Origin of the sequence: Luteibacter sp. 9133 (assembly GCF_000800155.1) — a bacterium.
Classification (GTDB): Bacteria; Pseudomonadota; Gammaproteobacteria; order Xanthomonadales; family Rhodanobacteraceae; genus Luteibacter; species Luteibacter mycovicinus.
Map to the genome: position 1 here is coordinate 3,511,353 of NZ_JUHO01000001.1, position 922,746 is coordinate 4,434,098.

General features: G+C 64.9%; 792 protein-coding genes, 4 tRNA genes, 1 other RNA gene, 7 pseudogenes and 3 riboswitches (2 of these 807 running past the window's edge). Of the genes and pseudogenes, 323 read left to right on the forward strand and 481 right to left on the reverse strand.

The genetic code is table 11. The features are described 5' to 3' along the window. The 3 genes from FA87_RS15365 to FA87_RS15375 form a co-directional block, all read right to left on the reverse strand. Positions 1-354, reverse strand: partial view of a Ku protein gene (locus FA87_RS15365; RefSeq protein ID WP_043695725.1) — the start only. It extends 600 nt beyond the left edge of the window; only the first 354 of its 954 coding nucleotides appear in the window; its start codon is at positions 352-354; the stop codon falls past the left edge of the window. A gap of 84 nt (positions 355-438) precedes the next feature. Next, complete coding sequence (locus FA87_RS15370) at positions 439-2,349, reverse strand: CocE/NonD family hydrolase (RefSeq protein ID WP_043695727.1); 1,911 nt, start codon at positions 2,347-2,349, stop codon at positions 439-441. Between the two features lie 177 nt (positions 2,350-2,526). After that, a complete protein-coding gene (locus FA87_RS15375; RefSeq protein ID WP_043695729.1) occupies positions 2,527-2,760 on the reverse strand; it encodes a hypothetical protein in 234 nt (77 codons plus the stop codon). A 314-nt stretch (positions 2,761-3,074) separates the two neighbouring features. On the opposite strand from FA87_RS15375, the gene FA87_RS15380 reads away from it, so the two are divergent. After that, positions 3,075-6,062, forward strand: a complete 2,988-nt coding sequence (locus FA87_RS15380; protein WP_043695731.1) for an autotransporter outer membrane beta-barrel domain-containing protein — start codon at positions 3,075-3,077, stop codon at positions 6,060-6,062. A gap of 55 nt (positions 6,063-6,117) precedes the next feature. Here FA87_RS15380 and FA87_RS15385 read toward each other — a convergent pair whose 3' ends face one another. Then, positions 6,118-6,996: an EamA family transporter gene (locus FA87_RS15385; protein ID WP_081996698.1), complete on the reverse strand. Its 879-nt coding sequence runs from the start codon at positions 6,994-6,996 to the stop codon at positions 6,118-6,120. A gap of 145 nt (positions 6,997-7,141) precedes the next feature. On the opposite strand from FA87_RS15385, the gene FA87_RS15390 reads away from it, so the two are divergent. Next, positions 7,142-8,275, forward strand: coding sequence for an aminotransferase class I/II-fold pyridoxal phosphate-dependent enzyme (locus FA87_RS15390; protein WP_036110518.1), 1,134 nt, complete (start codon positions 7,142-7,144; stop codon positions 8,273-8,275). A gap of 5 nt (positions 8,276-8,280) precedes the next feature. Here FA87_RS15390 and FA87_RS15395 read toward each other — a convergent pair whose 3' ends face one another. The 7 genes from FA87_RS15395 to FA87_RS15425 all read right to left on the reverse strand — a co-directional run bounded on the left by FA87_RS15395 (position 8,281) and on the right by FA87_RS15425 (position 15,313). Beyond that, positions 8,281-8,697: an Sbal_3080 family lipoprotein gene (locus FA87_RS15395; protein ID WP_036110516.1), complete on the reverse strand. Its 417-nt coding sequence runs from the start codon at positions 8,695-8,697 to the stop codon at positions 8,281-8,283. 72 nt (positions 8,698-8,769) lie between these two features. Continuing rightward, a complete protein-coding gene (ssb, locus tag FA87_RS15400) occupies positions 8,770-9,384 on the reverse strand; it encodes a single-stranded DNA-binding protein (protein ID WP_036110513.1) in 615 nt (204 codons plus the stop codon). A gap of 184 nt (positions 9,385-9,568) precedes the next feature. Beyond that, entirely contained in the window at positions 9,569-10,084 is a 516-nt protein-coding gene (locus FA87_RS15405; RefSeq protein ID WP_043695735.1) for a fimbrial protein, read from the reverse strand. Then, positions 10,081-12,438 carry a fimbria/pilus outer membrane usher protein gene (locus FA87_RS15410; protein ID WP_197062426.1) on the reverse strand — a complete coding sequence of 786 codons (2,358 nt, stop codon included), beginning with the start codon at positions 12,436-12,438 and terminating at the stop codon, positions 10,081-10,083. Before FA87_RS15410 ends, FA87_RS15405 begins: the two co-directional genes overlap by 4 nt. Before the next feature lie 105 nt (positions 12,439-12,543). Further along, positions 12,544-13,383, reverse strand: a complete 840-nt coding sequence (locus FA87_RS15415; RefSeq protein ID WP_156128564.1) for a fimbria/pilus periplasmic chaperone — start codon at positions 13,381-13,383, stop codon at positions 12,544-12,546. Further along, a complete protein-coding gene (locus FA87_RS15420; RefSeq protein WP_043695740.1) occupies positions 13,355-13,909 on the reverse strand; it encodes a fimbrial protein in 555 nt (184 codons plus the stop codon). The genes FA87_RS15415 and FA87_RS15420 overlap by 29 nt, the downstream gene beginning before the upstream one ends. 207 nt (positions 13,910-14,116) lie before the next feature. Then, positions 14,117-15,313, reverse strand: a complete 1,197-nt coding sequence (locus FA87_RS15425) for an MFS transporter (protein WP_043695743.1) — start codon at positions 15,311-15,313, stop codon at positions 14,117-14,119. 130 nt (positions 15,314-15,443) lie between these two features. Between FA87_RS15425 and FA87_RS15430 the strand changes: the two genes are divergently transcribed. Further along, positions 15,444-16,442 carry a polyprenyl synthetase family protein gene (locus FA87_RS15430; protein WP_036110505.1) on the forward strand — a complete coding sequence of 333 codons (999 nt, stop codon included), beginning with the start codon at positions 15,444-15,446 and terminating at the stop codon, positions 16,440-16,442. 4 nt (positions 16,443-16,446) lie between these two features. Here the strand turns inward: FA87_RS15430 and FA87_RS15435 are convergent, their stop codons facing one another. The 3 genes from FA87_RS15435 to ubiH form a co-directional block, all read right to left on the reverse strand. Then, positions 16,447-17,244 (reverse strand): dienelactone hydrolase family protein, encoded by a 798-nt coding sequence (locus FA87_RS15435; RefSeq protein ID WP_043695746.1) that lies wholly within the window; start codon positions 17,242-17,244, stop codon positions 16,447-16,449. Between the two features lie 62 nt (positions 17,245-17,306). Continuing rightward, on the reverse strand, positions 17,307-18,518 hold the full coding sequence (locus FA87_RS15440; RefSeq protein WP_043695748.1) for a UbiH/UbiF/VisC/COQ6 family ubiquinone biosynthesis hydroxylase: 1,212 nt from the start codon (positions 18,516-18,518) through the stop codon (positions 17,307-17,309). Next, positions 18,515-19,702 (reverse strand): 2-octaprenyl-6-methoxyphenyl hydroxylase, encoded by a 1,188-nt coding sequence (gene ubiH / locus FA87_RS15445; RefSeq protein WP_342633159.1) that lies wholly within the window; start codon positions 19,700-19,702, stop codon positions 18,515-18,517. Before ubiH ends, FA87_RS15440 begins: the two co-directional genes overlap by 4 nt. 109 nt (positions 19,703-19,811) lie before the next feature. Here ubiH and FA87_RS15450 point away from each other — a divergent pair, with 109 nt between their 5' ends. From FA87_RS15450 to FA87_RS15480, 7 genes are all read left to right on the forward strand, one after another. Then, positions 19,812-20,372, forward strand: a complete 561-nt coding sequence (locus FA87_RS15450) for a cob(I)yrinic acid a,c-diamide adenosyltransferase (RefSeq protein WP_043695756.1) — start codon at positions 19,812-19,814, stop codon at positions 20,370-20,372. Between the two features lie 160 nt (positions 20,373-20,532). Further along, on the forward strand, positions 20,533-23,076 hold the full coding sequence (lptD, locus tag FA87_RS15455; RefSeq protein WP_081996609.1) for an LPS assembly protein LptD: 2,544 nt from the start codon (positions 20,533-20,535) through the stop codon (positions 23,074-23,076). A gap of 30 nt (positions 23,077-23,106) precedes the next feature. Next, a complete protein-coding gene (locus FA87_RS15460; protein ID WP_036110498.1) occupies positions 23,107-24,480 on the forward strand; it encodes a peptidylprolyl isomerase in 1,374 nt (457 codons plus the stop codon). Positions 24,481-24,487: 7 nt separating this feature from the next. Then, the gene (pdxA, locus tag FA87_RS15465) at positions 24,488-25,483 is read left to right on the forward strand and encodes a 4-hydroxythreonine-4-phosphate dehydrogenase PdxA (RefSeq protein ID WP_043695759.1); all 996 of its coding nucleotides are present in this window, start codon (positions 24,488-24,490) and stop codon (positions 25,481-25,483) included. Next, a complete protein-coding gene (rsmA, locus tag FA87_RS15470; RefSeq protein WP_036110494.1) occupies positions 25,480-26,259 on the forward strand; it encodes a 16S rRNA (adenine(1518)-N(6)/adenine(1519)-N(6))-dimethyltransferase RsmA in 780 nt (259 codons plus the stop codon). The genes pdxA and rsmA overlap by 4 nt, the downstream gene beginning before the upstream one ends. A 52-nt stretch (positions 26,260-26,311) precedes the next feature. Continuing rightward, a complete protein-coding gene (gene apaG, locus FA87_RS15475; RefSeq protein ID WP_043698274.1) occupies positions 26,312-26,695 on the forward strand; it encodes a Co2+/Mg2+ efflux protein ApaG in 384 nt (127 codons plus the stop codon). A 56-nt stretch (positions 26,696-26,751) separates the two neighbouring features. Next, complete coding sequence (locus FA87_RS15480) at positions 26,752-27,603, forward strand: symmetrical bis(5'-nucleosyl)-tetraphosphatase (protein WP_043695762.1); 852 nt, start codon at positions 26,752-26,754, stop codon at positions 27,601-27,603. Between the two features lie 101 nt (positions 27,604-27,704). On the opposite strand, the gene secA is transcribed toward FA87_RS15480, so the two are convergent. Together secA and FA87_RS15490 are read right to left on the reverse strand one after the other, a co-directional pair. Then, complete coding sequence (gene secA, locus FA87_RS15485) at positions 27,705-30,422, reverse strand: preprotein translocase subunit SecA (RefSeq protein ID WP_043695763.1); 2,718 nt, start codon at positions 30,420-30,422, stop codon at positions 27,705-27,707. Between the two features lie 131 nt (positions 30,423-30,553). Further along, positions 30,554-31,492: a M23 family metallopeptidase gene (locus FA87_RS15490; protein WP_043695765.1), complete on the reverse strand. Its 939-nt coding sequence runs from the start codon at positions 31,490-31,492 to the stop codon at positions 30,554-30,556. A 30-nt stretch (positions 31,493-31,522) separates the two neighbouring features. On the opposite strand from FA87_RS15490, the gene FA87_RS15495 reads away from it, so the two are divergent. After that, entirely contained in the window at positions 31,523-31,981 is a 459-nt protein-coding gene (locus tag FA87_RS15495) for a DciA family protein (protein WP_052191381.1), read from the forward strand. Positions 31,982-33,132: 1,151 nt separating this feature from the next. Here the strand turns inward: FA87_RS15495 and lpxC are convergent. The 16 genes from lpxC to rnpB all read right to left on the reverse strand — a co-directional run bounded on the left by lpxC (position 33,133) and on the right by rnpB (position 50,515). Next, positions 33,133-34,044 carry a UDP-3-O-acyl-N-acetylglucosamine deacetylase gene (lpxC, locus tag FA87_RS15500; protein ID WP_036110475.1) on the reverse strand — a complete coding sequence of 304 codons (912 nt, stop codon included), beginning with the start codon at positions 34,042-34,044 and terminating at the stop codon, positions 33,133-33,135. Positions 34,045-34,371: 327 nt separating this feature from the next. Then, positions 34,372-35,562 (reverse strand): cell division protein FtsZ, encoded by a 1,191-nt coding sequence (ftsZ, locus tag FA87_RS15505; protein ID WP_036110474.1) that lies wholly within the window; start codon positions 35,560-35,562, stop codon positions 34,372-34,374. 136 nt (positions 35,563-35,698) lie between these two features. Continuing rightward, complete coding sequence (ftsA, locus tag FA87_RS15510) at positions 35,699-36,934, reverse strand: cell division protein FtsA (protein ID WP_036110472.1); 1,236 nt, start codon at positions 36,932-36,934, stop codon at positions 35,699-35,701. Between the two features lie 8 nt (positions 36,935-36,942). Continuing rightward, positions 36,943-37,683 carry a cell division protein FtsQ/DivIB gene (locus tag FA87_RS15515; protein ID WP_036110469.1) on the reverse strand — a complete coding sequence of 247 codons (741 nt, stop codon included), beginning with the start codon at positions 37,681-37,683 and terminating at the stop codon, positions 36,943-36,945. After that, positions 37,680-38,654: a D-alanine--D-alanine ligase gene (locus tag FA87_RS15520; RefSeq protein WP_036110468.1), complete on the reverse strand. Its 975-nt coding sequence runs from the start codon at positions 38,652-38,654 to the stop codon at positions 37,680-37,682. The genes FA87_RS15515 and FA87_RS15520 overlap by 4 nt, the downstream gene beginning before the upstream one ends. After that, positions 38,654-40,093 (reverse strand): UDP-N-acetylmuramate--L-alanine ligase, encoded by a 1,440-nt coding sequence (gene murC, locus FA87_RS15525; protein WP_043695767.1) that lies wholly within the window; start codon positions 40,091-40,093, stop codon positions 38,654-38,656. Before murC ends, FA87_RS15520 begins: the two co-directional genes overlap by 1 nt. Next, entirely contained in the window at positions 40,090-41,184 is a 1,095-nt protein-coding gene (murG, locus tag FA87_RS15530) for an undecaprenyldiphospho-muramoylpentapeptide beta-N-acetylglucosaminyltransferase (RefSeq protein WP_036110464.1), read from the reverse strand. The genes murC and murG overlap by 4 nt, the downstream gene beginning before the upstream one ends. Next, positions 41,181-42,401, reverse strand: coding sequence for a putative lipid II flippase FtsW (ftsW, locus tag FA87_RS15535; RefSeq protein WP_036110462.1), 1,221 nt, complete (start codon positions 42,399-42,401; stop codon positions 41,181-41,183). Before ftsW ends, murG begins: the two co-directional genes overlap by 4 nt. Before the next feature lie 6 nt (positions 42,402-42,407). Continuing rightward, positions 42,408-43,490 carry a phospho-N-acetylmuramoyl-pentapeptide-transferase gene (mraY, locus tag FA87_RS15540; protein ID WP_036110460.1) on the reverse strand — a complete coding sequence of 361 codons (1,083 nt, stop codon included), beginning with the start codon at positions 43,488-43,490 and terminating at the stop codon, positions 42,408-42,410. Then, positions 43,480-44,844, reverse strand: coding sequence for a UDP-N-acetylmuramoyl-tripeptide--D-alanyl-D-alanine ligase (murF, locus tag FA87_RS15545; RefSeq protein ID WP_043695770.1), 1,365 nt, complete (start codon positions 44,842-44,844; stop codon positions 43,480-43,482). The genes mraY and murF overlap by 11 nt, the downstream gene beginning before the upstream one ends. After that, positions 44,841-46,334, reverse strand: coding sequence for a UDP-N-acetylmuramoyl-L-alanyl-D-glutamate--2,6-diaminopimelate ligase (locus FA87_RS15550; RefSeq protein ID WP_043695772.1), 1,494 nt, complete (start codon positions 46,332-46,334; stop codon positions 44,841-44,843). Before FA87_RS15550 ends, murF begins: the two co-directional genes overlap by 4 nt. Next, complete coding sequence (locus tag FA87_RS15555) at positions 46,331-48,139, reverse strand: penicillin-binding protein 2 (RefSeq protein ID WP_036110451.1); 1,809 nt, start codon at positions 48,137-48,139, stop codon at positions 46,331-46,333. Before FA87_RS15555 ends, FA87_RS15550 begins: the two co-directional genes overlap by 4 nt. Next, positions 48,136-48,408 carry a cell division protein FtsL gene (ftsL, locus tag FA87_RS15560; RefSeq protein ID WP_043695774.1) on the reverse strand — a complete coding sequence of 91 codons (273 nt, stop codon included), beginning with the start codon at positions 48,406-48,408 and terminating at the stop codon, positions 48,136-48,138. The genes FA87_RS15555 and ftsL overlap by 4 nt, the downstream gene beginning before the upstream one ends. Beyond that, positions 48,405-49,328 carry a 16S rRNA (cytosine(1402)-N(4))-methyltransferase RsmH gene (gene rsmH, locus FA87_RS15565; protein WP_043695785.1) on the reverse strand — a complete coding sequence of 308 codons (924 nt, stop codon included), beginning with the start codon at positions 49,326-49,328 and terminating at the stop codon, positions 48,405-48,407. Before rsmH ends, ftsL begins: the two co-directional genes overlap by 4 nt. Before the next feature lie 47 nt (positions 49,329-49,375). Next, a complete protein-coding gene (mraZ, locus tag FA87_RS15570) occupies positions 49,376-49,822 on the reverse strand; it encodes a division/cell wall cluster transcriptional repressor MraZ (RefSeq protein ID WP_036110446.1) in 447 nt (148 codons plus the stop codon). Positions 49,823-50,148: 326 nt separating this feature from the next. Further along, positions 50,149-50,515, reverse strand: an RNA gene (gene rnpB, locus FA87_RS20110) — RNase P RNA component class A. A 62-nt stretch (positions 50,516-50,577) separates the two neighbouring features. On the opposite strand from rnpB, the gene rsmI reads away from it, so the two are divergent. From rsmI to FA87_RS15585, 3 genes are all read left to right on the forward strand, one after another. Next, positions 50,578-51,405 (forward strand): 16S rRNA (cytidine(1402)-2'-O)-methyltransferase, encoded by an 828-nt coding sequence (gene rsmI / locus FA87_RS15575; RefSeq protein WP_043695787.1) that lies wholly within the window; start codon positions 50,578-50,580, stop codon positions 51,403-51,405. Positions 51,406-51,503: 98 nt separating this feature from the next. After that, positions 51,504-53,306, forward strand: a complete 1,803-nt coding sequence (locus tag FA87_RS15580) for a penicillin-binding protein activator (protein ID WP_043695790.1) — start codon at positions 51,504-51,506, stop codon at positions 53,304-53,306. Positions 53,307-53,335: 29 nt separating this feature from the next. Then, a complete protein-coding gene (locus tag FA87_RS15585) occupies positions 53,336-53,704 on the forward strand; it encodes a YraN family protein (protein ID WP_043695792.1) in 369 nt (122 codons plus the stop codon). A 22-nt stretch (positions 53,705-53,726) separates the two neighbouring features. Here the strand turns inward: FA87_RS15585 and FA87_RS15590 are convergent, their stop codons facing one another. The 3 genes from FA87_RS15590 to FA87_RS15600 form a co-directional block, all read right to left on the reverse strand. Then, on the reverse strand, positions 53,727-54,401 hold the full coding sequence (locus tag FA87_RS15590) for an HAD family hydrolase (protein ID WP_036110435.1): 675 nt from the start codon (positions 54,399-54,401) through the stop codon (positions 53,727-53,729). Between the two features lie 118 nt (positions 54,402-54,519). Further along, positions 54,520-57,261: an EAL domain-containing protein gene (locus FA87_RS15595; RefSeq protein WP_043695795.1), complete on the reverse strand. Its 2,742-nt coding sequence runs from the start codon at positions 57,259-57,261 to the stop codon at positions 54,520-54,522. A gap of 58 nt (positions 57,262-57,319) precedes the next feature. Further along, complete coding sequence (locus FA87_RS15600; protein WP_043695798.1) at positions 57,320-58,096, reverse strand: iron-containing redox enzyme family protein; 777 nt, start codon at positions 58,094-58,096, stop codon at positions 57,320-57,322. A gap of 224 nt (positions 58,097-58,320) precedes the next feature. Between FA87_RS15600 and FA87_RS15605 the strand changes: the two genes are divergently transcribed. Continuing rightward, positions 58,321-60,372 (forward strand): M13 family metallopeptidase, encoded by a 2,052-nt coding sequence (locus FA87_RS15605; RefSeq protein ID WP_036110423.1) that lies wholly within the window; start codon positions 58,321-58,323, stop codon positions 60,370-60,372. 23 nt (positions 60,373-60,395) lie between these two features. Here the strand turns inward: FA87_RS15605 and FA87_RS15610 are convergent, their stop codons facing one another. From FA87_RS15610 to FA87_RS15630, 5 genes are read right to left on the reverse strand one after another with little or no spacing between them, the layout of a single operon-like run. Then, on the reverse strand, positions 60,396-61,109 hold the full coding sequence (locus tag FA87_RS15610; RefSeq protein ID WP_043695801.1) for an ABC transporter permease subunit: 714 nt from the start codon (positions 61,107-61,109) through the stop codon (positions 60,396-60,398). Continuing rightward, positions 61,106-62,035, reverse strand: coding sequence for an ABC transporter ATP-binding protein (locus FA87_RS15615; RefSeq protein WP_043695804.1), 930 nt, complete (start codon positions 62,033-62,035; stop codon positions 61,106-61,108). Before FA87_RS15615 ends, FA87_RS15610 begins: the two co-directional genes overlap by 4 nt. After that, positions 62,032-63,195 carry an ABC transporter permease gene (locus tag FA87_RS15620; RefSeq protein ID WP_043695807.1) on the reverse strand — a complete coding sequence of 388 codons (1,164 nt, stop codon included), beginning with the start codon at positions 63,193-63,195 and terminating at the stop codon, positions 62,032-62,034. Before FA87_RS15620 ends, FA87_RS15615 begins: the two co-directional genes overlap by 4 nt. Beyond that, positions 63,192-64,103: a glycine betaine ABC transporter substrate-binding protein gene (locus tag FA87_RS15625; protein ID WP_043695810.1), complete on the reverse strand. Its 912-nt coding sequence runs from the start codon at positions 64,101-64,103 to the stop codon at positions 63,192-63,194. The genes FA87_RS15620 and FA87_RS15625 overlap by 4 nt, the downstream gene beginning before the upstream one ends. Before the next feature lie 3 nt (positions 64,104-64,106). Then, positions 64,107-66,710, reverse strand: a complete 2,604-nt coding sequence (locus FA87_RS15630) for a glycoside hydrolase family 31 protein (protein ID WP_052191382.1) — start codon at positions 66,708-66,710, stop codon at positions 64,107-64,109. 155 nt (positions 66,711-66,865) lie between these two features. Between FA87_RS15630 and FA87_RS15635 the strand changes: the two genes are divergently transcribed. Next, on the forward strand, positions 66,866-67,120 hold the full coding sequence (locus FA87_RS15635) for a CsbD family protein (protein WP_036110404.1): 255 nt from the start codon (positions 66,866-66,868) through the stop codon (positions 67,118-67,120). Positions 67,121-67,127: 7 nt separating this feature from the next. Here FA87_RS15635 and FA87_RS20015 read toward each other — a convergent pair whose 3' ends face one another. Together FA87_RS20015 and FA87_RS15645 are read right to left on the reverse strand one after the other, a co-directional pair. Beyond that, positions 67,128-68,354 carry a GGDEF domain-containing protein gene (locus FA87_RS20015; protein WP_052191383.1) on the reverse strand — a complete coding sequence of 409 codons (1,227 nt, stop codon included), beginning with the start codon at positions 68,352-68,354 and terminating at the stop codon, positions 67,128-67,130. Positions 68,355-68,472: 118 nt separating this feature from the next. Next, the gene (locus FA87_RS15645) at positions 68,473-68,673 is read right to left on the reverse strand and encodes a hypothetical protein (RefSeq protein WP_036110401.1); all 201 of its coding nucleotides are present in this window, start codon (positions 68,671-68,673) and stop codon (positions 68,473-68,475) included. 151 nt (positions 68,674-68,824) lie between these two features. Between FA87_RS15645 and dusB the strand changes: the two genes are divergently transcribed. Beyond that, the gene (gene dusB, locus FA87_RS15650) at positions 68,825-69,811 is read left to right on the forward strand and encodes a tRNA dihydrouridine synthase DusB (protein WP_043695813.1); all 987 of its coding nucleotides are present in this window, start codon (positions 68,825-68,827) and stop codon (positions 69,809-69,811) included. Positions 69,812-69,905: 94 nt separating this feature from the next. Here the strand turns inward: dusB and FA87_RS15655 are convergent, their stop codons facing one another. The 8 genes from FA87_RS15655 to FA87_RS15690 all read right to left on the reverse strand — a co-directional run bounded on the left by FA87_RS15655 (position 69,906) and on the right by FA87_RS15690 (position 78,239). After that, positions 69,906-71,198 carry a dicarboxylate/amino acid:cation symporter gene (locus FA87_RS15655; RefSeq protein WP_052191384.1) on the reverse strand — a complete coding sequence of 431 codons (1,293 nt, stop codon included), beginning with the start codon at positions 71,196-71,198 and terminating at the stop codon, positions 69,906-69,908. A gap of 18 nt (positions 71,199-71,216) precedes the next feature. Further along, the gene (locus FA87_RS15660) at positions 71,217-72,098 is read right to left on the reverse strand and encodes an amidohydrolase family protein (protein WP_043695816.1); all 882 of its coding nucleotides are present in this window, start codon (positions 72,096-72,098) and stop codon (positions 71,217-71,219) included. Further along, positions 72,091-72,783 carry a 4-carboxy-4-hydroxy-2-oxoadipate aldolase/oxaloacetate decarboxylase gene (locus FA87_RS15665; RefSeq protein WP_043695819.1) on the reverse strand — a complete coding sequence of 231 codons (693 nt, stop codon included), beginning with the start codon at positions 72,781-72,783 and terminating at the stop codon, positions 72,091-72,093. Before FA87_RS15665 ends, FA87_RS15660 begins: the two co-directional genes overlap by 8 nt. Next, positions 72,780-73,502: a PIG-L deacetylase family protein gene (locus tag FA87_RS15670; RefSeq protein ID WP_275041278.1), complete on the reverse strand. Its 723-nt coding sequence runs from the start codon at positions 73,500-73,502 to the stop codon at positions 72,780-72,782. Before FA87_RS15670 ends, FA87_RS15665 begins: the two co-directional genes overlap by 4 nt. Positions 73,503-73,523: 21 nt before the next feature. Further along, on the reverse strand, positions 73,524-74,606 hold the full coding sequence (locus FA87_RS15675) for a 4-oxalomesaconate tautomerase (protein ID WP_043695824.1): 1,083 nt from the start codon (positions 74,604-74,606) through the stop codon (positions 73,524-73,526). 137 nt (positions 74,607-74,743) lie between these two features. Beyond that, positions 74,744-75,670, reverse strand: a complete 927-nt coding sequence (locus tag FA87_RS15680) for a LysR substrate-binding domain-containing protein (protein WP_197056496.1) — start codon at positions 75,668-75,670, stop codon at positions 74,744-74,746. 46 nt (positions 75,671-75,716) lie between these two features. Next, complete coding sequence (locus tag FA87_RS15685; RefSeq protein ID WP_043695827.1) at positions 75,717-77,069, reverse strand: carbohydrate porin; 1,353 nt, start codon at positions 77,067-77,069, stop codon at positions 75,717-75,719. A 165-nt stretch (positions 77,070-77,234) separates the two neighbouring features. Further along, the gene (locus tag FA87_RS15690; protein WP_156128565.1) at positions 77,235-78,239 is read right to left on the reverse strand and encodes a hypothetical protein; all 1,005 of its coding nucleotides are present in this window, start codon (positions 78,237-78,239) and stop codon (positions 77,235-77,237) included. Positions 78,240-78,398: 159 nt separating this feature from the next. Between FA87_RS15690 and FA87_RS15695 the strand changes: the two genes are divergently transcribed. Beyond that, on the forward strand, positions 78,399-80,738 hold the full coding sequence (locus tag FA87_RS15695; protein ID WP_052191385.1) for an FdhF/YdeP family oxidoreductase: 2,340 nt from the start codon (positions 78,399-78,401) through the stop codon (positions 80,736-80,738). A 34-nt stretch (positions 80,739-80,772) separates the two neighbouring features. Then, positions 80,773-81,537 (forward strand): formate dehydrogenase accessory sulfurtransferase FdhD, encoded by a 765-nt coding sequence (gene fdhD, locus FA87_RS15700; RefSeq protein ID WP_239709107.1) that lies wholly within the window; start codon positions 80,773-80,775, stop codon positions 81,535-81,537. Positions 81,538-81,565: 28 nt separating this feature from the next. On the opposite strand, the gene FA87_RS15705 is transcribed toward fdhD, so the two are convergent. The 5 genes from FA87_RS15705 to FA87_RS15725 form a co-directional block, all read right to left on the reverse strand. Then, positions 81,566-81,904, reverse strand: a complete 339-nt coding sequence (locus tag FA87_RS15705) for a hypothetical protein (protein WP_043695836.1) — start codon at positions 81,902-81,904, stop codon at positions 81,566-81,568. Continuing rightward, on the reverse strand, positions 81,901-82,434 hold the full coding sequence (locus FA87_RS15710; protein WP_043695839.1) for a molybdenum cofactor guanylyltransferase: 534 nt from the start codon (positions 82,432-82,434) through the stop codon (positions 81,901-81,903). The genes FA87_RS15705 and FA87_RS15710 overlap by 4 nt, the downstream gene beginning before the upstream one ends. Further along, positions 82,431-83,627, reverse strand: a complete 1,197-nt coding sequence (locus FA87_RS15715) for a molybdopterin molybdotransferase MoeA (RefSeq protein ID WP_052191387.1) — start codon at positions 83,625-83,627, stop codon at positions 82,431-82,433. The genes FA87_RS15710 and FA87_RS15715 overlap by 4 nt, the downstream gene beginning before the upstream one ends. 154 nt (positions 83,628-83,781) lie before the next feature. Continuing rightward, entirely contained in the window at positions 83,782-85,857 is a 2,076-nt protein-coding gene (gene fusA, locus FA87_RS15720) for an elongation factor G (protein WP_043695842.1), read from the reverse strand. 526 nt (positions 85,858-86,383) lie between these two features. After that, entirely contained in the window at positions 86,384-88,771 is a 2,388-nt protein-coding gene (locus FA87_RS15725) for a membrane-bound PQQ-dependent dehydrogenase, glucose/quinate/shikimate family (protein WP_043695845.1), read from the reverse strand. Between the two features lie 136 nt (positions 88,772-88,907). Between FA87_RS15725 and FA87_RS15730 the strand changes: the two genes are divergently transcribed. Next, positions 88,908-89,888, forward strand: coding sequence for an aldo/keto reductase (locus FA87_RS15730; protein ID WP_043695848.1), 981 nt, complete (start codon positions 88,908-88,910; stop codon positions 89,886-89,888). 21 nt (positions 89,889-89,909) lie between these two features. Here FA87_RS15730 and FA87_RS15735 read toward each other — a convergent pair whose 3' ends face one another. After that, the gene (locus tag FA87_RS15735) at positions 89,910-91,211 is read right to left on the reverse strand and encodes a glycosyltransferase (RefSeq protein ID WP_081996611.1); all 1,302 of its coding nucleotides are present in this window, start codon (positions 91,209-91,211) and stop codon (positions 89,910-89,912) included. A gap of 90 nt (positions 91,212-91,301) precedes the next feature. Beyond that, positions 91,302-91,519, forward strand: a riboswitch (cobalamin riboswitch). Between the two features lie 194 nt (positions 91,520-91,713). Between FA87_RS15735 and metE the strand changes: the two genes are divergently transcribed. From metE to FA87_RS15750, 3 genes are all read left to right on the forward strand, one after another. Then, the gene (gene metE, locus FA87_RS15740) at positions 91,714-94,005 is read left to right on the forward strand and encodes a 5-methyltetrahydropteroyltriglutamate--homocysteine S-methyltransferase (protein WP_043695851.1); all 2,292 of its coding nucleotides are present in this window, start codon (positions 91,714-91,716) and stop codon (positions 94,003-94,005) included. Positions 94,006-94,279: 274 nt separating this feature from the next. After that, positions 94,280-95,500 carry a methionine adenosyltransferase gene (gene metK / locus FA87_RS15745; protein WP_036110358.1) on the forward strand — a complete coding sequence of 407 codons (1,221 nt, stop codon included), beginning with the start codon at positions 94,280-94,282 and terminating at the stop codon, positions 95,498-95,500. Positions 95,501-95,644: 144 nt separating this feature from the next. Then, positions 95,645-96,187 (forward strand): DUF4142 domain-containing protein, encoded by a 543-nt coding sequence (locus tag FA87_RS15750; protein ID WP_052191389.1) that lies wholly within the window; start codon positions 95,645-95,647, stop codon positions 96,185-96,187. Positions 96,188-96,281: 94 nt separating this feature from the next. Here FA87_RS15750 and FA87_RS15755 read toward each other — a convergent pair whose 3' ends face one another. The 6 genes from FA87_RS15755 to xylA are packed head-to-tail and all read right to left on the reverse strand — an operon-like array spanning position 96,282 to position 103,333. Continuing rightward, positions 96,282-96,665: a TIGR03067 domain-containing protein gene (locus FA87_RS15755; RefSeq protein WP_043695854.1), complete on the reverse strand. Its 384-nt coding sequence runs from the start codon at positions 96,663-96,665 to the stop codon at positions 96,282-96,284. A gap of 2 nt (positions 96,666-96,667) precedes the next feature. Next, positions 96,668-97,813, reverse strand: a complete 1,146-nt coding sequence (locus FA87_RS15760) for a sugar ABC transporter permease (RefSeq protein ID WP_051943303.1) — start codon at positions 97,811-97,813, stop codon at positions 96,668-96,670. Between the two features lie 40 nt (positions 97,814-97,853). Then, on the reverse strand, positions 97,854-99,401 hold the full coding sequence (locus FA87_RS15765) for a xylose ABC transporter ATP-binding protein (protein ID WP_036110353.1): 1,548 nt from the start codon (positions 99,399-99,401) through the stop codon (positions 97,854-97,856). Positions 99,402-99,452: 51 nt separating this feature from the next. Continuing rightward, entirely contained in the window at positions 99,453-100,466 is a 1,014-nt protein-coding gene (xylF, locus tag FA87_RS15770; protein WP_239709108.1) for a D-xylose ABC transporter substrate-binding protein, read from the reverse strand. Positions 100,467-100,518: 52 nt separating this feature from the next. Next, on the reverse strand, positions 100,519-102,000 hold the full coding sequence (gene xylB / locus FA87_RS15775) for a xylulokinase (protein WP_345775630.1): 1,482 nt from the start codon (positions 101,998-102,000) through the stop codon (positions 100,519-100,521). Positions 102,001-102,016: 16 nt separating this feature from the next. Beyond that, positions 102,017-103,333: a xylose isomerase gene (xylA, locus tag FA87_RS15780; protein ID WP_036110348.1), complete on the reverse strand. Its 1,317-nt coding sequence runs from the start codon at positions 103,331-103,333 to the stop codon at positions 102,017-102,019. Positions 103,334-103,486: 153 nt separating this feature from the next. On the opposite strand from xylA, the gene FA87_RS15785 reads away from it, so the two are divergent. From FA87_RS15785 to FA87_RS15795, 3 genes are read left to right on the forward strand one after another with little or no spacing between them, the layout of a single operon-like run. Next, positions 103,487-104,662, forward strand: coding sequence for a XylR family transcriptional regulator (locus FA87_RS15785; protein WP_043695860.1), 1,176 nt, complete (start codon positions 103,487-103,489; stop codon positions 104,660-104,662). A gap of 27 nt (positions 104,663-104,689) precedes the next feature. Continuing rightward, on the forward strand, positions 104,690-105,733 hold the full coding sequence (locus tag FA87_RS15790; RefSeq protein ID WP_043695863.1) for an aldose epimerase family protein: 1,044 nt from the start codon (positions 104,690-104,692) through the stop codon (positions 105,731-105,733). A 35-nt stretch (positions 105,734-105,768) separates the two neighbouring features. After that, positions 105,769-107,649, forward strand: a complete 1,881-nt coding sequence (locus tag FA87_RS15795) for an ATP-binding cassette domain-containing protein (RefSeq protein ID WP_043695865.1) — start codon at positions 105,769-105,771, stop codon at positions 107,647-107,649. A 63-nt stretch (positions 107,650-107,712) separates the two neighbouring features. Here FA87_RS15795 and ppc read toward each other — a convergent pair whose 3' ends face one another. Then, positions 107,713-110,418, reverse strand: coding sequence for a phosphoenolpyruvate carboxylase (ppc, locus tag FA87_RS15800; RefSeq protein ID WP_043695869.1), 2,706 nt, complete (start codon positions 110,416-110,418; stop codon positions 107,713-107,715). Between the two features lie 95 nt (positions 110,419-110,513). Beyond that, a riboswitch (S-adenosyl-L-homocysteine riboswitch) is annotated at positions 110,514-110,595 on the forward strand. A gap of 19 nt (positions 110,596-110,614) precedes the next feature. Here ppc and ahcY point away from each other — a divergent pair. After that, complete coding sequence (ahcY, locus tag FA87_RS15805; RefSeq protein ID WP_036110338.1) at positions 110,615-112,045, forward strand: adenosylhomocysteinase; 1,431 nt, start codon at positions 110,615-110,617, stop codon at positions 112,043-112,045. A 50-nt stretch (positions 112,046-112,095) separates the two neighbouring features. Here the strand turns inward: ahcY and FA87_RS15810 are convergent, their stop codons facing one another. Continuing rightward, positions 112,096-112,587, reverse strand: coding sequence for a DUF4232 domain-containing protein (locus FA87_RS15810; RefSeq protein ID WP_052191390.1), 492 nt, complete (start codon positions 112,585-112,587; stop codon positions 112,096-112,098). 129 nt (positions 112,588-112,716) lie between these two features. Here FA87_RS15810 and metF point away from each other — a divergent pair, with 129 nt between their 5' ends. After that, entirely contained in the window at positions 112,717-113,538 is an 822-nt protein-coding gene (gene metF / locus FA87_RS15815; protein WP_036110335.1) for a methylenetetrahydrofolate reductase [NAD(P)H], read from the forward strand. Here the strand turns inward: metF and FA87_RS15820 are convergent. Beyond that, positions 113,535-114,197 carry an NYN domain-containing protein gene (locus FA87_RS15820; protein WP_043695872.1) on the reverse strand — a complete coding sequence of 221 codons (663 nt, stop codon included), beginning with the start codon at positions 114,195-114,197 and terminating at the stop codon, positions 113,535-113,537. The two genes, metF and FA87_RS15820, sit on opposite strands and share 4 nt — an antisense overlap. A gap of 218 nt (positions 114,198-114,415) precedes the next feature. On the opposite strand from FA87_RS15820, the gene FA87_RS15825 reads away from it, so the two are divergent. Next, entirely contained in the window at positions 114,416-115,453 is a 1,038-nt protein-coding gene (locus FA87_RS15825) for a CDP-glycerol glycerophosphotransferase family protein (protein WP_043695875.1), read from the forward strand. A 3-nt stretch (positions 115,454-115,456) separates the two neighbouring features. Here the strand turns inward: FA87_RS15825 and FA87_RS15830 are convergent, their stop codons facing one another. Beyond that, the gene (locus FA87_RS15830) at positions 115,457-116,245 is read right to left on the reverse strand and encodes a glycosyltransferase family 2 protein (protein WP_156128568.1); all 789 of its coding nucleotides are present in this window, start codon (positions 116,243-116,245) and stop codon (positions 115,457-115,459) included. Between the two features lie 132 nt (positions 116,246-116,377). Between FA87_RS15830 and FA87_RS21025 the strand changes: the two genes are divergently transcribed. Both FA87_RS21025 and FA87_RS15840 read left to right on the forward strand, forming a co-directional pair. Further along, complete coding sequence (locus FA87_RS21025; protein ID WP_052191391.1) at positions 116,378-116,896, forward strand: DUF4124 domain-containing protein; 519 nt, start codon at positions 116,378-116,380, stop codon at positions 116,894-116,896. An 85-nt stretch (positions 116,897-116,981) separates the two neighbouring features. Further along, the gene (locus FA87_RS15840; protein WP_036110328.1) at positions 116,982-117,899 is read left to right on the forward strand and encodes a branched-chain amino acid transaminase; all 918 of its coding nucleotides are present in this window, start codon (positions 116,982-116,984) and stop codon (positions 117,897-117,899) included. A 60-nt stretch (positions 117,900-117,959) separates the two neighbouring features. Here FA87_RS15840 and FA87_RS15845 read toward each other — a convergent pair whose 3' ends face one another. The 8 genes from FA87_RS15845 to FA87_RS15880 form a co-directional block, all read right to left on the reverse strand. Further along, the gene (locus FA87_RS15845) at positions 117,960-118,835 is read right to left on the reverse strand and encodes a hypothetical protein (protein ID WP_036110324.1); all 876 of its coding nucleotides are present in this window, start codon (positions 118,833-118,835) and stop codon (positions 117,960-117,962) included. An 11-nt stretch (positions 118,836-118,846) separates the two neighbouring features. Continuing rightward, positions 118,847-120,367 carry an esterase-like activity of phytase family protein gene (locus tag FA87_RS15850; protein WP_156108682.1) on the reverse strand — a complete coding sequence of 507 codons (1,521 nt, stop codon included), beginning with the start codon at positions 120,365-120,367 and terminating at the stop codon, positions 118,847-118,849. Further along, positions 120,367-122,679, reverse strand: a complete 2,313-nt coding sequence (locus FA87_RS15855; RefSeq protein ID WP_052191520.1) for a TonB-dependent receptor — start codon at positions 122,677-122,679, stop codon at positions 120,367-120,369. Before FA87_RS15855 ends, FA87_RS15850 begins: the two co-directional genes overlap by 1 nt. Positions 122,680-122,912: 233 nt before the next feature. Continuing rightward, positions 122,913-124,196: a HAMP domain-containing sensor histidine kinase gene (locus FA87_RS15860; RefSeq protein WP_036110319.1), complete on the reverse strand. Its 1,284-nt coding sequence runs from the start codon at positions 124,194-124,196 to the stop codon at positions 122,913-122,915. After that, on the reverse strand, positions 124,180-124,866 hold the full coding sequence (locus tag FA87_RS15865) for a response regulator transcription factor (protein ID WP_036110317.1): 687 nt from the start codon (positions 124,864-124,866) through the stop codon (positions 124,180-124,182). Before FA87_RS15865 ends, FA87_RS15860 begins: the two co-directional genes overlap by 17 nt. Positions 124,867-125,061: 195 nt before the next feature. Further along, on the reverse strand, positions 125,062-125,997 hold the full coding sequence (rimK, locus tag FA87_RS15870; protein ID WP_051943297.1) for a 30S ribosomal protein S6--L-glutamate ligase: 936 nt from the start codon (positions 125,995-125,997) through the stop codon (positions 125,062-125,064). Further along, entirely contained in the window at positions 125,994-126,443 is a 450-nt protein-coding gene (locus FA87_RS15875) for a RimK/LysX family protein (RefSeq protein ID WP_036110314.1), read from the reverse strand. Before FA87_RS15875 ends, rimK begins: the two co-directional genes overlap by 4 nt. Before the next feature lie 186 nt (positions 126,444-126,629). Then, entirely contained in the window at positions 126,630-127,937 is a 1,308-nt protein-coding gene (locus FA87_RS15880; RefSeq protein WP_043695878.1) for an MFS transporter, read from the reverse strand. Between the two features lie 134 nt (positions 127,938-128,071). Between FA87_RS15880 and FA87_RS15885 the strand changes: the two genes are divergently transcribed. Next, positions 128,072-129,940: a DUF1302 domain-containing protein gene (locus FA87_RS15885; protein ID WP_043695880.1), complete on the forward strand. Its 1,869-nt coding sequence runs from the start codon at positions 128,072-128,074 to the stop codon at positions 129,938-129,940. Between the two features lie 21 nt (positions 129,941-129,961). Here the strand turns inward: FA87_RS15885 and FA87_RS15890 are convergent, their stop codons facing one another. From FA87_RS15890 to FA87_RS15910, 5 genes and pseudogenes are all read right to left on the reverse strand, one after another. Next, positions 129,962-130,564 (reverse strand): hypothetical protein, encoded by a 603-nt coding sequence (locus tag FA87_RS15890; protein ID WP_043695882.1) that lies wholly within the window; start codon positions 130,562-130,564, stop codon positions 129,962-129,964. Further along, a complete protein-coding gene (locus tag FA87_RS15895; RefSeq protein ID WP_139382627.1) occupies positions 130,561-130,842 on the reverse strand; it encodes a hypothetical protein in 282 nt (93 codons plus the stop codon). Before FA87_RS15895 ends, FA87_RS15890 begins: the two co-directional genes overlap by 4 nt. A gap of 176 nt (positions 130,843-131,018) precedes the next feature. Further along, complete coding sequence (locus FA87_RS20020; RefSeq protein WP_052191392.1) at positions 131,019-131,801, reverse strand: CPBP family intramembrane glutamic endopeptidase; 783 nt, start codon at positions 131,799-131,801, stop codon at positions 131,019-131,021. A 96-nt stretch (positions 131,802-131,897) separates the two neighbouring features. After that, positions 131,898-132,101, reverse strand: a pseudogene (locus FA87_RS15905) (alkylphosphonate utilization protein); the annotation flags it as partial. A gap of 114 nt (positions 132,102-132,215) precedes the next feature. Then, on the reverse strand, positions 132,216-133,394 hold the full coding sequence (locus tag FA87_RS15910; protein ID WP_051943293.1) for a GAF domain-containing sensor histidine kinase: 1,179 nt from the start codon (positions 133,392-133,394) through the stop codon (positions 132,216-132,218). Between the two features lie 162 nt (positions 133,395-133,556). Here FA87_RS15910 and FA87_RS15915 point away from each other — a divergent pair, with 162 nt between their 5' ends. After that, positions 133,557-134,681: a Gfo/Idh/MocA family oxidoreductase gene (locus FA87_RS15915; RefSeq protein ID WP_036110297.1), complete on the forward strand. Its 1,125-nt coding sequence runs from the start codon at positions 133,557-133,559 to the stop codon at positions 134,679-134,681. Positions 134,682-134,686: 5 nt separating this feature from the next. On the opposite strand, the gene FA87_RS15920 is transcribed toward FA87_RS15915, so the two are convergent. From FA87_RS15920 to fabR, 5 genes are all read right to left on the reverse strand, one after another. Next, positions 134,687-135,463 (reverse strand): HAD-IIA family hydrolase, encoded by a 777-nt coding sequence (locus FA87_RS15920; protein ID WP_036110295.1) that lies wholly within the window; start codon positions 135,461-135,463, stop codon positions 134,687-134,689. Between the two features lie 67 nt (positions 135,464-135,530). Beyond that, positions 135,531-136,727, reverse strand: a complete 1,197-nt coding sequence (nhaA, locus tag FA87_RS15925) for a Na+/H+ antiporter NhaA (RefSeq protein ID WP_239709110.1) — start codon at positions 136,725-136,727, stop codon at positions 135,531-135,533. Positions 136,728-136,838: 111 nt separating this feature from the next. After that, the gene (locus FA87_RS15930; protein WP_036110294.1) at positions 136,839-137,294 is read right to left on the reverse strand and encodes a hemerythrin domain-containing protein; all 456 of its coding nucleotides are present in this window, start codon (positions 137,292-137,294) and stop codon (positions 136,839-136,841) included. 46 nt (positions 137,295-137,340) lie between these two features. Then, positions 137,341-138,147, reverse strand: a complete 807-nt coding sequence (locus tag FA87_RS20815) for a hypothetical protein (protein ID WP_156128569.1) — start codon at positions 138,145-138,147, stop codon at positions 137,341-137,343. A gap of 39 nt (positions 138,148-138,186) precedes the next feature. Next, the gene (fabR, locus tag FA87_RS15940) at positions 138,187-138,840 is read right to left on the reverse strand and encodes an HTH-type transcriptional repressor FabR (RefSeq protein ID WP_036110292.1); all 654 of its coding nucleotides are present in this window, start codon (positions 138,838-138,840) and stop codon (positions 138,187-138,189) included. A gap of 93 nt (positions 138,841-138,933) precedes the next feature. Here fabR and FA87_RS15945 point away from each other — a divergent pair, with 93 nt between their 5' ends. The 9 genes from FA87_RS15945 to FA87_RS15980 all read left to right on the forward strand — a co-directional run bounded on the left by FA87_RS15945 (position 138,934) and on the right by FA87_RS15980 (position 148,933). Continuing rightward, complete coding sequence (locus FA87_RS15945) at positions 138,934-140,004, forward strand: ferredoxin reductase (RefSeq protein WP_043695886.1); 1,071 nt, start codon at positions 138,934-138,936, stop codon at positions 140,002-140,004. A gap of 9 nt (positions 140,005-140,013) precedes the next feature. Further along, a complete protein-coding gene (locus FA87_RS15950; RefSeq protein WP_043695888.1) occupies positions 140,014-141,135 on the forward strand; it encodes an acyl-CoA desaturase in 1,122 nt (373 codons plus the stop codon). 497 nt (positions 141,136-141,632) lie between these two features. Next, positions 141,633-142,694 carry a radical SAM protein gene (locus tag FA87_RS15955; RefSeq protein WP_051943291.1) on the forward strand — a complete coding sequence of 354 codons (1,062 nt, stop codon included), beginning with the start codon at positions 141,633-141,635 and terminating at the stop codon, positions 142,692-142,694. Between the two features lie 78 nt (positions 142,695-142,772). Continuing rightward, the gene (locus tag FA87_RS15960; RefSeq protein ID WP_036110281.1) at positions 142,773-142,955 is read left to right on the forward strand and encodes a hypothetical protein; all 183 of its coding nucleotides are present in this window, start codon (positions 142,773-142,775) and stop codon (positions 142,953-142,955) included. Between the two features lie 9 nt (positions 142,956-142,964). Then, positions 142,965-143,129: a hypothetical protein gene (locus FA87_RS20820; protein WP_156108680.1), complete on the forward strand. Its 165-nt coding sequence runs from the start codon at positions 142,965-142,967 to the stop codon at positions 143,127-143,129. A 134-nt stretch (positions 143,130-143,263) separates the two neighbouring features. Next, complete coding sequence (locus FA87_RS15965; RefSeq protein ID WP_051943290.1) at positions 143,264-144,517, forward strand: ABC transporter permease; 1,254 nt, start codon at positions 143,264-143,266, stop codon at positions 144,515-144,517. Then, entirely contained in the window at positions 144,514-145,722 is a 1,209-nt protein-coding gene (locus FA87_RS15970) for an FtsX-like permease family protein (protein WP_052191393.1), read from the forward strand. The genes FA87_RS15965 and FA87_RS15970 overlap by 4 nt, the downstream gene beginning before the upstream one ends. Positions 145,723-145,727: 5 nt before the next feature. After that, positions 145,728-146,843, forward strand: coding sequence for a hypothetical protein (locus FA87_RS15975; RefSeq protein ID WP_043695891.1), 1,116 nt, complete (start codon positions 145,728-145,730; stop codon positions 146,841-146,843). Continuing rightward, complete coding sequence (locus FA87_RS15980) at positions 146,840-148,933, forward strand: peptidase domain-containing ABC transporter (RefSeq protein WP_051943286.1); 2,094 nt, start codon at positions 146,840-146,842, stop codon at positions 148,931-148,933. Before FA87_RS15975 ends, FA87_RS15980 begins: the two co-directional genes overlap by 4 nt. A gap of 80 nt (positions 148,934-149,013) precedes the next feature. Here the strand turns inward: FA87_RS15980 and FA87_RS15985 are convergent, their stop codons facing one another. From FA87_RS15985 to FA87_RS16030, 10 genes are all read right to left on the reverse strand, one after another. Then, a complete protein-coding gene (locus tag FA87_RS15985) occupies positions 149,014-149,433 on the reverse strand; it encodes a hypothetical protein (protein ID WP_043695894.1) in 420 nt (139 codons plus the stop codon). Beyond that, the gene (locus tag FA87_RS15990) at positions 149,430-150,632 is read right to left on the reverse strand and encodes a zinc-dependent alcohol dehydrogenase (protein ID WP_052191394.1); all 1,203 of its coding nucleotides are present in this window, start codon (positions 150,630-150,632) and stop codon (positions 149,430-149,432) included. Before FA87_RS15990 ends, FA87_RS15985 begins: the two co-directional genes overlap by 4 nt. A 312-nt stretch (positions 150,633-150,944) precedes the next feature. Next, positions 150,945-152,390 carry a beta/gamma crystallin-related protein gene (locus FA87_RS20025; protein WP_052191395.1) on the reverse strand — a complete coding sequence of 482 codons (1,446 nt, stop codon included), beginning with the start codon at positions 152,388-152,390 and terminating at the stop codon, positions 150,945-150,947. Between the two features lie 227 nt (positions 152,391-152,617). After that, the gene (locus tag FA87_RS16000; protein WP_156128570.1) at positions 152,618-153,127 is read right to left on the reverse strand and encodes a hypothetical protein; all 510 of its coding nucleotides are present in this window, start codon (positions 153,125-153,127) and stop codon (positions 152,618-152,620) included. A gap of 77 nt (positions 153,128-153,204) precedes the next feature. Continuing rightward, on the reverse strand, positions 153,205-154,617 hold the full coding sequence (locus FA87_RS16005; RefSeq protein ID WP_239709180.1) for an efflux transporter outer membrane subunit: 1,413 nt from the start codon (positions 154,615-154,617) through the stop codon (positions 153,205-153,207). 34 nt (positions 154,618-154,651) lie between these two features. Further along, positions 154,652-155,839 carry an efflux RND transporter periplasmic adaptor subunit gene (locus FA87_RS16010; RefSeq protein ID WP_036110262.1) on the reverse strand — a complete coding sequence of 396 codons (1,188 nt, stop codon included), beginning with the start codon at positions 155,837-155,839 and terminating at the stop codon, positions 154,652-154,654. Beyond that, complete coding sequence (locus FA87_RS16015) at positions 155,829-159,068, reverse strand: efflux RND transporter permease subunit (RefSeq protein ID WP_043695897.1); 3,240 nt, start codon at positions 159,066-159,068, stop codon at positions 155,829-155,831. The genes FA87_RS16010 and FA87_RS16015 overlap by 11 nt, the downstream gene beginning before the upstream one ends. Positions 159,069-159,256: 188 nt before the next feature. Continuing rightward, positions 159,257-160,669 carry an ATP-binding protein gene (locus tag FA87_RS16020; RefSeq protein ID WP_043695900.1) on the reverse strand — a complete coding sequence of 471 codons (1,413 nt, stop codon included), beginning with the start codon at positions 160,667-160,669 and terminating at the stop codon, positions 159,257-159,259. Further along, on the reverse strand, positions 160,666-161,331 hold the full coding sequence (locus FA87_RS16025; RefSeq protein WP_043695902.1) for a response regulator: 666 nt from the start codon (positions 161,329-161,331) through the stop codon (positions 160,666-160,668). The genes FA87_RS16020 and FA87_RS16025 overlap by 4 nt, the downstream gene beginning before the upstream one ends. Before the next feature lie 221 nt (positions 161,332-161,552). Beyond that, positions 161,553-161,756 carry a hypothetical protein gene (locus tag FA87_RS16030; RefSeq protein ID WP_156108678.1) on the reverse strand — a complete coding sequence of 68 codons (204 nt, stop codon included), beginning with the start codon at positions 161,754-161,756 and terminating at the stop codon, positions 161,553-161,555. Positions 161,757-161,854: 98 nt separating this feature from the next. On the opposite strand from FA87_RS16030, the gene FA87_RS20440 reads away from it, so the two are divergent. Continuing rightward, positions 161,855-162,085, forward strand: coding sequence for a hypothetical protein (locus FA87_RS20440; protein WP_036110247.1), 231 nt, complete (start codon positions 161,855-161,857; stop codon positions 162,083-162,085). Positions 162,086-162,155: 70 nt separating this feature from the next. Here the strand turns inward: FA87_RS20440 and FA87_RS16035 are convergent, their stop codons facing one another. From FA87_RS16035 to FA87_RS16055, 4 genes are all read right to left on the reverse strand, one after another. Continuing rightward, complete coding sequence (locus FA87_RS16035; protein ID WP_051943279.1) at positions 162,156-162,647, reverse strand: DUF4265 domain-containing protein; 492 nt, start codon at positions 162,645-162,647, stop codon at positions 162,156-162,158. A gap of 1,349 nt (positions 162,648-163,996) precedes the next feature. Beyond that, a complete protein-coding gene (locus FA87_RS16045; RefSeq protein WP_043695906.1) occupies positions 163,997-164,908 on the reverse strand; it encodes a hypothetical protein in 912 nt (303 codons plus the stop codon). A 204-nt stretch (positions 164,909-165,112) separates the two neighbouring features. Next, positions 165,113-165,322, reverse strand: coding sequence for a hypothetical protein (locus tag FA87_RS16050; RefSeq protein ID WP_043695910.1), 210 nt, complete (start codon positions 165,320-165,322; stop codon positions 165,113-165,115). Between the two features lie 195 nt (positions 165,323-165,517). Continuing rightward, positions 165,518-165,799 (reverse strand): helix-turn-helix transcriptional regulator, encoded by a 282-nt coding sequence (locus tag FA87_RS16055; protein WP_081996615.1) that lies wholly within the window; start codon positions 165,797-165,799, stop codon positions 165,518-165,520. A gap of 170 nt (positions 165,800-165,969) precedes the next feature. Between FA87_RS16055 and FA87_RS16060 the strand changes: the two genes are divergently transcribed. The 5 genes from FA87_RS16060 (at position 165,970) to FA87_RS16080 (ending at position 168,348) form a co-directional block, all read left to right on the forward strand. Then, positions 165,970-166,275, forward strand: a complete 306-nt coding sequence (locus FA87_RS16060; protein WP_043695913.1) for a hypothetical protein — start codon at positions 165,970-165,972, stop codon at positions 166,273-166,275. After that, a complete protein-coding gene (locus tag FA87_RS16065) occupies positions 166,275-167,048 on the forward strand; it encodes a hypothetical protein (protein ID WP_043695915.1) in 774 nt (257 codons plus the stop codon). Before FA87_RS16060 ends, FA87_RS16065 begins: the two co-directional genes overlap by 1 nt. 45 nt (positions 167,049-167,093) lie before the next feature. After that, positions 167,094-167,714, forward strand: a complete 621-nt coding sequence (locus tag FA87_RS16070) for a hypothetical protein (protein WP_043695918.1) — start codon at positions 167,094-167,096, stop codon at positions 167,712-167,714. Positions 167,715-167,776: 62 nt separating this feature from the next. Next, the gene (locus FA87_RS16075) at positions 167,777-168,085 is read left to right on the forward strand and encodes a hypothetical protein (RefSeq protein ID WP_197062427.1); all 309 of its coding nucleotides are present in this window, start codon (positions 167,777-167,779) and stop codon (positions 168,083-168,085) included. Positions 168,086-168,156: 71 nt separating this feature from the next. Continuing rightward, entirely contained in the window at positions 168,157-168,348 is a 192-nt protein-coding gene (locus FA87_RS16080) for a hypothetical protein (RefSeq protein WP_043695922.1), read from the forward strand. A 305-nt stretch (positions 168,349-168,653) separates the two neighbouring features. Here the strand turns inward: FA87_RS16080 and FA87_RS16085 are convergent, their stop codons facing one another. The 3 genes from FA87_RS16085 to FA87_RS16095 all read right to left on the reverse strand — a co-directional run bounded on the left by FA87_RS16085 (position 168,654) and on the right by FA87_RS16095 (position 172,066). Continuing rightward, positions 168,654-168,878 carry an SIR2 family protein gene (locus tag FA87_RS16085; RefSeq protein WP_043695925.1) on the reverse strand — a complete coding sequence of 75 codons (225 nt, stop codon included), beginning with the start codon at positions 168,876-168,878 and terminating at the stop codon, positions 168,654-168,656. A gap of 677 nt (positions 168,879-169,555) precedes the next feature. Continuing rightward, complete coding sequence (locus FA87_RS16090) at positions 169,556-171,664, reverse strand: hybrid sensor histidine kinase/response regulator (protein ID WP_081996700.1); 2,109 nt, start codon at positions 171,662-171,664, stop codon at positions 169,556-169,558. A 120-nt stretch (positions 171,665-171,784) separates the two neighbouring features. After that, entirely contained in the window at positions 171,785-172,066 is a 282-nt protein-coding gene (locus FA87_RS16095) for a hypothetical protein (protein ID WP_043695928.1), read from the reverse strand. Positions 172,067-172,262: 196 nt separating this feature from the next. On the opposite strand from FA87_RS16095, the gene FA87_RS16100 reads away from it, so the two are divergent. Continuing rightward, a complete protein-coding gene (locus FA87_RS16100) occupies positions 172,263-172,637 on the forward strand; it encodes a hypothetical protein (RefSeq protein WP_043695931.1) in 375 nt (124 codons plus the stop codon). 60 nt (positions 172,638-172,697) lie between these two features. On the opposite strand, the gene FA87_RS21030 is transcribed toward FA87_RS16100, so the two are convergent. The 3 genes from FA87_RS21030 to FA87_RS16115 all read right to left on the reverse strand — a co-directional run bounded on the left by FA87_RS21030 (position 172,698) and on the right by FA87_RS16115 (position 174,328). Continuing rightward, on the reverse strand, positions 172,698-173,114 hold the full coding sequence (locus FA87_RS21030; protein ID WP_197062429.1) for a hypothetical protein: 417 nt from the start codon (positions 173,112-173,114) through the stop codon (positions 172,698-172,700). A gap of 337 nt (positions 173,115-173,451) precedes the next feature. Then, a complete protein-coding gene (locus FA87_RS16110; RefSeq protein ID WP_156128571.1) occupies positions 173,452-174,063 on the reverse strand; it encodes a hypothetical protein in 612 nt (203 codons plus the stop codon). 46 nt (positions 174,064-174,109) lie between these two features. Further along, on the reverse strand, positions 174,110-174,328 hold the full coding sequence (locus tag FA87_RS16115; protein ID WP_043695939.1) for a hypothetical protein: 219 nt from the start codon (positions 174,326-174,328) through the stop codon (positions 174,110-174,112). Between the two features lie 1,509 nt (positions 174,329-175,837). Between FA87_RS16115 and FA87_RS20825 the strand changes: the two genes are divergently transcribed. Beyond that, entirely contained in the window at positions 175,838-176,077 is a 240-nt protein-coding gene (locus tag FA87_RS20825; protein WP_156128572.1) for a hypothetical protein, read from the forward strand. A gap of 155 nt (positions 176,078-176,232) precedes the next feature. On the opposite strand, the gene FA87_RS16125 is transcribed toward FA87_RS20825, so the two are convergent. Both FA87_RS16125 and FA87_RS16130 read right to left on the reverse strand, forming a co-directional pair. Continuing rightward, positions 176,233-177,999 (reverse strand): EAL domain-containing protein, encoded by a 1,767-nt coding sequence (locus tag FA87_RS16125; protein WP_043695944.1) that lies wholly within the window; start codon positions 177,997-177,999, stop codon positions 176,233-176,235. 284 nt (positions 178,000-178,283) lie between these two features. Next, positions 178,284-180,065, reverse strand: a complete 1,782-nt coding sequence (locus FA87_RS16130; protein WP_043695946.1) for a diguanylate cyclase — start codon at positions 180,063-180,065, stop codon at positions 178,284-178,286. A gap of 309 nt (positions 180,066-180,374) precedes the next feature. Between FA87_RS16130 and FA87_RS16135 the strand changes: the two genes are divergently transcribed. The 3 genes from FA87_RS16135 (at position 180,375) to FA87_RS16145 (ending at position 183,466) form a co-directional block, all read left to right on the forward strand. Then, a complete protein-coding gene (locus tag FA87_RS16135) occupies positions 180,375-182,558 on the forward strand; it encodes an EAL domain-containing protein (RefSeq protein ID WP_052191397.1) in 2,184 nt (727 codons plus the stop codon). Positions 182,559-182,839: 281 nt separating this feature from the next. Then, the gene (locus FA87_RS16140) at positions 182,840-183,049 is read left to right on the forward strand and encodes a hypothetical protein (protein WP_043695948.1); all 210 of its coding nucleotides are present in this window, start codon (positions 182,840-182,842) and stop codon (positions 183,047-183,049) included. A gap of 60 nt (positions 183,050-183,109) precedes the next feature. After that, positions 183,110-183,466 (forward strand): response regulator transcription factor, encoded by a 357-nt coding sequence (locus FA87_RS16145; protein WP_043695951.1) that lies wholly within the window; start codon positions 183,110-183,112, stop codon positions 183,464-183,466. A gap of 98 nt (positions 183,467-183,564) precedes the next feature. On the opposite strand, the gene FA87_RS16150 is transcribed toward FA87_RS16145, so the two are convergent. The 3 genes from FA87_RS16150 to FA87_RS16160 all read right to left on the reverse strand — a co-directional run bounded on the left by FA87_RS16150 (position 183,565) and on the right by FA87_RS16160 (position 186,970). Continuing rightward, positions 183,565-184,569: an ATP-binding protein gene (locus FA87_RS16150; RefSeq protein ID WP_197062430.1), complete on the reverse strand. Its 1,005-nt coding sequence runs from the start codon at positions 184,567-184,569 to the stop codon at positions 183,565-183,567. 411 nt (positions 184,570-184,980) lie between these two features. After that, on the reverse strand, positions 184,981-185,319 hold the full coding sequence (locus FA87_RS16155; protein WP_156128573.1) for a hypothetical protein: 339 nt from the start codon (positions 185,317-185,319) through the stop codon (positions 184,981-184,983). Next, complete coding sequence (locus FA87_RS16160) at positions 185,294-186,970, reverse strand: methyl-accepting chemotaxis protein (RefSeq protein WP_043695957.1); 1,677 nt, start codon at positions 186,968-186,970, stop codon at positions 185,294-185,296. The genes FA87_RS16155 and FA87_RS16160 overlap by 26 nt, the downstream gene beginning before the upstream one ends. A 1,209-nt stretch (positions 186,971-188,179) precedes the next feature. Between FA87_RS16160 and FA87_RS16165 the strand changes: the two genes are divergently transcribed. Further along, positions 188,180-189,160 carry a toll/interleukin-1 receptor domain-containing protein gene (locus FA87_RS16165; protein ID WP_043698338.1) on the forward strand — a complete coding sequence of 327 codons (981 nt, stop codon included), beginning with the start codon at positions 188,180-188,182 and terminating at the stop codon, positions 189,158-189,160. Beyond that, positions 189,157-189,636, forward strand: coding sequence for a hypothetical protein (locus FA87_RS16170; RefSeq protein WP_156128574.1), 480 nt, complete (start codon positions 189,157-189,159; stop codon positions 189,634-189,636). The genes FA87_RS16165 and FA87_RS16170 overlap by 4 nt, the downstream gene beginning before the upstream one ends. A 50-nt stretch (positions 189,637-189,686) precedes the next feature. On the opposite strand, the gene FA87_RS16175 is transcribed toward FA87_RS16170, so the two are convergent. From FA87_RS16175 to FA87_RS16190, 4 genes are all read right to left on the reverse strand, one after another. Beyond that, a complete protein-coding gene (locus FA87_RS16175) occupies positions 189,687-190,418 on the reverse strand; it encodes a hypothetical protein (RefSeq protein WP_156128575.1) in 732 nt (243 codons plus the stop codon). Beyond that, entirely contained in the window at positions 190,415-191,248 is an 834-nt protein-coding gene (locus tag FA87_RS16180) for a tyrosine-type recombinase/integrase (protein ID WP_043695966.1), read from the reverse strand. The genes FA87_RS16175 and FA87_RS16180 overlap by 4 nt, the downstream gene beginning before the upstream one ends. Positions 191,249-191,387: 139 nt before the next feature. Next, positions 191,388-192,992 (reverse strand): site-specific integrase, encoded by a 1,605-nt coding sequence (locus FA87_RS16185; protein ID WP_043695969.1) that lies wholly within the window; start codon positions 192,990-192,992, stop codon positions 191,388-191,390. A 1,100-nt stretch (positions 192,993-194,092) separates the two neighbouring features. Continuing rightward, positions 194,093-197,827, reverse strand: coding sequence for an SIR2 family protein (locus tag FA87_RS16190; RefSeq protein WP_197062431.1), 3,735 nt, complete (start codon positions 197,825-197,827; stop codon positions 194,093-194,095). Positions 197,828-198,259: 432 nt separating this feature from the next. Between FA87_RS16190 and FA87_RS16195 the strand changes: the two genes are divergently transcribed. Together FA87_RS16195 and FA87_RS16200 are read left to right on the forward strand one after the other, a co-directional pair. Further along, positions 198,260-198,796: a hypothetical protein gene (locus FA87_RS16195; protein ID WP_043695975.1), complete on the forward strand. Its 537-nt coding sequence runs from the start codon at positions 198,260-198,262 to the stop codon at positions 198,794-198,796. After that, positions 198,793-199,383, forward strand: a complete 591-nt coding sequence (locus tag FA87_RS16200) for a hypothetical protein (protein ID WP_043695978.1) — start codon at positions 198,793-198,795, stop codon at positions 199,381-199,383. Before FA87_RS16195 ends, FA87_RS16200 begins: the two co-directional genes overlap by 4 nt. Positions 199,384-199,613: 230 nt before the next feature. Here the strand turns inward: FA87_RS16200 and FA87_RS16205 are convergent, their stop codons facing one another. Beyond that, positions 199,614-200,078 (reverse strand): hypothetical protein, encoded by a 465-nt coding sequence (locus FA87_RS16205; RefSeq protein WP_043695980.1) that lies wholly within the window; start codon positions 200,076-200,078, stop codon positions 199,614-199,616. 59 nt (positions 200,079-200,137) lie between these two features. Between FA87_RS16205 and FA87_RS16210 the strand changes: the two genes are divergently transcribed. Next, a complete protein-coding gene (locus tag FA87_RS16210) occupies positions 200,138-200,413 on the forward strand; it encodes a hypothetical protein (RefSeq protein WP_043695983.1) in 276 nt (91 codons plus the stop codon). A gap of 53 nt (positions 200,414-200,466) precedes the next feature. On the opposite strand, the gene FA87_RS16215 is transcribed toward FA87_RS16210, so the two are convergent. Continuing rightward, positions 200,467-202,128: a MobA/MobL family protein gene (locus FA87_RS16215; protein ID WP_043695985.1), complete on the reverse strand. Its 1,662-nt coding sequence runs from the start codon at positions 202,126-202,128 to the stop codon at positions 200,467-200,469. A gap of 297 nt (positions 202,129-202,425) precedes the next feature. On the opposite strand from FA87_RS16215, the gene FA87_RS16220 reads away from it, so the two are divergent. Both FA87_RS16220 and FA87_RS16225 read left to right on the forward strand, forming a co-directional pair. After that, positions 202,426-202,662 carry a hypothetical protein gene (locus tag FA87_RS16220; RefSeq protein WP_156128576.1) on the forward strand — a complete coding sequence of 79 codons (237 nt, stop codon included), beginning with the start codon at positions 202,426-202,428 and terminating at the stop codon, positions 202,660-202,662. 15 nt (positions 202,663-202,677) lie between these two features. Further along, complete coding sequence (locus FA87_RS16225) at positions 202,678-203,082, forward strand: hypothetical protein (RefSeq protein WP_043695990.1); 405 nt, start codon at positions 202,678-202,680, stop codon at positions 203,080-203,082. Here the strand turns inward: FA87_RS16225 and xopAX are convergent. Further along, entirely contained in the window at positions 203,079-204,122 is a 1,044-nt protein-coding gene (xopAX, locus tag FA87_RS16230) for a XopAX family type III secretion system effector (protein ID WP_043695993.1), read from the reverse strand. The two genes, FA87_RS16225 and xopAX, sit on opposite strands and share 4 nt — an antisense overlap. A 960-nt stretch (positions 204,123-205,082) precedes the next feature. Between xopAX and FA87_RS21380 the strand changes: the two genes are divergently transcribed. The 3 genes from FA87_RS21380 (at position 205,083) to FA87_RS16240 (ending at position 207,962) form a co-directional block, all read left to right on the forward strand. Next, entirely contained in the window at positions 205,083-205,397 is a 315-nt protein-coding gene (locus FA87_RS21380; protein WP_081996620.1) for a DUF3761 domain-containing protein, read from the forward strand. Positions 205,398-205,761: 364 nt separating this feature from the next. Further along, positions 205,762-207,009: an HAD hydrolase-like protein gene (locus FA87_RS20030; protein ID WP_052191400.1), complete on the forward strand. Its 1,248-nt coding sequence runs from the start codon at positions 205,762-205,764 to the stop codon at positions 207,007-207,009. A gap of 41 nt (positions 207,010-207,050) precedes the next feature. Next, on the forward strand, positions 207,051-207,962 hold the full coding sequence (locus FA87_RS16240; RefSeq protein WP_239709113.1) for a DNA-processing protein DprA: 912 nt from the start codon (positions 207,051-207,053) through the stop codon (positions 207,960-207,962). 1,081 nt (positions 207,963-209,043) lie between these two features. On the opposite strand, the gene FA87_RS20830 is transcribed toward FA87_RS16240, so the two are convergent. The 4 genes from FA87_RS20830 to FA87_RS20455 all read right to left on the reverse strand — a co-directional run bounded on the left by FA87_RS20830 (position 209,044) and on the right by FA87_RS20455 (position 211,546). Further along, complete coding sequence (locus tag FA87_RS20830; RefSeq protein ID WP_156128577.1) at positions 209,044-209,271, reverse strand: hypothetical protein; 228 nt, start codon at positions 209,269-209,271, stop codon at positions 209,044-209,046. After that, on the reverse strand, positions 209,271-209,948 hold the full coding sequence (locus tag FA87_RS16250) for a hypothetical protein (RefSeq protein ID WP_052191401.1): 678 nt from the start codon (positions 209,946-209,948) through the stop codon (positions 209,271-209,273). The genes FA87_RS20830 and FA87_RS16250 overlap by 1 nt, the downstream gene beginning before the upstream one ends. Before the next feature lie 97 nt (positions 209,949-210,045). Next, a complete protein-coding gene (locus FA87_RS16255) occupies positions 210,046-210,822 on the reverse strand; it encodes a hypothetical protein (protein ID WP_043696002.1) in 777 nt (258 codons plus the stop codon). A gap of 433 nt (positions 210,823-211,255) precedes the next feature. Beyond that, entirely contained in the window at positions 211,256-211,546 is a 291-nt protein-coding gene (locus FA87_RS20455; RefSeq protein ID WP_197062432.1) for a hypothetical protein, read from the reverse strand. Between the two features lie 53 nt (positions 211,547-211,599). Between FA87_RS20455 and FA87_RS16260 the strand changes: the two genes are divergently transcribed. Beyond that, entirely contained in the window at positions 211,600-212,328 is a 729-nt protein-coding gene (locus FA87_RS16260) for an SDR family oxidoreductase (protein WP_043696005.1), read from the forward strand. 39 nt (positions 212,329-212,367) lie between these two features. Continuing rightward, positions 212,368-213,282: a LysR family transcriptional regulator gene (locus tag FA87_RS16265; protein ID WP_043696008.1), complete on the forward strand. Its 915-nt coding sequence runs from the start codon at positions 212,368-212,370 to the stop codon at positions 213,280-213,282. A 298-nt stretch (positions 213,283-213,580) separates the two neighbouring features. Here FA87_RS16265 and FA87_RS16270 read toward each other — a convergent pair whose 3' ends face one another. The 9 genes from FA87_RS16270 to FA87_RS16310 form a co-directional block, all read right to left on the reverse strand. After that, the gene (locus tag FA87_RS16270; protein ID WP_043696011.1) at positions 213,581-214,822 is read right to left on the reverse strand and encodes a sodium:proton antiporter; all 1,242 of its coding nucleotides are present in this window, start codon (positions 214,820-214,822) and stop codon (positions 213,581-213,583) included. Further along, on the reverse strand, positions 214,815-216,155 hold the full coding sequence (locus FA87_RS16275; RefSeq protein WP_052191402.1) for a DUF2254 domain-containing protein: 1,341 nt from the start codon (positions 216,153-216,155) through the stop codon (positions 214,815-214,817). Before FA87_RS16275 ends, FA87_RS16270 begins: the two co-directional genes overlap by 8 nt. Positions 216,156-216,649: 494 nt before the next feature. Beyond that, complete coding sequence (locus FA87_RS16280; protein ID WP_052191403.1) at positions 216,650-217,795, reverse strand: hybrid sensor histidine kinase/response regulator; 1,146 nt, start codon at positions 217,793-217,795, stop codon at positions 216,650-216,652. Next, the gene (locus tag FA87_RS16285; protein ID WP_043696014.1) at positions 217,792-218,376 is read right to left on the reverse strand and encodes a chemotaxis protein CheB; all 585 of its coding nucleotides are present in this window, start codon (positions 218,374-218,376) and stop codon (positions 217,792-217,794) included. Before FA87_RS16285 ends, FA87_RS16280 begins: the two co-directional genes overlap by 4 nt. Continuing rightward, positions 218,376-219,233 (reverse strand): CheR family methyltransferase, encoded by an 858-nt coding sequence (locus FA87_RS16290; RefSeq protein WP_197062434.1) that lies wholly within the window; start codon positions 219,231-219,233, stop codon positions 218,376-218,378. The genes FA87_RS16285 and FA87_RS16290 overlap by 1 nt, the downstream gene beginning before the upstream one ends. Then, the gene (locus tag FA87_RS16295) at positions 219,206-222,292 is read right to left on the reverse strand and encodes a response regulator (RefSeq protein WP_052191404.1); all 3,087 of its coding nucleotides are present in this window, start codon (positions 222,290-222,292) and stop codon (positions 219,206-219,208) included. The genes FA87_RS16290 and FA87_RS16295 overlap by 28 nt, the downstream gene beginning before the upstream one ends. A 417-nt stretch (positions 222,293-222,709) precedes the next feature. After that, entirely contained in the window at positions 222,710-223,450 is a 741-nt protein-coding gene (locus FA87_RS16300; RefSeq protein WP_043696017.1) for a hypothetical protein, read from the reverse strand. 456 nt (positions 223,451-223,906) lie between these two features. Further along, positions 223,907-225,178: a site-specific integrase gene (locus FA87_RS16305; protein WP_052191405.1), complete on the reverse strand. Its 1,272-nt coding sequence runs from the start codon at positions 225,176-225,178 to the stop codon at positions 223,907-223,909. A gap of 306 nt (positions 225,179-225,484) precedes the next feature. Beyond that, positions 225,485-225,558: transfer RNA gene (locus tag FA87_RS16310), tRNA-Gly, on the reverse strand. Positions 225,559-225,693: 135 nt separating this feature from the next. Between FA87_RS16310 and FA87_RS16315 the strand changes: the two genes are divergently transcribed. The 6 genes from FA87_RS16315 to FA87_RS16340 all read left to right on the forward strand — a co-directional run bounded on the left by FA87_RS16315 (position 225,694) and on the right by FA87_RS16340 (position 231,982). Then, a complete protein-coding gene (locus FA87_RS16315; protein ID WP_043696023.1) occupies positions 225,694-226,407 on the forward strand; it encodes a hypothetical protein in 714 nt (237 codons plus the stop codon). A 19-nt stretch (positions 226,408-226,426) separates the two neighbouring features. Continuing rightward, positions 226,427-226,627, forward strand: a complete 201-nt coding sequence (thiS, locus tag FA87_RS16320) for a sulfur carrier protein ThiS (RefSeq protein WP_043696026.1) — start codon at positions 226,427-226,429, stop codon at positions 226,625-226,627. Between the two features lie 27 nt (positions 226,628-226,654). Beyond that, positions 226,655-227,455 carry a thiazole synthase gene (locus tag FA87_RS16325; protein ID WP_036110236.1) on the forward strand — a complete coding sequence of 267 codons (801 nt, stop codon included), beginning with the start codon at positions 226,655-226,657 and terminating at the stop codon, positions 227,453-227,455. Between the two features lie 2 nt (positions 227,456-227,457). After that, positions 227,458-228,174: a tRNA (guanosine(46)-N7)-methyltransferase TrmB gene (gene trmB, locus FA87_RS16330; RefSeq protein WP_043696030.1), complete on the forward strand. Its 717-nt coding sequence runs from the start codon at positions 227,458-227,460 to the stop codon at positions 228,172-228,174. A gap of 60 nt (positions 228,175-228,234) precedes the next feature. Then, the gene (gene poxB, locus FA87_RS16335) at positions 228,235-229,968 is read left to right on the forward strand and encodes a ubiquinone-dependent pyruvate dehydrogenase (RefSeq protein ID WP_081907356.1); all 1,734 of its coding nucleotides are present in this window, start codon (positions 228,235-228,237) and stop codon (positions 229,966-229,968) included. 196 nt (positions 229,969-230,164) lie between these two features. After that, positions 230,165-231,982, forward strand: coding sequence for an SLC13 family permease (locus FA87_RS16340; RefSeq protein ID WP_036110230.1), 1,818 nt, complete (start codon positions 230,165-230,167; stop codon positions 231,980-231,982). Positions 231,983-232,008: 26 nt separating this feature from the next. Here FA87_RS16340 and FA87_RS16345 read toward each other — a convergent pair whose 3' ends face one another. Next, the gene (locus FA87_RS16345) at positions 232,009-232,350 is read right to left on the reverse strand and encodes a Rieske 2Fe-2S domain-containing protein (RefSeq protein ID WP_036110227.1); all 342 of its coding nucleotides are present in this window, start codon (positions 232,348-232,350) and stop codon (positions 232,009-232,011) included. 79 nt (positions 232,351-232,429) lie between these two features. Between FA87_RS16345 and FA87_RS16350 the strand changes: the two genes are divergently transcribed. The 4 genes from FA87_RS16350 to FA87_RS16365 all read left to right on the forward strand — a co-directional run bounded on the left by FA87_RS16350 (position 232,430) and on the right by FA87_RS16365 (position 235,070). After that, a complete protein-coding gene (locus FA87_RS16350; RefSeq protein WP_036110224.1) occupies positions 232,430-232,717 on the forward strand; it encodes a hypothetical protein in 288 nt (95 codons plus the stop codon). A 73-nt stretch (positions 232,718-232,790) separates the two neighbouring features. Then, positions 232,791-233,669, forward strand: a complete 879-nt coding sequence (locus FA87_RS16355) for a methylated-DNA--[protein]-cysteine S-methyltransferase (RefSeq protein WP_043696033.1) — start codon at positions 232,791-232,793, stop codon at positions 233,667-233,669. Between the two features lie 94 nt (positions 233,670-233,763). Beyond that, positions 233,764-234,678: a drug/metabolite exporter YedA gene (gene yedA / locus FA87_RS16360; RefSeq protein WP_043696036.1), complete on the forward strand. Its 915-nt coding sequence runs from the start codon at positions 233,764-233,766 to the stop codon at positions 234,676-234,678. Between the two features lie 122 nt (positions 234,679-234,800). Beyond that, positions 234,801-235,070, forward strand: coding sequence for a hypothetical protein (locus FA87_RS16365; protein WP_156128580.1), 270 nt, complete (start codon positions 234,801-234,803; stop codon positions 235,068-235,070). 4 nt (positions 235,071-235,074) lie between these two features. On the opposite strand, the gene FA87_RS16370 is transcribed toward FA87_RS16365, so the two are convergent. From FA87_RS16370 to FA87_RS16385, 4 genes are read right to left on the reverse strand one after another with little or no spacing between them, the layout of a single operon-like run. Then, on the reverse strand, positions 235,075-236,397 hold the full coding sequence (locus FA87_RS16370) for an ABC transporter permease (RefSeq protein WP_197062435.1): 1,323 nt from the start codon (positions 236,395-236,397) through the stop codon (positions 235,075-235,077). A gap of 11 nt (positions 236,398-236,408) precedes the next feature. Next, positions 236,409-237,575 carry an FtsX-like permease family protein gene (locus FA87_RS16375; RefSeq protein WP_043696042.1) on the reverse strand — a complete coding sequence of 389 codons (1,167 nt, stop codon included), beginning with the start codon at positions 237,573-237,575 and terminating at the stop codon, positions 236,409-236,411. A 14-nt stretch (positions 237,576-237,589) separates the two neighbouring features. Further along, on the reverse strand, positions 237,590-238,276 hold the full coding sequence (locus FA87_RS16380; RefSeq protein ID WP_036110207.1) for an ABC transporter ATP-binding protein: 687 nt from the start codon (positions 238,274-238,276) through the stop codon (positions 237,590-237,592). Between the two features lie 20 nt (positions 238,277-238,296). Continuing rightward, positions 238,297-239,553, reverse strand: a complete 1,257-nt coding sequence (locus FA87_RS16385) for an efflux RND transporter periplasmic adaptor subunit (protein ID WP_043696045.1) — start codon at positions 239,551-239,553, stop codon at positions 238,297-238,299. A gap of 122 nt (positions 239,554-239,675) precedes the next feature. On the opposite strand from FA87_RS16385, the gene FA87_RS16390 reads away from it, so the two are divergent. Together FA87_RS16390 and mscL are read left to right on the forward strand one after the other, a co-directional pair. Further along, a complete protein-coding gene (locus FA87_RS16390; protein ID WP_043696048.1) occupies positions 239,676-240,362 on the forward strand; it encodes a fumarylacetoacetate hydrolase family protein in 687 nt (228 codons plus the stop codon). 73 nt (positions 240,363-240,435) lie between these two features. After that, positions 240,436-240,846: a large-conductance mechanosensitive channel protein MscL gene (gene mscL / locus FA87_RS16395; protein ID WP_036110199.1), complete on the forward strand. Its 411-nt coding sequence runs from the start codon at positions 240,436-240,438 to the stop codon at positions 240,844-240,846. Between the two features lie 185 nt (positions 240,847-241,031). On the opposite strand, the gene FA87_RS16400 is transcribed toward mscL, so the two are convergent. The 3 genes from FA87_RS16400 to FA87_RS16410 form a co-directional block, all read right to left on the reverse strand. Further along, positions 241,032-244,028: a TonB-dependent receptor plug domain-containing protein gene (locus tag FA87_RS16400; protein ID WP_043696051.1), complete on the reverse strand. Its 2,997-nt coding sequence runs from the start codon at positions 244,026-244,028 to the stop codon at positions 241,032-241,034. Between the two features lie 187 nt (positions 244,029-244,215). Beyond that, positions 244,216-245,202: a helix-turn-helix domain-containing protein gene (locus tag FA87_RS16405; protein WP_043696054.1), complete on the reverse strand. Its 987-nt coding sequence runs from the start codon at positions 245,200-245,202 to the stop codon at positions 244,216-244,218. 23 nt (positions 245,203-245,225) lie between these two features. Beyond that, positions 245,226-245,525 (reverse strand): hypothetical protein, encoded by a 300-nt coding sequence (locus FA87_RS16410; RefSeq protein WP_051943277.1) that lies wholly within the window; start codon positions 245,523-245,525, stop codon positions 245,226-245,228. 146 nt (positions 245,526-245,671) lie between these two features. Here FA87_RS16410 and FA87_RS16415 point away from each other — a divergent pair, with 146 nt between their 5' ends. The 3 genes from FA87_RS16415 (at position 245,672) to FA87_RS16425 (ending at position 249,350) form a co-directional block, all read left to right on the forward strand. Then, a complete protein-coding gene (locus tag FA87_RS16415; protein WP_036117065.1) occupies positions 245,672-246,385 on the forward strand; it encodes a response regulator in 714 nt (237 codons plus the stop codon). Between the two features lie 44 nt (positions 246,386-246,429). Further along, the gene (locus tag FA87_RS16420; RefSeq protein WP_052191523.1) at positions 246,430-247,800 is read left to right on the forward strand and encodes an ATP-binding protein; all 1,371 of its coding nucleotides are present in this window, start codon (positions 246,430-246,432) and stop codon (positions 247,798-247,800) included. A 107-nt stretch (positions 247,801-247,907) separates the two neighbouring features. Then, on the forward strand, positions 247,908-249,350 hold the full coding sequence (locus FA87_RS16425; RefSeq protein ID WP_043696059.1) for a M20/M25/M40 family metallo-hydrolase: 1,443 nt from the start codon (positions 247,908-247,910) through the stop codon (positions 249,348-249,350). Positions 249,351-249,383: 33 nt separating this feature from the next. On the opposite strand, the gene FA87_RS16430 is transcribed toward FA87_RS16425, so the two are convergent. The 3 genes from FA87_RS16430 to FA87_RS16440 all read right to left on the reverse strand — a co-directional run bounded on the left by FA87_RS16430 (position 249,384) and on the right by FA87_RS16440 (position 254,193). Continuing rightward, on the reverse strand, positions 249,384-252,485 hold the full coding sequence (locus FA87_RS16430) for an efflux RND transporter permease subunit (RefSeq protein WP_043696062.1): 3,102 nt from the start codon (positions 252,483-252,485) through the stop codon (positions 249,384-249,386). Then, positions 252,482-253,609, reverse strand: coding sequence for an efflux RND transporter periplasmic adaptor subunit (locus FA87_RS16435; protein WP_043696065.1), 1,128 nt, complete (start codon positions 253,607-253,609; stop codon positions 252,482-252,484). The genes FA87_RS16430 and FA87_RS16435 overlap by 4 nt, the downstream gene beginning before the upstream one ends. Before the next feature lie 122 nt (positions 253,610-253,731). Further along, the gene (locus tag FA87_RS16440; RefSeq protein WP_036110181.1) at positions 253,732-254,193 is read right to left on the reverse strand and encodes a MarR family transcriptional regulator; all 462 of its coding nucleotides are present in this window, start codon (positions 254,191-254,193) and stop codon (positions 253,732-253,734) included. A gap of 77 nt (positions 254,194-254,270) precedes the next feature. Between FA87_RS16440 and FA87_RS16445 the strand changes: the two genes are divergently transcribed. Continuing rightward, positions 254,271-254,783, forward strand: coding sequence for an O-acetyl-ADP-ribose deacetylase (locus tag FA87_RS16445; protein WP_043696067.1), 513 nt, complete (start codon positions 254,271-254,273; stop codon positions 254,781-254,783). Here FA87_RS16445 and FA87_RS16450 read toward each other — a convergent pair. The 12 genes from FA87_RS16450 to FA87_RS16500 all read right to left on the reverse strand — a co-directional run bounded on the left by FA87_RS16450 (position 254,780) and on the right by FA87_RS16500 (position 267,990). Then, a complete protein-coding gene (locus FA87_RS16450; protein ID WP_043698354.1) occupies positions 254,780-256,459 on the reverse strand; it encodes a BatD family protein in 1,680 nt (559 codons plus the stop codon). The genes FA87_RS16445 and FA87_RS16450 overlap by 4 nt on opposite strands. Positions 256,460-256,461: 2 nt before the next feature. After that, positions 256,462-258,384 carry a tetratricopeptide repeat protein gene (locus FA87_RS16455; protein WP_043696070.1) on the reverse strand — a complete coding sequence of 641 codons (1,923 nt, stop codon included), beginning with the start codon at positions 258,382-258,384 and terminating at the stop codon, positions 256,462-256,464. Further along, the gene (locus FA87_RS16460; protein WP_043698355.1) at positions 258,381-259,361 is read right to left on the reverse strand and encodes a VWA domain-containing protein; all 981 of its coding nucleotides are present in this window, start codon (positions 259,359-259,361) and stop codon (positions 258,381-258,383) included. The genes FA87_RS16455 and FA87_RS16460 overlap by 4 nt, the downstream gene beginning before the upstream one ends. After that, positions 259,354-259,842: a DUF4381 domain-containing protein gene (locus FA87_RS20035; protein WP_197062436.1), complete on the reverse strand. Its 489-nt coding sequence runs from the start codon at positions 259,840-259,842 to the stop codon at positions 259,354-259,356. Before FA87_RS20035 ends, FA87_RS16460 begins: the two co-directional genes overlap by 8 nt. 20 nt (positions 259,843-259,862) lie before the next feature. Continuing rightward, complete coding sequence (locus FA87_RS16470; protein WP_043696073.1) at positions 259,863-260,783, reverse strand: DUF58 domain-containing protein; 921 nt, start codon at positions 260,781-260,783, stop codon at positions 259,863-259,865. Then, positions 260,780-261,772, reverse strand: coding sequence for a MoxR family ATPase (locus tag FA87_RS16475; protein WP_043696076.1), 993 nt, complete (start codon positions 261,770-261,772; stop codon positions 260,780-260,782). The genes FA87_RS16470 and FA87_RS16475 overlap by 4 nt, the downstream gene beginning before the upstream one ends. A 102-nt stretch (positions 261,773-261,874) precedes the next feature. Further along, entirely contained in the window at positions 261,875-262,558 is a 684-nt protein-coding gene (locus FA87_RS20840; protein WP_156128581.1) for a hypothetical protein, read from the reverse strand. Positions 262,559-262,712: 154 nt separating this feature from the next. After that, the gene (locus FA87_RS16480) at positions 262,713-264,992 is read right to left on the reverse strand and encodes a type IV pilus secretin PilQ (protein ID WP_052191524.1); all 2,280 of its coding nucleotides are present in this window, start codon (positions 264,990-264,992) and stop codon (positions 262,713-262,715) included. Between the two features lie 19 nt (positions 264,993-265,011). Then, complete coding sequence (locus FA87_RS16485) at positions 265,012-265,539, reverse strand: pilus assembly protein PilP (RefSeq protein WP_036110163.1); 528 nt, start codon at positions 265,537-265,539, stop codon at positions 265,012-265,014. Beyond that, positions 265,539-266,189: a type 4a pilus biogenesis protein PilO gene (gene pilO / locus FA87_RS16490; protein WP_036110159.1), complete on the reverse strand. Its 651-nt coding sequence runs from the start codon at positions 266,187-266,189 to the stop codon at positions 265,539-265,541. Before pilO ends, FA87_RS16485 begins: the two co-directional genes overlap by 1 nt. Then, positions 266,186-266,932 (reverse strand): PilN domain-containing protein, encoded by a 747-nt coding sequence (locus FA87_RS16495; RefSeq protein ID WP_036110156.1) that lies wholly within the window; start codon positions 266,930-266,932, stop codon positions 266,186-266,188. Before FA87_RS16495 ends, pilO begins: the two co-directional genes overlap by 4 nt. Then, positions 266,932-267,990: a pilus assembly protein PilM gene (locus FA87_RS16500; protein WP_036110152.1), complete on the reverse strand. Its 1,059-nt coding sequence runs from the start codon at positions 267,988-267,990 to the stop codon at positions 266,932-266,934. The genes FA87_RS16495 and FA87_RS16500 overlap by 1 nt, the downstream gene beginning before the upstream one ends. Positions 267,991-268,225: 235 nt before the next feature. Here FA87_RS16500 and FA87_RS16505 point away from each other — a divergent pair, with 235 nt between their 5' ends. After that, positions 268,226-270,802, forward strand: a complete 2,577-nt coding sequence (locus tag FA87_RS16505) for a penicillin-binding protein 1A (protein ID WP_043696079.1) — start codon at positions 268,226-268,228, stop codon at positions 270,800-270,802. 34 nt (positions 270,803-270,836) lie between these two features. Further along, entirely contained in the window at positions 270,837-271,493 is a 657-nt protein-coding gene (locus tag FA87_RS16510; RefSeq protein WP_043696081.1) for a hypothetical protein, read from the forward strand. A gap of 129 nt (positions 271,494-271,622) precedes the next feature. Here the strand turns inward: FA87_RS16510 and FA87_RS16515 are convergent, their stop codons facing one another. From FA87_RS16515 to glnE, 4 genes are all read right to left on the reverse strand, one after another. Continuing rightward, positions 271,623-272,918: a citrate synthase gene (locus FA87_RS16515; RefSeq protein WP_043696084.1), complete on the reverse strand. Its 1,296-nt coding sequence runs from the start codon at positions 272,916-272,918 to the stop codon at positions 271,623-271,625. A gap of 266 nt (positions 272,919-273,184) precedes the next feature. Beyond that, positions 273,185-273,430: a type B 50S ribosomal protein L31 gene (locus tag FA87_RS16520; protein ID WP_036110142.1), complete on the reverse strand. Its 246-nt coding sequence runs from the start codon at positions 273,428-273,430 to the stop codon at positions 273,185-273,187. Positions 273,431-273,518: 88 nt separating this feature from the next. Next, on the reverse strand, positions 273,519-274,451 hold the full coding sequence (locus FA87_RS16525; protein ID WP_043696087.1) for a nucleoside hydrolase: 933 nt from the start codon (positions 274,449-274,451) through the stop codon (positions 273,519-273,521). 49 nt (positions 274,452-274,500) lie between these two features. Beyond that, positions 274,501-277,386, reverse strand: coding sequence for a bifunctional [glutamate--ammonia ligase]-adenylyl-L-tyrosine phosphorylase/[glutamate--ammonia-ligase] adenylyltransferase (glnE, locus tag FA87_RS16530; protein WP_043696090.1), 2,886 nt, complete (start codon positions 277,384-277,386; stop codon positions 274,501-274,503). Positions 277,387-277,564: 178 nt separating this feature from the next. Between glnE and FA87_RS16535 the strand changes: the two genes are divergently transcribed. Next, positions 277,565-279,457 carry an LTA synthase family protein gene (locus FA87_RS16535; protein ID WP_052191408.1) on the forward strand — a complete coding sequence of 631 codons (1,893 nt, stop codon included), beginning with the start codon at positions 277,565-277,567 and terminating at the stop codon, positions 279,455-279,457. 201 nt (positions 279,458-279,658) lie between these two features. Beyond that, positions 279,659-280,666: a hypothetical protein gene (locus FA87_RS21220; protein WP_043696092.1), complete on the forward strand. Its 1,008-nt coding sequence runs from the start codon at positions 279,659-279,661 to the stop codon at positions 280,664-280,666. 88 nt (positions 280,667-280,754) lie between these two features. On the opposite strand, the gene groL is transcribed toward FA87_RS21220, so the two are convergent. Continuing rightward, complete coding sequence (gene groL / locus FA87_RS16545; RefSeq protein WP_036110129.1) at positions 280,755-282,398, reverse strand: chaperonin GroEL; 1,644 nt, start codon at positions 282,396-282,398, stop codon at positions 280,755-280,757. 60 nt (positions 282,399-282,458) lie between these two features. Continuing rightward, positions 282,459-282,752 carry a co-chaperone GroES gene (locus tag FA87_RS16550; protein ID WP_036110126.1) on the reverse strand — a complete coding sequence of 98 codons (294 nt, stop codon included), beginning with the start codon at positions 282,750-282,752 and terminating at the stop codon, positions 282,459-282,461. A 242-nt stretch (positions 282,753-282,994) separates the two neighbouring features. On the opposite strand from FA87_RS16550, the gene FA87_RS16555 reads away from it, so the two are divergent. The 6 genes from FA87_RS16555 to accC all read left to right on the forward strand — a co-directional run bounded on the left by FA87_RS16555 (position 282,995) and on the right by accC (position 288,831). Beyond that, positions 282,995-285,232 (forward strand): protein-disulfide reductase DsbD, encoded by a 2,238-nt coding sequence (locus tag FA87_RS16555; protein WP_043696095.1) that lies wholly within the window; start codon positions 282,995-282,997, stop codon positions 285,230-285,232. Beyond that, positions 285,229-285,762 (forward strand): TlpA disulfide reductase family protein, encoded by a 534-nt coding sequence (locus tag FA87_RS16560; protein WP_043696098.1) that lies wholly within the window; start codon positions 285,229-285,231, stop codon positions 285,760-285,762. Before FA87_RS16555 ends, FA87_RS16560 begins: the two co-directional genes overlap by 4 nt. Positions 285,763-285,782: 20 nt before the next feature. Next, a complete protein-coding gene (locus tag FA87_RS16565; protein WP_043696101.1) occupies positions 285,783-286,337 on the forward strand; it encodes a DUF1415 domain-containing protein in 555 nt (184 codons plus the stop codon). A gap of 137 nt (positions 286,338-286,474) precedes the next feature. Next, entirely contained in the window at positions 286,475-286,924 is a 450-nt protein-coding gene (gene aroQ / locus FA87_RS16570; protein WP_036110114.1) for a type II 3-dehydroquinate dehydratase, read from the forward strand. Positions 286,925-286,985: 61 nt separating this feature from the next. Then, on the forward strand, positions 286,986-287,456 hold the full coding sequence (accB, locus tag FA87_RS16575) for an acetyl-CoA carboxylase biotin carboxyl carrier protein (RefSeq protein WP_036110111.1): 471 nt from the start codon (positions 286,986-286,988) through the stop codon (positions 287,454-287,456). 10 nt (positions 287,457-287,466) lie between these two features. Then, positions 287,467-288,831, forward strand: a complete 1,365-nt coding sequence (gene accC / locus FA87_RS16580; protein ID WP_036110106.1) for an acetyl-CoA carboxylase biotin carboxylase subunit — start codon at positions 287,467-287,469, stop codon at positions 288,829-288,831. A 95-nt stretch (positions 288,832-288,926) separates the two neighbouring features. On the opposite strand, the gene prmA is transcribed toward accC, so the two are convergent. Beyond that, entirely contained in the window at positions 288,927-289,826 is a 900-nt protein-coding gene (prmA, locus tag FA87_RS16585; RefSeq protein WP_036110103.1) for a 50S ribosomal protein L11 methyltransferase, read from the reverse strand. Positions 289,827-289,888: 62 nt separating this feature from the next. Between prmA and FA87_RS16590 the strand changes: the two genes are divergently transcribed. The 3 genes from FA87_RS16590 to purH all read left to right on the forward strand — a co-directional run bounded on the left by FA87_RS16590 (position 289,889) and on the right by purH (position 292,813). Further along, positions 289,889-290,695, forward strand: coding sequence for a zinc-ribbon and DUF3426 domain-containing protein (locus FA87_RS16590; protein WP_036110101.1), 807 nt, complete (start codon positions 289,889-289,891; stop codon positions 290,693-290,695). A 223-nt stretch (positions 290,696-290,918) separates the two neighbouring features. Then, a complete protein-coding gene (locus FA87_RS16595) occupies positions 290,919-291,152 on the forward strand; it encodes a helix-turn-helix domain-containing protein (RefSeq protein ID WP_051943271.1) in 234 nt (77 codons plus the stop codon). 71 nt (positions 291,153-291,223) lie between these two features. After that, entirely contained in the window at positions 291,224-292,813 is a 1,590-nt protein-coding gene (purH, locus tag FA87_RS16600; RefSeq protein WP_036110097.1) for a bifunctional phosphoribosylaminoimidazolecarboxamide formyltransferase/IMP cyclohydrolase, read from the forward strand. A gap of 45 nt (positions 292,814-292,858) precedes the next feature. Here the strand turns inward: purH and FA87_RS16605 are convergent, their stop codons facing one another. Then, positions 292,859-293,848, reverse strand: a complete 990-nt coding sequence (locus FA87_RS16605) for a bile acid:sodium symporter family protein (protein WP_043696105.1) — start codon at positions 293,846-293,848, stop codon at positions 292,859-292,861. A gap of 96 nt (positions 293,849-293,944) precedes the next feature. On the opposite strand from FA87_RS16605, the gene FA87_RS16610 reads away from it, so the two are divergent. Continuing rightward, the gene (locus tag FA87_RS16610; protein WP_043696107.1) at positions 293,945-294,835 is read left to right on the forward strand and encodes a LysR family transcriptional regulator; all 891 of its coding nucleotides are present in this window, start codon (positions 293,945-293,947) and stop codon (positions 294,833-294,835) included. A gap of 45 nt (positions 294,836-294,880) precedes the next feature. After that, complete coding sequence (locus tag FA87_RS16615) at positions 294,881-295,579, forward strand: glutathione S-transferase (protein ID WP_043696110.1); 699 nt, start codon at positions 294,881-294,883, stop codon at positions 295,577-295,579. 47 nt (positions 295,580-295,626) lie between these two features. Here FA87_RS16615 and FA87_RS16620 read toward each other — a convergent pair whose 3' ends face one another. Continuing rightward, the gene (locus FA87_RS16620) at positions 295,627-296,160 is read right to left on the reverse strand and encodes a DUF2782 domain-containing protein (protein WP_036110089.1); all 534 of its coding nucleotides are present in this window, start codon (positions 296,158-296,160) and stop codon (positions 295,627-295,629) included. A 109-nt stretch (positions 296,161-296,269) separates the two neighbouring features. On the opposite strand from FA87_RS16620, the gene polA reads away from it, so the two are divergent. The 6 genes from polA (at position 296,270) to FA87_RS16650 (ending at position 305,741) form a co-directional block, all read left to right on the forward strand. Continuing rightward, on the forward strand, positions 296,270-299,020 hold the full coding sequence (polA, locus tag FA87_RS16625) for a DNA polymerase I (RefSeq protein ID WP_043696113.1): 2,751 nt from the start codon (positions 296,270-296,272) through the stop codon (positions 299,018-299,020). 400 nt (positions 299,021-299,420) lie between these two features. After that, the gene (locus FA87_RS16630; RefSeq protein ID WP_036110084.1) at positions 299,421-299,639 is read left to right on the forward strand and encodes a hypothetical protein; all 219 of its coding nucleotides are present in this window, start codon (positions 299,421-299,423) and stop codon (positions 299,637-299,639) included. A 46-nt stretch (positions 299,640-299,685) separates the two neighbouring features. Then, positions 299,686-301,893 carry a DNA helicase II gene (gene uvrD, locus FA87_RS16635; RefSeq protein ID WP_043696116.1) on the forward strand — a complete coding sequence of 736 codons (2,208 nt, stop codon included), beginning with the start codon at positions 299,686-299,688 and terminating at the stop codon, positions 301,891-301,893. A 67-nt stretch (positions 301,894-301,960) separates the two neighbouring features. Beyond that, positions 301,961-303,676, forward strand: a complete 1,716-nt coding sequence (locus tag FA87_RS16640; protein ID WP_043696119.1) for a molecular chaperone HscC — start codon at positions 301,961-301,963, stop codon at positions 303,674-303,676. A 5-nt stretch (positions 303,677-303,681) separates the two neighbouring features. After that, entirely contained in the window at positions 303,682-304,599 is a 918-nt protein-coding gene (locus tag FA87_RS16645; RefSeq protein WP_043696122.1) for a J domain-containing protein, read from the forward strand. Next, positions 304,596-305,741, forward strand: coding sequence for a hypothetical protein (locus FA87_RS16650; protein WP_043696125.1), 1,146 nt, complete (start codon positions 304,596-304,598; stop codon positions 305,739-305,741). Before FA87_RS16645 ends, FA87_RS16650 begins: the two co-directional genes overlap by 4 nt. Here the strand turns inward: FA87_RS16650 and FA87_RS16655 are convergent, their stop codons facing one another. The 3 genes from FA87_RS16655 to FA87_RS16665 are packed head-to-tail and all read right to left on the reverse strand — an operon-like array spanning position 305,742 to position 308,981. After that, positions 305,742-306,995: a heme biosynthesis HemY N-terminal domain-containing protein gene (locus FA87_RS16655; RefSeq protein WP_043696128.1), complete on the reverse strand. Its 1,254-nt coding sequence runs from the start codon at positions 306,993-306,995 to the stop codon at positions 305,742-305,744. It lies immediately after the preceding gene. Then, positions 306,992-308,164 carry a uroporphyrinogen-III C-methyltransferase gene (locus FA87_RS16660; RefSeq protein WP_081996622.1) on the reverse strand — a complete coding sequence of 391 codons (1,173 nt, stop codon included), beginning with the start codon at positions 308,162-308,164 and terminating at the stop codon, positions 306,992-306,994. Before FA87_RS16660 ends, FA87_RS16655 begins: the two co-directional genes overlap by 4 nt. 46 nt (positions 308,165-308,210) lie before the next feature. Then, positions 308,211-308,981 (reverse strand): uroporphyrinogen-III synthase, encoded by a 771-nt coding sequence (locus tag FA87_RS16665; protein WP_036110068.1) that lies wholly within the window; start codon positions 308,979-308,981, stop codon positions 308,211-308,213. Between the two features lie 121 nt (positions 308,982-309,102). Between FA87_RS16665 and FA87_RS16670 the strand changes: the two genes are divergently transcribed. The 3 genes from FA87_RS16670 to FA87_RS16680 are packed head-to-tail and all read left to right on the forward strand — an operon-like array spanning position 309,103 to position 310,504. Continuing rightward, the gene (locus tag FA87_RS16670; RefSeq protein ID WP_036110065.1) at positions 309,103-309,567 is read left to right on the forward strand and encodes a YiiD C-terminal domain-containing protein; all 465 of its coding nucleotides are present in this window, start codon (positions 309,103-309,105) and stop codon (positions 309,565-309,567) included. 29 nt (positions 309,568-309,596) lie between these two features. Next, the gene (locus FA87_RS16675; protein ID WP_043696131.1) at positions 309,597-310,010 is read left to right on the forward strand and encodes a hypothetical protein; all 414 of its coding nucleotides are present in this window, start codon (positions 309,597-309,599) and stop codon (positions 310,008-310,010) included. Between the two features lie 47 nt (positions 310,011-310,057). Beyond that, positions 310,058-310,504 (forward strand): rhodanese-like domain-containing protein, encoded by a 447-nt coding sequence (locus FA87_RS16680; RefSeq protein ID WP_036110059.1) that lies wholly within the window; start codon positions 310,058-310,060, stop codon positions 310,502-310,504. Positions 310,505-310,594: 90 nt separating this feature from the next. Here the strand turns inward: FA87_RS16680 and FA87_RS16685 are convergent, their stop codons facing one another. After that, positions 310,595-311,683, reverse strand: coding sequence for a 2Fe-2S iron-sulfur cluster-binding protein (locus FA87_RS16685; protein WP_043696135.1), 1,089 nt, complete (start codon positions 311,681-311,683; stop codon positions 310,595-310,597). Positions 311,684-311,698: 15 nt separating this feature from the next. Here FA87_RS16685 and FA87_RS16690 point away from each other — a divergent pair, with 15 nt between their 5' ends. The 7 genes from FA87_RS16690 (at position 311,699) to pssA (ending at position 317,734) form a co-directional block, all read left to right on the forward strand. Beyond that, entirely contained in the window at positions 311,699-312,151 is a 453-nt protein-coding gene (locus tag FA87_RS16690; RefSeq protein ID WP_043696138.1) for a hotdog fold thioesterase, read from the forward strand. Then, positions 312,148-313,092, forward strand: a complete 945-nt coding sequence (locus FA87_RS16695; RefSeq protein WP_043696141.1) for a serine/threonine protein kinase — start codon at positions 312,148-312,150, stop codon at positions 313,090-313,092. The genes FA87_RS16690 and FA87_RS16695 overlap by 4 nt, the downstream gene beginning before the upstream one ends. A 32-nt stretch (positions 313,093-313,124) precedes the next feature. Then, positions 313,125-313,568, forward strand: a complete 444-nt coding sequence (locus FA87_RS16700; RefSeq protein ID WP_036110047.1) for a hypothetical protein — start codon at positions 313,125-313,127, stop codon at positions 313,566-313,568. 19 nt (positions 313,569-313,587) lie between these two features. Continuing rightward, on the forward strand, positions 313,588-314,757 hold the full coding sequence (locus FA87_RS16705) for a class I SAM-dependent rRNA methyltransferase (RefSeq protein ID WP_043696144.1): 1,170 nt from the start codon (positions 313,588-313,590) through the stop codon (positions 314,755-314,757). A gap of 48 nt (positions 314,758-314,805) precedes the next feature. Continuing rightward, positions 314,806-315,888 carry a DNA topoisomerase IB gene (locus tag FA87_RS16710; protein ID WP_052191409.1) on the forward strand — a complete coding sequence of 361 codons (1,083 nt, stop codon included), beginning with the start codon at positions 314,806-314,808 and terminating at the stop codon, positions 315,886-315,888. 65 nt (positions 315,889-315,953) lie between these two features. Continuing rightward, positions 315,954-316,874, forward strand: a complete 921-nt coding sequence (locus FA87_RS16715) for a hypothetical protein (protein WP_156128583.1) — start codon at positions 315,954-315,956, stop codon at positions 316,872-316,874. Positions 316,875-317,113: 239 nt separating this feature from the next. Beyond that, a complete protein-coding gene (pssA, locus tag FA87_RS16720) occupies positions 317,114-317,734 on the forward strand; it encodes a CDP-diacylglycerol--serine O-phosphatidyltransferase (protein WP_036110038.1) in 621 nt (206 codons plus the stop codon). 21 nt (positions 317,735-317,755) lie between these two features. Here the strand turns inward: pssA and pnuC are convergent, their stop codons facing one another. From pnuC to FA87_RS16735, 3 genes are all read right to left on the reverse strand, one after another. Next, positions 317,756-318,325 carry a nicotinamide riboside transporter PnuC gene (gene pnuC / locus FA87_RS16725; protein WP_043698370.1) on the reverse strand — a complete coding sequence of 190 codons (570 nt, stop codon included), beginning with the start codon at positions 318,323-318,325 and terminating at the stop codon, positions 317,756-317,758. A gap of 1 nt (position 318,326) precedes the next feature. Further along, positions 318,327-320,510, reverse strand: coding sequence for a TonB-dependent siderophore receptor (locus FA87_RS16730; protein ID WP_043696148.1), 2,184 nt, complete (start codon positions 320,508-320,510; stop codon positions 318,327-318,329). Positions 320,511-320,566: 56 nt separating this feature from the next. Next, positions 320,567-320,663: riboswitch (TPP riboswitch) on the reverse strand. A gap of 21 nt (positions 320,664-320,684) precedes the next feature. After that, positions 320,685-321,818, reverse strand: a complete 1,134-nt coding sequence (locus tag FA87_RS16735; protein WP_043696151.1) for a phosphotransferase — start codon at positions 321,816-321,818, stop codon at positions 320,685-320,687. 182 nt (positions 321,819-322,000) lie between these two features. Here FA87_RS16735 and FA87_RS16740 point away from each other — a divergent pair, with 182 nt between their 5' ends. Then, complete coding sequence (locus tag FA87_RS16740) at positions 322,001-322,954, forward strand: MASE1 domain-containing protein (RefSeq protein ID WP_043696154.1); 954 nt, start codon at positions 322,001-322,003, stop codon at positions 322,952-322,954. A gap of 49 nt (positions 322,955-323,003) precedes the next feature. Here FA87_RS16740 and FA87_RS16745 read toward each other — a convergent pair whose 3' ends face one another. The 4 genes from FA87_RS16745 to rplM form a co-directional block, all read right to left on the reverse strand. Continuing rightward, positions 323,004-323,453, reverse strand: a complete 450-nt coding sequence (locus FA87_RS16745; RefSeq protein ID WP_036110029.1) for a hypothetical protein — start codon at positions 323,451-323,453, stop codon at positions 323,004-323,006. A gap of 250 nt (positions 323,454-323,703) precedes the next feature. Continuing rightward, a tRNA-Gln gene (locus tag FA87_RS16750) sits at positions 323,704-323,777 on the reverse strand. Between the two features lie 60 nt (positions 323,778-323,837). Beyond that, positions 323,838-324,230, reverse strand: coding sequence for a 30S ribosomal protein S9 (rpsI, locus tag FA87_RS16755; protein WP_036109997.1), 393 nt, complete (start codon positions 324,228-324,230; stop codon positions 323,838-323,840). Positions 324,231-324,239: 9 nt separating this feature from the next. Further along, on the reverse strand, positions 324,240-324,668 hold the full coding sequence (rplM, locus tag FA87_RS16760; protein WP_036109995.1) for a 50S ribosomal protein L13: 429 nt from the start codon (positions 324,666-324,668) through the stop codon (positions 324,240-324,242). Between the two features lie 269 nt (positions 324,669-324,937). Between rplM and coq7 the strand changes: the two genes are divergently transcribed. Then, on the forward strand, positions 324,938-325,579 hold the full coding sequence (coq7, locus tag FA87_RS16765) for a 2-polyprenyl-3-methyl-6-methoxy-1,4-benzoquinone monooxygenase (protein ID WP_036109993.1): 642 nt from the start codon (positions 324,938-324,940) through the stop codon (positions 325,577-325,579). Between the two features lie 79 nt (positions 325,580-325,658). Here the strand turns inward: coq7 and FA87_RS16770 are convergent, their stop codons facing one another. After that, positions 325,659-326,531 carry an aldo/keto reductase family oxidoreductase gene (locus tag FA87_RS16770; protein WP_043696157.1) on the reverse strand — a complete coding sequence of 291 codons (873 nt, stop codon included), beginning with the start codon at positions 326,529-326,531 and terminating at the stop codon, positions 325,659-325,661. 141 nt (positions 326,532-326,672) lie between these two features. Here FA87_RS16770 and FA87_RS16775 point away from each other — a divergent pair, with 141 nt between their 5' ends. Beyond that, positions 326,673-327,557: a LysR family transcriptional regulator gene (locus FA87_RS16775; protein WP_197062480.1), complete on the forward strand. Its 885-nt coding sequence runs from the start codon at positions 326,673-326,675 to the stop codon at positions 327,555-327,557. 40 nt (positions 327,558-327,597) lie between these two features. Here FA87_RS16775 and speD read toward each other — a convergent pair whose 3' ends face one another. Further along, positions 327,598-328,383: an adenosylmethionine decarboxylase gene (speD, locus tag FA87_RS16780; protein WP_036109987.1), complete on the reverse strand. Its 786-nt coding sequence runs from the start codon at positions 328,381-328,383 to the stop codon at positions 327,598-327,600. Positions 328,384-328,718: 335 nt separating this feature from the next. On the opposite strand from speD, the gene crp reads away from it, so the two are divergent. Continuing rightward, the gene (crp, locus tag FA87_RS16785; protein ID WP_036109985.1) at positions 328,719-329,414 is read left to right on the forward strand and encodes a cAMP-activated global transcriptional regulator CRP; all 696 of its coding nucleotides are present in this window, start codon (positions 328,719-328,721) and stop codon (positions 329,412-329,414) included. A 53-nt stretch (positions 329,415-329,467) separates the two neighbouring features. Here crp and FA87_RS16790 read toward each other — a convergent pair whose 3' ends face one another. Continuing rightward, positions 329,468-330,415, reverse strand: coding sequence for a helix-turn-helix domain-containing GNAT family N-acetyltransferase (locus FA87_RS16790; RefSeq protein ID WP_043696160.1), 948 nt, complete (start codon positions 330,413-330,415; stop codon positions 329,468-329,470). 135 nt (positions 330,416-330,550) lie between these two features. Between FA87_RS16790 and FA87_RS16795 the strand changes: the two genes are divergently transcribed. Continuing rightward, the gene (locus tag FA87_RS16795) at positions 330,551-331,297 is read left to right on the forward strand and encodes a sulfite exporter TauE/SafE family protein (protein WP_036109979.1); all 747 of its coding nucleotides are present in this window, start codon (positions 330,551-330,553) and stop codon (positions 331,295-331,297) included. 9 nt (positions 331,298-331,306) lie between these two features. Here FA87_RS16795 and FA87_RS16800 read toward each other — a convergent pair whose 3' ends face one another. From FA87_RS16800 to FA87_RS16815, 4 genes are read right to left on the reverse strand one after another with little or no spacing between them, the layout of a single operon-like run. Then, positions 331,307-332,017 carry a haloacid dehalogenase-like hydrolase gene (locus FA87_RS16800; protein ID WP_081996625.1) on the reverse strand — a complete coding sequence of 237 codons (711 nt, stop codon included), beginning with the start codon at positions 332,015-332,017 and terminating at the stop codon, positions 331,307-331,309. 7 nt (positions 332,018-332,024) lie between these two features. Continuing rightward, positions 332,025-332,864 carry an indole-3-glycerol phosphate synthase TrpC gene (trpC, locus tag FA87_RS16805; protein ID WP_036109972.1) on the reverse strand — a complete coding sequence of 280 codons (840 nt, stop codon included), beginning with the start codon at positions 332,862-332,864 and terminating at the stop codon, positions 332,025-332,027. 48 nt (positions 332,865-332,912) lie between these two features. Further along, positions 332,913-333,944, reverse strand: a complete 1,032-nt coding sequence (gene trpD, locus FA87_RS16810; RefSeq protein WP_036109968.1) for an anthranilate phosphoribosyltransferase — start codon at positions 333,942-333,944, stop codon at positions 332,913-332,915. Between the two features lie 23 nt (positions 333,945-333,967). Further along, positions 333,968-334,564, reverse strand: coding sequence for an aminodeoxychorismate/anthranilate synthase component II (locus FA87_RS16815; protein ID WP_043696166.1), 597 nt, complete (start codon positions 334,562-334,564; stop codon positions 333,968-333,970). Between the two features lie 191 nt (positions 334,565-334,755). On the opposite strand from FA87_RS16815, the gene FA87_RS16820 reads away from it, so the two are divergent. The 4 genes from FA87_RS16820 to FA87_RS16835 all read left to right on the forward strand — a co-directional run bounded on the left by FA87_RS16820 (position 334,756) and on the right by FA87_RS16835 (position 337,092). After that, positions 334,756-335,415, forward strand: coding sequence for a transcriptional regulator (locus FA87_RS16820; protein ID WP_197062437.1), 660 nt, complete (start codon positions 334,756-334,758; stop codon positions 335,413-335,415). 58 nt (positions 335,416-335,473) lie between these two features. Beyond that, positions 335,474-335,764 (forward strand): hypothetical protein, encoded by a 291-nt coding sequence (locus FA87_RS16825; RefSeq protein ID WP_239709115.1) that lies wholly within the window; start codon positions 335,474-335,476, stop codon positions 335,762-335,764. A 78-nt stretch (positions 335,765-335,842) separates the two neighbouring features. Beyond that, positions 335,843-336,544: a hypothetical protein gene (locus tag FA87_RS16830; RefSeq protein WP_043696172.1), complete on the forward strand. Its 702-nt coding sequence runs from the start codon at positions 335,843-335,845 to the stop codon at positions 336,542-336,544. Positions 336,545-336,561: 17 nt separating this feature from the next. Beyond that, positions 336,562-337,092 (forward strand): cupin, encoded by a 531-nt coding sequence (locus tag FA87_RS16835; RefSeq protein WP_052191410.1) that lies wholly within the window; start codon positions 336,562-336,564, stop codon positions 337,090-337,092. A 3-nt stretch (positions 337,093-337,095) separates the two neighbouring features. Here the strand turns inward: FA87_RS16835 and FA87_RS16840 are convergent, their stop codons facing one another. From FA87_RS16840 to FA87_RS16850, 3 genes are read right to left on the reverse strand one after another with little or no spacing between them, the layout of a single operon-like run. Continuing rightward, positions 337,096-337,647: an isochorismatase family protein gene (locus FA87_RS16840; protein ID WP_036109958.1), complete on the reverse strand. Its 552-nt coding sequence runs from the start codon at positions 337,645-337,647 to the stop codon at positions 337,096-337,098. Positions 337,648-337,656: 9 nt separating this feature from the next. Beyond that, positions 337,657-339,066 (reverse strand): MFS transporter, encoded by a 1,410-nt coding sequence (locus FA87_RS16845; protein WP_052191411.1) that lies wholly within the window; start codon positions 339,064-339,066, stop codon positions 337,657-337,659. Then, a complete protein-coding gene (locus FA87_RS16850) occupies positions 339,063-339,524 on the reverse strand; it encodes a MarR family transcriptional regulator (protein WP_043696175.1) in 462 nt (153 codons plus the stop codon). Before FA87_RS16850 ends, FA87_RS16845 begins: the two co-directional genes overlap by 4 nt. Before the next feature lie 147 nt (positions 339,525-339,671). Here FA87_RS16850 and FA87_RS16855 point away from each other — a divergent pair, with 147 nt between their 5' ends. Together FA87_RS16855 and FA87_RS16860 are read left to right on the forward strand one after the other, a co-directional pair. After that, positions 339,672-340,061: a VOC family protein gene (locus FA87_RS16855; RefSeq protein WP_043696178.1), complete on the forward strand. Its 390-nt coding sequence runs from the start codon at positions 339,672-339,674 to the stop codon at positions 340,059-340,061. 12 nt (positions 340,062-340,073) lie between these two features. Continuing rightward, on the forward strand, positions 340,074-341,018 hold the full coding sequence (locus tag FA87_RS16860; protein ID WP_197062438.1) for a D-2-hydroxyacid dehydrogenase family protein: 945 nt from the start codon (positions 340,074-340,076) through the stop codon (positions 341,016-341,018). Between the two features lie 7 nt (positions 341,019-341,025). Here FA87_RS16860 and FA87_RS16865 read toward each other — a convergent pair whose 3' ends face one another. Together FA87_RS16865 and FA87_RS16870 are read right to left on the reverse strand one after the other, a co-directional pair. After that, entirely contained in the window at positions 341,026-341,862 is an 837-nt protein-coding gene (locus FA87_RS16865) for a DUF2884 family protein (RefSeq protein ID WP_043696184.1), read from the reverse strand. 116 nt (positions 341,863-341,978) lie between these two features. After that, positions 341,979-342,617, reverse strand: coding sequence for a response regulator transcription factor (locus tag FA87_RS16870; protein WP_036109944.1), 639 nt, complete (start codon positions 342,615-342,617; stop codon positions 341,979-341,981). 107 nt (positions 342,618-342,724) lie between these two features. Here FA87_RS16870 and FA87_RS16875 point away from each other — a divergent pair, with 107 nt between their 5' ends. Further along, a complete protein-coding gene (locus tag FA87_RS16875) occupies positions 342,725-345,616 on the forward strand; it encodes a transporter substrate-binding domain-containing protein (protein WP_081996627.1) in 2,892 nt (963 codons plus the stop codon). Positions 345,617-345,724: 108 nt separating this feature from the next. Then, entirely contained in the window at positions 345,725-345,946 is a 222-nt protein-coding gene (locus FA87_RS16880) for a hypothetical protein (protein ID WP_043696192.1), read from the forward strand. Between the two features lie 3 nt (positions 345,947-345,949). Here the strand turns inward: FA87_RS16880 and FA87_RS16885 are convergent, their stop codons facing one another. From FA87_RS16885 to FA87_RS16905, 5 genes are all read right to left on the reverse strand, one after another. Next, positions 345,950-346,384, reverse strand: coding sequence for a PA2169 family four-helix-bundle protein (locus FA87_RS16885; RefSeq protein WP_043696195.1), 435 nt, complete (start codon positions 346,382-346,384; stop codon positions 345,950-345,952). 66 nt (positions 346,385-346,450) lie between these two features. Then, a complete protein-coding gene (locus FA87_RS16890; RefSeq protein WP_043696197.1) occupies positions 346,451-347,203 on the reverse strand; it encodes a DUF2884 family protein in 753 nt (250 codons plus the stop codon). Between the two features lie 61 nt (positions 347,204-347,264). Continuing rightward, on the reverse strand, positions 347,265-347,795 hold the full coding sequence (locus FA87_RS16895) for a hypothetical protein (protein ID WP_043696200.1): 531 nt from the start codon (positions 347,793-347,795) through the stop codon (positions 347,265-347,267). 2 nt (positions 347,796-347,797) lie between these two features. Beyond that, positions 347,798-348,322 carry a peroxiredoxin gene (locus tag FA87_RS16900; protein WP_043696203.1) on the reverse strand — a complete coding sequence of 175 codons (525 nt, stop codon included), beginning with the start codon at positions 348,320-348,322 and terminating at the stop codon, positions 347,798-347,800. 131 nt (positions 348,323-348,453) lie between these two features. Beyond that, positions 348,454-348,915, reverse strand: coding sequence for a hypothetical protein (locus tag FA87_RS16905; RefSeq protein ID WP_036109922.1), 462 nt, complete (start codon positions 348,913-348,915; stop codon positions 348,454-348,456). Between the two features lie 199 nt (positions 348,916-349,114). On the opposite strand from FA87_RS16905, the gene FA87_RS16910 reads away from it, so the two are divergent. After that, entirely contained in the window at positions 349,115-349,528 is a 414-nt protein-coding gene (locus tag FA87_RS16910; RefSeq protein WP_036109918.1) for a universal stress protein, read from the forward strand. Positions 349,529-349,598: 70 nt separating this feature from the next. Beyond that, on the forward strand, positions 349,599-350,420 hold the full coding sequence (locus FA87_RS16915; RefSeq protein WP_036109915.1) for a ferritin-like domain-containing protein: 822 nt from the start codon (positions 349,599-349,601) through the stop codon (positions 350,418-350,420). On the opposite strand, the gene FA87_RS16920 is transcribed toward FA87_RS16915, so the two are convergent. Then, positions 350,421-351,128, reverse strand: coding sequence for a hypothetical protein (locus FA87_RS16920; RefSeq protein ID WP_036109912.1), 708 nt, complete (start codon positions 351,126-351,128; stop codon positions 350,421-350,423). 100 nt (positions 351,129-351,228) lie between these two features. Here FA87_RS16920 and FA87_RS16925 point away from each other — a divergent pair, with 100 nt between their 5' ends. Together FA87_RS16925 and FA87_RS16930 are read left to right on the forward strand one after the other, a co-directional pair. Further along, a complete protein-coding gene (locus FA87_RS16925; protein ID WP_043696205.1) occupies positions 351,229-352,488 on the forward strand; it encodes an MFS transporter in 1,260 nt (419 codons plus the stop codon). 62 nt (positions 352,489-352,550) lie between these two features. Beyond that, a complete protein-coding gene (locus FA87_RS16930; protein WP_043696208.1) occupies positions 352,551-353,855 on the forward strand; it encodes a thioredoxin family protein in 1,305 nt (434 codons plus the stop codon). Positions 353,856-353,913: 58 nt separating this feature from the next. Here the strand turns inward: FA87_RS16930 and FA87_RS16935 are convergent, their stop codons facing one another. Then, positions 353,914-354,222: a DUF3247 family protein gene (locus FA87_RS16935; protein ID WP_036109904.1), complete on the reverse strand. Its 309-nt coding sequence runs from the start codon at positions 354,220-354,222 to the stop codon at positions 353,914-353,916. A 107-nt stretch (positions 354,223-354,329) separates the two neighbouring features. On the opposite strand from FA87_RS16935, the gene FA87_RS16940 reads away from it, so the two are divergent. Both FA87_RS16940 and FA87_RS16945 read left to right on the forward strand, forming a co-directional pair. After that, positions 354,330-355,013 (forward strand): glutathione S-transferase, encoded by a 684-nt coding sequence (locus FA87_RS16940; RefSeq protein WP_036109899.1) that lies wholly within the window; start codon positions 354,330-354,332, stop codon positions 355,011-355,013. Positions 355,014-355,108: 95 nt separating this feature from the next. Continuing rightward, complete coding sequence (locus FA87_RS16945; RefSeq protein ID WP_036109896.1) at positions 355,109-355,432, forward strand: hypothetical protein; 324 nt, start codon at positions 355,109-355,111, stop codon at positions 355,430-355,432. Between the two features lie 96 nt (positions 355,433-355,528). Here FA87_RS16945 and FA87_RS16950 read toward each other — a convergent pair whose 3' ends face one another. From FA87_RS16950 to FA87_RS16960, 3 genes are all read right to left on the reverse strand, one after another. Beyond that, positions 355,529-355,873 carry a DUF4377 domain-containing protein gene (locus FA87_RS16950; protein ID WP_052191412.1) on the reverse strand — a complete coding sequence of 115 codons (345 nt, stop codon included), beginning with the start codon at positions 355,871-355,873 and terminating at the stop codon, positions 355,529-355,531. 122 nt (positions 355,874-355,995) lie between these two features. Next, positions 355,996-358,689: a pyruvate dehydrogenase (acetyl-transferring), homodimeric type gene (aceE, locus tag FA87_RS16955; protein ID WP_043696211.1), complete on the reverse strand. Its 2,694-nt coding sequence runs from the start codon at positions 358,687-358,689 to the stop codon at positions 355,996-355,998. Between the two features lie 136 nt (positions 358,690-358,825). Continuing rightward, on the reverse strand, positions 358,826-361,126 hold the full coding sequence (locus tag FA87_RS16960; RefSeq protein ID WP_036109889.1) for an NADP-dependent malic enzyme: 2,301 nt from the start codon (positions 361,124-361,126) through the stop codon (positions 358,826-358,828). A gap of 196 nt (positions 361,127-361,322) precedes the next feature. On the opposite strand from FA87_RS16960, the gene FA87_RS16965 reads away from it, so the two are divergent. The 3 genes from FA87_RS16965 to FA87_RS16975 all read left to right on the forward strand — a co-directional run bounded on the left by FA87_RS16965 (position 361,323) and on the right by FA87_RS16975 (position 365,430). Continuing rightward, positions 361,323-362,822, forward strand: coding sequence for a reprolysin-like metallopeptidase (locus FA87_RS16965; protein WP_043696213.1), 1,500 nt, complete (start codon positions 361,323-361,325; stop codon positions 362,820-362,822). Then, on the forward strand, positions 362,786-363,208 hold the full coding sequence (locus FA87_RS16970) for a hypothetical protein (protein ID WP_043696216.1): 423 nt from the start codon (positions 362,786-362,788) through the stop codon (positions 363,206-363,208). Before FA87_RS16965 ends, FA87_RS16970 begins: the two co-directional genes overlap by 37 nt. A gap of 125 nt (positions 363,209-363,333) precedes the next feature. Then, positions 363,334-365,430: a reprolysin-like metallopeptidase gene (locus FA87_RS16975; protein WP_043696219.1), complete on the forward strand. Its 2,097-nt coding sequence runs from the start codon at positions 363,334-363,336 to the stop codon at positions 365,428-365,430. A gap of 10 nt (positions 365,431-365,440) precedes the next feature. Here FA87_RS16975 and FA87_RS16980 read toward each other — a convergent pair whose 3' ends face one another. After that, positions 365,441-366,667: a flavohemoglobin expression-modulating QEGLA motif protein gene (locus FA87_RS16980; RefSeq protein ID WP_239709117.1), complete on the reverse strand. Its 1,227-nt coding sequence runs from the start codon at positions 366,665-366,667 to the stop codon at positions 365,441-365,443. A gap of 65 nt (positions 366,668-366,732) precedes the next feature. Next, complete coding sequence (locus tag FA87_RS16985; protein ID WP_043696221.1) at positions 366,733-367,479, reverse strand: FAD-binding oxidoreductase; 747 nt, start codon at positions 367,477-367,479, stop codon at positions 366,733-366,735. Positions 367,480-367,561: 82 nt separating this feature from the next. On the opposite strand from FA87_RS16985, the gene FA87_RS16990 reads away from it, so the two are divergent. The 4 genes from FA87_RS16990 to dbpA all read left to right on the forward strand — a co-directional run bounded on the left by FA87_RS16990 (position 367,562) and on the right by dbpA (position 371,797). After that, positions 367,562-368,494 (forward strand): ABC transporter ATP-binding protein, encoded by a 933-nt coding sequence (locus FA87_RS16990; protein WP_043696224.1) that lies wholly within the window; start codon positions 367,562-367,564, stop codon positions 368,492-368,494. Continuing rightward, a complete protein-coding gene (locus tag FA87_RS16995; RefSeq protein ID WP_036109874.1) occupies positions 368,491-369,264 on the forward strand; it encodes an ABC transporter permease in 774 nt (257 codons plus the stop codon). The genes FA87_RS16990 and FA87_RS16995 overlap by 4 nt, the downstream gene beginning before the upstream one ends. Positions 369,265-369,268: 4 nt before the next feature. Next, positions 369,269-369,988 (forward strand): pseudouridine synthase, encoded by a 720-nt coding sequence (locus FA87_RS17000; protein WP_036109873.1) that lies wholly within the window; start codon positions 369,269-369,271, stop codon positions 369,986-369,988. Between the two features lie 432 nt (positions 369,989-370,420). After that, positions 370,421-371,797 (forward strand): ATP-dependent RNA helicase DbpA, encoded by a 1,377-nt coding sequence (dbpA, locus tag FA87_RS17005; protein ID WP_036117031.1) that lies wholly within the window; start codon positions 370,421-370,423, stop codon positions 371,795-371,797. 8 nt (positions 371,798-371,805) lie between these two features. Here the strand turns inward: dbpA and FA87_RS17010 are convergent, their stop codons facing one another. From FA87_RS17010 to FA87_RS17105, 20 genes are all read right to left on the reverse strand, one after another. Beyond that, positions 371,806-372,657, reverse strand: a complete 852-nt coding sequence (locus FA87_RS17010) for a hypothetical protein (protein ID WP_043696225.1) — start codon at positions 372,655-372,657, stop codon at positions 371,806-371,808. After that, positions 372,654-373,883 (reverse strand): hypothetical protein, encoded by a 1,230-nt coding sequence (locus FA87_RS17015; RefSeq protein ID WP_156128584.1) that lies wholly within the window; start codon positions 373,881-373,883, stop codon positions 372,654-372,656. Before FA87_RS17015 ends, FA87_RS17010 begins: the two co-directional genes overlap by 4 nt. Continuing rightward, positions 373,880-374,674 (reverse strand): hypothetical protein, encoded by a 795-nt coding sequence (locus tag FA87_RS17020; RefSeq protein WP_043696229.1) that lies wholly within the window; start codon positions 374,672-374,674, stop codon positions 373,880-373,882. Before FA87_RS17020 ends, FA87_RS17015 begins: the two co-directional genes overlap by 4 nt. Continuing rightward, positions 374,671-375,978 carry a hypothetical protein gene (locus tag FA87_RS17025; RefSeq protein WP_156128585.1) on the reverse strand — a complete coding sequence of 436 codons (1,308 nt, stop codon included), beginning with the start codon at positions 375,976-375,978 and terminating at the stop codon, positions 374,671-374,673. The genes FA87_RS17020 and FA87_RS17025 overlap by 4 nt, the downstream gene beginning before the upstream one ends. Before the next feature lie 111 nt (positions 375,979-376,089). Further along, complete coding sequence (gene hrpB / locus FA87_RS17030; protein WP_043696233.1) at positions 376,090-378,600, reverse strand: ATP-dependent helicase HrpB; 2,511 nt, start codon at positions 378,598-378,600, stop codon at positions 376,090-376,092. 44 nt (positions 378,601-378,644) lie between these two features. Continuing rightward, positions 378,645-380,816 (reverse strand): type II secretion system secretin GspD, encoded by a 2,172-nt coding sequence (gene gspD / locus FA87_RS17035; RefSeq protein ID WP_052191413.1) that lies wholly within the window; start codon positions 380,814-380,816, stop codon positions 378,645-378,647. Between the two features lie 39 nt (positions 380,817-380,855). Next, entirely contained in the window at positions 380,856-381,626 is a 771-nt protein-coding gene (locus FA87_RS20045) for a hypothetical protein (protein ID WP_052191414.1), read from the reverse strand. Beyond that, the gene (gene gspM / locus FA87_RS17045) at positions 381,623-382,219 is read right to left on the reverse strand and encodes a type II secretion system protein GspM (RefSeq protein WP_036117026.1); all 597 of its coding nucleotides are present in this window, start codon (positions 382,217-382,219) and stop codon (positions 381,623-381,625) included. The genes FA87_RS20045 and gspM overlap by 4 nt, the downstream gene beginning before the upstream one ends. Next, the gene (locus FA87_RS17050) at positions 382,206-383,450 is read right to left on the reverse strand and encodes a PilN domain-containing protein (protein ID WP_052191415.1); all 1,245 of its coding nucleotides are present in this window, start codon (positions 383,448-383,450) and stop codon (positions 382,206-382,208) included. Before FA87_RS17050 ends, gspM begins: the two co-directional genes overlap by 14 nt. After that, positions 383,447-384,301, reverse strand: a complete 855-nt coding sequence (locus tag FA87_RS17055; RefSeq protein WP_156128586.1) for a type II secretion system protein GspK — start codon at positions 384,299-384,301, stop codon at positions 383,447-383,449. Before FA87_RS17055 ends, FA87_RS17050 begins: the two co-directional genes overlap by 4 nt. After that, entirely contained in the window at positions 384,298-384,963 is a 666-nt protein-coding gene (locus FA87_RS17060; RefSeq protein WP_036109853.1) for a prepilin-type N-terminal cleavage/methylation domain-containing protein, read from the reverse strand. Before FA87_RS17060 ends, FA87_RS17055 begins: the two co-directional genes overlap by 4 nt. Beyond that, positions 384,960-385,382, reverse strand: a complete 423-nt coding sequence (locus FA87_RS17065) for a prepilin-type N-terminal cleavage/methylation domain-containing protein (RefSeq protein WP_043696237.1) — start codon at positions 385,380-385,382, stop codon at positions 384,960-384,962. Before FA87_RS17065 ends, FA87_RS17060 begins: the two co-directional genes overlap by 4 nt. Beyond that, a complete protein-coding gene (locus FA87_RS17070; protein ID WP_043696239.1) occupies positions 385,379-385,819 on the reverse strand; it encodes a GspH/FimT family pseudopilin in 441 nt (146 codons plus the stop codon). Before FA87_RS17070 ends, FA87_RS17065 begins: the two co-directional genes overlap by 4 nt. Positions 385,820-385,845: 26 nt before the next feature. Next, complete coding sequence (gene gspG, locus FA87_RS17075; protein ID WP_081907331.1) at positions 385,846-386,271, reverse strand: type II secretion system major pseudopilin GspG; 426 nt, start codon at positions 386,269-386,271, stop codon at positions 385,846-385,848. 27 nt (positions 386,272-386,298) lie between these two features. Continuing rightward, on the reverse strand, positions 386,299-387,516 hold the full coding sequence (gspF, locus tag FA87_RS17080; RefSeq protein WP_036109846.1) for a type II secretion system inner membrane protein GspF: 1,218 nt from the start codon (positions 387,514-387,516) through the stop codon (positions 386,299-386,301). A 10-nt stretch (positions 387,517-387,526) separates the two neighbouring features. Further along, positions 387,527-389,242, reverse strand: coding sequence for a type II secretion system ATPase GspE (gspE, locus tag FA87_RS17085; protein ID WP_239709181.1), 1,716 nt, complete (start codon positions 389,240-389,242; stop codon positions 387,527-387,529). Between the two features lie 207 nt (positions 389,243-389,449). Next, positions 389,450-396,388 (reverse strand): ESPR-type extended signal peptide-containing protein, encoded by a 6,939-nt coding sequence (locus tag FA87_RS17090; protein ID WP_043698395.1) that lies wholly within the window; start codon positions 396,386-396,388, stop codon positions 389,450-389,452. Positions 396,389-396,585: 197 nt separating this feature from the next. Continuing rightward, on the reverse strand, positions 396,586-398,565 hold the full coding sequence (locus FA87_RS17095; RefSeq protein ID WP_052191417.1) for a PA domain-containing protein: 1,980 nt from the start codon (positions 398,563-398,565) through the stop codon (positions 396,586-396,588). Then, the gene (locus FA87_RS20050) at positions 398,562-399,005 is read right to left on the reverse strand and encodes a hypothetical protein (RefSeq protein ID WP_051943233.1); all 444 of its coding nucleotides are present in this window, start codon (positions 399,003-399,005) and stop codon (positions 398,562-398,564) included. Before FA87_RS20050 ends, FA87_RS17095 begins: the two co-directional genes overlap by 4 nt. 149 nt (positions 399,006-399,154) lie before the next feature. Beyond that, positions 399,155-401,119 carry a S8 family serine peptidase gene (locus tag FA87_RS17105; protein ID WP_043696242.1) on the reverse strand — a complete coding sequence of 655 codons (1,965 nt, stop codon included), beginning with the start codon at positions 401,117-401,119 and terminating at the stop codon, positions 399,155-399,157. A 335-nt stretch (positions 401,120-401,454) separates the two neighbouring features. Between FA87_RS17105 and FA87_RS17110 the strand changes: the two genes are divergently transcribed. Beyond that, the gene (locus tag FA87_RS17110; RefSeq protein WP_036109840.1) at positions 401,455-402,240 is read left to right on the forward strand and encodes a TatD family hydrolase; all 786 of its coding nucleotides are present in this window, start codon (positions 401,455-401,457) and stop codon (positions 402,238-402,240) included. Between the two features lie 19 nt (positions 402,241-402,259). On the opposite strand, the gene FA87_RS17115 is transcribed toward FA87_RS17110, so the two are convergent. Beyond that, positions 402,260-403,918 carry a Na+/H+ antiporter gene (locus FA87_RS17115; RefSeq protein WP_043696245.1) on the reverse strand — a complete coding sequence of 553 codons (1,659 nt, stop codon included), beginning with the start codon at positions 403,916-403,918 and terminating at the stop codon, positions 402,260-402,262. Positions 403,919-404,446: 528 nt separating this feature from the next. On the opposite strand from FA87_RS17115, the gene FA87_RS17120 reads away from it, so the two are divergent. Together FA87_RS17120 and FA87_RS17125 are read left to right on the forward strand one after the other, a co-directional pair. Further along, positions 404,447-407,503, forward strand: coding sequence for a TonB-dependent receptor (locus tag FA87_RS17120; protein WP_043696247.1), 3,057 nt, complete (start codon positions 404,447-404,449; stop codon positions 407,501-407,503). Positions 407,504-408,013: 510 nt separating this feature from the next. Continuing rightward, a complete protein-coding gene (locus FA87_RS17125) occupies positions 408,014-411,127 on the forward strand; it encodes a TonB-dependent receptor (RefSeq protein ID WP_156128588.1) in 3,114 nt (1,037 codons plus the stop codon). Positions 411,128-411,574: 447 nt separating this feature from the next. Here FA87_RS17125 and FA87_RS17130 read toward each other — a convergent pair whose 3' ends face one another. The 3 genes from FA87_RS17130 to FA87_RS17140 form a co-directional block, all read right to left on the reverse strand. Then, the gene (locus FA87_RS17130) at positions 411,575-411,835 is read right to left on the reverse strand and encodes a hypothetical protein (RefSeq protein WP_043696253.1); all 261 of its coding nucleotides are present in this window, start codon (positions 411,833-411,835) and stop codon (positions 411,575-411,577) included. A gap of 561 nt (positions 411,836-412,396) precedes the next feature. After that, positions 412,397-413,296: an EamA family transporter gene (locus FA87_RS17135; protein WP_043696256.1), complete on the reverse strand. Its 900-nt coding sequence runs from the start codon at positions 413,294-413,296 to the stop codon at positions 412,397-412,399. 129 nt (positions 413,297-413,425) lie between these two features. Continuing rightward, positions 413,426-414,211 (reverse strand): AMP nucleosidase, encoded by a 786-nt coding sequence (locus tag FA87_RS17140; RefSeq protein ID WP_043696259.1) that lies wholly within the window; start codon positions 414,209-414,211, stop codon positions 413,426-413,428. 164 nt (positions 414,212-414,375) lie between these two features. Here FA87_RS17140 and FA87_RS17145 point away from each other — a divergent pair, with 164 nt between their 5' ends. After that, positions 414,376-415,320, forward strand: coding sequence for a DegV family protein (locus FA87_RS17145; protein WP_036117014.1), 945 nt, complete (start codon positions 414,376-414,378; stop codon positions 415,318-415,320). 2 nt (positions 415,321-415,322) lie between these two features. After that, entirely contained in the window at positions 415,323-415,967 is a 645-nt protein-coding gene (locus FA87_RS17150) for a DUF4124 domain-containing protein (protein WP_043696261.1), read from the forward strand. 12 nt (positions 415,968-415,979) lie between these two features. Here FA87_RS17150 and FA87_RS17155 read toward each other — a convergent pair whose 3' ends face one another. Further along, positions 415,980-416,762 carry an SDR family oxidoreductase gene (locus FA87_RS17155; RefSeq protein WP_043696263.1) on the reverse strand — a complete coding sequence of 261 codons (783 nt, stop codon included), beginning with the start codon at positions 416,760-416,762 and terminating at the stop codon, positions 415,980-415,982. Between the two features lie 46 nt (positions 416,763-416,808). Here FA87_RS17155 and FA87_RS17160 point away from each other — a divergent pair, with 46 nt between their 5' ends. Both FA87_RS17160 and FA87_RS17165 read left to right on the forward strand, forming a co-directional pair. Continuing rightward, the gene (locus tag FA87_RS17160; protein ID WP_197062439.1) at positions 416,809-417,609 is read left to right on the forward strand and encodes an ATP-binding cassette domain-containing protein; all 801 of its coding nucleotides are present in this window, start codon (positions 416,809-416,811) and stop codon (positions 417,607-417,609) included. A 47-nt stretch (positions 417,610-417,656) separates the two neighbouring features. Beyond that, positions 417,657-417,872, forward strand: a complete 216-nt coding sequence (locus tag FA87_RS17165) for a hypothetical protein (RefSeq protein ID WP_036117012.1) — start codon at positions 417,657-417,659, stop codon at positions 417,870-417,872. Positions 417,873-417,943: 71 nt separating this feature from the next. Here the strand turns inward: FA87_RS17165 and sppA are convergent, their stop codons facing one another. Together sppA and FA87_RS17175 are read right to left on the reverse strand one after the other, a co-directional pair. After that, positions 417,944-419,770, reverse strand: a complete 1,827-nt coding sequence (sppA, locus tag FA87_RS17170; RefSeq protein ID WP_239709182.1) for a signal peptide peptidase SppA — start codon at positions 419,768-419,770, stop codon at positions 417,944-417,946. A 146-nt stretch (positions 419,771-419,916) separates the two neighbouring features. Continuing rightward, positions 419,917-421,305 carry an MATE family efflux transporter gene (locus FA87_RS17175; RefSeq protein WP_043696264.1) on the reverse strand — a complete coding sequence of 463 codons (1,389 nt, stop codon included), beginning with the start codon at positions 421,303-421,305 and terminating at the stop codon, positions 419,917-419,919. An 87-nt stretch (positions 421,306-421,392) separates the two neighbouring features. Between FA87_RS17175 and FA87_RS17180 the strand changes: the two genes are divergently transcribed. The 3 genes from FA87_RS17180 to tal all read left to right on the forward strand — a co-directional run bounded on the left by FA87_RS17180 (position 421,393) and on the right by tal (position 426,153). Beyond that, positions 421,393-422,565, forward strand: a complete 1,173-nt coding sequence (locus FA87_RS17180) for a DUF3667 domain-containing protein (protein WP_043696265.1) — start codon at positions 421,393-421,395, stop codon at positions 422,563-422,565. 371 nt (positions 422,566-422,936) lie between these two features. After that, positions 422,937-425,111 (forward strand): primosomal protein N', encoded by a 2,175-nt coding sequence (locus tag FA87_RS17185; RefSeq protein WP_043696267.1) that lies wholly within the window; start codon positions 422,937-422,939, stop codon positions 425,109-425,111. A gap of 88 nt (positions 425,112-425,199) precedes the next feature. Next, positions 425,200-426,153: a transaldolase gene (gene tal / locus FA87_RS17190; RefSeq protein WP_036109799.1), complete on the forward strand. Its 954-nt coding sequence runs from the start codon at positions 425,200-425,202 to the stop codon at positions 426,151-426,153. A 68-nt stretch (positions 426,154-426,221) separates the two neighbouring features. Here tal and FA87_RS17195 read toward each other — a convergent pair whose 3' ends face one another. The 12 genes from FA87_RS17195 to FA87_RS17250 all read right to left on the reverse strand — a co-directional run bounded on the left by FA87_RS17195 (position 426,222) and on the right by FA87_RS17250 (position 441,998). Then, entirely contained in the window at positions 426,222-427,643 is a 1,422-nt protein-coding gene (locus FA87_RS17195; RefSeq protein WP_043696268.1) for a coniferyl aldehyde dehydrogenase, read from the reverse strand. Positions 427,644-427,740: 97 nt separating this feature from the next. After that, entirely contained in the window at positions 427,741-429,234 is a 1,494-nt protein-coding gene (locus FA87_RS17200; protein WP_239709119.1) for an efflux transporter outer membrane subunit, read from the reverse strand. After that, positions 429,221-430,396, reverse strand: coding sequence for an efflux RND transporter periplasmic adaptor subunit (locus FA87_RS17205; protein ID WP_043696269.1), 1,176 nt, complete (start codon positions 430,394-430,396; stop codon positions 429,221-429,223). Before FA87_RS17205 ends, FA87_RS17200 begins: the two co-directional genes overlap by 14 nt. Further along, positions 430,386-433,586, reverse strand: coding sequence for an efflux RND transporter permease subunit (locus FA87_RS17210; protein WP_036109790.1), 3,201 nt, complete (start codon positions 433,584-433,586; stop codon positions 430,386-430,388). The genes FA87_RS17205 and FA87_RS17210 overlap by 11 nt, the downstream gene beginning before the upstream one ends. A gap of 80 nt (positions 433,587-433,666) precedes the next feature. Then, positions 433,667-435,040 carry a HAMP domain-containing sensor histidine kinase gene (locus FA87_RS17215; RefSeq protein ID WP_239709121.1) on the reverse strand — a complete coding sequence of 458 codons (1,374 nt, stop codon included), beginning with the start codon at positions 435,038-435,040 and terminating at the stop codon, positions 433,667-433,669. After that, on the reverse strand, positions 435,024-435,704 hold the full coding sequence (locus FA87_RS17220; RefSeq protein WP_043696272.1) for a response regulator transcription factor: 681 nt from the start codon (positions 435,702-435,704) through the stop codon (positions 435,024-435,026). Before FA87_RS17220 ends, FA87_RS17215 begins: the two co-directional genes overlap by 17 nt. Positions 435,705-435,786: 82 nt before the next feature. Beyond that, positions 435,787-436,647 carry an RNA polymerase sigma factor RpoH gene (rpoH, locus tag FA87_RS17225; protein WP_036109786.1) on the reverse strand — a complete coding sequence of 287 codons (861 nt, stop codon included), beginning with the start codon at positions 436,645-436,647 and terminating at the stop codon, positions 435,787-435,789. A gap of 241 nt (positions 436,648-436,888) precedes the next feature. Next, positions 436,889-437,596 (reverse strand): uracil-DNA glycosylase, encoded by a 708-nt coding sequence (ung, locus tag FA87_RS17230; protein ID WP_043696274.1) that lies wholly within the window; start codon positions 437,594-437,596, stop codon positions 436,889-436,891. Further along, positions 437,593-438,432: a response regulator gene (locus FA87_RS17235; protein WP_051943227.1), complete on the reverse strand. Its 840-nt coding sequence runs from the start codon at positions 438,430-438,432 to the stop codon at positions 437,593-437,595. Before FA87_RS17235 ends, ung begins: the two co-directional genes overlap by 4 nt. Positions 438,433-438,447: 15 nt before the next feature. Beyond that, positions 438,448-439,428: a permease-like cell division protein FtsX gene (gene ftsX / locus FA87_RS17240; protein ID WP_043696277.1), complete on the reverse strand. Its 981-nt coding sequence runs from the start codon at positions 439,426-439,428 to the stop codon at positions 438,448-438,450. Next, on the reverse strand, positions 439,425-440,102 hold the full coding sequence (gene ftsE / locus FA87_RS17245) for a cell division ATP-binding protein FtsE (protein ID WP_036109778.1): 678 nt from the start codon (positions 440,100-440,102) through the stop codon (positions 439,425-439,427). Before ftsE ends, ftsX begins: the two co-directional genes overlap by 4 nt. A gap of 132 nt (positions 440,103-440,234) precedes the next feature. Beyond that, positions 440,235-441,998 carry a DEAD/DEAH box helicase gene (locus tag FA87_RS17250; protein ID WP_043696282.1) on the reverse strand — a complete coding sequence of 588 codons (1,764 nt, stop codon included), beginning with the start codon at positions 441,996-441,998 and terminating at the stop codon, positions 440,235-440,237. 432 nt (positions 441,999-442,430) lie between these two features. On the opposite strand from FA87_RS17250, the gene trxA reads away from it, so the two are divergent. Next, a complete protein-coding gene (trxA, locus tag FA87_RS17255; RefSeq protein WP_043696284.1) occupies positions 442,431-442,757 on the forward strand; it encodes a thioredoxin TrxA in 327 nt (108 codons plus the stop codon). A gap of 151 nt (positions 442,758-442,908) precedes the next feature. Continuing rightward, the gene (gene rho, locus FA87_RS17260) at positions 442,909-444,774 is read left to right on the forward strand and encodes a transcription termination factor Rho (RefSeq protein ID WP_081996633.1); all 1,866 of its coding nucleotides are present in this window, start codon (positions 442,909-442,911) and stop codon (positions 444,772-444,774) included. 220 nt (positions 444,775-444,994) lie between these two features. On the opposite strand, the gene FA87_RS17265 is transcribed toward rho, so the two are convergent. Next, a complete protein-coding gene (locus FA87_RS17265; RefSeq protein ID WP_081996634.1) occupies positions 444,995-445,894 on the reverse strand; it encodes a DUF3800 domain-containing protein in 900 nt (299 codons plus the stop codon). Positions 445,895-446,142: 248 nt separating this feature from the next. Between FA87_RS17265 and FA87_RS17270 the strand changes: the two genes are divergently transcribed. Then, positions 446,143-447,513, forward strand: a complete 1,371-nt coding sequence (locus tag FA87_RS17270; protein WP_043696285.1) for a glutamate--cysteine ligase — start codon at positions 446,143-446,145, stop codon at positions 447,511-447,513. A gap of 9 nt (positions 447,514-447,522) precedes the next feature. Next, positions 447,523-448,221 (forward strand): UPF0149 family protein, encoded by a 699-nt coding sequence (locus FA87_RS17275; protein ID WP_036109764.1) that lies wholly within the window; start codon positions 447,523-447,525, stop codon positions 448,219-448,221. Positions 448,222-448,335: 114 nt separating this feature from the next. On the opposite strand, the gene FA87_RS17280 is transcribed toward FA87_RS17275, so the two are convergent. Further along, positions 448,336-449,760: an outer membrane protein transport protein gene (locus FA87_RS17280; protein ID WP_036109759.1), complete on the reverse strand. Its 1,425-nt coding sequence runs from the start codon at positions 449,758-449,760 to the stop codon at positions 448,336-448,338. 231 nt (positions 449,761-449,991) lie between these two features. On the opposite strand from FA87_RS17280, the gene FA87_RS17285 reads away from it, so the two are divergent. Next, positions 449,992-450,294, forward strand: a complete 303-nt coding sequence (locus tag FA87_RS17285; protein ID WP_036109757.1) for a YcgL domain-containing protein — start codon at positions 449,992-449,994, stop codon at positions 450,292-450,294. Between the two features lie 65 nt (positions 450,295-450,359). Next, positions 450,360-453,815: an ankyrin repeat domain-containing protein gene (locus FA87_RS17290; protein WP_342633160.1), complete on the forward strand. Its 3,456-nt coding sequence runs from the start codon at positions 450,360-450,362 to the stop codon at positions 453,813-453,815. An 83-nt stretch (positions 453,816-453,898) separates the two neighbouring features. Here the strand turns inward: FA87_RS17290 and FA87_RS17295 are convergent, their stop codons facing one another. From FA87_RS17295 to ugpC, 3 genes are all read right to left on the reverse strand, one after another. Beyond that, positions 453,899-455,701, reverse strand: a complete 1,803-nt coding sequence (locus tag FA87_RS17295) for a monovalent cation:proton antiporter-2 (CPA2) family protein (protein WP_043696286.1) — start codon at positions 455,699-455,701, stop codon at positions 453,899-453,901. A gap of 71 nt (positions 455,702-455,772) precedes the next feature. After that, positions 455,773-456,762: a porphobilinogen synthase gene (gene hemB / locus FA87_RS17300; RefSeq protein WP_036109750.1), complete on the reverse strand. Its 990-nt coding sequence runs from the start codon at positions 456,760-456,762 to the stop codon at positions 455,773-455,775. 156 nt (positions 456,763-456,918) lie between these two features. Beyond that, complete coding sequence (ugpC, locus tag FA87_RS17305) at positions 456,919-458,013, reverse strand: sn-glycerol-3-phosphate ABC transporter ATP-binding protein UgpC (protein ID WP_043696290.1); 1,095 nt, start codon at positions 458,011-458,013, stop codon at positions 456,919-456,921. A gap of 225 nt (positions 458,014-458,238) precedes the next feature. On the opposite strand from ugpC, the gene glk reads away from it, so the two are divergent. Further along, the gene (gene glk, locus FA87_RS17310; RefSeq protein WP_036109744.1) at positions 458,239-459,279 is read left to right on the forward strand and encodes a glucokinase; all 1,041 of its coding nucleotides are present in this window, start codon (positions 458,239-458,241) and stop codon (positions 459,277-459,279) included. Between the two features lie 151 nt (positions 459,280-459,430). Here the strand turns inward: glk and FA87_RS17315 are convergent, their stop codons facing one another. The 3 genes from FA87_RS17315 to secB all read right to left on the reverse strand — a co-directional run bounded on the left by FA87_RS17315 (position 459,431) and on the right by secB (position 464,098). Next, a complete protein-coding gene (locus tag FA87_RS17315; protein ID WP_239709123.1) occupies positions 459,431-462,403 on the reverse strand; it encodes a DEAD/DEAH box helicase in 2,973 nt (990 codons plus the stop codon). Positions 462,404-462,562: 159 nt separating this feature from the next. Further along, positions 462,563-463,600, reverse strand: coding sequence for an NAD(P)H-dependent glycerol-3-phosphate dehydrogenase (locus FA87_RS17320; RefSeq protein ID WP_036109739.1), 1,038 nt, complete (start codon positions 463,598-463,600; stop codon positions 462,563-462,565). A gap of 3 nt (positions 463,601-463,603) precedes the next feature. Then, complete coding sequence (secB, locus tag FA87_RS17325) at positions 463,604-464,098, reverse strand: protein-export chaperone SecB (RefSeq protein ID WP_036109736.1); 495 nt, start codon at positions 464,096-464,098, stop codon at positions 463,604-463,606. A 305-nt stretch (positions 464,099-464,403) separates the two neighbouring features. On the opposite strand from secB, the gene rpmB reads away from it, so the two are divergent. Together rpmB and rpmG are read left to right on the forward strand one after the other, a co-directional pair. After that, positions 464,404-464,640: a 50S ribosomal protein L28 gene (gene rpmB, locus FA87_RS17330; protein ID WP_036109731.1), complete on the forward strand. Its 237-nt coding sequence runs from the start codon at positions 464,404-464,406 to the stop codon at positions 464,638-464,640. 11 nt (positions 464,641-464,651) lie between these two features. Then, positions 464,652-464,816, forward strand: coding sequence for a 50S ribosomal protein L33 (gene rpmG / locus FA87_RS17335; protein ID WP_036109728.1), 165 nt, complete (start codon positions 464,652-464,654; stop codon positions 464,814-464,816). Between the two features lie 227 nt (positions 464,817-465,043). On the opposite strand, the gene FA87_RS17340 is transcribed toward rpmG, so the two are convergent. Continuing rightward, positions 465,044-466,237, reverse strand: a complete 1,194-nt coding sequence (locus tag FA87_RS17340) for a fatty acid desaturase (protein ID WP_036109723.1) — start codon at positions 466,235-466,237, stop codon at positions 465,044-465,046. Positions 466,238-466,472: 235 nt separating this feature from the next. On the opposite strand from FA87_RS17340, the gene FA87_RS17345 reads away from it, so the two are divergent. From FA87_RS17345 to FA87_RS17370, 6 genes are all read left to right on the forward strand, one after another. Further along, positions 466,473-467,201, forward strand: coding sequence for an ABC transporter ATP-binding protein (locus FA87_RS17345; protein WP_043696292.1), 729 nt, complete (start codon positions 466,473-466,475; stop codon positions 467,199-467,201). Next, positions 467,198-467,953 carry an ABC transporter permease subunit gene (locus FA87_RS17350; protein WP_036109718.1) on the forward strand — a complete coding sequence of 252 codons (756 nt, stop codon included), beginning with the start codon at positions 467,198-467,200 and terminating at the stop codon, positions 467,951-467,953. Before FA87_RS17345 ends, FA87_RS17350 begins: the two co-directional genes overlap by 4 nt. Continuing rightward, entirely contained in the window at positions 467,953-469,299 is a 1,347-nt protein-coding gene (locus FA87_RS17355) for a DUF4350 domain-containing protein (protein WP_043696295.1), read from the forward strand. Before FA87_RS17350 ends, FA87_RS17355 begins: the two co-directional genes overlap by 1 nt. Before the next feature lies 1 nt (position 469,300). Further along, complete coding sequence (locus FA87_RS17360) at positions 469,301-469,792, forward strand: hypothetical protein (protein WP_043696300.1); 492 nt, start codon at positions 469,301-469,303, stop codon at positions 469,790-469,792. 45 nt (positions 469,793-469,837) lie between these two features. Then, positions 469,838-470,650 (forward strand): bifunctional DNA-formamidopyrimidine glycosylase/DNA-(apurinic or apyrimidinic site) lyase, encoded by an 813-nt coding sequence (gene mutM / locus FA87_RS17365; RefSeq protein WP_043696307.1) that lies wholly within the window; start codon positions 469,838-469,840, stop codon positions 470,648-470,650. A 95-nt stretch (positions 470,651-470,745) separates the two neighbouring features. Next, positions 470,746-471,660 (forward strand): hypothetical protein, encoded by a 915-nt coding sequence (locus FA87_RS17370; protein WP_052191420.1) that lies wholly within the window; start codon positions 470,746-470,748, stop codon positions 471,658-471,660. Between the two features lie 11 nt (positions 471,661-471,671). On the opposite strand, the gene FA87_RS17375 is transcribed toward FA87_RS17370, so the two are convergent. Together FA87_RS17375 and FA87_RS17380 are read right to left on the reverse strand one after the other, a co-directional pair. Then, positions 471,672-472,445 (reverse strand): hypothetical protein, encoded by a 774-nt coding sequence (locus FA87_RS17375; RefSeq protein WP_043696310.1) that lies wholly within the window; start codon positions 472,443-472,445, stop codon positions 471,672-471,674. Next, positions 472,442-473,095, reverse strand: a complete 654-nt coding sequence (locus FA87_RS17380; RefSeq protein WP_036109702.1) for a thymidine kinase — start codon at positions 473,093-473,095, stop codon at positions 472,442-472,444. The genes FA87_RS17375 and FA87_RS17380 overlap by 4 nt, the downstream gene beginning before the upstream one ends. 156 nt (positions 473,096-473,251) lie before the next feature. On the opposite strand from FA87_RS17380, the gene FA87_RS17385 reads away from it, so the two are divergent. Then, the gene (locus FA87_RS17385) at positions 473,252-475,246 is read left to right on the forward strand and encodes a UvrD-helicase domain-containing protein (protein ID WP_036109700.1); all 1,995 of its coding nucleotides are present in this window, start codon (positions 473,252-473,254) and stop codon (positions 475,244-475,246) included. Here the strand turns inward: FA87_RS17385 and FA87_RS17390 are convergent. Then, positions 475,243-476,262, reverse strand: a complete 1,020-nt coding sequence (locus FA87_RS17390; RefSeq protein ID WP_043696313.1) for an AI-2E family transporter — start codon at positions 476,260-476,262, stop codon at positions 475,243-475,245. The genes FA87_RS17385 and FA87_RS17390 overlap by 4 nt on opposite strands. Before the next feature lie 48 nt (positions 476,263-476,310). Further along, positions 476,311-477,330 carry a membrane protein gene (locus FA87_RS17395; RefSeq protein WP_036109691.1) on the reverse strand — a complete coding sequence of 340 codons (1,020 nt, stop codon included), beginning with the start codon at positions 477,328-477,330 and terminating at the stop codon, positions 476,311-476,313. 146 nt (positions 477,331-477,476) lie between these two features. On the opposite strand from FA87_RS17395, the gene FA87_RS17400 reads away from it, so the two are divergent. The 8 genes from FA87_RS17400 (at position 477,477) to FA87_RS17435 (ending at position 492,783) form a co-directional block, all read left to right on the forward strand. After that, positions 477,477-478,394, forward strand: coding sequence for an HAD family acid phosphatase (locus tag FA87_RS17400; RefSeq protein WP_043696316.1), 918 nt, complete (start codon positions 477,477-477,479; stop codon positions 478,392-478,394). Positions 478,395-478,612: 218 nt separating this feature from the next. Next, positions 478,613-479,584 carry a hypothetical protein gene (locus FA87_RS17405; RefSeq protein ID WP_052191421.1) on the forward strand — a complete coding sequence of 324 codons (972 nt, stop codon included), beginning with the start codon at positions 478,613-478,615 and terminating at the stop codon, positions 479,582-479,584. Between the two features lie 32 nt (positions 479,585-479,616). After that, entirely contained in the window at positions 479,617-482,217 is a 2,601-nt protein-coding gene (gene plsB, locus FA87_RS17410) for a glycerol-3-phosphate 1-O-acyltransferase PlsB (protein WP_051943221.1), read from the forward strand. Positions 482,218-482,308: 91 nt separating this feature from the next. Continuing rightward, on the forward strand, positions 482,309-485,518 hold the full coding sequence (locus FA87_RS17415) for a DUF6543 domain-containing protein (protein ID WP_043696319.1): 3,210 nt from the start codon (positions 482,309-482,311) through the stop codon (positions 485,516-485,518). Between the two features lie 67 nt (positions 485,519-485,585). Next, complete coding sequence (gene ubiE / locus FA87_RS17420) at positions 485,586-486,335, forward strand: bifunctional demethylmenaquinone methyltransferase/2-methoxy-6-polyprenyl-1,4-benzoquinol methylase UbiE (protein ID WP_036109683.1); 750 nt, start codon at positions 485,586-485,588, stop codon at positions 486,333-486,335. A gap of 139 nt (positions 486,336-486,474) precedes the next feature. Beyond that, a complete protein-coding gene (locus FA87_RS17425) occupies positions 486,475-489,744 on the forward strand; it encodes a DUF6543 domain-containing protein (protein ID WP_043696322.1) in 3,270 nt (1,089 codons plus the stop codon). An 89-nt stretch (positions 489,745-489,833) separates the two neighbouring features. Beyond that, a complete protein-coding gene (locus FA87_RS17430) occupies positions 489,834-491,684 on the forward strand; it encodes a M1 family metallopeptidase (RefSeq protein ID WP_043696324.1) in 1,851 nt (616 codons plus the stop codon). Between the two features lie 100 nt (positions 491,685-491,784). After that, the gene (locus tag FA87_RS17435) at positions 491,785-492,783 is read left to right on the forward strand and encodes an alpha/beta fold hydrolase (RefSeq protein ID WP_239709125.1); all 999 of its coding nucleotides are present in this window, start codon (positions 491,785-491,787) and stop codon (positions 492,781-492,783) included. A 32-nt stretch (positions 492,784-492,815) separates the two neighbouring features. Here FA87_RS17435 and FA87_RS17440 read toward each other — a convergent pair whose 3' ends face one another. From FA87_RS17440 to ttcA, 4 genes are all read right to left on the reverse strand, one after another. Then, positions 492,816-493,583: a YgjP-like metallopeptidase domain-containing protein gene (locus tag FA87_RS17440; protein ID WP_043696327.1), complete on the reverse strand. Its 768-nt coding sequence runs from the start codon at positions 493,581-493,583 to the stop codon at positions 492,816-492,818. A gap of 72 nt (positions 493,584-493,655) precedes the next feature. After that, on the reverse strand, positions 493,656-494,564 hold the full coding sequence (locus FA87_RS17445; protein WP_043696330.1) for a recombination-associated protein RdgC: 909 nt from the start codon (positions 494,562-494,564) through the stop codon (positions 493,656-493,658). 76 nt (positions 494,565-494,640) lie between these two features. Further along, a complete protein-coding gene (locus tag FA87_RS17450) occupies positions 494,641-495,828 on the reverse strand; it encodes an amino acid aminotransferase (protein ID WP_036109668.1) in 1,188 nt (395 codons plus the stop codon). Positions 495,829-495,862: 34 nt separating this feature from the next. Beyond that, entirely contained in the window at positions 495,863-496,735 is an 873-nt protein-coding gene (gene ttcA / locus FA87_RS17455; protein WP_036109665.1) for a tRNA 2-thiocytidine(32) synthetase TtcA, read from the reverse strand. A 102-nt stretch (positions 496,736-496,837) separates the two neighbouring features. On the opposite strand from ttcA, the gene FA87_RS17460 reads away from it, so the two are divergent. After that, the gene (locus tag FA87_RS17460; RefSeq protein WP_036109662.1) at positions 496,838-497,044 is read left to right on the forward strand and encodes a DUF465 domain-containing protein; all 207 of its coding nucleotides are present in this window, start codon (positions 496,838-496,840) and stop codon (positions 497,042-497,044) included. Positions 497,045-497,053: 9 nt separating this feature from the next. Further along, complete coding sequence (locus tag FA87_RS17465) at positions 497,054-497,650, forward strand: GNAT family protein (RefSeq protein WP_036109659.1); 597 nt, start codon at positions 497,054-497,056, stop codon at positions 497,648-497,650. 13 nt (positions 497,651-497,663) lie between these two features. Here the strand turns inward: FA87_RS17465 and FA87_RS17470 are convergent, their stop codons facing one another. From FA87_RS17470 to FA87_RS17490, 5 genes are all read right to left on the reverse strand, one after another. Beyond that, entirely contained in the window at positions 497,664-498,683 is a 1,020-nt protein-coding gene (locus FA87_RS17470; RefSeq protein ID WP_036109656.1) for an HlyD family secretion protein, read from the reverse strand. A gap of 11 nt (positions 498,684-498,694) precedes the next feature. Then, complete coding sequence (locus FA87_RS17475; RefSeq protein WP_036109654.1) at positions 498,695-498,892, reverse strand: DUF1656 domain-containing protein; 198 nt, start codon at positions 498,890-498,892, stop codon at positions 498,695-498,697. Then, positions 498,882-501,008 (reverse strand): FUSC family protein, encoded by a 2,127-nt coding sequence (locus tag FA87_RS17480; protein ID WP_043696333.1) that lies wholly within the window; start codon positions 501,006-501,008, stop codon positions 498,882-498,884. The genes FA87_RS17475 and FA87_RS17480 overlap by 11 nt, the downstream gene beginning before the upstream one ends. Before the next feature lie 12 nt (positions 501,009-501,020). Continuing rightward, positions 501,021-501,512 carry a MarR family transcriptional regulator gene (locus FA87_RS17485; protein ID WP_036109649.1) on the reverse strand — a complete coding sequence of 164 codons (492 nt, stop codon included), beginning with the start codon at positions 501,510-501,512 and terminating at the stop codon, positions 501,021-501,023. A 219-nt stretch (positions 501,513-501,731) separates the two neighbouring features. Beyond that, positions 501,732-502,181: a MarR family transcriptional regulator gene (locus tag FA87_RS17490; RefSeq protein ID WP_239709126.1), complete on the reverse strand. Its 450-nt coding sequence runs from the start codon at positions 502,179-502,181 to the stop codon at positions 501,732-501,734. A gap of 68 nt (positions 502,182-502,249) precedes the next feature. Here FA87_RS17490 and FA87_RS17495 point away from each other — a divergent pair, with 68 nt between their 5' ends. Then, entirely contained in the window at positions 502,250-502,627 is a 378-nt protein-coding gene (locus FA87_RS17495; RefSeq protein WP_036109611.1) for a VOC family protein, read from the forward strand. A 15-nt stretch (positions 502,628-502,642) separates the two neighbouring features. On the opposite strand, the gene FA87_RS17500 is transcribed toward FA87_RS17495, so the two are convergent. From FA87_RS17500 to FA87_RS17515, 4 genes are all read right to left on the reverse strand, one after another. Next, on the reverse strand, positions 502,643-503,857 hold the full coding sequence (locus FA87_RS17500) for an FtsX-like permease family protein (protein ID WP_043696337.1): 1,215 nt from the start codon (positions 503,855-503,857) through the stop codon (positions 502,643-502,645). An 11-nt stretch (positions 503,858-503,868) separates the two neighbouring features. Further along, positions 503,869-505,188, reverse strand: coding sequence for an ABC transporter permease (locus FA87_RS17505; protein ID WP_043696340.1), 1,320 nt, complete (start codon positions 505,186-505,188; stop codon positions 503,869-503,871). A 265-nt stretch (positions 505,189-505,453) separates the two neighbouring features. Further along, a complete protein-coding gene (locus FA87_RS17510) occupies positions 505,454-506,350 on the reverse strand; it encodes an SDR family oxidoreductase (protein WP_043696343.1) in 897 nt (298 codons plus the stop codon). A 1-nt stretch (position 506,351) separates the two neighbouring features. Then, positions 506,352-507,092 (reverse strand): SDR family oxidoreductase, encoded by a 741-nt coding sequence (locus FA87_RS17515; RefSeq protein WP_043696345.1) that lies wholly within the window; start codon positions 507,090-507,092, stop codon positions 506,352-506,354. Positions 507,093-507,209: 117 nt separating this feature from the next. On the opposite strand from FA87_RS17515, the gene FA87_RS17520 reads away from it, so the two are divergent. Continuing rightward, positions 507,210-508,124 carry a LysR family transcriptional regulator gene (locus FA87_RS17520; protein ID WP_043698425.1) on the forward strand — a complete coding sequence of 305 codons (915 nt, stop codon included), beginning with the start codon at positions 507,210-507,212 and terminating at the stop codon, positions 508,122-508,124. Between the two features lie 7 nt (positions 508,125-508,131). Here the strand turns inward: FA87_RS17520 and FA87_RS17525 are convergent, their stop codons facing one another. After that, positions 508,132-508,548, reverse strand: coding sequence for a DUF4156 domain-containing protein (locus tag FA87_RS17525; protein ID WP_036109595.1), 417 nt, complete (start codon positions 508,546-508,548; stop codon positions 508,132-508,134). A gap of 87 nt (positions 508,549-508,635) precedes the next feature. Then, positions 508,636-511,530, reverse strand: a complete 2,895-nt coding sequence (locus FA87_RS17530; protein WP_043696348.1) for a pitrilysin family protein — start codon at positions 511,528-511,530, stop codon at positions 508,636-508,638. Between the two features lie 218 nt (positions 511,531-511,748). Here FA87_RS17530 and FA87_RS21330 point away from each other — a divergent pair, with 218 nt between their 5' ends. The 8 genes from FA87_RS21330 to FA87_RS17565 are packed head-to-tail and all read left to right on the forward strand — an operon-like array spanning position 511,749 to position 516,698. After that, entirely contained in the window at positions 511,749-511,880 is a 132-nt protein-coding gene (locus FA87_RS21330) for a hypothetical protein (protein WP_255349725.1), read from the forward strand. Positions 511,881-511,911: 31 nt separating this feature from the next. Continuing rightward, on the forward strand, positions 511,912-512,106 hold the full coding sequence (locus tag FA87_RS17535) for a hypothetical protein (protein WP_043696351.1): 195 nt from the start codon (positions 511,912-511,914) through the stop codon (positions 512,104-512,106). A 7-nt stretch (positions 512,107-512,113) separates the two neighbouring features. Continuing rightward, the gene (locus tag FA87_RS17540) at positions 512,114-512,578 is read left to right on the forward strand and encodes a tRNA (cytidine(34)-2'-O)-methyltransferase (RefSeq protein WP_043696354.1); all 465 of its coding nucleotides are present in this window, start codon (positions 512,114-512,116) and stop codon (positions 512,576-512,578) included. Between the two features lie 23 nt (positions 512,579-512,601). Then, positions 512,602-513,270, forward strand: a complete 669-nt coding sequence (locus FA87_RS17545; protein ID WP_043696357.1) for an SCP2 sterol-binding domain-containing protein — start codon at positions 512,602-512,604, stop codon at positions 513,268-513,270. Next, positions 513,267-514,916: a ubiquinone biosynthesis regulatory protein kinase UbiB gene (gene ubiB, locus FA87_RS17550; protein WP_036109579.1), complete on the forward strand. Its 1,650-nt coding sequence runs from the start codon at positions 513,267-513,269 to the stop codon at positions 514,914-514,916. The genes FA87_RS17545 and ubiB overlap by 4 nt, the downstream gene beginning before the upstream one ends. A gap of 5 nt (positions 514,917-514,921) precedes the next feature. After that, positions 514,922-515,650 carry a pseudouridine synthase gene (locus FA87_RS17555; RefSeq protein WP_043698428.1) on the forward strand — a complete coding sequence of 243 codons (729 nt, stop codon included), beginning with the start codon at positions 514,922-514,924 and terminating at the stop codon, positions 515,648-515,650. 29 nt (positions 515,651-515,679) lie between these two features. After that, on the forward strand, positions 515,680-516,102 hold the full coding sequence (gene arfB / locus FA87_RS17560; RefSeq protein WP_036109575.1) for an alternative ribosome rescue aminoacyl-tRNA hydrolase ArfB: 423 nt from the start codon (positions 515,680-515,682) through the stop codon (positions 516,100-516,102). Further along, positions 516,099-516,698, forward strand: coding sequence for a 1-acyl-sn-glycerol-3-phosphate acyltransferase (locus FA87_RS17565; RefSeq protein WP_239709127.1), 600 nt, complete (start codon positions 516,099-516,101; stop codon positions 516,696-516,698). The genes arfB and FA87_RS17565 overlap by 4 nt, the downstream gene beginning before the upstream one ends. Positions 516,699-516,708: 10 nt before the next feature. Here FA87_RS17565 and FA87_RS17570 read toward each other — a convergent pair whose 3' ends face one another. Beyond that, a complete protein-coding gene (locus FA87_RS17570; protein ID WP_043696360.1) occupies positions 516,709-516,894 on the reverse strand; it encodes a hypothetical protein in 186 nt (61 codons plus the stop codon). A gap of 434 nt (positions 516,895-517,328) precedes the next feature. Here FA87_RS17570 and FA87_RS17575 point away from each other — a divergent pair, with 434 nt between their 5' ends. Next, a complete protein-coding gene (locus FA87_RS17575; protein WP_036109571.1) occupies positions 517,329-517,796 on the forward strand; it encodes a hypothetical protein in 468 nt (155 codons plus the stop codon). A 3-nt stretch (positions 517,797-517,799) separates the two neighbouring features. Here FA87_RS17575 and FA87_RS17580 read toward each other — a convergent pair whose 3' ends face one another. Beyond that, entirely contained in the window at positions 517,800-518,834 is a 1,035-nt protein-coding gene (locus FA87_RS17580; protein ID WP_036109570.1) for a LysR family transcriptional regulator, read from the reverse strand. A gap of 133 nt (positions 518,835-518,967) precedes the next feature. Between FA87_RS17580 and aceB the strand changes: the two genes are divergently transcribed. Both aceB and aceA read left to right on the forward strand, forming a co-directional pair. After that, positions 518,968-520,566 (forward strand): malate synthase A, encoded by a 1,599-nt coding sequence (aceB, locus tag FA87_RS17585; protein WP_043696362.1) that lies wholly within the window; start codon positions 518,968-518,970, stop codon positions 520,564-520,566. Between the two features lie 24 nt (positions 520,567-520,590). Then, positions 520,591-521,880, forward strand: a complete 1,290-nt coding sequence (aceA, locus tag FA87_RS17590) for an isocitrate lyase (RefSeq protein WP_043696365.1) — start codon at positions 520,591-520,593, stop codon at positions 521,878-521,880. Positions 521,881-521,991: 111 nt separating this feature from the next. Here the strand turns inward: aceA and FA87_RS17595 are convergent, their stop codons facing one another. From FA87_RS17595 to FA87_RS20470, 5 genes are all read right to left on the reverse strand, one after another. Next, positions 521,992-523,779, reverse strand: a complete 1,788-nt coding sequence (locus tag FA87_RS17595; protein WP_043696368.1) for a sodium:proton antiporter — start codon at positions 523,777-523,779, stop codon at positions 521,992-521,994. 260 nt (positions 523,780-524,039) lie between these two features. Continuing rightward, the gene (locus FA87_RS20465) at positions 524,040-525,512 is read right to left on the reverse strand and encodes a S8 family peptidase (protein WP_197062441.1); all 1,473 of its coding nucleotides are present in this window, start codon (positions 525,510-525,512) and stop codon (positions 524,040-524,042) included. A gap of 721 nt (positions 525,513-526,233) precedes the next feature. Further along, entirely contained in the window at positions 526,234-527,376 is a 1,143-nt protein-coding gene (locus FA87_RS17605) for an ATP-binding protein (protein ID WP_052191424.1), read from the reverse strand. A 225-nt stretch (positions 527,377-527,601) separates the two neighbouring features. Further along, the gene (locus FA87_RS17610) at positions 527,602-529,101 is read right to left on the reverse strand and encodes a YifB family Mg chelatase-like AAA ATPase (protein WP_051943218.1); all 1,500 of its coding nucleotides are present in this window, start codon (positions 529,099-529,101) and stop codon (positions 527,602-527,604) included. Positions 529,102-529,277: 176 nt separating this feature from the next. Beyond that, a complete protein-coding gene (locus FA87_RS20470) occupies positions 529,278-529,532 on the reverse strand; it encodes an accessory factor UbiK family protein (protein ID WP_079522345.1) in 255 nt (84 codons plus the stop codon). A 181-nt stretch (positions 529,533-529,713) separates the two neighbouring features. On the opposite strand from FA87_RS20470, the gene glnK reads away from it, so the two are divergent. Then, complete coding sequence (gene glnK / locus FA87_RS17615) at positions 529,714-530,052, forward strand: P-II family nitrogen regulator (RefSeq protein ID WP_036109554.1); 339 nt, start codon at positions 529,714-529,716, stop codon at positions 530,050-530,052. Positions 530,053-530,067: 15 nt separating this feature from the next. Here the strand turns inward: glnK and FA87_RS17620 are convergent, their stop codons facing one another. After that, on the reverse strand, positions 530,068-530,595 hold the full coding sequence (locus FA87_RS17620) for a hypothetical protein (protein ID WP_043696372.1): 528 nt from the start codon (positions 530,593-530,595) through the stop codon (positions 530,068-530,070). Positions 530,596-530,780: 185 nt separating this feature from the next. Then, the gene (gpmA, locus tag FA87_RS17625; protein WP_043696375.1) at positions 530,781-531,518 is read right to left on the reverse strand and encodes a 2,3-diphosphoglycerate-dependent phosphoglycerate mutase; all 738 of its coding nucleotides are present in this window, start codon (positions 531,516-531,518) and stop codon (positions 530,781-530,783) included. A 158-nt stretch (positions 531,519-531,676) separates the two neighbouring features. Here gpmA and FA87_RS17630 point away from each other — a divergent pair, with 158 nt between their 5' ends. Beyond that, a complete protein-coding gene (locus FA87_RS17630) occupies positions 531,677-532,327 on the forward strand; it encodes a hypothetical protein (protein WP_043696378.1) in 651 nt (216 codons plus the stop codon). 1 nt (position 532,328) lies between these two features. Here the strand turns inward: FA87_RS17630 and hemF are convergent, their stop codons facing one another. Together hemF and FA87_RS17640 are read right to left on the reverse strand one after the other, a co-directional pair. Next, entirely contained in the window at positions 532,329-533,231 is a 903-nt protein-coding gene (gene hemF / locus FA87_RS17635) for an oxygen-dependent coproporphyrinogen oxidase (RefSeq protein WP_043696382.1), read from the reverse strand. A 109-nt stretch (positions 533,232-533,340) separates the two neighbouring features. Beyond that, positions 533,341-534,132: a YdcF family protein gene (locus FA87_RS17640; RefSeq protein WP_239709128.1), complete on the reverse strand. Its 792-nt coding sequence runs from the start codon at positions 534,130-534,132 to the stop codon at positions 533,341-533,343. 35 nt (positions 534,133-534,167) lie between these two features. On the opposite strand from FA87_RS17640, the gene FA87_RS17645 reads away from it, so the two are divergent. Genes FA87_RS17645 through FA87_RS17660 form a run of 4 tightly spaced genes read left to right on the forward strand, consistent with a single transcriptional unit; the run spans position 534,168 to position 538,568 of the window. Further along, positions 534,168-535,370 carry a beta-ketoacyl-[acyl-carrier-protein] synthase family protein gene (locus tag FA87_RS17645; RefSeq protein WP_239709129.1) on the forward strand — a complete coding sequence of 401 codons (1,203 nt, stop codon included), beginning with the start codon at positions 534,168-534,170 and terminating at the stop codon, positions 535,368-535,370. Further along, a complete protein-coding gene (locus FA87_RS17650) occupies positions 535,367-536,167 on the forward strand; it encodes a beta-ketoacyl synthase chain length factor (protein WP_043696389.1) in 801 nt (266 codons plus the stop codon). The genes FA87_RS17645 and FA87_RS17650 overlap by 4 nt, the downstream gene beginning before the upstream one ends. Then, a complete protein-coding gene (locus FA87_RS17655; protein ID WP_043696393.1) occupies positions 536,164-536,934 on the forward strand; it encodes a glycosyltransferase family 2 protein in 771 nt (256 codons plus the stop codon). Before FA87_RS17650 ends, FA87_RS17655 begins: the two co-directional genes overlap by 4 nt. Positions 536,935-536,972: 38 nt before the next feature. After that, complete coding sequence (locus FA87_RS17660; protein WP_043696396.1) at positions 536,973-538,568, forward strand: tryptophan 7-halogenase; 1,596 nt, start codon at positions 536,973-536,975, stop codon at positions 538,566-538,568. A gap of 108 nt (positions 538,569-538,676) precedes the next feature. On the opposite strand, the gene FA87_RS17665 is transcribed toward FA87_RS17660, so the two are convergent. The 4 genes from FA87_RS17665 to FA87_RS17680 all read right to left on the reverse strand — a co-directional run bounded on the left by FA87_RS17665 (position 538,677) and on the right by FA87_RS17680 (position 540,727). Then, entirely contained in the window at positions 538,677-539,111 is a 435-nt protein-coding gene (locus tag FA87_RS17665; protein ID WP_036116984.1) for a phosphotransferase, read from the reverse strand. 8 nt (positions 539,112-539,119) lie between these two features. After that, on the reverse strand, positions 539,120-540,076 hold the full coding sequence (locus FA87_RS17670) for an acyltransferase (RefSeq protein ID WP_036109532.1): 957 nt from the start codon (positions 540,074-540,076) through the stop codon (positions 539,120-539,122). Continuing rightward, positions 540,073-540,387 (reverse strand): hydroxymyristoyl-ACP dehydratase, encoded by a 315-nt coding sequence (locus FA87_RS17675; protein ID WP_052191425.1) that lies wholly within the window; start codon positions 540,385-540,387, stop codon positions 540,073-540,075. Before FA87_RS17675 ends, FA87_RS17670 begins: the two co-directional genes overlap by 4 nt. A 67-nt stretch (positions 540,388-540,454) precedes the next feature. Beyond that, on the reverse strand, positions 540,455-540,727 hold the full coding sequence (locus FA87_RS17680) for a phosphopantetheine-binding protein (RefSeq protein ID WP_036109531.1): 273 nt from the start codon (positions 540,725-540,727) through the stop codon (positions 540,455-540,457). Between the two features lie 177 nt (positions 540,728-540,904). On the opposite strand from FA87_RS17680, the gene FA87_RS17685 reads away from it, so the two are divergent. Beyond that, positions 540,905-541,891, forward strand: a complete 987-nt coding sequence (locus FA87_RS17685; RefSeq protein WP_239709130.1) for a pteridine-dependent deoxygenase — start codon at positions 540,905-540,907, stop codon at positions 541,889-541,891. A gap of 5 nt (positions 541,892-541,896) precedes the next feature. Here the strand turns inward: FA87_RS17685 and glmU are convergent, their stop codons facing one another. From glmU to queD, 13 genes are all read right to left on the reverse strand, one after another. Continuing rightward, complete coding sequence (gene glmU, locus FA87_RS17690) at positions 541,897-543,276, reverse strand: bifunctional UDP-N-acetylglucosamine diphosphorylase/glucosamine-1-phosphate N-acetyltransferase GlmU (RefSeq protein WP_043696398.1); 1,380 nt, start codon at positions 543,274-543,276, stop codon at positions 541,897-541,899. Positions 543,277-543,343: 67 nt separating this feature from the next. Next, positions 543,344-544,420, reverse strand: coding sequence for a DUF748 domain-containing protein (locus FA87_RS17695; protein ID WP_036109529.1), 1,077 nt, complete (start codon positions 544,418-544,420; stop codon positions 543,344-543,346). Between the two features lie 112 nt (positions 544,421-544,532). Next, on the reverse strand, positions 544,533-544,958 hold the full coding sequence (locus FA87_RS17700; RefSeq protein WP_043696401.1) for a F0F1 ATP synthase subunit epsilon: 426 nt from the start codon (positions 544,956-544,958) through the stop codon (positions 544,533-544,535). Between the two features lie 42 nt (positions 544,959-545,000). After that, positions 545,001-546,413: a F0F1 ATP synthase subunit beta gene (atpD, locus tag FA87_RS17705; RefSeq protein WP_036109527.1), complete on the reverse strand. Its 1,413-nt coding sequence runs from the start codon at positions 546,411-546,413 to the stop codon at positions 545,001-545,003. 76 nt (positions 546,414-546,489) lie between these two features. After that, positions 546,490-547,398: a F0F1 ATP synthase subunit gamma gene (gene atpG / locus FA87_RS17710; protein ID WP_043696403.1), complete on the reverse strand. Its 909-nt coding sequence runs from the start codon at positions 547,396-547,398 to the stop codon at positions 546,490-546,492. Positions 547,399-547,469: 71 nt separating this feature from the next. Beyond that, entirely contained in the window at positions 547,470-549,020 is a 1,551-nt protein-coding gene (gene atpA / locus FA87_RS17715; protein ID WP_036109525.1) for a F0F1 ATP synthase subunit alpha, read from the reverse strand. A gap of 50 nt (positions 549,021-549,070) precedes the next feature. Further along, positions 549,071-549,604 carry a F0F1 ATP synthase subunit delta gene (locus tag FA87_RS17720; protein WP_036109524.1) on the reverse strand — a complete coding sequence of 178 codons (534 nt, stop codon included), beginning with the start codon at positions 549,602-549,604 and terminating at the stop codon, positions 549,071-549,073. Between the two features lie 2 nt (positions 549,605-549,606). Further along, positions 549,607-550,077: a F0F1 ATP synthase subunit B gene (locus FA87_RS17725; protein ID WP_036109523.1), complete on the reverse strand. Its 471-nt coding sequence runs from the start codon at positions 550,075-550,077 to the stop codon at positions 549,607-549,609. Between the two features lie 82 nt (positions 550,078-550,159). Beyond that, complete coding sequence (gene atpE / locus FA87_RS17730; RefSeq protein WP_036109522.1) at positions 550,160-550,447, reverse strand: F0F1 ATP synthase subunit C; 288 nt, start codon at positions 550,445-550,447, stop codon at positions 550,160-550,162. 85 nt (positions 550,448-550,532) lie between these two features. Then, positions 550,533-551,372 (reverse strand): F0F1 ATP synthase subunit A, encoded by an 840-nt coding sequence (atpB, locus tag FA87_RS17735; RefSeq protein ID WP_036109521.1) that lies wholly within the window; start codon positions 551,370-551,372, stop codon positions 550,533-550,535. 3 nt (positions 551,373-551,375) lie between these two features. Beyond that, the gene (locus FA87_RS17740; RefSeq protein WP_036109520.1) at positions 551,376-551,741 is read right to left on the reverse strand and encodes an ATP synthase subunit I; all 366 of its coding nucleotides are present in this window, start codon (positions 551,739-551,741) and stop codon (positions 551,376-551,378) included. Positions 551,742-551,910: 169 nt separating this feature from the next. Continuing rightward, positions 551,911-552,237, reverse strand: a complete 327-nt coding sequence (locus tag FA87_RS17745; protein ID WP_036109519.1) for a phasin family protein — start codon at positions 552,235-552,237, stop codon at positions 551,911-551,913. Between the two features lie 93 nt (positions 552,238-552,330). After that, a complete protein-coding gene (gene queD, locus FA87_RS17750; RefSeq protein ID WP_036109518.1) occupies positions 552,331-552,687 on the reverse strand; it encodes a 6-carboxytetrahydropterin synthase QueD in 357 nt (118 codons plus the stop codon). Between the two features lie 209 nt (positions 552,688-552,896). Between queD and FA87_RS21335 the strand changes: the two genes are divergently transcribed. Further along, positions 552,897-553,529: a LuxR family transcriptional regulator gene (locus FA87_RS21335; protein WP_052191426.1), complete on the forward strand. Its 633-nt coding sequence runs from the start codon at positions 552,897-552,899 to the stop codon at positions 553,527-553,529. A 44-nt stretch (positions 553,530-553,573) separates the two neighbouring features. Here FA87_RS21335 and FA87_RS17760 read toward each other — a convergent pair. After that, positions 553,574-553,650: transfer RNA gene (locus tag FA87_RS17760), tRNA-Met, on the reverse strand. A 174-nt stretch (positions 553,651-553,824) separates the two neighbouring features. Here FA87_RS17760 and FA87_RS17765 point away from each other — a divergent pair. From FA87_RS17765 to FA87_RS17805, 9 genes are all read left to right on the forward strand, one after another. Continuing rightward, the gene (locus FA87_RS17765; protein ID WP_036109517.1) at positions 553,825-554,367 is read left to right on the forward strand and encodes an RNA pyrophosphohydrolase; all 543 of its coding nucleotides are present in this window, start codon (positions 553,825-553,827) and stop codon (positions 554,365-554,367) included. Between the two features lie 77 nt (positions 554,368-554,444). Next, entirely contained in the window at positions 554,445-554,648 is a 204-nt protein-coding gene (locus FA87_RS17770) for a (2Fe-2S)-binding protein (protein ID WP_043696409.1), read from the forward strand. A 103-nt stretch (positions 554,649-554,751) separates the two neighbouring features. Further along, entirely contained in the window at positions 554,752-555,234 is a 483-nt protein-coding gene (gene bfr / locus FA87_RS17775; protein WP_036109515.1) for a bacterioferritin, read from the forward strand. Between the two features lie 132 nt (positions 555,235-555,366). Next, entirely contained in the window at positions 555,367-556,113 is a 747-nt protein-coding gene (locus tag FA87_RS17780) for a DUF6776 family protein (protein ID WP_052191427.1), read from the forward strand. Continuing rightward, entirely contained in the window at positions 556,100-556,534 is a 435-nt protein-coding gene (locus FA87_RS17785; RefSeq protein ID WP_036109514.1) for a polymer-forming cytoskeletal protein, read from the forward strand. The genes FA87_RS17780 and FA87_RS17785 overlap by 14 nt, the downstream gene beginning before the upstream one ends. Before the next feature lie 31 nt (positions 556,535-556,565). Then, positions 556,566-556,952, forward strand: coding sequence for an iron-sulfur cluster insertion protein ErpA (gene erpA, locus FA87_RS17790; protein ID WP_036109513.1), 387 nt, complete (start codon positions 556,566-556,568; stop codon positions 556,950-556,952). A 13-nt stretch (positions 556,953-556,965) separates the two neighbouring features. Beyond that, on the forward strand, positions 556,966-557,952 hold the full coding sequence (gene nudC, locus FA87_RS17795; protein WP_239709131.1) for an NAD(+) diphosphatase: 987 nt from the start codon (positions 556,966-556,968) through the stop codon (positions 557,950-557,952). Positions 557,953-557,997: 45 nt separating this feature from the next. Beyond that, a complete protein-coding gene (locus FA87_RS17800) occupies positions 557,998-558,864 on the forward strand; it encodes a cobalamin biosynthesis protein (RefSeq protein ID WP_036109511.1) in 867 nt (288 codons plus the stop codon). Between the two features lie 143 nt (positions 558,865-559,007). After that, entirely contained in the window at positions 559,008-561,041 is a 2,034-nt protein-coding gene (locus FA87_RS17805) for an RICIN domain-containing protein (RefSeq protein ID WP_043696416.1), read from the forward strand. 45 nt (positions 561,042-561,086) lie between these two features. Here FA87_RS17805 and FA87_RS17810 read toward each other — a convergent pair whose 3' ends face one another. After that, positions 561,087-562,961, reverse strand: a complete 1,875-nt coding sequence (locus FA87_RS17810; RefSeq protein ID WP_043696419.1) for an MFS transporter — start codon at positions 562,959-562,961, stop codon at positions 561,087-561,089. A 196-nt stretch (positions 562,962-563,157) separates the two neighbouring features. On the opposite strand from FA87_RS17810, the gene FA87_RS17815 reads away from it, so the two are divergent. Then, positions 563,158-564,675, forward strand: a complete 1,518-nt coding sequence (locus FA87_RS17815) for an RICIN domain-containing protein (RefSeq protein WP_043696422.1) — start codon at positions 563,158-563,160, stop codon at positions 564,673-564,675. A gap of 19 nt (positions 564,676-564,694) precedes the next feature. Here the strand turns inward: FA87_RS17815 and purD are convergent, their stop codons facing one another. The 6 genes from purD to FA87_RS17845 form a co-directional block, all read right to left on the reverse strand. Continuing rightward, positions 564,695-565,978, reverse strand: a complete 1,284-nt coding sequence (gene purD, locus FA87_RS17820) for a phosphoribosylamine--glycine ligase (protein WP_043696424.1) — start codon at positions 565,976-565,978, stop codon at positions 564,695-564,697. A 33-nt stretch (positions 565,979-566,011) separates the two neighbouring features. Next, a complete protein-coding gene (locus FA87_RS17825) occupies positions 566,012-567,376 on the reverse strand; it encodes an AMP-binding protein (protein ID WP_043696427.1) in 1,365 nt (454 codons plus the stop codon). A 14-nt stretch (positions 567,377-567,390) separates the two neighbouring features. After that, entirely contained in the window at positions 567,391-567,960 is a 570-nt protein-coding gene (locus FA87_RS17830; protein WP_043696430.1) for a Sua5/YciO/YrdC/YwlC family protein, read from the reverse strand. 1 nt (position 567,961) lies between these two features. Further along, the gene (locus FA87_RS17835; protein ID WP_043696433.1) at positions 567,962-570,499 is read right to left on the reverse strand and encodes a DNA topoisomerase I; all 2,538 of its coding nucleotides are present in this window, start codon (positions 570,497-570,499) and stop codon (positions 567,962-567,964) included. Positions 570,500-570,599: 100 nt separating this feature from the next. Then, the gene (dprA, locus tag FA87_RS17840; protein WP_043696436.1) at positions 570,600-571,742 is read right to left on the reverse strand and encodes a DNA-processing protein DprA; all 1,143 of its coding nucleotides are present in this window, start codon (positions 571,740-571,742) and stop codon (positions 570,600-570,602) included. Positions 571,743-571,804: 62 nt separating this feature from the next. After that, entirely contained in the window at positions 571,805-572,956 is a 1,152-nt protein-coding gene (locus FA87_RS17845; RefSeq protein ID WP_043696439.1) for a LysM domain-containing protein, read from the reverse strand. Between the two features lie 209 nt (positions 572,957-573,165). On the opposite strand from FA87_RS17845, the gene def reads away from it, so the two are divergent. From def to rsmB, 3 genes are read left to right on the forward strand one after another with little or no spacing between them, the layout of a single operon-like run. Next, positions 573,166-573,669, forward strand: coding sequence for a peptide deformylase (gene def, locus FA87_RS17850; protein ID WP_036109486.1), 504 nt, complete (start codon positions 573,166-573,168; stop codon positions 573,667-573,669). A 2-nt stretch (positions 573,670-573,671) separates the two neighbouring features. Beyond that, positions 573,672-574,619 carry a methionyl-tRNA formyltransferase gene (fmt, locus tag FA87_RS17855; protein ID WP_197062442.1) on the forward strand — a complete coding sequence of 316 codons (948 nt, stop codon included), beginning with the start codon at positions 573,672-573,674 and terminating at the stop codon, positions 574,617-574,619. Further along, a complete protein-coding gene (gene rsmB / locus FA87_RS17860; RefSeq protein WP_239709132.1) occupies positions 574,616-575,923 on the forward strand; it encodes a 16S rRNA (cytosine(967)-C(5))-methyltransferase RsmB in 1,308 nt (435 codons plus the stop codon). Before fmt ends, rsmB begins: the two co-directional genes overlap by 4 nt. Here rsmB and FA87_RS20860 read toward each other — a convergent pair. Further along, positions 575,920-577,053, reverse strand: coding sequence for a glycosyltransferase family 4 protein (locus tag FA87_RS20860; protein WP_036109483.1), 1,134 nt, complete (start codon positions 577,051-577,053; stop codon positions 575,920-575,922). The genes rsmB and FA87_RS20860 overlap by 4 nt on opposite strands. Positions 577,054-577,215: 162 nt before the next feature. Here FA87_RS20860 and FA87_RS20865 point away from each other — a divergent pair, with 162 nt between their 5' ends. The 4 genes from FA87_RS20865 to FA87_RS17885 are packed head-to-tail and all read left to right on the forward strand — an operon-like array spanning position 577,216 to position 581,776. Further along, positions 577,216-578,472, forward strand: coding sequence for an O-antigen ligase family protein (locus FA87_RS20865; protein WP_052191428.1), 1,257 nt, complete (start codon positions 577,216-577,218; stop codon positions 578,470-578,472). Between the two features lies 1 nt (position 578,473). Next, positions 578,474-579,472 carry a glycosyltransferase gene (locus FA87_RS17875; RefSeq protein WP_036109480.1) on the forward strand — a complete coding sequence of 333 codons (999 nt, stop codon included), beginning with the start codon at positions 578,474-578,476 and terminating at the stop codon, positions 579,470-579,472. Positions 579,473-579,512: 40 nt separating this feature from the next. Further along, the gene (locus tag FA87_RS17880) at positions 579,513-581,456 is read left to right on the forward strand and encodes a glycosyltransferase family 39 protein (protein ID WP_036109477.1); all 1,944 of its coding nucleotides are present in this window, start codon (positions 579,513-579,515) and stop codon (positions 581,454-581,456) included. Next, entirely contained in the window at positions 581,453-581,776 is a 324-nt protein-coding gene (locus FA87_RS17885; protein WP_036116966.1) for a tetratricopeptide repeat protein, read from the forward strand. The genes FA87_RS17880 and FA87_RS17885 overlap by 4 nt, the downstream gene beginning before the upstream one ends. Here the strand turns inward: FA87_RS17885 and FA87_RS17890 are convergent. After that, the gene (locus FA87_RS17890; RefSeq protein ID WP_043696443.1) at positions 581,751-582,656 is read right to left on the reverse strand and encodes a lipid A biosynthesis acyltransferase; all 906 of its coding nucleotides are present in this window, start codon (positions 582,654-582,656) and stop codon (positions 581,751-581,753) included. The genes FA87_RS17885 and FA87_RS17890 overlap by 26 nt on opposite strands. A 100-nt stretch (positions 582,657-582,756) precedes the next feature. On the opposite strand from FA87_RS17890, the gene dtd reads away from it, so the two are divergent. The 4 genes from dtd (at position 582,757) to FA87_RS17910 (ending at position 586,185) form a co-directional block, all read left to right on the forward strand. Continuing rightward, positions 582,757-583,197: a D-aminoacyl-tRNA deacylase gene (gene dtd, locus FA87_RS17895; protein WP_036109472.1), complete on the forward strand. Its 441-nt coding sequence runs from the start codon at positions 582,757-582,759 to the stop codon at positions 583,195-583,197. A 180-nt stretch (positions 583,198-583,377) separates the two neighbouring features. Next, a complete protein-coding gene (rpoD, locus tag FA87_RS17900) occupies positions 583,378-585,243 on the forward strand; it encodes an RNA polymerase sigma factor RpoD (protein WP_043696446.1) in 1,866 nt (621 codons plus the stop codon). A gap of 256 nt (positions 585,244-585,499) precedes the next feature. After that, entirely contained in the window at positions 585,500-586,045 is a 546-nt protein-coding gene (locus FA87_RS17905) for a hypothetical protein (protein WP_043696449.1), read from the forward strand. A gap of 64 nt (positions 586,046-586,109) precedes the next feature. Continuing rightward, positions 586,110-586,185 (forward strand) — tRNA-Ile (locus FA87_RS17910). 264 nt (positions 586,186-586,449) lie between these two features. On the opposite strand, the gene FA87_RS17915 is transcribed toward FA87_RS17910, so the two are convergent. Both FA87_RS17915 and FA87_RS17920 read right to left on the reverse strand, forming a co-directional pair. Further along, positions 586,450-586,695 (reverse strand): tautomerase family protein, encoded by a 246-nt coding sequence (locus tag FA87_RS17915; protein ID WP_043696452.1) that lies wholly within the window; start codon positions 586,693-586,695, stop codon positions 586,450-586,452. A 47-nt stretch (positions 586,696-586,742) separates the two neighbouring features. Next, positions 586,743-587,453 carry an SDR family oxidoreductase gene (locus FA87_RS17920; RefSeq protein ID WP_036109460.1) on the reverse strand — a complete coding sequence of 237 codons (711 nt, stop codon included), beginning with the start codon at positions 587,451-587,453 and terminating at the stop codon, positions 586,743-586,745. Between the two features lie 79 nt (positions 587,454-587,532). Between FA87_RS17920 and FA87_RS17925 the strand changes: the two genes are divergently transcribed. Further along, positions 587,533-588,417, forward strand: coding sequence for a LysR family transcriptional regulator (locus FA87_RS17925; RefSeq protein WP_043696456.1), 885 nt, complete (start codon positions 587,533-587,535; stop codon positions 588,415-588,417). A gap of 42 nt (positions 588,418-588,459) precedes the next feature. Here FA87_RS17925 and FA87_RS20480 read toward each other — a convergent pair. Beyond that, positions 588,460-588,768: pseudogene (locus FA87_RS20480) on the reverse strand (transposase); the annotation flags it as partial. 141 nt (positions 588,769-588,909) lie between these two features. Continuing rightward, positions 588,910-589,518, reverse strand: coding sequence for a DUF416 family protein (locus FA87_RS17930; protein ID WP_036109455.1), 609 nt, complete (start codon positions 589,516-589,518; stop codon positions 588,910-588,912). Positions 589,519-589,767: 249 nt separating this feature from the next. Here FA87_RS17930 and FA87_RS20485 point away from each other — a divergent pair. Beyond that, positions 589,768-590,543: pseudogene (locus FA87_RS20485) on the forward strand (transposase); the annotation flags it as partial. A gap of 124 nt (positions 590,544-590,667) precedes the next feature. On the opposite strand, the gene FA87_RS20870 reads toward FA87_RS20485, so the two are convergent. From FA87_RS20870 to FA87_RS17980, 8 genes are all read right to left on the reverse strand, one after another. Then, on the reverse strand, positions 590,668-591,063 hold the full coding sequence (locus FA87_RS20870; protein WP_156108669.1) for a hypothetical protein: 396 nt from the start codon (positions 591,061-591,063) through the stop codon (positions 590,668-590,670). A 111-nt stretch (positions 591,064-591,174) separates the two neighbouring features. Then, positions 591,175-591,477, reverse strand: a complete 303-nt coding sequence (locus tag FA87_RS21340) for an RHS repeat-associated core domain-containing protein (RefSeq protein ID WP_036109452.1) — start codon at positions 591,475-591,477, stop codon at positions 591,175-591,177. A gap of 931 nt (positions 591,478-592,408) precedes the next feature. Further along, complete coding sequence (locus FA87_RS17950; protein ID WP_043696459.1) at positions 592,409-592,993, reverse strand: hypothetical protein; 585 nt, start codon at positions 592,991-592,993, stop codon at positions 592,409-592,411. 65 nt (positions 592,994-593,058) lie between these two features. After that, positions 593,059-593,325, reverse strand: coding sequence for a putative toxin (locus FA87_RS17955; RefSeq protein ID WP_043696462.1), 267 nt, complete (start codon positions 593,323-593,325; stop codon positions 593,059-593,061). Between the two features lie 1,534 nt (positions 593,326-594,859). After that, positions 594,860-595,198: a ribonuclease E inhibitor RraB gene (locus FA87_RS17960; RefSeq protein ID WP_036109448.1), complete on the reverse strand. Its 339-nt coding sequence runs from the start codon at positions 595,196-595,198 to the stop codon at positions 594,860-594,862. Between the two features lie 29 nt (positions 595,199-595,227). Next, positions 595,228-595,698, reverse strand: a complete 471-nt coding sequence (locus FA87_RS17965; RefSeq protein WP_051943204.1) for an Imm26 family immunity protein — start codon at positions 595,696-595,698, stop codon at positions 595,228-595,230. Next, the gene (locus FA87_RS20070) at positions 595,695-596,693 is read right to left on the reverse strand and encodes an RHS repeat-associated core domain-containing protein (RefSeq protein ID WP_052191430.1); all 999 of its coding nucleotides are present in this window, start codon (positions 596,691-596,693) and stop codon (positions 595,695-595,697) included. Before FA87_RS20070 ends, FA87_RS17965 begins: the two co-directional genes overlap by 4 nt. A gap of 17 nt (positions 596,694-596,710) precedes the next feature. Next, positions 596,711-602,113, reverse strand: a complete 5,403-nt coding sequence (locus tag FA87_RS17980; RefSeq protein ID WP_197062444.1) for a hypothetical protein — start codon at positions 602,111-602,113, stop codon at positions 596,711-596,713. Positions 602,114-602,938: 825 nt separating this feature from the next. Here FA87_RS17980 and FA87_RS17985 point away from each other — a divergent pair. Continuing rightward, entirely contained in the window at positions 602,939-603,805 is an 867-nt protein-coding gene (locus FA87_RS17985) for a LysR family transcriptional regulator (protein ID WP_043696468.1), read from the forward strand. A 33-nt stretch (positions 603,806-603,838) separates the two neighbouring features. Here the strand turns inward: FA87_RS17985 and FA87_RS17990 are convergent, their stop codons facing one another. The 9 genes from FA87_RS17990 to FA87_RS18030 form a co-directional block, all read right to left on the reverse strand. Then, positions 603,839-604,141: an EthD family reductase gene (locus tag FA87_RS17990; RefSeq protein ID WP_043696471.1), complete on the reverse strand. Its 303-nt coding sequence runs from the start codon at positions 604,139-604,141 to the stop codon at positions 603,839-603,841. Positions 604,142-604,186: 45 nt separating this feature from the next. After that, positions 604,187-604,939, reverse strand: a complete 753-nt coding sequence (locus FA87_RS17995) for an SDR family oxidoreductase (protein ID WP_043696474.1) — start codon at positions 604,937-604,939, stop codon at positions 604,187-604,189. 68 nt (positions 604,940-605,007) lie between these two features. Next, positions 605,008-605,538 carry a VOC family protein gene (locus FA87_RS18000; RefSeq protein ID WP_043696477.1) on the reverse strand — a complete coding sequence of 177 codons (531 nt, stop codon included), beginning with the start codon at positions 605,536-605,538 and terminating at the stop codon, positions 605,008-605,010. 67 nt (positions 605,539-605,605) lie between these two features. Next, positions 605,606-606,454, reverse strand: coding sequence for an alpha/beta hydrolase (locus FA87_RS18005; protein WP_043698461.1), 849 nt, complete (start codon positions 606,452-606,454; stop codon positions 605,606-605,608). 216 nt (positions 606,455-606,670) lie between these two features. Beyond that, on the reverse strand, positions 606,671-607,774 hold the full coding sequence (locus tag FA87_RS18010) for a J domain-containing protein (RefSeq protein WP_043696479.1): 1,104 nt from the start codon (positions 607,772-607,774) through the stop codon (positions 606,671-606,673). Further along, on the reverse strand, positions 607,755-608,462 hold the full coding sequence (locus tag FA87_RS20495; RefSeq protein WP_081907312.1) for a nucleotidyl transferase AbiEii/AbiGii toxin family protein: 708 nt from the start codon (positions 608,460-608,462) through the stop codon (positions 607,755-607,757). The genes FA87_RS18010 and FA87_RS20495 overlap by 20 nt, the downstream gene beginning before the upstream one ends. Continuing rightward, positions 608,449-608,982: a hypothetical protein gene (locus FA87_RS18020; RefSeq protein WP_036109418.1), complete on the reverse strand. Its 534-nt coding sequence runs from the start codon at positions 608,980-608,982 to the stop codon at positions 608,449-608,451. The genes FA87_RS20495 and FA87_RS18020 overlap by 14 nt, the downstream gene beginning before the upstream one ends. Positions 608,983-609,159: 177 nt before the next feature. Beyond that, positions 609,160-610,731 (reverse strand): glycoside hydrolase family 30 beta sandwich domain-containing protein, encoded by a 1,572-nt coding sequence (locus FA87_RS18025; protein ID WP_052191431.1) that lies wholly within the window; start codon positions 610,729-610,731, stop codon positions 609,160-609,162. A 33-nt stretch (positions 610,732-610,764) separates the two neighbouring features. After that, entirely contained in the window at positions 610,765-611,604 is an 840-nt protein-coding gene (locus FA87_RS18030) for a helix-turn-helix transcriptional regulator (RefSeq protein WP_043696486.1), read from the reverse strand. Positions 611,605-611,702: 98 nt separating this feature from the next. Between FA87_RS18030 and FA87_RS18035 the strand changes: the two genes are divergently transcribed. After that, positions 611,703-612,599, forward strand: coding sequence for an SDR family oxidoreductase (locus tag FA87_RS18035; RefSeq protein ID WP_036109414.1), 897 nt, complete (start codon positions 611,703-611,705; stop codon positions 612,597-612,599). A 194-nt stretch (positions 612,600-612,793) separates the two neighbouring features. Here the strand turns inward: FA87_RS18035 and FA87_RS18040 are convergent, their stop codons facing one another. The 7 genes from FA87_RS18040 to FA87_RS18070 all read right to left on the reverse strand — a co-directional run bounded on the left by FA87_RS18040 (position 612,794) and on the right by FA87_RS18070 (position 621,160). Continuing rightward, positions 612,794-615,106: a hypothetical protein gene (locus tag FA87_RS18040; protein WP_043696489.1), complete on the reverse strand. Its 2,313-nt coding sequence runs from the start codon at positions 615,104-615,106 to the stop codon at positions 612,794-612,796. Between the two features lie 569 nt (positions 615,107-615,675). Continuing rightward, the gene (locus FA87_RS18045; protein WP_036109407.1) at positions 615,676-616,620 is read right to left on the reverse strand and encodes an AraC family transcriptional regulator; all 945 of its coding nucleotides are present in this window, start codon (positions 616,618-616,620) and stop codon (positions 615,676-615,678) included. 5 nt (positions 616,621-616,625) lie between these two features. Continuing rightward, entirely contained in the window at positions 616,626-617,120 is a 495-nt protein-coding gene (locus tag FA87_RS18050) for a DUF2127 domain-containing protein (RefSeq protein WP_052191529.1), read from the reverse strand. 48 nt (positions 617,121-617,168) lie between these two features. Beyond that, on the reverse strand, positions 617,169-617,720 hold the full coding sequence (locus tag FA87_RS18055) for a DUF2894 domain-containing protein (protein WP_043696491.1): 552 nt from the start codon (positions 617,718-617,720) through the stop codon (positions 617,169-617,171). Continuing rightward, positions 617,717-618,361: an OmpA family protein gene (locus FA87_RS18060; RefSeq protein WP_043696493.1), complete on the reverse strand. Its 645-nt coding sequence runs from the start codon at positions 618,359-618,361 to the stop codon at positions 617,717-617,719. Before FA87_RS18060 ends, FA87_RS18055 begins: the two co-directional genes overlap by 4 nt. Then, positions 618,358-620,454, reverse strand: coding sequence for a DUF802 domain-containing protein (locus FA87_RS18065; RefSeq protein WP_043696495.1), 2,097 nt, complete (start codon positions 620,452-620,454; stop codon positions 618,358-618,360). Before FA87_RS18065 ends, FA87_RS18060 begins: the two co-directional genes overlap by 4 nt. A 10-nt stretch (positions 620,455-620,464) precedes the next feature. After that, on the reverse strand, positions 620,465-621,160 hold the full coding sequence (locus FA87_RS18070; RefSeq protein WP_052191432.1) for a DUF3348 domain-containing protein: 696 nt from the start codon (positions 621,158-621,160) through the stop codon (positions 620,465-620,467). A 146-nt stretch (positions 621,161-621,306) separates the two neighbouring features. Here FA87_RS18070 and FA87_RS18075 point away from each other — a divergent pair, with 146 nt between their 5' ends. The 3 genes from FA87_RS18075 to trxC all read left to right on the forward strand — a co-directional run bounded on the left by FA87_RS18075 (position 621,307) and on the right by trxC (position 624,117). Next, positions 621,307-623,049, forward strand: a complete 1,743-nt coding sequence (locus tag FA87_RS18075; protein ID WP_043696497.1) for an alpha-glucosidase — start codon at positions 621,307-621,309, stop codon at positions 623,047-623,049. 205 nt (positions 623,050-623,254) lie between these two features. Then, complete coding sequence (locus tag FA87_RS20880) at positions 623,255-623,602, forward strand: hypothetical protein (RefSeq protein ID WP_156128590.1); 348 nt, start codon at positions 623,255-623,257, stop codon at positions 623,600-623,602. Positions 623,603-623,670: 68 nt separating this feature from the next. Then, a complete protein-coding gene (gene trxC / locus FA87_RS18080) occupies positions 623,671-624,117 on the forward strand; it encodes a thioredoxin TrxC (protein ID WP_036109388.1) in 447 nt (148 codons plus the stop codon). Positions 624,118-624,291: 174 nt separating this feature from the next. Here the strand turns inward: trxC and mgrA are convergent, their stop codons facing one another. Further along, complete coding sequence (gene mgrA, locus FA87_RS18085; RefSeq protein ID WP_043696499.1) at positions 624,292-625,323, reverse strand: L-glyceraldehyde 3-phosphate reductase; 1,032 nt, start codon at positions 625,321-625,323, stop codon at positions 624,292-624,294. A gap of 147 nt (positions 625,324-625,470) precedes the next feature. On the opposite strand from mgrA, the gene FA87_RS18090 reads away from it, so the two are divergent. From FA87_RS18090 to FA87_RS18110, 5 genes are all read left to right on the forward strand, one after another. After that, positions 625,471-625,941: a hypothetical protein gene (locus tag FA87_RS18090; RefSeq protein ID WP_156128591.1), complete on the forward strand. Its 471-nt coding sequence runs from the start codon at positions 625,471-625,473 to the stop codon at positions 625,939-625,941. A gap of 131 nt (positions 625,942-626,072) precedes the next feature. Next, positions 626,073-627,083 (forward strand): iron ABC transporter permease, encoded by a 1,011-nt coding sequence (locus FA87_RS18095; RefSeq protein ID WP_036109382.1) that lies wholly within the window; start codon positions 626,073-626,075, stop codon positions 627,081-627,083. Continuing rightward, positions 627,080-627,868 carry an ABC transporter ATP-binding protein gene (locus tag FA87_RS18100; RefSeq protein ID WP_052191433.1) on the forward strand — a complete coding sequence of 263 codons (789 nt, stop codon included), beginning with the start codon at positions 627,080-627,082 and terminating at the stop codon, positions 627,866-627,868. The genes FA87_RS18095 and FA87_RS18100 overlap by 4 nt, the downstream gene beginning before the upstream one ends. After that, complete coding sequence (locus FA87_RS18105; RefSeq protein ID WP_043696503.1) at positions 627,865-628,734, forward strand: cobalamin-binding protein; 870 nt, start codon at positions 627,865-627,867, stop codon at positions 628,732-628,734. The genes FA87_RS18100 and FA87_RS18105 overlap by 4 nt, the downstream gene beginning before the upstream one ends. Before the next feature lie 79 nt (positions 628,735-628,813). Beyond that, on the forward strand, positions 628,814-631,051 hold the full coding sequence (locus FA87_RS18110) for a response regulator (protein WP_043696507.1): 2,238 nt from the start codon (positions 628,814-628,816) through the stop codon (positions 631,049-631,051). Positions 631,052-631,089: 38 nt separating this feature from the next. On the opposite strand, the gene FA87_RS18115 is transcribed toward FA87_RS18110, so the two are convergent. From FA87_RS18115 to FA87_RS18135, 5 genes are all read right to left on the reverse strand, one after another. Further along, positions 631,090-633,189, reverse strand: coding sequence for an LpqB family beta-propeller domain-containing protein (locus tag FA87_RS18115; RefSeq protein ID WP_081996645.1), 2,100 nt, complete (start codon positions 633,187-633,189; stop codon positions 631,090-631,092). Positions 633,190-633,209: 20 nt separating this feature from the next. Then, a complete protein-coding gene (locus FA87_RS18120) occupies positions 633,210-635,051 on the reverse strand; it encodes a hypothetical protein (RefSeq protein ID WP_043696513.1) in 1,842 nt (613 codons plus the stop codon). 29 nt (positions 635,052-635,080) lie between these two features. Next, entirely contained in the window at positions 635,081-636,016 is a 936-nt protein-coding gene (locus FA87_RS18125; RefSeq protein ID WP_239709133.1) for an ABC transporter ATP-binding protein, read from the reverse strand. Next, positions 636,016-636,423 carry a GntR family transcriptional regulator gene (locus FA87_RS18130; protein WP_036109366.1) on the reverse strand — a complete coding sequence of 136 codons (408 nt, stop codon included), beginning with the start codon at positions 636,421-636,423 and terminating at the stop codon, positions 636,016-636,018. Before FA87_RS18130 ends, FA87_RS18125 begins: the two co-directional genes overlap by 1 nt. A 178-nt stretch (positions 636,424-636,601) precedes the next feature. Next, a complete protein-coding gene (locus FA87_RS18135; protein ID WP_043696516.1) occupies positions 636,602-638,527 on the reverse strand; it encodes an LTA synthase family protein in 1,926 nt (641 codons plus the stop codon). 132 nt (positions 638,528-638,659) lie between these two features. Here FA87_RS18135 and FA87_RS18140 point away from each other — a divergent pair, with 132 nt between their 5' ends. Next, positions 638,660-639,280, forward strand: coding sequence for a YrbL family protein (locus tag FA87_RS18140; protein ID WP_036109361.1), 621 nt, complete (start codon positions 638,660-638,662; stop codon positions 639,278-639,280). 102 nt (positions 639,281-639,382) lie between these two features. On the opposite strand, the gene FA87_RS18145 is transcribed toward FA87_RS18140, so the two are convergent. Both FA87_RS18145 and FA87_RS18150 read right to left on the reverse strand, forming a co-directional pair. After that, positions 639,383-641,032, reverse strand: a complete 1,650-nt coding sequence (locus tag FA87_RS18145; RefSeq protein ID WP_052191434.1) for a glycosyltransferase family 39 protein — start codon at positions 641,030-641,032, stop codon at positions 639,383-639,385. A gap of 117 nt (positions 641,033-641,149) precedes the next feature. Next, the gene (locus FA87_RS18150; protein WP_043696522.1) at positions 641,150-642,727 is read right to left on the reverse strand and encodes a methyl-accepting chemotaxis protein; all 1,578 of its coding nucleotides are present in this window, start codon (positions 642,725-642,727) and stop codon (positions 641,150-641,152) included. Positions 642,728-642,976: 249 nt separating this feature from the next. Here FA87_RS18150 and FA87_RS18155 point away from each other — a divergent pair, with 249 nt between their 5' ends. Genes FA87_RS18155 through FA87_RS18165 form a run of 3 tightly spaced genes read left to right on the forward strand, consistent with a single transcriptional unit; the run spans position 642,977 to position 647,043 of the window. Beyond that, positions 642,977-643,519 (forward strand): sigma-70 family RNA polymerase sigma factor, encoded by a 543-nt coding sequence (locus FA87_RS18155; RefSeq protein WP_090353903.1) that lies wholly within the window; start codon positions 642,977-642,979, stop codon positions 643,517-643,519. After that, positions 643,516-644,538 (forward strand): FecR domain-containing protein, encoded by a 1,023-nt coding sequence (locus tag FA87_RS18160; protein ID WP_043696526.1) that lies wholly within the window; start codon positions 643,516-643,518, stop codon positions 644,536-644,538. Before FA87_RS18155 ends, FA87_RS18160 begins: the two co-directional genes overlap by 4 nt. Positions 644,539-644,562: 24 nt before the next feature. Beyond that, on the forward strand, positions 644,563-647,043 hold the full coding sequence (locus tag FA87_RS18165) for a TonB-dependent receptor (RefSeq protein ID WP_043698476.1): 2,481 nt from the start codon (positions 644,563-644,565) through the stop codon (positions 647,041-647,043). Here FA87_RS18165 and FA87_RS18170 read toward each other — a convergent pair. From FA87_RS18170 to cyoA, 6 genes are all read right to left on the reverse strand, one after another. Then, a complete protein-coding gene (locus FA87_RS18170; protein ID WP_051943190.1) occupies positions 647,040-647,963 on the reverse strand; it encodes a DUF535 family protein in 924 nt (307 codons plus the stop codon). The two genes, FA87_RS18165 and FA87_RS18170, sit on opposite strands and share 4 nt — an antisense overlap. 39 nt (positions 647,964-648,002) lie before the next feature. Continuing rightward, on the reverse strand, positions 648,003-648,785 hold the full coding sequence (locus FA87_RS18175; RefSeq protein ID WP_043696528.1) for an SURF1 family protein: 783 nt from the start codon (positions 648,783-648,785) through the stop codon (positions 648,003-648,005). Continuing rightward, on the reverse strand, positions 648,782-649,192 hold the full coding sequence (gene cyoD, locus FA87_RS18180) for a cytochrome o ubiquinol oxidase subunit IV (protein WP_036109351.1): 411 nt from the start codon (positions 649,190-649,192) through the stop codon (positions 648,782-648,784). The genes FA87_RS18175 and cyoD overlap by 4 nt, the downstream gene beginning before the upstream one ends. Then, entirely contained in the window at positions 649,189-649,764 is a 576-nt protein-coding gene (cyoC, locus tag FA87_RS18185) for a cytochrome o ubiquinol oxidase subunit III (RefSeq protein ID WP_214442890.1), read from the reverse strand. The genes cyoD and cyoC overlap by 4 nt, the downstream gene beginning before the upstream one ends. Positions 649,765-649,816: 52 nt before the next feature. After that, positions 649,817-651,790: a cytochrome o ubiquinol oxidase subunit I gene (gene cyoB, locus FA87_RS18190; RefSeq protein WP_197056653.1), complete on the reverse strand. Its 1,974-nt coding sequence runs from the start codon at positions 651,788-651,790 to the stop codon at positions 649,817-649,819. A gap of 70 nt (positions 651,791-651,860) precedes the next feature. Continuing rightward, a complete protein-coding gene (gene cyoA, locus FA87_RS18195) occupies positions 651,861-652,934 on the reverse strand; it encodes a ubiquinol oxidase subunit II (protein WP_197056510.1) in 1,074 nt (357 codons plus the stop codon). Positions 652,935-653,073: 139 nt separating this feature from the next. Here cyoA and FA87_RS18200 point away from each other — a divergent pair, with 139 nt between their 5' ends. Both FA87_RS18200 and FA87_RS18205 read left to right on the forward strand, forming a co-directional pair. Next, positions 653,074-654,417 (forward strand): MFS transporter, encoded by a 1,344-nt coding sequence (locus FA87_RS18200; RefSeq protein WP_036109345.1) that lies wholly within the window; start codon positions 653,074-653,076, stop codon positions 654,415-654,417. 121 nt (positions 654,418-654,538) lie between these two features. Continuing rightward, entirely contained in the window at positions 654,539-655,597 is a 1,059-nt protein-coding gene (locus FA87_RS18205; RefSeq protein WP_043696531.1) for a trifunctional transcriptional activator/DNA repair protein Ada/methylated-DNA--[protein]-cysteine S-methyltransferase, read from the forward strand. 72 nt (positions 655,598-655,669) lie between these two features. Here the strand turns inward: FA87_RS18205 and FA87_RS18210 are convergent, their stop codons facing one another. The 18 genes and pseudogenes from FA87_RS18210 to FA87_RS18295 form a co-directional block, all read right to left on the reverse strand. Continuing rightward, positions 655,670-656,656: an NAD(P)-dependent oxidoreductase gene (locus FA87_RS18210; RefSeq protein ID WP_043696534.1), complete on the reverse strand. Its 987-nt coding sequence runs from the start codon at positions 656,654-656,656 to the stop codon at positions 655,670-655,672. A gap of 12 nt (positions 656,657-656,668) precedes the next feature. Beyond that, the gene (locus tag FA87_RS18215; RefSeq protein ID WP_043696536.1) at positions 656,669-657,214 is read right to left on the reverse strand and encodes a DUF2058 domain-containing protein; all 546 of its coding nucleotides are present in this window, start codon (positions 657,212-657,214) and stop codon (positions 656,669-656,671) included. Positions 657,215-657,291: 77 nt separating this feature from the next. Next, entirely contained in the window at positions 657,292-658,272 is a 981-nt protein-coding gene (locus FA87_RS18220; RefSeq protein WP_043696539.1) for a fimbrial protein, read from the reverse strand. 34 nt (positions 658,273-658,306) lie between these two features. After that, a pseudogene (locus FA87_RS18225) lies at positions 658,307-658,738 on the reverse strand (hypothetical protein); the annotation flags it as partial. Between the two features lie 8 nt (positions 658,739-658,746). After that, positions 658,747-659,952, reverse strand: coding sequence for a P-type conjugative transfer protein TrbL (gene trbL / locus FA87_RS18230; protein ID WP_043696542.1), 1,206 nt, complete (start codon positions 659,950-659,952; stop codon positions 658,747-658,749). A gap of 51 nt (positions 659,953-660,003) precedes the next feature. Beyond that, positions 660,004-660,762 carry a hypothetical protein gene (locus FA87_RS18235; RefSeq protein ID WP_156128592.1) on the reverse strand — a complete coding sequence of 253 codons (759 nt, stop codon included), beginning with the start codon at positions 660,760-660,762 and terminating at the stop codon, positions 660,004-660,006. A gap of 110 nt (positions 660,763-660,872) precedes the next feature. Further along, positions 660,873-662,096: a TrbI/VirB10 family protein gene (locus tag FA87_RS18240; protein ID WP_043696548.1), complete on the reverse strand. Its 1,224-nt coding sequence runs from the start codon at positions 662,094-662,096 to the stop codon at positions 660,873-660,875. A gap of 20 nt (positions 662,097-662,116) precedes the next feature. After that, entirely contained in the window at positions 662,117-663,013 is an 897-nt protein-coding gene (gene trbG / locus FA87_RS18245; protein WP_052191437.1) for a P-type conjugative transfer protein TrbG, read from the reverse strand. A 10-nt stretch (positions 663,014-663,023) separates the two neighbouring features. Continuing rightward, complete coding sequence (locus FA87_RS18250) at positions 663,024-663,740, reverse strand: VirB8/TrbF family protein (protein WP_052191438.1); 717 nt, start codon at positions 663,738-663,740, stop codon at positions 663,024-663,026. Continuing rightward, entirely contained in the window at positions 663,737-666,274 is a 2,538-nt protein-coding gene (locus FA87_RS18255) for a VirB4 family type IV secretion/conjugal transfer ATPase (protein WP_043696553.1), read from the reverse strand. Before FA87_RS18255 ends, FA87_RS18250 begins: the two co-directional genes overlap by 4 nt. Next, a complete protein-coding gene (locus FA87_RS18260) occupies positions 666,271-666,582 on the reverse strand; it encodes a conjugal transfer protein TrbD (protein ID WP_043696555.1) in 312 nt (103 codons plus the stop codon). Before FA87_RS18260 ends, FA87_RS18255 begins: the two co-directional genes overlap by 4 nt. Continuing rightward, the gene (locus tag FA87_RS18265) at positions 666,582-667,001 is read right to left on the reverse strand and encodes a TrbC/VirB2 family protein (RefSeq protein ID WP_197062445.1); all 420 of its coding nucleotides are present in this window, start codon (positions 666,999-667,001) and stop codon (positions 666,582-666,584) included. The genes FA87_RS18260 and FA87_RS18265 overlap by 1 nt, the downstream gene beginning before the upstream one ends. A gap of 19 nt (positions 667,002-667,020) precedes the next feature. Continuing rightward, entirely contained in the window at positions 667,021-667,989 is a 969-nt protein-coding gene (gene trbB / locus FA87_RS18270) for a P-type conjugative transfer ATPase TrbB (protein ID WP_043696558.1), read from the reverse strand. Between the two features lie 100 nt (positions 667,990-668,089). Then, positions 668,090-670,687: a fimbria/pilus outer membrane usher protein gene (locus FA87_RS18275; RefSeq protein ID WP_043696559.1), complete on the reverse strand. Its 2,598-nt coding sequence runs from the start codon at positions 670,685-670,687 to the stop codon at positions 668,090-668,092. Further along, positions 670,684-671,412 (reverse strand): fimbria/pilus periplasmic chaperone, encoded by a 729-nt coding sequence (locus FA87_RS18280; protein ID WP_043696562.1) that lies wholly within the window; start codon positions 671,410-671,412, stop codon positions 670,684-670,686. Before FA87_RS18280 ends, FA87_RS18275 begins: the two co-directional genes overlap by 4 nt. Before the next feature lie 72 nt (positions 671,413-671,484). Further along, positions 671,485-672,030 (reverse strand): fimbrial protein, encoded by a 546-nt coding sequence (locus FA87_RS18285; RefSeq protein WP_036109336.1) that lies wholly within the window; start codon positions 672,028-672,030, stop codon positions 671,485-671,487. Between the two features lie 368 nt (positions 672,031-672,398). Beyond that, the gene (locus FA87_RS18290; RefSeq protein WP_043696565.1) at positions 672,399-673,793 is read right to left on the reverse strand and encodes a sugar porter family MFS transporter; all 1,395 of its coding nucleotides are present in this window, start codon (positions 673,791-673,793) and stop codon (positions 672,399-672,401) included. A 101-nt stretch (positions 673,794-673,894) separates the two neighbouring features. After that, entirely contained in the window at positions 673,895-674,659 is a 765-nt protein-coding gene (locus FA87_RS18295) for an SDR family oxidoreductase (protein WP_036109326.1), read from the reverse strand. 167 nt (positions 674,660-674,826) lie between these two features. On the opposite strand from FA87_RS18295, the gene FA87_RS18300 reads away from it, so the two are divergent. Then, positions 674,827-675,624 carry a GAF domain-containing protein gene (locus tag FA87_RS18300; RefSeq protein WP_197062446.1) on the forward strand — a complete coding sequence of 266 codons (798 nt, stop codon included), beginning with the start codon at positions 674,827-674,829 and terminating at the stop codon, positions 675,622-675,624. Here the strand turns inward: FA87_RS18300 and FA87_RS18305 are convergent. The 4 genes from FA87_RS18305 to FA87_RS18320 form a co-directional block, all read right to left on the reverse strand. Next, a complete protein-coding gene (locus FA87_RS18305; RefSeq protein WP_036109324.1) occupies positions 675,594-676,019 on the reverse strand; it encodes a VOC family protein in 426 nt (141 codons plus the stop codon). The genes FA87_RS18300 and FA87_RS18305 overlap by 31 nt on opposite strands. Positions 676,020-676,066: 47 nt before the next feature. Further along, on the reverse strand, positions 676,067-677,392 hold the full coding sequence (locus tag FA87_RS18310) for a PAS domain-containing methyl-accepting chemotaxis protein (RefSeq protein ID WP_197062447.1): 1,326 nt from the start codon (positions 677,390-677,392) through the stop codon (positions 676,067-676,069). 104 nt (positions 677,393-677,496) lie between these two features. Continuing rightward, positions 677,497-679,863 carry a penicillin-binding protein 1C gene (gene pbpC / locus FA87_RS18315; RefSeq protein WP_043696568.1) on the reverse strand — a complete coding sequence of 789 codons (2,367 nt, stop codon included), beginning with the start codon at positions 679,861-679,863 and terminating at the stop codon, positions 677,497-677,499. An 85-nt stretch (positions 679,864-679,948) separates the two neighbouring features. Beyond that, entirely contained in the window at positions 679,949-685,960 is a 6,012-nt protein-coding gene (locus FA87_RS18320; protein WP_043696571.1) for an alpha-2-macroglobulin, read from the reverse strand. Between the two features lie 391 nt (positions 685,961-686,351). Here FA87_RS18320 and FA87_RS18325 point away from each other — a divergent pair, with 391 nt between their 5' ends. Continuing rightward, positions 686,352-687,371, forward strand: coding sequence for an HWE histidine kinase domain-containing protein (locus FA87_RS18325; protein ID WP_197062448.1), 1,020 nt, complete (start codon positions 686,352-686,354; stop codon positions 687,369-687,371). Between the two features lie 154 nt (positions 687,372-687,525). Further along, positions 687,526-687,906: a VOC family protein gene (locus tag FA87_RS18330; RefSeq protein WP_043698498.1), complete on the forward strand. Its 381-nt coding sequence runs from the start codon at positions 687,526-687,528 to the stop codon at positions 687,904-687,906. Positions 687,907-687,949: 43 nt separating this feature from the next. Here the strand turns inward: FA87_RS18330 and FA87_RS18335 are convergent, their stop codons facing one another. The 3 genes from FA87_RS18335 to FA87_RS18345 are packed head-to-tail and all read right to left on the reverse strand — an operon-like array spanning position 687,950 to position 690,613. Next, the gene (locus FA87_RS18335) at positions 687,950-688,426 is read right to left on the reverse strand and encodes a T6SS immunity protein Tdi1 domain-containing protein (protein WP_043696574.1); all 477 of its coding nucleotides are present in this window, start codon (positions 688,424-688,426) and stop codon (positions 687,950-687,952) included. A gap of 55 nt (positions 688,427-688,481) precedes the next feature. Then, the gene (locus tag FA87_RS18340) at positions 688,482-689,672 is read right to left on the reverse strand and encodes a serine hydrolase (protein ID WP_081996651.1); all 1,191 of its coding nucleotides are present in this window, start codon (positions 689,670-689,672) and stop codon (positions 688,482-688,484) included. Continuing rightward, positions 689,669-690,613 carry a YbhN family protein gene (locus FA87_RS18345; protein ID WP_051943183.1) on the reverse strand — a complete coding sequence of 315 codons (945 nt, stop codon included), beginning with the start codon at positions 690,611-690,613 and terminating at the stop codon, positions 689,669-689,671. The genes FA87_RS18340 and FA87_RS18345 overlap by 4 nt, the downstream gene beginning before the upstream one ends. A gap of 107 nt (positions 690,614-690,720) precedes the next feature. Between FA87_RS18345 and FA87_RS18350 the strand changes: the two genes are divergently transcribed. Next, the gene (locus tag FA87_RS18350) at positions 690,721-691,512 is read left to right on the forward strand and encodes a TOBE domain-containing protein (protein WP_043696577.1); all 792 of its coding nucleotides are present in this window, start codon (positions 690,721-690,723) and stop codon (positions 691,510-691,512) included. Here the strand turns inward: FA87_RS18350 and FA87_RS18355 are convergent. The 4 genes from FA87_RS18355 to glgX all read right to left on the reverse strand — a co-directional run bounded on the left by FA87_RS18355 (position 691,502) and on the right by glgX (position 695,835). Next, positions 691,502-692,167, reverse strand: coding sequence for an ATP-binding cassette domain-containing protein (locus tag FA87_RS18355; protein WP_043696580.1), 666 nt, complete (start codon positions 692,165-692,167; stop codon positions 691,502-691,504). The two genes, FA87_RS18350 and FA87_RS18355, sit on opposite strands and share 11 nt — an antisense overlap. After that, on the reverse strand, positions 692,164-692,838 hold the full coding sequence (modB, locus tag FA87_RS18360) for a molybdate ABC transporter permease subunit (RefSeq protein ID WP_043696584.1): 675 nt from the start codon (positions 692,836-692,838) through the stop codon (positions 692,164-692,166). Before modB ends, FA87_RS18355 begins: the two co-directional genes overlap by 4 nt. Positions 692,839-692,844: 6 nt before the next feature. Then, positions 692,845-693,591 (reverse strand): molybdate ABC transporter substrate-binding protein, encoded by a 747-nt coding sequence (gene modA, locus FA87_RS18365; RefSeq protein ID WP_043696586.1) that lies wholly within the window; start codon positions 693,589-693,591, stop codon positions 692,845-692,847. Between the two features lie 141 nt (positions 693,592-693,732). Then, positions 693,733-695,835: a glycogen debranching protein GlgX gene (glgX, locus tag FA87_RS18370; protein ID WP_043698504.1), complete on the reverse strand. Its 2,103-nt coding sequence runs from the start codon at positions 695,833-695,835 to the stop codon at positions 693,733-693,735. 188 nt (positions 695,836-696,023) lie between these two features. Between glgX and FA87_RS20075 the strand changes: the two genes are divergently transcribed. Both FA87_RS20075 and FA87_RS18380 read left to right on the forward strand, forming a co-directional pair. Continuing rightward, complete coding sequence (locus FA87_RS20075; protein ID WP_051974347.1) at positions 696,024-696,392, forward strand: DUF2946 domain-containing protein; 369 nt, start codon at positions 696,024-696,026, stop codon at positions 696,390-696,392. Between the two features lie 45 nt (positions 696,393-696,437). After that, on the forward strand, positions 696,438-698,732 hold the full coding sequence (locus FA87_RS18380) for a TonB-dependent receptor (protein WP_052191441.1): 2,295 nt from the start codon (positions 696,438-696,440) through the stop codon (positions 698,730-698,732). On the opposite strand, the gene FA87_RS18385 is transcribed toward FA87_RS18380, so the two are convergent. The 7 genes from FA87_RS18385 to FA87_RS18410 form a co-directional block, all read right to left on the reverse strand. Further along, on the reverse strand, positions 698,729-700,672 hold the full coding sequence (locus FA87_RS18385) for a lanthionine synthetase LanC family protein (protein WP_043696589.1): 1,944 nt from the start codon (positions 700,670-700,672) through the stop codon (positions 698,729-698,731). The genes FA87_RS18380 and FA87_RS18385 overlap by 4 nt on opposite strands. After that, positions 700,669-701,418: a hypothetical protein gene (locus FA87_RS18390; protein WP_043696592.1), complete on the reverse strand. Its 750-nt coding sequence runs from the start codon at positions 701,416-701,418 to the stop codon at positions 700,669-700,671. The genes FA87_RS18385 and FA87_RS18390 overlap by 4 nt, the downstream gene beginning before the upstream one ends. Before the next feature lie 94 nt (positions 701,419-701,512). Continuing rightward, positions 701,513-701,644, reverse strand: coding sequence for a hypothetical protein (locus FA87_RS21345; RefSeq protein WP_255349726.1), 132 nt, complete (start codon positions 701,642-701,644; stop codon positions 701,513-701,515). A 219-nt stretch (positions 701,645-701,863) separates the two neighbouring features. Next, positions 701,864-703,066, reverse strand: coding sequence for an ATP-binding protein (locus FA87_RS18395; protein WP_052191442.1), 1,203 nt, complete (start codon positions 703,064-703,066; stop codon positions 701,864-701,866). 11 nt (positions 703,067-703,077) lie between these two features. Beyond that, entirely contained in the window at positions 703,078-704,451 is a 1,374-nt protein-coding gene (locus FA87_RS18400; RefSeq protein WP_043696595.1) for a sigma-54 dependent transcriptional regulator, read from the reverse strand. A gap of 42 nt (positions 704,452-704,493) precedes the next feature. Next, positions 704,494-706,839 carry an ABC transporter permease gene (locus tag FA87_RS18405; RefSeq protein WP_043696598.1) on the reverse strand — a complete coding sequence of 782 codons (2,346 nt, stop codon included), beginning with the start codon at positions 706,837-706,839 and terminating at the stop codon, positions 704,494-704,496. Next, positions 706,836-707,600, reverse strand: a complete 765-nt coding sequence (locus FA87_RS18410) for an ABC transporter ATP-binding protein (RefSeq protein ID WP_043696601.1) — start codon at positions 707,598-707,600, stop codon at positions 706,836-706,838. The genes FA87_RS18405 and FA87_RS18410 overlap by 4 nt, the downstream gene beginning before the upstream one ends. 309 nt (positions 707,601-707,909) lie before the next feature. Here FA87_RS18410 and FA87_RS18415 point away from each other — a divergent pair, with 309 nt between their 5' ends. The 7 genes from FA87_RS18415 to FA87_RS18445 all read left to right on the forward strand — a co-directional run bounded on the left by FA87_RS18415 (position 707,910) and on the right by FA87_RS18445 (position 719,627). After that, positions 707,910-708,719 (forward strand): hypothetical protein, encoded by an 810-nt coding sequence (locus tag FA87_RS18415; RefSeq protein WP_043696604.1) that lies wholly within the window; start codon positions 707,910-707,912, stop codon positions 708,717-708,719. Positions 708,720-708,775: 56 nt separating this feature from the next. Continuing rightward, positions 708,776-711,262, forward strand: a complete 2,487-nt coding sequence (locus tag FA87_RS18420) for a response regulator (RefSeq protein ID WP_052191443.1) — start codon at positions 708,776-708,778, stop codon at positions 711,260-711,262. A gap of 153 nt (positions 711,263-711,415) precedes the next feature. Next, the gene (locus tag FA87_RS18425) at positions 711,416-713,593 is read left to right on the forward strand and encodes a glycoside hydrolase family 3 N-terminal domain-containing protein (protein ID WP_043696606.1); all 2,178 of its coding nucleotides are present in this window, start codon (positions 711,416-711,418) and stop codon (positions 713,591-713,593) included. A gap of 40 nt (positions 713,594-713,633) precedes the next feature. After that, positions 713,634-714,410 carry a 3-hydroxybutyrate dehydrogenase gene (locus FA87_RS18430; RefSeq protein WP_043696609.1) on the forward strand — a complete coding sequence of 259 codons (777 nt, stop codon included), beginning with the start codon at positions 713,634-713,636 and terminating at the stop codon, positions 714,408-714,410. A gap of 134 nt (positions 714,411-714,544) precedes the next feature. After that, complete coding sequence (locus FA87_RS18435; RefSeq protein ID WP_043696612.1) at positions 714,545-716,284, forward strand: alpha/beta fold hydrolase; 1,740 nt, start codon at positions 714,545-714,547, stop codon at positions 716,282-716,284. 42 nt (positions 716,285-716,326) lie between these two features. Then, positions 716,327-717,961: an alpha/beta hydrolase gene (locus FA87_RS18440; protein WP_043696615.1), complete on the forward strand. Its 1,635-nt coding sequence runs from the start codon at positions 716,327-716,329 to the stop codon at positions 717,959-717,961. A 16-nt stretch (positions 717,962-717,977) separates the two neighbouring features. Further along, positions 717,978-719,627, forward strand: a complete 1,650-nt coding sequence (locus tag FA87_RS18445) for an alpha/beta hydrolase (RefSeq protein ID WP_043696618.1) — start codon at positions 717,978-717,980, stop codon at positions 719,625-719,627. 14 nt (positions 719,628-719,641) lie between these two features. Here FA87_RS18445 and FA87_RS18450 read toward each other — a convergent pair whose 3' ends face one another. From FA87_RS18450 to glnA, 3 genes are all read right to left on the reverse strand, one after another. Then, positions 719,642-720,829: a porin gene (locus FA87_RS18450; protein ID WP_043696621.1), complete on the reverse strand. Its 1,188-nt coding sequence runs from the start codon at positions 720,827-720,829 to the stop codon at positions 719,642-719,644. 147 nt (positions 720,830-720,976) lie between these two features. After that, positions 720,977-721,768 carry a glutaminyl-peptide cyclotransferase gene (locus FA87_RS18455; protein ID WP_043696624.1) on the reverse strand — a complete coding sequence of 264 codons (792 nt, stop codon included), beginning with the start codon at positions 721,766-721,768 and terminating at the stop codon, positions 720,977-720,979. A gap of 156 nt (positions 721,769-721,924) precedes the next feature. Then, positions 721,925-723,337 (reverse strand): type I glutamate--ammonia ligase, encoded by a 1,413-nt coding sequence (gene glnA, locus FA87_RS18460; protein WP_036109277.1) that lies wholly within the window; start codon positions 723,335-723,337, stop codon positions 721,925-721,927. A gap of 333 nt (positions 723,338-723,670) precedes the next feature. Here glnA and acpA point away from each other — a divergent pair, with 333 nt between their 5' ends. Then, entirely contained in the window at positions 723,671-725,350 is a 1,680-nt protein-coding gene (acpA, locus tag FA87_RS18465) for an acid phosphatase (RefSeq protein ID WP_043696627.1), read from the forward strand. A gap of 120 nt (positions 725,351-725,470) precedes the next feature. Here acpA and FA87_RS18470 read toward each other — a convergent pair whose 3' ends face one another. The 3 genes from FA87_RS18470 to FA87_RS18480 are packed head-to-tail and all read right to left on the reverse strand — an operon-like array spanning position 725,471 to position 730,005. Beyond that, a complete protein-coding gene (locus FA87_RS18470; protein ID WP_036109272.1) occupies positions 725,471-727,021 on the reverse strand; it encodes a DHA2 family efflux MFS transporter permease subunit in 1,551 nt (516 codons plus the stop codon). A 3-nt stretch (positions 727,022-727,024) separates the two neighbouring features. Then, on the reverse strand, positions 727,025-728,494 hold the full coding sequence (locus FA87_RS18475; RefSeq protein ID WP_081996655.1) for an HlyD family efflux transporter periplasmic adaptor subunit: 1,470 nt from the start codon (positions 728,492-728,494) through the stop codon (positions 727,025-727,027). Further along, complete coding sequence (locus FA87_RS18480; RefSeq protein WP_052191444.1) at positions 728,491-730,005, reverse strand: efflux transporter outer membrane subunit; 1,515 nt, start codon at positions 730,003-730,005, stop codon at positions 728,491-728,493. Before FA87_RS18480 ends, FA87_RS18475 begins: the two co-directional genes overlap by 4 nt. 180 nt (positions 730,006-730,185) lie before the next feature. On the opposite strand from FA87_RS18480, the gene FA87_RS18485 reads away from it, so the two are divergent. Beyond that, positions 730,186-730,980: an undecaprenyl-diphosphate phosphatase gene (locus FA87_RS18485; protein WP_036109270.1), complete on the forward strand. Its 795-nt coding sequence runs from the start codon at positions 730,186-730,188 to the stop codon at positions 730,978-730,980. Between the two features lie 140 nt (positions 730,981-731,120). Here the strand turns inward: FA87_RS18485 and FA87_RS18490 are convergent, their stop codons facing one another. Next, the gene (locus tag FA87_RS18490; protein ID WP_043696631.1) at positions 731,121-732,107 is read right to left on the reverse strand and encodes a LysR family transcriptional regulator; all 987 of its coding nucleotides are present in this window, start codon (positions 732,105-732,107) and stop codon (positions 731,121-731,123) included. A 196-nt stretch (positions 732,108-732,303) separates the two neighbouring features. On the opposite strand from FA87_RS18490, the gene FA87_RS18495 reads away from it, so the two are divergent. From FA87_RS18495 to FA87_RS18510, 4 genes are read left to right on the forward strand one after another with little or no spacing between them, the layout of a single operon-like run. Then, positions 732,304-733,512, forward strand: a complete 1,209-nt coding sequence (locus FA87_RS18495) for an efflux RND transporter periplasmic adaptor subunit (protein WP_043696634.1) — start codon at positions 732,304-732,306, stop codon at positions 733,510-733,512. Between the two features lie 6 nt (positions 733,513-733,518). After that, positions 733,519-736,710, forward strand: coding sequence for an efflux RND transporter permease subunit (locus FA87_RS18500; RefSeq protein ID WP_043696638.1), 3,192 nt, complete (start codon positions 733,519-733,521; stop codon positions 736,708-736,710). Between the two features lie 3 nt (positions 736,711-736,713). Further along, positions 736,714-738,147, forward strand: a complete 1,434-nt coding sequence (locus FA87_RS18505; RefSeq protein WP_043696641.1) for a TolC family protein — start codon at positions 736,714-736,716, stop codon at positions 738,145-738,147. After that, positions 738,144-738,917, forward strand: a complete 774-nt coding sequence (locus FA87_RS18510) for an SDR family NAD(P)-dependent oxidoreductase (protein ID WP_239709134.1) — start codon at positions 738,144-738,146, stop codon at positions 738,915-738,917. The genes FA87_RS18505 and FA87_RS18510 overlap by 4 nt, the downstream gene beginning before the upstream one ends. Before the next feature lie 89 nt (positions 738,918-739,006). Here the strand turns inward: FA87_RS18510 and FA87_RS18515 are convergent, their stop codons facing one another. From FA87_RS18515 to FA87_RS18560, 10 genes are all read right to left on the reverse strand, one after another. Further along, positions 739,007-740,170, reverse strand: coding sequence for an AI-2E family transporter (locus FA87_RS18515; RefSeq protein ID WP_036109255.1), 1,164 nt, complete (start codon positions 740,168-740,170; stop codon positions 739,007-739,009). Next, positions 740,167-740,484 carry a hypothetical protein gene (locus FA87_RS18520; RefSeq protein WP_036109251.1) on the reverse strand — a complete coding sequence of 106 codons (318 nt, stop codon included), beginning with the start codon at positions 740,482-740,484 and terminating at the stop codon, positions 740,167-740,169. Before FA87_RS18520 ends, FA87_RS18515 begins: the two co-directional genes overlap by 4 nt. 2 nt (positions 740,485-740,486) lie before the next feature. After that, positions 740,487-740,885: a hypothetical protein gene (locus tag FA87_RS18525; protein WP_052191445.1), complete on the reverse strand. Its 399-nt coding sequence runs from the start codon at positions 740,883-740,885 to the stop codon at positions 740,487-740,489. Between the two features lie 110 nt (positions 740,886-740,995). Next, on the reverse strand, positions 740,996-741,385 hold the full coding sequence (locus FA87_RS18530; RefSeq protein ID WP_036109244.1) for a DUF883 family protein: 390 nt from the start codon (positions 741,383-741,385) through the stop codon (positions 740,996-740,998). Positions 741,386-741,555: 170 nt separating this feature from the next. Continuing rightward, positions 741,556-741,720 carry a DUF1328 domain-containing protein gene (locus FA87_RS20500; protein ID WP_036109241.1) on the reverse strand — a complete coding sequence of 55 codons (165 nt, stop codon included), beginning with the start codon at positions 741,718-741,720 and terminating at the stop codon, positions 741,556-741,558. A gap of 157 nt (positions 741,721-741,877) precedes the next feature. After that, on the reverse strand, positions 741,878-742,501 hold the full coding sequence (locus tag FA87_RS18540; protein ID WP_043696648.1) for a YbhB/YbcL family Raf kinase inhibitor-like protein: 624 nt from the start codon (positions 742,499-742,501) through the stop codon (positions 741,878-741,880). 22 nt (positions 742,502-742,523) lie between these two features. After that, positions 742,524-743,615, reverse strand: a complete 1,092-nt coding sequence (locus tag FA87_RS18545) for a PQQ-dependent sugar dehydrogenase (RefSeq protein ID WP_043696651.1) — start codon at positions 743,613-743,615, stop codon at positions 742,524-742,526. A gap of 23 nt (positions 743,616-743,638) precedes the next feature. Next, positions 743,639-744,640, reverse strand: a complete 1,002-nt coding sequence (locus FA87_RS18550) for an alpha/beta fold hydrolase (RefSeq protein ID WP_043696654.1) — start codon at positions 744,638-744,640, stop codon at positions 743,639-743,641. Further along, positions 744,637-745,437: a lysophospholipid acyltransferase family protein gene (locus tag FA87_RS18555; protein ID WP_036109236.1), complete on the reverse strand. Its 801-nt coding sequence runs from the start codon at positions 745,435-745,437 to the stop codon at positions 744,637-744,639. Before FA87_RS18555 ends, FA87_RS18550 begins: the two co-directional genes overlap by 4 nt. Positions 745,438-745,520: 83 nt before the next feature. Continuing rightward, complete coding sequence (locus FA87_RS18560; RefSeq protein WP_043696657.1) at positions 745,521-746,000, reverse strand: Lrp/AsnC family transcriptional regulator; 480 nt, start codon at positions 745,998-746,000, stop codon at positions 745,521-745,523. 135 nt (positions 746,001-746,135) lie between these two features. Between FA87_RS18560 and phhA the strand changes: the two genes are divergently transcribed. Beyond that, the gene (phhA, locus tag FA87_RS18565) at positions 746,136-747,023 is read left to right on the forward strand and encodes a phenylalanine 4-monooxygenase (RefSeq protein ID WP_036109233.1); all 888 of its coding nucleotides are present in this window, start codon (positions 746,136-746,138) and stop codon (positions 747,021-747,023) included. Positions 747,024-747,092: 69 nt separating this feature from the next. Further along, positions 747,093-747,341 carry a hypothetical protein gene (locus tag FA87_RS18570; RefSeq protein WP_036109231.1) on the forward strand — a complete coding sequence of 83 codons (249 nt, stop codon included), beginning with the start codon at positions 747,093-747,095 and terminating at the stop codon, positions 747,339-747,341. Positions 747,342-747,591: 250 nt separating this feature from the next. Here the strand turns inward: FA87_RS18570 and FA87_RS18575 are convergent, their stop codons facing one another. The 7 genes from FA87_RS18575 to FA87_RS20885 all read right to left on the reverse strand — a co-directional run bounded on the left by FA87_RS18575 (position 747,592) and on the right by FA87_RS20885 (position 752,984). Further along, positions 747,592-748,299, reverse strand: coding sequence for an SGNH/GDSL hydrolase family protein (locus tag FA87_RS18575; protein WP_051943170.1), 708 nt, complete (start codon positions 748,297-748,299; stop codon positions 747,592-747,594). An 18-nt stretch (positions 748,300-748,317) separates the two neighbouring features. After that, complete coding sequence (locus FA87_RS18580) at positions 748,318-749,019, reverse strand: RES family NAD+ phosphorylase (protein ID WP_043696660.1); 702 nt, start codon at positions 749,017-749,019, stop codon at positions 748,318-748,320. After that, on the reverse strand, positions 749,016-749,417 hold the full coding sequence (locus FA87_RS18585; protein ID WP_043696663.1) for an MbcA/ParS/Xre antitoxin family protein: 402 nt from the start codon (positions 749,415-749,417) through the stop codon (positions 749,016-749,018). Before FA87_RS18585 ends, FA87_RS18580 begins: the two co-directional genes overlap by 4 nt. Before the next feature lie 110 nt (positions 749,418-749,527). Continuing rightward, complete coding sequence (locus FA87_RS18590; RefSeq protein ID WP_052191446.1) at positions 749,528-751,255, reverse strand: DUF885 family protein; 1,728 nt, start codon at positions 751,253-751,255, stop codon at positions 749,528-749,530. A 62-nt stretch (positions 751,256-751,317) separates the two neighbouring features. Beyond that, positions 751,318-752,022: a YafY family protein gene (locus FA87_RS18595; protein WP_036109223.1), complete on the reverse strand. Its 705-nt coding sequence runs from the start codon at positions 752,020-752,022 to the stop codon at positions 751,318-751,320. A 69-nt stretch (positions 752,023-752,091) separates the two neighbouring features. Beyond that, positions 752,092-752,730, reverse strand: coding sequence for a glutathione S-transferase family protein (locus tag FA87_RS18600; protein ID WP_043696666.1), 639 nt, complete (start codon positions 752,728-752,730; stop codon positions 752,092-752,094). Continuing rightward, positions 752,727-752,984 carry a hypothetical protein gene (locus tag FA87_RS20885; RefSeq protein ID WP_036109218.1) on the reverse strand — a complete coding sequence of 86 codons (258 nt, stop codon included), beginning with the start codon at positions 752,982-752,984 and terminating at the stop codon, positions 752,727-752,729. The genes FA87_RS18600 and FA87_RS20885 overlap by 4 nt, the downstream gene beginning before the upstream one ends. Before the next feature lie 135 nt (positions 752,985-753,119). Between FA87_RS20885 and FA87_RS18605 the strand changes: the two genes are divergently transcribed. Both FA87_RS18605 and FA87_RS18610 read left to right on the forward strand, forming a co-directional pair. Then, a complete protein-coding gene (locus tag FA87_RS18605; RefSeq protein WP_043696669.1) occupies positions 753,120-754,145 on the forward strand; it encodes a class 1 fructose-bisphosphatase in 1,026 nt (341 codons plus the stop codon). A gap of 109 nt (positions 754,146-754,254) precedes the next feature. Continuing rightward, positions 754,255-755,178, forward strand: coding sequence for a patatin-like phospholipase family protein (locus FA87_RS18610; RefSeq protein WP_051943164.1), 924 nt, complete (start codon positions 754,255-754,257; stop codon positions 755,176-755,178). Here FA87_RS18610 and FA87_RS18615 read toward each other — a convergent pair whose 3' ends face one another. Beyond that, entirely contained in the window at positions 755,179-755,763 is a 585-nt protein-coding gene (locus tag FA87_RS18615) for a TetR/AcrR family transcriptional regulator (protein WP_036109212.1), read from the reverse strand. A gap of 164 nt (positions 755,764-755,927) precedes the next feature. On the opposite strand from FA87_RS18615, the gene FA87_RS18620 reads away from it, so the two are divergent. Continuing rightward, positions 755,928-756,482 carry a glutathione peroxidase gene (locus FA87_RS18620; protein ID WP_043696672.1) on the forward strand — a complete coding sequence of 185 codons (555 nt, stop codon included), beginning with the start codon at positions 755,928-755,930 and terminating at the stop codon, positions 756,480-756,482. 20 nt (positions 756,483-756,502) lie between these two features. On the opposite strand, the gene FA87_RS18625 is transcribed toward FA87_RS18620, so the two are convergent. The 4 genes from FA87_RS18625 to FA87_RS18640 form a co-directional block, all read right to left on the reverse strand. Then, positions 756,503-757,807, reverse strand: coding sequence for a c-type cytochrome (locus FA87_RS18625; RefSeq protein ID WP_043696675.1), 1,305 nt, complete (start codon positions 757,805-757,807; stop codon positions 756,503-756,505). Further along, positions 757,804-760,077 (reverse strand): molybdopterin cofactor-binding domain-containing protein, encoded by a 2,274-nt coding sequence (locus FA87_RS18630; RefSeq protein ID WP_036109202.1) that lies wholly within the window; start codon positions 760,075-760,077, stop codon positions 757,804-757,806. The genes FA87_RS18625 and FA87_RS18630 overlap by 4 nt, the downstream gene beginning before the upstream one ends. After that, a complete protein-coding gene (locus FA87_RS18635) occupies positions 760,074-760,568 on the reverse strand; it encodes a (2Fe-2S)-binding protein (protein ID WP_036109200.1) in 495 nt (164 codons plus the stop codon). Before FA87_RS18635 ends, FA87_RS18630 begins: the two co-directional genes overlap by 4 nt. Positions 760,569-760,780: 212 nt before the next feature. Further along, positions 760,781-761,770 carry a glycoside hydrolase family 43 protein gene (locus FA87_RS18640; protein ID WP_043698526.1) on the reverse strand — a complete coding sequence of 330 codons (990 nt, stop codon included), beginning with the start codon at positions 761,768-761,770 and terminating at the stop codon, positions 760,781-760,783. Between the two features lie 111 nt (positions 761,771-761,881). Here FA87_RS18640 and FA87_RS18645 point away from each other — a divergent pair, with 111 nt between their 5' ends. Continuing rightward, positions 761,882-762,871 carry a helix-turn-helix domain-containing protein gene (locus FA87_RS18645; RefSeq protein ID WP_043696679.1) on the forward strand — a complete coding sequence of 330 codons (990 nt, stop codon included), beginning with the start codon at positions 761,882-761,884 and terminating at the stop codon, positions 762,869-762,871. A 78-nt stretch (positions 762,872-762,949) separates the two neighbouring features. Continuing rightward, positions 762,950-763,939: a DJ-1/PfpI family protein gene (locus FA87_RS20080; protein WP_052191447.1), complete on the forward strand. Its 990-nt coding sequence runs from the start codon at positions 762,950-762,952 to the stop codon at positions 763,937-763,939. Positions 763,940-764,159: 220 nt separating this feature from the next. On the opposite strand, the gene FA87_RS18655 is transcribed toward FA87_RS20080, so the two are convergent. Then, a complete protein-coding gene (locus FA87_RS18655) occupies positions 764,160-766,253 on the reverse strand; it encodes a TonB-dependent siderophore receptor (RefSeq protein ID WP_043696681.1) in 2,094 nt (697 codons plus the stop codon). A gap of 384 nt (positions 766,254-766,637) precedes the next feature. Here FA87_RS18655 and FA87_RS18660 point away from each other — a divergent pair, with 384 nt between their 5' ends. From FA87_RS18660 to FA87_RS18670, 3 genes are read left to right on the forward strand one after another with little or no spacing between them, the layout of a single operon-like run. Continuing rightward, positions 766,638-766,946 (forward strand): hypothetical protein, encoded by a 309-nt coding sequence (locus FA87_RS18660; protein ID WP_052191448.1) that lies wholly within the window; start codon positions 766,638-766,640, stop codon positions 766,944-766,946. Continuing rightward, on the forward strand, positions 766,943-768,508 hold the full coding sequence (locus FA87_RS18665; protein WP_043696685.1) for a PepSY-associated TM helix domain-containing protein: 1,566 nt from the start codon (positions 766,943-766,945) through the stop codon (positions 768,506-768,508). Before FA87_RS18660 ends, FA87_RS18665 begins: the two co-directional genes overlap by 4 nt. Further along, positions 768,505-768,771: a DUF3325 domain-containing protein gene (locus FA87_RS18670; RefSeq protein ID WP_036109186.1), complete on the forward strand. Its 267-nt coding sequence runs from the start codon at positions 768,505-768,507 to the stop codon at positions 768,769-768,771. The genes FA87_RS18665 and FA87_RS18670 overlap by 4 nt, the downstream gene beginning before the upstream one ends. Before the next feature lie 121 nt (positions 768,772-768,892). Here the strand turns inward: FA87_RS18670 and FA87_RS18675 are convergent, their stop codons facing one another. The 3 genes from FA87_RS18675 to FA87_RS21040 form a co-directional block, all read right to left on the reverse strand. Then, on the reverse strand, positions 768,893-769,552 hold the full coding sequence (locus FA87_RS18675) for a M24 family metallopeptidase (protein WP_043696690.1): 660 nt from the start codon (positions 769,550-769,552) through the stop codon (positions 768,893-768,895). Positions 769,553-769,630: 78 nt separating this feature from the next. Next, positions 769,631-770,443 (reverse strand): alpha/beta hydrolase, encoded by an 813-nt coding sequence (locus FA87_RS18680; RefSeq protein ID WP_043696693.1) that lies wholly within the window; start codon positions 770,441-770,443, stop codon positions 769,631-769,633. Positions 770,444-770,453: 10 nt separating this feature from the next. Then, complete coding sequence (locus tag FA87_RS21040; RefSeq protein ID WP_052191449.1) at positions 770,454-770,957, reverse strand: hypothetical protein; 504 nt, start codon at positions 770,955-770,957, stop codon at positions 770,454-770,456. 176 nt (positions 770,958-771,133) lie between these two features. Between FA87_RS21040 and ompR the strand changes: the two genes are divergently transcribed. Together ompR and FA87_RS18695 are read left to right on the forward strand one after the other, a co-directional pair. Next, on the forward strand, positions 771,134-771,850 hold the full coding sequence (ompR, locus tag FA87_RS18690; protein ID WP_043696696.1) for a two-component system response regulator OmpR: 717 nt from the start codon (positions 771,134-771,136) through the stop codon (positions 771,848-771,850). Beyond that, positions 771,847-773,175 (forward strand): ATP-binding protein, encoded by a 1,329-nt coding sequence (locus FA87_RS18695; protein ID WP_043696699.1) that lies wholly within the window; start codon positions 771,847-771,849, stop codon positions 773,173-773,175. The genes ompR and FA87_RS18695 overlap by 4 nt, the downstream gene beginning before the upstream one ends. A gap of 24 nt (positions 773,176-773,199) precedes the next feature. On the opposite strand, the gene FA87_RS18700 is transcribed toward FA87_RS18695, so the two are convergent. Next, a complete protein-coding gene (locus tag FA87_RS18700; protein WP_043696702.1) occupies positions 773,200-774,318 on the reverse strand; it encodes an NADH:flavin oxidoreductase in 1,119 nt (372 codons plus the stop codon). Positions 774,319-774,410: 92 nt separating this feature from the next. Here FA87_RS18700 and FA87_RS18705 point away from each other — a divergent pair, with 92 nt between their 5' ends. Continuing rightward, complete coding sequence (locus FA87_RS18705; RefSeq protein ID WP_043696704.1) at positions 774,411-774,815, forward strand: helix-turn-helix domain-containing protein; 405 nt, start codon at positions 774,411-774,413, stop codon at positions 774,813-774,815. On the opposite strand, the gene FA87_RS18710 is transcribed toward FA87_RS18705, so the two are convergent. From FA87_RS18710 to FA87_RS18735, 6 genes are all read right to left on the reverse strand, one after another. Next, entirely contained in the window at positions 774,812-775,234 is a 423-nt protein-coding gene (locus FA87_RS18710) for a hypothetical protein (protein ID WP_052191450.1), read from the reverse strand. The genes FA87_RS18705 and FA87_RS18710 overlap by 4 nt on opposite strands. A gap of 33 nt (positions 775,235-775,267) precedes the next feature. Next, on the reverse strand, positions 775,268-776,344 hold the full coding sequence (locus FA87_RS18715) for a nitronate monooxygenase family protein (protein WP_043696708.1): 1,077 nt from the start codon (positions 776,342-776,344) through the stop codon (positions 775,268-775,270). Positions 776,345-776,422: 78 nt separating this feature from the next. Beyond that, the gene (locus FA87_RS18720; protein ID WP_043696710.1) at positions 776,423-777,760 is read right to left on the reverse strand and encodes a cytochrome c; all 1,338 of its coding nucleotides are present in this window, start codon (positions 777,758-777,760) and stop codon (positions 776,423-776,425) included. 10 nt (positions 777,761-777,770) lie between these two features. Then, positions 777,771-779,546, reverse strand: a complete 1,776-nt coding sequence (locus FA87_RS18725; protein WP_043696713.1) for a GMC family oxidoreductase — start codon at positions 779,544-779,546, stop codon at positions 777,771-777,773. A 4-nt stretch (positions 779,547-779,550) separates the two neighbouring features. Next, on the reverse strand, positions 779,551-780,279 hold the full coding sequence (locus tag FA87_RS18730; protein ID WP_036109155.1) for a gluconate 2-dehydrogenase subunit 3 family protein: 729 nt from the start codon (positions 780,277-780,279) through the stop codon (positions 779,551-779,553). 152 nt (positions 780,280-780,431) lie between these two features. Continuing rightward, the gene (locus FA87_RS18735) at positions 780,432-781,313 is read right to left on the reverse strand and encodes an AraC family transcriptional regulator (protein WP_043696714.1); all 882 of its coding nucleotides are present in this window, start codon (positions 781,311-781,313) and stop codon (positions 780,432-780,434) included. A 133-nt stretch (positions 781,314-781,446) separates the two neighbouring features. Here FA87_RS18735 and FA87_RS18740 point away from each other — a divergent pair, with 133 nt between their 5' ends. Further along, entirely contained in the window at positions 781,447-782,202 is a 756-nt protein-coding gene (locus FA87_RS18740) for an SDR family oxidoreductase (protein WP_036109151.1), read from the forward strand. A 10-nt stretch (positions 782,203-782,212) separates the two neighbouring features. Here the strand turns inward: FA87_RS18740 and FA87_RS18745 are convergent, their stop codons facing one another. Then, a complete protein-coding gene (locus FA87_RS18745; protein ID WP_043696717.1) occupies positions 782,213-783,127 on the reverse strand; it encodes a LysR family transcriptional regulator in 915 nt (304 codons plus the stop codon). An 86-nt stretch (positions 783,128-783,213) separates the two neighbouring features. Here FA87_RS18745 and FA87_RS18750 point away from each other — a divergent pair, with 86 nt between their 5' ends. Continuing rightward, positions 783,214-784,008 carry an NAD(P)H-dependent oxidoreductase gene (locus FA87_RS18750; protein WP_043696720.1) on the forward strand — a complete coding sequence of 265 codons (795 nt, stop codon included), beginning with the start codon at positions 783,214-783,216 and terminating at the stop codon, positions 784,006-784,008. 69 nt (positions 784,009-784,077) lie between these two features. Here FA87_RS18750 and FA87_RS18755 read toward each other — a convergent pair whose 3' ends face one another. Together FA87_RS18755 and FA87_RS18760 are read right to left on the reverse strand one after the other, a co-directional pair. Then, entirely contained in the window at positions 784,078-784,365 is a 288-nt protein-coding gene (locus FA87_RS18755) for a DUF1330 domain-containing protein (protein WP_036109145.1), read from the reverse strand. Between the two features lie 27 nt (positions 784,366-784,392). Beyond that, a complete protein-coding gene (locus FA87_RS18760) occupies positions 784,393-785,127 on the reverse strand; it encodes an SDR family oxidoreductase (RefSeq protein ID WP_043696722.1) in 735 nt (244 codons plus the stop codon). Positions 785,128-785,266: 139 nt separating this feature from the next. Between FA87_RS18760 and FA87_RS18765 the strand changes: the two genes are divergently transcribed. The 6 genes from FA87_RS18765 (at position 785,267) to FA87_RS18790 (ending at position 790,382) form a co-directional block, all read left to right on the forward strand. Further along, complete coding sequence (locus FA87_RS18765; RefSeq protein ID WP_043696724.1) at positions 785,267-785,875, forward strand: TetR/AcrR family transcriptional regulator; 609 nt, start codon at positions 785,267-785,269, stop codon at positions 785,873-785,875. A gap of 97 nt (positions 785,876-785,972) precedes the next feature. Next, complete coding sequence (locus FA87_RS18770; RefSeq protein WP_043696727.1) at positions 785,973-786,653, forward strand: type 1 glutamine amidotransferase domain-containing protein; 681 nt, start codon at positions 785,973-785,975, stop codon at positions 786,651-786,653. Continuing rightward, on the forward strand, positions 786,650-788,074 hold the full coding sequence (locus tag FA87_RS18775; RefSeq protein WP_043696731.1) for an aldehyde dehydrogenase family protein: 1,425 nt from the start codon (positions 786,650-786,652) through the stop codon (positions 788,072-788,074). Before FA87_RS18770 ends, FA87_RS18775 begins: the two co-directional genes overlap by 4 nt. 18 nt (positions 788,075-788,092) lie before the next feature. Further along, positions 788,093-788,860, forward strand: a complete 768-nt coding sequence (locus FA87_RS18780; protein ID WP_043696734.1) for an alpha/beta hydrolase — start codon at positions 788,093-788,095, stop codon at positions 788,858-788,860. Positions 788,861-788,886: 26 nt separating this feature from the next. Continuing rightward, on the forward strand, positions 788,887-789,627 hold the full coding sequence (locus tag FA87_RS18785; RefSeq protein ID WP_043696737.1) for an SDR family oxidoreductase: 741 nt from the start codon (positions 788,887-788,889) through the stop codon (positions 789,625-789,627). A 116-nt stretch (positions 789,628-789,743) separates the two neighbouring features. Continuing rightward, on the forward strand, positions 789,744-790,382 hold the full coding sequence (locus FA87_RS18790; protein WP_156128594.1) for a hypothetical protein: 639 nt from the start codon (positions 789,744-789,746) through the stop codon (positions 790,380-790,382). A gap of 73 nt (positions 790,383-790,455) precedes the next feature. Here FA87_RS18790 and FA87_RS18795 read toward each other — a convergent pair whose 3' ends face one another. Continuing rightward, entirely contained in the window at positions 790,456-791,814 is a 1,359-nt protein-coding gene (locus FA87_RS18795) for a TolC family outer membrane protein (protein ID WP_081996657.1), read from the reverse strand. A 257-nt stretch (positions 791,815-792,071) separates the two neighbouring features. Then, positions 792,072-801,317: an autotransporter-associated beta strand repeat-containing protein gene (locus tag FA87_RS20890; protein ID WP_052191451.1), complete on the reverse strand. Its 9,246-nt coding sequence runs from the start codon at positions 801,315-801,317 to the stop codon at positions 792,072-792,074. Positions 801,318-801,925: 608 nt separating this feature from the next. Here FA87_RS20890 and FA87_RS18805 point away from each other — a divergent pair. Together FA87_RS18805 and FA87_RS18810 are read left to right on the forward strand one after the other, a co-directional pair. Continuing rightward, positions 801,926-802,639 carry a pirin family protein gene (locus FA87_RS18805; protein ID WP_043696749.1) on the forward strand — a complete coding sequence of 238 codons (714 nt, stop codon included), beginning with the start codon at positions 801,926-801,928 and terminating at the stop codon, positions 802,637-802,639. Positions 802,640-802,771: 132 nt separating this feature from the next. Continuing rightward, positions 802,772-804,019: an NAD(P)/FAD-dependent oxidoreductase gene (locus FA87_RS18810; RefSeq protein ID WP_043696752.1), complete on the forward strand. Its 1,248-nt coding sequence runs from the start codon at positions 802,772-802,774 to the stop codon at positions 804,017-804,019. Here FA87_RS18810 and arsC read toward each other — a convergent pair. The 3 genes from arsC to FA87_RS18825 all read right to left on the reverse strand — a co-directional run bounded on the left by arsC (position 804,009) and on the right by FA87_RS18825 (position 805,826). Further along, positions 804,009-804,404 (reverse strand): arsenate reductase (glutaredoxin), encoded by a 396-nt coding sequence (gene arsC, locus FA87_RS18815; protein WP_043696755.1) that lies wholly within the window; start codon positions 804,402-804,404, stop codon positions 804,009-804,011. The two genes, FA87_RS18810 and arsC, sit on opposite strands and share 11 nt — an antisense overlap. Positions 804,405-804,455: 51 nt before the next feature. Next, positions 804,456-805,100, reverse strand: a complete 645-nt coding sequence (locus FA87_RS18820) for an SDR family oxidoreductase (protein WP_052191452.1) — start codon at positions 805,098-805,100, stop codon at positions 804,456-804,458. A 93-nt stretch (positions 805,101-805,193) separates the two neighbouring features. Beyond that, on the reverse strand, positions 805,194-805,826 hold the full coding sequence (locus FA87_RS18825; RefSeq protein ID WP_197062450.1) for a TetR/AcrR family transcriptional regulator: 633 nt from the start codon (positions 805,824-805,826) through the stop codon (positions 805,194-805,196). A gap of 240 nt (positions 805,827-806,066) precedes the next feature. Between FA87_RS18825 and FA87_RS18830 the strand changes: the two genes are divergently transcribed. After that, positions 806,067-808,526: a membrane-bound PQQ-dependent dehydrogenase, glucose/quinate/shikimate family gene (locus FA87_RS18830; protein ID WP_052191453.1), complete on the forward strand. Its 2,460-nt coding sequence runs from the start codon at positions 806,067-806,069 to the stop codon at positions 808,524-808,526. A 108-nt stretch (positions 808,527-808,634) separates the two neighbouring features. Here the strand turns inward: FA87_RS18830 and FA87_RS18835 are convergent, their stop codons facing one another. The 4 genes from FA87_RS18835 to FA87_RS18850 all read right to left on the reverse strand — a co-directional run bounded on the left by FA87_RS18835 (position 808,635) and on the right by FA87_RS18850 (position 811,811). Beyond that, a complete protein-coding gene (locus FA87_RS18835; RefSeq protein ID WP_043696766.1) occupies positions 808,635-809,033 on the reverse strand; it encodes a hypothetical protein in 399 nt (132 codons plus the stop codon). Positions 809,034-809,254: 221 nt separating this feature from the next. After that, entirely contained in the window at positions 809,255-810,295 is a 1,041-nt protein-coding gene (locus FA87_RS18840; RefSeq protein WP_043696769.1) for an alpha/beta hydrolase, read from the reverse strand. 95 nt (positions 810,296-810,390) lie between these two features. Further along, positions 810,391-811,041 carry an NAD(P)H-binding protein gene (locus FA87_RS20090; protein ID WP_052191454.1) on the reverse strand — a complete coding sequence of 217 codons (651 nt, stop codon included), beginning with the start codon at positions 811,039-811,041 and terminating at the stop codon, positions 810,391-810,393. Further along, the gene (locus FA87_RS18850; RefSeq protein ID WP_079521158.1) at positions 811,038-811,811 is read right to left on the reverse strand and encodes an inositol monophosphatase family protein; all 774 of its coding nucleotides are present in this window, start codon (positions 811,809-811,811) and stop codon (positions 811,038-811,040) included. The genes FA87_RS20090 and FA87_RS18850 overlap by 4 nt, the downstream gene beginning before the upstream one ends. Positions 811,812-811,869: 58 nt before the next feature. Here FA87_RS18850 and FA87_RS18855 point away from each other — a divergent pair, with 58 nt between their 5' ends. The 5 genes from FA87_RS18855 (at position 811,870) to FA87_RS18875 (ending at position 815,675) form a co-directional block, all read left to right on the forward strand. Next, positions 811,870-812,547 (forward strand): TetR/AcrR family transcriptional regulator, encoded by a 678-nt coding sequence (locus FA87_RS18855; protein ID WP_197062451.1) that lies wholly within the window; start codon positions 811,870-811,872, stop codon positions 812,545-812,547. 88 nt (positions 812,548-812,635) lie between these two features. Beyond that, a complete protein-coding gene (locus FA87_RS18860; RefSeq protein ID WP_043696779.1) occupies positions 812,636-813,118 on the forward strand; it encodes a MarR family winged helix-turn-helix transcriptional regulator in 483 nt (160 codons plus the stop codon). 126 nt (positions 813,119-813,244) lie between these two features. Continuing rightward, positions 813,245-813,616: a DUF1330 domain-containing protein gene (locus FA87_RS18865; protein WP_036109069.1), complete on the forward strand. Its 372-nt coding sequence runs from the start codon at positions 813,245-813,247 to the stop codon at positions 813,614-813,616. Positions 813,617-814,003: 387 nt separating this feature from the next. Beyond that, positions 814,004-814,564, forward strand: coding sequence for a hypothetical protein (locus FA87_RS18870; protein WP_043696784.1), 561 nt, complete (start codon positions 814,004-814,006; stop codon positions 814,562-814,564). A 193-nt stretch (positions 814,565-814,757) separates the two neighbouring features. Then, the gene (locus tag FA87_RS18875; protein ID WP_052191456.1) at positions 814,758-815,675 is read left to right on the forward strand and encodes an AraC family transcriptional regulator; all 918 of its coding nucleotides are present in this window, start codon (positions 814,758-814,760) and stop codon (positions 815,673-815,675) included. A 186-nt stretch (positions 815,676-815,861) separates the two neighbouring features. Here the strand turns inward: FA87_RS18875 and FA87_RS18880 are convergent, their stop codons facing one another. Together FA87_RS18880 and FA87_RS18885 are read right to left on the reverse strand one after the other, a co-directional pair. Continuing rightward, the gene (locus FA87_RS18880; protein ID WP_156128595.1) at positions 815,862-816,416 is read right to left on the reverse strand and encodes a hypothetical protein; all 555 of its coding nucleotides are present in this window, start codon (positions 816,414-816,416) and stop codon (positions 815,862-815,864) included. A 300-nt stretch (positions 816,417-816,716) separates the two neighbouring features. Further along, positions 816,717-817,799: a PA0069 family radical SAM protein gene (locus tag FA87_RS18885; RefSeq protein ID WP_197062452.1), complete on the reverse strand. Its 1,083-nt coding sequence runs from the start codon at positions 817,797-817,799 to the stop codon at positions 816,717-816,719. 189 nt (positions 817,800-817,988) lie between these two features. On the opposite strand from FA87_RS18885, the gene FA87_RS18890 reads away from it, so the two are divergent. From FA87_RS18890 to FA87_RS18900, 3 genes are all read left to right on the forward strand, one after another. Continuing rightward, entirely contained in the window at positions 817,989-818,453 is a 465-nt protein-coding gene (locus FA87_RS18890) for a hypothetical protein (RefSeq protein WP_043696796.1), read from the forward strand. An 87-nt stretch (positions 818,454-818,540) separates the two neighbouring features. Continuing rightward, positions 818,541-819,050: a hypothetical protein gene (locus tag FA87_RS18895; RefSeq protein WP_052191457.1), complete on the forward strand. Its 510-nt coding sequence runs from the start codon at positions 818,541-818,543 to the stop codon at positions 819,048-819,050. Positions 819,051-819,052: 2 nt separating this feature from the next. After that, the gene (locus FA87_RS18900; RefSeq protein ID WP_036109063.1) at positions 819,053-819,400 is read left to right on the forward strand and encodes a hypothetical protein; all 348 of its coding nucleotides are present in this window, start codon (positions 819,053-819,055) and stop codon (positions 819,398-819,400) included. Here FA87_RS18900 and FA87_RS20095 read toward each other — a convergent pair. The 3 genes from FA87_RS20095 to FA87_RS18915 form a co-directional block, all read right to left on the reverse strand. Further along, positions 819,367-820,065 carry an MgtC/SapB family protein gene (locus FA87_RS20095; protein ID WP_051943134.1) on the reverse strand — a complete coding sequence of 233 codons (699 nt, stop codon included), beginning with the start codon at positions 820,063-820,065 and terminating at the stop codon, positions 819,367-819,369. The genes FA87_RS18900 and FA87_RS20095 overlap by 34 nt on opposite strands. Before the next feature lie 141 nt (positions 820,066-820,206). Next, the gene (locus FA87_RS18910) at positions 820,207-821,871 is read right to left on the reverse strand and encodes an MFS transporter (protein WP_043696799.1); all 1,665 of its coding nucleotides are present in this window, start codon (positions 821,869-821,871) and stop codon (positions 820,207-820,209) included. A gap of 12 nt (positions 821,872-821,883) precedes the next feature. Next, a complete protein-coding gene (locus FA87_RS18915) occupies positions 821,884-823,371 on the reverse strand; it encodes a carbohydrate porin (RefSeq protein WP_043698548.1) in 1,488 nt (495 codons plus the stop codon). Positions 823,372-823,539: 168 nt separating this feature from the next. On the opposite strand from FA87_RS18915, the gene acs reads away from it, so the two are divergent. Then, on the forward strand, positions 823,540-825,480 hold the full coding sequence (gene acs / locus FA87_RS18920; RefSeq protein ID WP_043696802.1) for an acetate--CoA ligase: 1,941 nt from the start codon (positions 823,540-823,542) through the stop codon (positions 825,478-825,480). A gap of 5 nt (positions 825,481-825,485) precedes the next feature. After that, entirely contained in the window at positions 825,486-826,145 is a 660-nt protein-coding gene (locus FA87_RS18925; protein WP_043696805.1) for a response regulator transcription factor, read from the forward strand. A 97-nt stretch (positions 826,146-826,242) separates the two neighbouring features. Here FA87_RS18925 and FA87_RS18930 read toward each other — a convergent pair whose 3' ends face one another. Then, positions 826,243-829,728 carry a PAS domain-containing hybrid sensor histidine kinase/response regulator gene (locus FA87_RS18930; protein WP_043696809.1) on the reverse strand — a complete coding sequence of 1,162 codons (3,486 nt, stop codon included), beginning with the start codon at positions 829,726-829,728 and terminating at the stop codon, positions 826,243-826,245. A 97-nt stretch (positions 829,729-829,825) separates the two neighbouring features. Between FA87_RS18930 and FA87_RS18935 the strand changes: the two genes are divergently transcribed. Further along, a complete protein-coding gene (locus FA87_RS18935; protein ID WP_043696813.1) occupies positions 829,826-830,452 on the forward strand; it encodes a 4'-phosphopantetheinyl transferase superfamily protein in 627 nt (208 codons plus the stop codon). A gap of 139 nt (positions 830,453-830,591) precedes the next feature. Continuing rightward, positions 830,592-831,335, forward strand: coding sequence for a pyridoxine 5'-phosphate synthase (locus FA87_RS18940; RefSeq protein WP_043696817.1), 744 nt, complete (start codon positions 830,592-830,594; stop codon positions 831,333-831,335). Positions 831,336-831,431: 96 nt separating this feature from the next. Here FA87_RS18940 and FA87_RS18945 read toward each other — a convergent pair whose 3' ends face one another. The 9 genes from FA87_RS18945 to dnaA form a co-directional block, all read right to left on the reverse strand. Then, on the reverse strand, positions 831,432-831,839 hold the full coding sequence (locus FA87_RS18945; RefSeq protein ID WP_036109046.1) for a biopolymer transporter ExbD: 408 nt from the start codon (positions 831,837-831,839) through the stop codon (positions 831,432-831,434). Between the two features lie 5 nt (positions 831,840-831,844). Further along, a complete protein-coding gene (locus tag FA87_RS18950) occupies positions 831,845-832,258 on the reverse strand; it encodes a biopolymer transporter ExbD (RefSeq protein WP_036109042.1) in 414 nt (137 codons plus the stop codon). Positions 832,259-832,269: 11 nt separating this feature from the next. Beyond that, complete coding sequence (locus FA87_RS18955) at positions 832,270-833,037, reverse strand: MotA/TolQ/ExbB proton channel family protein (RefSeq protein WP_036109039.1); 768 nt, start codon at positions 833,035-833,037, stop codon at positions 832,270-832,272. 53 nt (positions 833,038-833,090) lie between these two features. After that, positions 833,091-833,753, reverse strand: a complete 663-nt coding sequence (locus FA87_RS18960) for an energy transducer TonB (protein ID WP_036109037.1) — start codon at positions 833,751-833,753, stop codon at positions 833,091-833,093. Positions 833,754-833,951: 198 nt separating this feature from the next. Continuing rightward, positions 833,952-835,253: a tetratricopeptide repeat protein gene (locus FA87_RS18965; RefSeq protein ID WP_036109035.1), complete on the reverse strand. Its 1,302-nt coding sequence runs from the start codon at positions 835,251-835,253 to the stop codon at positions 833,952-833,954. Positions 835,254-835,536: 283 nt separating this feature from the next. Further along, positions 835,537-837,981, reverse strand: coding sequence for a DNA topoisomerase (ATP-hydrolyzing) subunit B (gene gyrB, locus FA87_RS18970; protein WP_036109033.1), 2,445 nt, complete (start codon positions 837,979-837,981; stop codon positions 835,537-835,539). Positions 837,982-838,049: 68 nt separating this feature from the next. Next, positions 838,050-839,132 (reverse strand): DNA replication/repair protein RecF, encoded by a 1,083-nt coding sequence (recF, locus tag FA87_RS18975; protein WP_043696819.1) that lies wholly within the window; start codon positions 839,130-839,132, stop codon positions 838,050-838,052. Positions 839,133-839,229: 97 nt separating this feature from the next. Further along, entirely contained in the window at positions 839,230-840,330 is a 1,101-nt protein-coding gene (gene dnaN, locus FA87_RS18980) for a DNA polymerase III subunit beta (RefSeq protein WP_036109027.1), read from the reverse strand. 213 nt (positions 840,331-840,543) lie between these two features. After that, positions 840,544-841,905, reverse strand: coding sequence for a chromosomal replication initiator protein DnaA (gene dnaA, locus FA87_RS18985; protein ID WP_036109024.1), 1,362 nt, complete (start codon positions 841,903-841,905; stop codon positions 840,544-840,546). A 190-nt stretch (positions 841,906-842,095) separates the two neighbouring features. Here dnaA and rpmH point away from each other — a divergent pair, with 190 nt between their 5' ends. From rpmH to FA87_RS19045, 12 genes are all read left to right on the forward strand, one after another. Beyond that, positions 842,096-842,230 (forward strand): 50S ribosomal protein L34, encoded by a 135-nt coding sequence (gene rpmH / locus FA87_RS18990; RefSeq protein WP_036109021.1) that lies wholly within the window; start codon positions 842,096-842,098, stop codon positions 842,228-842,230. A 13-nt stretch (positions 842,231-842,243) separates the two neighbouring features. Further along, the gene (rnpA, locus tag FA87_RS20100) at positions 842,244-842,624 is read left to right on the forward strand and encodes a ribonuclease P protein component (RefSeq protein WP_051943132.1); all 381 of its coding nucleotides are present in this window, start codon (positions 842,244-842,246) and stop codon (positions 842,622-842,624) included. A gap of 31 nt (positions 842,625-842,655) precedes the next feature. Beyond that, a complete protein-coding gene (yidC, locus tag FA87_RS19000; RefSeq protein ID WP_043696823.1) occupies positions 842,656-844,359 on the forward strand; it encodes a membrane protein insertase YidC in 1,704 nt (567 codons plus the stop codon). 53 nt (positions 844,360-844,412) lie between these two features. Beyond that, positions 844,413-845,744 (forward strand): tRNA uridine-5-carboxymethylaminomethyl(34) synthesis GTPase MnmE, encoded by a 1,332-nt coding sequence (gene mnmE / locus FA87_RS19005; protein WP_043696826.1) that lies wholly within the window; start codon positions 844,413-844,415, stop codon positions 845,742-845,744. 183 nt (positions 845,745-845,927) lie between these two features. Further along, on the forward strand, positions 845,928-847,118 hold the full coding sequence (locus tag FA87_RS19010; RefSeq protein ID WP_043696829.1) for a tyrosine-type recombinase/integrase: 1,191 nt from the start codon (positions 845,928-845,930) through the stop codon (positions 847,116-847,118). 207 nt (positions 847,119-847,325) lie between these two features. Continuing rightward, the gene (locus FA87_RS19015) at positions 847,326-848,219 is read left to right on the forward strand and encodes a WYL domain-containing protein (protein ID WP_043696831.1); all 894 of its coding nucleotides are present in this window, start codon (positions 847,326-847,328) and stop codon (positions 848,217-848,219) included. A gap of 7 nt (positions 848,220-848,226) precedes the next feature. Continuing rightward, positions 848,227-851,793 (forward strand): helicase-related protein, encoded by a 3,567-nt coding sequence (locus tag FA87_RS19020; protein ID WP_043696834.1) that lies wholly within the window; start codon positions 848,227-848,229, stop codon positions 851,791-851,793. After that, positions 851,718-853,460, forward strand: coding sequence for an AAA family ATPase (locus FA87_RS19025; RefSeq protein ID WP_081996660.1), 1,743 nt, complete (start codon positions 851,718-851,720; stop codon positions 853,458-853,460). Before FA87_RS19020 ends, FA87_RS19025 begins: the two co-directional genes overlap by 76 nt. A gap of 8 nt (positions 853,461-853,468) precedes the next feature. After that, complete coding sequence (locus FA87_RS19030) at positions 853,469-856,363, forward strand: DUF1156 domain-containing protein (protein ID WP_043696838.1); 2,895 nt, start codon at positions 853,469-853,471, stop codon at positions 856,361-856,363. A 15-nt stretch (positions 856,364-856,378) separates the two neighbouring features. After that, the gene (locus FA87_RS19035) at positions 856,379-859,174 is read left to right on the forward strand and encodes a TrlF family AAA-like ATPase (RefSeq protein ID WP_043696842.1); all 2,796 of its coding nucleotides are present in this window, start codon (positions 856,379-856,381) and stop codon (positions 859,172-859,174) included. Position 859,175: 1 nt separating this feature from the next. Next, positions 859,176-860,450 carry an ATP-binding protein gene (locus tag FA87_RS19040; RefSeq protein WP_043696848.1) on the forward strand — a complete coding sequence of 425 codons (1,275 nt, stop codon included), beginning with the start codon at positions 859,176-859,178 and terminating at the stop codon, positions 860,448-860,450. Further along, positions 860,447-863,290 carry a DUF499 domain-containing protein gene (locus tag FA87_RS19045; RefSeq protein WP_043696850.1) on the forward strand — a complete coding sequence of 948 codons (2,844 nt, stop codon included), beginning with the start codon at positions 860,447-860,449 and terminating at the stop codon, positions 863,288-863,290. The genes FA87_RS19040 and FA87_RS19045 overlap by 4 nt, the downstream gene beginning before the upstream one ends. 142 nt (positions 863,291-863,432) lie before the next feature. Here FA87_RS19045 and FA87_RS19050 read toward each other — a convergent pair whose 3' ends face one another. Together FA87_RS19050 and FA87_RS19055 are read right to left on the reverse strand one after the other, a co-directional pair. Next, the gene (locus FA87_RS19050; protein ID WP_043696853.1) at positions 863,433-864,296 is read right to left on the reverse strand and encodes a phage integrase N-terminal domain-containing protein; all 864 of its coding nucleotides are present in this window, start codon (positions 864,294-864,296) and stop codon (positions 863,433-863,435) included. A gap of 670 nt (positions 864,297-864,966) precedes the next feature. Next, positions 864,967-866,121: an STY4528 family pathogenicity island replication protein gene (locus FA87_RS19055; protein WP_043696856.1), complete on the reverse strand. Its 1,155-nt coding sequence runs from the start codon at positions 866,119-866,121 to the stop codon at positions 864,967-864,969. Between the two features lie 668 nt (positions 866,122-866,789). Here FA87_RS19055 and FA87_RS21350 point away from each other — a divergent pair. Then, positions 866,790-866,918 (forward strand): hypothetical protein, encoded by a 129-nt coding sequence (locus tag FA87_RS21350; protein ID WP_255349727.1) that lies wholly within the window; start codon positions 866,790-866,792, stop codon positions 866,916-866,918. Between the two features lie 405 nt (positions 866,919-867,323). Further along, positions 867,324-869,675 (forward strand): annotated as a pseudogene (locus tag FA87_RS20545) (lanthionine synthetase LanC family protein); the annotation flags it as partial. A 107-nt stretch (positions 869,676-869,782) separates the two neighbouring features. Here the strand turns inward: FA87_RS20545 and FA87_RS21235 are convergent. Then, positions 869,783-871,009 carry an MFS transporter gene (locus tag FA87_RS21235; RefSeq protein ID WP_043696859.1) on the reverse strand — a complete coding sequence of 409 codons (1,227 nt, stop codon included), beginning with the start codon at positions 871,007-871,009 and terminating at the stop codon, positions 869,783-869,785. A 107-nt stretch (positions 871,010-871,116) separates the two neighbouring features. Further along, positions 871,117-872,013 carry a LysR family transcriptional regulator gene (locus tag FA87_RS19065; RefSeq protein ID WP_043696861.1) on the reverse strand — a complete coding sequence of 299 codons (897 nt, stop codon included), beginning with the start codon at positions 872,011-872,013 and terminating at the stop codon, positions 871,117-871,119. Between the two features lie 110 nt (positions 872,014-872,123). On the opposite strand from FA87_RS19065, the gene FA87_RS19070 reads away from it, so the two are divergent. Both FA87_RS19070 and FA87_RS19075 read left to right on the forward strand, forming a co-directional pair. Beyond that, complete coding sequence (locus FA87_RS19070) at positions 872,124-873,173, forward strand: NAD(P)-dependent alcohol dehydrogenase (RefSeq protein ID WP_043696863.1); 1,050 nt, start codon at positions 872,124-872,126, stop codon at positions 873,171-873,173. Between the two features lie 157 nt (positions 873,174-873,330). Then, positions 873,331-874,521, forward strand: a complete 1,191-nt coding sequence (locus FA87_RS19075) for an MBL fold metallo-hydrolase (RefSeq protein WP_043696866.1) — start codon at positions 873,331-873,333, stop codon at positions 874,519-874,521. A gap of 192 nt (positions 874,522-874,713) precedes the next feature. Here the strand turns inward: FA87_RS19075 and FA87_RS19080 are convergent, their stop codons facing one another. The 3 genes from FA87_RS19080 to FA87_RS19090 all read right to left on the reverse strand — a co-directional run bounded on the left by FA87_RS19080 (position 874,714) and on the right by FA87_RS19090 (position 876,869). Beyond that, positions 874,714-875,664 carry a HipA domain-containing protein gene (locus FA87_RS19080; RefSeq protein ID WP_239709135.1) on the reverse strand — a complete coding sequence of 317 codons (951 nt, stop codon included), beginning with the start codon at positions 875,662-875,664 and terminating at the stop codon, positions 874,714-874,716. Positions 875,665-875,986: 322 nt separating this feature from the next. Then, a complete protein-coding gene (locus FA87_RS19085; RefSeq protein ID WP_051943130.1) occupies positions 875,987-876,313 on the reverse strand; it encodes a helix-turn-helix domain-containing protein in 327 nt (108 codons plus the stop codon). Between the two features lie 115 nt (positions 876,314-876,428). Next, complete coding sequence (locus FA87_RS19090; protein WP_043696869.1) at positions 876,429-876,869, reverse strand: helix-turn-helix domain-containing protein; 441 nt, start codon at positions 876,867-876,869, stop codon at positions 876,429-876,431. Positions 876,870-876,949: 80 nt separating this feature from the next. On the opposite strand from FA87_RS19090, the gene FA87_RS19095 reads away from it, so the two are divergent. Continuing rightward, positions 876,950-877,744: an SDR family NAD(P)-dependent oxidoreductase gene (locus FA87_RS19095; RefSeq protein WP_043696872.1), complete on the forward strand. Its 795-nt coding sequence runs from the start codon at positions 876,950-876,952 to the stop codon at positions 877,742-877,744. 50 nt (positions 877,745-877,794) lie between these two features. Here the strand turns inward: FA87_RS19095 and FA87_RS19100 are convergent, their stop codons facing one another. Then, positions 877,795-879,036 (reverse strand): PQQ-dependent sugar dehydrogenase, encoded by a 1,242-nt coding sequence (locus FA87_RS19100; RefSeq protein WP_043696875.1) that lies wholly within the window; start codon positions 879,034-879,036, stop codon positions 877,795-877,797. A gap of 248 nt (positions 879,037-879,284) precedes the next feature. On the opposite strand from FA87_RS19100, the pseudogene FA87_RS21240 reads away from it, so the two are divergent. Further along, positions 879,285-879,671: pseudogene (locus FA87_RS21240) on the forward strand (DNA translocase FtsK 4TM domain-containing protein); the annotation flags it as partial. Between the two features lie 852 nt (positions 879,672-880,523). Then, positions 880,524-882,014: pseudogene (locus FA87_RS21245) on the forward strand (DNA translocase FtsK); the annotation flags it as partial. Positions 882,015-882,251: 237 nt separating this feature from the next. On the opposite strand, the gene rbsB reads toward FA87_RS21245, so the two are convergent. From rbsB to FA87_RS19175, 14 genes are all read right to left on the reverse strand, one after another. Continuing rightward, the gene (gene rbsB / locus FA87_RS19110; protein ID WP_036108991.1) at positions 882,252-883,187 is read right to left on the reverse strand and encodes a ribose ABC transporter substrate-binding protein RbsB; all 936 of its coding nucleotides are present in this window, start codon (positions 883,185-883,187) and stop codon (positions 882,252-882,254) included. A 20-nt stretch (positions 883,188-883,207) separates the two neighbouring features. Beyond that, positions 883,208-884,152, reverse strand: coding sequence for a ribose ABC transporter permease (locus FA87_RS19115; RefSeq protein WP_052191458.1), 945 nt, complete (start codon positions 884,150-884,152; stop codon positions 883,208-883,210). A 1-nt stretch (position 884,153) separates the two neighbouring features. Next, complete coding sequence (locus FA87_RS19120; protein WP_043696881.1) at positions 884,154-885,641, reverse strand: sugar ABC transporter ATP-binding protein; 1,488 nt, start codon at positions 885,639-885,641, stop codon at positions 884,154-884,156. Next, positions 885,641-886,039, reverse strand: a complete 399-nt coding sequence (rbsD, locus tag FA87_RS19125; protein WP_043696883.1) for a D-ribose pyranase — start codon at positions 886,037-886,039, stop codon at positions 885,641-885,643. The genes FA87_RS19120 and rbsD overlap by 1 nt, the downstream gene beginning before the upstream one ends. After that, entirely contained in the window at positions 886,039-886,932 is an 894-nt protein-coding gene (gene rbsK, locus FA87_RS19130; protein ID WP_043696885.1) for a ribokinase, read from the reverse strand. Before rbsK ends, rbsD begins: the two co-directional genes overlap by 1 nt. A 122-nt stretch (positions 886,933-887,054) precedes the next feature. Beyond that, positions 887,055-887,408, reverse strand: coding sequence for a DUF971 domain-containing protein (locus tag FA87_RS19135; protein WP_043698554.1), 354 nt, complete (start codon positions 887,406-887,408; stop codon positions 887,055-887,057). Positions 887,409-887,418: 10 nt separating this feature from the next. Further along, positions 887,419-888,036: a hypothetical protein gene (locus FA87_RS19140; protein ID WP_036108984.1), complete on the reverse strand. Its 618-nt coding sequence runs from the start codon at positions 888,034-888,036 to the stop codon at positions 887,419-887,421. Positions 888,037-888,075: 39 nt separating this feature from the next. Beyond that, complete coding sequence (gene hslU, locus FA87_RS19145; RefSeq protein WP_036108981.1) at positions 888,076-889,416, reverse strand: ATP-dependent protease ATPase subunit HslU; 1,341 nt, start codon at positions 889,414-889,416, stop codon at positions 888,076-888,078. A 5-nt stretch (positions 889,417-889,421) separates the two neighbouring features. Continuing rightward, positions 889,422-889,955: an ATP-dependent protease subunit HslV gene (hslV, locus tag FA87_RS19150; RefSeq protein WP_036108979.1), complete on the reverse strand. Its 534-nt coding sequence runs from the start codon at positions 889,953-889,955 to the stop codon at positions 889,422-889,424. A gap of 86 nt (positions 889,956-890,041) precedes the next feature. Beyond that, the gene (locus FA87_RS19155) at positions 890,042-890,953 is read right to left on the reverse strand and encodes a tyrosine recombinase XerC (protein ID WP_043696888.1); all 912 of its coding nucleotides are present in this window, start codon (positions 890,951-890,953) and stop codon (positions 890,042-890,044) included. Beyond that, positions 890,950-891,636 (reverse strand): DUF484 family protein, encoded by a 687-nt coding sequence (locus FA87_RS19160; protein WP_036108969.1) that lies wholly within the window; start codon positions 891,634-891,636, stop codon positions 890,950-890,952. Before FA87_RS19160 ends, FA87_RS19155 begins: the two co-directional genes overlap by 4 nt. Before the next feature lie 93 nt (positions 891,637-891,729). Continuing rightward, positions 891,730-892,557 carry a diaminopimelate epimerase gene (gene dapF / locus FA87_RS19165; RefSeq protein WP_043696890.1) on the reverse strand — a complete coding sequence of 276 codons (828 nt, stop codon included), beginning with the start codon at positions 892,555-892,557 and terminating at the stop codon, positions 891,730-891,732. Positions 892,558-892,563: 6 nt separating this feature from the next. After that, positions 892,564-892,785 (reverse strand): lipoprotein, encoded by a 222-nt coding sequence (locus FA87_RS19170; RefSeq protein WP_043696893.1) that lies wholly within the window; start codon positions 892,783-892,785, stop codon positions 892,564-892,566. Positions 892,786-892,829: 44 nt separating this feature from the next. Further along, positions 892,830-893,300 carry a GNAT family N-acetyltransferase gene (locus FA87_RS19175; RefSeq protein WP_090353456.1) on the reverse strand — a complete coding sequence of 157 codons (471 nt, stop codon included), beginning with the start codon at positions 893,298-893,300 and terminating at the stop codon, positions 892,830-892,832. A 218-nt stretch (positions 893,301-893,518) separates the two neighbouring features. On the opposite strand from FA87_RS19175, the gene FA87_RS19180 reads away from it, so the two are divergent. After that, complete coding sequence (locus FA87_RS19180; protein ID WP_043696896.1) at positions 893,519-895,003, forward strand: RimK family protein; 1,485 nt, start codon at positions 893,519-893,521, stop codon at positions 895,001-895,003. Positions 895,004-895,009: 6 nt separating this feature from the next. Here the strand turns inward: FA87_RS19180 and FA87_RS19185 are convergent, their stop codons facing one another. Then, entirely contained in the window at positions 895,010-895,228 is a 219-nt protein-coding gene (locus FA87_RS19185) for a hypothetical protein (RefSeq protein ID WP_036108958.1), read from the reverse strand. 108 nt (positions 895,229-895,336) lie between these two features. On the opposite strand from FA87_RS19185, the gene FA87_RS19190 reads away from it, so the two are divergent. Genes FA87_RS19190 through FA87_RS20550 form a run of 3 tightly spaced genes read left to right on the forward strand, consistent with a single transcriptional unit; the run spans position 895,337 to position 897,035 of the window. After that, on the forward strand, positions 895,337-895,885 hold the full coding sequence (locus tag FA87_RS19190; RefSeq protein WP_081996663.1) for a lipocalin family protein: 549 nt from the start codon (positions 895,337-895,339) through the stop codon (positions 895,883-895,885). A 56-nt stretch (positions 895,886-895,941) separates the two neighbouring features. After that, entirely contained in the window at positions 895,942-896,772 is an 831-nt protein-coding gene (gene aroE, locus FA87_RS19195) for a shikimate dehydrogenase (RefSeq protein WP_043696899.1), read from the forward strand. Between the two features lie 8 nt (positions 896,773-896,780). Continuing rightward, positions 896,781-897,035, forward strand: a complete 255-nt coding sequence (locus FA87_RS20550) for a YkgJ family cysteine cluster protein (protein ID WP_081907629.1) — start codon at positions 896,781-896,783, stop codon at positions 897,033-897,035. 108 nt (positions 897,036-897,143) lie between these two features. On the opposite strand, the gene FA87_RS19200 is transcribed toward FA87_RS20550, so the two are convergent. Then, positions 897,144-897,758: a LysE family transporter gene (locus FA87_RS19200; RefSeq protein WP_043696900.1), complete on the reverse strand. Its 615-nt coding sequence runs from the start codon at positions 897,756-897,758 to the stop codon at positions 897,144-897,146. Between the two features lie 251 nt (positions 897,759-898,009). Here FA87_RS19200 and FA87_RS19205 point away from each other — a divergent pair, with 251 nt between their 5' ends. Further along, entirely contained in the window at positions 898,010-900,316 is a 2,307-nt protein-coding gene (locus tag FA87_RS19205) for a TonB-dependent receptor (RefSeq protein WP_043696903.1), read from the forward strand. Between the two features lie 11 nt (positions 900,317-900,327). Here FA87_RS19205 and FA87_RS19210 read toward each other — a convergent pair whose 3' ends face one another. Next, positions 900,328-900,786: a membrane protein gene (locus tag FA87_RS19210; protein ID WP_036108949.1), complete on the reverse strand. Its 459-nt coding sequence runs from the start codon at positions 900,784-900,786 to the stop codon at positions 900,328-900,330. Between the two features lie 197 nt (positions 900,787-900,983). On the opposite strand from FA87_RS19210, the gene FA87_RS19215 reads away from it, so the two are divergent. The 8 genes from FA87_RS19215 to FA87_RS19250 all read left to right on the forward strand — a co-directional run bounded on the left by FA87_RS19215 (position 900,984) and on the right by FA87_RS19250 (position 907,572). Next, positions 900,984-901,517, forward strand: coding sequence for a hypothetical protein (locus FA87_RS19215; RefSeq protein WP_036108945.1), 534 nt, complete (start codon positions 900,984-900,986; stop codon positions 901,515-901,517). A gap of 88 nt (positions 901,518-901,605) precedes the next feature. Next, the gene (locus FA87_RS19220) at positions 901,606-901,902 is read left to right on the forward strand and encodes a hypothetical protein (protein ID WP_036108943.1); all 297 of its coding nucleotides are present in this window, start codon (positions 901,606-901,608) and stop codon (positions 901,900-901,902) included. A gap of 42 nt (positions 901,903-901,944) precedes the next feature. Then, positions 901,945-902,478, forward strand: coding sequence for a gamma carbonic anhydrase family protein (locus FA87_RS19225; RefSeq protein WP_043696906.1), 534 nt, complete (start codon positions 901,945-901,947; stop codon positions 902,476-902,478). 91 nt (positions 902,479-902,569) lie between these two features. After that, complete coding sequence (locus FA87_RS19230) at positions 902,570-904,615, forward strand: M3 family metallopeptidase (protein WP_043696908.1); 2,046 nt, start codon at positions 902,570-902,572, stop codon at positions 904,613-904,615. 63 nt (positions 904,616-904,678) lie between these two features. Then, entirely contained in the window at positions 904,679-905,446 is a 768-nt protein-coding gene (xth, locus tag FA87_RS19235) for an exodeoxyribonuclease III (RefSeq protein ID WP_043696909.1), read from the forward strand. Further along, positions 905,443-906,114, forward strand: coding sequence for a YecA family protein (locus FA87_RS19240; RefSeq protein WP_036108931.1), 672 nt, complete (start codon positions 905,443-905,445; stop codon positions 906,112-906,114). Before xth ends, FA87_RS19240 begins: the two co-directional genes overlap by 4 nt. Before the next feature lie 130 nt (positions 906,115-906,244). Continuing rightward, the gene (locus FA87_RS19245; protein ID WP_043696914.1) at positions 906,245-907,075 is read left to right on the forward strand and encodes a pirin family protein; all 831 of its coding nucleotides are present in this window, start codon (positions 906,245-906,247) and stop codon (positions 907,073-907,075) included. A 116-nt stretch (positions 907,076-907,191) separates the two neighbouring features. Beyond that, positions 907,192-907,572 carry a hypothetical protein gene (locus FA87_RS19250; RefSeq protein ID WP_036108925.1) on the forward strand — a complete coding sequence of 127 codons (381 nt, stop codon included), beginning with the start codon at positions 907,192-907,194 and terminating at the stop codon, positions 907,570-907,572. Here FA87_RS19250 and FA87_RS19255 read toward each other — a convergent pair. The 10 genes from FA87_RS19255 to FA87_RS19300 all read right to left on the reverse strand — a co-directional run bounded on the left by FA87_RS19255 (position 907,566) and on the right by FA87_RS19300 (position 921,687). Then, positions 907,566-910,310: a hypothetical protein gene (locus FA87_RS19255; protein ID WP_052191459.1), complete on the reverse strand. Its 2,745-nt coding sequence runs from the start codon at positions 910,308-910,310 to the stop codon at positions 907,566-907,568. The genes FA87_RS19250 and FA87_RS19255 overlap by 7 nt on opposite strands. 4 nt (positions 910,311-910,314) lie before the next feature. After that, entirely contained in the window at positions 910,315-911,136 is an 822-nt protein-coding gene (locus tag FA87_RS19260) for a carbohydrate ABC transporter permease (protein ID WP_043696916.1), read from the reverse strand. Then, a complete protein-coding gene (locus tag FA87_RS19265; protein ID WP_036108921.1) occupies positions 911,133-912,011 on the reverse strand; it encodes a sugar ABC transporter permease in 879 nt (292 codons plus the stop codon). Before FA87_RS19265 ends, FA87_RS19260 begins: the two co-directional genes overlap by 4 nt. Then, positions 912,008-913,300 (reverse strand): sugar ABC transporter substrate-binding protein, encoded by a 1,293-nt coding sequence (locus FA87_RS19270; protein ID WP_052191460.1) that lies wholly within the window; start codon positions 913,298-913,300, stop codon positions 912,008-912,010. The genes FA87_RS19265 and FA87_RS19270 overlap by 4 nt, the downstream gene beginning before the upstream one ends. Beyond that, positions 913,294-914,778, reverse strand: a complete 1,485-nt coding sequence (locus FA87_RS19275) for a glucoamylase family protein (protein ID WP_043696917.1) — start codon at positions 914,776-914,778, stop codon at positions 913,294-913,296. The genes FA87_RS19270 and FA87_RS19275 overlap by 7 nt, the downstream gene beginning before the upstream one ends. A gap of 151 nt (positions 914,779-914,929) precedes the next feature. Next, entirely contained in the window at positions 914,930-917,965 is a 3,036-nt protein-coding gene (locus tag FA87_RS19280; protein WP_052191461.1) for a TonB-dependent receptor, read from the reverse strand. 235 nt (positions 917,966-918,200) lie between these two features. Then, a complete protein-coding gene (locus tag FA87_RS19285) occupies positions 918,201-919,220 on the reverse strand; it encodes a LacI family DNA-binding transcriptional regulator (protein ID WP_036108917.1) in 1,020 nt (339 codons plus the stop codon). Positions 919,221-919,548: 328 nt separating this feature from the next. Then, a complete protein-coding gene (locus tag FA87_RS19290) occupies positions 919,549-921,150 on the reverse strand; it encodes a PepSY-associated TM helix domain-containing protein (protein WP_052191462.1) in 1,602 nt (533 codons plus the stop codon). A 4-nt stretch (positions 921,151-921,154) separates the two neighbouring features. Then, positions 921,155-921,418, reverse strand: a complete 264-nt coding sequence (locus tag FA87_RS19295; protein ID WP_036108913.1) for a hypothetical protein — start codon at positions 921,416-921,418, stop codon at positions 921,155-921,157. After that, on the reverse strand, positions 921,418-921,687 hold the full coding sequence (locus tag FA87_RS19300; protein WP_043696919.1) for a hypothetical protein: 270 nt from the start codon (positions 921,685-921,687) through the stop codon (positions 921,418-921,420). The genes FA87_RS19295 and FA87_RS19300 overlap by 1 nt, the downstream gene beginning before the upstream one ends. 344 nt (positions 921,688-922,031) lie before the next feature. Between FA87_RS19300 and FA87_RS19305 the strand changes: the two genes are divergently transcribed. Next, positions 922,032-922,466, forward strand: a complete 435-nt coding sequence (locus tag FA87_RS19305; protein ID WP_051943115.1) for a hypothetical protein — start codon at positions 922,032-922,034, stop codon at positions 922,464-922,466. A 70-nt stretch (positions 922,467-922,536) separates the two neighbouring features. After that, a protein-coding gene (gene rsmG / locus FA87_RS19310) for a 16S rRNA (guanine(527)-N(7))-methyltransferase RsmG (RefSeq protein WP_043696922.1) crosses the window boundary here: on the forward strand, positions 922,537-922,746 show its 5' end (the start). It continues 420 nt past the right edge of the window; 210 of the gene's 630 nt are visible here — the first part of the coding sequence; the start codon lies at positions 922,537-922,539; its stop codon lies beyond the right edge, outside the window.

Consider the following 922,746-nt stretch of genomic DNA (forward strand, 5'->3'; position numbering starts at 1 on the left):
CTTCTTGGCCGGAAGCAGGATGTACGGCTTTTCGAAGTACGAAGGCGCGATGGAGGCGGCGTCGACAAACGCGTCGATTTCCACCGTCTCATGCGCGTCGCTGGCCGCATTCTTGATGTCGTCCTCTTCCAGGACGACATAACTGCCCTTCTGATATTCGAACGCCTTGACGATGTCCTTCCAGGGCACCTCTTCGCCGGTATCGGCGTTGACGCGCTCGTAGCGAACCGGTGTGTTGCTCCGCTGGTCGAGCATACGGAAGTGGATGTCGTTGCGGCGCTCGCCCGACATCAGGCGGATCGGCACGTTGAGCAGACCGAACGACAATGTACCGGTCCAGATGGGGCGGGCCATATGGGCGATCCTCGGGCAGCGGGAGGCCCGAGCATCGCGCCGACGACGTGCAGGGAACGCCAAAGGCGTCCCTGCACCCTGCTTTTACTTGCCAGCGTCGATCACCGGCAGCTCGATCGCACTGGCCGTACCCGGCGCGTGCCAGATCTGCTGCGTGGCCTTCCGGTAGTCGGACGGCCTGGCAAAGAAGATGTTCGGCACGAAGGTCTGCGGGTTGCGGTCGTACAGCGGGAACCAGGAGGACTGCACCTGAACCATGACGCGGTGCCCCGGCAGGAATGTGTGGTTCACCGTCGGCAGTCCGAAGCGGTATTCGAGCGGTGTGTCAGGCGTCAGCGGCTTCGCCTCGCTGAACCCCTCGCGATACCGCCCGCGCAGGATGTCCATCGACACCGAGAGCTCGTAGCCCCCCATGGCGGGCGTCGACGCGTTCGTTTCGGGATAGACGTCGATCAGCTTGACCACCCAGTCGCTGTCCGTGCCGCTCGTCGAGGCGTAGAGATTCACCTGCGGAGCGCCGGCAACGCGCAGGGGAGCCGTCAGCGGCTCGGTCATGTAGGTCACGACATCCGGGCGTCCATCGGCAAACCGCTGATCCTGGACCAGCCAGGTCGTCCATGACTGGCGATCGGCAAAATGCACCGGGCGCGGTACGTAGGGCACCGGCTTGGCAGGATCGGAAACGTACTCGTCATACTTCGGCGCGCCGTCCACGGGGCCCGTAAACGACAACTTTCCATTGGCGCTGAGATACAGGGGACGGGTCGTTTTACCCTGCGGCCACGACGGGAAGCGGTCCCAGTGGTTTTCGCCGGTGTTGTAGATCAGCACCGGAGGCGTCTTCGCCCTGGGCGCGCCGTCGACCAGGTACTGGTTGAAGAACGGCAGGAGCACGTCGCGGCGGAACTGCAGCGCGGTGTCGCCGTCCCAGTTGAGCGCACCCAGCGACGAGGCGTTGTAGTTCACCTGACTGTGCCGCCACGGACCCATGACCAGGAAGTTCTTGTCGTTGCCCTTGTCCTTCGGCTCAACGGCTTCGTAACTATGGATGGCGCCCCACATGTCTTCCTGGTCCCACAGGCCCTGCAGCCACATGACGGGTACCTTGAGCGGCTGACGGGCCATTTCCTTATCCAGCGCCTGGTCCTGCCAATAGGCGTCGTAGGCGGGGTGCTCGCTCAGCTTGCGCCAATAGGGCAGCTGATCGAGGCCGGCGGCCCGGGCGTAATCACCTGCCGAGCCCGCCGTGAGGAAATTCGTGTAGTCGTCGTAGCCCGCGTGCGTCACGGCGTCGCCCTTGCCGCGTTTCGAATTCTGGCCGGCGATGTAGTCGAAATTGGTCTGGCGGAAGGCACCGTAGTGGAACCAGTCGTCGCCCATCCAACCATCCACCATGGGGCTTTCAGGCGCGGCCACCTTGAGTGCCGGATGCGGATTGACCAGCGCCATGACCACCGTAAAGCCCTCGTACGACGAACCGATCATGCCGACCTTGCCGTTGGACTCGGGCAAATTTTTCGTCAGCCAGTCGATCGTGTCGTAGGCGTCGGTCGAGTGATCGACCTCGGACGAATTGAGCGGCCCACGAAGGGGACGCGTCATGACGTAGTCGCCCTCGGAGCCATACTTGCCACGGATGTCCTGGAAAACACGGATATAGCCGGCGTCGACGAAGACCTCGTCGCCCTCGGGCAGCAGGTCGCGCATCGTATGGGCGTCCGTGCGCTGGGCGCGCCCGTCGGCGTTGTAGGGGGTACGGGTCAGCAGGATCGGCGCGTGCTTCGCGTTCCTGGGAATCACGATGACGGTGTGAAGCTTCACGCCGTCGCGCATCGGGATCTCGACGACACGCTTGATGTAGTCGTTGGCCGCCAGGGGGCTCTCGAACTTCGCCGGGATATCCGGCGTCATGGGCGCGGTCTGCGCCGCGGCGAGGGACGAGGCGACGGCGAAGGAAAGCGCCAGCATGGGAAGCAGAACGGAACGGGACGTCATCGGGATTCCTGTGGCTGTGGGACGGAGGAGCCGCCCTAGCGTGCCGCATCCTGAATGGAAGGGCTACGACCTTTCTCAAGTCCAGCCTGCGTGGCACGGCCTTTGCGCAAAAAAAACGCCGCTCCTGAGAGCGGCGTTCTTCCCGCCCGCCCGTCAGGGCAGGAGCGGCGTAGCGACTTACTGAGCCGGAGCGGTCGAAGCCGGAGCCGGAGCAGCAGTGCCGGCGGCAGCCGGAGCAGCCGTGGTGGCAGCGGCCGGAGCCTCAGCCGGGGTAGCAGCCGGAGCGGCAGCCGGGGCGGTAGCGGCAGCAGCCGGGGCGTCAGCCGGGGCGGCCGCGTCTTCGGACTTGTTGCAGCCCGACAGGGCGGCGACGGCGACAAACGCCAGGGCGGTAAGGGAAATGACCTTCATGATTCTTTGCTCCTCGTTTTGTAATACATAGGCAGATACGACGATGGAATTCCGCCCTGAATAGGCAGTACCCCACGGATTTTGCCGCACCAGCAGGCGGATAACACTCGCGTCCTCGACGAACCGGTCCGAAGATAGGCTCGCCTAGGATGCAACGACCATAGTGAAGCGTGGATGTCCGGCGGCGCAGCGCTAGACGTGCTCGCAGACATTTTCAGAATAATCGCGTTCCCCCCTCGGAAGCCAGTCCCTACTCTGTCATTCGGAAGTTGCCGTCGGCGCCCTGCCGACGGCCAGACAAGGAGAGACGCTTCATGAGTACCCCCCACATCCCCCACCCGCGCCGTCGCTCCCTCATGCGACGCCGCTACCTCACCGCCCTCGTAGCCGCCTTCCTGCCTCCCGTGGCGGGCGCCGAAACGCCGCTGTTTCTTGCCGGGGCCGACAAGAACCTGGACGTCCCCGACGGCACGTATGAAACGCGCGCCGCCTCTTCCTACGTCCTTCAGGTGGAAAAAAAGGGCGCCGCCCATGTCGGCCATGCCACGTTCGACACGTTTGGCTTTCAGTCGCACGCCGTCTTCATCACCGATAACCGGAGCGAGGTGACGATCGAAGGCGGCACCCTGCATACGCGGGGAAACCTGGCATACGGCATCCGTGCCAGGGATACCGGCATAGCCGCGAACGTCACGCTCACGGGCACGACGATCGTCACCGAGGGAGCCGGCGCCCTGGGCGCGGCCTTCGAGGGAAACGCCGGCGGCGTCCTGACCGGAGGCAGCATCACGACCGGCGGTGACACGGCGATCGGCATCCGCGGCATCGAAGGAGGCAACGTGTCGGTCAAAGGGACGACCATCACGACCCGGGGCAAGACCGCTCATGCCCTGTATGTAGACGGCTCCACGCCCGACAGAGCGACGGCATCCGCGCTCCAGGCGACTGAAACGACGGTACGCACCGACGGAGACGACAGCACGGGCGTGCACGTGATGCTGGGCGCGACGGCCTCGTTGACCGACGTAAACATCAGCACGGGCGGCGAGTCGGCGCATGCGCTCGATGCAAACACACTGCATGGCCAGATTACGATCCAGGGCGGCGAGTGGCATACCCGGGGTGACGAGGCGGATGGCCTCTACGTTCTCGACGGCCAGCGTATCGTAGCGGCGCGGACGAACGTGACGACCACCGGGAAAAACGCGATCGGCATCGATAACCGCGCATCGTCCGTGGGCCTCGACAGCGTTTCCATCACGACGGCAGGCGAGTCCGCATTCGGCCTCAACGTCCAGGGTGGTGACTTCAACGCTTCGCCAGGCCTCGATGCCGCAGATACGAAGATCCTTACGACGGGAACGAAGGCGCATGGTGCGGTCGCCCGAGGGGATGGCCGTATCGACTTCACCGGCTCATCCATCGAAACGGAAGGAGACGACGCCCACGGCCTCGTCGTTAACGATGCGGACGTACGGGCCCGCAATACGAACATCGTCACTCACGGCGCGGGTGCCTTCGGTGCCCGGGTCGTGCGTGGGGGCGCGCTCGACATGAAGGGAGGCTCGCTCATCAGTGACAAGGCCTCGGCGCTCAGCCTGAGCGACTCCGGGCGTCTTCGTTTCGACGGCACGGTCATCAGGGGTGGCAATGGCGTGTTCGTCGACCTGACTCCCGAATCGGAGCAGCCCATCACCGTCACGCTTCAGAACGCGGCAACCGCGGACGGCATTATCCGCCGCATCCCTGCGGACGGTGACGCCGTTCCCGACAATACGAAGCTGTCGCTGGACGTCACCTCCGGCGCTCGCTGGACGGGTGCGACCTCCATCGTTCGCGATCTCTCCCTCCAATCCGGGGGCACCTGGAACGTGACCGCCAACAGCCGGGTCGACCACCTGAGCAACCATGCGGGCGTCGTGACCTTCGCGCCTGAGCGTCCCGATGCATTCGCCACACTGACCATTTCGGGAGACTATGACGGAAAGGACGGCGTCTTTCGTATGCGCGCGCGCCTCGGCGATGATTCGTCGCCCGCCGATCGCATCCATGTGCTGGGCAACACATCCGGCACCAGCGGCATTGCCGTCGACACCCTGGGCAGCCAGGGCGATGTGACGCAAGAAGGTATCCAGCTCGTCCGCGTCGACGGTCGCTCGGACGGCGTCTTCGCGTTACTTGGCCGTGCGGTGGCCGGTCCTTACGAATATTTTCTCCACAAGGGCTCGTTGAAGAATCCATCCGACGGCGGTTGGTATCTGCGATCGTCGATCACCGACCCCGTCGTCGACCCGGTTGTCGTGCCGGGCGACCCGGACACCGATCCCGTGACCGAGAATCCGGACGTCCCGGCCGTTGTCGATCCGCCGCTCCCGCCACCCCCGGTGTTGCGCCCCGAGGTCGGCGCCTACCGCGCCAACCAGACGGCGGCGCTGGAAATGTTCCAGGGCGGACCCGGCGGCGGCGAGGACGACGAGCGCGAAGGCGTGAGGCAAAGCGTGTGGGCACGATTCGACCGGCGCCATACCGCTTTCAACATCGGCGACGAACTCACGACGACCGCGTCGACCAGCGAGCTGACCCTCGGTGCCGATCTGCTTCGCAGCGATTCCTCGTCCGAAGGCTATCTGGGCGTCATGGCCGCGGCCGGGAGCGCGGACACGCGTGCCACGTCGGCGCTGACACACTACTCGGCGAAGGGGCGCGTACGCGGGACGGCCGCCGGTGTTTACGGCGGCGTGCGTCTGGACGATGGCTCGTACGTCCGCGGGTGGGCCCAGTACGCTCATTTCAACCAGCGCCTGGAAGGCGATGCCCTGGCGGATGAGCGCTACGGGAGCGGGGCCCTGAGCGCCAGCCTCGAGGCCGGCCGTCGCTGGCGCCTGGCGCTCAATCGCGACACGGACGTCTATCTCGAACCGCAGGCGCAGGTCCTCGCGACAAGGCTTCGTGGCGGCTCGCTCACCGAAGCCAATGGGACACGCGTCACGCCGCTGCACGCGAGTGGTGCCACGGGGCGCCTCGGCCTGCGCGGCGCGGCACGCTGGCATACGCCCAGCGGCCATACGGCATCGCCCTACTTCTCGGCCAGCTGGCTGCGTCGCCTCGGCCGCCTGGATGCGACGCAAATCGGGATGGATACCTTCAACGCAGGCGTGCCGCGCAATGCCTACGCGCTGAAGCTGGGTCTGACCTTGCTGCGCGCCAACGGGTGGCGCGCGTGGTCCGACGTCGAAACGCGCTTCGGCACGCATGGGTATCGCCGTGTCACCGGCAGCCTGGGCATTCGTCGCGCCTGGTAAACGCGGGTCCCGGGTCGCCGTCGGCGACCCGGGATGACCGATGCGGCGTCCGCTGTCAGCCGACTACCTCAGGCGATGAAACAACGCCGCGCTTTGCCGTTACCGTGCTTCCTATGGAGGCCACGACGATAAAGCCGATCGCGCTCCACTGCGAAACGGTAAGCAGTTCGCCGAGCAGCAACATGGCCCATAGCGAAGCTACCGCTGGCTCAAGGCTGACCATGATGCCGAACGTTTCACTCGGCAGGCGCTTCAGAGCCATCATCTCCAGCGACATCGGGATCGCGCTCGATACGATGGCCACACCCAGTCCCGCCAGCAGAATCGCGGGGTGCAGCAGGGAAGATCCCGCGTGAGCGATACCGTAAGGGACCACGACCAGACTGGCCGCCACCAGACCCAGCGAGACCGAATGACCTGCATGCAAATGGCCGGCCTGCTTACCGAAAACGATATAGAGCGCCCAGCAAACGGCCGCGCCGAGCGCGAGCGCTACGCCCGTGGGATCGACCGTATGCTGGCCGGCCAGCGGCAACAGCATGCCCAGCCCAATGACGGCGAAGGCAAGCCAGACGAAGTCGATCGCCCTTCGCGAGGCGAGCATCGCCACGGCCAGGGGCCCGCTGAACTCGATGGCAACGGCGATACCGAACGGAATGGTTCGTAGCGCCAGATAGAAAAGCAGATTCATGACGCCCAGCGTCAACCCGTAGCGGATCACGAAGCCGGCGTCACGCCGACTGAGCGGCCAGCGCCAGGGCCGCCAGAACAGCACGAGAACGATCGCGGAAAAACCCACGCGGAGCGCCGACGTGCCCTCCGCGCCGATGAGAGGGAACAATCGTTTCGCGAACGACGTGCCGATGCACAACGAGGTCACCGAGCCGAGCACGGCCAGGGCCGGCAGCCAGAGAGAGGTTTGGCGGGGAGTCATGGCGCCACTGTAGCGAGGCATTGGCGAGCATTCCATGGGCGCCGTCCGGACGGCGATGAACAGGCGGACACTAGACTGATAATCTCGTATGGACATATAGTCCACTCAGACCCGCTCGTATCCGCCACGCTTCCAGGACCGACTGATGACCACCCTTCCCGATTTCCAGCTGGAGACCTACTTTTCCCGCTGGGAGTTCTCGGTGCGCTACAACCTCGCGGCTTCCGATGCGCAAAGCCTCACCGTATCGGCACTGCTCGACCTGGCGGACGACCGTGATCGTGCCGCGTTCGGGTCTCTGCCGCTGAGCTACACGCAGACTTACGGCGCCCCTGAACTTCGTGAAGCGATCGCGTCGACCTACGAGGGCAGGCAGGCAGCCGACATTCTCTGCTTCGCCGGAGGTGAGGAAGCGCTCTACATCGCCATGCGCGTACTGCTCGAGCCCACCGATCACGCCATCGTGGTCACGCCCAATTACCAGTCGGCGGAAACCATCCCTGCGGCGATCTGCGACGTCACCGGCGTCGCGCTCCGTCCCGGCGATCACTGGTCGCTCGACATCGACGAGATAAGAGCGGCCGTACGACCGAACACCCGGCTGATCGCCATCAATTTCCCGCACAACCCCACCGGAAAAATTCTCGAGCAGGATCGTTTTGACGCACTGATCGCGCTCTGCCGCAAGCACGGCATCTGGCTGCTCAGCGACGAAGTCAACCGGCCTCTCGGAGCGACAGGCACCGTGCACTTGCCGCAGGCCACCGATGTCTACGAGCGCGGGATATCGATCGGCGTCATGTCCAAGGCATACGGACTGCCAGGGCTGCGCATTGGCTGGATCGCCTGTGCCGACCACGAACTCCTGCAACGCATGGAGCGATACAAACACTACACATCGATCTGCAACTCGGGGCCTTCGGAACAGCTTGCGCTGATCGCCCTGAAAGCCCGCGACGCCATCCTCGATCGGCAGCGACTGCTTCTCGACCGTAATCTCGAACGCGTCGACGCCTTCTTCCGCGAGTGGAGCGAGCGATTCGAATGGCGCCGCCCGGACGGAGGTTGCATCGCCTTTCCGCGCTACCTCGGTCCGGAAGGCGTCGAAGTCTTCGCGAAGCGCCTGGTCGAAGAAGCGGGAATCCTGTTGCTTCCCGCCTCCAACTACCAGTCCACGCTGACCGCGACGCCTGACGACCGTTTCCGCATCGGATTTGGTCGCAACGAAACAGGTGATGCCCTGACCGAGCTATCCGAATACCTCCGGCGCACGAGCTGACAGGTCTATTTCAGGAGCTGGTCGATGACCGGATCCATCTTGGACTTGACGCTCTGCCACTTGGCGACGGAAAGCCCGCCCTTACCCTTGAGATGATATTCCGCAAAAGCCACCTGGCGGCCGTCGCGTTCCAGGCGCAACTCGGCGTGAGACAAGTAAAGAGCAAAGTCCCAGGACTGAAGCGCCGTGTATGTGAGCACGTACGGGCAGTTGTCTGCCCCGATCGTCGAGTAGACGTCCGTGGCGATCCCGTGACGTTTGAAGCCTTCGCGTAAAACTGGCAGGAAGTCCTTGACGATGACGTCCGGATTCTCACGAATGCACACGTGATCGACGTGCAATGCCGGATCGAGCGGCCTCACCTGAACGGATGTGCAGCCAGCCGCAAGGAGCGGCACTAAAGTCAGTGGCAGATAACGCATGAATGGTCCCCGGTTAATTGAGAACGGGCGCCCAAGGGCGCCCGTTTATCGATCATTCCCTGCCGATCAGGATCAGAACGGGATGTCGTCGTCGTCGAAGCCTTCGTTGACCGGCGGTGCGGAACGCTGCGGAGGCGCGTTGCCACCACGGGGCTGGCCGTAGTCGTCGCCGCCACCACGCTGCGATTGACCGCCACCGTAGTTGCCGCCGCCACGCTGCTGACCGCCACCACCGCTACCGCCACCCCAGTTGCCACCGCCGCTCTGGCCGGCACCGCCGCTGCGAGGCGCCTGCTGACGTGCGCCACCGCCCTGGCCGCCGCCGAAACCGCCACCGCCTTCACCGCCACCCTGGCCGCCGAGCATCTGCATCTCGTTGGCAATGATGTCCGTGGAGTAGCGCTCGATGCCGTCCTTATCGGTGTACTTGTCGGTGCGAAGAGAACCCTCGATATATACCTGACGCCCCTTCTTCAGATACTCACCGGCGATTTCGGCCAGCTTGCCGAACAACTTCACACGGTGCCATTCGGTGCGCTCCTGCTTTTCGCCCGACTGCTTGTCGGTCCAGGCTTCCGACGTGGCTAGACGCAGACTGGTGATGGCCGTACCGCTACCGGTGTAACGGGTCTCGGGATCCGCGCCGAGGTTGCCGACAATGATGACCTTGTTTATACCGCGTGCCATGGATTTCCCTCGTATTCGTGTCGTTGGACGCCCGATCCGGCGGATCGTCGTCGCTCCCGCCCATCATAGCGAGCCTGCGACAAGCACGGGCTGGCGGGGTCGGACCGTGTAGTTTGGGCGATGGCCGCCATCACCGCAAACCCCGATGCGCCGGCCGCCGCCGGAGCGCGCTGTCGTCCCAGTCTCATTCCCAGGTGATCTCGACCACCGCGGTGGCCGTCGCATCCCCGGCGCCAAGATTGCCTGTCCTCACGTACCTTGCCTCGAAAGCGAGCTGCGGGGCGCCACCCGGCCAGGAGAAGCCGACAGGCGTCTTTCCATCGGGAACGATCGACTCCCCCGCTCCGGTCCGCATCTCGATCGCGACACCACGCGCCGTACCCTCAGGCTGGAGCAGCCGGGGATCGGGCGGATACGGACGAGCGCGCAGTGTCACGGCAGCGCGCGTCGCACCGACGCAGTCGACGCCGGAAAATGCTGCGCGACGCCATGGGCTAGCCGCACCAACCCGTCCCAGGTCGCCGTAGGCGACGCTTCCGAGGTCGATCCGGATCCGTTGATCCGCGAGCCCGCAAGAAGCGACCACGGCTCCAGTGACCTCGAAATCGAGACGGTCGTCCGCCCGCGTCCCTTCCGGGGTCACGGCCATGAGTAACGCGGCCATACCGCCCTTTGTGAGGGAGGCGATCCTGATCGTCATCTGCATACTCCTTCGTAATGTTTCAGTCCGGCCCGTTCGCCTGCCAGCGTCGGCCGCAGATCGCAGCCGCCTCCCGCCTGATCCGACCAGCGCACCCTCAGGGCGGGCGTGCCGCCGTCCGAGCGAAGGAACGACCGACCGCCCTGCCCGATCACCCCGATCGAGCGGCCCTGGTCGTCGACCACCTCCGCACCGAACGGCAACGGTGCCCCATCGCTGCGACGCCCGGTGAGGAGAATCGTCGCATGTTCGTCCGTCTCGAATGGGATAAGGACCACCGCGCCTGCCGTGGGGACCACACGCGCATGAGTCGACGCCAGTGAGACCCCGAGCGGCAGACCCGTGGGATCGATGTCCACACTGTTCCAACGGTAAGGGGCGAGGCTCGGCACGATGGCGTATCCGCGCCTGTCGACGTGAACGGATGAGGCCGACGCCAGGCGCGCGCCCCGCGCATGACGCGCCTGCACCAGTCCGGAGGCGTTACCCAGGAAGGGTGCGAGGGTGATCCCACCCGCATGAGCCACGATACCGCCCGAAGCGGACAGCGAAGCCGCTCTGCTCACACGGGACCGCTCGACGGCGACGCTGAGATCGCCGCCACCGGACGCACGGGAAACCGATGCGTCCAGCCGTGGACCACCGGCATGTGTCGCAGCCGATGCGGCATACCCCCACGCACCCTCGCTACCAGCGCTCCCGAGCAGACCGGCCCGCAGTTGCTTGCCGTCCGGCCCCATGCGCAACGCGGCCTGCGACGCCACGCGCGAACGCTCACCGTCCAGGGGAAGGGAGACCGATACCTGTGCGGTGTTTTCCGAGGCGCGGCCAGACGAACGCGACGCCGTTCTTAACGAACGACGTAAAGAAACGTCCACAACGGCCGCGCCCTTGACGTGGCTCCATGACAAGGCCTGATCCCACTCCCCGCCTCCGCTGTCCGGCAGGTGCGTGTAGCCGAACGCGAGGCCGAATGAGCCGCCGGCTTCGTCGAACATGTGTTGATATGAGATATCCGCTCTTCGCTGTCGCGCGGGTGAGCGATCGGCGTTCATCGCTCCCGCTGCCATTCGCTGCGCCCCGCCTGACACGGTGGCTGAGATCACGCCCCCACGATCCGACCGATGTCCGTAACGCAGCCGCCAGAGCGTTCCGACCGGTCCCGCACGCCGGGCCAGCGCGTGAGTCACATCGGCCGAGAACGCGCCGACCAGCGTGTCGACCGCCGCGCCACCCACCAGCCACGTGCCGCTTCCGATCACACGCTGTGCTGCCTGTACGGTCCAGCCGTGGCGCACACCGCGACGCCAGGCGGCTTCGAGCAGCCACGGCTGGCGAGACGAACCTCCACGCCATCGGCCCATGCCCATCGAGTAGCGGGTAGCGCCTTCACGCATCAAAAGCGGCAACGAAAAGTAAGGCACCCTGTAACGAATACGGCGACCGTCGGCTTCGACGATCTCAACGGAGAGATCCCCTCCCCGTCCCGCCACGCCCAGATCGTCGATGACGAAGGCACCCGGTGGAACGGACAGCTCCCTGAGCAAGCGACCGCCCTGACTGACCGTCACCCTCGCATGGGTCGCCGCGACGCCGCGTACCTGAGGCGCATAGCCATCACCCGCGTCGGGACGCATACGCACGTCACTGGCAAGCCTCACGCCGCAAACGAGGACCGGCTCCAGCAGATCGTCCCCCATGATGACGTCTCCCGCTCTCCAGCGTGCCTGGAGCCGGTCGACAGCTCGTTCGACGAACGTGTGTCCCTGCCGGTATTGGCCCTGCGACCATGATCCGGCGTGACGAAACCGGTAGCGGCCCAGATTCAACCCCGCATCGCCGGTGAGGAACAGGGAGCGCGAGGACCGATGCCGTAACGCGCTTTGGTGAAAATTGGCGCGCCACGCCAGCAGCGCGGCTGTCACGCCGTCCTTCCATTGCTCGCGAGGCGCGACGCCGCGGGGACGACGTACCAGCCACGCTTGCGGAACTTCAATGTCGAGGCGCTGCTCGGCGACGTCGAGCCGCGCCGTGCTTTGCGGGATGCGCTCGCTGATAGGCGCGCAATCGTCCTCTGCGGACGACGACTCTTTCCTGACGAGGCCAAAACTTTCGAGCTCTGCCCGACTCAGGCATGGCGAAGCATCGTTGTCCGTGTAACGCTCGACAAAGCGTACGGTGCGGCGTACCTGCCACTCGTCGTTCATCCAGATGTCGACGTCGTAGACGCCGGGCAGGACGGGATTTCCATGGGCATAACGGGAGAGGTCAAGTCCCATGGCGAGACCATCCGGAAGAAAGCCCGCGTCGAACTGAACGGATCGTGCGTCCTGCGCACAGACCACGCAACTCATGAATATCCCGGCCACGCCCACCATGCACGCGCTCACCCACCGAGCGGGGAGAGCGCCATACCGGAGCCTTATCGCGCTGGATCCGTCCATGAATCCTCCCCCGGATCATGGGGCCAGCTTCGCCGTCCCGGGGACGACGGCGCCATAGTCGTTGATGACGGCGTAGGAGACGTGCGTGAGTTCAGAACCCGTGGGCGATGGAACAGGGATGATCAACGATCCACCCGGCATGACCATGCCACCCCCGAGAGGCACGGTCGGCGCGGTCGGTGCATCCGACGGACTCAGTCCGATAGCGTTGAACGACACGACATAAGGCGAAGGATTGGCAACGCGCAGCGACGCGGCGCCGTCGCTACGAACCAGCGACCAGACGAGCTTCGCGGGCGCCTGATCTACCGTCGACGACAGCCGTTCCGGTCGATGGAACAGCTTGAGTCGATGTCGAAAAGCGAATTGGAGAACGTTGGAACCCTCGGCCTTGTCCGCTTTCGGAGGAATCTCGAGGACGTTCAACCAATACAGTTTTTCTTTGTCGACAGGCTTCACATCGCCCACATGAACGATACGCACGGCATGCCCGTGACCCGGGTCGATCCGAAAGACCGGCGGCGTGATGACAAAGGGGCCGCGCGCGGCCTGCGGCGACGAAGCTTCATCGCCGTCGTCGATCCACACCTGCACCAGCGCTGGCTCGTCCCCTTTATTCTGCAGGCGGACAGCGACGTCCCGGTGCGCGGCGGGAAAGACGACACGCGTAGCGCCGATGACGATTGCCGGTTTGGCCGGGCTCGTCATCAAAGCCATGACGACGCCCGCGGTCCATGCCATTTTCTTCAGCATGCTCGTTCCTTTTGCATGAGAGATACGACCGGACAAAGGGACCGGTCGTCGTGATCGCCACACGAGGTTTGGGTCAGTCGTAGACGACCTGAAATCCGACACGAGAATTCGCCGTGCCCTGTGTCGCACCGCCAAGGCTGTAGTAGCGCGCAAGCAATTCGATCGTTGCGCGGTGCCCCTCGATCACCACCGGCCTGGACTCGCCCGTAAACAAGTGAATCGGCGTTCCGTCACCGTTGGCGATTTCGATCTGAACGTTCTTCGCGGCATCGGCGGCGGCATCGATGTTCAATCGACCCGCCGTGCGATCCATCGCGGGGCTCGATGGATCGAAACGGATCTTCGCTTTCAGTCCGTCGGCGCAATCGTCGTTGCCGCCCACGACGATCAGGAAGCCCTTGTCGCCCGCCACGTCACCCGGTGCCGCCAGCTTTGCCACGGAGATGCCGTCGAGCCCAACGGATTTCTTGACGGCCCCGCCACCCGGCGCCTGCCCTTCGACATTGCATGTGGTGGCGACGATACGACCGGTGATCTCGATGGAACCGTCGTTTGCCGCAAGTGCGGCGGACGACGACACGGCGAAAGCCGACGCGAGGAATACCGGAGGGAGAACTTTCATATACATGGCGACGGCCTCTTCAGTGGGAAAGACGCGCACCGGAAAACGTGCAGGACGGCGCGCACACGAAGTCTGGTCGACGACCCCTGAGGCGATCGATACGCAAATTCTGAAATGACGACTACAGACGCCGCGATACATGCAGGCACCCATGACGCGAGCGACGCGCTACGCCGACATCCGTGTCGGCGAGTCCTTCAACCCCCGCCGCATTCAAGCCGCCGAGGCGACGCCGCCGGCAGCCATACGCCGCGTCCCGCGAACGACCAGCGGCAGCCACAGCAGGGTCATGGCGGCCGCGCAGCCAAATACACCGCGAAGGCCAAGGTGACCCAGCGCGAGCCCGCCCACGGCACCGCCGATAAAGGCGCCGAAGAACTGCGAGCTGGAATAGGCCCCCATCGCCGCGCCGCGGAGGGTGGCTGGCGCCAGACGGGAGACGAGACTCGGTAAGGCGGCCTCAAGCAGGTTGAAGGCGCCAAAAAAGAGGGCGGCGGCCGCACCGAGGACGATGACGTGCGTTTCGGCGAGCGCCATGCCCGCCAGCGCCAGCCCGAGCACGCAGACACATCCGACCACGACGTGCGACGCGCGCCGCATATCCTTCATCCGGGGTAGCATCGCGCCCATGCCGAGCGCGGCGATCGTCATCACCGGCAGATACAGCATCCAGTGGTGCGCCACCGGAATACGCATGACGTCGGTAAGAAGAATGGGCAGGCCGACGAATGAGGCGGTCAGCAACGCGTGCAGAAAAAACACCGACCCGTTCAGCACGAGCATGCGACGGTCGAGAAACATCGAGGCCAGCTCGCGCCACGACGCGGCGGCCGGGGCGCCATGATGGGTCGGCGTGGGCACGCGCCACCAGAGCATGGCGATAGCCGCGACCGCAAGCAGGGAGGTGAAACCGAACAGGCCGGGAAGACCCGCCACGGCTTCGAGCGGCGGCCCCAGAATGAGCGCCAGAAGAAACGAAACCCCGATCGATACGCCGATGATGCCCATGACCTTGCTTCGATGGGCCTCGCTCGTCAGATCCGCGGCCAGCGCGGTGCCAGCGCCAGCAACGGCACCCATACCCTGCAACGCACGTCCGGCGACGATGCCGGTCAGAGTGTGGGAAAACGCGGCGACCACTCCGCCCAGGGCGAAGACGAGCAACCCCAGCGTGATGACCGGCTTGCGGCCGATCCGGTCGGACAGCAGTCCCAGGGGAATCTGCAGGCACATCTGGCCGATCCCGTAGACACCCAGGGCCAGGCCGATCAGCCAGGGCGTGGCACCCGGCATCGCTCGCGCGTAGACGGAAAACACGGGAAGGATGAGGAACAGCCCGAACAGACGCAGGCTGATCACCGCTGCCAGGGTCAGCGCGGTGCGCCGTTCCAGGGAACTGAGTTTGCTCACCAAGGGTTTCCGGGCGCGAGGCCGATCGATGTCATCGGAAGCGGATTATACGGACACCGGCCAAATCCACGGCGTAACCACGGGTGAGCCCCTATACTGTGGGCTGTTTTGCCGCACACGACCTGTAGAGATGGACTCCATAGCCGCCCGCCCGACCTCCCTCGACTTCGCTGGCGTCCGTACGCTCGCCGCCGCCGACATGAAAGAAGTCGATTCGCTGATCCGGCACCGGCTCTCGTCGGATGTCGTGCTGATCAATGCGATCGCCGATCACATCATCGCGGGTGGCGGCAAGCGACTTCGTCCGATGCTGCACGTGCTCGCGGCTCGCGCGGCCGGTTATGACGGACAGGATCACGCCAAGCTGGCGGCCATCGTGGAGTTCATCCATACGTCGACACTGCTGCACGACGATGTGGTGGACGAGTCCGACATGCGTCGCGGCCGCAAGACGGCCAACGCACTGTGGGGCAACGCGGCCAGCGTACTGGTGGGCGATTTTCTCTACTCCCGCTCTTTTCAGCTGATGGTCGAGCTCGACGATATGCGGATCATGCGCATCCTCGCCGACACGACCAACACGATTGCCGAAGGCGAAGTGCTGCAACTGCTCAACATCGGCAATGCGGACGTGGATGAAGCCGCCTATCTCGCCGTGATCGAGCGCAAGACGGCCGTTCTTTTCGCCGCGGCGACCGAACTGGGTGGCGTGCTGGGCGGGTTGCCAGATACGCAAGTCGCGGCGCTCCGTCGCTACGGTATGGAGCTGGGTTATGCCTTCCAGATCGCCGATGACCTGCTCGACTACGTGTCCGATGCGGAGACGCTGGGTAAAAACATCGGCGACGATCTTGCCGAAGGCAAGCCCACCCTCCCGCTGATCTACGCGATGCAGGTGGCCGACGAAGACCAGCTGAAATCCCTGCGGCATGTCATCGAGCATGGCGGCCTGGATTCGCTCGACCTGATCATCGCGGCGATTCGCGACTCCGGAGCGATCGAGCGCACGCATGAGAAAGCCGTGGGGCACGCGACGGCAGCACGCGACGCGCTGTCGGCACTTCCCGCTTCGCCGTACCGTGACGCCCTCGCGGCGCTCGCCGATTACTCGGTCGAACGCCGCTTCTGAGGCGTTACTTCTTCGCCGCGAACGACTCGCTGAGCCACGCCCGCATGGCGGCGTAGGCGCGCTTGGCCACCTTGTCGTCATACCGGCAATTGCCGGTCGGCGTGGTGGCTTCCTTCTCGGTGAAGCAGTGCACGGCGCCACCGAAATCCGTGGAGGCCCAGTCGACCTTGCCATCGCGCATTTCGGCCTCGAACGCCGCGCGCTGCTCCGGAGGCACGTTGGCGTCATCCGCGCCATTGAGAGCCAGCACGTGAGCATGGATCTGCGCGCCGAGCTTCGGATCGTCCGTGGACAGCAGGCCGTGGAAGCTCACGACAGCGGCGACATCGGCGCCCGTGCGAGCCAGGTCGAGCACGGCCGATCCACCGAAACAGAAGCCGATGGCGGCCAGCCGTGACGGATCGATGGGCGCGTTCTTCTCCTGCGCCTTCAGTTCGTCCAGTGCGCGCACCACGCGCTGCCGCATGATCTTGCGATCGGCGTAAAGCGGCTTCACCGCCGCGCCGGCTTCCGCTTCGGACCTTGGACGCGTGTCGCCACCGTACATGTCGGTGAGCAGGATGACGTAGTCCTTACCGGCGATGTCCTTGGCCTTGGCCACCGCCATATCGTTGACGCCATACCAGTTCGGCACCATGACCAGGCCCGGCCGTCTGGCGGTCACCGCATCGTCGTAGACCAGAAAGCTTTTATAGGTCACACCCTGGTCGGTCCACTGGACCGGTTTTGCCACCATCGCCGCGGAGGCGGCTCCCACGTGACCAAGGATCAGCAAGGACAAGGCAAGCAGTGAACGGCGCATCGGCGTGACTCCCTGGAAAGTGCCCAAGGATAGGCCTCGCGACGGGCGCGCCGCCAGACCGGTCAAAGTCCCGCGGCGTGCCTGGCGAGTTTACGTTTGAGCGGCACCAGTCCGTTCACGAGCCGGACGCCCAGGCCGCGCGCCGCGACCAGCGGCCCCGCCTGCCACGCATAGATACGCCCGAGCGCGTCGAACGACCACGCGTCCAGCCCGTCGGCGCTGTTGCGTCGTCTTGCGTAGCGGCGAAGCACATGCGGAGCCGCGATATCGCGGCCCGCGTCCCGTGCGGCGACCAGCGTGTCGCGCAACTCGGCCACATCGCGCAAGCCCAGGTTCACGCCCTGCCCGGCCAGGGGATGAACCGCATGGGCCGCATCGCCCAGCAACACCAGCCGCCCGGACGCGTAACGATCGGCCAGCTTCAGCCGCAAGGGAAATGCGGCGCGACGGCTGACGGAAAGCACGGGTCCGAGACGGAAGTCGCTGGCCACGCCGAGCGCATCCCGGAAAGCGTCGTCGTCCAGCGCCATGATGCGCGCGGCTTCCGGTTCGGGCAGGGTCCATACGATCGAACAGCGGCCATCGGCCAGCGGCAGGAACGCCAACGGCCCGGACGGGAGGAAACGCTGCCAGGCCGTACTTTCGTGCGGGCGCGCGGTCTGGGCATGCGCCACGACGCCGCGCTGCGCGTAGTCGCGACCATGCGTACCGATGCCAACCATGGCACGCAACGGGGAATCCGCACCGTCGGCGGCCACGACGATGCGCGCCGAGATGAACTGACCGTCGGCGAGTTCCAGCTGGGCGCGATCGTCGCGTTCGCCATAACCCACGACCTGCGCGGGAACGATGCGACGAACACCCGCGTCGTCCAGCGCATCCCAGAGCATGGCTTGCACGAGATTGTTTTCGACGATGTAACCGAGTACATCGCGACCTTCGTCGGCGGCGTCGAAATCCACCGTGGCACCGTTCTCTGCGTCCCAGACCAGCATGCGCTCGTAGCCGCAGGCGCGTGCGTCGCGGATGGCGCCCCACACCCCGAGGCGGTCCAGCAGGACGACCGAAGACGGCGCAAGACCGACAACGCGCAGGTCGACTTCGTCCGATGCGTCCCAGGCGGCGGGCTCCCGTGCGTCGACGAGGGCCACCGAGAAGCCCGCCTTCGCCAGACTCAATGCGGCGGCGGCACCCACCATGCCGCCACCGACCACGGCGACGTCCAGCGGACCGCCGCGACGACGGGAGGAGGTTGCGCTCCAGTTATCGCTCACGGCGTTTTCTCCCGGACCGCGAACGGCGCGTTGGCGCGAAAACCCATGCCTCGGCGGCTGAGGGCGTGGCGGAGGGGCGGCACGCGGTCGAGCGCCAGCATCGCCAGTGAGCGCAACGGGCCGAGAAACGGCTGGTCGAGGCACGCGAGGCGGACGAGGCCGTGGCTCATCGCCATCGTTCCCTCACGGTCGGTGGCGCGCCGCGCGGCGTATTCGGCGAGCAGCGACGGAGCGCCAGGATCGGTAGCGCCCATTGCGAGCTCGGCAAGCGTCAGCGCATCGCGTAAACCAAGGTTGAAGCCCTGCGCGCCGATCGGATGCACCGTCTGGGCCGCATTGCCCACCAGCACGGCGCGGTTCGAGGTGAGCGCTTCGGCCGCGACGCGGCGAATCGGATACGGCGAACGTTTACCCGGTCGGGTCAACCGGCCAAGCCGCCAGCCGAAGCGCTCCTGCGCCAGGGCTGCAAACGCCTGATCGTCCATGGCGGCCACTTCGTCGACCCGGTCCGCGGCAACGGTCAGCACGACGCCGACCCGGCGGTCCGTCAGCGGCAGCACCGCGACGGGACCATCGTTGGTAAAGCGCTCGAAGGCGCGGCCACGCGGATCGCGCTCCGGCGTCATGGTGGTCACGAAGAGCGCCTGCGCGTAATCGTGCTCGCGGGTTCCGATGCCGAGCTGGCGCCGGACTCCCGAGTGCGTGCCGTCGGCGCCGACCAGCAGCGACGTGTGCAGCGATCGCATGCCAGCGTCAGTGACCACGTCGACCGTCCAGCCCCGGTCATCCGCGTGGATGCCCTCGACCCGCGCGGGCGCCAGGCGGGTAAGGTGCTGGCATCGATCGAGGCGACGCAGGAGCGCCGCGCCCAGTTCACGGGCCGGAAGCGTCCAGCCCAGCACGTCCACGCCTTCCTCGGACGCGTTCATGCGGACACTGCCGAAGTCGCCGGCGCGGCTCGTATGAATATGCGTGATGGGGGTGGCCCGGTCCTCGGCAAAATCCCACACGCCGATCGCCCGGAGCCCGTTGACGGTGGCTCTGGCCAGGGCAAGATTGCGCTCGTCGTAACTCGGCTGCTGCCCGACCGTCGGTGCGGCCGCCTCGATGAGGACGGCGGGCAGCCCGGCGGCATCAAGGGCAATGGCAAGACTGGCGCCGACCAGGCCGCCGCCGACGATCACGATAGGTTCGGGAGAGGGACTCATGGGCGGAATCATAACGCCGCCACGTGAATGCGCCGCCGTTGCGGCCGCCTGCCACAGTGACGACGGCCCTCGCTAGAATGCCCGGATGGGCAATCGACTTTCCAAGATCTACACCCGCACCGGCGACGACGGCAGCACCGGCCTCGGCGATGGCAGCCGTACCGGCAAGGACTCACTGCGGGTAGCCGCCTACGGCACCGTGGACGAACTCAACAGCGCACTGGGCGTCACGCTGGCATCCGAGGGCGTCGATGATGACGTTCGCGAGGCGCTGATCCAGATCCAGCACGAGCTCTTCGATCTGGGCGGTGAGCTGTGCATTCCCGGTATGGCCATGATCCAGGCCACGGACATCGACCGGCTCGAGGCCGTGCTGGACGGCTTCAACGCCGACCTACCGGCGCTGAAGGACTTCATCCTGCCCGGCGGAGGGATGGCGGCGGCGACCTGCCACGTGGCCCGGACCGTCTGCCGGCGTGCCGAGCGCGAGGTGGTCGCCCTCGCCCGCGAAGAAGCCATCCGCCCCGAGGCACAGCGCTACCTGAACCGCCTGTCCGACCTGCTCTTCGTGCTGGCACGTGTCCTGGCGAGGCGCAGCGGGCACGGCGAGGTACTCTGGCAGCACGAACGCCGCCCGCGCGGCTGAGTCCGCGGTGTAAGCTCGCGGTGCCGGTGCGGCGATTCACGTCGCGCCTCCCGAGGGGTTCATGCTCATGGGTGACGTGCCATCGTGCCGCGGGGTTGGGGATTCTGCTAAGTTGGCGGCCTTTCGCAAACCGGATAAGACCGAGCCCGTGACGTCACGCATGAGCATCCTGCCTAAACGCCGCCTGCTGGCGACCGCTGTCGCCCTGATCGTCTCGGCCCCCGCCTGGCAAGCGCAGGCGCAGAGTGCGCCGGTCCAGGGTGAAACCCGGGCCGTCGTCGCGCCGGTCACCACGGCCGCTACCGCCGCGCCCGTCCCGGCGGAAACCTGTCCCCTCGGCTCCTTCATCTGCCCGCCGCGCCCCATCAGCTACGCGCTGTGTCGGCCGAACGCGATGCTCGATTTCTACGAGCCCGGCATAACGAAGGACAGCTCGCTGCGCGACACCGCCGTGACCGACGTCCACTCGGGCATCGACGACGGCAACACCAGCGGCGTCAAGGTCGAGAGCCCGGAACCGGACCAGTACCACATGACCGGCGGCGTGCGCCTCGAGCGCGCCGATCAGGTGCTGCGCGCCAACGACGTCACGTACAACGCCGACTCGACGGCCTACGATGCCAAGGGCAACGTGAAGTACCAGGAGGCTGGCATGCTGGTCTCCGCCGACCGCATGACGGGCACCACCACGCCGAACGACGGCGACGCGTACAACGTCCGTTACCAGCTGCTGCAGTCGCGCGGCAACGGCGTGGCCGATCACGCAAAGATTCTCGACCCGCAGCACGGCCGCTTCCACATGGCGTCCTATTCCACCTGCGACGTGGGCGCCCGCATGTGGGAGTTCCGCGCCAAGACGATCAATCTCAACAAGGAAACCGGCGTCGGCGAGGCACGCAGCGCGACCATGCGCTTCAAGAACGTGCCGTTCATGTACCTGCCGTACTTCACCTTCCCGCTGGACGACCGCCGCAAGAGCGGCTTCCTTTACCCGACGTTCGGTTCGTCGAGCCGCTCGGGCCTGTTCCTGAACACGCCCTACTACTGGAACATCGCACCGAACTACGATGCGACGATCACGCCGGGCTACTACAGCGACCGCGGCTTCATGCTGGGCACCGAGTTCCGCTATCTGCTCCCGCGCTCGAACGGCACGTTCGACATCCAGTACATGGCCCACGACAAGGGTCCGGATCAGGACGAGAGCGGCACCAGCGACCGCGACGGTTCGAAGCAGCGCTACCTCGTCAAGATCGTGAACTCGACCAATCTGGGCGACGGGTTCAATCTCGGCGTCAACATCAACCGTGCGTCGGACAACCAGTATTTCCGCGATTTCAGCAATGACCTGTACCAGTCCGCGGTCGGCATCCTGAGTTCGAGCGCCTATGTATCCAAGGGCGGCAAATACTGGAGCGCGTCCATCGGCGCGGACGACTACCAGAACGTGGACGCCGGGCTGCCCAACTACGTGGTGCCCTATCGCCGCTGGCCGCGCGCGACGTTCAATATGCAGGCGCCGATCAACAACTGGCTCGACGCGGGCGTCGACACGGAAGCGGTGGCGTTCCGGAAGCCCGACCGCTCGCCCTTCGACCCGAACAATGCCGCTCAGCTCGGTCAGGTCGACGGCAATCGCCTGGATCTCGCACCTTACCTGGCGGCCGATTTCTCGGGCGCATCCTGGTTCGTCCGCCCCCGCGTGGAATATCGCTATACCGACTACCGCCTGGATTCCGACTACTCGTACTACCACTACGCGAAGCAGGACCCGTCGCGTTCGGTGCCGATTTCCAGCGTCGACGCCGGCCTGATCTTCGACCGCCAGACGAATCTGTTCGGCAGCAGCTACACCCAGACGCTCGAGCCGCGCCTTTACTATCTGTACGTGCCGTACCGGAACCAGAACAACCTGCCGACCTTCGACACGAACGCCATGTCGTTCGACTTCTGGCAGCTCTTCAGCACAAACCGGTTCTCGGGCGCCGACCGCCAGATGGATGCGAACAACCTGACCGCGGCGCTCACGACGCGCCTGCTGGACGACACAGGCGTCGAGCGCCTGTCGGCCAGCATCGGCCAGATCAAGTACTTCAATGGTCAGAAAGTGCAGATGCCGAACGTCGCTCCGACCGACTTCAGTCGTTCGGATTACGTCGCCCAGCTCGCCATCCAGTTCAATGACAAGTGGCGTCTGAACAGCTCGTACCAGTGGAACCCGAACAAGCAGCAGAGCACATACGTCAACGACCAGAACGCCTTCTACGCCTCGGGCCGGAACACCGATCTGGCGACCGTAGGAATCCAGCGCCGCATCGGCGGCGACGGTATCGTCAACTTCTCGTACCGCTACCGCCGTGGCGTGATGGAACAATTCGACACATCCGCGGTCTTTCCTGTGTCCGAACGTTGGCGGGCCCTGGCCCGCTGGGTCTTCGCCCGCCGCGACGTCCTGCCGGTCACGCTGGATAACGGTGCAAGCTTCACCACGTTCACGTATTCCCACCGCACCCTCGAAGCCGCGGTGGGCGTCGAGTACGACAGCTGCTGTGTCGCCTTCCGCGTGCTCGGCCGCCACTACGTACACGACTACCTCCGTGAGACGGACAACGCGGTCATGTTTGAGGTGGAATTCAAGGGCTTGGGCTCGCTCAACCCGCAATCGGGCGCCTACCTGCGCCGTGCTATCCTTGGCTATCAATAAGTGGGGCAAGCGCCCCGGGCTCCCTATTCGATGAAGCAGATCCTTTCGTACTCCCTGCTCGCTGCCTCCCTTCTGGCGGCGATGCCCTCGGCCCATGCCCAGTTGATGCCGTCGGCCCAGCCGACCGTCGCGGGCGCGACCGCCGGCAACGGTTCCCTCGACCGCATCGTCGCGGTTGTGGAGGAAGACGTCATCCTGCAGAGCGAGCTGGACGAGGCGATCAACGCCATCGTCCGCCAGTACGCCTCGAATCCGGGCCAGTTGCCGCCGAAGGACGTCCTCGCCCGCCAGGTGCTCGACCGCCTCGTGCTGATGAAGCTCCAGGTCCAGCGCGCCAACGACCAGAACATCCATGTGTCCGACCAGGACATCGATCAGGCCGCCGGCAACGTCGCCCAGCAGAACAAGATGAGCCTCGACCAGCTGCGTGGCGCGGTGGAGCAGGACGGCTACAGCTATGCGGCGTTCCGCCAGCAGTTGTCCGACCAGATCATCGCCCAGAAGCTCCACGAAAGCGTCGTTCGCGACCAGGTCACGGTGACCGACGCCGAGGTCAACAACCTCCTGGCGAGCCCGAGCTACAAGGCGGGTGAAGTCCACCTCGCCCACATCGCGATCAGCACGCCGGCCAACGGCGGCGCCAGCGATATCGCCGCGGCGCAGGCGAAGGCCGACGAGGCCATGAAGGCGATCAAGGGCGGCATGGACTTCAACGCCGCCGCCATCCGCTTCTCCGACGCCCCCGATGCACTCGACGGCGGCGACCTCGGCTGGCGCCGGCTCGACGAAGTGCCGCCGGCTTTCGCCGATGCGGTCGGCGGCCTCAAGCCGGGTGAGACCACCGGCGCACTTCGCGGCCCCACCGGCTTCCACATCCTGAAGCTGGTCGACACGCGCGCCCCGGGCCGACAGATCGTCACCGAGTACCACGCCCGCCAGATCCTCATCAAGCCCTCCGAAATCGTGACCCCGGAGCAGGCGGAGAAAAAGGCGCAGGACCTCTACACCCGCATCGTCGACAAGAAAGAAGACTTCTCCAAGCTCGCCAAGGATGAGTCCAAGGACAACACCACGGCGAACAACGGCGGCGACATGGGCTGGTTCGCCAAGGACGCCTGGGGCCAGGCCATCGCCACCCAGATCGAACAGCTGAAGGACAACGAGGTCTCGCACCCCATCCAGACCGATGCAGGCTGGATCGTCCTGCAGCGCCTGGGCACCCGCCAGAGCGATCTCACCGATCAGCTGCAGCGTGATCAGGCCCGCCAGGCCATCGGCAACCGCAAGGCCGACGAGGCCTACGAGAACTACCTGCGCGAGCTGCGCTCCACGTCGTTCGTCGACATCCGCGTCCCCGAACTGAAGGACCCGGACGACAAGCAGGCGTCGGCCTCCACGCCGTAAGCCCGTCATGACCGCGACCACCCTGCCAAGGCTCGCCGTGACCGCCGGTGAGCCTGCCGGGGTGGGACCGGAACTGGTCGCCCGCCTGGCGGCCAGCGACTTTCCGGCGGACCTGGTCGCGATCACCGATCGCGCCCTCCTCGCTCGCTCCGCCGCGGTGACGGGTGTCGCCCTCCAGATCATCGACGATGATGGCCACCGCATCGCCACCCGGACACCGGGCAGCATCCGGGTGCGTCACGTCCCGCTGGGCGCGCCGGAAGCCTGGGGCCACCCCGATCCACGCAACGCGCGGCATGTTCTCGACATGCTCGCCCTCGCGGCCGATGGCTGCGTCAGCGGCGAATTCGACGCCGTGGTGACCGGCCCGGTGCAGAAATCCAGCATCAACGAGGGCGGCGTGCCTTTCAGCGGCCACACCGAGTTCTTCGCCGAGCGTGCGGCTGCCGATGTGGTCATGATGCTCGCAAGCCCCGAGCTTCGCGTCACTCTGGCCACGACCCATCTCCCCCTCTCCGCCGTGCCTTCCGCTGTCACACCCGAGCTCCTGGAGCGCACGCTGCGCATCGTCGCACGTTCGCTGCTCCGGGATTTCGGGATCGCCCGACCCCGCATCGCCGTGCTGGGCCTCAATCCGCACGCGGGCGAAGGCGGTCATATGGGGCGCGAAGAGCTGGACACGATCATTCCCCTGCTCGATCGCCTGCGCGACGAAGGCATGGAGCTCCTGGGCCCCCTGCCGGCCGATACCGCCTTCGTCCCAGCCATGCGTCACCGCTACGATGCCGTACTGGCGATGTATCACGATCAGGCATTGCCGGTACTCAAGAGCGAGGCGTTCGATCGCACGGTGAACGTCACGCTCGGCCTGCCCTACATCCGCACATCGGTCGACCACGGCACCGCGCTGGATCTCGCCGGCACCGGCCGCGCGGATCCCGCAAGCCTGTTCGCCGCGGCCCGTCTCGCCATCGATCTCGCCCGCCACCGGGTCACACCATGAACGCACGCCCCAAAAAGAGCTTCGGACAGCACTTCCTGCACGACAAGCGCTACATCGACCGGATCGTCTCTTCCATCGCGCCGAAGGACGGCGACACGGTCGTCGAGATCGGCCCTGGCGAAGGTGCGATGACCCTGCCGCTGCTCGCCGTGGCCAGGCGAATGACGGCCATCGAGCTCGACACCGATCTCATTCCCGGCTTGCAGGCGCGGGCCGACGCCATCGGCGAGCTGCGCATCGTGCACTCCGACGTGCTGAAGGTGGATTTCACCACGCTTGCCGCCGAACTGGGCGCCGAGCGGCTGCGCATCGCCGGTAATCTGCCTTACTACATTTCCAGCCCGATCCTCTTTCACTGCGTCGAGCATGCGTCCGCGATCCAGGACATGCACTTCATGCTGCAGAAGGAAGTTGTCGACCGCATGGCCGCCGAGCCCGGCAGCAAGGTGTACGGGCGGCTCAGCGTCATGCTGCAGCTGGCTTGCAAGGTGACGCCGCTGTTCACCGTTCCACCGGGCGCGTTCCGCCCGCCACCGAAGGTCGATTCGGCTGTTGTTCGCCTCGTGCCGCTACCTCCCGAGCAGTTGCCCAAGGGCGATCCGGCCAGAATTCACGCCGTGGTGAAGGCGGCCTTCGCCATGCGCCGCAAGACGTTGTCGAACACGCTCAAGGGGCTGGTGGATGCGTCAACGATGCGTGAACTCGGGATCGACCCGCAGGCGCGCGCCGAGACGCTGGCGCCCGGAGACTTCGTGAAGCTCGCAAACGCGGACTAACCGCGTTCAGGGCATACTTGCCCACCCCCTCCGCGTGCTCGACAATCCCTCCATGAACTCTAAACACCCCTACACGATCGACGTGGAGGTCGAAACCCGCTTCGTTCCCGACCAGTCGCAGCCGAAGGACAATCGCTACGTCTTCGCGTACACGATCACGCTCCGCAATGCGGGCGATTCCGGTGCGCAGTTGCTCACTCGTCACTGGGTGATCACCGATGCGAATGGCAAGGTCGAGGAGGTGCGCGGCGACGGCGTCGTCGGTGAGCAACCGTGGATGCGTCCTGGCGAGTCGTTCGAGTACACCTCGGGCGCCGTACTGGAGACATCGGTCGGCACGATGGAAGGCAGCTATCGCATGGTCGCGGATGACGGCACGCACTTCGATGCGCCTATCGCACCCTTCGTGCTTTCGATCCCGCGCACGCTCCACTAGGATCGAACCATGGAAAGCGTGCATGCCGGCAACGGCGCGATGGAGCGACTGGACTGATGGCCATCTACGCGATCGGCGACGTCCAGGGTTGCTACCCCGAACTTCAGCGAATGCTGGAGAAGATCCGTTTCGACCCGTCGAACGACAAACTGTGGTTCTGTGGCGACCTCGTCAATCGCGGCGGTGAGTCGCTGGCCACGCTGCGACTGATTCACTCGCTGCGCGACAGCACCATCATCACGCTGGGCAACCACGACCTCTCGCTGCTGGCCATCGGCCAGCGACGCGAGGACGCGCAGCAACGGGTCAATCCCGAGTTGCGCGAGGTGCTCTTCGCCGAGGATGCGCCAGTGCTGCTCGAGTGGCTGCGCATGCAGAAGCTGCTGCACCACGACGAAACACTAGGCTGGACGATGATCCACGCCGGCATGGCGCCGATGTGGACGCTGCGACAGGCACAGCGCGCCGCGCTCGACGTCGAGCGCGAACTGGGTGGCCCACGCCACCAGCGCCTGCTGAAAAACCTGTTCGGCAACCGCCCTCCGGGCTGGAACAACCGCCTGCAAGGTGTGGAGCGCCACCGCGCCACGATCAATACGCTGACCCGCATGCGCTATTGCGATGTCAACGGACGCATCGACTTCGAGGGCAAGGGCACGCCGGGCACGCAGAAGCCCGGCATGTATCCGTGGTTCGAAGTACCGGGCATGCGTCGCCGCGAGACGAAAATCGTCTGCGGTCACTGGTCGGCTCTGGGTCGCTTCGCCGGTCTGGGCGTTTACGCCATCGATACCGGATGCGTCTGGGGCGGCCAGCTGACCGCGCTGCGGCTGGACACGGAAGAGCCGGAATACATCACGGTGAATGCCGAGCCGCACCGGCATAAGCCTAAGGGTGGCGGAGATTGAGCGGGTGCGGATTTAGTGCTTCGTAGGCTTTTCGCGCGCAGGGCGCGCTCCTACATTCTGGCCGACAAAAAACCCCGCCGATTGGCGGGGTTTTTCATGGGTCAGGTCAGCTGGCCGTGACAGTGCTTGTACTTCTTGCCCGAACCACAGGGGCAAGGATCGTTACGACCGACCTTCGGACCATCGTTGACGACGGACTGAACGACCGGCTCGGCGCCGACGTCGCTGCTGGCGGGAAGGCCCGCCGCCTGTGCATCGGCGTGCTGGTACTGCAGACGCTGGGCTTCAGCGGCACGCTGCTGCTCGGCTTCCATCGCCAGGACTTCGTCCTCGCTGCGGATGCGGATACGCGCAAGCATCTGCACCACTTCGCCCTTGATCCGGTCGAGCATCTCGGAGAACAGCTCGAACGACTCGCGCTTGAATTCCTGCTTCGGCTGCTTCTGCGCGTAACCACGCAGATAGATGCCCTGACGCAGGTAATCCATGCTGGCGAGATGTTCCTTCCAGGCGTTGTCCACGACCGAGAGCATCACGTGCTTCTCGAGCGAGCGCATGGTTTCGGCACCGATCTGCGCTTCCTTCTCGACGAACAGCGCATCGACCGCTTCGCGCACATGGTCGAGGATGCCTTCAGCGTCGACTTCCTTCTGAGCTTCGACCCACTGTGGGAGGTCGAGCCGGAGGTTGAGTTCACTGGCGAGCTCGCGATCCAGGCCGGCGAGGTCCCACTGGTCGTCGATGCTGTCGGCAGGCACGAACCGACGCACAAGCGCGACGACGACGTCCTGGCGGATGTCACCGATCATGTCGGAAATGTCGTCGATCTCGAGGAGCTCGTCACGCTGCGCGTAGATCACCTTGCGCTGGTCGTTGGCGACATCGTCGAAATCGAGGAGGTTCTTGCGGATATCGAAGTTGTGCTGCTCGACCTTGCGCTGGACCTTTTCGATCTGCCGCGTGATCAGACGGTCCTCGAGGGCCTCGTCTTCCTTCATGCCGAACATCTGCATCCAGCGACCGATACGCTCGCCGCCGAAGATGCGCATCAGGTTGTCCTGAAGCGACAGGTAGAAGCGCGAGGAACCGGGATCGCCCTGACGGCCCGAACGGCCGCGCAACTGGTTGTCGATACGACGCGACTCGTGACGCTCGGTGCCGATGATGTGCAGACCGCCCGAGGCGAGCACCTGCTCGTGGCGCTTCTTCCAGTCCGCCCGGACCTTCTGCTTCTCGACGTCGGACGCATCCTCCGGCAACGTGGCCAGCGCGGCCTCGAGGCTGCCACCGAGCACGATATCGGTACCGCGACCCGCCATGTTGGTGGCGATGGTGACCGAACCCGGCGCGCCGGCCTGCGCGACGATGTGCGCTTCGCGCTCATGCTGCTTGGCGTTGAGAACCTCGTGCGGAATGCGCTCCTGCTTGAGCAGGCCCGAGACCAGCTCGGACACGTCGATGGACGCCGTGCCGACGAGGACGGGCTGACCGCGCTCGTGGCAGGCCTTGATGTCCGCGATGACCGCTTTGTACTTCGCATCCGGACCGAGGAACACGGAATCCGGATTGTCCACACGGACCATCGGCTTGTGCGTCGGAATCACGACGACTTCCAGGCCGTAGACGGTCTGGAATTCATAGGCTTCCGTGTCCGCCGTACCGGTCATGCCGGCCAGCTTCTTGTACATGCGGAACAGGTTCTGGAACGTCACCGTCGCCAGCGTCTGGTTCTCGCGCTGAATGGGCACGCCTTCCTTCGCTTCGACCGCCTGGTGCAGGCCGTCGGACCAGCGACGACCCGCCAGCGTACGGCCGGTGAATTCGTCGACGATGATGACTTCGCCGTCGCGCACGATGTAATCGACGTCACGCTGATAGATGCCGTTGGCACGCAGCGCGGCATTGAGGTGATGCACCACCGCCAGGTTCTTGGAGTCGTAGAGGCCACTGTCGGCCTCGATGACACCCGCCTCGCGCAACAGCTGCTCCGCGTGCTCCATGCCCTCTTCGGACATGTGCACCTGCTTCTGTTTTTCGTCGACCATGTAGTCGCCGGCACCGTCTTCTTTTTCCTGACGGTTGAGGCGCGGCACGATCTTGTTCACCGCGATGTAGAGCTGCGGGGAGTCTTCGGCCGGGCCGGAGATGATCAGCGGGGTACGGGCTTCGTCGATCAGGATCGAGTCGACTTCGTCGACGATGGCGTAGTGCAGGCCGCGCTGGTTGCGCTGTTCCTTGCTGAGCGCCATGTTGTCGCGCAGGTAGTCGAAGCCGAATTCGTTGTTGGTGCCGTAGGTGATATCGGACTGATAGGCCGCACGCTTGTCCGCGTGGTCCATACCCGGATACACCACGCCGACCGAGAGGCCGAGGAAGTTGTAAAGCTTGCCCATCTGCGCCGAGTCACGACGCGCCAGGTAGTCGTTGACCGTGACGACATGGACGCCCTTACCCTCCAGGGCGTTCAGGTATACCGGCAGCGTACCGACGAGGGTCTTGCCCTCACCCGTGCGCATCTCGGCGATCCGGCCGGAATGCAGCACCATGCCGCCGATCATCTGGACGTCGTAGTGGCGCATGCCGAGCACACGCCTGGCCGCCTCACGGGTGACCGCGAACGCCTCTGGCAACAGCTTGTCGAGGGTCTCGCCGGCAGTGATCCTGCCGCGGAACTCCTCGGTCTTCCCGCGCAGCTCATCGTCGGAAAGTTTTTCGAATTCGGGCTCCAGGGCGTTGATGCGCTTGACCGTCTTGGACAGGTCGCGCAGCACACGCTCGTTACGGCTGCCGAAAATACTCGTCAGGGCACGATTGAACATCGATCATCCGGATCTGAAACGAAAAAAGGCTGCCGGACGGCGCAAAGCCGACCGGCACGAAGGGACGATCATACTACGCCCGCCCCCGGCTTTCCTCGGGGTGGCGGCGAGCCGTGCCGGATTCAAGGCTGTCAGCGGTGGCTGCGGACGAAAGCCAGCGGATTCACGACCTTATCGTGGTACCAGACCTCGAAATGGACGTGGGATCCCGTCGAACGGCCCGTGGAGCCGGCCTTCGCGATCACATCGCCGACGCGGACCCGCTGTCCCGGCCTGGCGACCAGGGCGCTGTTATGCGCATAACGGGTCATGTACCCATTGCCATGGTCGATTTCGATGACGTCGCCATAGCCGCTCCGCTGACCCGCGAAGGTGACCATCCCCTCCGCGACCGCCGTCACGGGCGTACCCGTAGGCGTGGCGATATCGATCCCGGTATGCCGGGCGCTGTGACCACTGAACGGGTCCGGGCGGCCGCCAAAATACGACGAGATGTACCCGTTCACCGGCATACCCGTGGGCCGCAGGCTGGACTCGATACTGCGATCCATCAGCATGTCGCGCAGGGCTTCGAGCTGCGCCTGCTGGGTGTCGAACTGCCCGGAGAGCTGGTCGATGCTCTTGTTCAGGGACTCCGGCAAGGTGTAGGCATCCGGCTCAGCGCCGGTGGTTACTTCAGGACCGCCCTGGCCGGGCTCCTCCTCGAAATTGAACTCGCCGTCGTCCAGTTTGCCGACCTGGGTCAGCCGCTCGCCCAAGGCGTTCAACCGGACCGATTGTGCCTGGAGCTGCCCAAGCTTGACGGCGAGTGCGTCGAGGTCCCGCTGGGCGTCACGCTTGATCTGAGCGACCTGTGCGTTCTGGTCGCCCACCTCGCGCTGCAACCCATGGATGTCGCCCATGGCGCGATCGCGAGGGCTGGCGACGGTAAGCGCGATGCCGGCGCCGACACCGGCGATGCCGACGATGCCAGCGAGCACCATCGCGGCCATTTTGCAGCGCAGGCGCCTGCAGGAGAGGTCGAGCGTTTTCGGCCCTTTCTGGCCACGTGACACGAGTATGATCTGCATACGTTCCACATCGAATAGTTAAGCCGGTCCATGCCACCGCCGCCCAAACCGTCCCGTCATGCCACGCGTGGACTCAAGTCCATCGTGGAAGTGGGACCTGTCGTCTCGCTCGCCTCCCGGGCGCGCGAACTCGACCAGCTGGACCGTCAGTTGCGCGCGACACTGCCTGCACCGATGCGCGACCAGATCCGTTTTGCGGACCTGCGCGATGGCCGGCTCGTCTTCCTTGCGCCCTCGTCGGCCTGGGCTTCGCGAGTGCGCCTGTACCAGACGCAGATCCTCGAAGCCGCCCGCGCCATCGGCGCGAAGGCCCACTCGGTTGCCGTGAAAGTGGCCCCGCTGCCGCCCGTGGAAGTCATCCCCGACCGGCATAAACCGCTTTCCACCGAAGCAGCCCGCCATCTGCGGTCCGCCGCGGCATCACTCTCCGATCCCACGCTGCGGGATCTTTTTCTGTATCTGGCACTCCAGGCCGAAAACGAAGATTAATCCGTCACTTACGACCCGGGATGCGGGTCCGTAAGCACCACCGCATCCAGCGAGGTGGCGAACTTTATAGCACGCCTCTACCGGGCGAACACCTAAATTGCACATAAAGTTCACGGGTGAGGGGGCGGTCACGCGGGGGTTTTTCGTGGTTTCGCCGCCTTGGGGCTTGGCTTTGAAGGGCTCGGCTTCGCCGTCGCGTTGGCTTTGTCGCGGCGTGCGGTGTGGTCGGGAAGAGCCGGCGGGTGCCACCCTCGCGTCCACGCCTGCGGCGACCCCTCAGGGAAAGGCCGCTCCGCGGCCGTGTATCAATGGCCTTCGGCCGGGTCGGGCTCCGACTGGGGGTTTTCGAGTCGGCTGTCCCTGCCTCCCCGAAAACGGCCGGTCATCCCTGACCGGCCCCCTTGCGGGCCTCTTCCAGTCGGAGCCCTCGCCTGCGGCTACCGGACGCGAGGGTGGCACCCGCCGGCTCTTTGGGGGGACTGAGGCAACGTGGGGTCGAGCGGCGGTGCGCTTCGTTGGTTGGGAACGCTCGCTTGCCTGAGGTGTATGGCCTCGTTCGCCTTAGCAAGGCTGAGGGTTCGCGAACAGGGTTCGCTCCTACCCGGAGCGGCGAGTGCGTGCGTGCGGGCGTGTGCGGCGTGCGGCGTGCAACGTGCGGCGGCCATCCAGGCGGCGGTGGCTTTGGTGGGAGCCAGCGTGCTGGCGATAGCCGACAAAGCGGTGAAGCCAAAGCCCGCTCGACCACCACCCCACCTCAGTGCGCGAAAGAGACGGCGGGGGTGACCCTCGGGGCCGGTAGCCGCAGGCGAGGGCTTCGACTGGACAAGGCCGCGCAGGCGGGGCCGGTCAGGGATGACCGGCCGTTTTCGGGGAGGCAGGGACAGCCGACTCGAAAACCCCCAGGCGAAGCCCGACCCGGCCGTAGGCCATTGATATACGGCGGCGGTAGCCGCCTTTCCTTGAGGGGTCGCCGCAGGCGTGGCCGCGAGGGTCATCCCCGCCGGCTCTCCAACGCGACACAACACGCCGCGACAAAGCCAAACGCGACGGCGCAAAGCCGAGCCGTAAAACGTCAATCTCAAGCGCCCATAAAAAAAGCCGCGATCGCTCGCGGCTTCTCTCATTTCGCTACGCCCCGGTGAGGCGTCGCCTTACACCGCCTGGGCGGGATGGGCGTAGGAGATCGGCGCCTTGGCCGGATCCTTGAAGCTGACTTCTTCCCACGCCGCGGCGTCGGCCATCAGGCTACGGAGAAGCTTGTTGTTGAGCTCGTGACCCGACTTGTGCGCGGAGTAAGCGCCGATCAGGCTGTGGCCCAGCATGTAGATGTCGCCGATGGCGTCGAGGATCTTGTGCTTGACGAACTCGTTATCGTAACGGAGGCCGTCTTCGTTCAGCACGCGGTAGTCGTCGAGCACGACGGCGTTGTCCATCGAGCCGCCGAGCGTGAGGTTACGCTCGCGAAGCATTTCGATGTCACGCATGAAGCCGAAGGTGCGGGCGCGGCTGACTTCCTTGACGAACGACGTCGTCGAAAAATCCATCTCGGCCTGCGAATTGCGCTTGTTGAACAGCGGGTGATCGAACTCGACGGAGAAGCCGACCTTGAAGCCGTCGAACGGCTCCAGCCTGGCCCACTTGTCGCCGTCTTTCACGATCACCGGCTTCTTGATGCGGATGAAACGCTTGGCCGCGTCCTGCTCCTCGATGCCAGCGGACTGGATGAGGAAGACGAACGGACCCGCGCTGCCGTCCATGATCGGCACTTCCGGCGCCGAAAGATCGACATATGCGTTGTCGATGCCGAGGCCGGCCATGGCCGAGAGCAGATGCTCCACCGTGGACACGCGGACGTCGCCCTGGATCAGGGTCGTCGAAAGACGCGTATCACCGACATTCTCCGGGCGGGACTTGAGCTCGACCGGGGGATTGAGGTCGGTGCGGCGGAACACGATACCCGTGTTCGGCGCGGCCGGACGAAGCGTCATGTACACCTTGTCGCCGGTATGGAGGCCGACGCCGGTGGCGCGAATGATGTTCTTGAGCGTGCGCTGCTTGATCATGTTGGGTCGAACCTTGTTGGCAGCAGCCTAAAGTAGCGATCATGCTAACACAGTCTTAACCTCGGGATAAACAAACCGGACGGTACAGTCCAGTGTTGCTTCACCGTTCCTTCAGCATCAGCTGCGATCCATTCTCATCTGGCCTGCGACTGAAACGTTCGTCCGTTCAATCACTTGCAAGTAACTGATATCACTTGCAGGTTTTCCTGAGGCGAAGCGGCGACGCTCCGCCACCCGGACGGGATGGCGGCGGAGCGTCGGGCGGTCCGACGTCGTGTCGGGCCGTCCTCACGTTTTCCTTAACGTGCCTGGATCTGCAAGTACCGCTCAGTCAGCCTGACGACGCAGGAACGCCGGGATATCGAGGTAATCGATCGCCGGCTCGGCGTTCTTCGACGGTGCCGGTTCCGACCGGACCGACGGAACGGAGTCGGCCTGCGCGTAATCGACCACTTCGTTGCCGGTGCCCGTGCGCAGGACGACCGGGCGGGGACGCTGACGCATCTCGACCTGCTGCTGCACCGGCTGGCGAGCCGGCTGCTTGGACGAGGCCGCGGCACCGCCACGGTTGAGGCCGGTGGCAACGACCGTCACGCGGACGTCGTCCTGCATTTCCGGGTCCAGCGAGGTGCCGATCACGACGGTCGCATCTTCCGAGGCGAAGTCGTGGATGACGCGGCCGATCTCGTCGAACTCGCGCATGGTCAGGTTGGGACCCGCCGTGACGTTGACCAGGATGCCGCAGGCGCCGGCCAGATTCACATCTTCCAGCAGCGGATTGTTGATCGCGGCTTCCGCGGCGGCCTGTGCGCGATCGTCGCCGCGGGCGGTGCCCGAGCCCATCATCGCCATACCCATTTCGCTCATGACGGTGCGGACGTCGGCAAAGTCGACGTTGATCAGGCCGGGGGCCGTGATCAGGTCGGCGATGCCCTGGACCGCGCCCTGCAGCACGTCGTTGGCCGCCTTGAACGCGTTGAGGAGCGTGACCTCACGACCGAGCACCGAGAGAAGCTTCTCGTTGGGAACGGTGATCAGCGAGTCGACATGCTGCGACAGGTCTTCAATACCCTTCAGGGCGACCTGCATGCGGCGACGGCCCTCGAACGGGAACGGCTTGGTCACGACCGCGACGGTCAGGATGCCCTTCTCTTTCGCCAGCTGCGCCACGACCGGAGCCGCACCCGTACCGGTACCACCGCCCATGCCGGCGGTGATGAAGACCATGTCCGCGCCTTCGAGCATTTCCTCGATGCGCTCGCGGTCTTCCAGCGCGGCCTGGCGGCCGACTTCCGGGTTGGCGCCGGCGCCGAGACCCTTGGTGACATTGCCGCCCAGCTGAAGATGCGTGCGCGAGGCGCAGCTCTTCATCGCCTGGGCGTCGGTATTGGCGACGACGAACTCGACGCCTTCGATATTGGAATTGACCATGTGCGCCACGGCGTTGCCGCCGCCGCCACCCACGCCAATGACCTTGATGACCGCATTCGGTGCCAGCTTTTCGATGAGTTCAAACATTTCCCGTCCTCCGCAGAACTTTTAGTTTTTTTGGTTTATGTCCCTTGTCCGACTCCTGTCGGCCATGGGTTGCGGGCCATCCCTTGTGCCCCGGCGCCCCCCTTCCATCGGGCACCGACAATCCGGTGACTACTGCTTAGAAATTCTTGGTGAACCAGCTACGGAACTTCTCGACCATGCTGCCGACATTGCCGGCGGCGGAACTCGTGTGGCGCGCGCCGCCGGTCGACCGCGAGCCGTGCAGAAGCAGGCCCACGCCGGTCGAATGCAACTCGCTGGAAACGACATCGCCCAGGCCCGACACGTGCTGGGGCACGCCGATGCGAACCATCTTGTGGAAGATTTCCTCCGCCAGTTCGAGCGCGCCTTCCATACGCGAGGCGCCTCCGGTCAGTACGATGCCGGCGGCGACGAGGCTCTCGTAACCCGAGCGACGCAGTTCGTCCTGCACCATCTCGAAGATTTCCTCGTAGCGGGCCTGCACCGACTGCGCGAGCGCCTGACGCGCGAGACGACGCGGCGGCCGATCGCCCACGCTCGGCACCTGGATCGTTTCTTCCGCATGGGCAAGCTGGGCGAGCGCACACGCGTATTTGATTTTGATCTCTTCCGCGTGAGCGGTTGGTGTGTGCACGCCATACGCGATGTCGTTCGTCACCTGATCGCCACCGACGGGCAGCGACTTGGTGTAGCGGATCGCGCCCTGCGTATAGATGGCGATATCCGTCGTACCGGCACCGATATCGACGAGGCACACGCCGAGCTCGAGCTCGTCCTCGGTCAACACGGCCTTAGCGCTGGCGACAGCGGCGGGCACGAGTTCATCGACCGACAGACCGCAGCGCTGAATGCACTTGGAGATGTTCTGCACCGCGCTCGCCGCGCCCGTGACCAGATGCACGCTGGCCTCCAGACGCACGCCGCTCATGCCGACCGGATGACGGATACCGTCCTGACCGTCGATACGGTATTCCTGCGACTCCTTATAAAGCACCTTGCGATCGGCCGGGATCGCCACGGCGCTGGCCGCTTCGAGTACCTGCTCCAGATCGGCCGACATCACCTCGCGGTCGCGGATGGCCGCGGTGCCGTGCGAGTTACGCGTTTCCAGATGGCTGCCGGAGATCGAGGCGTACACCGAGCGGATATCGCAGCCGGCCATCAGCTCGGCCTCTTCGACCGCGCGCTGGATCGAGTGGACCGTCGATTCGATGTCGACCACCGAGCCACGCTTCATGCCGCGCGAGACGTGCGTGCCGATACCGATGATTTCGATGGCTTCACCCGGCTCGTATTCGCCGACGATGGCGACGACCTTCGACGTTCCGATGTCGAGGCCGACGACGAGCTGTTTGTCGTTCTTGTTTCTCATGATCCTGCTCAGCTTCCGACCTTGGGTGTGGCCGTGGTTTCCGGTTGCGGCCACCGGATGGCGAATCCGTTGGTGTAACGAAGGTCGGCGTAGGCGAAACCGCTGTGCCGACCGGCGACGAGTTGTGGGTAGACATCGAGGAAGCGGGCCAGACGGCGATCGGCCTGCTCGCGGTCGCCGATAACGATTTCGGCGCCGCTCTCGGTCGTAACGCTCCAGCTGCCGCGCTCGCTGAGGCTGACGCCGACGATCGACAGGCCTGTCCTGCCTTCGAACGATTTCTGTGCCTGTGCGTAGAAGCTCACCACCTCGGCCAGACGCGAGTCCGGTCCACGCAGCCGCGGCAGGTCGCCCATCTGATCGGCGCCCGGCGCGTCGAAGACGAGCCCCTGGCGGCTGATCAGACGGTCCTCGTTCCAGCGCGCGAACGGCTGGCGCTCGTAGATGCGTACCAAAAGCGTGTCGGGCCAGCGCTTGCGCACTTCCACCGACTCGACCCACGGCAGCGCACCGATCGAATGACGCACGGTTTCCAGATCCGTCGCGAAGAAGCCCTTGCCGAGGCTCGGCAGCACGGCGCTGCGGATCTGTTCGGCGCTGACGTGCGCGAACTCCGCTTCGACCTTGAGCTGCGTCACCGGCCAGCGGCCGACGGCAAACCAGCCCTGCATCACGCCGACCACGGGCAACACCACCAGTGTGATGGCGATTCCCCAGGCGACCAGACGCGTGGCAGCGGAACCCTTCATGCGCGGGCGGCCTCCCGTTCCATCGAGGTTTCCAGCACGCGCCAGCACAGGCCCGCATAGTCGAGGCCCGCGACGGCGGCAGCCTTGGGGACCAGCGAATGCGAGGTCATGCCGGGCGCCGTATTCACTTCGAGCAGCCAGTTCTTGCCATGGCGATCGCGCATGACGTCGACGCGGCCCCAGCCGAAGCAGTCGAGCGCGTCGAAGGCCTGCAGCGCGAGCGCGCGCATGGTGTCCTCCGCTTCGCCCGACAGGCCAGGCACGATGTACTGGGTGTCTTCCGCCACGTACTTGGCGTTGTAATCGTAGTACTCGCCCTTGGGCACGATCTTGATGGTGGGCAGCACTTCGCGACCCAGGATGCCGACGGTGTATTCGCCGCCCTCGCTCGCATCGCCCTCGATCAGGGTTTCCATCAGCATGTCGCCGGGATAGCGGCGCGCCAGTTCGACGGCGGCATCGAGACCGGCTTCATCGAACACACGCGTCACGCCGACGCTGGACCCTTCCCATGCCGGCTTCACGATCAGCGGAAAGCCGACGTCACGAGCGGCGGCGTGCACGTCCGCACCGCGCGGCAGCGCCTTGAACTTCGGGGTCGGCAGGCCGAGTGCGATCCACACCTGCTTGGCGCGGACCTTGTCCAGCGACAGCGCCGAACCGAGCACGCCGGAGCCGGTATACGGCACGCCGAGCGACTGCAACGCGCCCTGCAACTCGCCGTTCTCACCACCCGCGCCGTGCAGGATGTTGAACACGCGTGCGAAGTGACCCGCGCGCACCGCGTCGAGCAAGGCCGGGATACCGTCGATCGGATGCGCGTCGACGCCCAGCGAACGCAGCGCTTCGAGCACGCCGCGACCGGAGTCGAGCGACACCTCGCGCTCGGCGGAGTTACCACCCAGCACGACGGCCACGCGGCCGAAATCGGCGGCGTCGGTGACGATGCGGGGGAAACGGGTCGTGCTCATCACTTGCTTGTCCTCAGGTTGCCGGCGCTGGCCAGCTCGATGGCCGCCGCGCCGATATCGCCGGCGCCCAGCAGCATGATCAGGTCGCCGTCGCGCGCCAGCGCGGACAGCGTGGCGCGAAGGTCGCGCGGATGGTCGACGAGCACCGGGTCGGTCTTGCCACGGGCACGGATAGCGCGCGCGAGGGCCTTGCCATCGGCGCCCGCGATCGGCGATTCGCCTGCGGGATAGACCTCGGTCAGCACCAGCACATCGACCTCGGCCAGAACCTTGGCGAAGTCGTCGAGCAGGTCGCGCGTACGGCTGTAGCGGTGCGGCTGGAAGGCCACGACCAGACGGCGGTCCGACCAGCCGCCGCGCGCGGCGGCGAAGACGGCGGCCAGTTCGCGCGGGTGATGACCGTAGTCGTCGACGAGCAGCGCGCTGCCGCTGTCGAGCGCGATCTCACCGCGACGATGAAAACGACGACCCACGCCTTCGAAACGTGCCAGCGCACGCGCGATGGCCTCCGCTTCGACGCCCAGCTGCCAGCCCACGGCCGCCGCGGCGAGCGCGTTCTGCACGTTGTGTCGGCCTGGCAGATTCAGCGTCACCGGCAGCGCGTCGACCCTGCCCGGCAGATGCAGGTCGAAATGCATTTCGAAGCCGAGCTGGCGAACGTTGGTGGCCGTCACGTCCGCGGCGGCGTTGTCGATGCCGTAAGTGAGCAGGCGGCGCGAGGTGTCTTCCGCGAGCTTCGCCGTCTCTTCGTCGTCGATGCAGAGCACCGCCATGCCGTAGAACGGCAGCCTATGCAGGAAGTCGCTGAAAGCCTTCTTCACCAGCGCGAAGTCGCCCTGGTAGTTCTCGAGGTGATCGGCGTCGATATTGGTGACGACGGCGATGACCGGCGACAGCATCAGGAAGGAACCGTCCGACTCGTCGGCCTCGGCAACCAGGTACTGGCCCGTGCCCAGACGGGCATTCGCACCGGCGGCGTTGAGCTGGCCGCCGATCACGAAGGTCGGGTCGTAGTCGGCTTCCGCCAGCACGCTCGCGACGAGGCTGGTGGTGGTCGTCTTACCGTGCGTTCCCGCGATCGCGATGCCACGACGGAAACGCATCAGCTCGCCGAGCATCTCGGCACGCGGCACCACGGGAATGCGTGCGGCCCGTGCGGCGACCAGCTCGGGATTGTCCTGACGGATCGCGCTGGACGTGACGATCACGTCCGCGCCGTCGATGTTCGACGCCTCGTGACCGACGTGCACTTCGACGCCGAGCTTGGCCAGACGCTCCGTGGTCGTCGAGTGCGCGCGGTCGGAGCCGGACACGCTGTAGCCGAGGTTGGCCAGTACTTCGGCGATACCGCTCATGCCGACGCCGCCCACGCCGATGAAGTGGACACGGCGGAACGAGGTCATGAAATCGTCGTGGGCGCGCAAACGACCGGGCGTCATGCGGAAACCTCCATGCAATGACGGGCAATCGTGGATGCGGCGTCGGGCTTGGCCAGCGTACGGGACGCATTGGCCGCGGAAAGGATCTGCTGGCGGTCCAGCAGCATGTCGTAGAGCAGACGGGCCAGCGCTTCGGGAGAGCCGGCCTGGTTCAGCGCCTTGTCGGCGATGAGGTGAGCGCCACCGGCGTCGACCATCGCGCGCGCGTTCACCGTCTGATGGTCGTCCACCGCATGCGGGAACGGCACGAGCAGCGCTTCGAGGCCCGCGGCGCAGAGTTCGGCCACGGTCAGCGCGCCGGCGCGGCACACCACCACGTCCGCCCACTCGTACGCACCGGCCATGTCTTCGATAAAGGGGACGACGTTGGCCGCGACGCCGGCGTCGACATAGGCCGTGCGCGCTTCGTCGAGGCCGCGCTCGCCGGTCTGATGGACGACTTCAGGCTCGCAGGCCGAGAGATGCGCGTCAGCACGCATGAACGCCAGCGCCTTCGGCACGGCCAGATTCAGGGTGCGTGCCCCGAGGCTGCCGCCGAGAACGAGCAGGCGGGGGCGACCGGCACGACCGTCCATGCGCTGCGCCGGCAGCGGCAGCGCGGCGATGCGTGCACGTACCGGATTGCCGACCCACTCGCCGTTCGGCAGCACGTTCGGAAAGCCGGTGAGCACCTTTTTCGCGAAGCCTGCGAGCTTGCGGTTGGTGAAGCCGGCAACCGCGTTCTGTTCGTGCACGACCAGCGGAATGCCCGCGATACGCGCCGCCACGCCGGCGGGGCCCGCCACGTAGCCACCCATCGAAAGCACACAGGCCGGACGCAGGCGGCGCAGCAGTCTGAGCGAGGCAAGCAGCGCACGCGCCAGCATCACCGGCGCCATCACGCGCGTCTTCATGCCTTTGCCGCGCAGACCACCGACGGCCACCGTGTGCAGGTCGAGGCCATGCGCGGGAACCACGCGGGTCTCCATGCCGCCTTCGGCACCGAGCCACGCGACGGGGACGCCGCGCGAGCGCAGTTCGTCGGCCACGGCAAGGCCGGGGAAGATGTGGCCACCGGTACCGCCGGCCATGATCAGCACGGGGCGGCTCATGCGGCACCGCCATAGGCCGCCGAATCCGGCACGGCATTGGCCGGCAGGCGCACGGCGGTCTGTCGCGCGTCTTCGGCGCGGTTGATTTCGAACGTGGCGCGCAGCAGCACACCGACCATCGCGCAGGTCATCAGCACGGACGAACCGCCCGAGCTGATCAGCGGCAGGGTCAGGCCCTTGGTCGGCAGCACGCCGAGATTCACGCCGATGGAGACCATCGCCTGGAAGCCGAGCATCAGCGAGATGCCGTAGGCGACGTAACCGGAGAAGCGCTGACCGAGCTCGACGCCCTTCAGTCCCATGTAGAGACCCCGGCCGACAAGCACGATGTAGAGGAAGATGACCGTGACGATGCCCGCCAAGCCGAGCTCCTCGGCGAGCACCGCAAGGATGAAGTCCGTATGCGCTTCGGGCAGGTAGAACAGTTTCTGCACGCTGGAACCCAGACCCACGCCCGTCCACTCACCGCGACCCACGGCGATCAGCGCCTGGGTCAGCTGGAAGCCGTCGTTGAACGGATCTTTCCACGGATCGAGGAACGAGGTGAGACGCTTGATGCGGTAATCCTCGGCGGTCGCCGCATAAATCAGGGCGGGAACCAGGGGCGTCGCCAGCACGAGAAGGTTGCGCATGCGCGCACCCGCCAGCCAGACCATACCGACCGTGGTCGCGACCACCAGAGCCGCCGAACCGAAGTCGGGCTGTGCCAGCAGCAACAGCACGATGAGACCGGCCACGGCGACCGGCTTGACCACGCCGAACAGGTCGTACTCGACGCCTTCGCGGTGACGGACCAGGTAGCTCGACAGGTAGCCGACGAGGATCAGCTTCACCGCCTCGACCGGCTGGAAGCTGGTGACCAGCAGGTTGACCCAGCGACGTGCGCCGTTGATGCGCATGCCGAAGACCGGCAGGAACACCATCAACAGCATGATGATGCCGACCAGCAGCAGCAGGAAGCTGTGCTTCTCGAGCGTCTTCAGTTCCGTGCGCATCGCGGCGGCGGCCAGGCAGCCACCGAGCACGAGAAACACGAGATGGCGCTTGAGATAGTAGAAGGCGCCCTGATGCGAGCCGTCGGCCACGGCGATCGAACTGGACGTGACCATGATCACGCCCAGCGTCGCGAGCGCGAGCGCAGCCAGGAGCAACGGGAGATCGAAGCTCCCGCGGGGACCCTGGCGGCGTTTGGCCTGCTTGTTTCCGAAGCCGAACATGATGGCTTAGCGCACCTTCAACGTAGCGAGACCGATGAGCACCAGCACGACGCTGATGATCCAGAAACGGACGATGACCCGCGGCTCGGGCCAGCCCTTCAGTTCAAAATGGTGATGGATGGGCGCCATACGGAAGATGCGCTTGCCGCGCAGCTTGAAGCTGCCCACCTGCAACATCACCGAGGCGGTCTCCATCACGAAGACGCCGCCCATCACCAGCAACACGATTTCCTGACGGACGATCAGCGCGACGCAACCGAGGGCGGCACCGATGGCCAGCGCGCCCACGTCACCCATGAAGACCTGGGCCGGGTAGGTGTTGAACCAGAGGAAGCCGAGCCCCGCGCCCGCCAGCGCGCTGCAGAAGACCGCAAGCTCACCGGCGCCCGGAATCGCCGGGATTCCGAGGTATTCGGAAAACAGCTTGTTACCGGCGAGGTAGGCAAAAATGCCCAGCGCGCCGGAGACCAGGACGCTCGGCATGATCGCCAGGCCGTCCAGACCGTCGGTGAGGTTCACCGCGTTGGAGAAGCCGACGATGATGAAGTAGCCGACCACCACGAAGAAAATGCCGAGCGGGATCGCCACCTGTTTGAACAGCGGCACGTAGAGTGCGATCTCCGCTGGCAACTGGTGCGTCCGGTAGAGGAACACGGCGGCGCCGAGACCGAACACCGACTGCCAGAAATACTTCCAGCGGCTGGCGAGGCCACGGCTGTCCTTCAGGACCAGCTTGCGGTAGTCGTCGTAGAACCCGATGACGCCGAACAGGACCATCACCGCCAGCACGACCCATACGTAGCGGTTGGACAGATCCGCCCAGAGCACCGTGGCGATCCCCACGGCGAACAGGATCAGCAGACCGCCCATCGTCGGCGTACCGGCCTTCGCAAGGTGCGTCTGCGGGCCGTCGCTGCGCACCACCTGCCCCGCCTTCAGCGCGGCAAGCTTGCGGATCAGCAACGGGCCGAGCAGCAGCGACACGGCCAGCGCGGTGAGCGCCGCCATGATCGCGCGGAACGTGATGTACTGGAAAAGATGCACGGAAGCGAAGTGCCGAGCCATCCATTCCGCCAGTTCAAGCAGCATCGGAGGCTCCTTCAGCGTATTTCTTCAAAGCCGCCACGACCCGGTCCATGCCGGAGGAACGTGACCCCTTCACGAGGCACGTGACGCCCTCATGGATTTGCGTGCAGGCTGCCTCGATAAGCGCTTCCTGCGTGGCGAAATGTTGTGCACCCGGACCGAACGCCTCGACCGCGGCGGCACTTTTCGGCCCCGTGGCCAGCAGCCGCTCGATACCGCGGCGGTGGGCGAGCTCGCCGATACCGGCATGCAGCTTCACGGCCTCGGGCCCGAGTTCGGCCATATCGCCCAGCACCAGCCAGCGCTCGCCCAGGGCGAGTGCCAGCGTGTCGATCGCCGCGGCGGCCGAGCCCGGATTCGCGTTGTAGCTGTCGTCGATCAGTGTCCAGCCACCCGGCATCGGTTCCAGGTTCAGACGGCCGGCGACAGGCGGCACCTGCTCCAGACCTTCGACGATCTTTTCGACGGGAACGTTGAGCGCCGTCGCGATCGCGGCGGCGGCCAGCGCGTTGGCCACGTTGTGACGGCCCGGCAACGGCAGGTGCACGTCGCCGTCGCCATGCGGCGTGGACAGGACGAAATGAGTGCCGTCAATGCGCTCTTCGACGATGTCGGCACCGATGTCCGCACGATGGTCGAGCGCGTAGCGCAGCACGCTGCGGCTGCCGGCCAGGTTCGTGAAGAAGCCGGCGAAGCGCTCGTCATCCGCGTTGATGATGGCGACGCCATCGGCCGGAAGCGACCGGTACAGCGCGCCCTTGGTTTCGGCGACGCCTTCGATCGTGCCCATGCGCTCAAGATGCGCGGGCGCGATGGAATTCACGAGACCGATATCGGGCCGTGCGATGGCAGCGAGGTAATCGATGTCGCCCGGCTTGCCCGCACCCATCTCGAGCACGGCGTACTCAGTGTCTTCCGGCATCGCCAGCAGCGTGAGCGGCATGCCGATCTCGTTATTGAAGTTACCGGCATTGACGTGGGTACGACCGTGACGCGACAGGATGGACGCGGTCAGCGTCTTCACCGTCGTCTTGCCATTGGACCCGGTGATACCGACGACACGCACATTGCCGCGTGCGCGAGCGGCGCTGGCGAGGTCGCCGAGGGCGGCCTGCGTATCGTCGACGATGACCTGCGGAATCGGCGCGTCGACCGGACGCGTCACCAGCGCGGCGACCGCACCTTTCGCCGCGGCCGCAGCGACGAAATCATGCGCATCGACGCGCTCGCCCGGCAGCGCCACGAACAGGTCGCCGGCCTTGAGGGTGCGCGTATCGATGGAAAAACCCGTCACCTCGACATCGGCGCCATGCAGGCGGCCGCGGGTCCAGAGGGCGACGGCGGACAGGCGCATCATGCGCGGGCTCCTTTCTTGCCGGAATCCATCGCCTCGCGGGCGACGGCGAGATCGTCGAACGGGCGTTTGCCGTCCGGACCTTCCTGATAGGTTTCGTGACCCTTGCCGGCGATCAGCACGACGTCGTCGGCCTTCGCGTCGGCGAGCGCCAGCGCGATAGCCTGCGCGCGGTCGCGCTCGACCATCACGGTCTCGGGGTGAATGAGGCCGGCGACGATCTGCGCGACGATGACGTCGCCGTCCTCGCTGCGGGGATTGTCGTCGGTCACGATGACCACGTCGGCCAGACGCTCGGCGATACCGGCCATGATCGGGCGCTTGCCCTGATCGCGGTCGCCACCGGCGCCGAAGACGCAGATCAGCTTGCCCTTGGTATGCGAGCGCAGCGCCAGCAACGCCTGCTTCAGCGCATCCGGCGTGTGCGAGTAGTCGACCACCACCAGCGGCTTGCGGCCGTCGCCACCGAGGCGGCTCATGCGGCCGTTGACCGGTTGCAGGGATTCCAGTGCGGCGTGGATGCGCTCGAAAGGTTCGCCCAGCGCGCCCAGCACCGCCGCGACGGCGAGCAGGTTGGCCACATTGAAGCGACCCAGCAGCGCGCTGCGCACGGTACGCATGCCCCACGGCGTATTGAGGTTGAACGACAGTCCCCGGGCCGAGGTCACCACGATATCCGCGCGGACTTCGGCGTCTTTCGCGGTGCTGTCGGTCGCCATCGAGGTGCGCAGCTTCGCCACGGATTCGGGCAGGCCCTTCGCCAGCTTCGCGCCGAACGGGTCGTCCACGTTGATCACCGCGGCGCCGAGACCGTCGAAGGCGAACAGACGGGCTTTCGCCGCGCCGTACGCTTCCATCGTGCCGTGGTAATCGAGGTGATCGCGGGTGAGATTGGTGAACACGGCGATGTCGAACGCGATGGCGTTGACCCGGCCCTGCTCCAGGGCGTGCGAGGAGACTTCCATCGCCACGTGCGTCGCGCCGGCGTCACGGAATTCGCCGAGCAGCGCCTGCATGCTGATGGCATCGGGCGTGGTGCGTTCGCCTTCCGCGATCGCACCGTGCAAGCCCGCGCCGAGGGTGCCGACGGTCGCGGCCTTACGGCCAAGGAACGTCAGCGCCTGTGCGATCAGCTGTACGGTCGAGGTCTTGCCGTTGGTGCCGGTCACACCGATGACCTCGAGCGCGGCGGATGCATTGCCGTGAAAACGCGCGGCGATCGGGCCGGCCTTGTCGCGCAGCTTGTCGACCGCGACCACCGGTATGCCTGCGTCGACCGCGTCGAACGGCGTCTCGGCCAGAATGACGGCGGCGCCCTGCTCGACGGCCTTTGCCGCGAAGTCGATGCCGTGACCCTTCGTGCCACGCAGGGCGACGAAGGCCTGGCCTTCGACGATCTCGCGCGAGTCGAGTGAAAGGCCGGAGACGACGATTTCGCCGGCACCGGAGGCGTCGGCGAAACCGTCGAGCAGTTCGGCGAGGGTCAGGGTCACGGGACCACCTCTTCCGCCGCGCTGTCGTCCGCTTGCGGCGGTGGCGCGTTGGCCGTGCCGATCAGGCCACCCTGGCTCGGGCCGCCGACATACCAGCGACCGACGTTGTCGGGCGGAATGTCGAGCAGGCGCACCGCGCCTTCCATCACCTGAGCGAAGGCGGGGCCGGCGACGGAGCCACCGTAGTAATGACCACCCTGCGGATCGTTGATGACCACCACGGTGACCAGGCGCGGGTTGCTCGCCGGAATCATGCCGACGAAGAGCGAGATGTAGTTCTTCGCGAAGTAGCCCCCGACGGAGAACTTGTGCGAGGTACCGGTCTTGCCGGCCACGCTGTAATTGGCGACCGAGGCGAACCCGTAGCCCGTACCGCCCGGCTGCAACACCGTCTCGAGCATGCGCACGAGCTCGTGGGCGATCTCCGGCGTGATCACCTGGGTCGGGGGATTGTCCGCACCCTTGATGAAGCTCGGCGCGCGCAGCGCACCGCCGTTGGCGATACCGGCGTAACCCGTGGCCAGCTGCAGCGGGGTCACGCTGAGGTTGTAACCATAGGCCATGCGCGATTTTTCGATCGGCTTCCAGGTGCGGCTCACCGGCAGATAGCCCGCGGCTTCGCCCGGGAACCCGCTACCGGTGCTGTTGCCGATACCGAACGACTTCCACATCGAATAGAGGAAGTCGGTATCGAGCGTCATCGCGATCTTCGCGGCACCGACGTTCGACGACTTGGTGATCACACCGGTCGGGGTCAGCGTGCCCCAGTTATGGGTATCGCGTACCGGGTGGCCGCCCATCATCCAGGTGCCCGGCGAGGTCTCGATCAGCGGCGAGGTCGGCGTGTACTTGCCACTGGTCAGCGCCGCGGCCATGGTGAACGCCTTCATGGTCGAGCCCGGCTCGACCACGTCGGTGACGGCGCGGTTGCGGCGATCGTTGGGCGTGCTGCCGCGCACGGCGTTCGGATTGAACGACGGCAGGTTGGCCATGCCGAGCACTTCGCCGGTGTGGACATCCATCACCACGATCGAGCCCGAGTCGGCCTTGTTCTTTTCCAGAGCGTCTTTCAGCGCGCTATAGGCGAGGTACTGGATGCGGCGGTCGATCGACAGCGTGATGTCGCGACCCGGTTGCGGCTCGCGCACCAGCTCGACGTCTTCCACCACATGGCCCATGCGGTCGCGGATCACGCGCTTGGCGCCCGGTTTGCCGGACAGCCATTCATCGAACGCCAGCTCCAGACCTTCCTGGCCGTGGTCATCGATGTTGGTGAAGCCGAGGATGTGGCTGTTGACCGCACCCGACGGGTAATAGCGTCGGTATTCGCGCTGCGACGAGATACCCGGGATCTTCAGATCGACGATCGCCTGCGCGTCTTCCGGACGCAGCTGACGAGCGATGTACATGAATTCCTTGTCCGCGCGCTGCTCGATCTTCTGCTTCAGATCGTCGGCGTCGACGTGCAGGGCCTTGGCCAGCTCAGGGATGCGGTCGGCGTTCTCGAGTACTTCGGGCGGGTTGGCCCAGATCGAGGCGACCGGGGTCGACACGGCCAGCGGCTCGCCGTTGCGATCGAAAATCGTGCCGCGGGACACGGCGATGGGCATTTCGCGCAGGAAGCGCGCGTCACCCTGGTCCTGATAGAACTGCTTACGCACGACCTGCAGGTCGAACGCGCGCACGACCAGACCCGACGCGGCGACACAGAGCAGCGCCACGACGACGGTCATGCGCTTGCGCGGGCTCGGGCCCTGACCGCGACGGCGGCTGGGCACGACGGGCTTGCCGTAGCGCGCCTTCATCGGCGCACCAGCTGGATGTCCTGCGGCTTCGGCGTGAACATGCCGAGCTTGCCGCGGGCGTCCGCATCGATGCGGCTGGGTTCGGCGTAGGTGGCCTGCTCGAGTTCGAGGCGACCGTATTCCACGCCAAGGTCGTCCTTCTGGCTCTGCAGACGGGACAGTTCGACAAAGAGCACGCGGCTCTCGTGGCGCGTCCACACCACCCCGATCGCGCTGGCGATGACCGCCAGCAGCAGGATCGAGAGGCAGATCGCGCCGAAGACCTTCATGCGAGCTTCTCCGCGACGCGCAGCACGGCGGAGCGCGACCGCGGGTTCGCGGCGACCTCGGCGTCGGACGGAAAAATCGCCTTGCCCACCGGCTTGAGGCGGGCCAGCTTCGCCGCCGCGGGCGGTCCGCGACGACTGCCCTGCACGCGACCTTCGTGGGCACGAATGAACTGCTTCACCGTGCGATCTTCCAGCGAATGGAAGCTGATCACGGCGAGGCGGCCGCCCACGTTGAGCAGGTCGAGCGCGGCGTCCAGGCCACGCTCGACGGATTCGAGTTCCGCGTTCACGCGGATGCGCAGCGCCTGAAACGTGCGCGTGGCGGGGTTCTTGCCTGGCTCGCGGCGACCGACGCAACCGGCGACGAGGTCGGCCAGCTCCGCGGTGCGGGTGATCGGCGCGGTCACGCGGCGCTCGACGATGGTCCTGGCGATGCGGCGGCTGAAGCGCTCTTCGCCGAAGCGCCAGAGCACGTCGGCGATCTCGGCTTCGTCGGCGTCGGCCAGGAACTCGGCGGCACTGATACCGCGCGTGGTGTCCATGCGCATGTCGAGCGGCGCGTCGGCCATGAAACTGAAGCCGCGGCTGCGATCGTCCAGCTGCGGCGAGGACACGCCGAGATCGAGCAGGATACCGTCGAGACCGCCTTCGAGCGCGGGCCACTCACCCATCGTGGCGAAGTTGTCGTGGCGCAGGGTGACACGCGGGTCGGTGGCGAGACCGGCTTCGGCGACGGCGATGGCCGAGGGATCGCGATCCATGAGGAACAGGCGGCCTTCATCCGAGAGACGGGCAAGGATCGCCGAGGCATGACCCCCACGACCGAACGTCCCATCCAGATAGCGCCCGTTCTCGCGCAAGGCGAGGCCCTCCACCGCTTCGTCGAGCATCACCGGGATGTGTACATCGACCCCCGCCATCGCCACATCCCGCTCCCGTTTCACCAGCACCTCGAATTAGTTCGTCGTCACAACTGCAGTTCCGCCATGTCGTCGCTGATGTCGTCCTCGCCGATGGTCTGGCGGATCTTCGCGAGGTGGGCCTGTTCGCTCCAAAGCTCGAACTTGTTGCCCATCCCCAGCAGGATGGCTTTTTTCTCCAGTCCGGCCGCCGCGCGTTGGCTCGATGGAAGGAGGATGCGGGCCGCTCCGTCGGGTTCGACGATGGCCGCGGCACCCACCAGTTTCATCTGCAATGCCCGATGGACGGCCTTGACGCTGGGGAGCGCATTGACCTGGTCGCGCACCTTCTCCCATTCCGCGTACGGAAAGATCCAGAGGCAACCGGTATCGAAAGGGTTGTAAGCGATCACCAGACGGTTCGCGCAGGCGTCGGCCACCAGATCCCGATACGAGGTCGGGATCGTCAGACGACCCTTGTCGTCGATCGTGATGGCTGTCTCACCTTGGAACATTGTCTGCAGTCCGCCCCACTGAATCCCACGATTTCACACTGGGGCCCACGATAGTCTCGGGTCCTGAGACTGTCAAGGAAATTTTTCTTGTGAATCAAGGAGAAAGCTCACGTTCATCACCAATTCCAGCCGTTTCTGAGGAAGGGGCGGGAGGTGGTTGAATCGTTGAGGTTTTTTGCGAATGAGTCCGGGATTTCAGACGTCTGCGAAATGTGAAATCAGGGGTGGGGCTGAACTCACGTTCACCGAACTCGCCGTCGACGTCCGTGACGAGGCCGCAAAGACAGGTGGGAGCGACATTCGTCGCTCCCACACCGCTCAAGAAGAGAAGGAGTCGGCCTGTAAGCCGGGTTCTGTGCGTCTTGCGACGTGACAGTCATTCTTCTCGGCCTGGCGTCACCGCCAAGCTCCAGCAACCTACCCGGGGACGACGCGGGCAACGTCATAGTCCCCTTATTTGGTCTTGCTCCGGGTGGGGTTTACCGTGCCATGCGACGTTGTCCCCGCACGCGGTGCGCTCTTACCGCACCCTTTCACCCTTACCTGATCCCCTTGCGGGGCCATCGGCGGTCTGCTCTCTGTTGCACTGGCCGTCAGCTCACGCTGCCCAGGGGTTACCTGGCACCCTGCCCTATGGAGCCCGGACTTTCCTCGATACGCCCGAAGGCGCGACGCGACTGTCCGGCCGACTCCACTTCCGATTATAGCCGGAACGGGACGGTTACAATGTCCGGCCCTGCTCACCGGATGCACCGATGTCCCAGCCCCGTCCCGGTACGCTTCATGTCGTCGCCACCCCGATCGGTCATCGCGACGACATCAGCGCGCGCGCCATCGAAACGCTGCGCCGGGCCAGGGTCATCGCCGCCGAGGACACCCGCCACACCCGGCCGCTGCTGCAGCACCTCAACATCGATACGCCACTGGTCGCACTGCACGACCACAATGAGCGCACGGCAGTGGATGGCCTGGTGGAGCGCATGCGCGGCGGCGACGATGTCGCCCTGGTCTCGGATGCCGGGACGCCGCTGATCAGCGATCCGGGGTTCCGTCTTGTGCGTGCCGCCCGCATCGCCGGCCTCCGGGTCAGTCCGGTCCCGGGCCCCAGCGCGGTCATCGCCGCCTTGTCGGTCGCCGGCCTGCCCAGCGACCGCTTCGTCTTCGAGGGATTTCTCTCCGCGAAAGCGGGCGCCCGCCGCTCGCGCCTGGCGGAACTGGCCGGCGAATCGCGCACGCTGATCTTCTATGAGTCGTCGCACCGCATCGTCGAGTCGCTCGAAGACATGCGCGACGCGTTCGGCGCGGATCGCGAGGCCGTGGTGGCCCGGGAGCTGACAAAGATGTTCGAGACCGTGCTGGGTGACCCGCTCTCGGCGCTGGTGGAGCGCGTGTCAGCCGATCCCAACCAGCAGAAGGGCGAGTTCGTGGTGATGGTCGCCGGTCGGGAAGCCGGCGAGGACGAACGCCTCAGCGAGGGACTTCGCGTGTTTGCGATCCTCAAGGACGAATTGCCTCCGGCCAGGGCGGCGAAGCTGGCGGCCGCGATCACCGGCGCCCCGCGCAAGGCCCTCTACGGCGCCTGACCGGACGCGCCTCACGCCGGCCTCGCGAAACGATGGGCTATGATCCGAGCGTTTCAGCGCCGGAGGGCGCCGACGTGCCTATCAAGGAATTATTTGCGATGCGACCGATCCGTGCCTCGACCCTTGGCCTCCTGCTCTGCGCCGGCCTCGCCGGCTGCGTGACCCAGGGCGGCGTCCAGCAACACACGACCGCGCCCACCGGCGAGGCGACGCAGGCGGCGCAGGCCCTGTACATCAAGGGACAGTTCGATCAGGCGGCTCAGGCTTACCTGGCGCTGGCTGCGCAGGACAGCGATCACCGCGACTATTACAAGCTGCTGGCCGCCGAGTCGTACCGCCAGGAAGGCGCCCTCGATCGCGCCGCACCGGTCGTCACGGACATCCGCCGCTCGCGCCTCGAGGGCGAAGACTCCCTGCGCTTCGATGCGTTACGCGCGGAGATCGCACTGAAGAACAACGACCCGACGACCGCCCTGTCGCTGACCGGCAAGCCGTCGTCGCACGTCTCGCCCCAAGTCTCGCAACGCCTGGCCGAATTGCGCGCACGGGCTCAGGCCGCGTCGAACGATCCGTGGAGCGCCGCGCAGACCCGTGTCGAGCTCGACGGCCAGCTGCACGGCATCGACCGGGAACAGAACCGCCAGCAGATCCTCACCCTGCTCACCGGCCTCGGTACCCAGCCCCTCGCCGAGCGTGCCGCGGCATTGCCGGCGAACGATCCGATGAAACCCTGGGTGTCGGAAGCGCAGTCCCAGCTCGGCAGCGTTGACCGCTCACCGGCGGTGCTCGATCAGGCCGTCGGTACGGTCAGTGGCGAGAAGGGCGTACGCGAAGGCTATAAGGTGCCGACCAAGGTCGCGCTGCTGCTGCCCCTCAGTGGCCCGCTCGCCGGTGCGGGCGCCGCCATCCGCGACGGCTTCTTTACCAATTACGTCGATGCGAGCCGCACGGGTGCGACGCGTCCGGACGTCGCGGTCTACGATTCGGGCAACGATGCGGCGCATGCCGTCGCCGCCTACGACAAGGCGGTCGCCGAGGGCGCTCGCTTCGTCGTCGGCCCGCTCAATCGCGAAGGCGTGTCGGCCATCTTCGCCAAGGGCGCCCTGCCCGCACCGATGCTCACGCTGAACTACCCGAGCGACAACAAGAACCTGCCGCCGTCGGGTGCCAACGAGTTCGGCCTGCTGCCTGAAACCGAGGGCGCGCAGGTAGCCGACCACATGGCCGACCGCGGCATGAAGACCGCTACGTCGATCGTCTCCACCGACGATTTCGCACGCCGCGCCGGCAACGCCTTCCGCGCCGAGTGGCAGGCGCGTGGCGGCACCCTGGCCGGCCAGATCACGCTGGACTCCGGCAGCATCGATTTCGCGTCGCAGTTGTCCGAACCGGTTGGCCAGGATCCGGCCACCAGCGGCGTCTTCATCAGCATGAAACCGCAGCAGGCGCGTCTGCTGATCCCGCAGCTGCGTCTGGCGAAGAACAACCTGCCCGTCTTCGCGACCTCGCACGTGTACGGCGGCAGCGACGACCCAGCGGCCGATCGTGACCTGGAAGGCGTGGAGTTCTGCGACGCGCCGTGGCTGTTCGACGCCCAGCCGGGCCTCGCCCGTCGCAGCGAGCTGAATGCGGCCGTGCCCGCGACGCGCGGCGTCACCGCCCGCCTGTTCGCCTTCGGCATGGATGCCTGGGGACTGGTGCCCTATATCGACTGGATGCGTGGTCATCCGGGCAGCTACCTGCCCGGCGCGACCGGCCAGCTGGTCGCGGATGAGTTCGGTCGCGTCCGTCGCGTACTCATCTGGGCGCGCTTCGCCGACGGCGTCGCCCGCCCGGTCGCGGGTAGCCTCGAACTCGAAGCGCCGGCCACGGCCCCGAACGTCGAAAGCGGCGGGGGCTGATTCCCACCGGCGCGAACAGGGAGGTTCGCGTGACCACGACGAAGAAGACCACCGAGCGCCGCGCCACCGGAGACCGTTTCGAAGGCGCGGCGTTGTCGTTTCTGCGGGAGCGCGGACTACGGCTGGTCCGCTTCAACTTTCTCTGCCGTCACGGCGAGATCGACCTCGTCATGCGCGACGGCGAGACCCTCGTTTTCGTCGAGGTACGCTATCGGCGCAGCGCCGCGTTCGGCGGCGCCGTCGGCTCGGTCACGGCCGCCAAGCGACGCAAGCTGATCAGCGCCGCGCATCTCTGGCTGGCCTGGCATCCGCACGATGCGCGCAGGCCATGCCGGTTCGACGTGCTGGCGTTCGAGGGCGACGGGATCGAGTGGATTCCGAACGCCTTCGAGCTCTGACGCATCGTGGACCGGACCGGCCTCAGGCCGTCGCGAGAAACGCCTCACGCCCCATCGTCGCCAGCTCCGCCACCGAGTCGATCGTCATATCCGGCGGCGTCTCCTCGAGATCCGCGCCGGCCGCGGCCGCGTAATGCCCCTGCCTGACGAATACCGTGGTGACCTTGTCGCCCAGCAGCTTCTTGAGCGCTACAAGGATGCGCGGCTTGTCGTCCACCATCACGTAGTGATCGGCCGGATAGCGCCGCTGCATGTCGTCGAGCATCTCTTCTTTATGGATGTAGATCAGCACGTCCTCGCGGAACGCCTCCCACAATCCCGCGCGGCGGATCTTGCGCGGCTGAAACACGGTGTCGCCGTCGGACATGATCACCGGGCGACCGATCGTGCGCAGGTGATCGATCGCTTCGAGCACGCCGGGAAAACGACGTGCCTCGAAGGGGTAGTCGAGCAGGAAGAACGACAGATCCATATAGGCCATGTCGCTGTCCTGTCCGCGCAGGCGCTGCAGCGCACCGAGGTAGTCCGCATAACCGACCTGCTTGCGGATCTCCTTGTCGATCGCGTTGTACCGATCGCGGCCTTCGGCCCCGAGACGTTCTTCGAGGCGCGCGGCGAGATCCGCGCCGAAACGGTCGTTGTCGATCAGGGTGTTGTCGACGTCGAAGAGAAATACGAGGGAATCGTGGGTGGACACGGTGGATCCTTGCACGGGTACGTTGTCCGCTATATGGGGACGGTCATTGTGATTCGAAGGCCGGCTGGTGCGATTGGCCTGGTGTGCTTTTGTGAGCGCGATGGCGCAAGCCGCGCCCTCAGGCCCGACGCGGCGGCACCAGCGAAAGTCTCTTCGCTCCCGAGGCTTTGTGCGGTGCCAGCAAACGCTCGATCTCGTCAGGCGGCAGCGGGCGTGAGTAGAGGAAGCCCTGCCCTTCCTGGCAACCCGCTCGCAACAGGAACTCGTGCTGGGCTTCGGTCTCGATGCCCTCGGCGATCGTGTGCAGGTCGAGGCTGCGCGCGATCGCCACCATGGCTTCCGTAATCGCCACATCGTTGCCGTTGGCCGGCAGGCCGGTCACGAAGGAGCGGTCGATCTTCAGATAGGCGACCGCCGGCAGCTTGAGGTAGGCCAGCGACGAATACCCCGTGCCGAAATCGTCGATCGCCACGCCGACGCCAAGGCTGTGCAACGACTGCATGGAGCGCTCGGTGTCTTCGCCCAGCCGCAGAATCGCGCTCTCGGTCAGTTCGATGAGCAGGCGCTGGGGCGCGATTCCCGTATCGAGGAGCGCCTGGCTCACACCGGGCAGGAAGTCCGGATGGCCGAAGGAACTTGCCGACACATTCACCGCCATGCGCAGCGGCGGCAGTTTCGCGTCATCCCAGTGTTTCAGCTGCGCGCACGCGGTTTCCAGCACCCATTGATCGATCTGACGGATCAGGCCGAGGTTCTCGGCGATCGGGATGAACTCATCCGGCGGCACGTTGCCGCGTTCCGGATGGCGCCAGCGGATCAGCGCTTCGACGGCCACGATGCGGCCGGTCTTCATCTCGACACTGGGCTGGTAGGCCAGCGTAAACTCCTTGCGGACCAATGCCTGGCGCAGCTCGGAAGCCAGTTTGAGCCGGCGCCGCGCGTCCGCGTGCATCTTGGGCGTGTAGAGCCGCAAGGCATTGCGCTCTTCGGTCTTGGCCACGTACATCGCGGCGTCAGCGTTGGCGATCAGGGTGACCGCGTCGTTGCCGTCCAGCGGGTAACCGGCGATGCCGATACTCGCGCTGACGAACAGCTCGTAATCGCCCAGGTCGAAGGGCTTGGCCAACGCCGCCAGGACGGCCTCGGCGACGGCGAGCGCCTCCTCGCGCGAACGCAGGTCGGCGATCAGCACCGTGAATTCGTCGCCGCCGATGCGGCCTGCCACGTCGTGCGGCGCCAGCTGGGCGCGAATGCGCTCGGCCACGCGCATCAGCAGCGCGTCGCCGGTCGCATGGCTGTAGCTGTCGTTGATGACCTTGAAGGCATCGAGGTCGACGAACAGTACCGCGACCGCACCGCGTTCGTGGGCCGCGCGGGTGATGGCCTCCGCGCAGCGGCGCTCGAACTCGGAGCGGGTGACCAGGCCGGTCAGCGGATCGTGGGTCGCCATGTGCTGCAGACGTTGCCGGTCGGCTTTGCGTGCCGTGATGTCGGAGACCACGGCCACGTAGTGCTGCGGCCGGCCTTCGCTGTCGCGGATGGTGCTGATGCTCATCAGCTCGGGATACGTCGTGCCATCCGCACGGCGGCTCTCCACCTCGCCCAGCCAGTTGTCGCCGGCGGCGATATCGTCCCACAGGGTCTGCGGCAACGGACGGCCGTCGGGCAACGTGCGGGTGGCGTCGAAGCGCGTGCGTCGCAGCGTCTGCACGGGCATGCCGGTGAGCTTGGTGTGCGCGGCGTTCGCCGAGGTCACGCGGCGGTCCGCGTCGGCGATGATGACGCCCTCGGCGATGCTGGCCAGCGCTTCGGAAGCGATTCTGCGCTCCTGCTCCATCGCTACGCGATCGGAGATATCACGCACGATGGCCTGAGAAACCTGGCGTGAGCCCCAGACCACGAGGCTGCTCTGGGTCTCCACGGGACGCACGCTGCCGTCGCCGTTGCGCAGCATACCGGCGCCGGCATGGGGTGAGCCATCGACGAACAGGCTGGCCAGCTGGATGCCGATCAGTTCGCCCGACGGACATCCCACCCACGCGGCGGCGCGGTGGTTGGCGTCGAGGATCCTGCCGGTTTCCTCGTCCACCATGAAAATGGCGTCGGCGGCGCTGTCGAACAGGAGGCTGTAACGTTCCTCGGTGCCGCGGATGCCGACGAGGATGCGCTGAGCCATGCGCAACCAGAGAAGCGAAGCCAGCGCGGCCACGCCCAGCACGGTGAAGAACAACACCTTGCCAAGCCAGGAGGCGCCGTTGGCGATATAGAGGGAGAACGCCTTGGTGCGCGGCTCGACGTAAGTGTTGAGCGCAGCGATACGGCCGCGCTCCTCGTCGAGCAGGGACGGGGACGGTGTGCCCGACGCGTAGGCATGCTCGAGGCGACCGGCGATCTCGTCGATTTCGGCAAGACTGGCGTCCACCGAACGCCACTCGGCGATCGCTTCGCGGACGTAGGGCATGCCGTCGAAGTAACGAAAGATGAAGACCATGCCGGAAATGGCCTCGGGGATGACCCCGCCGCGGGCAAATCCGTCTTCGACGGCCGCCTGTTCGTAGCGACCGCTGGCGATGGCGTCGCGGGAACTGCGGTCGGCCATCAGGACGGCGAAATTGCGCCGGTAAGCGGCAAGATCGCCGGGGCGGCCGTGCGCCGCGTACTCGTCGAGGTCGATCACGGCCTGTTTCTGAGCCTTTGCCCAAAGACTCTCGCCGTTGAGAAAACCGGCGAGAGTCACCTGGGTCTGCAGGGCAACCCACGTCAATGCGAGAACGAGGCCCACGACAGCGACGAGCGCATAGGCCAGCGGCCTGAGGCGTCTCGACAACGGTTGTGGGTGAATGGTCTCAACGCGACGCATCGCTTCCTCGGATCTCGTACTTACGTGATATTGCGCCAGAAGATGCCCAACATGCGAGTTACGCGGCAACCTCGTTCAACGTGCGGACGAGAGCCGGGGCATCCATGCACCGGTCGAGCGTGATGCTCATGCCGATATAGCTGCGACGGACACATTCCTTGATGTGCTCGATCTGATCCACCGGTGGATTGGTGCCCAGGATGGTGCAGACGATTTCGAGCGCCTCCCACGGATGGGTATCGTCATACGCGGCGTGAAGCTGAAGCCAACGCAGGCCGGCTTTGCGGCCCGAAATCGGCAGGCTTTCCGCATAGGCCTGGCTGTCATAGATAATCTGCGACCAATCGCCGGTCGCCCCCTCCACCGCATAGTTGGTCGCGGCGATGCTGGCGGCCAGCGAGTCGTCGCGGCTGACCTCTTCGCACCAGTTGGCCAGCGCCTGACTGCCCTTGGGGGGTTCCGCCGTCAGGACGTCCTCGCGGGACACGCCCGCCGACTCCGCCCAGTTCAGCCAGTACTCGGCGTGGTTCTGTTCCACGCGGATATTCCGCACCAGCCAGCGACGGGCGAGGTCGTCGCCCGGGCTGCGGCCGTAGCGGGTCTTCAGCAGGCTGTGCGACATGTACCCCGGGAACCGCTCGATGACCGGCCAGACACCGATCATGAAGTTGCGCGTGGTCACCGGGTCGAGTGTGGCCGTCTTCATCGCATCCCACATGGGATGGCTGACGATCTGCCGCCGCGCATCCTCACAGGACGACACCATGTCCTGTGCCCAGAGCGGATAGCTGGCGATGTCGGTCTGCGAGCCGGTGAGTTCGAAACGTGCGTTCATATAGATCTCCCTAAAGATCTGCTGCCAATTGAAGGTCCGGGCGAGCCCGGGCGACCCGCGGCCCACCCATGCCGACCCCGTTGCGGGGCCGGACAGTCATTAGGGCATATCCCCCGGCAGCCTTCGTGGGGCGTGACGCCACGGCCACGCCTAGTCCATCGGTCATGGACACAAGTGATGGCGCGGGGGCTATCGTGGCCTCCCCTCTTCAATGGACGCGCCCCATGGCTACGATTCACCGGATTCTCGCGACCGCGATTTCTTGCGGACTCGCTTCCTCGGCGGCCCTGGCGGCCGATCCCTCGGGCATCGACCTGAAGGGCATCGACCACGCGGTACAGCCCGGTGACGACTTCGACGGATATGCCAGCGGCGCATGGAAGAAAACCGCGGTCATTCCCGCCGACCGCGCCAGCACGGGTGTGTTCCTCGAAGTCTTCCAGAAGGCCGAGAAGCGCAACGCGGAACTGATCAAGGCCGCGGGCGAAGGCAGCCCTGCCGCCGGCAGCAACCAGCGGCTGATCGCCGACTACTACAAGGCCTACATGGACGAGGCGGCGATCGAGAAAGCCGGCCTGGCGCCGTTGCAGCCCGCGCTCGGTGCGATCGACGCCATCGGGGATAAAGCCGCCCTGTCGACGGCGCTGGGAGCACAGTTGCGCGCGGACGTCGACCCGATCAACGCGACAAACCTCGACACCGGCCACCTGCTCGGCCTGTTCGTCGCGCAGGGCCTCGAGGATCCTTCGAAGAACATGCCGTACCTGCTGCAGGGCGGACTGGGCATGCCCAACCGCGATTACTACCTGAAGAATGACAAGGACATGGTGGACGCCCGCGCGAAGTACGCCGCGTACGTCGAAGCGCTGCTGCGGCAGGCCGGCACGCCCGATGCCGCCGGCAAGGCGAAAGCCATCGTCGCACTGGAAACGAAGATCGCACAGGCCCAGGAATCCATCGTCGACAGCGAGGACATCCACAAGGCGAACAATCCCTGGCCGCGCAGCGCGTTCGCGTCCCGGGCGCCAGGTATCGACTGGGACGCCTATTTCAAGGCGGCAGGCCTCGACGACCAGCCGACCTTCATCGTCTGGCAGCCGGCCACCGTGACGAAGTTCGCGGCGTTGGTCGCCAGTGAACCGCTGGATACGTGGAAGGCGTGGCTGCGCTTTCACACCATCAACGAAAATGCCTCCGGCCTGTTGCCGAAAGCCTATGACGACCTCGCCTTCGGCTTCTACGGCAAGGTGCTGACCGGCACACCGAAACAGCGGGACCGCTGGAAGCGGGGCGTGGGCCGGGTCAATGTCGATCTCGGCGATGCCGTGGGTCAGATCTACGTCAAACGCTATTTCCCCGCTTCCTCGCGTGCCGAGGTCGAGGACATGGTGAAGAACATCCTGAAGGCGTTCGATGCCCGCGTGGATACGCTGGAATGGATGTCGCCGGCCACACGACAGAAGGCCAAGGCCAAGATCGCGACGATCAAGGTCGGCGTCGGCTACCCCGATACCTGGCGCGATTATTCGAAGCTGGAGATTCGTCCCGACGACGCGCTGGGCAACCATCAGCGCGCCACGCTGGCTGAGTACCGCCATCAGGTCGCCAAGCTGCACCAGCCGGTGGATCGTGCCGAGTGGTGGATGACCCCGCAGACGGTAAACGCGGTCAACCTGCCGTTGCAGAACTCGCTGAACTTCCCCGCCGCCATTCTCGAAGCCCCGTTCTTCGATCCGAAGGCCGACCCCGCGTCCAATTACGGTTCGATCGGCGCCGTGATCGGTCACGAGATCAGCCACAGTTTCGACAACACCGGCGCCGAGTTCGACGCACAGGGGCGCCTGGCCAACTGGTGGACCGATGCCGACCAGAAGCATTTCAAGGATGCCGGTCAGCGCCTCGTCGAGCAGTTCAACCAGTACGAACCGCTGCCGGGCCTGCATATCAACGGCCAGCAGACGCTGGGTGAGAACATCGCCGACCTTTCAGGCCTGACCATTGCCTATGCGGCATACAAGGAAAGCCTGGGTGGTAAACCCGCACCGGTCATCGACGGCCTCAGCGGCGATCAGCGATTCTTCCTGGCCTTCGCGCAGTCGTGGCGGACCAAGACCCGTGACGCGGCGCTTCGTGCCCAGGTGATCGGTGACGGTCATGCGCCGGGTGAGTTCCGTGCGCAGACGGTGCGTAACCTCGACCCCTGGTACGACGCGTTCCAGCCGAAACCGGGGCAGAAGCTGTATCTGGACCCGAAGCAGCGGGTGAAGATCTGGTAAGGCGATAAGGCTCGCCGGATCCGTCAATGCAACCGACGGATCCGGCGCTCCAGTGCACCCAGCGCCCCATCGATCGTCAACGCCAACGCGCCCACCAGCAACGCGCCCTGGATCACATATGCGGTGTTGTTGCCCACCAGCCCCTCCACCACCGGCGAACCCAGCGTCGTCGCACCGACCGCCGACCCGATCGTCGCCGTGCCCACACCGACAATGGCCGAAAGCCGCACGCCACCCATGATCGGGCCCGCGGCGAGCGGCAACTCCACCTCCCACAAGCGACGCCAGCGCCCGTAGCCCATCCCGTCCGCCGCATGCAGCGCCGCGGCCGGCACGTTGTCGAGCCCCGCGATCGTCTGGCCCAGCACCGGAAGGACCCCGTACAGCGCCAGCGCAAGCAGGGTCGGCGCGGCGCCGAAGCCGAGCAAGGGGACGGCGATGGCCAGCACGGCCACGGGTGGAAACGTCTGCCCGATCACGGCTACCGCGCGCACCGTCGGCAACAGTGAGCGCCCGCCGGGACGTGTCGCCAGCACTCCGAGTGACAGGCCCACGGCGACCGCCACCAGGGTAGCGACGAACACCAGCGAAAGATGTGCGGCCGTCAACGTGAGGAACGAGGTGCGCGTGTACAGGGGGTGGCTCAGCGCCGGCCACCCGGCATGGAAAACGGGCGCGGAAAACGGCAGCACCAGCAGTAAGGCCAGCAGCGCCACGGCGGGAAGGATCGCTCTCACGGCCGCGGCGCCACCAGATCGACGAGGCGAATGACGCCGAAGGGCCGCCCATGCTCTTCCACCGGTAAGCGGTCGCGCCCCTGCGCGAGCATCGACGCCAGTGCGTCCTGCAACGAGGCGGCGATATCGAGTGCATCACCGTCGGCCTGCTCGCCGGGACGCGCGCTTTCGCGTACCGAACGCACGGCCAGTTCGCGCAGGCGGGTGCGCGTACCGCCCACGAATTCGTGCACGCGTTGGTCGGCGGGCTCGCGGATGAGCTGGAGCGGTGTGCCGACCTGCGCGATCTTGCCGTCGAGCATCAGCGCCACGCGATCGCCAAGGCTGAAGGCCTCGTCCATATCGTGGGTGACGAACAGGATCGTCGTACCGCTGTCGCGCTGAATGGTCTTGAGACTTTGCTGCAGCGACTCGCGCGTCAGCGGATCGAGTGCGCCGAACGGTTCGTCCATCAGCACGATGCGCGGCCGCGCGGCCAACGCGCGCGCCACACCGACACGCTGCTGCTGTCCGCCGGATAACGTGGCCGGATAGCGATCCGCGATTCCGGGCTCGTCGAGTCGCAAGAGGTCGATCAGCTCGGCCACGCGCGCACGGATCGCCGCGTCGGCCCATCCGAGGAGACGCGGCACCGTGGCGATATTCTCGGCCACCGTACGATGTGGAAACAGACCGACCGACTGAATCGCGTAGCCGATCCCCCGACGCAGGGCCTCGACGTCGCGCGTCGCCACGTCTTCACCGTCGACGCGCACGGTGCCGCGATCGACCGGTTCGAGCCGGTTGACCGTGCGCAGCAGCGTGGATTTGCCCGATCCCGACGGGCCGACCAGGACGAAGAATTCGCCATCCTCGATGCGCAGGGAGAGGTCATCGATGACGACGTGCTCGCCGTAACGTTTGTGGACGCGATCGAACTCGATCATGCGGGAGTCTCCGTCAACGCGAGCAGACCCTGAAAAAGAACATCGGCCGCCAGTGCAAGACCGATGATCGCGAGCGTACCGAGCAACACCATGTCCGTGGCACCCTGGCCGATGCCGAGGAAGACGAAACGGCCCAGGCCGCCTGCGCCGATGAGCGCGGCGACGGCCGCCAGCCCGATCGTCTGCACCGCGACGATGCGCAGGCCGGCGAGCAGTACGGGCCAGCCCAGCGGCAACTGCACGCGCGCCAGCACCTGCCAGCGGCTCATGCCAAGGCCATGCGCGGCCTCCAGCGCCTCTGGTGCCACCGCGTCGAGTCCGGCGACCGTGTAGCGGACCACGGGAAGCAGCGCATACAGAACGAGAGCGAAGACGGCGGGCGCCGCGCCCGTACCGCCGAAGCCGATCGCACCCATCGCCGGCCATGCGTTCGCCAGCCACGCGAAGGGACCGATCAACAACGCGAACAGCGCCAGCGAAGGCACGGTCTGCAGGAAGGTCAGCAGCCCGACCAGTGCGCCGCCTCCGCGCTTCGCGCGCCAGGCCCATCCTCCGAGCGGCGCACCGATCAGCAAGGCGACGGCCAGCGTGACGACGGCGATCGCGACATGGGTAAGCAAGGCATCGGCGAACGGGGCGCGTTGCGCAGCGTACTCACGGACAAGCGCGAGACCGTCGAGTGCGCCGGCGGCCGCCATGATCGCGATGGCGACCAGCGCAGCGAACCACGCGACGACCTGTACCACGCGACGCGCAGGCCGCAACCGATCCAGCAGTAGCAGCGCGGCCGCCAGCCACGCCAACCAGAAGCCGGCACCGAGCTGGACGCGTGTGCTCGCCGCGGCGCGCATCAGCCACGCGTGGGCATCGATGCCCGCTAACAGCGGAAGCCCCGTCATCGCCAGCCAGGCGAGTAGGCCGACTACGATCCGCCGGCCCGGCCACCGTACGATCGCGCCGACCAGCGCGATGTCCCAGATCGCCGCCAGCACCCATGCATGCGGACTGTACGCGTGGCCGCTGAGAAGCCGATTCGGCGCGATGCGCAGGAAAGCGCCGAAGAGCGTCGCGAGAAGACCGAAAGCGGTCAGGACGATCACCGGAAGCGGGGAGTCGTCGGCGACACGCCGTGCGTCCTTCGGAAGTCCACCTTGGCTCAAGGCAGCATCCCCTGCTTGCGAAGGTAATCCGCGGCGACGACGGAAGCGTCCTCCCCATCGATCTGCGTGCGTGCGTTGAGCTGGCGAAGTACGTCCACGGTGAGCGGCCTGAACGCCGCTTCGAGCGACCCGCGCATGCCCGGATAACGACGCAGCACGGCGTCGCGCACCACGGCGGCCGGCTGGTAAACCATCTCGACGTGCTTCGGGTCGTCGAGCACCACCAGGCCGGTCACGGCCAGCGCGCCGTCGGTGGAATACACCATGCTGGCGTTGACGCCGGATGTGCCCTCCGCTGCAGCCTTGATCGTGGCCGACGTATCGCCACCGGCAAGGACCAGCAGCTGATCGCCACGCAAGGCGAAACCGTAAGCGGACTGGAAAGCGGGCAATGCCGCGTCGCTCTCCACGAACTCGGCGGAACCGGCAAGGTAGACGTCACCGCCCGCACGCGCCCAGCGCGAAAAATCGTCCAGCGTGCGCAAGCGCTGTTGCCGGGCGACGTCGGGGCGCACGCCGATAGCCCAGTGGTTGTCCGCCGGTGCGGGACGTAACCAGACCAGCTGATTGGCCGACGCATCGAGCGAGGCCGCCAGCGCCCAAGCCTTGCCCGCATCGCGAAACGCCGGGTCGCTCTCCCGATGGAAGAAGAACGCCGCGTTACCCGTGTATTCCGGATAGACGTCCAAATCGCCGTTGATGAGCGCCCTGCGCACGATGGACGTCGGACCCAGCTGCGTGCGATCGACGACGGGGATGCCCGCGTGCTTCAGCACCTGCAGCACGATCTGGCCCAGCAGGGCGCCCTCATTGTCCGCCTTGGAGCCCACCCGCACCGCGTCCTGCGCCTGCACCGCAAAGGCAAAAGCGGCGAGGACGACGAGCAGGAGGCCGAGACGGCGACGCAAGCGTCAGCGCCCGAGCACGTCGACGAAGCCGCGCTTCAGCGCTTCGTCGATGGGCGTGGCGTTGACGCTTTCAGGGAGCGCGATGAATCGTGCCTCGAAGGCGCGCACGCCATCCATGAAGCGGTCGCCCCGGCCTGCGTCATCACCCTGGTCGACGGCGTAGGCGAGTACGCGCGCCGCCTGCCCCGCGAGGTCGACCTCGTCGGGAAGCGCGGAGATATCGCCCCAGACCTGCTTGAGATAAAGCACGGCCTCTTCCGCGCGCCGCATGCGATGCAGCAGTCCTGGTCGCGGCGTGTGCTCGGGCAGGAAACGCGCGACGACATCGTGAGCCTCGTCCATGCTCACCGGGCCGAGATCGACGCGGATGCACAGCCATGCGGTATCGAACAACCATGTACCGGGCTTCGGCTCCGCGCTGTAAGGCAGTGCCTCGCCGTTGACCTCGACGCTCTCAGGAATCCCGGCATCGAGGAACTGGACGATGTAGGAGCGCATCGCGTGCTTGCCATCGAAGGTTCCCTCACTGCGATCGATGTGCACGCGATGGGCACGGTCGCCCCGTCGGCTGCGCACGCGGATGCGGGAGCATTCACCTCGCTGATAGCCCTGGCTCTCGCCGTCGTCGTCGTAGAGTTCCGTCGTGCCTTCGTCGCCCGGAAAGACCTGAAGAATGAGTTCGTCGGGTACGTTGGCCAGATCCCGCATGCCTTCCGGATAAAGCGGTACCACGCTGCCCGGGCGCACGAAGATGGGTATTTCCTCCAGCGTGTAAGAGCGTTCCAGCACCCGTCCTCCTTCGAACGACTCCGCGCCATCGCGGCTGTACCACACACCGGGCGGCAGCCAGACCGGGAACGACGCCGTGCCGTCCTCACCGACCGGCACGGTCACCGGGGCGACCAAAAGGTCGTTACCGAACATGTACTGCGACGGATACGCGTAGGCTTCGTCGCATTCGGGCCAGTGGTAGTACATCGGCCGCACGATGGACAGGCCCGTATCGTAAGCGTGTCGCGCGGCAGCGTAGATATATGGCGCGAGCTGATAACGCAGGCGGATCGCCGCGAAGATCGCGTCGCCGTAAGGGGGCCCGAAATGCCAGGGCTCCTTGTGCAGACTCGCTTCCTTCGCGGAGTGCGTCCGCAACACGGGGCTGAAGACGCCCAGCTGCATCCAGCGCGCGTACAACTCCGGCTCCAGATGCCGCTCCGGACGCGGGATGTGCTTGTGGAAGGTATGCCCACCGATGTCGTGGCTCCAGTAGCCATACAACACGTTGGACGCCATCGCCGTGAAGTGCGGCTGGTACGCCAGCGACGTCCATGAGATCACGCTGTCGCCGGAAAAACCGATCGGATAGCGATGGTTACCGAGCCCGCCCCAGCGGTGATAGATCAGGCCGCGACGATCGCCCTGACGCTGCATCTCGGTGAAGAACGCATGGTTGAGCCACCACGTGTTCGACAGCCCCGGATGCGCCTTCGACTCCGGCCACTGCTGCCAGTCGAGCCACCAGAAGTCGACGCCCTCGCGCTCCAGCGGGCCCAGCACGGTATCGAACAAGGCGCGCATGTAGGTGCGGGAGGTGCCCTCGAACGGGATGGGCGCCCGGGTCGAGGTATCCCAGGACAGAGCCTTGGCCATCGCCTCGTATTTTTCTTCGTGCGGCAGCACGCCCGAAGCCGGATGCAGGTTGAGCGTTATGCGGAGCTTCTGTCCACGCGCCCAGCGCATGAAGGCCGCCGGATCGGGAAACAGACTGCGATTGAAGGTATAGCCGGTCCAGCCCGACGGCTCACCGAAAACGTCCTTGTGCTCGTGACCGGGACGCAGTGACAGCCCCGGGGTCGTATGCCAGTCCATGTCCAGCACGAGCACGTCGAGCGGGATGCGCTCCTTCACGAAGCGGGCGCCGAGAATGCGCAGTTCCTGATCGGAATAATTCCAGTAGCGCGACCACCAGTAGCCGAAGACGAACCGCGGTGGAATCGGTTGCGGACCGGCGATGGCCGCGAAATCGGCCAGGGCCGCCGGGTAGTCGTGCCCGTAGCCGAAGAAGTAGAGGTCCTGGCGGTCGCCGGACGGACGCCCGGTCACCCAGCCCTCGTCATCGATGCCGAAACCGTCGGTATCGTCGACCACATGCCAGCCGTCGCGCGCGATCAGCCCTTCTTCCAGCGGCAGCTTGCTGCCGTCCTGCCAGGTGTCGCCGTCGTAGCGGTCGAGTGTGCGGAAGGTTCCGCCGAGGTTGGCCTGCTGGACATCGCCGGGACGCCATTCGACCTCGTCGCCCGGTTTACGCCGGACGCGGATCCGGAGGTTGCCGGGGACGAAGCGGCCGCTGTCTTTCTCGTAATGCAGCTGCAGCCGGTCCGTTTCGATCTGGATGGCCACGTCGTCTTCGACGATCTGGAACGGCGGCGCGTCGAGCGCGCGGTGGACGACCACCTGGGTCCGTCCATCGCGAAACCGGCGGTCGGCACTCCATTCCATACGGATCAGGCGCGGCGTGAGGACCGTAAAGCGGACCTCGCCACGCTCGATGATGGCCTCGGGACGCGCCGCGGCGCCGCCCTCGGGTCGGCTGTCTGACTTCGCTTCCATGGGTGGGTGCACCCCTTGTCGAACCGGAGGTGGACCATTATGACGCGTCGCGGCATGGAACCGGTGAAAGCATGCGATTGACGGCGCCTTGCCGCTTCGTGCACTTACGCCAAGGCACCTTCTGGTCTCATCGAACTCAACGGGAGGAAACAACCATGAATGAAGACCAGATCCGCGGCGCCGCCAATACCGTCGGTGGACGCGTGCAGCGCGCCGCCGGTGCCCTCGTCGGCGATCACTCGCTCGAAGGCGAAGGCGCGATCCGCGAGACCGCCGGACGCGTGCAGGCAGCCGCCGGCGATGCCGTCGACAGCGTCCGCGACGTGGTCGCCCATCGTCCGCTCGGTGCGATCCTGAGTGGCTTCGGCGTCGGTATCCTCGTCGGCATGCTGCTGGCTCGTCGCGACTGAGTCGGCTTCACGCCACTTCGCAGCGATTGCGTCCCAGACGTTTCGCTGCATAAAGCGCGCGATCGGCCCGGTCGAATGCCCTTGCAGGGGTATCTTCCGGGCCGAATTGCGTGATGCCGCCCGACATGGTGACCGTCACGGGCTTGCCGCTCGCATGGAAGGCCAGCCGCGCCACCATGGCGCACAGGCCCTCGGCTTTCAGTCTCGCCTGCTCCGGCGACGCGCCGCCGAACACGACGACGAACTCTTCCCCGCCGTAGCGCGCGACGAAAGCGTCTTCCGGTAACTCACGCGTAAATGTCTGACCGACGATACGCAGGACGGCATCGCCTGCCGCGTGGCCGAAGCTGTCGTTGATCGTCTTGAAGTGGTCGATGTCGAAGGCGGCCACGCATACGGCGCGAGCCGTGTTCCGCACATCCTGCTCGATGCCTTCCATGTGCCGCTCGTAAGCCAGCCGGTTGGGCAGGCCCGTGAGTGGGTCGGTGACGGCCAGCACGTGCTCGCGTCGGAGAGAATCCTGCAGCGAGGTGGTCTGTGTCTCCAGTTCGGCCACGCGGTCGCGCATACGCTCGGCACGGTCACGATAGGCGGCCATGCGGGCGTCCTCCCGCTCCCGGTATTCCCTGAAGTGGCTGTCGATCAGGGACAGGCGGGAGTTGACCTCCGCCTGCAAGGTGCCCAGATCGGTGGCGGCGAGCGTGCTTTCGCCGAGCGCCTTCATCTCCTCGCGCACGGTGGCATCCAGCTGCCGGCTGCCGTCGGTGGCGTCGCCGTGGTCCAGCTCCGCCGCAAGATATCGCGTCATGTCACCCAGGCGCGCGCTCACCGCGGCAAGCAGGTCCTGCAGGCGGGCGATGTCCGCGCGCAGCGACCCGACCATGTCGTCGGCAACGGGCGCATCCGCCAATGCTTCCGTAGCGACGAGCGTCGCCACCGGGGCGTCATCGTTGACGGCGGGCGGCAGGCGATCCAAGCCGGCCACCGCTTCGGTCAGCGAGTCCAGCAAGGCGTCCAGCACGGCCGGATTCGGTGAGTCGCGCAGAGCCTCGTTGAGCCGGTCGAGCAGACGGTCGACATCCGTGCCCTGCCCCCGCGCCAGCGCGGTCAGACGGACGGCGAGCCGGCGCAGGCCTTCTTCGAGATCGCGGAAATCGCGCTCGTCGCGCTCCATCCGCTCCAGCGCGAGATGGTATTTGCGCTCCCAGATGTCCTGCTCCACCCCGGTCCCCATGGTCTGGCTTACGCCCCTGTTGGCATCGTACCGGCGAAACGGCGCCGGTCATGGGAAGCATAACGGCCGGTGACCGCCTTTCTTGACGGTCCGGCTCCGACGGCCCTGCTCCGACCGCTCAGCCCCGGACGGGGCGCAGCATCCGGCAGATACCCACGATCGGCCGGCGTGGACCGCAGGGGTCGGTGCTGGCGGGGTCGCCGGCACGATGCGCCGCGAGGCTGTCGAACGAGGGGCGTCCCGCACCGCCGGCGCAGCCACAGGCCACGGCGAGCAGAAACCCCGCGCCGATGGCGATCGCACTCGTCTTGATTCGCATGACTTCCCCCCCGTCGTCACCTCCGACGTTAGGCCGTCTGGCGCGACGGAACAATAGTCCGAACGGTCGCCGGGCGATCCTTGCCGAAGATGCCCAGATGGCCCGCGGGCGTGAAAACCGCAGGACGCGACGGTTTGCTAAAATCGCCGGCATGCGCATCGGCCCCTACTCCATCGCGCCCGGCGTGGTGCTCGCGCCCATGGCCGGCGTGACCGACAAACCGTTCCGTCTCCTGTGCAAGCGCATGGGGGCCGGCCTCGCCGTGTCCGAAATGACCGCCTCCGACCCGCGTCTCTGGAACACCACCAAGTCGCTCCGCCGCATGGACCACGACGGCGAACCCGAGCCGGTCAGTGTTCAGATCGCGGGCTACGACCCGGGCATGCTCGCCGAGGCCGCGAAGTACAACGCCGACAACGGCGCCCAGATCGTCGATATCAATATGGGCTGTCCGGCGAAGAAGGTCTGCAACGTCTGGTCCGGCTCCGCCCTGCTCCAGGACGAACCGCTCGTCGCGCGGATTCTCCAGGCCGTCGTGAAGGCCGTGGACGTCCCGGTCACGCTGAAGATCCGCACCGGCTGGGACCGTGAGCACCGCAACGCGCTGACCATCGCGAAGATCGCCGAAGACGCGGGCATCGCGGCGCTGGCGGTGCACGGGCGCACCCGCGCGGACAAGTACGAAGGCGACGCCGAATACGCCACTATCGCCGCCGTGAAGGCGAGCGTGCGCATTCCGGTGATGGCCAACGGCGATGTGGTGACGCCGGAAAAGGCACGCGACGTACTCGCGGCCACGGGCGCCGACGCGATCATGGTGGGACGCGGCGCGCAGGGCCGCCCGTGGATCTTCCGCGAGATCGCTCACCACCTCGAAACCGGCGGCTTCCTCGCGGAGCCGACGCCCACCGAGGTGCGCGACATCCTCTCCGGGCATCTCGAACAGCTGTACGCCTTCTACGGCGAGAAGATGGGCGTGCGTATCGCGCGCAAGCACCTGGGCTGGTATGCGAAGGACCGGCCGGAGAATGCTGCGTTTCGACATGTGGTCAATCAAGCCGAGGATGCTGCTACGCAGCTTCGCCTTACGCGCGAGTATTTCGATGCGCTGGCGGCTGGGGTTTCGCTCGCCGCCTGAGGTCCAAGGTTCCAACCTGCCCACGGCCTCAGCCGAGCAACACGACGGAGGCGGCGGATGCCGCCAGACCACGTGTCGCGAAGCGGCTACCCGATTACGCCGCCTTCAGCACCGCCTGCAGCTTCGACCGGTCGAGCTCCTTCTCCCACGCACACACGACAATCGCAGCCACCCCATTGCCGACGAGGTTCGTCATCGCCAGCCCCGTGCCGAGGAACCGGTGAATGCCAAGGATCAACACCATGCCAGCAACCGGGACGACCGGCACGACGCTCAGCGTGGATGCCAGCATCACCAGCGCGGCTCCTGCGACGCCGCTCGCGCCCTTCGACGTCAGCATGCCCACGATCGCCACCGTGATCTGCTGCTGGATGGTGAGCTCGATGTTCAGTGCCTGCGCGATGAACAGGATCGCCATCGTCAGGTAGATATTGGTGCCGTCGAGGTTGAACGAATAGCCCGTCGGCACGACCAGACCCACGGTTTCCTTCGGGCAGCCGAGGTCTTCCATCTTGCGCATCAGCGGCGCCAGCACCACTTCCGACGAGCTCGTGCCCAGAACGATGAGCAGCTCGTCGCGGATGTACGCGCAGAAACGAATGATGCTGAAGCCCGCGATCCGCGCGACGAGCCCCAGCACCAGCACGACGAAGATCACGCAGACCAGATAGAAGCTGCCGATCAGCTCCATCAGCGGGACCAGTGAAACGACGCCGTACTTGCCGATGGCGAAAGCCATCGCGCCGAACGCACCGATCGACGACACCGCGGTGATGTAGTGCACGATCTTGAAGAATACCTGCGCACCCGCCTCGATCACGTCGTACACCGGCTTGCCGCGCTCACCGATCGCCGCCAGCGCGCAGCCGAACAGCACCGAGATCAACAGGATCGAGAGCACATCGCCCTTGGCGAACGCGTTGACGAAGGTGGTCGGAATGATCGACAGCAGAAAGTCGACCGACTCGATGTTGTGGCCCTGCGCGACGTAGTTGCCGACCTCTGAAGCTTTCAGCGTTGCCGGATCGACGTTGAAGCTGCTGCCGGGATGGAACACGTGGCCCGCGACGAGTCCGAAAAACAGGGCGACCGTCGAGATCATCTCGAAATAGAGCAACGCCTTGCCGCCGACACGACCCACCTTGCGCATGTCGCGCATACCGGCAATGCCCGTGACCACCGTGCAGAAGATGATCGGACCGATCACCATCTTGATCAGGGCGATGAAGCCGTCACCCAGCGGCTTCATCTTCTGCGCGTACTCCGGGGAAAGGTAACCGAGCGCCACGCCGATCACGACCGCGATGAGGACCTGTATGTACAGCTGCCGGTAGAAAGGCTTGCGCGGCTTCGGTGACGGGAGGGTCGTTGCGGTGCTCTCGGACATGGAATTCTCGGTGTTCGATCAGGCGAAGTCGTACAGGCGCGCAGGATTGTCGATGAGCAACCGCTTGCGCAGGTCTTCATCCGGGCAGAAACGGAACATCAGGTCGACCAGACCGCCATCATTGGGCATGTCTTTGGAGATGTTCGGATGCGGGAAGTCCGTACCCCACAGCACACGGTCCGGTGCCGTTTCGATCAGCGTGCTGGCGAACGGGATGGCGTCGTCGAACGGCTTTTTGCCGACGGAGACGCGCTCGGCACCGCAGACCTTCACCCACGCCAGCGGATTGTCGCGCATCAGCTCGACCAGCAGGCGGAACGGTTCCTGCTCAACGCCTCTGGCGGCCTGCACGCGGCCCATGTGGTCGATAACGAACGGAATACGGATCTTCGACAGGGTGTCCTGAAGTTCGACGATGTCGTTCGCGTCCAGGTGCAGCACCACGTGCCAGCCCATCTCCGCGACGCGGTCGAGGACCCGCCAGAACACCTTCATGTCCGGGCGGCCGCCGAGATGCTGGACGAAGTTGAAGCGCACGCCACGCACGCCGCCGTCGTTAAGCGCCGCCAGACCCTTCTCGTCGATGCCGTCATCGACGATGGCGACGCCACGATAACGCCCCTCGCCGCGCGCGATGGCGTCGAGCATCGCGGTGTTGTCGGTGCCGTGGCAGCTGGCCTGGACGATGACGCCACGGTCGAAACCGAGAAAGTCATGCAGTGCGACCAGGTGTTCGTACGGTGCGTCGGGAGGGGTGTAGCTGCGGTCCGCAGCGTACGGAAAACGATTCGCCGGACCGAAGACGTGGCAGTGCGCGTCGCAGGACCCCGCGGGGAGCGCCTGCGCAGGTCGGGTCGGGTTTGGATCGGGGGGAAGGCAGGATTTCGAGGGATCATTCATTCGGGAGATCGTCCACATAGCGCAGACCGGCTTCGGCCAGTTTCGGTCGCATGTCATAGAGGTCCAGCCCGAGTTCGCCGGCGGCGAGACGCTCGCGCTTCGATGCTTCGTTCATCACGCGCTTGCGCGAGGCCGCGATGGCTTTCTCGACCGTCGCATGGGTGACGACGACGACACCATCGTCGTCGGCCACGATCGCGTCACCGGGCCTGACCAGCTGGCCGCCGATGACCACCGGCACGTTGACCGAGCCGAGCGTGGCCTTGACCGTGCCGCGCGCATGCACGGCGCGCGCCCAGACCGGGAAACCCATGCGACGCAGCTCGGCACTGTCGCGCACACCGGCGTCGATGACCAGGCCGACGACCCCGCGCGCCTGCAACGACGTGGCGAGCAGGTCGCCGAACATGCCATCGGTGTTCTCGGTCGTGCAGGCGACGACGAGGATGTCGCCAGGGCGACACTGCTCCACCGCCACGTGCAGCATCCAGTTGTCGCCAGGCTGTGCGAGCACGGTGACCGCCGAGCCGGCGATGGACGCGTCGTGCTGGATCGGCGCGATGGGTGGCTGAAACAGACCGGTACGACCCTGCGCTTCGTGCACGGTGGCCACGCCCATCGAAGCGAGCGATTCGGCCTGCTCCTTCGTGATCGACGGGCGATTGCGGACGACGATACCGATCATGCCAGGGTCCCTTGCGTAACGTGCGAGAATACGCGCTGGAACGCTTCGGCGTAGGTGATCTTGAACTCCGAGTTACGCGACGCCTGGGCACCGCGCTGCAGACCGACGCGGGTGTAGTACTCCCACAGATGCTCCTGCGCGCGCATCGTTTCGAACGCGGCCTTTTTCTTCTCCCACACCGGAGTGATGTCCAGGAACAGTTCGGGCTTCCACTCGCACTGTTCCGGCTGGTGCGGCTCGAACAAAAACACGGGCGGCGCGCCGATCACCGGCACCTGCGGCTCATGGCCGTGGGCCTGCGCGACGACGCGCGCCTCCTGCGCCACGTGGGTCGCCAGCGGGTGGTCGAAGTTATACGGATCTTTCAGCGAGTGGCTGAGCACGAAGGACGGACGCAGTTCGCGGTAGACCTTGGCCAGATGGAACACGACGTCGAGATCGGCGCGCATCGGGTAGTCGCCGATGTCCATGAACTCGACGCTGGCACCGAGTATATCGGCCGCTTCCTGTGCTTCCGCGCGACGATCGGTCTTTACCTTCTCCATCGTCATACCGGCCTGCCGCCACAGCTTGGCGGACTCGCCGCGCTCGCCGAAGGACAGGCAGACGATATGCACTTTCCACCCCTGTGCGGCGTGCAGCGCGATGGCGCCGCCGGCGCGCCAGACGAAGTCGGCGGAGTGGGCACTGACGATGAGAGCGGTCTTCTGGTCGGACATCATGGACTCCAGGGGGAAGGATCAGGCGGCAGGTCCGCGCCAGATCGAAGGCGAGACGGGAACGGTGCCGCGCATCAGCAGGCGGGCCGTACGAAGTAGCGCGGCGCGTACGACGCGGTGACCTTCGAGGCCGACCTCGACGCTGAATTCGCCGGTGGGGTGTTCGATGGAGAGCGTGCGTGTGTCGCCTTCGCTCTGCGTCGCCAGGTCGAAGGCGACCGAGCCCGGCAGCACCGCGGCCGTGGCGACGGTGACCGCGCCCAGCACGCCGATCGACGTGTGACAGTCGTGCGGGATGAAGGTGCGCGTGCCGAGCGTTCCACCGGCGCGGGGCGCCGAAACGAGGGTGATCTTGGGCACCGGCTTCGTGCTGACGTCACCGAGGTTCATCAGCGGCGCGGCCTTCAGGCGCAGCGCCTCGATGCGAGCCTTCAGCGTGTCGTTCGCATCGAGCTCGGCGGGAGTCTCGTCACCGCGCACGCCCAGATCAGCCGCCGCGATGATCATGACGGGCATGCCGTTGTCGATCAGGGTCATCTCGATGCCGTCCACCGTGTCGCGTACGTTGCCGGTGGGCAGCAGGCTGCCGGTGAGCGAGCCTTCCGTATCGAGGAAGCGACAGGTCACCGGCGCGGCCGGGCGCGGCACGCCATCGATACGGGCGTCACCGTCGTACATCGGAACGCCGTCGGGCGTGACGATGGTGATTTCGGCGATGACGCCGGTGTTCACCGTGCGCACGCGGCGCGTCGTCGTCCCCCCGTCGGCGGCGATCAGCCCGGCTTCGATAGCGGCCGGCAACGCGGCTGCCAGCATGTTGCCGCAGTTGGGCGTGGTGTCGACGCGCGCGTCGGCGATGCCGATCTGGCCGAACAGGAAGTCGAGGTCGGCGGCGCCGTCGGCAGGAATCGAAAGAATGCCGGCTTTGCTGGTCAGCGTCCTGGCGCCGCCCAGACCGTCGATCTGGCGCTCATCGGGCGAGCCCATGACCGCAAGAATGACCGTATCGCGTGTGGCCTTATTGTCGGGGAGGTCGCGGGCCAGGAAGAACGGACCCTTGGACGTGCCGCCGCGCAGGTACCAGCAGGGAATCTCGTGAGCCATCGATGCAGGACGCCGTTCGGGAATAACAGCGACGATGGTCGTCCCGCGAGACCCCGTGAACAACGCGATGCCCTGCCTATCTGATATGCGTTATTCGCATATCACCGCTCAAGTCTTGCGTATTGTGCATTGCAGCATCAGGTCGGAGGATCGAGCTTGCCTTCGGCTATCAGCTCGTCGACCAGCAGCAGCGCGCGTTCCGTGATCGGACTCATCGGTCGCTGCGTGGGTGTCGCGACCACCAGCCGGGTCACGATATTGGGCATCACGATCGGCACGGCATGCAGGTCATGCGGCCCACGCCGCGAAAGCACCGCATTACGCGAAAGCACACCGTAGCCCACCCCGCGTTCGACCAGATCGAGCAGCGAGCGCACCGAGTCGATTTCCAGCCTTACGTCCAGCGATACGCCGTAACGCGCCGCGTCCGCCTCGATCAGCTGACGGACGGAATGCAGCGGCGAAGGGATGATCAGCGGGTACTGACCCAGCGTGGCAAGGGGGACATTCTCGGGCATCGAATGCCCGTCTTTCCGGCTGCCGATCAGGTAGAGCTCTTCGGAATGCACATGTCGGAAACGCATGTTCGCATTGACCGACGGGTTGTACAGCAAGGCGCAATCGAGGCGGCCGAGCTGCAGCCATTCCAGCAGGCTGGCGCTCAGTGCCTCCACCACGCTGATCTGCGCGGCGGGATAGCGTTCACGAAAACGCATCACCAGATCCACGGTGAGCAGGCTGCCCACACTGGGCGGCAGACCGATGGCGATCTTGCCGCCGAACACGCCGCGAGCCTGTCCGAGCTGCATGCGCGCGACCTCCACCTGACGGAGGATGCCGCGACCGTGTTCTACCAGTTCGCGCCCCGCATCGGTGGCCACGACGCCGCGTCCGTTGCGCTCGAGCAGGTGCGTGCCCAGCTCGATCTCGAGCTGACGGACCTGTCGACTGAGCAGGGACTGTGAAACGTCGAGCGTGGCGGCCGCACGCGTGAGGCTGCCGAATTCGACGATGCGGATGAAGCTCTGCAGGTGTTTCAGGTCCACGGTCGGTTCGCGCGCCATGTCGTGATCAGGACCCGATTATGTGCGCAGATGCGTGCAGGCTGCCTCACGGGCTGCCGATGCCGCCCAGGTTGACCATCACGCGAAGTCCGACAACGATGGCATTCGCCGGAACGCGCCTGACGCCTACGGTGTTGCCGAGAATGTCCGGATGCACGATGTACTGCAGATTGGGAACCAGACTCACCACCGGGAGGAGCTTGTAGCTGTAGTTGAGTTCGGTCATCCATTCGTTACGATCGAACCGCGCGTCGGTACCGCTGTTTCTGTGGATGAGGTCGTCTTCGTAGGCCACCGCTTTGCGACTGAACCGGAAGAGCGTCGCCTGGAATCCCAGCGAGTCGTTGGGACGGCCGGCCGCAAGGCCAGTCCACAGCGCGCCGAATGTCGACTGTAGCGTGTAGTTTTCCGCATTGTCCAGCGGACCGGTCAGTGAGCCGAAGATCGCGAGATGGCGAGTATCGGTCGTCGGGTCGGGCTTCCAGATCACTTTGTCCGCGAGCACGTAAAGTCCGTAGCGGCCACCGTCGTAGGTTCGCGCCGTGCCACCCGACAGTGCGCGATGCTGCCCCCGGGTATTCAGCTCCGGATCGGTGAAGTCCGCCGAGTTGTACCAGCCGCCGATTTTCAGATGCCTCGGGTAGGGATCGTTGGCGAAGCTGGTCTCGTAGCCTGTTTCGACCGGGATCATCACACCGGTGGAGTCATTCAGGCCGAGGTTGAGGCCGTTGTTGTTCCTGCGCTCCGGGTTGATCTCGAACGCGCCGATCGACACATATCGCGCATCCGGCTGGTACTTAACGCGGGCGCCCCAGTTCACGTACGGGAAACCGCTGAAACCACCCGACGTATTGGTCAGCTGGAACGGGCAGTCCGGTGCCGAGACGAAGCGACAGCCATACGTCGACCGCGCGAACTGCCAGGTCGCGTTCATCCGTCCGGCGAGCACGTTGAGGTGGCTGCCTGCGAACTGTTGCTCCCATGTCAGGGTTGCCAGCTGCCATTGGCGCTTCGGATACCAATAGCCCTGAACCTTCTGAATCACGCCGATATCCTCGGCGGCAAGGCTGTGCCCGTAGTAACGGGTGAAGGTGACATGCACTTTGGCGCCTGCGATCCCCGCCAGCCTGGCCATGTCGAGATCGGCACCGCCCACCACGCCGCCGCCGTTGGTTGCGCCGAGCCGCTCGCCACCGCGCACGCTGGCCAACCAGTCGTTGTCCCAGACAAAACGCAGCGAGACACCCTGGTCGCGAAGTTTGTCGACGGGACCTCGGGTGTCCTTCGCCGTTGCCGGCGCCGTCTGCCCCGGCTCCGGTCTACCGGTTGTCGCCTGCGCGTCCACGACGCCCGTGGCAACGATAGCGAGCAGGACGGTGGCGATGCGGTGGAACGTCATGAGCGCAGACCCCCTTCAGACAGCCGGGACACCGGCTGGGCGGGAGCGATGCTGGCGGTGCGGCGGCAGGCGAACAACGCCCGGGCGCGCCTATCAGCTATGAGTAAAACTCATGCCTTGCGTGACGCCATGACTTTGATGCAACGCATCAACCCAATTCTGCGGTCACACCGCGCGCAAAGGGTCGGTCTGCGGCAGTGCCGCATGACGAAGCGCCGGCGGCAATCCGGCATCACCGTATCGCTCGGTGTAGCGCGCGAGCGTCGAAACGAAGGCCTCGTCGGCTCCCCATGAAGCGGCATCCACCTCCACCGACTGCACGTGGACGTGGCTCAGGAGGTCGACACATTCCTGCCGGTAGCCCAGCGCGAGGAAACGCGCGGCGGCGCGGGAGCACTCGCCCAGCGGGGCCGGCGCGTAGCCGTGCGTACCGGGCCGCTCGCAGATCATTCCGGCGCCCGTCGCGCACGCGAGCTTCAGCTCGAGGACGTCCCGGAGACGTTCGTCGAAATCCTCACCCTTGTAGCGGCAACGGTCGCTCCACCAGGTCCAGTAATGAATGGTGTCACCGAGACCGTGCAGCGTGTCCGCGATCAGCGCCGGACCGCCGTCCAGCGGCGCGGCGGCGATGACCAGCGCCGCACTCTGCCCCGCGCGGAGGTGCACGGACGCCGAAGCGCACTCGTCGCTGAAATCCAGCAGGTGCGAGCACGCCACGTAGGCGCCGTCGACGGTGCGTCCTTCGAGACCCGGAGCGGCATCCACGGCGAGCCCACACGTGAGGCGGAACGTGACCTCGCCCTCGGTGCAGGTCACGATACGGACGAAACGGCCCGCGGCGACGGCGTCTCCCTGCCCCGGCCGCCCTTCGGCCAGCGCCATGAAGTCGACGACGCGAAGCTCGGCGGCGCCAATGCGCCCCGTGGACTCGATGACGTTGGTACCCGGCACGTACGCCTGATCCCAGACGACGTCGCCGTCCACGTCGAGCAGCAGCAGGGACCGATCGACCCGTGACGACGCCAGCGCGGGCTTCGAGCGATCGAGCGACAGGCACGCCAGGGCGGCGTCGGCGCGCACCAGCCCGAACCCACGCAAGTCGCCGATGGGGAGGCCGCCCGAAGGTGTCAGGCCCTCATGCAGCATGGTGGCCGGCTGTTGTGCTTGCACGTCGGTTCTTCCTGGCGCCTGGGGAGGGACGCCGAGCGGCGCGGAGGTTGGGCCAGCGACCGGCAAGGCGACGTGAACACGCCGTACCTTCGTTCAATTTCGCCGGACGCAGCGGGGCGTAGAATGAGAAAAGGCGTGGGTACCCAACAGGTGACAGGCATGAGTGACAAAGACGTTCCGGGTTTCGAGCCCTACGACGGCCCGGCAGGCGGATGGGGCGCCCTGGGTGCCGTAGCCCGCGCCCTCAGCGGCCAGATGGCGATCGCGCGCGAATCCATCGCCCTGCACAAGGTCAACCAGCCCCAGGGTTTCGATTGTCCGGGCTGCGCATGGCCCGATCCGAAGGAAACCTCGTCGTTCGAGTTCTGCGAGAACGGCGCCAAGGCCGTGTCGTGGGAAGCGACGGCCAAGCGCGTGAAGCCGGAATTCTTTGCGACGAACAAGGTCGCCGATCTGTGGAATCTCACCGACTACACCCTCGAGGGGCTGGGTCGGCTGACCCATCCCCTCGTTTACGACCACGCCAGCGATACCTACCAGCCGATCGGGTGGGACGCCGCGTTCGAGCGCATCGGCGCGGCGCTGCGTGCGCTGCCCGACCCGGACATGGCCGAGTTCTATACCTCCGGGCGCGCGTCCAACGAAGCGGCATTTCTGTACCAGCTGTTCGTCCGTGAGTTCGGCACCAACAATTTCCCCGACTGCTCGAACATGTGCCACGAAGCCACCAGCGTGGGCCTGCCGCAGTCGCTGGGGTCGGGCAAGGGCACGGTGACGCTCGACGACTTCGAACACTGTGACGCCATCTTCTGCATCGGCCACAACCCGGGCACCAACCATCCGCGCATGCTGTCCACACTGCGCGAGGCGTCGCTACGCGGTGTGCCCATCGTCGTGCTCAATCCCCTACCCGAGCGCGGCCTGGAGCGGTTCACCTCACCGCAGCATCCGGTCGAGATGATCACCAACCGTTCGGTGCGCATCGCCTCGACCTATTACAAGCTGAAGATCGGCGGCGATGTGGCCGTGCTCAAGGGCATGATGAAGTACCTCCTGGTCGAGGACGCGAAGGCGCTGGCGGAAGGCATGCCTGGCGTCATCGATCGCGACTTTATCGAGGCGAACACCAGCGGTTTCGACGCGCTGGTCGCCGATGTGGAAGCCACCGAATGGCATGCGATCGAACGCAAGTCGGGCCTGACCCGCGCGGAGATCGAATACGCCGCCGGGATCTACGCCAGGGCCAGCAAGGTCATCGTCTGCTACGGCATGGGCATCACGCAGCATGCCCACGGCACCGAGAATGTCCAGCAGATCGCCAACCTGCTGCTCATGCGCGGCAACATCGGCCGGGAAGGCGCGGGCATCTGCCCGCTGCGTGGGCATAGCAACGTGCAGGGCGATCGCACGGTGGGCATCACCGAGAAGCCTAACGCGGCCCTCAACGAGGGCATCCGTAAGACCTACGGTTTCGAACCGCCGGTCGAACACGGCCATGATGCGGTCGCGGCCGTCATCGCTATCCGCGAAGGGCGTTCGAAGGCGCTGGTCGCACTCGGCGGCAACCTGGCCGTCGCCATGCCTGACACGGAAGAAACCTTCGCCGCGATGCGCAGCCTCGACCTCGCCGTGCATATCGCGACCAAGCTCAATCGATCGCACCTGATCATTGCGAAGGAGTCGCTGATCCTGCCCTGCCTCGGCCGTACGGAACTCGACGAGCAGGCCACGGGGCCGCAGGCGGTCACCGTGGAAGATTCGATGTCCATGGTGCATGCGTCGGCGGGAACGCTCACGCCCGCCTCGGAGCATCTGCGCTCCGAGCCCTGGATCGTGCGTGGTATCGCCAAAGCGACCCTGCCCGATACGAAGGTCGACTGGGACCGCCTCGTCGGCGATTACAACCTCATCCGCGACGACATCGAGAAGGTCTTTCCGATCTTCTACGACTTCAACAAGCGCGTGAACGTGCCGGGCGGCTTTCGTCTTCGCGTCGCCGCCAGCGAGCGTGCCTGGGATACACCGGACAAGCGTGCGCAGTTCCTGATCGCGCGCGGTCTGGACGAAGACGAGCCGCTGGGCGACGACGACCTGATGCTCACGACGATCCGCTCGCACGACCAGTACAACACGACGATCTACGGCCTCAACGACCGCTACCGCGGCGTGACCGGCCGACGCGACGTCATCTTCATGCACGAGAAAGATCTCGCCGCGCGCGGGCTCAGGCCGGGCGATCGCATCGATGTCTTCGCCACAGGGGTCAACGTGGCCGATGGTAAGGAGCGCGCCGTACGCGGCTTCACGGCCGTGGCCTTCGACATCGCCGAGGGTTCGGTGGCGATGTATTACCCCGAAGGAAATGCACTGATCGCGCTCGAGAGTCACGATCGCCGCTCGGGCACACCGGCGTACAAGTCGGTACCGGTGCGTATCGTGGCTTCCACCCTGCCGGCGGATCCGCGCGACAAACGCAAGGCATCGCATGCGGTCGCCTGATCGCCCGCCGCCTGCGGGATGCGCGACGCGGCCCGTGCTCCGTTACGAGCGCGGCCAGGCGACGGAAGATGACGACCGGCTTGCCGAAGAGGTGCCTGTCGCGATGCATTTCGACGGGCGGCCGTTCGCGGTGATGATGGCGACGCCGTGCGATCTGGAGGATTTCGCGCGCGGGTTCGCGTTGACGGAAGGCCGGGTCGCTTCGATCGACGACATCGTCTCCGTCGAGGTGAGTGAGGTGCTCGAGGGCATCACGGTGGATGTGCGGACGGCGGGAAACACCCCTTCCGGCGAAACGCGCCGCGGCGAACTCCCCGGCCGTAGCGGCTGCGGCATCTGCGGCAGTCGCGAGCTCGAGGACGTGGTCCGCCACCCGGGCCCCGTCGGTTCAGGCCCCACGGTCACCCCCGCCGCCATCGAACACGCTCTCCAACTACTCCGCGCCTCGCAACCCATCAACGCCTTCACCGGCTCCGTTCACGCCGCTGCCTGGGCCCTCCCCGACGGCACGCTGATCCACGTTCGCGAGGACGTCGGCCGGCACAATGCGCTCGACAAACTCATCGGCGTCCTGCTGACGTCCCGCGTGGATACAAACGAGGGTTTCGTCGCGATCACCAGCCGGGCCAGTTACGAAATGGTGACCAAGGCGGCGGTCGCGGGCATCACCGTGGTGGTCGCCATCTCCGCGCCCACGGCGCTGGCGGTCCACCTCGCCGCGGATTGCGGCGTCACCCTGGTGGGCTTCGCACGACCGGGACGTTTCAATGTTTACACACGCCCCCAGCGCATCGTGTAATGCGCACCGACGCGTGACGCGCGATGGATCAGCCCCGGCGTCGACGCAGGCTGTCTTTCACGTCCACATCGAAACGCACCGTCGTCGCGACGGTGTCGTATCCAGGAATATCGAAGACCAGACCGTCCTTGCTGGGCAGGCGCGACTGCAAGTCTTCAAGCGCCAGCCGCGGTACTTCCATCCGCCACTCGTGTGCATTGCCCGACAGCCCACACACCACGGCGTCGGTCGCATCGACGGCGTAGCGCATGGTGAATACCCTGCCGAAAGCCGTCGAACCGAGCAACGCGACGTCCTGCAACAGTTCGCTCAGTTCGTCCTCATCGATGCGCACGCGGATCGTGTCGTTCTCCAGTTGCACTCTCATGCGTTCGCCTCACGCCATTCGTCGGGGGTGTTGCAGTTGACCAGCAGGCGCGTGTCCAGTGCGTCGATCGCGAGTCGCGCCGCACCCAGACGGGATTGCAGGGCCGATACGGAGCAGGTCCTTCCGGGCTGCGTCATGAGTTCGGCCAGCGCCGTGCGAGAGGCGCCGTCGAGCGTCATGCGCATGGGCAACGGGTAGCCGTGCCACAGCGTCGTGCGCTCTGAGCGGGCGGCAATCAGCGGCTCCAGCACGGATTGATTCAGCCGGGGCATATCCACGGGAACGACCAGCAGCTCGCCATCCGGCAGATATTCCACCGCGCTGGCGATGCCGCCGACGGGCCCGCTGCGCGGCCACCGGTCAGGTATCCCGCCGGGCCGGTCGCCGCTCACCGCCACGATCGTCGCACCGACGGCGCGTAACGCCGTGGCAGTCCGTTGCAATAACGTGCGCCCTTCGATGATCAGCGACGCCTTGTCGGCCCCCATGCGCGAGGACAAGCCACCCGCCAGGATGAGGCCGACGATCACGGCGCATCCGCCGGATCGAGCGGCCAGGCGTCAGCCGTATCGCCGAATGCGTCGGCGGCGCTCAACCACACATCCGCCTGTGTAAATGGCACGATGCGATAGGCCGCTTGTGCCCGCATCAGGCGAATCGCTTCGAGGCCATCGACATCGCTGACGCGTTGGCCAAGGGCAAAATGATGCATGCCCTCGCGCATACCGACGCTCTCGCTCACGCGAACCCGCTGCGACCGCTCGGCGCCGAGACCCGCCATGGCACGAAGTACCGGAGCGACGAAGAAACGATAGCCGACGGCCACCGCGATCGGATTGCCGGGCAAGCTGACCACCATCGGCCCGTGATCGAAGCGCGCGGCAAGCAACGGCTTACCTGGGCGCATGGCCACCTTGTGAAAAAGCGTCGTTGCGCCCAGCGAAGCCAGCGCCGAGGGAACGAAATCGAAGCGTCCCGCGGACACGGCTCCCGTCGTGACGATGAGATCCGCCCCGGCCTGGAGAGCGTTGCGCACCGCCTCGTGGAATGCGTCGCCGATATCCGGGACGCGACGACGGAACAGGAGCTCGGCGCCCCAGCGAACGAGGCTTGCCGCGAGAAACGGACCGTTGGAATCGTGGATGCCACCGGGCGGCAACGGACCGACGGGATGCAGTTCGCTGCCGGTGGTGATGATCGCCACACGTGGCCGACGGGCGACGTCGATCGTTTCGACACCCAGTGCCGCCAGCAACATGATGGCCGCCGCATCGATGCGCCGCCCGATACCCAACGCGAGGCTACCTGCCTCGATGTCGCTACCGGCCGCACGCACGTTCTGCCCGCGGCGTTCGTCGATGGTGAAGCGAACGATACCTCCGCTGCGCTCACACCGCTCGACAGGGACGACGGTGTCGAACCCGGCGGGCATCCGTGCGCCGGTGGCGATTTCGCAGCACTGGGCATCCGGATAGCCTTCGGCGCCGTCGCCTGCCGCGTGCATCGCCGCGATCGTATAAGTCGCACCCGCGGCGATCGTCTCACCCGGTGCGCGTAGTGCGTATCCGTCCATGGCGGCGTTATCGAAGCCTGGGAGGGACATCGGGCTGACGATGTCGGCGGCGAGAATGCGTCCTGCCGCCGTGTCGACCGTGACGCGCTCGCTCTCCAGCTGGCGGGATTCGGCAAGAAGGAGGGCGAGTGCGTCGGGGTAGGAAATCATGGGAGAAGGGTAACCCTTCGTGGGACGGAGAGCATCGGTGACAGGGTTGGCTCCCACCAGAAGGCGGGCGATCTGGGGGAGCGTGCCTCGGTCGATCCAAATCCGTTGGGAGCCAGCCTGCTGGCGATGCTCCGCCAGCAGGCCCGCCCGCCATTTACGCCGAACGGCGCGACGCCTCCTGCACCGTCGCCGGGCGATACGCCTCGAAAGCCACCGTTGCCGACGCACGCCCCTGGCTCAGCGAACGCAACGCGGTGCTGTAGCCAGCGAGCTGCGCCAGCGGCACGTCGGCTTCGATCTCGGTTCGCTCCTGCGTATCGGCGAGGTGGACGATCTGCCCACCGCGACGCTGCAGGTCGCCCAGTACGTCACCGACCGCCGCGCCCGGCGTCGACACCGACACGCGCATCACCGGCTCCAGCAGCACCGTACCGGTCGCTTCCAGCGCCGACTTCACCGCGATCTGGGCCGCTCGATGGAACGCGGCCTCGTTCGAGTCCACCGCATGGGCCTGACCGTCGAGCACGATCACTTCCGCACCGACCACCGGGTAACCACGCGGACCTTCGAGCAGTGCCGAATGCGCACCCTTCTCCACCGCCGACTGGAACTGCTTCGGAATGACGCCGCCGGTCGTCTTGTCGACAAACCGGTTGACATCCTCGCCGGTCGGCGCCAGAGACAGCACCACGCGTGCGTACTGACCGCTGCCGCCCGTCTGCTTGGCCAGTTTGCCCTCGACCGGGCCCGAGGCCTTCGCGGGGGTTTCCTGGTACGCCACGCGTGGAGAACCGGTGCGCACCTGCACACCCCACTCGCGACGCAGCCGCTCGACCATCACTTCGAGGTGCAGCTCGCCCATACCCCAGACCAGCGTCTCGCCGGTTTCAGGATCGGTGCTCACGCGGAAGGAAGGATCCTCCTGCGCGAGGCGCGCCAGGCCATTCCCGAGCTTGAGCAGATCGGCCGAGCGTTCGGGCGACAGTCGCCAGGACAGTACCGCCGGCTGCGCCTGGATCGTTTCCAGCCGCACGTGGCGATGCAAGTCCGACAAGGTTTCGCCTGTCGCGACGTCTTTCCAGCCGGCAATCGCGACGATGTCGCCCGCCTCGGCGGCGTCCACCGCTTCGGTATCTTCCGCACGCACGACCGCCAGGCGGCCGACCCGCTGCACGCGATCGGTGCCGCTGCGCCACACGGCATCGCCGACGTGCAGGCGACCCGAATACACGCGCACGAAGGCCAGCGGACCATGCGCCTGGTTGACCACCTTGAAGACGAGCGCAGCCAGCGGTGCGTTCGCGTCGGGGGCCAGCGAGACGTCGCCGTTATCGGTGTGCGCGACGACGGACGGTCGATCCAGGGGCGACGGCAGATACGCGACGAAGGCATCGAGCAACGGCTCGATACCGACATTGCGGAACGCCGACCCCGGCAATACCGGGGAGCCGAGGCCCGCCAGCGTGCCACGACGCAGCGCCGCCGTGAGGACGTCGGCATCGATCGGCTGTTCCGCCAGCCAGAGTTCGGCAAGCGTTTCGTCACGGTCCGCCACGGCGGCCACGAGTTCGGCGCGTGCGTCGGCATGGGCGGCACGTTCCGTCCCGTCCCAGCCGTGCACGCTCGGCGTGCCGTCGTCATCGAAACGCCATGTGCGTTCGCCGACGAGATCGACGAGACCGGTCATGTGCTCGCCCTCGATCACCGGACGCGCGACGACCCACGGATTGGCACCGAGTTTGTCGCGCATCTGTGCGACCACCGCATCGAAATCCGCGCCCGGGCGGTCCATCTTGTTGACGAAGGCCATCAACGGTACGCCATGCCGGCGCGCCTGGCGCCATACGGTTTCCGATTGCGGCTGCACGCCGGCGACGCCCGAGAACACGGTCACCGCACCGTCGAGCACGCGCAGCGAACGTTCGACCTCGATCGCGAAGTCGATGTGCCCGGGCGTATCGATGAGGGTCAGCCGATGCGGCAGGTCACCTTGCGGGGTCCAGTTCGCGCGCACGGCCGCGGCGCCGATCGTGATGCCACGCTCGCGCTCGAGCTCCATATGGTCGGTGGTGGTCGCGCCGTCGTGCACCTCACCGGTGCGATGGATCGTGCCGGTCTTGTAGAGAAGCCGCTCGGTGAGCGTGGTCTTGCCCGCGTCGACGTGCGCGATGATGCCGAGGTTGCGCCAGCGGCCGACGGGAATGGTGGTTTCGCGAGTGGTGGTACTCATGGCTAACGATGTCCTGATGGGATCGCCAGGGGCTCGAAGAAGAGGTTCCGAGCGAGGCACTCCCCGATCCGACGACCGCCGCCCCTGGCAGAGCAGGACGGGTCAGGATCGGGGGTCGCGGCTGTTCTTCATGACACGGAGACTCCGGTAAAGGCCTGGAAACGGCGGATTTGGTCGAATGCGAAACAAAAAAAAGCACCCTTGCGGGTGCTTTCGAATCTTCGAGGCCGGGCGCCGTCTTACGACAGCGTTCCACCTTGCACGGAGCGCGCGCACCCGCGACGCGCCCCAGGGGCGATCGGTAGGTCGAGCATCAAATCGTGCTTGCAGCGGAACATGGCGTGGCTCTCGTGGTGAGGTGCGGATCTTACGCCTCGTCGGCGTTCTGCGCACTAGGTAGGGATGGTTGGTGAGGTTTCAAGGCCTTGCTGCGCGGGAATCGCCGGCAGGGCCGGCTCCTACCTGTCTGCGGTGACCCGGGCGGGTTCCGCGGAGAGGTAGGAGCCGGCCCTGCCGGCGACGCTCTTCAAGGCAACGCGTAAGCCACCACGTAATCACCCGACTTGGTTCCCAGCCCGCTGTGCCCGCCCGCGGCGATCACCACGTACTGCTTTCCGCCGACCGAGTACGACATCGGATTCGCCTGCCCACCCGCCGGCAGGCGTGCCTGCCAGAGGACCTTGCCCGTCCGCTCGTCCATCGCACGAATGTAGTTATCCGCCGTGGCGCCGATGAACACCAGGCCGCCCTTCGTGGTCATGTTGCCACCGATGTTGAAGATGCCGGTGGGCAGCGGCGCGTTCGTATGCGTGCCGAACGGACCGGTGTCGCGCGTCGTGCCGAGCGGGTGCTCCCAGACCAGCTTGTGCGTGACCAGATCGATCGCCGCCAGTGTGCCCCACGGCGGCGGATTGCACGGCACGCCCAGCGGGTTCAGCCACGGATGTACCTTGCCGACATAAGGCGTGCCGTACTGCGGTGCCAGACCGCCGCCGACCTTCGGCTCGTCACCGGTGCCGTCCCACGGCTTCACGTAGCCCTTCTGTTCCGCCGGCTGGCGCGGCGCGAGGCTGATGATGAAGGGGATGTAGTTCGCGTTGGCGATGATCAGCTTGTTATACGGATCGATCGAGGCGCCGTGCCAGTCGATCACGCCGTCGAAGGCCGGATAGACGATCGTGTCCTTCAGATGCGGCGGCGTGAACTGACCTTCGTACGCCGCCTTGCGGAACTCGATGCGGCACATCAGCTGATCGAACGGCGTCGCGCCCCAGAGCGATTGCTCCGTGAGATCCTTCGGTGTCAGCGACGGCATGCCCACCGAGTACGGCTGAGTGGGCGACGCGAAGTCACCCGGCACCGTGTCGGTCGGCACCTTCTTCTCGGCGACTTCGGTCACCGGCTTGCCGGTGCGGCGATCGAGTACGAAGAACTCGCCGCGCTTGGTCGTCTGTACCAGGGCGGGAATCGTGCCGCCATCGGGACCGGGCAAGTCGACCAGCGACGGACCCGTCGGTACGTCCATGTCCCACAGGTCGTGATGCGTGTTCTGGTAGGTCCACTTCGGCTCGCCGGTTTCGATATCCAGCGCGACCGTCGAACTCGACACCTTCTCGTCGAACGGACGACGATGGCCACCGAAGTAATCCGGCGTGGCGTTACCCATGGGCAGATAGACCATGCCCAGATCCGGATCGGCGGTGTACACACCCCACGCGTTAGGCGTGCCGCGGGTCAGCTGATCGTTCGGACCCGGCGTCCAGTTCTGCGGATCGTGCCCGACGTCCCACGCCCAGACCAGCTTGCCGGAGAGCGGATCGAAAGCGCGCACCGCACCCGACGGCTCGCCTTCCGCCTGATTGTCGTAGACCCAGCCACCGAGGATCACGCGATCCTTCAGCACCATCGGCGGCGACGTCACGAAGTGGAAGCCGGCCGGCACATGGCCGAGATACTGCGTCAGCGAGACGAAGCCGTGCTCGCCGAAATCCTCGCAGGGCTTGCCGGTATCGGCGTTGAGCGCGAGCACGCGGGCATCGAGTACCGGCGCGATGATGCGACGCGGGCAATCGGTCTGCGTGCCCCGCGGCGCTTCGTAATAGGCTACGCCGCGGCAGGCCAGATAGACATCCGCATCGGTATTGGCTTTGGGATCGAAACTCCACTTCTTCGCACCCGTGGCCGCGTCAAAGGCGACCACCCAGCTATGGCCGGTACAAACATAGAGCGTGTCGCCGATCTTGATCGGGGTGTTTTCGAAGTTGAACTCGTGACCCGCGTCGGTACCGCCCTGATCCTCACCCGGACGCATGGTGTCGCCCGTCCGCGCCGTCCAGGCGACCTTGAGGTCCCTGACGTTGGTCGCGTTGATCTGGTCAAGCGGCGAGAAGCGATCGCCCCTGGGTGTGCGGCCGTAGAACTGCCAGTCGCTGTCCGGCACCGAGGCGTCGTGGCCATCCGCCATGTTTCGGATGACCGCTTCGCCCTGCGTGCCGACGGGCTGCATGAAACCCGCCACGCCGAGACCGACGCTGACGATAACGGCCACGATCACCGCGAAGGCGCCACTGCCCGAGGGAGTGAGCTTGCGACGTACCCAGGGCATGAGGAGGTAGATACCGAGCAGCACCGGAACCAGCAGTCGCGGTTCCAGCTGCCAGCCCACGAGCCCGACCTCGGTGAACGCCCAGATGGCCGTCCCGAGCAGGATCACGGCATAGAGCCAGAGGGCGCTGGCCGAACCGCGCACGAGCAGGATGCCGGTCGCTACGACCGCGGCACCAGCGATGAGGTAATAGAACGAGCCTCCGAGAGCCGCGAGCCACGCTCCGCCTCCCACGAGAAACAGACCGAGAAGCGCTATGACCACGCCCGTGATACGGGGCGGCCTGCGTGAATAGAGAGTGGACGGCATTTCATGACTCCGGTGGGGGACGCGGCAGGGCGCATCGCGTCGGAGCCGCGGTTCACGGTGATCATAGCCATGGCAGGTATATGCAACGTCTACGTCCGATCGGCCACAATGGCGTATTCCCCGATGGAGTCTTCGCATGCGCTACATCAAGCTCGGCCGTACCGGCCTGGATATCTCGCCGCTGGTGCTCGGTTGCATGACTTATGGCGTTCCCGACCGCGGAAACCACGCCTGGACGCTCGATGAAGAACAGAGCCGGCCCTTCATTCGCAAGGCGCTGGACCTTGGCATCAACTTCTTCGACACGGCCAACGCCTACTCCGATGGCACATCCGAGGAGATCGTCGGACGCGCCCTGAAAGATTTTGCGAAACGCGACGAGGTGGTGATCGCCACCAAGACCTTCTTCCACTGGCGCAAGGGACCGAACGGCGGCGGCCTGTCGCGCAAGGCGATCTTCCATTCGGTGGACGATTCGCTGGCCCGCCTCGGTACCGACTACATCGACCTGCTGCAGATCCATCGCTACGACCAGACCACGCCCATCGAGGAAACGCTCGAGGCACTGCATGACGTGGTGAAGGCCGGCAAGGTCCGCTACCTCGGCGCCTCGTCGATGTATGCGTGGCAGTTCGCGCAGATGGTTTACACCTCGCGGATGCACGGCTGGACCGAGTTCGTCAGCATGCAGGATCACTACAACCTGCTGCAGCGCGAGGAAGAGCGCGAGATGATTCCGTTCTGCATCGACGAGCACATCGCGGTGTTGCCATGGAGCCCGCTGGCACGCGGACGGCTGACGCGCGACTGGGACGAGGGCAGCGACCGGCAGAAGAGCGATGTCTTCGGCGGCACGCTTTACAACGCCACGGAAGACTCGGATCGCGCCATCGTCGCGGCGGTGAAGAAGGTGGCCGATGCGCGTGGCGTGCCTCGTGCGCAGGTGGCATTGTCGTGGGTGGCGCATCGTGACGGCGTGACTGCGCCGATCGTCGGGGCGTCGAAGCCGCAGCATCTCGATGATGCGGTGGCGGCGATCGATCTGGAGCTGACCGAGGAAGAGACGGCAGCTTTGGAGGAGGCTTATACGCCGCGGGCGATCGCAGGGTTCGAGTAAGCGTTGCTTGCGGCAGTTCGGCTATGTTGTTGCCATAGGGCGGTCTCGCCGCGCCATCGCCTGTTCGATCACATCCGCGGCCAGCGACGCGCCTCGCTCGGCCCGGATGACTTCAGCCGCGCGCTGGGCGCGCGAGGCCACGCCTTCGTCAGTCAGGAGGACGCGCAGCTTCGCCGCCGCACGGTCAGCGCGGTAACGCGAAGCGGGCAATACACCGCCCACACCCAGCCGAAGCACACGCGCCGCATTGTCAGGCTGATCGAAGCCATGCGGCACCACGAGCGCCGGACACCCCGCGCGCAAACTCTCCTGCGTCGTGCCGACACCCCCGTGGTGTACCACCGCGGAAGCGCGCGGGAACAGTGCACCGTGTGACGCGTATTCCACAGCCATCACCCCGGCTGGCAACGTGTCGGGCAACCGCGCGCGCATCTCGGGCGAGCCGGTGAGCAAGACGGCACGACGTCCGAGCGCGCCTGCCGCCGCCATGCTCTCGCGAAGGAAGGCCTCGCCCGCGTGCACCGCCGCCGATCCCAGCGTAAACACGATCGGCGCGTCACCCGCGTCGAGAAACGCCGACAGCTCCGGGGGAAGGGTTTCGTTGAAGGGCGAGTAACGGCAATAGCCAGTGACCACGCTGTGCGCCGGGGCATCCTGCGGCGCGTGACCCAGCAACGGCGAATACATCGCCAGCACACCATCGCGCGCGTGCTGTCCGCGATGAAACGGATCGCCCCACACCGACACCGGCGCCAGACCCAGCGACTGCCGGAAGCTGCGCACGGCACGTGTCCACGGTGCGGTCACCCGCTCGCCGATCCGGCGCACCCATGCGCCACGACGCGGCGACGCACGTAAGAAACGGTCGAGTCGCGCCATGCCCGTCGCCGGCGGATCGAAAGCGGAAAGGAACACCGCGGGCGACAGGACGGCGGACAACCACGCCACGCGTGTCGTCTCGCCCAGAATCTGGCCGGCGAAGGCGAGCGTCGAGGTGACGATCGCATCGGCCTCCAGACATACTGGCGCCAGCGCGCGGTAGCTCGCCGCGACATCCTCCGCAGCCAGGTCACGTACGACGAAGCGCGGACCGCGCAGCGGATGGAACGCCCGGGCAGCGAAGGCGGCCTTGTCCTCGGGCTCCGCGATCCCGCTGGCAAGGACGAACCTCAGCCCGGCCTCCGCCACCGCCTCGCGATGAATCGCATGGGCACCGATGGTGACCCGATGGCCCCGCGCCACCAGCTCCCGCCCCACGGACAGGAACGGAAACAGGTCACCCTGCGATCCCACCGTCGCCATCACGATGTGCCTTGCCGCCATGCCTTACTCCCGATGCCCTGGCGCATCGTCGCGGGCGACATGTCGACGCGATGCATGCCTGGCTCGTTGACCTGCCCCGTCCGTAGGGCTAACCTCTGGGCCGCCAGCGGTCTTTATCTCTCTATTCGAATAGAAGGATAAAAGCTAAGAGGGAAGCCGGTGAGAATCCGGCGCTGCCCCGCAGCGGTATGTGGAGACGAGCGCGTCATCAGCACTGGATCGATGGCGATCCGGGAAGCGACACGCAAGGCGGCACCCAGGTGCCACATCCACGAGCCCGAAGACCTGCCGCCGGCCTGGGCGCGCGTGCCGTCATGGGTGCGTGTGCCCTGCCCGACCTGGGCCGTCGCGTTCGCGCGAGGGTCCGGTTCGCCCGCGGGGGCGAAGGTCGACGGTAAGCCGCATGACGCCTTCACGCTGCCGCACCTTCCGTGTGGCAGTGCACGTGCGTCCGCGACGAACCGCCCTTCCCTCCTCTTTGCCACGAAGAGGAATCATCCACATGCCACACGTTACCTACCCCGGTTTTCCCCGCATCGGCCGACGCCGCGAACTGAAGCGAGCGCTCGAAAGTCACTGGAGGGGTGAAACCAGCGCCGACGACCTGCTCACCGTCGCCCGTCAGCTCCGCGAACGCCACTGGCGCCTCGCGCGCGACGCGGGAGCCGACAGCGTTCCCGTCAACGACTTCTCGCTTTACGACCATGTGCTCGATGCCGCCGTCGCGGTCGACGCCATTCCCCCGCGCTACCGTGCACTCCATCAGCGCGATCCGCTGGCCGGCTATTTCGCCATGGCACGCGGCCGTCAGGACGGCGAAGTCGACCTGCACGCGCTGGAGATGACCAAGTGGTTCGACACCAACTACCACTACATCGTCCCCGAGCTGCAGGCGGGCCAGTCGTTTGCCACGCGTGCCGACAAGGTCGTCGCGGAATATCGTGAAGCCGTCGCCCTCGGCCATGCGGCGCGCCCCGTACTCCTCGGTCCGCTGACCTTCCTCCGTTTGGCCAAGACCGTCGACGGCAGCGATCCCCTCGCGCTGCTCGACGCGTTGCTGCCGGCGTGGAGCGGTTTGCTCGATGCGCTCGCGGACGCGGGTGCCGACTGGATCCAGGTCGACGAACCGGCCCTCGTGCTCGATCTCGAGCCGGACTGGCAGGCGGCCTATCGCGGCGCTTATGCCGCCATCGGTGAACGGCCGCGCGGCCGCATCCTGCTCGCGACCTATTTCGGCGAGCTCGGCGGCAACCTCGAACTGGCGGCGTCGTTGCCCGTCGCCGGCCTGCATGTCGATCTAGCGCGCGCGCCTGGGCAACTGGATGCCGTGCTTGACGCGCTTCCCGCCGGTCGTGTGCTGTCCGCCGGCGTGCTCGACGGCCGCAACATCTGGCTGAGCGACCCGTCCGCCATCGCGCCGCGCATCGCCCGCGCACGCGAGCGCCTCGGCGACGAGCGTCTGTGGCTGTCGACGTCGTGCTCGCTGCTGCACGTGCCGATCGATGCGTCGGAAGAAAGGCACCTGCCGGGTTCGATCGGCGACTGGCTGTCGTTCGCGCGGCAGAAGATCGCCGAACTGCGACGCTACGCCGATGCCGCCGTCGGCGACGAGACGGCGCAGCTCGCGCTCGCGCGTCAGCAAGCGACGGTGGCGGCGCGTCTGCTTTCTCCCGACGTGCTGCGCGCCGACGTGCGGGCGCGCGTACGTGGACTGACGCCCCAGTTCGGACAGCGCCGCTCGGCCTACGCGTTTCGCGCGAATGTGCAGAAGCAGCGCTTCGGCCTGCCCGACCTGCCGACCACCACCATCGGCTCGTTTCCGCAGACCACGGAACTACGCCTTGCACGTGCCGCGCATCGCTCGGGCAAGCTCGACGACGGGGCCTATACGGCCGTGCTTCGCGAGGAGGTGCGGCGCGCCGTGACGTTTCAGGAAGAAGCGGGCCTCGATGTCCTCGTGCACGGCGAGCCCGAGCGCAACGACATGGTCGAGTACTTCGGCGAACAGCTGCAAGGCTACGCGTTCACGTCTCTGGGCTGGGTGCAGAGTTACGGCTCGCGCTGCGTCAAGCCGCCGATCGTCTTCGGTGACGTGGCGCGTCCCGCCGCGATGACCGTCGCCTGGTCCGCATACGCCCAGTCCCTGACCGCCAGGCCGATGAAGGGCATGCTCACCGGTCCGGTGACGATGCTGCAGTGGTCGTTCGTACGTGACGATCTCCCGCGTGCAGAGGTGTGCCGACAGATCGCCCTGGCTTTGCGTGACGAGGTCCACGATCTCGAGAAAGCCGGCATCGGCATCGTGCAGATCGACGAGCCGGCGCTGCGCGAAGGCCTGCCGCTGCGCCGGGGTGACTGGGCCGCCTATCTGGACTGGGCGGTCGACGCGTTCCGGATCACCGCGGGTGGCGTCAGCGACTCGACCCAGATCCATACCCACATGTGCTACTCGGAGTTCAACGACATCATCGAGGCGGTCGCCGCGATGGACGCGGACGTGATCTCGATCGAGACCAGCCGCTCGCGGATGGAGCTGCTGGACGCCTTCACACGGTTCCGCTACCCGAACGGGATCGGACCCGGCGTCTACGACATTCACTCCCCGCGGGTGCCCGGCAAGGAGGAAATGGCCGATCTGCTGTCCCGGGCGCTCGAGGTGCTTCGTCCGGACCAGCTCTGGGTCAATCCCGATTGCGGCCTGAAGACCCGCGGCTGGCCCGAGGTAGCTGAGGCGCTGACCGGGATGGTGGCCGTGGCCCGGGCGGCCCGCGAACGACTGGCGGAGGTGGCCTGACGGAAAAAGGGGCACCGTGTCCCCGCGCTGTTGGCCTTTCGCGCGCGGGGCGCGCTCCTACACGGCGGCTGTCGTAGGAGCGCGCCTCGCGCGCGAAAAGCCAACAGAGCGGGCGGCAACCCCCTCCCAACCCCCTCCTACCCCTTCCCGCGCTGAACATCCATGCAATCGTCACCCGCCGGGGGTACCCTTGCCGCTGCAAACCGGCGACGGGGCGTGTATCATGGCGCGCCCCATTTATCTCTTTATCCGTAAAGAAGGATATATACCCTCGATGAGCAATTTCCTCTTCACCTCCGAGTCGGTCTCCGAAGGCCATCCGGACAAAATCGCCGACCAGATCTCCGACGCCGTTCTGGACGCCATCCTGGCCCAGGACCCGCGTGCGCGCGTGGCCTGCGAGACGCTGGTGAAGACCGGTGTCGCCATCGTCGCGGGTGAGATCACCACCAGCGCCTGGATCGATCTGGAAGCGCTGACCCGTAAGGTCATCCTCGACATCGGCTACGACTCCTCGGAAGTCGGGTTCGACGGCGAGACCTGCGGCGTTCTCAACCTGATCGGCAAGCAGTCGCCTGACATCAACCAGGGCGTGGACCGCAAGAAGCCGGAAGAACAGGGCGCTGGCGACCAGGGCCTGATGTTCGGCTATGCGACCAACGAAACCACCGAGTACATGCCGGCGGCGATCCACTACGCGCATCGTCTCGTCGAGCAGCAGACCAAGGTCCGCAAGAAGAAGAACTCGCCGCTGCCGTGGCTTCGCCCGGACGCCAAGAGCCAGGTCACCCTGCGCTACGAGAACGGCGAAGCCGTCGCCATCGACGCCGTCGTGCTCTCGACCCAGCACGATCCGGACGTCAAGCAAAAGGACCTGATCGAAGGCGTACGCGAGCTGATCCTCAAGCCCGTGCTGCCGGCGAAGCTCCTGCACAAGGGCACCAAGTTCCACATCAACCCGACCGGCAAGTTCGTCATCGGCGGACCGGTGGGCGACTGCGGCCTGACCGGCCGTAAGATCATCGTCGACACCTACGGCGGCTGGGCCCGTCACGGTGGTGGCGCGTTCTCGGGCAAGGATCCGTCCAAGGTCGACCGTTCGGCTGCCTATGCCGCGCGCTACGTCGCCAAGAACATCGTCGCGGCCGGCCTCGCCGACCGTTGCGAAATCCAGGTCAGCTACGCCATCGGCGTCGCCGAGCCGACCTCGATCTCGGTGACGACCTTCGGCACCGGCAAGATTCCCGACGAGAAGATCGAGAAGCTGATCCGCAAGCATTTCGACCTTCGCCCGTACGGCATCATCCAGATGCTCGATCTGGTCCACCCGATGTACCAGCCGACCGCCTCCAACGGTCACTTCGGCCGCAAGCCGTACGACGTCACCGACAAGAACGGCAACACGTTCACGGCGTTCTCCTGGGAGAAGACCGACAAGGCTGACGTCCTGCGCGACGCCGCCGGCCTCGGCGCGACGGTTGCTCGCCGCAAGTAAGTTTTGTGCGACATGCGATAGGAAACGGGCGCCTTCGGGCGCCCGTTTTCGTTCAGGAACTTCAGAAAGTTGCCGCCGGGGTCACAATGCTTTCATGGCTGGAATGAGACATCTGACAGCCGTTACCGTGCTACCGGAGAATCCATGATGTCACGCACCCTGCCCCGCCTCATCGCGACCGCGCTACTCGTGGCCGCCGTTCCTTTCACCGCCCATGCGCAGGACGACACCAAGCAGACCGATTCCAAGGGCGGTACCCCGACCGATGCCGGCTTCGTCACCAATGCCAGCGGCGCAGGCCTGGCCGAAGTGGAGCTGGGCAAGATCGCCGTGACCAACGGCGGATCGGCCAAGGTGAAGTCGTTCGGCCAGCACATGGTCGACGACCACACCAAGTCGGGCGAGGAGCTGAAGAATCTTGCGAGCGGAGACCGCGGCTATGCCACCGCCGAGAGCCCGCCGCCCGCGAACCAGAAAGACATCGACGCGCTGAAGCGCCTCAATGGCGCGGCGTTCGACAAGGAATACGCGAAGGTCGCCGTCGCCGATCACGAGAAGGCCATCGCCATCTTCGAGGTCGAGGCCGAAAAGGGCTCGAACAAGGAACTGCAGGCCTTCGCGAAGAAGACCCTGCCGACGCTGAAGCAACATCTGAAGATGGCTCGGGCTCTGAACAGCGGGAAATAAGACCTGTAGGAGCGCGCCTCGCGCGCGATGCCCTTAACGCCTGACGCACGACGGTCAGCGCAAGAGCTTCGCGCGCAGGCGCGCTCCTACATTTTTAGGGGCGATGCCGGACGAAGCCGCGCAACGTCAGCCCCGGGGACGTGACGAACGCCGTCGGCTGGGCCATACCTTCATCGGCCGCGATGAAGAGGAACTGGTCGTCGTCCAATACGTAGCTGGCGGGCAGGCGCTTACCCGCGTCGTCGCCCATGCTGTCGATCCAGGTGATCGACTTCGGCTGCCCGGTCGTATCGAGCACGAAGTGTCCGGCGAGCAGCACCTCGCCGCCTCCCCGACGTACCGAGAAGGTATCGCCCTCGATGATGGTGATCGCGCCATGCCCGCCGTGGTCATCCGGAGGGTCGATGATGCCGTTCGCTTCGAACCGAACCTGGCGCCACTGACCCTGGAGGGTGTCGAAATCGTCCATGATTTTCATGCTCAGCCGTTACGGTTCGAACCCGACAGCACGTCCACCCACACGGCGAGCACAAGGATCGCGCCCTTGATGATCATCTGCCAGGAGTTGTCGACGTCCATCAGCTGCATGCCGCTGTCGAGGCTGGCCATGACGAGGGCGCCGATCAGCGCGCCGTAGACCGTGCCGGAACCGCCGCGCATCGACGTGCCGCCGATGAAACAGGCGGAAATGGCGTCCAGCTCGCCGCCGGTACCGGCGGAGGGCGAACCCGAACCGGTGCGGGCCACGGTGATGATGCCGGCGAAGGCGCACATCAGTCCCATCAGCGCGAACACGACCAGCTTGACCCGGGCGACGTTGACGCCCGAGAGGCGCGTCGCTTCCATGTTGCCGCCGACCGCGTAGATATGGCGACCGAACACGGTCTGGGTCGAAACGTAGGTGAACACGGCCAGCAGGCCGAGCAGGATCATCACCGGAATGGGAATGCCGTTGGCGTCGTTGAGCGTGCGCACGAAGCCGAAGATGACCGCGCCGATGGCGACCAGCTTGACCGCATCGACCCAGACCGCGCCCTGCTGCAGACCGAGCTTGCCCCGACGCATGCGCCGGCGGACGGTCAGCGCGACCATGGCAAGGAAGATGATGCCGCCGATCCAGCGCGACATCGCCACCGGGACGAAGCCCTGGCCGAGCTGGATGAGGTCATCCGGCGCCGGCGCGATGGTGGAGCTGCCGGTGATGTAAAGCACGATGCCGCGGAAAGCCAGCATGCCGCCGAGACCGACGATGAACGACGGTACGCGCATCTTGGTGACCACGAAGCCGTTGAACGCACCGATAAGCAGGCCGAGCACCAGCACGGCGCCGATGGACGTCCACGTGCCCCAGCCCTGGTTGACCGTAAGGATGGCGACCACACCACCCAGCAGGCCGAGCTGCGAGCCGATCGACAGATCGATCTCGCCCGCGATGATGACGAACACCATGCCGCAGGCAAGCATGCCGGTGATAGCCATCTGCCGGAACAGGTTGGACAGGTTGCCGGGCGTGATGAAGGCCTGGTCGGTCTTTACGTGAAAAAACACCCAGATGAGCGCGACGGCGATGAGCAGCGCGAGGATCTTGTAGCGGACGAACAGTTGCTGGATTTGCTGGGCCTGCATGGAGGAGCTTCCGTGGTGGCGCGTGGATGGGTTCGAAGGATCAGGCCGCGTGTGCGGGCCCCTCGGCGGCGTGTGAAATCGCGGCGGCGAGCACCTGCTCCTGCGTCAGACCGACGTTCTTGAAGTCGCCGCGAAGCTTGCCCTCGCCGACGACGAGAACGCGATCGCTCACGCCGAGCACCTCGGGCATCTCCGAGGAGACCATGATGATGGCGACGCCCTTGGCGGCCAGTTCGAACATCAGCTTGTAGATGTCGTACTTGGAGCCGACGTCGACGCCGCGGGTCGGCTCGTCGAGGATAAGGACCTTGGGGCCGGGCAACAGCATCTTGGTCAGGACCGCCTTCTGCTGGTTGCCGCCGGACAGCCCGACGATCGCCAGTTCGGGACTGGCCGTCTTGACGCGCAGCCGCTTGATCTCGGTGTCGACCACCTGCAGCTCGGCCTGACGGTCGATCTGCCCGGCGTGCGCATAATGCGCCAGCGTGGCGAGCGTGATGTTGTCACCCACACCCAGCAGCGGCACGATACCCTGGCGTTTACGGTCTTCCGGCACCAGCGACAGACCGGCCTTGATCGCCTGCTCGGGCGAACGGATCTTGATCGACTTGCCCTCGAGCACCAGCTCGGCCTCGTAGCGGCCGGGGTAGGCGCCGAAGATCGCCGAGACCAGTTCGGTACGACCCGCGCCCACGAGCCCGGCGATACCGACGATCTCGCCGCGACGCACTTCGAACGAGATGTCGTCGACGCGCTTGCGGTTCGGGTTGGCCACGTCCCAGCAGGTGACGTGCTTCGCCTCGAAGATCACCTCGCCGATGTCGTGGTCCATCTTCGGGAACAGGTTTTCGATCTCGCGCCCGACCATCGCGGTGATGATCGTGTGCGTGGTCATCTCGCTCATCGGCTTCGTGACGATGTGCTTGCCGTCGCGGATGACCGTGACCGTGTCGCACACGCGTGCCACTTCGTCGAGCTTGTGCGAGATGTAAACGCAGGCCACACCGTCGCGCTTGAGGTCCTCGATGATCGACAACAGCGTATCGGTCTCGGAGGAGGTCAGCGACGACGAGGGCTCGTCGAGGATCAGCAGGCGCGCGTTTTTCGCCAGCGCCTTGGCGATCTCGAACAACTGCTGGTAGCCGCCGCCGTAGTTCATTACAGGGGCCGCTACGTTGACGTCCTTGAGCTTGAGCCGGGCGAGCAGCGCCTCGGCCTTCGCATACATGGCGTCGTAATCCATCACACCGCCGAACTTGCGGATCTCGTTGCCGAGGAAGATGTTCTCGGCGACGGAGAGCTGCGGTACCAGCATCAGCTCCTGGTGAATGATGACGATGCCGGCCGCTTCGCTGTCACGCACCGAGTGCGCCCGCAGCGGCTTGCCGTCGAACAGGATCTCGCCTTCCCACGTGCCATAGGGGTACACGCCGGAGAGGACTTTCATCAGGGTGGACTTGCCTGCGCCGTTTTCTCCGCACAGGCCCACGCATTCACCGGGCCGCACGGCCAGGTCGATGCCATTGAGCGCACGCACGCCGGAGAATTCCTTGACGATCTGGCGCATCTCGAACAGGTATTCGCTCACGGTCTTCCTCACTCAAGGTGGCGCCCCGCACGAAGCGGGGCGCCCCCGATCTTACTGACCCACCTGGGCCTGGGTATAGAAGCCGTCCTTGACCACGAGATCGACGTTCTGCTTGGTCAGCAGGGTCGGGGTCAGCAGGATGGTGTTGATGTCGCCCTTGCCGTTGTTCATCTTGGAGGTGAAGTTCGGCGCCTTGCCCTGGGCGAGGTCGACCGCCAGGTTGGCGGCATCCGTGGCGATGGTCTTGATCGGCTTGTAGACCGTCATGGTCTGCGTACCGGCCTTGATCCGCTTGATCGCGGCGAGATCGGCATCCTGACCCGACACGGCGACCTTGCCGGCGAGCTTCTGGCCGTTCAGCGCGGCGATGGCGCCACCCGCGGTGCCGTCGTTGGAAGCGACGATGCCCTGGATGTTGTTCTTGTTGGCGGTCAGCGCGTTTTCGATGATCGACTGCGCGTTGGAGGCCAGCCACTCGTTGGTCCACTGCTGACCGACGATCTTGATGTCGCCCTTGTCGACCAGCGGCTTGAGCACCTTCATCTGGCCTTCGCGGAGGATCTTGGCGTTGTTGTCGGTGGGCGCGCCGCCGAGCAGGAAGTAGTTGCCCTTGGGTGCGGCATTGACCACGCCCTGGGCCTGCATCTGACCGACCTTGTCGTTGTCGAACGAGATGTAGGCGTCGACGTCGGCGTTGAGGATCAGGCGGTCGTAGGAGATGACCTTGATGCCGGCCTTCTTCGCTTCGGCCACGACGGTCGTCAGAGTCTTGGCGTTGAAGGGCACGATGACGATGACGTCGACCTTGCGCGAGATCAGGTTCTCGATCTGCTGGATCTGCTTCTGCTCGTTGGCATCGGCGGACTGCACCGAGACCGTGGCGCCCTTGGCTTCAGCGGCAGCCTTGAAATAATCGCGGTCCTTGGTCCAGCGCTCGACGCGCAGGTCGTCGATGGAGAAGCCGATGACCGGCTTTTCCTTGCTGGCGTGCGCCTGCGGCGCCGCGAAAATACTGGCGCCGACCATCGATACGGCGAGCAACGTGTATAGGGCCTTGTGCTTCATGCTCATCTCCATGCTTCTGGGTTCACCCTCTTCAGGGCGGAAATTCGTCGCCTCAGGCGGCGTCGGAATACAGCGGCTTCAAACGCTCGTACGAGCGGCGGAACAGAGGGTGACGTGTTTGAAGAAAATATGCATGACGCGCTGCATCGGGCTCGCGGACGGCGGTAACCTCCGGCATCGGACAGACCTCATCCAGCGTGGCTTGCGGGTCCACCGCCAGGCGTGCGAGACGCGCCGCGCCGAGCGCCGGGCCGACTTCGCCACCGGCGCGCAACACCAGCTTCTTGCCCAGAATGTCGGCCAGCATCTGTGTCCAGTAGGCACTGCGCGAGCCGCCGCCGATGACCGTGATCTCGTCGGCCACCACGCCGGTCGACTCGACCGCCAGCAAGCCGTCGAGCAGACCCAGGCCGACGCCCTCGAGCGTGGCGTTGGCGAGATCCGCGCGCAGCGTGCCCGGACCCAGGTTGGTGAATGAGCCGCGTGCATGGGCATCGTTGTGCGGCGTGCGCTCACCCGTGAGGTAAGGCAGGAACACCGGGCCGTCGGGTTTCAGGCCGGCGGCTTCAGCTTCCGCCAGCAGTGCCGGGACATCCTTGAAGCCCGTGAGGCGGGCGGTGAAGTCCAGGCAGCTGGCCGCGTTGAGCATCACCGACATCAGGTGCCAGGTGTCCGGCAAGGCATGGCAGAAGCTGTGCACGGCCTGCTCGGGGCTGGCACGGAAACCATCGGACACCGCGAAGTACACGCCCGAGGTGCCCAGCGAGAGCATCGCCTGACCGCTGCGGACGATACCCACGCCGACGGCACCCGCCGCGTTGTCGCCACCACCGGCGGCGACGGGCACGGTATCCATGCCCCAGCGATCCGCCAGCTCCCGGCTCAGCCGACCCGCCGGCTGGCTGCCTTCGAAGACCTCGGGCATGTGCGAGCGATCCAGCCCGGTCGCGGCGAGCATCGCATCGCTCCACTGACGCTTCTCGACATCGAGCCAGAGCGTGCCGGCCGCGTCGGAGGCATCGGTCATGTACTCACCGGTGAGCTTCAGCCGCAGGTAGTCCTTGGGCAGCAGCACCCTGGCGACCTGCGCGAAGATCTCGGGCTCGTGCTTGCGGACCCAGGCGAGCTTGGGTGCCGTGAAGCCCGGAAACGCCACGTTGCCGGTGATCGAGCGGAAGCCCGGCACCTTTTCCAGTTCGGCACCCTCGATGTCGGACCGGGTGTCGTTCCAGAGAATCGCGGGGCGCAGGATATTGTCTGACTTATCGAGAAGGGTCGCGCCGTGCATCTGGCCCGAGAGACCGATGGCCGCCACGCGGCGGGCATCGGCACCCTTGAGGACATCCGTGACCGCCGCCTCGGTGGCCGCCCACCAGGCCGCGGGATCCTGCTCGGACCAGCGCGGCCTGGGATGGGACACCTCGAGCGGGCTGGACGCACTGGCCCGCACCGCCCCCGTGTCGTCGATCAGCACCGCCTTCACCGACGAGGTGCCGAGGTCGATACCGAGGTACATGCGTGCCTGTGCTTCCATCAAAACGAACTCCCTATCAGCCGTAGATATAACGGTTGACGATATTTTCGAGCAATTCCTGACCGCCGGAGACGTGCTTCGGGTGGATGTCGCGTGCGATCGCCTCGTCCGACAGGGAAGCGAGCGTGAAACCACCGTTGAGGATCTTCGCACCCAGCTCGGCATCCCATCCAGCGTAGCGCTTCGCCTTGAAGTCGGCGAGGGCGTCGCGCTCGATCAGTTTCGCCGCACGCTCGAGGCTCAGCGCCAGCGCGTCGATACCACCGATGTGACCGTGGAAGAGATCCTCCGCCGCGCTGCTCTGGCGACGCACCTTCGTGTCGAAGTTGTAACCGCCCGTGGTGAAGCCGCCGGCCTTGAGGATCTCATAGGTCACCAGGGTGAGCTCTTCGACACTGTTGGGGAACTGGTCGGTGTCCCAGCCGTTCTGCGGATCGCCGCGGTTGGCGTCGATCGAGCCGAACAGACCCAGCGCGATGGACGTGGCGACCTCGTGCTGGAACGAATGGCCGGCCAGCGTGGCGTGGTTCGCTTCGAGGTTGGTCTTGACCTCGTTCTCCAGACCGAAGTCCTTGAGGAAGCCGTACACCGTGGCGCTGTCGTAGTCGTACTGGTGCTTGGTGGGCTCCTGCGGCTTCGGCTCGATCAGGATCGTGCCCTTGAAGCCGAGCTTGTGCTTGTGTTCGACGACCATCTGGAAGAACCGGCCCAGCTGCGCGCGCTCGCGCTTGAGGTCGGTGTTGAGCAGGGTCTCGTAGCCTTCGCGGCCGCCCCACAGCACGTAGTTCTCACCGCCGAGGCGATGCGTGGCTTCCATGGCGTGACGGACCTGCGTCGCGGCGTAGGCGAACACTTCCGGCTGCGGATTGGTCGCGGCGCCGGCGGCGTAGCGCGGGTTGCTGAACACGTTGGCCGTGCCCCAGAGCAGCTTCACGCCGGTTTCGGCCTGCTTCTTCTCGAGCACGTCGACCATCGCGGCGAAGTTGTTCCTGTATTCGGCGAGGTTCGCGCCTTCCGGTGCCACGTCGGTGTCGTGGAACGTGTAGAACGGCGTGCCGAGGCGGGAGAAGAAGTCGAAGGCGGCGTCGGCTTTCTCACGCGCCTTCTCCAGCGGGTCGCCCGCGGTCTGCCAGGGACGCTCGAACGTGCCGGCACCGAAGACGTCCGAGCCCGGCCACACGAAGGTGTGCCAGTAGCAGACGGCGAGACGCAGGTGCTCGGCCATGCTCTTGCCAAGGATCTGCTTCTTCGCATCGTAGTGATGGAAGGCGAGCGGATTGTCCGACTGCGGACCTTCGTAGGCGATCTTCGGAATGTGCGAAAAGTACGACATAACAAATCCTTGACAAACAGGGGGGCGAATTCCGTCGATGCTGACGATCCGGGGGCATACCGCGCAATTGCGATTTCAGTCGCCACCCCGGTACTTTTCTTTGCCGCGGTGCGTCATGGCCGCGAGCGCCGATTCCTGCTAGTTTTCGCCGCCATGGCACCGCACCGCATCGCCCTGCTTTTCAATGCCAACAAGGTGTATGACCGTCAGGTCATCGCCGGGATTGGGCATTACCTCAACAGCACGCGGGTAGAGTGGGACCTCTTCATGGAAGAGGACTTCCGCAGCCGGATGCGCGACATCCACGATTTCCAGGGCGACGGCGTCATCGCCGACTTCGACGACCCCGACGCCCCGGATGCGTTGCGCGACCTGCACATCCCCGTGGTGGCCGTCGGCGGCTCCTACCACGACGCTTCCGCCTATCCGGCGGGCGTTCCCTATATCGCCACCGACAATGCGCGCCTCGTGCGGCTGGCCTATGACCACCTGATCGAACAGGGCCTCACGCGCTTCGCCTTCTATGGCATCCCCCCGAGCCCGGGCAGCCGCTGGGCGCAGGAGCGGGAACATGCCTTCGAGGCCATCGTTCGCGAGGAATCCATCGACGGCGTCGTGTACGAAGGCTCCCCCACCAGTGCAGGTGGCTGGGGCCACGCGGTGGAGGAACTGATCACGTGGCTGGCCGATCTGCCCAAGCCCATCGGCATCATCGCCGTGACCGACGCCCGTGCGCGCCAGCTCCTGCAGGCCTGCGTCATGGGTGGCTTCGCGGTACCGGAGCAGATCGCGATCGTCGGTATCGACAACGACCCGATGGCCCAGCTGCTGACGCGCATCCCGCTGACGTCGGTGATCCAGGGTGCCGAAGAGATGGGGCGCACCGCGGCGCACCTGCTGCACCAGATGCTGCGGGGCGTGGATTGCTCGAGCTCGCGCATCCTCGTGCCACCGGTGGGCATCAACGTGCAGGTGTCGAGCCGGTTCCAGCCGATGCGCAGCCCGCACGTCATGCGCGCCAGCCACTACATCCGCCAGTACGGCTGTCTCGGCATCAAGACCGAGCAGGTCGCCGACTACGTGGGCGTGTCGCGGACCGTGCTCGAGGAACATTTCAAGCGCGAGCTCAAGCAGACGGTCCACCAGGTGATCCTGAAGCACAAGCTCGACACGGCCTGCGACCTCATCGCCAACTCCGACGTGCCGCTCGCGGACATCGCGCTGCGTTGCGGCTTCACGTCGCTGCAATACATGTATGCGGTATTCCGTCGTGAGTACGACTGCACGCCGCGCCAGTACCTCGACCTCCATCGCAAGACGACGACCTGATCGCCGTCCGCAGGGAACGCTCTACCCATGCCCGTATCGAATGCCACCGCCTGGGGCCATCTCCCCGACGGCCGCCCGCTCCACCGCTGGACCCTGCGTAACGCCCGCGACGCGCAGATCGACATCACCGACCTCGGCGGCACCCTGCTCTCGTGGCAGGCGCCGGACCGCCAGGGACGCGTCGGCGACATTCTGCTCGGTCACGCCGACGCGCAGCAGTACCTCGCCTCCACGGCGTATATGGGCGCCATCGTCGGACGCTGGGCCAACCGCATACGCGGGGGACGCTTCAGCGTCGACGGCATCGACTACCGGGTGGACCGCAATGACGGCGGCAACCATCTGCACGGCGGCCACGACGGTTTTCACCTGCAGCGCTGGGACGTCGAACCGGACGGCGACGCCTTGCTGCTACGCCTCGTCTCACCCGAGGGGGATGGCGGCTTTCCGGGCGAAGTGCGGGTGACCCTGCGCGTGCAGCTGGAGGACGACGGCAGCCTCGACCTCCGCTATGAGGCGGAAAGCGATGCCCCCACGCCGCTCAGCCTCACGGCGCACCCGTACTTCAACCTCAACGACCGCCGCCCGGATATCCGCGACCACGTCATCCGTATCGACGCGGATGAGTTCCTGGCCATCGACGCGGGCGCGATCCCGGTCGGCCGCCAGCACGTCGCCGGTACGGCCTTCGACTTCCGCGAACCGGCGCCGATCGGATCGCGGCTGCACTGGCCGGACCCCCAGCTGCAGCTGGTGGGGGGCTTCGATCACTGCTATATCCCGCACGCCCGTCCGAGCGAGGCGGGCCGCGTCGTCGCCGTGGTCAGCGAGCCGTCCAGCGGACGCCGGCTCACGGTGAGGACCGACCGGCCGGGGCTGCAGTTCTACAGCGGCCAGAAGCTGGCCGGCCAGCCGGGCCGTCACGGGGACGCCTACGGCCCGTTTGCCGGCTTCGCGCTCGAGGCCCAGGCCTTTCCGGACCAGGTCAACGGCAGCGAGGCCGAGGGTGCGATCCTCCGGCCCGGCGTCACCTGGCGCCAGCACACCCGGTACACCGTCGATACGGACTGAAGGGCAGCGCTGGCTCCCGCCGGGTACAATGGGGGATGTCTCTTATCCAACTCCTCAATGTCGACTACAGCGTCGGCGGCCCGCTCCTGCTCGAACAGGTGAATCTCTCCCTCGACGCCGGCGAACGCGTCTGCGTCGTCGGGCGCAACGGCGCGGGCAAGTCCACCCTGCTCAAGCTCATCGCCGGCGAGATTCACGCCGAAGACGGTGAGATCCGCCTGCAGGGCGGTACGCGCATCGCGAGGCTGACGCAGGAGGTCCCGCAGGACACCACCGGCAGCGTGTTCGACGTGGTGGCCGACGGCCTTGGGGAGCTCGGTCATCTGCTCGCGCGCTATCACCATCTGCTCGAAGAGGGCGACATGGATGCCCTCGGCGACGTGCAGACGCAGATCGAGGCCCATAACGCCTGGGACCTGGACTCGCGCGTCCAGCAGGTGATCGAGCGCCTCGAGCTTCCCGCGGGCACCGACTTCGCCGACCTCTCCGGCGGCATGAAGCGTCGTGTGCTCCTGGGCCAGGCCCTGGTTCGCGACCCGAACCTCCTGCTGCTCGACGAGCCGACCAACCACCTCGATATCGAGGCGATCGCGTGGCTCGAAGGTTTCCTCAAGAGCTTCACCGGCAGCATCGTCTTCATCACCCATGACCGCAGCTTCCTGCGCGCGCTGGCGACCCGCATCGTCGAGATCGACCGCGGCAGCGTCACCAGCTGGCCGGGCGACTACGACAACTACCTGCGCCGCCGCGAAGAGCGCCTGCACGCCGAAGCCCAGGCCACCGCGCACTTCGACCGCAAGCTGGCCCAGGAAGAAGTCTGGATTCGGCAGGGCATCAAGGCACGCCGCACGCGTAACGAAGGGCGCGTTCGCGCCCTCAAGGCACTGCGTCGCGAACGTGGCGAACGTCGCGAGCAGACGGGCACCGCCAAGATCACGCTGGGCAATGCGCAGTCGTCCGGGCGCAAGGTGGTCGACGTCAAGCACGTCACCCACGGCTACGGCGGGCGCACGCTGCTGAAAGACCTTTCCACCACGATCATGCGCGGCGACCGTGTCGGCATCATGGGTCCCAACGGCGCGGGCAAATCCACGCTGCTGAAGATCCTGCTGGGCGAACTCAAACCGCAGACGGGCGAATCCACGCTCGGCACCAGCCTGCAGATCGCCTACTTCGACCAGCACCGCTCCACGCTGGACGACAGCATGAACGCGCTGGACAACGTGGCCGAAGGCCGTGAATACATCGAGCTCAATGGGCAGCGCAAGCACATCATCGGCTACCTGCAGGACTTCCTGTTCTCGCCGGAGCGTGCACGCGCGCCGATCACCCGCCTGTCCGGCGGCGAGCGCAACCGCCTGCTGCTGGCCAAGCTGTTCGCGCAGCCGTCCAACCTGCTGGTGATGGATGAACCGACCAACGACCTCGATGTCGAGACGCTGGAACTGCTCGAAGAACTGCTCAACGAATACACCGGCACCCTGCTGCTCGTGTCTCACGATCGTGACTTCATCGACAACGTCGTGACCAGCACGCTCGTGCTCGAAGGAGGCGGCGACGTCGGCGAGTACATCGGCGGTTACAGCGACTGGCTGCGACAGAAGCCCGCGATCGAGGCGGCGAAGGCCGCCCATGCCGCCAGCGCGAAGCCAGCGGCACCCGCCGCGGCACCGGCGGCCGCTCCCGTCGCCGCACCGAAGAAAAAGCTGTCCTTCAAGGAACAGCGCGAGCTGGACCTGCTGCCGGCGAAGCTCGAAGAACTCGAGACGGAGATCGCGAAGCGCACCGAGGCGATGAACGACCCGAAGTATTACCAGCAGGATGCGGCCGCGATCACGCGGGCGAACGACGAACTGGCGAAGGTGCAGGCCGAGCTGGATGCGGCCTTCGCGCGCTGGGAAGAACTCGAAGGCTGAGCAGAGCCCGGCTCCAGCCGGATAGCTGCCGGTTCTCGACCGGTCAGCTACCGGCGCTGTGAATCAACCCGTGTTCTGCAGACCCTGCGACACGCCGTTGACGCAGGCCACGAGTGCGTTGAGCAACGCATCGTCCTTGCCTTCGGTGGCACGCCAGCGTCGCAGCAGGTCGACCTGCAGGAGGCTCATGGGGTCCACGTACGGGTTGCGCAGACGGATCGAGGTCGCCAGACGGGGATCGCCGGCCAGCAACTCCGAGGCGCCCTTGAGCTTCAGCACCCAGGCCACGGTCCGCTCGAACTCGGCGCGGATCATGGGGAAGAACCGTTCGTGGAGCGGCCCGGCCAGCTGCGAGAACGCTTCGGCGATGTCGATGTCGGCCTTGGCCAGCACCATCTCGACGTCGTCCAGCATGGTCGAGAAAAACGGCCACTCGCGGGCCATGTGGACCAGCGCCTCTTCGCCGCACTCCTTCGCCACCACATCGAGCGCGCCACCGAGGCCATACCAGCCGGTGAGCACCGCACGGCACTGCGTCCACGAAAAGACCCAGGGAATGGCGCGCAGATCTTCCACGCCCTTCATGCTGCGACGACGCGCCGGACGCGACCCGAGCGTCATGCGCTCGATGACGTCGATGGGCGTGGCACCGCGGAAGTAATCGACGAAGCCCTCCGTGTCCACGAAGGCACGGTACGCCTTGCGGCTCTCGTCCGACAGGCGGGCCATGACGTCCTTCCAGCCGGCCTCGCGCGCTTCGGTCTCACGCGGCCGCAGCGAGGCACGCATGACCGCACCGAGTGTCTGCTCGAGATTGCGCACCGCGAGCGCGCGAATGCCGTACTTGCGGTGGATGACCTCGCCCTGCTCGGTAACCCGCAACACGCCACCGACCGAGCCGCGCGGGGACGCCATCAGAGCAGGCGTGATGCGCGACCCACCCCGGCTGGCCGAACCGCCACGACCGTGGAAAAAACCGATCCGGATACCCGCCTTCGCGGCGACGTCGAGCAGTTCGACCTGCGCACGCTGCAGGCTCCACTTGGAGGCGACCGTACCGCCGTCCTTGCCGCTGTCGGAGTAACCGAGCATCACCCACTGGCGATCGCCGCGTGCCTTCAGATGGGCACGATAGACGGGATCGTCCAGCAGTGCCTGCAACGTGGTCGCGCCACCGGCGAGGTCGTCGATGGTCTCGAACAGGGGTGCGACATCGAGCGGCACGCGACCGTCTTCGAGCAGGCCACCACGGCGTGCCAGCGCGAGTACGGCAAGTACGTCCGCCGCGGTTTCGGCCATGCTGATGATGTACAGGCCGGTCGCTTCGGTACCGTAGCGCGTGCGCGAATCGGCCAGCGTCGCAAACACGTCACGCAGCATACCCGCGGCTTCATGGTCCTCGCCGGCGACGAAGCTGCGCTCACCCGCCGCGTACGGACGCAGGGCTTTCACCCGCGCATCGGTATCGCGACCCGACCAGTCCGCATCGTCGAGCAGAGCCGACAGGGCTTCGTCATGCACGCGCGCGTCCTGGCGCACATCCAGACGCGCGAGATGGAAACCGAACGTCCGCGCACGCCAGAGCAGGCGGCCGACGGCATACGCACCCGCGTGCCTGCCGTCGTGCTGAATCAGGCTCTTTTCGATCAGGGCGATATCGTCGATGAAGGCGTCCGCATCGGGGTACGACTGCGCCTGCTCATGCAGCGTCGCTTCGAGTCGCGCCGCGACGAAGGCGAGAAAGGTGCGATACGGCATGTCCGTGTGACGGGGACGGATCCTCGCCGCGGCCTCGGGCAGGTCCTCGCGATACGTCTCCAGCCGACGCACCAGCGTGTCGTCCAGCGTCACGCGATCGTCGGTCTGGCTGAGCAGGCGGCCGAGCGCCGCCACGTCCTCCAGATAGCGCTCGAGGACCAGCGCGCGCTGCGCGGACAGCGTCGCGGCGATGGTCTCGGCGTTGACGTTGGGATTGCCGTCCATGTCGCCGCCCACCCAGGTGGCGAAGCGGAGCACCCGCGGAAGGGTCAAACCTTCGCCGTAGGTCTCGTCGATCGCCTGCTGGAGCGATTCGTACAGGGCCGGCAGCACGCGGTAGATCGGCCGCGCGATGTAGAAGCCGACATGATCGAACTCGTCCTGCACGCTGGGGCGGACCGGCGACGCTTCCGCCGTCTGCCAGCCCGACGACAACGCCATCAGGATGCGCGCATCGTCGTCGCGTCGTTCCTGCGGGGTACGCGTGGGATCGAACTCGTCGACCAGCGCACGGACGATCTCCTGCTCCTTCTCGAGCAGCGAACGGCGCACCGCTTCCGTCGGGTGGGCGGTGAATACCGGCTCGACATCGAGACGGTCCAGCAAGGCACGCAGTTCGTCGCGACTCACGCCATCCTCTTTCAGGCGGGCCAGCACGGCGGCAAGCGATTCGGGCTGGGGCGCACCGCCCTCGCGCTGATAGTCGCGGCGGCGACGGATACGGTGCACGCGCTCGGCGGTATTGACCGCCTGGAAGTAGGTGGCGAAGGCGCGCGCCAGGGATTCGGCGTCGGCCGGGTCGAGGCCCGTCAACGGGTCGGCCAGGGCGTCTACCGCGGCGCCGCTGCGGCGGCGGTGGATCGCGGTGGTGCGCACATGCTCGACGCGGTCGAAGAAGGGCTGGCCGCCCTGCTCCGCCAGCATCTGACCGACGAGGGCGCCCAGTCGGCGCACGTCCTCGCGGAGGGGGTCGTCGTGGGGCAGGAATTCCGGATCGCGCGCAGCTTCCATCGGAGTCTCACGTGGGGTCGAAACCCTGAGAGTACCTAAAAAGATGTGTTCATCCCTGCATTCGGATTCCGCGATATAATCGGAAAACCGTTTTGCCCGCCGAGGGGCGCTGCGACCATGGGTCCGACCCATAGGCCAGGCTCGGCGCGGCGTCCCACCAAACGGCGCCCCCGTGAAACTTCCGGAGCTACGCCAGATGAACGCCGTTACCAAGATCAACGATGCCGACGACTTCAAGGTCCGCGATATCTCGCAGGCCGCCCTCGGCCGCCGTCGCATCCGCATGGCCGAAGAGGAAATGCCGGGCCTGATGCAGATCCGCGCCCGCTACGCCAGCGAGAAGCCGCTCAAGGGCGTCCGCCTTTCGGGCTCGCTGCATGTCACCAAGGAAACCGCCGTCCTCGCCGAGACCCTGCGCGAGCTCGGCGCCTCGGTGCGCTGGGCCTCCTGCAACATCTTCTCGACCCAGGACGACGTCGCCGCGGCTCTTGCCGACGGTGGCCTGCCGGTGTTCGCCTGGAAGGGCGAGTCGCTGGAAGAGTACTGGGAGTGCACTCTCGACATGCTGACCCACCCGGGTGAGCTCGGCCCGCAGCTGATCGTCGACGACGGGGGCGACGCCACGCTCTTCATCCACAAGGGCGTCGAGCTCGAAGACGGCAGTGACTGGGTCAACACCCCGAGCGGCAACCACGAAGAGCAGGTCATCAAGGACCTGGTCAAGAAGACCGCCGCCGCGCGTCCGGGCTGGTTCAAGAAGGTCGCCGCCGAATGGCGCGGTGTCTCCGAAGAGACCACCACCGGCGTGCATCGCCTGTACCAGCTGGCCGAAGCCGGCAAGCTGCTGGTCCCGGCCATCAACGTCAACGACTCGGTCACCAAGAGCAAGTTCGACAACCTCTACGGTTGCCGCGAGTCGCTGGCCGATGGCATCAAGCGCGCCACCGACCTGATGGTCGCCGGCAAGGTCGCGGTCGTCTGCGGCTACGGTGACGTGGGCAAGGGCTGCGCGCACTCGCTGAAGGGCTTCGGCGCCCGCGTCATCGTGACCGAAATCGATCCGATCAACGCCCTCCAGGCCGCGATGGAAGGTTTTCAGGTCACCACGATCGAAGACACCCTCGGCCTCGGCGACATCTATGTCACCACCACGGGCAACAAGGACATCATCACGCTCGAGCACATGGCGGCGATGAAGAACAACGCCCTGGTCTGCAACATCGGCCACTTCGACAACGAGATCCAGATGGACCGCCTGAACGGCGCGAAGGACGTCACCCGCGAGACGATCAAGCCGCAGGTCGACCGCTACACCTTCGCCAAGGGCAACAGCATCTACATGCTTGCCGAAGGCCGCCTGGTCAACCTCGGTTGCGCCCACGGCCACCCGAGCTTCGTCATGTCGAACAGCTTCTCCAACCAGACGCTGGCGCAGATCGACCTGTGGAAGAACAAGGACACCTACGAGAAGACGGTGTATCGCCTGCCCAAGAAGCTCGACGAGGAAGTCGCCCGCCTGCACCTCGCGCAGATCGGCGTGAAGCTGACCGTGCTGACTCAGGACCAGGCCGACTACATCGGTGTGCCGGTCGAAGGTCCGTACAAGCCGGATCACTACCGCTACTGATCGGCTGCGTTATCGCAAACGACGAAGGCGCCCCGCGAGGGGCGCCTTTTTTATTTTTTCACCGACAGGGGCGGCTGCTCGACCGCCGCCGGCGCGTCCCCCGGCGCACAGATGCGACCACTCGCCAGGCCCTCCACGAGCGCCTTCGCACCGTAGCGCACGCGCACCCGGGCGATCGACACACAACGACTGTCGTCGTAAACCTCGCCACTGACCCAACGCAACGGCGTCGAGGCTTCCGCGCCGGGCGCCAGCCGTACCGGCAGCACCACCGGACCGGGATGCATCCCAGCCGGCGCCTTACGCTCCGTGGCGAGGGTCTTCCCGTCGGCGTCCAGGAAGATCACCGTCGGCAGTCCCGGCAGCAGGCAGTCGGAGGAGCCCGCATTGCGCACGATCAGACGGGTGCCGCCGTGCGACATGCCGTTGAAGTTGCCGTTCTCGCCGTCCGTTCTCAGCGCCAGCGATTCCGCGCGGCAGGGGGACGCAGGGACGGTTGCGGGAGCGGCGGCGAGGGCGGTCATCGCGAGCAATGCGAGCATGGGTTGCCTCCTTGGGGGAGGCTCCGTTGTAGGAGGAAACGCTTGAACGCGGCTGCAACGGCGATTTAGCCATCTTTCCATCTGGATGGAAAGATATATACTCGGAGCACCTTTCAGGGATCCGCGTCCATGCCGGCCATCAGCTTCGAGTTCTTCCCGCCCAAGACCGACGAACAGCGCGATCAGCTCGACGCCGCGGTCAGCCGTCTCAAGGGACGCGGGCCGGACTACGTGTCCGTGACGTTCGGCGCGGGCGGCTCGACGCTCAGCTACACCGACGACACGGTGAAGCGGCTGCGTGCGGATCACGGGCTCTCGGTGGCCCCTCACCTCTCCTGCATGGGCGGGACGAAGGCGGAAATCGGCGCGCTGCTGGACACGTACAAGGCATCAGGCTGCCGACGCATCGTTGCGCTGCGCGGCGACCTGCCCTCAGGCATGGCGACGCCCGGCGACTTTCGCTACGCGGCGGAACTGGTCGGCTTCATCCGCGAACACAGCGGCGATCATTTCCACATCGAAGTCGCCGCCTACCCCGAAACCCATCCCCAGGCCGAGAACGCCCTGGCCGACCTTCGCCATTTCAAGACCAAGGTGGACGCAGGCGCGGACGGCGCCATCACGCAGTACTTCTTCAATGCCGACGCGTACTTTCGTTTCGTCGACGACGTGACCCGTCTCGGCGTCAAGGTGCCGGTCGTTCCGGGCATCATGCCGATCGCGAACTTCAGCCAGCTGCGTCGGTTCTCGGAGCAGTGCGGCGCGGAGATTCCCCGCTGGATCGTCAAGCGCATGCAGGCGCATGGCGACGATGCCGCCGCGGTGCGCGAGCTCGGCGCCGATGTGGTCGCGGAGCTCTGCCGTCGACTGCTCGAGGGCGGCGCGCCGGGTCTGCACTTCTACACGATCAACCGTGCGCGCGCGACGACGTCGGTACTCGATCGCCTTTAAGTCGTCGCCTGCGCCGCCGGACTCGAATGCCACCGTGAGGGACAGCGAATTTCGCTGCCGCCGGGCAGTCGGATGGCGCTCGGAAACTGTGACCTGAGCAAATGCACTAAACGAATGGGGCGGACAAAATCCGCATGCATCTGCAGATCTTTTGCAGGTCCGCCCGCCACCGGACACAAGATGCCGACGACCTTTCCCAGCGAACGCACCAGGCGCAGGGCTTCCGCCAGATCGGAGTCATTCGAGAGTACGACAGCACAGTCGTACTCATCGTTCCAGGCATCGTGCAACATGTGCACCCCGAGATTAACGTCCGAGTCTTTCTCTTCGCGCGTCCAGATTCTGACGTGAGTTGACTCGCCGTTGTCCGAAGGTTCGACCAACCTGGCGCGTTTTTGTCTTTGCCGAAACGTTCCGTAATGCACGTGCACGCCGCGAGCGAGCAAGGCTCGCAGATATACGTCTTGCCGGCTTGGCTGATCGGGGTCGGTTTCGGTGCCCGTTACTCGGGCCGTAAAGTAACGAATCATCGTAACGTCGTTCTCGTTGCGAAGGCAGGCACGCGCCAACGCGAACAAATCGAGCCACTTCACATTTGCCTTGCCCTCGAGCAGGCGGTGGAACAGGTTAAACCCGTCCACGTAGATCGCAGTCCGCAATTTCCATTCCTTAGAAAAGGCAACGCCACCTCGATGGGTGGCGTGCGACCCGGCGACCGAAACCGACGGGGGGGTGCTGAAATGGTGCGCGAAGCCTAACGCAGAGTCAATGCACCGCGACATGTAGGATTTCGCCCACTGAGCGCCTGGCTCATCACTTCGCGCTGTCTTCTATACTCGGCATCCGCCAGACCGCCGACCCCTCCAGGAGCCCAGACATGCGCGCATGCGTCATGTTCGCCACCGAAACCTATGCCTTGCCGATCCTGAGGCCACTGGCTGCGGCGGCGGTGGCGCGTGGCGTCCAGGTTCGCTGGCTGGTGACCGACGCGGTGGCGCAGCGACTGACCGTCGATGAGCAGCGCCTGCGCAACATGGCCGACATACGCGCCTTTTCGCCGGATGCGACATTCTGCGCGGCGAACTGGGCGCCCCCCGGTGTCCCCGGTCTCAAGGTCCAGGTATTCCACGGTTTCAACGCCAACAAGCGTGAGCCTGACCGCGGGCATTTCGCCATTCGTGGGTTTTTCGACCTGTATACGACGCAAGGCCCGGCGACCACGCTTCCGTTCGAAGCGCTCGCCAGAGACCACGGCCATTTCGCAGTGGTCGAAACCGGCTGGCCCAAACTCGATCCCTTGTTCGCCGGGAACGTCGCCCATCCGATCGAGCGCGACGCACGGCCACTCATCATGTTCGCTTCGACGTTCAGCCACCGACTGAGCTGCGCACCGGCGATGCTCGACACGCTGCGCACACTCATCGCGCGTAACGACCGCCAGTGGTTGCTGACGCTTCACCCTAAATCGGATCCCGGGCTGATCCGCGCCTACCAGGCGCTCGAGGCCTCCAATGCGCGCTTCATGGACTCGGAACGCCTGGTCGATATGGAGCGCGCCGCCGACATGCTCGTGTGCGACACGTCGTCGGTGATCCACGAATTCGCGGTACAGAACAAACCCGTCGTCACCATCGCCAACCGTCGGCCCGAGCCTTTCATGCTTGACGTTGCCACGCCCGGCGACGTGGACGCGGCCATCGATCTCGCGCTTTCGAAGCCGCCGTCACTGATGGCGGCGATCCAGGCCCATGGTGACGACATCCATCCCTACCGCGATGGCCGCTCCAGCGAACGCGTGCTCGACGCGACGGATGCGATGATCACCGCCGGCAAGGCGAAACTGCACCGCAAGCCGCTCAATCTGGTCAGACGCTACAAGGCGTGGCGCGACCGCGCGTCGCTGTTCCCGGCCTGATCCTCAGGGTTTGAAACCTTTCTGCAGCAGATACTGCTTGAGGTATTTGCGGCGCACGTACTCGACACGAAGCAGCGCATAGACAAGACCGCGCCACCCGTCGAGAAAGCCGCCGCGGAAGACGTAGCCCTTGAGGAAACGGAACATCGGACTCAACACGATCTGCGCGAGCCCGGTGCGCTTGTTTTTCGCGAAGGCTTCTTCCGCCATCAGGTGCGCGTAGCGTTCCTGCTTGGCAAGCATCGCCGACAGCGAGCGGTATGGATCGTGATCCAGCCAACCGTCGATGGCGCGCGTCTCGCCTCTGACGACGACGGATTCGTGAATCTCCCGCGCGCCGTGCCAGCCGGCCTTGCGGCGGTCGAAAAGACGCACGACACGATCCGAGCCCGCATTGCCGTACCTCATCACCTTGCCGAGGAAGCGGTTGCGGCGAACGATGCGAAAGGCGGCCGTATCGCCGAAGCCCTCGGCAAAACGTTTCTCCATGGCCGCGCGCAGGCCAGGGTCGACGCACTCGTCAGCATCCAGGCACAGGACCCATTCGTGCCGGGCGGCAGCGACGGCAAAGTCCTTCTGCGTGCGAAACCCGTCGAAGGGGCGATGAATCACCCGGGCACCCGCGGACTCCGCGAGGGCCACCGTGTCGTCGGTCGAGCCGCCATCCACCACGACCAGATCGTCGCAGAACGACGCCGAGGTCAGGCAGGCGACGATGCGATCGGCTTCATTCTGCGCGATGACGCAGACGGAAATCGGCAGACGCGTGGCGTCGGGGGAGCGCTGGGCCATGGACTCGGTGGGGGGCTTGAGAAGCGCCTACTCTACCAAACCGGGGCCGCGCCTCCCGATAGCGTGCTCGCCGTCACCCTCCGTGGAGTCGCCGTCACCGATGATGGCGCACCCCGACCATGCGTGCCTGCCGTGATCCGCGCCCTCCTTCTGCTGGCCCTGCTTCTGCTCGCCCTCCCCGCTTCGGCGCAGACGGAGATTCACCGTTGCGTCGGCGCCGACGGGCGTCCCGCGTTCAGTGACCAGCCCTGCGCGAGCATCGGCGCGACATCCGTGCTGCCGCCTGCCAATGCCCCTGCCTTCGCCTCGACCACGGGCGATTCGGCGGCCGGTCCGTCCGGCCCGTCGGCCGGGCTGCTCTGCGCGAAAAACCTGGCCGACCTGCGCCAGGGGATAAGCCAGGCGTTTGCGACCCGCAATGCCAACCGCATCGGCGGCCTGATTCTCTGGAATGGTTCGAGCCAGGGCGCCGTCGATGGCATCCGCGGAATCGAGTCGCTGATCCGGCAACCGCTGGTCGCACTCGAGGGCAACGAAGCCAGCGGCATCGACGCCGTGACCTCATCGCCCGGGGCCGACGCATCCACCCGCCGGGCACATTTCGACGTGGTGCGCGACGCGGGTTGCCTGTGGCTGCGGCCACCCGCCTGAGCCCTCCGGACGCGTACTGACGCAACGCGCCATGTGACCAGGGCCGCCACCCGCTATCATGAGCGGTCCCCTCCGGAGCGCTCACATGTCGCAGAACTACCCCGAATGGATCTGGCAGAACGGGCAGATCAAGCCCTGGCGCGATGCCACTGTCCATGTCATGGCCCACGCGCTGCACTACGGATCCTCGGTGTTCGAGGGTATCCGCAGCTATGAGACGCCGGATGGCGCGGCCATCTTCCGCCTTACGGATCATCTCAAGCGCCTGTATCTCTCGGCGAAAATCTACGATATCGAGATTCCGTACCCGATCGACGAACTGGCCGCCGCCTGCCGCGACGTCGTCAAGAAGAACGATCTTCGCGCCGCCTACCTCCGTCCGGTGGCCTTCCGCGGCCTGGGTGGTTTCGGGCTGTCTGCCGACTGCCCGACCGACGTCGCCGTGGCGACCTGGCCGATGGGCCCCTACCTCGGACCCGAGGCGCTCGAAAACGGCATCGACGCCTGCGTTTCCAGCTGGCAGCGTTTTGCACCCAACACGATTCCGGCAGGTGCCAAAGCCGGCGGCAACTATCTGTCGGGTCAGCTGATCGCGCGTGAAGCGCGTCGCCTCGGCTTCGGCGAAGGCATCGCGCTCGCCTCGTCGGGCCTGCTCAGCGAAGGCGCCGGTGAGAACCTGTTCCTGGTGTTCGACGGTGCGCTGCATACGACGCCCGCCAGTGCCTCCATCCTCACCGGTATCACCCGCCACACGCTGATGACCCTCGCACGCGAGGAAGGCATCGACGTGATCGAACGGGACCTGCCGCGCGAGTACCTGTACCTCGCCGACGAGATCCTCATGTGCGGTACCGCCGCCGAAGTCACGCCGATCCGCTCGGTCGACGGCAAGAAGATCGGCACCGGCAAGGCCGGCCCGGTCACGCGTCGTCTGCAGGAGCTCTTCTTCGGCCTCTTCAGCGGCAAGACGGCCGATCGCTGGGGCTGGCTCGAGAAGCTTTGATGCGTCGCGCGCAAGGCGCGCTCCTACCCTTGTAGGAGCGCGCCTTGCGCGCGATTTTCTTCAGTTGCAGAAGCCGTTCGGGAACGCGGACGAGCGATAGGCGTACAGCCAGCTCGTCTTGCCGCCGTCGTTGGCGATGTTCCAGTTGTTGCCGATCGAACCCAGTGCGGTGTTCAGCACCTGCGAGCGCTGCAACACCGGCGTGGTGAAGTACTTGTCCTCGTCCGCTTCGACGCGGAACGACAGCTCGGCCAGTGCGGGCGTCGCCGCACCGTCGATGTACCACAGGGTCAGTGCGAACTCCGCCTTCGACTGTCCGAGATCCGATTCCGGACCGTCGTATTCCTGCTGCGTCACCGTCACGCCGGCCACCTTCGACAGTGTCGACGACGAAAGCGACGACAGCGCCGAGGCACCAGGGAACTGCTTGATGAGATCCGCCACCGTAGCCGGCGTCGTCGTCGCGTCCTGCTTGGTCGAATGCGCGAGCACCAGACTACCGGGCGTCACATCGGTTTCCAGCTTCGTCGACGTGTTCTTGCCCGCGCCGGAGACGTCGGTCCAGTACGAGAGCTCTTCGTCCGGGTGACGGAACTTGAACTGGATGTCCGAGTGGTCGCCGGCACGCGTGCGGACCGAGTAGCCGGCCTTCATCAGCGAACAGCTTTTCGCCGTGTCGTAATAGGCCAGCGTATCGCGGTCGCCGGCGCTGAAGTTTCCGGTGACGGTCTTATCGAAGCCGAGCGCACTGAGACGCGTCGAGAGGTTCTGCAGCAGCGTCGCCGCAGCCGTCGATGGATTGCTCGCGAAGCGCGAGGGGTCGATCAGCACCTTGTACTCCTTGCTGTCGACGTAGGCCGGGGTATTGGCGTGGCTGGCGACGGAGCCCAGCAGGAGGCTCGCCGAGAGCAGCGAGAGAACCGTACGTTTCATCATGCGCGTGACCCTTACTTGTGGTGAGGAGCGGTGTTGGAACGCATGCCCGGCAACGTCAGCCGGTACACGAGGATGCGATTGTCGTTATCGATGTCGGAATCGCAGCGCTGGCCATCCATGACGCAGTGCTTCGCGATGAAGTCGTTATCGTTGCCGACCAGCAGGAACCAGTCGTCCGGATGCGACGCGTCGAGCGCGGGAACGAGGTCCATCGCTTCCCACTTCTCCGAGATCTGCGCCTTGCCCGACTCGCCGGCATGGATGCCCAGACCGAAGCGCGCGAGATCCGCCGGATCGATCAGGTTGATGAATGACTTCCACGTGACCGCGCGAATGTCGGCACGCAACACACCGCCCTCGCCCAGCACGGAGGCCGTGCCCGTCTCGTAGAGGGTGCCGGCGAGGTTACTGGCATCCGTCGTGTCGACCAGCAGCACGCTCTTGAAGACGATGGGCTTGCCGCCGTCCGCACCGTACCCACTGCCGTCGCGCGCGAGCATCAGGAAGCGGTGATCGTCCAGCACACGGATCTCGCTCTGCGCGGCCGTCCGGTTGGGAGCCCCTCCATGCCCGGTGTCGTCGTAGGAAGGCAGGCGAACGACGTAGTGGCCGATGGGCGATTTCGGTACCGCCGAGTGGCTGACGTCATAAACGAGTACGCGGGTCAGCGTGCGCCCGGACGCATCGCCGGGCGCGCTGTCCTGCACGAGGGCACTCTGCAAGACGACGAAGAGGCGCGTGCCATCCGGTGACAGTGCCATGCCCTCGACACCCTGATTGTTGCGCCGCCCCGAGGCCGGCGGCATCAGCGACGTAAAGTCGGGCCGACCCTGCGCATCGAGCGGACGCACCGCCTTCGGCGGCACGAGGATCCCCGTCAGCTTGCCCTGCCTGTCGAAGCGGTAGACGTTGGCCGCGTATTCGTCGCCGATGTAGAAGCCGCCGTCGCGGGTGAACTGCAACGATTCCGCATCGAGCGAGATTTTCCCGGCGCCGATCCCTTTCTCCGGCGACGGCAACACGATGCCGTGCTCCTTGCGCAGGCCCCCGGCAGGCTCGGCACCCGTGAACGGCTTGCCGGTGAAATCGCGCAACTCGCGACCGCCATCGACGGCGAAGGAGACCGTGCCCTTCCCGGGGTCGGCTCCGTCGGCCGACGGGAGCGTCATCGTGAAGCGGAACCGATGCAGGCGCCCGCGATAATCGAAGAAGACGTTGTGCTCGGGGTCGTTACGCCCCCGGTCGGGCAAGGTCCACAGCACGCCGGTGTACGTATCGCCTTCCCGCTTCCATGTGCCTGGCTCGATCGAGAGCGACGAGAACGACCCCAGCGTGTCGCCCAGGAAATCGATCGTCCCCGCCGGAAGCGACCCGGCGGCGACCAGCCCCTGATCGACGTAGGTCATGCCGCCGACGTCGACGCTGCGAGGCAGCGGCGTCGAGGCCAGGTCGGGCACACGCACTTCGAGGGTTTGTGCCAGCGCCCCGCCGTACAGAGCCGTGGCAACGATTCCGGCGATCAGACGACGCATCAGAAGCGCACGTCCAGCGTCGCGAAGAGCTGGCGGGGCGCCGAAGCGTGGAACACGTAGGCCGTACCTGCCGGGTCGCTGGACACGAAGGCGCTCGAATCCAGGTTGCTCGCGTAGCGCTTGTCGGTCAGGTTGGTCACGTTGAGCGTCAGGCGAATGTCTTTCGCCACCGAGAACGCGCCAAAGTCGTAACCGGCCGACACGTCCCACGTGGTGAAGCCACCGAAGCCCTGATCGTTGGTGTAGGTGTAGAAGCGCTCGCCGGTGTACTTGCCACGCAGCGAGGCAAACCAGGGGCCCTGGTTCCAGTCGATCTGCGTCGCGAAGAGCTTGGTCGGCGTATCGGTCTGGATCTTGCCGCGGGTGTGTTGCACGACGCCCGCCTGGGTGTAGTCGCCGGCGTAGGTCGAGCGGTTATACGACGCGGAGTTGTACCAGCGCAGGTTGCTGGTCGGCTGCCAGACAAAGGTGGCTTCGACACCGCGGCTGTTCACCCCGCCCACGTTGTAGAAGCGGTTACCGCAGGTGGGACCGACCGGCTGACGCGAGTCGCACGGATTGTACTGAAGGAGACGATTGTCGAAACGCACGTTGTACGCCGCCAGCGACGCGGCGAAATCGTCGCGCTCCAGGCGGTAGCCCGCCTCCAGGCTGCGCGACTTCTCGGGCTTCAGATCGCCCTGACTGTTCCAGATCGACTGACTGACCGCCTGCGGGCCCAGCTTGAAGCCACCCTGGAACATGGCGATGTTCTTCGAGAAGCTGGCGAACACTTCCTGGCCCTCGGCCAGCTTGTAACGCGCACCGAACTGCGGCAGCAACGCCTTGCTCGCACTGAGCTTGCCCGTGGCGAACTGGTTGTTCGACGCTGGGTTGATCGGCGTTTTCGCCTCGCCCGGAAGCGCGTGCGCGTCCGACGTGATGTGGGGGCTCTTTACGCCGACGTCGACGGTCAGAGCATCGTCGAGGAAGCGCATCGTGTCCTGCAGGAAGGCCTGACGCGTATTCCACACGGTCCGCTGATCGAACACACCCAGGTCGGGCTGTGTATCGACAGGTGCGCTGAGGTCGCGCGGACCCGTCACGTAGCTGCTGTAGCGCGACGCGCTGGAGACGTTGTGCTCGTACCAGACACCGCCTTCGAGGTGATGGTTGGCGAAGTCCCACGCGGCGGAAAGAATCGCCCCCGAGCGGTTGATGGTGTACAGCGTGTTGCGGAAGATGATCGGCAACTGCCGTGCTGTGCCCGGATACGAGTACGTACCGCTGTTCCAGTTATGCCCCTCACCCGCATCCTCGTGGTGATAGACCTGAGCATGGATGGTCACCGAGTCGCTGGGAAAGAAATCGCCGGCGAGGTAATAGAGGTCGTCGCTACGCAGGATCTGGCCCGCCGTAAACGCGCCGTCCGCATCCGTATCCGCGCCGCTGCGGTCGCAACGGCTCGCGTTGAACGTGGCGGCGTTGCAGTAGGCCTTGCCGAGCGCACGCTGCCAGTTCGGGGCCGAGCCGCCCCAGTCGTAGCCGAGGCCACGCGCCAGCTCGCTCTTCGACAGGTAGAAGTAGTCCGCCTGCGAGGTGCGCGACGTATCGGCGAAGCCGGTGAGGCGTGCCCAGTCGAAGTCCCACACGGCCTTGCCATTGAACTGCTTCGTCGTCGACCCGTTGTACGCGCTCTGGTTGTTCCAGAGGTCCGACGTGGTGCGCGCGCCCGAGAGGTACATCGAGAAACCGTTGTATTCGCCCGTGTCGAAGCGCGCGTACGTACGGCGGTTGGCGTCACTGCCGATGGTCTGCGACACGCGGCCGCCCATCGTCTTCAGCGGATCGTTCGAGCTGTAAGCGATGGTACCGCCCAGGTTGCTCGTCGACGGCGTGCCGAGGTTGCCGATACCTTCGGAGAGTTCGGCACCGGCGAAATTCTCGGAGATCAGCGCGCGGTTGATCGAAAGACCGTTGTAGTTGTTGTAGGCACTGTCGCCGAGGGGCAGGCCATCCAGCGTGTAGCCGAGGCGCGTGCCGCTGAAGCCTCGCAGACTCAGCGTCATCGACTGCTCGTTCGTACCCAGGGCATCGGCCGACTGCGCATTCACGCCTGGCAGCGTGTTCAGCACCTTCTGCAGGCTGGTGCCAGGCGGCAGCGCCTTCTGATCGGCCGTACGCAAGCGCTGCACCTGGCGTGTCTCACCGGTACCGATGACGGAGACGGTATCGAGGTCCTGTACCTTCTCACGTTTGCTGGCGGTGCCAGTCGTATCGGTCGATGACGTGGTATCGGTATCCGACGCGTAAGCAGCGGAAGCGAAGGCCATGCCGAGGGCGACGGCCAGAACGGTGTGCTTGAACAAGGGACGGCATCCTTACTTGCGCGGGCACGCTGCGGCAAGCACCTCCCCTGAGGGCCGCCCATCACGTGCCGTGAAGCCCTGGATACTCGGACAGAAAAATGAAAGCTTAGTGACAGCTTTGGTTACAGCGACGTCTGGATGTCCAAACCGTGACGGCAGGCCCATCGCCGGCTGAGTAATGTCTCAGACGATCCGGATCAACGGAAATCGATCGTCGAGATGGCGCCCGCCATGTCGGGGCGCGGACGCAACGAGACGTCCCAGCCGTAGAGTTCACACAGGCGACGCACGATGGCCAGGCCAAGGCCCGCACCGCCGCCCGTCGCGCTCTCGCCGCGGATACCGCGCTGGAACAGCTTCTCGGCATCCTCCGGCTTGATGCCCGGGCCCGTATCGATCACATCGACGCGGCCGTCGAGCACGCGCACCGTGACCTTGCCTTCCATCGTGTACTTGATCGCGTTGCCGATCAGGTTGGTGAGTGCGACCGAGAGGACCGAGGCCGGCGCATTCACCGTGACGCTGCCGTCGGACACCAGCTCGATCTCGATCGGCTTGCCGCCCATCTGCGGGCGCTGGCTCTCGATCACATCGGATGCGACCCTGGCCACGTCGGTGGTCTCGCCACGCGTCGGGCCCCGGCGCTCTGCGCGGGACAGGAGCAACAGGGCCTCGATCAGTTCCGTCGCCTGACGCGACGCGCGCTCGATGCGCTTGAGCCGCTCGCGCAACTTGTCGGTCATGTCCGGCGAGCCCTGCAGCAGCTCGGTGGTGCTGGCAATCACGGCAAGCGGCGTGCGCAGCTCATGACTGACGTCGGAGTTGAACTCACGATCGCGCTCGACCACCGAGGTCAGACGCATGGCGTATTCATCGAGTGCGACGGCCAGCTCACCGACTTCGTCGTCGGCGAAATGCGGCGCCAGCGCCTCGGCTTTGCCGACACGACGGAAATCACGCAAACGCTTCGCCAGATCGGTCACGGGGCGCAACACGCGCGAGGACAACCACACGCCGAGCACCAGCGAGAACAGGCCGAACAGAAACACCGCGGCGATCACGCTGATCACGAGCTGCCGCTTGCCCAGCTCGTCACGCGACACGTCGAACTGCACGAAGCTGATGATGCCCTGCTCGTGACGGACGCCCACCTTGTAATGCCGCGGCTTACCGTCAGGGCCGGTCTCATAGAGATCGTGCACGCCGGTTTCCAGAGGCTGCCAGGTAAGAGGTGCCTTGTAGATCGTCCGATCGCTGTACGTGGCGGCCTTGACGATTTCGATCTCGGGACGCTTGTCCGGATTCGCTCGCACCTTGGCATTGAGCGAATCGACCTCGTCCTGCAAGGCGGAGTTGATCAGCTGCTCTTCGACGCGCGTACGGATGTTGATCGCCGCGTACGCGAAAAGAGCGCTCAGCCCGAGACCGAACAGCGTGAAGGTGACTACCAGGCGGAAACGAAGCTTACGTCTGGACCGCATCCGGATCGACCATGCGATAGCCAATACCGTGACGCGTGTGGATCAACGGTTTTTCGAAGGGTTTGTCGATCGCCGCACGCAGGCCATGGATGTGCACACGCAGGGAATCGGAATCGGGGAGTTCTTCGCCCCACACGCGCTGTTCGAGATCCTGGCGCGTCACCACGGACGGGCTGGCCTCCATCAACGCCTGCAAAAGCTTGAGGCCGATCGGGTTGAGCTGGATCGACTTGCCTTCACGACTGACCGTGAGGGTGTCGAGGTTGTACGTCAGGCCGCCGACCTTGAGGACGCGACTCTGCGGACCCTTGCCGCGACGGGCCAGGACCTCAAGGCGTGCCGCCAGTTCCTGCAAGGCGAACGGCTTGGTCATGTAGTCGTCCGCGCCGGACTCGAACCCGGTGAGCTTATGCTCCAGCGAGTCGCGTGCGGTCAGCATCAGGACCGGGGTCTGCTTGTGCGCCTCGTGGCGCAATTTCTTGGCGACATCCAGGCCATCCATGCCCGGCAGGGTGAGATCCAGCACGATGACGTCGAAGTCGTGGACCACGGCGAGATGCAGGCCGGTCACGCCGTCGCCGGCGAAATCGACCACATGGCCGCGGTCTTCGAGGTAATCCCCGATGTTCGTCGCGATGTCGGTGTTGTCTTCGATGACCAGGACGCGCATGCGGCACTCCGTTGGGCGGTCGCTTTTGGAATCTTATGATTATTGCGACAGCAAGCTTAACGGGGATTCCGTGAAGCGGACAGCACTAAAAGAGAGGCCCGGGCGGAAAAACCGCCCGGGCCGAAAGAACTACTGCCCCGATACCGTCACCCCGCGTCGCGGAATCACAGTGGGACCTTTATAGGGGACCGGCGTTTAAATCGCTGTTAATCCCTTGGGCGCCTTGGGCTTGCGAGCTTTGGGCGTGACCGGACGCGAGGCCAGGCGCTGCTCGCAGTGGGCGATGATCGCACCGGCCACGTCCACGCCGGTGCTGCCCTCGATGCCTTCGAGGCCGGGCGAAGCGTTGACCTCCAGCAGGAGGGGACCACGGGACGAACGCAGCAGATCCACGCCCGCCACCTCCAGGCCCAGGGCCGACGCCGCCTCGATCGCCACCCGTCGCTCATCGTCGGACAGCTCGACCTGGGCGGCCGAGCCGCCCCGGTGCAGATTGGCCCGGAACTCACCCGGTGCCGAGGAGCGCTGCATCGACGCCACCACTTCGTTACCGACGACGAAGCAGCGCAGGTCGCTGCCGTTGGCCTCGCGGATGAACTCCTGGACCAGGAAGTTGGCGTAGAGGCCACGGAAGGCCTCGATCACGCTCTGCGAGGCCGAGCGCTTCTCGGCGAGCACCACGCCGGCGCCCTGCGTGCCTTCGTTGAGCTTGATGATGTGCGGGGGGTCACCCAGCATCGCCAGCAGGTCGGAGGTATCGTCCGGGTTGTCGCCGAAGGCGGTCAGCGGCATGTCGATGCCGCGGGAGGCCAGCAGCTGCAGGCTGCGCAACTTGTCGCGCGCGCGCAGCACGGCGTCCGACGGGTTCGGCGAGTACACGCCCATGAGCTCAAGCTGGCGCAGCACCGCCGTACCGTAGAAGGTGCTGGAAGCGCCGATCCGCGGGATCACGCAGTCCACGGGCCCCAGCGGCTTGCCCTTGAAGTGAATGGCGAACGACCCCGGCGAAATGCTCATGTAGCAGCGCAGGGGATCGATCACGCGCACCGTATGGCGGCGTTTGCGCGCGGCCTCCACGAGCCGCTGCGTCGAGTACAGCCGCGCGTTGCGCGACAGGATGGTGAGCTTCATGGATGGTCCCGGACGACGCGGCGCGGCGTCTGCGAATAGGAAAGCGCGGGATCGACCAGAAAGCGCCCGAAGAGCGCGGTCCGGCCGAGCAGAAGAGGAAACAGCATGTGTCGGCGGTCGGTCAGATTGACCTCCGCGACGAAGCGCTGGCCGGCCAGTTCGATCTCGGCCTCGATGAACCAGCGCGTGGTCCGATGACCGCCGGAGTCGGTGACCGTACGCCGCCCGGTGGCTTTGGCCTCGCAAGGCTCCGACAAACCGCCGCGGCGGGTGGTACGGACCTGAAAACGCAGCCACGAACCGTCCGCGCGCTCCTCTTCCTCAAGCCACTCCACGTGCAGCGACGAGGTACGCGCGCCCGTGTCGAGTTTGGCCTTAAGGACGGAGACGCCGAGCGACGGAAGTGCGAGCCGTTCGCGCCAGCCAAGGGTGATGACATCAGTCATGGGTCTGGAGCGACGGTATGGGGGACGACGGGACCGGGGGAACGATCCGGACTGCCGCGACGACATGTCGCGATAGCGAAAGCATGCCGAACCCCGAACCCGCGCGCAACTGTGACGGCGCCTACGTGGAGAAACGCCGCCGTCACCGCCATGAAATCGACGTGAAGGCCTCCGTCCGCGCCGTCGTCAGTCGGCGCGGATGCCGCGCTGTCCGGCGATCATGTAGATCGACGCCGCTACACCGACCAGCGACACGATGGCGACGTAATGCGCGGGCCCGATGCCGCCGACGCCTTTGGCCAGATAGCCGACCAGCACGGGCGTGGCGGCGCCGGCAATGGCGTAGGCGACGTTGTAGGACACCGAAATGCCCGAGAAGCGGATCGGCGCGGGGAACGACGCCACGAGGACCGCGGGCACGATGCCGGCGACACCGGCGAAGGCACCGGCAATGGCGTAGAGCGGATAGAGATGCGCGCCACCCGCCTGGAGATCGAAATACAGCGCATAGGTGCTCAGCATGAGACCCAGCGAGGCGATCAGCATGGCTGTACCACGGCCAAGCCAGTCGACCAGCAGACCGCCGCCGATGCACCCGACGCAGAGCGTGAACGCACCGATGCTGCCGCCGGTGAAGGCGCGCGCCGGATCGATATGGAAGGCCGTCTGCATGAGGGTCGGGGTCAGCAGGATGACGACCACGATGGCGGCGGTGAGCACCCAGGTAACCGCCATCGACAGCAGCACGCCCGGCAGATGGTCACGTACGACCACCCATGCCGGCAGTTCTTCCGACAGCTGCTTGCGCTCGCGCATCCGCGCGAAGACCGGTGTTTCGCTGAGCCAGCGGCGGAGGTAGACGGCGACAAAGCCGAACACGCCACCCAGCACGAAGGCGATGCGCCACCCGTGGTCCATCAGCGCTTCGGGCGTCATGTGGGCGTTGAGGTAGGCCGCGAGCAACGAGCCGATGAGAATGCCGAAGGTCAGGCCGGCCGACAGGCTCGCCACCGCAAGACCCTTGCGATGCGCGGGCACGTGCTCGGAGACGAACACCCAGGCACCCGGCACTTCGCCACCGATCGCGATGCCCTGGACGACACGCAGCAGGGTCAGCAACACGGGGGCGAGAACGCCGATGCTGGCGTAGGTCGGCAGCGCACCGATGAGCAGGGTCGGTACCGCCATCAGAAACACGCTGAGCGTGAACATGCGTTTGCGGCCGATACGGTCACCGAAGTGAGCCATCACGATGCCGCCGAGCGGGCGGGCGAGATAGGCGACGGCAAACAGGCTGAAGGCCTGAAGCTGCGCCAGCCAGTCGGAGCCGCCCGGCGGGAAGAAAAGATGCCCGATGGTCTTCGCGAAGTACACGAAGATCACGAAGTCGTAGAACTCGAGCGCGCCACCGAGCGCGGAGAGAATCAGCGTCTTGGCATCGCCGCGGTCGAGTGGACGGCGGTCGATGGTTTCATCTGAAAGTGTTGCGCTCATGAGTGGTTTTCGATCGTCCCGCGGGAGAAAAAGGCGATGTGCGACGAAAGTCGCACACGACGGACGTCCAGACGTCTTGCGTGCAATATAGCTGCCATGTCTAGAATGCCGTCAAGTTTTTAACGGAATAGCCGATGCATCCACGTCGATGGATCTTCGCCGTGGCGTCGCTCACGGCCCTCTCCGCCTCCGCACTGCACGCGACCGATTTCCGACTCGCCGATGGGGAGGTCCAGGGGACACTCAAAACGCGGGTGGTCGCCGGCGCCGGCGAGCGCCTGAATGACCCGTCGAAGCATCTTGTCGGCAAAGGCTTCCGCTCCGACGGTAAGCCGAAGGGCGGCGATGGTGCGGACACGGCTGACGACGGCAACCTCAACTACGGCAAGGGCGATATCTACTCGAGCCTGTTCAAGGTTACCAGCGCACTGGACCTGAAATACAAGAACGTCGGTATCGTCGCCAGCGCCCGGGCATGGTACGACAACACACAGGAAAACCACGACGTACCCCAGGGCAGCGGCGCCAGCGCGTTCGCCGCCGATCGGCCGCTGGACGATCATGGACTGTCGAAGTCCAACCGCTTCTCCGGCTTCATGTGGCTCAACGCGTATGTCTACGGCCACTTCGCACTGGACGACGAAAGCGCACTGGACCTGCGCCTCGGCAAGCAGACGGTCAAGTGGGGCGAGGGCCTGTTCATGCAGGGCGTCAACCAGATCAATCCGACCGACTACACGACGCTGCACCGCCCGGGGACGGATCCCGCCACCGAAGCGCAGCTTCCGGTCGAAATGCTCTGGGGCAAGCTCACGATCGATCCGCACTGGAGTGTCGAAGGCTTCTACCAATGGAAGTGGCGCCCCTCCGAACTCGATCCCTGCGGCACCTTCTTCTCGGGCACCGACCTCGGCATCGATCCGGGCTGCGGCGGCATCGAGAGCAACGCGTACTACCCGCTCAATGCGTATAGCCCCGGTGCTGGCCAGTGGCTCAGCGACGGCTACCAGAATTCCGTCGGTGGCGTGCTGCCCCGTGCCAGTACGGTCGACGGTCGCGACCACGGTCAGTACGGTGCCACGCTGCGCTACACCTTCGATCGTCCGGCGACGAACATCGCCGCGTATTACCTGCGTTACAACTCACGCAACCCCATTCTCGATGCGACCACCATCGACGCCTCGCAACAGAACAACGGGGTGATTCCGCTACTGGTCGCCGCGGGCGCACCGCTCGCCGACGCGCAGTTGTCCGCACGCCTGTCCTCGATTCATGTGTTGTGGGAATACCCGGACGACATCCGTCTCTGGGGCCTTTCCGGCAGCACCATGCTCGGGAAGTGGAAGGTGGCCGGTGAGGCCAGCTACACGAAGGACCTGCCCGTACAGATCAATACCGCGGACATGTTCGCGGCACTGACCCGCAGCGGCGGACCGATCGGTGTGCGCAACACGCTGATTCCTCCGGGCGGGACGCTGCTCGGCTACGACCGCTACGACCGCACGCAGCTGCTGTTGAACACGACGCGCGCGTTTACCGGCGTGCTGGGCGCGAGCGGCGCCACCCTCGCGGCCGAGCTTGCCTATAGCCATACCGACCTGCCGAGCCTGACCGATGTGCGCTACGGGCGTGGCTTCCACTGGGGCTTCTCCAGCGAAGGCTTCGTCAACACCTGCACGGCCATCGTGAACCCCGCGGGGTGCCATAACGGCGGGTATTACACGCGGTCCGCATGGGGTTATCGCGTCAAGGGCGCGCTCACCTATCCGGTCGCGCATGGCTGGGTGCTGTCGCCAAGCCTGGGCATCGGTCAGGACGTGCATGGCTACTCGGTCGACGGGCAGCTGGTCGGTGGACGCAAGCAGGCGACGCTCGGCCTGGGCGCCACGCTCGACAAGACCTGGTTCGCCAACCTGACGTATACGAACTACCTGGGACATCCCACGTACGACACGCTGGCCGACCATGACTTCGCCACGTTGTCGATCGGAGCGAATTTCTGAGCGGCGCGATCCATCGGACTATCAGGCCTTCATGACTTCGCAAAGCGCGATCAGCTCCTGGAGGCGACGCGCTTTCGTCCGACGGACGAGGTCCGCGGCGATCTTGCCGATGAGCGCCTTGACCAGCTGGGTCTTCGACAAGCCTGTTTCGTTCATGACGTAGTCGACCTTTGCGTTCGCTTGCTCGGAGAGCTTGAACGAGAGTCGCCGGTTCGGACCGGACGCAGACTGCTCGGCGCCTCCCGCCAGCCCGACCAGTTCAGCCATGGCTTCATCTCCCCGCGCGTAGCGGTGAAGGTAGTACATGAGCAGTCGCTTGCGGAATTCCTTGCTTGCCTCGGTATCGACGAGGGATACGGCGGCGTCGAGCGTGTCCACATAGGATGCGGGAAGACTTGCTTCGAGCGGCCCCGTCGAGCGACGGCGTGATGCCGCTATAGCGGGAACCGATTGCGGCGGAACCAACAGGACTTCGCTGCAAACGTCGCAGATTCCCGCCAGCACGTTACGAGCCATGCCTGAGCCATCGGAAAAAGGAACATCCCGGTAACGGTAGGTCACCGTCACTCGGCCATCGAGATCACAGAGGGCCGGCTCGGTATCGCCCTGATTAAGAATTTTCATGACTTCTCCGTCCTGTGCACACTGAGCAGATCGACTGCTCCTTCGAAGAAATAGAACTTGATGTACCAACCGCCGCTGACGATCACGTGCACGTCGATGTCGGGTTGCCGATGGTGCGGTGTCACCCGATGCTCGGTGCCCCGGGACCCCATGAGGATCAGAAGCAGGTCTTCGAGATCGAGCTCGCCCGTATAGAAGACATTTTTCGAGTCAAGGGAGGCACGATGGGCGATGCGATATCGGCCCTCGATCAACGCAAGCAACACCTGCCGTTTCACGTCCTTGTATCCCACTGCACACGCCCCAGAGTATACGAAAGGTTTCGTATGATCAAGGTCGTTTTAAGGCCCCGTCATCGCCTTCGACACGCTAGTGCGCCGACCAAGGCGACGCGGCCGGCGGGCGCACGCGAGGCACGTAAGGAAAAGGCCTGGCATGCTGTCGGATCTGCGAATCAGCGAAAGACGACAAACTTCAGCCAGCCTTCCCAGATGTCCGACCAGCCATGCGCCAGCATGTTCGCTCGCAGGTTGCGGCGCCAGACAGCGAGGGCGCCGTAGAGCACGCCGAGGATCGCGATGACGAGGGCGTGGTTCCAGCCCTGATAGCTATGCGCCATACCGAAGAAAACCGCCTGACCGATGACGGCCAGGGCGGTGCTCTCGGTCAGCCAGAACAGCTGCTGCTGGAAGTAGCCGCGGCTCTGAATCTCCTCCGCGAAACCTGCGACGACGGAGACGATCATCCAGCCAGCCGCTTCGATGGGCGTCTGCGGCAACATCGAAGGAACCCCCTCCCCGGCCACCGCTGGCACGAGTTGCCAGGCGGCCCAGGCGACGCCTTCCCAGACCAGCCAGAAGACCGCCGCGATGGCGAAGTCCCTGACCACCCCACGCAGCGACGTCCAGCGGCCGCCCGTGAGCGTTGCCAGCGTGCCACCTTCGCGATGGACGCCGACCCAGCAGTAGTAAAGAACACCGACGTTGCCCAGCACGGACAACGTGTAAAAAGGCCAGGGTGACGCTCGCAGCGCCTGTGCCCCCTCAGCGACGGGCCCGGCGGCTGCGTGGCCGAACGACGAGAAAATACCCCACGCCGTGATCGAAAGGACGATGAGTACGTAACCGGCGAGGTGCCATAACGATGCAATGCGCCTCGGCTTTACGAACGGGGCACCCTGGAGCGAAGGCCCGGGCTTCGAACGATCTCTCGAAATGTCGCCGGTGTGCACGACCATCCTAGTCTCCTGCGGACGCCATGACCCCTGTGGCCGATGGCCAGACAAGCATCGGGAGGCGGACGGTCCAAGTCAACGCCACGACCGCGACTCACATCACGCCTTCTTGAGAAACTCCGTTTTCAGCACGAGCACGCTCTTACCCTCACGGACCTCGATGGCGTCTTCGTCATCGGTGAGGTGGATGCTCTTGAACTGCTTGCCGCGCTTGAGGGTGATCGACGAACCCTTGACCTTGAGGTCCTTGATGACCGTGACGGCATCGCCCTCGACCAGCTCGTTGCCGTTGGAATCGCGTACCGCCATGAGTGCTCACACCTGATTTCGGGGGCGACAGATTACCACCGGTCACCCATCCGTCAGGCGGGTGCGCCATTACGGCTCAGCCAGGATGGCCGGGCAGCCGGGGCGTGGTCAGGCGGCGTCGAGGCTCAGCCGGAAGATCGTTCCGCCAGTGGCACCGGGATGTATTTCCACCTCCGCATGCATCGCGGCGGCGCTCTGCCGGATCAGCCACAGGCCAAGACCAAGCCCTTCGGCCTGCGGATCGGCCTGGCGAAACGCGCTGAACAATTCTTCGACCTTTTCCGCAGGAATACCGCAACCGTTATCCTGGATGTCGATCGTTATCTTTCCATCGCCGGATCGCGCCAGCATGGTGACCGCACCACCACCGGGCGTATATTTCACGGCGTTCGAAAGCGCGTTGCCGAGCACGGTTTCCAGAAGCAACGGATGCCCTCGCACGATGGCGTCGGTGCGCCCGATGGTCAGTGCGACGCGCTTGCGCTGCGCCGCCCTCGTCCAGGTCGACGACAGAGCGTCGAACACCTCATGCAGAACGACGGGGCCGAGCTCGGCATCGCCGCCGGCGATGTCGGCATGCGTCGAAGCGAGCAGCCGGCTGAGCTGCTGGTCGGCGCTGAGAAGATCGGTCCTCGCGTCGTCCAGACGCGCGGCGTGCTCGCCGGACACGCCGCTGCGCACCTTCGACATGGCGTACAGCGCCGAGCGCAGCGGCGCCTTCAGGTCGTGCCCCGCAGTCGCGAGCAGCCGCGAGAGGTGATCGCCGCGGCGCTGCGACTGGCGCAGCATACGGCGGAGTTCCATCTGCGCCATGACCTGGCGCGCCAGGCGGCGCAGGGTGTCGATCTGGTCGTCATCCAGCGTCCGCGGCTGGGTGTCGAGCACGCAGACCGTGCCCAACGGCAAGCCATCGGCGGTTTTCAGCAGCGCGCCCGCATAAAAACGCAGGCCGGGTTCACCGGTCACCAGCGGATTGGCGGCAAAACGGGGGTCCTGGGTGGTATCGGGTATGACCAGCAGGTCGTGTTCGAGAATCGCGTGCGCGCAGATGGAGGTGTCGAGCGGCGTTTCCCGCACACCCAGGCCGACTTCCGCCTTGAACCACTGCCGGTCGGCGTCGATCAGGTTGACCACTGAGATAGGGGCACGGCAGACATACGAGGCGATCCGCACGATGTCTTCGTATGCGCTTTCCTTCTCCGTGTCCAGAATATCGAACGACGACAGCGCCGCAAGGCGGCGAGCCTCGGAAACGGCAGGCAGTTTGGGGGCGGGCGCGTGGGGCATCGGGTTCTCCGGGACGACGCATTCTGGCAGGTCGGCGCGTGGACGCAATGTCAGTCCATGCTCGCCTTCAGGCAGGCGTCGTCACGATTTCGTTCGCCTGCTTACGACGCCTCATGAACACGTCGGTGCCCAGACTCGGGGTTCTGCCTGAAGGAGTATCCGATGTCCGACTCGACCAACACCTCGCGCAAGATCCGCTACGGCTTTGTCGCCCTCGGTGACATCACCCAGGAAGCCATGCTGCCCGGGGTCGCGCACACCGGAAACTCGGTCGTCACCGCCCTGGTCAGCAGCGATACGGACAAGGCGGCCAAGGTGGCCGAGCGCTACGGCATCGGCAGCGTCTACAGCTACGATCAGTTCGACGAGCTGCTGGCCTCCGGCGGCATCGATGCGCTTTATATTGCGACGCCGAACTGGCGCCACGCCGAGTTCGTGATCCCCGCCCTGAAGGCCGGGATCCATGTGCTGGTGGAGAAACCGCTCGAGATCACCCACGCCGCCAGTCGCGAGATCCTTGCGACGGCCGCCGCGTCGACGGCGAAGCTGATGGTGGCTTACCGGCTTCATTTCGAGCCCGCCACGCTGTCCCTCATCGATCGCATTCGCGCCGGCGAGCTGGGCCAGGTGCATACCTTCAGCGCGACGTTCGCGCAGATGGTCGACCCGAAGAACCACCGGGCGACCAACGGTGCCAAGGCCGGACCGGTCTTCGACATGGCGCCCTACCCGATCAACGCGGCACGTTACGTCTTCGATGCCGACCCGATCGAGGTGGTGTCGGCTGTGGGCCTGCGCCATCCGGAGTCGGGACTTGGCGACGATTTCGACCACACCGTGGCCGTGACCCTGCGCTTTCCCGGAAACCGCGTGGCCCTGTTCACCGTGTCCTACTACGGCAACGCCGTCGATGCGTTCTATGTAGCGGGGACCAAGGGCAGTGTGCACATGCGCCCGTGCTTCACCTACGGCACGCCCTTCGAACAGACCATCACCGTGGGCGACAAGGAGCGGAAGATTTCCGCCCCGGCGACCGACCAGTTCGGCGGTGAGCTGAAATATTTCTCCGCATGCCTGCTCGACAACGAAGATCCGGAGCCGGATGGCCAGGAAGGCCTGATCGACGTGCTGATCGTCGAAGGCATCATGGAGGCGCTGGCCTCGGGCAAGCCGCAGAAGCTGGACCTGCCCGAGCGCAAGCGCCGGATCGATACGACACGACAGAAAATGAATCTGCCCAAGGTGGAAGCGCCGGAACCGGTCGACGCCGCCAAACCCTCGAAGTAATCCGGTCAGTCGTCGAGCAGATCCGCCACGGAGGAAAGGATTTCCGCCGGGCGGAACGGGTAGCGATCCACCTCCGCGCGGTCGGCGATACCGCTGAGCACAAGCACCGTATGCAGACCCGCTTCGATACCGGCGACGACGTCGGTATCCATGCGGTCGCCGATCATGCCGGTGTTGTGCGAATGCGCGCCGAGCTTGTTCATCGCCGAGCGAAACATCATCGGGTTGGGCTTGCCGACCATATAAGCCTGACGCCCGGTGGCCTTGGTGATGAGCGCGGCCACGGCGCCTGTCGCCGGCAGCGGACCCTCCGCACTGGGGCTGGTGACGTCCGGATTGGTGGCGATGAATCGCGCGCCCGCGCCGATCAGACGGATCGCCTTGGTGATGGCTTCGAACGAGTAGGTACGGGTCTCGCCGAGCACGACGTAGTCGGGCGCGGTGTCGGTCATGATGAAGCCCGCCTCGTGCAGGGCAGTGGTCAGGCCCGCCTCGCCGATGACGAACGCCGAGCCGCCGGGCGACTGGTCCTTGAGGAACGCCGCGGTCGCCAGCGCCGATGTCCACAGCTGCTCTTCGGGCACGTCGATACCCGACGTCCGCAGGCGCGCACTCAGGTCGCGCGGCGTGAAGATCGAATTATTGGTAAGCACGAGGAAGGGCTTGCCCTGGTCACGCCACTGGCGGATCAGCTCGGGCGCGCCCGGCAGGGCTTTGTTCTCGTGGACGAGCACACCGTCCATGTCGGTCAGCCAGCACTCGATGTCTTTACGGTCAGCCACAGGGTGTCCTTCGGAGGGGAAGCGGGATCGTCGACGAGGATAGCGCGCCGCGCAGGCAAGGATTGGCTCAGGGCGTCGCCGGCGTGCGTGCGGTCACACGAAGGACGGCCCAGCCGGCGAGACCCGCAAGGACGGAGCCTGCAAGGATGCCCAGCTTCACCTCGTCGCGTAGCTCGGGATGATCCGGGAAGGCGAGCATCCCGATGAACAGGCTCATCGTGAAACCGATGCCGCACAGCAGCGCCGTGCCGAACAGCTGCCCGCGCGAGGCGCCGCGCGGCATCTCCGCCCAGCCGAAGCGGATGGCGAGCCATGCGGCACCGAACACACCGATGAGTTTGCCCACGAGCAGGCCGAGGCCCACGCCGACCGTGGTCGCGGCGAGCCATTGCGCCAGGCCCACACCGGCGAACGAGATGCCGGCGTTGGCGAAGCCGAACAGGGGCAGCACCGTGATGGGGACCAGTCGATGGAGCGCGTGCTCGAGCCTCAGCAGAGGCGAATGGGTGCAGTCGCCGTCGGACGGCAGGCGCCCTTCACTGTCGCTAAGGGGGATGCACAACGCGGTCGCCACGCCCGCGAGGGTCGCATGGACGCCGGACTTCAGCACCAGCACCCAGAGAACGACACCGATGAGCAGATAAGGCCACAGGCGGCTGACGCCGAAGCGGTTCATCAGGGCCATCGTGGCAACGGCAAGCAGTGCCAGACCGAGATAGGCAAGCGACAGATCGGGGGTGTAGAACAGCGCGATGATGATGACCGCACCGAGGTCGTCGATGATCGCCAGGGCCGCGAGAAACGCCTTGAGGGACGTGGGCACCCGGCTGCCGAGCAAGGCCGCCACACCGAGCGCGAAGGCGATATCGGTCGCCGAGGGAATGGCCCAGCCACGCATCGATTCCGCGTTGCCCCGGTTGACCAGCAGGAAGATGGCCGCCGGCACGACCATGCCGCCCAGCGCCGCCAGACCCGGCAGGACTCGCAGACGGTTGGAGGCCAGCTCCCCGTCGATGAACTCGCGCTTGATCTCGAGGCCCACCAGCAGAAAGAACACCGCCATGAGACCGTCGTTGATCCAGTGCAGCACGCTCAGCGGGCCGACGTGCGCCTGCAGCGCGTCGAAATACACGGAGGCGAGCGGCGAATTGGCCACGATCATCGCGAGCGCCGCGGCACCCATCAGCACGAGGCCGCCCACGGCCGATCCGGCGGCGAAGTCGGCCAGCCGCTGGAGCGGACGCCATATCAGTGTCTTGAGCAACGGACTCTCCTGTCCCTGGTAAGTCCGTGATGGTCACACCACCCGTCGCCGAGGGCAAACGGGGCGAAAGACGCATGGCCGGAACGACGCGCCCATCACGGCATTACGGCGTCACTCCGCGCGCAGCCTTTTCTCGTGCGCGGCGAAGTCCTTCCGATATTTCTTTGCCAGCCCTGTCTTCTGGGGCGCCGTCAGGATCTTGCCGGCCAGCTGAAAGAAGATTTTCTCCTCCTCGCGCAGATGATCGTGCAGCTCTTCGGAAAGCTTGGCGAGGTTCGCCGTCCAGCTGCGACCCGCGTGGTTCCGCGTCTGCATTTCCTCGATCAGGTCATCCATCTTGTGATGGTCGGCCAGCGCATCGCGCGAGGAGTGCAAGCCGCGATCGTCCATCAGCATCGGCACGTAGAGGTAACGCTCCTCGGCCGCCTCATGCGCCGCGAGTTCGATCCGTAACGCGGTGAACAACTCGACCCGGTGAGGACCCGGCTCCGAGCGCTGCAGCTTGCGGACGAGTGAGCGCTGCGTGGCGTGGCTTTCGCGGAGGGCTTCGAAGATGGTTTCGGACATGGCGTCGGCTCTGTCATGGGACGGCCCGGGTGGGCGGGTGCCACGATCATCCCGATGCGGATGTCGACGAAGCGTCTGCCAGGCCACAGGTGCTCCACAGCCAGACCGCGCACAGCGGGAACAACAGGAAGCACGAGACGACCGAGAAGATCCACGCGATCGTGCCGTACGAACCGGACATCCCGCCCGCACCGAAGAACAGGAAGAACCAGCAAGCGGTCACTACCGCCATCAGCAGCCATCGGGCCGGGTCACCGTGGGTCACGTTCTGACAGACACCCGGAAACGTCTTCCTGAAGAAGTGCCAGGCGATATAGCCCGACACCGCCATCAGAAACGGGAACTGCAGCCACACCGGGATGCCGAAGCCCTGGGCGGACAGCGCGATATCCGCATGCGTGGAGAGTGCCCTGATGGGCACATAGCTCCACACGTTGCCCGCGCACATCAGGCACAGCCAGTACACGAAGGACTGCAGCCCCCGCCGCGACCGCACCGCGTCCATGCGCGACACGGCGTCCAGGATGAAAAAGAGCACGCCGTTGCCGACGAACGGGCCGGCCAGTGCGATGAGAGAGGCCTGCCACCCGGCGCCACTCGCGATGATCGGCGCGTATTCCACGTTGTCGGAAACGTCGCCCAGCAGGAGGATGTTGCCGGGGGTAGCCGAGCCGTAATCGATGTCGAAAGGCGACTTCATCCAGCCAAACGCCCACGCCGCCATCGAGTGGCTGTATTCATGGGCCAGGTAGGCCACCGCGTGGGCGACGATGGTGAGTACGAACGTCAGGACCGCGAAACGAACGACCCGCCATCCGCTGACTCTCGCGACGCCCTTTCCGTTATCGACCATGTCACTCCCCCGGTGAGGAGCGAACTATAGCGCCCGGAGTCAGCCTTTGGACTGCTCCAGCACGCGGGATCCGGTGATGATCATCCGCAACATCGTCGAGATCTGCTCGATCACCTCGGGGTCGCGCTCAGGCGGCTGATCCATGGCGCTGGCACCCATCGCGAAAACGAGGCGGGTGATCGCCTTGGATACCAGCGCCGGTTCGTGCAGCGTCGCGCGCTCGGCGGCGGCGAGGCGGATCAGGTCGACGCGGAGCTCGTCCTCGAAGTACATCAGCTCGCGCTCGACCGCCTGCTTGAAAGCGTCCGAACCTACCGCGCCTTCGCGCAGCAGCACATGCAGGAGTTTGTCGTCCGCGCGCAGCTGCTCCATGAAGGTCTCGACCGAAACACGGATCACGCTGCGATCGGTCGAGGTAGCACGCTCCCGCGCCGAGCCGATGATGATGCGCAGCGAGCGCCCCGCCAGGTCGATCAGGGCGATGGCCAGCTCGTCCATGTCGCGGAACTGACGATAGAAGCTGTTGGGCGCGATGCCGGCTTCGCGCGCCACCTCGCGCAGGCTTACCGTGGACAGGCTGCGGTTGGGACCGATCAGCTTGAGCGCGGCGGCCAGCAGGTCCTCACGGGCGATCCCCGCCTTGCGCGGAGGCGTCGGGAAATCCGGGGACGGGGTGAGAATGATCGAGGTCATGAGGCGCTGATAACGGACTAGGCCCGAATCATACCCCCAGTCGTGAATGCACAACTGTATACACAGCTGTGCGGATGCGCGTATAGTGACTCCATGAACGCCATTCCCGTTCCGAAAACCTCCTGGCGCCAGCGCGCCGTGCGCCGCGCCGTCTCACCGGCGTTGTTCGACTTCTGGGCGACCCGCCTCAACCCGTTGTGGACCCTGGAGCAGCCGTTGGCGCGCCTGGTCTCGCGCACGGCGGCGAGCCGCGACGCCGTGACCCTCGTGCTCCGCCCCAATCGGCATTGGCAGGGCATGCTCCCCGGCCAGCACGTCAATATCGGCGTGGAAATCGAGGGTCGCCGGCTGGTGCGCAGCTACAGCCCGACGCCACTGGACGACGGCACGCTGGCGATCACCGTCAAGGCGATGCCCGGCGGCGTGGTCAGCGGTCATCTGGCGAAAGCCGCCCGGATAGGCGACGTGGTGACCCTCGGTCAGGCCTTCGGCGAGATGACCCTGCCTTCCGATACCGACGACCTGCTCCTGCTGGCTGCCGGCAGCGGCATCACGCCGATGCGTGCCCTGGTGCGCTCGCTCGCCGCACGCGGCATGCCGGTCAAGGTCGACCTGTTGTACTGGGCGCGCGATCGCGCCGACCTTTGCTTCGTGGACGAACTCGACGAGCTGGCCGCTACCCACCCGCGGCTGCGTGTGCGCACCTTGCTCACGCGTGCCGGGGTCGAGCCCGAGCGTCGCGTCGACGACGTGTCGCTGGAGTCGATCGAGGACCTGCAGGCACGCCGTGTGCTCGCCTGCGGCCCGGGCGGATTCGTCGAGGCGGCACGCGCGCGCCTTCACGGCTACGTCGCGCACTTCGACGCGGAAGCCTTCAGCACGCCGGCCACCGTCGAGGGCGAAGCCGGCGAGGTACAGGTACACCTCGCTCGCAGCGGACGCACGCTTACCCTCGCCCGCGGCACCTCGTTGCTGGAAGGTCTCGAAGCCCAGGGCCTTCGCCCGCGTCATGGCTGCCGCATGGGCATCTGCAACACCTGCGCCTGCGGCCGCGCCTCGGGCACCGTACGTCACACGCTGACCGGCGACCGCGACAGCGAGCCGTCGACCCCGGTACGACTGTGCGTCAGTGCGCCGAGCACCGATCTGGTCCTGGACCTTTAAGGAATACACATGGCCCGCATCAAGAACCGCATTCTTTCCGCCGCCGAGCTGCAGTCCTTCGGCGACGAGCTCGACGCCCTGCGTGCCCGCGTCGCTGCCGATGTCGGCGCGCGCGACGCCCGCTACATCCGTCGCATCGTTGCCGCCGTGCGCTGGACCGGCGTGACCGGCCGCGCGCTGCTCTTCCTCGGCGCGTTCGTGCACAGCGTGCTCGTCCCCGCCTGGATCGTCGGCACGATCTGCCTGGCCCTGTCGAAGATCCTCGACAACATGGAGCTCGGCCACAACGTCATGCACGGCCAGTACGACTGGATGGGCGACCCCAAGCTGCATGGCCAGACCTACGAGTGGGATATCGTCGCCACCGGCGATGCCTGGCGCAAAACGCATAATTTCCAGCACCACACGTACACCAACGTGCGCGGCATGGACGACGACATCGGCTACGGCCTGCTGCGCATCTTCCCCGAGCAGCGCTGGCGTCCGTTCTATCTGATGCAGCCCGTCATCGCGGTGTTCTTCATGCTGCTGTTCCAGTGGGGTGTGGCCATCCAGGATCTGCGCATCGGCCGCTGGTTCGCGGGCAAGATGAAGACGGCGGAACTGCGTCGCAACTTCCGTCCGGTCGGTCGCAAGATGGCGCGTCAGCTGATCAAGGACTACATCGTGTTTCCGCTGCTGGCCGGCCCGTTCTTCCTGCCGGTGCTGCTGGGCAACCTCGTCGCCAACGGCATGCGCAACATCTGGACCTTCGTCATCATCTTCTGCGGCCACTTCACCGCCGATGCCGAAGTGTTCCCGAAGGAAACCATTCGCGACGAAACGCGCGGCCACTGGTACCTGCGCCAGCTGCGCGGCTCGTCCAACATCGCCGGCGGCAAGCTGCTCAACGTGCTGTCGGGCAACCTGAGCCATCAGATCGAGCATCACTTCTACCCGGACCTGCCGGCCAACCGCTACGCGGCGATGGCGGTCGAGGTGAAGCAGATCTGCGCCCGTTACGGCCAGCACTACAACACGGGCTCGTTACCTAAGCAGTTCGGTCAGGTCATCTGGCGGATCGTGCGTCACGCCTTTCCCAGCCGCGTGCGTACGGCAACCCTGCCATCGGCCGCCCTCCAGCGGGGCTGATGCTCGCGATGGGAGACCCCGCGCCTTCCGACAGCGCGTCCTCCGCAACGACATCCACGAAGGCGTCGTTTCAGGCATTGCACGATTTCGGCAACATAAGCCGCTGACCGGCCAGCAAACGCGACCCGATGCACATCGCCACCGCTCATTTTCGGCGGTGGATGCGCCTGTCTGGCTCATGACAATCAAATTCATGCCGTGTCCATCATTTCACCCGCTATAACTGGCTTGACACTGAACGCCGTTACAGGTATCCAAGGCCAAGGGACTACTTCGACCGATCGGGGGACCGGATGGCACGGATGCACCGAACACGCACTCTCCGCATGGCATCGCCATGAAATGGCCCAACGCGGGCTCCGTTAACGACGCAAATGACGTGACTCCCCCGCCTTCGGCAGGGTGGATCGTGCTCGTCTGCGCCATCTCAATCGCCACATGCCTGACGGTGGCGTACGCGTATTTCAAAGGTTGAACTGAAACGACAAGGGGATGTCATGCGTCACGACGGAAATAGGCACCTTCACCTCACCATTCTTCCGACCGAGCGCTGCAATTTTCGCTGTACGTATTGCTATGAAGATTTTGCAATCGGCAAGATGAAACCGCCGGTAGTCGATGCGATCAAGAGCCTGATCAGACGACGCGTCGAGCAGGGTGGTCTTCGATCACTGCAGTTCGAGTGGTTCGGCGGAGAACCTCTCGTGGCCAAAGATATCGTCCACGATATTGCCGCGTACGCACACGGTTTCTACGAACGCGGTGAACTCGAGGAGTTCGAAGGCGGCCTGACGACCAATGCGTTTCTCCTCGACCCCGCCACGCTGCAACTGCTGGTATCGCGTCGCCAACGCAACTTTCAGATATCCCTCGATGGCGATGAGGAAGCCCATAACCGATCCCGTCAGTATGCGAACGGCTCGGGCACCTTCAAAGAGATCTGGGCGAATCTAACCGCGGCACACACGTCCGACCTCGACTTCGAAATCATCGTACGCCTGCATATCATGCCGGGAAACGAACAGGGCCTGCTTCGACTGACCGAAAAGATCGCCGTCGAACTCGGCGGAGACCCCAGGTTCAGTATCTACGTCCGCCACATCTCGGATCTCGGCGGAACGAACGAGAATCAGAAGGAAATGCAGACCATTTCCATGGACGAGGCACACCGCATCTCGCTGGTCATCGAGGAACGTCTCGTCAGGGCGGGCTTCAAGGTGTCCAACGGCGTAGGTAACCTGTTCGAGAGCGCGATCAAGGTCACCGATATCAAGCGCAAATCCGACCTGCCAGTCGCTGGAGATGCATCACCTTCGGGTGCGGACGACCACGAGTTCGGCTACATCTGCTACGCCGCGAAGCCCAACCACCTCATGATCAGGGCCGATGGAAGACTCGGGAAATGCACCGTCGCTCTCAATAGTCAGGGCAACGTGGTCGGCCGACTCCTGGACGATGGCCGCGTTCAGATCGACGACGAGCGTATGAATTTCTGGCTGCGCGGACACCTGAGCCGAAACGCAGACGAACTGGGCTGTCCCGCGCATTCGTACGGATGAAGCCGCCGCTTTTCACGGATGAAAACTCAGGCGCCAGGACCCGCGCCTACCTCGTTGAGTACAACTGGAGAATGGACCATGAGTAACGGAACCACCGGACACGACATCGTGTTCGTCTACGACGAAGATGGCCTCTTCGACATCCAGGGCGACGCGGCCCCGTTCGATCTGACGGGCGGCATCCAGGGATCCATGGCAAACGTCGGCGAAGGCCTCGTCGTGTCTGGATTTGCATGCACCAATGACAAGAACTGTAAGTAAGGAAACGACATGAGCACTGAGAACAAGCTGTTCGTTTATGACGAAGATGGGCTCTTCGATATCGTGGACTCCACCAAGGCGGAACACCTGAGTGGCGGCATCCAGTCGTCCATCGGACTCAGCACCGAGGCGGTCTCCGGTGTCTTCTGCCACAACAAGGATTCGTGCTCCTGACAAGGGCGGGGGCCACGTGCCCTTGAATTCCCGGTGCCGCTTCGGCGGCACCGTTCGCGCAGCCAGATTAGGAGCGCAGCATGTTAGGTTATTACGTGGAGTCCGCATGGCACGGAACCCGCAGGCACCCACTCATGTCCGTCTTCATGATGCTTGCAGTCGCGATCGGCATCAGCGCTCCGTTCTCCGCCGTTGCGCTCGTGGAGAGCCTGGGGGGCGACCCGCTTCCCGGCTACAGCACATCGGTGTTTCATCCGCAGATAGAACCGCGCCCAGCCGATATCGTGGCAGGCGATAAAGCCATGCCGGCAGATCTGACGCTGCAGGATGCGAACGCGCTCTACCGGTTATCGTCTGCGCCACCTGGCGCGATCATGAGCACGAATCGCCTGCCTTCGAAGCGCGGGGACGACGCGTCCCCCCTTCGAATGACGCCTACGCGTGCGACCACCTGGCGCTTTTTCGAGCTGTTCGGTCTTCACTTCATCGTGGGACGCGGCTGGACAGAGGCCGAGGACCAGTCGCGAACGCCTGTCGTCGTGCTGTCACGCCGGGCCAACGATCGGATGTTCGGAGGTGAGAACAGCGTCGGCAGGGAGATGCAGATCGCCACCCGCAGCTTCCGCGTCATCGGTGTCGTCGACGACTGGAATCCGAAACCGCACTTTTACGATTTGGGCACGGGCGCGTTCGCCAACGCCGAAGACCTGTACATGCCGTTCGCCACGTGGCTCGACCTTCCTCAGGACTATGGATTCGGACCCGTAAAATGCTGGTCCTCGGCAGGCCAGACTGGCGAGAAGCCGACCGCTCCGAACTGCACGTGGGTGCAATACTGGGTCAACCTGGCCAGTGCGGACGCGGTTGCACGCTTCAGCGATACCCTGCGCGCGTACGTCAGGACACAGCGCGATGCCGGAAGGTTCCAGCTCGACGTTCGTCCGCGCGTATCGAACGTACGCAACTGGGTAGCCATCAATAATGTCGTTCCGCCCGCCGTGCGCATGCAAGCGGTCATCGGAACAGGCATCTTCGTCGTCTGCATGATGAGCGCCGTCGGCCTTCTCGTAGCCAAGTTCTCGCGCTACGGCTCCGAGCTTGCGATACGCCGCGCGCTGGGCGCCACGCGACACGACATCTTCATGCAGTGCTTCCTCGAAGCCGGCATCGCAGGGCTGGCTGGCGGTGTGCTGTCGTTGCCGCTGACATGGCTCGGCTTCCGCATGATTCAGAAACAGACGCCATCGCTGGTCGAAGGAATTCATATCGACTTCGCGGCGCTTTCCCAATCGGTCATGGTGGCGATTGTCGTGATGTTTGCCGTGGGCTTGTATCCGGCAGTTCGCTCATCCCGCATCGCTCCGGCACAACTGATAAAAACCGCATGAATCGATTTCTCATCATGGTCCCGACCGTGCTGGCCATGCTGCGGCGGCAAAAGTTCATACATCTCATGCTGCTTGCGGAGATCGCGGTACTCACCGCGTTGATCGTCAACGCTCTGGCAGTCGTTGCCGCCACGCAGCAGCGATGGCAGACACCGACCGGCGTCGACGAAGCCAACATCGGTGTCATCCGAAGCATAGGCGTCGTCGGCGCGGCTAACCCGTCAACGGCGGCACAGAACCTCCAGCTCCTCCGTGAGATCCCCGACGTTCGGTCCGCGGCATACGGCGCACCGCCATTGATGAACACCTCCACGATCGATGTCCGCCGTGATGCCGGTGCTCGGTCGGCTACCACCCGTGCCTACCTCTTTCAGGGGAGCCAGGGGCTCACGGCCACACTCGGAATCGACGTGGTGGCCGGGCGTACGTTCACCTCGGATGATCCGCCACCTGCCGGCACACTGGACGACAACAGCGTTCTTCCCGTTCTCATCACGCGGAAGTTATCGCAAAGATTGTTTCCCGACTCGGATGCTCTCGGAAAGGTCGTCTACACCAATGGCAATCCCATGCGGGTGATCGGTATCGTCCGATATCTTCGATCCCAGCTTACCGGCGCCGACAACGACGACATGGGTGTCGTCAGCGAGATTCGTATCGAGAATGAAAATGTCGGTGGCGCATTCACCATCCGCGCGAAGAACGGCTCGCTCGGACGGGCACTACCCGCCGCGGCTGCCCTTATGGAGCAGCATAATACCGGCCACGTCCAGGCCGATGTCTTCACGCTCACGGGGAAGCGCCTGGAATACTTCGCCTCCGATATGGCCGTGTCGCGCATGCTCCTGACCGTGATTATCGTCCTTATCGTCATGCTTGCCTGCGGACTGGCTGGCCTCACGCATTTCCTTGTGAATAAGCGTCAGAGGCAGATTGGAGTGATGCGCGCCGTCGGTGCCATGAAGCGGGATATCGTCTTCTTCTTCGCCTGCGAAAACCTGATCGTTTCAGGTAGTGGCGCGATCCTCGGCATCGTCATGGCGATTTCCCTTCACGTCCATCTCTCGGAACGTTACGGTCTGGCGGCGCCCACGTCAGCACTGGTTCTGGTGACCGCGCTTGGAATGATGGCCGTCAGCCTGTCTGCCGTGGCGCTTACTGCCGGACGCGCGGTACGTCGCACCCCCATGACGCTTTTCGGATAAGCACCATGTCGCCGGACGATATGTTCAGGGAGCTCATCACCACCGATTCGCTGGTGGATACGGGGCGGACCGCCCGCAAGCCTGTCGCGGCATGGCTCGATGAACTGATTTACAAGACCGAGCAATTGCCACGAAATCGCACGCGCTCCCTCGGTGAATTCTCCTCGATCCAGAACAATTTTTCGCTCATCACCATGCTGATCGACGGCACGGAGGCGGCTCGGAACGAATGCGCCGCACAGATTGAACATGCTGTCCAGGAGGGGTTTCCCGGTGAGGCCATGCAGCCCTGGGTGAACCTCGCGCGACTCGACCGCATCGACGGTAAGGCGAGGGCCGCGGCACGGAAACTATCCGCCGTGCGACGTCTCGCCGAGTGCGGCCGCGTCACACTGGCGGGGACTCGCTTTGGTTCCGACGGCGCCGACAGGCGGTTCGCCGCAAGCGTATACGCCAGCGAAAATTTCTATGCCGCGCTGGCACAGAGCGATGCACTCGCCACTCATTTCCGGCGCGTAGAGCGCCAGTTGGGCCGCAAGGAACATCCACTCCTCGCCGAGCAACAGGTCGTCGCCGGCACCCTCACGGGCGACTTCGACATGGTCAACGCGGGATTGTCCAACCGAGCCTGGTTCATGGACGCGCGAACCCGCCTGGCCGGCATGTTCTACCGCGCCGCGTGGTCGTGGCGTCAGGGCGTGCCGGAACCGGTCGACCGTCTGGCTGTGGAACTGCTTCGGCAGTCATCCCCCAAGGCCGCCGAACGAATGCTCGACCATGTGGTGCTTCGCCTTGTGTATCGCGGTGGCCTGCTGGCCCTCCAACGCGGGGACCGAGAGCGTGGCATCGCATTGCTTGAGCGAACCCGCCACTACGCCACGCGACTGTCCGATGCGGAGTATGTGGCTCGCGCGGGCGCCCGTCTTGAAACACTCGGAGAAGCGAGCGCCTGGCAAGTAGCCGCTGCACGGAGCGGCTACCGGTCTTTCCGCGGCGTGCCGTCATTCGCGGAAGGTCGGCAGGACCAAGGCATCGCTACGCGCATCGATAAGCTGAAGGAGCTTGTGCATACCATTCGCCGCAATGTTCCGCTGCGCACTTACGCGTCGGTGGAAGCATGAAGCGGCGTGTTCCGATCGTGCTCCAGGCCGAGCTGACCGAGTGCGGCCTCGCGTGCGTCGCCATGATTGCCCATTACCACGGGCATGGCATCGATCTGGGCTGGATGCGTTCCCGTTACGCGTCCTCACTATCGGGCATGTCCTTGCGCCGCACCGCCGAGATCGTGGCGGAGATCGGCTTGCATCCGCGCGTGATCAAGTGCCCGATGAGCATTCTCGCCCGCCTTGGCCGCCCGACCATCCTCTACTGGGGGAGCAATCACTTCGTGGTGTTCATCTCAGCCAAGGATGGCCGTTACGTCATTCATGACCCCGCGAAGGGTCGATGCGTGCTGAACGAAACGGAGTTCGCGCGTCTTTTCACCGGCTACGCGATCGACGCCCAACCAGGGCAGGATTTCACGCCGATTGTGCCCGCGCGAAAACCACGATTCAACGCGCAGGTCCGAACCATCATGCGCTCCCTGGTGGGAGCGGGCCTGCTACTGCTCTGTTTGGCGGTTTGCCTCGAGCTACTGGGGCTCGTTGGTCCATTACTGCTTCAGTGGGTCATCGAGCGTGCCATAGGAAGACGGGATGTCGATCTTCTCTATCTGCTAGCGGGTCTGTTTTCGTTCGCCATCCTGATCCGGTCCGTGCTTAGCCTGGCCCGTGACTGGTCGATCGCCTCGGTGAGTGCAGCGTTCGTTCGCCGATGGGGAGCGGACGTTTTCCGGCATCTTCTCCGGCTTCCGCTGGCCTACTTCGAAAAGCGGAACATAGGAGACGTGCTGTCGAGATACCTCTCGATCCAGTCCATCCAGTCGATCCTTTCGACCAATATCGTGTCTTCGCTCATCGATGGTGGGACTTCCCTCATCGCCCTGGTGTTGATCGCGGGCTATTCGTTGAAGTTCGCGCTGATCGCGCTGGTGACCCTGGCTTTCTACGGGGCGATCAGGCTCTACGTCTACACACCGCTGATGCTCGCCAATCAGGATCAGCTCAATGCCAGCGCGCGGCAGGAAAGTCTCATGATCGAATCCGTGAGGGGCATCGCCACGGTCAAGCTGTTCAACGACCACGAAGGTCGAACGAACCGCTTCACCTCGCTGTTCACCCTTACGCTCAACAAGCTGATCCGCGTGAAGTACCTCAGTTCGATAGCGAGATCCGCGAACGACTCCATCATGGGGCTCTGCCGTATCGGCATCGTCACTCTTGGCGCAAGGCAGGTACTGGATGGTCATTTCACCGTTGGAGCTTTTGTCGCCGCCATCGCCTACGTCGAAATGTTTCTTCTAAAGGGCGCCGCCCTCGTCGATAACATCATCGAACTGCGCTTGCTCGATCTGCATGTCGACCGACTCCGCGACATCACGGATCAGCCCCAGGAGGAGCTCGGCGCGGGTGCGCTGCCTGCATCCATCGGCACCCTTCGCTTCGAAAATATCGGATTCCGTTACGCGTCGGATGAGCCGTGGATAATTCGGCACTTCGACGAGACGATCCTGCCCGGTGAGTCGGTAGCGCTGGCCGGCCCTTCGGGGGTCGGAAAGACAACGCTAATCAAGCTCATTCTTGGCTTCCTCGAGCCTACCGAGGGTCGCATCCTCTATGACGGCGTCGATGTCACGATGATCGGGCGCGCCGCTTTCCGCGCAATCTGCGGTACGGTCCTGCAGAGCGACCGCCTCTTCTCAGGGTCGATCGAGGAAAACATCTGCTTTTTCGACCCCGCCATGGATAGCGCCAGGGTGTCGCGCGCGGCGCATCTCGCAGCCGTGGATGGGGAAGTCATGAGCTTCCCGATGGGCTATAAGACACTGGTTGGCGATATGGGCTCGGCCTTATCCGCAGGTCAGGAGCAGCGCATTCTGCTCGCGCGCGCCATCTACCGGAATCCACAGCTGCTGCTGCTCGATGAGGCAACCAGCCACCTGGACGTCGTCAACGAGCGGCTGATCGGACGACACATCGCTGGCTTGCCGATGACCAGGCTCATGGTGGCGCACCGCCCGGAAACCATAGACTCGGCTGATCGGGTCATCCATCTCCATTATCCGCACGAAAACGGAAAGCCTTCGGTAGCGGCAACGGCCTCCCGATGAACGTCAGTCCCGGGTTTTGGTCGCGGATGTCGACATTGGCCGCGTCGCCGACCGGACTACGCATGACCTGACCGGGCGGGCTATCGGCTGTTTCTGCGAATCAGCCATACCGCAAGCAGAGCTGCACCGCTCCCGAGAGCTACGGCGCGCACTCCTGGCTTGATCGCGACGTCCGCAACCATCCCCTCGGCAGCGTCGACCCGATCGGCCGCAAGCAGCATCAGCCAGTGGCGGAGGTCGTTCTCACTGTGGCGGAAAGCCCTGCGGCGTATCCACCCGCTGATTCCGCGCGGCGGAACAGTCGTGCCGAACACCGGCGGCCGAACGAAGTGCTCAGTCGATTGCAATATTTCGACCGCGCTCTCCTGCGCAGGCGGCGTCGTCCAGTGCACGCCTTCCAGCCGTGGCGGCGTGCGCTCCATCGGCACCGCCGGACGGTTCGCACGGTCAAGGTCGGCGCCCCAACCGGGGATGGTGCTGCGGTCAATGGGCTGGTTCATGCCGGCTCTCCGGGGACGATGGAAGGGTTCGGAGTCTTGACGGACGACCCCGTTGCCGTCGGCGGGATCAATACGGCCTTGATGCAGCCGTCTTTCTTGCCTGAGAACATCTCGTACGCATCACTGACCTCTTCGAGCGGCACGCGATGGGTAATGATGGCCTTGGGGTTGAGCCAGCCAGCGCGGACGTGCTCGATGAGGCGCGGAAGATGACGCTTGACGCTTGCCTGATTCATTCGCAAGGTCAGCCCCTTGTTGACCGCATTGCCGATGGGCACGGCGTTGAACGTCGGACCGTACACGCCGACAATTGACACGTTGCCGCCCTTTCGCACCGAGTTGATGGCCCAGTGCAGCACCGTGGCCGCTCCCGCCTGGAGCTTCATCGTGACACCGGTCAGCTGTTGAAGAGCGCTGCCTGCCGCCTCGCATCCCACCGCATCGATGCACACATCCGCACCGAGCCCGTCGGTCATTTTCTTGATATGGATGGCCATGTCGCCCACTTCCCGAAAATCAACGGTCTCGGCCGGGCCATACGCACGGACGAAGTCGAGCCGGTAGTCGACGTGGTCCACGACGATGACCCGCCCCGCCCCCATCAGCCACGCGGACCGGGCGGCCATGATGCCAACCGGACCGGCACCGAAGACGACAACGGTGTCGTTTTCCTTGATGTCGCCCATCTCGGCGGCCTGGTAGCCCGTGGGCACCACGTCGGTAAGCAGCACGGCGTCTTCGATGTCGATATCGTCGGGAATGACGGTTGGCCCGATGTCGGCGAAGGGCACGCGCACATATTCGGCCTGCCCGCCGGCGTAGCCACCCGTGGTATGTGAATAACCGTAGATTCCACCCACTGCGGTCGCCGACGGGTTCACGTTGTGGCAGTTGCTGTAGAGCTCCCGCTGGCAGAAGTAGCACGTACCGCAAAAGATGTTGAACGGGACGAGTACGCGGTCACCGACCTTCAGTCGTTCGACGCCATTTCCCACCTCGACGACCTCACCCGTGAACTCGTGCCCGAATACCGAACCCACGCGCGTATCCGGGACGAGGCCATGGTAGAGGTGCAGGTCCGACCCGCAGATGCAGGTCCGTGTGACGCGGACGATGGCGTCGAACGGGTGTTCGATCACAGGATCGGGAACTTGCCGCGCGGCCACACGGTAAGGGCGGCGATAGGTGGTCGCGAGCATGGGAGACTCCGGGGGGGTTAATGCTCCAGCGTGTCCCTCGGTTCGTGACCAAAGCGGGAAAAATTGCATGGTCCTTGCTCACGCCACCTGAGCGCGTGTAAGCGGAGCTTCGAGGCAGCCGCCGGCCGCACGGGCGTACAGAGCCCGAAGGCAGGGGTATGGCGGCACCGAGCGGAAGCAACGGGCTGGCAGTGCGAGGCCGACGCCGCCTGCGCGCTTGGACACCCAGACGTCCATAGACAAGAAACGCACCGTACCTTGCGGCACGGTGCGTTTGGCCTCGCCTGTGGCCGGACCAGCCGGCGCAGGAAGTTACAGGGACTTCACCGGGTTCTGTGCAAGCACCTGCCAGGCAAGGGACTCCGCGGCCGTGGCCTGCGCAGGGGTGAGTCCCATGCCCGCCGCCGCGGCGTCGTTCGAGCCAAGGCTGCGCGGATCGCGTCCGGTGATCCGACCGAAGGCGATGAAGGCCTCCATGGTGCTGCTGAAAGCGCTGGCGTGGTAACCGTCGACATTCCACGGATCGACCTTGCCCTCGTCGATACCATCGTATGGATTACGGTCGGCGACGCCCTGGGAAACCGCGGCGACGAACCCATCACCGACGGGCAGCATGCCGGCGAGCCCGGCGTTCGTATCCAGTGCCATCTGGTAGTTGTCATGCAGCAAGGCGACTGCCTGCTCGAGGGTCTTGCCCTTCCAGACGCCACCCGCGGCGTAGAGCTGGTCGGCGCGCGCCCAGTTTTCCAGCACGTAGACCGACGCCGCGGGGTTCGGATGGGGGCCGACGGCATGCACGTAGCCTTCCAGCAGCGCCGAGTACTTCAGGAAACTCGCGGGGTTGAGCGGCGCCGATGGATTGAGCGTGCTGTACTCCTGCAGCACCACCACGTCCCACGCTTTCGAGCCGATGAGCGGCAGCCTGTTCTGGTAATGGTACGCAAGGGTCTGACCGCTCACCGCCTCGATGCTCACGTCATAGGACAGGCCAGCGTCGACGGTCATCTGCTTGAAGATACCGGGGACGCCGCCCGTGCCGGAACCGTTGAGGTCGGTCACGTTAGCCGCGTTGAAGTGGTAGGCCGGCTCGAACTCGCCGTGCGTAAAGCTGTTGCCTACGAAGAGCACCTTGCGGGCCGGCGTCGGCGTCGGGGGCGTCACCAGCGGGAGCACGTCGAACGACGAGGTGAGGTTGTTGAACCGCAGGTCCGTGAGGTTCGGTGCATCGGCCGTGATTTCCAGCGCGAGGCCGCCACGTCCCGGGTGCTGATAGAGCATCACTCGCGAACCTGCCGGGATGCGCACAGACGAAATCTTGTCGACGACCGGGCCTGACACGATGTCGCCGGTGGCGGCATCGGTGCAGAACGACGCGCCCTGGTACTGGTAGTTCTCGTAGAAACACGTGCCGGATGTCGTGGGAGCGGGTGCCGCTGTCGCGCCATCGACCCGAAAGGACGACGCGAGGTTGTTGAAAGCGACGTTGCTCAGGTTGGGCGTATCCGCCGTAACTTCCAGCACCTTCCCTGTGAAGTCGGGGTGCTGGTAAAGCGTTACCTTCGACCCGTCCGGGACGCGTACGGCTGAGATCTTGTCAACCACGGCGCCGGTGACATTACCCTCGAGCGTCGTCGGGCACCACTCCGCCCCCTGATAGTTGTAGTCGGCATAGAAGCAGAGGCCGCCCGTCGCCGAAGCGGTCATGGAGGCAAGAAGAAGTGGCATAGCCGCGCCCAGGCGGGAAAGCGTTCTGTACATGTCGGTCTCTCCGGTTGATGAGTGCGATTCTTCATCCCCAGCCACGACATCGCCTCCCCCGTACGGGTGTAGAAGCGCGCGAGATATGTGCTGCGCATCACCAAATGAGGCGGAAGATCCGTTATTCGAGAAGGTCTCTTGCCACCCAATATCCTTCTCGTGGGGCGCTTGACCGCGAAACCGGCGCGCTACGCCGGTCTGGGGGGACGTGGCCTGCGGCGTCCGCGTCAGTAGGGCAGCGGATCTGGCTCTTGCGCAACGCTTTCCCAAATGCCATCGAGCAGCAGTTTTCGCGTACGGGCGATGTAACCCGGACGCGCGGCAATCACACGCTCCCGCGCTCGATCGCTGAATGACACGACGGAGCGATCGCGATCGCACAGCGCGGACACAACTGTCGGGCCCTTGTCGTTCGGCACCGAAGCAGGGGCGCCCGCACACAAGGTCTTCACTGGTCCGCTGAAGTGACCGACCCAGATCTCCACGCGGCGCCCGCGTTCCGCTTCGACATCGGCTACGGGCTCGTTGAAAACATCGCCTCGACTGTCAAACGCGGCTGCATTGCCGTTGGCGTCGTGAATAACGAACGGAATATGATCCATCCGTTTGTCCCACAAATCGTAGGTGTCATTCGCCTTGACGGTGCCCGTTTCGGTGACTGCGGCACAGCCGGTCAAGCCACTCGTCGCAAGGAACAGCGCGATAGCGGTTCGCCTGGTCGTTAGTTTGAATCGCACGGGGTATATCTCCCTCTTACGGGCTACGCATGAGTTTCTCGCGAGCTCACGCTCTACGGTGGTGGAAAAGCCTCGGATCAGCGTGAGCTCACCTGAGGCTGGTCTTGAGCAGCGGTATGCCATCCGCCACCCAGGGCGCGGATGAGATCCACGCTTGCCTGGAGCTGCCGCGTGCGTACCAGCTCGGCTGTGCGTTCGGCCTTGAGCGCCGCGGTCTGCGCCGTGACTACCTCCAGATAGCTGACGACGCCCTCGTTGTACCGGTTGGTCGCCAAGGTCTCGGACTGCTTGGCGGCGTCGGCCGCTGCCATCTCCTGCTGACCTTCCCGGCCTAACTCCTGAAGCAAGGACAGGTTGTCTTCGACTTGCTGGAACGCGTGCAGCACCAGGCCGCGGTACTGCGCTGAGGCCGCAGCAAACTCCGCTTTGGCTTCCGCCTCGCGGCCGCGCCGCGCGCCGCCGTCCAATAGATTGAGAGAGGCCAACGGCCCAAGGCTCCAGAACTGGTTGCTGGCCGCCAGGAGATTGCCGTGCCCCACGTCCTGCCAGCCCAATGCCGCGCCCAGGCTGATGGTCGGGTAGAACGCCGCGCGCGCGACCCCAATGCCGGCGTTGGCCGCGAACGCACGCCGTTCGGCGGCCGCGATATCAGGCCGGCGCTCCAACAAGGTCGAAGGCACCCCCAGCGGAATGCCAGGCAGGGTCAAAGCCGTGGTCTGGGCGGGCAGGAAAAAGGTCGACGGGGATTCGCCGACCAACGCCGCGATGGCGTGCTCGGTGAGTGCCCGCTGCACACGCAGCTCCGTTTCCTGGGCCTGGGCATCGGCGTATTGCGCGTTCGCGCGGGCAAGATCCAGCCCCGACGAAACACCCCCATCCATGCGCTTTTGCGTGATCGACTGGCCCTTGCCGAACGCGGCCAACGAGTCCTGGACGATGCGCAGCTCCACATCATCCCCCCGCAATGCGATGTACAAGTCCGCAAGACGCCCCTGGAGGCTCAGGCGGGCGGAGGCCAGGTCCGCCTCCGCCGCAACGCTACGCGCCTTGCCTTCGGCCACCTCATTGCGAATCCGGCCCCATAGATCCAGCTCGTAGCTGGCGCTGAAGGCGACCGTCCGCGTGTCGTATTCGTTGGGCTGGTTGGAGCCCCGAAGCGGCCGGTTATCGGACTGCCGCGCGTTGGTCGGTGAGGCGTCGATGCCTGCTTGGGGCGACTGTTGCGCCCCAAGCTCTTGGAGATAGGCCCGCGATGCATCCAGACGAGCCAGAGCTACGCCGATGTCGGGGTTGTTGGCGTCCAGTTTGGATTCGAGGCCATCGAGAGTGGGATCGCCGTAGACTTTCCACCACGGACCGCGCGCGACAGCATCTTTGGGATCGGCCTGCGTCCAACCTTCGGGATTAGCGGCGCCCTTAAAGGCCTCCGGCAGGGCACCGGCGTTGGGCTTCACGTAGTCCGGCGCCAGCGAGCAGCCGCCCAGCGCCATGAACAAGACCAATGCTCCGCCACGGATGGCAAGATCATGCTTTCTTGGCATGGTGGCTCTCGTCGGTGGCAGCGGGGGCCAACTGGACCAGATCGCCTTGGCTCAGCGAATCGGTAGGATGATCGATGATGCGGTCGTCCGGCTGAAGGCCCTGGTCGATCTCCAGCTTGTCGCCCAGGTCCATCGCGATGTGTACATCGCGCAGCACCACATGGTGGTCCTTGCCGAGCACCGCGATCTGCGGCCCCTGCGCGCGAAACAGGAGGGTCGTGGCCGGAACGGTCACCGTGTGGGCGTCGGCGTGTGTGGAGAGCTGCACCTCGGCAAAGTCGCCCGGCAACAGATCCTGGCGCGGATTGTCGACCTTGAACTGCGCCAGCAACGTGCCGGAGGCCCGGTTGATGGCCCTGGACGTCCCGATGAGCGTGCCGTCGACCGTCTCGCCGCCATGGCCCAGCACGAGCAACTTCACCTTCATTCCGGGGACGATGGAGGACGCGTAACTTTGCGGCACCTGCGTGTACAGGCGCATTTTGCTGGTATCGGCAATGGAAAAGAGCGGCTCGCCCCCGCTGGTGTTCGCCGTGATGAGGTCGCCGATGTCCGTGTTACGCGCCGTCACCGTCCCGTCGAACGGCGCGACGATGCGTTTGAATGATTCCAACGCGGCCAGGCGGTCTACATCGGCCTGGGCGCCCAGCTGATTGGCGCGCGCCGTCTCCGCTTCGCTCGACTTTTCATCCGACTCCTGCTTGGACACCGAATGCGACGCGAGCAGGTTCTGCCAGCGCCTGGCGGTGGTGTCGGCCAGGCGCACATTGGCCTGGGCGCGCACCAGTTCGGCTTTGGCCTGTTCGAACTGCTGATCCAGTTCCGGCGTGTCGATGAGCGCCAGAACCTGGCCGGCTTTGACTTTTTCGCCGATGTCGACATTCCACTGCTTCAGATACCCTCCGACCCGTGCGTGGATGGGGGTGGCAATCCATGCATCGAGGTGACCCGGCAGCGTCAGACCCTGGTTGGCGCTGAGCGCAGAGGCAGAAATGACCTGCACGCTCGGCGTAAGTTGCGCCTGGGTCCACGTCGTCAGCTCGTGGGACTCCACGGACCGCAGAGACAGACCCGCAATCACCCCAACGGAGGCCAGGCCTAAGCCGATGGCCAGAATCAAACGGACACGGGGAGGCCGCCCGGGTATCGCGGCGGTGGCTTCATGCGACATGGGAGTGATCTCCGATAAGCGGCTGTTTGGAAGGGGCGGGAGCAGGCCGGCCGTGGACGATCGCGAAGATGACCGGCACAAACAGCAAGGTGGCAAGCGTGGCGAACATGAGGCCGCCGATGACCGCGCGACCCAGCGGGGAGTTCTGTTCCTGGCTGAGCGCCATGGGCAGCATGCCGATGATCATCGCCAGCGCCGTCATGCACACCGGACGGAAGCGGGTAAAACCGGCCTCGAGCGCCGCCTTGACCGGGTCCCCATGCTCGGCCAGCCGCTCGCGGCAGAAGGTCACCACCAGGATCGCGTTCGCAGTGGCCACGCCCATGCACATGATGGCCCCGGTGAGCGCGGGCACGGACAAACTGGTGTGCGTGAGAAACAGCATCCAGACGATGCCGGCAAGCGCTGCCGGGAGGGCGGTGATGATGACGAACGGGTCCATCCACGATTGGAAATTGACCACGATGAGCAGGTAGATGAGGCCCACAGCCCCGACCAGACCGAACAACAGACCGCTGAAGGCTTCGTTCATCGTGCCGACCTGCCCGTGCAGGCTGACCAAAGTGCCCTTTGGCCGTTGACTTGCAAACTGCGCCAGAACCTTTTCCACATCACTGGCCACGCCCCCCAAATCCCGGCCTTGAATGGAGGCATAGATGTCGTACGACGGCATGATGTTGTAGTGAGACACCACCGCATCGCTGGGCCCACGGGTGAAGCTCGCCAGACCACCCAGAATTTGCGTGGCACCGTTGCCTGAGGAGGTCACCGGCAGCGCCTTGAGATCCGACATCGAGTCCATGAGGTATTGCGGCGTGGAAGCCACGATGGCGTAGGACACGCCGTTTTTCGGATTGAGCCAGAAGGCCGGGGCGACCTGCGAGCTGCCTGCCAGAGACGCCACCATGCTATTGGTGACATCGCGCTCGGTGATGCCCAACCCATCCGCCCGTACTCGGTCCACTTTGACGTTCAACTGCGGGTAGCTCGAGCTTTGCTGCAAGCGGACATCGACGATGCCATCCACCTTGCGCAGCTCCTTCATAATTCTTTCTGCGTAGGCTTCGTTGGCCACGCGATCCCGTCCGGCGATGGAGACATCCAGCGGCGAGGGCGAACCAAAGTTAAGGATCTGACTGGTCATGTCGGCCGGCAGGAACGCGAACTGGGTGCCGGGGAATTCGCGCGGAAGCTTTTCGCGCAATTGCTTCATGAAATCGGCCGCCGGCCGATGGCCTTCCTTCAAGGCGATCTGGATATCGCCGTCCTGCGAGCCGATGGTACCGCTGCTGCTGTAAACCAGGTTCACGCCGCTCAGCGGAAGGCCGATGTTGTCGATGATGGTGTCGAGCTGATCGGGCGGAATGACGGCGCGGATGGCGCGTTCGATATGATCGAACTCAGCGGCGGTCTCTTCGACGCGAGTGCCCATGGGCGCGCGCACGTGCATCGAGATGGATTCCGAATCCACGGTCGGAAAAAAATCCCGGCCCAATGCAGGAATCAGCGCAAAGGACACCACGACGAACCCGAGGAAGCCGACGACGAAGCGCTTTCGGCTGTCGAGGGCTACCGCCAGCAAGCCGTAGTAGCCGTCGCGGACCTGCGTGAAGCGCTGCTCAAAGCCCATCTGAAACCGCAGCAGCCCGCGCACTACGGCACTGCGGCGATTGCGACCGTGCTGGTCGCCCTCGTGATGGTTGAGATAGGTGTCCTCGGGATGCGCGCCCTCCCCGCCTTCCAGATGGTGTGGCTTGAGGAAGAACATCGCGAGCGTTGGCACAAGCGTGCGGGACAGGATGAAGGAAGACACCATGGCGAAGATCACCGCCAGGGCCATCGGGCGGAACAGGAAGCCGGCGATGCCGTCGAGCATGAACATCGGCACGAAGACGATGCAGATGCACAGCAGCGACACGAAGGCCGGCATCACGATCTGCCTGGCGCCGTCCATGATGGCGTCCATGACGCCCTTGCCTTGCTCCAGATGCCAGTTGATGTTCTCGATGGTCACCGTGGCGTCGTCGACCAGAATGCCCACCGCCAACGCCAGGCCGCCCAGGGTCATCACATTCAAGGTCTGTCCGAACAGCGACAGCAAAGCAATCGCCGACAGGATGGAAAGCGGAATGGACAAGGCGATGATGACCGTCGAGCGCCAGCTGCCGAGGAACAACAGAATCATCACGGAAGTCAGAAGGGCTGCAATGACCCCCTCGCGGGCCACCGAGGCCACGGCGGCTTTCACGAAGATGGACTGATCGCTCAGCAGGTGCATCTGCAGCGACTTGGGCTGGGTCTCGGCAATGAGCGGCAACAGCTTCTTGATGCCGGCCACCACGTCCAGAGTCGACGCGTTGCCGTTTTTCAACGCGGGCATCAGCACGGCGCGTTTGCCGTCCACGCGGACCACATTGTTTTGCGGCGGCGCGCCGTCGCGCACATGGGCCACATCGCCGATGGTGATCGTCGCGCCGTTGACGGTCTTGATGGGCAGGTTGTTTAGCTCATCGATGGCCGTTGGGCTGTTATTGAGTTGGACGTGATACTCGTAAGTCCCGATCTTGGCCGTGCCCACGGGGATAATCTGGTTCTGTGCGGCCAACGCGTTGCCCACGTCCTGGGCCGAGAGGCCTTTGGCCGCCAGCGAGCGCGGATTCAAGTCCAGCGTTACTTGCTTTTGTTTGCCGCCATACGGCGTCGGTATGGCCACACCAGGCACTGAAATCAGCGTCGGGCGCATGAAGTTCTGCGCGATGTCGCGGATGGTGGCTTCCGACAAAATGGGGCTCGACAGCGCCATCTGGAGCACTGGAACGGTGGAGGCGTTGTAATTGAGAATGAGCGGCGGCGTGATGCCCGGAGGCATCTGCTTGACCACCGTCTGGGAAATCGAGGTCACCTGCGCCGTGGCCGTGCGGATGTCCACGCCCGGCTGGAAGAAAATCTTGACAATGCCAACGCCCGGCAACGACTGCGACTCGATGTGCTCGATGTCGTTGACCGAGGTGGTCAACTGGCGTTCGTAGTAATAGATCACGCGGCCCGACATCTGGTCCGGCGGCAGGCCGTTATAGGTCCACACGACGCTGATGACCGGGATACCGATGTTCGGAAAGATGTCTGTTGGCGTGCGCAAGGCGGCCAGCGGACCGGCGATGAGGATCAACAGCGCCAGCACGATGAAGGTGTATGGACGCGAGAGGGCGATGCGAACGAGGGCTAGCATGCGGCGAGCCCGTGAGCCAATAGAGATGGCGGCGTCATGACGCGGACGGGTCGCTGCGCATGGCGCAGTGGCGCGGAAGGTTTCATCGGCGGTATCGCTCGGATCTGACCCGGGCAGAAGTGCCCTGGGTCATTATCCGAACCGATTCTTGTGGAAATCTTTTGTGCTCCGAATCTGTCGCTCGGCGCTCAGCGTTTACTCGCGGCGTCGGTCAGCGGATCCATCAGGATGTGCACCAGAAGTCCATTGCCCGACGGGGCCTCCAGAAGCGCGATGGACCCGTCGTGCAGCTCTACCGCGCGCTGGACGATGCTGAGCCCAAGGCCATAGCCTGGCTCTTTCATGTCGGCGCCACGGTAGCCACGTTGAAAGGCAGCCTCCCTGCGGTTCTTGGGAATGCCGGGGCCGTCGTCGGAGACCGCAATCAGGATCTTGCCGTCCAGGCGGCATACAGCCACATCGACCTGGCCACGCTCCGGGGTATAACGGAGTGCGTTTTCAATCAGGTTGCGAAACATCGCCGTGAGTGCGACCTCATGGCCCGACACCCACAATTCGGGCTCTTCGTGGTTGAGGCTCAGGGAGATGTCTTTCTCCGCGATGACGGGGGCCAACTCTTCGATGACCTCGGTGGCCACCATGACCAGGTCCAGAGGGACGCGGTGTTGTGAGGCGGCCCCGGCTTCCAAACGCGCGACCGCAAGAATTTGCTCGATGCGGCGTCCCAGGCGGACCAGGCTTCGCCGCGCGTTGCCGACGGTGTATTGAACCTCGGCCGGGTCGTCGGCAATGAGCGCGCTTTCCATGTGAATCATGGTGGCTGCCAGCGGTGTGCGCAGCTCATGCGCCACATCGCCAGCAAATCGGTGCTCTCGTTCGACCGCATCTTCCAACCGCTCGAGTTGCTGATTGAGCGTCTCGATCAGTGGCTTGATCTCGTCGGGAGAGCGGTCGATGGAGATGAGCTTGCGACTGCCCGGTTCGCGCTGCGCGAGCACTGCAGTCAGCACACCCAGAGGCTTGAGTCCCTGTTTGACCGCGAGTCCTGCCAACACGGCGAGCAGAGGCAGCCCGATGATGAGCGGCAACGCGTGCTCAAGGATGAGACCGCGGGTGATGTCCGACCGGTTATCTGCCCGCTCCCCAATCCGCACCGTCAGGTCGAAGCGGTTGGTGAGGGTGAACAGTCGCCATTTGACCCCGTTATATTCGGCTTCATGAAACCCGCGTTCCCCAGGAGCCGGTGGGGGCAGGTCCGCCAGATTGGCGGTTGCCGCGACCAGTTTGCGCTGGGGGTCATACGCCTGAAAGCCGACTTCGGGCTCGTAGTTGCGTGGATGGACCGATACGACGACGGTACCCTTTTGCGCCTCGGTCGCGAGCTGCAGCGTCTTCGCCGGATCCTGTACTCCGTAGTTGCCATGCCCGTAGGCAATCAAGGTGCCCAGCGTTCGCCCTGCCTGGGCCAAACGCCCATCGAGCAACTGATTCATCTCGTGGAGTTCGCGCTGGTAGCTGATGGTCCCCAGCGGAATGAGCACGGCCACCTGGACAAGGATGATGAGCCAGGTGAGTCGCGCGCGCAGGCTGCTGGAGGTCACTTGGGTTCCCGGGGCATCATGTAGCCAATGCCGCGCACCGTGTGGATGACCTCGGGACTCAACTTCCGGCGCAGCCAGTGCACATGCACTTCGATGGCGTTGCGATCCACCACTGTGTCATATCCGTAGACCGACCCTTCGAGCGTTTCGCGGCGAACGATGCGGCCGGCGCGCTCGGTCAGGATGCGCAGCACCGCGAACTCCCGCCGGGTCAAGGTTACCATTTCACCTCGAAAGGTAACGCCATTCGTAGCCAGGTCCAGCACCAGACTGCCCACCTCCACTCGATTGTCCACCAGGCCCTGCGCGCGGCGGGTCAGCGAGCGAATACGTGCCGCCAGTTCCCCCAGGTCAAACGGCTTGACCAGGTAATCGTCTGCGCCCAGGTCCAAGCCCTTGATGCGCGACTCTGTCGCATCCCGCGCGGTCATTACCAGGATGGGCGTTTTCACCCCCGCGCGGCGTGCTTCAAGCAGCACTTCCAAGCCGTCTTTCCCAGGCAGGCCCAGGTCGAGCAAGATCAAGTCGATGCCCGTGTCAGACAACGACGCCGCGCCTTGCCTGCCGTCGGTCAGCCACGTTACCGCGTAAGACTGGTGCTCAAGCGCATGCTTGATGGCCTCGCCCAACTCGATGTCGTCTTCAAGTAGCAAGATGTGCATGCGGTACGGGCTCGAGGAACGAAAGCGACCATGATCGCCGGAGAGTCTTTTGCCAACCTTTTGTGCCCTGGCATCCAGTCTACGCCAGGGCAGTGACGCGATGTCTGGTCTCAACCGGCTCTTGCAGGAGCCCGACCTCCGTCTGGACCGCAGCCCCCCGGGCCACGCTTGCCCCGCCCTGACCGGCCGATTGGGCTCTCCATCGATCGACCGCTGCGGATTCACATGACCAACCCCCTGCCCGCCTTGCTCACCGCCCTGAACCACGCCATCGAGGCTGTTGCGCGCAATGACGACCCTTGGCTGCGCTCGATCGCCATCGCCGCCCTCCAGTGCGAGTTGGGGACCTGGTCTATCGGGTGCCCGCGGACCCCGACATCGCCCTCCCGCTCCAGCGCATTGCGCGCATGGTGGAGAATATTCATGAGGGCCATTCCGCCCCGTTCTGTTCGACGAGGCCGCGCCGCATCGAGGTGGTGTAGAGCGGGTCGGTCGCATAGGTGTTGGTGTAGGGATCGAGGATGTGATCATCCGCCGTGGCGAAGACCTCTCACCCGGCCTGATCGAGAGCTACCTTGAGAGACATCGCGCCGTCAAAGAATGCTGCGTGGTCGGAATCGACGACACCGACCTGGGCGAGGTACCTGTGGCATTTGTTGTCGCCCGAGGGGCCATACGATTGAAGTCGGCGCCCTACGGCAATATGCGTACGACGCCTTTTCAAGGGTATATGTCCCTGCCCATATCCACGTGATACCGACACTCCCAACCGGCAGCTTGGTCAACGCGCTCACGGCCAGCCCTAGCATTCCGAACGAGGCGCTTTATTCGCGATAAATCGCACCCTCAAAGTCGAGCACTCCCGCGCCTTCCTGCCGGTTGAGATATGCCTCTGCCGCCTCCAGCACATCGCCGCCAGGCACGCTGACCGCCAACAGGTTGCGCGCTTTAAAGTATTCCGTCACACAGCCCAAGGACCGGAGCGCATCGGCAACGGCATCGACAATGTTCTCATCGAAGCAGACCACGCGAAATAAAGAGTTCGGCGATTCCACCAGCACTCGGTCGAACCATCGAACGCCATCCTGAAGAGGTGCGCGGACGGTATCGCCGAGGCCGGCCTGGCGCGCAAAGAACGGGATGTTATCGATGGTGTAGGTATCTGGCGATCCTGCTGGTCTTGCCCAGACCGACTCACTGCCAACGTCTGGATAGCCGTCCTCGTCCGGTTGGATAGAAAAGAATACCTTCACCAATTCAGGCATTGATTTTGTCGCTCTTATCGAGGTTACAGTTTCGGCAGGCAGGTTGACCATTGTTTAACGATCCGTCTCCGCCCTTGGACCTTGGGATAACGTGGTCCACATTAACCTCATTTCCGGGCGGAGTAACGCCGCGTTCACTCTTTGCGACGCCCGGTATTGAATATAGTCTCGCAATGAACACGGAGGACGGCCTGATTGGCCGCCCCGTGCTATCTCGATGCAACACGCTCTTTACTTCGCGGTGAACGATGTCCAATTGGGATTCAAAATAGATTGACCATCTGGCCGCAGAAGTTCGAGTTCGAACATCCGTCCATTCACATGGTAAAAATAGACGTCAATGAACTCGCCATCTGCATCCAACAATTTTCCTTCGACGGGAAATCCGTCGCGACCGCGGAAGCTATCTTGACCTCGATAAGGTGGGAGCTGCACATCGGGCAGGTGAAAGAGCAACCGAGATCCGTCTGGCGATTCGTCCGTGACCTCAACTTCATTGATATCTAGTAGGAACTGACTCCGAAGCACGTCATCTGTAATCAGATTTCCGAGCGTTCGGACTACAGACGATTCGGACTGCGTCAATTTTCGCATCTTGGCGCCTACTGCAATGGAAAGATTGTTCCGACATTTACCTTTCCGTCCTGAAGTGGAAATGCACGGAATTCGAGGGGTACTTCGTTCACGTTTAATCTGCCGCTGAAGGGGCCAACCGTAGTACCTTCAGAGGCACTCCTCAGTGTCCCACTGACTTCTTTCCTACGACACTCTCCACGTGCCCGACATCGAGCCCTGCCGACGAAAGCCGCGACGCGCAATGGCTGGTCTGAAACACGCTTGCGAGAGAGCCACATCTAAGAGCGCCGCAGCCAGCCGGACCGCCTCTTTGGTCATCCCATGCAATGGCCGCACCAAGAACCGCGAACCAATAGCCGGGCGCAGCGACTCGGGGACCAGAAAGCGGACATAGAAACCGCTGCGTCGGGACAACAGCAAAGGCTTGGGCACAAAACGATACCTCAGACGATACCTCGGGGGAGGTCGCTCGGGTCCGCTGACGAAGCCGATAAAACCGTTGCAGAAAAGGCACTTAGCGCAATGATGGCACTGAGTGGAGCGGGTGAAGGGAAGAAGATCAAGACCTTCTCCGGACCCCGTAATGGTCGTTTCTGCAGCATCTTCATCGGCTTGGGCAACGATACCCGAAGCGATACCTCGCGAACGTAACAGGTCGCCCCAGACAATGTCGACTACGGCTACGAGGTCCCACACGCCAACTTGGTGCTCCATCCCAGGAGCCCGGTTATTTCAGCGGTTCGAGTTGCTCGAGGGGCGCCGGACTGACCAGCGGCACCACCCCATGCTGTCAATGCTGCCTGGAGCCGGCGAGCCAAGCGTGTCTACAGCCGAGCGGGGCTTCTGGCCGTGGCAAGAAACGAGAACAGGCCGACAGTCAGGTCGAGCACGATCCAGTCCCAACCCCCGAGGGCCATGGCGGCCGGCAGCAGCAATACGGCGGTGGCATACACCTTGTAGAGGTGGCGCTGTAGCGGGGTACGAAATACATAGCGGTAGAGTCGACTGGCAAGACTTCGCGGATAACGTGCGTCACGACGCGTCACCTCCGAAAAGCGCTCGTAGTCCGCCACCGGCGGCGGGTTCCATGACATCGGTGGCGTATACCAATCCGGCAGAACCACCGTTGGGCCAGGCATGGGTGGGGGTGGAGGCGGAGGCGACTCGGCAGGGACTTCTGCCGAGAGTGGCGCTTCGACGTAATCAAAGTTTTGACGGTAGTTGGTCCGCAGGTCGTAGGGATGCACCGACGTTACGGTGTCGAGCTTAATCAGCACCACGAAGTCTTCGCGGAACGGGGTGTTGTCGGCCTCATCTCTGCCCTTCCCCGATTCCAGTTCGTCAATCCACGTGTAGTCCGTGGTGATCACGAATTTCTGATTCTCGTCGCGATAACCCGAAAACACAGGTTGAAGGCGCAACCAATCGCCTTCCTCCAATGCGGTCGACAGGACATAACCGACATAGACCTTTCCGCTGGACTGCGTGAGCATGACCGGGTATGTGCGGCGCAAGCACTGGTCGAGGACCATTTCGAGCGGTCCAACGGCACCGTATCGCGCCAGGATGGCCTTGGTCAGCGACACGTTCGTGCGAAGCGGCACATTGAGTAAGGCCGGCAGCAGCCAAACGAGGCCCGCTGAAATCACGGCCGCCTCGACCTGCAAGTAGGTTCGCCGCTCGGGCGAGGTGCTCTTGCTGAAATACTGCAAGAACACGTCGATGCCCCACTGCATCGAGTGAGGCTCCGGTCCTACAATGCGAAACCGATGCGCGATGAGGACGCTGAGCACGAACAAGACGGCGCCACCGGCAGCCGCTAGAAAATACTGAGGGTGACCCGAAGCTCGACGAATGATGGACCGCGTAACCAAATATCGCGCGACAGCAAAGTAGCCGCTGACGAGGAAAGCCAGCAGCAACGGCGCTGAGGGCATTGCCTATTCGGCCTTCGCAGGCGCGGGTTCCTTGGAATCCGACAGCTCGCCTTTGATACGCAAGCGCTTCGCGATGAGCTTGCCCGCCTCCATCTGCTCGCGAAACGCGCGCGAGTGCCTGAAATTGGATTGATTGGCGGAGAGCGTGCCGTCGCCATTGACGATGACACGCTGGGAGCCGAACGGGTGCAACAACCAGTTTGGAAGGCCCATGTTCTTCTCCGAACGCGAGGAGAGTCCCCGCAGACAACCTAAGAATATAACGCAATCGCGAGTAGTGTCAGTGAAGCCCGAGGCTCCTAATGCCCTGTATCGGCCAGGATGCCAAAAGATAGCGCCGAAAATTTTAGCCGGATATTAATGCCGGGTAAGGCCCCGATTGCTCGGCCGTGCCGCCGCCAGCGTGCCTCATCCCGCCAGTCTGGCCTCGACCGTTGCGCCGAATTCCTCGAGGCTACGGCCGCACGCCCGACTCCAGTCCAGTAACTGGAGACCGTCAAGCCGTTTCTGCCCCGTCTCAGCCTGGCTTACATAGTTCTGGGACCGGCCTAGGCGGCCGGCTAGGTCAACCTGCGTCAGCCCCGCCTCTACACGGAAGGCCCGCAAGGTCTCGCCAATGACCGCGTATTCGGGCCGGGCATGGGATTTCTGGGCCGTCGTTTTGGGTGGCTTGGGTGGCAGGCGTGACATCGAAAGGACCCGCAAGGTGGCGGGCTGTAAAGCTATACACCGAATCGAGATACGCCCACTCGGTTTACCCCCAGTTCAAATATCGCTACTTCGGTTACGTTACGGTCTGCGCCACGGGAACGCCGACGCCCTCGCTCGTCACAGTCGGCCCAAGACAGGGAATCGCCTGCATGTTCGTGTTTCTTCGCTCATTGGCTGCTTTCGCGTTGTTACCACTCAGTACGGCTGCGTTTGCCGGGCAGGCCGATGTCTGTTACTCCGCCCCGACCACCACGGGCCAAGCGGACAAGCTTACGTCGTCGACCCCGCTGGAGTGCCCCCAAGCGGGTCGACACAGCCTGAGCCAGCTGGCTCAGGCAGGCTGGAGCATCGCGGCCGTGCAGCCCGTGGTCGTGGATTACGCCATCGACCCGGCCACGCACACCCCGACCAGTGCGTCCGCGTGGCAAGTCGTCCTCCAAAAGGAGGCCAAGTGATGGCCCGGCGGAACTGGCTGTCTCTCGCTGCAGCCGCCTTGGTGGGCTGCTCGTCCGGCGCGCCAGACCCGAGCGCCCCCGCCAACGCCCCAGCTCTGTCGGCCAGTGCATCTAAAACGGCGCCCTCAACGGTCGCCGCGAGCGCCACGAGCGCAGTGCCGGCGGTGACGTCGACCGAACGGCCCTTCGACCAATACCGAGCCCCGGGCCACGACGAGCTGGCCTGGGCCGGCTTCTATTTTGCTGTGTCAGGCACGCCGGCGGACTACAACGCGGTCGCGGCTCGATTCGACCCAACTTTCCAAAACACAAGCGACGCGTTTGCCCAGCAAGACGCGGTGGCGAAGGTTAAGCCCAAGCTCGACCAGGCGATCGCCGAAGCGAAGAGCAATCCCTTTGTGCAACTGCCTCCGGTTCGGATGCACATGCCGCCCTACGACCTCGACCATGGGCAATACGACCTGGGCTCACTAATTGGACCCGACCTGCGCGTGCGGGTGGCGGACGGCGCGGCCAGCATCACTTTTGCCGCGAATCCGGGGCTCGCAGCCTATGCCCCGGCCACCGAGACTGAGGCCCGCCAGCTGGAGCACACGATTGCCAGCAACCCGCTCGGCCGAAGCGTCGAGGTCGTCGTCTACGGCAAGGTGGTGGGCGCGAGCCTGCGCGGCGGCGAGCCACAGTTGACGCTCGTGCCGACCCGGGTGGCGGTCCAATGCGCCTTGGTCGACGGACGCACGATTCCGATGTTCGTCGCTACGACGATGCCGTAACCGGCGTCGGCATCGCCCCCTACCTCTCTTTGGAGCGAAATCCTCATGCTCATGCTCATGCTCATGCTCGGCTTGGGTGTCGCCACCGCTTTCGCCGTCGTCGCGCTCAGTCGCAAGCGTCGCCATTCGTCGTCGACACCGATGCCGGCCACGCCAGCGGCATCCCCGACTCCGCGTCATCCGGACTGGCGCGCGGCCCGCTCCGAAAGCCTAACGCTCGAGCAAGCGGTGGCTGAAATGACCCACCATGCGGCCCTGCTGCAACAGCTGGCCGATGCATGGCTCACGTCGGCGAACCAATGGACGACTGCGCCCGCTATCTTTCGGGCCAATGTTGACCGCGCGTCATCTATGGCGCGAGCCATTGAAGATGAAGCGCTGAAGACCGTGGACACCCTGCGCCACCTTGAGCGGCTGCGCGATGGTGCAGCGCGCTTTGACCAAGCACGTGACCAAGCGCACGCCTTGGCCGACCAAGCCGATACCGCCGTTGCCCTGATGCGCGACCGACTCGGAGCCTTGGCGAGCGTCCAAGGCCTGCATGCGGCCCAACTGCAACGCCAAGCGAAGACCGTGGCGCACCGCGTGGACGCCCCAGCGGTTGAACAGCGGCTGGCTGCGCACACCTCGCTTGAATCTTGGACGCTGTCGGAGATGCTCGGATGAGTGGCGATTTTTCGCGGTACACGCCCAAACAAATCCTAGCCCACTGTCAGAAGAACGAGCGCTTGGCCGGCTCGAACCCGCTGCAGCACCAGGGTTACCAACGCGACGCCCTCGCCCGTGCCAATCGCTTGGCCACCGAGGCGGACGACGAAGTCCGCCGGTTCCGGAATTGGCGCATCGGTTTCATCGCCTCGCGGCGCGACGCCTGGGGCCACCTCGACGAAGCGTGCAAGCAAGCCCTGGCGCGAGCGGGCCAGTCTCTGACGACGCTGCGGAACGTTTGGGCAGCCCTCGAACCGTTGCTGACGACCGAAGAACGGCATCAGTGGCTCGCGTGCCACTCGCCATCCCTTGCCGAAAAGGCAGACTGAGCCTCCTCATCGCAGCAGCTTTCGGTTGCCGGCTACCCTTATACTTCCTGCCCGCACACCATGGATGCGTCGTGCCAGAACTTCCCTTCCCCCTGCCGCTCGAGTCGGTCATTGCGGCGGCCGTCGCCCTTGATGAAGCCCTAGGCCAGGCTAAGTTTCCGCAAGCCAGACATCACCTTCATGTTTTGGCCTTGCGCGCGACCGCTGCCGCTTGTCCCGACGTGCATGACCTGGAGCTTGCGCTGCTTTTCACGCTTGAATAAGCCATCCGGCCGGAACACGCGATCGCGGTGCGTGCTAAGTGCGCCACCATCCCGCGCTCGTGCGGTGCGCATGCTTGGGGACCTGCCATGCCAGCGTCGATGACCGAGCGCTGCCATGCCGCAACGTTCTGGGCCCGCTTAGCCCACGCGTCCAGTGTTGCCCACAGTCGGTCAAAGCCCTGGAACGGAATGGGCATGACACCCCGGTGTGACCGCTGGTCATGAGCCTCCTCAGCGGTGCCGGCATGAAGAGCGAACAGACGTTCATTGCCTGGCGATGTGCGATTCGTCGCCTCCAGCAGGTATTACACCGTCGGGTCGTCCGCCGAATAGCCGACGAACACGATGATGAAGCGCTGTACGAGCAATTGCAGGTAGCGTGTGGCCCGCCCGTCCGACAAATAGGCATGACCAAATTCAGCGCTTGAGAGCACGAACTCGTCGTGCGCCGCTCCGGTGTGGTCGGCGGTCACGTCCCCATGCAGGTGCACAACGCCGCGAAAGTCTTTGGGCCGGCGCGGATCGGGCAAATGCGGGGGCGCCGATGAACGAATGTCCGGATTGGCGCGTTCGAATTAGAGAGCGAAATTGGTGGTCACTAAGCGCGCTGAATCAGTGCCTGCGCGAGCTAACGCCAGGAGAATGTGGTGCGGCGATAGCTCGACATCATCCGGCACCTTCAATGGGTTCGCCACCGCGCAACGAACGTCATTTACCTCAAACTATTGCTGGAGCAGGCTGAACACGCGATCCACGGCAAATGGCAAGGGCTTTGCGCCTTCCTCCCTTGGCTTGGATGCATCCAGCAGGTGCCGTGCCGGTCCGTGCCGGCCCGCACCTAGATCGTTGGCCACCCGCCAGGCTAGCTGCGCAAAGTCAGGCAGGCGTGCCTTGTAGAGGGACACCCCTGCCCCACTGAAAAACAGCACATCCCCCGCATCGCGCGCTTCGAGCCATGCGTCGGGAATGCTTGGGGCCGTCAGCAATTAAGCGCATGCCACCTTCCCTGACATGGCTATGGACCGCCCCATGATAGCGCTGGCGTCCCGGCCATGCGCGGCCTGGCCGAACAACCCGGCCGGCAAGCGGATTTGGGCATGGGTATCATCGTTCTGGCCGATAAGGTTGCCCTGCAGGTCGGTGATGATGGCGAATCAGCCTAGACGCACGGCCTGGAGATCGGACGTCACTCCCATGGAACCTCGGCCTAACTTGGGGCGCGCGCGTCCACCGCGCCCGTCGCCGCGCTGATGGGCTCCTCGGTCGTTGCGCTCAACTGCGTCCGAACCCGTTGGAGCAGGTCGGCCAACGCAAATGGTTTGGTCATGACCTCCATGCCAGGATCGAGGTGACCATGGCTGATCACCGCGTTCTCGGCATATCCCGTCATGAAGAGCACCGGGAGCCCAGGGCGAATCTCACGCGCAGCATCGGCCACTTGACGTCCGTTCATCCCGCCAGGAAGGCCCACGTCGCTGATGAGCAGGTCAATGTTGGCCTTGGACCGGACAATGGCCAAGGCCTCTGCACCATCCTTCGCCTCCATGACGAGGTAGCCCTGTTCGGAAAGCACCGACACCACGAGCATTCGAATGCTCGCCTCGTCTTCGACCACCAGGATCGCCTCGCCTGCGCCGGGCTCGGCGGTCCCGACGAGTGGATCCGGCTCAATGACCGCCTCACCGTGGTGACGCGGCAGATACAGGCAGACCATGGTGCCCTTCCCCTCTTCGGAGTAGATGCGCACGTCGCCATCGGATTGCCGGGCGAAGCCGTAGATCATTGACAGCCCCAAGCCTGTGCCTTGGCCCAGCGGCTTGGTGGTAAAAAACGGGTCGAATGCACGCGCCTGGGTCTCCGCCGACATGCCCGTGCCTGAGTCACTCACGCACAGGGACACATACTGCCCCGGTCGGATGCCCCGATCCTTGGCAGTGCGATGATCGATCCAGCGGTTGGCCGTCTCGATCGTCAGCCGTCCCCCGTCTGGCATCGCGTCGCGGGCATTGATCGAAAGGTTGAGCAAGGCGTTGTCGACCTGAGATGGATCGGCAAACACCGGCCACAGGTTAGCCGAGCGCACCACTTCCAGTTGGACCGCCGGCCCGATCGTCCGCGCGATCATGTCTTCGAGACCGGCCACGAGGCGGTTGATGTCCATGGCCTTGGGATCGAGCGTCTGGCGCCGCGAGAATGCCAGCAATCGGTGGGTCAACGCCGCAGCGCGTTGGGCCGACGCGGTGGCGAGATTGAGCAGTTTGGGAAGGTCCTCAACCTTGCCTTGCTCCAAGCGCAGTTGGCTGACTTCCAACGCACCCAAGATGCCGCCCAGAATGTTGTTGAAGTCATGCGCAATCCCGCCCGTAAGTTGGCCGACCGCATCCATCTTCTGCGCCTGCCGCAGTTGTTCCTGGGCACTTTCCAACTCTGCCGCTTGGGCCTTGTCTTCGGTGATATCGCGTGCGGAGCAATAGAAGTGCCCATCTTCCCCAACGATGGACCAGGCGAACCAACGGAACTTGCCTTCGCGCGTTTTTAACCGGTTGTCAAGGCGCACCATGGGGGCGCCATCGCGGACTTCCTGAAAGGCGTTATGGGTGCGGGCCACATCCTCGGGGTGGATAAAGTTGGGATACGCCAGGGATGCCAACTCGACCGGTTGCCAACCCAAGATGCGGGTCCATGCTGGATTGGTGGCTTCCAGGTAGTCCCCGGTGGAACTGACCGCCAACAAATCGTTGCTCAACTCCCACACGCGGCCCCGATCGGAGGTCTGCTGCGACACCCGTTCTTCCAACCGATCACTAAGAGCGCGGTAGTCGCGCTCGATGGAGAGTAACTGGCGGTGACGGAGCGCTTTGTCGGTGCTTTCGTTTGTCTGGCACAACATTCCCACGACCGTGCCGTGCTCATCGAAGAGGGGGCTAAAGAAGAACGACCACCAGGTATCTTCGAGTTCACCGCTGCGCGCCATGCGCAAGGGAATGTCCTCAAATCGATTGGCAATCCCCCGACGCGCATCGACGAGCATGGGGCGGACTTGGTCATACACGTCATGCCAGAGGCTGGGTAGCGTGCTGCCCGCAGCGAACGGCTCCTTTGCTCCAAGGGCGGGCACGTAGGCGTCGTTGTAAAAGAAATACTCTTCGGGGCCCCAGGTGATATACATCGAGGCCGGCGCCCCCATGATCAGCCTAATGGCGACTTTCAGGCTCGACGGCCAGCCCGATGGCAGCCCCAGCGGGTGAGTGGACCAATCGAAAGATGATTGAGCGCGGGCGGCTGGGCCGTCACCGGCAAAGAGGGTCTTGGGCATTGTAACAACCACGTCGCAACGCAAACTCGCCCGGCGTTATCGCCGATCCGGTGTTAGAAAAACGTCATTGCCCAGGTTGGGAAGGTAAGGCGCCTGGCAAGCATCGCGCGCGCCGCTGCCCTACTCAGCATGATCGTCCTTCCCCGATGAGGCATCACGCACGAACCCTAAGAGTTCGTTGGCTTCCTCTTCAGAAAGCGCGTCGGCCTCGACCAGAAAGCCTACTGGGCAGCCATCGACGTCGTTCGTCAACGTCGTCTGGCCCGGATCGCGGAGGTTGCCTCGAACCAGGGAGCCCAAACAGAGCCGTCCGTCTTCGACCGTCCCCACAGTGAAGCCACCGCCACGCTCAATCAGGGCGACCCGCAACTCCGGGTGATACCAGATGACCTTACCCAACATGCTCACAGCAACACCGTTTTAACTGCTTCAGCCGTATAGGGGGTAACGGCGTCCTAGGGACGACCTTGAGCATTCCGTAGGCGCGAGCCCCCCGTTTCCGCGTCAGCCCGCTGGGACCGGACAATCCGAGGCGCTCGCTCTGTGGGTTAAAATGGTCGCCCTTTTGGGCGGGTCATGCCCGCCACCAGCGCCTGCCATGAATATCAATTCCTCTTCGCTTGCCGTCGTAATCGAACCGCGCTCCACTGTGGCAGATGCGGTGGCTGATTGCTTGCGCGCGCGGGGCTATGACGTGCTGATTGCCACTAGCCATTCCGGCGCGGCGGCCTCGGTGATCCTGCGAGAGCGGGTGGACTTTCTCGCCGCTGCCGTGCCCGCACCGGGCGAGGACCGGTCTGGCGCCTATTTGGCCGATGCCCGTCTAAAAAACCCCGGCATGGCCATTGTGATCATGCTCTCGGACCCCAGCGAGCCGACCGAAGATGCTCCTCTGACCGCGATTCGTCTGATCAAACCCTTCAATCGAGATGATCTGACACGGGCGATTGAACACGCGCACGCTGTCGCGTAGGCCCGCGATAACACGGTTCTGTTTCGCCTCGACAAATCTTGCGACCGGCTAACCCGCCTTTCACCCCGGCATCCCATTCTTTGGATCACGTTGTCCGCCGTGATGTCCTGAAGCGGGTGAGCGATGCAGATCCAAAGCGTTCGACTCTTGGTCGTCGAAGATGACCCTATCTTGGGGGCTCTCTGGGCGGACATCCTGGCGGAAGCCGGGGTAGATGTAGCCGGGCCTTGCCCGTCCGCTGCCGGTGCGCTGGAGGAAATTGCCATGCGCCCACCGGCTGCTGCCATGCTCGACATCAATCTGCTGGATGGCACGTCCTTCCCGGTCGCACAGGCGCTGACTCGGATCGGCGTGCCATTCTTTTTCGTCTCCTCCTGCGATCCCCATGAGGTGCCTGCCGAGTTCCGCGCGCGACCGTATCTGCGAAAGCCAGCGGCCATACGGGAGGTCATGGCGACCCTGCGAAATCTGCCGCATGGCTGTTAGTCCCCTTGACTCGAGGACGGCCGGCGCTACCCGGCATGCGGTGGCGCAGCAGTTGGTTGCCCAGCGGCTCATCGAGGCGAGAATCACGCCATCTACGGCATCTGCCCATGGAAAAGGGTCGGAAAGCACCAACTTCCCGGCCCCGCGATCCTGTACCGTTTCCAGCCCTTCGGGATGCCTTCTAGGGGCCTAACCCCATAACTGTCAAGGACTGCCTCGAACCCGAGCACGGCAGGGGCGGTTGTGGCCCTCCCCTTCAGAGGGTTTCCTTCTCGATGCGACAGATTGATGCCGTCCGTCTCGTATAGACCACGCGCCTAAACAACTGTCAGCTTGCGGCCGCCACCGGCGTGGCCGACTCCACGGTTCGCGTCCGCACGCTGTGCTCGGCAACCCCGATGGCAAGGTGCGAGATGTCCAGCAGACGATCCTCCTCGCGAGGCAAGAATCCTGCAAGAGTGTTTGCATTGATCTCCCACCGCTCGACGCCGGATAGAAGGCGGTTGACGTTCAGAAGACCGGATACGGCGATCACAATCTCGGCACCGTCCTCTCCGAAGCCCCCGGAGCCGATCAAGCTGCGTTTGAGCATCGCCGTCCGGCGAATCTTCAGCGACGGAATGATCGCCAACAGTTTCTCTCTCGACCGGTCTACCTGAACTTGGACAACGCCGGCAGCTTTCTTTGCGTAAGTCTCGGCTTCAACCATCTCTTCCGCCATAGCCTCCGCCGTAATCCTCGCTCGATGAGCGCGATTGCGCTCCGCCGCTTCAAGAGGGAGTTTCGCCGCAGCAAGCGCCTGCTTTGCGGCAACCACGGCGGCAATGGCTGCACCGGCGGCGCCTATAGCCCCTATCCGCGTGGCCCAGTCGCCAATCTCAAGGCCCAAGAAACTCGGACCAGCCATGCGTGCACTTCCGAATCTGATGACTGGCGTCATGGTACGCGACGCCGCGAACACCTCCTGTGGGCGCGATCCATCGGATTCAGCGCGGCCGGTGGTTGGCCAAGGCGTAGCGGACCTGCTCAACGCTCGCGGCAAGGGCCTCGGTCTCGGTTTCAAAAATTCCTTCGACCATGAACCGGTGGCCGTCCGGCAACTCCGCGCGAGCGATCCAATTCCCCGACGGATAGCCCTCGACCAAATCCACGAAACACGTCGTCCCGTCGACGTCGAATCGCCTTCGAACAATGCAGTCCGCCATGCGTGAATTCCTCCCCTGATGCCCCCCATGGTGCCGCTACCGCGGCCGGTCGTCTACCTGCACAAACGCACCGCATTGTCCTCCGGAGCCAGAAACGCTGGTCAGCTTTTTTCGGCGACCGCAGCATTGGCAAAGGAAGTAGCAGCCAAAGTCGTCCAATTCAACATCAAAGACGGAATGCAGTTCGGGCAGGCCGAAGCGCACGCGTATCCAACACCCTGGCACAGAGGAATTCGTTGTGATTAAACGCTATTCTCTTTTCCGAAGCGATCGTGCGCGATGCAAGCATCCCGGTCCAGTCAGCGGCGTCTGCTCCGGCCGGTCGGAAGTTGGCCGGCCGATCGCACAAGCACGCCTGGAGCGCCGCGCCCAGGTTCGCCCGCGTGCAGGTCCAGACTGAAACTATCGTACGAAGCCCAGCGTCCCACCCGTCAGGCTCCGCTACCAGGGTCCGGAGCAATGGCGAGGAGCGCCTAGTGGGCGTCAATTTAGATGGCATCAGCCAAATAAGTGTTCCGATATGGTACGTCCGGCGACGCTTGCCAACTATGCCGAGGGCGCGGAGAACTTATCCCTGTCTTCCACCCCATGTCGCTACCACGACGCGTGTTTCCAAACCGTGAATTGCATCCGACTCCATTTTGCTCAGTGACCTTTTATGCCAATCCCACGGACGGACGTCTGGATGTGGCCGTGCTCACCGGACGCGACTCTCTGTCACACCACGCCGCGAAATGAGAGACAAGCTGCAGGTCCTCTCCGGCACGCGCCCGGCTAAGCCGCTGAATGATTACGGAAGCTTTTGAAGGTTTGCTGCGAAGGCAAGCGAACGGGCGACTTCGAAGTATTCGGGTGCGAGTCGTCGCGCTTCATCCAAAAGCTCGGAGGCAACGTCAAAGCGCCCCTCCTGGACCTCTCAGATGGCATCGCGGAGACTTTTTACTATCACGCGATCGGACTTGGAGCGTACTTTGACGTTGCCGAATGCGTACCGGTTGAGGCCACTCAGTGCGTTGAGCGACTCCGTCATGGAATTCAACTTGTTTCGATTGGTTCTGATCTTCGACTGGAACGCGTTTGTAGGCCGATGTCGCTTATTCAAGTACGCACGCGCTAATTCGGCTAACTGATAGGTCGTCTTCATGGCTCCGGCAAGGGTCTTCGAAGATTCGTTCAACATATTGGTAGTCATCAACTCTGAAGCGCCTTTTGTACGCCCGCGCCGGTCCGTGCCCCCGCGTGGCATCCGCGCATTCAATGAACATTCGGTCCCTCGGCTTCCCGTTAGGCAGCATCCGCCGCTTTCAGCTGCTTCGCCCCTGATCGGTCCGAACTCGACTACGGGGTTTTGCCTGTGCCGACTTTGGAAATCTGTAAACCACGCTGACGCGCTCCTAATGGTCCGGACTCGTCGCTCACAGAATGAGAAGTGCCGATATCGTGCAGTCACAAATAAACCGCTAACTGGGTCACACCTCAGCAGACTGCTGCCTGCCTACGCTTGGCCCCATGAGTGAACTGCAACGCATCCGCCATGAGAACCTGCTCGCGCTCTGCGCAGTCCTTGAAAACGACAAGGTGATCGGCACTGCCGCGCAGGCGAACGTGCTTGGCGTCGCCGAAAATGTCCTCCGTGCCTGGCTCCATGGGCAGCTCATTTCCGATGGATTGGCACGGGAATTGGAGTGGGCGGCCCAGCGTCCGTCGGGCTGGATAGACGAAGACCATTGGGGCCAGCCAGACGCGTGAGCCCTCGTGCGCCGCAAACGACCCACCGCCTCCCCTTTCTTCCCCTGCTCCCTCAATGCGACGACATGCACCATGCACCCTACCAAGGTGGCGCCCGGTACGTGCCTGAGCCGTGCCCCCCTCACACAAGATTGATCTCGCCGCCGCAGGCCTTGTCAGACGGTCGCACGTCCCCCTTGGCGCATCCAAATGAGAAACTGAGTTGGATCAACTGGAGGCGAATAGAGAAACCCCTGGCCCACCTCGCACTTGAAGCGCGTCAGGCTACGATGCTCCTCCACTCGCTCAACGCCTTCCGCGACCACCGAGAGGCCAATGCGTCCGCACAGCCGTATCACGCCTTGCAGGATGGCCAACTGGCGATCGTTGTTCATGAAACCGCGGATGAGCCCCTGGTCTAATTTCAGGGTGTCCACCGGGATGTCATAAAGATACGAGAAGTTGCTGTACCCCGTGCCGAAGTCATCGATCGCAATAAGCACACCTGCCCGCCGAAGCTGACTCAACTGGGTGAGCACGGAATCGTCCCGCGCCAGCCACTCGCCTTCGGTGATTTCCAGTTCGATGCAATGCGGTTGTACGCCGTGCCGCACGCACGGCGCCAGTACTCGCTCCAGGAGTTTTCCGTCGTCAAAGTCAGCGGCAGCCACATTCACCGACACACGCAAGTCAATGCCTTCCGCTGCCCACGCGGCTTGTTGCATGCACACTTCATCCAAGACCCAATCGGTGAGCGCGCGCAGATTGATGGTGCGCGCCACAATGGGAATAAATTCCGCCGGCGACACCTCGCCCAGCTCCGGATGCGTCCATCGCAACAGTGCCTCAGCGCCTACGATCATGCCGTCCTTAAGCCGCACTTTAGGCTGATACACCACGCGGAACTGATGCTGGGCTATCCCGGCGGGAACGTCCACCGCCAAGCGATATTGACGGCGATGCGCCTCGTCATACCGTTCGTCGTAGTGTTGCCATGTCCGGCGTGCATCGATGGCTTCTTGCACCGCCCCGACGGCCTTGCGTAGCGCGTCTTCCGCGTCATGGGCATCAAAGACGACCACCCCGCCGTGGCAGACAGGCTGGATCGGGATGCCCTGGGCGCGGACCGGCGTCCCGGTGGCCTGCGCGACCGCAGTCAGTACGGGATCCACTTCAAATGAGATAACGTCGGGAAGGATGAAGGCAAACCGCGCCACAGCCACATGATAGAGCTGGGCATGCGGAGCAACCGCGTCCTCGAGCCGTTGCGCGACCGTGCGGATCATCGTCTCCACTGGACCCATGCCAAGGGCATGGGCCAAGCGATGCGCGAGCGGCAAGTCCATGACATCGACCAACACCAGGTGACGGGTGCCCGAGAACCTGCCGTCAGCCAAGGCGGTCAAATCGGCGTAGAACTGCTGCCGATTGAATAGTCCTGTGATTGGATCTCGTCGGCCCACGGTTTGCCGTAGTGTGATTTGATCCATGACCAGCCGAGCAAACGCGGCGAGTTGCTCCCGTTGCCCTGGAGTCAGTTGGCGCGGCTCGTAGTCAATCAGGCACAAGGTCCCGATGGCATGCCCCGACGAGGTAAGGAGTGGAATGCCCGCATAAAACCGAAGGTGCGGGTCGTGCAGGACCAACCGATTGTTCGCAAAGCGCGGGTCCGCGCGTAAATCGGGGACCTCGAAGACGCCGCCCTGCTGGATGGCCACCGCGCAGATGGACGCCTCGCGCTCCGTGCCGCGGGCTTCAAAACCGACCTTCGAGATGAAGCGTTGCTCGTCCCGCCCCACCAGCGAAATGAGCACCGTCGGCACGGAAAATACTTGGGCGACCAATCGTGTGAGGCGATCCAGCTCGGGCGGGTCGACGACGTCCCACAGCCTCAGGCTGCGGAGCATCGCCAATCGTTCGAGTTCCGCCATCACCTTAGGCATGAGACAGCTCCGGGTGCGCCCAATCCATCATAGCGCCGCGGCGCCATCTGAGCCTCTGGGTTGTGGCGCACTGTGCGCCTTGCCTTTTCGCGGCAGGCCATCGACCAATGGGTGTCTGATATCGGATGCATAGGGCGTTATCGGCAACCCTGCGCTGGTCTGAAGAATGATTCAGTGCCCGCGTGGTGGCATGCGATTCGCCGCCGCCGATTTGGCTGGACCTCACCGGGATGTCTCCCGGCGGTGTCGTATGGTAGAAGTTCGCGGCCCACGCACCGTCCCGGTCATATCCCGTCGCGCTTTTTGGTGGTGTCACGCTCCGCCCGCGCGGCATACAACTGCTGGTCGGCGCGCGCCACCGTTTCCTCCAGTCGTTCGCCGGGCGCGCGAGTGGCTGTGCCCACAGTGAAGCTAATCGGCGCCTCCAACCGATCCCGGTCCAGAGCGGTCAATGCCTGGCTAAGAAACGAAGCCTCGCCGGACTCCATAACCACGAGGAACTCGTCGCCGCCCAGACGGATGACGGTATCGCCGAGTCCGCATCGCCGAGTGAGAAATTGCGCCATCTCGATCAATACTTCGTCACCCCGTTGGTGGCCGTAGGTGTCATTGACCGCCTTGAACTGGTCGAGATCGATAGCGAGGCAACCCCAAGTGTCCTCAGGCGTTGCCTTCTGGGCTAGCTTGCTCAACATGCGTCGATTGCCACATCCGGTAAGGGGGTCGCGGAAGGAGGCCTCTTTAAGCAACCGCGCATGGCGTCGCTGCTCGGTGATGTCCTGGGCATAGCCCAACACGTAGGGATCACCCGCCTCGGTCTCGAGGACATTGTGAAATTGCCAAGTCACCGACCGGCCATCCTGCGCCCGCAATTCGAGGAATCCCGAGTCGCTTCCTGCGGTCTTGATGCGTTCGAGATAGGCCCGGAACACCGCACCATGTTCAGGACGCATGAAATGGGTGAATGGCATGCCGAGCAGTTCGCCGATCTCATAACCCAAGGAGCGCGCTGCGGCAGGGTTGACCGAGAGCAAAATGCCCTGCAGATCGTGGGTACAGATGAACCCAAGGCTGTGCTGGAACAGATTACGGAAGCGGCGCTCACTTGCCTCCAGCGCCTCGATCGCCTGCCGGCGCACGCTGACATCTTGCAAAGCCCCAATGAGCCCCACCAGCTCTGCGCCCTCCTTCAACGCATCGCCCTGCGCGCGGACCCAAATGCGTCGCGCTGTAGCCGTAGTCAAGGTCAATTCGAGGTCCCAGCCCAACCCGGTGCTGCGACACCGCTCGATAGCCTCGGTCAGTGCCGCCTGGGCTGCGGGCGTGTAATAGCCGATGGCTTCCGCGACCGTGGGACGATGGCCCACCGGGAGATCGTGGATGCGGCACGTCTGCGCGGACCAGGTGAGCACATCATCGCGGAGGTCCCACTGCCAGCCGCCCACCCCTGCCACTTGACCGGTTCGCTCTAACAATCGTTCGCTATCCGCGAGGGCGGATTGCGTGCGTGCCAGAGCTTCGGCGCGTTGTCGATTGTCCGAGGCATTGCGCTCGAGCATCTCGGCTCGCACGAGAGCCAAGGCGCGCTGCTCCAGCGCCTCACCCGTGGCTGCGGCCAGGGCCGCTAGCGCCTGCCGCTGAGTGCCGGTTAACTCACGTGGATGTCGATCGATCACGCACAGCGAGCCCATCCGCGCACCGTCCCTGAGCACGATGGGTGTGCCGGCATAAAAACGGATATGCGGCTCACCCAATACGAGCGGATTCTTGGAAAAACGCGGGTCCACACCCGCGTCTGGCACTTCCAACAGTTCATCGTCACGAATCGTATGATCGCAGAACGCGATTCCCCGAGCGGTCTGATTGAAGCCCTCCAAGCCCACATTGGCTTTGAACCACTGCCGCTCGGCATCAAGGAGGGTGATCAGCGCAATCGGCGTACCGGCGACCAGCGCTGCCGCCTGTGCCAGAGCGTCAAACAAGGGTTCCGAACCGGTGTCCAGGACTTGCAGGGCGTCCAACCGAGACAGTCGAATGCTTTCAAGGTCGGCGTTAGCTTGCGGCATACGGTAAAAGTCTCCTGAGGTGACCCAGCTTATCTTTGCCCGCGCGGCAATCAAGCCCTGCGGCCCTATGGCGCAGCCGCGGACCCACACTTTTCCTTCTAAGCACCTGCATCAAGGCGCCGCTCGGACTCCAATGGCGCTCCGCCGCCGCGCCTGGTTGCACAAAATCGGCACGCTCGCGCGAACGCTACGGCAGCTACTTAGCCCAACTTATCCTTCTGCACAGCGTCAGGCGCCGCCCTCTTGTCCCATTCTTGCGACGCGGACTCCATTACGCTATGCCCTTAACTGGCTAGAACGAGTGTGCCTGTGACGCTGCCCCCTGTCCCGTCTTCTGAATCGGAATCGCGCCGGCTGGCGGTGCTTGCCGAGTACCAATCGTGCGAGCTGAGTCCCATCGAAGAGCTGGATCGGCTCACCGCGCTAGCTGCACGACTGTTCCGTGCACCCATCGCGCTCGTCTCGTTGGTGGACCGCGATCGCCAAGTGTTTCCGTCGCACCATGGCCTCGACATCTGCCAGACCCACCGCGAAGTCTCCTTCTGTGCGCACGCAATCGATTCGGACGATATCATCGAGATTCCTGACGCACTCAGCGACCCCCGATTTTCATCCAATCCGCTGGTCCTAGGGCCGCCATTCATCCGCTTCTACGTGGGCAAGCCACTCGTGACCCGGACGGGTGAGCGACTGGGAACGGTCTGCGTGATCGATCATGAGCGTCGCGACCCCCTCACGCCTTTCGATCGAGCGAATCTAACGGACATTGCTGCGCTAGTGATGGAACGGCTCGAACAGCGGCGGCTTGAGCAGCTGCGTAGCAGTAGCCAGATGCGATTTGAAAAGATCGCCGTCACCTCGCCCGATGCGATCATTTGTTCCAACACGGAAGGACACATCGACTTTTGGAACGGCGCGGCCGAACGGCTGTTCGGTTACACGGCTGAAGAAGTGCACGGTCAAGCGTTGAGCCTCATCGTGCCCGACAGCTGGCGCGACACCTACGAGGATGAAGTGGCGCGCCTACAGCATGGTGAACATTCAGAGTTGACGGGGAAAACCGTCGAGCTTTCGGGACTGCGGCGGGATGGCACCGAATTCCCTGCAGAGCTTTCGCTGTCGGCATGGCGTGAGGCCGATTCGGTCAGCGTCGGCGTTATCGTTCGCGATGTCACGGTCCGGCGTCAGCACGAAGACCGACTGTTTCGACTGGCTGCGCTCGATGCGCTCACCGGCCTGCCCAATCGCGCGGCGTGGCGCGATCGATTAGCCGAAGTGTTGGCGGCCCAACATCCGGCCACCGTCTTGCTGTTGGATCTGGACGGGTTCAAAGAGGTCAACGATACGCTGGGCCATCCAGCGGGTGACCACGTCCTGATCGAGGTAGCCAAGCGCTTGCGTAATACCTGCGGGCGATCGGTTCTCCTCGCACGCCTGGGCGGCGACGAGTTTGTCGTTCTCATGAACGGGAATGACCCGATTGACGCGTCGGAATTGGCCGAAGCCGTGGTGGCCGCTATCTCCCGGCCGTTCGAGTTCTTGGGAAAACCCGTCGATGTGGGCGTGAGCATTGGCATTTCGCTCTCCCCGCAGCACAGCGCACTGCCCGATGAGCTGCTCGGTGCTGCGGATTTGGCGCTGTATCGTGCCAAAGCAGCAGGGAAAGGACGCTTTGAATTATTTACGCCGGCGTTTCGGGAAGTGGTGGTGGCTCGACGAGCCTTCGAGCGTGAGCTGCGCCTCGCCTTTGATCGCGGCGAATTCGAACTCTTCTACCAGGCCCAGGTATCGACCAGTACCCGAGACCTGATGGGCGCCGAAGCGCTGATGCGGTGGCATCATCCGGAGCGAGGACTGCTCACGCCCGCGGGGTTCATCGATGTACTCAGCGAGAAACCCTCGGCACCGGCGATCGGCGAATGGACGCTCCGACAAGCCTGTGCAGCGGCATCGGAGTGGCGCAAGATCTGTCGTCATTTTCGCATTGGTGTCAACATCTTTTCCTCTCAACTGCGGTCGGATCAGTTGATCGCCACCGTTGAACGCGTTTTGGCGGATACCGGACTTCCGCCTTCCGCGCTGGAATTAGAGATCGTTGAAAACATCTTGCTGCACAGCGACGATACGACTGTTAAGACGCTGCAGGCGCTGCGCGATATGGGAGTAGGACTGGCCTTCGACGACTACGGCACCGGCTACGCTTCATTGAGCCTGCTCAAGCGCTTTCCCGTAAACCGCCTGAAGATCGATCGTTCGTTCATTCGAAACATCGTTTCCGACCCCGGGGATGCTGCCGTCGTTAATGCGGTGCTCTACCTCGGCCGAAGCTTTGAGCTTCAGGTGATCGCCGAGGGCGTTGAAACGGAGGCGCAGCTGTCTTATTTAGCCGAGCGAGGCTGTAGCGATGCGCAGGGCTACCTGTTCGGCGAGCCTGTGCCGGCAGAGGCGTTCCTGACGCAGCACGTCTTGCGCCGAAGCGAAAAGCACCCCTAAATGGCTTCTTTTTCTGAGCCGTTGTCATGCCAGAACCTGGCAAACACCGTTTGAGAATCTATCCGGCTCCGGCACGGCTGGAAGAGCGAATCGAGAGCGAACCGATGCCTCGTCCACAAATTCTCATCTCACCCTGGCGCTCAACGGGTTGCGCTTTCGCAGGGCAGCGAAGTTGGGCGCGCCAGAATGCTGAAGCCAAGGTGATTGGGCGATTTGGCATGCGACCTTTCGCCACCGAGCCCCCATACACTATTTTTAGCGTTTCACGCAGAGCTGGCGCCATGACCGTTCGCATCTACATCATGCATCCATCGGCGCCAGGCAGTGGTTGGCATGTCTCCGAAGAAGGCAGAGAAGGCACGTCGTATCGGGATGGGCTTACGGCCATGCATGCCGCGTGTGATCGCGCCCGTGCGCTGGAAGAAACCGGCTTCGAGGTGCAGGTGCGGCAAGAAGGCGCTGACGGTAGTTGGCAAGTCATTCGCGAATAGCACTGCGGCCAGAGGCGCCTTGTGTCATGCTGCCCCTTCTCTCAGCAAAGCGATGATCCCATGAGCCTCACAGGACAGCGCGTGCTGTTGGTCGAAGACGATGCGTTGATTGGCGAGGCATGGGCATTGCTGTTGAGCGCGCAGCACGCCATCGTGTTAGGTCCCTACGTCACTGCCCCGGAAGCCTTGCGCGCCGTGGCTGCAGAAGTGCCGGACCTTGCTGTGCTCGATTACCACCTGCACGTGGGCACGTCTTTGCCGGTTGCCAACATGTTGATCACGCTGGGCGTGCCCACGGTGATCGTGTCGTCCGCTCATCGAGACGATCTACCTACCGAACTGCGTGGGCTGCCGTTTGTGCCCAAGCCCACCACCGGGCGCGAGTTTCTTTCCGCCATCGCGGCGCTGCGCGCGTAGCAACGGGCCGGTCAGGCCATCGGGACCGCTTCGGGGAAACACGGCCGCACGCGTGTGCCCTGCCCCACGACCGAGCTGACATCGACGTGGCCGTTGGCCTAGCGCATCGACGCATCAATCTGCGGCATGCCCAACCCCGTTCCCATGCCCTCGGACTTGGTGGTGAAGAACGGTTCGAACACCCGGGCCAGAACCTCCGGCGGCATACCGGCGCCGGCGTCGGAAACCTCTACAAACACGTAAGGCCCCGTCCGCTGGCCGGCGTGCGCGGTGCCGGCATGTTCGACCCGGCCCACGGTGACCTCAATGGCACCGGTGCCGCCGCTGGCGTCACGGGCATTCACGAACAGGTTCATCAACGCCTGCTCGATGGCGTGCTGGTCGGCGAATACCCCAAATGGGGCATCCGGCACCTCGCTGCTGACCGCCATGCTGCTGTCCACACTGTGGCCCAAAAGGGGCAACATGTCCGACACAACGGTCCCCAGGTTGAACCATGCAGGCTGATGCGGGTTCTGGCGACTGAACGCGAGCAACCGCCGGCTGATCGTGGCCGCCTGACGGGCGGCTTGATCGGCGAAGTTCAGGAGCCGCTGCTGCGTCGCGGCCCGCGGGCCTTCCGGCGCGCCCACGGCTTCCACGGCCGTCATAACGGTCTGGAGCATGTTGTTGAAGTCATGCGCCATCCCGGCGACCACCTGGCCGACGGCTTCCCCCTTCTGAGCCTGCCGGGCGACCGCTTCAGCGGCATCGCGTCCGGGTTGCGCCAGGTCCAGGTGTCCCTGCAATCGATATTCACGCTCCGCCGCTTCCTCCTCGCGCGCCTCGGCACCAGTCAGTTTCCGTGCCAGATCGTCGCCCCGGCCAGCGGCAGCCGCGGCGGTCGCCTGGCTCCTTTGGAGACGGTCCCGCAGCGTGTCGTTGATCGCATCCAGCGAGCGCTCCAAATGGATCCGCTCGGTGATGTCGCGCAGCAGCACGATCAGTTCGGTCGGTGTGCCGACCTCATCGATGACCGGCGCGACGGTGACTTCCCACCTGAAGTCGTGCTCGCCCGCTGGGGAGCCCACGAAACGCGCCGTCTGCCCTTCCCGAGCCACCATCCAGGCTTGCGTGGCTTGCGGAGCGGTGCTGTCGGACCAACCGCGGGCCCAAGACTGACCGGTCCACCCAGTCACGACCGGTCCCACGGCGGCGGCGGTCGGACGCGACACGGGCTCGCCGATCATGCCCTCCAACGAAAGCCGCAAGACCGTGTCTGAGGACGCGCGACACCCCAAGCCTCGTGGCGGGCCTACCGACCCGCGCTACACCAACCGGCACTTTGCCGATTGGCAATCCGCGGTGAGGTCATCGGACGGGCGCTCGACTGGCCCGTTCCGAAGTCCTTGTGCGAGTGCATCCATCCACTCGCAATAAGAACAGAGCCAAGCGGCCCGTTCATTTTCTCGTAGCGACGCAACCCATGCCTGGCGAAAAGCCGCCGTCCCGACAGCATTCCACTCAACTCTCCGTTAGCCTGAACCACCGCCCGCTGAGACGACTTTTGCAGCAGCGGCAATGACGCGCTCAAGGGCAGGCGCGACTCCGCCATCGTCATTAGCATGAGAGCCCGCTGTCATTTCTCGCAGCAAGGTCTCAGACGCATCGCCAAGCTCCGGACATTCCAGTTCCTGTGCGTGATGGCCGAGGAGGGTCACCCGAAACATGATTTCGTCTAAATCCCGATCAATGAACGCCCTCAGCAAGGCGAGCGCATCCTGAGCGACGGCATCTCGGCCCAAACGCCCCACCAGATCTACAAAAGCACCCGTAGGCTTCGACGCCTCAGAATTCACGCCAGACACTTTCATCTGCGCCGGCCGTGGCCAGGGAACGCGCAGATGCAGCGACAGCAATGCGTTCGGCCGGCGCCCGCTCGATTGCTGCCTGCAACGCAGCCGGCTGCGGTTTGATTTCCTGCAGAGGAGCGGCCCCTGCGACTGAGAAGAACGATACCTGGCGGAGCAATTCCTGCGATAGATCGGATGCATTCTTGCTGGCCGCGCTGGCCTCCTCCACTAGCGCAGCGTTCTGCTGCGTGACGTCATCGAGGGTTAGCACGGCATTGTTGACTTGGTTGATGCCCGCTGCTTGCTCTTGGGAGGCGGCCGCGATCTCCTCCACGATCGTGTTGACCGATCGCACCCCGGATGCAATCGCCTCTAGGGCGGTGCCGGTGCGAGTGACGAGCGCTGCACCGGCATCGACGCGGGCTACGGTGGAAGCTACCAGTGCCTTGATATCCCTTGCGGCCGTGCCGCTGCGCTGAGCCAAATGGCGCACCTCGGCCGCCACCACGGCGAACCCTCGGCCCTGGTCGCCAGCGCGGGCGGCCTCCACCGCCGCGTTCAGCGCCAACAGATTTGTTTGAAACGCAATTTCGTCGATCAACGTCACAATTTCGCCAATTTGCTGACTGGCTTGCGTGATTGCACTCATCGCCTGCGTGGCCTCTTCCGACACCTGGCTTCCTGCTTCAGCGTCCCCTTTCACTCGCTGCGCCAACAGCCGAGCCTGCTCCGCGCCCTCGGCATTTTGCTTCACGGTCGCGGCCAATTGCTCCATCGAGGCTGCCGTTTCTTCCAACGAACTTGCTTGCTCCTGGGTCCGCTGGGACAGGTCGTCATTGCCTTGGGAGATGTCAGCGGCTGACGATGACACCTGCTGCGAGATATGCCGGACGTCGCTGACGATGCTGGCCAAGCGCTTGTCCATGTCGTCCAGCGCGTGCAGCGTGTCGGTAAATTCGTCGTTGCCCGATACCACGGTTGAGTTGTTGAGTTTGCCGCCCTGAATTGCCTGAGCCAGCGCACGCGCCTTAGCGAGAGGCCCAACGACCGCACGGACGAGCAGCGCAGCAATGGACAACAGCAGGAGCACGCTCACCGCGAGCACGCTGATGGCAACAATGCGCGTGTGCGCATAACTGCTTTCCGCCGATTTCAAGGCCGAAGAAGCTTGCTTTGCGTTGATTTTGACCAGCGCGTCGATGGTCTCAGCCATTTTGCCCAGTGCAACGGACACCTTGCTAAGGTGAAGCGTCCGAGCCTCGTCGATGCTGCCAGCGTCGAGCAATGCTGCTTCTTGCTCAATCATGGGAACGACTACTTTGCGCAAAGTGACATAAGCATCCGCAGCTGCGCGCTCGTCGTTCGCACTGACTTTCGACGGGTAATAGGACGACCATGCGGTCTCTTCTTTTGCCTCGTCGGCACGGATACGCGCCAGTGTGTTTCGAATGGAGGGGTTAATGATCGCGCGATTCAACGCCAGGCGCTCATCCACAATGGCCCGCTCGGTGTCGCCTACTGCCACCATCGATAGAACATTTGATCCATAAATGTCCTGGATCAGCTGATAAGTATCTTTGACGCCCACCAGGCCGTCCGACCCGAGAATCAAAACCAAGGTAAGCGCCGCACCCATCGCGGAAAAAATTTTGGAACGAACAGAAAAGCGCATCAGCGGTCCCTTTTGCAGCGTGCTGCAGCGTGTGTGGTATGAGTCATCGATTGGAGAACCACGGCGGTTGTCATTGCGGGGCAGGATGCCGTTTGCAAAAGGAGGCGTCAGATTCCACGCCTTCAATTGCCTCGCTGTCTGGAGTGGCTATGGCGTGGATAAGCCCGTCCAGAACCATGGTGCGAACCAGATGTCTGGTGGCCGCTGGCACTGGAGGCGCGTTACAGGTCTCGCAGCACACCAAAGCAATCTCGAGCGCTTCGGCCGCCTCTTGGGTGTCTGGAAACCCTGCGTCCCGCGCCAAGCGGTGAACCCGAAAAGCGCGAAACATGGCTTCGTGCGCATCGGCTAAGCGCAGAGCTGCGATGAGATCGAACGCTTCGCGCGATAGGTTGTAATTGCGTCCTGAAGGGGCTAGGCGGTCGAAACGAAGCTCGATCGGCGGGATCGCCGCAGGGCCAGTCGCGCCCCCGGTATCCCTGGACGAGGATCGCGCTCTCTTCCATGCCCTGACGGGCCAAAATTTCATGTTGTCGCTCCCAATCGGCTTTTCCAGGGAGCTGCATCGGCTGTGCCACCCATAACCGATTGATAACTCAAGATCTCACTAATCATTGCGATTGACTAAAGGCCCAAATTTGGCATTTTTGTCATTTTCTTGCCCGTCATGTTTGTACGGTTTTTGTCCACAGTTGCCCTTCAGCGACAGCGCACCCTGCGCCCGCCCATGCTCACGCACGATGCGCCGGGCAAAAGTGCCTGAGAATCGAAGGCACTGTGGGCACATTGGCTGCGCCACCCATTTGCTGTCGCACCCCACGCTGGAGAACCTGCACGGCACCGTTGACGATGCAATGGATGTGGCTCCGCTCCGGAAGGCATGAGCCTCCTTCGACCCTGTGTCCCAATACCGTAGCCACGGTCCGCGCGCCACGGGACAGATGTGTCGCGCGCACCGGCGGTCGGCATACTCCGGCTCTCCATTATCGATACTGACTCGCCAGCGTCGGCCCATCGCAAACCGTTCAAGCCTCGCTGCCCACGAAACGCAGGGGTTTCAACGGCCTCAGCTTGCGTCCGCTACGCACGGTCCGTGCCCTGCCAATGCCATGGGACACGGAATGTCCGCGGTCATGGCGACCGCCTGCCCACAATGAGACAATGTCTCCGTCCGTTCTTGGGTGAGTGTTGGGCTGCCGGGAGATTGACGTGCCATCTGTGTTTTTCTCTTACTCGCACGTCGACGAAGCGTTACGCGACCGCTTGGAAGTGCACCTGGCGATGTTAAAGCGCCAAGGTGTCATTGCGACGTGGCATGACCGGCGGATCGGTGCCGGGGAAAACATCCACCACGCCATCGACGAACGCATCAACCATGATGACATCATCTTGTTGTTGGTCAGTCCCGATTTTCTGGCGTCGACGTATTGCTACGACATTGAGGTCAAGCGCGCCATGGAGCGTCATCGCGCCGAGGAAGCCATCGTCATTCCCGTGATCCTTCGCCCCAGCGACTGGCACGAGGCACCGTTTGGTGATTTGAATGCGGTTCCGAAGGACGGCAAAGCCGTCACGCGCATGCCGGATGCGGACGAGGCATTCCTGGAGATCGCCGGTGCGATCCGGGACGCGGCCAAACGTTGGGGACGTCGCGCCACCCCTGCTCCCGCGACTTCGCCTGCCCCTACCCCTGAGCCATCATTGACGCCGAGTTCCGCGACTGACGGTCTGCGTCGTTCCAGCAACTTGCGCGTGGCCAAGGGATTCACTCAACTGGATAAAGAGCGCTTTCGACTTGAGACTTTCGAATTCATTGCCAACTTTTTCGAGAACTCGTTGACCGAGTTGGCCGACCGAAATGACGGCATTGACGTGCTATTTCGCCGCATCGATGCGGTTCGCTTTGTGGCTACCGTGTTCCGGCACGGCGCAAACGTCGCTCAGTGCACCGTGTTCGCGAGCGGCGGCCGCGGTTTTGGACACGGCATCTATTACGTCAATGGCGAGAGCTTGGACCAAGGCTCACACAACGAGTCTTTGTCGGTGGATGCCGATGATCATGCCCTCTACATCTCCGCCTTAGGAATGCAAGACTTTGGCACGCAGCGGGGGCAGAAGCTGACCCAAGAAGGAGCTGCTGAACACCTGTGGGAACTGCTTCTCCGCCCTCTACAAGGACGCGCATCGTGATGCACTATCTTCGTCCTCACGAATTCACCGTGGGCGCATTGGACGATTGCTTGTCCGGATCGCTCCTCCTCCCACGGACCGCCTCCGAATCACCCTTCTTGATTGGCACGACGGCGAAAGGAACCGCTGCGCTTTGTTTGGGCGGACAGTTCCGCTTTGTGGGGTTTGAGTGCGAGGGCAACACGGCTTGGTCGGGCATCATCGTGCCTGAGGTACAGGTCGAGGTCGATGCGGCATCATCGCCGGAGCTGCGGGGCCGCGGAGCATCCATCGGCTGTGCGCGGCGTCAAGGCGATAAGTTGGGCATTCTCGGTCGTGGTGCCGATGACGGGCGATCCTTGTTCATTGTGCTCGCCAATCAGCTTGCCAAGTCGGGCGACGAAGCGGCGAACTTCGAGCGCTGGCAGGTCGTCCTGGGCGCCGGGATGGACCGGCGCGTCCTGTTCACCGTCGACGTCAGCGCCGAAGACTCCTGAGATCGGACGGAGCCGTGGCGGCACCGTTGTTGGTTCGGCGCTGACCATCGTCAGCTGTCGTTCGGAGGCACCGCTCGTGGCAGCCCACCCATGCCCGGGAACATCGTCTGATCGACCATCCACAGCAACATGAGCGGGTCGCCCCACGCGTAGAATCGGCCCATCATCTTGGTCATCATCGCGGAAATGGGACGTCCCAAGAACGCGTTGAGCGTGTAGGTTTCGGCGCCATCGTTGTGCAACGCCCGCGCACACGCTTGGCGAAGATCCGCCGCCCGAAGGCCGATCCGGGTCCCGTCGTCCGAGACGTCGCAGGCTCGCACCCACCGGTTCAGGGCCCCGCCAGGGCGCGTTGCCCTCGCCAATTCGGGAAACACCGGGCCGTCGTCGAGCGTCTGCATGAAGGTCACGAAGCCCACATCTTCCAGGCACGGCGGGACCGGGATCGTTCGGTGCCGCAGCCCCCGCAAAGGCCCGGACGGGCCTCGGCGCACACGCAAGAACCACCGGTCGCACAGACACGTCAGATCGGCGGCGTGGAGCATGGCAATCTCCTTGGCTTCCAGCCCCATCGCCACCATCAATCGCGGGCCCCACAGCTGCCACGGATGTCGATGGTCGCGCACCGCACGGCCGAGCAAATCCTGAATGGCGTGCACAAAGAATGGAAGCGGGAACGCTCTGCGTCGCGCCGCGCGCGCGCGCGCCGAATTGCGGACTTCGAACATCGCGCGGATCGCCAGATGCGCCCGCTCAGTGGTCACAGGGGTGATCGGGTTCACGACGCACCCCCGCAGGACGTCGCCGCATCGATGCGCGATGCCACGATGGGCGCTGCACTGTCCAGCAACGGGCGCCAGGACGCAGGGAGGGCCGTTGCATGCGTGCCCGCTCCGGGACGTGGCGGATATGCGACCGCCTCAACGGCTTCCCAGATCCATTCGTCTTGGACGCGTCGGCGCCCGTCGGCGTCCGTGGCGCCGCGATCGTCCCACAACGGGACATCGAGCCCCATCCATGCTTCGACCATGCGCACAGGCGCCCCGCCCTCCAGCGCGGCGTAGGCGGCCGTGGCGCGCAGGTCGCGAAAGGTCGGGGCGTGTTGACCCACGCGGGACAGGGGTCGCAGCGCGCGGCGCAGCCAACTCTCGGCGGCGTCCCCGGGTCGGGCTGCCTTCGCCAGATCCGGAAATACCCAGGTCTCTTCGGCTTCGGTGAAGTAGCGCGAATGCGCCACCCCTGGGAAGCGAGCCTTCACCAGCTCGGCGTGGAGCGGAATCATCAGGGGCGGTGCGTCGCTGGCGGCCCGCTCTGCGCGTGGCACGCTGAGCCACCCGTGCCCATGGACGAAGGTCAAGTCGTCGGTGCGCAGCCGCGCAATCTGGGGGGGCGTGAGCCCCCCATAGAGCGCGAGCAACGGAGCAAAGCGGTGCCACGTTTTGGCGACGGGCAGTTTGGCCAAGTGCGCCAGCAGCTCAGGCACTTCGCCTGGGTGCAAGGCCCGACGCAAATCCAAACGGTCGGAATGATGAAGGACTGACAGGTCCTCGGTCAGGCTACCGAGCACCGCGCGGCGGGGTTCAGATGCGGATTGAGGGGCGTGCAGGGGCATAGAATCATCCTTATGAGCGGGACGGAGGCAGAACGCCGAATCGCCGAACGCGGTGATGGCGAGCGCCAAAGGTTGAAGCGTTGGGGGCGCGGGGTGGCTTGGGACTGCGGACGCGTCCCAAGCCAGGCGCTGCTCACGATCAGCGGCCGAAGGTTTTGCCAACTTTGGCGTGGCGTTCCATTCGGCGCCGCTCGGCATCAAACGCGCCATCGAAGTGCCCGCGCTGATACGGGGGGTGACACAGCGACGGGAACTGAATGTGGTCGATGCCCCAGCATTTCTCGGGCAAGTTCGCCAACGCGACGTAATAGGTATTGAGCGTGTTGTGGCTGGTGTCGTGCCCCAGCAGTTCTGCGATCAACCCATCGCGCAGGCCCGAACGACTGGCGAAGGTCGCGAAGGTGTGCCGAAACGAGTGGAAGGTGCGCGCCGGGTCGGTGATGCCCACATGCTTTCGAAGCGTGCGCGAAAACCAATCGGAGATGGTGTCACCGGGGCCGTTGGCCGCATTCCAGTTGAGGCCTGGGAAGAGCACCTCGATGCCCTTTCCCCGCGCTTCGTCCACATAGTCCAAGAAGCCCGCCTTCACCACCGCGTCGTGCAGAGGCACCATGCGATTGGAGCTGCGCGTCTTGATGCGCTGCCCCTTGCGTCCATCTGAGACATACAAGAACCACCGGCCGCCGTGCTCAACGACATCAGCCAGATAAAGCTGGGCCAGCTCCCGCAAGCGCAGTCCTGTATACAAGGCAAGCAGGGGCAACCAGTAGTGCGCGGGCGATCGCATCGACAACAGACGCGGCGCACTGAACAAGGCCACCAGCTCATGCGTGTCGAAGGGCTGACGCGGTCGCGTGAAGGGCGTGCGTTTGCTGATCAAACGAATGCCCTTCATGAGGCCCGGCCGAATCTCCTGGCGCTGCTCCAGCCACAAAAAGAACCGACGCAACCGATCAATGTAGCCTTGCTGCGTGCGCACGTCGACCGCCGGATCCTTCAAAATATCCGCCTTGCGCACGACTGCCTTGGCATCGAGCTTGCGGTACTCGCGACGCTTGGCCGCGTGGGCGGGCCAGCGGCGAAGTACCGCCAGGAACGCATCGAGGTCCGTGGGTCCCAGCTCGGCCACACGCTTATCGCCGACGGTCTCGATGAACATGCGCAGCGTGGCGGCATGATCGACCAACAGGGATCGCGAGGTTTTCTTCTGCTCGACAAACGACAGGAACGGTGCAATGCGATCGGTGAGGCGCACGTTCGACGGCGGCGAGGGCGGCGTTAGCGGCGCAGGAGCGCCGAAGCCTCCAATCGCCCCGCCGGACATGCCCAACGAAGCCAGAATCGCGGTCACGGCCTCTAAGGGGATCGACTGACCACCCACGGTAATGGACGTCGGCACCACTGCGGGCGCCACCGGCAACACCGGCGCGAGGTCGTCGGATGCATCGGCTACTGCAGCGGGAAGAGGACCACGCATACCTAAGGCCGCCAAGTGGCGTTCTCTCGCGGTAGATTGCGGCTCAAACGCACCGAACGGGACATCGGAGTGACTCCACCGAAAGTGCACCAGAGGTTGCCCGGCTCGGCGCGTCAGGATGTCTCGCACCTCTTCGGGTCCGCGTTGCGAATACATGCTGACGCGGCTGCCGTCGGCGGTGCGGCCATGGAACTGGCGCAGAAGTTGCGCCGGCGGCGCGGCGTCGACATCGAGGATGACCGCATCGGCGCGTTCGGCGTCGCTCATCGGCGGGGGTGGAATTTGGGCTGCAGCAGCCCGCAACCGCTTAAAGCGGTCGTGATAATGATGTGGCATGAGAGAGGTCTCTAAGAGTTGTGCGAAAAGCGCGATGCATTGCGCCCGGAAAGGTATTGCCGCCTGAGCACCTCAGGCTCTGGACGTATACCTACGCACGGACCCATGTCAAGAGCCTGCGTGTAACGAACTTGCACCACCGGACTAACGAACCTGCGCGCCTATCCAACACAGCGCTTCGCTGGGCAGACACGCTAACGCGACTTGCCGGACGACCCGGCCAATGCGGATGCCGGCACTGGAACGACTGAAGCAGTCGACTGCACGCCGAGCATGCGAAGAAACGGCTCACGCCGCGCTTCGCGTAGTTCAGCGCTTGATTCGTGCCGTCCGAACGCGCGGAGCGTTGCTTCGAACGCAGCGTCGCCCAGCGCGGGCGAGGGGTGCTCCGTTGTGCTCGTGAAACCGCGGGTGGTCACAGCACCCGCCGCCGCCAAATCGCGCACTCGGCCCAACGCGCCTCCAACACGGCCGTGGTGCATGAACGAGGGGTCCAACTGAGCCATCAGCAGGCGTAGTCGCCCGCGCTGATGCTTTTGGGACAGCCGTGGATCGGCATGAATCAGCCATAGCACGCACCACTCCACCAGGCGCAAGGGCGCCTCGCTGCGCGGCGGAGGCGTGCTCGGCGCAAGTGATCGACGCCAGCAACGCTCGGGAGCAATCGGCCAAGTCATCGCCCACCGCCAGTCGCCAACGGCCCGTAGCAGTCAGCGCTGTGAAAGAGTGACACTTCCCTCACGGCAGCCGCGCCATCGATCGGCATGGTGCCGTTGCGCCATTCCGCTGCAACACTAAGTTGTACATATTTAAGTAGCATTACGTGATCCAAGAGTTGGATAACCCTTGAACCAAACGCTGCTTAACTGGTTGATCCCACTACACGTGGATCGTGGTGCCACACGTCGGCATGGGCACCGAACTGGCGGGTGTTTTCACATAAAAAGACCAGTGAGTAACGCCCAATTAGGAATAGCAGAACGCGGCAGCTCGTCAAGTGCTCGATCGCACTAGCCACGGCTGGCGATCGCTCACGCGGGACTCGCACGATGGCGTCGCCGTCGCAACTCTGCAACGCGTGGATCCTTCTCGGTCGTTGCATCGGACTCGAGCAATTCCAAGCATGCAGCTGCACCGTAGGGCCACGTTGAAGCATCCTCATCTAAGGCAGCCCACAGCAAGGCGAGCATCGATCTTGCATGTTTTTCGACAAATGCTTTCCTTTCATTGTCATCGAGCGGCCCCATCATCGCCTCGTGCCGGACCGGCGTCAGCCTTGGCTCAATGCGCTTGACGATCTCATCGAATAGCACGTCCGGAACGTCGAACGCCAAGTTCAGGAGTGCCGACGATGCCGCGGTCGTTTTGACCACCCTCTGTAGCGGCCATACGCGCTCCAAGAACGGCAGCACGAAAGCCTGCCAGTCTTCGTCTTCGTCCTCCGCTTTCGCCCAGAAGCCTAGCTGCCACAGCATTTCACGACGCATCTCGTCATCCCCCTGGATCAGCACTTCCCGCAACTCCATGTCGGTAACGTGCTGCACCTCGGGTTGGTCCAGATCCGCGCCGCGCCAGCCGATCAGCAGCATTCCGGCGACTGTACGGCGATAGCGCTCCGTCCCTGAGGCAATCGTGGCGCGCTCCAAAAGTCCCGCCTTAATTTTCGTGTAGGCAGCGCCTGGAGGCGTGCGTCCCGAGGACAGGAAGCCAGACCAAAATGCCTCCGCCGTATCTCCTCCAGCCATCATCCGAGGCAGGAGATATTGATCAACCCAAACTGGATCAACAACCGAAAGCCATGTGAATCTCGAGCTTGTGACCGCCAATGCATGGTGGCCGGCGGGGACTGGGAGTGCCAATAGCGATTCCAGATGGTCGCGCCAGTCCTTGGGAAGGCTTGATTCGGCGCCACGTTGATCCAAGCGCGGATCGTGGAACAGGAGGTCGGTCAGCTTTCCCGCAGGCCGATTGATGGCCTCGCTCAGCCAATCAAGCGACTGGATTCGCCGTTCTTCCAGTGCCGATGCCAACACGTCGCGCAGGCGATGAAGGAGCGTGCTAAAGAGCGTACGATGGGTGGCCATCAAGTCCGGCCCAAATCGTCGCATCCACTCGGCTACGGGGTGTGCGATGGCTTCGAGAATCTCTTTGGGAAGTTGGCTGAGTCTGCGGGCCACTTGCGTGCGCATGCGCGCCGGAGGGTGGCTTTGAACCTGGCGGTTTAGAAACAGCGACCAAGCGGGCGTCAGGTCAACCCCCTGGCCCGCTGCCCAACCCAGAGCGCGCAAGGCACGCGCGGGACGCATCCGTGACAACCCAGCAAATGGATGCACTCGTGCGCCACGTCCGCGGTCGTAGCCCTCCAAGTGACTGGCGGCGGCCACTAGGTCCGCCAACGGCACATCGCGGAGCAACTCGTCGTCTGAGTCGTCCACCACGCGGCGCAAACCCATCGTTCGCGGCTGAGCGGTGTACGAAGCGGCCGACTCCACCCACGTTGGGCTGGAGACACGCAGTTCCGCCATCACCTTTGCGTCGTCAAATGAGAAGGTGAGCCCCTGCTCCTTCATCCATTGCAAGCGGTTGAGGCGATAGTGAGCAACGACATCTTCCCGGTCATCCCGGTCTTCGAACCACGGTAACGGTTCCTCGACGATCCGCCATTCGAGTACCTTTCGCTGCTCGACTGACCATTCGGGCCAGCGGTCGCGAATTGCAAACAACAGATCGCGTTCATTCGCCGTCGACCAGAACACATCCACGTCTAGCCCTCGGAGGATTTCGAGCGCCCGTTCGATGCTTGTCAACGCCGGAAACCCGCAAGCCCACACCCTCAAATGCGTAAAGGCGGCATCGGCATGCGCGGCCCAGGTATCGACTTCCCGCTGCGCGTCAGCTGGGCTCGACTTTCCAAGGGCCTCAACGCACGTTGCGAAGGTGCCCATCAGGGCCGTCAGCCGGTACGCGTGGCGACGCTCGCTCTCCATAGGTCGGATGGCGTCGAAGTACAAGGCTCCTGACTCTTTCAGCTCGGCCTCGAGCTGAACGGCAAGCTCTATGTGCGCGCGAAAGATCCGGCACACCAACGCTAGGTGCTCGACCGGAAAAGCGAACGGCGCGTAAGGCTCAGGATAAGCGACCTCCGCGCGGATCAGGGCGTTGAGGGCAATGTCGGGGCTGAGTTCCGCCCAAGGCGCGGCCGTGCCTGCACGAACCAGTACATGGGGGCGATACAGGCTGACGGCCGACCGAATCAAGCGCGCAGACCAACCGGCACGCTGCACATCCGCCGCAATGGCGTGGCGGAGTGGACCCGAATCGACCGTCTCTGCCTGCAGCACCCGTTGCCATGCCTCGCGCAAATCCTCTGAAAACAGCTCAGCCTGATGGCGCAACCGCCATGTCACCGCGGCGCGCAACTGCGGATGCACCCCGCCGCGCCCCGCCAACCACGCCACTGCAGCGGGCTGATGGGCCACGCGAGCAAACCATTGGCTTAGATAGTCCAAACGCTCGGGCAGAACGCCGACGGTCGACGCACCTGGTCCCACCAATGCCGCCAAGCCAACCGAGGCAAGTCCCTGCTGATCTTCGGAGGTCAGGTCAAACGCGTCCCAGCTCTCCGACGGCACCTTCCGACGCGCATAAGGGTCCTGCACTTCCACTCGCTCGGGGGGCGCATCGTCATCTAGTCCAAGCACATCAAACGGATCAGTCTCGCCGTGCGTCATATCCCATCGCGTGGGCGTGCTGTAGCGCATAGCGCGGTCGAAGACAAAGAGCCATTCCGCCGGCAATGTAGGGTCCTGCCGAGCCATCGCTCGCGCCCCCTCGACCGAGCGAGCCAAATGCGTGACAAGACCCCGCTCGTGCGCACTGAGGGCAGCCGGCCCGTGCTTTGCCCGGTCGATCACGGATTGGTGCCACTCTTCCACGTCACGTGCCCGATCACTCCAAGCCTCCAACGTCTGCCAAAGCGCGGGGTAGGTGTCGAAAGGGATGGGCGTGACGCCGCGATGCAGCCACTGGGCGGCGGCGCTCTGTGCAGAGCCGTAATGGAAAGCGTAGAGCCTGGGCGTCTCGGTAGGACCGGCGTTCATCGCCTCCAGCAGGTATTGAACCGGCGGGTCATCCGCGGAATAGCCTACGAATACGATAACAAAACGCTCTAGGAGCGCTTGGATGTAACGGGTGGCCCATCCATCCGACAAGTAGGCATGACCGAATTCACCACTCGACAGGACAAATTCGTCGTGCTCTGCCCCGGCATAGCTCTCGTTGACCACGCCATGCAGGTGCACCACGCCGTGGAAGTCAGCGGGCCGCCGAGGGTCTGGCAGGCGTGGCGGTGCAGCACAAGCTAGCCCCAGCTCTGCCAGCTCGAACAGGCGATCAAAGTTTGTAGTGACCAGGCGCGCTTGGCCGGTCCGTGTGCGCGACAACTCCAGCAAGATTCGATGGGCGGAAAAATCGCAGTCTGCCGGCGGCCGCAAAGCGTTGGCGACGGCGCGGCGTACGTCACTGACCTCGAACTCTTGCTGCAAAAGTGTGAAGACGCGATCCATCGACACCGTCGCCCATGCTTTACTGCCATCCTTCGGCGGCTCGGCTGCCTTCAGCAGCTTGCGAACGTCCCCACCCTGGGAGGACCCCAGGGTGTCTGCGACCGTCTGCGCGAGATGCACGAAATTCGGCAGCTTTGCCTTCGCGAAAGAGACCCCAGCGCCGCAAAAGAACAGGACCTCACCCGCGTCACGGGCTGCCAACAGAGCATCGGGGACCCTAGGACCCGCTGGAAGAAACCGCATATCTCCTCCGTATTGGGAGCAACATCAAGCGCCATGGCAGGCACGAAACGAGAGTACATGGGTCGGCAGCGGTTATCGCAAGCGCCTTAACACCGGCCCGTTCGAGTGTAAAGCAGGATTATCGCTAACTCGCTGCGGGTTCGACCGGTTATAAGCACGGAGGATGTTGAAGATGCGCCTTGGCGTGCGTTCTCCGTTTCACACCGGTGCGAGGTGACTTCGGTCAATCGTGTGCGAATGACATGCACACCTTGCATTGGGAGCGTTAAGAACGGTGCCCTGTGTTTTCCCGGCTTGGCCCGGTGGTTCCTCTCAAAACTGTGACCGCCGTCCTCTTGACGAAACCGTGGTGCTGTTTAGGTTCGAGATCTCAACGACTTTGGACATTCCATGGCTCTCACTTGGAACGCTTGGCTCAACTACCTCACCGACGCTGGATTCACGCTCGACGGCGGCGCGACCGCCGCATCGAGTTGTCGTCTGACGTGGTCGACGCGCCAGCATGGGCATTGCAGACAGACCTTCCGCTCACGCCGAGCGCTCATCGCCTTCTTGCGCGAATGCGCGCAAGCCGACCTGGTCACCGACGACGTGCTCTTTGGCGGAGCACTGCACGCGCTCCAAACCGGCTCTCGGGCCATCTTCGACGTCGCGGTTGGCCTGCGCGGCACGAGGCCCTGCACCGGCGCACGCCGGGACGCCCGGGCAGCGCACCACCGCCACGTGAAGCGGGCACAGACTGTCTACCGACGGCTGACGGTCGAACGCTTGGAGCGCGCGGCGAAGCTGCGGCGCGAACTCGACCAGGGATTGTCGCTGAACCTGCTATATGACCGCACCGAGCGGATCATCCCCGCCTTGGCAGCTCGTTGCCTGAGCTACGGTCCCGGCTACCGGGTCCCCTGGCATGAGCTGATCCACCGATGAGCACTCTCAAAAAGCGACCCGTGCGGGCCGTGCGAACGGCGCTCGCTCGGCAAGCCCTTGAACAGCTGCCGGCCAAATGGACCGATTACCTCGATCGCTGCCGGTTGCGCGTCGTGCATGCCCCAGACGTCCCACGGCCGTTCCAATTGTGGTCCGTGGACCACACAGGCATCCCGCGGTCCAGCCATGCGTCGATGAAGGCGCTGAAGCGCCGCTTGTCCGAAGAAGCCCGTTGGGACCTTTGGATTCACCGGGTGGTGCATGCCGACGTGCAATACGCGTTGGACACCGGTGACGACGCGTGCGTGAGAGCGATCATCGAAGGTCGCGCGTTCAACCAATTGGAGGCGCCGTTTCACACAAGCCATGCGGCGCACATGCGGCACTGCGACGAAGCCGACGGTGCGTGCAAACGACTCAATGCAGAGCAGCTCAAGCTGGCGGCCCAAGTTCTCGGCAAAATCCAAAGAAACACGCTCGACGCTGCGTACCGGCATCAATGGAAGCTGGCGTTGGCCGAGCGTTCGGCAGCGGCGCTGGAGGGCGCGATCGCAGCAGTTCCTCAGGCCCAGCGTCGGCGGCTCTGAAGATTCAGCCGTTTTGATCGGGGGGTGAAGCGCGATGTAGCCCGACGGTGATGGCAAGCCTCGCAGCCGACGGTGAATCGCTGCATCGCCCCAGCTCACCCGAAGCATGGCCCAGGTATCGAACGAGCCTGGCCGACTAGCCGGCGCACATGAACCCTTCAACGGGGGTGGGGTCGAGTTGTGCGTGCACCGGTTGGCGGTCGATTAGGCCACGCTATCGGCGGCGGCCGTTACAGCCGCACGCGACGCGCGGGTGTCGCCATCCGCGGCGTCGACTCGAGCGCTTCTTGAAGCTTCATCGCCGACCGATGCACAGACGGGTCAATCTCCCATTCCCCCAGTTCGCGTGCCAACCGCTCAGCCCAGCGCTTCACGGCGAGGGCGTCGTCAAGGTCCGCGCACTCCAACTCGACGCAGTGCGCCAAGCTTCGGCAGGCCATCTGGTAGGCGTTGGGAAACGCCGCCGTGGGCGGCCGCGCCTGGCGCACGGTGTCGGTACACTCGGCGGACACCGGCATCCAACACAGCTTGGCGTCCATATAGCCGCCCGGTTGCTCCTCGCGGCGACGCCGGCGCTCGCTTCGGGCTACCGCAGCCACCGCTCGTTCGAAAGCGTCGTCTTCCATCGCCATCACTTGGCGGTGAAGGTCGGGCAATGCGTCGCGCATCTGGCGGATGAGCGACAGATCGGTCATGGCATCCTCCCCTCGACTTGGCGCATGCTAGGCCAAGCATCTGGCCTGAAGCCCCTCGCATGTCCGATCCATCGCTCGATCCATGCGTCGCGCTCCAGTGGTCCGTCGACGTGCACGACATCGGCCAGGCCCTGCTGGAGGGCGACCTGCTGGAAGCGCGTTTTCGCGCAGGCGCCATCACTATCTCGGCCGAATCGCTGGCCTGCACATCGGTCGCGCGGGCTGCTCACGCGCTGGTCGTCGCGCTGTGTCCGCCCCACAAGCCCCCGGGGCGCGGGGTCGGCCAGGCCTACGCCGCGTTGTGCACGGCTGTCGAATCGCTGGGCGACGTTTAGCCACATCGGTGAGCAGCCGGGCGAGCACCCATGATATCCGCTCATCGAGCGCCTCATGCCCGCCCCCCGGTCCCGTAACTCGTAGGCGAGCGCGGCGTGACCTTGGGACGGGGAAGACGTGCCCGACCGCCCTCATCATCCTCGATCTCCTGGGTGGGGCCGAGCAATTCAGGCATGTAGGCCTCGATCCACTCGCGCTCCTCGGCCAGCGACACCGCCAAAAGTTGCGGCAACGCGGCTTCATGAGCGTCGCGCAGGTCGCGCAAGGCCCTCCGAAGCTTTGCCTTATCGTGTTTCGCCTGGTCGAGCACCGGCTTTCGTTCGTTCTGCAGGTCCTGAACGCGCTGTTCCGTGCTTACCACACGCGCGTGCAACTGCTGTTCCGTACGCGCATCGCTTTCAGCGCGCTCCCGTTGAGTCGCAGTCTGGTTGGAATCCCACCACTGTCCGACCCCATCGACCACCCGCGACCAAGCCGTTTTCGGTGGCTGGTCGTCATCATCGTGCGCTGCGGGACCCGCCTTCCACGCGTCGAGGTCCGCCAATGCATCCAGCCGGGCCGTCGCTGCAGCCGCCGTCTCTTGCCGAAGCTCGTGGTTTTGCGCCGCCAAGCGCGTCATGCGCGTCAGCAGCCACTCGATGGCGCGAACCAACCTGAACACGAGCGTTTCTTCCGGGCGACTGCCCTCTTCCAGACCGGCGAAATACAACGTTCGGAAGCGCTCGGTCAGTGAGGGAGGCGGACCGTTCGCCCCTGCCTGGGCACGCGCCGAGGCGGTGCTCGCGGCCATGCGATCCGCTACGGCGTCGGCCGAAGCTTTCAGCGGGGAGAACTCGATGTAGCCGCTTTTCGCTGCGCCAGGCTGAGGCGGCATGAAGAGTGGCGTCGCACCTTGGCGCATTCGCGCTGCATGCGCACGCTTGTAGATCTCCGCCATCGCGGCGGCTTCTCGGACCGCTTGGCCCTTGCGCGTGGGCACCTTCGCGCGCTCCAACGCTGTCGCCGCGGCCCCGAGCTGCGGCTGCGGCCGCACCTTGAGCCCCATGCGTCGGGAACTCCGATGATCGAAATCCGTCGGCAAACCCGCCCGACGGCAATACGTGTTGGCCAGCTCCGCCCAGACGCGATTGGTTTCTTCGACGAAATAGCCAGACGTGCTCTTGTTCGATAGAAAGCTGAGCTTCTCGCCCATCCCGCTGCCGCCCTTAGCCTCGCTTTCCGTGGCCGCATCATCAAGCAGCACGCGTCGGGTCGGGAAATACAAGTGCGCATGACATCCGATCTGCTCGGGCGTCTTGGCCACCCCGAACGCCGTGATCGGGGCGTCGCGATGCACCCCGACCGACACCGGGGTCGTCAGTTGCCTTGCCAAGTAGCGCGCCATGTCTGACGCAAAGGCGGCGACGGCCGAATCATCAAGGCCCAAAGGGATGGGCACACGGTAATCCCTGGCCACTTGAGCGTCTTTTCGGCGCTCGGCTAGCTCTACTCGGTTCCACAGTTCAAGGGGATCGGTGGCCCAAGCCGGTGCGCCGTCGGGGGCGACCGTGATCTGGAACACGATCTCGTCGCCGGCGACGCGCTTTCGGAAGTCGAATGCACGCTTTAACCGTCGATCGTACAGCTTTAGTCCGAGGCGGTACGCTGCGCCTGCGACGGCCGAATGCGCTTCGGCGCGGGAGTGCGTTTCAAGGTGAGGCCTAGCATGGAACATTCATCAAGTCCGGTAAAAAAATGGGCGCAGCCGCTCGTCTCCGAATACCGGAGGGTTAAACGAATGCAGGAGGGCGTCGAAACGGGCGTGGTTTAGCCGAGGCATCCAACGCTAAATCGGCAAAAGATCAACCGAATTTACATATCCGATCTTCGGATATTTTCGATTTTGTGACCGGGTCGCGATCACGGCGCGCCTCAGCAACGCTGCGTGCTACAGCGCGGTCGCAAGCCGGGCCGGCAAAGTAATAACCTTCCTTCAGCATGAGATCGTCCGAGTGCGGTGCCCGTGCTCCGGTTGACGCGCACCTCGGTGGTCCGCGACGACAAGTCGGAGCTGGAGACGTCCGAGCTAACGGGCGCCTCCATTGAGGCATTGGGATCGCATATCGATATCTTTTTCGATCAGAGCGAGCCGATCACTCCGACCTCGGAAGAATTTAAGCACCTCTACGCCGAAAACCAGATCGGTGAGCCGTTTCGACTCCTCCTGGGCCAGCTCATCTTTCCGTGCTTAGTCGCAAGAAATTTTTGAAATAAGGAAGCCGCCGTGTGGCTGCACCGCGCAGCGACAGTCTCGACGGAGACCCTGAGTGCATCGATCCTTGAAGACGACCCGAAGTTGGCGCTCAAGCATTTTTGGCCGCTCTACGCCAAGATCTTGACGATGATTATCCGGGCCAACAACGCCGACGAGTCGATGGACGCCCACCCGCTGACCCGCTATTACCACGAGATCACCGAGTCGTCCGTCAGCTCGAACTGGATCTGGTGCTTGACCCTCGCCAGTGCCATCGAGGGCGTGATCGATCTGCTCTCGCCCCGGGACAAACGCCCCCCCGCCTTCTCGGAAACCTGGCAAGGATGCATCTATCAGCGTCACGCTGACCCACGCCATTGGCTTGTGCTCTATGACCAGCGAGAAAGAGGCACCGCCCTGCATCAGCCTATCTAGTCGTCGTCGTCTTCGTCGTCGTCTTCGTCCCCGTCATTGGGGCCGACCAACAACGAGAGCAGCGCTGCAGCGGAATCAGGATCGCGGCCATGGCGTACCCGCGTTTCGAAATAAACGGCGCATAAGGCAGGATGTATTTCCGGTTTAAGATGAAACCACAAAGCATCGTCTTGTTCGATGAAATCTGAGAGGATCGACAGCGTAGATGCGAGTTCGTTCATATCTCCTTCGTCATCGGTGATTCGTCGCCATACCCTTGCTACTTCATCCTGCGAACTTTCGCGCTCTCCCTCCAGGGCGCGTGGGAGGAATTCCAGCACAAAGTAGGCATGAAGCGTCTCCATGTCGTCGATCTCGCTCCGCGCTTCCCGCAAGACCGCGTCTTCCTTGCATAACAAGCGAATGCACACCGCAATGATTTCGTCGTTGCTCATGGCGAGAAAGCATGCGGCCTGCTCTGGCGAGACAATCCGCTGTGGAAATGCCGAGGTGCCCGGAGGTATCTCAGAAACGATGGTTTGAAAGAGCTTTCCGAATTTCTTTGCATCAAAACATGGCACGATCCACCATTCATCGATGCTGCCTTTGGAACGCGCTTCCTGGCATTGCTGCTTCAGCGTGCCAACCAGGGTTGTTTCCTTCGGTTTTCTTCGCGCGTTCTCTTCCGCTTCCCGGTTGGACTTGATCTGTAATCCCAAGTTTCGACGAGCGCCGTCTAGTGTCTCAAAGCCCACTCGAACGTCGACACCGTGGTCGCGGAGGCTTTGTGAACCGTGGACGTCATGACCGTAGCGCTTGTACATGCCCAACATCACGTCAATCTGGTGATGCCATCGGTCCACCAGCCAATCGTGGCTTGCCCTTTCTTCAATGAAGAATTCGGCGGTGTCCTCTGGGGAATAGCGGGTCGCCGAAAGCAGCTCCGCCAACAACTGCGAGGGGTCATAAAAATCGTTGGTGATGCGCATAAAGCCTCGGTTGGCCGATAAGCCGTGCTGGTTGAAACAACAATAGTCGCCCGGGGTAATCACGTACGACATTCTGACGACCTTTCATGGTAATGAGCCCGGCCCTGCCTCATGCTCAGCGTCTCAGTTTCGCTGAACGGAACGTGAGGTTGTATCGAAAGGCGCCAGCAAGCGGATGATGACCCGGGGTCACCGGAGCCAGCCCGTGTCACACCATGCGCGTAGGGCCACCTCACACGACGACATCCTCATGCGCGACCGGTACTGCGATGGGCTTCATCCCGAGGCCGTGCGCTCTTCAGAGCCGCGTTAGTTGTTTTCACATTGCTCAATCGGCGCGCCAAAGTAGCGATGAAGTGGTACATCACCATCCTTCCGAAATTGGCCGGAAAGATATTGCTGTGGACCGGAAGCCGAGTCCAGCCTATCCTAACCACCGTTTAATAACATGCCCATCGACCGCGAAAGGCCTATTGCCATCGAGGCCCTGCGTCGCATCTAGACAACTCACGTAACCACGCCGCAAACGCTGGAAACCCCATAGGCCGGTTCGAGTTCTCCGCCCATTCCCCGCCATACAGTGGTCTCGGCTTGGGAACGCTCTCGGTGGGGAATCCCAGCCGCCGAGATGCCGCAACGGTGTATGCCATTTCTACGGATTCACCCAGTACGTGAGCGACAACATCGGCGACGACGTCGGCGCCAAGCACGTCGTTCGCACCCTGCGGGTGCTCAAGTCGGAATTGAACACCGTTCTCTACGAGGATTTTAAAGCGCGAAAGGTCCGTTTCATCGGTGGTTGCGCTCACGGTTTGCTAGCTGGAGGCACCGCCAAAACCACCGATGCGGAAGTAACTATCAACACGATGGTCCTATGCGCGGGCGGTCACAAATTACCACGTGCACTGCTTGAATCAGGGAGAAGCGGCATGCGACGACGGGGTCCACATTTTTTGCCGAAATTGTGCCTTGGTGGAAGTCAAGCAACAGAGTCGCCATGCCGATGGTGTAGTCGACTTCTCGGAGATTCCCATGTCGTACGTTGTTCGGGGCGCTGGTGCCCTTCTGCTTTGCGTGTCGTCGCTTCTGCAAATATCAGGCTCTGACGCTCAAGCTCGGGCACGGCCGCCTCAACGTACCAACGCGGCCTCGCTAGCCTCCCCTCTGCTGCTTGAGCAGGGCACCTACGTCAATTCCCAGGGCCATACCATCCATCGGCCCGCCAACACCGACAACGGACAGGTCCCCGCTGGCGCTTCGGCACAATCCCGGGACGCCACATTCAGCTTCAGTGCGAGCCGGCGCGGCACGTGCTCACACCACGGCGGCGTCGCGCAATGGCTATGACGGCACGTATTAGATCGCAAGCCACCCAACTGTTTTCTGGTGGACCGTGCAGTGCCATGCGTTGACCCTGCGGTGCATTTCACTGAGCACCACGGATAAGGCTGCGGCGCTACGCTCCGTAAGCACCTGGTTCCAAGGGCCGTCGAGTGACATGCAAGGCGGTGCTCCCGCCCAGCAAGCGTGCGCGCCGAGAGGCGCGACGCGATGGCGGCCTGGCGGGGCGCCGACGACGCCAGACCAGGCCGACATGCACCGGTGCCGTTGCGCAAGGCTCTCCCTCAGGCCAAGGCTGGTCGCACAAGGGTTGGCGAGGGATCCTGGCCGCAGGGAACGGTCGAAACAAACGACGTGAACGGGGACCTAAATGGAATTCGATCTGCTGATTTTTGACCTCGACAACACGCTGCTTCGCACCGACGCCGTCGCCCACTTCCGGGGTGCCGAGTTCGTGGACCAGCAACCCCTCAAGTATCGCGACTCACTTATCACCCATGCACGTGCATCCGTCACGCCCATCTATCCCCAGACCTTTTTCGAGGCGCTCAAGCGCGCCCACCCCCAGCTTCGCATCGGCATCTTAACCCGCGCGCCACGTGCGTATCTCGACGTCTTGCTGACCCTGTTTTACCCGCGCTTTGCGTTTGACGCGACAGTTGCCGCGCGCGAAGTAGCACACCCTAAGCCTGCACCGGACGGCATCAGGGAAATTGCGCGGAGAACTGGCACGACTGACGCATCCCGTGTCGCTGTCATCGGCGACGACAAGGTCGACCTCCAGGCTGCCTATCGTGCGGGAGTCTGGATGGTCTCCGAAGAGTCGGCATGGCCGGTCAAACTCCAGTTTGACCAGTACGCCATGCTCGAACGAATGCCGGATGCCCGAATCAAGGGGCCCGCCGACTTGATGCCGTTCCTGCAGTCGCGCGTCGAACATCTGCCGCTCATGGAGGCGTGGGCGGTCGAAGGCAAAGCGCCGTGTACAGCGAGGCCGCCGCGCATCGAGGCCATCAACCACTTTGATCGCACGTCCGAGAAGCGGGCTCCGGTTCGCATCCAGGTGCTCGGTCGGCGCTTCAGGGACGATGACGACGACAAGCATCGCCGCGCCTGGCATCGTTTGTCGATGGACATCGAGAGCCTTAAGAATGCCGAGACGTTTCCGGATTACTGGATAGGGACGCTTCGGGCGGCATTGACCGAGAAGGCACGGTTTGCGAAGGGCAATCACGCTGTCGTAACCGTTGTCCCGGCGAAGCCAGGGCGCGAGCCGAGGCTTGAGCACTTGCTCGCTCAACTCGCCCAATCTCACCGGGATACGCCCATCCGGGCTCGCGACCGGCAGGTGCTGTCCTTCAAACCAGACGTGTTTGCCTATCTGGACGGCGTTCGCTCGCACCACGGTGAGTATCTCAACGCGGCCGAACGCTTCGCCAATGTCAGGGACCACTTCAAGGTGGTCAACCCCACACTCGTGGCAGGTCGGAGCTTCATCGTGCTCGACGACGTGACCACCAGCGGCGCCACCCTGTTTTATGCGCACCACTATCTGGTAGACAATGGCGCCGCTTCTGTCATCCTCCTCTCGTTTACCAAGGCCGTGTCTGCCCAGTGAGCCCTATCTCGGACCGAACCCTGCGGCTGCTCGAGTGGTCCATGCTCAAGGGCGTTGGCCCTGTTGCCTTGCGCCTTATCGGTGCCAGTCCCGACTTGCTCGATGAAAATATGGCCGACACCGTGCGCCGCGTGACCAGGCTGGCCAAGAGCCTCGACGGGTCGGGCTCATGGGACAAGGCCGTCGGCGCAGCCGCCCGCCAGCGCGATCGGGCCGAAGCCACCGGGACCCGGATCCTCGGCTTCGACGAACCGGACTTCCCGAGGCTCCTCGCCGCATCCAAGGACGCGCCCTACTTCTTGTGGGTACGCGGACGGCTTGCTCCGCATCCAGAGCAATCGGTTGCCATCATCGGAACCCGAAAACCCACGCATCATGGCACCCTAATCGCCGAGCGCATCAGCGAGTTTTTTGTCCGGCACGCCTGGAGCGTGGTCAGCGGACTGGCGCTCGGCTGTGACGCCATTGCCCACCGGGCCGCTCTTGCGGCCGGTGGCCATACCGTTGCTGTGCTGGCTCACGGGCTACAGACGGTTGCACCCGCCTCGCATAAGGGGCTTGCCGAGGAAATCATCGAATCCGGGGGCGCGCTCGTTTCCGAGTTTGCCTTCGGCGTCGAGCCCATTCCGGCACAGTTCGTGCGACGGGACAAGACGCAAGCGGGCCTTGCGCGGGGCGTCGTCATGGTCCAGTCGGACGTGGACGGCGGAAGCCTGCACGCATCGAGAGCCGCCATCAGCTATGGGCGGTGGCTGGCCGTACCGGCCCCTACCGCGCGGGACTTAGCCACGGATGAAACGAGAGTCCGCGCCAACGTCTTCCTCGCCGGGCAGGACAAAGGTGCCCAGCGCAGCTTGCTCCACTGCGCCTACGAGGACCTTCACCTTCTTCGCCCGCTTCACGGCAAAGACGACTATCCGCAACTGCTGGCGCCAGACGCCACCTTGCAGTGAGCGCTTCCAATTCAACGCCCGCCGGCAGCCCAGCCACAGACCGGATTTCGCCTTCGCTGGTCGAAGCTGTCAGAGCGTGCCGTTGATCTGCCGAAGGCCTGACTCGACGAGTCGCACCCATTGATCGACCGAGCCGGAATGCCGACGCTTCGGATCCGTGCTGATGCCGCGCCGATGCTGCTCAGGATGTTTCCGTCGGAGTGCGCGTCGCCCACTGCGTGAACCCTTCGTTTGCGCACCGCTGGTGATCAGCGGGCTTGCCCAGTTCGCCACCGTCTGTACGACAAAACCTCCATCGATGCGCCTCATCCGTGGCCCGTTGCGCAGCCTGACTGCCCAGACGCTATCCGCCACTGCGGCGCGTGGCACACCGAGCGAAGGTCACTTGCTGCGGTCGAGCGCGCGCCCAACGCTGCTTGAAGAGGTCGAGGGCAACTTGACCGCACCTGTTCGACGCAGCGCCTACGAGTCGGACTGCGCGCGTGCGACACCGAAGGCCAACCCGCCCGGCCCACGCATGCTCACGCCATGGTGCGGAAGCGTCAACGTGCGCGCCACGGCAGCGAATGGCTTTGGCGCTCACATTGGCTCACCCCGTAGGGGGCGTGGTTTCCGAAGGAAACTAAGACGCGCACTCCGCTAGCTGAACGTGCCTTCAGCGTTCGCGACGTCGTGCGACCTTGAGCGCCGAAGCGTCACGACCTCACCGACATTTGCACGGCTTCGTCGACTGCCCGTGCTTGGAACATCCATGCGCGTGCGATGCGGCGCACCTCGGGCTGCGGATAGGACGAGCCGATGTGCACTGGAGTGGCGACGCAGGGGAAGGCACGCCGGCCCAGGAACGACAAAGCCACGCAAGCACCTTGGTCGGGCCGCGACTGGACGCACCTCACCCGGCCAGGCAACGGCCGTCGACCTCACCGAAGGCCGAAACCCTTGCCATGCTTCCAGTATCTGGTAAATCCAGAGATGACCTCACACGGAGCCGCCCATGTCGCCCGATCGCCCCTCACCGTTCTCATCTAAGCGCGATTTCATCGAGTTCGCGCTGGTGTCCGCCGTCCTTGGCGCATCGTGGCTACTGATCATCCAAATGGCGATACGCGCCGCCGTCGATCACTGAGGTGTCAGGACTTCGAGGCCAAGCATCATAGGCTTCGAACGCTCCTGCGACGAAGAAGGCCATCGCTGCAATCTTCATCAAAAACGTCCAATGCTCGCGCCGGTGCTCGCTGCGCTCGTGCTTTCGACGGCGCCAGGAATAAATCCATGCCAAGGCAGTAATAAACATGACGAAAATCGGCATCAGCTCGCCCTCCCACCGCGGCCTCGAGCGGGCCGTTGTGCGGCTGCACGAGGATGAGTGGCCGTCGCCGAGACGGGTGCCGGGGCCTGCGAGTGGCCGAACCTGCGCTGAGGGCGCGGCCACGTTTGGATCTTCCCCGCGTCCATCAACGGGACAATCCGTCCCTTGATCGTGCCGGCGCGCACGGCTCTGACCAATGCCTCGTAGGCCTTCTGCCCGTATGCGATGAGCGCTGAGGGCGCCCCAGCTGAGCCCGCCTCCTGACCGTTCGGCGTCGCGAACCGCAGCCGTCCTTCGAAGAACAGCACCGCCGCTGCGTTCCGGTGGCGCCACACGCTCTCGTGAAAAGCGCGCGTGTCGGTACGCGCGAAGATCAGCAAAAGCCCGTTTCCGTGTGCCGCAGCCTTGGCCATCCAGAGGCGACACGCCGCCCCATATGGGGGATTGACCCAATAGAACGCCGTGACGTCCCACGGCCGGCTCAGCCCATCGTGAGCCTTATGCCAATGCGTCTTCGCGGTCGGCCACGGCCGGCGGCGGGGCGAGCAGGGATCGACGTCAGCCAATCGCGGCAAGTCCAGCGCGTCGACCAGGGGCTTGGGGGTGAGCCATTCTTCAGACCCGACGGTCTTGTCGTGCTGAAACGCGGCGGGTTTGGATGCGGATTGACGAGCCATGAGCGACCTCCGTTGTTAGGGAGGTCCACGTTCGCGGGGATCACGCGAGGGGTGAGCAAATGATCCCTGCGCCTTTCCTTGCGGCGTAGGCGCTGACTTACGGGTGACGCTTGGTCGGTGGCCGGGTCACGGACCCCGTGGCTTCGGCGAGCTTCCGCGCTAGGGTCTTCGCCGCACCGTGAGCCACCGCTGCGGTCACCGCCGCCATGCCGTCATCGACGGCGTCTTGCCACGGTTGGCGCATCTCGGGGAGTGTCCACGGCAGCGCCAGCGCCTCGGCCGGGGTCATGAGGGCCAGCTTTCCATTCTTTGCGAACGCCTCCATGAGCTGCGCGGCGGTTACGCCACCCTGTCCCCAGGCGCACAATACGTTGCCTTCGTCGTCCTTCACGAAGCGGTGGGCGCGTGTGAGGGCCTGCAGAAACGCCGCGTAGGTCGGCTGGCCGCGCACCGTGCGCACCGGCTTCTGGCGCACCTCCAAATCGCTCCGGCATTGACGCACGTAGCTCCAGCGAAACCGACCGTGCAGATCAAGATTGGCCGGGTGCCCTTTGCGCAACTCGCCTTGCCAGGTCTTTTTGCCGCGATTGTAGGTCAACCGCAGGTGGCGCTGAAACGAGTGCACGGAGCGGTCAAGATACGCGGCCACCAGATACACGCTGACGTAAGCATCGTCGGGCACGGTGGCGAACAATCGGTCGATGGACGCATGCGACAAAATCTCGCGTTGGCTGGTGCCGGTGGGCACGGCCGACATGGCGGCATTCACCGCAGCGACATCGGCCGCACGCTTGGGGTGTCCGACGGCGGGCACGGCCAACAGATCGGCGATCGCGATTTTGGTCTCATCATCACGGCTTCCTACGCGCGCCATCAGGCTCTCCTGTGCGATGGGTCGTTGTGACTGGCTTGGTTACGACGTCGCCCGTGGGACCTTCGCGAGCGAGCGCCTCGCCGGCTCCGACTGAACGTTAGCACCTCGCGCGGATCGGAAGCACGGCACAGGAACCGTCGGCACGCGACCACGCGGTTTTTCCCGCGAGGGCGGCCATGCCGCATCAATCTTGCGGCGACTCCCTGCACTCGAGCGTTCCGCGCCGGGCTGCCCGAGGCCTTGCGCGGCATGCCCGAGTTCGCGAGCGCGAACCTCATCTCGCGCCGTCGTCCTCAGGGGCCAACGGCTTCGTGTATGAGGCCCACCCCGATCAGTCTCTCGTCAGCGTCCCCGCCGAGGCTAGCCAGTGCGCAACTTCCGCCTCCGGAGCCACTCCCTCGCCAGCGCCGGACCGGCCCACACTCGGAGCCTACTAACCCGAAGGCTGCCTGCGCGCCCATGCTTCCGCGGTGGTGACAGGAATGGCGTGCTCGGCGTTGAACGTCCCGGCCTTGGGCCAAGAGACGCCGCGCCCCTGGGCAAACACTGCAGGATATTTTTTGATGTGATGGGTGGGGTCCTTCTTCAGCTCGTCCGGGAGGCAGGGCACCGTCCACACGTTTTGCTTGAATGGGCGGCCCGGCACGCGTTCCAGGACAAGTGAACGCCGCAGGTCACCTCTGCGCCATAGGAAATTTCGATACCAGGGATCGAGAGTTGCCATTTCAAATCAAGAGCCTTCCAAGCGTAGCCTTGGCGTATCCCAAGGAGAACGCTATGCCACAACAGATCGCTTTAATTACTGGAGCCAACAAAGGTATCGGATTCGAGACAGCGCGGCAGCTTGGAAAGCGCGGCATGCATATCATCGTCGCCGGGCGGGACGCCGCAGCGCTGGACCGTGCATCGATTTCGCTGCATGCGGACGGAGTTCATGCAACACCAGTCGTATTGGATGTTACAGATGGCAAAAGCATCGCGGCGGCAGCCGACCGCGTCACAAACGACTTTGGACTTCTGGATGTTTTGGTAAATAATGCTGGCATTATGCGCGACGCGTTCGATGCGGCGCCTTCAGCCCAACCCCTCACGTTGTGGCGCGAGACGTTTGAAACGAACGTCTTCGGAATGGTCGCGGTGACCCAGGCCTTTCTGCCGCTCCTTAAAAAGAGCAGCGCTGCTCGGATCGTCAATGTGTCAAGCGTCCTCGGGTCATTAACGGAAAGCACAAACGCTTCTTCACCTTTTTACGATTTCAAGATTCCAGCCTATAACGTATCAAAGTCGGCTGTTAATGCATGGACGATTCACTTGGCGCACGAGGTACGCGACACCCCGATCAAGGTGAACGCGGCGCACCCGGGTTTTGTCAAAACCGATTTGCACGGGGTCGACGCGCCCATGAACGCCGTCGAGGGCGCGGAGACTAGCGTACGTCTAGCCACACTTGGCCCGGATGGACCCAGCGGACGCTTTTTCTTCCGTGAAGAAGCACTGCCTTGGTAGGCTAACGCTGCCGGCTGCGGGTCATGCATGATGCGCAGCATGGACATGAAACGCTCCGATCTCTCTTTGCTGATTTCACTGGATACGTTGCTCGATGAGCTGAACGTAACTCGTGCGGCTAAGCGCCTGAATCTCTCGCAACCGACGCTTTCTGGCCAATTGTCTCGGCTGCGCGAGATCTTTGATGATCCGTTGCTTGTGCCAGCGGAGACGGGTCGGGGCATGGTGCCGACTGAACGGGCGCTCGAGCTTCGGCCCCGACTGGCCGAGGCGTTGTCCGGCTTAAGAGCAGCGTTGGCGTCGTCGATCCCCTTTGACCCGCGGAGGTCTCGGCGCACATTCAGCATTTCTGCCAACGACAACTTGTTCACCATTTTGGGTCTCGGGGTGCTTGCCCGCGTAGCGGCTTTTGCCAACCCATCGTTACGTTTGAGCTTTGTCCCTGTGGACGAGGCCGAAACCCTTGCGAAGATGGAGCGGGGAGAGCTGGACATCGCGCTGGGGTTGGCTGGCAAAATGCCCGGCTCGCTGAAATCGCGATCGTTACTACGAGACCGCTTCAAAGTTGCTCAACGTCGAGGCCACTCCCGTGGATCTGCGGCGATGGACTTGGCGACTTATTGCTCCATGGCACACGTCATGGTTTCGCGACGCGGCCACTTTCAAGGAGCGTTGGATGCGGCACTGGAGCAGCACGGCCGCCGGCGGAATGTGACATTGAGCGTCCCAAGCTACAACCATGTGCCGCTTGTGCTGGGCATGACGGATGCAATCGCCACCCTTCCTGGGCGTATGCTGGCTCGATACGAGCATGAGCTAGATTTGTACGATCTTCCACTCGACATGCCATCCTTCGATCTCGTGATGGCTTGGCATCCACGCGCTGAGAGCGATGCAAGTCACATTTGGCTACGTGATATGTTCATCCGAGAAGCTTCTTCCCTTGACGCATAGCTGGCCCTCAGGCTTATATTAGCCAGCCGATGACACGCGTCGACGCGTCGTTTCCGAGGTGCATCTGCGAGTTGCACGTCGGCCTTCCAAACGCCATTGGCGGGAACAATTGTCAGCGCCGTTCGCAAATGGTTGCATCGAAGCCGCACGCGACAACCATCTTGCAAAATAGCCTAAAAAGGTATCTCTGTGACAGACGACACCATGATGCGTGGGCCAGCCGACCCCAAACGCATCGATATGAGCGACCCTTATGAAGCAAGGTTCTGGACGGCTGCGTACATGACATTCACTCGCCTTAAATTCGTCCCTCGCACACGGTTCGCGCCACGCTTCCAACCGTGAGGCCTTGCACCAGAACCGAGAACACCACGACGCCATAGGTGAGGCCAAGCACGGTGTCGCGCGCCGGCCCAGGCGTCAACGAGAATGCAAGTGCCACCGAGATGCCTCCCCGAAGCCCGCCCCAGGTCATCACCCGCCAAGACCGCGCCGGCAACCGGAACAACCCCGAGAGAGCACCCACGGGAATACCCACGGTCAGCAGACGTGCGAGCAAGGTGACCAAGGCGGACGCCGCCATGCCCAAGAGCAGGGCGGACGAAAATTTGATGGCCAACACTTCCATACCGATGAGCACGAACAGCACCGCATTGAGGATTTCATCGAGCAGTTCCCAGAACATGTCGATGTAGCGCCGCGTCGTGTCGGACATTGCCTCAGCGCGTGCACCGTTGCCCACGATGAGGCCCACCACAACCATTGCCAGGGGGCCCGACACATGAAGGTGGGTGGCGAGCGCATACCCACCCATGACCGCCGCCAAGGTGAGGAGCACTTCCACCTGGTATTGGTCGATGCTTTTGAGCAGCCAGAAGGTCGCCCAGCCCAGCAGCACCCCAAAGGCGAGGCCACCGCCTGCTTCTTGCAACAGCAGCATCCCGGCCTCCTGCCCGCTTGGGACGGTGCCGCTGGCGGCAACGCCGACAAGCAGCGAGAAGATGACCACGCCGACGCCATCGTTGAACAGGGACTCGCCGGCGATGACCAGCTCGAGTGACTTGGGCGCGCCGATCGACTTGAGAATGCCCATGACAGAGATGGGATCGGTTGGGGAGATGAGCGCGCCAAACAGCAAGCAGTCAATCAACGGCAAGCTCACACCGACCGTCGGCAGCAACCACCACAACGCCACGCCGACCAGTGCGGTCGACAGGCAGGTGCCCACGATGGCCAGCGCCGCGATTTGCCAGCGGTAAGCTTTCAGCGTGCCCAAGTCGACATGCAGCGCCCCGGCGAACAACAGGAACGAGAGCATGCCTTGCATGAGCACATCGGAAAAATCGATGGAACGCAACAACGACTGTTCGTACGCCTTGAGGCCATGATCGATGCCAAGCGCGTGCAGTCCGACAATGCCTAAAGAAATGATTAGGGCGATGGCCATCACACCGATGGTGGCCGGCAAGCGCAGGAAACGATGGTTTAGGTAGGCCAAAAGCGCCGTGACCACCAGACAAAAGGCCGCCACATCAAGCATCGGTGTTCAATCCAAGGAGGGCAGAAGGAAGATTGGCAGCAGAGGCCCTTGCCGACCGAATGGCCAAAAAGCGGGCCACCCTGCGCTGCAGCTCAGCTAGGTCTTCGGTATTGCCCACGGTTCGCTTCGCATCGGCGGCCACCTGCATGGCATGCCGGCCGAGCACCTCATGACGGTCGATGTCCGGTTCGGTAGCCACGACCACGGTGAACGCGTCGATGAGCTTGATGAGCACAGCCGTGTGTCCCTCCGCGTTCTGACGAATCATGTGGAACATGACGTCGCAGAGGCTTTCGTAGGAGACCGTGGGGACGACGAGTGAGAGGCGCCCATCCGGCGCATGAACCCCGTTGGGCAGCGTTTTTCCAGAAAGCGCGCACAACGCCGCCCCGAGCCGGCCGACGACACTCATGGCCGTGTGCGGGTCGTTGATCCCGGGCGAAAGCGCACGCACCGCCACCTCCACCAGCTGCCGAACGGTTTGCTCAGGGTCTCCGCGACTGCCCCGGGTCGCGCCCAACGCCGTGGCACCCCGAACCGCCTCCGCCGCGCCGTCCACGGGCACCGTCATCAAAGCAATGGGGGCGCCCGGGGCGATGTAGTCCCCGCGACGCACGAGCAAGCGCAACGCCGTGTGGCGCTCCGACGCCCACGCCGCGAGGCCTTCTTCATCCAGCTGCTGCAAGTAGCCCTGTCGGCGGTCGGAAATGACCACCGCGTCGTGCCATACCCCGTCGTCAGGCCGAGGGATTAGGGCATGGTCGACCACCAACCCATCGAACGCATCACGCACATCGTCGCTGACCAGTTTGATGACCGTGTCGACATTGATGCGGCTGGCCATGTGGCCAACGAAATAGACCAGCGTGCCCACGCAGCCAAAGGCCAGCAGCATGCCCACCGACAGCGAAAGGTGTGGCGTGAAGGCGCCTTCCTCCTGCGTGCGGACACTGCGCAAGACCATGAGGGCATAGGCGAAGGTCCCCAAAAACGCGCCGAGCGTGGCTTGATTGCCGCGATCCCGGGTGAAGTTGCGCAGCAGCCTCGGGCCCATTTGGCCAGCGGCCAACGACAGCGCGGCGATCGTGATGGAGAACACGGTGCCCGCCACGCCGATGGTCGACGAGGCAATGGCGCCCAGCAGGGTGCGCGCGCCAGTCCCGCCACCGTTATACAGCCACGAAGACCCTCCGACCGAGACCGGCACCCAACCCCGCCGGTCCACGGCGAGGAGACCCAATGCCAGACCGATGCCCATCAGCACCATGGATGCGGGCACGAGCCAAAACGACTCCCGCAGCTGATCCCACCATTGCCGAATGCGTGCGTTCATGCGCTCCCCTTTGCTGCGACGACTGTAAGCGGGAACGGGGGCATGCGCCAGCCGGGCGCGTTCAAGCCAACGGCCACGTGCTGTCCACACACGATCTGTCAGAGCGTGCACCTTTGCGATGAGCAGCCCTCCGTGGCATGAGCGAGTTGTGACGGTTGACACGTGTCACCCGTGGGCGTTCAACAACACCCTTCTCGAGCTTTGGGCCTGGCGTTGGCTCATGGGCGCCCTCGCCACCATCCTTGGCACCGTAATCACTCTGCGCGTCGTGCGCTTTGCCGGCAGCCATAAAGCACGCGCACGAGGACGGCGGCACAGCCTGTGTAAGATCGCGCATACCTTGAAGCCCCGTCTGCACACTCAAATGAGGTGTTTGCCGCGAGGTCCACCGGCTAGATCCGCCTGATCAGCGTGCAGAGCCCACTCACTGGTCAGACCCGCAACGCCCGTCGGGGTCGGGCGACAAGGCGAAGTTCAGCCACATAGAGTCTGGCTCATAACCCAAAAGCCGTTAGCTTGCTGCCATCGGCGAATCGCGGCAAAACCACGTCGAAGCGCACGCCGGACTCGCTGTTCTCCGCGCGGACCATACCGCCATGGGCCCGCACGAATTGGTCGACGATGTAGAGGCCAAGACCCAACCCATCGCTCGGATTGAACGCCCCTTTGAAAGGCTCAAACAGTCGCGGCAACAGGGCGTCTTCAATGCGTCCTGGATTTTTCACCGACAAATGAAGTAAATCGGCATCGCTTCCGTCCACATGTACGACAATCTCGCCGGCTGCCCCATACTGCAAGGCGTTGCCGAGCAGATTCGAGAGAATCTGGCTGACCCGCACGCCGTCAAACGACCCTTTCAAGTTTCCGCTTGCGCTCAGCGCAATCGTCCGCTCCGGGTGGATGCGGCGCACCTCACCAACAATTTCGCCAGACAGCTCGCCAAGATCGCCTTCTCGGGCGTCGAGCGTCAGGATCGACGAGCGGATGCGCGAAAAATCGAGCAATTGCGCAACCATGCGGCTCATGCGAAACGCACTGGTGCCTACAAACGATGCCGTCCGAGCCAACGCCGTGCCTTCTGCCTCATCAACGAGTCGCTCAGCACACAGCGTAATGGCGGACAGCGGAGTGCGAAGATCATGGGTCAGAACGGCAATCATGGTTTCATTGAGCTGAAGCGAGCGTTCCAGTCGCTCATTGCGCTCCTTCAGTTCCACCCGCTGCTGATGAAGCTGAATAAACACACTTACCTTGCTCAGGATGACTCGGGGCTCAATGGGTTTGTGCAGGAAATCCACCGCGCCCGTCTCATAGCCCTTGAACGAGCGCATCGGGTCGTCCGGAGACGCCGTCAGGAAAATGATAGGCACATCCCGGGTCCGGGACGATCCGCGCATCAGTTCGGCAAGCGTGAACCCATCCATTTCGGGCATCTGCACGTCAAGGAGTGCAAGGGCGATATCGAACTTCAGGAGAAATTCAAGCGCCTCCGCACCCGATTGGGCCTTGAGAATTTCGACGCCGTCCTGCTCGAGGAGCGCTTCCATGGCAGTAAGGTTTTGAGGCACATCGTCGACGATGAGGATGTGCGCCGACGGCATCGGCAGCTCAACGATAGGACGGTCACCGATGACGCTCATGTCGAACTCCCCTTGAGCCGGTCACACATGTCCTGCAAACGAAGCACGGCGTCCGCACCCGCGCGAGCCAGCGCTGATGCAGGCATGACGGAGGCCGCTGCCTCCTCCGGGCACTGGATCCAGGCCTTGCCTCCTGCGCGTCTGACCGCTGCAATGCCATCGCTGCCATCGGCACTTGCCCCGGTAAGCAGGATGGCGAGCAACGCCTCCCCAAACACCGACGCGGCCGATTCGAAAAGGACATCAATCGACGGGCGCGAGAACACCACCGCCTCGTCGAGGGACAAGGCAAGCGCGTTGCGGCTTTCCACCATCAGGTGATAATCCGGCGGTGCGAAGACCACCGTGCCCCCCGTCAGGCGCTGCTTATCCTCGGCCTCCATGACGGGTAAGGCGCAATAGGCGCCAAAGAGGTCGACCAATGCACTCGGACGATCGCGAGGAATATGCTGGACAATCAGCACCGGCGCAGCAAACCCCTGAGGCAGACCCTCAAGCACGACGCGCAAGGCTTGGATACCGCCCGCGGATGCACCGATGACGACGGCGCCCAAGGGTTCAGGAAAGTCGCAGCTAACCATCACGAAGTCACCTTTCGGTAAATGCGCTCGGCCGGGACGAAGGGCTCAAAGACCTCGGCATGGGCACCGAATCGCAGCGACTCCTTGCTGCCCAGCCCAAGAAATCCTTTGCGCACGAGGGAGCCGGAGAATAGTCCCACGGCACGGTCCTGGAGTTCGCGGTTGAAGTAAATGAGCACATTGCGACACGACACAAAGTGGACCTCGGAAAAGACCGAGTCCGTCGCCAGACTGTGATCGGCGAAGACGATGGTCTTTCTGAGCGCTCGGTCGAACATCGCGTTGCCGTAAGCCGAAGTGTAGTAATCCGACAACGAGCCTTTGCCCCCGGCCGCGAGATAGCTGCCACTGAACAGGGCCAAGCGCTCTGCGGGATACGTCCCCTGCTCGGCCTTAGCCAGGGCCTCGGGGTTAATGTCCGTGGCGTAAATGATGGAGCGGTCTAGCAGCCCTTCCTCTGCCAGCAGGATGGCGAGCGACCAGACTTCTTCGCCGTGGCTACATCCCGCGACCCAAATCTTGATCGACGGGTATGTGCCTAACACCGGCATCACGTCCTCCCGCAGCGCACGAAAGTAGGACGGGTCTCGAAACATCTCCGACACTTGCACGGTGAAATACTGCATCGCCTCGGCAAAAAAGGCCGGCTCATGCAAGATGCGGTGCTGTAAGTCGCTCATCTGCGCGCAGCCGAACCGACCCATGGCATGGCGCATGCGCCGTCGTAGCGACGTCATCGCATAACCGCGGAAATCGTAGTGATAGCGCAAGTAGACGGCGTCCAAGAGCAGCCGAAGCTCCAGGTCGAACAACTCTGTTTCGACATCGGTCATCGCCGCGAACACCACACGCGACACAGCGACACCAACTTATCGACATCAATGGGTTTGGCGATGTAATCGTTCGCGCCAGAAGCCAGGCACAGGTCGCGGTCATCTGTCATAGCTTTGGCAGTCAGCGCGATGATGGGCAGGTCCTTCCATCGGGCTTCAGCGCGGATGTGACGCATGGCCGTCATGCCGTCCATCTCGGGCATCATGATGTCCATCAACACCAGGTCCGGCTCGTTCGCTTTCAAATGCTCCAGCGCCTCAACGCCATTACGCGCTATATCGAGCTTAACGCCCAACGGTTCGAGCACACTCGTGAGGGCGAAAATATTGCGAACGTCGTCCTCCGCAAGCAGGAAGGTGCGCCCGTCGAGCATGCTGTCACGCTGGCGTGCTGCTTTGAGCAGGCGCTGCTGATCGGTGGGCAGCGACGCCTCAACGCTGTGCAAGAACAAGGTGACTTCATCGAGCAGCCGCTCGGGCGAACGCGCTCCCTTGATGATGATGCTTTTCGAATACCGTCGGAGCCGCTGCTCCTCGTCGCGGGTCAGAGAACGGCCCGTGTAGACGATGACGGGCGGGAATGCCAACGAGTCACTGCCGGCGAGCTTCTCGAGCAGGTCATACCCGCTCCCATCCGGAAGTGCGAGGTCCGTGACCATGCAATCGAAGGTGGAAGCGCCCAGTTCGCGCAGCGCTGCCGCAATCGTGCCCACGGCCACGATGTCCACTTGATCGCTCGTGAGCAAAAGGGTGAGGTTGTCGCGGAGCTTTTCGTCGTCTTCCACGATAAGGAGTCGACGCATGGCTCGCTGGTGGCGATCTTCCAACTGACCGATGGCATCCATCAGCCGTTCGCGGCTGGCCGGTTTGAGCAAATGCCCGACCGCACCCAGCTCCAGGGACACTTGCCCCCTCTCCAACGCGGAGACCACATGCACCGGGATGTGCCGGGTGGCCGGGTTGCGCTTGAGGCGCTCGAGAACACTCAGGCCCGAAACATCGGGAAGGCCGATATCGAGCAAGATGCCGCTGGGGGTCAACTCAGGGGCAAGGCGCAATGCCTCTTCGGCAGTACCAGCCACCACGCAGTCGAAGTCCATCTCGTGGGCCACATGGATCAGAGCTTCAGCAAATGCTGAGTCGTCCTCCACCGCGAGGATGAGGCGGCCCGGTCGGGTACGCGCTGTGCGGTCGTCGCGCACCAGCGGCGTGTGCATGGGCGCCGGACTGGGCGCCGAGGGGATGACGGGGACAGCCGGAAGCGTTGCAGCCGCTCCTACCGCGGGCGCGCCAACGGCATGCTGAAGCGACTGCGCGATGTCGAGCGTGAAGCAACTGCCTCGGCCGGGCTCGCTCGCCACGGTGATGTCGCCGTCCATACGGCGTGCCAAGTCGCGCGAAATCGAAAGCCCGAGGCCAGTGCCGCCGAACTTGCGACTGGTGCTGCCGTCGGCTTGGCGGAACGCCTCGAAGATGATCTCACTCTGCTCCGCCGAAATGCCAATGCCCGTGTCACAGACCACAAACCGAATGCGCCCTGGCGCGCTACCCTCGATGCGCAGCGATATGCTCCCTACATCGGTAAACTTCAGCGCGTTGGCCAACAGATTCTTCAGGATCTGCAATAGCCGCTGCATGTCGCCAATTAGTTCGGCGGGAACGCCGACGCCCTGGTCGATGATCAGCGCCAGCGACTTTTCTCGGCACAGGGGCTCGAAGGTATCGCGAAGCCGGTCAATCAGCGCCGCTATCGGCACGGGCTCGGCCGCCAGTTCCACATGGCCCGCCTCAATTTTTGACAAGTCCAAGATGTCGTTGATGAGCGCCAACAGGTCGTTGTTCGATGCGTGGATGGCCTGGGCGTATTTGACCTGTTCAGGCGTCAAGCTCCCAGGCTTGTTGTCCGCCAACAGTTTGGCGAGGATAAGCGAACTGTTCAGTGGTGTGCGCAGTTCGTGGGACATGTTGGCGAGGAATTCGGACTTATAACGGCTTGTGGCTTCCAACGACAGGGCGTTTCGGGTCAAGTCACCCTGAGCACGCACGAGCGCCTGTTTTTGCCCCTCAAGTTCATGGGTGCGCTCTTCCAGCTGCACGTTGATTTGCTCAAGTTCCGCCTGCTGGGCTTCAAGACTGGCTTGAGACTGTTGCAAGCTGCGGCTTTGTTCCTCGAGTTCCTCGTTGGACACGCGCAACTCTTCTTGCTGCGTTTGCAACTCCTCGCTTTGCCGCTGGGTCTCTTCGAGCAGTTCGGCCTGACGCTGCCGGAACATCGCGGTGCGCAGCGCGATTCCCACTGTCTCGCTACTTTGGGCCAACAGGACATCGTGAGCGTCGAGGGGATCCTCCGTCTTCAGTCGGCCCAATTCGACCGCGCCCACTGGCACCCCGTCGGCCGTGACGGGCATCAGCATGAGTTCCACCGGTGCGCTGTGGCCCAGCGTCGAGCTAAGCTTAAGGTGGGTGCCCTGTACTCCGCGTAGGCGCCGAACCCGGTTTTGCCCGAGCGTCTCGCCCAGAAGCCCTTGATCCACGGGGATACGTGCGATTTCGGACCCGTCCAGCGCGACGCCACCGGCCAGCATCAAGTGGTTGCCCTCGAGGCGATATAAGGCACCCACGACGGCGCCCACGCGCTCGGCCAAGGCACGCACTGCGTTGACCGCCACGGTCTCCGGCGTTTGTTCGCCGCGCATCGCTTCCGCTAGCACCGCTTGCCCTTCCTGGAGCCACAACAAACGTTCCGCAGAACGGCGCGTGCAGAGGGCTTGCCAAACCACGATCGCCATCGCCCAGAACGACACCACCCCAATCGCGCGATTGATGACCGCATAGCCTCCGCTCATGCCTTGGGGCGAGAGCTTCCAGCCAAGAGCCACGAATGCGGTTGCTGCGATGGCGGTAAACAAGGGCAAGGTGGGCCGCGGCTGGAAAAGCGTCAGGCCCACACAGACAAAATACAGGCACCAAATGGCAACGCCGAGCGGCGTCACCGAATCAATAGCAAGTGTCACCAGGAGCAGCAGGGCCACGGTGCCGGACACAGCACTGGCGCGGGCGCGGGCGCGAAGGTTGGGCGTCATGGGGGTTCACAGAGCGAGGCAAGCGCGAATTTAACCTAAATCCCACATGAAGGCAGCAAGCGCCCTGTGCCTCGCTTTTCCAGACAGATTTGCACCCAATCCGGGCTTTGCTGCACTGCAGCGGGCCGCGCGCCGTGAGCGGCCGAGTGCTTGCTTGGAGTTATCGTCGTTCAAACTACTCTCTTATTGGGATGCGATGATGAAAGACGGCACTCGACGCGCGAACCTTCTGGCAGTGCTCCAGGAGATGGAGGCGAGTGGTCAGGCCGGCCTGCGCAGCCAAGCCAGGGCGCTCGGCGAAGGATACGTTTTCGCCAGTATCAGAATTCGTTCTACCCGTCCCCACGCCACGATGCCTCTCCCTATCGATGTTGGCGGCCATGATGGCTCGGCCACATATGTCCATGTGAGCCGCCCTTAGAAGGTCGGCTCCTTCGCCTTCCGGAATTCTTCGAAGGAGGCAATGGTCTCCGCTGTCGGCACTTGCATATCGCTCAGCGCCCTCAGTCCATCGGCCAACTCCCTTCGGCTCATGGTGTCTGCAATCATTGGGCCTTGGGTCAGCTCGTAGTTGAGCGAACCCGTGTGCCGGTCCATCATCGGATGCGAGCGTATGAACGACTTGGCGTTCCCAGGTTCCTGGTGCTTTGCTAATTGAATCCGGACCCATTCGAGGAGATGAAACGGGATGTGGCTGCGAAGCAAGTCATCACGCAGTTGTTGGACCAGGGCTGGTTCGTCACGCACCCGAACGAGCTGCCGCGCGACCATGGTTCTTCCATAATCCCAGGACGGCTTTGCCTGCAAGTGATCAATCTTGAAGGCAAGCCCGCCGTTATCAACAAGCTTGATGACCAACTTCGCGCGTTCCCGCCACGAGCGCATCAGCTCATAGGCTGCGAATATCCACATCTCAGTCTGCGCCACCAGGAAAACCGATAGTCCAGGGTCTCTAGGAGACTCGTCATCGAGCCGACTGCGCAGGAAGTTCATCTCCAGCACCATGATGAACTTGTCGACGGCTGCGAGATTGAAGGACTGGCTCGACATGGCCATGTCCTCGCGTAACAACGCGAGGCTGCTTAGCCCGGTCACCAGCTCATGGGGCTCGATGTCCTCGTGGGAGCGGGGAAGCTCTTCTTCGAATTCATCATCCATATCGGTCTTTAGTCTCCCGTCCCCAGACGTGGAAGCCCTGAGGTTTGTGAGGCATTACATGTAATCCAGTCGACTGACCGATCCACTGATACACAGGAGAACTCCTTGCCAAGGAGTCAACTTTTGATACATGTAATAAGCCTGCCGCCTAACCAAGCAATCTGACGAGGAAAAACATGCAATCATCGACGCCCACAAAAACTGCATCCTCCACGACCGTCGACAAAATCGTCATCACTGTCGCTGCTTTCCTATCGGGAGTAGCGATCACCTTTTGCTACCTAATGTCTACGATCCGCCCTTGGCGCTAGACCCATCCGAAATCGTGGCAAAAGCCGAGCACGACGATCAAGACCAAGCCAAGTAAGATCACAGCCCTGAGCCAATCCGGCTCCTCCATTTTTTTCACGACGAAGTAGCCAATCGCTAGACAAATGACTAGCAGAAAAAGACCCATCACAGACTCCTTTCGGCAATGAAAGACGTTAACGTCACCAGTGGAATAAACTTCGCGACGGCTTCAGCGCGTTCTATGAGCGTAGGCTCGTCGATGTAGTAGCGCGTCAGCACGTCGCCTTCACGCATGTGCCCAGTGATGCGCGCGATGACATCTTTGGACACCTTCGCGGCCACCAAGCGCGTGGCAAGCGTGTGGCGAAACGCATGCATGCCCATGCCTTCCTCGGTGATGCCGCGCTTCTTGATGTAGGCGCCGAACTGCTTGCTCATCTGACGCCCGAAGCCGAGACCGTCATTGTTGGGCAAATCGGGAAAAAGTCGCATTTGGCCTTTCGCTTTCAACCCTTCGACGAAGGCGAGAAACCCGCAGTCGAGCACCGGTTGCGCCAGTGGCACAAATCGACGAGACCCTGCATTTTTCAGCTTTTGGCCGGGGAAACGTTTATTGATGTGGAAGCCCGGGACGCCTTGAACGACCTCGATATCCGCGACATACAGTTGGCTGAGTTCGGTGACCCGCGCGCCCGAATACAACGCGAGAATGGGCACCCAGTAGCGGTGTGCGCTGCCCTTTGACCACGCAGAAAACGCGTTCGGCTCAAAAACGGCGTTCAGTTCGTCTTGCGTGAACGGCCGCCCGGTGTCGTCCTGCGTGACATCCTTCTTTTGCCGAACCAGCCCATGCAAGGGATTGTCCGCGATGAGCTTGTTGCGCCTGGCCCAATTGATGAAGGTGCTCAGGCGCTGCCGGTGTTTCTCCAGGGTCGCGGCCGCCGGCGGCGGCTCGCCCATCGCTTTGGCCTTCGCAATCGTCTCGCGAATGCCTAGCCCGGCGAACTCTTGCCGTTTCGTCGCATGCCGCGGCCAGTGCACCACGGCATCGAAGAAAGTGCGGCAGTGGTCGGCATTCAACTCAGACACCACCTTGTTCCCCACGATGCCGCGAAACAGCGTCAGGGTATGGCGGCTCTCCATGAGGGTCTTCTTATCGCGCCCACCGCGCTCGAGGTCCGCTAGATGCACTTCCATCTGATGTCCAAAGAAGTCGTCGCGATGGTGCATCTTGCGTTCAACGCTTGAGGTTGCGCGGACCGTCTGCGCTGGGCTGGATGGCGTCGCGGCCGACATCAGGTCACGGAACTGCCGCTCGTCCTCAGGCGTGTCGATGCGCACGTTGGTCAGATGCGTGCCGTTTGGAAGCCGAACCTCACCAATGGTGAGCTGGACGGCGTTCTCCGCGTCTTTGAGCAGCTTGTAGATGTCGACCACGCCCCCTCCCTGTCGCATCTTCCTGAATGCATTGGAGAGTGCCACATCCAAAAGGGCTGCGGCGAGCCGAGCGCCTTCCCCGGGAGCCTGCCGAAGTGGGCGCACCAGGAAGCGGGAGCCCACGCGGTCACGCAAGTCCGTCGGCACGCGGAAGCGCACGTAGAGGCCAGCGGGTCGATGGAGGAGAAGTGGCTTTGGCACGGAAAACGATACCTAAAACGATACCTCGGGAGGGCGTTTCAGGTTCGCTGCGTCGGCCGAAAAAGACGTTGCAGAAAAAGCACTTAGCTTCGATAAGAACTAAGCTGGAGCGGGTGAAGGGAATCGAACCCTCGTCAGTAGCTTGGGAAGCTACAGCTCTACCATTGAGCTACACCCGCATCGGCCCCGGATGGTAATACGAGATCGCCCACCGGCGAAAGGTGGCGGCTGGCTGAACGCACCGGCCGTCCACCGCGCGGCGGGTCAGTCGCAGGCGCATAATCTTGCCGGGGCATCCCTACGAGGGCCGGAACATGCGTCGTGCGCTTTCGCTTTCCATCTTTACCGGGCTCGCGCTATGCGCAACCGGCGCTACGCTGGCGCAGTCGCGCACGGTATCCACGGCCAATATGCCGAAGCCGGGAGTCAGCTATATCGCCGGCCCCTCGACCCCGGTCCGCAAGGAAACCGTGAGTACTGGCACCCTGCCCCAGCCGGCACGGCTGTACGCGGGCGGTCAGGGCGGCACGGGCGCCTCGTCCAGGCAGGACGGGTATGACAGCGGCAACTACCCCCCGGACAACGGCAGCTATAACAACGGCGGTTACTACGGCGGCGGTTACGGTGGCGGTTACGGCAACGGTTATGGCTACGGCTACGGCCGGGATGACGGCTATGGCCACGGTCGCGGCGGCCGGGACCACGATCACGATCACGATCATGGCCAGCCCGGCAACGGCGGTCGCGACCGCGACCACGACCGACGCCCACCAGGAAACTCGACCACCGTCGCCCAGTCGCCCGGCTCGGCCCATGCCGGCGCCACAGGCCCGGCCATGAACCTCGCCCCGGACCGCAACGGCCCGCGCGGTCCACGCGACAGCGGCAACAACCGCGGCGAGAACGGCTGGAACGATGGCTTCGGCAGCCGCACCCCCACGCAACCCCGCTCTGGCGTGACCAACCGCGTGACCCAGCCCGGCATCGGCACACCGGTCCGCGGCGGCAATGGGTGGAACGGCCGCTGAGCCCCGTTACAATGGGCGGATGCAGATCACTCTAAACGGCGACGCGCGCGATTGCGCGCCCGGCACCTCGGTTCTTGCGCTGCTCGACGCTGCCGGTTACGGCGGCAAGCGCGTGGCGGTCGAGGTCAACCTCGAGATCGTGCCGCGCAGCGCGCACGCGACGCATGTGCTCGCCCAGGGCGACCGCGTCGAGATCGTCCATGCCATCGGTGGCGGCTGAGCCGCACCCCTCCAGGAAATCGCCCGCATGAACCACTTCTCCCCTGCCGCCGATGACGTCCTCACCGTCGCGGGTCGCACGTTTCACTCGCGGCTGCTCACGGGCACCGGCAAGTACAAGGATTTCGACGAGACGCGTCGCGCCACCGAGGCCGCCGGCGCGCAGATCGTCACCCTCGCCATTCGCCGGGTGAACATCGGCCAGGACGCGAGCCAGCCCAACCTGCTCGACGCGCTGCCGCCGGATCGTTTCACCCTGCTGCCGAATACGGCGGGTTGCTACACGGCCGACGATGCCGTGCGCACCTGTCGCCTCGCGCGCGAGCTGCTCGACGGCCACAACCTCGTGAAGCTCGAAGTCCTCGGCGACGAGCGCACGCTCTACCCGGATGTGGTGCAGACGCTGGTCGCCGCCGAGAAGCTCGTGGCCGATGGCTTCGACGTCATGGTCTACACGTCGGACGACCCGATCCTGGCGCGCCGTCTCGAAGAGATCGGCTGCGCCGCGATCATGCCGCTGGCCGCGCCGATCGGCTCGGGTCTGGGCATCCAGAATCGCTACAACCTGCTCGAGATCGTCGAGAACGCAAAGGTCCCGGTGATCGTCGATGCCGGCGTCGGCACCGCGTCCGATGCCGCCATCGCGATGGAGCTCGGCTGCGATGGCGTGCTGATGAACACCGCGATCGCCGGCGCGAAAGATCCGGTCCTGATGGCGCATGCGATGAAGCTCGCGGTCGAAGCGGGCCGCGCGGCGTTCCGCGCCGGTCGTATTCCGCGCAAGCGCTTCGCCTCGGCCTCGAGCCCGGTCGACGGACTGGTGGGCTGAGCATGATCACCGATGACGACAACAACGCCGGCGACGCGCCGTTCCACCGCCGCATCCGCAGCTTCGTGCTGCGGGAAGGCCGGATGACGCCCGCGCAGCAACGCGCGTTCGACAATCACTGGTCTCGCTTCGGCCTCGATTACCACGGCACCGGGCGCGACCTCGACGCCACCTTCGGCCATCGCGCACCGCGCGTGCTGGAGATCGGTTTCGGCAACGGTGAAGCACTGGCCTGGGCCAGCGAGCACGATCAGGCGCGCGATTACATCGGCGTCGAAGTGCATAGCCCGGGTGTCGGCCGCCTGATGAACGCGCTGGCCGCACGCGATGCGCGGAACGTTCGCCTCTACAAGCACGACGCCGTCGAAGTACTGGAAAACGAGATCTCCCCGGGCAGCCTGTCCGAAGTACGCATCTGGTTCCCCGATCCGTGGCACAAGAAGCGCCATAACAAGCGTCGTATCGTGCAGCCGGCGTTCGTCGAATTGCTGGCGTCGCGCATGGCGCTGGGTGGCTTGCTGCATCTGGCCACCGACTGGGAAGCCTACGCCGAGCACATGCGCGAGACGATGGAAGCCGCCGCGGGCTGGCGTAACCGCGTCGGTCCTGGCGAGTCGGCGGAGCGTCCCGCGTGGCGCATCGAGACCCATTTCGAACGCCGCGGCACGCGTCTTGGCCACGGTGTCTGGGATTACCTGTACGAATGGCAGGGTCGATAACGACAATCCGTTGACCGCGGGCGGCGCATAACGTGGGGATTCGTGTTCACGGAGTTGCCCATGTCCATCGCCAGCCTTGCCGACCTGATCGCCGAAACCCTCGAAGAAGCCGGCGTTCGCCGGATCTACGGTCTGGTGGGCGACAGCCTCAATGCGATCACCGATTCGCTGCGCGAGCGCCAGCGCATCGACTGGGTCCATGTCCGTAACGAAGAAGCCGGCGCGTTTGCCGCCGGCGCGGAAGCGCAGCTCACCGGTGCGCTCGCCGTCTGCGCGGGAAGCTGCGGCCCCGGCAACCTGCATCTGATCAACGGCCTGTTCGACTGCAACCGCTCGCGCACGCCCGTGCTGGCGATCGCCGCGCATATTCCCAGCGCCGAAATCGGCAGCGGTTATTTTCAGGAAACGCATCCGACCGAGCTGTTTCGCGAGTGCAGCGTGTACTGCGAAATGGTTTCCGACGCGTCGCAGATGCCCCACGTGCTGGATTCGGCCATCCGCGCTGCCGTGGGCCAACGCGGCGTGGCGGTGGTGGTGATTCCCGGCGACGTGGCCATGCGCAAGTCGCCGGTGAAGAAGGTGACGCCCGCGGCCGGGCTGCTGCCGCCTTCGCCGAAGGTCATCCCCGCCGAGCGTGAGCTGGACGCCCTGGCTGAGCTGCTCAACGCGGGCAAACGCGTCACCCTGCTCTGCGGCCGCGGCACGGCCGGCGCCCATGACGACCTGATCGCCCTGGCCGATGCGCTGCAGTCGCCGATCGTGCATGCGCTGGGTGGCAAGGAGTATGTGGAATACGACAACCCCTTCGACGTGGGCATGACCGGCCTGATCGGCTTCAGCTCCGGCTACTACGCGATGGAGGACTGCGACACGCTGCTGATGCTGGGCACCGATTTTCCGTACCGTCAGTTCTACCCCGAGGACGCGAAGATCGCGCAGGTCGACATCCGCCCCGGCAACATCGGCCGTCGCTGCCGTGTCGAACTCGGTGTGGTCGGCGATGTGGGCGAAACCATCCGCGCCCTGTTGCCGCGGATCGAGCCCAAGCGGCTGCGCGGCCACCTCGACCGCTGCCTCGCCCACTATGCGCGGGCCCGCGACGACCTCGACCAGCTCGCCCGCATCGAACCCGGTCACGACCTCATCCATCCGCAGCAGGTCACCCGCCTGGTCAGTGAGCTGGCCGAGGACGATGCGATCTTTACCTGCGACGTCGGCACGCCCACGGTCTGGGCCGCGCGCTACCTGACGATGAACGGCAAGCGCCGCCTGCTCGGCTCCTTCGTCCATGGCTCCATGGCCAATGCCATGCCGCAGGCGATCGGCGCGCAGGCCTCCCACCCGGGACGGCAGGTGATCTCGCTGTCGGGCGATGGCGGCTTCACGATGCTGATGGGCGACTTCATCACGCTGGCCCAGCAGGGCCTGCCGGTGAAGGTCATCGTGCTCAACAACGGCACCCTGGGCTTCGTCGAGCTGGAGATGAAGGCGGCGGGGCTGCTCGAAACGGGCGTCGAGCTGAAGAATCCGGATTTCGCGGCCATGGCCAACGCGATGGGCATTCATGGACGACGCGTCGCCCGCGCCAGCGACCTGCCCTCGGCCATCGCGGAGGTGCTGTCGCACGACGGCCCCGCATTGCTCGATGTGGTCAGCAACCGGCTCGAGCTGTCGATGCCGCCGAAGATCAGCGGCGAGCAGGTCAAGGGCTTCAGCCTGTACGCGCTGAAGGCGGTGATGAGCGGGCGCGGCGACTCGATCGTCGACCTCGCGCTGAGCAACCTCAGCCGCTGATCGGACCCGTCAGCGCACGCTCCGCACGGGAGCGTGCGCTGGCGCAACCCATTCGTGCGCTTTTCTTCAGCCGGGAGCCACCCCCAGCGCGTATACTCCTGCGGCAACGATAGCCGCCTGGCAAGAGCATGCCACCGCACGTCTCCAACGACCGGATCGGAACCGCCGGCCAGTGGCACTGACCCTCACTCCTGAAATGATCCTCGTGCTGGGCCTGGTGGGCTTCACCATGCTCATGCTCGTTCTGGAGTGGATCCGGGCCGACATGGTCGCCCTGCTCGTCGTGGTCACGATCGGCCTCACCGGCCTGATCCCCGGCGACCAGGTCTTCAACGGCTTTGCCGGTAACGCGGTGATCGCCATCATCGCGATCATGATCATGGGCGCCGGCCTCGACCGCGCCGGCGTGCTCAACCTCACCGCGGCCTTCGTCATGCGCATGGCGCGCGGTGTCGAGTCCCGCCTCGGCGTCGTGATCAACAGCGTCACCAGCCTGTTCAGCGCCGTGATCCCCAGCCAGGCCCTGGCCGCCCTGATGATTCCCGTGACCAGCCGCCTCTCCGCGCGTACCGGCGTGCCGATGTCGCGTCTGCTGCTGCCGATGGCCTTCTGCATCCTGACGGCCACCAACACCACGCTGATCGCCAACTCGCCGCTGATCGTGCTGAACGACCTGATCGCCAGCGCCAACAGCAACCTGCCGCCCGGCGCGCACACGATCCCCCGATTCGGCCTGTTCAGCGTCACCCCCGTGGGCCTCGTGCTGGCCCTGGTCGGCGTGCTGTTCTTCTATTTCTTCACCCGCAAGCTGCTGCCCGAGCGCGAAGACGAGCGCCTGAAAGTCACCCCCGGCCGCACCGAGAGCTACTTCGCCGATACCTACGGCATCGCCGGCGAGACCGCCGAGCTTACGGTCACGGCGGAGAGCCCGCTGGTCGGCATGAGCATCGGTGAGGCGGAGCAGCTGCACGGTGCCCCGCTGATCCTGGCGATCAAGAACGGCAACGAGAGCCGCGTCGCCCCCCCATCGGACCAGATGATCTGGGTCGGTACGGTGCTCGGCGTGCTCGCGCCAAAGGACGCCATCCAGGCATTCGCCAATAACCAGCTGTGTCGCGTCTCCATGCGCATGCGCCAGCTGGGCGAACAGTTCAACACCACGCGTGCGGGTATTTCCGAGGCCGTCGTGCCGCCCGGCTCGCGCTTCATCAAGCAGACCGTGGGCGATCTGCGCCTGCGCAAGCGCTTCGGCATCTCCGTGCTGGCGGTCAACCGTGGCGACGAGGTGTACCGCGAGGACGTGCGCGCGGTCAGCCTGCGCGCCGGTGACACCCTCGTGCTGCACAGCAAGTGGCGCGACCTGATGCTGGCCGAGGAAGACCGCGACTTCGTCGTGGTCACCGACATCCCCAAGGAAGAGCAGCGCCCCGGCAAGATCTGGCAGGCGGTGGGTTTCTTCGTGCTGGCCAAGTGCCTGGCCCTGTTCACCCACCTCGACCTGTCGGTAGCGATGATGACCGGCGCGGTCGGCATGCTGCTCACCGGCGTGCTGAACATGGACGAGGCCTACAAGGCCATCAACTGGAAGACGATCTTCGTTACCGCCTGCCTGATTCCCCTCGGCTGGTCGATGGATTCCACGGGCACCGCGTCGTGGCTGGCGCAGGAAGTCCTGGCGATCATGGGCGGGGCGCCGCAATGGACGCTGCAGCTGTGCATCGCGGTGCTGACGCTGATGTTCTCTCAGGTCATGTCGAACGTGGGCGCCACCGTGATGATGGTGCCGCTGGCGATCAGCGTGGCGGTGAGCACGGGGGGAAATCCTTCGGCTTACGCGTTGATCGTCGCCGTGTCGTCGTCCAATACGTTCCTGCTGCCTTCGGGGCATCCGGCGTTGATGATGGTCGCGGGGCCGGGCGGTTATCGTTCGAAGGACTTTTTGCGGGTCGGGCTGCCGCTGACGTTCCTGGTTCTGGCGATTACGCTGGTGGTCGTCAACCTGATGTATCGCTGAGCGACGCACCGCGATTACGGCATTTCTCAGGCCAGTCGGACTTCCCCGTCGACGACCGACACCGGCACCGCACGCAGGCGATCTCCCCGACATGGCCCGTTGGTGCAGTCACCACTCTCCGCCGTAAACGTCGCCCCATGCGCCGCGCAGATGATCGTGCCATTGCGCACCAGGAACTTGCCCGGCGCATAGTCCAGCCGCCGACCCGCATGAGGACAGACGTTGAGGTAGGCGCGGGCCTCCTCCCCCGAGCGGTAGATCAGCAGGGACTCGACCTCGCCCTGGATGACGGCCTCGGTTTCGACGGCGTTGCCATCGGGAATGTCCGCCAGCAGGCAGAGGGGAGCGGTGTCGGCGGTAGGAGTCATGGCACTTGTCTGTGGGGATGGGTTGCCCCAAGGTAAAGGGGAACCACGCATGTCATTGTGCCACACGGATTTTTAACCAATGCGCTTCGTCCTTCCGCCCATCCGCCGCTCTCGCAACCCGCTGGTCCGCGCCCTGTCCGTCGTGGCCGGTCTGGCCGTGCTCGGGGTGCTGCTCGTGTTCGGTGTGGTCGTCCTTGGCGTGCTGCTGGCCGGCGGCCTGGTGTTCCTGGCGGTCCGCCAGTGGAAGCTGGCCCGTGGCGGCGTCCGCCCGGCGCCGCGTCCGGCCGCGGCGCGCGCCACGCACGATCCGAACGTGCTCGAAGGCGAGTTCGTCGTGATCCGTCAGGGCGATCCGGTTCACCACTGAGCCACTGCGCAAGAAACGGATGGTGACGGTCGTCGCGTCCGCCTACGCTGGCCTTCAACGACAGGAGGCCCCGATGAAAGCCCAGGTCCAGACCATCCGCCCCGCCGCCGACGATCCGCTCGACCGTGTCCGGGCCGCGCTGGAGCGAGATGACGCGCCCAGCGATCTGGCCAGTCTGGCCACGATCGCCGGGCTCAGCCCCACGCATCTGCAACGCGCCTTCCGGCGCCGGTTTGGCGTCAGCCCGGCCGAGTACGCCCGTGCCCGCCGTTTCGGCCAGCTCCGCGATGCGCTTCGCGAAGGATCGGCCGTGACCGATGCGGTCTATCAGGCCGGTTTCGGCTCGGGCAGCCGCGTCTACGAGGAAAGCGACCGCCGGCTCGGCATGACCCCGGCGAGCTACCGGGCCGGCGGTGCGGGCGCCTCCATTCGCTACACCACGACGGGTACCCCGCTCGGCCGGCTGCTCGTCGCCACCACGGCGAAGGGCATCTGCGCCGTGACGCTCGGTGCCGACGATGAGGCGCTGGAAACGCGACTGGCCGGAGAATTCCCGCTCGCCGACCGGGAACGCGTCGACGAGGGACGCGACGAATGGCTGGACGCCGTGATCGGCCGGGTCACCCGCGAGCTGGGCTGGGAAAGGGGCGCCGCCCCCGACATGCCGCCACTCGATATCGCCGCGACCGCCTTTCAGTGGCGCGTCTGGGAAGCGCTGACCCGGATACCGCTCGGCGAGACCCTCAGCTACGGCGAGCTCGCCGCCAGACTTGGCGTGCCGAAGGCGGCACGTGCGATCGGACGCGCCTGCGGCAGCAACAAGCTGGCGCTGCTGGTGCCCTGCCATCGCATCATCCGCGAAGACGGCAGCCTCGGCGGGTGGCGCTGGGGAATGGAGATCAAGCAGCAGTTGCTCGCCACCGAACGTGCCATGAGCGCCGCTCAAGGCTGACCCTCGAAGGTTTCGCTACCAAGGCCACGACGGCGGCGATATCGTTCGTGATTCGCGCCGCATCTTGCGACGCGTGCCTGCCCCCGGGTTCCCCATGTCCGACGCCGTGTGTACCGCAAAAAAAGTCCCCGCCACCACGCTGGCCGCCTCGCGCTGGCTGGTGCCGCTGTCGCTGATGTCGATGTACCTGATCTGGGGTTCCACCTATCTGGGCATCCGCTATGCGCTGGTCAGCTATCCGCCCTTCCTGATGGCGGCGATCCGTTTCGCCATCGCCGGCGTGCTGATGTTCACCGTCCTGCGCGTGCGCGGTGTCGCCTTGCCGACCCCGCGACAGTGGCGGAACGCCGCCATCGTCGGCACGCTGTTGCTCGCCGGCGGTAACGGGCTGGTCTGTTTCGCCGAACAGTCGGTCAGCTCGGGCATCGCCGCCGTCGCGGTGGCCAGCATGCCGCTGTTCGCCGCGGTCTTCGGCGGCCTCTATCGTGAATGGCCCACGCGCGGCGAAACCGTCGGTCTGCTGCTGGGCTTCATCGGCGTGGTCGTGCTCAACCTGGGCGCCGGGTTGTCGGGCTCGCCGATCGGCGCGATCGCGTTGATCTGCGCCGCCATGGCCTGGGCCTTCGGCTCGGTGTGGTCCAAGCGTCAGGACATGCCGGCCGGCCCCATGAACACCGCCGCGCAGATGCTCTGTGCCAGCGTCTCGCTGGCGATCCTCGCGATGCTGCATGGCGAGCGCTTCCCCGCGCACCCGCAGCTGGGCGCCACCCTCGCGCTTGGTTATCTGATCGTGTTCGGCTCGATCATCGCGTTCAGCGCGTATCTCTACGTACTGAAGACCGTTCGCCCTGCCCTGGCCACCAGCTATGCCTACGTGAACCCGCCCGTGGCGGTGCTGTTCGGCGTCGCCATCGCCGGTGAGCACGTGGGCACGTTCGACCTGGCGGGCATGGCGATCATCCTCGTCGGTGTCGGCATCATCACCATGATGCGGACCCGCAAGGCCTGAGACGCCCTGGCAAGTGTGACGCAGGTCTCGTCCCGGGCCTGCGCGCCGATTTTTGAGAATTATTCGATGTCCGCGAATCTCAAGCCCACCGAGGCTGCTTTTCTCTTAGGTGGGAGCGCGGTATGACGGGCAGTCTGACCAATCCGACACAACGAACCCATCGGCGGCGGCTATGCATGGCGCGCGGCGCGACGGTACTGGGCATCGGCGTGGCCGCCATCGCGTCATGCCAGCGCTTCCGGGCCGACACCGAATCGATGTACGCCGATCTCGACACCTGCGAGGAACGGGGCGGCCGCTGGGACGTCGACCGCGCTCGCTGCGCGATCGACGTCGTCCTGGCGGACCACCCGCAACTCACCGACGACGCGCTTCCACTGGAAGCGCCGTGAGAAATCAGAGCTCGCGCAACGCGGTGGTCACGGGCACCCGGGCGGCACGCAAGGCGGGGAACAGGCCGCCGATAAAGCCGATCGCCAACGCCCATTTGATCCCCGTCCACAAGAGCGCGGCGCTCACATGGAACCGGAACACCACCTGGCTGAAGTTCGCCCCGAGCGTCGACGCCGTGTAGCCATTGAAGACGATCCACACGATGCCCGCACCGATCACGCCGCCGAGCAACGCCAGCAACATCGTCTCCAGCATCACCGACACCACGACCGGTATCCCGCGAAAGCCGATCGCACGTAACGTGGCGATCTCGCGAGCCCGGGCCTGGATCGCGGCGAACATCGTATTGAGCGCGCCGAACACGGCACCGATCGCCATGATGATGCCCACCGTGATACCGACCGCACGCAGCACCCTGGTCAGGCCTTCGGACTGCTTGCTGAAGTATTCCTGCGTCGTACTGACGTCGACCTTCAGGCGCGGATCGCCAGCCAGCGACGCCTTGAAGATGTCGAATGCCGCGGGCGAATCCAGCATGACCGTCACCGACTGTACGCTGCTGCCACGCCGGTAGGCCGAGGCGACGCTCTGCGTATCGCCCCACAGTTCCGATTCCAGCACGTCGTTGGACACGAACTCACCCACCACGGTCCAGGTCTGTCCCGCGAGGCGGATGCTCCTGCCGACATCGAGGCCCGCGAACTGTCCCCGCGCGCCCTTGCCGACGATGAGCTCACGCAGCCCCGGTGTGAACTTGCGCCCCTCGACGATCTTCACCTGATCGCGCAGCGACCACACGTCAGCGCTGACGCCACGGATGGGCACATTGGAATCGCTGCCGGGATCGCTCTTGCGTGGCAGGTTGGCGACGACGACGAGTTCGCCCGAGGCGATCGGCCGGCCCTGGGCATCTTTCTTCACACCGGGCGCCTGCATCACCACGTTGGCGCTGTCGCGATCAAGGATGGAGTTGAGCTCCGCCTGCGAGCCGCCGCGCAAGACGATGGCCGTCCGGTCGTTACCCGTGGAGCGCAGGGTTTCGGCGAAACCATCGCTCATCGCCAGCATGGCGACGAGTACACCGACCACGCCCGCGATGCCCACCACCACCACCGATGACGAGCCGAGCCGCTGAACCACCGTGGCGAGTCCCACGCGAGTCACCTGCCAGGTCTGTCGTCCGCGACGGGTCAGCGCCATCCACAGCGCGAATACGACGGCGATGGCGACGATGCCCTGCCAGGGCAACGCGATCCAGACGACGAGGAACGCGGCGACGATCAGCAGGGTCAGCAGGCCGAACCCGAACTTCTTCATACGTTTCATGATGAGTTCCTTCAGCGCCCGGCGAGCGCGTCGACGATGTTGAGGCGCATGGCACGGAGGGCGGGCAAGGCACCGACGAGGGCGCCGATCACCACCATCAGCACGAGGCCGAGAATCCAGGTCTGGGTGCCGATGGGTGGCAGATTGAGCATGCCGCCGCTGCCCTTGGCCACGATCGGCACCACGATGCCGGCCAGTGCCAGACCCAGCACGCCGCCGAGCACCAGCAACAGGATGCCTTCCGCCAGCACCATGCCGAGGACGCTGTGGCTGGAGAAGCCGATGGTCTTCAGCACGGCCAGCTCATGGGTTCGCTCACGCACGGCCTGCGCCATCGTGTTGCCGGTAAGCAGGATGAGAGTGAAGAACACCGCGCCCATGATCGCCGACACGATCAGCCCGATATCGCCGAGCTGTTTGGCGAACGATGCGTTGAACGCCTGCTCGGTCTGCGTCTTGGTCTCGTGGTCGGAGTTGGCGGAGAGCGCGTCGATGGCCCTGGCGACGCGGTCCGCCTTGTCCGCCGAGGTCAGCTGCACCGCGTACCAGCCTACCGTCGTACCGACGCTCTGAAATGCGTTGGCGTCTTCGAAATACTTGTGATGGAAGAAGAACTGCTGGTCCGTACCGTTCGCCGCGCCCTTGGCCGGCCTGTAGATGCCGACGATATCGAAAGGCCAGGTCTTGTCGCCGTTGCGCTGCGGGAAGATCGTCGACTGCAGCGGCACCTTGTCGCCGAGCTTCCAGCCGAAGCGTTTCGCCAGCGCTTCACCGACCACCGCGCCGGTACGGGTGTTTTCGTAGACCTTGCGCTGGTCCGCGGGCAGTTCGATCTCACGATAGATGTCGAGGTAATTCTCGCTGACGGCAAAGCTCAGCACGAAGTTCTTCGGATCCTGATAGATGCCGCCGAACCAGTTGGCGGCGGCCACGGCCTTCACTCCGGGAATCGCCTGTATGCGTGTGGACAGGCTCGCCGGCAGCGACTGGATGATCGAATACTTCGACGTGGTGATGAGGCGATCCACGCCGACGACGCTGTCGCCCGAGGCGAACGCGGCACGTGTCGCGTCCAGCATGCCGAACAACAGGAATGCCGCCAGGATCGACACCAGGGTGAAGAAGGTACGCGTCTTGCGCCGGAACAACGCGGCCCAGATCAGATGCATGTATTTCATGCGGGCGTCCTCGGTCAGGCCACGGCTTGTCCGACAAGGCTGCCCTTGTCGAGATGCAGGGTATGGTTGGCGTACTCGGCGGCCTTCGGGTCGTGCGTCACCATCACGATCGTTTTGCCGTGCTCGCGATTGAGTTCGCGCAGAAGACCGAGGATCTCCTCGGCCGACTGGCGATCCAGATCGCCGGTCGGCTCGTCGCAGACCAGCAGCGTGGGATCGGAAACGATCGCGCGTGCGATCGCGACGCGCTGTTGCTGACCGCCGGAGAGTTCGGACGGCTTGTGTGACGAACGATCCGCGAGACCGACCAGCTGCAGCGCGATCGACGCGTTCTGCCTGCGCTGCGCGGCGGAAAGTCGGGTCAGCAGCAGCGGCAGTTCCACGTTGCGCTGCGCGGTCAGCATCGGCATCAGGTTGTAGAACTGAAAAACGAAGCCCACGTGCGCCGCGCGCCAGCGAGCCAGCGCACCGGCACCCAGCCGGTCGATGCGGTCCCCGGCCACCGCGATGCTGCCACCCGACGGTGTGTCGAGACCGCCGATGAGATTGAGCAACGTGGTTTTGCCGGAGCCCGACGGTCCCATCAGCGCGAGGAAGTCGCCTTCCTCGATCTTCAGGTTCACGCCATGCAGCACCTCGACCTTCTGCCGGCCGCGCTCATAGACCTTGGAAAGATCCTGGATGTCGATCAGGGTAGCCATGGGACGTGTCTCCTTGCGTATCAGGGCGAAGGGCGGGTGGCGACGCGGACGGCGGCACCATCGGTGAGCGAGTCGGGCGGAGTCACGATGACGCTGTCACCGGGGGCGAGGCCCTGCGTCACCAGACGCTGCTCGCCGTCGTTGCGTGCGGCGAGCGTGACGTCGTGACGCATCGCCTTGTCGTCCGCGACGACGAAGACGACGTCGCGGTTGTCGCGACGCGCCAGCGCGCCGGCCGGGACGAGCACGCCTTTGGGTGCATCGGCTACCGGCTCCGCCCGGCGTTCGAGGAACGACACGCGCACGCCCATGTCGGGAACGATCCGCACGTCCTTCGATTCCAGGGCGACGCGTACCTTCACCGTGGCCTTACCGCGATCCGCCGCGGGCACGATGGCGATGACATGCGCGCCGATCTTCCAGTCCGGGTAGGCGTCGAGCACCGCCTCGGCGGGCATATCGGCTTTGACCCGGCCGATATAGGCCTCGTTGACGTCGACGTCGATCTCCAGCGAATCCATGTCGACGATGGTGCCGATACCGGTACGGGTGAAACCGCCGCCCGCCGAAAGCGGCGACACGATCTCGCCGACCTGCGCGGCCTTGTCGGTGATCACGCCGTCGAACGGCGCACGGATCACAGTGTAGTCGAGGTTGACCTGGCCGACACTGACCTGAGCATCCGCGGCGTCGGCCTGGCGACGCGCCGTGTTGAGCTGGGCACGATAGGTGTTGGCCTGCGTACGTCCCTGCTCGGCGATCTGTCTGGAGACCAGGCCCCGGCCGACCAGCGCCTCCTGCCGATCGGCGTCGCGCAGTGCCTGCTCGAGCTGGGTCTGGCTTTGCACCACGCTGGCGCGCGCCGCCGCCGCGTTCGCCCGGTTGGCATCGAGGCCGGCGCGCAGGGCGTTGTCTTCCAGGCGCGCCAGCACCTGGCCTTTCTTCACCCGGTCGCCTTCCTCGATCAGCACCTCCGTGAGCGTCCCGGTGATCTGCGCGGAGACCGTGGCCTGGCGCCGCGCGGTGACATAGCCCGTCGCCTGCAGCACCGCCCCGGCTTCCGCGGCGCCAGCCGGCGCGATCGCGGTCGCCACCGTCACCTCGACAGGCCGATGCGCGAGCCACGCCCAGGCCGCTCCGCCCAGGGCGAGCAGGCCGATGAGAACGGCCAGCACGATCAGCGCGATCTTCGTGGCGCCGCCGTTCCCACCCCCTGGGGATTCCCTGTGCGACTTGTCGATCTTCAGCTGCCGCAGCAGCTCGGCGTTCGAGTTCATGTCCCCGTGGTCCCCTGGCGATACGGATCGTCGGCAAGATCATGCGATCCGGGCGGACCGTGCACCACTTCCGCCCATCAGTCATCTGCCGTGACAGGTGTCACCTGATAGTCTTGGCGCCCATGAATACCGTCATCCCTTCGCCGGCCCAGCCGAGCATCCCCGTCGCCGGGCGCAGCGAGCGTTTCCCGGTCCGTCGCGTCTTCTGCATCGGCCGTAACTACGCCGACCACGCCAAAGAAATGGGCGCGTCGGTCGACACGGCCAATCCGATGTTCTTCACCAAGCCCGCCGATGCCCTCGTCACCGACGGAGCCGACGTGCCCTACCCGTCCGCCACCAACGAGCTGCACCACGAAGTGGAGATGGTCGTGGCGCTGGCATCGGGCGGTACGGACCTGACCCTCGAGCAGGCCGCCGCCACGGTCTGGGGCTACGGCGTGGGTCTGGACCTGACCCGCCGCGACCTGCAGGCCCAGGCCAAGGCCAAGGGCTCGCCGTGGGACGTCGCCAAGGCCTTCGACCATTCGGCACCGGTCTCCGCCCTGGTTCCCGCCTCGGAGGTCACGCCAACCGCCGCGACGCGGATCTCGCTGGAGATCAACGGCGAGACCCGGCAGGCGGCCACCCTCGGCGACATGCTGCTCGATGTCCCGGCGATCCTCTCGGCGCTGTCGAAGCTGTTCGAGCTCAAGGCGGGCGACATCGTCTACACCGGTACACCGGCCGGTGTATCGGCATTGCTGCGCGGCGATCGTTTCCGTGCGACCCTCGAAGGCGTCGCCACGCTCGAAGGTCGCGTGGTCTGACTTCGCAAAGTCCTGACATCCGGAACGTTAGTTTTTTACGTTCGACGCCCAGACCCAGAAGGAGAAACCCACGATGAGCATCGTCGCGGAATTCAAGAAATTCGCACTACGCGGCAACGTCATCGACCTCGCGGTCGGTGTTGTGGTCGGTGCGGCGTTCAGCAAGATCGTCACCTCGCTGGTGGACAACATCATCATGCCCCCCATCGGCTGGCTGATCGGCGGTATCGACTTTTCAGACTGGAAGTGGGTGCTCAAACCCGCCGACGCCGCGACCAAGACCGCCGAAGTGGCGATCCAGTACGGCGTGTTCATCAACGTACTGATCCAGTTCGTCATCATCGCGTTCGCCATCTTCATGGTGGTCAAAGCGATCAACCGCCTGACGCATCGCGAAGAGGCCAAGCCGGCCGCACCGGCCGCCGACGTGGTGCTGCTGACGGAAATCCGCGACCTGCTCAGGCAGCAGCCGCCGCGCGTCTGATTCCGCGCTTTCGGAGGGACGAGGTGACCGGCATGTCCGGCTTGCCTCGTCCCTTTTTGCTGTCTGGAAAAAAAGAGGCCGCCGAGTGGGAGCTCGGCGGCCTGATCCGGGGAGAACGTTGCGCCGCGGGAGATGAGTCGGGAGACTCGCGGCGCTTATTGTTGGAATGGTTTTGGATCGGTCGATCAGAAGTCGTAATTGATACCGAAGCGGACGTAGCGCGGCGTGCTGAAGTAGTTGATGCGGTCGTAGTTGGTGTTCAGCGCCTTGCTGCTGCCATAGATCGCATACGTCGACGTCGGTACCGACTCGTTCAGCAGGTTATAGACCATGACATTGAAGCCAAGTTTCTGGTCGGCCCACATCGGGCGATATTCCGCCGAGACCGAGATGATGTGCTGCCACGGCTGGCGACCCGCGTCGCCGGGTGCCGAGGCGACGCCACCGCAGTAGTGGTAGTAGCTGCCGTAACCGACCGGGTTGCTCTCATCCGCGCCGTAGTAACCGATACAGGTCTTGGGTGTGCCCGACATCAGCGCGATGTTGCCCGAGAGCATCCACTCCGGTGCCGCCTGCCAGGAACCGTAGATCTTCAGCTGGTGGGTGCGGTCGTTGGAGAGCAGACCGTTGGAGTTTTCCATCAGCTTGCCGAAGTCCCAGTCGACCGTCGCCGACACGTCGGTCTGACCGATGTCCGAGCGCACCTGGCCTTCCGTATTGCCGTAGCTCTTCGAGTAGACGTAGTCGATCTTGGCCTGCCACTTGCCATCGAACGGATGCTCGAGGAAGGTCTCCAGACCGTAGTAGCTACGCTTGGCGCTCGGCATGCCGAAGTCGGCCGCGGAGACCGAGACGCTGTAGTAACCGCCGGCCGGGTTGACGATGCGGTATGTGTTGCTGCGGCCCGGATTGGACAGGTAGCAACCGTTGAGCGTGGAGGCGTCGACGTCGTAACCGAGCGACTGCGCCTTGCTCGCGATCGTGGTGGTGTCGCAGATGTCGTCCAGGATGTTACGCAGCTTGCGCACCTGGCCCTTCATGCCCCAGACGTAGTCCGCGTTGATCTGCTGGGTGAAGCCCAGCATGTATTCATCCTGGTACTCGGACTTGATGTTGCTGGAGGCCACGGTCTTCGCGTCCGGCGGTGTGCCGTACTCGTTATTGGCCGACACCGCGCCACCCGTGGACGAGGCCAGCTGGGTCAGGCCGGTGGGATTGCCGTTAGCGTCGATGCCCGTGTAGGTGTAGTACTCGTTGGTGTACAGCGAGCCGGCGGCGGCGCGCAGCGCGACGGACGCCGGCATGGCGAGGTAGTAACGACCGGCGTTCGCATAGACCTTCAGCGACGAGTCGCCGTTCACGTCCCAGCTGAAGCCCAGGCGCGGCGCCCACTGCGGCTTGGTCATGCGCAGGAAGGCTTCACCGCTCGGGTTGTAGTTGGTGAACTGGTCGTTGCGCAGGCCGATCTTCACCAGCCAGCGATCGTCCACCTGCCAGCTGTCTTCGATGTACTGGGCGCGCTGCTTCACGCGCACCGACGCCGAGGTGCTGTAGAGGTACTTCGATACGTAGTAGCCGTCCTGACCGCCCGCACCCGTGCTCGGCGCGGCGACGTACGGACTGTCGCTGATGTTGGTCGCCGGATCGCCGTAACCGTAGATCCAGGCCGAGCCGGTCTCGCCATCGTCGACGTCGTGCGAGTTGAGGTTGTCGATACCACCGGTGATCGTGTGATCGCCGATCTTCCACGCCAGGTCGACGCGCAGGTTGCTGCTGGTGGCGCGGTGGTTCGGATCGTTCGCGGTCAGCACCGTCTGAGAATTGACGATGGAATTGCCGCCGGTGATCGCCGGGTTCTCGAACTCGGAACCACTGATGTACTCCAGCGACGGGTCGTAACCCGGGGTCTGGCTGAAGTACGTCATCTTCTGCTTGCCGTACATGGCGGTCAGCGTGAGATCGTCGGTGATGTAGCTCGTGTACTTGGCGATCGAGACCCGGGCGCTGTTCTTGGTCGAGGTGTCGAAGCTGTTCAGATCGCCCGTCTGGTTCGTCGCGTAGTCGTAGTCGTACTCGTTACCCTTGTACGACGTCTTCGTCGACGCGCCGGTCAGCTCGAGGATATTGTTGTCGTTGATGTTCCAGTCGAGCTTGGTGTACCACTTCGGATTGTTGTACTCGTAATCGGTGTTGTACGACGACGTCGCGGGACCGACACTGTTACCGGCTTTCTTGTCGCCTTCGACCGCCGCGAAGAAGAACAGCTTGTCCTTGATCAGCGGGCCGCCGACATACGCGCTCTCGGTGGTTTCCCAGGACTTGTTGTCGGAATAACGACGGTAGAGATTGCCCGCGTTGGCACCGGTCACGTAATACGAGCTCGGGCTCACGCCCTGCGCGAACGCCGGTGTCCACTGAACCTGCGCACCGAAGTGCCATTCGTTGGTACCGCGCTTGCCGCTCTGACTGATCACGCCGCCGTCCGAGCGACCGTAAGCCGCACCGTAGCCGCCGCTGAGGATTTCCTGCTGATCGATCGCGCCATAGGGCAGGCTGATGCCGCCGAAGCCGCTGAGCGGGTCGGTGGTGTTGAAGCCGTTGAGGTAATAGGCGTTCTCGGTGACCGACGAGCCGGCGAACGAAACGAGCGAGCCACCCGTGGTACCGCTCTTGAAGCCGCTGTAACCCGGAACGACGCCTGGCGCGAGCAGCGCGATCGCTTCGGCGCTGCGCGCCAGCGGCAGCTTCGCCAGCTGCTGGGAGGTGATGACGGTGCGTGCGTCGACGCTGGACACGTCGATGGCTGGGAGCGCGTTGGCCGACACGGTGACCGAGCTCAGGCTCGTCGCATCGCCGGACGCCGCGGCAAAGGACACTTCCGTACCGGAACCGACACGAAGGCCGACGTCGCTGCGCGTGTCGACGACCTTGCCGCCCTGCATGAGCGATACGGTATAGCTGCCGAGCGGCAGCGAACCCACCGTGTAACGGCCGTCGCTGCCCACGGCGACTTCACGCGTCACACCCGAGGTGCTCTTGACCTGGACCGACTCGCCCTCGGCGACGGGCGCCTGGCCGAAGATGCTGCCGGTGGTCGACTGCGCGATGGCCACGGTGCTGCCCAGCGCCAGGGCCAGCGCGAGGCTGATCCGGCTCAGGCGGATGGATGTCGAATTCTTCACTAGGAAACTCCCCGAAATTTAGGATGCGCGACGCCACGAGGCCGGCACCCTGGCAAGGCGCCTTCCCCAACTGCCCGTGACGTGTGATTCGTTTTATGACTTCGTCGATGCGTGGCCGACGGGGCCACGACTTCAATTTAGTGTTAAGAACCTGCATCCATACGGCGGAAACTGCCGCATCATTCGGTCATTCGTCGGACGTTTGGACGTCCGAACGATCCACCGGCGGCAACGTCCCGACCATTGCGGCCTGACGGAAACGACGCGGTGACGTACCGACATGGTCGCGGAAGCAACGACTGAAATTGGTCATGTCGCCGAAGCCCCAGGCGTGGGCGATCTGCGCGATGCCGCGATGACGAAGGCGGGGATCGGACAGTTCGCGCTGGCACCGTGCGAGGCGCTCGAGTCGAACCCAGCGCATGAGGGTCAGGTCTTCGTCGGAAAACAGTTCGAACAGATGACTGGCCGAAAGACCGACACCCTTCGCGATCATGTCGATGCACAGCTCGGGATCGGCGAGGTGCTCGCGGGCGAACTGACGCACCTGACGCTTGTGGTACTGCCGCAGGCGCGAGGGGGACGATTCACTCGCGTCCACGGATTCCAGCGCGGCGGCAAGCATATGGGGAATCGCATCGGCCAGCCGGTCGGCTACCGGTTCGGTCAGGCCCGCCGGATGCGCGAACATTTCCTGGAAGAGGACACGCAGATATCCCACGGGACCCAGGTGCCCGGGCAGGCCGACCGCCGCCACATCGTCCAGGCGTGGGATGGCGTCGCGCAGGACCGACAGCGGAAGATGGATCGACTGGACGCTGCAACGCCCCAGTTCCAGCCGGAACGGCTGGGACAGGTCGATCAGGCAGAAATCGCCCCCGGCCAGGTCGCTGTGGCGCCCGTGCTGCTCGACACGCGCCCGTCCGTCGAGCTGCAAGGTCAGCAGCACCGCCTGACGATGCTCGCGCGGAAGCGCCGCCTCGGTCAGTACGTGCGGCGTGTGCCGGAACGCGCCCAGGCGCAGGCGATCGCCAGCGTAGCCGTCCACGAGCGTGCTGGTTTCGAAGCGGCTGGGTGCCCGCTCGACGAAGGCCTGCCAGAAACGCCGGGCAAGCAGCCGGTTGTTTTCGATACCGTCATCGGAGCGCGACAGCGGAGGAAATGCATACGACATGGACGACAAGGCGGTCATTCCGGTTATGAGGCGGGGGGAGGCGGAGGCGGCGGAGGCGCGCCGTCCGGGCCGGGGGGCGGCCCGACAGGCCGCTTGAACCCCTTCTCATCCATGCACTGAGCCATGAGGTCCGGCGGCACCGGGTCGTCCTCTTCGCCACCGAGTTCGTTCCAGCAATCGTCCAGCGCCGCCTCGACCTTCGGGTCGCGGTGCGCCTGGCGACCGTCCGGGGGACCGGGCGGCCGATCCTGGGCGACCGCCGCGGCGGCCAGGGCGATCCCGAAGGAGAAGAGCAGCGAAGGCAGCGCGTTGAACGGTTTCATGGCCATCCTTAGTGGTGTGCGGTGTCTGCACACGCTAAGTGGCTTCCGTCACGAGGGAATGTCCTTTTGTGTCCGCTTTGTGTCGGCTGTTTTGCCGCGGGGACAAACGCCTCGTAGACTGGTCTGGTATTTAAAGCAGCATGACCATGGACCTTCAGTCACTCATCCTCGTCGTGGATGACGATCCCGAACTGCGCGGGCTGATCACCGATTTCCTCGGCGGTCACGGGTACCGTGTGCACGCAGCCGAAAACGTCGCCCAGATGTCGCTTTCCATCGAACGCGAGCGACCGGACCTCATCGTGCTCGACGTGATGATGCCGGGCGAGGACGGCCTGAGCGCGGCGCGGCGCCTCGCCGCCGAAAAGGGTCCCCCGGTCATCATCCTGAGTGCGCTGGGCAGCGATACCGACCGGATCATCGGGCTGGAAGTCGGCGCCGACGACTACCTGGCCAAGCCCTGCAACCCACGCGAGCTGCTGGCGCGCGTGCGTGCCGTGCTGCGGCGAAGCAGCCAGGACGCGCCTTCACCCGCCGAGGAGATCCGTCCCTACGGTTTTGCCGGCTGGCGCCTCGATCTGACGCGGCGCGACCTGCGCGATCCGACCGGCATCTTCATCAACCTTTCCGATGGTGAGTTCGCCCTGCTCCGCGCCTTCGTCGAACACCCGCAACGCATCCTGAGCCGCGATCAGCTGCTCGACCTCGTTCACCGGGGCCGCGCGGACGTGTTCGACCGCGCCATCGACACGCAGATCAGCCGGCTGCGGCGCAAACTGAATGACCGCGCGCAGGACGAAATGATCCGTACCGTGCGCAACGAGGGCTACATGCTCCTGCCGAAGGTCACCCGCCTGTGACGCGACGTTCCGGCCTGTCGATCTTCGCCCGCAGCTTTCTGCTGATGGTGTGCGCGCTGCTGATCGCCTCCGGCATCGGGGTGGGCGTACTCGTCCTCCGTCCGCCGACGCTGCCGCCCATGGCGAGCCTCTTCGACGTGGCGGCCGCCCTGCGGAACGACGGAGCGCCGTTCGGCCAGCGCGACTTCGACGACCGGAGGCCGCCCGGCTCCGCGCCACGCGACGGCCAGGCCACCGCCATGCTGCCCGGCGACGACCGCCGCGGCCCGCCCGGCATGGACTTCATGCCGCCCAACCCCGCCGACCTCGATGTGCGCACCCAGGCCGACGCGCCCACGCCCCCGGACGGTTCCGACAGTCGCCTGTCGGCACACCTCCTGCCGCGGCTGGCGGGCCTTCTGCGCGTCGCCCAGGATGACCTTCGCGTCTATGCGGTGGACAGCGGCATGGACCGCCACCCCGGCGCGATGCGCGTCAGCATGGGCGCGGGGTCGCTGGTCGGGTGGCGACAGGCGGATGGCCGATGGCGGGTCGCCTCGGTGCCCGTGGAGCCCTTTCCTTCCATGCTTCAGCAGGAGCTGTTCCTGCTGTTCGGCGTGAGCGTGCTGGTGCTGCTGCCCTTCGCATGGTGGTTCGCCCGGGCGCTGTCGGCACCGATCCATCGTTTCGCCGAGGCGGCACAGCGTCTGGGTGCGGACACCAGCGCGCCGCCGGTGCCGCGTGAGGGACCGCCCGAGATGCGTCGTGCGGTCGATGCCTTCAACGGCATGCAGGGGCGCGTGAATCGTCTGCTCCACGAGCGCACGCACATGATCGCCGCGATCGCGCACGACCTGCGCACGCCGCTGACGCGCCTGTCGTTCCGGCTCGACGGCCTGCCCGGCCCGCTCGGCGCCAAGGTGGACGGCGACCTCCAGGAGATGAAGACGATGATCTCCGCCGCGCTCGATTTCATGCGCGACCGCTCGCTGGGCACGCAACGCCAGCCGCTGGATTTCCGGCTGCTGGTCGAGAGCGTGAGCGACGACCTGGTCGACGTGGGACATGACGTGGCGGTGTTTTCCGGGCCGCCCGTGACGCTCGACGGCGATCCGGTGGCGCTGCGCCGCGCTGTCGTCAACCTCGTCGAAAACGGGATCAAGTACGGGCAAAGGGTGCGCATGCGCCTGCGCACCGTCCGTGGCGAATGCCTGCTCGAAATCGATGACGACGGCCCGGGCATTCCCGAGGCCATGCAGCAACAGGTCTTCGCGCCGTTCTTCCGTCTGGAATCCTCGCGAAACCGCGACACCGGCGGCATCGGCCTCGGCCTCGCCACCGTCCGCGCCATCGTGCTCGATCACGGCGGCAGCATCGTGCTGCGCAACCGCAAGGAAGGCGGTCTGCGCGTGGTGGTGAGCCTGCCACAACCGTAACTTCGGGAGCCGTCCAGCCGTCCGGACGGCTGGACCATGACTTTCGACCTACGCGGCCGCACCCCGCGCCATGGTCATAATCGACCTTTACCGTCCCGGGGGTCACCATGCGTCATATCTTCCGCCTGCACACGCTGGCTGCGTGCCTTGCGCTCGCTTTCACCGCCCATGCCGCCGACAAGGCGACGACCATTCCGGACAAGGCGATCGCCGCCGCCACCGCCTTGCGCGATCGCGCGATGAGCGACGACACCGGCTACGAATTCGTGACCGGCCTGACCACGGAAGTGGGTCCCCGCGTGGCCGGCAGCGCCGCCGACGCGCGCGCCGTCGCCTGGACCGTGGCGAAGTTCAAGGCCATGGGTTTCGACAAGGTCTACACCGAGAAGGTCAGCTACCCGCTCTGGCAGCGCCGCAGCGAGCACGCAGCGGTCGTGTCGCCCTTTCCGCAGCCGCTCGCTCTGACCGCGCTGGGCTATTCCGCCGGCACCCCGCAGGGTGGCCTCACGGCCGAAGTCGTCGGCTTCGACGACCTCGATGCGTTCAGGAACGCCGACCCGGCCAGCGTGAAGGGCAAGATCGTCTACGTCTCGACGCACATGCAGCAGCAGAAGGACGGCCACGACTACGGCAAGGGCTCAGCCACGCGCACGGGCGGCCCTGTCCTGGCCGCGAAGATGGGCGCCGCCGCGTTCCTGCTGCGCTCGGCGGGCACCGATCCGCACAGCCGTACGCCGCACACGGGCGTCACCGGCTTCAAGGATCCGAAGGACGCGATCCCGGCTGCCGCGCTTTCCCTGCCCGACGCCGATCAGCTCGAGCGCATTCTGAAGGAAGGCAAGCCGGTCACGCTGAAGCTCGACCTCGATGTCGGCTTTGCGGGTACGTACGAAGGCTCCAACGTCATCGCTGAAGTCACCGGTCGCAAGCACCCGGATCAGGTCGTCGCCATCGGCGGACATCTGGATTCGTGGGACCTGGGCACCGGCGCCATCGATGACGGCGCGGGTGTGGCGATCGCCGCCGCCGCGGCGAAGCTGATCAAGGACATGCCGCAGCGCCCTGATCGCACGATCCGCGTCATCGCCTTCGCCAACGAGGAAATGGGTCTGTGGGGTGGACGCGCCTATGCCGAAGCGCATGCGAAAGACGTGGCGAAGTTTCAGCTGGGTACCGAATCCGATTTCGGCGCCGGCCGCATCTGGCGCATGAGCGCCAGCGTGAAGCCCGAAGCGCGCGGCGCGATCGAGCAGATCGCCAGGGTGATCGAGCCGATCGGCGTGACGTACGACGCGGCCCGGCCCGGCGGTGGTGGATCCGACCTGTCGCAGATGCATGCCAAGGGCATGGCCGCGCTCTCGCTGACGCAGGACGGCACCGACTACTTCGATTACCACCACAACGCCAACGACACGCTGGACAAGATCGATCCGAAGGCGCTCGCGCAGAACGTGGCGGTGTACGCGACCTTTGCGTATCTGGCTGCGCAGGCCGATGGAAATTTCGGTTCGGCGGCCGGTGCGTTCGCAAAAGACGGCGCGCACGACTAAATAGGACCATGTAGGAGCGCGCCAGGCGCGCTCCTACACAGCCGGCGCTTGTCGCGCCGGCTTCCGCGACGCCAGCCGATCCTGCAACCGGTTCATGTACAGATAGATCACCGGCGTGAGATACAACGTCAGGATCTGCGATACCACGAGGCCACCGACGACGGCCAGTCCGAGTGGGCGGCGCGTCTCCGCGCCCGCACCGATCCCCAGCGCGATCGGCAGCGTTCCCGCGAATGCCGCCATCGTGGTCATCATGATGGGACGAAAACGCACGCGGCAGGCCTCGAAGATCGCTTCATGCGGAGCCACGCCTCCCTCGCGCTGACGTTCGAGCGCGAAGTCGATCATCATGATCGCGTTTTTCTTCACGATGCCCACCAGCATCACGATGCCCACGAAGGCGAACAAATCCAGTGACGCGCCGAAAAGCACCAGCGTGAGCAACGCGCCGACCGCGGCGGCGGGAAGACCCGAGAGAATCGTCAGCGGATGGATGAAACTCTCATACAGGATGCCCAGCACGAGATAGATCACGAACACCGCCAGCAGCAGGAGCAATCCCATGCCCTTGACCGAATCCTGGAAGGCCTGCGCCGTGCCCTGGATACTGCCACTGAGCGTGCCGGGAAGATTCATCTGAGTCGTCGCGCGCTGAATGCTCTGCACCGCGTCGCTCAGCGACACACCCGGTGCGAGATTGAACGACACCGTGACCGCGGGCAGCTGGCCCTGGTGGTTCACGGTCAGCACCTGCGGCTTGCGCACGAATTGCGCGACGGTATTCAGCGGCACGAGCTTGCCGGTGTCCGAGGTGACGTAAAGCTTCGACAGTACCGCCGGGTCGTCCTGCATGCGTCGCTCCACCTGCAGGATCACCCAGTACTGCGTGGCCGTGCCGTAAATGGTGGAGATCTGGTTCTCACCGAATGCATCGCCCAGGGCGGACTGCACCTGATCCATCGTCAGGCCGAGCGGACCCAGCTTGTCGCGATTGACGGTCACCACCATCGACGGACTATTGAGGTCCAGATCGGTGGTGACATCCTGGAAACCAGGCAGCTTCTGAAACGCCGAGACCAGCTTTCCGGACCACGCGTAAAGGGCGTTCAGATCGGTCGACTGCACGGTGTACTGGTACTGTGCCTTGGACTGGCGCCCACCGACCTGGATCGCCGGGGGATTCTGGATGTAGGTACGGATACCCGGCACGTCGGCGAACTTGTGCCGAAGCGCCTGAATGATTTCGTCCGGCGTCGTATGCCCGCGGTCGCCGGGATCCTTCAGTCGCAGAAGCAGCGAGCCGGAGTTCACCGTGGCGCGCGCACCGCCGGCGCCGACGCTCGACATCACACCCTGGATATTCGGATCGTCCTGCGCGAGCTGCGCCAGCACTTTCTGTCGCGCGGACATCGCCGCGAACGAAATATCCGTTGGCCCCTCCGTGGTGACACGTAACTGACCGCTGTCGCCTGCCGGAATGAAGTCCTTCGGCGTGACGACGAACAGGACGCCGGTGGCGACGAGGCTGAGCGCGAAGACCGCCAGCACCGTGCGCGGATGGCGCATGCACCAGGCGAGCGTGCGTGTGTAGCCATCGGTCACGGCGCTGAAGCCCTTGTCGAACCAGATCACGATGACACTGCGCTTGTCGTGGTCGTGCGCCTTGACGAAACGGCTGCACAGCATGGGCGTCAGCGTGATCGAGACGAATCCGGAAATCAGGATCGATACGCTGATGACCACGGCGAACTCGTGGAAAAGACGCCCCACGATGCCGCCCATGAACATCACCGGGATGAAGACCGCCACCAGCGACAGCGTCATCGAGAAAATGGTGAAGCCGATTTCGGTCGCGCCTTTGATCGCCGCTTCGTAGGGCGTCTCGTCGAGTTCGATGTGACGCATGATGTTTTCGAGCATCACGATGGCGTCATCGACGACGAAGCCGACGGCCAGCGTCAGCGCCAGCAACGAGAGATTGTCGAGACTGTAGCCCAGCGCGAACATCGCGCCGAACGTGCCCAGTACGGAGATGGGCAGCGCGACCGCCGGAATCAGGGTCGCCGACGCATTGCCGAGGAACAGGTAGATCACCAGCACCACGAGAATGCCCGCCAGCACCAGCGTGAACTGCACGTCGTGCACGGAGTCGCGGATCGACACCGAGCGGTCGTACATCACGTCGAGCTTGACCGACGGCGGCAGCGTCTCGGAGAAGCCGGGCAGCAGCGCGAGAATCCGGTCGACCGTTTCGACGGTATTCGCGCCCGGTTGCCGCTGGATCGCCAGCGTGATCGCACGGACGCCGTTGAACCAGCTGGCCTTCTGGTCGTCCTGCACGCTGTCGCGTGGCACGGCGATATCTGAAAGCCGTACGGGCGCGCCATTGCGGTAAGCGACCACGATCTGCCCGTAGTCGGCGGCACGCATCAACTGGCCGTCCGAACGAATGGACAGCAACTGGCGACTTCCGTTGAGCGAGCCGGTGGCCTTGTTGACGTTGGCCGCGGCGATGGCGGTGGACATCTGATCGACGCCGATACCGGTGGCCGCCAGACGATCGGGATCGACGGCGATGCGCACCGCGTACTTCTGCGAACCGTAGACGTTGACCTGGGCCACGCCGTCGACCATCGACAGGCGCTGCGCGAGTTCGGTCTCCGCATAGTCGTCGACCGTCGACAGCGGCAAGGTCGACGACTGCATGGTGAGGAACAGAATGGGCGCGTCGGCCGGATTCACCTTGCGGTAGGTGGGTGGCGTCGGCATGTCCTGCGGCAACTGGCGCTGCGCCGCGGAGATCGCCGCCTGCACGTCCTGAGCCGCGCCGTCGATGCTGCGATCGAGGGCGAAGGTCACGGTGATCGTGGTCGAGCCCAGCGAACTGGACGAGCTCATCGAGTCGATGCCGGCGACCGTGGACAGCTGCGCCTCCAGCGGTGTCGCGACGGACGAGGCCATTGTCTCGGGCGACGCGCCCGGCAGGCTCGCGCTGATATTGATCGTCGGGAAGTCGACGTTCGGCAGTTCGTTCACCGGCAGCTTCGGGTACGCGACGATGCCGAAGATCACCAGCGCCGCCATCAGCAGCGTGGTCATGACGGGACGACGGATACAGAGTTCCGGCAGGTTCATCGCACGCGCGCACCGTCGACGAGCAACAGCTGACCTTCGGTGACGACGCGTTCGCCCGCCTGCAGGCCCTTGTCCACGACGACCCGGTCGGCGGTCGTCGCACCCGTCGTGATGGGCCTCTGTTCCACGGTCTTGTCGGCCTTGACCACGAAGACGAAGGTGCCTGCGGATGAACTCTGCAACGCGATCACCGGGATGCTGACGGCATCGGTCAGCCGCGTCGTCGGCAGGGTCACTTCAGCGAACTGGCCCGCGGTGAGGCGGCCGTCCGCATTCGCGAAACGCGCTTTCAGGACGATCGTGCCGGTCGTGACATCGACGGCGTTGTCGATGAACTCCAGTTCGCCCTTCAGCGGTCCACCGGTGTCGCCGGGGATTTTCGCCTGGACGGGAAGCGCGCCGCGACGCGCGCTGTTGCGCACCGCGGCCAGACTGTCCTCGGGAATCGCGAAGGCGATACGGATGGGATCGACCTGATTGAGCACCACGATATCGGTCGTGTCGGCGGTAAGCGTCGCCCCCGGATAGGCCAGAGGCGCACCGGTGACACCATCGAAGGGCGCGGAGATCGTGGTGAAGTCGAGCTGCGTCTGCGCGGCACGCGCCGCGGCACGATCGCTGACGAGGGCGGCGCGGGCCACGCCGAGGTTGGCCTTGTACAGATCGAAATCGGCGCGACTGACGAAGCCTTTGCCGAGCATGTTCTGGTAACGCCCGAGGTCCGCCTCGGCCTTGGCCAGCTGAGCCTCGTCGCTGGCCACCTTGCCCTGGGCCTCGTCGAGCGCGGCCTTGAGCGGACGCGGATCGACCCGGGCAAGGAGATCGCCCTTTTTCACGTGGGTGCCTGGCGTGAAAGCCAGCGTATCGAGCTGACCGCTGACGCGGGAACGCACGTTGACCGTCGAATACGCCTCAGCCCTTCCGATGATCTTGAGCGACAGATCGATCTCACCGCGCTGCGCGACGGCTGTCGTGACCGGCGTGCCCGTCGATGCCTGCTTGCCGTTGAGCGATTTCGGGGCCTCCTTGCCGCCCGTCTCGTGACGCCATACGCCCACACCGGCCGCGGCGAGGGCCACCAGGCCGATGATGAGAACGAGTTTCTTCCCTGGGGATCGCTGCATGAGGACTCCGGCCGGAACCCTCAGGCTCCGGTCGCCGCGCTCGATGACGCGGACATGGTTTTTTTTCGGGTGGGCTATCCGTAAAAGCTAACGCATATCCGGCACCGAGGTTGACCCGGCGCTCAGAGTTCCTCGCCGGGACCATCGAGGCCCTGGAGGTTTTCCTTCATGCGGTCCATGACGGCCAGCATGACCTGGAGGTCGTCGGGCGAGATGCCCTGCGTCGCATCCCGGCGCAGGCCGCGTGCGATGTCTTCCATGTCGTCGATCACCCCGCGGGCTTGCTCCGTATCGTGCAGGCGCCAGGCGCGGCGATCCTTGGGGTCGGCGCGACGCTCCACGAAACCGGCGGCCTGAAGGCGGTCGATGACCCTGCCCACGGCGATCGGCTCCATATCGAGCTGCTCAGCCAGTTCGTTCTGGCGCATGCCTGGCCGGCGATGAAGCGCCTTCAGGGCACGCCACTGCGCGCGCGTCAGCCCAAAGCGCACGGCCCGCCGATCGAAGTGCTTGCGGAAGAGCAAGGTCACGTCGTTGATGAGATAGGCGAACGAGATGTCTTCAACTTTGAGCGAGTCGGCCATAACCTTCTGAAACAATACAGAACTGACAAGGCGCCATCGTAGCCAATTGCGGGCGTGCCGTCACAAGGAGTTGAGCCATGAGCTTCACGATTCGCGAAGGCGACATCACGACGCTGGCCGTCGATGCCATCGTCAACGCGGCGAACGAATCCCTCCTTGGCGGAGGGGGCGTGGACGGCGCGATCCACCGTGGCGCGGGGCCGCGGTTGCTGGCGGCCTGCCGTGCGCTCCCCGAAAGCCCGCGAGGCGTTCGCTGCCCCACCGGCGACGCGCGGATCACGCCGGGGTTCGACCTGCCCGCGCGCTTCGTGATTCACACCGTGGGACCGGTCTGGCACGGCGGCACACGCGGCGAAGCCGGGCTGCTGGCGGCCTGCTACCGCGCCAGCCTGGCCCTGGCGAAGGAGCACGGCATCGACTCCATCGCCTTCCCCGCCATCAGCGCGGGGGTCTACGGTTACCCGCCCGAGGCGGCCGCCCGGGTCGCCGTCGACACCCTGCGCGGCGCGCCGTGGAGGCCGGCGCAGGTGATCTTCTGCACGTTCGGTGCCGCGATGACGCGCGCGTACGAGACGGCGCTCAACCCCTAGCGAGGGTAGAGCGGCGGCAGGCCCGGCGTGTCGCCGGCGGCACCGACGGATTTCCAGACGAAACCCTTGGCGAACGCCGTCCGCAAGGCGCTCCGGTCGAGCGTGCCGCCAGCGAATCGTGCGCGCTGCAGACCGGCGATCGCGACCGGTTGTGAGCCCGGGGCCAGAGCGGTCGACAGCGCACCCAGTGAGCGTATCGATGGCTGCACCGCGCGCGCCCAGATAAGCAGGTTGCGCTCGATGGCGGCAGGCTCGTCGGCGTCGACACTCTTGAGAAAAACCTCACGCGCCGGACGTTCGCGGGTCGTCGATAGCGTCGCCTCGTTCGGCCTCACGGCCGCGGCGACCCCTCCGCGTCGGCGCAGGATCACCCAGATACCGACGGTGACCAACCACAAGGCGAGCGCACCGAAGAACAGCCATCGCCACGGCAAGCCGGCTTCGACAACCGTAGAGCCCGCCGCTGACGAAGCGTCCGGCCGGACCGTTTGCGCGACCGGCGTGGTTCCGGCGGCGGCCACCGCCGCGCCGCTGGCGGGTGCGACCTCGATGTCGCGTGCCGGCAACGTCGCCACTTCGGCCTTGTCGGTCACCACGTTCCACCAGTGCAGCGTCGTCTCGGGAATATGCAGGGTTCCCGGACGCGTTGGCACCACGGCAAAGCCCTGCTGCCGGTGGCCCGTGATCCACGGCCCGCTGACGCCGCCACCGGTAACCGCCTTGTCGGGATAGACGTCCGCGCCGTCGAGCGTCGGCAGGGACAGCGCCGGCAGCGCCTCGAACGGCATGCCCGTCGCATCGAGCCGCATGGTCAGCGTCAGCGGTTGACCGACGCGGGCCTTGCCATCGGATGGCACACCGTCGAGGGCGAGTTTGAGTTCGCGGGCGGGTATCCACGCACCGCTGGCCGCAGCGGTCGGACGCGCGCGCACCTGGATGCCGCTGGGCTCGGCCACGGCATTGACGGGCGAACCCGCGCCGAAGAACGCATTGGCGTCCGTGGGATCCACCGCCGTGCCCTGAAAGGCTGGCGGCTGGATGGACAGCGCCCCGGCGCGCTGGGGAAAAATGGCGTAGTGACGCTCGACCACGTTGAACCGCCGGCCCCCGCGAACGATCTGGAAGTTCGCGTCCTGCCCCACACGGCGGACCTCGGCCCCTTCCGCCGACGGATCGCCGAGCTGTCCATCCGCCAGATTGACGGCGAAGTACAGGCGCAGCGTGTAATCGATCTGCTGACCGACATACACCTGCGCGGGATCCGCCTTGCCCTCGAGAACGACGGACTTCTCCGCCGGTACCGCGCCGTTATCGGCGGAGGCGCTGACCTCCACCGAGAGGGGCTGTGTCCGCTGCCCACCGATGACCAGCGACGGGACGGTCAGACGACCTTCGCGACGCGGTCGCAACGCGACGCCGAGCACGGTATGCGCCTCACGGCGCCCGTTGATGATGCTGAGGTTATGGCTGGTGGATGTGCCGAGAACCACGAAGTCCTGCATGAGTGGCGCGAGGTCCGGCGACGGGTCGGCGTCGTCGGCGACTTCGATGTTCAGGGTGACGGTTTCACCCGCGCCGATCGTCGTTCGGTCGAGCGAGGCCGTTGGCCCGCTGGCTTGTGCCAGGACGACGACGGGCACGCACATCAGAAGGAAGGCGAGGATCAGGCGATGCATCGTCATTCCTCCAGCTCCGTTCCATGACGACGCTGATACTCGAGCATGAACTTTCTCCGCAACAAACCGCCCGGATCGTCCGGCACGCGAAGCAGCGCGCGCTGCACGTCCGGCGGCAATTTCGACGCGGCATCGCTGGCGGACAATGCGCCCAGATCGTGCCCCTTGCCGTCGTCCTTCGCATCCGGCTGCCCCGCCTTACCGGCGAGCGCCTGATCCATCTTTTCCTTGAGCGCCGCCTGGGCGCGATCGGCCTGCGCCTGTTCGGCGGCGGACTTGGCTGTAGCGTCGCCCTGCGGCGCCTGCCCCTTGCCGTCGTCCTTCGCCTTGTCGCCTCCCTCGCCTTCGCCTGCCTTGTTCTGCGTGCCCTTGTCGGACGCATCCTCGCCTTTTCCATCGGCGCCCGACGGCTGCCCGCTCTGGCCGTCCTGTTTATCTTTGCCGTCCTGCTGCCCGGACGACTGGCCCTTGTCCTGCTGCCCCGACTGGCCGTGCTGATCCTTGTCCCCGTTCTTCGCGTCCTGCTTGCCGCCCTTGTCCTGCTGCTGCTTCGAACCGTCTTTCTGCTGCTTCAGGTAATCCGCGACCGCCTTGCGATTGGCGATCGCGTCCTCGTCATGCGGATCGATGCGCAGCGCACGGTCGTAGGCGGCAATCGCATCCTCGTAGCGCTGCTGTTTCGCCAGCGCGTTGCCGAGGTTGTACTGCGAATCGCCGTCCTTGCCTGACTTGAGCGCCGCCTCCGCCGCCGCGAAATCCCCGGCCTTGTATGCCGCCGCACCACGCAGGGCAGGATCGCGTGCAAGCGCCTGTGCGCGCTTTGCATCGCCTTCGCGCAGGGCCTGCGCCGCCTGCTGATCGCGCGTGCGGAAGGCATCGGCCACACCATCCGCATGAGCGGGCGGCGACCATGGCAGACAGGCCATCGCCAGAACGAGCAACCAGCCACGACGAAACGCCAGCGCCACCAGCAGAAGCACGGGCAGGAGCAGCCACGGTCCGCGATCCTGCCACTCACCTGCCTTCGCGCCGGAGACGGCCTTCCCGTCACCGTCGCCGCTGAGAAAAGCCCGGAGCGCCGCGACGTCGGAGCCGCCATCCGCCACGGGAACGAAGCGGCCGCCGCCGGCGGATGCCACGGCGGACAGGGACGCGTCGTCACGGGCAGCCAGCGCGATATCGCCGCGATCGTCCTTCAGGAAACCGCCGTCCCCGGTCGGCACGGGACCGCCACGCGTCGTACCGACGCCGAGCACCGACACGGTTGCGCCGGCCGCGCGCGCGCGGCGCGCTGCCGACGCGGCGGATGCATCGGCGCGATCCGTGACGAGAACGATCGACCCGCCACGCAGATCCGCGTGACGGATGAGGTCCGCCGCCATGTCGATCGCCTTGCCCGGATCATCGCCGGTCACCGGCATGGTGTCGGGCGACAACGCCGTGAGCAGATCGTCTACGCTGTGCGCATCCGTGGTCAGCGGCGCCACGATGAATGCCTCGCCCGTGTACGCGATCAGCGCGTTCATGCCGTCCTTGTTCGCGGCATACAGTTCGCGGATCTTGTAACGCACGCGGCTGAGGCGATCCGGAACGATATCCTTCGCGAGCATGTCCGGTGACATCGATACCACGACGACCTGCCCGGCTCGCTCCGCGAACAGCGGCTGCGACTGGCGATCCCATGTGGGCCCCGCCAGCGCGAGCACGGCGAGCGACGATGCCGCGACCACCGCCGCGACCGGCGCGCGCGATGCCGCGGGCTTGCCGTCGAGCAGATACGGAAGCAAGGCGGGGTCCGCGATCCGGGACAAGGCGCGGGACTCTCCCGAGCGACGCCCCACGATCCACCCGATGACGGGCACGAGGATCAGCAACCACAGCCAGCGTGGTTCGAGGAAATGAAAGTCGGCGATCCAGGTGCTCATGCGCGCACTCTCCCACCCAGGTAACGAGGCAGCGCGGCCAACGCGAGCAAACCCAGCGCGACGACGAGAGGCCAGCGAAACAGTTCGACATGCGGACGCAGGGCGGCGCCCTGCTGCGGCACCGGCTCGAGCGCGTCGATGGCCCGATAGGCGTTCGCCAGTTCATCCGTATCCGTTGCGCGGAAGAACCGCCCACCGGTCTGGTTAGCGATGTCGGTCAGCATGCCTACGTCCAGGTCGGCCGACGGATTGACCGTGCGGCTGCCGAAAAAGTCGGGCACGCGCATCGCTGTGGCACCGATGCCGATCGTATAGACACGAACGCCTGCGGCCTTCGCCGCGCGTGCCGCTTCGCGCGGCGCGATCGACCCCGCGTTGTTCACGCCATCGGTCAGCAGGACGACGACGCGCGCCTGCTCGGGCATGTCGGCGAGACGCTTTACGGCGACAGCCAGCGCATCGCCGATGGCGGTTTCCCGTCCCGGCAGGCCGACGACGGCGCCATGCAACTGCGCGCGCACCGCGTCGAGATCGTACGTCAGCGGCGTCACCAGGTACGCCTGCGATCCGAACAGGATGAGCCCCAGCTCATCGCCCGCACGTCGGTCGATGAAATCGCCCGCGATCGCTTCGACCGCGGCGAAACGCGTCACCGTGCGTCCTGCCAGGCGCATGTCGTCGAGCGCCATGCTGCCCGAGAGATCGACGGCGAGCATCGTCGCACGCCCGCTGCGCTGCTGCGGCTCCGGCGGGCCGAGTCGCTGCGGCCGTGCCGCCGCGGTGACCAGACAGAGCCACGCCAGCGCCAGCAACAACGTCGACGCGAATGGCGCACGCATCCGGGCGGCCTGCATCAACGTCAGGCCAGGCTGTGGAAGATTCATTGCCTGCGCTGGCTTCACCGGTCGCAGGACGCGACGCAGGAGCCACGGCAGTGGCAGCGCGAGGAACACCCAGGGCCACGCGAAATCAGGCACCGACATGCGTCTTCGCCCTCCCCGCATGCGGACGCTGCGCGTCGCGACGCATCGCCTGGCGGACCCAGGCCTCGGCGTCGCGAGCCACGACGGATGCGTCGAGCGATACCGCGGGGCGGTACAAGGCGACATCGAGCTCGGCGATGCGCGTGACATCCTGCCGGGGCGCCATCGACACCAGCGCATCACGCCACGCGGCGCCGCGCAGGGTCACGCTTCGTGGATCGCGCGTGCGCGCCACGCGCCTGATCAGCTGACTGACCGTCGTCGCGAACGCCGCGGCGTCGCCGTCCTGCGCATGGCGCCGCGATGCGTCACGCAGTTCCTGCAACGTGCCGTCGACGTACCGATGCCACGCGGCACGTCTGCGCCAGGCCAGGATCAGCACCGCCACCACGATCAGCAGCAGTGCGGCCAGCACCCACCAGCCCGGTGCCAATGGCCACCACGCCGACACGTGCGGCACGTGAACATCGCGCAAGCGGGGTCCCTGATCCGGCATCAGCGCGTCCTCCTCGTACCCAGCAACGCGGTGACCGCGTCGAGCGGATCGTCGGTGGTATCGATCGTGCGCACGCGCAGGCCAAGACCGCCCGCCAGCGCGGTCAGTCTGCGCTGCCCTTCGCCGAGGCCGCGGGCGAACTCTTCGCGCTGTCGATCGCCCTGAAGCGCGATGTCGTAATGCGTACCGCGGTAAGCGAAGGGGTAGCGACCGGCGGGCGGTTCGCTGAGCTCTAGCGCATCGGCGACGCCCAGCACCGAGACTTCAGCCTTGCCGACCAGCCCGAGCATGCGGCCACGTGCGGCCTCGTCCACGGCGAATCCGTCGCTGATCAACAGCACGCGCGACGCACCGTGCATCAATCGTCCCGCCCGCTGCAGCGCGGAAGACAGCGACTCATCGCCATCCGCGGGGAGCGCATCCCATGCGGCGATCGCACCGAGCACCGTCAGCGCGCCACGCGCTCCGCCCTGAGGCCTGACGACCTGGCGTTGTCCGCCAAAGGCAAGCACGCCCACGCGCTCCGTGCCGCGCAGTGCGTACCAGGCGGCTGTCGCCGCCGCTCGCGCGGCCTGCACGGACTTGAAGCGCGTGCGCGTTCCAAAACGCATGCTTGCGTTCATGTCCAGCAGGATCAGCAGGCGTCCCTCGCGCTCTTCCTGAAAGAGTTTGGTATGCGCGACACCGCTTCGCGCCGTCAGGCGCCAGTCCATGCGGCGCACATCGTCACCGGCCTGGTAGACGCGGGATTCGGCGTAGTCCATGCCGCGGCCATGCAGCCGCGCCGGGCGCTGGCCATGTCGCGGAGCGCGCGATACGACCTGGGGAGCAGGTGCACGCGCGACGCGGGAGCGCAGGGCGATCAGTTCCGGGAGCGAGACGTGGACGCGCCCTTCGACGTCGGTGACAGCGGCATTCACGGCAGCGGCACGAGATCCAGCAGGCGATCGATCACCGTATCCACGCGCACGCCTTCCGCTTCGGCCTCGTAGCTCGGCAACACGCGATGGCGAAGCACCTCGTGGGCGATCGCGTGAATATCCTCCGGGAGGACATAATCGCGACCGGCGAGCCACGCGTGCGCGCGCGCACAGCGGTCCAGCGCGATGGTGGCACGCGGGCTGGCACCCCAGGCGATCCAGCGCGCCAGCTCCGCACCGTATTTGCCGGCCTCGCGCGTGGCGACGACCAGCTGCGTGATATAGAGCTCCAGCGGCGCCGCCATGTGTACCGAGAGCACCGCGTCGCGCGCGGCGAAGACGTCCTCCGGGCGCAGCATGTGTGCAGGTGGCGGCGCCGGGTGCATGACCTCGCGGGCCTGCTGACGCGCGAGACGGAGAATGGCGAGTTCCGCCTCGGCGTCCGGGTAGCCGATGGTCACGTGCATCAGGAAACGGTCGAGCTGGGCTTCGGGCAGTGCGAACGTCCCTTCCTGCTCGATCGGGTTCTGGGTGGCCATCACCATGAAAAGGTCAGGCAGCGGCCAGGTGCGGCGGCCGATGGTGATCTGCCGTTCGGCCATCGCCTCGAGCAGCGCGGACTGGACTTTCGCCGGTGCGCGATTGATCTCGTCGGCAAGCACGATGTTATGGAACAGCGGCCCGCGTTCGAATTCGAACGTGCCGGTCTGCGACCGGAAGATATCGGTGCCGGTCAGGTCGGCGGGCAACAGGTCGGGCGTGAACTGGATGCGGTGGAAGTCGGCTTCCACGCGCGTCGCCAGCGCCTTGATGGCCGTCGTCTTGGCCAGACCGGGCGCGCCTTCGACCAGCAGGTGCCCGTCGGCCAGCAGGGCGATGAGAAGGCATTCGACCAGGTGAGGTTGCCCGATGATGCCCCGGGTCAGTTCCTCGCGCAGGCGGACGAAGGCCTCCTGGAGCGGGGTCGTGGCGGCTGGCGTCTCGGACATCGCGGTTCTCGTGTCGGTGGAAGTCCCCGATGAGACCACAGCGAGGTCGAGAAGTTTAGGGGCACAGCGCGGAGGAATATCTGCCCCCGCGCTGCTGGTAACTCAGCGAGCTTCGTCCCCTGGAACAAACGTAGCGCTATCTCCGGAGCGAACGTACACGCCCGAGGGCGTTTCGGTTGCCACGCGAGCGACACTCGTTCGATGGAGATTCTGCAGGAGGTAAGGCTGACACGTGATGGAGGCGGAGCCACCTGTGGCCGTCCAACCTGCGGGGATCGGCGAATTGCTGCAAATCGCCAAACCTTCAGAGGGCTGCGAGATGACGATCGTCCCGTAACCCGAGCAACTGCCGCCCTGCTGCGCCACTGCAGTAATTACCCAGGGGCTCCAGATCACCCCATTAGCGCATACAGCCAAGCTATTACGAGGCTGCTGAAGAACCATCACATACTGATACCCAGCGCAATTAATGACGCCATTCGTCGTAATCGCGGTAATAAAATATGGAGCCGGGTAACCTGAGCCAAAACACGCACTGATATTGTTGCTTGGCGGAGAAATCGTTAAGCGATAAACGTTTGAACCCGGGCAATTATAGGTGTCAACGGCAGAACTGACGACCACATACCCGTCGGGAAGTGCCTGATTGCTACATATCTGCGTGACAAGCGCCGCATCGATCTTTTGTCCTGAAACCGATTCGGCTCTAACTGGCGGAACGGTGAGCGCTGCACAAGCCACCGTAAGAATCATTCCCAAAAGCAATTTCATTGTTGCAAATCGCATGGCACTGCTCCTTTTTGGCGAACGTCATTACCACCATCGTGGCGGTGCGCCATCATAGATCCGTAAATGAGGTGCAAAGCGGGATAGCAATCACAGTTGCGCCAAAAAAAAGGCCCGCCGAGAGGCGGGCCTTTGACAAATGGAGCGTTGAAACTTATTGAAGAGTATCGCTGAGAATGCGCGGCGTGACGAAGATCAGCAGCTCGGCCTTGTCGTTGGTCCGCGAAGTATTGCGGAACAACACGCCCAGACCGGGGATATCGCCAAGACCCGGGACCTTTTTGGTCGTGTTCGTCTTGGTGATCTCGTAGATGCCACCGAGGACGACGGTCTGACCGTTGTCGACGAGCACCGAGGTATTGATTTCGCGGGTGTCGATCTGCGGGACCGAACCGCCGCCCGGGCTGGCGACGAACTGGGCCAGCGCGTCCTTCTTCACGTTGATCTTCAGGTACACGCGGCTGTCGGCGGTAATCGTCGGCGTCACACGCAGCTCGAGCACGGCATCTTTGAACTGGACCGTGGCGTTCTGCGCGCCGCCGCCGGAGCTCGAGGCCTGGTAGGTCACATAACCGATCTGCTGACCCTGCTTGATGACCGCTTCCTGCTGGTTGGCCGTGATCACACGCGGGCTCGAGATCAGCTCGCTGCGACCCTCGGTCTGCGCCGCCGAAAGCTCGAGGTCGACCAGATAGTTCGCACCCAGGATCGCCAGGCCGATGCTGCCCGAGGGGTTCGCGACCGGCAGGTTGACGTTGTAGCCACCCGGCAGGGTGACCGCGGCAGGCGTCGGGATCGTCCCCGTGCCGCCGTTGGCGTTGTACTGGTTCACAGCGTTGGTATAGCCGACATCGCTGTTGTGGACGCTGGTAACCAGACCGCCCGTGCCGCCGGCCGTGGTACCGGTGGAGCCGCTGCTCAGATCCGGCGACGTACCGACGACCTGGTTGGCGTTGTTGTGGTTGTATCCCTGGACGCCCCAGCGCACACCCAGCTCGCGGGTGAAGGTATCGGTCGCCACCACGATGCGCGACTCGATCAGCACCTGCTGCACCGGACGATCGAGGGTACCGATCAGCTCGCGCAGGTCACGGATCTTGTCCGGCGTGTCGTTGATCAGCAGCGTGTTGGTGCGGTCGTCGAACGAGACGCTGCCACGCGGGGACAGGAAGCCACGCGTCGTATTGGAGCCGCTGCTGCCACCGCCGCCCTGCATGCTGCCCTGGGTCAGCAGCTTGGCGATGTCTTCCGCCTTGCCGTAGCTGATCGGGATGTAATCGGACACCAGCTCCGCGGAATCCTGGGCCTTCTGACGAGCGTCGGCGAGGCTCTGCTCGTAGCTGGCAAGCTCGGCCTGCGGAGCGATCCAGACGACGTTGCCGCTGCGACGCTTGTCCAGACCCTTGGCCCGCAGGATCACGTCCAGCGCCTGATCCCACGGCGTGTTGACCAGTCGCAGGGTGACGCTGCCGCCGACGCTGTCGGAGGCGACCAGATTGAGCTTGGCTTCGTCCGCGATCAGCTGGAGGGCCGAACGCACCGGGATATCCTGGAAATTGAAGGTCAGACGCGAACCCGAATACGTCGGATCCTGACCCTTCGCGGCCTTGCCCGTCGGTGCGGCGGCCTTCTTCGGCGCCACCTCGACGACATAATCGCTGCCGCTCTGATAGGCCGAGACTTCGACATCGCCCTTGGTGCGGACATCCAGGCGGGCACCGCCGGGAGCCGACTTCGATTCGATCGACTGCACCGGCGTGGCGAAGTCGAGCACGTCGAGACGCTGAGCGAGCTTGGGCGGCAGCGACGAACCCGACAGGCTGACGATCACGTGGTCGCCTTCGCGGTGCATTTCCGGCGTCGTGGCCGAGCTGCCCAGCGTGACCAGCACGCGGCCTTCGCCGTTCGGCCCGCGACGGAAGTCGATGTTCGATACCGGCGTGCCGGCTGACGAAGGCAACGCCTTGGTCGGATCGGAAACGGTCGCCGTCGTCGTCGTGGCACCCGTCGGACCGTTGTTCACGGTGACGACGAGGTTCTTGCCATCGACGCGCGTGCGGTATGCCGACTCACGGAAAAGCTCGACCGTGACGCGGGTCTTGCCACCGGCGGAGACCACCGACACGCCCGATGTCGAACCCTTGCCGATATCGAGATGGCGGGTGCTGTAGCTGTTGGTGGTGTCCGGAAGGTCGATCGCGATACGCGGCGGATTGTTGGTCGTGAAGACCTTCGGATCCGGTGCCTTTTCCGAGAAAGCCAGCCGGAGTTCGATGCGGCCGCCGGGCTGCGCGTCGTAGCTCACGTTCTGCAACGTGTTCTCCGCCGACGCGGCACTGGCGAAACCGCCGGCGAAGGCCAGCGCGGTGCCGAGGATCCAGCGGCGCGTGCGAAGACGCGCGCTACCCGGCAGATGATTCAGTTTGGTCGTCATGTGCGTCATCCCCGAGTTCTTATTTTTCGCCGACCGCGATGCTTGCCGGACGCTCCATCCAGCCGCCCGAGCCATTCGGCACCAGTTCGACCAGATCGATCCGATCCTCGCCAACGGCCGTGATGCGTCCGTAGGCCTGCCCCATGTACTCATTGCGATGGACACGATGGATCACCCCACCGGGATCCTTCACAAGCGCCTCCAGGTTTGCACCAGCACCAACCGTGCCAACCATCTTGAGAGCGTCGAGGCCGAACATTTCCAGGGGTTCCTTCGGACGGTTTTCGTCCGGACGGGGACCACTGGCGACGTTGCTGTCCATTTCAGCCGTGCTCGGGCTGAAGGGATCGCGCGCGCCCTGGTCCTGGTAAGCGAACGTCTCGAACGTGCGGATCACCGGCAACGGCGGGATCGGCTCGCCTTTCTTGTGTTTTTCGGCGTCGACCCACTCGCGCAGGTCGGACGTGCCCTTGGTGCAACCGGCGAGCGAAATGACACCGAACAGCGCGACGGCCAGCGGGCGGGCGAGGGAGTAATGGCGATTCATCACTTATTCCCCTTCTGCAGCTTGCTCTTCGCCTGCGGCGTCTCGTCGTCCTCGAGGTAGCGATAGGTCTTCACGGTGCCCTGGAGAACCAGCTGGCCGTTGCCGGCCGCCTTCTTGTCGGTGCTCTTCGGGCTCAGCGAGACGTCGTGCAGCGTCAGAATCACGACGCGGGGCAACGAGGCCACGCCACTGATGAAGGTGCCGAACTGGTGGTAAGTACCGACCATGCGCAGCGTGATCGGCTTCTCGGCGTAGAAGTCCTTCGGCGTTTCCGGACCGGGCTGGAACAGCTCGGTCTCGATGCCCGCGGCCAGCGCCGTCTGCGAGATGTCGATCAGCAGCTCGGGCATTTCCGTCTTGCTCGGCAGCTGACGCAGCAGGGTCCGCAACATGTCCTGCATGTCGGACAGCTGCTGCTCCAGGGCCTCGAGATTGGCGGACTTGGCCTGCTTCTGCGAGAACTCGGACTTGAGACTGGTTTCCTTGGACTCGGCGCTGGCCAGGTCGTCCTGCTGGCTGCTGATCTGGAAGTACCAGCCAGCCAGCACCACGATCACGAAGACCAGGCCGGTGAAAAACATCTTGATGGGCTTCGGCCAGCCACCGACATTGTGCCGATCGAGATTGCGCAGATCGTCAAAGAATTTCATTGTTTGACTCCTGCCGGGGCGGCGGCAGCCGCAGGCGTGGCCGCCGGCGGAGTGGCAGGCGCAGCCGGTGCCGCCGCGGGTGCGGGAGCACCCGGGCTGGCCGTAACGGCATTGGCGGCGTTGACCAGCGGCGCGGGCACCGCGGCGGCCGGCGGGGCGACCGTGGAGGCACCGGCGGGGGCGCCGTCCTGCGGATTGTCGCCCGGGCTCTTCAGGTGGACGTCGAGACCGAAGGCATACGGCATGCGCGAGGCGTCATGCGTGTTCTCGGTCTTGCGCAGGTCGGCATGGCCCATCCAGGGCGACGCCTCGACGTTGCGCATGTACTCGGCCACGCTGGAGTTCGACTGGGCGACGCCATCGAGCGACATCGAGTCACCCGACTGCTTCATGCCGGCCAGGCGAGCCGATGCCGGGATCGTCTTCACCAGTTCGTCGAACAGGTGGACCATCTGCGAGCGGTTGGCCTGCAGCTGTTCGATGATCTGCTTACGCTGGAGCAGATCGGCCCTGACCTTCTCCAGATCCTTGATCTTCGCGATGCGATCGTCGAGCTGCTTGATCTCGGTGGTCAGGTAGTCGTTTCGCTCGTTCTGGTTGTCGATCCGGGCGTCCATCCACAGCGACCAGCCGATCAGCACCACGAGGGCGGCGCCAAAGGCCAGACCGAGCTGGATGTAGAACTCCCGCTCGCGCTGTTTACGGCGCTCGGCACGCCAGGGAAGTAGGTTGATCCGTGCCATCAGTCGAAGCTCCTCATGGCGAGGCCGACGGCAATCATCAGCGCGGGGGCGTCCTGGGCCAGGGTCTGTGCCTGCACGCGGCTGGACAGCGACATGCGCGCCAGGGGGTTGGCGACGACGCACGGCACACCCAGCTGCTGCTCGAGCAACTCGGTGATGCCGTCGATCGCGGCGCAACCGCCGGCGAGAACCACCTGGTCGACGCGGCTGTATTCGCTACCGGCGAAGAAGAACTGGAGCAGGCGACTGACCTGCTGGACCAGCGACTCCTTGAACGGCTCCAGTGCCTCCATCTCGTACGACTCGGGCAGGCCGCCCTTGCGCTTGGCACGACCGGCTTCCTCATAGGAAAGGCCGTAGCGACGCATGATTTCGTCGGTCAGCTGCTTGCCGCCGAAGACCTGCTCGCGCGAGTAGATGGTCCGCTGGTTCTTCAGTACCGCCAGCGTGGTCATGGTCGCGCCGATGTCGACCACCGCCACCAGGGCGTCGCGCGACACCGCGAGCTGGTCGGCGACCATCCCGAAGGCGTTCTCCATGGCGAAGGCCTCGACGTCGACCACGCGGGCGGTCAGACCGCCCAGGTCGAGCGCGGCGATGCGCATGTCCACGTTTTCGGTGCGGGAGGCCGCCAGAAGCACGTTATTCATTTCCGGGTTGTCGCGAACCGGCCCCATGACCTCGAAATCGAGGCTGACTTCCTCGATCGGGTAGGGGATGTACTGGTTCGCTTCGACCTGGATCTGCCCCTCGAGGTCGTCCTCGGAGAGATCGGCGGACATGGGAATGATGCGGGTGATCACGGCCGAACCCGCCACGGCCGCTGCCGCGTGCTTGAGCTTGGACCCGGACCGGGCCAGGGCGCGGCGAATGGCTTCGCCTACCGCCTCGACCTCGACGATGTTCTTTTCAACGACGGCATTAGGCGGCAACGGCTCAACGGCGTAGTGCTCGACGCGGTAGCGTCCACCTGCCTGACTGAGCTGCAGCAGCTTTACTGCGGTCGAACTGATATCGACGCCGATGAGCGGCGCCGCTTTGGGTGTAAAGAGCCCCACGTTGTCCCCCTTCCCCGCGCCTTGTCGGAATTGGTCTTCGGCGCGAAGGCATTAGATCTAAAACTTAACGGATTGGCAACGGGCCGTTTCAGCCCTTACCGGCACTAATTCACAAATCCTGTCACTGGGTTAGCGAAACCCTCTCACACCCTGTCGAACCCGGGTCACCCGCCCCACCCCCCGGCGAGGCTCTATACTCCGCGACGACCCATCCGCCGGTGACCCCCTCTCTTCCATGCGAATTCTCAAGCGTCTGCTGCGCATCGCGCTGTATCTCGCCCTGGCCGGCATCCTTTTCGTGGCGGGCGCCATCGGCGTCGCCTACTGGCTCCTGGCGCCACGCCTGCCTTCCGTGGCGGTCCTGCGCGACTATCACATGCAGGTTCCCTTACGAGTCCTGAGCTCGGATGGACGCCTGATCGCCTCCTTCGGTGAAACCCGCCGCGTCCCGGTCCACATCGCCGACGTTCCGGCACGCCTCAAGAATGCTGTCTTATCGGCCGAGGACGGGGATTTCTATAGCCACCCGGGTGTCGACTGGCACGGCATCGCCCGCGCGGGCATCCACGTGATCGTTTCCGGCGGTGACAAGGGACCCGGCGGCTCGACCATCACCCAGCAGGTGGCGCGCAACTTCTTCCTCAGCCCCGAGAAGCTCTATTCGCGCAAGCTGACGGAAGTCTTCATCGCGCTGCGCATGGAGAACGAGCTGACCAAGGACCAGATCCTCGAGCTCTACATCAACAAGATGTTCCTGGGCCACCGGTCCTACGGACTGGCCGCCGCGGCCTCGTATTACTACGGCAAGACCCTCGACCAGCTGACGGTGGCCGAATGCGCGTCGCTGGCGTCCACGTTCCAGTTGCCATCGGTGGTCAATCCGCTGAACAACCAGGCGCGACTGGTCACCCGGCGCAACTGGGTGCTGGGCCAGATGCTGTCGAACCGGTTCATCACCAAGGCCGAATACGACGAGGCCGTGAAGGAGCCCAACGACGCCTTCCCGCACGAGCAGCAGATCGAAGTCGATGCGCCGTACCTCGCCGAGATGGTCCGCCAGCAGGTGCTGGAGAAGCTGGGCAACGACGCCCTGACCGAAGGTTATGTCGTGCGCACCACCGTGCCGAGCGACAGTCAGGCCGCCGCCAACGACGCGCTGCGCGGACGCCTGTCCGCCTATGACCGCCGCCATGGCTATCGTGGCCCCGAGGGTCACGAGGAACTGCCCGCGCAGGCTGGCCCCGAGGACTACGACCGCGTTCTCGCGGGCTACACGAGCGTGGCCGGCATGATGCCCGGCATCGTGACCGCGACCGGCGCGAAGGAGGCCACGGTGTACCTGTCCGCCAAGGAAACCGCCACCATCAGCCTCGAGTCGATCGCCTGGGCCCGGCCCTACGTGAACGAAGGGCGTGCGGGAGCCGCTCCGACACGCGTCGACACGGTGCTCAAGCGTGGCGACATCGTCCGCCTGATCCGCAGCGAGAAGGACGACCTGTCCGAGAACGCCAGCGCCGCCGATACCGCCAAGGTCAGCACCGAGTCCCATCCGGAGCCAGCCAAGGGGCCGTGGCGCCTGACCCAGATTCCCGCCGTGCAGGCCGCCCTCGTGTCGCTGGACCCGGAAGACGGCGCGGTCCGCGCACTGGTCGGCGGTTTCAGCTTCGTACGGTCCAAGTTCAACCGCGCGGTCATGGCCGCACGGCAGCCGGGTTCGAGCTTCAAGCCCTATCTCTACTCGGCCGCGTTCGAGCGTGGGTTCACACCCGCATCCATCGTCAACGACGCGCCGGTGGCCTTCCCCGACCCGTCGCGCCCCGACGGCATGTGGACACCCGCGAACGACGACGGAAAGTTCGCCGGTCCCATGCGCCTTCGTGAGGCGCTCGTGCAGTCGAAGAATCTGGTCTCCGTCCGCTTGCTGGACGCGATCGGCCTGCGCTTCGCCCGCGATTACATGACGCGCTTCGGCTTCACGCCGGACGCCCTGCCCCAGAACCTCTCGCTGGCGCTGGGTACCGCCTCGGTCTCGCCGATGAGCATGGCGCGCGGCTATGCGGTGTTCGCCAACGGCGGGTACCTCATCACGCCCTACTTCATCTCGCGCATCGACGATCGTGACGGCAAGCCGGTTTACGTGGCGAACCCCGAGCGCGCGTGCTCGGATTGCCAGGAGCGCCTGCTCAATCCGACGCCCGCCGGCCCGCCGACCCAGCCATCGACGGCGCTGATCCCGGCCAAGCCCGCCGCCGCGAGCACGGCCGCCGGTAGCGGCACGGGCGATGCGGTGTTGCCCGCCGATGCCCACGACAATACCGCGCAGGCGCCCAAGCTGGCGCCGCACGTGATCGACGTGCGCAACGATTACCTGGTGACCTCGCTGATGCAGGACGTGGTCAAGCGCGGCACGGGCTCGGCGGCGCGCGCGCTCGGTCGCGACGATATCGCCGGCAAGACGGGCTCGACCAACGATCACCGCGACGCGTGGTTCGTCGGCTTCAACGGCGATGTCTCCACCGCCGTCTGGGTCGGCTTCGACGACTTCGGCTCCCTGGGTCGCGGCGAGTTCGGCGCCAAGGCGGCCTTGCCGATCTGGATGGACTACATGGGCGCCGTGCTAAAGGACAAGCCGTCGCATACGCTGGCCATGCCTCCGGGCATCGCCACGGTGCAGATCGATCCGGGCTCCGGCCTGCCCTCACCGGGCGGCATGAACGAAATCATGAAGGTCGAGGATGTCGATCGTCTTCGCGAACAGGCGGCGCAGAAACAGCAGGAGGATCAGCAGGAACACGCCTACGACATCTTCTGATACGTCCACATTACACACCACACGGGGGTGAGTCATGGCACGAGGCGAGCACCACAAGATCCATGCGCAGGACCGGACGCAGCGGCATCGCGTCCTCGTCGCCCAGGAGGCGGCGCGCCTGATGAGCGAGCATGGCATTCGTGACTTCCACCACGCGAAGCTGAAGGCGGCGGAGCGGCTCGGTATCGTCGACACCCAGGCCCTTCCGCGCAACAACGAGATCGAAGACGCGTTGCGCGAACACCAGCGCATCTTCCAGGCCGATACGCAGCCACAGGCCTTGCGGGCACGTCGCGAGGCAGCCATCGAGGCGATGCGGTTCCTGCGCGGGTTCGACGCACGACTGGTCGGCGCGGTGCTCGAAGGCACGGCGGACGAGCACTCGGCCGTCTGCCTGCACCTGTTCAGCGATGACCCTGAAGCGCCCGTGTTGTTCCTGCAGGAACAGGGCATTCCGCTGGAGACCCAGACCCGCCGGCTGCGCTGGTCCAACAACGAACAGAGCGAACATCCGGTACTGCTGTTCGGTGCGGACGGTATCCCGTTCGACCTGACCGTGCTGCCACTGGACGCGCTGCGCCAGGCGCCGCTGGACCGTGTCGACGAACGCCCGATGCGCCGCGCCACCGCGTCGATGGTGCAGAACCTGCTGGCGGAAGAGGACGTAGCCGCTTACAACGCGGCCATGTAGGAGCGCGCCCCGCGCGCGAAAAGCCAACAGGGCGGTGACGGGGTACCGCTTCATCGCTCCGTTGGCTTTTCGTGCGCGGGGCGCGCTCCTACCGCGCTAAAAAAAACCCCGCTTTCGCGGGGTTTCTTTTTAGCGCTTGTCGTTCGGGACGTAATCGCGAACGTCGGCACCGGTGTAGATCTGACGCGGGCGGCCGATGCGGGCCCCCGGGGTTTCGTGCTGCTCGATCCAGTGGGAGATCCAGCCCGATGTACGCGCGATGGCGAACATCACGGTGAACATCTCGGTCGGGATGCCCAGCGCCTTGTAGATGATGCCCGAGTAGAAGTCGACGTTCGGATAGAGCTTGCGCTCCACGAAGTAGTCGTCCTTCAGCGCGGCTTCTTCCAGCTTCATGGCGACGTCGAGCAGCGGATCGTTGACACCGAGCTCTTCGAGCACCTTGTGGCACATCTCGCGGATGATCTTGGCGCGCGGATCGAAGTTCTTGTAGACGCGGTGACCGAAGCCCATCAGACGGAAGGAGTCGTTCTTGTCCTTCGCGCGCTTGACCGCGGTCTCGACCTTGTCGGCGGTACCGATTTCTTCGAGCTGCTTGAGCACGGCTTCGTTGGCGCCACCGTGCGCCGGACCCCAGAGCGCGGTGATGCCGGCGGCAACGGACGCGTACGGGTTGGCACCGGTCGAACCGACCAGACGGACCGTCGAGGTCGACGCGTTCTGCTCGTGATCGGCGTGCAGGATGAAGAGCAGGTCGAGCGCCTTGGCGACCACCGGGTTCAGTTCGAGCGGCTCGCTCGGCACTTCGAACATGGTGTGCAGGAAGCGGGTGACATACTCGAGGTTGTTGCGCGGGTAGCGCGTCGGCCAGCCGATCGAATGACGGTAGATAGCGGCCGAAATGGTCGGCATCTTGGCGATCAGACGGATGGCGGCGAGCTTGCGGTCTTCCGGGTTATCGACATCGAGCTTGTCGTGATAGAACGCCGACAGCGACGCGATCGACGCGGCCAGCATGGCCATCGGATGCGCGTTGTGATGGAAACCCTTGAGGAAGTCCTTAAGGTTCTCGTGCATCATCGAATGATGCGTGACCTCACCGGAGAACTTCTCGAACTCCGGCTTCGTCGGCAGTTCGCCGTTGAGCAGCAGGTACGAGGTCTCAAGGAAGGTGGACTTCTCGGCCAGCTGTTCGATCGGGTAGCCGCGGTACAACAGGACACCCTTGTCGCCGTCGATGTACGTAATGGCGCTCTTGGTGCTGGCGGTGCTGCCGTAACCCGGATCGTACGTGAAGTAACCGGTGTCCTTGTACAGCGTGCCGATGTCGACGCACTCGGCGCCGAGCGTGCCGCCGATGACCGGCAGTTCGCTCACGGGCTTGTTGGATTCATCGACCAATTTGACGGTTTTGGCGTCGGACACGGCGAGCTCCTCTGTGCTTGTTCCCGCCGCTCCACGCAATGGAACGACGTAGCAATGGTTGGAATAACGGCACCCTGGGGAAGGTCCCGTACCGGCCGCAACCCGCGACCGAAGTTCCCCATTATCACACAGCGACGATTCAAACGTCCGTTAGGCCCGCGTGTAAATCGCACACGCAAAAAGACACGGGGCAAGCCATGGGCTCGCCCCGTGTCCTCTATCCTCGCGACACGCCACCCCGCAGGCGGCGCGCGGATGGTGCGGTCTTACTTCTGACCGTAGCGCTGACGGAACTTGTCGACGCGACCGCCGATGTCCAGCGTCTTCTGCTTACCGGTATAGAACGGGTGCGAGTGGCTCGAGATATCGAGCTTGATGACCGGGTACTCGTTACCGTCTTCCCACTTGACGGTCTCCTTGGAGGACATCGTCGAACGCGTCAGGAACGCGAAATCGGACGAAAGGTCCTGGAAGACCACCGACTGGTACTTCGGATGAATGTTCTCTTTCATGGCTTGAACCTGAGAAATAGCGGGGTGAAAAGAGCGGCATTGTAGCCCGGGGTCCGGGGTCGTGCAAGCCGGGACCCCGGGCGGGATCTCACACGGCGCCCAGTGCGCCCGCGATCAGCTCGCCGAAGCGGGCATGGTCGACCTCGAGCACGATGCGGGCGTTCGGCTGGCCGCCGAGACGGCCATGCCAGTCGACCACGGTAGCGCCACGCGTGAGGCGCCCGTCGAGCTCGATGGCGACGTGGCGGGTTTCGGCGCGCACGATCATGGCGGGATCCAGTGCCACGGCCATGGCCAGCGCGTCGGCCGCGATGAACCCGGTACGCTCGTGCTCGGCGTTGAAGCGGCGGGCCGTCGCGAAAATCTTCTCGAAGAACGAGGCGCGCTTATCGCCGGAGGCGACCCAGCGCTCGTAGACCTCGTCGGGGAAGGCGTGACGGACGGTCGCCTCCCAGTCCACCAGATCGAAGTGCTCGAATGCCTCGAAGACGACGTGCGCCGCCTCGGGATCGAATCCGATATTGAACTCGGCGGGAATCTTCCCCGTGTTGCCGTGACCGGTGACGGCGCCGCCCATGATGACCAGGCGCTTCACGCGCGCAGGCAGCGTCGGGTCCAGACGCACGGCCAGAGCCAGGTTCGTCAGGGGACCCAGTGCGACGAGCGTGAGCTCGTCCGGACGTTCCCGGGTCAGGCGGATCAGGGCGAGCGCGGCGTGCTCGGCCTCCGCGACATGCTGGGGCTCAGGAAAGCCGACATCGCCAAAGCCATCGGCGCCGTGGACGAACGCGGCGTCCTCATCGGGCGCACGCACCAGCGGGGACGGGCATCCGCCGAACACAGGCGTCGTCGCTCCGATCAGTTCGACCAGCGTACGGGCGTTACGCACCGTATGACCGAGGCCTACGTTGCCCGCGGCAACCGTCAGGGCGGCGACATCGGTATGCGCGTGCGCCATGAGGATCGCCAGCGCGTCATCCACGCCGGGGTCGGTGTCGATCAGCAACGGAAGTCGGGTCATCGGTTATCGGTCCGTGGACGGCCGGACAGCATACCGCCGGCCGGGCCCTTCAGACAGCCTGCGACGCGATCTCGGCCGTACCGAACTCGAAGCCGAGCTCCGACGCGACCTGGCTCACGCCAGCGAGCACCCGTCTGAGCGACGGGGTACGGGTCGCGATGCGCGAACGGAGATCGAGCGTGCAGGTAAGTCCCGCCTGGAGCAGATCCGCATGGGCCAGGTGCAGCGTATCCGCCTGCGACTGGGTCAGCAGCCCCTGCTCGCGCAGCACGTCGATCAGGCTGCTGCTGGCCGGCGTATCCAGAATGGGCGGACAGCTGGCGGCGTGCGCAAGCACCATGCCCTGCAGGATGAACTCGATGTCGATCAGCGCACCCACGCCCTGCTTCAGGTCCACCTGTTCGGCATCCGACCGGTCGCGCTCGCCGCGCCAGCGACTCCGCATGGCGCTGACTTCAGCGAACACCCGGACACCGTCCCGCTGCGTCGCAAGAATCTCCCGACGGATCTCCGCCAGCTGGCCACCCACGCGCGCGTCGCCGGCAACCGGACGAGCCCGCAGGAGCGCCTGATGCTCCCAGGTCCAGGCGCGATCGCGCTGATAGGCCTCGAAGGCATCCACGCTGGCGACCAGCAACCCCTTCGAACCGTCCGGCCGCAGACGCGTGTCGACATCGTAGAGCTTGCCGGCATGCGTCTGCGCGCTCAGCCAGTGCATGACACGCTGGGCGAGACGCTGATACCACCGGGTGCCATCGACCGGACGCGGGCCATCGCTCATCGCATTGGCGCGCTTGCCGTCATAGACGAAGACAAGATCGAGATCGGAGGCGAAGCCCAGCTCTTCACCGCCCAGGCTGCCGTAGCCGAGCACGGCGAAGCCGCTGCCCTCCCCGGGAAGGCGCCCGTGCTGAGCGGTCAGTTCGCGCGTGGCGAGCGCCAGCACCGCGGCGACCACCGCCTCGGCCAGTCCGGCGAGACGACGCGCCGTGGCGGTCGCGTCGGCACGACCGTCGTTGAAAGCGAGACCCAGCCGGAAGGCGATACTGGACCGGAATTCATTGATGCGCTCGAGTTCGTGCTCGGCGTCGCGCTCGTCGAGCGTGCCCAGCGAGCGGGCCATCTCCACTGCGATGTCCGCGCGCTTCAGCGGCAGCTGATCGATGCGCGGATCGAGCACGTCGTCGAGCAACAGCGGCTGCGCAATCACCCGCTCGGCAAGGAACGCGCTGTCCGCAAAGACTGTGGCGACACGACGGCGCGCACTGGGCTGCTCGTCGAGCAGCGCGAGATACGACGAACGGCGCGCAACGGCCTGCACCAGGCGCAGCATGCGCAACAGACTCGATGCCGGCGACGCACTGCTGCGGGCGGCACCGATCAGCTGCGGCATGAGCCGCTGCAGGCGCTCGGACGAACGTGCCGACATCGACCGCACCGATGCCGCACGAGGCAACTTGATCAGCTCCGACGCCACGTCCTGTCCGGGCCGGAAACCGGAGGCTTCCATTGTCGCCGCCACCAGCGATTCGTCCCGCGCGGCCTCCCACAACTCCACGTCGGCGGCGGGCGCGACGGCTTTTCCGCCTGCCTGCGGCACCAGCACCGTGGCGAATTCCGCCGAGACCGCGTCGCGGTGACGAGTCAGGACTTCGGCCAGCGCATCCCACGACGGGTAGTTCAGACCCAGCGCCAGGCGCTCGCGCGACAGCTCGTCGTCCGGAATATCGTGCGTCTGCGCGTCGCGCAACATCTGCACACGATTCTCCAGAAGGCGCAGGAAGAGGTAAGCCTCGCGCAACAGCTTCGCGCGCGCCTTGGGGATATAGCCCTTTGCCTCGCACGCCCGCAGGGCGGGAAGCAGTCCCCGCACGCGAAGGGCCGGGTCGCGACCGCCGCGAATCATCTGGGTGAGCTGCACCACGAATTCGATTTCGCGAATACCACCGGGACCCAGCTTCAGGTTGCCGGCAAGGTCTTTCCGCGCCACCTCCGCATCGATCAGCGACTTCATCTCGCGCAGCCCGGCGAACGCCGTGTAATCGAGATAGCGCCGGTAAACGAACGGCCGCAGCATGTCCTGCAATTCGCGACCGGCCGTGCGATCGCCCGCCACCGGTCGCGCCTTGATCCACGCGTAGCGTTCCCAGTCACGGCCTTCGCGCTGGTAGTACTGCTCCATAGCGGCGAAAGGCAACGCCAGCCGCCCGGCGTTGCCGAACGGACGCAATCGCAGGTCGACACGGGCACAGATGCCGTCGACCGTCGGCTCGGCCAGCAGCCGTACGAGCTGTCGCGTTTCCCGAATGAAATACTCGCCATTGTCGAGTGGACGCGAGCCGTCGGTCTCACCTCCGGACGCGTAGGCGAGCACGAGATCGATATCCGAGGAGAAATTGAGTTCGTTGCCCCCCAGCTTGCCGAAGCCGATCACGACCATGCGCTGTTCGACACCGGCCGCATCGCGGGGGCGACCGAAGCGCGCATGCAACGAGTGCTCCGACCAGCGCAGGGCGGCCGACAGCAGCGTTTCATACAGCGCGCTCGTCGACGACAAAGTGTCATCGACATCGTCGAGCCCATTGACGTCGCGAAACACGATACGCAGCGCCTCCGCGTGCCGGAAACGGCGCAGCATCGCCATACAGCGATCTTCGTCGGCGGGCAGATCGAGCGAGGTGGCGCGCGTGCTCGCATCGGCATTGCCGCGCAGTCGCTCCAGTCCCGCTGGCGCAAGCAACTCGGGCTGACGTCGCAGGACATCGAAAGCGAAGTCCGAGGCGAGAAGCGTGCGGCGGATACGCTCGGCGACGCCCGCGTCATCGTGCAGGGGGATGCGTGCGGCGCGACACGCCGCCATCACGTCGGCGTAACGGTGGTCGATCAGGGCGCGAAGCTCGGGACTTTCGCGCGGTGTTGGCGTGGAAGCGTTCATGAGGCGGTCATTGTGCCCGAGACGAGGCCTGTGGCGGCCGGGTGAGAGGATTCAGATTTTTCTTACGAATCATGACCTTTTTTCGTCGCGACATGGCGCATCCGCCTGACAACCGGTTCATGTCCGTTGCGTTACAGTCCCTACCCCCTCGCTGACAGGGGCGTGACAAGAGGACGTTATGACTGTCAATTCAACGCGTTGGCGTAACATCGCCGGACGGGTCGCCTTGCCGCTCCTGCTCGCGGTCGCGTTCGTTCTCTATACCGGGTTCCTCGATGGGAATCCCGGCGTCGCCAGCAGTGCCTGGGCCGACCGCCCTTGGCACCTGTTCGCCAACGCCTTGCCGGGGCTCATGCTCGCCTTTCTGCTTCTGGTGCTGACCCGACGGGCATGGCTGTCGTTCGGCGTCGCGTTCATGGTGCAGGGCGCCGTGCTCGCGGTGAGCGCCATCAAGATGAAGAATCTCGGCTCGCCATTGTTACCTGCGGATTTCCGCATGGTGGGTCAGCTGAAGAATGGTGGCCTGCACCTGCTAGGCGGCTACCTGCCCTCGAGCCCCCTGCCGTATCTCGCGATCCTCGGCACCATCGGCCTCATCGCGATCGTCGCCCGGTTCGAGCCGGCGCTGTTCGCGCGCCGCACGCACGGGCGTCGACTGATCACCGGGCTTACCCTTTTTGCATTGATCGGCACGCTACTCGCGGGCGTTCCCGCGTGGTCGAAGATGTACAACAAGGACCGGCTTGGCATGCAGCCGTGGTCGGCCGCGTCCAACGCGGGCTACAACGGCGTCGTGACCACGATCATGCAGTTCCGCCTGCAGAACGCGGGCAAGAAGGAGAAAGCGGATCCCGCCGAGGCCGAGCAATTCATTGCCGCGACCGGCGGCGACCTGCGCCAGCACATGGCGGAGGCCGCCACCAATGGCCGACAAACGCCTGATATCGTGATCGTGCAGAGCGAGTCCTTCTTCGACCCCAGCGTCATCAGGGGCATCGAGCAGGAGGACTTCGCGCCCAACCTGCATCGCCTGGCCGAGCATGCCAGCACGGGCCAGCTGCACGTACCGACCTTTGGCGGCGGAACCATCCGCACCGAATTCGAAGTCCTGACCGGCTTGTCGCTGCGCTACTTCCCGACCATGCAATTCCCGTATCTGCAGATGCAGGCCGGTGTCATGCCGGGCATGGTCCGCGTACTGCGCTCGCACGGCTACGAAACCATCGCCGTGCATGGCAACGACGCCGGCTTCTGGAACCGCACGGCCGCCTTCAGATCGCTGGGTTTCGATCGCTTCGTTTCGCAGCCCGATTTCCCGAAGGGCTTCCGCAAAGACGGCGAATACATGGCCGACAGCGCCATGACCGACGAAATCATGAGCCAGCTGAAGAATGACGGGCCGCCCCGGTTCGTCTTCGCCATCAGCATGGAAGCACATGGGCCCTACGACAAATCGGTGAACATCGACACGAAGGAGCGCGACGCCATTCCCGTGCCGGATGGCATCAGCGATGATGCCAAGCTGCAGCTGCGCAATTACATCTATCACATGCGTCACGCGGACGCCGAGCTCGGACGCCTCGCCGAGCTCCTGAAGCAGCGCGAGCGTCCGACGCTCCTGCTGTTTTACGGCGACCACCTGCCCGCATTGACCGAGACTTACGCCAAGGCTGGCTTCACCAACGGTCGCGACATGCTGACCCAGACCGTGCCGTACATCCTGATCGACGCACACGAGGACGGCCCCGCTCCGGTAAAGACCGATCTGGCATCGTGGATGCTGCCGGGGAAACTGCTGGAACAGGCGGGCGTGCATGACGATGCCTACTTTGCGCTGACGCAGGTCGTCGGTGGGCAACTGGCGGCCCTGACACACGCACCCGATGCGAGGGAAGCGCCTGAAGACGCCGGCCTGAAATTCAGCGACACCTCGATGCGCAACGTCGCGATGCTGCGCATGAAGCGGAAACTCGATCCACTGGTGGCGAAATACGCGCAGCCCGATCCGAACCTGGTCGCTCGTCAGCCCGGTGAAGCCGAAGAAGCCGCGGCGTCCGGTGCGGGACAGTAGGCCGCGGTCAAAGGTTTCGTGCGCAAAAATGGCATACGTAGCTATTTGTCATTCAAATAGCGCCTGCGTCACAAAATACCTGTCACCGCACTGTTAGCGTGGCTCTGCACTCGTCGTAGTGCAAAGGAGCCTGGGGGACGCACGTCGATCATCCGGTCGTCGGCACATGGACGATATCCTTCCAACGCAGGAGTCGTACGCATGAAGAGGTTCGCTTCAATCGGCAGGGTTGTGGCGCGCGCGGGCATCATCGCGGCCATGTTCTCCGTAACGCTGAGCGCCAGCGCGGCGGATACGTCGCAGGCAGCGCCCGCGCTTCAACTCACCCGCGTCGGCGCCATGCCGGCCACCGCGAAGCCCGCGGGCGTTCCGGACGATTACGTCGTCACACCCAATGGTTATTTCTCACCCGACTGCGTCGCCACCGTGCACGCAGGCGACCAGCTCCAGAAAAACGGTCTGATTAAACGTGCCTCGGGCACGACGGAGAAAGCCGCTACCTGCGGCAAGGCCAATTTCACGTTACAGGGCGAGCGCGTCGAAGCGGACGGCCGCCATACCCTAAGGTCCGCGGCGACGCCGCCGCCGACGCAGAGCGGCTGGGTGCAGTCGGCGAACTATGCGAGCAGCACGCCGATCGGTCGTATCGTGGCCACGTGGACGGTGCCCAGTGCGCCGACGACGCAGAGCGACCAGGTGATCTATTTCTTCCCCGGCCTGGAACAGTTGCCCAACGTGCAGTCCATCCTTCAGCCCGTGCTTGGCTGGAACGGTTACGGCGACAAGGCGTGGACGCTGGCGAGCTGGAACTGCTGTGTCGACGGCACGACGTTCCACAGCGATCCGATACCGGCAAGCGCAGGTGACAACGTCGTGGGCGATACATACTCCACATGCGCGGCGGGCGAAGCCTGTTCGACGTGGAAGATCGACTCGCGCAACACGACCACGGGCCAGACCAGCTCGCTGACGACCAATCCGTATGCGGATCTGACCTGGGTCTTCGGTGGTGTGCTCGAGGTGTACAGCGTCGCGACGTGCGGGCAGTATCCCGGAGGACCGATCACCTTCCATGACATCGAGGTCTACGACCGCAACAACCAGCGCGTGGCGTCACCGCCGTGGCAGGGTAGCGATACGTCGGGCATCGATCCGCAGTGCAATTACGGACTGAGCACGACGCCGACATCGGCGACCATCGCGTACTGAACCGCGAACGGCGCTGAGTCACATCGAAGCAAAAAAAGAGGCCCCGCAAGCGGGGCCTCTTTCGTACAGCGAGCCGGAAGGCGAGGACTTAGAAGTCCATGCCACCCATGCCGCCCATGCCACCCGGGGCACCGTGGCCGGCGCCGTCGTCCTTCTTCGGCACTTCGGTCACGGCCGCTTCGGTCGTGATGATCGAGCCGGCGACCGACGCCGCGAACTGCAGGGCCGAACGCGTGACCTTGGTCGGGTCCAGGATGCCGAAGGCGATCATGTCACCGAACTCACCGGTGGCGGCGTTGTAACCGAAGTTACCTTCACCGGCCTTGACCTGGTTGACGATGACCGACGCTTCTTCACCGGCGTTGGTGACGATGGCGCGCAGCGGAGCCTCGAGCGTGCGACGGGTGATCGCGATGCCGAGATCCTGGTCCGTGTTCTTGCCCTTGAGGCCTTCGAGCGCCTTGAGTGCACGGATCAGGGCGACGCCGCCGCCCGGGACCACGCCTTCTTCGACGGCTGCGCGCGTGGCGTGCAGGGCGTCTTCGACGCGGGCCTTCTTTTCCTTCATCTCGACTTCCGTCGCGGCGCCGACCTTGATGACGGCAACACCGCCGGCAAGCTTGGCGACGCGCTCCTGCAGCTTCTCACGGTCGTAGTCCGACGAGGTCTCTTCGATCTGCGCCTTGATCTGCTTGATGCGCGACTGGATGCCTTCGGCATCGCCGGCACCGTCGATGATCGTGGTGTTTTCCTTCGTGATCACGACGCGCTTGGCGCGACCCAGATCGTTGATGGTGGCCTTGTCCAGAGCCAGACCCACTTCCTCGGAGATGACCGTGCCGCCCGTCAGCTGGGCGATGTCTTCCAGGATGGCCTTGCGACGATCGCCGAAGCCCGGCGCCTTGACGGCGGCGACCTTGACGATGCCACGGATCGTGTTGACGACGAGCGTGGCCAGGGCTTCGCCCTCGACTTCCTCGGCGACGATCAGCAGCGGCTTGGCGGCCTTGGCGACAGCCTCGAGCACCGGGAGCAGCTCACGGACGTTCGAGATCTTCTTGTCGTGGATGAGGATGAACGGGTCGTCCAGCTCAACCTGCTGCGACTGCTGATTGTTGATGAAGTACGGCGACAGGTAGCCGCGATCGAACTGCATGCCTTCGACGACGTCGAGTTCGTTCTCGAGGCCCGAACCTTCTTCGACCGTGATCACGCCTTCCTTGCCGACCTTGCCCATCGCCGTGGCGATGATGTCACCGATGTTGGCATCGGAGTTGGCCGAGATCGTACCGACCTGGGCGATCGCCTTGTCGTCGGCGGTCGGGTTGGACAGCTTCTTCAGCTCGCCGACGGCGGCCGAGACGGCCTGGTCGATACCGCGCTTGAGGTCCATCGGGTTGATGCCGGCGGCAACGGCCTTGAGGCCTTCCTGGATGAACGCCTGGGCGAGGACGGTCGCGGTCGTGGTGCCGTCACCGGCCACGTCGGAGGTCTTCGAGGCGGCTTCCTTCACGATCTGCGCGCCGATGTTCTCGTACTTGTCGGCGAGCTCGATTTCCTTGGCGACCGAGACGCCGTCCTTGGTGACGGTCGGGACGCCGAAGCTCTTCTCGAGCACGACGTTGCGGCCCTTCGGGCCCAGGGTGACCTTCACCGCGTTGGCGAGGGTGTTGACACCCTTCAGCATGCGGGCGCGGACGTCTTCGCCGAAGCGGACTTCTTTAGATGCCATGATCGTTGAATCCTTGAATAGTTAGGTAGAGGGAGTCGGGAGAACGGGGCGAGCCGGGGCTCAGCCTTCCAGAACCGCCACGATGTCGTCTTCCTTCAGGAAGACCAGCTCTTCGCCGTCGACCTTGATTTCCTGACCGGCGTACTTGCCGAACAGGACCACGTCGCCTTCCTTCACGCCCATGGGGCGGAGCTGGCCGCTGGCGAGCAGCAGGCCGGTACCGGCGGCGATGACCTTGCCGCGGGTGGGCTTCTCGGTGGCGCTGTCGGGGATGACGATGCCACCGGCCGAGACGCGCTCTTCTTCGAGACGCTTGACGATGACGCGATCGTGCAGCGGGCGCAGTTTGCTCATGACTTCTCCAAACATGTGTTTGACGGGAAAGGAATTTAGGCCACCCTGTTAGCACTTGCCCAGGGTGAGTGCCAGAATTTTAGCCAGAACAGCCCCGGGATCGGAAGAACTATCTGGATGGTCGACAGATGGCGGCGGCGGCGGACCGTTCAAGGGCCGCGGTGCAAAAAAGCATCCGGCGCCGATGCAAGCCAGCTGGAGTTTGCCCGGTCATAATGACCAACGCCTTACTGGAGAGCCCCATGTCGCCGCTATCCCGCCTCGCGCGGAAGCTCGTCGCCTCCCTCGGCCTGTTGCTCGCCGTTTCCCCGGCCTTCGCGCAGGATCCCGAAGACGACCTGCTGCCGGTCACCCAGGCCTTCCATCTCACCTCCGACGCGAGCCAGCCCGGTTCGGTCAGGCTTCACTGGACCATCGCGCCCGACTATTACCTCTACCGCGGCCGGATCAGGATCAAGGCGGCGGACGCCGGCGCCACGCTGGGCCAGCCGACCCTCCCGGACGGTCTCAAAAAGCACGACGAATACCTCGGCGACGTGGAGATCTACCACGGCGAGATCGACGCGACCGTGCCCTATACGCTCGCCGACGCCGCGACGAAGACGCTCGCGCTCGACGTCCAGTACCAGGGCTGCCACGAGGTCGAGCCGAAGATCTGCTACCCGCCGAACACCGAGCACCTGAAGCTCACGATCGGCGGCCCGTCGACCATCCCGGCCGCGGCACCCGCCGGCGCGCCGCCAGCCGCTGCCGGCGGCGCTTCGCTGCTGGGGGCGCCGGCTTCGCTGCCGGGTACCGAAGCCCAGGCACTGCCCGCCGATCAGGCCTTCCGTTTCGAGGCGCTGGTCAAGGGCGGCGACAGCCTGCTGCTGCGCTGGACGATGCCGAAGGACTATTACCTCTACCGCGACAAGACCGAACTCAAGGTGGTCTCGCCGGCCGGTGTCAGCGCGGGCGAGCCCGACTGGCCGAGTGGCACCGCCCATCACGATGAGCACTTCGGCGACACCATCGTCTATTTCGACCAAGTCGAAGTGCCGGTGCCGCTTACCGGCGCGGGCAAGAGCGGCAAGGTCGATGTCGACGTGGCCTATCAGGGCTGCCTCGAGAACGGCATCTGCTACCCGGTAATGACCCGCCGGGTCAGCGTCGATCTCGCCACCCACGCGGCCACGATCGGCGGCGCCACCGAGGCGCCTCAGGCCAGCGCCCCGGCCGAGGTGGCGCCCACCCCGCCGCCGGCCGGCCTGACGCCCGCCGCCTCCGATGCGCCGGTCGGCTTCATCGCCGCGATCGGGCTCGCCCTGCTGGGCGGCCTGGTGCTCAACCTCATGCCCTGCGTCCTGCCCGTGCTGTCGCTGAAGGCGATCACGGTGCTGGAAAGTGGCGAAAGCCCCGCTGCCGCGCGCAAGCACGCGCTCTGGTACACCGCCGGCGTGCTCGTCGCCTTCGCCGCGCTCGGCGTGATCATCGTCGCCATCCGTGCCGCCGGCCACGGGATCCAGTGGGGCGCCCAGTTCCAGCAGCCGGTCGCCATCGGCCTGCTGGTCTACGTCATGCTCGCCGTGGGCCTGTCGATGTCGGGCGTGTTCGAGATCGGCGGTTCGCTGGGCAACATCGGCAGCGGCCTCGCCTCGCGCTCCGGCGCCTCGGGCGATTTCTTCACGGGCGTGCTGGCCGTGGTGGTCGCCAGCCCGTGCACCGCGCCGTTCATGGGTTCGGCGATCGCCTTCGCCTTCGCGGCACCCGTGGCGATCGCCTTCCTGATCTTCCTGGCACTCGGCCTGGGCCTCGCCCTGCCCTTCCTGCTCATCGGCTTCGTGCCGGCCGTCGCCCGCCTGCTGCCACGCCCCGGCCGCTGGATGGAAACGCTGAAGCAGGCACTGGCCTTCCCGATGTACCTCACCGCGGTGTGGCTGTTGTGGGTACTGACCAAGCAGCGTGGTGCCGACGCGACGGCGCTGGTGCTGGCAGGCGGCGTACTGCTGGCGATGGCGCTGTGGTGGTACGGCCGCAGCCGTCGTAGCGCGCTCTCATGGGTCTTCACCGCCGTGCTGGCTGTCGGCGCCATGGCCGCGCTGTGGACGGTGCATGGCCTTCCCGCAGCGACGACCACCGCCACGGCCAGCGACGGCTCGGTGCCTTACTCGGCCGACAAGCTCGCGGAACTTCGTGCCGCGGGCACGCCGGTGCTGGTCGACATGACCGCCGACTGGTGCATCACCTGCAAGGCCAACGAAAAGGCCGTGCTGGACACCGACGCGTTCAGGGACCTGCTCAAGCGCACGGGCACCGTTTACATGAAGGGTGACTGGACCGACGTCAATGCGCCCATCGCCGCGTATCTGGAGCAGTTCCACTCGGTAGGCGTGCCGTTGTACGTCGTCTATCCGAAGGGTGGCGGCGACGGCAGGAAGCTGTCCACCGTCCTGACTTACGACGGCGTGGCGAAGGCGCTCGATACCGCGTCGGGCTCGTGACACGCGGCCCGACCTTCTGGATCGTGGCCCTGGCGATCGCCGGGGCAACGGTCGGCCTGTATGTCGAGCACCGCCGCGCCAATCCGTCGCCCCCGGACGGGATGACGGTGGCCGAGGTGGGCGATGTCGCGCCCGACGTCACCTACGTCGCTATCGACGGCACGCCCCATCGCCTGTCCGAATGGCGAGGCAGACGCGTGCTGATCAACTTCTGGGCTTCGTGGTGCGCCCCTTGCCGGCGTGAGATGCCACTCCTGAGCGCCGCCTCGGACCGCGACCACGGTCGCAAGGTCGCCATCCTGGGCGTGGCCGAGGACACCGCCGCCGATGCGGCACGCTATCTCGCCGGGCGCCCGGTGAACTACCCCGTGCTGCTGGTCGACAGCGACGCCCCCGGCAGCTCGCTCTCCTTCGGCAATACGCGGCGGGTTCTGCCCTACAGCATCCTCATCGGCGACGACGGGCGTATCCTGCGGCGCAAACTCGGCGGCTTCAGCGCGGCCGAGATCGACGAATGGCTCGCGCCTTAGATCTCCCGGAGAACTCCACCATGGATGCCCCGCTTTCAGACGACCAGGCGATCGATGCGACCCGCCGCTGGCTCGAACGTGCCGTTATCGGCCTCAATCTGTGCCCGTTCGCCAAGGCCGTGCACAGGAAGGGCCAGATCCGCTTCGTCGTCAGCGAGGCGGAGCAACCCCTGCAACTGCATGACGATCTGGTGCGGGAACTCAAACGCCTGCGGGACAGCGATCCGGAGACGATCGACACCACGCTGCTGATTCACCCGCGCGTCCTCGGCGACTTCATGGACTTCAACGAATTCCTGGAGATCGCCGACGAAACGGTGGCCGAGCTCTCGCTGGACGGCGAGATCCAGGTAGCCAGCTTTCATCCGGACTTTCAGTTCGAAGGTACCGCACCGGACGACATCACCAATTACACCAACCGGTCGCCGTTCCCGACCCTGCACCTGCTGCGCGAAGCCAGCATCGACCGGGCGGTCGCCGCGTTTCCGGAGGCGGCCAGTATTTTCGAGGCCAACATGGCCACGCTGGACAAGCTCGGGCACGAGGGATGGCAGGCATTGTTCCCCGAGCCCTAGTCAAGACCATACGGGAGCGTGTGGAAAGTCGCGATCTCCAGCGAACTGCGCCGATCTTCACCGAACTGGACAAGTCCGGGGGACAGGCGCACACTGCGCGGCGTTCCGGATTTCCGGACCTACGGCACAGGTGAAGCGTGGCCAGGATCCTTGTCCTTCATGGACCTAACCTCAATCTCCTCGGCGTTCGCGAGCCGTCGGTCTACGGGCGTGAGACGCTCGCCGACATCAACAGCTCGCTGCAAGGCCGCGCACAGGCGGCCGGGCACGACCTGAGCTGGTTCCAGTCCAATGCCGAGCATGAGCTGATCGCCCGGGTGCATCAGGCCCGCGACGAAGGCGTGGCCTGGATCCTGATCAACCCCGCCGCCTTCACGCATACCTCGATCGCCCTGCGCGACGCGCTGGCCGGCGTGGCGATCCCGTTCATCGAGATCCACCTGTCCAATCCGCACGCGCGTGAAGCGTTCCGGCACCACTCCTATGTGTCCGATATCGCCGCGGGCGTGATCTGCGGTTTCGGCGGCGACAGCTACCGCCTGGCGCTCGAAGCCGCACTTCTCCGACTGGCCGTACCCGCCGCCTGAATTCCCCTTCGCGGCGCGCCAGACGGCGCCCGCACCTCCACCACCGACTAAGGGTTGCCCCATGGACCTGCGCAAGATCAAGAAGCTCATCGACCTGCTCGAGGAATCCAACCTCGCCGAGCTGGAAATCAAGGAAGGCGAAGAAGTCGTCCGTCTGTCCCGCGTGCCGAAGGGCACCGCCGTCGCCCAGCCGATGTATGCGGCGCCGGCTCCGGCGGCCGCCGCTCCCGCGGCAGCGGCACCGGCCGCGGCTGCCTCGGCACCCGCGGCGGCACCCGCCGAGTCCGGCCTTCCGGCCGGTCACGTGGTGAAGGCGCCGATGGTCGGCACGTTCTACTCCGCTTCGACCCCGGGCGCACCGGCGTTCGCCGTCGTCGGCCAGCAGGTCAAGGCCGGTGAGACGCTCGGCATCATCGAAGCCATGAAGATGTTCAACCAGATCGAGGCCGATGTGGCCGGTACCGTCGTCGCCGTGCTGATCGAGAACGGTCAGCCGGTCGAATTCGACGAACCGATGTTCGTCATCGCCTGAGGCCAGACCCATGCTCGAGAAGGTCGTCATCGCTAACCGCGGCGAAATCGCGCTGCGCGTGCTGCGCGCATGCCACGCGCTCGGCATCAAGACGGTCGCGGTGCACTCCACCGTGGACCGCAATCTGAAGCACGTCGGCCTGGCCGACGAATCGGTGTGCATCGGCCCGGGTCCCTCGGTCGACAGCTACCTCAACATCCCGCGCATCATCGCCGCGGCCGAGATCACCGACGCCGCCGCGATCCACCCGGGTTACGGCTTCCTCTCGGAGAACGCGAATTTCGCCGAGCAGGTCGAGGAGTCCGGCTTCGTCTTCATCGGCCCCACGGCCGACGTCATCCGCCTGATGGGTGACAAGGTCGAGGCGATCCGTGCCATGAAAGCCGCCGGCGTGCCGTGCGTGCCCGGTTCGGGCGGCCCGCTGGGCGACGATGTCGAAGAGAACATCCGCATCGCCCGTGAGATCGGCTATCCCGTCATCATCAAGGCGGCAGGCGGCGGCGGCGGTCGCGGCATGCGCGTCGTGCGCACCGAACCGCACCTTGCCAGCTCCATCGTGATGACCAAGCAGGAAGCCAAGGCGGCTTTCAGCAACGATCAGGTCTACATGGAGAAGTTCCTGGAAAATCCGCGCCACGTGGAAATCCAGGTACTCGCCGATGGCCAGGGCAACGCCATCCACCTCGGCGAACGCGACTGCTCCATGCAGCGCCGTCACCAGAAGGTCGTGGAAGAGGCGCCGGCACCGGGCATCACGCCGGAGATGCGCGCCGAGATCGGCAAGGTCTGCGTCGACGCCTGCCTTCGCATCGGTTACCGCGGCGCGGGTACGTTCGAGTTCCTGTTCGAGAACGGCCGCTTCTACTTCATCGAGATGAACACCCGTATCCAGGTGGAGCATCCGGTGACCGAACTGGTGACCGGCATCGACCTGGTCCGCGAACAGTTGCTGATCGCCGGCGGTGAGAAGCTCTCGATCCGTCAGGAAGACATCGTGCTCACCGGCCACGCCATCGAGTGCCGTGTGAACGCGGAAGATCCCGACACCTTCATGCCGAGCCCCGGCACGGTGAAGCGTTTCGAGGCCCCGGGTGGCCCCGGCGTGCGCGTGGACACTCACCTGTACGACGGCTACCGCATCCCGCCGAACTACGACTCGATGATCGGCAAGATCATCGTGCACGGTCCGGACCGTGCCACCGCCATCGCACGTATGCGCATGGCGCTGAACGAGACAGTGATCGAGGGTGTGAAGTGCAACATCCCGCTGCAGCAGCGGATCATGGCCGACATCGGCTTCCAGCAGGGCGGACAGAACATCCACTACCTGGAAAAACGCATGGCGGAACAGAAAGAAACGCCGCCAGCCGCGTAAAAAAAAGAACCCCGCCTCGAGCGGGGTTCTTTTTAATGAGGCATCGCGCCCCGCTCAGACCAGCGGTCCGATCTCACAAAGCGGCGTTCCGGCGCTTACGCCTTGCGTCGCCCACTGATCCGTACCCAGTCCTCCAGCGTGCGCACGTCGAGATCGTCGAACCACTCCGCGTAACGCGTGAGCAGTTCCTCGTGCTGCCCGATCAGGATGCCCGACAGCGCGAACGGCGCACCCGGCTTCACGGCGGCGGCAAAGACCGGCGCCAGCTCGCCCAGCGGACCGGCGAGGATATTCGCCACCAACACATCGGCGAGTTCGGCAGGCGCCTCACCCGGGAGATAGACGGCCAGATCGTCGCGCACCTCGTTGCGCTCCGCGTTGTCGTGCGACGACACGATCGCCTGCGGGTCGTTGTCGATACCGACCGCGCGCGCCGCGCCAAGCTTCAGCGCGGCAATGGCGAGAATGCCCGAGCCGCAGCCATAGTCGAGCACCAGCTTGCCGGCCATCTGCTGGCCGTCCAGCCACTCCAGACACATCGCCGTCGTCGGATGCGTACCTGTGCCGAAGGCGAGGCCGGGATCGAGGCGAACGACCACGATGTCGCCGTCGGCGGGCGGATCGATGTTCGACGGATAGACCCACAGGCGGCGGCCGAACGGCATCGGCTTGAAGTCATCCATCCAGACACGCGTCCAGTCCTGATCGCCCACGTCGCGCCACACGATCTGCGCGGGTTCGATGAAGGGGAGGTCGTCGGCAATGGCGGCGGTGAGACCGCGCCGATCGGCTTCCGCGTCGAACAGCGCGTTGAGCACGATCTGGTTCCACAGCGGAAGCTCACCGACGCCCGGCTCGAAGATCGCTTCTTCGTCGGGGGTTTCGGCATCGGCGTCCTGCAGGGTGATCGACAGCGCGCCGAGGTCTTCGAGCGCGGCTTCGACACGCGGCTGTTCGGCGGCGCGGATCGTCAGGGAGAGTTCGAGCCAGGGCATCGGAGGGCCAGATCGTTGGTCGGGAGGACGATTCTACCGGGCGCGCACGTTATGATCGAACGATGTATACGCAGTGTCCCGAGTGCCTGACTGTCTACAAGCTGGAAGCCGAGACGCTCGTCCCGGCGTGCGGCTGCGTGCGTTGCAGCCACTGCGACACGGTTTTCAACGCGCTGGGTACCCTCGCCGCGCAACTCCCGCCCGAGCCGTTCACCCGCCTTGCGGAGCACGCGCTCGACCAGACGCCGCCGCTGGCCGAGGTGGCGGTCTTCCGTCCGCGTCCGGTTATCGACGAACCTCCTGTGGAAGACGACGCGCCCGTCGGCGATGACTCCGGGGCCGCCGAAGATTTTTCGAAGCTCACCTTCACCCCCCGGTTTGCGAGGAAGCGCCGGCGGTCCTGGCACACGGCGGCGTGGACCGTGGTGTGCGTAGCCTTGCTGCTCGGCCTGGGCGCGCAGCTGGCCTGGGCGAAGCGCGACTCCCTGATCGCCGATCCCACCGTAGGCCCGGTGCTTGCCGCCGGCTGCGCCATGGTCGGCTGTCACCTGCCGCTGGTCCCGGCGCCGTCACAGCTGCGCCTGATGGCGCGCGATGTGGAGCAGCATCCCTCCGTACGCGACGGCCTCCTGATCACCGCCAGCGTGCGCAACGATGCGTCGTTCGCGCAGCCCTACCCCGTGGTCACCATCGTACTGTCCGACGCTGACGGGCAGCGCCTGGCGATGCGGCGTTTCCAGCCCGAGGACTATGTCGGCGACACGGGCGTGCGCGAGCGGGGCCTGCCGGGCGGCGCGACCACCGCCATGGTCTTCGAGGTGCAAGACCCGGGCCAGCGGGCGGTCGCTTTCGCCTTCTCGTTCGAATGAGCGTGCGAAAAAATTTCTTTTTGCAAGCCTGCACTTCCCGGTCCGGGACGAGTACACTCGGTTCCCTTCGCGACTCCAGACCCCGTTCACGGCGTGTCCAAGTCGCATTCCAAGCGACCATACCGAATAAGAACCGACCGGGGCCCTGCGTCCCGGCCTGTGAGAGGGGAATGCCTTGAACGCTGTGAGACTTGCTGCTGGTGAGGCCGCCAACGAGACCTCCATGCAGAGTGCCCTCAGCGAATGTGTCAGCCGTACGGTTCGTCGCTATCTCGCCGACATCGGTGACACCGAAGGCGGCGAAGGCCTCCACGCCCTGGTCATCCGCGAAGTCGAAGGCCCCCTCCTGCGCGAAGTGCTCGCCTTCCACGATGGCAACCAGAGCCGTGCCGCGGTCGCTCTCGGCATCAACCGTGCCACCCTGCGCAAGAAGCTGGCCGCCCACGGCATTTCCTGAGGCAATCCGTCCCGGGGCCGCACGGACGTCCGGGCGGCTATAATGGAGCGCTTTCCGCCCCGGAAGTGCCCATGTCCACGCCCGACCTCGTTCCCGTCCGCCGCGCGCTCGTCAGCGTTTCCGACAAGCAGGGCCTGACGGAACTCGCCCGCCGCCTCGCGGCCGCGAACATCGAAATCCTTTCCACCGGCGGCTCGGCGAAGGCGCTGCGCGACGCGGGCATCCCCGTGCGGGACGTCGGCGACCTCACCGGCTTCCCCGAAATCATGGCCGGCCGCGTGAAGACGCTGCACCCGCGTGTGCATGGCGGCCTGCTGGGACGTCGCGGTACCGACGACGCCGTCATGGCCGAGCATGGCATCCTGCCGATCGATCTTCTCGTGCTCAACCTGTACCCGTTCGAGCGCACCGTGGCCGATCCCGCGTGCTCGCTGGACGATGCGATCGAAAATATCGATATCGGCGGACCGGCCATGCTTCGCGCCGCCGCGAAGAACTGGAACGACGTCGGCGTACTGACCGATCCGGCGCAGTACGACGACGCGCTCGCGGAAATCGAAGGCAAGGGTGGCCTGTCGCGCGCCACACGATTCAAGCTGTCCGTCGCCGCGTTCAATCGCGTATCGAACTACGACGCGGCGATCAGCGACTACCTCTCAGGCGTTTCGCTTGACGGCACGCACACCGCGGTCTCCTCGCGCGCGGAATTTCCGGAGCAGTCCAACGGACGCTTCGTGAAGGTGATGGATCTTCGCTACGGCGAGAATCCCCATCAGGCCGGCGCGTTCTATCGCGACCTGTATCCGGCAGCGGGCACGCTCGCGACGTTCCGCCAGTTGCAGGGCAAGGAACTCTCGTTCAACAACATCGCCGACGCCGATGCGGCGTGGGAATGCGTGCGCCAGTTCGACGCCCCCGCCTGCGTCATCGTCAAGCATGCCAATCCCTGCGGCGTCGCCGTCGCGACGGACCCGCTCGCCGCCTACGAACTCGCCTACGCGACCGACCCGACCTCGGCGTTCGGCGGCATCATCGCCTTCAACCGCCCGCTCGACGCGGAGACCGCGAAGGTCATCCTCAAGCGCCAGTTCGTCGAAGTGCTGATAGCACCGTCCGTGGATGCGGGCGCGGTGGAAGAAGCCACGAAGAAAGCCAACGTGCGCGTGCTGGAAATTCCGCCCGGTGACGGTCGCAATACGCACGACATCAAGCGCGTGGGCTCCGGCCTGCTGGTGCAGACGGCCGATCATCGTCAGGTGCAGCGCGACGAACTCAAGGTCGTCAGCAAACGCCAGCCCAGCGCCGCCGAACTGGATGATCTCCTGTTCGCCTGGCGCGTCGCCAAGATGGTCAAGTCGAACGCGATCGTCTACGCGAAGGACAACCGCACGGTCGGCATCGGCGCGGGCCAGATGAGCCGCGTGGTGAGCGCGAAGATCGCAGGACTCAAGGCCGAAGAAGCAGGCCTCGTCGTGCCGGGCAGCGCGATGGCGTCGGATGCGTTCTTCCCATTCCGCGACGGCATCGACGCGGCGGCCGCCGCCGGTATTCGTGCGGTGATCCAGCCGGGCGGATCGATGCGCGATAACGAAGTGATCGCCGCGGCGGATGAGCACGATATGGCGATGGTGTTTACCGGCGTTCGCCACTTCAGGCACTGAGGTCGCGTGCTTTCGCCAGCAGCGCTGGCTCCTGCAGGGAACCCGTTACCTTGTAGGAGCCAGCCCTGCCGGCGATTCAACCCGCCGCATCGCATAACGTCGCGCCAGCACCGCACACGTCATCAGCTGGATCTGATGAAACAGCATGATCGGCAATACGATCAGTCCCAGCGGATGCCCGGCGAACAACACCTTCGCCATCGGCACGCCCGAGGCCAGGCTCTTCTTTGAGCCGCAGAACACGATCGTGATCTCATCCTCCGTCGCAAAGCCCAATGCTCGCGCACCGTAACGCGTGACCAGCAGCGCGCAGGCCAGCAGCACGATATTCACCACGATCAGGCCGGCGAGCACCGGCACCGGCAACTGATGCCAGAGCCCCTGCAACACGGCGGCACTGAAAGCCGTATACACCACGAGCAGGATCGATCCGCGGTCGACGTAAGTCAGCAGCTTCGCGTGTTTGCGTACCCAGCCGCCGATCCAGCGCTGCGCGATCTGGCCGGCGACGAAGGGCACGAACAGTTGCATGACGATGGCGCCCACCGAGTGCCACGACAGGCCGCCCTGCCCGGTACCCGCGATCATCAGGCCAACCAGCAACGGCGTGATGAAGATACCCAGCAGGCTCGATGCCGACGCCGATACGATCGCGGCCGGCACATTGCCGCGCGCGATCGACGTGAATGCGATGGACGACTGCACCGTCGAGGGAAGGGTGCACAGAAACAGGATGCCCAGGTACAGATCGGGTGAGACCAGCGGCGACAGTACCGGCTTCAATACCAGGCCGAGCAGCGGGAACAGCAGGAAGGTGCTGGCCAGCACCGTGAGGTGCAGCCGCCAGTTGGTCATCCCGGCGACCACGGCCTCACGCGACAGCTTCGCGCCGTGCAGGAAGAACAATAGGGCGATGGCGAGGTCGGTGACCACCTCGAAGACGGCGGCGGCCTCGCCCCTGCAAGGCAGCAGGCTGGCCAGCAGGACAGTGGCGATCAGCGAAAGGGTGAAACCATCGGGAAGAAAGCGGCGCATGGGGGCGACACAGGGGCAGCGGGAATGGCACCTATTGCAGCCTCAACCGGTTGATAAGGCAATTCGTTTTATCTGATTCAGTGATACATTAATCGCATGAATGTCTCCCTGCGACAGCTCCGGGCGTTCCTGGCCGTCGCCAGCCACCGGCATTTCCGCCGCGCGGCGGAGACCCTGCATCTCACCCAGCCGGCCGTCAGCCGCCTCGTGGCCGACCTCGAGGGCGAGCTCGACGTCCGCCTCTTCGACCGGAGCACGCGCGAGGTCGTGCCGACCGAAGCCGGCCGCTACCTCGAGCAGGCCCTGGCGCGCGTCCTCGATGAGCTCGACGGGGTCCTCGCCCATGCCCGCACCCAGGCGGATCCTCTGCGCGGGCGCGTACGAATCGCGGCGGTACCGACGCTGTCGGCCGGCCTGGTGCCCTTATGCATCGCCCGCTGCGCGATCGGGCACCCGTCGCTGGAAATCGTTCTGCGCGACCAGAACCAGACCCAGGTACTGGACGCGGTGCGGGGCGGCGAGATCGACTTTGGCCTGACGGTGGAACCGGCGACCGTGGAAGAGTTCGACGCGGAGACGATTCTTCGCGATCCTTTCGACGTCGTGTGTCGCAGCGATCATCCGATGGCCTCGATGCCGATCGTGCCCTGGGACGCCCTCGCGGATCAGCCGCTGATCCTGCTCGACCATGCCTCCGGCAGCCGGCGGATCATCGATGCCGCGTTCACGTCACGCGACATCCCGATGCACGTGACACTCGAAGTGGGGCACCCGCATACCGCGTTCCGTATGGTCGAAGCGGGTCTCGGTGTGACGGTCACACCACGGCTGTCGCTGGACGCGTTGCGGCCGGGCCTGGTGGCGATACGCCTGACGCCGGAGCTGAGCCGTGAAGTCACGCTGGTTCGTCGCCGGGCGCGATCGTTGTCGCCGCCTGCGCAGACGGTCTGGGAAACGTTCCGCGACATCGCGCTCACGCTGGCTTGAACGCGGCGGGAGCACCCTTCGCGTTTTGTGGCAGGAGGTCGGTCGATGAGCTATCAGCTTTATTACTGGACGGGACTGCAGGGGCGCGGCGAGTTCGTTCGTCTGTGTCTCGAGGATGCGGGCGCTGAATACGCCGACGTCGCGCGGATCGAGGGCGACGATGCGATCATGCCGTTTCTCAACGGCGATCGGGAGGGCGCCCTGCCCTTCGCTCCACCCTTCCTGAAGTCCGGGCGCCTCGTGATCGCGCAGGTCGCCAACATTCTGCAGTACCTCGGGCCGCGCCATGGGCTGGTGCCGGAAGGCGAGTCGAAGCGACTGCATGCGCACCAGCTGGAACTGACCATCACCGACTTCGTGGCAGAAGTGCACGACACGCATCACCCGGTTTCCAACGAGCTGTACTACGAAGACCAGCGCGACGAGGCGAAGAAGCGCGCGAAGGATTTCCGCGAGCACCGCATCCCGAAATTCCTGGGTTACTTCGAGAAGTCGATCGAACGCGGCGGCGGCAGGTTTCCGCTACGCGAGCACTCGTACGTGGACCTGTCGCTGTTCCAGATCATGGCGGGACTGGAGTATGCTTTTCCGAAAGCGCTGGCGAAGCAGAAAGTACCGTTGCTGAGGGACCTGGCGAAACGCGTAGCCGACCGGCCGAATATTGCCGCCTATCTGGCGTCGGAAGGCCGTGTGCCGTTCAACACCAACGGCATCTTCCGGCATTACCCCGAACTGGATGACTGAGCTTCGGGCAGGAGCCCGCCTGCCACAGCGGGCACCCATTCAACCCGTCAGTTCGAACCGGCGGGCTTCGGCGCGGCGCCCCACTCGTAGACCTTGTAGTACACCGGATTCACGGGGCCGTTCTTGGGGTCGTTGTGCAGCTTGCCGTCCGGGTCGGCCATATACGTCTGCGGAACGCCGTTCTTGGGCGTCACGACGACCATGAACAGCTTGCCGCCCGTACGGTATTCCTCAACGCGGTCGCCATTGTCCTGATTGCGCACGGTCACCTGAGGTGCCTGCTGGCCGCGGGCGTCGACGGCGCCCCTGTCCTGCATGGTCGGCAGGTCGACCGGCGAGCGAACGCCCTGGGCGTCCGAGGTGGCCGGCGTCGACTTGCCGTCCTGGGCCTCATCGTAGGTCACCGGCCGGTCTACGGGCTTCTGCCCCGAGCGGTCGGCTTCACCCGGCTTGACGCCCGGATCGTTCAGCCCCGGTGGCGGCGGGAGGGGGGCGAACTTCGGATCCGTGGCGGTTTGCGCGGCGGCGGGCAGCGCCAGGACGAGGGCGAGCGCGGCGACGAGGACAGACGAGCGGTTCATGGGGAATCTCTCCAGGCGGGGGAACGAGGATAGCAAGGCGCCACCCTGTTTCCACGTGAACGATCGGCCATGACGAACCCTGCGCGACCGGCCGTGAGAGAATCCGGGGATGCCTACACTCACGCTCATCGACGGGTCCTCGTACCTGTATCGCGCGTTCCACGCGCTGCCTCCCCTGACCAATGCTTTCGGCGAACCCACGGGCGCGCTGTTCGGTATCGTCAACATGCTGCGCACGACCATGAAGGCCGGTTCCGACTACGTCGCCTTCGTCTGCGACGCGCCGGGACGTACCTTCCGCGACGATCTGTACCCGGAGTACAAGGCCAACCGCCCGTCGATGCCGGACGACCTGCGCGCGCAGGTCGAACCGATGATGAAAATCGTCGGCGCACTGGGCTTTCCCATCCTTTGCGTGGCCGGCGTCGAAGCCGACGACGTGATCGGCACCCTCGCCCGCCAGGCGGCCGAGCAGGGCATCGATACGATCATCTCCACCGGCGACAAGGATTTCGCGCAGATGGTCGGCAAGCACACGCTGCTGATCAACACGATGACCAACACCACCATGGATGCCGACGGCGTCTTCGCCAAGTTCGGTGTTCGTCCCGAGCAGATCGTCGATTACCTCACCCTCATGGGAGACAGCATCGACAACGTTCCGGGTGTGGAAAAGTGCGGGCCGAAGACGGCGGCGAAATGGCTGGGCGAGTACGGCAACCTCGATACGTTGCTTGCCAATGCCGACAAGATCGGCGGCAAGATCGGCGAGAACCTGCGCGCGGCCATCCCGCGCCTGCCGCTATCCCGCGAGCTGGTGACGATCCGTACCGATGTGCCGCTGGAATTTGCGCCGGTCGACCTGTCGATGCGCGATCGCGATGTCGACGCACTGCGAGAGCTTTATGCGCGCTATGACTTCAAGGCCGCGCTGAAAGACATCGAGGCAGGCACTGACGCACCGGCCAGGGCTTCTGTGTCCGCGGCGGGTTCCGCCGCGCCGGCGACATCGGCCGCTCCGGTGGTCGCCGCACCGGATGTCTCGCTGTCCCACCCCGGCGAATACGAACTGGTCCTCACCGAAGACCGCCTCGCCGCGTGGCTGGAGAAGCTCGAAACCGCGACGCTCATCGCCTTCGATACCGAAACCACCAGTATCGACGCGATGATGGCGGAGATCGTCGGCGTGTCGCTTGCCGTGGAACCCGGCAAAGCCGCGTATATCCCGCTGGCCCACGATTATCCCGGCGCGCCGGCGCAGCTGCCGAGGGATCATGTGCTCAGCGCGCTGAAACCGGTCCTCGAAGATCCGAAGCGCCGCAAGGTCGGTCAGCACGGCAAGTACGACATCAATGTCCTGTCGCACTACGGTATCGACGTGCAGGGGCTGGCGCACGACACCATGCTGGAGTCGTACATCTTCAACGCCACCGCCACGCGCCATGACATGGACTCGCTGGCCCAGCGCTACCTCGGCTACACGACGATCAAGTACGAACAGGTCGCCGGCAAGGGCGCGAAGCAGATTCCGTTTTCGCAGGTGGACTGCGACACGGCCTGCCGCTACGCCGCGGAAGACGCCGACATCACGCTGCGCCTGCACCACGCGCTGTGGCCGAAGCTCGAAGCCGAGCCGTCGCTGCGTGACGTCTATCAGGACATCGAGGTACCACTCGTCCCCGTCCTTGCGAAGATGGAGCGCACCGGCGTATTGATCGATGCGCACGTGCTGCGTCTGCAGAGCCAGCAGCTCGGCAAGCGCATGCTGGAATTGCAGAGCGTCGCGCACGCGTCGGCCGGTCACGAGTTCAACCTCGACTCACCGAAGCAGCTGCAGGCCGTGCTGTTCGACGAGCTCGGTCTCGCGGCGAAGGTGAAGACGCCGACCGGCCAGCCCTCGACCAACGAGGAAGCGCTCGAAGCGATCGCCGAAACGCACGAACTGCCGCGCATCATCCTCGAGTACCGCGGCCTCGCCAAGCTGCGCTCGACGTACACCGACAAGCTCGCCGGCATCGTCAACCCGCGTACGGGCCGCGTACACACCAGCTACCACCAGGGCGCGGTCGCTACAGGCCGCATCAGCTCGTCGGACCCGAATCTGCAGAACATTCCGGTGCGCACCGAGGAAGGCCGGCGCATCCGCCAGGCCTTCGTCGCGCCGCCGGGATGGCGCATCGTCGCGGCCGACTACTCCCAGATCGAGCTGCGCATCATGGCGCACCTGTCCAGCGACGAGGGTCTGGTTCGCGCATTCCGGGAGGGAGGCGACGTCCACCGTGCCACCGCGGCGGAAGTCTTCGGCGTACCGGCCGATGAGGTCACCACCAACCAGCGCCGCGCGGCGAAGGCGATCAACTTCGGCCTGATGTACGGCATGAGCGCTTTCGGGCTCGCGAAGCAGCTCGGCGTCGATCGAGGCGAAGCATCCGATTACATGGGTCGCTACTTCTCGCGCTATCCCGGCGTCCGCACGTTCATGGACACGACCCGTGAGCAGGCGCATCGCGACGGCTACGTGCAGACGTTGTTCGGCCGCCGCCTGTATCTGGACAATCTGAACTCGCGCAATCAGGCGTTTCGCGCCGGTGCTGAGCGCGCCGCCATCAACGCGCCGATGCAGGGAACCGCCGCCGACATCATCAAGCGCGCGATGATCGCGGTATCGGGCTGGATCGAAGGCCGCGACGATGTCCGCCTGCTGATGCAGGTGCACGATGAACTGGTCTTCGAGGTTCGCGAAGACGCCGTTGACGAGATCCGCGCCGGCATCGAGAAGCACATGACCGGTGCGGCGTCGCTCAGCGTGCCGCTACAGGTCGACATCGGCGTCGGAGCCAACTGGGACGAGGCGCACTAAGGATGTAGCAGGCGCCGTACCGCGGCGTTCATGGTCGTTTTCGGAACCACGCGGACGTCCAAACGTAAGATTTCCGTTTTGTCGTTCATATTGAATGACGGCAACTCGTTGATAAGTCAGCCCATGAATACGGGCTGACTTTTTTTTCCGATCCGTTGCAACTTTGTCGTCGTTCGCGCGTCTATATCTTCGGACGCACGCAACGGCGTCCCATCGGTGGATCCCACCTCCCTGGGATCACCTCAGGACGACCCGGTCTTCCCCTGGGCCCGGTCATCCACCCCGCCCCGGAGGCTCCCCTGGCCTCCGGGGTTTTTTTTGCGGAAACCGGCTCTCCCCACGTCGTCCTCACATCCGTCAACGCATCCTCCCGCCCACATCGAACCGGGAGGAATCAAACATGCGTGCAGGCCTGATTGTCGTTGGCGTCATCCTTGTCGCGGCAGGTATCTGGATCACCGTCGGCGGCGGCAGCTATCAGAAGACCGACACCGTCGCGTCGCTGGGACCGGCCAAGATCGAAGCGACCCATAACAAGTCCATCCCGCAGTGGGTGGGCATCGCCGGGATCGTGATCGGCGGCATCGTCGCCGTCGCGGGCATCGCGCAGAAGCGCTGATCGCCCCGTCGGGCCAAGGTGGGAGCCCAGCCGCTACAATGGGCGGATGGATGTCTCCCACCTTCTCGACGATCTGAACGACGCCCAGCGTGAGGCTGTCAGTGCCCCACCCGGCCATTACCTGATTCTCGCGGGGGCCGGCTCCGGCAAGACCCGCGTCCTGATCAACCGCATCGGCTGGCTGACCCAAGTCGAACGCGTGCCGCCCTGGGCGATCCTGGCGGTCACCTTTACCAATAAGGCGGCGGGCGAAATGCGCTCGCGCCTGGACGGGATCATCCCTGGCGGTACGCAGGGGCTTACCGTCGGCACCTTCCACGGCATCGCCCACCGCCTGCTCCGCCGTCACTGGCGCGAGGCCGGACTGGTCGAGGGGTTTCAGATCCTCGACTCCGACGACCAGCAACGGCTGATCAAGCGGGTGATCGCCGGCATGGGGCTGGACGAGGCGCGTTTCCCGCCGCGTCAGGCCGCCTGGCAGATCAACAACTGGAAAGACGAGGGCAAGCGCCCGGACAGCATCGAGCACCGCGACCATCCGGTCACGCGCACGTTCGTCGAGGTCTACAAGGCGTACGAGCAGCAGTGCCAGCGCGCCGGCCTGGTCGACTTCGCCGAGTTGCTGCTGCGCGCGCACGAGCTCTGGCTGAAGGATCCACAGGTACTCAAGCACTACCAGGATCGCTGGCGCTACCTGCTGATCGACGAGTTCCAGGACACCAACACGCTGCAGTACGCGTGGATCCGCGTGCTCGCCGGCAACACGGGGCAGGTCTTCGTGGTCGGCGACGACGATCAGGCGATCTACGGCTGGCGCGGCGCAAAGGTGGAAAACGTGCAGCAGTTCCTGCGCGATTTTCAGGGCGCCAGGACCATCCGCCTCGAGCAGAATTACCGTTCCACCTCGACCATCCTCAACGCCGCCAACGCAGTGATCGCCCGTAACGGCGGACGCCTGGGCAAGCAGTTGTGGACCGACGGCGGCGAAGGCGAGCGCATCGCGCTGTATGCGGCGTACAACGAGCAGGACGAAGCACGCTTCGTGGTCGAACGCATCCGCGAGCACATCGCGGAGCATGGCAATGCCCGCGACTGCGCCATTCTCTACCGCTCCAACGCACAGTCGCGCAACTTCGAAGAACAGCTCATCCAGCGCGATACGCCTTACCGCGTGTATGGCGGCCTGCGCTTCTTCGAGCGCGCCGAAATCAAGGACGCGCTGGCCTATCTGCGCCTCGCCTCCAACCGTCATGACGACGCCGCCTTCGAGCGCGCGGTGAACACGCCGCCTCGCGGCATCGGCGACCGCACGCTCGACGAACTGCGCCGCCGCGCGCGCAGCGATGGCAGCTCGATGTGGGAATCCACACTCACCGAAGCCTCGATCGGTTCGCTGGCGGGCCGGGCGAAGAACGCACTGAAGGCCTTCATCGGGCTCATCGACAATCTGGCTCGTACCTTCGGCGGTCACGACAACGTCAGCGGTGACGACACCCCCACCGCGCTCGACCTCGCCGAGCAGATCGAACACGCCATCCTGCATACCGGTCTGCGCGACTTCTACGAAAACGACAAGCGCGGCAACGGGGAGGCCCGGGTCGAGAACCTGGACGAGCTGGTCAACGTGGCCAGCCGCTTCGAGATGACGCCGGAAGATGTGGATGCCGGGCTCAACGAGCTGTCCGCCTTCCTGTCGCACGCCGCGCTGGAGGCGGGCGAAGGTCAGGGCGAAGCCTGGGACGACTGCGTCCAGCTGATGACCCTGCATTCGGCCAAGGGCCTGGAATTCCCGGTGGTGTTCCTCGTCGGCATGGAGGAAGGCCTGTTCCCGAGCCAGCGCTCCACGGAGGAGGAGAACCGCCTCGAGGAAGAACGACGTCTGGCGTATGTGGGCATCACGCGCGCCCGCGAGCGCCTGTTCCTCTCGCATGCGGAATCGCGCCGCATGCACGGCACCGAGATGCTCGCCCGACCGTCTCGCTTCCTTGGCGAGATCCCGCCCGAACTGATCGATGAGCTGCGCCCGCGGGTGCAGGTGTCCCGCCCGGCGTATGCGGACCGTTACGCCGGTAATTCATCGCTCGAGGAAGCCTCGCCGATTCGCCTGGGACAGCGGGTCAGCCACCCCAAGTTCGGCGAGGGCACCATCGTCAGTGCCGAGGGCGCCGGTGCGCACATGCGCGTCCAGGTGAATTTCGAGGATGCCGGGAGCAAGTGGTTGGTTTACGCTTATGCCAATCTGACCGCGTTGTAAGGGGGCTCCAACGCCGATCGCCTGGCATGGACGACTACGCGGCTCATGCAGGCAAGGGAAGAAAGGCATGATCGTCGGGATCGACCTGGGAACCACCAACAGTCTCGTCGCCGCGTGGATCGATGGCGCGCCGCGCCTCATTCCGAATGCGCTGGGCGGCGTGCTGACGCCTTCGTGCGTCGGCATCGATGACGACGGCAGCGTCCTCGTCGGCGCGGCGGCACGCGAGCGCCTGCAGACCCATCCGCAGCGCACGGCGTCCCTGTTCAAGCGGTACATGGGCAGTGCCCGGACCGTACGTCTGGCCGATCGCGACTATCGCCCGGAAGAACTTTCCGCCCTGGTCCTGCGTTCACTGAAAGCGGATGCCGAAGCATTCCTTGGCCAGCCCGTCACCGAGGCCATCGTCACCGTACCGGCGTATTTCTCCGATGCGCAGCGCAAAGCCACGCGTGTCGCCGGTGAACTCGCCGGGCTGAAGGTCGAGCGGTTGCTCAACGAGCCTACGGCCGCGGCACTGGCTTATGGCTTGCATGACGCCGGCGGCGAGACCCAGTTTCTGGTCTTCGACCTGGGCGGCGGCACCTTCGACGTGTCGATTCTGGAGATGTTCGAAGGTGTCATGGAAGTGCGCGCCAGCGCGGGTGACAACATGCTGGGTGGCGAGGATTTCGCCACACTGATTGCCGATCTCGCTTTCGTCGAGGGTATCCCGCAAGCCGCACGCGACGATGCAAGGTTCATGCAGCGCCTCGCGGCACGGGCGGAAATCGCCAAGCGTGAGCTGAGTACGCAGGGAAAGGCGCGCTTGGAGATCGCCTGGCGTGACCAGACCGTTGCCGTGGCGCTCGACGGGGACGCGTTCGAGAAGCTCGCCCAGCCCCTTCTGAACCGCCTGTGGCGGCCGATCGAGCGCGCGTTGCGTGACGCGCGCATTCGCGCCGCGGACCTGGACAACGTGGTGCTGGCCGGCGGTGCCACACGTATGCCGATGATTCGTGCGCTGGCGACACGCATGTTCGGGCGTTTCCCCGCGGTCGGTCACCCTCCCGACGAGGTGGTCGTGCTCGGCGCCGCCGTGCAGGCGGGCCTGAAAATGAAGGACAAGGCGCTCGACGAGACGGTAATGACCGATGTATGCCCGTACACGCTCGGTACGGAAGTGTCGCGACGGATCGAGAACGGCGCCCAGGCCGCCGGCTTCTATGCGCCGGTGATCGAGCGCAACACGGTGGTGCCGGTGAGTCGTGTACAGCGTTTCGTCCCGCTGACACCGCAGCAGAAACAGATCCGGATCGGTGTGTATCAGGGCGAGTCGCGCATGGTGCGCGATAACATCTCACTGGGTGAACTGACCTTGCCGCTGGAGCCGGGCCCCGGACACGCCGACGGTGTGGATGTTCGCTTCACCTACGACGTCAATGGCCTGCTCGAGGTGGAGGTCACCGTCGTCGCGACGGGCAAGGTCGAGCAGCTCGTGATCGAGAGCGGCGATACGCACATGCAACCCGCCGAAGTCGCCCGTCGCCTTGCCGCGCTTTCCGAGCTGAAGATCCATCCCCGCGACACCCTGGAAAACAGGACGCTGCTCGCGCGGGCGGAACGCATGTACGAGCAATCGCTGGGCGATCTGCGCGATCGTCTCGGCGACTTCATTCTCCGCTTCGAACAGACGCTCGCCACGCAGGATCCGCGACTGATCGCACGCGACGCGGCGGCCTTCCGCGAGGCGATCGACAGCGTCGAACGTGACCATTACCTCGTGCCGGATCCGGCGGTCTGACCGCCATGGAATCATCCTTCTTCACCGTGCTGGGCATCGACCCCGACGCCGATGAGCGTGCCATCCGGCGCGCGTATGCCTCACGCCTGAAGGCCATCGATCCGGCACGGGACCCAGCGGCCTTTGCGACGCTGCGCGAGGCGTATGAACAGGCTCAAGCGCGGTATCGCGACGGCGCGGGCGCCGACGTTCCGCGCCAGCACGCGGTGACGGACGATGTTCCACCGACACCCGCGACAGCCAGCCTCGACCCCCGGGACGAAGCGAGCGCTGCCTTGTCGTCCTTTGCGGGCAGCCTTGTCGCGGAGCCCGGCACCGGCGCGCGTGTGCTTCTGTATCGCGTGACGCAGACCGTACGCGGCCACGTCGATGCGCCGGTCTGGTTCGAAGTGCTGCTGATCGCCGCGATCGCCGGACAGGATTTGACCAGGCGCGATGAGGTCTTCGCCGCGGCGACGCAGGAATTCCACTGGAACGAGGTCGGCCGTCTCGCCGAGCTGGGCGATCACGGGCGCTGGGTCGAACACGTGCTCGTCCAGGAGACCGGATGGAAGGCACTGCCGGAACGCGTGCAGGAGCGGGTTTTCGACGCGATTCGCGCCGCCACACGCGAGGACGACGTGCGGGCGCCCCACGTGGTCGCCGCATGGCCCCTGATCGCCCGATATCTCGGTACGTATCGAACCTACCTGTCACTTCGCGTCACGAACGAGGTGCTCGAGGCCTGGCGCGAGGCGTTTGCGGCCTTGCCGCCGGCGCGTCGTCGCAAGCTCGAACGCAAGGCGGAGCGCGGCGCGGCACCGGCGGCGTGGTGGAGCTGGATCAGGGAGCGTTTCACCGGCGGACTTGCCTGGCTCTTCTACTTCGGCATGGCGGTCCGCATCGCCGTCGCCGTCTTTCGCCAGCTCGGATGGATGAAGTGACCGCGGGAACCCCGTGGCATCTGCAGGTGCTCGGGTTGCCGGGGTATGCGGACCCGGTCGCCGTCCGTCGCGCGTACGCCGCAGCGCTCCGTCAGATCGATCCCGAAACGGATCCCGCCGGTTTCGGCAGGCTGCGCGAAGCGTACGAAGCGGCCCGGGCCTGGTGCGAGGCGGGAGCAAGCGAGCCGCCCCTCGCCGTGTCGACGGACGTCGGGGCGCTCCGGGACGACGCCCGTGAGCCGGAAGAAGTGACCACCGGCGCATCCCCCGACCATCCCCCCGTGACGGACAACACACTGGCGCTGGCCATGGATTTCGCCGCCGAGGTCGGTACCCACGGCGCCGGGCAGGTGGCTGCTCTTCTGGCTGCATCGCTGGCGGAGGTGCGCAAGCAATACATCGATGCGCCGGGACTGTACGAGGAACACCTGATCGATCTGGTCGCGCTGCAACGTATCGGCCACCGGGTGGCCGTCTTCGCGGCGGCGGAAGAGCAGTTCCACTGGCACGAGGTGGGCCATCTTGCCGCGCTGGGCAAACGGGGCCAGTGGGTCGAGAAGGTGCTGTCCGAACGCGATGCGTGGAACGAGCTGGGTACCGACCAGCGCCATGGATGGCTTGCGGTCTTCGCCCGTGCCGAGACGTCGCTGGACACATCGCTGCTGCGACACTGGCCTGAGGTGGCAAGGCTCCGCGAGAGCTATCCGGCGTGGCTCGGCCTGCACCTGTCGCATGACACGCTGCAAGCATGGCAATCCATGTTCGAGGCGCAGTCGCCATCCTCCCAGGACATGTACAGGCGCATGGCGTTGCCCGATTCGGCCTTTCTCCCGGTCGGGGTCGCCCGTGCCCGCGAACGCGCACGAGGCAGGTCGTCCTCGTGGCTGGCGGTGCTGGTCATTTCGATGTGCGTGGGCATCGGACATCTGGTCTTTAACGGATTCGCAGACAAACCTTCCGTGCCGTACGACCCGACGCCATTACCGGCGGATACGCCACGCCAGTGTGCCGATCTCTATCTGGAACTCGATGCGCCTGACGCGTTGGCCGGACGGGCACCTGTGGAGGCGGAACGCCTCAAGACACGTGCGGACCGCTGCGCCAGGGCCGGGCACTGGCATCCGCCAGTGCCCGGTCGCTGATCACGGCGACAAACGCGGCACCCCGTGCTGATCACGCTCTTCCACCGCGGTGACACGCGTATCGATACGTCCCGTACGGATCTCGGGCAGTGCCTCGGTGACCTCGCCGCGCGCCAGTGCCAGCGCGTTGCGATAGCAACGCTGGGCAATGGCGGGATTCTCTTCGCCGACGTAGACGTCGCCAAGCGCTTCCCAGGCGGCGACGCTGGGCTCGATGGCCAGCGCGCGCTCCAGCAGCGGCTTCGCCTTGCCCCACAGGCGCACGCGAACGCACATACGGCCGACTGCCGTAAGCAGTGCCGCATCGTTCGGATGCGTGTCGATCCAGGCCTCCGCCTTGCGCAGGCGCTGGTCGATGTCTTCCGCACCCATGCCGCCATAGGTGGCGATCAGTGTCGGCGACCATTCGCGACGCAGTGACGTCTCGATCTCGTCCATCGCCGCCATGATCTGACCATGACGCGCCGCCTGGCGCGCATACGCGTCCACGGCCGCGGGCAGGCGACGCTGCCCCTTCGGCAGCTGCGACCACAACGCGGCCAGTGCCGCGCCATCCGGCGCGCTGGCGATATACGCCGCGACGATGCGCGATTCCAGTTCGGTAAAGGCACGCGAGCCGAACTCGCCGCTCTTCTGCAAGGGTTCGATCGCGCGGACCGCGCCGCGTGCGTCACCCGAGGCGAGCGAGGCTTCGGCAAATTCGATCCAGCCCGCGGGCGTGAGCGCACCGCTGTTAGCCTCGGGCGCCAGCAGGGTGGCGGCGTCGGCCGGTTTGCCGGCACGACGCAACAGGCGGGCACGCAACACGCGGGCGGCACGCGGCGTTTCCTGCGCGGCCTGGTCGAGTGTTTCCAGCGCTCGGGTCGACTCGCCGTGACGCTCGGCGGCTTCGGCGGCGGCGAGCAGGGCGGGACCGCGAACGGAGGGGTAACGCGCCGCGCGGTTGAGGTCGCGCTCGGCTTCGCCGTGCCGCCCTTCGATCAGCGAGACGAGGCCATCGGAGAGACGGCGACGGCTGAGGTTGCGGTGACGACGCGTCATCGCCCCGAACGGCCAGCGGATCAGCGCCACGAGCGCGGTGATCGCCGCCCATGCCAGCAACAGGATCACGACGGCGGTCACCACCGTCATCTGCACGTTGGTGCCACGCAGGTGGATCAGCACGTAGCCGGGGTCCTCGGCGACCCAGTGCCACGCGAAGGCGGCGATCACCGCGATGAGAATGAGACCGACAATCCAGCGCCAGAGCTTCATGGCGTGGCCTTCGGCGCCGGAGCGGCGCTCGACGGAACGGCCGGTGCCGCAGGCGCGGACGCGCTGGCCGCATGGGCGGGACTACCATTGGTGTCGCCACCTTTCAGCGCATGCACGGAACGCAGGTTGCGCAGTTCCGCGAGCGCGGCGCCGAGCTTCGGCTCCTGCCCCTTCGCCTGACTGGCCAGCAGTGCGGCGATGCGCGATCGCGCAGCCTGCACGGCGGGCGAAGTCGGATCGAAGCGGGCGGCCAGCGTGGCATCCACGCGCTTGAGCGCGGCATGGCGGCCGACGTCGTCGTAGGCAAGCACGGCCGATTCCGCATGGGCCACATCCAGCGCAGCCAGTTCGCGTGCGATGCGATCGTCGGCCAGACCCAGCGGGGTGCCGTCGTCGTGACTGACCTTGACGATGCTGCCCAGCGCGTCGCCGGCACGCTGCCAGAAATTTCGATCCTGAGCCGTGTCGTTCTTCGCGTCGGTGCTCGTCAGCGGCAGCGTCGGGATCTGTGCACGCAGGTCGGCCAGTGCCGCCAGATCGCTGGCCCGTGCAGGCGGAGCGATGCCGTTGAGCGCTTCGCGTTCGGCGGCCACGTTCTGGCGTACCGCGGAGAACGCACTGTCGTTAACCGACGCCAGCGCCTTGTCGGCGAGGTCGTAAGCAGACAGCGCGCCATTGGCGTCGCCGAACAGGGCGAAGCGCTCCTTCGCCATGCGCAGCAGGGATTCGGCTTCGTCGAGCAGCATCGCGTCATGACCGCTCAGGCTGCGCTCGGACAGGTTGGCTACCGCATCCTCGAGGTTCTTCGTACGCTCGGACACGCCGAGCATCTCTTCGCGTGCGGAACGATTCACGCCATCGGCGTCACCGACCCGGCGACGAAGATTGGCGTTGTCGTCGCGCAGACCGTCGACGGCGGCCTGCAGCGTGTCCACCTGCCCGCGCAGACCGTTCGCCGCGCCCAGATCCTGGCGCATGTTCCAGACGGTCCAGCCTGTGTAACCCGCCGCGCCGAGCGCGGCCAGCGAGAGCAGGATGGCAACGGCAAGCGCGCCACCCCCACGGCGTGGAGCGGGGTCGCGCGACCGTTGCGCACGGGCGGTCGGAGGCGCGGCGGCCGGGGCCGGCTGCGCCGGGACGGAATCGGTCGGTGGGGTCTCGGTCGTCATGGGCCGCATGCTAGCAGGCCGTACGCCAACGCATGGAACACATCCCTCAACGGCGCGTGAACGACACCTGGCTTGCGGCCGCGAGGAGGTCGCCCGGTAGCGCCGAGGCAGCCACCACCACGCGTTCGAAACCGACCTGCACCGCGATATCGCGCAGCCGCTCACTGCTGACGACGGCCACCGCCTGGATCAGGCGGCGCCACGCAGGAGCGATCAGAGCGCGGTGCAGATGATCGAGCGCCTCGGCGCTGGAAAGCAGGACGGCGGAGCGGCGCGTGAGCTTGAGGAGCGGGTCGATGTGCCGACGATCCAGCCGGGGCGCCACCCGGTGATAGACGTGGATCTCCGCCAGGAGGGCGCCCCGTGCCACGAGTTGCTCGCGGAGCAGCCCGCGCCCGCCTGCGGCGCCGATCAGAGCCACACGGCGGCCCCGGATGTCCGCCAGTTCGGGAAGATCGAGCACACCCTCGCTGTTCTGAGACGTTTCTGGGAAGCGCGCATCGGGCAGGTTCGCGGTACGCAGGGCACGCGCCGTGCCGCGCCCGACGGCGATCACCACGGCGCGCGTGGCCAGCGGCAGCACGTCGGCGGCGAAACGCACGGCGGCAGGGCTGGTGAAAATCAGGATATCGCCCTCGAGTGCACGACGCAGATCGGCGTCGACGGCACTCGCATCCTCCGTGGCGCGCAACGAGAGCCCGGGTACGCTCACCGGAATGCCGCCGAGCTTGCGTACACGACGGCTCATCGGGCCAGCCGTGCCTGCGGGCCGGGTAATCACGACCGTGACGTTGCGAAGCGGGTGGGTACGGCTCACGTGAAAGCATCCTGCGAGTGATACGGCAGCATAGAAAGATGCGGGCCGCGTCACCAATGCCGAAGGTTGGGGCGCCATACGGATGCGAACGGATTACCTCGCCTCGTAGACTTGACCGCTTATGACTTCGATACCCGACGATCTCGCCAGCCTCGAGCGCTTCATCCTCGACGGCATCCCCCTCGCGCAGGCCATGCGGGTGCACCTCGCCGAGTTCGATGGCGAACGCCTTGTCATGACCGCCCCGCTCGCCCCCAACATCAACGACAAGGCCTGTGCGTTCGGCGGCAGCCTGGTCACCCTGATGACCCTGGCCTGCTGGAGCCTGGTCGAGGCCATGCTGCGCCGTCGCGGCAGCGACTGCGATGTCTTCGTGGCGGATTCGACGGTGCGCTACCTGGATCCGGTCTGGACCGACCTGCGCGCGGAGGCCAGTCTGGCGCCCGGCGCGCGATGGAGCTCCTTTTTCGCGACGCTGGACGGGCGCGGCAGGGCCCGCGCCGACTTCACCTGCGTCGTCCCCGGCGGTAACGGCAAACCGCTTGCCAGCATGGACGCGCGCTTCGTGGCGAAACGCCGGGCATAATGCCCGCCGACGCCTCAACGGACCCTGCCATGCGCCGACTCGCCCTGTCCTCCCTCGTGCTCGTGCTCGCGACCCTCTCCGGCTGCGCCACGGACATTCGTAACCAGGCGCTCAACAGCACCCTGATGAACTACGCGGGCTCGATCCGCTGGGGCGATTTCACCGGCGCGCAGATCTATATCGATCCGGATTATGCCGAGGAGCACCCGGTCAGCCAGGTCGAAATGAGCCGGCTCGCCCAGCTGCGGGTGACCGGCTACGACGAGGGCGGCGGCCCGCGGCCCGATGGCCCGGACGATGTCGTCCAGTTGGTCCAGATCAGCGTGGTCAACATCAACACGCAGGCGGAGCGGACCGTCCTCGACCGCCAGCGCTGGCACTACGACCGCGAAAAGAAGAAGTGGCGCCTGATGACGGGCCTGCCGAACTTCACACCGCAGTGAAGCCGCTATAATCGACCGTTTAGCCCTATTGGCACGCGGAAGACCCGATGAACGACGTTTTGCAGAAGTTGCCCCAGTTCGTGAGCAACCATGGCGCGCTGGTCGCGCTTTTCGTGGTCATCCTGATCGCCCTGATCGCGGGCGAAGTCAGCGTGCTGTTCCGCAAGTGGAAGAGCCTGACGCCGGCCGGGCTCACCCAGCTGATCAACCGCGACACCCCGCTCATCGTCGACCTGTCGGCCAGCGCCGACTTCGAGAAGGCCCACATTCCGGGCGCAAAGAACGTCGCGATGAGCCAGTTCGACCCTGAAACCCAGAAGGACCTGAGCAAGGCGAAGGAGCTTCCGGTCGTGCTGGTCGACAAGGACGGGCGTGGCGTCGGCAAGGCGGCCAACCGCCTGATCAAGGCGGGCTTCGCCAGGGTGTTCGTGCTGGAAGGCGGCACCTACGGCTGGCAGGCCGCCCAGTTGCCGACAGCGAAAGGCAAACGGTAGGAGCGCGCCCCGCGCGCGATCCAGACCTGCGAAAGCGCCGGAAGCCCCTGGAGCCCCCCCCCTGGACCGCCAGAGCGCCCCCGGGGACCGCTAGAGCCCGTGAATCCCCGCGCGCCCGCGCAGGATCGCATCGAGCACATCCGGCGCCAGATCGAACGAGTCGAAATACAGCCGGTCTTCCGGAAGACCGGCCTCGACAAAGAAGTCCCGGCCCGCCGCGATCATGGCCGGCGGCCCGCTCATGTAGAGCTCCACGCCCGTCAGGTCCGGATGGTCCGCCAGCAACGCGTTGTGGACCAGTCCCTCGCGCAACCCGCCGGCCTTCGCTTCGTCCGGATCGGACAGCACCGGCGTGAAGGTGATGTTCGGCACCTTGCTGGCCCATGAGCGCGCAAGGTCGAGCAGGTACAGATCCGCGGCGATCCGCGCGCCCCAGTAGATATGCATGGGACGGCGCGTACCCAGCGCGATGAAGTGTTCGACGATGGCCTTCACCGGCGCGAAGCCCGTACCGCCAGCCATGAACAGCATGGGACGCTCGGAGTCCTCACGCGGCACGAAGGTCCCCAGGGGCGCTTCGATCGCGAGGCGATCGCCGACTTTCAGCGACTCGTACACCCACGACGTGAATCCGCCGCCGGGGACGTGACGCACGTGCAGTTCGATGAGCCCGTCGCGGCGAGGGCCACTGGCGATCGAGAACGGGCGATGCTTGCCGTCCTCGAGGATCACATCCAGGTACTGACCTGGCAGCCAGTTCAGCCGGTCGCCCTGTAAAGGACGCAGCCAGATGCCTACGACATCGGGTGCGAGGAGGCGACGCTCGACCACCTCCGTCTCGACACGACGATGCGGGATGTCCTCGACGGAGGCGATCTCGCGAGCGCGAATGGCGATGTCGCCTTGCGGCACGGCCTGGCAGAGCAGGATCGCGTGGTGCTCGCTCTCCGACGCCGACAACGCCATGGGCGGATTGCGCGGGTAGGCGCAGTCGCCTTCGACCAGCGTGGCCTTGCAGCTGCCGCACACACCGCCACGGCAGGAGTACGGCAGCGCGATACCCGCCCGCTGGGCGGCTTCGAGTACGGTTTCGTTAGTCTCGGCGTCGAATCGCTTGCCGGACGATGTCAGGGTTACGGTGGGCACCTGCGCATTGTAGGACAATGATGGCTTGCTCATGGGACGACCCCACGTATGGCCATCTGGAAAGACCCCATCGACCTCGCTCGCATCAACGGCTGGAGCCGGGGGACGATGATGGAAACCCTCGACATCCGCTTCACCGACTTCGGCGACGACTGGCTGCGCGGCACCATGCCTGTCGATCACCGCACGCAGCAACCGTTCGGTCTCCTGCACGGCGGTGCTTCCGTCGTGCTGGCCGAGACGCTCGGAAGCTCCGCCGCCCTGCTGACGCTGGACGTCGAGAAAGAAGTCGCCGTCGGCCTCGACATCAATGCCAACCATATCCGCGGCGTGCGCGGCGGCATCGTCACGGGCACGGCCAAAGCCCTGCATCTGGGTCGCACCACGCAGGTCTGGGAAATCCGCATCGAAGAGGAACAGGGCAAGCTGGTCTGCCTCTCGCGCCTGACCATGGCGGTGATTCCATCGCCGGGTGGCGCGCCGGGAAACCTGCGCTCGTGAGCGAAAGCGCGCCGTACGCCGCCCTGTCGCCGGATGTCGTGCTGGCCGCCGTGGACGCCACCGGCACCTGGAGCGATGGCCGGCTGTTGACGCTCAACAGCTACGAGAACCGTGTGTTTCAGGTCGGCCTGGAAGACGGTGGTTTCGTGGTGGCCAAGTTCTATCGCCCGGGCCGCTGGACCGATGCCGCCATCGGGGAAGAGCACGCGTTCGCCCTCGAACTCGCCGCGGCGGAACTGCCGATGGTCGCGCCTCTCACCTTCGATGGGCGGACGATGCTGCGCCATGAGGGTTATCGCTACGCCGTGTATCCGCGCCGGGGTGGCCGCGCGCCATCGCTCGAATCGGCGGACCAGCTCGAATGGCTGGGACGGTTGCTCGGTCGCATGCATGCGATCGGTGCGCGCCAGCCGTTTCGTGCCCGTACCACGCTCGACCGGGCGACGATGATCGACATGCCGACGCGCGCCGCGCTGGGTTCCGACCTGCTGCCCGCGCATCTTTTCGATGCGTATCGCAACGCCGCGTCGCGCGTGGACGACGCCGTGGCGAACCGCATCGAAGCGGTCGGACCGGTTCACCGCATCCGCCTGCACGGCGACTGCCATCCGGGCAACGTCCTGTGGACCGACGCCGGCCCGCACTTCGTCGACCTGGACGACGCGCGCATGGGACCGGCCGTGCAGGATCTGTGGATGCTCGCGGGCGACGACGCCATGATGGATGCCTTGCTCGAAGGCTACGGCCAGTTTCGCGACTTCGACCCGACGGAGCTGGCGCTGGTGCCCGCACTGCGCGCGATGCGCCAGGTGCATTACGCCGGCTGGATCGCCGAACGCTGGCACGACCCGGCTTTCCCCGCCGCGTTTCCCTTCGCGGCCGAGTCCCGCTGGTGGGAACAGCACATCGCCGATCTGCACGACATCGCCGACGACCTTTAATCACATCTTTTCGCTTTCTCGTGGAGACCGCTTTGAATTCTTTCTTCACCCGCATCATCGCCGTGTTCGAAATCGCCGGCGGCCTGTTCGGTCTGGTCCATCAGTTCGAGCGTCTGCTCAACGGACGCTTCAGCGGTGTCGATGCCATCGTTGCCGTACTGGGCGTGCTGCTTTTCGGCTTCATCCTCGTCGCCGGCGTTCTGCTGGCAAGTAACGACGGTCGCGGCACGCAGATGTCGATCTGGGCCCAGTTCCTCCAGGCCCCGCTGATCGCCACCCCGATGTTCAGCTATGCGCTGTCCAGCGGCGCCTTCGCCAATCTCTCGGTCACCCTGCAGCGCTCGCCGCACCTGGGCTTCGACTGGGCGATCGCGGAGCATGGCTGGTTGCTCGCCCTCGGCGGCCCGTCTGCCGCGCATCTGGGAATCAACCTGCTGGCCCTCGTTTCCTGGCTGGTGCTGCGCTTCGGCCGCTGAGCCCCGGTATCATGGGCGGATGAATACGCCAGCCCTGCCCGTCATCCGCCTCAAAAACGACCGCGTCCCCGGCCATCCGTGGGTCTGGTCGGCCCAGATCGTCAAACCCGACGACCGCCTGCCCCCCGGCACCGTCGTCGAGGTACACGATGCCCGGGGTCGCTTTATTGGGCGGGGTTTCTGGAATGGCCACGCCCGCGTGGCCCTGCGCCTGCTCACCACCGACGCGGACCAGTCGATCGACGAGGGCTGGATTGCCGCCCGCATCGCGCGCGCCGTCGAACTGCGCCGCGAACTGCTCCGTCTGGACGAGGTCAGCGACGCCTGGCGTGTCGTGCACAGCGAAGGCGACGGCCTTTCCGGCCTCGTCGTCGACCGTTACGCCAATCACCTGGTGGTCGAGTATTTCGCCGCCGGCATGTGGCGCTTCCGCGACGCCATCCACGCCGAACTGCAGAAGCACTTCCCGGGCGCCTCGCTGTACTGGTTCGCCGAGCAGCACGTGCAGCGCCAGGAGTCCTTCGACGTCCGCTCCAACGAGCCGCCGACCGCGGTCGATGTGCACGAACACGGCCTGTCCTTCCATGCGGCGCCGGGCCTGGGTCACAAGACCGGCTTCTTCGCGGACCAGCGCGACAACCGTCGCCGCTTCGCGCAGCTGGCGCGTGGCCGCCGCGTGCTCGATCTGTGCTGCAACGCCGGCGGCTTCGCCGTGCACGCGATGAAGGCCGGCGCCCGCGAGGCCACCGGCGTGGACGCGGACGCCGCCATCCTCGAGGTCGCCCGTGAGAATGCGCGCATGAACGGCGTCGAGGCCACGTTCGAACAGGGCGACGTCTTCGAATGGCTGCGCGCCGCGATCGACCGTGGCGACACCTGGGACGCGATCGTGCTCGATCCGCCCAAGCTCACCCGCGACCGCAACCAGGTCATCAACGCGCTGAAGAAGTACTTCGCGATGAACCGCACGGCGCTCGACGTGCTCGCACCGGGCGGCATCCTGCTGACCTGCTCGTGCACGGGCCTGGTCGGCGAGGACGATTTCCTCGAGATGATCCGCCGTGTCGCCCTCAACGCGGGCCGCGAACTGCAGGTCCTTCACGTCGACGGTGCCGGCGCGGACCATCCCGTGGCCAGCAACGTGCCCGAGAACCGCTACCTCAAGGCGGTGTTCTGCCGCGTCGGCTGACGAGGCGTTCACCGGGCCTTGATCGCCCGCTGGCCCACACTCCGGGCCATGTCCAGGAAGCCGCCCACCGACGCCCTCGTGGTCGTCACCGCCGAACAGGCCCACGCGAAAGCGGCGGGCCTGGTGTATGTCTGCGACACCGACGCGGGCATCACCCGATGCAAGCGCGGGCGGGCGTTTTCCTACCTCGACGCCGAAGGCAAGCGGATCACCGACGAGGATGTGCTTGCCAGGATCCGTGCCCTGGCCATCCCCCCGGCGTACACCCGCGTCTGGATCTGCCCGAACGAACGCGGCCATCTGCAAGCCACCGGACGCGACGCCCGCGAACGCAAGCAGTACCGCTATCACGCGAAGTGGCGCAACGTCCGCGATCGCGGCAAGTTCGAACGTGTCCTCGAGTTCGGCAAGGTGCTGCCCGCCCTGCGACGTCGCCTTAGCAAGGACCTGGCCCTGCCGGGGTTGCCACGCGACAAGGTGCTTGCCCTGATCGTCAGCCTGCTCGAGGAAACGATGATCCGCGTGGGCAACGATACCTACGCGAAACAGAACAACTCGTTCGGCCTGACCACCCTTCGCTCGCGGCATGTAGCCGTCCATAAGGGGCGCATCGAGTTCCACTTCCGCGGCAAGAGTGGCCAGTGGCGCGACGTGGAGCTGGACGACCGTCGGCTGGTGAAGATCGTGCGCCGCGTGCAGGAGCTGCCCGGCCAGCGCGTCTTTCAGTACCTCGACGACGAGGGCAACCGGCAGCCGGTGGATTCCGGCATGGTCAACGACTACCTGCGCAGGGTGACGGGCGGGGAATTCACCGCCAAGGATTTCCGTACCTGGGGCGGTACCGTGCATGCGGTCGCCACGCTGGCGGCAACGCCGCTACCGGACAAGGGCGGTCAGGCGGCCCTGCGCACGACGCTGGCGGGCGCCGTGAAAGAGGTGGCCGCCGTGCTCGGCAATACGCCTGCGGTCTGCCGCGCGTCTTACATTCACCCCGAGGTGTTCGAGGGGTGGCTCGTCGGCGAGCTCCATCGGCATGTGCCACCTACCGGCCTCCATGCGCCGCGCAAGTTGGAAGCACTGACCCTGGCTTTTCTGCGACGGCGCCTTCGTGCGTCCGCCCGCTCCCGCTGACGCATGCGGATGGCTATAGTGCGCACACGGGGTTCGCGTTCCATTTTCCAGAGGTTGGTTTGACGATGTCGCGGTGGAAGGTGTTTCCCGTCATGTTCGGTCTGGCGACCGTGTCCGGTGCGCTGGCCCAGGAGGCGCCCGCCGCGCCCCCTTTCGCTCTCCCCGATGCGCAGAGCCACCGTGGCGTCGTCGACGACACGTGGATCGTCGCGCCGAAACGACTCCCAGGCGCGACGCTCGCGGCGGTGAAGAACTACGCGGATGAAGGTGACATCGCCGCCGGCGTCTCGCTGCGCTATCACATCGATGGCGCGGACTGGATCATCGCCGACGTGTTCATCTACCCCGCCGGCGAAGGCGATGCGTCGAAGATGCTGAAACAGGCCGCGGACGACTTCCGCGAATCGGTCGACTTCGCCGAGCGCCAGCAGATCTACCGCAACGTGTGGTGGGGAGACGAGGCTCCCTATACGGCGTCGCTGGCGGGTGGGAAGAAACTCGAGGGGCGGTTCCTGCCGATCGTGTTCGATGCGCAGCAGGACATGCTGACCTCGCGCGCCTACCTGTTCTATCGCAAGCTGTACTTCGTGAAGATTCGCCTGAGCACGACGGTGGAGGCGGTCGATTCCCTGGCCGAGCGCGCCGACAAGTTCATCGGCAACCTGCTCGACGGCGTCGATATCGTCAGTGTGGGCGGCTGCGGCAAGAAGATGGACATCATGGCGCTGCCTAGCGGGCAGACCGCCCCGGCGGATTTCACCGACAGCGTGAGCCCGGACGGTTTCGGCATCGCCATCAGCATGTCGAAGGCGGGTGGTGCCACGTACGCCACGCAGATGACCAGGGCGATGGCGGTTGCCGCGCGTCGGCAGCTCGCCACGGGCTGCACGTCAGTCAACTACAAGCCGCCGGGTGACGACAGTGTGCGCGCGGTGCTGCACTTACGCTTCGGGCCCGAGGACTGGGGTGCCGCGCCGCGACACTGATCGGAAGAAGCGGCCGGGACGCGTCCCACGCCCGGCCGCTGTCGGTCACCGTGGCGAGTCGTTCTCAAATCCTTGAGCCGACCCGCCACCGGCGGCGACACAGACAGCATGACGGTCGTTGCCGCTTTGGCATATAGAAGAATTCTGAAAAATCGCGCGGATCGCAAGCGACCGCCTCTCCACGTCGCCCCGACTGTCGTGCCTTGTAAACTGTCGTCTTCACCCCGCCGAGCGAGCCGATGACCACGAAACCGCGACCGTTTTCCATGATCCGCGACTTCGCGCTGGCCGACTGGTTCACGCTGGGCAACGCCGCCAGCGGCGTGGGCGCCTTGTTCTCGACCATGACCTACCTGCAGGAAGGTGGCGTCTGGCACCTCTACATGGCCTCCGGCCTGGTGCTGCTGGCGCTTATTTTCGACGTACTCGACGGACGGATCGCGCGCTGGCGCCAGCGCGCGTCGCTCATGGGTCGCGAACTGGACTCGCTGGCGGACGTCATCTCGTTCGGCGTCGCCCCCGCCGTCATCGGCTACGGCTGCGGTATGCAGGGCGGACTGGACCGCGCCATCCTGCTGATGTTCGTCTGTTGCGGCGTGTCCCGCCTGGCCCGATACAACGTCACCGCCGAAGCGCACGCCAACGAGGAGGGCAAGGTGACGCACTTCGAGGGCACACCCATTCCGACCTCGATTGTCCTCGTCGCGGTGCTCTGCGCCGCGGCGGCCACCGGCGCCCTGCACGAACGGATGTGGCTCGGTAGCGTCCAGATCGCCACGCTGGGCCTGCATCCGCTGGCCCTGATGTTCGCGGTCTCCGGAGCACTGATGGTCAGCCGCATCCGCATTCCGAAGCTCTGACCGGGCAGGCGCCGATCCTGCTCAGGCCGTGACCGGCCGCGCCGGTTCACGGCGCCATGCGCGCAGGCCGATCACCGCCAGCACCACGAATCCCGCGTACAGCACGGCCGTGACCGGCAGTGCCTTGTAGACGTATTCACCGACGTAGAGCACGTCGACGACGATCCAGAGCCACCACGCGGCGACGTGTCGTCTTGCCTGCCACCATTGCGCGACGAGGCTGAACGCGGTGAGCCCGGCATCAAGCCACGGCAAGGAGGCGTCGGTCCAGCGATGCATCGCGTAACCGAGGGCCAGTGCCGCCCCCGCGCCGACCGCGAGATGTGTAAACGCACTCCGACCATCCAGATCGGCGACGCGGACGTGACCGCTCCCATCCAGATTGCGTCGCCAGCGATGCCAGCCGTAGAGGATCAACAGGGCGAAAGCGATCTGCAGCAGCGTGTCGGAATAGAGCCTGGCGTCGACGAAGATCCACGCGTAGGCGATGACGGAAACCAGCCCCACTGGCCAGCACCACGGACTGCGTCGCGCCGTGAGCCACACGGCGGCCGCGCTCACCAGCGCGGCCGCCAGTTCGAACCACGACAGCTCAAAGTTCATAGGTCACCGAGAGACGGGCCAGGCGCGGCATGCCGGGGAACAGGTAGGCGTCGCCGCCCGAGGTCCCCGTGTCGCGCCAGTAGAAGCGATTGAAGACGTTATCGACATTCAGACGCCATGTCATCGCATGGCCGCTCACCGTGGTCGCGTAACGAAGCCCGGCATCGAACACATGGTAGCCGGGCACGCGCGTGGCGCCGTCCGGCGTCGCCACGTTGCTGCTCGCGTAACGCCAGCCGCCCAGCACGGCAAGCCCCTGAACGAAGGGCAAGCTGTAGTCGGCGTACACGGCGGTGCGCCAGCGTGGCACGTTGACCACCTGGTGATCTTCATAAGACGGCGCACCGGTATTCTCCGCACGCGCGCGGATCGCATTGCCACTCGCCGTAATGCGCAGCCGGTCGGTAACCTGCCCGGCCAGATTCAACTCGATGCCCGTATGCACCTCCTGTCCCTGCTGGACAAAAGTGAAGCCTTCCGCCGTGTCATCCGGACGAGCGAACTGATACGACTGGCGGATGCGATACAAGGCGACCTGCAGGTCGAGCACATCGCTCACGGCATATTTCACGCCCGCCTCGACCTGGCGCGAATGCAGCGGTGCGAGCGTCGTGCCGCCGTTGGAGGTCCAGTAAGGCGCTTCGCGACCGAGCGAGATGCCTTCGCCGTAACTCAGGTACGTCGTCAGCGGCGTCGTCGGCTGCCACAACACCGCTGCCTGCGGCAGCGTCTTCGTCTCGCGTGTATCGCGCTCGAGTGCGCCGGTGTCGTCGTAGGCGCGCTCGTCCAGCTTGACCAGACGCGCGCCGGCCAGAACCTGCCACTGCTCACCCATGTGCATGCGATCGATCGCGAACAACGTGCGCTGCCAGCTGGTCAGGCGACGCACGGACGCGCCGGGCTGGTTCGGCGACGGGTCGAAAACGGGCACGACGCGATCGTCGATGTTGGCCGTGCCGACATAGTCGTAGACGTAAGGGAGCTGGTCGACCGTGCGACGGAACGCGCTGGCGCCGAGGTTGATCTCGTGATCGAGCGCACCGGTGGCGAAGCTGCCCGTGACCACGCCACGCACCTCGTCGTTCTGACGCGTGTCGTCGGGGCTGCGGTAGTCATAGACGTCGTAGTCACCGTTCGGTGCGAAGAAGTAACCGGGTGTGGCACCCGATGCGCACGACTCGGCGTAGAAGCACCCATAGGCAAACGCGACGTTGTCGTCGATCACCGTATGGCTGTGACCCGCCGACACCTGGGCGTTCCAGGTGTCGCTGAAGCGGTAGTTGAAGCGCAGCGACGTGTTGCTCGAATGGATACCTACCGGTCGCTGCCAGGGCTGGTAGCCGAGCAGTCGGGTGCGACTCGGGTGCGCCGGAATCGCCGTTCCACCAAGCAGCTGATAACCCGATGCGGAATTGCCACCGCTGGTCTGGTAGTCGGTGTCGAGGAGCAAGGTCGCCTGTTCGTTGATCTTCCAGTCGGCGCCGATCGACAGGAAGCTGCGACGCCCATCGGTGTGTTCAATGGCACCGTGCGTCTTTTCGTTGGCGGCATTCACCCGCACGCCGAACGACGGGGTAAACCATGTGCCAAGGTCGAGCGCTTCGTAGCTCGAGCCATGCGAGTCGGTGCCCAGCGTGAGGTTGTGCACCTCGGCTGGACGCTTGCTGACGTAATTGACCAGGCCACCCGGCTCGACCACGCCCGCCTCGAGACCGCCGAGACCCTTCAGCACTTCGACGCGCTCCTTACCCTCCAGCGCCTGCAGCTGCTCCGCGGACATCATCATGCCGTTGAAGCGAAAGCCTGTCGCGAGATCCAGCGGAAAACCGCGGATGGATACGTCCTGGTAGTAACCCGCCGGCGCGTAGTTGTCGTTGATCGCCGCGTCTCCGCGCACCAGCTCGCTGAGCGTGCGCGGCTGGCGATCGTCGATCTGTGCGCGGGTGATCACGGTGATGGCGGCCGGCGTGTCGTGCAGCGCCGCGCTGCCGAAGCTGCCGAAGGTGTCCAGCTGCGAGTCCGCGGCGTGGTAGCCGTCGGTCGCCGACGCGTGCACGTCGATGGTCGGCAGGGTTCGGGCCTGCTGCTGCGGGGCGGCATGGTCGTCCAAGGCCTGGGCCAGCGGAGCAAGGGCGAGCAGGGCCAGGGCGAGCGGGGTACGGGCAAGAGTCATCGTCGTCTTCGGGTTCACGGACGAAGCGACGGCGAACCACGCCGCCCGACAGGGCGTTTGTGGTTCTGCAAGCTCCCTACGCCGGTACTAACCGGGTCAGGTTCCAAGGGACTCTCTCAGCCCGGCGTATGCCGGGCACCCCCGCTTCTAGAACGCCTATTGAAGCACGAAATGTCAGCGCGCGTGACGGAGGGCGTCGAGCAGTCCCTGCCCTTCGGTCCCGGCGAACCAGCGGGCATGGCCCAGCAGGAAGGTCCGATAGGCCACGTCGGCGTGATCGCGGCGCCGCGTGATGCCTTCGAAATACTCCACCTCGGAGAGCGCGAAATCCACGTGGACGACGGGCAGGACATCGGCAAGCGCGGCCAGGTCCGCCGGAGCGAGCGGTCGGACGGACCGATAGCCGTCGAGCAGGCCGAGAGCCAGATCGATACGGGCAATCCCGCCCTGTTCGATGTCGAGCCACGCGATGGCGTTCCGCTCGATCGCCGTAGCCAGGTCGAACAGTGCGAACGTGCGCGCGGACAGGCCGAAGTCCAGCACGTCGGTGATTCGCCCCGCATCGCTCGCGTCGCTCCAGCAGAGGTTGGAGACGTGCCAGTCGCCGTGAGTCCACAAAGGCGTTTGTCGCGCTACGGCCAGGGCCGCAGCCCGCGTCCAAGGGCCGAGAACCATACCCACGTCGTCGCGCCAGTCGCGCTCGCTCAGATAGGCGGCGAGCGCCGGGCGTCCGGGCAGCTGTCCGGCCAGTACCGAGACGGGGTCGGCTGCCGAGAGCATCTCGGCTCGGGCGACCAGCAGGTGGGTCCCCCGCTGCGGCGCATCGTAGCCTTCCGCCGCAAGGTGCAGCCGCGCGAGCATCGCACCCGCGGCATGCGCGTGCGCGGCGCCGCCCGCGGGCGACCACGAAAACGCGTCGCGGTAGACATCGTTCCCGGTCGCGGACCGATGCACTTCGTAGACCCAGTCGCCCCTGGACACCGAGGAGCGGCCCGTCGCGTCACCGAGGACAAGCGGCACGGGGATCCCACGCGCGCGCAAGTGCGTCGCGAAACGATGTTCTTCGGCCAGCGTCCGCTTGTCGCGCAGACTCATGTGGTGCCGTTTGACGAAGACCTCGCCGGCCGAGGTGCTGACACGTGCCGCCGCCGACAGCGGGCGGGGACTGTGCCAGACGATGGCGTACGGCCCCTTCAACGAAGGGTAGCCGTCGAGCAGCGATGCCACCTCGTCTTCCGTCAGCGGCGGCCAGTCCGGTGCCTGCTGGTCGCCCGCGAGGCCGTGAGAAAGGTGGACTTCGTCGCTCATTCCGCCAGTGTATCGGACCCGCCATGCCCGCCTCACCCGCGCGCGGAAACGGCAAATTTACCAATTCGCCGTTTATTCGATGGCGAGCGGGCCGATAACCCTTCAAACTAGGCATGCCGATCGCGGAAAGCGTCGCTACCGACTGCTCCGATCGGCCACCCGGAAGGCAGAAGGGGTCGAATGTGCGTGCACTGAACAAGGATCCGTTAGTCTGGGGGCGCTATGTCGCCGTCGCGGGCGCGTATGCCGCCTGCTACGAGCTCACGCGCAACTTTTCATTTTCGCACTGGATGCTCCCTGCCGGCCTGCGCCTGGCCTGCCTGCTGCTTGTTCCCCGTCGCTTCTGGCCCGCGCTCGCTGTCGGCGAAGCCCTTCCCGTCGCTGAAATGGCCGCGCTGCATGCGCATGCTTTCGGCGTGCTCTGGGCCTGCCTCGTCTCGATCCCGACGATCGGCCTGTGCATGCCGGCGGTGATATGGATCCGGCGTCATGCGGACCTGCGTCGCGCCGACGGCCAGATCAACATGAACATGATCATGGTGGCGACGCTTGCCTGCGCCCTCATTGGCGGCGGTGCCAGCACCTTTACGCTGTCGATCGTGCAGATGGGCGATGGCTCGCCCAATCCCGTGGTCGAAGTACAGGACTTTCTGATTTATTTCCTCGGTCAGTACCTGGGCGCCCTTACGCTCACGCCGACCATCATGGCGATGCGCGAGCGCATGGCTGCCCTGCCCGGTGGCATCGTCACCTGGCACGCCGTGCGGTCCAGCCCGCTGGCGCGCGATACGCTGCTGATCGTCGTACCCTCGCTCGCGATCCTGATCTTCCTCGCGTCACAGGTCGTCGAGGGCACCGCCGCGCTGCAGAGCGTGCGCATGGCGATGGCGGTTCCCGTCATCCTGCTGACCTGGCGGCACGGCTGGCACGGCAGCGCGGTGGCCGGCATGCTCGCCAGCATCGCTCTCGCATCGACATCGTCGTTCCTGACGGAGCCGCTGATGATCCAGGCGCAGGTCGTGCTGTCGCTGGTGATCTTCACGTCCCTGCTGTTCGGTGTACGAGTGGCTCGCCGCATCGCGGCGAACCACCCGGTGGTGCTGAAAGGCGCCTGCCGGGAACCCAGTCAGCGCTGACCGAAAGGTCCCGGGCGGAACGACGCCCCGGTCTTTCCCTCTTCCTCGATCACGGACCGTGGCCATTGCAGTCGCGTACCGTGGGGCATTCGCCGGCAAGGAGAGCCGTAATGCGCACGGTCCCATCCGCCTGCGTGGCCGCCTTCACCTGGACCGTGCCATCGTTATAGACCGTCTCCGACGTACCACCGGCCGGGGTGTCCAGCGGTTCATCCGGCGTGGAGACGCCGGCCGCGTCGGAACCGACCGGCGTACCCACGAGCGCGTAAGGCGTGCGGGCGACCGCACCGCGCACCTTTCCGCTCGCGTCGTTGACCTGGATATAGCGGGTCGTTCCGCGCTGGAACACGTAGACGTGGTAGTTCGGGCTGGCGCTGACGTCGGTCGCGTTCGGCCAGGATTGACCCAGCCCCGACAGAGCGGTCTGGGCGTGAGCGGCGCCGAGGCCGAGCGAAGCGACGACGAGGCAGGCGAGCGTGGAGCGGGCAAAGCTACGCATGGTGGATCCTCCTGGGCTGTGTGGAGCAAGTCTGGACGCTGTGCGCGTCAGATCCTGCGACTCGGTCAGGGCAGTGCCATGACCGATTTATCCACTTTCGCCCATCGCCAGAGGCCCCTGTCGGGCGGCTGCCGATTACGCTCACAGCTGTACCGTCGCCGGGCTCCCTGGCACGCCTGGGGTTCACCATCGTGAGGATCACGCACGCAGAAAAAGAAAAGCCCCCGATTTCTCGGGGGCTTTTCAGTGGTGGCTGGGAGACTAGGATTCGAACCTAGATAAGCAGCGTCAGAGGCTGCGGTCCTACCGTTAGACGATCTCCCAATAAACCGGGTTTCGACGCGCTCTGACCTTGAAGCGTCGAACTTTGAAGCACTAAACCGATTAGCGCTTCGAGAACTGCGTTGCGCGGCGGGCCTTGTGGAGACCGACCTTCTTACGCTCGACTTCACGAGCGTCGCGGGTCATGAAACCAGCCTTACGGAGCGGCGACTTCAGCGCTTCGTCGTATTCGACGAGGGCGCGAGCGATGCCGAGGCGGATGGCGCCGGCCTGACCCGTGATGCCGCCACCAGCGACGGTGACCATGATATCAAACTTTTCGACATTTTCGGTCAGTTCGAGCGGCTGACGCACGATCATGCGCGAGGTCTCGCGGCCGAAGAACTGGTCGAGCGGCTTGCCGTTGACCACGATGCCACCGGTGCCCTTGCGAAGGAACACGCGGGCGGCGGAGGTCTTGCGGCGGCCGGTACCGTAATTCTGCTGGATAGCCATCATAGTTCCTTAGATTTCCAGCGCCTGGGGCAGCTGAGCGGTATGCGGATGCTCGGCGCCGCCGTATACCTTGAGCTTACGGTACATAGCGCGACCCAGCGGGTTCTTCGGAAGCATGCCCTTGACGGCGATTTCGATGACTCGCTCCGGATGCGTGGCGAGCAGATCCTTGAGACTCGTGGTCTTCAGGTTGCCGACGTAGCCGGTGAAGCGGTGGTACATCTTGTCGTCCAGCTTGGCACCGGTCACAGCCACCTTCTCGGCGTTGATCACGACGATGTAATCGCCGGTATCGACGTGGGGGGTGAACTCGGGCTTGTGCTTGCCGCGGAGGCGACGCGCGATCTCGGTCGACAGACGACCGAGCGTCTTGTTCGTGGCATCAACCACGAACCAATCACGCTTGACGCTTTCCGGCTTGGCGGTGAACGTTTTCATTTCAAATACCTGGTTTGCCGCCTTGCAGGGCGGAACACGGAATCGGTGAAAGCAAAGGCGCGAGAGAATAGCTGACTTTTCCCTCATCGCGCAAGCCCACCGTGCAGGTGAGCTTCGGGCCGACAATCATAACATGATGACCGGGCCGTTTCACAAGCCTCCCGGATGACGAGGCCGACGTGCGCGACAAGCAGCCGCAGCAACTTCACCTTTCTCCGGGAGCCGAGCATTGTAACGTGTGTCATCCCCGTTCGTCAGGAGTTTCTTCCATGTCCGTTCGCACCCTCAGTCCTTTCGACCGTTTGCTGGCTGGCGTGGAGCGCGCCATGGAAGCCGTCGCGGGCTCGCCGGAGGCCGTCCGGCGATCGCCTGGCGATGCGATAGCGGACGCGCCGATGACCGACGCGGAACGCCGCCACGCCGCGGGACTCATGCGGATCAATCACGTCGGCGAAGTCTGCGCGCAGGCGCTCTATGTCGGGCAGGCCGCCCTGGCCCGCACCGAGGAAACGCGAGCGCACCTGATGCATGCCGCGCAGGAAGAGACCGACCATCTCGCCTGGTGCGCCGAGCGACTGAAGCAGCTCGACAGCCGCCCCAGCCTTCTCAATCCGCTGTGGTATGCGGGAAGCTACGCCATCGGCGTCGCCGCGGCCGCCATCGGTGATCCGATCAGTCTCGGCTTCGTGGTCGAGACGGAGCGCCAGGTGGAAGCGCATCTGGCCGAGCATCTCGAACGACTGCCCGCGCAGGACGATCGTTCGCGCGCCATCCTCACGCAGATGCAGGCCGATGAAATTCGTCACGCGGATGCGGCGCAGGCACGCGGCGGCATCGACCTGCCCTGGCCGGTTCCCGGCCTCATGCACGCGGCATCCGCGGTGATGAAGACGGTCGCTTATCGCTTCTGAAGGCGAAAGCGGTTCGACGATCCCTACGAGAAGGCCCGCATGTGCGGGCCTTCCTATTTTTCGGACGGGTGCTGGCGCGTCAGGCCGCCTTGCCCACGCTGTCGAGTTCACCCAACACCTCATCGCTAAGGACGAGATCGCCGGCGGCGAGGTTCTCACGAAGGTGGGCTACGGACGACGTACCCGGGATCAGCAGGATGTTGGGCGAGCGGTGCAGCAACCACGCGAGCGCGACCTGCATCGGTGTCGCGTCGAGGCGTGTCGCGATCTCGTTGAGCGTGTCCGACTGCAGTGGACTGAAACCACCCAGCGGGAAGAACGGCACATAGGCGATGCCATCCTTCGCCAGTGCGTCGACGAACGCGTCGTCGTCCCGCTTCGCGAGGTTGTACATGTTCTGCACGCAGACGATGTCGCAGATGCCACGACCCTCCGCCACCTGCGCCGGCGTCACGTTGCTGAGGCCGATGTGCCGCACGAGCCCTTTCCGCTGCAGTTCTGCGACCGCCTCGACCATGTCGGCGATCGATCCCTCGGCCGGGCCGTGCGTATCGAACATCACACGCAGATTGACCACGTCGAGCACGTCGAGACCGAGGTTGCGCAGGTTGTCGTGCACCGCGCCGGTCAGCTCGTCGGCGGAGAACGCCGGCAGCCAGCCGCCCTTGTCGTCGCGGCGCGCACCGATCTTGGTCACGATGACGAGGTCGTCGCGGTAGGGATGAAGCGCTTCACGAATCAGCTGATTGGTGACGTGCGGGCCGTAGAAATCGCTGGTGTCGATGTGGTCGACGCCGCTTTCCACCGCGGCGCGCAGCACGGCCAGCGCCGCGTCGCGATCTTTCGGGGGACCGAACACACCCGGGCCCGCGAGCTGCATCGCGCCGTAACCCAGCCGATGGACGGGACGATCGCCGAGATGAAACGTGCCGGACTTCTGAATCGGGGACATGGGAGAGCTCCTGGAAGGTGAGCTACAAAGGTAGGGGCTGCCGGATAAGGCGATAAGCGGGCACAATCGGGACGGCTTGTACCGCAATCCGCACAATGCGCCCGACCAGGGAATATGCCCGTGAAAGCCGACCTCGCCGATCTGAACGCCTTTGTGACGGTCGCCTCGGCCGGCGGCTTCCGCGAGGGAGCCCGCCTCAGCGGCGGCAGCGCCTCGGCCCTGAGCGAAGCGGTCCGCAGGCTGGAGGCTCAGCTCGGTGTCCGCCTGCTCAACCGCACGACGCGCAGCGTCTCTCCCACCGACGCGGGTAAGGGCCTGCTGGACCGTCTCGCCCCTGCCCTGGCCGAGGTCGACGACGCGCTGGACGTCGTCAATCACTTCCGGGATCGCCCGGCGGGCACGCTGCGTCTCAACGTACCGATGAGCGCCTCGCGGCTGGCGCTGCCCGCGATCGTGCCGCCCTTCCTGGCCGCGTATCCCGACATTCGTCTCGAGGTCCTGACCGACGAAAACTTCGTCGACGTTCTTGCCGAAGGCTGCGATGCGGGTATTCGCTATGACGAACGGCTCGAGCAGGACATGATCGCCGTGCCAATCGGACCCCGGGTCCAGCGCTACGCGGCGGCGGCCTCACCGGCCTACCTTGCGCGCCACGGCCGCCCGTCCCATCCCCGCGACCTGCTCGACCACGCCTGCCTGCGCGGTCGCTTCGCCAGCGGCAACATGCCCGCCTGGGAATTCGAGAAGGACGGGGAGACCGTGATGGTCGAGCCCACGGGGCCGCTGATCGTCCGCGCGGGCGGCGCCTCCGACCTCGCCGTGGAGGCGGCCGTGGCCGACACCGGCATCGTGTTTCTGTTCGAGGACTGGATTCGCCCGCAGTTGGACAGCGGAGCCCTGGAACCCGTCCTCGAGGACTGGTGGCTGGCCTTCCCGGGCCCCTTCCTCTACTACCCCGGCAGGCGTCTGGTACCGGCACCGCTGCGCGCTTTCATCGACTTCATCAGAAGCGCCGCGACCGCGTAGGGCCGGATAGCGGAAGCCCCGCTTTCGCGGGGCTTCGGGGTCACATCAGGTTGCGGCCGTGGAACAGTTCCTCGATCTCGCGACGGAGCAGCGACTCGATGCGCTGACGCTCCTTGAAGGAGAGATCGTCGGCCTGGGCCTCGAACAGATAGGTGTCGAGGTCGAAGTCCTTGATGTGCATCTTCGTGTGGAAGATGTTTTCCTGGTAGACGTTGACGTCGAACATCTCGTACTTCTGACGGATGTGCTTGGCCAGGTAATCCTGCACCGAATTGATCTTGTGATCGATGAAGTGCTTCTTGCCCTTCACGTCGCGCGTGAAGCCGCGGACGCGGTAGTCGGCGATGACGATGTCCGACTCGAAGCTGTCGATCAGGTAGTTCAGCGCCTTCAGCGGCGAGATGACGCCGCAGGTGGCCACGTCGATGTCCGCGCGGAAGGTCGCGATGCCGTTGTGCGGATGCGTTTCCGGATAGGTGTGGACCGTGATGTGGCTCTTGTCCATGTGCGCGACGACGGCACCGGAGATGGTGTCGCGGCCGAGCTTCTCGACGACCGGCTCCTCGGAGATGAGGATCGTGACGGAGGCGCCCTGGGGATCGTAATCCTGCCGGGCGATATTCAGGATGTTGGCGCCGATGATCTCGGCCACATCCGTCAGGATCTGGGTCAGGCGGTCGGCGTCGTACTGCTCATCGATGTACTCGATGTAGTTCTGGCGCTGCTGTTCCGAAACGGCATAGCAGATGTCGTAAATATTGAAGCTCAACGCCTTGGTAAGGTTGTTGAAACCTTGCAGGCGAAGGCGGGGAAGCGGTTTGACCACAGCGACTCTCCGAGGCCGGGAATAACGGCCAGCAGCAGACGCGGGTTAGCAGCTAGGGTCCCCGCAGCGATGTAAGCGACAGGCCGACAGTGTGCCCGGCGCTTGTGTACGGCGTGAGACAAGGGGTCCCGACGCCGAGGGGGTGAAATTATGGGGCAAGATGGCCCGGATTTGAACAAGCAGGGGCTGGATCGATTTAATTTGTGGATTTTGATACCCGGTTGTCTGCAATAATCGCCCCGGGGACATGGCAAGTCGACGTCGCCCGACGGAATCCCGGCGGCGGCGTGACGAAATTGGGGACGCCATGCCATTGAGGCTCAACGGAATCAGCTGTGGCTCAACTCAAATATCTGCTCCAACAGGCTTTCGAGCGCTCGCAGGCTCCGACCAGCTTTGCGCCGGACCCTGCCGCCATGGGCCGCTTCCTCGACGCCTGCCACCGCCGCCGGTATCCGGGCAAGACCGCGATCATCCGTCCCGGCGACCCGGCCAACACGCTCTATTACGTGGTGGAGGGCTCGCTGGCGGTCTGCACCGAGGATGAGGAGGGCCGCGAGCTGATCCTGGCCTACATCAACCGGGGCCAGTTCATCGGCGAGATGGGCCTCTTCGTGGAGCAGGCGCAGCGGGAATCCCTCGTTCGCACCCGCACCGCCGTCGAAATGGCCGAGATCAGCTACGAACGCCTGTTCCAGTTGCTCGAGGGACCGCTGTCCGCCGAATGCCCGAAGCTGCTCTTCGCCATCGGCTCCCAGCTGACCCACCGCCTGCTGCGCACCTCGCGCCAGGTCAGCCGCATGGCCTTCATGGACGTGACGAACCGGGTCTCGCGGACCCTGCTCGATCTCTGCCAGGAGCCGGATGCCATGACCCATCCCGACGGGACGCAGATCCGCATCTCCCGCCAGGAAGTCAGCCGCATCGTCGGTTGCTCCCGTGAGATGGTCGGCCGCGTGCTCAAGCAGCTCGAAGAAGAGCGGATGATCGACGTGGCCGGCAAGACCATCGTGGTGCGCGGCACCCGCTGACCACGAAATACGCGGGACCGGCCTTGGGCCGTCCCGCCGTCCCGCCGTCCCGGCTAGCCCTGGTACACCATGTAGACATCCGCGCGCTCGTAGTGCGAGCCCGGACGAAGCGCGGGCTGCAGGACGAATCCCGCGCGCTGGTACATGCCCAGCGCTTTGGTCAGCTTGCTGTTCGATTCCAGGAACAACTCCGTGCCCCCGCGGGCGCGATAGTCGGCGATCGCCGCGTCCAGCAATGCCCGGCCGGCGCCCAGACCCCGATAATTCTCGTCCACACCCATCTTCGATAACTCGTAGACGCCCTCCCCCTCGTGGATGAGCGCGCACGTACCGACGACTTCGCCCGCGTACAACGCGAAGAAGATCGCGCCACCCTGCGCCAGCACCATCCCCTCGGGATCGGCAAACAGTGCGCGGTCGACGTCCTCGATTCGGAAGTAACGCTCCAGCCATTGCTGGTTGAGGCGACGGAAGTGCTCGCTCAGGGCAGGCTCGAAGGGCACCACCTGGACGGCTTCGCGGGTCAGTGCCGCCCGCTGATCGAGGATCGCCGCGACGAGGGGACGGCTCGCCAGCGCCTGCTCGCAACCGTCGATGGCGTCGAGCAGTGCCAGTCCGCGCGGACCCATCGACTCCGCCATGCCCCGGCGGATCGCCAGCCATACCGGGCCAAGAGCCCCCAGCGCGCGCTCGCCCGCGTCCGTGAGTGCCAGCACACTGCGGCGCCCGTCCTGAGGATCGCGCTGACGGACCACCATACCGGCATCGACGAGGCGGTCGGCGAGCTGACTGACGGCGGAGTGCGTCTGGCCGATCGCCAGGGCGACGTCGGTGACCGTGGTCGGGCCGACGTCGCGAAGAAAGCGAAGGACCGGAAACCAGCGCGACTCGATGCCGGCACCGCAGGCCCGGTAGACCTCATCCACGGCCTGATAGAAGTGATCGCTGAGCGCTTTCAGGCGACTGCCAAGCGCGAGTTCGCGCAGGGACGAGAGGTACATCGGGGATCCATGTCGTGGGGACGAGAAGCGAGGCTAGCGGCGGCGGGATGCCGCACGCAAGCGATACCCCTTCTTCATGTCGGGTACGCGCCCCCATTCGTTATGGTGAGACCACCACTCACGACACGGACCGGCATGGACTGGAGCCAGTTCCTCCTATTCGCGGGCGTCGGGCTGTTGGCACAGCTGGTCGATGGCGCGCTCGGCATGGCTTATGGACTGGTGTCCAATGCCGTGCTGCTTGCGCTCGGCCTGCCCCCGGCGGTCGCCAGTGCGACCGTGCATACGGCCGAGGTCTTCACCACCGGCGTGTCGGGCGGTGCGCACGCCTTCTTCGGCAATGTCGACTGGAAGATGTTCCGGCGCCTGGCCATCCCGGGCATGGCCGGCGGCATCCTTGGCGCCTGGTTTCTCGCCAGTGTGGACGGCGAGATGCTGAAGCCCTTCGTGTACGTCTATCTGCTTGTCCTGGGCACGGTCGTGCTTCTGCGCGCCGCCGGGCGCGGGGTGTCTCACCATCGGGTTCGCCACAAGGGAGCGCTTGGTTTCTGCGCCGGCCTCCTCGACGCCATTGGCGGTGGCGGCTGGGGCCCGATCGCCACCTCCACGTTGCTGGCACGCGGCGGCGCCGTCAGGCAAACGATCGGCACGGTGAATGCCGCCGAGTTCGTGGTCACGATCGCGATCTCGACGACGCTGATCTTCCACATGGGCATCCAGCACTGGCCTATCGTGCTCGGCCTGCTGACGGGCGGCGTCATCGCCGCGCCGGTTGCAGCGTGGCTGGTAAAGCATCTCCCGCCACGCTACGTCATGGGTGCCGTAGGCTGCCTGGTCGTGGGGATCAGCCTTTTCCAGCTGGGAGCGCGGTTCCTTCGCTGACTCGTGCCGTCAGAACCAGTGCACGACCTCGAGCTTGTCGGCCAAAGCGCGACGCGCCCTCTTCTCGACCTTCGGCGACGGATTGACCAGAACGGCCCGGTCAGCGGCGCGCAGCAGGGCGAGATCGGACAGGGAATCGCTATATGCAATGGCCCAGGGGCGCGCGACGCCCGCCTTGTCGAGCGTTCGGACCTTCATGCCCTCGACGTTGTGGACGGTGAAATGCACGCCGATCGGACCGCCACGCGTCGTCGAACCGATCAGCTCGTAGCCGGTCAGGTTGACCTCATCGAGAATCGCTTCGACGACGGTCAGGTCGTTGCCGCTGACGATGACCACCCGGTCGCCGGCATCCACGTGCCGCCGCAGCGTGGCGACGGCGTCGCGGAGGAAGACGCCCGGACGCCGCGCGTAGGCACGCGCAAACGCGCCGACCTGCCGACGATAGGCCGCTTCGCGACGGCCGAAGGTCACCACGCGGAGGAAGGTTCTGCCAAGGAATCGGCTACCGGCTACCGTCGGCAGCAGCAGTGGCACGAAAGGAACCACGGGAAGGGCGAGCAACAGCCGCCAGCGCCCCGTTCCCGACAGACGCTCCCGGAAGAACAGTTCGAGCGTCTGGTGACGGACGATCACACCGTCGAAGTCGAACAGCACGATGCGACGTGCGTCGACGGCGGTGGTGTCCCCGGACACCGCCGCCTCATGCCCCTGATTCATATCGGCTCTACTGCTTGTGGGTCTGGCTGGCCGTACCGAAGAGCTTGCGCAGTTCCGCACCCGGATCCGCCGCGCGCATGAATGCCTCGCCGACGAGGAAACAATCGATGCCCTTGTCGCGCAGGATCTTCACGTCTTCCGGCGTGTGGATGCCGGACTCGGCGACCAGCGTGCCGTCTCCGACACGATCCTTCAGCCGGAGCGACGTGCCGAGCGAGGTCTCGAACGTCCGCAGGTTGCGGTTGTTCACACCGATGAGCGGCACCGGAAGATCGAGCGCGATCTCGAGCTCGTCCTCGTTGTGGACCTCGACGAGGACATCGAGATCGAGCTCGGCGGCCAGCATGGACAGTTCGAGCAGGGCTTTGTCGTCGTAGATGACGTCCCCGTTTTCCTTGCTGGCAAAGGCGGCGACGATCAGCAGGATGCAGTCGGCACCGATGACGCGCGCTTCGTAGACCTGGTACTCGTCGACGATGAAGTCCTTGCGCAGGATCGGCAGCGAGCAGGCGTCGCGCGCTTCGCGCACGAAGTCCTCATGTCCCTGGAAAAAATCCGCGTCGGTCAGCACGGAGAGACAGGCGGCGCCGCCGTTCTCGTAGCTGCGCGCGATCTCGGCCGGGTTGAAGTCGGCGCGGATCAGCCCCTTGCTGGGACTGGCTTTCTTGATTTCCGCGATGACCGCCGGGTGGCCGTCGTGCAGCTTGGCATCGATGGCGGCGACGAAGCCGCGGGTCGGCTCGAGTCCGGCGATGCGCGCCGCGAGGTCGTCGAGCGACCGCTTGCGCTTACGCTCGGCCACTTCTTCCGCCTTGCGGTCGAGAATGCGATGGAGAATGTCGGGCATCTAAGCGGTTCCTAGGGTAAGGCCGGGCAAGGGGGAACCCCGGCGATCTCAGGCGCCGAGCCGCTGGGTCGCGGCCACGAACGCGTCCATTTTTGCACGTGCGGCGCCGCTTGCGATGGTCTTGCGTGCCAGATCGATGCCGTCCTGGATCGTCGGCGCCACGTCGGCCGTGTAAAGGGCCGCGCCCGCGTTCAGGCAGACGATGTCGTGGGGCACGCCGGCCACGCCGGAAATGGCGTCGATCAGCATGGCCTTCGACTCCGTCGCGTCTTCCACGCGGAGGTTACGGCTCGACGCCATCGACAGACCGAAGTCCTCCGGCTCGATCTCGTACTCACGCACCACACCGTCGCGCAGTTCGCCCACCAGGGTGGCGGCGCCCAGCGAGATCTCGTCCATCCCGTCGCGCCCCCAGACCACCATCGCGTGCTTCGCGCCCAGCGCCTGCAGGGCACGCACCTGGATGCCGACGAGGTCGGGATGGAACACGCCCATCAGGATGTTCGGCGCGCCCGCCGGATTGGTCAGCGGCCCGAGGATGTTGAAGATCGTGCGCACGCCCATCTCGCGACGGACCGGGGAGACCACCTTCATCGCGGGGTGATGATTCGGGGCGAACATGAAGCCGATATCGACCTCGCTCATGCACACCGCTACCTGCGCGGGCAGCAGGTCGATCCGTGCGCCGAGCGCTTCGAGGACATCGGCGCTACCGGACTTGGACGAGACGCTGCGCCCGCCATGCTTGGCCACGCGGGCGCCCGCGGCGGCGGCAACGAACATCGACGCCGTGGAGATGTTGAACGTCGATGCGCCGTCGCCGCCGGTTCCCACGATGTCGATGAAATGCGGATGCGTGCCGGCGTCGACCTTGGCGGAGAGGTCGCGCATGACCGTCGCCGCGCCGGTGATCTCACCGACCGTCTCCTTCTTCACACGCAGCCCGATGAGAATCGCGGCCGTCATCAGCGGGCTGACGTCGCCGCGCATGATCTGGTGCATCAGCTCGATCATCTCGTCGTGGAAGATCTCGCGGTGCTCGATCGTGCGCTGGAGCGCCTCGGAGGGAGTCATCGGCATGGAGCGTGAATCCTTGTTCTTCGTCAGGCAGCGAGCGGCAACGGCATGCCGAGGAAATTGCGCAGCAGGTCGTGGCCGTGCTGGGTGAGGATCGACTCCGGGTGGAACTGCACGCCTTCGATGTCGAGGGTGCGGTGACGCAGGCCCATGATTTCGTCGAGCGAACCGTCCTCGCGCTCCGTCCAGGCGGTCACCTCGAGGCAGTCGGGGATCGAATGCTTTTCGACCACCAGCGAGTGATACCGCGTGGCCTCGAAGGGGTTCGGCAGGCCGGCGAAGACGCCGAGGCCCTTGTGCTTCACCGGCGACGTCTTGCCGTGCATGATCTCGCGCGCCCGGATGACCTTGCCGCCGAACACCTGGCCGATGGCCTGATGACCGAGGCAGACCCCGAAGATCGGCAGCTCGCCGGCCATCTCACGCAGGATGTCGATCGACACGCCGGAGTCGTCCGGCGTACCGGGTCCGGGCGAAATCATGATGCGCGACGGCGCCAGCGCACGGATATCGGCGATGGTGAGCGCGTCGTTGCGCACGACCTTGACCTCCTGCCCCAGCTCGCCGAGGTACTGGACGAGGTTGAAGGTGAAGCTGTCGTAGTTGTCGATCATTAACAGCAAGGGAGCACCCGTAAGGTGGGGATGGGATGAGCCGGAGCCGTATGCGTGAACGGCGGCGTGTCGGCCATTATCCATGGAAGGGGACACGGGCGGCCACTTCACAGGAACAAGAAGACACTAAATTACCCAGAAAGGGTAATCTGATACCTTAAGTGGGTAACCTAGACACTGCTCCCAGAGGTACTTGTGCCATGTCCAACCCGTCGATCAGTGTGGCTGACGCGCTGCTTACCGGCACGCAACAGCGAGTGCTGGCGCTTCTGTATGGCCAAGCCGATCGAAGCTTTTTTACCAAGGAACTTATCGATCTGGCGGGGGTTGGATCAGGCGCGGTGCAACGCGAACTAAGCCGAATGCTTCGCAGTGGACTAGTTGTCCAGTCGCTTGTCGGGAATCAGAAACACTACCGCGCTAACGGAGAAAGCCCGGTTTTCTACGAGTTGAAAAGCCTCGTTGACAAACTCCTTGGTGTTCCAGGCATTCTCGTGGAATCCCTCAGGCCCCTGGCCGACAAGATTCATTGGGCGATGCTGTATGGGTCCATCGCGAAAGGCCGAGCAGCCGCATCGGGCGACATCGATGTGCTCGTGGTATCGGACTCGCTGACACTGGAAGACGTGTATGGCAGCGTGGCGTCCGCCGAGAAACGTCTTGGTCGGGCAATCAGTCCGATGCTGTACTCAAGCGCCGAGCTTCGTCGCCGCGTCGAGGCCAGTCAGCCGTTCCTGACGAAGGTACTGGCGGGTGATTTCATAACGCTATTGGGAGGCATGGATGACCTCATCGCCACTGGACAATCTGGTTCGCGTCGGCCAACTCAAGGCCGAGCCACCAGCACAGGCCGAGCTTGATGGATTAATCCATTCGGGAACGGTTCGCCTGCAAGATTCGCAACTTACATCGCTATGCATGGAGAGCCGCTTCGACCTGGCGTACAACGCAGCGCATGCTTTGTCGCTGGCTGCACTTCGCTGGCATGGATACCGGTCCGAGAACCGCTATCAGGTTTTCCAGTGCCTCGCACACACGCTTAAGCTTGAGCCACTGCAATGGCGCGCACTGAGTCAGGCTCATAACAAACGGAACCTCGCCGAGTACGAGGGCGGGCTCGATGTCGACGGGGCCTTGCTGGATGCTCTGATTCGATCAGCTCAAGTCGTATTGAATGGTGTGACGGCGCTCGGCCCGGTGCATCGTTGAGCCAAGGGAAAGACATCGGGCACACGAAAGACCAGTTAGCGTGAATTCAACGCCAAACCTCAGCGAAACGGGCTTTCGATGCGCAACCTCGACTTCAGCTCCTGGCAAGGCCTCTTCTCCACCCTCTTCGGGCTGGCGGTCATCACCCTGATCGGCGTGGGCATCCGCCTCCTCGCGCAGCAGACCGTCCAGCAGCGACGCGAGCGCGAGAACCGCCAGATCAACGAGCGCCTGCGCACGCTTATCGCTGCCTACAAGACGCTGGGCGGATCCTTCACCGGCAACCTGGCGGTCGATCCGAGCCACATGCGCGACCTGCGTCTGCGTGCGGCCGCCGCGGCTGCCGAGAGCGGCCCGACCGACATGTCCAGCGGCTCGGATCGCGCGCGTCGTGTACGTGACGCGGTGGAAGCCGCGCTATCGGACATCATCCTTCTCGGCACGGAGGAACAGGTGGCGCTGGCGGCACGTGCCGCCACGGAGATGGTCGAGGGCCGTCCCGTCCACATGCATGAACTGGTGGTCTCGCTCCGCACGTTTATCAGGAAGGTGCTCGACCTCGAGCCCGTGTCCGGCAAGATCGCCATCCCCAGACAGGGCCCTGCCCGCGTCGTGGCCGCGAAGGGCAAGGGTGACGGCGGGGCCAAGTCCGAAGGAGGCGGCGCCGGGGGCGGTAAAGGCGGTGGCGGTGGCGGAATGGGCGGCGGCATGGCGGCCGGCGCGGGACTCGGCCTCGGCGGCGGACTCGCGGCCGACGACACCCATGAGCATCACGGCTGACTGACAGGAGACACCGCATGGCGACGCAATCCGGCATTCTTCCCGAGGCTCTGCCACTCACCCGAAACGACTGGGTACCGAACAACGAGACCCTGCCCGTCCTGATCTACCGCAACGTGGTTCGCGGACATGACCTCGCACCGGTCATGGAAAACCTGTTCGGGAGCAATACGTGGCCGGCGGACTGGCGCGATGGTGTCTTCAACTACCACCACTATCACTCGACCGCGCACGAGGTGCTGGGCTTCGCCGCAGGTTCCGCGCGACTGCTGCTGGGCGGCCCCGGCGGTCACGAGGTGACCGCAAACGAGGGCGACGTGATTTTGCTACCTGCGGGTACCGGCCACTGCCGGCTCGATGCGAGTGACGACTTCCTTGTCGTCGGTGCCTATCCCAAGGGACAGTCATGGGACATCTGTCGTGAAGCGCCGACCACAGAGATGATCGAGCGCATCCGCACCCTTCCCTTTCCGTCAGCGGATCCAGTCAACGGCGGCACGCCGCCGCTGACCGCACATTGGCATCGGGACGCCCAGGGCGAACGCTGATCGTCAGCCGACCGCCTTCAGCAGTTCTTCGGTCGACGTCGTTTCGCCGATGCGCGGGAAGATCGTGTTGATGCTGTTCTCATGCGCCGACGCAACGAGGTCGGTCATCGCATCGGTGACCAGCACGACGTCGTAACCCAATTCGCTGGCGTAGCGCGCCGTCGACTCGATACCGATGCTCGTAGCGATACCGACAAGCACGATCTGCGTGATGCCCTTCGCACGCAGCTGCGCATCGAGATCCGTAGTCTGGAAGGCTCCCCAGCGCTGCTTGCTCACGCGCATGTCGCTCGGCGCCGCTTCAAGCTCGGGCACGAGTTCGGCGAATCTGGGATCCGTGGGGAAAGGATGTTTCGGCGCGTCGGTACGACCCGGTGCCGCCTCGACCACATTGACGAGCACCACCGGGTGATTTTTCGCACGGAAGGCGCGGGCGAGCGCCGCGCACTTTGCAACGATGTCGGCGGACGGATGAACCGTCGGCAGCGCGACAATGCCGTGCTGCAGGTCGATGACGACGAGGGCGGCGTTCTTTTCGAGTTGGCTCAGCGGCATGGTAAAGCCTCAGGATGGGTGGGTGGGAGAAGACGTCACACGCGGAAGCGTGCGATCGAGAAGCGTGGCGATCGCCATCAATGCGGCCGTGACACCCATGATCATCGCGAGCCGGTGCAGGCCGGGGTCGGACGGGTGATCGCCATAGACGAAACCGAGCATGCTGGTCGCGGCGATGGCGCCGATGTAGCTGGCCGTGCGCTGCAACCCGGAGGCGGCGCCGATCTGCTCCGCGGGCGCCTGCATGTAGACGGCCGCCTGTGTCGAGATCGACATCAGTCCCTGAGTGATGCCGAAAAGAGCGACGGCGGCAGCCATCAGCCAGAGCGGCGACGTCGAACGAAGCCAGTACAGCGCCGCACAGCCGGCCACCGTAGCGATGAATGCACCGAGGAACGGGGCACGCAGTCCGCGAGTACGCGTCCCCGCGATGGATGTCGCGCCAGCCAGTATCGACATCGGCAAGGTAGCCAGGCCGGCCGCCGCGGCGGAGTAACCACCGGCATGCTCCACCCATTGCGCGAAGCCGTAGAACACGCAGTACACCAGCGTGAAGCCGACGGCGGCGCGCAGGTAGGTCACGCTCAGCGGCACGTGTCGCGCGAGCATACGCAGGTCGAGAAACGGATCGGGCCGGCGTAATGAATGGGCGGCGAGCAAACCGGCCAGGACGAGCGAACACGGGATCGCCCACCAACGCGGATGGTGCAGGTCCATCAGGAACAGCATGAGAACGAGAAGGCTGCCTGCGAACAGCAGAACGCCGATCGCATCGACTTCCGCCCACAACGATCCACGGCGCTGACGGCGCTCATCCGCCGGCACCCAGGCGAGAACGGTCACCAGCGTAAACAGCGCCAGCGGAATGTTGACCGTGAAGATCGCGTGCCATCCGAACGCTTCCGTCAGCACGCCGCCGAGCACGGGACCCACCGCACTCGTAGCGATACCCGTCATCGACAGGATGCCCATCGCCGCACGGGGCGGTGCGCTCCCCGTGCGGTCGGCACGCTCGCGAAACAGCCGCATGGCCGATGGATACGCACCGGACGTTCCGATGCCGAGCAGCACACGCACGCCGATGAGCCAACCCAGCGACGGCGCGATACGTCCCGCAAAGCCAGCCAGCATCACGAACAGCAGCGCGCCGATGTAAACGCGTCGCGCACCGATCAGGTCGGCCAGTCGTCCCATGGTCGGTTGCGCAACCGCGCTGGTCAGGTAGAGACCCGCGATCAGCCAGCCCGTCTGCGCCACACCCGCATGGAACTCGCGCGAGATGGGCACCAGTGCGGTCGCGATCATGGTCGAGTTGATCGGGTTCAGGCAGGAGCCGAGCGCAAGCGGCAACACGAAGCGCGGACCGAACGGCTTTCCGTGCGCCGGGGCCGACGACGAGGCATCGGCGACCTGCTTCACGACGCGTCCCGTTGACTCATGTCCGCAAGGCGCCGCATGACGGCGGCTGCGGCGATAAGGTCCGCCTGCTCGTCCGACGTCAGCCGCGCGACGGCGCTCGTGAGCCAGGCCTGCTTGGCGTCGCGCGTACGCTGGCGTGCTTCGACACCTTTTCGCGTCAGGCGAACGAGGAACTGGCGCCCATCGCTCGGGTGAGGGGTTCGCTCCACCAGCCCCTCTTCCTCGAGCACCCCGAGCGTCGCACCCATCGACTGCGGCTTGACCGCTTCGGCGCGTGCCAACTCCGCCGTGGACATGGGTCCACCCTCGAGTCGCGATAGCGCCGCGATCTGCGACCAGGTCAGCTCGAGGTTGTTGGATTCCGCGCGCAGGCGGCGGATCAGCTGGCCGCAGGCGGTGAGCAGATCGGCAGCGGCGGCTTCGGCGGATGGTGGCTTCGCAGGGCGTTTCGTCGGCATACGAACAGGCTAGGGTCCGCAAGGAAAACTTGCAAGTCTAACTTGCAAGTTTTCCTTCGAAACTTCTTGCGGTCGTGCCACGGTGGGCTTGCGGCGAACGCGATCAGCTTGGATGCTTGGTCGTCCGCATCCCCAAGGAACAACGTCATGCAGTCCCTCGGCGCCATCGCCTATCTCGTCCGCGACTACGACGAGGCCATCGCGTTTTTCACTGGCGCGCTGGGCTTCGCGCTGATCGAGGATACGCCTCAGGGTCCCGACAAGCGCTGGGTCACGGTCGCGCCACGCGGCGCCGAGGGGACGAAGCTCCTGCTGGCTCGCGCGGTCACTGACGAGCAACGTACGCACGTGGGCAAGCAAGGCGGAGGCCGCGTCTTCCTCTTCCTGCAGACCGACGATTTTGCGTCCGACCATGCGCGTATGACCCGGCATGGTGTGCGCTTTCGCGAGGAGCCGCGGCACGAGCCCTACGGGACGGTCGTGGTATTTGAAGATCTCTACGGCAACGCCTGGGATCTCATTCAGCCCACCCTCTGACCGGAAATGACCATGAACGATCGCATTCGCGTCGCGGTACTCGACGATTATCAGCAGGTCGCCCGCACCATGGCGGACTGGTCGCCCGTAGAAAAACGGGCGGAACTCACGATCTTCCACGACCACCTCCACGATCACGACGCCCTCGTCCGGCGGCTGGACCCGTTCGACGTGCTCTGCGTCATGCGCGAACGCACCGCGCTCACGGCGGATCTGATCGCCGCCCTGCCCCGTCTGCGTCTCATCGCCTCCACGGGGCTGGCCAATGCGTCGATCGACCTGAAAGCCGCCGCGGAGCACGGCGTCGAGGTGGTCAACACGGACTACTCGTCGACACCCACCATCGAGTTCACGTGGTCGGCGATCCTGGGTCTGGCACGCGACATTGCGGGTGAAGCCGCGTCAGTCCGCTCGGGAGGATGGCAGACCGCCCTGGGCACCGAGCTGGGCGGCAAGACGCTGGGCATCCTCGGGCTGGGTCGGATCGGGTCGAAGGTGGCGCGGATCGGGCAGGTCTTCGGCATGCAGGTGATCGCCTGGAGCGAGAACCTGCAGGAGGAAACGGCCAGTGCTCTCGGTGTACGCCGGGTCAGCAAGCAGGCACTGCTCTCGCAGTCCGACTTTCTCACGATTCACACGCGTCTGAGCGAGCGCACGCGCGGCATCATCGGCGCCCCCGAACTTGCCACGATGAAGCCGGGCGCGCGCCTGATCAACAGCTCGCGCGGCCCGATCGTCGACGAAGCCGCCCTGGTCGACGCGTTGATCAGCGGACGCATCGCCGGGGCCGCGGTCGACGTGTACGAGACCGAACCCCTGCCTGCGGACCACCCGTTCCGCGACCTGCCCAACGTGCTGGCGACGCCACACATCGGCTATGTCACGGAGGAAATGTACCGGACGTTCTACGGCGACTCGGTCAGAAACATCGTGGAGTGGCTGGGCAGGCGGACCTGAAAAGAACTCAGAAGGACGCGACTTTCCTGCCGCCCTTCGCGGCCTCGTCTTCATGATCGTCGCTGCCCTTGGGCTTGACCGTCATCAGTTCCAGCGGCTTGCCATCGGGCTGGCGTATCGACCAGCCATGCTGCAGCTCGGCGAGATCGTTGAGCTGTGGGCAGATCAGGTCGGTACGCTTCTCCAGCGCCTTCGAGCGCTTGTTCATCTCGCCGTCGAGGGATTTTTCCAGCGATTCCGCACGCGCCTGCAAAGCGGCTACCTTGCTGGAGTCGCCGGACAGAGCCGCTGTCACGGCGCTGGACGTGACCGACCCGACCAGTTCGCCAACGCTGTCGGAAATCGAGCCGCCGATCGTTTCCTCCATCCGGTCGCCCGACCAGTGGCCCGCACCGAGCCCTTCGTCGATCTCACGCAAGGCCTGGGCCTGCTTACGCTTCAGCTTCTCCAGCATGGTGGCCCGCTGGTCGCCGTCGGCGAACGACAGCGTCACCGTGGTCATCGCCGCAAAACCAAGCTGAATACCCTCACGGGCGATCGTCGCCACCTGGGGCACCAGCTTGCGGACGCCATCCTCGTAACGGCGCAGCGCCTCGGCATCGGTCTGGGAGACGGCAACCTGCTTGCCGTCCACGCGCAACGTACCGTCATGAAGAAAAATCTGGGCCGGCGTGCCGTCCTTGCGATGGAAAGACAGGCCCGAACTCGTGACGTCGACATCGTAAGGCGTGGAGTAATCGCTCTTGCAGGTGTCGGTACTGAAGTTGATCGTCCGCGCACCGACGGCGCTGGCGGTAAGCACCGCTAAGGCGGCGAGCGTGCCGGTAATCGTTGAACGGCGCATGGCCCTGCTCCCTGAGATGGATGACGCCGACTCAGATGCGGCCGGCTCGCTCATGGTTTAAACCGATGCGATGAACGACGCATGGGCTGCAGGTCACGGGATGACGTTCGGCACGGTCAGGAAGCGATGCCGCGTTCGCGGGCGTACTCGGACAGACGACTGTCGTGGTCGAGCCCCAGCTTTCGCATCGCGTCGCGCTTTTGCCGGCTCACCGTCTTGACACTGCGACTGAGTCGCTCCGCGATCTGCGAGATCGACATCCCGCCGACATAGAGCCGCACGACCTCCATCTCCCGCGCCGACAGACGCGACGCGTCGCTGGGCGCCTGTACGCCCGCCTCGTCGAACTGCCGGCGGATCGTATCGCTGAGAAACGGACGGCCATTGGCGGCCTGCCTGACGGCGACAGCCACTTCCCTGAGGGGTGCGCGCTTGTCGCATAGTCCGAGCGCGCCGCGCGCTCGCATGGCCTGCAGCACGGCGGCGTTGTTGACCATCGTAAGCACGACGACGGGCAACCTGGGGTAACGACGACGGATGAGATCGATCAGGCCGAGCCCATCGCCGTGACGGCCGCCCGGCATCGAAAAGTCGGTGACCACGACATCGCACGGACACGCGGCGAGTACGTCGAGCAAGCGATCGCCGTTGGCTGCCTCACCGACCACCTCGATGTCACCGGTAGCCTCGAGCGCGGCGCGCGTACCCATCAGGACTACCGGATGATCGTCGGCAATGATCGTTCGCAGAACCATGTTTTCCCTCAGCGGCGGAAATGCGCAGCCGCTTTCCATGCAATATGTTACTTCTGTTCGCATCGCGGAGATTACAGTAAAGCTCCGTTCGTGGTCGAAGGAACGCCATGAAGCTATTGAGAAAATTGGTCAAATTGGGATGTCTCGTCATCGCTTGGGGCGCGGCCCTCGACACGGCGTACGCGGGTGATCACCCACCGTTTGCATCGGCATCGCTCTGGCAGAGCGATGGGCGCACGACGGACGATCACGCGTGGGCGTTACCATCATCGTCGGAAGCCGATGTCCCGCTGAGCGAGGACGAACGACGCTGGCTCGCGACGCTTCCGGTATTGCGCATCGGCATCGATCCGACAGCCGCACCGCTATCGATGATCGGCCGGGATGGCGAAGCCGAGGGTCTGTCGATCGATTATCTGGAGGCCGCGCTGCACGCACTCGGCCTCAGGACGCGGACGGTACCGACATCGGACTGGCATGAGGCGGTACGCGCCGCGTCAGCCGGCGACATCGACGTACTCCCGGCCGCGTCGGCGCGTAACGCGGAACTCGGCAGGCATTTCATCTTTTCGGCGCCCTACGCCGAATTTCCGGTGATGATCGTCACCCGGGAGGATTTCGCCACCATCGGCGACAGTCACGACCTCGCGGGACGGCATGTCGCGGCCAACCTGTCCCAGGGCGCCGTGGCCGCAGCGGTCAAGGCGATACCTGGCGTCGGCGTCATCGACGTCCGGACCACAGCGGATGGATTGCAGGCCGTGGCCACGGGCACGGCGGAGGCTTACGTCGGTGACATCGCCACCGCGGAGGCGCTGATCCGGCGCGATTATCCGGCGAAACTCAAGCTGGCCGCCCCGACGAACGAGCGCGCTGAACTCACCGTCGCCGTGTCGGCTCGCTACGCCCCCCTGGTCCCGTTGATCGACCGGGCTCTGGCCCGCTTGCCGGAACGCCGCTCGCAGTCGATCCGCAATACGTGGCTGCGTTCGCACTACACGTGGGGTGGGTCCTGGACGGAGATCGCACGCAAGGTCGGGCCAGCGGGCGTGCTCGCACTGCTGTTGCTGATGGCCGTGTCGTACGCCTACCTCCAGCTACGCAGGGAAACGCGAAGGCGCGTGCGCAGCGAAGCGCAACTGGCCGATGTCACACGCCATATGCCGGCCGTCGTCTATCGCTTCATGTACCGGACCGATGGTCCCATCACCTTCATCTACGTCGGCGGCAACCCGGAGCCCATGTTCGGCATCGACGCGGAAACGATCCTTCGCGACGAACGTCGCGCCTTCGAACGGGTGGACGAACGCGACCAGTCATCGCTCCTGGCTGCGATGGCGCAGAGTGCCGCGACGTTGCAGCCCCTGCATGCGGAGCTTCGTGTCAGGGACGTCGCACCGGAACGCTGGGTGGCGTCCCACGCCTTGCCACGGCGCGTCGGCGACGCCGTCGAATTCACCGGCTACTGGATCGATGTGTCGGAACGCCACCGGCAGTCGAGCCAGCTGGCCTCGGCAAAGCTCGCAGCCGAAGCCGCCACTCAGGCAAAGAGCCGATTTCTGGCCACCATGAGCCACGAAATCCGCACGCCGATGCATGGCGTGCTCGGTACGCTCGAGATACTGGGTGAAACCGAACTGGACGAGGCACAACGGCGACTGCTGACCACGGCGGAGAGCTCGGCCGAGGCACTGCTGCAAATCCTGGACGATGTGCTGGATTTTTCGCGGATCGAGGCGGGCCGCGTCCTGATCGATCCCTCACCCGTGGACATCCGCTCGCTGGTATCCGGAGTCATCGACCTTCATCGCTGGCAGGCGGGCAAGAAGGGCCTGCGACTGGGCACTCGCATCGACCCCCGCCTCGCGGCATGCCTTCTTGTGGACAGCAGCCGCCTGCGCCAGATTCTGCTGAACCTGGTAAGCAACGCGGTGAAATTCACGGAGGAAGGCGGCGTCGAGCTGACGGTCGACGTCATCGAGGACACGCCTGAAGTCCAGGCGGTGCGCTTCTGCGTCGGCGACACGGGGATAGGCGTCGCGACCGAGGATATCGACCGGCTGTTTTCTCCCTTCAGCCAGGCCGAAGCGTCGACGGCACGACGTTTCGGCGGTAGTGGACTCGGCCTGACCATCAGTCGCAGCCTCATAGATCTCCTGCATGGGCAGATCGCCATGAGCGGCTCGCCAGGCGTGGGCACGCGGGTCACCGTGGATCTCAGCCTTCGCGTCTGCGAGGCGACGAGTCCGCCCGACACGGTGCCCGAGCCAACCGGCACCGTGGCGCGTATGTGCCATGTGCTGGTCGCCGAGGATCACGCGATCAACCGCGAGCTCGTCGCGGCGCAGCTCGAACGCCTCGGTCATCCCTACCGAATCGCCAACGACGGCGCTGAAGCGCTGGCCATTGCCGGGCAATGGCGTGTCGACGTGCTGCTCACCGACATCCACATGCCCGTCATGGACGGACATCAGCTCATACGCGTACTTCGCGAACGCGGCGAAAGCATGCGCATCGTCGCCATGACGGCGGATGTCATGGCGACGGAACGGGATCGTTGTCTGGCCGATGGCGTGGATGCGTTCGTCACCAAGCCGCTGCGACTGGCGACCTTGCGCGACGCGATCGTGCCGCCGGCAGGCGAGCCGCGGACGACCAGCGATTCGTGGGACTTCGACCTGTGGCGAGAATCCTTCGGTGACCTGTCCGCACTGCCCGCGATGATCGATCGTTTCGCCGCCGGCCTTCGCCGCGACGTCGACGAGCTGCTTGCCGCGGCGACGCCCGGCGCGGCAGGCGAACGACTGCATCGCATACTCGGCGGCATGCGCATTTTCGGCGCGTCGCCGGAGGCCGCCGCCGTGGAAGCGCTACAGCGCGCACTCGTATCCGGGCCGGCGGCAGAGGAAGCCATGGCTCGGCTGGCCGAGATGCCCCCTTTACTGGATCGCTTCGTGGCGCGGTTGAGGGACGCCGTACAGCATGGCCTCCAGTTCTGAGCAATTTCTCAAAATAAAACGCGATTTTTCAGAATCGTCTGATTCTTTGTCCCTGCGTCTCAAGGCCATCCTTCCAAGGAACGCGACAGCGCGGGGACGGAGGCAAACATGAGCGGCCACATCATCGATTATCACATCGCCGACCTGGGTGACGCCTGGGGAATTTTTCGCGACGGGCTGCAGATCGCCGTCCGCTCCGATGCGGCCGATGCCATCGCTTTCGCCAACTTTTTCGCGGATCGCGAGACGCTCATGGGCCGACAGCGCGTGCATGTATCAGCCGACAGGGTGATGCACCGGACGCTGCGCGACCTGCGCAAGGCTGCCTGACGGTCAGCGCCCCGTGGCGCCGCCGAGATTGGTCATGTCCAGATGCAGCAGGCGCAGGCGCGCGATGTGTCGGCCCACCGCCGCCCGATCGCCGGATGCTGCTTCCAGACGAAGAAACGCCTCGAGCAAACGATGTTCCATCTGTTCGAGCGTGCGGATCCAGGTCACATCGGGATTGTGGGACAGCTTCACCGTGGCCTCCATCATCGTCCGACGGACGCCGCTCATCGCACCGCCGGCCAGTGCGGGCCTACCACCGGTGGCGCTTACCTGGCCCTGCAAATCCCCTGCGATGGCGGTCAGGGAATCGGCGGACTCTTCAAGGATCGCGCGGAGCCCCGGCTCGCGGACGCTACGTGCCGCCTGACGATAGAGATCCCGATCCGCGATGACGCGGCGGATCAGCCCATTAACGACACGGATCGAAGTGCGTTCCATGGGCCGGACGTTAGCCCCCCCGGACTTAGCGCCCCCTAAATGCGGTCCATTCCGGTCAGCCAGCGGTCATTCGCCGCTTTCGAGCAGAAGCAGCGGGTGTCCGCTGGCATCGCGCAGCCCTGACTCGAGGTCGAGCAACTGGCGGATCGACGGGCACAGGGCCTGTACACGGGGCCTCAGTGCGTTTTCCACGCGAGTCATGACACGCGCCTGCCCGCCGCTCGATACCGATGCGACCCTGTCCCGCAGTGCGGCCGCACCCTGAAGATCGCCGTTCATCGCGAGCTGCATCGCTTCACCCCCCACGTCCTGGGTCAGGATGGGCGTGATATCGGACACGATTTCCTGCGCGTAGGCGCGCATCGCGTCTTCCTGCCAGTCGCGGGTGCTCTGGCTGGCGGCAATACGTCGCTTGATGTCGGCCACCCGAGCGTTCAGGGCGCGATCGAGATCGCCGCTCGCCGCCGCACCCGGAGCAGCCGTCGCCGCCTCGTCGCGTACCGCCTGGGCAGCGATGTCGACCCCATCGCTCGCCAGGGCCTTCGCTTTGGGTAACAACGCACGGACGCTTCGTTCGAACAACGCGACGCGGTCCTGCTCGTCGGGCCTGAGGCTGACGTCACGACCGTCCGTGGACAGCGATCCGTCGTGCATTCGCACGGTGCGCGGTGCGACCTCCGGCCGCTCGAACAGCAGCGCGTCAGGCCGTACGGTCAGATCGTAGCTGCTTGCGATGCGGCAGCTGTGGTCGAGACCCTGGGCTGCGGCACCGCCCGCGAAGCAGAGGGCCAGTACGAATGCGGTCAGGCGAGCGGTCATGAAGGATCCCGGCGAAAGTGACTCGATAGCTTCCGCCGGACTAATCCTCGCTGAACCGATCTCACAGACCCGATGCCAGAAACTGCTGGCGGACACGCACGCTGCCCAGCGCCCACGCCAGCCAGCCCAGCAGGGGCACCGACACCGCCTTGAGAATGACGCTCACCAGCATGATGGTGTGCTGCCTGCTCGCGACCGTCACCAGATCCGGCGGCAGGCCCGGCTGACCGAGCACGACGCCGATCTGTTGCCACTGACCGTAGGCGAACCAGGCCGTGTAAGCCGCCCAGACCATAAGCAACAGGGCGACGAGGCGCATCGCATCCCGAGCCCATGCCCGCCAGCGCAGTGTGGACAGCGCGACGACCATGATGCCGAAGGCGGCCAGCGTGTAACCCACCGACCAGGCCAGGGCGATACGGGGACTGGGGCCGCCGGCAACGGCTTCCTCCGTCAGCGCCCCGGCCGCATGCGCGACGACCACGGACGCATAGGCATTGATGACGAAACCCGCCGCGGCGAGCAGCATCACCAGCCATACGACGATGCGCCACGGCGCGAAGGGGCGCGCATTGCGGGATGCCTGGAGCACGCTCAGGCACCCGCCTTCTTGAACTGGTCGAGATCGGACAACACCTGACCGGAGTTCTTCTCCGGGTCGACGTCCTTGTAAACCTTGACGATCTTGCCGGCCGGGTCGATCAGGAAGGTTTCGCGGCGGGCGTACTTCATGCCGAGCTTGTTGTTGAGCACGTCGTACTTCACGGCCGTGGCGCCATCGGCGTCCGACAGGAGCGGGAACGGCACGTGATACTTCTCGGCGAACTCGGCGTGCGACTTGACGTCGTCGAGGCTGACGCCGACCACGTCTGCGCCGGCCTTGTGCAGCTTGGCGATGTCGTCGCGGAAGGTGCAGACCTCGGTGGTGCAACCGGCCGTGAAGTCCTTCGGATAGAAGTACATCACCAGCCACTTGCCCTTATGGGTGTCGAGGGTGTGCCAGTCACCCTTCTGATCCTGCAGGCGGAAATCCGGGGCCTTCTCACCGGCGACCGGGGTCGCGGCCCAGGCGGCGGCGGTGACGAGGGACAGGGCGATGACGCTTAGGAGGCGGCGCATGGGGAAACCTCGAAGGGGTGGAATACCGTGAGTGTACTCGCCGACCTCGCGGGGTGGCCTCACCTCGGTCAGCCGGCCGAAAAAAAAAGGGCGCCCGAGGGGGCGCCCTTCGAAACTGGCTGCGGTCGCGATTACTTGCTGCCGAGACGCTCGATTTCGAACTTGCTCAGATCCACGCCGAGGTTGAAGCCACGGCCGGTGCCGGTGACGGCAAGCGAGACTTCGCCCTTGGTCATGGCGGCGCTCTCGGCGCTCTTCACGACACCCGCGTTGGCGCCGCCCGAAGCGTATTCGCCGTAGATTTCGCTGATGCCCTTGACGTTGGTGAACTCGCCCTTGCCGCCTTCGATGCTGAACTTGCCAGCCGTCAGACCGCCGCCACGGACGTGGATGAGCACGTCGGCGCTCTGGCCGTTGTCGCAACGGACGTGGCCGCGGCCGTCAGCCTTCTTGTAGATGGCGGCCCAGCCGGTGGTGCTGAAGGTCATGTGGCACTTCGTTGCGGCGGTCGACTCGGCCTTCGCCGGCTGCACCGTGAAAGCACCTGCCGCGGCCACTGCGATAATGGCCATACCCGCGATGCGCTTGATCATGTTGATTCTCCGTAAGAGTGAGTGGCAGGGACTGTGTGTGGGCGGATTCTCCACTCACGAATGTGAAGAAACACGGAGTCCCGCCGTGGCCGTTCAGGAAGCTGCAGGCTACGTGGACGGCTGGTGAACCCCTCTCGCCGCGTCGACACGGTCGCTCTACTATCGAATGCGGTTGTCATAAGAGATAAAGAGAGCTGCCATGCCCAAGAACATTCTCGTCGGCTACGACGGCTCGGAAACCGCCCGCCGCGCCTACCTGTTCGCCATCGAACTGGCCGCCTGCGCCCAGGCCAGCGTGCACGTGGTCTCCGTCTGGCAGCTGGACAACGGCGCCGACACGTCGGCTCTCATGATGAGCGACAACGGTAAGGATCGCCTCGATGCCCTGCGGGCCGAAATCGCCGCGCTCCAGTCCGCGCCGGGTATCCAGGTGGAGGTGGGCATGGTCCACGGCAGCCCGGGCGACGCCCTGCTCTCGTACGTGGCTCAGCATGGGGTCGACCATATCGTCATCGGGCACACCGATCGGGGTGCCCTGGCCCGCTGGCTGGTCGGTTCGACCTCGACCGACGTGCTGGCCAAGGCGCATGTTCCCGTGACCGTGGTGCGCTAATCGCCCGGCTTTGTCACAATTCGGCAACGCCCCGGGGGGCAACACGTCAAGCGATCGAGGAACACCTTAAGTGAGCTACGCCGCCACCTTGCCATGGACGCTCGAACAACTGGACCTCTCGCGCATCGACATCGAGAAGGTCAGGCACAACGAAGACCTGTTCCTCCTGCTGTGCAGCTCGTCGTTCGTCGAAAGCGGTTCCGACCTGTACACGCATAACCTCGTCGATCATTTTGCCGGTGACGACGAGCTGCAGGCCTGGCTTCGCGATCACTGGGAGCACGAGGAAATGCAGCATGGCCGCGCGCTGGCCGCCTACGTTCGCCATGTGTGGCCCGAGTTCGACTGGGACGAAGGGTTCAGGAACTTCTTCGCGCACTACGGTTCCGTCTGCACCGCCGAAGAACTCGAGCCTAACCGCGGCCTCGAACTGGCGGCGCGCTGCGTCGTCGAAACAGGCACCGCCAGCCTCTATCGCGCGCTCAACGACGTCACCGATGAGCCGGTGCTGCGCGAACTGACCAACCACATCAAGAGCGACGAAGTCCGTCATTACAAGCACTTCTACCAGCACTTCCGGATCTATCGAAAGCGCGACGGTATCGGTCGCTTCAGCACGCTGCGCGTGCTGGTCAAGCGCCTGAGCGAGATCAAGAACGAGGACAGCGACATCGCGCTGCGCCACGTCTTCAATGTGCGCTATCCGGAGAAAGCGCACGACGACGCGGAATTCCGGCGTGTCACCAGCAAGGCGGAAGGCCTCCTGAAGCGGCATATTCCCGCGGAAATGACCGTAAAAATGCTGCTCCGCCCGCTGGACCTTCCCGCGAAGATGAACGCCATGCTCGAATGGCCGCTGACGCGGATCACCGAGAAGCTGTTCCTGCACTGATCATTTTTTCTTCGGCAACGGCGTCCACTTGTCGTTGTCGAAGCCGCCGGTTTCGAAGGTAAGGGTGGTTTCACCACGGGTGATCGTCACGACATCGATCGTGAGCCGCTTCGTCTTCGCAAGATCCTTGAGAAAGGCGGCATCGTTGCGGAACAGCAGTGCGGGTTCTCCCGTCGGCGGGCGGAAGGCCTTGATGGTTTTCGGCTTGCCGTCGAAAGTGGCCTTTAGGTCGCAGTCGCCCTTGCAGACGAAGCCCTTGCCGCCGGTCGCGTAGAGAAACACGCTCTGGCCCCAGGCGGTATGCCGCCGCAGGATCAGGCGCACCGTCTCTTCGCCCGTGGGGCGCGTGGTCTGGATCGTGGCCGTACTCTGCGTGCCGCCCTGCATGGGTGAGGTCTGGTAGAGCCACAACGCGGACAGGCGCGCCTTCTCGCTGGCGGCCTTGAAGTTGGTTTCCAGGTCGGCGAGCGTCTTTTTCACCTCGGCGGCGGCTGGCGTGTCCGGATATTTGTCGACGATCTCATGTCCCAGCTGCACGGCCGGGCCATCGTTGTGCAGCTTCAGCAACTGCTGGTAGGTCTCGAGCTTCTTCGCCGCTTCGTCGGCCTGATTGTTGGCGACGGGCGCCTGCGCGGCCGGCTGATCCTGCGGTGACGAACAGGCGGCGGTGAGCGCGGTAACGGCGATGAGCGTGGCGAGTCTGCGCATGATCTTGCGATTCCGGCATGGAAAGCCGTAGCTTCGCCCTTCGACGACGCGATTGGCAAGGCGACGCGTAAAATGCGCGAACGCTCCCAAGGAAGTACTCATGTCGTCCATGCCCCCGGCGCCCGTTTTCCTGCTGCGCCATCGCGCTTTCCTGCAGTTCTGGTTTGCCAGGAACGCGTCGAGCTTCGGCTTCCAGATGATGTCGGTCGCGGTGGGCTGGCAAATCTACGAGATCACCGGGCGCGCCCTGGATCTCGGCCTTATCGGCCTCGTGCAGTTCGTGCCCTCGGTACTGCTGGCGCTGCCGGCAGGACATGTCGCGGACCAGTTCGACCGGCGGCGAATCGTTACGCTCTGCCAGGCGATCGAATGGCTCGCCATCGCGGCGCTGGCGGTCTTCAGCTTCACCGGCCACCTGAACGAAGCGGGCATTCTGGCGCTGGTCTTCGTGATCGGCGTCGGCAAGGCGTTCGAGTTCCCGGCATTGTCGGCGATGCTGCCGGCCATCGTTCCCGCCCACGTGCTTCCACGGGCGATGGCGTCCACCTCCGCCGCGGGACAGGCCGCGATGATCGCCGGCCCGGCGCTTGGCGGCCTGTTGTATATCGCGGGCCCCGCCGCGGTCTACGGTGTGTCCGCCGTGCTCTACCTCGTCGCGTTCACGCTGATGTCGCGGCTGTCGTACGACCACGCGCCGCCCCGCCGTGAGCCGGCGACCCTGAAAACGCTGTTCGCGGGCGTGCACTTCATCCGTCGTCGGCCGGCGGTGTTCGGCGTGATATCGCTGGATCTGTTCGCGGTGCTGCTGGGTGGCGCTACCGCGTTGCTCCCCATCTTTGCCAAGGACATCCTGCACACGGGCCCCTGGGGCCTGGGCATGCTGCGTGGCGCTCCGGCGGTGGGCGCGCTGCTGATGTCGATCTGGCTGTCACGACACACGCTCGAGCGCCGGGTCGGGCCGATCATGTTCGCCTCGGTGGCCGGATTCGGCATCGCGACGCTGGTCTTCGCTTTGTCCACCTCGCTCTGGCTGTCCATCGTCGCGCTGTTCGCGCTGGGCGCGTTCGACATGGTCAGCATGGTGATCCGCGGCGCGCTGGTACAGCTGGAGACACCCGACGACATGCGCGGCCGCGTCAGCGCCGTCAATGCCATCTTCATCAACACCTCCAACCAGCTGGGCGAATTCGAGTCGGGAATACTCGCCGCGGCACTTGGCGCGGTCAACGCGACCCTTATCGGCGGCATCGGCACGCTGGTCGTGGTCGGGCTCTGGATGTGGTGGTTCCCGTCCCTGCGGCACCGCCAGGGGCTGGTATCCGAGCCGGAGCCCGTCGAAGGCGCCAGCGACACGATCTGACACACCCGTTGAAACGTGCTATTAGGGTGGACGTCTATACCGCCAAAAAGGGGACGTCCACCATGAAGCGCCTGCTCGCCGCCACCCTTGTCGCCCTCGCCGCGCCGGCTTTCGCCGCCCATGAGGGCCCAGCCAGTCTCGATGCCGCCCTCGCCCAGGGCAAGCGCGAGCACAAGCCGGTGCTCGTCGATTTTCAGGCGGTATGGTGTTATTCGTGCTACTTCATGGCCAGTCACGTGCTCAACGGCAAGGAGTGGACGGATCTCAACACTAAGGTGATTTTCTACGAGGCCGACGCCGACCAACCGGCCGACAAGGCCTGGATGACGAAGTGGAACGTGCACTTCCTGCCCACCTATGTGGCCATCGGCCCGGACGGCGAGGAACTCGGTCGCATCCTCGCCGAACGTCCCCGCGACACGTTCTATAAAGAGGTCGGCGGACTGCTTTCCGGCGATGCACGCCTGTCGAAGCAGAAGGCGGATGCCGCGAAGGGCTCGCTCGCCTCGGTGGCCGACGTACTCGATACCTACCAGCTGCGCTATCAGGGCACCGAAGGTATGGCGTGGTTCGACACGCTGCCACCGATGGTCCGCAACGTGTCCGACAAGGACAAACGCGTCGCGCTTGCCAAGCAGCGCCTGCTCCTCCTACAGGCTAAGGAAAAGAAGGACGACGCCGCGATCGCCGCCGCGGCGACGAAGATTCTCGACGGCAATATCGGCTGCGATCGTCCTTACGTGCTGGACGATCTGATCGGTGCCACCGAAACGCGGCATCCCGACTCACGGACGGCCGCACTGAGCCCGCAGAAGGCACCGTACGAGCAGTTCATCGCGACGCAGGTCTTCACCGCGACTCCCGCATGTGCCGATCAGCGAAGCGCCGTGCTGACGGCTGCCGATCTCGATGCGGCGCTTGGCGATCACGAGGGTGAGCAGGCCGTCCTGCGCAAGGCGATCGATCTCAGCCGCGAGAAGCTGCACGGCGACCTCAGGAGCGATCGCAATCTCGCCGACAACCTGCGCGTCTACCTCGTGCGGGCGAAGGCGGGCGATGAACTCGACACGCTGGAAAAGCAGCTCATCGCGGCGTACCCGGACGATTACGTGTACAGCTATCGCTATGGACGCCGCCTCGTGGAGAAGGGCGATGCGGCCGGCGGGCTCCCGTATCTGGACGCCGCGGCCACGAAGGCCTATGGCGCGAATCGCTTTACGGTGGCGACGTTCCGGGTAAAGGCACTTCGTGCACTCCATCGCGATGGCGAGGCGAAAAAGGTGGTGGCGGAGACTATCGCGGCGGAAGGCAAGGCCTTTCCGGAGCAGAGCAAGAAGCTGCAGGAGTCGTTGGCCGCTGCCGGCTGAGACGGGGCCGCCGGACACCGGGGCGAGCCGCTGGCGGACCCCGGTTCCACATCGTCACTCAGCTCTGTGACGTCCCGTAAACCACCGAATCCAGGTGCTCCACCTTCGCAATCGTGTCGAGCGAGACCGTCGCCGACCATTCGGGGCGGGCGGGGTCGATCAGCTTGACCACGCCGTTGACGCCTTCGGTGCCGGCTGGGTCCACAAAATTCTGCACCGTCGGCACCACCGCCACGACGCCCTCCATCCGCGAGCCGTCCCGCAGATGCAGCACGACCTTCGCGTTATCCCTCAGATCCCCGATGAGCGCCTGAAGGCGCTCGATGGATCCGGGGCCAGTGTGAATCGTCTCGGCTTCGCGGCTCATGGCATCGCTCCTCGTGAACAAGATCCCAGACGCTACTCTCCGCCCGTCGATGGAATGTCTACGTGGCACGCTGCTAACCTGCGCCTCCCTCCACGCGCGAGTCAGCCATGATCACGGTCCATCACCTGAACAACTCGCGCTCACAGCGCGTCCTGTGGCTGCTGGAGGAACTCGGCCTGCCGTACGAGATCGTCCGCTACGAGCGCGACCCGAAGACGATGCTGGCGCCCAGGTCGCTTCGCGCCATCCACCCGCTGGGTAAATCGCCGGTATTGGTCGACGGCGACATCACCGTGGCGGAGTCGGGCGCCATCATCGAATACCTGGTCGGTCGCTACGGCAACGGACGACTGAAACCACCCGCGGATACCGCCGATGCGCGGCGTTACACCTATTTTCTGCACTACGCGGAAGGCTCGGCCATGCCACCACTCCTGCTCAAACTGGTGTTCGTCCGCATGGAGAGCGCCCCGGTGCCGTTCTTCGCGAAGCCGGTGGCACGAATGATGGCGAAGGGCGGGCAGAAAACGTTCATCGATCCGCAGCTCAAGCTGCATCTGGACTACCTGGAAGGCGAAATCGGCCAGTCGGGCTGGTTCGCCGGTGACGAGTTCACGGCCGCCGACATCCAGATGAGTTTCCCGCTGGAAGCCGCCGCAAGCCGGGGCGGACTGGATGCGTCACGCCCTCGCCTGACCGCTTTCCTGGAAAGGATCCACGCACGTCCGGCCTATCAGGCGGCCCTGAAACGTGGCGGCGATTACGACCTGGCGCCGAAGCCGCCCCGCTGAATCGCCGTTCAATCGCACCCTCGGCTGTTTACACCGTGCTCACGGCGGGGATCGCAAAGTCGATCCCCGTCCGCATCACTTGAGAGGGAGTCACCATGAGCAGAAATCGTGAATTCGCGCGTCAGGTCGAGAGCGCCGTCAACGGTGTATCGGGGCGCGTCCGTCACTACGCCGATGAGGCCCAGAGCTCGGGCAACGATCTGCTCGATCGCACCCGTCGCGTCACCAACAAGTTCGCCAGCCGCAGCACCGGTCGTCGTGCGCGCTACCTGGCTGAGGATTTCGCGGACGAGGCGACCTATCAGTATCGCAAGCTGCGCAAGCAGGTCCGTCGCAACCCGGGCGTCACTATCGGCATCGCCGCGGCCGCTATCGGCACCTTCCTGCTGATCCGCCACGCGCTGCGCGACGACGACTGATCGACGTCGAACTGCCCGACGAAAGGCCGGAATCGCTTCCGGCCTTTTTTGTTACCCGACGTTTTTACTATCTCAAAGATCGGTTTCAGCCATCGATCAAGGTGTCGGCGGCATCGACTCGGCGTGCTGTTCGACAATCTTGTCGACGTGCCAGGTAACGCGCGACGCATCCATCGGCGCGTTCTTCGAACGAACTTCGGTGATCTTCAGCAGGTACTCGTTACCTGGCTTCCAGTCGAGTCCCTCGACCGGCACGTATGTGATCTGCCAGGGTTTGCTCGGCTCCTCGCGGTACTGAAGACATTCGGTCTTCATGACGCCGGTGGTGCATGGCACCTTGCTGCCGGCGATATACAGCAGCCGCGATGCCGAGCCCTGCTGGGGCGAGGTCGCGCACGCAGCGAGCGTGACGACGGCGACAGTGAGCAAAGGAAGGCGCATGGCAGGAATTCCGCAGTCGGTTGCGTTCATGGATAACAGCCCCGCCATCGACATGACGTGATGCCAAAAAAAGAAAGGGCCGGATCGCTCCGGCCCTTTTTACGCGTCTCACATGACGACTGTCAGACCGTCATCGGGTTCGGCTTATCCATGTCGAGCTTGTATTCCTTGATCGCGCGGCTGACGTCCTTGGCGTTGACCTTGCCTTCCTTCGCCAGCGCAGCCAGGGCGGCCTGGGCGATCCAGTAGCGATCGACCTCGAAATGGCTGCGCAGGTGCGCACGCGTATCGCTGCGGCCGTAGCCGTCCGTGCCGAGCACCGTGTAACGCATGCCGTCCGGCATGAAGGCGCGGACCTGATCGGCGAACTCACGCACGTAGTCGGTCGCGGCGATCGCCGGACCCTGACGGTCGGCGAGCAGCCCGGTGATGTACGGCACGCGCTGCGGCGATTCCGGATGCAGACGGTTCCAGCGCTCGGCGTCGAAACCTTCGCGACGGACTTCCGAGAAGCTCGGCACCGACCAGATGTCGGACGAGACACCGAAGTCCTTCTCGAGCAGTTCGGCGGCCGCGATGACTTCGCGCAGGATCGTGCCCGAACCCATCAGCTGTACGCGCGGCTCGTTCTTCTTCGCCTTGCCGCCGTCCTTGAACAGGTACATGCCCTTGACGATACCTTCCTCGCTGCCCTTCGGCAGATCGGGGTGGGCGTAGTTCTCGTTCATCACGGTGATGTAGTAGTAGACGTCTTCCTGCTCCTGCATCATGCGGCGCGTACCGTCCTGCATGATGACGGCCAGCTCGTAGGAGAAGGTCGGGTCGTACGACACCACGTTCGGGATCGCGCCGGAGAGCAGGTGCGAGTGACCGTCTTCGTGCTGCAGGCCTTCGCCATTGAGCGTGGTGCGGCCCGAGGTACCGCCGATGAGGAAGCCGCGCGCGCGCATGTCGCCGGCGGCCCAGCAGAGGTCGCCGATGCGCTGGAAACCGAACATCGAGTAGTAGATGAAGAACGGCAGCATCGGCACGTTGCTGATGCTGTAGCTGGTGGCCGCGGCCAGCCAGGCGCTCATGCCGCCGGCCTCACTGATGCCTTCCTGCAGCACCTGACCCTTCTGGTCCTCGCGGTAATACAGCAGCTGGTCGGCATCCTGCGGCCGGTACTTCTGACCGAACGGCGCATAGATACCGATCTGGCGGAACATGCCTTCCATACCGAAGGTGCGGGCTTCGTCGGCCACGATAGGGACGATGCGCGGGCCCAGCTCCTTGTCACGCAGCATGAGGTTCATGCCACGCACGAGGGCCATGGTGGTGGAGATCTCGCGATCGCCGGTGCCCTTGGTGATCTGCTCGAACGACTCGATCGTCGGTGCCTTGAACGACTGGTCGGACTTGCGGCGGCGCTGCGGCAGCGAACCGCCGAGCGCGCGACGGCGCTCGAGCATGTACTGCACTTCTTCCGAGTCCTTGCCCGGATGGTAGTACGGCACTTCGTCGAGCTTGTCGTCGGGAATGGGAATGTTGAAGCGGTCGCGGAAGGCGCGGATCGCGTCGGTGTCCATCTTCTTCTGGTTGTGCGCCGGATTCTGCGACTCACCCGCGGCGCCCATGCCGTAGCCCTTCACCGTCTTGGCGAGGACGACGGTCGGCATGCCCCTGGTGTTCACGGCCGCGTGGTAGGCCGCATAGACCTTGTGCGGATCGTGGCCACCGCGGTTCAGGCGCCAGATGTCGTCGTCGGACATGTTGGCGACCAGCGCGGCGGTTTCCGGGTACTTGCCGAAGAATTTCTCGCGCGTGTAGGCGCCACCGAAGGCCTTGCAGGCCTGGTACTCGCCGTCGACGGTTTCCATCATCAGCTGACGCAGCTTGCCCGAGGTGTCGCGGGCGAGAAGCGGATCCCAGTAGCTGCCCCAGGCGACCTTGATGGCGTTCCAGCCGGCGCCACGGAACACGCCTTCCAGTTCCTGGATGATCTTGCCGTTGCCGCGAACCGGGCCGTCGAGGCGCTGCAGGTTGCAGTTGATGACGAAGATCAGGTTGTCGAGGCCCTCGCGGCCGGCCAGCGAGATCGCACCCAGCGACTCCGGCTCGTCCGACTCGCCGTCACCCATGAAGCACCAGATCTTGCGATCGGACTTCGGAACGAGGCCGCGGTGTTCGAGGTATTTCCAGAACTGCGCCTGATAGATCGCCTGGATCGGGCCGAGACCCATCGAGACGGTCGGCACCTGCCAGTAGTCGGGCATGAGCCAGGGATGCGGGTAGGAGGACAGGCCACGGCCCTTGCCTTCCACTTCCATGCGGAACAGGTCGAGCTGTTCTTCGCCGATGCGGCCTTCGAGGAACGAGCGGGCGTAGACACCCGGCGCCGAATGGCCCTGATGGAACACCAGGTCGCCCGGGTGGTCCGCGCTGGGGGCGCGCCAGAAGTGATTGAAGCCGACGTCGTACAGGGTCGCCGAGGAGGCGAAGCTGGAGATGTGGCCGCCGAGGTCGCCCGGCTTGCGGTTGGCGCGAACGACGGTGGCGAGGGCGTTCCAGCGGACCAGCGAGCGGATGCGCCACTCGATGGCGGCGTCGCCCGGGCTGCGCGCTTCCATGTGCGGCGGGATGGTGTTCACGTACTCCGTCGTCGGATCGAACGGCAGGTAGCCGCCCGCGCGACGGGTCGAATCGACCATGCGCTCCAGCAGGTAATGCGCGCGCTCGGTACCGTCATGATTGATGACGGCGTTGAGCGACTCGACCCATTCCCGGGTTTCGGTAGGGTCGAGGTCCTGGTTCAGGATATCGTCGATCTGGTCCATGGATGCTCCGCTCGCGCTGGCCGCGCGCTCATGGGGTCTGAAGAAGCCCGCGGGTGGCGGGAAAACCTTCACATGATACCGCAACGTATTCGCATACGCGGCGGTATGGGGATTTGCCTCGTGATAAACCCGGCAATCAGTCGTTTACGACCGTCCTGGGCTTACCCGCACGGATCTGCGCCTCGACGCAGGCCACGGAGGTCATGTTGACCACACGGCGGACCGTCGCCTGGGGCGTCAGGATGTGCGCCGGCTTGGCCACGCCCATGAGAATCGGGCCGATGACGACGCCGTCGCACAGGGTGCGGACCATGTTGTAGGCCGTGTTGGCGGCATCCAGGTTCGGGAAGACGAAGACGTTGGCCTTACCTTCGAGCCGCGAGTTCGGGAAGATCCGCTCGCGCAGTTCGGGGTTGAGCGCCACGTCCGCCTGCATCTCACCCTCGACTTCCAGCTTGGGGACGCTCTTGCGGATCAGGCTGAGCGCCTCGCGCATCTTGCGCGAGTTGCGGGTCTCGCGGCTCCCGAAGTTGGAACTGGACAGCAGGGCGATCTTGGGCTGGATACCGAACAGCTTCAGACGGATGGAGGCCTGCAGCGTGGCCTCGGCGATCTGCTCGGCACTGGGATCTTCCTGCACGTAGGTGTCGAGGAAGAAGAACGTGCCTTTCTCCGTCGCCACCGCGGCCATGGCCGAGGCCTCCGAGACGCCCTCGTCCAGGCCGATGATGTCGGCGATGTATTCGAGCTTGCTCTGGTAGGTGCCGACCAGACCGCAGATCATCGCGTCGGCCTCGCCACGCTCGACCATCAGCGCCGCGATGACCGTCGGACGGGAACGCACCACCGCCTTGGCCGACGCGGGAGTGACCCCGCGGCGCTCCATGATCGAGTGGTACAGACGCCAGTAGTCTTCGAAACGCGGATCCGAATGGATGTTGCACATCTCGAAGTCGATGCCGGGTTTCAGACGCAGGCCCGCGCGCGCGATACGCTTTTCGATGACGTCGGGGCGACCGACCAGAATCGGCTTGGCCAGGCCTTCGTCCACCACCGTCTGCACGGCGCGCAGCGTCGTTTCTTCTTCGCCTTCAGCGTAGACGACGCGCTTGGGATCGGCCTTCGCCCGCTCGAACACCGGCTTCATCAGCAGGCCGGTACGGAAGACGAAGCTGGTCAGCGTTTCGATGTACGCCGGGAAGTCTTCGATGGGACGCTCGGCCACGCCGGAATCCATCGCCGCCCTGGCGATCGCCGGCGGCAGCTGAATCAGCAGACGCGGATCGAACGGCTGCGGAATCAGGTATTCGGGACCGAAACTCGGCGGCTTGCCACCGTAGGCGCGCGCACTCACGTCGGACGCTTCGCGACGTGCGAGCTCAGCGATGGCCTTGACGCAGGCCACCTTCATCGGCTCGTTGATGACGGAGGCACCGACGTCGAGCGCGCCGCGGAACAGGTAGGGGAAGCACAGCGCGTTGTTGACCTGGTTCGGATAATCCGAGCGGCCCGTCGCCATGATGCAGTCGGGACGCACGGCCTTGGCGTCTTCCGGCAGGATTTCCGGATTCGGATTGGCCAGCGCGAAGATGATGGGGCGGTCGGCCATCGTGGCGACCATTTCCGGCTTGAGAATACCGCCGGCGGAAAGACCCAGAAAAATATCCGCGCCTTCGACGATCTCGGCCAGCGTGCGCTTGTCCGTGTCACGCGCGTAACGCTGCTTGTCCGGATCCAGATCGGTGCGACCGCTGTGCAGCACGCCGTCACGATCGAAGGCGAGGATGTTTTCGCGCTTGAGGCCCAGCGTCACCAGCATGTCGACGCAGGAAATGCCCGCGGCGCCCATGCCGGTGGTGGCGAGCTTCACGTCTTCGATCTTCTTGCCCGTGACCAGCAGCGCATTGATGACCGCCGCGCCGACGATGATCGCGGTGCCGTGCTGGTCGTCGTGGAACACGGGAATTTTCATCCGCTCGCGCAGCTTGCGCTCGACGATGAAGCACTCCGGTGCCTTGATGTCTTCGAGGTTGATGCCACCGAACGTCGGCTCGAGACTGGCGATGATATCGACCAGCTTGTCCGGATCGGTCTCGTCGATCTCGATGTCGAACACGTCGATCCCGGCGAACTTCTGGAACAGCACGCCCTTGCCTTCCATCACCGGCTTGCTGGCCAGCGCACCGATATTGCCCAGACCGAGCACCGCCGTGCCGTTGGTGATCACCGCCACCAGGTTGGAGCGCGCGGTGAGCTCGGCGGCGGAGGTCGGATTCGCGACGATTTCATCGCAGGCGGCGGCGACACCCGGAGAGTACGCGAGCGAGAGATCTCGCTGCGTGAGCAGTGACGTCGTCGGCGTGACCTTGATCTTGCCGGGGCGCGGAAGACGGTGATATTCGAGAGCGGCTTGCCTCAGTTCCTCGGAGATGGCCATGGAGTCCTGTGGGAGCTTAGGTGGGAAAGTAGCCCGCGATGTTAGCACCGCGACCGCGGTTCTCCCGCGTCGCGGTGTGTTGCATTGCGACATCCAGTGATATGAAAAACCTACATTTCTGCCTTGCGGAATCCGGCAGAACCGGGGCGCCCCGCTCCCTAACGTGGTCGGCCCTTCCCGTCTCCCGGCCGTCCTCATGCGTTTTATCGCTCCCTCGGTTCTCGCGCTTCTTCTCGCCCCGGGCTGGGCCTTCGCTGCCGCGATCACCGTCGACGAAACGGCCCTCCGTCAGCGGCTTCTACGGCTCCCGCTGGCACCGCGCCCCGGCACCGATGTCGTCTTCCCACTGGCGGACGGTCGCGCGCGCGTCTTTCATGTCCGCGATTCCGGCACGTTGCCGCGCGGGCTGGTGAAGCGATTTCCCGGCCTTCGCAGCTTCCGTGGGGAGGATGACGAAGGCCGCACGCTTCGTCTCGACCTCTCCCCGCGCGGTATCCGGGCGAGCGTCCGGTCGGGCAACACGGAGTGGCTCATCCGCCCCGGCGACACGTGGAAGAGGGAGCCGGAAGACTTCCTTGCCCTCGGCAACGCGAGTACACCAGTCGCCGAGACGCGTGGCGCCGCCCAGACGCGGCAGGCACCCACCGAGGCGGTCACGCCCCTGAAACGTCGGCGGAGCGCGCGCCAGGGAGGCATCGTGCGCTACGACTTCCGGCTCGCCGTCGCCGCGAGCAGCCGTTACGTCGCCAGGAACGGCGGTACCGTCGCCAGCGCGCTCGCGGAGATCGTCCATCTGGTCAACCGCGCCAACGAGGTGCTCGAAACCGACCTGGGTGTCCATCTCACCCTGGTGGATCGCAACCATCGCATCGTCGTCGCAAACGCGCGTGGCGACCTGTTCGAAACGCATGAACCCGGCCCGGCGGCCGTCACGCTGATCGACCGGGAAATCGGATCGCGTCACTACGATATCGGCCATGCCTTCAGCACGTTCGAGGGTGGCGACAGTCATGTCGGTACATCGTGCAGCGACGCGCGCGATGCGGACTTCTTCGCCACGCACAAGGCCGCCGCGTGGAGCGGGCATGCGGACCCGGCCGGGTCATCGCATGCCTTCGGTTATTTCATGCACGGCCTCGGACGCCAGCTCGGCGCATGGCCGACCGCCGATGCGTGCCGACGCGCCACACTCGACGACAGCGCCGTGGAACCGGGTGGCGGCAGTACGATCATGGGCTACGCCACGTCGGGCTGCGGCACGGAAGACCACTGGCTCCAGCCGCGCCCGGGCCTGTACTTTCACGCACGAAGCATCGAGCAGATCCAGGCGTGGCTCGGATCGCGCGGCGGGCGTTGCGCCGGGCGACGCCTGACATCCGCCGTCGCACCCTGGATCGATCCCGTGCCGCTGGCCGAAACCACCGTGATTCCGGCGCGTACGCCGTTTACCCTCGACGCCGCCGTGGAAGCGGCATCCCCCGGCGATCGCCTGACCTATACCTGGGAGCAGATGGATGCGGGGACAGGGCAGCGGGGCCGCTCGTCGACGACGGGAAGGGGCCCTTGTTTCGCTCCTTCGCCCCGTCAGCGACGCCGCAACGCACCTTCCCTCGTCTTCCGGTGCTGCTCGGTGACGAGCGGGCGAGTCCGGGAGAAACCTTGCCAACCACATCGCGCGACCTGCATTTCCGCCTGACGGTGCGTGACAACGCCGGCGCGACGGCCACGCTCGCCAGCGCGGACAGGCGGGTGCGGGTCGTGGATACGGGGCGCGCTTTTGCGATGGCGGCACCGGCCGCCGGGATCGTTGCCGTCGCCGGTGGCGCGCTCGACATCCGCTGGGACGTGGCGGGCACCACGGAGAAGCCGATTTCCTGTCACTTCCTGCATGTCGACCTCTCGGTGGATGCCGGCTCGCACTGGCTTGAAACGCCGCTGGCCACGGACGTGCCGAATAACGGCTCGGCGACAGTGCGGCTTCCCACGGAGGTGACGAGCGATGTCGCCCGTCTTCGTCTTCGTTGCGACTGGCGACCTTTTTTCGCGGTATCGCCAGGCCCTTTTGTGATCCGCGCGCCGTGACGCGAAGGCCATCGCTTAGCGGTCTATCGGGATTCCCTTACAGATGTTGACCACGCACGTGTGGCGTCATGGAGCACGTCCACCCACATCGCATCTCGACGCGTCCCCACGCGAAAAGGAATTCCATGTCCCTGTACTCCTCTCCCCGACGCCTCGCACTCTTCACGGCCGTCACTGCGCTGCTATCCGGCCTCCCGGTCGCCTATGCCACTTCTCAGGCGCTCTGGTCGGACGTGACGCGTGCTGGCGCAAGTGCCCGGTCAGCGGCGACGACCAGCTCTCCCGTTCATCAGCGACGTGTCGCACTGCGCGCCGACGGTCTGGCCGCCTTCGGGCAAGCGCGGGCGGTCGGGCGCAGCAGCCAGACCGCGCAGACCATCGAGCTTCCTTTGCCCGTTAGCGGCGCCACTCGCTTCACCCTCGAGGACTCGGGCGTACTGCCCCCCGGACTGGCCGCGCGCTTTCCCGGGCTGCGCAGCATGATCGGTCGCGATGCCGAAGGGCGCACCGCGCGTATCGACATCGATGCGGCCGGCGCGGTGCATGCTCGTGTGACCGATCGCGCCGGCGACTGGATCGTTCGGCCCGAAACGCCGGTAAAACGCGCCCCCGGAGCTCGCTCGCGACATTCCCCGGCCATCCACGTCGTATTCCGGCAAGCGGATGCACCCGCAGGTCCCGCTTTGCGCGAGACAACGCCGCACGGCGGCGGCCTTCCCACCGCCGCGCCGGGAACGCGGGCAGGCAAGGCACGCACCGGCAGCGGCCAGCTCCTGCGAACGTTTCGCATCGCCATGAGCGCCAGCAGCGACTACGTCGCGAAGATGGGCGGCACTGTCGAGGATGGCCTGGCCGGCGTGGCGAAGGTCGTCAACCGGCTGAACGCGATCTACGAGAACGACCTGGGCGTGCATTTCCAGCTGGCGGAGAACAACGACCGACTCATCTTCGCGGATAAGGACACGGACCCTTTCAAAGGTCTCGGGGACGACGACCAGCTCGTCCTGCGCAACGCCGCCGTCGCCGCGCAGACACTGGGCCGCGAGAACTATGACGTCGGCCATCTCGTGCATGCTGTCGCTTCCGGCACCGCGGGACTGGCGGGACGCATCGGCAACACATGTCTTAACGCAACACGCACGATCGACATACGGCCGGGAACGAAAGTCACCGATCAGGACTACGAAGACGGTGGCGCGGATAAGGCGGCAGGCATGACGGGCAGCGCCGATCCCTTCGGTGACACCTTCCATGTGGATTACGTCGCCCATGAGCTGGGCCACCAGTTCGGCGGACAACACACCTTCAACATCGCCGACCCCGGGTCGGATCAGCGTGAGCCCGATGCAGCGGTAGAGCCCGGCGGCGGCTCCACGATCATGGGCTACGCCGGCATCACGTCCGCCAACCTGCAGACGCGCTCGGACGATTACTTCCACGGCCGCAGCATCGGAGAGATCCGCGCGTGGCTGGATTCCGAAGGCGGATCGTGCGCCGCCACCCGCGTCAACCCGATCCGCACCCCGATGGTCGACACCAGCTACCCGTCCTATGTGGCGGTCCCCGCGCGGACACCGTTCGAACTGGCGGGGGCACTGAGCTACGTGCATGCTGGTGCCACACCTACGTACACGTTCGAGCAGATCGACCGCGGCCGCGCTCAGACCACGGCCGAACTCACGGATACCGGCAACGGACCGCTGTTCCGGTCGCGACGCCCCACTGCCAGCGGAAGCCAGACCTTCCCGGCGACCGGGGTGCTGCTTGGCAAGGAGCCGATCGGTCGCGGCGACACCTTCCCCATCCGCGATCGCACGCTGAACTTCCGGCTCACCGCACGCGACAACCTCGACCAGCTGGCGCACGTCGTCAGCCGCGATATCACGGTCGACGTCGTCGACACGGGCGCCGCATTCGAGGTCGTCGCTCCCCGGAAAAGCGCAACGCTCAGCCGCGGCAAGACGATCGCCGTGAAATGGCGCGTCGCCGGCACCGACAAGCCCCCGCTTTCCTGCACGAGTGTGGACGTCAGGCTATCCGTGGACGGCGGCGAAAGCTGGCTCGAAGAGAACCTGCTCACCGGTGTGAGGAACAGCGGAACGGCGCGCTTCACCATCCCCGGGACCGTCGCGCCAACGATGCGCGGTCGACTGTCGGTTGCCTGTAGCGACACGAGCACGCCCTTCTTCGCCCTGTCGCCCGGCGACTTCCGTATCCGTTGATCGACGCCGTTCAGAGGCCGAGCGAAATTTCCTCGGCCTCGACGCCCGCCATGTGGATGTGATTCACGAACAGCGAGAACGCCAGCTTCCCCGCCAGCCCATGCACGTGCTGCATCCACGGCGGGAGATAGCGCGGGGCCGCGATATCGCCGCTCGCGAAGTGCGCTTCGAGGCTCATGACGTCGTGCAGTGCCAGTTTGCCGGCGAAGAGGTTGCGCAGCAGGTCGAGGCGGCGCTGCCGCAACGCCCAGCGAAAAAAGGTGTGCACCGCGAGCAGCCCGGTCAGGTAGACGTTGTCCTTCGCAAACGCCGAGCCGCCGCTGAGCGGCACGCCACGAAAGACTCGCTGCGCCGAGTGGAAACTGTCGGCGACGTTCTGCCCGCACTCACGGAAGTACCGGAACACCTCGACGAAATCGGCACCGTTCAGGGCCATGTCGATCGCCAGGATGCGCAGGCTGATTCGCTTCAGCCGCGAGATATCGATGGCGCCGGACATCAGCTCGGCGAACACCGCCAGGCCCTCCTGCGTCGCGGTGACACGTGGCGACGTGCGCGCCAGCGATGCCAGGACCGGCTGCTCGCGACCATTCAACGCGGTGAGCGAATGGACGAAGGCCTCATGGGCCAGCAACTGGTGACGATCGTATTCGGTAAAACGGATACCACCGCGCAAACGGATGCGGGTCGCGCCGGCCGCCGCCTTCGCGGTCAGCTCCGGATCCACCTCGACGGAGATAGTGCCTGGCGAGAAGAACGCGTCCAGCTGGGAGGCCATGTCGCGGCGCAGCTCTTCCGCCGGGATGTTGCCGGTGGCGTCTTCGGTTTCCAGATCCGCGCCCAGTTCGTCCGCCAGGTCCACGAAATAGCGGGCGGCATCCAGGTTGCTGCGGTTGCTGCCGGGTATGGCATCGCCAGGGCGACCGTAAAGCGCGACGGATGCCTGCGTGACGCCGTCGGTGCCGGCGGACTCGAGCATCTGCGTGGCGATCCGCCACGACTCTGCCGTGCGCCGCAGGTAGTCGGCGATCGGATGATCCTCGGACGCTTCGGCCTCGATCGCTTCCAGCTCGGCGCGCGTGTCGCCCAGTCGCGGCGGGTGGTACGCGATGGTCGGGATCGAGAGCCGTCCGGCGCCAAACTCCGCGATCAGGCGTTCTTCGACCGAGGCGGGCCAGGAGACCGTGGGCAGGATACGGATGGCGCGGACGGCAGCGAGCAGGCGCTGGTCGAGCATCGCGTACCGCCGCATCTCGGCAGAGAGGTCAGACGGGGCGGCGTAGGCGTGCATGGGGGGCGAGTTTAGCGCGAGGAGATGTATTTCTCCCGGCGAATATGCTGGACGGGCAGACCATGGTCTTTCAGTGCCGAAAACGCGGCATCGACCATGTTGGGATTGCCGCAGAGGTAGGCGATATCCCCCTCGGCGCTGGGCTCCAGCTCCGCCAGCATGTCCTGAACGTAACCCAGGCGGTCGTGCGGACGCGGGCTGGGACGGGCGCCGCGGGACAGGCAGGCGTGAAAGGTGAAGCCCTCATGCTTGCGCGCGAAGGCCTCGAACTCCTCGCCGTAGAGCAGTTCACCCTCGTTGCGGGCGCCGTAAAGCAGCACGAAACGGCAGCCGCGACTGGCGATCAGGGCCTCGATCTGCGGCAGCATGGCCCGGTACGGGGTCACGCCGGTGCCCGTGGCGATCAGGATGTAACGCGCGTTCCGGTCGCCGTCCATCAGGCAGAAGCGGCCGTAAGGGCCGCTCGCATCCACGGTCTGGCCGTGTTCCAGGTCGCCCAGCAGCTTCGTCGCCGCCCCGCCCTCGACATAGCTTACGGCGATCTCGATCCGCTGAACCGGGCCGCTGCCGTCACCCACGCTGCCGACCGAGTAGCTGCGCTTGGTCGCCTTGCCGTCGTCGTAGTGGAAGTGGACCTGCAGGAACTGGCCCGGGACAAAGGCCAGCGGCTGACCGTCCACCCGCTCGAACGACAGGTGCCGGACCGAGGGGGCAAGCATGAAGCTGTCGGTCAGACGGAGCTCGAATTGTTCGGCCATGGAAAGTCTCTGTTGACGCCAGGGAACGAGGGGACCCGGCAAAGCCCGGTATAATAGGCGGCTTGTCATCCCGGCGCAGCCCATGACCATCCCCGCTCTGCACGTCACGAATCTCCGGAAAACCTACGGCAACGGCGTGGAGGCCCTCAAGGGCATCTCCCTGACCGTCCAGCCGGGGGATTTCTTCGCCCTGCTCGGCCCCAACGGCGCCGGCAAATCCACCCTCATCGGCATCCTGTCTTCCCTGGTCAACTCGACCTCGGGCGACGCCGAGATCTTCGGGGTATCGATCCACAAGCACCGCAGCGACGCGATGCGCCTGATCGGCCTGGTTCCCCAGGAGATCAACTTCAACCAGTTCGAGAAGCCCTTCGACATCTGCGTGAACCAGGCCGGTTTCTATGGCGTCGGCCGGGCGGAAGCCCGGGCCCGCGCCGAGAAGTACCTGAAGGAGCTGCGCCTGTGGGACAAGGCGCACCTGCAGGCGCGTACCCTGTCCGGCGGCATGAAGCGCCGCCTCATGATCGCCCGCGCGATGATGAACGAGCCCAAGCTGCTGATCCTCGACGAACCGACGGCCGGCGTCGATATCGAGATCCGGCGCTCGATGTGGCAGTTCGTCTCGGGCATCAACGAGGCCGGCACGACGGTGATCCTCACCACGCATTACCTCGAGGAAGCGGAACAGCTCTGCCGCAACATCGCCATCATCGACCAGGGCCGCATCGTCCAGAACACGTCGATGAAGAGCCTCCTCGCCACCCTCGACGTCGAGACCTTCGTGCTCGACGTGGCCAGCGTGCCGGCCAATCTGCCGACCCCGGCCGGCGTGGTGCTGCGCGCGCTGGACGACCACACTATCGAAGCCGAGATGTCCCGCTCGCACGACCTCAACTCCCTGTTCGCCACGCTTTCCGGCCACGGCGTCACCGTGACCTCGATGCGCAACAAGTCCAACCGGCTGGAGGAACTCTTCGTCCGACTGGTCGAGCACGGCCGGGAGAACGCGGCATGAGCGCCTCCACCAACCTCGTCGCCCTGGGCACCCTCGTCCGTCGCGAGATCATGCGCATCATGCGTATCTGGACGCAGACGCTGATTCCGCCGGCCATCACGATGACGCTGTACTTCGTCATCTTCGGCAAGCTGATCGGCAGCCGCATCGGTGAGATGCATGGTTTCACGTACATGCAGTACATCGTGCCGGGTCTGGTCATGATGAGCATCATCACCAACAGCTACGGCAACATCTCGTCATCCTTCTTCGGCGCCAAGTTCGGCCGGTACGTGGAAGAGATGCTGGTGTCGCCGATGCCCAACTGGGTGATCCTGCTCGGCTACGTCATCGGCGCCGTCGTGCGTGGCGTGGTCGTCGGCGCACTGGTGCTGCTGATCGCGCTGTTCTTCACCGACCTGCACGTGTCCCATCCGATCATCACCTTCCTGTCGGTCGTACTGGGTGCCACGGTGTTTTCGCTGGCCGGCTTCGTCAATGCCGTATTCGCGAAGAAGTTCGACGACATCGCGCTGGTCCCGACCTTCGTGCTCACCCCGCTGACCTACCTGGGCGGCGTGTTCTACTCGGTCGACCTGCTCGGCCAGCCGTGGCGCTCGATCTCGCTGGTCAACCCGATCCTGTACATGGTCAACGCGTTCCGCTTCGGCGTGCTCGGCGTCAGCGACGTGCCCATCGTCACGGCGTTCATCGTGATGATCGTCTTCGTAGTAGGCCTGTCGGCCGTGGCACTGCGCCTGCTCAGCCGCGGCGTCGGAATGCGTTCGTAAGCCGATGCGCGTCAACAAGTACATCAGCGAGGCGGGACTCTGCTCGCGACGCGAGGCCGACGAGCTGCTCATCGCCGGCCGCGTTACGATCAACGACGAAGTCGTGAGCACGGGCGCCAAGGCGCTCGACGGCGACGTGGTCAAGGTCGATGGCGAGGTGGTGGTCGCGCGCACGCTGATCGCAAGCCCGTCCAGAAGCCGCGGCGTGTACATCGCACTGAACAAGCCGGTCGGTATCACCTGCACGACGGACCAGACCGTCGACGGCAACATCGTCGACTTCGTCGACCATCCGCAGCGCATCTTTCCGATCGGTCGGCTGGACAAGGACTCCGAAGGCCTCATCCTGATGACCAGCAACGGGGACATCGTCAACGAGATCCTGCGTGCGGAGAACAACCACGAGAAGGAATACCTCGTGGCGGTGAACAAGTCGGTGACCGATGAGTTTCTGCGCGGCATGGCCAGGGGCGTGCGCATCCATGGGCAGATGACCCGGCCGTGCAAGGTGAGGAAGATCGCGAAGTTCGGTTTCGCCATCATCCTCACGCAGGGTCTGAACCGGCAGATCCGCCTGATGGCCGCCGAGTTCGGCTACCGGGTGACCCAGCTGCGGCGCGTGCGCGTCGTCAACGTGAAGCTGGGGCACCTGAAGCCCGGCCAGTGGCGGAACCTGACCGAGGCCGAACTGAAGGGCCTCCTGCCCTCGCGGACCCAATGGTAGGTAGTTTCGCCTACGACGCATCAGCAATGACATCCGTGCAGGTGTGATCCCTCGTGGTGGACGCATACGCGGTGAAATCGGCGGCGCTACGTGCGGCTCCTGTGAGGATGCCATGCGCAAACTGTCGGACGAATACGGCATCGAGGTCAGGGTCAGCCACATGTTCGGCTCCACGGGTGAGCCGCTACTGGCCCGTGACGTGCTGGACAGCGCGCGCCGCCCAGATTCGCCGCGACCTGAGTCCGCGCGCTCTCGACCGGACGTTCAAGGGCTTTTCGTGGCGGCGGCGGTCGTTTCGCCTGGGTCCACCGCGCCTGCCCCGGGTCTCGGAGGGTTCGTCCACGGAAGACAACACCGTCTCTGCGGAACCGTCCGCCGCGCCCGGATGCTGACAGGGAGGGCTACCGGGGGACGATGTGCGATCATGCCGCCATGGATACCTTTGCTTCCCTGCCCCTAAAGCCCGCCCTGCTCTCCGCCATCGACGGCCTCGGCTACACGTCGATGACGCCGATCCAGCGGGACAGCCTGCCGCCGATTCTGGAGGGCCGCGACGTCATCGCCCAGGCCCGCACCGGTAGTGGCAAGACGGCGGCGTTCGGGCTGGGGCTGCTACAGCAGCTCGACCCCGACGAAATCCGCCTGCAGGCACTCGTGCTGTGCCCCACCCGTGAACTGGCCGACCAGGTCAGCAAGGCGCTGCGACGGCTGGCCGTGAACATCCCGAACGTGAAGCTGCTGACACTCTGCGGTGGCATGCCGCTCGGCCCGCAGCTGGCGTCGCTGGAACACGATCCGCACATCGTCGTCGGCACGCCCGGCCGGGTGCAGGAACACCTCAAACGCGAGAGCCTGCACGGTGGCGGCATCAAGATGCTGGTGCTGGACGAGGCGGACCGGATGCTCGACATGGGCTTCGAGGAAGCCATCGACGACATCGTCAAGCGCATTTCGAAGCACCACCAGACCCTGCTGTTCTCCGCCACGTATCCGGATGACATCCGCACGATGAGCGGACGCGTCCAGCGCGACCCCGTCACGGTCACCGCTGACGAGCCGCACGACGTCCCGACCATCGAGCAACGCGTGGTCGAGGTCGAGCCCGCGCAGAAAGCCGACGTGCTTGCGCGCATCCTGTCGCACGAAAAACCCGATGCCACCCTGGTCTTCTGCAACATGCGCAAGGACACCGAGAGTCTGGCCGCTGAGCTCGACCGGCGTGGCTTCACGGCGCTCGCCCTGCACGGCGATCTCGAACAACGCGATCGCGACGAAGTGCTGGTGCGCTTCGCCAACCACAGCTGCTCGATCCTCGTGGCGACCGACGTCGCCGCGCGAGGACTCGACATCGCCGCGCTGCCGCTGGTGGTGAGCTACGACATCGCGCACGACGTGGATACGCACACGCATCGGATCGGGCGCACCGGTCGCGCCGGTGCCAACGGCATGGCCATCTCGCTGGCGAGCTCCCGCGAGTTGCCTAAGATCAAGGCGATCGAAGAGCGTCTCGGCGGCACGATCCCGCGGCATCCGGCCCGCGCGCAACCCGAAGGGAAGAAAGTCCTCAACCTCGCACCGATGAAGACCCTGGTCATCGACGGTGGCCGCAAAGACAAGATGCGGCCCGGTGACATCCTCGGTGCGCTGACCGGCGACGCGGGCCTGGACGGCAAGGACATCGGCAAGATCGACGTATTTGCGACGCGCGCATACGTGGCGATCCGACGGGATCTTGCCAACCGGGCGCTCGAGCGCTTGCGCGCCGGGAAGATCAAGGGGCGCACGTTTCGCGTACGCCCCCTGGGTTGACGGCTCGCTCAGTCGGCCACCTCGCCATCCCCCGGCGTGTCGATGCATGCGACTCCAACCCGGGCATCCGGCGACTCGGCCGACTGGTTCAACAGGTTCAGCTGCCCCCCATTGACCGCCACCTCAATGGACGTCAGATGCTGGTGCCGGAGACGGTCGAACGCCGTATATGCCGCGCTGCCAAAACCGAGAAACGAGACCCTCACGGTGATGTTACGGCGGTCCGACAGTGCCTGTAGTGCCGCTTCGCAAGACGCACAAGGCTCCTGACTCGAGAACCCATAGAGCTGACCTCCCGCCGGAACGCGACCCGCCAGAATGTCGCGCTCGATGCGCTGGGCGACCTTCAGCTCCGCGTCGCGCTTACGCTGCTGCGGAAAGTTGTCGCCGGGAACGGGAGACACGGTCACCGTACTCGTGTTGGGCCGTGCATCGTGCCAGGCGACGATGTCGGCGCCCTGATGCGTGAAGAAACTCCGGTAGGACCTGGGCGCACGAACGCCGGCCATTCCCGTGTTCGGCTCGTTATGCCCCGAGCGTGCGTGATACACGCGCTGCATCGACCGGCCGTTGACTGTGTACTCGTAGGTGAAACTGACGAAAGTGGCCGTCGCGAACTGCCGCGAGAATGCCGCGAACTGAGCGGTGCTGGGTGTGCCGCCGTCGAGCACCGTTACATACCATTCCTGAGCCGGTCGTATGTGCGTCTGGAACGATGCGAGGATTCGTGCGTTGACGCTGCCCGTACCTACCGCGTCTACGCGACGTTTCAATACGGGTCCCGCTACGGACCAGGCCGACGCGAACAGCAAGCCGATGGCAAGAAGATAAGCCCCAAAAAGCCCGTAACGATGTTTCATGGCAGGGACCTCCGGCAGATGAGCAGGTTGGCTCGTTCGACGAGACGGTAGAAGGTGATGTCGTGACTGCCCGAGGCGTCCCCAGCGAGCGCCATCTGTGCCTCGACGACCTCGACATGGTTCGACCAGTCCAGCGCCTGGTTCGTGTACGCGCCCGCCCAGGCGGGACGGACGTCGGCAAAGGTGTCGATCAGGCGCGCCGCGACGTCGAAGCGGGAGAATGCTTCGGGCGCCTGCGCCAACTGGTGTGCGCGAGCGGCGCGATACCATCGATAGACGGCCCGGTCGGTTGCGTCGGTAAAGCAGATGGGGCGCGACAAGTCCTCGGGATTGTCGCCCGATGTCGTCGGATCTCGCTGCCCGTCGGCCAGACACGCCGTATAGAGGGGCGGTTGCGACGCGCGATAGGCGGCCGCCACCCGGGCGATGCGCAGGGGAGTCGGCAGTTCCCGCTGAGGTACCGCATTCGAGCCTTCGGCATTTGCCCGGCCCGCATTCCATAGCGACAGTTCCAGACGCAGGACATCCGCGAGGTAGGCGAGATCGGCGTCCGGAATATCCGCGAGATTATCGGCAGCCTCGAACCGTCCAAGCGCATGCGCGTTGACGCCCAACATGCCGTGGTCGTCGACCGGTGTGGTGTCGACCCAATGCCGGAGCACTTCCAAAGCCACGGCCATCTCCGCCGTGATCATGGAGAGCTCCGTGCCGCTGAGCTTGTATGCAAGATCGAAGTAACGCCGCCGCACACCCGCTTTTTCCAGGTTGGCGGAAACCAGGGGATGATGTGCGGTGATCGGAAGTCGTTGCGGATACCCGGGAAGGACCTGATATCCGATGAGCGCCTTATCGAAGCCCAGGTCCCATGCGATCTTTCGTCCGCTGGAAACATCGGCGGGGAAGACATCGGGGCGTGGCGGCTCGCCGGCGATCCTGGAGAAGAGATGCGGATGCAGGTCGCTGTATATGGAGCCCGGGTCCTTCAGATACTCGCTACGCCAGGCGACATCCGCCTGGAGAGGATGAAAGTCGCCGAGGCTCTGCGCGTCCATCCTGGCGAGCGAGTGAAACGTCCACGCCTGAAACGCGTCACCGAGTGACGGGGGCGAGTGGAATCGCTCCGCCGTTGGCGTAGCGACGGCATGGGCGGACGCCAGCAGCAAAAAGACGATCGTCCTCCCGTGGTAACGATGAACGCGCCGCGGTGCTTTGAGGTGTCGTTTCATTCGGCGACCTCCACCTGCGACGTTCGCATACACGTCGGCACTGGCAACGCCCCGGAAGAAGCAGCATACGGGCGGTTCAACGAAGTGCCATTCAGCGCTGCATAAATCGACTCGATATACTGCTTGCGAAAGTTCTGAAAGCGTCGATGAGCGGAACCACCCTCGACGTAATGAGTGACTCTGACCGATATCCCCCATCTGTCCGAGAGCATGCGCAAGGCGCTTTCGCAGGCCCCGCAAGGGGCTGCGCTGCTGAATCCGCGCAATGTTCCGCCCGAAGACACCAGACCGTCACGAATATCGCGCTCGATCTGGCGGGCGATCTTACGCTCGGCATCGCGGCCCGCAGGAAGTCTCTCGCGGTTCCACACTACCGTGTCTGCGGACACACGGGAAAAGTACGACGCGTAGGGCGCGGCGCGTCGTGAAGAAGGCAGGGCACGCCACGGGTTATTGGCGCCGGAACGACCATGGTAGACGTGCGTCATGGCGTTTCCGTCCCGGTTGTATTCGTAGGTAAAACTGACGATGCGATCGGTCTCCAGCGACTGGCCAAAGCGATCGAACGTTTCGCGAGCCACGGGTCGCCCATGAAAGGCATCGACGTACCATTTCCGGGCCGCATCGGCGTGCGCGTCGAAAGACGCCAGGAGCCTGGCCATGACACCCGACCTGAGAAAGTCATCCTTGAGCGGCTCTTTGATCACTTCCGCCGCTCCGGACGAATCAGCCAGGGAAACCAAAGCAACAAACAAGCCGCCGATGGCGAGTTTTCGTCGACGAAAGGTCATGGCTCACGACTCCGGCAGATGCGCTGATTGGCGCGGGTTGTCATGCGCAGAAAACCGGCCTCATCGGACGCCATTGAGCCAAGCGTCTGAGTCGCGACCAGTTGCGCCTCGATGATTTCGGCGTGGACCGCCCAGTCAGCCGCCTCGTCGGCATAGGCGCCGGCCCAGACAGGACGAACATCAGCGAAGTGGGCGATCAATCGCGCAGCCTGGTCGAAATGGGCAAAGTCGTCGGGCGACGCCGCAAGCTCGGTGGCACGCCTTGCCCGATACCAGCGGTACACGGCACGATCCGTTGCATCCAGAAAGCAGATGGGCCGATCGAGTCGTTCCGGTGTGAGGCCCGCTTGCCCCGGATCATGACTACCGTCGGTATGGCATGCGGAATAACCGGGTCGGCTGCCATGCCAGGCTGCCGCGGTTCGCGCCACGCGTAGTGGCGTCGGAATGGCGATGGCGCCATTGATGTCACCCGGGGGAACGCCCAGTTGGGCCACTGTGAGTTCCATTCGCAGGATGTCTGCCAGGTAGGAAAGGTCTTGTTCGGTGAGATCGGCCAGCGTGGTCGCGGACCAGAAGTGCGCGAGCGTGGCCCGGCGAATGCCGTACCGCTCCGGATCATCCATCGAGTCCGACCATCGGCTGAGCGTTGCGATGGAGAGCGCCAGCTGTGCGCCGAGCGTCGACAGTTCGGCGCCACTCAAGGCCATCGCCTTTTCGAGTATGTCCGGCCCGATATCCGCCTTGAACAGGTTGAAGCGCGCGTTATCGTCAAACGGTTCGACGTGATACCAGCCAAACGGCTGCGAGGTGACCTTGCGCATATCGGTGGGCAGCGCCTTATACAGCCCGAGATTCCAGGCGATCATTCGATTGACACCGGCGTCGGTCGGGAAGGATCCAGACTCATCACTCTGCACCCGGGGACTCCGGGGCCAGACAAGGGTTGGATGCAAGCCCGTACCTTCGCTATAAGCCAACCCCTCGCGCGGGTTTCCTGTCCGGGGGATGTACTCGTTCGCCGCCAGAGCGACGGGAGCGGCGAGGTCGCTGTAGATCGAGTCGGGCGTCTCGAGGTATTCACTACGCCAGACTTCATCGGAGTGAAACGGAGATCTCGTTGTCGGACCGCCCTGCCCCGCGCGTTTCAATGAAAGCAGGGTCCACCGGGCGTGATGATCGCCGCGGATGAATTCCTCGTGGATGAGCCCCTGACTTCGGGCATCCGCGACGGACGCCGCCAACAGCGCAAGCAGAGGTACGCAGGCTTTCGCCGCTGTGACGACCTTCATGGTCGAGCGCATAAATGACCTCCTTGGTAGAGGCGGTCATTCCATCGATTTTCGTGCGAACGGACCATCGGGCGAGCCCGCGGAAACGTGTAGGCACGACGGTGCAACCAACCCGGTTGGGAACTACGTACCCCGCGGCTTCGCCCGGTGCGTCGCCGTGGCCGTCCACGGATCATCCGGCCACGGATGGCGGGGATACCGGCCCTTCAGTTCTTTCTTCACTTCCGGATACGTACGATTCCAGAAGCCCGCCAGATCCTGCGTCACCTGGATAGGTCGGCCTGCTGGCGAAAGCAGATGAAGCATCACGGCGATACGCCCATCGCCAACGCGCGGCGTGTCGGCAAGGCCGAACAGCTCCTGCAGCTTGACCGCGAGCACGGGCGGAGCGCCAGGCTCGTCATCGCGTTCACCGTATTCCAGTCGCCGCGTCATGCCGCTGGGGACTTTCAGTTCTTCCGGTGCATGTGCGTCAAGCGCGCGGCGTTGTTCGTAGTCGAGCATCGCGCCGAGCGCCTCCGACAGTTCCGTCGCCTGGAGCGCATCCAGACGGCGCTTGCCGGAGAGATACGGTGACAGCCAGGTATCCATCGAAGCCAGCAAGGCGTCGTCGTCGACGTCGGGCAGACCCAGCTCGGGTCGCCATACGCGCAAGGCACCGATACGTGCACGAAGGCGGCGCGCGGCGTCGCTCCACGGCAGGGAGGAGATACCTCGCGAGCGTATCGCGGCGAGCAGTGCGGGGATGGCATCGTCGGCACGCATCGGCAGGGGCTTACGCGATATCGGCAATGCGTCGAAGCGGCGCTCCTCGAACGCTTCGGCGATCTGCCGCGTATCGTCCCAGCGCAGCACACGCTCGGTGACGAAGCGTCCGGCATGGTCGCGCTCGAGAACGTCGGGGTCGAACGGCGCGCCTGCGTAGATCAGGCTGTCACGCGCTTCGAGCCGCAGGTCGAGGACGACGATCCATGGTTCGCCGTGCAGCGCACTGTTCTCGTGCAGTCGTGCGCCGCGCCCGTTGGCAAGGAGGTAGCGTGACGCCTGCGACTCCTCTCTCCGGGCGACCCGGTCGGGAAAGGCATGCACGAGCAGATCGCCGACCGTATGCGTGTCGGGCACACCACTGGCCGCGGTACGCACGTCGAGCCGTCGGCGCCAACCCGAGGCCGCCTTCTCGATCGCTGCCAGCGCACCGATATCCGCCGAGCCGGCGCGCGCACCCCGCGCGCCCGCATCGCGCCACAGGTGCAGGGCCGCGACACGGTGACGGAAATCGTCGCTGCGAGCCTGCTCGCCGCGCAACGGCGAGCGCGCTTCCACCAGGGCGAGCAGATCGGCCACCAGCGACCGCAACGCCGTGGGCGCGCGCAAGGCCGCCGCGGCGAGCCGGGGCGTGGCTCCAAGGGCCAGCATGTCGCGCCCGAGCCGCGTCATCGCCGACGCGTCATCGAGCGCGCCAAGCCGCCGAAGAAGGTCGCGGGCCTGACTCATGGCCCCCACCGGCGGCGCATCCAGCCACGGCAAGGCGTCGCTGCCCCATCCGGCAAGCTCAAGCGCCAGGCCGGACAATTCCGTATGTTCGATCTCGGCCGAGCGCGAGGGCTCGAGTCGGCGACTCTGCGGCCATAGCCGGTAAGCGGTGCCTTCGGCTACGCGACCGGCGCGACCCGCGCGCTGGTCGGCCGATGCCTGCGAAATGTTGACCGTCTCCAGGCGGGCGAAGCCGGAGTTCGGATCGAAGCGGGGCTCGCGCGCGAGACCGGCATCCACGACCGCGCGGATACCCGGCAGCGTGACGCTCGATTCGGCGACGTTCGTCGCGAGCACAACGCGGCGTGTGCCGGCATCCGCGGGCGTCAGGGCCAGCTGCTGCTCCGCGAGCGAAAGCTCACCATGCAGGGCGACCACTTCGACGTGTTCGTCGCGCCGCTCGATCAGGCCCCGGGCTCGCTCGATCTCGCGACGGCCCGGGAGAAACGCGAGCACGTCGCCATCATTCTCCGCGAGCGCCTGCATCACGGCGCGTGCGAGGTGCTGCTCCGTCGTCTCCTGCGCGCGTGCGGCGACGTGCTCGATACGGACAGGAAAACTCCGGCCCGGGCTGCTGATCCTCGGCGCATCGAACCATTGCGCGATCCGCTCGCCGTCCAGCGTGGCCGACATCACCATCAGGCGCAGATCCGGACGAAGACCGGCCTGCACATCCAGGGCGAGCGCCGCGCCGAGGTCGCCCGCCAGATGACGCTCGTGGAATTCGTCGAACAGAATGGCGCCGATGCCGTCGAGCGAGGGATCGTCCTGAATCATGCGACTGAGGATGCCCTCGGTCACCACTTCGATCCGCGTCCGGGGGCCGGTACGGGACTCGAAGCGGATCCGGTATCCGACGGTACCGCCCACGTCTTCGCCCAGCTGGGCCGCCATGAACGATGCCGCCGCGCGCGCCGCGATACGGCGCGGCTCGAGCATGATAATGCGCTGCCCCGCCAGCCATGGCGCGTGCAGCAGCGCAAGGGGCACCTGCGTGGTCTTACCGGCGCCGGGAGGCGCCTCGAGCACGAGCCGGGGCCGCCGATCGAGCGAGGCGACGATCTCGGGCAGCAGCGGCGAAATGGGAAACGAGGAAGTCATGCGCCGGCTATGGTACGCAAGCCGGCGCCGGATCGTGCGTTTCGTCAGCCGCCTTCCACGGTACGCGTTCCCGCAGGCGCGATGGCGGAGGCTTCCAGTGGCCGCAACGCGCGGAACGACCGCCGGTAATCGTCGAGCACCCGCCTGGCTTCCATGCCGTTCGCGATCACCCGGGGGGTGATCAGCACGACCAGTTCCGTCCGCCGACCGGTGGTTTCCTTGTTGCGAAACAGTGCACCCAGCAGGGGGATGCGTGACAGGCCCGGCACGCCCACGGTCGACTGCGTGTCCAGCTCCCGAATGAGGCCACCTAGGAGGACGGTCTGTCCGCTCTGCACGGCGACCTGTGTGGTCAGTTTGCGCTTCATGATGGGAAGATTGGGACCGGTTGCCGTGCGGTCCGCGCGGCTGACCTCCTGTTGCACGTCCATGTACACCAGACCACCGGGATTGATCCGGGGCCGCACGTCGAGAATCACGCCCGTGTCCTTGTATTCCACCTGGCCGACCATGTTGCCGCTGCCGGCGGCGGTATTGACGTAGGTCTGCGTGACCGGCAGCTGGTCGCCCACCTGGATGCGCGCCTTGCGATTGTTGACGACGACCAGCGAGGGAGCGGACAGGATCTTGGTCTTGCCGGACTGCTCCATGGCCCGGAGCTTCACGCTCAGTTCGTTGTTGACGAACGAATAGAAGAGCGCATCCGGTCGCGCCTGCATGGCGTCGAGCGCGCCACCCAGCGCCCATTGCTGCTTGTTGCCCGGTTGGGTTACGGCACCGTTTCCGCCCGCCAGCCCTTCGAGGTACCACTGGACGCCGAAACGGAACTCGTCACTCAACGCCACTTCGAGGATTCGCGTCTCGATCTGCACCTGAAGCGGGACCGCATCGAGGCGCTCGATCGCCTTGCGCACATCGGCCCATTCCGAGGGACGGGCGCGGACCATCAGCTGGTTGTTCGCGTCGATCGCGGTCACGCGTATGCCGTTCGCCGCGGGACCCGCCGAGGATGGCGAAGGTACCGAAGGCGGCTGGTAGAAGTCCTTGTCGTCGGCGCCCGTTCCGCCGAACGCATCCGACGTATCGCCGCTGTCGTCGCCCAATGCACCCGTACCCAGACCCGGAGCGACCCGCCCTCCCGCATCGCCGTCGACCGCGGCACCGAAGACACCGGCAATGTACCGGGCGACATCGGACGCGGGCAGGTTGCGAAGATCGTAGACGAACAGACGCGGCTCGTTGCCACCACCGCCGTCGATGCGCGCAATCCATTCGCCCACGCGGGCCACGTGTTCCTCGCGCGTACCGATCACGACGAGACTACCCGTGCGCGCGACGGGAATGAAGCGGATGAGCCCGGCCACGGGGGCGCCGCTGCTGGCGCCGAACACGGATTCGAGTGCAGGCAGCAGCTCGTTGACCGACGCGTTCTTCAGGCTGAACACGCCGACCGACATGCCGCCGACCCAGTCGACGTCGAAGGTGTCTATGGTCGCCTGATAGTTGGCGAGTTCGTCCGGCGTGCCCGACAGGACGAGGACATTGCGTGCCGGGTCGGCAAGCAGGACGGCCTCCGGCAGCACGAACGGCGCAAGCAGCTTGGCCATTTCGGGAGCGGAGACATAACGCAGGGCATACAGGCGGGCGGACATGCCCGCAGCGGGCGCACCCGCTTTCAGACGGGGCACCAGATGCCCCGCCACCGCCTGCCCCGCCGGAAGAACGTTGTAGCGTCCATGCTCATGAACGAGGGCATTCCCCGTCCAGGACAGGAGGGTTTCGAGAATGGGCAGGGCTTCGTCACGCGCGACCGGTTGCGCGGTGGAGAAGGAGATCGTGCCTCTTACGCCAGGGAGCACCGCGTAGTTCGCCTCGAGCAGATCGCCGAGAATCGCCTTGACCACGGCCTCGACGGGTTGATCCTCGAAATTGAACGTCACCGCACCGCTGCCCTTCGCCGCCGCGCGTGGCGAGCGCAGCGCCTGCGGGTGAACGAAGCGACCGCTGCCCGCGTGGATTTCCGTCGACGCCGCGGTGCCGACGGTGCCATCCGTCTGGTTGGCGTCGTCGAGTGGCAACGGCGCGGGCACCGGCTTGTCGGTTCCCGCCATCGCTTCGCGTTCAAGCGCGACCGAAGCCATGCGCGATGAATGCGAGGCGCAGCCGACCATCAGCAGGGCCGATAAGGTGGCCGCGCCGAGTGTGGATGGTTTCATGTGCTGCTGCTCCTTCCTTGGGGGCGCGTGGTGCGCCCGCTACTGCGAGTCCTGTGCCTGCTGGCGCTGTTGTTGCTGTTCCATGCGGCGCTTCTGCACCGCCTGCTTCAGTGCTTCGATGCGTGCACGCTGCAAGGCGTCGTCATCCTGTCGCGGCGGCGACTGTCGTGCACCGGCATCGACCGGGTGCGGAAGCGCCGGACCGGTCATGCCCGACGACTGGGATGGTTCCACACGCATCGCCCCCGGTGGCAAGGGCTGAACCGGCGTCGCCTGCGGCGGCTGACCGGGGCCGTTTCCGGGTCGCCTGGCGTCCTTGGCGAGCGCATCGGGCGCGCTCACTTTGAGCGTGAGTTCGCGATGCTCGCCACCGTTGTCGAATATGGCGCTGCGCGGCGTGAGCGACGCGAGCGTCCAGTGGCCTTCGGCCAGCGGTGAGCCCTCTTTTACGCGGACGGTGACATCCTTGCCCTTGTCGCGCAGCAGCGCCATGCGCAAGCCGGGCGTCACGATGATGCCCGTGAGTTCGAGGTCGCCGATGTTGCTGGCGTTGTCGTCGTCACCCGCGGCCGCGACCGGCTTGCGATCGGCCATGAACAAAGGACGCTGCCAGACCTCGGCAAACCGTACGAGCGGCACGGGCGTGGGCATCGCCACCGGGCGGGTCGCGGGCAGCGGCTGCGGGCCGGCGGGATCGTCCCAGCGAACGCCACGACCCACGCCTGCCGCGAGGACACAAAGTGCGCCCAGGAGGACGATGACGACACCACCCAGCACGGGTGTCAGACGACGCTGACCGGCCGCATTCATGTCGCCGCCTTTGCCGTGCGGGCGGCATGGATGTAACCGGATACGGTGAACTGAACTTCCATGGGCGCCGCGCCTCCGGCGCGTGCCGCGACCGGGTTGCGGTAGATGCTGAAGTCCTCGATGAAGAGATACGGCGTGGCGTTTTCGATGTCGTGGATCACGGCCGTCATGGGCTGCATCTGGCAGCGAAGGCTGATGTTCACGGTGACCTTGCGGTAGGGGTCGCTCGCTTTTTCCTGACTCGGAACCGGCATTTTCTGGACCACGTCGCAGGCACCGTCTTCCTTGTGCGCCGCGGCGACGTCGACGATGCGCTGCATCAACCCGGCGGCGGCGGCGTTGGTGTCGTCGCCCGGCAGGAAGGCATCGCTGTGCGTCTGTCCCTGCTCGAGCGAGGCCAGACGCTTTTCGAGCTGCGGGCGCTCGGCGATGGCCGCCGCGTAACGCCTCTGCGTGTCACGCAGGTCGTCCATTTCGTCGGCCATGGCGGACTGCGGCGCCACGAACCACCAATGGATGAAAAGGAAATACGCGATCGCCAGGACCACGATCGCGAGAAGGATGGCGGCGACACGGGATTCAGCGGGCTTCATGCGCACGGGGTGCCTCCTTCGCGCTGGTCGAAGCCGCTGCGACGGCTGTGCCGCCGGCCGGCGCGGATGCGCTGCCTGCACGCGCGGGGTGAGCCACGGCGGGGACTGTTTCCGGTTTCGGAATCAGTGCCTTCGCCTGCATGTAGAAGCGCTCCTTGCCGGAGGTGGGATCGGCCTGGATGGTTCCCTGGAAACTCGGGTCGCCGATGCTGCGCGCGCCCTTGAGGGCATCGATGAGCCGCGCCGCCTGAGGACTCTGACCCTGGAAGCCCAGCTGACCGCTGGCATTGAGCGTAAAGCGTTCGAGCCAGGTGTCATCCGGCAGGCGCTGGGTGAGCTCCTCGAGCACGGGAAGCACCGCGGCCGTCTCCATCTTGCGACGGGCCAGGAAACCCGAGGCACCCGCGCTGTCCGTGAGTTTCTGGCGCAAGGCCTTCACCCGCCGCGCATCGCTTTCCATTCCTTCGACTTCGGCACGCATCGCCTCGAGCGAGAGATGACGGTTGTGCAGCCACATCGCCATGACGCCGAGCGTCAGCAGAGCGATGGCCGCGACGAGAAAGAGATTGAGACGGCCACGGCGATCGACGCGGCGCGGAGCGCGTGCCGGTGGGAGAAGATCGACACCGGCCAGATCGTATCCGTCCGCGACATCGACGCGGTCCGGCGCGATGCCGAGCACGGCGAGTTCGTCCAGCAGGGGATCCAGCGCGCTGCGAGGCGTGGCGGCGAGCTCGGCCACGAAGCGGCCCTCCGCGCCGGCCGCGCCGAGATCGCGCACGCCGAAATGGATCTCCTCCGCCCGGAAAGGGGTCTGCCTGTCGAGATCGAAACCGACCACCTGACGCAGGTTGTCGCGCGCCGCGATCGGCAGGACGAGGCGGCGGCGCAGGACGTGCGCCGCGGGCAGGACGAGGGCAACGCGCCGGTCGGCGGGATCGGCTTCGGCCAGCGCCTTCGCCAGGAGGGCGGTCCGATGCTCGGTCGTATCCAGGTCGGCCGCCTCGGCCACGGCGGAACCCTCGCCGGCACGACGCAACGACCAGCCGTCATCGTGTCGTTCGACCGCATACCAGCGTTCGCCACCGGCGAAGGTATCGCGCCAGCGCGCGGGCATCAGCGCCGACAGCTCGCCACCCCACCAGCGCAGGAACCCTGGCAGCGCGCTGCCTCGCCAGGCGCGGCGAAGTCGCTCGATCTGCATCTGGGAGGCGTCCTGCAAAGCGGTCATTCCTCGTCTCCTTCGCGCCAACGCAGTACGGCGTAGGGCTGATTTCCCGATCTTATCCCACGCAGTCGGATCGTCGATGTAAGGGAACTCCTGGTTCCGTCGTCAAGGATCGCCTGCGCACGTATCGTGTGCGTGACACCGTTGCCACCCGCCGCGGCCGCACCCGTGGCCTGCCCTCGCGCCGAGAGGATCGCCGTCGCACCGGCGCTGCCGAGACCGGGGATCGCCGCCAGAGCGAGTGGCTGCGCGTGTTCGGTGTTGGGCCGTTCGCGACCCGACCAGATGGTCAGAACCGGGGCGACCTGCGCCCAGAGCTGCGCATCCATACCGAGCACCATGCGCCCCTCTTCCACCGTCGCGAAGGGCCCGTTGCGAGGGCCGTAGCCCAGGCCCGCCGCTTCATATTGTGGTTGCTTCGCGCCGTTGGGCAGCGCCGCATCGCCCGCGCGGCGCCAGTCCTGGATGGCCGCCGAGAGGTGGCTCGCCTTGTCGTCGTTCGCACCCGCCGCTTTGAACAAGCCTGTCAGGACGTCATCGGAAGCCGCGTTGAGATCGACCTTCCCATCTTCGTCGACGATGGTGAGGGTGACCTTCGCGTCGTCGAATTCGAAGAGGTAAGGACGACCGTCCGCCACCCACCGCGCATCGATGTCCGTGGACTGCAGCGCCTGAATGGCCCGGATCACACCGGCCTCCGCCGCGTAGTGCGCGCGCGTCTGAGCGAACTGATAGCGGGCCTGCAAGCCCTCGGTACGGGCCAGCGCCGCAAAGCCGCCAAGCATGATGGCCAGGAGCGTGCAGCCCCACAGCACGATGAGCAGCGCGACGCCGCGTTGCCTTACGTCCATCATCGGATCACCGGCCCGCGCGTTCCGCGCGTCAGGGAAAAGCCGTTGCGCGATGCCGTCGGATCGAGACGGATGGGCGCGACCAGTGTGGGAAAGGCGACGTTGCCGCCGACGTCGAGCGCCAGACGGACAAGGGAAGGCGTACGCCGGGTATCGTCCCAGCTCTCCTGCCAGTCACCTGGCTGGTTCTTGTCGTCCATGCCGCGGTAACTGAAGGCGCCTTTGCGAATGCCGCGAAGCAACACCTCGGGTTCGCCGATCGGCCTGGGCTCACCGCCGTTGGGCGGCAGGAGCGAAAGCGCGACTTCGAGACGATAGCCATCGTTGCCGTCGCGCACCAGCGACACGGCCTGCAGTTGCGGTCCGAGTCGTGAAAGGTATCCCGGCATGGGTGCGACGAAGCGCAGCGTCGTCGCGTCGCCGGAAAAGACGATCGGATCGCCGTCGTCGGTTTCAGCAAAGGGAACGATCAGCGCCTGGGCGATCTCGGTGCGCAGGTAGCCCTGGGCGGAACGGATCTCGTCCATGCGCTGGATGGCTTCGCTACCGCTGCGGACGATGCGCGACGCCGTACTGATGCCCGAATACACACCGAGCAGGACGATGGTCAGCAGCGCGAGCGCCGCCAGTACTTCCATGAGGCTGAAGCCGCGCTGCCGCGTCATGGCTGTTCCTCCTGCCCCGAACCGCCCATGCGCAGCGTGGAGAACCGCGCGTGCCGCTCACTACCCTCCGGCCCCCACATGACGTCGAGGTCGATGCGATAGATCACGGCCGCGGCCATGGCGCCATCCGGCACCGGACGGGCACCTGGGACCTGATAACGGCTGACGTTCATCCGCCAGCGGTAGGTGTCGTCGATGCGGCCCTCGCTGTCACCCTCGCGTATCGGGTCCATGACGAACGCGCCGTCGAGCAGCGAACGGGCACGCAGCGCGGCCTGGGTTCGCTCGTTGGCGCGTGCCGTCAGGCTCATCGAACTGCCCGCCACCTGCATCAGCGCCGCGAAGGCGATGGCAAGCACGGCGATGGCGGCGATGACTTCGAGCAGGCTGAAACCATTCTGTCGGGCGATGCGCTTCATCGCGTGTCCACGACCTGGATGGCGCCGGTCAGCCACGCGACGTTGACGTGCCACTCGCGTGCGCCACGCTTGAGCGTGATGCGACCTCCGGTGGAACTGCCGTCGGGAAAGAAGCGGATACGCCCGGTGGACGCGTTGGCCTGGTCTTCGCGGGCGCTGGTGATCGACACGCGCATGTCCCTGGGTAGCCGCACATCGCCTTTGCCGGGCGCACGATAGGTGGCCGCCGATGTGTCGACTTCGAGCGCCAGGCTTTCGCCTTTCACGATCGACTGCGCCCGCGTCCAGCGCAGCGCCGCCGCGAGTTCACCGCTGGCCGCGTTGACTCGGGCGCTGGCAAGCCCCTGGGTCACCGGGATCGAGACGGCCGCCGCCGCGATCCCGATCAGGAGGATCACGGCCAGCATCTCGAACAGCGTGAATCCGCGCGTGCGCATGGCAGTAATCCGTCCGTCCTGCCGGATTACTGCCAGTTGCCGTAGTCGGCCGAGTAGCCGTCGCCGCCCGCCTTGCCGTCCTGCCCATAGAACACGAGGTCGAAGCTGCCGTGCTCACCCGGGTAGCGATAGCCGAACGGATGACCCCAGGGATCCTTCAGATCGGATTCCTTGGCATACGGTCCTTGCCAGTTTTGTGCATCGGCCGGCTTGGTGGTGAGGTCGTCGAGGCTGTGCGGCGGGCTGCCGTTGTCGAGGGCGTAGTTTTCGATCTTCTGGCCCAGCGTGGTCACCTGGGCCTTGCCGGCACCGTACTTGCCCTTATCGACGTTCTTGCCGACCTGGGTCACCACGATGGCACCGATGATGCCGATCAGCACGATCACGGCGAGCATTTCCAGCAGCGTGAAGCCGCGGGCGTGGCTGTGACGGAGGGTACGGTTCACGCGCATGGGACAAGCTCCTTGAAACGGGTTCGATCAGTTGATGTTGCTGGTAAGACTGAGCAACGGCAGCAGGATTGCCGCCATGATGAAAGCGACCATCACGGTCATGACGATGGTCAGTGCCGGCACCAGCGCCGCCAGCAGGCGGTCGATGGCGCGCTTGGCCTCGACGTCGAAGGTGTCGGCGACCTTGAGCAGCATGGTGTCGAGCGCGCCGGCTTCCTCGCCGACCTGGATCATCTGCAGCGCCAGCCGCGGGAAGCGCTCGGTCTGGGCGAGGGAAGTGCCGAGTCCCGCACCACCCTTGACCCGCTCGGCGGCCTGTTCGAGTGCCTGGTCGAGCGCGCGGTTGCCGGTGACCTGACGGGCGATCGCCAGCGACGACAACAAGGGCACGCCGTTCTTGAGCAGGGTACCCAGCGTACGGGCGATGCGTGCCGTCTCGACCTTCAGAAGCAAGGGGCCGGCGACACGCATGGTCAACAGACGGCCGTGGAAAGCGAGCTTCGTATCGGGGTCGCGCAAACGCAGACGCAGGAAGGCGCCGAGCACGACCATGACCAGAACGATGGCCCACCACCAGTCGCTGATCACCGTGCCGAGCGCCAGCACGACCTGCGTGATCAGCGGGATCGGGACCTGCATGTCGGCGAAGATCGGCACGAACTGCGGCACCACGTAGGCGAGCAGCAGCACGAGCGAGCCGAGCACGCCGACCATCAGGAAAGCCGGATAGATCAGGGCATTGATGATGCTGCCGCGCAAGGCCTGCGCACGCTCGAGGTAATCGGCCAGGCGCCGCAGCGTTTCGTCGAGTGAGCCACCGGCTTCGCCCGCACGCACCAGGCTCACGTAGAGACGTGGAAAGACACCGTTCTCTTCATCCAGCGCCGTGGACAGGGTCGTGCCGCCGCGCACACGATCGCGCACGCGCTCGACCAGATTCTTCGCGCGATCGCCCTCGGGGAGGTCGAGCAGGATACCCAGCGCGCGGTCCAGCGGCTGTCCGGCGCCCAGCAAGGTCGCGAGCTGATGCGTGAACTGCGCGAGCTGATCGCCCGTGAAAGGTCCCTTGCGAAACAGCGCGGCGATCCCGCCGCCCGATGCGGCACCGTCCGCGGGCGCGGCCTCCAGCGGCGTATGGCCCTGGTCCTGGAGGCGCGCCACCACGTCCGCGACGGAAGAAGCCTCCATCCGACCGGTAAGGGCTTCGCCTGCGGCACTGATCGCGCGGTAACGGAACATGCTCATGGGTGTGGGCCTAGGATTCCTGCGTCACGCGCAGGACTTCCTCGATCGTGGTGATCCCAGCCACCGCCTTCGCGAGACCGTCCTCGTACATCGTGCGCATGCCCTCGGCGCGTGCCAGCCGTTCGATCTCACCGGCATCGGCGCGCTGCATGACCAGGCGGCGCAGCGGATCGCTCATGATGAGGAACTCCATGATCGCCCGACGTCCGCGATAGCCCGTCGGATTGGCCGTGCTGGTGCCGGGCTTCCACAGACGGATGGGGCGCTCGTCGGTGTATTTGTGCAGCTCGAACTGCTCGATGACTTCGGGCAGGGCCTCGTACGGGACGGCCGTCTCGGGATCGAGCCGGCGAACCAGACGCTGGGCCAGGATGCCGTTGACGGTGGAGCCCAGGAGGTAATCCTCCACGCCCATGTCGAGCATGCGGGTGATGCCACCCGATGCGCTGTTGGTATGCAGCGTCGACAACACCAGATGGCCCGTGAGCGCCGACTGGATCGCGATCCGGCAGGTTTCCAGATCGCGCATTTCGCCGATCATGATGACGTCCGGATCCTGACGGACGATCGAGCGCAGCGCACCGGTGAAGTCCAGTCCGATCTGCGGTTTCACCTGAATCTGGTTGATACCCTCGATCTGGTATTCGACCGGGTCCTCGACGGTGATGATCTTCACGTCGGGCGTATTGATCTGCGACAGCGCGGTGTACAGCGTGGTCGTCTTGCCCGAACCGGTAGGTCCGGTGACGAGCAGGATGCCATGCGGCCGGTCGAGCACCTCCACGAAGCGGTCGCGGAAATGCCCCGTGAAGCCCAGCGATTCAAAATCGAACACGACCGATTCGCGGTCGAGGATACGCATGACCACCGACTCGCCGAAGCTGGTCGGCACGGTGGAGACGCGAAGGTCGAGCTCCTTGCCCTGTACGCGGAGCTGAATACGACCATCCTGCGGCAGGCGACGCTCGGCGATGTTGAGCCGCGCCATGATCTTTACACGGGATATGACAGCCGCCGTCGAACTGGACGGCGGCGCTTCGACCTCGTGCAGCACGCCATCGATGCGATAGCGCACCTTCAGGCGGTTCTCGAACGGCTCGATGTGCACGTCCGATGCGCGCTGCTCGACCGCACGCTGAAGAATCAGGTTGACCAGGCGGATGACCGGCGCTTCGGAAGCGAGATCGCGCAGGTGCTCGACGTCGTCTTCGACCGCCGCGGTGCCGTCGAGGCTTTCGACGATGCTGCCCATGGCGGAACGACCCTGGCCGTAATAACGCTCGATCAGATCGTCGATCTCCGAGCGCAGGCCCACGCGCAACCTGACCTCACGGCCCGTCGCCAGGCGCACCGCCTGCAGCGGGTAGGGATCGGCGGGGTCGGCCACGAGCAGGCCGAGGCCTTCGTCGCCCTCGCGCACCGGCACGACATGATATTGCTTGAGAAATCTTACGGAGAGTTCGACGTCGGCCGGCGGCAGCTCGGGAGCATCCTTGGCGGCGAGCAGGTCCAGCCGCAGCAGATCGGCCCAGGCATCGGCAAGATCGCGCTCGGAGACCAGGCCAAGCCGCGCCATGAGCGAGGTCAGCGTGCCATCCGGGGTCTCATCGTGCAGGCGGCGCGCCCGCGCGAGATCGGTGTCCTTCAGGCGGCCGTGCGCGACCAGATGCGCGCAAACCTGGGCTTCGCCGGGTTCCCCGGTGAGCATGTCCTTATATTCGGTCATCGCAGACATGCCAACTCCACACGGTCCGTAGGTTACGTCTTGCCAGGCGGTCGTTCCTGACCGCGCGGGCCGCTATTGGTAGCACAGACCGTGTGTCGGGGGCGACCGGGAAACCTCCGATTCGCGACAGGGCTCAACAAGCGAAAGCCGGCGTTGCCGCCGGCTTTCAAGGACTTGGCGGCGCCGTGTAGGCGCCGCCGGGCGTAATTACCAGCCCACGCCTACACCCACGCCACCCGACGACTCGCCTCCGCTGATCGATGCTCCGAAGGTCAGGCTGGCACGGGGCGACAGGGCGCGCGAGTAGCCGACTGACAGGGCTCCCTGCCCCTTGTAGCCGCCGACGCCCACACCCATGCGGTTGTCACCGCTGACCCCCTGCGTGCTGAAGGCCATCTGCGACATCGCCGCGCCCATCGCGCCCACCTTGTTCAGGCGGTCGTTGAGGTTGCTGAAGCGACGGTCCACCGTACGCTTGTAGTCATCGAAGGCGCCGCCGCTGACCACATCGCCGAACTTCTGGTCGGTGTAGGCCTTGGCGCTGCTCAGCGTCGTCGCGTCGCCCTGATCGGCGTACGACTTGGCGGTGGCAACGGCCTGATCGACCTGGCCGAGATTGGCGGCGTCGGTGGGTGCGGTTCCTGCCGCGACGTTCGTCACGCGACGCTCCGCGCCCGCGCTGCCGACCGATACGGTGTTGGCCTGATCGGCGACCGAATTCGCACCCAGCGCCACGCTGTTCGTCGCGGCCGCCGTCACGGTGGCTCCCGTACCCACGGCGGTGCCGTTCTCGGCGCCGACGCTGGCATTGGTACCCACCGCGAGATCGGTAGGATCCTTGGCGTAGCTACCCGCGCCGATGGCGGTGCCGTTACCGGTGCCGTCGACGACGGCGGCGGCGACCGAGGGCGCGGGCGCGGCGGCAACTACCGGCGCGGCGGCCACCGGCGCGGCAGCCACGGCATCGGCCGTGACCGGTGCGGACGCGCCGACCACCGTCGGCGATATCACCGCATTGCGCCGCACGGGCGTCCCGCCCGGAATCGTGGATCCACCCGACTTCGACTCGAGCTGACCGACCCGCGTATCGAGGGACGACAACGCCCCGTCCAGCGCACCGACCGCATCGCCGACCGTCCCGTACGAGCTTCCCTGCACCCGGTAGACCGGGCCGACGAATCCGCTCGCGCCCATCGTCGCGCCGCCGCCGAGTGCCATCGCCACGGCGTTACCCGCTGCGTTCGAGGTGCCCGAGAAGGCGCTCGAGAGTGCCGTGTTCAGCTGCCCCAGGTTCACCGCATCGGTGGTCTGCGTACCCGCCGCCACGTTGGTGATCTGCCGGTTGCCCGACGCGCTGCCCACCGACACGGTGTTCGCGCGGGTTGCCACCGATCCCGCACCGAGGGCGACGGAATTCACCCCGAGGGCGCGAGCGCTGTCACCGATCGCCGTGGCGCTGGCCGCACCGGCGTTGGCGGAGGCACCGATCGCCGTCGCCGAGGTTTTGCTGGCCGTGGCGAACGCACCCTGCGCCGTCGACAGATCGCCGCTGGCGCTGCTTCCCGCACCGGTGGCCGTGGCGTAGGCGCCCGTCGCACTGGCGTCGTCGGAGCCATCGCCGGCACCCGTGGCGGACACGTAGTGCGCCGCGGAGCTCACGCTGTCCGCAAGGTCCGTCAGCTGCTGGACGTTCGCCGCGTCCGTGCCCTGCGTGCCCGCGGCGACGTTGGTGACCTGACGCTCGCTGCCGCGCGCGCCCACGGACACCGTGTTGGCGCGGTCGGCATTGGCGCTGGAACCGAGCGCCACGCTGTTGGCCGTCGTGGCCGTCGCGCCGTTGCCGATGGCGACGGCGTTGGTGGCCGGCGTCGTGACGAGGCTGTTGGCGCCGAGGGCGACACTGCCTGCGCCGCGCGCCGTGGAGAAGTCACCTACGGAAACGCTGCTCGCACCCGAGGCCCAGCTGTTGATGCCCAGTGCCGTCGCGTTGTCGCCCGGCGCATATGCGAAGTAGCCGAGTGCCGTGCTCCCGACACCTTCCGCCGCCGCGACACCACCGAGGGCCGTCGCATAATCCGCCGTCGCCTGTGCCCCCGCACCGAAAGCGGCCGCGCTGTCACCCGTGGCACCGGTGTAGATGAGGCCGAAGCCCGCCAGGTTGCTCGGGCCACCCACGGCGACCGAGCCCGCGCCCGACGCCGTGGTCGACGTACCGACCGCCGTCGAGTAGTCGCCGGTGGCATTGGCGACCGCACCCAGTGCCGTCGACTGCGCGCCGCTGGCGTAAGCGCCGACACCGGCCGATGTCGCGGCGAAACCGCTCGCCTGCGAGCTCGCACCGACCGCGGTACCGCCGACGCCGGCACTCGTCGCACCGGTATCGACCGGATTACCGTTGGCATCGGAGATCAGCGCGTTGCCGTCTTCATCGATGGCATTGCCACCCACCGCGACGCTTCCCGCGCCGGTTGCCTGCGCGCCGGCACCGAACGCCGCGGCGTTCTTGCCACTGGCGACGCTGCCATACCCGCTGGCCGTAGCGAAGTCGTTCGCGGCAACCGCACCCGCACCGGTCGCCGTCGCTCCCGTACCGGCCGCGAAGGCGCCCGAGCCGGACGCGCTGGCGTAGTCACCGACCGCCTGCGCATCGTCGCTGCCATCGCCCGCACCATTGGCGCGGAAGTAATGGCTCGCATCGCTGGTCGCGCTCGACACGGCATCCAGCTGACCCTTGTTCACCGCGTCCGTCGCTTCGGTACCCGCGGCGACGTTGGTGATCTGCCGCTCGCTGCCGACATCGCCCACCGAGACGGTGTTCGCGCGGTCGGAATACGAGCTCGCACCGAGTGCGACCGAATTCGCCGCACCGGCGATGGCGGATTCGCCGATCGCCGTGCTGCTCACGCCATCCGCCCAGCTGTTCCAGCCCAGCGCGGTCGCGTAGTCCGCCGTCGCCCAGGCGCCCGCACCGAAGGCGGAGGCACCCGTGCCCGCGGCCTGTGCCGGAATGAAGCCGAAGAAGGTGCTTCCGCCGACGGCGACGCTCTCGTCACCCGTGGCCTGCGCACTTTCACCGACGGCGATGCTGCTGGCACCACTCGCCGCGCTTTGCGTGCCGACGGCCGTGGAGAGATCGCCTGTCGCGTTGGCCACCGCGCCAAGCGCCGTGGCCTGAGCACCGCTCGCGTACGCGCCGACACCCAGCGACGAAGCGGCAAAGCCGCTGGCCTGCGCGCTGGCGCCGACCGCCGTTCCACCGACATCCGCGCTCGTGGCGCCCGTATCGACAGGCACACCGCCGCTCGTGATCAGCGGATTGCCATCGGCATCGACCGCCACGCCGCCGACGGCGACGCTTCCGGGACCATTGGCCTGCGAGCCCGCACCGTACGCCGCGCTGTTCTGGCCGGTGGCGACGCTGCCGTAGCCCGTTGCCGTGGCATTCGTACCCGTCGCCACCGCACCGCTACCGAACGCACTGGCACCGTCGGCCGCGGCGAATGCACCGGAACCCGCGGCGGTCGCGTAGTTACCCGAAGCCAGCGCATCATCCGATCCGTCGCCGATGCCGTTAGCCTTGAAGTAATGGCTCGCATCGCTGGTCGCACTGGATACCGCGTCCAGCTGTCCCTTGTTCACCGCGTCCGTCGCCTCGGTACCTGCCGCGACGTTCGTGATCTGCCGTTCGCTGCCGACGTCACCCACCGACACGGAATCATCGCGATCGGCCGTTGAGCCTGCGCCCAGTGCGATGGAGTTCTCGCCCAACGCCCATGCGTTGGCGCCGAGGGCCGTTGCGTTGTTGCCGAGTGCCCAGCTATTCGTGCCGAGCGCGATCGCATTCTCAGCCTCGAGCCCGAACAGCCCGAAACCGGTTTCCGCGTACTGACCGATCGCGACACTGCCGACACCCGATGCGCTGGCACCGCCACCGACGGCCGTCGCACCGGCGCTGTACGCCGACGAACCATAACCGTTCGCTACAGAGAGACTGCCATCGGCAAAGGACTGCGAACCGGTGGCGGTCGAGCCTGCGCCAGAGGCCTGAGCGAGGAAGCCGCTGGCCGTGGATTGCTCACCCTGCGCGAATGCCGCCGTGCCCAGTGCCGTCGCGTAAGCACCTTCGGCCTGCGCGCTGGCGCCAACGGCGGTGGCGGCGAGACCGGAGGCCGTTGCCGGACCGACGGCTTCGCCGGTCGCGTTGTAGGTAATCAACGGATTGCCGTCGGCATCGAGGGCTTGCGCACCGATCGCTGTCGCGCCGTTCGCCGAGGCCTGCGCGCCGGAACCGTAGGCCGAGCTGTTCTGACCCGATGCAACGGATCCATAGCCGCCGGCGGTGGCGAACGACGCGTTGGTGCTCGCCCCGCTGCCGATGGCCGACGATCCGTTGCCCTGCGCGATCGCGCCCTGACCGACCGCCGTCGTGTAGTCGCCGCTGGCGAAACTACCCGAGCCGACGCTCGACGCACCCGTGCCGTCGGCAATCGCTCCATGGCCGTGTGCAAGCGATTCATCGCCGAACGCCGCGCTGCTCTCGCCGGTCGCGGTGGAACCCGTCCCGGATGCTTCCGCATTGGCGCCCGTAGCGGTCGAATTCTCGCCCGTCGCCGACGCGAGACCACCGACGGCTGTGGCGTTGTTCGCCGCCGCGTAGCTTCCGCTACCGATCGCGGATGCGAAGTCGCCCGTCGTCGTCGCCACCGCACCGACCGCCGTGGACTGCACACCACTGGCCAGCGACTGCGCACCGAGTGCGCTGGAACCGAGATCCTGCGCACTCGCGCTTTCACCGACCGCCGTGCTGCTTTCGGCGGCGGCGTACGTGTTCCAGCCCAGCGCCGTCGCGTAGTCCGCCGTAGCCCAGGCACCGGCACCGAAGGCCGCCGCGCCCGTGCCCGTCGCCTGTGCCGGGATGAAGCCGAAGAAGGTACTGCCACCGACCGCGACACTCTCGTCGCCCGTGGCCTGCGCACTTTCACCCACCGCGACGCTGCTCGCGCCCGTCGCCGCGCTCTGCGTGCCGACCGCCGTGGAATAGTCGCCGGTGGCGTTGGCCACGGCGCCGAGGGCGAGACCCTGCGCGCCACTGGCATATGCACCCACGCCAAACGACGAGGCCGCGAAGCCACTTGCCTGGGCACTGGCACCGACCGCGGTGCCACCGACACCGGCGCTGGTCGCACCCGTATCGACCGGCACACCCGCGTTGGTGATCAACGGATTGCCGTCTTCGTCCACGGCCACACCACCCACGGCGACACTGCCCGGGCCATTCGCCTGCGAACCCGCACCGTAGGCCGCGCTGTTTTGTCCCGTGGCGACGCTGCCGTAGCCTGTCGCCGTGGCATTCGAACCCGTGGCTACAGCTCCGCTACCGAAGGCGCTGGCACCGTCAGCACCGGCAAACGCACCGGCACCGGAAGCGGTCGCGTAGTTTCCTGTGGCGAGCGCGTCGTCCGACCCGTCACCATTGCCGGTCGCCTTGAAGTAGCGCGTCGCGTCACTCACGGACGTGTCGAGCTGTGCCTTGTTCACCGCGTCGGTACCCTCGGTACCGGCCGCGACGTTGGCGATCTGGCGCTCGCTGCCGACATCGCCGACGGAGACGGTGTTATCGCGATCCGCTGTGGAACCGGCACCCAGCGCCACGGAATTTTCGCCCAGCACCCACGCGTTGGCGCCCAGCGCTGTCGCGTTGTTGCCGAGTGCCCAGCTGTTGGTACCGAGTGCTACCGCATTCTCGGCTTCGAGACCGAACAGGCCAAAACCCGTTTCGGCGTACTGACCGATCGCGACGCTTCCCGCACCGGAGGCGCTGGCACCGCCGCCGACGGCCGTCGCGCCCGCGCTGTATGCGGCCGAACCGTAGCCGTTCGCGACCGAGAGGTCGCCATCGGCGAAGGCCTGCGAACCGGTCGCCGTCGAACCGGCGCCGGACGCCTGGGCAAGGAATCCGCTCGCCGTCGATTGCTCGCCCTGAGCGAACGCGGCCGTACCCAGCGCGGTGGCGAATTCACCTTCCGCCTGTGCACTTGCACCGATGGCCGTGGAAGCGAGACCCGAGGCCGTTGCCGGACCCACCGCCTCACCGGTCGCGTTATAGGTGATCAGCGGTTTGCCGTCGGCGTCGAGCGCCTGGCCGCCGATGGCCGTGGCGCTGTTGGCCGATGCCTGCGCACCCGAACCGTAGGCGGAACTGTTCTGTCCCGCGGCGACCGAGCCGTAGCCCGTTGCCGTCGCGAACTGTCCGTTGGCGACGGCGCCCGCACCGGTCGCGCTCGCACCGGTGCCGTTAGCGAAGGCGCCGGAGCCCGACGCCGTCGCGTAATCGCCGGTCGCCTGCGCGTCGTCGCTGCCGTCACCGGCGCCGTTGGCCTTGTAGTAGTGCGCTGCGTCGCTGACGCTGTCGGCCAGTGCGGTCACATCGCCCTGCACGCCATCGACGCGCTTCGACAACGTGTCCACGCGCTTCGATACACCGGTCACGGTTGTCGACACCTGGTCGAGCTGACCCTTGTTCACCGCGTCCGTCGCCTGCGTGCCCGCCGCGACATTGACCACCTGGCGTTCGGCACCGGCGCGGCCGACCGAGACGGTATCGGCGCGGTTGGCAATGGAGTCGCTGCCGATCGCAACCGCGTTCTTCGCGATGGCGCGTGCGCCGCGGCCGATCGCCGTGCTCGATACGGAGGCGGCATTCGCGCCCTGCCCGATCGCCGTGCTGTCCGCACCCGTGGCGCGCGTCCCCTGGCCGATCGCCGACGAGAAATCGCCCGTCGCCTGCGCATCCTGGCCTACCGCCGAACTGGAATTGCCGCTCGCCTTCGCGTCGGTGCCGATGGCGATACTGAAATCGCCCATCGCCTTCGCGGCCTGACCGCATGCAAAGGCGCCATCACCCTTGGCAGTGGGTGCCTTGCCCTGCAAACCGAAGAGGAAGCCACCGCACACCGTGCCGTTGTCTTTCGCCTGCACAGGCGCGCTTGCGAGCGCCAGCATCACACCGGCCGCCAGCGGCAGTGCCGCCATGGCGGCGCGAAGGCGTCGGGAGGCGCCGCCCTTGCCGTTTGCCCGAGCCAGCTCCGATGCCACGACCAGGATGCCAAGCGATTTGTTCCAGACCTTGCTGTAGATGGTGTTCATGTAACCTTCCTCCCAGATGTCCGCCATGAGCGATCGATGCGCGGGCGCGCTTTGCGCTGCCCGTCGCCTGTCCGTCGCGACCGCGGCGGACAAAGTGTCCATAAGGCCGGACGACGCGTCGTCGTCCGGCCATCCATACGTCTATTCGTCAATCCCCTGGAAACAGATCCCGGCATACCGGGATCTGTTCCATCGCGTCACAGCGTGTACGCACCCAGGACACTCACGCCCGAATACGCCGCTTCCCCCTTCACCGTCAGCGTCCACACACCGGCCGCAGGCTTGGCGGCCGTGAACGGCTCGCTGTTGCCCGGACGGTTCGGCTGCGCCTTGACCACACCCTTCGGATCGGTCACCGAGATCGACACGTCGCCCGAGCCACCGTAGGTGCGCAGGGTCAGCGTCTTCGCGTTGGCCGGCACCGTCAGCTGGTAGGCGGTCGTGGCACCGGCCGCGCCCTTCTGGCCGTTCAGGGCGGTGTTGTTGGAGAGCACGATCGCGGGCGGCGCGGCCGGCGGACCCCAGGCGTCGTACTGCGCCTGCGTCTGCGTATCGGACAGGCAGGCGTTGAGGCTCGACGCCTGCGCCGCCGTGACCAGGCCGTCGGTCGCCAGCTGCGTCGCATACGCGTGCACCGCGGAGCGATAGTCGCCGACCGTGGCAGCCGCACCGGCGAGGATCTTCGCGTTGGAGATCACGTTCGCACCGATGATCACACCGCCCGGGACGAGGGTCGGAATGCCCGTGTCGCACGTGAGCAGCTTCTGCGAGGTGCGGTTGAGACCCCAGCCGATGTCCTGGAACAGCGCGGGCGTGAGGTCGACGTCGATCTGTCCGACGAGGTCCTGGTTGATCGCGTATTCCATGATCGCGTTCGGCGTCAGGCGCGTGTCGTAATGCGAGAACGACGAGCCCTGAGCGAGGACCGTCGGTGCATACAACTGCACGTTACCCTGCGCATCCGCACCTGCCAGACCCGTGCCCTTGCCGACCGCGCCGGTGAGACCGGTCAGGTTCGCCTTGAGCTTGCTGCCGTCCGCCTGGCTGATCGCGATCACCGGAATGGTGACCGGAGAGGCGGGGGTGCCTCCCGGCGTGATCGCGCCCGCCTGGTTGTTGGCGATGAGCACCGCCTTGGCGCCCGCGCTCTGTGCGTTCAGCGTTTTCACGGTGAAATCGCAGGTGCCACGGTCGATCAGGGCGATCTTGCCGGCGAGTGCCGAGCCGTTGGTGATGGCCGTGCAGCCGTCCGCGGGGCTTGCCTGGACGACGCTGCCCGTGAAGTTGGAGGCCGTCGCCAGCGGACCGAACGAAGCCTGCGAGAAGGTGTAATCACCCACGGCGGCGGCCGGCGCGGTGACGTGGAAGACATCCGGCGTACCGAGCGCCAGCGGTGCTTCGGCCTTCACCGTCGGCCCCGTGAAGACGAGCTTGCCGTCGTCCAGCGCGGCCGTGACGCGCTGCGCGGCGGTGAGGTCGTACCACTTCTTCTGCTGCGTGTCGTTGTAGACGAAGGTGGAGTAGATGTCGGGACGAGCCACGCCATCGTCACCGACATACGGCGACCCCGTGGTCAGGCTGTTGAAGCCCGAGAAACCGAGACCGTGCGCCATTTCGTGCAGCACGACGTTGAGGAAGTTGATCGAACCGGCGGGCGTCTTGCCGTCCAGACCGAAGTACCACTTCGATCCTTCGAGGCATCCCGTGGAACCCAGCGCACCGTTGAACTGGCTCTGGATATCGTCTTCGCCCGGCGCACCGTCTTCATGGGTCAGCGCGTCGAACAGCGCGGAGTGATACCACGTGTTGCGCACCGCGCCTGCGGGCAAGGTGCTGGTGTCGTCGAAGTAGAAGATGTACGTCGTGCCGGACGATCCGAGCACGCCCGAGGTGGCATCGCACGAGAGCGGCTCGAACGTCGCGCCGTTGGAGATGGTGACGTCGCTCTGCAGTACGGCGCCCCAGATATCCGCGGCGAACTGGTAGACGTTCAGCGCCTGCTTGCCGACCGTGGTGCCGGGGTTACCGCCGACCGGTGTGGCCGGGGTCGGATCGTCGAGACCCTTGCCGGTGCCGACGTCCTGATTGACGATCTTGATCTCGGCGGCCTGGGTGCTCACGGCGGTGAACAGTCCGGCGGCGGCGAGCGCGGTGAAGAGAAGGCTGCGGCGAATCATCGTGTGACCTCCGGTGCCTTCGGCGCAGCCTGTACGCCGTGGTCGTCATGGTGGATCGATACGCTGCCGTCGGGCTGGCGCTCGGCGACGACGCTGCTCATCAGCTCCTGCGGAACGCGCACGGCCCTGGCGTGAACGCCATTACCGAGGCTGACCGTACGGAACGTCGACTTCGCATCGGCGGCGGTGCGCGGTCGCGCGCTGAGCGATGCCGACTTGCCCGCGTTGACCTGGAAGGCCTTCGACAACGCCGCGCGCTCGGCGGCGGTGGGCTCGCGGAGGCGGCCGGTCGAAGGATCGATGGCCACCTGCACGCCCTGGACCATGACGGTCTGCGGCGCGGTGACCTGCGGCGTTTCAGCGGCCTGCGCCGCTGTCGCCACGGTGAAGATGCCCGTCAGCACCAGGCCCAGAGCCTGTGCCAGTGTTCGTGAATTCATTACCGATACCTCCCTAGTGCGGCGCCGGGACCCCTCCCTGCACGCCCACCGGCGAAGACCCCCTCGCCGGCGTAAACACCCCAGGATTCGACGTTCCCCTCAACGCCAATCCGGACCCACCGACGCATCGCGCGTCGGTGGGTCGTTACTCATGGCGCGGTGAAACTCGCTTGCACCGTGACGTTGGCGAAGTCCTTCACCCCCACCACGGTCACGTACCAGGTACCCGCCGCGGGACGGGCGACCGTCACCGCTTCGTTGTTCGTGGACGGCTTCACCGACCGGTAGTCGTACGCGGTCGACGAAGCGGCTTCGCCGTTTTTCACGTAGAGCGACACATCGCCGCTGCCGCCGAAGCTGCGCAGCGCCAGCGACCGCGCACCCGCCGGCACATCGATGCGATAGACCAGCGTGCCGTTCGCACGGCCGGTCTGACCGGTCAGCGCGACGCCGTTGCTGAGCGCGGTGGCGTCGCCGTCGCCCGGCTCGCCAGGCGCGTCATTGCCCAGCGCCTTGTTGACGGCGGCGTAGGCATCGAGGATGCCGGCACCGATCGCCTTGTCCGGCGTAACCGGGAATGGCGTCGCGGTCGAGGTCAGCAGCGTGCGGATCTCGGCCGGCGTCGGCGTCGCCACACCGGCGGCCCTGGTCGCCGACAGGATCAGCGCGACGGAGCCCGCGACGTGCGGTGTGGCCTGCGACGTGCCAGCCATGCCGCCGTAAGCGGCGGTGGTCGGCTCATGCGTGCCGTTGTTGATCGCCGACCAGATGAAACCGGCCTGTACCGGCGAACCCGTCGTGCCGTCGTTGGCGTAGATGCCACCACCCGGTGCCGACAGGGCGACCTTGCTGCCGTAGTTCGAGTAGTAGGCGCGCTTGCCCGCGATGCCGTTGGAAGCCACGGTGAGCGCACCGGGGCAGCTGGCGGGCGAGTAGTTCGTCGCGTCCGCACCCGAGTTACCCGCCGCGACCACCACGGTCGTACCACGCGAGATCGCCGAGGCGATGGCATCCGAGGTCACCGCGTCGTCCGCGCAGGAACCGCCGCCGCCCAGGCTCATGTTGATGACCTGCGCGGGATGCGTATTGTCCGGCACGCCGTCGACGTGGCCGCCCGACGCCCAGACGATCGCATCGGCGATGTCGGAGGTGTAGCCGCCGCAGTGGCCGAGCACGCGGACCGGCAGGACTTTCGCCTTGTACGCGATGCCGGCCATGCCGGTGGCGTTGTTGCTGAGTTCGGCGATCGTTCCGGACACGTGCGTGCCGTGCCAGCTGGAATCCTCCTGCTCGTCGCCCGCCGACGGATCGATGCACCCGCCGTTGGCCAGCAGGTACTTGTCCTCGGTGGTCCAGTCGCCGGTGTCCCAGCCACCGGGCGCACGCGCATCCGTGCTGCGTCCGGAGACGAAGCCGTCGGAGATGAAGTCGTAACCCGCGTCGGCGAGCGACAGGTCGATGTCGGGATGCTGCGTGATGCCGGTGTCCAGCACGGCGACGGTCACGCCGGTGCCATCCGCGAGGTTCCACGCATTGGCCACGTTGCTGCCGCCGCGATTGGCGTAGCTGGTGGCGTCGGAACCGATCTTCTCGGCGGTGCCGGTCGGCGGCCGGAAATGCCACTGGTAGCCGGCGTAGTACGGGTCGTTGACGACGACCGGGGTGACATCCGTCGCACGAATGTCATCGATCTTCTGCATCATCGCGTCCGGCTCGACGTGCTTCACCGCCGGGTCGGCGGCGATCTGCCGGATCAGCGTGTCCGCCTCGGTGCGCGTCAGCTTGCGCGACGTGCGTATCAGGTCGGAACCGGTGGCCAGTTTGCGTCCGTAGACGGCCTGGATCGCGGCGACCTTGCCGGCACGCAACTGACTGGATGTCCCTGCGGTACGCGAGAGTGCCGCGCCGACGGACTGTGCCGCCGCGGAAGCGCTGACGCGTTCGGTGGTGCCGTCGCGATAGGTGACGATGAAACGGTCGTAGCCGCCTGGCGCACGCAGGCTGCTGACGTCGAAAGTCGCTCTGGGCGCATCCGCCCCGGTTGCGAAGATCCCGGGCGCGATGCCCAGGAGGAGCGAGGCGACGAACGTCCCCGCGGCGATCCGATTTACCATCTGCACTACCCTCTGCCCGTGGTATTGCTGCAGGCGACCGCTTGCCGGTCCCCTTCCTTTTTGACGTCTCCGGGACGTCCCCTGAAAAAAGGTTTTTTTGAGATCCTTCTGAACTCCCTCTGCGCCCTCTTCATGAGGACCGTCTGGGGAACCTAGCAGTAGGAAAATACGAACGTCAATAATTTGACGCGATGACGGACATCATCCGAACGGCCTAGGCGGGAAACCCCGGGATAGCCAGGATCGGACGTCCATATGCTTGTCAATTCATGGCCTTGCGCGGGAATAACACGCGCGCGCCGTATTCAAACACATGCACCAAAGCGAACCAATTCATGGACTTGATCGACATCGGCGCCAACCTCACCCACGAATCGTTCCGGCAGGATTTCGATGACATGCTTGCCCGTGCCAGCGCCCATGGGGTCGGCCGGATGGTGGTAACGGGAGCGTCACGCGAGGGAAGCGAGCACGCCCTGGCCATGGCGAAGGCCAGCGGCGGCCGACTTTTCGCCACCGCCGGCGTGCACCCGCATCACGCCATCGACTATGACGACGCGACCGACGCCCTCCTTCGCCAATGGGCACGCGAGCCGGAAGTTCGGGCGGTCGGCGAGACGGGGCTCGACTACAACCGCAACTATTCACCGCGCGAGGTCCAGCGCGAGGTATTCGAGCGGCAGCTCGCCATCGCCGTGGAGGTCGGCAAGCCGCTCTTCCTGCACCAGCGCGATGCCCACCACGACTTCCTCGCCATCCTGAAGCGCTACCGAGACCGGGTCCCGGCCGCCGTCGTCCATTGCTTCACCGACACCGGCGACGCGCTGCGCGACTACCTCGAACTCGACTGCCATATCGGCATCACGGGATGGATCTGCGATGAACGCCGCGGCGCGCACCTGCGCGAGCTGGTCAAGCTGATTCCGGCGGACCGGCTCATGCTCGAGACCGACTCGCCCTACCTGCTGCCGCGGACCATCCGCCCCATGCCGAAGGACCGCCGTAACGAACCGATGTACCTTGCGCATATCCGCGACGAGGTAGCGAAAGACCGGGGCGAGTCGAAGGAGGCCCTGACCGCATCCAGCGTCAGGACCAGCGAGCTGTTCTTCGGCCTCTGAAACGCGAGCCGGCGTCCGCTCAACCGGAATGCAGCCCGGTGAGCGACGCCTCGGCCAGGTCCACCTCGCGGACCAGATTGCGCAGCGTTTCGTCGTTGATCGTGTGGTTGCGGCGCAGCTCGTGGAGCTCGCGCCGTTCGGCACGCAGTGCGGCGAGACGCATCACCCGCTCGGTACCCGCCTCCGCACGGGCCTTCTCCGGGACGTCGCCTTCCTCGCCCGCCGCTTCGAGGCGCTGCTGGTAATCGCCCATGACGCGTGCCGCGATGCGTGAGGCCAGCGCGATGGCGTTCTCGTCACCACCCTCCTGCACACGCTGCTGCTCCTTCTCGATGCTGCGAATCGCCGCCTCCGCCGCCAGGGCACGCGCCTTGCGCTCTTCCCGCACGCGCGGATCCTCGCCAGGCAGTTTCAGACCCTTGACCGAGAGCGGTAGCCCGATCGCGCCGAACACCAGCGTGCAGAGAATCACGCCCGAGGCGAGAAAGATCATCAGGTCGCGCGTCGGGAACGGGATGTTTTCGCTCTTCATCAGTGGGAGGGAGAGCACACCCGCCAGTGTGATGGCGCCACGCACGCCGGCCAGCGCCGTCGTCCATACCAGCCGCGTGCCCACCGGGGGGCGCTTCTCGCCACGGTGCAGCGCGCGCATGAACACGAAGCGCAACGACACCCACACCCAGATGAAACGAAGCAACACCAGCGCCAGGGTGATCGCCACGACATAGGCGGCGAGATGCCACAGCGGACCACCGCCCGCCTGCGCGATATCGACCTTCGCCCCGTCGACGATGGCGGGAAGCTGCAATCCCAGCAGCAGGAAGATGATGCCGTTGAAGGTGAACTCCACCATCTCCCAGACAGCCCGGCTCTGCATGCGCGTGGCGACGTAGCCACCCTTCATCACGTCGGTGTAGTTCATGCTCATGCCCGCCGCCACGGCGGCGAGGATGCCGGAGACACCGAAATGCTCGGCGAGCAGATAAGCCGCGAATGGCAGCAAAAGCAGCAAAGCCACCTGGGCCGCCGGATCCACTTCGCCACTCCAGCGCACCAGCCGGCGACGGAACAGACCGAAGCCGAGGCCCACGAGCACGCCCGCCGCGAGGCCACCCAGGGCCATCACCACGAAGTCGCCCGTGGCGGATATCAGCGAAAACTTGCCGGTCATCTCGGCGGCGATAGCGAACTGCAGCGCCACCAGACCGGATGCATCGTTGAGCAGGGCTTCGCCGGAGAGGATATGCATCAGGCGCGGCGGAATCGGCGACTCACCGCTGATCGAGGAAACGGCCACGGCATCGGTAGGCGACAGCACGGCGGCCAGCGCGAACGCTACCGCCAGAGGCACCGTCGGAATCATCCAGTGGACGAAGTAGCCGACCCCGACGATGGTGAAGAAGACCAGACCGATCGCCAGGGCGAGGATCGGGCCGCGCAGGAGGAACAGTTCGCGCTTCGGAATGCGCCACCCGTCGGCGAACAGAAGCGGCGGAATGAACAGCAGGAAGAACAGCTCGTGGTCGAACTCCACATGCAGGCCGAAAGGACGTGCGAGCAGCGCCCCTAACGCGATCTGGATCAGCGGTAGCGGCAAGCGGATCGGAAGGACGCGGACGATCGCGCCGGAAAGCGCGATGACGAGAAGGAGGATGAGGATGGTGATGACTAACGACATCAGGGAAAGCTAGCGATGGTGCGGATTTCAGGCAAGCCTCATCGTCTGACGGGCGATGAACGGAAGGCCATTTCGCACCCATTTCCGTCCGCGCGGGCAGCGGCCGTCGAAAGACTCCCGAAAGCCCGTGGAAAGGCGCAAAAAAACGCCTTTCCCCGCAAATACCTGCTTAGGATTTATTCCTATTGTTCCCATAGTTATTAGGGGTTTACGTTATTTTCACGCGCTGGGATCAGGGCCATCGACCGGCCGACTCGTGGGGACGTAACGGGCGGCGGCGATTTGCGGTAAGGGACGACATTTGCAGTTCTTTGGGGAGAACCGACATGCACCACACGCGCTCGCTCGCACCCCTTTTCGATTGACGACGTGACGCCGCGCGCCCGCTAAGAGGCGTACGGCCGAACAACCATTCTTTCCATTCCGGTGATTCCACCGCCTCGAAAAGGCGGCCTGCCCACGTGCCGCGTGGGTATGGGGTTTCTTGTCCCGGTTTTCGTCATGCGTTACATCAGGAGGGCCGTTTTCATGCAGCACCACACCCGTTCCACCGCCCCGGCACGCCGCAAGCTCGCCCTTGCCGTCGCCTTCGCGGTCACCGCCGGCGCCGCCGGTGGCGCGCTCGCACAGAGCAACGCCACCGGCTCGATTTTCGGTTCCGCCACACCGGGCGATGTCGTCCATATCGAAAGCAAGGACACCGGCCTGCGCCGCGATATCACCGTCGATTCGGGCGGTCGCTATCGCGCCAACTCGCTGCCGATCGGCACTTACGACGTCACCCTGATACACGCTGGCACGACCGTCGATTCGCACAAGGGCGTACAGACCCAGATCAGCCAGGGTACCGACGTTTCATTCTCAGCCGCGCCGACGGGCAGCGATGCGACCAGCCTCGGCGGCGTGCAGGTCACCGCCAACGCGCTGCCGAGCATCGACGTCAGCTCGGTCGACTCGCGCACCGTGCTCACCGCCGATCAGCTGTCCAAGCTGCCCATCGCGCGCACGTCGATCAGCTCGGTCGCCCTGCTCGCCCCGGGCACCACGCCCGCGGCACGCGGCTACGGCAACGCGCTTTCGTTCGGCGGCTCGTCCGCTTCCGAGAACGCTTACTACATCAACGGTTTTCAGGTCACCAATCCGCTGACCGGCGTCAGCTCGCGCCAGCTGCCCTACGACGCGATCGATCAGGAGCAGGTGCTGATCGGTGGTTACGGTGCGGAGTACGGCCGCTCGACCGGTGGCGTGATCAACGTCGTATCGAAGCGCGGCACGAACGAGTGGAAGGGCGACATCCAGGTCCTGTGGTCGCCCTCCAGCCTGCAACAGACGCCGCGCAGCATTTACCAGACGGATGGCACGCTGTTCCAGAAGGGCAACCCCTATGTCCAGCGCAATCAGGACAACCTGCAGTATTCCGGGTCCATCGGCGGCGCACTGGTCAAGGACAAGCTCTTCATCTTCGCCGCGGCGGACTGGATCAAGCAGACGGGCGACTACACCGGCCCGAACACGGTCAGCGACCAGGAACGCGACACGGCCAAAACCACGCGTTGGCTGACCAAGCTGGACTGGAACATCACCGACAACAACATCCTCGAGCTGACCGGCATCGGCGACAGCGAAACGACGGATGCATCGATCTTCGGCTACAGCTACCAGACCGGCCAGGGCGCGTATCTCGGTCACCAGTACACCAAGAACTACAACGGAACGCAGACGAACGGCACGCCAGGCGGCGATACCTACATCGCTCACTACACCGGCTACCTTACTGACGATCTCACGATCAACGGCATGTACGGCAGAGCGCATTCCGATCATGAGCAGGATATCAATGGCGCTTCCGGCATCGCATGTCCCTCCATCACCGACGCGCGAGTGGAGTTCGCCAGCAACAAGCAGACGGGTTGCACCGTAGGCTCGAGCACGATTCTCTATCCGGGTTCGAAGGACAGCACGAAGGGCTGGAGTGCGAACATCGAATGGCGGGTCGGAGACCACGATCTGCGCGCCGGCGTCGACAACTACGTGCTTCGCGCGACGTGGGGCGCCGTGCCGGTGGGCGGCACTTCCTACACCTACAACGATGTCGGTGATGGAAGCTCCATCCAGCAGCGGCTCATCAATCTGGGCCTCGACCCGAGCCTGTACAACCCGGCGAACTTCCCCAACGGCTACTACGTCGAATCCACCGCCCTTTCGACGGGCGCTTCGGCGCGGACCAATCAACGCTCGCAATTCGTCGAGGACAACTGGCAGATCACCGACCGCTGGCACTCGTACGTCGGCCTGCGCAATGAGCAGTTCTCGAACTACAACGGCCTCGGCCAGGCCTACGCGCGCTCGCGTCATCAGCTCGATCCCCGCCTGGGCGTTTCATGGGACGTGTACGGTGACAGTTCACTGAAGGTGTACGCCAATGCCGGTCGCTACCATCTCGGGCTGCCGACGTCGGTGGCGGTTCGTGGCGCCGGCCCCTCGACGTACCCATCCAACATCTACAGCTTCACGGGTATCGATCCGACAACGGGCATACCGACCGGTCTCGGCACAGGCGCCTATTCCGGCACCTATTACCTGAATGGCGCGAATGGCACGCCGCCCGATGCCAAAACGGTATCGTCCCGCCAGCTGCATTCGTACTACCAGGACGAGTACATCGCAGGCTTCGACAAGCAGCTCGGGGACACGTGGGTCGTCGGCGCAAAGGCCATGTACCGCAAACTGCGCAGCCTGATCGACGACACCTGCGATTCCGCACCGCTTCAGGCCTGGGGCGATGCCAACGGACTCGGCGATCAGGTGGCTGCCGGTATCGCCCGCAGCACGGGCTGCTGGCTGTACAACCCGGGCCGCGCGAATACCTTCGTGGTTTCGCCGTCCGACGGTCAGTATCTCGACATTCCGCTATCCGCCAAGGACATCGGCGAGCCGAAGCCGAAGCGCTCCTATTACATGCTCGACCTGTACGCGGAGCATCAGTTCGCCGACAAGTGGTACGGCAAGATCGACTACACGTACTCGCGCAGCTACGGTAACTCCGAGGGCCAGCTGGACTCGAACATCGTGCAGGCCGACGTGTCCACCACGGAAAGCTGGGACTTCCCGGCGATCATGGAAAACACCAACGGCGATCTGCCGAACGATCACAAGCATCAGCTCCGTGTGTACGGCACCTACGTACTCTCTGACGATTGGCAGTTCTCGACCGTTACCCGCGTGAGTTCGGGCGCACCGATCAGCTGCCTGGGGACCCGTCCCCTTTCCGTGGGTGGCGATCCGTACGGCTATGGTGCCAACTACTTCTGGTGCAATGGCGAACCTTCGCCGCGCGGATCCAGGGGCCGTACGCCGTGGACGTACACGATGGACGTGAGCGCAGCCTGGAAGCCGGCATTCGCCGAACACAAGCTGTCCTTCACCGTCGACGTATTCAACCTGCTCGGCAAGCAGGAAGTGACGCAGGTGTACGAGACGGGCGAGACGGCATCCGGTCTCCCCAACCCGCAGTACAAGCGCGCACGTTCCTTCCAGGACCCGCGTTACGTCCGCCTCGGCGCGCGTTACGACTTCACGCTCTGATCCGATAACGACATAACAACAAAAGAGGCAGTTTCCCCGGATATTGGCCGCTATTCCCGAGCGGCCTTTTTTTATATGGAAGCCGACTGAAAGCCGGTTGAAAGCTGAAAACACCTCGCAAGGCTTACGCAGAATTCTGCTTTGATGAAACTTGTTTCATCCACGCGATAACGTCGTCGACGTGTTCTTACGTGCGTACACGGACGAACGCCCGCCCGGACGCGGATGCATGTTTTTGCGCACGCACAAGACCCTTGCGATTCGACCGCGCACAAGCGGGGCAAGGTATTTCGTTCATGCAACTCCCCTTGAGTGCATCCCTCGCCGAGCCTTAGCTTCGCCGTGCTTGTTGCGGTTTCGTTAAGTCGCACATGCGGTGTTTCGATGCGGAGGATGTCGACACCACCAAGGGGCCCGGACGGCCATTTCGATTGAGTCACGACTCCGCGACCGCCCTCTGCCGACGGCGGCGCGGCTTGAAGCATTTGGCCAGTGGCCGGGGAGATCTACATGCAGCTGCGTCATTCATCGGACCGCTCACGGCGGCGTTCGCTTTCGCTCGCCATCGCGGTCGGGCTCGGCATCGTCAGCGCCGCGTCGTTCGCACAGAGCACCGTCGGCGGTGTCTACGGCACGGCGGACGCCGGTGCCCAGGTCACCGCCGTCAACAACGGCAGCGGCCTCAGCCGCAGCGCCACCGTCGGTAGCGACGGCCGCTTCAACATTTCGTCGCTGCCACCGGGCGATTACAAGATCACCTCGACCACCGGCGGTCAGAGCACGACGCGCACGATCACCATCGTCGCGGGCCAGGGCTTCAACCTCAACCTCGCCGCACCCGCGGCCGCCGCTGGCGCACAGGACCTGACCACTGTCTCGGTGACGGCCAACGCGCTGCCGCCGATCGACATCACGTCCAGTCAGACCAACACGGTGATGACGGCCGAACAGATAAAGCAGCTGCCGCTCGCACGTAACCAGACCGCCGTGGCGCTTCTCGCCCCGGGCGCGACCAAGGGCGACAGCGCCTTCGGCAACCTGGCCTCGTTCGGCGGCGCTTCGGTTGCCGAGAACAGCTATTACGTCAACGGTTTCAACGTCACCAACTTCTTCCAGAGCCTGACCTACGCGCAGGTGCCGTTCGAAGCCATCGACCAGGAAGAGATCCAGGACGGCGGTTACGGCGCCGAGTACGGCAACTCCACCGGCGGCGTGATCTCGGTCAACACCAAGCGCGGTACCAACGAGTGGAAGGGCGGTATCGACTTCACCTGGAACCCGTACCAGCTGCAGGCCAACCAGCCGAACATCTACCTGCAGAACGGCGCGCTCAACCAGAACAACCGCCACAACAGCAACTACGTGATCGGTAACAACGGCAGCGGCAACGCGACCGACTTCGGCCAGCGCTGGAACGCCTGGCTCGGCGGCCCGCTGATCAAGGACAAGCTGTTCATGTTCGCCCTCGTCGGCGGTACGCGCACGGCGGACGAGCATTATGGCGACGCCACCGGTGGCGGCAGCTTCAACAAGACCACGATCAAGGACCCGCGCTACCTGGTCAAGCTCGACTGGAACATCAACGAGAGCAACATCCTCGAATACACCGGCTTCAGCGACACGAGCACCACGCAGCAGAGCATCTACGGCTACAACTACGACGAAAACGGCCAGCCGCATCGTGGCGACTACCTCGGTCAGCAGTACGACAAGACCGGCGGCATGAACAACATCCTAAAGTACACCAGCTACATCACGGATGACTTCACGATCTCTGCGCAGTACGGCAGGAGCACCAACAAGCGCGTCGAGCGCGCCACCACCGCCGATGGCACGGTCGAAGAGTACGATGGCGACATCTATAACGCCGTCAACTCGCCGGGCTGCCCGACGATCGTCGACCAGCGCTCGCCGGTCGTGGCCGGCTCGGTGCCTGCCGCACCGCATTGCTCGTTCACCTCCGCGGGCGAACTCACCACGCCGAATGGCGAAGACAAGCGCAATGCCGGTCGCATCGACTTCGAATATCACATCGGCGATCACGAGCTGAAGGCCGGCTGGGCACGCGACCATTTCACCACCGACACGGGTACGGCGTACGAGGGCGGCTCGATCTACACGTACCAGCCGATCCCCGAAGACATCCTGGGTCATACCCCGGGCATCGACCCGGCGGACAACGTGGTCAAGCAGGCGGTGTTCGCCACGGGCGCGAAGGTCGGCATCACGCAGAAGTCCTACTACCTGCAGGACAACTGGCACATCACGGACAACTTCGTCGCACGTATCGGCGTGCGTAACGACGGCTTCAACAACACCAACAGCCTCGGCCAGACCTATGTCAGCCAGGTGCACAGCTGGCAGCCGCGACTCGGCTTCTCGTGGGACGTCCACGGCGACTCAACGCTGAAGGTCTACGGCAGCGCCGGCGACTACTCGCTGCCGCTGGACGGCAACGTGGCCCTGCGCGGCGCGGCCGCCTCGCTGTACCAGATCCGCTATTTCAGCTACACGGGTATCGATCCGGTCACCGGCGCGCCGACGGGCCTGGGTCCGGTCTCCGACGCCTACGCGGCCGCCAACCCGGCACGTGCCGTGACCCAGTACGCCAACGGCGAAGCCGGTGTCGTGCCGAACCCGGGCGCCGTCGCCACCAAGGACCTGAAGCCGTTCAAGCAGCGCGAGTTCATCCTCGGTGCCGAACAGCAGGTGGCCGACTGGACGTTCGGCGCCAAGGCGATCTACCGGAAGATCCTCACGGGTATCGACGACTCCTGCGACTTCCGTCCGATCGCCGCGGCCGCCAATGCGCAGTACGGCCTGAACCTCGACACGACCAGCCTCTCGCCGGCGGCGGCGAACGTACCGGGTTGCTACATCTTCAACCCGGGCAGCTCGGTGACCCTGCGCACGCCGGTCGATGCGACCGGTACGCTGTACGACATCCACCTGCCGGGTTCGGCCGTGGGCGAGCCGAGCTATAAGCGCTCGTACATGGCGATGCAGCTGACCGCCGAGCGCAACTTCGACAACACCTGGTACATGAAGGCGTCGTACGTGTGGTCGCACACCCGTGGCAACTCGGAAGGTGGCGTCGACTCGTCCAACGGCCAGGCCGACACCGGCACGACCGAGCTGTTCGATTATCCGGAGATCATGGCCGGCTCGAACGGTTACCTCCCGAACGATCGCAAGCACACCTTCAAGATCTATGGCGCCTGGCAGATCAACAACCAGTGGCTCGTCGGCGCGAACGGCATCCTGCAGACCGGTCGTCCGGAAAACTGCTACGGCCTGAACCCGATCGACGGCACCATCGGTGGCTACGGTGGCGGCGCTTACCTCTACTGCAGCGGCATGGTCGTGAAGCGTGGCTCGGTGGGTCGCACGCCGACGTACTGGAACATCGACCTCAACGCGACCTATAAGCCGGAATGGGCGAAGGGCGTGACGATCTCGGCCAACGTGTTCAACATCTTCAACAAGCAGCACACCACCTCGATCAACGAAGTGGGTGAGGACAACAACGGCAATTCGCTGTCCGACACCACGTACAAGATCCCGACCAGCTTCCAGCAGCCGCGTTACGTGCAGCTGTCGGCCGAGTACGACTTCTCGCTTTAAGCTCCACCACAAGAAGACAGGGCGCGCGTTCCTCCCGGACGCGCCGCCTTGCAAATCTCCCCGGAATCGCCGTCCGCTCCCACGGGCGGCTTTTTTTGCCTCGCGGCAAGGGCGTCGCCGAAACCTGCACCTGTAGGAGCCCGCCTTGCGGGCGAAAGCCAACGAAGCGACTAAGGGGGGGGGCCTACGGGCTGGCTCGGCTTCGCCTTCGCGGTCGCTTCAAAGCCTGGCCTCGCGGCAAGGGGCGTCGGCGTCTGCCATTCCTGTCGCTAAGTCCTCCTCCGGCCTTCGCCTCCGTGCGGAATCGCTCCAGGAACGCCAGACGCCGACGCCCCCCCGAACGCTGACGCCACCTGGCTCATGTAGGAGCGAGCCTGCTCGCGAACCCTCAGCGATCGACATCTCGAACGATGCATTGCGTCCGTCCATGCCAGCGGTGCACCAACATCAAACCCTGTCCCACTCCATCTTCGCGTGCGCCCGCGCCACACACTGCACACCCATCGTAATCAACGCACCGACACCACCCAGCGCAAGCAACGTGCGCTGACGCTCGGGAATTTCGTCTTCCTGCAAAGAGTCAACGAGCAAATCGGTCATGCCCCGCGCGTACTGCAACAACTCGCTAGCGTCATTCAACAACGCATTGACACCCGCTTCGGGGTCGATACAAAAACTCCCTTCGCCAACCGCTCCAAACTTTTCCATAGTCATCTCCATGCATGCCGCACGCGGCCCAGCTCTGGTAGGAGCCAGCCCTGCTGGCGATTCACCCCGCCCCGAGTTGTGGCACGCCAAAACGCACGGCGTGCCACCATCGCTCGCACGATGAGCCTCATCGGCCTGTCCGTCACCGGACGCCGGGCGGTGTGTTCAAGAAGTGGTTCGCAGCGCCGGTCGCTGTCTTGCGGCCACACGGCAACGCGCCGGATAGCTACGGCAAGAAAAAACTCAACTGACAACGGCAGGCGCCGCGGTTCTTCAACCGTGTCTGCGAGGTCGGCAGACGGCCCGGTAACCGTTGAGGGAAGTGCCGCCGGGAAGCGGCACGCGTGAGAATGCCTTAGTATTTGGCATAGCCATGGTCAACCTTCTGCGTTGATTAGGGTCAGCGGACCTTGTGGTGCGTCAACACCCTTGGTCCGCGCTTCTCACCGCTTTGAGCGATGGTTGCCTGCGACGCGTGGATCGCTACTCCGCAGGCAACGGATACAAGCTAGCAAAAACGATTGCCGGTTGTCTTGAGAATCTGGACCGATTTCGCAATCGTCAGCGTTCGCCAACGGGGTTGGCTATCACCGGGGCGCGTGCCCAGCGTGGACTGAGGACGAAGACGACGACACCCGCGAGCATCACCGCGATGCCGAGCCATACGCCGGATGCGAAGTGCTCGTCGAAGACCAGCCACGACGTGGCGATGCCGGAGACCGGGACCAGTAGCGACAGCGGAGCCACCGTCGCTGCTGGATAGGTCTTCATCAACGTGTTCCAGATGAAGTAGCCGAAGATCGTCGTGACGTATGCCTGAAACAGAATGGAGCCTACGGCGGGCAAGGCGATGCCGTGACTCAGCACGACGAACGGAGCCGAGCCACGCACGAGCCATGTCAGCAGGAGCAGTGCCGGGGCGGAGAACGCGCTCGACCAGACGATGAAGGCGAGCATATCGGCGGGTTTGTGTCGTTTCACGATCAGATTGCAGACGCTCCAGCTGACCGCGGCGAGCAATACCAGCAGCACGCCACGCGTCGTCACCGTTCCTTCCGTATAGCTAACTACGAGCAGCAAGCCGCCACCGGCCAGCACCATGCCCGCGACTTGCGGTGCGCGAATGCGTTCTCCAAGCACTGCGGCGCTGAGCAACAGCGTAAAGAACGCACTGAACTGAAGCACCAGCGACGACAGCCCCGGTGACATGCCCTGCGACATCGCGAGGTTGACCACGAACCATAGCCCCACGCCGAACAAAACGCCGTAGATGGCGACGGCGCTCAAGGGAACATCGACCGGCCGACGAACGAAGAAAACCAGCGGCAACGCCGTCATCAGAAATCGCAGCGCGGTGAGGAGAAACGGGTCGAGGTCACGCAGGCCGGCTTCGATCACCGAAAAATTACTACCCCAGATCACCGTCACCAGCGCGCCGAGCATCAGATCGCGCACTCGCATGGCCGTCGTTCCTTCTGAGGTGGGGAAGCCGACCCTAAAGGAGGCGACCGATGACCGGAATACGATTATTCTGAAATTTCGCCCCGGGATCGTCTAGCGTGATCGCCTCGTCCTTTTCTTCCGACGACGTCAGTCCTGGTCGTCCTCGAAGCGCAGGTGCTTCACGCTGCGCCCGTGCCGCCGCACCAGCTTCAGTGCCTCGATGCCGACCTTGATGTGCCGCTCCACGAAGTTGGCCGTGACCGCCGCGTCGCTGAACTCCGTCTTGACGCCCTCGGGAATCATCGGCTGATCGGAGACCAGCAGCAATGCGCCGCATGGGATGTGATTGGCGAAGCCGGCGGCGAAGATCGTGGCCGTCTCCATGTCGATGGCCATGCTGCGGGTGCGACGCAGGTAGTCCTTGAAGCCTTCGTCATGCTCCCAGACGCGTCGGTTGGTCGTGTAGACCGTACCGGTCCAGTAGTCGTGGCCGAGGTCGCGGATCATGGTGGACACGGCGCGCTGCAGTTGGAAGGCCGGCAGCGCCGGGACCTCGGGCAGCAGGTAATCGTTGGACGTGCCCTCGCCGCGGATGGCGGCGATCGGCAGGATCAGGTCGCCGATGGCGTTTTTGCGCTTGAGGCCGCCGCACTTGCCGAGAAACAGCACGGCTTCCGGCTCGATCACGCTGAGCAGGTCCATGATGGTCGCGGCGTTGGGGCTGCCCATGCCGAAGTTGATCAGGGTGATGCCGTCGGCGGTGGCGTTGGGCATGGCACGGTCGCGTCCGCGTACTTCCACGCCGTGGTCGGCGGCGAAGCGCTCGACATAATGGCCGAAGTTGGTCAGCAGGATGTGCCGGCCAAAGCCCTCCAGGGGCGTGCCCGTGTAGCGGGGCAGCCAGTTGGAGACGATCTCGTTCTTGGTTTTCATGGGGGATCTTCACAATCCGGTGGCGCGGTTACCGGCGACGCCACGCCGGCGGAGATGCCAAATTCATTCGGCGAAGTGTAGCATCCGGTCCAGCGGAGCGAAGTGGAACGCAGCGGGCGTTTCGGGCGCCGCGAGGCCTCGAGCCGTGAATGGGAGTGGTGCCGATGCGAATCGGAGTGGCGATCGACGCGGCCTGTGACCTGCCGCATGACTTCCTGGAGCGCAACGGCATCGCGGTCATGCCGATCACCGTCAAGGTCGACGACCAGAAGTTCAAGGACGACCGCGACCCTGCCGAGATCCAGCGCTTCCGCGACCAGAAGCTGGGTAGCCGCAGTCATTCGGCGGAGACCGAGGCAAGCTCGGTTGAAGATGTGCAGGACCTTTTCCTCGACCGCATGGTCCGCGACTTCGACTGCGTCGTCTGCCTGACGATCATGGCCACGCGCAGCCCGATCCACGACAACGTGATCAAGGCCAGCTTCGCCATCCTGAAGAATTACCGGCCGGTCCGTGAAGCCATGGGCCACACGGGGCCCTTCCTGATGCGGGTGGTCGATACACGCAATATCTTTGCGGGCTCCGGCCCGGCCGTCGCGGAGACCGTGCGGATGATTCAGGCGGGCAAGTCACCCGCCGAAGTGCGTGAACGCGCCGCTCATGTCGCCGATTGCTCGTACGGCTACATGCTTCCGCGCGATCTGAATTACCTGCGCTCGCGCGCCCGGAGCAAGGGCGATCGCAGCGTCAGCTTTCTCAGCTCGATGCTCGGCACCGCGCTCGATATCAAACCGATCCTCCGCGCGCATCGCGGCGAGACCGGACCGGTCGGCAAGGTCCGAGGTTTCGAGCACGGAGCGCAGGTGCTGTTCGAATACGCCGCCAAGCGGGTCCAGGCCGGACTGCTCGTGCCCTCGCTGTCACTCAGCTACGGCGGTGACCTGGACGACATGCGCAACCTGCCGGGATATCACCCACTCACGCGCATCTGCGGCGACGCCGGCGTCGAAATCCTCGAGAGCCCCATGAGCATCACGGGCATGGTCAACGTCGGCGAAGGGGCGATGACGATCGGTCTGGCTGGCGAAGACCACATCGCCGAGTTCTGACCATGCGCCCTGCCCGCGTCGCACTCGCCATGCTCGCTCTGGTGACCGGCCCCGCGCTTCATGCGGAGACGGTATACAAGTGTGTCGCCGCAGGGCAGACGATCTACCAACAGACGCCGTGCGCCAAAGCGCAGCGTCAGGAGACGATCCAGCTGGTGGACTCCGCTCCCGCTGACGGCAAGGTCGCTCCCATGCCCGGCGCACCGCCGCCCCGCGACGACGTCGACAGCCCGGAACCGCCGGCGGCACCCGCCGCGTTGCCACCGCGCATGTACGGCTGCGTCCGCGCGACGGATGGCAAGCCGTACACCAGCCATAACGGCCACCCGGAGCCTTATCTGGCACCGTCGGGTGTGGTGGGCGATTTCGGGGGGACATTGAGTGATACCTACGGAAACAGCCGCGCGGCGGTCGCGTCCGCACCGGAGCTCAACCGCGGCAAGGGCAGCGTCGGCGCGCTCGTCAACAACAACTACATCTGGGTGCAGGACCAGTGCCGTGCACTGAGCCCCGACGAGACCTGCCGCGTGTTGCGCGACGATGCCGATGCCAACCAGAAGGCGATCCGCAACGCGTTCAAGAGCGATAAGCCGCCGCTCGAAGCGAAGGACGCATCGCTTCGCCGGCAGCTTCAGGCCTGCGGCTGAGCCCGGCGAACGTCAGAAGCCGTAGCGCAGAAATCCTCCGTCCACCGCGATGATCTCGCCCGTGACATAACTGGACGCGGGCAGGCAGAGAAAGGCGACGGCGCCGGCTACTTCTTCCGGCTCACCGATACGTCCCATCGGCGTGCGGTCGAGCACTTCCTCGAGGTATTCCGGGTCGGCCAGCGCGGGCTCGCTGCGCTGTGTCCGGATGTACCACGGGGCCACCGCGTTGACGCGAATGCCGTCTTCAGCCCATTCCACCGCAAGGTTGCGCGTCATCTGGTGCAGCGCGGCCTTGGTCATGCCATACGGCGAGCCCGTGCGCACGTGCGTGATGCCCGAGACCGAGCCGACGTTGACGATCGCGGCATTCGCGTGCTGGATCAGGTGCGGGTACGCCGCGCGGCTCATCTCGTAAGCCGAAAACACATTGAGCTCGAAGAGCGCACGGTATTCGTCAGGCGAATAGTCGAGTGTCGGACGCGGCGTGTTGCCGCCGACGTTATTCACGAGAATCGACAGGTCAACGTCGAGGTCGACTACCCAGTCGAAGACGGCGAGTCGGTCTTCCTGGTCGGAAAGATCGGCGGCCATGCCCAGGATTTCCACCTCGGGACACTCCTCGGCCAGCTCGTCGCGGACTTCCTGCAAGACCAGTTCATCGCGCGCGACGAGCAGCACGTCGGCACCGAGGGCCGCGAGTTCGCGCGCACAGGCGTAGCCGATGCCTTTACTCGCGCCGGTGACGAGTGCGGTGCGGCCGTCGAGGCGCCAGCTGGGAAGTCGTGGATGCATGTGTGGTCTCCTTCGATGACGGCATCCTACAAGGTATGCTCGGACGATGGACGTCCAGACTCCCCTGCTCGGCATCGACCGGGCCACCGTGATCCGCGAAGGTCGTGCGCTGCTCGACGCCGTGTCGCTGACGATCGCGCCGGGCCAGCACACCGCCATTCTCGGGCCCAACGGCTCGGGCAAGTCCACGCTGGTCAAGCTGATCGAGCGGCGCCTGTACCCGCTCGTGCATGACGACGCGTCGCCCGTGATCCGCGTCTTCGGCCGCGACCGCTGGAACGTCGCGGAACTCCGCTCGCTGCTCGGCGTGGTCTCGGCGGACCTTCGGCGCGAGCTCGAGGCATCCGGCGAGACCGCACTGAACGCGGTGCTCTCCGGCTTCTTCGCGTCGATGACGCTCGGTCTCGACCATGACGTGACCGACGACATGCGTTCGCGCGCCGGACAGGCGTTGCAGCGTGTCGGCGCGGCGCACCTGGTATCGCGCGACGTATCGACGCTGTCGACGGGCGAAGCCCGGCGCGTCCTGATCGCACGCGCGCTCGTGCACCGGCCCCGCGCGCTCCTGCTCGACGAACCGTGTGCGGGACTGGATCCGGGTACGCGTCGGCGCTTCCTCGACCTGCTGCGCGAACTCGCTCAGGATGGAACGACGCTGCTGCTGGTTACCCATCATGTCGAGGAAATCGTCCCCGAGATCGGCCATATCGTCATGCTGCGTGACGGCACCTTGTTCGCGGAGGGCCCGAAGGACGAGCTGCTGGCAGCCGACCGGCTGTCCGAGCTGTTCGGCTGGCGTATGGACGTCGACCGGGTGAACGATTTCTACGGCGCGCGATTGCGCTGAAGCGCACGGAGCGCGAGACTCGGCCCGACCCTGAGGACATGCCCGTCATGACACATCGCGCCCTGCCCGTTCTGCTCGTTCTTGCCTGCGCGGCCTGCTCGAAACCGCCGCAGCCGGCACCGACCCCGCCCGCACCCCAGGCGCGCGTCGAAACCCCGTGGGATTCGCTCGAGGCGCAGAAAAAGAAGGCGCAGGACGTGCAGAAGACGGTCGACGATCAGGCCAAGGCGCAGGATGCGGCGCTGAAGGCGCAGGAACAATAAAACATCGCGCGCAAGGCGCGCTCCTACGGGTAGGAGCGCGCCTTGCGCGCGATGCCCTTATCGCCGTGCCATCACCGTGGCGAACAGAAGCAGTAAGCGTAAACGTTAGGCTTGCCCGCCTCCGCCGTGCGGAACAACGCGAACTCCGGCGCCAGCTTCGGCAGCATGGCCACCCAGGACGGCAGGCGCATGCCCCACGACAGGGCGACACGCGTTTCGGCGCTGTCGCCGACATTGGTGAGGAAACGCTCGACCGCGCCCATGGGCTTCTCGGCGTAACGCACGTTGAAGTCCTTGCCCAGATGAGCTTCCTGCGCGGCATCGTTGATGGCGTCCTCCAGGCTGCCGAGCTTGTCGACGAGACCGCGATCCAGTGCCTGCTGGCCCGTCCAGACACGTCCCTGCGCAATCGCGTCGATCGCGGCGAAATCCTTGCCGCGCGCCTTCGCCACGTTGCCGACGAAGTCGCGGTAACCCTTGTCGATGATGCTCTGGATCAGCACGCCGACCTTGGGATCGAGCGGACGCGTCACGTCGAACGCGCCCGCCAGCGGGCCCGTGGCGACGCCATCGCTCTTCACGCCGATCTTCGCCAGTGTGTCGGGCACGGTGAAGAACATGCCGAAGATGCCGATCGAACCGGTGATGGTGTTGGGCTCGGCATAGATCCGGTTCGCGTTCATCGAGATCCAGTAGCCGCCACTCGCGGCGACGTCGCCCATCGAGACGACCACCGGAATACCGGCGTCGCGCGTGAGTTCGACTTCGCGACGGATCTGCTCCGCCGCATACACCTCACCGCCCGGCGAATTCACGCGCAGGACCAGCGCCTTGGTGCGACGGTCGTTGCGCACGCTGCGAATGAGCGCCGCGGTGGAATCGCCGCCAATGGTGCCCTGCGCCTGCTTGCCGCCACTGATCTCGCCCTCGGCGACGACCACGGTCACGCCATCGCCGGTCTGCAGCACGTCGATATTGGACAGGCCGCGATCGGCGAGATAGCCACCCAGGTCGACCTGGCGGAAGCCCTGCTCTTTCTTGCCGGCCGGCACGCCCTGCTTGCGCAGCATGTCCACGAACTGCTGCTCGGTGGCGATGCCGTCGACCAGTTTTTCCTCGACGGCGAGATCGGCAAGGCTGCCTCTGGCGTCGCGGACGCGCTCAGCCAGCCCGTCCACGTCATCGCGCAGCGTGGCGGGGTCGAGGTGGCGACGCGCGGCGACTTCATCGATCCAGGTGGACCAGAGGCCGCCCAGCCAGAACGCATCCGCTTCTTTCGATTCGGGCGACGCGTGATCGAGGATGAACGGCTCCGCCGCGCTCTTGAACTGGCCGACGCGGAACAGGTGCACCTGCACGCCGAGGCGGTCGAGCAGGTCCTTGTAGAACAACCGGTAGTTCGCCAGGCCCGTGGCCATCACGCCGCCCTGCGGGTCGATGTAGACCTTGTCGGCGTGCGACGCCAGGTAGTACTGGCCCTGATCGAGATTGGCGGCCCAGACCAGCACCGGCTTGCCCGACGCACGGAAACGGTCGAGCGCGGCGCCGACTTCGCGCAGCGCGGCGAAACCGCCGGCCTGGATGCGATCCGGACGCAGGACGATACGGCTGACGTGATCGTCCCTGGCGGCCGCATCGATGGCGCGGACCATGTCGCGCACCTGCACCTGCTTCACGCCGTCGCCGGACATGCGGCTGAGCGCGCGTGACAGCGGATCGGCGCTGTACTGCTCGACCAGCGCGCCCTCGGGCGCGATCACCAGCACCGTCTTGTCGTCCACCCTGGCGTTCCGGCCGCCGAGGAAGAGCGCCAGCAGGAATACCGCCAGCAGACCGAAAAAGAGCACGTTGATGATGATCAGGCGGGTGACGTTGATGCCGCGGCCGAGACCGCGCATGAAACGACCGAAGCCACCACCGCGACGCGGCGACGGCGCGGGACGGGAGCGATCCGGCAGGGGCGGCGGCACGGCGTCGTAGCGATCCGACATCTAAGCGATTTCCTTGATGATTGAGTGCAGCGTAGCGCGTCGCAGGGCCTGCATCACGTGTGGATTGGCACAGGCGCGGCGTTGTCGGGATCGTCGCGCCAGCGGCCGCTCGCGCTGCTGCGCCAGAACCGCGCGAAGAGCAGGATCGCGGCCATGCTCAGGCCCGCGATCAGCCCCATCCACATGCCGCGCGCCCCCAGCCCCTGCGGAAAGGCGAGCCACCAGCCGATCGGCATGCCGACGCCCCAGTAGGCGAACAGCGTGATGCCCATCGGCACCCGGGTGTCTTTCAGTCCACGCAAGGCGCCGTTGGAGGCCACCTGGATACCGTCGGAGAACTGGAAGAATCCGGCGAGGATCAACAGCTGGGACGCCATGGCAATGACCGCGGCGTCGCTCGTGTACAAGCGGGCGATCGGTCCGGGCAGCGACAGCATGATGCCGGAGGAGATGAACTGCGTGACGAGCACCAGCGTGATGCCGGACATGCCGGCATAGCGCACGCCCGCGGCGTCACGGCGGCCGGCCGCGTTGCCGACGCGCACCGTGATCGCCATGGACAGGCCGAGCGGAATCATGAAGGCCACCGAGGCCACGTTGAGCGCGACATGGTGGCCGGCGGTAACCGTCTCGCCAAGCCGTCCGATCAGCAAAGCCACCGCGACGAACAGGCCCGCCTCCATCAGCAAGGTCACCGCCATGGGCACGCCGATGTGCAGCAGCTGGCCGATCTGTTTCGCGCTGGGCGGCGCCATCCGCTGACGCAGGTTGAGGTCGCGGTAATTGCCGTGACGCCAGACGTAGATGCCGAAACCAAGCATCTCCAGCCAGAGCACGATCGCCGTGGCGATACCGCTGCCACGCGCACCCATCGGCGGAAAACCCAGCTTGCCGTACATCAGTACGTACCCCAGCGGCGCCAGCACGAGCAGTCCGCCGAAGCTGAAGTACATCGAGGGTCGGGGCATCGACAGGCCCTCGGAGAGTCCGCGCAACGCGAAGTACGTGGTGAGGGCCGGGGCGGCCCAGCAGATGGCGTGCAGGAAAGCCCGCACGTCGGCCCGCATGGATTCGACCACGCCGAACAGGTCCATCAAAGGCGAGGCGTTCCAGACCGCGATGCCCAGCAGCAACCCAAGACCCCACGCGATATACACCGCCTGGTGGAACACCGCGCCGACCTCACCCCGGCGACCGGCGCCGTCCAGCTGGGCCACGGTGGGCGGCACGGCCATCATGGTGCCGATGCCGGTGACGATGGCCAAGACCCAGATGTTGGCACCCGTGACCACCGAGGCCTGCGTATGCGCGCCCTGGTGCCCGGCAAGCACGGCATCGACCACATTGGTGCCGATGGCGGAAAGCTGCGCGGCGATCATCGGCAGCGCCAACCGGACGGTGGCGCCGATCTCGCGGCGGGCGCGGGCGCGGTCGAAGGACATGGGAGGGCAATGGCGTGTGGGCCGCCCATTGTACCGGGCCGCGTGCGATGATCCGACCCCGTCAGGGGACAATGGGGAACCCACGGAATGAAAGAGCTCGAGCCGTCGCCCGCGCTGCTGTGCGCGAACTGCTCCGCGCCGCTGCGGGGCGCGTTCTGTCACGACTGTGGCCAGTCGATCAAAAGCGTGCTCCAGCCGGTCTCGCACATGCTGGAGGATGCCGGGGACATCTTCTTCCACCTCGACGAGCGCATCGTCCATACGCTGCCACCGCTGTTTACGAAGCCCGGCTTCCTGACCCTGGAGTATTTCTCCGGGCGGCGGGTGCGCTATATCGCGCCGTTCCGGCTGATGTTCGTGTTCTGCCTGCTGGCTTTTTTCCTGCTCCACCTGGCCATCGGCGACACGAAGTTCGGCAGTAACGACGGCAAGCCCGTCGCGGCGGATTCGATGGACGCCTTCGCCGCGGCGAAAACGCCGGACGAGGTGCACGCGATCTACAAGGATCAGGTCCGCGAACTCCATGAGTCGCTGGATGACCCGGAGACCCCGGCCGCGGCCAGGGCGGGCATGAGCGCCCTTTACGGCGTCGTTCGCAACGCCGCCAACACGCGCCTGACCGAACTGAAAGCACCTCCGATCGAACGGCAGGCCGACGAGCCGGCGTCCGATGTGCGACGGAGTGGCGAGGAGCGGGTCGACAGCTGGTTCGGCAACCACGCGAAGATCGACGTCGCCTGGCTGCCCGGTGCCGTCAACCGGCGCCTCGACGCCGCCTTCAGCCACTTCAAAGCCAACCTGATCCCTGTTCTCAACGGCGGTGCGCAGCGTCAGGAGGCCATGCATCGCATCCTCGAGGGATTCTTTTCGGTCCTGCCTCAGGCCATGTTCGTCATGGTCCCGCTGTTCGCCCTGATCCTGAAGGTGTTCTACGCGTTTCGCCGCCGGCTATACATGGAACACGTGATCGTGGCCCTGCACAGCCACGCTTTCCTGTTCCTCTCCCTCATTGCGCTGACGCTGCTGGGGCTCGCGAAGGAGCCGGTCCGGTCGCATCTGGCGATCGGCGGCAGCGCGATCGGGCTGGTCCAGTTCGCCATCTGGGTGTGGATGCCGCTGTACCTGCTGATCATGCAAAAGCGCGTCTATCGACAGGGATGGCCCATGACGATCGTAAAGTACTGGCTGATAGGCAGCGTCTATTTCTGGCTGCTGCTCTTCGTCATCGCCGTCGCCTTCGTTATCGGCATGACGCATTAGGACTATTTCCTAAGTAAAGAAGGGTTGTGCACAGGCGGAGTGGCGCCTTCGCATTTGTCAAGGTTTTGCGGACGCCCGCTGAACGATCGTGACAAGCAATTTGCAACTAATTGATTCATAAGTATATTTCAGCTTGGTTAAAATGTACGCAAGCTAACCCGGAGGGCCCAACCATGCGCCTTGGACCCCCTCCATCCGAAGCTCATCCACAGAGTTATCCACAGAGCCTGTGGATAACCTCGAAACCCTCCCGACGGCGGGCACTTACTCGCGATTCCTCTTCCCGGAGGTCTCAATAGGTCCCAAACCTATGGCGCCGTGGTCAATCATTGACCAGCAAAATCGGTACACCCCGGTAAACTAGGGCCGGCATGACACTCGTTCTCCGCGTCGCCTTACCCGTCCCTTTGCTCACCCTGTTCGACTACCTGCCGCCGGCGGTGGGCGAAGCGCGGGCGGGATCGCGCGTGCGGCTGCCCTTCGGTAAGGGCGAGATGGTGGGCATCGTGGTGGACCCGGCCGCCGAAGCCGCCGTGGGTGTGAAACGGCTCAAGCGGGTCAGCGAGGTACTGGACGATGCGCCTCTGCTCGATGCCGAGCTCATGGCCACCCTGGCCTGGGCGGCGGATTACTGGGCCGCCGCGCCGGGAGAGGCCTTTTCCAATGCCCTGCCCCTCGCCCTGCGCGAGCCGCGCGCCCTTCCCGCGACCGGGCGTGAAGTCTGGTCGCTGACCCCGGACGGGCAGGCGGCGCGCGAGGCGAAGCGGCGCAGGGGTGGCTCCGCCGCCTTGCTGGACGCCCTCGCCGGGGGCCCGCGTGCCGCCGACGAGCTGGGACTGGCGCTGCCCGACTGGCGGGCCGCCGCGCGTCGGCTCGCCGAGGCCAATCTGGTCGAACGGCAGGAGATCGAGGAAGCCGTCGCTCCGAACAGCCCCGCCCCCGGCCCGGCCCTCAGCGAGGAACAAACCGCCGCCGTCGCCGCCATTGGCGAGGGCTTTGGCGGCTTCCAGCCTTACCTCCTCGACGGCGTCACCGGCAGCGGCAAGACCGAGGTGTACCTCGCGCTGATCGAACGCGCGCTGGCGGAGGGCAGGCAGACCCTGCTGCTCGTTCCCGAAATCGGCCTGGCGCCGCAGACGGTGCGCCGACTGCGCGAGCGACTGGGCGTCGCTATCGAAGTACTGCATTCGAACCTGGCCGAGGGTGAGCGCGCGCGCGCCTGGCTGCGCGCCCGCAACGGCAGCGCACGTGTGGTGCTGGGCACCCGCTCGGCGGTGTTCACACCGTTGCCGTCGGCCGGACTGATCATCGTCGACGAAGAGCACGACGCCTCCTATAAGCAGCAGGAAGGTTTCCGTTACCACGCCCGCGACCTGGCCCTGGTGCGCGCCCGCGCCCACGGGGTGCCGGTGGTGCTCGGCTCGGCGACGCCCTCCCTGGAAACGCTCGGCAACGTCGCGGCGGGTCGCTACAGGCGCCTGGTGCTGCGCGGCCGCCCCGGCGCCACGCAATCGACCCGGGTGCAGATCGTCGACATGCGCGCCCAGCGGCTCGACCACGGCATGTCGCCCACGTTGATCAACGCCGTCGCCGCCTGTGTCGGTCGTGGCGAGCAGGCGCTCGTGTTCCGCAATCGCCGCGGCTACGCGCCGGTGCTGCTCTGCTACGACTGTGGCTGGCACGCGGACTGTCCGCGCTGCGACCGACCGATGACGCTGCACGCGGGCCGTCGGCGCCTGATCTGCCACCACTGCGACAACACCGTGCCGGTGCCGGCGGTGTGTCCGTCCTGCGGATCGGCCAACATCAGCCCGCAGGGCCAGGGCACCGAGCGACTGGAAGAAGCCCTCACCGAACGGTTTCCCGAGGTGCCCGTGGTTCGCATCGATCGCGAGACCACACGGCGCAAGGACGCCTTCGGCGACATCCTCGACGGCCTGCGCGAGGACAAGCCCGCGATCCTCGTCGGCACGCAGATGCTGGCCAAGGGCCACGACCTGCCCAACCTGACGCTCGTCGCCATCGTCGGTGTGGATGAGGGCCTGCACAGCGTGGATTTCCGTGCGAGCGAGCGGCTGGCACAGCTGGTGGTCCAGGTCGCCGGCCGGGCCGGCCGGGCAAGCAAGCCGGGCAGCGTCCTGCTGCAGACCCACCATCCCGATCATCCGATGCTCCATGCGCTTCTTCGCGGCGGCTACGGCGCGGTGGCGACGGAGTTGCTGGAGGAGCGCCGGCTGCTCGAGCTGCCACCGTTCGCCCATCAGGTGCTGCTGCGCGCCGACGCGCACGGCCGCGCGGAGGTCGACGAGTTCCTCGGCCAGGCCAACGCCGTGCTGGGCGATCCGGGCGACCTGCGTGTGGCGGGGCCCATGCCGGCCCCCATGCCGCTCAGAGCCGGTCGTCATCGCGGCCAGTTGCTGGTCGAGGCAGGCACGCGCGCGCGCCTTCACGCGTTTCTGCGACCGTGGCAGCAGGCGCTTACCGCGCTGCCCGCGGCACGCAAGGTGCGCTGGTCGCTGGACGTCGATCCGATCGATCTGTACTGAGATTACTGAATCGATACCTTCGGATGCCTGTCACTTCACATCGAACGGCGCGACAATAGGGGTCTCATCAGGTAACGGAACTCTCAACGTGACCACTCAGCTCGAGCAACTGCGCAAGATCACCACCGTCGTGGCCGACACCGGCGACATCACCGCCATCGCCAAGTACAAGCCGGAAGACGCGACCACCAATCCGTCGCTGCTGCTGGCCGCCGCCGGTATCCCGACCTACTCGGGCTACATCGACGAAGCCGTGCAGTGGGCCAAGAGCCAGAGCAACAGCCGCGACCAGCAGCTGACCGATGCCAGCGATCGCCTGGCCGTGCTCGTGGGCCGCGAGATCCTCAAGATCGTCCCGGGCCGCGTTTCCACGGAAGTCGATGCCCGCCTCTCCTTCGACACGAACGCCTCGATCGAGAAGGCCAAGCGCCTGATCGGCTTCTACGAAGACATCGGCATCGACAAAGAACGCATCCTGATCAAGCTCGCCTCGACGTGGGAAGGCATCCGCGCGGCGGAGAAGCTGCAGAAGGACGGCATCAACTGCAACCTGACGCTTCTCTTCAGCTTCGAACAGGCCGTGGCCTGCGCCGAAGCCGGCGCGTTCCTCATCTCGCCGTTCGTCGGCCGCATCTTCGACTGGTACGTCGCCAATACCGACAAGAAGACCTACGAGCCGGCCGAAGACCCGGGCGTGCAGTCGGTCCGTCGCATCTACGACTGGTACAAGCTGCATGGCTACGAGACCGTCGTCATGGGCGCCAGCTTCCGTAATATAGGCCAGATCCAGGCCCTCGCCGGTTGCGACCGCCTGACCATCTCGCCCAACCTGCTGAAGGAACTGGAAGAGAACAACGACGACCTGCCGGTCGCGCTGAAGGACAGCGGCCGCAGGGAAGACAAGCCGGCCAGGCTCGACGAGGCCAAATTCCGCTGGGGCCACAACGAAAACGCAATGGCCACCGACAAGCTCGCGGAAGGTATCCGCAAGTTCGCGGTCGACCAGCGCAAGCTCGAGGCACTGCTGGGCGCGAAGCTGTAAAGCCACGCGCGACCGGGTGTAAGACGAAGGGGCCGCGAGGCCCCTTCTTTTTGCCCGTCGCCCGGTATCTACCGGCGGACCTTGAGAGAGAGCAGCCGCTTTATCGTCGTTCCATACGGCGGCCTGAGCATGGCCGTCACGTCGAAGCGGGCCTGTCGGTACACCGACCGCGCGTGGCTGAAGGTGAGAAACCCGTCGTGCCCGTGATAGGCACCCATGCCCGAAGGACCGATGCCGCCGAAGGGCAGATCGTCCATCGCCAGGTGCATGACGGTGTCGTTGATCGTGACGCCTCCCGCGACCGTCTTCGCCAGCACGCGCTCCTGCTCCCCGGTGTCGTTGCCGAAGTAGTACAGGGCCAGCGGTCGCGCATGCGCATTGATGTAGTCGACCGCACCATCGATATCGTCATAGGGGAGGATCGGGAGCAGCGGCCCGAAGATCTCGTCACGCATGATGTCCATCGAATCGTCGGCGCCCAGAACCACCGTTGGCGCGATGCGGCGATCGTCGAAACGTTCGTCGCCCTTGCCGAGCACCCTCAATGTCGCGCCTTTCGCACGCGCGTCGTCGAGGTACCCGAGCAGGCGGCCATGGTGACGCTCGTTGACGATGGACGTGTAGTCCGGATTGTCTCGCAGCGTCGGAAACATCGATGCGACCGAGCGTGACAGCGCATCGACGAAGGCATCGACGTGCTTGCGCGGCACCAGCGCGTAATCGGGCGAGACGCAGACCTGACCGGCATTGAGTGTCTTGCCGAACAGAAGTCGTCTGGCGGCGAGTTCGAGATCGGCGTCGCGTCCTACGATAGCGGGAGATTTTCCGCCAAGCTCCAGCGTCACGGGCACCAGGTTTTCCGCCGCGGCGCGCATGATGTGTTTTGCCACCGATGTCGCGCCGGTAAACAACAGGTGATCGAAGGGCAGACGCGAAAACGCTTCGCCGACGTCGGAGCCTCCCGTGAACACCGCCATCTCCGTCTCATCGAAGGCCTTGCGGATCATTCGCTGCATCAGTGCCGACGAACGCGGAGTGAATTCGGAAGGTTTGATCATCGCGCGGTTACCCGCCGCGAGGACGCCGGCGAGCGGCGCAAAGGTGAGATTGAACGGAAAATTCCACGGCGAGATGACACCGACGACGCCCTTGGGCTGATAGTCGATCCAGGCACGCGCGCCGATCAGCGCCAGCGGCGCGGGCGAGACAGGACGTCGTTCGCGCCGCATCCACCGACGCAGATGGCGCTTCGCGTGCTTCAGCGGCTCGATGGACGCGGCGACGTCGGTGAACATCGATGCGTCGACACTGCGATGACCGAAGTCCTCGCGGAGCGCATCGGTGATGTCGCTGGCGTGGTCGACGAGCAAGCCGATCGCGCGATCGAGGCGATCGATGCGTACCGACGCCGAGGGAGGGCCTTCGGCGAGCTGGGCGGCTTTCTGGCGCTGCAAGGTATCGAGCATCAGCCTAGTGTAGGAGCGCGCCATGCGCGCGAAAAGCCTACGCAGCGATGAAGATGTGCGGCTTTACCGCTGCGTAGGCTTTTCGCGCGCGGGGCGCGCTCCTACAGGCCGACCGACAACCTCATGTCGTCGACCAGCCACCACCCAGCGCACGGATCAGCTGCACACTGGCCCGGAGCTGCCGCGTCTCCAGGTCGATCACGCTACGCCGTGCGTCGAGCGCGGTCGTCTGCGCCTGCACCACGTCGAGGTAGCCCACCGCGCCTTCACGGTACCGGTTCAGCGACAGGTCGACCGAACGCTGCGCCGCATCGGCGGCGGCGCGCTGGTCGTTCAGCGCCGAGCCGAGATCGCGCAACAGCGTCAGGTTGTCTTCCACCTGCGCGAACGCATTCAGCACGACATCGCGATAACGCGCGCCAGCTTCATCGGTCGCTGCCTGTGCCTGCGCCACGACCGCCTTGCGGCGACCGCCGTCGAACAGGTTGAGCGCGAGCGTGGGGCCGATCGCCCAGAAACGGTTCGGTGCGGTGGCGATGCTGCCCCACGCCGAGCTTTGCCAACCGCCCTGAGCGTCCAGCGTCAGCTGCGGGTAGAACGCCGACCTGGCCACACCGATACGCGCGTTGGCGGCGGCGGTACGACGTTCCGCCGCGGCGATGTCGGGACGACGCTGCAGGATCACCGACGGCACCTCGACCGGAATCGTCGGTACCTTGACCTGCTCGTCGTCGGTGGCGAGCTGGAAGCTCGACGCCGAGTCACCGACGAGAACGGCGATGGCGTGCAACACCAGCGAACGCTGTGCCTGCGCCTGGGTCAGCTGCGATTTAGCGCTGGACAACTGCGTCTGCGCACGCGCGACGTCGAGCCCGGAAGCGATACCTCCTTCATGGCGCGACTGCGTCAGGTTGAGCGCCTTCGCGAAGGCGTCGATGCTTTCGTTCAGCACCTTGATCTGACGATCGAAGCCATTGAGCTGGAGGTAGCTGTCAGCCAGCTGCGCCTGGAGACTGAGACGTGCGGAGGCGAGATCCGCCGCGGATGCCGCCTGCTCCGCCGTGCCTGCGGTGACGGTGTCGCGCACGCGACCCCACAGGTCGATCTCGTAGTCGAGCTGCGCGCCGATGGTGTACGAGTTGTAGTAAGTCGGCGACGTGGCGCCGCGAAGCGGACGCGTGTCCGACTCGCGGTTACGCGTGCCGTTACCGTTCAGGCCGATCTGCGGGAACAGCCCCGCACGGACCTGGCGCGTGAACGCCTCGGACTGTTCGTAGTGGGCGAGTGCGGCCGCGAGTGACGCGTTATTCGCGACGAGCTTTGCCTGCAGGTCATTCAGGCGGCTGTCGCCGTAGAGCTTCCACCAGCCGTCGCGATCGAGGTGATCGGCGGGCCTGGCTTCGGTCCACGGCGATTCCGCGTTGGCGTATTGCGGGGCGACGGGGACGTCGGGGGTCTTGTACGCGGGTGCGAGGGAGCAGGCTGACAGGCCCAGTGAGACCACGAGGCCGGCGAGGATCGATCGTGTCGGGGAGCCTTCGCCGACAGGGTTGGCTCCCATCACAGCCCGCATGGCCAGGCCGGTCCGCTGCCGTGTGGAATCACGCCTTGGCATGGTCGGCTTCCGCTTTCTTCGGCGCGTTGACGCGGACGGTGTCGCCATCGGCGAGGCCATCGGGCGGACTCTCGATCAGGCGATCGCCCTTGGCGATGCCCGAGCCGAGCTGCACGGTCTTGCCCATGTCGCGCGAGATGGTGACGTCCTTGAACTTCACCTTGTTCTGCGCATCGAGCACCGCCACGCGCAGGCCCTTGTCGTCGAAGACGAGCGCGCTTGCCGGCACGTTGAAGAGTGCCACGTTGCCAGGAAGGTCGAAGGTGACGCTCGCGTACGCACCCGGCAGCAACTTGCCGTCCTGGTTGTCGACGGATACCTGCACCAGCGTGGTGCCGGTCGCCGCGCTGATCGACGAAGACGACGATTCGACCGTACCGGTGAAGGTCTGACCGGGGTATTCCGGCACGGTGAGCTTCACCGTAGCGCCCTGCTTGATCGACGGCGCGTAGTTCTGCGGCACGTTGACGTACATGCGCAGCTTGCGCGTGTCCGACACGACGAACAGTTCCTGGCCACCGCCACCGGCGTTGATCAACGCGCCGACGTCGGTCTCGCGAGCGGTCACGGTACCGTCGAATGGCGCGGTCAACTTCGCGAAGCCCTTGAGTGCCTGAATGCGTTCGAGATTCGCCTGCGCCGCGGTCGCCAGCGCGTGCTTGGCGTCGTAGTCACCGGTCTTCTCGTCGACTTCCTGCTTGGAGACCGAATCCGAGTCGCGCATGGACTGCCAGCGCTTCGCCGTGGTCTGCGCCAGCGCCTCGTTGGCACGCGCACTGGCGAGATCGGCTTTCGCCTGGAGCAGCTGCTGATCGAGATCGGGGGTCTCGATCTCGGCGAGCACGTCGCCTGCCTTCACCTTCTGGCCAATGTCGGCCTTCCAGTATTTCAGGTAGCCGCTGGTACGCGCGTAGATGGGCGCACGGGCATAGGCCTGCAGCCGGCCGGGAAGGTTGAGGTCTCCACCGCCCTGCCCGCCTTCCGGGCTGACCACGTTCACCGTGGGCACGGCCTGATCGTCGGTCCACTCGCGCAGCTTATGCGAGTCGTTGGCGCGTGTGGCGACGCCGGCGACGACGATGGCGAGAACCACGATCGCGGCGATGATGCCAGCGAGACGGAGACGGCGCGGCGGAGGGGTGTGCAAGGTATCAGGCGACATGGACGGGCTCTCCGGAATTCGCCGGGGTGGGGGACGGGTGACCACGACGCGCGTGGATCATGCTGAAGACGACGGGGACGAAGAACAGCGTGGCGGTGGTGGCGAAGATCAGGCCACCGATGACGGCGCGACCGAGCGGCGCGTTCTGCTCACCGCCTTCGCCCATGCCGAGTGCCATCGGCGCCATGCCGATGATCATCGCCAGCGCGGTCATGAGGACGGGACGGAAGCGGACGAAGCCGCCCTCGAGCGCCGCGGCGGTCGCGTCGCCGAGCTCGGCGAGCCGCTCGCGACAGAAGCTCACGACCAGGATGGAGTTGGCCGTGGCCACACCCATGCACATGATCGCGCCGGTAAGCGCGGGCACCGACAAGGTCGTATGCGTGGCGAACAGCATCCAGATGATGCCCGCGATGGCGGCCGGCAGCGCCGTGACGATCACGAAAGGATCGCTCCACGACTGGAAGTTCACCACGATGAGCAGGTAGATCAGCACGATCGCGCCGAGCAGACCGAAGATCAGGCCGGAGAAGGCGCTGTTCATAGTCTGCACCTGACCCAGCAAAGCGGTGCTGGACGCTTTCGGCAGGAACTTCTTGTTCGCGTCGATCACTTTCTGGATGTCCGCGGCGACCGCACCGAGATCGCGATCCTGCGTCGTCGCGAAGATCTCCACCATCGACTGAATGTTGTACTGGCTGACCACCGAACTCGACGTCGTGCGCGAGACCGTGGCCAGGCCGCCGAGGACCTGCGAGCCGCCACTGCCCGTGCTCGGGCTGATCGGAACGTTCTCGAGGTCCGGCAGCGAGTCGATGCTGTACTGAGGCGTCTGCATCACGATCGGATAGGACACGCCGTTCTGCGGATTGAGCCAGAACGTCGGTGCGATCTGACTGGAGCCGGCCAGGTTGACGCCCAGGCTGCTGGTGACGTCACGCTCGGTGATACCGACCTGCTGCGCACGACTGCGGTCGACGTCGACCTTCAGCGTCGGACTGGCGTTCGATTGCTGGATGCGCGCATCCGCCACGCCCGGAATCTTGCGGATATCGCGCAGCAGCCGGCTGGCGTAACCGAAATTGGCGTCGAGGTTCGGACCACGCACCTGCAGGTCGATCGGTGCGGGCGAGCCGAAGTTCAGGATCTGACTGATGATGTCCGCCGGCGGGAAGGAAAACGTCACGCCGGGAAACTCACGCGGCAGCTTCTCGCGCATCTCGCGCACGTAGTCGGCGGTGGGCGCGTGCCCCTCGTTGAGCGCGATCTGGATGTCGCCGTCCTGCGAACCGACCGTACCGGTGTTGTTGTACGTGTTGTTGATGCCCGAGGAGGACAGGCCGATGTTGTCGACGACGGTGCCGAGCTCTTCCCTGGGCACGATGCGGCGTACGGCGTCGGTCACTTCGGCGAACAGACGCGCGCTCTCCTCCACGCGCGTGCCGATCGGCGCGCGGACGTGCATGAGGATCTGCCCCGAGTCCACCGAAGGGAAGAAGTTGCGACCCAGCATCGGCACCAGCGCGAAGGACAGCACGACGAAACCCATGAACCCGATCACGAACGCCTTGCGATGATCCAGGGCCAGTCGCAGCAGTCCGTGGTAGCTCTCGCGGATCTTCTCGAAGCGCGCTTCGAAGCGACGCTGGAAACGCACCAGGGGATTGCGCGACGGCGCCTTACCCTCGCCGTGGGGATCGTCGTGATCGTGCGGATGAAGCAGATACTTCGCCATCGTCGGCACCAGCGTGCGCGAGAGAATGAACGAGGCGATCATCGCGAACATCACCGCCTCGGCCATCGGCACGAAGAGGAAGCGGGCGACGCCGTTGAGGAAGAACATCGGCACGAAGACGATGCAGATGCACAGCAACGAGACGAAGGCCGGGGTGACGATCTGCGCCGCGCCGTCGAGGATCGCCGTCTCCACGTCCTTGCCCTGCTCGAGATGCCAGTTAATGTTCTCGATGGTCACCGTCGCGTCGTCCACCAGGATGCCGACGGCGAGCGCCAGGCCGCCCAGAGTCATGATGTTCATGGTCTCGCCGATCGCCGAGAGCGCGGCGATCGAGCCGAGGATCGCCAGCGGAATCGATGTGGCGATGATGACCGTCGAGCGCCAGCTGCCGAGGAACAGCAGGATCATCAGACTCGTGAGCGCCGCCGCGATGATGCCCTCGCGGGCCACGCCCTCGATGGCCCCGCTGACGAACAGGGACTGGTCGCCGATCGGTGCGATCTTGAGATTGGCCGGAAGACCGTCCTTCATTGCCGCCACGCGCTCCTTGATGCCGGCGATGATCGCCAGCGTGGAAGCGGAACCGTTCTTCAGCACCGTCATCAGCACCGAGCGGTTGCCGTCGACGTGGACGATGTTGGTCTGCGGCGGCGATCCGTCGCGCACGTTGGCGACGTCGCGGATGAACACGGTGGCACCGTTGACCGTCTTCACCGGCAGGTTGCCCAGTTCGTCGATCACCGAGGGCGAGTTGTTGAGCTGCAGGGTGTATTCGTACTTGCCGATCTTCTGCGTACCCACCGGCGTGATCAGGTTCTGCGCCGCGAGGGCGTTGGCCACGTCCTGGGCCGACAGCCCGCGGGCCTGCAAAGCCGGCGGATCGATGTCGATCTGCACCTGGCGGGTCTTGCCGCCGAACGGATACGGAATGGCGGCGCCGGCCACCGAGGTCAGCTGGGGTCGGATGATATTGAGGCCCAGATCGGCCAGGTTCTGCTCGGTCAGGCCGTCACCGGAGAGCGCCAGCTGGATGATCGGCACCGTCGAGGCGTTGTAGTTGAGGATCAGCGGTGGTGTCGTGCCCGCGGGCAGCTGGCGCAGCAGCGTCTGGGCCACGGCGGTGACCTGCGCGTTAGCCGTGCGGATGTCCACCGTCGGCTGGAAGAAGATCTTGACGATGCCGAAGCCCTGGATCGAGTTGGCCTCGATATGCTCGACGTCATTGACCGTGGTGGTGAGCACCCGCTCGAAGGGCGACGACACGCGGCCGACCATCTGATCCGGCGGCAGGCCGGTGTACTGCCAGACCACCGCGATGACGGGAATCTTGATGTCGGGAAAGATATCCGTCGGCGTGCGCAGCGCGGCCAGCGGACCCACGATGAGGATCAGCAGGGCGAGGACGACGAAGGTATACGGTCGCGAGAGTGCGATCCGGACGATGCCAATCATGAGGGACGGATTCCGTGCGCGAATGTTGCGTCGCGGCGAATTTTGCGCCCATGACGATCGTCGTCGTAGTTAAGATTTGTTTATGAGCTTACGACCGGGGGGCAGGTTACTGAAAACACAGCGCCTTTTTCGTCCCCACCGACCGACAGCGAGTACCCGTGCAGACGAACGATCGCGCTGACGATGGCCAGCCCCAGACCGCAACCGGGCTTGGTACGGGTTTCGTCCCCGCGGTAGAAACGACGGAACACCGCCTCGCGCTCGCCCTCGGGAATACCGGGGCCTGTATCGGCGATATCGATCCGCGCGTCGCCGGCGGCGTCGGTGGTCGCGACGAGGCGAACCGCCCCGCCGTCCGGGGTGAACTTGATCGCGTTGCCGACGAGGTTGGCGAACGCCTCGAACATCAGTTGCGGATCGCCTCGCAGCGGCGGCAGTTTGTCCAGCCGGATCTCGAAGGCCTGCCCGCGGTCCTCGGCGAGCGGCGCATAGAAGTCATGGACGTTGCGCAGGACCGCGCCGATGTCCAGTTCCTCGAAGCAGGCGCTGCGCTGGCGATCTTCCAGTTCGGACACGCGCAGCAGCGCGCGGAAGCGTCCCAGCACCGTATCGATCTCGGCAACGCACGCTTCCAGCTGATCGCCTTCGGGCGTCTCGGCGAACTGTTGCTGCAGACGGTAAAGCCGCGTGCGCATGCGCGTCAGCGGTGTGCGAAGGTCGTGGGCGATGTTGTCGCTGACGCCCTTGACCTCGCCCAGGAGGCGCTCGATTTCGCCCAGCGTGGTGTTGACCGTCGCGGCGAGCAGGTCGACCTCGTCGCCGCCGCGGCTCACGGGCAGACGCACGCTTAGGTCGCCTTCGCGGATGGGCTCCATGGCTTGCTGAATCGCACGGATGCGGCGGGCTGGCCCTCGTGCGATGAGCACGCCGCCCAGTACGCCCGGGATCAACGTGAGCGACAGGCCCCAGAGCAGGCCGCGCCGGATGATCGCACCGAGGCCGTCGATCGTGGTGCTGTCCTTGATCACGACCAGGCGGCGTCCGTCGGGGAGCTCCCGCGTGATGCCGCGTGCCCGCATCGGCGTATCGCGCGAGGCATCCACCAGCATGGCCTTCACCGAGGTCACGGTGCCGTCCTCGCTCAGTTCATCCGGTACGCGGGCGATGTTGCCGGCGACGCGCCGGCCATGGGCATCGAACAGGCCCACGCGCATGAAGCCCTGGACGTCGACCGCACTGGCCGTCGCCACCGTGTCCGGAAGGTTCCGCGCGTCGGTGCCTTCCAGATAATGGATGCGTGCGACCAGCATCTGGTCGACCACGCGCGACAGGTAGCGTGACGCCTCCCACTGCACCACGCCAAGCAATACGACACACCAGATCGCGAACAGCGCCCCGTAGATGAGGATCAGTCGTGAGGTGGCGGAACGCCAGGCGTCAGTCAGCGGGCGCAAGGAGATACCCCGATCCACGAACGGTACGAATCAGAGGCACCTGCCCCGTGCCGTCGATCTTGCGGCGCAGGCGTCCGATATGGACGTCGATCACGTTGGTGCCCGGATCGAAATGGAATCCCCAGACGTGCTCGAAGATCATCTGCCGTGTGACGACCTGACCGGCATTGCGCATGAGGAATTCGAGCAGGCGAAACTCGGTGGGCAGCAGCGTGAGCGGCTGACCGCCGCGCAGCGCGTTGTGCCTGACCAGGTCGAGTTCGAGGTCGGCGACACGCAGGCGGGTTTCGTTGGCGGCGGGCCGGCGACGACGCAGCAGCACTTCCGCTCGCGCGGCCAGTTCGTCCGGTGAAAACGGCTTGGTCAGATAATCGTCGCCGCCGGCGCGCAGACCGCGCACGCGTTCGTCGACATCGGACAGCGCGCTGATCATCAGCACAGGCGTATCGATACGCCGCTCGCGCAGCGCGGACACGATGTCGATACCGTCCATGCCGGGAAGCATGCGGTCGAGAGTGATGATGTCGTAGCCATCGGCCAGCGCGCGGGTCAGCCCGTCGCGGCCATTGGCTACCCACTCGGCCGTCAGGCCGTGCGCGCTCAGCTCCGCGACGATGTCGCGGGCGGTGACTTCATCGTCTTCGATGACCAGTGCCCTGGGCATCCGCTTCGACTCCTGACTCAAAGGGGCAACGGAAAACGGCCCCACGAGGGGGCCGCTCCGGATCTTACGCCGAACGGGGCACTCAGGCCGCGATGGCGACGCGCATCTTCTTCATGGCGTTCGCTTCGATCTGACGGATACGCTCGGCGGAAACGCCGTACTCGTCCGCAAGATCCTGCAGCGTGGCCTTGTTGTCTTCCGCCAGCCAGCGACGCTGGATGATGTCGCGCGAGCGGGCATCCAGGTTGCCGAGCGCCGACGACAGCGCGCCCATCTGGTTGTTGCTCGCGTCTTCCTCGGCGAGGTTGTCGTACGGATCGGCGCCTTCGTCGACGAGGAAGGCGGCCGGTGCCGGCTTGTCGTCGTCATCGGCATCGGCCGGGGCCTCGAAGCCCACGTCACGACCCGACAGACGCGATTCCATCTCGCGGACGGTGGCTTCCGGGACACCCAGGTCGTGAGCGACGACGCGGACTTCCTCGGCGTTCATCCAGCCCAGGCGCTTCTTGCTCTTGCGCAGGTTGAAGAACAGCTTGCGCTGCGCCTTGGTCGTGGCGACCTTCACGATGCGCCAGTTGCGCAGGATGAACTCGTGCATCTCGGCACGGATCCAGTGCACCGCGAAGCTCACCAGGCGAACGCCCTGATCCGGGTCGAAACGCTTGACCGCCTTCATCAGGCCGATGTTGCCTTCCTGGATGAGGTCCGACAGCTGCAGGCCGTAGCCGTTATAGCCGCGGGCCACATGGACCACGAAACGCAGGTGGGACATAACGAGCTGCTTGGCGGCGTCAAGATCGGCGTCGTCACGGAAGCGGCGCGCCAGCGACTGCTCCTCGTCAAGGCTGAGCACCGGGATGCGATGAACCGCCGAGATGTAGGAATCCAGACTGCCGACGACGCTCGGGAGCCCGTAGTTACGGGTAACGAGTGCTTGGGACATGTGTGGAACCTCCTGAAAGTCTGTATGCAGATTAGCAGTCCCGATGTGAGAGTGCTAAGTCAGCCCGAAGTTCATCGGTTAACTGTACGCTATGGTACAGAAATACCCCCGGCCTGTCCAGAGTCGGTGCCGGGGTGTTCAGGAGGCAGACGGCTCCCCGGCCGCGAAAACACGGCGCCGAGGGCGTCGACGGCGGCTATGTGTCCGCCGTTGCTACAGTTATTGGGGCTTGAAGCTGACTTTAAAGGGCGGAGACCAAAGCGGCCTTTGGCGGCAGCGACCAGTCGATCGGCGCCTCCCCGCGTGATTCGAGGTACGCGTTCGTATCGGCGAAGTGCCCGCAGCCCAGAAAACCGCGATGCGCCGACAGCGGCGACGGATGCACGCTGCGCAGAATCTTGTGGCGCCTGGCGTCGATCAGCTGGCCCTTCTTCTGGGCATGGCTACCCCAAAGCAGGAAGACCAGGCCCTCGCGCTCGCGGTTGAGGGCGTCGATCGCCGCATCGGTAAATCCTTCCCATCCCTTGCCCTGGTGCGATGCAGCCTGTCCCGCTTCCACGGTAAGCACCGCGTTGAGCAACAGGACGCCCTGATCGGCCCAGGGCGTGAGGCATCCGTGGTCGGGGCGCGGTATACCGAGGCTGGCCTCGGTTTCCTTGAACATGTTTTGCAGAGAGGGCGGCACGCGGACGCCGGGCCGCACGGAAAAGCTCAGGCCGTGCGCCTGTCCGGGACCGTGGTACGGATCCTGGCCGAGGATGACGACGCGTACGCGATCGAAAGGCGTGTGCGCGAACGCATTGAAGATCTCGGGGCCGGGCGGGTAGATGACCTTCCCCGCCGCCTTCTCCTCGCGCAGAAATGCCGACAGCGCCAGCATCTCCGGACGATCGAGGTAATCGCCGATCCGCTCCTTCCACGATGCTTCCAGCTTGACCCGCTCGTTCAACCTTCCGCCCTTTCGCGCAGGTGTAGCGCCACCCGCAGCTGGAACAACAGCTTCGTGATCAGCAACTTTTCTTCCACCGGCTTCTCGACGAGATCGTTCGCGCCGGCGCGCAGCAACGCGGCCTGGTTCGCGGGGTTTTCGTCGCCGGTCATGATCAGCGTGGGCAGTTGCCCCTTGCCGTAGCCGAACTCGTTGCGGATGCGTTCGACGAGATCGCCACCGGTGAGTTCACCCTTGAGGCTGACGTCGGTAAGGACGATGTCGGCGCCCATGTCGCCGCGGGCCTTCGCCTCGTGCAGGTACACGATGGCGTCTTCGGCGCTGATCACGTGGTGCACCGTCAGGCCGTACTTTTCCATCATGCGGCGCGTGGCCAGGGCGACCACACGACTGTCCTCGACGTACAGCACCTCGCCCTCGGCACCGCCTTCCGGGCGCACGTAGCCACGGATGAATTCAGCCAGCGCGCCGAAGCCCAGTGACTTGTCGAAGTAGTCGGTGACGAACTCGCCGAGTTCCCGGCGATGAAGGCGCTCTTCCACGTCGCCGGAGACGACGACGATCGGCATGTAGATCTGCGGCGCGGATTCGCGCACGAAGCGTGCGATGTCCAGACCGTCCATGTCGGGCAGCCGCAGCGCCACGGTGACGAAGTCGAAGACCCCTCGCTGCAGTTCGGCTTGCGCCTCCGCGCCGGTGGAGACGCCCACGATCTCGACGCCCGGCACCTCGGCGCTGACCACGCGCGAAATCAGCTGGCGGACGACCTTGGAGCCGTCGACCAGGAGAATCCGCGGCGCCGCGCCGGCAACGCCTGAACCGATGTGAGTCGCCACCCCAAATCCCCTTGTCTAGACCGCCGCGGCGCGACGGATCTGTCGTGCACTCACCAGACGGGCACCCAGCCAGCCGAGCAACGCGGCGGCGACGGGTACCGAAAGCAACAACCACGCGGGCAACCCGCCGAAGCTCACACTGCCATCGTACGCGGCCGCAAGACGTCCCACCGGGCCGGCCATCGCAAGTTCGAGCACGACGGCCAGCACCACGGCCAGAACGCCGGCAAGAAACCCGAGCCAGATGCCCGCGTAGAGATAAGGACGGCGCACGAAGGGACGGCTGGCACCGATAAGCAGCAGCACACCGATCTCCGCGCTGCGGCTCTGGATATCGACACGAATGGTGTTGCCGACCACCAGAAGGGCCGCGATACCCAGCAAGGCCGCCAGCAGACTCACCGCCCGTGTGCCCACGCCAAGCAGCGCGTCGAGACGCTGGCGCCATGCGCCGGTGTCCTGAACCATGTCGACGCCCGGTGTGGCCTTCATCGCATCGACCAGGCGTCCGGCATCGTCAGCCGCCAGACCCGGCCGGGGCTGGACCGAGAGGACGTATGGCAGCGGATTGACGTCGAGGGACTGCAGGGAGCCGGAAAACCCCTGGACTTCGGCGAGCTCATCGAGCCCGTCCTTGGGCGTGCGAACGACGACGTCCGCCACTTCCGGGCGCCCGCGCAGCGCGGAGGCGGCGGTTTCCGCCATGGCCGCGTTCTGGCCCGGCTTCATGAAGGCGCTGATGGACTGGTTGCGGCCCAGCGCGTCGCCCATACGCTCGACGTTGCCGAGCAGGAGGTAAAACGCGAGCGGCAGAGCCAGGGCCACGCCCATGACGGCGACGGTCAGCAACGTGCTGAGCGGCCGGGCCGCCAGACGGCGCCAGCTGATCGACAGGCTCCAGGCGTGATGCTCGCGCCAGGCGCCGACCTTGCGCCCTTCGCTGCGCTGGGTCTTCGGCGGCTCCGGCGGACGACGGGATTCGCGAACGGTATTCATACGACCTCCGTCGCAGGCACGTCGGCCACCAGCTTGCCGTGGTCGAGTACGACCACCCGCTTCTTCATTCGCTTGATCAGCATGAGGTCGTGGCTGGCCACGAGGACGGCCGTGCCGACCTGCTGGAACTCCGCAAAGAGGGTCATGATTTCCATGGCCAGCTGTGGATCGAGGTTGCCCGTCGGTTCGTCGGCAATCAGGACCGCCGGCTTCGCGACGATCGCGCGCGCGATACCGACGCGCTGCTGCTCACCCGTGGACAGCGCCTCCGGCAGCTGTTTTTCGTAGCTGAGCAGGCCGACCTTTTCCAGAGCGGCGCGCACGCGACGCGACCGGTCGGCCGGCGCCACGCCGGCGATCACCAGTGGCAGTTCGACATTGGCGAAGACCGTGCGATCCAGGAGCAGGCGGTGATCCTGAAAGACCATGCCCAGCTTGCGGCGGATGCGCGGGATATCCGACGAGCGGACCGTGTTGAGTTTCTGGCCGTCGAGGGTGACGACGCCGTTGGTCGGCCGTTCGATCATGGCCAGCAACTTGAGCAGCGTGCTCTTGCCGGCGCCGGAATGGCCGGTAACGAAGGCCATTTCACCGGCCGCGACCTGGAACGATACATCGGTAAGGGCCTGGTGACCGCCCTCGTATCGTTTGCTCACCAGATCGAAACCGATCACCGCATTACCTGTTGGCCCGTTGGACCCCAGAGGATAAGGGATGTCGGGTGGGTTGTGCGGGGTGGAACGTGCCGGGCATGTGCCGGACGGGATGCAGGAGCGCGCGCGGGCGCGCTCCTGCCGGTCGTGGGTTTACCGACCGCCGAACAACCGGCCGATGCGGCGGAAGAAACCGACCTTCTCATGCGTATGCGGTGCAGGCGCCGGAGCGGCAGCGGCAGCGGTCGGGCGGTTCGCTGCGACCTGACGCGACGGGCGGCTGCCCTGACGCGACTGACCATCCGCGTGACGCGACGGGGCGGCTGCCTTCGGGCCTGCGGCCTGATCGGTGGCGCCGCTACCCTCGACGTTCTCCACGCCTTCGCGCGCGCCGCGGCCACGACCACCGCGACGGCGGCGACGCTTCTTCGGGGCGCCATCGGCAGCGATGGCCTCGGCAGCGGCCGGCAGCTCCTCGACCGACTCGGCAACGATCACGGTCTTTACCGGGACCTCCGTGGAGGCGGCGGTGAAGCCACCGACCGGGGTGTCCTCGCGCGGCGGGCGCGGGCGACGCTCGCGGCTGCCGGAGCGCTCGCCCGAGCGGGAACCGCCACGACCACCCTCCCGACCGCCACGACCGCCCTTCTCCGGCGGTGCGCCGCGCGTCGGGATGTGACCGCCCGTATCGTTCGGATCGTCGACTTCGTCCTGCACGCCGTCGGCGCGCGGGCGCGGCGCCGGCATCACCAGCATCTTCGCTTCGATCGAGGCGGTCGGAATCTTCTGGTTGATGTACGTCTCGATGTCCGGAAGGCCCATCGCGTAGAGGTCGCAGGCGAAGCTGATCGCGTCGCCTTCAGCGCCCAGGCGGGCCGTACGGCCGATGCGGTGCACGTAGTCCTCGGCATCCTGCGGCAGGTCGTAATTGAAGACGTGACTGACGGCGGGGATATGCAGACCGCGCGCAGCGACGTCGGTCGCCACGAGCATGTCGATCTGGCCGTCCTGGAAACGCTGCAGCAGCTTCTGGCGCTTGACCTGCGGCACGTCGCCCGAGATGGCGCCGACACGGAAGTTGTGGCGCTTGAGACGATCGGTGATGCGCTCGGCGGCGGCCTTGGTATTGACGAAGATGATGCTGCGCTCGGCCTTGGTCTCTTCGAGCAGGTTGAGCAGCAGCGGCATCTTCTCTTCCTTGGACGGGAAGTAGACGACCTGGCGGACGCGGTCGGCGGTGACGTTTTCCGTCTCGACGACCAGCTTTTCGGCCTCGTGCATGTGCTCGTAGGCCAGCTCCAGCACGCGATGGCTCAGCGTGGCGGAAAACAGCAGCACCTGACGCTGCTCGCGGGCCGGCAGGCGGCGGAAGATGAAGCGGACGTCCTTGATGAAACCAAGGTCGAACATGCGGTCGGCTTCGTCGATGACCATGACTTCGACCGAGCCGAAGCCGAACACGTCCTGCTTGTGGTAGTCGAGCAGGCGACCCGGCGTGGCGATGATGATGTCGCAGCCGTCGCGCAGCTGCTGGCGCTGCTTGTCGTAATCGACGCCGCCGTAGATGAGCGCGCTGCGCAGACCGGTGGCCTTGCCGATGGTCTGGAAGTCCTTCTCGATCTGGATGGCCAGTTCGCGGGTGGGCGCGATGATCAGGGCGCGCGGATCCGCGTCGCGGCGGTTGGGCGCGGCCGGATGCTTCAGCAGGCGGTCCATCAGGGCGACCAGGAAGGCGAAGGTCTTGCCCGTGCCCGTCTGCGCCTGACCCGCTACGTCACGGCCCGTCAGGGCGAGCGGCAGGGTCAGCGCCTGGATGGGCGTGCAGCGGGTGATGCCGGCGGCGGCAAGGCCCTGATGGAGAAGCGGATGAAGGTCGAGGTTTTCGTAGAAGACGTCGGTGAGAACGGTTTGGGACATAGGTTATGAATGGCCTGGCGTCTCGTCGCGCGGAGGCGCGACGGCATCCCGGCGGCCGGGCGGGCCTCGGGACGGTGGGTGATCCGGCCGGCGTCACGGGAGAGTCGGGGGCGGCCAGGTGTCAGTCCGGCGGCCAGACGACGCGCCCGGCGCACGATGGCCGGAGGCGGCGGCGCGCGACCCGACGGTTCCCGCTGGCATAGGTGAAGAGGCTTGAAACGATTAACCTTTTCACCTATGTCAACGGAAACCATCCCGTCGGCGCCCTTGAATCGCTTGAATCGCGCCCCTAGTTGCGTTGGAATGAGGGCCAGCGGCTGCAATGGCCAAGACCTTCGGTTCCGGTTGGACCCGCGACATGAGGCTCCTTAGTGTAGCCGATGCAGGCGTCACGGTCGTCAACCCCCTATTACCCCCATTCTGGAGATCACGGTGAGCGAAAAGATCACCCATACGAGCGACTCTGCCTTCCAGCAGGAAGTCCTCGATTCCGACACCCCGGTCCTGCTCGATTTCTGGGCCGAGTGGTGCGGCCCGTGCAAGTCGATCGCTCCAGTGCTCGATGAACTGGCCGGCGAGTACGAAGGCAAACTGAAAATCGTCAAGATCAACATCGACGAAAACCAGCAGACGCCCCGCCAGTTCGGCGTCCGTGGCATCCCGACCCTGATGATCTTCAAGGACGGCAAGGTCGCCGGCACCCAGATCGGCGCCGTCGGCAAGGGTCAGCTGACCCAGTTCATCGAAAAGTCCCTCTGAATTCCCCGTTTCACCCACGCCGCCGCGTGAGGCGCTTTACGCCGCGCCTCACGCGATGCTAGGCTCTAGGAGTTCGCCGGGACACCGCTTGTCCCCTCCAGTCGCGAACCCTCTCCCTTCTTCTTTTAACGGCGCCCCGTGAGGTTTGCCCGTGTCCGATATCGAAACTAAAGATTCCATCGACGCCAAGGGCGCCGGCGACCAGCCTGCGACCGAACCGCGTCCCCGTACGCGCCGAAAGGCGCCAGCCGCCGCACCCGCGGTAGAGACGAGCGCACCCGCGCCGGCTCCCGTCGCGCCGCCGGCGGTCAAGTCACCGCCGCCGCTGCCTCCGGTACCGACACCGGCGCCGCAGGCCGAGTTGCAGTTGAGCAACGCGCCGGCGTCACCGGCGGAGCCGCGTCCCGCGGCCCCGTCGACTGAAACGCGCGACGGCGGCCAGCCTGCCCCTTCGCAGGGCGGCGGTCAGGGTCAGGGTCAGGGCGGTCAGCAGCAGGCCCGGGGCGACAACCCCAACCAGCAGCCGAATCGCAACGACCGTAACAACCCGAACAACCCGAACAACGAGCGCGAAGGCCGGGGCCGTCGTCGCCGGAACGAACGCAACGACCGCGGCGACCGTGGCGACCGGAACAACCAGCAGCGCCCAGGTGGCGGTAACCCCGGCAACGGCGGCAACTATCAGCACCCGCGCAACAACAACGGTTATCCCGTCGACGATGACGAGAACGCCGACGCCGGCAGCAACGATCGCCTGATCAACCTGACCGAACTCAAGCGCAAGAACGCGATCCAGCTGCTCGAGTTCGCCGAGTCGCTCGGTGTCCGCGAGGGCGTGGCCCGCCAGCGCAAGCAGGACGTCGTCTTCAATATCCTGAAGGCCCACGCCCGTTCGGGCGGCGGCATCTGGGCGGAGGGCGTGCTCGAAATCCTCCAGGACGGCTTCGGCTTCCTGCGCTCGGCCGACGAGTCGTACCTGGCCGGCCCGGACGATATCTACGTCTCCCCCAGCCAGATCCGCCGCTTCAACCTGCGCACGGGCGATTACATCACCGGACGCGTCCGCCATCCCAAGGAAGGCGAGCGTTATTTCGCGATGCTCAAGGTCGACGACATCAACGGCGATCCGCCGGAGGCGTCGAAGAACAAGCTGCTGTTCGAGAACCTCACCCCGCTGTTCCCGCGCAAGTCGTTCAAGCTCGAGCGCGGCAACGGGTCCACCGAGGACATCACGGGCCGCATTCTCGATCTGGTCGCACCCATCGGCCGCGGCCAGCGTGGCCTCATCGTCTCCCAGCCGAAATCCGGTAAGACGATGATGTTGCAGAACATCGCGCAGGCTATCCAGTACAACCATCCGGACGTCCATCTGATCATGCTGCTGATCGATGAGCGCCCTGAGGAAGTCACGGAAATCGCGCGTACGGTTCGCGCCGAAGTCATCAGCTCGACCTTCGACGAGCCGGCCGTTCGCCACGTGCAGGTCGCCGAAATGGTGATCGAGCGCGCCAAGCGTCTGGTCGAGCACAAGAAGGACGTGGTGATCCTGCTCGACTCGATTACCCGCCTGGCCCGTGCCTACAACACCGTGGTACCGAGCTCCGGCAAGGTCCTCACCGGCGGTGTCGACGCCAATGCCCTGCAGCGCCCCAAGCGCTTCTTCGGCGCGGCGCGTAACGTCGAGGAAGGCGGCAGCCTGACGATCATCGCCACCGCGCTGACCGACACGGGCTCCAAGATGGATGAGGTGATCTACGAGGAGTTCAAGGGCACCGGCAACATGGAAGTGCACCTGTCCCGTCGTATCTCCGAGAAGCGCGTCTATCCGGCCATCGATATCAACCGCTCGGGCACCCGCCGCGAAGACCTGCTCATCGATCCGGACCTGCTCGCCAAGATCTGGATCCTGCGCAAGCTGCTGCACCCGATGGATGAGCTCGCCGCGATGGAGTTCATGCTCGACAAGATGAAGAACACGAAGTCCAACGACGAGTTCTTCAATTCGATGAAGCGCTGATCGCGCCGCATTGGATCTTGCGAAGAGGCCGCCCATCGGGCGGCCTCTTCGTCTTTGGAGTGCCAGCACACGCGCCGGTCAGGCAAGTGAGAGGCGCGCGCGAGAATTTGCAACGTATCGACGGCGAAGGGGGGTGCCTTGTGCCACTGGCCGCCCCCGTTCTAAACTTCACGCCTAAGTGGACTGGGGGTTCCCGGTCGGCGTCATAGCCTCGGTGAGTTCACCGGGGCTTTTCGCTTTCTGCGTCAGGGAAAAGCTTGAGCCCCCACCCTTCGAAGTCGACGCCAAGCTTTTTGCGCCCTCCTTTGCAGAAGAACTTACGCTTGAGCACCTCAAATGCCCGATTAGGGCTTTGCGGTCGAAGGACCGACAGGCCGATGGGCCGGGCTACGAGATCGGCGAGTTGCAGTCCAGAGGAGTTCGTCTTCTTGTCGGCGAATTTAATGGCGAATGGCAGCTGGCGCCCCCACCTGTTAGCGCCGTCACAAATTCTCCGGAATTCCAGCTCCAGATCACGATCTTCTTTTTTACCTCGGCACTCAACGACGACGTGAGTCGGACGATCGCCCTGTTCTTTCTCCTCAACAAGCTCAAACAGCGTCTCGAGACAGAATCCGAGAGCCAGATGGTATGGATTGCTTTCAAGCTGAGCACGCTCCCTGAGCCTCGCCTTGCTGATGACGCAGCTGATCAGAATAAAGTTGCTCGTGTCGATCAACCCAGTGAGCTCGTCAAGGAAAACTTCCTTTTCCAGGCGATTGTTGAAGCGGAAGATGCCCTTTTCCTTCCGTATGTCGTGTTCGTGAAGCACGACGATGTCATGCCCGAAGTGCCTGAACTTGAATGACTCGATCGCGGGGACGATGGCATCCGCATAATGCCCTTTGTGAAAGACACAAAATGCCAGCACGAAAACAGGATAGTTCGGGTCTACGGTTTCAAGACCATGATCGCCGCTCTCGTCAACGTAAACGACGTAGTTACTGAACCGGCCTGCTGGCGCCACGGCCAGAGCCTCATCGACCGCGTCATCGACCCCGGGCGACAACGGCAGCACCCATTGGTCGGTCGGCAACGCCTCAGGCTCTTGCTCCTTGCTTGACCTTCGCTTGACGGTCATCGCCTCATGACTCCCTTGTCGATGCATATTGCCGCCAGAGTATAGGAAGCATCGACGCATGCCTGGATAGCTGCGCGACTGACGAGCGCCAGGGTCGGCAAGGGCAGAAGGTCCCGACCTCCTCGTTTTCACCGACTCGCCGACGCATTTGCTACCCTGCGCCGCCGGCATGCCACCTTTTCCCGGCGGGCATGCGCCCCCATCTGGGCCGCATCCGGCCAAAAAGCCCCCTCTTCAAGGAAAGCCCCGTGTCCATCCCCAGCGCCGCCAAGAGCACGCCCATCGGCGACCGTGACGATCTGGTCGCCTATCTCGCCAGGGGCGAGAAGCCGCGTGAAGCCTGGCGCATCGGAACGGAGCACGAGAAATTCGGCTTCTACAGCGATGACCTCACCCCGCCACCGTTCGACGGGGACCGTCCGGGCATCCGCCAGCTACTGGAGACCCTGGCGACGCGCTTCGGCTGGGACGTGGCCCGTGAAGGCGACACCCCGGTCGCGCTGACCAAGGGCATGGCGAACATCACCCTCGAACCGGCCGGGCAGCTGGAGCTCTCCGGTGCGCCGCTGGAGACGATCCACGAGACCTGCGACGAAGTCACCAACCACCTGAAGGAAGTCCGCTCGGTGGCCGAGGAACTCGGCATCGGCTTCCTGGGAATGGGCTTCCAGCCCAAGTGGCGTCGCGACCAGATGCCGTGGATGCCCAAGGGCCGCTACAAGATCATGCGCGAGTACATGCCCAAGGTCGGTTCGCTCGGCCTCGACATGATGACGCGCACCTGCACGGTGCAGGTCAACCTCGACTACGCGACCGAGGCGGACATGGTGAAGAAGTTCCGCGTGGGCCTCGCGCTGCAGCCGATCGCCACGGCGCTGTTCGCCAACTCCCCCTTCACCGAAGGCAAGCCCAACGGTTACAAGTCGTATCGTTCGCACGTCTGGACCGATACCGACGCCGACCGCACGGGCATGCTCGACTTCGTTTTCGAAGACGGTTTCGGCTACGAGCGCTACGTCGACTACATCCTCGACGTGCCGATGTACTTCAGCTATCGCGACGGCAAGTATGTCGACCTGTCCGGCCAGGAGTTCAAGAAGTTCATGCGTGGTGAGCTGGCCGCCTTGCCGGGCGAGAAGGCCAACATGCGCGACTGGGCCGATCACCTGACCACCGCCTTCCCCGAGGTGCGCCTGAAGCAGTACCTCGAGATGCGCGGCGCCGATACCAGCACGTGGAACTCGCTGTGCGCACTGCCCGCGTTCTGGGTGGGCCTGCTGTACGACGACACCGCGCTGGACGCCGCATGGGACCTCGTGAAGGACTTCACGAAGGCCGAGCGCCACGCGCTGCGTGACGGCGTACCGAAGGAGGCGCTCGCGCTTCGCTTCCGCGACCACAGCGTGCGCGAGCTGTCACTGGAGGCGGTGAAGATCGCCCGCGAAGGCCTCAAGCGGCGCAACCGCACCGGTCACCGCGGCGTCGACGAATCCGTGTACCTCGAACCGCTGGAAGAGATCGCCCTCTCCGGCAAAACCCAGGCCGACACCAAGCTTGAGCTCTTCCAGAGCGAATGGAACGGCAGCGTCGATCCCGTGTTCCGCGACTACGCTTACTGAGTCATTGCCATGCAGATGAATGAAACGCGCCTGGGCCGCCTCGACGACCTCCTGATCTCGACCAACCGCTATTCGCTGGAGACGCTGGACGGACTCTTCTCGGCGGCGATCGTGGGCCCGGCCGACGTCGACATCGACGACTGCATGGCGATCCTCGACACCGACGAGGCGACGCCCTGGGAGTCCGAGGCCGTGCACGCGGAGGTCGCCACGCTGCTCAAGGAATTCTGGGCGGTGATCGAGGCACGCGTGTCGGGCGATCCCAAGGTACTGGCGGAAGACGCTCTGCCCTTCATCGACTCGCCCGAGGAATTCGACGAGATCGAGGACGTCGCTTCGTACAATGGCGACTTCCCGCTCGCGAGCGACTGGGCGCTGGGCTTTCGCTTCGCCCTCAGCGAGTGGGAAGAGGAATGGTCCGAGTGGCTGGATGAAAAGACCTATCCGTTCGTCGGCATGCTGCTGACCCTGACGGCGGATCAGACCGATCCGGACCCGGGCACACCGACGGTGGCCCTGCCGTCGTTTGAGGAGCGGATGAATCTGCTCAACGAGATCCCGTTCCAGCTCGCGCAGCTCTATCGTCGCCGCCATCCGAGGCACGGCAAGCCCGTACAGCGCGACGAGTCGAAAGTCGGCCGCAACGACGTCTGCCCGTGCGGCAGCGGCAAGAAATTCAAAAAATGCCACGGCGCGGAAGGCCTGTAGGAGCGCGCCCCGCGCGCGATCCCGTTCGACTGGCCTGAACGCCATCCACAAAAAAACCTCCCCGTCGCCGGGGAGGTTTTTTTACTGGCTCATATCAGCCGATCGGGGAGACGATCAGAACTGGTACTTGGCCGAGACGCTCAGCAGGTTGCCCTTGTCGTCGTTCTGGCCGACCAAACGGTCGTTGGTGGCATTGGTGACGCCAGCGATGTGAGCCTTGTTAACGAAGATGTGGGCGTAACCCGCGTTGACTTCGAAACGCTCGGTGGCCTTGTAGCCGATACCGAAGGCCAGCCACTTGCGGGTCGAGTCCGGCACGCGCGGGGAGCGGGTATCGTCGTAGGTCGGCGTCGTGTCGACGGCGACACCGGCGCGCAGCGTCAGCTTGTCGGTCGGGTAGTACTCGCCACCGGCGGACAGGAAGTAGCTGTTGCGCCAGCTGTAGTCTTCGCTGGTGGACGGCTGGTTCGGGTTCGAGTAATTGACCGTGAGGTCCTTGAACTCGTTCCACTTGGTCCACGACAGATCGAAGCCCAGGCCGAACTTCACGTCCTGGTGCCAGAAGCTCGCGGTGGCGACGGACGGCGTGGTGAAGTCAGCCGTACCGTTGGTGTGGGTGAAGGGCGGCTGGCCCGAACCGAGCAGCGCACCGACAGTCGGGTTGGACAGCACGGCCGTCACGTTGCTCGGCATCGTGAAGTTACCGGTGCCTTCCAGCTTGTGGCTGATCTTGCTGCGGTAGTTCAGGGCGATGCGGTCGTTCTGGGTCAGCTTCCACAGACCACCGATCTGCCAGCCGTAGGCCCAGTCGTCACCCTTGATCTTGGCGACGCCGTCGCTACCCGGCGGAACCACGGCGGCGTACTGTGCGGCCAGCGCGCGGGCGGTGGCGGGCGGCAGCTGACCCGCGGCGGCGGCGCGCTGAATCAGGCCGAGGCCGACCGTGTTGTAGTTGATCGCACTGGTCAGTTCCGCGGTCGTCTTCTGCGCGATGAAGCTTGCGCCGAGGGCGAAGTCGTCCGTCACGTCGAACGACGCCGACAGCGTCGCGTCATACGACTTGAAGTCGGACTTGATGGCGTTGTAACGACCCTTCCAGTCGGAGTCGTATTCGGTCTTGAAACCGAACGGGGCGGTCAGGCCGAGGCCGATGTGCCAGCGATCGCTGACCTGGGTCGCGACGTAGAACGCCGGAACCGGGATCGTGGTGCCGGCGTCGCCGCCGTTGCCGCCCGAGATGGGACGACCCTGAGCGTCGGTCGCGGTGCCGTGGAACTTGGTGCTGAAGTTGATGCCGGTGACGTCGGCCTGGAACGTGGTGCCCTTGAGCAGGCTCATGGCGGCCGGGTTGTTCACGATCACCGAGGCGTCGTCACCCGCGGCGGCGGAACCGGCGAAAGCGCGACCGAGGGCGGCGGCGCTGTTTTCCTTCAGCTGGAAGGCGCTGGCGTGAGCGGCCTGCGGAGCCACCAGCGCGCCGGCGATGGCCAGCGAAAGGGCGGCGACGGCCAACGAACGGGTATGGGTCAACTTCTGCATGCGTGGTGGCTCCTGCTTTTGTTCTGTTCTGGGTCGATGTCACGTGCGCGGAACGGAAAAGTTAGCCGTTTTCATACGCGCGTTTAACAATCTGGGGTGGGACTCTGGACGACTTGACGAATAATTTGCAAGTGCATGTGCAACAAAGTCGAAACATCCGACGTTTATGCACACTTGCGCCGTCACTCTTTTGCTAACGTATGCTGCCGATCCGCAAGCGAGACCGCCGTCATGCACTGCTACGTCTACGCAAGCCTTCGCAAGCCCGATACTTACGTCTGGATGACCCGCCGGGACGGCTTCGACATGCTTCCCGAGCCGCTCGTCCTCCTGCTGGGTGAGCTCCGCTTCGTGCTGGAGTTCGAACTCACGCCGCAGCGCAAGCTCCCGCACAACGACACTGAGCAGGTGCTCATCAACCTCGCGGGTTGCGGCTGGCATCTGCAGACGCCTCCCGGCGACACGCTCACCGTCTGCAACCAGCCCAACCACAATCGCGAGATCGACCCCGACCGGACGCTCGTGCGCGTCTGATCGGCCGAATCCGCGCACAGGCAGAGTGCGCGGCGCGGGTTAACACGTCGTTACCGCGTGATGCCATGCGCGTCCGTATACTCGCGCGCATGGCCAATCCCAAACGTCGTCGACCATCGCTGATCAAGGCGCTGCCCTGGTTCCTTCCCGCCCTCGCCGCTGTCGCCTGCGCGGGTCTCACGGCGTCGCCGCTTGCGCTGATTCCGCTGCTGCTCGCTAACGCCCTGGTGATGGCCGCGGTCTGTCACGCGATCGGTTTCGATCCCGAAACGAGCTTCCTGCGTACGGCCTTGCGTCGCGGCTCGGCGCACGTCGTGATCTTCACGGCCTACACCTTCGTCGTGTTCGTGCTCGTCGCCTGGCCGCTGCTCAAGCTGACGCAGGCGCCCAGCTTGGGCGTGGCGCTGTTACTGGCAGCGACGCTCGTGGTCGCGCTGGCGGCGCTGTGGCGCATGTGGCCGGCGTTCGGGCTTCTTTTCCTCTGGGACGATGCCTACCCCGAGGACAGCGGTAACGGCTCGTGGATATTCACCGCGGTGGCCCGCTCGGTCAGCTTCGGCCGCCACCTTTCCGCCGAGGAACGTTTCTTCTCGCATTTCCTGCCCGCCGCCTTCAGCCTGCTCGTACTCGCCTTTTGCGCCGTGGCCCTCTCCGGCCTGTACGGCGTCTTTCCCCCGGAGATGCGGATCGCCGCGCTGGCGATCTATGGCGTGGTGCTGCTGCCCGTCGCCGGCATGGTGATCGCGAACCGCACCCTGCGTGCGCTGCTCTGCGAGCGCCGCGGGCATATCCGTACGGCCCGCGCCGAGCCCCGGCGTGAGCCGGGCATCGAGCCGGACGTGGCTGCGCCGCCTCCCCCCATTCCCGTACTCAGCACCGAAGAAAGTCAGCCCGGCGTACGTGAGCACGCGCTCCTGGCAGCGGCCCGCGAAGGCGACATCGCACGGGCCGTGGCGCTCGTCGAAGCCGGTGCCGACCCCAACACCGCCGCGGAACCGGGCGATCGCGACCAGCGCCCCGTGCTGACGCTCGCCGCCCTTTCCCCCGACATCCGCCTGCTGCGTGCGCTGATCGCGCGTGGTGCGCAGGTCAGCCGTGCCCATCAGGGCGTGACCGCGTTGCACGCCGCGACGCGCGACAGCTGGCACGGTCGCCCTGAAGCCGTCCTCACCCTGCTGACCAACGGCGCGAACGCCGCCGCCACCGATGCCGAGGGCAACACCGCACTGCACGGGGCGGTGCTCAGCGCCGAGCCGACCGTCGCCGCCATGCTGCTCGATGCAGGCGCGCCGGTCGACGCCGTCAACGCCGCCGGCGACACGCCGCTGGCCATCGCGTGCCGCGCGGCCAACTGGGCACTCGTACGCTTCCTTCTCGAGCACGGTGCCAAACCCGCTCCCGTCGGCGGCGAGCCCGCTCTGGTCGCCGCCGCCGGTATCGCCGACGACGACGCGGAAGGTGTGAAGGTGCTGCTGCGCTACAAGGCACCGGTGAACGCCACCGACGCCCACGGACGCTCGGCCCTGATCGCCGCCTCCGCGGAAGGTCACGAGCAGATCGCCCGGGCCCTGCTTCAGGCCCACGCTCAGCCGAACCTCGCCGACCGGCATGGCACCACCGCCCTCATGGAGGCCGCGCGTGCCGGCGCTCACGGCATCGTCCAGTTGCTGGCCGACGCCCAGGCCAATGCCTCGCCGCGCGACAGCCACGGACGCGACGCGCTGACGCTGGCCTGCCAGTCGCCGCGCGCCCAGGCCGCCACGGTACGCGCGCTGCTCGCGCTGGGGGCCCAGCCGAAGGAAGCCGGCGCGGATGGACGCAGCGCGCTCGACCACGCGGCCGGTACGGGCCGCTGGGACTTCGTCGCCCTGCTCGACCCGGAGACGCCACTGCCGACATCGCTGAGCGAGTCGGTCGTACCGGAGGCGGGGGCGGATTCGCCGATGCATCTCTACGATGCCTTGCGTTTCGGACACTGGGCCGTCGCGTCCACGTTCACCGCCAAGGTTCGTGCCTGGCCCGCGGAAGAACTCGCCGCGCTGTATGTCGATCTGGCTGGCACGGGCTTCGATGCGGCACGCGCGTGGCTGCTGGACCATGGCCTTCATGCCGAGGCGCGGCTGGCACCCCCGGCCGACGGAACCGACACGACCGGCCGCCGGCTGTTCGACGCCCTGCTCCCCCAGCTTCCCCAGTCGGCCGACGCGCTGCTGCAGCTGATGCGCGCGGGCGCCACCCCCGCGGGTGCGGGCCTCCTCGGTCAGGCGGTGTGCCGTCTGGACGGTGCCGACGAACGCCTGACGCTCGCGATGCTTGAAGCCGGTGCCGACCCCTTCGGCGCCGACGCGCGCGGTCGCACGCCGGTACATATGGCGGCGGCCACCGGCCGCAGCGCGTTGCTCGGTGCCTTGCTCGCCCGGGGCATGGACCCGAACGTGCGCGATGCGGGAGGCCGTACGCCCCTGCATGCCGCCCTCGAACAAGGCGGTGAGAGCCTGCCCCTCGTCCGCCTGCTGGTCGCTCATGGCGCGGACCCGGAAGCGGCGGACGTCAATGGCGAGACGCCGTACGGCCTCGGCATAGGCCATGGCGATGTCGAGCGCTGGCTGAGCTGGACCGCGTGGCCACTGCCGCGCCGTCCGCTGCGTGCCGATGACTTACCCGCCGCCGCCGCCGCGGGCGACATACAGGCGGTCGACCGGCTGCTCGAACTCGGTTTTGCCGTGGACACGCGCGATGCGCAAGGCGCCACCGCCCTGCTTCGTGCCGCCGGCGCCGGAAGGCGGGATGTGGCCGAACACCTCATCGAAGCGGGCGCCGATCCCACGCTCGCCGCCGCTTCGGGCATCACGCCACTCGCCGCCGCGGTGAACGCGCGTCGCGACACGATCGTCGAAGCGTTGCTCGCGCGCGGCGTGGCGGCGGACCAGCGACTGCCGGGCGATACGACCGCCCTGATGATCGCCGCCGCCCTCGGCTACCCCGAGATCGCCGAGATGCTGCTCGCGGCAGGCGCCGATGCCCGCGCCGAGGACGCGCACGGACACACGGCGCTGCATGCCGCCGCGCAATACTGCTTCGGCAGCAGCGACAGCCTGCGCGCACGTCGCCTGCTCGATACGGTCATCGGCAAGGGTGCCGATGTGAACAAGGCGGACAAGGACGGCGTGACCCCGCTGCTGATGCTGCTGGGTGCGCATCTGCGCCCCGGTACCGAGGCGGATGCCACCCACCTTGGCGCGCTGGTACCCGTCCTGCTCGACGCGGGCGCGAAGATCGAACACGCCGACCATCGCGGCGTCAGCGCGCTGCACGCGAGCGCGATGCATGCGCTGCTGGGCCCGGCCCGCGTCCTGATCCATCGCGGTGCGAACCGTCAGGCGGCCGATGCGTTCGGCCGGACCGCCGGCGATGTCGCCCGGCATCTGGGTTACGTGGACATCGCGCACGAGCTCGGGACGCGTGTCGGCGCGATTCCGAGCGTGAGGCAGACGTTGCGGCAGCCGGCGCAGCCGGACTAAGGACAAGGCGGCCTGCGGCTCCCTCGCGACGGTTGTCGCGAGCGGGGCTCGCTCCTACAGCGAGCGCGCTCGCCTCTTCAGGGTCAGGCTTCCTTTTCGCGCTCTTCCACCGCATCGGCCTCGAAGAGCTGCTGCAGGTCGTGCAGGGCTTCCTTCGAGGACTGCATGAGGGCGGCATCGTCGTCATACACCAGGTACTGCGCGCGCAGCACCTGCTCGTCGTGCTTGCGGAACCGCGCGATACGGCTGTCGACGACGTCGGCCGACATGTCCAGCGACTGGAGCACGTGGCGGGTCATCTCCAGGCTGGAGTAGAAGGTCTCGCGCACGGGATCTTCGATGCCGATATCCATGAGACGGAACGCATGCTGACGGTTGCGCGCGCGGGCGACGATCTTGAGGTGCGGGTACTGGCGCTTCACCAGCCGCGCGGTGCGGATGTTGGCTTCGGGATCGTCGGTGGCGATGACGAACACCTCGGCCTTGTCCGCCTGCGCGGCACGCAGCATTTCCGGACGCCCGGGATCGCCGAAAAACAGTGATGTGCCGCCGAAGCGGCGCGAGGTTTCCACCTGCTCCACCGAGCTCTCCAATGCGACGAACTGGATGCCCTGCGCACGCAGCACGCGAGCGACGATCTGGCCCATGCGCCCGAAGCCGGCGATGATGACGCGGGGCGTATCGGCCTCGATGGTGTCGAATGCACGGTCCGGCTTGCGCACACGCTCATGCACGAGACGCGACGCGGCAAGCACGAGCAACGGCGTCAGCGCCATCGACAGCGAGATCGCCATGACCATGAGGCCACGCTGGCTGTCGTCGATCAGGCGATTCTGCTGTGCGAGGTTGAGGATGACGAAGGCGAATTCGCCGCCGCTGGCCAGCACGGCCGCCAGACGCACCGAGTCGGCCGTGGTCAGCGAGCCGACCAGCCGGCCCAGCGGAACGATCAGCAAGGCCTTGACCGTGAGCAGCAGCGCCACCATGCCCAGCACGAGCAACGGCTTGGCGACCAGCAACGCGAGGTCGACCGACATGCCCACACTGACGAAGAACAGGCCGAGCAGCAGCCCCTTGAAGGGTTCGATATTCGACTCGAGCTCGTGGCGATACTCCGAATCCGCCAGCAGCAGACCAGCAAGGAAGGCGCCGAGCGTCACGGAGATGCCCGCCAGCTCCATCAGCCATGCCGTGCCCATGACCACCAGCAGCGCCGTCGCGGTGAACACCTCGGTGCTCTTGGCGCGAGCGACGAAGCGGAACACATGGCGCAGCAGCAGCCGGCCGCCGAGGATCACGGCGAAGATGGTGCCGACGACCCGGACCACGCTCATCGTGTCGGGACCGTGCGCGCCGTGGGCGACCGCGCCACCGAGCAACGGCACCGCGGCGATCAACGGAATGGCGGCGAGATCCTGGAAGAGCAGGATGGCGAAGGCCTGGCGACCGTAGGCGGCGCCGGCCTCTTTGCGCTCAGCGAGGATCTGAAGGCCGAACGCGGTGGACGACAGCGCAAGGCTGCCACCGACGATCACACCCGCCTTCCAGGTCAGGCCGAACAGGAAGTAGCCGATAGCACCCAGAGCGAGCGCACAGGTGATCACCTGCAGGCTGCCGCTGCCGAACACCGCACGGCGCATCACCCACAGGCGGGACGGCGACAGCTCGAGGCCGATCACGAACAGCATCAGCACGACGCCGAAATCGGAGATCGTCGCAACGCCCTCGGTGTCGCTGACCAGGCCGAGGACGGACGGCCCGATGACGACGCCCGCCAGCAGGTAACCCAGCACGGCACCCAGACGGAAGCGTTTGGTGAGCGGCACGGCAACCACCGTCGCCAGCAGGAAGACGACGGCCGTCTCTAGAAAGTGATGTCCATCCATGCTGCGGCTCCCGGGAAATCGTCCCGGATTATGTCATGCGGATCCCGCTGCCGTTTTGGACGAAATGCCGCTCAACCCTTCAGCCAGCGCGCCACGTCCACCGCGAAGTAGGTCAGGATCGCATCGGCGCCCGCCCGTTTCATCGCCAGCAGCGATTCCATGACGACGGCCTTCTCGTCCAGCCAGCCGTTCTGCGAGGCCGCCTTGATCATGGCGTACTCCCCGCTGACCTGATAGACGAACGTGGGCGCGCCGAAGGCGTCTTTCACCCGCCGGACGATGTCCAGATAAGGCAGGCCCGGCTTCACCATCACGGCATCGGCGCCTTCGGCGAGATCCAGTTCGACCTCGCGCAGGGCCTCGTCGCTGTTGCCGACGTCCATCTGATAGGTGTGCTTGTTGCCCTTGCCCAGATTGGCCGACGAGCCGACCGCGTCGCGGAACGGGCCGTAGAAACTCGACGCGTACTTCGCCGAATACGCAAGGATGCGGGTGTGGATGTAGCCGGCGTCTTCGAGCGCGTCGCGAATCGCGCCGATGCGGCCGTCCATCATGTCCGAAGGAGCGACGAAGTCCATGCCCGCTTCGGCCTGGGCCAGCGACATCTTGATCAGCGCCTCGACGGTCGGCTCGTTCATGACGTAACCGTCGGCGTCGATCAGGCCGTCCTGACCGTGCGTGGTGTACGGATCGAGTGCCACGTCACCGATGAGACCCAGTTCCGGAAAGCGCTTCTTCAGCTCGCGCGTGGCGCGCTGGAACAGGGCATCGGGATTCCACGCCTCACGGGCGTCTTCGCTTTTCACCCCGTCGCCGACGGACGGGAACAGCGCCAGCGCCGGTATACCCAGGGCGACGCACTCCTCGGCGAGCTTCAGCAGTTCATCGATCGACAGCCGGTCGACACCCGGCATGGACGAGACCGGCTGGCGCACGCCTTCGCCATCGACCACGAAAGCGACCATGATCAGGTCGGACACGGTGAGCACGTTCTCGCGCATGAGGGCGCGGGAGAAAGCGTCGCGGCGCATGCGACGCATGCGGACGGCGGGGAAGGTCATGGGACGGCGGCCTGTTGGTTGGCGATCGCCCCATTTTACGCCTCGGCCGACGCGCCGGTGGTGGCAAGGCGTCGCAGGCGTCTCACGCCCCGCCGATACGCCCGTCGAGGGCAGCGCATCGGCGGAACGTCGCCGTGAGGCGGCCCCGACCCATGCTTACACGTCGATTCGCAGCGTGCTTTCCGGATCGAAGAAGTGCACGCGCTCCAGATGGAAGCCCAGCGCGACGTCGCTGTCCGGCTGCACCGTCGAATGGGGCGGTACGCGCGAAACGAGCTCTTCGCTCCCGTGACGCATGTTGAGGAACACTTCGTTGCCCACGGGCTCCACCACGTCGACATGCGCCTGCAGGCGTGCGTCGACACCGGGATGGTCGCTGACCGTAAGCAGGTCCTCCGGGCGTACGCCGACGATCAGCGGCTTGTCGATGTAGGGGCCGAGCGCGGCCGCCTCGGTGGCGAGCGCGAGCGAGCCATCCTTCATCTCCAGACGAAGCCCGTCGGCGCGACGCAGCGTCCCGTGGAAAAGATTCATGGCGGGGCTGCCGAGGAAACCCGCGACGAAAAGATTCGCCGGCTTGTTGTAGAGATTCATCGGCGTATCCAGCTGCTGGATCACACCGCCGTTCAACACCACGATGCGCTGACCGAGCGTCATCGCTTCGATCTGGTCGTGCGTCACGTACACCATCGTGGCGCCCACGCGGCGGTGAATACGCGCGATCTCCACGCGTGTGGACAGGCGCAGCTTCGCATCCAGATTCGACAGCGGTTCGTCGAGCAGGAAAACGGAGGGATCGCGCACCATCGCACGCCCCAGCGCCACGCGCTGCCGCTGACCGCCAGACAGCGCGGCGGGACGATGATCGAGGCGTTCGTCGAGGCCGAGCATCTCCGAGGCGCCGGCGACACGGCGATCGATCTCCGCCTTGTCCACGCCGCGCAGGCGCAGGCCGAAGCCGAGGTTCTCGCGAACGGTCATGTGCGGGTACAGCGCGTAGTTCTGGAAAACCATCGCGATGTCGCGATCCTTCGGCGGCACGTCGTTGACGACGCGGTCGCCGATGCTCAGCGTGCCACCCGAGATGGACTCGAGTCCGGCGATCATCCGGAGCAGCGTGGTCTTGCCGCAACCCGAGGGCCCGACCAGCACCAGCAGTTCGCCATCGGCGATTTCGAAGCTCGCCTCCTTCAGGGCCACATGCCCGTTCGGATAAACCTTGCGCACCTTCTCGAGGCGAACCACTGCCATCACATACTCTCCCGTTGTACCCGTGCCTGGCAGGCAACTGCCTGCCATTGACCCGGGCGATGGGGTATTCTGCCGACGTAAACGTTTACGTCAAAGTGCCGGTCCCCACCGTCACACCGGGAGGCTCTGCGTATGTCAAGACGGCGCAGAGCAAACCGTCACTAGACGCCAGCGCCCGCGCGAGGCAACCTTGCGGGCTTCCGTGATCTGACAGGTCCTTAAAACATGTCCAAAGTTAGCGCCGCGGCGCCGACCCTGCTCGCCGACCTCGGCGGCACCAACGTGCGCTTCGGCATTGCGCATCCGGAAGCAGATCAACCGCTTATCCAGGAAAGCATCCGGCGTTACCACGTCAAGGACTACGCGTCGCTGGGCGATGCCGCCAAGCAGTACTTCAAGGAAACCGGCCACGAGGCGCAGCGCGCCATCATCGCCGCCGCCGGTCGCATCGATAACGGCGAGACGGTGAAGGTCACCAATAACCCCTGGGCCATCTCGGCGAAGAATCTCGCCGCGGAGCTGGATCTGGAGTGGGTTCACCTGGTGAACGACTTCGCGGCGCAGTCGATGGCCGTGATGCTGATGAGCGCGGACAAGGACGCCCAGGGCCACCAGGATCTGGTGGAAGTCGGCACCCTGCCCGTGCCGAAAATCGGCGCCAAGGAAGAGCAGACCTTCGTCGTCGTCGGTCCGGGCACCGGGCTTGGCGTGGGCGGCCTGCTCATTCGTGGCGACAAGGTCAGCGTGCTGCAGACCGAAGGCGGCCATGCCGGCTTCGCGGCGCACAGCGCCGAGGACATCGAGATCCTCAAGGTGCTCAACCTTCGCTACGGCCGCGTGTCCAACGAACGCCTGATCTGTGGCCAGGGTCTGGTGAATCTCTACGAGGCGATTTGCGAAATCTCCGGTCAGAAGCCGCAGGCCGACATCACCCCGGAAGAGATCACCAAGCGCGCCACCGACGAAACCTGCCCCATGTGCGCACGTGCGGTCGAAACGTTCGCGGGCATCTTCGGCAGCGTGGCCGGTGACCTCGTGCTCACGCTGGGCGCGTGGGACGGCGTGTACCTCACAGGCGGCATGACGCCGATCCTGCTGCCGTGGATCCAGAAGGGCAAGTTCCGCGAACGCTTCGAAGCCAAGGGCCGCTTCCGCGACACCATGGAGCAGGTACCGACCCAGGCCATCATGAACCCGGAGCCGGGCCTCATCGGTGGTGCGGCGCTGGCGATCGTCGAAGCCGGCGGTACGCCGCTGCGCCGTTAAGCCAGCCGAGTGGTAAACGTCATGCCGCGCGCAGGTGAAGGCCTGGCGCGCGGATGACGCGCATGACCGTTGAGAACCCGGGATTCCCGTCCGCCGGGAGTGCGCGATCGCTCCTGCGCAGCACGGCGGGAGAGCCCGCAGACTGAGTGCTTCAGGCCGGCGGAGCGAGCAGCGCGTCGAGATCGCTTTCGTCGAAGCTCAGTCGCTCACGGCTTCCGCCACCTTCAAGCACGGCGTCGGCAAGCTCGGCCTTGCGGGCTTTGAGTTCCTCGATGCGTTCTTCGACGGTGCCCGCTGTGATCAGCCGGTAAACGAACACGGGCTTGTCCTGACCGATGCGATGCGCACGGTCGCTGGCCTGTGCCTCGGCCGCCGGATTCCACCAGGGGTCGTAGTGGATGACGGTATCGGCGCTGGTCAGGTTCAGGCCCACGCCGCCCGCCTTGAGCGAGAGCAGGAACAACGGCACCTCGCCGTCCTGAAAGCGCTGCACCGGCTCCGCGCGATCGCGCGTTTCGCCCGTCAGCGTCACGTAACTGATGCGCCGTCGATCGAGCTCGACCGCGATCAGCTTGAGCATTTCAGTGAACTGACTGAACAACAGGACACGGCGGCCTTCGGCCAGCAGCGCGGGAAGCATGTCCATCAACAGTTCGAACTTGGCGGACTCGCGCACGCCACGGGCGGCCTCGAGCTTCACCAGCCGCGGATCGCAGCAGACCTGACGCAGCTTGAGCAGCGCATCGAGGACCACGATGCCGCTATGGGCGATGCCGCGCTGCGCGATGACCTCGCGCAATTCCTCCGCCAGCGAGAGGCGCAGGCTTTCGTAGAGATCGCGCTGACGCGGCTCCATCACCACACGACGTGTGATCTCGGTCTTCGCCGGCAACTCCGACGCGACCTGCGCTTTGGTGCGACGAAGGATGAACGGCGCAATGCGACGGTTCAGACGGTCCTGGCACTCGATGTCCTGGTGCTTCTCGATCGGCGCACGGTAGTGGCGACGGAACGCACCTTCGTCACCCAGCAAGCCGGGCACGGCGAGATCGATCTGCGACCACAATTCGCCGAGGTGATTTTCCAGCGGCGTGCCGGTGAGGCAAAGGCAACGCGGCACCTTCATCGCGAGCAACGCGCGGCGCGCCTGCGTGCGCGGGTTCTTCACCTGCTGCGCTTCGTCGAGCACCACGAGGGAGAACGCCTGCTTCTTCAGCGTCTCGACGTCGCGCGGAAGCAATGCGTACGTCGTGAGGATGACATCGTTCTCGCCGATGTGCGCGAACGTTTCCGCGCGTTGGGGACCATGCAGCGCCAAGACACGCAGACTCGGTGCGAAGCGCGCGAGTTCGGACGACCAGTTCGGCACGAGGCTGGTCGGCACGACGACGAGCGCGGGCGACTCGAGATTGCCGTTTTCCTTCAGCGCCAGCAGATGCGTGATGAGCTGGAGCGTCTTGCCCAGACCCATGTCATCGGCGAGTACGCCACCGGTGCCGGCTTCGGCCAGGGCGTTCATCCAGCGCAGGCCATCGCGCTGATAGCCGCGAAGCTCCGCCTGCAACGCCTCGGGAACCACGTCGCTGGCGCGCTCGGCCGCTTCACGCAGACGCCTAGTAAAACCACGCAGCCGCTCGGGCGCTTCGAACGAGCCGCCACTGGGCAAGGCCTGCGCGAGCTCTTCGAGACGACCGGCCTGTACGCGAGGCAGATGCAGTTGCTGACGCGGCTTCTCGAGGTATTCGGCGAGCGGAGCGAGCAAGCCTCGCAATTCTTTCAGACGCACCGGGACGCGACGGCGTTCGTCGACAGGCGCGTACCAGACCGAGTCTTCAGCCTCACCGGGCGTCGGGCTCAGACTGAGCTGGTGCTCGGCCAGCGCCTGCGCGACGGCAGGCAGCAGGTTGACGCGCTTGCCCTCGACTTCGATGCCGATTTCCAGATCGAACGCACGGTCCGCGTCGTCTTCGTGCGCCTTCCCGTACCAGTGCACGGGACCCTCGAGCACTTCGAAGGGGAAACTGCGGTCGTACTCCAGCACGAAGCCATCGCCTTCGAGCCGGGGACGCAAGGCAAGCCATCGGGCCGGTGTATTGACCTCCAACGCACCGGCATAGCCCTTGCCCGGGAACAGCCACGCGTCATCGGGCAGCGTGTCGGCCATGTCCCAGGGCAAGCCCTCGGTATCGACCGCGGGATTGAGGCCTGCGCCTTCCAGCGTTTCCATCGAGGCGAGTTCTTCAGCACGGCGTCGCGTGATTTCAAGCAGCGCACCGTTGCGCACGCGTCGGACCAGCGGCTCACCGCCGCGTCCGGGCAGGCGCTCGCCTGCGTAGTCGAAGGCAAGCCTTCCATAGGCCAGGGGGGGCGTACCCGCGGCGAGCCGCGCATGCCGGGTCAGGGCGTGGAGTACGAGCACCGGGCGCGGGGAAACTTCCGCCCGACGCATGTCACCGAACACCTGCGGCGGCGGCACGCGCGGCCCCATGCGCGTGCCTTCCATCCGGGCGAGGAACGCGGCCGTGCTTTCGGGCGGCAGAGGCGGAAGATCGAGCCAGGCGCCTTCGTCAGGAGAACCTTCCAGCGGACCGATCTCGGCATGCTCCGCGTCGAGGAACCAGAGCGAGCCCACACGAAAAAGACGCTGACTGGTCGGAAGCGCCGGCACCAGCTTCTGGCTGCCGTCCTTTTCGAGGTTCCAGCGCCAGCTCAGGGGATGAGCCTGCCCGCGCGACAGCTTCAGACCGGCAACGCCGCCGAAGAAACACGGTGCGCCATCGAGCACTTCAGCCAGGAGCTGGTCGCCCAGCGCACCGGCGAAACGCGCGTAGCTGCGACTCTTGCGCAAGGTCTGCGGCAGGCCGAGCACCGTGGCCGCCAGACGCTTCTCGGCCACCGTGAGCGCGGCTTCGGGCAGGTGGCGGCTATCCAGCGGCAGGGGGCGGGAGTAACGGCCCTCCGCACTCAGCGTGAGCAGGACCGGAGCGGCATCCAGCCGGGCCGCCGGCTCGTGGTCGTCGTTGACGCCCTCGAGGAAGAAACCCAGCACACTGCGCTCGGCCAGCGGAGGAGCGGCCGGCTCGTCGAATGCGCGCTGCCACGCCAGAGGCAGCACTTCTGCCATGGCGTGACGCCTGCGCTTGTCGTCCGGTTGATGCATCCGTATGCGAGCCTGTCAGCGCGACCAAAACAGGAAGCTTAGCAAAGGCGGGATGACGTGCCCGTAGGACTTTTTACCCGGCGGACCGGCCCGGTTCAGCCAGACGGGAGACGCGCCGCGGCGTCAGTCGCGGCGGTGGGGGAACAAATCGACGGGATATTCCGCCTTCTGCTCGCGCCCCATGAGGGTGCGCAGACCCTCTTCCGGCGTGACTTCGCCATGCAGCACCGACCGGACGGCGGCCGAGATGGGCAGGTCCAGCCCATGGAAGCCGGCGAGGCGGGCGACTTCGTCGGCCGTCACGACGCTCTCGACCACCTGACCGATCTGGCGAACCGCTTCCGTCAACGGAATGCCCCTGCCCAGGGCCAGACCCAGGCGGCGGTTTCGTGACAGGTCGCCGGTGCAGGTCAGGACGAGATCGCCCAGGCCGGCAAGGCCCATGAGCGTCTCGGCACGCGCCCCAAGCGCGACACCGAGGCGAAGCATCTCGTTCATGCCGCGGGTGATGAGGCCAGCGCGGGCGTTGAGCCCCAGTTCCATACCGTCGGCGACGCCGGTGGCGACAGCCAGCACGTTCTTCATCGCACCGCCGAGCTCGGCCCCCAGGATGTCGTTACCCGTATAGGCGCGGAAGTTGGGCGCGTGCAGCAGCACGGCGAGTTCCTTGCCGAAGGCGTCGTCCGTGGCGTGGACCGTGACGGCACTGGGCAGGCCGGCGGTCACCTCGCGGGCGAACGAGGGGCCGGTGACGACCGCGGCAGGCCTGCCGGGAAGCTTTTCGTTGACCAGTTCGTGCAGAAAACGCCCCGTACCCGTCTCGAAACCCTTGGTAGCCCACGAGATGCGGACACCGGGTTCGAGCATGGGCACGATCTGGTCGAGCAGCGCGGCGAACGCGTGGCTCGGCACCACGAGCAGAACGATGTCCGCCCCCCGCAGCACGCTGGCCAGGTCGCCGTCGTAGGCGAGTTCCGGCGGCAGGTCGAGGTCGGGCAGGTAACGCAGGTTGCGACGCGCCGCGGCCATTTCCGCGAGCGCGTCGGCGTCGCGCCCCCACAACCGGGTGGGGACGTCGTTGCGCGCCAGAAGCGCAGCCAGCGCGGTACCCCAGGAACCGGCGCCGAGAACGGCGACGGTGGGTCGGGAGGCGGAGGTCATCGCTCAGCTGTTGAGCGTATGGGTACCGGCGCCGCCTTCGACCTGCTGACGCTGCTGCTCGGCGTAGAGGGCGTCGAAGTTGATCGGCTGCAGCAGGAACGGCGGGAAGCCACCTTCCTGGATCATCGCCGAGACCATCTGACGGGCGTAAGGGAACAGCAGGTTCGGGCAGTACGAACCGAGGATGCCGTCGCGGTCGTCATCGGTGAAACCACCGATGCCGAAGATGCCGGCCTGGTGCACTTCGGCGAGGTAAGCGGTGCGCTCGCCGAGGTTGCAGGTGAGGGTGAGGCTGAGCACGACTTCGAACAGGTCGTTGCCGAGGTCGACGGCCTTGTGGCCGAGGTTGAGCTGGACCTGCGGCTGCGCCTCGGTCTCGCCCATTTCCTGGAACACCTGCGGAGCGTTCGGCGCTTCGAAGGAAGCATCCTTGACGTAGATCTTCTGCAGCACGAGCTGCGGCTGGCCGGCCTGGCCGTTGGCGGTGATTTCTGCCATTGCGTGAGTCCTCGAGAAGGCGTCGTGTGGGCGGGATACGTGCCGCTGGCACGAAAGCCGGGATTGTTTCACACAACCCGGCGCCCCGCACAGTCCGGCTTGCGCGACGACGTAGGATTCTGAGAGAATGCCCGGCTTCCCTATGCCAACCCGATCCGTCGGGAACGCCCGTCATGCGATGCGGGCCTCATTGTCAGGGATGTTCCACCCCCTCCAGCCATCGCATGGCGCCCCGTAACCGGGTCGTGGCTGGGCCGTCGCCACCCTGGCCAAAGGGCGGTCCAACGAATCTAAAGGAGGTCATCATGGCCCGTAGATGCCAAGTCACCAATAAGGGCGTGCAGAGCGGCAACAACGTCTCGCACGCAAACAACAAGACCCGTCGCCGCTGGTTGCCGAACCTGCACGAGCGCCGCTTCTGGGTCGCCAGCGAGAACCGCTGGGTGAAGCTCCGCGTTTCCAACCACGCGCTGCGCACCATCGACAAGAACGGCATCGAAGCCGTGCTGGCCGACCTCCGTTCCCGCGGCGAAAAGATCTAAGGAGATCAACCATGGCAAGCAAGCGCGATAAGCACCGCCTGATTTCCACCGCGGGCACCGGTCACTTCTACACGACCACGAAGAACAAGAAGAACACGCCGGAAAAGATGGTGTTCATGAAGTACGATCCTGTCGTCCGCAAGCATGTGGAATACAAGGAAGGTAAGATCAAATAAAAATTGGCCGCCGAATGGCGGCCTTTTTTTATTTACGCGGCGCAAGCCGCGCGTAGGAGCGCACTCCGTGCGCGAACCCCTCAGCACAACATTCGTGCGAATGAGGCCTTACGCCACCTTGAGCCCGATGTCCCGGCTACGAAGCGGCTTTACAGCTCTTACGCATGTGCCAAACAAAAAAGGGCCCGCCAGATGGCGGGCCCTTTTTTCGAATCGGCTTGATCGTGTTAGGCGCCGACCGCTGAGTAACCCTTCAGCCGCTGGGCAAACTGCTGCAACGAACGGATGCCGCTTTCTTCCGCCTCGACGATCCACTGCTGCAGAGACTTCAGCGCCTTGTCGGCACCGCGCTCTTCCATCAGGGCGACCAGGCGCGCGCGGAACTCGCACACCGTGGTGAGCGCCGGGCGATTGGCCAGCGCGGCATGCATGCGCTCACGCGCATCGTTGTCGAGCCAGCGACCACCGTCGGCCAGCGCACGACGAACACGACGCGGCACGGCTTTCAGATTGTCTCCGGCCTGACTGACTTCTTCGCGCATGGTCGGAAGGATGACGTTGCGGTAGTAGTCCGTCGTGGCCTGGAAACGCAGTGCGAGGACACCCTTGAGCGTTTCGGCATCCGGCAGGTGCACGTTCGGACGGATGTTCAGCGTGGGCGCGACACGCAGCACCTTGGCCAGACGGAAGAAGCGCAGGCTGCAGATCACCGCCCAGCCGATATCGAACTCCCACTTGCGCAAGGCGAACTTGGCCGAGCTCGGGAAGGCGTGATGATTGTTATGCAGCTCTTCGCCGCCGATCCAGAAGCCCCACGGCGAGATGTTGGTCGCGGTGTCGGAGCTTTCGAAGTTGCGGTAACCCCACCAGTGGCCGATGCCGTTGACGAAACCGGCGGCCCAGAACGGAATCCAGATCATCTGCACGGCCCAGATGGCCATGCCGATCACGCCGAACAGCGCGACATCGATAAAGGCCATCAGCACCGGGCCCCAGTACGGGTGCGCGCCGAACAGCTTGCGCTCGAACCAGTCGTCGGGGGTGCCACGGCCGTACTTCTCCATGTCGGCCTTGTTGTAGCTGGCCTCACGATAGAGCGACACGCCGTCCAGGAAGACCTTCTTGATACCGAAGACCTGCGGGCTGTGCGGATCTTCCTCGGTCTCGACCTTGGCGTGATGCTTGCGATGGATCGCTACCCATTCCTTGACGACCATACCCGTGGTCAGCCAGCCCCAGAAACGGAAGAAGCCGTTGAGGGTCCAGTGGAAATCCACACCACGATGGGTCGCGCTGCGGTGGTAGTACAGCGTCACCGTGAAAATGGTGAGCTGGGTGACCACGAGCACATAGACAGCGATCTCGCCCCAGCTTGCGTGGGTGAGGCCGTTGGCCAGGAAATCGAGCAGGGTGTCGAGCATCAGGTCGGTACCGCGCGGGAAGTGAAGGGGTCGTACAGGTACCAGTCTAACGAGCCGATTCCATACCCACCAGCACGGAATTCGGCGAAATGTGAAGCCCACTGTTGTGGTTTCCGAACCCCTTTCCGCACAATCGCGGGATGACCGCCCCCTCGCTCGTTCAGCATGATCACTCCCCTGCGTCTTTTTGCTCGCAAGATAGTGCGCGTTACGCGGTGTTCGGCGACGTAGCCGCATGAGCGCGGCCCATTTGCTGAATGTCGCAGACGTTACGAGACGCCGTGCCGGGCGCCTGGCCGTCGAGGGGGTGTCGTTTTGCCTGAACCGTGGTGAAGTCCTGGGCCTCCTCGGCGTCAATGGCGCGGGCAAGTCCACCACGCTTTCGATGCTCGCCGGTGCCCTTCGCCCTCACAGCGGACGTATCGAGCTGGACGGCATGGATTTCGTGCGGCAACCGGCCATGGCGCGACGTCTGCTCGGCTGGCTGCCTGAAAGCGCCCCGCTGTGGCCGGAGCTGTCCGTCGACGAGCACCTGATCGCGTTTTCCCGGCTCCGCGGCGCCAGCCGGGCCGTGGCAAAGCGCGCGGCGGACACGATCGTCGCCCGCCTGCAGCTCGGCGACCTTCGCAGGCGCCTCGCGGGGGTCCTGTCGCAGGGCCAGCGCCAGCGACTCGGGCTCGCCTGCGCCCTCGTCCACGACCCGGCGCTGATCATTCTCGACGAACCCGCCAACGCACTGGATCCGGTGCAGGTGGGCGAGCTGCGCCGACTGATCCGCGAGCGGGCCGCCGCCGGTGCCGCTGTGATCCTGTCGACTCACGTCCTTGGTGAGGTGGTCGCCGTGTGCGACCGCGTGGCGATCCTTCACGAAGGGCGCCTGCGTCACGATGCGCCGCTGCACGACGACCACGGCGGCGATATCGAATCCATCTTCTTCGGCATCGCCACGGGAGCCGGCGCATGAGCATCGCCGCCGTCGCCCGCCTGGAATGGCGCCGCCTCGCTGTCCGCCCGCTCGCATGGGCGCTCGCCGCACTCACCATCGCCTGGCTGGCCTGGACCTTCGTCCTGGGTCTAGGGCAATTTCTCGGTGCGCAGGTGAAGCTGGCGGGGATCGCCGACGCGCCGGGCTTCACGGATCTGGTCGCCATTCCGCTGCTGGCGGAACTGGTCAAGCTCGCGTTTCTGGTGGTCCCGCTGATGACGATGACCCAGCTCGCCGGTGAACGCCGCGCGGGCACCCTCGCCCTGCTGGCCTCCACGGGCCTGTCACCGACACGCATCGTGCTGGGCAAATACATCGCCGTGCTCGGATGGCTGGCACTTTGGCTGCTTGCCACGCTGGCGATGCCCCTGCTGGTCGGTGCCGAATCCACCGCCGACTGGGGCAAGCTCGCCGCGGCGACACTGGGCACGGCCCTGCTCCTGGCGACGCTGGCCGCGATCGGCCTCGCCTGCTCCGCGGCGACGTCGTTCCCTGCCATTGCCGCGGCGATGGCACTCATCGTGACGCTCGTCCTCTGGACGATCGATCGCGGCGCTCAGGCGGCAGGCCTGAGTGGCGGCTTTCTCGGCTGGCTGACCATGGCCACGCATCTGCAGAACCTGCTTCGCGGGCTGGTGGTCTCCAGCGATCTCATCTGGTTCGCACTGGCCATCGCCCTGTCACTGATCCTCGCCATCCGCCGACTCGGCGCCGACCGGGAGCGCCAGTAATGCGCCGCCTCGATCGCTGGCTCGTCCTGCTCGGCCTGCTGGTCGCCACCGGTTGCATCGGTTTCCTCAGCACACGTCACACGTGGACGGCCGACTGGTCGCGAGGCGCGCGCGCCAGCCTCGCGCCGGAAAGTGTGGCGGTGCTCGACACACTGCACGGCCCGGTCGAGGTGGTCGGCTACCTCTCGCCCACCGGTCCACTGCGCGAGCAGATCGCCGCCGTCATCGAGCGCTATACGCGTGAAAAGAAAGACCTGACGCTGTCCTTCGTCGACCCCGACCTCGACCCGGCGGCCTCGCGCCAGCTCGGTATCGCCGGCGACGGCGCCCTGCTGGTGCGCTATCAGGGCCGCGAGCAGCGGGTCGAAAGCCCGATCAACGAACGCAACCTGTCGAACGCCCTCGAGCGGCTGGCCCGGGGCGGCGAACGCGTGGTCGCGTTCGTCACCGGCGACGGCGAACGCCAGCCCGACGGTCGCGCCAATGCGGACCTGGGCACGTTCATGACCCAGGTGGAGCGCCGCGGCATTCGTGCCGTACCGCTCAACTTCAGCCAGACGCGCGGGGTGCCGGATCACACCGACCTGGTCGTGCTCGCCAGCCCCACGAGCTCCCTTCCGGCGGACAGCGTCGCCGCGCTGGTCGACTACGTGCATGGCGGCGGCAACCTGCTCTGGCTCACCGAACCGGGTAACGAGGATCTGGGCACCGGCCCGCTGGCCGACGTGCTCGGCGTGCGTGTGCTTCCGGGCGTCCTCGTCGACGGTCAGGGCAGCACCCTCAACGTCAACGATCCCCGGATGGTCGTGCTCGGCGACTACCCGTTCCACGCCATCACTCGCGGGTTCCGGGAAAGCACCCTTTTCCCGCAGGTATCGGGACTGGCCCAGGTCTCCGACCACGACTGGGCCGTGGTGCCTTTCCTGCGCTCGGGCGAGCGCAGCTGGACGGCCTTCGGCGGTATCGATAACGCCAGACCGTCGACGATCGCCTTCCACCCGGAGGCGGGCGAACTCAAGGGCCCTCTGGATTTCGGCTTCGCCCTGAACCGACTGTCACCCAGCCCCGATCGCAATGAGCAGCGAGCCGTCGTGATCGGCGATGGCGACTTCCTGTCCAACACGTACATCGGCAATGGCGGCAATCGCGCGCTCGGCGAACGCGTGCTCGACTGGCTCCTTGGCGACGACGTACTGGTCGACCTGCCGACGCGCGGTGCACCGGACCGTGTGATCTCGTTGTCGCAGGAAGGGCTCAACGCCATCAGCTTCGGCTTCCTCATCGCGTTGCCGGTGACGCTGCTCGGCCTCGGCGTCGGCATCGCCTGGCGCAGGCGGAGACGCTGACGTGCGCACGCGACTGATCGGCCTGCTCGTCGTCCTCGCGCTGATCGTCGCGGTGGCCTGGCAATGGCGCGCGGATGAAAGCGATGCGCGCGCGCACCTGCTTACCGCGCTGGATCCGGACACGGTGAGCCATGTCGAGCTGACCCTGAAGGGGTCGCCTGCCCAGCGTTTCGAACGGCACGACGGTCAGTGGCTGACCGATGGCACCCGGATCGCCGATCAGGGCCGTGCCGACGAACTCGCCTCACTGGCCGCCACGCCGGTCGCAACGTGGAATCCAGCCTCGACGTTCGATGAGGCAAAAATCGGGCTGGCACCGCCGGTCGCCGTGCTGGTGCTCGACGGCGTCCGCGTCGAGTTCGGCGACATGGCCGCCCTGGGTAAGCAGCGCTACGCGAAAGTCGGCGACCGGATCGCCTTCGTACCCGCTCAGGCCCTGCCGCGCGCACCACGCACGGCCTCGCTGCCGACCCACGACTCACCGGCACCCTGACCGGCAGCGGTTGCCAGCCGCCGCGGCAGCCCCCATCTTCGGCCCATGCCAGAACTTCCCGAAGTCGAAACCACCCGTCGCGGTATCGCACCTCACCTGGAAGGGCGTCGCGTGACGGGCGTCGTGCTGCGTCGGCCCGACCTGCGCTGGCCGATTCCACCGGAAATCTCCTCGTTGCTGCCCGGGCAGGTCATCGAAGCGGTGGACCGACGCGCCAAATACCTGTTGCTGCGAACACAGGCGGGGACCGCCCTGTTCCATCTGGGCATGTCCGGCATGCTGCGCGTGCTTCTTCCCGACACGCCCGTGGGCAAACACGACCACGTCGACCTGATGCTCGAATCCGATCGCGTGCTGCGCTTTACCGACCCCCGCCGGTTCGGTGCGCTGCTGTGGCAGATGCCCGGCGAGACGCACGCCTTGCTCGAAGGTATCGGTCCGGAACCTCTGACCGACGCGTTCGACGGTGACGTGTTGTGGCGACTGTCCCGCGGCCGCAGCGCCGCGGTAAAGACCTTCATCATGGACAACGCGGTCGTGGTCGGCGTCGGCAACATCTACGCCAGCGAGGCGTTGTTCGCTGCGGGAATCGATCCGCGCCGCGCCGCCGGCAAGGTGTCACGCGAGCGCTACGCGAAGCTCGCCAGTGAGATCAAACGGATTCTCGCGTACGCCATCACACGAGGGGGCACCACCCTGCGCGATTTTCTCGCGCCGGATGGCGCCCCCGGATACTTCTTTCAGGAGTTGTTCGCTTACGGACGCGCCGGCGAGCCGTGCCGAACCTGCACGACGCCGATCAAGGTCGTGACGCTCGGACAGCGAGCGTCGTTCTATTGCCCTACATGCCAGCATTAGAAAAGACGACACGGTATCGAGCGTTTCGCGGACTTCGAAGCGCGTGGGCACACTACTAGGCTGACAGTCATCCTACCGCGGCAGGGAATGCCCTCATGAAAAAACTGCTGTTCGCCGTGGCGACATCGATCGCTACACCGATGGCCCTTGCGGGCCCGACGGAAACCCTCGGCCTGGACGAACCCTTCGACCGCTACACGTGGCTGACCGCGCACAACGCCTTCACCAGCAACGGACTGATTCGGAATCAGCGGACCACGATCGCCGAGCAACTCGAGGCTGGCGTACGCGCGTTCATGCTCGACCTGCATCCGTTCGAGGGACGCGTGGCACTGTGTCATGCGAAGTGCACGTACGGCCCCGGCACCGAGCGGTTCGCCACGCTGCTGCAGGCGACCATCCTGCCCTACCTGGATACCCATCCGGAGGCGGTCATCACGCTCCAGCTCGAGGATTTCAGCACGCTGGCACAACTCAAAGCCGAGCTGCGACGTGTTCCCCGCCTGGGGAGCGTCACCTTCGATCCCACGACCTGGGATACCGAACGATGGCCGACCTATCGCGAGCTGATCAGCCGCGGCCAGCGCCTGTTGATCTTCAGCCTCAACGAGGCGAACAGCGGTGCGATCTTCACCGCGCACGGGACCGTACACATCATGCCGACCGTCCGCTACACCGTTGAGAACTACTGGAGCCTGGGCATGACGATGCTGACCCACGACCGCAGCTGCCGCAGCCGGTGGAATGCGGACGTACAGCCCCTCGACCGCACGTCCATCCCCGGCAAACCGGGCTGGCGACCGCTGTTCACCATGAATCACTTCCACGGTTTACCGGTCGCACACCACGCAAGTCACGACAACGCCTTTGAAGAGCTGCGTCGCCGTTACCTCGACTACTGCCTTCCGGCAGCGAAGCGCAAGCCCAACTACGTCGCCGTCGACTTCCACGACGAAGGCGATGCGCAGGCGTTCGTCGACTGGCTCAATCAGCTACCTGACGCGCGCTGAACCACGCTGACTCAGTCAGGCCAGCGCATGGCCGCATGCGAGTTGTTGAACAGCGGATCGCTCTCGTCACCGGAGAGAGCCACGGTCAGGCCACCTTTCACTCCATCGACCTCGACGGTCTGATCCTGCTCGAAATGCGCGCCCAGCGCCCCGAGGTCGACGAAGCGCTCGGACAAGGCGCCCGCGCGGTCGATGTCGCGATCGGGCACGTTGGTCAGGCTGATATCCGGACGACCGAACTTGCGCATGCCACGCGTACGGATCCACGAGCGCCCCTTGGTTTCCTCAGGGCTACAGAGAATCAGCACGTGATTCCGCGTCGGCGCGCCACCCTGGACCAGGTAGTGCTCGCGCCAGCCGGCGGCATCGAAAAGGGTCAGGATCTGCGGATCGACGACGGCCTTGCCACCGATGTCGGTCAGCGCGGCTACGACGCCGAGGGTGTCACGCAGATAGTCGAGATTGTCGCGGTCCGGGAAGCGGCCGCGGATCGCCACCACATGCGGCGCCGCCTTGGCGGCGGCAAAGGCCTCGGGGCTATCTTCGCGGAGCAGGTCGCCGAGGGCACCGGACAGCGGATAGCCCTCCCAGCGCGACAGCACGGCGTTCTGAAAACGCTGCAACTCCACACCTTCGGGCAGGCCCGGGCTGCCATAGCGGGCAGCGGGGATGGCGAGATCCTGCGGAAAAGCGCCGAAGACGAAGAAGAGCAGAACAGCCTCCTCGTTACTCGGCTGCCAATGGGGGCGCGGCCAGCTGGCGGCGGTGGTCGTCGTCTCGGTCACGCGGGCTTTCCTTCGTCGGAATCGGATTCGCCGAGCGGCAGCACGGATTGCTGCAGCTCGATACGGCCTTCACCACCGGTAATGCTCTTGAACTCGGCGCGGCTGACGGAGACATAGCGGTCGTTGCCGCCGATCTCAACCTGCGGCCCCTGGGTGACGGCGCGGCCGTGTTCATCCACGCGCACCACCATCGTCGCCTTCTTACCGGAATGGCAAATCGTCTTGATCTCTTCCAGGTTGTCCGCCCAGGCCAGCAGATACCGGCTGCCTTCGAACAGCTCACCCCGGAAGTCGGTGCGCAGCCCGTACGCCAGCACGGGAATGCCGAGGCGGTCGACCACGTCGGACAGCTGCCAGACCTGGTTCCTGCTCATGAACTGGGCCTCGTCCACCAGCACGCAGTGCAAGGGTCCACGCGCGGCGATATCGCGCTCGACCATGACGAAGATGTCCTCTTCGCCGGCGAAACGCAGCGCCCGCGCCTGCAGGCCGATCCGCGAGGCGACGATGCCCTCGCCGTAACGGTTGTCCAGCGCCGGGGTCAGGATCAGCGTGCGCATCCCGCGCTCGTGGTAATTGTGCGCGCTCTGAAGCAGCGTCGTGGTCTTGCCGGCATTCATTGCCGAATAGTAGAAATACAGCTTGGCCATACGGGATCGGTCCGGAACGTGACCGGCCATGGTACCGCCAAGTGCCCGCCACGGCAGTCTCGCCGCCGTTGAGAGTGGCGAGTCCGGGGTCCGCCGACCTCCGCACCTGATACCATCCCCGTCCTCGTTCGCCTGTCCTCTCCGGCCCGAATCCCGATGCTCAATCCGCAACAACACGCGGCCGTCGAGTACTGCGACGGTCCCCTTCTCGTGCTGGCCGGTGCCGGCTCGGGCAAGACACGCGTCATCACCGAAAAAATCTCGCACCTGATCTCACGGCGCCACCTGGCGGCCGAGAAGATCGCCGCCATCACCTTTACCAACAAGGCGGCGAAGGAAATGCGCGAGCGCGTGGGCAGGCTGATCTCCGAACAGTCGGCGAAGGCGCTCACCGTGTGCACGTTCCACGCACTGGGGCTGAAGTTCCTGCAGATCGAGCACGATCGCGCGCAGCTGCGTCGCGGCTTCTCCGTGCTCGACGCCGACGACAGCGCCAACATGATCAAGGAGCTTTCGCCCAAGGGCGTCAAGCCCGAGGTGATCCAGGGCATCCGCAACCTGGTGGGCAAGGCCAAGAACGGTGGCCTGACACCCGAAGAAGCCATGGCCTCGGCGCGCAGCCCGCGCGAGATCGAAGCGGCGACCATCTACGACCTGTACCAGCAGCGCCTGGCCGCCTTCAACGCGGTGGACTTCGACGACCTGATCCGCCTGCCTCTTCGCATCCTCGAGACGGACGACGAGGCGCGCGCGATCTGGCAGGAGCGCCTGCGCTACCTGCTGGTCGACGAATACCAGGACACCAACGACGCGCAGTATCGTCTGCTCAAGGCCATCGCCGGCCCCAAGGCACGCTTTACCTGCGTGGGCGACGACGACCAGAGCATCTACGCGTGGCGCGGCGCGAACCCCGAGAACATCGACCAGCTCGGGCGCGATTTCACCAACCTGCGCGTGATCAAGCTCGAACAGAACTACCGCTGCGCCAAGCGCATCCTGCGCGCGGCCAACCAGCTGATCGCCAACAACCCGCACGTCCACGAAAAGAAACTGTGGAGCGACCACGTCGAAGGTCCGCCCATCCGCGTACTGGAATGCAAGGACAACGACCACGAAGCGGAACGCATCGCCTCGATCGCCGCGAGCCTGCATGAAAAGTACAAGGACAAGGGCATCCGCTGGGATGACTTCTGCATTCTGTACCGCGGCAACTTTCAGGCGCGCGTGATCGAGAAGGCGCTGCGTCTCGCGCGCGTCCCGTATCACCTGAGCGGCGCACTGTCCTTCCTCGATCGCGCGGAAGTGAAGGACATCCTGTGCTACCTCCGCCTGCTGACCAACCCGACCGACGACGCCGCGTTTCTGCGCGTGGTCAACGTACCCAAGCGCGAGATCGGCGCCACGTCACTCGAAAAGCTCGGCCAGATGGCGCAGGCACGCAATGCCTCGCTGCTCGACGCCGCGCGCAGTGACAGCGCGTTGAAGAACATCGCGGCGCGCCCCGCGTCGGCACTGGCCAGCTTCGCCCGCCTGATGGACGAGTTACGCAGCCACGCCGTGCACGAAAGCGCGGCCGACCTCGTCAACACCGTCATCGAAAAGACGGGTTACGGCGCGCAGATCGCGGCATCCACCACGGACGAAGTGCTGCGCGAGCGCCGCCTCGGCAACCTGCGCGAACTGGTCGACTGGTTCCGCGCGATGGGCAAGGACGGCGGCCGCACGGGCGATATCGCCGCGCAGCTCGCACTGCTCAGCCACGCGGATCGGGACGACCCGGGCAATGCGTTGCGCATGATGACGCTGCATTCGGCGAAAGGCCTCGAGTTCCGTTTCGTCTTCATTGTCGGCTGCGAAGACGGCACGCTGCCTCACGAAGGCGCGATCGACGAAGGCCGTCTCGATGAGGAACGACGGTTGATGTATGTAGGCATCACACGCGCCAAGGAAATGCTGACGCTGTCGTTCTCGGCACGCTCGCGCAAGTACGGCGAGGTGCTGTCCAACGACCCGAGCCGCTTCCTCGACGAACTGCCCCAGGACGATCTGCACTGGGATGGCAAGGACCCCGATGCGGATGCCGAGGTAAAGAAGGAAGCGGCCGATACGCATATCGCGCGCATCAGGGCGATGCTGGCGGGCGGTGGCTAGATAAGCCGCTCCGCCTCCAGCTCGCTCTTGAGGTAGGCGTAGTAAATCGGAGCCGCCACAAGACCCGGAATACCAAACGCCGCCTCGAACACCAGCATCGCGATCAGCAACTCCCACGTCCGCGCGCGAATCTGCCCGCCGACGATCTTCGCGTTGAGGAAGTATTCGAGCTTGTGGACGACCACGAGGAAGACCAGCGCCGCGACGCCCACCCAGAGTCCGACGGACAGCGCCGCGACGACGATCAGCGTATTCGAAATCAGGTTGCCCGCGACGGGCAGCAACCCGACGACAAAGGTCACCGCCACCAGCGTTTTCGCCAGCGGCACATGGATGCCGAGAATCGGCAACGCCACCAGCAGGAACAACGCCGCAAGCGCCGTGTTGATCGCCGAGATCTTCAGCTGAGCGAAGATGATGTTGTGGAAGGCCTGAGCCAGGCGCATCGTGCGCGTCGAGAGTTCGAAGGCCAGGGGCTTGGCCGGACGGCCACCAGCCCCGTGCGACACGGCAACGATCGCACCCAGCACGAGACCGATCAGGATATGCGCCATGACGCGCGCCGCGGTCGTGCCCACGAGCTTCAGGTCGCCCGCGTGCTCATGCGCCCATCCCATGCCTTGCGATCGGAAATCGTTGAAGCTGTCCGGCAGGCGGGTGGTCAGCCACGTCGGCAGCTGCTCGTGTGCCTTGTCGAGCAAGGGCACCAGCTTGCTGTCCCACAGTTCCTGGGGATCGCCGATATCGCGCCGGTAGAAGCTGAGCGCTGCGAACACCAGCAGGATGATCGCCCCGACCACGATGATCGTGACGACACCCACGGCGATCGGGCGCGCACGCTCGCCGGGGATCACCCGTCGGATCAACGGCGTCAGCGCCTCGACGACCTCATAGACCAGCAGGCCGGCCAGGAGGGCCGAAACCAGGTGCAGCATCAGCACGCCCCACAACGCCAGCGCCGCGAGGACGTAGGTGGCGATACGGACGGCGCGGGAATCTCCAGGCGTGCGGATCATACGGAACTCCTTGAACTGGCGGCGATTCCACCAGCAAGGAGATGAACGTCAGATCAAGCGTTCCGCTTCGAGTTCAGACTTGAGGTAGGCATAGAAGATGGGGGCCGCGACCACGCCGGGCAGGCCGAAGGCGGCCTCGAACATCAGCATGGCCACCAGCAGCTCCCATGCGCGGGCCCGGATCTGGGTGCCGACGATACGTGCGTTGAGGAAGTACTCCAGCTTGTGGATGACGATCAGGAAGACCAGAGCACCCAGGCCGACGTACAGGGACACGGACAGGCCGACGATGGTGATCGCCGTGTTGGACAGCAGGTTGCCGATCACCGGCAGCAGGCCGACGATGAAGGTGACGATGATCAGGGTCTTGGTCAGCGGCAGGTGCACGCCGCACAACGGCAGGATGCAGAGCAGGTAGATCGCCGTGAACGCGGTGTTGACCAGGGATATCTTGATCTGCGCAAACACGATGTTATGGAACGCGTCCGCCAGGCGCGCGCTGCGGAGCGACAGTTCGGCGGCGAACGGCCCCACCTGATGCGTGGGGCGGGTGCGGCTCAGCGCGACGATGGCGCCGAGGATCAGGCCGATGAGGATATGCACGAGTACGCGCGCCGCCTCCTTCCCAGCGAGCTGCAGTGTCACGGCGTGGGAGCGCGCCCAGTCCATCGCCGTGAAGCGCAGCGCTTCGACGCTGTCGGGCAGCCGATCGACGATGGCCGCCGGCAACTGCTGGCGCGCCCGTTCGACGAGCGGCATCAGGCGATCCTGCCAGAGCTCCTGCGGGTTGCCGATCTCGTTGCGGAAGAAACTGATGCCGCCCAGGATCAGCAACGTGAGCAGCCCCACCACGACCACGCCTATCACCGCGACGGCGAGCACGCGCGCACGGTCCCCGGGAAGGCGACGTCCCATGAGCGGCGCCGTGGATACGACCATTTCGTAGACGAGCAGGCCGGCAAGCAACGCCGGCAAGAGCCGCAGCAGGAGAATGAGCAACAGTCCGACCGCGGCGGCGACGTAACTGGCGATGCGCACGGCGCGGGTCCGTGGGGTGGAAGCGTCCATGGACGACCTCGTCGTGTGTGAGACCGCAGTCTGTCAGTACGCGGGGCCACAGCGCCAGAGGCGTGCGCCTCGTCGTCAGGCTGTCGTAAACTCCGTGGAGAATCGCCGCCCCTCGGGTGCCGATACCCGATCCACAAGGGGTTTTGATGATGAAGTTCGCTCCGGTCGCGCTCGCGGCCGCTCTCGCCCTCGCGGGCTGCGCGCAGGCGCAGCGTCCCGTCGCGTCCACACCGACGGCGGTGTCGGCGCCTGCCGCCGCCGTCGAGGCACCGGCCACGGCCGGCGTCGCCGCCGACGACAATCTCAACGCGGTGGCCTGGTCCCAGCGCGCCAGCGAGCACGACTTCATCTACGTGCAGACGTTCCGCAATGCACAAGAGAAAATTCTCAAAGCGAAGCAGGATCCAAACTGGGACGCCCTGCCCCGGGACGACCGCGCGGTGCACCCCTCGCTCAAGGGCCTGAAGCCGGCCGTGATCCTCGACATCGACGAGACCGTGCTGGACAACTCACCCTATCAGGCGCGTCTCATCCGCTCCGGCGGTGAATTCAACGAGGCCGCCTGGGCCGACTGGTGCAGGGAAGCGGCCGCCCGTGCGCTGCCCGGCGCCGTGGAGTTCACCCGTTTCGCCGCGGACCACGGTGTCGCCGTCTTCTACGTCTCCAACCGTGCCAAGGATCTGGACGAGGCAACCCTCGCCAACCTGCGCTCGGCCGGCTTCCCGGTGGCCGGCAAGGCATCGTTCCTGGGCCTCGGAACGTTTGTCGAAGGCTGCGAGCAGGCCGGCAGCGAGAAGAGCTGCCGCCGTCAGCTGGTGGCGAAGAACTATCGCGTGCTGATGCAGTTCGGCGATCAGATCGGCGATTTCACCAGCATCCCCGGCAACAACGAGGAAGGCCGGACCAGGGCCATGGCACCCTACACGGCATGGATCGGCGAACGCTGGTTCGTCTTGCCGAACCCGACCTATGGCTCATGGGAGCCCGCTTTGTTCGACAACGACTACGATCTGCCCCGTGCCGAGCGCCGCCAGAAGAAGATCGACGCGCTTCGCATCAAGTAAAATCAGATACTTAGATGGATGTTTGTGACGTATTGCTTTAGCAATGTCGTCCAACTATCATCCCTCTCGCCGAAACCCGTGGCGCCAAAAGCAATGCGGGCAAGGCCATTTCCCTTTCCGGCTTCGGGCTGGATAACCCCGTGAGACGATGAGTCTCCGGGGTTTTTTCTTGTACGCTCCCCGTCCCCGCTGTGCCGAGACGCGAGAAGCCCTCCCCTATGCGCCGCCCCCTCCTGCTCGTACCGGTCCTTCTGGCCCTGCTTGCGCTTGTCGCCGCCTGCGACAAGAAAAAAGCGGAAACGGCCGGCACGCCCGGCGGTGGCTCACCCGAAGACGCCACACGCGAGTCGCTCGCCCTGATCCGCGACGGCAAGTTCGACCTGTTCTGGAAGCACGCGCTCCCGCCGGCCGACTTCGACAATCTGCGCAAGGACTGGCCGCGTCGTAACGAAGCGGAGACGCCGATGGATCCGGACGACCGCGCCAAGTTCGAGGCCGGTGTGAAACGCCTGACCGATCCGGACGCGGAGAAGAAGCTGTTCGCCGACCTGCGGCCGACCCTCGTACGCTTCGATCGCGACTATAAAGACCAGATGCCCCTGATTTCCGGTGTGGGCCAGTCGATGGCGCTCACGGCGATCGATCAGGCCAAGGACCTCACCGTGCCGCAGAAGCGGCAGCTCCGGGAGGCGGTCAACGTCATCGCCCCGTGGACCCAGACGGTGGCCTGGGGCGATCAGGCCCGCGCGAAGGAAGCCATCGGCGTGCTGGTCGACACGGCCCGCAAGGCTGGCCTGTCCACGCCTGACGCGCTGCACCAGATGACGTTCGAGCAATCCATGGCGACATGGTCGACCGCCTGGCTCGGCTTCAAACGCCTGCTCGATGTCTATGGGCTGTCGGTCGACAAGAGCTTCGACTCCGTCAGCATCGATACGCTGGAAAACAGCGGTGGATCGGCGCACGTCACGATCACCTACACCTTGCTCGACAAGCCGATCCAGACCGACGCGACGCTCGTTCTGCTCGATGGGCGGTGGTACGACAGCGATCTGCTGCAGCGCGTCCGCGACGACCACGCGCGCCTTGCGCCGCCGGCGCCATCGGCCACCGCGCCTGCCCCGGCGAGCACGGTCGCTCCTCCCACGCGAAGCCCAGGCGCACCCGTCGCGGTCGCCCGGGGCCGCTGAAGCCGTACAATCCCACGATGTCAGAAATTCCGATGAGTGCGGATCCGCACGTCCATGTCGCCCGTTCGCCCTGGTGGTTCAAGCTGCTGGGGCGGCTTCTCGAACCCTGGGTGCGGATCAAACGCGAGCCCGCCGAACCCGCCGTATTACTCAGGAGCGGGGCGGCCGTGTGTTACGCCATCGAGCGCGATGGCACCTCGGACGCGCTGATCCTGGAGCGCGCGTGCCGCGAGGCCGGCTTGCCGAGCCCGATGCAATTGCTCGATCTGCCGGGGCGCCGCCGTCGCTCGGTGTTCTCGCTCAGTCGCCGTCATGGCTGGCTGTTCGGTCGTACGGATGCCCGTGGTCCGAAGGAACCCATCGGGCAGCTCATCCGGGCGATCGAGGACGATCCCTCGCGCGACATCCAGATCGTGCCCGTCTCCATCTACGTGGGTCGCGCCCCCAACCGTGAGAGCGGCTGGTTCAGCGTGCTTTTCGCCGAGAACTGGCTGGTCGTGGGACGTTTCCGGCGCATGCTGGCGCTGCTGCTCAACGGACGCGATACGGTGGTGCACTTTTCGGCGCCCGTATCGCTGCGCTCGGTGCTCGACGAATCGCGCGGTCTTACGCCGGAACGTCTGACGCGCAAGATCGCCCGCGTGCTGCGTACGCACTTCCGTCGCATCCGCGCGGCGGTCATCGGCCCCGATCTGTCGCATCGACGCACCGTCGTCGACGCCGTGCTCAACACCGAGCCGGTGCGCGACGCCATCGCCGCCACAGCGAGCAAGGAAAACATCACGCTGGCGAAAGCGCAGCGCCGCGCGCGGGATTTCGCCCTGGAGATCTCGGCCGACTATTCGCATCCCGTCGTGCGTTCGTCCTCGTTTCTGCTCGCGAACTTCTGGAACAAGCTCTACGACGGCATCGCCATGCACCACTTCGACAAGGCACGCGCCGCCGCGCCGGGTCATGAAGTGATCTACGTGCCCTGCCATCGCAGTCACACCGACTACCTGCTGCTTTCATACCAGCTGCATCACTCCGGGGTCGTGCCGCCGCACATCGCTGCCGGCGTCAATCTCAACCTGCCCGTGGTCGGACCGATACTGCGTCGCGGCGGCGCGTTCTTCCTGCGTCGCAGCTTCAAGGGAAACGCGCTTTATTCCGTGGTGTTCAACGAATACCTCGCGCAGCTGGTTGATCGCGGCGTTCCGCTGGAATACTTCATCGAGGGCGGCCGCTCGCGTACCGGTCGCCTGCTTGCCCCGCGCGCTGGCATGCTGGTGATGACGCTGCGTGCGTTTCTTCGTGCGCCGCGCCGCCCCGTGCTGTTCCAGCCGGTGTATATCGGTTACGAGAAGCTGATGGAGGGCAAGTCGTACATCGGCGAATTGTCCGGCAAGCCCAAGGAAAAGGAATCGCTGCTCGGGCTGATCCGCGGACTCAAGGTGCTGCGTCAGCGCTATGGCCACGTCACGCTGAACTTCGGTGAGCCCATCGAACTCACCCCGATGCTCGATGCCGTCGCACCCGACTGGCGCGCGACGACCGCGGATCCGGACGTCAAACCGGAATGGATGAACAGCGTGGTCGACGATCTCGCCGACCGCATCCAGATCAACATCAACCGCGCAGCGGACGTCAACCCGATCAACCTGCTTGCGCTCGCCTTGCTGGCGACGCCCAAGCACGCGATGGCGGAAAACGACCTGCTTGCGCAGCTCGAGCTGACCAAGGCGATGTTCATCGAACTGCCTTATTCGGATCGCGTCACGATCACGCCCATGAATCCACAGGGCATCATCGCGTACGGCGAGCAGATGGGCTGGATCCGTCGCGTCAGGCACCCGCTTGGCGACGTGCTGGTCACCGACGACGAGCAGGCGGTGCTGCTCTCCTACTTCCGCAACAACGTGCTTCACCTCAATGCGGCCGCCGCCTGGGTGGCGGCGTGCTTCCTCAACAACCGCCGCATGTCCCGCTCGTCGGTCATCCGGCTGGGCCGGATCATTTATCCGTTCATCCAGGGCGAGCTTTTCCTGCCCTGGGATCAGGACGGTTTCGCCACGCAGATCCAGGAAACGATCGAGTTCTTCGTGCGCCGCGGCATCCTCGAGTCCAGCGCCGAAGGCCGCGTGCTCGAACGCGGGCCCGGCCAGGACGACGGCTCCTATCAGCTGCGTGTCATCGCACGCAGCATGTTGCAGGCCTTCGAGCGTTACTACATCGCCATCGCCGCGCTGGTGAAGAACGGTCCGCACACGATGAGCTCGGGCGAACTCGAAACCGCGTGTACGCTTACCGCTCAGCGCCTCGGCCTGCTCAATGAGCTGTCCGCGCCGGAGTTCTTCGACAAGGCGTTGTTCCGTGGATTCATCCAGAAGCTGCGCGAGGTCAAGGTCGTATGGACCGACAACGCCGGCAAACTCGACTTCAGCGACGCGCTGGAAGACATGGTGCGTGACGCACGCGTCATCCTCGCTCGCGAGGTGCGCCATTCGATCCTGAAGATCACCCCCGGCGGCGAAAACGACCGCGATCTCGACGCCCGCCCGCCGAGCGATCCCGGCGAAACCACCGCCGAGTCGCTGCACGAGCGGCACGTGGCGAACGAGACGATCCGCCACCGGGAACATCCGGCGGAGTAAGCGCCGACACGCTGTCGCTCTCAACGGGGACAGATGTCGGCGGGCGGTGTGCTTAACCTTTGCGCGGGATTCCCCACGCAAAGGACGCACCATGGATATGACTCCACCGCAGGCGCCGCCTGCCGTCGTCAGCAGCACCCAGCAGGAGGCCATCGATGCCCTCCAGCGATTGACAGACGCCCAGACATGGCTAGGCCGGCAGCAGGATGCGTTGCCGGTACTGCCCGCGTCTCTCACGATCGAGAGCCGCGACGCCTATCTCGCCGGGCTGGATGCTTACTGGCGACAATCCGTCGACGATGCGCCGGGAACGGCTCCCGTGACGCGTGTCGCCGCACTCGCCACCCGGCTTGCGGCGATCATGCGCGACGAAGCCATCGTTCGCCGTAGCGACGACACGCTGGGAACGCTCGCCGTCGAGCTCGCCACGCGCTTCGCGCGCTCGGCCGACGGCCTGCCGCCGCCCGGCATGGAGGCGCGCTCGCTGCTCATCGGCGATGTCGCCTGTGCCGGCGCGGTTGTGCTGCTCGACAGCAACCACCCCGACATCGTCCTTCGCTTCCTGCCCGATCGCGGGTGGGATGCCTTCGCCAGCCTCGAGCAACTGCATGCGCAGACCGAGACGATGATGCGTGAGCGGCTTGCCGCCCAGCGAAAACTTCCGGGATTGCGCGCCGACGACACGCAGCGCGTGATCGCCAACGGGCGGTTCGTGGGATCGGCTCCCATCGAGGGTCCCGTGTTCGATGCGATGGCGCAATCGCTCGTCGCCCTGCAGAGAAGTGAACTCACGGACGCCTGGCCATCGTCGACCGATGCTCCCACGCCGGAGGCGGTGGCCGACGAAACCTCGTCCGCGCTCGATCTGTCGGTAACAGTCGACGTCTTCGCCATCCTCGGCCAGCGCGAGACTCGCCTCGCGGTGGCGCTGAACGAGGAGCGGCTCGCCCGTGTGCCGGCGGACGTGGCACAGGGCTGGCGTGACGCCGTCAGCGCCTACCGCCACGCCAGCGCGCGCTCCGGTGACGCCACGCGACAGGATGGCGAGGCACCGTCGACGCTGGCCACGTGGACGCGGACGGAACTCGCGTCCGCGCTGGCTTCCCGCGGTTTCCCGATCGACCCCGACGATATCGGTATCGAAGCCTCCGGAAGCGAAGCGCTTACGGTCCCCGCGCTGGGGACCGCGCCAGCCGACCCCGTTACGCGCATGAGTCTGGCCGCCTTCGCCTTGCGCAATACCGGCCACATCGATGCACGACGCCTTCGTGTCGTCTCGACCGCCTTACCCGACGGGGTGCGAGCGCCCGACATCGCTACCATCAGGGATATCGCACGCCGTCTCGATCTCGCTCCGCGTTATGAGGCTTATCTGCGCGCACGCATGAGCGACCCCGCCGGACGCGCGTTCCGCCAGTCGACCATGCGTCTGCAGCAGGCGCGGATGCGTGTCGAAGCGGCGTCCGCGCGCATGGCGACCTACCTTCGCGGCGAGACACCGGTCTTCCTCGACGACCACGAGGAGCGCGGCTATCGCCTGGTGGAAGCCGTACTCGACGCTCCCTCCGCGGCGGCGCGCCGTCGCGTCGGTGGCCACCGTGTCACGGTGCGACAGCTGGTCTATCGTGGCGCCGCTGTCAGCGATGTGCTCATCATCGGCGTGCACGATCCGGCAAGTTCACCGCGCGTCGTCATCTACACGCCCGATGCACCCGATGGCCGGCCTTTTCACGAATTCAGCGACCGTGCGACGGCCGGACGGCAGCTGTTCTATGCCAAGGCGTTCGAGCAATACCTGTTGCAGCGGCTGCCGGCGGAATTCAGCGAGCCCGTGCCCCAGGGGGGCGGACGTCGGTTCCGCATCTCGGAGGCGACCCGCCGTTCGCACTGGGTGCTGTCGGCCGCCGGTGACGGCCGTGGCACCCTTACCGAGGCCCGGTTCGAGGAACGCGACGTCGACGGCGACGTCCGTACCGCACTCTTCGACGCGGAGGTGGAACGCCAGGCCCGTGACGTCGCCTGGATCGGTCGCAGCACGGACCAGGCGGACAGGGAGTCGATCACCGCCACGCTGGCGGTCGTTCTGCGTGCGTTTCGCGGGCCGGAAGCACTGGTCGAGGACTCGCTCAGCGCTGTCGGCCAGGCGCTGCGTGCCACCTGGCGTTTCTACGATAACGTCAAGGCGGGTGACCGCCACCAGGCGTTCGTCGATTTCACCGAAGCCTATACCGCATCGCTGCATGTCGCCGGCTGGGGAGCGGGATTCGGCAAAGTGCCGCGTCCACGCCTGTCGCTGCGTCCGCCAGCAGGCGGGCTGCGCAGCCTGGATGCCGGCCTCCGCCTGACGGATACGCGTCAGCGGCTCGATCCTCGTTATGCGACCCGGGATGTCGATCTTTCCGGCATACCGTCCGACGCTCTCGGCGTGCACCGGCTACACGGCCGGCGCTACATCCGCCAGCAGGAGTCCGTCTTCGAAGTTCGCCATGACGCGGCCTCGGGTACGTGGCGGCTTGCCCGCCCGAACGCCCTGGATGCGGCTTTCGCAGGCCCGGCCATCGAGCCGGTGGCCTACGGCGGCTGGCGCCTGCGCACAGGTGTGGGGCTAAGGGGCGGCTGGGTGGACGACGCGGCATTCCCGCAACCCGCCTCGCGCGGCGTGACCGGCCAGGAACTTGCCGGTCTGAGCGACTTCCAGCGCTGGACGTTCGAGCAGTCGTTCGCACAACGGCTGCGCAGCGCGGGAGAAGCCAATCTGATCGTCTGGGATGTCACGTCGCAGCCGCACCCCCGCTTCGTCACGCTGCGCCAGCGGACGGCGTGGAACGACGCGCTCCGCACGGCCCGCGGCGCACCGACCGAGCCGCTGCCCCTCGGCACGCAACCGGGGCCCGGCGCCTCGTGGCGCGTGCTGAGTCCGGGCGAATGGCCGAATTCCCTGTTTCACTACCCGGCGGGCTTTTACGGCGCCCTCGGCAACGGGTCGCAGGTGATTCCGCTGCAGGTGTCGCCGGGCACCGGGCTACGCGGCCTGCCGGCGACACGCACACCGCCCGCGGCACGCGTCGCCGGGATGGCCACGGGCAACGTGCCGGGTGCGCGGTCACAGGAGTGGGTGGAAGTGCACCTGGACCGCTACCGGCACCGTCCGGGACCGAACGGCAGGCCGACCATCCGGGTGATCGAGGATCGTCGTGGCGCGGAAATCACCTATGTGATCCAGCCCGACACGGGGTTCTCCATCAACTTCCTCGGCCTTGAGCCGGGCGACTTCACCGCGGGACGCCAGGCCTTGCCGTGACCGCGCCCGCCGCTTCCCGACGAGCCCTGCGCTCGCCGGGGGGCGGCAACCGGGGTACCATCGCCGGATGGAAAAGACCGATACCACCCACTTTGGTTTCCGCGACGTGCCTGTCGCCGACAAGCAGAAGCTCGTCGGCCAGGTGTTCACCTCGGTCGCCCGAAACTACGACCTGATGAACGACCTCATGTCGTTCGGCATCCACCGCCTGTGGAAGCGCCATTTCGTGGCGGTGAGCGGCGTGCGTCGTGGTGACCGCGTGCTCGATCTCGCGGGTGGCACGGGGGATATCGCCGCCCTGCTGAAACCCGTCGTGGGCGACGATGGTGAGGTGGTGGTCGGCGACATCAATGCGGCGATGCTCGGCGTCGGCCGCGATCGCCTTACCGATCGCGGGCTCGTCTCCGGCTTGCGCTGGGCGCAAATGAATGCCGAGGCACTGCCGTTTCCCGACAACAGCTTCGATGCGGTGACGATCGCTTTCGGCCTGCGCAATGTCACCGACAAGGACAAGGCGCTGGCGGACATGCATCGCATTCTCAAGCCCGGCGGCCGCGCGCTCGTGCTCGAATTTTCCAGGGTGCAGAGTCCCGTCCTCTCAAAACTCTACGACGTGCATTCGTTCCGCATCCTGCCCCGCCTGGGCAAGCTGTTCGCCAACGATGCCGACAGCTATCAGTACCTGGCGGAGTCGATTCGCAAGCATCCCGACCAGGAAACCCTGAAAGGCATGATGCTGAAGGCCGGCTTCGGCCACGTGGAAGTTCGCAACCTGACGAATGGCATCGTCGCCATCCATCGCGCTTATAAGCTCTGAAAGCGCGGGGCTCGTTCTGACAAGGTTTATTCCGACGCGGTCGCTGACGCGGCGCTGACCGGAAGTCGGTGAGCACGGGGACATATCTCCGTACGGCGACTGCCTAACCTTTGCGTGATATCCCACGCAAAGGACGCACATGGACATGACCCCGCCGCAGGCACCCCCTGCGATCGTCAGCGACGCCTCGCAGGCGAGCATCGACACCGTCGCCCGCCTCGACGCAGCGCAGGCCTGGCTGATCGCGCAGCAGGATTCCCTGCCCGTACTTCCCGACGCTCCCGACGTGGATGGCAAGGCCGCGTTTCTCGGCGCCTTGCATGCGCACTGGCAGGCCCCGGTCGACGGTGCGCCCGGCATGGCCCCGGGGACGCGCATGAGCGCCCTTGCACAGCGCATGGCCGACGTGGCTCGCGACGACGGCGCCCTGCTACGCGACGACGGCACCCTGGACGCCGCGGCGGCGGACCTCGCCATGATCGCCTCGCGCGCAGGCGGAGCCCCGCTGCCCGCCTCCGTGACGATGAGTGAGCTGCTCGTCGGGGGCAGTGCCTATGCGGGCGCTTTCGTCGTCAAAGACGGCAGCCGGCCCGACCTCGTCCTCGCCTTCACGCCCGACCGTGGATGGGAACGCTTCGACGGTATGGAATCGCTCCGGCAGGTGCTCGACCATCGCTTGCGCCAGGCACTCGCGTCGGGTCATGGCCTGGTCGCCGTCGACGACGCCTCGCCAGTCGTGCTCGGCGAGGGCGTGGCGGTAAGCGAACGTCCCCTGGGCGAACAACCGTTCGCACGCCTCGCGGAACGCATTGTCGCGACCCAGGCCGGGAAGATCGGCAGCGCATGGGATCGGTTCGCCGCGGGCGACTGCGACGTCGCCGGTCTGGTGGACCATGTCACCGCAGCCTTGCGCCTGTCGTCCTACGTCGATGTTCACGCTGCGCTCGATCAGCGCGACATACGGCTCGCGGAAGCGATCGACGAGGCACGTCTGCGCGACGTTCCCGTCGCCGTGCGCGACGACTGGTATCGCGCCCGCGCCGATTACCGGAACACGATGCAGGGCATGGGCGAAGCGAGGCGCGGTGAAGGCATGACCGAGGCCCTCTCGCTCGACGCCTTCGTGCGCGCGCAGCTCGCGGCGCGGCTCATACCGCTGGGCATCACGGACGATCCATCCACCCTCGCGGTCACCATGGCGGACATGCCGACCGGCGATCCGATCGCCACGCTGTCCATGCTGTTCGGCGGAACGCAGGGGCGGAAGGTGCCGCTGGTCGCGCTGGCGTTGCGCAATATCGCGTCGCATGGCCTGTCCGTGGGCGCGGTATCGCGCGACGACGGGCAGCCACTGTCCGTACCCCTGAACGGTGCGGCGCTCGCGACAATGATCCGCGAGCTCGACGCGGGGCGGCGCTACGCGGAATACCTCGAATCGCGTCTGCGTTCGACACCGGCCGGAGCGACGTCGCGCGATTTCGCGATCGCGTTGCAGCAGGCGCGGATGCGGTTCGAAGCCGCCGACGCGCGGATCGCCTATTACCGCCGGGACGAGCCGCGAAGCTTCTACGACGATCAGGGCGAGTTCGGCTACCGGCTGCTCGCCGCCGCGCTCGATGCGCCAACGCCAGGACGGCGCGCGAAGGTACTCGGTCACGACGTCGTCGTTCACCAGCTCACGTTCAAGGGCGTACCTCTATCGGACATGGTCTTCGTCGCCGCGCGTGACAGCCGTGCCTCGTCGCGTGTGGTTTTCTATACACCCGACGCGCCGGATGGTCGCACGTATCGCGAGTTCGCTTCGCGCGCCGAAGCGGCACGGGAATTCCTGCTCAATCCCACTTTCGAAAGCTACCTGCTCGACCGGCTTCCCGCGGAATTCGCGCAGACCGAGCAGAACGGCAGCCGGCGGTTCCGCATGAGCGACGGTTCGCGTCTGGCGAACTGGGTCTTGTCGCAGCAGGGAAATGCGGGCCAGTCGCGCATGGACAGTCCCTTCGAAGAGCGCGAGATTCACGACGATTTCCTCAAGGCCATGTACGACGCCTCCGTCGATCACATGCTGCACGATGTGCGCGCGGGGTCCCGGACGACCGGCGAGGCCGATGCCGAGGGGCGTCAGGCCGTACTCGCGTCGCTCATGTCCGTCATCGCCTGGCAGGAACGCGCCGTCGCGCACACCGTGTCCAGCGTCGTGCAGTCGGTACCGCGTACGTTCCAGGCGTCCTGGCGCTTCTATGACAACGTCAGGGCGGGCGACTACTCGCAGGCTTACCTCGACATCGTCGACGGCTATACCTCGGCGCTGAACGTCATCGGCCTTCGTCCGGTGCTGCCACGCGTCGCCGGTGCGATGGTACGCGCACGGGCTTCGTCCACCCTGCTTACGCCGACGCGGCGAAGCATCACCCGGGCCGACGCCGTGTTCGAATCACGCTTCGAGGCCGCCGTCGATCTGTCGGGAGCGACGCGCAGTTCGGAAGGTTTCCACGTGACGGGCGGGCGGCATTACCTGCGCCAGCATGACAAGGTCTACGGCGTCCGCTACGACCGCGAACACGCGACCTGGCGTCTCACGCGCGCGGGCGCACCCGATGCGAACTTCACGGGGCCGGCGATCGCCCGCTCGCCGGACGGCGTGTGGACGTATCGGCGCGACGTCGGCCTGCTCGGCGGCGCACCGCATGCGGTCACCCCGGAGATGCACGTGCTGCTGCGCGACCGGGGTCTCACCGATCCGGAGGTCGGGGCACTCAACCTGGCCCAGCGCGACATCCTCCTGCGCGAGCTGTCGCGGCTCGCCGGGGGCTCGGACGAGGCGGTCCAGGTGCTTCGCGGCACCGGAACCGCCGCTGTGCCGGCAGGCGCCCACGCATCGACCTGGCGCGAAGCGCTGCGTCTTGCCCGTCATCTTCCCGGCGCCCCCATCAACCGCTCGCTCGTGGCGTCATCCCAACTCGTGCACGACCTCAGTGTGGGCACGGCACCCGCGAACATGGTGATCGTCCCGCCGTCCGAGTGGCCGGCGACCGTGTGGTATTACCTGCCGCGCGATCAGGCGGACCTGTTCCGGGGCGCTGCCGTCTCGATACGCCAGCACCGGCTGTTCACGCACACCGGGATTCCCGTCTATTCGCACTCGCCCTACACCGCGTTTCCCGGAATCGCCGGCGCCACGTACGGGTCGCTCAAGGGAGCGTGGCTGCGCATCGACCTGCGAACGATCGCCACACGGCAGACCGGGTCGTTGCTGCCTCCATTCGACCTGCTGCGGTACGGTATCGGCGATCCCGGAACCCTCACGATCCGGCCGAGACTGCCGACCGGCGCGCCGCGGGCGGCCCCGCCGAACGTATGGCTATGGGGGAACGAGTTCGAACTCGGCACCTGGCCGCGCCTTCCGCGCTGAAGGCCAACCCGTCGATCCGGTGCGTAACGCGCCGGATCGATCCGGGCATGAATGGCATACTGGGTGCTTCCTTCCACCGGAATCCCGCAATGCGCCTGCTTCCCGTCCTTGCCCTGACCATGACGTTTCCCGTCGTGGCTTTCGCGGCCGACCCGCACTCGTACGCCCAGCCTGACGCCGTCCGCGTCACCCACCTGAATCTCGACCTGAAGCTCGACTTCGGCAAGCGCGAACTGGCCGGCGACGCCATGCTCGACCTGGACTGGAAAGATGCCAGGGCGAAGGATCTCGTACTCGACACGCGCGACCTCAAGATCGCCAGCGTCGATGCCGTCGATGCGAACGGCAAGACCTCTTCGCTGAAGTTCGCCCTCGCACCGCGCGACAAGGAACTGGGGTCGAAGCTGACGATCCAGGCACCGGCGCACCCCGCCAGCGTGCGTATCGCGTACACGACCGTGCCGGAGGCCTCGGGCCTGCAGTGGCTGACGCCCGAGCAGACGGCGGACAAGAAGCAGCCCTTCATGTTCTCGCAGTCGGAGTCCATCCACGCCCGTTCCTGGGTACCGCTGCAGGACTCTCCCGCGATTCGCTTCACCTACGATGCGCACATCAGCGCACCGAAGGACGTCCGAGTGGTGATGAGCGCGATCAACGACGCGAAGCACCCGCTGAACGGCGACTTCCGTTTCGACCAGCCGCATCCGATCCCCTCGTACCTGCTGGCCATCGCGGCGGGCGACATCGCGGTGAAGGAAACCGGACCACGCAGCGCCGTTTACGCCGAACCCAGCATCGTCGGCAAGGCCGCGCACGAATTCGAAGACACCGAGAAACTGATCGCCACGACGGAGAAGCTGTACGGGCCGTATGCGTGGGGTCGCTACGATATTCTCGTGTTGCCGCCGTCCTTCCCCTTCGGCGGCATGGAAAACCCGAACATGACCTTCGCCACGCCGACGGTGCTCGTCGGTGACAAGAGTCTCGTCTCGCTGGTGTCGCATGAGCTGGCCCATTCGTGGTCGGGCAACCTGGTGACCAGCGCCGCGTGGCGCGACATCTGGCTCAACGAAGGTTTCACCACCTACGTACAGGGACGCATCACCGAGGCCGTTTACGGCAAGTCGCAGGCCGACGAGGAAGCCCTGCTTTCCGCTCGCGAACTCGAAAAGACGATCGGCGCCATGCCCGCCAACACCCAGAAGCTCACGCCGGACGCACGTGGCGTCGGCGCGGACGACTCCCTTTCCTCGGTGGCCTACGACAAGGGGTCGTGGTTCCTCCGTACCCTGGAGCAGCGTTTCGGCCGCGACACCTTCGATGCCTATCTGAAGGGCTACTTCGCGCACTTCGCTTTCCAGAGCATCGACACCGACACGATGTTCGCGTATCTGAAGGCCAACCTGCTCGATAAGTACCCGGGCAAGATGAGCGAAGCCGAGGCACGCGCGTGGATCTGGCAGCCGGGCATTCCGAAGAACGCACCGCTGCCGACCTCCGCGCGCTTCGACGGCATCGACAAACAGCGGGACGCTTTCCTGGGCGGTACCCTGGCGGCGGACAAGCTCGAGGCGAAAACCTGGAATACCCAGGAATGGATGTACTTCCTGGATCGCATGCCGGACGTCCCGCCGCTGGCGAAGATGAAGGAGCTGGACGCCGCCTGGCATCTCACCGGTACGCCCAATGCCGAAATCGGCATGCGCTGGTATGCCCATGCGATCGCCGCCGGCGACAAGGACGTCTGGACTGCCGCGGCCGAACACATGACCCGGATTGGCCGCCTGTACCTGACGACGCCGGTCTATCGGGCGTTCGCGCGGACGCCGGAGGGTCTCGCATACGCGAAGGCAACCTACGCCAGGGCGAAGAGCGGCTACCACCCGATGACGCAGCAGGCGGTGGAGCGCATCCTCGCCGGGACGTCGAAAAAGAACTGACCGCAGGTTCCTGCGCGCCGCTCCGGCGGCCGCAGGGCTTGCATCCTGCTCCCACGCCCCGCATCTTGCGGGGCGTCCTTCGTTCCAGGCTTCCGATTTCATGGCAAAGACCCCCATCCCGGCCACCACCACGTCGCGCCCCCTCTGGCAGCGCCTGTTGCTGCGGCGACTCAAGTTCCTCATCGTCGTCGCGGCGGTGCTGGGCGTAGGGGCCGGAGGCGTCTACCTGTTCGCGCCATCCCTGTTGCTGAAGGCGGACGCCGCGCGTCTCGCGATGGCGGCACACATGGAGGAGAAGCAGGTCGTGGCGGGCGATACGACCTGGTCTTACTACGAGGGGGGAACCGGCCCCACCATCGTGCTGCTGCACGGCTTCGCCGCCAACAAGGAAACCTGGCTGGAAATGGCCAAGGGCCTGACCGATCACTTCCATGTCGTCGCACCGGACCTGCCCGGCTGGGGCGAATCGTCGCGCAACGACAACGGCGACTACGGCATTCCCGCACAGGCGGCACGTATCGAAGCGTTCGCGGCGGCGACGGGACTGCAGCATTTCCTGCTGGTTGGCCAGTCGATGGGCGGCGCGATCGCCGGTGTCTACGCAAGCGAACACCCGGACCGGGTCGCGAGCCTCGTGCTGATGAGTTCGCTCGGACTGACCTTCAAGGACAACGACTTCGTTCGTGACGTGAAGGCCGGCAAGAATCCGTTCCTGCTCAAGGACCGTGCCGACCTCGAAGCCCTCCTCGCGCGGATTTTCCTCAAGCCACCGCATATTCCGGGGCGTCTCGAGGACGCGATACTGGACCGTAACGCGAAGGACCACGAGTTCATCGCACGTACGTTCGCCCAGCTGAAAGACCCCGCACAGGCCTACGCGCTCGATCCCGTCATCGGCACATTGCCCATGCCGGTGCTCGGCATGTGGTGCCGGGACGACAAGATCATCGACGTCTCCGCACTGGATACGCTGCGCAACGGTCTGAAGAGCTCGCCAGCCATCAGCGTGACGATCATGAATGGTTGCGGGCACATGCCGATGCTCGAAAAACCCGATGAGACGGCGCGGGTCATCACGGGTTTCGCGCTGGCGCATTGAGGTGGCTTGTCATCGCCAGCGAGCCTGGCGATTCAGTCCGCGACGTCGGCCACCAACCGGTCCAGCTGCATCTTCAATCCGCTGCCATGCGCGCGGAGCCAGTTCCGCTGTTCCTTCCATTCCGGGAAAATGCCTTCGACCCAGTGCCAGAAGCGCGGCGAGTGATTGCGCACCTTCAGATGACACAATTCATGGACGAGCACATAGCGTAGTGCCGCGGGTGGCGCCAGCGCGAGGGCGAGATCCAGATTGATGCGATCGCGCGTATCCAGACTGCCCCAGAGACTTTTCAACGGGCGGATTTTCAATGCGGTAGGGGCCGCGTTGATCATCGGGATATAGGCCGGCAGCCAGCGCGAGACGTCCTTTCGGATCTGAGCTTCGAAGTGAGTGGCGAGCAGACCGCGCGCCACGAGCAACGCCCGCGTGTGCGGACGTGGAATGACAAGGGTGAGGCCGTCCGCCGTCTGATCCACGCGGGGATAGGGACCCTCGGCCCAGTCAAGCGCGATTTCTTCGCCGCGGAACGGGAACGTCGTCGGCACACCGACTTTCAGGCGCGGAAGCGGCTCGGCATCGAGGTGAAACTCGCCGAGTTTCTGCTCGAGCCAGTCGGCATGATGACGGAGAAAGGCCGTCATCTGTGCCGTGTGCGTACCGTTGGGATAGGTGAGGCGGGCACCCTTGGGGGTGACGGTCAGGCGCAGCCGACGCGCGCGCGGGTGCGCCGACTTGAGCACGCGAATCGTGCCTCCGGTCGGCGTCGACAGCTCCAGCCACTCACTTTCTTCCGATGCCATGTCGCGAGTCTCTTTTCGATCCCGACGAACATCCCACCAACCCATATCAATTCCTGCGACGCGGCGCCTGAATCACTCGGGGCGCGGCAACTTGAACCATTCTTCCAGCTTGCCGAGGAGTCGCGCGTACTCGCCTGCCATCAGGGCGAAATTCGCGTCCATCTCCGCGGCAGCCGATTCAGGGCTGTCGCCCTGCTCGTCCAGCACCACATCCGTGAACTTGATCTTACGCAGAATCAGGTCTTCACCGAGCACGAATGAGATGCGGTCGTCGAAGACCAGGCCGAGCTGAAACACCTGCTTACCCGTACGCAGATGCTCACGGATCTCATCGGTGTCGAGATCCTGTCGGCGGCAGCGCGCGATGGCGCCGGAGGCGGTGGCCGGGTCGCGCAGTTCGCATTCGTCGCCGAGCGCCAGACCCGCCGGCAATTCTCCGGTGGCCACCCAGTGAGTCATGAGGATGCGCGGCGATTCCTCCGGCGCCAGCGGCACGGCCGGAAAGCTGCCCAGCGCCTCACGGATCTGGCTGAGGGTGTTCTCAGCCGACTTGCGACTGGATGTGTCCATGACCAGCCAGCCGTGCTTCTTGTCGGCATAAGCGGACATACGCGACGTACGCACGAAGGCGCGCGGCAGCAGCTCGTTCATGACGTCGTCTTTCATGCGCTTACGCTCGCGACCGCTGACCTTGCGGCCCTCTTCGTCGACGATCTTCTGCACGCGGTTGGCCAGCTCGTCGTTCACCACGGACGTCGGCAGGAGCTTGTCTTCGCCGGCGACGGTGACCATCGTGTTGCTGGCGACGGAATGGGTCAGTGCTTCTTCCTTGCGGCCGAGCGGGGAGATAAAGCCGCGCGTCGACATTTCCATCGGACCCACGGAACGAAGGCGATGCTCGGGCAGCACCTCGTCGAGGCGCTGGAGGTCGGCGGCGACCGGCTCGGAGAAACGGAACAGTGTCAGGTTGCGATAGAACATGGATCGGCGATTCTCTTGCGAATGAGGGACCGCGGCGGGCGCGAGGCGCCGCCGGCGTAGGAGCGCGGAATGACGGTCAGACGACCTGGGCGATCGCGGAAGCGACGCGGTCCAGATTGCCGTCGTTGAGCGCGGCGACGCAGATACGGCCGGTACCGACGGCGTAGATGCCGAACTCGGTGCGCAGGCGATCGACCTGCGCCGACGAAAGGCCGGAATAGGAGAACATGCCGCGCTGTGCTTCGATGAAGCCGAAGTCGCCGTGCTTCGCCAGTCGCTCGACCAGACCACGACGCATGGCGCGGATGCGATCGCGCATCTCGCCCAGCTCGGTTTCCCACTGCGCGCGCAGCTCGGCGTGGTTGAGCACCGCCGAGACGACGGCGGCACCGTGGGTCGGGGGGTTGGAATAGTTGGTGCGGATGACGCGCTTGAGCTGCGACTGCACGCGAACGGCTTCGTCATGCGAACCGGTCACGATGGACAAGGCACCCACGCGTTCGCCGTACAGCGAGAACGACTTCGAAAACGAGCTCGCGACGAAGAACGGCAGGCCGGCATCGGCAAAGAGGCGCACCGCGATGGCGTCGGCTTCGATACCGTCGCCGAAGCCCTGATAGGCGATGTCGAGGAAGGGCACGAGGTCGTGCTTGCGCACGGCCTCGATCACGCGCACCCAGTCCGCCTCGACGAGGTCGACACCGGTCGGGTTGTGGCAGCAGGCGTGCAGGACGACGATCGCGCCCCTGGGCAGTTTCGCGAGGCCGCCGAGCATGGCGTCGACGTCGACACCGTGCGTCGCGGCGTCGTAATACGGGTAGTCGACGACCTCGAAGCCCGCTCCTTCGAACAGCGCGCGGTGGTTTTCCCAGCTGGGGTTGCTGATGGCCACGGGCACCGACGGGTTCAGGCGCTTGAGGAAATCGGCGCCGACTTTCAGAGCGCCGGTGCCGCCCAAAGCCTGGGCCGTGACGACGCGGCGATCGGCAAGCAGCGGGGAGGCGGCACCGAAGAGCAGGTTCTGTACGGCGCTGTCGTAGAGGGCGATGCCGTCGATGGGCAGGTAACCGCGCGGCAACTGCGCCTCGAGGCGGGCTTTTTCGGCCTCACGCACGGCGCGCAGGAGCGGCACATGGCCGTTGGCGTCGTAGTACACGCCAACGCCAAGGTTGACCTTGTCGGTGCGGGTGTCTGCGCCGAACGCTTCGTTGAGGCCGAGGATCGGATCGCGCGGTGCGAGTTCGACGGAAGAGAAGAGAGTCATGGTCGGCAGGCCTTGAAGCGGGTAGAGGAAATGATCAGTCGTTATCGTCACCGGCGTCGCCGCCGGTCAGCCAGGCATGTGCGTCGGCGCGTGCCGCGCCTTCGCGTGCGCCCAGCGCCGCGAAGTCGAACAGGCTACGGTCCGTCAGCTGTGAGGGCGCGATATTGCCCATCGCCCGGAAAATCGTTTCGCTGCGGCCGGGATGGGACTTCTCCCATTCCTGCAGCATGCGTTTGACCACCTTACGCTGCATGTTCTCCTGCGAACCGCACAGGTTGCAGGGAATGATGGGAAACGCGCGAGCCTCCGCGTAAGTCTCGATGTCATCCTCGCGGCAGTACGCAAGCGGGCGAATGACGACATGGCGACCGTCGTCCGAGAGCAGCTTCGGCGGCATGGCCTTGAGGCTGCCCTGGTAGAACATGTTCAGGAAGAACGTCCCCAGGATGTCGTCGCGATGGTGACCGAGAGCGATCTTGGTGATCCCGTTGTCCGAAGCCCACTGGTACAGCGCTCCCCGGCGCATGCGCGAGCAGAGGCTGCACATGGTCTTGCCCTGCGGAATCACACGGGTGACGACGCTGTACGTGTCCTGCTCGATGACGTGGAATGGCACGCCCCGCCCTGTCAGGTACTCCGGCAGCACGTGCGCGGGAAAATCCGGCTGCTTCTGGTCGAGATTGACCGCGATCAGTTCGAAACGGACGGGTGCCTTCGCCTGCAGCGACAGCAGCATGTCCAGCATCGTGTAGGAGTCCTTGCCGCCGGAGAGGCAGACCATGATGCGGTCGCCGTCCTCGATCATGCCGAAGTCGGCGATCGCCTGGCCGACCTGGCGACGCAGGCGTTTGGCCAGCTTGCCGGCTTCGTAGCTCTGCTTGCGTGTGGCGTCGGGCGTGGCGGACATGCTCAGGCGGTATTCGGAGGGGACGGCCCCCTATTGTAGCCGCTGCGGGACCCCGCGCCCGGGGTTACAATCGTCGCTCCCCTCCTCGCCCGGCCCAACGCCATGCAGGTCCAGGATCCTCACGAGCTCCAGCAGCGCCTCGCCGAACTGAAGGTCGAGCATCGCGACCTCGACGCCGCCATCGACCATCTGGCCGCCGCCATCAGCCGCGACGAGCTCCAGCTGACCCGCCTGAAAAAGCGTAAGTTGCTGCTGAAGGACACCATTTCCCGTATCGAAAGCCGGCTCATCCCGGATCTGGACGCCTGAAGGACGCCGATGGACCCCGTTCGCCTGGAAAACCCCTACGTCAGCCTCGAGCCGCTGCAACTGGCCCATATCGAGCCGCTGGAGCGCGCGGCGGCGGACGGTGACCTCTGGAAGCTCTGGTTCACCTCGGTGCCCGCCCCGGGCCGCATGACCGACTACGTCGAAGCGGCGCTGCGCGGCCAGGAAGAGGGCCGGATGTCTCCCTGGGCGATCCGCGAGAATGCCTCCGGCGAGATCGTCGGCAGCACGCGCTACTACGACATCGTGAACGATCCGTCCCGGCTGGCCATCGGCTACACCTGGTACGCCCGGCGCTGGCAGCGCAGCCATGTGAACACGGCAAGCAAGCACCTTCTGCTGTCCAACGCCTTCCAGAACGTCGGCGCCGTGGCCGTCGAATTCCACACGGATGCCTACAACCAGGATTCCCAGCGAGCTATCGAGAAGCTGGGGGCCCGGCGTGAAGGCGTGCTCCGGGCCCATAAGCGTCGTCCCGACGGATCGCTGCGTGACACCGTCTGCTACAGCATCCTCGCCACCGAGTGGCCGGATGTGGACAAGTGGCTGCAGTTGCGGCTCGCGCGGCTGGCTCCGCCTCAGGCCTGAGGGACCGCGGCGCTCAGCGCGCCGCCACCGCCTCCGGGTGCGACGGCCGCACGATCAGCGTCGCCGTCATGCCCGCCGACAACACCACGCCCGCCGGCAGGTGGTCGCTGTCGATCCGCACCCGGACCGGCACGCGCTGCGCCAGACGCACCCAGTTGAAGGTCGGATTCACATCGGCCAGCAGGTCGCTTCCGGTCGGGTTGTCGGCGTCGGTGATGCCGCGGGCGATGCTCTCGACGGTGCCCTTCAGGCGCGCACCACCGCTCATCAGGCGGATATCCACCGGATCGCCGATGCGCAGGCCCGGCAACTTGGTTTCTTCGAAGTAGCCGTAGATCCAGTAGGAATGGCTGTCGATCAGGGCGAGGCGGGCCGTGCCGGCACTGGCGTAGTCGCCGACGCGGACGTCGAGATTGGTGACGAAGCCATCCACCGGCGCGCGCACCTCCGTGCGGTCGAGATTGAGCTGTGCGGAAGCGAGTTCGACCTGAGCCTGCGCAACGGCGGCCAGTGACTGCTGCTGCGCCGCACTGGCCTGCTTCGTGCTGGCCTGCGCCTGCTGCCAGCCTGCCTTCGCGGCATTGGCGGCGGCCATGGCGTTCGCCTTGTCTTCCGCCGAGATCACGTTGTTGATCAGTTTCTGGCGGCGCTCGGACTGCGCCTCGTACATCTCGAAATTGGAGCGGCTCTGCAACGCGCCAGCCTGGGCCGCGTTGATGCTCGCCCCCGCGGCGCGCGCCGCCGCCTCGGCGGCATTGAGGTTGGCCTCGGCCTGCGCGACAGCGTTGAGGTAGCGCGCCTTGTCGACGACGAAGAGCAGGTCGCCTTTCTTCACCGTCTGGTTGTCGATGACCTTGACGTCCGTCACCAGTCCGGCGACATCGGGAGCGATGCGGACGATCTCCGCCCGCACGCGCCCGTCACGCGTCCACGGCGAATACATGTAGTGCTTCCACATGGCATGTCCGACGAAGGCGGCGATGACTACGACGACCGCGGTAACGGCGAAACGAATGATGCTGGCGAGTTTCATGAGGGTTCCACTCAGAACATGAACAGCGCGAAGGCGCCGAAGACACAGACGAAGACAGCGAGACGAAACAGCGGCGGATGCCACACGAGCCGGTACAACCCCAGGCGACCCGCAATACCGTCCAGCAGCCACAACAGCAGCAGCGCCAGGACGAAGAAGACGAGCAGGCCGGGAACGAGCGCGTCGCCGAGTGCGATTTCACGAGGCATGAGCGATGTCCTTGGTGAGCGGGGCGTCTGGCATATAGGCGGCGAGGACGGATTCACCATCGAGCAGCGCCATGCGGACGAGATGGAGGTGTTCGAGCAGATGAGCGACACCCTCATGCTCACCCACGCTGGCGATGGCGGTCGCGACGGCGTCGCGCGCCAGCAGGTAGCCGGCCGCATCGGGCTTCTCGTAGAAGCGCGCCAGCGTGCGCAAGGCGTCGTCGAGATAAGGACGAAGCGTCGGCGGCACATCCCCGCGCGCCATGTCGTGACGGAGTTCGATCAGCGCGCGCCCGGTCTCGTGGACCGCGAGGGCCCAGGCGATCAGGGACCGCGAGTCCGCACTGCCCGGCTGGGTCTGCGCGACGACCTGGCTGACCAGATCGTAGTTGACGCTTTCGAACCGATGGCGAAGGCCCGGCAGCGGCGCTTCGGCGGCAAGCGCGACCTGCCCGCGCAGACGGGCCAGCTGGCGCCGGCGCAGCCACGCGCTCCCGATGGCTGGCGGAATCACGACGAACGAGACGGCGGCGGCGCCAAGTCCCACGACCTGGGCGATGGCGTCATTGATGAAGTGAGCGGGATCGTAAACCTGCACGTTCTTCAGCGAGAGGATGTAGGCGAAGCCCATCGCCCAGCCGAGTCCATAGAACGCGAGACGCTGCGTCATCATCATGACCAGCCCGAGGGCCAGGAAAGGTGCGACGCACACGACGAGCAGCCCATACCCGTCGACCTGGGTCAGCAGGAGAAACTCGCAGATAAATCCGACCGCCATTCCCGACAGATAGCCGAGCATGACCTGCCAGGTCACGCGCGTCGGATTGGGAATCGTGGCGAAGAGGCCCGCGAAGACCGTCGCCAGCAGCATCGCGCTCGAGCCCAGCGGCCATGCGCTGTAGATCCAGAACGCACCGAGCACGAGCATCGTCAGCGTCGTGCGAAACGTGGCAAGGCCCGCACCGAGGAAGTCGTTGCCGCGATCGAAGCGCACGCGCTCGGCGGAGCCGGCGATCACCCGCGGCGTCTGCAGGGACGCCGCGGCGTCGACGTAACCGTGCAGCTCATCGACGAAGCGGGTCAGCAGCGAGGCGCCCGTGTCGAAGTCACGCACGTCCTGCGAGTCGGACAAGGACGCGCGCAGGCCCGGAACCGATGCGCGCATCATGTCACGCGCCGACACCAGCCTGGGCAACAGGACACGGGCGGCGGCGCCGGCCTCGATGGGTGCATCGAGCGCCTCACCGATGGGCGCGTAAAGCCGGATGAGCGTATCCGCGGCGAGATCGCGCTGCGCGCGCTTCAGCCGGTTGATCAGGTGATGCAGCGACTGGAAGCTGGTCGACGCGGCCATGAAGCGCTGGTTGAAAAGACGCAGGTGATTGCTGCGCGCACGCGCTTCGGCGTCCTCGAAAATCACCGAGCTGCGCAGGTCTTCGAGCGTCACGGCGGCGCGCACGAAACGCAGGTGCGCTTTCTCCATGGTGTCACGCGCGATGCTTCCCCCGGTGCTGTCGCGCACGAAGCCGACGAAGCTCGCGAACTGCTCGCGGCCCGCGCGACGCAGGACGTCACGCATGCGACTCGGAAAAACGATGTCGTTGACCAGGCCACTGACCATCAGGCCGAGCAGCACCTCGCTGATGCGAGCCCACGAAGAGTCGAAGACGCCGGGGGGATTGTCGATGACGGGAATGGCGACGATGGCCGCCGTGTAACCGCCCAGTACGAACGCGTACGACTTGAAGTTACGGTACAGCGTGGCACCGCCGGCGCAGACGCCGATCCACAGCGACAGCGCGAGAAGGAAGAGGTCGCGCTCCTGCGGGAAGGCAGCCACGATGGCGATCGCCGCCGTGGCACCGGCGAGGGTACCGATCGCACGATAGAAGCTCTTGGCCAGCACCATGCCGGACTGGCGGTTGGCGACAATGACCGTGGTCAGCATCGCTGTCGAAGGCGCCGGCAGGTCGAGTCGCATGGCGAGCCAGCCCGTCAGGAAAAAGGCGATCAGCGTCTTGACCACGAACAGCCAGACGTTGACCTCCTCGCGCAGCGTCTCGACGACGATCTGGCGGGTGCCGGGGGTGGCGTTTTGTAGGCCGGTGGCAGACATGGCGCGCCCTGGTTACTCCCCGAATCCAGCCAGCATCTTCTTCAGCAGGCCTTCCAGCAGCGCCTGTTCCGATGGCTGCAGATTACGGGTCTGCCGATGAAGCAGCGTGACGATATCCGGCAGGAAGCTCTCGATCAGTTCGAGGCCCTCGGGGGTCAGGGTCAGGGTGACCTTGCGGCGATCCTCGTCGCTGCCGGTCCGCACGATGTAGCCCTTGTCGCAGAGCTGGGTCGTCAGCCGGGTGATGTTGGCCGACTTCTCCCCGGCGGCCTCGGCCAGCTGCGACGGATTCATCGCGCTGTCCGGCGAACCGTAGAGCATCATCAGGATGTTGTACTCGGGATGGTTCAGCCCGAACGGCTTCGTCACGGCGTTGGCCTCGTCGTGCACTTCCTTGTAGATGTGCTTGATGAGGCGAACGAGCACGGCCGGCTCCCGCGGAAACGCCGGATACTTCGCGCGGGTGACGTCGAGGCGTGCTTCGGTGGGGGCGAAATCGCTCATGGGATGTCCCGTCTTCGGTTACCCCATAAGTATATAGTTCATTTCTGTATTATCAATAGGTGTAATTTATCCGGAAGAAATCGCGGTGCGGTCGAGCAGGTGGCGGAGTCGCTGCGGCTCGCTGCTGGCGGACGGACGGACGACATCGGCAAGGATGGAGCCGGTCGACAACTTTGCACGCAGAAGGCTGCATCGATCGGTAGTGAAAGGTCTACGCGCTCAACGCAACGCCTCGGCGAGCCGCAACAACAGCGCCGCGACCGCCTGGGGATCCTCCGGTGCCGACGCATCGCGCAGACGTCTTTCCGCGTCGGCCACGATGCCCGACGCGGCGTCCAGTGCATCGATTCCCGCGGCGGTGAGCTCGGTTTTCTGAACCCGTCCGTGGTCGGGGTCGGCCGTGCGCACGATGAGGTCCGCGCGTTCCAGCGCGACCAGGATGCCTTGCATCGTCTGTGGCGTCACAAAGGCGCGCCGTGCGAGCGTCGCGTTCGACGCACCCGCTTCGTTCTTCAGATAGGTGAGCACGGCGTATTGCGGCGTCGTCAGTCCGATCTCCCGCAGACCGGCGTCCATCCTCGTTCGCAGCGCCTGCTGGGCCATTTTCAAGGCGTAGCCGATGGTCGCGTAGGGATCGCCCATCTTGGGTCGCGATTTACGGCTGGTCATATCAGGGCCCTTACATTAGTATCAGCACACTGATATCTTAGCCCAACTCACGCACAGGAGAGATTGTCATGCCCCATCTGATCGGCCCCGACTTCGTCGGCATTCAAACCCATGATCTCGATGCGGCACGGGCTTTCTACACCGATGTCGTGGGGCTGAAGGTCGCAGCCCAAAGCCCTCCCGGCGCCGTGGTCTTCGATACCCGACCCATTCCGTTCGCCGTGCGCACGCCTGTCGCCGAGCTCAGCCGAAACGACAACCTCGGTGAGGGCATCGCTCTCTGGTTCGGATGCGACGATGCCGATGCGCTGCACGATCATCTCGTCGGGCACGGGACGCCCATTGTGTTCGCACCGAAAGATGGCCCTTTCGGCCGCTACTTCGCCTTTGTCGATCCGTTCGGTTACACGATCACGGCGCATACCGTCGCGCACTCCGGCAGCTGAGCAAGAGCAATGCCCTCATCCCGCCCGCGTCGCCACCACAGGCGGGACCGCCGCCGCGCGCAGGGCGGGCCCCAGCACGGCCAACTGCCCGAGAATCCACAGCGTCGCGCCACCGACCGCCAGATACCACGGCGGCAACAAGGGCACTTCGTAGAAGTGCATGAGCGTGAGGCTGGCAGCGTAAGCCAGCAGCACGCCTGCGCCGATGCCCATGCTGACGATGAAGAAATTCTCCAGCTGGAAGTACTGGACGATGTCGCGACGGGACGCGCCGATCGCCCGGCGAATGCCGATCTGCTTACGCCGCCGCTGCACCCAGAAGCTCGCCAGGCCGACGATGCCCAGCGCCGTCACCAGCAACAGGGTCGCGATGATGCCGACGAGGAGACTCATCATCGCCCTGTCGTTGGCGAAGTGGGCGGCGCGCAACGCCGGCAGAGAGTCGCTGTTTTCACGGATCAGCACGGCATCCGGCGCCAGTGCGGTCACCGCCTCGCGCGCCTTGTGCATCACGGCGGGTAGATCGCCCGGCTTCGCGCGAATCACGTAAGTGCCGGCCAGCGTGGGCCCGGCAAGCGACGGCGCGAACACCGACCAGTCCGTTTCCTCCGGCCCCATGGAACCGGGCCTGGCGATGGAGAGGTGTTCCATGACGCCGATGACACGGAAGTGGTTCTTGTCGACGAAGATCTCCTTGCCCAGGGGACTTACCCCAGGCCACATGTGATCGGCGGCGGCGCGTGTAATCAGCACATTCGCCTGGGAGGGAAAGAAGTCGCCCACCGGGCGGTAGTCCTCGGCGCCGGGCGCGCGCCCTTCGACGATGCGAATGCCCAGTGCCTCCAGCGTGCCGGGCGTGCCCAGATAAACGTCGACGACGCCACCCTCGCGCTGTCCCGCGGCGTCCAGCGTTACGCCTACGGTTCCCGCGCCGTGACTGAAGGGCACCGTGTTCACCACGTTGACCGCCGTCACCCCGGGGATGGCACGAAGCCCGGCCACCATCCGCGCGTTGAGGTCATTGGCGCGTCCCGGTTCGAAACCCGACAGATACAACGTGCCGAGCGAAGCCTCGTCGATACCGGTCACCAGCTGCATGGCTTGCCAGCGTGCCGCGATCAGCGAGCACGCATTGCACATGACGGCGCAGGCAAGCGCGATCTGCAGCACGATGAGCGTGGTGGCGAGGCGGTGATGCCGGAGTGCGGCGAAGATGGGGTGCGTCCGCATGGCGATCGTCCTTACAGCGTCTTCAGGTGCAGCGCGGGGGCGACCCGACCGGCACGGATGGCGGGTAGCGCGCCCGCCAGCAAGCTGGTCGTCACGGCGAGAACGAACGTCGTCATGAACATCGATGCATCGAGTCGGACCATATCCGCATAAGGCACAGGTTGCTGGCGCACCAGCCACAGGCCGGCCAGGGTGAACAACCAGCCGAGCAGACCGCCGACGACGCCGATGACGCCGGTCTCGACGAGGCACTGCATGACGACCGCCCCGCGCGTCGCCCCCAGCGCCCGACGCACACTGAAGTCCGCGCCACGGCGAAGGAACTTCGCGAGCAACAGGCCGACGGTGTTGCACAGGCAGATGGCGAGGAAGGCGAACGCAAGCCATACCTGCAAGCGCACGTCACCGGGTACGACACGATTGCTCGTCATCCATTCCATCAGCGATCGCACGGCCGTCAGGTCGTGACGGAAGCGACCTTGCGCCTTCTGTTGCGCGGCGTAGTCGGCCACGAAGCGGCGATACGCCGCGACTTTCGCATCGTCCTGCAGCCGCACCCACAACCTCACCCAAAGACACGGCGCATCCTGCAGATGGCCCGGAGACGGAGGAAGTTGCCAGCACGTGAACTGGACGAAATTGCCGTCGTTGATTTCGAGGCCGGACTGGAAAGGCGTCATCACGTCCTCGACCTTCCCGTAAAAGTCGGCCGTGTCGCCATGCGCCATGCGGCCGCCGTAGACGTCGTAAAAGAGCGGTGACGGACGCCAGGGTTTCAGCACACCCACGATGCGAACGTCGCTGTCGCGCAGGCGGATGATCTTGCCGATACTGTTTTCACCTCGGAAGAGCCTGTGGTTCAGATCGGACGAGATCACGGCGACCCGAGCGTGCTTCTCGTCATCCTCCGCCGTCCAGGCGCCGCCATATTCGAAGGGCGCCGCGAACATGGTGAAGAAGTCCGCATGAGTCGACAGCATGCTCAGCAGCAGTGGCGGCGATGTCGACGCCGGGACATGGACCTTGATCGTGCTCCCGACCAGAAGTGCCTGCTGATCCGCGCGCTTCGCCTTCCACAGATCCATCGCGGAGCGGTAGTCCATCACTTCGCTGGGATGCGTGGGCGTTGCATCCTGGGGATACGGCGTGACCTGCACGTAATGGAGATGCTCGCTTCGACCCGGAAGCGGATCCCCTGAGAGCAGATGCATCACGGTCAGCGTGGTCATGCTGGTGCCGATACCCACCGCGATGGCCAGCACCATCAGGCCCGTCAGTACGGGATTGCGCCTGAGGCTGCGCACGGCCAGTTCAACGTAATAGCCAAACATCCCGGTCGGTCCCCTGCCCTTGTTCGCATACCCGGAAGAGCAAGAGACGGGCCAAACCAACAAAAGGACGCTAACTCGCGCTGGCTCAGCGAGTTACGGCACCGCGTGACACGCCGGCCCGGTGTCCGCGGACAGTGTCCGTGTCCGCGACCGTGTCCGCGACCGTGTCCGCGACCGTGTCCGCCACCGTGTCCGACCGGGCTGACGGTCACGTGCCCTATCCGTGCCGGTGCTTTCCCCGATGGGATCGGCCGCGCGCTGGCGATCAGCCTGCCCTGACCGTCAGCAGGTCCTCGATGCCCGCGCGCCAGAACAACTCGCGACGCATGCGGTCCGCGACGCCACTGACGATTTCCGCACCGTCCTGCGACGGATCGACATGCACCCGGAACGGCCGCTTGCCGAAGGGCAGCCCGACCACCTCGACGATCTTCGTTGCCACCTCACCCGCGTCGGCGTCGGCCGGTTCGAGCGCAGCCAACCCCTTCAGGATCGTGTCCGGCATCCCCTTGTACGGACCATCCATGTAGGCGGCCGCCCGCGGCTCATCGGAGGGCTTGCCCGCATGAGCGAAGTGGTTGGTTCCTCTGGTGAAGGCGCCCGGCACCATGATCGAAGTCTCGATACCGAAGCGGGTCAGCTCGCCGGCATAGCTGACCGCGAGCGAGTCCATGGCGGCTTTCGCGGCGAAGTACGGACCGAGAAACGGCGGCGTGCCACCGCGCGTGCTGCTCGATGAGACCCAGAGCAGCAGGCCCCTGCCCTGCGCACGCATCACCGGTAACGCGGCGCGGTTCACCCTTTGCGTGCCGAGGACATTGACGTCGTAGAGCTGGGCGTACTGCTCCGCCGTAAAGGCTTCAGCGGGACCGAACACCATATGACCCGCGTTGTGCACGAGGACGTCCAGACGGCCATCGCGATCCACGATGGTTTTCACGGCCGCCTCTGCGGATGCCTCGGAGGTGACATCGAGCTCGACGACGCGAAGATCGACCTGGCGTTCAGCCGCTTCTTTCAGGACCGCTTCGGCGTTGGCGGCATTGCGACCCGCGACATCGCGCATGCTGGCATAGACCGTGTGTCCCGCCGCCGCGAGTGCGCGCGCCGTGAGCAGGCCGAAACCGCTGGATGCTCCGGTAATGAGGATGATCTGCTTCATGTCAGACGACCCCTCCGTTGGCGCGCAGCACCTGACCGTTGATCCAGCCGCCGTCCGGCCCCGCGAGGAATGCCACGGCAGCGGCGATGTCGTCCGGCGTGCCCAGGCGCTCCAGCGGTGACAGCTTGGCCAGTCGGTCGACCAGCTCGGGCGACTTGCCGTCGAGGAACAGGTCGGTGCCGGTCGGGCCGGGTGCGATCGCATTCACCGTGATATGGCGGCCACGCAGTTCGCGCGCCAGCACCATCGTGGTGGCTTCGATGGCCGCCTTGGTCGCGGCGTAGGCGGCATAGCCCGGCTGCAACAGGGCAACCACGCTGGAAGAGAAATTGACGATGCGGCCGCCTTCGCGAAGGCGCGTCGCCGCTTCGCGCATGGTGTTGTAGCTGCCTTTGACGTTGATCGCGAAGAGGCGATCGAAGTCCTCGTCCTTCAACTCGGCCACCGGGGCCAGCGCCATCACGCCCGCGTTGTTCACCAGGACATCCACGCCGCCGTAAACCTCCTCGGCCTTGTCGAACAGGCGACGCACATCCGCGGCGTTCGCGACATCCGCCTGCGCACTGATCGCCTGGCCACCGGCCGTTTCGATCTCCCGGACGACCGCCTCGGCCGCCTGCGCGCTACCCGAATAGTTCACGAGGATGGTAAAGCCGTCGCTGGCGAGCCGTTTGGCAACCGCGGCACCGATGCCGCGCGAGGCACCCGTCACGATGGCGATCCTGCTGTTTTTCACGTTCATATCGGTTCTCCGGTACCGGCGCGATTGCCGGGCGAGACCATGATGGGCGTTGGCTGCCCGCGGATAATCCACCTATATTGGGCTTCACTATTCCTTGCAATGGAACAAAAGATGGCCCTGGACCGTTTCGATACCATGCGATTGTTCGTCCGCATCGTGGAACGGAGAAGCTTCACGCTCGCCGCGACGGACCTCGACCTGCCGCGGTCGACGGTTACGCAGGCGATCAAGCGTCTCGAGGCCAGACTCGGCATCCGCCTGCTCCAGCGAACCACCCGACATGTCAGTCCGACGCTGGATGGGGAGGCTTACCATCGCCGCTGCGTATCGATCCTCGCCGACGTGGAGGATGCGGAGGCGGCCTTCGTGGACGCTCGCCCGGCCGGTCTATTGCGCGTGGACGTACACGGCACCCTCGCCCGCCACTTCGTCCTTCCGTCGCTGCCGGAGTTCCTGGCCCGTTATCCCGCACTGAAGATCCACGTGGGCGAAGGCGACCGGTGGGTGGATCTCGTTCGCGAAGGGGTGGACTGCGTTTTACGTGTCGGCGATCTGAGCGACAGCACGATGGTGGGACGCCGCATCGCCTGGCTGGACGAGGTGACGTGCGCCAGCCCCGGATATCTCGAAAGACACGGTGGCATGCCCTCGTCTCCGGACGATCTCGCCGGGCATGAGGCCATCGGCTTCCTGTCGACGTCGACGGGAGCAACGCTGCCCCTGGAATTCGTCGTCGGCGACGACGTGCGGCACGTCACTTTGCCATCGACGGTCACGGTGACGGGCGCGGAGACGAATCTGACACTCGCGCGGCTGGGGCTGGGCCTGATTCAGGTGCCGAGATACCACGTGGCCGCTGACCTCGCGGCCGGCACGCTCGTCGAAGTACTGAAAGCGTTTCCGCCGACACCGTCGCCGGTATCTCTGCTCTACCCGCACAACCGGCAGCTGTCGCCGCGGGTGCGCGTGTTCATCGACTGGCTGGCGGTGACCTTCGCCCGGCACGCGGGCGAAGGGGTGAGACCGATCTGAGCCAGGCTCAGTTCTTCAGCGGGACGGTTTCGAACCCAGCCTGCGGCGCCGTGTTGTTGTTCTGCGGCGGAGGCGGCGGCGGGTTGTTGGCACGGCCCGGACCGGCACCGCGAGGCCCACACGAATACGCGCCCCACTCCTGCGAACCACCGTTCGGATCGCCGAGCGGCTTGACGGTATCCGCGCCCATCTTCGCGGCTTCGTTGCGTGCGAGCACTTCGAGTTCGTCGCGGACCTTCAGGTCGTTGCGATCGATGGGGCCGACACGACTCTGTACGGAGACGGTGACCTTGCCCTGATCGCGACAGCTGGACACGTCGCCGTTCCAGGCGGTGCGGACATTGCGCGCGCTGTCATCGAGCTTGATGCCCCACGTGCAGGCCGAAAGGGCGAGCGGGATGAGGAGGACAAGGGCCTTGCGCATGGTAGAGCTCCGGAAGATCGTTCGATGGGTATGCTAGCCGGATGGAAGCGAGGGCGCGATCTTCTTCGATCGCGCCCTCGCGCCCGGTCACTTTTTCGAGGGGGCCGGTTTGGACCTGGCCGCCCTGGCAGGCACGGTGTCCTTCGCGGGCGCGCCATCGGCATCGATCACGTGCACTTCGCCGAGGTTCAGCGCCCGCACCGGGGCCTCGATCTTGCGCAGATCGCCGACGATCACCCAGGTCAGCGCGTCCGGATGGATCACGGCTGACAAGGCGTCTTCGGCGTCCTTGCGGTCGACGCCTTCGATACGCGACTTCAGCGTCTGCACGTAGTCGTCCGGACGGTCGTAAATCAGGATGCCCGTGATCGCCCCCAGAACGGCCGAGGTGGTCTCGAAGCTACCGGGCAGCGCACGAACACGCTGCGCGCGGATCTTATCGATTTCCTCGTCGGTCAGCGGCTTCGGTCCGATAACAGCCTTTGCCTCCTTGAGGATTTCCGCAGCGGACTCGGCGGTCTTATCGGTCTGCACCGGCGCGTAGAACAACAGCGGGCGCTGACCCTGAGCATCGGAAAGCATGCTGCCCGCACCATAAGCCCAACGCTTCTCCTCACGCAGGTTCATGTTGAGGCGCGAGGTGAACGTGCCACCGAAGGCACCATTGGCGATGCCGAGGTCGAGCGCGTTCTTCGCCTTGGTCGACGGCGCCAGCAGACCCGCCAGGATCAGCGACTGTGGGGCGTCGGTCCGGTTGATCAGGAAGACGCGCGGCCTGGGCTGCGCGGCGACTTCACCGATGTTCTTCTTCGGCAGCGCGGTGGACGGCGCCTGCCAGTCGCCAAAGACAGCATCGAGTTTTGGCAGGATGTCGGCAAGCGTCGTGTCGCCGGCGACGACGATGCGCACGTTGTCGGGGCGCAGGTAGTCGCGCTGGAATGCGGCGAGATCATCGGCGGTGAGCGAAGCGATGGCCTTTTCGGTGCCGCTACCGGTGAACGGAATACCGTACGCGTGATCCTTGCCGTAAAGCAACGGCGGCAGGGTGCGCAATGCGAGCCCGGTTGGCTCGGTTTTCTCCTGCGCGATGCCCGCGATCCACTGGCCGCGCACGCGCTCGATGTCGTCCGCCTTGAACGCCGGATTGCGCGTGATGTCGGCGAACAGCGCCAGCGACGGCGTGAGGTCGGTGTTCAGCGCGTTGAGACCGACGCTGCAGTTATCGAGCGAGCAGCTGGACGACACGATGGCGCCGAGACGCTCCTTGCGGCGCGCGACCTCCACGGAATCGAGCGACTTCGTGCTCTCTTCCAGCAGGGCGGAGGTGAAGCTCGCCGTGCCCAGCTTACGGCCCTGATCCGCCGCATAGCCGGCATTGAACAGAAGCTGCACCTGAGTGACCGGCACCGTGTGGCGCTCGGCAAGCACGACTTCGATGCCGTTCTTCAGCTTGCCGCGCTGCAGTTTCGGGAAGGACAGGTCGGGGAACGTGTCGACGGCGGGCACACCCGTGCTGCGGTCCACCTCGGACTTGCCGACGGTATATGTCTTCGCGGGGGGAGTGACGGCGGCCGGACGACCTTGCGCGTCGCCCAGACCCACCACGGCCTTGTCTTCGGCCGCGGGATCGAAACCCGGCGCGGCAGGCAGCACGGTCAGCGTGTAGTCGCCCTTGGCAAGCCAGGTCTTCGATGCCGCAAGCACGGAAGCCGTTGTGGCGTTCTGCGCGCGCTCGAGATCCTTCTTATAGGCCTCGGGATCGTTCCGGTAGACCTGACCTTCGGCAAGGATGACCGCCTTGCCACCGAAGCCACCGACCTTTTCGAGGCCGCGTACGAAACCGGCACGATTGGCGACCTTGGCACGTAGCAGTTCGTCGTCGGTCGGCCCCTTGGCCAGGTAGTCCTTCCAGACGTCGGCGACCGCCGCTTCGACCTTCGCCGGATCGACGCCGTTTTTCACGTCGACCGTCAGCTGCACCTGACTGGCCAGGGCGAAAGGCGAAATACCCAGGCTCACGTCGTCCGCGATCTTGTCCTGGTAGACGAGGCGCTGGTACAGCCGTGAGGTCTTGCCGCCACCGAGCACGGTCGTGGCAAGGTCGAGCTGCACGGCGTCGTCGGTGCCCAGCTGCGGCACGATCCACGTACGCACGATGCGCGTCTGCGCGACCTGGTCATGCTGGGTGCCCCGGGAGGATGTCTGCACCGGCGTGATCCACGCCTGCTGGCGAGGAACCGGCGGACCCGCCGGTATGTCACCGAAGTACTTCTCGGCCTTGGCCTTCGCCTGTGCCACCGTGATGTCGCCGGCGAGCACCAGCGTGGTGTTGGACGCGCCGTAGTAATCGTGGAACCACTGCTTGACGTCGGCGAGCGAGGCCGCGTCGAGGTCGGCCATCGAACCGATGGTGTCGTGGTGATACGGATGATTGGCCGGGAAGGTGTTGACCAGGACGTTTTCGTCGACGCGGCCGTAGGGGCGGTTTTCGCCCTGGCGCTTTTCGTTCTGGACGACACCGCGCTGGGTGTCCAGCTCCTTCTGACCGATGGCGCCGAGCAGGTGGCCCATGCGATCGGATTCCATCCACAGCGCCATGTCGACGGCGGTGGTCGGGACGGTCTCGAAATAGTTGGTGCGGTCGAACCAGGTGGTGCCGTTCATGTCCGTGGCGCCGGCACGTTCGAAGGGCTGGAAGTAGGTGCCCTTACGGTTTTCCGACCCAGAGAACATGAGGTGTTCGAAGAGGTGCGCGAAGCCGGTCTTGCCGGCCGGTTCGTCTCCCGAGCCCACGTGGTACCAGATGCTGACCGCGACGACGGGCGCCTTGTGGTCCTCATGCACGACCACTGTCAGCCCGTTGGGCAGCTGGAAACGGGTGTAGGGAATGTCGGGAATCGCATCGGGAGAGGTGGTGGCCGCGGCGGCGGCCCCGACGAAGGAGATCAGCCCGGCGGCGAGCAGGGCGAGGCGGTTCTTCATGCACGGCTCCAGTGGGCCTTCATGGCCCGGGTCCCGTGGAGGCTAGCCCGCGATGTCGTCCGGACGCAATCGGGCATGTCGGAGTGTGCGGACGGTGTCCGCTCGCACACGGTCAGTGTCCGCGGACAGGCATCCGTTTCGGAACGACCTGACAAACCTCATGCGAATCAGCTGATTGCGCGCTCTTAAAGACTGGCACGGCGTTTGCGTTACTAGGCATGCCCCGCCGGACGGCCTTTCGCTCCGGCAACACTGAGGACGACACCATGAAATACGAAATGCTGATGCTCCGCGCCCTGCTCGCCACGTCGATGTTCGTCTGTGGCCTGACTCTGTTCCAGATGGTCTGACCCAAAAGAACCCGTACCCGGAGCCACCGCCATGCAACACGAACTGCTCATCCTGCGCACCCTGCTCGTCGCCTCCCTGCTGGTCTGCGGCCTGATTGTCGGCAACATGCTTACGTACACCGGCGCGCCGATCCAGCTGGCTGCGACCAGCCAGATGAACCCCGTCGCGACGACCGCGTGCGTATCGGGCGACGATGCCGCCGCGTGCCCGCCGCCGGCGGCATAATGGGGGCATGCCCCACGTCATCCTGTTCCGACCCGAGATTCCGCCCAATACGGGCAATGTGATTCGTCTGTGCGCCAACACCGGCGCGACCCTGCACCTGATACGACCGCTCGGCTTCGAGCTGGACGATGCCCGGTTGCGCCGAGCCGGACTGGATTACCACGAGTTCGCCAGCGTCGCGGTCCATGACGACCTTGACGCCTGTCTGGATGCCATCGGCCGACCCCGTGTCTTCTCCTTCTCGACCCGGGGGCGCCAGCTTCATACCGACGTCGCCTTCGGGATGACCGACGCACTGCTCTTCGGCTGTGAAACGGCCGGCCTGCCCGACGACGTACTCGACGCGATTCCGGAGGCACAGCGCGTGCGCCTGCCCATGCGTCCGGGCAATCGCAGCCTCAATCTGTCCAACGCGGTCGCGGTCGCCGTGTTCGAAGCGTGGCGTCAGGCGGGTTTCGACGGCGCGGGCTGACCCGCGCAAGCTACAATCGGGGCATGACCCCCGAACGACCCTCCGCCGACGCCGGCCCGAACCGCTTCCTGCCCCGTCCGCTGCGCGTACTGGCCGGACGCGCCATGGAGACCGCACTCAACCGCGCGGTCGACCTCGATCCCGACACCCGTGCCCGTCTCGACGCGCTCGATGGCCGCAGTGTGCAGGTGCATCTCGCCGGCCCCGAACTGGGCATCCGCATTACGGTGGAAAAGGGCCGCTTGCGCGTGGGACCGCCTGAAGACGGCGGCAGCCTGCGTGTCGTCGCCTCGCCCGGCAGTCTCCTCGCCATGGCCATGCGCCGCGACGACGACGGCGTGGCGCCCGGCAAGGTGGACATCGCCGGCGATGCCGAACTCGCTCGCCGCCTGGAGCGGCTTGCGCGCCAGTACGCGCCGGATGTCGAGGAAGCTTTCGCGAAGACCTTCGGCGACCGGATTAGCGTCCCCCTGGCCAAAGCCCTCCGCGATGGGCTCGCCCACGCGCGCGACACGGTGTCGCACCTGACCGAGGACGGCGCCGACTGGCTTCGTGACGAAGGCAGGGTCGCGGTGGCGCCGGGCGAGATGGATATCTTCCTCGACGGGGTCGATACGGTCCGCGAACGCGCCGAGCGCGCGGAGGCCCGGCTTGCCCGACTCGAGCGTGCCCTGAAGGAGCGACATTCATGACGCCGCTGCGCCTTGCTCCACGCCTGCTGCGTGTCGCCGCCATCCTGCTCAAGTACCAGCTCGACGAAGTGATCGAGGGCGCGCATATCTACCGCCCGCTCAAGCTGCTGCGCCCACTGTTTCCCGGGCCGGCCGCCGACACCCGCGGCATGTCGCGCGGCGCGCGGTTGCGTCTCGCTCTGACCGAACTCGGCCCGATCTTCGTCAAGGCCGGCCAGGTGCTGTCGACACGGCGCGATCTGGTGCCGCCGGACATCGCCGACGAACTCGCGCTGTTGCAGGATCAGGTGCCGCCTTTCCCCGGCGCCGAGGCACGCGCGATCGTCGAGCGCGAATTGCGTGCGCCGGTCGCGACACTGTTCGCCAGCTTCGACGAGAACGCACTGGCGTCCGCCTCCATCGCCCAGGTGCACGCGGCCACGCTGCACGACGGCCGCGAGGTGGTGCTCAAAGTGTTGCGCCCCGGCATCGACAAGCGGATTGCCCGCGACATCGACCTGCTCCATGCACTCGGTGAGCTCGCCCAGCGCTGGCACCCGGCCGCGGACAAGATCCGTCCGCTCGAGGTGGTGGCCGAGGTCGAGAAGATGCTCGAGAACGAGCTCGACCTGCAACGCGAAGGCGCCAGCGCCAGCCTGCTCCGGCGCAACTTCGCCAGCGGCATCGACTTGTATGTCCCGGAAGTGCACTGGGACTTCAGCACCCAGGGCGTGCTGACCCTGGAACGCGTGCGCGGCGTCAGCGCCGATGACGTCGTCGCGATCGACGCCGCCGGCCTCGATCGCAAGGCGCTCGCCGAGAAGGGCGTGCGCTTGTTCTACGAGCAGGTCTTCCGCGACAATTTCTTCCACGCCGATGCCCACCCCGGCAATATCTGGGTCGACACCTCGCGTGTGGACGAGCCGCGATTCATCGCGCTCGACTTCGGCATCATGGGTTCGCTGCCCGAGGCCGACCAGTACTGGCTCGCCGAAAACTTCATCGCCCTGTTCGAGCGCGACTACGCGCGCATCGCGCAGCTGCATGTCGCCGCCGGCTGGATGCCGTCGACCATCCGGCTGGATGAGCTCGAGGCCGCTGTGCGCACGGTCTGCGAGCCCTACTTCACACGCCCGCTGTCGCAGATATCCATCGCCGAGCTGGTGGTGAAGCTCTTCCAGACCGCGCGTCGCTTCGAGCTCACGCTGCAGCCACAGCTGATCCTGCTGCAGAAGACATTGCTCAATATCGAAGGCGTCGGCCGCATGCTCGACCCCGAGATCGATATCTGGGCCGTCGCTCACCCGGTGCTTCGCCGGATCCTGCGCGAGCGCTACAGCGTGCGGGCTACCCTGCGCGACGTGCGTCGTCGCCTGCCGGAATGGATCCATACGGCGCCGCGCGTGCCCGAGCTGGTGCGCGACGCGCTGCGTCAGGTCGCCAGCGGCGAACGGCGCGAGATAGCGGACCCGATCGCTCTCGCCCTGGCACGCGACGATGCGAGACGCATGCGGCGCCTGATCGCCTGCGGCCTGCTCGGCGCTACGCTGCTGATCTGTGCGGCCCTGATCGGTACGTTGTCGTCGCGTGGCATGTGGCCGGCGATCGCCGCCGCCGTGGTGGGTGTCGCCGCATTCATCGCGGGCTGGCCGCGCCGGGTGCCCTGACCGACGTGCTCGAGATCCTCTATCAGGACGACGACATCGTCGCCGTCAACAAACCCGCGAACCTCGCCGTACACCGGTCGAAGTTCGTCGGGCCGGACGATGCGTTTCTGATCGACCTGCTCCGTGAGCAAGTGGATGGGCCGCTGCACCTGGCGCACCGACTGGATCGCGCCACGTCGGGTGTCCTGCTCGTGGCCCGCTCGCCGGAAGTCGCCGCCCAGCTTGGCGAACAGTTCATGGGCCGCAGTGTCCGTAAGCGGTACCTCGCCGTGGTGCGCGGCTGGCCCGATCCGGCGGAAGGCACCATCGACTACCCGTTGCCAGGCTCGAAAGACACAGGACCACGACGCGAGGCCAGTACGGACTACCGGCAACTGGCCACGACGGAAGTCGACATTCCGCTGGGCCGTTACGAGAAGCAGCGTTATGCACTCATGCTCGCTGAGCCTCGGACCGGCCGCTTCCGTCAGATCCGCAAGCATTTCGCTCACATCCATCATCCGTTGGTCGGCGACAGCCAGCACGGACGGGGTGACCACAATCGCCTGTTCAAGCAGCACTTCGCGTCGCATCGCCTGCTGCTGCACGCCGCGGCGCTGGAGTTCGTGCATCCCACCGCGATTCGCCCGATGTGTATCGAGGCGAGTCTGGACGACACCTGGCTGCGCCTGATCGAACGCTTCGCCTGGCGGGATGCCTACGCCTGGCCTGCGGCAGCGCACGACGGGATTTAGCGGGCCGGCTGCTAGAATCCGCAGCCATCATGCTTATCGTCACCGCCTCCATTGCGATTCCCGATGCCGAACTGATCGAGCGCTTCACGCGCGCGGACGGCCCCGGAGGACAGCACGTCAACCGAACCGAGAGCGCGGTCGAACTGCGCTTCGACGTCGCGTCGTCGCCGTCGCTGCCCGACGCGGTTCGCGAGCGCCTGCTTGCCCGTGGCGACCGCCGGATCACGGATGCCGGCGTGCTGGTGATCCAGGCCCGGCGTTTCCGCGAGCAGGCGCGCAACCGAGATGACGCCCGCGACCGTCTTGCCGAGATCATTCGCGCTGCGACAGTCGTGGCGAAGAAGCGCGTTGCCACCAAGCCGACCCGCGCCTCGAAAGAACGCCGTCTCGCGGGCAAGACCCAGCGCAGCCAGACCAAGAAAGGTCGTTCCACCAAGTGGAGCGCCGAGTGACCCTCCCTCCCCTGGATGGCATTCCCGTACTCGGCCCGAACATTCCGCAGCTGCCCGTGTCCCGCTGGATGCGCATCTGCCGGTGGGTGATCAAGCGCAGCGGATGGCGTGTCGTCGGCGACATGCCGAACCTGCCCAAAGTCATTCTCATCGGCGCACCGCACTCGTCGTACTGGGACGGTGTGTGGGGCTTGCTGGTGAAGTCGGCCATGGGCATGGACGTCGGGGTGATGATCAAGCGTGAAGTCCTCAACGGGCCGTTGGGTCCTGTGGTGCGCAGGCTCGGCATGATTCCCATCGATCGTTCCGCGGCCACCAATGTCGTCGACCAGATGGTCAAGCGCTTTGCCGAGCACGAGAAGATGTGGGTCGCCATTGCGCCCGAGGGCACGCGTAAGCCCGTCAAGCAATGGAAGTCGGGATTTCTGCGTATCGCGCGAGCCGCCGGCGTGCCTATCCAGACGGTGTTCATCGATTACCCGACGAAGACATTCACCGTGGGACCGCTGGTCCATGCCTCGGGTGATATGGAAGCGGACATGACGCGCATCCGCGCCATGTTCGCGGGGTATCGCGGGAAGCATCGCGGGGTGTGAAGCGTGACGATCACCCGATGCCGTAGGACAGGCGCACGAGGTAATCGAGTGGGGTGTGGTTGATATTTTTTACGCGGAGGCGGTAGGTACCGGGCGGGAGTCGCGCAAGGGTGACCGAGATGCCTTCGGCGCGGGGACGCCATTCACCGTCCTGAAACTGCTCGAACGACAGGTAGCCTCGTCCGGCGGAAGCCATCACCGATCCCGTGCATCCAGTGCGCCACTCCCGGACGACCGCGAACTGTTGGCTCTGCAGCCTTACACTAAGCCCTTCCAACCTCGTGTAGATCTGGCACGTACCCGCTGGCACGCCACGGGACCCCGCTTGCGCGGCGAGTGCGGCGGCAGACAGAAGTCCGAACGCAATGAGTACCACTACCTTCTTTTGATGACGCATAGATATTCCTTGGCGACGCGCAGAACCGCGCTTCGGCAAGGTATGCGGTATCGACGACCTCAAACGGCGATCTGACGGCAGTCAGGCGGCGAGACGACACGATGTTCGTCGGCAGCTCACGAGGTCGACTTACCCACACACTTCGCGCCAGTCACCTGCGCGTCCACGCGAACCAAACTGACATCGATTTTCCGACGCCAGCTGCATTCTCGTGCTAAAGAAGGGAGATCAACATGCAAATCGCGAATCGCACTCATGGCCCGCATCTGACACAGCAAGATCCCAATATCGTTCGCGGCCATGTCCAGCGAATTGGCACCGGGCGATTCAACACAGGCACCGCGACAGACGCTCTGCGTCGTCTTAAACCTGAGACGCAAGAGCTGATTCGCGATCTCGATCTGACGCATGCGACTCCCCGCCAGCTAAATTCCATTACAGCTCGACTGTTCTGGGAGGGAGCGATCGACATCGAGGGCGAGGATACGCTCGCGGCCATGGGCTATGACCGGGGGATCGATACGCCGTTCGATGTCATGGAACGGCTCAATGGCCACCTTTCATACGTTAGGAATTCGACGTCCGGAATCGACTGGACCGATACCATTCGCATCTATGAGAAAGGGATGGAACTGGCCACCGGCTTGCGCGACATGATCCGCGCGTTGCACCCCGAGCGGAGCATCGACACCTACGCATGAGTGTCAGCGTTCCGAATGCCCCGATTCATCGTAATCACGATGGGTCAGCAGACCGGGTCGAATAAGATCGATGAAGGCGCGTGCCTCAGGACTGAGAAACTTTCCTTTACGCATCACAACCCCATAGCTGCGCTGCGGGAAATACTGCCGCAGGTTTCGCACAGCAAGCTTCTCGCGATCCGCTTCCGTAATGCAGATACCGGTGACGATGGAGATACCCAGACCCATCGCGACGTACTGCTTGATCACGTCCCAGCCACCGACTTCAATCGCGACGGTGTAAGGCACATGCCGTTGCTGGAAAACCATATCGACCAGGCGAAATGTCGTAAGCCGCTGCGGCGGCAGGATCAGCCCATAGGGAGAAAGGTCTTCAAGCCGAATCTCCGACTTCGCAGCCAGCGGATGATCGGGCGGCATGATCAGCATCGGGTCGTAGTGATAGACCGGTGCCCATGCGATGTCGTTGGGCACGTCGAGCATCGAGCCAATCGCGATGTCGGCGTCGTCGGCACGAAGCAACGCGAGGCCGTCCTTGCCCGTAACGTTTGCGAGCTGGAGTTGTACGGACGGATACCGCTCCCGGTACGCCTTCACGAGTTCGGGCAGCAGATACTGGATGGTCGAGGATCCCGCCGCCACGGTCAGCTTGCCTGACTGCGCACCCCGGGTCTTCTTCTGGAATTCCCGGTCGAGGTTCTCGAAGCCTTCCACCAGTGGACGGGCCATCTCATAGAGGGCTTCGCCGGCGTCGGTCAGGGTGACGCGACGTCGTGTGCGCTCGAGGAGGGGCATGCCCATCTCGCGCTCAAGCGCCTTGAGTTGCAGGCTCACTGAAGGCTGAGACAGGAATAAAGCCTCAGCAGCGCGGCTCAGCGTGCCCAGGCGGGTGGTGTAGACGAAGGCACGCAGCTGCTTCAGACGATTGCCCTTGTAGTAAAAGCGGCTCGTGGCATCGGGGCTCTCGCGGCCTTTCGTCCGTGTCGGAGCCGGCTTCGATGAGCGTCTGGCTCGCACAACCGTCTTCTTATCCGACATTTTCTTCCGATATTTCCGCGAGATACATACTACATTAACATATTTAATATTGATCTTTGAAACATATGCTTTGTCAAAAGCATAGCCCCGGGCATAGCTTCAACTCCAGACCCGCATCCCGAGGCACGGACCCATGGCAGTTCCAAAGAGCGCGATCGATCCCCTCTCCGGCGTCCGCTTCGGTGACGGCCGCAACACCTACGGCGACATCCTCACGCCGGATGCCATCGCCTTCGTGGCGGGGCTGCACCGCCGGTTCGACGGCTGTCGCCTGAGCCTTCTGGCTGAGCGGACGGCACGCCAACAACGCTACGACGCGGGCGAACTCCCCGACTTCCGCATCGATACGGCGGCGATCCGCGATGGCGACTGGGCCGTCGGCCCGATACCAGATGCCCTGATGGACCGCCGGGTCGAGATCACCGGTCCGGTCGAGCGGAAGATGATCATCAACGCCCTGAACTCGGGCGCGAAGGTGTTCATGGCCGACTTCGAGGACTCGAGCGCGCCGACCTGGGCCAACCAGATGGAAGGGCAGCGCAACCTCCGCGACGCGGTGAACGGCAGCATCGAGTTCACCAACGGCGAGGGCAAGGTGTATCGCGTCGGCAAGCATCCGGCAGTGCTGGTGATTCGCCCTCGCGGCTGGCACCTGCCCGAGCGCCATGCCGAGGTCGACGGTGACGTGGTCGCCGGTGCGCTCGTCGACTTTGGGCTGTATGCCTTCCATAACGCCGCCGCGCTGCACGAAAAAGATCGCGGCCCGTATTTCTACCTGCCGAAACTGCAGAGCATGGAAGAAGCGGCGCTATGGGAATCTGTCATGACCCATGCGGAGGAGCAGCTCGGCCTGCCGCACGGATCGATGAAGGCCACCGTGCTCATCGAAACCCTCCCCGCCGTGCTCCAGATGGACGAAATCCTGCACGCGCTGCGTGCCCGCATCGTCGGGCTGAACTGCGGCCGTTGGGACTACATCTTTTCTTACCTGAAGACGTTCCGCGCCCATGCCGACCGGCTGCTCCCGGAGCGTGACCAGGTCACCATGACCGTGCCCTTTCTCAAGGCGTATTCCGAACTGCTGATCCGGACGTGTCATCGCCGCGGCGCGTTCGCGATGGGCGGCATGGCGGCGCAGATTCCGATCCGCGGCGACGACGCCGCGAACGACGCCGCGATGGCCAAGGTCCGCGCCGACAAGCTGCGGGAAGTGACCGCGGGACACGATGGCACCTGGGTCGCCCATCCGGCGCTCGTCCCCGTCGCGATGGCGATCTTCGACGAACACATGCCGACGTCGAACCAGCTGCATGTGACACGAGACGACGTGACCGTTTCGCGTGACGCGCTCATCGCGCCCGCCATCGGTACGGTCACCCGCTCCGGCTTCGACAATAACGTCGAGGTTTGCCTTCGCTATACGGCGGCGTGGCTTGAAGGCCTCGGCTGCGTACCGATTCACAACCTCATGGAAGACGCCGCCACCGCGGAGATCGCCCGCGCGCAGCTCTGGCAATGGCTGCATCACGGACCGGTCGAGTTTAGCGACCACGCACACATCGACTTCGGCCTCTTCGACCAGGCACTTGCGGCCCATGCGCACCGCCTTCGCGGCAGCGACCTGCCCGGCGCATCGCGCGCCGATGATGCGGCCCGCCTGATTTCCGCACTGACTCACGCCGACGAACTACGCGACTTCCTCACCCTTCCCGCTTACGAACACCTGTCCTGACCGACCTCTCGAAGGAGCCTTACGATGAAGACGCATAACGCCGAGCACATCACGCTGGACTGGACCAACAACGAACGCTGGAAGGGCGTCGAACGCCCCTACGCCGCCGAGGACGTGATCAGGCTGCGTGGCACGGTCCAGATCGAGCACACACTCGCCCGCCGCGGCGCCGATCGCCTGTGGCGCGCCCTTCATGACACGCCTTACGTCAACGCCCTCGGCGCGCTCACGGGCAACCAGGCGATGCAGCAGGTGAAGGCCGGGCTCCAGGCCATCTACCTTTCAGGCTGGCAGGTCGCCGCCGATGCGAACACGGCCGGGGCGATGTATCCCGACCAGTCGCTCTATCCGGTCGACTCGGTGCCTAACGTCGTCCGCAAGATCAACAAAACGCTGCTGCGCGCGGACCAGATTCATCACGCCGAGGGCAAGGATGGTCTCGATTGGCTGGTGCCGATCGTCGCGGACGCCGAGGCGGGCTTCGGTGGCGTACTCAATGCGTACGAGTTGATGACGCACATGATCGAGGCGGGCGCCGCCGGCGTGCATTTCGAAGACCAGCTGGCCAGCGCGAAGAAGTGCGGCCACATGGGTGGCAAAGTGCTGGTACCGACACAGGAAGCCGTGCAGAAGCTGGTGGCCGCACGACTGGCGGCCGACGTTGCCGGCGTGCCGACGCTGATTGTCGCGCGTACGGATGCCATGGGTGCCGCACTGGTCACCTCCGATGTGGACGACTACGACAAGCCTTTCCTCACCGGCAAACGCACCGTGGAAGGTTTTTACAAGGCGACGCAAGGCATCGATCAGGCGATCAGTCGCGGGCTCGCCTATGCACCTTATGCCGACCTGCTCTGGTGCGAGACCTCGACGCCCGATATGGAAGAAGCGCGCCGGTTCGCCGAGGCCATCCATGCGAAGTATCCGGGCAAGAAGCTGGCGTACAACTGCTCGCCGAGCTTCAACTGGAAGAAGAACCTCGACGAGAAGACCATCGCCTCGTTTCAGAAGCAGCTGGGCGAGCTGGGCTACGCCTTCCAGTTCATCACCCTGGCTGGCTTCCATGCGCTGAACTACTCCATGTTCCAGCTGGCGCGTGGGTACAAGGATCGACAGATGGCGGCCTACGTCGAACTGCAGGAAGCGGAGTTCGCGGCGGAGAAGGATGGCTATACGGCGGCGAAGCACCAGCGCGAGGTCGGCACCGGCTACTTCGACACGGTGAACCAGGTGATCTCAGGCTCGTTCAGTTCGCTCTCCGCACTGAGCGGTTCGACGGAAGAACAGCAGTTTCATCCGGCGTCGGCGGCGTAACGCATTCGACGCGAATCGTTTGCGCTCGGGCACGGCGGCGAAAGTATGTTCGCCGCCGTGCTCATGGTCATCGATGGACCCTGCGAACGCCGCCCCGTGTCGCAGCAGCGATCAGCGCTCGGGTGGCACCAGGGCGATCACTGTCCAGCCGGGCTTCGGCTCCAGCACCTTCTTGCCCGAAGCGATGCGAAGGTCGCCCTTCTCCTCCACCCCGAACAACGGCACCGTGCGCGAACCGTACTCTTCGATGAAATGCGGCCAGTCGAATGTCTCGGTCAGTCGCGTGGACTTGATTCGCCATCCCTCGTGCAGCAGTTCCGCGAAGCGCGCGTGCGTCATGTCTTCGGCGAACAACGCGGTGGCGACGAGACTCCCCGCCAGGGAGGCGCGACCGTGGCTTTCCTCGGGCGACAGGTTGCGCAGGCGGAATACCTTGTCGCGACCGAACTCCTCGCGATAGTGCACGCTGGCCAGTGAGTTCAGTTCCCGATGTGTCGATACGGCGAGCAGGTGGCCGATGCCCGCGAGATCGAGATTGCGATCCGCCGCCTGCGACGAAGGATTGCCGAAGAACGTCGACAGTCCCGCCATGCGCGCAGTGCGAATGCCGTTCCAGTCGTCGTCGGCGACGACGACACGCAGCCCCTCATTGGCGGCCAGGGCGCGTGCGATCTCCAGCGCGACGATGTCGGATCCGTAGATCAGCACGCCACGCGGTTCGGGATCGGCAACCTTCAGCCAGCGTGCCAGCGGACGCGCCGTCGCGCTCTGGAAGACCACCGTACCGATGATCATCAGGAAGACGAGCGGCACCATCTTGTCGGCACCGGCCATGCCCGCCTTCTCCAGGCGAATGGCGAACAACGCCGACACGGATGCGGCGACGATGCCTCGCGGCGCGACCCAGGCGATCAATGCACGCTCACGCCACGACAGCCCGCCGCCAACGCTCGCCACCAGGACCGACAGCGGACGAATGACGAGCTGCGCGACGAAGAAGATCAGCACACCACCCAGCAGCGCGCCATCGGGAAGCGGCCAGTCCAGACGCGCCGCCAGCAGGATGAAGAGCATCGAGACAAGCAAGGTGGTCAGGTGCTCCTTGAAGTCCATGATGTCGTCGATGTGTACGTCACGCATGTTGCCCAGCGCGATTCCCATGAGGGTCACCGCCAGCAGGCCCGACTCGTGTGCCACCGTGTTGGACAGTGTGAACGTAGCGAGCACCGCGGCCAGCGTGCCGAAGTTCTGCAGGTACTCGGGGATCCAGTGGCGACGCAGCAGGTTGCCGTGAATGAATGCGGCGACGCCACCGACGATCGCGCCACACGCGATCGTGCCGAGGAAGATCTGGATCGAGTGACCTTCGCGGTGCGAGACGATCGCTTCATAGACCAGCACCGCAAACAGGGCGCCGATCGGATCGATGATGATCCCCTCCCAGCGCAGGATGTTGGCGATACGGGCATTGGGCCGAACCGTGCGCAGCATGGGCGCGATCACGGTCGGGCCGGTCACGCAGGTCAGCGCGCCGAACAGCAGCGCCAGTTCCCAGCTGAGACCACCGATCCAGTGGGCCGCACCCGCCAGCATCAGCAGCGCGATGATCGCGCCGTAGCTGACGAGGCCACGGACCGCGTGCCCGATACCCTTCAGCTCGCTGAAGCGCAAGGTCAGGCTGCCTTCGAAGAGGATGACCGCCACCGCCAGCGATACCACCGGGAACAACAGGTCGCCCAGGACCTTGTCCGGGTGAAGCAGCCCGGTCACCGGGCCCGCCAGAATGCCTGCCAGCAGCAGGAAGAGGATGGCCGGAAGGCGCACCCGCCAAGCCACCCACTGGCAGAGGAAGCCTATGCCAAGCATCAGTGTCAGCAGGATGCCGAGTTCGAGTCCCATGATTTTCCCTGTTCCAAAAAAGAAAACGGCCAGCGCCAGAGGCGGGCCGTCAAGAAGAGCATAGGGAATCGTTGGTGAAGATAAAGGCCGGGCCCCGGTGCTGGAGCGGGGGGAGGGAGGGGTATCCAGCACCGGAGCGGGGCAGACAGTCCATTAGAGAACCGCCTGGTACAGAATCATGCACCTGGCCGGGGGATTCGTCAACTGGTCAGTACATGAAATAAGTCTTAATTCCGAACACAACGCCAGCACCACGGCACCTAGGCATCAACAGATACCTCCTGCGCGACCACCGCGCTCTCGACGTACTGCCCGAGCCTCACAGTCATGCTGCTATAGACGTCACCAGTTGGGGCCCTCAGAGTCAACACAAAAGCGACATTTTGAGGCTGCTCAAGTTCCTCGTCTTCGAACTGGTACGGATCTCGTACGAAGACGCGCGCATATACCCTCATCGTGCTTGATGATAGCTTTACCCCTTTCTTAAAATCCCGAGAGTGGCGACGTACCGGATGCCATTTAGCGAGTTCGGACCGTGCATCAAGCTCCTTGGTAACACTTTCCTTCATGGTCCCCAGGAGGTTCTTGAAAATCCCTGGCTTTGACTCCGTTTGTAGAGCAACTTCAACTCTAGACGAGAAATAGTTCGCCGATGCCAACTCAGAGACGAGTGGAGCAAGAACTGCTGTCAGACAGGCGCGACCAATTAACTTCCCATCGTGGAGCATCTCAGGCGGAATAGGGATGTCATTCCAGTAATAAGCCTGACCTTTTGACAAAGTTGCGGTCCAAACGAGGGTCACCGATTCATCGGCGCACACCCAAGGCATCTGTTCCGTGGCCGGAGTCCCCCAACCTATTCGTCGGTCAAAAACGTCCTGGTCTGCAGCGTTAATTAGCAGCGCGCGAACCAGGTCCGGCGTCGGATTCTTCAATGCGTGAAAAGCGTGCGCAGCGAGGGTAGCGACAAGCGGAGCCGCAAAGCTGCTCCCGCTGACAATTGATCCACCAATAACACGCATCGTTGAGAACCAAGAAAGATCAGGCTTTAGCATCCCATCAGGCCCTGGTCCTGTCACACACGCGGAACAGTGCCCATCTGGGAAGCCGTCAACACTGACGCGCCCACCGACCGTAAGCGACGCTTCACAATCGCCCGGCGGACATACCAAACCATGTCCGTGCGAATCAACGTTACCGATCGAAACCACAGGAAGAATGGAGAACTCTCGCGCGATGGCACGAATACCGTGGCCTATCTCGCTTACGACTACCTCGTCCCCCGGAAGCGTCCTTTCATTAAAGGACATATTCCATACCTTGCACTCAGAGGCGTGAGCTTCGACTACTTCACGAAGATACGAGAGGAACTTTTCTCTCGAATGCTCATCCTGTCCGTCCTTGGCAATTGCCTGAACGGTTCCAACGCGACACACAAGATCCGGAAGCTTAAGGTGCTTGTTCCAGGCATGCCCGTGTACCACTAGCGATGTCACGCGATTCCCATGAGGAAAGTTTGCCGCCACATCGGACACAAGCGAAGGAGCTTCCCAAGCCTGCATGTTTTTATAGCTCTTAGCATTCAAGCCACCGTCGACGACAGCCACGGTAGGATGCCAATCTTCGACGGGAAAGGGGCGCTCCGGGTCGCTCGATGGCGGCAGGTCCTGAACGCGCAACGGAAGAACCGGATCAATCCGATACGACGCGCCAGAGGCTATGAGAACCGACAAGGATGCCTCGTCTGCAACGTCCAATGTAAGCTTAGCAACCCGACGCGATCGGTAAATTCTCGCCGCCTGAGACAAACTCGACGCCTCTGGCAACCGAGAGATATGAAGCGCGTCGGAATCTTGGGCTCCCCCCCTAATAACGGATACCGAACCGAAAACTGGCCTAATCCGACTTTCCCCCGTCATCGAGAAGAGACGATCCATAACAGCGTCCCTCGCATCCGACTCGGAAAACGGGGCGAGCCACACGGTAAACAGCTTACCCACCTCCCCATTTAGTGCGTGAAGCCACAATGTGTCTGGCGACTTCCCACACAAGACATCCGAGGCAGATTGGGTACCGAGCTGTTCAATACGGGAAATCGCAACTCGCGCGTCAACAGCGTCGCTACTTAATATCTCAGCTTCTAGGACAGCCAACGCTTCGAGCGACGACTCAATCAAATACCCGTTTCTTATCGGCGCAACGATCTTCGTGTGAGTCCGAGGCCCAAAAATTCCTTTTGGCAAGTATGTCGGCGCGAGCGAATCCTCAAACATGCGGATACGAAAATGGAATCTTCCCGCATGCAAAGCAGGAGGACTAACTCGCATAGCCCTAACCGAACCGACGAGAGTGCGCCGCTGAGATTCCAGTCGCTCAGACCTAACTTGCGCCTCGGTCGGCGACCTGCCCGTTACAGGTCGAGGAACCGGTTCACGTATGAGTCTAAGCGCTGGATTAAGGATTGGCCGTTCGTTCGCGTTTCGTTCCCTTGCCACCGCCCTTCTCTCCTTTCAAATGTGCGGATATAGCTTGCCGCGTTACTCCAAACATCTTCGCGACGTCGGATTGCGTAGCTCCATCATGCAAAGCAAGCCGCACGATAGCGGCCCGCAAATCTCCCTCGCTTCTCGCATCCACCTGCAGCCCTCTGGCAGCTAAAATCGATGAAGCAAGCGCCACAAAATCAATTTTCTGAGAAGAAAGTACGGATTTTCGTCTCGCTGCGAACGAAAGCATTTGGATGTCGGCGCCGGTCAGCCCATCCGACATCGCAGCCAACGCCTTGGGCACGCCTTCCACGTCGTTGCTTACTGCCAAAAAGTGAGTCCAGATATCTTCCCTCACACGGACATCTGGCATCCCCATATCCATGGTGTAAGGAAATCTCCGCCAAACCGCGGGATCTAGCAGTTGGGCGTGGTTTGTAGCGCCAATGACAACGGCCGAGTCATCAAGAGAGTCCAGCCCCTGCAAAAGAGTGTTGACCACTCGCTTTAGTTCGCCGAGTTCATGCCTGTCATCACGCAACTTTGCAATCGCGTCTATCTCGTCAAGAAAGAGAACACCGCGCGCAGGGATCGAGTCGAATATATTGCGGATATTTTTCGCCGTATCGCCGAGCAACGACGAGATAACTGAGTCCAGCCGAACGACGTAAAGCGGTCGCCCGAGATGAGCCGCTACGTGCCCAGCCAAGAGACTTTTCCCAGTACCCGGCGGCCCCGACAAAAGCAAGGACAGACGGGAGGCAATGCCAGCGGCGGCAAGCCGATCGTGACTACGCGCGTCGTCTAGAAACGATCTGAACTGAGCACCCAGATGATCACTGACGAATAGTGGGACCACAGGCGTCGGCTGCTCCTCAACCAGAGGCTGCCTCGACTTCGCGTCGACAGGGAGCGCCTCTGCAATACCTGAAGCGCGCAGTTGGACGCCCTTTCGATTGACCAAGGAACGAATTTTACGGGCCAACTCGGGCGACTGCGACTCAAGACTCACAGCCAGTGCCACCCCCGCGCGACGAACAGCGGTGTAATCAGCAGCCATCGCTCCGGCCACTAAATTAACCAAAGCGCCCTCGTCAAATACAGTACCCATAGATCTACCCAAACCCATCACGAAGCAAGAAACTTACGAGAAAAGTAAAGTCGAATAGATCACGTGTCAATCATTCCTGTCGTAGAGGCAAGCAGCTATGCAGAAATGTCAAAGACCTGACATGCGTGACCATTCTATGAGTAGCCCATCTCACAGATAGAGATTTCCTCGTTACGAAGCAAAGGGGCCTCGAGAGTGGCAGCGGCGCGACACCGGACCGGCCCTTCAGAACCGCCGATAGTGCAAAGCCTCAGCCAGATGCACCTGCTCCACACACCCCGCCCCGCCTTCCAGATCGGCGATGGTCCGCGCGACGCGCAGAATCCGGTGATACGCCCGCGCCGAGGCACCCAGCTTATCCAGCGTCACCTGCAACCACTCGCGCTCCGCCGACGGCAGCGCGCAGTCGCGTTCGAGGTTGACGACGCTCAGCTCCGCGTTCGCCTGGCCAGCGCGCAGCAGCGCTTTCTCCCGGGCCTTGACCACCCTCGCGCGCACGGTCGCGCTGTCGTCGTCCCTGGGCCCACGCATGGCCGAGAACTCGGCGATGGAAACGCGTGGCACTTCGACGCAGATGTCGATGCGATCGAGCAGCGGGCCTGAGATACGCCCGCGATAACGCTGTACCTGATCGGGCGTGCAGCGGCACTCATGCAGTGGATCGCCGTTGTAACCACAGGGGCACGGATTCATCGCCGCAACGAGCTGGAACTCGGCCGGGAACGTCGATTGCCGCGCGGCGCGGGAGATCACGATCTGCCCGGACTCGAGCGGCTCGCGAAGCACCTCGAGCACGTGCCGGCTGAACTCGGGCAACTCGTCGAGGAAGAGCACGCCGTTGTGCGCCAGCGAGATCTCGCCAGGACGCGGATTGGCCCCGCCGCCGACCAGGGCGACGCCTGAGGCCGTGTGATGAGGTGCGCGGAAGGGACGACGGCGCCAGCAACCCGGCTCGATCTCCTCGCCGGACAGCGAACGAATGGCGCAGCTCTCAAGCGCTTCCGATTCGGTCATCGGCGGGAGGATCCCCGGGAGACGCTCAGCCAGCATCGTCTTGCCGGTGCCGGGCGGACCGATAAGCAAAAGATGGTGACCACCCGCAGCGGCGATTTCCATGGCGCGGCGCGCCTGATACTGGCCGCGCACGTCACGCATGTCGGGGCCGCAGGTCGGCAGGTCGTAGAAGTCGGCCGTGGCGGGACTGGTCAGATCGCCATTGCCGCGCAGCCAGGCGCAGACCTCGGCGAGGCTGTCCGCCAGCAGGATGTCGCCCTCCCCGATCAACGCGGCTTCCGCGGCGTTGGCCCGGGGTACGACGATGCGGCGGCCGCTACGGCGAGCGCGGATCAGGGCGGGAAGGATGCCGGGTACGGCACGGAGCTCGCCGGACAGAGCAAGCTCGCCGAGGAACTCGCAATCGTCGAGCCGCTCGCGGGGCACCTGGGAGCCCGCGGCGAGGATGCCCAGCGCGATGGCCAGATCGAACCGGCCACCGTCTTTCGGGAGTTCGGCGGGTGCCAGATTCACGGTGACCCGACGGGCCGGGTATTCGAAGGCGGTGTTCTGGATGGCGACACGAACACGATCCCGCGCCTCGCGCACCGCCGCTTCAGGCAGACCGACGATGGAGGTGGAAGGCAGGCCGCCGGAGAGATGCACCTCGACGATGACCTGTGGCGCGGCGACGCCTTCCTGCGCGCGCGAAAGGGTGACGGCGAGGCTCATGACGGGGAGTATCGTAACCGGTTACGCATCCACAAGGGATGCGAACGTCGGTGATCCTGAAGGGATCCGGCTCGCATACGCACTCCTTGCGCCTGTTCGGAGAAAAATAACCGCCCCCGACCGCTCTCGGGGTGAGGGTGACGGATCGGGGGCGGTCCCGGGCTGTGCGGCCTTCCCTATTGGCCGCGCTGCGCAGCGCTGACTTCCAGGTCGGCAATGCGCTTTTCCAGAGCGTCGAGCTTTTCTCGCGTACGAGCCAATACCTGGCTCTGCACATCGAATTCTTCGCGGGTTACGAGATCGAGGCGGCGTAGTCCCTGCGCCAGAATGTCTTTGAAGTTGGCGTGCATATCCTCACGCGCTTGCGCCAACCCTGGCGGAACCAACGATGCCAACCGCTGTGCGAGTTGATCGATACCCTGCACATCCATCTTGCGCACCTCGATGTCGTGGAATGAAGTTTAGGTGATTCGTTTGTAGGCGCTATAGGCGGATGCCTACACGTCGTGTAGGGTTTCCCCTACAAAATGCTCCCGGAGGACGCCGACCGACCGCGGATGGCACAATGACCGTCCGCGCGCCGACAGCCGGACGCGCCCCGAGGAGTGTTACATGAAGCTGGTCGTCGCCATCATCAAGCCGTTCAAGCTGGACGACGTCCGCGAAGCCCTCGCCGATGTAGGCGTCCAGGGCGTCACGGTCACCGAGGTGAAAGGCTTCGGCCGGCAGAAGGGCCACACCGAACTGTATCGCGGGGCGGAGTACGTGGTCGACTTCCTGCCCAAGATCAAGCTCGAGGTCGCCATCACCGATGATCAGGTCGAGCGCGTGGTCGAGGCCATCCAGCAGGCGGCCCGCACGGGCAAGATCGGCGACGGCAAGATCTTCGTCAGTCAGCTCGACCAGGTCGTGCGTATCCGTACCGGCGAACTGGACAACGACGCCCTCTGAGGGCGTCTCCTGCGATCAGACCGCCTGCGCCAGCCGCTTGAAGCGGCGGTGGTGCACCAGGATTCCCGCGTAGTAGGCCGCGTAGTAGCCGATCGTCAGACCGACCACGAGCATGGTGAGCGGGCTGTTACCGGGCGGCGGCGCATGGGCGACAGCCGGGCCCTCGCCCTGAAACAGGGGGGCCAGCACCAGGAAGCGCCAGGCCATGCGGCCCAGCAGCAGCGCGGTGAGCGCGGCCCCAAGCCAGGGATTCGGGATATAGAAGTCGCCGCCCTGTGGGCTCGACTCGAAACGGGTGAGGCGCAGGCCGACGAAGGCCAGCGCACCGCCGAGCACGAGGCCGCCGAGGGCGCCCTCCGCAAGCCGGATGTCCTGCAGACCCGAGGTCATCATCAGGCAGGCGATCGCCGCGAAGATGACGATGCGGGCGGTCATCCGCTTCGTCCGGATCGGCTGCCGGCCGAAACTGCCGCGAACACGGCGGTAGACGGCGAAAGCCATCAGCGGGGCGACGATGAACGGGATGGTGGTCGGAGCCAGCATGGGCGCGGTCTCGGTGGTGGTGACTGTGACGCTACCTTACGGCGACCGTGGCGGGGGTTCGAGGGCGGGATGTTAGGTGTTGGGGGTGACGGGTGTCATGCGGTCGGATTCCCGCGCCGGGCCCGTGGGGACCGGCGCGAAGAGCTGTCGCGCGCGGGGCGCGCTCCTACATGAAGCGGCCAGCGTTATTTGGCTTTGCCCTGGTTGGCGACGGCGGCCATCTTGGCCGCGATCTCGGCCTCGTCGCCCAGGTAATAGTGCCTGACCGGCTTGAGGTCGGCGTCGAACTCGTAGACCAGCGGAATGCCGTTGGGGATGTTGAGCTCGGCGATGTCGTCGTCGGAGATGCCGTCGAAGTACTTCACCAGCGCGCGCATGGAGTTGCCATGAGCGGCCATCAGCACGCTCTTGCCGCTCTTGATCGCCGGCGCCAGTACGTCGTGCCAGTACGGCAGCACGCGGGCGACGGTGTCCTTCAGGCACTCGGTCAGCGGGACGTCGGCGATGCCGTCGTAGCGGCCGTCGTCGGCGAACGACATCTCGCCCGGCTTCAAGGCCGGCGGCGGCGTGTCGTAGCTGCGGCGCCAGATCTTGACCTGGTCTTCGCCGTATTTGCTGGCGGTCTCCGACTTGTTGAGGCCGGTCAGGGCGCCGTAGTGGCGCTCGTTGAGGCGCCAGTCGGTGACCACCGGGATCCACATCAGGCCCATCTCGTCCTGTACATGCCACAGGGTGCGCACGGCGCGCCTCAGGTAGGAGGTGTGGGCCAGGTCGAAGGTGAAACCGGCGTCCTTGAGCAGGCGACCGGCCTCACGGGCCTCGGCCACGCCCTGCTCGGTCAGGTCGACATCGGCCCAGCCGCTGAAGCGGTTCTCGAGGTTCCAGGCCGACTGGCCGTGGCGGATCATGACAAGCTTGTACATGGCATCCAACGTCAGGAGGAAAAATCCGATGGTGGAACCTCGCCCGCGAAGCGTCAACTTACGCGGCGCCGGCAGGCAGCCGTGCCGGAAGTCACGCTAAACCTTGCGCGGGGCGCGCGCATCTCAAGTGTCCTAGTCCACTCGCGGAGTACCGCAGCATGCGTCGTAGCCTGATTTCCCTCCTCATCGCCCTGTCCCTCGCCGGCGCCGCCGTCGCGGCCGACGACATCAGCAAAGTCAACGGCACCGCGTCGGTCGACGCTGGCCAGAACGCGGGCGACGTCCATACGGTGAACGGCTCGGTCCGCATCGGTTCGCGCGCCACGGTACAGAAGGCCAGTACCGTCAACGGTTCGGTCGAGCTCGGCGAAGGAGCCACCGCCACCGCCGTGAAGTCGGTCAACGGCGCGGTGTCCCTGCATGAGCAGTCGCGCGTGAGCGATGACGTGCAGACGGTCAACGGGCGGGTTCAGCTCGAGCGCGGTGCCGACGTCAAAGGCCACCTGTCCAACGTCAATGGTGAGATCTCGCTCGACGGCGCGCACGTGGGCGGCGGCATCGAGACCGTCAACGCGGACATGGATATCGGTGGCGGCTCGAAGGTCGAGGGCGGCATCCTGGTGAAGAAGCCCAACATGGGCTGGCACACCAACAACGACCGCAATCCGAAGATCGTGATCGGACCGCACGCCGTGGTTCAGGGCACCCTGAGGTTCGAACGTGCGGTCGATCTCTACGTGAGCGACTCCGCGACGGTCGGCAAGATCGAAGGCGCCACGCCGCACGCGTTCTCGGGCAGCGCCCCGTAACTCAGATCCAGTCGCGCGGCTTCAGGTATTCCTGCAGCCGCGCTTCGGGGCTGTCCGCCTCGGGCGCGTACGCGTATTCGAAGCGAACGCGTGGCGGCAGACTCATCAGGATCGATTCCGTGCGCCCGCCCGACTGCAGACCGAACAAGGTGCCGCGGTCGTAGACCAGGTTGAACTCGACGTAACGACCGCGACGATAGAGCTGGAATTCGCGCTCGCGCTCGCCATACGGCGTGTCGCGACGGCGCTCCACGATGGGCAGGTAGCCGTCGAGAAAACCCTGACCGACGTCGCGCGTGAAACTCATGCACCGCTCGAAGCCGCCCTCGTTGAGGTCGTCGTAGAAAAGACCGCCGACACCGCGCGTTTCGCCGCGATGCTTGAGGTAGAAATACTCGTCGCACCACTGCTTGTATCGCGAGTACACGTCATCGCCATACGGCGCGCAGAGGTCCCTGGCGACCTGATGCCAGTGACGCACGTCCTCGTCGACCGGATAGAACGGCGTGAGATCGAAGCCGCCGCCGAACCACCACACGGGCTCCGCGCCTTCTTTCGAGGCCTCGAAGTAACGCACGTTGGCATGCGTCGTCGGGATGTGCGGGTTACGCGGATGCAGAACCAGCGAGACGCCGGTGGCGATGAAGCTGCCGCCGACGAGGTCGGGCCGGTGCGCCGTGGCGCTCGGCGGCAATGGCGAACCGGCGACCCGCGAAAAATTCACGCCCGCCTGTTCGAAGATGGCGCCGTCGCGCAGGACGCGCGTGCGTCCGCCGCCGCCCGCAGGGCGCGTCCAGGCATCCTCCTCGAACGTCGCCTTGCCGTCGATCCCCTCGATGGCGGCGCAGATGCGGTCCTGTAGCCCGCGCAGGAACGACTCGGCAAGATCGGCTTGTTCGGACATGACGGCGCAGGATCCTTGGGCGGGAAATGTCGCGAAGCTTAGCAAGTCGGGCCGGGAGGCCCGCTGCGGCACGCCGCCGCGTAACGATGACGGGGTCAGGGATGACGGGTCAGGAAATACGTGCGGCCATGCGGCGGTTGCCCGTGAGCGCGGCCCAGCGCATGCCGATGTCGATCCACATCAGATAGCCCGCTTCCATGAGCATCCGCACGACATAACGACCGCTGAGCGCGAGCCGGGGTTCGGCGGCGATGGGCGAGGCGTCGAAACCCAGCCGGCGGGCGAGGTACAGGCAACGCGCCAGATGGTAGCGACTGGTGACGAGCCAGACGGCGGGCAGCCGGCCTTCGTCCGATGGACGCAACAGTTCGCGGGCGTGCCGCAGGTTTTCGAGGGAATCGATCGACAGCTGCTCGAGCGTCATCGGCACATCGACGGGCCAGCCGGCGGCGACGAGCCAGCGACGTCCCGCCTCCGCTTCGCTGACCGAGCCGCCACTCGTGCCGCCAAGCAACAACACGCGATCGGCGGCGCCGGCGAGCACGTTTTCGCGCCCGCGCGCCAGACGCTCGGTGAAGTCGGCCTCCGGCAGATCGTCGACCAGGCGACGCCCGAAGATCAGCAGCGCCCGACGATGCCCTCCGGCGATCGGGCTGCGTCGGGCGAGGCCCCATACGTTGATCACGTGCGCGACGTAGACCAGGCCCAGGGTGCCGACGAAGACCACGACGGTGACGAACGCCGCGATCAGGATGTCGCGGTCACTGAGGTAACGCCAGACGCCGCGACGCAGGGGTTTGAGAAGACCGGCCATAGACAGTGGAGTCTGGCGACTTGGCTGGCGAGGCGCAACGATGCGGTCCTGCGAATGAATGGCCATGTCATGGGTGCCGTCATTCACGCGACGCTGCGGCTCAAAAAGGATAGGCTCGCCGCATGCCTCATCCCATGCCTCCTCTCGCCATCCGCGCGTACACGGCGACCTCCGCGCTCGGTCGCGGTCTCGACGCTCACGCCACCGCCATCGCCACCTCCCGGGGCGGCCTTCAACCCAACGACTTCAGCTCAGCGCCCCTGGATTGCTGGATCGGCCGCGTCGCCGGACTCGAAGACGAACCGCTCCCGCCGGCTCTCGCCGAATGGGAATGCCGGAACAACCGCCTGGCCTGGCTGGCGTTGCGTCAGGACGGTTTTATTGATGCGGTCAGGGACGCACGCGAGCGCTACGGCGCATCGCGCGTCGCCGTCCTGCTCGGCACGTCGACCGCCAGCATCGGTGCGACCGAAGAAGGCTATCGACGCCTGGAAGGAGGTCGGATGCCGGCGGATCTCCATCGCTCCGTCCTGCACACCCCCCATTCGCTGGCCGGATTCGTCGCCACGGCGTTCGACCTGGAAGGGCCTTGCCTGACCGTCGCCACCGCGTGCTCCTCCAGCGCCAAGGTGTTCGCCAACGCCGAGCGGATGATCCGCCTCGGACTGATCGACGCCGCCATCGTCGGTGGTACCGACACGCTCTGCGACAGCGTCCTGTTCGGGTTCAATTCGCTCGAGCTCGTGTCACCTGAACCCTGCCGCCCGTTCGACGCCGACCGTGGCGGCATCTCGATCGGCGAGGCGGCCGGCTTCGCGCTCATCGAGCGCGCTGTGGAGGGTGGCGGACTGCCGCTGTTGATCGGCTACGGCGAAGCCAGCGACGCGCACCACATGTCGACACCGCATCCCGAAGGCCTCGGCGCCGAGCTCGCACTGAACGACACGCTGGCGCGGGCGGGCATCGTCGTGGGCGATGTCGATTACATCAACCTGCACGGAACCGCCAGCCAGAAGAACGACGAGGTCGAGGCGGCACTGGTGGCACGGCGTTTCCCGGCGAGCACACGCGCCAGCTCGACCAAGGGCTTCACCGGTCATACGCTGGGCGCCGCGGGCATTCTCGAGGCCACGCTTACGCTGTTGTCGATGCGCGACGGCGTCGTGCCCGCCAATCTGGGTGCGACGACACCGGATCCGCTGTGCGGGCCGCAGATGGCGTGGACATCCGAGCGCGGCGATCTCCGCATCGCGCTGAGCAATTCGTTCGGCTTTGGCGGAAACAACGCCTGTCTCGCCTTCGCCCGGGCGGAGGTTGCCGCATGAGCGCCGCGCTGACCGTATGGATCAAGGGTATCGGCACGTGGGCACCCGGCGCCGACGACTGGCACGCGTTCCGCGAGATCGCCAACGGTGCCGCCGCGCCGGGTGCGACCACGCGGCCCGTGGCCGACGTCCTGCCGCCTAACGAGCGCCGACGCGCGCCGGAAAGCGTGTTGCTGGCCGCCGCCGCCGCGGGCCAGGCCGTGCGGATGAGCGGTCTCGACGCGGCCACCCTGCCCTGCGTCTTCGCTTCCGCGCACGGCGACCAGGTGATCACCGACTACATGTGCACCACGCTGGCGACGGCACCCACGGAACTGTCGCCCACCAAATTCCACAACTCCGTGCATAACGCCCCTGCCGGCTACTGGACCATCGCCACGCATTGCCATGCGAGCTCGAGCGCGGTGTCCGGTGGCGAGACGAGCTTTGGCGCAGGACTGCTCGAGGCCGCCACCCTTGCGGTAGCCGACGAGCGCGATGTCCTGCTGACCAGTTACGACATCGCGGGCACCGGCCCGCTCGGTGAGATGACCAGCACCACCGGCCCGTTCGCCTGCGCGCTGGTGTTGTCGCCGCGTCCGGAGGGCGCCCTGGCGCGCATCGATCTGACGCCGTCGGCCGGCAATACGGGCGCTGTCGCGCTGGGTGACGCCTGGATGGACGACATCGCGGCCAGCAGCCCCTCGGCCCAGGCGATACCGCTGTTGCGTGCACTGGCCCGCGCACGCCCCACCGCCCTGCGCGTGGCCGCCGCCACCGGCCTGGACCTTCACGTGGATATCGAGGCCGTATCATGAACGCCACCGGTGATCGCTGCTGCATCCTGATTCCCTGCCTCAATGAGGAACGTGCCATCGGTCGCGTGGTTGCCGAAGCCATGGAGCTGGGCTTGCCGGTGATCGTCGTCGACGACGGCTCGGACGACCGCACGCCCGGGATCGTGGGTGAGCTGCCCGTCACCCTGATCCGCCACGCGACACGACGCGGCAAGGGCGAGGCCCTGCGCAGCGGCTTTCGCGAGGCGCTGCGTCAGGGTTTCGACAACGTCATCACGATGGACGGCGACGGACAACACCTGGCGTCCGACATCCCGGCGATCCTCGAAGCTCACCGCCGCTATCCCGGCAGCATCGTCATCGGTGCGCGGCTGCTCGAGCGCGAACAGCAGCCGCGGGGACGCCGCCGTGCGAACGCGGTGGCCGACTGGGGCATCTCCTGGGCCTGCGGCCGTCCTGTGGCGGATACGCAAAGCGGCCAGCGGCTGTACCCGCGTGCCGCGCTCGACCTCGTCGACCTTCCCGCCGAGAACTTCGTCTTCGAAGCCGCGCTGCTGATCACGGCGTGCCGCGAGCGCGGCATCGGTGTGGTCTCGGTGCCGATCGCCTCGCGCTACGAGGGCGAGTTCCGCCTCAGCCACTTCCAGCCGGTGCGCGACGTCACCCGAATCACGGTGTATACGGTAGGCCGCATCTTCCATTACGGTCACGTAATGGCATGCTACCGGTCCTCCCGCGCGACACCGACGATTGTCGCGACGGCACCTGGGACACGCGACACGCACTGAAAACGCTACGCGCACGCACCGCGCAAGGGGTCGATACGATGGATCGCAAGTTATATGACGCAGTCATCCTTGGCGGTGGCCTGGCCGGACTGTCCCTGGCGCTGCAGCTGAAAGGCGCCTACCCCGACATGGACATCGTCGTGCTGGAGCGGCAGGCACGACCGCTGCCGGTGGCGGCGCACAAGGTCGGCGAGTCGACGGTGGAAATCGCCGCCCACTACTTCACGCATACGCTGGGCCTGCGCGAACACTTCGAGACGGAGCACATCCGCAAGTTCGGCTTCCGGTTCTTTTTCTCGGAAGGTCGCGACGACCTCGCCGACGTTCTTGAACTGGGGGTCAGCGCTGTGTTGCCGACGCCGAGCTACCAGATCGATCGCGGCATTCTGGAAACCTTCCTCGGCGAGGAAGCGGTACGCCGCGGCATCGATTTCCGCGAGGGCGCCACCGTCCGTGGCTTTGACATCGGCAAGGGTGACGACAGCCACACGGTTCGCTTCAGCCAGTCCGGCAGTGACCACGAGCTGCAGGCACGCTGGCTGCTCGACGCATCGGGGCGTGCGGGCATGATACGGCGCAAACTCGATCTCACCCGCGACAACGGCCACCACGCCAACGCGGTGTGGTTCCGTATCGACGATCGCCTGGAGATCGACGGCTGGTGCGATGACGCCGAATGGAAGGACCGCGTGCATCCGCCGGAGCGCTGGCGTTCCACCAATCATCTGGTCGGCCCGGGCTACTGGCTGTGGCTGATTCCCTTGTCGTCGGGGGCGCATTCGGTCGGCATCGTGGCCGACGCCAAGATGCATCCCCTGGATGGCATGCGCGATTTCGAGAAGGCGCTGGCGTGGATCCATGAGCACCAGCCCGTGGTCGCGCGCGAGATCGAAAAGCGCCGCGACAAGTTGCTGGACTTCGCCTTCTTCCGGCATTTCTCCTATGGCTGCTCGCGGATGTTTTCGTCGGACCGCTGGGCACTCACCGGCGAAGCGGGCGCGTTTCTCGATCCGTTCTATTCGCCTGGCAGCGACTTCATCGCCATCTCCAACACGTACATCACCGAGTTGATCGGTGTGGACCGGCGCGGCGAACCGCTGGCGCCGCACGCGCGTGCCTACGAGCGGCTGTTCTTCTCGTTCTACGAGAATACGCTGCACATGTACCGCGGCCAGTACAACCTGTTCGGCGATCCCGAAGTACTGTCGATCAAGGTGATCTGGGATTACGCCTATTACTGGGGTGTGCTCTGCCAGATCATGTTCCAGGAGCGACTGGCCGACACGCACTTCATCGGGCGCCTGGCGCCGGAGCTGCTCGCCGCGGCCGACCTCAACAAGGAGATGCAGGTCTTCTTCCAGCGCTGGCACGCCGTGTCCGAGCGCCGTAACCCGAAGATGATGCTGGATCAGCGCGACCTTACCTGGTTCGCCGACATGAATGCCACGTTGCATGATTCGCTCAACGAAAAAGCGCTCGGCGATCGCATCCGCGCCAACGTGCACATGATGCGGCTGCTCGCGGCCCACGTGGTCGAGCGTGCGGCGGCGGATCATCCGTCATTGATCGAAGGTGCGGAGCATCTGGTGGATGTCGAGGGCGCGCGGACGACGCTTTTCGCTCAGGTGGCGTGAGTCGCGCGATCTGAGACGCTGGGGATCGACACTACGATGGTCGGTCCGGAGGGGCCGGTCAGGCTCCTCATCAGTCACCCTTTCGCGCTGCCCCTCCGGCCCGGCGAATCAACCCGCCGGGTGAATGACCGCGGCCCGACCCGAGGCGATCTCGACGCCATCGTGCGCGATACGAAAACTGTACTGGGCACCGGACGTATCGGCCATCAGGCACTCCGCGTGCACGTCGAGGCGTCCTTCCAGCGTGTCGATCCGTTCGACCGCCAGCTTCACCCCTCGCAGGCTGACCAGCATCCCCGGACGGGGCTCGGTGTCCCCGCGTTCCTTCGCCAACAAGGCGCCATGCACCGCCATCGCCTGTGCGCCATATTCGGCCAGATGCAACGCGTGCAGGCCGTGGGGGCCGCGCAGCGGATGCGTCGGCAGTACATGGCTCGTGCTGAACGCATGGAGGGCGGATGCGTCAAAGGCGACCACGCCGTCGAGCAGGCACATATCGCCCGCATGCGGAATCAGGTCGATGAACTCGTGTCTGGACAGCAGGGACACGGTCATCCGCCGTGGGCATCGGAGTGCCCGGAGAGCGCGACGGCGGCGGCTGGCTCCTCTACGGACTCCATCTCCTGCCAGAAGTCGTAGAAGTTGAACCAGTTGAACGGATAGGCGCGGGCGTAGTGCTCGACGCGCTGGGCGTAGCGCGCCACGACCGCATCGAGGACGGCGGCGCGTTCCGTACGAGGCACGTCGATGCCTTCGGAGAAGGCCTCGAAGATCAACCGGTAGCGGTTGCCGCCCAGATAGATACCCATGCAGACCACCACCGGAACCTTGAGCACGGCGGCGAGCTGCCATGGCCCCGTGGGAAACGGCGCAGGCTTGCCGAGGAACGGCACCATGCGCGTCGCTTCACCGCGATGCCCGCGGTCGGCCAACAGCGCGAGCATGCCGCCCTGCTCCGCGGCTTCGGCCATTGCGAGCGCGATGGATGCGCCTCCCAGCGCCGCGTCGATCACCGCGGCGCCGACATCGGGCGCGAGCGCCTCGAGCACGGCGGTCAATGCCGGTGTCTTCTGCTTGTCCAGCACGACGCGCAGCGGCACATCGGGACGGCGTCCGCCAAGCGCGCGCAATGCTTCGAAGCTACCCTGATGGGAGCCGATCAGGAGAACACCGCGTCCCGCATTCAGGTGTCGGTCGAGTTCCGGCAGGCCCTCCACCTCGACCTCGAAGTCGCGCTCGCCACGGGCCAGAAAAAACAGCCGGTCAAGCAGCGTCGCGGCGAACATGTGGATATGGTGAAACACGTCATATGCGGTCACCGGCCGGTCGAGCACGCGCGACAGATAGGTGCGCGAGGCCGCGCGTTCGTCGGCGCGACGCAGGAAGAAATACAGCGCGATGGGATAAAGCAGCAAGCGCGCGACGCCCCGTCCGAGGCGCAGGGCGATCGTTCGGATCAGCCAGATCGCAAAGCGCCCGCCGCCTTCCCGTTGTTTCCAGTGACTCATGCCCGGCCCTCGAGCGTGCCGCGGACCAGGGTGTCGGAGCCGCGGCGAACGGTGAAACGCACCCGCGCGGCATCCAGCCCGGTCAGCTCGACCTCGGCATCCTCATCGGGAAGCAGCGGCAGCAGGAACTTCGCGTCGATCACCTGGCCCACGCCGACACCGCGCCACGCGCGCAACGCGTCGGCCGCGGCTTCGAGCAGCAGGACGCCGGCAACGATGGGGCGACCGGGAAAATGTCCGGCGAAACTCGGGTGCGCCGCGTCGAAACGCAGCGGGCGCACGAACGATGCGATGTCGGCTGGATCGGTCATGGGCATCTCAGGCTCACGGTCGGGGCGAAGCAAAGCACGCTCCGGGCGAGTGGTGCCTGAACGACGATCAGGCCGCGGCGCGGTGCTGTTCGATGTGCTCGGACAGCGTGCGGAGGCTGGTGAAGATGGTCCGGTTGTCCGGATTGTCGGACTTCAGCTGGAAGCCATAGCGCTTGGACACCGCCAGGGCGATTTCGAGGGCGTCGATGGAATCCAGGCCCAGGTCGCCGCCGAACAGGGGCGCTTCCGGGTCGATGTCGGCCGGCTGCACCGACTCGAGGTTGAGGCTCGTGACGATCAGTTCGGCGAGTTCGTGCTGTGCTGCGGTTTGCGTTGCCATTGTGTTTCCAGGTCCTGGATTTCCTGCCTCCCCCCGGATGGCAGCGGTCGCGGAGTTTATCACAGGGCCCCCGGGCAAGCCCCTGCGGCCACTCAGCTTCGTGAAGAATCGACCGTTCACGTTTCTCGCCGACGGCGTGACGATATGATGCCCCGAACGCGTTCTATGGACTACCTGATGCCCCACGGCAATGAAATGCGGGAGCGCACGGCGCTCACCGCCCACCCTTCCCCGCTGGTGCGTTACCGCGACGGCTCTGCTTCGCCGGGTCCGCGGACGCTGGCCCTTTTCGGCTTTGGCTCGACACCTCGTGACATCGACGATCCGCGCTGGCTGCGGGTCGTCCTCGATCCGCTGGGCGACGCGCCGCTGGAAGCGTGGGAAGTGGATGCCACGGTCGAGGCGGGCCGCCAGGGCGATCTGCGCTGGTCGCGCGGAGGCGGCTGGCTCTACGCCGCCGTCGAATGCCACGAGGACGACCATGGCGGGCCTGAAGGCGCGGCCGTGCATGCGTATGGTTTGCTCTCGCGATTCGTCGAGGCCGCCGAAGAACGGCACGTGCAGCGCATCTGGAATTACCTCGGCGCGATCAACGAGGGCTCGGGCGACGACGAACGCTACAAGCACTTCTGCACGGGGCGTATCCGCGGCATGGGCGACGTGTTCGCGCAGGGCTTTCCGGCTGCCTCGGCGATCGGACATCACGGCGATCCCGGGCTGTTGCAGGTGTATCTGCTCGCGACCGACCGGCCCGGCACCCGCGTGGAAAACCCGCGTCAGGTCAGTGCCTGGCAGTATCCGCGTCAGTACGGGCGCACGCCCCCGAGCTTTGCGCGTGCCACCCTGCTGCCGGCGGGCGATGTGCTGGCGATTTCAGGCACCGCCGCGGTCGTGGGTCACGCCTCCGCGCACGCCGGGGATCTCGAAGCTCAGCTGGCGGAAACGCTGCGGAATCTCGATGCCCTGCTCGAATCCGGCGGCATGCCCGCCGGCCTCGATGGCGGGGCGCCGCTGAAGGTGTACGTGCGGCATCCCGAGGATGAAGCCGCGGTGCGGGCCTTCGCGGCAAAGCGCTTCCCCTCCGCCCCCTTGCTGCTGGTGCACGGCGATATCTGCCGGGCGGAGTTGCTGGTGGAGATCGACGGATGGCGCTACCGGGACTGATAGCCTTACGGCTTCCTGACGGGCCGCACCCAACCCTCGATCGCCGTCTGCCGTGCACGCGAGATCGTCAGCGTATCGGCCGGTGCGTCCTTGGTGATCACCGAGCCCGCACCGATCGTCGAACCGGCACGCAGGGTCACCGGCGCGACGAGCGAGCTGTTGGATCCCACGAACACCCGGTCTTCGATCGTGGTACGACTCTTGTTTACGCCGTCGTAATTGCAGGTAATCGTGCCCGCACCGATGTTGACCTTGCTGCCGATCACGGTGTCGCCCAGATAGCTGAGGTGATTGGCCTTCGATCCCTCCGCGATCACGGCATTCTTCGTCTCGACGAAGTTTCCGATGTGCACGCCGGCTGCCAGGTCGGTCCCGGGCCGCAGGCGGGCGAACGGACCGATCGTGCAGGGGCCGTGGGTGACCACGCCATCCAGGTCGCAATGCGCGAGCACGACGGTGCCGGCAGCCAGCGTCGCGTTGCGCACGCGCGTAAACGGACCGATGCGCACGTCGTCGCCGAGCACGACCTCGCCTTCGAAGATCACATTGACGTCGACCTCGACGTCGCGCCCCGCGCTCACGCTGCCACGCACGTCCAGCCGCGCCGGATCGGCGAGACGGACACCCGCGAGTGCCAGCTCGCGCGCGGCGCGTTCCCGGTACAGCGTCTCGAGACCGGCCAGCTGCCACGGGTCGTTCGCGCCTGACGCTTCGACCGGATCGCAATCGACGCAGGCGGCGGGCGCTCCTTCGGCCGCGGCCATTTCAAAGACGTCGGTGAGGTAGTACTCGCCTTGCGCGTTGCTGTTGCCCAGCGCACGCGTCCAGGCGAGAAGGCGTGCCGCATCGCCGGCGACGATACCCGTGTTGACGAGGTCCACCGCGCGCTGGGCGGCGTTGGCATCCTTTTCTTCGACGATGTGACGGACCTTGCCGGCCGCATCGAGCACGACGCGCCCGTAACCCTTCGGATCCGCGAGGCGCGTGGCCAGCATGGCGAGACCGTCGCCGGTGCCGACCAGTGCCGCCAGCGTTTCGGCGCGGATGAGAGGAACGTCGCCGTAGAGGATGAGGACCCGTCCCTCGAGCTTGCCATCCGTCTCCAGTGCCTCGAGCGCCGTGCGTACGGCATGCCCGGTACCCAGACGCTCTCGCTGCTCGATCCAGCCCAGCGAGCCATCGGCGGCGAACGCATCGCGCACCTGCTGCCCGTTATGTCCGTAGACGACATGCACGCCAGCGGGATTCAGCGAACGCGCCGAACCGATCACGTGCGACAGCAGGGGCCGCCCGGCCAACGGCATCAGCACCTTGGCGGATGCGGACTTCATCCGCTTGCCTTCGCCCGCGGCGAGGATCAGGACGTGAAGGGGCGTAGCGGTCATGGGCTCTCGTACCTGCCTGGAAGTGAGGGCCGCACTGTCGCGCGTTTGGCCGGCGCTGCCAAGTCGGCTACTCGTCGTCCTTCCGTTTGCTGAGGTTTTCGAGGTTCGGCTTATAGGCCTCGACGAAGGCATTGCGCAGGATGCCGATGATGGCGTCCGACGTGGAAACGCTCTTGTCGTCGATGTTGCCGGATATCGCCACACGCGTCGCGAACTGGTCCTTGGACTGGTTCTTGAACAGCTTGGCCACGCCCTCGGCCGCCGCTTCGTAGACGATCTTCAGCGGACCCTTCTTGTCTTCCTCCACGTCCTGCTTCCAGCTGAAGATCTTCAGTCCGTGGAAGAGTGGCTTGGCGTAGCCACTGAGCTTGCGATCCTTGGCCTGGAGCTCCATGACGAAGTCGCCTTCGCCGCCCGCGAAATCGAGGCCGGAATAAGCGCGCGCGAGATCGTTGGCCTTGACCAGCTTGATGTCGTGGACGGTGATTGAATAATGGAAGTCGCCGAGGCGTTCCACCGGATCGATGTCGGCATGGGTTTCGAGCGGCGCGTCGCCCAGCACCTTGGCCGTCGCGTGCATATGGGCGACCCGGTCGCCGCCTTCGCGCTGGACGTTGGTGAGGTTGGTCACCGTGCCGTTGACGTCGGTCATCTTCAGATCGACCTTCGGGCTGGACACGAAGTTGTTGAAGGTGATCGTGCCATTCATGACATTGATTTCGTCGAACCGGAACGGCGCCAGGGCACGCAGCTGCTCGCGCCAGTCCACGCCCTTACCCGTCTGCTTGTCGCCCTCCGACTTGCCGTCCACGAAGTTGACGACGGGATCGTAGAAATCGATCTTGCCGCGGAAGTGACCTTTCACCAGCGCGCGCCAGGTCAGCGAAATGTCCGCGCGCGTGGTCTTGAACAGTGGGACCGGCACCTTGCCGTCGACCTTGGTGACCGACATCTGGTCGATCGAGTACGACCCGCGCCACAGATGGATGTCGATGTCGGCAATCCGTCCGGCGTAGGCGCCCATGTGAGCCAGGCGACCGTTGAGGTAGTTGAGCACGACATACGGCAGCGCGACGCGGGCCGCGATGAGCACGACGGCGACGATCCCCAGGATCCAGAAGCTTCGGCGGTAGCGGGTGCGCATGAGACTTTCACCTTGAAACGACAGCCCAGTGTTGCGCCGCGGCAGTCATTTCCGGATGAAGAAGCAAAAAAAACCCCTCCGGAGAGGGGTTTATCGGGCGAGGCGGCGTCGCTCAGCGCTTCAGCGTCTTGCGCATGCGCTCGAGTGCCTGGAGCTGCGCCAGCGCCTCGGCCAGCTTGGCCTGGGCTTCGGCGACGTCCATCTCGGGGCCGCGGTTGGACAACGCGGCCTCGGCTTCTTCCTTCGCCTTCAGGGCGGCCGCCTCGTCGAGGTCGGCCGCGCGAGCGGCCGTGTCGGCGAGGATCGTCACGACCTGCGGCTGCACCTCGAGGATGCCGCCGGAGACATAGAACTGCTGGCGATCGCCGTTGGTGCCGACCACGTCCACGTGGCCCGGCTTCAGGCGGGTGATCAGCGGCGCGTGACGCGGCGCGATACCCAGCTCGCCAAGCTCACCGGTGGCGACCACGAGCGTGGCTTCGCCGGAGTAGATCTCGGCTTCGGCGCTGACGATGTCGACGCGGATGGTGTGGGTCATGGGCTTGTCTTCCGTTGGTCGGGAATGGGAGGAGAAGGTCGCTTACGCAGCCTTCTTCGCACCCATGTCCTCGCCCTTCTTGATGGCTTCGTCGATGCCGCCGACCATGTAGAACGCCTGCTCGGGCAGGTGATCCAGGTCGCCGTCGAGAATCATCTTGAAGCCGCGGATGGTTTCCTTCAGGGCGACGTACTTGCCCGGCGAGCCGGTGAAGACTTCGGCCACGTGGAACGGCTGCGAGAAGAAGCGCTCGATCTTGCGGGCGCGCGACACCGAGGCCTTGTCTTCCGGCGACAGCTCGTCCATGCCGAGGATGGCGATGATGTCCTTCAGCTCCTTGTAGCGCTGCAGGGTGCCCTGCACGCGACGGGCCGTGTCGTAGTGCTCCTGGCCGATAACCGAGGCATCGAGCTGACGGCTGCTGGAAGCGAGCGGATCGACGGCCGGGTAGATACCCAGCGAGGCGATATCGCGGCTCAGCGTGACCGTGGCATCGAGATGCGCGAAGGTCGTGGCCGGCGACGGATCGGTAAGGTCATCCGCGGGAACGTAAACGGCCTGGATCGACGTGATCGAGCCGGTCTTGGTCGAGGTGATGCGCTCCTGCAGCACGCCCATTTCCTCGGCCAGCGTCGGCTGATAACCCACGGCCGACGGCATACGACCGAGCAGCGCGGACACTTCGGTACCGGCCAGCGTGTAGCGGTAGATATTGTCGACGAACAGCAGGACGTCCTTACCCTTGCCCGACTCGTCCTTCTCGTCACGGAAGTACTCGGCCATCGTCAGGCCGGTCAGCGCGACGCGCAGGCGGTTGCCCGGCGGCTCGTTCATCTGACCGTAGACCATCGCGACCTTGTCGAGGACGTTGGAGTCCTTCATCTCGTGATAGAAGTCGTTACCTTCACGAGTACGCTCACCCACGCCGGCGAACACGGACAGACCCGAGTGCGCCTTGGCGATGTTGTTGATGAGCTCCATCATGTTGACCGTCTTGCCGACGCCGGCGCCGCCGAACAGGCCGACCTTGCCGCCCTTGGCGAACGGGCACATGAGGTCGATGACCTTGATGCCGGTTTCGAGCAGTTCGCTGGCCGCGGCCTGCTCGTCATACGACGGGGCTTCGCGGTGGATGACCCACTGCTCTTTCTCGCCGATCGGGCCGGCTTCGTCGATGGGGTTGCCCAGCACGTCCATGATGCGACCGAGCGTGGCGGTACCGACCGGCACCTTGATGCCTTCGCCGGTGTTGCGGGCGAGCAGGTTGCGGCGCAGGCCGTCGGTGGAACCGAGCGCGATGGTGCGCACGATGCCGTCACCGAGCTGCTGCTGCACTTCGAGGGTGATCTCGGTGCCGTCGATCTTCAGTGCGTCGTAAACCTGCGGCACCTGGTCGCGCGGGAATTCGACGTCGACGACCGCGCCGATGATCTGAACAACTTTGCCCTGGCTCATGGAATGCTCCGGATGAATCTTCGTAAGGTTCTGTTCGGGCGCCGCTCACTGCGTCGCCATCGCGTGTAGCTTTCGGTCAGACCGCGGCGGCGCCGCCGACGATCTCCGAGATTTCCTGGGTGATCGCGGCCTGACGTGCCTTGTTGTAGACCAGTGTCAGTTCACCGATGACCTTGTTCGCGTTGTCCGACGCGGCCTTCATGGCGACCATGCGCGCGGCGTGTTCGCTGGCGAGGTTCTCCAGCGCGGCCTGATACACCACCGACTCGATGTAACGCGTCATCAGGTGCTCGAGGACCGTGCGCGCATCGGGTTCGTAGATGTAATCCCAGTCGTGGGTCTGCTCGACCTTCACGCCCGTGGATGCATCGCCTTCGGCGTCCTCGAGTTCCTTCGCCACCAGCGTGAGCGGCAGCAGGGCCTCGATGGTCGGCTTCTGCACGATCGTGTTAACGAAGTCGTTGTAGACCAGGAAAACGCGATCGAGCTTGTTGTCGCCGTAGGCGTCGAGCACGACCTTGATCACGCCGATCAGGTCTTCCAGCTTCGGTTTTTCGCCGAGGTGCGTGGCCGAACCGATCAGGTTGACGCCCTTGATGCGACGGAAGAACTGCACGGCCTTCTGGCCGACGGCGACGACGTCGATCTCGGCACCCTTCTCCTGCCACTCGCGGATGCTGGTCAGCGTGCGACGGAACAGGTTGGAGTTGAGACCGCCCGCGAGGCCGCGATCGGTCGACACCACGATGAAGCCCACGCGCGCGACGTTCTGGCGCTCGGTGAGGTACGGATGGGTGAAGTCCGTGCTGGCCTGGGCGACGTGCGCGATGACCTTGCGCATCAGACGCGCGTAAGGACGCGACGCCTTCATCAGGTCCTGCGCCTTGCGGATCTTCGACGCCGAGACCATTTCGAGCGCACGCGTCACCTTGCGCATGTTCTGCGTGCTCTTGATCTTGGTTTTGATTTCGCGGCCGCTAGCCATGGCTTACTCGTCTGTAAAGGGTGACGCCGGATCACGGGGCGGACGTTGCCGCCGCCCCGCGGGTCTCGCTATTACCAGCTACCGGTCTTCTTGAACTCGTCGGCGGCCGACTTGAAGGTCGCCTCGATGTCCTTGTCCCAGTCGCCGGTCTCGTCGATCTTCTTCATCAGGTCGCCGTGATTCTGGCGGAAGAAGGCGTGCAGGCCCTTTTCGAACGGCAGCACCTTGTTGACCGGCAGGTCGTCGAGGTAGCCCTTCTCGGCCGCGTAGACCGAGACGCCGAGTTCGGCGATCGACAGCGGCGAGTACTGCGCCTGCTTCATCAGTTCCGTGACGCGCTGGCCACGATCGAGCTGAGCGCGGGTCGCGGCGTCCAGGTCCGAGGCGAACTGCGCGAACGCAGCCAGTTCGCGGTACTGGGCGAGAGCGAGCTTCACGCCGCCGGACAGCTTCTTGATGATCTTGGTCTGGGCGGCACCACCGACGCGCGACACCGAGATACCGGCGTTGACGGGCGGACGGATACCGGCGTTGAACAGATCGGTCTCGAGGAAGATCTGGCCGTCGGTGATCGAGATGACGTTGGTCGGAACGAACGCGGAAACGTCGCCGGCCTGGGTCTCGATGATCGGCAGCGCGGTCAGCGAACCGGTCTTGCCCTTCACTTCGCCGTTGGTCATCTTCTCGACGTATTCGGCGCTGACGCGCGAGGCGCGCTCGAGCAGACGCGAGTGGAGATAGAACACGTCGCCCGGGTAGGCTTCGCGACCCGGCGGACGCTTCAGCAGCAGCGAGATCTGGCGGTAAGCCACGGCCTGCTTGGAGAGATCGTCGTACACGATGAGCGCGTCTTCACCGCGGTCACGGAAGTACTCGCCCATGGCGCAGCCGGAATACGGCGCGACGTACTGCAGGGCGGCCGCTTCGGATGCCGAAGCGACGACCACGATGGTGTTGGCCAGCGCGCCGTTCTCTTCGAGCTTGCGCACGACGTTGGCGATCGAGCTGCGCTTCTGGCCGATGGCGACGTAGATGCACTTAATGCCCGAATCTTTCTGGTTGATGATCGCGTCGATCGCGACGGCGGTCTTGCCCGTCTGGCGGTCGCCGATGATCAGCTCGCGCTGGCCGCGGCCGATCGGGATCATCGAGTCGATGGACTTGTAGCCCGTCTGCATCGGCTGGTCGACCGACTGGCGCCAGATGACGCCCGGAGCGACCTTCTCGACCGGGCTGCTGCCCGCGGCGTCGATCGGACCCTTGCCATCGATCGGGTTACCCAGCGCGTCGACGACGCGGCCAAGCAGGCCCGGGCCGACCGGCACTTCGAGAATGCGGCCGGTCGTCTTGGCGGCATCGCCTTCGCGCAGGTGCTGGTATTCACCGAGCACCACGGCGCCGACCGAGTCGCGCTCGAGGTTCAGCGCGAGGGCGTAGGTGTCGTTCGGCAGTTCGATCATTTCGCCCTGCATCACATCGGCCAGGCCGTGGATGCGCACGATGCCGTCGGACACGCTGATGATCGTGCCTTCGTTGCGTGCCTCGGCGCCGAGCTTGAACTGCTCGATGCGGGTCTTGATCAGCTCGCTGATCTCGGACGGATTCAGTGTGGTGCTGGACATGGTCGGTTCCTTGGGTCGCGCCGCTTTCACGGCACCCGGTGGTATGAGAATCAGTGCGTCAGCGCGCTGGCCAGCCGCTGCAGGCGGCCTCGCGCGGAACCGTCGATGACCTGCTCGCCCGTGTCGATGACGACACCGCCGAGCAACGCCGGATCGACGTGCGTATCCAGTTCGATCTCACGCTTGAAGCGGCGCTTCAGCGAAACGCGAAGCTTGTCCGACTCGGCGGCGTCGAGATCCATCGCGCTCGTGACCTTGACCAGCAGGGTCGACTCCGACTCACGCTTGTAGTCGTCGTACAGCGAGGCGATTTCCGGCAGGAGCGCCATGCGGCCGTTTTCCGCGAGCTCCTCGAGGAAGCGGGCGAACGGCGCCTCGGCGGCCATGCCTTGCGGCAGGTGCAGCGCGACCAGTTGGGTCGGCAGCACGCGCGGATCGTTGCCGAGGCCGGCGACGCGCTGGTCCGCGGCGACGAGCGCCGCGAAGTTCAGCGCCGACGACCAGTCGGCCAGCGAACCCGACGCATGCGCCACTTCGAAGGCGGCGCGTGCGTAGGGACGGGCGAGGGTGAGCGCCTGGGCCATGATCAGATCTCGGCAGCGAGCTGGTCGAGCAGGGCCTTGTGGGCCGCCGGATCGATTTCGCGCTGCACGATCTTCTCCGCGCCACGGACGGCGAGGGCGCCGACCTGCTCGCGAAGCTGCTCACGGGCACGCTGGGCCATCGAAGCGATCTCGTCCTGGGCCGAAGCCTTCAGGCGGTTGATCTCTTCGATCGCGTCGGCGCGGGCCTTCTCGAGAATCTGGTTGGCCTGCTGCTGCGCCTTGTCGATGATGTCCGTCGACTGCACGCGGGCCTGCTTGATCTCGGTGGCGACCTTGGCGTCGGCATCCTTCAGCTCGGCGCGGGCGCGCTCCGCCGCGGCGAGCCCTTCGGCCACCTTCTTCTGGCGTTCTTCGATGGCACCGTTGAGCTGGGGCCAGATGAACTTGGTGGTGAACCAGACCAGGATCGCAAAAGAGATCATCTGGCCCAGGAAGGTCATGTTAATTTCCATGATCTCTCCAAAGACTCCGAACGCTGGGGTACTGACGGTCGCCGTGACGCATTACGCCACGGCGACGAAGACGAACGCTTGCTCAGCCGCCGGCGGCGGTGCGCAGAACGCCGATCAGCGGGTTCGAGAAGGCGAGCAGCAGGGCGATGGCGAGGCCGATAATGAACGCGGCGTCGATCAGACCGGCGAGCAGGAACATGCGGCCCTGCAGCAGCGGAACCAGTTCCGGCTGACGAGCGGCCGACTCGAGGAACTTCGAGCCCATGATCGCGATGCCGAGGCAGGCGCCGAGCGCGCCGAGGCCGATGATCACGCCGATGGCGATGGCGGTCATGCCCTGCACGTGTGCGAAGAGTGCGGTGAGTTCCATGGTGTTCTCCTGGGATATCTAAGAATGACGAATGGGTGGAAACGAAACGAAACTGGACTAAGCGGTCTAACGTCGGTGCGGTGAGTTAGTGGTGTTCACGTGCCGTGGCGATATAGACGATCGTCAACATCATGAAGATGAACGCCTGGAGGGCGATGATCAGGATGTGGAAGATCGCCCAGGCCGTGTTGAACACGACACCAGGCACGAAGCCGATCCAGCTCACCATCAGGCCGGCGATCAGCATGAACACCAGTTCGCCACCGTACATGTTGCCGAAGAGTCGCATCGCGAGGGACACGGGCTTCGACAGGGTCTCGACGACGTTAAGAAGCAGATTCGGGATGAGCAGGACGATCTTGGCGCCCATGCTCTCCGCATGGAACGGCGCGGTGAGCATTTCCTTACCGAAACCGAAGCCGCCCTTGGCCTTGATGCCGTGGCCGATGACGATGAGGATCACCGCGAGGGCCAGACCGACCGTGGTGTTGATGTCAGCCGTGGGAACCTGGCGGAAATAGGTGTGATGCGCGACTTCGGCACCGCTGAACGTATGCACCAGCCAGCCGGGCAGATCCACCGGCAGCAGATCCATCGCGTTCATGAAGAACACCCACATGAAGATCGACAGCGCCAGCGGCGTGACCGTGCGGCGGTCGCCGTGGAAGGTGTCCTTCACCTGAGTGTCGACGAATTCGACGGCGAGTTCGACCAGCGCCTGACCCTTGGACGGGACACCCGACGTCGCCTTGCGGGCGAACAGCCAGAACCACAGGCAGAAGATGGCGCCCAGCACGAAGGACACCACGATCGAGTCGAGGCGGATGTTCCAGAACCAGAAATGATCGGCGCTGAAATTCACCGTCATGTGGTTCAGGTGGTGCTGGATGTATTCGGTCAGACCGCCTTGCGGTTCGCTCGCCATGCCTCAACCCTTGAATCTGAATGCAAATACGTTGACCGTGAAACCCGCCACCAACCCCACGAGCGCGGGCAGGAACGGCAGTTTCCACTGGACCAGAATGAGCGCCAGCCCGCCGACGAGGACGATCCATCGAAGGATCATTCCCACCAGGAACCTCATGAACGTCGCCGCGCCTCCACCCAGCGCGCTGAACGCTCGCGCTGCAAAAAGCGCGTTGGCGATAGCGACGATCAGGGCGGCTGCAAACGCGGCCAGTCCGGCGGCACGCCCCTGCAGTGAAAAAGCGAGTCCCGCGATGATAGCCACCCCGATCTGCGCGATAACGACGCGCATGGCGAGATGACGACCGGCGGCAAGACTGTTGAGCAACGCGAGGCTCCCGTGGTTTCGCTCGAGGCGGCACCTTTGGTTCAACGGGCCACGGTCTAATCTGGAAAAGTATACCAGCGCCGTAAACGACGGGACAAGCGACGAAAGTCCAATAACCACCCGCCGGCGCGACCATCCGTCGCGTCGTTGGCGAGGGAGCGGCGGTGAATCAGGCCCTGGCGGGCTGACCTACCAGCGCGCCGAGCGAGGTGGCCGTCTCAACGGCCACGTCGAATATGCCACCGGCGGCCGATGCGGCACGCTCGACGCCTTCCCGCTGGAGGTCCCCACCGCGCGCCATGATGGCGCGCATCGCGTTCGCATCCGTAGCGAGCATGGCATCGGCCATCAGGCCGGATGCCGCACGCGCATGCCCTTCCATCGCCTGCAGGTGCAGGTCGGCCACGCGCTCCATGCCACGCCAGGCCAGGGCCTGCGCGGAAGTAGCCTGCTCGACGAAGCGGGCAAGATCGGCGTAACCGTTTACGTGAGGCATCGAGTGCATCCGTGAAGAACGGGGAGGTGCCGGAGTGTAGACCTGTCTGCGGCGGCGCAGCAACCGCTAATTGTTGCGATGACAGCCTTTGCCTCAGTCGCCCGTGTATTCCGCACCCGAGGTACAGGTCTCGTTGACTACGACCTTGGCCAGACCCGGCACGTCGACACGCAGCCGCTGGAAAATCCAGCGCGCGAGGTTTTCACTGGTCGGATTCTCGAGACCTTCGATATCGTTGAGATAGTTGTGGTCGAGGCGGTCGTAGAGCGGCTGGAAGCGCGCCTTCAGGTCGCCGAAGTCCATGACCCAGCCGAAGACGGGGTCGACCGGGCCTTCCACGTGGAGCTCCACACGAAACGAATGACCGTGCAGCCGCGCGCACTTGTGGCCTTCGGGCACATTCGGCAAGCGATGCGCCGCCTCGATGTTGAACGTCTTATAGATACGCATGAGGGTGAATCGATCTCTGATGACTGGACAGTGTAGCGGACCGGGCTTCAAACGATCTCAGCGACCGCCTTCACGACGTGGTTCGCATTTTCGAACCGTCAGGGCGTCGTTTCGTGGACTTTTACGACCGGAACGGTTGCAGTGGTAACTTGTCCGACGGAGCCGGGGGGCGTCCGTTGAGGGGATTCGTGCTCACTGAGGAGGCATCCATGTGCCTTGGTCGTGACTCGCTCGACCGCCCGCACCAGTGCGGGCTGGCCGAAGAAGTGTTTGCCGCCCTGCCCATGCCCTGCGTGGTGTGGCGCGATGAAGGCGGGCGCGCGGTGATGGTCAACGCCGCATTCCGGCGGGAGTTTGGCGTGGGCCGCGGAACAGCCGGACCGCGCTGGATCGCCGACCACCTGGAGCCTTCCGGCGGCGCCGACGAATTCGCCTTCCGCGATCCGCACGGCCAGCCTCGCCGCTATCGCGTGACCCGGCAGCGTCTCGAAGCACCCAGCGGTGCGTTCCAGGCCGTTTTCCTGATGCCCCTCTCCGATGATGAGAGCGTGGCGGCGGATTCTTCTTCTCCGGCCAGCCCCGTCTCGATCGCCGCCACGCGTCCGGACCTCGGCCTGACGCGAAGGGAATCGCAGGTGCTCGACGGAATCATGAACGGCAAGCTCAACAAGGTCATCGCCAGCGAACTGCGGATCAGCCCGAAGACCGTGGAACTCCACCGCGCCAATCTGATGGCGAAGCTGCGCGTGCATAACGTCGTGGAACTGGCGAGGGCCGTGCTGGACGGGCCTCCCTCCCGTCCCGACGAGCGGGTCGCCGACATCGACCTGTCGGCCGCCTGAGGCATAAAAAAAGCCGCATCGTGACGATGCGGCTTTTCTCGTTTTGGTGGCTAGAGGCGGGCTCGAACCGCCGACCTCAGCATTATGAGTGCCGCGCTCTGACCAGCTGAGCTACCTAGCCGTGGAACCTGGTCGTTCGTAAGCGAGGCTCACGAAGGCCGGGCAGTTTAATCGGGGCTGAGCTTCCGTTCAAGTGGTGCCTTGCTCCGTCTTCTCGCGCTGTGGTTGAATCGGGCCCATCGCGCACGTTTCCGGCCTGCAAGGCTGGCGCGCGGCATGGATTCGCGGAGGGCGGATGATCGACGCAGATGGCTATCGACCGAATGTGGGCATCGTTCTCCTCAATGGGGACGGGCGCCTGTTCTGGGCGCGCCGTGTCAATCGCGACGGCTGGCAGTTTCCTCAGGGGGGCATGCGCAGCGACGAAACGCCGCTGGAGGCCATGTATCGCGAGCTGGAAGAAGAGACCGGCCTGCTCGCCAAGCACGTGGAAGTCCTCGCCGAGACCCGTGGCTGGCTGCGCTACCGGTTGCCCAGCCGCTTCGTGAGACACCATCAGCGCCCCACCTGCATCGGCCAGAAGCAGGTGTGGTTCCTGCTGCGCCTCAAGTGCACCGAGGACACCTTTCGCCTGGATGCCTGCGAAAAGCCGGAGTTCGACCTCTGGCGCTGGGTCGATTTCTGGTATCCCGCCAACCACGTGGTGAACTTCAAACGCCAGGTGTACGAGCGCGCCTTACGTCAGTTCGCGCCCACGGTCGAGACCGTCTGCTCGGTCACGGTGGGGACCTGCCCACAGCAGGCCGAAGCCGAACGGCTCGCCCGCGGCGGCGAATGATGGCGCGGTCACCTCGCGGCTGAATTTCACATCTGTGTAGTTGACAATCGTTCGCATTCGTATTCGAATGCCGACCCATGTACATATGCATGTGCAACGCCGTCACCGACCACGCCATTCGCCGCGCCGCGGCCGATGGTGTCGAATCGTTCGCCGAGCTACAGGCCCGCACCGGCTGTTCCGACTGCTGCGGCGCCTGTGAGTCCGAGGCCCGGCGATGCCTCCGTGAGGCGGTCTCCGAGATGCGCCCGGTGCTGAGCTTTCTCCCTACCCCGGCCTGATCTCGCGCCCGCCTTTGCGGACGCAAACCGTCTTCATTCTCGTTACGTCATCGCTTCTCCGCGAGTCGTATAGTCGCCGCTGAATATCCAGGGAGAAACCCCCATGAAGGGCGACGCGAAGGTCATCGAATTCCTCAACAAGGTCCTCTACAACGAGCTGGCCGCCATCAACCAGTACTTCCTGCATTACAGGATGTTCAAGGACTGGGGCTACAACGAACTCGCCAAGCACGAGTACGAGGAGTCCATCGAGGAAATGAAGCACGCCGACAAGCTGATCGAGCGGATCCTGTTCCTCGACGGCCTGCCGAACCTTCAGCACCTGGGCAAGCTGCGCATCGGCGAGAACGTGGTCGAAGCGCTGCAGGGCGACCTGGATCTCGAAATGATCGCGACGAAGGATCTGCGCGAGGCCATTGCCTACAGCGAAGGCATCCACGACTTCGTCAGCCGCGACCTCTTCAAGTTCATCCTGGGCCAGGAGGAAGAGCACATCGACTGGCTGGAGACGCAGTTCAGTCTGATTTCGGACATCGGTCCGGAGCGCTACATGCTCAGCAAGGTCGGCTCGCTCGACAAGCACTGATCAGGTCGCTACAAAGCTACATAAGGCCGCCGCCAGGCGGCCTTTTTCGTGGAACGAGGCGGGGTTCCTTGACCGCGGCGGAAGCCGGGGGCTATACCATCCGGCCTTCACGCCTTCTCCACGGATCCATTCATGGCCCCAAGCCATCCACCCCGCTTCGTCGTGCGCCGGCTCGACGACATGTCCGTCGAGCGGCGAAAACGGCTGCTGATGGGCGCCGCGTGGCTGGGCAGCCTGTTCCTGACCACGCTGCTGACCTGGAGTCTGACGGCGGGCAAGGCGCCGGCCGGCAAGCCAGGCCATGGCCCCATCGTGGCGCACGAGACCGAGGCCGAAGACCTGCGCCAGCAGGTCGCCAACCTGCAGCGGGCGGGCCAGGTCAGCGAGATCGCCGCCAGGGAACTCAAGAGAAACCTCGCTGAGCGCGATGAGGAGATCAGTGGTCTGCGTACGGATCTGGCGTTTTATTCGCGCCTGGTCGGCGGTAACGGGCAGCGCGACGGCCTGAAAATCCAGGGCACACGCACCACGGCGATCAAGGGCGCGCCGAACGGATGGAACGTGGTGATTACTCTGACTCAGAACGCGCGCCGGGGCGATGAGGTCAAAGGCGATGTCCACCTCGCCGTGGAGGGTATCCAGGACAACAAGGTGCGTACCCTCGAAGGCGCCGCTCTCGGCCAGGCCGCATCCGTGGATGGTCTGCCCTTCGCCTTCCGGTATTTTCAACAGATCCAGGGCAGCTTCACGCTGCCGGCTGGGTTCCAGCCGACGCGGCTGCGCCTCGAAGCGCGGCCTGCCGGGGACGACACCGTCAGCGCCACCGTGCCCTGGGCCGAGGCAACACGCAACGACGAGGCAAGCGATGTTCAACAGTAAGGGGAAGAACCAGGGGCCGGCCGTCGGTATCGCCGCCACGAGCCTGATCGCGCGGGGCGTGATCATTCGTGGAGACGTGCTTTTCAGCGGCTCGCTGCACCTGGATGGCGCGGTCGAGGGCTCCGTCCACGCCGACACGGGTAGCGACGGCTTTCTCACCATCAGTGAGACGGGACGCGTCACCGGGCGGATCGAGGTGCCACACGCAAGCATCAACGGCGGCGTGACCGGCGACATCGATGTGTCCGAAAGGCTCGAACTGGCGCCGCTGGCGCGTATCGAAGGCGACGTTCACTACCAGGTGCTGGAAATGGCCGCCGGTGCACAGGTCAACGGCAAGATGATCCATCGGGCGCCCCCGACCGTACGGCAGCTGGCCCAGGCGGGTATCGAGAAGACCCCGACGCTGTCCGAGGCTTGACCTGTAGCCGATCGGCGCCATTATGGGAGGCATGAACAACCCCTTCCCCATGGCTCCGTCGGCAGCCGCGCCGGATTACCGCTCGGCGGGTTCGCCCCTGATCTTCACCGAGGCCGCCGCACGAAAGGTGCACGAGCTGATCGACGAAGAGGGCAACCCCTCGCTCAAGCTCCGCGTGTATATCAGCGGAGGCGGCTGCTCGGGTTTCCAGTACGGCTTTACCTTCGACGAAGAGCAGGCCGAGGACGACCTCGCCGTGTCGCGCGAAGGCGTGACCCTCGTCGTCGATCCGCTGTCGCTGCAGTACCTGACCGGCGCCGAGATCGATTACGCCGAGTCGTTCAGCGGTTCGCAGTTCGTGATTCGCAATCCCAACGCGAAGACCACGTGCGGCTGCGGCTCCTCGTTCAGCGCATGACCGGTCGTACCGCGTGAGCTCCGGAACGGAGCGCCACACGCCCGTAGAAGGTCGCGTGCGGGATAACGTCTTCGCCGGCGTCGCCATCGACCGTATGGCCGAGCGCCGCGACGATCGTCTCTGGGTTGAAGAAACCGAACGCGCCGACGACACGCGCTTCCTGGTGCTGGACAGCGAAGGGCAGGCCTTCGTCGACGAGCGTGGCGAGCATCCTCAGTGGATGACTCCCGTGATGCGGGCCGAACGCTTCGGCGATGTGGTCTCCACGCTGCTGGGGATCGCCAACGGAACGGCATGGTTCACGCTGGTGCTCGACGAGGCGCATGCTGAGATCTTCGTCGACCTGACCTCCGCGCGACGCATGTCGCTGCGCGAAGCCGGGTTGATCCTGCCGGCCTTCGAAGCGGGACTCTTCGCGTTCGCCAAGGGCATCACGCATTGGCAGCGGCAGACGCGTTTCTGCAGTCTCTGTGGTGCTCCCACGCTCGTCGTGGCTTCGGGACATCGCGTGCAGTGCACGAATCCCGACGGTCCGCACATGCATTTTCCCCGCACCGACGCCGCGATCATCGTGATCGTGGAGGACGGCGACCGTTGCCTGCTGGGCCGCCAGCGCGGCTGGCCGGCAGGCCGGTATTCCACACTGGCGGGCTTCATCGAGCCGGGCGAGTCGCTCGAGGATGCGGTCAGGCGCGAAGTGCGCGAGGAATCCGGCGTGGAGATACTTCACGCGACCTACCACTCGTCACAGCCCTGGCCCCTGCCGGCCTCCCTGATGGTCGGTTTCACGGCCACGGCCAGAACCCGCGAGATCATCCTCCGCGACGACGAGCTGGAAGACGCCCGCTGGTTCACCGCCGACGACATCGTGTCCGGCATGCGTTCGGGTGAACTGGGCGTACCGCCGCCGCTATCGGTCTCGTATCGCCTGATCGAACACTGGCTGGCGCAGCGGAATATCTCCCTCGAGGAACTGATCGCGAGTTCGCCGGCCCGCTGACGGTTCGCCTACAATCGGGCCATCGATCTGCGGATTCCGCTTGCCATGGCTTTACGTCTCCTCGCGATTCTCATCTCCCTGGCCATCGTCTGGAGCGTGCCCCGGCTGGCGCGCTGGCGTGACGACCGCTGGTTCCGGGGCTGGGTCTCCCGCTTGAGCGATCTTTCCGGTCCCGGTCGCGTCGCGGTCGTGCTGCTGGTTCCCGTCATCGCGGCGGCGATCATCGCCGGCGTACTCCGTGCCCTGCCCTTCTTCGATCTGGCATGGCTGGCTTTCGCGATCGTCGTGCTGACCTACGCACTCGGACCCCGCGAAATCGAGACCGATATCGACGCGATCCTGCGTGCGAGCGATACGCTTCGCCGCGACGAGGCCCTGATCGCGCTCCGCCACGACGAAGAGACCCTTCCGTGGTTTGCGCCGGCTCTGGTCGAGGCCGCCTTTTACGGCGCGCTTCGTCGTCGCTTCGGCGTGCTGCTGTGGTTCCTGCTGCTCGGGCCGGCCGGCGCGCTCGGCTATCGCCTCGCGCAGTTGCTGGGTCGCGACGCTTCGCTATCCGTCGACACGGACACGCGTACCGCGGCACGTCGTCTGGCCGATGCGCTCGACTGGATTCCCGCCCACCTGATGGTTTTTGCGATGGCGCTGGTCTCCGATTTCGACGCCGTCATGGGCGCATGGAAGCAGTGGCATCGCACCTCGGGCAGCCCGCGCTCGCGGCTGGACCCGGACTTCCTGGGTGCCGTCGCCCGTGCCGGTGTCGATGCCGACGTGGAAGCCGGCGACGGCTACGCGCAGGACGTCAGCGACCCCGTCGTCGAACTCGAAGATGCTCGCCGGGTCATACGGCGCGTGCTTGTGGTCTGGCTGGCAGTGGTTGCGCTGATCGTGCTGGCCGCCTGGGTGGCGTGATATCGACTTACGCAGATCTGAGGCGAAGCCCTACGCGCAAGTGATGGGTTGACTGAGCCAGACTCGGGGCGAAGGACTGACCTCGCCTCGTAGGGGAATGCGGCACGCTTCGTACTCCCCCCCCTGCCAAGGATATGGCAACCATGAAAACCCGCACCCTTGCCCTGGTCCTGATGGCCAGCCTGAGCACTGGCGTACATGCCCATTCGCCGCCCGCCTCCGCACCGAACGACAGCGCCATCCACTTCCTGCGACTGAAGGCCCTCCCCGAGGCCATGGCCACGACTCAACGCGATCCGGCTCGCTGGCGAACCCCCGACGAACTCCGCGGCCTGTCCTACCGGGAAGCCGCCGCGGAGCGAGAACCCGTCGTCGCCTGGATCTCCGGTGACGCCCTGAGCGACGCCACCGTTCGTTCGCTTGCAAGCAAGGCTCTCCACGAGGGCATCGGCGTATTGGTGACCTCGCCCGAAGGGACCACCCGTCATGAGGCGGAAGTCTTCGGCATCGAAGGCCAGGGACGGACATCGCTGTACAGGCGTGGCAAGGATGGCGTACTGGAAGTCTCGACCCTCGACGACACCACAGCCGACGTCGAAACGTCCCAACGGCTCTATCGCGAGCTGGCGGCGGCTCCAGCGTTCAGGGCATTCGCGCGCAGCGCCACCCTGAACGGTGCGGACTCCGCGTCCGACGACATACCCGACCACGTGCCACACGAGCGCTTCCGCTACAAACCCATCAGCGCCCATGGAAACAAGGTCGTCCACGACATCGTCGTACTGCGCGATGCGCGCACCAGCGGGGACAGCAAGGTTATCGTCGTCAAGGCGGGTGTCGATATCGCGCCATGGGACAACGGCGTCTACGGCAAAAACCGCCCCGCCTTCGAACGTGATGGTATCCACGACTTCCTCGCCATCGCGGGTCGCTACGAATTCAGGACGCTTGTGGATTGGGAAGGCAAGGACCGTGGCCCGGAGCTCCGTCTGGACCGGATGGTTCCCGACACCTCGCCGGACGTGAATCGTTCCGTTGCGAAGAGCAGCCAGGTGAGCACGTCCTATGGCGTCAGCACCGCATTCAAGGCTGAGGATGCACTCAAGGGTATCGGCATCTCCGCCATCGGCAAGGTCCCGTTCGAATTCTCCGCCAATCGCACGTACACCGACTCCACCTCGGTATCGATGGAGACGGAGTCCTATTACATCGACGCCGTGACCGAGAATTACGGCCGAGCCCAGGGCGTGACCTGGAACATGCACCTCGCCAACGATGTCGCAGGCAGCCCCGGATACTTCAACGCGAAGAGCAAGTACAAAGTCAGCACGGCGATGGTCACGCCGATGATGCGCAAAGCCTCCGCCCAGCTTATGTCGGTATGGCGAGTCCGTGGCGACTACGAAGGAAATCTGCTGATCGGTACGGGCGGGCGCGTCGAGAATCGACGCTACGGATGGAACCGATCGATGGGCGTTTCCTGGGACCGCAGCTCCGATGTCCATCCCGACTACACGGCCGACATTCCATGGTGGTTCTGGCACAAGGGCAACGACCCGTGGGCGCATCTCCGCCAGGTACCCGCGCAGCCGACGCAAGTGGTAAAGATCAACCTTGGCTCACCCTTTCTCACGTCCAGCCCGACGGTGCTGATTCAGTCGAGCAGCGGCGAAGGCCTGTGCATCACCCAGGGCCCCTTTGACGAGAAAGCCGGCGCCGCCCAGCTCACGGAATGCGACGAAGCCGAAAGCCATCGCGCCCAGCAATGGAACATGGATTCGGAAGGCCGATACCGCAACCGCGAGAGTGCGCAGTGCCTTCAGATCGACACGAAGAGTGGCACGGTCGGCACGGCGAAGTGCGCCATTCGTCACAACCAGCGCTGGAAGTGGGCCGCGGATCGCGTCGTGTCCCTGATGGACGGGGGCACGCATCATCGCCTCGAAGTGTCGAATGACTCGCTGATCGCAAAGTTCGATGCCGTGCGACATGACGAAGTCGTGGTCAACACGGAAAACGCGTTGCTGCCACCGTGGAGCAACTATCCGCTGGCACCGTCACCTGGCAGCACCATTCCACGCCTGTCGACGAATTCGCCGACGGTGCCGGACAGCTACCTGAGCTACCGTCGCGTACCGGCAACAGAGCGTTGGCAGACGATCCCCCTCAGTCGCTGAAGCAGGAAAATCGAATCGCCGGCGCTCAACGCGTCGGCGATGCCCTCAGGCTTTGTCGCCCCGCAGTTCGCTGACACGCGCTTCCAGTGACGCTGCATTCGCGGCCTCCGCAGGCAGCGGTGCACCGCCCACCAGTTCGATCTTCGACCAGAACCGGCGTGGCAGACGCGCACGGCGCAAGGCACCGTCACGGCGACTGAAGATACTGCCCCACATGCCTCGCAGCGCCAGCGGCACGACGGGCACCGGCCGACGCGCAAGGATGCGGTCCACGCCAGGGCGGAAGGTCTGGATGTCACCGTCGCGCGTCAGGCCACCTTCCGGGAAGATGCAGACGACCTCTCCGGCCGCCAGTGCCTCGTCGATCTCGTCGAACGCCTTGTCCATCAGCGCCACATCCTCGTTACGCCCGGCGATGGGAATCGCCTTCGCGGTGCGGAAGACGAAGCGCAGCACCGGGATGTTGAAGATCTTGTAGTACATGACGAAACGCATGGGGCGGCGCACGCTGGCCATCAGGATCAACGGATCCATGAAGCTCACGTGGTTGCACACGACCAGCGCGGCACCTTCGTCCGGCACGTTCTTCAGACCGTCCACCCGCACCCGGTAAAGCGTGTGCACGAGCACCCAGGTGATGAAGCGCATCATGAATTCGGGAACGAGGGTGAAGATGTACACCGCGACCGCGATGTTGATCAGCCCCGTCACGAGGAAGATCGTCGGCACGGAGAGTCCCAGCGCCGTCAGGCCGATGCCGAAGCCGGAAGCGGCACAGATGAAAAGCGCATTGACGATGTTGTTGCCCGCGATCACGCGCGACAGGCGGTCGCGAGGCGCGCGACTCTGCACGAAGGCGAACAGCGGGACGACGTAGAAGCCCGCGAAGGCTCCGATCATGGTCAGGTCGAGCGCGGCGCGCCACGCTCCAGGCACGGCGAGAAAGGCCAGCCAGTCGAGCGAGGCGCCGGGCGTCACACCGGGCCGCGCGAAGAACAGATCGACAGCGAATACGGTCAGGCCGAACGCGCCCATGGGCACCAGGCCGATCTCGACGCGTTTGCCCGACAGCCTCTCGCACATGAGCGAGCCCACGCCCGTACCCAGCGAAAACAACGTCAGCACGAGCGTATTGACCGAACCGTCCCCGCCGAGGATGTGGCGCGTGTAGTTCGGCAGCTGCGCGATCATGACGGTTCCGAAGAACCAGAACCACGAGATGCCGAGCACGGCGTTGAAGACCGCGCGATCGGCGTTCGTGATCTTCAGCACCCGCCAGGTTTCGCTGAGCGGGTTCCAGTTGAACTTCAGATCGGGCGCGGTCGCGGGCGCGGGAGGTACGGACCGGCTGACGAGGTAACCGGTCACCGCGATCGCGATGGTCGTCAGCGATGCCGCGAGCGTTCCGTAGCCGGCGATCAGCATCAGCGAGTTGCCGACGATCATGCCGATCAGCATCGCAAGCTGTGTACCCATCTCGACCAGCGCATTGCCGCCGACGAGTTCGCTGCGATCGAGGGTCTGCGGAAGAATGGAATACTTGATCGGGCCGAAGACGGTCGAATGGATACCCATCAGAAACAGGACGACGAGCAGCAGCGATACGTGGTGAGTGAAGAAGCCGACGGCCGCGATGGTCATCGCTGCGATTTCGAAGAGCTTCACGTAACGGATGATCCGGGTTTTCTCGAACTTCTCGGCCAGCTGTCCCGCCGTGGCGGAGAACAGGAAATACGGCAGGATGAAGAGCGCGGGCGCGAGGTTTGTGTATAGCGAGACCTCGGCGTCCGGCAGACTCATCTGGAAGGCGACCAGCATCACCATCGCGTTGCGGAACGCGTTGTCGTTGAAGGCGCTCAGCGCCTGGGTCCAGAAAAAAGGTGCGAAGCGGCGCGTGGCGAGCAGTGAGAACTGGGACATCCGTGATCGACCCTCTGATTTTTCCGGAGTGTAGCTGAGACGTGGGTCACCGTGGCCGGCACACCCGGTCTCGTCGCGGTGCGCTGCGTTTTCAGGAAAAACCTCACGGACAGCAACGTCGGGTTCCTACCTCGCCGCCTGCAAGCAGATGCCATCCTGACCGGCATGATTGCCCACGATCCAAGGAAGACATCCCATGACAAGAAGGAAGAGAGCACCGGACCGCACGCGCCACCCCGAACCCTGGCTTGTCGCCACCGTGCTCGCGGCGGCGCCTTTCGCGGCCGTCGTCGCCCAGGACGCGCGCACCGTCGGCGGTTACGTGCCACGCCTGGAAGTACGCGACAGTGACGTCTTCGACAACGGCCGGAGCATCCACCACGACATCGTCGTCGTCCGGGAAGTGAGTCCGAGCGTCGACGAGAAGGTCGTCATCGTAAAGACCGTCGTCAACCAGCTGCCTACCGTGCAGGGTCTCCACATGTGGGGCGGCCGGGAGAGCGAAGACAACTACGGAAACATTCTGACCCTGCCCCTGCATTACGAGGTGGAAACCACCCTGACCGCACCGGACCTGCAGGACGGACAGGTGCGCCTGATATCGCAGGCACCCCGTTCGGATGGCGCGACCGATCGCACCTTCGTCGACAAGGTCGGCGTGAAGACCAGCGTGGGCGCGGGCGCGAGTACGGAACTGACGGCGGCCGTGTCGAAAGACAGCGGCTTCTCGTGGGGAAAACTGCCTGTCTCGTTCAACGCGGGATTCGAGCAGACATCGGAGCGCAGCGTCACGATGACGCTGAAAGATTACTTCACCGAGAGCGCCATCACGAAGAACGCCGCAGGTGAGGCATCGGCGCTGTGGCGATTCCGGCTGGCGCCCGACATCGCCAACGACGTTTGGTATTCGTACTCGCACTATCGGGTGGGGCCAGGCTGGCTGTTCACGCTCCCCACGACGACTCCGATGATGCAGCGAGCCACGATCGAGACCGTCTCGGAGTGGCGCCTCCCGGGTGGCTACAGCGGTCCCATCGACATCGCCACGCGCAGCTCTGTGGACAACTCCACGCGGCTCGCGCCGACGTCATCGATGGAGACATGGCGCGACGAGGACGCCGGCATCGGGCATCTGACGCGCATCGACCTCGGCTCGCCGCATCTCGAACGGCAACCCGTCGTCAGGTTGCAGTCCCTCGCAGGCGAGGGCCATTGCCTCACCCAGCCTCAGCGGGACCAGCCTGCCGTGGCGTTGGCGCCGTGCAAAGGCGGCACCGACGGTGCGGAGCAGCAGTGGTATCTCGACAGCGACCACACTTACCGCAACGTCGCGAGCCGGCTCTGCCTTGCCGCGGATCCGGCGGGTGGCGGCGTCCGGACCGAATCCTGCGCAGGCTCCATGCTGAACAAGCAGTGGCAGTGGCGCGCCGACCGCCTGCACTCCACGTACATGGACGGAGGTTCCTGGCGCCTTCATGTACGCGACGGCGTACCCCGGGCTATCTTCGACCCCGTGCGACACCAGGAGATCGGCAGCAACCCGTTCCATCATCTGCTGCGACCGTGGTCGTCGTATCCGCAGGCACCGACACCGGGCGATGTCGTCCCGGCTGTCGCGGGTGCCTCACCCGCCATCTCCCAGGGACTGCTGCGGCACAAGGCGGTCAGTGCGGAAGAACGTTGGCAACCCTTGCCGATCGATTCGAACCGTTAGCCGATGTGGTGTGGCTGCCTTACGTTCGCGAGAGCGCGCGGTGTGCGATGTCGTGGCGGAAATACATGTCGGCGAACCGCACGCTGCCGAGCGCCTCGTAGGCCGACGCGCGGGCGGCCGCCACGTCCACGCCCAGCGCGCAGACGGTGAGTACCCTGCCCCCGGCGGTGACGGCCTGCCCGTCGGCATTGTCGGCCGTACCCGCATGGAACACCTTCACGTCCGCACCGAAGTCACCCTCCGCGCCGGTGATCACATCGCCGGCGCGGACCTTGCCCGGATAGCCGCCCGCGGCGAGCACCACGCCCAGCGAGGGGCGCGGATCCCACTCGGCGGTGACGTCGCCGACGCGGCCATCCAGCGCCGCCTCGATCAGATCGACCAGGTCCGAACGGAGGCGCAGCATGATCGGCTGCGTTTCCGGATCGCCAAAGCGCACGTTGAACTCGATGACCTTCGGCGCGCCCGCCTTGTCGATCATCAGCCCCGCATAGAGAAACCCGGTGAACGGCGCACCGTCGGCGATCATGCCGTCGAGGGTGGGCTGGATGATCTCGCGCATGACCCGCGCCGAGACCTCGTCGGTCACGACCGGGGCGGGCGAATACGCGCCCATGCCGCCCGTGTTCGGGCCGAGATCGCCGTCGTCGCGCCGCTTGTGATCCTGGCTGGTCGCCATCGGCAGCGCATGCCTGCCATCGGCGATGACGATGAAGCTGGCTTCCTCACCATCGAGGAATTCTTCGATGACCACACGGGACGAAGCGTCACCGAAAGCCTGCTGACCGAGCATGTCCTCGAGCGCGGCTTCCGCGTCGGCGAGCGTCATGGCGACCACCACGCCTTTACCGGCGGCGAGGCCGTCGGCCTTGATGACGATCGGGGCGCCGGTACCGCGCACGTGCGCGAGCGCCGGCGCCAGCTCGGTGAAGACCGCATAGTGCGCCGTAGGAATGCCGTGGCGGGCGAGGAAGTCCTTGGCGAAGGCCTTGCTGCCCTCCAGCTGCGCCGCGGCGGCGGACGGGCCGAAGCAGCGCAGGCCTTCGGCGGTGAAGCGATCGACCACACCGGCGACGAGGGGAACTTCGGGGCCGACCACGGTGAGGCCCACGCCTTCGGCTTTCGCCAGGGCCACGAGACCGTCGATGTCGGTGACCGGGACCGCCGCGTTACGGAGGCCCGGCTCACGTGACGTGCCCGCATTGCCGGGAGCGACGATGACCTCGTCGACGCGGCCCGACTGGCCGAGTTTCCAGGCAAGCGCGTGTTCGCGACCGCCGCCGCCGATAACGAGGACCTTCATGCTGCTTCTCCCGACAAGTAGCCGGAGATTCTATCAGCCGCGTGCGGCCAGCATTTCCAACAGGAGGCCGCGCGGCAGTTTGCCGGTCTCGTTGCGCGGCAGCGCCTCCACGACGCGCAGCGGGCGCGGCAGAAACACCGGGTCCATCGCCTGGCGCAAGGCGGCCAGTACGGCCTGCTCGGTCATCCCCGGCGCTACCACGAGGCCCGCGATGCGGCGGATGCCGGAGGCGTCGGCATCGTCGAGCTGGAACAGTACGCCGTCGCGCACGCCGTCTATGGCCAGCAGACGGCGATTGAGGTCGCCCAGCGAAGCACGCTTGCCGGCAATTTCGAGGAGATCGGTGTTCCGGCCGCGGAGCTGGAAGCGGCGCCCGCCGTCGTGCAGCGAGACGATGTCGGCAAGGGCGATCGGTTCAGCGAGCTGCGGCGCGTCGACCAGGGTCCCGTCAGGCTGCGGATGCAGCGTCACACCCTGGTAGAGCGACCAGTCGTCGTCGGTCGCGGTACGTCGACTGGCGAACACGCAGGTTTCGGTCGAACCGAACACCTCGTGCAGGGGTGCGCCGAAGCGCTCTTCGGCCGCACGCGCCAGCTCTACCGGCATCGGCGCGGTGGCGGAGACGAACGCGGCGAGGCTCGGCAGAACGACGCCGGATTCGACCAGCGCGCGAAGGTGTACGGGCGTCGTCACGAGTGCGCGCGGTTCCGGCATCGAGGCCAGCGCGGCGGCGACATCGGCCGGGAAAAACGGACGACCCGAATGGACGCTCACTTCGGACAGCAACGGCATCAGGACCGACATCTCCATGCCGTACATGTGCTGCGGGGGCACCGTGGCGACGACATCGAAGGCGCGTCCGATGGTGCCACCGAGCATCGCGGCGTTACCGGCATTGCTGGCGACGAAGCTGCCCCAGGTCTTTACGTTGGGCTTGGGCCTGCCGGTGGACCCGGAGGTGTAACCGATGGCGACCACGGCGTCCGTCGGGATCGAGGGCACCTCACCGCCGGCCGGCGACGTATCGTCCAGCGTCGGCATGCGCAGGTAGCCGGCAGGTGCGGGCGCCAGGGCCAGCTCGCCGATGGCGTAGGAGCCAGGGTGGCTGGCCATGACCTCGTCGACCGCATGCGTCGCGCGCGAGGGGGGCAAGAGGTTGATCTGGCCACGCGTGACCAGCGCCGCGAAGGCGACGAGGAAGGCGTAACGGTCCTCGCAGAGGTTGACGGCGCTGTCGGCCTCGGGAAGCAACGCGGCCACTTGGCGGACGTGGGCCAGGAAGGTGGATGCGGTGACGGCCCGGCCGTCACGCCAGGCGATGGCGCGCGACGGCGCGCCTACCAGCAACGGTAACGATGGCGCGGTCTCGCGCCCGGTGATTTCGTAAACGGTCGACAACGTGATTCCCCCTGTCAGGCGCGGATGATAGCGCCGGTGAGGGCGTCGCGGATGGTGGTCGGGCGCTCCTGGCCGCCCAGCGGAGCGTCCAGCGCAGCATCGAGGCGGTCGCCGAAATAGCGATCGAGGGTCGCGACGTCGCGAGCGGGCGGCTCACCATGCGGGTTCGCGCTGGTCGACACCAGCGGTGCGCCGAACGCCCGGCAGAGCGCCGCCGACGGTTCGTGCGCCGTCACGCGCAGGGCGATGCCGGTGTGTGCGCCCGCCACCCATGCGGGTACGCGCGCGCTACGCGGAAACACCCAGGTATGGGGACCTGGCCATGAGCTGCGGACATCGCGAAGGATCTCCGGAGAAACGGCGGCTACGTCGATATACGGCTCGACCTGCGCGAAGTCCGCCGCGATGAGCAACACGCCCTGGGTCGGCGGACGCCCCTTCAGCGCGAACAGACGCTCGAACGCGCCTTGATCGTGGGGATCGCAACCGAGACCAAAAACGGCCTCGGTGGGGTAGGCAATGACGCCACCCTCGCGAAGCCGGTCGGCGGCCAGGGCGACGTCGGGAAGAGTGAAACGTCGCATATCAGTCCGCGGCAGGCGCCGCCGTTTTCGATGCCGGGGCCGCGGTTTTTTTCACCGCCGCCTTTTTGGTTGCGCTTTTCTTCGTGGCGGCCTTCTTCGCGGCAGTCTTCTTCGTGGCCGTCTTCTTCGTCGCGGTCTTCCTGGCGGCCGTCTTTTTCACGGCCGTCTTCTTCACCGCGGCGTCCTTGGTCGTTGCCGTCTTCTTTGCCGCGGCCTTCTTTGTCGCGGTTTTCTTGGCGGCGCGACCACCACGCGGCTTCTTGACCGGTGCGGCGGCGAGCAACTCGCGACATTCGGCCTCGGTCAGCGACTTGGGCTCCTTATCCTTCGGGATGCGCGCATTCTTCTCACCGTCGGTGATGTACGGCCCGTAGCGGCCGTTCAGCACCTGCACGCCGTCACCGAAGTCGGTGATGATGCGGTTCGCGATGGCTTCGAGCTTCTCCTGAACGAGCTGCAGGGCCCGCGGCAGCTCGATGGTGTACGGGTCATCTTCCGGCTTGAGCGAGGCATAGGTGCTGCCCTGCTTCACGAACGGCCCGAAACGACCGACACCGACCGTGACATCGTCACCGGCTTCCGACTGGCCGAGGTTGCGCGGCAGCTTGAACAGCTCCATCGCCTCTTCGAGGGTGATGGTATGCATGCTCTGGCCGGGGCGCAGGCTGGCATAGGTCGGCTTGGCCTCGTCGTCCTTGGTGCCGATCTGGGCGTAGGCGCCGTAGCGGCCCAGGCGCACCGACACGGGCTTGCCCGATTTCGGATCGTCGCCCAGTTCTCGCGCACCGGTAGCCTCGTTTCGGTCGACCGATTCGGTCTTGTCGTCGACCAGCGTCTTGAACGGCTGCCAGAAGCGCTCGAGCAGCGGCACCCACGCCTCCTCACCGCGGCTGACGGCGTCGAGCTCGTCTTCCAGCCGGGCGGTGAAGTCGTAATCGACGTACTGGGTGAAGTGCCCCGACAGGAACTGGCTGACCGCGCGGCCGACGTCGGTCGGCTTGAAGCGCCGGCTTTCGAGCAGGACGTATTCGCGACTGAGCAGCACCTGGATGATGCTGGCGTAGGTCGACGGACGACCGATGCCGTATTCCTCGAGCGTCTTGACCAGGCTCGCTTCCGAGAAGCGCGGCGGCGGCTCGGTGAAGTGCTGGTCGGCCACGATGGCGGCGACAGGCACCACCTCGCCCTGCTTCAGGCGCGGCAGACGACGCTGATCTTCATCCTCGTCACCCTTCTGATCCTTGCCCTCTTCATAGACGGCCAGGAAGCCGGGATCGATGACCGTGGTGCCCGTGGCGCGGAACGCGGAGTCGCCGACCGGAAATTCCACGGAAACCGTATTCAGCGTGGCGTGGATCATCTGGCAGGCGACGGTGCGCTTCCAGATCAGCTCGTACAGCTTGCGCTGGTCGTCATTGAGGAATGACGCGACGCTGCGCGGCGTGCGCATGGCTGAGGTCGGGCGGATCGCCTCGTGCGCTTCCTGGGCATTCTTGGACTTGGACTTGTAGACCTGCACCGCGTCCGGCAGGGCGTTCTTGCCGTATTCGCTGGCGATCAGCCCGCGCAGCTCGGCGACGGCGTCGTCGGACAGCGCCACGGAGTCCGTACGCATGTAGCTGATGAGGCCGACGTTGCCCTCGCTGCCGATGCTCACACCTTCGTAGAGGCCCTGGGCCACGCGCATGGTGCGGCTGGTCGAGAAACCGAGCTTGCGCGCGGCCTCCTGCTGCAGGGTGGAGGTGGTGAACGGCGGCGCGGGACGGCGCTTGCGCTCCTTGCTGGCGACCTCGCCCACCGTGAAATTGCCGGCGGCGGCACGCTCGAGCGCGGAACGCGCGGCGGTGGCATCGGCCTCGTTGGTGAGGTCGAACTGCTCGAATTTCTTGCCGTCGAGCCGCACGAGGCGGGCGTCGAACGCACCGTCCTTGTGGGTCAGGTTGGCCTGGATCGTCCAGTACTCGCGGGCCTGGAACGCTTCGATCTCGAGCTCGCGCTCGACGATCATCCGCAGCGCGGGCGACTGCACACGGCCAGCCGACAGGCCGCGCTGCACCTTGCGCCAGAGCACCGGCGAGAGATTGAAGCCGACCAGGTAGTCCAGCGCGCGACGCGCCTGCTGGGCGTCGACCATATCGTGCGAGAGCTGTCGCGGATTGGCGACGGCTTCCTTGATGGCCTTGGGCGTGATTTCACTGAAGACCACCCGCTGGACGTCCTTGCCCGCCAGCAGGCCGCGTTCGCGGAGGATCTCGCTGATGTGCCAGGAAATGGCCTCACCCTCGCGATCCAAGTCGGTCGCGAGATAGATGCTGCTTGCCGCCTTGGCCGCCTTGGCGATCGCATCGACGTGTTTCTCGTTGCGTTCGATGACCTCGTAAGCCATGGCGAAGCCGTGTTCCGGGTCGACCGCGCCCTCTTTAGGTCGCAGATCGCGCACGTGACCGTACGACGCCAGCACCTGGAAGTCGGCCCCCAGGTACTTGTTGATCGTCTTGGCCTTGGCCGGCGACTCGACGATGAGGAGGTTCTTTGCCATGCGTTAACCGATTCCAAAGGCCGCCGGGGCGAGTGGACCCCAGGGCATGTATATATTTAGTGGGGGCATACCACCGTGATGCCTGTCAAGCGCCGGATGCTTACATCACGCGCTGATAACGGTTTCCGGGGAGGCTTGCGACCTCACCTTCCAGCTCCAGCATCAACAACATGGAAGACAATGGCCCCGCAGCGAGACCCGTCGTGCCCACCAGGGCGTCCAGAGAAGCGGGATCGTACCCCATGACGTCGAGCAGGCGGCGATATTCCTCATCCTCGCGCCAGTCGAAGGGGCCGCGCTTCGCCCGCCCGGTGGCCGGCTTCGCCTCGCCGGCCGCCAGCCGCTCACGCAGCTGAGCCCCCAGTTCCATGGCCGCGGGCGCCAGCGCCGCAAGGACCTCGTCGGGACGCTGGACCAGACGGGCGCCTTCGGCGATCAGCGAGTGACAGCCCTCGGCCAGGGGATTGTGGATGGAGCCAGGCAACGCGAAGACGTCCCTGCCCTGCTCCCCGGCGACGCGCGCGGTGATCAGCGACCCCGAGCGCAGGCCGGCCTCGATCACGACGACGCCAAGGCTCAGGCCGGCGATGATGCGGTTGCGCTCGGGGAAATGGCGGGGCAGCACGGCGGTACCGGGCGAATATTCACTGACGATGGCCCCGTGGGCCGCGATACGGCGGGCCAGGGCGTGGTGTTTGCGCGGGTAGACCCGGTCGGGGCCGGTGCCGATCACGGCGATGGTCGGCTGTCCGGCGTCCAGGGCCGCCTCGTGCGCCGCGCCGTCGATGCCGTCCGCCATTCCGCTGGTCACCACGAGGCCACCCTCGGCCAGCCCGGCCGCGAACCGCCGTGCATTGGCGAGTCCCGGGACCTGAGCCTTTCGTGCGCCGACGATGGCGACCTGGGGTCGCAGGAGCAGCGAAGCGTCACCCTTCACGAAGAGCGCCGCGGGCGGATCCGGGATGGCCTCCAGCTGCGGGGGGAAGTCTTCTTCCGTGCACAGCAGCAGGCGCTGGTCGTCGGCGCCCTTCACCCAGGCCAGATCGGCGGCCAACGCAGCCTCGTCCGGCTGAGCCAGCCAGTCGCGGCCCTCGGGTTTCAGGGAGCTCTCGTGCCGGGTCAGCCAGCCCAGCAACGCCGATGCGCTGCCACGTGCGACGAGCCCCTCCCGCAGGTTTCGCGGCGTGAGGCCCGGGGTCCGCAGCAGGATCAGCCAGGCGCGAAGGTCTTCGGTGTCGGTCATCCGCGCAGTGTAGACACTGCGCGGCGACTTACTGTCAGCGGGCGGCTTGACGCCACCGCCGATTATTCCGGGAAAACGAGCTTCTCGCCCTTCTTGATCGGCCGGAGTGCGTCCATCACGAGCGCGTAGCTGACATGGTCGAACGTGCGGAAAACCATGATGTGGCCCGCGAACTCGTCCGGCAGCTTGACCTTTGGCGACGTGTCGCGGCGCTTGTAGTTGCCCCTGACTTCGTCGGGAATGACTTCGCCCTGGTCCATCACCGTGAAGGTGGCACCGTTGTCGACGCCGTCGGCCGAGCCGGCGGAAATCGATACGACCTGGCGGCTGCCGGCGTAGTTGCCGTCCGCGATGCCGATGACGCGGCCGTCCGCCGGCACGCCCTTTGCGGCATGCGGATAGAAGTACGGGTCGTAGGGCGTGTCGTCGATCTGCGTAAGGCGATCGCCCTTGCGGATTTCCAGGGTCGAATCGACCAGGACCAGGCTCGTCACGTCGCCCTTGGTCGCGATGACTTCCGCCGTGCCGATGACCGATACCTCGACACCGCGATCGTCACCCTTGCCGGTGTGCGTGTCGTGACGCGAATCTTCCTGCCAGGGGCTGTTGGCCATCGAGGCATCGCTGTCCAGTTCGTCCGCGACGAACGAACCGTGGCCCGGGTTGTTCAGCATGTCCAGACCACCGGGGTTTCCGCCATGGTCGCGGAAGCGATTGGTCGGGCGGACGATGGCCCAGCGCTGACCCAGCTGCGCCGAGTCCAGATCACGGGCGTAGATCTTGTTGCCCGGTGAGGCGCGCAGGTGCGATTCCTCGAACCCGACGAGGTACGGCAACTGTTCGACCGCGTCGGCGTCCATGACACGCATTTCCTTCAGGAACATGCGCAGGTCGCCGAGCGGGATGGCCGCGACCGCTTCGCCTTCATGGCGGATGCCCGGCTGCAGGCCGACGCGCGGACCGCCTCCGGCCATCGAAAGATTCAGAACGTCACCCGGGTAGATCAGGTGCGGGTTGCGGACCTGGGGATTGGCCTGCCAGATTTCCGGCCACAGCCATGGCTTGCTCAGAAAGCGGGCGGAAATATCCCACAGCGTGTCGCCCTTGCGGACCGTATAGGTATCCGGATGGTCGGGACGTAGCTGGGCCGCTGCGGCATAAACGGCCACAGTGAAGAACATGCCGCCGAGCAGCATGGCGAACTTCTTGATCATGCGGGATTTCCCCCTTCCCCGGTGCTGTCGCGAGTGTAACTGAATCATTAACGGGCACAATACGTGGCGTCGCTCGCCCGGCCCCCGGCGCGCGCGTAGAATACAGGCTCATCCTACAGGTTGCCGCTGGTTGGATTTCGCCGATTTGCCCGCAAATTTGCGGTCAGGCAGGCGCCGCAGTGGCCCGCGCATACGTTCAAGGTGACACCGTGTCCACCCTCACCATCCTCGAATTCCCCGATCCCCGCCTGCGTACCGTCGCGGCGCCGGTCACCGTCTTCGACGCCGAACTCAAGCAGTTCGTCGCGGATATGTACGAGACGATGTACGCCGCGAACGGCGTCGGGCTGGCCGCCACCCAGGTCAACGTGCACCAGCGCGTCCTCGTCGCCGACATGAGCGACAACCGTGACGAGCCGATGGTGCTGATCAATCCGGAGATCCTCGAGAAGGACGGCCAGCAGGTCTATCAGGAAGGTTGCCTGTCGTTTCCCGGCATCTATGCCGACGTGACCCGTGCGCTGCACGTCAAGGTTCGCGCGCAGGATGCCGACGGCAAGGAAATCCTCGTGGACGTCGAAGGCCCGCTCGCGGTGTGCATCCAGCATGAGATGGACCATCTCGCCGGCAAGGTCTTTGTCGACTACCTGTCGCCCCTCAAGCGCGGCATGCTGCTGAAACGCATGGAAAAGCAGCGCAAGGCAAGCGCCTGAGCGTGGCCAGTCGTCCTCTGCGCGTGGTGTTCGCCGGAACACCCGACTTTGCCGTCCCGTGTTTCGAGGCCTGCCGCACTTCCGGCGCCGACGTCGTGGCCGTATACACGCAGCCCGACCGGCCCGCCGGCCGCGGGCGCAAACTCGCCGCCAGTCCGGTCAAGGAAGCGGCGCTCGCCGCCGGGGTCCCGGTCGAACAACCGGAATCGTTCAAGGCCCAGGCCGACCGCGATCGCCTGGCAGCCCACGCACCCGACCTCATGGTCGTGGTCGCTTACGGGCTGATTCTTCCCCGCAAGGTACTGGCGATTCCACGGCTGGGCTGCTGGAACGTCCACGCGTCCCTGCTGCCGCGCTGGCGCGGCGCGGCGCCCATCCAGCGGGCGATCCTGGCCGGCGACGAGGAGTCCGGCGTCGACCTGATGCAGATGGAAGCGGGCCTGGATACGGGTCCCGTACTGATCGAACGGCGCACCCCGATCACCGGCGACGACACGGGCGGCAGTCTGCACGACCGGCTTTCCGCGCTCGGCGCGGACGCGCTGGCCGAAGGCCTTCGTCGCGTCATGAACGGCGAAACCCTTGCCGCCCGTGCGCAGGCGGAAGACGGCGTGGAGTACGCGCACAAGCTCGACAAGGCCGAGGCTCGCCTCGACTTCTCGCTGACGGCGATCGCGCTGGAACGCAAGGTGCGGGCGTTCGATCCATGGCCCGTCGCGGAAGCCGATATCGCGGGCGAACGCCTGCGTATCTGGTCGGCGCGCGCGATCGACGCGGAGACGGCCGGCACCACGCCGGGACAGGTACTGCGCGTCTCGCGCGAGGGCATCGACATCGCCTGCGCCGACGGTGCCCTGCGCCTGCTTGCCGTACAGCGGCCCGGTGGCCGCCGGATCGGCATCGTCGACTACCTCAATGCGCGTCCGGAGCTGAAGCAGGCGGTCTCGTGAGTCGGACGATCTCGGTCCGTGCCCTGGCCGCCGAAGCGCTGGCCGATATCGCCCTGTCAGGGCACTCGCTGCGCGAAGTGGCCGACCGGGCTCTCCCCCGTCTCCCCGATGCCCGTGACCGGGCGCTTCTCACCGCCCTCCTCAATGAAGGTGCGCGCTGGTGGCCCCGGTTCGACGCCGCGCTCGACCGCCTCCTGGCCAAACCCATTCGGCGGAGCGAGCCGGTCATCCACGCGCTGCTGGTGACCGCGCTGGTCCAGCTCGAGATCCTCGAGATGCCGGGTTATGCCGCCGTGGCCGCCACGGTGGAAGCCGTGCGCGAACTACGCCGCCCGCGACTTGCCGGCATGGCCAACGCCGTACTGCGCCGCTGGCAGCGCGAGCGCGAGGCCCTGCTGGCCGACCTCGATGCGACGCCGGCCACGCGGCATGCTCATCCGGCGTGGCTGGCCAAGGCTATCGCGCGCGACTGGCCCGGCCACGCGGAGGCGGTCATGGCCGCGGCCAATCACGAGCCGCCGCTGATGCTGCGCGTGAATCGTCGACGCGCGGGGCGCGACGCGGTCGCCGACCGCTTGCGTGAGGCCGGTCAGGAGATCGCCGCGCACACGTGGCTGGCGGACGGTCTGGTACTCCCCCACAGCACCGATGTGACACGCCTGCCCGGATTCGCCGAAGGCCACTTCGCCGTCCAGGACGGCGCCGCCCAGGTGCCGGCCGACCTGCTCGATCTGGCCAGCGGCCAGCGCGTGCTCGATGCCTGCGCCGCCCCCGGCGGAAAGGCCTGCCACGCGCTGGAACGCTCGGACATCGCCCTCGTCGCCGTGGAATCCGAGGCGCGACGCGCACTGCGCATCACCCAGAATCTGGAACGCCTCGGCCTCGCTGCCGACGTCATCGTCGGCGACGCGGGCGACGTGCGGGCCTGGTGGGATGGCAAACCCTTCGATCGCGTCATGATCGACGCCCCCTGCTCGGCTACCGGCGTCATTCGCCGCCGACCGGACGTACGCCTGCATCGCCGCGCCGCCGACATCGATGCGCTCGTGGCACTACAGAGCCGCATCCTCTCCGCCTGCTGGGAAACCCTGGCACCCGGCGGCACGTTGCTTTACGTCACCTGCTCACTGCTGCGTGCCGAGAACGAGGGTGTGGTCGGTGCCTTCGTCGACGGTCGCGCCGATGCCTCCGTGCTGCCATTGACTCTGCCCGTGGGCCAGGCGGCCGCCATCGGCTGGCAGATCCTGCCCGGCGACGGCGACCTCGACGGCATGTACTACGCCCTGCTGCGCAAACAGGGCTAACCCGGCAGCGTGGCGAGCCTGAGTTCGCGGTAGAACGCTTCGGTCGCGTCGATGAAACGCTCCAGTCCGAACTCGGCCTCCGCATGTGCTCGCGCCGCGAAGCCCATCGCGGGCAGCTGGTCGCGCTCTTCGACCAGCCGGCGCAGGGCGGCGGCGATCGCATGCCGGTCGCGGGCCGGCACGATCCAGCCGTCTTCGCCCTGACGAATGTTTTCGGGCAACCCGGCGTAGTCGCTGACGAGCACGGGCTTCTCCATCGCCATCATTTCGCGGCAGGCGAAGGAAATCGTTTCGACGTCCCAGGACAGGACGAATCCGGCATCGAGCGTCGCCACCAGCGGCCGGACGTCGTCGAGCCGGCCGGCAAAGTGCACCTGCGATGCCACGCCCAGGGCTTCGATACGGCGGCGGTCTTCCGCGTCGGGAAGACCGCCGGCAAGGACGACACGAAGGCGATCGCGCCAGGCCGGTTCCAGCGACGCCAGCGCTTCGACGAGGTCCATCCACCCCTTGTAGCTGGCCGTACCCGCATTGCTGCCAATCAGCAGCGGTGCTTCCGCGGTGGCAGGCGCCAGCCATCCGGCACGAAGCGTCGTATCGGCAGGTCGCGGCGCGAAGCGATCGATGTCGACCCCATTGAAAACGGTGACCACACGGCAGCGCGCATAAGGCGAAGCCATCACCTGCCGGTGCACGTAGTCGCAGACGGCAATGACGCCATCGGTGCCGACGCGGGCCCGCCAGGCGTTTCCGATGCCGGACATCGGCTTGGAGTTGTGCTTGGTGAGCACGATGGCCGGGCGACGGCGCAGTCCACGCACGGCGGCAATGACCAGACGATGGTCGGCGGAGCCATTGACGTGGATGACGTCGAACCGATGCTCAGCCAGATAGGCCGACAACTGCTGGCGCGCGCGGCGCCGTGCCGGCAGCTTGCCCAGGCCGTTCGGATAGGGCTGGTCGAGCACATGCACGCCGGCAAGCGCGCGGGCCTCGCGATTCAGACGGCTACCCGGCGGCGCGGCGACGTGCACCTCATGCCGGCCCGACAGTCCGCGCGCGAGGCTGATCAGGTAAGTCGTATGGCCGCCACCGTCGCCGGCGTGGAAATTGGTAAACAGGAGCTTCATCGCCCGGGCGGGTCCTTACGGAAGCTGAATTGGCGCCGCTCACCCGGAACCGCACGGAGAGGCATCCGCGATCCGTTAAAGTACCATGCCCTCGCGCCGCCCCGGCGGCACGAGCCGGTGACGGCGAGGCCGCCGTGCCGTTCCGATCCCAGCAGGTGCCGAGTGCTCGACAAAACGAATCCGTGGCGCGTGTGGATCCTCTCGCTGCTCATCGCGATCATGCCGCTGTCCTTCGCCTTGCCGGTCAAGGCCAAGGCAATCCCTGCGCTGATCCTGTTTCTGACGGGGCTCTGGGTGCTCGCGACGCGTGCCGACGTCCGTCGCGCCTACCGCCGCGCGGCGCCCGTACTCGTACCCGCCGCCATCGCCTTCGTCTTCTGGGCCGTCAACGTCGGCGCCCACGGGGTGAACTGGCGCGAGTTCGACGTCACGTCGCACATCCTTGCGTTTCTGGTCATCGCGGCGACGTTCGCCCTGCCGCTGCGGACCGCCGCCCTTCGCGTCGGCTTCAGCGGATCGGCGGGCGTTCTGGGCCTGATCTGCGTCGAACAGCATTACATCGAGCATATCGACCGCGCCTACGGCATCAACAACGGCGAATGGGGTGCCATCGAATTCGGCATGTTCATGCTGGTGCTGTCACTCATCGCCATCGTGCAGGCCCTGCGGGGTGAGCTCCGATCGCGCGAACGCGCGATGCATGCGGTCTTCGCCGTCATGGGCTTCTATGGCGCGCTGCTGACGCAGAGCCGCGGCCCCCTGCTTGCGTTTGTCCCCGTCTTCGCGGCACTGATGCTCATCCAGGGTCGCCGGACGGGACGCTGGCGCCAGAGCGTACTGGCCCTGGTCATCGGCGTGGCCGCCGCCGGGCTGGCGGCGACGACGCTGCACGGCGAGATGGTGGAGCGCCTGGCCGCCGTGAAAGACGAAGTAGCCACCTACAGCGAACAGGACGCCACCGGCGCCGTGCGTGAGCGCCTCGAAATGTGGCGCACCGCACGAATGGCCGTGATCGCGCACCCTGTCACCGGCGTCGGCATGAATCAGTTCGGCCCCTTCGCCCGGGCGCGGATCGCCGATGGCGAGGTCAATCCGTCGGTGGTCCGCTATGACCATCCGCACAGCGAGTACCTCGAGTGGGCGGCGACGGGCGGCATCCCGGGCCTGCTGGTCCTCGTGCTGCTCTTCGGTGGTTCGCTGATCTATTTCGGGCGGCATGCGCTGAACCGCGATAACGCCATCGCCATGCCGGCATGCGCCGGATTCTCGACGACGGCCATGTACGCGCTATGCGCCCTCACCGACAATGTCTTCTATCGGGCGATGCCACACTCGTTGTATTTCTTCCTCACGCTGGGACTCGCCGTTTACGTCGGACGCGCGCTCGATCGGCACCGCACCGGCGCAGGAGCGTCCTGAGATGGCCCACATCAACCTCATCGCCTGGGACAACGGTCGCGGGCTCACGCACGATATCCGTCTCTTCGAGAACGCCTTGCGCGAACTCGGTCACCAGGTGACGGTGACGCGGACGCCGCAGCGGAATCATGGATGGCCGTGGCGGGCCTGGGCGCAGCGTGCCGCCATGTTCGGGCGCTGGCTGACCGGCCGCGGTCCGCGGCGCTACGACCTCGGCCTGACGATCGAGCACGTGCACCCGGGCTACCTGCCGATGTCCCGGCGCAATGCGCTCATTCCCCATCCGGAATGGATGAGCAAACGCGACCGCCGCCACCTGCATCGTTTCGACACCATCCTGTGCAAGACCGACAGTGCCATGAAAACGTTCGGCGGGATGGGGCTGCGCACCGCCCACATCGGATTCATCAGCACGGACTGCCGTCGTGAAGGTGTCGCACGCGACCGGGCCTTCCTGCATCTTGCCGGCGGCAGCCGCATGAAGGGTACCGAGCGCCTGCTCGACGTCTGGCGCCGGCACCCGGAGTGGCCGACCCTGCATGTGCTCCAGTCACCGTCGGTGGCCGCACCGGACCGACCGCCGGCCGCACCGAACCTCGATCACCAGGTGACCTTCCTGCCCGACGTGGAATCGATCTACCGCCTGCAGAACGCACACCGTTTCCACCTCTGCCTGTCCGAGGCCGAGGGCTGGGGCCACTACATCGTCGAAGCCATGAGCTGCGGTGCCGTGGTACTGGTCACCGACGGTGCGCCGATGAACGAACTGGTCGACGACACGCGAGGGATGCGCGTCCCCGCGCACGAAAACGGCACGCTCAACGCCGCCACGTTGTGGAAGTTCGACGAAGAGGGGCTCGAAGCATGCGTCGAGCGTATCGTCGGTATGTCCGATGCCGAGGTCGAAGCCCTTGGCCAGGCCGCACGCGACTGGTACGACGCCAATCAGGCCGGGTTCCCCGCGCGTCTGGGGCACGCCCTGGACACGTTGCTCCGGTGAAGCGTTTAGAATTCCTGATCCCTTAACGGTGACGACGCCCTTGTCCAACAGCGCCTATACCCGATCGGAACATGTCCGCGCCCTCTGGCCATGGCTGCCCCTGTGGGCCGCGATGGCGTTGCTCGCGATCTTTTCCCACGGTCCGATGCCGATGTTTTCCACGCGGACGCTCGCGGTCGCCTGGGAAATGTGGGCGCACGGTCACTGGCTGGTGCCGTACATCAACGGTGAGCCGTACAGTGAAAAGGTGCCGCTGCTGTTCTGGATGATCCACGCTGGCTGGGCCGTGTTCGGGGTCAACGATGTGTGGCCGCGCCTCCTCGAGGTCCTATTCGGCGGCACGCAGCTCGTACTGGCCTCCGTTCTGGCCGGGCGCCTCTTTCCGGCGCGCCCGTGGGTGGCCAAGGCCACGCCGTGGCTGCTGATGGGCTTCGCCTACGCCTTTCTGTTCGGCCTGCAGATCATGTACGAGGTGCTCCTCGTCGTCTGGGTACTGGCCGCGCTGCTCACGCTGACCCCGACCGCCACGCGTGCGGAGCCCCGCTGGTGGCTGTTCGGCCTGTTCGTCGGCGCGGGCCTGCTGACCAAGGGGCCGGTGATGGCCCTGCACGTGCTGTTTCCCCTGCTCTTCGGCCCGCTGTGGAACGACTGGGCGCGGCAGAACAAGGCACGCTGGTACGGCTTCGGCGTGCTCGGCCTGCTGCTCGGCTTCGCGATCCTGCTGGCCTGGGCACTGCCGGCCGGGCAGGCCGGTGGCGAGGCTTACCGCCAGCGTCTGTTCTTCACCCAGACCGCTGGCAGGGTGGTCGAAACGCATAACGCCGACCTGCAGAACCACGCCCGTCCCGCCTGGTACTATCTGGTTTTCCTGCCGGTCATCGTGTTCCCGCTCAGCGGCTGGCTGCGCGGGATCGTCGCGCTGCCGACGGCACTGTTCCGCAAACCATGGCGCGCCGGCACCGGTGGGGCGATCGCCTGTGCGGTCGTCGCCCTGGTGCTCCTGCTGATTTCCGCCGCGTTCGCGCATTTCCCGCCGCTGGCCGAGAAGCTGCTGCTGATCCTCGTGATCGCGCCGCTGTTTGTCGCGCTGATGCGACAGCCGCTGGAGACGGGACTGCGTTTCCTGCTGGTCTGGCTGCTGCCGGCGCTGCTGGTCTTTTCACTGGTCACCGGCAAGCAGCTGTACTACCTGCTGCCCGAACTGGCCGGTGTCACGATGCTGGTGGCCGCGTCGGTGGCCGACCTGCGCGAGCGCCACAAGGCGCTGGCCACGAGCTATGCCCTGGGCACCTGGCCGCTCTCGGTCGGCGCCTTCCTGCTCGCCATCGCCTTGTTCGCCATGCCGTCCGTGGTGCCTTCGCGCTTCCCGGACAACATGTGGCTGACCGGCATGGCGCCGTATGCGCGCTTCTTCGGTGTGATCTTCATCGTGCTCGGTGCGCTGTTGCTGCTGCGCGGTCGCGGCGAAATGCGCCGGCTGGCCTTCGCCGGCCTGATCGGCACCGTGTCGCTCAATGCCCTGTTCACGCTGGGCCTCTGGTACCGCTACGACCTGGCGCCCGCCTCCCAGTTCCTGGCGCAGGCCGACGCGGCCGGGCGCCCCATCGGCAATCTGGGCGTCTCGTATAACGGCCAGTACCACTTCGCCGGGCGCCTCATGCACCCGATCGCACGCATCAACGTCGTGCCCGGTATGGCGGCGCCCATGGAAGACGACGAAGACGACGCCGTGCACGACGGTGACAGCCTCGACGACTTCGCGCGCCATCACGCCGACGGCGTCATCATCTCCTACGCCAAGCATCCGCCCGCGGAAGCCTTCCGCTACGCCCGGCTGATCCAGCCGTCGCGCACCGGATGGCTCATGATCTGGGATGCCGGCACGCTGGCCGCGCTGCAATCCGGACGGGCTCCGCCCGAGCCGAAGCAGCCCACCCTGCTCTACCCGCAGGAGTATTGGCGCACACGGACGGCAGTCCGGTGACCGATCCCCTCGTCGAGCGTCTGCGAGCTCAGGTGGGCGGCCCGAGGGACGGGGCGCTGCTGCGCTTCTCCATCGGTAACGCGCTTCTGGGCGACGGGATGTACGACGAGGCCGCCACGTCGTTCCGCGAGGCGCTGGCGTTCGACCGCGACTACTCCGCGGCGTGGAAACTGCTCGGCAAGGCGCTGCTCGCGAAAGACGACGAGACAGGCGCGGCCGACGCATGGCGCGAGGGGGTCGACGCGGCCACGCGTCGCGGCGACATTCAGGCCGGCAAGGAGATGACCGTTTTCCTCAACCGGCTGTCGCGGAAGAGCTGACCTTGTAGGGATCGGGGCGGTCGTGCGCCGTGAACCGCTTGTAGTGCCACTGGTACTGCGGAAAGGCACGTTCCACGCATTGCTCGACGCCACGATTCAGTGCCGCACAGGCGACTTTCAGGTCCGTGCTGTCGATGCCTCCGGGCGCCGGCAGGATGTGGATTCGAAAGCCTTCGCCATCGGCCAGGCGCTCGGCGAAGCTGAAGAGCACCGTCGCGCCGGTGCGAGCCGCAAGACGCGGCAGCAGCACCATCGTCAGCGCATCCACGCCGAAGAAGGGCGCGAACTCGCCCTCGCCTTCGCGCGGTTTCTGGTCGGGCAGGATGCCGACCGTGCCACCGGCACCGAGACGCTTGAACAGCGTGCGCACACCGGCGCCCTCGGCCCGCACCTGCTCCGGCGCCAGCTTGCCCCGCACCTTGCGCAACAAGGCCTCGATGGCCTGAATACGTGGCGGGCGATACAGAATGGCCATGGGCGTCTTGCTGCACAGCCAGTAATTGAGCAGCTCCCAGCAGCCGAGGTGTGGCGCGGCGATGATGGTGCCCTTGCCGAACGCGAGCGCCGCCTCGAACAGCTCGCCGCCGACCACTTCGCGGACCAGGCCGAGCGACCGGTCGGCGCCGGCGCCCCAGATCGCCGCTACCTCCGTGACCGACTTGCCGGACTCTTCCATGGTCTGGACGAGAAGCCGTTCGCGATCCCCTGCAGACAGCTCCGGCCGGGTCAGTCGCAGGTTGACCGCGCTGTAGCGGGCGCTGCGCGACTTCGAGCGCAGCGAACGGCGCCCGATCCAGGCACCTGCGCGATGAACGGTCCGCAGGGACAGCAGGCTGACCAGACGGAGCAGGAGGTAGAGGAGGTAGATATCCGGACGCATCCGGAGAAGTGTAAGGCAAGGCGGCCCGGACCGACTCCGCCGCTGTAAAGCCTCGCGCGCACGCTTTAAGCTTGGCGCCCCCTGGCCGTTAAACCCCTACATGATTGCATTGATTCAGCGTGTCGAATCCGCGCGCGTCGACGTCGACGGGCAGACGGTGGGCGCCATCGGCGCCGGCCTGCTTGTTCTCGTCGCGGTGGAGCCGGGCGACGGCGAGGCCCAGTGCACCCGGATGCTCGAGCGGCTGCTTGGCTACCGTGTGTTCTCCGATGCCGAGGGCAAGATGAACCTGGCGCTGTCGGACACCGGCGGCGGACTGCTGCTCGTCAGCCAGTTCACCCTGGCGGCCGATACCCGCAAGGGCATGCGCCCCAGCTTCACCACCGCGGCGCCGCCGGAAGAAGGCCGGCGCTGGTTCGACCGGCTGGTCGATCTGGCCCGGGTGGCCCACCCGGGGGTGGAAACCGGACGCTTCGGTGCCCATATGAAGGTTCACCTGATCAACGATGGCCCGGTCACCTTCCGTCTGGAGGTGCGCTGAGGCGTCAGTGCGCGGGGCTTCGTCCCCGTCTCCCTCCTCATCGTGGCGCGATCGCCCGGCCTCCAGCGGCCATCTGGCGCGATTCTTGCGTGATCCCGATGAGTCCGATCCACTTGAAAACTGGTCAAAAAATCATCAAATGACTATACTGATCGGTTCCTGTAACCCGCGGCGGTCGGCATGACTAACAAAGCTCACGAGCAGCAGTCTGAAATCAAACAGCTCATCTCCAAGGGCTTGGAGCAGGGCTACCTGACCTACGCGGAAATCAACGACCACCTGCCCGACGACATCGTCGATCCGGAGCAGATCGAAGACATCATGGCGGTGCTCAAGGGCGTCGGCATCGAGGTCCATGATTCCGCGCCCGACACCGACACCATCTCCGATGGCGCCGCCCCCGGCACCAGCACCGACGACGAATCGGCCGCTGAAGAAGCCGTGGCGCTGCTGTCCGCCGTCGACGCCGAGGTGGGCCGCACCACCGACCCCGTCCGCATGTACATGCGCGAGATGGGCACGGTCGAGCTGCTCACCCGCGAAGGCGAAATCGCCATCGCCAAGCGCATCGAAGAAGGCCTCAGCCAGGTCCAGACCGCGCTGGCCAGCTTTCCGCTGACCATCCAGCTGCTGCTCGAGGAATACGATCAGCACGTCGAGGGCAAGCGTCGCCTGAGCGAGATCCTGGCCGGCTTCGCCGACCTCGAGGAAGCCGCCGACCAGGCCAAGGCCGAAGCCGCCGAGGCCGCTGAAGCCGCCGGCGACACCGAAGGCGACGACGACGAGGAAGACGGCGTCGAGGGTGCCGAGGAAGAGGAAGCGGGCCCGACCGGCCCGGATCCCGAGGAAGTGAAGCGCCGCATGGAAGAACTGCGCTCGCTGCACGCCAAGTTCCAGAAGACCGCGCCCAAGGCCGAGATCGCCGACAAGAAGATCGCGAAGATCCGCGAGCAGATGTCGGAAGCCTTCCTCAACCTCAAGCTCCCGTCGGCGCTGATCGACAGCTTCGTGCGCAAGCTGCGCGAAGTGGTCAACGACATCCGTCACCACGAGCGGATCCTCATGGACATCTTCGTCAAGCAGGTGAAGATGCCGCGCGCCGAGTTCCTCAAGAGCTTCCCGTCGAACGAAGGCAACCTCGAGTGGGCCGCGGAGCTGTCGCGCAAGCGTCAGAAGTGGTCGCCGAACATCAAGAACTACCGCGAAGTCATCGACGGCGAACAGGAGAAGCTGGCCGCTATCGAGCGCACGCTGTACCTGCCGCTGACCGACATCAAGGAAATCAATCGCGCGATGTCCGTCGGTGAGGCGAAGGCCCGCCGCGCCAAGAAGGAAATGGTCGAGGCCAACCTGCGTCTCGTCATCTCCATCGCGAAGAAGTACACCAACCGCGGCCTGCAGTTCCTCGACCTCATCCAGGAAGGCAACATCGGCCTGATGAAGGCCGTGGACAAGTTCGAATACCGTCGCGGCTACAAGTTCTCGACGTACGCCACCTGGTGGATCCGTCAGGCCATCACCCGCTCGATCGCCGATCAGGCCCGCACCATCCGTATTCCGGTGCACATGATCGAAACGATCAACAAGCTCAACCGCATCTCCCGCCAGATGCTCCAGCAGTTCGGCCGCGAGCCGACGCCGGAAGAACTGGCCAAGGAAATGGAGATGCCGGAAGACAAGATCCGCAAGGTCCTGAAGATCGCGAAGGAACCGATCTCCATGGAAACCCCGATCGGTGACGACGAAGATTCGCATCTGGGCGACTTCATCGAAGACACCAACGCCAGCTCGCCCATCGAGTCGGCGACGGAAACGGGTCTCATGGAAACCGTGCGCGACGTGCTGGCCGGCCTCACCCCGCGTGAAGCCAAGGTCCTGCGCATGCGCTTCGGCATCGACATGAACACGGATCACACGCTGGAAGAAGTCGGCAAGCAGTTCGACGTCACCCGCGAGCGCATCCGCCAGATAGAAGCCAAGGCCCTGCGCAAGCTGCGTCACCCGAGCCGCTCGGAAACCCTGCGCTCGTTCCTCGATATCGACTGATATCGGGTCACCGGTCGATGCGAAAACGCCCGCTTACGCGGGCGTTTTCTTATGTCTTGCCAGGAACCTGCTCTGGTAGGAGCCAGCCCCGCTGGCGATTGGGAAACCCCTCACCCTTCACCCCTCCCCTCCGCCCGCTCCCGAGTCACCACCCCCGCGCGCAACCCCATCGGCCGAAGCAACTTCGCCACCGTATCCAGCGTCGGACTTTGCTGTCTAATGGCGACATACCCAACTGGGCTTAAGGAAATTGCATATGTCGTATTACCGCCCCGCTTCGATGATCGCTTGCGCCCTGATGGCGACGCTCTCGGCAGAGGCTTATTCAGCGCCTCCGCAAACTGCACCAGCGGCCGCTACCCCCTCGTCCCAGAGCCCCATCGCCAAGGACCTGAAGAGCCTGCCCCTCGCGGACCAGAAGCGGTTCGCCGCCGGTCGCTTCCTTGGCTTCTACACGCTCAACGGGCGCACCACGGGCGACGTATGCCGTGCGGAGGGCGTCGACCTCTCCGCCTACGTGCAGGCGTTCCAGCGCAAGCACGACGCCGAGTACGAGCGGGCCGACAAGATCATGGTGGCATCGGGCTTCTCCACAGCCGAGATGGCAGCCGCGACCGATGCCAACCGTGGCCGGCTCGAGGAGAAGGTTCGCCAGTCGATGCAGGACCTCGCCGGCGCGCTACACAAGACCACGGTGGCCGAGGGCTGCGCCTATATCGCGGCCCACGTGAGCGACGCGGTCGCTGGCCAGTCATTCGCCCAGCAAAACCCCGAGATCGAAGCGGTCCTGATGTCGAACTGACAAGGGCTGTAGGCGAATGGGCATTTCGATGCCCTGCGCCAACCGTTACACTTCGCAGCCGCGTGGGCCTATAGCTCAATGGTTAGAGCAGGGGACTCATAATCCCTTGGTTCCAGGTTCGAGTCCTGGTGGGCCCACCATTTGATTCAGCTGCCCATGGCTGATTCGCCCGGTCGAGGCGCCTCTCGCGGTGCCATCGCCTCGGACTGACGCCGTCCGCTACCTTCGCACCAGGCGCATCGCCTCGAAGCCCCGCTTGCCAGCGAACGGTTCACGGACGAGTACCGCCGAAGGCAATGGCCGCCACGCTACTTCGGTCTGGTAGATAAGAGTCCCTTGGCGGATCGGATGCTGGACCGGCGACGTATGGAGATCGCCATGCGTACGAAGGCGACGGACTGCTGTCAGGACTTGACCTGTCGGTCGCGATCCCTCCTTGCGCGGAAATCCGCCAAAGGCAAGCCGCTCTGTCCGATATCTTCGATTTCGTGCTCCTGAAAGAGAACGATCGTGTCGTCATGGGGCTTGCCCATAACGTCGAACAGCAGGTCGGCAATGCCTTTGTAAACGGCCGCCTTCTGCTCCTGAGTGGTTTTTTCTGCGCCAGGACGTGTGCCCTCACGGGTCACGAGAATGTTCACGATCGGCATTACGACTCTCCCGAATAAAGGGGACGCCAAACGCCCCCATGGTTTGCTCAGCGACCGGCGATCAGGCCACCGTCGACATGAAGGATTTCGCCTGTCGAGAAGGCGGCGTCTTCGAGGTAAAGCACCGCACGGACGATGTCTTCGACTTCGCCCAGCTTGTTCATCGGGTGGAATGCGGCCAGCTCATCGACAAGCTTCGGATCGTGCATGGGTGTACGGATGACTCCGGGCGCCACGGCGTTCACCCGAATGCCGCGCGTCGCGTACTCGATAGCGAGGCTCTTCGTGGCGGAGTTCATTCCGCCTTTGGTAAGCATGGCGATGAAGGCGGGCCCCCGGGAGCTGGCGAATTCGGCCGTTGACGCCGTGATCTGGACCAGATGGCCGCTGCCCTGTTTCAGCATCACGGGGACGACCTGCTGGGTAGTGAAGAAAAACCCGTCGAGATTGGTCTTCAGCTTCAGCCGATAATCTTCTTCGGTGTAATCGACGAACGGCTTACCGATGAAGATCCCGGCGTTGTTCACGAGGGTGTCGATGCGACCGAACGTGTCCACCGCAGCGGCAACGAGGCGCCTTGCGGTCTCCGGATCGCCGATGTCACCCGCCACGGTGAGAAGGTCCGGATCGGTCGAGGGCTTGATGGAGCGGGACGTGGCCACCACGGCGTAGCCGCGTGCTCGAAATCCTCTGACGATGCCTTCGCCGATACCCTGCGACGCGCCGGTGACGATGGCTACTTTCTTGGTGTTTGACATGGCTGTGGTCCGTTCTGCTTGCGGGATGGGCAGAACTTAAGGCACTGTCGCCCCTTCGAAAATTAGCTATCTTCGATCAATGACTGAGCAAAAACGCACAGACCTGGATTGGCAGGATGTCCGGGTCTTCGTGGCCCTGGCGCGGCAGGGCAGTCTCTCCGCAACGGCTCGGATGCTTTCGGTCAATCACGCGACCGTTGCGCGCAGGGTGCAGTCGCTGGAACAGGCGCTGGGCGAAAAGCTCGTCGAGCGGCGACCGGAAGGCTACGTGCTTACGGCGGCTGGGACGCAGGCGCTTATGGCGGCCAGCGACATGGAGCAGGCAGCGCAAACCCTCAGGCGAGGCGTGGCCGACGGGTCGCCGAGCGGGCTGGTCCGGATCAGCTCGTCACCAGGCTTGTCAGCCGGCTTTCTGGCCTCGCGCCTTGCCCCTTTGGCGTTGCGATATCCACAGCTCGATATCGATCTTGCCCATACCCTGCGGTCAGTCAGCCTTGAACGGCACGAGGCGGATATCGCCATCCGGGTCGACAAACCCAAGGACGGTGACATCGTCGCGCGCCCGCTGGCCACCATGGGTTACGCGTTCTATGGGACCGAAGAGACATGTCGCTCAGTCGAAGCCGGCGGCGAGCCGGTGTTGATTGGCTTCAACGAAGCGGACGGGTATATCACCCAGGCCGCATGGATGTCGCAGCGCTTCCCCCGGGCGCGGGTGGCGTTCCGCGCGAAAGACCAGTTCCTGCAATCGATCGCTGCACAGGCGGGCGTGGGCCTGGCGCTCATCCCGCACTACATCGGCCGCAGTACACCGCTGCTCCGTATCTGCGATCTCGGATCGGTACCGGCTGCCAGGGACGTGTATCTTCTGACCCGCAGCCGCGACCGCAAGGACGCGTCGATTCGAGTCATCGCCGACGAGATCGTCAGCATGTTCGAGCAGGCGCGCGATCTTTTTCGGTAATTGAAGATTGGAATCGACTGCGCTCGTGGCCACATGTCAGGCTTAGGTATGTCGTCTCCCCCGTTGATTAGCACCAACCATACCAGGGGCAGCCGGATCGTTTTGTTGCCTGAATTCGGCGGACGTCAGCCCGCCACGACTGTCGTGTGGGATCTCGCGTTTGTAGTCAGCTAGCCATAGCTGTCCCTGCTCTCGCACTTCCGTCAGGTTCCGAAAGACGTGCATATCGAGTGCGCCCCGCCGAAGGCTGCCGTTGAAACGCTCGATGAAGCCGCGCTGCATCGGTCTACCGGGCTCGATGACATCCAGGAAGATCCCTTAGATCCTTTGGCGGCGAGCGTAGTTGTTCACCTCTGCTCCGAAGGCTTCCGAGCGACCCGGACTGCGGTCACCTGCGCGCGATGGCGTCACCGGTTTGGCAAATCGGCCTTCCAACCGCTAAGGTCACGTATAACAACAAGCCTAAGAGTTGCGAATCCTGACTGTGGCATTTCACTCAGCTCGGCGGATCAACTCAATCTGCCGGTAATTCAGCTCAAGGACGCGCCGCCGAAGCTGAGAGGCAAGAGGCTCCGACTGCGCGCTCGACGCCGCAAGGAAGAAAAGATCGTCTTGCATGCGATTCAACTCGAGCGATAGCAGCGAAGTGGGCCCCTGAACTAAACGATGATCGTCACCCACGCCATCCTCATCCAACAACCTCTGGGTTGCCAAGTCGAGCGTATCAAGCTGGACCTGCGTCGCCGCCACGATCGACCTAATGTCTTTCGCGTGAATGAAGTCGAGCAAGCTACAGCAAATGTCCACAGCATCGAGCGCCGCCGAGGTATAGAACGAATCATAATCCTCCGAATCCGGCATGACCTTCTCACACTCATTACTGGTCAGGAAGGCCGGCTCACCCCACCGGCCATCCTCCATGGTCTTCCAGCATGCCGCCAATGAAGCCATCACTTCGCCCATGCCAGCATGATTCGTCTCCGCCTGGAACGCGTAGAACATGGGTAACGCACGCTCCAGCAGACAGATCCCGAAGCCAAGTCGCTCCAGATCGCTAAGCTCGATCAATTTCTCTTCAAACTGCGCAATATCGTAGTCCATCACACTTCTAAGGCGGGTTTCATTATTTAAGGGGTGACAGCGTATCGATGCCCTCACGATCTAGAGTTTGCACGCATGATGTGCAAATAAGGCGGCTGGCAGCCGTACCCGTTGGAGTCAGTCCCATTTCCCTTGCCGCGTTCACGCCATTGACTTCAGCATGCATCCTCGGAACGCTTTTTCCGTAAACCTGCCCCTGTCGACCCACCGTAAACTTACGCCAGACATAAACCGAGGTCTCCGGGCGAAATATCCCCAAGGAGACCTACGAAGCGCAAAAGCAAATTCACCGAGAGCCAGATCGTTGCGACGCTAAAGCAGGTCGAAGGCGGCAGGCAGGTCAAGGACATGTGCCGGGAGCTGGGCATTTCCGAGGCGACCTATTACACCTGGAAATCGAAGTAGGGCGGCATGAAAGCGTCGGACGTTCATCGCCTGCGCGACCTGGAAGCAGAGGACAACAAGCTCAAACGCATGTACGCAGATTTGGCGATAGAGAACCACGGGCTTAAGGATCTCATTGCAAAAAAGCTGTAGACCCGGCGCATAAGCGCCCGCTCATCTCCTGGTCTGTCGAACACCATGGATGGAACGAGCGCCGGGCATGTGAGGCACTGGGCTTCTCGCGATCCACGCTGCGCTACAAGGCTCGCCCCGATCGGGATGAGCCCGTCATCGCTCTCTTGGCTGAGCTGGCTGAGCGATTCCCCGAGCGCGGCTTCGACAAGCTGTTCCAGATCATCCGTCGGCGTGGTCTGCCGTGGAACCACAAGAGGGTCTGGCGCGTGTATTGCCAGATGCAGTTGAATCACCGCCGACGCGGCAAGAGGCGTGTTCCGACGCGCCACCCGCTACCGTTGGTCGCTGGCGAAGCGATCAATGGCAGCTGGTCGGTCGACTTCATGTCTGACGCGCTCTGGGACGGTCACCGGTTCCGCACGTTCAATGTCATTGATGACTTCAACCGCGAAGCATTCGCCGTGGAAATCGATCTCAATTTGCCTGCATCGCGCGTTGTTCGCACCCGAGGTTTCGCGATTCGTGCGCGTGCCGAAGCATCGGAAGACGTGCCCATGCACGTTCGCCCATGCCACTCACTCGATCGAGGGGGACGGCGCCGTTTTGAGACCTCTTTCCCCCGCACGATGCTCAGTTCACAAGTCGAGAAGCAACTGACGATGAGTCCACAACAACGGAAACCCTGGTGACGCTACTTTTAGAGTCCACCCAAACCGATACCCTAACGCTTCCAGGCGATACTTCCTGATCAAGCACTCGATCGATTTCGGCAGTAGCTATTGCGATGATGCCATTGGGCACAAGCAACGAATGACTGGCCACCAATTCGAGACCTTTGGTTGGCGCCACTTCTGACAAAGACACTTCAACATCACCATCCATGTAGGGCCTTACCGCAACCGAAATGCATGATTCTGTTGCCGAGACTATTTCGTCGTCTTCATATTCCGGAACGATCGCATCTTTGTTCCTTGGATCTACGATGAAAATAATGCCATGTTCCGCACTGATCACAACGCTCTTCATTCCTGATTCCTTAATTTCTGCTGTCTAACTTCTCCACCCTGACGGCGCATGCAGCTCATGCAGTGTGGATAAAACTCAGTGGCCTTTCCCAACGATTGCGGCGGTTGATGGTCAACGACCGCATTTCCAGATGTGGTCCCAGAATCCTTGGTACCACACGTGTCGAACTGCCCGCGGCCAGACCCATGGGGTCGCTTTGGACATAGCGCCCGTCGAGGGCTCGTAATAGCGATGCCCGTTGTAGACCAGCCCGCTTTCGGCATCGGCATACTGCCCCGCGAATCGAAGGTTGAGCGTCAGCGTACCGATCGGCGATGCCTCGTCAAACGCGTTCGACTGCAACGGCCACGACCACACCAACTGACCCGTCGCGTTGGTCACCGCGCGCGGGGCGTCAGAGCCGTCCGCATACATGAAAGATACCCACCTATCGATGGTGGCCTTAACCCGCCAGCGGGACCGTTTTCGCATGTATGCCACCGAAGGCGACCTAGAGCAGCTCCGCGAACGGCTGGGCCTGGACCGGCTCAAGGCCAATGCGCTGGAGGAAGGCCGTTTCAACGCCAAGCCCACCGCGCTGGAGCGCTTCCGGGGGCCTTGGCGAACTCGATCAGGCGGTGCGTGCCAAAATCGAACGGCTGCGCCATGTCATCGTCGCGCGGCACCCTGGGCTGGGCCAAAAACCCCGCCTATCCATGGGCTCGAATGACCACCCGGGAAAAGGCCCTATCGCTCTACAGCCAAGGCCTGCGCTGCTCGGCTATAGCCCGGTAACTTGGGGTGAGTCGGCAACGGGTCGGCTACATCGTGGCGCACGATGCGGCAGCGGGAGGCACCCCCATGGCACGCGTGGTTGAGCGGCGCCGTGCCGTCACCGCACGGCACCCGGCCGGGGTTACGGCCGCACAACTGGCGAGCCAATGGGGCGTCAGCATGGCATCGATCAGACGGGATCTTCGGGCGACCCGGCGCGCGTTCGGCTGACCCCATAGCCCAGACGTTCCATCACCTCTGCCACCGCAGCGGTGATGGCCTCTGGACCCACGCCAGCATCGACAGCAACCTGCAGCGTCAACTCCACGCCGATTGCAGTGCCGAGCACAGAGCGCTGCGGCCGGCGAGCGCCGATGAAAGCGGAAGCACCAAGCCGAGGCGGTAAACGGGAACCTGGAACCAAAGTCGATCGATACGCGAAAGCCGGATGAAAACCGACGGATGATTGAGCAGATCGACAGCAGCGGACGCCGGGCGGTTCGCGCGGCTGGTTATCCAGCACCCGCATCCAACACCTGGAGTTGTTGATCAATCGATACTGTCCCAGGAGCGTCCCAGCAGTAAGGTTTTTCTAGTGTGTCCGCGCGACGCTCTGCGCTGGCAGGATCTTCCAACTGTTGATCTCGCGCGCCAAAGCTGGATCCCTGCGAAGCTCGTCTAACAGCTCGGCAATCTTTGCGTCCTTCCCTCGCCGCCGACGAAGTGGGTTCAAAAGTAACACGCGATGGGGCAGCTCTTGATTTCGGATCAACTCAATCAGTTCTCCCAGTCGGTTGGGAGGACAACTTGCGGCGACTGCGGCAGCTAGGCCCATTTCGAAGTCACCCCCGTCTTGCGCCATTCGGTTTCGTTCATGCACATACAACGCACGGAGGTCGTCCCAATAATCTTTCGCTTCTTGAGTTGCCAGCGCGCGTGCGATCGATTCGAGAGTCGCTTCCGAATATTGAGTGTGCAAGTGCCGAGCCAGAATGGGAATTGCCGCGGTATATTCTTTCGTTGGAATCATGGGCAGAAGGTTGACCATATCCACTTTGACGCCAACCGCCAAAAGCTCCGATAGGAGAGCGCGTTGCTCATTTTTTCCGCGAGTCATCCGCTCTTGCACTTTTGCTTCGAGATCAGCTTTCTTTCTCTTTCCATCTTCAGTCAACATAGGTGATCCGAGTATCAGTTCATTGGCAACCGGAAGTGATTGACTGTCCCCGCATCGATCAGTTCCTAGAGAGGCTGTGTGATCTTAGTGCTCTCGTTGGTATAAAGATTGAACGGAACTTCACGACTTGCGGCTATCTGAATATAGTCACGCAGCTGCTCGGTCAATCCCTGAGTTGCAACATTCTTCACCTCGCTTAGCGGTCGGCCCGGAATGAAGCCATCCGGAATCCGCATCCGCCCATTGACATTGACGGCGACCTTATCGCCGATGTCCACCATTTTGCGCACCGCCTCTTCACCCCTGCGGCCCTTAGAGGCGATCTGAGCCATGCGCTCGCCGGCATTAAGAGCACGACTGGCACCGCGTAACTCGCCACGAGGCGTGTGGCGAGCGTGTGGCGAGTTGAGCCCGAAGGAGATACTCGACGTGAAATAGGAAGGAGGGCGGCAGCCCCCTCCGGAACGCCGCGCGGAACGGGGATGCGGTAGTCCCGAGCGATTTGCGAGTCTTTGCGCTGTTCCGCGGCTTCGACGATGTTCCACAGCAAGGCCGGGTCCGTCGCCCACGCTGGGGATCCCGCTGGCGCGATGGTGTTGGCAAAGATGACCCTGTCGACATGTCGGCGCGGCCGGTAATCGCGCCAGCGTTTGGCGCGGTCGTCGAAGAGTCGCAAGCGCATGCGGTAGGCCGCACCCGACACAGCGGAGTGGCGCCGAGAGCGCGAATGGACGGAAAGATGGGGGCGAGCGTGATGCATGCGGCTTCCTTGTGCTTATGATGATGGGAATATTTCTTCAGCGCAGACGGTCGAACAATCTGAAGGGCGCTGGCGCGCTGCGACGGAAAGAGCACGCCGCCTCGCATGTCCATTCAAGCATCGGGGCCGAAAACGTCAATTGCACAAATCCGGCGAATCACGGAATTTGTGAGGCCAAACCATTGCGCGAATCGATGTCCAAACGGTGTCCGCCCGGAGGCGTTGGTGCAGGCCGACAGACGCGTGAGCGGGCCTGCGGGTGTCGCAAGAACGTACAACCCGTAGGGGTTGTCCCCAAAGGGCGCGTTGTTCGGAGAACAAGTAGACGCGCACTGCACCACGTAAATCGTCCTACTCTGCGTCGACTCCGCTTATGCCAAATCTACTTAAGAAGACTGGCGGTTGCAGTTGCTGACGAAACCAAGGATGGCGCAAGCATGCGGGAACGCAACGGCATCGCCCCGTCACCGCTCGCGCCAACTGCGGTCCGTATGCCTCGAAAAGGAAGCGGCCAGGCCATGACATGCGCGTGCTTCCCCTCGCTGCTCCCGGCGTGGGCGTATTAAGAGTGGCTCTTTCGCGCGTCCTGGGCACACTGGAACTGCTGAATGTGGCAACGACACTGAACGGTCAGGAACGCTATCAGACTATTTGACAGCGACGTGTACTACGAAGTGTTCAGCCGAGCGCCTCGCCTGTCGTCGGTCACGCCATCACAAGCCATGGCCCCGGTGATGCCCTCGGGTTCTTTGCACCGGCAACGAGTTGCCGATACTTCGCCGAGTCACGACCGCCCGGCGTGGTGCCCTTATGGCGGGGATCGTCGACAAGGTGTCGCCCTAGGCAGCGTGTTGGCCACCTTGCTCGTGGCCTGTGCAACCCCAGCCCGCGGCGCCGTGTCGCCGTGTCGCCCCGCCCAGGCGGTTCAACGAGCGCAATCCCCAACCTGGACTACCCGATGACTTCAGCAGCATCGAGCCCGGCCTTGTACTCGCTCACACTGGTTGACCAGGGATCTCGAAGAGAGTTACCGCATATTCGAAAATGCTCGCTGGAATCGCCCTACCTACGCAACGGTGAACGGTTCCTACCTTGACCATCAATTTTCAACCGATGATTGGGGCGCCCCAGCCGTCGTAACTCACCTGGAAGAGCGCGGCAATGCACGTCATGAATCCCGACACCGAAAGAATGACTTGCTGCTCGACCGACATAGAAATCGTCGCGACAACGCGGTAGTCGCCGCCGCTCGATGTCAGCATCGTCGTGGCATATTGATAGTCACTCAAGAATCCGGCTACGGCCGACGCTTGGGCTTCGTCTTCCGAGACGAAGACGAAATCGACTGATCGATGGCGAGCAAACACGTCGCCCTGTCGGTCACGAAGCCGCAGCAAATCGATATCCGCTTGGGCGTTGGATGCCAAGTCTTTCACGATGCTCATCGCACACCCCTAAGCGACCCATCTACCGGTCAAATAGCATCTATCTGCAGGGAGAGAAGCCATTTGTTCTCGCGACCAGCATATTGATCTCGAATGCGGTCTTCAACATGTTCAGCGTCCCACACCGCTGTTCGCTCCAAGGCCGAACACTCGGCGCGCGTGGCCGGCCGCATAATACCGGCATCATAAATCTGAAATTTCTCAGGATTGATCGGGTCTTGAATGAAGGTTGGCGGCGCCTTCAACGCTGCAACGCGCTCGGGACGAGCAGTAACAAAGGGCCACCGGCCGGTTGTAACTGCGCTGTTCATGACCGAAACATAAAACATCGGGGCCTGCCGAATGACCTCATCAATTTCCGAAGCGTTTCGACCGTCGAAGAAGGCAAATTGAGATTTCTCAAGGACGACAGCATAAGCTGTAGTCCCGGCTTCATCGAGTGCTATCGACACTACATCACCGACCCGGGGGCGCCCACCACGCTTCTTCGATTCATTCATTCACCGAACTCCGTTCGTGCGGCTTTGATGTATTCGTCAATCGAATCATTTGTGGGACTTATGCCATTAATTGCGTTTCCGGAGGTCCCTCCGGATCGCTGGGAACCGCCGTAATTGTCGATCATAATTTGCTCTTGGCCACGAATGGCGTTGGGATTCGACGAAGAATACATGAGGATGGCCGGACCGAACCCCTTTCCCGTCATGTGGTGATTGGCATCACGCCGAGCGACATTCTCGGTCGGCGACCGCGTCCCGCTCGTTCGACCCGTGTATATCTCGCGCGTGGCAGAGTTTGTCTTGATATAAATCTGATAGGTTTTTTCAGCTTTCGATTCTGTCTTAGGTAAATTTTCACCAACGTCTGTGCGCTGCTCCAGGCCTAGTTCCTGAGCAACTTGGTGTTCTGGAAATGTTTCCGGCAGCAGACCAGGCGCAAGGGTTGCGGGAGGCGTGAAGCCCGGAGCCGCCATGTTTGGACCAATTGGCGGATTAAGCCTGGACAAGGCCGCCCGAGTCTCAATGTCCAACTCATCTGCGTCAACTTCCTGCTGACCGTTCGGATCAACCATACGAACAGGATTGTTGATGGCGTAGGTAAAGCGCCCAAATCGCAGTGCGTTGCCCGCTGTGGTGCCGACCGGGTCCGCTGAAAGAAAGCGACCCACGCTCGGGTCGTAGTATCGGGCTTGCATGTAAACCAAGCCCGAATCGACATCGTTTACATGCCCCGTATATCCCGGCCCCTGCTCCGGCGTACCCAGCGCCTGCGTACCGTAAGGCCGGTAATCCGCACTGCTAAGGATATTTCCCGACGCATCGGCCTTGGCCAGCACCGTACCCTGAGGACTGGTGTAGTAGTAGGTCACGGTCTCCGCAGCGCGCGCCGATCCCGAGGCGGCGAACAGAAGTGCCAGAAGCAGCAGCGCCGCTGTGATCCAGTTCGGACCTCGCCGGCGTGATGAACGGACAGTGGTCGGAGAGACGGTTTCCATGGAGGCACTCCTGATCGTCATGGCGTCACACTCCGCGCGGGGCTGTAAGCCGAGCAGCCCACGGCGTTGCAGGCACGAACCATGTAGGTGATGCTGACGGTCTTGTCGTGCAGCGAGCTGAACGACAGGTCGGGTCCGTTGTAGACCAGCTGATTGTTCTCAAGCAGCTCGTAGCGTGTGGCATAGGGTTGGGCGACCCACTTGACCAGCACCGTCACCTTGGTGCCATGGTAGGTGTTCGTGAACGTGGGTCCGGGAGGAGCCGGCGGGATATTGGAGACGGTGACGACGGCCTGCCCGCTGTAGGGGCCGCATCCGCCGCCGTTGCACGCCTGCACCTGGTAGACATAGGTGCCATCCCCCCGGCCGCTGGTGGACCAATTGGTGGCGCCATTGTTCTGCACGCCGGTCCAGCCGCCTCCGTTCACGGACTCGATGAGGTTGTAGGACGTCGCTCCACCCACGCCAGTCCACGAGATGGTGTAGGCACCGCTATTGGTGGTTCCACCGCCGGCGATCGAAGGGGCCGACGACGGAGGTACGGTGACGATCACCACACCGCTGGTGGCATACCCGCTGCATCCGTTACCGTTGCATGCGCGGACGCGGTAGTACCAGTTGCCCGACGCCGGTTCATTGATCGTCGCGCTGGTCGCGGCACCGGCGAAGACCTGGACCCAGTTGCCATCCTGGCTGTGCTCGACCTGATACGAGGTGGCATAGCTGGAGGCGGCCCAGCTCAGCGCCGCGGCGCCTGTCGAACTGCCCGGTGCCGTGATGCTCGCTGGCGTTGGCGGCACATGCGCGACCGTCGCCGTCGAGGAAACGGTGGGCGTGCTGCAACCGTTCGCATTACACGCTGCCACACGGAATTGATAACTGCCGTCCGCCGGGCCGCTGACGGTCGTGCTGGTGGACGCGCCGGTGTAAAGCGTGGCCCAGGCGCCACCGTTGACCGACTGCTCGACCGTGTAGCTGGTCGCATGGCTCGCGGCCGACCAGCTCACGGCGATACTCGACAGGTCCTGAGCCGCGGCCGCCGTGACGGTAGCGGGCGCGCCGGGGGCCAGCGTCGACGGCGGCACCACGAAGGAACCCGACCCTGAGAGCAGCGTGTTCTCACCGCCGACGGGCGAGATGCCGTGGACGTAGATGGCCTCGCCCGCGTACTCGCCGCGCTGCTCTTCTGTGAGCGGGATGCTGAAGCGATGCTTGGTGCCGGTCGAGTGGCAATCGGCCTGGATCGTCTCCTCACTATCCAGGTTGGCGGTGAACGCACCGATACCCGTGCCGGAACCGGCCGGACCGCCGACGTAAAGGTGCACATCCACCGACGCGGCCAGTCCGCTGGCGCATGCCCATCCCGTGATGACTGCGTCGGTGCCGGTGCTTACGCCTTCGATGGTCCCGAGGATGACCGAGGTGGCAGCTTTGCGGCTGGCCACCAGCTTCTTGCCCAGATAGACAAAACTGGTGCCCGCCGTGGTCGCGTTGTCGTATTGCCACATCAGCTGCCCTGCGCTGTTGTAGGCGTAGTAGGTCGTGCCTTGAGGCGTTACCGCCTTCACCCGGTGGTCCGACGCGTCGTAGAGATAGTCGCCCTTTCCGTCGACGGACAGCAGTCGATTGGCCAGGTCGAAGGTCATCGCCTGCGTGTCTTTCTTGGTCGTATTGCCCTGGGCGTCGTAGGTGAAACTGTGCACCGTCGCCCCATTGTTGCTGATCGAGGCCAGGCGATTGTTCGCGTCGTAGGTGTAGGTGTTCGTGCCGTTGCTGTCGGTCAGGCTGCGGATGTTGTTGAGGGTATCGTAGGTGTAGCTTTCCGTACCCCAAAGATTGTGGGCGGTGACCGACATCAAGCGACTCAGACCATCGTAGGTCATGGTGCGCGTGCGTTGATCCGACCCCGACTGGTCGGTGATGCCGACGATGTTCCCCACGGCGTCGTACGTCATGTCTTCGCTCACCGCCGGCTGAGCGGCAGAGCCAAAACTGAAATTCAGCAGGAGCTTGCGATCGTTTTGCTCGGCGGAATAGACCGCGCCGTTGCCCAGCGTCGCCGCTTGCAGCTCTCCGTTGGCAAAATAGGTCGCGCCCGTCGCATACGCACCTGCCGTCGTCGGCTGACCCAGCGCGTTCGGCGTGGCCGCAACGGTGGTGCCATCGGGATATTGCGTGCTCGCCAGGCTTCCGTTGCCGTCGTAGCCATAGCCCAGGGTCCACGACCAACCGTCCACCGAGAGCACCTCGGCCGTCAGTAGCCCAAGCTTGTTGCGACCGTATGCCCACGATGCCGAACCGGTGGCATTGGCGTTGCTTCCGGCGCTGGCCGAGACCGCCGATGCAAGCTTACCGAGCGCGTCGTAGGTGAAGGTGGTCGCCAGCGCGCCATTCGGATAGGTGACCGAGGTGACGCGATTCATCGCGTCGTAGGCACTGACCGTCTTTGCCGAGTCCGCGACCTGATCGTAGCCACAACCGTCCCCGTTGAAGGGCTGACCCGCCGCGGTCCACACCACGTTATCCGCCGCATCGTAGGCGGTCATCGTGCTCCCGGTCTCCGGCTCCCAGGACCGGCACACCCGATGCTGTCCGTCGTAGGCCGTGGTCCGGGTGAGATCGCCTTGCACGACTGCCAGCACGTTGCCGTAGATATCGCGAGTGATCGTTTGGGTGACGCTTTCCGGCGCTTCCACCTTCACCACGTTGTCGAAGCCCGGCTGGTCAAACACCTGGAAGTGACTGGTCGTCACATTGCCCTTCGGGTCGGTTACGGTGCGCGCCCCACCGGCCGGGTAGGCCGTCGTAGACACCAGATTGTTCAGTTCGGAAAACTGGGTGGTGGTCACCGGACGCCCCAACACGTCGTAGGCGGTTCGGGTGCCCTGCACCAGCGCACCAAGGTCGAGCGTGCCCGACTGGGGATATGACTCGAACGTCTTGCGTCCAGCCCAGTCGTATTCGGTGCTCGACGAGACCGCCAGGGCACCGGTGGTGGCATCGGACCTTGTCGCCAGGACGGGACGCAGGAGAACGTCGAAGTCGGTCCGCTGACTCAGGTTGCCCTGCGTGATCGTGCGGACCCAATGGCTGCCGCCCAGCCCACGAGCATCGGCGGAAAACACATACGCGTAGGTCTTAGGCGCCCATGCGGTGCTGTCGCCCGCCGGGTAATCCACACGTGCAATGCGCCCGATGGCGTCGTAACCATAACTTGTCTTGGAACCGGCCTGATCGGTGATTGCGGCGATCTGCCCCAATCCATCGACAGCCACCGTCTGGCTGGTGCTGTCGGGGTAGCCAATGGTGGTGGGAATGCCGCGGACGTAGCTGCCCAGCGTGGTGGTCTTTCCATTGCCATCGGTGAAGCTGGCGAGCTGGCCTTGCGCGTCGAACGTGTAGTCCATGACCTTCACGCCAAAGCTGTCGCGTTCGACCGGTGTCGCGGTGCCTGGGTCATAGACAGTGTTGCTGACTGTCTCGCCGCTCGTCAGGTTGTCTGTCTGCGAGGGAAGTCCGAGCACCCACAAGGCGGTGTTATCCGTGGCGGTCGACCGCTCACTGACGCTGTAGCCGAAGTTGTTGGATCGGGTCACATCCTGCGGTCGCGCAAAGACATCAAAAGCGGTGACATTCCACAGGTAAATGTCGGGCGTCGCGTTGGCTGCGGGGTCGACCGTCGTCTGTCGCGTCGTCATCGGCAGTTGCTCTTGCAACTGAGCCGTGTTGATGCGCTGCTGGGGCGCATAACCCCAGGGGTGAACGTAGGCTGCTGCCCGCGCGTCCTGTGTCGCATCGGGGTTCACATAGCTGTACGCGGTCGTGCGACGCAAAGCGGTGGTCGTGTCGCCGTCGAAGACCTCTTCCTTGAGCAGCTGGCTCTCCGTCCAGTCGTACCGGTTGGAGAAGGTGCTGCGCTCCACATGACCATCGGGATACGCCACATCGGTAGACACGGTCGTGGCGCAGGCCACCGTCGTGCAGTCTTGTGCCCAACTTTCGTTGGCCGCCGAGTAGCTGTAGCTCCACCCCAACCCATTCGGCGGCAGGCCCGTGCCGGTCAGCACCCGCTGCGTGATGGCCATGCTGTAGGACGCGTTGGGGATAGCCGCCCAGGTGCCCGGATAATTGGGCGTGGCAGGCACGTTCGGCCCGGACATGCACTCTTGCGGCACATACGAGCGCCCACGTTTGAGCGGCGCGACGGTGTAGCTCGCTGCCAGGCCCGAGGGGTGCGTCACCGTGGCGGTGATCGGCGGGCTGTCCATGTTGCCCGGCACGCCAATCGCGCCGCAGGTACCTCCGGACGTACGAGAATCGATCCATGCGCCATTGAGCGGGTCGAGGTTATACCCCCAGTTACTCCCGTCCGGTTGCTGCACCGAGGTCAGCGTGTAGACCAGATTCGCGGTCGACTTCACATAACTGTAGGTCCACGTCCGCGTGCCCGCATCGCCGCCCTGAACGGTGATCGTGCTGACACGATGGCTGCTGGCCCCGGTGTCCGGATCGGTCTCGTACGTGAGGGTGACATGGCGACCGTCCGACGCAGCGATGTCGGTGACATCATCCCCGCTGTAGGTGTAAGAAACCGAATTACCGAAGCGGTCTTCGATGCGGGTCACCAGCATCCGGCCTTCGCGGCGAGTGATGAAGTCCTCGGCGGACGCAAAGATGTGGATCCCGGCAAACGTCTCCGGGCCGGAACCGAGCGGACGCGTCAACGACGGCATGTATCGATAGGCGATGTGGTCCAGCCAATACTTGGTGCCATCCGGTGACACGGCCAGGAAGCCTTCGATGGATGCATCGTTAGCCGCCTGCGGCAAACAGCCCACCGCCCAGTTGGCACGGGTCACGATGGGGTAAGCGAGCCCCGCCACGCCAGGCGTGGCCGTGTTCGCCGCAGACCGCGTCAGCAGATCCTGGTTGCCCTGACCCGGGATGCGCAGTTGGTAGCCCTGCCACCAGGTCTTGGGCTCCCAGTCGGCGCGCTCCGAATCGCCCGTGGGGGCGGCAACGCTGGGCGGTGGCCCGAAGCTCGAGCAGATCGCGTTGGGATTGCTCGCCGCGACCTGCCATCCGGTGACGTTGTTCTGGTCCGCCGTGACCGTGAAGATCTGGGGTAGTTCGATATCCCAGTCGCCGAAAGCGCGCGCCTGAAGATCGGGGCGATCTTCCACGCCGTGAAGCGCGAACGTGCGGCCGATGGTCAAGGCAGGTCCGGTGCCTGACAGGGAGACGTCGGTCTGGCTGAAGCTGAGCGAGCCATCTTGCAACCCGATGCGTTCGCCGAACGGCGTGTCACCCAGCGGCTGGATGTCTTCGTTGACCTTGATGAGCTTTTTGTACTCATCCTCAGGCTTGGCGGTGGTCTGGCCGAGCGCAACGGCAGGCACGCCCGCCACGCACAAGAGCATGACTATCCACAGCCCGCGCATCATCGGACGCGCATGGCGCGTCCACCCCTGATTCGTCCCTTGCATCGCTTTCCCCAGCCAGTGGCCCCCGATCGAGCGTCCGACTTTAGAAATCAATTCGGGACGAGTACAAGCGTGTTCGTCTATGTCAAGAGCGAGTGAAAGCCATCAGCGTCGGCGCAAAGCGTTTGCACTACAGTGGGTTGCTTCGTACTTTCCTAGTGGCTGTAGGGTTTCGCCTACACAACGCGGTGGAGGACACCTACAAGTCGCGACTCTTCTGCTGAGTACGGCACCGGGGGCAGGCGGGAATGCGAACGAAGGGAACGGTTGCATGTCGATCGTCAGTCGCAGACGCGGCGATCTGCGCGCCTCGGGATGCAATGAAGATCACAGCGCTATCGGTTCAACGCGTCAAGACTTGCCTGAGCCGCCCCGACCGAGCACCGCGGCTTCCAAAGGAACCAAAAGCTCACCTGGTTCGTCCTGAAAGTGTCGGGCTATTCACCATGATCGAGTTTTGCTGCTCGCAGACGGCGCTCGAAACGCCTCGAAATAGGCGATAGCGCTCGATGTAACTCTGAACATAGCCGCAAGCTTCTTGCACGGAACGTTTAACGTACGCTTCCGCAATCTCACCTGCCATCGGCTCTGACCGCCAGCTGGCATAGGCACGTTCGAGTCCCATCTCCGGTTTGTACATCGGCAGCCCCGAATGCCTCCATCAAGGGCGTGCTACGTTCAGCAAGAATCACAGACATGCCCCGCTTGCCGCCAGCCCCGGCCTGCTGCATATTTCGCCCTCTTCCCGACTGAGGCACGCGCATGGAATGGAGCGACGTCCGCATATTCCTTGCCGTGCTCAGAAGCGGCTCCTACGGTGAGGCGGCACGTCGTCTCGGGGTAAGTCACCCTACGATCGGGCGGCGGATCAAGGTGCTTGAAGGCGAGGCGGGACAAGCCTTGTTCCGGCGCACCTCGGACGGACTTGTCCTGACCGATGCCGGCGATGGCATCGTAAGCGCCGCCGAGGCGATGGAGCAGTCCGCGCTGTCGATGGAGCGCCGTCTCCTGGGAAACCACGAACGACTGGAGGGCATTCTGCGCATTGGATGCGCCGACTGGTTCGCGGCTTACGTGCTCGCGCCGGTGTTCATGGCACTGATCGGCCAGCATCCCGCCGTGGTTCCCGAGGTCATCGCGGGATACCGTTTGTCGGATCTCGCTCGTCGCGATGTGGACATCGCTTTTCGCATCGTGCCGTTTACCGAACCGGACGTGGTTCAGCGTCGCCTGATGAGCATGCCCTACGGACTTTACGGATCGCCCGCGACGTTGAAGCAAATGGCCGACGATCCTGCATCCGTCGGCCTGATCGTCATGAATGAAGCACAGTCGCACTTTCCTGATGTTGCATGGATGCGCGACCGATTTCCCGGCGCTCGCCTCGCATTCGCCAGCACCAGTCGGTCGGTGCAGGCGCAGATGTGCCTCCGGGGCGCGGGTCTGGCGGTCCTCCCACGCCCGCTGGGCAACGCGACGGCGGGTTTGCTGCGCGTCGATGCCGGTGAGGCGCCGCCCAGCCGGGACGTGTGGGTGGGATACCACCAGGATCTCAAGCGGATGGACAGGCTTCGCGCGTTGATCGAGATCGCGGACGCCATGCTCTCGACCCCCGATCAGGCCTCATGAAGCACTCCGGTTGCCCTGTCTTACGCTTCGCGCTTAGAACGCCCTGAAGAGACTACGGAGCACCACGATCGAATCGGTGAAGTTCTTCACGTCATCCATCACTTGCCGGGTTTTTGGACTTGCCAGGGCGTCGTGTACACCCTGCTCCGACGAAAAGGTGTAGACGCCGATCGAGATCCAGTTTCCGCCCTCGGCGTACGGGAAGAATGCTTCCGCCGATTGAAGCCCATGCTCGCCCCAGCACGCCCTGGCCAACGGAAGGTGCTCGTTGGCGTAGTAGTCCCGGTCGAAGCGCGTCCCGGCATCACCCGTGCAGATCACCATCATCTTCGTCATCGTCTTTCACCTGTGTTTTTGCCGCCCTCGAAAAGGGGCGAGAGCTCATGCGGCGATGCCGCCGTCGACGAGAATGCCCGAGCCTGTGACGTAGGCAGCCCCAGGACCCGCGAGGAAGGCAACGGCTTCGGCGACCTCCTGGGTCTTCCCGTAGCGGGGAATGGAAAGGCTCGGGAGAATGGACGCGGCGAGAGAGCCATCGGCAGGGTTCATATCGGTGTCGATGGGACCCGGACGAACCAGATTGACGGTGATGGCACGAGCGCCGAGCTCGCGGGCGAGACCGCGGGTGAAGCTTTCCATCGCGGACTTGGTTGCCGCGTAGACCGCGATGCCCGCAAACGGAACGGTCAAACCCGCGTTGCTTCCGATCGTGATGATACGCCCGCCGTCCGGGATGTGTTTCAACGCCGCCTGCGTGGTTACGAAAACGCCGCGCACATTGACGTTGAGCAGCAGGTCCATGTCCTCGAGGGACTGGTCAGGAAAAGGACCAGCGACGAGGACGCCAGCGTTATTTACTAGGATATCGAGACCACCCAGATCGGCCACGGCGCGTTCGACCGCCGTGATCGAGGCCTCCGGATTTGCCGCGTCGGCCTGGATGGCTAGGGCACGGCGGCCCAGGGCGCGCATGTCGGCGACGATGGCCTCGGCCTTCTCCATCGACTTCTCGTAGGTGATCGCGACGTCTGCGCCATCGGCGGCCAGTTTCTTCGCGATAGCCGCGCCGATGCCGCGTGCGGCACCGGTAACGAGGGCACGTTTACCGGCCAGCGGAAGGGATGAGTCGGTCACGGCAAGGCCACCTGTGGGCAATCGTTTTGTCGCGGGAAGATCATGTCTCTCCAACCTTCTCGCATCGCTCAACCCTCGTCCTGCCACCGGCGAAGATCGGTCTGATCGTGGTAAGGCATGCGATCCGGTGTGGTGATGAATTCCATCGTCGTACCCCAGGGCATCTGGCAATAGCAGACCTTGTTGCCGGGGCCTTTCTCGGTCGCATAGGGAATGGGGCGCGGTGCGGTAAGCGGCTTGCCGCCCGCGTTCTCGAAGCGCGCCACGGAGGCGTCGATATCGTCGGTGTACAGCGCGAAATGCGTGATACCGAAGTCGCTCGCGCGGATGGGCTGCGCCTGCTCCGGCCCATGCATCTCGAACAGTTCGATATCGGGGCCGGTCCCGATCTTCATCATCGCCTGAGCCCGGACGACGGTGCCGGGATAGGCGCCCACTGCCCGCTCGAACTCGGGGCCTTGTCGCGGCGGATCCTGCGGACCGAAGGACTGATAAAGAAGCTCGGCACCGAACGCCTCCATGAGGAAGGATTTCGCTGCCTCGATGTCCGGGACGGTGATACCGACGTGATTGACGCCGCGAATTTCAGGAGCGGACATGATGGTTTCCGTTTGAGATGAGAGTTGGAAGAGTGAGGAAAGGACTCGCTGGCGTACTTTCCAGGGATCACGTGGCTTCGAGAAAACCGAGCAGCGCCGCGGCAACCTCCCCGGGCTGCTCATCGGCGACATAGTGACCACACCTCTCGATCGAGCCGCCCGTTACGTTCGTCGCGAACTCTTTCAGCATCGACACCATGCGCGGGCCGAACCGCCGGTCGCCGCCCAGGGCAAGCACCGGCATGTCGAGCGGTTGCGTCTTGTACTCCAGCGCAGCGGCGTGATCGCTAGCGAGCGTTCGGTACCACTCCATACCGCCGCGTGTGCGCCCGGGAAGCGCCATGGCTTTCGCGAAGATATCGATATCGATCGGATTGAAGCTGCTGTGGTCGTAAAAACGCTCCGCCATGAAGGCCGCGACGTAGTCGTATTCCCGGCCATGGATCATCCGTTCGGGCAGATCGCGATTCATATGGAACGAGAAGTGCCAGAGCCTTGCGATGGTCTCCTCCCACTCACTCCAACCCGGGAGGGGAACGTCGAGCACCGCGAGATGACTGACCGCATCCCGGAACAACGCCGCTTGCGCCAGCGCGACCATGCCGCCTATATCGTGCCCGCATACCGCGTAGCGCTCATGGCCGAGGGAACGCATGACCTCGTGTGCGTCGCGTGCCATCGTCGCCTTGTCGTAGCCATCGAGCGGGCAATCGGAAAAGCCTGCGCCGCGCAGATCGACAGCGACGACACTGAGATGCCCGGCGAGTAACGGCATCACGTGATGCCACTCCCACCAGGTTTCAGGCCAGCCGTGCAGGAGAAGGACGGGCGGACCTTTGCCGCCGGTAACGGCATGGATCCTGATGCCGTTTACCGCCATCAGCTGCTGGCTGAAGCCCGCTACGGTCGGATGCATGTCGAACTTCATCGAAGAATGGCCTTGGTTTGCACCGGCGGATCGCGCCGATGCCTTTTAAGCTACCAAGAGGCGTTTGCTTCGAGCACTGACAAAGCTGCGCATTGAATGTGCAGATATGTTCGGGGGCGGATACAGCGAACGACGGCGCCGTGAACCGGCCTTCCGGACAACTCACTGGGGAGAAGGCGTCGCGTGACCCACATCGCGACCCTGTTATCGCGCGGAAAGCTCCCACTTCATCTGCTTCAACCAGAGTTTCAGTCGTTTCACGTCATCGAAAGAACGAAGATCCTGTTCGAACGCCTTGATGTAATGGCGCAGGTCGGTGAGGCTCGCGGTGAGATGGCGCTTCACACTCGCCGGTGACACCGTCGCCATCGGGCCCAGCCCGCATCGGGCCAGGTATTCGAAGTGCACCTCGGAAAGCTCCTGGTCGAGCCCACGCAGCTGCTCCTTGAGGATCGTATTCCAGCGTTTGAGGCGTTCCTCGCCGATGCTATCCAGCGCCATCTGGTCGATGTGCTCCAGTTCGAGCTGGATCGCGAGCAGGTCCAGCAAGCTGCGGCTGGCGTAAGCTCCGTTGACCCGCTGCATCAGGACTGCCTTGCGTTCGCGTTCCACGGGGTCGGGTTCGCGGTCGGGATGCAGCATGCTGGCCAGCTTGCGGTAGACCTCACGCAGGGACTGGTGGACTTCCGCCTCCTCGGCACGCGCGCGCTCCTCGGCGGCTTTCGGCTTCTTTGCCTTCTTTCGCTCGGCGTGAAACTCCTCCTTCGCTTCGCGATGCCTGCGCTCGGCATCTTCCTGCTCGTCGAGTTGTCTCTGGATATGACGGAGCACGGCTTCAGGCGAATTCAGGTCGACGTCGTCGGCGATATCGACACCGAACTCGGTCTCCAACGTTTGCTTCAGATCCGCCAGGGCCTCGGCGCTCTTCGCGTCGTCCGCCCCGCTGTAGCGACGACAGAGTTCCTCGACGGCGGGATCGTCGCTTGACTCCATGAGGTCGCCGGCGATGTGACTGATGAGATCCTCGATCGTCTGGCGCTCGCCCTTGGTCAGCCCCTTTGCGTCGTGCGACTGATCGAGCTTATGCAGCATCTGAATGCGTATTGCGTCGAAGCTGTTCTGCAGCGGCACGACTTCGTCGGTGTACCGGCGCCGGAAGTCGGTGCCGAAGACCTCCCACTCGGCCAACGTCGCACGGCGCTTGGCGATCTTCTCGCTGAGCGTATTGAAGGCTTTCTGGCCCTTCGACAACGGCTTTTCGTTGCCATCGCCGGCGACTTTGATAGCGTTAATCGTTTTCTTCGTCATGTAACCATTCCGACATGATCCTCAGGCGCCCAACAACGATTTCACTTCGTTCTGGCTCGGCAAGCAGACCGGGTAACGTATTGATAAAATCCGGATTTACAAGCAGGTTGGCAAAGGTGCGTCCTACCGCGTGGCGGACAGCAATAGGAGCCGTCGTCAGCTCCCGAACCAGTTCCTCTCGGCCATCAACAATATTCAGTACGTCTTCGAGGTCGTGACTGGCGGCAATATCACAAGCGCCGCGATCGGCAAACGCCTCCAACTTCGTCGCGACGAACGCAACGGCACTGGCCACACGGATCGCAAGCTCGTCGCCGAGGTTGAGAACTTCTGCTGTCGCCACTGTAAACGGGTACCACCGGTTCGAAAATCCCAGCACTCCGGCGTCCACAGGCATCAGATCAAAGATGACCCCGGACTCGCGATGGATCCAGCGGCAAATGACGCCGCTGTCCACATCCCGGCGAAAGCCTCGCTCGGCAACGCGCTCCTCCACTCGGTGAAACTGCGCACGCGCTGCTTGCACTACCGCATCGACGTCTCTCGTCGCGCGAACGCTTTCGGCCAGCGGATCGGTAATCAGCAAGCCAGCAACCGCACCTCCAATAAAGACGACTTGCTCGCGAAGATCGCCCAGCGCCTCGGCGACCAAACGTAGGTATGGAAGATTCGGATCATCCTGGCGCATCGGCAGTTCTCAGTTCGTTGGCCAGATAGTCTGCCGCCAGAGAGCGTTCGCGCGCGCGGCCTGATCGCAGCGCGTCCTGTAGGGCGAGGAGGCGATGCAACGTCGGGTCTCTCAGCGCCGCGAACGGGACGGACCGATATAAAGGACTCAGGATTGGCCCCTTCGCGCTTCCGCCGATGTGTGCCCAGACCGGCGCTTCGCCGGGAACGGCGGTGATCGCATCAGACAACGGCTCAGCCCCAAAGCTGGTCGGGACCCCTCGCTTGACCGGCCCGAGGACCGCAGGCCAGACGTATCTAACTCCGTGCAGGGCAAAATCCAACAACGCAGGTCGAACCGGCGACCAATCGCCACGGCCGGAGCTCACCGCTAGCCCCGACGCCACGGCGCGCTTCACGCTGGCATGCACCTCCGAGGGGCTCATCGAAAGTGCTTGACCCAGCGCGGCATACGTCCAGCGCTGCCGCGGATTAGCCGCGACTTTGAGCAGCACGAGAAGATCCTGCGGTTTCAGTTCCACGGCGGCGCCTCATATTCGCTATTCGCGAATAGCGAATATGCGTTACCGGCGGGCTGCGATCAAGGCCTGATCCCGGCAAAGCGTACTTCACAGCTCCTCTCGCGGCCTTAAACCGCCTCACCGGAATGACCACCGACACGGCAAGCAGCCGCCCCTCCCGCGGCGGAAGGCTTCTGCTCATTCGACGCGCGGCGGATTCCGGATCGGTCCTGACCACTGCTGGATAAGGCGCAACCAACGCCCGAACGGATCCGGATTCCACACGAAGGTGCCCACGCTCTCCGCAGGCATCCGGTACTCGAAGCGGCGCCCACCCTCCACCACCGACACCGTACGCGCCTCTGTACGGATGTTGACCAGCACGAGCACGATCGATCCGTCGGTCTCATTGCGGAAGGCCACATTGGCCAGTCCCATCTCCGCATCGGTGTCGTTGGACTTGATCCGCACGGCGCCGGGAAGGACGAAGCGGCTGAAATGCCCGAGCGCGTAGTACTCGTCATTCCGGCTCACGCGGCCCGTCGTCGAGTCGACGGTGATCACCCCTTTGCATGCCGCACATCCGCCGAAGTGCGGCCCGTGATTTTCGTCGAGGGCGAGATTCCAGTAGATGACGCCACGTGCCCATTGCCGGGTGCCCGTGACCAGAAGATTGCGCGTAAACCACAGCAGCTCGCCATTCATGCTCAGCGGCCAGTCGCCTCCGGAGCATTCGGTGATGAACGTATCCTTGTCGGGATGCGCGCGATGGACGGTACCCTGTTCGTGCTGGCTGCCTTCGTAGCAGTGCCAGGCGACGCCGTCGACGTAGGGCGCCGCGTCCGGATCGCCGAGCACGGCCAGCGGCTCCTCGGGATGACTCCAGTTATGGTCCCACTCGAAGATCCGCGTACGTGGCGAGCGCCCGGCGAGCTTCGGCCCGAGGTATCGACCGATGATGCGCGCGCGTGTCTGGGGCGACATGGGCATCGCCAGGTAGCTGATCGGAGAAAACCTCGGCTCGTTCTGCAAGGTCAGCGCGTAAATCGGAATACCGTGGCGCCGATACGCGTCGACGTAGCGCACGAGATAGTCGGCATAAGCGCCCTCATATGTCTCGAGCAGTTCGCCGCCGATCAGGTTCTCGCTCGTCTTCATCCATACCGGTGCGCTCCATGGCGACGCGACGATCCGCAAGCCAGGGTTGATGGCGAGGGACTCCTGCACCACCGGGATCAGGTCGGGGATGTTCTCCGCGACATTGAAGTGTTTCAGGTCGGGATCGGTCGCACCGAACGGCAGATCGTCGAGCGTGTAGAAGTGCGGCGAGAAATCGGACGCACCGATGGTCAGGCGCATCATGTTGAAGTTGAGACCGGGCGGCGGTCCGTAAAGCTCCTTCATCAACGCATCGCGCTGAACTTCGCCCAGCGTGTTGTGCAGAAGCCAGGCGGACGAGTCCGTCATCGCCGCGCCGAAACCGACGATGGACTGATAGGCGACGTCGCTGTCGATCACGATGTCGGCAGGCGACGATGTGGCCTTCGTCATCGCAACGCCGGGCTCCGCCGTAAGTTTCTTTCGATGATCCGCCGTACTCAGCCAGACATCGACGGTGGGCAGGATCGGACCGGCCGGCGGCATGACGTCGCTGCGGGCTATCGACGGGCGCTGGGAGCGCGGAGCGTTGAGCACCGCCACCGTGATCGCCGCGATCAATACCATGAAGAACACCGCCAACGAACGGGACGGCTCGCGCGCTTCACCCATGCCGGACGCCTGTCCGCTCGACCGCGCGGCAACTCACGTCGCTGAAGCCCGTCGTGCTTCGATGCGTTCGCGGATCCGTGCCGAGTCCGCACTCGACACCGCGTTGTAGACGAACATGCACAGGTCCGGCCGGCCATCCACGGCAAACGCCGAATACTCCAGCTCGAGCAGCCCGAGTTCCGGGTGATGAATGCGCTTGAGACCTTCGCCATGCGCGCGTACGTCGTTATCGAGCCACATCGCCTCGAACTCCGGACTGATGCGCGAAAGGTCTTCGACGAACTGGCCGATCTCCGCGGTCGCTCCGGCGCGCGCCACGTCCGCACGAAACGCACCGACGACGAAGCGAGCCACGCTTTCCCAGTCGTCCTGGTGAGCACGCACGCGCTGGTTCGAGAACATCAGATGGAGGATGTTGCGCTGGTCGGGAGGCAGCAGCGCGTAGTCGGTCAGCACGGCGGCGGCGGCCTCATTCCACGCCACGACATCCCACAAAGCCGTCCGCACGATCGCGGGGCTGACCTCGAACGCATCGAGCACGCGTTGCAGCCGCGGGGATACACCATCGGCCGCACGGTAGTGCACTTCAGGCGGCCGGCCGAGCCCGAGCATGAAAAGGTGCTCGCGCTCCGGCTCGGTCAGCATCAGGCCGACGGCGATGCGGTTGAGTACGTCGGCGGATGGCGCACCGCCCCGGCCCTGCTCCAGCCACGTGTACCAGGTGGGACTGATGTTGGCGCGCTGGGCGACTTCTTCGCGACGCAGGCCCTTCGTGCGCCGCCGGCCGCCGACGAAACCGAATGTGGCGGGGTCCAGCCGGGTGCGCCGGTCTCGCAGGAAGGTACCGAGTGGGTTGTCGACAGGGACGGACATGGCGATCCTGTTGGTTCCTATACCACGATAACGTCACTACTTTAACAGTATGAGCGACGCGCCCATCGTACTCCTACAACGAATTGGGAGCAGCACTCATGCGTATCTTTCTCACCGGCGCTACCGGCTTCATCGGCTCACGAATCGTGCCGGAACTGATCGCCGCCGGACACCACGTCCTCGGCATGACCCGTTCGGACTCCGGCGCGCGGGCGCTGCAGGCGGCGGGCGCCGACGTACACCGTGGCGAGCTTGAGGATCTGGAGAGCCTCCGCGCTGGCGCGGCGCAGGCGGATGCGGTCATTCACACGGCGTTCGACCACAACTTCGCGAACTTCGTCGCCAACTGCGAGAAGGATCAGCGGGCGATCCGCGCCCTCGGCTCCGCCCTGATCGGCTCGGACCGGCCGCTGCTGATTACATCGGGTACGGGCATAGGCAGCCCGGGCCATGGCGAGCTGGCCCGCGAGGACGTGTTCAATGCGGCGCACCCGAACCCGCGCACGCTCACGGAGATCACCGGTAACGAACTGCTCGACAAAGGTGTCGCCGTGTCGGTGGTGAGGTTGCCTCAGGTGCACGACCCGGTTAAGCAGGGCCTGATCACGCCGCTGCTGGACATCATTCGCGCCAAAGGAGTCTCCGCTTATGTGGGCGACGGACAAAACCGCTGGCCCGCGGCTCATGTGCTCGACGTGGCACGCCTGTACCGTCTGGCGATCGAACAATGCAAGCCGGGTACGCGCTACAACGCGGTGGCCGAAGAGGGTATCACGGCCCGCGCCATCGCCGAGGCGCTGGGCGAAGGCCTCGGCATCCCGGTGAAATCGATCGACGCGAGCGAATCCGCCGCCTACTTTGGCTGGATGAGCGCCTTCATGAGTATGGATCTTTCGGCGTCCAGCGCGTGGACGCGTCAAGCCCTGGGATGGAACCCGGCGGGCCCGACGCTCCTCGAGGATCTCAGGCGTATGGATTACTCCGTCGCCGCCTGAGCAGGGTCAGAAGCGCAATCAGTGCTGGTTGCGCTTCTTCTCGTCCTTCGCCGCCTTCTTTTCCTTCATGGTCTTGGCGGGCTTCTTCTTGTCGCTCTTCTTTGAATCCAATCCCTTGCTCATGACGTTTCCCCGGTGATTGCCACGGCGGATCGCCGTCGCATGCACCGAGGTTACGCCGATTGCGTGGCGAGTTACACGCTGCCGAACAGGCCGCGCGCGTATTCGTACTCGGCCAGCATTTCCTCGAAGCTGAGCGCACGGTTCCACACCGCGGCATAGCGGGTCAGCACCGCGCCCTGCCCCGTCGCATCGCCGCCGTCCTTCCAGGCATTGATCAGCACCTTGCCGTTGAGCGGACGTGTCGCCAGTCCCGGATAGCGCTGCTCACGCAGGTTGTCCTCATACGCCGGGCAGAGGAAGCGCACGCTGCCACTCACCGCGTCGACCGAGACGATGGCGAAGCGCGGCTTGTAGCGCGTGTCGAGCGACTCGCTCGGGCCGCTGGTCACGGCCTTCTGGCTGCCCGTGAGGGCAAGACGGAAGCTGGTGAGCTCGGAGTTGGCGACACCGGTGTCGTACGAGTGCTGCAACGCCAGACCCGCCTGACGCGGACTGAAGCCCTGGAAGGTGCTGATCGCACGCCCCGCGTTGCTACCCGGGCCCACGGCATACGGGCTGCAGAAGATCGCCGCGAACGTGATGCTGGCGGTCTCGTCGATGTCGGTCTGGAAACCCTGCGTACCGTTCGCCGACTGCGTACCCGACGCGGTGAAGCTCGGCCGCCCGATCAGCGTGAGCGCGGCGCGACCGCTACCCGACTGATCGACGACGTCGCTGCGCGCATTGCCGTTGAAATGCCACTCACCGGTCGGCTGCACACGATTGACCCAGCTAAGCGCCACATCGGCGACCAGTGCGTAGTTATGCATCGGACGCGTCTTGCCCGTGCTGGCGATGTACAGATCGGTGTCGCCGGCGCTGTCACGGATGTTGGTACGCGGGCCGCCTTTACGTCCGGCGATCGATGCGGGCTCGGACGGGTCACCCCAGCCGAGGGAAATCTTGGCGGCGGTATCGGGAAGATCCGCTTTGAGCGTCACCTGCAGGGTGTCGCGGGAGATGACCTTCACCGCGGCGATCAGATTGTTGTCGGTGGGGCTGGCCGGAACGATCTTGTTGTTCGCATCGCGGACGTCCAGACCGTAGTTGCGCGTCGCCGCCACCCAGCTCGTATCCAGGGTGAGCACGCCGGCCGGCACGTTGAAGGCCAGGTTGATCGTACGCGCGTTGACCTTGACCGCCGCCGCGACATCGAGCGCGGGGTTGCGCAACGCGACGCCCGCCGAACGATCCTGGATCAGCTGGTAGAGCGCACGGGCGAAGTAGCGCCCCTGCCATCGATGGCTCTCGTTGGTCAGGTGCAACATCGGCTGATCCGCCGCCGCCTCGTCCGCGTAGTCGAACATGTATTGCGGGTTGACCATGCGCAGGTAAGGACTGGCCAGGCAGGCGTCGCGCTGCGCGAGCGCGATGAACGGATTGCAGAATGCGGGGCTGGTGGCGCCGTAGCTGTTGTGGCTGGTCACCTGGCCGATCAGCCATAGCGGACGCCAGCTCTGCTCGGGCAGGTTGACCTGGCAGAGCTTGAGCCAGTGCGCGCGTTCGAGTGCGGTGAGTTTGGTCTTGTAGCTGGCACGGGTTTCCGAAAGGCCTGTGGAGTCGGCCTCGCCCTGCTGCCACGTGGTGGCCAGCCAGCCGATATTGCTGCCGTCCTTCTGGCCTTCGGCACGCATCAGCCCGAGCATCGCTTTCAGACGCAGCGCACTGTTGTCCCAGCCCTGGTAGCCACCGAGATTGCTGTCGTCGAGGAAGCTGGCGAAGTAACCGATCGGACGGCCACCTTCCGCGCTGGTAAACGCGCTGTAGCGGCTGTACTGCGACGCGGCCGGTACGCCGGTCAGCGCGGCGGTGTATTCCACCAGCCCGTCCGCGCAGGCATTGGTACCGACTTCACCGCCGGTGCCGTGACCGCCGTCGTATTCCACGAGAGGTACGAGACCCGTCATGGCGGTCGCGTCGGTACCGGGACGTACGCCACCGTTGAACGTCACGTTCGCATAGATCTGCTGCAGCGTGAGCGCGGGGCGGCCACCGGTGCCGACCGCGTTCGACTGGCCGTGGAACATGATCAGCTCGCGCCGCGAACGGATGATGGTTTCCGCCGCGGCGATGGCATTGGCTTCGGGAAACATGCTGCCCGTGACGAGCGTGCCTGCCTTGGCGGGTGAGCTGAACAGCCACGACAGGCCGACCGTACCGGTCATGCTGGCCAGACCCAGGCCGCCGGCGGCCGTGGCGCTGTTCCGCAGGAACTGACGACGGGCGCTGTCGGGCTCGGTGGCACGGGCCGCGCTCACGTCACTACGCCAGGGCCGCAGGTCGAGGCTGCCATCGGCGCGACGCAGGTTCAGGGAGACACGCTTGAAGATCCAGGGTTGTTTCATCGTGACGACTCGGATAACGCCGGGGTGAGACACCCTGGGCGACGGAAGGGGAGGAGGATGGCGTGCAAGCCCGGCAAGCCAACCGTCAAAAAGTCGACGACTGACGTTTTTATGACCCGCAATCACGATGTATCACGCGCGTCGGCCGGCGTGTCTCTTCGTATTCGGCAAGAAGGCCATCCAGACGTCCTTTTGTGAGCCACGCCGCACTCTGTCCTCATGACTCGTAAGCCGCGTGACAGCGGCGTTACGGTCGCTCGTGGCCCTCGGCCGCGTCAGTCCCGTGCGTCGCTGAGACGCACGTAAGCCCGACGCCGTACGAAACGATCGGCGAAACATCGCCGTCGCATGTGAATGGGCACCCCATACTTGTGGCCAGCGACCTTCCACCACCCTCAGGGTGTGCGTTTCCTTAAAGTACGCGCGCCGGACGCCAGGATGCGAAGGGACGAGAAGGGGGAACAGGGATGCGCAGGAACGCGCAGGGAGGCGACAGGGACGCAGCGGATGCAGGCACGCGCGCAAGGAGGCGCAGGGATGCGCGACGCGCGCAGGGATACGCCGGGATGCTATTCCGATCCCGGCGGATGCCCGAACCGCGCCTTGAAGGCGTTGGCAAAATTGGCCGGGTTGGAATAGCCGACCCGGTAGGCGATCTGGCTCACCTGCCATTTGCCCTGCCGCAACATCTGCCGCGCGACTTCGAGACGTCGGTCTCTCACGTGCTGCAGCATCGAGCAACCGAACTCCCGCCGGAAGATACGTCTGAGCGTCGTTTCGCCGACGCCGAGGTCACGGGCGAGTTCGTCGACAGCGGGCGGACGGGCGAGGTTGTCGTCCAGCAAGCGCCGGGCTTCATGGGCGAGGTCGCGATGGGCCCTCAGCGTGCGCGTCGCCCCCTGACGCGAGGCGCCCAGCTGCACGGCCAGCTCGACGAGAATGCCGAGACTGAGGCTCTCCCTGTGCAGCCGCTGCAACGCGCCGGTATAGGGCGAGTGGTAGAGGCGCTCGAACAGTGAAGCGATGGCCTTGCTGTCGCGTACCCGCTCGAAGCGAAGATGATGTTTCTGCAACGCCAGCAGCGGCGCCAGCGTGCGGTCGCCCTCCTCGATCTGGTCGCGCAGGAAGGCGCCCGAGATACGCAGGCCACCCAGTCGCACGTGGCTGCCGCCAGGCAGTGTGTCCACGACCTCCGCCGGCTCGCTGAGGCTGAGTAAGGACAGCGCCTCCGGCGTGTACTGGTCGAACATCTCGCGATCGACGCGGTGACGCCAGCGTCCGGCCATGACCTGCACGATGGAGATGCTGTCCGGCAGGACCTTGTCGATGCGCAGCGGGTCGATGAAGTGCAGGTCGCAGTCGAAATACTGCATGGATGGCCGCACCAGCGTCGCACGGTAGTGCCCGATGGCGCGCCCGGCCACGGCGCGCGCCTCGATGAGATTGGCGCGGTCCAGCGACTCCGGCGCGTCGAAGCTGACTTCCGTGTCGCGGTAAGGCGTCCACACGGCCACCGGGATTACCCTGCCTGCGCCGCCGGCGTAACCGCGACGCCGCCGCGGGGCCGAAGCGCCAGCCGGACAAGGTAGACCACGATCAGGACATTGGCGACGAGAATCGCGACCTTCAGCCAGCCGAAGCGAACGATGCACTCGTAGATCTCCACCGGTACGAGCGAACCGGTGGCGATCACCGTGAACCACTCGGCCCAGTGCTTGCGCATCCACAGGCCGATGCCTTCGGTGGCGAAGATGGCGGCATAGATCAGCGCGACGATGCCGACGGCCTCGACCTTGGCCGGCCCCATCTGCTGGAGCAGATGCACCAGACTCCAGCGCAGGTCATTGCTATCGGTGAGTTGCAGGTGCTCGAGCCACTGCACCAACTGCCTGAAACTGTCTTCGCGGTCCAGATGGAACGCGGCGCTGGCGATGAGGATCAGGCCGACCGTCTTGACCGCCTTGTAGACGGCGATGATGCGCAGGCCGGCAGGGTGCTTGGTGTCGGAAGTCATCGGCGAACTATAGAGCGCCGTGGCGACGAAGTAATGAATCCGCCTCAACTATTTGCGAGGTTTCTTCCGGGCGCGCTTGCCGATGGTGGCCGGCTGGAGCGAGCCCGTGGGGCCCGCCACACCGTCTCCGACGCGCTCCATCCACGACAGGTCGTCGACATAGGCGAGGAAGTGCTGGAGGTAACCGGGCGACGACTCGCGCATCAGCGCGATGGCGCGATGGACCAGTGCCGAGGAGTTGAGCGGCCCGGCGTTTTCGGGGACCGGAGCCATCGACTGGCGCAACTGGCTCTCGGTGCGAACCCGGGACCATATGCGGCGAAAGGCGTCGAGGGAAGGCAGCTCGGGGTATGCCGCGCGCTCAGGGGGCGGCTCGCGATCGCCGGCGGCCAGCGCGTCGACCAGCTCGCCAAGCGGGCCGCGGACGGCCGTCGGGCCGACACCGGGCCGGTCGCCGTCCACGCGCCCGACGTCCGCGGCACGCAACAGCGCGAGCCGCCGGTCGAGGATCTGGCGCAACTCGCCTTCCTGTCCGGCGCCTCGCCGCTCCATCGCCTCGATGAGGTGGCGGCGTAGCGTGTGGGTCGACGAAGCGCTCACGGGGTCGCCGCTGCCGGCGCCGACGGCCTGGGCATCGGTGCGATCTCGACGCGGCGATTTTTCGCCCTGCCCTCGTCGCTGGAGTTGGCGCTGACCGGCTGCTCCGAGCCGAACGCCGCGGCGAAGACCGACGAGGGCGGCACGCCATCCGCGATCAGGGCCCGCGTCACGGTCAGCGAGCGCTGGGCGGAAAGCTCCCAGTTATCGGCGAAATGCCGGTTGCCGTCGCGGACCGGCTGATCGTCGGTGAAACCGCTCACCATCAGCACCTCGTCGCGGGTCTTGAGATAGCCGGTGAGTGGCCCGGCAAGGCTCTTCAGCACCTCGAGGCCTTCCGGTTGCAGCTGATCGGAATTGAGAGCGAAGAGCACACTGCCGCGGATGCCGATGCGCCCGTCCACCAGCGTCACACGTCCGGCCGCGAGCGGCGCGGCCAGCGCCTGCTCGAGGCTGACACGGCGTTGCTCTTCGGCCTGCTTCTGCTTCACCGCTTCGTCCAGCTTGCTGGTGAGCTGCAGCTGCATGCCGATCACACCGACGAGGATCAGCACGAAGGCACCGAGCAGGACCGACATCAGGTCGCCGAACGCGGCCCAGATCGGTGTACCGGCTTCGCCTTCGAGCTCGAAGTCGTCGCTCATGCGTTGCCCGCTCCGCTGGACAGACGCTGGCTCGCAACATGCTGCATCTCTTCGATGATCTGCTTCTGCGACAGCACGCTGAGGTCGACCACTTCCCGCGCCTGCGCCACGTAATAGGCCAGCTGCTCGTCACTGCGCGCAAGCGACGTATCGAGGGCGCCAGCGATGAGTTGCAGGCGCTCCATCAGCGCTTCGTTGGACTGACCGAACAGCTGCACGGCGGCACCGAATGCCTCACCCAGACTTGCCACCTCGATGGCGCTGCCGGTGAGTTGTGCCGCGACGCTGCCGAGTTTGCCGGTCTCCGCCTCCACGTGGTCGCTGAAGCGCGTACTGACACGCTCGAGCAGATCGGCCGATGTGGTGACCAGTGCGTCGACGGCGGTGCGCTGCTCGGTGGACGCATGATTGACGGCGTCGAGCAGGGTCTCGAGCGTCGCCAGCAGACGGCTGCGTTCTTCGAGCATGGACGTGTCGCGGACCATACTGTCGGAAAGTTTCTGACGCAGTTCGGCGACGACCTCGGCGGCGACGCGCGGCGCTTCCGATGCGGCGTCGACCAGTCGCGAAATCTCCGCGATGGTTTCGCCCGCGTGCGCCTGGGTGCGTGCCGAGACATCCGTCGCCGTGCGCTCCAGCGCGTCGCAGATCGCCTGCTCGCGGGCGGCGGCCTGCTCGGCCGTCCGTATCCACTGCGCACTCAGCGATTCGGTCATGGCGGCGAGCGACGCGGTCCAGGCGGCGAGACGTTCCTCGTCACGCGCGGCGAGGGTGGACTGCAGATCGGCGTGCGACTGAGCGACGGTGCGTACGAGCGACCCGGCCTGGTCGTCGAAGGTGGTCGCCGCGGAGGCGAGCGCGTCCTGATGGCGTGTGACCAGTGCTTCGTTGGCCGCCTCCTGTCGCGACAGGGCGTCTTTCCATGCGGCCGATGTGGCCGATGCCGATGCGTCGAGACGGGTCGCGACGGCATCGACCAGATCCGACGAGCGCTTGCCGAAACCGTCGACGAACCCGTCCAGTGAGGCGCGCAGATCCGCCGCCATCGCGTCGTTGGACGCCTGCTGCCGGACCAGAGCGTCGTTCCACAAGGCGGCCACATTCGACGTACTCAGCTGGAAGCCCGCCGACAGGCCTTCCAGCTGCTGCTGCACCGCACGGGTCACCGTGTCGTGCAAGGCGGCTGTCTCGCGGGCAAGGCCGGCCATCGTCGACTCCATGACCGGCTGAAAGGCCGCGCTCGCGGCGCGTGCGCTCTCGGTGACACTGTCCTTCAGCGACTGCTCGACGGAGCCGGCGAGGCGCGTGTAGATCGTCGCGGTGGCGGCGTGGAAGGCTTCCTGGCTGGCGAGCTGACGCTCGCTCGCGGCCACGTTGTGCGTTTCCATGGCGGTCATCATCGCCTGCAGGCGATCCATCAACGCCGGCATGGCTTCCGTCTGCTGCTGGAGCAGCCGGAACGACTCGTCGCGCTGATGCGCCCGCGAAAAGACGCGCAGTGTCGTGGCGGCTTTCGCATCCAGAGCCTGTACGGCGTGCAGGCGCTCGCGGCGTACCAGCGCCGAGAGCAGGCCGAGCATCGCCGACGTCGCGACACCGGCGATCGACGTACCGAACGCGAAGCCCAGGCCTTTCACGGGCGCGGCGAGCGAGCTGCGGATGGCCTGCAGGTCGGTCGCGCTTTCCAGCGCCAGCCCCGTACCGCGCAACGTCGCCATCATGCCGAGCAGCGTACCCAGCATGCCGAGCAGCACCAGCAGACCGACGAGATACGGCGTAAGCGCCGGTGTCGGCAGCGCCACGCGCTCGCCTTCGACACGCAGGCGCACGGCGTTGCGCAGGCTCGGATGCAGGCGATCCAGCCAGCCGGCCAGACCGGACGGGGCCACCTCGAGTTCGCCCACGGCCTGACGGAGCGTGGCGGTCGCCTGATGGTATCGATACAGCTCGAGAGCGCCGGCGAGGTAACACGCGGCGATCAGCAGCGCGACCGCCGCGCCAAGCGGGTTGGAGCCCACATAGCCCGCACCGATCCAGATGACGGCCACGAGGCCCACGAGGAACACGGCGAGATGAAGAAAGTTTCTGAACATGATTTCTCAGTTATCGGGTACGGAGCGCGGCGAGCAGCGCCTCGACCGGTTGGAAACGAACATCGAGTTCGGCCAGCAGCACGGCCTGCATGTCCTTGCGGAAGGCATCCAGCCATGCCCCGGCATCGTCGGGGCGGGCCGCCTGGCGCAGCCGGTCGAAGTGATGGGCGAGCAGGGCGGGCACGTTGCCCATCAGCGACTGCTCGCGACCGCTCAGCGCGAGCTCCATGACGGCGTCGACTTCCGCGAGGCGGGCCATCTCATCCGATGAGGCCGCCAGAATGTCCCGCAAACGCCCACGCAGGTGCCCGGTGTGGGACTGCATGGACCTCTGGAGCGTGGTGTAGCGCTGCCGAAGCGGCGCGAAGTCGGGCGTCGTGCCCGCGACGATACCCCGGGCGACGAGCTCACGGGCTCCGGTGATGGCCTGGACCAGCGTTTGCCTGACCCGGGCGCACTCGGCCGCTTCGTCGTCGACGGGGTGCGACACCTCCGCGGCGATCGCTTCCACCTTCCCGTCCAGCGCCGCCGACAAGGCAAGCGCATGGGTCCAGTCGAGCCACTGGCTCAACCGGTCCGGCAACGCGGCGTTCGGGCGACCCGTATCAACGTCGGTGAGACGCGACAACAGGCGGATGAACGTGGGTCCACGGACGCTGGTCCGCTGGTGTGCTTGCACGGGTTCTGCTGGCGAAAAAACGCCCATTTTACACGCGAATGGCAACGCCCCGTATCGATCGACAGGCCAGACCGGCCCTGAGCAAGCCGCCACCCGGCTTGCGCGTCCGTCGGCATCTGGCCACGGGAGCCCTGCGTTACTATCGGCGGTCTTCCAGTCAGGGGATGTGGCCAATGGGTATCTTTCGCCGGCTCGCGGGTGTCGCTGGCTCGCTTTGTCTCTTCTGGGCGGCACTGGATGCGACGGCGGCGGATACGACGGCACCGTGGTGGAAGCACGCGCTCGTCTATGAGATCTACCCCCGCAGCTTCGGTGACAGCAACGGCGACGGTGTCGGCGACCTCAACGGAATCAATGCCCATCTGGATGACCTGGAGAAGCTCGGAGTGGACGCGATCTGGATCGCGCCCATGTACCCGTCGCCGCAGGCGGATTTCGGCTACGACATCTCCGACTACCAGGCCATCGACCCGCAATACGGCACGATGGCCGACTTCGATCGCCTGCAACAGGCCGCGAAGCAACGCCACATCCATGTGATCCTCGACATGGTGATGAACCACACGTCCGATCACCACGCGTGGTTCGTCGAATCCGCCAGTTCACGTAATAACCCGAAGTCGGACTGGTACGTGTGGAACGACGGCATCCCTGCCGACACCGCGCACCTCTCCGCCGTGCAGCGGCGCAACATCCATGACGGCAAGGCGCCGCCCAACAACTGGGAGTCGATGTTCGGCGGCTCAGCATGGCAGTGGGTGCCGGCGCGCCAGCAGTTCTATTACCACCGCTTCTACATCCAGCAGCCGGATCTCAACTGGCGCAATCCCGACGTGGAGAAAGCCATGTTCGGCGCGATACGCTTCTGGCTGGATCGCGGCGTGGACGGCTTCCGGCTCGATGCCATCTCCGTGTTGTTCGAGGATACGAAGCTGCGTAACGATCCCGAACGCCCGGGTACGAATGCGCAGGGCGAGCCGAACCTCAACTACCTCTACAGTGACAAACTGCCCGAGGTCCATGGCGTCATGAGACGCCTGCGTGCACTGGTCGACAGCTATCCGGGCCAACGCGTGCTGATCGGCGAAACCTACGAGCCCAACATCAAGCTGCTGGACGAGTGGTATGGCACGGCGGAAGCCCCGCAACTCCAGTTGCCGATGAACCTGCAGCTGGGCTTCGGCTGGCAGGCAAGCTTCGACGCCACATGGTTCCGGACGCGCCTTCAGGAGTCCCAACAGGTTCACGGGCAACCGTTGCTCGTTGTCGATAACCACGACAATCCACGTTCGATCGATCGGTTTGGCGATGGTACCCATGACGTGGAGCGCGCGAAGGTCGTCGCGGCGGCGCTGCTGACGTCCCGCGCTGTCGCCCTCACCTACTACGGCGCTCCCATCGGCATGACCACCGCGACACCCACGCGGGTCGAAGACGTGCGCGATCCGGTCGGCGTCACCGGCTGGCCGAAGGACAAGGGGCGTGACGGTGAGCGCACGCCAATGCAGTGGACGCCGGGGCCGCAGGCCGGCTTTTCGACGAACCCCAGAACGTGGCTGCCGGTGAATCCCAACCACGCAACGGTCAACGTCGAGGATGAGTGGAAGCAACCCGAGTCGTTGCTCAACTGGCATCGTCAGCTGATCGCGCTTCGACGGGACAACCCGGCATTGCGCGATGGCGCGATGACATTTCTGGATACCCGCGATCCGAACGTCCTGATCTATCGACGCGAGGGAGAACATCCGGTGCTGGTGATGCTCAACTTCAGTGGTTCGGCGCAATTGGTGCCGAAGCGGCTGATGCAGGGCAAGGTCAGGACGCTTGCGGCAAGTGAGGTTTCCCTGCGTGGGCTGGAAACGCTGGACGGGGCGTCACTTCCCGCTTACTCGGCCTGGATTGTCACACCGGATTGATCATCTCGGTTCGGCAAACGACATAGGATGTCGATAGAGTCCATGTGCCGCCTGACACGCTTCTCCTGACGCTGCCAGAACCTCTCGATCTTCTTTCTATATCGATGATCCATATCGGCAATCCTTTTGATGGGTCATGGGGCGAGATTGTAAATTAGACCGGGGCGGAGTCGCCCCCGGCCTGGGGGCGGCGGAGGAAAATGAAATGACGAACGAAGTCATCAGCGCGATTGTGGTCGGATGGCTGCTCCTTTTCCTGATCACGCGAAAACGCGCACGTCGACGGCCATTCGCCGCGCAAACCTTTACCTGCCATCGGTGCGGCACGATCACCCCGCACAATGCAAGAACCATCGGCGCGCTGCGAGATGGGAAATCGCGATTCTTTTGCCGCCCCTGCCATCTCAAATGGCTTAAGACGCAGCCCCCGGGCATCGGCAAGCGGCGGCCGCTTTCGAGCCGCCGTAGCGAATCGCAGGGCGGTTGCCTGGGATTAGTCGCGCTGCTCGTCTCCGTGCCGTTGCTGGGACTAGCAGCGTGGACGTGGCTCTAGCAGATACAAGACCGCAGATCATGACCGGCTAAGCTTGAGCATGGGCCACCTGCCATACGGACGATGCCATGACCGACTCACCTATCCTTCTCGCCTGCCCCCACTGTGGAACGATGAACCGCGTGGCACGGGAGCGCCTCGGCGCCGCGCCGAACTGCGGCCATTGTCACCAGGCGTTGTTTACCGGCAAGCCCGCGGTTCTGACCACGTCAACGTTCGACAAGCACGTGCAGCGCAGTGAACTGCCCTTGCTGGTCGACTTCTGGGCTACCTGGTGTGGGCCCTGCCTGTCGATGGCGCCGCATTTCGAATCGGCGGCGAAAACGCTGGAGCCGAGGTTTCGTCTGGCGAAGGTGGACTCCGATGCAAACCCCGATCTCAGTGCGCGCTATGGCATCCGGAGTATCCCGACGATGATTCTGTTTACCGGCGGGCGCGAGGTGGCGCGGCAGTCGGGGGCTGTGGGTAGCGCGCAAATCGTGGCATGGGCGGAGGCGAAGTTGTCCGGAGGGTAGGTAGTTATTAAAGCTTAGGCCCTTAAAGTTTAATAAGGGTTTGCCTTATTAAAATTTAAGGGCGCTATACGCTGCGACGGATGGGGGTCGGCTTCTCCGCTTTGTTGGCTTTTCGCCAGCAGGGCTGGCTCCTACCGACAGCGTCGCCCCGCGATTTTGAGAGATCGAGGTGGATCAGAGCTCGGCCGATTCTTTCCAGAGGTCCGTGCCGCCGTCGCTGGCGTAGCGATCGATTTCCGTCAGTTCGGCGGCGGTGAAATCGAGGCGCTTCACGGCGTCCAGTGAGTTGTCGAGCTGTTCGACCGTGCGGGCCCCGATCAGCGAGGAAGTGACGCGCGGGTCGCGCAGGGTCCAGGCAATGGCCATCTGGGCCAGGGTCTGGCCACGGCTTTCGGCGATGGCGTTCAGAGCGCGGATGCGCTCGAGGTTTTGCTCGCTGAGCTGTTCCTTGCCGAGTGAACCTTCGCGCGTAACGCGTGCGTCCGCAGGGATGCCCTTGAGGTACTTCGATGTCAGCAGGCCCTGCGCCAGCGGCGAGAAGGCGATGCAACCGGTGCCCAGGTCTTCCAGCGTGTCGAGCAGGCCGTCTTCGATCCAGCGATTGAACATCGAATAGTTCGGCTGATGGATGAAGAGCGGCACGCGCTCTTCGGCGAGGATGGCCGCGGCCTTGCGCGTGAGTTCCGGCGAGTAGCTGGAAATACCGATGTACAACGCCTTGCCCTGACGATGCAGATGCGCGAGCGCGCCCATGGTCTCTTCCAGCGGCGTGGTTGGGTCGACACGGTGCGAGTAGAAGATGTCGACGTACTCCAGACCCATACGCTTGAGCGACTGGTCGCAGCTGGCGATGAGGTACTTGCGGCTGCCGCCGATGCCGCCGTACGGGCCCGGCCACATGTCCCACCCGGCTTTGGACGAGATGATCAGCTCGTCGCGGTACGGCGCGAAGTCGCTCGCCATCACGCGGCCGAAGTTCTCCTCCGCCGAGCCATACGGGGGGCCGTAGTTGTTCGCGAGGTCGAAGTGCGTGACGCCGCGGTCGAAGGCGCGACGCAGGATGGCCCGGCCGGTTTCGAAGACGTCGGCTCCGCCGAAGTTCTGCCAGAGGCCAAGCGAGATCGCCGGCAAGTCGATACCGCTGCGTCCGCAGCGGCGATAGGGCATGAGGTTGTCGTAGCGGTCCGCGGCGGCCTGATAAGACACGTGAGTCTCCGGTTCGATATCTGAAAGAGGGAATGCTAAGCGAAATCGGCCCGCCGAAGGCTTGTCCGTTGACGCTGCCAGCCGGGCTGTCTTCCCGGAGTGACGCCGTGTAGATTCACCGCTGGACGCGAAAAGGAGATGTTCTCGATGAGTGGAACGAATACCGGCCGGCCGACGCGACTGTGGGTCGTTGGCGTGCTCGACATCATGACGGGCATCGTGGCCATCGCGGGCGTCTTCCTGCTGGCCTATGCCTCGACGGTGCCCGACTCGCTGCGACCCGGCTGGGAAACCTGGCTCGTCGCTTGCGGCTCGGGCCTGTTCCTCGTGATCGGCCCGGTGTTGACCCTGGCCCGCGTTCCCCGCGCCCAGTACGCCATGCTCGCCGCCGCGCTGATCTTCTTCGGCATGCTGATCTGGCAGAACGCCGCGCTGCTCTTCGGGCCCGGACCCTTCGACACCCCTTCCGTTCAGATACGACTCGCCGCGACGGTGTTCCGCGGCTGCATGATGATCGCGCTCAACCTCTGGGTGACCCTGGGCCAGCCGACGCGGGATTTCATGCTCGGTGCGCCGAGGGATCCGAACGGTGGCGACGAGGACTCGCGGTCGGCTTGAATCGACGGCAGGTGGGCTCCCGCCTCGTTGCGCCTGCGCGGCGAGTGCCTGTGGAAGGCCGGCGAATCCTTTATCCTGCGGGGCTGCCCCGGGAGCCGGTCAAGGTGCCAAGCACAGGCAAGACAACGCGGATGCCGCGCACGGCCACCTTCGCCTCGGCTGTCCGACTATGGTCGGGCATGCTGCTCGCTTCGGTGCTGGTGCTGGCCGCCTCACTCCTCCTGGGCGGGACCGACTCGACCATCGCCGCGTCGTGGCAGGCCCTCTTCAGCGCCGCCGATACACCGATGCACGCGATCGTCTGGGAGTTGCGCGTGCCGCGCAGCGTCGCGGCGTACGGCGTCGGCGGGCTGCTCGCGCTGTCCGGCTGCCTGATGCAGATCCTGGTGCGGAACCCGCTGGCCGACCCCTATACCCTCGGGCTGTCCGGTGGCGCCGCAGTGGGCGCCCTGGGCGCCATGCTTGCCGGCGCGGGTGCGTTGGCCGTCGCCGCCGGTGCCGCCGGGGGTGCGTTGTTCGCCTGCGTCGCGGTGTTCGTCCTCGCTCACCGCGATCTGCTGTCGCGCCAGCGCGCCGCGCATCGCGACGATTCCACCGACCTCATCCTGATCGGCGTCATGCTCGCCGCGGGGCTGGGAGCCATCGTCAGCATGATGCTGGTGCTGGCGCCGGACAAGAACCTGCGCGGCATGCTGTTCTGGATGATGGGCGATCTGAGCGGCGTGGCGAACTGGTCGCTGCCCGTGCTCGCCCTGCTCGCGTGCGTGCTGCTGGTCGCGCCGCTGGGCCGCCAGCTGAACCTGCTGATGCGCGGCGAAGAGTCGGCCAGCGCGCTCGGCGTGCGGCCACCGGTCGTGAAAGCCGCGATCTTCGTCATCGCCTCGGTCGCCACCGCGATCGCCGTGACCACGGCCGGCACGGTCGGCTTCGTCGGACTGGTGGTCCCGCACGCGTTACGACGGCTGGTCGGCAACGATCAGCGCGTGCTGATTCCGGCGTGCGCGCTGGGTGGCGGCATCGTCGTCACGGTCGCGGATACGCTGGCCCGCGTGGTCGCGGACCCGATCCAGCTCCCCGTCGGCGCGGTGATGGCGGTGATCGGCGTGCCGACCTTCATGTTCCTGCTGGTGCACCGGCGATGACGACCCGCCTGACCACCGAATCCCTCAGTCTGACCGTGCGCGGAAGAGAACTGGTGCGCGCGCTCGACATGAGCGTGGTACCGGGCCAGGTGTGGTGCGTGCTGGGCCCCAACGGCGCGGGCAAGTCCACGCTGCTGCGTACGCTGGCCGGCTTACGCGCGGCGGACGGCGGCCGGGTCCTGCTCGGCGGGCACGACATCGCCAACTACCGTCCGCTCGACCTCGCCCGACGCCGCGGCTTCCTTCCCCAGTCGGTGGTCGACGCGTTTTCGTTGTCGGTCCTGGATGCCGTGGTCTCCGCGACGCATCCCCGCCTGTCGTTCTGGGCGTGGGGCGACGAAGGGGACGACGCGGCGCGGCGGGCACTGGAAACCTTCGAGCTGACTGAACTGGCCGGCCGCGACGTCACCACGCTGTCCGGTGGCGAACGCCAGCGCGTGAACATCGCCACGCTCTTCGCGCAGGATGTCGACCTGCTGCTGCTCGACGAACCACTAACGTCGCTCGACCTGCACCACCAGATGAAGACGCTGCACGAGCTGATGCGCGTCGCCACGGACCACGGCAAGTCGGTGATCTACACCGTGCACGACATCAACCTGGCCTTCCAGCATGCGACGCATGCGGTGCTCATGGATGGCAAGGGCGGCGCTCTGGCCGGCCGAACGAACGACGTGATCACGAGCGGGCATCTCTCGGCCGCGTTCCGTCATCCCATCCACGGCGTCACGCTGGGCGACGAGCTGTTCTTCCGCGCCGAACGCCTCAACGGTGTCTCCCGATGATCCGTCCGCTCGCCCTGCTCGCCATGCTGATCGCACTCCCCGCCTCCGCTTCGGTGACGGTGACCGATGACGCAGGGCGCACGGTCACCCTGCCGGCGCCGGCGCAGCGCATCGTCAGCCTCGCGCCGAGCATCACCGATGCGCTGTTCGCGGCCGGTGCGGGGCCTTACGTCGTCGGTACCACACGCTACAGCGACCATCCCGCCGACGCGAAGCACATCGCGATCATCGGCGACGCGACCATGCTCGACCTCGAGCGCATCGTGGGACTGAAGCCGGACGTGATCGTCGTGTGGCGAAGCGGCACGCCTGCCGCGCAAGTCGAAAAGCTGTCGCGCCTGGGTGTGCCCGTGTTCTACGCCGAGACCACGCGCCTGGCGGACGTGGCCGCGGCCACCCGACGCTTCGGCAGGCTGGCCGGTACCGAGGCGGTGGCCGACCGCGACGCCGCCGCGTTCGAGGCCGAACTGGGCAGGCTTCGTGCGGCTTACGCGGGCAAGCCGCGGCTCAAGGTTTTCTACCAGATCTGGGACCGGCCGCTGATGACGATCGGCCACGCCCAGATCATCGACGACGCGATCACGCTCTGCGGGGGCGTCAATGTCTTCGCCGACCTGACCCAGGCCGCGCCGACGGTCACGCGCGAGGCCGTCCTGGCGCGCGACCCTGACATGATTCTCGGCGGCGGCGACGCCGGCGCATCGCTGGCGGAGTGGCGCAAGACCGGCTTTCTCGCCGCCGTGCGACACGGCAACGTCGTGCCTCTCGACGCGCCTACCCTGGCCCTGCCCTCGCCATCGATCCTGCCGGGCGTCGCCGAGTTGTGCCGGGTCATCGACGAAGCACGGAAACGGGCGGCTCACTGACGGTCCCACCATTGCGGTCGTCGTCACATTTGCCTGCCTAGACTCGGGACGACACGAAACGCTGATGGAAATACGCCCCATGCCAGGCGCTCCGGCCGGTCACAATCCCGATCTTTCCTGGCTCGACGGCGGCGGCGAGACCGGCGCGCTCATCCGTGCGTTCGATTGGGCGACCACCGACCTCGGGCCGCTGGAGGGATGGCCGCAGAGCCTGCGCACGACCACCGGCCTGCTGCTGCTTTCCCCCGTGCCCATCGTGCTGCTGTGGGGCGAGAAGGGCTACATGATCTACAACGACGCCTATTCCGTGTTTGCGGGAGGGCGCCATCCACAGCTGCTAGGCTCCGAAGTGCGCAAGGGCTGGGACGAGATCGCCGATTTCAACGACAACGTGATGCGCGTCGGCCTTGCCGGCGGCACGCTCGCGTACAAGGATCAGCAACTGACGCTGATCCGGCGCGGCCTGCCCGAGCCGGTCTGGATGAACCTCGACTACTCGCCGGTCGTCGACGAAAGCGGCAGCCCGGGCGGGGTCATCGCCATCGTGGTGGAGACCACCGAACGGGTCCGCGCCGAGCAGTCCATCCGCGGCAACGAGGCGCGCCTGCGCTTCCTCGACACCTTGCGCGAATCCACCGCCAAATACACCGATGCCGACCAGCTGCTCGCGACGACGACGCGCATGCTCGCCAGGCATCTGGGCGTGTCCATCTGCGCCTACGCCGACATGGACGAGGACGAGAACGGTTTCACCATCCGCGGCGACTGGTGCGCCCCGGGCTCTCCCAGCATCGTCGGTCGCTACAAGCTGACGGACTTCGGCCGCCTCGCGGTGACCAGCCTGTCCGCGGGCAAGCCGTACATCATCCGTGACAACCGGGCTGAACTGCCGCCCGAGGAGTCCGAAGCGTTCCAGCAACTCGGGGCCAGCGCCACCATCTGCATGCCGCTGATCCGCGGTGGCCGGCTCACCGCGCTGATGGCGGTCCACGACCGCGAAGCCCGCGACTGGCAACCGGATGACCTCGCGCTGCTCTCCGAAGTGGTCGAACGGTCGTGGTCGCATATCGAACGCGTGCGTGCGGAGGCCGCCGTACGCGAGAGCGACCGCCGTTTCCGTGAAGCGCTCGAGGCCAAGGTCCAAGAACGCACGGCCGCGCTGATGCAGGCCGAGGAGGCGCTCATGCAGGCGCAGAAAATGGAGGCGCTGGGCAACCTCACCGGCGGCATCGCGCACGACTTCAACAACCTGTTGATGGTCATCCAGGGCAGCCTCGAACTGCTGCGTGAGCGCCTGCCGGAGGAACCGCAACTGTTGCGGCTCGTGGACACCGCGCGCTCGGGCGCGGAGCGTGGAGCGGTGCTGACCCGGCGCATGCTCGCCTTCGCCCGCCGGCAGGATCTGAAAGCCGAACGCATCGACCTGCGCGTGCTGGTCGAGGGCATGACCGAGCTGATGCAGCGTTCGCTCGGTCCGACGATCGTCATCGAAACCCGCTTCGGCCCGGAACCGGCGACGATCGAGGGCGATGCCAACCAGATCGAATCCGCCCTGCTCAACCTCGCCGTGAACGCGCGCGACGCGATGGACGGTGTGGGCACCATGGCCATCCACATCGACGGCGTGGACGTGAACCACGCGCATGGTCCGCTCGTCGCTGGTCGCTATGTGCGCCTGTCGCTGAGCGATACGGGCGCGGGCATGGACGACGCGACGCTGAAGCGGGCCACCGAGCCGTTCTTCACCACCAAGGGCGTCGGCAAGGGGACCGGCCTCGGCCTGTCGATGGTCCACGGGCTCGCCGAGCAGTTGGGCGGCTCTCTCTTCCTTACCAGCCGTCCCGACGTGGGCACGACCGCCGAGTTCTGGCTGCCCGCGACGGACGCCGACGCGGGTGACGATCCGGCCCCGGTCACGGAGACGCCGGTCCTCGTGCCTGCGAATCCCATGCGGGAGGACTCGCCCTGCATTCTCGCCGTCGACGACGACGACCTGGTCCGGGCGACCACGGCCGAGATGCTCCAGGAGCTGGGTTACCGAGTGGTCACCGCGCGCTCAGGCGCCGAGGCGCTCAGCCTGCTCGAGCGCACCCCGGTGGATCTCGTCCTCACCGACCACGCGATGCCGCAGATGACCGGCGCGCAGCTGGCCCAGCGTGTCCGCGAGCTCGATCCCTCACTGCCGGTGGTGATGGTCACCGGCTACGCCGACCTCGCCGGCGGCGCGCACGTCGACATCCCGCGTCTGGCCAAACCCTTCTCGCAGGGTGCGCTCACCGAGATTCTGGCGCGCGCCCTGAAGCGCGCGCAGGCCTGATCGACGGCGGGACACCGGTCTCTCCTCTGAATTCGCCTTCAGCGCGCGTCTGCAGGCGATGTCGCGGGGCTGGCGGATGACGCCGTGGTAAGGGCATCGCCGGAGAGTCGCAGATTGGCCGCGAGATAGTCGCGCATGGCAGGGTCCGGCGGTGTTTCGGCCATGCCGCCGAGATGGCGGTGCAGGGCATCGGCGATGAGGTACAGGCTTGCTTCCCGTGCCAGTGGCCGCTCGTTGCTGTGTCCCGCGGCCGGATCGACCAGCAATGTCACGTCACGATCCAGGTGTTTCAGCTGCGCCGCATATCCGAGTACACCGCGCAAGGCCACGCGCTGATCGTCGCCGCCGGCGATGATCGTCAGAGGGCGTCGCATACGCGTCGCGTTGGCCAGCGGCGACTCGTCGTGCATGCGTTGCAGCGTGCCCCTGTCACCCAGGCCAACCTGCGTCATCCAGAGTTCGAACGGCAGCGGCGACGAGAGCGAGTTGGCCTCCGTCGAACGCGTGATCCAGGCGATGTCCCAGGCAAAGTCCGATGGCGGCACGAGCGCCACACCCACCCGGAACAGTTCGGGCTGCCACGTCACGCCGAGCAACGCCGAATAACCACCGAACGACGCGCCGACGATACCCACCCGGCGTGGATCACCGACACCCGCAGCGAGCAGTGCGCGCACGCCCTCGACGATGTCGCGTTGCACGCGCCCGTTACCGAAGTCGCCCTGCGCGGCGAGCATATAGTCGCGGCCGAAACCGGTGGACCCGCGAAAGTTGGGCTCGAACACCGCATAGCCACGATTCACCAGAAACTGCGAGACCCCCGTGCCGAATTCGTCGGCGGCGACATTGCCCCACGGACCGCCATGGACCAGGGCGACCAGTGGCAATGTGGCCGGGTCGGCCCCGGGCGGCACGCGGACGAAACCATGCAGGCGCATCCCGTCCGACGCCGTCCAGTCGAACGGCAGCTGCGTCGCCATCGACGCATCGGGCAGCCATGACGCCACGCCGCCGTCGCGGCCACGCAGCGGTGGCGTCGTGAGCACTTCGGTAAAGCGGTCGTGCGCGGGATCGAAGAGGTGGTACCGCGCATCCTGCTGCGCTCCACCCCGCTCGACGACGAGCCAGCGATGCGCGCCCGGCTGGAAGCGCAGCGCCTTGCCCGGAAACCGTGCGCGGATCCGGTCGACGCGCGCCTGCGTCGCGGGATCGAGCCCCTGCGCCGCCCATGCGATGCCGCGATACGCGAGGATCGTCGGGCGCCCGGTGGCAGGATCCGCGGTCGCCTCGTCGACATCGGCCACCTGTGCGGGGTCGCCGGCAAGCGGCCGCATCGAACCGTCCGGCTCGAGTCGCTGCAGGCGACAGAGGCTGCCGCCGATGTCGCTCATGAAAAGGGCACGCGCATCGGCGTCCAGCACCGGCCACAGGGCGCAACGCCACATCGCATCGCACCGGAGCACGCGCTCCCGGTGTCCGTCGCGATCGATGCGCAACGTGTCGACACCGGCGCCATCGACCTGCTGCAGCCAGCCGAGGCGGCCATCGTCCGCTAATGCAAAGCCCGTGATCCTGCCCACCGCGTCGGCCAGCCGCTCCTGCTGACCATCGACCCGCACGCGGGAGAGGCGCCAGCCACCGGGCGCACCGTCGGCGTCCAGGACGCGCTCGCGAACGATGACCGCGGCGGGCGAGGTTGCGTCCACCTCCATCACCTCACGCCCGCCCGGGCCGCCGAGTTCGATGAGGGTGCGCGTTCCCGCCTGCCCCGCCGTGGCCAGCGCGAAGAGATGTCGAGGCGACACCAGCAGCAGCCAGCGCCCGTCGTGCGACCAGAGCAGATCCGTCGCGTCGCTGCCGGCCAGGACCTGGCGCGCCTCGCCGGCGTCGGTCGGGGCCAGCCACAGCGAGCGTCCGTCCTCCGGTCCGCGCAGCCACGCCATTTGCCGGCCGTCCGGGGAGAGGGACACCGCCGTTACGGACGGCCGAACCAGAAACGCCGCCCGCTCGAAGCGAGGCGACGCCGGTCGCGAGCGCTCGCGTCGCAGCGCGTCGGCGAAGGCGCCGTCACCCGCCAGCGCGGGCATCGCGAGGGCGAGCGCCATGAGCGCCCCGAACCATAGCCGGCACGAATTCATTACGGTCTCCTAGTAACGGATCAGACGGTGGCGGGAGTCGCCAACGGGCGAACCGCGCGCTCGGCGCGCGGCACGATCAACGCCAGACTGGCGACCGCGGGCAGCCCGACCAGCGCACAGGTCGCCGTCCAGGCCAGGCGACTGCCGAGGGACAGGCTGCGACGCCATGCGACCCACGCCCCGATCGACGCCGCGAAGAGCGACAACACCGCGGCGAGCCAGCGCATCGATGCGGGCACGGGAGGCGTCGCGTACTCGCGATACGGCGACGGCGTGGCGAACAGGCCGGTCGCCCGATCGCGCAAGGTGTAGAGGACCGGCGAGAACCACCAGCTGCGATACCGATAGAACACGGGGAAATCCGGATCCAGCGCGCGTGTCGCCACCGGAACCACGTCGCCCTGATCGTCGACCCACAGCACCGTCTGGTACGGCGGCGCTCCGAGCATGTCGAAAGGACGGCGGCTGAAGGTGAACGAGACCAGATAGCCGTCGACCAGCTCGACCATCTCGGCGCGCGTCTGGTCGCCGGGCAGTCCCGGTATCGCCACGCGTTGTCGCGCCGCCGGCGGGACCGGCGCGTCGAGCAGATGCCTTCCGTCGAACACATAGAGCGCACGGTCGCTGAGGATCACCAGGCTTCCGCCCACCGGCTGCGTACCGAGCAGCCGCTCGCCTTTACCGACGACCAGACGCGGCACGATGCGTCCCACGTTCGCGACGTACTGATACAACGTCTGCCCGGCTATCAGTGCCACATCGCCCTTACCTATGCCGGGCAGGATGCCGGCAGGTGTCGCGATGGCGGGGAACGCCGCGTTGCCGGCACCCACACCGAGTTCGCCCGCGCGCCGGCCATCCGTGAGCCGCATGCCTTCGAAACGCATGCGGTCGTGGCTGAAAGTCCAGCGAATGCGCATGTCGACGTCATCGAACGCGGTCGGCACGGTGTTGCTCATCTCCTGCCACGGCGTGACATCCGGCAGCTGCCGCTCGATCTCGTGCACGTCGGACAGCGACACTTGCTCACGCCAGATCGGCGCCTGTCCGTTACCCGCGTCTTGCAGGCCAGCCAGCATGCGTTCGCGGCCGGTCATGCGTTCGGTTTCGACGAAGCCTCCGTGTGGGGGCGTCGCCATGTTCACCGGGTGGGTGCCTTGCATGATCCACGCGAGCTCGCCCATGAAGCCCAGCAGATTCAGCAACAGGTAGGCGGCGATCTGCACGGGAACGGCGGTCAGGACGATGGCCGGCAGCGAGCGCGGCGCCGCGCCAAGATCCGGTCGGAACGCGACCAGCAGAAGCGCCAGCAACCAGACGCAGGCCAGACCCTGGACCGCGAGCAGCAGCGGGCCGCTGGCCTGCGCGACGAACAGCCAGAACAGGAAGACCAGCGCGCACGACGAATAGCGCCTGTCCGCGAGCACGCCGTACGCGCCGGCGAAGTAGCCGGCGCAACCGACCAACCCGGCAGCGGCCGGTACGATCAGGTGACGCAGGTCCACCACGTGGCCCGTGCCGCGTGCCTGCCATGCCAGTGCGATGAGGACCGGCAGCACGACAGCGCAGGCGATCGCCGCGAGTCCCGCCCCGATCAGCGCGGCGGCGATACGACGGGGCGCGAGCGGGCGGTGCAGCAGGTTCAGCCACTGATTGGGCCGCCGCCATGTGCCGTACTGATGCAGCCCGAGCAGGATGCCGGTAAGCACGTAGCAGGCGCCGATGATGCGAAAGACGTGGATCGGCTGCTGGCCCATATCGACCAGACGCATGAAGAATGCCAGGGCGAGCAGATGAGCGGTGGCGTAAAGCAGTACCCAAAGGCGGTAACGCAGCCATTCGGCCTTGAACAGGTCGCGCATGATCGTTCTCCCTGTGCGACGCGTGGCGGTCACGCCGCGGTCGGCACGGCGTGGTGTTTGGAGAGGAAGCCGTTCACCGCGCGGTCGAGGCTGACCGGCAGGCGATGGATATCGCGTGCGCCGCTGGCGCGCAGAAAATCGGCGAAGCCGTCGCCCTGGTCGAGCACGAGGTAATGCTCGATGCCGTCGATGCGCTGCGCGTCGAGCAACCCGGGAACGACCCGCGGGTCGGGCCTGCGGAACGGGATGTCGGCCACCCAGTGCGCGACACGTGCGCGGAACTCGTCGGGAGGCGAGACATTCCTCAGCGCGCCGCGCTCCATGATGATGAGGTTGTCGGCCACGCGCTCGATCTCCTCCATCTGGTGCGAGCAGTAGATCACCGTGCAGCCCTCGACCGCGTTGGAATGCAGCAGCGTTTCCAGAAACGCGCGTTTGGCCACCACGTCGAGACCCAGGGTGGGCTCGTCGAGCACGAGCAACGCCGGACGCTGGGCCAGACTCAGCGCGAGATTGAATCCGGCCCGCTCGCCGCGCGACAGCTGCGAGACCTTCTGCGTGGGGCGTACGTGATAATGGCCGATGACCTCGTCGAACGCCGGCTGGCTCCAGGCCGCGTACTGGCGCCGCTGCATCGCGGTGACGGCAGCTACGGTCATCCATCCGGGCAGGGTGTGCTCCTCGTTGACGAAGCCGATCCGCTGCCGGTCTTCCGGGCGCAGGTCGCGACAGTCGCGACCGAGGATCCACGCATCGCCCGAGGTGGCCGGCAGGAAGCCGAGCAGGATGCGGAACAGCGTGGACTTGCCCGCGCCGTTCGCACCGACGATGGCGTGGATACTGCCCGGCGCGATGGCGAGATCGAGCTGGTCGATGGCGACCTTGCCACCGTAACGCTTGCTCAGCGCCCGTGTTTCGACGACGTAGTCGTTCGCGCGATGCATGTCGCTGCCCTGGAAATACATCAGGCCGACTTCCGGGTCAGCACGGCCAGCGCCTTGTCCAGGCGGCCCATGGCGCGCTCAGGCGGATAGTCCAGCGCCGCCACTTCATGCACGAAAGTCTGGATCGCTTCGTCCATGCGCCGGTCGCGCTCGTCCTCGCTCAGCCGCTGGCGAGGTGGCGCGACGTAGAGGCCGAGGCCTTGTCGCGACTCCAGCCAGCCTTCCGCCGTCAGTTCGGCATAGGCTTTGGCCACCGTGTTCGGGTTGACGGTCAGCTGCTGGGCCAGACCGCGCACGCTCGGCAACTGCGCCCCGGGCTGCAGTTCTCCCGTGGCGATGCGTAAGCGCACGGCGTCGACGATCTGCTTGCCGATCGGACGGGAATCGCCCGTGGCGATCTGGATGGGAAGGGCCTGGGTACGAGCCATCGGAGTGCACCATGTGTACTAGTGCATGTAGTACAGCAAAAACGCGCCTGTCCCGTCAACAGGTCCGTATGCCGGCCAATCGTCCTGAGGCGCTGCGTCGGCGGCAATAACCAGCACGTGACGTACTGGCTATCGCCGCATCGGCGGCCCCCGCATGGCCTATAAGCCGCTTAGCCGGTTATTTCCCGGTATCGGCTTTCGGCGGCAGGCGGTAGCGCTGCTTGCTGTACGCCCAGCTCGGCCACAACGCATGCGCCAGCGCGGTCTTTTCCAGTGACGGATCCACCGCGACGGGGTCGAGCTTTTCGCCATTGGCGGAATACTCGTGATCGAGCAGGTAGTGGTACTGCGTCGGCGCCTGATTCGGGCGCAGAACGATCAGTTGGTCGCCCTTGAGATAACCGTAGTTGTCGCCGTACTGCATGATCGCGCGGTCCGGATAGCGCTGGGTCAGGTCCGCGCCGAGCATCGGATGCTCGCTGCGAATGCCGATCAGCGAGAGCAGCGTCGGCGCGAGGTCGACCTGGCTGACGATGTGATCGTCCTTCTTCACCGGCACGCCCGCGCCGAGGATCAGTGCCGGAATGTGGAAGTGACGCACCGGCACCAGGCTCGCGCCGAACACGCGTGCGTCGTGATCGGCAACGATCAGGAACACCGTGTGATTCCAGTACGGCGACTGCTTCGCACGCTCGAAGAAACGGCCGATCGACCAGTCCGCGTAGCGCACCGCGTTGGCGTTGCTTGCCGGATCGCCTTCGGCCTTGATACGGCCGGCCGGGTACTCCCACGGCGTGTGATTGGACACGGAGAATGCGACGGTCAACGTGGACTTGTCACCGTCGTCGAGCAGACGCCGATGCAGTTCGTTGAACATGTCCTCGTCCGACGCGCCCCACGAACCCACGAACTGCGGACTGGTCTTGAAAGTCGCACGGTCGACGACTTCATTGAAGCCGTTGCCGTAGAAGAACGAGCGCATGTTGTCGAAGTGAGCTTCGCCGCCGTAGAGGAAGCGCGTGTGGTAACCGAACGTGTCGAGCAGCGCACCCAGGGTGAAGAAGTCGCGCTGGCTGCGCGGAAGCTTCAGGACGGCCTCGGCAGGGGTCGGCAGGAAACCCGTGGTCGTCGCCTCGAGGCCACGCGCGCTGCGCGTGCCCGTGGCGTACGTGCGCTCGAGCCACCAGCCTTCATTGGAGAGCTTGTCCAGCTCAGGGGTGTAACCGGCGCCGCCGAGGCTGCCGACGAACTGCGCACCCAGGCTCTCCTCGAGGATGATCACGAGGTTGAGCGGTTTGTCACCCTGACGCGTCGGCTCCTGCCGATGCAGGCTCGGGTATTGCGGGTCGATCGGCGCGCCGTCGAAACCGGCGGTCTGGCGCACGATGCGGTTCATTTCGTCTTCCGGCATCTTGCCGTAGACGGCGGAGGCCGACCGCTCGTTACCCAGCGCCAGCGCGGCGTTGAGCACGTTGTAGAGCGAGTTCAGCGGCAGCGTGTTGACCATCGCGTCGTTGGTGAAGGCGACCTGCGAGGCATTCAGCGGACGATGCTGCAACGTGCCGCGGCCGGCCAGGAACAGCACGGCGAAGGCCAGCACCGTAACCACCGGGCGCAACCAGCCGCGTAGCGGCGCACGATCCGGCTGGCGGGTCGGCAGCAGACGGAAACCCAGCCAGGCGATCAGCGCGAAGACGATGAGGCCCGCGCCGACCGAGAGCTTGTAGCCCTGCCACAGCATGGAGGCGACTTCTCGGGGGCTGGTCAGGTATTCGAAGTAGAGACGGTTCGGACGCGTGTCGTATTCGGCGATGAACTGCGGCGTCGATACTTCGAGCAGCACGTAGAGCAGCCACCAGAAGCGCAACCACCACGCCGCGATCCGGGTGGGCCAGCGGCGGTGGCCCAGCCACGGCGAGAACAGCGCGGGAAGCGCAACCACCATGGCCAGCAGCGAGAGGTCGATGCGCCAGCCACCGAGCAGGATCGGCCAGAGGCCGCCCGCATCGTGGACGCGGGTCCACTGCCAGACGGACAGGCCGACGCGCGAAAGCGTCAGGAAGACGAGGACGGCGACGATGAAACGCCAGGTAAGCTTGCGCACGATGGAAGTCCGGACCGGGGCGTGGCGGGCCGCCACGCGTGGAAAAACGCCAGTTACAGGCGCATGACTTTACACTGTGCGCCCCACGAACGACTTACAGCCGGCTTTCATGCCGCCGCATGAGGATCCACGATGTTCAGACTGGCCGAAGCCAAGCCGATCGCCACCGGGCATGTCCGCGAGGTGTACCAGCATCCCGACGAGCCCGACCTGCTGATCAAGGTCATCGCCAGCGAATCGATCGAAGCGCGCTGGAACGCCGCCCCGTGGTATCGCCGCATGGCCCGCAGCGGCCCCTACAAGGACTTCGTGCGCGAGTTTCGCGAATACGTCAGCAGCATCTATACCGGCGGCTATGACGACGTGCCCATCGCCCGGGTCGTCGGCCTGGAGATGACGGACATCGGGCTGGGGCAGATCGTGGAGAAGGTGCGCCGGCCCGACGGTGGTCTGGCGCCTACCCTCCACGACTGGGTCAAGGCCGAGGGGTTCACCGCCGTAACGCAGAAGGAGCTGGAAAGTTTCCATGCGCGGCTGCTCAGCCATAACGTGATCGCGGCCGACCTGCATGCCTGGAACGTGGTGTACGGCGAGGATTCCCGCGGTGGGCCGAGGCTGGTGATGATCGATGGCTTCGGCGAGAAGAACATCATTCCGCACTGCTCGATGAATCGGGCGCACAACGCATCGCGGACCAACAAGAAGTACGAGCGGATGCTCAGGCGTACGAAGGCCGAGGCGCCGGCGCTTTGAGGCCCGGCAAGATTGCATCGCCAGCAGGGCTGGCTCCTGCCAGAGCGCGGCATTTGGTGGGTGCCGTGGCCCTGTAGGAGCCAGCCCTGCTGGCGAAAGCTTCTAGCGATCGGTCACGAGCCCTGACGGCAAGCATGCCGCTTTCGAAGCCGCCGAAGGCAGCAAGGAATACCGTAGCCCGTTGGCCAGCCCGACGAACACGACCCGCTCCTTCACCACGCAGTCGTCCAGCGCCTGCCCGGTCACCAGGAGCCAGCGATGCGACGGATCTTCCCTCTGCCAGGCACGCGCATCGGCCAGTTGCTCCGGACCGCTCCTGCTGAAGCCGAATTCCTTCACCGGCCGCACGGCCTGCAACAGGTTTTCCTCGCGCCACAACACCAGGCCAAGCTGTCCGTCGGCGCCGATCAGCTGATCGGCGCGCATCATCACCTGTCGCGCCGATTCATTGGCATTCAACGCCGGGTAGGTCATCACCGGCCAGACGATCCAGCCCGCCGCCATGCCCACCAGCAACGCAATGACACCGCGTCGCGTCCGCCAGAGCGCCGCGCAGACGAGGAACAGCACACCGATCACCACCAGCGCGAGCCACAACGTATGGCCGCCATCGGTCAGCTCGTAGCGGGCGGCCATCTTCTGCGCCGCTCTGGGCTGCTTCAGCAGCGCCCACAGTCCGACGCCGCCAAACACGGCGCCGCAGATCGCGGTGAGTGCCAGACAGAACCGCTGCAACCAGCGTGCCTTCAGCAACTCACCGAGGTAAGGCGCGATCGCCAGCGCCAGCATCGGCAAGGCCGGCAGGATGTAGATCGCCCGCTTGCCCCGGGGAATCGAAAAGAACACCAGGATGAGCAGGAACGACACCAGCGGCATCCAGACGCGCGGCTCGCGCAGGCGCAACGCCTCGCGCCAGCGCGGCAGCATGAGGGGAATCAGCAGCCATACCGGCACCCATTCCTGCAGGATGACGCCAAGGAAGAACCACGGGTACTCCGCGTGCTGCCAGGAGTTGGCGTACCGTTCCGCCGTCTGGCGGAACAGGATGTCCTGCACGTAGGCCAGGTATTCCGGCGTGCGCAGCCCGTACGCGGCGATCAGCATCGGCGCGAGCCAGAGCGACACGGCGATCAGGAAAGCCAGCGCACCGCCGGCCCAGCGCCAGCCGTCGCCCTGCGTGCGCGTGACGCCCGGCCATTGCCGGAAACGCATGACGCCGTAAGGAATCAACATCAGCAGCGCGACGATACCGACGCCCTTGGTGATCACCCCGAGCCCCGCCGCGAAGCACCCGAGCCAGTACATGCGCCAGCTCGGACCACGCAGGCAATGGATCAGGATGCCGACGTTGCCCAGCGTGATCCAGAACAGCGAGAGCGGATCGATCTGCGCATGCCGGATCACGTCGATGAACTGCATCGTCGACAGCACGACGATCGCCGCGTACAGACCGGTGCGAGCGTCCCAGAGACGGCGCCCGGCGTGCCAGACCAGCGCCAGCGTGCCCAGGCCCGATAACAGCGAGGTCAGCAGGAAGGCGCCACGCCAGCCACCGGTGAGCCACATCCACGCCGCCTCGGTCCACATGAGCATCGGCGGCTTGTCCGAGTAGAGCTCCATCCCACGATGGGGAAACAGCCACTGGCCGGATTCGAGCATTTGCCGCGCCACGAGAGCAAAGCGGGGTTCGTCAGGCGGCCACGGGTCGCGCAGTCCTATTCCCGCCGCCAGCACCGCCAGGGCGATGAGCATGAACCCGTAAAATTCACGTCGGGAGGATCGTTCGTCGTTCAAGTGCGGACATGGGACGGCGGCTGAGGTCGCGCCATCCTAGCCGACCTCTTGTGACAGACGCTTACAGACGCCTTATCAGGCGGCGTCGAGCTGAAAGAAGGCCACGCTGTCGACCAGTTCGCGCGCCCGTTGCTTCACGGCGTCGGCCGCCGCCGCGGCCTCTTCCACCAGAGCCGAATTGCTCTGGGTGACCTCGTCGATCTGACGCACGGCCTCGTTCACCTGAAGGATGCCCGCTGCCTGGGCGTCACTGACCGTGGCGATGGAACGCACGGAATGAGTCATGCGCTCGACGCCGCTGGAGAGTTCGGTCATGGCGCTGCCTGCGCTGCCGATGCGGCGGGCGCCGTCGGCGATCGTCTCGACCGATTCGTCCACCAGGAGGCGGATCTCGTTGGCCGCCTGCTTCGAGTGACCCGCCAGCGTGCGTACTTCCGCCGCGACGATATGAAAACCGCGTCCCGCCTCACCGGCACGTGCCGCTTCCACGGCCGCGTTGAGTGCGAGGATGTGGGTCTGCGAGGCAATCCGGTCGATGACGGCGGTGATGTCGGCGATCCGGCCGGACACGTCGGCGATGCGGTCCATTGCGTCGACCGCGTCGCGCATGGCGACCTCGCCTTCCTGCGCGCCGAGCAACGATGCTTCAGCGATGCCGCGCGCCTCGCGCGCATTCGCGGCATTGCCGTTTACGCTGCTCGTGAATTCCTGCATGGACGAGGCCGTCTCTTCGAGCGCGGCGGCCTGCTCGCTCGTGCGCGACGAGAGGTCCAGGTTGCCTTCGGCAATCTCACCGGTCGACTGCGAAATTTCTTCCGCCCCCTGGCGGATCGTCGTCACGACCTGGCGCAGCTGTCGGTTCATGCGGGCCAGCGCGCCCAGCAACTGCGCCGTCTCGTCACGGCCGTGGACGAGGATTTCAGTCGAAAGATCGCCTTCGGCCACGGCTTCCGCGACGGAGACGGCCCGACCGATCGGCCGCGTAATGCTCTGCGCGAGCAGCACGGTGATCACCACACCGAGCGCGACCGCGCCCAGCACGACCGCACCGAGCAGAATCAGGGCGGCGCGGAAGGCCGCGGCGCTTTCGTCCTCCAGACGAGCCGAGGTCGTCGCCGACTCCTTCTGCACCCGGGCCACGATGTCATCGATCGCGGCCGTCGGAGCGCGATCGATTCCCTTCACCAGGCCATCGACCACGTGCGCACTTCCCGGATTGGACGCCGCGTACTGGGCAAGCGCGGCAAGATATTTCTCGCGCAGGGTGGCGTGCGTCGCTTCGATGGCGTCGATTTCGGCCACGGAGGACCCCACGCCGGCCAGCTGCGCACGCAGCCGCTCCAGGTCCGCCTTCACGGCGTCCGCCTGCGTGCCGAACGCCGCGCGGTACTTCTGGAAGGCGGCGGGATCGGCACCGCGAAGCAACAGGTCCTTCCATTCCTGTACCTGCTTCTTGAAGTCGACCTGGGCCACGCGAGCGGTATCCGCCGCGGTGGAATAGGCCAGCGCCGTGCGGGCCGACGCCACCTGGACCTCGTGCATACGGGCAAGGCCGCGCCAGCCACCGATGCCGACGATGACCGTCGCGGCAAGGAGAATGGCACCCAGGACGGCAAGCCGGGTGGCGATACGAAAACGGTTGAACGACGTCATGACTGGGGACCGGATGGAGACGCAGTCCGCTTGCATCGTGAGGGATAGGCTCTTTATCGGCACGGTCCACCACGCCTTGACCGGTATCGGCCGACGCGGATGTGAAGGGGCCCATTTCAATTTTCCGGAGCTGGCACGTCTAGGGTGTTCGCCGGTGCGGAAATCGGCGTTCGTCCCTGCTCGTACGGGCGCCGATTTCCCACCGTGCGACCATTGATACCCAGCCCCATGAACGCGGTCAGACACACCATGGACTCTTCCGAGGCAGGCGCCTCACCGGGGGGCAAGCGCGCCGCCCAGGTGGTCGCCCTGTTCCGTGAGCACAACTCGGCTCTTGTCGCCTTCCTGCGGGCACGGCTGAATTCGCTTGCCGACGCCCAGGAGGTGGCCCAGGAGGTCTATCTGAAACTGCTTGCGCTGGACGACGCGACGAAGATCGATTCGCCGCGTGCGTTTCTGTTCCGTGCGGCCTCCAATCTGGCCGTGGACAAGCTGCGGATGCGGAACGTACGCGCCCTGGCCCCGGTCGATCCCGATGCCGACGACTGGCATGTCACGCCGATTCCCGAGCAACACGCGTCGGCCCATGAGCAATGGCGCGACCTGCGTCAGGCCCTGGACGAGTTGCCACCCAAGACCAGCCGCGCCTTCGTCATGCACGTGATCGACGGACGCGACTTCGCCTCCATCGCGAAGGACATGAAGCTCAGCGAGCGCATGGTGCGCTACCACGTGGGCAATGCCCTGGCGCATTGCCGAGAACGCCGCGACCGCGCGGAGAACCCCTCATGACCCTGACCCCCGTTAGCATCGATCGCCCTGTCGAACACACCGCCGCGGACTGGTGGGCCCAGCTGCGCGATCCCGACCTGCCCGAACAGGCGCTGCTCGACTGGAGCGACTGGCTCGAGGCCGATCCGCGCCATGCGGAAGCGTTCGAGCGCGCCTCGGCGCTGGCCGAGGCGGCGGGTGCCATGGCCCCGTCGCTGCGCGAACGCTTCGTGCAGCGTTACGCCCCGGCCCCGCTCCATCCGGATCGTGCACGGCGGCCGCGCATCGCGCTGGCAGCCGCTGCGGTGGCGGCGCTGGCCCTGCTCGGGACGGGCGCATTCATCGGCCTGCGCCCGTCCCATCAGGCTTCCACTCGCCAGTACGCCAGCGAACGTGCCGGCCATCGCGATATCGACCTGCCCGATGGCTCCAGCATCGAGCTGGGGGGCGCGACCTCGGTGACCACGCGCTATGGCCACGACGAGCGGGCGATCGATCTGGATGCGGGCGAGGCCTTCTTCCGGGTGGCGCATGCCGAGCGTCCGTTCGTGGTCAATGCCGGGCCACTGCGTATTCGCGACCTCGGCACGGCGTTCAACGTGCGCCGCACCGGCGACCGGGTCACCGTGGCGGTGACCGAAGGCCGGGTGCAGGTATCGCCGACGGGCGCCCAGGGCGACGACGGCACCATTGAACTCGGTGCCGGGCGCGAAGTCTCATTCGATCCGGAGACTCACGCCATGCGCATTCTGGACGTCGATCCGGCCACGGCTACCGCGTGGCGCGGCCATCGGCTGGAATTCGTCAATGAGCCGCTGTCGTCCGTGGTCGACAACGTCAACCGTTACAGCAGCCGGCCTATCCGCCTCGCCGATCCCGCGCTGGGCAGGCTGACGTTTACCGGCACCGTGCAGGTCGATACCATCGACAGCTGGGTGGCGGCCCTGCCCCGGGTGTTTCCGGTGCGCGTCGATGCCTATACCGACCGGCTGGAACTCACCCGTCAGACCGCCATGACGCGGGGTGCCAGGCCGCGCTGAACACCACCGTTGGGGCCGCAGGTCTTGCAGTACTCGCTTCGCGGGCGCCGGCGCGCAATCTCCGGCGCGCTGGCGTTAGTGCTCGCGCACGGCGCCGCCTGCGCCGCCGAGGTTCCGGCCGATGGTTTCAGCTCCGCTCCCGTCGCGTTCGCCATCGCGCCGCAGCCGCTGGCCACGGCGCTGCTGGCCTGGGGTAAGCAGGCCAACGTGCAGGTGCTCACCGCGTCCGGCTCGATCGCAAGCTGGCGATCCGGTGGTGCGCAGGGTGTTCTTACGCCGAACGCCGCCCTCGATGAACTGCTGCAGGGCACGGATCTCGAGCGGGAGTCTTATGACGCCCGCACGGTCGTCGTGCGCCAGCGGCAGAAACCCGGCAACGCGACGCCGGCGCCCGGCGATCCGGCCGCTCCCTTCGATCCGGCGGATGTCGTTCCGCTGGCGACGGTCGACGTGCAGGGTCTGGTACAGGACGGCGGTTTCAAGGCGGACACCACCCGAAGCGTCACGCGCAACGATGCCCACCTGACCGATGTGCCGCAGTCGATCTCCGTGGTGACACGCGACGTGATCGAGTCACAACAGGCGGTCGATATCGGCGATGTCGCGCGCTATGTCGCCGGTGTGCAGTACGTCGACGGTTATGGCGGCGCGCCGCTGTTTCTCATCCGCGGTTTCGATGCCGGCCATGGCATGACGGATGGCATGCCTAATGGCATCGCTCGCACCGAGGATCTGCCACCGCTGATCGGCATCGAACGTGTCGAAGTGCTGCGCGGCCCCGAAGCCATTCTTGGCGACGCGTCGCAGAACAATAATTTCGGTGGCTCGGTCAACGTCGTGATGAAGCGGCCACAGGCCGAGACGGTGCGCACGCTCACGTATTCACTGGGCAAGTACGACGGTGGCAGGCTCGGTATCGATCTCGCGGGCACCGCATCGAAGGACGGTTCGGTGACGTACCGCCTTGTCGCTGCGGGGCAGCGCGGCGAGAAAACCGACGAAGGCGATGGTGGCGGTCATGGCGCTTACATCGCGCCGTCGCTCGCATGGCAAGGCGAGCGGACCCGTGTCATGGGCGGGCTGGAATTCGTGGACAACCGGGTCCCCGGACCGGAGCACACCGTCCTGCTCGGCGCCTCGCTGGCCTCCGCGTCGCCGTATCGCTCCGTCCCCGGCACACCGGGCGACACCTCGACCTACCGCACCGGACGCGCCGTGTTCGAGCTCGATCACGAGTTCGAGGACTGGACGTTCCACAGCCAGGGCCAATACGTCCGCCAGCGCAGCGACGGCAACAGCTGGTCGTATGTGTCGAGCGGCTTCGGCACGCAGAGCAACGTCCTGTCGGCCGTCGCGCGCTCGTTTCGCTACACCGGCACCTACTGGACCTGGCAGAACGACCTTACCCGCACGTTCCGCTACGGCGATGTCACGCACACGGTTCTGGTCGGCGTCGACCTCGCCCGCACCCACGCCGGCGACGGCGGTAGCGGCACGACGACCGAAACGGAAAGCGGCACCGACGACGTCACCGATCGCGATGCCTACGTAACGACCCGTCCGCTGGCGTACGACCTGCGCACCGGTGCGACCATGTCCGCCAAATACAATGCGCTGATCGCGCCGGTGAGTACCACGGTGCAGACGCTCGGCGGCTCGTGGCAAACGAACGCCGGCGTCTACCTGCAGGATCAGGTCGCGATCGGCGACGACTGGAACGTCCTTGCCGCCCTGCGTCGAACGACCTACAAGCTGGAGACGCACTGGACCGACGGGTCTCCCCGCACGATCCGCAAGGCGCGCTGGATTCCCAAGCTGGGCGTCGTCTACAAGCTGACGCCCGGGATAGCACTGTACGCCGACTCGTCGACGGGTTTCCAGCCGGACCCACTGCTGGGCAAGGACGGCCAGCCGTTGCCCGTCGCCACGTCCCGCCAGGTGGAACTCGGCGGCAAATTCGACCTGTTCGACGATCGCGCGCGACTGACCGCGGCGGTCTATCGCATCCATGTCGATCACAGCGTCGACCTGGTATCGCCGGAACCGCCGTTCTTCGCCACGCCCGGACCGGGCCAGACCAACCGCGGCGTGGAGCTGGAGTTTTCCGGTCGTGTCGCCGAGGGTCTCGATGTGCTGGCCAGCGTGACGGAAGCACGTATCCACAACAACGACGACACCCGCCCCACCGGTTCTCCAAGACATCAGGCCGCCGCATGGGCGAGCTATCGTTTCGGCGACGGCGACACCAAACCCTGGGGCGTCGGCGCCGGCATCCTCGCCCGCAGCCGCAGCATCGGGCGGACCAGCGGCGATGGGCAGTACTTCGGCATTCCCGGCCAGGCCAGCGTGGAAACCAACGTGTCGCGGTACGGCAGGAACTGGCGGCTGACGCTGGGCGTGAAGAACCTCTTCGCCCGTACGCTGTACGCGGTGAATTTCGATGAGACCTTCGTACCGATAAGGCAGGGGCGCGTCGTCCTGCTCTCGGGTTCGTACGACTTCTAGGCCTTCGCGAACGAGCGCAGGGCGACCTCGCAGGCTTCGCGCCGGAACGTATCGCGTTCATCGCGGCCGCTGCTCGCTCCGATGCGCGGAATCTCGTAACACCCGTCGATACCCGGGACACCGCCATGCCGGCGCCAGAAGCGGTCATAGGACGCCGCCGTGACGCCCGCCCGACGATCCAGCGGATGCGCGTCACGGGACACGCCGCGCACCCGGTCGATGCCGAAATACGTCGCCAGCGCGCGAACCACCGCGAGCAGCAGGTCGCGCGGACGCAGACCGCCCGTGGCACGGGTGAACCGCGCAATCGCACCGCGTCCGAGGTAGGCCCACGACCCGCGCATGGCGCCGACCAGCAGGCCCTCCGTCCCGCCGAACGTGATCGCGCAGGAGGAGATCACCTCTTTGTCGCCGTTGAGCAGGAACAGGCCGAGTTCGCCCGTGGCTTCGTGCTCGGGCGCGCGCGCATGCAGATACGCCACTTCACCGCCGCCGAGCGGCAGCGTCGCCAGGCGCACGTCGTGGCCACGGATCAGACGCTCACGCAGGCGCTCCGGAAACTTCCGGGCGACAAACCGGTAATGCGCTTCGACGAGCCGGGCGCACGTCGCCAGATCGAAGTCGCGTGAAATGTAATGGCGCTGCCAGCGCTCATAGACCCGCGGATTGAGCTCAGCGGCCGCGCGCATCGCCCGCGAGCGCCCGACCATGTCCAGCCACGCCGTCTGCCGCCGAAAGGCGGCGAGCGATCGAAGCAGATAAGTGAGACGCCGTTCGGGAACCGCTCCTTTGCGTCGCAGGGAAGCACGGCGTCGCGCGTGGTCCAGCACCAGGGCCAGCGTGCCTTGCCGCTGGCGGGGCGTCGCCCAGGCCAGGGTGAGGTCGTGCATCGCTTGCGACTCGGGGTAAGGCGTCTGCATCTACCCAAGACGTCCGGGGCGGGGAAAATTGAAACGCCCTCAGGAGATACGGCGCTTCCTGCGCTGGTCCTTCCAGACGATCCAGGCGCCCAGCAGGGTCATCAGGGCCAGACCGAACCACGTGACCGCGTAGGACAGATGGTTGTCGGCGAAAGCGATGACGGTGAGGCCGCCGACCGGACCTTCGTTACCGTCACCGCGACCGGGCGAGGAAGCCGCATCCGCGTCGACGAAATAGGGCGCGGTGTCGTCGAGACCCTTGGCCGCGGCGATCGCCGCCACGTCACGGGAATACCAGCGATCGCCCGCGGGGTCGTTGTCCTGCAGGAACGCACCCTTGGGTTCGCTGATCCGCAACAGGCCGGAGATCGTGGTTTCACCGGCGGGGCCGGGGGTGCAGGTGGCCTTGCCGCCGCACCAGGTGGTGGACACGAAACCGCGGTTGACGATGACCGTGTCGCCCGAATGCGTACGCAGCGGGGTCATCAGCCACGAACCCATGCCCAGCTCCGTGCTGGCACGCACACGCACGCTCTTGTCCTGCAGGAACGTGCCGGTCAGCCTGACCCGACGGTACTCGTCGTTGGCGGCGCTGACCACGGGCCACTGCCCACGGCCCGGCGCGGTGACCGGCTCCGCATGCACGCGCTGGTCGACGCGGGCGATCAGGTCGTGTTTCCACGCGCGGCGGTGCACCTGCCAGGTGCCCAGGGCGACGAAAGCGACGAACAGCACCGTGCCGAGCACCGCCAGCAAGGCCAGAACGAAGACGCCGCGCGGAGGGCGCGGCGTCGTGGCTTCGTTTGGAACGTTGGTGCTCAAGGCAGGTTCTTGACCTGTTGCTCGGTCATGTCATGCGACATGCCCGGCATCATGTTGGCGTTCATGTGGAACATGACCCAGATGGAACCCGTGAGCGTGATGACCACCAGCACGAGGGTGAAGATCAGGGCCAGCATGTTCCAGCCACCCTCCGACTTCGTGTTCATGTGCAGGAAGTAGATCATGTGGACCACGATCTGGATGGCGGCGAAGAAGAGCACCACGATCGCAAGCGTCTGCGAGTTCGGGATGACCTTGCCCATCACGAGCCAGAACGGGATCGCGGTGAGGAACACGGCGAGGAAGAACCCCGTCATGTATCCCTTCAGCGTGCTGTGGCTGGCACCGTCGTCGTGATCGTGGTGATCGTCGTGGTGGTGATCGTGCGATTCGATGTGCGCGCTCACGGCAGCACTCCCATCAGGTAAACGAAGGTGAAGACGCCGATCCAGACCACGTCGAGGAAGTGCCAGAACATCGAGAGGCACATGATGCGACGCTTGTTGGCGGCGGTCAGACCGAAGCGACCCACCTGGAACAGCAGCGTGACCAGCCAGATGCAGCCGAAGGTCACGTGCAGGCCGTGGGTGCCGACCAGGGTGAAGAACGAGGACAGGAACGCGCTGCGCTGCGGACCGGCACCTTCGTGGATCAGGTGGGCGAACTCCCACATTTCGATGCCGAGGAAGGCCAGACCGAACAGACCGGTCACGACCAGCCACGCCATCATCGTGCCCTTGCGATTCTTCTGCATCTCCAGCACGGCGAAGCCGTAAGTGATGGAAGACAGCAGCAGCATCGTGGTGTTGACGGCGACCAGCGGCAGCTCGAACAGGTCGGCACCCGAGGGGCCACCGGCGTAGCTGCGACCCAGCACGCCGTAGACGGCGAACAGGCAGGCGAAGATGAGGCAATCGCTCATCAGGTAGATCCAGAACCCGAGCAACGTTCCGTTGGCCGGGTGGTGATCTTCCTTCATCCAGAACTCGAGTTTCTGGCCATCCGCGACGACGGCGGGCGAAGCGTGATTATCAGACATGGGCGGCAAGCTCTTCCGTGCGGATGGCTTCGGTACGAGCCACTTCGTCGGCGGGGATGTAGTAGTCGCGCTTGTAGTTGAAGGTGTGCGTGATGGCGCTCACCAGCAGGCCGACGAAGGCCAGGCCGGCGATGAGGAACATGTGCCAGATCATGGCGAAGCCGACCACGAAGGCGAAGCCCGCGATGACGACGCCCGCTGCCGTGTTCTTCGGCATGTGGATCGGCAGGTAGCCACCGAGGCGACGCTCGTGACCGCGCTCCTTCATGTCCCACCAGGCATCCGAGTCATGGATGATCGGGGTGAACGCGAAGTTGTAGTCCGGCGGCGGTGACGAGGTCGACCACTCCAGGGTACGGCCGTGCCACGGATCGCCGGTGACGTCGCGCAGCTTCTCACGGTTGCGGATGCTGACGAAGATCTGGATCAGGAACGAGGCGATGCCCAGAGCGACCAGCACCGCGCCGAAGGCGGCGATACGGAACCAGATGGCCAGCGACGGATCTTCGAAGTGGTTCATGCGGCGGGTAACGCCCATGAAGCCCAGCACGTACAGCGGCATGAATGCGAAGTAGAAGCCGGTCAGCCAGAACCAGAACGAGCACTTGCCCCAGAACGGGTCGAGGCGGAAGCCGAAGGCCTTCGGGAACCAGTAGTTGATGGCGGCGAACACACCGAACACCACGCCGCCGATGATCACGTTATGGAAATGCGCGATCAGGAACAGCGAGTTGTGCAGCAGGAAGTCGGCCGGGGGCACGGCGAGCATGACGCCGGTCATGCCGCCGATCACGAAGGTGACCATGAAGCCCATCGTCCAAAGCATCGGCACGTCGAACTGAATGCGGCCACGGTACATCGTGAACAGCCAGTTGAAGATCTTCGCACCCGTCGGGATCGAGATGATCATCGTGGTGATGCCGAAGAACGAGTTGACGCTCGCGCCGGAACCCATGGTGAAGAAGTGGTGCAGCCAGACCAGGTACGACAGCACGGTGATGACCACGGTGGCGTAGACCATCGAGGCGTAACCGAACAGGCGCTTGCGGCTGAACGTCGAAACGATTTCCGAGAACACGCCGAACACAGGCAGCACCAGAATGTAGACCTCGGGGTGACCCCAGATCCAGATCAGGTTGACGTACATCATGGCGTTGCCGCCGAAGTCCGTCGTGAAGAAGTTGGTACCGGCGTAGCGGTCGAGCGCGAGCAGCACCAGCACCGCCGTCAGCACCGGGAAGGCGGCGACGATCAGCACGTTGGTGCACAGCGAGGTCCAGGTGAAGACGGGCATCTTCATCATGGTCATGCCCGGCGCGCGCATCTTGACGATGGTGGCGATCAGGTTGATACCGGACAGCGTGGTGCCGACACCGGCCACCTGCAGCGACCATATGTAGTAGTCGACACCGACATCGGGACTGGCCGCGAGGCCGGACAGAGGCGGGTAGGCCAGCCAGCCGGTACGGGCGAACTCACCGACGAACAGCGAGGCCATGACCAGCAGGCCGCCAGCGACCGTCATCCAGAAGCTGAAGTTGTTGAGGAACGGGAAAGCCACGTCGCGCGCGCCGATCTGCAGCGGCACCACGTAGTTCATCAGACCCGTGACCAGGGGCATCGCCACGAAGAAGATCATGATCACGCCGTGGGCGGTGAAGATCTGGTCGTAGTGATGAGGGGGCAGGAAACCGGGATTGTCGCCGAAGGCGATGGCCTGCTGCATACGCATCATCAGCGCGTCCGCGAAGCCGCGGAGCAGCATGATGATGCCGAGCACCATGTACATGATGCCGATCTTCTTGTGGTCGATGCTGGTGAACCACTCTTTCCAGAGATAGCCCCACAGCTTGTACTTGGTGATCAGACCGAGCACCACGATGCCACCCAGGGCGACGCCCGCGAAGGTGGCGATCAGGATGGGCTCGTGGTACGGAATCGCATCGAGAGTGAGGCGTCCGAAGATCAGTTTGGCTAGATCGGGCATGTTCATTACCGGACTCGCTAAGGCTTGAATCGAAATCAGGCGGCCGCTGTTACAGCGGACGTCCGGCAGGGGTCATCGGCTGGCCGGCCACGCCGGCGCCGAGGCAGTAGGCACCGACATAGCGCGGGCCGGCATCGGCCAGACCTACCCGGGCGCGGGTCGCGGCGTCGAGCGAGGTCACGTTGTAGGTACCCACGACACCCTGCCCACCCTGCTTGTCGATCGCCATCATGTCGCTCTGGCACATGCGGTTCGACTCGACGCAGCGGTTGAGGATGGCGTTGTAGAGGTTGGGTGCCACGGTACCGTAGAAGTGCACCGGGTCCTTCTCGCTGGGCTGCTCGAGCTTGAGGTAATCCTCGCGGCTGAGCGTGTCGCCACTGGCCTTTGCCTTGGCGACCCAGCTGTCGAAGCCCTCATCGGACAGGCTATGGAAGGTGAAGCGCATGTCCGAGAAGCCGGCGCCGCTGTAATTGGCCGAAATGCCTTCGAAATCGCCGGTTTTGTTCATCACCGCGTGCAGCTTCGTCTCCATGCCGGGCATGGCATAGATCATGCCGGCCATCGACGGGACGAAGAACGCGTTCATGACGGACGAGGCCGTGATGTGAAACTCGATGGGGCGATCGACCGGGGCCGCCATCTCGTTGACCGTGGCGATGCCCTGTTCCGGGTAGAGGAACAGCCACTTCCAGTCCAGCGCCACGACCTCGACCACCAGCGGCTTGGTGCCTGGGGCGACGGGGCGGGTGGCATCGATCTGGTCGAGCGGACGATAGGGATCGAGCTTGTGCGTGCTGGTCCAGGTGATGGCGCCCAGCGCGATGATGATCAGCAGGGGAGCCGACCAGATCAGCAGCTCGAGGACCGTCGAGTGGTTCCAGTCCGGGTCGTAGCCCTTGTGATTCTTGTTCTTCTCGCTGTATTTCCAGGCGAAAAGGAAGGTCATCACGATCACGGGGATGATGATGATGAGCATCAGCACCACGGAGATCATGATCAGGTCGCGCTGCTGCCTCGCGATGTCGCCCGAAGGGCTGAACAGCACGGCATCGCAGCCCGAAAGCAACAGGGCAAGGGCGGGGATCAGCAATCCGCGCAACATCTTCAAGGACATTCGCATGATGGAGGCAACCGTGGGGACCATAAAATTTACGCTGAACGGGTGGGCAAGGCCATAGGACACATTGTCCCATGGTCTACGAGCCATTGACCTCAAGCTTCGCTATGCTGTAGCCAACTCTCCAGCCGGGCCGGGTACGATGACGACCATTTCGCAAGCGCATCAAGGGATTGCAGGCGTCGAACAGGACGTCCGCCGCCAGCACCAGACCAGCCACGCCCCGGTCGCCCCCGGCGAGATCGCCGTCGGTGTCGTTATCGGCCGCGCCTCGGAGTACTTCGACTTCTTCACATACGGCATCGCGTCCGTGCTGGTGTTCCCGTCGGTCTTCTTCCCGTTCCTCAGTCCGCTGGACGGGATCCTGCTGGCTTTTACGATCTTCTCGTTCGCCTTCATCGCCCGCCCGATCGGCACCACCCTGTTCATGGCGATCCAGCGGACCTGGAGCCGCGGCACCAAGCTGACGGCCGCCCTGTTCCTGCTGGGCACCTCCACGGTCTGCATCGCCTTCCTCCCCGCCAATACGACCGGCGGCTATCAGGTCATCGTGATCCTGTCCCTGCTGCGCTTCTTGCAGGGCATTGCGCTCGGCGGCTCCTGGGATGGCCTGCCCTCCCTGCTTTCGCTCAACGCCCCCAAAGAAAAGCGGGGCTGGTACGCGATGCTGGGCCAGCTGGGCGCCCCGATGGGCTTCCTGATCGCCGGGTCGCTGTTCCTCTTCCTCAATACCCAGCTATCCCGTGAAGACTTCCTCGGCTGGGGCTGGCGCTACCCGTTCTTCGTGGCCTTCGCCATCAACGTGGTGGCCCTGTTCGCCCGCCTGCGTCTGGTGGTGACCGAGGAGTACACCCAGTTGCTCGAAGAAGGCCAGCTGGAGCCGATCGGCATCATCGAGATGTTCCACGCTCAGGGCTACAACCTGTTCATCGGCGCCTTCGCCGCCCTGGCCAGCTACGCGCTGTTCCACATCGTGACGATCTTCCCTCTGTCCTGGATCTCGCTGAACCGCTCGCAGGACATCAATAACGTCCTGATCGTGCAGATCGTCGGCGCCTTCGTGGCGATCCTGGCCACTGTGGCCTCCGGTGTGCTGGCCGACAAGTTCGGGCGTCGCAACACGCTGGGCACCATGGCGGTGCTGATCGGCCTGTTCGCCATCGCCTCCCCGTGGCTCCTTGGCGGCGGCAAGGTGGCGCAGGATGCCTTCCTGCTGATCGGCTTCGCCCTGCTCGGCCTGTCTTACGGCCAGGCGGCCGGTACCGTGACCGCGAACTTCGCAAAGCGCTTCCGCTATACCGGCGCGGCGCTGACCTCCGACTTCGCCTGGTTGTTCGGCGCCGCGTTCGCCCCGCTGGTTGCGCTGGGTCTGTCGATGCGGTTCGGGCTCGGCGCGGTCAGCATCTATCTGCTCTCCGGCGCCGCCTGCACCCTGTTGGCCCTGCGCATCAACCGAGCGCTGGAAACCGACCGCAACAAGGCCTGACGCGATGACCGGGGAGCGGCCGCATCGCTCCCCGGTCATCGACAAGGCAGTCGGGACCTTCGGAAAATAGCCGCCCGATTCGCGTGCTTCGACGCTGCCAGCATGCCTTACGCTATGCGGCATGCTTTTCGACCTGCCCGACCACGACACCTTATACAGAGCGTTACTCGACCGGGACCCGGCTTACGACGGCCATGTGTTCGTCGGCGTCACCAGCACCGGCGTGTTCTGCCGGCTGACCTGCCCGGCCCGCAAACCGCTGCTCGAGAACACCCGCTTCTACGATTCGATCGCCGGCTGTTTCGAAGCCGGCTTCCGGCCGTGCCTGCGTTGTCGCCCCCTCGATCCCGTGGGCCAGCGCGAACCGATGGTCTCGGCCCTGCTCAAGCGGCTGGAGGACGACCCCGAGCGGATCTGGTCCGAGGACGACCTCACCGCACTCGGCTACGACCCCTCAACCGTGCGACGCAGCTTCAAGCGCCACCTCGGCCTGACCTTCCTGGACATGGCCCGTCTTCGCCGGGCAGGACAAGGGATGGACAAGCTGGCTGGCGGAGCCACCGTCATCGAGGCTCAGCAGTCGGCCGGGTACGCATCTGGCAGCGGGTTCCGGGAGGCGATCGTACGCCTGCTCGGCGACGTGCCGGTGGCGCTTCGCGGGCGTGAACTGCTCAGGGCCGACTGGATCGAGTCGCCCATCGGCACGATGCTGACCGTGGCCGACTCGCACGCCCTGCATCTGCTGGAATTCTTCGACCGGACGGCGCTGCCGACCGAGCTGAAGAAGTTGCGCGAGTCCACCCGCTCGTCGATCGGATTCGGGCGCACGCCGGTGATCGACCGGATCGAGCGCGACCTGCGCGACTATTTCGCGGGCACGCGGCTGGTGTTCGAGACGCCGCTGGCCCTGCATGGCTCGGTGTTTACCAAAGCGGTGTGGGATGAACTGATCGCGATCCCGCCGGGGACGACGCGGAGCTATTCGGAGATCGCCGCCTCAGCGGGAAGACACACCGCGGTGCGTGCCGTGGCGCGTGCCAATGGAGCGAATCAGCTGGCGATCGTGATTCCGTGTCACCGGGTGATCGGCGCCGATGGATCGCTGACCGGGTATGGCGGCGGGCTGTGGCGCAAGGAATGGTTGTTGCGCCATGAGCGGAAAGTCATGGGGCTGAGGTGAGGTTGCCGCGCCGAAGCGCGGATCGCTGCCAGGAGTCAGCGCCCACCGGTGGCTTGCAAGACGGCGCGGCCTTCAACCGATCACAGGATACAGTTCGTCCCCGAACGCCGCATCGTGGTAACCCTTCTTCCCGATAGCCCGTGCCATGTCGCTGCGGAAGTCGACACCCTCGCGCAGGCACGTCAGCACGAACGCGAAATCGCGTTTCGGCGTCCAACCCAGATCACGCGTCGCCCGCGCGCTGTCGTAAACGCGATCCAGCGACGGCAGCAAGCGCCAGTCACGCGCGGCGTACAGCGCATCCACGTCAGGATAGAGGCGACGTACCACCGAGGGCGCGTCGTGGCGTAACGCGTCCACGTCGTCCCGGGAAAACGGCGTGGTCGCCGAAACGATGTAGCGACCGAAGCGCAGCGCGGGTGCGCGCTCGACAGCGAGCACGTGCGCGCCAACGACATCCTCGATATCCGCGCGCCGGTACAACAACTCGTTCGCCTGCATATTCGCGGTATCGAACGCGTCGCGCACCTGTGCGCTGTCGTCATCCTCCGGGAAAAAACGCGAGGTGCGCAGCACGAGTACCGGCAGGCCATCCTTGCGTGCGACGAGTTCGCAAAGGTCCTCCGCGGCGATCTTCGTCGTGCCGTAGATGTTTTTCGGTACCGGCACGACGCCCTCATCGATCCAGGCGGCGGGCTCGCCGGGCGCCGGCGACAACGCCGCGCCGAAAGCACTCGTCGTGCTGGTGAAGACGAACGAGCTCACACCATGCAATACGGCAGCTTCGAGCAAGGCGAGGGTGCCCGCGACGTTGGTATCGACGAACTGTCGTTTTGAATGCGTGACGACGTGCGGTTTATGCAGGGTCGCGCCGTGGATCACAGCGGTCACGCCCGACATGGCGTCACGCACGAACGTCTCATCCGCGATAGAGCCTACGATGTCGGTGAAGGGCGAACGTTTGATGTCGAGGCCGCGTGCCTCGCGACCCTCCGCTCGCAAGCGTCGCACCAGGGCTTCGCCGAGGTGTCCCGCACTACCGGTAACGAGAACGGTCATGCGCCGACCGCCTTACCAGATGAGGTCGTCCGGCACGACGAACTGCTTGTAGTAGTCGTCGTCATCGTCGCTGGTCGGCAGCGGATCGCCTTCCTTGCGGCCGTGGTCGAGCACGATCATGTCGGTCGCCCGGGCGTGGATCTTGTCCGCGGGCAGACGGGGAATCAGCTCGTAGCCGTCGCCGGCACGGGCGATGACCAGCGCCCCCGAGGCCAGCTGGTTGCGCAGCCACTCGCTGACGAAGATGCTGGCGATCTTGTCGCCGTCGTTGAAGCGATAGGCGATGTCGCCCTCGCGCTTGACCTTGGTGGTCTCGATGATCTGCCGGACCTGGGCGCGGATCTCCTTTGCCCGGGCCTCGGCATTGCGTTCGGCGGCCAGAGCCCGGTCGCGCTCGGCCCGCTCAGCCTGGAGGCGGCGGACGTCGACCTGATCGGCCGCATCCGGCGCGGGAGCCTTGCCCTGACGGGCCTTGGCCTGTTCACGGGCGACCTTGGCGACCTTGTCCTTCTTGACGAGGCCGGCCTTGAGAAGCTGTTCCTGGAGCGGATTGCGCATATCGGCGATTTCGTACGTGCGAGGTCCCCGATTCTAACGCCGAACGGGAGCGGCGGGACCGGGGCGTCACGCGGCCCTCAGAAGAACTCGACCTGCACCAGCAGGGGACGCCGGAACTCACCGCCGCGCACCGTCGGCTGGGTTTCACGCAGACGCGCGTTGAACTGATAAGAGCGGCCAGTGCCCACGGCGTTGACCAGGAACGGCACGCCGGGCCGGAGCGTCGTCTTCGTATCGTCGCTGGCGATTTCGAGACCGACGTTCTTCGGGCCGGTCAGGGAGAACAGCTCATCCAGTACAGGATCGGCGTCCGTCGCCTTACCGAAGGTGAAACTGGCGATCATCCCGACCGGCTCCGCGCAGGACTCCACCCTGAAATAGAACGGCACCCAGGGTGTGGCTCGCTCCGGGGTAGCGAAGTTGCCTACGTGATAGCGGCCCACGTCGACCGTCTGGTTGAGCGTGTCGCCGCTGATGCTGCAGGTGGGGCGCACGAAATAGAGCTCGTAGATTTTCAGGTGGCGAAAGGCCCTGGTTCTGGCACCGTCGGGTTGATACGTCCACTGCTGAGCGATGGTCCGGGAATCGACGCGACCGAAGCGCACCGGGCCTGTCGTGCGCACGACGCGATACCCGATGTCCGCATCGTTGCTGCGAACCGGCTCACCGAGGCGGAAGGTCCGCTGATAGCGGTGTGGGAAATACCGACGGTCACTCCCGTCCCGCTCTTCGATATACACCTCGATGCCGAAGCCCGACGGCTGTCCGTCGACCGTAAGCGTCACCATGCCGTCGTCGCGTGCCACGGTATAGTCGCCCTCGAAGGTGGCCTGCCCGCGCATGCATGTGGCCAGGATGTTGCCATCGCCATGCGCCTTCTCGTCGCGCACCTGCTGCCCCGGTGGCATGTCGTTCCATACGGTGATCTGCGCCGTCTGCCCAAGCTGATAATTGCCATCGGCCGACCAGTAGCAGCCATTCTCCGCCGCCATCGCGGGCGCGGCGAGCACAAGCAGCGGCAACACGCCGAGGGCGCGGTGCATCGTTCGGTAGTTCATCAGGCCTCGTTCCTTAAGGTGGGGAATTCACGACGGCGTCGTGGGTTGGAAAATGCGTGTCCAGCCAGGCGGACCAGCGACCGGCGCGGTGGATCAGGTCCGCGCGATAACGTGCGTTGTGACGCGGGGTCCGGGAGTGGTAGTTCGCCGCGCGCGTCCACAGGTCGCCCGCGTCGTTGCGAAGATGTGCGCGGATACGCCAGGCCGCCAGGAGGTAGGGATAGCATCCGGGTGCGGCGACGTCGCGCGCCGAAATGCCGAAGCGCGACAGCTCGCGCAGGTAGGCGGTATTGAACTGCAATGAGCCGACATCATAGGTGCCGTTCTCGTTGCGGACCCATTGCCCGGGTTTGCCGGCTTCTTTCTCGGCAACGGCGAGAAGCAGATTGGTCGGAACGTCGTACGCCAGCGAAGCGGCGAGCGAGCACGCGACCATCTCCTGCCGTTGCGGCGGGATGTCGGGCAGTGTATCGATCACGGCGGGTACCCTTCGCGACGTTCCGCCACATCCGTCCCCGGGCGTGCTGCACCGGCCGAACCGAAGACGCTGCCACCGCGACGCATCGCGTCCGCACCGCGGGACACGCCAAACGGATCGGACCCCGGAGCGACATGGAAGGGATCGCCCATACTGCTGCCGGACGCCGCCGAGCGGTGCACCGCGTCCATCACGGACCCGGTGCGGGCGCCCGCTGTGACGCCCATACCGCCATCCGGACCGGCGCCAGGCATCCGTCCGGTCGCCGCCGCGATGGCCGCGCCGCCGCCGGTGGCGATCGCGCTGCCGATCACGCTCGCGGAACCCGCGAGCACACCGAGCTGCGAACCGGTCACCATCGTGTAGAAGAACAGCGGGATGCGGACGGAAAGCACGAGCACCAGGACCGATACGGCGAGCATCATCCCAAGGAAAAAGAACTGCGGATCCGCGGAATTCATGCTGACTGTCGAGATCCGGTCGATGACGCGGTGACCACCTGCGCCGAGCAGGCCGAGCACCAGAACGGTGATGCCGACAGCCAGTGCATGTTTGTAATAGCTCACGGCAAGTTGCGAGGTCCAACGCGCCCCGCCGAACCCAAGGAGGAAGATGCCCGCGTAGCCAAGCAGCCATGCCATGACCAGCGCCACCAGGAACTGCGCGCCGACGATGGTGAGCAGGACGAGAATCAGGACCGCGATTCCGCCTGCGAGAATCTGGTCGGGGTCGCTGCCGGTCCGGGTAGCGTCGAGAGTGCTGAAATAAGTCGCCAGCCCACGCGCGACGAAGCCGTCGGCATGGCGTCCGTACGTAACGCGCCCAAGGTCGTTCTCCATCTCGAAGAAGGAATCGACGATGTCGGCGATAAATCCGCCGCCACCCTCCCCGTCACTGGCGTTGATGAGCAACCAGTAGAACGTGCCGGTCACGATCATGAAGCGGATGAGTTCGATCAGCACTTCGCCGAGATCCTGCCGGAGGATGAGCATCCCCATGGTCCAGACCAGGCTCATCACCGCGAGCGACCAGAACAGCGTCTTCGCGGCTTCAAAGACCTGCGTTATGTCGAAGGCCTTCGCGATCGCGCCCTCCGCGGACGTGACCAGCTTGCCCGGCTCGATGTCCTGGCCAACGGCCACGGCGGATGCGAACAGGAAAAGAACACCCAGAAGGACGGGAATGCGGCGCGGAGACGACATGATGTACCTGAAGGATCGAGGGGTGAGCGGCGCCATGGCGCCGCGTCATGGTCAGAGCATGGGAAGCGGACGGCTCGCCGCGCTCGCCGCCTTGTCGAGGCCTTCGCGCAGATGTTTGCCCGTTGCGATGGCGCGAGCCTCCTTGTCGGCGGCAGCCTGGGATTCGGCCGCGCGCGCAGATTCCGAGGCCAGCATCATCGAACGGATCTCGAGCATCTGGTTGGCCTGTGAACCGGCGATGGCGTTGGCGACCTGAAGCTGGCGGGCGTGGCCTTTGACTTCTTTATTCATGCCTGCAAGATCCTTGAGCGCTTGCGCATCGTCCGCAATGCGGTCCTGCTCCAGATCGAGGCTCTTCACCAGCGCGTTGTTGGCCGCCTTGCGCGCACGCGATCCTTCGAAGCCGGCGTCCACCGCCTCTTTGTCGCCCGACCGCCCGTAATAACTGGCCGCATCGCCGAAATGGGCCGCGTAAGCATCGCTTTTTCCGTGCTCGTGAATTTCCTTCAAAAGTTCCTGTATCGGCCGGGGTACGGGAATGATCTCCCCGTTTCCACCCTTGTTTATGATCAGGGTGAAGTCCAGATCCGCGTCGATCTCGGTGTTGATGATCGAGTTGTTCGACGTAATCGCGGTCGAGTTATCGATGTTATGTGTCGACTCGTCGATCTTCGTCGTCGATTTATCGATGTTGTTCGTGTAGTAATTGATCGTTCCGCTGTCGTTCCTCGTCAACGTCTTCTGAATCTTCTTGAGCTGAAGGCTCTGCATGGCATTCATCACAAGGTTCGCCACGTCGATGACTGGCACGCCGGCCGAGGCGGTACCTGTGCATCCCGCCGCCGCAACCATGACGACGGCGATCGCAAGCTTTCTGTGTCCTCTCATTGGACTTCCTCTCCTTTGGGTTGGGTTGACGCTCAGTAATCGAACGGTTTGTACGCCTGCCTGAAGGTCAGGTCCTTCACCGCCATCACGTTGAACCGGTAGCCCGGCCGGATCTTCAGCTCCGGCGCGTAACTCATGTTCTTGTCGATCATCTTCGAAGCCACCTCACCTACCTGGCGGGCCAGGCTCTCCCGCATCATCACGGCGCTGGAGGAACCGAACGGGTCATCCCCGGGCCTGATACTCGACGATGTGAGCCCTGTCGCGATGCCCGACATGAGGATGGCGGAGGCGAACATGCGTGCGTAGTGGCGGTCCACCTTGTCGCTGAAGCCGGCGTATCCCGCCGAGTCGACACCTTCCATCGCACCGATATCCAACGCCTTGCCGTCCGGGAACACGATTCGCTGCCAGGCCACCAGCACCCGCGACTGACCCTCGATGACTTTATGGTTGTAGCGTCCGACCAGGCGCGACCCCTGCGGCACCAGACGATGGCGGCCGGTGGGCGTGTCGAAGACGTCCTGACTGACCTGGGCAATGATCTGGCCCGGAAGTTCGGAGTTGATACCCGAGATCATCGTCGCCGGAATGACCGATCCGGCACGCAGTTCGAATGCCGTACGCGGCGCTTCCATACCCGAGTCGAGCAGCCAGCGATCCGCACCGGCCGCGCGCGCGCTGGACCCGTCGAACGCGCTGTAGTCGCCCTCCGCATGTACCGGAATGCGCGTATCCCGCTCGCGGGCTTCCTGCGCTTCCGCCTCACGCGCCTTGTCGGCTTCGTTTTCCTTGACCGGCGCGACCTCGGGTGCCGCGGGTTTGGTCAGGCCGGTACGTGCATGCATGGCGCTCTGGAACAGTTTCATGCGCTCCTTGGCCATCGCGTCGTCGGCCACGCCGTTGCCGGCGCTCCGGTCAGGCACCGGCGGTGCATCCGGGTCCGCGACGCGCGCGACGGGAAACGACACGGTTTGCTCGTCGGCGCCCGGCACCAGTCCGCCCGTCGCTCCACCCGCCAGCATCTGCTCGAGAAGCTGGCTGTTCTCGGGAAGCGCACCCGCCGCGGGCGGAGGATCCTCCTCCTTCTTCTGCCCGCGCTGGGCCGCGACCAGAGTGACGAGAATGACGAACACGACCATGACGCCGCCAATGATCAGCAGCGGTACGTTATTCACGCGCCGGACGCCCGCAGGCTTACCGGACGCGGCCGGCGGTGACGAAGCCTCGCCGTCCGCATCACCGGGTTCGGGCATGGGAGTCTCCATCCGCTGGCTCACCCACGCCGCTCGATGACGATCTTGCGTTGCGCCATGCCGACGCCCGCCACCAGAACGGCTTTCTTGAACAGCGTATCGACGATGTAACGCCCGTCCTGCAGGCGGTAATTGACCATCACCTCTTCATCCTTCCGGAACAGGCTGCCGCTCTCGCGCACGACAAGGAGCGTGGGCGCCTCCCCTTGCGAGAACGTCGAAGGCATCTCGATGATCGTCTTCACGCCGTCGTTGTAGACGCGCGCGGGCTTGAACGGCGCATTGCCACTGACCCGGTAGCCGAAGTCCAGGTCGCCCAGGTATTCCTTCTTTTCCCCGACCGCTGGCTTCACGGCCTGCGTGGCCGCGGCCTGGCGTTTCATCGCCGCCCATTTGGCGTCCACGGAAGCCGGGTAGGAGAAGGCCACACGTGGCATGTATTCCGTACGGTGCGAGCGCAGACGCAGGTGATACGTGCGCCGGTCGGTCGTCACCATGAGCGATGTCTCCAGCCCGACGTCGAGCGGTTTGATCACCAGATGCTGGACGGAGGTCGCGCCTGCGCCCGACAGCGCAGGCTCGACCAGCCAGCGTACCGCGTCGCCGAGGTTCACCGAGCTCACCTGCTCGCCCGGCTCGAGTTCGACGTCGCAGACCTGCATGACGGCGCAGACGATGCTCGGCTGCGACTGGCCGAACAGAAAGCGTACGCTCCCGTCGGGTCCCGCCACCGGCTTGACGGAGGCGGACGTGCTAGCGATCCACTTTCGGGAGATGTCGAGCCCGGCCTTCTCCTGCGCGGTCAGCTTCGGGTTGTCCGCGGAAAAGAACTGGTTGGCGAGATCCGTCTCGGTGGTGGCCATGGCAAGGCTCGGTACGAGCCACGCCAGTGCGGCGAGAGTAGCTGCTGTTTTCATGTCGTGCCCGTCAGAACTGCTTGGACCAGGAGTAGTCCGAGATATAAATACCCAGCGGATTGAGGCGCAGTTGCTCCTCGTTGATATCGCTTGCGATCGGCCTCGTCTCGACGTTGAGCAGCGCACGCATGCGATACGGCTTGCCCTGTACATCGCCCCTGCGTGAGCGCTGCGTTTCGATCCAGTCCACCTGCCAGGTCGTCGCGGTCTGCGGGATCGCGGAGACGATCTCGACGTTCACGGTCTGCTTTTCCGCTCGCTTGAACGGGTTGGTTTCCGGATTGCCGTTGAGCCACGCCGTCATTTTCCGCGTCGACGCGCTTCCGGCATTCATCAGCGCATACACCTTGAAGATAGCCCGGCGTTGCATCGCGATATCCGGCGTCACCGTGCGCGCGTTGACGATGAACTCCGCGACCGAGGCGCGAATCACGCGCTGATCGATCTTCGCGGCCTTGTCGGCGGGCGCCACGGACATCGCTTCGCCCAGCTTGTTCACTTCGATCACGTACGGAACGAACTTCGACTGGCTGCCGATATAGACCACCCCGCCGACGGCGGCGAGGACGATCAGCAGGCTGATCAGCGCCACCGCCTGCCACAGCGTGCGCGACGCGATCAGGCTGCCGACGTGGGAATTCCAGGTACGACGCGCGTTGAGATACGGATGGGCAAGCCCTGTCGCCGTGGTGGGACGGAGGCTCCCCACTCTTTTTCCCTGTTTCATGAGATGACTCCGTAGTCCTCGAGACGCAGACCTTTGAGCTCCAGCCACGGGTGTACCCAGGCATCGCCGTGACGACTTTCCAGCGTGCGGATGGTCGCGATGGATTCACGATCGGTGTGGCCGATGAAGGCCAGCGCGAGCGGACCGAGTGCGAGGTCGTAGAGGCGACGCCCCTTGTCCGACATGTAGTAGTAATGCCGCTTCTGTACGGCGGTCGCGAGGATCTCGATCTGCCGGGTGTTCAGACCCATGCGCCGGTAGAGTGCCGTCGCGTCATCGTCCCGGGCGAAGGGATTGGGCAGGAAGATTCTGGTCGCCGTCGATTCGACGATGACGTCGAGGATTCCGGAGTTCGCGGCATCGGACAGGCTTTGCGTCGCCATGATCACGATGCAGTTGGACTTGCGCAGCACCTTGAGCCACTCGCGGATCTTGGCCCGGAATACCGGATGCCCAAGCATCAGCCATGCCTCGTCGAGAATGATCGCCGCGGGCTGCCCGGTCAGCGATGTCTCGATGCGCCGGAACAGATAAAGCAGCACCGGCAGCACGAACTTGTCGCCGAGGTTCAGCAGGTCCTCGATCTCGAACACCGCGAAATCGGACAGGCGGAGGCCGTCCTGGGCGGCATCGAGCAAGTGCCCCATGGCGCCGTCCGCCGTATATATCCTCAGGGCTTCACGAATGGCTTCGTCCTGAATCATCAGCACGAACTCCGACAGCGTGGTCGCACCCGAGCGGTGCATGGCGGTGAGCGCGTTGCCGATCTCGTTTCTCTGTGCCGGCGTGGTCTGAACGCCGTTCAAGGCCAGCATGCTGTCGATCCACTCCATGGCCCACGCCCGGTCCGACTTGGTCGTCAGGAACTGCAGGGGACAGAAGGCCAGCGTCTCGTCGTCACCGCCCACATCGAAGTGCAGCCCGCCGCATGCCCTGGCCAGTGGATACAGTGACAGGCCCTTGTCGAAGCAGTAGAGCGACATGCCGCGATAACGGCGCAGCTGTGCCGCGATCAGGCCGAGGTGAGTCGACTTACCGGAACCCGTCGGACCGAACAGAAAGGTGTGGCCCAGATCGTTGACATGCAGATTGAGGCGAAACGGCGTCGCCCCCTGCGTCACGCATTGCATCAGCGGCGGCGACGATGGCGGATACATCGGGCACGGGGCTTCCGCCTGCCCCGTCCATATCGTGGACGACGGCAACAGGTCGGCGAGGTTCAGCGTATTGATCTGCGGCCGGCGCACGTTCTCCACGCCGTGTCCCGGCATGCTGCCGAGTAGGGCATCCATCGTGTTGACGGTCTCGACGCGCGCCGCGAAACCGCGCGCATTGATCGCCTTCTCGACCTGGCGCACCGAGCGCTCCAGTCTGGACCGGTCGTCGTCGGACACGACGACCACGCTGGTGTAGTAACCCTGCGCGACGAGCCCGCTGTTGATCTCCGCGATCGCCGCCTCGGCGTCGTGCATCATCGACAGCGCGTCGTAGTTCACGGAGCCGGTGCTGGTCTGAAAGATCTGGTCGAAGAAGCCACGCACCTTCTGTCGCCACTTCTTGCGGAACTTCTCCATTTCGCGAAGGGCTTCGTGCGGGTCCATGAATATGAAGCGGTTGGACCAGCGGTAGGCACTCGGCAGTTCGGCCAGCGAGGCCAGGATCCCGGGATAGGATTCCAGCGGAAATCCCTCGATCGCCACCACCTGCACGAACCGCCGGCCGATACGCGGCGCCACGCCCGCCCAGATTTCCTGACCGCCGACCAGCGCGTCCACGTAGACCGGATTGGCCGGCAGCGCGATCGGATGATCCAGGCCTGTCACGCAGTACTGCAGCCAGCGCAGGAAGTCGTCATGGACTTCCTCCCGCCCTTCCTCGGTGGTATGCCGGTTGCCCTTGAGCCGATCCATGCGGAAGACGCCGGACAGGCGGCTCTCGAAGCTGCGGCACTCCCGCTGGAAGTCGGCGATGAGGCTATAGGTACGCTCCGCCTTTCCCGCCACTTCGGTGTCGTCGTCGAACATCATCTCGACGAACTTTCGCTGGGCTACCTGCGGCGGGAACCAGGTGAGGGTCATCACCAGATAGCCCTCGTACGTCGTTCCCAGACTGCGGAACAGACGCCGCCGTTCTTCGTCGATGGCGGCGGATACCGGGTCCGGGAACGCCGAACGGCCGGCGTCCGCATAGTCCTGCGCGGGGCGCCGGACGGCGTCCACGTGCAACATCCAGCCGTTGCCCAGACGCGACAAGGCCTGATTGACCCGCATGGAAACCGCTTCGCGCTGCTCGTCGGTGCTGCTGGCCGCGTCGTCGCCCGTGAACACCCACGCCGCCATCAGCGCACCGTTCTTGCACACGATCACACCATCGTCGACCACGGCCGCGTAGTTGAGCAGGTCCGACACGGCCTGCCCGTGCGGGCGGTAATGGTTGAGCCTGGGCTCCGCATCCAGACGCCGGATGCGCAGCAACAGCAGGGTGACGAGGATGGCGACCACGATCGCCATCCCCGCGATGATCCACACCATCATCGGTACTGCGCCTCCTCGGCCGGTCCGTTCGTACGGAACGGCGTCGAACGCGGGGGGTAGTACTCCCGATAGCGGCGTTGCCGCAGGTAGACCTTGCGCATCTTGGGGTCGGCTTTGGCCATCAGGCGGAAGGCGTACAAGGCCCCGAACCACAACAACGTACCGAAGACGCCCGCTTTCATCTCCTGCGCTGAAAAAATGAGTGCAGCGGCGGTAAGCCCGCTGAACATGACCAGTTCGCGGTCTCCTCCCAGCACCAGGTTGTCACGGTTTCCTGCGCGACGAATCGGGACGGTGCGGATCGCCATTACGCCACCGTTTCGCGGAGGTAAGTTCCCACGACTACGTCGACGCCTCTTTGGTACGGACCAACCCGCCCTACGCCCTGCGCTTTGGTTGCCCACTTGCCGCCCAGCATCGTGACGACCGAGCCCGCCTGGACGATGACCGCCACTACCAGAATGATGAAGACCATCGTCCGAAGGAAGCCACTGATCTCGCCTCCGAATATAAGCATGGCTCCGCAACCGATGATGCCGACCAGAGAGATCACGAACGGCACCGGACCGGTCATCGAATCATAGAAGACCTCCATACCTTTCTCGTACGGAAGCACATCCGTTTCGCCAGCGGCGAAGCAAGGTATCGCGTAGAGACACATTGCGAGCGATATCGCGACGATTGCGTACAACTTGCCGCGCATAGGTGCCCGGACTTCATTCGACATTGTTTCCTCCATATTCGAGTTAGAGATGACGCAGCACATAACGCCCATCCTCGTAGCCATCCACGGCAACGATTTCCTGGACGCGACGGCCGCTCGGGGTACGCGTGATGTGAACGAGCAAATGGACCGATTCGCCGATCAGCGGCTCGATCGGGCGTGGTGCATCCCGATGCATGCTGATGAGCATCGCCAGCCGCGACAGCCCGGCTCGCGCATCGTTGGCGTGCAGCGTGGCGGCGCCGCCTTCGTGGCCGGTGTTCCACGCCATCAGCAGATCGAGCGCCTCCGGCCCACGCACCTCGCCGACCAGGATGCGATCCGGGCGCATGCGTAACGAGGTGCGAAGCAACTGGGTCATGCCGACTTCGTACGAGGTGCGGTACTGCACGAAGTTCTCGGCGGCGCACTGGATCTCGCCGGTGTCCTCGATGATGAAGACGCGCTCGCGCTTATCGAGCTCGACCATCTCGCGGATGATGGCGTTGATCAGCGTCGTCTTGCCCGAACCGGTGCCGCCGATGACGAGGATGTTCCGGTGCAGGCGGATGGCGTCGAGCAGCACCTCGCGGTGCGCCGCTGACATCGCGCCGTCGGCAACGTACTGCGCCAGACTGAAGATCGACACCGCCTTCTTACGCAGTGCGAAGGTCGGCGCCGCCACGATGGGCGGCAATTGCGCGGCGAAGCGCGAACCGTCCAGCGGGAATTCGGACTCCAGCACCGGCTGTGCGCGCGTGATCTCCTTACCGTAATACCCGGCCGTGGTCTTGATGATCGCCTCCGACTGACTGGGGCGCATCGTGCCGATACAACGCATGCCCTCACCGAGGCGCTCCTGCCACAGGCGGTGATCGGCGTTGAGCATGATTTCAATGGTCTTCGGGTCGGCGAAGGCGCTGAGAAAGGAGTCGCCGAGATCCCGCATCAGTTTTTCGCGCGCCCGTTCGCGCAACACGGCGGAGTGACCGCCGGCATGTCCCTGTTCCATGGTGATGGTGTCGCTGGTGGCGTCGGGGCGACCCTCGTGGTCGCACCGCGACGCGGTTCTGTCTCGGGCGCGTTCCCTGCCCGTACCTCGGTTCGTTTCGTCAGGACGCGTTATCGCGGCTTGCGATCTCTGCCTCCTCTTCGCAGGGCGATCTCACCGCACGATGCAGGCCGTGCAAGGGCAGGCTTTCGAGCGACGATGGCAAGGCGATACGGCAGCCGCCGCCTGGCCAGCTGACGCGCAGGCGTGCTCCTGCCGGCGCACCGCGCGTGAAGATCTTGCTGCCCTGACCCACGACGCCCACCGCCTTTCCGCCTTCGTCGAAGACGGACGCACCAAAGGGCAATGGGGCGCCCCCGGGCTGGGTGGCGTGGATGAGCACCGCCTTCGCCTGCTCGGTCTCGTAGTCGAGCCGCGCGATCGCTCCCGCGCGTGGCGCCACCGCCTCACTCGTGCTGTGCAGATGAACGTCGTGCGACGCCCCGCGCGGGTCGATCGCGACGTGATTCAGCTGGTACGGTTGCAGCCCCCGGACCACCGCGTTGCCGTGGCGATCGAGACGTACGCCGCTGTGGCTCTCGATGCGCGCGCCCGCGGCTCCCGGCGCGTGAACGATGGCATTGGTTTCGCCCAGTTCCTGGGTGAACGTGATGCCGTCGCGGTGGGCCAGCACGGCGCCCGTCGCGCCCAGCGCATACTGGCTCGAGCCAGCGCCGGAGCGACTGACGCCCGCGCGGTAGACACCGGCGTAGCCACGATAGGCAAGGTTGGCCGAACCGGTGTTGCGCGCGGCCCGCCGGGGCGATTCGATACGGCTCGCCGCCAGCGCATAGGTCAGGTCGTCGTCGCCGGCGACCCTGCCGTTGATGTTCGCCGTCAGCGCGCCATCGCCTGCGTTGCTCCGGTTGTACGACAGCCCGACGTTCGGTGCCGCCGCCGCACGGCCCAGCGGCACGTTGAACGACACGTAGAGCACGGTGTCCGTGCCACCGCGCGGGCGGCCGCTGAAAACGCCGCCCAGTGCGCTGCCGACACGGGAGCGTTGCAATGACACGTTGTAGAAAGCCGAGCGCAACGAGCCCGCATATCCCAGGGTGTAATCGAGCCCCCGAGACCGACTCCCCCAGTAGTCGACGACGGAGCCGGTGAGGGAGAGCCGCCCCGTTCCCACGGTCTGGCCGAGGTTGGCGTCGAAGCGGCTGCGCTCACCGCCCACGGGGTCGCCCGTGATGCCACGTCGGAGACGCGAGCGCAGGCGGGCCGCGTCCGTCACACCCAGATAGTCGCGGGTGGAGAATCGATACGCGGCGACACCGAAGCTCGTACCCGTCGCGGCCAGCGTGCGGCTGTAGCGCAGCCGCGTGCTCAGCCCGCGATGTACGCGGCCGGAACGCGACGCGGCGCGCGAGCCGGTCACATCCAGCGCCACGGCGCCGAAGGGAAGATTCATCGCCGCGCCGATCAGGCCGGCGGCGTAACTGTTCGACAACGTACCTCCCGCGTACAGCGTGCTGTTGACGGTCGCGCCGTACTGCATCGTCGCCTGGGCGATGAACGGTGTTTCCGGGACGGACGCCTCGTCCACCTGCCCCGCCCAGAAGGCAAAGCGCGATGTGCCCTCGCGCAGCATCTGGGGTACGGCCGTATAGGGCACCAGCGACGTCTTCGTGCGGCCATCCGCTTCGGTCACGGTGACTTCGAGGTCGCTGCCGTAGCCCGTGGGGTAGAGGTCGTCGATCTCGAACGGACCGGGGGCCACCGTGCTGCTGTGGATGACGTAGCCGTTCTGGCGAACGGTGACCTGCGCATTGCCCTCGGCTACGCCGCGAATAACTGGCGCGTAGCCGCGCTGCGACGCGGGCAGCATGCGCTGATCGCTGGCGATGCCAAGCCCGCGGATGCGCACGCTGTCGAGAATGTCACCCGCGGTATAGGTTTCGCCGACGGTGAGCTGGGCGCGCAGATCGGTGAGGTCGTGTTGCGCATGCACCAGCGTGTTGCGCCATTGGCGTCGGCCGGCGGATACCGCCAGGCCCCCGTTGTGCCGGATACGCCAGCCACCGAGATTGACGCCCGCATTCACGCCGACGTAGCTGGCCGTCGACTGCCGCCCCTGCGTGCGTATGCGATAGGTGTTGGCGTTGTAGTTGAGCATCGCGGCGTTTTCGCCGGCGTCCCAGAGTTCGGGCGCGACATAGCCACGCGGCCGTGAGGCGAGAAAGGCCTGCGGCAAGGTCACGCGCAGGATCTGTTCGGATTCGTCGAAATCGACCGTCGCGCCCGGCACGATCGTGTCCAGCGTTCCGCAGGTCGCATCGTGTGCGGGTATGTCGCCGACACGGCGCGCTTCGAGTTTTTCCGTATCGAGCCCGAGACGCAGAAGCGTCGGCCGGTCGAAGCACGGCCTGGCGCTCTCGCTCCCCGCGATCTCACGGAAGACGATGTCGTAGGTGCCGGGCACCGGCTCGCCGTTGAGCAGGATGTGAGGCTGATAGACGCCGGGCAGCGTCACATTGCCCCGCTCGAAGCGGGACAGGTCGATCGCACCACCGGTGGAGTGGATGAAGTCGGGATTGAACGCGGCTTGCGGCGCACCCGGATAGAGGGCGGCCGCGTCCGCCGAGGCGCAACCGGCCAGCGCGAAGGCGACAGCAAGCGGCCGCCGGGGCAGCCGTGGGCGACGGACAGCGGTGATCATCGTGCGTCGATCGTCGTGCTGTGCGGCACGAAGCCGCCATAGTCGTTGATGCTCTGGTAACGCACGTCGACACGAGCCGCTTTCAGCGGCTTCGGCAGCGGCGGCGAGAGCGATGCGTGCGGAGCGATCGACAAGGGCTCCGCCTCCATGGTCTCGCTCCCGGAAACGAGGCGAAGCTCGTTGAGGCTGACGTGATAGTCACTGTGGTTGGTGACCGACAATATCCCGTCGCGCGACAAGCCCCACGACAGGTTCTCCGCGGCCGCGGCGGCCGAGCCCTTCAGGCCTTTGGGGCGATAAAACAGTTTGAGGCGGTAACGGAAAGCGAGCTGGATCGTATTGGCGTCACCGGTGCTCTCGGCCTTGGGTGGCACTTCGAGGACGTTGAGCCAGAACTGCGATTCACGATCGTCCGGCACCGTCCCTTCGGTGAACGAGATGCGGAGAGTTTGCGATTTGCCCGACTCGACGCGTGAGATAGGCGGAGTCAGGTTGAACGGCACGTCGACGTGCTCGGGCGTGGACCGCGCGTCACCGTCGTCGATCCATGCCTGGGCAAGCACGGGCAGCGTACCCTTGTTGGTCAGTTTGACGGCGATCTCCCTCTCGCCGGCCTGATAGACATAGCGTGTCGCATTCATGACCACGCCCGCCCCGGCGGGCATGGAGGCGAGCAGCAGCAGCGCGGCAAGCACACACGACGGCAAGCCGATATTCCATTTCATTGCGTGCATCCGGAGTCGTTCCTTCACGTAAACAGTGCGACCGCCGGCCAGGCCGGCGGTCGACTTCCTTCCTTAGTTCTCGAAGCGGACGGTGTAGGTCACCGAGCTGTTGGCGTCACCCGCCGTGATGTTTCCCGTGCGCTGGTACGAAGCCGAATAGGCCAGCAGAGCCTGGTTGCCGACGACGACTTCCTTGACGCCATCCTGCTTGTCGTTCCAGATGTCGATCGGCTGACCGTTCTTGTCGAACAGACGAATCTGCACACCCGTCGCGGCGCCGACGGTCTTCAGCGCGCCCGTGGCCGGATCCACCGTCGAGCCGGTATCGTAGCTCGCCCACACCTTCGTTCCATCCGCGCAGGTGGTTTCGCCGGCTTTACCAATGTAGATGCGGTAGCCCGTGTTACCCGAGGTATCGCCGACGTTGGCGAAGTCGGCCGCGTTGACCGCACCGATGTTGACGGTGAAGTCCGGGCCGTTGCCCGGCGCACCGCCGTCGACCGTGCAGGTGACGTTGGTGATGGAACCGGTGAACGTGACGGTGCCCGTCGAGGCGAATGCCGACGGAGCGGCGAGACCCGCGATGAGCAGCGCGGAAGTAATTGCTTTGAGGTTCATCCAATTAACCCTTTTCAGATCTTGAGAAACGGTCCCGACGGGACCGCCGGCCTGGGGAGACACGGGGTCACCCCGCGCATCACGCAGCCGAGCTCGACTACGCGAGCGCTCTGAGAAGTCTGTCGGATATCTCCGACATGGCATATGGAATAAAACTCAAAAATCCGATTTTTTTCGGATCTATCGTACGCCGGCGGCCTGGAATGGGCGCGATTCTCATGACACGACGTCTCACGACGTGTTAGGCGAACGACGCCATGTAGGAGCGCGCCCTGCGCGCGAAAAGCCAACGAAGCGCAGACGCGGTACACCTTCACCGCTCCGTTGGCTTTTCGCGCGCAAGGCGCGCTCCTACCGGATGACGTTGTTTATTGACCGATCTTGCGCAACGGCTTGCCGCTCATCAGGTTGCGTTCGATCTGCTCGAGGGTGACGCCCTTGGTCTCCGGCACCAGGAAGAAGGTGACGAAAATGAAGAGCGCATTGAGCGCCGCGTACAGCCAGAAGGTCTGGGCGTTGCCGATACCGCTGAGCAGGCTCAGGAACGTGGCACCGACGATCATGTTGGTGACCCAGTTGGTGAACGTCGACGCGGCGATACCGAAGTCGCGTCCCTTCAGGGGCTGGACTTCCGAACACAGCGTCCAGATCAGCGGGCCGGCGGACATCGCGAAGCCGACGATGAAGACCAGAAGCATGCCCACGGTGAAGAACTGCTCGCCGCGCGAGTTGATGCCCAGACCCATCATGGTTCCCACCACGCCCAGGCCCACCGCCATGATGGTGAAGCCGGCATACAGAATCGGCTTGCGGCCCAGCCGGTCGACGAAAGCGAAGGCGATCAGCGTAGCAAGAACATTCGTCAGGCCAACCGCCGCGGTGAACCACATCTGCGCGTGCGTGTCGTAACCCATGTCCTTGAAGATGCGCGGCGCGTAGTACATCACCACGTTCATACCAGTGAACTGCTGGACCGCCTGCAGGAGCACGCCCAGGCCGACGGAGCGACGAAAATTGGCGTTCTCCTTGAACATGCTCCAGCCGTGCTGCTTCGTCTTGAGCTGCTCGTCGATCGCCGCGATTTCCTTTTTGACCACCACCTCATCGCCGCGGAGTTTCGCGAGGACGATCTGCGCATCCTCACGACGACCGCGCATCAGCAGCCAGCGCGGGCTGTCGGGCAGGAAGAACAGGCCGATGAGAAAGAGCACGCCAGGCGCCGCGATGATGCCGAGCATCCAGCGCCAGTTACCGCTGGCGCTGAAGGCCGTGTCGGAAAGGAAGGCCAGCAGGATGCCCGTGGTGATCATCAGCTGGTAGGTGGAGATCATCGCGCCGCGAATCTTTTCCGGCGCTACTTCCGCAAGATACAGCGGCGCAGTGAAGGTGGCGACACCGATAGCGACGCCCAGGACCAGGCGAGCCACGATCAGGATCGCGGGCGACCATGCGACGGCGCAGAAGAGCGACCCGGCGATGAAAACGATACCCGCGAAGATCAGCGAGCGCTTGCGGCCCAGGGATGCCGACATCCAGCCGGCACCCAGCGCGCCGATCGCCGCGCCAGCCATCATCGAGCTGACGATCCATTCGATCATGTGATCGCTGACCTTGAACTCCGCCTGGATGAACTGCGTGGCGCCGGAGATCACGCCGATGTCGAGGCCGAACATGAGGCCGGCGAGCGCCGCGAGGATACAGGTCGTGACGATCGCCGCCTTGGGATGCGCGGCGGCGACCTCTTGCTGAATGGGGGCGTCCATGGGGTCGTTCCTTCAGGTATGTGAAACCTGAATTGGATGCCTCGACATGTGTTCGACCTGTATGCGTCGCGTCGCCTCTGGGTGAGACGTTATGCCGCGCTTCAGACCCATCCGCCGTCCACGATGAAGTTCTGTCCGGTACACATGCGGCTGTCGTCGGCCGCCAGAAAAAGGGCCGCCCGCGCCAGATCCTCGGGCATCAGGTGACCCGGCAGGCATTGCACGCGGCGAATCTCCTCCTCCCCCTCTTCGTCGAGCCACATCTCGCGCTGCTTGTCCGTGATGACCCAGCCCGGCACCAGACAGTTGATCCGGATACGATCGCGACCGAGTTCCCGGGCCATGCCATAGACGAAACCTTCGATGGCTGCCTTGGCGGTCGCGTACATGGGGTAGCCGGCGTTCTTCTTCATCCAGCCCGTCGAGCCGAGGCAGATCACCGAGCCACCGCCCAGGCTACGCATATCCGGCAGGATCGCCTGCGTGGCGAAGTACTGGTGTCGCAGGTTCGTGGCCATGCTGCGGTCGAATTCCTCCGGAGTGGTGTCCGAGATGTCATGGCGCACGTCGTTTGCCGCGTTGTTGACCAGCACGCCCACCGGGCCGAGGTCCGCGCGGACCGTGGCGATCGCTCCGCGGAGCGCCTCGACGTCCGACAGGTCGCAACGCAGGAAACGGGGCCGGTGGCGCGCACCGCCGAGGCGCTCCGCGAGCGCTTCGCCCGCATCGGCCGCCACGTCGAGGAAGGCGGTTTTCGCGCCCTGGGCCGCAAAGTGCTCGACGAACGAGGCACCGATGCCGCTGGCACCCCCGGTAATGACGACGGTACGATCGACGAGGCTGGGATACGTGGCGAACGAGGTCATGCGATGGCTCCATGGGCGAAAATCGATCCGCCGCGTATACCAGAGCTCACGCCGTTGTCGTGTATGTCTTTGCTCACGCAACAGAACGCCACTCAAACGCGGTGTTTTCGACAAGCGAGTCGGGGCATCGCCTGTGGTAGTTTCAAACAGTTGAATGAACTACGTACGTGGCTGCCTTGAACGACCGCATTCCTCCCGATTCGCCCGATGATCCCACCGTGACGACGCGCGACGCCGCGGAGTTGCTTGGCATTTCCGTGAGCACCGCTCAGAAATGGATCGAAGGGGGCGCACTGACCTCGTGGAAGACCCCCGGCGGTCATCGGCGCATGCGGCGCAGTGCCGTGCTGGCCCTGCTCGAGGAGCGCATGGCACCCCCGGGCGAGTCACCGTTGACCCTGCCGGAAGAGCTCCGTCCGGCGCGTCACCCCGATTATCCGGTTCCCGCGGACGAGGCACGACGTCTGCGCTCAGTGGCGCGCAGCGGGCTGCTCGACACCGCGCAGGATCCGGTCTTCGACCGTATCACCTGGCTGGCCTGCCAGATGACCGGTGCGCCCACGGCCGCGATTGCCCTGCTTACCTCGCGGCGGCAGTGGTTCAAGTCGCGCCAGGGTCTCGCCCCCGAGGAGACGCCGCGCGGCTGGGCGATCTGCAGTCATGCGATCCTGGGGGAGGACATTCTGGTGGTGGAAGACGCCTGTAGCGATGAGCGTTTCCAGCGCAACCCGCTGGTGACGGGCGACCCGCATATCCGCTTTTACGCCGGCCACCCGCTGCACGCGCCGGATGGCCAGGTGCTGGGCACCCTGTGTGTCTTCGGCGACGTGCCCCGTGGCCTCAGCGAGCTCGAAGCCAACGGTCTTCGTGCACTGGCCGCCATCGCGGAAGACGAAATCCGGCTGCACATGATCGAGCACGGCAGGCGCTGGCATCAGCCCCCGGGCGACACCCAGGGGTCGTAACTGCCGAAGTACCAGAGATGACCTTCGGGGTCGCGGGCCGAATAACCCGCCCCGCCGTATTCCTTCTCTTCGTACTCGTTCACGATGTGGGCACCGGCGGCTTTCGCCGTTTCGTAGTGCGCGCGGACATCGCGCACCGTCACGCAGGCGCACTGGGTCTGGCGCCCGCCCACCTCGTCCGGCTGAACCATGTGCTTGCTGAAAGCCGTGTCATCCCGTGCCGAACCCAGCATTACCATGCCGCCGCCATAGGTCAGCTGGGCATGATCGACGACGTCCTGGTCCTCGGCGTTGACATAGACGGCCTGTTTCTCGAAGCCGAACGCCTTGCAGAGGAAGTCGATCGCCTCGAGGGCGTCGCGGTAGCGCAGGCAGGGAATGATCGTGCTGTGCATGGCGCGGTCTCCGGTCCGGGACGCCTACCGTAACGCCGCGCCCCGGGTCACGCCAGTTCGGCCACCGCGCGACGGACGTTGTCGATACCGCCCGCCTGCTGGGTCGTCGCCACCGCCACATCGGAGACGCGCTCGAGCAGGGTACCGACATTGCTGAGGATGTCGCGCATCGCCGCACCGGCCTCCCCGCTGCGCTCGCTGCCTTCGCGGACGCGCTCGAGCGTCCCGTCGATAAGCGCACGAATGTCGCGAGCCGACTCGGCGCTCTGCTGGGACAGCATGCGTACTTCGTTGGCCACCACCGCGAAGCCACGGCCATGGACCCCGGAGCGCGCCGCTTCGATGGATGCGTTGAGCGCCAGAATGTTGGTCTGGAAGGCGATCGAATCGATCATCGCGACGATGTCGGAGATGTCACGTGCGCCACTCTGGATCGCGGACATGGTGGAGATCACCGCGTCGACCATCGCACCCCCGTCCACCGCCGAGCGGCTGGCCGCGTTGGCCAGGTTGTTGGTGACCCGGGCTTGCTCCGCGATCGCCGGCACGGTGTCGGCCAGTTCGGAGAGCGACGCGTGCAGGGTGCGCGCGGCACGCGTCTGCGCGGTGACGTCGGTGGCGTACTTGACCACCTTGAAGGGTCGGCCGGCCATGTCGAAGATCGGGTTGTAACTGCCCTGTATCCACACTTCGCGACCGCGATGGTCGACCCGGCGATATAGCCCCGAGTCGTATTCGCCACGACCCAGTTTCTGCCAGAAAGCGAGGTAGTCGGAGCCTTCGCGATCGGCCTGATCGACGAACATGCGGTGGTGCCTGCCGATGACGTCGGCACGCTCGTACCCCATGGTGGCGAGGAAATTATCGTTCGCCTCGAGGATGATGCCCTCCAGGGAGAAGCTGATCACGGCCTGCGCCTTGTCGATGGCTGCCAGCCGGCCTTCCATGTCGGCGGCGCGCAGGCGTTGCTCCGTGACGTCGGTGGCGAACTTGACGACTTTGACCGGTCGGCCGAACGCGTTGAGCACCGGGTTGTAGCTCGCCTGGATCCAGACCTCACGGCCGTCCTTGCCGCGACGGCGGTACAGGCCCATGTCGGGCTCGCCGGAGCCGAGGCGCTTCCAGAACGCGGCGTATTCCGGTGAGGCGGCGTCCTCCGGGTCCACGAAGATGCGGTGGTGGCGACCCACGATCTCGGTGCCCTGGGCGTAACCCATGGCATCGAGAAAGTTGCGGTTCGCCTTGAGAATGGTGCCGTCCAGGGCGAACTCGATAACCGCCTGAGTCCGGTCGAGCGCCTCCAGCTTGGCGTGCGCGCACGCATCCGTTTTCACGAACATCCGGCGAACGCCGGAAAACACTCCGATGGCCATGATGACGGTTCTCCCCTGTTGAGCTTCAGACCGTCGTTATCGACGATCCGGGGGGTGCCCTGAACGCCCGCTGCCGGAAACGCGCAGCGATTCGCCGAGGCCGCCTATTCCACGGCGCCGATGCCCAGCTCGCGGGCGTCCGTACGCCCCCGGTCGTCGACCACGCGGACGAGGAATCGCCCGGTGCGATCGGGGGCCCACATCAGGCTCTGGCCGCTCGGGACGCTGCCCAGGTAAGCGTCGTCGACGAACCAGTACAGCATGCGCGACGCGCCGTCCGCCGTCGCCGTGAACGCCACGCGCTCCGTACCCAGGCGGGAGACCCGGATCTGGTAGGTGCTGCCCTTCAGGGGCGAGGTGATTCTGGGCGGATCGCCAACCAGCTGGCCGCCGCCCTGGCAGTCCGGCAGCGGGGGCGGTGTCCGCCGCGCCAGACCCGCCTGGGCGAAGACGCGAGCCAGATCCGACGGCCAGTACTCATACACCTCGGTACGCGTGCGTTGCGGGTCGTACGGCGGACACGCCGGCTGACCCGTCGCCGTGTCGATGACCACCGGACGGTGCACGGTACTCACGCGGATCGGCGACTTGCCGGGAATGAACCAGGTGCTGCCCACCTGCGGGCACCAGGCGTTGGGCAGGTCGCCGCTGGCCAGGCAGATCGGCACGCGGCGCAGGTTCGGCGGGTTGCGCCGGACGGGCTCGGCGAGGCGTGGCCGTTCCGCGCGCAGGGCATCGGCAATGCGGAAGAACAGCGGTGCCGCGGCGTCCACGCCGACGAAAGCCGGATTGCCCACCCCGTCGAAATTGCCGATCCAGACGACCAGCACGTAGGGCCCGAAGGTGCCCGCGGTCCATGCATCGCGGAAGCTCCATGACGTCCCGGTCTTCCAGTAGATGGGCAGGCGCGAGGGTTGCGCGGCGACCGCGTCGTCAGGGCGCGGGTTCTGCCGCAGCATGTCCATGACCATGAAGCTGGCCTCCTCGCTCAGCACACGCGAGCCTTGCGTACGTGGCTGGGTGGCGAGCGTGCGCAGTGGCCGCAGTTCGCCGCGGTTGGCCAGCATGGCGTAGAGACCGCCCAGTTCCTGCATGGTGACTTCACCGCCGCCGAGGACCAGAGCGAGGCCGTAATGTTTCTCGCTGGCCATGCGCGAGATGCCGGCATCGTGCAGGAACTGATAGAGGTTGGGGCTGGCCAGCTTCGCGGCGATCTGCACGGCGGGAATGTTGCGGCTGCGGATCAGCGCCTGGGTGGCGGTCACCGGGCCCAGAAAGCGACCGTCGAAGTTTTCCGGTGTATAGGGACCGAACGCTGACGGCACGTCACGTAACACCGTTTCCGGATGCAGCAGGCCCTGATCGAAACCCAGCGCATAGATGAAAGGCTTCAGGGTGGATCCGGGCGAGCGTTTTGCCTGCGTGCCGTTGACCTGGCCCTGGATGGAGGAATCGAAATAGTCGGCGGAGCCGACCATCGCCTTGATCCCCATGTCGCGCGTGTCGATCAGGATCGCCGCGGCATTTTTTATACCGCGATCGCCACCGTGCTCGACGTACTGGCGAACCTGAAGCTCGAGGCTGTGCTGAAGTCCGAGATCCAGCGTGGTGACCACGCGCATGTCGTCGCCACCATCGAGGCGACGCTCGGCGAGTACCTGCTCGACAAAATGCGGCGCCTCGAAAGGCAGCCGGGACAGCGGGCGAAGGCTCAGCGGCAGGGCGAAGAGCGGTCGCGCGGCGACATCCTGCGGGCGCTTCGCCACCCAACGCGCGAACAGCCGGTCGCGCGACTGCTTCAGCGCCCTGTCGATCACCGTGGCCCCGCCGACCGTGCCGGGCACACCGCGCGACGGTTCCTGCGGAATGACCGCGAGGGTCAACGCTTCGGGCAAGGTGAGTCGTGCGGGTGGCTTGCCGAAGTACGCGAGACTGGCCGCGCCGACGCCTTCCACGTTGCGGCCGTAAGGCGCGGCATTGAGGTATGCCTCGAGAATGTCGTGTTTGGAGTACCGCAGTTCCAGCTGCATCGCCCGCGCGGCCTGCACCAGTTTGCCGCCGGGGCTGCGCGTATCCAGATGCCAGATCAGCCGCGCCAGCTGCATGGTGATGGTGGAACCACCCTGGGGATTGCCGTGACGTACGTAGGTGACCCATGCGCCGCGCGCGAGGCCCCAGGCGCTGACGCCCGGATGCCAGCGGAACCAGCGGTCTTCGTGCAGCAGGACGCCGTCGACGAGTTGCGGCGAGATGTCCTGCAAGGGAACCCAGAGCCGGTAACGGTCGTCGCTGGCGAGGGTAAGCCGGAGCAGCCGGCCGTCGGCGTCGTAGACGGCGGTCGATGAGGGGAGCCAGGCGCGCAGGGGCTCGTGGGGCCAGAGGCGACACGCCACGGGGACGATCGCGATGAGCAGCAACGCCACGAGGGCGTTATGCCATGGGATCCGGGCGAGGCGCTTGAGAAGGTTCATCAGGACGTGGGCACGACGGGAGGGTGACGGGGCCCGTTATCGCCAGCAGGGCTGGCGACCCGGTGTACCCGTTACCCCCGACAGATCACGGCTTAGCCGTCACGGTGATGCTCCCGCCACCTGGCGCCCGCGCCTGTGTACCCCGGTCATACAGCGACTCGGCGAAGACGGGCGGAATGACGAACTTACCCGCATTCGTCGCCTTGATCCGGTAGATGAACTCCTGCACGTCGGTGCTGGCCATGCCATAGACCACCACGCGGTCCTCGCGAACGTCCGCGTAGTCGGGCTTCCACGTGGATTCCGGATTGCCGATCGGCGAATGCCATGCCGGGGTGTTGTCGCCTTCGCCGTCACCTTCGCCGTTGTCGCTCGCTTGCTCGTCGGCACCGCTGTTCGCATCGTTATCCGACGTGGCTTCGTCCGACGAGGGCGCATCGGCATCCGCAGCCGGCGCCGTCTGTAACACCGGTTCGAAACCACCGGGCAACAGGTCGACGATAGCGATGTCGTCCACGGCGTCGCTCTTCGTCGCGCGGATACGCACGTGAACGTCGATCTCGTCACCCGTGGCGACGCTGTCGATCGACTTGCCCTTGGTATCGGTGTACGTCCGGGTGATTTCCAGACCGTCCTTGCGCGTTTCGGCCGACGGCTTGCGATCGAAACCGGTCTGCGCCACGCCGTACCACGCCGGGGCGTCGGCATCGTTGACCAGACGCAGCCGTTGCGTACCCGCCGCCCAGTGCGCGTCGACCAGCACCCCCTTCGGTGCGCCGATCGGCGTAACGGCGCCATCGGCCGCGACCGAACCGATCGACAGCTTGCTCACATCGCCACCGGTCTCCGTCGCCCAAGCGTCCAGCGCGAGGATGATCATGCCGGAGGACAGGGTGTTGTAGTGGCCCTGCCCGAGCGGACGCACGAGGTTGTCGATGGTCTCGGGCGGCAGTGCCTTCGCCTGTGCGGGGAAGTGCTTCGCCAGCAGATACAGCACGGTGGCATCGCGGATCGGCGCGTCGTAGTAATCGAAGTACGCGTACGACTCGTTCGCCGGCTTGCGACCGAGCAGCTTGCGCGGCTGCGCCATCAGCTCGTTCGCCAGCTTGTCCTGATGCAACAGCTGGTACGACGCCGCGATCCACGCGGCGGCGAGATCGCTCTTCCAGTCCTTCGGGAAAACGTCCTGCAGACGTCCCTGCACCGAAGCCAGGTCGTTGGTCGTGACGTTACCCTGACGGGTCAGCAGGTAGATCGCATAGGCACGCTGCCGCATCTGCACCAGCGTGTCGCCACTATCGTCGGCGGCAATCTGGCGCAACGCTTCATCGGCCGAGGCCAGCATGTCGCGCGGCACGGCCACGCCGTGATCGGTCGCTTCGATCATGTAATGCACGGCGTAGTCGGTGGCGAAGGTGTGCGTATCCGGCGTCGCCGTCCACAGGCCGAAACCGCCCTGCCCGTTCTGGCGTGCGCGCAGCACGTCGAACAACGCGGCCACCGGATCGGCGGGAGGCGTGTCGTCACCGAGCATGCGGGCTTTCTTCACGTCGCCGAACTCCGGACGGGTGCCGAGGATCAGCGCCGGCATCGCCGCGCTGATGACCTGCTCCGTGCAGTAGTGCGGGAAGTCGACGAGGTACGCGGCAAGGCCACGCGCCAGCACCACCGGCACCGACGAGAACGCCGCGTCGCGCTTGGCGTATTCGTCATGCATGTCGCGCAACGAGGTCACGTCCGCACGGCCGTGGGCATCGACGCGGCCGAAGGCCAAATCGGTACGCATCGGCGAGGCGGGGCGGACCGAAAGATCCACCGACTGTTTCGCCGACTTGCCGTTCGCGCCCGCGGTGAAGGTGAGGTTGCCCGAACCGAGCTTGTTCGTCGCCCGCACGCGGAAGATCGCCACGCCCTCGCGCATCTCGCCGAGGTTCAGCGTCCTGGACGCGTCCCCGACCAGCTGCAGTTGCGGACCGAGTCTGAGGCTCACCGCCACCGGAATTTCTTTTCCGCCGAGTCCGGTAAGGTTGTTGGCGACGCCGACACTGATCTCGGCTTCGTCACCCGGGGCCAATGTCGTGGGCACGTTCGGCGACAGCACGAAATCGCCGCGCACGGTGGTCGCGCCTTCGAACGTACCGATCTTCTCCGGCGACACACTCACCGCCATGACGCGCAGCTTGCCGTTGAAGTAGTCGGGCACCTTGTACGTCAGGTCCTTCGAGCCGTCGACATCGACGATGCCGGACCAGTAGGCCACCGGCTTGTCACGCTTGCGCTTGAACGGGTTGAGCTGGCGGCCGATGGCACCGTCCGCGTCACCGCCGGGTGCCGCCATCGTCATCAGCTTCTGGAAGTCCGGGATGATCAGATCCAGGATCTGCGACGTCGACACTTCGAGCATGCGCTTGCGGAAGAAGTACTGCAGCGGATCGCCGAGCTTGTAGTGCGCGACCTGCAGGATGCCCTCGTCCACCGCGAAGACCACCGCACGCGTCGGCGTGGTCGAGGTGACGTGGAAGGTCACGGTGTCGCCGGGCTTCACCAGCGACGGCGACTCCACGGCGAGCACGTTGCGACGCGCGTCCATGTTGACCGAGAACGGCACGACACCGAACGACAACGGGCTCATGAAGATCTCGTCGGACGACGGATCGCGCACGTACTGCACGTTGATGTAGCCGTTACCTTCAAAATCCGCCGGCACGGTGATGTGCTGGACGCTGCTGGTGGTGTCGGCATGGAACCAGGCGTGCGCATAGACCTTGTCGCGTTCGATGGTGATCAGGCCGCTACCCGCGTACGGTGCGCGGATCGCGATATCGACCGCCTCACCCGGCGCATAATCCTTCTTCGACAGCGTGAGCTGCAGCTCGGCGTTGCGCTCGAGCGAACGCGACACGTTGCCCTCACCGGCGACCGACCAGGCCACACGGTTAACCTCCTTGCCCTGCGCGTCCTTCACCACCAGGGCGAAGTTGCCCGGCTTGTCCGTGGGCAACGCCACGTCGAGGCCGGCGGCGGGAATCGTCAGCGGGGTTTCGGAGACCACCGTCTCGCGTGCCTTCGACTCGTACTTGAAGACACCGGAGTCCTGCCTGGTTAGCACGGAAACGAAGCGCGTTTCGACGATGTCCTGCTTGAGGCCGTTGAGGTCGATGCGCTTCGCCGACGGATCGATGGCGACGAGGTTGACCGTGCGCTTCGCGTCGCGGCTCACGTAGTCGAGGTTGTCGACCGCCTTGTAGCCGACCAGCCAGTCGTTGGACGAAACCATGCCCTGGGTCGCGGCGGCTACGCTGCGGCCACCCTCGGCTTCATACGCCTTGGCGAGGAAGTAGAGCTGGTAGGTCGCGTCGGCATACTTCGACAGGTCCAGCGCGAATTCCGCATGACCCTTGTCGTCGGTCTTCGCATCGGCGAGCTTTTCTTCGAAGCCTTCCTTCGCGCGACGGATGTCGTAGAAGTGATAGTCCTTGTAGCTCGGGAATGACGGGTACGCGGGGCGCAACGTCAGCGACCCTTCGACGCGGCGGTCCGCCGCCGGGGTCCCGAACAGGTTCTGCACGTCGACCAGTGCCTTCAGCTGCGCGGGCTTCACCCAGCCTTCGGTCACGGCGGTCGACAATCTGGCCGCGACCTTCATGCGGTCCGGCTGAAACTCCTTGACCTGCACGGTCGTGCTGCCGATCTGCGAGTACGGCTTGCCGTCCTTGGCGATGTACAGGTTCACCGTCCAGTTGCCGGTGGGCGACGTCTCGGACGTGGTGTGGTCGAGCTCGGCGAAACCGGCGGCGTCCATGGACACGGTCTGCTGGCGCACGGTGGTGCCGCGCGGGTCGACCACCTCGGCGATCAGGGGCATACCCGCCACGCTGCGTGTCCAGCTGTTGGCGCGCACGATCATGCCGATATGAAACAGGTCGCCCGGACGATAGATGCCGCGATCCGAGAACAGGTAGCCCGAGAGCTGGCCCTGGCTATGCGCGTTGGGCTCACCGCCGATGTCGAAGCGCGAGAAGTCCAGCGTACGGTCGTACGAGGTCACGGGCAGGAACGACAGATCCTCGCCCTGACGCACGACGTACATCGCCGGCGCTTTTTCCTGGGTGAAGCCCTTCAGGCTGGCGAAGTGAGCCAGGCCATCGGCGCCCGTGGTCTGCGTGAACAGCGTACTGCCGTTTTTGGCGATCACGGCGACCGAGGCGCCACTTACCGGCGAGCCATTGCGGATGGACTGCACGAAGATGTCCTGGCTTCCGTCCATCGACTTCTTGGCGATGACGCCGAGGTCGGTGATGACGACCAGGCGCTCGTCCTTCGGCCAGTCGTAAGGTGCATGACCGCTATCGTCATCGTCTTTCGCCGCTTCGGCCGCGGCGGCATCCGCATCGGCGCCCGCGTCGCGGGCCGCGGCTTCGCGGGCTGCCTTGACGCGCCGGTCGCGTGCTTCCTTCTCGGCGTTCTCGTCATAGCCGGACAGTTTGAGCAGGAACACGCCCTTCTTGCCGGACGCGAGGTACTGCCCAAGATCGAAGCCTTCGTAATGCGCCTTGCCCGGGCCTTCGTCCGGGAACGAAACCTTCTTTACGAAGCGGTCGACGATGTGGTCCGAGGTGAAGCCGTACATTTCCGGCTTCGCGTAGCTACCCTCGTTGAGCGAGACCAGATGCTGCAGCTGGTCCGGCAGCACGCGGCCGATCTCCACCCGCATGCCGGGGATATTGCGCGAGACCACGGAGATCCGCTTGTCACCGCTGAGCGACAGCAGTGAGCCGTCGGCCATGAAGCGGAGCAGGCGCGGGTAGTCGGGCACCGTGAGCAGCTCGGCGCGCGACTTCGCCATGATGTAGCCGCCGAACGAGGTCAGACCCTTGTCCACACGGACATAGATCTGCTGGCCCGGCTGGGCGTGGTATTTGAAGCTCTGCGTGGCCGACCAGTCGTTTTCGGTCGGCACCACGTCGGGCTTGATCGCCGTGAACGAGCGCAGATCGCTCTCGCCGATGGTCGAAACGTCGTAGCCCTTATCGCTGCGGGGCACCACCCAGACGTGCAGCCGCTTCGCCAGTTCGGTATCGCTGACCGGGCCGCCGAAATTCATCACCACGACCTGCTCCGGCTCAAAGCGGGCGTTGTCCACGAGCGTCGCCGAGATCTCGTCGACCTTCAGGCTATACAGGCCGGGTACGCGCACCGCGGTTTCCAGCGCTTTCTCCGTGCCGTCGCCGCCTCGGCTGCTTACCGCGCCATCGTCCAGCCTGAGGCCGACCGAACCGTCGTCGCGCGGCAGCTGCAGGGGCTGCGAGTGGACGAACGCGTTGAGGCGACGATCGTCATAGGTGACCGAGAACTTCAGTTCGCTGCCGCGCTTTTCGTTCCCGTTGCGCAGGTCGAGCTTCAGGCGCTTCTCGAGCTGCGCCGCATCGACCGGGTAGTTGAAGCCCAGCTGGACGATGGTCTTTTTCTTGGTCGGATCCTGCGGGTCCTGGTAGAACTCGCCATTGACGACGCGCGCGGTGAAGGGGACGGTCGAGACGGTGAAGTGGTCGTCGGCCAGCACCGCCTGCGGCGCGAACACCTTCGCCTTGTCGAAACTGACCTCGATCTTCCGACCCACCGGCCAGTCCGCGGACGGCACGAAGGTGAGTACGCGATCGCTCTGCCACTTCCACTGGCCGGGCAGTTTCGGATCCATGGCGATGCCGTCGGTCACCGGCTTGCCGAGCGACTCGATCTTCGCTGCCGACCCCGAGAAGGTCACCGTGAGCGGATGGATCGTCACCGGGACATGCTCGTAGTCGCTGATGTCGGGCGCGGGGGCTTCAAACGTGATGCGGTTGGGCTCGACCGGCTTCGGTCGGTTTTCCCACCAGTGCCAGCCGAACCAGCCGGCGGCGGCGATCAGGATCGCACCGGCGACCGTGGCCGTGAACTTCAGGGGATGGCTGCGGGCGGCGCGGCCGGTCGCGGGGACCCAGGCGGGTGCCGACCAGGCCATGTTGCCGAAGACAGGCCGCAGCACGCGACCGAGCAACCAACCCAGGCCGCGCAGCAGGCGTACGGGCAGCATCAGGATGAAACGAAGCAGGTCCATGTTTCCCTTCCGATCCATTCAAAAGTTGACGAGCACGTCCGTCCGCCGCACAAGCGGCGAACCAGCGGTCGTTCGTAATCCCCAGTGACATGCTGCACGCGATCGATGTCACGGCGGCGACCGAATTCTGGCATACCATCGCCCCTCTTCGGGCTTTTTCGGGCGCGTTGGCAATAGGAAAATTCTGAAAAATCGGCTGCATGCGCCACCCCGTGACTGATGTCACGGGGGAGGATTGTCGTCATGTCACCCACCGGGAACTTACGTTATGGTGCGGTCGCCCGCTTACCGACCAGCGGGCGGCGCGACGGGCAAGGATGTCGGCCGGGCTGACATGAATTATCCGCACCGGGGGAAGCAGGGCGACGTGCGGACAGAGACGGTGAACACCATGAGCGATCACGCCACCCTTCCCATCGACCGCGCCGTTGCCGCGGGCGAACGGGAGTTCCGCGAACTGGCGGACTTCGCGCCGGTGATGATCTGGCGTACCGGCACCGATCGCCAGGGCGACTGGTTCAATAAACCATGGCTGGCCTTCAGAGGCCGATCCATGGCGGAAGAGGTAGGCGAAGGCTGGGTCGAGGGCATCCATCCGGAAGACTTCGACCGGTCATCGTCGGTGTTCTTTCATGCGTTCGGCGCACGTGAGCCTTATTCGCTCGAGTACCGGCTGCGCCGGCACGATGGCGTTTATCGATGGATCGTCGAAAACGGCACGCCGTTCGAGCGGGGCGGCGCCTTTGCGGGCTACTGGGGAAGTTGCACCGACATCACCGATCACCGGGTGGCGCAGCGCAGCCAGCGGGTGCTGATCAACGAGCTCAGCCATCGCCTCAAGAATACGCTGGCGGTCGTCCAGGCGATGGCTGAGCAGACCTTTCGCGAAGGGCGGCCGATGAATGCCGCGGTCACCTGTTTCAGTGGTCGTCTGCGTGCGCTTGCCGCGGCCCAGGACCAGCTGATCGCCACGGCGTGGGAAGAGGTGCCGCTGAGCGACGTCGTCGAGGCCACGGTGCTTCCCTTCGATTGCGGCGGCGCACGGATTCACAGGGAAGGGCCGCCGCTGATTCTCAGCGCCGAGACCGCGGTCAGCCTGACCATGGCACTGCATGAGTTGCTGACCAACGCGGTCAAGTACGGTGCCCTGTCGAACGACACCGGAACGGTCACGATCGCCTGGTCGTGCGCCGAGCCCGCAGGCGGCCGGTTCCGGCTGGAATGGAAGGAACAGGGTGGCCCGACCGTGTCCACTCCGCTGGAGCGCGGCTTCGGTACACGCTTCATCGAGCGAGGTGTCGGGTGCCGGCAGGGCGGTGGTTCGCGTCTGCTTTTCGAACCCGACGGCGTGCGCTGGGTCCTGGAAACCGAACTTCCGGCAACGTCTGCCCATCGCGCCCAGGTCGCCTGATTCCCGGCGACCTTGTGCCGGGCCGATAGCTGCCATCGCCGTTTTCGCGCACGCTGTCGCCAGCGCGGAAGGGCAATCGATAGTTTCTCCTCATGAAGAAATTTTCAGGTTTCGGGCGATGAAACATCGTGCTGCGGCGAGTATCGTCGTGGCTATGTACATCGACCGGATCGACCACCTCGTCCTCACCGTCAACGACATCGATACGACGGTGGACTTCTACACGCGTGTGCTGGGCCTGGAAGTCGTCACCTTCGGTGAAGGGCGCAAGGCGCTCGTCTTCGGCAGGCAGAAATTCAACCTTCACCAGAAGGGCAAGGAATTCGAGCCGAAAGCCGCGGCCCCGACGACGGGCGCGATCGATCTATGTCTCATTTCAGGCACGCCGCTCAAGGATGTCATCAGCGAGTTGAACCAGGCCGACATACCCATCGAGCAGGGTCCCGTGGGAAGGACGGGCGCCACCGGCCCGATCCAGTCCATCTATATCCGCGATCCGGACCTCAACCTGATCGAGATATCGAACTACGCATGATCGCAGACCACTAAGCGCTCAGTCCGGGTGCCGCGTCCGGCGCTTAATGCGTAATATCGATCTTCACATCCGTCCCATCCGGCAGATCCTGCATCTGCTGCAGCACCGAACCCGTCAGTTCGAAATGCTCGATCGCCGGCACCGGATTCAGATTCTCGACGGTGTACTCGCCTTCGGCGAAGATCGGCAGCGTGACGTAGGTGTAGCACTCCCCTTCCGCCCGCGTCTTGCCCGCCTCAAGCAGCGCTTCGATCAACGGCGGCAGAAGCCAGTCGTCGGCGATCTCTTCGCGTAGCAGCTGATTGAAGCCGGGCACGCTCTCGGCCACGCGCTCCACTTCCGCGGTGCCCGTATTGAGCCAGAAGATGCCGCCTTCGTCGGCCTCGTAGAACATGTCGCCGAGGGCCGTGAACAACAGCGGCGTATAGCCGTCGCCGATGCGCCAGGCCCAGGATTCGGCGAGCGCGTCGATCGCGTCCTTGTCCGGGGTGCAGATGAGGTCGTTCCAGGCGAGGGCCATGGGGATGGGCCTTTCAGATCGATGGGGATGTCGCAGTTTACCCTCCCCCGCCCGATCAGTCCTCCGCACCGGCGATGACGGCTTTGACGAACGCCGCACGGGCCGTGGCCTGGGCGTCATTGGTGGCGACGGGCCACGCGGCCAGCTGGACGATCACCAGTTCGCGTGCCGGATCGACGTAGAGCAGCTGCCCGAAGATGCCGATGCCTGCGAAATCGCCGTTGTCGTAGGTCCACCACTGGTAGCCATAGCCGCGTCCGGGCGCGCCGATGTCGGCGTGCTTGTGTGTCGCATCGGCAAGCCAACCATCGGCGAGCACCTGTTTGCCGTCGGCAACGCCGCCATCGAGCAGGAACTGGCCGAGACGCGCATAGTCGCCCAGCGTGGCCGACACGCCGGAACCTCCGGCTTCGGTGCCATCGACCCCGTCCTTGAGCCAGATCGCATCGGCGGCCATGCCGTAGGGCTTCCAGACCTTCTCCGAGAGATACGCCGCCAGCGACGTGCCGGTGGCGCGCTCGACGAGAATGCCGATCAGATCGGTCTCGCCGGTCTTGTAGACCCAGCGTTCCCCCGGCGCGAATTCGCGCGGCAGCTTCGACATGTACGACACGAGCAGCGGCACGCCGGGCTGACGCGCCCCCTCATACATCTGCGCGACATCCGATGTCGGATCGACATAGTCCTCGTTCCAGCGGACGCCGGAGGTCATCGTCAGCAACTGGCGGACGGTGACGTCTCGGTAGGCACCCGCGGCGAGTTCGGGGATGTAGCGCGTGACCTTGTCGTCGAGGCTGTGGATCGAGCCGTCACGCAGCGCGGCGCCGACAAGGGTGGACGTGAACGACTTGGCGACCGAGAAGGAAGTCCATCGTGTCGATGGCGTGGCGCCGAGGCCGTAGCGTTCGAGGCGCACCTTGCCGTGCTGAAGCACCATGACGCCAGCCACGCGGTGCTCGGCCATGTAGCTGTCGAGCGTGGTGGCATCGGCGAAATGCGGCGTCAGCGGCGTGCCGGCGGGCAACGGGTGCGCGACGCCGTGACGGACGACGTTGCTGGCGTACTGGGTTTCCATCGCGCGGAAGTTCGCTTCGCGCTGCGACTGGTTCCAGAAGAGCACGTCGGTGCGGCGGGCGTGAGGTGTGGCGCATGCCGTGAGGAGGCTCAAGGTGAGCACGAGGCAAAACGCTTTCGCCAGCAGGGCTGGCTCCCGCCATGGCAGGTTCGGTGGGCGATGCGTGTTCATCGGGATGTCCTGGTGCGGCGGCGGATTTCGAACGCGCCCAGCGCCAGCGACGCGATGGCGAAGGGTCCGAGGCCGTAGATGACACGATAGGCGAGCAGTGCGGCGAGGACCTGCGCGCGCTGTTCCTGCGGGAACGCCGCGAGGGTCAGCGCTTCGAACGCGCCAATGCCACCGGGGGTGTTGCTGATGATGCCGGCGAGGATGGCGCCGACGTAGATCGGCGCGAAATCGAGAAAGCTGCCGGCGACGTCCGCAGGCAACAGGAAATACATGGCGGCGATCGCGCCGATCATTTCCACGGTGCCGATCGCGACCTGTGCGGCCGCCGAACGCGCCGAAGGCACCGGCGTGGAGAACTTCCAGATCCGCAGTTCATCGTGCTTGCCGGCCAGCCAGCGCAGGAGCAGGACGAACAGGATCACCAGAGCGACGCCGGGCCAGCGTCCCCACCCATGCGCGATCGACGGTTCGAGCAGCAACGCGATCGCCGTGACCGAGGCGAAACCGAGCGCCACCGCGAAGCCGACCAGCCCGACCACGCGGGCCACATCGGGGGCACTCACCCCGCGTGTCGACAACATGCGGTAACGCAGCGCGGTACCCGTAATCGCATGAAAACCCAGCGCGTTGCAGATCGCGTGCGTGGTCGCACCGGAGAAGATCTTCATGCGCATCGAGACCTTGCCTGGCACGACGGTCTCCACGGCGAAGACATCGTATGCCGTGAGGCAGGACCAGCTGACCAGCGTGGCGCCGATGGACGCGAGGACATGCCAGCGCGGGATGCGGTCGATGGCCGCACGGATGTCCTGCCAGGACATGCGCGCGATATAGCGATGCAGCAGAAAGATCGCCACGCCCACGAAGGCCGCCGCCAGCAGGTATTTCGTCGCACGGCTCGCGAAAGCTTTCAGGGTTGGCTGGGCGTGTTTGTCCGTCACCGCGTCACTCTGACCGTCGGGCCTCGCCCGAGAAAGGCGGGCATCATCCCACGACGGCGAGCGGCGCGGGGGCTAGACTGGGGGACCGATTCCTCTGCGGTGGACCCATGCTTCATTACGACGGCTCTCTCTGGCTGACCGACGGCACCCGCCGCTGGGGCGGCCCCGACCGCATCGAGCTCCTCGCCCAGGTGGGACAGACCGGTTCCATCACGGCGGCGGCGAAGGCGGTGGGCATGAGCTACAAGGGCGCGTGGGATGCCATCGCCGCCATGAACAACCTGGCGGGCGAGGATCTCGTGGTCCGTTCCACGGGCGGCAAGGGCGGCGGCGGGGCGCGGTTGACGGCGAGGGCCGAACGCCTGATCGCCTCGTTCCGTGGCATCGAGACCGAGCACAAGCGATTCGTGGAGCGGCTGGCGTCGCTCGGCGAGGATGCTACCGACGACATTCATCTGCTGAGACGTTTCACGATGCGCACGAGTGCACGCAACCAGCTGGCCGGCACGGTCAGCGCCGTCACCGAAGGAGCGGTCAACGACCGTATCGATATCGCGCTGGCCGGGGGGACGACCGTCGTTGCCACCGTCACCCGTGAGAGCACCGCCAGTCTCGCGCTCTCGCCTGGACGGCCCGTCGTGGCGCTGGTGAAGGCGAACTGGGTCATGGTGGGCATGCCGGGCGCCGGGCGTCTGTCCGCGGCCAATCAGCTGCCGGGGCGGGTGACGGAGGTCTTTCCCGGTGCGGTGAATACGGAAGTAACGATCGCGCTGGACGGCGGCGGGACGATCGCGGCGATCGTGACGAAGGAGAGCGCTGAGGGAATGGAACTGGCGGAGGGCACAGCCGTGATGGCGATCTTCGATGCCTCGTCGGTGATTGTCGGGGTCACCGACTGACCTTGCCGTCGCGGATTTCGATGGTATGGCCATCCAGCGCGTCGACATCGGCCGGATCGTGGGTGATCACCAGCAGTTGCAGATCGAGACGGGTTTGCAGCGCCAGCAGCTCGCCACGCATGCGGCCGCGCAACGCGGGGTCCAGCGCGGCGAACGGCTCGTCGAGCAGGAGCAGGCGCGGCTCGGAAACCAGTGCGCGCGCCAGTGCGACGCGCTGGCGCTGCCCGCCGGAAATGCGTGACGGGTAGCTATCCGCGACCGCCGTGAGTTCGAACGTCTCGAGCCACCGACCGACCCGTTCGCCATGGCGACGCCGCGCCGGGTTGAACCAGCCACGCGACAGTCCGAAACCGACGTTCTGCGCGACCGTCAGGTGAGGAAACAGCGCGTAATCCTGAAACAGATACGCTACGCCGCGTTCGCGCGAGGGAACATCCACCCGCGCCTGCGTGTCGAGCAGTGTCCGACCGTCGACACGCACGTGCCCTGCGTCCGGAGAGATCAGTCCGGCCATCGCGCGCAGCGTCAGACTCTTGCCGGCACCCGAGGGTCCATACAGCACCACGCGACGATGCTCCGACGCGAAGGCGACGTCCAGCTCGAAGCGGCGGTCGTCGGCGTGCAGCGTTTTGCGGACCGCCACGTCGACACTCATGGCCGCGACCGCCGCGTGTGATCCGGCGACAGCCAGCCGGCGAGCAGGAGCGCCACCACGCAGGTCACCGACGTGACGACGACCATGATCGCAGCGGTATCGTCGTGGCCAGCCTGCACGGCCGCATAGATCGCGACGGACAGGGTCTGCGTACGCCCGGGCAGATTACCCGCGATCATCAACGTCGCGCCGAACTCACCGAGTGCGCGGGCGAAGGCGAGCAGAGCACCCGCCGTAATGCCGCGCGCGGCGAGTGGCAGCGACACACGAAAGAACACCGCGACTTCACGCAGACCCAGGACGCGCGCGGCACTTTCCAGCTGAGGATCGACCGCTTCGAAGGCGGCACGTGCCGCCTTCTGCACGAGCGGAAAGGCGACCAGCGTCGAGGCAATCACCGCGCCCTGCCAGGTGAACACGAGTTCGATCCCGTGCCGGTCGAGCCAGCCGCCGAAGGCGCCCTTGCGACCGAGCAGGACCAGCAGGTAATAGCCGAGGACCGTCGGCGGCAGCACCAGCGGCAAGGTCAGGATCGAATCGACGAGCTCGCGCGCAGGGGAGCGCCAGCGCGACAAGCCGAAGGCTACCGAGACGCCGAGCACGAGATTGATCGCGGTCGCCCACAAGGCGACCTTGAGCGACAGCGCGAGCGGAACCCAGACGTCGCCCACGCCAGCTCAGGGTGCTTCGAAGCCGAAGCGGGCGAGAATTCCGCGTCCTTCGGCGGATTGCACGAAGGCTTCGAACGACTTCGCCTCGGCCACCTGCTTCGAGGCCGCGACCACGGCGATCGGATAGCTGATCGGCTTCGGGGTCGGCACGGTGGCGGCGACGGTGACCTTGTCTTTCGCGATCGCGGCATCGGTAGCGAAAACGAAACCGGCGTCGACCTCGCCGCGGGCGACATAGTCGAGGCTCTGGCGCACGTTCTGCGCCAGCACGCCTTTGGCGGAGATGGTGTCCCAGAGCCCCTGCCGCTCCAGTGCGGCCTTCGTATAACGACCCACCGGCACCGACGCCGGATCGCCGTAGGCCACGCGTTTCACCGCGGGGGCTTTCAGATCGGCCGGCGAGGACACCCTGACCGAGGCGTCTCTGGGCACGATCAGAACCAGACGGTTGGTCGCGAAGTCCTGCCGCGTCGACACGTCGATGGCTTTCGCTTCGACCGCCTTGTCCATCGCGGCCTGGTCGGCCGAGGCGAACACGTCCGCCGGGGCGCCACTGGCGATCTGGCGCAGCAGCACGTCGGACGCCGCGAAGTTGAGGACAACGTGGGTACCGGGGTGTTTCGCTTCATAGGCCTTGCCGACGGACTGGAAGGCGTCGGTGAGGCTGGAGGCCGCCGAGACGACGAGATCGGCCGCGGAAGCCAGGCCTGGACCGAGGACAAGGCACAGCGCGACGAGAGGGCGGAGGCGCATGGCGTCAGTCCGGCAAGAAGAAGTCGGGCAATATAGGAAGGTATATGGCGGAGGGTCAAATGCGCCGGCTGCCGCGAACCGGGGAGCGGGACCTTCACGGTCACCGCCTCCCGGTCGGGCCATCCCCCCTTCCGATGCGCCTCAGCCCGCCGCCAGCACCACGAAGCTGCGCGGTGGCGCAATCATCTTGCCGTCTTCAGCCACGGTATCCACCGCGAGATCCAGATCGCTCGAGAACGCCACGCTCCAGGCACCCTCGGGCAACGTGAACTCCACCCCGCCATCGAAGGCGTTGATCAGGATCAGCACCGTCTGATCCGCCGCATGCTCGCGCACTCCGGAGGCCTGGCTGCGCCCGTCGAGCAGGATACCGATGGACCGCGCACGCGGATCGTCCCAGTGCTCAGGCTGCATCTCGCCACCGCCGGGATTGAGCCAGACGATGTCGCGAATGCCCGATTCCTCGTCGTAACGTCCGTTGAGAAAGCGACCGCGACGCAGGATCGGATAGCGCTCGCGCAAGGCAAGCAATTCACGCACCGACTGGGCCAGGCTGCCCTCGGTAGGATCGTCATTCCAGTCGATCCAGCTCAGCTCGTTGTCCTGACCATAGACGTTGTTGTTGCCGTTCTGCGTGTTGCCGCGCTCATCGCCGGAGAGCAGCATCGGCGTCCCCTGCGCCAGGAGCAGGGTGGCCAGCAGGTTGCGCGACTGGCGCTGCCGCATGGCGCGGATGTCCGCGTCGTCCGTCGGGCCTTCGGCACCGTGATTGAACGAATGGTTGTTGTCCGAGCCGTCGCGATTGTCTTCGCCGTTGGCATCGTTGTGCTTGCCGTTGTAGCTCAGCAGGTCGCGCAGGGTGAACCCGTCGTGCGCGGTGATGAAGTTCAGCGACGCGTACGGGCGCCGTCCGCGCTTGTCGAACAGATCGGCGGAACCCGTGAAACGCCGTGCGAACTCCGGCAACTTGCCTTCCTCGCCTATCCAGAACGCGCGCACCGTGTCGCGGAACTTGTCGTTCCACTCCACCCAGCCCGGCGGAAACTCACCCACCTGATAGCCGCCGGGACCACAATCCCACGGCTCGGCGATCAGCTTGGTCTGGTTGAGCACCGGGTCCTGCGTGCAGGCGTCGAGGAAGCCGCCGTTCTCGTCGAAGCCGTACGGCTCGCGACCGAGGATGGTGGCGAGATCGAAACGGAAACCGTCCACGTTCATGTCCGTGGCCCAGTAGCGCAGTGAGTCGGTAACCATCTGCAGCACGCGGGCGTGACTCAGGTTGACCGTGTTACCGGTGCCCGTGTCATTGATGTAATAACGCTTGTCTTCGGCCAGTCGGTAGTAGCTGGCGTTATCGATGCCCTTGAACGAGAGCGTCGGGCCCATTTCGTTGCCTTCGGCCGTGTGGTTGTAGACCACATCGAGGATGACCTCGAGACCGGCGCGGTGATACGCCGCCACCATGTCCTTGAATTCGCGGGGGTCGCCGCTCGACATGTAGCGCGTCTTCAGCGCGAAGAAGCCGATGGTGTTGTAACCCCAGTAGTTGCGCAGGCCCTGTTCCAGCAGGTGCTGGTCGTCGAGGTAGGCATGCACGGGCAGCAACTCGATCGACGTGACGCCCAGATCGCGCACGTAGTCGATCACTTCTTCCGTCGCCAGGCCGGCGAACGTGCCGCGCTTATCTTCCGGCACCGACGGGTGCTGCATGGTGTAGCCACGCACGTGCGTTTCCTGGATGACGGTACGGTTCCAGGGGATGTGCGGCTTGCCGTGTTCGATCCACTTGTACGTCGGATCGACGACCATCGCCTTGGGCATGAACGGCGCGCTGTCGCGCTCATCGAAACTGAGGTCGCCGTCGGCGTGGCCGACGGTGTATCCGTAGAGTTCGTCGGCCCAGATCAGCTCACCGACGATGTGCCGGGCATAGGGATCGAGGAGCAGCTTGTTCGGGTTGAAGCGGTGCCCGTTCTCCGGCTCGTAAGGGCCATGGACGCGGTAGCCGTAAAGCTGACCCGGACCGACGCCCGGCACGTAACCGTGCCAGACCTCGTCGGTGTACTCGGGCAGGTCGATGCGGCCCGTTTCGTTACCCGCGTCGTCGTAGAAGCAGACCTCGACCCGCGTGCCATGGGCGGTGAACAGGGCGAAGTTGGTGCCTTTTCCATCCCAGGTCGCTCCGCGCGGAAACGGCGAACCCTCGCGGACGGGGGAGGCGGAGTCGTAACGGCGATCGGGCATGGCGGCGTCCTCGTGGGGGTGGCGCACGATGACCCAGCGCACGACAGGAAAACGTGAGGGCGCCTCCTGGCCGACATACCTCAGCGACACCGCGCCGCAGCGCCTTCACGCCCGGACGTGGCATCATCCCTGGACCCACATCCAGGGTTGATCGAGGGGACGCCGCGTTGCGTCGAACACAGGGACACATGCGTTGGCTGGGATGGATGGCGACAGTCGCCGTCTGGCTCACCGTGCTTGCGCCCACAGTGTCCAGGGCGCTGCCCGCGTTCGCCTTCCCCGATCTCGGCGCCTGGTGCGACCGGGAAGCTGTCACGGCGCACCACGGTATGCCGGGCCACGGTCACGACATGGGCGGCGCTCAGGACGCCGACGACGCCTGCGGCTACTGCGCCCTGTTCGCACAGACGCCTGCCCTCGGTGGCGGCTTCTTCGTCGCCCGGTGGCTTCCGCTGGCCGGCTATGTCGATGCGACGCTGCCGGCCCGGCGTGCCGCGCCGTCGCTGGTCCGCCATCACGCTCCCACGCGAGGTCCGCCGGTCGCCGCGCACGCCTGATCGTTTCCGATCCCGCCGTACGCCAACGACCCACGGACTATCGCCATGACCCTGCTTCCTCTCGATGGACGCGCGCTCGCGCGCGCTGTCGCCTGCGCCATCGGTGCCTCCACGCTTGCCGCCCATGCGGCCGAGACACCTGACGCCCCCCAGACCACCAACCTTCGCGAAGTGCGCGTTTCCGCCGTCAGCAAGGGGACGCGTGTCGATCCCGACATGCCTTCGGCGGTCGAGACCGTCGACGCCGCCAGGCTCGACCGCCTCAACGTGATCAACGCGGAAGACGCGCTGAAGTACCTGCCGTCCTTCGGTATCCGCAAGCGATTCGTCGGCGACGAAAACGCCACGTTCTCCGTGCGCGGCACCAGCAACCAGCAGAGCGCGCGCGGCCTCGTCTATCTGGACGGCTTGCTGCTGTCGAACCTGCTGGGCAACAGCTGGTCGAATCCGCCACGCTGGTCGATGGCGTTTCCGGAGAACCTCGACCGTGTCGAAGTCCTTTATGGCGCGTATTCCGCGCTGTACCCGGGCAACGCCATCGGCGCCACGGTGCTGATGACCACGCGCATGCCCGACAAACTCGAGGTGACGGGCGACGTCCAGGCCTTCACCCAGCATGTCGATACCTATGGCACGGACCGCAACTACGGCGGCAGCCGGCAGAGCGCGACCCTCGGCGATCGTTCGGGCAGGTTCGCGTTCCTGATCGGCGTCGCGCATCTGCAATCCAACGGGCAGCCGCTGGTCTACGCCGTGCAGAACCGCGCCAGCCGCGCCGGGACGACGAACCCGGTGACGGGAGCCATCGGTGACACGGGCGCCACGGGGCTTCCGCGTGAGGTCCTCGGCATCAACAGCGAAGGCCAGGAAGCGACCAGCCAGGACGAGGCCCATGTGCGCCTGACCTACGACTTCACCCCGGAGCTGACCGGCGGCGTCACCGCGGGCTACTGGAACCAGGATCTCTCCCATCGCACGGCAACGTACCTGCGTGACGCCAACGGCCAGCCGGTCTGGTCCGGCCCGGTGAGCATCGACGGCCGCCAGTACACGCTACCGGCCAGTTTCTTCGCCCCCAGCACGCGGCAGAGCCGCAACTATCTCTACGGCGTTTCGCTCGGCACGCACCGGGACAGCGGATGGAATATCGAAGGCAACGCGTCGTACTTCGACATGGACCGCAACCGCGATCGTGTGGCCGACGCCGTGACCTACAACGGCAGCGGCCTGTTGACGGCAGGCGACGGCAGTCGCTGGCGGACTTTCGACCTGCGGGTCAGCCATACCCCGGACTCGCCGGACGCCAACTCGCACACCGTGAGCTTCGGCTACCACTTCGACGGTTACCGCCTCGATAACGTCACGGACCTGCTCTCCGCATGGCGTACCGGCGGCGCTGGCGCACTCACCGCAGCCAACGGCGGCAGCACGCAGACACAGGCGCTTTATGTACAGGACGCCTGGCAACTCGACGAGCGCTGGCGCCTCACCGCCGGTGCGCGCTACGAGCAGTGGCGCGCGTTCGGTGGCACGCGTTCCACCGCCAGCGCGACCATCGGGTACCCGGAGCGCAAGGAGTCGCACACCTCTCCCAAGCTGTCATTGACCTATGCCGCGAGCGACAACCTGTTGCTGCGTCTGTCCGGAGCACGCGCCTGGCGCTTCCCCACCGTGAACGAGCTTTTCCAGGGAACGTTCAACGGTATCGCGATCATCAACAACGATCCGAATCTGAAGCCGGAAAACGACCTCTCCCGCGAACTGTCGGCCGAGTGGTACCAGGCCCATGGCGTCGCGCGGTTCACGGTGTTCCGCAGCGATACGCGCGACACGCTCCTGAGCCAGACCGACACGACCGTTTTTCCGAATGTCACCAGCGTGCAGAACATCGACCTCGTACGCACGCGCGGTGCCGAGGCAAGCTATGACGGACGTGGCGTGGTCTGGGATGCGCTCGATCTCACGGCGAACGCGGCGTATACGCAGGCGACCACGGTTCGGAACCATCGTAACCCCTCGTCGGAGGGCAAACAGTTCTATCGCATCCCCAGATGGCGAGCGAACCTGATCGCCACCTGGCATGCGAGCGAAACGGTGGCACTGACGCTGGCCGGTCGCTATTCCGGACGGCAGTACAACACGCTCGACCACAGCGACATCGACCCCGACACCTTCGGCGGAGCCAGCGCGTTTCTTACCTTCGACGCCAAGGTGCAGTGGCAGGCGAGTGAGCACGTGAACCTCGGTGTCGGCGTGGATAACCTCACCGACCGGCGCTATTACGTCTACTACCCCTACCCTTCGCGCACGTACATGATGGAGGCGAAGTTCCGGCTCTAGGCCGTGGCTGCCCCGCGGCGATGCTGCGCCATCGTCAGATGCTCGTCGAGCATGAACGATGCCGGACCGCCGTTCCAGAGCCTGTCGAAGAACGCGGCGACACCCGCGTTACCGGTCGCCAGATCGCAGGTGAAACGAAGCAGTTCCGTCCCGGGAACGGCGAGTCCTTCAGGCCGCCGGACCAGGAACAGTTCGATGCCGCTGGCGACGCGATGGGCCTGCGTCAGATAGTGCGCGGCACGCTCGGGCAATACCGCGGCCAGATCGAGCAAGGTCTCACCGATCCCGGCGAGACCATCGCACAGTCCCGGTGAGATGGCGTGGCTACGCATCAGGTCCGCTTCGCAGGTCAGCAGGATGTCCCGGTAACGGCTATCGCCGGTCGCCGCAAGGAAGCGGGCCACGACGGCAAGGACGCCGGCCGTGCCATGGCGCAGGTAAGGCACCAGGGCGCCGCCCTCCACGGCGCGACGCCATGTGCGGTCCCCGTCGGCATTGAATCCGTAGTGATCGAGGTCGAAGGCGAGCCCTTCGCGCGCCGCGTCGAAGAAGCGGGACTCGTCCGTCGCCATGAACAGGTGCAGCAGGAACAACGCGATGCCCGCGGCACCGTAGCCCAGCCCCACCGCTTGCATGGCTTCGCCGCGGTGCCAGCCGCGCTTGCCGTGCACGCACGGCCCTGCCGCCAGCAGCGCGTCACCCGCCGCGATCGCCGCCGCCAGCATGGCGTCATCCTGCGTACGTCGCCAAACCGCGATTCGCGCCAGGCCCCAGCCTGCGATCCCGTCATACAGCCCGTAGCGTTCGCGAATGGGCCCGTCGAGTGTCGACGCGCCCAGCAGCGACAGCGCGAGGTCTTCCCTGCCCGCATCGAGCAGGACCCATGCGATGCCCGCGTCACCGTGCATGAGGTCGCATCCCCGATGTCGTCCCTCGTGCACGCCCGCCAGCAGGTACTCCATCAAGCTGTCGGGGACGGGCCGGCCTCCGCGCTGGCGGGCGTGCACGATGCCTGCCGCGCCGTACGCGACGCCCCAGGGATGGCGCTCGAAGACCTGCGGGTCCGCCGGCACGTAGCGATCGGGCCGCGCGCCTGCCGACAATGTATCGATGTAACGGAACAGATCGCCCGCGGCGTTCGCGACGGGCGCCACGGTGCGCCGCAGATGCGGGACCAGAAGCCGGTCGTCGGCGAGATGCGTGAGCGCACCGCGCAGGTTTTTCATCGCGGCGACAGGCGACGGGCGCTTCGTCGGCTCGCTGTCCATGAGCGCGGCGATCGTCGTGGCGACGAGCGCGGGATACCCCATGTCTTCGCACAGGCGATGCGTGATGCGCATGGCGGCGTGGGGATCGAGCGGCAGCATCGCGTTGACCGGAAGCATGGCGGCGAAAAGGTTGGCGCCGAAAGCGTAGCGATCCTCCGCGCACGCGCTGGCGTGATCGTCACGCTGTGGCGATCGCGAAGCGAACCCCGGCGTGCACAGACCCGAGGGGCGGTCGAGCCCACGATCGACGGCCGCTTCGAGGTCGATGATGCGCACACGCCCGTCCGTCGCGATCATGATGTTGTGGAACGAGAAATCGCCCAGCGTGACGCCTGTCGCGTGGATGGCCTCCAGCGCGTCCGCTATACGCTGGAACACGTCGCACAGCTCACGCAGGAAGCTCGCGACGTGGGCTTGCGTCGCTCGTGTCTTCAGCCACGGGTAGCGCTCGGCGAGCCACCGGCGCAGGGTCTGCCCGTCGATATACTCCTCGACCAGATACTGGTGCTCCCATTCGGTGAAGTAGGCGACGGGCGACGGCGTGACGCCAAGTGGAGCGAGCTTGCCCAGCAGGCGGTACTCCTTGAGCAGCAGAGTGGTGGCCGACTGCGTGCCGCCGATGTGGGGACGGGCCTCCTTGATGACGACGTGGCGTCCCGAGTCGCGATTCAACGCCAGATAGATGCCCCGGCCGAGGAAAATGTAAGCGCGCCGCGAACCTCATAGCGTCCGCCGTCCAGGCGCAGTACCGATGAATCGCCGGCATCGGTATCCTGCGGAAACGGGTCGCGGACCCACGGCGGCAGGTGCACGTATGCGGCGCGTATATCCGGTTCCTTCTCGCCTGACGGGTTGCGCAGGAAATATTCGCGCTGCCCACCTGCCGACACCTCGTATTCGCCACGAATGCCACCGAAACGATAATGCAGGATGCGCGATCCCGGAAGGCGCCGGTCGCTGAGAATGTGCGGTCCCTCATAACCGGTCAGAACGGCCTGCAACTCTTCCATGACGTAGCGGAAGGCTTTCGGATCCGCCGGGTAAATCGTGATGAACTTTCCGGAGCCTCCGCGCGGCCACCGTTTGCCATTCATCGCGGCATGCATGCGCGCGTCGGCGGCGAATTTGAACGCGACGCCCAGCGAGCTGAGCGTCGCCGCCACGATCGAGAGCACGATCGGTGCGGTCGGCGTCACCGATGAGACGTGAATCTTCCAGCCCTGTGCCGGCAACGGCGTATCCGGCGGCAGGCAATGCATCCAGACCCCAGAGCGGTGCATGCGCCAGCTGGCCGGAACGATCCGGCGCACCGGCTCGACGAAATCCCGCTCGTCGATGACGCGACTGCCATGCGTTTCGAAGAATTCGCGATCCACCGCGGTGTAGTACAGCAGTTCGGTCCGTCGCTCGGCGGGCATGACTGTCCTTGGAATGGCACGCTGAAAAACCGGCATGCGGTGCGACCCGGACGTCGCACCGCATGCCTTCGCCCCAGCCGGATCACGGCGGGAGTTACTGGCCGTCGATACCGTCGACGTTGGCGAACGAGCAGGCGCCGTTGCTGCATGAGCTGGTGGGCGTATCGGCTTCTCCCGCGGTCAGCGGATCGGCTTCGAGCATCTGCAAGCGGAGGACGTGGTCCATATGATTCTCCTGGCGATATCGACGTGCTGCCTCCCCCCCATGGAGAAGCGCGTAAGCCAATCTAGGAGGGCAGCACGATGGAAAACAGCGGGAGAGACGCGCCAGCTCGCCTTTTTTTCGCGCGGTGGGCAGATAAATGGCCGTCCCGTTCGAAACCGGTCAAGCCGCCTGTCCGGAATCGGAGAGCGCGTCCGGAAACGGACAACGTCAGGTTCAGGGTCAGTTGCCGAGAGGGAGCACCACGATCGCCGCCGCACCCGGACCGTCGGACCGGTTACGCAGGTCGACGCTTCCCGCGTGCGCTTCGACGATCAGCCGGGTAAGGCTCAGGCCGATACCCGAGCCGGTTGGCTTGGTGGTGAAAAAAGGCACGAACAGTGAGGATCGTTCGGGCAGGCCACCGCCTTCGTCCTCGATCGTCACGCGAACCTGCGCACCTGCCACCATCCAGTTCACACGGACGCCGCCGCCCGACGCCAGCGCCGACTCCACCGCGTTGCGAAGCAGGTTGATGAAGGCCTGGTCGAGCTGGGCCTCGTCACCGTTGACCACGACCTCGGCGGAACCGTCGACGCCGATCTGCATCCGGTCTTCCAGACGCGCGAGCCGACGCAAGGAAAGGTCGAGCCGGAACGCCTGGGCGCGCAGGGGTGGCAAACGAGCAAGGCGCCCGTAGCCCGCCAGGAAACGTGCCAGCGAGTCCGAACGCCGCTCGATAACCTCCAGGCCTTCACGCAAGTCGTGCTCGACGGCGTCCCCACCGTGCTGATCGAGCAGGGCCGACAGGCTGCCCGCCAGCGAGCCGATCGGTGCGAGCGAATTGTTGAGCTCGTGGCTGAGCACGCGAATCAGTCGCTGCCACGCGTTGCGCTCCTCGTCCCCGAGTGCTGCACTTACATCGTGCAGCATCACCATCGTGTTCTCGTAGCCTTCGCTGTACCAGACAGCGCGGCGGACGATCCAGCGCCCGGTTCGGGCGGGAAACTCCCATGAGAGAATCGCGTTGTCCGACGCGACGACCACCGGCATCAGGCCCATGGCATCGGCGTCGCGCCCGATGACGCTGTCGTGAGCCGCGCCGATCAGCTCACGCGCGGCAGGATTGATCATGACCAGGCGCTGCTCGCGGTCGACAACGAAGATCGGGTCCTGCAGGGCGGTGAGCGTCTTGCCCAGGAAGCGCAGGCTTTCGGTGCGTTTTCGCCGCCCTTCGCGCAGGGTGTCCGAGACGGCGTTGATGTCCGCGATCATGCCTCTGAGCGGGTGATGCCGCGAAGGCAGGCTGCCGCGCACGCCGTAATCGCCCTCTCGCAGTGCGGCGAGAAGACTTCCCAGCGTGCGCCAGGCCGCCAGCATGCGCCACGCGAAGCACGCGATGGCGGCCGCACCGAGGCCCATTCCGAGCGCGAACAGCATCGCCATGTCCATCCCTGTCAGTTGACCTGGTCGAACCCGCCCTTGGCACGGTGCTTGTCGATGCGACGGTACAAGGACTGCCGCGAAATACCCAGCGCGTCGGCGGCTCTCTGCAGGTTGTTGTCGTTGCGTTCAAGGGCTTGCCGGATAAGCATCTCCTCCGCTTCGGGCAAGGTGAGTCGATCAAGCACCAGCGGTGCGCCCGACGCGGGAAGAAGCGCCAGCGTCTCCGCATCGATGTCGTCACGCGGGGCGAGCAGGACGGCGCGCTCGATGACATGCTCGAGTTCGCGCACGTTGCCCGGCCATCCGTAGGCACGCAGGGCACGCTCGGCGGATGGCTTGAGGTTCATCGCGCCGCGTCGCAGACGGGCACATTCGCGCAGGAGGAAATGGCGGGCGAGCGGGACGATATCCTCCCCGCGATCGCGCAGGGCGGGGAGTCTTATCTGCATCGCGTTCAGGCGGTAGAGCAGGTCGCGACGGAACCGGCCGTCCCTTACCGCGGCGTCGAAGTCAGTGTGGCTCGTCGAGATCACCCGCACATCCGCGCGCCGTGTGCGCATCGAACCGCTTCGCTCGAACTCTCCTTCGTCGAGTACGCGAAGCAGCTTCGCCTGCTGCTGCAGCGTCATGTTGCCGACCTCCTCCATGATCAGACTGCCGCCGTGCGCCAGTTCGAAACGCCCGGGTCGGGGCGACGGCTCGTCGTCCCCGAACATTTCCTCCGAAAAACGCATGTCCGACAGACTGGCCATGTCGACGCGGATCAGTGGTTGGTCGGCACGGGGTGACATGGCGTGGATTTCCCGCGCCAGCAACGACTTGCCGCTGCCATTTTCGCCCATCACCAGCACGCTGGCGTCGCTGGCGGCGATACGATGCGCGAGGTCCACCACCCGCCGCATCGACGTCGATTCGCAGATCCGCGTCGCGTCGGCCGACCGGCGTGCGAGCGCGGTTTCCGTGCGCAGGCGAAGGTTCTCCTCACGCATCGTCCGCAGGGCGATCTGCGCACGCACGGTGTGCACCATGCGCGCGTTGTTCCAGGGTTTTTCGACGAAGTCCGCGGCGCCTATGCGCATCGCACGCACGGCCAGGTCGATGCTGCCCCACGCCGTCATCACGATGAGCGGCAGGTCCGGGCATTCATGACGCAGGCGTGCCACCAGGTCGAGCCCCTCCGTGCCCGAGGTGGTGTCGGCACCGTAGTTCAGATCCAGGATCGCGCAGGCCACGGCCGTCCGGTTGACGACGTCGCAGGCGCCAGCGGGCGATTCCGCCTCCACCGAGGGAATGCCTTCGGCTCGCATCAGCAGGCGCAGGGACAACCGGATGTCCGGGTGGTCGTCAACGATCAGGATGGGCAAGGCATGGTGACTGTCGGACATGGCGCTCGATCCTCCTGAGATGCATGAAACGGCGTGCCACACTCAGCCGCCACGCAGGATGGGGAGTGGTTGAAGATGAGCCGCCCACCATGCGGGACGTGCGATCGCGACGAGCGCGGCGGCGATGAATACGAGCACGGCGGCTGCCACCGCCACGGCGTCGACACGCTCGACCTGTGGCCATGGACGCGTCAGCACGGCCGCGATAGACCCGAGCACCGCGCCGGCGACAGCGGCGAGGAAATAGCCGGTGATGGCGCCATGGACCAGTCGCCGTCGCGGTTCGCCCAGCGCCGTACGCAGGGCGAATTCGCGGTGGCGTACAGCCAGATCGACGGACTGACTCGAATACAGACCCACGGTCGCCAGGACCAGGGCGGCAAGTGCCGCGGCGGCGAGCAGATTCGCGTTGCGCCGCGCCTCCGCCGTCGGTTCACCCACGAGGTCGGCAAGCCGCCGGTACGCGCCTGCCGCGACAAAAGGCGCCACCTCGCGCAGTCGGGACGCGAACGCCTCTTCGCTGCGTCGCTCCTCGGCGGCCGGCACCCGCCACACCGCGTACATCGGCATCAGGCGGCGAATGAACGCATAGATGGCAGGATCGACCTGGCTGAGCGGGACGAACACCGTGGCGACCGCACGCTCCGACGGTCCCGCCACGCGTGTGTCCGCGACGATGCCGACGATGCGCAGCGGTGGCGTCACCGCCAGGCGGGAATCGGACCGGACGAAGCCGCCGAGCGTCCCGCCCATGGTCTGCACGAACGTCGTGTTCACGACGGCGACCGGCGTGGCCCCGGCCCGGTCGTTATCGTCGATGGCACGGCCCGCGAGGCGCGTGAGGCCCAGCGCTTCCGTCGTGCCCGGCGTCACGACGGCGAAGCGGACGAAGTGGCGGCGACCCGTCGCGTCGAGGAAGGGCATGACCAGACCGTCACCTCGGGGCAGCAGGTTGGTGAAGCCGGGTGGCGCGCTCAGCGGCGTTCCATCCGTGCCCCGGCGGAGGTCGTCGAGCATGGCGAGCACGTGGTCGCGCGTCGGATAGGAGGAGACGTCGAGGTGCATCGGGACAAACGTACCGCCTTTCGCATCGAAGCCCGGTGCGACTTTTTCGAGGCTGACGAGGCGAGCGACCGCCACCGTCGCAAAAACCAGCAGCGCACCGGCAAAGGCGGACTGAACCAGAATCAAGCCGATGCGGGTTGCCCGCGCCAGCCTTCCCAGCCCATGACGCCCGTCCACCGCGATACGCTCGCGCAGGAGGTCGGCGAGGCTGTCGTGCACCATGCCGGAAACAGCGGCCATAAGCACCAGAGCCACGTCCACCGCCGTGGCGGTCAGATACACGCGGGGAGATGTCTCGATCGGCAGGGCGCTGCTCAACCACGTCTCCGGGACGACATCCTGAAACGCCTGCACGATAAGTGCGCCGGCAGGAAGGCCGAGGCCTGCGGCCAGCACACCGATGGCGAGCGCTTCCTTCACGGTGGACGACCAGGGTGAAAGCCCACGCGCTCCAAGCGCCATGCGTATCGCGGTATCGCGTGACCGGGTGAGACCTCTCCCGAGCATGAGATTCGACAGTGCGATGCCCGCCGCCGCGAGAACGCCTCCCGCACAGGCCATCAGGCCGAGCAGTGGAGCCCTGGCGTTTCTTACCAGAACGAGCGCCAGCGGCGTCGCCCCCACGTCGGCGTCGGCGCCGGTATCGAGAGGGTGACGACTCGCTTCCCGGGCCGTGCGCCCGGCGACCTCGGACGACAGGGCGTCGACCGTGGCGCCCGGCCGGAGGCGCGCCACAGCGATCAGGTTGTCGGCCGCGTCGTCTGCCGAGCCGGAGACACGCATTGGCAGGACCACGTCCACATCCTGGAAAAACCGGTACCCCTTCGGCAGGACGCCGATCACCGGCATGCGGCGCCCGTCGACGATAACCTCCCGCCCGAGTATCGACGGGAGACCGCCCCCGTGGCGACGCCAGAAATCGAAAGACACCATGGCGCCCATGCCGTCGGTGAGATTCCTCCCCGCGGCGGGCGCGACCCCGAGCGTTGCGAGAAAGCCCGGGTCCACACGCTGGCCCTGGAGCAACCACCGCTGCTCACCCATGACGAGGTTCACGGCGCGGGGAAGACGCGTCGCGCCGCGCGATTCGACACTGGCAAGGCCGTCCATCGCCCCGACGAATCGCGGCGATGCGACGCGCGTCGGATCGCCGCGGTAGCTGGCACCGTAAACGGCAAGACGGTCGACGTCCGCGAAAGGCGGCGGCCGCCACAGCAGCGAATCGACCAGGGTGAGCGCCGCGGTGAAGGCGGCGATCCCTAGGGACAGGGTGATCGCGGCAAGCGCGAGAAAGCCGACGCGCGCCCCACTTCCGCGGTTCACGGGAGCGAGCCCGCAAGCTGCCGCTCGTCGAGTCCGGACCCCGCCTCTCTCTGCCACTCGGCGTAGCTCGTCTCATCGACCAGTCGGCCGTCGAGCAGCCTGACGATGCGGTCGGCGGCTCCACGAAACCGCTCCTCGTGGGTCACGACACAGATGGTCCGGCCTTCGGCATGCAGGCGTCCCAACAGCGCCATGAGTCGTTCGCCACTGGCAAGATCGAGGCTTCCCGTGGGTTCGTCGGCCAGCAGAATGGCGGGATCCCCGGCAAGGGCGCGCGCCACCGCGACCCGCTGTTGCTGGCCACCCGACAACTGGGCCGGGTAATGACGCACGCGGTGCGACATGCCGACGTCTTCGAGCGCCCGCAGGACCCGCTCGCGACGCTCCCGCCGCCCGATGCCGCTGCGATAGGTCAGTGGCAAGGCCACATTGTCGAAGACATCCATGTCGCTGATCAGATTGAACGCCTGGAAGACGTAGCCGATCCGCTCGTTGCGCAGCCTCGACCGTGCCACCCTGCCAAGCTGCCCTGCCTTCACGCCTTCAAAACGCACTTCACCCCCGCTGGGATGGTCCAGAAGGCCCATAAGCGAAAGCAGCGTCGTTTTGCCGCATCCCGACGGCCCGGCGATCGCGAGGAACTCCCCCGGGCGGACGTCGAGGTGAATGTCGGTGAGCGCATGGTGTTCGATGCTTCCGGCACGAAACACCTTGGCGATGCCGCGCATGGCGATCACGGGGGAGTTCGCACGCGGTTCCATGACGCGTTTCCTGCGTTCGTGCGGGGGGACTCCGAGACTAGCGCGCCAACTTCACGTTGTCGTGTCACCGAGCCGTGCGATGCAAACGATGGCGGGCGTATTGCCGGATTTGCGTGGTGATCCCCAGCGGGGACGGGACCTCACTCAGCCTTTGGTAAGGGCTGCTCATACCCGGGGCCGGTAGCCGTCCTTTATGACAAAGCTTAGAATTGGCTTATGGGGAGGAACGCGGAATTCTGTCCGCGGCAATCGGAATGCGCGGGGTCGCCAGCGGGGGCGGCCCGCCAGCGCTGGTACGGAGTTCTCTCGATGGTTCAACGTTTTTCTCTTGGTGGCCGTGTCGCCTGGCTCAAGCGCTACGACCCGGATGGCTGGCTGCGGCCGGCGCTCGTCACATTGTGGAACGGCCTGGTCACTCGCCTGGATCTCCAGGCGCTGCGTTCGCCGCCCCGCCATGCGGGTGAGGCGGCCAAGGCCGTGGAGGCCCGGCGGCTGCAGACGCTCAGCGCCTGCGGGGCACCGGTGCCCCGCATCCTGGGCGAGGGCCCGCGCAGCCTGATCCTGAGCGATATGGGCCCCACGCTCGCGCATCGGCTGAAGCGCCTCACCAGTGCCAACGATGCCGATGTGCTGGTCAGGCAAACCGCGCGGGCGATCGGCGAGCTCCATCGGCACGGCGGCTATCTCGGCCAGGCGTTCGCGCGGAACATCACCGTGGGCGACTCGGGCGTCGGTTTCATCGACTTCGAGGAAGACCCGAGTGAGATCATGAGCCTGTCGCAGGCCCAGGCACGTGACTGGGTGATGTTCACTACGGGGGTAGGTCCGTATTTTACGGGCCGTATGGATGTCCTTACGTGCCTGATCCATGACGAGGCGGTCGCAATGGAACCCGCCGTGGCCTCCGAAGTGCGCCGCATCGCCCAGCGTCTGAGCTTTCTGGAGCGTGCCGGACGCCTGCTCGGTCGCAAGACGGCCGCCATCGCCGGCGCGATCGGCGCCATGCGCAAGGGCTTCGCACTGCTGGCGATCGGTGCGTTCATCGTCGATCTGGCCAGCGACGGGGACTGCGACATGTGGCTGGCGATGATGGATGTGGTCCAGCGCGCCACGACCTGAGTGCGCTGGCGCGTTACCATCCGGCGTCGCCCCGATCTCCTTCCAAGGTTCGCCGCATGGCTGTCCCCTCGACCGATTCGTCCTGGTTCCTTCCGCACGACCGTGAACTGGGGCGGTTGATCCGCGATCTGGACTGGTCGGCGACCGCGCTCGGACCCATCCACGGGTGGCCGCCGACCCTTCGGCATGCGCTCGCCGCCATGCTGCGCGCCGACGCGCCAATGGCGATCTTCCAGGGACCGGAGGGCGTTTTTCTCTATAACGACGCCTACCGCGCCATTGCCGGCGTGCGACATCCCGAGGTCCTGGGCCGGCCGATCGTGCAGGCATGGCCCGAACTGGCGGAGTTCAACCGGAACGTCCTCGACGTCGTGCTGGCCGGCGGCACGCTCGCCTATCGCGATCAGCATGTCGTGCTCGATCGCTCCGGCGAATCGGAGGACGCCTGGCTGCACCTAGACTTCAGCCCGCTGGTGGATACCTCCGGCGTTGCCGGTGGCGTGTTGGTGGTGATCAAGGAAACGACCCGGCGCGTGGAGGTCGAAGAGCGTCTGCGCATCGCCCAGCAGGCCGGCGGCGTCGGTTCGTTCGAGTGGTTTCCCGAGACCGGTCGCCTCGAAGTGTCAGAGGAATACCGCCGCATCTGGGGCCTTCCCGCCGAAGGTATCGTCACCGACGCGATGCTGGGCGAACTGCTTCATCCCGACGATCGCCACGAGGCCGCGCCGCAACGGCTGGATCGGGCGAACCCGCTCGATTACACCGAATACCGGCGCATCGATCCCCTCACGGGCGAGGTCCGCTGGATCGCACGGCGTGGGGAAGTCATCGCGCGCCCGGGTCAGGCGCGCCGCCGCTTCATCGGCATCGTCATGGATATCACCGCGCGGAAAGCGGCCGAAACCGAGCTCGCCGCTTTCGCCGCGACGCTGCAGGAGCGTGTCACCCAGCGCACCGCCGAGCTGCTGCGCACCCAGGACGCGCTGCGCCAGAGCCAGAAGATGGAAGCGATCGGCAACCTGACCGGCGGCGTCGCACATGACTTCAACAACCTCCTGCAGGTCATCAGCGGCAATCTGCAGCTGCTGGCCGAGGATGTCGGCGGCAACGAGCGTGCGGAGCGACGCGTCCGGCACGCCCTGGCGGGCGTGGCGCGAGGCTCGAAACTCGCATCGCAGCTGCTGTCGTTCGGCCGGCGACAGCCGCTCGCGCCCAAGGTGGTCAACATCGGCCGTTTCATCCGCAACATGGACGACCTGCTCCGGCGGACGCTGGGCGAAGCCATCGAGGTGGAGACGATCGTCGCCGGCGGCCTGTGGAATACCCTGATCGACCCGGGCAACGTGGAAAATGCCCTGCTCAACCTCGCCATCAACGCGCGCGACGCGATGGACGGCCAGGGCAGGCTCACGATCGAAGCCGGCAACGCCTATCTCGACGCGCAATACGTCAGTTCGCTCGACGACGGCGACGTCACCGCGGGCCAGTACGTGCTGCTTGCGGTGACCGACACGGGCCATGGCATCGACGCGACCATCGTCGACAAGGTGTTCGAACCGTTTTTCACCACCAAACCGGAAGGTCGCGGCACCGGTCTGGGCCTTTCCATGGTCTATGGCTTCGTCAAACAGTCCGGCGGCCACATCAAGGTCTACAGCGAGCCGGGCGAGGGCACGACGGTGAAGCTCTATCTGCCGCGAACCACGCAGTCCGAGGACATCATCGTCGACATCGATGCCGGTCCGGTGACGGGCGGCCATGAGACCATCCTCGTCGCCGAGGATGACGAAGCGGTACGCGATACCGTCGTCGCCCTGCTCGCCAACCTGGGCTATCGCGTACTCAAGGCGCGCGACGCGCAGAGCGCACTCTCGATCGTCGACAGCGGTATTCCGATCGATCTGCTGTTTACCGACGTGGTGATGCCCGGCCCGCTGAAAAGCCCGGAACTGGCCCGCAAGGCACGCGAGCGTCTTCCGGGGCTGGCCGTGCTGTTCACGTCGGGCTACACGGAGAACTCGATCGTGCACGGCGGCCGCCTCGACGAAGGGGTCGAGCTGCTGAGCAAACCCTATACGCGGGAAACGCTGGGTCGCAAGCTGCGCCAGATCCTCGCCGCGCAGGCGCAGCGCCATGCCGGCGACCCGGCAACCCCTTCGGTCGCGGCGCCCACACCGGCAGCCACCAAGGCTCTCCGCATCCTCGTCGTCGAAGACGACTGGCTGGTACGCACCACGGTCGTGGAGATGTTGCAACTGCGCGGCCACGACGTCCGCGAAGCCGGCGACGGCACGCGCGCCACCGCCCTGCTCGACCAGGAAGCGGCGGACCTGGTCATCACGGACGTCGGGCTTCCGGGCATATCCGGCATCGAGCTCGCCGCGACATTGCGCCAGCGCTTTCCGGACCTGGCCGTGATCTTTGCCACGGGCCATGCCGGTACGGCCGGTCTTCCCGACGATGAGCGCAGCGCCGTGCTGGCCAAACCGTATGGCTCACAGGCACTGACCAAGGCCGTCAGCCGCTTGTTTCCATCCGGCTGAGCGGCGCGATCCGTGCGCCTCAACACATTGTGGCGCAACGACGTAATCGTTTACATGTAACGGCATTTACGTACCCACTTCCGGGGCCGATGCCAGTATCCTTGCCCGCCTGACGCGCCCTCACGCGTCCACTTCGCTTTCAAGGCAGAACCCATGAACCGTGATCCCCGCATCGAAGACCTGATCGCCCGCATGACCATCGAAGAGAAGGTCGGCCAGCTCGGGTGCTTTGCGGATGCCCTGCGTCCGTTCGCGCCCGACATCAACCCGGAAGCGAATGCGCTGGGTGCGGCGGAGGTTCGCGAACAGATCCGTGCGGGCCGCGTGGGCTCGCTGTTCAACGGCGTCGGCGCGGCCGAGGGCCGCGAGGCGCAGCGCATCGCCGTGGAAGAAAGCCGCCTCGGTATTCCGCTGCTGCTGGGTGCCGATGTCATTCATGGCATGCGCACCGTATTTCCGATTCCTCTGGGTGAGGCGTCCACGTTCGAGCCCGACCTCGCCGAGCGCACCGCGCGCGTGACGGCCGTCGAGGCCACCGCCGCCGGCATCCACTGGACCTTCGCTCCCGCCGTGGACATCGCGCGCGACCAGCGCTGGGGACGTGTGGCCGAGGGTGCGGGTGAAGACGTGGTGCTGGGCTCGGCGTTCTCCGCCGCGCGTGTGCGGGGTTTCCAGGGCGCCGACCTCAAGGCCGACGATTCGCTGCTTGCCACGCCGAAGCACTTCGCCGCCTACGGCGCGGTCGCGGGCGGCATGGAATACAACGCCGTCGATATCTCCCCGCAGACGCTGCGCGACGTGCACCTGCCGCCTTTCAAGGCAGCGGTCGATGCCGGTGCGCTGACCTTCATGAGCGCGTTCAACGACATCAACGGTGTACCCGCATCGGCCAACCGCGAACTGATGACCGACATCCTGCGCGGTGAATGGGGTTTCGAAGGCCTCGTCGTTTCCGATTACACCGCCGACATGGAACTGATCGCGCATGGCTTTGCCGCCGACGAACGCGACGCCACGCGTCTCGCCTTCGTCGCGGGTGTCGACATGAGCATGCAGAGCGGCTTCTACGCGGCGAACCTGCCCGACCTCGTCGAAAAGGGCGAGGTACCGATGGACGTGCTGGATGAAGGCGTCCGTCGGGTGCTCACCGTGAAGCAGGCGATCGGCCTGTTCGACAATCCCTACCGCTCGCTCGATGCCGTGGCCGAAGCGGATACGTCGAAGCGGGCCGGGCACGACGAGCTGGCGCGCGATGCGTCGCGTCGCTCGATCGTGATGCTGAAGAACGACGGCGTGTTGCCGTTGCGCAAGGCGGGTCAGAAGATCGCCCTCATCGGTCCGTTCGGTACCGATGTCGACAACATCGAAGGCTGCTGGACGTTGTTCGGCGACAAGACTCGGTACGTGACCATCGAGGCCGGCCTGCGTGCCGCTCTCGACGATGCGGGCTCGCTCGAGGTGGTCGCCGGCAGCGGCATCGAAGATGCGATCGACGGCGGCATCGATGCCGCTGTCGCGGCGGCGAAACGTGCCGACGTCGTTCTCCTCGCCATCGGCGAACCGCAGGTCTATTCCGGTGAAGCGCAGTCGCGTACGCAGATCATCGTGCCGCCCGCCCAGCAGGCGCTGGCCGAGGCCGTCGCCGCCACCGGTACACCGGTCGTCGTCCTGCTGAAGAACGGTCGCGCGCTGGCCCTTACCGGTGCCGTGCGCAGCGCCTCGGCCATTCTGGTGACGTGGTTCCTCGGTACGCAGACCGGCCCGGCGATCGCCGATGTCGTGTTCGGCGATTACAACCCGGCGGGGCGTCTTCCGGTGAGTTTCCCGCAGGACGCGGGCCAGCAGCCGTACTTTTACAATCACCTGCGCACCGGCCGCCCGGAACTGGCGGATCAGCCGCCCGCGTTCAAGGCGCGCTATCGCGAAGTCACCTTCGAAGCGCTGTACCCCTTCGGCCACGGGCTCAGCTATACCTCCTTCGGTTACGACGCGCCACGCGTGAAGGCCCGCGTGCGCTGGGACGAAACCATTGTCGTCTCCGCCACGGTGACCAATACCGGTGGCGTCACCGGCGAAGAGGTGGTGCAGCTTTACATCCACGATCGTGTCGCCAGTCGCGTGCGGCCCGTGCGTGAACTGAAGGCGTTCCGCAAGATCCTGCTCGCTCCAGGTGCCTCCGAAGAAGTCTCCTTCGAGCTGACCCGCCGCGATCTCGCTTTCACCCATCGCGACGGCACGACGTTCGAAGCGGAGCCGGGTGAGTTCCACGTCTGGATCGCGGGCTCGTCCGCCCAGGGCGAACCGGCCACGTTCATGCTCGACCCAGCCTGATCGGCATAATGGCGCCCTCTTCCTCGAAGCGGAGCGCGCCATGCACGACCTCACCGGCAAGATCGCCCTCGTCACCGGCGCCGCCAGCGGTATAGGTCGCGCCATCGCCACGGCGTATGCCGACGCGGGGGCGCGTGTCGTGGTCGCCGATATCGCCGCCGACAAGGCGGCCGAGACGGCCGACGCGATGGGCCACGGCGCCATCGGCATGGCCATGGATGTCACCGATGAGGCACAGGTCGACGAGGGCTTCGCGCGCACGCGGCGTGAACTGGGTCCGGTCGATATCCTGGTCAGCAACGCGGGTGTGCAGATCATCGCGCCGATCGTCGACTTTGCTTTCGCCGACTGGAAGCGGATGCTCGCCATCCACATGGACGGCGCGTTCCTTACCACGCGCGCGGCCATGCGCCAGATGATCGATGCCGGTCGCGGCGGATCCATCATCCTGATGGGGTCGGCTCACTCGCACGTCGCCTCGAAATTCAAGGCGCCTTACGTGGCGGCAAAACATGGCCTGCTCGGGCTTGCGCGTGTCGTCGCGAAGGAAGGCGCCACCCATGGCATTCGTGCCAACGTCCTCTGTCCAGGCTTCGTGCGTACACCGCTGGTCGAGAAGCAGATCCCCGAGCAGGCTAAGGAACTGGGCATCGGCGAAGACGCCGTCATCCGCGATGTCATGCTACGCGACACGGTGGATGGTGAATTCACGACGCTGGAAGATATCGCCGACACCGCACTGTTCCTTGCGGGCTTCGGGTCGAATGCGCTGACCGGTCAGTCGCTCCTCGTCTCGCACGGCTGGCATATGCAGTAAGCGGAACGACGGCCGGCAACCACATGATCCGTCGGGAAGCACCGGCCCCATGCAGGCATGAGGCTGATACGACCCGACATCCCGCTTCACTAACGTGAGCGTCCTTTTCCGCCACCCAGGCCAAGGACGTCCTCATGACACCATTACGCTCGCTGGCTTCATCGGCCGGCATGCTCGCCGCGTTCGCGCTCCCGGTCGCCGCACAAGTCGCCCCGTCACCGGTCTATCAGGTGCCGTCGGTGGCCACCCAGGGCATCACGTGGTCGGCATGCACGGATCAGGATGCTGACCCGGCGATCCATACCCTGCTCGGCGACCGGCTACGCTGCGGCACGGTGAGCGCTCCCCGCGATCACCACCGTCCCGCCGACGGCAGCATCCGTCTTCGCGTTCTCCGCGTAGCGGCGGCGGATGCCGCGAAGCGCCAGGGCACGCTCTTCGTCAATCCGGGCGGTCCCGGCGGCGATCCCAGGCAGTTCGCCGCGATGCTGGCCGCGATCTGGATGCACGCGAAGCCGGACGACCGCGTGCACGGCGAGAAGAAGCGCATGGCCGATGCGTTCGATCTGGTCGCCGTGGTGCCCCGGGGGATGCCGGGCAGTGCGCCTCTGACCTGCGCGGGAGAGTTTCCCGACGCCCGCTCCATCCTGCTCGACCGCACGCCGCGCAATATCGCCCGGTGGGACCTGTTGCAACGCCGGCTCGCGGACGCCTGTCGCGCGGACCCGCTTCACCCGTACATCAGCACCGAACAGACCGTGTACGACCTCGACCTCGTTCGTCGGGCCCTGGGCGAAAGCACGTTCAACTACCTTGGCACGTCGTACGGCACGTGGCTCGGCGCGTGGTACGGGGCTACCTATCCCGACAAGGTGGGTCGGATGTTGCTGGACTCGTCCATGGATTACACCTCGTCCATGGAGGAAAACTTCCTGCTTACCGCGCAGGCGGAACAGGAGCGCTTCGACCGGCTCGTCGTCAACCCCGCGGTGGCCGCGTCCGCGCTGTACGGCCTGGGCGAGGACCAGGCCGCCGTCCGCGGCGTTCTCGCGACGATGCCCTATCGCGTACAGCGGACATGGACGGGAGAATACCGCTCGCCTGAAAGCCTTAAAGCGGCGCTGGCCATGTCCGAGTGGCTGCGTGTCCAGCCTGAGCTCGACCGCGATTCGATGGCCACGCGAATCGCGACGGACGTGCTTCATCCGGACGCGGAGGTCAACCAGCGAATCCGCGCCGAAGCATCGCGCATGCTGGCGGCGCTCTACACCCCCGCCGCCGACGATACGCCTTCCCCACTTCCGGCCATGTCCGCGATGCTCGTCGCCGTGCCTTGCAATGACACACCTGGAACACGCGACGCCGGTATCTGGCACGAAACCATTGCGCGCTACGCGCGGGATTACCCCGCCGCCCGCAGTGGCGACCTGGTCAACGCATGCGTGTTCTGGCCGGGTCCGAATGCGGTGAAGCCCCCCGTCGAGCGACTGGCGCGCGCGGGCCAGATCCTCATCATCGCTTCCGAGCACGATACGGTGACGCCGGTGTCCGGCGCACTGAGGATGGTCAACGCCCTGCCCAATGCTTCGTTGCTGGTACTGCGAGGCAGCGACCGCCACTCGGTGTTCACGCTGACCGACGAAGCCTGCGTCGAGCGTACCGGAGCCCGTTTTCTGCTCGATGGGCGAAAGCCCACCGAACAGCTGACCGAATGCCAGGTGGATGGCGCGAGCGCGCCGGCGCCGACATCCGCTACACCCCAGGTGACCCGATTCACGGACACCGCTCGCGTACAGCAGTGGCGTGACCGTCTCGATCGCCTGTTCGGGCAGAAGCCGAGACTCTATCCATCCCCGCGCTCGACATCCCATTGAAGGCCATGACGGCCCGTTTTCCATCTGTAAAGGACGACCATGATGAAACATCGATTCACGGCCTTCGCACTGGCCCTGCTTCCGCTGGCCAGCTTCGCGAACCCACAGATCGCCTGGACCGATTGCACCACCGATCTGGTGGGACCCGGCGGAACGGCCTTGGGTGACCGATTGCAGTGCGGCACGCTGCGGGCACCGCTTGACCATATGGCACCGGACGGCCGGTTTTTCGATGTCGGCGTCGTGCGCATACGCGCCGCCGCCGCCGACCAGCGGCAAGGTTCGCTGTTCGTGAACACCGGAGGGCCCGGAGCCCACCCGGGAAGGCTCCTCGTGGCCATCGCCCGCGGGTGGAGCCAGGAAGACCCCAACGATCCTGACACCGCCGACAAATATCGTCTGGCGCAGCGTTTCGACATGATCGCCGTCATTCCTCGCGGGCTTCGCGGTGGCACGGAGTACCGGTGCCTCACCGGGTTACCACCTCGCTATGCGTTCCTGCCCAGCCACCTGGACGACGACAACTGGCGGAAAGTCATCGAGGAGGCCAACGCACAATCGTCGGCATGCGCCGCGCCACCCGAAGCACGCTTCATCAGTACCGAACAACACGTCCACGACATGGACATGGTCCGCCGCGCATTGGGCGACGACTCGCTGAATTTCTACGGCATCTCGTATGGCGGTAGGGTCGGGGGCTGGTATGCCGCCATGTACCCGACACGTGTCGGTCGCATGCTGCTCGACTCGCCCATGCTTTTTACCCACGACTTCCGTGCGGCGATGGAGATGACGCAGACGGCGCGGCGAAAGCAGTTCCAGAAGGCGCTCGCGCCCATCGTCGCCGATCCCGTTCTTTATGGCCTCCCGGACGACCCGTCCGCGATCACCTCGTCGTTCGACGACCTCCCGGGACGTACAAGGGAAATGTGGTATCCCTTCCTCGACTCGACGCCACGGCTGGCGGCCGCGTTGTGGATCGCGGGCTGGATCCGCGAAGCGGAGCCTGAGTCGCAGTCGAAGCTCGAAGGCCGTATCCGCCGCCAGACCTTCAGCGCGGACGCCTCGCTGGATCGCGGTATCCGTTGGGCCGCGATGCAACTGGCGGCACATTACTTCGCGCCGGCACCCACCGTCCCCCGCTTCGACGCCGGACAGGACGGCGACTCCGTCCGTCTTGCCGTCGGCTGCAACGACTCGCGCTGGGCGTTCTCCGATGACCAGATCCGCGCACGCGCTGTAAACGGCGCCGCGCGGTACCTGCACTCGAACGGTGACGACATTCTCGAAGAACTGGTGTGCTCCCGCTGGCCCCATGCCACCGCACGATTGCCGGACCTCACGCGTGTGGAGCAGGCGCCGCCGTTTCTCCTGCTTCAGTCCGAGCATGACGTGGCGACGCCAGCGGAGGGTTCGAGAAATCTCCTCGACCGCTATCCCAATGCCCGGCTTCTGACGGCTCGCGGCTCATCGGTGCACGGCGTGTTCAACTTCACGACATCGCAATGCATCGAGCGAACGGTGGCCCGGTATCTCCTCGACGGCAGCCTCCCCGACAGTGAGTCGCGAGAGTCGTATTGCGAGGGTACCAACGAGAATCCCCTGTCCGCGCTGCCACACACGCCGGTGCCCGCGTCGACGCCGGCCACGCCCGCAACGCACGACGAATTCCGATGACGGATCAAGGACGATCATGAAAACCCTGTTACCCCTGACATTGGCGCTGCTCGGCGCCGTCGCCTCGCCTACCCTGCTGGCGCGCGTGCCGTTCATCACGTGGGCCAGCTGTCCGGCCGAGCTTACCGGCGGCACCTGGCCCGAACTGGGTGAGCGGCTGCACTGCGGGAAGGCGCGGATGCCGTTCGATCATCTCAGGCCGGATGGACGCACCATCGAAGTCGGCGTCGTAAGGATCGCCGCCGAGGATCAGTTCAAACGCGAAGGAGCGTTATTCGTCAATGTGGGTGGCCCCGGCGGGCAACCGGCGGCCTTCGTCGCGTCGATGGCCGCGGCATTCGGCGCGGTTGAAGCGTCCGATCCGTTGCACGGCGACCGACGGCGACTTCTCGAACGCTTCGATCTCATCGCGGTGATTCCTCGCGGACTCCGGGGCGGCTGGACCTACGAGTGCGACGCGGTCGCACCGACACGTCACTTCCTGCCGGCACATCGCGACGACGCCAACTGGAAGCGCGCCATCGCCGATGCGCGCGCGCAAGCCAACGCGTGTTCGGTGCACGCCGAAACCGCCTACCTCAGTACGGAGCAGCACGTAAGGGACATGGACGCCGTCCGCGCTTCGCTGGGCGACGACACGCTGAACTTTTACGGGATCTCGTACGGGGGCCGGGTGGGTGCGACGTATGCGGCACTTTACCCGGAGCGCATGGGCAGGATGCTGCTCGACTCGTCTCTGATGTTCCACCGCGGCTACCGCACCGCCATGGAGCTGACGAATGACGCGCAGCAGGATGCCTTCGAAAAACGCGTGCTGGCTCCCATCCTGCACGAGCCATGGCGCTATGGGCAGGTAAGCGATGCCGGCGAACTCCAGGGCGCGATCCGTGGCTTCGCCGACGAGCTGAGGCCCGCATGGCACGATGCGCTGATCAGTCCCGCCCATCTCGCCGCCGCGATGACGATGGACAGGTGGGTCAAGGCATCCGGCTGGCGCAACTGGCGAAGCCTGCAGAGTCTGGCGGCTGCCAACCGGTTCAGCCTCGATGCCGCGACAGACGGTGCGATACGACAGGCCGCGCTGGAGCTCACCCAGCGTGGTGCGAGCACCGTGGCGGGCCAGGTCCGGGGGCGCCACGGCAACGCGCATCGGCATGACTCGCTGGTCGACCGTCACGGCGAGTGGCTCAACCTCGCGGTGATGTGCAACGACGAATCCTGGGAGCCGATGCAGGCGAAGATTCGCGCCCGCGCGGACCGCGATGCATTCACTTACACCGAGGCTGACGGCTCGCAGATTTTCGACCAGCTGACCTGTGCGGCCTGGCCGGCGCGGGTCGCGCGCAGCCCCGACTTCGGCGTGCTCGAAACGCGTGCTCCCTTCCTGCTGATCCAGTCCGAGCATGATGCATCGACGCCACTGATCGGTGCGCGCGCGATGCTCGCCCGATTCCCTTCCAGTCGGCTCGTCGTCGCGAAGGGCAGCTCACAGCACGGCCTGCTGGCTCAGTCCGCGACACCGTGCGTGGAGAAGGCCGCCATGGCGTATCTCCTGGAGGGCCGACTCCCCGAAGGCCCGGACAGGGAGACGGCGTGCGCGTTCGTGCCCGGCGAGCCTTACGAAGATCTCACGGCGTCGTATGAGTGGGATGACGCACGGCTCTGATCTGGAAAGCGCGCTCAGAACATGATCTGAGCGCGCACCTCGACGATGTGCGGGTCGATGCGCAGGTCGCGCCGGTCACTGGTCGCCCTGACGTAGTTGCCCTGGAGTTTCAGGTATTTCGTGATGTACCAGTTCGCACCGAACGTCCAGTCGTGCTCGGTACCGCCCAGCACCGGGCCGTCGTCGAGGTCGAGCGTGCTGTAACGAACGAGGAATTCGAGTGCGCCCCAAGGCCCCTTCGGAACGACATCGGCGACGTTGCCGCTGTTATAGGTGCGCGACTCGCCGGTGACCACCCAGCTGCCGAACGCGTACCAGCCGTGTGCGATGAAGGCGGGCTTGTCGACCAGCTTGACGCGGGCGTCGAGGTATTCGCTCTGAACCGACCACGGCCCCCCGATCCACAGGCCTTCGAGACCGCGGCGATCGACATGGTCGGCCACGCTGAGCGTGCCGGAATCGATGAGGCGCTGGGTGATCAGGCCGGCCTCGGGCAAGGCGCGCAGACGGATGTTCGGCGGGGTGTAGCGCCCGCGTCCGTCCGTCGTGCCGTCAGGTGTCTCGCGCGAAAGGGACAGGCCAAGGTGCAACACGTCGCCCGGCGAGTTGTGCGGCGTCCATGCGGCGCGCCCTGCCACCATGCGGCCGTCGAGATCGCCCTGCAGGTTGCCGCCGTGGTAGTAGCCGAGTTGTATCAGGTACTGCTTGCGGGTCAGAGCCCAGTCGATACCGAGGCGTCGGTTCGCGTACACCGCCTGCATCGGCAGCGAGGATTCCAGAAACGACGTCGTTCCCGTGCTGGTGTTGCCCTCGAAGCCGACGGGCGTTTTCATGAAACCCACGCGTAGCGCGCCGTAGTCGTCGCCGAGCAGCGCCTTGCTCTGCACGCGAAAAAACGTATCCAGCCAGGTCTTCGCCTGAAAGTCGAAGACGACCGTCGCGTCGTAGACACCTTTTTTGCGTACGAAGAACCCGAACTCCTTCCGGCGATTGGTCTGCGCGTCTTCGTAAGTGCCTTCGTCGTGCGAAAAGCGGTCGAGGTCGAACTGGTATTTCAGCGTGAGGCCGAGATCCGTGCCGTCGGCGAAAACGTGATGGGTCGGCCAGTTGCTTCGCCAGTCGTAGCTGGTGGCGGGTACGTCGGCGGCGAGCGCGTAGGCGGGAGCGATCAGCGCCAGCGCGCCGAGGATGATGGTCTTCAAGCGGGTCCCCTCCCGAGGCTCCCGGCGGACAGCCGGGCGTTATTCGTAAGACTATACAACGGATATAAGAATATCCTCAGATCTTGCGAATATGATCGGCCTGAATCGTATTTACTTGAAGGCGGTCGCTGTTTACCGCGGTGCCACTCAGCGCGGACGTTTCGGTTTCAGTCGAATCTCGAAGAGCGCTGGCCAGCGCTTGCCGGTCACGAACAGGCGATCGTGGGCCGCGTCGTAGGCGATGCCGTTGAGGACGTCATCGGCCGGGTCATCCATGCGGCTCGTGTCGACGAGCCCCGAGAGGTCGATCCAGCCGGTCACGTGCCCGGTTTTCGGATCGATACGAGCGATGCGTTCGGTCTGCCAGACATTGGCGAGGATCTCCCCCTTCACCCACTCCAGTTCATTGATCATGCGCAGTGGCACGCCATCGGCTGTCACGTCGATGCGACCCGTCTGCGCCAGGGTGACCGGATCGAGAACCCGGATGGTGGGTGTGCCGTCGCTCATGTAGAGATGTTTCGCGTCGCGCGTCATCGCCCAGCCTTCGCCTGGATAGCTGAACTTGCCAACGGGCGCGAAGGTCTTGCGGTCGTAGATGAAGCCGACACCATCGCGCCAGGTCAGCTGCAACAGGTGGTCGCCCGAGACGATGATGCCTTCGCCGAAGTATCCGGGCGGGGTGTCGAGATGCTGCGCGACCTCACCGGTATCGAGCCGGACCTTGCGCACGCCCGAGCCCATGTATTCGCCCGTGCTCTCGTAGAGAAAACCGCCGTCGTAGAACAGCCCTTCCGTAAAAGCCTTCGGATCGTGCGGGTAGGTGCGCACCACCGTGTAGCCGTACACGGGAATATCGGAGGCCGTCGCGACACTGCCACATCCGACCAGCCACGCAAACGCGGCCAGGACCGCCACGCGAATCGGAGAGGTTGTCATGCCGGATGCCTGTGAGTGAACTGCAGGCATCCTAACGGCAGTTTCGCCACGATCAAGGGGCGGCGGCGGCTCGCAAAATCGCGCCCATTCGCCCACGAGAAACAAAAGAAGGGGCGCCGAGGCGCCCCTTCGTTCACCCGAACGTCGCTCTCGCGATCAGATCGCGTAGTACATCTGGAACTCGAGCGGGTGGGTGCTCGCGCGGTAGCGGGTCACTTCCTGCATCTTCAGCGCGATGTACGCGTCGATGAAGTCGTCGGTGAACACGCCACCGGCCTTGAGGAAGTCGCGATCCTTGTCGAGCGCGGCGAGCGCTTCGTCGAGGCTGGCGCAGACCTGCGGGATGTTCTTCTCTTCTTCCGGCGGCAGATCGTAGAGATCCTTGTCGGCCGGTGCACCCGGGTCGATCTTGTTCAGGATGCCGTCGAGGCCGGCCATCATCAGCACGGTGAAGGTCAGGTAGCCCGACTGCATCGGATCCGGGAAACGGATTTCGATACGACGGCCCTTCGGGCTCGACACGTACGGGATACGGCAGGATGCCGAACGGTTACGCGCCGAGTAGGCGAGCATGACCGGCGCTTCGAAGCCCGGGACCAGACGCTTATAGCTGTTGGTCGTCGAATTCGCGAACGCGTTGATGGCCTTGGCGTGCTTGAAGATACCGCCGATGTACCACAGCGCCGTCTGCGACAGGCCACCGTAGAGGTCGCCCGCGAAGAGGTTCTCGCCGTTCTTCGACAGCGACTGGTGCACGTGCATGCCCGAGCCGTTGTCGCCGACGATCGGCTTCGGCATGAAGGTCACGGTCTTGCCCTGCTGGTGGGCGACGTTCTTGATGACGTACTTCATCGTCATCAGTTCGTCGGCCTTCTTCACCAGGGTGTTGAAGCGCGTGCCGATCTCGCACTGGCCCGCGTTGGCGACTTCGTGGTGATGCACTTCGACCACCTGGCCGAGCGACTCGAGCACCTTGCACATGTCGGCGCGCAGGTCACCCAGGCTGTCGACCGGGCTGACCGGGAAATAGCCGCCCTTCACGCCCGGACGGTGACCGCTGTTGGTGCCGTCGTACTTGTAGCGCGACGACCAGGCCGCTTCTTCGGAGCCGATTTCGTAGAACACGCGGCCCATGTCGTTCTGCCAGCGGACCGAGTCGAAGATGAAGAACTCGGGTTCCGGGCCGAAGAAGGCGGTATCGGCGATGCCGGTCGACTTCAGGAAGGCTTCGCCGCGCTTGGCGATGGAGCGCGGGTCGCGACCGTAAGCCTGCATGGTGCTCGGCTCGAGCACATCGCAGTGCACGATCAGCTGCTTGTGAGCGCTGAACGGGTCGAGGTGGGCGGTCTCCGGATCCGGCATGAGGACCATGTCGGACTCGTTGATGCCCTTCCAGCCGGCGATCGACGAGCCGTCGAACATCTTGCCGTCTTCGAACGTGCTCTCGTCGATGGCGTGGGCGGGGAACGTGACGTGGTGGTGCTTGCCGAGCATGTCGGCGAAGCGCAGGTCGACGAACTCGATTTCCTCGTCCTGGATCAGGTTCAGCACTTTGGAAGCGGCGGACATACAAACCTCGAAATGGGTGTGGGCGGAATGCGTGTAGCAATCGCTATGCCAGCGTATCCGCCATCGACGGGGCGCCGGAATCAAGCTCTCCCATCATAGAACGGGCGTGAGGAAGATGTGCAAATGCACCATCATGGTGCATCGTTCTCGCTCACGCACCATTCCGGCCGATCCGCCATCATCGACGCGAGGTCCGCGAGCGTTTCTCCATCGTTTCCTACGCCGCTGCGTTTTCCCGAGCCGCCCGCATCGTTTACGCTTCGGTCCCTAGCGGGGGCCTCGCCCCTCCCACACCGCCGCCTTTCCCCGGGCCGGCGCACGCAGAGCCGCTCCATGACCAAGAAAACCGATAACGACACCCCGGACGCCGCGCGACGCCGGTTGCTGGGCGGCATGGCCACGACCGGCGCCATGCTCGCGCTGGGTGGCGCAAGCGAGGTGACCGCGGCCGGCAAGAAGGCGGCTGGCCCTGCGCCGACCGGTGCCGCACTGGATACGTTGCTCGAAAAGCACATCGACAACGTGGTCGTGATCTACGCGGAAAACCGCAGCTTCAACAATCTGTTCGGGGACTTCCCCGGTCTGCAGCAGCCGCTGAGCGAGGTTCCGCCAGAACGTCTGATCCAGCGGGACCGCGACGGGACCCCGCTGAAGACCCTGCCACCCATCTGGGGCGGGCTCGTGCCGCACGAGCAGGTCGTCGACCATAAAACGTACAAGATCGGCGAAAAGGACATTACCGGCCTGCCGAACGCGCCGTGGGCACTCCACACCGGCGACGGCACCCCGCTGCCGCACGGTCTGGTAACGCGCGACCTCGTCCACGCGTTCTATAACAACCAGCTGCAGATCAACGGCGGCAAGAACGACGGCTTCGTCGCGTGGGGTGACAACGGTGCGCTGACCATGGGGCACTATGCCAGCGCGCCCGTGCACCTGCGCCTGTGGAATATCGCCTCGCAGTTCACCTTGTGCGACAACTTCTTCATGGGTGCCTTTGGCGGTTCGTTCCTCAACCACCAGTACCTCGTCGCCGCGCAACCGCCGTTCTATCCGGGCGCCGACAAGAGCCCCGCGCAGTTCAACATCGCGGTCACCGAAAGCGGCGACCCGCTCGACCATCGCCTGAAGATGGACGAGGAATCGCCGAAGAGCGCGATGGACGGCAAACCCAAATTCGCGCACCACAATACGCTGACCCCGGACTTCTGGGCGGTGAACACCATCGGTCCGCCCTATTCGCCGGGCTTCAACGTCGATCGCAAGAATCCGCTGCTTGCCGACGCCACCAGCGCCAACACGCTGGTGCCGCAGAAGCATAAACACATCGGCGACGTACTCTCGGCGAAGGATGTCGACTGGGCCTGGTATGGCGGCGGCTTCCAGGCCGCGCTCGACGGTAAGGGCGACGGTGACGATGCCAGCTTCCCGCAGACGCCGAACTTCCAGCCACATCACCAGCCGCTCAATTACTTCGTGACACTGGCTCCGGGAACCGAAGCGCGCAAGAAGCATCTGCGCGATGGCGGTCTTGGCGAGACGGCGGCGACGAATCATTTTCTTGCGGACATCGCGGCTGGGAAGCTGCCTCCGGTGGCGTTCTACAAGCCGCAAGGCGACCTCAACATGCACGCCGGCTACTCCGACGTGGAAGCCGGCGATCGTCATATCGCCAACGTCGTACATGCGCTGCGCACGAGCCCGCAGTGGAAGAACATGCTGGTGGTGATCACGTTCGACGAGAACGGCGGCTGGTGGGATCACGTCGCTCCGCCGAAGGGCGATCGCTGGGGTCCGGGAACACGCATTCCCGCGCTGGTCGTGTCGCCGTATGCGAAGAAGGGCCACGTCGAGCACACGATCTATGACACCGGATCCATCGCCCGCTTCCTGACGCGCCGGTTCAAGCTCGAGAAGCTGCCGGGGCTGAAGATGCGTGAGGATGCGATGGTGGCGGCGGGTGGACCGGCGGCTGGTGATCTTACTGAAACGCTGGACTTTTCGGCGACATGATATCGCCGACAGGGTTGGCTCCCACCGGAGCATCCCCAGCAGCCCTGACCTCGGGACGTCGGCAGTGGCGCGAGCCAGCCTGCTCGTAGGAGCCCCGCCTGCTGGCGACAGCCCGGACCCTCAGTGTCCGGGTGTACCGCCCGACGCGAAAGGCGGTTTCGCGAACCAGATGGCGATCATCGCCAGACCGAAGATCAGGCCGAAGACCCAGAACACGTCATTGACCGCCAGCGTCGCCGCCTGCATGTCGACGATGCGGTTGAGCGCCGCGTTGGCGGTCGGGCCCTGCACGCCAAGTGCCTGGAAGCGATCGAGGTACTCCGTCGTCGTGCGGCTGCCCTCGACGACGTTCTCCGACAGCACCGCGTGGTGATACGTCGTGCGATGGGAGTACATCGTCGTACTCACGGCCGTCGCGATGCTGCCTGCCAGCGTGCGGAAGAAGTTCGACAACCCGGATGCGCTCGCGACCTCCTCATCGGGCATGCCCGAGAGGATGATCTGGTTCACTGGCACGAAGAACAGCGCGATACCCGCACCCATGCAGAGCCGCGGGATGGCCAGCTCGCTGTACGGCGCGTTAGTGCTCAGCGTCGACATATAGAACGATGCGGCAGCGAACACCGCGAAGCCGATCGTATTGAGCAGACGCAGGTCGAACTTGCTCTGGAACACGCCGACGATAGGCGACAGCACGATAGCCAGGATGCCGATGGGAGCGACGACGAAGCCCGCCCAGGTGGCCGTGTAGCCGAGTACCTCCTGGACCCACATCGGCATGACCACCGTACCGCCGAAGAAGGCGAACATGCCCAGCGAAAGGCACAGCACACCCACGAAGAAGTTTCGCCGGCCCAGCAGGCGCAGCTCCACCACCGGATGCTTGTGCATCAGCTCCCATGCGACCAGGAAGGTGATGCAGACCAGCGACACGATGGCGAGTACGACGATGGTCGTCGAACTGAACCAGTCGTCGTCGTTGCCGTTGTCGAGCATGAACTGCAGGCAGCCCACGCCGACGGCCAGCAGGAACAGGCCGACCGCGTCGATAGGCATCTTCGTGACTTTCGACTCGCGGTCGCGAAGCAGCGCATAGGTGACGACGACCGCGAAGATGCCGACCGGGATGTTGATGAAAAAGATCCACGACCAGTGGTAGTTGTCGGTAATCCAGCCACCGAGAATCGGGCCGAAGACCGGCGCGACCACCACGGTCATTGCCCACAGCGCCAGCGCGATAGGCCGCTTCGCGACGGGGTAGTTGTTGAGCAGCAGCGTCTGCGAAAGCGGGACCATCGGACCCGACACCGCGCCCTGCAGGAGGCGGAACACGATCAGCATCGGCATCGACGTGGAAAATCCGCAGAGTGCGGAAAACACGACGAACAGCATCACCGACACCATGAAGGTCCGCACTTCACCGAAGCGACGCGCCACCCAGCCGGTCAGCGGTTGCATCACCGCGCTGGCCATGGAGTAGGCGCTGATCGCCATCGTGCCTTCGTTGCTGCTCACGCCTACGTTGCCGGCGATGGTGCGCACCGACACGTTGACGATGGAGATGTCGAGCACCTCCATGAACGTGGCGAGCGCCACGCCCGCGGTGAGCAGGACCAGCGCACCGCCGGTGAGCGGCGGCCGGGATGCGCCGTTGCCGTTCTGCCCAGCCATCGATCAGCCGCCGCGCTTCGCCGGGACCGGCTTAGGCGTCGTATCCACGGTGTTCTCGCGGATGATCTGTTCGGCGCGCTGGTCGGCTTCGCCCATCTCCTCCTCATAGACGTTGGTGCTGGCCAGAGGCTTGCTGCGGATCGTGTCGGACAGCACACGGCCATCGCGGTCGTGCGTATCGACGTTCACGTCGGTTGACAGACCGATCCGCAGCGGATGCTTGCGCAGGTCCTCCGCGTCGATCGCCACGCGCACGGGCAGACGCTGTACCACCTTGATCCAGTTGCCGGTCGCATTCTCGGCGGGCAGCAGCGAGAAAGCGCTGCCGGTGCCCGCATTCAGACCGACGACCTTGCCGTGATATTCCACGTCCGAATACATGTCCGTCGTCAGCTTCACCGGCTGGCCGATACGGATGTGCTCGAGCTGGGTCTCCTTGAAGTTCGCATCCACCCAGAGGTCGGCGAGCGGCACGACGGTGAGCAGATCCTGGCCCGGCTGGATACGCTGGCCGACCTGCACCTGGCGACGGGCGGCATAGCCTTCGATCGGAGAGACGATCGCATTGCGCCCGTTGTTGACCCATGCGTTACGGAACTGCGAACGCGCCTGAATCACCGCGGGGTAGTTCTCGATGGTGGTGCCATCGACCTGCGCGTGCGCGGCCGCGGCTTCGCGCTCCGCGGCATCCAGCGCGGCCTTGGCCTGCTGCATCTGGCGCTTGCCGGTGTCGACTTCTTCGGCCGACACGGCGCGCCGCTCGAGCAGCGGGTGGCGGCGGTTATAGTCGTCACGTGCCTGCTCATACTGCGCGCGGCGCTGCGGGATCGCGGCATCGGCCTGGTTGGCTTGCTGCATCCTGGCCTGTGCTTCACGCACGGCCTGGGCGAGCTGGCCTTCGGCGTTCATCAGGGCCACCTTCGCATCGACGGGGTCGAGCCTGATCAGCACCTGACCCTGATGGACGCGCTCGGTTTCTTCCACGCCCACCTCCACCACCGTACCGGCGATGCGCGAGGAGATCGTGACCATATCGCCCTTCACATAGGCATCGTCGGTCGTCTCGCGCTGTGACAGCACGAAGATGTAGAGAAGCAGCCATGCCAGGCCGGCGAGGATGAAGACCGCGGCGATGATGGAAAGGATGATGACCTTCTTGCGCTTCGCCTTCGGGTCCTCGTCCTTCTTGTCTTTGTCGTCCTTGTCCTTTCCGTCCTTGTCCTTTCCGTCCTTTCCGTCCTTGTCCTTGTCGCCGTCTTTTTTATCGGCGTCCTTCTTCTCGTCGTCCTTGCCGTCGGGCTTGTCCTGAGGCTTCTTCTCGTCATCGTCGCCGTCGTGACGGCCATCGTCGTCGCGCTCGCCATGCGGCGATTCGTCACCGTACTTGTGCAGGTACTTGTAGCGGTACTTGTACGGCTGCGGCGTCAGGCCGCCTTCGGCGCCTTCGCGCTGATCGTCGTTTTCAATGGTCATCGCGGGGAGTCCTTGCCGGCGGCGGTGGCCGGAAGATCGGGCAGGTCGTCGGCGTGGTAACCGCCGCCGAGCGCGTGGATGAGGGAAAGATTGGCGGAAAGCATCTGGCTGGTGAGCTGCAGGCGCGCATCGCGCTGCTGGTCCAGCTGCATGTCGGCATTGAGCCAGGTGCGGTCGTCGATCAGGCCTTTGGACCGACGGTCGGCGGCCTTGGCCTTCTGCGCGGCGCTGGCGTCGTACTGCCGGTCGACCTGCACGCGCTGGTTATCCAGCATCTGCAGCGTGGCGACACCTTGCGCGATATCGCCGGCCGCCTGCACAACGGCCCCGTCGTACTGCGCCACGGCGCTGTCGAGCTGGGCCTGCGCATTCTCGAACTGCGCACGCAGGCGGCCGCCACTGAAGATCGGCAGCTGTACCGACGCGCCGATGTTGCCCAGCGTCAGGTCGGTCCGCGTTCCCGAGCCGAGATCCGGATAGGTACGCAGGAAGGCACCCAGCGCCATCAGGCTCACGTCGGGGTAATAGGCCTTGCGCGCCTGGTCGATGTTCTTCGACGAGGCTTCGATCTGCCATCGCGCCGCTGCGATATCGGGCCGCCGTGCGAGCAGACCCAGCCGGGCGTCGTCAGGCAGCCGCGTATCGGGCGTGGGCAGCGGCGACGGCGTGAGGTTACCCAGGTCCTTCGGCGATACGCCGGCCAGCGCGGCGAGCTGGACGAGATCCAGACTCGCGGCGCCTTCCAGCTGCGCCACGTTCTGTCGCGTCTGCGCGAGCTGCGCATCGGCCTGATCGAGGGTGGTCGGATCGTCCAGACCGCCATGCACACGCAGTTCGACCAGCTCGCAGTACTGCGACGAACTGTCGGATGCATGGCGGGCGACGGCGAGGCGCGCCTGCTGCGCCTGCCAGTCGAAGTAGGTGTTGACGACGTTGTACTGCAGCGACGTCGCCGCGGAGGCCCGCTCGGCCTCGGCGGCACGGGCCTGGCCGACGGCTGCCTCGACCGCGGCCTTCTGCTTGCCCCACAGGTCGAGGTCCCACGTCGCGAGCGCCCCTGCTGCGCCGCTGTTGCTCCCGCTCTTGCCGGGGTTCAGCTGAAACCCCTGAGCGTTTCCAGCGGCACCGGGTGCCTGACCCTGCAGGGACACGTCGTTGTATCCGTGCCCGCCATTCAGAAGCCCGCGTACCTGCGGGTTCAGTTCCGCCTTCGAGGCATCCACGGCGCGGAGCGCCGCCCGATATCGGGCTTCGGCCTGCTCCATGTTGGGCGAGCCGCGCATGGCGAGGTCGACGATACGATCGAGCTGCGCGTCGTCGTACCGTTTCCACCACTCAGGCTGCGGCCATCCCGCCTGGGACGTGGGCAGCCCGGCGACAGGTACTTCGTCGCGCGGAACGAAGGCCGGAGGACGCACGGCGGGCGCGCAGGCGGCGACCGCAAGCGCCGCGACGAGTACGCCAATGCGTAGCCCGCCGGTTCGACGGCGGAGCCGGAGGAATGTGTGCATGTCGAATCCGTGTGAAATTTCTTGCGAAAGGCGATGACATGCCCTTGCTGCGTCGCCGAAAATTAACAGTGGTTGACGTGGGCAACGCGTGACGGTTCATTGAGTGAAGCAAGTCGCGCGGATTCGTGCTGCGGTGCGGCTAAGCTAGGGGACCTGCTCGACCACCGGATTTCCCCGCCCGTGAATGACCTGATCAGCGACATCCTCCTCGGCATCGTCGAGGGGATCACCGAATTTCTGCCCATCTCCAGCACCGGTCACCTGCTCATCGCCGAACGCTGGCTCGGCGCGCGCTCCGACCTGTTCAATGTCGCCATTCAGGCCGGTGCGATCCTCGCCGTGACGTTCATCTACTGGCGGACGATCTGGAACCTGCTGACCAACTGGCGTCGTCCGGAGACGCGCGATTACATCTTGAAGCTGGGCGTAGCCTTCCTGATCACCGCGGTGCTCGGCCTGATCGTCACCAAGCTCGGGTTTAAGCTCCCCGAGACGATCACGCCGATCGCATGGGCGCTGATCATCGGCGGCATCTGGATGATGGTGGCCGAGAAAGTGGCTGCCAATCGGCCCGATCAGGTGTTCGTCAGCTGGCGTGTCGCCATTCTGGTCGGCCTGGCGCAGATGGTCGCCGGCATTTTCCCAGGTACGTCACGTTCGGCGTCCACGATCTTCGTGGCCATGCTGGGCGGCACCACCAATCGCGCGGCCGCTACCGAGTTCGCGTTCCTCGTCGGCATCCCGACCATGTATGCCGCGACCGGCTACGAGTTGCTGAAGACCTTCACGCACGGCGGCGCGGCCGGCGAGGACTGGACCGGACTGGCGGTGGCTTTCGTCGTGTCGACGATTGTCGCGTTCGTCGCGGTGAAGTGGCTGCTGGGGTATATCCGCTCACACCGGTTTACGGTGTTTTCGATTTACCGGATCGTGCTGGGGATTGCGCTGTTGCTGTTTCTGCCTGCTGGAGGTTGACGGCTAGCCGGGGCATAGCTATGCCGCTTCGTTGGCTTTTCGCCAGCAGGGCTGGCTCCTACAGGGCTGCGGCACGCCCGCCGCGTCCGCGAATCCTGTAGGAGCCAGCCCCGCCGGCCATGCTTTCCCGCAACAAAACCTCACGCAACAGCCGCGATACGCTCCACCGGCGGGGCCGCACGCAACCGCGCCAGTTCGGCTTCCTGCTGTTCGAGCAGCTTGCACTGCGGCGTGCTGGTCCGCTGGAACAGCTCGCTGGTCCACTCGATGAAGGCCTGCACGCGCGCGGAGAGGTGACGCTTTTGCGGGTACACGATCCACAGGTTGGAACCGGTGGAGATCGTGTCCGACATGATGATTTCGAGCGCGCCCTTCTGCAGGGCGGTGGCGGCCAGGCAATGCGGTGCCTGGATGATGCCGAGGCCCGCGACCGCCGCCTGGATCACCGATTCGCCGTCATTGATGAGCATGTGCGCATCGACATCGACGGCGACCCGGCCACTCGGCGAATCGAACTGCCACTGGTACGGCTTGCCCGTGCTGGGATGCACGAAGTTGACCGTACGGTGGGCCTTGAGATCCTCGATGCTGGTCGGTGTCCCATGGCGCGCCAGATACGACGGCGCCGCGCACAACACGTTGCTGAAGTGGCCGATCTTCCGTGCGATCAGGCTGGAATCGGCCAGCTCGCCCATCCGGATCGCGCAATCGAACCCTTCCTCATTCAGGTCGAAGGGAAAGTCGCACATCGTCAATTCCAGACGAATGTCCGGGAAACGCTGCTCGAACTCGGCCAGATTGGGTATCAGCGCGGCCCGGCCCACCGCCGATGACGCCGCCACCCTGAGCTTGCCGGCCGGCTTGGTTTTCGCGTACCCGAGAGCCTCGGTGGCCTCAGTAAGGTCCGCGAGGATCTCCTTGCATCGGGAGTAGAACGCGGAGCCATCGTCGGTCAACCGCAGCGAACGTGTCGAGCGGAAGAACAGCCGCGCACCGAGGCTCTCCTCGAGTCGCGAGATCGCCCGGCTGACGCCCGACGGGGTCATTTCCAGATGCTGCGCCGCGGAAGAAAAGCTCTTGGCTTCCACTACGCGGACGAAAACGCTGATCGCTGAAAAGTCTTCCATCGTCGACTCCGGGGACGGTCATTCGTGACTGCGCGTCACAGGCGAGGTGATTGTAGACCCATTTTTCGCTTGACGGGCAAGACCTAGATTACGTCGCCTGGGTGAGACCGGCTTGACCTCGAGCGCGCTTGAGGTCGTACGCTGCGCCGCCGCACGACCTCCAGCCTACGTTTCGACGCTCTTCAAGGACCCCGTCATGAAAAAGAAACTCCTGTTCGGTTCGTCCGCACTTGCTGTCGCCATCGCCTCCGCGCTGTGGCTGAGCAGCGGCGGCCTGCCCTCCCATGCCGCCGAGCCCGCCCCGGCCATGCCGGCGCCCGAAGTCACGGTAGCCCAGGTCCTCCTGCGCCCGGTGTCCGATGCCAGCGCCTTCACGGGCCGCATTCAGGCGGTCGACTCGATCCAGATCAAACCGCGCGTCAGTGGCTATATCGACACCGTGCATTTCCGCGAAGGTACCTCGGTGAAGAAGGGCGACCTGCTCTTCACCATCGACCCTCGTCCCTACAAGGCCGAGGCCGACCGTCTGGCCGCGAACCTCGCCCAGGCCCGCGCCGAAGCGAAGAATGCCGACGCCAATGCGGCCCGCGGCGCCAAACTGGTCCAGCAGCATGCCGTCTCGCAGGAAGAGGCCGACCGTCTCGATACCGCGGCCGCCAGCGCCAAGGCACAAGCCGCCTCGGTGCAGGCCGCACTCGATAACGCCCGCCTCAACCTGTCGTTCACCGAGGTTCGCGCCCCGGTCGACGGCAAGGTCAGCAACGCGCAGATCACCGCCGGCAACCTCGTGACGCCCACCGACACGCTGACCAGCGTGGTCACCGTCGATCCGATGTACGTCTATTTCGATGTCGATGAGCAGACCTTCCTCAAGCTCGATCGCCTGCGCCGCCAGAGCGGTCACGCGCCCGAGGTCGAAATGGGCCTGGCCGACGAGACCGGCTATCCGCACGCCGGCAAGATCGACTTCGTCGACAACCAGATCCGCGCCGGCGCCGGCACGATCCGCCTGCGTGCGGTGTTCCCGAACGCGGACGGCGCTTATACGGCCGGCCTGTTCGCCCGCGTCGAACTGCGCAGCGGCAACACCCAGCCGCGCGCGCTGATCGACGACAAGGCGGTCGGCACCGATCTGGGCAACAAGTTCGTCTACGTGTTGGGTAAGGACAAGAAGGTCGAGTACCGCCGCATTTCCACGGGCGCACTGGTCGACGGCCTGCGTGTCGTCGATACCGGCCTCAATGCCGACGACGTCGTCATCGTCAACGGCCTCCAGCACGTACGCCCCGGCGTCGAAGTGAATGCGAAGCGCGTGGCGATGGCCTCGCTGGTACCGGAGGGCATGCGCAACGTCGCCGCCAACCGTCCGGCCGGCGTCGACAGCGTGGCGCAGAACCAGGACTGATCCACCATGAAAATCGCCCAATACTTCGTCAACCGCCCGATCCTCGCGGGCGTGCTGTCGGTGCTGTTCCTGATCGCGGGCGGTATCGCCGTGTTCAAACTGCCGATCAGCGAATACCCGGAGGTCGTTCCGCCGACCGTCGTGGTCAAGGCGAGCTACCCGGGTGCCAACCCGAAGGTCATCGCCGAGACCGTCGCTACGCCGCTCGAAGAGCAGATCAACGGCGTGGAAGGCATGCTGTACACCTCCTCGCAGGCGACCAGCGACGGCCAGATGACCCTCACGGTCACCTTCGCCCTGGGTACCGACCTCGACAACGCGCAGGTGCAGACGCAGAACCGCGTCGCCCAGGCCCTGCCGCGTCTGCCGGAAGAAGTGCAGCGTCTCGGCGTGACGACGACGAAGAGCTCGCCCGACCTGACCATGGTCGTGCATCTGACCTCGCCCGATCACCGCTATGACATGCTCTACCTGTCGAACTATGCGCGTACGCGCATCAAGGACCAGCTCGCCCGTCTCGACGGCGTGGGTGACGTCCAGCTGTTCGGCGCCGGCGAATACAGCATGCGCGTGTGGATGAACCCGGAAAAGCTGGCCATCCGTAACCTGACCACGGGTGACGTGATCAAGGCCGTACGCGAGCAGAACATCGAAGTCGCCGCGGGTTCGCTGAACGCGCCGCCCGGCCCGAACTCGAACGCGTTCCAGGTCAACATCAACACGCGCGGCCGGCTGGTGACCGAGGACGACTTCCTCAACATCATCGTGCGCAGCGACGCGTCGGGCTCGGTCACGCATCTGCGCGACGTCGCCCGTGTCGAGCTAGGCTCGAACAACTATGCGCTGCGCAGCCTGCTGAACAACCGCGAGGCGGTCGCGATCCCGATCTTCCAGCGTCCGGGCTCGAACGCGATCGCGATTTCGGACGAAGTGCGTGCCGAGATGGCGACGCTGAAGAAGGATTTCCCGCAGGGCGTCGATTACTCGATCGTCTACGATCCCACGGTGTTCGTGCGCGGCTCCATCGAAGCGGTCGTGCATACGCTGTTCGAAGCGATCGTTCTCGTGGTGCTCGTCGTCATCCTGTTCCTGCAGACCTGGCGTGCATCGATCATTCCGCTCGTGGCGGTACCGGTATCGCTGATCGGCACCTTCGCCGTGATGTACCTGGTCGGCTTCTCGCTCAATGCGCTGTCGTTGTTCGGCCTCGTGCTGGCGATCGGCATCGTCGTCGATGACGCGATCGTGGTCGTGGAGAACGTCGAGCGACACATCGAGCACGGTCTCGACCCGAAGATGGCGACACGTCAGGCCATGACCGAAGTTACCGGTCCGATCGTGGCGACGGCGCTCGTGCTCTGCGCGGTGTTCGTGCCGGCCGCCTTCATCAGCGGTCTGACCGGACAGTTCTATCGCCAGTTCGCCCTGACCATCGCCATCTCGACGGTGATCTCGGCCTTCAACTCGCTGACCCTGAGCCCGGCGCTCTCCGCGATCCTGCTGAAGGGCCGCGACGAGCCGAAAGACAAGCTCACGATCTGGATGGAGCGCAGTCTCGGCTGGTTGTTCCGGCCGTTCAACCGTGGCTTCGACCGCGCATCGCACGGCTATGTCGGCGGTGTACAGAAGATCCTGCGCTTCTCGGCGGTCGTGCTGGTGCTCTACGCCGGTCTCGTCGCCCTCGGCGTGCTCGGCTTCGCGAAGACGCCGACGGGTTTCGTCCCGACCCAGGACAAACAGTATCTCGTGTCGTTCGCGCAGTTGCCGGATGCCTCCTCGCTGGATCGTACCGAAGGCGTGATCCGCCGCATGGGCGATATCGCGTTGAAGGATCCGGGCGTCGAAAGCGCGGTGCAGTTCCCCGGACTTTCGATCAACGGCTTCACCAACAGCACCAACGCGGGCATCGTGTTCGTCACGCTCAAACCGTTCGAGGAACGTCGTTCCGCCGATCTGTCGGCCGAGGCGATCGCGGCTCGTCTGAACGGCCAGTTCGCCGGCATCCAGGACGCGTACATCGCCATCTTCCCGCCGCCGCCGGTCAACGGCCTCGGCACGATCGGCGGCTTCCGCATGCAGATCGAGGATCGTGGCGACCTGGGCTTCGAGGAGCTGTACAAGCAGACCCAGGGCATCATCGCCGCCAGCCAGAAGACACCGGAGCTCGCGCACCTGTTCACCAGTTTCCAGGTGAGCGTGCCGCAGTTCGACGCCGACATCGATCGCGAGAAAGCGAAGTCGGAAGGTATCGACCTTGGCGACGTGTTCCAGACCATGCAGGCGTACCTCGGTTCGCTCTACGTCAACGACTTCAACCGCTTCGGTCGCACCTATCAGGTGAACGTGTCCGCCGAACCGTCGTTCCGTCATGAGCCGTCCGACATCGTGGGGCTGAAGACGCGCAACGCCGCGGGCGACCTCGTGCCGCTGGGTTCGTTCCTCACCGTACGCCAGACCAACGGCCCGGATCGTGTGCAGCACTACAACGGTTATCCCACCGCCGAAATCAACGGTGGCGCGGCGCCGGGCTACAGCACGGGTCAGGCTCAGGCCGCGATGGAGAAGCTCGTCCAGGCCAACCTGCCCAACGGCATGACCTATGAGTGGACCGAGCTTACCTACCAGCAGATCCTCGCCGGCAATACCGCGGTGCTGGTGTTCCCGCTGTCCGTCCTGCTCGTCTTCCTCGTGCTGGCCTCGCTGTACGAAAGCCTCAGCCTGCCGCTGGCCGTGATCCTGATCGTGCCGATGGTGCTGCTGTCCGCGATCGTCGGTGTGATCGTGACCGGTGGTGACAACAACATCTTCACCCAGATCGGCCTGATCGTTCTCGTGGGCCTGGCCTGTAAGAACGCGATCCTTATCGTCGAGTTCGCCCGAGAGGCGGAGATCGGTGGCATGAACCGTGTGGATGCAGTTCTCGAAGCCGCCCGCCTGCGACTGCGCCCGATCCTGATGACCTCGTTCGCTTTCATCATGGGCGTGGTGCCGCTGGTGACCTCGCACGGCGCGGGTGCGGAGATGCGTCATGCGATGGGCGTGGCGGTGTTCGCCGGCATGCTGGGCGTGACCTTCTTCGGCCTGATCTTCACCCCGCTCTTCTATGTGCTGATCCGCGCCTGGAACGAACGCTCCGAGGCTCGCCGCAACGCGCGCCGCGAACGCCGTCTCCTCGACAACGCGGCCCGGGAGTCGTAATTCATGAAAGTCATGTTCCGTAGTACGGCCCTGTTCGCGGCCCTCGTTATCGCCGGGTGCGCGAGCGTGGGCCCCGATTACCACGCGCCGAAGGAAGCACCGGTCACCCTGCAAGGCGTCGACGCCACGCACCAGAACCACGGTGACGTGCAGGCGCAGTGGTGGAAGCAGTTCGGCGATCCGACGCTCGATGCGCTGATCGTCCGCGCGGCGAAGGGCGCGCCGGACCTGCGTATCGCGATGGCCCGGCTGAATCAGGCGCGTGCCGCGCTGGGTACCGCGAAGTCGCAGCAGATTCCCGACGTGGAAACCGTCGCCTCGTACCAGCGCACGCGTGCGCAGCAGCCGGGCTTCACCGATCAGCGCACGACGGTGACGCAGTATCAGGCGGGCTTCGATGCATCGTGGGAGCTCGACCTGTTTGGGGGCGTCCGGCGCTCGGTCGAGGCGGCTCGCGCCGATGCCGCCGCGGGCGAAGCCTCGTTGCAGGATGCTCAGGTCACGCTGTTCGCCGAAGTCGCACGCAACTACTTCGACCTGCGCGGCACGCAGCTGCGGATCGATGTGGCCAACCGCGACATCGCCAACCAGCGCGATTCACTGAAGGTGATCAACGCACGCGTGGAGGTCGGCACCGGTGCCGAGCAGGATCTGGCCAGCGCCAGGGCACGCCTCGCGGCGGTCGAGGCGCAGCTGCCGGTGCTCGAGACCCAGGCACAGGCCGATACGTTCCGCATCGCGGTGCTTCTCGGTTCGCGACCGGGTGAACTGGACGTCGATCTGTCACCCGCGACCTTCAAGCCGATCGACGTCAGCCTGGCCATCGGCGGCGCCGACGAAGTGCTGCAGCGCCGTCCCGACATCCGGATCGCCGAGCGCCAGCTTGCCGCCGCGAATGCGCGCATCGGCATCGCCAAGGCCGACTACTTCCCCCATATCTCGCTGGGCGGTTTCATCGGCTTCCTCGCAGGCCGCAGCAACGACTTCGGCGGTGCCGACTCGCGTGCGTTCCAGGTCGCGCCGAGCATCTCGTGGTCCGGGCTCAACGTGCAGCGCGTCGCTTCCGGCGTGCGCGGCGCGCGTGCCCAGGCGGAGGAAGCGCAGGCCAACTACGACCGCACGGTGCTCACCGCACTGGAGGATGTCGACAACTCACTGGTCGGTTTCAACCAGCAGCGTGTGCGTGTCGAAAAGCTGGTCGTCCAGGCCACGGAGAGCCGTCGTGCGGCGGAGCTGGCCAAGTTGCGCTATGACGCGGGCCGTACCGACTACCTCGAACTGCTCGACGCGCAGCGCACCCAGCTCTCCGCCGAAGATCAGCTCGCGGAAGCCGAGGCCGCCATCAACACCCGCGCCGTGCAGCTGTACAAGGCCCTGGGCGGTGGGTGGCAGGCGTGCGGCGACAACGCGTGCAGCGAGGTTGCGAAAGCCCCATGAGCTCGGCCAAGGTTCATCGCCTGCCCGTAAAGACGAAGCGTATGAACCCGACCGCCGTGGAACCGCCGCTCAGCCAGCGCATCGCGCTGGTGAGCGGCGCCAATCGCGGGATCGGCTTTGAAGTGGCGAAGCAGCTCGCTTCGCTGGGTGTCACGGTGTTTCTCGGCGGGCGTGAACTCGCCAAGGCGGAGAAAGCCGCGAAGTCGGTACGCGAACTGGGCGGAGACGCCCATGCCATACGGCTCGACGTCACCCGTGACGACGATATCGAAGCGACGATCGCGACCATCGATGGCCGCTTCGGTCGGCTCGACATTCTCATCAACAACGCGGGCGGGCATTTCGACGTGCGAGCCCGCACGTCGAAGCCCGACATCGATGACATCCGTGGCGCGCTCGACGTGAATCTGCTCGGGGCATGGTGTCTCACGGCCGCCGCGCTTCCCCTGATGCGTCGCCATGGTTACGGCCGGATCGTCAATGTGTCGAGCGAATGCGCGACGCATGAGATGTGCGGCGACAACGCACCGGCGTATCGCGTTTCCAAGGCGGCGTTGAATGCATATACCCAGGTCGCCGCGCGCGAACTCGAAGGCAGCGGCGTGCTCATCAATGCGGTATCCCCCGGATGGACGGCAACGGCCATGGGCGGAAGCGGCGGCCGACCGGTAGCGGAGAGCGCCGAGGGCATCGTGTGGGCGGCACTGCTGTCCGAACGCGACGCCGCGCACGGACAGTTCTTTCGCGACAAGCTCAGAATCGCCTGGTAGCCGCCCGTTTCTTGAGACAAGCGTCGGCTAAAAATCCGGCAGAGCGTATGCCACCTGTCGAAACGAAGCCCCTCAGCTCCGGCTGCGATTCACCGGGAAATGATGTGCGCGAACCACTCCCACCCGCGCAGTTTCGCGGTGACGAGTTTCACGCAGGTCAGCATCGGTACGGCCAGCAGCGCGCCGGGAATGCCCCACAGCCAGCCCCAGATCAGCAGCCAGAGAAGAATGGCCACGGGGCTAAGCCGTGACCGGCGCCCCTGCAACATCGGGGTCAGCAGGTTGCCTTCGATGGCGGTGATGCCGGCAAAGGTCGCGGCGGGAAGCAGCGCCGGGCCGACTTCCTGAAAATGGAGGACACCGACGACGGCAAGCACCGTGGTCGTCGTGATCGCGCCCACATAAGGAATGAAGTTGGCGACGGTCGCGACCGTGCCCCAGAGCAGCGGATCGGGTACGCCATAGAGGTAGAGCATGCCGGCAGTGACTAGGCCCAGCGTGACGTTGATCGCGGCGGTGAGCAGCAGGTAGCTCGACACCTCGACCTGGATGCTGCGCACGATGCTCACGGTGTGCCGCTTGTACGCGAACGTAGGCGATATCTCCACCGCGCGGCGGAGGATCTCGTCGCCGTACACAAGAAAGAAAAACACCAGGAGCGCGACGGTCAGTACGCTTGCGAGTACCTTCGGCGCACCGGCCACGATGTCCCACGCCGTGAAGGCAAAACCCGCGTTCGCCTGAGGCGCGTTACGCGTCACGGCGCCGCCGACCAGATTCTGTGTCGCCCGGCTCGCCGCTTCGATCTGCTGCGTCATCGGCTTGATCTTGGGCGCGAACGCACGCATCGCCGTCGGTGCTTCGTGGAACCAGTTCAACGCGGGCGTGGACAGCGTGGCGATCGCTGAAACCAGCCCCACGTTGAGCGTCACCATCACGATAACCGCGGCGAGCCAACGGGGAAAACGCACCCGCGCGGCGGCGACGACGATCGGGTTCAGTGCAAGGCCGATAAAGGCCGCGAGTACCAGTGGGACCAGCAACGACTTGCCCAGCACGACGGTATACAGAACCGCCAGCAGGATCATGCCGGTCAGTGAAATACGTATGGCGCGAAGGTGGCGCGAGATACGCCGGGTGCTGCGACTACTGCCGGGTTTACGCCGCCCGCGCGTGACCAGCGTGGACACGGCGGCCCCCGGCGCCGTCGTCGATGGCAACGGCGTAGGGAGTGGACTGGGAAAATCGCTCATGACACGTCGTCGGCCACATCGGCGACATCGCCGGCCAGATCTCCGAGCAAGCTGCCAGCGGCCATCGATATCACCTTTCCGATGATATCGGCCGTCCCACCCGCGACGAGCCCGCTGACGCCAGGCACCGCGAGTGGGTTGAGCTTGATGTTGCTGAGGAAAAAACCGCCGCCGGCCGCGATGCCGAGCACCGTCAGGGGATTTTCGTAGCCGCGCGCGATAAGCGCGGCGGCGGGTTCGACGACTTCGGCGCGTGCGGCGACAACGCGTGCGCGCGCCTCGGTCACTTTCGCCATGCTGCGGAAAATACCCATCGTCAGCCCCCTACCTTCGCTTCGCCTTCCGCCTTGCCCTGCTTCAACGCTTCTTTCGCCAGCAGCGCCAGCTCGTTGCGCGTGCCCGGCAGACTGAGCCAGTGCATGGCGCGCCGGAACACGAGGATAGCGACAATCAACAGCACCAGCTGCAGGCCCGCCAGTGCGGTCAGTGCCCAGGCCCAGGAGCCGAACCACTGCGCCAGACCCCAGCCGGCAAGCGCCAGCAGAGTGAGTCCCAGCGCAACGGCAAAGACGATGGCCGCCAGGCCCATGAACAACATCATGACGACGCCGCTGCGGGCAAGGCCGAATTCAGCGCCCGCCAGCGCGATCTGCGCCGAAAAGAGATTCTTCAGCCCGACGCCGAGGCGACGAATGTCATCCGTCCACGCCGGCATGGCGAACCTGGGACTCGCCGGCGCCTCGTCTCCTGGCGCCGGTCCGTTCATGTTTTCTCGCCCCGAGGGACCGTCTTCCAACATGCGTCAAAGCCCCTGCGGGTGGTGGATCAGTTGCGCAGGATACGGCCCGCGAGCCAACCGGCGGCAAGCGCCAGCGCGATCGACTGGACCGGCTTTTCACGCACGTAGTCGCGTGCGGTATCGAGCCAGTCGTTCGCGGTGTCGACGGCTTCACCGTAAGCTTCCTTGCCGCGAAGCTTGGCTTCTTCCGCTTTCTCGGCCGCGCGGGTCGCGCCGTAGGCAGCCTTGTCCGTAGCGCTGTGCAGCGTGTCTTCCACCTTGTCCGCCGCGCGATCGACGGCATCCTTGGTGCGGTCCACGGCGCTGGAGGTTGCCTGCTTCACCTGCTCGGCACGTGCGTCGATGCGCTCGGCAGCCGAGACGGTGTTCGCGGCGGCAGTCGCGGCGTTGGCGACATGGTCGGCGGGCTTGTTCATGGCATGCATCTCCGGGATAGGCTGGATTTGGGACGGTACGACAAAGAGAGTGAGCGTTGGGTCATTGAGGCGGAGGTGGGCTGTCCGGCCCTCCTCCGCCGAAGACTCGGGAGCATGTCGCCGATGTACCGGCTTCCACGCGGGTCGCCAGGGCATGGGGTCTCACCCGGTCAGACGCGCGGTCCACGCCCGCGGAAGAACGAAATGATGGCGAGGATCAGGAAGACCACGAAAAGGATCTTCGCGATACCTGCCGCCGTACCCGCGATACCGCCAAAGCCGAAAACGGCGGCGATGATGGCGATGACGAGGAAGACGAGGGCGTAATGAAGCATGGTGGGATTCTCCGGCAGGTAGGACGCGGTGCCATTTAGTCCCGGGAGCTGCGCAGGGCGCGTGAAGCCTGGAGCCACCTGTCAAAAGCCGTTCAGGCTGATGGAATCGGTCATCGACCGGTCGGCTCCGATGGGGGCCGGCCGGTCGGCGACCAGGTCAGGCCTTGACCTTCGGATTCAGTGAGTACGTCCCGGTGATTACCGCTTCACCCACCACGTGCCCCTCGATCACGTCCCGCAGCTCGGCAAGGTTGAACCCTTTCTCGAGCGGGACCGTCTCCACGTCCAGCGCGTAGACGTGGAAGTGATAGTGATGCGGAATGCTGTCGTTCCACGGCGGGCATGGGCCGTCGTAGCCGTGGTAGTGACCCTCCATGTCCCGGTCGCCCTTGAACCAGCCGGTGTAGTCGTTCAGGCCCTGAACCGAACCGGGAGGACCGACCGGATCTTTCTTGCCGCGCGGCACGACGCCCTCACCGCAGGCGCCTTCGCCCAGTTCCCGGCACTCGAGCGGAATGTTCGCCATCAGCCAGTGGACGAACTCGACGCGCGGCAGGTCGCGACGCACTTCGCGGCCCTCGACGTTGACGTCGTCCGGCTTCGAGGGCACGTCGGTGTCGATCACCGCGATGGCAAAGGACTTCGCCGTCGACGGCACTTCGGTCCAGGCCAGATGCGGGGTGACGTTGCCGGCCGGCTTGATCGGCTCACCGATCTCCATGAAGGCGAAGTTGGCCGGAATCGACTTACCGTGTTCGATGCTGTCGCTGGTTAAACGCATGGCGGTTCTCCTGGCTTACGAATTACTTCTTGTAGGTGACGCGATAGATGGCGCCGTTGTCGTCGTCGCTGATCAGCAGGCTGCCATCGGGAAGCGGCTGCACGTCGGCGGGACGGCCGGTGGCGTTCTCACCAACCAGGAAGCCCTCCACGAGGGGTTCATAGCTGGTCACCTTGTCGCCGTTGAGGCGCACCGTCATCACGCGATAACCCGACTTGGCCGTACGGTTCCACGAACCGTGCTCGGCGACGATGAGTGCGCCCTGATATGCCGCCGGGAACTGCTTGCCCTGGTAGAAGCGGGCACCCAGCGCGGCGACATGAGCGCCCAACTTAAGCACGGGAGATGTGTAGTCCTTGCAGTTCCTGCCCTTGCCGAAGTCGGGGTCGAGTGTGTCGCCCTGATGGCAGAAGGGGTAGCCGAAATGCTGGCCGGTCTTCGTCACATGGTTGAGTTCATCGCTGGGCAGGTCGTCGCCGAGCATGTCTCGACCGTTGTCGGTGAACCACAGCGTCTTGTCGCTCGGGCGCCAGTCGAAACCCACCGTATTGCGGATGCCGCGCGCCACGACTTCGCTGCCGCTGCCATCCGCGTTCATGCGGCGAAGCTGGGCAAAGCCTTCCGAGTCGCGATCGCAGATATTGCAGGGCGCGCCGACCGGCACATAGAGCTTGTCGTCCGGCCCGAACGCGATGTACTTCCATCCGTGATGCGTTTCCGTGGGCAGCTTGTCGGTGATGACCTCGGGCGCGGGCGGCGCGTCGAGGTGGTTCTCGATGTCACGCAGCACCACGATCCTGCTGACGGCCGAGATATAGAGGTCACCTTTGTGGAACGCGACGCCGACGGGCAGCTGTAGCCCACTGGCGACGGTGCGTACCTTCTCCACGGTGCCGTCCGCCGCATAACTCACGGCATAGACGCGACCCGCGTCGCGCGAGCCGACGAAGACGGTGTGGTTCGTGCCCACCGCCATCTCACGCGCGTTGGGCACCTTGTCGGTCCACACGGCGATATGAAAACCCGGAGGCAGTTTGAGCGATTCCATCGCCGGCGTGGCGGAGAAAGCGGGGGCGGCGAGCAGGGACAGGGCAAGAACGAGGGCGCTACGCATGGACGGACTCCCGTTGCGGTGATTCAGCCCGCGATGGCGTTGAAGCGGGCCGCGATGTAGTCGTCGGTGAAGCTGGTCATGCTGAAATCGCGGATGAAACCGCAATGTCCGCCATAGTTGGCGATATCGAGCTCGATGTTGGGCGGCAGGCGAAGCTGATGGAAGGCACTCACCGGAATGACGGGATCGTCGCGCGAGGTGAGGATGGTCGCGGGAACGTGCAGGCCCATGAGCCGGTCGCCCGCGACGGAGTAGCCGTCGAGGTAGGCCTCGAGCGAGCCGAAATCCGTATGGCGCAGCACCAGCGAACTGGTCAGGTCGCGCATGTTCTGCTTGAGCTCGTCGAGCTCGAAATAGGTCTGCTGCGGGAACGCCTCCTGCTTGAGCCGCAGGGAGCGTCGCCACTTGTGCATGAAGTAGGCGTTGTAGAACCAAGGCGCCTCGCTTTCCAGCGAGAACAGGCCCTCGGCCGGGTCGATGATCGGGCAGACCGCCAGCACGTAGTCGATCGGAATGACCTGCTTCGGCGCCAGCATGGCGGCGCGCAGTGCGAAGTTGCCGCCCAGCGAAAAACCGGCGACGCCGATCACACGCGAGGGGAACATCCGGGCGATCTCACCCAGCGCGGTCACCACCTCGTCGATGCGGCACGAGTGGAACAGCGCCTCGTTGAGGCCGTGGCTGTCGCCGTGGTCGCGGAAGTTGAGGCGGAAGATGTCCCAGCCGTCTTCGAGCAGGCGGCTGCCGGTCTGCAGGACGTAGGTGGAATCGACGCTGCCTTCCCAGCCGTGGAAAAGGATGGCCAGACCGCGAGACGCGCCACCGGTGGTCTGCGGGGTGAAGCGCCCGCTCAGGCGATCGCCGCTGCCCACGTCGACCAGCACTTCGCGTGCGTCTTCCTGCACCTTGTGCGCCCGTTTGGGCAGCAGGGTGCGACGGATGCCGCTGGAGGAGAGCATGGTCTGGACGTGGCCGCTACGCAGCGGCCACGGCGGATTCAGGTCGACGCCCTTGGGCAGGCTCATGCGGAGGTATCGGTATCCAGGGCCAGCGCGATGCGCTCGCGCGAGGCCTCCGCCATGCGGCGGCGCCCGTCGTCGGATAGCGGCACAGGCTCGAGGAAGTGCACTTCCGCGTCCATCGGGGCCTCGCCCAGCAGACGCAGGATATTGCCCACAAAACTCTCGTCTTCCCGGAAGCCCGCATCGATGATGCGACGACCCTGACGAGCGAAGCGCAGCGCCACCGGCTGTACCGGCACCCCGGCATCGAGCGCCGCCTGAAAGATGCGGGCATGGAAGACGCGAAGCACGCCGTTGTGGCCCGTGCCGCCTTCGGGGAACACGGCGACCGCGCGCCCTTCGCGCAGGCGCTCGACCATCACCGCCATCACCGAGGCCAGCGAGTGGTTATTGCCGCGACGGTGGAAGATCGTGCCGCCACGGGCCGCCATCCAGCCGACCAGCGGCCAGCCGGCGATCTCCGCCTTGGCCACGAAGCAGGCGGCACGCTGCGAATGAAGCAGCACGATGTCCAGCCACGACGTGTGGTTGGCCACGAACAGGACCGGATCGGGCAACGGCGTACCGATGCGGACGCTGCGCAGGCCGAAGATGCGCAGGAGCAGGGTCGACCACAGGCGGATCGCGCGATGCGCGAACGGCTCCTTGCCGTCCTTCATGACACCGCGCGACCAGCTAAGGATGCCGGCACAGATGACGATGGCGAAGAGGACGTGGAGCAACAGCAAGGGTATCCGCCACACATAGCGCAGCGGACGCAAACGGTCACGGGGTGTCGGATTGGCGGTGGCGGCTTCCATCAAGCACACAAGATTAACGACCGGCGAACCCTGCCGCTAGAGGACATTGTCTTTCTCGTTACGCCACGCGGGCTTGCCTCAGGCTAGCTTGAGACATTTCCTAGTGGAAGGGCCGTCGAAGCCTTCACCGTGCGCAGGACGAAGCTGGTATTCACGTCGGCCACGCCCGAGGCGTTGAGCAGACGGTCCAAAAGAAATTGCGAAAAGCCGTCCAGATCGGCCACGTAGACCTGCAGCAGGTAATCCATGTCGCCCGTCAGGGCATAGCAGGCGACCACCTCCCCCCAGCCAGCCACCGACTCGGTGAACGCGTCGATGGCGGGCGACTCGTGCCGGGACAGCTGCACCCGGACGAAGGCCTGCAGACCCAGCCCGACCGCCCGGGGCTCCAGCCGCGCGCCGTATCCGCCGATCACGCCATCCGCCTCGAGTTTCTGAACACGGCGCAGGCAGGCCGACGGCGACAGGTTCACCTCGGCCGCCAGATCGGCATTGCTCATACGGCCGCTGGACTGAAGGGTCGCGAGGATCCGGAGATCGGTGCGATCGAGCGTGGACTGCATGATTATTTCTCTTGATCGATCTTATACGCATGAATATTGCGCTCAACTATCGGCTTAGCGCAACAACACAAGCTCATTGCGCCGTTTCGGCGCTAAGCTGTTGTTTCACTCAGGCAAGCGTTCAAGGAGAGTCCCATGGAAAGCCCCCGCCGCGTCGAGCATCAGCAGACCGACCGCGGATACGTGCCCGTCTACGCGACCGGCATCGTGGAGCAACCGTGGGCGAGCTACTCGAAGACCGATCATGAGGTCTGGGACACACTCTATCGGCGCCAGCGCGACCTGCTGCCCGCGTACGCCTGTCAGGAATTTCTGGACGGCGTCGAGCGTTTCGGCTTTGGCGAGGGCGGCATTCCCCGCTTCGAGGATCTGAACAAGGTGCTGGGCGAGGCCACCGGCTGGGAGATCGTCGCCGTGGAAGGCCTGCTGCCGGACGAGGTGTTCTTCGACCACCTGGCCAACCGCCGTTTCCCGGTCAGCTGGTGGATCCGCCGGCCGGACCAGCTGGACTACCTGTCCGAGCCGGATCTGTTCCACGACCTCTTCGGCCATGTGCCCCTCCTGCTCAACCCGGTCTTCGCCGATTACATGCAGGCCTACGGCAAGGGCGGTATGAAGGCTTACGCGATCGGCCCCGAGGCGTTGATGAACCTCACGCGCTTGTACTGGTACACGGTGGAATTCGGCCTGATCCGCACCGATGCCGGCCTGCGTATCTACGGCGCCGGTATCGTCAGCTCCAAGGGCGAGTCGATCTACTCGATCGACTCCGCATCGCCAAACCGGGTCGGCTTCGACCTCGAGCGGGTGATGAACACCCGGTACCGGATCGATTCCTACCAGCAGACGTACTTCGTCATCGACGACTTCGCCCAGCTGTTCGAGGCGACCGGACCGGACTTCACGCCGATCTATGCCCGGCTGGCCGACGGCACCGCCGTGGCGGCTTCCGATGTCGTCCCGGCGGACAAAATTTTCAATATCGGCACGCGCGAAGGCTTCGTTTCCGGCGGAGATAACTGAGCCTCAACGGCGCCCTAACGAATCGCCCCTTAGGATGGACGCACGTTCAGTCAACAGGGTGGGTTCATTGTGGTCGTCTTCGATATTCCGTTCGAGTCCGTCGGTCCGGGCCTCTGGGTGCTCCAGAAGAATGAGAATGAATATGCCGAGTTCTGTTCCCGCGAGGATGCTCTCGAATGCGCGCTGGCTGAGGCCCGCCGTATCGAGGCACTGAACGCGGCATCGGACATCGTGTTGAACATCGAAGGCAACGACGGCGTGTGGCGGGCATTCGACACATCGATCCGGCCCTACGCGTGCCGCATGCAGGCGGCCTGATCCGTCTGATAAGCGAGCAGGATTCCCTGAGGGGCAGGTTGGCGTAAGAGCTGACCTGCCCTTTTTCTTTGGGCGGACAAAATAAAACCCCGGCAGCCAGGGGAGGAGCTGCCGGGGTCGCGTCGGGTCCAGGCTATCAGGGGAAATAGCGGGACCCGGGACAGATGGCCGATGAAACGCGGCGTCTGCCAACAGGTCGCCTCTCGGCGATCGAATACTTAGATAAGGGCTTTGCCGTGAAGTTCCCGTATCACGGGGTGGTCGTGTTTGGGGTCTGTTTAACTTCGGCCGCCGTGGCGTGGTCGGCAAGCCAGGGACCCACCTGCGCGACCCAGAGCGCATAGCCCTTCGGGTTCATGTGCAGCCCGTCTTCGATGAAGAGATCCGGCTTGGGCTGGCCCTGCGCGTCGATCATCGCGGGCGCCACGTCCAGAAAAGCCACGTTCTTCTGCGCCATGGCCCAGGTGCTGATCAGTTTGTTGGCGGCGTTGATGCTGGGCAGCAGGTTGACCCGGGCGACGCTGGGCTTGATCGAGATGAAGGCGATCGGGACGTTGGGCTGCGCGGCGCGCACCTTCGTCACGAACGCGGCGAAATCGTCACGCACCTGTTCCGGGGTGTCGCCGCCCTGCAGGTCGTTGTCGCCGGCGTAGACGACGATGGCCGCGGGCTTGTACGGAAGCACGATGCGATCGGCGAAGGCGGTCGAGTCATCCATGTCCGATCCGCCGAAGCCGCGGTTGATCACGCGGTAGTGCGGGAAATCGGAGGCCAGGCTCTTCCAGAAGCGGATCGACGAACTGCCGACGAACAGCACGGCGTTGGCCGGCGGAGGACTGGCTTTGTCCGAGGCCTCGAAGGCCTGGATGTCGGTTTCCCACCGGCTGTGGTCGGGATCCCTGGCGTGTGCGCCGAAGGACAGGACGAGGAAGATAAGGAGGATCGTCAGGCGTTTCATCCGGACGACCGTAACCGCTCAGGCCTCCGGGGGCAAACCGGGACGATCCACCGCGGTGACCTTCAGCACCGCCTCGATGCGCTGGCCGTTCCATCGATAGATGAAATGTTCGGCCTGCACGCAGGGCGCGATCAGGTCGGGGAAGAACACCGCGACGCACTCCCCGCCCGGGTGGCGCGCGCTGTCGTAGACGATGCCGTTGGAGCCTTCCTCACGCAGGGTCCGGGCCAGCTTGACGCTGGCCAGATAGGAGTCCGGATCGTGTTCGGCGGCCCAGCCCCCACGGATATCGTGCAGGCGTCCCGCGATCGAGGTGCTGTAGCACCGCACCTGCACGTCGGTGGGCGGTTCCCGCGTCGCCGCCAGGAAGGCTTCGCGGTGGTAGACCGTCTCTTCGATCGCGGTGGCGATGGTATGCGCCGCATAGAACACGCCCCAGTGACCATCGGAGAAGCGGCTGCCCTCTGGCGGAATGTGGGTGAACGCGGCCATGATCGGTGTCGTGCCGGGGCCGGAGACGCGCCGGTCGGGCGGCACCATGCTCAGCGCGCCCATTTCCTCGCGCAGGCGGGGGTTGGTCATCGACTCGATCGCCATGACGGCATCGATGTCCCTGGCATCGGCGATACGGTCGAACAGTCCCACCGGGGGAAAACGGCTGGGGACGATGCGGTAGGCGTGGGTCCAGCGAATCCGCCGCGACGGCGGTGCCGTCGTCATCCGTTCCAGCCGCGCTGCGCGTCCAGGTACTGACGGACGACATAGAGGTCGGCGACGTTGCCCGAGAGCATGCGATCCAGCGCCGAGTGGCCGCCGAAGAGAGGCGCAGTGTTGGGCTTGCGCACCCAGGCATCCGCCTGGCCGGGGTCGGGGAAAAGGATCTGGAGGTCCTTCCAGATGCCGAGCAGGTAGCTGATGCGCTCCACGACGTCCCTCGAGGGGGTTCCGTCCTGGAGCTTCTTCCATTTGAAGTACGTGGACTCCGGAGGGTCGCCCAGTAGCGTGCGCTGCTCGGCGCCGCGGAGTTTCCAGCGCTCCGCGAGGGCGAAGAAGGCGCGCAAGGCCGGCCCGCCGAGATCATGGGCGTAACCGGGTTCGACGTGGATGGCTGGCTGCATCGACGGATCTACCTGTGGACTTGTGATGCAGTCTACTCCATTTGTGGAGCTTTTCGTATACGGGCTGCCGCCAGCAGGGCTGGCTTTTTACCTGAGCGCCGTGAAACCGCTCATTTCCTGGACGCAATCCACGCGTCGACATGCTGCTCCAGCACCGGCAGCGGCACCGACCCCAGCGCCAGCACCGTGTCGTGGAAGGCCCGCAGGTCGAACTTCTCGCCCAGCTCCTTTTCCGCCTTCTCGCGCAACGCGCGGATTTTCAGGTAGCCCAACTCATACGACAGCGCCTGCCCTGGCCAACTGATGTAGCGGTCGACCTCGTTGGCGATCTCGCGCTGGCTCAGCGCCGTATTGCCGGCGAGGTAATCGATCGCCTGCTGACGCGTCCAGCCGAGATGGTGGATGCCGGTATCGACGACGAGGCGACAGGCACGCCACATCTGATACGTGAGGAACCCGAAGCGCTCGTAGGGCGTGTGATAGATGCCCATCTCCTCGCCCAGGTATTCCGAGTAGAGCGCCCAGCCCTCGCCATAGGCGGAGATGTAACCGTCGCGACGGAAGTCGGGCAGACCCTGCTGCTCGGCCGACAGCGCCAGCTGCAACGCGTGCCCGGGCATCGACTCATGCAGCGTCAGCGCCGGCATGTTGAACAGCGGACGGGATGGCAGGTCGTACGTGTTGACGAGGTACGTGTCCGGGCCGCCGCGGCCGGACGTGTAATAAGGCGCGATATCCGCAGGCACCGGTTCGATGGCGAAGCGCTGGCGCGGTAACAGGCCGAAGTACTTGCCGAGCTTCGCATCGACCTGCTTGGCCACCCAGGCCGTGCGCATCAACAATTCGTCGGGCGTCTTCGCATAGAACTGCGGATCGCTGCGCAGGAAAGCGAGGAAGGCCGGGAAATCGCCCTTGAACCCGGTCTCCTTCATCGTGGCGACCATCTCCTTGTGGAGGCGGTCGACCTCGCGCAGGCCGATGGCGTGGATGGCATCGGGCGTCAGATCCAGGGTGGTGTATTCGAGGATCTGCTGTCGGTAGTAGGCCTTACCGTCGGGCAGCGACTCGGCCGCCAGGGTCGGGCGCGCCCCGGGGACGTACTCGTTGCGGAAGAACGTCAGCAGCTTGCCGTAGGAGGGAATCACACCCTCGGCGATGACCTTGCGTGCCTCGGCACGCAACAGGTCGGCGTCCCTGGGGGGCAGGGTCTTCGGCAGCGACCTGAACGGACCGTAGAGCGCACTGTCTTCGGGGTTCTTCAGTTCGGCGACGGCGGCGATCGATACATCGCGTCCATTGAGCACCTCGCGCGGGACGGTGAAACCGCGCGCCAGGCCCAGACGCATGTTGTCGATCTCCTGGTCCATATAGGCCGGGATCTGGCGCAGGCGATCGATGTACTTCCGATAATCGTCGCGCGTGCGCAGGTCGTCGCCGTGAAGCACGTAGCCGATGTCGGACCAGAAGGCCGAGTCGCTGTTGAACGGCATCTGCCACTGCTGGAAGCGCTGGGCAGCCGCGAGGTTGGCGATCTGCGCGCGGTAAACGGCGTAGTCCACACGAACCGTGCCGCTCAGCGAGGCCGGATCGATGCGACCCAGCTGCGCCAGCACGTCGTTCCAGTAGGCGAGGCGCCTGGCCTGGCTGGCGGCGTCCACCGTATCCAGGCGGCCCTCGCCGGGCTGCGCTTCGCCCGAGGTCAGGATGCCCGCCTGCCCGCTACGCCATGCCCATTCCTTCGTGTAGATCGCCTTGAAGGCGTCATCGGTCGGTGTGGCGGCATGGGCGGTACCGGCGACGAGGCCGGCGAAGGCGATGGCGCGAATCCAGGGGGACATGCGGGCTCCGTAGGGGGACGGGTAAACCCCGATCATCGCATCCGGACCGCCGAACCCGAAAACTATTCCAGGCCGGCGTAGTGCGTGCGCATGGTGTCGAGGTAAGCCCTGATGTCCCGCCCCGGCGCATCGACGAAGGTTTCTCCCGAATCCCGGCAACCCACGATGCGATCCGGGCGGAAGTTGCGGAAAGCCTGACGATGCCGGCACCAGGTGCCCAGCGTCCATGCGCCACCCCAGAACGACAGGCACAACGGTTCGACCTCACGCGTGCTCGCGCGCCCTTCCGCGTCGCTGTAGTCGAGGCAGAGCACGCGATGCGCGAGCACGGCCTCGTGCAGGCGATCGAGCATGGCCGCCACCTCGTTCTGGAACGTATCGCGCCAGATGGGGGCGAAGATGCGCGACTGTGCCGAGCGCTCGCGCAGGTCCGGGGGGAGCACGGCCTCGATCTTGATCATGGCGGCCTGCGCCTCGCGCGCCAGCCGCTCGCCGGCGAACGCGCGGACGAAGCGCGTACCGGCAACGAGTGCTTCGAGTTCGTCGGCGGAGAACATCAGCGGCGGGATGTCCGAGCCTTTGCGCAGGACATAGCCGACGCCGGCCTCGCCCTCGATGGGGACACCGGAAAGCTGCAGGTCCGCCACGTCGCGGTAGACCGTGCGTAGCGAGACCTCGAGTGTGGCGGCCAGCTGGCGCGCGGGCAGCGCGGTGCGCCGCCCGCGCAGGGCGTTGATGATGAGGAACAGACGGTCGGCGCGGCGCATACCCGGATCATCGCCTGCCGCGCGTGGCACGGAAAGCGGCGATGGTCATGCCCGCGCATCGTCCTGCGCTCAGGCGGCGGCCAGCGTCTGGGCTTTCGCCAGCGCCGCGTCCTGCGCGGCGGCGCGAACCACCGCCGGACGCGCCATCACGCGGGCCACATAGGCCTCGAAGACATCCCGACGCGGCACCAGGCCGAAACCCATCGTCCAGGTCAGCGCGCTGGCCCAGAGGATATCGGCGGCGGTGAAGCGGTCGCCGAACATCCAGGGGCCCTGCGCGAGCTGGGCCTCCAGGAGGTCCATGACGGTGTCGAAATCACCGTAGGGCGACTGCATCGCCGGCATCGGAACGTTTTTCGCCCAGCGATCGACGACGGCGGGCTCGAAGCACGAACCGTAGAAGGCGAGCCAGCGCAGATAGGGGCCGCGCAGCGCATCGTCGAACGCGGGCGCCAGTCCGGCCTCGGGATAGAGATCGGCGAGGTAGGTGAAGATCGCCGGGCGTTCAGTCACGAGACCACCGCGGTGTTCGATCGCGGGCACCTTGCCCATCGGGTTGATCTTCAGATACGCGGGAAGGCGCTGCTCACCCTCGACCAGGTTCATCACGTGCAGGTCGTACTGCGCACCCAGTTCCTCCAGCAGCATGAGGACGCTGCCCGACCGGCTGTTGGGGGCATGGTGGAAAACGACGCGATTCGGGTTCATGCGGTGAAGCTTCCTTTCGGGTGGCGGAGACTGTAGGAGCGCGCCTTGCGCGCGATGCTTCCGGAGAGGGGAGCAGGGTCACGGCCGGCGCGGCCTGCGGCAGGCTTTTCGCGCGCGGGGCGCGCTCCTACGGGCGTCGGCGAGGTTGCCGGCGATCTTTCATCCGGGGTGAAACGGTATTGCCCGTCCATCAGCAGTCCCCGCTTGCCGAGCGGCGCATACAGCTCGGCGAGACGATCCAGAAATCGATTCATGACGCGTTCCCTCCCCGGTTCGGCGGCGAAGGGACAGTCTGCGCGGGGGCTGCTGACAACGTTCTGTCAGCAGCCCTCTGGCGTCGTTCACGCCACACCCGGACAATGCATGGTTTCGCGCCTGAGTCCGTCCGAATGACGAAACCGATTTCGCTGATCCAGTTCCTCATCGAAGAAAAGCGCGAGGGGCATATCAACGCCCAGCTCAGCCTGCTGATCGAGGTCGTCGCCCGCGCGTGCAAGCGCATCTCCGTCGCCACCGGCAAGGGTGCCCTCGGCGGCGTGCTCGGCAATGCGGGTTCGGACAACGTCCAGGGCGAGGCCCAGAAGAAGCTCGACGTCATCTCCAACGAGATCCTCCTCGAAGCCAACGCCTGGGGCGGTCACCTCGCGGCGTGCGCGTCCGAGGAAATGGAAGATCCGCAGCCGATTCCGGACGCCTACCCCAAGGGCAACCACCTGCTGTTGTTCGATCCGCTCGACGGCTCCTCCAACATCGACGTCAACGTCTCGGTCGGCACGATCTTCTCCGTGCTCCGCTGCCCGGATGGCGTCACCGAACCCAAGGCGGCCGATTTCCTGCAGCCGGGGACGGAACAGGTCGCCGCCGGTTACGTGGTCTACGGCCCGTGCACCCTGCTGGTGCTGACCTTCGGTCACGGCGTGCATGAGTTCACGCTGGACCGCGAGCACGGCAGTTTCGTGCTCACCCGTCGGGGCATCACCATTCCCGCCGAAACGGCCGAGTTCGCGATCAACATGGCGAACCAGCGCCACTGGGAAGCGCCGATGCAGCGTTACATCGGTGAACTGCTGGCAGGCTCGACCGGCCCGCGCGGGCGGGATTTCAACATGCGCTGGGTGGCCTCGATGGTCGCCGACGTGCATCGCATCATCACCCGCGGCGGTGTCTTCATCTATCCGCTGGACGCGAAGATCACCGGCCACGGTGGCACCGGCAAGCTGCGCCTGATGTACGAGGCCAACCCCATGGCGTTCATCGTCGAGCAGGCCGGCGGCGCCGCCACCACCGGCCGCGAGCGCATCATGGACCTGCAGCCCACGGCGCTTCACCAGCGTGTGCCCGTGTTTCTGGGGTCGAAGAACGAAATCGACGTGGCGACCCGCTACCACCTCGACGCGGACCACACCCGCGACTGATCGACCGCCGGGCGGCGCACACGCGCTGCCCGGTTTTAGCCATCCGTCCGTCATCCGGCCGCCGCCGGCGTGCCCGATGATCCGCCTGCCCTTCTCACGGTTTTCTTCCATGACGCTCCGCCGCGCCCGCTCCTGGCTTCCGCTCGTACTCGCGACCCTGCTCACCGGTTGCTTCGGTGGAACCAGGCCGGATCAGCGCCCGGATACCGCCGTGCCGGTACTCGCGGCCAAGCCGCGTATCGGACTGGCGCTGGGCGGCGGCGCGGCCAAGGGCTTTGCCCATATCGGGGTCATCAAGATGCTGGAGGCCAGCGGCATTCATGCCGACGTCGTCTCCGGTACCAGCGCCGGCAGCGTGGTCGGCGTGCTGTATGCCTCCGGCATGGATGCCTTCCAGTTGCAGGAGCAGGCCTTTGCGCTCGATGAGGGCAAGATCCGCGACGTTCGCTTCTTTTCAGGTGGCCTCGTGCAAGGCCAGAAGCTGCAGGACTACGTCAACGAACTCCTGAAGAACACCCCGATCGAGAAGTTGCATACGCCATTCGCGGCGGTGGCCACCCAGCTGGAGAACGGCGACCGCGCCATCTTCATTCGCGGCAACGCGGGCCAGGCCGTGCGTGCATCCAGCAGCATTCCCGGAGTGTTCGAACCGGTGGACATCAACGGCAAGCATTTCGTGGACGGCGGTGTCGTCAGCCCCGTGCCGGTGGACGCGGCGCGCCAGCTCGGTGCGGACATCGTCATCGCCGTGGATATCTCGGCGCGCCCCGATGGCACCAATCCCGACAGCATGGTCGGCATCGTCGGCCAGTCCATCACCATCATGGGACGTCGCCTGGCGGAGCAGGAACTCGGCCGTGCCGACATCGTGATCCGGCCCAAAGTCGGTCAGATCGGGCCGACCGACTTCGATCAGAAAAACGTGGCGATCCTCGAAGGCGAGCGGGCCGCACTGGCCGCCATTCCCGCGATCAGGGCGAAGATCGCCGAGAAGACGGCCGCCATGGGCAGACCGCCCGTCCCGGCGCGCTGATCAACCCGCGTCGATCAGCGCCAACGCCGCCTGACGGCCCAGCGTAAGCACCTCGTCCGACAGTCCCTGTTCCGCCACGGCGCGGGAGAGGGACATCGAACCCACCATCGATGCGAACACCGACATGGCCAGCGTGCGACGGCGTTTGCCACGCACCGACGCCGGCAGGGTCGACGCGATCAGCTCGACCATCTCGGCATAGCCTTCCGAAAATGCCGCGCGGGTCTCTTCCGGACGGCGGCCCATCTCGGCCGCCAGTGCGGCCGCCACGCAGCCCGATGCCGGATGATCGCGGTGATCCGCCGACAGATAGGTGTTGACCATCGCACGATGCGGCTCCGAACGTGAGCCCGCGACACGCACGGCCATACGGTCTTTTGCCGACGTCGCCGCCGATGCCACGCTGTCGCGCACCAGGTCTTCCTTCGAACCGAAATGGTTGTAGAACCCACCCTGGGTCAGCCCGACGTCGCTCATCAGGCTCACCACGCCGACGGCGTCGATGCCGTCCGCGCGAAACCGCTCAGAAGCCGCTTCGACGATCTTCTGCCGAGTCTGCTCCTTGTGACCTTTCTCATAACGCATTGCTTTCGCTCCCCTGGGGATCGATTCCCCTGCCCTGGGCCGATTCTAGCAATGCTTGCATATTGAAATGTCGAACGTCATGGGGATCACATCGTCGCGACGTTCAAGGCACTGCGTGTTGGCCTATGCTTGGCGTATTTCCGTCACGCCAACGAGGATCCCACATGAGCCAGGCCCATCTGTACGACATCGCCGTGAAGCAGATCGACGGTGTTTCCACCACGCTCGACACCTGGCGCGGCGACGTGCTGCTGGTGGTCAACGTCGCCTCGAAGTGCGGGCTGACGCCGCAGTACGAAGGCCTCGAGGCGCTCTACCAGCGCTGGCGCGACAAGGGCTTCACCATCCTCGGCTTTCCCGCCAACGACTTTCTCGCGCAGGAGCCCGGCAGCGACGACGAGATCAGGTCGTTCTGCTCGACGACGTTCGACGTGCAGTTCCCGCTGTTCTCCAAGATTCCGGTGGTCGGTCCGCAGCGCCACCCGCTGTACAGCGCGCTGATCGAAGCGCAGCCCGAACGCATCGGTGAAGGCCCGATGCGTGATCGCCTGCAGGGTCATGGCATTCCGACCAACGAGGCGCCGGAGGTACTCTGGAACTTCGAGAAGTTCGTCGTGAACCGCCGCGGTGAAGTGATCGCACGCTTCGCGCCGGACGTCGAAGCGAGCGATGCACGCCTGCAGGCGGTGCTCGAGAAGGCACTGGCCGAGAAAGCCTGAGTCGCCTGGAGGCACCGGGCCTAAAGTGCCCGGCGTCTGGCGACGTCCTCCGCGGTCACCTGACCCTGTTTTCCGCCGAAATGACGGATGACGTAGTTGGCCAGGGCGGCTACCTCCGGATCGCTGTACGCGTGACCGAAGGCCGGCATGTAGACATCCGTTTCGCCGATCCGCATCGTCACGCCGTGCAGGATCGCCTGGGTGACGTTCCGCCCGCTGGGGTCATTGACGCCACGCGTACCGACGAGGCTGGCGTACGACGTCTGCTGTCCGGCGCCATTCCATTGATGGCAGCTGGCACACGCACCTTCGAACAGGCGCAGACCGTCCGAGTCGGCCGTTTCATCGTCTCCGCCAGGCGCGGCCGCACTGGACGCGAGTACGGCTTTGGGCGACGGGTCGACGACCACCGGGTCATCGCCCTCGCGCGCAGGCACCGTGCGCAGCCAGGCGACGAGCGCCGCCGTGTCTTCCGGTTTCAGGAACTGCAGGCTGTGCGCGACCGCCTCGCCCATCGGCCCCATGGCCGACGCATGGCCATCCGCGTGGCCGGTACGCAGATACTGCGTCAGCGCCTCGTCGCTCCACTTGCCGATGCCGTGCGTGGCGTCCGAGGTGATGTTCCACGCGCGCCAGCCTTGCAGTTCCGCACCAGCCAGCGACTCGCCATGCTTCAGCCCGAAACCGACGTTACGTGGCGTATGGCATTCCGCGCAGTGACCGAGCGGTCCGGCGAGATAGGCACCCGCGTTCCACGCCGGCGATCGCGAGGGATCGTTCTCGAAGCGTTCGCTGCGGAAGAACGCGGCATTCCAGAAACCCATCGCCCAGCGCTGGTTGAACGGGAAGCCGAGATCGTTCGGACGTTCCGGCTGGCGCACCCTGGGCAAGGTGAACAGATAGGCCTTGATCGCCAGCACATCGGCGCGGCTCAGCTGCGTGTACGCGGTGTACGGGAAAGCGGGATAGAGATGCTTTCCGTCCTTGCGTATGCCCTCGCGGACCGCACGCACGAAGTCGTCGTCGCTCCAGCCGCCGATGCCGGTTTCGACGTCGGCGGTGATGTTGGAAGAGTAGATCGTGCCGAACGGCAGCTTGAAGGGCAGGCCTCCCGCGAAGGGTTTACCGGTTTCCGGCACCGTATGACAGGCGATGCAATCGGCCGCGCGCGCCAGATACTCGCCGCGTGCGACGGGATCGGCGTTCAAGGGCGCACCGGCGAGCGCCGGAGCGGTGCCATCGGCCGGATCGGTGCGATTGAGCGCGACATAGGCCACCGCTCCGATGATCAGGACGACGACGATCAGCAGAAAAAAGCGCTTCATGCGACGCCCTCCTTGCCGGTTCCCGCATCCGCGACACGTTTGAGCGCATCCGCCGATGCGGCGAGCGAGGTGCGCGAGACCGGCAACTCCGTCAGACGCACGCCGGTGGCAGCGAAGATCGCGTTGGCCAGGGCCGGCGCGGCGATCGCCGTACCGACTTCGCCCAGTCCTCCCGGCGACTCCCCGCTGGCGACCGTATAGACCTCGACGTTCGGTACTTCGTTGATGCGCAGCGTGCGGTAGTCGTGAAAGTTGCTCTGCTCGATCATGCCGTCTTTGAGGGTGATGCCGTTGAACAGGGCGGCGCTGAGGCCGAACAACAGACCACCCTGCACCTGCGCCTGCACGGAACTCGGATTGATGGCGATACCCACGTCGACGGCGACCACGGCGCGTCGCAGGTGAACCTGGCCCTGTGCCGTCACCTCGACCTCGACGATCGCGCAGACGTGGCTACCGAACGGCGACGCCACGGCGATGCCGCGTCCGACCCGCGCCGGTAACGGCTGGCCGCCCCAGCCGATCTTCCCGGCGGCGAGATCTAGCACGCCCAGGGGCCGTGAACCGGGCTTCATCAGCGAACGCCGGTACGCCAGCGGGTCCTTGCCCGAGGTGTGAGCGAGCTGATCGATGAAGCTCTCGACGATGAAAAGGTTGTGCGTTGGACCGACGCCACGCCACCAGCCGACGACGAGCCCGGGCGGCATGTCGTGGCGGACCCACTCGACGAGCACGTTGTCCATCTCGTAAGGCAGATCGGCCGCGGACTCGATGGCGTCGCTGTCCATGCCGTCCTTGCCCATGCCACCGGGCGCCCAGCGCCCGAGTACCGTGCCACTGGTGATGCGATGCTTCCACGAGGTCGGGCGGCCATCGCCATCCAGCGTGGCCGAGATGCGGTCGAAGTACAGCGGCCGCACGCGGTCATGACGGATGTCTTCCTCGCGACTCCAGATGACCTTGAGCGGGTAGGCCACCTGCTTCGCGAAGGCCACGGCCTGTTCGACCTGGTCGGTTTCGAGGCGACGGCCGAAACCGCCGCCGAGGTACTGGTTGTTCACCGTCACCGCGTCGAGCGGGATGCCGCAGATGCGCGCGGCTTCCTTCTGCGCGCGTGTCGGAACCTGTGTGCCCGTCCAGATCTCGCACTTGCCGGGCGTGACGTGCACGGTGGCATTGAGCGGCTCCATCGGCGCGTGCGCCAGCATGGGCGATACGAAGGTCATCTCCACCGCCTTGCCACCCGCGCCCGCCTCGCCCTTCGGCTTGCGCCCGACCAGGGCGGGGCCTTTGCGCGAGCTTTCCTGCAAGGCGGCGATGAGCGTGGCGGTATCGAGTTTCTCGTTGACGCCGTGGCGCCATTCGATCGTGAGTTCCTGGAGGCCACGATGTGCGGCCCAGTAGTGCTCACCCACCACGGCCACGGCATCGGCCAGCCTGATCACATCGATGACCCCGGGCACGGCGCGTGCCTTCGTCTCATCGACGGCACCGAGCGTACCGGCGAGTTCCGGGCTGGTACGTACGGCGGCGTATTTCATGCCCGGCACTTTGACGTCGATGCCGAACTGCGTACCGCCGTTGACCTTATCCGGCGAGTCCACGCGACGCAGCGGCTTGCCGATCACGGTGAAGTCTTTGGGGTCTTTCAGTGTGACGGTCGCGGGCTGCGGCAGTTTGCCGGCGGCTTCCGCCACCGCCGCGAATCCGAGGGTACGACCCGACGGCACGTGCGTGATGGTGGCGCGCGCCACCGAACAGCTGGCCGCATCCACGTGCCACTGCGCCGCGGCGGCGGCTACAAGCATCTCGCGCGCCACCGCACCCGCTTCGCGCAACGACTGCCACTGTCCGCGCGTGCTCGTGGAGCCGCCGGTGATCTGGCCGCCCCCAAGCAAGACCTGACCGTACAGCGCATCACTGGGAATCGAATGTTCGACGGTGATCTGATCCAGGCCGACGCCGAGCTCCTCCGCGAGCATCATCGAAATGCCCGTGTAGATCGCCTGCCCCATTTCGACCGTGGGCATGACGAGGCGGATGCGCCCATCCGCGTCGATCCGGATGAACGCGTTGGGTGCGAACGTCGGATGGCCATCGGCCGCGGCCGCCGCGTCATCCGCCGGTTGGCGTCGGGGATTCATCTGCGCGACCGCGGGACCGAGCCCGGCCGTCCACAGGAAGGCCACGGCGAGACCACCGCCTGCGAGCTTCAGCGCCGAGCGGCGCCGCGGATCGATCCCGTGCTCGTCGTGAGGGGAGGCGGTCATGGCGTACTCCCGTCGACGATGACCTGCAACCCTTGCGGCAGTCCCGTCGCCGCCTGCTTGATGGCCTCGCGGATGCGCACGTACGTGCCGCACCGGCAGATATTGCCGGCCATCGCGGCATCGATGTCGCGATCGCTGGGGTTCGGTGTGCGCGCGAGCAACGCCGCGGCGGACATGATCTGTCCGGACTGGCAGTAACCGCATTGCACGACGTCGACCGCCAGCCAGGCCTGCTGCACCTTCGCGCCTTCGGGTGTCGCGCCGATCGCCTCGATCGTCGTGACGGCGCGGTCGCCCACGGCCGACACGGGCATCTGGCAGGAGCGGACCGGCTGCCCATCGAGGTGCACCGTGCACGCCCCGCACTGCGCGATGCCGCAACCGAACTTCGTGCCGGTCAGTCCCACCACGTCGCGCAGCACCCAGAGCAACGGCATATCGGGTGGCACATCGGCCTGCCGATCCTCACCATTCACGCGCAGCGTGTACATGTCCCCTTCCCCTCGGCTGGGTGGACGCTCGCGTCCACTGGCTTGATCAGATGTCGGGCGACAGATTACGCCGAATCGGGAGCCGTGCATTCCGCGAGAGGAGGTGTTTTTGCAGAAACTTCTTGCGGCGTGACGAGGGACCGGCACATCGTGCCCGTTATGTGCCGCGCTTTATGCCGACTCCACCGGGCGGTGCCGTTCCAGCCGCTGCGTCAGCGCAGCGGCTTGGCGGTCACGCCTTCGTTGGTCATCTTCACTGGCAGGATGTGACCGTCCTTGTCGAAGTGCATCTCGTCGATGCTGGTCACGCGATGGTTGCCGTCGGTATCGCCGAGGGGATGGCGGTGATAGACGATGTACCAGCTGTCGTCTTTTGCGACGTGAAACACGGAGTGATGCCCGGCGCCGGTGGCGATCTTCGGATCCTGCTCCAGAATCTTACCGATACGCTTGAACGGGCCTGTCGGGGAGTCGCCGATCGCATAGGCGACGCAATAGTCCGGCCCGGTCCAGCCACCTTCCGACCACATGAAGTAGTACTTGCCGTTGCGCTTGAACATCAGCGGGCCTTCGACGTACTCGGGCGCGGGCGTGATTTCCTTGAAGGTCGCGCCATCGGCCATCGGCTCGACGCCGGTGAAATCCGGCTTCAGCTTCACGATGTTGGCGTGCTTCCAGCCGCCGTAGATCATGTAGTAGGTGCCGTCGTCGTCATGAAAGACGAACTGGTCGATCGGCTGCGCGCCGTTATGGAACTTGTCGATCAAGGGCTTACCGAGCAGATCCCTGAACCGACCGTCGGGCTTGTCGGCGACGGCCACGCCGATACCACCGACCTCGTTGTCGTTCTGGATGTCGTTAGCGGCGAAGAAGAAATAGTACCTGCCGCCTTTCTCGACCAGCGCGGGCGCCCACAGCGCCTTCTTCGCCCAGGGGATGTCTTTCATCGCCAGCACGCTGCTGTGCTTCGTCCAGTGCACCAGATCCGGGGACGAGAACGCGTCGAAGCAGGTCTGCTGCGCGTATTTCAGCGACGTGGTCGGGTAGATCCAGTACTGATGATCGAAGATCGCGGCTTCGGGGTCGGCGTACCAGCCGGGGAAGACGGGGTTGCCGGCGTGTCCCGGCGGTGGAGCGGCGAATGCCGCCGTGGACATGCACGCGGCAAGCACCGCACCCCCAACCCATTGAGCTAACCGCATGCCGAGTACCCCGTTCGTCTGTGCAGAGCGGACGACCATAACGTTTCGGCCGTCCGGATGCCATCGGAGGTATCGTTTACCGTGATCCGCTCACGGAATGAAAACGTACGTATGTCCGCCGCTCCCCGCACCATCTGCATGCTCGTCTACCCTCAGGCGCAGTCGCTGGACATCAGCGGCCCCCTTGAGGTGTTCGCGCTGGCCAGCCGCCAGGCCCAGGATGACGAGCCCGGACGTGCGCCGCTGTATCGCATGCAGGTGTTGGCCGCGACGGACAAGCCCGTGGAACTGGCATCCGGCATGCGCCTGCTGCCGGATACCCACTACCGCGATATGCCCAACGAAACCGATACCTTGCTGGTCTGCGGCGGCATGGGTGACGCCGTCGAGCGGGTGCGCGCCGACACGAACCTGGTGACATGGCTGCACGAGGCGGCGCAACGGGTGCCCCGCGTCGCCTCGATCTGTAGCGGCGCCCTGCTGCTCGCCGAGGCAGGCCTGCTTGACGGCCGGGAGGCGACCACCCACTGGAGCGACATCCCCGAGCTGCGCGACCGCTATCCTGCCGTGCGCGTGTTGCCGGACGCGATTTACACGCGCGACGGCCATATCTGGACTTCGGCGGGAATCACGACGGGGATGGACCTGGCGCTGGCGATGGTCAGCGCCGACCACGGTGCCACGCTGGCGCTGAAAGTCGCGCGGCGCATGGTCATGGCCAACAAGCGCTCGGGCGGGCAAAGCCAGTTCAGCGAACAACTGCATGCACTGGAACAGCCGGAGCACTTCGCGTCGCTGGCGTCATGGATCGGCGAAAACCTGCGCAGGCGACTCGATGTCGGGATACTCGCCGATCGGTTGCACATGAGCCCTCGCCAGTTCACGCGCCGGTTTGGTGCGCACTTCGACGTGACACCGCTGAAGTACATCGAGCGCTTGCGCGTCGAAGCGGCAAAGCCCCTGCTCGAGAGCACCGGCAAGGACATCAAGCGTGTCGCCGACGAGTGCGGGTTTCCTTCCGACGAGGCGATGCGCCGGGCTTTCGTCCGCCGGCTGGGTAGCACGCCGGCCGAGTACCGGGCGCGCTTCGCGGCTAAGTGACCGTTTGCGCGGGTTCCATGTCCGCAAAAGCACCCAGAAACGTTTTAGCGTGCGGCATCGTTCACGGAGGATCCGCCCATGCGCCGCCTGCTGCCCTTGCTCGCCATGTTCTTCGCCCTGCCCGCGCTCGCGTCGCACGAACCGCACGGGTCCGCGCCGCCGGTCCGGGTTGGCATCGTACTGTTCGATGGCGTGCAGATCATCGATTTCGCAGGCCCTTACGAGGTTTTCGGTACGGCGGGCTTCGGCGTGGTTACCGTATCGCCGGATGGCAAGCCCGTGACGACGGCGATGGGGCTAAAGGTCACGCCCGATGCGAGCTTCGCCACGGCGCCGCCGTTCGACGTGTTGCTGATCCCTGGTGGCGACGTCGAGGATGCCCAGAAGGATCCACGCGTGCTTGAGTTCATCCGGCAGCGTTCGGTGCCCGCACGGCAGGTGCTCTCCGTATGCACGGGCGCCTTCATTCTCGGCGCAACGGGGCTGCTCGACGGCGACAAGGCCACGACCTTTACGCCGCGGATCGATGAGCTGGCGGCCGCCTTTCCGAAGATCGATGTGATCCGCGATGTGCGCTGGGCCGATAACGGCAAGCTGATCACGTCGGCCGGCCTTTCGTCCGGCATCGACGCGGCGTTGCATGTCGTCGCCAGGGTTCGCGGTACCGATGAGGCACGTACCGTCGCCATGCGCCTGGAATACGACTGGAAGCCCGACGGTGGGTTTGTGCGGTCACGGATGGCAGATCGCTTCCTGACCAAGAAGCTACTTCAGGCGGGGGTCGAGTGGCCGAAGGACGCGAAGTTCGATGAGTACGTGTCGACGGGCGATCTCGATCAGTGGGTCTCGCGATATCACGTGGAGACGGCGACGCCAGCGGCGGAGTTGCTCGACCGGCTGGATGCGGGTGCCCGGAAGAGTGGATTGTGGAAGGCGGCGGGGAAGCATCGGTGGACGAATCGGCAGGAAGGGCGGGATGTGATGCTGAGCTTCGAGACACAACCGGGTGCCGATGCCAGGCACTTCGAGCTGGACATCATGTTGAAAGCATCGCCAGCGCAGCCGTGATTTTGCGATTTGGGAGAGGTTGCGCGACCCGCGGCTCGTGCAATTACTTGCCTTGATTGGGGCTCGACCAGGCGGTTTTCAGGTTCAGCCCGCCCTCCAAAGCCCCATCATGGCTGATGTTGGCCTCATCCCGCTGACCATCAAGCAAATCCACAGCTTGGCACCCCGTTCGTCTGTACGGAGAGCGGACGACCATGACGTTTCGGCCGTCCGGATGCCATCAGAACCGGTAGCTGGCACTTCCCATGATGCTGCGGCGCGGACCGTAGAAGCAGTCGCCGCGCGCGAGGCATGAGGCGTTGTAAACCTGGTCGGTGACGTTGGCCGCGTTGACGGAGAAACGCCATGGGCCCTGCGTGTACGCGACCATCGCGTCGAACAGGGTCTTGTGGGGAACCACGAGCGTGCCCGTCTCGTCGTAGTTGGTACCGATATAACGCGCACCGATGCCGAAACTGAAGCCGTCGCTGTCGGCCGCGTTCACGTGATAGACGCCCCACGCCGATGCCTGGGTCTTCGGCAGACCCGCGACGATCGTGCCATCGTCGGGACGCGCCCTGGTCCAGGTGTACGTGCCGATCAGGTCGACATGATTGCCGATCCGAGAGTTGCCTTCCAGTTCGACGCCGCGCGTCTTCGCCCGCCCCGCCTGTATCTGGTTCAGGGGATTCTGCGGATCCGGTGCGAGTCGATTTTCCTCACGCAGATCGAAATACGTTGCCGTGATCAGCGTCGATCCGCCGACAGGCTGGTACTTCAGGCCGGCCTCGTACTGCTTGCCGCGCAGGGGCTCATAGGGCTGGTTGTAGAAGTCGAGACTATCCAGCGGCTGGAACGATTCGGTGTAGCTGACGTACGGCACGATCCCGCTGTCGAACCGGTACATGAGACCGAAGCGCGACGTGGTCGCGTTATCCACGGAGCGGCTGCCGCCGGTCGTCAGCGTCGCACGGTCGTGACGCACGCCGACGGTACCGATCCAGTGATCGCCCCAGTTGATCTGATCCTGGACGTAGAGGCCGGTCTGACGGGTGTGGCTCGATGCGACAGGGAAAACATCGGGCGGCACGAAACCGTTGTGGTAGACCGGCGCATAGAGATCGAACGGCGTGGCGTCGAGGCCGTTGCCCTGCGCGCTATCGGTGTGCGAATAGCTGATATCGAGGCCGAACAGGACACGGTGATGCATGCTTCCCGTATCGAAATCCCCTTCCGCATGGGTGTCGGTGACCAGACGCTTGTGCCGGCTGATGGCGACATAGCTGTATCGCGACACGGTACGCTGGTCGTCGTCGAGGAACGGGTACGCAGGGTTCGAATAGACGTTCGGGTAGAGCGAGCGATAGTCGACGTTGTCGTGCGAGTACCGCGCGTTCTGCACGAACTTCCACGTGTCGTTGAAGCGATGTTCGAAGAACGACGATACCGAGCGCTGATCGGTATCGTAGCGATCGAAGCCCGGCTCGCTGACGAAGCGATTCGTCGGAATGCGCCCGTTCGGATTGGGCAGCAAGGTGCCCGCATGCGGCAGGAAGTTCAGTGACGAGCCGTTGCGGTCGAACTGGAGATTGACCAGAAGGCTCCAGCGCGTGTTCGCGTCCGGCTGCCAGGTGATCGACGGTGCGATGGCGCGACGGTCGTCGGATACGTGGTCGATCTGGGTGTCCGCATCGCGCAACACACCGATCAGGCGATACGCCCAGTGCCCGGCGGCGTCGAGGGGACCCGTGAAGTCGAAGGCCGTCTGCTTGCGCGCATGGTTTCCCAGCTGCACCTGCACTTCATGCGCCGCCGTGAACTGGGGACGCTTCGAGGTCAGACCGATCAGGCCGCCGGTGGTGCCCTGTCCGTAGAGGACCGACGACGGGCCACGGACTACTTCGATGCGGTCGAGGAAATAGGGCTCCGTACGGGCGTAGCTAGACCCAAGCGCCTGACGAAGGCCGTCCAGATATTGCGTAAAGGATGTGCCACGGACGAACGCGTCGTCGCCGCGGCTGTCCACGCCGTAAGCGTCCGAGCGTACGCCAGCGGAGTAACGCAGCGCATCCTGCACCGTCAGCACGCCCTGGTCGATCATCTGCGTGTTCGAGATCACGGAGATCGCCTGAGGGGTCTCGATGATCGGCGTGTCGGTCTTGGTCGCGCCGGAGGCGTCCTGCCGGGCGTAGCCTTCGTCCACCCTCACCCCGTGCACGTCGACGGCGTCGAGCTGAACAGCCTTGTCACTGCGGGCGGTGTCCTGAGCGAACGAGGCATGCGACGCCAGTACCCCTGCGATGAGCAGAGGCAGCGCCTTCGAAGGAAGGGTCATGAGCTTGGGTCCGTGGCTGGATGTCGTTGTCGTCGGTAATGCGAACGACTCTCATTACCATGATGACGAATCGCGTCCGGTTTCGCAAGATCCTGTGGCGTAGGCGAAGGTCGGGCCATGCTGTGGCGCGACGTCTCTTCAACGCAGAGATTGCGAATGGATCGTATTTCCGTAAAATCGTTGAACTCGATTCCTCCGCGGTCCCGCCATTCCGTTCGCTCATCGGGTAGCCAGTCGCGCATCGTCGACGCAGGCGCTATCCGATATGCGACTCAACGTGAAGAACGCCTTCGACCGGCATTACTTCGTGACCGCGTCCTCGACGCGCACCAACTGGGGTGAGCCCCGCAGCGTGATGCTCAACCTGGAAAGGAGATTCTGACGATGGCCAGGCGCAAGGCCGCAGGCATTCAGTCCACTCGCGTGCTGGAAATCACGTCGCGTACGGTTGCCGCCGTCTTCGGCGGCTACGCGATGGCGGCTTTGGTCGCCTCGGCCTTTGCACGCTGGCTGCCTGTCGCGCGCGTCGAGGCGGTCATCACCGGCATGCTCTCCTCGTTCGCCGTGTACGCCACCGTGGTGGTCCTCGCCTTCGCCATGCGCAGCGCGACGCGGGTGTGGTTGTGGCTGGCTGCGTTCGGCCTTCCCCTTGCGGGTGCGCTCGCGTGGTCGATGCATGGGAGCGCGGTATGAACGGTGTCAACGGTGGCCTGCGCCAGTCGATGGCCTGGCTGCACACCTGGGCCGGCCTGCTGGTCGGCTGGCTGCTGCTGGCGATCTTCGCCACGGGCACCAGTGCGTATTTCCAGGACGAGATCACCCGATGGATGCAGCCGGAGATCACCGGCCAGCGCCAGATCACACTGGCCTCCGAGCGCGCCGTCGACTGGTTACAGAAGAACCAGCCCGGCGCGGACAGCTGGTCGATCACCCTGCCCGGTCGGCGCGCCATCGCCTCCACCCTTTACTGGAAACCGGCCGGCGAGACGCGCCGGTCACTGCGCGACCACACCATCACGCTCGATGGCAACGGGCAGCCCGTCGTGTCGCGCGCGACCATCGGCGGTTTCTTCCTCTACCGTATGCATTTCGACCTGCACTACATGCCGGTCGTCTGGGCGCGCTGGATCGTCGGCTTCTGCGCGATGTTCATGCTGGTGGCGATCGTCAGCGGGGTCATTACGCACAAGAAGATCTTTGCGGACTTCTTCACCCTGCGCTTCGGCAAGGGGCAGCGCTCGTGGCTGGATGCGCACAACCTGAGCGCCGTGCTCGCGTTGCCGTTCCACGCCATGATCACCTTTACCGGGCTGGTCACATTGCAGTCGCTGTACATGCCCTGGGGCATGACGGTGGCCTATCCCACGGTGGCGGCGTACTCCGCCGATGCCTATGGCAGCGAGGCGCCACCGATGCGTTCCGGCAACGCCGCGCCTGTGGCACCGATCGCGGAAATGATTCGCCAGGCGCGCGCGGCTTGGGGTGGCGCGGAGCCGGGCTATATCGACATCGCGTTCCCCGGCGACGCCAACGGCATCGTACGCATGTTCCGCGGCGGCGGCGACGGTATGGCGGCGCGTGCGAAGACCTTGCAGTTCGATGCGGCCACCGGCCACATGCATCCGGTACCGGCCGCGAAGGGTGCTGCGAGCGAGACCGAGAGCGTGATGGTGGGCCTGCATGCGGGACGCTACGCACCCTATCTGCTGCGCTGGCTGTATTTCCTTTGCAGCCTTGCCGGTACGGTGATGGTCGCGACGGGGCTCATACTGTGGACGGCCAAACGGCGCGTGCAGCTGCCCGATCCCGAGCGCCCGCACATCGGCTTCCGGCTGGTCGAGCGGCTGAATATCGCCAGCGTCGCCGGTCTCCCGCTCGCGTTCGCCTGCCACTTCCTCGCCAACCGCCTGCTGCCGCTGCGCATGGACGGCCGTCCGGACTGGGAAGTGCATGCGTTCTTCATCGCCTGGGGCGGATCGCTGCTGCTCGCCTGCCTTCTGTCGCCGCGACGCGGATGGCTCACGCTGCTGGCGGCGTCGACCGCCGCCTTTGCCGCCATCCCCGTCGTGGACGCGCTGACCACGGACCGCTGGCTGGTGCCGAGCCTGTTGCACGGCGACTGGGTTTTCGCAGGTTTCGACCTGACCATGATCGCCCTTGCCGGCGCACTCGGGTTCGCCACGTGGAAGGTCTATAAGCGACCCACGGTCCTCGCCCGACACAAGCGCGCCGCGACGCGGGAGGTATCGGCATGATCCTCTTACCGATGCTTGCCTCCCTGCTCGGATTTACATTGTTGTGCCTCGGCATGTCGCGACATCAGCGCGATCTGTTCGGCCGCGCAATGTCGCCTGGGCGTACCGTGGCGGCGAGATGGATCGGCTGGACCCTCGTCGTGCTTGCCTACGGCGGCAGCATGCTGATCGAAGGTGCCGCCCTCGGCGCCGTTTATGGGGTCGGCGTGCTCACCTTCGGCGCGCTGGTCGTGGCGTTCACGGTTACCGGAATGTCCAGGTAGCTTGCCGGTAGCCGGCTCAGTGTGCGCCGTAGCTACGACGACGACCGGACGACAGCGTGCCGTCAGGCATGCTTACCCGACGGAGCCCAGAACAGACCGCGCGAACTCGATCCGCTTCATGTCACGCCATCAACAGGTCTTCGTAGAATGCGCCGATCGGCAGCGTGGGATGGGCGATCTGGATCTCGAGGATCCACAGACCCGGTACCGGCGCGCCGTCGAAGTCGCCGAGGTTGCCGGCCTTGTGCACGGCATGGGGGTAGTCGCCGACCCGATGGCCCTTGGTCGCGTGGTTGAGGCGCCAGCCCATGGCGTCGGCCTCGGCGCTGACGTAGTCGTACAGCGCGACGCCCGTGACACCGTCGCGCCAGCGTGCCTCACCCCTGGCGAACAGCTCGCGCGACGCGGCGGCGCAGGCGTGCATGACGGGATCATTGCCGACTACGAAGGTGTCGCCCACATCGCCCTCGTGGCCATCGAAGACGGGCCCCAGGTCGACGAAGTAGACGTCGTTCTCACCGAGCACCGTGTCGGGCGCCGAGCGCTGACGGAACGTCTTCAGCGTGTTGGCGCCGAAACGCAGAATGCTCGGGTGCCAGATGCGGTCCATACCGGCAGCCTCGAGCCGTTCCTTCGCCAGTTGAACAGCCTCGGGCTCCGTCATGCCCGGACGGATGCGCGAGGCGATGTCGCGCAAGGCGGTCCAGGCGCGCTCGCGGGCACCCAGCATCCGGGCGAGATCGAATTTCCTGCCGACGTTCTCGGCGGTCGCTGCGGGCATGGCGGCGGTCCAGGCGTTTCGGGGGGGCATTATCCCCCGGCGAAGCATGCCGCCAACAGGGTGTGCGACACGCTTACCTCAAGGCCAGCCCACCGCACGCAGCCACGCGTCCACCTGCCGCGTATATCCCGGGTCGACCCCGAGTTCACGGTTGATTTCCATGTGATCCAGCGCCACCGGCAACGTCGCGGCTCGTCCACCCAGGGCGTTCACCTTCGCGGCAAAGCGCTCGTTCGCCCCGCACGACTGCGCCCGCGCCGACGAACACACCATCAGCATCGGAGTGGCGGGCGCGCGGACCAGCCGGTCCAGCGGCGAGGCCGCCGGCCAGCCCGCCGGGTCGCGGCCGAACACGCGGTCATAGAAACGCGCATGTGGCGCGTTCATGATCTGGGGAAGATCCACGGCACCGCTGTCGAGGGATACCGTGGCCAGCCACGGTGCCACGCCCGCCTGACGGCCGATGTCCGGCGACACGGCAAGCAGGCTGACGAGGTGCGCACCGGCCGAATGCCCCATCAGCACGATGCGTGACGGATCGCCATGCCACTCATGCGCGTGACGCTGCACCCAGGCCAGTGCGCTGGCGACATCGACCGCCTGCTCCAGCGGCGAAGCGGCAGGCCAGAGTCGGTAGTTCACCGACACGGCGATCGCACCCTGCGAGCCCCAGTGCGCCAGCTTGCCGTCGATGACGCCGGGGTTGTCCTTGTCGCCGACGATCCATGCGCCACCATGGACCATGACGAGAATCGGTGCGTCATGCGCGCCTGCCGGCACGTGAACCTCGAGGGTCTGTTCGCGCGACGGCCCATAGGACACATCGGCGGCCGCCGCCGGCAAGACGATGAAGGCGATCAGCCAGGCGATAAGCCGGAGGATGGGGTACACCGGAGCTTCCTCAGTGGCAGGCGATGCTTTCGCCAGCCGCGTTGCTGCAACTGCCGGTGTGAGTGACCCCGTCCCGGGTGACCGTCGTGCTGCCGCTGTAGCTGTTCCCAGCCGCGCCGGTCGCCGAGGCGGAGTGCGTGATGCCCTGCCCTTGCGCACCCGTGGTTTGTCCCGCGAACGTTCCACCCTGCGCCCCGGTAGCGTTCGTGTTGCGATCGAAACTTCCAGTGCCGTCGGCGTTATGCGTGGCTGTCGCGCGGGTCGTTGCCGTGCCACCGCCAGAACCCCGCCAGTTACCTCCGGCGTTGGACGTCACATTGCCCTGGCCATCGGAGACCGTACGACGACCGTGCGCGCCCGTCGCGCCGTTGGGACCCCGGAACCCCGCCGCGTGGCCGGCGACGGAACCGCCCTCGGCCTGCCCGTGGGCGCCATAGGCGACGAAACGACCCGATGCGGTCGCCACGCCGGATGCGAGGAGAAGCGCCAGGGAGCAGGCAATCGTGCGATACATGAGCAAACTCCATCTTGATGGCCGTCCGGCCGGAGACGTCACTCTGACGAATCCCAGGGCGGCCCGCCGTCACGCTTCGCAACCGAACGTTTCCGTGCATCGCTTACGAAACATCCTGTTACACCTTCGCTCCCGGTGGCGCCCCGGTCGCGTCCCGGACACGGCAGAATCGCACCATGACCGAGTTCACGCCCTCCCGCATCCTGATCGTCGACGACGACGCGCGCCTGCGCGATCTGCTCTCGCGCTACCTGCAGAGCCAGGGCTTCGCGACGGTGACGGCCGAGGACGGCAAGGCGCTGGACCGCGAGCTGAAGCGTCGACACGTCGACCTCATCGTGCTCGACATCATGATGCCGGGAGAAGACGGCCTTGCTATCTGTCGTCGCCTGCGTGGCCAGGGCGTGGATACGCCGATCATCATGCTGACGGCGCGCGTTGACGAGGTGGATCGCATCGTCGGGCTCGAGATCGGCGCCGACGACTACCTGGCCAAGCCGGGCAGCCCGCGCGAGCTGGTCGCCCGGATCAACGCCGTGCTTCGCCGTGGGCGCGCCGCGCCCGGCGCACCGCTCACCGACAACCGCCGCGTCGTCTTCGGGCCCTTCGTACTCGAACTCGGCACGCGCCGCCTGCTCCGCGATGGCGAACCGCAGCACCTGACGACCGGTGAGTTCGCCGTGCTCGCGACACTGGTACAGCGCCCGCGCCAGCCACTCACGCGCGACCAGCTGATGAGCTCCGCGCGCGGTCGCGACCATGAGGCCTTCGACCGGAGTATGGACGTGATGATGAGCCGGCTGCGCCGGGTCGTGGAAGACGATCCGCGCGAACCGCGCTGGCTGCAGACCGTCTGGGGACACGGCTACGTCTTCGTTCCGGACGGCCCGTGAACCGGCGGCCATCCAGCCTGTTCGCAAGGATCGCCACGCTGCTCGCCGTTACGGTCGGGTTGTGCTTCGTCCTGAGCATCGTCGCGATCCGGATCACCAGCGACGAAGGCGCGGGCCGCGTGGGCATACGCGGCGCGACGGCACGTATCGTCGTCGCGGATACGCTCATCGCCAGCGGCAAGGAGGCCGGGCTGGCCGAGATCCACGTGATCCGCGCGCCCACCGCGCCCGCAGGCAGGGAGCCCGTCCTTCCCGTCGTTCGCCGCACTCTGGAGGACATTCGCCAGGCCTTTCCCGGTCGTGAAGTGCGCATCGATGGCATGCACGATGCCACGCTGTGGATCGCTGCGCCGGCGCCCGCGACAGGCTGGCTGGGTGTGCCAGTGACCAACACCGGAAAGCCGGCCGTTCGCGCCGGCCTGCTCGCCATTGCGCTGGGCGGCGTGCTGATCGTGCTGCTCGCCGGACTTTACGCGCGCAGCATCACCGCACCACTGCGGCAGCTTGCCGACAGTGCCGCCCACATGGTCAACGGAAGCGAGCCGCCATCGCTCCCCGACGGGGTCGCGCGTGAACTGACCGAACTACGGTCCGCCCTCGCCCGCGCCGCGGCCGACGTCCGTGCCAGCGCACGTGAGCGCGACCTCATGCTGGCCGCGCTGTCCCACGACATGCGCACGCCGCTCGCCCGGCTGCGCCTCGGACTGGAGCTTTCGCCCGTGACCGATCTCGCGTTGCGCGGCGGCATGGAAGCGGACATCGATGCGCTCGACAGCCTCTGCGAACACTTCATCGCCTTCGCACGCGACGGTCGCGACGAAGCGACGGGCGACGTCGACCTGAGCGCGATCGTGCACGACGTGGCGGCTGTCGCATCGGCGCATGGCGAGGTGTGGACGTTGCGGCTGTCCGACGCGCCGATCATCCAGGGCAAGCCCCTGACCTTGCGTCGCGCTTTGGAGAATCTCGTCCGCAATGCAAGCCGACATGGTGCGGCACCGTTCGAGGCATCGGTCGAGGTGACCGCGACGGAGATCCTTACCACGGTGATCGACCATGGATCCGGCGTACCCGGGGCCTTGCTGCCCCACCTCGGCCAGCCGTTTTTCCGCGGAAACGCCGCCCGCAGCGATGCCACGGGCAGCGGTCTGGGCCTGGCCAGCGTTCGACGCACGGCGGTCCAGCACGGCGGCGAACTGCATCTGCGCAACGTGCCGGAAGGCGGATTCGCCGCGACGCTGGTGTTGCCGCGCGGCAATCCACGGACTCAGGCGGGCTTCGTGGGTTTACGCGTCCCATGCGAACGCCGTCTACCCGCGATGTGACGCGGATAGACGGGGGTGTCGTTGTCAGACCAGCTCAGCCAGCGACGCCGGATCGAACGACTTCATCGCCGCTGTATCCCCCGCACGCACCTTCGACACCCACTGCGGATCGCCCAGCAACGCACGGCCCACGGCGATAAGGTCGAACTCGTCGCGCTCCAGGCGCTCGGCCAGACGCTCGACGCCCACGGGCGACGACGTCGCGCCACCGAACGAGGCAAGGAACTCGCCATCGAGGCCGACCGACCCGACGGAGATCGTCGCGGCGCCGGTCACCTTCTTCGCCCAGCCGGCGAAGTTGAGACCCTCGGCGCCGTCGACGTCCGGGAACTCCGGTTCCCAGAAACGGCGCTGGGAACAATGCAGGACATCCACACCTGCGGCCACCAGCGGCGACAGCCACGCTTCGAGCTCGGTCGGCGTATTGGCCAGACGCGTCTGATAGTCCTGCTGCTTCCACTGGCTGACGCGGAGGATCAGCGGCATGTCCGGGCCGATCGCGGCGCGTACGGCGGCGACGACTTCGGCGGCGAAGCGTGCACGCTCCGGCAACGTGGCGCCGCCGTAGCGGTCGGTACGCTCGTTGGAGCCATGCCAGAAGAACTGGTCGATCAGGTAACCGTGCGCACCGTGCAGTTCGACGACGTCGAAGCCGAGCTCTTTCGCGCTCAGCGCGGCGCGTGCGAACGCGGCGACGGTGTCGGCGATGTCTTCGTCGGTCATCGCCACGCCGTGTTTGTCGCCGGGGCCGTTGATGCCCGACGGGCTTTCCGCCGATACCGGGCCGACCCAGCCGGACATGCCGCGCGTGCCACCGGTGTGCCAGATCTGCGGGCCCATACGACCGCCGACGGCGTGCACTTCGTCGATCACGTGGCGCCAGCCGGCCAGAGCGGCGTCGCCGAAGAAGGACGGAATGTTGGGTTCGTTACGCGAGGCCGGGCGGTCGATCACCGTGCCTTCGGAGAGGATCAGGCCGACGCCATCGGCGGCACGGCGGCGGTAATAAGCGGCGTTGGCTTCTCCCGGCACGCCCGCGTCGGTGAACAGACGGGTCATGGGCGCCATGACGATGCGGTTGGCCAGCGTGAGGCCTTTGAGGGTGAAAGGGCGGAACAGCGCGTCGACAGCGGCCTGGGTCATGAGAAATATCGCACCTTTATCGAAGATGCGTGCGAGGGTATACAGGATATACTTGGCGTCAATAAGGCACTTGAACGCTCTCAGGTATCTCCATGGAAACCCGCGCTGACCCGACCTGCTCCCCCACGCACTTCTCGGCCGGCTGCCCCAGCCGCGTGCTGTTCGATCAGGTCGCCGATAAGTGGTCGATGATGGTCCTCACCGTCTTGCACGGCGGCCCGTTGCGCTTCAACGCCATCCGGCGGCAGCTCGAGGGCGTCACGCAGAAGGCGCTCACGCAGTGCCTGCGCCGTCTCGAGCGCAACGGGCTGCTTACGCGACGCATCATTCCGGCCGCGCCGATCGGCGTGGAGTACGCGCTCACCGATCTCGGCCGATCGCTGCATCGACCGTTCAAGGAGCTCTACATCTGGATGCATCAGAACCTGGATGAGGTCGAGGCGGCGCGGGTTCGTTATGACGAAGCGTCATCCGCGCCTGCGGATGCCGTCGGCTAGGAATGTGACGACGGGTGCGCCTGGGCCCTGAGCCGGGCACTCGCCCGCGCCCTTACCGCATCCGACCCGTCGACCCGCGACAGGTACTGCAACACGTCACGCTTCGTCGAAGGATTGGCGGCGATACACACGCGCACTTTCTCGTTCACGTCGTCGGCCAGTTCGCGCAGCAGCGTCTCCGAGGCGTCGACGCGCTCGGCCACGGCGTGGCGGACGATCCAGTTCGCATCGCTGGCCAGACGTTCCAGCATCTCCGGCGGCGACGTGCGGTTGTAGGCGATAAACGGCCGCAGTTCGGGGGCGCGTGCGTGGATCTGCATCCACACCGCGAGCGGCACCTGCTCGCTGGCGGCGCGCTGGTTATCGTCAGGATCGTCGCTGACACGCAGCCGAATCCATTCGTTGGCATTGTCGATCATGTTCCCCCCTTCCCGCGGATGCGCCCGCGAGCATCAACCCAGGCGCAGCACCGCCGCCGTCTGGGCAACGATGGTACGCCCGATCTCCTCCGCTGGCACCTCCCTGGCCAGGGCACCGGCCTGGCCCGACCACAACGGCTGGAAATCGCCCTGCGCCATCGCTTCGGTCGCTGCCCGTAACGGCGTCAGCGGCCCGGCCGCCAGGGGGAATGGCGGTGCATCGGCGGAAACGGGGCCCACTTCACGCATCAGGCGGTTGATGGCGCCGCGCGCCGGGCGCCCGGTCAGCACGTTGGTGACCACGGTGTTGTCGTCACGTACGCCGCGCAGCGCGGCGCGATGCACGGCGGCGCTGGTCGATTCCGGCGACAGCAGGAAGGCCGTGCCCATCTGCACGGCGGAGGCGCCCAGACACAGCGCGGCGGCCATCCCACGTCCATCGGAAATGCCACCGGCGGCGATCACGGGGATGCTCAGCGCGTCGACCATCTGCGGCACGAGCGCCATCGTGCCGGGCTGCGTCGTCATGTCGTCGGTGAGGAAGTTGCCGCGATGGCCTCCGGCTTCATACCCCTGGGCGATGACGGCATCGCAGCCGCGCTCGGCCAGCCAGCGGCCTTCGGCGACCGTGGTCGCGGTGGCAAGAAGGATGGCACCGGTCGCCTTCACCCTGTCGAGCAGAGCCGTCTCGGGTAAGCCGAAGTGAAAGCTCACCACTTCGGGCTTCAGCTCTTCGACGAGCGAGCACATGGCGGCATCGAACGGCGCGCGACCACCGGCGGCGGGCAGCTTTGCCGGATCCACATCGAATTCGCTGAAGTAGGGCGCCAGCCGGTCCAGCCATCGACGTGTCTGCGCCTCGGTCGGCGTCACCGCCGTATGCGCGAAGAAATTGAGGTTGATCGGTCCGGGCACGGCCGCACGAAACACCGCGACCTCCTCACGCACCCTGTCGGCGGTGATCGAGGCGCACGGCAGCGAACCGAGGCCACCGGCACGCGCCACGGCGATCGCGAGAGCGGATCCGCCGGAGCCGGCCATCGGCGCGAGAAGAAAAGGATGCTCGATGGCAAACAGGTCGAGCACGCGACGGTCGGTCCAGACAGGCACAGCAAACTCCTCGAAGCGAACCGCGAAGGTCGATACCGGCAAGGATAGACCGGTCGACCTCCGCGTCGCGTAAAGTCTTCAGTGTGCTTCGGCTTTCCGCAGCGACTTGCGTGCCGCCGCGGCCTGGCTCTCGGTGACAGCGGACGCATGGTTGCCGAAACCCGTACGCACGAAGGTTGCCACCTGCGCCACCTCCGCATCGCTCAGACGCTCGGCGAAACCGGGCATGCCCAGCGGCGACGGTGCCTTTTCGGTCGACGGCAGGTGGCTACCGCCGAGGATCAGCCGCACCAGCGTGGTCGGGTCGTCCGCGAGCACGGTCGGGTTGCCCGCGATCGTCGGGAACACGTGCGCGTAACCTTCCGCGTCGGTGCGATGGCAAGCGGCGCAGTTATCGACGTAGATTTCAGCGCCACGGCTATCGTTGATGCCGGCCTGCAGGGCCTTCGCGGTGGTGTCGTCGGGCGCGAAGCGCGACGGATCATCCGCGGTGGCCGGCAGCGTCTTCAGGTAAGCCGCGATCGCATGCAGATCGTCGTCCTTCAGCCACTGCATGCTGTGCACGGCCACGTCGGCCATCGGCTGACCGACTACGGCGCTGTGCGCGTTACGCGCGGTACGCAGCGTGTCCACGATGTCCTGCTCGCTCCAGCGACCCAGACCGTCGGCCGTGTTGCCACGCAGATTCACCGCATACCAGCCGTCGATCACCTGGCCACCGGACAGGTACGAGCCACCCTTCTCGTCAAGCGTCCGCTCCTGCAAAGCGAAGCCGCGTGGCGTGTGACAGCTGCCGCAGTGACCCGCGCCCTGGACGAGATAGGCGCCGCGGGCGATCTTCTCGTCCGGGTACGCCTTCGGATCGAATACCACGCTGTCGGCATCCGGTGCGAACAGCTTGCGCCAGATCGCCAGCGGCCAACGCATCGACAGCGGCCACGGAATCGCCGTGCCCTGGTTCGCGCGCGAGGACGGCTCGATGCCGCCGTGCCGGAAGTACGCGTACAGCGCGCGCACGTCGTCGTCGCTGAGACGCGCATACGACGGGAACGGCATGGCCGGGTAAAGGCTCGAGCCATCCGCCGCGATGCCATGACGCAGCGCGCGGTCGAACTGGTCGAGCGTGTACTTGCCGATGCCGTGGTCCGCGTCGGGCGTGATGTTGCTGCTGTAGATCGTACCCAGCGGCGTCGCCATCGGCAGGCCACCTTCGAACGGCTTGCCGCCCGGACGGCTGTGGCATGCCGTGCAGTCGCTGGCCAGGGCCAGGTAGTGGCCCTTCTCGATCAGGGATTTGTCGTCCGCGGGCACATCGCCGGCGATCGCACGCGTATGCGTGGGCCAGAACGCGAACGCCAGCGCAGCCACGAGCACGACCACGCCGAGGGCGATCAGGGTGAGGAAGAACTTTTTCATCTCGTTCTCCTTACGCCTGGACCATGGGACCGGGGTCCTTCAGGTACTTCTCGCGGATGGCGGTGGCGGCCCAGTACGCGAGGCCGCCGACCAGACCGGTCGGGTTGTAGCCGTTGTTCTGCGGGAACGCGTTGGCGCCGATGGCGAACACGTTGGGCACGTCCCACGACTGCAGATAACGGTTCAGCGCCGAGGTCGATGGATCCGAGCCCATCGTCGCGCCACCGCAGGTGTGCGTGCTCTGGTACTTGGTGATGTTGTAGTGCTCGCCGTCCTTCTTCGCATCGCCGAGGATCGACAACGGATTGAGGGTGCGGCCCATCTGCAGCGCCTGACCTACGAGGAACTGCGACGCCTTGATCTCGTTGTCCTGCCAGTCGAAGGTCATCCGCAACAACGGACGGCCAAACGAATCCTTATAGGTCGGATCCAGGCTCAGATAGTTCTGGCGATACGACATGCAGGCACCCTGCACCTCGAAGTAGAACGAGTGACGGAAGTTGTCCGCCGCCGCACGCTTCCAGTCGGTGCCCCAGTTCGGGGTACCGGCGGGCACGTTGATGCCGCGCACCGGACCCGCGCCGGGCTGACGCGCCCAGACCAGACCGCCGCCGACGAAGCCGAGCTTGCCGTTGTCGAGCTGATTGCCGTTGAGATCGTCCATCGTCGCGCCCGCGCCACCGATACCGATGAACGGGTTGGCCTGCACGCTCTTGTCGAAGAACATCACCGTGCGGTTGAGGTTCTGGTACGAGTAGTTGCGACCGATGGTGCCCGTCTGCGTCACCGGGTCATACGCCTTGCCGATGCCCGACACCAGCATCAGGTGCACGTTGAACAGCTGGAACGCGCACAGCAGGACGATGTCCGCCGGCTGCTCCACTTCACGGCCCTGCGCGTCGAGATACGTAACGCCCGTCGCCTTCTTGCCTGTGCTGTCGAGGTTGACCTTGAGCACCTGCGAGTTGGCGCGCAGCTCGAAGTTCGGCTTGATACGCAGCGCCGGAAGGATCGAAACGTTAGGGCTGGCCTTGGAGTAATTCAGGCAACCGTAATCGCTGCAGAAACCGCAGGCATTGCACGGACCCATCTGGCAGCCGTACGGATTCACGTACGGACCCGAGGCATTGGACGTGGGAATGGGATACGGATGCCAGCCCATTTCCTTCGCGCCCTTGTAGAACTGTTCGGCGCCGAGATAATTCGGGTTGGGCCCCAGCGGGTATTCCTTCGAACGCGAGCCTTCGAAGGGGTTGCCGCCCTCCTGCAGCACGCCGTTGATCACGCCCGCCTTGCCCGAGGTGCCGCAGACGCGCTCGAACATGTCCAGGTGCGGTTCCAGGTCGTCATAGCTGACCGGGAAATCCTGGATCGTCATGTCGGCAGGAATGAAGGCCTTGCCGTAACGATGTTCCATGTTCGTACGCAGGTACATGTCTTCGGGCAGCGGACGGAAATGGCAACCCGACCAGTGCGTACCCGCACCACCTACGCCCGTACCGGGCTTGAACGAACCCATCTGACGATACGGCACGGCGTCCGACGAGCTGTTGTGGCGAATGGTGACGGTTTCCTGATTGAGACTCTGCAGGAACCGGCGATGCACCGAGCCTTCGAGCTCGTCCACGACCTTGGGATAGGCGAAGTCGGGCTGCGTATCGCGGTCGGCGCCGCGCTCGAGCGCCACGACGTGGAGGCCCGCCTCGGTCAGTTCCTTCGCGAGGATCGCGCCGGTCCAGCCCATGCCGACGATGACGGCGTCCACTTTCGGTTTCACGGTAGCCATCGTCTCAACCCCTCTTGCCGGACAGATCGACCGGCGGCAGCGGATACGGTTTGTCGCGCACCGTGATCCAGTCCAGGTAATCGGCGCGCATGCCGGGGTAGCCGATCATCTTCCACGCGGCCATGCCGCGGTTGCCGCCATAGCGGGGATCGGCGAAGTAGCCGTTCTTCACTTCGTTGAGGATGTTGGTGAAGAACAGCTTGGACGAGATGTCCTCCAGCTTGAGCTTGCCGCTCTCGGCCGCCTTGAGCAGTTCTTCCTGCCGGGTGTGCTCGAGCTGGGCGAAGGTCTTGCCGTCGAAGGTCTTCCTGCAATGCGCGTCGATCGCGTTGAGGCCCACACGGATGATGTCGCGCAGGGTGAGGCGGCCCTGATAGCCGAACTCCGGCGGGGCTTCGAGGAAGGGACCCTGCATGTACCAGATGGCGCCATTGGCGTACGGCGTCTGCATGTGGCGGTCGAGAAACTCGGGCACGCCGGTCTCGACGGCACCGGGGCCGACGTCGTCACTGGGGATCAGCCGGTCGCAGATGGCGACCATGCAGGTCCATTCCACGTCCTTGAAGAAATTCGGTTTGTACCCGGCACCGCTCTCAGCGGTGGCGCCGTCACCTGGCTTGTGCGTGGCTGTCGCGGCGAGCGGGAGAGCGGCAGCGAGCGGGGCCATGGTCAGGCCAAGCAGGATACGGCGTCGCGATTGCAACGCGGCGTTGGTTTCGTCCGGTGAGGACATGGCTGGCTCCGGGGCGGCAGGCTGGCTTAAGGCAATAGAAAAACCACCGACGGTCTTACTGTCGGTCGATATACTTCAGTTATGAACTAATGTGACACGTGCATGTTACAGGTGTCTTATCGACCGATGTCGTCATATCTGCATTGCGTTTTTTACAGGGGTGCCGTGCGCCGCTCTGCGTCCCTGCCCGGCGGCAAGCCAAACATCCGCGAATACTCCCGGGTGAACTGCGAAACACTTTCGTATCCCACGGCGAAGGCGGCACCGCTCGCCGACCTGCCCTCACCCGTCATGAGGCGACGCGCCTCGATCAGCCGCAGCTGTTTCTGAAACTGCTTCGGCGACAACGACGTCACCGCACGAAAATGCTGATGAAACGACGACGGGCTCATATCGGCGATGGCAGCGAGCCGCTCGACCGGAATGGATTGCGCAAACTCCGAGCGAAGCACCGCTACCGCGCGTGCCACGCGCTGGGCGTGCCCCTCCTGCCAGCCGAGGCGCCTTATCGCCGGACCATGCCGCCCGGCAAGCAACCAGTAGTGCAACTCGCGCACCAGCGACGTGTGCAGGATAGGCACCGCACCCGGCCGGTCGAGCAGCTGCATGAGGCGCAGCGCGCTGGCGGCCACCTCAGCATCGGTCGGCTCGGCACGGACATCCGGGCCACCGGCCGGCGTGCCCGCTTCCATCGCGAGCGCCAGCTCGGCGATCAGGCGCGTGTCCAGATCCATGACCAGTGAAAAGTACGGTGCGTCTTGGCTCGCCGTCACGATCTGGCTCACGGTGGGAACGTCGGCCGTGATCAGCAGCGAATCGCCCGGTTCCAGCGACACGGTTTGCGCACCCAGGGTCACCTGCTTGCCGCCCTGAAGTACCAGACAGACCAGTGGCTGGGAGATGGCGTAGACCAGTCCGCTGGGCTCGGTCGAACGGATCGTCGTCAGGCCGGGAATGGGCGTCTGGGCAAGCCCCGTCGCGTCGGCATGCGCAGCGACATAACGGCGAACGGCGGTGAGAAGGGCCTCGGTCATGAGGTGAAAGCTAACGCATCCCAGGCGCCGCATAGCCGCCGTTGGAGGAAAAGGCAAACAACGTCGAGGTTACGGCAACGACGCGGGAGACGCCGACACCTATCGTTTCCTCATCCCAAACGGAGCCAGCGACATGACCACGATCACCCTGATTACCGGCGGCAGCCGCGGCCTCGGCCGCAACACCGCACTGAGCGTCGCGCGCCACGGCGGCGATGTCGTCATCACCTACCGCAGCCGTCGCGACGAAGCCGATGCGGTGGTCGCCGAGATCGAGTCGCTCGGTCGCAAGGCGGTCGCGCTTCCGCTGGACACCGGCGACAGCCGAAGCTTTGCGGCGTTCGCGGAGAGCCTTGCGAAGGTCCTGCGCGAAACCTGGAACCGCGATACGTTCGACCATTTGGTCAACAATGCCGGGCACGGCGATTACGCACTGATCCAGGACACGACCGAGGCACAGTTCGACTCGCTGGTCGACGTCCACTTCAAGGGCGTGTACTTCCTCACCCAGTCGCTGCTGACCCTGCTCGCCGATGGCGGTCGCATCATCAACCTGTCTTCGGGACTCACGCGCGTCTCGTATCCCGGATATGCCGCGTATGCCGCCGCCAAGGCAGCGGTAGAAGTCCTGACCGTCTACATGGCCAGAGAACTGGGCAGCCGCGGTATCGCCGTGAACACCGTCGCGCCCGGCGCCATCGAAACCGACTTCGGTGGCGGCGCCGTGCGCGACAATCCGGAGATCAACAAGATCTTTGCCGACATGACGGCGCTCGGTCGCGCAGGTGTGCCCGACGATATCGGCCCGATGATCGCCAGCCTGCTTTCGGCGGATAACCGCTGGGTGACGGCGCAGCGAATCGAGGTGTCGGGCGGTCAGGCGATATGAGCGATTCGCCCTAAGCGATACCTGGGAGGGTGGCGATGGCGTCCACCAGATAGTCGATCAGACGTCGCACGCGCGCGACGTCCGATCTCCCCGGAACCATCAACAGGTTGAGCGGCACGGCCACCGGGCGATGATCCGGCAGCACGGGGACCACCGTCCCTGTCACCAGCAGGTCGTCCACCATCCATCGGTGAGCCGACACGATGCCTCGCCCTGCCACGACAGCCGCTCGCGCAGCCAGACCGTGGTCGACACGCAGACGACCTGTGACCGGGATCGCGTGACGCACACCGTCCGGACCGTCGAGCAGGAGGACGTCGCTGCCGATCACGTTCGACATGCGGATGCTGTCATGCCCGATGAGATCGTCTGGCGATGCAGGTGTGCCGCGAGAGGCCAGGTAGGCGGGAGAGGCCACCAGCAAGCGCTGACTGGAGCCGAGGGCGCGCAGCTTCATCGAGCTGTCGTCGAGGGGCCCGAGGCGAATGGCGATATCCACACCTTCCCGCACCAGATCGATCCGCTCATCGGTGAGCCCAAGTTCCACCTGGATATCGGGGTAGCGATCCTGAAATGCGAAGATCAACGGCGTGATGTGGAGGATGCCCAGAGCGCTCGTCGTCGAGAGACGGACCGTACCGGCATTAGCGCCGCGATGATCGCTGACTTCGTCGGCGGCCTTCTCGACCAGCCGGAGGATCTGCAGAGCTGAGGCGTAGAAGCGCGCGCCTTCGTCGGTCAGGGTCATGCGGCGCGTCGTCCGACTGAGCAATGGTGCTCCCACAGCGGCCTCGAGTTCGCGCAGATGGCGCGTGACCGTCGACTGTCCCAGGCCGCTTTCGCGTGCCACCGCAGACAGGCTGCCTCGCTCCGCGACGCGCACGAAGGTGCGCATGCGTTCCAGCGTCAGATCGGATCTATCCATTTTTCGGCACTAAGTTATGCATCCATCCATATAGTGGATGGATCACGTGTTGGCTACCGTGAGGTCATTCGACATCCGGAGTCTTTATGAAGGTTTTGCTTGTTTTTGCTCATCCTGAGCCCCGCTCACTCAATGGTTCACTGCGCGATGTCGCTATCGCGGAGCTGCTGGCTCAGGGCCACGACGTGCGTCAGACCGATCTGTACGGTCAGCGGTGGAAAGCGGTGGTCGATCGCGATGACTTCCCTGCTCTCCGGAGTGACGACCGTCTGCACCCCGCACGTGCTTCGGCTGAAGCCTTTGCCTCGGGAACCCTGACCGATGACGTGCGCGAGGAACAGGAGAAGCTGCTCTGGGCCGACGCGGTCATTCTGCAGTTCCCCCTGTGGTGGTACACGATGCCGGCGATTCTCAAAGGATGGATCGATCGCGTGTACGCCTATGGTTTCGCGTACGGCGTCGGCGAGCATAGCGACAGGCATTGGGGCGACCGTTTCGGCGAAGGCACGCTCGCGGGCAAGCGCGCCATGCTCGTCGTCACCGCCGGTGGCTGGGAGGAGCACTACGGGCCACGCGGTATCAACGGGCCTATCGATGACCTGCTCTTTCCGATCAACCACGGGGTACTGCACTACCCGGGGTTCGACGTCCTGCCGCCGTTCGTCGCCTACCGTCTGGATCGCATGGGCGAGGACGCGTTTCCCGCGATGGCCGAAGCGTTACGCGAGCGCATGCGCAATCTGGCGATCACGTCTCCGATTCCTTTCCGGCGACAGAATGGGGGCGACTACGAGATACCGAGCTTGCGCCTGCGTGACGGGCTTGGACAGGATACGGTCGGATTCGGACTTCATCAGGACACTGGCACGGCACCCTGTTGAAGCGGAGCCCATGGCTCGAAACCCGGTGCTCGATCGTACGGACCGAGCACCGGGTTCCGTGGGTGTCGGTCAGACCCCTTCGACCATGAACACCCGGTAGTCCGCACCCTTGAACCGATGCGCGCGCGCCTCGGTGTACTCCCGACTGTTGTACCAGGCCAGCGCTTCGGCCTTCGTCGGGAAGCTGATGATGACCGCACCCTCGACCTCGGGCCCTTCGAGCGTCTCGATCTCACCGTAGAACGCGTGCGGCGTGATGGGATGGTTTCCGCGCGCCTCACTGGCTTTCTCTGCGTAGATCTTCATCTCTTCCGGATCCTTGGTGCGATCGCGGGAAAACACGACATAAGTCGCCATAGTTCACATCCTGAGGGGTGGGTGGACTTACCAGGGAAGCGTCTTGCCGAGGTAGGTGAAGCTACCTGTCGGACCGTTGGCATCGAGCAAGGCCATACCGACGCTGCTCTTCGCACCGGTCGGCACATCGATCTCGCCGTTGCCACCGTTCATCTCGGTCTGCACATAACCCGGATGCACCGCGTTGACCTTGATCGGCGTGTCGCGCAGTTCATAAGCAAGATGCACGGTCCACGAATTGATGGCGGTCTTCGACGCATCGTACGCCGGCACCTTGAAGCTGTAGATCGGTGAGTTCGGATCGACGTGCAGCGTGATCGAACCGAGCTGGCTCGAGACGTTGACGATACGCGCCGCCGGGGCCTTCTTGAGCAGCGGGAGGAAGGCGTTGGTCACTTCGACGACCGCGAACACGTTGGTGTCGAAGGTCTCGCGCCATGCCTGCAGCGTCTGCTCGGACGGGGCCTTGCTCATGTCGTCGACGAGGATGCCTGCGTTGTTCACCAGGATGTCGAGCTTGCCGTACTTCTCGCCGACTTCCGCCACGGCCTTTCTGATGCTTTCGCTGTCGGTGACATCGAGCGCGATCGGTTCGACGGTGAGGCCTTCGGCCTTGAGCTTGTCCGCCGCCGCCTTGGTACGACCGGCGTCGCGGCCAGCCAGCAGCGCGATCACACCTTCCTTCGCCAGCTGACGGACGGTTTCCTGACCGATGCCGCGGGTGGCGCCGGTGACGAGGGCGACTTTCTGCGTGGTGTTCATTCCAGATCCTTGCTCGGTGGGTTGGGAATATCGCTGCGTTCGACATGTGGATGGCCTGCCGGACTTAAAACCCGTCAGTTCAGATATTCCTCGAAAAAAATACTAGACGACCGGTCTAATGGCATGTAGAGTTCGTCCCATGAGCCCAGCCACCGCCATCAACGAATCGTCCGACGTCCGCGCCAGGATCCTGGCCACGGGCCAGCGCATCATGGGCGGCAAGGGGTTCTCTGCGGTGGGCCTCAATGAAGTGCTGGCGGCTGCCGGTGTGCCGAAGGGGTCGTTCTATCACTACTTCGGATCGAAGGACGCGTTCGGTGAGGCCTTGCTCGAGGACTACTTCGAGGACTACCTGGCCGACATGGATCGCACGCTTCGTCAGGCCGGCGGCCCGGTGGCGGCTCGTCTGGAGAACTACTTTCAGGCGTGGCGGGACAACCAGTCCTTCCACGACTGCCAGGGTAAGTGCCTTGCCGTGAAGCTGGGCGCCGAGGTGGCGGATCTGTCTGAAGCGATGCGCGCCTCGCTCAGGCGCGGCACCACGGGGATCATCCGCTACCTCGCCGAAGCGATCGAGGCCGGGGTGGCCGACGGCTCACTGTCGGTCGACGAGCCGGCGGCGGACGTGGCGCAGAGCCTCTACCAGCTCTGGCTGGGCGCCAGCGTCATGGTCAAGATCGTTCGCAACACCGAACCGTTCGACAAGGCGATGGCTACCACCCGCCAGATTTTGAAGCTCCCGGCCTGAGGCCGGGAGGCGATACGGACGCTTCTTCGCGAAGCGTTTTTTTACCCCTAGTTACTAGACGACTGGTCTACTTTACTCAATCAATCAGGAGATTCCCATGAAAGTCCTCATCGTTCTGACCTCGCACGACCAGCTTGGCAACACCGGCCGCAAGACCGGCTTCTGGCTCGAAGAGCTCGCCGCGCCCTATTACACCTTCAAGGACGCCGGCGCCGAGATCGTTCTCGCCTCGCTCAAGGGCGGCCAGCCGCCGCTCGATCCGAAGAGCAACGAGCCGTCGTTCCAGACCGACGTCACCCGTCGCTTTGAAGCCGACGCCGCCGCCAACGCCCAGCTCGCCGCCACCGTCCGTCTCGACAGCGTCTCGCAGGCCGACTTCGACACCGTGTTCTATCCGGGCGGTCACGGCCCGCTGTGGGATCTGGCCGAGGACAAAAATTCGATCGCGCTGATCGAATCGTTCATCGAAGCGGGTAAGCCGGTCGCCCTCGTCTGCCATGCCCCGGGCGTGCTCCGCCACGTCAAGGCGTCGAACGGCAAGCCGCTGGTCGAGGGCAAACAGGTCACGGGCTTCACCAATACGGAAGAAGAAGGCGTTGGCCTCACCAATGTGGTGCCCTTCCTCGTCGAAGACGAACTGAAGACCAGGGGTGGCATCTACTCGAAGGGTCCGGACTGGGGTTCGTACGTCGTTACCGATGGCCTGCTGATCACGGGCCAGAACCCCGCGTCGTCGTCGGAAGCCGCCGCTGTGCTGATGAAGCAGCTGTCGGCATGAACATCTTCGACGGTCCGTATTACCTGAGCATCGCCGGCAAGCTCATCGAGACGAGCGATCGCTTCGACGTCATGAATCCGGCGACCGGGACGGTGCTGGCGCAGGCGCCCGCCGCCAGCGCCGCGCAGCTCGACGAAGCGATCGCCGCCGCGAAAGCGGCCTTCAGGACCTGGTCGGCCCTTGGCTACGAGCGGCGCCAGGTCTATCTCAACGCCTATGCCGATGCGCTCGAAACCCATCGCGACGAGTTGGCCCGACTGCTCACCCTTGAGCAGGGCAAACCGCTCAAGACGATGGCGGAGCCGGAGGTCGACCAGTCGATCTCCTGGATCCGGCAGATCGCCGCGCGGCGCATTCCCGTCGAGATCGTGGAGGAGACCGACGACCACATCGTCGAGCTTCACCACACGCCGCTGGGCGTCGTCGGTGCGATCACACCGTGGAACTTCCCCGTGCTGCTCGCCTTGTGGAAGGTGGCGCCGGCACTGATCACCGGCAACACGATGGTGATCAAGCCCTCGCCGTTTACGCCGTTGTCCACACTGCGCTTCGGGCAGATCGCGCAGTCCGTGCTGCCACCCGGGGTGCTCTCGGTGGTTTCCGGCGGCAACGAGCTTGGCCCGCAGATGACCGCGCACCCGGACATCGCCAAGATCAGCTTCACCGGGTCCACCGAGACCGGCAAGCATGTGATCCGCTCCGCTGCCGGGACGATCAAGCGACTTACGCTCGAGATGGGTGGCAACGACGCGGCGATCGTGCTGCCCGAAGCCGACTGGCGTTCGATCGTGCCCGCACTGTTCTGGGGCGCTGTCGGCAATTCGGGTCAGTGGTGTGTCGGCATCAAGCGCCTGTATGTCCACCGTTCGTTCCACGCGGACTTCGTCGACGCATTCGTGGCATACGCCAGGCGGCAGAAGCTCGGCGACGGGCTCGACCCCGAGGTCACCGTCGGCCCGGTGCAGAACAAGATGCAGTTCGACAAGGTCGTCACGTTCCTCGACGACATCAAGGCGAACGGTCAGAAGATCGTCCTCGGCGGCGAGATCGACCCGGACCGTCCCGGCTACTTCATCCCCGTGACCGTCGTCGACAACCCGCCGGAAGATTCGAAGATCGTGCAGGAAGAGCAGTTCGCTCCGATCGTGCCGATCATCGCCTACGACGACGTCGACGACGTGATCGAGCGTGCCAACGACAGTCCGTTCGGTCTGGGCGGCTCCGTCTGGGGTCGCGACACCGCCGCCGCCGTCGCGGTGGCCAACCGCCTCGAGACAGGCATGGTCTGGGTCAACGAGATCCATACCCAGGGCGTGGACGTGCCCTTCGGCGGCCACAAGCAATCCGGCGTCGGCACCGAGCACGGCAGCGAAGGGCGCCAGCTCTTCACCAATCCGAAAACCATTCTGATCCGCAAGTAAGCGCCCAAGGAGAACCTCATGAAAACAGCATTCCGTCGCACCCGTTTCGCCGCCGCCCTGGCGATCTCCCTCTCCGTCTTCGGCGCCGGCGCCGTCACCGCCGCACCCGTGAAGAACATCGTCCTGGTCCATGGATTTTTCGCGGATGGCTCCGGCTGGAAAGCGGTGTCCGACATCCTGATCCGCGATGGCTACAAGGTTTCCATCGTGCAGGAGCCGGAAACCTCGCTCGCCGATGACGTCAAGGCGACGCTGGGCGTCGTCCACATGCAGGACGGCCCCAGCATCCTCGTCGGCCACAGCTACGGCGGTGCCGTGGTGACCGAAGCGGGCAACGATCCGCAGGTCGCCGGCCTGGTCTACATCGCCGCTTATCAGCCCGAGGCCGGCGAGAGCCTGGCCACGCTGACCGAGAAGAATCCCGGCGCGACCAAGGCGATCAAGAAGACGGCGGACAACTTCCTTTACATCGATCCCGCGCAGTTCCATGCCGACTTCGCCGCCGACGTGCCGGAGAAGGAAACCCGCTTCATGGCGGCCTCGCAGGTCATGCCTTCCGTCCAGGCGTTTACCGCCCCCGTGTCGACCGCGGCGTGGAAGACCAAGCCGAGCTGGGCGCTCGTCGCCACGCTTGACCGGACGGTCAACCCGGATCTCGAACGCTTCATGGCGAAGCGCGCAGGCAGCACCACGGTCGAGGTCGCCTCCAGTCACGTCGCCTTTCTCTCGCATCCTGCCGACGTGGCGAAGCTGATCGAGCAGGCCGCCAGCAAGTCGGTCAAGTAAGCACTCACGACATAGAGGGCAATACCATGAGCAAGCAAATCGAAGGAAAGGTCGTCCTGATCACGGGCGCGAGCACGGGCATCGGTGCGGAACTCGCGAAGCATCTCGCGGCCCGCGGTGCCAGGGTCGCCCTGGCAGCGCGTCGCAAATCGATGCTCGATGCCGTCGTGGCCGAGATCGTCGCGGCCGGTGGGCAAGCCGCGGCCTATACGCTGGACGTCACCAACAAAGCACAGTTCGCCCAGGTCGTCGGCGCCGCGGTGGCCGACTTCGGCACGCTGGACGTCCTCATCAACAATGCCGGCCTGATGCCGATCCGTCCCATGTCCGAGGTCAACACCGACGAGTGGGACGCGATGATCGACGTCAATCTGAAGGGCACGCTGTACGGCATCGCCTCGGTGCTCCCGCGCTTCATCGAGCAGAAGCGCGGCCACATCATCAACCTGAGCTCCGTCGCCGGCGTGAAGGTCTTCGCACCGGGCGGCACGGTCTACTCGGGTACCAAGTTCGCGGTCAGCGCGATCTCGGAAGGCCTTCGCCAGGAAGTGGGTGGCGATATCCGGGTGACCTGCATCGAACCGGGCGCGGTCGAGAGCGATCTCAAGCTCAGCACATCGGGCACCGCGAAGGACACCGTGCTGGATTTCTACAAGCAGGCGATTCCGGCGGCGTCGGTCGCACGGGCCATCGCGTTCGCGATCGAGCAGCCCGCCGACGTCGACATCAACAACATCGTGATCCGGCCGACGCAGCAGGTGTTCTGACCGGGGTGCATCCGGCGCGGCATGACCTATGGGCCGGTCGTGACCAATGGGCCATGGCGCCCGGCGATGGCCGGCCTACCTTCCATGGATATGTCCGAACGGAAGGAGGGATGCCGATGCGAGCCGCTTATCTGGGATTGCTGTTGCTCGCCGGGGCATCGACCGTCACGGCCCACGATGCGCTGCTGGAACAGGCACTCGCCCGCAAGGCCGTGCCCACGGCCCATCTGCACGGCGTCATCCGTACGACCACGACGGTCAAGGGCGGCGACAAGCCCGAACTGGATTCCGAATCCGTGGATCCGCGCAAGGAGTCGAAAAAGATCATGGGTTCCTACGACGAACTGCGGGACGTCATCGGTACGGATGCCCACGTGACGAAACAGGAGGCCGGGCGGACGACGTACGCGTTTACGACGACGCGTCTGCCGCGCGGCAATGTCCAGGCCGGGCATATCAACGTGAGCAGCGACGGCAAGGGCGACGACGAACGGTTCGATGGCGTGGTCACCGTGACGAAGGATGCCGGGGGGCATCCTTACATCGACCATCTGGATCTTCGCTTACACGGGACGGCGGGTAACTTCATCGCCAAGGTGAAGAAGATCGACGTCAGTTATGCGTTCGCACCGGCGGACGGCACGGACGCGATGCTGACGACGAGCTGCATGGTCGATGCGACGGTGCGGGCGTTGTTCTTCGTGCATCGTGAGGCGCATGCTGAGTCGGAGTGGGTGGCTTTGGCTGAGCACTGAGGTGGGTTGCTTTCGCCAGCAGGGCTGGCTCCTACAGAAGCATCGCCAATAGGATTGGCTCCCACCACAGTGGCTACTGCAGCAGCCGGTTGATTTCTTCGATGTCTTTCAGCTCGGCAGCGCCGACACTGCGCTTGAGCAGCAGTTTGTTGAGGATGAACTGGTGGCGTAGCGCGGTGTACTGCGTACGGATGTTCGCCAGCTGCGCGATCGCGACGACGACGTTGGTCAGGCTCTGGGTACCGATGTCGTAACCCGCGCGCATGGAAGCCAGCGCGTCGTTAGCCGACTTCACCGCATCGCGCGCATCGCTGACCTGTCCGATGCCCGCAGTGATCAGGTTGAAATAATTAGTGGCATCACGCGCGGTCTGCCGGCGCAGCGATTCCAGGTCGTCCTGGTCCGCATCGCGCTGGTGTATCGCCTGTCGCACCTGCGACTGGGTCAGGCCGCCGCTGAACAGCGGCACGGCCAGCACCAGGCCGACCGTCGTACTACCCGGGCCATAACCTGCGCCTCCACGAACCGTGTTCGACCACGCGCCGGCCTTGTCGTAGCCCACCGAGAAATTGAGCGTCGGCAGATGACCGCTGCGCGCCGCCGAGATCGAATGCTCATCGGCCGTCACCAGACGGCTCGCCGCGAGCACGTTCGGGTTCTGACGCATGGCTTCTTCGACCCACGCCTCGGCGGTGTTCGGCGTGGGTGTCTCCATCGGGAGGTCTTCACGCAGGCTCTTCAGCGTGCCAGGGGCCTTGCCGGTCAGCTGTTGCAGCGCGCGACGCGCATCCTTCAACGCGGACTCCGCATCCACACGCGACGACTTGATGTAGAGGTAATAAGCCTTCGACTGGCTGAGGTCCGCCTGCGGCGCCAGCCCGTTCGCGAACTTGATGACGGCCTGGTCGTATTGCTGCTTGTAAGCGTCCTCGTATGACTGGAATACCTCGACCTGATCCTGCTCGATCAGCACGTTGAAATACGCGGTGGTCGCGCGGACGTAGAGGTCCTGCAGCTCCCCTTCGTACGTGGCGTCCTGCGATTCGGCGGTGAGCTTCGCCTGGCGCTCGCGCGAAAATTTCGCCAGGTCGACCACTGTCTGGTCGAGCTGAAACGTCAGGTCACGCTGCCGGCTGTGGCCGCCGGTCGTTTCGGACGAAGTACCGCCGTTGCCGGATTCCACACCGGCATAGCCGGGATGAAACTGCTGCAGCTCCAGTCCGGCGGACAGCTGGGGAAGCAAGGCCGACCGCGCCTGCGGCACACCCTCGGCCACCACCAGACGACGCGCATCGGCGCCCGCCAGGACGGGATCGTTGGCTACCGCTTCGCGATAGATGTCCAGCAGGTCTTCCGCGCCGGCGACCGCCGGCAGCGCGCCAGCCATGGACAGCAACGCCGCCAGACAGCCCGATAGATACCTTGTTTGCATGTCCGCCTCTAAGCACGCCGATTATCCGGGGCACGTTGCAAGCGATATGCCAGCACGTGCGGACGGACATGCGTGCCATCGCGGTAACGCTCAGGCGTTGTTTTTCAAGGGCAAAGGGCGGGTCGCAACATCCTTCGGGCGAAGGGATACCCGGTCTGGGCCGGCAAGGACCGTGTCCGCGGACGTTCCCGCGCGGACACCGGCGGTCACACCGCGAACGCCCTGACGAGCCGCGGCGGCTCGTCAGGACGGCTCGGTCAGAAGCTCCAGCGGAAGCCCAGGTTCACCGCGTCGCTGCGCTGATGCGTGGCGACGTCCGCGTTGTAGTACACGAACGTGCTGGCCTTCGGCGTGATGTCGAAGCTCACGCCCACGCCGGCCTGCCAGTGGTTGCGTACCGGCTGCGAGCCCTGCACCGAGAAGGTCTCGGCCGGTGCGCCCGCGAAAGCGTTGTTCACCGTGGTCGTATCGTCCCGGGTGTTGTGCAGATAGCGGACCATCACGATCGGGTGCAGCTTCGTGCCTTCCACGCCGAGGTCGACATCGCCGACCAGGCGGGCGCCGACGCCGTATTGCAGGCTGCTGGCGCTGGTCCTGCCGACGCGGAGGTCGGCGTCACCGGCGTTCTTCTCGGTGAAGGCGTCGTATTTGACCTTTGCGTAGTACGCGCCGACGAACGGCTCCAGGTGCATGGACTGGCCGAGCTGGAAGCGGTAGCCACCCTCCAGCGAGGCATTGGCGGTCTTGCCGTCGTAGCTGCCGGTCGCCTGCGGCGTAAAGCTGCCCACCGCGATACGACGCGAGCTGTCCGCATTCTGCCAGCCGTACGACGCCAGGCCTTCCGCCCACCACTGCTTGTCGTTGAAGTAGAGCGCATGCAGGCCGATCGCCGCCTGATCGACATCGGTGTAATCGCCGCGACGATCCGCCTCGGTACGCGAGTTGGCGAAGTTGGCATGCACACCCAGGCGCAGGTCCGGCGTGACCGGCGCGTCCGTGCCGATGATGACGCCATGGATGCGGTAGTCGGTCTTTGCGACGTCGACGCTGTGGTCGAAGCTGCCGCTCGAGGTGTACGGTTCCGCCCAGACCGCCGGACCCGGCTCGCCGGTGTCACGCTGCAGCTTGAGACGATAAAACAGCGTGTCCTGATACTGGCTCTGCCCGGAAAGCTCGGCATTGGCCGCGGACGCGTACGTTTCACCGGTCAGCGAATCGAAGGCGCGGTAGACCTGATCCGCCGTCAGACCGCGCGCATCGCCCAGCAGAGTCGGCAGCGGGTCGCCCCCCGAGGCAGCGATGCGCTGCAGTACCGAGGCCATGTCGCCCTGATTGGCGTTGAGGCCGGGGAACTGGTCGAAGCCGATACCGCCCGCGCCGAGACCGCTGCCCGCCTGGCTGTATGTCAGGACGAGGTCATTGCCTTCGGTCGCCAGATTCGTGTCGAGGAACGGGAAGGGACTGGTCGGCACGTTGCTGTACGCGCCGTTGATGCCGTTGGTCGTCCGCAGGATCGTGAAGCGGCTCACCGGCCTGAAGGTGGTGCTCGTCGGCGTGACCGCCAACGTGCCGCCGACGGTGGCCGCGCCATTGACGTTGATGGTGTCGCTCGTATTGCCGGTGCCCGTGCGGATCTGCGTGGTCGAGCCGTTACCAAGCGTCAGGTCGCCCGTCGTCAGCACCGTACCCGGCGTACCGGTGCCTCCCGCCGCGCCGGTCGCACCCGGAATGCCGCTCGGTGCGATCGTGCCATCGACCACCACGGGGCCCGTCACCGTACCGCCGCCGACGATGCCGCCGCCGGGGGTCACGGTCGCCGGTCCGCCCAGCGAGCCATTGACCACGATGTTGCCGCCGACCGTGGTGCCACCCGGGAAGGTCGCGGTCGTACCGCTAGCGATCGTGAGCGTGCCGGCACCGACGTTGAGGTTGTCGATGTGGGTGATCGAGCCGCCCGGCAAGCTGGCCTCGCCGCTACCCGTGATGTTGACCGTACTACCCGGCCCCGTCCCGTTGACCGTACCCGTGACACCCGGCAGCTGGCCGTAGGAGATATCGATCGTGCTGTTGCCACCCAGGTTGACGGTGCCGGCGATCGGGCCGGCCACCGTGACGACATTGCCGGTGCCGTCGAGACTGGCCGTGCCGTCCGTGCCGACGGAGATGCCACCGGTGTACGGGTTGCTGGCATTGAGGATGCCGCCGTTGACCGTCAGGCCACCGGTGAAACCGGCCAGCGATCCGCCAAGATTGAGGGTACCGGTGCCCTCCTTGTTGAGGCCGCCGGTGCCGCTGAGCGTGCCGTTCAAGGTGAGGTCGGCGGGACCCTGCACGGTCACGCCGTTGCCACCGACCGTGACGTCGTTGCCGAGCGTTACCGCGGTACTCGCTTCCAGAGCGGCGCCGTCGATGTCGAGACCGCCCGTACCCAGCGCGGTGTCGCTGCCGACGACGAGCGTGCCGCCGTCGACCGTGGTGCCGCCGGTGTAGCTGTTGTTGCCGTTCAAGGCCAGACGGATCACGCCGTGCTTGATCAGGCTACCGGCGCCGGAGATCGCACCATTGAGCGTCAGGTTGTTGCTGCCCGGCAGGGTCAGTGCGGCGTTGAGTGCGACGTCGTTCGCCAGCGTGGTGGCTGCCGTCGCATCCAGCGTGGTCGCGCCGTTGACGGTCAGCGCACCCGTGCCCAGCGCCGCGTCGTTGCCGAAGCTCAGGCCACCGGCGTTGAGGGTCACGCCGCCACTGAAGGTGTTGGCGGCGCTGAGGGTGAGCGTGCCCGCGCCGTCCTTCACCAGCCCGCCCGTACCGGTGACCGTGCCATTGACGAGCGAGTCCGCAGCACCGGCGAGCGTAAGCAGGTTGCCACCGAGACCGACCGTGCTGCCCGCCACCGCGTCGAGGGAAGCGATCGTCTGGTCGCCGCCCGCCGAGATGTCGAACGTGCCGGTACCGGCGAGAGTCACCGCGCCGGTGGGAGCCAGGCTGCCACCGGCGCCGATCGCCAGCGTGCCTCCGTTGATCGTCGTGCCTCCGGTGTAGCTGCCGGCGCCCGTAAGCGTCAGCGTCGCGGCGCCGTTCTTGGTCAGGCTCCCCGCACCCGATATCGCGCCGCCAAGCGTCAGGTCGTTGCTACCGGGCACGGTCAGGCCGGCGTTGAGTGCGATGTCGTTCGCCAGCGTGACCGGCGCGCTGGCATCCAGTGTTCCCGCACCGGCCACCGTCAGCACGCCCGTGCCGAGGGCGGCGTTGTCGCCGACCACGAGACCGCCCGCGTTGAGGGTGACACCCCCGCTGAAGGTATTCGCACCGCCCAGCGTCTGCGACCCCGGGCCGTCCTTGATCAGTGCGCCCGCGCCCGAGATGACGCCGTCGTAGGTGCCGTTGCCGATGCCGTTGAGTGTCAGCGTGTTGCCGCCGAGCGTGACGGCGCTGCCGGCGACGCCGTTGAGTACGCCGATCGCCTGATTGCCGCCGGTCGAGATATCGAAGCCGGTGCCTGCCGCCGTGAGCGTCACGGCGCCCGTGGGCGACAGGCTGCCACCCGCGCCGATGGCGAGGATCCCCGCATTGATCGTGGTACCGCCGGTATACGTGTTCGTACCCGTCAGCGTTTCGATGCCGGTGCCTTCCTTGATCAGCCCACCGGTGCCGCCGATGCTGCCGCTGAAGGTGCCGTCCGTGGGGCCGCCGACCACCAGCGAGTTGCCGCCGAGGTTGACGGTACCGTCGCCGACCAGCGTGCCGAAGCTCTGCGTGCCGTTGCCGGCCGAGAGATCGAACGTGGCGCCGGTGGCGAGATTCACCGTGCCGCTGCTCAGCAGGCTCGCACCCGCACCCAGCGCCAGCGTGCCGGCGTTGATGAAGGTGCCGCCCGAGTATGTGTTCGTGCCGTTGAGCGTGAGCGTCGCCGCGCCGTCCTTGGTCAGGCCGCCGGCACCCGAGATGGCACCGTTGAGCGTGAGGTCTTTAGTGCCCAGCACCGCGAGCCCGGCGTTGAGGATCACGTCGTTTGCGAGCGTGGTGGCGACCGACGCATCGAGGGTCGATGCACCGCCCACGGTCAGCGCCCCCGTGCCCAGCGCGGCGTCGTTGCCGACGACCAGGCCGCCCGCGTTGAGCGTCACGCCGCCGGTGAACGCGCTCGCACCATTGAGCGTCTGCACGCCCGCGCCGTTCTTCACCAGGCCGCCACTGCCACCGATGCTGCCGTTGAAGGTCGCATCCGTCGCACCGCCGAGCGCCAGCGCGTTGCCGCCGAGCGACACCGCGCTTCCCGCGACGCCGGTGAGCGAACCGATCGACTGGTTGCCGCCCGCCGAGATGTCGAACGTACCCGTGCCAGCCAGATTCACCGCACCGGTCGACGCAAGGCTGCCACCGGCGCCGATGGCCAGCGTGCCCGAGTTGATCGTCGTGCCGCCGGTGAAGGTGTTTGCGCCCGTCAGGGTCAGCGTCGAGGCGCCGTCCTTGATGATGCCGCCCGCACCCGACATTGCACCGCTCAGCGTCAGCGCGTTGCTGCTCAGCAGATCGAGGTTCACGCCGGACGCGAGGTTGATGCTGTTGCCGACATTGAGCGCGGCCGTCGTGTCGAGCGACGCATTGCCGCCGACCGACAGGGCACCGGTGCCGAGCGCGCTGTCGTTACCCAGCACCAGGCCTCCCGCATTGAGCGCGACGCCGCCACTGAAGGCGCTCGCGCCGCCGAGCGCCTGGATGCCCGCACCGTTCTTGATGACGCTGCCGGTGCCCGCGATGAGACCGTCGTACACGCTGTTGCCGACACCACCCAGGGTGAGCGCATTGCCACCCAGCGTCACCGTGCTGCCCGCGACGCCGTTGAGCAGACCGATGGCCTGATTACCGCCCGCCGACATGTCGAATCCCGTACCCGGCGCCGCGAGATTCACCGCACCGGTCGCAGCCAGGCTGCCGCCTGCGCCGATCGCCAGCGTGCCGGCGTTGATCAGCGTGCCCCCGGTGAACGTGTTGGTACCGGTCAGGGTTTCGGTGCCGGTGCCTTCCTTGATCAGACCGCCGGTACCCGCGATCGAGCCGGCGAAGACACCGTTGGTCGAGCCCCCGACGGTCAGCGAGTTCGCACCGAGGTTGACGGTACCGCCGCCGGTGAGCGTGCCGAACGTCTGCGTGCCGTTGCCTGCCGAGAGATCGAACGTGGCGCCCGTCGCCAGATTGACGATGCCGGTGCTCGCCAGGCTGGCGCCCGCACCGAGCGCCAGCGTACCGGCGTTGATGTTGGTGCCGCCGGTGTACGTGTTGCTGCCGTTCAACGTCAGGAGTGCCGCGCCGTCCTTGGTCAGGCCGCCGGTGCCCGCGATGTTGCCGTTGAGGGTGAGTGCGTTGCTGCCGAGCACGGTGAGGCCGGCGTTGAGCGCGATCGCATTGGCCAGGGCGACCGGGCCGCTCGCATCGAGCGTGGTCGCGCCGCCGATGGTCAGCGTGCCGCTGCCGAGCGCCGCATCGTTTCCGACGATCAGGCCACCGGCGTTGACGGTCAGGCCGCCGCCGAAGGTGCTGGCACCGCCGAGCGTCTGCACGCCCGCGCCCGCCTTGATCAGTGCGCCGTTACCGGTGAGCGAGCCGTTGAAGATCTGGTCGGTCCCGTTACCGAAGGTAAGTGCGTTACCGCCGAGCGCGATCGTCGTGCCGGCCGTGCCGGACAGCGCGCCGATGGTCTGATTGCCCGCGCCTGAGATGTCGAAGCCGGCTCCCGCATTGGCCAGCGTGACGCCACCGGTCGCGGCGAGGCTGCCACCTGCGCCGAGCGCGAGTGTGCCCGCGTTGATCGTCGTACCGCCGGTGTACGTGTTTGCGCCGGACAGCGTCAGCGTCGCGGCGCCGTTCTTGGTCAGGGCGCCCGCGCCCGACAATGCGCCAGCCAGCGTGAGTGCCTGACTACCCTGCACGCTCAGGTTCGCACCGGCGGCGAGGCCGACGTTGTTGACCACGTTGATCGGCGCACTCGCATCAAGCGACGCATCGGCACCCACGTTCAGCGCGCCGGTACCGAGCGCACCGCTGTTACCGAGCAGCAGCCCGCCACCGTTGAGGTTCACACCGCCGTTGAAGGTATTGGCACCACCTAGAGTGAGCACCGATGTCCCATTCTTGGTCAGGCTTCCCGTGCCTGACACCGTGCCGCCCAGAGCGAGATCCTGGGTGCCGAGAACGCTGAGTGCGCTGCCCGCACCGAGGTTGACCGCATTGCCGAGGCTGATCGCGGCGCTGTTATCCAGCGACACCGCGCCGCCGATGTTCAGCGCGCCCGTACCGATGGCACCACTGTTGCCGAGCACGAGACCGCCCGTATTCACGGTCAGTCCGCCGCTGAAGGTATTCGCACCATTCAGCGTGAGCACCGACGCCCCGTTCTTGATCAGGCTGCCCGCACCGGCCACCGCACCGTTGAGCGTGACCGCCTGGCTGCCGACGAGCGTGAGCGCGGTGCCTGCGCCGAGGTTCACGGCATTGCCGAGGTTGAGCGCCGTCGTGCTGTCGAGCGACCCGGTGCCGCCGACGTTGAGCGCACCGGTGCCGAGTGCGCCCGCGTTGCCCAGCAGCAGGCTGCCGGCATTGAGGTTCACGCCACCGGTAAAGGTGTTCGCGCCGTTGAGGGTCAGCTGTGACCCGCCGTTCTTGATCAGACCGCCGGCACCCGTGACGACACCGCCCAGCACGAGATTCTGCGCACCGGTCAGGACGAGCGATCCACCCGCCAGATTGACGTTGTTGCCAAGGTTCAGCGCCGCCGTACCGTCGAGCGTGCTGGCACCGTTGACCGTGAGGTCACCCGTGCCCAGCGCGCCGCTGTTGCCGAGCAGCAGGCCACCGGCATTGAGGCTCACGCCACCGGTAAAGGTGTTCGCGCCGCTGAGTGTCTGGATACCCGCGCCCGCCTTGACCAGCGAGCCCGTACCGCCGATGACGCCGGCGTAAGTCTGGTTGGTCGCGTCGCCGAAGGTCAGCGCGTTACCACCCAGCGAAATCGTGGTGCCGGGCACACCCGACAGCGCGCCGATCGTCTGGTTGCCTGCCGCCGCGATGTCGAAGCTCGCGCCGGTTCCGCTCAGATTCACCGCGCCCGTCGCGGCGAGCGAGGCACCGGCACCAAGCGCCACGGTGCCCGCGCCGATGTTGAGGCCGCCGGTGAAGGTGTTCGCACCGCCGAGCGTCAGCGTCGTGGACGCGCCGCTCTTGATCAGGCTCCCCGCGCCGGTGATCGGACCGTTGAAGGTCAGCGGCTGGCCGCCGAGCACGTTCAACGCGGCACCGGATGCCAGATTCACCCCGTTGGCGAGAGTCAGCGCAACGTTGTTGCCATCGATCGTGGTCGATGCCGCGACGTTGAGCGCGCCTGTGCCGAGTGCGCTGTCGTTGCCGAGCAACAACGCGCCACCATTGACGGTGAGGCCGCCGCTGAACGTGTTCGCCCCGGTCAACGTGAGCGATGACGCGCCGGTCTTCACCACGTTGCCGGTGCCGGCGATGACGCCGCCGAAAGCAAGCAGCTGCCCGCCGAGCAGGTTGAGCGTGCCGCCCGTACCGAGGTTCACGTTGTTGGCCAGCGCGAGCGGTGCCGTGCCGTCGAGCGTGACGTTCGCGCCGACGCTGAGCGCGCCGGTACCAAGCGCGCCGTTGTTGCCGAGCAGCAGGCCACCGCCATTGAGCGCGACACCACCGTTGAAGGTGTTCGCGCCGGAAAGCGTCTGCACGCCGGTGCCGACCTTGACGATGCCGCCGGTGCCGGCGATCAGGCCCGCGTAACTCGTGCTGGTGTTGAGCCCGCCGGTCGTGAGCGTCGTCGCGCCGAGGTTGACGGTGCCACCGAGGCCCGCCAGCGAGCCGATCGTCTGGCTGGCACCCGCGGAGAGATCGAGCGTGCCGCCCGGCGACAGGGTGATCACCTGCGTCGGCATCAACATGCCGCCCGCACCGACGGCGAGCGAGCCGCCGGTGATCGAGAACGTGCCAGAGAGTGTATTGACGGCACCGAGCGTGAGCACACCCGTGCCCGCCTTGGTCACGTTGCCCGCACCGGACAGGGCGCCGTTGAGGGTCAGGTTCTGTGTTCCGTTGATGGTGAGCGTGTTGCCGGCGCCTACCGCGATAGCGTTGCCGCTCGAAAGCGTGGTCGCATTCAGGGCGGTGATCGTCGTGGCGGCGCCCGTCACGTTGACCGCGCCGGTACCCAGCGCACCGTTACCCGAAAGCAGCAGACTGCCCGCGGCGAGCGTGGTACCGCCCGTCCACGTGTTGCCGGCCGCCAGCGTCAGGGCGCCTGTGCCCGTCTTCGTCAGAGGACCCGAGCCCGACACGGCACCGCTCAGACCGAGATTGTTCGTACCGGCGACGGTAAGGCCCGCACCGGCCTGAATATTGAACGCCGTGGTAACGCCGAGCCCGTTCGTCGCGGCCTGGATAGTGCCGCCCGAGACGTTCGCGCTGTCGCCCAGATTGGCGGGATCGGCGAGGATCGCCGTACCGCCCGTCATGGTGGTGGCATTGGCCAGGCGGCCGGAGAGACCCCATATGCCGCCGCTGATAGCCAGGTTCTCGAAGTTGATGTATTGCGCCGCCGAGGCGCTGCTGATGCCATTGTCCGTCGTGCTTTTCAGTGTCAGCGTGTCGGTACCCGTGCCGCCGTCGACGATGCCGGCAGCAGCGAAGTTGAGCACCCCCACGCCAAGCAGATCGCCGATGGATGCGGCCACGCCCGTACCCGTGCTGCTGACGACGGACCCCGTATCGGCAACGAAGGTGTCGTTGCCCTGGCCCATGTAGACGCTGCCGGTGATGGTGCCATTGTTGGTCAGGGAGTTGCTGGTGCCATGCAGACTGATGCGGCCCTGCACCGTGCCCGTCGCACCGTTGGTCATGACGGTGTTGCCCAGGCCGGACGCGACGATCGCAGGTGCGTCGGCGGCAAGCACCGCCACGCCGACGAGGGGCTTGCCACCGATAAAGCCGTTGTTGGTAAGCGTCGTCGTGCCACCCGCGCCATTGCGGATGTCGAGCGCCACGCCACCGAGATCGCCGATCGTGACCGACGCCAGGCCGATGGTGCCGTACAGGCTGGCGCCCGCGTTGTTCGTGATGACGTGGTTGCTCGCGTTCGCATTACCGACGACCGTGCCTTCCGACAGCAATGTCAGAAGACCCAGCAGCGAGGGGTCGATGCTTCCCGAGTTATTGAGCGTGACGTTGTTACCCGACAACGTCATCGCCGTACCGAGGCCGATTGCCGATGCGATGCGCCCGTCGCTCGTGACGTTAACGGTGAGGTTGTTCGCGTTCGTGCTGAAAGGGTTGCCGACCAGCGTTCCGCCGGAACAGGTGATGGTCGAGCCGTTGGCCGGAGCGATGGGTGCACAGTCGGCGATGGCCTGCTGGCTGACGAGACCGAACAGGGTCGAGGCAAAGGTGAGGTAGATACCCCTGCTCAGCGACGTGCGGCGGATGTTTCCCATGTGACGCTTGCTCATAACGCTCCCCGGTCCGCACGGCGTGTTCCCTGACCGGGAAATATCGGCCGCACTTCAGCCGCGACGCCGGAAAATCCGTGCCGCAAATAGACGTCTGATTGGTGACGCCGATGAGCCTGACGGAATCAGGCCCTTGGTATTCGGCGCAAGCCTAAGCGAGGGTCGTGAGGGGTCTATGCACAAATCTGGCGATGCATTTCCGCGACCTTTCCAGAAAGCGAAAACGTCGCTCGCGGAATTCGTGCACATCGACAAATACGGCACGAAAAGACGACCTGACTTCGTCAGAAACCAGGTAGAGATACTTAAGGAATCTCAGTGTTCACGCCATTTCCGTATTTCATCGTGGCGATTTAACAAACGTCGCGACGGCCCTGCGGCGATCTCTTGACGCGTGGACCGCGAATGCACCGTTGCCGAATATCACTTGCGATTTCGCCCATCATTTTCTTCGCGCGCCGAATGTGCATAGGCATTAGCGGCACGCGAAGCGTTTTATCGTCGTTCCGCTCCGTCCGTCGACGGCAGAAACCGCACGATGCATGTCGATTCTCCAAGCCAGCGCATAAGCGGTGCGGTACGGTGGGCCCTCATCCAGGGAGAGTCTTATGTTCGTCATCCGCCACGCGTCCGAGCGAGGCCACGCCAATCACGGCTGGCTCGATTCCCACCACAGCTTCTCTTTCGCCGACTACCGCGACGAGGATCATGTGCACTTCGGTCCGCTACGCGTCATCAACGAAGACCGGGTCGCTGGCGGTGCCGGCTTCGGCACGCATTCGCACCGCGATATGGAAATCATCAGCTACGTGCTCGAAGGCGAGCTGGCCCATAAGGATTCGATGGGCAACGCTGTCGTCATCCGGCCGGGCGAAGTGCAGCGGATGAGCGCGGGTCATGGCGTCACGCATTCCGAAGAGAACCATGCCCAGACGGTCACGCACTTTCTGCAGATCTGGATCATTCCGAACCAGCTGAACCTCAAGCCGGGCTACGAGCAGACGTTCTTCCCGGATGACGAGAAGCGCGGCAAGCTCCGCCTCGTCGCCAGTCAGAGCGGTGAGCATGGGTCGGTGACGGTGCATCAGGATGTGCGGATCTATGCGGGATTGTTCGGTCCCGACGAAACCGCCCATCACAACGTCGACTTCGAGCGCCTGATCTACGTACACGTGGTGCGTGGGACGGTACACGTGAACGGGCATCCGCTGTCCGCCGGCGATGCGGCGAAGATCACGGAGGAGTCGCGCGTGGTGCTCTCGGATGGTGTGGACGCTGAGGTGCTGTTGTTCGATATGGCGGAGCTGGAACCGCCTCGCTAACGGTTCGAGCGGCAGCGTCTTCAGAAGACGCCGCCAATGGATGGACCGAGTCGCACATTCGCGCCATCACGATGCCGTTTGAGGTATCAAGATACCCATGGGCGGTCTTACCGTCGACACGGATCTTCTGCTTTGAATACAACGTTCGATGTCGCGATCGTCGGAGCCGGGGCTGCGGGTATCGCCGCCGCTGGCCGGCTCGCCGGGTCAGGCCTGAACACGATACTGCTGGAGGCATCGTCACGCATCGGCGGGCGGGCCTGGACCGTCGAACTCGACGGCATGGCTCTCGATCTGGGCTGTGGCTGGCTGCACTCGGCCGACCGCAACCCGTGGACGCGGATCGCCGAGCAAACCGGCTTTGAGATCGACCGGCGTAACCCGCCCTGGGGACGCTCCGTTCCGCGTCCTGGATTCTCAATCGACGAGCAAGCGGCGGCGGGCGAGGCCTATGACCGCTGGCACGACCGGATGCTTACGAGGCCTTTGCCGCGCGATATCGCGGCAGACCATCTCGTACCGGGGGATCGATGGAACCCGTACCTTCAGGCGTTGAGCGGGTTCATCAACGGGACGGCGCTGGAGCACTTGTCGATCCAGGATTACGCCAACTACGAGGCGGTCGCCACAGAGGAGAACTGGCGGCCGTTGAGGGGCTATGGGACGCTGATCGCTTCCCACCTTCCCCCTGAAACCGTGTGCATGCTTGTTACGCCGCTCGAGCGACTGACCCTATCGCCGAAAGGCGGCGTGATACTGGCGACACCTCGCGGCGAATTGCATGCGAGAACGGTGATCCTGACCGTATCGTCCAACGTGCTGGCTGGTGGCACGATGCAGCTTCCCGACGAACTTGAGCCGTGGCGCGAGGCGCCAGGTCGGCTTCCGCTGGGCTACGACGAGAAGCTCTTTCTGCATATCGTGGATGAAGCGACTTTTCCGTCCGAGCTTCATGCCATCGGGAATCCGTACGATGAGGCGACCGTGGCGTATCACGTCCGCCCCCTGGGACGACCCATGATCGAATGTTTCCTCGGAGGTGCCAGCGCCAGACTGTTGGCGGATGGCGGACCCGTGGCGGCCCGCGAGCACGTGATGAAGGAACTCGTGGGCCTGTTCGGCGCGAAGGCCCGGAGCGGCCTGCGCTTCCTGACGACATCGCAGTGGCGCCACGACACGCGCGTCGGCGGCGCTTATAGCCATGCCTTGCCGGGATACTCTTCCGCACGGCGCACGCTCGCGGCTCCCTTCGAGAACCGCATCTTCTTCGCGGGTGAGGCGACCCATGAGAGCGCGTTTTCCACCGCGCATGGTGCGTATGCGAGTGGCATCCGCGCGGCGGAGGAAGCGATCGCCGCGATGGCCGTTGCTAGCCGATGATTTCGCCGTCTTCTTTCACGAAGGGCGTGTCTAATGGGGGAATGATCTGCAGCACGATTTCGGACGGACGACGAAGACGAGTGCCGATATCCGTCACGACGAAGGGGCGGTTGATCAGGACGGGATGCGCGAGCATCGCCGCGATCAGCGCCTCGTCGCTTATCGACGCGGCTCCCAGCCCAAGCTCATCGAACGGGGTGCCTTTTTCGCGTATCGCCTGACGAGGGGTCAGGCCCGCGTCGGAGAGAAGTCGTCGCAGGGTCGCTTCATCGGGTGGCGCCGTAAGGTACTCGATGATGGTCGGTTCGATACCGGCGTGCCGCAGAATCGCGAGCGTGTTGCGGGACGTCCCGCAACGGGGATTGTGGTAGATCGTTGCGCGCATGGTCAGGCCCTGGAGAAGATCGCGAAGCGTCGAGGCATGCGATCTTACCTGTCAGACGAGCTCAGCCACCGGCGTATCGCCGTCAATGAAGCGGATCGTCTTCCGTACCGATGTGTTGCTATGAAGCGCTCGTTCGATCACGGCGGCCACATTGGCTCGGGACGTCGCATTGTCGCCATCGTACGTGGGCTCGACGACCGTGATGTTTTCCGAGGCGGCATCGAGTGTGAGCGCGCCGGGGCCCAGGATCGTCCACTGCAGCGGGCTGTCCCGCAGATGCTCGTCCGCGGCCGCCTTCGCCGTCGCGTACGCGTAGAAACCGTTCTCCGGATCGACATCGTCCGTTCCCGCGCCGATGTAAGACACCATGACGAACCGGGCGACATCGGCCAGGGAGGCGGCGTCGATGGTTCGGATCGCGGCATCGCGGTCGACCGCATAGGTTCGACCCGGATTGCCGCCGCCCGCGCCTGCGGACCACACCACCGCGTCGAAACCGCGAAGCATCCCGGCGATCGCTTCCGCGTCGGCGCGTTCGATGTCGAAGACCGACGGCTCAGCTCCCGCCTTCCATACCTCCGGCGCATGCGCGGGATTACGGATGATCGCACGTACCTCGTGGTTGGCGGCTACGAGACGGGGGATCAGTTCGAGCGCGACCTTACCGTGACCGCCGATGATGACAATTCGGGACATTGCTGAGCTCCGTGCCTTGTGTGCCCCGAACATAACTAACCACATGTTGGATTTCTGTGGTCGTGACGCATCGGCACGTAGCGGGACGCGATGCTAACGCAGTCCGAACAGCTTCATAATCCTTGCTACACGGACGGTGGGCTTTTGCCCGCCGTCCTTGAATTCCGCGTTCAGGGCCATGCCCATCAGCGGACGTGACACGAGATAGTCGGCGGCCACGTCCGCAAAGAACGCGGGATCGGCGACGACCAGGTGTTTCTTCGTGACCTGAGCTTTGAGCCACTGGGTAAGGCGCGCACGCAGGTGGATGTTTCCGAGAGCGAAGTAGTCCCGGGTCGCATCGGGGAAGCTCTTGCGCTCGTCGATGACGAGGCGGAACAGGTTCACCGCCGTCGCCGTATGCGCGGCCTTGATCCAGCTCAGGAGGAACAGCTCGAGCAGGTCGGTCGCCTCGGTCGTCGAACTCACCTTCGCATCGAGCAGGTCGAGCGCCTTCAGCGCGACGCGCTCGATGATCTTCTCGATCAGTACGGCCTTGCTGCCGACAAGACCGTAGACCGTGCGCTTTGACATGCCAGCCTGCTTCGCGACCTCAGCCATGCTGTGCGCGTCGAGTTCGTGCTGCGCAAGAAGCTGCTCCGCCGCGACGAGAATGCGTTCCATCTGCTCGTCCGACGTATGCACGGGCGGTCGACCGCGCGTCCTGGCTGGCTTGACTGATGGCACGGTCGCTCCTGCATCGCGTGAGATGGAAAGATCCACCGGACAGCATAACTTGAGATTTAGGAAACCGCACGGTACCCTATGTGGAGATCGTCGTCCCGATCCTTCCCGAAAGCCCGTCACGCCAGTGACCCGAAGGTGCGCATCGCGCGTCCCTGATGGCCCGCGTCGTCCTTTCCCGAACGGGACGGCGCCACCCCATTTCCCTTCCATCGGGTCACTTATTCCATCCTCGGGCGTGTCATGAAGAAATCACTGGCGTCGGGCCTCAGGGTCGCGACAGGCGTTGTGTTCGTGCTGCTTGGCCTTGCCAGCGGCATCGGTGGCGGCATCCTCGCCGGCTACGGCGGCTCCCTCTACTACCTGATCATGGGCGTCGCCGCACTGGTGTGCGCCGTGCTCATCTTCGCGCGGCGTCGCGAAGTACTCGCGTTGTTCGCAGTCATGCTGGCGGGGAGCCTGATCTGGTCGGTCTGCGAAGTCCGCCTCGACTGGTGGCAGCTGCTGCCGCGCATGGACCTCTGGTTCGCGCTGGGTGTCTGGCTGCTGCTGCCCTTCATCGTTGGCGGCCTGACCAGGGGCGCGAACCTGCGTGCCGGTCGCATCGGCCTTGCGGTGGCGATGGTGGCGACCGTGGCGGTCGGTATCGCGTCGGCATTCACCAATTACACCGATCTGTCAGGTGTCGCGGCGGGTGAGCCGATGGCTGGCCAGGCGCCGGACCCGGCGTCGCAGGCAGCGAAGGACTGGCGCGCCTATGGCTCGACCGGCGAAGGCACGCGCTACGCGCCAGCGACGCAGATCACGCCCGAGAACGTGGCCAACCTGAAACCCGCGTGGACGTTCCATACCGGCGACTTCAAGGGCCCGGACGACCCGGTGGAAATCGCCAACGAGGTCACCCCGCTCAAGGTCAACGGCAAGCTGTACATCTGCACGCCGCACAACATCGTCATCGCGCTCGACCCGGACACCGGCAAGGAGCTGTGGCGCTTCGATCCGAAGATCAACCGCGACGCGTCGACCTATCAGCACATGATCTGCCGTGGCGTCAGCTACTGGGACGTGCACGATCAGGTCGCCGCCAACGCCGCCGGTGACACCACCGCGCCGGCCACGCCCGCCGATGTGGCCGGCTCGCCGGAATCGATTGAATGCCCGCGCCGCATCTTCGCGCCGACGATGGACGCCACGATGATCGCGCTGAACGCCGACACCGGCGAGCTCTGCAAGTCCTTCGGCGAGAACGGCGTCATCGGCCTGACCCACGGCATGAGCATGAAGAAGCGCGGCTTCCTGATGCCGACCTCGCCGCCCACGGTGTCCGCCCATGTGCTGGTGGTCGCCGCAAGCGTTACGGACAACGCGTCGACGAACGAGCCGTCCGGCGTGATCCGTGGCTACGACACCATCACCGGCAAGCTGGTCTGGAACTGGGATGCCTCGCGCCCGGACGAAACCGCTCCGCTGCCGGAAGGCCAGACCTACGTGCCCAACTCGCCGAATTCGTGGGGCGTATCCAGCGTCGACGAGAAGCTGGGCATGGTCTACATCCCGATGGGCAACGAGACGCCCGATACCTGGGGCGGCAAGCGCAACCCGTATGGCGAGAAGTACAACAGCGCCATCGTCGCGCTCGACCTGGCGACGGGTAAGGTGCGCTGGGTCTACCAGACCGTGCATCACGATATATGGGACATGGACATCGGTGGTCAGCCGTCGCTGGTCGATATCGATACGCCGAACGGCAAGGTGCCCTCGGTGGTCGCCACGACCAAGCGCGGCGACATCTACGTGATCGATCGTCGTGACGGCAAGCTCGTGGTTCCGGCGCCCGAGCGTCCCGTGCCACAGGACAACGTCGCCGCGGGTGACCACGTGTCGCCGACGCAGCCGTTCTCGGCGCTGACCTTCCTGCCCGACCGCAACATCACCGAAGCGGACATGTGGGGCACGAATCCCATCGACCAGATGATGTGCCGCATCACCTTCAAGTCGCGTCGTTACGAAGGTCCGTTCACGCCGCAGACCGCTGGCCGTGGCGCGATCATCTCCCCGGGACCGCTCGGTATCTTCGAGTGGGGCGGCGCGACGATCGACCCGGTGCGCCAGCTGATGATCCTCAACCCGGATTACATGGGCTTCCTCGAGCGCCTGGTACCGCGTGCCGAAGCCGACGCGGAAGCCGGTGGCACCAAGGGCAACGAGATGGGTCTGCAGATGCAGACCGGCGCCCCGTTCGCGGTGGAGATCAAGGCCTTCCTGTCGCCGCTCGGCTTCCCGTGCCAGGCACCGCCGTGGGGCTATGTGGCCGCGGTCGACCTGCGCACCATGAAGAAGGTCTGGATGCACAAGAACGGTACGACGCGTGACAGCGCCCCGGTGCCGATCGCGTTGCCGCTGGGCGTACCGAGCCTGGGTGGCATGGTCACCACCGGCGGTGGCGTCGCCTTCCTCGGCAGCACCCTCGACTACTACCTGCGCGCGTTCGACGTGCGTGACGGCAAGCTGCTGTGGGAAGGTCGTCTGCCGTTCGGCGGCCAGGCCACCCCGATGAGCTACGTGTCGGATACTACCGGTCGTCAGTACGTGGTGGTGATGGCCGGTGGCCATGGCTCGCTGGGTACGAAGATGGGTGACACGCTGGTGGCGTTCGCGCTGCCGGAAAACACGGCCGGCGCCAAGCCCGCGCCGTCGAAGTAAGCTCGCGACGGTCGGGGCCACCGGGCCCCGACCGCCGTCTCACGACGACCGATAGCGGATAGTCACGCGCCAGCCGTAGCCCGCACCGATCGGATCACTCAGCGGGCTTCAGAAGCCCCCGCCGCGCCACTCCCCAAGAAACTGGCCCATCTGGGTGCCCGTCGTGTCCTCACCGTCGAAGCCCGCCGTTGCCAGCGCCAGGGCGAAGTAACCCAGCGATGATTTCACCTTGTCGTTGCTCAGACGGTAATTCTCTTTCAGCGCCGCATCGATGCAGTCGCCGAGGTAACCGACAGCCGTCTGGACAGGGCCCTTATGGCGCCCGTGGTTGCTGTAAATCCCTTCTTCGATGGCGACGTGAATGGCGTGGCGATCGTTACGATAGCCTTCGACCTCTTCGGCCGTCGCCGCCGTTGCCGTCGTCGCCGCTTTCTTGAGCTCTTCACCGGCGTGCGCAAGTCCGGCCGTGGGTTTGCCTCCCCAATAACCCAGCAGGTTCTCCAACATGTTCGTTTCTCCTCGATGGTGAGTGGACCGGCATCTGTCACGCGCCGGCATGACCATCGTGTCCATCCGCCTGTCGGGGGACTATCGGGAAAAGACTGAATCTGAAAAAGCACGGCGCTGTGATGGACCGTGCTTTGGGGAACGCGCGGGAAGCGGGTGAAGCGTGGGACGACGCGTTCCGCCTGACGGCGAAGACGCACCGGTGCCCGGCGACCGCGCGATCAATGGGCGCTCTGCAGGCCCTTGAGCAACGCTTCGTGGAAACGCGCCGGCTCCTGCATCTGGGGCGCGTGCCCCGCATCGGGAAACTCGACGAGCGTCGCGTGGGGCATTGCGGCCACGGCGTCTTTCGCGAGCTTCGGGTAGTTACCCAGCGTGGGCCGCACGTCGGCCGGCGCGAAGTCCTTCGCGATGGCGGTGACGTCCTTGTCGCCAATCATGAGGAGCGTGCGCGGCTGGAGGCGCGGAAGCTCGTAGACGACCGGCTCGTTGAAAATCATGTCGTAGAGCAGCGCCGAGTTCCAGGCGACGAGGTCGCGTTGCGGCCCCCGGTACATGCCGGCAAGCATCTGCACGGAGGCCTCGTATTCGGGCTTCCACTGACCGGCGAAGTAGGTCGTTTTCTCGTAATTCCGGATACGATCGGCCGTCGTCTTGAGTTCGCGGTCGTACCACTGGTCCACGGACACCGGCGGCACGCCCTTGGCGCGCCAGTCTTCCAGACCGATGGGATCGACGAGCACGAGCTGGTCGACCTGATCGGGATAAATCAGCGCGTAGCGAATGCCCAGCATGCCGCCGGTCGAGTGACCCATGACGATGGCTTTGTCGATGTGCAGCGACTTCAGCAGGTCGTTCGTGTTGTGTGCGAGTTGCTGGAAGGTGAACTGATAGCTTTGCGGTTTGGATGATTTGCAGAAACCGATCTGATCCACGGCGATCACGCGATAGCCGGCGTGCGAAAGCACGTCGATGGTCGGAGCCCACGTGGCGGCACAGTAATTCTTGCCGTGAAGCAGGACGACCGTACGGCCGTTGGCCTTAGGTCCCTTCGGGGCGACGTCCATATAGGCCATCTGCACGTCCTGACGCTGCGACCTGAAGCGGAAAAGCGCGACAGGGTACGGATAATCGAAACCCTGGAGTTCGCTGCCGTATACCGGGCCGTCTTCGGCGTGAATCGACGGCGCCAGTACAAGGAGAGCCAGTGCGAGCGCGGTGACGACGGGACGTACGGGCGTGTTGCGGTCGGTCTCATTCATGAAGCTAGCGTGCCATGAGAAGGGTGAAGGGCGCGACCGTCTCTTCCTGCCAGGAGGTGGTAGGCGCCTCATCGGTAGGCCCTATACCCGGGGCATCAGTCTGACCCGGGTTTCGACGGTTGCACGACGTCCCACGTCGCGCCCTCGTACGACGTTCCAGCGTCGGCCACCGCGAGAAGTAGCCTGCCCAGTTCGGTGCGGGAGACGCTTTGTCCCATACCCAGTTTTTTCGTCGACGCGAGAGAGAGCGTATGGGTTCCCTCAGCCAGCGCGTCGCTGAGGCGAGGCGCGCGCACGATGATGAAAGGCATGCCTGAGCGCCTCAAGGCTTCCTCCCGTTCGAGGATGTTGGCGCGCATACCGGGCTTCACCGTGTTCAACAGCTGCCATACCCACGACGATCGATTGGCACCGATGACCGACAGAAGTATGAAACGCCGGGCCCCACGCTTCAGGGCGGCTTCCATGGCGTGGACGCATCCATCGACCATCACGTGCCGGATGTCGCCTCTGGGCTTTCTGAATCCGTGGATGTCGACCGTAAAGAAGACCGTGTCGAGTTGCTCCGGCAACGCGATCTCAAGGGACTCGCGGTCACGCACGTCCGCGGCCACCGGCGCAACGTTGATGCTGGCTTCCATGGGACGCCGCGAAATGGCGGTGACGTGATCGCCACGTGCTGCCAGCCGTTGCGTGATGGCAAGACCGGTTCCGCTACTGGCTCCCACGACAGCGTAGCGTTTCATGCCGTCGCTCCCAGGCTGCGCAGCAACTCGTCATGTATGCCGGGCGTGCTGGCCACGAAACCACGCGAGCCGAGTCGCCAGCGACGTCCCTCCTCGTCGGTGACGAGACCTCCCGCTTCACGTACCAGAAGTGCGCCAGCGGCCAGCCCTGAAGCCACACCGGCATACTGCCAGAAGGCATCGAGTCTGCCCGAAGCGAGATCCAGGAGCTCGATCGTGGAGGGGACCGATGCTCGCACCAGAAGCGATGCGGTCAGCATGCGATGGAAGCTGTGCGCGGCGATGGCAAGCGTCTCCGCTGCCTCGAATGGCTGCGCCTGCGCCGTTGCGGCGATGGATGCCGTGAGTTCCTCCTTACCCGATACATGCAACGAGCGCTCACCGTCCGTCGCGCCCTCCCCGGCGACAGCCGTGAACAGCGAGCCGGACCGCGGGACATGCACCGCGGCCAGGACAGGCTCCCGGCCGCGAACCAGACAGGCGGTGACAGCCCACTCCTCCCGTCCGTGCACGTGGTTGATATTGCCCTCGACGGCGTCGATCACCCAGCCATAGGTGTCCTCGCTCACAGGCAAGGGAGCATCATCGGCGAGCAGAGTACTTCCCGGCACCGCGGCCAGAAGGGCCGACTCGAGCGGCCCCTTCACCGCGAGCTCGTTGTCCGCCATAGCTTGCAGGAAGCCTGCCGCCGTAGAGGGTCGGGCATCGGCGCTAAAGCGATCGAGAAGAGCGACACCTGCCCTCTGCAGGGCGGCGCACGTGATGGTCATCAAGGATTCGGATAGCGACATAGGAAGGTTTCATGCACTGCGGAGTAGACCTTATGATGTGAGTCATCGCTCACCTTCTCTACTCGCATTCCCGATGCCAAAGCATGCTCGCGACGCGTCGTCACAGCCCCGGAAAAAACCGCTTCAGGCGCGTTCCATCGTCACGGTCACGGCCATTCTCGACGCGGCGGCTCACATTCTGGAGTCAGCCGGGCCGTCGGCGTACTCGACCAACGCGGTGGCTGAGCGCGCCGGAGTAAGCATCGGGTCGCTGTACCAGTACTTTCCTACGAAGGACGCCGTCACGCGTGCGCTGATCGAGAGGGAAAGCCGTGCACTGTTCGCTGACCTGAGTCATGCCGTCTCGAAGGCGCATGGCGCGGAGGCGCTGAGGGCGATGATCGCCGTCGCCGTGCACCACCAGCTACGCCGGCCGTTGCTCGGCAGAATCCTCGATTTCGAGGAGGCCCGCCTCCCCATGCATCACGATATGGCGGCAGCGGGAAACGACGCGAGAGACCTGATCGTGCGCTGTCTCGGGGAGATGGGGGTCGAATCAGGCGATGCCGTCCAGCAAGCGGGCGACGTCATGTCGATCGCCAGAGGGATGGTCGATCGAGCTGGCCAGCGAAGCGAGATCGACGAAGCGGCGCTGAGGCCGCGGGTCGAGGCCGCAGTTTTCGGCTATCTGCGCGAGATGTCACGTATTCGTAGCCCGGGCGACGAACGGAACTGACCTCGCATCGGGGGAACGAGGCCGCGTCATATTCCCTCCGGGAGGACTTTTATGGTGCGTGTAAAATGCACGCAACAGGAGGCACGCCATGCCCACCACGAAGAAAGTGCCGGACATCCATCTCGCCGGAGATCTGAAGGACCTCCATCGCTCCCTGATCTCGATCGTCAGTGTCATGAACCGGCCGCGAAACGACGAGCGGCTTATCGCCGAAGCGGGCGTACGGCTCGACCAGGCCCTGTTTCGTCTGCTGGTGGTGATCGAACGAGTCGGACCGATCGGCGTGGTCGATCTGGCGGACCGGCTGGGTCGCGACTACACCACGATCAGTCGACAGGTCAGCAAGCTGGAGCGCATGGAGCTGGTCATCCGGCACGAGAATGCGCAGGACCGGCGGATGCGGGAGGCCGTCGTGTCGGCGAAGGGCAAGGCGGTCACCGATCAGCTGGATCTGGCAAGAGAGCGCATGGGGCGTGAGATCTTCAAGGATTGGCCCTCTGACGATATCTCGGACCTGGTCCGCCTGATGCGCAGGTTCGCGGATGCGCTGGAAAGGGCGACAGAGGGTTAGCGCGCATTCGTCATGCGCAGACTCCCGCAGGAATTCCCCGCTACGATTTTCTGCTGACAGTTTCTGACACACCGCGGTGATATTCCTTCATGGGCGCACCTCCCGCGCCATCCCAAAGGAACACCCATGGTTTCGCTGTCGCAACCCGCCCTGGAGGCCTTCTTCGCCGAGAACGACGAATCGCCGGTCGTCATGTTGAATCTCATCCGGTTCGAGCCCGAGGGCGGCCGGGAGAGATACCTCGAGTACCTTGGTATGGCTAAGCCGATCCTCGCTCGATTCGGCGCAAAGATCGTGTTCGGCGGGGATGGTCTGTCCGTGCTCAGCGAAGGGCGAACTCAGGGATGGGATGCCGTCGTGCTGGTTCAGTATCCGCGACGGTCGGCGTTTCAGACGATGGTCGCCGATCCGGATTACCAGGTTGCTTTCAAGGTCGGCGTATCGGCCATTGCCGATATCGTGCTGCAGCCTCTGAAGGCTATCGAGGATATCCGTTGACGCTGGCTTACCACGCCTTCGGGCTCGATATGGCCTGACCATCTGGCTTCGGTAGCTGCATCTGTTCGCCTGCGCTCAGTTGTTGCGTGGCGCACATCCTCTCGTCGGCGTGGCTCCATCGGTCGTTCGCTGCGACTGCGCCTCGCGCGAGGTACGTAGCGTTCCAACCACGGCGGGATACGTCAAAAACGCCGTTTTCGACAAAACCTTGGTATGAAGCGATCGAACCAAGTCGTCGCCGCTGCGCATACGATGGGATATCTGGCGACTTTTCGACGATGAACCGATAGTTCTGTCTCACTCCTGACTATGGCTGGCCCAGGTCGGGAGTGCGACAGAAAGTTGGCCCTTTAGGCCACCCATCAGTTCCCGCCCATAGGAGTTCATATGTCAGATGTCATCATCACCGGGAAGCAGCTCTCCTCATCGGCCTACTCCGCCGTCATTAACGCGCCGATCGAAAAAGTCGACATAGCCGATTGGCTCTTCAGTCTCCCCGAAGCCGAGTATCAGCGCTGCTGCTCTCCCGACCACATTTCCGCCGGTACCACGAGCACGGATGACGGCAAGCGGATGTCCATCAACGTGGAGATGATCGGCCAGACTCTGATGGTTCAGCACTATGTCGCTGAAATCGCGACACCCAGTCTTTGCAAGATGGTGTCGACCTCCGATGCCTTCACGCCGAATGGCCGAACGCGCGTCCAGGTCATCTGGACCCTCAGCGTCAGGAAGATCGACGACACGACGTGCGAGTACACCAACAGCGTCGTTGCTCATCCGACCCAGGATTTCCTCGATTTCATTGCCAAGCACGGCACACCGTTTGAAGTAGCCGCCGATGCACGCCAGCGGGATGGTGGCGATCACAACAGTCGCGAAACGCCGTTGTTCGCCGCCAGTATCGAGCGCCGTGCGCTTGCTCGCGGTGCGTCCATGACTGCCTGAGTGCCTCACCGATATGGCGCGCGGGGCGCCTCCCGGGAAGGCATCCATCACCTCGTTCGGCGGAAGGTTCCAGCCATAAATGCAGGGGCCTTCCGCTACCGGCATCCCACCTTCTGGGTATTGCATCGCACGATAGCGCAAGGTTACCGTCCGTCGACGACTGAGCTCGCACGCGCTCACCTCAGGCCTCCCGATGTCCGCGCAGTTTACAAACCGGTCGATGCGATACCTGCGCGTCGCCAGCACGGCGACGCTGAATTGCACGGCGATGAACCGAAGCGGCGTGAGCATAAGCCGGCTTACGTGTCGAGGTGGTGGCCTGGGCCTCAGCGATCCGCATGCGCTCGAGAGCGCCTTCATGATTTCGCTGCAGCTTGATACGTATCGCGGCGAACTTTGGCGTAACGGGCGCCGGGTGCACACGGACAGTTGGCACGCTGGCGAGTTCACCGCGTATGACTACCGGGATCGCTGGAAGGCAAACCTGGTGAGCGCATTCGACTGCGTCAACTTTCACATTCCTATGCGTTGCTTCGATACAGCAGCGCTCGGTCTTCGCAATCCGGTGGAACATCTGGACGTAGCGCCCGGGCGCAGCATCGGGGATCCGATAGTCGACGGCCTCGCGAGAGCACTTGCCGAAGCTGCGAAGACGCCCGGAACGTCCAGCCGCATCTTTACAGATCACGTGGAAATGGCACTCCTGACGCATCTTGCTACGCGATACGGCGGGGCCCGCGTCGATTCGCGCAGAACCAGCGTGGGCCTGGATCAGAGCACGCTAAGCCGAGCGAAAGAGCTGCTTTGCGCCAATCTGGCAGGTCAGATATCGATCGACGAACTCGCAACGGCTTGCGGCGTGTCCAGCGGGTATCTCATCCGCGCATTCAGGATGTCGACCGGCCTCCCGCCGTACAAATGGCTGCAGAGGCGACGCGTGGCAGTTGCGATGGAACTTTTGTCGGGCACAGCACAGCCAGCGAGCAGCATCGCGGTCGCGTGTGGATTCGCCGATCAGAGCCATCTGACGCGCGTGTTCCAGCGCGTTGTCGGCATGCCGCCCGGTGCGTATCGCCGCGTGCATGGGGTTGGTGCTGACGTTGGTCGGTAAGGTTGATTCGGCTCCTCCGTTTGCGAAGCGCGCGGGATCCATACCCTGGGGACCGGTGCCTGACCGACACACCGTTTGTCAGCCACAGTGGACGCACGTAGGTAGCGTTCTATGCCGACTGTCTGGCGTATGAGCCGAAGAATTGCTATTGCGGGAACAGCCGCGCTTGCGGTCCATTTTGCATACTCATTTCCGTGACATTCCTTTGATCTGCAGAAATGCGCCACAGCAATACAAACCGCAAGTGCCGAACAAGATGCCCGGGACGGCGAAGCCAACCCAACCGAACAGGACGAGCTGTTCGAGATGAGTACCGATATGCAGGAACAGTAGGTCGGACCCATTTTTTCCCATCAGCTGCAGAGCTCCCACGGAAGCCAGCACTGGTATGGCGATAATCGTGCGCAGTGCGCCCAGGATGCCTTGGCCATTCATGAAAGTTGCCTTAAGTGGGAAGCCAAAGCGGGTTAGCATCCACGCGATTGCCAGCGGCAATATCGGCCAGGCAAAGAAGTAGTAAATGGCGGCTTCGTCTGGGTATGACGCGTACATGGCCCATTTTCTCGCAGGCACGAAAGAGGCTACGTGCAGAACGTTTCGTGTCCAGGATCGCCCTATGGCGCTGCCGTGGCAGAACACCGCCGCGATCCCCGCGATGGCGGCGAAGCAGAGGGCGGCGATGCTTATCCATCGTTCCGCGGCGAGATTACGCGAAGAACGCCGAGAACGTTTATCTCTCATGAAGCGATTCCGAAAGGTGCACCTTTACCGGCACATTGGCTATGTGTCGCGCCACGCTATGGGTACTGGCCACCCCGATGGACATACCGCACACGCCACATGGCGACCGGCGGGAACTTGCCATAACGCTTACCGTCCGTGAATGCGCCCCTGTTGCGATAAATTATGCCTGATGTCGTTCACGAAAGAGACTGTCGCGCCGGCTTCACCGCCGAAGCATGAGGTAGTGCCAAAGAGTAAAGCCTAAAGGATGACAGGCAGACACCTGGCTTGTCTGCCCGTATCGGTTCGACAGGAATCTCAAAACAGATCGCCTTGCGGCGAATGAATTCTCGGCGGCACAAACTTCGACGTATCCAGCACCGTATCCCACGCCCGGTGTAGCCCCGCCTTTTTCGACGCCACCTGCACCCGCTTGCGGATGATGTCCGCGAACACCCCCTGCCCCCGCATACGCGTCGCAAAGTTCGAGTCGTAATCCTTTCCGCCATTCATCTGCTGAATCAGGCTAACGATGTGCGATGCGCGATCTGGATAGTGCAACTCCAGCCATTCGCGGAAAAGTTGTTTGAGCTCATGCGGCAGACGCACGCAGGTATAGCCGATAGATCGTGCGCCAGCCACACCGGCCTGCTCGATGATCGCCTCAACATCGCGCTCATTAAGCGCAGGGATAATCGGCGCGACCAGCACGCCCACCGGCACACCGGCCTTACTCAAGGTTTCCACCGCCTTCATCCTCCGGTGCGGCGCGCTCGCCCGCGGTTCCAGCTTCGACGCCAGCTTGTTGTCAAGCGAGTTGATCGAGATGAACACCTGCACGAGATTTCGCTCAGCCATCGGTACGAGGATGTCCAGGTCGCGTTCGATCAACGCGTTCTTGGTCACGATCGTGCAAGGATGGTTGCACTCGTTCAGTAGCGCGAGCGCCGCACGCGTGAGCCGCCACTTCTTTTCGATCGGCTGATACGGATCGGTGTTGCTACCGATGTTGATCGGCTGGCAGGTGTAGTTCTTACGCGCCAGTTCGTCGCGAAGCACTTCCTCGAGGTTGGTCTTGGCGAAGAGCTTGGTCTCGAAGTCGAGGCCGGCCGACAGGTTGAGGTATCCGTGGGATGGCCGGGCATAGCAATAGATGCACCCATGCTCGCAACCGCGATACGGATTGGTCGCCCGATCGAAACCCACGTCGGGTGAGTCGTTGCGCGAGATGACGCTCCGGGCCAGTTCCTCGCGAACTTCCGTGGCGGGGCGGCGGTCCTCGTCCTCCCGATGCCAGCCGTCGTCCTCGGCCTGGTACCGGGTGGATTCGAAGCGGCCCTCCGGGTTGGAAGCGGCGCCGCGGCCCTTGTGCTGGCGGATCATGGGGATGGGTGTGGGCATGCATACAAATGTACGCAATTCGTGTCTCACGGGCTGCGATATCGTGGCGACGGCATGACTGCTCAGGCGACGCGCCGATCCTGATCGGTAGTCGCAACCTTCTCGTGACTTAACGGCGGATCGGAAGGGCGTCGATGGGCGTTTCCTCAAGGGTAACCTCGGATACCTGTCCCGCTAGAAGGATCCGGCATGCGTCAGTGGATTATGTTTCTCGCCCTCGTCATGGCGCTCCCCGCGCACGCCGAGCTCACGCCGGAGCAGAAGCAGGCCCAGCAGAAGACGATCGACAAGGATCTGAAGCGCATGAAGTACACCGGCCAGGAGACGCGCCGGCTTCAGGCGTCGATCCCGAACGGAACGCCCGGGCAGAAGCACGAGTACGGCAAGCTCGTGAAACAGCGCGACCAGCAGGCCGCAGGTACGCCATGGGATCCCGCGCGTTACCAGACGTTTCCGCCGTCCGAGACCATCAGTGTTGAGGCGCCGCGAGAGACCTGGCACCCGCCGGGGAATGCGGAGATTCCGTATACGTCGGCAGGCAGGAGCCCGGCTGTGACGAAAGGCCTCGAGGCAAACCGCGTTGCTTGCAACTCCAGCAGTGCCGGGTCGGATGATGCGGTGTGTCAGGCATTGTCGACGCGCTCGCAGTTCTAAGGTGGACGTGGCGAGCCGGATGAGCTTCTGCGACACGACACCGATTAATGTTAATCTGTTCCGACTTATTAATAATCTGATTATCGCATGCCGCATCCGATCAAGCTCGACGCCCTCCGGGATCTCGTGTCCAGTGGCGCAGTAAAGACCGCAACGATCCTAGGGGAGAAGGGGGGCTTTACAGTGCATGCCGACGCGGGAAGCAGCGAGCGCGTACTGACCAATCGCGCGGGTCAGGTAAAGATGTTTGCCACGACCGATACCGCAGTGCGTGAACTCGCACGTGCCGGACTTTCGTCTTTTCTTGTGGATATTTCTCAGTATCAGAAGGGCTTGCTCCGCGCTCCGCGCACTGACGTTTCCGATCGCGCAAAACGCGCATCCGAAGCGCTTGAGCACGAACGCTGGTTCCGGGCGAAGGTGGACGAGGCATTGCAACAAGAGGAACAAGGCGTCGCGACGTGGCATGAGCATGCCGATGTCTGGGAGGATGTAAAGAAGGCGACGGCTGCGATGGTTGCAAAGCGAAACCTGGAGCCGGTGGTAGCATCGTCGCCCAAAATCGCGAAGACGCGTGGGCGCAAAAAAGGAATTTAAGCTTGCTCATCTACATGGGGCTCGCCGTAAAGGACCTCATCAGGGCTGCTGCCCACATCGTATCGACTGGCCATCCCGATCCGGACGCCTACCTCAACGGTATCCGCGACCGCATCGAAACGATGTACGCGATCAAGAACCCTGGCGTGATCGGACGGCGCGAAGGGACGGTAGAGTGGATGCTCAATCCACCGTCTTATGTCGCGGTGCTTAAGTGGGCCGGTCCAGACGCCAAAATCTATCGTGTACTTCCGACGGCGCGAATGAAGAAACCTCGGCCACAAATCGGTATCGGCTGCGTGCGCCGTCCTCAGGATCAGCGACGACGCGTCTCCGGCGGCGCATCGTAAGTCACCGACTTCAATCCTTCGACCGATCGCATCGCATCCGCCAACGTCGCCAGCTGCTCGCGACGTACCGGCTTCGCAAAGAGAATCGTCACCACGTCATCGCCATCGGGCTCGCGACGCAGAATCGTTTTCGCAAATGGAAGATGCTGCTCTGCCAGCACGGTTTCGCAGGCTGACAGCGCATTGGTCCCACTCAACCGTGCGGTAAGCCGCGGGCGCGTCTTCCGCTTGCCCGTAAGCTTGCGCTCGAGCGGCTTGAGCAACGCCAGGATGATCCAGATGATCGCCGTCGCCAGAACGGCGGCGACGTAAAGCCCGCTGCCGGCGGCGAGGCCGACGGATGCGACGGCCCACAGGCTTGCCGCTGTCGTCAGACCACGGACGATCTGGTCGCGTTCGACGAAGAGGATGGTGCCCGCACCCAGGAAGCCGACGCCGCTGATGACCTGCGCGGCGATGCGCGAGGGGTCGAGAACGACGTGTTCCTGGTTGATGACGTCGGCGAAGCCGAAGGCGGAGACGATGATCGCGAGAGCGGCGCCCACGCCGACCAGCATGTGGGTGCGCAGGCCGGCGGTCCATTCGAGGCGACCGCGGTTCACGCCGATGATGCCGCTGAGGATGGCGGCGGTGCTCAGGCGGAGGAGGAGGTCTAGCGGGTTCATCACGACACTATCGCGTGTCGGGGATCAATGAGCTGTGAGATGGGGGTTTTGCAAAGCACTGGCCCCGGTCATCGTGGACCGGGGCCAGGTTGCTTTCGTCAGCGGGGCTGGCTCCTGCAGGCGCGCGCGGCGCGTTCGGGCTCAGTCCTGGAGAGGCGCGTCTTTGGTTTCACGGACGAAGAAGAGGCCGATGACGAAGGTCATCAGGGCGACCGCGACCGGATACCAGAGGCCGTAGTAGATGTCGCCTTTCCACGCGACCAGCATGAAGCCGATCGTGGGGACGAATCCGCCGAACCAGCCGTTACCGATGTGATACGGCAGGCTCATCGAGGTGTAGCGGATGCGGGTCGGGAACATCTCGACCAGCCAGGCGGCGATCGGGCCGTAGACCATCGTGACGTAGAGCACGAGGATCGCCAGCAACAACACCAGCATGGGGTAGTTCGATTGCGCGGGGTCGGCTTTCTCGGGATAACCCGCGGCTTTGACCTGCGCGCCGATCTTCGCGGTGAAGTCCTTGTTCTGCGCGGTGAACGTCGCCTTGTCGAGCGAACCGCCCTCGAACGACTCGATGACCTCGTCGCCGATCTTCACCGTCGCCAGCGTGCCGACCGGTGCGGCCGCGTTGGTGTATGGAATACCTTTCTTGGCCAGAACGCTCTTGGCGACATCGCACGAACTGGTGAAGGTCTTCTTGCCGACCGGGTCGAACTGGAACGTGCAGGCATCCGGATCGGCCGTGACAACGACCGGTGCGGCAGCGGCAGCCGCTTCGACAGCGGGATTGCCGAAGTGCGTCAGGCCCCGGAAGATCGGGAACATCGTCAGCGCGGCGATCAGGCAACCGGCAAGCACGACGGGTTTGCGGCCTACCTTGTCGGATAGCCAGCCGAAGAACACGAAGAACGGTGTACCGATGAGCAGCGCGGCCGCGATCAGCAGGTTCGCCGTCGTGCCGTCGATCTTCAGGCTCTGGGTCAGGAAGTACAGCGAGTAGAACTGTCCCGTGTACCAGACGACCGCCTGCCCCGCCGTCGCGCCGAGCAGCGCGAGGATCACGAGACGAAGGTTCTTCCACTGTCCGAACGCTTCGGTCAGTGGGGCCTTGGACTGTTTGCCCTCGGCCTTCATCTGCTGGAACACCGGCGACTCGTGCAGCTGCAGCCGGATGTAGACGGACACGCCGACGAGCACGGCGGAAATCAGGAACGGAATACGCCAGCCCCAGGCTTCGAACGATTCGGTGCCGAGACCGAGACGCGTGCCGAGGATCACGAGCAGCGACAGGAACAAACCGAACGTCGCCGTGATCTGGATGAAACTCGTGTACAGACCGCGCTTTCCGTTGGGTGCGTGTTCGGCCACATAGGTGGCCGCGCCACCGTACTCGCCTCCGAGCGCCAGACCCTGAAGCAGGCGTAGCAGAATCAGCAGCACGGGCGCGGCGACACCGATCGTCGAATAGCCGGGCAACACACCGACCAGGAAGGTCGACGTGCCCATGATGATGATGGTGACCAGGAACGTGTACTTGCGACCGATGAGATCGCCGATGCGACCGAAAACGATCGCACCGAACGGGCGGACGGCAAAGCCGGCCGCGAACGCAAGCAGCGCGAAGATGAACTGGCTGGTCTCGTTCAACCCCGTGAAGAACTGCTTGCCGATGAGCGCGGCGAGCGAGCCGTAAAGATAGAAGTCATACCATTCGAAAACGGTGCCCAGGCTGGACGCGAGGATCACGCGCTTGTGGCTGGTTCCGATGGTGCCGTCAGCCCTCAGGCCGCTTGCGGTAGTCGCCATGTCGGTCTCCGATCAGAACCGGTAATTGCCGTTGAGCGTGAACTCGTTGCCGGCGGTCTTCTGCCGGCCGAGGCCGTTCGCCGTGGTCGAGTCGAGGTTGGCGTGGATCCACTCCACACTGAAATCGAACGGGCCCGTGGTGTATTGCAGGCTCGCTGCCTTCTGACGGTTCTTCAGCAAGCCCGGGGTATTGGCGGCACGCCAGCGAAGCACGTCGTCCTTATCCGGCTTGCTCACCGAGGCGAACGCGTAGACCGTCCAGTGCGTGTCGAACTTGTAACCCGCCTGCAGGTAGCCGCCTTTGTCCTTGATGTCGCCGAACTGCGAGAGGTCGCCGAACAGTTCGCCGATCGCGTTGCCGGTATAGACCACGCTCTTGAAGATGAACTGACCCGGTGTCCACATACCGCCGACTTCGACAGCCGTGCTCTTGAGGCTGCTCTTGATCGGCGTGGGGGTCAGGCCGTCGACACCGTGCAGGTCGACCTTGCTGTAGTGACCGGCGGTGAAGACCTGCCAGTTGCTGCCTTTCGCGGTGAGGCGCGCCTCGATCTGCGGCTTGAAGCCCGCATTGCCCGCGGTCTGGTAGTTCGTCGTCGCCGTCGCGCCAGGACCATTCCAGCTGCCCTGCAACACGGCCATGTCGAAGCGCCACCTGGTCCCTTCCGACCCGTGATTGAGGTCCTGCATCCAGACGACGCCCGGGAAACGCCAGCCGATCACGCCGCTGCCATAGCCGAGCGGAAAGGCGATATGCGAGAGCGACTGGGGGATGTAGTCGAGTGGGAACATCAGGTCCCACATCTGGCCGATGCGGAACGTCGTGCCAGCGTTCGCGTTGGTGATGTCCATGTAGGCCTGACGCATCCGCAGTTCCGGCTGCGACCCGGCGTAGGCGCCGGTGCCGTTGAAGCCGCCGAAGAAGTCCATCTCGATGCGGCCGCTGCCAGCCCAGTTTTCGTTGAACTTGGCGCCAGTGAGGTCCAGCCAGAAGCGGGTGTTGCGCACATCGACGCCGCTGACCCGGCCGTCGGCGCGGTTCGCCCCGCCAGCGGGAATCGGATATTCCGAGTTGGCGCCGTTGCCATAGGTGTACGCCTTGTTCTGCGTGAAAGCACTGGCGTTGATGAAGCCATGCAGTGCGAGTGAAACGCCGGGCGCGGTGCCGGTGGTGAAGGCTGGTTTGGCAGGCACGGTGGCCACGACCTTCTCGACCTTGGTCACCTTCTCTTCGGTCTGCTGCGACTGGACCTGGGCGGCCTGCGCCGTCGTGGTGGCCTCGGAGGTCGCGGCTTTCTGCTCCTGGATCATCGCCTTGAGCTCGGCGAGCTGCTGCTCGAGCTGGTTCACCCGGGACTCGAGCTGGGCTTCGCGACTCGTGGTTTTCTTCGACCTTGTTTGCGCGTGGGCGAGGTCGGGAACGACCGCCATCGGCAGCATCAAGGCACAGGCGACACTCAGGGCGATGGCCTTGCGGCCACCGGAACGGTTCGTCTTCATCATGGTCTCCCCAACCATTGGCAGGGCGAGCATGTGGCAGGCCCATGACGCGTGCCATTGGCCAAAGGTCGAACCTCGACCAAAGTCGTAGCCGCTTCGCAGCTTTATGTTGCGCCGCGAGGCTAAACTTCGGGCATAGCCAATACGCCATCGTCTCCAGGAGCATGCATGTCCGACATCCACCCGGTCGATCCCGCCTTCGCCGCCACCGCGCGCGTCAGCAAGGCCGACTACGACGCCATGTACGCCCGCTCCGTCCAGGATCCGCAGGGTTTCTGGAAGCAGATGAGCGAGCGGGTGGAGTGGATCGTGCCGCCGACGAAGATCAAGGATGTCTCGTTCGACCCGGCCGACCTGCATATCCGCTGGTACGAGGATGGCCAGCTCAATGTCGCGGCCAACTGCCTGGACCGTCACCTAAAGGCGCGCGGCGACAAGACCGCCATCATCTTCGAGGGTGACGATCCGAACGAGACGCGTAGCCTCACGTATCGGGAGCTGCACACCGAGGTCTGCAAGTTCGCCAACACGCTGAAGAACCTCGGTGTGGCCAAGGGCGATCGCGTACTGATCTACCTGCCGATGATTCCCGAAGCCGCCGTCGCCATGCTGGCCTGCGCGCGTATCGGTGCGGTGCATTCCGTGGTGTTCGGTGGCTTCTCGCCCGATTCGGTCGCTGCGCGCATCGCGGACTCGGGCGCCAAGCTGGTCGTCACCGCCGATGAGGGTTGCCGGGGCGGCAAGAAGATTCCGCTGAAGGCCAACGTGGACGAATCCCTGACCCGTCCGCGTACCAACAGCGTGGACACCGTGATCGTCGTGCGTCGTACCGGCGGCGCCATCAACATGCAGTCGCCGCGCGATCGCTGGTATCACACATTGATGGAAGGCCAGTCCGCGGACTGCGCGTATGAGGCGATGAACGCGGAAGATCCGTTGTTCACGCTGTACACGTCGGGTTCGACGGGCCAGCCCAAGGGCGTGCTGCACACCAGTGGGGGCTACCTCGTCTATACGAGCCTGACGCATGAGCTGACCTTCGACCTGCGCGAAGACGATATTTACTGGTGCACGGCCGATGTAGGCTGGATCACCGGGCACAGCTATGTGGTGTACGGCCCGCTGGCCAACGGCGCCACCGTCGTGATGTTCGACGGCGTACCGAACTATCCGGACTTCAGCCGCTTCTGGCAGGTGGTCGACAAGCACAAGGTGACGTTGTTCTACACCGCGCCCACCGCTATCCGCGCGCTGATGCGCGAGGGCGATGCGCCGGTAAAGAAGACCTCACGCACGAGCCTTCGCGTCCTCGGCACCGTGGGTGAGCCGATCAATCCCGAAGCCTGGAACTGGTACTACCGGGTGGTGGGGGAAGAACGCTGCCCGATCGTCGACACCTGGTGGCAGACGGAGACGGGCGGGTTTCTGATCACGCCGCTACCCGGAGCCACCGCCTTGAAGCCTGGCTCGGCGACCACGCCGTTCTTCGGCATCGTGCCGGCCATCGTGGATGCCGAAGGCAAGCCGCAGGAAGGCGCCGCAAGTGGCAATCTGGTCATCACCGATTCCTGGCCCGGTCAGATGCGCACCGTGTACGGCGACCACCAGCGTTTTATCGACACCTACTTCAAGACCTACCCGGGCAACTATTTCACGGGTGACGGCGCCCGTCGCGACGAAGACGGGTACTACTGGATCACCGGCCGGGTGGACGACGTGATCAACGTCTCCGGCCACCGGATCGGCACGGCGGAAGTGGAGAGCGCGCTGGTCGCGCATCCCAAGGTGGCCGAGGCGGCCGTGGTCGGTTGCCCGCACGACATCAAGGGCCAGGGCATCTATGCGTTCGTCACGCTCAACGCGGGAGAGAACGGTGACGACTCGCTCGTGAAGGAACTGATCGCCGGCGTCCGCAAGGAGATCGGCCCCATCGCCGCGCCGGATTATCTGCAATGGGCACCGGGCCTGCCGAAGACACGCTCGGGAAAGATCATGCGCCGCATTCTGCGCAAGATCGCCGAGAACCAGCCGGACCAGCTCGGCGACGTATCGACCCTGGCCGATCCCGGTGTGGTGAAGAGTCTCGTGGAAGAAAGGCTGATCAAGTAATCCGCATGTCCGATGTCATCATCGCCGACGACCATCCTCTGTTCCGCGATGCCTTGCAGCGCGCGGTGCTTGCCGCGTTACCTGACGCCACCGTGCACACGGCCGACAGCGTACCCGCCTTGTTCGCGGTGATCGAGTCCGTCCCGGATGCGGACCTGTTACTGATGGATCTGCATATGCCCGGCGCGCGCGGGTATTCCGCGCTCGCGCACATTCGTGGGCAGTATCCAGGCCTGCCCACCATCGTGGTCTCCGGTCATGAGGAAGCACAGGTCGCGCGTCGGGCGCTTGCGCACGGTGCCTCGGCCTATATTCCGAAGTCCGCGGCGGTCGATCAGATCGTCGAAGCGGTGCGCACCGTGCTCGACGGCGACGTGTGGCTGCCTCATCAGCTGGTCGGCGGCAATGTCGAACTGAAGCCTGACGAGGCCGACGTCGCCGCACGCGTCGCCTCGCTCACGCCACAGCAGTTTCGCGTGTTGAACATGATTGCCGAAGGGTTGCTCAACAAGCAGATCGCTTATGACCTTGGAGTATCCGAGGCGACCGTCAAAGCGCATATGACGGCCATCATGCGCAAGCTCGGCGTGTCCAACCGTACTCAGGTCGCCCTGGCGGCGAGTCATCTGGATGTCGAGAAGGAGGCGTTTCCGGGCACCAATTAAGAGCGTCGCGCGCAGGGCGCGCTCCTACATTTATGTGCATCGCACGCAAGCCGCGCTGCTACCTGTAGGAGCGCGCCTTGCGCGCGACGCTCTTCCATTACGCCGCATTCGACCCTGCGCGCTTGGCCAATGCCACCAGCATCGCCCGCAACGCCGCCGGCCTCACCGGCTTATGCAGCAACGGATAACCCAACGCCCGCGCACGCTGTTTCAACTCGGTACTCCCGTCCGCCGTCACCATCGCCGCTGGCGGCATCGGTACGACTTTCGTTCCCATCAGCCGCAACGCCTCGAGCCCGTCCATCTCATCGCTGAGATGGTAGTCCGCAAGGATCAGATCCACGTGCGTTCTCGACAGGATATCGAGCGCCGTCGGCAGGTCGATCGCTACACGACAATCGACGCCCCAGCGACCGAGCAAAGCCTGCATCCCGTCCAGGATCGTGTCGTCGTTGTCGAGACACAGCACCGTCAATGGCAGCTGCTCACCACCGCCGGGCCGCGCCATCGCCGGTGCGCGCTTACGTGAGACCGATGCCGTGCGCGGCACCGTGATGCTGAAGCAGCTACCGCGTCCGACGCGCGAGCGAAGTCCCAGCGGATGCTCGAGAATGCCGGCGAGGCGATCGCAGATCGATAGCCCGAGGCCCAGTCCTTTTTCACCCCAGGGCGACGGTCGCTCGAGGCGCTGAAACTCACCGAAGATGCGTGCCTGCTGTTCTTCCGCGATGCCTGGGCCACTGTCCCAGACCTCGATGCGAAGATGTTCTCCGACATGGCGGACGCCGAGCAGTACGCCACCCGAACGCGTATAGCGGAGTGCGTTCGAGAGGAAATTCGCGACGATACGGCGCAGCAGCTGTGCATCGGATCGCACGGACAACGACGAAGGAACCACACGCAGCGTGAGGCCACGCTGTTCGGCTACGACGGCGAACTGCTGTTTCAGTGAGTCGAACAGATCGGCCAGTGCGAACGGAACGACCTCGGGGCGGTAGCTGCCCGCATCCAGCCGTGACACATCCAGTAGCGCGTCGAGTAGATCTTCGGCAGCGCGGAAGGATGCGTCGATGCGCTCGGCCAGTCCGGCCGCTTCACCATCCAGGCCAGGGTGTTGTCGCAATGCGGAGGTGAAGAGACGCGCGGCGTTCAATGGCTGCAACAGATCGTGACTCGCGGCCGCGAGGAAACGTGTCTTCGACGCGTTCGCCGCTTCCGCATCGCGACGCGCCATCGCGGTGGCGTTGAGCGCTTCGGACAGCTCGGCCGTACGGTCTTCGACACGCTGTTCCAGTGTCTCGTTCGCGTCGATCAGCGCCTGTTCGACCGACTTGTACGCGGTGACGTCCGTGAAGGTGGTAACGAATCCGCCGCCCGGTAACGCGCGTCCACGCATCTCGATGACGGTGCCATCGGGACGCACGCGTGAGAACACATGCGGTGAGCCCGCGCGCATATAGCGGATTCGTTTGGCGACGTGTTCGTCGACCTCGCCCGGTCCGCACTCGCCCAGCTCGGCGTTCCAGCGAATGAGATCGGCGACGGGAAGGCCGACGTACACCATCCCGTCCGGGTAGTCGAACAGTTCCACGTAGCGGCGATTCCACGCGACCAGACGCATGTCGCCGTCGACCACGCTGATTCCTTGCGAGACGTTTTCGAGCGTGGTGGCTAACAGCTCGCGGTTGAAACGCAACTCCTGCGATGCCTCGTCGAGCAGCGCCATCGCTTCGGCGATATCCAGGCCGGTACCGGAGAGGGCGCCCATGAGAATGCGGCGCGCGCTGGCGGCGCCGACGGCGCTGGCTAACAGTCGCTCCGTGAACTGAATCAATGGTCGATCGGCGGCGTCCGACGGGGTGAGGGTGACACCGTGGCGCTCACCGTACTCGTGGAAGGCACGTGCGGTGACGCGCTCGCCGACGATGCGACCGGCGATCGTGCCGAGGTCGCGAACGGTGACGCGGCCGCGCCAGTCGCCCGCGCCACCGACGCTGCGCACGAACGGGTCCACGAAGAGCGCCGCATGCAGGCGTTCCGCCACGCTGGGTCGAAAACGCAGCGAGATGAAGACGAGGCAGCCGACGTTGATCAGCAACGACCAGAACGTGCCGTGCGTCACCGGCTCCCATCCGGTCAGGTGGAAGAGCTCCGTCGGCTTCAGCCAGCCGATGCCGAACGGACCTTCTTCCATCCACGGCGTGCCGAGCCACCCCGCACGCGTCATTGCCGGTAGCAGCAGGGTATAAGCCCAGACGGCGAAGCCGGCGAGCAAGCCGACCTGCACGCCCGTGCGACTGGCACCGCGCCAGTAGAGCGCCGACACGATGGCGGGAGCGAACTGGGCGACCGCGGCGAACGACAGCAGACCGGTCGCGGCAAGGTTCTCGGCGTCCGCGATGATCCGATAATAGATGTACGCAAGCGCCGCAAGGCCAACGATCGCGATGCGGCGGATCAGCAAAACGGTGTTCGACAGATCGCCACGTTTCTCGAGGTCGAGGCGACGGATGCGCAACAGCGCGGGCATGACCAGGTCATTGCTGATCATCGTCGCGAGGGCGACAGCGGCGACGATGACCATGCCGGTCGCCGCGGAAAACCCGCCAACGAAGGCGAGCAGCGCCATGCCGCTATCGCCCAGCGCCAGTGGAAGATTCAGCACCCACGCGTCCAGGTGCCCACCCCGGACCTGACTCAGGCCCATGCCGGCGCTGACGATGGGAAGCACGGCGGCGGAGATCAGGATCATGTAGATCGGGAACAGCCATCTTGCACGGCGCAGATCGCGTGGATCTTCGCATTCGACCACGCCGATCTGGAATTGACGGGGCAGGCAGAACATCGCGCAGAAGGCGAGCAGGGTCTGTGCGACAAACCCGGGCGGCAGGCTGCCTTTCTCGATCTGGAGCACCGGCGCGCGAAGCGTTTCCTGCAATCCGGGACCATGCATGCAGGCATAGATGCCGATGGCGACGAAGGCCAGCAGTTTGACCAGCGACTCCACCGCGACGGCGAGCATCATGCCGTGGTGGTGCTCCGTGGCGTCGATGTTGCGCGTACCGAAGAGGATCGCAAAGACCGCGAGGAGGGCGGCACACCATAACGCGGTGTCGCCGAACCACCATGCCGAGTTACCGGCACCGAGCACGGCAAACGACATCGCCACGGCTTTGAACTGCAGCGCGATGTACGGAATGATCGCGACGACAGCGATGATGGCGACGAGCGCGGCGAGACCGTGCGACTTGCCGAAACGCGCGGCGATGAAATCGGCGATCGAGGTGATGTTGCGCTCGCGCGCCACGAGAACGAGACGCTGAAGCAGGCCGAATCCGAAGACGAACAGCAACAGCGGACCGAGATAGATCGGAAGGTAGGAGAGGCCGGACCGCGCCGCGGTGCCGACCGCGCCATAGAACGTCCACGACGAACAGTAGACAGCGAGCGCCAGGCTGTAGACGAGCGGGCGCAGTCGAGGCTGACGGGGATACAGTGGCCGCCGGTCACCGACGTACGCGATGACGAACAGCAGCCCCACGTACAGAAGGGCCACCAGCAGCAGAAGCCAGCCTGCGATCACGAATGGTGCTCCCCGGTTTGCACAGGTCGATTCTAGGGCTTTGCGGCGACCGTTGCAGGACTTGCTCCAACGCCCGATACGAAGCAGCATCGTCGGAATGACGTCGCCACTATCCGTTCCTCCGTTGCACGATGATGAGATCCATATCTGGCATGGGTCATGGGCCGGTGGTGCCGGTGAGGCGCATTTCGCCGAACTGCTCGCGGCATACGCCGGCCCAGCCGCGCCTCGTATCGCGCGCGCTGAACACGGCAAGCCCTATTTTCCCGCCCCCTTCGATACCCTTGGTTTCAGCTGGTCGCACAGCGGTGACGTGGCCGTTCTGGCGGTCGGAAGGGGTCCTGCCGGTTTCCAGGTCGGCGTCGACATCGAGACGATCCGGCCTCGTGCACGGGCGCTCGAACTATCGCGTCGTTTCTTCGCGGCCAGCGAGACGGCATGGCTGGAGACGCTGCCTTCAGCGAACCTGCTGTCCGCCTTCCTCGCGCTGTGGACGGCCAAGGAAGCGGTGCTAAAGGCCCACGGAGGCGGCCTGTCCTACGGTCTGCATCGCGCGGCCTTTGAGATCGTCGGCAACTGCACGCACCCGAAGGACTTCGACGGCGACATAGCACCCGCGCGGGCCTGGCAGGTGCATCCGCTCGGGCTCGCCGGCGGAACGGTCGCCGCGGTGGCCTGGCGCGGCGGTGAACGCTCGATCCGCGTCTTCACATCTGCGCTTTGAACCTTTTCCCCGCGAGCCGTGTCTCAGTTACGTGTGTGTGCGTGACCGTGGAGTGCGCCACAGGGATGTGGCGAGTTATGCTGGGAAGACAGTCATTACGCACGTCGCAATGGTGGCGTGCGTTTTTTTTGGACGGTCGATGACACTACTCAGCGTAAACCTGAACAAGATCGCCGTGCTGCGCAATTCGCGCGGCGGCAACGAGCCCGATATCGCCACAGCGGCGCACACCTGCATCGAGGCAGGTTGCGGCGGCATCACCGTGCATCCGCGGCCCGACATGCGTCATGTCACGCCAGCCGATGTCCGTGTCATCGCCGGTCTGTTGCGGGGACGCGTCGAATACAACATCGAAGGCAATCCCTTTGCAGGCCGACGCGGCGCTTACCCGGGTCTCCTCGAACTCGCCCGGGAAGTACGGCCGAATCAGGTCACACTCGTACCGGATGGCGACGGTCAGATCACGTCGGATCACGGCTTCGATCTGACGAAAGACATCGAGACGCTCAAGCCCATCGTCGCGGCGTTTCGCGAGATCGGTTGCCGTGTCAGTGTCTTCGTCGACGCCGGGGGAGAGGGCTTTGCCGAGGCGGCAGCCATCGGTGTGCAGCGGATCGAGCTCTATACCGGGCCGTACGCCGAAGCGTTTGCCGAGGGCGATGCGCGGAAGCAGCTGGCTGCGTTTTCCGACACGGCGCAACGTGCCCAGCAGGCCGGCCTCGCCGTGAACGCCGGGCACGATCTGAGCCAGGCAAACCTGGGCACGTTCAAGTCGGCGATTCCCGGCTTGGCCGAGGTGTCGATCGGGCACGCGCTGATTGGTGAGGCGTTGTATCAGGGGCTTACCAATACGGTGAAGGCTTATCTCGAGATCTTGTCCTGAGGCGGCTGGAATCGCCAGCAGGGCTGGCTCCTACAGGAGCAAAAAAAAAACCCCGCCGAATGGCGGGGTTTTTCGTCTAACCGGACAGACCGTGGATCAGTTCGAGTTAACGAAACCGATCTTGGTCAGGCCCTGGCCCTTAGCGTCGGAAAGCACGCGAGCCACGACCTCGTACTGTGCCGCGTCGTCCGCGTCGATCTGCAGTTCCGGCTGGTTCGACTGCGTGGCGATCACCGCGATCTGGGCCTTGAGGCCAAGCTCGTCAACCGGCGTATCGTTCCAGTACAGCGAGCCATCCTGGCGAATCTGCAGCCGGACGGGATCCGGCGGATTCTCTGGGTTCTGCACGTTCGGGTTCGGCTGCGGAAGATCGATCTTGATCTTATGCGACAGCATCGGCGCCGTAATCATGAAGATGATGAGCAGAACCAGCATGACGTCGACGAGCGGCGTCACGTTGATGTCCGCCATGGGACCACCAGAGTTGCCTGAGCTGAATGCCATGTTCGTTACTCCTTGCCGGTCGACATGAAGCCGACGTGGACCATACCGGCTTCCTTGGCATCGCCAAGGATCTTCTTCACCACCTTATATTCGGTGGTGCGGTCCGCACGGATCTGGAGTTCCGGCTGCGGCGACTTCGCCGCCGCAACCGCGAACTGAGCCTTCAGTTCAGCCTCGCTGACTTCACCGTCATTGAGGAAGTACGTACCGTCCGGCTTGACCGCGAGATCCATCGGTTCGACCGGGGTGTCATCCTTAACGTTCGGATTAGCCTTCGGCAGATCGATCTGGACCTTATGGGACATCAGGGGCGCCGTGATCATGAAGATGATCAGCAGAACCAGCATCACGTCGACGAGCGGCGTGACGTTGATATCTGACATCGGACCGCCGCTGTTGCCACCGCTGGACATAGCCATGGGTCAGCTCCTTACTTCTTGACGACGACCGGCGCCGTACCTTCGACGCGAGCGCCGGTGGCGAAGAAGTCGTGCAGGTCGTGCGCGAATTCGTCGAACTTGGCGTAGGTCAGGCGGTTGGAGCGCATGAAGAAGTTGTACGCGAGCACGGCCGGGATAGCGGTGAACAGACCGAACGCGGTCATGATCAGAGCTTCACCGACGGGACCGGCAACCTTATCCATCGACGCGGAACCCGAAGCGGCGATACCGATAAGCGCGTGGTAAATACCCCACACCGTACCGAGAAGACCGATGAACGGGGCCGACGAGCCGACCGTGGCGAGCAGGGTCAGGCCGCCTTCCAGACGCAGGCTCTCGCGAGCCACGGCCTGGCGCAGAGCGCGGTCGATGAATTCCGAACGCGACAGCGTCTCGGCGAGGCGACCGCCAGCAGCCTGCTGGTGGTGAGCAACGGCCGAAGCGGCGTCGAGCGCGATCTTCGAGAACGGTTCGCCCTTCGGCTGCTCTTCGAGCATACGGATGGCTTCCTGCGTCGACGAGGTGTTCCAGAAGCCCTGGATGACCTTGTCGGCGCGCGCACGCACCATGCTGTTACGGATGAAGTTGGCGACGATGAAGTACCACGAGAGCACGGACATCGCGACCAGCACCACGAACACGATCCAACCGAGCGGATCGAAGTTGTGGATAAGGTGATCGAAGCCCATCTGCTTGAGGGCGTCGGCGTTGGAGTTTTGACCTGGCTGTGCAGGCTGAGCGGAGGTGTCTTGCAACATAACGCTACCCTTGGGAAGTCAAGCGTGAACTTAAAAGATGTAAGTGTGGGGGCTTACAGCTGGTTTAGGTTGAACGTAACGGGGACACGTGCATAGCCTTCTACAGGTTGGCCGCCTCGTTTACCCGGGTTGAATTTCCAGTTCCTGGCCGCGTCTTCTGCTGCCTTGTCCAGTTCGCGGAAACCGCTCGACTGATCGACTTTGACATCCTTCGGCGAACCGTCGACACCAACGAGAACCAGAAGTACCACCGTACCTTCGTGCCGCTGACGCACCGCCTGAGGCGGATACTTTGGCGGGTTACGCTGACGGTACGACATATCCGCGGTAGCTGCGATATCTGCCGGCGGAGCTGGCGGCGCGGGAGGCGCCGGCGGCGGTGCCGGAACAGGGTTCGAGCTCGCCTCTTCAACTGCCGGCGGCGGTGGAGCCGGCGGCGGCGGAGTCGGCGGCGGCTTCACCTGCTGAATGATTTTCGGCGGCGGCTGCTTGGGTGGTTCCGGCGGCGGCGGCGGCGGAGGGGGCGGGGGCGGCGGCGGCTCGATAAAATCGACCTGCACAACCTTCTCCTTCTGCTTTTCCTGCGTCTTGGGCGGCGCCATAGGCGCAACAAGCACAAGGAAAGCGAACGAGTGCAGAGCGATGGCGACTGCCAACGCGCTGGTGCGCCCCCAACTAAACGGCGCTTGGCCGGTTGATTCGTTACTTGAGGCCATCAGTCACTATCAAGAGCTAATCAAGCGGAAGTGAGCCCGCACTGCTGAGTCCGACGTTCGGCATTTGACATTGCCGAAAACGCAGGTTTCTGCAAGCGGAAAGATATGCAAGTTACACCAGCATATGGCGTTTGTATAGCGCCTGAAGGGAGGATTTATGACGCTTGAAAATCCCCACTCCCGGCACTTTACAGACGCTTACTTGGTGTTGTTTGCATTTTTCAACCAGGCGTTGGCCTTGGCAGACGTTTCAGGGTCCTGCGCCGCGAGCTTCATGTCCGCGATAGCACCCTGCTTGTTCTTCTGACCACGCTTGGCTTCCGCGCGCACCATATAGGCCTGGCCTTTATGCTGAACGCCCTTGCTGATGGCATCCGTCACCGACTTCTCAGCGGCGGCGTATTGATTCTTCTGCAGCTGGAGGCGCGCCACGCTGAGCGTGACCTCACCATCCTTCGCGAGCGGGGCGGCCTTCTGGTAGGCAGCGAGAGCCGCGCTCTCGTTGCCACCGGTGATGGCGGCGTCGCCCTGGAGCTTGTAGACCTCAGCCGACGGCTTGACGATGCCCTTGGCCAGACCATCTTCGAGAACCGCCTGCGCCTTCGACGCGTTGGCTTCCTGGCGGTCGGTATGGTCCTGACCGTCGATCAGGTAGACCTTGGCAAGATTGATGTAGAGCTTTTCGTCCTTGAACGCGCCAGCGGCACGGCCCTTCTCGAGCAGCGCGATCGCTTCCGGATACTTCTGCGCCTGGATCAGCGAGGAAGCCGCGTTCTGCATCGCGGTGGGGTCGTTCGGATTCTTGGCGAGTTCGGCCGATGCGAGCTCGGCGGCCTTGTCGCCCTGGCCCGTCTCCGCATAGCTGGCGGCAAGGATCTGGTCCCACGAACCCTGCGGCTTCGCGTCCGGCATCGACTTCGCCTTGTTGATGGCGGCGATGGCTTCCGGATACTTCTCGAGGCGGTAATCGATGTTGCCCTCGAGGCCGTACGAATCGGCGGTTTCCTTCTTGCCTTCAGCGCGCCATTCCTGCAGCGACTGCAACGCCGGAGCGTACTGCTCGTCGGCGACGAGGAACTGGGTGTACATGTACTTGAGCTGGAAGTACGTGTCGTTCGGCATGACGCCGATATCGAGCGCCTGCTTGAGCGTGGTGATCGCGCCCTTCACGTCGCCGTCGTTGTACTTCATGTTGGCGAGGCCCTGAAGAGCGAGCGCCTGCGCGTACTTGCTGCTGGTGGCCGTACCGTCAGCCAGCGGCGTCAGGATCTGGGTGGCCTTCTCCTTGTCGCCGTTGTTGGCGGCGTCGAGGCCCTCGTTGATGGCCTTCTGGTCCTTCTCGCTCTTGAGGTCGAGCTTGGGCTCCGTACGCGTGGCGTTCGGATACAGCGCTTCTTTCTTGTCCTTGGGCGCCGCGTCTTTGGCAGAGACTGCGCCAGTGGCGAGGGAAAGAGCGACCGCCGTGGCGAGCGCGAGCTTTGCGAAGGAACCCTGTTTCATCGAATGACCTCAGGCTGTAGGACTCGGCGCACAACAAGCAGCACCGGGGGACTACAGAGGTTAACCCGATTTCATTCCTAAGAACAAGTCGCAGTGCGATAAAAAAGAAGAGTCAAAACAATGACTTGTTATATGTTTGTTGGCGCGGTGCAAATTCACCAGCCTTTCGGCCCTTGAAAACGGCGTTTTCGTCTTTCCTTAAAGCGATGCCGCGTTGCGCAAAAAAGAAGAGCCCGGTCGCATCGCTGCGACCGGGCTCGACATTAGCAAGAGCAACCGTGGATCAGATATCCAGGTTGGCGACCTTCAACGCATTCGATTCAATGAAGTCGCGACGTGGTTCCACCGCCTCGCCCATCAGCATCGAGAACATCTGATCCGCGGCCACCGCGTCTTCAATGCCCACCTGGAGCATGCGGCGCGTTTCCGGATTGACCGTGGTTTCCCAGAGCTGCTCCGGATTCATTTCACCCAGACCCTTGAATCGCTGGATGGAACGACCCTTCTTCGCTTCGTCGAGCAGCCAGTTGCGCGCATCGGCGAAGTTGACGATGCCCCGCGAAGCGTTACCGCGGCGGACGACGGCACCCGGCTGGATGCGCAGCTCGGCCAGCTGACGCGAGATGGTCAGGATGGCCCGGAACTCGACACCGCCGAAGAACGACTGCGGCATGATCCAGGTGTGGCTCAGGCCGTGCTGCATGCGCTCGACTTCGATGGCGGCGCCCTGCTCGTTAAGCGCGGGACGGAAGCGAAGCGCGTAAGTCGGCTTACCCAGACCGCTGGCACTCAGACGCTTGGCAACGGCATCCAGCCAGGCCTGCATACCGGACGCATCGGCCCACAGCCCCTCTTCCATCGGCGCGTGTTCGATCATCGCAGTGAGGGACGCGGTGTCGAAACGGTGGCTGAGGCGGGCGATCTGATCGAGCGCCGACTGGTAGTCGTGCAGGAGCTTCTCGAGCGTTTCGCCGTTGACGCCAGGCGCGCCGTCTTCCGGTGCCAGCGACGCGTTATCCACGGCACCCGAGATCAGGTACTCGTTGAGCACGACATCGTCCTTGATGTACATCTCCTGCTTGCCCTGCTTCACCTTGTACAGCGGCGGCAGGCCGATATACACGTGGCCGCGCTCGATGAGCTCCGGCATCTGGCGATAGAAGAAGGTCAGCAGCAGCGTGCGGATGTGAGATCCGTCCACGTCGGCATCGGTCATGATGATGATGCGGTGGTAGCGCAGCTTGTCCGGGTTGTATTCCTCCTTACCGATGCCCGTACCGAGCGCGGTAATGAGGGTGCCGACTTCCGCGGAGGCGATCATCTTGTCGAAGCGTGCCTTCTCGACGTTGAGGATCTTGCCCTTCAGCGGTAGCACGGCCTGGGTGCGACGGTTACGGCCCTGCTTGGCCGAGCCACCGGCGGAGTCACCCTCGACCAGGAACAGTTCGGACAGCGCCGGATCCTTCTCCTGGCAGTCGGCCAGTTTGCCCGGCAGGCCGGCGATATCCAGCGCGCCCTTGCGGCGGGTCATCTCGCGAGCCTTGCGGGCCGCTTCGCGGGCACGGGCGGCGTCCACCGCCTTGGAGGCGATGGCCTTACCTTCCGCCGGGTGCTCCAGCAGGAATTCAGCGAGCTTGTCGTTGACGACCTGCTCCACCGCGGTCTTGACCTCGCTGGAGACCAGCTTGTCCTTGGTCTGCGACGAGAACTTCGGATCCGGCACCTTCACCGAAAGAACGGCGATCATGCCCTCGCGCATGTCGTCGCCTGACAGACCGACCTTGGCGTTCTTCGCCAGACCTTCCTTCTCGATGTAGCTCTGCAGCGTGCGCGTCAGCGCGGCGCGGAAACCCGTGAGATGGGTGCCGCCGTCGCGCTGCGGGATGTTATTGGTGAAGCAGAACATCGTTTCCTGGTAGGCGTCCGTCCACTGCATGGCCACCTCGACGGTGATGCCGTCCGCCGTCTCGGAGCTGAAGCTCACGACATTCGGGTGCAGGGCCGTCTTCAGCTGGGCCAGGTGCTGGACGAAGGACTTGATGCCGCCCTCGTACGCGAAGATGTCCTTGCGATCGTTACGCTCGTCGACGAGCTCGATCGTCACACCGGAATTCAGGAACGCCAGCTCGCGGAGACGCTTCGCGAGAATGTCGTAGTGGAACTCGATGTTGTTGGTAAACGTGGCCGGACTGGGCAGGAAGCGCACCATGGTGCCCCGCCGCGTGGTGTCGCCGAACGCGGCGATGGGAGCCTGGGCCTCGCCGTGAGCGTATTCCTGGCGGTATTCCTTGCCGTCGCGCCAGATCGTCAGCCAGAGCTTCTCGCTCAGCGCGTTTACGACGGACACGCCAACGCCGTGGAGGCCGCCGGAGACCTTGTACGAATTAGCGTCGAACTTGCCGCCGGCATGGAGCACGGTCATGACGACTTCGGCCGTCGAGATGCCCTCTTCCGGATGAATCTCGACCGGGATGCCTCGACCGTTATCAGAAACCCCCACCGAGCCGTCCTGGCCGATGACGACGGTGACGTAGTCGCAATAGCCTGCCAGCGCTTCATCGATGGCGTTATCGACGACTTCGAAAACCATGTGGTGCAGGCCGGTGCCATCGTCAGTGTCGCCGATGTACATGCCAGGGCGCTTACGAACGGCGTCCAGGCCCTTGAGGACCTTGATGCTGCCGGAGTCGTACGCGTTCGAATGGGTCGGATCGAGAGGTTCGTTCATGCGATGCCTGGTGGTGGCGCCAGAGTGCGGCCCCGATGCGGCGCGGAAGCGTCGGGACAGTCGGACGATTATAGCAAAGCCGTGACGGCACCCTGTTCCACGTGGAACACAGTGACCGGTTGTGCCGAAAGGGCGGCAGGGATCTCCGTTCCCGTGACGAAGACCTGAGCGTCGCGGCCGAGAAGCTGCGCGACTACCCACTCTTGATGGGTACGATCGAGCTCAGATGCAAGATCATCGAGACATATGACCGGCCATTCGCCGCGGATGTCGGCGTGAAGCGAGGCCTGTCCCAACAGGCAAGCCAGGGCGCACAGCTTCTCCTGCCCGCGCGACAGGTGTTCCCGTAGCGGGGCGTGTTCAAAGGTCACGGAGAAGTCCGCGCGATGGGGTCCTACGGTGGTGTGACCGCGCGCCAGATCCCGGTGGCGCCGGTCCGACAAGGTAGAGAGCAGATCCGCCGCGTCGTCCCAGCCAGGCTTGTAACGAATGGTGAACTCGCCCAGCTCGGGCAGGATGCTTCCCATGAAACCGCGAATGTGGGGAAGCAACCGGTCGATATAGCCGCGACGGAACGCGCTGATCCCCTCGCCTGTCGTAGCAAGCTCCGCCTCCCAGGGCTCGATCCATGCCGCCTCAATCGGGCCCCCGGCGCGAAGAAGAGAGTTTCGTTGTTTGAGCGCGCGCTGGTAACGACGCCACTGATTCACAAAAGCGTGTTCCACGTGGAACAAACCCCAGTCGAGGAAGCGGCGGCGTTCGTCCGAGGCACCAGCGATCAGATCGTGCGAGCCCGGTTCGAAGCAGACCACGGCACATTCCTGGACAAGGCTGCCTAACGAAGCGGCGGCATCGCCGTCCACACGCGCTTGCCAGCGACTGCCTTCCCGCCCCAGCCCCAGACGCCGAACCCGGTCGTCATTGCCCCGCACCTCGGCAAACACCGACAACGCGCTCGCACCACGCTGGAGAAGAACATCACGGGAGCCGGCACGAAAGGATCGACCATGTGAGAGCAGGTAAGCCGCTTCGAGAACACTGGTCTTGCCGGCGCCATTAGGGCCGACAAACACGTTGATGCCAGATGCGGGGGTCAGTGAAACCCCCTCGAGGTTTCGCAATCCGGCAATCCTGAGTGACTCGAACTTCATGCTGCCCTGCTTTTCCTGGCCATGCGTCGAAACGAACGACGCCGGGGTGTCGAAGACATCCCCGGCGTCGGTGGCCGAACTTTAACGTGGATAGGTGTCAGAGGCGAAGCGGCATCACCACGTGGCGCGCCTCGTCGTTGCCTTCTTCCTGCAGAAGACAGCTCGACTGGGCATCACGGAGGTTGATCCGGACCTTGTCGCCCCGTAGCGCACCCAGTGCGTCGAGCAGGTAACCCACGTTGAATCCGACGGCGAGGTCGTCGACGACGGTCTCGGCTTCGACTTCTTCCTGGGCTTCTTCCTGCTCCGGATTATGCGCAACGATCTTGATGCGACCCGGCGTCAGCTCGAGCTTTACACCGCGGTACTTCTCGTTGGACAGGATCGCGGCGCGCTGCAGGGCGCTGCGCAGTACATCGCGCTCGATCGTAGCCGACTTGTCGGCTCCGAGCGGAATGACCGCCTCGTAGTCCGGGAAGCGACCATCGATCAGCTTCGAGGTGAACACGACACCGCCGCGACGAACGCGCAGGTGATTGCGCCCGAATTCGAGTTCTACCGAACCCTCCCCCGCTTCGAACAGGCCGATCAGCTCGTTCACGCCCTTGCGGGGAATGATGATCTGACGACGTGCCGACACCGAGCTTTCCAGCTTCGTTTCCTTCAGCGCCAGGCGGTGGCCGTCGGTCGCGACGCAGCGCAGCGTGTGCTCCTGCAGGTCGAGCAGCATGCCGTTGAGGTAGTACCGGACGTCCTGATTGGCCATCGCGAACGCCGTACGGTCCATCAGATCGCGCAGAACTTCCTCAGGCAGCGTCACGCGCTCGACCAGTTCGATCTCGTCGATGGTCGGAAACTCGCTCGACGGCAGCGTCGCCAGCGTAAAGCGGCTGCGACCCGCGTTCAGCGCGATGCGCTCGCCGTTGAGCTTGAGGTCGATTTTCGCGCCGTCGGGCAATGCGCGAACGATGTCGAACAGCTTGCGCGCCGGAATCGTGATTTCACCGTCCTGCACCGAGTCAGCCGCGGTGGTCGCGACCATTTCGACTTCGAGGTCGGTACCGGTGAACGAAACCTCATTACCGGAAGCGCGAACCAGGAGGTTGGCCAGTACCGGCAGCGTCTGTCGACGTTCGACAACGCCTACGACTTGCTGCAGGGGTTTGAGCAGAACTTCCCTCTGGATGCTGAATTGCATGCGCCCCTTCTCCTGCTTTTAATGTTTTTAAGATTTATTTAGTGGTTGTTGTTAGGGCGGTGGATAAGTAGACAAGACGGAAAAACTATTGAATTTCAGTACCTTGGCATTTCATATCGATTGCGCCTAACCGGTCGTGCTATGTGGGTGTCTTGTGGATAACTTCGAGGGTCGATTTCATCCTCTGTCCATCCACCTATTATCCACAGGTTCTCAGCCCGTCAAGATACGGATGAGCTGTTCCCAGTCCTGCCTCATCCGTACGTCTTTCTCGCAAAAGCCCCGGATCGTCCGGCATGCATGCAGCACCGTCGTGTGGTCACGACCGCCAAAGGCCTCACCGATCTCAGGCAGGCTGTGCTCGGTCAGTTCCTTGGACAGGGCCATGGCTACCTGCCGGGGCCGCGCCAGAGAGCGCACACGGCGTTTGGAGAGAAGATCCGACAGACGCACCTGGTAATAGTCGGCCACCGTCTTCTGGATGTTCGGCACCGTGACCGCCTGCGCGTGCGTATTCAGCAGGTCACGCAGCGTCTCTTCCGCGAAGTCCGTGGTGATCGGCTTGCGATAGAAGTTGGCCCGTGCCGCCAGGGTATTCAGCGCACCCTCGAGATCGCGGACGTTGGACCGGATCCGTTTGGCCAGCAGCATCGCCACGTCCTCCGACACCTCCATATCCTTCTCCGCCGCCTTGGACAGAAGAATGGCGGCACGGGTCTCGAAGTCCGGCGGCTCGATCGCTACCGACAGACCCCAGCCCAGACGCGACTTCAGGCGGGGCTCGAGCTTGTCGAGCTCCTTCGGATAGCGATCGCAGGTGAGGATGATCTGCTGCTTGGATTCGAACAACGCGTTGAAGGTATGGAAGAACTCCTCCTGCGTCGTGTCCTTGCCGGCGAAAAACTGGATATCGTCGATCAGCAGCGCATCCACCGTCCGGAAGCGACGCTTGAACTCATCCATGTTCTTCTGCTGCAGCGCCTTGACCATGCCGCTGACGAACTGCTCCGAGCGGAGGTAGAGCACCTTCGCGCCGGGATTGTTCTGCAGCAGCATGTTGCCTGCGGCATGCATCAGGTGGGTCTTGCCCAGGCCGGTACCGCCATAAAGAAGAAGCGGGTTGTAAGCGCGGCCGGGATTCATCGCCACCTGCATCGCCGCGGCCTTGCCGAGCTGGTTCGACTTGCCTTCGACGAAGGTTTCGAACGTGTAATGCAGATCCAGGTTATGAACGTGCGGCGGCTCCGGAGCGGCTTCCGGCGCACGCGATGCCGGCTGATGCGACGGCGAGGGAGATGGCGTCGCACTGCTGACACGAACGGGCACCGGCCGTCCGCCGGACGAGCCGACTTCCAGCCGCACCGTGACCGGGTGACCGATCAGATGTCCCGCGATCGTCTGGATCTTGTCCAGATACTGATCGCGGATGGTGTCCAGCGAATACGGGTTGGGCGCATACAGGTGCAGCCCGGAAGCGTCTTCCCTGGCCTGCAGCGGCATGAGCCAGGTATGGACTTCCTCGGCGGTCAATTCGCCTTCAAGACGCTCGAGACAGCGCCTCCAAAGATCACTCATCGGGTATTCTTGCCACAGAAGGGGCGCTTGCGCGCGGGGTGGACGGCCAAGTCTACCAGCGTTCCGGCCCCCCGCCGGACTCCCCCACGGCGAAGGCACATCACGGGCTATGGGCCAACCGGTTGACAGTCCTCGGGATTGTCGGACATACTCGCCGGCCATATTCAATCTTCACCCGGATGTCTTCGCCATGAAGCGTACTTTCCAGCCCAGCTTGCTCAAGCGCGCCCGTACCCACGGCTTCCGTGCACGCATGGCGACCGCCGACGGCCGCAAGATCATCAACGCCCGCCGTGCCAAGGGTCGCAAGCGTCTGATCCCGTAATCGGGCGACGGTCGTGCGTGCCGCCGCCATGCCGCGCGATGCGCGGTTACGCCGCGCCGCCGACTTCGCCGCGTTGCGAACAGTCAGCGGTCGCCTCGGCGGCCGCTGTTTTCTTTTGCGCTTCGGAAACAACGACGTCGACACGGCCCGGCTCGGCCTGGCCATCTCCAAGCGCTGTTCCAAGCGCGCGGTCGACCGTAACCGAATCAAGCGCCTCGCGCGTGAGGCTTTTCGCCTTGCTCGCCCCGACCTGCCTCCGGTCGACATCCTGGTCATGGCTAAAGACATCGCAGTGAAAGAGACCGGCGCGGCCCTTCTGGCCGAGCTGGACACCCTGCTGCGTCGCATCCGGCCGTTGAAGCGTGAGAGTGCCGACGGCACAATCGCGCGTTGACCTCTCTTATGCATTCCAATCTGGCCCTGCAATGAATCAAACGCGCACGCTTCTCTTCTTCGCGCTCATGTTCGTGGCGTATCTCCTGTGGACCGAGTGGGAGAAGGACTATGTCCAGCCCCCGACTCCAGCCGCGCCGGCAGCCCAGGTCGATGCCAACGGCAAGCCGGGCGGCGACGCCAGCGTGCCGGGTTCCACCGCTCCCGCCGCCGTGCCGACCGAAAACGGCGCGGCCCCGGAAGGCAAGGCCGAGCTGGTCACCCTCTCGAACGACGTCCTCCGCCTGACCATCGATACCCGTGGCGGCAGCATCGTCCGTTCGGAGCTCCTCTATTACCCGACCAACCCGGTCACGAAGAAGGAACCGGTGTCGCCGCCCGTCCGTCTGCTCGACGATGAGGGCGCGCACTTTTTCGCGGCACAGGATGGACTGGTCAGCAGCAACGGCGCCGCGCCGGATCACCGCGCCCTCTTCCACGCCGACAAGACCGAGACCACCCTGGCCGATGGCCAGAAGTCCGTCAGTCTCGACCTGACCTGGACCGATCCGTCGGGCGTCAAGGTGGTGAAGCGCTATACGCTCAAGCGCATGGACTACGTGGTCGATCTCGACCAGCGCGTCGAAAACGGTTCGACGGCGGTGTGGACCGGTAACGCTTATCACCAGCTGCAGCGCGTCGCCAACGAGAAGGTCAACTGGTTCAAGGCGTATACGGATCCGGCGCAGCACAGCTTCTTCGGCGCCGCCTGGTTCAGCCCGGACACCAAGTTCGAAACGCTGCCGCTGGCCGACTTCGCGAAGAAGCCGCTCAATCGCTCCATCACGGGCGGTTGGGTCAGCATGCTCCAGCATTACTTCTTCGTCGCGTGGATTCCGCCGGCGAATCAAAACGTCACCTATAGCAGTGCGGTCGTCGATCCCAACTCGGCTACGCCGCGCTATCTCGTCCGTGCCTTCGGACCGGCCATGCAGGTCGCGCCGGGTCAGGCCGCCGACAGTGTCGCGCGTCTGTACATCGGTCCGAAGCTGCAGGGGACGCTCGACGCGATCGCACCGGGCCTCGAGCTGACCAGCAACTACGGCTGGTTCACCATCATCGCGCAGCCGCTGCACTGGCTGCTCTCCCAGCTGCACGCGATCAGCGGCAACTGGGGCGTCGCGATCATTCTGCTCGTGCTGCTGATCAAGGCCGCGCTGTTCAAGCTGACCGACGCGCAGTTCCGTTCCGGCGCTCGTATGCGCAAGCTGCAGCCGCGTATCGCCGCGCTCAAGGAGCGTTACGGCGACGACCGGATGAAGATGCAGCAGGCCACCATGGAGTTGTACAAGAAGGAAAAGATCAATCCGATGGCTGGCTGCCTGCCCATCCTGATCACCTTCCCGATCTTCATCGGCCTCCTTCGCGTGTTGTCCGAATCCATCGAGCTGCGCCATGCGCCGTTCTTCGGCTGGATCCACGATCTGTCGGCACCGGATCCCTTCTACGTGCTGCCGGTGCTCTACTTCCTGGTTACCCTGCTCACCCAGCGCATGATGCCGACCGCGGGCATGGATCCGACCCAGGCAAAGATGATGAAGGTGATGCCGCTGATCTTCGGTGTCTTCTTCGCCTTCTTCCCGTCAGGTCTGGTGCTTTACTGGACGGTCAACGGTGCGACCAGCCTGCTCCAGCAGTGGTGGATCAACCGTAGTGTCGAACAAGCCGACGCCGTGGCGAAGATCACCAAGGCATAACACCTGAAGCGGCGCGTCGAAAGACGCGCCGCTTCGCTATCCACGGGCACGACATGACTCACGGCGACGACACCATCGCAGCCATCGCTACCGGCGCCGGCGCGGCCGGGGTCGGCGCCGTTCGCGTGTCGGGGCCGCTGGCTCCTTTCATTGCCGCCGCGTTCCTTGGCCGGGCACCGACACCGCGATACGCGCACTTCACCGCGTTTCACGACGCAGACGGTGAGCTGATCGATCGCGGCTTGTTGTTGTCCTTTCCGGGACCCGCGTCTTACACCGGCGAGCACGTGGTCGAGCTTCAAGGACATGGCAGCGCCGTGTTGCTCGACGCGCTGCTCCAGCGTTGCATCGCGCTGGGCGCTCGCCTCGCTCGCCCCGGTGAATTCACTGAACGGGCTTTCCTCAACGGAAAGCTCGATCTGGCACAGGCGGAAGCTGTCGCCGATCTTGTTGCCGCGACGTCGCGTGCGGGAGCACGTGCAGCACTGCGATCGATGGAAGGTGTTTTCTCGGCTCGCGTGGAGGCCCTGCTTGCCGAGCTTATCGAGCTGAGAGTACATATCGAGGCAGCCATCGATTTTCCCGAAGAAGAAATCGATTTTCTTGCCGACCCTGTCATCGGCGAAAAGCTAACGACGCTCCGGGCGAATCTCGGCCGTCTGTTGCTTGAAACTCGCCGCGGTGTCCGTCTGAACGATGGCATCGCTGTCGCCATCGTCGGGCGACCCAACGCGGGCAAGTCGAGTTTGTTGAATGCGCTTGCCGGAGAAGAGCGGGCGATTGTGACTGACGTCGCGGGCACCACGCGCGACGTGCTTCGCGAGGCGATACACATCGATGGCGTCGCGCTGGAGCTCGCGGACACGGCCGGTCTTCGCGAATCCGACGACATCGTCGAACGCGAGGGCATCCGTCGTGCGCGTGACCAGCTTGCACGCTGCGATGTCGCGTTGCTGGTCACCGACGATGCGCACGCACATGCCGATCTTTCGTTGTTGGATGGCATGGTCGAATATGCAAAACGTCTGATCGTCATTAACAAGATTGATCTGGACGAGCGCGAAGCACACTGCGAGGGCGATGTCCTTTGGCTTTCAGCGCGTACGGGCGATGGTATGGACGCGCTGCGCGCCCGGTTGCGTGAGCTCGCGACCGCGGGCGCGGGGGATGGCGCATTCAGCGCGCGTCGCCGTCACGTCACGGCGCTGGAGTCCGTACAGCGCCACTTATCTCTGACGGACGACGCACTACGGTCGGCTCACGCGGGCGAACTCGCCGCCGAGGAATTGCGTCAGGCCCAGCACGCGCTGGGCGAAATTACCGGCACCTACTCATCTGACGATTTGCTTGGCGCCATCTTTGGTTCGTTCTGCATCGGGAAGTGATGTGGGGTCCAAGGACATCCATTGACGTCTTCTGATGTAGCAATAATCCTTGTAAACAAAGGAATTTTTGTCTACTAACGGATTCGGTGATACAGTCAAAGCCAATCACTTTTATGTCCAAGTTTAGTTCCAAGTAGCTGGATGATTGCTTTCTTCCTCCTACTTGGACATACGGAGGATGAGATGGCGCTGACCGACACCGCACTCAAGGCGCTCAAGCCCAGGGACAAGACCTACACGGTCACCGACGACCGGGGGCTTCATGTGGAAGTGTTCCCGACCGGGGGCATCGTCTGGCGCTATCGCTATCGGCTGAATGGCAAGTACGAGAAGCTGACGCTGGGCAAGTACCCCGCGCTGACGCTGAAGAACGCTCGCCTGAAGCGGGATGAGGCAGCCCAGCAAGTGGCGATGGGAGAGTCGCCGGCAAAGAAGAAGCAGCAGGAGAAAGTGGCTGGAGCAGAAGACGCCACCGTGGCCGACTTCGCCGAACGCTTCTTCAAGGACATCCAGTCACGCGACCGCAAGGACGTAACCATGCCTCGCCGCTACCTGGAGAAGGACATCCTGCCGCACATCGGTAGCAAGCCGGTCCGGGACATTACCGCCGAGGATGTGCGTAGCGTCATCTGGCGCAAGAAGGAACAAGGCTTCGACGCCGCCGCTAGCCAGGTGCGTGGCCTGCTCAAGCGCATGTTCGACTACGCACTGACCTGCGGCCTGATCCAGGCCAACCCGGTCATGGCCCTGCCGATGCGGCACGTCTACCGCGCCGCCGCCCGCGACCGGGCGTTGACGCCGGACGAACTCCGGCAGTTCCTGCGCGCCATGCAGACCTCCAATATCCGCCGCCAGTTCAAGATCGCCTTCCAGTTGATCCTGATGACCTTGGTGCGCAAGTCGGAGCTGATGCTGGCCCAGTGGAAGGACGTGCATGTGGACGAAGGCGAATGGCACATCCCGGTCGAGAACTCCAAGACCGGCAAGCCGCACATCGTCTACCTATCCACCCAGGCACAGACGCTGTTCAAGGAACTCAAGCCGCTGGCCAGCAGCAGCGACTGGGTGCTGCCAGGGCGTGGCACCCTGGCCAAGCCCTTCGCCAACAATGCGCTGAACCAGGCGCTGAAGGTGTCCTTGCAGGGGCAGGAGATTCCTGCCTTCACCATCCACGACCTGCGGCGCACCGCATCGACGCTGCTGCACGAGCAGGGCTGGTCTTCGGACGTGGTAGAGAAAGCGCTGAACCACACCATCGGCGGCGTGCGCGGTGTCTACAACCGTGCCGAGTACGCCGAACAGAGGCGGGAGATGCTGCAGGCGTGGGCTGACTACATTGACGAGCTGGCGGCATCGGCCAATCTGGTGGTGTGAGGCGGCCCTTTCCTTTTCTGGATAGGGCCGTTGTCCCCCTTGAGCCCATTCCCTTGGACCCCTTCTTGCTGCCCATCTGACGCTGCGCGGCTTTAGCCGCCAAATCATCATCAAAATGATTCTATAAGAAGATGTATTTTGATTGCAATGAACGGCCGATAGAGATGATAATTTCGCATCGTCGTCTATTTACGCGTCGGTCCGTACATGTCCAGCGAATCTCTTCTGTCACTCACCCAAGCGCAACGCGACCGTCTCGCGTTCGTCGATTTGCGACTGCGGTTCGTAGGTGAGATTCGGCGGCAGGACTTGGTGGCGCGATTCGGCGTCCAGATGGCAGCTGCAACCCGGGATCTTGCACAGTACAAAGAGCTTGCTGCGGGCAACCTGGAGTACGACACGCGAAGCAAGGTCTATGTCCGTGGCAAATGGTTCCGGCCGTTATTCGACTTTCCCGCCGAGCGCGTACTGACCTGGCTATCCGAAGGCTATGGAGATGGGGGGGGCCTTCAATGGAAGGGCGTCGTGTCATGGGAAGGCGCCAGCCTGCCTGGAAGGATCAATCTTGAGTTGCTTTCGGTTCTGACCCGCGCCATTCATCAAGGTAGCGCTGTCGAAATTTCCTACCGAGCGCTGTCCAGCGGGCGGACGACACGTGAAATCGTGCCGTTCGCCCTGGCCGACAGCGGCCTGCGCTGGCAGGTACGTGGTTTTGACCGGCGCAGCGGCGAGTTCCGCGATTTCGTACTGGGGCGCCTTGAGGATGCCCGCATCCTTCCCGGCCTTGTGGCTGCACATGAGAAATCCGAGCAAGACATTCAGTGGGCTCGCATCACCGAGCTTGAACTCGTACCTCACCCAGCCAACGTGCAGCACCCCGACACCATCGAAGCCGAGTACGGCATGGAGGGCGGTGTGCTCAAGGTGTGTGTGCGTGCGGCAATGACAGGTTATCTGTTGCGCCACTGGAATGTGGACTGCACTGAAGACCATAGCCTCAAGGGCGGCGAGCACCACCTATGGCTGCGCAATCGCCAGGCGCTCTACGGCGTGGCCAACTTGATCTTGGCACCGGGTTACAACGCCTCTGGCAAGGAATGATCGCATCATGCTGAAGCTCGAACATATCCAGAAAAATGCGGCCATTTCGGGGGTAGAGCCCGGGCAAGTGGTCCGCATCGTCACGACCGACCCGGTTGGTGACAACGCGCTTACCGTCTACTACAAGACGGCCGACGGCAAGCTCCTTGAGCGAATGCTGTTCCGTACCGACGAGGCCAATCTTTCGCTGGCCGAAGTAGGCCGGCCGTGGGCCTTCGATGCTCCAGGCGAAGCGTTCAAACTTGCCGCAGAGGCCTACCGGATCGACCTAGCTCATCTGTTCGATCCGATGATGGCTGTGCACACGTCTAACGTGGAACCGCTGCCACACCAGATCACGGCGGTGTATGAGTCGATGTTGCCGCGCCAACCGTTGCGTTACGTTCTGGCCGATGACCCGGGTGCGGGCAAAACCATCATGGCGGGACTGTTCATCCGAGAGCTGCTGATGCGCGCAGACGCCAAGCGCGTACTGATCGTTGCTCCCGGCAGCCTGGTCGAACAATGGCAGGACGAAATGTTCGAGAAGTTCGGTCTGTCGTTCACGCTGTTCTCGCGGGAGCAGGTCGAGCAATCCCGCAGCGGCAATCCCTTCGACGACATCGACCTGATGGTGGCCCGTGTCGATCAGCTTTCCCGCAATGAAGACCTCCAGGAAAAGCTCCGCCTTTCCCACTGGGATCTAGTGGTCGTCGATGAAGCACACAAGCTGTCGGCCAGCTACTTTGGCAACAAGGTCAACAAGACCAAGCGTTTCCTGCTCGGCGAATTGCTGGGCTCGATCACCCGCCACTTTCTGCTGATGACAGCGACGCCGCACAACGGCAAGGAGGAGGACTTCCAGCTCTTCATGTCGCTGCTCGATGCAGATCGCTTCTATGGAAAGTTCCGCGATGGCACGCACAAAGTCGATGTCACCGACCTGATGCGTCGCATGGTCAAGGAGGACATGCTCCGTTTCGACGGTACGCGGCTCTTCCCCGAACGCCGGGCCTACACGGTCAACTACAAGCTCTCCGATCTCGAAGCCGCCCTATACGCAGCGGTGACCGATTATGTGAAGACTGAGTTCGCCAAGGCCGATCAACTGGCCGATGGCGGACGCAAAGGCACCGTCGGTTTCGCGCTGACAGCCTTGCAACGTCGGCTGGCATCCAGCCCCGAGGCCATTTATCAGTCGCTCAAACGCCGCCGCAACAAGCTCAAGCGCCGTGTCGAGGACGAAAAACTGCGTCAGCGCGGCCAGATCCTGGCCGAAACCCTGCTCGGTACGGGCACGAATGGCGCGCCGGAAGACATCTGGGAGTCGGCAGACGCACTCCTGCCTGAAGACTACGAGAACTTCGAGGAAGCCGTGGTGGACCAGGCCACGGCCGCCCAGACGATCCAGGAGCTCGAAGCCGAAATCATCATTCTCGAAGGGCTGGAAGAACAAGCCCGTCAGGTCGTGCATTCAGGCCAGGATCGGAAGTGGGATGAACTCTCGCGCCTGCTGCAGGACACACCGGAAATGCACGACGCCGAAAGCCGGCAGCGTAAGCTGATCATCTTCACTGAGCACCGCGACACGCTGAACTATCTGGCGACCAAGATCCTTGGCCTGATCGGAAGCGAGGAGGCCGTGGTGATGATTCACGGTGGCGTCAAGCGCGAAGAACGCCGCAAAGTGCAGGAGCTGTTCCGCAACGACCCCGCCTCGCGGGTGCTCATCGCCACCGACGCGGCCGGCGAAGGCGTGAACCTGCAGAACGCCAACCTGATGGTCAACTACGACCTGCCTTGGAACCCGAACCGCCTGGAACAGCGCTTTGGCCGCATCCACCGCATCGGCCAGACCGAAGTCTGCCACCTGTGGAACATGGTGGCAGCCGAAACCCGCGAGGGCGATGTCTTCCAACGGCTGTTCGAGAAGCTGGAGATCGAGCGCGAGGCCCTGGGTGGCCGCGTGTTCGACATCCTGGGCGAGGTGTTCGAGGATCGTAGTCTCAAAGATCTGCTGATCGAAGCCATCCGTTACGGCTCCGACCCTGAGGTTCGTGCCCGGCTCTTGCGCCGGGTGGAAGGCGCCTTGGACACCCAGCATCTGGAAATCATCATCAAGCGCAACGCGCTGTGCGAAGAAGTGATGGACGAGAAGCGCCTGTTCGCCGTCAAGGAAGAAATGGAGAAGGCCGAAGCGCGCAAGTTGCAGCCCTTCTTCATCCGCTCCTTCTTCGGCCAGGCCTTCCAGCAGTTGGGCGGGGAACTGCGCCAACGAGAGCCGGGTCGCTACGAGATCACCAACGTCCCTGCCATCATCCGCGAACGCGACCGCCAGATCAGTGGCCGCGACCGGCGCAACGCCAACCCGGTGCTGCGCCGCTATGAGCGTGTTTGCTTCGAAAAACAGTACGTGCGCTTGACCGAGCGTGTCGGCGCACCCATGGCCAGCCTGCTGCACCCTGGCCATCCACTGATGCAGTCGGTGACCGACCTGATACTGGAAGCCCATCGCGCCAAGCTCAAGCAGGGCGCCGTGCTGGTAGATCCCAGCGATATGGGGTTGACGCCAAAGGTCATGTTCATCATTGACCACTCGGTCAAGGAAGGCGCCGCGCCCGGCGGTCAGCACAGCGAAGCACATTCTTCGACGCATGTGGCGTCGCGCCGCATGCAGTTCGTCGAAATCGACGCATTGGGCAACGCCATCAATGCAGGCTGGGCACCTCACCTGGATCTGGAGCCGCTGGCCTCGGCCGACAGAGTCCTGATCGAAGATGTACTGGCCGCTCCCTGGATCGCCAAGGATCTGGAACAGGCTGCTCTTGCTCACGCCTCCACCCATCTGGTTCCCGGACACTTCGATGAGGTTCGTGCCCGTCGTGAGAAGACCGTGGACAAGACGCTGGCAGCCGTCCACGAGCGCTTGGTCCGGGAAATCAACTTCTGGTCCGATCGCTACGTCAAGCTGCAAGACGATATCGCTGCCGGCAAGGATGTGCGTCTCACGCTGGAGAACGTCCGCCGCACCATCGACGATCTGACCGCACGCCGTGAATCACGCGAGAAGGAATTGCTGGCCATGCGCCATGTCATCTCCGCCACGCCGGTCATCCTCGGCGGCGCACTTGTGATCCCCGCTGGCCTGCTGTTGCAGCGCAAGGGCCAGCCGGGCTGGACTGCCGACGCAGCCGCCCGGGCCCGTGTTGAGCAAGTGGCGATGCAGGCGGTGATGAGCGCCGAACGGGCGCTGGGACATGAAGTCATCGACGTGTCGGCGGAAAAATGCGGCTGGGACATTACTAGCCTGCCCAAAGCGCAGGGCGGCTTGCTGCCGCCTTCACGCCACATCGAGGTCAAGGGCCGCGCCAAGGGCCAGACCACGATCACGGTGACTCGCAACGAAATCCTCTACGGGCTCAACCAGGCCGACAAGTTCATCCTGGCCATGGTTCTGGTGGATGGCGACAAGTATGAAGGGCCGTTTTATGTGAGGAATCCCTTTACCCAGGAGCCTGATTGGGCGGTGACCAGCATCAACCTGGATTTGGATCAGCTGTTGGCCAAGGCCGTTTCTTCAGGGGAATCACTGTGAGGTTGGAGAAAATCAAGATTCAGGACTTCAAGCGTTTTGCCAACCTTGAAATCTCTAATATTCCACAGACGGCTAAACTGGTTCTACTTACCGGACCGAATGGGAGCGGTAAGACGTCGCTGTTTGAAGCCTTCAACTATTGGATGAAAATTTCCGCTAGGCAGGACTGGGGTTTTGATAAAGACTACTATTCACGCCCGGTTGAATCTGAAGCTTCAGAAGACAATCCAACTAAGAGAAGCAGGAATCTCGCCAAGGAAGCGTGGGACAAGATTGCTCCTTCGTTCTTTGGTGTCACTGGTGATATTCGGCATAACCAAGATTTATGCAAAAAGGTGTTCTATATTCGATCTGCATATAGGCATTCCCCGGATTTCACCATTGAGGGCCTAAGCAAGCTCGATGATATCTTGAATGATTCTGCAAGAGCACAAATGTTGATGCTGGCGGAGTCACGTGTCCAAGATAATTATCAACGAATAGTAGGCGCGGCAATTCATGCGGTCTTTGATGAGTCCGTTTCTGAGGATAAGAAGAGATCCGAGATCAGAGACGAACTCATCGGAGAGGTGCGTCAGGCAATGTCCCAGGTTTTTGAAGGCCTAGTTTTGGAAGGCCCTGGCAACCCGTTAGAGGGCGGAACCTTTCGCTTCACCAAAGGTGTCGCTTCGAACTTCCACTACAAAAACCTGTCCGGAGGTGAGAAGGCTGCATTTGATCTTCTGCTGGATTTCATCGTCAAGCGCAAGAAGTTCGATGACACCATCTTCTGCATCGACGAACCCGAACTTCATATGCACACGCGCCTGCAGGCCAAGCTGCTCGAAGTCATGTTCGACCTGATTCCTGATAAATGCCAGCTTTGGCTCTCCACCCATTCCATCGGCATGGCGCGCAAAGCGGCGGAACTCAATACGGCTAACCCAGGGCAGGTTGCCTTCATCGATTTCCACGATCAGAACTTCGATCTGGCAGTAAAGCTACAACCGATTCAGCCGGACCGCCGGTTTTGGCAGCAGATGTTTCATACCGCGCTGGATGACCTGGCCGAGTTGGTCGTACCCGAATACGTCGTTTTCTGCGAAGGTAGAAAGATCGGACAGCCAGGAAAGAAGCCAAGCTTTGATGTCTCCGTGTATCAGAAAATCTTTGGACCATGGCACCCGGAAGTTGAGTTTGTGCCTTTGGGCGGTGGCAACGAGGTACAACACGATGGAAAGGCATTTGACTACCTGCTGACTAAGCTGGCGCCAGGAATGACGACCTGGAAAGTCTTCGACAAGGATGACTGCAATGGAGCCGAGATAGAAGAGCTGCGGCAAGAAGACATCCATGTTCTTTCTCGGCGTGATATAGAGAATTTTCTCTGGGATGACGAAGTGCTTGAGAAGCTTTGTGAGCTCCACGGCAAGCCTGAAACCATTGAAGAAATCAAACAGAAAAAACAGCAGCAGTTGCAAACACTGCCGGGTCGCGGTAAGCCGAGCGATGATGTAAAGGCAATCACGGATATTCTGTATGTCGAGATCAAGAAACTGCTTGGGTTGAATGGCTGTGGAAATTCAGCAGAGGCCTTTTCGATCGAGCATCTTGCTCCATTGATCCAGCCGGGAATGGTTGTCTATGAAGAATTGGCTGCAGCCGTGTTGGCCCCATTGAGAAATTAGAATTAATAATGGTTCAGATAAAAACTCCCAAAAAGCTCATCGAAGTCGGGTTGCCGCTTGATGCTATCAACGATGCTTGCGCGTATGAAAAGATGCCCGGCATTGGCGCTCACCCGCGAGGCATCCACCTGTGGTGGGCGCGCCGCCCGTTGGCAGCGGCGCGGGCAGTCATCTTCGCGCAGATGGTTAATGACCCCGGTTATCAGCAGGGCGGGGGCTTCCGCTACGGCGTGAACAAAGAAAAGGCGCAGGCCGAACGCGAGCGGCTGTTCAAGATCATCGAAGACCTAGTGCAGTGGGAGAACATCAACAACGAGGAGGTGCTGGAACGCGCCCGCGTCGAAATTCGCCGCTCGTGGCGCGAGGTCTGCGAGCTGAACAAGGGGCACCCACAGGCTGCCGAACTGTTCAACCCCGACAAGCCGCCCGCCTTCCACGACCCTTTTGCGGGAGGCGGCGCACTGCCGCTGGAAGCGCAGCGTCTGGGCTTGGACAGCTATGCCAGTGACCTCAATCCCGTGGCCGTCACCATCAATAAGGCAATGATCGAAATCCCGCCGCGCTTCGCTGGTCGCGCGCCGGTGGGGCCGGTACCTGCGGGCGAGAAGCAGGCGAAGCTGCACAACGACTGGAGCGGCGCGAGAGGCTTAGCCGAGGATGTGCGTCGCTACGGTGCGTGGATGCTGTCAGAAGCCACGAAGCAATTGGGACAGATTTATCCTCGTATTGAGATCAGTAGAAACGTCGTTGCCGAACGTCCAGATCTAGCGCACCTACAAGGGAAGGAGTTGAAGCCAATCGCATGGCTGTGGGCGCGCACAGTCAAGAGTCCCAACCCTGCATTTGCCCATGTAGACGTGCCCCTAGTGTCCAGTTTTGTTCTGTCGAACAAAGCTGGAAAAGAAGTTTACGTCCAGCCTGTAGTCAACGGCGCGGGCTATCAATTCAAAGTGGTTCTTGGAAAGCCAGGGAAGGATGTTGAGAACGGTACGAAGGTAGGAAGCAGAGGTGCAAACTTCCTATGTCTTCTGTCGAAGGCCCCCATCAGTGGCGCATACATAAAATCTGAGGCCAAGGCTGGTCGCATTGGCCAGCGACTCATGGCTATTGTGGCCGAAGGCCCAAAAAGCCGCCTGTATCTCTCGCCGACTCAAGATCATGAGACTGCAGCCAACAGCGCCAACCCACAGTGGCGGCCAGGGGTTGAGTTCTTTCAGCAGGCACTTGGATTCCGAGTCGGAAACTATGGAATGAGTAAGTGGAGTGATCTGTTCACGCCTCGCCAACTTACCACGTTGGACACGCTCTCCAGCCTGATCGGATCAGTAGTCGAAAAGGTGAAGCAGGATGCCTTGTCACAAGGCATCCCTTGCGATGGTCGTGGCCTTGACTCCGGAGGATCAGGGGTCCTCGCTTACGCTCAATCTGTCGCAGTGTTCCTTGCATTCGCAGTTGATCGGTGTGCGGATTTTTCGAACACGGTTACTCGATGGGTTCCGGGTAATCAGAAGGTAATGAACCTGTTTGGTAAACAGGCAATCGCTATGACATGGGATTTTCCAGAAGCCGCCTTGTTGGAAAATACTGTAGGTGGATTCCTTCCTGCGGCCAGCTACATCGCAGATTGCGTTGAAACTCTACCCCGATCTGGAGGTGCTGGATTTGCGTCTCAGGAAAATGCGTCAACCAATATCACTAGCGCAAACAAAGTGGTCTCAACAGACCCGCCGTACTACGACAACATTGGCTACGCAGACCTCTCGGACTTTTTCTATGTTTGGCTCAGGCGTGGTGTAAAGGAGATATTTCCAAATATCTTCGCAACGGTTGCGGTGCCAAAAGCCGAAGAACTCGTGGCTACGCCAGCCAGACATGGTGGGTCTGATGCTGCCGAAAGCTTCTTCTTGGGCGGGATGACGCGCGCCATCCAGCGCTTGGCGGATCAAGCACATCCAGCGTTTCCAGTCACCATCTACTATGCTTTCAAGCAATCGGACACCAGCGAAGATACCGGCACATCAAGCTCTGGGTGGGAGACATTCCTAGCGGCCGTACTGGAAGCCGGTTTCGCCATCACCGGGACATGGCCTCTTAGAAGCGAGCAGTCAAGTCGCATTAGAGGCCTGAGTTCCAATGCTCTGGCATCAAGCGTTGTCTTGGTATGCAGAAAGCGGAACTCAGACGCAGCGACGACGAGTCGCCGCGAGTTCATCCGCGAACTTAACGCCATGCTGCCCGAAGCGATGCTTGATATGACGCGCGGCGGTGTCAATTCGCCCGTCGCGCCGGTGGATTTGTCGCAGGCCATCATCGGCCCCGGCATGGCGATCTTCAGCCAATACGCCGCCGTACTGGAAGCAGACGGCACGCCGATGAGCGTGCGCACCGCGCTGCAACTCATCAACCGCTTCCTTGCCGAAGACGACTTCGACCACGACACGCAGTTCTGCCTGCACTGGTTCGAGCAGCAAGGCTGGGCCACCGGCAAGTATGGCGACGCCGACGTGCTGGCCCGCGCCAAGGGCACCAGCGTTGGCGGCCTGCAAACCAGCGGCGTGGTCGCGTCGAGCAAGGGCGAACTGCGCCTGTTACGCTGGGCCGAGCTACCGAAAGACTGGGCCCCCGAATCCGATGTCCGCACGCCCATCTGGGAAGCCCTGCACCAGCTCATCCGTGCCCTGAACCAGGACGGCGAATCCGCTGCCGGCACCCTGCTGGCCCGCATGCCCACCCGCGCCGAATCCATCCGCGCCCTGGCCTACCGCCTCTACACTTTGTGCGAGCGCCAAGGCTGGGCCGAAGAAGCGCGCGCCTACAACGAACTGGTGGGAGCGTGGAGCGGCATGGAGCAGGCGGCGAGCGAGGCCGGGGTGCTCGGCGCGCAAACACAACTGGATATCTGACCGGGAGAATGACGCATGGCAACGACCGAATGGCCTTTTCCCGGTTCCCGCTGGTGGAAGTTCGACTTCCATACCCATACGCCGGCCTCTAAAGACACCAACGGCTGGCAGCAGGCGATAGGCACGCCCAATGCGTTGACGCCTGAAACATGGCTGCTCAAGTACATGGCCGCGGAGATCGACTGCGTGGCCCTGACGGACCATAACAGCGGTGCCTGGATCGACCTGCTCAAGGCCGCCTATGCGGCCATGAAGGCGTTGGCCGATCAGGGGCAGCCACCTGCCGGGTTTCGGGAGCTGACGCTCTTCCCCGGGGTGGAAATCTCCACCCAGGGCGGCGTGCACGTGCTTGCTGTTCTCGATCCCGCAGCAACCACCAGCGATATCGACACCTTGCTGGGAAGCGTGGGCTATCAAGGTACCAAGGGTGACAGCGACGGCGTAACCAGCCGAGGGATCGCCGAAGTGATCCAGGCCATTCTGGCTGCTGGCGGGGTTGCGATCCCGGCACACGCCGATGCGCCGAAAGGGCTGCTGCAGTGCCGTGCGGGTTCCAGTCAAAGCCAGCTCGATGCCAACACCCTGCGCCAGGCCATTGCCGTGGAGGGGCTACAGGCTGTGGAGTGGTGCGATGACGCCAGTCCGTGGCCGGACTGCGTCGCCCAGGCCGCTTCTCGCTTTGCGCGGGTATTGGGCAGCGACTGCCACAGCTTCCAGGGAGCGGCTGTTCCCGGCAGCCGTTACACCTGGGTCAAGATGGCCAGCCCGACGATCGAAGGGCTTCGTCTGGCCTTGCTGGATGGCAATGGTGTGTCGATCCGGCGCAGTGATGAAGGAGCATTCGACCCCTTCCGGGTACCCGCCCATGTCATCACCGCCATCGAAATCGAGAATGCGCGTTACATGGGCAATGGCCAGCCGGCAAGACTGGCTTGCTCGCCGTTTTTCAATGCGGTTGTTGGCGGCCGTGGAACGGGGAAGTCCACCGTCGTGCATGCCCTGCGGCTGGCGGCGCGGCGCGACCAGGAATTGACGGCGCTGGGCCAGGGCAACGAACCGCGTGCGCATTTCGATGCCTTCCGCAAGGTTGTCAATGGTCGTGACGACAAGGGCGCGTTGCGTGCCAATACCGTTATCCGTGTGGAGTGGCAGCACGAGGACGTGCGGCTTCGCTTGCTGTGGCGAGCCGATGGCCAAGGCACGGCGGTGGAAGAATGGCGCGACGACCGGTGGCAGACGTCTCCCAGCCAGAGCGTGAATCCGGCACGCTTCCCGCTGCGCATATTCTCCCAGGGGCAGATTGCGGCCTTGGCCGGCAGTGGACGGCAGACCCTGCTGTCGATCATCGATGAGGCCGCCAACGTCGAATCGCTGAGGCAGGCCTTCGACGAGGCGCAACGGACCTTCTTCACGCAGCGTGCCCGACTGCGCGAACTGGATGGCAAGCTGGCCGGCCAAGCCGAGGTCGAGCGCAAGCTGGATGAGGCCGGGAAAAAGCTGGCGGCGCTGTCGCAAGCCGACCATGCCACCGTGTTGCGCGCCTACGCCCAGGCGCAGCATCAAGTCAGGGAGGTGAAGACGCTGTTCGAGCAATTGAACGACATCGCCACCCGCATTGCCGAACTGCCGGAGCACATCGGACTTGACGACTGGCCCAGCCAGCACTTCACCGAGCAGGATGCCGACCTGTTGACGTGGCGCAAGGATGTCGACCTGCAGGTGGATCAGCTTCGTCTCGATCTGCTGGAGCGGGCACGCAAGCTCCACGCTAGCATCGAGTCGTTGCAAAAGGATAGCCGGCTTGCGCAGTGGAAAGCGCGTGCCCTTGCAGCGCAGCAGGCGCATACCGCACTGCAAGAACAACTCGTTGCGCAAGGCGTCAGCGATCCGCAGGCCTTTGCACGCCTGACACAGGAACGCCAGCAACTGGAGCTCCAGCGCAAGGCACTCCAGCAAATGCAGGGTGACCGGCAGACGCTGGCACAGCAGATTGACGCGCAGCGAGCACTGTTGACGCAGAAGCGGCAAGCCATCACGCAGGCGCGCCAGACGTTTATCCAGAACGCGCTGGCGGGCAATCCGCATGTACGGATTGCCGTGGTGCCCTTCGGGTTCGAGGCCAAACAGCTCGAACGCGAGTTGCGCGAATTGATCGAGGCGACCGACGAGCGCTTTGCCGACGACATTCTGCTGACAGAGGACGGCGAGGCTTCCAGCGGCATGGCATTCGATCTGGCGCAGGCGGATGAGCCTGGCAAGATCGGGGCTGTCGGCAGCGTCAAGCAACGGCTATTGGACGTCGATGCCACCTTGGGCGGTCGTCTGCGCAATTATCTGCAACGCAAGCATGAGAAGCCGGAGTTCGCCGACCATGTCTTGGCGTGGTTTCCAGAGGACGACCTGCGGATCGAGTACCAGCGCGATCATCGGTGGACCTCCATCAGCCAGGGGTCGCAGGGACAGCGTTCGGCCGCATTGCTGGCCTTCCTGCTGGCTTTCGGCGAGGAGCCCATCGTGCTCGACCAGCCCGAGGACGATCTCGACAACCATCTGATCTACGACCTGATCGTGCGTCAGATTCGGGAAAACAAGTTGCGCCGTCAGCTCATCATCGTCACGCACAACCCCAATGTGGTGGTCAACGGCGATGCGGAGCTGGTGCATGTAATGGAGTTCGGGCGTGGACAGTGTTTTGTGCAGCAAAGCGGTGCCTTGCAGGAATCGGCAGTGCGTCGTGAGGTCTGCCGCGTGATGGAAGGCGGACACGAGGCGTTTGCGCGGCGTTGGAAGCGACTGGGAACGGAGGTTTGATATGTTGGCGACCCGTAGCGAACTGATCGAAAAGATCCGGCTAGGCGAAGACAGCTTCCTGGAACTGAAGGAAGTCCGGTTTGCCGGCGACAAGATACGAGGCCCTTCACAGAACGACCTTGCCGATGAACTGGCTGCGTTTGCCAACAGCTCGGGCGGCGTGTTGCTGCTGGGCGTGGAGGACAGAAGCCGCGAGGTGATCGGCATCGAACTGGACAGGCTCGATGCCGTGGAGGCACTGCTGCGCCAGGCGTGTGAAGACGCGATCAAGCCGCCATTGGCCCCAGTCATCGAACGCATGACCTTGCCCGATGCCGGCGGCGTAGAGCAACCGGTCATCCGCGTCGAGGTCCTGCACAGCCTGTTCGTGCATCAAAGCCCGGGCGGCTACATGCAGCGCGTTGGCTCATCGAAGCGCCCCATTCCGCCTGACCAACTGGCACGTCTGTTCCAGCAGCGCAGCCAATCGCGCTTGATTCGCTTCGACGAAACGCCCGTCGCGCGCGCCACGCTGGCCGACCTGGACGAAGCTTTGTGGCGGCGCTTCGCTCCTGCACGAAGTGCCGATGCACCTGAGATTCTGCTGGGTAAACTTGCGATGGCGGCGCACGATGATCAAGAAGGCGTCTGGCGCCCTACAGTGGCGGGCTTGCTCATGGGGAGCCATGTTGCACAGCGGTTCCTGCCAGGCGCATTCATTCAGGCCGTGGCATACCAGGGAGCCAATGTTTTGCCCGCTGGCGAAGCGATGTACCAGCGCGATGCACAGGACATCACCGGGCCATTGGACCAGCAGATCATCGACGCTTGTGCCTTCGTGCGCAAGAACATGCGCGTGGCTGCCTACAAACACGCGCAAGGCGGACGCGAGGATCGTCCACAATTCGACATGCTGGCGGTGTTCGAGGCCGTGACCAATGCGGTCGCCCACCGGGATTACTCCATGGCCGGTGCCAAGGTGCGGCTGCGTCTGTTCGACGACAGGCTGGAGTTGTATTCGCCCGGCATGCTGCCCAACACCATGACTCCGGAGAGCCTGCCGCTCCGCCAGGCAGCCCGCAACGAGGCGTTGACCAGCCTGCTGGCGCGCTGCCCTATCGACGATGACACACTGGCCGTACACCGCCAGCACATCATGGACAAGCGCGGAGAAGGCGTGTCCATCATTCTTGAAACGAGCGAGCGGCTGGCGGGCCGGCGCCCCGAGTATCGTCTCAACGACGACAGCGAACTGATGCTGGTCATCTACGGCGCACGTATGGAGCAGGAACCATGAGTTTGAAACCTTGGCGTGAGATCGCCGTCCCCCATGAAGATGTGCTCAAGGGCACCTTCCAGCAGGCCGAGTTCGCAGCCGACCTGTCCCGCGTGCATGCAGGTACAGCGACTGCTGAATACCAGAACGCTTCGCTGTTCTTCGAGCGCACCTTCATTACCGAAGGCATGCGCCTGTTGCTGGACTCGGTGGTGAAACGGCTGTCGGGCCGTGGCGGCGATCCCGTCATCCAGTTGCAGACGGCCTTTGGCGGTGGCAAGACGCACACGATGTTGGCGGTCTATCACATGTCCAAGGGTGAGGTGGCGGCCAGTGATTTGCAGGGGGTGGCCGCCATCCTGGATGCGGCGCAGGTAACGGAGCTGCCGCGTGCCTGTGTCGCGGTGCTGGATGGGATCAAGTCCTCGCCCAACCAACCCCTCAAGCGAGATGGTCAGGAAGTACGCACGCTGTGGGGCGATCTGGCTTGGCAGCTCGGGGGCGCGGAGGGCTACGCGCTGGTGGCCGAGGCCGATGCCTCGGGAACCTCGCCTGGCAAAGCGGTGCTGGAGACACTGCTGGCACGCTGCGCACCTTGTGTGATCCTGGTCGATGAGTTGGTCGCTTACGTGCGCCAGTTCGAGGAAGGCAAGGCACTGAGCGGAGGCACGTTCGATTCCAACCTGTCGTTCGTACAGGCACTGACCGAGGCACTGAAAGCCGTGCCCACAGCGGTGCTGCTAGCCTCCCTGCCGGAGTCCGACAAGGAGGCAGGTAGCCAGCGAGGCGTAAAGGCATTGGAGGCGCTGTCGCACTACTTTGGCCGTGTGCAGGCCCTTTGGAAGCCGGTGGCAACAGAGGAGGCTTTCGAGATCGTCCGCCGCCGTCTTTTCGCCTCGATCAACGACCGGTTGGCGATGGAGTCTGTCTGCCGCAGGTTCGCCGATTTCTATGCGGATAACCGCGACGACTTTCCACAGGAAACCCAGGATAGTCGCTACTACGAACGGTTGGTCCATGCCTACCCGATTCACCCAGAGGTATTCGACCGGCTGTACGAGGACTGGTCCACGCTGGATAACTTTCAACGGACGCGTGGTGTGCTCAAGTTGATGGCCAAGGTGATCCATCGCTTGTGGAAGGACGGCAACAACGATCCATTAATCATGCCCGGTAGCTTGCCGCTGTACGACGCCGATACGCGCAACGAGGTGATCTATTACCTGCCCCAGGGCTGGGATCCGGTGATCGAGCGCGATGTGGATGGTGAGCGCGCCGAGACCACGGAAATCGAGAACAAGGACACCCGATTCGGCAGCGTGCAGGCCTGCCGCCGCTCGGCGCGCGCCGTATTCCTGGGCAGTGCGCCCAGCACCACGAATCAATTGGTGCGGGGCCTGGAGTTGGAGCGTGTGATGCTCGGCGTCATCCAGCCCGGCCAACAGATCGGCCTATTCAAGGACGCGCTGCGGCGGCTGTCGGACCGGCTGCATTATCTCAACCACGCCAACAACCGCTTCTGGCTCGATACGCGGCCGAACCTCCGGCGTGAAATGGAGGAGCGCAAGCGCCGCTTCCAGGACCGGGAAGACGTGTTCCCAATGGTTCGAGAACGTGTGCAGCGCGCCTTTGCCAGCGGAGTTTTCGGCGGCATCCATGTGTTTACGGACAGCGGCGACGTGCCTGACGATTGGGCATTGCGCCTTGTGGTGCTGCCACCCGATGCTGCCTTCAGCAAGAGCGGCCAGAGCCTGGCCATCGACCGTGCTACCGAGATCCTCAAGAAGCGTGGAGATCAGCCCCGTTTCAAGCAGAACAGGTTGATCTTCCTGGCGGCCGACTACGATAGCGTCAGCCGGCTGAAGGACCACGTTCGCTCTTACCTGGCATGGCGCAGCATTGTTGCCGATTACAAAGACAACCGTATCGTCCTCGACAACCTGATGGCCAAGCAGGCGAGTGCTGCCCTGGAGCAGGCCGAAGAAACTGTGCGCCGCATGATCCGCGAGACCTACAAATGGATCGTAGTGCCGATGCAGGAAGCCCGGCCCGGCAAAGGCTTGTCCGAATTGCGCTGGGAACACTTCCAGGTCAATCCCGGCGCGCAGAACTGGTCGCAGGAAATCGAGCGCGTCCTCAAAGAGAACGAACTGCTCATCAGTGAATGGGCACCTATCCATCTGGCTAAGGTGTTGAAGGACTGGTTCTGGAAAGAGGACATCAAGGAGGCCAATGCTCTCAATGTGTGGCAGCAAAGCTGCCAGCAACTCTACCTGCCACGCCTGAAGGACGATGCGGTCTTTCAGATGACGATGGCCGCAGGCGCCGAAAGCCGAGACTTTTTCGGTTTTGCACAAGGTAAGGAAAATGGCCGCTACATCGGTTTTAGCTATGGCAAGAGAACTTCATTGATCATGGATGGCTCGTTGTTGCTGATTGAGCCGTTTGCCGCTGGGGCCTACTTGGAAACATTGCGCGCGGCGGAGGAAGCATCGCGGGCCAAGGCAACTACCACAGGCACCGATGGCGTGGCACCCGTAACTACTGGTGGAGGTGACACACCTCGTGTCAATGAGCCGATCGGAGGCTATCCCACTGGGACTGGTGCTGCGGACCCCGCCGCAAAGAAGCAGTTCTACGGCAGCATTGACCTGGATCCCATCCTGGCCAAGAAGCAGTTCGCCGACTTGGTGGATGAGGTGGTCCAGCAATTCACCTTGCGTCCTGGCGTGAAGGTGAGGATTGCCATCGAGATTCAGGCCGACTCCCCTGTTGGGTTCGACGAAGGCCTTCAGCGTGCGGTGAAGGAGAACTGCAATGTGCTGAAGTTCAAGAACGCTGAATTCGAGGTTGGAGACTGATGTCTGCTGCAGACGAGCCTTTGTGGGTGTCGCAGAGGCGAATGACCGGGCTGTTCGCTGGCGATGCACACCGTCGGCAAGCACCTGAAGCAACTATCCGGATATTCCGGATAGTTCAATAGAGCAAAGAACAAATGAAGCATCAGGTTCCCAGATAGATCGCCGTCACTGCCGCCCGCTCATGCCCGAGTTCACGGCTGATCTGCTGTCGGGCGTGTTGGTCACTCATTCGCTGGCTAGTACTGAGGTGAGCGTTAGCAGGACCTCCCGCAGCAGGTGCCTCCCAGCCCGTCAGTACTTGATACCGCATCTGCGTATACCGATGCCGCAACCCATGCATGTTACTCAGTCCTGCCGCCTTGCACTGCCCGTCGTAAACATGCCGCTGCTGGATGTAAGTCTTGTGCGATGGAATCAAAGATCCCAGGCCCGCCAGGCGATGAGCCTCATTCAGCACCGCACGCTGTTCCGGCGTCGTGATTGGCACCGTCCGATCGCGCCCGCCCTTGGCCCATGAGCCCTTGATGGCGATATGGTCGCCACGATCAGCATAGCGAGGCTGGAACTTGATGGACTCTTCCCGCCGCAGACCAAAGGCAGCTTGCAAACGCAGGCTCATGCGGACATGAGGGTCAGTGATGCGGTCCAGCCTGTCGCCCAATTCTCTGGCCTTGCTTTCATTGGTCACATAGCGCCGCTCTGGAATGCCCAGTTTGGTGTTATCCGCCGGCAGGATGCCTGCCTTGCCGACCTTCTCTGCCCACCAACGCAGGTGCGCCATGCGGTTCTTCAGAGTGCCGGCCGACAGGCCTTCGGCTTGCCAGCGTTGCAGCAGCGCTTCGACATGCTTGCCCTTCAGCGAGGTGGCTCGCATCTGACGGAATCCCGCTTCGCGCAGTTGGCGTGCAGCCAGGCTCAGTGAGCGCTGCCGGTCGGCCTGAGTGGCGTGGCTGCCGTCGCGGTTGCGCTGGCAAAGCTGGCGCAGAGTGTAGGTCAGGTCGTCCATCGCGGTGTTGTTTCGTCGGTTGTCGCGGCTGAGAAGCAAACGGTCAGTGTTTTTGCCAACTCGCCAAGGCGAGATCCCCGAAGGGCAAGGGCCAGGCGCTCAGTTCACCTGTGGCCTCGAATGAGGCGTCCGCCGTGCTTCCTGCAGGAAGGCCAGGCGGAGGAGTTGCAAGGGACGACGACGCGATGTGCTGGGATGAATACCTCCTGTGGAGTGATGGAAAAAGGGCGCAGGCATGTCGTGCCAGGTCGGGGCGACCGGCAATGAACGCGGTGTATGGCAAAACGCCAACTGGCACTGGACGACAACGATTGGCGGGATGAACCACGCCGAAGATGAGGAAGGCTCTGCCCGTGGGATGGGCGGCACACCGAACGAGCCTGAGTGTGCCTGGGAGGGTTCCCGTCCGGCGAGCCGGATTGGCGCTGTAGGAACCTGCGCCATCGGGGCAACCGTATGGGACGGCATGAAACGCTGGCGAGCTGTTTCATGTGGTGCTTGCAGCCCCGCACCAGGGTTCCGATGTTCATACCCACCGGCAGGTCGTTGCAGGGTCAGTGTGCCGGGGCATCATCACGCGCGCCGCCATCAATGCGATGCCGCGCCAACCCGCATTGTTGCTGCAGTCCGCCGGGCCGTCACTGCGGCGAGCAGTGACGGCCCTCGGTTCTTACGTTGCGCCAGCAGGTCCGAATCCACCTGCAGCAGGCAGATCGCCAGGTTGAACTAGATGCCCGTTGCCAGTCAGGTTCTCGATGATCTGCCCGATGGGCTGTGGCGGCAGCTTCAGCATGCGCTGGATCTGTTCCAGATGCCGCTGTGCGACTTCGCGCGACGCGGGTTTTGCTGCCTGGCTGCTGGGTGATGGGTAAAGCACAGCCGATGGTGCATCAGGCGGGCTGCTGCTGACTGCCGGTTCGGGCGTCTGCTGCGGCACAGACTTGCGTGCTGCCCAGAGCTTGAATATGCCGTCTACCGCCTTCTTGATCAGTCCATAGAGGTAGGCGATGGCGTTGTGTACGCCACCGGATTCGCAGCGTACATCCCATTCGGCCAGCACTGCCCGACGCTGTTCCAGGGACAGGCCCCGGAGGCGCGCCATCAGGTTCCGTTGTTGATCCTGCGGCAGTTGTCGGAACCGCCTCGGCATATCTGGTCCAGACATTTGCACTTCGGACCGTGGCCGGTACGTATGTACTTCTTTCAATAATTCTTTTTCTACAGTACTTATTGTTGCCGCAGATGCCGGAACGGGCTTCGGAATGTGGGCACCGGTTTCGGGCGCGAGGGAACTGCCGGGTCCGCCGGAATCGTGGTCATCGCCATGGTTGCACAAGCACTTGATCCGCTCCCGCATGGCGGCAGGCAATTTGTCCAGCCGATTCGGATCACGCATGGCCTCATCGAGGATGGACTGCGCCAGTTGGCGGATCGTCGCGCTGGCATGGCCAAGCGCCCGTCCCAGCAGCGGCAGGTAGTCTTCGTCCTCCAGGCAGGTCTCGTCGAACGCGAGCGGCTGGTTGCGCACCGCATAGCGGCTGGCCATCGAGAAGCCGGTCATGGGATTGCGGCGGTATTCGACCAAGGCGATCCACGTGGACAGCCGCAGGCACAGCACGGCCCTGGACACGGTTTCAAGGGCCGCCCGCTTGCTGCCCGGTGCGCTGGGCAGGTATTTGCGCAGCGCGTCGTAGCTGAGGACCACGGTGCCATCGCTGCTGGCCAGCGCACGGAAAGTCAGCCAGGCGTTGCGCTCCAATGGCGTCAGCCGCTCATCGAGCAACAGGGCTTTCGGGGTGATGATGTCTGAAGTTTGGTGTGACATGGTGAGGCTCCTGTCGGTATCGGCCAACTGGCCAAAGGAACCGTCATCTCACTCCGGCATCACCGCTGCCGCAGCCAACAATCCGAACTGCGCTCATCCCGTTTTTCGAGCTGAAGGAGGACAAAACATCCTTGGTCTTCCGAATCAGGAGGTGGAAAAACGAGCCTGTTGCGCATTGGACGTTGGCGGACGTCGATGGTTGTGTTCACTGCCTGCTGATCAGGTTGTCCGCTGACACATCGCATCGGTAACGGGAGAGCGAGAAGCGTCCATGGAGGGCCATCCGCTGCTACTAAGGGACACGCTTGGTATTTTGGTCCAAGAATAGGTCCAAGCGCGTTGCGGGGCCGCCGCTAATTCCTTGAAAATCAAAGATATGCGTCATAAATGCCGCTTCTGCATCGGAAAATAATACGAATTGCCGGCGCGTAAGCAAAAACGGCAAATCGACTATGCCGGCTAAATCCGATGTGCGACCCAATCGACGGAACACTCGTGAATGCGACGCGCCGTAGGCCGCCAGGGACCGATGTCACTTGCGAATCTTCTCAAACATTCGATACGGTCGGTCCCGCATGACGCAGACCTGCGCATGCGATCGACGTCAAGAGACGCTTCGGCGCCGCCGAAGCATCGGTATTTCTGAGTGAATCACAAGGAGCACTACTGTGGCGCAAGATATCGAAAAGAACGACGTGCTGAACCTCCAGTCCCTGGAAATTGACTGGGAGGATCTGTTCCACGCTTGCCTCTCGATTGCGAGCTCGACCAGCACCGCTAACGACGGCGGCTGTTGATAAAAGATGGGCGGCTTTGGCCGCCCATTCTTTTTTGCGCGCCGCAAAGGCGCAGCGATAAGCGACTGAGCGTCGCAGCCATGGACAGAGGTGCAGATGGAATCGTCACCGTTCTTTGCCTATTCGTTCCTCAGCCCGATTTATCACGAGAACATCTATTCTTACGAGCCCTCCCACGAGTTCCTCGACGTGGTACGCGCAGCGCTCGGGGAACGGTGGAAAATAAGGGAAAGGGGCTTCTGGGCGAGCTGCTCGCCCGACGATCGCGAAGATCTCGAACACGGGTGGAAGATCCACCTCTCAAGTACACAGGCCAATGCGGTGGAAACACTGACGATCGTCGCGGGGATCATGTCCTCTGCGCGGATCGCCTTTAAATTTTGCGCCGACCGTCGCATGCTCAAGATGTCACTGGGCAAGGGCTGGTCGCGCTTTCAGATCGGAAAGTTCATCGCCATCTATCCCAGAAATGTCGATGAATTTGCGGCAATTCTTGTCGAACTGCACGCTGCAACGTCGCACCTGCACGGCCCCTACATCCTCACTGACCGGCCCTATCGGGACAGCAAGGTCGTTTACTACCGTTACGGCGTTCATCGCGGCAAGCCATCGGTGGATGCGACAGGACGCAGTGCCTCCGGCTTCTTCCTGCCGGATGGTTCCTGGTACAACGATGTGCGCGGTCCCACGTTTCGGTTACCGCCCGGCATCGTCGACCCGTTGCTCCAACGCCCACAAGAACTTCCTTCTTCCACGGCCACCGTAAGAAAGCCGGATCAGCCAAAGACCGTCCGCCTCAAGGATCGCTACGTCATACAGGGCGCCATCAAATTCAATGCAACCGGCGGCATCTATCGTGGCATCGATACCGAAACTCAACGCGAGGTAATCGTTCGCGAGGTACGCGGCAAGCTGGGACATCTGGAGCGGGAAAGTGAGGACGACCCGGCGTTCATCCTGAAGCGTGAAGCGCGGGTGCTCAAAAAACTGTCTCACACCGGCCTGGTGCCAGATTATATAGATCTGTTCCAGGCATGGGACCATTGGTTCCTCGTAGTAGAGAAGCTGGACGCCATCTCCCTTTGGGGCCATTCGATGGAGTTCTATTTCTCGAACGAGTATCAAAGCACCGGATTCGGTCTCGACCGCATACTGTCCTCCATTCGCGAAATCGGTGAGGGGTTGCAGGTTATCCACTCGCACGGCGTCGTGCTTCGTGACCTGACCAAGAACAACATTCTCTTCACCAAGAGCGACAAGCGAATCAAGTTTATCGATTTCGAATTCGCGTTCGAGGTGGACGACGCCGGTCCGTGGGTGCAGGGATGGACACCTGGCTACGCTTCCGCTGAGCAGGCGTCGGCACAACGACCATGCGTCGCCGACGATTGCTACGCGTTTGGCGTGCTGATTCTGGACATGCTCACTTTCAGCGCTGCGGGGCTCGAACTCGGACGCGAGAACATCTTTCGGAAACTCGCGCTCGTGCTGTCCGATCTTGGACTTCCTGCGGAGTTGATGACGCTCATCTTGGGACTGATGCACACCGAGCCCGATCGTCGCTGGAGTGTTGCTCAGACGCTCTCGTTTCTCGAAGCCATCGATCTGCCCCTCGTCCAGCGCAGGATGTTTCCCTCGCGCGAACAGCTTCTCGACGTCGCCTCGCCATCCCCAGACCTGGTTAGTCGGATCGACGATGTAATCACGGGCGTGGAGGTGTTCCTGGACTCGACGATGGACCTGGCACGCGAGGATCGGTTGTGGCCTGCCTCCCCGGAGGTCTTCGTCACCAACCCCGTATCGTTGGAGTATGGCGCGACGGGCGTCGCACTGTTTCTGCTCCAGCGGCAAGGCGCTATCAGCGCACCTGTGCTTGACTGGATAGAACGGCGGGCCGCGGCGAAGCTGTGTCCTCCCGGTCTGTATTCCGGCTTGTCCGGCGTGGCCCTCGGTCTGCTGCTAGCGGGCCGACGGGACGCCGCAAGGGCCATGATGGCCAGGGTCGCCGACGACGGGCTCGTCTTCGACCGTGCGGGCCTTTACTACGGATGTGCGGGCGTGGGCCTGACCTGGTTGCACTTCTGGTCGACGACGGGCGAAGAAGCCTTTCTTGATGAAGCCATTCGCATCGGGGACTGGCTGCTCGGGCACGCCGTAGATTCGGAGCGCGGCCTGTCATGGCCTACGGGAGACAAGACCTATCTTGGCCTCGCCGAGGGTCAGTGCGGTGTAGCGCTATTCCTGCTTTACCTCGGGTCAGCGACCGGACGCGATGACTTCGTCGCGTCGGCCGGACGCGCGATCGATTTCGATCTCAGCTACGCGACGCGTGTCGCGGGCAGGATCGTCTGGAAGGTCCACACGAATTCGAGAGAGCATGCACCAAACCTCCCCCATCACAGGTACGGCTCTGCTGGAGTCGGTGCTGTGTGCATCCGTTACTTCGCGCTCACTGGCGACCGGCGTTACCACGACATGGCCGTCGACTGTGCACATACGGTCAGGACGCGTATGTCGAACAAAATCTGGCAGGACGAGGGCAGCGCAGGCTACGGTGAGTTCCTGCTCGACATGGCGTTTTTTCTAAACGAGCCCCGGTTCAGGGATATCGCCTTCTACCAAGCTGAAGCCATTCTTGCGCATGCGCTCGATCGGCCCGTCGGCATGGCGTTTGGCGGACTCGATCATTACCGGATCTGCGCTGATTACAGTTACGGAAGTGCGGGTATCGGGATATTCCTGGACCGCTTGTTGAACGGCACGAAGCGTTTGTTGATGCTCGACCACCTCCTGCCAGCGCGTGTGACGACATCGCGGCATGGAGCGCGTCACGCGGGCATCCCGGCGCGATCGGCCCCTCTGGGTCAGCAGGCTTCCGCAGCCACCCGGCTAGCGGTCCGCTTTTCAGCCGCCACCGATGCCGCCCAGATAGCGAGCCCCGCCAGCGCCAGCAAACTTCCCACCCATCCGGGCGACGTCCACCCGTAACCGCCGGCGATGGCCAGGCCGCCCAGATACGGCCCGAGCGCATTCGCGGTATTGAAGGCGGAATGATTCAGCGACGCGGCAAGACCCTGCGCATCGCCCGCCACGTCCATGAGCCGTGTCTGCAGCACCGTACCGAGTGCCCCACCCACACCAATGAAAAACACGTCGAGGCTCAGCAGCCAGATATTGCTCGCGGTGAACGGGAAGATCGCGAGGATGACCAGGCTCCACAGCAACAGCGCACCGGCCGTGCGCATCAGCGCGCGATCGGCGAAGACGGGCACGACCATGTTGCCGACGGTCATGCCGACGCCGAAGACGGCCATCACCCAGGGCACGCTCGACAGCGGCATCCCGGTCACGCTGATAAGGATGTCGGCGAGGTAGGTGTACACAGCGAACATGCCGCCGAAACCGATGGCACCGATCGCCAGCGTGTACCAGACCTGCGAGCGTTTCAGCGCACTGAGCTCGCCAAGCGGACTGGCCTTCGGATTGGCGGGCGTCCTGGGTGCGTAAATCGCGACGGCGAGGATCGTCAGCAGGCCAAGGACGGCCACCAGCGCGAACGACCAGCGCCAGCCCACCAGCTGACCCAGCCAGCTGGCCAGCGGAACGCCGACGATGGTGGCGCACGTGAGGCCGAGGAACATCTGGCCGACCGCGCGCGTGCGCCGGTTGGGGGGAACCAGCGATGAGGCGACCAGGGCGGCGACACCGAAGTACGCGCCATGCGGCAGGCCAGCCAGAAACCGGAACACCAGCATCCAGTGGTAGTTCGGCGACAAGCCGGTCAGACCGTTGAACAGCGTGAACATCGCCATGAGGATCAGCAGCAGGCGACGGCGCGGCACGCGCGCGCCGAGCACGGTCATCACCGGAGCGCCGACGACGACACCCAGCGCATAGGCGCTGATCGCGTGGCCTGCGGTCGGCGCATCGATGCCCAGACCCTGTGCGAACAGGGGCAGCATGCTCATCGAGGCGAACTCGGTCGTGCCGATGGCGAAACCGCCGACGGCCAGCGCGAGGATCACCAGGCCGACGTGAGGCGCGCGGACGGGCGCGGTGCCCGGATCGAGGACGGGGGCGGAACCAGACATGAGGGGTGCTTGGGGAGATAGGTGGGCCGCGGCGTCATGGTGCGTCGCAGCAATAGGCCTAGGATACGCGGTCGGGCGGCAGGACGGGAGTCAGCTCTGCTGGCGACTCAGGCGCCCGCGTGCTCGCGGATGTATTCGATGAACGCGCGAAGGGCCGACGTGACTCGCCGCTGGCGCGGGTAATAGAGCATGAACCCCGGATACGGCGGGCACCAGTCCTCCAGCAGACGGACCAGCTTTCCGTCCTCGACCAGTGCCTTGACCTGATCGTCCAGCACCGCGGCGATGCCGATGCCTGCGACGGCGGCATCCAGCGCCAGACGCATGTCGCCGAAGGTCAGCCGCCCGCGAACGTCCAGTTCGAGCTTGGTCGAACCCTGCTCCAGTTCCCACTTATAGACCCGCCCGCTGGGAAATCGAAAGCGGATGCAGTTATGGCGGAACAGGTCGTCGGGGACCAGGGGGCTGCCGTAGCGGGCGAGATAGTCAGGCGAGGCGACGATGGCACCCCGCTGCGCACCGCCGATCGGCACGGCGATCATGTCCTCCGGCACCTGCTCCAGGAACCGGATGCCGGCGTCGAAGCCCGAAGCGACGATGTCGATCAGGCCATCGTTATCCACAGCTTCAAAGTGAATGTCTGGATATGTCGCCAGAAAACGAGGCAGCAGCGTCGGAAGCAGGAGCTGCGCGGTGACGCGTGGCATGTTGATCCGCAACGTACCGGCGGGCGCCGCGCGGAAGTTGTTCATCTCTTCCAGGGCGTCGTTTACGCCAAGCAGCGCCGGCTCCAGCCGCTCGAGCAGCCGCTGACCCGCTTCCGTCAGTGAAACGCTGCGCGTGGTGCGATGAAAGAGAACCACGCCCAGCCGTTCTTCCAGCCCACGGATGGCATAGCTGATGGCCGACGTGGACAGCGTCAGCTCGGCGCCCGCCTTGCGGAAGCTGGCGTGCCGGGCGACGGCGGCGAATGCCGCCAGATGGGAAAGGTTGTCGGGACGCATGATTATCAAGGATACCTCAACGATACATGCCAGAATTCCCGTTGGCCCGCAGGATTGTTGAGGCTTTATCGTTACCCGCTTTCCTGACCCACCTATCGAGGATGACTCCCATGATCGAAGTCCGCGGATTTGCCGCCAAGAGCGCCACGACGCCCCTCGTTCCCTTCACCTTCCAGCGCCGCGACCCGGGTGCGCACGATGTGCGCATCGAGATCCTCTACAGCGGCGTCTGCCATTCGGATCTGCACCAGGCCAAGGGCGACTGGGGTAACTCCGTGTTCCCGATGGTCCCGGGCCATGAAATCGTGGGCCGCGTCGTCGCCGTTGGCTCGGCCGTCAGTAAGTTCAAGGTCGGTGACTTCGCCGGCGTCGGCTGCATGGTCGATTCGTGCCGCGAGTGCGATTCCTGCAAGCAGAACCTCGAGCAGTACTGCACGACGCACACCAGCTTCACCTACAACGGCACCGAGCAGGACAAGACCACCCCGACCCAGGGCGGTTACTCCACCGAGATCGTTGTGGAAGAGCGCTTCGTGGTGAAGATCTCCGAGAAGCTTGATCTCAAGGCGACCGCTCCCCTGCTCTGCGCCGGTATCACCACGTACTCGCCGCTGCGTCACTGGAAGGTGGGCCCGGGTCAGAAGGTCGGCGTCATCGGTCTGGGTGGTCTCGGCCACATGGGCGTGAAGTTCGCCAAGGCCATGGGCGCGCATGTCACGATGATCACCACGTCGGCCTCCAAGGGTGAGGATGCGAAGCGCCTTGGCGCGGACGCCGTGCTGCTTTCGACCGATGCCGAAGCGATGAAGGCCCAGGCCAGCAGCTTCGACTTCCTGCTCAACACGGTGCCGGTGTCGCACGACATCAACCCGTACACCAGCCTGCTCAAGCTCGACGGCACCATGGTGCTGGTCGGCGCACTCACTCCGCTCGACGGTGTGATCGGTGGCAGCCTGATGCTCCCGCGTCGCACGATCGCCGGTTCCGCCATCGGTGGCATGGCGGAAACGCAGGAGATGATGGACTTCTGCGCCGAGCACAACATCGTGTCGGACATCGAAGTCGTCGACATGAGCTCGATCAACGAGACGTATGTGCGTCTGGCGAAGAACGATGTGCGTTACCGCTTCGTGATCGACATGGCGACGATGCCGGCTTGATCCTTGCTGGCTTGAGGTAACACCCGTCGCCAGCAGGCTGGCTCATGCACGGGCATGTATCCTTGCTCTTGTAGGAGCCAGCCCTGCTGGCGATTCACGGTGACGAACCCCCACCTGTCCCGCTATCTTCAGACCCATCCCCCGAAAAGGATCCGGTTTGAAGCGCTTACTCCGTTATCTCGGCATCTTCCTCGCTCTCGTCGTCCTCATCGTGGCCTTCGTCGCGATCACCGCATGGCCGAACATCGGCGCATGGCCCAGCAAGACACCGACGGCCGCCGAAGTGACATCGCCGCAGTGGCACGGTCGGAGCTTCGCCAACCCCGCACCGATGTTCATGAACCTCAAGGGTGGCATCTGGCAGATCCTGCAGTCGAAGCCCGGCGAGGAACCCGATGCGCCGGTTCCGACGATGGACTCGTCGGCGCTGTACGCCACGCCTCCGACGAGCGGTTTGCGCGTCACCTGGTTCGGCCATTCGTCTTCGTTACTGGAGATCGACGGCGTCAACGTCGTGATCGACCCTTTCTGGAGCGAGCGCGCATCGCCCTTCCCCTGGCTCGGCCCGAAGCGCTGGTACGAACCACCCGTCCCGCTCGATAACCTGCCGCGAGTCGATGTCGTCGTCGTATCACACGATCACTACGACCATCTCGATCGCGCCTCCGTGCAGGCCTTCAACGCACGCGGCGCACGATTCATCGTGCCGCTCGGTATCGCGGCGCACCTGATCGACTGGGGCGTGCCGAAGGAAAAGATCACCGAACTGGACTGGTGGCAGGACGCGCACGTGGGCGCACTTCGTATCGTTTCCACACCGTCCCGTCATGCGTCCGGTCGCCTCGAGGCGCATAGCGATGCCACATTGTGGACGGGCTACGCATTCATCGGTCCCGACCATCGCGCGTTCTACTCCGGCGATACCGGCATGAATGACACCTTCGCCGATGTGGGTGCGAAGTTCGGTCCCTTCGATGTCACGCTGATCGAAGACGGTCAGTACGACGAACAGTGGCCGGACTGGCACCTCGGACCCGAGCAGGCGATGCAGGTGCACGAAGAGGTTCGCGGCAAGGTGCTGATCCCCGTGCACTGGGGCCTTATCAAGCTGGCGCATCACGGTTGGACCGAACCCGCCGAGCGCATTCTGGCGGCGGCACGTTGCAGCAAGGCCGAGGTATTGATTCCGGAACCCGGACAGGCCGTGGAACCGACGACGCATCCGGTGGTCCCACGCTGGTGGCCGAAGGAGCCATGGTTCACGGGGGTGCAGCATCCGATCGTCGCGTCACGCGACGGGGACCCTGCCCATAAATTCGATACTCCTATTTGTCCTCCCACAAGCTGACGTCTCAGCTACGCGCTATGACCTCCTACGTCAGGTCATAGCGCGCCAGGTAATTGCGCAGCCGATCTGCGTCGTTGGTCGTTGCACGTTTGCTGCACGGTGCCGCGAACAACTGGCGACCCGTCTCGGACAGGTCGCGGCGGCGGCGACACATGGCGACGCTGGATGGTCGAGGTTGCTTCATAGTTGGTATCACGCAAGGTGTCGCTCGACTTCGCGTCCACCGATATCACCCGCCCGACGGAATGCGGAGGCAATCGTGTCGCACTGCCCTGTTGTTGCGCCTGCTTCTTCGAACACAGCGCGCCACTCGCGTACCGTGCGAATGACGCGATCCGCAATGCGTGACGCATTCGGTACCAGAAGACCGAACCAGCCGGCGCCACTCAACGCATTGTCGAGGGTGGCGCTTCGGCCATAACGCCCTACGCCCAGGTGCAGTGTCCGCTCAAGTGCTACCTGCGGCTTGGGCACCACGTCGTAAAGGGGACTGAGACGCCAGCCCCCACTTTCGTAAAGGAACGCGTGATTTCTCAGGTGATCGTCGTCGTTGGATACAAGTATGTTGAAAACCATGCGAGCAAACAGCTCTTCCCGGTCGCCAGCGATTCGTCCAGACACTCCGTATATCCCGAGGGCATCGGCAATGGCCCCGTAATTGGCATCAGGCGAGTCACGTTCGTGCAGACCAAGCATGGTGAGAGCGCTGACCATGTGCCGACGAGCTATGCCGAACGGCGTTGCCTGCCGATCAAATCTCTGGATCAGCATGATGTTGCGACCATCTGGAAGCGTCTCGAGGCGAATCGGCGGAACATTCAGACCGGCCCGCCGAGCGAGCTTCAGCGTGGCGAATTCGACCAGCGGGATGTCGAAGCGATCGTCCTTCGCGGGGAATTTCGCGATCCACTCATGTCCATCGACCTGGATGACGGCCTTTGGACGCGCTCCGCCTACCGAAGGACCACCTTCGAAAAATGAGGCAAGCCTCGCGGGTACGGGCTCCCCATCCACGATCCGTTCTGCGGCTTCGTGAAGGTAGCGAAGGTCCAGGATGCCGGGAAGCGAACCGTGCGTTACGCCGTCCTCCGGACCGTGTCGGATATCGAGCGCTCCGGCGCGGTATGGACCGGCTTCATCCATGTACCGCCATTCCGGGAGTCCATTTGGAGGAGCGCGTAGCTTGTTCTCGATGACCCGACGCCCCCAGGAGTCCGGGGTTGCGTCACGCAGGGCCCCGAACAAGGCAAGGCCGTTGACGGGAACGAAGTCCGCATCGTCACCCTCGCCCAAGGGCAGGCTGATCGGATCGACTGGTACCGCCTGCGGGCGCTGGACGTAGCGCCTTCCGTAGGCGAAACGCGATGCCCTGACCTCAATGCCGTTCTCCGCCATCGACAGCCTGCCTGCCGGCACGGCGGCGGTCGCCTCCGGAAGATGAATAAAGACTGTTCGCTCAGCCATGTCAGAAATCCAGATCGTCGCGAGGTATCCGTCGTGACGGCCGCTGCATGCGTGTCTGGTCGAGCAGGGCCTCGGAGGAAGGATCCTCGATACGCTCCAGCAAACGCAGTAGGCCTAAAGCATCGAAAACACTCAGCCACGTTCCCAGCGAGGTACTGATCGCCCCCTGCTCCAGGCGAGTCATGGTCGGAGCACTGATGCGGGCGCGCTCTGCTAGTTCCACCTGGGACCAGCCACGTGCGAGCCGCGCCGTACGGACCAGCGCAGCGAAATGCGCACCTACCTCGGTGACTCGGGGGTTCGCAAACCCGCGCTCGTCGCGACGCATATTTCTTACCCTTTGGAGAAGCAGTCCAAAGCTATCATTTAAGAAATTCGACGTGTGAAATTTCTTAAATTTTATAGTAAGCGCCTAATCTATCATTTAAGAAACTGGCGTCCAATCAGTCTGGCATTACCAGACGCATCGGCAACTGGTCGAGGCGTCGCCCCGTCACCTCATCGATCACCACCGCACTCACCCGCTCACCCGTCTCGTCGGCGACGAGATGGGACAGCTTCGCGCCCCCGCCGTTGTGGCGACGGCCCCATTCGCCCATGGCGGCCATGATCGGCAGGAACTCGCGTCCGGCCTGGGTCAGCACGTACTCGTCGCGCGGCGGCCGCTCGCTGTAGCGGCGCTTTTCCAGAACACCGGCCTCGGTCAGGCCCTTCAATCGACGCGACAGGATGTTCGGCGCGATGCCCAGGCTCGTCCGGAACTGGTCGAACTGCGTCATCCCCCGGCTGGCATCGCGAAGGATCAGCACGCTCCAGGTATCGCCCACCAGGGCGAGGCTGCGGGCAATCGAGCAGGTACCTGAAGAAAGTTTGTCGATGTCCATTGCATAATGATATCTAGGTCACTATCGTATGGCAACGTAGTCGATATCACTTTGCAACTTACCCATACGGAGTCACCCTCATGAGCGTTGAAAACAAAGGCACGGCACTGGTTACGGGCGCTTCGTCGGGCATCGGCGAGGTCTACGCCGAGCGTCTGGCGGCGCGCGGCTACGATCTGATTCTGGTCGCACGTCGTCTGGATCGCCTGGACGCACTGGCCAGGAAGATCGGCGCCGCCACAGGGCGGAAGGTCGAGACGCTGAAGGCGGACCTTACCCAGCGTGCCGACGTGGCCGCGGTAGAGAAGCGGGTGGCGGAGGATGCTTCGATCACCCTGTTGGTGAACAATGCCGGTATCTCGCTCAACGGCAGCTTCCTCGACAACGACAGCGACGCGATCGAAAAGCTCATCGCCATCAACATCACCGCACCCACCCTGTTGACCGCTGCGGCGGCCAAGGCCTTCGTCGCTCGCGGCCATGGCGGCATCATCAATATCGCGTCCGTGCTCGCCTTCGCACCGGAGATGTTCGACGGTATCTACAGTGGCTCGAAGGCGCACCTGCTCAACGTGAGCCGGAGCCTGGCGACGCAGCTGAAGGGCACCAGCGTCCGCGTGCAGGCGGTGTTGCCGGGTGCGACCCGCTCGGAAATCTGGGAGAACTCGGGTAAAGACATCGATGCGATGTTGCCGGGGATGGTCATGGAGACCGCCGATCTGGTGGATGCCGCGCTGCTGGGCTACGACCGCGGTGAGGTGGTGACGATTCCACCGCTGGCCGATGAGCAGCAGTTCCTGACGTATGACGCCGCGCGCGTCGCGATGGGGCCGAATCTCTCGCGCAAGGACGTGGCACCGCGCTATCGCGCCTGATCTGGACATGTAGGAGCGCGCGGGGCGCGCTCCTACACGAGATGGTGGAGTCAGGTTTTTGGCATGATCTTCCGCAGCATCCCGTCACTGCCGCCGCGCACGTACCAGATGCTGCCGTTGGACGGGTTCACCTTGATCGCGCGCACGCTGCCGGTATACACGCCGGCGGCGTCACGCCCATAGCGTTCGACACCTGTCACGTTCCCGCTCGCGTCGAGCACGACGCGATACAGCGCGACCGACGACGTCGAACCGAGCAGTGCCGAGCCCTGCCACTGTGGGAATTGCTTGCCCTTGTAGAACACCAGCCCCGAAGGAGACATCGAATTCGTGGTGGGGAACCAGCCCCAGTAGGCGGACGGCTGAACGTACTGCGGCGCCGTGTCGTGGCGCGGATACGGCTGACCCGGCATATAGGCGTCGCTGGGATAGTGATTGCCGTTGCTCACCAGTGGCCATCCATAATTCCCGCCCTTCACGATCTGGTTGAACTCGTCACCCGACGACGGGCCCATCTCGGTCTCCCACAGCTTTCCGTCTTCACTGAAGGCGAGCCCGTAAGGGTTACGAAAACCACTGGCCCAGATCTGGCCGGCGACGCCGCCCTGGCTTGCATTCGGGTTGTCGGAAGGCGTGCTGCCGTCCAGGTTGAGGCGGATGATCTTGCCCAGTCCGCTGTCCGGCAACTGCGCGGTAAATCCGCGATCCTGATTGACGTCGGGGATGTCGCCGTCGCCGACGGAGAGAAAGACATGCTTGCCGTCGGGCGCGAACGCGATGCGTGCACCCGGTTGCCCGCGAACCGACCACTTCGACGGTTCCTGCCAGACGATCGTCAGGTTCTCGATGTGCGCGGTGTTCGACGCCTCGACAACGCGTGCCTTCGCCAGCGTGAGGTGGTTATTGCCGTCGGCGGCCTTCGCCACGTAGCTGAACCATAAGACGTGATCCTTCGCATAGGTCGCGGGCACGGCCACGTCGTGGAAGCCGCTCTGTCCGCCGCCGCCATTCGCGCCGACGGAAACAGGCAAACCTGTCACCGGCATCTTGGCGCCTCTCGAGTTCACGATGTACATGTGGTCGCTCTTCTCCGTGACCACGATGCGGCCGTCCGGAAGAAAGTCGAGTCCCCACGGATTGTCGAATGGTGCAAGATCGGTAATGACGAACGGTGCGGGCGGTTCGGTCTGAGCGCCGGCGACACGTGCGTTGTACGACGACGTTTGCGCAAAGGCGCAGGGGGCGGCGATCGCCCCCCCAAGCAGGACGACAAGAAGCGGCAGGCGACGCATGACAGGATCCTTGTGTGGGGAGTGGTCGCAAGAAGCTACGTGGTTCGAGGGTGACGTCGCTGCCTCGAAATAGCCCGGATCGTCCAAACCCGCGATTCCATCGCAAATTCCCTTATCGAACGACGCCCTGATGCGGAATTCACGGTGTCATAGCGCGACCCGTGGATGCGTCGGCGTCGATCGGCCGTCTTCACACCTTCCCAGTCTCACCAGCGGCTTACAGCGCATTCGCGCGTGCTTCCGAACGAATGCGCGCTAAACTACGGGGCTCGCTCGGTTCTTCGCGGTTAGGCATGCTTTCTTTCGTGTTCGGTGCCTTCGGGCTGTCCACCCTCTGGCTGCTTCCCCTGCTGTGGCGTGTCATCGCGTCGCTGATCCGTCGGCGCAGGCCGCCCACCGTGGGGCCCGGAGCGATTCGTTTCTGGACGGGCTTTGTCCTCGTCCTGCTCGCCAGCACCACGCTGGAGGGCATCGTCATCTCGCACTACACCGACGACCCGACCACGGGTGGCGTCGTAAGTCGCTGGCTCGGCGATCTCTTCGGCGCCTTCCCCGGCGGCGCACTGGCCGCGGCGATCGCGCTGGCGGTGATCGTCGTCGCGCTTCCCTGGTACCTCGGGATCACCTGGTCGACCGCCGTGGCCCGCGCCAATGGGATCCTCGAGCCGATGGGTGCGTTGGCTATCGAAGGCACACGGCGCCTGTTCACCCGTTCGGCCGCGCGCGCCACGGGTCGTCGCCCTGCCGGCGCCGTGCGCCGCGCGGATCGCGGGCCGGCGCGCCGTCGCACGCCAGCGGCCGCCACCCGCGGTAAGGTCACCCCGGCGGCCGCATCCACACCGCCATCCTCGTCCCTGCATGTCGGCACGGAAACCGTGCGCGGCGAGCCTCTGCGCGCGACGCGCGTTCGCCCGTCGGTGACCACGCCGGTGCCGCCGCGCCACCGCGCGAAGCCGGACACGGTGATCAGCGAACCGTGGCTTGCGCCTCGCGGCCAGACCGTGCCCACCACCTCCTCGCCGGAGGCCGCCGCGGCGGCGGCGCACGTCTCCGCTACGCCTGGTTTACCGATCGCGCCGCCTGCCGCCGACGTCGCCGACGAGGCACCGATGCTCATCAAGCGTCGGCGCCCCATGGAGAGCCAGGCTTTCCTTGCACCGTCGATGCGATCGAAGCATGGTCCCGAGCGCTCGTCGGTGTCGCCGACGACCCCCTGGGAACCCTCAAGCCACGACGCTTCGGACACGGAGGCCGACGAGGTCGTCCGGAACGACCAGCCTCTTGCGGACGTCACGCCCCGGGTCACCGAGCCTTCCCGTCCGCAGGCGCCCGTACCCGTGCCCGCCATGCCCTCACCCCCGCCGGTCGCCCCGGTGTCGCGCTTCGCCATCGCCGCCAACGATGAGCAGGCCACGACGACGGAGGCGACTATCGTCCCTCCAGCGCGGATGGTGACGCTCACGCCGGCACGTCCCCTGCTCGCGACGAGCACCGCCAGTGCCGTGGGTATACCGCCGCTCACCCTGCTCGCCGCCGCGTCTCAGAACACCCTCGCCGTCTCCGAACAGGAACTCGTCGACACGGGCGAACTGATCGAGCAACGCCTGCGCGAGTTTAAGGTACCGGTGCAGGTGGTCGGTGCGTCGGCGGGTCCGGTCATTACGCGCTATGAAGTCGAGCCGGCCGTCGGCGTGCGCGGCAACCAGATCGTCGCGTTGATGAAGGATCTCGCGCGCGGTCTGGGTCGCACTACGATTCGCGTGGTCGAAACGATTCCCGGCAAGACCTGCATGGGCCTCGAGCTGCCGAACGAACAGCGCCAGATGATCGCGCTGTCCGAGATCCTCGACTCCAGCGAGTATCGTGATTCCGACTCGCTGCTCACCCTGGCGATGGGCAAGGGCATCACCGGTGAACCGGTGGTCGCCGATCTGGCGAAGGCGCCGCACATGCTCGTTGCCGGCACCACCGGCTCGGGTAAATCGGTCGCGGTGAACGCGATGATCCTGTCGATGCTCTACAAGGCCACGCCTGAAGACGTTCGCATGATCATGATCGACCCGAAGATGCTTGAGCTCTCGGTCTACGAGGGTATTCCGCATCTGCTGGCGCCCGTGGTCACGGATATGAAGCTCGCCGCCAACGCGTTGAACTGGTGCGTGGCCGAGATGGAAAACCGCTACAAGGTCATGTCCGACCTGCGCGTGCGCAACCTTGCCGGATACAACCAGAAAGTGCGCGAGGCGCGTGCGGCTGGCAAACCGTTGTTCAATCCGTTTCCCGCGCATCCGGAAATCCCCGAGCACCTCGACACGATGCCGATGATCGTCGTCGTCATCGACGAGCTCGCCGACCTGATGATGGTCGCCGGCAAGAAGATCGAAGAACTGATCGCGCGGCTGGCGCAGAAGGCACGTGCCGCGGGCATCCATCTGATCCTCGCCACGCAGCGTCCGTCGGTCGACGTCATCACCGGTCTGATCAAGGCGAACATCCCCACGCGCGTGGCGTTTCAGGTGTCGTCGAAGATCGATTCGCGCACCATCCTCGACCAGATGGGCGCGGAGAGCCTGCTCGGTGCGGGTGACATGCTGTTCCTGCCCCCGGGCTCGGGCTATCCGCAGCGCATCCACGGCGCGTTCGTCGCCGACGAGGAAGTGCACCGCATTGTCGCCTGGCTGAAGCAGTTCGGCGAGCCGGATTACAAGGACGAGATCCTTGCGGGGCCGCCGAGTGAGGCGGTCGAAGGCGAACCGGGTGAGGATGGCCTCGATGCGGAGCTGGATCCGCTGTACGACGAAGCGGCCGCCTTCGTGCTGCGTTCGCGTCGTGCGTCGATCTCGTTCGTGCAGCGGCAGTTCCGTATCGGTTACAACCGCGCGGCGCGTCTGGTCGAAGCGATGGAGGCAGCCGGACTGGTCTCGGCGATGGGCATCAACGGGCAGCGCGAGGTGATCGCGCCGGTGCCACAGGACTGACCGAAATCCCACCGGTGCGGAACCCGCTGATGCGGGGCCCCATACGGACGCGGTACCACGCACGGATGCGGAATCTCCCACGGATGCGGCATCCCCTGTAGGAGCGCGCCCCGCGCGCGAAAAGCCTACAGCGCGATGAAGCCATGCCTCCGCCTCACCGCCCCGCAGGCCTTTCGCGCGCAGGGCGCGCTCCTACCGAAGGAAAAAAGAACGGGCCATCGGCCCGTTCTTATTGGCTTATTCTTTTGTCAGAAGCTTCAGCGGCACCGCGATCGACTTATCGACCGTCTGCTTGTCGATCAGCTTCTTCGCCGTTTCGACGCCGAGCTTGCCGATCTCTTCCGGCTGCTGCGCGACCGTAGCGGCCATGCTGCCGTTCTGCACGGCGGTCTTGCCGTCCGGCGTGCCGTCGAAGCCGACGACCAGCACCTTCTTGTTCTTGCCGGCTAGCGCCTGTACCGCACCGAGGGCCATTTCGTCGTTCTGGGCGAAGATCGCCTGGACGTCGCTGTTGCCCTGCAGGAGGTTCTCGCTGACCGAGAGACCCTGCGCACGATCGAAGTTGGCCGGCTGCTGCGCCACGACCTTCATGCCCGTGGTGGCGATCTCGTCGTCGAAGCCCTTGCCGCGCTCACGTGCGGCCGAGGTACCGGCCACGCCCTGCAGCTCGATGATGTTGCCCTTGCCGCCAAGCGCCTTGGCCAGGTAATCGGCCGCCATCTTGCCGCCGGCGATATTGTCGGACGCGATGTGCGACGCGACTTCGGCGCCGTCGACGCCACGGTCCAGCGTGATCACCGGAATGTTCGCGCGCTGGGCGGACTGCACGGCGCCGGCCAGAGCCGAGGAATCGGTCGGGTTGAGCAGGATGACCGAGACGCGCTTCTGGATCAGGTCTTCCACCGACGAGATCTGGCGGGCCGGATCGTCCTGCGCGTCGACGACGACCAGCTGCACGCCGGCGTCCTTGGCGGCCTTTTCGGCACCGTCCTTGAGTTCGACGAAGAACGGGTTGTTCTGCGTCGACAGCGCCAGACCGACCACCGGGGTGCCGGAGGGTGCGGCGCCGCCGGCCGTGGAAGCCGCCGCCGGAGCGGATTCGCCCGGACCCTGCTGGGAGCAGGCCGCGAGCAGCGTGGCCGCTGCCGCGGCGAAGAATGTGAGCTTACGCATGGTGTGTTCCCTCGTTGGTATTACTGCCGCCTGTCGAGCAGGACGGCGATCAGGATGACGATGCCCTTCACCACCTGCTGGTAGAAAGAGCTTACGCCGAGCAGATTGAGACCGTTGTTCAGGAAGCCGATCAGCAGCGCGCCGACCAGCGTCCCGAACAACCAGCCGCGGCCACCGGCCAGGCTGGTGCCACCGAGAACCACGGCGGCAATGGCGTCCAGTTCATAACCCGCACCGGCCGTGGCCTGCGCGGAATACAGGCGCGAGGTAAGCACCACGCCCGCGAACGCGGAGAGAAGACCGGACAGGCCGTAGATCGCCAGCTTCATCGGTGAGATGCGCACACCCGACAGGCGCGCCGCTTCTTCGTTACCGCCGATGGCCACGACGTGACGACCGAACACCGTGCCGCGCAACAGGAACGCGCAGACCACGAAAGCGACGAACATCCAGATCACCGGCAGCGGGATCAGGTTGGCGACGTAACCGCCGCCGAGCAGTGCGAAGCTCTGGTTGGTGACGGGGATCGGACTGCCCTGCGTATACGAGAGCGTAAGGCCGCGCAGAAGGGTCATCGTGCCGAGCGTGGCGATGAAGGGCGCGACCTTGCCCCAGGACACCAGCACACCGTTGATGATGCCCAGCACCAGGCCAAGACCGAGACCCGCGCCGACCGCCAGCACCATGCCGTGCCCCGAGGCCATCAGGCCCGCGGTGACGGCGCCTGTAAGCGCGAGGATGGCACCCACCGACAGATCGATGCCACCGGCGAGGATCACGAACGTCATGCCGAAGGCGATCAACGCGTTGATCGAGACCTGACGCAGTACCGTGAGCAGATTGCCGGTGGAAAGGAAATCGGGACTCATGATCGAGAGCACGACGAAGAGCAGGAGCAAGCCGATCACCGAGCCCAGACGCTGAATCAGCGTCATCGCACGGCTCCAGTTGAGTTGAAGCGTCATTTCACTTGCCTCCGGTCGCGGCGGTCATTACGGCTTCCTGAGTGGCGCCGTGGGCTTCGAGCAAGGCGGTCGCCTTTCCTTCGTGCATGACGAGGACGCGATCGCTCATGGCGAGCACCTCCGGCAGTTCCGACGAGATCATGAGGATGGCTACGCCCTGTTCCGCGAGTTGATTGATGATGTGATAGATCTCGGCCTTGCCGCCGACGTCGACGCCGCGCGTGGGTTCATCGAGGATGAGCACACGCGGTTTCAACGCCAGCCACTTGGCCAGCACGACCTTCTGCTGGTTGCCGCCGGAGAGTGCACGGACATCCAGTTCCATGTCGCGCGTGCGGATCTTCAGCGCGTCGATCAGACCGCGCGTCTGTTTCTTCTCACCCGGGCGATCGACCAGTCCCGCGTGCGCGGGAACGCGCGGCAGGCTGACGTTTTCGCGCAGGCTCATGTCGAGGACGAGGCCCTGGGCCTTGCGGTCTTCGGTGACGAAACCGAGGCCGGCCTGGATCGCCTCGGTCGGCGTCTTTGGGGTCACCGTGACGCCGTCGAGCGACACCTGGCCCGACCCGGTCTTGTCCAGACCGAACAGCAGGCGCGCAAGCTCGGTGCGTCCCGCACCGAGCAGGCCGGCGACGCCGAGCACTTCGCCCGCGTGCAGGTCGAAGCTCACGTCCTTCACCATACCGCCCGAGAGGTGCTCAACCTTCAGACGTACCTCGCCGATCTTCGGCGTGCGCGCCGGGAAGCGTGCGTCGAGCGTACGCCCGACCATCATCTTCACGACCTCGTCGAAGGCCAGGCCCGGCACGTCGCGCGTGCCGACGAACTGACCGTCACGCAGGATCGAGATGCGGTCGCACAGCGCGAAGATCTCTTCCATGCGATGGGAGACGTAGACGATGCCGGTGCCCTGCTCGCGCAGCTCGCGGATCAGCTTGAACAGCGTATTCGTCTCGCTTTCGGTAAGCGCGGCCGTCGGCTCGTCCATGATCAGCACGCGTGCGTTCTGGCCCAGCGCGCGGGCGATCTCGACCATCTGCTGCTGGCCGACCGACAGTCGCTCGATGCGCGTGTCCGGATCCAGTCGGGTCATGCCGACGCGCGCCAGCCATTCCATCGCGCGCTTCGTCATCGCCTTGCGATCGAGCAGGCCGAAACGCGAAAGCTCGCGTCCGAGGAAAAGATTGTCCGCGATGCTGAGCGCGGGAATCAGGTTCAGTTCCTGGTGGATGATCGCGATGCCGTACTTCTCGGCCTCGGCGGGCGAGGTGATCGACACCGCCTGCCCGTCCACGTCGATGCCGCCCTGGTCGGGCGCGTAGATCCCCGTGAGGATCTTCATCAGCGTGGACTTGCCGGCGCCGTTCTCGCCCATCAGCGCATGGACTTCGCCGCGGACGAGTTCGAAGTCGACGCCTTCGAGCACCTTGACCGGACCGAAGGCCTTGTGGATGTCGTGCATCCTGACCAGTGGCGGGGATGCACTCATCAGAAGGTCACGCCCGCATGCAGGATCACGTTGGCGTACGGCGCCGTTTCCCCCGTGCGCACGACGGCGACCGCGCGCGCGGTCAGGCGCTTGAAGTCCTCGTGGCTCACTTCCGAGCGCGTCACGCCCTGATTCGCCAGGCGCCCAACCAGCGCGACGAGCGCGGGATTCTTCTCGTGGATCTCGCTGGCGACCGTCACGGCCTCCACCGCCAGCTCCGCATAGATCGCATCGAAGACCTGCGCGAACGACGGCGTACCCGGCAGCACGGCCAGGTCGACGCACGGCACGCCGTGCGGCACCGGCAGGCCGACATCACCGATCACCAGCGTGTCGGTATGGCCCATCGCGGCAATGACGCGGTTGAGTTCGGCATGGAGCAGCCCGCTGCGTCTCATCAGTGTGTCTCCAGGAATGCCGTGACCTCGTCGAGGCGCGGCATGCCGCCCTGGGCGCCCAGGCGAGAGACGGCGATCGCGGCGGTGGCGCAGGCTTTGCGCACGGCCACGTCGAGACCCTCGGCGAGGAACACCGCGAGCGCGGCATTGAAGGTGTCACCGGCGCCGGTGCTGTCCACCGCGTCGACCCTGAAACCGCCCTGATGGCGCGGCTCGTCGTCCTTGTCACGGAACCACGCGCCGTCTTCGCCACGGGTCAGCACGACCGGGCAGGGAGCGAGACGCATCAGTTCACGGAAATCGGTATCGCCCGGCTGGCCGAGCACCATCGCGAGTTCGTGCTGGTTCGGCGTGAGAAAGCGCACGCGCGACAGCCACTCGACCGGCAGCTTCTGCGCGGGAGCGGGATTGAGAATGATCGCAACGCCTTCCTCGTGCGCGATGCGCAGCGTGGCTTCGACGGCGTCCAGCGGAATCTCCAGCTGTACCAGAACGGCGTCGGCGCCGCGGATGAGCTCGCGGGCGGCTTCGACGTGCGCAGGGGTGACGCGGCCATTGGCGGCGGGCACGACGACGATCTGGTTCTCGCCACCGGCGACCGTGATCGACGCGGTACCGCTGCCGATACCGTCGATGCGGGTGACACGGCTGACATCGATGCCCTCGGCGACGAGACCGTCGTAGAGCTGCTCACCGAACGCGTCGTCGCCCACGCAGCCGACCATGCTTACCGATGCACCGAGGCGCGCGGCGGCCACCGCCTGATTGGCGCCTTTGCCACCGGGGATGGTGAGGAAGCGTTCGCCGGTCAGCGTTTCGCCCGGCGCGGGGAAGCGCGGCGCAAGCGTGACCAGATCCATGTTGATGCTGCCGACGACAACGATTCGCGTCATGCCTCAAGTGCTCCGGATGGTGACTGCGGAACGTCCGTTGTTTCGCCAGGGGATGGGATGGCGCGCAAATATACGCCTTTACGCGCGTGTGTGGCTTTCACGCGCGTGCTTTCCATCCTCCGCTACCGGGAGAGGCCTCTGGAGTCGAGTTCGGCGAGGTATGCAGGCCACGAGGTGTCGTAGGCACGGCCAAGGTCGTACAGCGTATCCCAGCCGAAAATACCGCTGGCATGGCCGTCGTCGAAGCGAATCAGGACGCCATAGTGACCAGTGGGCTCAAGGGCACTGATGCCGACGTGACGCTTGCCGTGCACGAGCACTTTCTGTCCGGGACCGTGGCCCTGGACTTCGGCGCTGGGGGAATTGATGCGAAGGTACTCGCAGGGAAGTTCGAACCGCTCGCCGTTGTCGAAGGTGACTTCGAGAAAGCGCGAGGCGGCGTGGAGAACGATATCGACGGGTCGCGGGCGTTGCATGGGCTGGTCGCTAGTGAGCGCGACCAAACCCATCGCCCGTACCCTGCTCCAGCGGCGGCGGATCGCCCGCCACAGCCAGCAGGGACGTCGCGTAAGCGTCTTCCATGCTCACGGTCGACACTTCATCCCACGAGAAGAACGACGGCTCACGCAGCCATTCCGCGTCGGGAGTGATCTCCTGCATGTTGAAGCCTTCGTCGTCGGCGCTGACCAGCCGGCCGATGTAGCAGACCTCGGACTCGTCTTCGCTGTCCACGTGCACGCCGATCACCGGCGCGTGCGCCGAAGCGGCCTTGACCACCTGCGCGATGTCGTCGAGCGGGAAATCCGCCGGTGGCGTGGGCTTGATGCCCTTCAGCGCGAGCGCCTTTTCGAGGAAGCCCGCGTGTTTATCCGGCGCCTCGAATTCGGAGATGTCGCGGTGCCGCATGATGTACATGCCGTCGTAGCTGACACCATCGCCGATGACCCACAACAGGAAGAACTCGCGGCCGACTCCGCCGACATAGCCGCAGAAGCTGCCGTGCTCGAGTTCGCCGCGCCACAGACGGATCAGCTGCTGCGAGTCCTGCGCTTCACGCAGGCTCGCACGCTGACCGTTGGTTTTGAGTTGAATAACCTTGCCCATATCGGTCAATAGTTTACCAGAGGGGGCCGCCCTCGATGTTTAGAGGATGTAACGGCTCAGATCCTCGTCCTTGACCAGCGACGAGAGGTTTTTATCGACATATTCGGCGTCAATCAGATATTTTTCGCCGGACTTGTCGGCCGCTTCGAAGGAAATTCTCTCGAGCAGGCGCTCCATCACCGTATGCAGGCGGCGGGCGCCGATGTTCTCCGTGCGCTCATTGACCTGAAACGCCACGTCGGCGAGGCGATCGACACCGGTCTCGGTGAACTCCAGCGTGACGCCTTCGGTTTGCAGCAGCGCAACATACTGCTTGGTCAGCGCGTTGTTCGGCTCGCGCAGGATCCGCTTGAAATCCTCCACCGACAGGGCGCTCAACTCGACGCGGATCGGCAGGCGACCCTGCAGTTCAGGGATGAGATCCGACGGCTTGGCCAGCGAGAACGCGCCCGAGGCGATGAACAGGATGTGATCGGTCTTGATCGCGCCGTACTTGGTCGAGACGGTCGAGCCTTCCACCAGCGGGAGCAGGTCGCGCTGTACGCCTTCGCGGCTCACGCCCGCGCCGCCCCACTCGGAGCGCTGGGCCACCTTGTCGATCTCGTCGATGAAGACGATACCGTTCTGCTCGGCGATGTCCACGGCGCGGCTGCGCAGTTCTTCGTCGTTGAGCAGCTTGCCGGCTTCTTCCTCGACCAGCAGTGGACGCGCGGCACGAATGGTGAGCTTGCGCTTCTGCGACTTGGCGCCACCCAGGTTCTGGAACATCTTGCCGAGCTGCTGGCTCATCTCTTCCATGCCCGGTGGGGTCATGATCTCGACGCCGACGTTCATGGCGAAATCCAGTTCGATCTCGCGATCGTCCAGCGCGCCTTCGCGCAGCTGCTTGCGCAGCTTCTGCCGGGTGTCGCTGTCGATGGCCGTCACGTTGGAGCCGGTGTCGTCCCAGCCGGATGCCGCCTGGCGTCGCGGCAGCAGCGCGTCGAGCAGACGATCCTCGGCGGCGTCCTCGGCCTGGCTGCGCACGCGGCTCTTCGCCTGGTCGCGCACCAGCTTGTACGAGACATCGGCAAGATCGCGGATGATCGACTCCACGTCCTTACCGACATAGCCCACTTCGGTGAATTTGGTCGCTTCGACCTTCACGAATGGCGCATTGGCCAGCGTGGCCAGGCGACGGGCGATTTCGGTCTTGCCCACGCCGGTCGGGCCGATCATCAGGATGTTCTTCGGGGTCACCTCTTCGCGCATGCCCGGTTCCAGCTGCATGCGGCGCCAGCGGTTGCGCAGGGCGATGGCGACGGCGCGCTTGGCGTCGTTCTGGCCGATGATGAACCGGTCCAGCTCGTTGACGATCTCGCGGGGAGTGAGTTCGGACATGGGCCTCAGAGCTCTTCGATCGATGTGTTGTGGTTCGTATAAATGCAGATGTCGCCAGCGATCTTGAGCGCTTTTTCGACGATCGTGCGTGCATCCAGCTCAGTGTTTTCCATCAGGGCCAGCGCGGCGGACTGCGCATAAGGGCCACCGGAGCCAATGGCGATCAGGCCATGCTCGGGCTCGAGGACGTCGCCGTTACCGGAGATCAGCAGCGACGCCTCCTTGTCGGCCACGGCCAGCATGGCTTCGAGCCGGCCGAGGCGACGGTCGGTGCGCCATTCCTTGGCCATCTCCACGGCGGAGCGGGTGAGATTGCCGCCGTGCTTGACCAGCTTCTCCTCGAACAGCTCGAACAGGGTGAAGGCGTCAGCCGTGGCGCCGGCGAACCCGGCCAGGACGTCGCCCTTGCCGAGGCGGCGCACCTTGCGGGCGTTGGCCTTCATCACGGTGTTGCCGAGGGTGACCTGTCCGTCACTGCCGATGACGACCTTGCCGTCGCGGCGGACGCAGACGATGGTCGTGGCGTGCATCGGTTCCATAGCGCGTTCCTTGGGGGAGTCGGCAAGAGGTGGGGCCGCAGGGGGCCCGACCCAAGGCGTGAAGAGCTCGCGCGCATGGCGCGCTCCTACCCTTTGCGTTTCGCCCGTGGATGCGCCGCGTCGTAGACCCTGGCCAGATGCTGGAAATCGAGGTGGGTATAGATCTGTGTGGTGGCGATGTCCGCATGGCCGAGCAGCTCCTGCACCGAGCGCAGGTCGCCGGAGGACTCGAGCATGTGGCTGGCGAAGCTGTGCCGGAGCATGTGCGGGTGAACCCGTTTGGCCTGCCCGCTGGAGAGCCTGGCCAGGCGAAGCTGGACCGCCCTCGCCCCGATCGGGGCACCGCCCCGGCCCTTGAAGACGGGATGCTCCGGGCCCGCCTCACCCAGCGCGGCGAGCGCCTTCAGCGCGGCGACGGCAAAGCGGCCCACCGGCAGGATGCGCGTCTTGTTGCCCTTGCCGAGCACGCGCACCTGCCCGTCTTCGAGATCCAGGTCGCCCCAGCGCAGGCCGCAGAGTTCCGACAGGCGCAGGCCGCTCGAATAGAACAGCTCCATCATCGCGGTGTCGCGCGGGGCCAGCGAGCCGCCGAGGTTGGTTTCGACCAGCTCCTTGGCCTCGTCGGCGTCCAGCACGACGGGAAGCTTGCGCCTGACCTTCGGCCCGCGGACGCCCAGCGCCGGGTCGTGGGCCAGCTGCCCTTCGCGGGTGAGGTAACGAAACAGCGTGCGGAACGCGGAAAGAAGCCGCTGCAGGCTGTTGGGCTCCAGGCCCTTGGCCTGCTTGTTACCTTTCTCGGGCAAGGGCCGGTGCAGCCGTGCGATCAGTGTGCGCAGCCGGTCGGGCGTGAGGGCGTCGAACGACGACAGCCCCTCGGCATCCATATAAGCGATCAGCTTGTCGAGGTCGCGCCGGTACGCGGCAAGCGTATGCGCCGATGGCACACGCTCGGCTTCGAAATGCCGAAGGAAGGCTTCGACGGCCTCGCGCGGGGTCACGCCGCCTTCCGGGCCCGTTCGATGGCCGAGCCGACCGTGGTCGAAATCATGTTGAGGAACAAGGTGCCCATGCCCGGATGAAAGCGGTCCGCGTCGGCGCTGCCGATGGCCAGGAGCGCGTCCGGGCCCACGCGCATCAACGCGGCGGAGCGCACGTCGGGTGCCGCATCGCCGAACAGGCGGTGCAGCTTGTCCGGCGCAAGGCGACCCGCCACCGGGTCGCCATGTTCCAGAAACGAAGCGAATTCCGGCAGGCCCGCCGTACCGCGCGGTTCGCGCAGCAGCCACGGCTCGTCCGGCAGGCCCGCAAGGTCACCGAAGAAGACGAGGCGAATGCGTTCCGACTGGAAGTCCTCGGTCAACCGGCTGACCACGTTGCGCACCGTTTCCTCGACGTCGCGTGAGCTGAGCAGTGCCAGCATCAGGCCGTGCACGCGACGCATCAGCGCCTCGTTGTCGCCGGCGATACCGGTGAGGTCCTTGAGGCGGCGCTCCAGCTCGGCGTTCTTCTCGCGCAGGCCGCGCAGCTGGCGTACGGCCAGCGAGGTGGCCGGCCCGTTGCTGCTCGGCAGCGTCAGCGCGTCGGCGAGATCGGGGTAGTCGGCGAGGAAGTCCGGATGCCGCCGCAGGTAGGACGCGACGGTGGCTGGTTTGATGTCGCCGTCGATCGCGGAGTCGGTCATGGGTACTTCCTCGGTTGTTGCTGGGTAGAGCATCGCGCGCGGGGCGCGCTCCTGCGGGTGCCGGTCGCAGTGTGCCGCTTTAGCGGGCTGGCGTCACACTTCGCCTTCAAAGACAAAGGCGGCGGGGCCGGTCATCCAGAGTGTATGGCCGGGGCCCTGCCACTCGATGGTCAGGGAGCCGCCGGGCAGGTCGATGCCGACGACGGTGCCGGCGAGGCCCAGCGCGTGGGCCACCGCGGCGGCCGCGCAGGCACCCGTGCCACAGGCCTGCGTCCAGCCGCTGCCCCGTTCATGCACGCGCAGGCGGATGCGGTCGGGCCCGAGGCGCTGGGCGAAGCCGACGTTGGCACCCTGGGGGAACACCGGATGGGCGGTGAGCAAGGGCCCCAGGCGATCGACGCGCGGATCCGAGACATTGTCGACGAAGACCACCGCATGCGGGTTGCCCATGGAAACCGCGCCGAAGCTGACGTCTTCTCCATCAAGCTCGACGGTGTAGGTCGCATGGGCGGGGCGGTCGAGCGGGATCGACGACGGCACGAAGTCAGGCTCGCCCATGTCCACCACGACGCGACCTTCGTCCAGCACACGGACCGTGACCGGGCCGGAGGGGCTCTCCAGTCGGACGTCGGTGTCGCGCCCGATCACACCATCGCGGAACAGCCAGGCGGCCACACAACGGACACCGTTACCGCACTGCCCCGAAGGCGTGCCGTCGGCGTTCCAGATGCCGTAGTAGAAAGCGCAGGACGGATCGCGCGGCGGCTCGATGCTGATCAGCTGATCGAAGCCGATGCCGGTGTGGCGATCGGCCAGCGCGGCGATACGCGCCGCATTCGGCACGCGGCCGGCGTCTTCACGCCAGTCGACGATCACGAAATCGTTGCCGATCCCATGCATCTTGGTGAAGCGCGACGTCATGGCGAATTACTGGTGAATGACGGAGTTGAACGGTGACGACGTCGTCGAGATCGAAGCCGGCGACTCGGCCGTCGTGGTGGCGTGCGCGGGCTGCACGCCGGCCTGCGGCTTGGCCGTGCCGGCTGGGGCGGGCGGCGGCGGAAAATACAGATTGCCCTTCTGGCCGCAACCGGACAGGCCGGCGACGGAGGCAGCGACGAGGGCAAGCGGGAGGATAAGTCGGCGCATGGGCGATTCCCCGAAAACGGCGGCCAGTATAGCCCCGGCTCCGGTCAAAGCGCCTTTTCGAAGCGAAGCGCGTCCGCGCCATCGGCGTAATACGCCGCGTACTCGCCGATCCGCTGGTAACCGAGACGCTCGTAGAGGCGGATGGCGACCGCGTTGTCCTTGCGGACTTCGAGGCGCAGTGCCCGGCAACCACGCGACCGTGCCGCATCCTCGCAGGTCTCGACCAGCGCGGAACCCACACCCTTGCCCTGTGCCTGGGGCGTGGTCGCCAGCGAATAGAGGCGGGCGATAGTGGTGGCCTTGCGGAAGAACACCACGGCGGTACCGAGGAACCGGCGATGGTTGGCGCTGGCGACGAGCACCAGGGCGGTTTCGGAATCCAGGTGTTTGCGGTACTGGGCGCGACTCAGACGATCCTGCGCGAAACTCGATTCTTCGAGCGCGACCAGATCGTCGAGATCGCTGACTTCGGCGCGTCGAACGCGCACCGCGGCGGTAACCGGGGGTGGACGCATGCGCTTGGGGACTCCGGCGCTGGAAGGAGGGGGAAACGGCAAGCGCGGCACTGTAGACCTCGGGGTCCGGCGGATCAATGACTTTTTCATGAATTCGTTCAGGCGAACGTCGGAGGACGCCTTGTGCGTCGCGACATCGCGGCACACACTGCGGCACCGACGAAGCGAACGACTCCCGGTGGAGTCGGTACGAGGCATTCGTCGTCTGTCGAGGTCTCATGAGCCGGCTCGTCATCGTCGTGGAGAAAGCCTCGGACTGGGGCTCGTATTACCCGTCCGCGAATGTGGTCAGCGCCATGGACTATCTGCGCGAGCCCGTCGGCGGCGACGACGAACGCACCCACGTCATCAATCTCTGCCGCAGCTATAAGTACCTTGGCACGGGCTATTACGTGTCGCTGCTGGCCGAAGCGCGCGGTCACAAGGTCATTCCCTCGGTGCGCACGGTGAACGATCTTCGCCGTCGTTCGCTGTACGGCCTGGACATCGACGATCTCAACCAGAAGCTGTCCAATTTCCTGCCTGCCGGTGGCCGTGACACGACCGACTTCGGCGTGCTCGTCTATTTCGGCGAGACGGCCTATCCGGATCTGCAGGATCTTGCGAGGCAGCTGTTCGAGATGTTCCCCTGCCCGCTGATGCGTATCGAATTCGAGCGCGAGCGGGTGTGGCAGGTATCGGCGATCAAGGCGGTGGGCCTGCACACGCTGGACGATGCGCAGGAAGACGCTTTCGCGCAGGCGCTGGACAAGTTTTCGAAGAAACTCTGGCGCAAGCCGCGTGCGCGTCGTCGTTTCCGCTACGACATCGCGATGCTGGTCGATCCGAACGAAACGATGCCGCCGTCGAACAAGAAGGCGCTGAAGCACTTCATCGAAGCGGGTAAACACCTCGGGATCGAGGTGGACCCGATCGGCAAGAACGATTACCAGCGTCTGGCCGAATACGACGGCCTTTTCATTCGCGAAACCACGGCGAGCGACAACCATACCTATCGTTTCGCGCATCGTGCGGAGAAGGAAGGCATGGTGGTGATGGACGATCCGACGTCGATCCTGCGCTGCACGAACAAGATCTTCCTCAACGACCTGATGGTGGCGCGCAAGCTGGCGACACCGGCGACCGAGATCATCTACCGCGACGATGCCAGGCGTCTGCACGAGCTACCCGATCGCCTCGGCCTGCCGATCGTGCTCAAGATTCCCGATGGGTCGTTTTCGCGTGGTGTCGTCAAGGTCGAGACACGCGAGGCTCTGGAAAAAGCCGCGGGCGAACTGTTCTCGCACAGTGCGCTGCTGATCGCGCAGGAATACCTGTACACCGAATACGACTGGCGTATCGGCGTACTCAATCACGAACCGCTTTATGCGTGCCAGTACTACATGTCGCGTGGCCACTGGCAGATCTACAACCACGGCGCCAAGGGCACGGCCAAGTCGGGCGGATTTCGGACCGTGCCCGTGCGTGACGCCCCCCCGGAAGTGGTGAAGCTCGCGCTCAAGGCGACGCAGACCATTGGCGACGGTCTCTACGGCGTCGACCTCAAGCAGGTCGGCGACAAGCCGGTGGTCATCGAGGTCAACGACAACCCGTCGATCGACGCGGGAGTCGAGGATGCCTACCTGGGTGAGGACCTGTACCTGCGGATCATGCAGGAGTTCCTGCGCCGGCTGGAGCTGAAGCGGCTGGGCATCCCGACCTGAGGCGGCTCACCGCCGAAACAGGGCCACCAGCAACGACACCGGCAACCCCGGCTTCATCGCCACCAGCACGCTGGCCGGCGCCAGCAGCAACCAGAACACCGGCGTCCAGCCCAGTGTCTCGCTATGCCCCGACAACGGGGTGACCAGCAGCACCAGGGTGCCAAGGGCCAGCCAGGCCATGGCGATCAGTGCACGGATACGGCGGGGCGAGAGCGTGTCGTTCATGGCGGCATTCCGGAAGACGAGGTGTCGAGGTGGAGGCTAAGCGCCCCGCGTCTCAAAATCCGCGACCCGTTGACCCGCCGTTGATCCCGACCGGCGGAAGCTAGCCCCATGAAACGAATCCCGATGACGTTACTCGTGGTGGCCGGCATGGCGACTGCCTCCTGCGCGGCCGACGCGCCCCTCAAGGCCGTCGATCATGTCGACCTGCCCCGTTACATGGGCACCTGGTATGTCATCGGCAACATTCCCAACTTCGCCGAGCGCGGCAAGGTCGCCACCGCGGACGAGTACCGGCTGAAGCCGGACGGGACCATCGAGAACCTGTACCACTACCGGAAGGGCTTCGATAAGCCCGAAAAGATCTGGCACGGCAAGGCATGGCTGCCCGATCCGAAGGACACCGCCCGCTGGAAGGTCCAGCTGCTCTGGCCGTTCCGCTCCGACTACACGATCCTGGCGCTCGACCCCGATTACCGGGTGACCATGGTCGGCCTCCCTTCGCGGAAGCTGCTGTGGATCATGTCGAAGGACCGGACCCTGGACGACGCGTCGTATCAGCGTCTGCTCGAGCAAGCGCGGGCGCAGGGTTTCCCGGTGGAGCAGATGCGTAAGGTTCCGCAACGTCCCGAAGACGCGGGCAAGCCCGGATTCCAGTAGCCGTTGCTAGAATCCGCGCACGGATCGTGAGTCCGGATCGAGAGCCAGGAGCCTCCATGAGCGCTGAAGCGCACCGTTACGCCGTCTTCGGTCACCCGATCGCGCATTCGCTGTCCCCGCAGATCCATGCCGCCTTCGCCGGGCAGCTGGGCATCCAGCTCAGCTACGAGGCCATCGATGCCGCGCCCGCCGAATTCGAAGAAGCCGTCCGCCGGTTCTTCGCTGAAGGTGGCCTGGGCGCCAACGTGACGCTTCCCCACAAGGAAGCCGCTTTCGCGCTGGCCACCGAGCGCACCGACGCCGCCGCCCGCGCGGGTGCGGTCAACACCCTCACCGCGCTGGTCGGCGGCAAGATTCAGGCACACAACACCGACGGCAGCGGATTCGTCCGCGACGTCACCGAGCGCCACTCGCTCGATCTGCGCGGCCATGACGCCCTGCTACTGGGTGCCGGCGGCGCGGCCAAAGCCGTGGCCTGGGCCCTGATGGACGCCGGCGTGCAGACGCTGACCATCGTCAACCGCACGCCCGAGCGCGCCGACGCTATCGCCGACGCCATCGGCGAACCTGCCCGCTGCCATACGCGCTACTGGGACGGCCTCGACGGCGAGTGCTTCGATCTGGTCGTCAACGCGACCTCCATCGGCGTCACCGGTGGCACCTTCGACCTGCCGATGTCGATCCTGCAGGACCACAGCACCTGCTATGACCTGTGCTACGGCGCCGCCGCGGCGAGCTTCAAGGGCTGGGCGACGGCCGTCGGCGCGCGCTACTTCCGTGATGGTCTGGGCATGCTGATCGAGCAGGCCGCCGACGCGTTCGAGCGTTGGCATGGCCAGCGGCCGGATACGGATCCGGTGTATCAGCTCCTTCGCCAGCGGTTCTGATCGTGGTGATGGCCTGCCGCACCGGCTGCGGGGCCTGCTGCATCGCTCCGTCCATCAGCTCACCCATCCCCGGCATGCCGAACGGCAAGCCGGCGGGGGTGCGCTGTATCCAGCTGACCGATGACAATCGCTGTGCGATCTTTGGAAAACCGGAGCGTCCGAAGGTGTGCGGCGGGCTTCGACCCGATGCCAGCATGTGCGGCCCCGACAGGAATTACGCCGTCGCATGGCTCGACAGGCTGGAACAAGCGACGAGCCCATGATCACGCCTGGTGTCGGCCCGCTCAGCTTGAGATGAGGTCTTGCTACAAACGTCAGGGCGCGTCCGCAGTCTTCACTCGAGCCCAGGTAAGCCGTGCGGACGGATGTTTTCAGCGAACCAGTTGGCGAATCCCCAGCGCGACGATGACCGATCCACAGATCCGGTCGATCCACGCCTTGCCGCGGCGATAGCGGGCGGCCACGCTCGGGGTGGCGAACACCACTGCGACGAAGCCGTACCAGAGCGAGGCAACCACCGCGACTGTGGCGATCATGCCGATGAAAGTCGGCAACGACACATGCTTCGGTGCCGCCGATGCGAACACGGCCGCATAGAACGCCATCGATTTCGGATTCGCGATATTGGTCGCGAAGCCGGCGCGGAAGGATTGCAGATAGCTGCCCCTCTCCAGCTGCATGACCGCGGTGCCCGCGCCGCCCGCTTTGACCAGCAGGCGTCCACCGAACCAGATGAGGTAAGCGGCACCCGTGACCTTCACCGCCAGGGCGATCCACGGGAAGGTGGCGAACACGATGCCGATGCCGAGAATCGCGCAGCTGGCCCAGAACAGGTTGACCACCACCACGCCGCCGACCATGGCCAGTGCCTCGCGATGACTGGTGGAGGCCGCCTTGTGCGCCACTGCGACGAAGTTCGGTCCCGGGATGACCACGCCCACCGCGTAGACGGAGAAGACAGTGGCGATGGCGGCCCAGTCGATCATGGGGCAGGAACTCCGCGCTGGGGAAGGCGATACCAGAAGGTAGCGGGTTCCGGTCTCCATGTCATCGCCCCGGATGGATGGCGCCTTGAAAGGGCACGGACGGCTAAACGTCCGCGCGAAGATCGAAAGATCCTGCGTCGGTCGACACGGTCACATATTCGTCGACCGTCAACCAGCCGTCATCTGCGAGTAAACGACGTTACATGCGCAGCCATGAGTCTCATCGGTTTATTCCTCCAGGGACCCCACCGATGACGTTCGCACGTGCTTCGCTTCGTCGTACCGCACTTGCCACAGCGCTTGCGCTTTCGCTGCACGCCGGCTTCGTCCACGCTTCCGATGACGGCAAGGGCAGCCCCGCCGCCGACACGTCGGCAGCCACGAACAAGGATCCCAAGCAGCTCGAAGCCGTCTCGGTCATCGCACCGGGTGAAACGCGCCAGGTTCAGAGCATCGGCATCGACGAGATCGTGCGCCAGCAGACGCCGGGCACCAGCGCGTTGAAAGCACTGGATAAACTGCCGGGCGTGCAGTTCCAGTCCGCCGATCCCTGGGGCGCCTACGAGTGGTCCACGCAGATCACGCTGCACGGCTTCGACCAGTCGCGCCTGGGCTTCACCCTCGACGGTATTCCGCTGGGCACCATGGGTTATGGCGTGACCGACGGTCTGCAGGTCACCCGCGCGATCACCTCGGAGAACCTGGCGACGGTGGAGCTGGCGCAGGGTGCCGGTGCGCTGGGCACCGCCTCCAACACCAACCTCGGTGGCACCGTGCAGTTCTATTCCGCCGACCCGGACATGAAGCCGGGCGTGCGCTTCAATCAGGTCATGGGTTCCGACTCCACCAGGCGCACCTTCGTGCGTGCGGACAGCGGTGACTACCACGGCTTCTCGATGTACGTGTCGTTCGACCACGCCGATACCGACAAGTGGAAGGGCTATGGCGATCAGAAGTCGAACCAGGCGAATCTCAAGGCGTTGTACCAGTGGGGTGACGGCAACCGCTTGAGCCTGTTCGTCGACAGCAGCAAACGCAAGGAATACGACTACATGGATCTGTCCCTGACCAGCCAGAAGGCGCTGGGCTGGAACTGGGACTATCTGCAGCCGGACTGGAATACGGCGGTCGGTATCGCCAATGCGCTGAACGGCAACGGCGCGTATCCCGCCTCGCTCAATGCGCTGCCGGCCGACTACGACAAGGGCGACGCCACGTATTACGCCGGTGGCGGTATCCGTCGTGACACCCTCGCCGGGCTGTCCGGTTCGTTCAACCTGGGCGGCGGCGTCACACTCGATACGACGGGTTACTATCACGCCGATCGTGGCGAAGGTCAGTGGGCCACGCCGTACCAGGCGTCCTCGCCTACCGTGCCGATCTCGATGCGCACCACCGACTACGGCCTCGATCGCTACGGCCTGACCTCGGCACTGAAGTTCTCGCTGGGCAACAACGACATCGAAGTCGGCGTGTGGGGTGAAAACGCCAACACCAACCAGGAGCGCAACTTCTTCACCCTCAGCGGCCAGTACACCTCGCTCTATACCGTGTACAACGACCAGTCGCCGTTCCTGCGCGCGTTCCTGCAGCATTACGAGACCAGGACCCGCATGGGTTATGCGGAGGACACGATCCATCTTCTCGACGACGCCCTGACGATCAACGTCGGCGCGAAGTCGCTGCGCGTGACAACCGACGCCACCTCGCTCGTGCCGACCACCGCGTTCGCGCAAGGGCAGATGAAGGCGAGCAAGGGCTTCCTGCCGCAGGCTGGTGTCGACTACAAGCTCGACGCCAATCAGGACATCTATGGTTCGTACGCGAAGAACATCGCCGCGTTCGGCATTACGCCCTTCAGCACGTCGCAGGCGTCGTTCGATGCGGCGAAGAGTCAGCTGAAGCCGGAAGAGTCGCAGACCTGGCAGGTCGGTTACCGCGCACACGGCGAAACTTTCGAGGCATCGCTTGGCCTTTTCTATACGCGTTTCGAAAACCGCCTGCTCGTCACCACGCCGTGCCCGGCCGTGGTCACCTGCGCTTCCTCGCTCAACAACGTCGGTGACGTGAAGAGCAAGGGCGCCGACCTCGCCTTTCTGTGGAAGCCGGTCAGCGGCCTGAGCTGGCTCAACTCGCTCTCGTACAACAACTCGAAGTACCAGGACGACTACCAGAACGCCGGTACCGTCGCGACGGCGGACAAGTACGTGGTCGGCGTGCCGAAGACGATGTTCTCCAGCTCGGTCAACTACGAGTTCTCCGGCTGGCGCGCCAACCTCGAAGCCAAGTACACGGGCCGGCGTTACATCACCTATACGAATGACTCGGCCGTGCCGTCGTACTGGGTGGCCAACGCCGGTATCGCGTACGATTTCGGTGCGGTCTCGGTGTTCAAGGCGCTGAGCATCGGTGCCAACGTCACCAACCTGTTCGACAAGCGCTACTTCGCCTCCACCGGTACCAACGGCTATGTCGCCTCCGACCCGGACGGCTACAACCAGACCTTGATGGCCGGCGCGCCGAGGCAGTACTTCGTGAACCTCAACGCGCAGTTCTGACCGGTCTGGTCTCAGGCGGCGCAGACCACCGCGACCGCCAGCACGATCGCCACGGCGTCCTCGATGAGGGCGGCGGGGCGATCGCTGCGGAAAGCGGCGGCCATTTTCGCGCGTACCGCCGAGCCGCCGAGCGTGCCGATGACGGCACCGGCGACGCCCGCGACGATGCCGCCTGTCAGCATGGCGTGAGCCGCGCCGATACAGCCGCCGGAGAGCCCGCCCAGCACGATCCGGGCGCCGAACTGCGGCGGAACCTTGCGGCTGGGCGTCTTCGGTAGCTGGTCGGTGACCAGTTCACCGAGCGCCGCGATACCGAAGATCCAGGGTGTCCAGGCGTAACCCATGAAGGCGAGCGGCGTGCCGGTCAGCGCCAGGCCGCCGAAGCGCGCCGCGAAGGCAACGGCAGCCGGGGCCATCATGGCGCGGAGACCGGCGACAACGCCGATGAGCAGGGCAAGCAGCAGGATCATGGCGGCGTTCCTTTCCTGGAGGTGCGGCCATTCAAGCGCGGCTGGTGGAACGGGGATTGATCAAAACCATCCTTGCATCGGTTTCTCGAGGCCCACCGTAGCGGAATTGCAACAATGCGGCGGGAACATGTCCCGCCCGCCGGGGCCGTCCGACAGGGGGCCGGCCTGGTCGCGGGCGGTTCCCCCCGGATCTCCCCATGTCCAAGCCAAACATCGCCGCGGTTCCCCGCCGCGCGATCATCACCATGGTCATCGCGGCTGCGGCCCTCGCCGGTACAGCCGCGGTCATCTTGCACCAGCGTACGACCGCCACGGCCGAAGCCAGCCTGGCCGATCTCGCAGCGGCCGCTCCCGCGAACGCGGGCAGCGACCCGTCGGGCGTCGACATCCTGCTGGGGCTCGCTCGTGACGCCACGCGCGAAGGAAGGCTGATCGCCCCTCAGGGCAACAATGCCTACGAGTACTACCTCAGTGTGCTGCAGCTGGAAGCGAACAATGCCACCGCGCAGGACGCGCTTCGTGAGACGCTGCCGTTTGCCTCCAGGGAAATCGAGCGGCAGATCAACCGTCGTGAACTGGAAGACGCACGTCGCGAGATCGCGTTGCTTCGCGACTACGATCCGACGAACTACACCCTGATCATTCTGGGCGCCAAGCTCGATGCCCAGCAGCAGGTGATCACGGCCGAGGATGAGGCCAGGGCCGAGCAGATCCGCCGCCGCAACGGTTGACCGATCGATGGAGGTGCGACGGGATTCATGAACCGTCGCACCCTCCGGCGGCATAATCCACGCTCCCCCAGGCAAGGAGCCTCGCCCCATGCATCGTCTCGCTGTTCTCTTTTTCACCGCCGTGCTCGGCGCCGCGGCCCTCGTGGCCTGCCAGACCGCTCCGGCCGCTCAGCCGAAACCTGTCGCCGGATTCGTCACCGACATGAAAGCCTTCGACGCGTTCATCGCCACGAAGCCGACGCCCGCGCAGTTCCACGCGGCCTATCCCGATGTCACGCTGGTCACTCCGGACATGATGAGCACCCGGGAAATGCGCCAGAACAACAGCCGTTACTTCCCCAAGCTGGACAGCGAAGGCCGGATCATCGGCGGCTCGTTCATGTAACCGGCCGGGCGGGCCGATGGCGCGAGGGTTTAGAATCGCGCCATGACCCACTCGATCCGGCCCTTCAAGGGCATCCTTCCCCGCCTTGGCGCCCGCGTATACGTCGACCCGGCCGCCACGGTTATCGGCGATGTCGAACTGGCCGACGATGTCTCGGTCTGGCCCGGCGCGGTGGCCCGCGGTGACGTGCACCACGTCAGCATCGGTGCGCGCAGCAATCTGCAGGATGGCGCGATCATTCACGTCACGCACGACGGCCCATACAGCCCGGGCGGCTTCTCGACGATCATCGGTGAGGACGTCACCATCGGCCATGGGGCGGTCATCCACGCCTGCACCATCGAGGATGCCTGCCTGATCGGCATGCACGCGACCGTGCTCGACGGCGCGGTCGTGAAGAAATACGGCTTCGTCGGCGCGGGGACGGTCATCCCGCCGGGGAAGATCGTGGGCGAGCGCGAACTCTGGCTGGGCAATCCCGGCAAGCTGGTCCGCGTGCTGAGCGACAAGCAGGTCGAACAGCTCTATTACTCGGCCGCCAACTATGTGCGCCTGAAAGACGACTACCTGGCCTGACCGGCCCTGAACGTTGCGTCCGGCGCGACGCACTGCCGCTTGATTTGCCTCCCTCAGGGCTCCACGCTGGGTGCCTGAGAGGAGATCGACCATGGATACCAGCACCAACCCGCTTCTTGATCCGAACGGCCTGACGACGTTCTCGGCCATCCGTCCGGAACATGTCGAGCCGGCCATCGACAGCCTGATCGCCGCCGAACGTGCCGCTATCGATGCCATCGCGGCGGCCGATGCGCCGCGCGACTTCGAGCACGTGATCCTGGCCCAGGAGCGCCTCGACCAGACCATGTCGCGCGCCTGGTCGCCCGTCAGCCACCTGCACTCCGTCGCCGACTCCGAAGCGCTGCGCAAGGCGCATGGCGCCGCGGAAGAAAAGCTCACCGAGCATGGCATGGAAGTCGGCCAGAACCGCGACCTCTACGCCGCCGTGCAGGCCGTGGCCGACCGTGCGGATTTCGCGGAGCTGCCGGTCGCCGAGCGCGCGGCCGTCGAGCACGCGCTGCGCGATTTCCGCCTGTCCGGCGTCGCGCTCGAAGAGCCTGCGCGCACCCGTTTCCGCGAGATCGGCGTCGAGCTGTCGCGGCTGACCACCGAGTTTTCCAACGCCGTGCTCGATGCCTCCGAGGCCTGGCACAAGCACATCACCGACGAACGCGACCTGGCCGGTATCCCGGCGTCGGGCCGGGCGGTGCTGCGCGAATACGCACGGGAAGAAAAACTCGACGGCTACCTCGTCACCCTGAAACAGCCCAGCGTGCAGGCTGTGCTGACCTACGCCGAAAACCGCGATCTGCGTGAGGCCGTCTACTACGCCTACCAGACCCGCGCCTCGGACCAGGGCCCGGACAAGGGCAAGTTCGACAACTCCGGGCGCATCGAGAAGATCGTCGCGCTGCGGCACGAGGCCGCCCAGCTGCTCGGCTTTGCCAACGCCGCCGAAGAATCGCTGGCGACCAAGATGGCCACCTCGCCCGAGGTCGTGCTTCGCTTCCTGCGCGACCTCGCCGCGCGGGCCAGGCCGGTCGCGAAGAAGGAACTGGAAGAGCTCCGCCACTTCGCCTCCGAGACACTGAAGATCGACAACCTCGAGCCATGGGACGTCGGCTTCGCCGCCGAGCGCCTGCGCCAGCAGCGTTATGCCCTGGACGAGGAACAGATCAAGCCGTACTTCCCGGCCTCCGCAGCCATCGACGGCCTGTTCATGGTGGTGGAGCGTCTGTACGGCGTCCGCTTCGTGCCGCGCGACGACGTGGACACCTGGAACAAGGATGTGAAGTACTACGACGTGGTCAATGCCGACGGCAGCGTATTCGCCGGTGCCTACCTCGACATGTACGCGCGCTCGGGCAAGCGCGGCGGCGCCTGGATGGACGTGGCCGCCTCGCGTTTCCGCGACGGCGAGCAGCTGCAGCTGCCGATCGCCTACCTGACCTGCAACTTCCCGCCGCCGACCGATGGCGCGCCGGCGCTGCTCACCCACGACGACGTGCTCACCCTCTTCCACGAGTTCGGCCATGGTCTGCATCACATGCTGACCGAGGTGGATATTCCGTCCATCAGCGGCATCGAGGGCGTGGAATGGGATGCCGTGGAACTGCCCAGTCAGTTCATGGAAAACTTCGCCTGGGATCGTCAGGCCTTGCGCGAATTCGCCCGCCATTACGAGACGGGCGAGCCGCTTCCGGATGAGCTGTACCAGCGGATGCTCGACGCGCGCCACTTCCACGCCGGCTTGTTCCTGGTCCGGCAGCTGGAGTTCGGCCTGTTCGATTTCCTGCTGCATCTGGAATACGACCCGGCCGTCGGCGCCCGTCCGATGGACGTGCTGGAGAAAGTTCGGCATGAAGTGGCCGTGCTGCGTCCGCCGGCCTGGCAGCGTTTTCCGCACGCCTTCACCCACGTCTTCGCCGGCGGCTATTCGGCCGGGTACTACAGCTACCTGTGGGCCGAGGTCCTGTCCGCCGACGCGTTCGAGCCCTTTGAGGAAGCTGGCGTGCTTGACCGGGCGACCGGCGAGCGGTTCCGCAAGGAAGTGCTGGCGGTCGGCTCGACCCGGCCGGCGCTGGCGTCGTTCACGGCGTTCCGCGGCCGGGAACCTCAGCCCGACGCTCTGCTGAAGAGCTACGGCCTGGCCTGAAGTCCCGGCGGGAGCTGGCGTCCACCGCCCTAGCCGCGCGCGGCTTTCCTTTACAATGGCGCGATGAAGATCGCGTCGTGGAACGTCAACTCGCTCAAGGTCCGCCTGCCCCATGTCCAGCAATGGCTGGGGGAGGCGCGGCCCGACATCCTGGCGTTGCAGGAAACCAAGCTCACCGACGACAAGTTCCCGGCGGACGAAATCGCCGCGATGGGCTATCGCTCGGTGTTCTCAGGGCAGAAGACCTATAACGGCGTCGCCATCCTCGCCCGAGAGGAGCTGACCGATGTCGTCACCGACATCGACGGTCTGGACGATCCGCAGCGCCGGATCCTGGCGGCTACCGTCGGCGACATCCGCGTCGTGAACCTGTATGTGGTCAACGGCAAAGCGCTGGGTGACGAGAAGTACACCTACAAGCTGCACTGGCTGGCGCGGGTACGTGATTTCCTCGAGGCCGAGCGCGCCAGGCACGAGAAGCTGATCGTTCTCGGCGATTTCAACATCTGCCGCGACGATCGCGATGTCTACGATCCCGTGGCATGGGGCGAGGACATCTTCTGCTCGCCGCCGGAACGCGCCGCCCTGCAGGCGCTGCTGGACGTCGGTCTTCACGACAGTTTCCGTCTTTTCAACGAAGATGCGGGCCTTTTCAGCTGGTGGGATTACCGCCAGGCGGGATTCCGCCGCAACCTCGGTCTGCGGATCGACCTCATCTTGATCAGTGATGCGCTCAAATCCCTGGCGACCTCGTCGATCATCGACAAGGCACCGCGCACGTGGGAACAGCCGTCCGACCACGCGCCCGTCGCGCTGGAGTTGAAGCTTTGAACACACCCAAGTCCGAATGGCCGAGCTCGCTGGATGACGCCGAGCTCGAAAAACTCGACATCTATCTCCGCGCCCACGGCAACGACGGCGATCTGATGCTCGACGGCGTCCATGGCCTGTTGTCGGCGATCGCGGTCGGTCCGCTCGAGGTCAAGCCCGAGGAATGGCTGCACGAAGTGCTGCACGACGCCTTCGAGGACGAAGACGAAGGCAATGCCGTGCTCGCCCTGCTCGCCAAGCTCAACGATTCGATCAGCGCCGAGCTCGACGTCGACGCCTACGAGCCGATTCTCGGTGAAATCGACACCGAGGATGGCCCGATGCTGTCGGCGGCTGGCTGGTGCGAAGGTTTCAGCCGCGGCATCGACATGCGTGCGCAGCTCTGGGAAAACCGCTTGGCCGAAGACGCGAATCTGATGCAGCTGCTGGGACCGATCATGGCCCTGGCGGTCGATGAGGGCGTGCTGCAGGCGGATGCGGAGTTCGAGAAACTGACCGACGACGAATACGACGAATGCCTGGGTCAGCTGCCCGAGGTGCTCAATGCCGTCGGTGAGTACTGGCGGACCAACGGCCCGACCGAAGACGAGCTCAAGGCGATGACCCGCCCGCGCGGCGAGAACGACGACGGTCCGCCGCGGCAGCGTTCCGGACACTGGGTGCACTGAGCGCATCGCCGGCCCTGACTGCGATCCGTGCGGCAGTGCAGCCATTCGCGGAACAGTCCGTTCTTGTCAGACGACTTGGTCTCCCGTGTGAATACCGGCATCTTGTAACGATCGAATCCGGAGCACTGTCATGACCCAACGAACCATCGTCCGCCGCGTGCGCGGCATGGATACCGCCGACGGCGCCGGCGTGAAGCTGAAGCGTGTCATTGGCCAGCCGGCCCTCGACATGCTCGACCCGTTCCTGCTGCTGGATGAATTTCGCTCGGATCAGGCGGGCGACTACATCGAAGGCTTTCCGGACCACCCGCATCGCGGCTTCGAAACCGTGACGTACATGCTCGCCGGTCGCATGCAGCATGGCGACAACAAGGGCAATCGCGGTGACCTCGGTCCCGGCAGCGTCCAGTGGATGACCGCCGGTAGCGGCCTGATTCACTCCGAGATGCCGCAGCAGGAAGCCGGCCTCATGTGGGGCTTCCAGCTGTGGGTGAACCTGCCCGCCTCGGACAAGATGATCGCCCCGCGTTACCAGGACATTCCGCCCGGCGACATTCCGGTCGTGCAACCTGCCGATGGCGTGACGGTTCGCGTGGTCGCCGGTGAACTGGCTGGCGCGACGGGACCCGTATCGGGCATCGCCACCCAGCCGGTCTATCTGGACATCGCCCTCGACGCAGGCGCCCGTTTCGATCTCAGCCTCCCCGAGGGGCACAGTGCGTTCGCCTACGTTTTCGACGGCACCTCGGCGACGGTCGCGGGCGGGCCGCTGGCGCGCAGCGAACTGGCCGTGCTCTCGAAGGGAGATACGGTCAGCTTCGCCGCCGACGAAGCCGCGCGTGTCCTTCTCGTGGCGGGGCGGCCGCTGGACGAGCCGGTTGCCCGCTACGGCCCGTTCGTCATGAATACGCCGGCACAGATTCACGAGGCGATCGCCGATTTTCGCGCCGGTAAGTTCTGATTCGGCGATGATCCGAAACTGAACAAATGCCGTGAGTTCCCTCCGCCGTTTAACCGGCGGACGGGAAGGCCTAGCTACGATCGGCCCCCTACGCATTCGCGAAGGTTTCATTGCCCATGCGCTTTTTGCTCACCATCGTGCCACTCAGTGCGGCATTGATCATCGCCGCCTGTTCGCCGTCTTCACCGGAGGCGGCGTCCGGTGCTCCCGCGGCCGCGACGTCCTCGGCCGCAGCCTCCGCCCCGTCGGACGGCACGCCCGCTCCCGGCAAGACAGCCCCGGCCAACGCGGCTCTGGGCTCGCCCGAATGGTATGCCTGGGTCGACAGGACGCTGGCGGTCAGTGATGACGGGCACGGCCCCCGGCCCGAGACGCCGGCGTGGAATCAGGCGGTGAATACCAAGCTCGGTCAGGAAGCGCCGCAGGCGGCGCCGGGTTCGGCGGAGTGGCAGCAGGCGGTGGATGCGCTGCTGCGGACTCGCGTGGCGACTCACTGAAGCGGCGCGGTCAGGCTCGTCCGGCCCTTCTCCACCTTCACCTCTCCCGAAGGTAATGACAAGACCACCCCGCCCGGCGGGTCGATCGGCTGGGTGATGGTCAGCACGGCTTTCCCATGCGTCGCCTTCAACGTGTACCCGAAGCGCCCATAGGGCGTGCGCAGATCCCGGATCGCGATGCCCTCGCCCGCCAGCCAGTCAGGCTGCACACCGGCGGCGACCACCACCGACCGATCCGCCGCGCGGTCATAGGCGAACAGATCGAGCGCCGAGCGCACATAGTCCGAGGCGATCCACGCGTGCGGCATGTCGCCGACGAAGCGAGGCTCGCGCGGATCTCTCCCGACCACCTCCGCCCACTGATTCCACGCGGCCGGACGACGGTCCGCAAAGAAGAAGGCGATGAGGTCCCCCACCCGGTCGCGCCAGCCGAGCCGGACAAAGCTGGCGATCGTGCGCAACTCGTAAGGGGTGTAGTCCTTCCAGGCGGTCTTGCCGTCGCGTCGCGCGACAAAGCTCTGCCAATACGTCTCGAACGTGGCGTCGACCAGCGCCTTCGGCAGGCGTGCCTGCTCGCCACCCGGTGACAAGGCGATGGTCGTCGAGGTCGCATCGAAGTCACCCAGCTCCGCCGAGCCGGGAATGAAGTCGATGCCCTTCTCCTTCACCGCCGCGGCGATCGATGCATGCAGGTCGCCGCGGAACTGATCGCGTGAACGACGGAACGATGCCTGCTCTTCGGCATGTCCGAGTACGCCGGCAAGATCGACCGCGTCGTCGTAACCCTTGAGCGCCCAGAAGTCGTCCCAGTACGAATGCATCGGCTTGGTCGAATAGCCTTCGTGGCTGATCGATGCAGGCATCAGGCCGTACAGCGCACGGTCCGGACCCTGCAGACGTGTGGACTGTCGTTCGCTGGCCCGTAACGTTTCCATGTACGCGACGGCGCGAGTCACGTGCGGCCACAGCGCGTCGAGCGCCTCGCGATCGTGCGTGTAACGCCACAATTCGGCGATGCTGAAGATCAGTTCACCCTGGCTGTCGTTCTCGGGTACGGGGTCGGAGCCCCTCGCATCGACGCAACAGGGCACCTTTCCGTTCGAAAACTGATGCGGTGCGTACCAGCGGACGAACTCGGCCGCGACATCTTCGTGGCCTGTGCGAAGCAGGCCTTCAAGCATCATCGCGCCATCGCGTACCCATGTGCGCGAATACGAGCGCGTACCCGGTTGCAGCGCCGGACCGTCACGGGATATCAGGATCTGCGCGATCCCGCTCCGCAGGGTGTCGACCACGGGCTGCGCCTGCGCGGGCACGCGTACATCGACACGGTCGAGCTTGTCGCGCCATAACGCCGCGACCGCACCCGCGTGGGCCGACAACCACTGCCCAGCGCTGGACGGCAGCGTCACGTCATCGGTCTGCTTCACGGGAATCACGACGCCGAGGTCGACATGCCCGTGTGCAGGCACATGGACGTCATACAGCAGCGCGCCCTGTGCGAACCCGTCGTCCGCATGGATCGAGCGCACGACCGGGCGTTGGCCCGCATCCAGCCGTTCGGCCAGGGACGTCGGCTGGCTGGCGCTTGCCACGAACGACGATGTCGGCTGCAGGGGAATGATCTTGCGCACACCGTTGACGGTGAGTGCATGACCGTCCCAGGCGAGGTCTCGCACCGGACTCCTTCCGCCCGGCGCATTGAGAAACTGGGTGGGCGGATTGACCTGAAACGGACGCGTCGCCAGGGCCAGCGTCAGCTCGCGCGCCGCGTCGCCGTCATTGGCGAGGCGATAGCTCACCACCAGTTGCGATGCGCCCGGCGCCCCCTGGGCGAAGGCGCTCGTGGTGAGCGACACGTCGCCCTTCTTCCACTGCACCGACGGCATCGGCAGGTAGCGGTCGCGCAGCGCTTGCGTCGTCGTGACGTCGGCCCACGTAAGCAGCTTGCCGTTGTCGATCAGGAACGGCTCGACGGAAAAGCCACCCCGTGCGATTTCGACCGCCCCGTCCTCGGAAATCAGTGCGGAGTCGCGGCTGCCACCATCTACGCCGACGATCGTCCAGTACGATTGTTCACCCGAAAACCCACGCGGATAGAGACCGCGCCGCACCTGTTTCGCCCTGGCTTCGAACACCGCATTGGCCGTCGGCACCGCGGCGGGCACGGCCTCGGGCCGCCGTGCGCTCAGTGTCAGGTTATCGAAGCACACCGATCCGCGGTTCGGCAGTCCGTCGCGAAGGCTTTCCTTGTAGACGACGAACTCGACTTCCCGCGTGCGCCGCAAGGTGCGGTCCCTGACCGGCCCCCATGCGAACTCCACCTGCCGGCTGCTCGCCTCGATCGTCTGCCACGATGCGGTCGGCACGAAGGACGGCTTCTGGAACCACCACACGTTGTCGCCCGTGTCGTCGATCAGCTTCAGCTGCAACGTGTTCGGCGGCATCTGTCCGCGCACGTCGAAGCGCAGGACGAAGCCTTCCGGGAAATCGATCGGCAGCAGCTTCTTGAGGGAAGCCGCACCGGATACGCCGTTGAAGTCGTAGTCGAGGCAGATCGCCTGCCCCTGGGTGCCAGCCACGGTACGCAGCGATGCCGAGACATCGTCGGTATGCGTGGCGCTCCATCCCGTCGCGGTATCGAAAGTGTCCAGCACACGTGCGCTTTCGGCCGCGGCGACGGGCAGGACGAGCAGGCAACCCGCGAAAGCCAGCAAAAACGGTGCGAGACGCGACATCGAGTTATCCCTTGACGCTGCCCATCAGCAGGCCTTCGAGGTAATACCGCTGCAAGGCGAGAAACAGCACCAGCACCGGCAGGATCGTGACGACGGAACCCGCCATCATCAGCTCGCTGTCCTGCACATGTTCGCGCGACAGCGACGCCAGCGCGATGGGCAGCGTGTAATGCTCCTGTCCCGTCAGCGCGATCAGCGGCCACATGAAATCGTTCCACGCGGCGAGGAAGGTGAAGATCGCCAGCGTGACCATGATCGGCTTGAGCAAAGGCATGACGATGGTGGCGAAGATGCGGAACTCGCCCGCACCGTCGATGCGGGCAGCCTCCATCAGATCGTTCGGGATGCCACTCGCATACTGGCGAACGAGGAAGATGCCGAAGATGGTCGCCAGCGCCGGCACGATGACCGCGCCATACGTGTTGACCAGTCCCATGTACTTCAGCAACAGGAACAACGGCAGCATCGCCACCTGGGCCGGAATCACCAGCGCGCCGAGCAGCATCTGGAAGATCCGCTGGCGACCCCTGAACTCCAGCTTGGCGAACGCATAGCCGGCCATCAGGTTGAAGGCGAGCGACACGACGGTGATCGCGGTGGAGATCAGCAGACTGTTGAACAGGTACCGACCCATGCCCGCGTTGAGGAAGAGCTGACGATAGTTGCCGAAGGTCCAGTGTGTCGGCAAGACGGGCGGAGGCAATGCACTGGCCTCGCCCGGCGTCATGAACGACACCGAGAGCATGTACAGCAATGGCGCGATCGCGATGCCGGCCGCACCGATCAGCAGGCCATTGATCAGCGCTTTCGCGATGCGCGGGCTCATGCCGGCTCTCCCTGCTTCGACAGGCGAAGCATCGCGGCGGTGACCGCGAACATGATCACGAAGAGGATGAAGGCGACGGCCGAAGCCGAGCCGAGGTTCCACCACTTGAAGCCTTCTTCGTACATCAGGTACAGCACCGATGTGGTGCTCTGCAACGGGCCACCTTCGGTCATGACATACGGCTCGGCGAACAGCTGGAAGTAACCCGACACCGTGAGGATGCTGACCATGACCATCGTCGGTTTCAGCATCGGCAGCGTGATGTGACGGAACTGCGCCATCGCCGAGGCGCCATCGATGCGTGCGGCTTCGTAGAGATCGCCGGGAATCGCCTGCAACCCCGCCATGAAGATGATCATGTTGTAGCCGAAGTTCTTCCATACGGCGAACAGGATGATCGTGGGCATGGCCCAGTGCGGATCGCCGAGCCAGTCCACCGTCGGCAGGCCGATGTTGTCGAGCACGTAGTTGATCAGGCCGTACTTCGTGTTGAACAGGTAGCGCCAGATCACGGCGACGGCCACCACGGTCGTCACCACGGGCGCGAAGAGCGCCGTACGAAAGAACGGCTTGAAGCGGGCCAGCGGCGAGTTGAGCAACATCGCGGCGCCGAGCGACGCCATCAGCGACAGCGGCACACCGACCACGACGAAGTACACGGTATGCCCCAGCGCCGACCAGAACAACGGACGCTGCAGCAGCGACCAGTAATTCTGCAAGGCGACGAAACGCAGGTTGCGGATATCGGCGAGCGCGTAGAGGTCGTAGTCAGTGACCGAGAGCACCAGCGCGGCGATCACCGGCAACAGAAAGAACAGGCCGAGCACGATCATCGCGGGCGTGATGAACAACCAGGCGGCGCGGGAGGTATTCATGGGCTTGCCTTGTGACCGTGGTCGAGCATCCAGCGACGTTTCTCGAGCAGACGGTCCGCACGACGGTCGATCTCCGCCGCCGCATCGTCCACGGAGATGTCGCCATGCGATGCCTGTGCGGCAACCAGCTGCATCTCGGTGACGATGCGCTCCCACTCCGCGACGGGCGGAGTCGGCTTGGCGCGGTCGAGCTGGTCGCGGAAGGCGGCCGCCTTGTCGTCGTTCTTCAGGGCGGGGGCATCCCACGACGACCGGCGCGGCGGCATGTCGCCGAGGATCTGGTAGAAGCGCTCCTGGATGGCCGGTCGCGAGAGAAATTCGACCAGTGCCCACGCGTCGTCCTTATGCTTCGACTGACGAAAGATCACCAGGCTGGAACCACCGGCGTTCGAGGCGCCCGGTCCGTTCGGTCCCGGCAGGGCCACGGTCCCCCAGTCGCCCTGTTGCTCCGGCGGCAACCGCTTGCGGAACTCGCCGATGTTCCAGGGACCGGAGAGGTAGAACGCGTAGAAGCCCTGGCCGAACGCGGCCCACGGGTTGCCCACGCCGACATTGGTCATCATCGGCGCCTGCTGGTCCTTGAACATCGACACGTAGAAACCCAGTGCCTTTCTGAAACCGGCGCTGCGGAAGTTGCCGTAACGACCGCCATCGCGAAGCAGCGGCTCGTCCTGCTGCAGGGCAAGCGACAGCAGCTGTTCGAATTCGTTGGTCGGCAACAGTACGCCATATGTCTGACCCACCGGCTGGGCCAGCTTGACCATCATCGCCTTCCACTCCGCCCAGTCACGCGGGGGGTGGTCGTAGCCGACCTTCGCCAGCAGGTCCTTGCGATAGAAAAGAAGGCGCGTATCGACATACCAGGGCACGCCGTACAGGGTGCCGTCGATGACGTTGGTCGACCAGATGGCGGGGAAGTAATCCTTCGGATCGATCACCTTCGACGCGGCGACGCGTGCATCGAGCGGCTCGATCGCGTCCAGCGCCACCATCTCGGGCACCCAGGTGTTGCCGAGCTGGGTGAGATCCGGCGTCGAATCACCCGCGTACGCGGTCAGCAGCTTCTGGTGCGCGGCCGTCAGCGGCAGCTGCTGCACTTCGACATGCAGACCGGGATGTTCACGCTCGAACTCGGGCAGCAGCCTGGCCACCGCTTCGCCTTCGCGACCGATGGTCCAGAACTGCAGGGTCCGTGAACCGTCTTCCGGCTTCGCGCAGCCAGCCACCGCGGCGCCAGTGAGGACCAGCGCCGCGGTCATACGTAACAGACGGGTGGCGCGCTTCACCATAGGTTGGCGGCCGTTTCCGCATCGAGCCAGCCACCCGTAAAGCCCGCGCGCTGCAGGCCCTTGCGGATGTACGGGTTCTTTTTCATCACGCTCCACACGAAATCGCTACGGTAGTTCTCGATCATCAGCACGATGGGACCCTGATCGATGCCCAGGTGCACGGTGTCGGCCCAGCCGAAGCCCGGAATGATCCGGCCCGTGCGCACCTCGGTATGCGTATCGAAGGTCAGGTTGAACGCATCGACGAAGCCGTACTTCGTGTAGATGTTCGCGCCGTACTTCTTCTTCATTTCTTCGAGCGCGGGGATCACGATTTCCGGCGCGAACGCGATCGAGCCACCCGCCGCCGTGGGCACGATGGTGCCGTCGTCGGAGATGTAATCGAGTCCCGCACCACGCGCGGTGTAGCCCTGGTAGGTCCGCTCGCGGTCGCCCTGCTTGATGATCAGGCCGCCGGGACCGTTACTGGCCGTGAGGCCCCAGACGTTCTTGCCGTAACCGTTCCAGCCGCCCGGGTTGGCGACGGCATACGCCTGCTGCGAGTAAGTCGCGCGACGGCTGTTTTCGAAGTAATCCATGTTGTGCGAACGGCCCCAGGCATCGCGGATGCCACGGAAGTCCACCCAGGTATGGCTGTACTGGTGACCGAACATCGGAGCGAAGTTGAGGAAGGTCTGCCCGTGGAATTCACCCCAGGTCTTGTCGTAAGTCTTCGTCCAGGCCTGCCATGCATCGTCGCCCACCGGGTGCGTCGGTGAGCCCAGCGCGAGGATATAGACCAGCATGCCTTCGTTGTACCCGGCCCAGTCGTGCGGAATCATCTTGCCGCCTGGCGTCCAGCCCATGCTGATCAGCGCGCCGTGGTTCTGTGCCCACGGCCATTCCACGCGCCGGTAGATGGCGTCGGCAAGATCGCGGATTTCCTTCTCCTTCGCGTCGTCGCGATCGAAGTAGCTCTGCGCGAACAGCACGCCGCCGAGCAGTAGCGTCGTGTCCACCGTAGAGACTTCGACCCAGCGCGCCTCGCGCTTGCCCGTCTCCATGTTCAGGAAGTGATAGAAGAATCCGTGGAAGCCGGTAGCTTCGTCTTCGCTGTCGTTCTGTGGCGCATCGTTGAAGAAGCGCAGCGTGGCCAGCGTGCGGTCGATCGCCTGGTCCCGCGTGATGTAGCCGCGCTCGACGCCGACACCGTACGCCGTCAGGCCGAAACCGACCGAGGCGATGGAGGCGAACGACTGCGTGGGGTAGTGATCGGGAACCAGCCCGTTGGTCGGATTGCCGCTGTCCCAGAACCACTGGAAGGTGCGCTTCTCGAGGTCGGCGACCATCGGCGGAACGGGGTGCAGATCTTTCAGGCTGGCGACGGAGGGGGTGTGCTTGACCTTCATCGGTGCGTTCTGCGCCATGGCGAACGGGGCTGCCAGGGCGAGCAGTGCGCCCAGTGCGAGGGAAAGACGCTTGAACTTGGTGGCTTGCATGACGTGGATCCTTTCGCGCGTAAACGTTTACGGCCGCGAGGCAAATAAAAGTCCCGAAGGACTGTTTCTCGCCGGAACAAAAGAACGCCCGCGGGGAGACTCGCGGGCGCCAAAGTATGGCGCATCCGGAGGTCCGGATGCGCCAGGTGGATCAGAACTTCAGGCCGACGGTGAAGCGGGCGGTACGCGGAAGGTAAGTGATGTTGCCCTTCTTGTTGACGGCCACCGGACGGCTGTTGAGCTCACCGTTCGAGCCCCAGTTGGTGAGGTAGTCGCTATCGGCGTAGTTGGCCCAGTTGAAGACGTTCAGCACGTCGAAGCGCGCATAGATCTTCGTGTCCTTGTTGATGACGAAGTCCTTGGTCAGCTGCAGGTCGATGTCGCGGTAACCCCAGATATCGCCGCCAACCAGGAACTTGGCACCGGTGGGCGTGGCGGCCATCGGGACGCAGCTCGCACCGTTGGCTTCGATCTGGCCGTAGCACGCGCCAGCGTTCTTCGGCAGCGGCGTGGCCAGGGTCAGCTTGATCGAGCCGCTGATTCCCCACGGAAGATCGATCGCGCCCGTACCGACGAAGCGATGTTTCGCCACCGCGTTGGAGGTGATGTAAGGGTAGTCGCCGATGGTCGCTTCGTCGAACGAGTAGTGCTCGTTGATGTCGCGATTCTGCTTTGCGTGCGAGAACGTGTAGGAGAAGCTCGTGCTCCAGCCCGACTCCTTCGTGTACGGCTTCTGAGCGGAAAGGAGTACCTGCGTGGTCCGCGTTTCGATGCCGTTGTCGCCGAGGATCAGGCCGCCCACGTTCGGGATCGGGTAATCCCACGGCTGGGTCCCGTTCTGGAAGAAGTCGCCGTTCGGGTAACGATTGCCCAGCGTGAACGCGAAGCCGTCCTTGCTGAGAATGCGCGACACGGTGGCATCGGTGAGCCAGTCACCGATCGTGTTCGACATGCCGAGGCTGTACTGGTCGGTATGCGGCGCCTTGAGCTTGTTGTTCAGCATGTCGACTTCCTGACCGGCATTGCCGCCGACGAGGTAGTTCTGCACGACATTCTGGCCGTTGAGGAACTCGGGGTTCCACGGCACGCACGTGGACGACGTGACATCGCAGGGATGCGTCGGGATGTTGAAGCGAAGCGTGGTCTGCGGCAGCGACTGCTTGGTCACCTCCGTCTGGAGGTAGTCATACAGGTTGCGGTCGTACGCACGGCCCGCACCGCCGTGAATGACGTGTTCCTCGTCGCCGAACAGGTCGTATGAGAAGCCCAGGCGGGGCTGCCAGGCGCCGCGGAACGAGCTGCGGTTATGGCCGTTGCTCACGTAATTGTTGAGATTCACACCGCCAGCGGCCAGCGCGTCGCCGTACGTTTCGCCGGGCGTGGCGCCAGCGTACGGATTGGGCGAGTTGATGGCATCGAGCACACGCTGCGACGTCACGAAATTGTTGTACGACGGATTGACTTCGTAGTCCCAGCGCACACCGAGGTTCAGCGTCAGGTGATCGTTGACGGTCCAGTCGTCCTGTGCGAACACACCGTACTGACGTGCGTTCGTCTTGGCCACGCCGTCCTGGCCCGGAAGCGTCGACGCATAGAACACCTGCCAGGGTTCCGCCGAGGTGCCCGTCGGATTGACATCGTAGAAGAACTGCGGGCTCTGCGCGGACGCATCGGCGGCCTTCAGTTCGATCGACTTGAACTTGTAGCCCAGCTTGACCACGTGGTCGCCGTGCCATTCCAGGTCGTTGAAGGTGAAGTTGTCGGCGATGCTCGGACCTTCCTGGCTCTTGGTCTGCGTCGCGCGAGGATCGGCGGAGCCGGTGGTGATGATCGTGGGGTTGTTCGGATCCGGCTGCCAGCTATAGGTGTAGCCGTTCCCCGCCACCAACGGGACCTGGTTGATGAACGAATTCTCATACGAGAAGATCAATTCGTTGTACCAGCTGTCACCGCTGTGGGCCCACTTGAAGGTGCCGCGCGTATCGTGGTTCTCGACAGCGACACCGGCCGATGCCGTCACGCCCGAGCCGATGCTCGAGGTCTGCGTCTCGCGACGGACCTGAGTGCTCACCTCGATGCGGTCGCGGTCGGTGAGTTCCCAGTCGATCTTGCCGAAGTACAGCTTTTCGTCGAACGGCAGATTGGACGAACCGAGTTCGGACTGCACGCTGGCGGGCAGCAGGGGAGCCACGGCACCGGCATAGTTGATGCTGTTCGGTACCACCGAGATCGGCGTATCGAACTTCTTCTGCTCATAGGCGATGAAGAAGTGCATCTGGTCCTTGATGATCGGACCGCCGAGTGCGAAGCCGTATTCCTTCGATTCGGAAGGCACCTTGTTGTCGGTGTCCTTCTCGATCGGGGTGCGGTTACGGAAGGCATCGTTGGTGTACGTGCCGAACACCTCGCCGTGGAACTCGTTCGTGCCCGACTTGGTCTCGGCGGTGATTGCCGCGGACGAAACCTGGTCGTACTCCGCCTTGTAGTTGGAGGTAATGACCTTGTATTCGCCGATGGCCAGCTGCGGGAACGGGTTGCCCTGGCTATCGCTCTGGCCGGACACGCCGCCCGCTTTCACGTAGCTCTTCTGGCTGACGCCGTCGATGTACACGTTGCCGGCGCTGTCGTTCTGCGCACCGCCTCGCAGCGAGGTGCGGCCCTTCGCGTCGACGCTGAATACCATGCCCGGCACGGTGTCGGCGAACTCGAGGAAGTTACGCGAGGCCTGCGGGATGGTCGCGATCTGGTGCAGCGAGATCGTCTGGCCGACTTCCGGGGTCTTCACTTCCTGGATGGTGGTCGCGGCGACCGAGACGCCTTCCATCTGCTTGGCGTTGGCTGCATCGGCAGGCGCGCCGGCAGCGGCGGTCGGCGCGACGATATTGACCGTTGCGGTGGAAGCCACGGTGAGCGTGATGTTCTGCTCGGTGCCCGGGCCGGCGTCCAGCTGATAGGTGGCCGGTGGCAGGCCGTTGATGGTGTACGAACCATCGGCGCCGGCCGTCGCGTGACGGGTCAGGCCCGTCTGCGGGTTGAATACGGTGACGTTCGCACCCGGCGTGGCCTTGCCGCGCAGGGTCGCGTTGGCGCTCTGCGCCATGACCATGGTCGGCGCGATGGCCGTGGCGACGGCGGCGGCGATGACGCTGACCAGCAACTTCTTCTTCAAATGCATCGAGGCCTTCATGTTTCCCCTCTCCCAAACGTTTTGTGTGTGTTGTTCCGGCCCGGCAGGGCGCTTTTCATGGGGTCGACGTTGATGTCGTGACGCGGTGGTCGTGCCACTTTTCTTCGTTGAGAGCGTTCTGCCCCCGTGTGGGCGCCCGTTCCGCATGGCGGACCGGTGGATGTGCGCAAGTCCTGTGTGTCGCCGTCCTGGTAAACCAGCCACGGCCCGGCAAGCCGTGTTGCGTCAGGGCCGGTCAGGCCCGTCGTCTTACCGTGTCGTTGCCGCCACACGAGGCGCGCACGACAAGTTCGGTGCCGACGACGCTCGGCTCAGGCGTGGCGTCATCGGGTGATTCGATCATTCCGGCAAGACGGCCGAGCGCGGCTTCGCCGAGTTCGGCGATCCGGATGCGCACGGTGGTCAGCGGCGGCGAGACATAACGCGCCATCGGGATATCGTCGAAGCCGGCCACCGCGATGTCTTCGGGCGTGCGTACCCTGGCTTCGGCCAGGGCGGACAGGCAGCCGATCGCCATCATGTCGTTGGCGGCGAAGATCGCGTCGGGGCGCGGCACCATCGCAAGCGCCTGCTTACCGGCGCGATAGCCGGATTCCTCAGTGAAGTCGCCGGGCAGGATCGACGCACGATCGCCGAGGCCGGCGGCTTCGAGCGCGGTGCGATAACCACGGCAGCGTTCCTGCACGTCGTGGTTCACCTCGGGTCCCGCGATGAACACGATGCGCTTGCGACCCAGCCCGAGCAGGTGCTCGACCATGGCGCGGGCACCACCGAAATCGTCGACGTCGAGGGACGCCTGGCGCTCCGAGCGGACGTGGCTGTTGATCAGCACCGTCGGCACGATCACCGGAAGGTTTTCGTCGAGGAAGGCTTCATCGGCGTGCGGGGACATCACCAGCAGGCCGTCGACCCGGCCCTGCATGGAACGCAGGGCGATGGCGGCTTCGGTGGAGTCGCCGTGGGAACTGGAGACCAGCAGATAAAGGCCACGGGCGCGTGCGGCGAGATCGATGCCGCGGATCAGTTCGGACCAGAACGCACCGTGCAGATCGGGAAGCAGCGCACCGATGGTCTGGGTGCGACGGGTGATCAGGCTGCGGGCGCCGCTGTGCGGCACGTAACGCAGGCGTGCGGCGACATCGCGGATCCGCTTCTGCGTTTCCGCCGTGACGCCGCCGTGTCCGTTGAGGGCGCGAGATACCGAGGCCACCGATACGTTGGCCATTCTCGCGACGTCTTTGATCGTCACACTCACGTGGTTATCGCCCTTTACCCCTGCCCCTCCCGGGGCTGACGGCGCGGAACGTAAACGTTTTCATAGGAGCTTGTAAAGCGTGCGAAATCAACCGCTTGCTGCACTGCGGTACGAAATGATGTGAAGTGCGATACCACTTGGAGCAGGCCACCAAAAATGCGCATATGTTCAGTGCCTTGAGTGGTATGTAAGCGTTTGCGGCGGTGCAGCAGCGGTGTGCGAGCTTTGCATCACGAACGTTAATAACTGTCGTGCTCAGTAACGCGCGTTACGTGGAAATGCCGACGTTTCGAAAGTCCCTGCGACTCTTGCGGCCGCAGGGCGACGCTCAGGCTTCCCGCGCCTTTGTCGCCACGTGCTGGGGATCCCGGCGGCGCGACGACCACACGCTGCAGGGATCGCCTTCGACCGCGCGGCGACGCGTGGCGACGCCAAGCCAGGCGAATCCGGCGCCCATGGCGATGGCCACCAGATCGAGGCCGAGGACCTCATAGCGACCTTCGCCCAGCATGCGCACCAGGCGGTCGTGATGGACCGCGATATCGAGAACGCCCACCGCCACGCTGACCGCCGCCGTTGCGAACAGCAGGTCGACGGCCGCTTTGGCCGGCTTGCGCCAGAACGTCCACAGGATGGCGAGCGCAAACGTCGCGAAGCACACGGGCTGAACCAGCGACGTGGCCTCGATGCCGGAGAGCCCTCCGAGCAGGTTGCCCAGGAAGGTGCACGAGATGGCGAAGCACGAGCCGATGCACACGCCGACGGTCGCGGTGGCCATCGCACGCACCTTCATCGGCTGGTCCGCCTGGCGGCGTTTGCGGCGCGTCTCTATGTAGAGAAGGTTGCCCGAATAGAAAAGGAAGGCGCCGGCGAGGCCCAGCAGGAAGTACAGCCAGCGCAGCGACAGGGAACCGAAGGTACCGAAGTGCAGGCCGAAGATCGCCGAGTAAGTCGCGTGGTTCGCGTCCCGGGCGCCGGTCACCTGTACCTTCATCACGTGTCCGTCCACCGCATCGAGCGCGACCATGCCGTACTCGCCCAGAGTCCTGGTCGACGTGCCGCGCACTTCCGCCGCCGCTCCCTGATGACCGTAATGCACGTAGCGCATGTAGTCGGGCTCGAAATCCGCCGCGCCCGCGGCGATCGCGGCCTGCCGTGCCCGCGCGCCCAGCTCGGCCGGGGTCAGCATGACGGCACTGCCGCCCTTGTCCTTCGTCTCCGGCAACGCGCTGGTCATCCGCTCGAACGCGCCCATGAGCTTGCCGTCGAAGGCCACCGTGTTGAAGGCGACCAGCATCACCAGTGTCAGGCAGAGCAACGCGCCGGTGACGGCGAAAATGATGTGGAAAGGCAGACTGAGAATACCGATAACGTTGTGCGCGTCCTGCCACAGCCGCTTTAGGTTGTGGCCCGGGCGCAGCGCGAACATCTCGCGGACGAGATTGGGCAGGTGAATCAGCACGCCGGTCAGCAGGGCCAGCCCGTAAATGATGCTGACCACGCCCATCAGGTAGATACCGATCGCGGGGATGCCGAGGTCGTAATGCAGCTCGTAGATGAAGTCGGCCAGACCGTGCTCGTGGTCTTCCGCATCGCGGGCCGCGGTGTCGTCCAGCGACTGGGTGCGCCAGCTGCCGTCCTTTTCCATCCAGTACGCCGCCACTTCGTGCGACGGATGTTCGGCCGGGTACGTGACGCCGATGCTTTCGCCTGCCGCGGGATGTCTGGTGACGATGTCGGCGAGCATCACGTGTGCGCGGTCCAGCGCGTCGGCCCGGGCCATCTCGGCACGCGGCACGGCCCAGGTGTCGATCTCGTCGTGGAACATGGTCAGCGCGCCCGCGTAGAACGCGATGAACAGCGCGAAGCCGGCCAAGAGGCCGGTCCAGGTATGCACGGTGGTGAAGGTGCGGATCGTGGAGGCTTTCATCGGCTCATAGCCCCGGCAGCGTGTGTTTGGCCACCCACAGCGCCGCGAAGGCACCCAGGTTGGCGACCGCCAGCCAGGCCCAGGCACGGGGACCGCTGCGGAACATATAGGTCGCGCCCATGATCCCGACCCAGAGCGGAAAGAAAGCCATCATCACCGGCAGGGTCACCGCCTCGCTGGAGCCCGGCCAGATCCAGATCACGACGGAAATGAGAGCCAGCGTGAGGGGCAGGCCGAGCAGGATGCCGGCGAAGGTCTTGGCGAGCATCAGCGAGGCTTCCGTTCGGTGGCGGGCCGGAACAACCAGGTGACGTAGGGCCATGCCACGGCGCCGAACATCAGGGCTGTCAGGGCGGCGAAGACGCCTGGCAGCGACGTCTCGGCGGCGATCCATGCCAGCAACGCCATCACGGCGAACACCCACGCTCCGATGCGGCCAGCTCGACCGATCGGACGAGCCAGCAGTCGCTGGTTGCGCGAGCAGAGATAAGCGAGCGCCATGGCGATGAGCGCCGCCAGGCAACCGAGGACATTCATGGGACACGCCGGACAAGTGACTGATTGATAATTATTATCATTTGCTGGCGGGAGAGCAACGCGTCGGGCCGTTACGCACTGCGTATGGCGAAAGGCCCGGTCGCGACGGCGAGAAGCTCTGGGAAATTTCTCAATGGATGGGCCGAATCGCCGGGATTGGTGGTCAAACGGTGACCACTGCTCAAGTTTTAACCAAACCGTCCGCTAACTGAATACGGGGGGTTCGTAAAACTAGCGTTAACCCCTCTCGTTAAATTAGAATTAACACCTCACCGATCATCGTCATGGCGTGTCTCGCTATGCGATGCGACAGGAATCGCCGATAACCGATTGATGTAGCAGCCATGTTGACCACCGCCCTCATCGCCACCACCGTCATCGCCTTCGCTCTTGCAGCGGCGTCGGTTCGTCGCATTCCCGAGGGTCAGGTCTACAGCGTTCGCCGTCTCGGCGGCGCCACGTCGCTGCTCACCGCCGGTACGCACGTCGTGCTCCCGGTGATCGATCGCGTTGCCCATAAGATCGACCTCGGTGGCCAGGTGCTGCGTTTCGACGGCGGCACGGTCTACTGGCAGGTCCTCGAGCCGGAAGCGGCCGATGAAGTGATCGACGACGCGCCGGAAATGATCCGCAGCAACGTCGTTGCCGCCCTGCGCGACTCCGCCACGGCTCACCATACCGATCGCCGCGCCTTCGGCACCCAGCTCAAGCACGCCGTCAACGGTTCGCTGCGTGCCCGCGGCATGCTGGTGACCCGCGTCGAACTCGACGCGGCCTGATCGGCTCACGCTGGCGCCATCGCGCCAGCGCTTCCATACTCTCCGGTCCATCGTTTCCATCCGGTGTCGCATGACTGCGCGCGAAGCCCTGCAAACCCAGCTCGAACGCGGCATCGCCGTCCTCCGTGTCACCCTCCCGGAGGATGCGGTCTCCCGTCTGCTCGACTACCGCGAGCTGCTGGAGCGCTGGAACTCGGCCTATAACCTCACCGCGGTGCGCAACGCGGACGAGATGGTCACGCGGCACCTGCTCGACTCGCTGGCTATCATTCCCTTCGTG

Bases quoted from the DNA above. Each gene is read 5' to 3' on its own strand.
- FA87_RS18605 (WP_043696669.1), top strand. From the start codon at position 753,120: ATGACGAAACCGATTTCGCTGATCCAGTTCCTCATCGAAGAAAAGCGC.
- gpmA (WP_043696375.1), bottom strand. From the start codon at position 531,518: ATGTACAAGCTTGTCATGATCCGCCACGGCCAGTCGGCCTGGAACCTC.
- FA87_RS17355 (WP_043696295.1), top strand. From the start codon at position 467,953: ATGCGCCGCCTCGATCGCTGGCTCGTCCTGCTCGGCCTGCTGGTCGCC.
- FA87_RS18140 (WP_036109361.1), top strand. From the start codon at position 638,660: ATGTTCAGACTGGCCGAAGCCAAGCCGATCGCCACCGGGCATGTCCGC.
- FA87_RS18150 (WP_043696522.1), bottom strand. From the start codon at position 642,727: ATGACGTCGTTCAACCGTTTTCGTATCGCCACCCGGCTTGCCGTCCTG.
- FA87_RS18290 (WP_043696565.1), bottom strand. From the start codon at position 673,793: ATGGACGCCCCCATTCAGCAAGAGGTCGCCGCCGCGCATCCCAAGGCG.
- FA87_RS16820 (WP_197062437.1), top strand. From the start codon at position 334,756: ATGTCCAACCCGTCGATCAGTGTGGCTGACGCGCTGCTTACCGGCACG.
- FA87_RS15460 (WP_036110498.1), top strand. From the start codon at position 23,107: ATGAAGCAGATCCTTTCGTACTCCCTGCTCGCTGCCTCCCTTCTGGCG.
- FA87_RS18760 (WP_043696722.1), bottom strand. From the start codon at position 785,127: ATGAACACCACGCAGAAAGTCGCCCTCGTCACCGGCGCCACCCGCGGC.
- FA87_RS17875 (WP_036109480.1), top strand. From the start codon at position 578,474: ATGGCCCACATCAACCTCATCGCCTGGGACAACGGTCGCGGGCTCACG.
- FA87_RS17275 (WP_036109764.1), top strand. From the start codon at position 447,523: ATGCAGATGAATGAAACGCGCCTGGGCCGCCTCGACGACCTCCTGATC.
- FA87_RS17765 (WP_036109517.1), top strand. From the start codon at position 553,825: ATGATCGACGCAGATGGCTATCGACCGAATGTGGGCATCGTTCTCCTC.
- FA87_RS18125 (WP_239709133.1), bottom strand. From the start codon at position 636,016: ATGTATTTCCAGGGCAGCGACATGCATCGCGCGAACGACTACGTCGTC.
- FA87_RS18675 (WP_043696690.1), bottom strand. From the start codon at position 769,552: ATGCCCGCAGCGACCGCCGAGAACGTCGGCAGGAAATTCGATCTCGCC.
- FA87_RS17650 (WP_043696389.1), top strand. From the start codon at position 535,367: ATGAGCGCCGCGCTGACCGTATGGATCAAGGGTATCGGCACGTGGGCA.
- FA87_RS18355 (WP_043696580.1), bottom strand. From the start codon at position 692,167: ATGAGTGTCGACGTGGCGGTCCGCAAAACGCTGCACGCCGACGACCGC.
- FA87_RS16960 (WP_036109889.1), bottom strand. From the start codon at position 361,126: ATGGCCATCTCCGAGGAACTGAGGCAAGCCGCTCTCGAATATCACCGT.
- murF (WP_043695770.1), bottom strand. From the start codon at position 44,844: ATGATGCGCCTGTCCGCCGTCGCCCTCTGGACCCGCGGCCGCCTGCAT.
- FA87_RS17500 (WP_043696337.1), bottom strand. From the start codon at position 503,857: ATGCGGACGCACCCCATCTTCGCCGCACTCCGGCATCACCGCCTCGCC.
- FA87_RS16920 (WP_036109912.1), bottom strand. From the start codon at position 351,128: ATGCGCAGACTCGCCACGCTCATCGCCGTTACCGCGCTCACCGCCGCC.
- FA87_RS19185 (WP_036108958.1), bottom strand. From the start codon at position 895,228: ATGAACGACACGCTCTCGCCCCGCCGTATCCGTGCACTGATCGCCATG.
- FA87_RS15520 (WP_036110468.1), bottom strand. From the start codon at position 38,654: ATGAGCACGACCCGTTTCCCCCGCATCGTCACCGACGCCGCCGATTTC.
- FA87_RS17140 (WP_043696259.1), bottom strand. From the start codon at position 414,211: ATGAAAACCAAGAACGAGATCGTCTCCAACTGGCTGCCCCGCTACACG.
- FA87_RS18660 (WP_052191448.1), top strand. From the start codon at position 766,638: ATGGCCAGGCGCAAGGCCGCAGGCATTCAGTCCACTCGCGTGCTGGAA.
- FA87_RS17110 (WP_036109840.1), top strand. From the start codon at position 401,455: ATGGACTTGATCGACATCGGCGCCAACCTCACCCACGAATCGTTCCGG.
- FA87_RS18955 (WP_036109039.1), bottom strand. From the start codon at position 833,037: ATGTTGCAAGACACCTCCGCTCAGCCTGCACAGCCAGGTCAAAACTCC.
- rbsD (WP_043696883.1), bottom strand. From the start codon at position 886,039: ATGAGACGCAGCGGGCTGCTCCATGCCGAACTCAACCGCGTCATTGCC.
- FA87_RS15490 (WP_043695765.1), bottom strand. From the start codon at position 31,492: ATGCAGATCATACTCGTGTCACGTGGCCAGAAAGGGCCGAAAACGCTC.
- FA87_RS15380 (WP_043695731.1), top strand. From the start codon at position 3,075: ATGAGTACCCCCCACATCCCCCACCCGCGCCGTCGCTCCCTCATGCGA.
- hrpB (WP_043696233.1), bottom strand. From the start codon at position 378,600: ATGACTTCCTCGTTTCCCATTTCGCCGCTGCTGCCCGAGATCGTCGCC.
- FA87_RS20815 (WP_156128569.1), bottom strand. From the start codon at position 138,147: ATGGTCGATAACGGAAAGGGCGTCGCGAGAGTCAGCGGATGGCGGGTC.
- aroE (WP_043696899.1), top strand. From the start codon at position 895,942: ATGAGCGCTGAAGCGCACCGTTACGCCGTCTTCGGTCACCCGATCGCG.
- FA87_RS16295 (WP_052191404.1), bottom strand. From the start codon at position 222,292: ATGACGCCCAACCTTCGCGCCCGCGCCCGCGCCAGTGCTGTGTCCGGC.
- FA87_RS15605 (WP_036110423.1), top strand. From the start codon at position 58,321: ATGGCTACGATTCACCGGATTCTCGCGACCGCGATTTCTTGCGGACTC.
- FA87_RS19050 (WP_043696853.1), bottom strand. From the start codon at position 864,296: ATGGACGACCTGACCTACACTCTGCGCCAGCTTTGCCAGCGCAACCGC.
- FA87_RS17515 (WP_043696345.1), bottom strand. From the start codon at position 507,092: ATGAACGTGAAAAACAGCAGGATCGCCATCGTGACGGGTGCCTCGCGC.
- FA87_RS17680 (WP_036109531.1), bottom strand. From the start codon at position 540,727: ATGGCAACGCAAACCGCAGCACAGCACGAACTCGCCGAACTGATCGTC.
- FA87_RS15450 (WP_043695756.1), top strand. From the start codon at position 19,812: ATGGGCAATCGACTTTCCAAGATCTACACCCGCACCGGCGACGACGGC.
- FA87_RS15385 (WP_081996698.1), bottom strand. From the start codon at position 6,996: ATGACTCCCCGCCAAACCTCTCTCTGGCTGCCGGCCCTGGCCGTGCTC.
- FA87_RS17925 (WP_043696456.1), top strand. From the start codon at position 587,533: ATGACTGAGCAAAAACGCACAGACCTGGATTGGCAGGATGTCCGGGTC.
- bfr (WP_036109515.1), top strand. From the start codon at position 554,752: ATGAAGGGCGACGCGAAGGTCATCGAATTCCTCAACAAGGTCCTCTAC.
- FA87_RS18840 (WP_043696769.1), bottom strand. From the start codon at position 810,295: ATGAATGAGACCGACCGCAACACGCCCGTACGTCCCGTCGTCACCGCG.
- FA87_RS17815 (WP_043696422.1), top strand. From the start codon at position 563,158: ATGACAAGAAGGAAGAGAGCACCGGACCGCACGCGCCACCCCGAACCC.
- FA87_RS18035 (WP_036109414.1), top strand. From the start codon at position 611,703: ATGCGTATCTTTCTCACCGGCGCTACCGGCTTCATCGGCTCACGAATC.
- FA87_RS18060 (WP_043696493.1), bottom strand. From the start codon at position 618,361: ATGAGCGACGACTTCGAGCTCGAAGGCGAAGCCGGTACACCGATCTGG.
- FA87_RS18025 (WP_052191431.1), bottom strand. From the start codon at position 610,731: ATGGGTGAAGCGCGCGAGCCGTCCCGTTCGTTGGCGGTGTTCTTCATG.
- FA87_RS18780 (WP_043696734.1), top strand. From the start codon at position 788,093: ATGAAAACAGCATTCCGTCGCACCCGTTTCGCCGCCGCCCTGGCGATC.
- FA87_RS16195 (WP_043695975.1), top strand. From the start codon at position 198,260: ATGGCTCTCACTTGGAACGCTTGGCTCAACTACCTCACCGACGCTGGA.
- FA87_RS16595 (WP_051943271.1), top strand. From the start codon at position 290,919: ATGCAGAGTGCCCTCAGCGAATGTGTCAGCCGTACGGTTCGTCGCTAT.
- FA87_RS19120 (WP_043696881.1), bottom strand. From the start codon at position 885,641: ATGAGTGCATCCCCGCCACTGGTCAGGATGCACGACATCCACAAGGCC.
- FA87_RS18520 (WP_036109251.1), bottom strand. From the start codon at position 740,484: ATGGGTATTTTCCGCAGCATGGCGAAAGTGACCGAGGCGCGCGCACGC.
- FA87_RS16095 (WP_043695928.1), bottom strand. From the start codon at position 172,066: ATGTTGGGTAAGGTCATCTGGTATCACCCGGAGTTGCGGGTCGCCCTG.
- FA87_RS17685 (WP_239709130.1), top strand. From the start codon at position 540,905: ATGCCCCACGGCAATGAAATGCGGGAGCGCACGGCGCTCACCGCCCAC.
- FA87_RS18830 (WP_052191453.1), top strand. From the start codon at position 806,067: ATGAAGAAATCACTGGCGTCGGGCCTCAGGGTCGCGACAGGCGTTGTG.
- glnE (WP_043696090.1), bottom strand. From the start codon at position 277,386: ATGAACGCTTCCACGCCAACACCGCGCGAAAGTCCCGAGCTTCGCGCC.
- FA87_RS15960 (WP_036110281.1), top strand. From the start codon at position 142,773: ATGAGTAACGGAACCACCGGACACGACATCGTGTTCGTCTACGACGAA.
- xopAX (WP_043695993.1), bottom strand. From the start codon at position 204,122: ATGTCGTACGTGATTACCCCGGGCGACTATTGTTGTTTCAACCAGCAC.
- FA87_RS17830 (WP_043696430.1), bottom strand. From the start codon at position 567,960: ATGCGACGTTTCACTCTTCCCGACGTCGCCCTGGCCGCCGACCGGCTT.
- FA87_RS18730 (WP_036109155.1), bottom strand. From the start codon at position 780,279: ATGTCCTCACCGGACGAAACCAACGCCGCGTTGCAATCGCGACGCCGT.
- FA87_RS18110 (WP_043696507.1), top strand. From the start codon at position 628,814: ATGCCAGGCGCTCCGGCCGGTCACAATCCCGATCTTTCCTGGCTCGAC.
- FA87_RS18620 (WP_043696672.1), top strand. From the start codon at position 755,928: ATGAGCCAGGCCCATCTGTACGACATCGCCGTGAAGCAGATCGACGGT.
- FA87_RS16185 (WP_043695969.1), bottom strand. From the start codon at position 192,992: ATGAGCGACGCCGAACGCGCCGATGCGGTCATCCTCGATGTCGACGCC.
- FA87_RS18455 (WP_043696624.1), bottom strand. From the start codon at position 721,768: ATGACAACCTCTCCGATTCGCGTGGCGGTCCTGGCCGCGTTTGCGTGG.
- FA87_RS16950 (WP_052191412.1), bottom strand. From the start codon at position 355,873: ATGCGCCTTCCTTTGCTCACTGTCGCCGTCGTCACGCTCGCTGCGTGC.
- FA87_RS18050 (WP_052191529.1), bottom strand. From the start codon at position 617,120: ATGACTTCCGACACCAAGCACCCTGCCGGCCTGCGCATCATCGCCGTC.
- FA87_RS20470 (WP_079522345.1), bottom strand. From the start codon at position 529,532: ATGGATGTGCAGGGTATCGATCAACTCGCACAGCGGTTGGCATCGTTG.
- FA87_RS18665 (WP_043696685.1), top strand. From the start codon at position 766,943: ATGAACGGTGTCAACGGTGGCCTGCGCCAGTCGATGGCCTGGCTGCAC.
- FA87_RS18935 (WP_043696813.1), top strand. From the start codon at position 829,826: ATGACGTCGCCACTATCCGTTCCTCCGTTGCACGATGATGAGATCCAT.
- FA87_RS17770 (WP_043696409.1), top strand. From the start codon at position 554,445: ATGTACATATGCATGTGCAACGCCGTCACCGACCACGCCATTCGCCGC.
- xylA (WP_036110348.1), bottom strand. From the start codon at position 103,333: ATGTCGTACTTTTCGCACATTCCGAAGATCGCCTACGAAGGTCCGCAG.
- lpxC (WP_036110475.1), bottom strand. From the start codon at position 34,044: ATGATCAAGCAGCGCACGCTCAAGAACATCATTCGCGCCACCGGCGTC.
- FA87_RS16975 (WP_043696219.1), top strand. From the start codon at position 363,334: ATGTCCCTGTACTCCTCTCCCCGACGCCTCGCACTCTTCACGGCCGTC.
- FA87_RS16675 (WP_043696131.1), top strand. From the start codon at position 309,597: ATGCGCCGACTCGCCCTGTCCTCCCTCGTGCTCGTGCTCGCGACCCTC.
- FA87_RS18745 (WP_043696717.1), bottom strand. From the start codon at position 783,127: ATGGATAGATCCGATCTGACGCTGGAACGCATGCGCACCTTCGTGCGC.
- FA87_RS20020 (WP_052191392.1), bottom strand. From the start codon at position 131,801: ATGGTCGTGCACACCGGCGACATTTCGAGAGATCGTTCGAAGCCCGGG.
- FA87_RS17675 (WP_052191425.1), bottom strand. From the start codon at position 540,387: ATGACCGATCCAGCCGACATCGCATCGTTCGTGCGCCCGCTGCGTTTC.
- mutM (WP_043696307.1), top strand. From the start codon at position 469,838: ATGCCAGAACTTCCCGAAGTCGAAACCACCCGTCGCGGTATCGCACCT.
- FA87_RS15410 (WP_197062426.1), bottom strand. From the start codon at position 12,438: ATGAGTTGCGTGGTCTGTGCGCAGGACGCACGATCCGTTCAGTTCGAC.
- FA87_RS17930 (WP_036109455.1), bottom strand. From the start codon at position 589,518: ATGGACTACGATATTGCGCAGTTTGAAGAGAAATTGATCGAGCTTAGC.
- FA87_RS16070 (WP_043695918.1), top strand. From the start codon at position 167,094: ATGCTCATGCTCATGCTCATGCTCGGCTTGGGTGTCGCCACCGCTTTC.
- FA87_RS15950 (WP_043695888.1), top strand. From the start codon at position 140,014: ATGGCCCGCATCAAGAACCGCATTCTTTCCGCCGCCGAGCTGCAGTCC.
- pssA (WP_036110038.1), top strand. From the start codon at position 317,114: ATGACCACGAAACCGCGACCGTTTTCCATGATCCGCGACTTCGCGCTG.
- FA87_RS18330 (WP_043698498.1), top strand. From the start codon at position 687,526: ATGTACATCGACCGGATCGACCACCTCGTCCTCACCGTCAACGACATC.
- FA87_RS17150 (WP_043696261.1), top strand. From the start codon at position 415,323: ATGCGCCCTGCCCGCGTCGCACTCGCCATGCTCGCTCTGGTGACCGGC.
- FA87_RS18820 (WP_052191452.1), bottom strand. From the start codon at position 805,100: ATGTCCCGAATTGTCATCATCGGCGGTCACGGTAAGGTCGCGCTCGAA.
- FA87_RS21330 (WP_255349725.1), top strand. From the start codon at position 511,749: ATGCCCCGCCGGACGGCCTTTCGCTCCGGCAACACTGAGGACGACACC.
- ompR (WP_043696696.1), top strand. From the start codon at position 771,134: ATGACCGAGTTCACGCCCTCCCGCATCCTGATCGTCGACGACGACGCG.
- FA87_RS18435 (WP_043696612.1), top strand. From the start codon at position 714,545: ATGACACCATTACGCTCGCTGGCTTCATCGGCCGGCATGCTCGCCGCG.
- FA87_RS16055 (WP_081996615.1), bottom strand. From the start codon at position 165,799: ATGTCACGCCTGCCACCCAAGCCACCCAAAACGACGGCCCAGAAATCC.
- FA87_RS17395 (WP_036109691.1), bottom strand. From the start codon at position 477,330: ATGGACGCTTCCACCCCACGGACCCGCGCCGTGCGCATCGCCAGTTAC.
- ftsZ (WP_036110474.1), bottom strand. From the start codon at position 35,562: ATGTTTGAACTCATCGAAAAGCTGGCACCGAATGCGGTCATCAAGGTC.
- FA87_RS15975 (WP_043695891.1), top strand. From the start codon at position 145,728: ATGTCGCCGGACGATATGTTCAGGGAGCTCATCACCACCGATTCGCTG.
- FA87_RS18500 (WP_043696638.1), top strand. From the start codon at position 733,519: ATGAAAATCGCCCAATACTTCGTCAACCGCCCGATCCTCGCGGGCGTG.
- FA87_RS20885 (WP_036109218.1), bottom strand. From the start codon at position 752,984: ATGAATCGATTTCTGGATCGTCTCGCCGAGCTGTATGCGCCGCTCGGC.
- FA87_RS20860 (WP_036109483.1), bottom strand. From the start codon at position 577,053: ATGAAGCTCCTGTTTACCAATTTCCACGCCGGCGACGGTGGCGGCCAT.
- FA87_RS18495 (WP_043696634.1), top strand. From the start codon at position 732,304: ATGAAAAAGAAACTCCTGTTCGGTTCGTCCGCACTTGCTGTCGCCATC.
- FA87_RS16030 (WP_156108678.1), bottom strand. From the start codon at position 161,756: ATGAATATTCTCCACCATGCGCGCAATGCGCTGGAGCGGGAGGGCGAT.
- FA87_RS17595 (WP_043696368.1), bottom strand. From the start codon at position 523,779: ATGGGACTCGAACTCGGCATCCTGCTGACACTGATGCTTGGCATAGGC.
- FA87_RS16640 (WP_043696119.1), top strand. From the start codon at position 301,961: ATGATCGTCGGGATCGACCTGGGAACCACCAACAGTCTCGTCGCCGCG.
- FA87_RS17965 (WP_051943204.1), bottom strand. From the start codon at position 595,698: ATGAATGAATCGAAGAAGCGTGGTGGGCGCCCCCGGGTCGGTGATGTA.
- FA87_RS19030 (WP_043696838.1), top strand. From the start codon at position 853,469: ATGGTTCAGATAAAAACTCCCAAAAAGCTCATCGAAGTCGGGTTGCCG.
- FA87_RS16880 (WP_043696192.1), top strand. From the start codon at position 345,725: ATGAGCGGCCACATCATCGATTATCACATCGCCGACCTGGGTGACGCC.
- FA87_RS16985 (WP_043696221.1), bottom strand. From the start codon at position 367,479: ATGGCCGAACAATTCGAGCTCCGTCTGACCGACAGCTTCATGCTTGCC.
- FA87_RS21340 (WP_036109452.1), bottom strand. From the start codon at position 591,477: ATGTATGCGGACGGCTCTGACGCCCCGCGCGCGGTGACCAACGCGACG.
- FA87_RS18805 (WP_043696749.1), top strand. From the start codon at position 801,926: ATGTTCGTCATCCGCCACGCGTCCGAGCGAGGCCACGCCAATCACGGC.
- FA87_RS18710 (WP_052191450.1), bottom strand. From the start codon at position 775,234: ATGATCGACAATGCCAACGAATGGATTCGGCTGCGTGTCAGCGACGAT.
- FA87_RS15955 (WP_051943291.1), top strand. From the start codon at position 141,633: ATGCGTCACGACGGAAATAGGCACCTTCACCTCACCATTCTTCCGACC.
- FA87_RS18470 (WP_036109272.1), bottom strand. From the start codon at position 727,021: ATGGCTGGGCAGAACGGCAACGGCGCATCCCGGCCGCCGCTCACCGGC.
- FA87_RS18880 (WP_156128595.1), bottom strand. From the start codon at position 816,416: ATGAGAGATAAACGTTCTCGGCGTTCTTCGCGTAATCTCGCCGCGGAA.
- FA87_RS20550 (WP_081907629.1), top strand. From the start codon at position 896,781: ATGGCCTGCCGCACCGGCTGCGGGGCCTGCTGCATCGCTCCGTCCATC.
- FA87_RS16680 (WP_036110059.1), top strand. From the start codon at position 310,058: ATGAACGACGTTTTGCAGAAGTTGCCCCAGTTCGTGAGCAACCATGGC.
- FA87_RS18960 (WP_036109037.1), bottom strand. From the start codon at position 833,753: ATGGCCTCAAGTAACGAATCAACCGGCCAAGCGCCGTTTAGTTGGGGG.
- FA87_RS16200 (WP_043695978.1), top strand. From the start codon at position 198,793: ATGAGCACTCTCAAAAAGCGACCCGTGCGGGCCGTGCGAACGGCGCTC.
- FA87_RS20820 (WP_156108680.1), top strand. From the start codon at position 142,965: ATGAGCACTGAGAACAAGCTGTTCGTTTATGACGAAGATGGGCTCTTC.
- FA87_RS16405 (WP_043696054.1), bottom strand. From the start codon at position 245,202: ATGTCGTATGCATTTCCTCCGCTGTCGCGCTCCGATGACGGTATCGAA.
- rsmH (WP_043695785.1), bottom strand. From the start codon at position 49,328: ATGGCGGGGGTCGATGTACACATCCCGGTGATGCTCGACGAAGCGGTG.
- FA87_RS17540 (WP_043696354.1), top strand. From the start codon at position 512,114: ATGCCCCACGTCATCCTGTTCCGACCCGAGATTCCGCCCAATACGGGC.
- FA87_RS17575 (WP_036109571.1), top strand. From the start codon at position 517,329: ATGCAAATCGCGAATCGCACTCATGGCCCGCATCTGACACAGCAAGAT.
- FA87_RS18335 (WP_043696574.1), bottom strand. From the start codon at position 688,426: ATGGCCCTCGCCTGGAACGACCTCATCTGCACCCCGGACAAGGACGCG.
- FA87_RS20050 (WP_051943233.1), bottom strand. From the start codon at position 399,005: ATGAATTCACGAACACTGGCACAGGCTCTGGGCCTGGTGCTGACGGGC.
- FA87_RS18795 (WP_081996657.1), bottom strand. From the start codon at position 791,814: ATGCAAACAAGGTATCTATCGGGCTGTCTGGCGGCGTTGCTGTCCATG.
- yidC (WP_043696823.1), top strand. From the start codon at position 842,656: ATGAATCAAACGCGCACGCTTCTCTTCTTCGCGCTCATGTTCGTGGCG.
- FA87_RS19305 (WP_051943115.1), top strand. From the start codon at position 922,032: ATGTTGACCACCGCCCTCATCGCCACCACCGTCATCGCCTTCGCTCTT.
- aceB (WP_043696362.1), top strand. From the start codon at position 518,968: ATGGCAGTTCCAAAGAGCGCGATCGATCCCCTCTCCGGCGTCCGCTTC.
- FA87_RS17380 (WP_036109702.1), bottom strand. From the start codon at position 473,095: ATGGCCAAGCTGTATTTCTACTATTCGGCAATGAATGCCGGCAAGACC.
- FA87_RS19020 (WP_043696834.1), top strand. From the start codon at position 848,227: ATGCTGAAGCTCGAACATATCCAGAAAAATGCGGCCATTTCGGGGGTA.
- FA87_RS20070 (WP_052191430.1), bottom strand. From the start codon at position 596,693: ATGGAAACCGTCTCTCCGACCACTGTCCGTTCATCACGCCGGCGAGGT.
- FA87_RS16035 (WP_051943279.1), bottom strand. From the start codon at position 162,647: ATGGTCAACCTGCCTGCCGAAACTGTAACCTCGATAAGAGCGACAAAA.
- FA87_RS16115 (WP_043695939.1), bottom strand. From the start codon at position 174,328: ATGGCGGACTGCATTGTTCGAAGGCGATTCGACGTCGACGGGACGACG.
- FA87_RS18010 (WP_043696479.1), bottom strand. From the start codon at position 607,774: ATGACGAAGAAAACGATTAACGCTATCAAAGTCGCCGGCGATGGCAAC.
- FA87_RS20500 (WP_036109241.1), bottom strand. From the start codon at position 741,720: ATGCTTCATTACGCCCTCGTCTTCCTCGTCATCGCCATCATCGCCGCC.
- FA87_RS18790 (WP_156128594.1), top strand. From the start codon at position 789,744: ATGCGAGCCGCTTATCTGGGATTGCTGTTGCTCGCCGGGGCATCGACC.
- coq7 (WP_036109993.1), top strand. From the start codon at position 324,938: ATGTCCGTTCGCACCCTCAGTCCTTTCGACCGTTTGCTGGCTGGCGTG.
- FA87_RS15865 (WP_036110317.1), bottom strand. From the start codon at position 124,866: ATGCGCGTCCTGGTCATCGAAGACAACACCGACATCGCGACGAACATC.
- trbL (WP_043696542.1), bottom strand. From the start codon at position 659,952: ATGTCGTCTCCGCGCCGCATTCCCGTCCTTCTGGGTGTTCTTTTCCTG.
- gyrB (WP_036109033.1), bottom strand. From the start codon at position 837,981: ATGAACGAACCTCTCGATCCGACCCATTCGAACGCGTACGACTCCGGC.
- rpoH (WP_036109786.1), bottom strand. From the start codon at position 436,647: ATGTCCCAAGCACTCGTTACCCGTAACTACGGGCTCCCGAGCGTCGTC.
- FA87_RS17130 (WP_043696253.1), bottom strand. From the start codon at position 411,835: ATGGAAAAGTTTGGAGCGGTTGGCGAAGGGAGTTTTTGTATCGACCCC.
- FA87_RS15915 (WP_036110297.1), top strand. From the start codon at position 133,557: ATGTCCGACTCGACCAACACCTCGCGCAAGATCCGCTACGGCTTTGTC.
- glgX (WP_043698504.1), bottom strand. From the start codon at position 695,835: ATGCCCGATCGCCGTTACGACTCCGCCTCCCCCGTCCGCGAGGGTTCG.
- dapF (WP_043696890.1), bottom strand. From the start codon at position 892,557: ATGACGTCGCGCTTCACCAAGATGCATGGGATCGGCAACGATTTCGTG.
- ubiB (WP_036109579.1), top strand. From the start codon at position 513,267: ATGACGCCGCTGCGCCTTGCTCCACGCCTGCTGCGTGTCGCCGCCATC.
- arfB (WP_036109575.1), top strand. From the start codon at position 515,680: ATGCTTATCGTCACCGCCTCCATTGCGATTCCCGATGCCGAACTGATC.
- FA87_RS15495 (WP_052191381.1), top strand. From the start codon at position 31,523: ATGCCACCGCCGCCCAAACCGTCCCGTCATGCCACGCGTGGACTCAAG.
- rpmG (WP_036109728.1), top strand. From the start codon at position 464,652: ATGGCAAGCAAGCGCGATAAGCACCGCCTGATTTCCACCGCGGGCACC.
- aceA (WP_043696365.1), top strand. From the start codon at position 520,591: ATGAAGACGCATAACGCCGAGCACATCACGCTGGACTGGACCAACAAC.
- FA87_RS16375 (WP_043696042.1), bottom strand. From the start codon at position 237,575: ATGAAATACATGCATCTGATCTGGGCCGCGTTGTTCCGGCGCAAGACG.
- FA87_RS18305 (WP_036109324.1), bottom strand. From the start codon at position 676,019: ATGCACAGCACGATCATTCCCTGCCTGCGCTACCGCGACGCCCTCGAG.
- FA87_RS16130 (WP_043695946.1), bottom strand. From the start codon at position 180,065: ATGCCGCAAGCTAACGCCGACCTTGAAAGCATTCGACTGTCTCGGTTG.
- FA87_RS19080 (WP_239709135.1), bottom strand. From the start codon at position 875,664: ATGGATGAAGCCGGTCCATACCGCGCCGGAGCGCTCGATATCCGACAC.
- trmB (WP_043696030.1), top strand. From the start codon at position 227,458: ATGATCACCGATGACGACAACAACGCCGGCGACGCGCCGTTCCACCGC.
- FA87_RS19055 (WP_043696856.1), bottom strand. From the start codon at position 866,121: ATGTCACACCAAACTTCAGACATCATCACCCCGAAAGCCCTGTTGCTC.
- FA87_RS16980 (WP_239709117.1), bottom strand. From the start codon at position 366,667: ATGCTCGACCAGCGCCTGCTCGCTGCCGTCCGCGCCATCCGTATCCTG.
- FA87_RS16250 (WP_052191401.1), bottom strand. From the start codon at position 209,948: ATGGCTCGTCAATCCGCATCCAAACCCGCCGCGTTTCAGCACGACAAG.
- FA87_RS21235 (WP_043696859.1), bottom strand. From the start codon at position 871,009: ATGTCTGGTTCCGCCCCCGTCCTCGATCCGGGCACCGCGCCCGTCCGC.
- FA87_RS16355 (WP_043696033.1), top strand. From the start codon at position 232,791: ATGAAAGCCCAGGTCCAGACCATCCGCCCCGCCGCCGACGATCCGCTC.
- FA87_RS19045 (WP_043696850.1), top strand. From the start codon at position 860,447: ATGAGTTTGAAACCTTGGCGTGAGATCGCCGTCCCCCATGAAGATGTG.
- secB (WP_036109736.1), bottom strand. From the start codon at position 464,098: ATGGCAGAAATCACCGCCAACGGCCAGGCCGGCCAGCCGCAGCTCGTG.
- yedA (WP_043696036.1), top strand. From the start codon at position 233,764: ATGTCCGACGCCGTGTGTACCGCAAAAAAAGTCCCCGCCACCACGCTG.
- FA87_RS16140 (WP_043695948.1), top strand. From the start codon at position 182,840: ATGACCGTTCGCATCTACATCATGCATCCATCGGCGCCAGGCAGTGGT.
- dbpA (WP_036117031.1), top strand. From the start codon at position 370,421: ATGGATACCTTTGCTTCCCTGCCCCTAAAGCCCGCCCTGCTCTCCGCC.
- FA87_RS16210 (WP_043695983.1), top strand. From the start codon at position 200,138: ATGTCCGATCCATCGCTCGATCCATGCGTCGCGCTCCAGTGGTCCGTC.
- rbsB (WP_036108991.1), bottom strand. From the start codon at position 883,187: ATGCGTAAGCTCACATTCTTCGCCGCGGCAGCGGCCACGCTGCTCGCG.
- FA87_RS18635 (WP_036109200.1), bottom strand. From the start codon at position 760,568: ATGTACACGCTGCGCGTGAATGGTGAGGATCGGCAGGCCGATGTGCCA.
- FA87_RS18545 (WP_043696651.1), bottom strand. From the start codon at position 743,615: ATGCGTAGCGCCCTCGTTCTTGCCCTGTCCCTGCTCGCCGCCCCCGCT.
- FA87_RS17400 (WP_043696316.1), top strand. From the start codon at position 477,477: ATGATGAAGTTCGCTCCGGTCGCGCTCGCGGCCGCTCTCGCCCTCGCG.
- FA87_RS19135 (WP_043698554.1), bottom strand. From the start codon at position 887,408: ATGCAACGCCCGCGACCCGTCGATATCGTTCTCCACGCCGCCTCGCGC.
- accB (WP_036110111.1), top strand. From the start codon at position 286,986: ATGGACCTGCGCAAGATCAAGAAGCTCATCGACCTGCTCGAGGAATCC.
- FA87_RS16830 (WP_043696172.1), top strand. From the start codon at position 335,843: ATGCGCAACCTCGACTTCAGCTCCTGGCAAGGCCTCTTCTCCACCCTC.
- FA87_RS16990 (WP_043696224.1), top strand. From the start codon at position 367,562: ATGACCATCCCCGCTCTGCACGTCACGAATCTCCGGAAAACCTACGGC.
- FA87_RS18515 (WP_036109255.1), bottom strand. From the start codon at position 740,170: ATGAGCGATTTTCCCAGTCCACTCCCTACGCCGTTGCCATCGACGACG.
- FA87_RS16875 (WP_081996627.1), top strand. From the start codon at position 342,725: ATGAAGCTATTGAGAAAATTGGTCAAATTGGGATGTCTCGTCATCGCT.
- FA87_RS18965 (WP_036109035.1), bottom strand. From the start codon at position 835,253: ATGAAACAGGGTTCCTTCGCAAAGCTCGCGCTCGCCACGGCGGTCGCT.
- mscL (WP_036110199.1), top strand. From the start codon at position 240,436: ATGAGCATCGTCGCGGAATTCAAGAAATTCGCACTACGCGGCAACGTC.
- FA87_RS17415 (WP_043696319.1), top strand. From the start codon at position 482,309: ATGGATATGACTCCACCGCAGGCGCCGCCTGCCGTCGTCAGCAGCACC.
- trbG (WP_052191437.1), bottom strand. From the start codon at position 663,013: ATGAAAACAGCAGCTACTCTCGCCGCACTGGCGTGGCTCGTACCGAGC.
- FA87_RS17210 (WP_036109790.1), bottom strand. From the start codon at position 433,586: ATGATTGGCATCGTCCGGATCGCACTCTCGCGACCGTATACCTTCGTC.
- ugpC (WP_043696290.1), bottom strand. From the start codon at position 458,013: ATGGCAGTGGTTCGCCTCGAGAAGGTGCGCAAGGTTTATCCGAACGGG.
- FA87_RS16705 (WP_043696144.1), top strand. From the start codon at position 313,588: ATGAATACGCCAGCCCTGCCCGTCATCCGCCTCAAAAACGACCGCGTC.
- FA87_RS17580 (WP_036109570.1), bottom strand. From the start codon at position 518,834: ATGTCGGATAAGAAGACGGTTGTGCGAGCCAGACGCTCATCGAAGCCG.
- ttcA (WP_036109665.1), bottom strand. From the start codon at position 496,735: ATGTCCGCCACGCCCGACGCCACACGCAAGCAGAGCTACGAAGCCGGC.
- FA87_RS17905 (WP_043696449.1), top strand. From the start codon at position 585,500: ATGTCGTATTACCGCCCCGCTTCGATGATCGCTTGCGCCCTGATGGCG.
- FA87_RS19085 (WP_051943130.1), bottom strand. From the start codon at position 876,313: ATGCGTCGCGACGAGCGCGGGTTTGCGAACCCCCGAGTCACCGAGGTA.
- aceE (WP_043696211.1), bottom strand. From the start codon at position 358,689: ATGGACCAGATCGACGATATCCTGAACCAGGACCTCGACCCTACCGAA.
- FA87_RS15875 (WP_036110314.1), bottom strand. From the start codon at position 126,443: ATGACTGATGTCATCACCCTTGGCTGGCGCGAACGGCTCGCACTTCCG.
- FA87_RS16050 (WP_043695910.1), bottom strand. From the start codon at position 165,322: ATGGGCCTTCCAAACTGGTTGTTGCACCCGTTCGGCTCCCAGCGTGTC.
- uvrD (WP_043696116.1), top strand. From the start codon at position 299,686: ATGGATGTCTCCCACCTTCTCGACGATCTGAACGACGCCCAGCGTGAG.
- FA87_RS15665 (WP_043695819.1), bottom strand. From the start codon at position 72,783: ATGATCGGTATCGTCGTCCGCAATCGCCCGTCGATCACGAAGGAGCAG.
- FA87_RS15670 (WP_275041278.1), bottom strand. From the start codon at position 73,502: ATGTCCGACCAGAAGACCGCTCTCATCGTCAGTGCCCACTCCGCCGAC.
- FA87_RS18430 (WP_043696609.1), top strand. From the start codon at position 713,634: ATGCACGACCTCACCGGCAAGATCGCCCTCGTCACCGGCGCCGCCAGC.
- FA87_RS15660 (WP_043695816.1), bottom strand. From the start codon at position 72,098: ATGAATGATCCCTCGAAATCCTGCCTTCCCCCCGATCCAAACCCGACC.
- FA87_RS16940 (WP_036109899.1), top strand. From the start codon at position 354,330: ATGATCACGGTCCATCACCTGAACAACTCGCGCTCACAGCGCGTCCTG.
- FA87_RS20015 (WP_052191383.1), bottom strand. From the start codon at position 68,354: ATGGGGACCGGGGTGGAGCAGGACATCTGGGAGCGCAAATACCATCTC.
- FA87_RS17315 (WP_239709123.1), bottom strand. From the start codon at position 462,403: ATGGCAGAAGTGCTGCCTCTGGCGTGGCAGCGCGCATTCGACGAGCCG.
- FA87_RS19115 (WP_052191458.1), bottom strand. From the start codon at position 884,152: ATGACGCTTCAACTCAACTGGAGCCGTGCGATGACGCTGATTCAGCGT.
- FA87_RS15760 (WP_051943303.1), bottom strand. From the start codon at position 97,813: ATGCAGGCCCAGCAAATCCAGCAACTGTTCGTCCGCTACAAGATCCTC.
- FA87_RS16410 (WP_051943277.1), bottom strand. From the start codon at position 245,525: ATGAAACCGTTCAACGCGCTGCCTTCGCTGCTCTTCTCCTTCGGGATC.
- FA87_RS17470 (WP_036109656.1), bottom strand. From the start codon at position 498,683: ATGAAACTCGCCAGCATCATTCGTTTCGCCGTTACCGCGGTCGTCGTA.
- FA87_RS17890 (WP_043696443.1), bottom strand. From the start codon at position 582,656: ATGCGTCCGGATATCTACCTCCTCTACCTCCTGCTCCGTCTGGTCAGC.
- FA87_RS20830 (WP_156128577.1), bottom strand. From the start codon at position 209,271: ATGCCGATTTTCGTCATGTTTATTACTGCCTTGGCATGGATTTATTCC.
- FA87_RS18725 (WP_043696713.1), bottom strand. From the start codon at position 779,546: ATGGCTACCGTGAAACCGAAAGTGGACGCCGTCATCGTCGGCATGGGC.
- atpD (WP_036109527.1), bottom strand. From the start codon at position 546,413: ATGAGCCAGGGCAAAGTTGTTCAGATCATCGGCGCGGTCGTCGACGTC.
- FA87_RS17370 (WP_052191420.1), top strand. From the start codon at position 470,746: ATGAAAAAACTGCTGTTCGCCGTGGCGACATCGATCGCTACACCGATG.
- FA87_RS16510 (WP_043696081.1), top strand. From the start codon at position 270,837: ATGGCACGAGGCGAGCACCACAAGATCCATGCGCAGGACCGGACGCAG.
- FA87_RS18655 (WP_043696681.1), bottom strand. From the start codon at position 766,253: ATGACCCTTCCTTCGAAGGCGCTGCCTCTGCTCATCGCAGGGGTACTG.
- dusB (WP_043695813.1), top strand. From the start codon at position 68,825: ATGCGCATCGGCCCCTACTCCATCGCGCCCGGCGTGGTGCTCGCGCCC.
- FA87_RS17220 (WP_043696272.1), bottom strand. From the start codon at position 435,704: ATGCCCAGGGCACTGGTCATCGAAGACGATGAAGTCACCGCCCGCGAC.
- FA87_RS18860 (WP_043696779.1), top strand. From the start codon at position 812,636: ATGCCCACCACGAAGAAAGTGCCGGACATCCATCTCGCCGGAGATCTG.
- FA87_RS18395 (WP_052191442.1), bottom strand. From the start codon at position 703,066: ATGGCGATGCTGTTCGCGCTCGGAATGGGCCTCGGTGCGGCCGCCATC.
- FA87_RS16800 (WP_081996625.1), bottom strand. From the start codon at position 332,017: ATGAATCAGGGGCATGAGGCGGCGGTGTCCGGGGACACCACCGCCGTC.
- FA87_RS16590 (WP_036110101.1), top strand. From the start codon at position 289,889: ATGTATACGCAGTGTCCCGAGTGCCTGACTGTCTACAAGCTGGAAGCC.
- dnaA (WP_036109024.1), bottom strand. From the start codon at position 841,905: ATGAGTGATCTTTGGAGGCGCTGTCTCGAGCGTCTTGAAGGCGAATTG.
- FA87_RS17955 (WP_043696462.1), bottom strand. From the start codon at position 593,325: ATGGCTCAGATCGCCTCTAAGGGCCGCAGGGGTGAAGAGGCGGTGCGC.
- FA87_RS17195 (WP_043696268.1), bottom strand. From the start codon at position 427,643: ATGGCGCGCTCCTACACTAGGCTGATGCTCGATACCTTGCAGCGCCAG.
- FA87_RS17165 (WP_036117012.1), top strand. From the start codon at position 417,657: ATGACACATCGCGCCCTGCCCGTTCTGCTCGTTCTTGCCTGCGCGGCC.
- FA87_RS17000 (WP_036109873.1), top strand. From the start codon at position 369,269: ATGCGCGTCAACAAGTACATCAGCGAGGCGGGACTCTGCTCGCGACGC.
- murG (WP_036110464.1), bottom strand. From the start codon at position 41,184: ATGAGCCGCCCCGTGCTGATCATGGCCGGCGGTACCGGTGGCCACATC.
- FA87_RS18000 (WP_043696477.1), bottom strand. From the start codon at position 605,538: ATGTCCGCTCCTGAAATTCGCGGCGTCAATCACGTCGGTATCACCGTC.
- FA87_RS20880 (WP_156128590.1), top strand. From the start codon at position 623,255: ATGACGAACGAAGTCATCAGCGCGATTGTGGTCGGATGGCTGCTCCTT.
- FA87_RS16455 (WP_043696070.1), bottom strand. From the start codon at position 258,384: ATGAGCACCTGGATCGCCGACTTTCATTTCCTCGAACCACGCTGGCTG.
- FA87_RS18645 (WP_043696679.1), top strand. From the start codon at position 761,882: ATGTCCGCCGCTCCCCGCACCATCTGCATGCTCGTCTACCCTCAGGCG.
- FA87_RS17120 (WP_043696247.1), top strand. From the start codon at position 404,447: ATGCAGCACCACACCCGTTCCACCGCCCCGGCACGCCGCAAGCTCGCC.
- FA87_RS19265 (WP_036108921.1), bottom strand. From the start codon at position 912,011: ATGAATACCTCCCGCGCCGCCTGGTTGTTCATCACGCCCGCGATGATC.
- FA87_RS18540 (WP_043696648.1), bottom strand. From the start codon at position 742,501: ATGCGTTTAACCAGCGACAGCATCGAACACGGTAAGTCGATTCCGGCC.
- FA87_RS17145 (WP_036117014.1), top strand. From the start codon at position 414,376: ATGCGAATCGGAGTGGCGATCGACGCGGCCTGTGACCTGCCGCATGAC.
- FA87_RS16935 (WP_036109904.1), bottom strand. From the start codon at position 354,222: ATGAGCCGCGAAGCCGAGACGATTCACACTGGCCCCGGATCCATCGAG.
- FA87_RS17390 (WP_043696313.1), bottom strand. From the start codon at position 476,262: ATGATCCGCACGCCTGGAGATTCCCGCGCCGTCCGTATCGCCACCTAC.
- FA87_RS16885 (WP_043696195.1), bottom strand. From the start codon at position 346,384: ATGGAACGCACTTCGATCCGTGTCGTTAATGGGCTGATCCGCCGCGTC.
- FA87_RS15885 (WP_043695880.1), top strand. From the start codon at position 128,072: ATGCATCCACGTCGATGGATCTTCGCCGTGGCGTCGCTCACGGCCCTC.
- FA87_RS17050 (WP_052191415.1), bottom strand. From the start codon at position 383,450: ATGACCGCTTTGCAGGACGCCTCCCAGATGCAGATCGAGCGACTTCGC.
- FA87_RS18945 (WP_036109046.1), bottom strand. From the start codon at position 831,839: ATGGCATTCAGCTCAGGCAACTCTGGTGGTCCCATGGCGGACATCAAC.
- FA87_RS16440 (WP_036110181.1), bottom strand. From the start codon at position 254,193: ATGGCCGACTCGCTCAAAGTTGAAGACATCTCGTTCGCCTATCTCATC.
- FA87_RS17320 (WP_036109739.1), bottom strand. From the start codon at position 463,600: ATGACCTCCGCCTCCCGACCCACCGTCGCCGTTCTCGGCGCCGGTTCC.
- FA87_RS16215 (WP_043695985.1), bottom strand. From the start codon at position 202,128: ATGTTCCATGCTAGGCCTCACCTTGAAACGCACTCCCGCGCCGAAGCG.
- FA87_RS18950 (WP_036109042.1), bottom strand. From the start codon at position 832,258: ATGGCTATGTCCAGCGGTGGCAACAGCGGCGGTCCGATGTCAGATATC.
- FA87_RS19250 (WP_036108925.1), top strand. From the start codon at position 907,192: ATGCGCTTTTTGCTCACCATCGTGCCACTCAGTGCGGCATTGATCATC.
- FA87_RS17570 (WP_043696360.1), bottom strand. From the start codon at position 516,894: ATGGCTTCCGCCGGACGAGGCTACCTGTCGTTCGAGCAGTTTCAGGAC.
- FA87_RS16965 (WP_043696213.1), top strand. From the start codon at position 361,323: ATGCGTTTTATCGCTCCCTCGGTTCTCGCGCTTCTTCTCGCCCCGGGC.
- gspE (WP_239709181.1), bottom strand. From the start codon at position 389,242: ATGACCGAATATAAGGACATGCTCACCGGGGAACCCGGCGAAGCCCAG.
- FA87_RS17090 (WP_043698395.1), bottom strand. From the start codon at position 396,388: ATGAACACCATCTACAGCAAGGTCTGGAACAAATCGCTTGGCATCCTG.
- FA87_RS18410 (WP_043696601.1), bottom strand. From the start codon at position 707,600: ATGGAACCGCGTGCGAACTCCCCCGTGATCGCCATGCGCGGCATCGCC.
- FA87_RS18770 (WP_043696727.1), top strand. From the start codon at position 785,973: ATGAAAGTCCTCATCGTTCTGACCTCGCACGACCAGCTTGGCAACACC.
- FA87_RS16480 (WP_052191524.1), bottom strand. From the start codon at position 264,992: ATGACGACCAAACTGAATCATCTGCCGGGTAGCGCGCGTCTTCGCACG.
- FA87_RS18925 (WP_043696805.1), top strand. From the start codon at position 825,486: ATGTCCGATGTCATCATCGCCGACGACCATCCTCTGTTCCGCGATGCC.
- FA87_RS17345 (WP_043696292.1), top strand. From the start codon at position 466,473: ATGAGCGCGGCCCATTTGCTGAATGTCGCAGACGTTACGAGACGCCGT.
- FA87_RS18160 (WP_043696526.1), top strand. From the start codon at position 643,516: ATGACCCTGACCCCCGTTAGCATCGATCGCCCTGTCGAACACACCGCC.
- glk (WP_036109744.1), top strand. From the start codon at position 458,239: ATGTCCAAAGTTAGCGCCGCGGCGCCGACCCTGCTCGCCGACCTCGGC.
- FA87_RS15555 (WP_036110451.1), bottom strand. From the start codon at position 48,139: ATGAAGGCGCGCTACGGCAAGCCCGTCGTGCCCAGCCGCCGTCGCGGT.
- FA87_RS18590 (WP_052191446.1), bottom strand. From the start codon at position 751,255: ATGTCCCCCTGGATTCGCGCCATCGCCTTCGCCGGCCTCGTCGCCGGT.
- FA87_RS18040 (WP_043696489.1), bottom strand. From the start codon at position 615,106: ATGAAACAACCCTGGATCTTCAAGCGTGTCTCCCTGAACCTGCGTCGC.
- FA87_RS15970 (WP_052191393.1), top strand. From the start codon at position 144,514: ATGAATCGATTTCTCATCATGGTCCCGACCGTGCTGGCCATGCTGCGG.
- FA87_RS17135 (WP_043696256.1), bottom strand. From the start codon at position 413,296: ATGCGAGTGCGCGATCTGATGCTCGGCGCGCTGGTGACGGTGATCTGG.
- FA87_RS17285 (WP_036109757.1), top strand. From the start codon at position 449,992: ATGCACTGCTACGTCTACGCAAGCCTTCGCAAGCCCGATACTTACGTC.
- FA87_RS18075 (WP_043696497.1), top strand. From the start codon at position 621,307: ATGGGTATCTTTCGCCGGCTCGCGGGTGTCGCTGGCTCGCTTTGTCTC.
- FA87_RS16535 (WP_052191408.1), top strand. From the start codon at position 277,565: ATGACTGTCAATTCAACGCGTTGGCGTAACATCGCCGGACGGGTCGCC.
- FA87_RS19090 (WP_043696869.1), bottom strand. From the start codon at position 876,869: ATGGACATCGACAAACTTTCTTCAGGTACCTGCTCGATTGCCCGCAGC.
- FA87_RS15725 (WP_043695845.1), bottom strand. From the start codon at position 88,771: ATGCCGTCCACTCTCTATTCACGCAGGCCGCCCCGTATCACGGGCGTG.
- FA87_RS16685 (WP_043696135.1), bottom strand. From the start codon at position 311,683: ATGAGCAAGCCATCATTGTCCTACAATGCGCAGGTGCCCACCGTAACC.
- FA87_RS18400 (WP_043696595.1), bottom strand. From the start codon at position 704,451: ATGTCCGACAGTCACCATGCCTTGCCCATCCTGATCGTTGACGACCAC.
- FA87_RS18555 (WP_036109236.1), bottom strand. From the start codon at position 745,437: ATGGAAGCCGCCACCGCCAATCCGACACCCCGTGACCGTTTGCGTCCG.
- FA87_RS17155 (WP_043696263.1), bottom strand. From the start codon at position 416,762: ATGCATCCACGACTTCCCAGCTGGCGCCTCGACGGCCGCACCGCACTC.
- FA87_RS17960 (WP_036109448.1), bottom strand. From the start codon at position 595,198: ATGAGCATCGTGAAAGACTTGGCATCCAACGCCCAAGCGGATATCGAT.
- FA87_RS16315 (WP_043696023.1), top strand. From the start codon at position 225,694: ATGCGTCGTGCGCTTTCGCTTTCCATCTTTACCGGGCTCGCGCTATGC.
- FA87_RS16420 (WP_052191523.1), top strand. From the start codon at position 246,430: ATGGTGTGCGCGCTGCTGATCGCCTCCGGCATCGGGGTGGGCGTACTC.
- FA87_RS17160 (WP_197062439.1), top strand. From the start codon at position 416,809: ATGGACGTCCAGACTCCCCTGCTCGGCATCGACCGGGCCACCGTGATC.
- FA87_RS18785 (WP_043696737.1), top strand. From the start codon at position 788,887: ATGAGCAAGCAAATCGAAGGAAAGGTCGTCCTGATCACGGGCGCGAGC.
- FA87_RS16715 (WP_156128583.1), top strand. From the start codon at position 315,954: ATGTCGCGGTGGAAGGTGTTTCCCGTCATGTTCGGTCTGGCGACCGTG.
- FA87_RS19015 (WP_043696831.1), top strand. From the start codon at position 847,326: ATGTCCAGCGAATCTCTTCTGTCACTCACCCAAGCGCAACGCGACCGT.
- arsC (WP_043696755.1), bottom strand. From the start codon at position 804,404: ATGCGCGCAACGATCTACCACAATCCCCGTTGCGGGACGTCCCGCAAC.
- FA87_RS15880 (WP_043695878.1), bottom strand. From the start codon at position 127,937: ATGAGCGCAACACTTTCAGATGAAACCATCGACCGCCGTCCACTCGAC.
- FA87_RS21030 (WP_197062429.1), bottom strand. From the start codon at position 173,114: ATGCGGCAGATTTCGCAGGGTCGCCATGACCTCCCGTATGGCCGCTGG.
- trbB (WP_043696558.1), bottom strand. From the start codon at position 667,989: ATGGAACAGGGACATGCCGGCGGTCACTCCGCCGTGTTGCGCGAACGG.
- FA87_RS21345 (WP_255349726.1), bottom strand. From the start codon at position 701,644: ATGGACCACGTCCTCCGCTTGCAGATGCTCGAAGCCGATCCGCTGACC.
- ftsL (WP_043695774.1), bottom strand. From the start codon at position 48,408: ATGAAGGTCTTCGGCGCGATCTGCCTCTCGATCCTGCTGCTGGCGGTC.
- FA87_RS20840 (WP_156128581.1), bottom strand. From the start codon at position 262,558: ATGCGATTTGCAACAATGAAATTGCTTTTGGGAATGATTCTTACGGTG.
- FA87_RS18670 (WP_036109186.1), top strand. From the start codon at position 768,505: ATGATCCTCTTACCGATGCTTGCCTCCCTGCTCGGATTTACATTGTTG.
- prmA (WP_036110103.1), bottom strand. From the start codon at position 289,826: ATGCCCTGGCTCGAACTCTCCCTGACGATCCGCGCCGCCGAACAGCCG.
- FA87_RS18445 (WP_043696618.1), top strand. From the start codon at position 717,978: ATGAAAACCCTGTTACCCCTGACATTGGCGCTGCTCGGCGCCGTCGCC.
- FA87_RS17510 (WP_043696343.1), bottom strand. From the start codon at position 506,350: ATGAAGCAGATCATCCTCATTACCGGAGCATCCAGCGGTTTCGGCCTG.
- FA87_RS19220 (WP_036108943.1), top strand. From the start codon at position 901,606: ATGCATCGTCTCGCTGTTCTCTTTTTCACCGCCGTGCTCGGCGCCGCG.
- mraZ (WP_036110446.1), bottom strand. From the start codon at position 49,822: ATGTTCCAAGGTGAGACAGCCATCACGATCGACGACAAGGGTCGTCTG.
- rsmA (WP_036110494.1), top strand. From the start codon at position 25,480: ATGAACGCACGCCCCAAAAAGAGCTTCGGACAGCACTTCCTGCACGAC.
- secA (WP_043695763.1), bottom strand. From the start codon at position 30,422: ATGTTCAATCGTGCCCTGACGAGTATTTTCGGCAGCCGTAACGAGCGT.
- FA87_RS17445 (WP_043696330.1), bottom strand. From the start codon at position 494,564: ATGTTCTATCGCAACCTGACACTGTTCCGTTTCTCCGAGCCGGTCGCC.
- FA87_RS16565 (WP_043696101.1), top strand. From the start codon at position 285,783: ATGGATGCCCCGCTTTCAGACGACCAGGCGATCGATGCGACCCGCCGC.
- FA87_RS15580 (WP_043695790.1), top strand. From the start codon at position 51,504: ATGCGACCGATCCGTGCCTCGACCCTTGGCCTCCTGCTCTGCGCCGGC.
- FA87_RS16485 (WP_036110163.1), bottom strand. From the start codon at position 265,539: ATGAATCGCCATTACTCCCTCGCCCGCCCGCTGGCCGTCGCGCTGTTC.
- FA87_RS18250 (WP_052191438.1), bottom strand. From the start codon at position 663,740: ATGAAACAGGGAAAAAGAGTGGGGAGCCTCCGTCCCACCACGGCGACA.
- FA87_RS19095 (WP_043696872.1), top strand. From the start codon at position 876,950: ATGAGCGTTGAAAACAAAGGCACGGCACTGGTTACGGGCGCTTCGTCG.
- gspG (WP_081907331.1), bottom strand. From the start codon at position 386,271: ATGCGCGTGAACCGTACCCTCCGTCACAGCCACGCCCGCGGCTTCACG.
- FA87_RS16380 (WP_036110207.1), bottom strand. From the start codon at position 238,276: ATGGCTACCCTGATCGACATCCAGGATCTTTCCAAGGTCTATGAGCGC.
- FA87_RS18625 (WP_043696675.1), bottom strand. From the start codon at position 757,807: ATGAAGCGCTTTTTTCTGCTGATCGTCGTCGTCCTGATCATCGGAGCG.
- FA87_RS18205 (WP_043696531.1), top strand. From the start codon at position 654,539: ATGCTTTTCGACCTGCCCGACCACGACACCTTATACAGAGCGTTACTC.
- FA87_RS15830 (WP_156128568.1), bottom strand. From the start codon at position 116,245: ATGGCCCAGCGCTCCCCCGACGCCACGCGTCTGCCGATTTCCGTCTGC.
- fabR (WP_036110292.1), bottom strand. From the start codon at position 138,840: ATGACCTCGATCATTCTCACCCCGTCCCCGGATTTCCCGACGCCTCCG.
- mraY (WP_036110460.1), bottom strand. From the start codon at position 43,490: ATGCTGCTTGAACTGGCGGAATGGATGGCTCGGCACTTCGCTTCCGTG.
- FA87_RS17065 (WP_043696237.1), bottom strand. From the start codon at position 385,382: ATGAAGCGCATCGCCCGACAGAATGGTTTCAGCCTGCTCGAAGTCATC.
- FA87_RS16615 (WP_043696110.1), top strand. From the start codon at position 294,881: ATGAGCTATCAGCTTTATTACTGGACGGGACTGCAGGGGCGCGGCGAG.
- FA87_RS21380 (WP_081996620.1), top strand. From the start codon at position 205,083: ATGTCGTACGTTGTTCGGGGCGCTGGTGCCCTTCTGCTTTGCGTGTCG.
- FA87_RS18615 (WP_036109212.1), bottom strand. From the start codon at position 755,763: ATGCGTTATGAGAAAGGTCACAAGGAGCAGACTCGGCAGAAGATCGTC.
- FA87_RS17175 (WP_043696264.1), bottom strand. From the start codon at position 421,305: ATGTCCTTCGACCGCGCCCGCGCCCGCCGCGAGATCGGCGCCACCGTC.
- FA87_RS15855 (WP_052191520.1), bottom strand. From the start codon at position 122,679: ATGGCCTTCGCTTCCGCTGCTTACGCGTCGGATACCGATACCACGTCA.
- recF (WP_043696819.1), bottom strand. From the start codon at position 839,132: ATGAAGTTCGAGTCACTCAGGATTGCCGGATTGCGAAACCTCGAGGGG.
- FA87_RS17280 (WP_036109759.1), bottom strand. From the start codon at position 449,760: ATGCAGAAGTTGACCCATACCCGTTCGTTGGCCGTCGCCGCCCTTTCG.
- trxC (WP_036109388.1), top strand. From the start codon at position 623,671: ATGACCGACTCACCTATCCTTCTCGCCTGCCCCCACTGTGGAACGATG.
- FA87_RS21040 (WP_052191449.1), bottom strand. From the start codon at position 770,957: ATGTATCGCACGATTGCCTGCTCCCTGGCGCTTCTCCTCGCATCCGGC.
- FA87_RS18895 (WP_052191457.1), top strand. From the start codon at position 818,541: ATGCCGCATCCGATCAAGCTCGACGCCCTCCGGGATCTCGTGTCCAGT.
- FA87_RS15965 (WP_051943290.1), top strand. From the start codon at position 143,264: ATGTCCGTCTTCATGATGCTTGCAGTCGCGATCGGCATCAGCGCTCCG.
- FA87_RS15630 (WP_052191382.1), bottom strand. From the start codon at position 66,710: ATGGAAGCGAAGTCAGACAGCCGACCCGAGGGCGGCGCCGCGGCGCGT.
- hemF (WP_043696382.1), bottom strand. From the start codon at position 533,231: ATGTCCGAACAAGCCGATCTTGCCGAGTCGTTCCTGCGCGGGCTACAG.
- FA87_RS19140 (WP_036108984.1), bottom strand. From the start codon at position 888,036: ATGGGCAAGGTTATTCAACTCAAAACCAACGGTCAGCGTGCGAGCCTG.
- FA87_RS18200 (WP_036109345.1), top strand. From the start codon at position 653,074: ATGACGACCATTTCGCAAGCGCATCAAGGGATTGCAGGCGTCGAACAG.
- FA87_RS17950 (WP_043696459.1), bottom strand. From the start codon at position 592,993: ATGTTGACTGAAGATGGAAAGAGAAAGAAAGCTGATCTCGAAGCAAAA.
- erpA (WP_036109513.1), top strand. From the start codon at position 556,566: ATGAACAACCCCTTCCCCATGGCTCCGTCGGCAGCCGCGCCGGATTAC.
- rimK (WP_051943297.1), bottom strand. From the start codon at position 125,997: ATGAAGCTCACCATCCTGTCGCGCAACGCGCGGCTGTACTCGACGCAG.
- FA87_RS17605 (WP_052191424.1), bottom strand. From the start codon at position 527,376: ATGGGTACTGTATTTGACGAGGGCGCTTTGGTTAATTTAGTGGCCGGA.
- FA87_RS15755 (WP_043695854.1), bottom strand. From the start codon at position 96,665: ATGAAAATCATGGACGATTTCGACACCCTCCAGGGTCAGTGGCGCCAG.
- acpA (WP_043696627.1), top strand. From the start codon at position 723,671: ATGACCAAGAAAACCGATAACGACACCCCGGACGCCGCGCGACGCCGG.
- FA87_RS15990 (WP_052191394.1), bottom strand. From the start codon at position 150,632: ATGCTCGCGACCACCTATCGCCGCCCTTACCGTGTGGCCGCGCGGCAA.
- purH (WP_036110097.1), top strand. From the start codon at position 291,224: ATGTCCACGCCCGACCTCGTTCCCGTCCGCCGCGCGCTCGTCAGCGTT.
- FA87_RS18120 (WP_043696513.1), bottom strand. From the start codon at position 635,051: ATGCGCGACCTGTTCAAGGCCGAATGGCTGCGTTACCGCCTTTGGGTA.
- FA87_RS17725 (WP_036109523.1), bottom strand. From the start codon at position 550,077: ATGGAAATTAACATGACCTTCCTGGGCCAGATGATCTCTTTTGCGATC.
- FA87_RS16630 (WP_036110084.1), top strand. From the start codon at position 299,421: ATGCGTGCAGGCCTGATTGTCGTTGGCGTCATCCTTGTCGCGGCAGGT.
- FA87_RS17385 (WP_036109700.1), top strand. From the start codon at position 473,252: ATGCTCAATCCGCAACAACACGCGGCCGTCGAGTACTGCGACGGTCCC.
- FA87_RS19225 (WP_043696906.1), top strand. From the start codon at position 901,945: ATGACCCACTCGATCCGGCCCTTCAAGGGCATCCTTCCCCGCCTTGGC.
- FA87_RS17920 (WP_036109460.1), bottom strand. From the start codon at position 587,453: ATGTCAAACACCAAGAAAGTAGCCATCGTCACCGGCGCGTCGCAGGGT.
- FA87_RS16945 (WP_036109896.1), top strand. From the start codon at position 355,109: ATGAGCAGAAATCGTGAATTCGCGCGTCAGGTCGAGAGCGCCGTCAAC.
- FA87_RS15945 (WP_043695886.1), top strand. From the start codon at position 138,934: ATGAACGCCATTCCCGTTCCGAAAACCTCCTGGCGCCAGCGCGCCGTG.
- FA87_RS17485 (WP_036109649.1), bottom strand. From the start codon at position 501,512: ATGAGCGATTTCGCCCCCACCGAAGCACGCCTCGACGTCACCCGCGCG.
- metK (WP_036110358.1), top strand. From the start codon at position 94,280: ATGAGCAATTTCCTCTTCACCTCCGAGTCGGTCTCCGAAGGCCATCCG.
- FA87_RS16015 (WP_043695897.1), bottom strand. From the start codon at position 159,068: ATGCTAGCCCTCGTTCGCATCGCCCTCTCGCGTCCATACACCTTCATC.
- FA87_RS15735 (WP_081996611.1), bottom strand. From the start codon at position 91,211: ATGGCGGCAAGGCACATCGTGATGGCGACGGTGGGATCGCAGGGTGAC.
- FA87_RS17450 (WP_036109668.1), bottom strand. From the start codon at position 495,828: ATGACTCTCTTCTCTTCCGTCGAACTCGCACCGCGCGATCCGATCCTC.
- FA87_RS15685 (WP_043695827.1), bottom strand. From the start codon at position 77,069: ATGACGTTCCACCGCATCGCCACCGTCCTGCTCGCTATCGTTGCCACG.
- FA87_RS18325 (WP_197062448.1), top strand. From the start codon at position 686,352: ATGAGCGATCACGCCACCCTTCCCATCGACCGCGCCGTTGCCGCGGGC.
- cyoA (WP_197056510.1), bottom strand. From the start codon at position 652,934: ATGCGAATGTCCTTGAAGATGTTGCGCGGATTGCTGATCCCCGCCCTT.
- FA87_RS19260 (WP_043696916.1), bottom strand. From the start codon at position 911,136: ATGAGCCCGCGCATCGCGAAAGCGCTGATCAATGGCCTGCTGATCGGT.
- FA87_RS16005 (WP_239709180.1), bottom strand. From the start codon at position 154,617: ATGGCGCTGGGCGGCTGCTCGCTGGCGCCGGACTACGTGAAGCCCAAC.
- FA87_RS15730 (WP_043695848.1), top strand. From the start codon at position 88,908: ATGCGCTACATCAAGCTCGGCCGTACCGGCCTGGATATCTCGCCGCTG.
- atpB (WP_036109521.1), bottom strand. From the start codon at position 551,372: ATGGCGAGCGAACCGCAAGGCGGTCTGACCGAATACATCCAGCACCAC.
- FA87_RS17405 (WP_052191421.1), top strand. From the start codon at position 478,613: ATGCGCCGCCCCCTCCTGCTCGTACCGGTCCTTCTGGCCCTGCTTGCG.
- FA87_RS17525 (WP_036109595.1), bottom strand. From the start codon at position 508,548: ATGCGCAAGGCCCTTGTCCTCCTCATCCCGCTCGCCCTTTCGGCCTGC.
- FA87_RS16160 (WP_043695957.1), bottom strand. From the start codon at position 186,970: ATGCGCTTTTCTGTTCGTTCCAAAATTTTTTCCGCGATGGGTGCGGCG.
- hslU (WP_036108981.1), bottom strand. From the start codon at position 889,416: ATGTCCGAACTCACTCCCCGCGAGATCGTCAACGAGCTGGACCGGTTC.
- FA87_RS18560 (WP_043696657.1), bottom strand. From the start codon at position 746,000: ATGCAGTCCACGCTCGATCGCACCGATCTCCGGATCCTCGCGACCCTT.
- FA87_RS15695 (WP_052191385.1), top strand. From the start codon at position 78,399: ATGAGTGACAAAGACGTTCCGGGTTTCGAGCCCTACGACGGCCCGGCA.
- FA87_RS18295 (WP_036109326.1), bottom strand. From the start codon at position 674,659: ATGACCTCGTTCGCCACGTATCCCAGCCTCGTCGATCGTACCGTCGTC.
- FA87_RS15615 (WP_043695804.1), bottom strand. From the start codon at position 62,035: ATGATCGAGTTCGATCGCGTCCACAAACGTTACGGCGAGCACGTCGTC.
- ftsA (WP_036110472.1), bottom strand. From the start codon at position 36,934: ATGAGAAACAAGAACGACAAACAGCTCGTCGTCGGCCTCGACATCGGA.
- FA87_RS16825 (WP_239709115.1), top strand. From the start codon at position 335,474: ATGGAGAGCCGCTTCGACCTGGCGTACAACGCAGCGCATGCTTTGTCG.
- FA87_RS17505 (WP_043696340.1), bottom strand. From the start codon at position 505,188: ATGTTTGGCTATTACGTTGAACTGGCCGTGCGCAGCCTCAGGCGCAAT.
- FA87_RS20870 (WP_156108669.1), bottom strand. From the start codon at position 591,063: ATGAAGAGCGTTGTGATCAGTGCGGAACATGGCATTATTTTCATCGTA.
- FA87_RS18475 (WP_081996655.1), bottom strand. From the start codon at position 728,494: ATGACCATTGAAAACGACGATCAGCGCGAAGGCGCCGAAGGCGGCCTG.
- FA87_RS18740 (WP_036109151.1), top strand. From the start codon at position 781,447: ATGACCACGATCACCCTGATTACCGGCGGCAGCCGCGGCCTCGGCCGC.
- sppA (WP_239709182.1), bottom strand. From the start codon at position 419,770: ATGCGCGGTCTCGGCCGCGGCATCAACGTCACCCGCCTGATCATCATC.
- FA87_RS15785 (WP_043695860.1), top strand. From the start codon at position 103,487: ATGGCACCGCACCGCATCGCCCTGCTTTTCAATGCCAACAAGGTGTAT.
- FA87_RS18940 (WP_043696817.1), top strand. From the start codon at position 830,592: ATGACACTACTCAGCGTAAACCTGAACAAGATCGCCGTGCTGCGCAAT.
- FA87_RS17700 (WP_043696401.1), bottom strand. From the start codon at position 544,958: ATGACCCACACCATCCGCGTCGACATCGTCAGCGCCGAAGCCGAGATC.
- FA87_RS18915 (WP_043698548.1), bottom strand. From the start codon at position 823,371: ATGAAGACGAACCGTTCCGGTGGCCGCAAGGCCATCGCCCTGAGTGTC.
- FA87_RS18530 (WP_036109244.1), bottom strand. From the start codon at position 741,385: ATGAACAAGCCCGCCGACCATGTCGCCAACGCCGCGACTGCCGCCGCG.
- FA87_RS16390 (WP_043696048.1), top strand. From the start codon at position 239,676: ATGAATACCGTCATCCCTTCGCCGGCCCAGCCGAGCATCCCCGTCGCC.
- FA87_RS20080 (WP_052191447.1), top strand. From the start codon at position 762,950: ATGCGCCGCCTGCTGCCCTTGCTCGCCATGTTCTTCGCCCTGCCCGCG.
- FA87_RS17495 (WP_036109611.1), top strand. From the start codon at position 502,250: ATGCCCCATCTGATCGGCCCCGACTTCGTCGGCATTCAAACCCATGAT.
- FA87_RS17430 (WP_043696324.1), top strand. From the start codon at position 489,834: ATGCGCCTGCTTCCCGTCCTTGCCCTGACCATGACGTTTCCCGTCGTG.
- FA87_RS15420 (WP_043695740.1), bottom strand. From the start codon at position 13,909: ATGTATATGAAAGTTCTCCCTCCGGTATTCCTCGCGTCGGCTTTCGCC.
- FA87_RS19295 (WP_036108913.1), bottom strand. From the start codon at position 921,418: ATGCTCGCCAAGACCTTCGCCGGCATCCTGCTCGGCCTGCCCCTCACG.
- FA87_RS15825 (WP_043695875.1), top strand. From the start codon at position 114,416: ATGCGCGCATGCGTCATGTTCGCCACCGAAACCTATGCCTTGCCGATC.
- FA87_RS18210 (WP_043696534.1), bottom strand. From the start codon at position 656,656: ATGACCGTTCTCGTTACCGGTAGTGCGGGACACCTCGGCGAAGCCCTG.
- FA87_RS18030 (WP_043696486.1), bottom strand. From the start codon at position 611,604: ATGTCCGTCCCTGTCGACAACCCACTCGGTACCTTCCTGCGAGACCGG.
- pbpC (WP_043696568.1), bottom strand. From the start codon at position 679,863: ATGAACCTTCTCAAGCGCCTCGCCCGGATCCCATGGCATAACGCCCTC.
- FA87_RS16240 (WP_239709113.1), top strand. From the start codon at position 207,051: ATGCTCAAGGGCGTTGGCCCTGTTGCCTTGCGCCTTATCGGTGCCAGT.
- FA87_RS17670 (WP_036109532.1), bottom strand. From the start codon at position 540,076: ATGAGTCACTGGAAACAACGGGAAGGCGGCGGGCGCTTTGCGATCTGG.
- FA87_RS16415 (WP_036117065.1), top strand. From the start codon at position 245,672: ATGGACCTTCAGTCACTCATCCTCGTCGTGGATGACGATCCCGAACTG.
- FA87_RS18145 (WP_052191434.1), bottom strand. From the start codon at position 641,032: ATGCTCATCGCCCTGGCGGTGCTGGCGGCGGGAATAGGACTGCGCGAC.
- fusA (WP_043695842.1), bottom strand. From the start codon at position 85,857: ATGAGTACCACCACTCGCGAAACCACCATTCCCGTCGGCCGCTGGCGC.
- FA87_RS15930 (WP_036110294.1), bottom strand. From the start codon at position 137,294: ATGTCCGAAACCATCTTCGAAGCCCTCCGCGAAAGCCACGCCACGCAG.
- ahcY (WP_036110338.1), top strand. From the start codon at position 110,615: ATGAACGCCGTTACCAAGATCAACGATGCCGACGACTTCAAGGTCCGC.
- FA87_RS16870 (WP_036109944.1), bottom strand. From the start codon at position 342,617: ATGGTTCTGCGAACGATCATTGCCGACGATCATCCGGTAGTCCTGATG.
- FA87_RS16610 (WP_043696107.1), top strand. From the start codon at position 293,945: ATGAATGTCTCCCTGCGACAGCTCCGGGCGTTCCTGGCCGTCGCCAGC.
- FA87_RS19255 (WP_052191459.1), bottom strand. From the start codon at position 910,310: ATGTCGCGTCTCGCACCGTTTTTGCTGGCTTTCGCGGGTTGCCTGCTC.
- pilO (WP_036110159.1), bottom strand. From the start codon at position 266,189: ATGAAATTCTTTGACGATCTGCGCAATCTCGATCGGCACAATGTCGGT.
- FA87_RS18095 (WP_036109382.1), top strand. From the start codon at position 626,073: ATGCCGCGCACGGCCACCTTCGCCTCGGCTGTCCGACTATGGTCGGGC.
- FA87_RS17660 (WP_043696396.1), top strand. From the start codon at position 536,973: ATGGATCGCAAGTTATATGACGCAGTCATCCTTGGCGGTGGCCTGGCC.
- FA87_RS16890 (WP_043696197.1), bottom strand. From the start codon at position 347,203: ATGACCGCTCGCCTGACCGCATTCGTACTGGCCCTCTGCTTCGCGGGC.
- FA87_RS17785 (WP_036109514.1), top strand. From the start codon at position 556,100: ATGTTCAACAGTAAGGGGAAGAACCAGGGGCCGGCCGTCGGTATCGCC.
- FA87_RS16655 (WP_043696128.1), bottom strand. From the start codon at position 306,995: ATGAAGCTCTGGCGCTGGATTGTCGGTCTCATTCTCATCGCGGTGATC.
- FA87_RS16670 (WP_036110065.1), top strand. From the start codon at position 309,103: ATGACTTCGATACCCGACGATCTCGCCAGCCTCGAGCGCTTCATCCTC.
- FA87_RS20495 (WP_081907312.1), bottom strand. From the start codon at position 608,462: ATGCGCCAGGATGATCCGAATCTTCCATACCTACGTTTGGTCGCCGAG.
- rpmH (WP_036109021.1), top strand. From the start codon at position 842,096: ATGAAGCGTACTTTCCAGCCCAGCTTGCTCAAGCGCGCCCGTACCCAC.
- FA87_RS18700 (WP_043696702.1), bottom strand. From the start codon at position 774,318: ATGACCCAGGCCGCTGTCGACGCGCTGTTCCGCCCTTTCACCCTCAAA.
- FA87_RS18910 (WP_043696799.1), bottom strand. From the start codon at position 821,871: ATGGCGACTACCGCAAGCGGCCTGAGGGCTGACGGCACCATCGGAACC.
- FA87_RS16835 (WP_052191410.1), top strand. From the start codon at position 336,562: ATGGCGACGCAATCCGGCATTCTTCCCGAGGCTCTGCCACTCACCCGA.
- FA87_RS21220 (WP_043696092.1), top strand. From the start codon at position 279,659: ATGAAGAGGTTCGCTTCAATCGGCAGGGTTGTGGCGCGCGCGGGCATC.
- rpmB (WP_036109731.1), top strand. From the start codon at position 464,404: ATGGCCCGTAGATGCCAAGTCACCAATAAGGGCGTGCAGAGCGGCAAC.
- FA87_RS15435 (WP_043695746.1), bottom strand. From the start codon at position 17,244: ATGCGCCGTTCACTGCTTGCCTTGTCCTTGCTGATCCTTGGTCACGTG.
- rpoD (WP_043696446.1), top strand. From the start codon at position 583,378: ATGACTAACAAAGCTCACGAGCAGCAGTCTGAAATCAAACAGCTCATC.
- FA87_RS17350 (WP_036109718.1), top strand. From the start codon at position 467,198: ATGAGCATCGCCGCCGTCGCCCGCCTGGAATGGCGCCGCCTCGCTGTC.
- FA87_RS19280 (WP_052191461.1), bottom strand. From the start codon at position 917,965: ATGAAGGCCTCGATGCATTTGAAGAAGAAGTTGCTGGTCAGCGTCATC.
- FA87_RS18425 (WP_043696606.1), top strand. From the start codon at position 711,416: ATGAACCGTGATCCCCGCATCGAAGACCTGATCGCCCGCATGACCATC.
- FA87_RS17645 (WP_239709129.1), top strand. From the start codon at position 534,168: ATGCCTCATCCCATGCCTCCTCTCGCCATCCGCGCGTACACGGCGACC.
- FA87_RS21335 (WP_052191426.1), top strand. From the start codon at position 552,897: ATGTGCCTTGGTCGTGACTCGCTCGACCGCCCGCACCAGTGCGGGCTG.
- FA87_RS16385 (WP_043696045.1), bottom strand. From the start codon at position 239,553: ATGAACTCGAACGCCGAGCTGCTGCGGCAGCTGAAGATCGACAAGTCG.
- FA87_RS17425 (WP_043696322.1), top strand. From the start codon at position 486,475: ATGGACATGACCCCGCCGCAGGCACCCCCTGCGATCGTCAGCGACGCC.
- FA87_RS19205 (WP_043696903.1), top strand. From the start codon at position 898,010: ATGACGTTCGCACGTGCTTCGCTTCGTCGTACCGCACTTGCCACAGCG.
- FA87_RS16475 (WP_043696076.1), bottom strand. From the start codon at position 261,772: ATGTCCGAGACGCCAGCCGCCACGACCCCGCTCCAGGAGGCCTTCGTC.
- FA87_RS18215 (WP_043696536.1), bottom strand. From the start codon at position 657,214: ATGCGCAATCCGCTCCAGGAACAGCTTCTCAAGGCCGGCCTCGTCAAG.
- FA87_RS18705 (WP_043696704.1), top strand. From the start codon at position 774,411: ATGGAAACCCGCGCTGACCCGACCTGCTCCCCCACGCACTTCTCGGCC.
- FA87_RS16620 (WP_036110089.1), bottom strand. From the start codon at position 296,160: ATGAACCGCTCGTCTGTCCTCGTCGCCGCGCTCGCCCTCGTCCTGGCG.
- FA87_RS17435 (WP_239709125.1), top strand. From the start codon at position 491,785: ATGGCAAAGACCCCCATCCCGGCCACCACCACGTCGCGCCCCCTCTGG.
- FA87_RS19040 (WP_043696848.1), top strand. From the start codon at position 859,176: ATGTTGGCGACCCGTAGCGAACTGATCGAAAAGATCCGGCTAGGCGAA.
- FA87_RS16430 (WP_043696062.1), bottom strand. From the start codon at position 252,485: ATGAACCTGCCGGAACTCTGTATCCGTCGTCCCGTCATGACCACGCTG.
- xylB (WP_345775630.1), bottom strand. From the start codon at position 102,000: ATGGAAGCACAGGCACGCATGTACCTCGGTATCGACCTCGGCACCTCG.
- FA87_RS16710 (WP_052191409.1), top strand. From the start codon at position 314,806: ATGTCCAGGAAGCCGCCCACCGACGCCCTCGTGGTCGTCACCGCCGAA.
- FA87_RS15845 (WP_036110324.1), bottom strand. From the start codon at position 118,835: ATGATGAAACGTACGGTTCTCTCGCTGCTCTCGGCGAGCCTCCTGCTG.
- FA87_RS17340 (WP_036109723.1), bottom strand. From the start codon at position 466,237: ATGCTCGACACCCTGCTCGATTTCCTGGCCAACGGCCTCACCCACGCA.
- FA87_RS18115 (WP_081996645.1), bottom strand. From the start codon at position 633,189: ATGAATTCGTGCCGGCTATGGTTCGGGGCGCTCATGGCGCTCGCCCTC.
- FA87_RS15910 (WP_051943293.1), bottom strand. From the start codon at position 133,394: ATGCCCCACGCGCCCGCCCCCAAACTGCCTGCCGTTTCCGAGGCTCGC.
- trpD (WP_036109968.1), bottom strand. From the start codon at position 333,944: ATGCCGATGACTCCCTCCGAGGCGCTCCAGCGCACGATCGAGCACCGC.
- FA87_RS20025 (WP_052191395.1), bottom strand. From the start codon at position 152,390: ATGTACAGAACGCTTTCCCGCCTGGGCGCGGCTATGCCACTTCTTCTT.
- ftsW (WP_036110462.1), bottom strand. From the start codon at position 42,401: ATGTTCGGCTTCGGAAACAAGCAGGCCAAACGCCGCCAGGGTCCCCGC.
- FA87_RS16180 (WP_043695966.1), bottom strand. From the start codon at position 191,248: ATGCCCCTGCACGCCCCTCAATCCGCATCTGAACCCCGCCGCGCGGTG.
- gspM (WP_036117026.1), bottom strand. From the start codon at position 382,219: ATGAAGCCCGCTGAATCCCGTGTCGCCGCCATCCTTCTCGCGATCGTG.
- FA87_RS16660 (WP_081996622.1), bottom strand. From the start codon at position 308,164: ATGACGACCGAGACCCCACCGACCGATTCCGTCCCGGCGCAGCCGGCC.
- FA87_RS15395 (WP_036110516.1), bottom strand. From the start codon at position 8,697: ATGCGTTATCTGCCACTGACTTTAGTGCCGCTCCTTGCGGCTGGCTGC.
- FA87_RS15675 (WP_043695824.1), bottom strand. From the start codon at position 74,606: ATGGCTCACGAGATTCCCTGCTGGTACCTGCGCGGCGGCACGTCCAAG.
- FA87_RS18875 (WP_052191456.1), top strand. From the start codon at position 814,758: ATGTCCGCGCAGTTTACAAACCGGTCGATGCGATACCTGCGCGTCGCC.
- trpC (WP_036109972.1), bottom strand. From the start codon at position 332,864: ATGCCCGACATTCTCCATCGCATTCTCGACCGCAAGGCGGAAGAAGTG.
- queD (WP_036109518.1), bottom strand. From the start codon at position 552,687: ATGCGTATCTATAAGACGTTCAACATCGAGGCGGCGCATCGCTTGCCG.
- FA87_RS16735 (WP_043696151.1), bottom strand. From the start codon at position 321,818: ATGAGCGACGAAGTCCACCTTTCTCACGGCCTCGCGGGCGACCAGCAG.
- metE (WP_043695851.1), top strand. From the start codon at position 91,714: ATGCCACACGTTACCTACCCCGGTTTTCCCCGCATCGGCCGACGCCGC.
- FA87_RS19070 (WP_043696863.1), top strand. From the start codon at position 872,124: ATGATCGAAGTCCGCGGATTTGCCGCCAAGAGCGCCACGACGCCCCTC.
- FA87_RS18220 (WP_043696539.1), bottom strand. From the start codon at position 658,272: ATGAACTACCGAACGATGCACCGCGCCCTCGGCGTGTTGCCGCTGCTT.
- FA87_RS16865 (WP_043696184.1), bottom strand. From the start codon at position 341,862: ATGCGCCGTTCAACGATTACCGGCACGCTCGCCGCCTTAGCGGTGCTT.
- FA87_RS16065 (WP_043695915.1), top strand. From the start codon at position 166,275: ATGGCCCGGCGGAACTGGCTGTCTCTCGCTGCAGCCGCCTTGGTGGGC.
- hslV (WP_036108979.1), bottom strand. From the start codon at position 889,955: ATGGAACCGATGCACGCCACGACCATCGTCTGCGTCCGCCGCGACGGC.
- FA87_RS15680 (WP_197056496.1), bottom strand. From the start codon at position 75,670: ATGGCGCGCGAACCGACCGTGGACCTGAAACACCTGCAGAGCTTCATC.
- FA87_RS18735 (WP_043696714.1), bottom strand. From the start codon at position 781,313: ATGACCGAGGCCCTTCTCACCGCCGTTCGCCGTTATGTCGCTGCGCAT.
- FA87_RS17630 (WP_043696378.1), top strand. From the start codon at position 531,677: ATGCGTCGTAGCCTGATTTCCCTCCTCATCGCCCTGTCCCTCGCCGGC.
- FA87_RS18280 (WP_043696562.1), bottom strand. From the start codon at position 671,412: ATGAAATGGAATATCGGCTTGCCGTCGTGTGTGCTTGCCGCGCTGCTG.
- FA87_RS15705 (WP_043695836.1), bottom strand. From the start codon at position 81,904: ATGAGAGTGCAACTGGAGAACGACACGATCCGCGTGCGCATCGATGAG.
- FA87_RS16860 (WP_197062438.1), top strand. From the start codon at position 340,074: ATGAACGATCGCATTCGCGTCGCGGTACTCGACGATTATCAGCAGGTC.
- FA87_RS16855 (WP_043696178.1), top strand. From the start codon at position 339,672: ATGCAGTCCCTCGGCGCCATCGCCTATCTCGTCCGCGACTACGACGAG.
- FA87_RS15750 (WP_052191389.1), top strand. From the start codon at position 95,645: ATGATGTCACGCACCCTGCCCCGCCTCATCGCGACCGCGCTACTCGTG.
- FA87_RS16275 (WP_052191402.1), bottom strand. From the start codon at position 216,155: ATGAACGCACGCATTCGGCAATGGTGGGATCAGCTGCGGGAGTCGTTT.
- FA87_RS17105 (WP_043696242.1), bottom strand. From the start codon at position 401,119: ATGGTAAATCGGATCGCCGCGGGGACGTTCGTCGCCTCGCTCCTCCTG.
- FA87_RS15790 (WP_043695863.1), top strand. From the start codon at position 104,690: ATGCCCGTATCGAATGCCACCGCCTGGGGCCATCTCCCCGACGGCCGC.
- FA87_RS18525 (WP_052191445.1), bottom strand. From the start codon at position 740,885: ATGCCGGCGTGGACGGATGACATTCGTCGCCTCGGCGTCGGGCTGAAG.
- FA87_RS16495 (WP_036110156.1), bottom strand. From the start codon at position 266,932: ATGGCACGGATCAACCTACTTCCCTGGCGTGCCGAGCGCCGTAAACAG.
- FA87_RS16995 (WP_036109874.1), top strand. From the start codon at position 368,491: ATGAGCGCCTCCACCAACCTCGTCGCCCTGGGCACCCTCGTCCGTCGC.
- FA87_RS19230 (WP_043696908.1), top strand. From the start codon at position 902,570: ATGGATACCAGCACCAACCCGCTTCTTGATCCGAACGGCCTGACGACG.
- FA87_RS20095 (WP_051943134.1), bottom strand. From the start codon at position 820,065: ATGAACCCGCTAGACCTCCTCCTCCGCCTGAGCACCGCCGCCATCCTC.
- FA87_RS16265 (WP_043696008.1), top strand. From the start codon at position 212,368: ATGGACATGAAACGCTCCGATCTCTCTTTGCTGATTTCACTGGATACG.
- FA87_RS15715 (WP_052191387.1), bottom strand. From the start codon at position 83,627: ATGATTTCCTACCCCGACGCACTCGCCCTCCTTCTTGCCGAATCCCGC.
- FA87_RS20455 (WP_197062432.1), bottom strand. From the start codon at position 211,546: ATGGCAACTCTCGATCCCTGGTATCGAAATTTCCTATGGCGCAGAGGT.
- FA87_RS18575 (WP_051943170.1), bottom strand. From the start codon at position 748,299: ATGAAACGCCTGACGATCCTCCTTATCTTCCTCGTCCTGTCCTTCGGC.
- FA87_RS16325 (WP_036110236.1), top strand. From the start codon at position 226,655: ATGAACCACTTCTCCCCTGCCGCCGATGACGTCCTCACCGTCGCGGGT.
- glnK (WP_036109554.1), top strand. From the start codon at position 529,714: ATGAAGCTGGTCGTCGCCATCATCAAGCCGTTCAAGCTGGACGACGTC.
- rsmI (WP_043695787.1), top strand. From the start codon at position 50,578: ATGTCCCAGCCCCGTCCCGGTACGCTTCATGTCGTCGCCACCCCGATC.
- FA87_RS15370 (WP_043695727.1), bottom strand. From the start codon at position 2,349: ATGACGTCCCGTTCCGTTCTGCTTCCCATGCTGGCGCTTTCCTTCGCC.
- FA87_RS19160 (WP_036108969.1), bottom strand. From the start codon at position 891,636: ATGACCGACTCCGCGATCGACGGCGACATCAAACCAGCCACCGTCGCG.
- FA87_RS16910 (WP_036109918.1), top strand. From the start codon at position 349,115: ATGCCCAAGAACATTCTCGTCGGCTACGACGGCTCGGAAACCGCCCGC.
- FA87_RS16645 (WP_043696122.1), top strand. From the start codon at position 303,682: ATGGAATCATCCTTCTTCACCGTGCTGGGCATCGACCCCGACGCCGAT.
- FA87_RS17290 (WP_342633160.1), top strand. From the start codon at position 450,360: ATGCGCGTCCGTATACTCGCGCGCATGGCCAATCCCAAACGTCGTCGA.
- FA87_RS15635 (WP_036110404.1), top strand. From the start codon at position 66,866: ATGAATGAAGACCAGATCCGCGGCGCCGCCAATACCGTCGGTGGACGC.
- FA87_RS17810 (WP_043696419.1), bottom strand. From the start codon at position 562,961: ATGTCCCAGTTCTCACTGCTCGCCACGCGCCGCTTCGCACCTTTTTTC.
- FA87_RS17460 (WP_036109662.1), top strand. From the start codon at position 496,838: ATGCAGGTCCAGGATCCTCACGAGCTCCAGCAGCGCCTCGCCGAACTG.
- FA87_RS15655 (WP_052191384.1), bottom strand. From the start codon at position 71,198: ATGTCCGAGAGCACCGCAACGACCCTCCCGTCACCGAAGCCGCGCAAG.
- FA87_RS16260 (WP_043696005.1), top strand. From the start codon at position 211,600: ATGCCACAACAGATCGCTTTAATTACTGGAGCCAACAAAGGTATCGGA.
- FA87_RS16060 (WP_043695913.1), top strand. From the start codon at position 165,970: ATGTTCGTGTTTCTTCGCTCATTGGCTGCTTTCGCGTTGTTACCACTC.
- polA (WP_043696113.1), top strand. From the start codon at position 296,270: ATGCCTACACTCACGCTCATCGACGGGTCCTCGTACCTGTATCGCGCG.
- FA87_RS18240 (WP_043696548.1), bottom strand. From the start codon at position 662,096: ATGCCCGAACCCGGTGATGCGGACGGCGAGGCTTCGTCACCGCCGGCC.
- FA87_RS18600 (WP_043696666.1), bottom strand. From the start codon at position 752,730: ATGAACCCGAATCGCGTCGTTTTCCACCATGCCCCCAACAGCCGGTCG.
- purD (WP_043696424.1), bottom strand. From the start codon at position 565,978: ATGAAGGTCCTCGTTATCGGCGGCGGCGGTCGCGAACACGCGCTTGCC.
- lptD (WP_081996609.1), top strand. From the start codon at position 20,533: ATGAGCATCCTGCCTAAACGCCGCCTGCTGGCGACCGCTGTCGCCCTG.
- FA87_RS16435 (WP_043696065.1), bottom strand. From the start codon at position 253,609: ATGCAGCGATCCCCAGGGAAGAAACTCGTTCTCATCATCGGCCTGGTG.
- FA87_RS16155 (WP_156128573.1), bottom strand. From the start codon at position 185,319: ATGAAAGTGTCTGGCGTGAATTCTGAGGCGTCGAAGCCTACGGGTGCT.
- FA87_RS16110 (WP_156128571.1), bottom strand. From the start codon at position 174,063: ATGACGCCAGTCATCAGATTCGGAAGTGCACGCATGGCTGGTCCGAGT.
- poxB (WP_081907356.1), top strand. From the start codon at position 228,235: ATGTCCATCGCCAGCCTTGCCGACCTGATCGCCGAAACCCTCGAAGAA.
- FA87_RS16840 (WP_036109958.1), bottom strand. From the start codon at position 337,647: ATGCCGCTGAGCCAACTCGAAAAGAACGCCGCCCTCGTCGTCATCGAC.
- FA87_RS18255 (WP_043696553.1), bottom strand. From the start codon at position 666,274: ATGATGGTGTGGATCATCGCGGGGATGGCGATCGTGGTCGCCATCCTC.
- FA87_RS18550 (WP_043696654.1), bottom strand. From the start codon at position 744,640: ATGAGCCTGCCCAAGGGCGTCGACCTGAATCCGCCGTGGCCGCTGCGT.
- thiS (WP_043696026.1), top strand. From the start codon at position 226,427: ATGCAGATCACTCTAAACGGCGACGCGCGCGATTGCGCGCCCGGCACC.
- rbsK (WP_043696885.1), bottom strand. From the start codon at position 886,932: ATGACGCGAATCGTTGTCGTCGGCAGCATCAACATGGATCTGGTCACG.
- FA87_RS16900 (WP_043696203.1), bottom strand. From the start codon at position 348,322: ATGCGCCGCCTCCTAAGCGTCATCGCCCTGTCCCTCGTCACCGCCGCC.
- FA87_RS19010 (WP_043696829.1), top strand. From the start codon at position 845,928: ATGGCGCTGACCGACACCGCACTCAAGGCGCTCAAGCCCAGGGACAAG.
- FA87_RS17745 (WP_036109519.1), bottom strand. From the start codon at position 552,237: ATGCCTCACGTAAACGGTTACGCCGATCTTGCCCGCTTCGTCGAGCAG.
- FA87_RS16365 (WP_156128580.1), top strand. From the start codon at position 234,801: ATGACGGGCAGTCTGACCAATCCGACACAACGAACCCATCGGCGGCGG.
- FA87_RS16370 (WP_197062435.1), bottom strand. From the start codon at position 236,397: ATGAAACGTATGAAGAAGTTCGGGTTCGGCCTGCTGACCCTGCTGATC.
- FA87_RS15430 (WP_036110505.1), top strand. From the start codon at position 15,444: ATGGACTCCATAGCCGCCCGCCCGACCTCCCTCGACTTCGCTGGCGTC.
- FA87_RS17185 (WP_043696267.1), top strand. From the start codon at position 422,937: ATGACACTCGTTCTCCGCGTCGCCTTACCCGTCCCTTTGCTCACCCTG.
- FA87_RS20890 (WP_052191451.1), bottom strand. From the start codon at position 801,317: ATGAGCAAGCGTCACATGGGAAACATCCGCCGCACGTCGCTGAGCAGG.
- FA87_RS17465 (WP_036109659.1), top strand. From the start codon at position 497,054: ATGGACCCCGTTCGCCTGGAAAACCCCTACGTCAGCCTCGAGCCGCTG.
- accC (WP_036110106.1), top strand. From the start codon at position 287,467: ATGCTCGAGAAGGTCGTCATCGCTAACCGCGGCGAAATCGCGCTGCGC.
- ppc (WP_043695869.1), bottom strand. From the start codon at position 110,418: ATGGAAGCTGCGCGCGATCCGGAATTCCTGCCCCACGACGACCCCCTC.
- FA87_RS16925 (WP_043696205.1), top strand. From the start codon at position 351,229: ATGTCGTCCATGCCCCCGGCGCCCGTTTTCCTGCTGCGCCATCGCGCT.
- plsB (WP_051943221.1), top strand. From the start codon at position 479,617: ATGAGTGCGGATCCGCACGTCCATGTCGCCCGTTCGCCCTGGTGGTTC.
- metF (WP_036110335.1), top strand. From the start codon at position 112,717: ATGCCGGCCATCAGCTTCGAGTTCTTCCCGCCCAAGACCGACGAACAG.
- FA87_RS18640 (WP_043698526.1), bottom strand. From the start codon at position 761,770: ATGCGGTTAGCTCAATGGGTTGGGGGTGCGGTGCTTGCCGCGTGCATG.
- FA87_RS17115 (WP_043696245.1), bottom strand. From the start codon at position 403,918: ATGTCGTTAGTCATCACCATCCTCATCCTCCTTCTCGTCATCGCGCTT.
- FA87_RS15890 (WP_043695882.1), bottom strand. From the start codon at position 130,564: ATGAAAATTCTTAATCAGGGCGATACCGAGCCGGCCCTCTGTGATCTC.
- FA87_RS19065 (WP_043696861.1), bottom strand. From the start codon at position 872,013: ATGCGTCCCGACAACCTTTCCCATCTGGCGGCATTCGCCGCCGTCGCC.
- FA87_RS18265 (WP_197062445.1), bottom strand. From the start codon at position 667,001: ATGTCGAATGAAGTCCGGGCACCTATGCGCGGCAAGTTGTACGCAATC.
- groL (WP_036110129.1), bottom strand. From the start codon at position 282,398: ATGGCATCTAAAGAAGTCCGCTTCGGCGAAGACGTCCGCGCCCGCATG.
- FA87_RS17805 (WP_043696416.1), top strand. From the start codon at position 559,008: ATGAAAACCCGCACCCTTGCCCTGGTCCTGATGGCCAGCCTGAGCACT.
- FA87_RS17780 (WP_052191427.1), top strand. From the start codon at position 555,367: ATGGCCCCAAGCCATCCACCCCGCTTCGTCGTGCGCCGGCTCGACGAC.
- FA87_RS19175 (WP_090353456.1), bottom strand. From the start codon at position 893,300: ATGCGTCCACCCCCGGTTACCGCCGCGGTGCGCGTTCGACGCGCCGAA.
- FA87_RS18380 (WP_052191441.1), top strand. From the start codon at position 696,438: ATGACCCTGCTTCCTCTCGATGGACGCGCGCTCGCGCGCGCTGTCGCC.
- FA87_RS15840 (WP_036110328.1), top strand. From the start codon at position 116,982: ATGTCGCAGAACTACCCCGAATGGATCTGGCAGAACGGGCAGATCAAG.
- FA87_RS18480 (WP_052191444.1), bottom strand. From the start codon at position 730,005: ATGCACACATTCCTCCGGCTCCGCCGTCGAACCGGCGGGCTACGCATT.
- FA87_RS16350 (WP_036110224.1), top strand. From the start codon at position 232,430: ATGCGCTTCGTCCTTCCGCCCATCCGCCGCTCTCGCAACCCGCTGGTC.
- FA87_RS18490 (WP_043696631.1), bottom strand. From the start codon at position 732,107: ATGGAAGACTTTTCAGCGATCAGCGTTTTCGTCCGCGTAGTGGAAGCC.
- FA87_RS17915 (WP_043696452.1), bottom strand. From the start codon at position 586,695: ATGCCGATCGTGAACATTCTCGTGACCCGTGAGGGCACACGTCCTGGC.
- apaG (WP_043698274.1), top strand. From the start codon at position 26,312: ATGAACTCTAAACACCCCTACACGATCGACGTGGAGGTCGAAACCCGC.
- FA87_RS18835 (WP_043696766.1), bottom strand. From the start codon at position 809,033: ATGTTGGAGAACCTGCTGGGTTATTGGGGAGGCAAACCCACGGCCGGA.
- FA87_RS18890 (WP_043696796.1), top strand. From the start codon at position 817,989: ATGCGTCAGTGGATTATGTTTCTCGCCCTCGTCATGGCGCTCCCCGCG.
- FA87_RS18415 (WP_043696604.1), top strand. From the start codon at position 707,910: ATGGTTCAACGTTTTTCTCTTGGTGGCCGTGTCGCCTGGCTCAAGCGC.
- FA87_RS18775 (WP_043696731.1), top strand. From the start codon at position 786,650: ATGAACATCTTCGACGGTCCGTATTACCTGAGCATCGCCGGCAAGCTC.
- FA87_RS17990 (WP_043696471.1), bottom strand. From the start codon at position 604,141: ATGACGAAGATGATGGTGATCTGCACGGGTGATGCCGGGACGCGCTTC.
- FA87_RS15390 (WP_036110518.1), top strand. From the start codon at position 7,142: ATGACCACCCTTCCCGATTTCCAGCTGGAGACCTACTTTTCCCGCTGG.
- FA87_RS19270 (WP_052191460.1), bottom strand. From the start codon at position 913,300: ATGGTGAAGCGCGCCACCCGTCTGTTACGTATGACCGCGGCGCTGGTC.
- FA87_RS17530 (WP_043696348.1), bottom strand. From the start codon at position 511,530: ATGAAGAACCGCCTCGCCCTGCTCGCCGCCGGGCTGATCTCCTTCGTC.
- FA87_RS15645 (WP_036110401.1), bottom strand. From the start codon at position 68,673: ATGCGAATCAAGACGAGTGCGATCGCCATCGGCGCGGGGTTTCTGCTC.
- FA87_RS16450 (WP_043698354.1), bottom strand. From the start codon at position 256,459: ATGCATCGCCTGATCCTCGCCTTCCTTCTGATGTGCGTGCCCGTCGTC.
- FA87_RS18340 (WP_081996651.1), bottom strand. From the start codon at position 689,672: ATGAACACGCATCGCCCACCGAACCTGCCATGGCGGGAGCCAGCCCTG.
- FA87_RS17200 (WP_239709119.1), bottom strand. From the start codon at position 429,234: ATGCCAAGGCGTGATTCCACACGGCAGCGGACCGGCCTGGCCATGCGG.
- FA87_RS15595 (WP_043695795.1), bottom strand. From the start codon at position 57,261: ATGCGTCGCGTTGAGACCATTCACCCACAACCGTTGTCGAGACGCCTC.
- FA87_RS18595 (WP_036109223.1), bottom strand. From the start codon at position 752,022: ATGCGCCGCGCCGACCGTCTGTTCCTCATCATCAACGCCCTGCGCGGG.
- dnaN (WP_036109027.1), bottom strand. From the start codon at position 840,330: ATGCAATTCAGCATCCAGAGGGAAGTTCTGCTCAAACCCCTGCAGCAA.
- FA87_RS18585 (WP_043696663.1), bottom strand. From the start codon at position 749,417: ATGCAGCCAGCCATCCACGTCGAACCCGGTTACGCCCATGATCTCGGC.
- FA87_RS16300 (WP_043696017.1), bottom strand. From the start codon at position 223,450: ATGGATGATGAATTCGAAGAAGAGCTTCCCCGCTCCCACGAGGACATC.
- FA87_RS19300 (WP_043696919.1), bottom strand. From the start codon at position 921,687: ATGAATGTCCTCGGTTGCCTGGCGGCGCTCATCGCCATGGCGCTCGCT.
- FA87_RS16090 (WP_081996700.1), bottom strand. From the start codon at position 171,664: ATGCCCAAGACCCTCTTTGCCGGTGACGGCCCAGCCGCCCGCGCTCAA.
- FA87_RS16045 (WP_043695906.1), bottom strand. From the start codon at position 164,908: ATGCAGTGGGGCATCGACGTGTTCTTGCAGTATTTCAGCAAGAGCACC.
- FA87_RS18320 (WP_043696571.1), bottom strand. From the start codon at position 685,960: ATGGACCTGCTTCGTTTCATCCTGATGCTGCCCGTACGCCTGCTGCGC.
- FA87_RS16795 (WP_036109979.1), top strand. From the start codon at position 330,551: ATGGACTGGAGCCAGTTCCTCCTATTCGCGGGCGTCGGGCTGTTGGCA.
- FA87_RS20045 (WP_052191414.1), bottom strand. From the start codon at position 381,626: ATGAATGCGGCCGGTCAGCGTCGTCTGACACCCGTGCTGGGTGGTGTC.
- FA87_RS18420 (WP_052191443.1), top strand. From the start codon at position 708,776: ATGGCTGTCCCCTCGACCGATTCGTCCTGGTTCCTTCCGCACGACCGT.
- FA87_RS18105 (WP_043696503.1), top strand. From the start codon at position 627,865: ATGATCCGTCCGCTCGCCCTGCTCGCCATGCTGATCGCACTCCCCGCC.
- FA87_RS15515 (WP_036110469.1), bottom strand. From the start codon at position 37,683: ATGAAGGGTTCCGCTGCCACGCGTCTGGTCGCCTGGGGAATCGCCATC.
- FA87_RS17535 (WP_043696351.1), top strand. From the start codon at position 511,912: ATGCAACACGAACTGCTCATCCTGCGCACCCTGCTCGTCGCCTCCCTG.
- FA87_RS19210 (WP_036108949.1), bottom strand. From the start codon at position 900,786: ATGATCCTGCTGCTTGCCCTGCTCATCGGCGTTGTCGCCGGTCTCCGC.
- FA87_RS15795 (WP_043695865.1), top strand. From the start codon at position 105,769: ATGTCTCTTATCCAACTCCTCAATGTCGACTACAGCGTCGGCGGCCCG.
- atpA (WP_036109525.1), bottom strand. From the start codon at position 549,020: ATGTCCAGCACCACACTGAATCCGTCCGAGATCAGCGAGCTGATCAAG.
- FA87_RS16605 (WP_043696105.1), bottom strand. From the start codon at position 293,848: ATGCGCCGCTTTCTTCCCGATGGTTTCACCCTTTCGCTGATCGCCACT.
- dprA (WP_043696436.1), bottom strand. From the start codon at position 571,742: ATGACCGACACCGAAGACCTTCGCGCCTGGCTGATCCTGCTGCGGACC.
- glmU (WP_043696398.1), bottom strand. From the start codon at position 543,276: ATGACCGCTACGCCCCTTCACGTCCTGATCCTCGCCGCGGGCGAAGGC.
- FA87_RS18885 (WP_197062452.1), bottom strand. From the start codon at position 817,799: ATGCCCACACCCATCCCCATGATCCGCCAGCACAAGGGCCGCGGCGCC.
- FA87_RS18870 (WP_043696784.1), top strand. From the start codon at position 814,004: ATGTCAGATGTCATCATCACCGGGAAGCAGCTCTCCTCATCGGCCTAC.
- FA87_RS18275 (WP_043696559.1), bottom strand. From the start codon at position 670,687: ATGATCACCGCTGTCCGTCGCCCACGGCTGCCCCGGCGGCCGCTTGCT.
- FA87_RS18755 (WP_036109145.1), bottom strand. From the start codon at position 784,365: ATGGCGACTTATGTCGTGTTTTCCCGCGATCGCACCAAGGATCCGGAA.
- FA87_RS17545 (WP_043696357.1), top strand. From the start codon at position 512,602: ATGACCCCCGAACGACCCTCCGCCGACGCCGGCCCGAACCGCTTCCTG.
- FA87_RS18005 (WP_043698461.1), bottom strand. From the start codon at position 606,454: ATGCATCCGACCGTAGCGGGCTTCAGCCAGCAGCTGATGGCGGTAAAC.
- FA87_RS17205 (WP_043696269.1), bottom strand. From the start codon at position 430,396: ATGTCGCCTGATACCTTGCACACCCCTCCGCCGCGCCGTCTCCGTCTC.
- FA87_RS18750 (WP_043696720.1), top strand. From the start codon at position 783,214: ATGAAGGTTTTGCTTGTTTTTGCTCATCCTGAGCCCCGCTCACTCAAT.
- FA87_RS19245 (WP_043696914.1), top strand. From the start codon at position 906,245: ATGACCCAACGAACCATCGTCCGCCGCGTGCGCGGCATGGATACCGCC.
- FA87_RS18390 (WP_043696592.1), bottom strand. From the start codon at position 701,418: ATGCCCGCCGAGCGACGGACCGAACTGCTGTACTACACCGCGGTGGAT.
- atpE (WP_036109522.1), bottom strand. From the start codon at position 550,447: ATGGAACTCACCGCACTCTTCGCACACGTGCAGGGCATGACCGCCATC.
- FA87_RS17180 (WP_043696265.1), top strand. From the start codon at position 421,393: ATGAAAGAGCTCGAGCCGTCGCCCGCGCTGCTGTGCGCGAACTGCTCC.
- xylF (WP_239709108.1), bottom strand. From the start codon at position 100,466: ATGAAGCACAAGGCCCTATACACGTTGCTCGCCGTATCGATGGTCGGC.
- FA87_RS15980 (WP_051943286.1), top strand. From the start codon at position 146,840: ATGAAGCGGCGTGTTCCGATCGTGCTCCAGGCCGAGCTGACCGAGTGC.
- FA87_RS17835 (WP_043696433.1), bottom strand. From the start codon at position 570,499: ATGGCAAAGAACCTCCTCATCGTCGAGTCGCCGGCCAAGGCCAAGACG.
- FA87_RS16340 (WP_036110230.1), top strand. From the start codon at position 230,165: ATGATCCTCGTGCTGGGCCTGGTGGGCTTCACCATGCTCATGCTCGTT.
- FA87_RS16280 (WP_052191403.1), bottom strand. From the start codon at position 217,795: ATGAGCGTCATCGGTGACCGTCCTATCGTTGAGCTGCCGATGCCGTCG.
- FA87_RS18610 (WP_051943164.1), top strand. From the start codon at position 754,255: ATGACGCTCCGCCGCGCCCGCTCCTGGCTTCCGCTCGTACTCGCGACC.
- FA87_RS15375 (WP_043695729.1), bottom strand. From the start codon at position 2,760: ATGAAGGTCATTTCCCTTACCGCCCTGGCGTTTGTCGCCGTCGCCGCC.
- xth (WP_043696909.1), top strand. From the start codon at position 904,679: ATGAAGATCGCGTCGTGGAACGTCAACTCGCTCAAGGTCCGCCTGCCC.
- FA87_RS16690 (WP_043696138.1), top strand. From the start codon at position 311,699: ATGGCCATCTGGAAAGACCCCATCGACCTCGCTCGCATCAACGGCTGG.
- FA87_RS19035 (WP_043696842.1), top strand. From the start codon at position 856,379: ATGGCAACGACCGAATGGCCTTTTCCCGGTTCCCGCTGGTGGAAGTTC.
- FA87_RS16285 (WP_043696014.1), bottom strand. From the start codon at position 218,376: ATGGTTAGCTGCGACTTTCCTGAACCCTTGGGCGCCGTCGTCATCGGT.
- FA87_RS17020 (WP_043696229.1), bottom strand. From the start codon at position 374,674: ATGACCTTTCGTCGACGAAAACTCGCCATCGGCGGCTTGTTTGTTGCT.
- FA87_RS16255 (WP_043696002.1), bottom strand. From the start codon at position 210,822: ATGGCGCGCGTAGGAAGCCGTGATGATGAGACCAAAATCGCGATCGCC.
- FA87_RS16520 (WP_036110142.1), bottom strand. From the start codon at position 273,430: ATGAAAGAGAACATTCATCCGAAGTACCAGTCGGTGGTCTTCCAGGAC.
- FA87_RS18065 (WP_043696495.1), bottom strand. From the start codon at position 620,454: ATGTTCAGAAACTTTCTTCATCTCGCCGTGTTCCTCGTGGGCCTCGTG.
- FA87_RS17010 (WP_043696225.1), bottom strand. From the start codon at position 372,657: ATGAAACATCGTTACGGGCTTTTTGGGGCTTATCTTCTTGCCATCGGC.
- FA87_RS16100 (WP_043695931.1), top strand. From the start codon at position 172,263: ATGAATATCAATTCCTCTTCGCTTGCCGTCGTAATCGAACCGCGCTCC.
- FA87_RS17025 (WP_156128585.1), bottom strand. From the start codon at position 375,978: ATGCGCTCGACCATGAAGGTCGTCACAGCGGCGAAAGCCTGCGTACCT.
- FA87_RS16525 (WP_043696087.1), bottom strand. From the start codon at position 274,451: ATGACCCGACTTCCGTTGCTGATCGACACCGACCCCGGCGTGGATGAC.
- FA87_RS17250 (WP_043696282.1), bottom strand. From the start codon at position 441,998: ATGTCCCAAACCGTTCTCACCGACGTCTTCTACGAAAACCTCGACCTT.
- FA87_RS18260 (WP_043696555.1), bottom strand. From the start codon at position 666,582: ATGGCGATCCGCACCGTCCCGATTCGTCGCGCAGGAAACCGTGACAAC.
- FA87_RS18505 (WP_043696641.1), top strand. From the start codon at position 736,714: ATGAAAGTCATGTTCCGTAGTACGGCCCTGTTCGCGGCCCTCGTTATC.
- FA87_RS17060 (WP_036109853.1), bottom strand. From the start codon at position 384,963: ATGACGCGGCAGCGCGGCTTCAGCCTCATGGAAGTACTGGCGGCGCTC.
- modA (WP_043696586.1), bottom strand. From the start codon at position 693,591: ATGCGCCTCCGCCCTCTCGTCGCGCTGTGCCTTGTCCTCGGTCCAGGC.
- FA87_RS18155 (WP_090353903.1), top strand. From the start codon at position 642,977: ATGGACTCTTCCGAGGCAGGCGCCTCACCGGGGGGCAAGCGCGCCGCC.
- FA87_RS17295 (WP_043696286.1), bottom strand. From the start codon at position 455,701: ATGGATGGACATCACTTTCTAGAGACGGCCGTCGTCTTCCTGCTGGCG.
- FA87_RS16150 (WP_197062430.1), bottom strand. From the start codon at position 184,569: ATGGTGGCTCGGGAAGGGCAGACGGCGCGTTTCGTGGGCTCCCCAGCG.
- FA87_RS17055 (WP_156128586.1), bottom strand. From the start codon at position 384,301: ATGATGGACGTAAGGCAACGCGGCGTCGCGCTGCTCATCGTGCTGTGG.
- FA87_RS16905 (WP_036109922.1), bottom strand. From the start codon at position 348,915: ATGATCAAGCGCATCGCGGGTATGGCCATTATCGCAGTGGCCGCGGCA.
- FA87_RS19180 (WP_043696896.1), top strand. From the start codon at position 893,519: ATGAGCCGGCTCGTCATCGTCGTGGAGAAAGCCTCGGACTGGGGCTCG.
- FA87_RS15860 (WP_036110319.1), bottom strand. From the start codon at position 124,196: ATGCGGTCCAGACGTAAGCTTCGTTTCCGCCTGGTAGTCACCTTCACG.
- ubiE (WP_036109683.1), top strand. From the start codon at position 485,586: ATGGAAAAGACCGATACCACCCACTTTGGTTTCCGCGACGTGCCTGTC.
- FA87_RS18865 (WP_036109069.1), top strand. From the start codon at position 813,245: ATGGTTTCGCTGTCGCAACCCGCCCTGGAGGCCTTCTTCGCCGAGAAC.
- FA87_RS17015 (WP_156128584.1), bottom strand. From the start codon at position 373,883: ATGAAACGACACCTCAAAGCACCGCGGCGCGTTCATCGTTACCACGGG.
- FA87_RS17480 (WP_043696333.1), bottom strand. From the start codon at position 501,008: ATGTCTGCCACCGGCCTACAAAACGCCACCCCCGGCACCCGCCAGATC.
- FA87_RS16930 (WP_043696208.1), top strand. From the start codon at position 352,551: ATGAAGCGCCTGCTCGCCGCCACCCTTGTCGCCCTCGCCGCGCCGGCT.
- FA87_RS17070 (WP_043696239.1), bottom strand. From the start codon at position 385,819: ATGCGCACGCGCGGATTCACGCTGTTCGAGATGCTGGCCGTGATCCTC.
- FA87_RS19100 (WP_043696875.1), bottom strand. From the start codon at position 879,036: ATGCGTCGCCTGCCGCTTCTTGTCGTCCTGCTTGGGGGGGCGATCGCC.
- phhA (WP_036109233.1), top strand. From the start codon at position 746,136: ATGGAAAGCCCCCGCCGCGTCGAGCATCAGCAGACCGACCGCGGATAC.
- murC (WP_043695767.1), bottom strand. From the start codon at position 40,093: ATGACGCCCGGTCGTTTGCGCGCCCACGACGATTTCATGACCTCGTTC.
- hemB (WP_036109750.1), bottom strand. From the start codon at position 456,762: ATGACCTTCCCCGCCGTCCGCATGCGTCGCATGCGCCGCGACGCTTTC.
- FA87_RS16850 (WP_043696175.1), bottom strand. From the start codon at position 339,524: ATGCCGACGAAACGCCCTGCGAAGCCACCATCCGCCGAAGCCGCCGCT.
- FA87_RS16205 (WP_043695980.1), bottom strand. From the start codon at position 200,078: ATGACCGATCTGTCGCTCATCCGCCAGATGCGCGACGCATTGCCCGAC.
- gspD (WP_052191413.1), bottom strand. From the start codon at position 380,816: ATGAAACCATCCACACTCGGCGCGGCCACCTTATCGGCCCTGCTGATG.
- FA87_RS18090 (WP_156128591.1), top strand. From the start codon at position 625,471: ATGAGTGGAACGAATACCGGCCGGCCGACGCGACTGTGGGTCGTTGGC.
- FA87_RS15405 (WP_043695735.1), bottom strand. From the start codon at position 10,084: ATGACGATCAGGATCGCCTCCCTCACAAAGGGCGGTATGGCCGCGTTA.
- FA87_RS17265 (WP_081996634.1), bottom strand. From the start codon at position 445,894: ATGACCGTCAAGCGAAGGTCAAGCAAGGAGCAAGAGCCTGAGGCGTTG.
- FA87_RS16745 (WP_036110029.1), bottom strand. From the start codon at position 323,453: ATGCGTAGCTTTGCCCGCTCCACGCTCGCCTGCCTCGTCGTCGCTTCG.
- FA87_RS17440 (WP_043696327.1), bottom strand. From the start codon at position 493,583: ATGGCATCGGAAGAAAGTGAGTGGCTGGAGCTGTCGACGCCGACCGGA.
- FA87_RS19190 (WP_081996663.1), top strand. From the start codon at position 895,337: ATGAAACGAATCCCGATGACGTTACTCGTGGTGGCCGGCATGGCGACT.
- cyoC (WP_214442890.1), bottom strand. From the start codon at position 649,764: ATGAAGGAAGATCACCACCCGGCCAACGGAACGTTGCTCGGGTTCTGG.
- FA87_RS15850 (WP_156108682.1), bottom strand. From the start codon at position 120,367: ATGCGTCGTCTGATCGCCGGAATCGTTGCCACGGCTCTGTACGGCGGG.
- FA87_RS15480 (WP_043695762.1), top strand. From the start codon at position 26,752: ATGGCCATCTACGCGATCGGCGACGTCCAGGGTTGCTACCCCGAACTT.
- FA87_RS19200 (WP_043696900.1), bottom strand. From the start codon at position 897,758: ATGATCGACTGGGCCGCCATCGCCACTGTCTTCTCCGTCTACGCGGTG.
- rpsI (WP_036109997.1), bottom strand. From the start codon at position 324,230: ATGGCTATCCAGCAGAATTACGGTACCGGCCGCCGCAAGACCTCCGCC.
- FA87_RS19275 (WP_043696917.1), bottom strand. From the start codon at position 914,778: ATGCAAGCCACCAAGTTCAAGCGTCTTTCCCTCGCACTGGGCGCACTG.
- FA87_RS18350 (WP_043696577.1), top strand. From the start codon at position 690,721: ATGCTTCATTACGACGGCTCTCTCTGGCTGACCGACGGCACCCGCCGC.
- FA87_RS16345 (WP_036110227.1), bottom strand. From the start codon at position 232,350: ATGACTCCTACCGCCGACACCGCTCCCCTCTGCCTGCTGGCGGACATT.
- acs (WP_043696802.1), top strand. From the start codon at position 823,540: ATGTCCGACATCCACCCGGTCGATCCCGCCTTCGCCGCCACCGCGCGC.
- FA87_RS15985 (WP_043695894.1), bottom strand. From the start codon at position 149,433: ATGAACCAGCCCATTGACCGCAGCACCATCCCCGGTTGGGGCGCCGAC.
- FA87_RS16790 (WP_043696160.1), bottom strand. From the start codon at position 330,415: ATGTACCTCTCGTCCCTGCGCGAACTCGCGCTTGGCAGTCGCCTGAAA.
- FA87_RS18630 (WP_036109202.1), bottom strand. From the start codon at position 760,077: ATGACCGCCTCCCCTCACGACGAGCACGGGATCGATCCGCGGCGCCGC.
- dtd (WP_036109472.1), top strand. From the start codon at position 582,757: ATGATTGCATTGATTCAGCGTGTCGAATCCGCGCGCGTCGACGTCGAC.
- FA87_RS16505 (WP_043696079.1), top strand. From the start codon at position 268,226: ATGCGAATTCTCAAGCGTCTGCTGCGCATCGCGCTGTATCTCGCCCTG.
- FA87_RS19170 (WP_043696893.1), bottom strand. From the start codon at position 892,785: ATGCGCCGACTTATCCTCCCGCTTGCCCTCGTCGCTGCCTCCGTCGCC.
- FA87_RS18510 (WP_239709134.1), top strand. From the start codon at position 738,144: ATGAGCTCGGCCAAGGTTCATCGCCTGCCCGTAAAGACGAAGCGTATG.
- FA87_RS15600 (WP_043695798.1), bottom strand. From the start codon at position 58,096: ATGAACGCACGTTTCGAACTCACCGGCTCGCAGACCGACATCGCCAGC.
- FA87_RS17720 (WP_036109524.1), bottom strand. From the start codon at position 549,604: ATGGCCCAGGCGCTCACCCTCGCCCGTCCCTACGCACGCGCCGCCTTC.
- glnA (WP_036109277.1), bottom strand. From the start codon at position 723,337: ATGTCCGCCGCTTCCAAAGTGCTGAACCTGATCCAGGACGAGGAAATC.
- FA87_RS18765 (WP_043696724.1), top strand. From the start codon at position 785,267: ATGAGCCCAGCCACCGCCATCAACGAATCGTCCGACGTCCGCGCCAGG.
- FA87_RS16445 (WP_043696067.1), top strand. From the start codon at position 254,271: ATGAGCTTCACGATTCGCGAAGGCGACATCACGACGCTGGCCGTCGAT.
- FA87_RS17980 (WP_197062444.1), bottom strand. From the start codon at position 602,113: ATGCTCTTGTGCGTGGCGGGCGTGCCTGCCGTTGCGCTCGGCCAGACC.
- FA87_RS17845 (WP_043696439.1), bottom strand. From the start codon at position 572,956: ATGATCAAGAAGTTCGCCATGCTGCTCGGCGGCATGTTCTTCACTGTG.
- FA87_RS17655 (WP_043696393.1), top strand. From the start codon at position 536,164: ATGAACGCCACCGGTGATCGCTGCTGCATCCTGATTCCCTGCCTCAAT.
- FA87_RS15810 (WP_052191390.1), bottom strand. From the start codon at position 112,587: ATGCTCGCATTGCTCGCGATGACCGCCCTCGCCGCCGCTCCCGCAACC.
- FA87_RS20090 (WP_052191454.1), bottom strand. From the start codon at position 811,041: ATGAAACGCTACGCTGTCGTGGGAGCCAGTAGCGGAACCGGTCTTGCC.
- FA87_RS17695 (WP_036109529.1), bottom strand. From the start codon at position 544,420: ATGCGCACCCGCTACCGCCGAAGCTTCTGGATCCTGGGGATCGTCGCC.
- FA87_RS18285 (WP_036109336.1), bottom strand. From the start codon at position 672,030: ATGAACCTCAAAGCAATTACTTCCGCGCTGCTCATCGCGGGTCTCGCC.
- FA87_RS20030 (WP_052191400.1), top strand. From the start codon at position 205,762: ATGGAATTCGATCTGCTGATTTTTGACCTCGACAACACGCTGCTTCGC.
- FA87_RS17095 (WP_052191417.1), bottom strand. From the start codon at position 398,565: ATGATTCGCCGCAGCCTTCTCTTCACCGCGCTCGCCGCCGCCGGACTG.
- FA87_RS17475 (WP_036109654.1), bottom strand. From the start codon at position 498,892: ATGCCTCGTGAAATCGCACTCGGCGACGCGCTCGTTCCCGGCCTGCTC.
- FA87_RS18310 (WP_197062447.1), bottom strand. From the start codon at position 677,392: ATGGCCATCGGAGTGTTTTCCGGCGTTCGCCGGATGTTCGTGAAAACG.
- FA87_RS18720 (WP_043696710.1), bottom strand. From the start codon at position 777,760: ATGAAAAAGTTCTTCCTCACCCTGATCGCCCTCGGCGTGGTCGTGCTC.
- FA87_RS16550 (WP_036110126.1), bottom strand. From the start codon at position 282,752: ATGAGCAAACTGCGCCCGCTGCACGATCGCGTCATCGTCAAGCGTCTC.
- FA87_RS18440 (WP_043696615.1), top strand. From the start codon at position 716,327: ATGAAACATCGATTCACGGCCTTCGCACTGGCCCTGCTTCCGCTGGCC.
- FA87_RS17490 (WP_239709126.1), bottom strand. From the start codon at position 502,181: ATGACCAGCCGTAAATCGCGACCCAAGATGGGCGATCCCTACGCGACC.
- FA87_RS18580 (WP_043696660.1), bottom strand. From the start codon at position 749,019: ATGACGACGGCACCGCCGTCGCGGCGGATTCGCTGGACCCACGCCTAC.
- mnmE (WP_043696826.1), top strand. From the start codon at position 844,413: ATGACTCACGGCGACGACACCATCGCAGCCATCGCTACCGGCGCCGGC.
- FA87_RS16270 (WP_043696011.1), bottom strand. From the start codon at position 214,822: ATGCTTGATGTGGCGGCCTTTTGTCTGGTGGTCACGGCGCTTTTGGCC.
- FA87_RS18100 (WP_052191433.1), top strand. From the start codon at position 627,080: ATGACGACCCGCCTGACCACCGAATCCCTCAGTCTGACCGTGCGCGGA.
- FA87_RS16025 (WP_043695902.1), bottom strand. From the start codon at position 161,331: ATGCACATCTTGCTACTTGAAGACGACATCGAGTTGGGCGAGGCCATC.
- rplM (WP_036109995.1), bottom strand. From the start codon at position 324,668: ATGAAAACGTTCACCGCCAAGCCGGAAAGCGTCAAGCGTGATTGGTTC.
- ftsX (WP_043696277.1), bottom strand. From the start codon at position 439,428: ATGAATACCGTTCGCGAATCCCGTCGTCCGCCGGAGCCGCCGAAGACC.
- FA87_RS16010 (WP_036110262.1), bottom strand. From the start codon at position 155,839: ATGTCGCATGAAGCCACCGCCGCGATACCCGGGCGGCCTCCCCGTGTC.
- FA87_RS17620 (WP_043696372.1), bottom strand. From the start codon at position 530,595: ATGCTGGCTCCGACCACCATCCCGTTCATCGTCGCCCCGCTGATGGCT.
- FA87_RS16730 (WP_043696148.1), bottom strand. From the start codon at position 320,510: ATGACTCTTGCCCGTACCCCGCTCGCCCTGGCCCTGCTCGCCCTTGCT.
- FA87_RS20825 (WP_156128572.1), top strand. From the start codon at position 175,838: ATGAGTGAACTGCAACGCATCCGCCATGAGAACCTGCTCGCGCTCTGC.
- FA87_RS17610 (WP_051943218.1), bottom strand. From the start codon at position 529,101: ATGAGCCTCGCCGTCACCCTTTCGCGCGCGCAGGAAGGCGTCGCCGCG.
- FA87_RS17985 (WP_043696468.1), top strand. From the start codon at position 602,939: ATGGAATGGAGCGACGTCCGCATATTCCTTGCCGTGCTCAGAAGCGGC.
- FA87_RS17125 (WP_156128588.1), top strand. From the start codon at position 408,014: ATGCAGCTGCGTCATTCATCGGACCGCTCACGGCGGCGTTCGCTTTCG.
- FA87_RS18170 (WP_051943190.1), bottom strand. From the start codon at position 647,963: ATGCAGACGCCTTACCCCGAGTCGCAAGCGATGCACGACCTCACCCTG.
- FA87_RS17800 (WP_036109511.1), top strand. From the start codon at position 557,998: ATGGCTTTACGTCTCCTCGCGATTCTCATCTCCCTGGCCATCGTCTGG.
- FA87_RS18130 (WP_036109366.1), bottom strand. From the start codon at position 636,423: ATGGCTCGTACCCAGGCCCTTCCCATCCAGATCGCCACGGGCGATTCC.
- pdxA (WP_043695759.1), top strand. From the start codon at position 24,488: ATGACCGCGACCACCCTGCCAAGGCTCGCCGTGACCGCCGGTGAGCCT.
- FA87_RS16145 (WP_043695951.1), top strand. From the start codon at position 183,110: ATGAGCCTCACAGGACAGCGCGTGCTGTTGGTCGAAGACGATGCGTTG.
- FA87_RS18850 (WP_079521158.1), bottom strand. From the start codon at position 811,811: ATGACCATCACGTGCGCCGCCCTGCAGAGGGCAGGTGTCGCTCTTCTC.
- FA87_RS19290 (WP_052191462.1), bottom strand. From the start codon at position 921,150: ATGAAAGCCTCCACGATCCGCACCTTCACCACCGTGCATACCTGGACC.
- FA87_RS19215 (WP_036108945.1), top strand. From the start codon at position 900,984: ATGTCCAAGCCAAACATCGCCGCGGTTCCCCGCCGCGCGATCATCACC.
- FA87_RS18070 (WP_052191432.1), bottom strand. From the start codon at position 621,160: ATGGGCGTTTTTTCGCCAGCAGAACCCGTGCAAGCACACCAGCGGACC.
- FA87_RS16425 (WP_043696059.1), top strand. From the start codon at position 247,908: ATGCGTCATATCTTCCGCCTGCACACGCTGGCTGCGTGCCTTGCGCTC.
- gspF (WP_036109846.1), bottom strand. From the start codon at position 387,516: ATGAGCATGTTCCGTTACCGCGCGATCAGTGCCGCAGGCGAAGCCCTT.
- FA87_RS16125 (WP_043695944.1), bottom strand. From the start codon at position 177,999: ATGCCTAAGGTGATGGCGGAACTCGAACGATTGGCGATGCTCCGCAGC.
- FA87_RS16555 (WP_043696095.1), top strand. From the start codon at position 282,995: ATGTCGCCGCTATCCCGCCTCGCGCGGAAGCTCGTCGCCTCCCTCGGC.
- FA87_RS20075 (WP_051974347.1), top strand. From the start codon at position 696,024: ATGCGTTGGCTGGGATGGATGGCGACAGTCGCCGTCTGGCTCACCGTG.
- FA87_RS16770 (WP_043696157.1), bottom strand. From the start codon at position 326,531: ATGTCCCCGATTCAGAAGTCCGGCACGTTTCATCTCGGCGATCGTCCC.
- ssb (WP_036110513.1), bottom strand. From the start codon at position 9,384: ATGGCACGCGGTATAAACAAGGTCATCATTGTCGGCAACCTCGGCGCG.
- atpG (WP_043696403.1), bottom strand. From the start codon at position 547,398: ATGGCTAGCGGCCGCGAAATCAAAACCAAGATCAAGAGCACGCAGAAC.